General features: G+C 54.1%; 811 protein-coding genes, 7 tRNA genes, 3 rRNA genes, 15 pseudogenes, 3 CRISPR repeat arrays, 1 riboswitch and 1 other annotated feature (2 of these 841 cut by a window edge). Of the genes and pseudogenes, 451 read left to right on the top strand and 385 right to left on the bottom strand.

Going from position 1 to position 922,746, the window contains the following annotated elements; all coding sequences use genetic code 11:
- The 4 genes from SYN7336_RS11015 to SYN7336_RS11000 all read left to right on the top strand — a co-directional run.
- Positions 1-142, top strand: the end of a protein-coding gene (locus tag SYN7336_RS11015) for an IS4 family transposase (protein WP_017324427.1). It extends 1,214 nt beyond the left edge of the window; the window shows 142 of its 1,356 coding nt (coding positions 1,215-1,356); its start codon lies beyond the left edge, outside the window; the stop codon is at positions 140-142.
- Between the two features lie 626 nt (positions 143-768).
- Positions 769-1,779 (top strand): metal ABC transporter substrate-binding protein, encoded by a 1,011-nt coding sequence (locus SYN7336_RS11010; RefSeq protein WP_017325996.1) that lies wholly within the window; start codon positions 769-771, stop codon positions 1,777-1,779.
- Between the two features lie 5 nt (positions 1,780-1,784).
- Positions 1,785-2,618 carry a metal ABC transporter ATP-binding protein gene (locus tag SYN7336_RS11005; RefSeq protein WP_051039911.1) on the top strand — a complete coding sequence of 278 codons (834 nt, stop codon included), beginning with the start codon at positions 1,785-1,787 and terminating at the stop codon, positions 2,616-2,618.
- A gap of 71 nt (positions 2,619-2,689) precedes the next feature.
- Positions 2,690-3,541 (top strand): metal ABC transporter permease, encoded by an 852-nt coding sequence (locus SYN7336_RS11000; RefSeq protein ID WP_017325994.1) that lies wholly within the window; start codon positions 2,690-2,692, stop codon positions 3,539-3,541.
- Positions 3,542-3,579: 38 nt separating this feature from the next.
- Here SYN7336_RS11000 and cydB read toward each other — a convergent pair whose 3' ends face one another.
- The 9 genes from cydB to SYN7336_RS10955 form a co-directional block, all read right to left on the bottom strand.
- Positions 3,580-4,593 (bottom strand): cytochrome d ubiquinol oxidase subunit II, encoded by a 1,014-nt coding sequence (gene cydB, locus SYN7336_RS10995; RefSeq protein WP_026100900.1) that lies wholly within the window; start codon positions 4,591-4,593, stop codon positions 3,580-3,582.
- A gap of 9 nt (positions 4,594-4,602) precedes the next feature.
- Entirely contained in the window at positions 4,603-6,036 is a 1,434-nt protein-coding gene (locus SYN7336_RS10990) for a cytochrome ubiquinol oxidase subunit I (protein WP_026100899.1), read from the bottom strand.
- A gap of 253 nt (positions 6,037-6,289) precedes the next feature.
- Complete coding sequence (rplL, locus tag SYN7336_RS10985) at positions 6,290-6,673, bottom strand: 50S ribosomal protein L7/L12 (protein ID WP_017325991.1); 384 nt, start codon at positions 6,671-6,673, stop codon at positions 6,290-6,292.
- 72 nt (positions 6,674-6,745) lie between these two features.
- A complete protein-coding gene (gene rplJ / locus SYN7336_RS10980; protein ID WP_017325990.1) occupies positions 6,746-7,282 on the bottom strand; it encodes a 50S ribosomal protein L10 in 537 nt (178 codons plus the stop codon).
- 62 nt (positions 7,283-7,344) lie between these two features.
- Positions 7,345-7,485 (bottom strand) — a sequence feature (ribosomal protein L10 leader region).
- A 119-nt stretch (positions 7,486-7,604) separates the two neighbouring features.
- Positions 7,605-8,324 carry a 50S ribosomal protein L1 gene (gene rplA, locus SYN7336_RS10975; protein WP_017325989.1) on the bottom strand — a complete coding sequence of 240 codons (720 nt, stop codon included), beginning with the start codon at positions 8,322-8,324 and terminating at the stop codon, positions 7,605-7,607.
- Between the two features lie 135 nt (positions 8,325-8,459).
- Entirely contained in the window at positions 8,460-8,885 is a 426-nt protein-coding gene (rplK, locus tag SYN7336_RS10970; protein WP_026100898.1) for a 50S ribosomal protein L11, read from the bottom strand.
- Between the two features lie 148 nt (positions 8,886-9,033).
- Positions 9,034-9,639, bottom strand: coding sequence for a transcription termination/antitermination protein NusG (gene nusG / locus SYN7336_RS10965; protein ID WP_038026906.1), 606 nt, complete (start codon positions 9,637-9,639; stop codon positions 9,034-9,036).
- Between the two features lie 66 nt (positions 9,640-9,705).
- On the bottom strand, positions 9,706-9,960 hold the full coding sequence (gene secE, locus SYN7336_RS10960) for a preprotein translocase subunit SecE (RefSeq protein ID WP_017325986.1): 255 nt from the start codon (positions 9,958-9,960) through the stop codon (positions 9,706-9,708).
- A gap of 170 nt (positions 9,961-10,130) precedes the next feature.
- Positions 10,131-10,203, bottom strand: a tRNA-Trp gene (locus SYN7336_RS10955).
- A gap of 426 nt (positions 10,204-10,629) precedes the next feature.
- Here SYN7336_RS10955 and SYN7336_RS27940 point away from each other — a divergent pair.
- From SYN7336_RS27940 to SYN7336_RS10900, 13 genes are all read left to right on the top strand, one after another.
- Positions 10,630-11,574: a hypothetical protein gene (locus tag SYN7336_RS27940; protein ID WP_156820117.1), complete on the top strand. Its 945-nt coding sequence runs from the start codon at positions 10,630-10,632 to the stop codon at positions 11,572-11,574.
- Between the two features lie 91 nt (positions 11,575-11,665).
- Entirely contained in the window at positions 11,666-13,714 is a 2,049-nt protein-coding gene (gene uvrB, locus SYN7336_RS10945; protein WP_026100896.1) for an excinuclease ABC subunit UvrB, read from the top strand.
- A gap of 240 nt (positions 13,715-13,954) precedes the next feature.
- Positions 13,955-15,262, top strand: coding sequence for a flippase (locus SYN7336_RS10940; RefSeq protein WP_017325983.1), 1,308 nt, complete (start codon positions 13,955-13,957; stop codon positions 15,260-15,262).
- Between the two features lie 13 nt (positions 15,263-15,275).
- Positions 15,276-15,959 carry a hypothetical protein gene (locus tag SYN7336_RS10935; RefSeq protein WP_017325982.1) on the top strand — a complete coding sequence of 228 codons (684 nt, stop codon included), beginning with the start codon at positions 15,276-15,278 and terminating at the stop codon, positions 15,957-15,959.
- An 86-nt stretch (positions 15,960-16,045) separates the two neighbouring features.
- Positions 16,046-16,702 (top strand): FkbM family methyltransferase, encoded by a 657-nt coding sequence (locus tag SYN7336_RS10930; protein WP_017325981.1) that lies wholly within the window; start codon positions 16,046-16,048, stop codon positions 16,700-16,702.
- The gene (locus SYN7336_RS28850) at positions 16,683-17,621 is read left to right on the top strand and encodes a hemolytic protein HlpA-like protein (RefSeq protein ID WP_071590882.1); all 939 of its coding nucleotides are present in this window, start codon (positions 16,683-16,685) and stop codon (positions 17,619-17,621) included. Before SYN7336_RS10930 ends, SYN7336_RS28850 begins: the two co-directional genes overlap by 20 nt.
- 377 nt (positions 17,622-17,998) lie before the next feature.
- Positions 17,999-18,901, top strand: coding sequence for a bifunctional 2-polyprenyl-6-hydroxyphenol methylase/3-demethylubiquinol 3-O-methyltransferase UbiG (locus SYN7336_RS25445; RefSeq protein WP_156820116.1), 903 nt, complete (start codon positions 17,999-18,001; stop codon positions 18,899-18,901).
- Between the two features lie 4 nt (positions 18,902-18,905).
- Positions 18,906-20,138: a glycosyltransferase family 4 protein gene (locus SYN7336_RS10920; RefSeq protein WP_026100894.1), complete on the top strand. Its 1,233-nt coding sequence runs from the start codon at positions 18,906-18,908 to the stop codon at positions 20,136-20,138.
- A 99-nt stretch (positions 20,139-20,237) separates the two neighbouring features.
- Positions 20,238-21,146 carry a glycosyltransferase family 2 protein gene (locus SYN7336_RS28845; RefSeq protein WP_071590770.1) on the top strand — a complete coding sequence of 303 codons (909 nt, stop codon included), beginning with the start codon at positions 20,238-20,240 and terminating at the stop codon, positions 21,144-21,146.
- A 1-nt stretch (position 21,147) separates the two neighbouring features.
- Positions 21,148-22,080 carry a glycosyltransferase family 2 protein gene (locus SYN7336_RS10915; RefSeq protein ID WP_017325978.1) on the top strand — a complete coding sequence of 311 codons (933 nt, stop codon included), beginning with the start codon at positions 21,148-21,150 and terminating at the stop codon, positions 22,078-22,080.
- 111 nt (positions 22,081-22,191) lie between these two features.
- On the top strand, positions 22,192-22,983 hold the full coding sequence (locus SYN7336_RS10910) for a WecB/TagA/CpsF family glycosyltransferase (RefSeq protein ID WP_038025901.1): 792 nt from the start codon (positions 22,192-22,194) through the stop codon (positions 22,981-22,983).
- 82 nt (positions 22,984-23,065) lie between these two features.
- Positions 23,066-24,568 carry a sugar transferase gene (locus SYN7336_RS10905; protein WP_017325976.1) on the top strand — a complete coding sequence of 501 codons (1,503 nt, stop codon included), beginning with the start codon at positions 23,066-23,068 and terminating at the stop codon, positions 24,566-24,568.
- A complete protein-coding gene (locus SYN7336_RS10900) occupies positions 24,568-27,063 on the top strand; it encodes an O-antigen ligase family protein (RefSeq protein ID WP_017325975.1) in 2,496 nt (831 codons plus the stop codon). The genes SYN7336_RS10905 and SYN7336_RS10900 overlap by 1 nt, the downstream gene beginning before the upstream one ends.
- A gap of 5 nt (positions 27,064-27,068) precedes the next feature.
- Here the strand turns inward: SYN7336_RS10900 and SYN7336_RS25440 are convergent, their stop codons facing one another.
- On the bottom strand, positions 27,069-27,539 hold the full coding sequence (locus SYN7336_RS25440; RefSeq protein ID WP_038026899.1) for an arsenate reductase ArsC: 471 nt from the start codon (positions 27,537-27,539) through the stop codon (positions 27,069-27,071).
- A gap of 288 nt (positions 27,540-27,827) precedes the next feature.
- On the opposite strand from SYN7336_RS25440, the pseudogene SYN7336_RS28840 reads away from it, so the two are divergent.
- Positions 27,828-27,953 (top strand): annotated as a pseudogene (locus tag SYN7336_RS28840) (IS1 family transposase); the annotation flags it as partial.
- 293 nt (positions 27,954-28,246) lie between these two features.
- Here SYN7336_RS28840 and SYN7336_RS10890 read toward each other — a convergent pair.
- A complete protein-coding gene (locus SYN7336_RS10890) occupies positions 28,247-28,471 on the bottom strand; it encodes a hypothetical protein (RefSeq protein WP_017325973.1) in 225 nt (74 codons plus the stop codon).
- A gap of 108 nt (positions 28,472-28,579) precedes the next feature.
- A complete protein-coding gene (locus SYN7336_RS10885) occupies positions 28,580-29,413 on the bottom strand; it encodes a fatty acid desaturase (RefSeq protein WP_038025900.1) in 834 nt (277 codons plus the stop codon).
- Between the two features lie 53 nt (positions 29,414-29,466).
- On the opposite strand from SYN7336_RS10885, the gene SYN7336_RS10880 reads away from it, so the two are divergent.
- The 4 genes from SYN7336_RS10880 (at position 29,467) to SYN7336_RS10865 (ending at position 35,786) form a co-directional block, all read left to right on the top strand.
- Positions 29,467-30,681: a methionine gamma-lyase family protein gene (locus SYN7336_RS10880; RefSeq protein ID WP_017325970.1), complete on the top strand. Its 1,215-nt coding sequence runs from the start codon at positions 29,467-29,469 to the stop codon at positions 30,679-30,681.
- Positions 30,682-30,858: 177 nt separating this feature from the next.
- Positions 30,859-32,847 carry a ribonuclease catalytic domain-containing protein gene (locus tag SYN7336_RS10875; RefSeq protein WP_017325969.1) on the top strand — a complete coding sequence of 663 codons (1,989 nt, stop codon included), beginning with the start codon at positions 30,859-30,861 and terminating at the stop codon, positions 32,845-32,847.
- A 92-nt stretch (positions 32,848-32,939) separates the two neighbouring features.
- Positions 32,940-34,178 carry an LL-diaminopimelate aminotransferase gene (locus tag SYN7336_RS10870; RefSeq protein ID WP_017325968.1) on the top strand — a complete coding sequence of 413 codons (1,239 nt, stop codon included), beginning with the start codon at positions 32,940-32,942 and terminating at the stop codon, positions 34,176-34,178.
- A gap of 438 nt (positions 34,179-34,616) precedes the next feature.
- A complete protein-coding gene (locus tag SYN7336_RS10865; RefSeq protein WP_017325967.1) occupies positions 34,617-35,786 on the top strand; it encodes a response regulator in 1,170 nt (389 codons plus the stop codon).
- A gap of 2 nt (positions 35,787-35,788) precedes the next feature.
- Here SYN7336_RS10865 and SYN7336_RS10860 read toward each other — a convergent pair whose 3' ends face one another.
- From SYN7336_RS10860 to SYN7336_RS10825, 7 genes are all read right to left on the bottom strand, one after another.
- On the bottom strand, positions 35,789-36,328 hold the full coding sequence (locus SYN7336_RS10860; RefSeq protein ID WP_156820115.1) for a chemotaxis protein CheW: 540 nt from the start codon (positions 36,326-36,328) through the stop codon (positions 35,789-35,791).
- 33 nt (positions 36,329-36,361) lie between these two features.
- On the bottom strand, positions 36,362-40,174 hold the full coding sequence (locus SYN7336_RS10855) for a response regulator (protein WP_017325965.1): 3,813 nt from the start codon (positions 40,172-40,174) through the stop codon (positions 36,362-36,364).
- A 77-nt stretch (positions 40,175-40,251) separates the two neighbouring features.
- Entirely contained in the window at positions 40,252-43,617 is a 3,366-nt protein-coding gene (locus tag SYN7336_RS10850; protein WP_026100892.1) for a methyl-accepting chemotaxis protein, read from the bottom strand.
- A 114-nt stretch (positions 43,618-43,731) separates the two neighbouring features.
- Positions 43,732-47,346 carry a methyl-accepting chemotaxis protein gene (locus SYN7336_RS25435; protein WP_083885700.1) on the bottom strand — a complete coding sequence of 1,205 codons (3,615 nt, stop codon included), beginning with the start codon at positions 47,344-47,346 and terminating at the stop codon, positions 43,732-43,734.
- 116 nt (positions 47,347-47,462) lie between these two features.
- Positions 47,463-48,032 carry a chemotaxis protein CheW gene (locus SYN7336_RS10840; protein WP_017325962.1) on the bottom strand — a complete coding sequence of 190 codons (570 nt, stop codon included), beginning with the start codon at positions 48,030-48,032 and terminating at the stop codon, positions 47,463-47,465.
- 27 nt (positions 48,033-48,059) lie between these two features.
- Positions 48,060-48,422: a PleD family two-component system response regulator gene (locus SYN7336_RS10835; RefSeq protein ID WP_017325961.1), complete on the bottom strand. Its 363-nt coding sequence runs from the start codon at positions 48,420-48,422 to the stop codon at positions 48,060-48,062.
- 765 nt (positions 48,423-49,187) lie between these two features.
- On the bottom strand, positions 49,188-49,526 hold the full coding sequence (locus tag SYN7336_RS10825) for a P-II family nitrogen regulator (protein ID WP_017325959.1): 339 nt from the start codon (positions 49,524-49,526) through the stop codon (positions 49,188-49,190).
- A 218-nt stretch (positions 49,527-49,744) separates the two neighbouring features.
- Here SYN7336_RS10825 and SYN7336_RS10815 point away from each other — a divergent pair, with 218 nt between their 5' ends.
- The 7 genes from SYN7336_RS10815 to SYN7336_RS10785 all read left to right on the top strand — a co-directional run bounded on the left by SYN7336_RS10815 (position 49,745) and on the right by SYN7336_RS10785 (position 56,861).
- Positions 49,745-50,299, top strand: a complete 555-nt coding sequence (locus tag SYN7336_RS10815) for a type II CAAX prenyl endopeptidase Rce1 family protein (protein WP_026100891.1) — start codon at positions 49,745-49,747, stop codon at positions 50,297-50,299.
- Between the two features lie 67 nt (positions 50,300-50,366).
- Positions 50,367-52,142: a hypothetical protein gene (locus SYN7336_RS10810; RefSeq protein WP_156820114.1), complete on the top strand. Its 1,776-nt coding sequence runs from the start codon at positions 50,367-50,369 to the stop codon at positions 52,140-52,142.
- Between the two features lie 9 nt (positions 52,143-52,151).
- On the top strand, positions 52,152-53,792 hold the full coding sequence (locus SYN7336_RS25430) for a hypothetical protein (protein ID WP_017325955.1): 1,641 nt from the start codon (positions 52,152-52,154) through the stop codon (positions 53,790-53,792).
- Positions 53,789-54,775 (top strand): glycosyltransferase, encoded by a 987-nt coding sequence (locus SYN7336_RS10800; protein ID WP_017325954.1) that lies wholly within the window; start codon positions 53,789-53,791, stop codon positions 54,773-54,775. Before SYN7336_RS25430 ends, SYN7336_RS10800 begins: the two co-directional genes overlap by 4 nt.
- A gap of 48 nt (positions 54,776-54,823) precedes the next feature.
- A complete protein-coding gene (locus SYN7336_RS10795; protein ID WP_017325953.1) occupies positions 54,824-55,273 on the top strand; it encodes a thioesterase family protein in 450 nt (149 codons plus the stop codon).
- A gap of 200 nt (positions 55,274-55,473) precedes the next feature.
- Positions 55,474-55,617 carry a high light inducible protein gene (locus SYN7336_RS10790; protein ID WP_017325952.1) on the top strand — a complete coding sequence of 48 codons (144 nt, stop codon included), beginning with the start codon at positions 55,474-55,476 and terminating at the stop codon, positions 55,615-55,617.
- Positions 55,618-56,123: 506 nt separating this feature from the next.
- The gene (locus SYN7336_RS10785) at positions 56,124-56,861 is read left to right on the top strand and encodes a response regulator transcription factor (RefSeq protein ID WP_017325951.1); all 738 of its coding nucleotides are present in this window, start codon (positions 56,124-56,126) and stop codon (positions 56,859-56,861) included.
- Positions 56,862-56,873: 12 nt separating this feature from the next.
- On the opposite strand, the gene dtd is transcribed toward SYN7336_RS10785, so the two are convergent.
- Positions 56,874-57,335, bottom strand: coding sequence for a D-aminoacyl-tRNA deacylase (dtd, locus tag SYN7336_RS10780; protein WP_017325950.1), 462 nt, complete (start codon positions 57,333-57,335; stop codon positions 56,874-56,876).
- A gap of 151 nt (positions 57,336-57,486) precedes the next feature.
- Here dtd and SYN7336_RS10775 point away from each other — a divergent pair, with 151 nt between their 5' ends.
- Positions 57,487-57,768, top strand: coding sequence for a hypothetical protein (locus SYN7336_RS10775; protein ID WP_017325949.1), 282 nt, complete (start codon positions 57,487-57,489; stop codon positions 57,766-57,768).
- Between the two features lie 149 nt (positions 57,769-57,917).
- Here SYN7336_RS10775 and SYN7336_RS10770 read toward each other — a convergent pair whose 3' ends face one another.
- On the bottom strand, positions 57,918-58,466 hold the full coding sequence (locus tag SYN7336_RS10770) for a Uma2 family endonuclease (RefSeq protein WP_017325948.1): 549 nt from the start codon (positions 58,464-58,466) through the stop codon (positions 57,918-57,920).
- A 213-nt stretch (positions 58,467-58,679) separates the two neighbouring features.
- Between SYN7336_RS10770 and SYN7336_RS10765 the strand changes: the two genes are divergently transcribed.
- From SYN7336_RS10765 to SYN7336_RS10750, 4 genes are all read left to right on the top strand, one after another.
- A complete protein-coding gene (locus SYN7336_RS10765) occupies positions 58,680-59,207 on the top strand; it encodes a thioredoxin domain-containing protein (protein ID WP_202951155.1) in 528 nt (175 codons plus the stop codon).
- Between the two features lie 7 nt (positions 59,208-59,214).
- On the top strand, positions 59,215-59,925 hold the full coding sequence (gene bioD / locus SYN7336_RS25425; RefSeq protein ID WP_071590768.1) for a dethiobiotin synthase: 711 nt from the start codon (positions 59,215-59,217) through the stop codon (positions 59,923-59,925).
- A gap of 34 nt (positions 59,926-59,959) precedes the next feature.
- The gene (locus SYN7336_RS10755; RefSeq protein WP_227498639.1) at positions 59,960-60,922 is read left to right on the top strand and encodes an alpha/beta fold hydrolase; all 963 of its coding nucleotides are present in this window, start codon (positions 59,960-59,962) and stop codon (positions 60,920-60,922) included.
- Positions 60,923-61,044: 122 nt separating this feature from the next.
- The gene (locus SYN7336_RS10750) at positions 61,045-62,208 is read left to right on the top strand and encodes a GuaB3 family IMP dehydrogenase-related protein (RefSeq protein WP_017325944.1); all 1,164 of its coding nucleotides are present in this window, start codon (positions 61,045-61,047) and stop codon (positions 62,206-62,208) included.
- Between the two features lie 229 nt (positions 62,209-62,437).
- Here SYN7336_RS10750 and SYN7336_RS32285 read toward each other — a convergent pair whose 3' ends face one another.
- Positions 62,438-62,608, bottom strand: a complete 171-nt coding sequence (locus SYN7336_RS32285; RefSeq protein ID WP_156820113.1) for a hypothetical protein — start codon at positions 62,606-62,608, stop codon at positions 62,438-62,440.
- Between the two features lie 142 nt (positions 62,609-62,750).
- Between SYN7336_RS32285 and SYN7336_RS32280 the strand changes: the two are divergent.
- Positions 62,751-62,993 (top strand): annotated as a pseudogene (locus SYN7336_RS32280) (cytosolic protein); the annotation flags it as partial.
- 140 nt (positions 62,994-63,133) lie between these two features.
- On the opposite strand, the gene SYN7336_RS27935 reads toward SYN7336_RS32280, so the two are convergent.
- The 3 genes from SYN7336_RS27935 to SYN7336_RS10730 form a co-directional block, all read right to left on the bottom strand.
- Positions 63,134-63,799, bottom strand: a complete 666-nt coding sequence (locus tag SYN7336_RS27935) for a chemotaxis protein CheW (RefSeq protein WP_017325942.1) — start codon at positions 63,797-63,799, stop codon at positions 63,134-63,136.
- Between the two features lie 12 nt (positions 63,800-63,811).
- Positions 63,812-67,279 carry a hybrid sensor histidine kinase/response regulator gene (locus SYN7336_RS10735; protein ID WP_017325941.1) on the bottom strand — a complete coding sequence of 1,156 codons (3,468 nt, stop codon included), beginning with the start codon at positions 67,277-67,279 and terminating at the stop codon, positions 63,812-63,814.
- A gap of 94 nt (positions 67,280-67,373) precedes the next feature.
- Entirely contained in the window at positions 67,374-68,072 is a 699-nt protein-coding gene (locus SYN7336_RS10730) for a methyl-accepting chemotaxis protein (protein WP_017325940.1), read from the bottom strand.
- Here SYN7336_RS10730 and SYN7336_RS25410 point away from each other — a divergent pair.
- Positions 68,059-68,256 carry a hypothetical protein gene (locus tag SYN7336_RS25410; protein WP_038025897.1) on the top strand — a complete coding sequence of 66 codons (198 nt, stop codon included), beginning with the start codon at positions 68,059-68,061 and terminating at the stop codon, positions 68,254-68,256. The two genes, SYN7336_RS10730 and SYN7336_RS25410, sit on opposite strands and share 14 nt — an antisense overlap.
- A gap of 273 nt (positions 68,257-68,529) precedes the next feature.
- On the opposite strand, the gene SYN7336_RS10725 is transcribed toward SYN7336_RS25410, so the two are convergent.
- Positions 68,530-70,542, bottom strand: a complete 2,013-nt coding sequence (locus tag SYN7336_RS10725; protein WP_017325939.1) for a LysR substrate-binding domain-containing protein — start codon at positions 70,540-70,542, stop codon at positions 68,530-68,532.
- 221 nt (positions 70,543-70,763) lie between these two features.
- Between SYN7336_RS10725 and SYN7336_RS10715 the strand changes: the two genes are divergently transcribed.
- The 6 genes from SYN7336_RS10715 (at position 70,764) to SYN7336_RS10690 (ending at position 76,960) form a co-directional block, all read left to right on the top strand.
- Positions 70,764-72,473, top strand: coding sequence for a fumarate reductase/succinate dehydrogenase flavoprotein subunit (locus SYN7336_RS10715; protein WP_156820112.1), 1,710 nt, complete (start codon positions 70,764-70,766; stop codon positions 72,471-72,473).
- 52 nt (positions 72,474-72,525) lie between these two features.
- The gene (locus SYN7336_RS10710) at positions 72,526-72,753 is read left to right on the top strand and encodes a ferredoxin family protein (protein ID WP_017325937.1); all 228 of its coding nucleotides are present in this window, start codon (positions 72,526-72,528) and stop codon (positions 72,751-72,753) included.
- 181 nt (positions 72,754-72,934) lie between these two features.
- Positions 72,935-73,888 carry a HEAT repeat domain-containing protein gene (locus SYN7336_RS10705; RefSeq protein ID WP_017325936.1) on the top strand — a complete coding sequence of 318 codons (954 nt, stop codon included), beginning with the start codon at positions 72,935-72,937 and terminating at the stop codon, positions 73,886-73,888.
- Positions 73,888-75,015, top strand: a complete 1,128-nt coding sequence (locus tag SYN7336_RS10700; protein WP_017325935.1) for an Mrp/NBP35 family ATP-binding protein — start codon at positions 73,888-73,890, stop codon at positions 75,013-75,015. Before SYN7336_RS10705 ends, SYN7336_RS10700 begins: the two co-directional genes overlap by 1 nt.
- A 544-nt stretch (positions 75,016-75,559) precedes the next feature.
- Positions 75,560-76,615 carry a hypothetical protein gene (locus tag SYN7336_RS10695; protein ID WP_017325934.1) on the top strand — a complete coding sequence of 352 codons (1,056 nt, stop codon included), beginning with the start codon at positions 75,560-75,562 and terminating at the stop codon, positions 76,613-76,615.
- A 57-nt stretch (positions 76,616-76,672) separates the two neighbouring features.
- Positions 76,673-76,960, top strand: a complete 288-nt coding sequence (locus SYN7336_RS10690) for a hypothetical protein (protein ID WP_017325933.1) — start codon at positions 76,673-76,675, stop codon at positions 76,958-76,960.
- A gap of 362 nt (positions 76,961-77,322) precedes the next feature.
- On the opposite strand, the gene SYN7336_RS10680 is transcribed toward SYN7336_RS10690, so the two are convergent.
- Complete coding sequence (locus tag SYN7336_RS10680; RefSeq protein ID WP_017325931.1) at positions 77,323-77,814, bottom strand: cupin domain-containing protein; 492 nt, start codon at positions 77,812-77,814, stop codon at positions 77,323-77,325.
- 189 nt (positions 77,815-78,003) lie between these two features.
- Between SYN7336_RS10680 and SYN7336_RS10675 the strand changes: the two genes are divergently transcribed.
- Positions 78,004-78,888 (top strand): LysR family transcriptional regulator, encoded by an 885-nt coding sequence (locus SYN7336_RS10675; RefSeq protein ID WP_026100887.1) that lies wholly within the window; start codon positions 78,004-78,006, stop codon positions 78,886-78,888.
- An 85-nt stretch (positions 78,889-78,973) separates the two neighbouring features.
- On the opposite strand, the gene SYN7336_RS10670 is transcribed toward SYN7336_RS10675, so the two are convergent.
- Positions 78,974-80,329: an IS4 family transposase gene (locus SYN7336_RS10670; protein WP_017324427.1), complete on the bottom strand. Its 1,356-nt coding sequence runs from the start codon at positions 80,327-80,329 to the stop codon at positions 78,974-78,976.
- A 396-nt stretch (positions 80,330-80,725) separates the two neighbouring features.
- Here SYN7336_RS10670 and SYN7336_RS10665 point away from each other — a divergent pair, with 396 nt between their 5' ends.
- From SYN7336_RS10665 to phnE, 3 genes are all read left to right on the top strand, one after another.
- Positions 80,726-82,144 (top strand): hypothetical protein, encoded by a 1,419-nt coding sequence (locus SYN7336_RS10665; protein WP_017325929.1) that lies wholly within the window; start codon positions 80,726-80,728, stop codon positions 82,142-82,144.
- A gap of 206 nt (positions 82,145-82,350) precedes the next feature.
- Positions 82,351-83,142 carry a phosphonate ABC transporter ATP-binding protein gene (phnC, locus tag SYN7336_RS10660; RefSeq protein WP_017325928.1) on the top strand — a complete coding sequence of 264 codons (792 nt, stop codon included), beginning with the start codon at positions 82,351-82,353 and terminating at the stop codon, positions 83,140-83,142.
- 20 nt (positions 83,143-83,162) lie between these two features.
- Positions 83,163-84,002 (top strand): phosphonate ABC transporter, permease protein PhnE, encoded by an 840-nt coding sequence (phnE, locus tag SYN7336_RS10655; RefSeq protein WP_017325927.1) that lies wholly within the window; start codon positions 83,163-83,165, stop codon positions 84,000-84,002.
- A gap of 323 nt (positions 84,003-84,325) precedes the next feature.
- Here phnE and SYN7336_RS10650 read toward each other — a convergent pair whose 3' ends face one another.
- From SYN7336_RS10650 to SYN7336_RS25405, 6 genes are all read right to left on the bottom strand, one after another.
- Complete coding sequence (locus SYN7336_RS10650; RefSeq protein WP_026100886.1) at positions 84,326-84,739, bottom strand: type II toxin-antitoxin system VapC family toxin; 414 nt, start codon at positions 84,737-84,739, stop codon at positions 84,326-84,328.
- Entirely contained in the window at positions 84,732-84,968 is a 237-nt protein-coding gene (locus SYN7336_RS28835) for a hypothetical protein (RefSeq protein WP_071590767.1), read from the bottom strand. The genes SYN7336_RS10650 and SYN7336_RS28835 overlap by 8 nt, the downstream gene beginning before the upstream one ends.
- Positions 84,969-85,369: 401 nt before the next feature.
- Positions 85,370-85,582 carry a type II toxin-antitoxin system HicB family antitoxin gene (locus tag SYN7336_RS10645; RefSeq protein ID WP_017325925.1) on the bottom strand — a complete coding sequence of 71 codons (213 nt, stop codon included), beginning with the start codon at positions 85,580-85,582 and terminating at the stop codon, positions 85,370-85,372.
- Positions 85,583-86,213: 631 nt separating this feature from the next.
- Entirely contained in the window at positions 86,214-87,503 is a 1,290-nt protein-coding gene (locus SYN7336_RS10640; RefSeq protein ID WP_017325924.1) for a DUF6575 domain-containing protein, read from the bottom strand.
- Positions 87,500-87,898 (bottom strand): hypothetical protein, encoded by a 399-nt coding sequence (locus SYN7336_RS30800; RefSeq protein WP_071590766.1) that lies wholly within the window; start codon positions 87,896-87,898, stop codon positions 87,500-87,502. Before SYN7336_RS30800 ends, SYN7336_RS10640 begins: the two co-directional genes overlap by 4 nt.
- A complete protein-coding gene (locus SYN7336_RS25405) occupies positions 87,895-88,590 on the bottom strand; it encodes a site-specific DNA-methyltransferase (RefSeq protein WP_017325923.1) in 696 nt (231 codons plus the stop codon). Before SYN7336_RS25405 ends, SYN7336_RS30800 begins: the two co-directional genes overlap by 4 nt.
- 593 nt (positions 88,591-89,183) lie before the next feature.
- Here SYN7336_RS25405 and pruA point away from each other — a divergent pair.
- Complete coding sequence (gene pruA / locus SYN7336_RS10630) at positions 89,184-92,165, top strand: L-glutamate gamma-semialdehyde dehydrogenase (RefSeq protein WP_017325922.1); 2,982 nt, start codon at positions 89,184-89,186, stop codon at positions 92,163-92,165.
- Here pruA and SYN7336_RS25400 read toward each other — a convergent pair.
- Positions 92,162-94,363, bottom strand: coding sequence for a Tex family protein (locus tag SYN7336_RS25400; protein WP_017325921.1), 2,202 nt, complete (start codon positions 94,361-94,363; stop codon positions 92,162-92,164). The genes pruA and SYN7336_RS25400 overlap by 4 nt on opposite strands.
- Positions 94,364-94,559: 196 nt before the next feature.
- Between SYN7336_RS25400 and SYN7336_RS25395 the strand changes: the two genes are divergently transcribed.
- From SYN7336_RS25395 to SYN7336_RS10605, 3 genes are all read left to right on the top strand, one after another.
- Positions 94,560-95,624, top strand: a complete 1,065-nt coding sequence (locus tag SYN7336_RS25395) for a Gfo/Idh/MocA family protein (protein WP_051039799.1) — start codon at positions 94,560-94,562, stop codon at positions 95,622-95,624.
- A gap of 1,082 nt (positions 95,625-96,706) precedes the next feature.
- Positions 96,707-97,879 carry a hybrid sensor histidine kinase/response regulator gene (locus tag SYN7336_RS10610; protein WP_017325917.1) on the top strand — a complete coding sequence of 391 codons (1,173 nt, stop codon included), beginning with the start codon at positions 96,707-96,709 and terminating at the stop codon, positions 97,877-97,879.
- 561 nt (positions 97,880-98,440) lie between these two features.
- Positions 98,441-100,120, top strand: a complete 1,680-nt coding sequence (locus tag SYN7336_RS10605) for a response regulator (RefSeq protein ID WP_017325916.1) — start codon at positions 98,441-98,443, stop codon at positions 100,118-100,120.
- 163 nt (positions 100,121-100,283) lie between these two features.
- Here the strand turns inward: SYN7336_RS10605 and SYN7336_RS10600 are convergent, their stop codons facing one another.
- Together SYN7336_RS10600 and SYN7336_RS10595 are read right to left on the bottom strand one after the other, a co-directional pair.
- Positions 100,284-100,952 (bottom strand): Uma2 family endonuclease, encoded by a 669-nt coding sequence (locus tag SYN7336_RS10600; RefSeq protein ID WP_017325915.1) that lies wholly within the window; start codon positions 100,950-100,952, stop codon positions 100,284-100,286.
- A gap of 187 nt (positions 100,953-101,139) precedes the next feature.
- Entirely contained in the window at positions 101,140-101,808 is a 669-nt protein-coding gene (locus SYN7336_RS10595; RefSeq protein WP_017325914.1) for a Uma2 family endonuclease, read from the bottom strand.
- 135 nt (positions 101,809-101,943) lie between these two features.
- On the opposite strand from SYN7336_RS10595, the gene SYN7336_RS30795 reads away from it, so the two are divergent.
- From SYN7336_RS30795 to SYN7336_RS10560, 7 genes are all read left to right on the top strand, one after another.
- A complete protein-coding gene (locus tag SYN7336_RS30795) occupies positions 101,944-102,129 on the top strand; it encodes a hypothetical protein (protein ID WP_156820111.1) in 186 nt (61 codons plus the stop codon).
- A gap of 472 nt (positions 102,130-102,601) precedes the next feature.
- Entirely contained in the window at positions 102,602-103,942 is a 1,341-nt protein-coding gene (locus SYN7336_RS10585; RefSeq protein ID WP_038025891.1) for an efflux RND transporter periplasmic adaptor subunit, read from the top strand.
- Between the two features lie 39 nt (positions 103,943-103,981).
- Entirely contained in the window at positions 103,982-107,182 is a 3,201-nt protein-coding gene (locus SYN7336_RS10580) for an efflux RND transporter permease subunit (RefSeq protein ID WP_017325911.1), read from the top strand.
- Between the two features lie 272 nt (positions 107,183-107,454).
- A complete protein-coding gene (locus tag SYN7336_RS10575) occupies positions 107,455-108,096 on the top strand; it encodes an ATP-binding cassette domain-containing protein (RefSeq protein ID WP_038026873.1) in 642 nt (213 codons plus the stop codon).
- Between the two features lie 10 nt (positions 108,097-108,106).
- Positions 108,107-108,907 carry an iron export ABC transporter permease subunit FetB gene (gene fetB / locus SYN7336_RS10570; RefSeq protein ID WP_017325909.1) on the top strand — a complete coding sequence of 267 codons (801 nt, stop codon included), beginning with the start codon at positions 108,107-108,109 and terminating at the stop codon, positions 108,905-108,907.
- 198 nt (positions 108,908-109,105) lie between these two features.
- Positions 109,106-109,348, top strand: coding sequence for a hypothetical protein (locus SYN7336_RS10565; protein WP_038025889.1), 243 nt, complete (start codon positions 109,106-109,108; stop codon positions 109,346-109,348).
- 863 nt (positions 109,349-110,211) lie between these two features.
- Positions 110,212-111,489 carry a competence/damage-inducible protein A gene (locus SYN7336_RS10560; RefSeq protein WP_017325907.1) on the top strand — a complete coding sequence of 426 codons (1,278 nt, stop codon included), beginning with the start codon at positions 110,212-110,214 and terminating at the stop codon, positions 111,487-111,489.
- A gap of 13 nt (positions 111,490-111,502) precedes the next feature.
- On the opposite strand, the gene SYN7336_RS25390 is transcribed toward SYN7336_RS10560, so the two are convergent.
- The 3 genes from SYN7336_RS25390 to SYN7336_RS27930 all read right to left on the bottom strand — a co-directional run bounded on the left by SYN7336_RS25390 (position 111,503) and on the right by SYN7336_RS27930 (position 115,294).
- Positions 111,503-113,062, bottom strand: coding sequence for a glycosyltransferase family 39 protein (locus SYN7336_RS25390; protein ID WP_017325906.1), 1,560 nt, complete (start codon positions 113,060-113,062; stop codon positions 111,503-111,505).
- The gene (locus tag SYN7336_RS25385) at positions 113,059-114,747 is read right to left on the bottom strand and encodes an ATP-binding protein (RefSeq protein WP_017325905.1); all 1,689 of its coding nucleotides are present in this window, start codon (positions 114,745-114,747) and stop codon (positions 113,059-113,061) included. Before SYN7336_RS25385 ends, SYN7336_RS25390 begins: the two co-directional genes overlap by 4 nt.
- A 175-nt stretch (positions 114,748-114,922) precedes the next feature.
- Positions 114,923-115,294, bottom strand: coding sequence for a hypothetical protein (locus tag SYN7336_RS27930; protein WP_017325904.1), 372 nt, complete (start codon positions 115,292-115,294; stop codon positions 114,923-114,925).
- Between the two features lie 269 nt (positions 115,295-115,563).
- Between SYN7336_RS27930 and bchI the strand changes: the two genes are divergently transcribed.
- The 4 genes from bchI (at position 115,564) to SYN7336_RS10520 (ending at position 120,218) form a co-directional block, all read left to right on the top strand.
- Positions 115,564-116,661: a magnesium chelatase ATPase subunit I gene (gene bchI / locus SYN7336_RS10535; RefSeq protein ID WP_017325903.1), complete on the top strand. Its 1,098-nt coding sequence runs from the start codon at positions 115,564-115,566 to the stop codon at positions 116,659-116,661.
- Between the two features lie 94 nt (positions 116,662-116,755).
- Complete coding sequence (locus SYN7336_RS10530) at positions 116,756-117,235, top strand: flavin reductase family protein (RefSeq protein ID WP_026100883.1); 480 nt, start codon at positions 116,756-116,758, stop codon at positions 117,233-117,235.
- A gap of 57 nt (positions 117,236-117,292) precedes the next feature.
- Entirely contained in the window at positions 117,293-118,459 is a 1,167-nt protein-coding gene (locus SYN7336_RS10525) for an LptF/LptG family permease (RefSeq protein ID WP_017325901.1), read from the top strand.
- Positions 118,460-118,583: 124 nt separating this feature from the next.
- Positions 118,584-120,218 carry a CTP synthase gene (locus tag SYN7336_RS10520; RefSeq protein WP_017325900.1) on the top strand — a complete coding sequence of 545 codons (1,635 nt, stop codon included), beginning with the start codon at positions 118,584-118,586 and terminating at the stop codon, positions 120,216-120,218.
- On the opposite strand, the gene SYN7336_RS10515 is transcribed toward SYN7336_RS10520, so the two are convergent.
- Complete coding sequence (locus SYN7336_RS10515) at positions 120,215-120,715, bottom strand: cyclopropane-fatty-acyl-phospholipid synthase family protein (protein WP_017325899.1); 501 nt, start codon at positions 120,713-120,715, stop codon at positions 120,215-120,217. The two genes, SYN7336_RS10520 and SYN7336_RS10515, sit on opposite strands and share 4 nt — an antisense overlap.
- Positions 120,716-120,911: 196 nt before the next feature.
- Between SYN7336_RS10515 and SYN7336_RS10505 the strand changes: the two genes are divergently transcribed.
- From SYN7336_RS10505 to SYN7336_RS10490, 4 genes are all read left to right on the top strand, one after another.
- Positions 120,912-122,435, top strand: coding sequence for a phosphomannomutase/phosphoglucomutase (locus tag SYN7336_RS10505; protein WP_026100882.1), 1,524 nt, complete (start codon positions 120,912-120,914; stop codon positions 122,433-122,435).
- Between the two features lie 26 nt (positions 122,436-122,461).
- Positions 122,462-122,689, top strand: a complete 228-nt coding sequence (locus SYN7336_RS10500) for a hypothetical protein (RefSeq protein ID WP_017325896.1) — start codon at positions 122,462-122,464, stop codon at positions 122,687-122,689.
- Positions 122,690-122,917: 228 nt separating this feature from the next.
- Positions 122,918-123,706, top strand: a complete 789-nt coding sequence (locus SYN7336_RS27925) for a J domain-containing protein (RefSeq protein WP_026100881.1) — start codon at positions 122,918-122,920, stop codon at positions 123,704-123,706.
- A gap of 111 nt (positions 123,707-123,817) precedes the next feature.
- The gene (locus SYN7336_RS10490; protein ID WP_017325895.1) at positions 123,818-125,791 is read left to right on the top strand and encodes a transglycosylase domain-containing protein; all 1,974 of its coding nucleotides are present in this window, start codon (positions 123,818-123,820) and stop codon (positions 125,789-125,791) included.
- On the opposite strand, the gene SYN7336_RS10485 is transcribed toward SYN7336_RS10490, so the two are convergent.
- From SYN7336_RS10485 to SYN7336_RS25365, 3 genes are all read right to left on the bottom strand, one after another.
- Positions 125,772-126,194 (bottom strand): hypothetical protein, encoded by a 423-nt coding sequence (locus tag SYN7336_RS10485; protein WP_026100880.1) that lies wholly within the window; start codon positions 126,192-126,194, stop codon positions 125,772-125,774. The two genes, SYN7336_RS10490 and SYN7336_RS10485, sit on opposite strands and share 20 nt — an antisense overlap.
- Positions 126,195-126,276: 82 nt before the next feature.
- Positions 126,277-126,849, bottom strand: coding sequence for a hypothetical protein (locus SYN7336_RS27920; RefSeq protein ID WP_017325893.1), 573 nt, complete (start codon positions 126,847-126,849; stop codon positions 126,277-126,279).
- 108 nt (positions 126,850-126,957) lie between these two features.
- Positions 126,958-127,710, bottom strand: a complete 753-nt coding sequence (locus SYN7336_RS25365; protein WP_017325892.1) for a TIGR00297 family protein — start codon at positions 127,708-127,710, stop codon at positions 126,958-126,960.
- Between the two features lie 168 nt (positions 127,711-127,878).
- Here SYN7336_RS25365 and SYN7336_RS10470 point away from each other — a divergent pair, with 168 nt between their 5' ends.
- The 6 genes from SYN7336_RS10470 to SYN7336_RS10450 all read left to right on the top strand — a co-directional run bounded on the left by SYN7336_RS10470 (position 127,879) and on the right by SYN7336_RS10450 (position 133,016).
- The gene (locus SYN7336_RS10470; RefSeq protein ID WP_017325891.1) at positions 127,879-129,705 is read left to right on the top strand and encodes an S-layer homology domain-containing protein; all 1,827 of its coding nucleotides are present in this window, start codon (positions 127,879-127,881) and stop codon (positions 129,703-129,705) included.
- Between the two features lie 49 nt (positions 129,706-129,754).
- Positions 129,755-129,988 carry a DUF433 domain-containing protein gene (locus tag SYN7336_RS10465; RefSeq protein ID WP_017325890.1) on the top strand — a complete coding sequence of 78 codons (234 nt, stop codon included), beginning with the start codon at positions 129,755-129,757 and terminating at the stop codon, positions 129,986-129,988.
- Positions 129,985-130,179 carry a DUF5615 family PIN-like protein gene (locus SYN7336_RS32275; RefSeq protein ID WP_017325889.1) on the top strand — a complete coding sequence of 65 codons (195 nt, stop codon included), beginning with the start codon at positions 129,985-129,987 and terminating at the stop codon, positions 130,177-130,179. The genes SYN7336_RS10465 and SYN7336_RS32275 overlap by 4 nt, the downstream gene beginning before the upstream one ends.
- The gene (locus SYN7336_RS32270; RefSeq protein WP_227498638.1) at positions 130,180-130,326 is read left to right on the top strand and encodes a hypothetical protein; all 147 of its coding nucleotides are present in this window, start codon (positions 130,180-130,182) and stop codon (positions 130,324-130,326) included.
- A gap of 312 nt (positions 130,327-130,638) precedes the next feature.
- On the top strand, positions 130,639-131,577 hold the full coding sequence (locus tag SYN7336_RS10455) for a PLP-dependent cysteine synthase family protein (RefSeq protein WP_017325888.1): 939 nt from the start codon (positions 130,639-130,641) through the stop codon (positions 131,575-131,577).
- Between the two features lie 29 nt (positions 131,578-131,606).
- A complete protein-coding gene (locus SYN7336_RS10450) occupies positions 131,607-133,016 on the top strand; it encodes a deoxyribodipyrimidine photo-lyase (RefSeq protein WP_017325887.1) in 1,410 nt (469 codons plus the stop codon).
- Between the two features lie 90 nt (positions 133,017-133,106).
- Here SYN7336_RS10450 and SYN7336_RS25355 read toward each other — a convergent pair whose 3' ends face one another.
- The 4 genes from SYN7336_RS25355 to SYN7336_RS10425 form a co-directional block, all read right to left on the bottom strand.
- Entirely contained in the window at positions 133,107-134,222 is a 1,116-nt protein-coding gene (locus tag SYN7336_RS25355) for an AI-2E family transporter (RefSeq protein WP_017325886.1), read from the bottom strand.
- A gap of 38 nt (positions 134,223-134,260) precedes the next feature.
- Positions 134,261-134,872, bottom strand: a complete 612-nt coding sequence (pyrR, locus tag SYN7336_RS10440; protein ID WP_017325885.1) for a bifunctional pyr operon transcriptional regulator/uracil phosphoribosyltransferase PyrR — start codon at positions 134,870-134,872, stop codon at positions 134,261-134,263.
- Between the two features lie 211 nt (positions 134,873-135,083).
- Positions 135,084-135,590 carry a hypothetical protein gene (locus SYN7336_RS10430; protein ID WP_017325883.1) on the bottom strand — a complete coding sequence of 169 codons (507 nt, stop codon included), beginning with the start codon at positions 135,588-135,590 and terminating at the stop codon, positions 135,084-135,086.
- A 105-nt stretch (positions 135,591-135,695) separates the two neighbouring features.
- Positions 135,696-136,181, bottom strand: a complete 486-nt coding sequence (locus tag SYN7336_RS10425; RefSeq protein ID WP_156820110.1) for a phycobilisome linker polypeptide — start codon at positions 136,179-136,181, stop codon at positions 135,696-135,698.
- Between the two features lie 111 nt (positions 136,182-136,292).
- Here SYN7336_RS10425 and SYN7336_RS10420 point away from each other — a divergent pair, with 111 nt between their 5' ends.
- The 7 genes from SYN7336_RS10420 to SYN7336_RS10390 all read left to right on the top strand — a co-directional run bounded on the left by SYN7336_RS10420 (position 136,293) and on the right by SYN7336_RS10390 (position 143,062).
- The gene (locus SYN7336_RS10420; RefSeq protein WP_017325881.1) at positions 136,293-137,336 is read left to right on the top strand and encodes an ABC transporter substrate-binding protein; all 1,044 of its coding nucleotides are present in this window, start codon (positions 136,293-136,295) and stop codon (positions 137,334-137,336) included.
- A gap of 9 nt (positions 137,337-137,345) precedes the next feature.
- Positions 137,346-138,254 (top strand): ABC transporter permease, encoded by a 909-nt coding sequence (locus SYN7336_RS10415; protein WP_017325880.1) that lies wholly within the window; start codon positions 137,346-137,348, stop codon positions 138,252-138,254.
- Entirely contained in the window at positions 138,251-139,045 is a 795-nt protein-coding gene (locus tag SYN7336_RS10410; RefSeq protein ID WP_017325879.1) for an ABC transporter ATP-binding protein, read from the top strand. Before SYN7336_RS10415 ends, SYN7336_RS10410 begins: the two co-directional genes overlap by 4 nt.
- Positions 139,046-139,130: 85 nt before the next feature.
- Positions 139,131-140,033 carry a Uma2 family endonuclease gene (locus tag SYN7336_RS32840; protein WP_017325878.1) on the top strand — a complete coding sequence of 301 codons (903 nt, stop codon included), beginning with the start codon at positions 139,131-139,133 and terminating at the stop codon, positions 140,031-140,033.
- 130 nt (positions 140,034-140,163) lie between these two features.
- A complete protein-coding gene (locus SYN7336_RS10400; protein ID WP_017325877.1) occupies positions 140,164-141,003 on the top strand; it encodes a Uma2 family endonuclease in 840 nt (279 codons plus the stop codon).
- 130 nt (positions 141,004-141,133) lie between these two features.
- Positions 141,134-141,919, top strand: coding sequence for a Uma2 family endonuclease (locus tag SYN7336_RS10395; protein WP_017325876.1), 786 nt, complete (start codon positions 141,134-141,136; stop codon positions 141,917-141,919).
- Between the two features lie 150 nt (positions 141,920-142,069).
- Positions 142,070-143,062, top strand: a complete 993-nt coding sequence (locus SYN7336_RS10390) for an acetyl-CoA carboxylase carboxyltransferase subunit alpha (protein WP_017325875.1) — start codon at positions 142,070-142,072, stop codon at positions 143,060-143,062.
- Between the two features lie 24 nt (positions 143,063-143,086).
- Here SYN7336_RS10390 and SYN7336_RS10385 read toward each other — a convergent pair whose 3' ends face one another.
- The gene (locus tag SYN7336_RS10385; protein WP_017325874.1) at positions 143,087-143,893 is read right to left on the bottom strand and encodes a transglycosylase domain-containing protein; all 807 of its coding nucleotides are present in this window, start codon (positions 143,891-143,893) and stop codon (positions 143,087-143,089) included.
- Between the two features lie 180 nt (positions 143,894-144,073).
- On the opposite strand from SYN7336_RS10385, the gene aat reads away from it, so the two are divergent.
- On the top strand, positions 144,074-144,652 hold the full coding sequence (gene aat / locus SYN7336_RS10380) for a leucyl/phenylalanyl-tRNA--protein transferase (RefSeq protein WP_026100877.1): 579 nt from the start codon (positions 144,074-144,076) through the stop codon (positions 144,650-144,652).
- Here the strand turns inward: aat and SYN7336_RS10375 are convergent.
- From SYN7336_RS10375 to queF, 4 genes are all read right to left on the bottom strand, one after another.
- Positions 144,645-145,577 (bottom strand): LD-carboxypeptidase, encoded by a 933-nt coding sequence (locus tag SYN7336_RS10375; RefSeq protein WP_017325872.1) that lies wholly within the window; start codon positions 145,575-145,577, stop codon positions 144,645-144,647. The genes aat and SYN7336_RS10375 overlap by 8 nt on opposite strands.
- Positions 145,578-146,612, bottom strand: coding sequence for a 23S rRNA (adenine(2503)-C(2))-methyltransferase RlmN (gene rlmN, locus SYN7336_RS10370; protein WP_017325871.1), 1,035 nt, complete (start codon positions 146,610-146,612; stop codon positions 145,578-145,580). It lies immediately after the preceding gene.
- A 1,181-nt stretch (positions 146,613-147,793) separates the two neighbouring features.
- Positions 147,794-148,258, bottom strand: coding sequence for a molybdenum cofactor biosynthesis protein MoaE (locus tag SYN7336_RS10360; protein ID WP_017325869.1), 465 nt, complete (start codon positions 148,256-148,258; stop codon positions 147,794-147,796).
- 16 nt (positions 148,259-148,274) lie between these two features.
- Positions 148,275-148,706 (bottom strand): preQ(1) synthase, encoded by a 432-nt coding sequence (queF, locus tag SYN7336_RS10355; protein ID WP_017325868.1) that lies wholly within the window; start codon positions 148,704-148,706, stop codon positions 148,275-148,277.
- Between the two features lie 150 nt (positions 148,707-148,856).
- Between queF and SYN7336_RS32260 the strand changes: the two genes are divergently transcribed.
- Positions 148,857-149,402 carry a TMEM165/GDT1 family protein gene (locus tag SYN7336_RS32260; RefSeq protein WP_017325867.1) on the top strand — a complete coding sequence of 182 codons (546 nt, stop codon included), beginning with the start codon at positions 148,857-148,859 and terminating at the stop codon, positions 149,400-149,402.
- A complete protein-coding gene (locus SYN7336_RS10345; RefSeq protein ID WP_017325866.1) occupies positions 149,392-149,694 on the top strand; it encodes a TMEM165/GDT1 family protein in 303 nt (100 codons plus the stop codon). The genes SYN7336_RS32260 and SYN7336_RS10345 overlap by 11 nt, the downstream gene beginning before the upstream one ends.
- Before the next feature lie 525 nt (positions 149,695-150,219).
- Here SYN7336_RS10345 and SYN7336_RS10340 read toward each other — a convergent pair.
- The 3 genes from SYN7336_RS10340 to SYN7336_RS29750 all read right to left on the bottom strand — a co-directional run bounded on the left by SYN7336_RS10340 (position 150,220) and on the right by SYN7336_RS29750 (position 153,265).
- The gene (locus SYN7336_RS10340) at positions 150,220-151,014 is read right to left on the bottom strand and encodes an S-adenosyl-l-methionine hydroxide adenosyltransferase family protein (RefSeq protein WP_017325865.1); all 795 of its coding nucleotides are present in this window, start codon (positions 151,012-151,014) and stop codon (positions 150,220-150,222) included.
- A gap of 97 nt (positions 151,015-151,111) precedes the next feature.
- The gene (locus SYN7336_RS10335; RefSeq protein WP_017325864.1) at positions 151,112-151,987 is read right to left on the bottom strand and encodes a vitamin K epoxide reductase family protein; all 876 of its coding nucleotides are present in this window, start codon (positions 151,985-151,987) and stop codon (positions 151,112-151,114) included.
- 177 nt (positions 151,988-152,164) lie between these two features.
- Positions 152,165-153,265: a sugar transferase gene (locus SYN7336_RS29750; RefSeq protein ID WP_017325863.1), complete on the bottom strand. Its 1,101-nt coding sequence runs from the start codon at positions 153,263-153,265 to the stop codon at positions 152,165-152,167.
- 567 nt (positions 153,266-153,832) lie between these two features.
- On the opposite strand from SYN7336_RS29750, the gene SYN7336_RS10320 reads away from it, so the two are divergent.
- Both SYN7336_RS10320 and SYN7336_RS25345 read left to right on the top strand, forming a co-directional pair.
- Positions 153,833-155,110: a DNA repair exonuclease gene (locus SYN7336_RS10320; protein WP_017325861.1), complete on the top strand. Its 1,278-nt coding sequence runs from the start codon at positions 153,833-153,835 to the stop codon at positions 155,108-155,110.
- A gap of 9 nt (positions 155,111-155,119) precedes the next feature.
- The gene (locus SYN7336_RS25345) at positions 155,120-158,677 is read left to right on the top strand and encodes an AAA family ATPase (protein ID WP_017325860.1); all 3,558 of its coding nucleotides are present in this window, start codon (positions 155,120-155,122) and stop codon (positions 158,675-158,677) included.
- A 313-nt stretch (positions 158,678-158,990) separates the two neighbouring features.
- Here SYN7336_RS25345 and metH read toward each other — a convergent pair whose 3' ends face one another.
- Positions 158,991-162,575 (bottom strand): methionine synthase, encoded by a 3,585-nt coding sequence (metH, locus tag SYN7336_RS10310; RefSeq protein WP_017325859.1) that lies wholly within the window; start codon positions 162,573-162,575, stop codon positions 158,991-158,993.
- Between the two features lie 159 nt (positions 162,576-162,734).
- Between metH and SYN7336_RS10305 the strand changes: the two genes are divergently transcribed.
- From SYN7336_RS10305 to SYN7336_RS10285, 5 genes are all read left to right on the top strand, one after another.
- On the top strand, positions 162,735-163,166 hold the full coding sequence (locus tag SYN7336_RS10305; RefSeq protein ID WP_017325858.1) for an HHL1-like protein: 432 nt from the start codon (positions 162,735-162,737) through the stop codon (positions 163,164-163,166).
- Positions 163,167-163,236: 70 nt separating this feature from the next.
- Complete coding sequence (locus tag SYN7336_RS10300; protein WP_017325857.1) at positions 163,237-163,980, top strand: response regulator transcription factor; 744 nt, start codon at positions 163,237-163,239, stop codon at positions 163,978-163,980.
- Positions 163,981-164,042: 62 nt separating this feature from the next.
- Positions 164,043-164,246, top strand: coding sequence for a hypothetical protein (locus tag SYN7336_RS10295; protein WP_156820107.1), 204 nt, complete (start codon positions 164,043-164,045; stop codon positions 164,244-164,246).
- Positions 164,247-164,361: 115 nt separating this feature from the next.
- Positions 164,362-164,730, top strand: coding sequence for a CidA/LrgA family protein (locus SYN7336_RS10290; RefSeq protein ID WP_017325855.1), 369 nt, complete (start codon positions 164,362-164,364; stop codon positions 164,728-164,730).
- A 58-nt stretch (positions 164,731-164,788) separates the two neighbouring features.
- Positions 164,789-165,454, top strand: a complete 666-nt coding sequence (locus SYN7336_RS10285; RefSeq protein WP_017325854.1) for an LrgB family protein — start codon at positions 164,789-164,791, stop codon at positions 165,452-165,454.
- Between the two features lie 116 nt (positions 165,455-165,570).
- Here SYN7336_RS10285 and SYN7336_RS25340 read toward each other — a convergent pair whose 3' ends face one another.
- Together SYN7336_RS25340 and SYN7336_RS25335 are read right to left on the bottom strand one after the other, a co-directional pair.
- A complete protein-coding gene (locus tag SYN7336_RS25340; protein ID WP_017325853.1) occupies positions 165,571-165,999 on the bottom strand; it encodes a hypothetical protein in 429 nt (142 codons plus the stop codon).
- A complete protein-coding gene (locus SYN7336_RS25335) occupies positions 165,996-166,298 on the bottom strand; it encodes a hypothetical protein (protein WP_017325852.1) in 303 nt (100 codons plus the stop codon). The genes SYN7336_RS25340 and SYN7336_RS25335 overlap by 4 nt, the downstream gene beginning before the upstream one ends.
- 116 nt (positions 166,299-166,414) lie before the next feature.
- On the opposite strand from SYN7336_RS25335, the gene SYN7336_RS10270 reads away from it, so the two are divergent.
- On the top strand, positions 166,415-166,990 hold the full coding sequence (locus SYN7336_RS10270; protein WP_017325851.1) for a DUF924 family protein: 576 nt from the start codon (positions 166,415-166,417) through the stop codon (positions 166,988-166,990).
- A 92-nt stretch (positions 166,991-167,082) separates the two neighbouring features.
- Here the strand turns inward: SYN7336_RS10270 and SYN7336_RS10265 are convergent, their stop codons facing one another.
- Entirely contained in the window at positions 167,083-167,571 is a 489-nt protein-coding gene (locus tag SYN7336_RS10265; RefSeq protein ID WP_017325850.1) for a cupin domain-containing protein, read from the bottom strand.
- Between the two features lie 270 nt (positions 167,572-167,841).
- Between SYN7336_RS10265 and smc the strand changes: the two genes are divergently transcribed.
- The 10 genes from smc (at position 167,842) to SYN7336_RS25330 (ending at position 180,188) form a co-directional block, all read left to right on the top strand.
- Positions 167,842-171,393: a chromosome segregation protein SMC gene (gene smc, locus SYN7336_RS10260; RefSeq protein WP_017325849.1), complete on the top strand. Its 3,552-nt coding sequence runs from the start codon at positions 167,842-167,844 to the stop codon at positions 171,391-171,393.
- Positions 171,394-171,681: 288 nt separating this feature from the next.
- Entirely contained in the window at positions 171,682-173,595 is a 1,914-nt protein-coding gene (locus SYN7336_RS10255) for a transketolase C-terminal domain-containing protein (protein WP_017325848.1), read from the top strand.
- A gap of 299 nt (positions 173,596-173,894) precedes the next feature.
- Positions 173,895-175,436 carry an AAA family ATPase gene (locus tag SYN7336_RS10250; protein WP_017325847.1) on the top strand — a complete coding sequence of 514 codons (1,542 nt, stop codon included), beginning with the start codon at positions 173,895-173,897 and terminating at the stop codon, positions 175,434-175,436.
- Positions 175,433-176,086: a DUF4276 family protein gene (locus tag SYN7336_RS10245; protein ID WP_017325846.1), complete on the top strand. Its 654-nt coding sequence runs from the start codon at positions 175,433-175,435 to the stop codon at positions 176,084-176,086. The genes SYN7336_RS10250 and SYN7336_RS10245 overlap by 4 nt, the downstream gene beginning before the upstream one ends.
- The gene (locus tag SYN7336_RS10240) at positions 176,087-176,434 is read left to right on the top strand and encodes an ATP-binding cassette domain-containing protein (protein WP_017325845.1); all 348 of its coding nucleotides are present in this window, start codon (positions 176,087-176,089) and stop codon (positions 176,432-176,434) included.
- A gap of 82 nt (positions 176,435-176,516) precedes the next feature.
- Complete coding sequence (locus SYN7336_RS10235; protein WP_017325844.1) at positions 176,517-176,951, top strand: Hsp20/alpha crystallin family protein; 435 nt, start codon at positions 176,517-176,519, stop codon at positions 176,949-176,951.
- A gap of 286 nt (positions 176,952-177,237) precedes the next feature.
- Positions 177,238-178,323 (top strand): threonine synthase, encoded by a 1,086-nt coding sequence (thrC, locus tag SYN7336_RS10230; RefSeq protein WP_017325843.1) that lies wholly within the window; start codon positions 177,238-177,240, stop codon positions 178,321-178,323.
- 28 nt (positions 178,324-178,351) lie between these two features.
- Positions 178,352-179,074 carry a HEAT repeat domain-containing protein gene (locus SYN7336_RS10225; protein ID WP_017325842.1) on the top strand — a complete coding sequence of 241 codons (723 nt, stop codon included), beginning with the start codon at positions 178,352-178,354 and terminating at the stop codon, positions 179,072-179,074.
- 60 nt (positions 179,075-179,134) lie between these two features.
- Positions 179,135-179,326 carry a hypothetical protein gene (locus SYN7336_RS10220; RefSeq protein ID WP_017325841.1) on the top strand — a complete coding sequence of 64 codons (192 nt, stop codon included), beginning with the start codon at positions 179,135-179,137 and terminating at the stop codon, positions 179,324-179,326.
- Positions 179,327-179,444: 118 nt separating this feature from the next.
- The gene (locus SYN7336_RS25330; protein ID WP_017325840.1) at positions 179,445-180,188 is read left to right on the top strand and encodes a hypothetical protein; all 744 of its coding nucleotides are present in this window, start codon (positions 179,445-179,447) and stop codon (positions 180,186-180,188) included.
- A 70-nt stretch (positions 180,189-180,258) separates the two neighbouring features.
- On the opposite strand, the gene SYN7336_RS10210 is transcribed toward SYN7336_RS25330, so the two are convergent.
- The 4 genes from SYN7336_RS10210 to shc all read right to left on the bottom strand — a co-directional run bounded on the left by SYN7336_RS10210 (position 180,259) and on the right by shc (position 184,433).
- The gene (locus SYN7336_RS10210; RefSeq protein WP_017325839.1) at positions 180,259-180,906 is read right to left on the bottom strand and encodes a Uma2 family endonuclease; all 648 of its coding nucleotides are present in this window, start codon (positions 180,904-180,906) and stop codon (positions 180,259-180,261) included.
- A 3-nt stretch (positions 180,907-180,909) separates the two neighbouring features.
- A complete protein-coding gene (locus SYN7336_RS27905; protein ID WP_051039796.1) occupies positions 180,910-181,416 on the bottom strand; it encodes a DUF2335 domain-containing protein in 507 nt (168 codons plus the stop codon).
- A 4-nt stretch (positions 181,417-181,420) separates the two neighbouring features.
- Positions 181,421-182,161 carry a Panacea domain-containing protein gene (locus SYN7336_RS27900; RefSeq protein ID WP_017325837.1) on the bottom strand — a complete coding sequence of 247 codons (741 nt, stop codon included), beginning with the start codon at positions 182,159-182,161 and terminating at the stop codon, positions 181,421-181,423.
- A gap of 322 nt (positions 182,162-182,483) precedes the next feature.
- Positions 182,484-184,433 carry a squalene--hopene cyclase gene (gene shc / locus SYN7336_RS10195; protein ID WP_017325836.1) on the bottom strand — a complete coding sequence of 650 codons (1,950 nt, stop codon included), beginning with the start codon at positions 184,431-184,433 and terminating at the stop codon, positions 182,484-182,486.
- Between the two features lie 73 nt (positions 184,434-184,506).
- On the opposite strand from shc, the gene SYN7336_RS10190 reads away from it, so the two are divergent.
- From SYN7336_RS10190 to SYN7336_RS10180, 3 genes are read left to right on the top strand one after another with little or no spacing between them, the layout of a single operon-like run.
- Positions 184,507-185,745, top strand: coding sequence for a glycosyltransferase (locus SYN7336_RS10190; protein ID WP_227498637.1), 1,239 nt, complete (start codon positions 184,507-184,509; stop codon positions 185,743-185,745).
- 51 nt (positions 185,746-185,796) lie between these two features.
- On the top strand, positions 185,797-186,093 hold the full coding sequence (locus tag SYN7336_RS10185) for a nucleotidyltransferase family protein (RefSeq protein WP_017325834.1): 297 nt from the start codon (positions 185,797-185,799) through the stop codon (positions 186,091-186,093).
- Positions 186,093-186,461 (top strand): DUF86 domain-containing protein, encoded by a 369-nt coding sequence (locus SYN7336_RS10180; protein WP_017325833.1) that lies wholly within the window; start codon positions 186,093-186,095, stop codon positions 186,459-186,461. The genes SYN7336_RS10185 and SYN7336_RS10180 overlap by 1 nt, the downstream gene beginning before the upstream one ends.
- A 307-nt stretch (positions 186,462-186,768) precedes the next feature.
- Here SYN7336_RS10180 and SYN7336_RS28815 read toward each other — a convergent pair whose 3' ends face one another.
- On the bottom strand, positions 186,769-186,897 hold the full coding sequence (locus SYN7336_RS28815; RefSeq protein ID WP_017325831.1) for a transposase: 129 nt from the start codon (positions 186,895-186,897) through the stop codon (positions 186,769-186,771).
- Positions 186,894-187,214 (bottom strand): hypothetical protein, encoded by a 321-nt coding sequence (locus tag SYN7336_RS10160; RefSeq protein ID WP_017325830.1) that lies wholly within the window; start codon positions 187,212-187,214, stop codon positions 186,894-186,896. Before SYN7336_RS10160 ends, SYN7336_RS28815 begins: the two co-directional genes overlap by 4 nt.
- 973 nt (positions 187,215-188,187) lie before the next feature.
- Between SYN7336_RS10160 and SYN7336_RS10155 the strand changes: the two genes are divergently transcribed.
- From SYN7336_RS10155 to coaD, 5 genes are all read left to right on the top strand, one after another.
- Entirely contained in the window at positions 188,188-190,602 is a 2,415-nt protein-coding gene (locus SYN7336_RS10155; RefSeq protein ID WP_026100870.1) for a phosphoketolase, read from the top strand.
- Positions 190,603-190,690: 88 nt separating this feature from the next.
- Positions 190,691-193,225 carry a glycogen/starch/alpha-glucan phosphorylase gene (locus SYN7336_RS10150; protein ID WP_017325828.1) on the top strand — a complete coding sequence of 845 codons (2,535 nt, stop codon included), beginning with the start codon at positions 190,691-190,693 and terminating at the stop codon, positions 193,223-193,225.
- A 19-nt stretch (positions 193,226-193,244) separates the two neighbouring features.
- Positions 193,245-193,883, top strand: a complete 639-nt coding sequence (locus SYN7336_RS10145; protein ID WP_017325827.1) for a histidine phosphatase family protein — start codon at positions 193,245-193,247, stop codon at positions 193,881-193,883.
- 6 nt (positions 193,884-193,889) lie between these two features.
- Complete coding sequence (locus tag SYN7336_RS10140) at positions 193,890-195,113, top strand: acetate kinase (protein ID WP_017325826.1); 1,224 nt, start codon at positions 193,890-193,892, stop codon at positions 195,111-195,113.
- 867 nt (positions 195,114-195,980) lie between these two features.
- Positions 195,981-196,463 (top strand): pantetheine-phosphate adenylyltransferase, encoded by a 483-nt coding sequence (coaD, locus tag SYN7336_RS10130; RefSeq protein ID WP_017325825.1) that lies wholly within the window; start codon positions 195,981-195,983, stop codon positions 196,461-196,463.
- Here coaD and SYN7336_RS25310 read toward each other — a convergent pair.
- Together SYN7336_RS25310 and SYN7336_RS25305 are read right to left on the bottom strand one after the other, a co-directional pair.
- The gene (locus SYN7336_RS25310; RefSeq protein WP_083885697.1) at positions 196,460-197,848 is read right to left on the bottom strand and encodes a phospholipid carrier-dependent glycosyltransferase; all 1,389 of its coding nucleotides are present in this window, start codon (positions 197,846-197,848) and stop codon (positions 196,460-196,462) included. The two genes, coaD and SYN7336_RS25310, sit on opposite strands and share 4 nt — an antisense overlap.
- 110 nt (positions 197,849-197,958) lie before the next feature.
- Entirely contained in the window at positions 197,959-198,444 is a 486-nt protein-coding gene (locus SYN7336_RS25305; protein WP_051039795.1) for an FHA domain-containing protein, read from the bottom strand.
- A 450-nt stretch (positions 198,445-198,894) separates the two neighbouring features.
- Here SYN7336_RS25305 and crtH point away from each other — a divergent pair, with 450 nt between their 5' ends.
- Both crtH and SYN7336_RS10110 read left to right on the top strand, forming a co-directional pair.
- A complete protein-coding gene (crtH, locus tag SYN7336_RS10115; RefSeq protein ID WP_017325822.1) occupies positions 198,895-200,463 on the top strand; it encodes a carotenoid isomerase in 1,569 nt (522 codons plus the stop codon).
- A gap of 121 nt (positions 200,464-200,584) precedes the next feature.
- Positions 200,585-201,916: a PhoH family protein gene (locus tag SYN7336_RS10110; RefSeq protein ID WP_017325821.1), complete on the top strand. Its 1,332-nt coding sequence runs from the start codon at positions 200,585-200,587 to the stop codon at positions 201,914-201,916.
- A gap of 133 nt (positions 201,917-202,049) precedes the next feature.
- Here SYN7336_RS10110 and SYN7336_RS25300 read toward each other — a convergent pair whose 3' ends face one another.
- Positions 202,050-202,391: a hypothetical protein gene (locus tag SYN7336_RS25300; RefSeq protein WP_017325820.1), complete on the bottom strand. Its 342-nt coding sequence runs from the start codon at positions 202,389-202,391 to the stop codon at positions 202,050-202,052.
- Positions 202,392-202,817: 426 nt separating this feature from the next.
- Here SYN7336_RS25300 and SYN7336_RS10100 point away from each other — a divergent pair, with 426 nt between their 5' ends.
- The gene (locus SYN7336_RS10100) at positions 202,818-203,627 is read left to right on the top strand and encodes a mechanosensitive ion channel family protein (RefSeq protein ID WP_017325819.1); all 810 of its coding nucleotides are present in this window, start codon (positions 202,818-202,820) and stop codon (positions 203,625-203,627) included.
- 6 nt (positions 203,628-203,633) lie between these two features.
- Here the strand turns inward: SYN7336_RS10100 and SYN7336_RS10095 are convergent, their stop codons facing one another.
- The 4 genes from SYN7336_RS10095 to SYN7336_RS10080 all read right to left on the bottom strand — a co-directional run bounded on the left by SYN7336_RS10095 (position 203,634) and on the right by SYN7336_RS10080 (position 207,139).
- A complete protein-coding gene (locus SYN7336_RS10095) occupies positions 203,634-204,803 on the bottom strand; it encodes an extracellular solute-binding protein (protein WP_017325818.1) in 1,170 nt (389 codons plus the stop codon).
- A 1-nt stretch (position 204,804) separates the two neighbouring features.
- On the bottom strand, positions 204,805-205,224 hold the full coding sequence (gene ruvX / locus SYN7336_RS10090; protein ID WP_017325817.1) for a Holliday junction resolvase RuvX: 420 nt from the start codon (positions 205,222-205,224) through the stop codon (positions 204,805-204,807).
- Positions 205,225-205,226: 2 nt separating this feature from the next.
- Positions 205,227-206,576, bottom strand: a complete 1,350-nt coding sequence (locus SYN7336_RS25295) for a DUF3084 domain-containing protein (protein WP_156820106.1) — start codon at positions 206,574-206,576, stop codon at positions 205,227-205,229.
- 137 nt (positions 206,577-206,713) lie between these two features.
- Positions 206,714-207,139: a peptidylprolyl isomerase gene (locus SYN7336_RS10080; RefSeq protein WP_026100867.1), complete on the bottom strand. Its 426-nt coding sequence runs from the start codon at positions 207,137-207,139 to the stop codon at positions 206,714-206,716.
- Between the two features lie 400 nt (positions 207,140-207,539).
- Between SYN7336_RS10080 and SYN7336_RS10075 the strand changes: the two genes are divergently transcribed.
- Positions 207,540-209,876 carry a nitrite/sulfite reductase gene (locus tag SYN7336_RS10075; protein WP_038026847.1) on the top strand — a complete coding sequence of 779 codons (2,337 nt, stop codon included), beginning with the start codon at positions 207,540-207,542 and terminating at the stop codon, positions 209,874-209,876.
- A 96-nt stretch (positions 209,877-209,972) separates the two neighbouring features.
- Positions 209,973-210,545, top strand: coding sequence for a hypothetical protein (locus SYN7336_RS10070; protein ID WP_017325813.1), 573 nt, complete (start codon positions 209,973-209,975; stop codon positions 210,543-210,545).
- A 40-nt stretch (positions 210,546-210,585) separates the two neighbouring features.
- Here SYN7336_RS10070 and SYN7336_RS28810 read toward each other — a convergent pair whose 3' ends face one another.
- On the bottom strand, positions 210,586-211,014 hold the full coding sequence (locus SYN7336_RS28810; protein WP_071590764.1) for a DUF29 domain-containing protein: 429 nt from the start codon (positions 211,012-211,014) through the stop codon (positions 210,586-210,588).
- A gap of 93 nt (positions 211,015-211,107) precedes the next feature.
- Positions 211,108-212,367 (bottom strand): transposase, encoded by a 1,260-nt coding sequence (locus SYN7336_RS25290; protein WP_227498635.1) that lies wholly within the window; start codon positions 212,365-212,367, stop codon positions 211,108-211,110.
- 26 nt (positions 212,368-212,393) lie between these two features.
- Here SYN7336_RS25290 and tnpA (SYN7336_RS10055) point away from each other — a divergent pair, with 26 nt between their 5' ends.
- Entirely contained in the window at positions 212,394-212,825 is a 432-nt protein-coding gene (gene tnpA / locus SYN7336_RS10055) for an IS200/IS605 family transposase (RefSeq protein WP_017324008.1), read from the top strand.
- Positions 212,826-213,110: 285 nt separating this feature from the next.
- Here tnpA (SYN7336_RS10055) and SYN7336_RS10050 read toward each other — a convergent pair whose 3' ends face one another.
- Both SYN7336_RS10050 and SYN7336_RS10045 read right to left on the bottom strand, forming a co-directional pair.
- Positions 213,111-213,374 carry a type II toxin-antitoxin system RelE/ParE family toxin gene (locus SYN7336_RS10050; RefSeq protein WP_017325811.1) on the bottom strand — a complete coding sequence of 88 codons (264 nt, stop codon included), beginning with the start codon at positions 213,372-213,374 and terminating at the stop codon, positions 213,111-213,113.
- Positions 213,361-213,594: a glucose-6-phosphate isomerase gene (locus SYN7336_RS10045; RefSeq protein WP_017325810.1), complete on the bottom strand. Its 234-nt coding sequence runs from the start codon at positions 213,592-213,594 to the stop codon at positions 213,361-213,363. The genes SYN7336_RS10050 and SYN7336_RS10045 overlap by 14 nt, the downstream gene beginning before the upstream one ends.
- A 182-nt stretch (positions 213,595-213,776) precedes the next feature.
- On the opposite strand from SYN7336_RS10045, the gene SYN7336_RS10040 reads away from it, so the two are divergent.
- From SYN7336_RS10040 to SYN7336_RS10030, 3 genes are all read left to right on the top strand, one after another.
- Positions 213,777-214,880, top strand: a complete 1,104-nt coding sequence (locus SYN7336_RS10040; protein ID WP_017325809.1) for a mannosyltransferase family protein — start codon at positions 213,777-213,779, stop codon at positions 214,878-214,880.
- Between the two features lie 70 nt (positions 214,881-214,950).
- The gene (locus tag SYN7336_RS27895) at positions 214,951-216,279 is read left to right on the top strand and encodes a pentapeptide repeat-containing protein (protein ID WP_017325808.1); all 1,329 of its coding nucleotides are present in this window, start codon (positions 214,951-214,953) and stop codon (positions 216,277-216,279) included.
- A gap of 15 nt (positions 216,280-216,294) precedes the next feature.
- Positions 216,295-218,259, top strand: a complete 1,965-nt coding sequence (locus SYN7336_RS10030; protein WP_017325807.1) for a GTPase family protein — start codon at positions 216,295-216,297, stop codon at positions 218,257-218,259.
- A gap of 36 nt (positions 218,260-218,295) precedes the next feature.
- On the opposite strand, the gene SYN7336_RS10025 is transcribed toward SYN7336_RS10030, so the two are convergent.
- The gene (locus SYN7336_RS10025; RefSeq protein ID WP_026100865.1) at positions 218,296-218,655 is read right to left on the bottom strand and encodes a hypothetical protein; all 360 of its coding nucleotides are present in this window, start codon (positions 218,653-218,655) and stop codon (positions 218,296-218,298) included.
- 434 nt (positions 218,656-219,089) lie between these two features.
- Here SYN7336_RS10025 and SYN7336_RS10015 point away from each other — a divergent pair, with 434 nt between their 5' ends.
- Positions 219,090-220,487, top strand: a complete 1,398-nt coding sequence (locus tag SYN7336_RS10015; RefSeq protein ID WP_017325804.1) for an IctB family putative bicarbonate transporter — start codon at positions 219,090-219,092, stop codon at positions 220,485-220,487.
- On the opposite strand, the gene SYN7336_RS30775 is transcribed toward SYN7336_RS10015, so the two are convergent.
- The 3 genes from SYN7336_RS30775 to SYN7336_RS09995 all read right to left on the bottom strand — a co-directional run bounded on the left by SYN7336_RS30775 (position 220,484) and on the right by SYN7336_RS09995 (position 222,971).
- Positions 220,484-220,645, bottom strand: a complete 162-nt coding sequence (locus tag SYN7336_RS30775) for a hypothetical protein (protein ID WP_017325803.1) — start codon at positions 220,643-220,645, stop codon at positions 220,484-220,486. The two genes, SYN7336_RS10015 and SYN7336_RS30775, sit on opposite strands and share 4 nt — an antisense overlap.
- Positions 220,646-221,254: 609 nt before the next feature.
- Entirely contained in the window at positions 221,255-221,479 is a 225-nt protein-coding gene (locus SYN7336_RS10000; RefSeq protein ID WP_017325801.1) for a hypothetical protein, read from the bottom strand.
- 118 nt (positions 221,480-221,597) lie between these two features.
- Positions 221,598-222,971: a S8 family serine peptidase gene (locus tag SYN7336_RS09995; protein ID WP_017325800.1), complete on the bottom strand. Its 1,374-nt coding sequence runs from the start codon at positions 222,969-222,971 to the stop codon at positions 221,598-221,600.
- A 215-nt stretch (positions 222,972-223,186) separates the two neighbouring features.
- Between SYN7336_RS09995 and SYN7336_RS09990 the strand changes: the two genes are divergently transcribed.
- From SYN7336_RS09990 to SYN7336_RS09980, 4 genes are all read left to right on the top strand, one after another.
- Positions 223,187-223,260 (top strand) — tRNA-Met (locus SYN7336_RS09990).
- A 173-nt stretch (positions 223,261-223,433) separates the two neighbouring features.
- Complete coding sequence (locus SYN7336_RS25280) at positions 223,434-223,622, top strand: hypothetical protein (RefSeq protein ID WP_038025878.1); 189 nt, start codon at positions 223,434-223,436, stop codon at positions 223,620-223,622.
- A 7-nt stretch (positions 223,623-223,629) separates the two neighbouring features.
- Entirely contained in the window at positions 223,630-224,805 is a 1,176-nt protein-coding gene (locus SYN7336_RS09985; protein ID WP_017325799.1) for a GNAT family N-acetyltransferase, read from the top strand.
- A 30-nt stretch (positions 224,806-224,835) separates the two neighbouring features.
- Positions 224,836-225,738, top strand: a complete 903-nt coding sequence (locus SYN7336_RS09980) for a DMT family transporter (protein WP_156820105.1) — start codon at positions 224,836-224,838, stop codon at positions 225,736-225,738.
- Positions 225,739-225,743: 5 nt separating this feature from the next.
- On the opposite strand, the gene SYN7336_RS09975 is transcribed toward SYN7336_RS09980, so the two are convergent.
- A complete protein-coding gene (locus tag SYN7336_RS09975; RefSeq protein ID WP_017325797.1) occupies positions 225,744-226,079 on the bottom strand; it encodes a hypothetical protein in 336 nt (111 codons plus the stop codon).
- 528 nt (positions 226,080-226,607) lie between these two features.
- Between SYN7336_RS09975 and SYN7336_RS09970 the strand changes: the two genes are divergently transcribed.
- From SYN7336_RS09970 to SYN7336_RS09960, 3 genes are all read left to right on the top strand, one after another.
- Entirely contained in the window at positions 226,608-226,874 is a 267-nt protein-coding gene (locus SYN7336_RS09970) for a hypothetical protein (RefSeq protein WP_017325796.1), read from the top strand.
- A 154-nt stretch (positions 226,875-227,028) separates the two neighbouring features.
- Positions 227,029-227,736 carry a YdcF family protein gene (locus SYN7336_RS27890; RefSeq protein ID WP_017325795.1) on the top strand — a complete coding sequence of 236 codons (708 nt, stop codon included), beginning with the start codon at positions 227,029-227,031 and terminating at the stop codon, positions 227,734-227,736.
- A 65-nt stretch (positions 227,737-227,801) separates the two neighbouring features.
- Positions 227,802-228,338 (top strand): hypothetical protein, encoded by a 537-nt coding sequence (locus tag SYN7336_RS09960; RefSeq protein WP_017325794.1) that lies wholly within the window; start codon positions 227,802-227,804, stop codon positions 228,336-228,338.
- Here SYN7336_RS09960 and SYN7336_RS09955 read toward each other — a convergent pair.
- From SYN7336_RS09955 to SYN7336_RS09935, 5 genes are all read right to left on the bottom strand, one after another.
- Positions 228,335-229,519 carry an aminotransferase class V-fold PLP-dependent enzyme gene (locus SYN7336_RS09955; RefSeq protein ID WP_017325793.1) on the bottom strand — a complete coding sequence of 395 codons (1,185 nt, stop codon included), beginning with the start codon at positions 229,517-229,519 and terminating at the stop codon, positions 228,335-228,337. The genes SYN7336_RS09960 and SYN7336_RS09955 overlap by 4 nt on opposite strands.
- A gap of 73 nt (positions 229,520-229,592) precedes the next feature.
- On the bottom strand, positions 229,593-230,756 hold the full coding sequence (locus SYN7336_RS09950; RefSeq protein WP_038025876.1) for a response regulator: 1,164 nt from the start codon (positions 230,754-230,756) through the stop codon (positions 229,593-229,595).
- 302 nt (positions 230,757-231,058) lie between these two features.
- Positions 231,059-233,245: a GAF domain-containing protein gene (locus SYN7336_RS27885; protein WP_017325791.1), complete on the bottom strand. Its 2,187-nt coding sequence runs from the start codon at positions 233,243-233,245 to the stop codon at positions 231,059-231,061.
- Between the two features lie 515 nt (positions 233,246-233,760).
- Positions 233,761-234,345: an NUDIX hydrolase gene (locus tag SYN7336_RS09940; RefSeq protein WP_017325790.1), complete on the bottom strand. Its 585-nt coding sequence runs from the start codon at positions 234,343-234,345 to the stop codon at positions 233,761-233,763.
- Positions 234,338-235,261, bottom strand: coding sequence for an NAD(P)-dependent oxidoreductase (locus SYN7336_RS09935; RefSeq protein ID WP_017325789.1), 924 nt, complete (start codon positions 235,259-235,261; stop codon positions 234,338-234,340). The genes SYN7336_RS09940 and SYN7336_RS09935 overlap by 8 nt, the downstream gene beginning before the upstream one ends.
- A gap of 160 nt (positions 235,262-235,421) precedes the next feature.
- On the opposite strand from SYN7336_RS09935, the gene SYN7336_RS09930 reads away from it, so the two are divergent.
- Positions 235,422-236,447: an ABC transporter permease gene (locus SYN7336_RS09930; protein ID WP_156820104.1), complete on the top strand. Its 1,026-nt coding sequence runs from the start codon at positions 235,422-235,424 to the stop codon at positions 236,445-236,447.
- A gap of 290 nt (positions 236,448-236,737) precedes the next feature.
- The gene (locus SYN7336_RS09925) at positions 236,738-237,199 is read left to right on the top strand and encodes an Lrp/AsnC family transcriptional regulator (protein WP_017325787.1); all 462 of its coding nucleotides are present in this window, start codon (positions 236,738-236,740) and stop codon (positions 237,197-237,199) included.
- Between the two features lie 67 nt (positions 237,200-237,266).
- On the opposite strand, the gene tatC is transcribed toward SYN7336_RS09925, so the two are convergent.
- The 4 genes from tatC to SYN7336_RS09910 all read right to left on the bottom strand — a co-directional run bounded on the left by tatC (position 237,267) and on the right by SYN7336_RS09910 (position 240,124).
- A complete protein-coding gene (gene tatC / locus SYN7336_RS09920) occupies positions 237,267-237,953 on the bottom strand; it encodes a twin-arginine translocase subunit TatC (RefSeq protein WP_369791880.1) in 687 nt (228 codons plus the stop codon).
- Between the two features lie 201 nt (positions 237,954-238,154).
- The gene (locus SYN7336_RS09915; RefSeq protein ID WP_017325785.1) at positions 238,155-239,369 is read right to left on the bottom strand and encodes a glycosyltransferase; all 1,215 of its coding nucleotides are present in this window, start codon (positions 239,367-239,369) and stop codon (positions 238,155-238,157) included.
- Between the two features lie 345 nt (positions 239,370-239,714).
- Positions 239,715-239,882, bottom strand: coding sequence for a hypothetical protein (locus SYN7336_RS25265; protein ID WP_156820102.1), 168 nt, complete (start codon positions 239,880-239,882; stop codon positions 239,715-239,717).
- Between the two features lie 29 nt (positions 239,883-239,911).
- The gene (locus tag SYN7336_RS09910) at positions 239,912-240,124 is read right to left on the bottom strand and encodes a hypothetical protein (protein ID WP_017325784.1); all 213 of its coding nucleotides are present in this window, start codon (positions 240,122-240,124) and stop codon (positions 239,912-239,914) included.
- Positions 240,125-240,158: 34 nt separating this feature from the next.
- Between SYN7336_RS09910 and SYN7336_RS09905 the strand changes: the two genes are divergently transcribed.
- Positions 240,159-242,003 carry a M61 family metallopeptidase gene (locus SYN7336_RS09905; protein WP_017325783.1) on the top strand — a complete coding sequence of 615 codons (1,845 nt, stop codon included), beginning with the start codon at positions 240,159-240,161 and terminating at the stop codon, positions 242,001-242,003.
- 78 nt (positions 242,004-242,081) lie between these two features.
- Complete coding sequence (locus SYN7336_RS09900) at positions 242,082-242,312, top strand: hypothetical protein (RefSeq protein WP_017325782.1); 231 nt, start codon at positions 242,082-242,084, stop codon at positions 242,310-242,312.
- Between the two features lie 189 nt (positions 242,313-242,501).
- Here SYN7336_RS09900 and SYN7336_RS09895 read toward each other — a convergent pair whose 3' ends face one another.
- The 3 genes from SYN7336_RS09895 to SYN7336_RS09885 form a co-directional block, all read right to left on the bottom strand.
- A complete protein-coding gene (locus SYN7336_RS09895) occupies positions 242,502-243,611 on the bottom strand; it encodes an alkene reductase (RefSeq protein WP_017325781.1) in 1,110 nt (369 codons plus the stop codon).
- Between the two features lie 102 nt (positions 243,612-243,713).
- Entirely contained in the window at positions 243,714-244,067 is a 354-nt protein-coding gene (gene trxA / locus SYN7336_RS09890; protein ID WP_017325780.1) for a thioredoxin, read from the bottom strand.
- Between the two features lie 86 nt (positions 244,068-244,153).
- Complete coding sequence (locus SYN7336_RS09885) at positions 244,154-244,810, bottom strand: peroxiredoxin-like family protein (RefSeq protein ID WP_017325779.1); 657 nt, start codon at positions 244,808-244,810, stop codon at positions 244,154-244,156.
- Positions 244,811-245,112: 302 nt separating this feature from the next.
- Between SYN7336_RS09885 and SYN7336_RS09880 the strand changes: the two genes are divergently transcribed.
- A complete protein-coding gene (locus SYN7336_RS09880) occupies positions 245,113-245,454 on the top strand; it encodes a helix-turn-helix transcriptional regulator (RefSeq protein ID WP_017325778.1) in 342 nt (113 codons plus the stop codon).
- A gap of 49 nt (positions 245,455-245,503) precedes the next feature.
- On the opposite strand, the gene SYN7336_RS09875 is transcribed toward SYN7336_RS09880, so the two are convergent.
- The 4 genes from SYN7336_RS09875 to SYN7336_RS09860 form a co-directional block, all read right to left on the bottom strand.
- Positions 245,504-246,535 carry a J domain-containing protein gene (locus SYN7336_RS09875; RefSeq protein ID WP_017325777.1) on the bottom strand — a complete coding sequence of 344 codons (1,032 nt, stop codon included), beginning with the start codon at positions 246,533-246,535 and terminating at the stop codon, positions 245,504-245,506.
- On the bottom strand, positions 246,532-247,722 hold the full coding sequence (locus SYN7336_RS32255) for an ABC transporter substrate-binding protein (protein ID WP_227498634.1): 1,191 nt from the start codon (positions 247,720-247,722) through the stop codon (positions 246,532-246,534). Before SYN7336_RS32255 ends, SYN7336_RS09875 begins: the two co-directional genes overlap by 4 nt.
- Before the next feature lie 15 nt (positions 247,723-247,737).
- A complete protein-coding gene (locus SYN7336_RS09865; protein ID WP_026100862.1) occupies positions 247,738-248,586 on the bottom strand; it encodes an inositol monophosphatase family protein in 849 nt (282 codons plus the stop codon).
- Positions 248,587-248,711: 125 nt separating this feature from the next.
- Positions 248,712-249,785, bottom strand: coding sequence for a histidinol-phosphate transaminase (locus tag SYN7336_RS09860; protein WP_017325774.1), 1,074 nt, complete (start codon positions 249,783-249,785; stop codon positions 248,712-248,714).
- Positions 249,786-249,905: 120 nt separating this feature from the next.
- Here SYN7336_RS09860 and SYN7336_RS25255 point away from each other — a divergent pair, with 120 nt between their 5' ends.
- Positions 249,906-250,523 carry an SRPBCC family protein gene (locus tag SYN7336_RS25255; protein ID WP_017325773.1) on the top strand — a complete coding sequence of 206 codons (618 nt, stop codon included), beginning with the start codon at positions 249,906-249,908 and terminating at the stop codon, positions 250,521-250,523.
- 75 nt (positions 250,524-250,598) lie between these two features.
- On the opposite strand, the gene SYN7336_RS09850 is transcribed toward SYN7336_RS25255, so the two are convergent.
- From SYN7336_RS09850 to dapB, 3 genes are all read right to left on the bottom strand, one after another.
- Entirely contained in the window at positions 250,599-251,210 is a 612-nt protein-coding gene (locus SYN7336_RS09850) for a DUF4276 family protein (RefSeq protein ID WP_017325772.1), read from the bottom strand.
- A gap of 24 nt (positions 251,211-251,234) precedes the next feature.
- Positions 251,235-252,455, bottom strand: a complete 1,221-nt coding sequence (locus SYN7336_RS09845) for an AAA family ATPase (protein ID WP_026100861.1) — start codon at positions 252,453-252,455, stop codon at positions 251,235-251,237.
- Positions 252,456-252,545: 90 nt separating this feature from the next.
- Positions 252,546-253,370, bottom strand: coding sequence for a 4-hydroxy-tetrahydrodipicolinate reductase (gene dapB, locus SYN7336_RS09840; RefSeq protein WP_017325770.1), 825 nt, complete (start codon positions 253,368-253,370; stop codon positions 252,546-252,548).
- A 326-nt stretch (positions 253,371-253,696) separates the two neighbouring features.
- Here dapB and SYN7336_RS09835 point away from each other — a divergent pair, with 326 nt between their 5' ends.
- The 11 genes from SYN7336_RS09835 (at position 253,697) to SYN7336_RS09785 (ending at position 273,224) form a co-directional block, all read left to right on the top strand.
- Positions 253,697-253,966, top strand: a complete 270-nt coding sequence (locus SYN7336_RS09835) for a DUF1830 domain-containing protein (RefSeq protein WP_026100860.1) — start codon at positions 253,697-253,699, stop codon at positions 253,964-253,966.
- A gap of 923 nt (positions 253,967-254,889) precedes the next feature.
- On the top strand, positions 254,890-257,397 hold the full coding sequence (locus tag SYN7336_RS27875; RefSeq protein ID WP_156820101.1) for a response regulator: 2,508 nt from the start codon (positions 254,890-254,892) through the stop codon (positions 257,395-257,397).
- Between the two features lie 622 nt (positions 257,398-258,019).
- Positions 258,020-260,680, top strand: a complete 2,661-nt coding sequence (locus SYN7336_RS09825; RefSeq protein WP_038025868.1) for a hypothetical protein — start codon at positions 258,020-258,022, stop codon at positions 260,678-260,680.
- 101 nt (positions 260,681-260,781) lie between these two features.
- Positions 260,782-261,378 (top strand): hypothetical protein, encoded by a 597-nt coding sequence (locus tag SYN7336_RS09820; RefSeq protein ID WP_017325766.1) that lies wholly within the window; start codon positions 260,782-260,784, stop codon positions 261,376-261,378.
- 78 nt (positions 261,379-261,456) lie between these two features.
- Positions 261,457-263,064, top strand: coding sequence for a DUF11 domain-containing protein (locus SYN7336_RS25245; protein WP_017325765.1), 1,608 nt, complete (start codon positions 261,457-261,459; stop codon positions 263,062-263,064).
- Entirely contained in the window at positions 263,061-266,987 is a 3,927-nt protein-coding gene (locus SYN7336_RS09810) for a TonB-dependent receptor (protein WP_156820100.1), read from the top strand. The genes SYN7336_RS25245 and SYN7336_RS09810 overlap by 4 nt, the downstream gene beginning before the upstream one ends.
- Entirely contained in the window at positions 266,984-268,720 is a 1,737-nt protein-coding gene (locus tag SYN7336_RS25240; RefSeq protein WP_017325763.1) for a right-handed parallel beta-helix repeat-containing protein, read from the top strand. Before SYN7336_RS09810 ends, SYN7336_RS25240 begins: the two co-directional genes overlap by 4 nt.
- A 135-nt stretch (positions 268,721-268,855) precedes the next feature.
- Positions 268,856-269,065 carry a hypothetical protein gene (locus SYN7336_RS09800; protein ID WP_017325762.1) on the top strand — a complete coding sequence of 70 codons (210 nt, stop codon included), beginning with the start codon at positions 268,856-268,858 and terminating at the stop codon, positions 269,063-269,065.
- 78 nt (positions 269,066-269,143) lie between these two features.
- Complete coding sequence (locus SYN7336_RS09795; protein ID WP_017325761.1) at positions 269,144-271,774, top strand: GEVED domain-containing protein; 2,631 nt, start codon at positions 269,144-269,146, stop codon at positions 271,772-271,774.
- Between the two features lie 275 nt (positions 271,775-272,049).
- Positions 272,050-272,466 (top strand): secondary thiamine-phosphate synthase enzyme YjbQ, encoded by a 417-nt coding sequence (locus SYN7336_RS09790; RefSeq protein ID WP_017325760.1) that lies wholly within the window; start codon positions 272,050-272,052, stop codon positions 272,464-272,466.
- Positions 272,463-273,224, top strand: coding sequence for a tetratricopeptide repeat protein (locus SYN7336_RS09785; RefSeq protein WP_017325759.1), 762 nt, complete (start codon positions 272,463-272,465; stop codon positions 273,222-273,224). The genes SYN7336_RS09790 and SYN7336_RS09785 overlap by 4 nt, the downstream gene beginning before the upstream one ends.
- Before the next feature lie 55 nt (positions 273,225-273,279).
- Here SYN7336_RS09785 and SYN7336_RS25235 read toward each other — a convergent pair whose 3' ends face one another.
- Positions 273,280-273,822: a hypothetical protein gene (locus SYN7336_RS25235; protein ID WP_038025865.1), complete on the bottom strand. Its 543-nt coding sequence runs from the start codon at positions 273,820-273,822 to the stop codon at positions 273,280-273,282.
- Positions 273,823-274,313: 491 nt separating this feature from the next.
- Positions 274,314-275,438 carry a tRNA 2-thiouridine(34) synthase MnmA gene (gene mnmA / locus SYN7336_RS09775; protein WP_017325757.1) on the bottom strand — a complete coding sequence of 375 codons (1,125 nt, stop codon included), beginning with the start codon at positions 275,436-275,438 and terminating at the stop codon, positions 274,314-274,316.
- Between the two features lie 190 nt (positions 275,439-275,628).
- On the opposite strand from mnmA, the gene SYN7336_RS25230 reads away from it, so the two are divergent.
- A complete protein-coding gene (locus tag SYN7336_RS25230) occupies positions 275,629-276,255 on the top strand; it encodes a GNAT family N-acetyltransferase (RefSeq protein ID WP_071590875.1) in 627 nt (208 codons plus the stop codon).
- On the opposite strand, the gene SYN7336_RS27870 is transcribed toward SYN7336_RS25230, so the two are convergent.
- Positions 276,252-278,216, bottom strand: coding sequence for an Ig-like domain-containing protein (locus tag SYN7336_RS27870; RefSeq protein ID WP_017325755.1), 1,965 nt, complete (start codon positions 278,214-278,216; stop codon positions 276,252-276,254). The genes SYN7336_RS25230 and SYN7336_RS27870 overlap by 4 nt on opposite strands.
- A gap of 591 nt (positions 278,217-278,807) precedes the next feature.
- On the bottom strand, positions 278,808-279,077 hold the full coding sequence (locus tag SYN7336_RS09760; RefSeq protein WP_017325754.1) for a hypothetical protein: 270 nt from the start codon (positions 279,075-279,077) through the stop codon (positions 278,808-278,810).
- Positions 279,078-279,440: 363 nt separating this feature from the next.
- Between SYN7336_RS09760 and SYN7336_RS32250 the strand changes: the two genes are divergently transcribed.
- Entirely contained in the window at positions 279,441-279,620 is a 180-nt protein-coding gene (locus SYN7336_RS32250; protein ID WP_227498633.1) for an Rpn family recombination-promoting nuclease/putative transposase, read from the top strand.
- Positions 279,621-279,632: 12 nt separating this feature from the next.
- Positions 279,633-279,896, top strand: coding sequence for a hypothetical protein (locus tag SYN7336_RS32245; protein WP_017325752.1), 264 nt, complete (start codon positions 279,633-279,635; stop codon positions 279,894-279,896).
- A 72-nt stretch (positions 279,897-279,968) separates the two neighbouring features.
- Here the strand turns inward: SYN7336_RS32245 and SYN7336_RS30760 are convergent, their stop codons facing one another.
- Positions 279,969-280,145, bottom strand: a complete 177-nt coding sequence (locus SYN7336_RS30760) for a hypothetical protein (protein ID WP_156820099.1) — start codon at positions 280,143-280,145, stop codon at positions 279,969-279,971.
- Between the two features lie 275 nt (positions 280,146-280,420).
- Between SYN7336_RS30760 and SYN7336_RS09740 the strand changes: the two genes are divergently transcribed.
- Together SYN7336_RS09740 and SYN7336_RS09735 are read left to right on the top strand one after the other, a co-directional pair.
- Positions 280,421-280,849: a hypothetical protein gene (locus SYN7336_RS09740; RefSeq protein WP_017325750.1), complete on the top strand. Its 429-nt coding sequence runs from the start codon at positions 280,421-280,423 to the stop codon at positions 280,847-280,849.
- Between the two features lie 29 nt (positions 280,850-280,878).
- Positions 280,879-281,094 carry a hypothetical protein gene (locus SYN7336_RS09735; protein ID WP_162139103.1) on the top strand — a complete coding sequence of 72 codons (216 nt, stop codon included), beginning with the start codon at positions 280,879-280,881 and terminating at the stop codon, positions 281,092-281,094.
- A gap of 190 nt (positions 281,095-281,284) precedes the next feature.
- On the opposite strand, the gene SYN7336_RS09730 is transcribed toward SYN7336_RS09735, so the two are convergent.
- Positions 281,285-281,920 (bottom strand): peroxiredoxin, encoded by a 636-nt coding sequence (locus tag SYN7336_RS09730; RefSeq protein WP_017325748.1) that lies wholly within the window; start codon positions 281,918-281,920, stop codon positions 281,285-281,287.
- 128 nt (positions 281,921-282,048) lie between these two features.
- On the opposite strand from SYN7336_RS09730, the gene SYN7336_RS09725 reads away from it, so the two are divergent.
- Positions 282,049-282,990: an SUMF1/EgtB/PvdO family nonheme iron enzyme gene (locus SYN7336_RS09725; RefSeq protein ID WP_227498632.1), complete on the top strand. Its 942-nt coding sequence runs from the start codon at positions 282,049-282,051 to the stop codon at positions 282,988-282,990.
- Positions 282,991-283,034: 44 nt separating this feature from the next.
- A complete protein-coding gene (locus tag SYN7336_RS09720) occupies positions 283,035-283,613 on the top strand; it encodes a Uma2 family endonuclease (RefSeq protein WP_017325746.1) in 579 nt (192 codons plus the stop codon).
- A gap of 124 nt (positions 283,614-283,737) precedes the next feature.
- Here SYN7336_RS09720 and SYN7336_RS09715 read toward each other — a convergent pair.
- From SYN7336_RS09715 to SYN7336_RS30755, 4 genes are all read right to left on the bottom strand, one after another.
- Positions 283,738-283,809, bottom strand: a tRNA-Val gene (locus SYN7336_RS09715).
- 78 nt (positions 283,810-283,887) lie between these two features.
- Entirely contained in the window at positions 283,888-284,571 is a 684-nt protein-coding gene (locus tag SYN7336_RS09710; RefSeq protein ID WP_083885694.1) for a GvpL/GvpF family gas vesicle protein, read from the bottom strand.
- A gap of 139 nt (positions 284,572-284,710) precedes the next feature.
- Positions 284,711-285,637, bottom strand: coding sequence for a homogentisate phytyltransferase (locus SYN7336_RS09705; RefSeq protein ID WP_017325744.1), 927 nt, complete (start codon positions 285,635-285,637; stop codon positions 284,711-284,713).
- Positions 285,638-285,640: 3 nt separating this feature from the next.
- Positions 285,641-285,781, bottom strand: coding sequence for a hypothetical protein (locus SYN7336_RS30755; RefSeq protein WP_156820098.1), 141 nt, complete (start codon positions 285,779-285,781; stop codon positions 285,641-285,643).
- A gap of 209 nt (positions 285,782-285,990) precedes the next feature.
- Between SYN7336_RS30755 and SYN7336_RS25220 the strand changes: the two genes are divergently transcribed.
- Positions 285,991-287,502: an iron uptake porin gene (locus tag SYN7336_RS25220; RefSeq protein WP_017325743.1), complete on the top strand. Its 1,512-nt coding sequence runs from the start codon at positions 285,991-285,993 to the stop codon at positions 287,500-287,502.
- Between the two features lie 198 nt (positions 287,503-287,700).
- Here the strand turns inward: SYN7336_RS25220 and SYN7336_RS09695 are convergent, their stop codons facing one another.
- Entirely contained in the window at positions 287,701-288,288 is a 588-nt protein-coding gene (locus tag SYN7336_RS09695) for a P-loop NTPase family protein (RefSeq protein WP_083885692.1), read from the bottom strand.
- Positions 288,289-288,696: 408 nt separating this feature from the next.
- Between SYN7336_RS09695 and dprA the strand changes: the two genes are divergently transcribed.
- Together dprA and tatA are read left to right on the top strand one after the other, a co-directional pair.
- On the top strand, positions 288,697-289,857 hold the full coding sequence (gene dprA / locus SYN7336_RS09690) for a DNA-processing protein DprA (protein ID WP_017325741.1): 1,161 nt from the start codon (positions 288,697-288,699) through the stop codon (positions 289,855-289,857).
- Positions 289,858-289,946: 89 nt separating this feature from the next.
- Complete coding sequence (tatA, locus tag SYN7336_RS09685) at positions 289,947-290,141, top strand: twin-arginine translocase TatA/TatE family subunit (RefSeq protein ID WP_017325740.1); 195 nt, start codon at positions 289,947-289,949, stop codon at positions 290,139-290,141.
- A 148-nt stretch (positions 290,142-290,289) separates the two neighbouring features.
- Here tatA and psaM read toward each other — a convergent pair whose 3' ends face one another.
- On the bottom strand, positions 290,290-290,388 hold the full coding sequence (psaM, locus tag SYN7336_RS28805; protein ID WP_156820097.1) for a photosystem I reaction center subunit XII: 99 nt from the start codon (positions 290,386-290,388) through the stop codon (positions 290,290-290,292).
- A gap of 266 nt (positions 290,389-290,654) precedes the next feature.
- Between psaM and glyA the strand changes: the two genes are divergently transcribed.
- A complete protein-coding gene (glyA, locus tag SYN7336_RS09675) occupies positions 290,655-291,983 on the top strand; it encodes a serine hydroxymethyltransferase (RefSeq protein WP_017325738.1) in 1,329 nt (442 codons plus the stop codon).
- A 6-nt stretch (positions 291,984-291,989) separates the two neighbouring features.
- Positions 291,990-293,186: an MraY family glycosyltransferase gene (locus SYN7336_RS09670; RefSeq protein WP_017325737.1), complete on the top strand. Its 1,197-nt coding sequence runs from the start codon at positions 291,990-291,992 to the stop codon at positions 293,184-293,186.
- Here the strand turns inward: SYN7336_RS09670 and SYN7336_RS09665 are convergent.
- Genes SYN7336_RS09665 through SYN7336_RS09650 form a run of 4 tightly spaced genes read right to left on the bottom strand, consistent with a single transcriptional unit; the run spans position 293,183 to position 299,826 of the window.
- Positions 293,183-293,689 carry a hypothetical protein gene (locus SYN7336_RS09665; RefSeq protein WP_017325736.1) on the bottom strand — a complete coding sequence of 169 codons (507 nt, stop codon included), beginning with the start codon at positions 293,687-293,689 and terminating at the stop codon, positions 293,183-293,185. The two genes, SYN7336_RS09670 and SYN7336_RS09665, sit on opposite strands and share 4 nt — an antisense overlap.
- Positions 293,690-293,731: 42 nt before the next feature.
- Positions 293,732-299,017: a hypothetical protein gene (locus tag SYN7336_RS09660; RefSeq protein ID WP_020480085.1), complete on the bottom strand. Its 5,286-nt coding sequence runs from the start codon at positions 299,015-299,017 to the stop codon at positions 293,732-293,734.
- Between the two features lie 21 nt (positions 299,018-299,038).
- A complete protein-coding gene (locus tag SYN7336_RS09655) occupies positions 299,039-299,560 on the bottom strand; it encodes a phage tail protein (protein ID WP_026100857.1) in 522 nt (173 codons plus the stop codon).
- Positions 299,560-299,826, bottom strand: coding sequence for a hypothetical protein (locus SYN7336_RS09650; RefSeq protein WP_017325734.1), 267 nt, complete (start codon positions 299,824-299,826; stop codon positions 299,560-299,562). Before SYN7336_RS09650 ends, SYN7336_RS09655 begins: the two co-directional genes overlap by 1 nt.
- A 276-nt stretch (positions 299,827-300,102) precedes the next feature.
- Between SYN7336_RS09650 and SYN7336_RS32970 the strand changes: the two are divergent.
- A pseudogene (locus SYN7336_RS32970) lies at positions 300,103-300,177 on the top strand (Fic family protein); the annotation flags it as partial.
- A gap of 407 nt (positions 300,178-300,584) precedes the next feature.
- Here SYN7336_RS32970 and SYN7336_RS28800 read toward each other — a convergent pair.
- Positions 300,585-300,796: pseudogene (locus SYN7336_RS28800) on the bottom strand (element excision factor XisH family protein).
- A 126-nt stretch (positions 300,797-300,922) separates the two neighbouring features.
- On the opposite strand from SYN7336_RS28800, the gene SYN7336_RS09640 reads away from it, so the two are divergent.
- Positions 300,923-302,272, top strand: coding sequence for a DNA methyltransferase (locus tag SYN7336_RS09640; protein ID WP_083885690.1), 1,350 nt, complete (start codon positions 300,923-300,925; stop codon positions 302,270-302,272).
- Position 302,273: 1 nt separating this feature from the next.
- On the opposite strand, the pseudogene SYN7336_RS28795 reads toward SYN7336_RS09640, so the two are convergent.
- The 4 genes and pseudogenes from SYN7336_RS28795 to SYN7336_RS30750 form a co-directional block, all read right to left on the bottom strand.
- A pseudogene (locus SYN7336_RS28795) lies at positions 302,274-302,747 on the bottom strand (Eco29kI family restriction endonuclease); the annotation flags it as partial.
- Positions 302,748-303,222: 475 nt separating this feature from the next.
- Complete coding sequence (locus SYN7336_RS09635; protein ID WP_026100856.1) at positions 303,223-304,776, bottom strand: bifunctional aminoglycoside phosphotransferase/ATP-binding protein; 1,554 nt, start codon at positions 304,774-304,776, stop codon at positions 303,223-303,225.
- Positions 304,777-305,147: 371 nt separating this feature from the next.
- Positions 305,148-305,393 carry a hypothetical protein gene (locus tag SYN7336_RS09625; RefSeq protein WP_156820096.1) on the bottom strand — a complete coding sequence of 82 codons (246 nt, stop codon included), beginning with the start codon at positions 305,391-305,393 and terminating at the stop codon, positions 305,148-305,150.
- A gap of 201 nt (positions 305,394-305,594) precedes the next feature.
- Positions 305,595-305,747: a hypothetical protein gene (locus SYN7336_RS30750; protein ID WP_017325727.1), complete on the bottom strand. Its 153-nt coding sequence runs from the start codon at positions 305,745-305,747 to the stop codon at positions 305,595-305,597.
- A gap of 476 nt (positions 305,748-306,223) precedes the next feature.
- Here SYN7336_RS30750 and SYN7336_RS30745 point away from each other — a divergent pair.
- Positions 306,224-331,384: pseudogene (locus tag SYN7336_RS30745) on the top strand (CARDB domain-containing protein); the annotation flags it as partial.
- Between the two features lie 129 nt (positions 331,385-331,513).
- On the opposite strand, the gene SYN7336_RS32965 reads toward SYN7336_RS30745, so the two are convergent.
- Positions 331,514-332,119, bottom strand: a complete 606-nt coding sequence (locus tag SYN7336_RS32965; RefSeq protein WP_227498671.1) for a pentapeptide repeat-containing protein — start codon at positions 332,117-332,119, stop codon at positions 331,514-331,516.
- A 1,122-nt stretch (positions 332,120-333,241) separates the two neighbouring features.
- Here SYN7336_RS32965 and SYN7336_RS32960 point away from each other — a divergent pair.
- The 3 genes from SYN7336_RS32960 to SYN7336_RS09605 all read left to right on the top strand — a co-directional run bounded on the left by SYN7336_RS32960 (position 333,242) and on the right by SYN7336_RS09605 (position 340,476).
- Positions 333,242-335,626: a PKD domain-containing protein gene (locus SYN7336_RS32960; protein ID WP_227498670.1), complete on the top strand. Its 2,385-nt coding sequence runs from the start codon at positions 333,242-333,244 to the stop codon at positions 335,624-335,626.
- 118 nt (positions 335,627-335,744) lie between these two features.
- On the top strand, positions 335,745-336,479 hold the full coding sequence (locus tag SYN7336_RS09610) for a hypothetical protein (RefSeq protein WP_017325725.1): 735 nt from the start codon (positions 335,745-335,747) through the stop codon (positions 336,477-336,479).
- A gap of 319 nt (positions 336,480-336,798) precedes the next feature.
- Positions 336,799-340,476, top strand: a complete 3,678-nt coding sequence (locus SYN7336_RS09605; protein ID WP_017325724.1) for a hydantoinase B/oxoprolinase family protein — start codon at positions 336,799-336,801, stop codon at positions 340,474-340,476.
- Positions 340,477-340,617: 141 nt separating this feature from the next.
- On the opposite strand, the gene SYN7336_RS27865 is transcribed toward SYN7336_RS09605, so the two are convergent.
- The 3 genes from SYN7336_RS27865 to SYN7336_RS09590 form a co-directional block, all read right to left on the bottom strand.
- Positions 340,618-340,977, bottom strand: a complete 360-nt coding sequence (locus SYN7336_RS27865) for a type II toxin-antitoxin system VapC family toxin (RefSeq protein WP_017325723.1) — start codon at positions 340,975-340,977, stop codon at positions 340,618-340,620.
- On the bottom strand, positions 340,974-341,213 hold the full coding sequence (locus SYN7336_RS09595; RefSeq protein ID WP_017325722.1) for an antitoxin family protein: 240 nt from the start codon (positions 341,211-341,213) through the stop codon (positions 340,974-340,976). Before SYN7336_RS09595 ends, SYN7336_RS27865 begins: the two co-directional genes overlap by 4 nt.
- 74 nt (positions 341,214-341,287) lie before the next feature.
- Entirely contained in the window at positions 341,288-342,577 is a 1,290-nt protein-coding gene (locus SYN7336_RS09590; protein WP_017325721.1) for a Glu/Leu/Phe/Val dehydrogenase, read from the bottom strand.
- Positions 342,578-342,748: 171 nt separating this feature from the next.
- On the opposite strand from SYN7336_RS09590, the gene SYN7336_RS09585 reads away from it, so the two are divergent.
- Positions 342,749-343,372: a Uma2 family endonuclease gene (locus tag SYN7336_RS09585; protein ID WP_017325720.1), complete on the top strand. Its 624-nt coding sequence runs from the start codon at positions 342,749-342,751 to the stop codon at positions 343,370-343,372.
- 330 nt (positions 343,373-343,702) lie between these two features.
- On the opposite strand, the gene SYN7336_RS09580 is transcribed toward SYN7336_RS09585, so the two are convergent.
- The 3 genes from SYN7336_RS09580 to SYN7336_RS09560 all read right to left on the bottom strand — a co-directional run bounded on the left by SYN7336_RS09580 (position 343,703) and on the right by SYN7336_RS09560 (position 347,602).
- Positions 343,703-344,599, bottom strand: coding sequence for a hypothetical protein (locus tag SYN7336_RS09580; protein ID WP_017325719.1), 897 nt, complete (start codon positions 344,597-344,599; stop codon positions 343,703-343,705).
- Positions 344,600-344,872: 273 nt separating this feature from the next.
- Positions 344,873-346,834, bottom strand: coding sequence for an acetate--CoA ligase (gene acs / locus SYN7336_RS09570; RefSeq protein WP_017325717.1), 1,962 nt, complete (start codon positions 346,832-346,834; stop codon positions 344,873-344,875).
- Positions 346,835-346,966: 132 nt separating this feature from the next.
- The gene (locus SYN7336_RS09560; protein ID WP_017325715.1) at positions 346,967-347,602 is read right to left on the bottom strand and encodes a Crp/Fnr family transcriptional regulator; all 636 of its coding nucleotides are present in this window, start codon (positions 347,600-347,602) and stop codon (positions 346,967-346,969) included.
- Positions 347,603-348,176: 574 nt separating this feature from the next.
- On the opposite strand from SYN7336_RS09560, the gene SYN7336_RS09555 reads away from it, so the two are divergent.
- Positions 348,177-348,968, top strand: a complete 792-nt coding sequence (locus SYN7336_RS09555) for an ABC transporter ATP-binding protein (RefSeq protein WP_017325714.1) — start codon at positions 348,177-348,179, stop codon at positions 348,966-348,968.
- On the opposite strand, the gene SYN7336_RS09550 is transcribed toward SYN7336_RS09555, so the two are convergent.
- The 5 genes from SYN7336_RS09550 to SYN7336_RS09530 all read right to left on the bottom strand — a co-directional run bounded on the left by SYN7336_RS09550 (position 348,952) and on the right by SYN7336_RS09530 (position 354,701).
- Positions 348,952-349,926 carry an NAD-dependent epimerase/dehydratase family protein gene (locus SYN7336_RS09550; RefSeq protein ID WP_017325713.1) on the bottom strand — a complete coding sequence of 325 codons (975 nt, stop codon included), beginning with the start codon at positions 349,924-349,926 and terminating at the stop codon, positions 348,952-348,954. The genes SYN7336_RS09555 and SYN7336_RS09550 overlap by 17 nt on opposite strands.
- Positions 349,923-351,056 carry a hypothetical protein gene (locus SYN7336_RS09545; protein ID WP_017325712.1) on the bottom strand — a complete coding sequence of 378 codons (1,134 nt, stop codon included), beginning with the start codon at positions 351,054-351,056 and terminating at the stop codon, positions 349,923-349,925. The genes SYN7336_RS09550 and SYN7336_RS09545 overlap by 4 nt, the downstream gene beginning before the upstream one ends.
- 54 nt (positions 351,057-351,110) lie before the next feature.
- Positions 351,111-352,397 (bottom strand): aminotransferase class I/II-fold pyridoxal phosphate-dependent enzyme, encoded by a 1,287-nt coding sequence (locus SYN7336_RS09540; protein ID WP_017325711.1) that lies wholly within the window; start codon positions 352,395-352,397, stop codon positions 351,111-351,113.
- A gap of 484 nt (positions 352,398-352,881) precedes the next feature.
- Entirely contained in the window at positions 352,882-354,285 is a 1,404-nt protein-coding gene (locus tag SYN7336_RS09535; protein WP_017325710.1) for an amidohydrolase family protein, read from the bottom strand.
- A 101-nt stretch (positions 354,286-354,386) separates the two neighbouring features.
- Positions 354,387-354,701, bottom strand: a complete 315-nt coding sequence (locus SYN7336_RS09530) for an Mpo1-like protein (RefSeq protein ID WP_038026811.1) — start codon at positions 354,699-354,701, stop codon at positions 354,387-354,389.
- 476 nt (positions 354,702-355,177) lie between these two features.
- Here SYN7336_RS09530 and thrC (SYN7336_RS09525) point away from each other — a divergent pair, with 476 nt between their 5' ends.
- Positions 355,178-356,395, top strand: coding sequence for a threonine synthase (gene thrC, locus SYN7336_RS09525; RefSeq protein WP_017325708.1), 1,218 nt, complete (start codon positions 355,178-355,180; stop codon positions 356,393-356,395).
- A 67-nt stretch (positions 356,396-356,462) separates the two neighbouring features.
- A complete protein-coding gene (locus tag SYN7336_RS09520; RefSeq protein ID WP_017325707.1) occupies positions 356,463-358,136 on the top strand; it encodes a GH3 auxin-responsive promoter family protein in 1,674 nt (557 codons plus the stop codon).
- A gap of 7 nt (positions 358,137-358,143) precedes the next feature.
- Here the strand turns inward: SYN7336_RS09520 and SYN7336_RS09515 are convergent, their stop codons facing one another.
- From SYN7336_RS09515 to SYN7336_RS25200, 3 genes and pseudogenes are all read right to left on the bottom strand, one after another.
- Positions 358,144-358,542: a LapA family protein gene (locus tag SYN7336_RS09515; protein WP_017325706.1), complete on the bottom strand. Its 399-nt coding sequence runs from the start codon at positions 358,540-358,542 to the stop codon at positions 358,144-358,146.
- Positions 358,543-358,663: 121 nt separating this feature from the next.
- Positions 358,664-359,275, bottom strand: a pseudogene (locus SYN7336_RS25205) (flavin prenyltransferase UbiX); the annotation flags it as partial.
- A gap of 68 nt (positions 359,276-359,343) precedes the next feature.
- Entirely contained in the window at positions 359,344-359,967 is a 624-nt protein-coding gene (locus tag SYN7336_RS25200; protein WP_017325704.1) for a GerMN domain-containing protein, read from the bottom strand.
- Between the two features lie 251 nt (positions 359,968-360,218).
- Here SYN7336_RS25200 and SYN7336_RS09500 point away from each other — a divergent pair, with 251 nt between their 5' ends.
- Positions 360,219-360,575, top strand: a complete 357-nt coding sequence (locus SYN7336_RS09500) for an STAS domain-containing protein (protein ID WP_017325703.1) — start codon at positions 360,219-360,221, stop codon at positions 360,573-360,575.
- A 67-nt stretch (positions 360,576-360,642) separates the two neighbouring features.
- On the top strand, positions 360,643-361,038 hold the full coding sequence (locus SYN7336_RS09495; protein WP_017325702.1) for a Mini-ribonuclease 3: 396 nt from the start codon (positions 360,643-360,645) through the stop codon (positions 361,036-361,038).
- A 21-nt stretch (positions 361,039-361,059) separates the two neighbouring features.
- Here SYN7336_RS09495 and SYN7336_RS28790 read toward each other — a convergent pair whose 3' ends face one another.
- The 7 genes from SYN7336_RS28790 to SYN7336_RS09455 all read right to left on the bottom strand — a co-directional run bounded on the left by SYN7336_RS28790 (position 361,060) and on the right by SYN7336_RS09455 (position 367,303).
- Positions 361,060-361,689 (bottom strand): hypothetical protein, encoded by a 630-nt coding sequence (locus tag SYN7336_RS28790; protein ID WP_017325701.1) that lies wholly within the window; start codon positions 361,687-361,689, stop codon positions 361,060-361,062.
- 538 nt (positions 361,690-362,227) lie between these two features.
- Entirely contained in the window at positions 362,228-363,004 is a 777-nt protein-coding gene (locus SYN7336_RS09480) for an ABC transporter ATP-binding protein (protein WP_017325699.1), read from the bottom strand.
- 28 nt (positions 363,005-363,032) lie between these two features.
- On the bottom strand, positions 363,033-363,872 hold the full coding sequence (locus tag SYN7336_RS09475; RefSeq protein ID WP_017325698.1) for an ABC transporter permease: 840 nt from the start codon (positions 363,870-363,872) through the stop codon (positions 363,033-363,035).
- A 77-nt stretch (positions 363,873-363,949) separates the two neighbouring features.
- On the bottom strand, positions 363,950-364,957 hold the full coding sequence (locus SYN7336_RS09470) for an ABC transporter substrate-binding protein (protein ID WP_017325697.1): 1,008 nt from the start codon (positions 364,955-364,957) through the stop codon (positions 363,950-363,952).
- Positions 364,958-365,030: 73 nt separating this feature from the next.
- Positions 365,031-365,729: a hydrogenase nickel incorporation protein HypB gene (gene hypB, locus SYN7336_RS09465; RefSeq protein WP_017325696.1), complete on the bottom strand. Its 699-nt coding sequence runs from the start codon at positions 365,727-365,729 to the stop codon at positions 365,031-365,033.
- Between the two features lie 9 nt (positions 365,730-365,738).
- Positions 365,739-366,128 carry a hydrogenase maturation nickel metallochaperone HypA gene (hypA, locus tag SYN7336_RS09460; protein ID WP_017325695.1) on the bottom strand — a complete coding sequence of 130 codons (390 nt, stop codon included), beginning with the start codon at positions 366,126-366,128 and terminating at the stop codon, positions 365,739-365,741.
- Entirely contained in the window at positions 366,128-367,303 is a 1,176-nt protein-coding gene (locus tag SYN7336_RS09455) for an agmatinase family protein (RefSeq protein WP_017325694.1), read from the bottom strand. Before SYN7336_RS09455 ends, hypA begins: the two co-directional genes overlap by 1 nt.
- 58 nt (positions 367,304-367,361) lie before the next feature.
- Positions 367,362-367,466, bottom strand: a riboswitch (guanidine-I (ykkC/yxkD leader).
- Between the two features lie 195 nt (positions 367,467-367,661).
- Here SYN7336_RS09455 and SYN7336_RS09445 point away from each other — a divergent pair.
- The 4 genes and pseudogenes from SYN7336_RS09445 (at position 367,662) to SYN7336_RS09435 (ending at position 370,555) form a co-directional block, all read left to right on the top strand.
- Entirely contained in the window at positions 367,662-368,732 is a 1,071-nt protein-coding gene (locus SYN7336_RS09445; protein WP_017325692.1) for a hypothetical protein, read from the top strand.
- Between the two features lie 177 nt (positions 368,733-368,909).
- Positions 368,910-369,014, top strand: a pseudogene (locus SYN7336_RS32680) (DUF4433 domain-containing protein); the annotation flags it as partial.
- A 7-nt stretch (positions 369,015-369,021) separates the two neighbouring features.
- Positions 369,022-369,471 carry a DUF4433 domain-containing protein gene (locus SYN7336_RS25195; protein WP_255346715.1) on the top strand — a complete coding sequence of 150 codons (450 nt, stop codon included), beginning with the start codon at positions 369,022-369,024 and terminating at the stop codon, positions 369,469-369,471.
- Positions 369,472-369,484: 13 nt separating this feature from the next.
- Positions 369,485-370,555 carry a macro domain-containing protein gene (locus SYN7336_RS09435; protein ID WP_017325691.1) on the top strand — a complete coding sequence of 357 codons (1,071 nt, stop codon included), beginning with the start codon at positions 369,485-369,487 and terminating at the stop codon, positions 370,553-370,555.
- Between the two features lie 257 nt (positions 370,556-370,812).
- On the opposite strand, the gene SYN7336_RS09430 is transcribed toward SYN7336_RS09435, so the two are convergent.
- Positions 370,813-371,001 carry a hypothetical protein gene (locus tag SYN7336_RS09430; RefSeq protein WP_017325690.1) on the bottom strand — a complete coding sequence of 63 codons (189 nt, stop codon included), beginning with the start codon at positions 370,999-371,001 and terminating at the stop codon, positions 370,813-370,815.
- A gap of 178 nt (positions 371,002-371,179) precedes the next feature.
- A complete protein-coding gene (locus SYN7336_RS28785; RefSeq protein WP_255346723.1) occupies positions 371,180-371,260 on the bottom strand; it encodes a deoxyhypusine synthase family protein in 81 nt (26 codons plus the stop codon).
- A gap of 15 nt (positions 371,261-371,275) precedes the next feature.
- Between SYN7336_RS28785 and SYN7336_RS09420 the strand changes: the two genes are divergently transcribed.
- Entirely contained in the window at positions 371,276-371,704 is a 429-nt protein-coding gene (locus SYN7336_RS09420; protein WP_017325688.1) for a hypothetical protein, read from the top strand.
- Positions 371,705-371,752: 48 nt separating this feature from the next.
- Here SYN7336_RS09420 and SYN7336_RS09415 read toward each other — a convergent pair whose 3' ends face one another.
- The 3 genes from SYN7336_RS09415 to rpmI form a co-directional block, all read right to left on the bottom strand.
- On the bottom strand, positions 371,753-372,463 hold the full coding sequence (locus SYN7336_RS09415; RefSeq protein WP_162139101.1) for a transporter substrate-binding domain-containing protein: 711 nt from the start codon (positions 372,461-372,463) through the stop codon (positions 371,753-371,755).
- Between the two features lie 140 nt (positions 372,464-372,603).
- Positions 372,604-372,951 carry a 50S ribosomal protein L20 gene (gene rplT, locus SYN7336_RS09410; protein ID WP_017325686.1) on the bottom strand — a complete coding sequence of 116 codons (348 nt, stop codon included), beginning with the start codon at positions 372,949-372,951 and terminating at the stop codon, positions 372,604-372,606.
- 115 nt (positions 372,952-373,066) lie between these two features.
- Entirely contained in the window at positions 373,067-373,267 is a 201-nt protein-coding gene (gene rpmI / locus SYN7336_RS09405) for a 50S ribosomal protein L35 (RefSeq protein WP_017325685.1), read from the bottom strand.
- Positions 373,268-373,413: 146 nt separating this feature from the next.
- Between rpmI and hemF the strand changes: the two genes are divergently transcribed.
- The 3 genes from hemF to SYN7336_RS09390 all read left to right on the top strand — a co-directional run bounded on the left by hemF (position 373,414) and on the right by SYN7336_RS09390 (position 379,513).
- Positions 373,414-374,433: an oxygen-dependent coproporphyrinogen oxidase gene (gene hemF, locus SYN7336_RS09400; protein ID WP_017325684.1), complete on the top strand. Its 1,020-nt coding sequence runs from the start codon at positions 373,414-373,416 to the stop codon at positions 374,431-374,433.
- A gap of 234 nt (positions 374,434-374,667) precedes the next feature.
- Positions 374,668-374,946, top strand: coding sequence for an HU family DNA-binding protein (locus tag SYN7336_RS09395; protein WP_017325683.1), 279 nt, complete (start codon positions 374,668-374,670; stop codon positions 374,944-374,946).
- A 577-nt stretch (positions 374,947-375,523) separates the two neighbouring features.
- Positions 375,524-379,513 carry a magnesium chelatase subunit H gene (locus SYN7336_RS09390; protein ID WP_026100852.1) on the top strand — a complete coding sequence of 1,330 codons (3,990 nt, stop codon included), beginning with the start codon at positions 375,524-375,526 and terminating at the stop codon, positions 379,511-379,513.
- A gap of 98 nt (positions 379,514-379,611) precedes the next feature.
- Here SYN7336_RS09390 and SYN7336_RS25190 read toward each other — a convergent pair whose 3' ends face one another.
- On the bottom strand, positions 379,612-380,211 hold the full coding sequence (locus SYN7336_RS25190) for a hypothetical protein (protein WP_038026802.1): 600 nt from the start codon (positions 380,209-380,211) through the stop codon (positions 379,612-379,614).
- 63 nt (positions 380,212-380,274) lie between these two features.
- Positions 380,275-381,144, bottom strand: coding sequence for a prohibitin family protein (locus SYN7336_RS09380; protein WP_017325680.1), 870 nt, complete (start codon positions 381,142-381,144; stop codon positions 380,275-380,277).
- Positions 381,145-381,557: 413 nt separating this feature from the next.
- Here SYN7336_RS09380 and SYN7336_RS27860 point away from each other — a divergent pair, with 413 nt between their 5' ends.
- From SYN7336_RS27860 to SYN7336_RS25180, 3 genes are all read left to right on the top strand, one after another.
- Positions 381,558-382,439 carry a hypothetical protein gene (locus SYN7336_RS27860; protein ID WP_156820095.1) on the top strand — a complete coding sequence of 294 codons (882 nt, stop codon included), beginning with the start codon at positions 381,558-381,560 and terminating at the stop codon, positions 382,437-382,439.
- 124 nt (positions 382,440-382,563) lie between these two features.
- Positions 382,564-383,691 (top strand): tRNA guanosine(34) transglycosylase Tgt, encoded by a 1,128-nt coding sequence (tgt, locus tag SYN7336_RS09370; protein ID WP_038025842.1) that lies wholly within the window; start codon positions 382,564-382,566, stop codon positions 383,689-383,691.
- 330 nt (positions 383,692-384,021) lie between these two features.
- Positions 384,022-384,672, top strand: coding sequence for a pentapeptide repeat-containing protein (locus SYN7336_RS25180; RefSeq protein ID WP_017325676.1), 651 nt, complete (start codon positions 384,022-384,024; stop codon positions 384,670-384,672).
- 20 nt (positions 384,673-384,692) lie between these two features.
- Here SYN7336_RS25180 and SYN7336_RS09355 read toward each other — a convergent pair whose 3' ends face one another.
- On the bottom strand, positions 384,693-386,129 hold the full coding sequence (locus SYN7336_RS09355) for a TIGR03279 family radical SAM protein (protein WP_017325675.1): 1,437 nt from the start codon (positions 386,127-386,129) through the stop codon (positions 384,693-384,695).
- A gap of 1,043 nt (positions 386,130-387,172) precedes the next feature.
- Here SYN7336_RS09355 and SYN7336_RS32955 point away from each other — a divergent pair.
- The gene (locus tag SYN7336_RS32955) at positions 387,173-387,406 is read left to right on the top strand and encodes a helix-turn-helix domain-containing protein (protein ID WP_017325672.1); all 234 of its coding nucleotides are present in this window, start codon (positions 387,173-387,175) and stop codon (positions 387,404-387,406) included.
- Between the two features lie 243 nt (positions 387,407-387,649).
- Here the strand turns inward: SYN7336_RS32955 and SYN7336_RS09335 are convergent, their stop codons facing one another.
- Positions 387,650-388,507, bottom strand: a complete 858-nt coding sequence (locus SYN7336_RS09335; protein WP_017325671.1) for a PhzF family phenazine biosynthesis protein — start codon at positions 388,505-388,507, stop codon at positions 387,650-387,652.
- A gap of 207 nt (positions 388,508-388,714) precedes the next feature.
- On the opposite strand from SYN7336_RS09335, the gene SYN7336_RS09330 reads away from it, so the two are divergent.
- Positions 388,715-389,761 carry a DUF4351 domain-containing protein gene (locus SYN7336_RS09330; protein ID WP_017325670.1) on the top strand — a complete coding sequence of 349 codons (1,047 nt, stop codon included), beginning with the start codon at positions 388,715-388,717 and terminating at the stop codon, positions 389,759-389,761.
- A gap of 188 nt (positions 389,762-389,949) precedes the next feature.
- Positions 389,950-390,636 carry a sulfotransferase family 2 domain-containing protein gene (locus SYN7336_RS09325; protein WP_162139100.1) on the top strand — a complete coding sequence of 229 codons (687 nt, stop codon included), beginning with the start codon at positions 389,950-389,952 and terminating at the stop codon, positions 390,634-390,636.
- 50 nt (positions 390,637-390,686) lie between these two features.
- On the opposite strand, the gene SYN7336_RS09320 is transcribed toward SYN7336_RS09325, so the two are convergent.
- Complete coding sequence (locus SYN7336_RS09320) at positions 390,687-391,892, bottom strand: mannosyltransferase family protein (RefSeq protein WP_051039793.1); 1,206 nt, start codon at positions 391,890-391,892, stop codon at positions 390,687-390,689.
- A 135-nt stretch (positions 391,893-392,027) separates the two neighbouring features.
- Between SYN7336_RS09320 and SYN7336_RS09315 the strand changes: the two genes are divergently transcribed.
- Positions 392,028-392,876: a PolC-type DNA polymerase III gene (locus SYN7336_RS09315; RefSeq protein ID WP_017325667.1), complete on the top strand. Its 849-nt coding sequence runs from the start codon at positions 392,028-392,030 to the stop codon at positions 392,874-392,876.
- 30 nt (positions 392,877-392,906) lie between these two features.
- On the opposite strand, the gene SYN7336_RS09310 is transcribed toward SYN7336_RS09315, so the two are convergent.
- Together SYN7336_RS09310 and rsmD are read right to left on the bottom strand one after the other, a co-directional pair.
- Positions 392,907-393,257, bottom strand: a complete 351-nt coding sequence (locus tag SYN7336_RS09310) for a Rieske (2Fe-2S) protein (protein WP_017325666.1) — start codon at positions 393,255-393,257, stop codon at positions 392,907-392,909.
- Between the two features lie 95 nt (positions 393,258-393,352).
- Complete coding sequence (gene rsmD, locus SYN7336_RS09305) at positions 393,353-393,907, bottom strand: 16S rRNA (guanine(966)-N(2))-methyltransferase RsmD (protein WP_017325665.1); 555 nt, start codon at positions 393,905-393,907, stop codon at positions 393,353-393,355.
- Positions 393,908-393,996: 89 nt separating this feature from the next.
- On the opposite strand from rsmD, the gene SYN7336_RS09300 reads away from it, so the two are divergent.
- The 4 genes from SYN7336_RS09300 to SYN7336_RS09285 all read left to right on the top strand — a co-directional run bounded on the left by SYN7336_RS09300 (position 393,997) and on the right by SYN7336_RS09285 (position 396,259).
- Positions 393,997-394,716, top strand: a complete 720-nt coding sequence (locus tag SYN7336_RS09300) for an NnrU family protein (protein WP_017325664.1) — start codon at positions 393,997-393,999, stop codon at positions 394,714-394,716.
- A 254-nt stretch (positions 394,717-394,970) separates the two neighbouring features.
- Positions 394,971-395,177 carry a hypothetical protein gene (locus tag SYN7336_RS25170; protein WP_017325663.1) on the top strand — a complete coding sequence of 69 codons (207 nt, stop codon included), beginning with the start codon at positions 394,971-394,973 and terminating at the stop codon, positions 395,175-395,177.
- Between the two features lie 94 nt (positions 395,178-395,271).
- A complete protein-coding gene (gene ndk / locus SYN7336_RS09290; RefSeq protein WP_017325662.1) occupies positions 395,272-395,721 on the top strand; it encodes a nucleoside-diphosphate kinase in 450 nt (149 codons plus the stop codon).
- A 55-nt stretch (positions 395,722-395,776) separates the two neighbouring features.
- Positions 395,777-396,259, top strand: a complete 483-nt coding sequence (locus SYN7336_RS09285) for a hypothetical protein (protein ID WP_156820094.1) — start codon at positions 395,777-395,779, stop codon at positions 396,257-396,259.
- Between the two features lie 192 nt (positions 396,260-396,451).
- Here the strand turns inward: SYN7336_RS09285 and SYN7336_RS32675 are convergent, their stop codons facing one another.
- Together SYN7336_RS32675 and SYN7336_RS32225 are read right to left on the bottom strand one after the other, a co-directional pair.
- The gene (locus tag SYN7336_RS32675; protein WP_255346735.1) at positions 396,452-396,574 is read right to left on the bottom strand and encodes a hypothetical protein; all 123 of its coding nucleotides are present in this window, start codon (positions 396,572-396,574) and stop codon (positions 396,452-396,454) included.
- Positions 396,570-396,875: pseudogene (locus tag SYN7336_RS32225) on the bottom strand (Uma2 family endonuclease); the annotation flags it as partial. The gene SYN7336_RS32675 and the pseudogene SYN7336_RS32225, both read right to left, overlap by 5 nt.
- A gap of 344 nt (positions 396,876-397,219) precedes the next feature.
- Here SYN7336_RS32225 and SYN7336_RS09270 point away from each other — a divergent pair.
- The gene (locus tag SYN7336_RS09270; RefSeq protein ID WP_017325659.1) at positions 397,220-397,420 is read left to right on the top strand and encodes a hypothetical protein; all 201 of its coding nucleotides are present in this window, start codon (positions 397,220-397,222) and stop codon (positions 397,418-397,420) included.
- A 39-nt stretch (positions 397,421-397,459) separates the two neighbouring features.
- Here the strand turns inward: SYN7336_RS09270 and SYN7336_RS09265 are convergent, their stop codons facing one another.
- The 4 genes from SYN7336_RS09265 to SYN7336_RS09245 all read right to left on the bottom strand — a co-directional run bounded on the left by SYN7336_RS09265 (position 397,460) and on the right by SYN7336_RS09245 (position 403,431).
- Entirely contained in the window at positions 397,460-398,950 is a 1,491-nt protein-coding gene (locus SYN7336_RS09265; RefSeq protein ID WP_017325658.1) for a tetratricopeptide repeat protein, read from the bottom strand.
- The gene (locus tag SYN7336_RS09260; protein WP_017325657.1) at positions 398,934-401,195 is read right to left on the bottom strand and encodes a hypothetical protein; all 2,262 of its coding nucleotides are present in this window, start codon (positions 401,193-401,195) and stop codon (positions 398,934-398,936) included. Before SYN7336_RS09260 ends, SYN7336_RS09265 begins: the two co-directional genes overlap by 17 nt.
- Before the next feature lie 215 nt (positions 401,196-401,410).
- Positions 401,411-402,610, bottom strand: coding sequence for a polysaccharide biosynthesis/export family protein (locus SYN7336_RS25165; RefSeq protein ID WP_083885684.1), 1,200 nt, complete (start codon positions 402,608-402,610; stop codon positions 401,411-401,413).
- A 137-nt stretch (positions 402,611-402,747) separates the two neighbouring features.
- Positions 402,748-403,431, bottom strand: coding sequence for a hypothetical protein (locus tag SYN7336_RS09245; RefSeq protein WP_017325654.1), 684 nt, complete (start codon positions 403,429-403,431; stop codon positions 402,748-402,750).
- 430 nt (positions 403,432-403,861) lie between these two features.
- Between SYN7336_RS09245 and SYN7336_RS09235 the strand changes: the two genes are divergently transcribed.
- The 8 genes from SYN7336_RS09235 to aroH all read left to right on the top strand — a co-directional run bounded on the left by SYN7336_RS09235 (position 403,862) and on the right by aroH (position 411,724).
- Complete coding sequence (locus SYN7336_RS09235; protein ID WP_017325652.1) at positions 403,862-405,178, top strand: TAXI family TRAP transporter solute-binding subunit; 1,317 nt, start codon at positions 403,862-403,864, stop codon at positions 405,176-405,178.
- Positions 405,179-405,280: 102 nt separating this feature from the next.
- Positions 405,281-405,685, top strand: a complete 405-nt coding sequence (locus SYN7336_RS09230; protein WP_156820093.1) for a hypothetical protein — start codon at positions 405,281-405,283, stop codon at positions 405,683-405,685.
- A gap of 354 nt (positions 405,686-406,039) precedes the next feature.
- Positions 406,040-407,524 (top strand): 16S ribosomal RNA (locus tag SYN7336_RS09225).
- A gap of 162 nt (positions 407,525-407,686) precedes the next feature.
- Positions 407,687-407,763, top strand: a tRNA-Ile gene (locus SYN7336_RS09220).
- A 37-nt stretch (positions 407,764-407,800) separates the two neighbouring features.
- A tRNA-Ala gene (locus SYN7336_RS09215) sits at positions 407,801-407,876 on the top strand.
- A 214-nt stretch (positions 407,877-408,090) separates the two neighbouring features.
- A 23S ribosomal RNA gene (locus SYN7336_RS09210) occupies positions 408,091-410,992 on the top strand.
- A gap of 81 nt (positions 410,993-411,073) precedes the next feature.
- Positions 411,074-411,190 (top strand): 5S ribosomal RNA (rrf, locus tag SYN7336_RS09205).
- The 16S, 23S and 5S rRNA genes sit together here with 2 tRNA genes alongside, the layout of an rRNA operon.
- A 138-nt stretch (positions 411,191-411,328) precedes the next feature.
- Positions 411,329-411,724: a chorismate mutase gene (aroH, locus tag SYN7336_RS09200; protein ID WP_026100849.1), complete on the top strand. Its 396-nt coding sequence runs from the start codon at positions 411,329-411,331 to the stop codon at positions 411,722-411,724.
- 12 nt (positions 411,725-411,736) lie between these two features.
- Here aroH and SYN7336_RS09195 read toward each other — a convergent pair whose 3' ends face one another.
- Positions 411,737-412,831, bottom strand: a complete 1,095-nt coding sequence (locus SYN7336_RS09195) for a folate-binding protein YgfZ (RefSeq protein ID WP_017325649.1) — start codon at positions 412,829-412,831, stop codon at positions 411,737-411,739.
- 250 nt (positions 412,832-413,081) lie between these two features.
- On the opposite strand from SYN7336_RS09195, the gene SYN7336_RS25160 reads away from it, so the two are divergent.
- The gene (locus SYN7336_RS25160; protein ID WP_162139099.1) at positions 413,082-415,685 is read left to right on the top strand and encodes a glycoside hydrolase family 10 protein; all 2,604 of its coding nucleotides are present in this window, start codon (positions 413,082-413,084) and stop codon (positions 415,683-415,685) included.
- Positions 415,686-415,743: 58 nt separating this feature from the next.
- Here the strand turns inward: SYN7336_RS25160 and SYN7336_RS09185 are convergent, their stop codons facing one another.
- Complete coding sequence (locus SYN7336_RS09185; protein ID WP_156820092.1) at positions 415,744-416,514, bottom strand: DUF6585 family protein; 771 nt, start codon at positions 416,512-416,514, stop codon at positions 415,744-415,746.
- A gap of 178 nt (positions 416,515-416,692) precedes the next feature.
- On the opposite strand from SYN7336_RS09185, the gene SYN7336_RS09175 reads away from it, so the two are divergent.
- Positions 416,693-417,577: a hypothetical protein gene (locus tag SYN7336_RS09175; protein ID WP_017325645.1), complete on the top strand. Its 885-nt coding sequence runs from the start codon at positions 416,693-416,695 to the stop codon at positions 417,575-417,577.
- Between the two features lie 83 nt (positions 417,578-417,660).
- On the opposite strand, the gene SYN7336_RS09170 is transcribed toward SYN7336_RS09175, so the two are convergent.
- From SYN7336_RS09170 to thrB, 5 genes are all read right to left on the bottom strand, one after another.
- Positions 417,661-419,151, bottom strand: coding sequence for an AAA family ATPase (locus SYN7336_RS09170; RefSeq protein WP_017325644.1), 1,491 nt, complete (start codon positions 419,149-419,151; stop codon positions 417,661-417,663).
- A 150-nt stretch (positions 419,152-419,301) separates the two neighbouring features.
- Positions 419,302-419,529, bottom strand: coding sequence for a hypothetical protein (locus SYN7336_RS09165; RefSeq protein ID WP_017325643.1), 228 nt, complete (start codon positions 419,527-419,529; stop codon positions 419,302-419,304).
- Positions 419,530-420,315: 786 nt separating this feature from the next.
- Positions 420,316-421,719 carry a thioredoxin-disulfide reductase gene (gene trxB, locus SYN7336_RS09160; protein WP_202951153.1) on the bottom strand — a complete coding sequence of 468 codons (1,404 nt, stop codon included), beginning with the start codon at positions 421,717-421,719 and terminating at the stop codon, positions 420,316-420,318.
- A 172-nt stretch (positions 421,720-421,891) separates the two neighbouring features.
- Positions 421,892-422,563, bottom strand: coding sequence for a magnesium protoporphyrin IX methyltransferase (gene bchM / locus SYN7336_RS09155; RefSeq protein ID WP_017325641.1), 672 nt, complete (start codon positions 422,561-422,563; stop codon positions 421,892-421,894).
- A gap of 147 nt (positions 422,564-422,710) precedes the next feature.
- Entirely contained in the window at positions 422,711-423,643 is a 933-nt protein-coding gene (gene thrB, locus SYN7336_RS25155) for a homoserine kinase (protein ID WP_017325640.1), read from the bottom strand.
- A 321-nt stretch (positions 423,644-423,964) separates the two neighbouring features.
- On the opposite strand from thrB, the gene SYN7336_RS09145 reads away from it, so the two are divergent.
- The 3 genes from SYN7336_RS09145 to rpmA all read left to right on the top strand — a co-directional run bounded on the left by SYN7336_RS09145 (position 423,965) and on the right by rpmA (position 425,167).
- The gene (locus SYN7336_RS09145; RefSeq protein ID WP_156820091.1) at positions 423,965-424,318 is read left to right on the top strand and encodes a hypothetical protein; all 354 of its coding nucleotides are present in this window, start codon (positions 423,965-423,967) and stop codon (positions 424,316-424,318) included.
- 100 nt (positions 424,319-424,418) lie between these two features.
- Entirely contained in the window at positions 424,419-424,847 is a 429-nt protein-coding gene (gene rplU / locus SYN7336_RS09140; protein WP_017325638.1) for a 50S ribosomal protein L21, read from the top strand.
- A 44-nt stretch (positions 424,848-424,891) separates the two neighbouring features.
- The gene (rpmA, locus tag SYN7336_RS09135) at positions 424,892-425,167 is read left to right on the top strand and encodes a 50S ribosomal protein L27 (protein WP_017325637.1); all 276 of its coding nucleotides are present in this window, start codon (positions 424,892-424,894) and stop codon (positions 425,165-425,167) included.
- Between the two features lie 87 nt (positions 425,168-425,254).
- On the opposite strand, the gene SYN7336_RS09130 is transcribed toward rpmA, so the two are convergent.
- Both SYN7336_RS09130 and SYN7336_RS25150 read right to left on the bottom strand, forming a co-directional pair.
- Positions 425,255-425,809 (bottom strand): carboxymuconolactone decarboxylase family protein, encoded by a 555-nt coding sequence (locus tag SYN7336_RS09130; RefSeq protein WP_017325636.1) that lies wholly within the window; start codon positions 425,807-425,809, stop codon positions 425,255-425,257.
- A 343-nt stretch (positions 425,810-426,152) separates the two neighbouring features.
- Positions 426,153-426,842 (bottom strand): DUF3120 domain-containing protein, encoded by a 690-nt coding sequence (locus tag SYN7336_RS25150; RefSeq protein WP_017325635.1) that lies wholly within the window; start codon positions 426,840-426,842, stop codon positions 426,153-426,155.
- A gap of 178 nt (positions 426,843-427,020) precedes the next feature.
- Between SYN7336_RS25150 and SYN7336_RS09120 the strand changes: the two genes are divergently transcribed.
- Positions 427,021-427,935 (top strand): alpha/beta fold hydrolase, encoded by a 915-nt coding sequence (locus SYN7336_RS09120; protein WP_017325634.1) that lies wholly within the window; start codon positions 427,021-427,023, stop codon positions 427,933-427,935.
- A 50-nt stretch (positions 427,936-427,985) separates the two neighbouring features.
- On the opposite strand, the gene SYN7336_RS25145 is transcribed toward SYN7336_RS09120, so the two are convergent.
- The 3 genes from SYN7336_RS25145 to crtA form a co-directional block, all read right to left on the bottom strand.
- The gene (locus tag SYN7336_RS25145; RefSeq protein ID WP_156820090.1) at positions 427,986-428,753 is read right to left on the bottom strand and encodes an HpsJ family protein; all 768 of its coding nucleotides are present in this window, start codon (positions 428,751-428,753) and stop codon (positions 427,986-427,988) included.
- A gap of 123 nt (positions 428,754-428,876) precedes the next feature.
- Positions 428,877-429,587: a cyanoexosortase A system-associated protein gene (locus SYN7336_RS25140; RefSeq protein ID WP_017325632.1), complete on the bottom strand. Its 711-nt coding sequence runs from the start codon at positions 429,585-429,587 to the stop codon at positions 428,877-428,879.
- The gene (gene crtA / locus SYN7336_RS25135) at positions 429,587-430,471 is read right to left on the bottom strand and encodes a cyanoexosortase A (RefSeq protein WP_017325631.1); all 885 of its coding nucleotides are present in this window, start codon (positions 430,469-430,471) and stop codon (positions 429,587-429,589) included. Before crtA ends, SYN7336_RS25140 begins: the two co-directional genes overlap by 1 nt.
- A 171-nt stretch (positions 430,472-430,642) precedes the next feature.
- On the opposite strand from crtA, the gene rimI reads away from it, so the two are divergent.
- Both rimI and rnz read left to right on the top strand, forming a co-directional pair.
- Positions 430,643-431,143 (top strand): ribosomal protein S18-alanine N-acetyltransferase, encoded by a 501-nt coding sequence (rimI, locus tag SYN7336_RS09100; protein ID WP_017325630.1) that lies wholly within the window; start codon positions 430,643-430,645, stop codon positions 431,141-431,143.
- A gap of 96 nt (positions 431,144-431,239) precedes the next feature.
- The gene (gene rnz, locus SYN7336_RS09095) at positions 431,240-432,208 is read left to right on the top strand and encodes a ribonuclease Z (protein WP_017325629.1); all 969 of its coding nucleotides are present in this window, start codon (positions 431,240-431,242) and stop codon (positions 432,206-432,208) included.
- Positions 432,209-432,239: 31 nt separating this feature from the next.
- Here rnz and SYN7336_RS09090 read toward each other — a convergent pair whose 3' ends face one another.
- Entirely contained in the window at positions 432,240-432,890 is a 651-nt protein-coding gene (locus tag SYN7336_RS09090; protein ID WP_017325628.1) for a biotin transporter BioY, read from the bottom strand.
- Positions 432,891-433,020: 130 nt separating this feature from the next.
- Here SYN7336_RS09090 and trmB point away from each other — a divergent pair, with 130 nt between their 5' ends.
- From trmB to SYN7336_RS09075, 3 genes are all read left to right on the top strand, one after another.
- Positions 433,021-433,752, top strand: coding sequence for a tRNA (guanosine(46)-N7)-methyltransferase TrmB (trmB, locus tag SYN7336_RS09085; protein ID WP_017325627.1), 732 nt, complete (start codon positions 433,021-433,023; stop codon positions 433,750-433,752).
- Positions 433,752-434,990 (top strand): alanine racemase, encoded by a 1,239-nt coding sequence (gene alr, locus SYN7336_RS09080; RefSeq protein WP_017325626.1) that lies wholly within the window; start codon positions 433,752-433,754, stop codon positions 434,988-434,990. The genes trmB and alr overlap by 1 nt, the downstream gene beginning before the upstream one ends.
- Before the next feature lie 122 nt (positions 434,991-435,112).
- Positions 435,113-436,081 (top strand): protochlorophyllide reductase, encoded by a 969-nt coding sequence (locus SYN7336_RS09075; RefSeq protein WP_017325625.1) that lies wholly within the window; start codon positions 435,113-435,115, stop codon positions 436,079-436,081.
- 147 nt (positions 436,082-436,228) lie between these two features.
- On the opposite strand, the gene SYN7336_RS30740 is transcribed toward SYN7336_RS09075, so the two are convergent.
- Positions 436,229-436,378, bottom strand: coding sequence for a hypothetical protein (locus tag SYN7336_RS30740; RefSeq protein WP_017325624.1), 150 nt, complete (start codon positions 436,376-436,378; stop codon positions 436,229-436,231).
- 41 nt (positions 436,379-436,419) lie between these two features.
- On the opposite strand from SYN7336_RS30740, the gene SYN7336_RS32670 reads away from it, so the two are divergent.
- Positions 436,420-436,548: a hypothetical protein gene (locus SYN7336_RS32670; protein WP_255346714.1), complete on the top strand. Its 129-nt coding sequence runs from the start codon at positions 436,420-436,422 to the stop codon at positions 436,546-436,548.
- A 43-nt stretch (positions 436,549-436,591) separates the two neighbouring features.
- On the opposite strand, the gene chrA is transcribed toward SYN7336_RS32670, so the two are convergent.
- The 4 genes and pseudogenes from chrA to SYN7336_RS09055 all read right to left on the bottom strand — a co-directional run bounded on the left by chrA (position 436,592) and on the right by SYN7336_RS09055 (position 440,723).
- Positions 436,592-437,827: a chromate efflux transporter gene (gene chrA / locus SYN7336_RS09065; RefSeq protein ID WP_017325623.1), complete on the bottom strand. Its 1,236-nt coding sequence runs from the start codon at positions 437,825-437,827 to the stop codon at positions 436,592-436,594.
- Positions 437,828-438,142: 315 nt separating this feature from the next.
- Complete coding sequence (locus SYN7336_RS25130) at positions 438,143-439,495, bottom strand: ATP-binding protein (protein ID WP_227498668.1); 1,353 nt, start codon at positions 439,493-439,495, stop codon at positions 438,143-438,145.
- Between the two features lie 66 nt (positions 439,496-439,561).
- Positions 439,562-439,951 (bottom strand): annotated as a pseudogene (locus SYN7336_RS32950) (FHA domain-containing protein); the annotation flags it as partial.
- 508 nt (positions 439,952-440,459) lie between these two features.
- Positions 440,460-440,723, bottom strand: coding sequence for a YciI family protein (locus SYN7336_RS09055; RefSeq protein WP_017325621.1), 264 nt, complete (start codon positions 440,721-440,723; stop codon positions 440,460-440,462).
- A gap of 199 nt (positions 440,724-440,922) precedes the next feature.
- On the opposite strand from SYN7336_RS09055, the gene SYN7336_RS09050 reads away from it, so the two are divergent.
- The 3 genes from SYN7336_RS09050 to rpsN all read left to right on the top strand — a co-directional run bounded on the left by SYN7336_RS09050 (position 440,923) and on the right by rpsN (position 443,903).
- The gene (locus SYN7336_RS09050; protein ID WP_017325620.1) at positions 440,923-441,615 is read left to right on the top strand and encodes a Mo-dependent nitrogenase C-terminal domain-containing protein; all 693 of its coding nucleotides are present in this window, start codon (positions 440,923-440,925) and stop codon (positions 441,613-441,615) included.
- Between the two features lie 179 nt (positions 441,616-441,794).
- On the top strand, positions 441,795-443,522 hold the full coding sequence (locus SYN7336_RS25125; protein ID WP_017325618.1) for a cell wall metabolism sensor histidine kinase WalK: 1,728 nt from the start codon (positions 441,795-441,797) through the stop codon (positions 443,520-443,522).
- A gap of 75 nt (positions 443,523-443,597) precedes the next feature.
- Positions 443,598-443,903, top strand: coding sequence for a 30S ribosomal protein S14 (rpsN, locus tag SYN7336_RS09035; RefSeq protein ID WP_026100842.1), 306 nt, complete (start codon positions 443,598-443,600; stop codon positions 443,901-443,903).
- 112 nt (positions 443,904-444,015) lie between these two features.
- Here rpsN and SYN7336_RS09030 read toward each other — a convergent pair whose 3' ends face one another.
- From SYN7336_RS09030 to SYN7336_RS25120, 3 genes are all read right to left on the bottom strand, one after another.
- Positions 444,016-444,576: a photosystem I assembly protein Ycf4 gene (locus tag SYN7336_RS09030; RefSeq protein ID WP_017325616.1), complete on the bottom strand. Its 561-nt coding sequence runs from the start codon at positions 444,574-444,576 to the stop codon at positions 444,016-444,018.
- 196 nt (positions 444,577-444,772) lie between these two features.
- A complete protein-coding gene (locus SYN7336_RS09025; protein WP_017325615.1) occupies positions 444,773-445,153 on the bottom strand; it encodes a rhodanese-like domain-containing protein in 381 nt (126 codons plus the stop codon).
- Between the two features lie 66 nt (positions 445,154-445,219).
- Positions 445,220-445,738, bottom strand: a complete 519-nt coding sequence (locus SYN7336_RS25120; protein ID WP_017325614.1) for a hypothetical protein — start codon at positions 445,736-445,738, stop codon at positions 445,220-445,222.
- A gap of 333 nt (positions 445,739-446,071) precedes the next feature.
- Here SYN7336_RS25120 and SYN7336_RS09015 point away from each other — a divergent pair, with 333 nt between their 5' ends.
- Positions 446,072-447,832, top strand: a complete 1,761-nt coding sequence (locus tag SYN7336_RS09015) for a sodium:solute symporter family protein (protein ID WP_026100841.1) — start codon at positions 446,072-446,074, stop codon at positions 447,830-447,832.
- A gap of 120 nt (positions 447,833-447,952) precedes the next feature.
- Here SYN7336_RS09015 and SYN7336_RS30735 read toward each other — a convergent pair whose 3' ends face one another.
- Positions 447,953-448,114: a hypothetical protein gene (locus SYN7336_RS30735; RefSeq protein WP_156820088.1), complete on the bottom strand. Its 162-nt coding sequence runs from the start codon at positions 448,112-448,114 to the stop codon at positions 447,953-447,955.
- 871 nt (positions 448,115-448,985) lie between these two features.
- On the bottom strand, positions 448,986-449,306 hold the full coding sequence (locus SYN7336_RS09005) for a hypothetical protein (protein ID WP_017325611.1): 321 nt from the start codon (positions 449,304-449,306) through the stop codon (positions 448,986-448,988).
- 89 nt (positions 449,307-449,395) lie between these two features.
- On the opposite strand from SYN7336_RS09005, the gene SYN7336_RS09000 reads away from it, so the two are divergent.
- Entirely contained in the window at positions 449,396-450,097 is a 702-nt protein-coding gene (locus tag SYN7336_RS09000) for a TIGR04283 family arsenosugar biosynthesis glycosyltransferase (RefSeq protein WP_162139098.1), read from the top strand.
- Positions 450,098-450,152: 55 nt separating this feature from the next.
- Here the strand turns inward: SYN7336_RS09000 and SYN7336_RS08995 are convergent, their stop codons facing one another.
- Together SYN7336_RS08995 and SYN7336_RS08990 are read right to left on the bottom strand one after the other, a co-directional pair.
- Entirely contained in the window at positions 450,153-450,503 is a 351-nt protein-coding gene (locus SYN7336_RS08995) for a hypothetical protein (RefSeq protein ID WP_051039791.1), read from the bottom strand.
- A 100-nt stretch (positions 450,504-450,603) separates the two neighbouring features.
- Positions 450,604-451,362 (bottom strand): class II aldolase/adducin family protein, encoded by a 759-nt coding sequence (locus SYN7336_RS08990; protein WP_017325608.1) that lies wholly within the window; start codon positions 451,360-451,362, stop codon positions 450,604-450,606.
- A 363-nt stretch (positions 451,363-451,725) separates the two neighbouring features.
- Between SYN7336_RS08990 and SYN7336_RS08980 the strand changes: the two genes are divergently transcribed.
- Together SYN7336_RS08980 and SYN7336_RS30730 are read left to right on the top strand one after the other, a co-directional pair.
- On the top strand, positions 451,726-452,088 hold the full coding sequence (locus SYN7336_RS08980; RefSeq protein ID WP_017325606.1) for a DUF760 domain-containing protein: 363 nt from the start codon (positions 451,726-451,728) through the stop codon (positions 452,086-452,088).
- A gap of 69 nt (positions 452,089-452,157) precedes the next feature.
- Positions 452,158-452,316, top strand: a complete 159-nt coding sequence (locus tag SYN7336_RS30730; RefSeq protein ID WP_017325605.1) for a hypothetical protein — start codon at positions 452,158-452,160, stop codon at positions 452,314-452,316.
- Between the two features lie 149 nt (positions 452,317-452,465).
- Here the strand turns inward: SYN7336_RS30730 and SYN7336_RS08970 are convergent, their stop codons facing one another.
- Positions 452,466-453,530, bottom strand: coding sequence for a DUF3474 domain-containing protein (locus tag SYN7336_RS08970; protein ID WP_051039907.1), 1,065 nt, complete (start codon positions 453,528-453,530; stop codon positions 452,466-452,468).
- 597 nt (positions 453,531-454,127) lie between these two features.
- Here SYN7336_RS08970 and SYN7336_RS25115 point away from each other — a divergent pair.
- The 7 genes from SYN7336_RS25115 (at position 454,128) to SYN7336_RS08930 (ending at position 458,779) form a co-directional block, all read left to right on the top strand.
- Positions 454,128-454,343, top strand: a complete 216-nt coding sequence (locus tag SYN7336_RS25115) for a hypothetical protein (protein WP_017325603.1) — start codon at positions 454,128-454,130, stop codon at positions 454,341-454,343.
- Positions 454,344-454,373: 30 nt separating this feature from the next.
- Positions 454,374-455,192, top strand: coding sequence for an A24 family peptidase (locus tag SYN7336_RS08960; protein ID WP_017325602.1), 819 nt, complete (start codon positions 454,374-454,376; stop codon positions 455,190-455,192).
- Between the two features lie 375 nt (positions 455,193-455,567).
- Entirely contained in the window at positions 455,568-455,816 is a 249-nt protein-coding gene (locus tag SYN7336_RS32665) for an NYN domain-containing protein (RefSeq protein ID WP_017325601.1), read from the top strand.
- A gap of 215 nt (positions 455,817-456,031) precedes the next feature.
- Entirely contained in the window at positions 456,032-456,892 is an 861-nt protein-coding gene (locus SYN7336_RS08945) for a polyprenol monophosphomannose synthase (RefSeq protein WP_017325599.1), read from the top strand.
- Positions 456,893-456,988: 96 nt separating this feature from the next.
- Positions 456,989-457,594 (top strand): Uma2 family endonuclease, encoded by a 606-nt coding sequence (locus SYN7336_RS08940; protein ID WP_026100840.1) that lies wholly within the window; start codon positions 456,989-456,991, stop codon positions 457,592-457,594.
- A gap of 67 nt (positions 457,595-457,661) precedes the next feature.
- On the top strand, positions 457,662-458,138 hold the full coding sequence (gene ispF / locus SYN7336_RS08935) for a 2-C-methyl-D-erythritol 2,4-cyclodiphosphate synthase (protein WP_017325597.1): 477 nt from the start codon (positions 457,662-457,664) through the stop codon (positions 458,136-458,138).
- Positions 458,135-458,779: a ribonuclease HII gene (locus tag SYN7336_RS08930; protein WP_156820086.1), complete on the top strand. Its 645-nt coding sequence runs from the start codon at positions 458,135-458,137 to the stop codon at positions 458,777-458,779. Before ispF ends, SYN7336_RS08930 begins: the two co-directional genes overlap by 4 nt.
- Here SYN7336_RS08930 and SYN7336_RS08925 read toward each other — a convergent pair.
- The 3 genes from SYN7336_RS08925 to SYN7336_RS25110 form a co-directional block, all read right to left on the bottom strand.
- Positions 458,742-459,401: an HAD hydrolase-like protein gene (locus tag SYN7336_RS08925; protein WP_017325595.1), complete on the bottom strand. Its 660-nt coding sequence runs from the start codon at positions 459,399-459,401 to the stop codon at positions 458,742-458,744. The genes SYN7336_RS08930 and SYN7336_RS08925 overlap by 38 nt on opposite strands.
- A gap of 104 nt (positions 459,402-459,505) precedes the next feature.
- A complete protein-coding gene (locus SYN7336_RS08920; protein WP_017325594.1) occupies positions 459,506-460,573 on the bottom strand; it encodes a glucokinase in 1,068 nt (355 codons plus the stop codon).
- Positions 460,574-460,625: 52 nt separating this feature from the next.
- On the bottom strand, positions 460,626-461,003 hold the full coding sequence (locus SYN7336_RS25110) for a hypothetical protein (protein WP_017325593.1): 378 nt from the start codon (positions 461,001-461,003) through the stop codon (positions 460,626-460,628).
- 194 nt (positions 461,004-461,197) lie between these two features.
- Between SYN7336_RS25110 and SYN7336_RS25105 the strand changes: the two genes are divergently transcribed.
- Together SYN7336_RS25105 and SYN7336_RS08905 are read left to right on the top strand one after the other, a co-directional pair.
- The gene (locus SYN7336_RS25105) at positions 461,198-461,830 is read left to right on the top strand and encodes a CAP domain-containing protein (RefSeq protein WP_017325592.1); all 633 of its coding nucleotides are present in this window, start codon (positions 461,198-461,200) and stop codon (positions 461,828-461,830) included.
- Between the two features lie 101 nt (positions 461,831-461,931).
- A complete protein-coding gene (locus SYN7336_RS08905) occupies positions 461,932-462,885 on the top strand; it encodes a DUF4351 domain-containing protein (RefSeq protein ID WP_017325591.1) in 954 nt (317 codons plus the stop codon).
- 58 nt (positions 462,886-462,943) lie between these two features.
- Here the strand turns inward: SYN7336_RS08905 and SYN7336_RS08900 are convergent, their stop codons facing one another.
- The 7 genes from SYN7336_RS08900 to SYN7336_RS32660 form a co-directional block, all read right to left on the bottom strand.
- Complete coding sequence (locus SYN7336_RS08900) at positions 462,944-464,281, bottom strand: efflux RND transporter periplasmic adaptor subunit (RefSeq protein ID WP_017325590.1); 1,338 nt, start codon at positions 464,279-464,281, stop codon at positions 462,944-462,946.
- Positions 464,282-464,286: 5 nt separating this feature from the next.
- A complete protein-coding gene (locus SYN7336_RS08895; RefSeq protein ID WP_017325589.1) occupies positions 464,287-466,653 on the bottom strand; it encodes an ABC transporter permease in 2,367 nt (788 codons plus the stop codon).
- 3 nt (positions 466,654-466,656) lie between these two features.
- The gene (locus tag SYN7336_RS08890; protein WP_017325588.1) at positions 466,657-467,409 is read right to left on the bottom strand and encodes an ABC transporter ATP-binding protein; all 753 of its coding nucleotides are present in this window, start codon (positions 467,407-467,409) and stop codon (positions 466,657-466,659) included.
- 163 nt (positions 467,410-467,572) lie between these two features.
- Positions 467,573-467,719 (bottom strand): DUF4926 domain-containing protein, encoded by a 147-nt coding sequence (locus SYN7336_RS28775; protein ID WP_255346713.1) that lies wholly within the window; start codon positions 467,717-467,719, stop codon positions 467,573-467,575.
- Entirely contained in the window at positions 467,692-468,111 is a 420-nt protein-coding gene (locus SYN7336_RS29655) for a DUF86 domain-containing protein (protein WP_017325586.1), read from the bottom strand. The genes SYN7336_RS28775 and SYN7336_RS29655 overlap by 28 nt, the downstream gene beginning before the upstream one ends.
- Positions 468,108-468,401: a nucleotidyltransferase family protein gene (locus tag SYN7336_RS08875; RefSeq protein WP_017325585.1), complete on the bottom strand. Its 294-nt coding sequence runs from the start codon at positions 468,399-468,401 to the stop codon at positions 468,108-468,110. The genes SYN7336_RS29655 and SYN7336_RS08875 overlap by 4 nt, the downstream gene beginning before the upstream one ends.
- A 102-nt stretch (positions 468,402-468,503) precedes the next feature.
- The gene (locus tag SYN7336_RS32660; RefSeq protein ID WP_255346712.1) at positions 468,504-468,635 is read right to left on the bottom strand and encodes a hypothetical protein; all 132 of its coding nucleotides are present in this window, start codon (positions 468,633-468,635) and stop codon (positions 468,504-468,506) included.
- Positions 468,636-468,870: 235 nt separating this feature from the next.
- Between SYN7336_RS32660 and SYN7336_RS08870 the strand changes: the two genes are divergently transcribed.
- Both SYN7336_RS08870 and SYN7336_RS08865 read left to right on the top strand, forming a co-directional pair.
- Positions 468,871-470,448 carry a S41 family peptidase gene (locus SYN7336_RS08870; protein ID WP_227498631.1) on the top strand — a complete coding sequence of 526 codons (1,578 nt, stop codon included), beginning with the start codon at positions 468,871-468,873 and terminating at the stop codon, positions 470,446-470,448.
- Between the two features lie 85 nt (positions 470,449-470,533).
- On the top strand, positions 470,534-470,944 hold the full coding sequence (locus SYN7336_RS08865; protein WP_017325583.1) for a pentapeptide repeat-containing protein: 411 nt from the start codon (positions 470,534-470,536) through the stop codon (positions 470,942-470,944).
- 442 nt (positions 470,945-471,386) lie between these two features.
- Here SYN7336_RS08865 and SYN7336_RS30725 read toward each other — a convergent pair whose 3' ends face one another.
- On the bottom strand, positions 471,387-471,557 hold the full coding sequence (locus SYN7336_RS30725) for a hypothetical protein (protein ID WP_017325582.1): 171 nt from the start codon (positions 471,555-471,557) through the stop codon (positions 471,387-471,389).
- Positions 471,558-471,981: 424 nt separating this feature from the next.
- Here SYN7336_RS30725 and SYN7336_RS08855 point away from each other — a divergent pair, with 424 nt between their 5' ends.
- The gene (locus tag SYN7336_RS08855) at positions 471,982-472,215 is read left to right on the top strand and encodes an addiction module protein (protein ID WP_017325581.1); all 234 of its coding nucleotides are present in this window, start codon (positions 471,982-471,984) and stop codon (positions 472,213-472,215) included.
- Positions 472,215-472,514, top strand: coding sequence for a type II toxin-antitoxin system RelE/ParE family toxin (locus SYN7336_RS08850; protein ID WP_017325580.1), 300 nt, complete (start codon positions 472,215-472,217; stop codon positions 472,512-472,514). The genes SYN7336_RS08855 and SYN7336_RS08850 overlap by 1 nt, the downstream gene beginning before the upstream one ends.
- Positions 472,515-472,526: 12 nt before the next feature.
- Here SYN7336_RS08850 and SYN7336_RS25100 read toward each other — a convergent pair whose 3' ends face one another.
- The 3 genes from SYN7336_RS25100 to SYN7336_RS08840 form a co-directional block, all read right to left on the bottom strand.
- Complete coding sequence (locus SYN7336_RS25100) at positions 472,527-474,050, bottom strand: NACHT domain-containing NTPase (protein WP_156820084.1); 1,524 nt, start codon at positions 474,048-474,050, stop codon at positions 472,527-472,529.
- A complete protein-coding gene (locus tag SYN7336_RS27855) occupies positions 474,002-474,205 on the bottom strand; it encodes a hypothetical protein (RefSeq protein WP_017325578.1) in 204 nt (67 codons plus the stop codon). Before SYN7336_RS27855 ends, SYN7336_RS25100 begins: the two co-directional genes overlap by 49 nt.
- Positions 474,206-474,506: 301 nt before the next feature.
- Positions 474,507-476,768, bottom strand: coding sequence for an FdhF/YdeP family oxidoreductase (locus SYN7336_RS08840; protein WP_017325577.1), 2,262 nt, complete (start codon positions 476,766-476,768; stop codon positions 474,507-474,509).
- Between the two features lie 205 nt (positions 476,769-476,973).
- Between SYN7336_RS08840 and fdhD the strand changes: the two genes are divergently transcribed.
- The 5 genes from fdhD to SYN7336_RS08815 all read left to right on the top strand — a co-directional run bounded on the left by fdhD (position 476,974) and on the right by SYN7336_RS08815 (position 484,049).
- Positions 476,974-477,837: a formate dehydrogenase accessory sulfurtransferase FdhD gene (fdhD, locus tag SYN7336_RS08835; protein ID WP_017325576.1), complete on the top strand. Its 864-nt coding sequence runs from the start codon at positions 476,974-476,976 to the stop codon at positions 477,835-477,837.
- A 117-nt stretch (positions 477,838-477,954) separates the two neighbouring features.
- Positions 477,955-478,395 (top strand): VOC family protein, encoded by a 441-nt coding sequence (locus SYN7336_RS08830; protein WP_017325575.1) that lies wholly within the window; start codon positions 477,955-477,957, stop codon positions 478,393-478,395.
- Positions 478,396-478,664: 269 nt separating this feature from the next.
- Positions 478,665-480,941, top strand: a complete 2,277-nt coding sequence (psaA, locus tag SYN7336_RS08825) for a photosystem I core protein PsaA (protein WP_017325574.1) — start codon at positions 478,665-478,667, stop codon at positions 480,939-480,941.
- Between the two features lie 15 nt (positions 480,942-480,956).
- Positions 480,957-483,185 (top strand): photosystem I core protein PsaB, encoded by a 2,229-nt coding sequence (gene psaB, locus SYN7336_RS08820; protein WP_017325573.1) that lies wholly within the window; start codon positions 480,957-480,959, stop codon positions 483,183-483,185.
- A gap of 399 nt (positions 483,186-483,584) precedes the next feature.
- A complete protein-coding gene (locus SYN7336_RS08815) occupies positions 483,585-484,049 on the top strand; it encodes a GUN4 domain-containing protein (RefSeq protein ID WP_017325572.1) in 465 nt (154 codons plus the stop codon).
- On the opposite strand, the gene SYN7336_RS25095 is transcribed toward SYN7336_RS08815, so the two are convergent.
- Both SYN7336_RS25095 and SYN7336_RS25090 read right to left on the bottom strand, forming a co-directional pair.
- Positions 483,982-485,535, bottom strand: a complete 1,554-nt coding sequence (locus SYN7336_RS25095; RefSeq protein ID WP_017325571.1) for a GTP-binding protein — start codon at positions 485,533-485,535, stop codon at positions 483,982-483,984. The genes SYN7336_RS08815 and SYN7336_RS25095 overlap by 68 nt on opposite strands.
- An 11-nt stretch (positions 485,536-485,546) precedes the next feature.
- Positions 485,547-487,199 (bottom strand): YcjF family protein, encoded by a 1,653-nt coding sequence (locus SYN7336_RS25090; protein WP_017325570.1) that lies wholly within the window; start codon positions 487,197-487,199, stop codon positions 485,547-485,549.
- A gap of 114 nt (positions 487,200-487,313) precedes the next feature.
- On the opposite strand from SYN7336_RS25090, the gene SYN7336_RS08800 reads away from it, so the two are divergent.
- Positions 487,314-487,385 (top strand) — tRNA-Gln (locus tag SYN7336_RS08800).
- Between the two features lie 34 nt (positions 487,386-487,419).
- Here the strand turns inward: SYN7336_RS08800 and SYN7336_RS08795 are convergent.
- Entirely contained in the window at positions 487,420-487,863 is a 444-nt protein-coding gene (locus tag SYN7336_RS08795; RefSeq protein ID WP_017325569.1) for a hypothetical protein, read from the bottom strand.
- Positions 487,864-487,867: 4 nt separating this feature from the next.
- On the opposite strand from SYN7336_RS08795, the gene SYN7336_RS30720 reads away from it, so the two are divergent.
- Positions 487,868-488,026 carry a hypothetical protein gene (locus SYN7336_RS30720; protein WP_017325568.1) on the top strand — a complete coding sequence of 53 codons (159 nt, stop codon included), beginning with the start codon at positions 487,868-487,870 and terminating at the stop codon, positions 488,024-488,026.
- Between the two features lie 156 nt (positions 488,027-488,182).
- Complete coding sequence (locus SYN7336_RS08785) at positions 488,183-488,377, top strand: hypothetical protein (protein ID WP_017325567.1); 195 nt, start codon at positions 488,183-488,185, stop codon at positions 488,375-488,377.
- A 170-nt stretch (positions 488,378-488,547) separates the two neighbouring features.
- Here the strand turns inward: SYN7336_RS08785 and sppA are convergent, their stop codons facing one another.
- Positions 488,548-489,606, bottom strand: coding sequence for a signal peptide peptidase SppA (gene sppA, locus SYN7336_RS25085; RefSeq protein WP_017325566.1), 1,059 nt, complete (start codon positions 489,604-489,606; stop codon positions 488,548-488,550).
- A gap of 202 nt (positions 489,607-489,808) precedes the next feature.
- Between sppA and trxA (SYN7336_RS08775) the strand changes: the two genes are divergently transcribed.
- From trxA (SYN7336_RS08775) to SYN7336_RS08760, 4 genes are all read left to right on the top strand, one after another.
- Entirely contained in the window at positions 489,809-490,144 is a 336-nt protein-coding gene (trxA, locus tag SYN7336_RS08775) for a thioredoxin (RefSeq protein ID WP_017325565.1), read from the top strand.
- Positions 490,145-490,226: 82 nt separating this feature from the next.
- The gene (gene nusB / locus SYN7336_RS27850) at positions 490,227-491,102 is read left to right on the top strand and encodes a transcription antitermination factor NusB (protein WP_017325564.1); all 876 of its coding nucleotides are present in this window, start codon (positions 490,227-490,229) and stop codon (positions 491,100-491,102) included.
- A gap of 124 nt (positions 491,103-491,226) precedes the next feature.
- A complete protein-coding gene (gene chlG, locus SYN7336_RS08765; protein ID WP_017325563.1) occupies positions 491,227-492,288 on the top strand; it encodes a chlorophyll synthase ChlG in 1,062 nt (353 codons plus the stop codon).
- 218 nt (positions 492,289-492,506) lie between these two features.
- Positions 492,507-494,294, top strand: coding sequence for an N-acetylmuramoyl-L-alanine amidase (locus tag SYN7336_RS08760; RefSeq protein ID WP_017325562.1), 1,788 nt, complete (start codon positions 492,507-492,509; stop codon positions 494,292-494,294).
- 14 nt (positions 494,295-494,308) lie between these two features.
- Here the strand turns inward: SYN7336_RS08760 and SYN7336_RS08755 are convergent, their stop codons facing one another.
- Together SYN7336_RS08755 and SYN7336_RS08750 are read right to left on the bottom strand one after the other, a co-directional pair.
- Entirely contained in the window at positions 494,309-494,743 is a 435-nt protein-coding gene (locus SYN7336_RS08755) for a pentapeptide repeat-containing protein (protein ID WP_017325561.1), read from the bottom strand.
- Positions 494,740-495,063, bottom strand: coding sequence for a hypothetical protein (locus SYN7336_RS08750; protein WP_017325560.1), 324 nt, complete (start codon positions 495,061-495,063; stop codon positions 494,740-494,742). Before SYN7336_RS08750 ends, SYN7336_RS08755 begins: the two co-directional genes overlap by 4 nt.
- A gap of 152 nt (positions 495,064-495,215) precedes the next feature.
- On the opposite strand from SYN7336_RS08750, the gene SYN7336_RS08745 reads away from it, so the two are divergent.
- Positions 495,216-495,755, top strand: a complete 540-nt coding sequence (locus SYN7336_RS08745; RefSeq protein ID WP_083885886.1) for an endonuclease domain-containing protein — start codon at positions 495,216-495,218, stop codon at positions 495,753-495,755.
- 147 nt (positions 495,756-495,902) lie between these two features.
- Here SYN7336_RS08745 and SYN7336_RS08740 read toward each other — a convergent pair whose 3' ends face one another.
- The 20 genes from SYN7336_RS08740 to rplC all read right to left on the bottom strand — a co-directional run bounded on the left by SYN7336_RS08740 (position 495,903) and on the right by rplC (position 506,314).
- Entirely contained in the window at positions 495,903-496,820 is a 918-nt protein-coding gene (locus SYN7336_RS08740; RefSeq protein WP_017325558.1) for a histone deacetylase, read from the bottom strand.
- A 24-nt stretch (positions 496,821-496,844) separates the two neighbouring features.
- A complete protein-coding gene (locus tag SYN7336_RS08735) occupies positions 496,845-497,195 on the bottom strand; it encodes a rhodanese-like domain-containing protein (RefSeq protein WP_017325557.1) in 351 nt (116 codons plus the stop codon).
- A 190-nt stretch (positions 497,196-497,385) separates the two neighbouring features.
- On the bottom strand, positions 497,386-497,829 hold the full coding sequence (gene rplO / locus SYN7336_RS08730; RefSeq protein WP_017325556.1) for a 50S ribosomal protein L15: 444 nt from the start codon (positions 497,827-497,829) through the stop codon (positions 497,386-497,388).
- Positions 497,830-497,906: 77 nt separating this feature from the next.
- Positions 497,907-498,437, bottom strand: a complete 531-nt coding sequence (gene rpsE / locus SYN7336_RS08725; RefSeq protein WP_017325555.1) for a 30S ribosomal protein S5 — start codon at positions 498,435-498,437, stop codon at positions 497,907-497,909.
- Between the two features lie 50 nt (positions 498,438-498,487).
- Positions 498,488-498,850: a 50S ribosomal protein L18 gene (gene rplR, locus SYN7336_RS08720; protein ID WP_017325554.1), complete on the bottom strand. Its 363-nt coding sequence runs from the start codon at positions 498,848-498,850 to the stop codon at positions 498,488-498,490.
- Between the two features lie 3 nt (positions 498,851-498,853).
- Positions 498,854-499,390, bottom strand: coding sequence for a 50S ribosomal protein L6 (gene rplF, locus SYN7336_RS08715; protein WP_017325553.1), 537 nt, complete (start codon positions 499,388-499,390; stop codon positions 498,854-498,856).
- Positions 499,391-499,414: 24 nt separating this feature from the next.
- Positions 499,415-499,819, bottom strand: a complete 405-nt coding sequence (rpsH, locus tag SYN7336_RS08710) for a 30S ribosomal protein S8 (RefSeq protein ID WP_017325552.1) — start codon at positions 499,817-499,819, stop codon at positions 499,415-499,417.
- Positions 499,820-499,953: 134 nt separating this feature from the next.
- Positions 499,954-500,496 (bottom strand): 50S ribosomal protein L5, encoded by a 543-nt coding sequence (gene rplE, locus SYN7336_RS08705; RefSeq protein ID WP_017325551.1) that lies wholly within the window; start codon positions 500,494-500,496, stop codon positions 499,954-499,956.
- A 47-nt stretch (positions 500,497-500,543) separates the two neighbouring features.
- Positions 500,544-500,942, bottom strand: coding sequence for a 50S ribosomal protein L24 (gene rplX / locus SYN7336_RS08700; RefSeq protein WP_017325550.1), 399 nt, complete (start codon positions 500,940-500,942; stop codon positions 500,544-500,546).
- A gap of 1 nt (position 500,943) precedes the next feature.
- On the bottom strand, positions 500,944-501,312 hold the full coding sequence (gene rplN, locus SYN7336_RS08695; protein WP_017325549.1) for a 50S ribosomal protein L14: 369 nt from the start codon (positions 501,310-501,312) through the stop codon (positions 500,944-500,946).
- A complete protein-coding gene (rpsQ, locus tag SYN7336_RS08690) occupies positions 501,309-501,581 on the bottom strand; it encodes a 30S ribosomal protein S17 (protein ID WP_017325548.1) in 273 nt (90 codons plus the stop codon). Before rpsQ ends, rplN begins: the two co-directional genes overlap by 4 nt.
- A gap of 20 nt (positions 501,582-501,601) precedes the next feature.
- Complete coding sequence (rpmC, locus tag SYN7336_RS08685; RefSeq protein WP_017325547.1) at positions 501,602-501,823, bottom strand: 50S ribosomal protein L29; 222 nt, start codon at positions 501,821-501,823, stop codon at positions 501,602-501,604.
- A 2-nt stretch (positions 501,824-501,825) separates the two neighbouring features.
- Entirely contained in the window at positions 501,826-502,287 is a 462-nt protein-coding gene (gene rplP / locus SYN7336_RS08680) for a 50S ribosomal protein L16 (protein ID WP_017325546.1), read from the bottom strand.
- 48 nt (positions 502,288-502,335) lie between these two features.
- Complete coding sequence (rpsC, locus tag SYN7336_RS08675) at positions 502,336-503,091, bottom strand: 30S ribosomal protein S3 (protein ID WP_017325545.1); 756 nt, start codon at positions 503,089-503,091, stop codon at positions 502,336-502,338.
- 50 nt (positions 503,092-503,141) lie between these two features.
- A complete protein-coding gene (gene rplV / locus SYN7336_RS08670) occupies positions 503,142-503,495 on the bottom strand; it encodes a 50S ribosomal protein L22 (RefSeq protein WP_017325544.1) in 354 nt (117 codons plus the stop codon).
- 14 nt (positions 503,496-503,509) lie between these two features.
- Positions 503,510-503,788 (bottom strand): 30S ribosomal protein S19, encoded by a 279-nt coding sequence (rpsS, locus tag SYN7336_RS08665; protein ID WP_026100835.1) that lies wholly within the window; start codon positions 503,786-503,788, stop codon positions 503,510-503,512.
- A gap of 61 nt (positions 503,789-503,849) precedes the next feature.
- Positions 503,850-504,695 carry a 50S ribosomal protein L2 gene (gene rplB / locus SYN7336_RS08660; RefSeq protein WP_017325542.1) on the bottom strand — a complete coding sequence of 282 codons (846 nt, stop codon included), beginning with the start codon at positions 504,693-504,695 and terminating at the stop codon, positions 503,850-503,852.
- Positions 504,696-504,729: 34 nt separating this feature from the next.
- Positions 504,730-505,029 carry a 50S ribosomal protein L23 gene (locus SYN7336_RS08655; RefSeq protein ID WP_017325541.1) on the bottom strand — a complete coding sequence of 100 codons (300 nt, stop codon included), beginning with the start codon at positions 505,027-505,029 and terminating at the stop codon, positions 504,730-504,732.
- Positions 505,016-505,657: a 50S ribosomal protein L4 gene (gene rplD / locus SYN7336_RS08650; RefSeq protein ID WP_017325540.1), complete on the bottom strand. Its 642-nt coding sequence runs from the start codon at positions 505,655-505,657 to the stop codon at positions 505,016-505,018. The genes SYN7336_RS08655 and rplD overlap by 14 nt, the downstream gene beginning before the upstream one ends.
- A 24-nt stretch (positions 505,658-505,681) precedes the next feature.
- Positions 505,682-506,314, bottom strand: a complete 633-nt coding sequence (gene rplC, locus SYN7336_RS08645) for a 50S ribosomal protein L3 (RefSeq protein WP_017325539.1) — start codon at positions 506,312-506,314, stop codon at positions 505,682-505,684.
- 670 nt (positions 506,315-506,984) lie between these two features.
- Here rplC and SYN7336_RS08640 point away from each other — a divergent pair.
- From SYN7336_RS08640 to aroA, 4 genes are all read left to right on the top strand, one after another.
- Positions 506,985-507,437, top strand: coding sequence for an RrF2 family transcriptional regulator (locus tag SYN7336_RS08640; RefSeq protein WP_017325538.1), 453 nt, complete (start codon positions 506,985-506,987; stop codon positions 507,435-507,437).
- A 255-nt stretch (positions 507,438-507,692) separates the two neighbouring features.
- Positions 507,693-507,854 carry a hypothetical protein gene (locus SYN7336_RS30715; protein ID WP_156820083.1) on the top strand — a complete coding sequence of 54 codons (162 nt, stop codon included), beginning with the start codon at positions 507,693-507,695 and terminating at the stop codon, positions 507,852-507,854.
- Positions 507,803-508,558, top strand: coding sequence for a M50 family metallopeptidase (locus SYN7336_RS08635; protein ID WP_017325537.1), 756 nt, complete (start codon positions 507,803-507,805; stop codon positions 508,556-508,558). Before SYN7336_RS30715 ends, SYN7336_RS08635 begins: the two co-directional genes overlap by 52 nt.
- 80 nt (positions 508,559-508,638) lie before the next feature.
- The gene (gene aroA / locus SYN7336_RS08630) at positions 508,639-509,964 is read left to right on the top strand and encodes a 3-phosphoshikimate 1-carboxyvinyltransferase (RefSeq protein ID WP_017325536.1); all 1,326 of its coding nucleotides are present in this window, start codon (positions 508,639-508,641) and stop codon (positions 509,962-509,964) included.
- Here aroA and SYN7336_RS32210 read toward each other — a convergent pair.
- From SYN7336_RS32210 to SYN7336_RS08610, 4 genes are all read right to left on the bottom strand, one after another.
- Positions 509,951-510,481: a GNAT family N-acetyltransferase gene (locus SYN7336_RS32210; protein ID WP_026100834.1), complete on the bottom strand. Its 531-nt coding sequence runs from the start codon at positions 510,479-510,481 to the stop codon at positions 509,951-509,953. The genes aroA and SYN7336_RS32210 overlap by 14 nt on opposite strands.
- A 139-nt stretch (positions 510,482-510,620) precedes the next feature.
- Positions 510,621-512,000 (bottom strand): response regulator, encoded by a 1,380-nt coding sequence (locus tag SYN7336_RS08620; RefSeq protein WP_017325534.1) that lies wholly within the window; start codon positions 511,998-512,000, stop codon positions 510,621-510,623.
- Positions 512,001-512,925: 925 nt separating this feature from the next.
- The gene (locus SYN7336_RS08615; RefSeq protein ID WP_017325533.1) at positions 512,926-513,588 is read right to left on the bottom strand and encodes a response regulator transcription factor; all 663 of its coding nucleotides are present in this window, start codon (positions 513,586-513,588) and stop codon (positions 512,926-512,928) included.
- Positions 513,572-515,974, bottom strand: a complete 2,403-nt coding sequence (locus tag SYN7336_RS08610) for an ATP-binding protein (RefSeq protein WP_017325532.1) — start codon at positions 515,972-515,974, stop codon at positions 513,572-513,574. Before SYN7336_RS08610 ends, SYN7336_RS08615 begins: the two co-directional genes overlap by 17 nt.
- A gap of 465 nt (positions 515,975-516,439) precedes the next feature.
- Here SYN7336_RS08610 and SYN7336_RS08605 point away from each other — a divergent pair, with 465 nt between their 5' ends.
- Positions 516,440-516,889 (top strand): thiol-disulfide oxidoreductase DCC family protein, encoded by a 450-nt coding sequence (locus tag SYN7336_RS08605; RefSeq protein ID WP_017325531.1) that lies wholly within the window; start codon positions 516,440-516,442, stop codon positions 516,887-516,889.
- Here the strand turns inward: SYN7336_RS08605 and menD are convergent.
- Both menD and SYN7336_RS28770 read right to left on the bottom strand, forming a co-directional pair.
- Positions 516,878-518,686, bottom strand: coding sequence for a 2-succinyl-5-enolpyruvyl-6-hydroxy-3-cyclohexene-1-carboxylic-acid synthase (gene menD / locus SYN7336_RS08600; RefSeq protein ID WP_051039787.1), 1,809 nt, complete (start codon positions 518,684-518,686; stop codon positions 516,878-516,880). The genes SYN7336_RS08605 and menD overlap by 12 nt on opposite strands.
- Positions 518,635-520,053 (bottom strand): isochorismate synthase MenF, encoded by a 1,419-nt coding sequence (locus tag SYN7336_RS28770; RefSeq protein WP_026100832.1) that lies wholly within the window; start codon positions 520,051-520,053, stop codon positions 518,635-518,637. The genes menD and SYN7336_RS28770 overlap by 52 nt, the downstream gene beginning before the upstream one ends.
- Positions 520,054-520,066: 13 nt before the next feature.
- Here SYN7336_RS28770 and SYN7336_RS08590 point away from each other — a divergent pair, with 13 nt between their 5' ends.
- Positions 520,067-521,341 carry a low specificity L-threonine aldolase gene (locus SYN7336_RS08590; protein ID WP_227498630.1) on the top strand — a complete coding sequence of 425 codons (1,275 nt, stop codon included), beginning with the start codon at positions 520,067-520,069 and terminating at the stop codon, positions 521,339-521,341.
- A 59-nt stretch (positions 521,342-521,400) separates the two neighbouring features.
- Here the strand turns inward: SYN7336_RS08590 and SYN7336_RS08585 are convergent, their stop codons facing one another.
- Entirely contained in the window at positions 521,401-522,792 is a 1,392-nt protein-coding gene (locus tag SYN7336_RS08585) for an aldehyde dehydrogenase (protein WP_017325527.1), read from the bottom strand.
- A 244-nt stretch (positions 522,793-523,036) separates the two neighbouring features.
- Between SYN7336_RS08585 and SYN7336_RS08580 the strand changes: the two genes are divergently transcribed.
- Positions 523,037-524,053, top strand: coding sequence for an ATP-binding protein (locus SYN7336_RS08580; protein ID WP_017325526.1), 1,017 nt, complete (start codon positions 523,037-523,039; stop codon positions 524,051-524,053).
- Entirely contained in the window at positions 524,050-524,568 is a 519-nt protein-coding gene (locus SYN7336_RS08575) for a hypothetical protein (RefSeq protein ID WP_017325525.1), read from the top strand. The genes SYN7336_RS08580 and SYN7336_RS08575 overlap by 4 nt, the downstream gene beginning before the upstream one ends.
- 76 nt (positions 524,569-524,644) lie before the next feature.
- Here the strand turns inward: SYN7336_RS08575 and SYN7336_RS08570 are convergent, their stop codons facing one another.
- The 3 genes from SYN7336_RS08570 to SYN7336_RS08560 form a co-directional block, all read right to left on the bottom strand.
- Complete coding sequence (locus SYN7336_RS08570; RefSeq protein ID WP_017325524.1) at positions 524,645-525,007, bottom strand: response regulator; 363 nt, start codon at positions 525,005-525,007, stop codon at positions 524,645-524,647.
- Between the two features lie 88 nt (positions 525,008-525,095).
- Positions 525,096-527,888, bottom strand: coding sequence for an ATP-binding protein (locus tag SYN7336_RS25075; RefSeq protein ID WP_017325523.1), 2,793 nt, complete (start codon positions 527,886-527,888; stop codon positions 525,096-525,098).
- A 76-nt stretch (positions 527,889-527,964) separates the two neighbouring features.
- A complete protein-coding gene (locus SYN7336_RS08560; RefSeq protein WP_017325522.1) occupies positions 527,965-528,969 on the bottom strand; it encodes an AEC family transporter in 1,005 nt (334 codons plus the stop codon).
- A 294-nt stretch (positions 528,970-529,263) separates the two neighbouring features.
- Here SYN7336_RS08560 and SYN7336_RS08555 point away from each other — a divergent pair, with 294 nt between their 5' ends.
- Complete coding sequence (locus SYN7336_RS08555; protein WP_017325521.1) at positions 529,264-530,556, top strand: nucleotide sugar dehydrogenase; 1,293 nt, start codon at positions 529,264-529,266, stop codon at positions 530,554-530,556.
- Between the two features lie 21 nt (positions 530,557-530,577).
- Here SYN7336_RS08555 and SYN7336_RS25070 read toward each other — a convergent pair whose 3' ends face one another.
- From SYN7336_RS25070 to SYN7336_RS08535, 4 genes are all read right to left on the bottom strand, one after another.
- Positions 530,578-532,080, bottom strand: a complete 1,503-nt coding sequence (locus tag SYN7336_RS25070; RefSeq protein ID WP_017325520.1) for an ABC transporter substrate-binding protein — start codon at positions 532,078-532,080, stop codon at positions 530,578-530,580.
- Positions 532,081-532,171: 91 nt separating this feature from the next.
- Complete coding sequence (locus tag SYN7336_RS08545; RefSeq protein ID WP_017325519.1) at positions 532,172-533,416, bottom strand: M20 family metallopeptidase; 1,245 nt, start codon at positions 533,414-533,416, stop codon at positions 532,172-532,174.
- Positions 533,417-533,455: 39 nt separating this feature from the next.
- Positions 533,456-534,556 carry a Gfo/Idh/MocA family protein gene (locus tag SYN7336_RS08540; RefSeq protein WP_017325518.1) on the bottom strand — a complete coding sequence of 367 codons (1,101 nt, stop codon included), beginning with the start codon at positions 534,554-534,556 and terminating at the stop codon, positions 533,456-533,458.
- A 46-nt stretch (positions 534,557-534,602) separates the two neighbouring features.
- Positions 534,603-535,343: an SDR family NAD(P)-dependent oxidoreductase gene (locus SYN7336_RS08535; RefSeq protein WP_017325517.1), complete on the bottom strand. Its 741-nt coding sequence runs from the start codon at positions 535,341-535,343 to the stop codon at positions 534,603-534,605.
- Between the two features lie 261 nt (positions 535,344-535,604).
- Here SYN7336_RS08535 and SYN7336_RS08530 point away from each other — a divergent pair, with 261 nt between their 5' ends.
- Positions 535,605-537,485, top strand: a complete 1,881-nt coding sequence (locus SYN7336_RS08530) for a VgrG-related protein (RefSeq protein WP_017325516.1) — start codon at positions 535,605-535,607, stop codon at positions 537,483-537,485.
- 6 nt (positions 537,486-537,491) lie between these two features.
- Here the strand turns inward: SYN7336_RS08530 and SYN7336_RS08525 are convergent, their stop codons facing one another.
- A complete protein-coding gene (locus SYN7336_RS08525) occupies positions 537,492-538,715 on the bottom strand; it encodes a PQQ-dependent sugar dehydrogenase (RefSeq protein WP_017325515.1) in 1,224 nt (407 codons plus the stop codon).
- Positions 538,716-538,750: 35 nt separating this feature from the next.
- Here SYN7336_RS08525 and SYN7336_RS30710 point away from each other — a divergent pair, with 35 nt between their 5' ends.
- The 6 genes from SYN7336_RS30710 (at position 538,751) to SYN7336_RS08485 (ending at position 544,902) form a co-directional block, all read left to right on the top strand.
- On the top strand, positions 538,751-538,888 hold the full coding sequence (locus SYN7336_RS30710) for a hypothetical protein (protein WP_017325514.1): 138 nt from the start codon (positions 538,751-538,753) through the stop codon (positions 538,886-538,888).
- 73 nt (positions 538,889-538,961) lie between these two features.
- Complete coding sequence (locus SYN7336_RS27835; protein ID WP_017325513.1) at positions 538,962-539,969, top strand: hypothetical protein; 1,008 nt, start codon at positions 538,962-538,964, stop codon at positions 539,967-539,969.
- Between the two features lie 356 nt (positions 539,970-540,325).
- Positions 540,326-540,970, top strand: coding sequence for a response regulator (locus SYN7336_RS08505; protein WP_162139096.1), 645 nt, complete (start codon positions 540,326-540,328; stop codon positions 540,968-540,970).
- 84 nt (positions 540,971-541,054) lie between these two features.
- Positions 541,055-541,408 (top strand): Hpt domain-containing protein, encoded by a 354-nt coding sequence (locus SYN7336_RS08500; RefSeq protein ID WP_162139095.1) that lies wholly within the window; start codon positions 541,055-541,057, stop codon positions 541,406-541,408.
- A gap of 382 nt (positions 541,409-541,790) precedes the next feature.
- Positions 541,791-542,231 carry a hypothetical protein gene (locus SYN7336_RS08490; RefSeq protein WP_026100830.1) on the top strand — a complete coding sequence of 147 codons (441 nt, stop codon included), beginning with the start codon at positions 541,791-541,793 and terminating at the stop codon, positions 542,229-542,231.
- 4 nt (positions 542,232-542,235) lie between these two features.
- Positions 542,236-544,902, top strand: coding sequence for a P-loop ATPase, Sll1717 family (locus tag SYN7336_RS08485; protein WP_017325507.1), 2,667 nt, complete (start codon positions 542,236-542,238; stop codon positions 544,900-544,902).
- A 128-nt stretch (positions 544,903-545,030) separates the two neighbouring features.
- On the opposite strand, the gene ppsA is transcribed toward SYN7336_RS08485, so the two are convergent.
- From ppsA to SYN7336_RS08465, 4 genes are all read right to left on the bottom strand, one after another.
- Positions 545,031-547,544, bottom strand: coding sequence for a phosphoenolpyruvate synthase (ppsA, locus tag SYN7336_RS08480; protein ID WP_017325506.1), 2,514 nt, complete (start codon positions 547,542-547,544; stop codon positions 545,031-545,033).
- Positions 547,545-547,644: 100 nt separating this feature from the next.
- Positions 547,645-549,357 (bottom strand): phosphoenolpyruvate carboxykinase (ATP), encoded by a 1,713-nt coding sequence (pckA, locus tag SYN7336_RS08475; RefSeq protein WP_071590760.1) that lies wholly within the window; start codon positions 549,355-549,357, stop codon positions 547,645-547,647.
- Positions 549,358-549,849: 492 nt separating this feature from the next.
- Positions 549,850-551,406 carry a CPBP family intramembrane glutamic endopeptidase gene (locus tag SYN7336_RS08470; RefSeq protein ID WP_026100828.1) on the bottom strand — a complete coding sequence of 519 codons (1,557 nt, stop codon included), beginning with the start codon at positions 551,404-551,406 and terminating at the stop codon, positions 549,850-549,852.
- Positions 551,407-551,528: 122 nt separating this feature from the next.
- Entirely contained in the window at positions 551,529-552,104 is a 576-nt protein-coding gene (locus SYN7336_RS08465) for a DUF721 domain-containing protein (protein WP_083885676.1), read from the bottom strand.
- A 90-nt stretch (positions 552,105-552,194) separates the two neighbouring features.
- Here SYN7336_RS08465 and SYN7336_RS08460 point away from each other — a divergent pair, with 90 nt between their 5' ends.
- The gene (locus SYN7336_RS08460) at positions 552,195-553,349 is read left to right on the top strand and encodes a glycosyltransferase family 4 protein (protein ID WP_017325502.1); all 1,155 of its coding nucleotides are present in this window, start codon (positions 552,195-552,197) and stop codon (positions 553,347-553,349) included.
- Here SYN7336_RS08460 and SYN7336_RS08455 read toward each other — a convergent pair.
- The 3 genes from SYN7336_RS08455 to SYN7336_RS25060 form a co-directional block, all read right to left on the bottom strand.
- On the bottom strand, positions 553,342-553,935 hold the full coding sequence (locus SYN7336_RS08455; RefSeq protein WP_017325501.1) for a Uma2 family endonuclease: 594 nt from the start codon (positions 553,933-553,935) through the stop codon (positions 553,342-553,344). The two genes, SYN7336_RS08460 and SYN7336_RS08455, sit on opposite strands and share 8 nt — an antisense overlap.
- A 120-nt stretch (positions 553,936-554,055) precedes the next feature.
- Positions 554,056-554,631, bottom strand: coding sequence for a Uma2 family endonuclease (locus tag SYN7336_RS08450; RefSeq protein WP_017325500.1), 576 nt, complete (start codon positions 554,629-554,631; stop codon positions 554,056-554,058).
- A 29-nt stretch (positions 554,632-554,660) separates the two neighbouring features.
- Positions 554,661-555,401, bottom strand: a complete 741-nt coding sequence (locus tag SYN7336_RS25060) for a polysaccharide deacetylase family protein (protein WP_017325499.1) — start codon at positions 555,399-555,401, stop codon at positions 554,661-554,663.
- Between the two features lie 174 nt (positions 555,402-555,575).
- Here SYN7336_RS25060 and SYN7336_RS08440 point away from each other — a divergent pair, with 174 nt between their 5' ends.
- The 3 genes from SYN7336_RS08440 (at position 555,576) to SYN7336_RS08430 (ending at position 559,815) form a co-directional block, all read left to right on the top strand.
- Complete coding sequence (locus SYN7336_RS08440) at positions 555,576-556,433, top strand: hypothetical protein (RefSeq protein WP_156820081.1); 858 nt, start codon at positions 555,576-555,578, stop codon at positions 556,431-556,433.
- 92 nt (positions 556,434-556,525) lie between these two features.
- Complete coding sequence (leuS, locus tag SYN7336_RS08435; protein WP_017325497.1) at positions 556,526-559,099, top strand: leucine--tRNA ligase; 2,574 nt, start codon at positions 556,526-556,528, stop codon at positions 559,097-559,099.
- Between the two features lie 77 nt (positions 559,100-559,176).
- Complete coding sequence (locus tag SYN7336_RS08430) at positions 559,177-559,815, top strand: Uma2 family endonuclease (RefSeq protein ID WP_026100827.1); 639 nt, start codon at positions 559,177-559,179, stop codon at positions 559,813-559,815.
- A gap of 41 nt (positions 559,816-559,856) precedes the next feature.
- Here SYN7336_RS08430 and SYN7336_RS08425 read toward each other — a convergent pair whose 3' ends face one another.
- The 7 genes from SYN7336_RS08425 to SYN7336_RS08395 all read right to left on the bottom strand — a co-directional run bounded on the left by SYN7336_RS08425 (position 559,857) and on the right by SYN7336_RS08395 (position 566,412).
- On the bottom strand, positions 559,857-560,570 hold the full coding sequence (locus tag SYN7336_RS08425; protein WP_017325495.1) for a sugar transferase: 714 nt from the start codon (positions 560,568-560,570) through the stop codon (positions 559,857-559,859).
- Positions 560,567-561,892, bottom strand: a complete 1,326-nt coding sequence (locus tag SYN7336_RS08420) for a WecB/TagA/CpsF family glycosyltransferase (RefSeq protein ID WP_017325494.1) — start codon at positions 561,890-561,892, stop codon at positions 560,567-560,569. Before SYN7336_RS08420 ends, SYN7336_RS08425 begins: the two co-directional genes overlap by 4 nt.
- Positions 561,893-562,378: 486 nt before the next feature.
- Positions 562,379-563,755, bottom strand: coding sequence for an ATP-binding protein (locus SYN7336_RS08415; RefSeq protein ID WP_017325493.1), 1,377 nt, complete (start codon positions 563,753-563,755; stop codon positions 562,379-562,381).
- A gap of 43 nt (positions 563,756-563,798) precedes the next feature.
- A complete protein-coding gene (locus tag SYN7336_RS08410; RefSeq protein ID WP_017325492.1) occupies positions 563,799-565,367 on the bottom strand; it encodes a UDP-N-acetylmuramoyl-L-alanyl-D-glutamate--2,6-diaminopimelate ligase in 1,569 nt (522 codons plus the stop codon).
- Positions 565,348-565,641, bottom strand: coding sequence for a glutaredoxin family protein (locus SYN7336_RS08405; protein WP_227498629.1), 294 nt, complete (start codon positions 565,639-565,641; stop codon positions 565,348-565,350). Before SYN7336_RS08405 ends, SYN7336_RS08410 begins: the two co-directional genes overlap by 20 nt.
- A 4-nt stretch (positions 565,642-565,645) precedes the next feature.
- Complete coding sequence (locus tag SYN7336_RS08400) at positions 565,646-566,047, bottom strand: DUF3119 family protein (RefSeq protein ID WP_017325490.1); 402 nt, start codon at positions 566,045-566,047, stop codon at positions 565,646-565,648.
- A 68-nt stretch (positions 566,048-566,115) separates the two neighbouring features.
- Positions 566,116-566,412, bottom strand: a complete 297-nt coding sequence (locus tag SYN7336_RS08395; RefSeq protein WP_017325489.1) for an antibiotic biosynthesis monooxygenase — start codon at positions 566,410-566,412, stop codon at positions 566,116-566,118.
- Between the two features lie 261 nt (positions 566,413-566,673).
- Here SYN7336_RS08395 and SYN7336_RS08390 point away from each other — a divergent pair, with 261 nt between their 5' ends.
- Both SYN7336_RS08390 and SYN7336_RS08385 read left to right on the top strand, forming a co-directional pair.
- Positions 566,674-567,966, top strand: coding sequence for a glucose-1-phosphate adenylyltransferase (locus SYN7336_RS08390; protein ID WP_026100826.1), 1,293 nt, complete (start codon positions 566,674-566,676; stop codon positions 567,964-567,966).
- 54 nt (positions 567,967-568,020) lie between these two features.
- Positions 568,021-568,347 (top strand): hypothetical protein, encoded by a 327-nt coding sequence (locus SYN7336_RS08385; RefSeq protein ID WP_017325487.1) that lies wholly within the window; start codon positions 568,021-568,023, stop codon positions 568,345-568,347.
- 42 nt (positions 568,348-568,389) lie between these two features.
- On the opposite strand, the gene SYN7336_RS08380 is transcribed toward SYN7336_RS08385, so the two are convergent.
- Positions 568,390-569,343, bottom strand: a complete 954-nt coding sequence (locus SYN7336_RS08380) for an aldo/keto reductase (RefSeq protein ID WP_026100825.1) — start codon at positions 569,341-569,343, stop codon at positions 568,390-568,392.
- A 167-nt stretch (positions 569,344-569,510) separates the two neighbouring features.
- On the opposite strand from SYN7336_RS08380, the gene SYN7336_RS08375 reads away from it, so the two are divergent.
- On the top strand, positions 569,511-571,058 hold the full coding sequence (locus SYN7336_RS08375) for a hypothetical protein (RefSeq protein WP_156820080.1): 1,548 nt from the start codon (positions 569,511-569,513) through the stop codon (positions 571,056-571,058).
- A 26-nt stretch (positions 571,059-571,084) separates the two neighbouring features.
- Positions 571,085-572,116: an NAD-dependent epimerase gene (locus SYN7336_RS08370; RefSeq protein ID WP_227498664.1), complete on the top strand. Its 1,032-nt coding sequence runs from the start codon at positions 571,085-571,087 to the stop codon at positions 572,114-572,116.
- Between the two features lie 22 nt (positions 572,117-572,138).
- Here SYN7336_RS08370 and SYN7336_RS25055 read toward each other — a convergent pair whose 3' ends face one another.
- The 3 genes from SYN7336_RS25055 to gorA form a co-directional block, all read right to left on the bottom strand.
- Positions 572,139-572,453: a hypothetical protein gene (locus SYN7336_RS25055; protein WP_017325482.1), complete on the bottom strand. Its 315-nt coding sequence runs from the start codon at positions 572,451-572,453 to the stop codon at positions 572,139-572,141.
- 82 nt (positions 572,454-572,535) lie between these two features.
- The gene (locus SYN7336_RS08360) at positions 572,536-574,254 is read right to left on the bottom strand and encodes a hypothetical protein (RefSeq protein WP_017325481.1); all 1,719 of its coding nucleotides are present in this window, start codon (positions 574,252-574,254) and stop codon (positions 572,536-572,538) included.
- Between the two features lie 50 nt (positions 574,255-574,304).
- On the bottom strand, positions 574,305-575,672 hold the full coding sequence (gene gorA / locus SYN7336_RS08355; protein WP_017325480.1) for a glutathione-disulfide reductase: 1,368 nt from the start codon (positions 575,670-575,672) through the stop codon (positions 574,305-574,307).
- Between the two features lie 260 nt (positions 575,673-575,932).
- Between gorA and SYN7336_RS08345 the strand changes: the two genes are divergently transcribed.
- The 3 genes from SYN7336_RS08345 to SYN7336_RS08335 all read left to right on the top strand — a co-directional run bounded on the left by SYN7336_RS08345 (position 575,933) and on the right by SYN7336_RS08335 (position 579,987).
- Entirely contained in the window at positions 575,933-577,879 is a 1,947-nt protein-coding gene (locus SYN7336_RS08345) for a long-chain fatty acid--CoA ligase (protein WP_017325478.1), read from the top strand.
- A 104-nt stretch (positions 577,880-577,983) separates the two neighbouring features.
- Positions 577,984-578,445 carry a YlqD family protein gene (locus SYN7336_RS08340; RefSeq protein ID WP_017325477.1) on the top strand — a complete coding sequence of 154 codons (462 nt, stop codon included), beginning with the start codon at positions 577,984-577,986 and terminating at the stop codon, positions 578,443-578,445.
- 144 nt (positions 578,446-578,589) lie between these two features.
- A complete protein-coding gene (locus SYN7336_RS08335; protein WP_017325476.1) occupies positions 578,590-579,987 on the top strand; it encodes a glycosyltransferase family 2 protein in 1,398 nt (465 codons plus the stop codon).
- Positions 579,988-580,141: 154 nt separating this feature from the next.
- Here the strand turns inward: SYN7336_RS08335 and SYN7336_RS08330 are convergent, their stop codons facing one another.
- Positions 580,142-582,847: a hypothetical protein gene (locus tag SYN7336_RS08330; protein ID WP_017325475.1), complete on the bottom strand. Its 2,706-nt coding sequence runs from the start codon at positions 582,845-582,847 to the stop codon at positions 580,142-580,144.
- Positions 582,847-583,650, bottom strand: a complete 804-nt coding sequence (locus SYN7336_RS08325; protein WP_017325474.1) for an SDR family oxidoreductase — start codon at positions 583,648-583,650, stop codon at positions 582,847-582,849. The genes SYN7336_RS08330 and SYN7336_RS08325 overlap by 1 nt, the downstream gene beginning before the upstream one ends.
- Before the next feature lie 272 nt (positions 583,651-583,922).
- Between SYN7336_RS08325 and SYN7336_RS32655 the strand changes: the two genes are divergently transcribed.
- The 7 genes from SYN7336_RS32655 (at position 583,923) to SYN7336_RS32005 (ending at position 589,016) form a co-directional block, all read left to right on the top strand.
- Positions 583,923-584,696: a class I SAM-dependent DNA methyltransferase gene (locus tag SYN7336_RS32655; RefSeq protein WP_255346711.1), complete on the top strand. Its 774-nt coding sequence runs from the start codon at positions 583,923-583,925 to the stop codon at positions 584,694-584,696.
- Positions 584,674-585,426: an N-6 DNA methylase gene (locus SYN7336_RS32650; protein ID WP_255346710.1), complete on the top strand. Its 753-nt coding sequence runs from the start codon at positions 584,674-584,676 to the stop codon at positions 585,424-585,426. The genes SYN7336_RS32655 and SYN7336_RS32650 overlap by 23 nt, the downstream gene beginning before the upstream one ends.
- Complete coding sequence (locus SYN7336_RS32645; protein ID WP_255346709.1) at positions 585,393-585,590, top strand: type I restriction endonuclease subunit M; 198 nt, start codon at positions 585,393-585,395, stop codon at positions 585,588-585,590. The genes SYN7336_RS32650 and SYN7336_RS32645 overlap by 34 nt, the downstream gene beginning before the upstream one ends.
- Positions 585,580-586,878, top strand: a complete 1,299-nt coding sequence (locus SYN7336_RS25045; RefSeq protein ID WP_051039783.1) for a restriction endonuclease subunit S — start codon at positions 585,580-585,582, stop codon at positions 586,876-586,878. The genes SYN7336_RS32645 and SYN7336_RS25045 overlap by 11 nt, the downstream gene beginning before the upstream one ends.
- Positions 586,878-587,138, top strand: a complete 261-nt coding sequence (locus SYN7336_RS08305; RefSeq protein ID WP_017325470.1) for a DUF4160 domain-containing protein — start codon at positions 586,878-586,880, stop codon at positions 587,136-587,138. The genes SYN7336_RS25045 and SYN7336_RS08305 overlap by 1 nt, the downstream gene beginning before the upstream one ends.
- 3 nt (positions 587,139-587,141) lie before the next feature.
- Entirely contained in the window at positions 587,142-587,414 is a 273-nt protein-coding gene (locus SYN7336_RS08300; protein WP_017325469.1) for a DUF2442 domain-containing protein, read from the top strand.
- A gap of 228 nt (positions 587,415-587,642) precedes the next feature.
- Positions 587,643-589,016: a type I restriction endonuclease subunit R gene (locus SYN7336_RS32005; RefSeq protein WP_051039782.1), complete on the top strand. Its 1,374-nt coding sequence runs from the start codon at positions 587,643-587,645 to the stop codon at positions 589,014-589,016.
- Positions 589,017-589,168: 152 nt separating this feature from the next.
- On the opposite strand, the gene SYN7336_RS32640 is transcribed toward SYN7336_RS32005, so the two are convergent.
- Positions 589,169-589,300, bottom strand: coding sequence for a hypothetical protein (locus tag SYN7336_RS32640; protein WP_255346708.1), 132 nt, complete (start codon positions 589,298-589,300; stop codon positions 589,169-589,171).
- Positions 589,301-589,382: 82 nt separating this feature from the next.
- Between SYN7336_RS32640 and SYN7336_RS32000 the strand changes: the two genes are divergently transcribed.
- Positions 589,383-590,216 (top strand): type I restriction enzyme endonuclease domain-containing protein, encoded by an 834-nt coding sequence (locus SYN7336_RS32000; protein WP_202951152.1) that lies wholly within the window; start codon positions 589,383-589,385, stop codon positions 590,214-590,216.
- On the opposite strand, the gene tnpA (SYN7336_RS28765) is transcribed toward SYN7336_RS32000, so the two are convergent.
- A complete protein-coding gene (gene tnpA, locus SYN7336_RS28765) occupies positions 590,172-590,582 on the bottom strand; it encodes an IS200/IS605 family transposase (protein WP_026100823.1) in 411 nt (136 codons plus the stop codon). The genes SYN7336_RS32000 and tnpA (SYN7336_RS28765) overlap by 45 nt on opposite strands.
- Before the next feature lie 28 nt (positions 590,583-590,610).
- Between tnpA (SYN7336_RS28765) and SYN7336_RS08285 the strand changes: the two genes are divergently transcribed.
- From SYN7336_RS08285 to cobM, 3 genes are all read left to right on the top strand, one after another.
- Positions 590,611-591,864 (top strand): RNA-guided endonuclease TnpB family protein, encoded by a 1,254-nt coding sequence (locus SYN7336_RS08285; protein ID WP_017325467.1) that lies wholly within the window; start codon positions 590,611-590,613, stop codon positions 591,862-591,864.
- 66 nt (positions 591,865-591,930) lie between these two features.
- On the top strand, positions 591,931-593,238 hold the full coding sequence (gene sbcD, locus SYN7336_RS08280; RefSeq protein WP_017325466.1) for an exonuclease subunit SbcD: 1,308 nt from the start codon (positions 591,931-591,933) through the stop codon (positions 593,236-593,238).
- Positions 593,239-593,325: 87 nt separating this feature from the next.
- Positions 593,326-594,132 carry a precorrin-4 C(11)-methyltransferase gene (gene cobM / locus SYN7336_RS08275; protein ID WP_017325465.1) on the top strand — a complete coding sequence of 269 codons (807 nt, stop codon included), beginning with the start codon at positions 593,326-593,328 and terminating at the stop codon, positions 594,130-594,132.
- A gap of 47 nt (positions 594,133-594,179) precedes the next feature.
- On the opposite strand, the gene SYN7336_RS08270 is transcribed toward cobM, so the two are convergent.
- The 4 genes from SYN7336_RS08270 to surE (SYN7336_RS08255) form a co-directional block, all read right to left on the bottom strand.
- Complete coding sequence (locus SYN7336_RS08270) at positions 594,180-594,647, bottom strand: RES family NAD+ phosphorylase (RefSeq protein ID WP_017325464.1); 468 nt, start codon at positions 594,645-594,647, stop codon at positions 594,180-594,182.
- Positions 594,640-595,002: an antitoxin Xre/MbcA/ParS toxin-binding domain-containing protein gene (locus SYN7336_RS08265; protein WP_017325463.1), complete on the bottom strand. Its 363-nt coding sequence runs from the start codon at positions 595,000-595,002 to the stop codon at positions 594,640-594,642. Before SYN7336_RS08265 ends, SYN7336_RS08270 begins: the two co-directional genes overlap by 8 nt.
- Positions 595,003-595,070: 68 nt before the next feature.
- On the bottom strand, positions 595,071-595,607 hold the full coding sequence (locus tag SYN7336_RS08260) for an SRPBCC family protein (RefSeq protein WP_017325462.1): 537 nt from the start codon (positions 595,605-595,607) through the stop codon (positions 595,071-595,073).
- Between the two features lie 14 nt (positions 595,608-595,621).
- The gene (surE, locus tag SYN7336_RS08255; protein WP_017325461.1) at positions 595,622-596,299 is read right to left on the bottom strand and encodes a 5'/3'-nucleotidase SurE; all 678 of its coding nucleotides are present in this window, start codon (positions 596,297-596,299) and stop codon (positions 595,622-595,624) included.
- 155 nt (positions 596,300-596,454) lie between these two features.
- On the opposite strand from surE (SYN7336_RS08255), the gene SYN7336_RS08250 reads away from it, so the two are divergent.
- From SYN7336_RS08250 to SYN7336_RS25035, 3 genes are all read left to right on the top strand, one after another.
- The gene (locus SYN7336_RS08250; protein WP_017325460.1) at positions 596,455-597,087 is read left to right on the top strand and encodes a PAP/fibrillin family protein; all 633 of its coding nucleotides are present in this window, start codon (positions 596,455-596,457) and stop codon (positions 597,085-597,087) included.
- A gap of 51 nt (positions 597,088-597,138) precedes the next feature.
- Positions 597,139-597,351 (top strand): DUF2997 domain-containing protein, encoded by a 213-nt coding sequence (locus SYN7336_RS08245; RefSeq protein ID WP_017325459.1) that lies wholly within the window; start codon positions 597,139-597,141, stop codon positions 597,349-597,351.
- A gap of 246 nt (positions 597,352-597,597) precedes the next feature.
- Positions 597,598-597,936 carry a thioredoxin family protein gene (locus tag SYN7336_RS25035; protein WP_017325458.1) on the top strand — a complete coding sequence of 113 codons (339 nt, stop codon included), beginning with the start codon at positions 597,598-597,600 and terminating at the stop codon, positions 597,934-597,936.
- Positions 597,937-598,073: 137 nt separating this feature from the next.
- Here SYN7336_RS25035 and SYN7336_RS08235 read toward each other — a convergent pair whose 3' ends face one another.
- Both SYN7336_RS08235 and SYN7336_RS08230 read right to left on the bottom strand, forming a co-directional pair.
- Positions 598,074-598,394 (bottom strand): hypothetical protein, encoded by a 321-nt coding sequence (locus SYN7336_RS08235; protein WP_017325457.1) that lies wholly within the window; start codon positions 598,392-598,394, stop codon positions 598,074-598,076.
- A 303-nt stretch (positions 598,395-598,697) separates the two neighbouring features.
- Positions 598,698-599,411 carry a bifunctional 2-polyprenyl-6-hydroxyphenol methylase/3-demethylubiquinol 3-O-methyltransferase UbiG gene (locus SYN7336_RS08230; protein WP_017325456.1) on the bottom strand — a complete coding sequence of 238 codons (714 nt, stop codon included), beginning with the start codon at positions 599,409-599,411 and terminating at the stop codon, positions 598,698-598,700.
- Between the two features lie 146 nt (positions 599,412-599,557).
- Between SYN7336_RS08230 and SYN7336_RS25030 the strand changes: the two genes are divergently transcribed.
- Positions 599,558-601,105, top strand: coding sequence for a glycosyltransferase family 39 protein (locus SYN7336_RS25030; RefSeq protein ID WP_017325455.1), 1,548 nt, complete (start codon positions 599,558-599,560; stop codon positions 601,103-601,105).
- Here SYN7336_RS25030 and SYN7336_RS08220 read toward each other — a convergent pair.
- Positions 601,098-601,898: a glycosyltransferase family 2 protein gene (locus SYN7336_RS08220; protein WP_017325454.1), complete on the bottom strand. Its 801-nt coding sequence runs from the start codon at positions 601,896-601,898 to the stop codon at positions 601,098-601,100. The genes SYN7336_RS25030 and SYN7336_RS08220 overlap by 8 nt on opposite strands.
- A gap of 188 nt (positions 601,899-602,086) precedes the next feature.
- Between SYN7336_RS08220 and tig the strand changes: the two genes are divergently transcribed.
- Positions 602,087-603,541, top strand: coding sequence for a trigger factor (gene tig, locus SYN7336_RS25025; protein WP_017325453.1), 1,455 nt, complete (start codon positions 602,087-602,089; stop codon positions 603,539-603,541).
- 201 nt (positions 603,542-603,742) lie between these two features.
- The gene (clpX, locus tag SYN7336_RS08210; protein WP_017325452.1) at positions 603,743-605,071 is read left to right on the top strand and encodes an ATP-dependent protease ATP-binding subunit ClpX; all 1,329 of its coding nucleotides are present in this window, start codon (positions 603,743-603,745) and stop codon (positions 605,069-605,071) included.
- Between the two features lie 305 nt (positions 605,072-605,376).
- On the opposite strand, the gene SYN7336_RS08200 is transcribed toward clpX, so the two are convergent.
- Positions 605,377-606,885 (bottom strand): UbiD family decarboxylase, encoded by a 1,509-nt coding sequence (locus SYN7336_RS08200; RefSeq protein ID WP_017325450.1) that lies wholly within the window; start codon positions 606,883-606,885, stop codon positions 605,377-605,379.
- 110 nt (positions 606,886-606,995) lie between these two features.
- On the opposite strand from SYN7336_RS08200, the gene SYN7336_RS25020 reads away from it, so the two are divergent.
- The 4 genes from SYN7336_RS25020 to SYN7336_RS08180 all read left to right on the top strand — a co-directional run bounded on the left by SYN7336_RS25020 (position 606,996) and on the right by SYN7336_RS08180 (position 609,544).
- A complete protein-coding gene (locus SYN7336_RS25020) occupies positions 606,996-607,691 on the top strand; it encodes a septum site-determining protein MinC (protein WP_017325449.1) in 696 nt (231 codons plus the stop codon).
- Complete coding sequence (gene minD / locus SYN7336_RS08190; protein ID WP_017325448.1) at positions 607,688-608,494, top strand: septum site-determining protein MinD; 807 nt, start codon at positions 607,688-607,690, stop codon at positions 608,492-608,494. The genes SYN7336_RS25020 and minD overlap by 4 nt, the downstream gene beginning before the upstream one ends.
- A gap of 31 nt (positions 608,495-608,525) precedes the next feature.
- Complete coding sequence (gene minE, locus SYN7336_RS08185) at positions 608,526-608,819, top strand: cell division topological specificity factor MinE (RefSeq protein ID WP_017325447.1); 294 nt, start codon at positions 608,526-608,528, stop codon at positions 608,817-608,819.
- Between the two features lie 143 nt (positions 608,820-608,962).
- Entirely contained in the window at positions 608,963-609,544 is a 582-nt protein-coding gene (locus SYN7336_RS08180) for a hypothetical protein (protein ID WP_017325446.1), read from the top strand.
- A gap of 54 nt (positions 609,545-609,598) precedes the next feature.
- Here SYN7336_RS08180 and SYN7336_RS32635 read toward each other — a convergent pair whose 3' ends face one another.
- From SYN7336_RS32635 to SYN7336_RS08170, 3 genes are all read right to left on the bottom strand, one after another.
- A complete protein-coding gene (locus SYN7336_RS32635; protein WP_255346707.1) occupies positions 609,599-609,724 on the bottom strand; it encodes a hypothetical protein in 126 nt (41 codons plus the stop codon).
- Position 609,725: 1 nt separating this feature from the next.
- On the bottom strand, positions 609,726-611,204 hold the full coding sequence (locus SYN7336_RS08175) for a radical SAM protein (RefSeq protein ID WP_193789877.1): 1,479 nt from the start codon (positions 611,202-611,204) through the stop codon (positions 609,726-609,728).
- A 378-nt stretch (positions 611,205-611,582) separates the two neighbouring features.
- A complete protein-coding gene (locus tag SYN7336_RS08170) occupies positions 611,583-611,927 on the bottom strand; it encodes a hypothetical protein (protein ID WP_017325444.1) in 345 nt (114 codons plus the stop codon).
- 556 nt (positions 611,928-612,483) lie between these two features.
- On the opposite strand from SYN7336_RS08170, the gene SYN7336_RS08165 reads away from it, so the two are divergent.
- The 4 genes from SYN7336_RS08165 to SYN7336_RS08150 all read left to right on the top strand — a co-directional run bounded on the left by SYN7336_RS08165 (position 612,484) and on the right by SYN7336_RS08150 (position 617,555).
- Positions 612,484-614,154, top strand: a complete 1,671-nt coding sequence (locus tag SYN7336_RS08165; protein WP_017325442.1) for an ABC transporter ATP-binding protein — start codon at positions 612,484-612,486, stop codon at positions 614,152-614,154.
- 120 nt (positions 614,155-614,274) lie between these two features.
- Positions 614,275-615,381 (top strand): DDE transposase family protein, encoded by a 1,107-nt coding sequence (locus SYN7336_RS27815; RefSeq protein ID WP_017325441.1) that lies wholly within the window; start codon positions 614,275-614,277, stop codon positions 615,379-615,381.
- A gap of 68 nt (positions 615,382-615,449) precedes the next feature.
- Positions 615,450-616,244 (top strand): 5'/3'-nucleotidase SurE, encoded by a 795-nt coding sequence (gene surE, locus SYN7336_RS08155; protein ID WP_017325440.1) that lies wholly within the window; start codon positions 615,450-615,452, stop codon positions 616,242-616,244.
- A gap of 87 nt (positions 616,245-616,331) precedes the next feature.
- Positions 616,332-617,555, top strand: coding sequence for an FIST N-terminal domain-containing protein (locus tag SYN7336_RS08150; RefSeq protein WP_026100819.1), 1,224 nt, complete (start codon positions 616,332-616,334; stop codon positions 617,553-617,555).
- Positions 617,556-617,655: 100 nt separating this feature from the next.
- Here the strand turns inward: SYN7336_RS08150 and petE are convergent, their stop codons facing one another.
- Both petE and SYN7336_RS08140 read right to left on the bottom strand, forming a co-directional pair.
- Positions 617,656-618,054: a plastocyanin gene (petE, locus tag SYN7336_RS08145; RefSeq protein ID WP_017325438.1), complete on the bottom strand. Its 399-nt coding sequence runs from the start codon at positions 618,052-618,054 to the stop codon at positions 617,656-617,658.
- 244 nt (positions 618,055-618,298) lie between these two features.
- Positions 618,299-618,691 carry an arginase family protein gene (locus SYN7336_RS08140; RefSeq protein ID WP_017325437.1) on the bottom strand — a complete coding sequence of 131 codons (393 nt, stop codon included), beginning with the start codon at positions 618,689-618,691 and terminating at the stop codon, positions 618,299-618,301.
- 176 nt (positions 618,692-618,867) lie between these two features.
- Between SYN7336_RS08140 and SYN7336_RS08135 the strand changes: the two genes are divergently transcribed.
- Entirely contained in the window at positions 618,868-623,889 is a 5,022-nt protein-coding gene (locus SYN7336_RS08135) for a translocation/assembly module TamB domain-containing protein (protein WP_017325436.1), read from the top strand.
- 192 nt (positions 623,890-624,081) lie between these two features.
- Positions 624,082-624,720: a DUF4168 domain-containing protein gene (locus SYN7336_RS08130; RefSeq protein ID WP_017325435.1), complete on the top strand. Its 639-nt coding sequence runs from the start codon at positions 624,082-624,084 to the stop codon at positions 624,718-624,720.
- A 146-nt stretch (positions 624,721-624,866) separates the two neighbouring features.
- Here SYN7336_RS08130 and SYN7336_RS32205 read toward each other — a convergent pair whose 3' ends face one another.
- The 3 genes from SYN7336_RS32205 to SYN7336_RS08115 all read right to left on the bottom strand — a co-directional run bounded on the left by SYN7336_RS32205 (position 624,867) and on the right by SYN7336_RS08115 (position 626,902).
- Positions 624,867-625,430, bottom strand: coding sequence for a Crp/Fnr family transcriptional regulator (locus SYN7336_RS32205; RefSeq protein WP_083885670.1), 564 nt, complete (start codon positions 625,428-625,430; stop codon positions 624,867-624,869).
- Positions 625,431-625,459: 29 nt separating this feature from the next.
- Positions 625,460-626,047 (bottom strand): Crp/Fnr family transcriptional regulator, encoded by a 588-nt coding sequence (locus tag SYN7336_RS25005; protein WP_083885669.1) that lies wholly within the window; start codon positions 626,045-626,047, stop codon positions 625,460-625,462.
- 78 nt (positions 626,048-626,125) lie between these two features.
- Positions 626,126-626,902 (bottom strand): alpha/beta fold hydrolase, encoded by a 777-nt coding sequence (locus SYN7336_RS08115; RefSeq protein WP_017325432.1) that lies wholly within the window; start codon positions 626,900-626,902, stop codon positions 626,126-626,128.
- 1,317 nt (positions 626,903-628,219) lie between these two features.
- On the opposite strand from SYN7336_RS08115, the gene SYN7336_RS08105 reads away from it, so the two are divergent.
- From SYN7336_RS08105 to msrB, 5 genes are all read left to right on the top strand, one after another.
- The gene (locus SYN7336_RS08105; RefSeq protein ID WP_017325430.1) at positions 628,220-629,248 is read left to right on the top strand and encodes a chlorophyll a/b binding light-harvesting protein; all 1,029 of its coding nucleotides are present in this window, start codon (positions 628,220-628,222) and stop codon (positions 629,246-629,248) included.
- Between the two features lie 100 nt (positions 629,249-629,348).
- Positions 629,349-629,543, top strand: coding sequence for a hypothetical protein (locus SYN7336_RS25000; RefSeq protein ID WP_038025815.1), 195 nt, complete (start codon positions 629,349-629,351; stop codon positions 629,541-629,543).
- A gap of 42 nt (positions 629,544-629,585) precedes the next feature.
- The gene (locus SYN7336_RS08100) at positions 629,586-630,578 is read left to right on the top strand and encodes an aspartate carbamoyltransferase catalytic subunit (protein ID WP_017325429.1); all 993 of its coding nucleotides are present in this window, start codon (positions 629,586-629,588) and stop codon (positions 630,576-630,578) included.
- Positions 630,579-630,813: 235 nt separating this feature from the next.
- Complete coding sequence (gene msrA, locus SYN7336_RS08095) at positions 630,814-631,422, top strand: peptide-methionine (S)-S-oxide reductase MsrA (RefSeq protein WP_202951151.1); 609 nt, start codon at positions 630,814-630,816, stop codon at positions 631,420-631,422.
- 54 nt (positions 631,423-631,476) lie between these two features.
- Complete coding sequence (msrB, locus tag SYN7336_RS08090) at positions 631,477-631,968, top strand: peptide-methionine (R)-S-oxide reductase MsrB (protein ID WP_017325427.1); 492 nt, start codon at positions 631,477-631,479, stop codon at positions 631,966-631,968.
- A gap of 73 nt (positions 631,969-632,041) precedes the next feature.
- Here msrB and SYN7336_RS08085 read toward each other — a convergent pair whose 3' ends face one another.
- Positions 632,042-632,725, bottom strand: a complete 684-nt coding sequence (locus tag SYN7336_RS08085; RefSeq protein ID WP_017325426.1) for a DUF4033 domain-containing protein — start codon at positions 632,723-632,725, stop codon at positions 632,042-632,044.
- Positions 632,726-632,952: 227 nt separating this feature from the next.
- On the opposite strand from SYN7336_RS08085, the gene SYN7336_RS08075 reads away from it, so the two are divergent.
- From SYN7336_RS08075 to SYN7336_RS08060, 4 genes are all read left to right on the top strand, one after another.
- Positions 632,953-634,779, top strand: coding sequence for a DEAD/DEAH box helicase (locus SYN7336_RS08075; RefSeq protein WP_227498626.1), 1,827 nt, complete (start codon positions 632,953-632,955; stop codon positions 634,777-634,779).
- A 211-nt stretch (positions 634,780-634,990) separates the two neighbouring features.
- Complete coding sequence (locus tag SYN7336_RS08070; RefSeq protein WP_017325423.1) at positions 634,991-635,740, top strand: 2-phosphosulfolactate phosphatase family protein; 750 nt, start codon at positions 634,991-634,993, stop codon at positions 635,738-635,740.
- A gap of 72 nt (positions 635,741-635,812) precedes the next feature.
- Entirely contained in the window at positions 635,813-636,043 is a 231-nt protein-coding gene (locus SYN7336_RS08065; protein ID WP_156820079.1) for a hypothetical protein, read from the top strand.
- A gap of 591 nt (positions 636,044-636,634) precedes the next feature.
- Positions 636,635-636,859 (top strand): hypothetical protein, encoded by a 225-nt coding sequence (locus tag SYN7336_RS08060; protein WP_227498625.1) that lies wholly within the window; start codon positions 636,635-636,637, stop codon positions 636,857-636,859.
- Between the two features lie 57 nt (positions 636,860-636,916).
- Here the strand turns inward: SYN7336_RS08060 and argC are convergent, their stop codons facing one another.
- The 3 genes from argC to SYN7336_RS27810 form a co-directional block, all read right to left on the bottom strand.
- Entirely contained in the window at positions 636,917-637,972 is a 1,056-nt protein-coding gene (argC, locus tag SYN7336_RS08055) for an N-acetyl-gamma-glutamyl-phosphate reductase (protein ID WP_017325420.1), read from the bottom strand.
- Positions 637,973-638,112: 140 nt separating this feature from the next.
- Positions 638,113-639,156 carry a sirohydrochlorin chelatase gene (locus SYN7336_RS08050; protein ID WP_017325419.1) on the bottom strand — a complete coding sequence of 348 codons (1,044 nt, stop codon included), beginning with the start codon at positions 639,154-639,156 and terminating at the stop codon, positions 638,113-638,115.
- 178 nt (positions 639,157-639,334) lie between these two features.
- Positions 639,335-639,850: a type II secretion system protein gene (locus SYN7336_RS27810; RefSeq protein WP_017325418.1), complete on the bottom strand. Its 516-nt coding sequence runs from the start codon at positions 639,848-639,850 to the stop codon at positions 639,335-639,337.
- A gap of 330 nt (positions 639,851-640,180) precedes the next feature.
- Here SYN7336_RS27810 and SYN7336_RS08040 point away from each other — a divergent pair, with 330 nt between their 5' ends.
- From SYN7336_RS08040 to SYN7336_RS31490, 10 genes are all read left to right on the top strand, one after another.
- Positions 640,181-640,912, top strand: coding sequence for a cytochrome c biogenesis protein CcdA (locus SYN7336_RS08040; protein ID WP_017325417.1), 732 nt, complete (start codon positions 640,181-640,183; stop codon positions 640,910-640,912).
- Positions 640,913-640,956: 44 nt separating this feature from the next.
- Positions 640,957-642,324 carry a cytochrome c biogenesis protein gene (locus SYN7336_RS08035; RefSeq protein WP_017325416.1) on the top strand — a complete coding sequence of 456 codons (1,368 nt, stop codon included), beginning with the start codon at positions 640,957-640,959 and terminating at the stop codon, positions 642,322-642,324.
- Between the two features lie 5 nt (positions 642,325-642,329).
- Positions 642,330-643,322: a DUF362 domain-containing protein gene (locus tag SYN7336_RS08030; RefSeq protein WP_017325415.1), complete on the top strand. Its 993-nt coding sequence runs from the start codon at positions 642,330-642,332 to the stop codon at positions 643,320-643,322.
- Between the two features lie 106 nt (positions 643,323-643,428).
- Positions 643,429-644,028, top strand: coding sequence for a hypothetical protein (locus SYN7336_RS08025; protein ID WP_017325414.1), 600 nt, complete (start codon positions 643,429-643,431; stop codon positions 644,026-644,028).
- 194 nt (positions 644,029-644,222) lie between these two features.
- Positions 644,223-646,277, top strand: coding sequence for a sodium:proton antiporter (locus tag SYN7336_RS24990; protein ID WP_017325413.1), 2,055 nt, complete (start codon positions 644,223-644,225; stop codon positions 646,275-646,277).
- A 102-nt stretch (positions 646,278-646,379) separates the two neighbouring features.
- Positions 646,380-646,988, top strand: a complete 609-nt coding sequence (locus tag SYN7336_RS08015; protein WP_017325412.1) for an aminodeoxychorismate/anthranilate synthase component II — start codon at positions 646,380-646,382, stop codon at positions 646,986-646,988.
- 22 nt (positions 646,989-647,010) lie between these two features.
- Entirely contained in the window at positions 647,011-647,757 is a 747-nt protein-coding gene (locus SYN7336_RS08010) for a Uma2 family endonuclease (protein ID WP_017325411.1), read from the top strand.
- Positions 647,758-647,844: 87 nt separating this feature from the next.
- Positions 647,845-649,947: a TIGR00300 family protein gene (locus SYN7336_RS08005; protein WP_038025812.1), complete on the top strand. Its 2,103-nt coding sequence runs from the start codon at positions 647,845-647,847 to the stop codon at positions 649,945-649,947.
- A 67-nt stretch (positions 649,948-650,014) separates the two neighbouring features.
- Positions 650,015-650,098, top strand: coding sequence for a pentapeptide repeat-containing protein (locus tag SYN7336_RS32945; protein WP_227498663.1), 84 nt, complete (start codon positions 650,015-650,017; stop codon positions 650,096-650,098).
- Between the two features lie 54 nt (positions 650,099-650,152).
- Positions 650,153-650,362, top strand: coding sequence for a hypothetical protein (locus SYN7336_RS31490; protein ID WP_017325409.1), 210 nt, complete (start codon positions 650,153-650,155; stop codon positions 650,360-650,362).
- Positions 650,363-650,414: 52 nt separating this feature from the next.
- On the opposite strand, the gene SYN7336_RS07995 is transcribed toward SYN7336_RS31490, so the two are convergent.
- The 3 genes from SYN7336_RS07995 to SYN7336_RS07985 all read right to left on the bottom strand — a co-directional run bounded on the left by SYN7336_RS07995 (position 650,415) and on the right by SYN7336_RS07985 (position 652,462).
- Entirely contained in the window at positions 650,415-650,675 is a 261-nt protein-coding gene (locus SYN7336_RS07995; protein ID WP_017325408.1) for a hypothetical protein, read from the bottom strand.
- A gap of 472 nt (positions 650,676-651,147) precedes the next feature.
- Positions 651,148-651,552, bottom strand: a complete 405-nt coding sequence (locus tag SYN7336_RS07990) for a DUF488 domain-containing protein (protein ID WP_017325407.1) — start codon at positions 651,550-651,552, stop codon at positions 651,148-651,150.
- 7 nt (positions 651,553-651,559) lie between these two features.
- A complete protein-coding gene (locus SYN7336_RS07985; protein ID WP_017325406.1) occupies positions 651,560-652,462 on the bottom strand; it encodes a hypothetical protein in 903 nt (300 codons plus the stop codon).
- Positions 652,463-652,781: 319 nt separating this feature from the next.
- Between SYN7336_RS07985 and SYN7336_RS07980 the strand changes: the two genes are divergently transcribed.
- From SYN7336_RS07980 to SYN7336_RS07965, 4 genes are read left to right on the top strand one after another with little or no spacing between them, the layout of a single operon-like run.
- Positions 652,782-653,657, top strand: coding sequence for a geranylgeranylglycerol-phosphate geranylgeranyltransferase (locus SYN7336_RS07980; RefSeq protein ID WP_202951150.1), 876 nt, complete (start codon positions 652,782-652,784; stop codon positions 653,655-653,657).
- Between the two features lie 45 nt (positions 653,658-653,702).
- On the top strand, positions 653,703-654,083 hold the full coding sequence (locus tag SYN7336_RS07975) for a DUF1622 domain-containing protein (RefSeq protein ID WP_017325404.1): 381 nt from the start codon (positions 653,703-653,705) through the stop codon (positions 654,081-654,083).
- A 20-nt stretch (positions 654,084-654,103) separates the two neighbouring features.
- Positions 654,104-655,087, top strand: coding sequence for an adenosylcobinamide-phosphate synthase CbiB (gene cbiB / locus SYN7336_RS07970; RefSeq protein ID WP_202951180.1), 984 nt, complete (start codon positions 654,104-654,106; stop codon positions 655,085-655,087).
- Positions 655,088-655,129: 42 nt separating this feature from the next.
- Positions 655,130-656,158: a M23 family metallopeptidase gene (locus SYN7336_RS07965; RefSeq protein ID WP_017325402.1), complete on the top strand. Its 1,029-nt coding sequence runs from the start codon at positions 655,130-655,132 to the stop codon at positions 656,156-656,158.
- Positions 656,159-656,191: 33 nt separating this feature from the next.
- On the opposite strand, the gene SYN7336_RS07960 is transcribed toward SYN7336_RS07965, so the two are convergent.
- Entirely contained in the window at positions 656,192-656,533 is a 342-nt protein-coding gene (locus SYN7336_RS07960) for a phage holin family protein (RefSeq protein WP_017325401.1), read from the bottom strand.
- Between the two features lie 171 nt (positions 656,534-656,704).
- On the bottom strand, positions 656,705-657,496 hold the full coding sequence (gene map, locus SYN7336_RS07955) for a type I methionyl aminopeptidase (protein ID WP_017325400.1): 792 nt from the start codon (positions 657,494-657,496) through the stop codon (positions 656,705-656,707).
- Between the two features lie 237 nt (positions 657,497-657,733).
- Between map and SYN7336_RS07950 the strand changes: the two genes are divergently transcribed.
- The 12 genes and pseudogenes from SYN7336_RS07950 to tumA all read left to right on the top strand — a co-directional run bounded on the left by SYN7336_RS07950 (position 657,734) and on the right by tumA (position 664,126).
- Positions 657,734-658,315, top strand: coding sequence for a hypothetical protein (locus SYN7336_RS07950; RefSeq protein ID WP_202951149.1), 582 nt, complete (start codon positions 657,734-657,736; stop codon positions 658,313-658,315).
- Between the two features lie 100 nt (positions 658,316-658,415).
- Positions 658,416-658,625: a type II toxin-antitoxin system HicB family antitoxin gene (locus SYN7336_RS07945; RefSeq protein ID WP_017325398.1), complete on the top strand. Its 210-nt coding sequence runs from the start codon at positions 658,416-658,418 to the stop codon at positions 658,623-658,625.
- A 10-nt stretch (positions 658,626-658,635) separates the two neighbouring features.
- Positions 658,636-658,848, top strand: coding sequence for a type II toxin-antitoxin system HicA family toxin (locus SYN7336_RS07940; protein WP_017325397.1), 213 nt, complete (start codon positions 658,636-658,638; stop codon positions 658,846-658,848).
- A 57-nt stretch (positions 658,849-658,905) separates the two neighbouring features.
- Positions 658,906-659,121: a hypothetical protein gene (locus SYN7336_RS07935; RefSeq protein ID WP_026100810.1), complete on the top strand. Its 216-nt coding sequence runs from the start codon at positions 658,906-658,908 to the stop codon at positions 659,119-659,121.
- Positions 659,115-659,333, top strand: a complete 219-nt coding sequence (locus tag SYN7336_RS07930) for a hypothetical protein (protein ID WP_017325396.1) — start codon at positions 659,115-659,117, stop codon at positions 659,331-659,333. Before SYN7336_RS07935 ends, SYN7336_RS07930 begins: the two co-directional genes overlap by 7 nt.
- A gap of 9 nt (positions 659,334-659,342) precedes the next feature.
- Entirely contained in the window at positions 659,343-659,711 is a 369-nt protein-coding gene (locus SYN7336_RS07925; RefSeq protein ID WP_017325395.1) for a type II toxin-antitoxin system VapC family toxin, read from the top strand.
- Positions 659,712-659,783: 72 nt separating this feature from the next.
- Positions 659,784-660,473, top strand: a complete 690-nt coding sequence (locus tag SYN7336_RS30700; RefSeq protein ID WP_026100809.1) for a hypothetical protein — start codon at positions 659,784-659,786, stop codon at positions 660,471-660,473.
- Positions 660,448-661,176 (top strand): annotated as a pseudogene (locus SYN7336_RS32200) (DNA methyltransferase); the annotation flags it as partial. The gene SYN7336_RS30700 and the pseudogene SYN7336_RS32200, both read left to right, overlap by 26 nt.
- A 1,240-nt stretch (positions 661,177-662,416) precedes the next feature.
- Positions 662,417-662,785: a four helix bundle protein gene (locus SYN7336_RS28750; RefSeq protein ID WP_071590870.1), complete on the top strand. Its 369-nt coding sequence runs from the start codon at positions 662,417-662,419 to the stop codon at positions 662,783-662,785.
- A 408-nt stretch (positions 662,786-663,193) separates the two neighbouring features.
- Positions 663,194-663,505: a nucleotidyltransferase family protein gene (locus SYN7336_RS07910; RefSeq protein ID WP_017325393.1), complete on the top strand. Its 312-nt coding sequence runs from the start codon at positions 663,194-663,196 to the stop codon at positions 663,503-663,505.
- 4 nt (positions 663,506-663,509) lie between these two features.
- Positions 663,510-663,845, top strand: a complete 336-nt coding sequence (locus SYN7336_RS07905) for a DUF86 domain-containing protein (RefSeq protein WP_017325392.1) — start codon at positions 663,510-663,512, stop codon at positions 663,843-663,845.
- 26 nt (positions 663,846-663,871) lie between these two features.
- Positions 663,872-664,126 carry an antitoxin TumA gene (tumA, locus tag SYN7336_RS07900; RefSeq protein WP_017325391.1) on the top strand — a complete coding sequence of 85 codons (255 nt, stop codon included), beginning with the start codon at positions 663,872-663,874 and terminating at the stop codon, positions 664,124-664,126.
- A 344-nt stretch (positions 664,127-664,470) separates the two neighbouring features.
- Here the strand turns inward: tumA and murB are convergent, their stop codons facing one another.
- The 4 genes from murB to SYN7336_RS07880 form a co-directional block, all read right to left on the bottom strand.
- Positions 664,471-665,373: a UDP-N-acetylmuramate dehydrogenase gene (murB, locus tag SYN7336_RS07895; protein WP_017325390.1), complete on the bottom strand. Its 903-nt coding sequence runs from the start codon at positions 665,371-665,373 to the stop codon at positions 664,471-664,473.
- Positions 665,370-666,800 (bottom strand): UDP-N-acetylmuramate--L-alanine ligase, encoded by a 1,431-nt coding sequence (gene murC / locus SYN7336_RS07890; RefSeq protein ID WP_017325389.1) that lies wholly within the window; start codon positions 666,798-666,800, stop codon positions 665,370-665,372. The genes murB and murC overlap by 4 nt, the downstream gene beginning before the upstream one ends.
- A gap of 220 nt (positions 666,801-667,020) precedes the next feature.
- Positions 667,021-667,287, bottom strand: coding sequence for a Txe/YoeB family addiction module toxin (locus SYN7336_RS07885; RefSeq protein ID WP_017325388.1), 267 nt, complete (start codon positions 667,285-667,287; stop codon positions 667,021-667,023).
- An 8-nt stretch (positions 667,288-667,295) separates the two neighbouring features.
- Complete coding sequence (locus tag SYN7336_RS07880; RefSeq protein ID WP_017325387.1) at positions 667,296-667,547, bottom strand: type II toxin-antitoxin system Phd/YefM family antitoxin; 252 nt, start codon at positions 667,545-667,547, stop codon at positions 667,296-667,298.
- 215 nt (positions 667,548-667,762) lie between these two features.
- Between SYN7336_RS07880 and SYN7336_RS07875 the strand changes: the two genes are divergently transcribed.
- From SYN7336_RS07875 to SYN7336_RS24980, 3 genes are all read left to right on the top strand, one after another.
- Positions 667,763-668,173 carry a YkgJ family cysteine cluster protein gene (locus tag SYN7336_RS07875; protein WP_017325386.1) on the top strand — a complete coding sequence of 137 codons (411 nt, stop codon included), beginning with the start codon at positions 667,763-667,765 and terminating at the stop codon, positions 668,171-668,173.
- Between the two features lie 96 nt (positions 668,174-668,269).
- Positions 668,270-668,593 carry an MgPME-cyclase complex family protein gene (locus tag SYN7336_RS07870; protein ID WP_017325385.1) on the top strand — a complete coding sequence of 108 codons (324 nt, stop codon included), beginning with the start codon at positions 668,270-668,272 and terminating at the stop codon, positions 668,591-668,593.
- A 19-nt stretch (positions 668,594-668,612) separates the two neighbouring features.
- A complete protein-coding gene (locus SYN7336_RS24980; protein ID WP_017325384.1) occupies positions 668,613-669,197 on the top strand; it encodes an HNH endonuclease in 585 nt (194 codons plus the stop codon).
- A 6-nt stretch (positions 669,198-669,203) separates the two neighbouring features.
- Here the strand turns inward: SYN7336_RS24980 and SYN7336_RS07860 are convergent, their stop codons facing one another.
- Positions 669,204-670,172, bottom strand: a complete 969-nt coding sequence (locus SYN7336_RS07860; RefSeq protein ID WP_017325383.1) for a Gfo/Idh/MocA family protein — start codon at positions 670,170-670,172, stop codon at positions 669,204-669,206.
- A 157-nt stretch (positions 670,173-670,329) separates the two neighbouring features.
- On the opposite strand from SYN7336_RS07860, the gene SYN7336_RS07855 reads away from it, so the two are divergent.
- Positions 670,330-672,264: a prolyl oligopeptidase family serine peptidase gene (locus SYN7336_RS07855; RefSeq protein ID WP_026100806.1), complete on the top strand. Its 1,935-nt coding sequence runs from the start codon at positions 670,330-670,332 to the stop codon at positions 672,262-672,264.
- Positions 672,265-672,528: 264 nt separating this feature from the next.
- Here the strand turns inward: SYN7336_RS07855 and SYN7336_RS07850 are convergent, their stop codons facing one another.
- Positions 672,529-673,014: a ferredoxin gene (locus tag SYN7336_RS07850; RefSeq protein ID WP_017325381.1), complete on the bottom strand. Its 486-nt coding sequence runs from the start codon at positions 673,012-673,014 to the stop codon at positions 672,529-672,531.
- 70 nt (positions 673,015-673,084) lie between these two features.
- Here SYN7336_RS07850 and cobS point away from each other — a divergent pair, with 70 nt between their 5' ends.
- The 5 genes from cobS to SYN7336_RS30690 all read left to right on the top strand — a co-directional run bounded on the left by cobS (position 673,085) and on the right by SYN7336_RS30690 (position 678,000).
- Complete coding sequence (gene cobS / locus SYN7336_RS07845; protein WP_017325380.1) at positions 673,085-673,840, top strand: adenosylcobinamide-GDP ribazoletransferase; 756 nt, start codon at positions 673,085-673,087, stop codon at positions 673,838-673,840.
- A gap of 297 nt (positions 673,841-674,137) precedes the next feature.
- Positions 674,138-676,192 (top strand): phycobilisome rod-core linker polypeptide, encoded by a 2,055-nt coding sequence (locus tag SYN7336_RS07840; protein WP_017325379.1) that lies wholly within the window; start codon positions 674,138-674,140, stop codon positions 676,190-676,192.
- Between the two features lie 253 nt (positions 676,193-676,445).
- Positions 676,446-676,775, top strand: coding sequence for an antibiotic biosynthesis monooxygenase (locus tag SYN7336_RS07835; protein WP_017325378.1), 330 nt, complete (start codon positions 676,446-676,448; stop codon positions 676,773-676,775).
- Between the two features lie 67 nt (positions 676,776-676,842).
- Entirely contained in the window at positions 676,843-677,673 is an 831-nt protein-coding gene (locus SYN7336_RS07830; RefSeq protein ID WP_017325377.1) for a Dam family site-specific DNA-(adenine-N6)-methyltransferase, read from the top strand.
- A 135-nt stretch (positions 677,674-677,808) separates the two neighbouring features.
- Positions 677,809-678,000 (top strand): hypothetical protein, encoded by a 192-nt coding sequence (locus tag SYN7336_RS30690; RefSeq protein ID WP_156820078.1) that lies wholly within the window; start codon positions 677,809-677,811, stop codon positions 677,998-678,000.
- 39 nt (positions 678,001-678,039) lie between these two features.
- Here the strand turns inward: SYN7336_RS30690 and SYN7336_RS28745 are convergent, their stop codons facing one another.
- Together SYN7336_RS28745 and SYN7336_RS07815 are read right to left on the bottom strand one after the other, a co-directional pair.
- Complete coding sequence (locus tag SYN7336_RS28745; protein ID WP_071590758.1) at positions 678,040-678,282, bottom strand: hypothetical protein; 243 nt, start codon at positions 678,280-678,282, stop codon at positions 678,040-678,042.
- A gap of 99 nt (positions 678,283-678,381) precedes the next feature.
- Positions 678,382-679,305, bottom strand: a complete 924-nt coding sequence (locus SYN7336_RS07815) for a phosphate/phosphite/phosphonate ABC transporter substrate-binding protein (protein WP_017325374.1) — start codon at positions 679,303-679,305, stop codon at positions 678,382-678,384.
- Positions 679,306-679,416: 111 nt separating this feature from the next.
- Between SYN7336_RS07815 and SYN7336_RS07810 the strand changes: the two genes are divergently transcribed.
- Positions 679,417-680,319 (top strand): DUF3365 domain-containing protein, encoded by a 903-nt coding sequence (locus tag SYN7336_RS07810; protein ID WP_017325373.1) that lies wholly within the window; start codon positions 679,417-679,419, stop codon positions 680,317-680,319.
- On the opposite strand, the gene SYN7336_RS27795 is transcribed toward SYN7336_RS07810, so the two are convergent.
- Positions 680,316-681,572 carry an adenylate/guanylate cyclase domain-containing protein gene (locus tag SYN7336_RS27795; RefSeq protein ID WP_017325372.1) on the bottom strand — a complete coding sequence of 419 codons (1,257 nt, stop codon included), beginning with the start codon at positions 681,570-681,572 and terminating at the stop codon, positions 680,316-680,318. The genes SYN7336_RS07810 and SYN7336_RS27795 overlap by 4 nt on opposite strands.
- Before the next feature lie 301 nt (positions 681,573-681,873).
- Between SYN7336_RS27795 and SYN7336_RS07800 the strand changes: the two genes are divergently transcribed.
- Positions 681,874-682,515, top strand: coding sequence for an exopolysaccharide biosynthesis protein (locus SYN7336_RS07800; RefSeq protein ID WP_026100804.1), 642 nt, complete (start codon positions 681,874-681,876; stop codon positions 682,513-682,515).
- Here the strand turns inward: SYN7336_RS07800 and SYN7336_RS32940 are convergent.
- From SYN7336_RS32940 to SYN7336_RS07785, 4 genes are all read right to left on the bottom strand, one after another.
- Positions 682,423-682,773 (bottom strand): DUF5615 family PIN-like protein, encoded by a 351-nt coding sequence (locus SYN7336_RS32940; protein ID WP_071590869.1) that lies wholly within the window; start codon positions 682,771-682,773, stop codon positions 682,423-682,425. The genes SYN7336_RS07800 and SYN7336_RS32940 overlap by 93 nt on opposite strands.
- Before the next feature lie 347 nt (positions 682,774-683,120).
- Positions 683,121-683,687: a Uma2 family endonuclease gene (locus SYN7336_RS07795; RefSeq protein ID WP_017325370.1), complete on the bottom strand. Its 567-nt coding sequence runs from the start codon at positions 683,685-683,687 to the stop codon at positions 683,121-683,123.
- Between the two features lie 68 nt (positions 683,688-683,755).
- On the bottom strand, positions 683,756-684,583 hold the full coding sequence (locus tag SYN7336_RS07790; RefSeq protein WP_017325369.1) for a photosystem II S4 domain protein: 828 nt from the start codon (positions 684,581-684,583) through the stop codon (positions 683,756-683,758).
- Between the two features lie 144 nt (positions 684,584-684,727).
- Positions 684,728-687,133: an endonuclease MutS2 gene (locus SYN7336_RS07785; protein ID WP_227498623.1), complete on the bottom strand. Its 2,406-nt coding sequence runs from the start codon at positions 687,131-687,133 to the stop codon at positions 684,728-684,730.
- A 45-nt stretch (positions 687,134-687,178) separates the two neighbouring features.
- On the opposite strand from SYN7336_RS07785, the gene SYN7336_RS32630 reads away from it, so the two are divergent.
- From SYN7336_RS32630 to SYN7336_RS07775, 3 genes are read left to right on the top strand one after another with little or no spacing between them, the layout of a single operon-like run.
- Entirely contained in the window at positions 687,179-687,313 is a 135-nt protein-coding gene (locus SYN7336_RS32630) for a hypothetical protein (RefSeq protein ID WP_255346706.1), read from the top strand.
- A gap of 26 nt (positions 687,314-687,339) precedes the next feature.
- Complete coding sequence (locus tag SYN7336_RS07780; protein WP_017325367.1) at positions 687,340-687,672, top strand: nucleotidyltransferase family protein; 333 nt, start codon at positions 687,340-687,342, stop codon at positions 687,670-687,672.
- Positions 687,644-687,982, top strand: a complete 339-nt coding sequence (locus SYN7336_RS07775; protein WP_026100802.1) for a DUF86 domain-containing protein — start codon at positions 687,644-687,646, stop codon at positions 687,980-687,982. The genes SYN7336_RS07780 and SYN7336_RS07775 overlap by 29 nt, the downstream gene beginning before the upstream one ends.
- Positions 687,983-688,088: 106 nt before the next feature.
- Here the strand turns inward: SYN7336_RS07775 and SYN7336_RS07770 are convergent, their stop codons facing one another.
- Complete coding sequence (locus tag SYN7336_RS07770; protein WP_017325365.1) at positions 688,089-688,598, bottom strand: ISAs1 family transposase; 510 nt, start codon at positions 688,596-688,598, stop codon at positions 688,089-688,091.
- A 365-nt stretch (positions 688,599-688,963) separates the two neighbouring features.
- Here SYN7336_RS07770 and SYN7336_RS07765 point away from each other — a divergent pair, with 365 nt between their 5' ends.
- From SYN7336_RS07765 to modB, 4 genes are read left to right on the top strand one after another with little or no spacing between them, the layout of a single operon-like run.
- Positions 688,964-689,398 (top strand): cupin, encoded by a 435-nt coding sequence (locus SYN7336_RS07765; RefSeq protein WP_227498622.1) that lies wholly within the window; start codon positions 688,964-688,966, stop codon positions 689,396-689,398.
- 29 nt (positions 689,399-689,427) lie between these two features.
- A complete protein-coding gene (locus SYN7336_RS07760; protein ID WP_017325363.1) occupies positions 689,428-689,688 on the top strand; it encodes a hypothetical protein in 261 nt (86 codons plus the stop codon).
- Position 689,689: 1 nt separating this feature from the next.
- Positions 689,690-690,520, top strand: a complete 831-nt coding sequence (gene modA, locus SYN7336_RS07755) for a molybdate ABC transporter substrate-binding protein (RefSeq protein WP_017325362.1) — start codon at positions 689,690-689,692, stop codon at positions 690,518-690,520.
- A 60-nt stretch (positions 690,521-690,580) separates the two neighbouring features.
- A complete protein-coding gene (modB, locus tag SYN7336_RS07750) occupies positions 690,581-692,521 on the top strand; it encodes a molybdate ABC transporter permease subunit (RefSeq protein WP_017325361.1) in 1,941 nt (646 codons plus the stop codon).
- A gap of 16 nt (positions 692,522-692,537) precedes the next feature.
- On the opposite strand, the gene SYN7336_RS07745 is transcribed toward modB, so the two are convergent.
- Entirely contained in the window at positions 692,538-693,182 is a 645-nt protein-coding gene (locus SYN7336_RS07745) for a Uma2 family endonuclease (RefSeq protein ID WP_017325360.1), read from the bottom strand.
- Between the two features lie 135 nt (positions 693,183-693,317).
- On the opposite strand from SYN7336_RS07745, the gene SYN7336_RS07740 reads away from it, so the two are divergent.
- Both SYN7336_RS07740 and SYN7336_RS07735 read left to right on the top strand, forming a co-directional pair.
- Complete coding sequence (locus tag SYN7336_RS07740) at positions 693,318-693,581, top strand: hypothetical protein (RefSeq protein WP_017325359.1); 264 nt, start codon at positions 693,318-693,320, stop codon at positions 693,579-693,581.
- Between the two features lie 99 nt (positions 693,582-693,680).
- On the top strand, positions 693,681-694,268 hold the full coding sequence (locus SYN7336_RS07735) for a Uma2 family endonuclease (protein WP_017325358.1): 588 nt from the start codon (positions 693,681-693,683) through the stop codon (positions 694,266-694,268).
- A 34-nt stretch (positions 694,269-694,302) separates the two neighbouring features.
- Here the strand turns inward: SYN7336_RS07735 and SYN7336_RS24970 are convergent, their stop codons facing one another.
- From SYN7336_RS24970 to SYN7336_RS07710, 6 genes and pseudogenes are all read right to left on the bottom strand, one after another.
- A complete protein-coding gene (locus SYN7336_RS24970; RefSeq protein WP_071590757.1) occupies positions 694,303-695,418 on the bottom strand; it encodes an FAD-binding oxidoreductase in 1,116 nt (371 codons plus the stop codon).
- 60 nt (positions 695,419-695,478) lie between these two features.
- The gene (gene glgP, locus SYN7336_RS07725; protein ID WP_017325356.1) at positions 695,479-698,109 is read right to left on the bottom strand and encodes an alpha-glucan family phosphorylase; all 2,631 of its coding nucleotides are present in this window, start codon (positions 698,107-698,109) and stop codon (positions 695,479-695,481) included.
- Between the two features lie 194 nt (positions 698,110-698,303).
- On the bottom strand, positions 698,304-699,134 hold the full coding sequence (locus tag SYN7336_RS24965; protein WP_038025805.1) for an MOSC domain-containing protein: 831 nt from the start codon (positions 699,132-699,134) through the stop codon (positions 698,304-698,306).
- A 12-nt stretch (positions 699,135-699,146) separates the two neighbouring features.
- Positions 699,147-699,968: an ABC transporter permease gene (locus SYN7336_RS31995; protein ID WP_173399680.1), complete on the bottom strand. Its 822-nt coding sequence runs from the start codon at positions 699,966-699,968 to the stop codon at positions 699,147-699,149.
- A 129-nt stretch (positions 699,969-700,097) separates the two neighbouring features.
- A pseudogene (locus tag SYN7336_RS31990) lies at positions 700,098-701,120 on the bottom strand (ATP-binding cassette domain-containing protein); the annotation flags it as partial.
- A gap of 534 nt (positions 701,121-701,654) precedes the next feature.
- Entirely contained in the window at positions 701,655-702,269 is a 615-nt protein-coding gene (locus SYN7336_RS07710; protein ID WP_017325353.1) for an LptA/OstA family protein, read from the bottom strand.
- 128 nt (positions 702,270-702,397) lie between these two features.
- On the opposite strand from SYN7336_RS07710, the gene SYN7336_RS07705 reads away from it, so the two are divergent.
- The 12 genes from SYN7336_RS07705 to SYN7336_RS24955 all read left to right on the top strand — a co-directional run bounded on the left by SYN7336_RS07705 (position 702,398) and on the right by SYN7336_RS24955 (position 713,756).
- Positions 702,398-702,778, top strand: coding sequence for a type II toxin-antitoxin system RelE/ParE family toxin (locus SYN7336_RS07705; protein WP_017325352.1), 381 nt, complete (start codon positions 702,398-702,400; stop codon positions 702,776-702,778).
- A gap of 2 nt (positions 702,779-702,780) precedes the next feature.
- On the top strand, positions 702,781-703,104 hold the full coding sequence (locus tag SYN7336_RS07700) for a helix-turn-helix domain-containing protein (RefSeq protein ID WP_017325351.1): 324 nt from the start codon (positions 702,781-702,783) through the stop codon (positions 703,102-703,104).
- Positions 703,105-703,239: 135 nt separating this feature from the next.
- The gene (gene ggt / locus SYN7336_RS07695; protein ID WP_017325350.1) at positions 703,240-704,988 is read left to right on the top strand and encodes a gamma-glutamyltransferase; all 1,749 of its coding nucleotides are present in this window, start codon (positions 703,240-703,242) and stop codon (positions 704,986-704,988) included.
- 135 nt (positions 704,989-705,123) lie between these two features.
- Positions 705,124-705,363: an acyl carrier protein gene (locus SYN7336_RS07690; RefSeq protein ID WP_017325349.1), complete on the top strand. Its 240-nt coding sequence runs from the start codon at positions 705,124-705,126 to the stop codon at positions 705,361-705,363.
- A gap of 248 nt (positions 705,364-705,611) precedes the next feature.
- Positions 705,612-706,877 (top strand): beta-ketoacyl-ACP synthase II, encoded by a 1,266-nt coding sequence (fabF, locus tag SYN7336_RS07685; protein WP_017325348.1) that lies wholly within the window; start codon positions 705,612-705,614, stop codon positions 706,875-706,877.
- Between the two features lie 21 nt (positions 706,878-706,898).
- Positions 706,899-707,837, top strand: coding sequence for a tyrosine-type recombinase/integrase (locus SYN7336_RS07680; protein WP_017325347.1), 939 nt, complete (start codon positions 706,899-706,901; stop codon positions 707,835-707,837).
- 73 nt (positions 707,838-707,910) lie between these two features.
- The gene (locus SYN7336_RS07675; RefSeq protein ID WP_202951147.1) at positions 707,911-708,594 is read left to right on the top strand and encodes a Uma2 family endonuclease; all 684 of its coding nucleotides are present in this window, start codon (positions 707,911-707,913) and stop codon (positions 708,592-708,594) included.
- A gap of 80 nt (positions 708,595-708,674) precedes the next feature.
- Entirely contained in the window at positions 708,675-709,499 is an 825-nt protein-coding gene (trpA, locus tag SYN7336_RS07670) for a tryptophan synthase subunit alpha (protein ID WP_017325345.1), read from the top strand.
- 93 nt (positions 709,500-709,592) lie between these two features.
- Positions 709,593-710,807 carry a M20 family metallopeptidase gene (locus SYN7336_RS07665; RefSeq protein ID WP_017325344.1) on the top strand — a complete coding sequence of 405 codons (1,215 nt, stop codon included), beginning with the start codon at positions 709,593-709,595 and terminating at the stop codon, positions 710,805-710,807.
- Between the two features lie 48 nt (positions 710,808-710,855).
- A complete protein-coding gene (locus tag SYN7336_RS07660; RefSeq protein WP_017325343.1) occupies positions 710,856-711,260 on the top strand; it encodes a metal-sensing transcriptional repressor in 405 nt (134 codons plus the stop codon).
- Between the two features lie 65 nt (positions 711,261-711,325).
- The gene (locus SYN7336_RS07655; RefSeq protein WP_017325342.1) at positions 711,326-712,723 is read left to right on the top strand and encodes a WD40 repeat domain-containing protein; all 1,398 of its coding nucleotides are present in this window, start codon (positions 711,326-711,328) and stop codon (positions 712,721-712,723) included.
- Positions 712,724-712,817: 94 nt separating this feature from the next.
- Positions 712,818-713,756 carry a serine/threonine-protein kinase gene (locus SYN7336_RS24955; RefSeq protein ID WP_051039780.1) on the top strand — a complete coding sequence of 313 codons (939 nt, stop codon included), beginning with the start codon at positions 712,818-712,820 and terminating at the stop codon, positions 713,754-713,756.
- Between the two features lie 107 nt (positions 713,757-713,863).
- On the opposite strand, the gene SYN7336_RS31985 is transcribed toward SYN7336_RS24955, so the two are convergent.
- The 3 genes from SYN7336_RS31985 to htpG all read right to left on the bottom strand — a co-directional run bounded on the left by SYN7336_RS31985 (position 713,864) and on the right by htpG (position 716,858).
- Positions 713,864-714,331, bottom strand: a complete 468-nt coding sequence (locus SYN7336_RS31985; protein ID WP_071590756.1) for a type II toxin-antitoxin system HicA family toxin — start codon at positions 714,329-714,331, stop codon at positions 713,864-713,866.
- Positions 714,332-714,398: 67 nt separating this feature from the next.
- Complete coding sequence (gene purE, locus SYN7336_RS07640; protein ID WP_369791873.1) at positions 714,399-714,941, bottom strand: 5-(carboxyamino)imidazole ribonucleotide mutase; 543 nt, start codon at positions 714,939-714,941, stop codon at positions 714,399-714,401.
- A gap of 45 nt (positions 714,942-714,986) precedes the next feature.
- Positions 714,987-716,858, bottom strand: coding sequence for a molecular chaperone HtpG (htpG, locus tag SYN7336_RS07635; protein WP_017325338.1), 1,872 nt, complete (start codon positions 716,856-716,858; stop codon positions 714,987-714,989).
- A gap of 277 nt (positions 716,859-717,135) precedes the next feature.
- Between htpG and SYN7336_RS07630 the strand changes: the two genes are divergently transcribed.
- The 6 genes from SYN7336_RS07630 (at position 717,136) to SYN7336_RS07605 (ending at position 720,513) form a co-directional block, all read left to right on the top strand.
- Positions 717,136-717,582, top strand: coding sequence for an ATP-binding protein (locus SYN7336_RS07630; RefSeq protein WP_017325337.1), 447 nt, complete (start codon positions 717,136-717,138; stop codon positions 717,580-717,582).
- 599 nt (positions 717,583-718,181) lie between these two features.
- Positions 718,182-718,436: a hypothetical protein gene (locus SYN7336_RS24945; RefSeq protein WP_017325336.1), complete on the top strand. Its 255-nt coding sequence runs from the start codon at positions 718,182-718,184 to the stop codon at positions 718,434-718,436.
- A 127-nt stretch (positions 718,437-718,563) separates the two neighbouring features.
- A complete protein-coding gene (locus tag SYN7336_RS07620; protein WP_156820075.1) occupies positions 718,564-719,307 on the top strand; it encodes a hypothetical protein in 744 nt (247 codons plus the stop codon).
- A complete protein-coding gene (locus tag SYN7336_RS07615) occupies positions 719,304-719,675 on the top strand; it encodes a hypothetical protein (RefSeq protein ID WP_017325334.1) in 372 nt (123 codons plus the stop codon). The genes SYN7336_RS07620 and SYN7336_RS07615 overlap by 4 nt, the downstream gene beginning before the upstream one ends.
- Positions 719,672-720,325 carry a hypothetical protein gene (locus SYN7336_RS07610; RefSeq protein ID WP_017325333.1) on the top strand — a complete coding sequence of 218 codons (654 nt, stop codon included), beginning with the start codon at positions 719,672-719,674 and terminating at the stop codon, positions 720,323-720,325. Before SYN7336_RS07615 ends, SYN7336_RS07610 begins: the two co-directional genes overlap by 4 nt.
- Complete coding sequence (locus tag SYN7336_RS07605; RefSeq protein ID WP_071590755.1) at positions 720,301-720,513, top strand: GIDE domain-containing protein; 213 nt, start codon at positions 720,301-720,303, stop codon at positions 720,511-720,513. Before SYN7336_RS07610 ends, SYN7336_RS07605 begins: the two co-directional genes overlap by 25 nt.
- 471 nt (positions 720,514-720,984) lie before the next feature.
- Here the strand turns inward: SYN7336_RS07605 and SYN7336_RS27790 are convergent, their stop codons facing one another.
- The 4 genes from SYN7336_RS27790 to SYN7336_RS07580 form a co-directional block, all read right to left on the bottom strand.
- A complete protein-coding gene (locus SYN7336_RS27790; RefSeq protein WP_017325331.1) occupies positions 720,985-721,947 on the bottom strand; it encodes an FHA domain-containing protein in 963 nt (320 codons plus the stop codon).
- A 344-nt stretch (positions 721,948-722,291) separates the two neighbouring features.
- On the bottom strand, positions 722,292-722,435 hold the full coding sequence (locus tag SYN7336_RS30680; protein ID WP_369791879.1) for a SulP family inorganic anion transporter: 144 nt from the start codon (positions 722,433-722,435) through the stop codon (positions 722,292-722,294).
- 90 nt (positions 722,436-722,525) lie between these two features.
- On the bottom strand, positions 722,526-723,509 hold the full coding sequence (locus tag SYN7336_RS24935; protein ID WP_017325329.1) for a glycosyltransferase family 2 protein: 984 nt from the start codon (positions 723,507-723,509) through the stop codon (positions 722,526-722,528).
- Between the two features lie 12 nt (positions 723,510-723,521).
- Positions 723,522-725,633 carry a glycosyltransferase gene (locus SYN7336_RS07580; protein WP_017325328.1) on the bottom strand — a complete coding sequence of 704 codons (2,112 nt, stop codon included), beginning with the start codon at positions 725,631-725,633 and terminating at the stop codon, positions 723,522-723,524.
- A 132-nt stretch (positions 725,634-725,765) separates the two neighbouring features.
- Between SYN7336_RS07580 and SYN7336_RS24930 the strand changes: the two genes are divergently transcribed.
- Together SYN7336_RS24930 and SYN7336_RS07570 are read left to right on the top strand one after the other, a co-directional pair.
- Complete coding sequence (locus SYN7336_RS24930; RefSeq protein WP_017325327.1) at positions 725,766-726,764, top strand: trans-aconitate 2-methyltransferase; 999 nt, start codon at positions 725,766-725,768, stop codon at positions 726,762-726,764.
- A 38-nt stretch (positions 726,765-726,802) separates the two neighbouring features.
- Positions 726,803-727,570: a sulfotransferase gene (locus tag SYN7336_RS07570; protein WP_017325326.1), complete on the top strand. Its 768-nt coding sequence runs from the start codon at positions 726,803-726,805 to the stop codon at positions 727,568-727,570.
- Between the two features lie 197 nt (positions 727,571-727,767).
- On the opposite strand, the gene SYN7336_RS29620 is transcribed toward SYN7336_RS07570, so the two are convergent.
- Positions 727,768-731,418: a glycosyltransferase gene (locus SYN7336_RS29620; protein WP_156820071.1), complete on the bottom strand. Its 3,651-nt coding sequence runs from the start codon at positions 731,416-731,418 to the stop codon at positions 727,768-727,770.
- A gap of 310 nt (positions 731,419-731,728) precedes the next feature.
- Here SYN7336_RS29620 and SYN7336_RS31475 point away from each other — a divergent pair, with 310 nt between their 5' ends.
- Positions 731,729-732,580, top strand: coding sequence for an ABC transporter permease (locus SYN7336_RS31475; RefSeq protein WP_162139093.1), 852 nt, complete (start codon positions 731,729-731,731; stop codon positions 732,578-732,580).
- Positions 732,580-733,389 carry an ABC transporter ATP-binding protein gene (locus SYN7336_RS07555; protein ID WP_017325323.1) on the top strand — a complete coding sequence of 270 codons (810 nt, stop codon included), beginning with the start codon at positions 732,580-732,582 and terminating at the stop codon, positions 733,387-733,389. The genes SYN7336_RS31475 and SYN7336_RS07555 overlap by 1 nt, the downstream gene beginning before the upstream one ends.
- Positions 733,390-733,667: 278 nt before the next feature.
- Here SYN7336_RS07555 and SYN7336_RS07550 read toward each other — a convergent pair whose 3' ends face one another.
- The 3 genes from SYN7336_RS07550 to SYN7336_RS07540 form a co-directional block, all read right to left on the bottom strand.
- Positions 733,668-734,657, bottom strand: a complete 990-nt coding sequence (locus SYN7336_RS07550) for a class I SAM-dependent methyltransferase (RefSeq protein ID WP_202951146.1) — start codon at positions 734,655-734,657, stop codon at positions 733,668-733,670.
- A 183-nt stretch (positions 734,658-734,840) separates the two neighbouring features.
- A complete protein-coding gene (locus SYN7336_RS07545) occupies positions 734,841-736,109 on the bottom strand; it encodes an aldehyde dehydrogenase family protein (protein WP_017325321.1) in 1,269 nt (422 codons plus the stop codon).
- A 176-nt stretch (positions 736,110-736,285) separates the two neighbouring features.
- Positions 736,286-736,717, bottom strand: coding sequence for a hypothetical protein (locus SYN7336_RS07540; protein WP_017325320.1), 432 nt, complete (start codon positions 736,715-736,717; stop codon positions 736,286-736,288).
- A 272-nt stretch (positions 736,718-736,989) separates the two neighbouring features.
- On the opposite strand from SYN7336_RS07540, the gene SYN7336_RS07535 reads away from it, so the two are divergent.
- From SYN7336_RS07535 to SYN7336_RS07525, 3 genes are all read left to right on the top strand, one after another.
- The gene (locus SYN7336_RS07535; RefSeq protein ID WP_038026706.1) at positions 736,990-738,477 is read left to right on the top strand and encodes a leucyl aminopeptidase; all 1,488 of its coding nucleotides are present in this window, start codon (positions 736,990-736,992) and stop codon (positions 738,475-738,477) included.
- Between the two features lie 21 nt (positions 738,478-738,498).
- On the top strand, positions 738,499-740,205 hold the full coding sequence (locus tag SYN7336_RS07530; RefSeq protein WP_017325318.1) for an iron ABC transporter permease: 1,707 nt from the start codon (positions 738,499-738,501) through the stop codon (positions 740,203-740,205).
- A gap of 80 nt (positions 740,206-740,285) precedes the next feature.
- Entirely contained in the window at positions 740,286-740,750 is a 465-nt protein-coding gene (locus SYN7336_RS07525; RefSeq protein ID WP_017325317.1) for a low molecular weight protein-tyrosine-phosphatase, read from the top strand.
- 92 nt (positions 740,751-740,842) lie between these two features.
- On the opposite strand, the gene SYN7336_RS07520 is transcribed toward SYN7336_RS07525, so the two are convergent.
- Together SYN7336_RS07520 and SYN7336_RS07515 are read right to left on the bottom strand one after the other, a co-directional pair.
- Complete coding sequence (locus SYN7336_RS07520; RefSeq protein ID WP_017325316.1) at positions 740,843-741,349, bottom strand: AbrB family transcriptional regulator; 507 nt, start codon at positions 741,347-741,349, stop codon at positions 740,843-740,845.
- A gap of 334 nt (positions 741,350-741,683) precedes the next feature.
- The gene (locus SYN7336_RS07515; protein WP_017325315.1) at positions 741,684-744,263 is read right to left on the bottom strand and encodes a DUF3536 domain-containing protein; all 2,580 of its coding nucleotides are present in this window, start codon (positions 744,261-744,263) and stop codon (positions 741,684-741,686) included.
- Positions 744,264-744,710: 447 nt separating this feature from the next.
- Here SYN7336_RS07515 and SYN7336_RS07510 point away from each other — a divergent pair, with 447 nt between their 5' ends.
- The 6 genes from SYN7336_RS07510 to SYN7336_RS07480 all read left to right on the top strand — a co-directional run bounded on the left by SYN7336_RS07510 (position 744,711) and on the right by SYN7336_RS07480 (position 749,474).
- Positions 744,711-745,001, top strand: a complete 291-nt coding sequence (locus SYN7336_RS07510) for a 4a-hydroxytetrahydrobiopterin dehydratase (protein ID WP_017325314.1) — start codon at positions 744,711-744,713, stop codon at positions 744,999-745,001.
- Between the two features lie 30 nt (positions 745,002-745,031).
- Complete coding sequence (def, locus tag SYN7336_RS07505; protein ID WP_017325313.1) at positions 745,032-745,577, top strand: peptide deformylase; 546 nt, start codon at positions 745,032-745,034, stop codon at positions 745,575-745,577.
- Positions 745,578-745,601: 24 nt separating this feature from the next.
- Positions 745,602-746,564 (top strand): cysteine synthase A, encoded by a 963-nt coding sequence (gene cysK, locus SYN7336_RS07500; RefSeq protein ID WP_017325312.1) that lies wholly within the window; start codon positions 745,602-745,604, stop codon positions 746,562-746,564.
- A gap of 172 nt (positions 746,565-746,736) precedes the next feature.
- On the top strand, positions 746,737-747,414 hold the full coding sequence (locus SYN7336_RS07490) for a DUF3038 domain-containing protein (RefSeq protein WP_227498621.1): 678 nt from the start codon (positions 746,737-746,739) through the stop codon (positions 747,412-747,414).
- A 77-nt stretch (positions 747,415-747,491) separates the two neighbouring features.
- Positions 747,492-748,562 carry a DUF4335 domain-containing protein gene (locus tag SYN7336_RS24920; protein ID WP_017325309.1) on the top strand — a complete coding sequence of 357 codons (1,071 nt, stop codon included), beginning with the start codon at positions 747,492-747,494 and terminating at the stop codon, positions 748,560-748,562.
- A 93-nt stretch (positions 748,563-748,655) separates the two neighbouring features.
- Positions 748,656-749,474: a carbon-nitrogen hydrolase family protein gene (locus SYN7336_RS07480; RefSeq protein ID WP_017325308.1), complete on the top strand. Its 819-nt coding sequence runs from the start codon at positions 748,656-748,658 to the stop codon at positions 749,472-749,474.
- Here the strand turns inward: SYN7336_RS07480 and SYN7336_RS07475 are convergent.
- Positions 749,471-750,139: a DUF1614 domain-containing protein gene (locus tag SYN7336_RS07475; RefSeq protein WP_017325307.1), complete on the bottom strand. Its 669-nt coding sequence runs from the start codon at positions 750,137-750,139 to the stop codon at positions 749,471-749,473. The two genes, SYN7336_RS07480 and SYN7336_RS07475, sit on opposite strands and share 4 nt — an antisense overlap.
- A gap of 95 nt (positions 750,140-750,234) precedes the next feature.
- Here SYN7336_RS07475 and SYN7336_RS07470 point away from each other — a divergent pair, with 95 nt between their 5' ends.
- A complete protein-coding gene (locus SYN7336_RS07470; protein ID WP_038026701.1) occupies positions 750,235-751,125 on the top strand; it encodes an alpha/beta hydrolase in 891 nt (296 codons plus the stop codon).
- A 305-nt stretch (positions 751,126-751,430) separates the two neighbouring features.
- Here SYN7336_RS07470 and SYN7336_RS07465 read toward each other — a convergent pair whose 3' ends face one another.
- On the bottom strand, positions 751,431-752,084 hold the full coding sequence (locus SYN7336_RS07465; protein WP_026100795.1) for an LON peptidase substrate-binding domain-containing protein: 654 nt from the start codon (positions 752,082-752,084) through the stop codon (positions 751,431-751,433).
- Between the two features lie 99 nt (positions 752,085-752,183).
- Complete coding sequence (locus SYN7336_RS24915) at positions 752,184-754,346, bottom strand: IMS domain-containing protein (RefSeq protein ID WP_156820069.1); 2,163 nt, start codon at positions 754,344-754,346, stop codon at positions 752,184-752,186.
- Positions 754,347-754,815: 469 nt separating this feature from the next.
- Here SYN7336_RS24915 and scpB point away from each other — a divergent pair, with 469 nt between their 5' ends.
- Positions 754,816-755,322: an SMC-Scp complex subunit ScpB gene (gene scpB / locus SYN7336_RS07455; RefSeq protein ID WP_017325303.1), complete on the top strand. Its 507-nt coding sequence runs from the start codon at positions 754,816-754,818 to the stop codon at positions 755,320-755,322.
- A 32-nt stretch (positions 755,323-755,354) separates the two neighbouring features.
- On the opposite strand, the gene SYN7336_RS07450 is transcribed toward scpB, so the two are convergent.
- Both SYN7336_RS07450 and SYN7336_RS07445 read right to left on the bottom strand, forming a co-directional pair.
- Positions 755,355-755,693, bottom strand: coding sequence for a multidrug efflux SMR transporter (locus SYN7336_RS07450; protein ID WP_017325302.1), 339 nt, complete (start codon positions 755,691-755,693; stop codon positions 755,355-755,357).
- A 166-nt stretch (positions 755,694-755,859) separates the two neighbouring features.
- On the bottom strand, positions 755,860-756,585 hold the full coding sequence (locus SYN7336_RS07445) for a DUF4079 domain-containing protein (protein ID WP_026100794.1): 726 nt from the start codon (positions 756,583-756,585) through the stop codon (positions 755,860-755,862).
- A 672-nt stretch (positions 756,586-757,257) separates the two neighbouring features.
- Here SYN7336_RS07445 and SYN7336_RS07440 point away from each other — a divergent pair.
- The gene (locus tag SYN7336_RS07440; protein ID WP_156820068.1) at positions 757,258-759,528 is read left to right on the top strand and encodes a glycosyltransferase; all 2,271 of its coding nucleotides are present in this window, start codon (positions 757,258-757,260) and stop codon (positions 759,526-759,528) included.
- Here SYN7336_RS07440 and SYN7336_RS07435 read toward each other — a convergent pair.
- Together SYN7336_RS07435 and SYN7336_RS07430 are read right to left on the bottom strand one after the other, a co-directional pair.
- Positions 759,525-759,866 carry a histidine triad nucleotide-binding protein gene (locus tag SYN7336_RS07435; RefSeq protein WP_017325299.1) on the bottom strand — a complete coding sequence of 114 codons (342 nt, stop codon included), beginning with the start codon at positions 759,864-759,866 and terminating at the stop codon, positions 759,525-759,527. The two genes, SYN7336_RS07440 and SYN7336_RS07435, sit on opposite strands and share 4 nt — an antisense overlap.
- 102 nt (positions 759,867-759,968) lie before the next feature.
- Positions 759,969-761,579: a gamma-glutamyltransferase family protein gene (locus SYN7336_RS07430; RefSeq protein ID WP_227498620.1), complete on the bottom strand. Its 1,611-nt coding sequence runs from the start codon at positions 761,577-761,579 to the stop codon at positions 759,969-759,971.
- A gap of 48 nt (positions 761,580-761,627) precedes the next feature.
- Between SYN7336_RS07430 and SYN7336_RS07425 the strand changes: the two genes are divergently transcribed.
- From SYN7336_RS07425 to SYN7336_RS07415, 3 genes are all read left to right on the top strand, one after another.
- A complete protein-coding gene (locus tag SYN7336_RS07425; RefSeq protein ID WP_017325297.1) occupies positions 761,628-763,151 on the top strand; it encodes an amidase in 1,524 nt (507 codons plus the stop codon).
- Positions 763,152-763,388: 237 nt separating this feature from the next.
- Positions 763,389-764,207, top strand: coding sequence for a phosphoadenylyl-sulfate reductase (locus SYN7336_RS24910; RefSeq protein WP_083885661.1), 819 nt, complete (start codon positions 763,389-763,391; stop codon positions 764,205-764,207).
- Positions 764,208-764,266: 59 nt separating this feature from the next.
- Positions 764,267-765,415 carry a YeiH family protein gene (locus SYN7336_RS07415; RefSeq protein WP_017325295.1) on the top strand — a complete coding sequence of 383 codons (1,149 nt, stop codon included), beginning with the start codon at positions 764,267-764,269 and terminating at the stop codon, positions 765,413-765,415.
- Between the two features lie 27 nt (positions 765,416-765,442).
- Here SYN7336_RS07415 and SYN7336_RS24905 read toward each other — a convergent pair whose 3' ends face one another.
- The 5 genes from SYN7336_RS24905 to gcvH all read right to left on the bottom strand — a co-directional run bounded on the left by SYN7336_RS24905 (position 765,443) and on the right by gcvH (position 767,820).
- On the bottom strand, positions 765,443-765,613 hold the full coding sequence (locus tag SYN7336_RS24905) for a hypothetical protein (protein ID WP_017325294.1): 171 nt from the start codon (positions 765,611-765,613) through the stop codon (positions 765,443-765,445).
- A 14-nt stretch (positions 765,614-765,627) separates the two neighbouring features.
- Positions 765,628-766,149 (bottom strand): NAD(P)H-quinone oxidoreductase subunit J, encoded by a 522-nt coding sequence (locus SYN7336_RS07405; RefSeq protein ID WP_017325293.1) that lies wholly within the window; start codon positions 766,147-766,149, stop codon positions 765,628-765,630.
- A complete protein-coding gene (locus tag SYN7336_RS07400) occupies positions 766,146-766,892 on the bottom strand; it encodes an NADH dehydrogenase subunit K (protein WP_017325292.1) in 747 nt (248 codons plus the stop codon). The genes SYN7336_RS07405 and SYN7336_RS07400 overlap by 4 nt, the downstream gene beginning before the upstream one ends.
- Positions 766,889-767,251 (bottom strand): NAD(P)H-quinone oxidoreductase subunit 3, encoded by a 363-nt coding sequence (locus tag SYN7336_RS07395; RefSeq protein ID WP_017325291.1) that lies wholly within the window; start codon positions 767,249-767,251, stop codon positions 766,889-766,891. The genes SYN7336_RS07400 and SYN7336_RS07395 overlap by 4 nt, the downstream gene beginning before the upstream one ends.
- Before the next feature lie 182 nt (positions 767,252-767,433).
- Positions 767,434-767,820: a glycine cleavage system protein GcvH gene (gene gcvH / locus SYN7336_RS07390; protein WP_017325290.1), complete on the bottom strand. Its 387-nt coding sequence runs from the start codon at positions 767,818-767,820 to the stop codon at positions 767,434-767,436.
- Positions 767,821-768,274: 454 nt separating this feature from the next.
- On the opposite strand from gcvH, the gene SYN7336_RS07385 reads away from it, so the two are divergent.
- From SYN7336_RS07385 to SYN7336_RS07350, 7 genes are all read left to right on the top strand, one after another.
- A complete protein-coding gene (locus SYN7336_RS07385) occupies positions 768,275-768,595 on the top strand; it encodes a hypothetical protein (protein ID WP_017325289.1) in 321 nt (106 codons plus the stop codon).
- Positions 768,596-768,622: 27 nt separating this feature from the next.
- Entirely contained in the window at positions 768,623-769,450 is an 828-nt protein-coding gene (locus SYN7336_RS07380) for a DUF4351 domain-containing protein (protein WP_017325288.1), read from the top strand.
- Positions 769,451-769,569: 119 nt separating this feature from the next.
- Positions 769,570-770,550 (top strand): tetratricopeptide repeat protein, encoded by a 981-nt coding sequence (locus SYN7336_RS07375; protein ID WP_026100792.1) that lies wholly within the window; start codon positions 769,570-769,572, stop codon positions 770,548-770,550.
- Positions 770,551-770,983: 433 nt separating this feature from the next.
- Positions 770,984-771,253: a hypothetical protein gene (locus SYN7336_RS07365; protein WP_038025796.1), complete on the top strand. Its 270-nt coding sequence runs from the start codon at positions 770,984-770,986 to the stop codon at positions 771,251-771,253.
- Positions 771,254-771,302: 49 nt separating this feature from the next.
- The gene (locus tag SYN7336_RS28710) at positions 771,303-771,473 is read left to right on the top strand and encodes a CRISPR-associated endonuclease Cas2 (RefSeq protein ID WP_017325285.1); all 171 of its coding nucleotides are present in this window, start codon (positions 771,303-771,305) and stop codon (positions 771,471-771,473) included.
- A gap of 22 nt (positions 771,474-771,495) precedes the next feature.
- A complete protein-coding gene (locus SYN7336_RS07355) occupies positions 771,496-771,906 on the top strand; it encodes a four helix bundle protein (protein ID WP_162139092.1) in 411 nt (136 codons plus the stop codon).
- Positions 771,890-772,297: a hypothetical protein gene (locus SYN7336_RS07350; RefSeq protein ID WP_026100790.1), complete on the top strand. Its 408-nt coding sequence runs from the start codon at positions 771,890-771,892 to the stop codon at positions 772,295-772,297. The genes SYN7336_RS07355 and SYN7336_RS07350 overlap by 17 nt, the downstream gene beginning before the upstream one ends.
- 272 nt (positions 772,298-772,569) lie before the next feature.
- Positions 772,570-772,815: direct repeats of the CRISPR family, unit length 35 nt; unit sequence CTTCCCAGTCCTTGGGAAATCACCTGATTGGAAAC.
- 373 nt (positions 772,816-773,188) lie between these two features.
- On the opposite strand, the gene SYN7336_RS07345 is transcribed toward SYN7336_RS07350, so the two are convergent.
- Positions 773,189-773,491, bottom strand: coding sequence for a type II toxin-antitoxin system RelE/ParE family toxin (locus SYN7336_RS07345; RefSeq protein ID WP_017325282.1), 303 nt, complete (start codon positions 773,489-773,491; stop codon positions 773,189-773,191).
- Complete coding sequence (locus SYN7336_RS07340) at positions 773,488-773,754, bottom strand: type II toxin-antitoxin system ParD family antitoxin (RefSeq protein ID WP_017325281.1); 267 nt, start codon at positions 773,752-773,754, stop codon at positions 773,488-773,490. The genes SYN7336_RS07345 and SYN7336_RS07340 overlap by 4 nt, the downstream gene beginning before the upstream one ends.
- A 216-nt stretch (positions 773,755-773,970) precedes the next feature.
- On the opposite strand from SYN7336_RS07340, the gene SYN7336_RS07335 reads away from it, so the two are divergent.
- Positions 773,971-774,801, top strand: a complete 831-nt coding sequence (locus SYN7336_RS07335) for a Uma2 family endonuclease (RefSeq protein WP_026100789.1) — start codon at positions 773,971-773,973, stop codon at positions 774,799-774,801.
- Positions 774,802-774,880: 79 nt separating this feature from the next.
- Here SYN7336_RS07335 and SYN7336_RS27780 read toward each other — a convergent pair whose 3' ends face one another.
- Positions 774,881-775,723, bottom strand: coding sequence for a toll/interleukin-1 receptor domain-containing protein (locus tag SYN7336_RS27780; protein ID WP_017325279.1), 843 nt, complete (start codon positions 775,721-775,723; stop codon positions 774,881-774,883).
- Between the two features lie 307 nt (positions 775,724-776,030).
- On the opposite strand from SYN7336_RS27780, the gene SYN7336_RS32195 reads away from it, so the two are divergent.
- Genes SYN7336_RS32195 through SYN7336_RS07305 form a run of 6 tightly spaced genes read left to right on the top strand, consistent with a single transcriptional unit; the run spans position 776,031 to position 783,430 of the window.
- Positions 776,031-776,477, top strand: a complete 447-nt coding sequence (locus SYN7336_RS32195) for a hypothetical protein (protein ID WP_227498619.1) — start codon at positions 776,031-776,033, stop codon at positions 776,475-776,477.
- Complete coding sequence (locus SYN7336_RS24890) at positions 776,462-779,104, top strand: type III-B CRISPR-associated protein Cas10/Cmr2 (RefSeq protein ID WP_227498662.1); 2,643 nt, start codon at positions 776,462-776,464, stop codon at positions 779,102-779,104. Before SYN7336_RS32195 ends, SYN7336_RS24890 begins: the two co-directional genes overlap by 16 nt.
- Positions 779,101-780,327, top strand: coding sequence for a type III-B CRISPR module-associated Cmr3 family protein (locus SYN7336_RS07320; protein WP_017325277.1), 1,227 nt, complete (start codon positions 779,101-779,103; stop codon positions 780,325-780,327). The genes SYN7336_RS24890 and SYN7336_RS07320 overlap by 4 nt, the downstream gene beginning before the upstream one ends.
- 9 nt (positions 780,328-780,336) lie before the next feature.
- Positions 780,337-781,230 carry a type III-B CRISPR module RAMP protein Cmr4 gene (gene cmr4, locus SYN7336_RS07315; RefSeq protein WP_017325276.1) on the top strand — a complete coding sequence of 298 codons (894 nt, stop codon included), beginning with the start codon at positions 780,337-780,339 and terminating at the stop codon, positions 781,228-781,230.
- Between the two features lie 4 nt (positions 781,231-781,234).
- Positions 781,235-781,762, top strand: coding sequence for a hypothetical protein (locus SYN7336_RS07310; protein WP_017325275.1), 528 nt, complete (start codon positions 781,235-781,237; stop codon positions 781,760-781,762).
- Positions 781,763-783,430 carry an RAMP superfamily CRISPR-associated protein gene (locus tag SYN7336_RS07305; protein WP_017325274.1) on the top strand — a complete coding sequence of 556 codons (1,668 nt, stop codon included), beginning with the start codon at positions 781,763-781,765 and terminating at the stop codon, positions 783,428-783,430.
- Positions 783,431-783,881: 451 nt separating this feature from the next.
- Here SYN7336_RS07305 and SYN7336_RS30675 read toward each other — a convergent pair whose 3' ends face one another.
- Positions 783,882-784,070 (bottom strand): hypothetical protein, encoded by a 189-nt coding sequence (locus SYN7336_RS30675; protein WP_156820066.1) that lies wholly within the window; start codon positions 784,068-784,070, stop codon positions 783,882-783,884.
- A gap of 289 nt (positions 784,071-784,359) precedes the next feature.
- A CRISPR array of direct repeats spans positions 784,360-791,179; the repeat unit is 36 nt; unit sequence CTTTCCCACACCTTGGGAAATCACCTGATTGGAAAC.
- A 114-nt stretch (positions 791,180-791,293) separates the two neighbouring features.
- Here SYN7336_RS30675 and SYN7336_RS07300 point away from each other — a divergent pair.
- Together SYN7336_RS07300 and SYN7336_RS07295 are read left to right on the top strand one after the other, a co-directional pair.
- The gene (locus SYN7336_RS07300) at positions 791,294-792,958 is read left to right on the top strand and encodes an ISL3 family transposase (protein WP_017325273.1); all 1,665 of its coding nucleotides are present in this window, start codon (positions 791,294-791,296) and stop codon (positions 792,956-792,958) included.
- Between the two features lie 108 nt (positions 792,959-793,066).
- A CRISPR array of direct repeats spans positions 793,067-793,607; the repeat unit is 36 nt; unit sequence CTTTCCCACACCTTGGGAAATCACCTGATTGGAAAC.
- Positions 793,608-793,638: 31 nt separating this feature from the next.
- Positions 793,639-793,932: pseudogene (locus SYN7336_RS07295) on the top strand (helix-turn-helix domain-containing protein); the annotation flags it as partial.
- Between the two features lie 706 nt (positions 793,933-794,638).
- On the opposite strand, the gene SYN7336_RS07290 reads toward SYN7336_RS07295, so the two are convergent.
- Positions 794,639-795,064 carry an SdrD B-like domain-containing protein gene (locus tag SYN7336_RS07290; protein ID WP_017325271.1) on the bottom strand — a complete coding sequence of 142 codons (426 nt, stop codon included), beginning with the start codon at positions 795,062-795,064 and terminating at the stop codon, positions 794,639-794,641.
- 65 nt (positions 795,065-795,129) lie between these two features.
- Here SYN7336_RS07290 and SYN7336_RS32625 point away from each other — a divergent pair, with 65 nt between their 5' ends.
- Positions 795,130-795,264, top strand: a complete 135-nt coding sequence (locus SYN7336_RS32625; RefSeq protein ID WP_017325270.1) for a hypothetical protein — start codon at positions 795,130-795,132, stop codon at positions 795,262-795,264.
- A gap of 63 nt (positions 795,265-795,327) precedes the next feature.
- Here SYN7336_RS32625 and SYN7336_RS30670 read toward each other — a convergent pair whose 3' ends face one another.
- The 5 genes from SYN7336_RS30670 to SYN7336_RS30665 all read right to left on the bottom strand — a co-directional run bounded on the left by SYN7336_RS30670 (position 795,328) and on the right by SYN7336_RS30665 (position 803,047).
- Positions 795,328-795,825 (bottom strand): hypothetical protein, encoded by a 498-nt coding sequence (locus SYN7336_RS30670; RefSeq protein ID WP_017325269.1) that lies wholly within the window; start codon positions 795,823-795,825, stop codon positions 795,328-795,330.
- Between the two features lie 228 nt (positions 795,826-796,053).
- Complete coding sequence (locus tag SYN7336_RS07275) at positions 796,054-800,085, bottom strand: RHS repeat-associated core domain-containing protein (RefSeq protein WP_020480084.1); 4,032 nt, start codon at positions 800,083-800,085, stop codon at positions 796,054-796,056.
- 63 nt (positions 800,086-800,148) lie between these two features.
- The gene (locus SYN7336_RS07270; RefSeq protein WP_017324427.1) at positions 800,149-801,504 is read right to left on the bottom strand and encodes an IS4 family transposase; all 1,356 of its coding nucleotides are present in this window, start codon (positions 801,502-801,504) and stop codon (positions 800,149-800,151) included.
- Positions 801,505-801,560: 56 nt separating this feature from the next.
- Positions 801,561-802,895: a putative Ig domain-containing protein gene (locus tag SYN7336_RS27775; RefSeq protein ID WP_051039776.1), complete on the bottom strand. Its 1,335-nt coding sequence runs from the start codon at positions 802,893-802,895 to the stop codon at positions 801,561-801,563.
- A complete protein-coding gene (locus SYN7336_RS30665) occupies positions 802,865-803,047 on the bottom strand; it encodes a hypothetical protein (RefSeq protein ID WP_156820065.1) in 183 nt (60 codons plus the stop codon). The genes SYN7336_RS27775 and SYN7336_RS30665 overlap by 31 nt, the downstream gene beginning before the upstream one ends.
- Before the next feature lie 122 nt (positions 803,048-803,169).
- Here SYN7336_RS30665 and SYN7336_RS32620 point away from each other — a divergent pair, with 122 nt between their 5' ends.
- Entirely contained in the window at positions 803,170-803,304 is a 135-nt protein-coding gene (locus SYN7336_RS32620; protein ID WP_017325268.1) for a hypothetical protein, read from the top strand.
- 20 nt (positions 803,305-803,324) lie between these two features.
- Here the strand turns inward: SYN7336_RS32620 and SYN7336_RS24880 are convergent, their stop codons facing one another.
- A complete protein-coding gene (locus SYN7336_RS24880) occupies positions 803,325-804,635 on the bottom strand; it encodes a hypothetical protein (RefSeq protein WP_227498618.1) in 1,311 nt (436 codons plus the stop codon).
- Between the two features lie 174 nt (positions 804,636-804,809).
- Here SYN7336_RS24880 and SYN7336_RS07255 point away from each other — a divergent pair, with 174 nt between their 5' ends.
- Positions 804,810-805,856: an IS110 family transposase gene (locus tag SYN7336_RS07255; protein ID WP_017325267.1), complete on the top strand. Its 1,047-nt coding sequence runs from the start codon at positions 804,810-804,812 to the stop codon at positions 805,854-805,856.
- 343 nt (positions 805,857-806,199) lie between these two features.
- Here the strand turns inward: SYN7336_RS07255 and SYN7336_RS07250 are convergent.
- The 10 genes and pseudogenes from SYN7336_RS07250 to SYN7336_RS07200 all read right to left on the bottom strand — a co-directional run.
- Positions 806,200-806,523, bottom strand: a pseudogene (locus SYN7336_RS07250) (transposase family protein); the annotation flags it as partial.
- Between the two features lie 245 nt (positions 806,524-806,768).
- Positions 806,769-807,842, bottom strand: a complete 1,074-nt coding sequence (locus SYN7336_RS07245) for an ankyrin repeat domain-containing protein (RefSeq protein ID WP_017325265.1) — start codon at positions 807,840-807,842, stop codon at positions 806,769-806,771.
- A gap of 441 nt (positions 807,843-808,283) precedes the next feature.
- On the bottom strand, positions 808,284-809,066 hold the full coding sequence (locus SYN7336_RS07240; RefSeq protein WP_017325264.1) for an IS5 family transposase: 783 nt from the start codon (positions 809,064-809,066) through the stop codon (positions 808,284-808,286).
- 32 nt (positions 809,067-809,098) lie between these two features.
- A complete protein-coding gene (locus SYN7336_RS24875) occupies positions 809,099-814,771 on the bottom strand; it encodes a putative Ig domain-containing protein (RefSeq protein ID WP_017325263.1) in 5,673 nt (1,890 codons plus the stop codon).
- On the bottom strand, positions 814,680-815,330 hold the full coding sequence (locus SYN7336_RS32190; RefSeq protein ID WP_026100786.1) for a putative Ig domain-containing protein: 651 nt from the start codon (positions 815,328-815,330) through the stop codon (positions 814,680-814,682). Before SYN7336_RS32190 ends, SYN7336_RS24875 begins: the two co-directional genes overlap by 92 nt.
- Before the next feature lie 60 nt (positions 815,331-815,390).
- A complete protein-coding gene (locus tag SYN7336_RS07225; RefSeq protein WP_017325262.1) occupies positions 815,391-816,098 on the bottom strand; it encodes a hypothetical protein in 708 nt (235 codons plus the stop codon).
- Positions 816,099-816,211: 113 nt separating this feature from the next.
- Positions 816,212-816,919, bottom strand: a complete 708-nt coding sequence (locus SYN7336_RS29605) for a hypothetical protein (RefSeq protein WP_017325261.1) — start codon at positions 816,917-816,919, stop codon at positions 816,212-816,214.
- A gap of 24 nt (positions 816,920-816,943) precedes the next feature.
- The gene (locus SYN7336_RS24870) at positions 816,944-828,487 is read right to left on the bottom strand and encodes a putative Ig domain-containing protein (RefSeq protein WP_017325260.1); all 11,544 of its coding nucleotides are present in this window, start codon (positions 828,485-828,487) and stop codon (positions 816,944-816,946) included.
- Positions 828,488-828,994: 507 nt separating this feature from the next.
- Positions 828,995-830,494 (bottom strand): anthranilate synthase component I, encoded by a 1,500-nt coding sequence (gene trpE, locus SYN7336_RS07210; RefSeq protein ID WP_017325259.1) that lies wholly within the window; start codon positions 830,492-830,494, stop codon positions 828,995-828,997.
- A 775-nt stretch (positions 830,495-831,269) separates the two neighbouring features.
- Positions 831,270-831,632, bottom strand: coding sequence for a hypothetical protein (locus SYN7336_RS07200; RefSeq protein WP_038025792.1), 363 nt, complete (start codon positions 831,630-831,632; stop codon positions 831,270-831,272).
- Between the two features lie 181 nt (positions 831,633-831,813).
- On the opposite strand from SYN7336_RS07200, the gene SYN7336_RS07195 reads away from it, so the two are divergent.
- The 14 genes from SYN7336_RS07195 to SYN7336_RS24860 all read left to right on the top strand — a co-directional run bounded on the left by SYN7336_RS07195 (position 831,814) and on the right by SYN7336_RS24860 (position 847,068).
- A complete protein-coding gene (locus SYN7336_RS07195) occupies positions 831,814-832,242 on the top strand; it encodes a rubredoxin (protein WP_017325256.1) in 429 nt (142 codons plus the stop codon).
- Between the two features lie 45 nt (positions 832,243-832,287).
- Positions 832,288-833,256, top strand: a complete 969-nt coding sequence (locus SYN7336_RS07190) for a photosynthesis system II assembly factor Ycf48 (RefSeq protein ID WP_227498617.1) — start codon at positions 832,288-832,290, stop codon at positions 833,254-833,256.
- Positions 833,257-833,306: 50 nt separating this feature from the next.
- A complete protein-coding gene (locus SYN7336_RS30660) occupies positions 833,307-833,468 on the top strand; it encodes a hypothetical protein (RefSeq protein WP_017325254.1) in 162 nt (53 codons plus the stop codon).
- A 10-nt stretch (positions 833,469-833,478) separates the two neighbouring features.
- Positions 833,479-833,850 (top strand): type IV pilus biogenesis protein EbsA, encoded by a 372-nt coding sequence (gene ebsA / locus SYN7336_RS07180; protein ID WP_017325253.1) that lies wholly within the window; start codon positions 833,479-833,481, stop codon positions 833,848-833,850.
- Positions 833,851-834,154: 304 nt separating this feature from the next.
- The gene (locus SYN7336_RS07175) at positions 834,155-835,720 is read left to right on the top strand and encodes a site-2 protease family protein (RefSeq protein ID WP_017325252.1); all 1,566 of its coding nucleotides are present in this window, start codon (positions 834,155-834,157) and stop codon (positions 835,718-835,720) included.
- A 141-nt stretch (positions 835,721-835,861) separates the two neighbouring features.
- Positions 835,862-837,535 carry an acetolactate synthase large subunit gene (locus SYN7336_RS07170; RefSeq protein ID WP_017325251.1) on the top strand — a complete coding sequence of 558 codons (1,674 nt, stop codon included), beginning with the start codon at positions 835,862-835,864 and terminating at the stop codon, positions 837,533-837,535.
- 71 nt (positions 837,536-837,606) lie between these two features.
- Positions 837,607-838,068 carry a 50S ribosomal protein L9 gene (rplI, locus tag SYN7336_RS07165; RefSeq protein WP_026100784.1) on the top strand — a complete coding sequence of 154 codons (462 nt, stop codon included), beginning with the start codon at positions 837,607-837,609 and terminating at the stop codon, positions 838,066-838,068.
- 29 nt (positions 838,069-838,097) lie between these two features.
- Positions 838,098-840,698 carry a replicative DNA helicase gene (dnaB, locus tag SYN7336_RS07160; RefSeq protein ID WP_017325249.1) on the top strand — a complete coding sequence of 867 codons (2,601 nt, stop codon included), beginning with the start codon at positions 838,098-838,100 and terminating at the stop codon, positions 840,696-840,698.
- Positions 840,699-840,797: 99 nt separating this feature from the next.
- Complete coding sequence (locus SYN7336_RS07155; protein WP_026100783.1) at positions 840,798-842,204, top strand: histidine kinase dimerization/phospho-acceptor domain-containing protein; 1,407 nt, start codon at positions 840,798-840,800, stop codon at positions 842,202-842,204.
- A 27-nt stretch (positions 842,205-842,231) separates the two neighbouring features.
- Entirely contained in the window at positions 842,232-842,930 is a 699-nt protein-coding gene (locus SYN7336_RS24865) for a HAMP domain-containing sensor histidine kinase (RefSeq protein WP_017325247.1), read from the top strand.
- 58 nt (positions 842,931-842,988) lie between these two features.
- The gene (locus SYN7336_RS07145) at positions 842,989-843,678 is read left to right on the top strand and encodes a response regulator transcription factor (protein WP_026100782.1); all 690 of its coding nucleotides are present in this window, start codon (positions 842,989-842,991) and stop codon (positions 843,676-843,678) included.
- A gap of 465 nt (positions 843,679-844,143) precedes the next feature.
- The gene (locus SYN7336_RS07140) at positions 844,144-844,788 is read left to right on the top strand and encodes a CmcI family methyltransferase (RefSeq protein ID WP_026100781.1); all 645 of its coding nucleotides are present in this window, start codon (positions 844,144-844,146) and stop codon (positions 844,786-844,788) included.
- A 77-nt stretch (positions 844,789-844,865) separates the two neighbouring features.
- Entirely contained in the window at positions 844,866-846,170 is a 1,305-nt protein-coding gene (locus tag SYN7336_RS07135; protein WP_162139091.1) for a methyltransferase domain-containing protein, read from the top strand.
- Entirely contained in the window at positions 846,160-847,068 is a 909-nt protein-coding gene (locus SYN7336_RS24860) for a glycosyltransferase family 2 protein (protein ID WP_162139090.1), read from the top strand. Before SYN7336_RS07135 ends, SYN7336_RS24860 begins: the two co-directional genes overlap by 11 nt.
- A 267-nt stretch (positions 847,069-847,335) precedes the next feature.
- Here the strand turns inward: SYN7336_RS24860 and SYN7336_RS24855 are convergent, their stop codons facing one another.
- The gene (locus SYN7336_RS24855) at positions 847,336-847,863 is read right to left on the bottom strand and encodes a hypothetical protein (protein ID WP_017325241.1); all 528 of its coding nucleotides are present in this window, start codon (positions 847,861-847,863) and stop codon (positions 847,336-847,338) included.
- A gap of 30 nt (positions 847,864-847,893) precedes the next feature.
- Complete coding sequence (locus SYN7336_RS07115) at positions 847,894-848,100, bottom strand: 3'-5' exonuclease (protein WP_017325240.1); 207 nt, start codon at positions 848,098-848,100, stop codon at positions 847,894-847,896.
- A gap of 370 nt (positions 848,101-848,470) precedes the next feature.
- Here SYN7336_RS07115 and SYN7336_RS30655 point away from each other — a divergent pair, with 370 nt between their 5' ends.
- Complete coding sequence (locus SYN7336_RS30655; RefSeq protein WP_156820064.1) at positions 848,471-849,217, top strand: hypothetical protein; 747 nt, start codon at positions 848,471-848,473, stop codon at positions 849,215-849,217.
- 118 nt (positions 849,218-849,335) lie between these two features.
- Here the strand turns inward: SYN7336_RS30655 and SYN7336_RS07105 are convergent, their stop codons facing one another.
- The 6 genes from SYN7336_RS07105 to SYN7336_RS07080 form a co-directional block, all read right to left on the bottom strand.
- Positions 849,336-850,211: a hypothetical protein gene (locus SYN7336_RS07105; protein ID WP_017325238.1), complete on the bottom strand. Its 876-nt coding sequence runs from the start codon at positions 850,209-850,211 to the stop codon at positions 849,336-849,338.
- Between the two features lie 652 nt (positions 850,212-850,863).
- The gene (locus tag SYN7336_RS24850) at positions 850,864-857,412 is read right to left on the bottom strand and encodes an Ig-like domain-containing protein (protein WP_017325237.1); all 6,549 of its coding nucleotides are present in this window, start codon (positions 857,410-857,412) and stop codon (positions 850,864-850,866) included.
- 346 nt (positions 857,413-857,758) lie between these two features.
- On the bottom strand, positions 857,759-857,932 hold the full coding sequence (locus SYN7336_RS30650; RefSeq protein WP_017325236.1) for a hypothetical protein: 174 nt from the start codon (positions 857,930-857,932) through the stop codon (positions 857,759-857,761).
- A 46-nt stretch (positions 857,933-857,978) separates the two neighbouring features.
- A complete protein-coding gene (locus SYN7336_RS24845; RefSeq protein ID WP_017325235.1) occupies positions 857,979-858,902 on the bottom strand; it encodes a tyrosine-type recombinase/integrase in 924 nt (307 codons plus the stop codon).
- A gap of 187 nt (positions 858,903-859,089) precedes the next feature.
- Positions 859,090-860,469, bottom strand: coding sequence for a group II intron reverse transcriptase/maturase (gene ltrA, locus SYN7336_RS07085; protein ID WP_026100779.1), 1,380 nt, complete (start codon positions 860,467-860,469; stop codon positions 859,090-859,092).
- 458 nt (positions 860,470-860,927) lie between these two features.
- The gene (locus SYN7336_RS07080) at positions 860,928-863,894 is read right to left on the bottom strand and encodes a Tn3 family transposase (RefSeq protein ID WP_017325233.1); all 2,967 of its coding nucleotides are present in this window, start codon (positions 863,892-863,894) and stop codon (positions 860,928-860,930) included.
- 98 nt (positions 863,895-863,992) lie between these two features.
- Between SYN7336_RS07080 and SYN7336_RS07075 the strand changes: the two genes are divergently transcribed.
- Positions 863,993-864,580 carry a tyrosine-type recombinase/integrase gene (locus SYN7336_RS07075; protein ID WP_017325232.1) on the top strand — a complete coding sequence of 196 codons (588 nt, stop codon included), beginning with the start codon at positions 863,993-863,995 and terminating at the stop codon, positions 864,578-864,580.
- A gap of 35 nt (positions 864,581-864,615) precedes the next feature.
- Here SYN7336_RS07075 and SYN7336_RS24840 read toward each other — a convergent pair whose 3' ends face one another.
- From SYN7336_RS24840 to tkt, 4 genes are all read right to left on the bottom strand, one after another.
- Complete coding sequence (locus SYN7336_RS24840) at positions 864,616-865,098, bottom strand: TetR/AcrR family transcriptional regulator (protein WP_017325231.1); 483 nt, start codon at positions 865,096-865,098, stop codon at positions 864,616-864,618.
- Between the two features lie 74 nt (positions 865,099-865,172).
- Entirely contained in the window at positions 865,173-868,952 is a 3,780-nt protein-coding gene (locus tag SYN7336_RS27770; RefSeq protein ID WP_051039774.1) for a GAF domain-containing protein, read from the bottom strand.
- 67 nt (positions 868,953-869,019) lie between these two features.
- Entirely contained in the window at positions 869,020-869,160 is a 141-nt protein-coding gene (locus SYN7336_RS30645; protein WP_156820063.1) for a hypothetical protein, read from the bottom strand.
- 72 nt (positions 869,161-869,232) lie between these two features.
- Positions 869,233-871,227, bottom strand: coding sequence for a transketolase (gene tkt / locus SYN7336_RS07055; protein WP_017325228.1), 1,995 nt, complete (start codon positions 871,225-871,227; stop codon positions 869,233-869,235).
- A gap of 231 nt (positions 871,228-871,458) precedes the next feature.
- Here tkt and SYN7336_RS07050 point away from each other — a divergent pair, with 231 nt between their 5' ends.
- The 4 genes from SYN7336_RS07050 to nth all read left to right on the top strand — a co-directional run bounded on the left by SYN7336_RS07050 (position 871,459) and on the right by nth (position 875,365).
- Positions 871,459-872,268 (top strand): sugar phosphate nucleotidyltransferase, encoded by an 810-nt coding sequence (locus tag SYN7336_RS07050; protein WP_017325227.1) that lies wholly within the window; start codon positions 871,459-871,461, stop codon positions 872,266-872,268.
- A 68-nt stretch (positions 872,269-872,336) separates the two neighbouring features.
- Complete coding sequence (locus tag SYN7336_RS07045) at positions 872,337-873,026, top strand: hypothetical protein (protein ID WP_017325226.1); 690 nt, start codon at positions 872,337-872,339, stop codon at positions 873,024-873,026.
- 536 nt (positions 873,027-873,562) lie between these two features.
- Positions 873,563-874,669: an RIP metalloprotease RseP gene (gene rseP, locus SYN7336_RS07040; RefSeq protein ID WP_017325225.1), complete on the top strand. Its 1,107-nt coding sequence runs from the start codon at positions 873,563-873,565 to the stop codon at positions 874,667-874,669.
- Positions 874,670-875,365, top strand: a complete 696-nt coding sequence (nth, locus tag SYN7336_RS07035; RefSeq protein ID WP_017325224.1) for an endonuclease III — start codon at positions 874,670-874,672, stop codon at positions 875,363-875,365.
- Between the two features lie 85 nt (positions 875,366-875,450).
- Here nth and SYN7336_RS07030 read toward each other — a convergent pair whose 3' ends face one another.
- Together SYN7336_RS07030 and SYN7336_RS07025 are read right to left on the bottom strand one after the other, a co-directional pair.
- Positions 875,451-876,338 carry a mechanosensitive ion channel family protein gene (locus SYN7336_RS07030; RefSeq protein WP_017325223.1) on the bottom strand — a complete coding sequence of 296 codons (888 nt, stop codon included), beginning with the start codon at positions 876,336-876,338 and terminating at the stop codon, positions 875,451-875,453.
- A 151-nt stretch (positions 876,339-876,489) separates the two neighbouring features.
- On the bottom strand, positions 876,490-877,527 hold the full coding sequence (locus SYN7336_RS07025; protein WP_227498616.1) for an aldo/keto reductase: 1,038 nt from the start codon (positions 877,525-877,527) through the stop codon (positions 876,490-876,492).
- A 388-nt stretch (positions 877,528-877,915) separates the two neighbouring features.
- Between SYN7336_RS07025 and topA the strand changes: the two genes are divergently transcribed.
- The 3 genes from topA to SYN7336_RS07010 all read left to right on the top strand — a co-directional run bounded on the left by topA (position 877,916) and on the right by SYN7336_RS07010 (position 881,272).
- Positions 877,916-880,579 (top strand): type I DNA topoisomerase, encoded by a 2,664-nt coding sequence (gene topA / locus SYN7336_RS07020; protein ID WP_017325221.1) that lies wholly within the window; start codon positions 877,916-877,918, stop codon positions 880,577-880,579.
- A 196-nt stretch (positions 880,580-880,775) separates the two neighbouring features.
- Complete coding sequence (locus SYN7336_RS07015; RefSeq protein ID WP_017325220.1) at positions 880,776-880,997, top strand: ribbon-helix-helix protein, CopG family; 222 nt, start codon at positions 880,776-880,778, stop codon at positions 880,995-880,997.
- Positions 880,994-881,272: a hypothetical protein gene (locus SYN7336_RS07010; protein WP_017325219.1), complete on the top strand. Its 279-nt coding sequence runs from the start codon at positions 880,994-880,996 to the stop codon at positions 881,270-881,272. Before SYN7336_RS07015 ends, SYN7336_RS07010 begins: the two co-directional genes overlap by 4 nt.
- A gap of 17 nt (positions 881,273-881,289) precedes the next feature.
- Here SYN7336_RS07010 and SYN7336_RS30640 read toward each other — a convergent pair whose 3' ends face one another.
- Positions 881,290-881,427 carry a hypothetical protein gene (locus SYN7336_RS30640; RefSeq protein ID WP_156820062.1) on the bottom strand — a complete coding sequence of 46 codons (138 nt, stop codon included), beginning with the start codon at positions 881,425-881,427 and terminating at the stop codon, positions 881,290-881,292.
- Between SYN7336_RS30640 and SYN7336_RS07005 the strand changes: the two genes are divergently transcribed.
- The 3 genes from SYN7336_RS07005 to SYN7336_RS06995 all read left to right on the top strand — a co-directional run bounded on the left by SYN7336_RS07005 (position 881,405) and on the right by SYN7336_RS06995 (position 885,647).
- Positions 881,405-883,366 (top strand): ATP-binding protein, encoded by a 1,962-nt coding sequence (locus tag SYN7336_RS07005; protein ID WP_017325218.1) that lies wholly within the window; start codon positions 881,405-881,407, stop codon positions 883,364-883,366. The genes SYN7336_RS30640 and SYN7336_RS07005 overlap by 23 nt on opposite strands.
- A gap of 30 nt (positions 883,367-883,396) precedes the next feature.
- On the top strand, positions 883,397-885,211 hold the full coding sequence (mrdA, locus tag SYN7336_RS07000) for a penicillin-binding protein 2 (protein WP_017325217.1): 1,815 nt from the start codon (positions 883,397-883,399) through the stop codon (positions 885,209-885,211).
- A gap of 97 nt (positions 885,212-885,308) precedes the next feature.
- A complete protein-coding gene (locus tag SYN7336_RS06995; RefSeq protein ID WP_227498615.1) occupies positions 885,309-885,647 on the top strand; it encodes an HU family DNA-binding protein in 339 nt (112 codons plus the stop codon).
- Positions 885,648-885,783: 136 nt separating this feature from the next.
- Here SYN7336_RS06995 and accD read toward each other — a convergent pair whose 3' ends face one another.
- Positions 885,784-886,749 (bottom strand): acetyl-CoA carboxylase, carboxyltransferase subunit beta, encoded by a 966-nt coding sequence (gene accD, locus SYN7336_RS06990; RefSeq protein WP_017325215.1) that lies wholly within the window; start codon positions 886,747-886,749, stop codon positions 885,784-885,786.
- A gap of 204 nt (positions 886,750-886,953) precedes the next feature.
- Between accD and coaE the strand changes: the two genes are divergently transcribed.
- The 4 genes from coaE (at position 886,954) to rph (ending at position 892,518) form a co-directional block, all read left to right on the top strand.
- Positions 886,954-887,547: a dephospho-CoA kinase gene (gene coaE / locus SYN7336_RS06985; RefSeq protein ID WP_017325214.1), complete on the top strand. Its 594-nt coding sequence runs from the start codon at positions 886,954-886,956 to the stop codon at positions 887,545-887,547.
- Positions 887,548-887,608: 61 nt separating this feature from the next.
- Complete coding sequence (purL, locus tag SYN7336_RS06980; protein ID WP_017325213.1) at positions 887,609-889,924, top strand: phosphoribosylformylglycinamidine synthase subunit PurL; 2,316 nt, start codon at positions 887,609-887,611, stop codon at positions 889,922-889,924.
- Between the two features lie 470 nt (positions 889,925-890,394).
- The gene (gene ablA, locus SYN7336_RS06975; protein ID WP_017325212.1) at positions 890,395-891,702 is read left to right on the top strand and encodes a lysine 2,3-aminomutase; all 1,308 of its coding nucleotides are present in this window, start codon (positions 890,395-890,397) and stop codon (positions 891,700-891,702) included.
- A 93-nt stretch (positions 891,703-891,795) separates the two neighbouring features.
- Positions 891,796-892,518, top strand: coding sequence for a ribonuclease PH (gene rph / locus SYN7336_RS06970; protein ID WP_026100777.1), 723 nt, complete (start codon positions 891,796-891,798; stop codon positions 892,516-892,518).
- Between the two features lie 101 nt (positions 892,519-892,619).
- Here the strand turns inward: rph and recN are convergent, their stop codons facing one another.
- On the bottom strand, positions 892,620-894,299 hold the full coding sequence (gene recN, locus SYN7336_RS06965) for a DNA repair protein RecN (RefSeq protein WP_026100776.1): 1,680 nt from the start codon (positions 894,297-894,299) through the stop codon (positions 892,620-892,622).
- Positions 894,300-894,428: 129 nt separating this feature from the next.
- Positions 894,429-894,719 (bottom strand): 30S ribosomal protein S6, encoded by a 291-nt coding sequence (gene rpsF, locus SYN7336_RS06960; RefSeq protein ID WP_017325209.1) that lies wholly within the window; start codon positions 894,717-894,719, stop codon positions 894,429-894,431.
- Between the two features lie 102 nt (positions 894,720-894,821).
- Between rpsF and SYN7336_RS06955 the strand changes: the two genes are divergently transcribed.
- The 3 genes from SYN7336_RS06955 to SYN7336_RS06945 all read left to right on the top strand — a co-directional run bounded on the left by SYN7336_RS06955 (position 894,822) and on the right by SYN7336_RS06945 (position 898,738).
- Positions 894,822-896,192 (top strand): four-carbon acid sugar kinase family protein, encoded by a 1,371-nt coding sequence (locus SYN7336_RS06955; protein WP_017325208.1) that lies wholly within the window; start codon positions 894,822-894,824, stop codon positions 896,190-896,192.
- Between the two features lie 661 nt (positions 896,193-896,853).
- Positions 896,854-897,438, top strand: a complete 585-nt coding sequence (locus tag SYN7336_RS06950) for a chorismate lyase (RefSeq protein ID WP_071590754.1) — start codon at positions 896,854-896,856, stop codon at positions 897,436-897,438.
- A 79-nt stretch (positions 897,439-897,517) separates the two neighbouring features.
- A complete protein-coding gene (locus SYN7336_RS06945; protein WP_017325206.1) occupies positions 897,518-898,738 on the top strand; it encodes a 4-hydroxybenzoate 3-monooxygenase in 1,221 nt (406 codons plus the stop codon).
- A 40-nt stretch (positions 898,739-898,778) separates the two neighbouring features.
- Here the strand turns inward: SYN7336_RS06945 and SYN7336_RS06940 are convergent, their stop codons facing one another.
- Together SYN7336_RS06940 and SYN7336_RS06935 are read right to left on the bottom strand one after the other, a co-directional pair.
- The gene (locus SYN7336_RS06940) at positions 898,779-899,498 is read right to left on the bottom strand and encodes a TVP38/TMEM64 family protein (RefSeq protein WP_202951145.1); all 720 of its coding nucleotides are present in this window, start codon (positions 899,496-899,498) and stop codon (positions 898,779-898,781) included.
- A 66-nt stretch (positions 899,499-899,564) separates the two neighbouring features.
- On the bottom strand, positions 899,565-900,338 hold the full coding sequence (locus SYN7336_RS06935) for a TVP38/TMEM64 family protein (RefSeq protein WP_017325204.1): 774 nt from the start codon (positions 900,336-900,338) through the stop codon (positions 899,565-899,567).
- 494 nt (positions 900,339-900,832) lie between these two features.
- On the opposite strand from SYN7336_RS06935, the gene SYN7336_RS06925 reads away from it, so the two are divergent.
- On the top strand, positions 900,833-902,005 hold the full coding sequence (locus tag SYN7336_RS06925) for a pyridoxal phosphate-dependent aminotransferase (RefSeq protein WP_026100773.1): 1,173 nt from the start codon (positions 900,833-900,835) through the stop codon (positions 902,003-902,005).
- A 275-nt stretch (positions 902,006-902,280) separates the two neighbouring features.
- Here the strand turns inward: SYN7336_RS06925 and SYN7336_RS06920 are convergent, their stop codons facing one another.
- Complete coding sequence (locus tag SYN7336_RS06920; protein WP_017325201.1) at positions 902,281-902,574, bottom strand: hypothetical protein; 294 nt, start codon at positions 902,572-902,574, stop codon at positions 902,281-902,283.
- Positions 902,575-902,850: 276 nt separating this feature from the next.
- On the opposite strand from SYN7336_RS06920, the gene SYN7336_RS24830 reads away from it, so the two are divergent.
- From SYN7336_RS24830 to SYN7336_RS06905, 3 genes are all read left to right on the top strand, one after another.
- Positions 902,851-903,444 (top strand): SRPBCC family protein, encoded by a 594-nt coding sequence (locus SYN7336_RS24830; protein ID WP_017325200.1) that lies wholly within the window; start codon positions 902,851-902,853, stop codon positions 903,442-903,444.
- A gap of 112 nt (positions 903,445-903,556) precedes the next feature.
- Complete coding sequence (locus SYN7336_RS06910) at positions 903,557-904,843, top strand: valine--pyruvate transaminase (protein ID WP_017325199.1); 1,287 nt, start codon at positions 903,557-903,559, stop codon at positions 904,841-904,843.
- Positions 904,844-904,879: 36 nt separating this feature from the next.
- Positions 904,880-905,818: an RluA family pseudouridine synthase gene (locus SYN7336_RS06905; RefSeq protein ID WP_017325198.1), complete on the top strand. Its 939-nt coding sequence runs from the start codon at positions 904,880-904,882 to the stop codon at positions 905,816-905,818.
- 20 nt (positions 905,819-905,838) lie between these two features.
- Here the strand turns inward: SYN7336_RS06905 and thiD are convergent, their stop codons facing one another.
- The 3 genes from thiD to SYN7336_RS06890 all read right to left on the bottom strand — a co-directional run bounded on the left by thiD (position 905,839) and on the right by SYN7336_RS06890 (position 907,966).
- Positions 905,839-906,672, bottom strand: coding sequence for a bifunctional hydroxymethylpyrimidine kinase/phosphomethylpyrimidine kinase (gene thiD / locus SYN7336_RS06900; RefSeq protein ID WP_017325197.1), 834 nt, complete (start codon positions 906,670-906,672; stop codon positions 905,839-905,841).
- Between the two features lie 65 nt (positions 906,673-906,737).
- Positions 906,738-907,718: an aldo/keto reductase gene (locus SYN7336_RS06895; protein WP_017325196.1), complete on the bottom strand. Its 981-nt coding sequence runs from the start codon at positions 907,716-907,718 to the stop codon at positions 906,738-906,740.
- A 71-nt stretch (positions 907,719-907,789) separates the two neighbouring features.
- On the bottom strand, positions 907,790-907,966 hold the full coding sequence (locus tag SYN7336_RS06890; RefSeq protein ID WP_017325195.1) for a PCP reductase family protein: 177 nt from the start codon (positions 907,964-907,966) through the stop codon (positions 907,790-907,792).
- A 128-nt stretch (positions 907,967-908,094) separates the two neighbouring features.
- On the opposite strand from SYN7336_RS06890, the gene lipA reads away from it, so the two are divergent.
- The 5 genes and pseudogenes from lipA to SYN7336_RS06865 all read left to right on the top strand — a co-directional run bounded on the left by lipA (position 908,095) and on the right by SYN7336_RS06865 (position 913,512).
- A complete protein-coding gene (lipA, locus tag SYN7336_RS06885) occupies positions 908,095-908,967 on the top strand; it encodes a lipoyl synthase (RefSeq protein ID WP_017325194.1) in 873 nt (290 codons plus the stop codon).
- Positions 908,968-909,109: 142 nt separating this feature from the next.
- Positions 909,110-910,348, top strand: coding sequence for a (E)-4-hydroxy-3-methylbut-2-enyl-diphosphate synthase (gene ispG / locus SYN7336_RS06880; protein WP_017325193.1), 1,239 nt, complete (start codon positions 909,110-909,112; stop codon positions 910,346-910,348).
- A 346-nt stretch (positions 910,349-910,694) separates the two neighbouring features.
- The gene (locus SYN7336_RS06875) at positions 910,695-911,612 is read left to right on the top strand and encodes a Ycf66 family protein (RefSeq protein ID WP_017325192.1); all 918 of its coding nucleotides are present in this window, start codon (positions 910,695-910,697) and stop codon (positions 911,610-911,612) included.
- A gap of 130 nt (positions 911,613-911,742) precedes the next feature.
- Positions 911,743-912,048 (top strand): annotated as a pseudogene (locus SYN7336_RS24825) (DUF6679 family protein); the annotation flags it as partial.
- 240 nt (positions 912,049-912,288) lie between these two features.
- The gene (locus tag SYN7336_RS06865) at positions 912,289-913,512 is read left to right on the top strand and encodes a DUF445 domain-containing protein (RefSeq protein WP_026100769.1); all 1,224 of its coding nucleotides are present in this window, start codon (positions 912,289-912,291) and stop codon (positions 913,510-913,512) included.
- Positions 913,513-913,524: 12 nt separating this feature from the next.
- On the opposite strand, the gene SYN7336_RS06860 is transcribed toward SYN7336_RS06865, so the two are convergent.
- The gene (locus tag SYN7336_RS06860) at positions 913,525-913,917 is read right to left on the bottom strand and encodes a Fur family transcriptional regulator (protein ID WP_017325189.1); all 393 of its coding nucleotides are present in this window, start codon (positions 913,915-913,917) and stop codon (positions 913,525-913,527) included.
- A 21-nt stretch (positions 913,918-913,938) separates the two neighbouring features.
- Positions 913,939-914,256, bottom strand: a complete 318-nt coding sequence (locus SYN7336_RS06855) for a DUF1825 family protein (protein WP_026100768.1) — start codon at positions 914,254-914,256, stop codon at positions 913,939-913,941.
- Positions 914,257-914,486: 230 nt separating this feature from the next.
- Between SYN7336_RS06855 and SYN7336_RS06850 the strand changes: the two genes are divergently transcribed.
- Positions 914,487-914,568 (top strand) — tRNA-Leu (locus SYN7336_RS06850).
- Positions 914,569-914,677: 109 nt separating this feature from the next.
- On the opposite strand, the gene SYN7336_RS06845 is transcribed toward SYN7336_RS06850, so the two are convergent.
- Positions 914,678-916,753 carry a thioredoxin domain-containing protein gene (locus tag SYN7336_RS06845; RefSeq protein ID WP_017325187.1) on the bottom strand — a complete coding sequence of 692 codons (2,076 nt, stop codon included), beginning with the start codon at positions 916,751-916,753 and terminating at the stop codon, positions 914,678-914,680.
- A 76-nt stretch (positions 916,754-916,829) separates the two neighbouring features.
- A complete protein-coding gene (locus SYN7336_RS24820) occupies positions 916,830-917,978 on the bottom strand; it encodes a phosphodiester glycosidase family protein (RefSeq protein ID WP_156820061.1) in 1,149 nt (382 codons plus the stop codon).
- Between the two features lie 802 nt (positions 917,979-918,780).
- Here SYN7336_RS24820 and SYN7336_RS06830 point away from each other — a divergent pair.
- The 5 genes from SYN7336_RS06830 to ruvC all read left to right on the top strand — a co-directional run.
- Positions 918,781-919,530, top strand: coding sequence for a PEP-CTERM sorting domain-containing protein (locus SYN7336_RS06830; protein WP_017325184.1), 750 nt, complete (start codon positions 918,781-918,783; stop codon positions 919,528-919,530).
- Positions 919,531-919,737: 207 nt separating this feature from the next.
- Positions 919,738-920,718 carry a glycosyltransferase family 2 protein gene (locus SYN7336_RS06825; protein WP_026100767.1) on the top strand — a complete coding sequence of 327 codons (981 nt, stop codon included), beginning with the start codon at positions 919,738-919,740 and terminating at the stop codon, positions 920,716-920,718.
- A gap of 46 nt (positions 920,719-920,764) precedes the next feature.
- Positions 920,765-921,730 (top strand): LPS export ABC transporter periplasmic protein LptC, encoded by a 966-nt coding sequence (lptC, locus tag SYN7336_RS06820; RefSeq protein WP_038025788.1) that lies wholly within the window; start codon positions 920,765-920,767, stop codon positions 921,728-921,730.
- A 7-nt stretch (positions 921,731-921,737) separates the two neighbouring features.
- A complete protein-coding gene (pgsA, locus tag SYN7336_RS06815; RefSeq protein WP_017325181.1) occupies positions 921,738-922,259 on the top strand; it encodes a CDP-diacylglycerol--glycerol-3-phosphate 3-phosphatidyltransferase in 522 nt (173 codons plus the stop codon).
- Positions 922,252-922,746, top strand: partial view of a crossover junction endodeoxyribonuclease RuvC gene (gene ruvC / locus SYN7336_RS24815; protein WP_017325180.1) — the 5' portion only. 57 nt of this gene lie beyond the right edge of the window; only the first 495 of its 552 coding nucleotides appear in the window; its start codon is at positions 922,252-922,254; its stop codon lies off the right edge, out of view. Before pgsA ends, ruvC begins: the two co-directional genes overlap by 8 nt.

Genomic DNA, 922,746 nt, shown 5'->3' with positions numbered 1-922,746 from the left:
ACAGGCAATGCTGTGGATTGCTCGATTGGGAGGCTTCTTGGCTCGCAAGGGCGATGGCAACCCTGGATTGAAGACGCTTTGGCGAGGGCTGACCAAACTCCACCATTTGCTTGAAGGGGCTCAACTGGCTTCTCAAAGCTAGTGCCTGTCTATGGTTCAGCTACTTTTGCCTAATGGATAGCCCTGGGGAGAGGGGAGAAATAGTCGCAAATCTTGGCTAGATTTCGTTCCGCGAGAGCGATCGCCAAAGATTGCTCAATCCGAGGGGAGAAATAGTCGCAAATCTTGGCTAGATTTCGTTCCTCTGGCCCCAAAGTTATGGTTGATGCCACGCTTAGCGGGAGCGTAGGGGTAAGGGACAGACTCTGGTCGAGCTGACGTTGGATAGAGGGAATCCCCCACGCTCAAATCGGAAGTCTCTGTGAAGATTTCAGGCGATCGCAAGGCAGTCATAGCGCAGGGACGGCCAGGAATCCGTGGCTGTCGAGCGGGTTCTGACCAAGGCTATCTCCCAAGGGGCATCAGAGGTTCAGCCTGTCGGACTCTGGGCGAATAGAGGCGGCCAAAAGCTAGCTGCGATCTAACCCGCCATTCAGACGAGTCCATATCGATATGCCCCTGCAGGGGATGTTCGAGAGCGAACTCTTGAGGCACGATTCGTATAGCTCCGCAGTTTCGAGGCGAGTCGTACCTATTCGCTATCCACAGATATTCAAAGCATCGGGAATGGAGCTTTTCCCCAATGTCCTTCCACCCAACACTAGGTGTATGAACCGATTTGCAGTCGTTGTATCCTTTGCCGTCAATCTAGCGTTTTTCACCATCGGCGTTGCAGCCAGCTCGGCAACCCCTCAGGTCATCACGACCGTTGCTCCCATCACCAATATTGTCAGCAACATTGGAGGCGATCGCATCGAGGCGATCGGCATCGTTCCAGAAGGCGTCAATTCACATACCTTCGAGCCTCGCCCCTCCGACGTAGAACTGTTATCTGAGGCAGATCTGATTATTGCCAACGGCTTGTTTCTAGAGGAGCCGATTCTCAATCTGGCTAGGGCCTCCAAACCAGATGAGACAAAGATTGTCTTGCTGGGAGATGAAACCATCAGCCGAGACGAATGGGTGTTCGATTTCAGTTTCCCCGAGTCGGGGGGAAAGCCCAATCCGCATTTATGGGTAAACCCTCTATATGCCATGGCATACGCGGAATTAGTGGCAACAGCCTTACAAGAGCTCGATCCCTCCGGTCGGGACTATTATGCGCGCAACCTCAACCTCTATTTAGCCCAACTCGAAGCCCTAGATCGAGTGACCCGGGAGGTGGTGGCCTCTATTCCAGTTGAAAACCGGAAGTTGCTCACCTATCACGACTCTTGGGCTTACTGGGGTCGCGAATATGGCATTGAGATTTTGGGTGCAATTCAGCCGTCAGACTTGAGCGAACCTTCGGCTCGCGAAGTGGCTGAAATTGTCGATCGCGTGCGCGAAACCGGGGTTCCAGCCATTTTTGGCTCCGAGGTTTTTCCGAGTAGAATCGCCGCACAAATTGCCCGAGAAACGGGGGTAAAACTCGATAACACGAGCGATGACGACCTGCCGGGGGAAGGCAATGCCAATGCCGTACTGAATGACAATCCCGAGCATACCTATGTGGGCATGATGGCTGAAAACTTACGCATATTTGCTAAGAATTTGGGCGGCGATACCTCTGCGATCGAGCGATTGGATGTACGCAATCCGATCGAAGCAGTTCTGGTGGAGGTATTGCAAGAGCAATGATTCAAATGGCACTCGAGACCCACCAACTGGCTTGCAGTTATGCAGGCAAAACGATCTTCGATCGCGTCAACCTGTCTTTGTTCGCAGGACAGTTTGCGGCCCTCGTGGGTCCATCAGGAGCGGGCAAAACGACGCTGCTGAAGTCCCTCCTCGGTGCGATCCCCTGCCAGCAGGGAGCAATTACCATCGGCGGGCGAGCTGTCGAGTTCGGTCGAGTGGCTGGGGCTGTGGGCTACGTTCCCCAAGTGGAGACGATCGATTGGGCCTTTCCCGTGACGGCGGCAGAGGTGGTGATGATGGGCTGCTATCGTCCGGGGCGGTTTTTACCCTGGCCGAGTGCGAGCGATCGCCGTGTAGCCCAACAGTTGCTAGAGCGGATGGGGGTGGCAGATGTGGCTCGCCATCACATTGGCGCACTGTCTGGCGGCCAGTTGAAGCGAGTCTTTTTAGCTCGCGCTCTGGTGGGCGAGCCAGAGCTGGTCTTTTTGGACGAACCGGCTGCGGGGCTCGATCTAAAAGCCCAACACGAGATTTTGCATCTGCTAGCCGATCTCAACCGGCAGGGGTTGACGATTTTAATGAGCACCCACGACTTAAATTTGGTGGCTACTCACTTGCCCTGGGTCATTTGTTTCAATCACGGCGTTATCTGTCAGGGGCCGCCCGATCGAGTCCTCAATCCCGCAACTCTCGAAGCGACGTTCGGTGCAGAAATGATTGTGATTCGAGATGGCGATCGCGTCGTCATCGCCAACAAGCTCCTGTCCCTGCGGCACAAGCTGCAGCAAAATAGCCAACGACTAGATGCATTGAGGCGACAATCTCTTTCGGTCCCTTGAGAATCGATCGTTTGAAAGATTCTGTCTTGACTCATCCCAAGTTCGACTGAAGCTCGCTGCTTCATTTTTTAATGCTCGACTTTCTGCTCAAACCCCTCGAATACGATTTCTTTATCCGCGCCTTAGTTGTGGGAATTCTATCTGGATTCCTTTGCGGCGTTATGGGCGTTTATATCACCACACGCCGCATGAGCTATGTTGCCCACGGTCTTTCCCATGCCATTTTGGGTGGAGCTGTCATTAGCTATATTTTGGGACTCAATTTCTACTTGGGAGCTGGGATATGGGGATTTGGCGCGGCGATTCTGATTCAATATTTAACGGTTAACAACGTCTATTCAGATTCGGCGATTGGAATTGTGACGACGGCCAGTTTTGCCCTCGGTGTGGCGCTGATTAGTATGTCGCGTCAGTTTACCCAGAGTTTTGAGGCAGCCTTATTCGGCAATGTTTTGGGGGTAACGCCTGCTGATGTCTGGATTATTGTGTCTGTGGCGATCGCCTTATTGTCCTTGCTATTTTTGTTTTATCGTCCGTTGCTATTCTGGAGCTTCGATCGCGAGATCGCTCAGGTTCATGGGGTTCCCGTGCGTTGGATGGACCTGTTGTTTGCCCTCATGCTGGCGGCATTGCTGGTCTCGACGTTGCAGGTGTTGGGGGTGACGCTGATTATCTCTGCTGTTGTCATCCCCGCATCGATCGCGCGATTATTAACCCATCACTTTGCCCGCATGCTGGCCATCTCCAGCAGCGTAGGAGCATTTGTAGCATTTTTGGGACTGTACTCGAGTTATTACTTCGATGTAGCTTCTGGTGCCAGTGTTGTGCTGCTGTCAACTGCTATCTTTGCCGGCGTTCTGGGATTTTCCATCTCCCGTCAGAAATCACGCGCTGTCAAATCGAAACTCCCATTGCTTAAATGATTGGTTTGAAATCTGTAGACTCAATCAACTGCTCGGACTCAATCTCCATAGGTTTCGGCGGTAACCTTCCCTCGAAACACAATGTAGTTGTAAAGGGTGTAGGCCAATAGAATGGGAATGAGAAAGCCTACAAATATAGCCATGAACACCAATGAGCTAGGAGCTGCAGCCGCCTCATAAATGGTGACTGATGGCGGGATAATGCTCGGAAAAATGAGAAATCCCAAGCCGACAAAAGACAGGAAAAATAGCATAACAGTCCAAATCAATGGAGTGACTTCCTCCCTTCGGCTCAAGCTCCACAACAGTAGTCCGACGAACGCAATTCCCAAAACTGGAATCAGCGCAAAGATATAGAGAAGCGGAGGCTGGAACAATCGAGATTGTACCTGCTCTGAAAGGAGAGGGGTGCTAATCGTAATGAAAACAGCACCGATAAAGGTGGTCGCCGCAGCGATTTTAGCCGTTTTGAAATGCGTGTTCTGCAACTCCCCACTGGTTTTCATAATCAAATACGTCGAGCCGATGAGAACGTAGCCTTGAATGAGGGTGAGGGCGACTAACAGCGATCGCCAGGTCAACCAGTCAAACATGCCACCGACAAAGTGTCCCCCCGCATCCACAGCAATTCCTTCAAACACACTGCCGAGGGCAAACCCTTGGCCGAGAGCTGCCAGGAAACTACCTGCCCCAAAGGCTACATTCCAGAGGAACTTGCGCTCGGCATTTTCGCGAAACTCAAACGAGACCGCGCGAAACAGCAGGCCCGCCATCATAATCAAGACTGGAAAATACAGCGCGTTGAGGATCGTCCCGTAGGCCAGCGGAAAAGCCCCAAACAGCGATCCCCCCATCAACACGAGCCAGGTTTCGTTGGCGTCCCACACATTGCCCAAACTGGTCATCAAAAGGCCGCGCCGCTCTTCTGAAGACGCCGTTAGCGAGAGAATGCCAACCCCCAAGTCGAAGCCATCCAGTAAGACATAGAGGAACAGAAATATCCCCAAAATGAAAAACCATAACTGGGGCAAAAACTTTTCGAGTGCTTCCATCACTTCCCCTTACTGCTGAGTTTCTAACGGACGGCGATCGGCTGCCTTGGGAGCAATAGGCTCGGCTTCAGCACACTCGTAGGGCAAGGGTACCTTTAGATTCGGCCCCTGACGGATGATGCGGCTGCCGAAATAGAGGGCCGAACTGAAAAAGATGAGATAGATGGCGGTAATGCCCGCCAGAGAAGTCAACACTTCTGCAGGGGGAAGGTGCGAAGCAGCATCGGCGGTCCGAATCTGGCCGTAGACCGTCCAGGGCTGGCGTCCGACACAGCGCACGATCCAGCCCGTTTCGACCGCAATATATCCGAGCGGGGCGGCGAATATCCAGGCTCGCAGCAGCCATTTCTGTTGGCCGATCGCCGTTGAGTCTAATTTCCCTCGCAGCCACTGCACGACGCTAGCGGCCACTAGCGCGGCGAGGAAAAGCCCAATCCCCACCATGATGCGAAATGAGTAATAGACCAACCCCACCAGATGGGGGCGGTCTTCATAGGACCAAGCTTTGAGTCCCAAGACAGGCGCTGACAGTTTGGGCTTTAACTCCAACAGATAACCCAGCGCATGCGGGATTTTAATCTCCCAATCATTGGCCTCCTGCTGGTTATTGGGCAAGGCCACTAAACTCCAATCTGCTGTCTGTCCTGCCGGGAGCGTTTCCCACTGCGCTTCCATCGCCGCCAATTTGGAGGGTTGGTGGCGATAGACTTGCTCGGCGCTGAGGTGCCCGATAAAGATTTGTAGGGGAGCAACGGCGATCGCGACGGCCAGCGCGATTTTGAGCGATCGGGCAAAAAAGGCTTCGTAACGCTGATTGAGCAAATACCAGGCGCTAATGCCGCCAATGACAAATAGAGAGGTCTCCAGCGTGGCGAAGAACATGTGGAGTACGCTATTCGCCATGAAGGGATTGAAAATGGCTTGGAAAAAGTCGGACACGACAAACTTGCCATTGATAAACTCTCCCCCTGCTGGGGTTTGCAGCCAGGAGTTGGCGGTCAAAATCCAGAACGTAGATAGGTTGGCTCCGAAAGCCACCAAGATGGTGGAGAGGTAATGCACGATGGGCGGAACCCGCTCCCAGCCAAACAGCATAATGCCGAGAAAACCAGCCTCCAACATGAAGGCCATTGTGGCTTCAAAGCCGAGAATCGTGCCGAAGAAATCTCCCACCGCCTCTGAAAACGGAGCCCAATTGGTGCCGAACTGAAATGCCATCGGCAGCCCCGAGGCCACGCCGATGCCGAAATTGAGCACGTACAACTTCGCCCAAAACCGGGCGTGGCGATAATAGTCGGGATTGCGGGTTTTGAGCCACAGCCCCTCCACCACCACCAGAAAAATTCCCATGCCTGTCGTCAAAACAGGCCAAAGCATGTGAAAAATTGCGGTGATTGCAAACTGGAGCCGAGACAGCGCAACTGTATTGGAAAGCAAATCCATAACTGCAAAGGTAGGAGAACTCAAACGCATACCTCCACTGTCCTAGTCTTATCTGTCGGTTGCAGGCAAGAGACAGGCGGTCAAATCTGCAGATTCTACAGGTTGACTTCAGGTTTGGAGCCGCCGCGAATGTTCGAGAAAAGTCCTGGCGATCGCGGGCAAAAAAAAGAGAGACCGCTTGGTCTCCCGCATCTTTTCACAACAAGGTGAGATATCGCGTCATCGTCGAAAACGAAGACTACTCGAGCCAGGATTACTTGATAGCAACCTTCGCACCCACCTCTTCCAGCTTCTTCTTGGCTTCTTCGGCATCGTCCTTGGAGATACCTTCTTTGATGGCCGTGGGAGCTGATTCCACCACAGCCTTAGCGTCTTTCAGACCCAAGCCGGTCAATTCGCGTACCGCCTTGAGCACTTTGATCTTCTCGCCACCCACTTCTTCGAGGACAACGTCGAACTCGGTCTTTTCTTCTTCAGCTTCAGCCACTGCGGTAGGAGCCGCCATTGTCATGACTGGCGCAGCAGTAGCAGCAGCACTCACGCCGAAGGTGTCTTCGATCGCTTTGACCAGCTCGGAAGCTTCCAGCAGGGTCAGACCTTTCAGATCTTCAATAATCTTGTCGATAGTCTCAGCCACGGATTGTCTCCTTCAAATACTCGGGGGAAAAAATAAATGCAAGTCGTCGAGCAAAAGTCAGCATCGCTACCCTCAGGCAGCCTCTTTCTTCTGCTCTTCCAAAGCCGCGATCGCGCGGGCCAAAGAGGCAGGCACTTCTTTGATGCCGACGGCCAATTTTGTGGCCAGGGCATTGATGCTGCCAGCCACCTGAGACATGAGCACCTCCTTCGAAGGCAGCTCGCCAATGGCTTTTACCTGCTCGAAGTTATAGGCAGTACCGGCCATCACGGCCCCACGGCACTCGCTCTTTTTGGCACCTTTTTGGAAACTTTGGTAAGCCTTAATGGCGGCAGCTACATCGCCTTTAATCAAGATGAATGCAGACTGACCGCCTAAGAGCTGGCCGATGGGTTCCCAGTCGGGCTTCTCGGCGATGGCTCGCCGCATGAGGGTGTTTTTGACCACCATGCAAATCGAATCGGTTGGATACAGTTGGTTGCGCAACTCGGACATCTCGCCCACGGTGAGGGCAGCGTAATCGATCGCCATCACCATTTCAGACTCCTCTAATAGCGCCTCCACGGATGCGACAATCGCTTGTTTTTGGGCCAAGGATTGTTTGCCCACGGATGCTACCTCCTTTCTCTACATGTGGTGCCGATCGAGCGCGAACTATCGGTTCGACCTAAAGTTGAGCAAAAAAAACGCCTCGGCAAAACCGAGACAGCACGAGGGAAAAACAAATGGCAATACCATTCGCCAGTTCCTCCAACCTCGGCAGGCTATTAAGCATAAGCCCCTGCTGTCTGCGGCCAGACTATTGAATGACGTCACAATCTTTTACCGAACTTTTTCCTCATTCATCTCGCGCACCGGTTTATCAGCATAGACGAAAGCGATCGCCACTGTAAAGAGTTCGAGCCCAAATCGGACCCGAACTCTTCTAATCCTAGGCAGCAGCATCCTCTAACGTCAGGTCGCGCAGGGCACTGATGTCCACTTCAATCGACGGACCCATGGTGGAACAGACGTACATCGATCGCCAATATTTGCCCTTGGCTCCAGAAGGGCGATGGCGATCGATCGCCTCTTGGAAGGTTTTCAAATTTGTCAGCAAATCTTCTGCCGGAAAGCTAGATTTGCCAAACAGGATATGAACGATCCCGGTGCGATCGGCTCGAAATTCCAGCTTGCCACCCTTAAATTCATCAATCGCTTGGCCCAGATCGAACGTGACGGTGCCCGCTTTGGGGGAGGGCATCAACTTGCGCGGCCCCAGAATTCGGCCCAGCTTGGCCACTTTGGGCATCATGTCGGGGGTGGCCACCAAAATATCGAAGTCCAACATGCCATTGGAGATCTCTTCGATCAGTTCTTCAGACCCCACAACATCGGCCCCCGCCTCCTGGGCCTCGTTGACCTTTTCGCCACGGGCGATGACCCCCACCCGCACGGTCTGACCGGTGCCTTTCGGCAGCACCACAGTGGTGCGAATTTGTTGGTCGGCATACTTGGGATCGATGCCCAAGCGCACGTGAACTTCAGCAGCTTCGTCAAACTTGGCGGTGGCAGTTTCTTTGAGCAACTGCAGGGCTGCTAGCGGTTCGTAAGCGGTGAGCTGCACTTTGTCTTGCAGCTCTCGCATCCGCTTCGACAGTTTTTTAGACATTTAGAGCTCCTCGGGGTCTTAGCGAGGGAATGGCCCTCTCCCCCAACGATTGGGTTTACAGAGGCGATTGAGTTTACAGGGACGATCGCGACTCAATAGCGATCTTTTAGGAACGCAGGCTGAGCGATCTCGCGCTTATTCCGCAACGGTGACGCCCATGTTGCGGGCGGTACCGGCGATGATGCACATGGCAGCCTCAACATTGTTGGTGTTGAGGTCGGGCAACTTGGTTTCGGCAATTTGACGCAGTTGCGCTTGGGTGATGGAACCCACTTTTTCAGTGTGGGACATCCCCGAGCCGCGCTCGATGCCAGCCGCTTTTTTAATCAAAACGGCAGCGGGAGGGGTTTTGAGAATGAAGGTAAAGCTTCGATCCTCGTACACCGAGATTTCTACCGGTACAACAGTGCCCGCCTGGTCGGCGGTTTTGGCGTTGTATTCTTTGCAGAACATCATGATGTTGACCCCGTGCTGACCCAAGGCAGGGCCGATGGGGGGAGCTGGGTTTGCCTTACCGGCTTCGATCGCCAGCTTGATAATCGCTACTACTTTTCTGGGCATGACGGGTACTACACTGCTGGGCAAAAAACGCGCAAACAAGCAACCCTGCAGAAGGGTTCTCTGCAGGGGCAAAAGGGAATTCTCCTGAAGCACTACGTCCGTATCTCGATCGAACTGACTCGAGCGATCGCGAACGTTCAGGAAGAACTCAAACTTCTTTCTCAACTTGGTTGAACTCCAGTTCCACCGGAGTATCGCGACCAAAAATTGAAATCAGAGCCTTGAGCTTGCCCCGCTCCGGACTGACCTCCACCACTTCGCCGTGGAAGCCTTGGAAGGGTCCAGACAAGACTTCAATCTTATCACCCTCTGCCATATCCACCTTCACGGTGACTTCTTCCACTTCAGCAGTTTTGAAGATGCGATGCACTTCCGAGGCACTGAGGGGGCGAGGCGTAACGTGGCCGCGCCCGCGACCGACGGCGCGCCGTTCTTCATTGCCCACAAAGTTGATCACGTTGGGGGTACTCTTGATGACCTGCCAAACCTCGTCGTCCAGCACCATGCGAATCAGGACGTAGCCGGGAAAGATCTTTTCTTCGATCTGTTGGCGCTTGCCATCTTTGCCCACCTTATAGCCGGGGCGTTTGGGAATGGCGACTTCCAAAATCCGATCTTGCACGTCGAGGGCGATCGCCCGCTGCATCAAAGTGCTCTGAACTTTATTCTCGCAGCCGGAGGCCACTTGCACGGTATACCAGCGTTCTTGGCGTTTCTCTTCGCTGTGCTCTTCGTGTTCGGTTGTGGATACCATCACTGTTTCTCGCTGCACGACTTCCCGCGATCGCGCTAGCGGCGATCGCCTCACAAGTGGCTGAATTTAGCCGAAAACTAGACCGGAAACCCAGCCGAATAGCTGGTCGATTAAAAAGATGAAGGAGGCGAAGGCAATCACAATCAAAAGGACTGCACTCGACTCGCTAATCAGTTGCTGGCGATCGGGCCAAGCCACCTTCTTGAGTTCGGCCAGGGTGTTGCCAAAGAAGCTAAACGGCCCTTGGGTTTCCGTCTCGACTGCCTTAGAAGAACCGCGCTTGGCGGGATCTTTGCGTTCTGCCGTATCGCTTTTCGCCATGTCCGCGTATCTCCTTGCAACCGGGTGAATGAATGCTAGCCGATGCTGCGATCTAAAAAATGTCAGCTTGCAACTTAGAAATGTCAGCCTGCGACCTTAAACATGTCGGCCTGCGATCTGCAGCTTGCGAGCGGCTATCGTTAACTTGCCTCGCACCCTAAAAAAGAGAGCGCGTCCTGGAGGACTCGAACCCCCGACATTCGGTTTTGGAGACCGACGTTCTACCAACTGAACTAAGGACGCCTGTTTTGGGCTGGAAACGAAGCCAGACAGCAGAGCGCAGGCTCCACAAGGCTGTCAGATCGTCGTACAGAATTGACGGCAAAACGTTGCGCGCCAACTTCTGAGGACTGACGTTACCTAGTCTATCAGTCACGGGAAAGGGTTGCTGCTGACAGCTCAGATAGTGTCGCAAACTCAATTGCGTTCCGTCAACTCCTTTTGCGCTTCCCACTGAATTTAAGAGCGATCGCCGCAAATCCACAGACCAATTTTGAGAGCGATCCCCCAAGCGATCGATGGGAACTTGCTAGAATTCCTCTTATCTGCACGGACAGAGAGCCCACTGCGACACAAGAGTCACCCACAATGGCGCAATGTTAATGTCTAGCTGCGATCGCCGATCGCAACAGTTTGAGTTCCCTAGATCCAAAATTGCGAGACACGATTTTGAAAAACCGCTTCTGCTCTTACTGGTTGGGATGGTCGGCGCGTAAAGTTGCTGGCACTACTGTCTTACTGATTGCGTTCGCATTACTGGGCAGCGAGCTCGTGGCTCGATTTTGGCTCGGATTGGGCGATCCTCCCCTGAGTATTGCCGACCCAGATGTGGAATACTTACCTAAACCCGGTACTTACAGGCGCTTTGGCAACCGTATCTCTATCAACACCCACCACATGAGAAGCGAAGAATGGGAACGTCTGTCGGTGTTGGTCGCAGGGGACAGTGCGATCAATGGAGGCAGTCTCACCGACCAGGAGGAGCTGGCAACAACACTGCTCGCCAATTGGCTAGGAGTTCCTGTAGGCAACGCATCTGCAGATTCCTGGGGACCCATCAATCTGCTCGCTTACATCCAAAAATTCGGCCTGTTTGAAGCTGAAGTGGTTGTGCTCGTACTGAATGGTGCGGATGCTGCCGATGCGCGCAAGTTTGCTCCGATTGTTGTGGGCGAGCATCCCAGATTTCCCGCAACCCGACCGCTGCTGGCCTTACAAGAGGTCTTTTTTCGCTACCTACCGCGTTACTTGCCCAAACTGGGTGGAGCGCCTGTGCGTAACGCGCCCATTGGTGGGGAATCCGCCGCGCCTGCAGAGACCACATGCGCCGTTCCCGAAGCAATCGCTGCTGTCACTCAAGCGATCGCCGTATCTCGCGAGGCTGGCGCTCGTGTTGTTGTGGCTCTGCACAGAAGGCTCGACAAAAACAGCCTGCAAGCATGTTACGAAGCACTCGAACGAACGGCGCTGCAGGCAGGAGCTACTGTCGTTCAGCTCGACGTGCCGACTAGCGCCTATCGAGACAATATTCACGTCAACGCTGCAGGGCAACAGGCGATCGCAGAACAACTAGAGCCCGTCATCTTGCAGTTGCTTCAAGAGAATCCCCCCTGAGAACAGGCTAGAGGCGATCGCCGCAACCATTGACCATAATAAGAAGAGATTGGCTGGAAAGAGATTGGCACAGTTTGTGCGGGGCAAGACAGTGACGCAATTCGAGCTGAAATCGAACTACGAGCCCACGGGGGACCAACCCAAGGCGATCGCCCAAATGGTGCAAAACGTCGAAGCCGGACACCGCTACCAAACCCTTTTAGGGGCAACCGGCACCGGCAAAACCTTCTCCATTGCCCACACCATCGCCCAAGTCAATAAGCCCACCCTGCTGCTGGCCCACAACAAAACCCTTGCCGCCCAACTGTGTAACGAACTGCGCGAACTCTTCCCCCACAACGCCGTCGAATACTTCGTTAGCTACTACGACTACTACCAACCGGAAGCCTACGTCCCCGTCACCGATACCTACATCGCCAAGACCTCCTCCATCAACGAAGAAATCGACATGCTGCGGCATTCCGCTACGCGATCGCTCTTCGAACGCAATGACGCGATCGTCGTCGCCTCCGTCAGTTGCATCTACGGCTTGGGGATGCCCGAGGAATACCTGAAAGCCTCCATCCCCTTCCAAGTGGGAGAGGAAACGAACCAACGCGCGCTCCTGCGCGATCTGGCCTCCGTCCAATACGAACGCAACGATCTCGACCTCACCCGAGGCAAATTCCGCCTCAAAGGGGACGTGCTCGAAGTGGTCCCCGCCTACGAAGACCGCATCATTCGGGTGGAATTTTTCGGCGACGACATCGACGCCATCCGCCTCATCGATCCCGTCACGGGCGAAATCCTGCAAAGCACCAGTGCCCTGCGCCTCTACCCCGCCCGCCACTTCGTCACCCCCGAAGACCAACTGGAATCTGCCATCCAAGGCATCAAAGACGAACTGGAAGCCCAACTGGAATCCTTCCGCACCAGCGGCAAACTGCTGGAAGCCCAGCGGCTGGAACAGCGCACGAAATACGACTTGGAAATGCTGCAGGAAGTGGGCTATTGCAATGGCGTCGAAAACTACTCTCGCCACCTGACCGGACGCCAACCGGGCGAGCCTCCCTCCTGTTTGGTCGATTACTTTCGAGGCAAAGACTGGCTCTTAGTCGTGGACGAATCCCATGTCACCGTGCCTCAGTTGAGGGGCATGTACAACGGCGATCGAGCTCGCAAGCAAGTGTTGGTCGATCACGGCTTTCGACTACCCAGTGCCGTCGATAACCGCCCCCTCAAATCCGAAGAATTTTGGGGCATGGTCGAGCAAGCCATCTTCGTCTCCGCCACCCCCGGCACCTGGGAGTTGGAGGTGTCGGATGCTCGGATCGATGAATCGAAATCCTATATAGCGGGCACCGGGCGCGTTGTCGAACAGGTGATTCGCCCTACAGGAGTGCTCGATCCCGAAGTATCGGTCCGCCCCACAGCCGGTCAGGTGGACGATTTGCTGGACGAGATTGTGCATTGCGTGGGGCAGGGCGATCGCGCCTTAATCACCACCCTGACCAAGCGTATGGCCGAAGACCTGACCGAATATTTCCAAGAGCGGGGTGTCCGGGTTCGCTATCTCCATTCTGAAATCAACTCGATCGAGCGCATCGAGATTCTGCAGGATCTGCGGGAGGGGGCCTTCGACGTTCTCGTGGGTGTCAACCTGCTGCGGGAAGGGTTGGACCTGCCGGAGGTCTCGTTGGTGGCAATCTTGGATGCCGATAAGGAAGGGTTTTTGCGGGCGGAGCGATCGCTGATTCAGACGATTGGCAGGGCAGCGCGGAACGTGCGCGGTCGGACGATCATGTATGCCGATAATTTGACGAAGAGCATGGCCAAGGCGATCGCCGAAACCGAGCGCCGCCGCGCCATCCAGTTGGAGTACAACCAAACACACGGCATCACCCCCAAGCCCATCGTCAAGAAATCCAATAACGCCATCCTGTCTTTTCTCTCCATCTCCCGCAAGCTGAGCGATCGCGAGCTAGAGACTGCTTTCCAGCAATCCAGCGACATCTCCCTCGAAGATATCCCCAATCTGATCCAGCAGTTCGAGACCAAGATGAAAGAAGCTGCCTCCAATCTGGAGTTCGAGACCGCTGCAGACTATCGCGACAAGATTAAAAAGCTGAGACAGCGCCTGCTGGGGCAGGCCGCCTCGTAAGTCCTTTTGGCCTCAAACTGGGCCTGCTTGCTGGACCCCTGATGGGTTCGATGTCCTATGCGGGAAGACTGGCATTGGGTGTTGACTGTTTTGCCACTTTGCTCAATTAAGCTCTAGATGTAAGCGATTGGCAAAATATGATACACAGGCGATTTTCTCTAGAGATCGGCTTCCGTATAAGGATCGGTATTTTTCCATCATACCTCTTTGCTTAATATACATACTGTTGTTCGTATTCTAATGAGAAGTCTATTTCTTACGTCGCACAAAAAAATATTAAGCAAGCTAAATAACCATATCGTCAAAAATACAGGCTGGTTATTTCTTGAAAAAATCCTCAAAATTTTTGGCGGGCTTATACTTGGATTGTGGATGGCAAAGTATCTCGGGCCAGAGAATTACGGCCTCCTAAATTATTCCATAGCATTTGTAGCTTTGTTTGAACCGCTTTCCACCTTAGGTCTACACAAAATTGTAGTTCGCGACCTTGTCAATCAGCCCGAACGGCATTACCAGATCTTGGGGACATCGTTCATTTTACGGATATTTGCAGGAGCATTGATAGCTGTTATTGCGATCGATGTTAATCTCTGGATGCGTCCTGACGATCTTATATCAAGTTGGCTAGTTGCTTTTAGCGCACTCGGCTTGGTTTTGAAAACTTCAGATATCATTAGTTTTTGGTTCTTGTCACAGGTTCAAGCAAAGCAAAATGCGATCGCAGGAAGTATAGCCTATACAGTAGGCAGTACGATCCGTGCGGGCTTACTACTAGTAAAAACATCCGTACTCACATTTGGGATAGCATCTCTGTTAGAGCAACTGATTAGAAGCTATAGACTAGGGGTATCCTATACAAAAGTCGGGAAGTCATTTAAAGAATGGAAGTTTAATGTCACGCAAGCTAAAGCATTACTAAAACAAAGCTGGCCGCTAATTTTATCGGGGATTGCAGTCACAGTCTATATGCACATCGATCAGGTTATGTTAAGTCAGATAGCAGGAAATCGAGCTGTTGGTATATATTCAGTAGCCGTAAGACTATCAGAGTCCTGGTATTTCATTCCAGTTGCGATCGCTAGCTCAACATTTCCGATGATCTTAGCTGCAAAGCAGCAGAGTCAAGACAAGTATTACCAACAAATTCACAAATTGTTCAAAACAGTTGTGAGTATATCCTATCTCCTAGTAGTGCCACTGACACTGCTAGCTCAGCCATTAGTAATATTGTTGCTGGGAAGAACATACTCAGGAGCAGGTTTTGTTTTATCTATACATGTTTGGTCTGGGATATTTGTGTCACTAGGTGTTATTAGAGAATTGTGGATGACATCAGAGAATTTAATGGTATTCTCGTTTATGACCACTGTTTCTGGAGCTGTACTGAATATCATTCTAAATTATCTTCTAATTCCAGAATATCAGGAAATAGGTGCTGCAATTGCAACCTTGTTGAGTTATTTTTTGGCCGCATTTCTGTCATGTTTTATCATCAGAGAGACTAGACCCATTGCTCGCCTGATGGCTAGTGCTTTAATCCTTCGATAGATCTTCTAAAATTATGAGTATTTTAAAACCTCTTAGAAAATTACTACGCCCGATTAGAACGGCCTTCTCCTGCTTAAAAATCCTAGAGATCGAATATGGACATTATCGATCTTCAGACCAATGGACTTGTTTAGACAAAATAGGAAATCCTATCCCTTGGTATACCTATTCTACAATCGAGTATTTAAAACAACTTGATTTCTCGGATAAGATTATCTTTGAATATGGTTCTGGTAATTCAAGTTTATTTTGGGCTAATAGAGCAAAGAAAGTGATTAGTGTTGAAGATAATTCACAGTGGTTTGACAAGGTGTCAAAATATAACTCAAAGAACCTTGAGATACAACTCATTGAAGAAAAATTAGCTTATACTCAATCAATTCAGAAATACGAAAACTTTGACACCATCATAATTGATGGTTCTCATCGAAAAGCTTGTGCAAAAGAAGCAATCCAAAAGCTTAATCCAGGAGGTATGATCGTATTAGATAATTCAGATTGGTTTCCTAAAACAGCAGAAATAATTCGATATGCTGATTTTATCCAGGTTGATATGGCAGGGTTTGGGCCGATTAATTATTATACTTGGACAACCTCTCTATTTCTACATCGTGAGTTTAATTTAAAACCCAAGTCGTCACTCCAGCCTACACATGCTCCAGGAGCTCTTGCAAAACATATCGATTTGGGAACCTAGTCAATATGCATATAGCTCTTAAATGTGTACTACGAGCACAAATATTTGATTCTTTCCGATCTTTCTTTCGAGAGTTGCGTTCATCTTTGTTTGACATTTATTCAGTTAAATCTTATTCCCAAGAGGGAGAGGACATGATTCTACAGAGAATCTTTGAATGTCAATCAACAGGATTCTATGTGGATGTGGGTGCTCACCACCCAAGACGCTTCTCAAATACTTATTTTTTTTATAAGCGTGGTTGGTCTGGAATTAATGTAGACGCAATGCCCGGAAGCATGAAGTTATTTAATATTTTTAGGCCGAGGGATATTAATATTGAAGCGGCAATAGCAGATTCTTCAAAAACATATACATTCTACATCTTTAACGAACCGGCACTCAATACATTCGATCCAATACTAGCTGCTCAGCGCAATCCTGAAAAATATCAAATAATCGATCAAAGAGAAATTAGAACGACAACATTATTAAATATACTTAAGGATAACTTATCTCAGGATAGGGAAATTGACTTCTTGTCAGTTGATGTAGAAGGATTCGATCTAGAGGTATTAAGTTCAAACGATTGGAACATGTTTAGACCTCGATATGTATTGATCGAACAATATAAATTTGACTTTGAAAACTCCGGCAAGTCTGAGATTTATCAGTTTATGAAAAGCCAAAACTATATTCTATTTTCTAGAACGATGAACACCTCAATTTTTAGGGATGCTTGTGATGAACAAATACGTGCTTAATACACCAGTTGTACTTTTGATATTCAATCGATCCGATACGACACAAATTGTCCTTGAAAAAATACGCCAGGTGCGTCCTAAAAAACTTATAGTTGTTGCTGATGGTCCGCGCAAAGAGAAGCTAAGTGAAGACAAACAGTGTGAGATAGCCCGTCAGATTATTGATTCTGTAGATTGGGATTGTCAGGTTCTAAAAAATTATTCAGAATCTAATTTAGGCTGTAAAAATCGTATTTCTAGCGGTTTAGATTGGGCATTTGAACATGTCGATAGAGCAATCATTCTAGAAGATGATTGCGATCCAGATCCAACTTTTTTTCAATTTTGTGAAGAATTGCTAGAGCATTATTATCAAGATGATCGAATTATGGCAATATCAGGGAATAACTTTCAATTTGGCCAAAAGAGAACTGAATATAGCTATTATTTCTCCCGCTACCCACACTGTTGGGGATGGGCAACTTGGAGACGGGCATGGCAACATTTTGATGCCAAGTTGAGCCTTTGGCCTTTGGTAAAACGCAATAATTTATTGAATGATATTCTCAAGGACTCATCGTCTGTTCAGTATTGGAACAAAATTTTCCAGAGAACCTATAATGGTGAAATTGATAGTTGGGCATATTGTTGGACTTTGAATTGCTGGTTGCAAAGTGGCTTAACTGTCTTACCAAAGGTTAATTTGGTTTCCAATATTGGATTTGGAGCAAGTGGAACTCACACTCAAGATCCAAGCAATCCATTGTCTAATCTCCCCTCTGTCTCGATAGCGTTTCCTTTAAGTCATCCCCCTTATCTAATTCGCGATCTTCGAGCTGATAAATTTACACAGATGCATATATATGGTATAAAAAAATGGTCTTTATCTCGATTATTTTCTCGCTTCAAGACAAAGATAGAAGCGCTTATAAAAACTTGATGAAATAAGATTTTCCGTGCTCGTCTCACGACTCCTGCTGGCTGAGCAAAGTCGAAGGCAGATTTTTCAACCAGCATCCCCCTTTCTTTTCTGGAGGTACTTTGTGAATGACAAAGGATGCTTGAGATTTGCCGAAGATGCTATAATGATTTACCTGTCTGATACTTATCTGAAAATCTCTCAACACCCCTCGCCAGGATTAAAATGATGTTCCCAATAACTGTTTCTATTGAAGCAAGAGTATGTAAGTTTTTATAGACAGGGTTTTCGGTATCTTCAAGATCGTGACCTGAGTATCAAGTCTGATAAAGCAAAACTGTTAAGCCACCGTCTAATTGTTTGCCGAATTTATCACAAACTGTAGAGCCGATGTAGTAATGAAACTTGAATCCTTATCTGCAGAAGATTTATCTTATATCTCAAAGTCAGAACTGGCTGAGCTTACAAGGCTATTTTCATTGATGTCAGGTGAAGTCGATCTACAACAGTTATGGTGTCTAATGGATATCGTCTGGGATGAGATGCAATGTGATAACAAGAATTTAGATATAGAAAAAATTGAACAGTATTATCAACATCCAGTTTGGCTTCTGAATGGTCTTTTCATAGAGAGTCATCAGCTTTCTTTAGAGCACAGACAGGCTATTGTTACCTGGATTTCTAATTGCTACCAAATATCTAAGGTGTTGGATTTTGGTGGTGGTGTAGCAACACTTGCTCGTATGATGGCGAAAGATAGTCCTCATTTGAGTATTGATGTATATGAGCCTTTCCCCAGCCAGTATTCATTAAGTAAGTCATCTGCCTATCAAAACATAAAATTCGTCAGTGAAGTATCTTCACAATATGACTGCCTTATTTGTACCGATGTATTGGAACATGTTTCCGACCCACTCAAGCTATTTGCTGAGATGATCGATCTAGTAGATATTGGAGGCTATTTGCTAATGGCAAATCATTTCTTCCCATCTATTAAATGCCATTTACCTTGTACCTTTCATCTCAGACACACTTTTAATAGATTTGCGCATCTGATGGGGCTCAAAAAGATTCAAGGTCTACAAAACAATTATATCACGGTTTATCGGAAAGAATCTGTATTGAAATTTGATTGGAAGAACATTAGACGAGAAGAGGCTAGATCGAAGCGTCTTTTTGGATTTTATGAATTTAGATACTTAACCTTACTCTGGATGGAAAGAACTCAAAATTTTATTAAATATCCCTACAAGAGTTTTGTTAAGCTAAAGCGCAAAACTCTCGATACATTTAAAAACTGATCCTATGAAAGTCCTTCATTTTAACCAAGCTGACATGATTGGAGGGGCCGCGATCGCCGCTTATCGATTACATCATTGCTTGGCTGAAAAAGGTATAAATTCAAGTATTCTTGCAGATGTTTCTAAATCACCCGATCCTAATATTTTTCTATTTAAAAGACTTCGCCTTGTAGAAAAGCTAAGCTCTCGCTTGTTTTGGCTATTTGGCTTGAACTATATTAATATAGCTAGCACTTTTAGTGTCAGTAGATACCCTATCTATAAAGAAGCTGATATCCTCAATTTTCATAATTTGCATGGAGGATATTTTAATTATTTGGCATTACCCAATCTGACTGCACATAAATGTGCTGTGTTTACTCTCCACGATATGTGGAGTTTTACCGGCCATTGTGCTTATAGTTTTGAGTGCGATCGCTGGAAAATAGGCTGTGGTCAATGCCCTCATCTCAATACTTATCCTGCTATTCCTCGTGATAGTACAGCCCTAGGGTGGAAGATCAAACGTTGGGTTTTCAAGCACTCTAACCTCACTATTGTTACCCCTAGTCAGTGGCTTGCCAATTTGGCTCGCCAGAGCTTCCTAAGTCATTTTTCTATCCACTATATCCCTAATGGTCTAGATATCAGTATCTATCAGCCCCTCGATCGACAGGTTTGTCGTACTACTCTGGGATTGCCTGCCAACAAAAAAGTACTATTCTTTACTGCACAAAGTTTCAATGACAGCCGCAAGGGTGCCGATTTACTTGTGGCTGCTCTGCAAAAGCTGCCTGATGCTCTTAAGTCCGACTTAGTCTTAATGACAATGGGAGAAGGCGGTGAAGCCCTGGCTGCTTACGCCGATATTCCAGCGATGCCATTGGGCTATATTGATGGCGATCGCCATAAAGCTCTGGCCTATTCTGCTGCCGACCTGTTCGTTTTCCCTACTCGTGCCGACAACCTACCGATTGTGTTACAGGAAAGCATGGCCTGTGGAACCCCCATGGTTTCCTTTTCTGTAGGAGGCGTAGCCGAACTAGTGCGGCCTGGAATTACAGGATTGCTTGCCCAGCCTGAAGATCCTGCCGACTTTGCTACTAAAATTGTCGAACTCCTCGAAGATGATTCCCTGCGCCAAAAGATGGCCGAGCACTGCCGGACGATTGCCGTCGAGGAATATTCCATTGAGTTGCAGGCTGAGCGCTATATAAACTTATACAGAGAGATTTTGGCCGATTTTAGGGAATCCTGATTGCAGTAAGGAGATCCGGCCACCATTTCTGTGAGAGAAATAAAGGGCACGATAGAAGTATAGATCTAGTAATTCTTCATTCCTCTCTCTAGCAAACCCATGACTATAGATGCTATAGATTCTTCAGTATTTATCCTGATTCCAGTTCATGATCGTAAAATAACTACCCTAAATTGCCTCAATCGTCTTCACCAGCAATCATATTCAAATTTTTCCATTGTTGTTATAGACGATGGCTCTACTGATGGTACATTGAATGCTATCCGCGCTGCCTATCCATCTGTTACAGTACTGCAGGGGGATGGCAACCTCTGGTGGACCGGTGCCGTTGCTCTGGGGATGCAATATGCTCGCGATCGCGGTGCCGATTTTTTTGTTTGGTTAAACGATGACTGCCAAGTCTCCCCTGGATCGATTGATGGTTTAGTGGAATTCTGTCAATCACATCCAAACGCAATAGTTGGTTGCCAGGGCTTTGAAGCCGAGGAGCCTAAAAAATTAGTATTTGGGGGAAAAGTTAAAACTTGGCGTGGCTTTCGTCTTATCCAACCCGAACCCAATCAAGTTTTACCCTGCGATTTGTTGAGTGGTAACTTAGTTTGTATACCTCGATCTGTTGTTGAGATAATTGGCTATCCAAATCCCCAGTTGACACCTCATTATGGAGGAGATTCTTTATTTTTGATTAGAGCCAAGAAGGCTGGGTTTAGCTTATTTTTAGATACACGAACATCAACTTACAATACCGCTGGCGAAGCAACACTCTATCCGAGTGATTGGCTCTTATGTGCAGGAGGCCCCCTTAGGTTACTCAAACTTGTGTTCACTCCCCATTCTGGTTTGAGTTGGCGTGTTTGGTGGCAGCTTAACTGGGAAGCATATAGCTACTGGGGTCTAGTGATGTTTGTCAAAAAGTATTCCTCTCTTTTGGCCATTTCTCTTCTCAGATTTGTCCCTCTCACTTTGAGAAAATGGGGTATTAGCTATTTAAGAGCTTTGAATTCATAATATGGCTTGGGCAATCAAGGTGAATGATATTAGTGTCGTAATTACTTGTTATTCAGAAGGTAAACTAATTCTGGATGCAATTGAAAGTATTCATCAGCAGTCATTTCCTGCTCAAGAAATTATTTTGGTGAATGATGCCTCCACAGACATAGAAACAAATCAGGTTTGTCAGCAATTAGATGTAGAACCCCAAGTTCGAGTTGTCTGGAGACAGCAGAATGGTGGCACTTCAGAAGCTAGAAATGATGGATTTAAAGCTGCACAGGGAAATGTTATAGTTCCTTTAGATGCTGATGATGTACTACCCAGGCAGGCATTAGAGATCGTATTTCATGCATTCCACGCTCATCCAGATGCAGGATTTATTTACGGCAGCTATCTGCGTCAAGATCGAGTTGATTCTCCAGCAGTCCAGATTTATCCTGGCGATATCTCGCTGCAGACAATGCTCAAGTCAAAGCCCTGCTCACTGAGTTCCAATTGGAAGCTCATTGGTACGACTCCACTCCGACGCTCCCTCTGGGAATCTATGGGTGGATATAAAGCAAGTTTTGGGATTAAATCCCTTCACGATGTTGAATTTTGGATGCGGGTGCTTGCATCAGATTGCCCCTACTATTCTGTATCAGAGCCGATCTACGCTTGGCGAAAGTATCTGGGGAAAAACAGCCGTCGAGTTACGCCCCTTGCTTGGTACGAGCTTGCCAAAGAACATTTATCCATCTATCGTCATGTAGGGCTAGAATATCGAGCTTACGAATTACTCTTGCTGGGAAGTAAATGGCTCAATCATAAATCTCAGGTTAAGGAGTTTTCTCGTCATTTATTTCGACGTGTGAGGCAGGGAGATTTTCGATTTTCTACTATAGTAGCGCTGATTATCCCTTCTTTCATTCTTGCTGGGCTTGCACATTATGCTCAACAGAGAAGATGAAGTCTCTTTTGGGCTAGATTGAGTTATGGAAAAAACTTTGAGATGGAATATTTTAATATAGACAGACAGAAAAGTATTGAAGTTTATGTATGCATTGTTTGCCTGACCAAAATGCTTGCTAATAATATCTTTTCGGCTCGATATATTCTTTCAACATTTGTCCATGCGACGAGTTATGAGGATGCTTGCGATCGCATTTCAACCTGGGTCTCAAACCAAGAGTCCTGCTACGTTGTTGCTGCCAATGTCCATGTTGTCATGACGGCCTACTGGGATGCAAACTATCGAGAGGTTATCCAGCAAGCTTCATTAGTCACTCCAGACGGTATGCCATTGGTTTGGGCAATGCGGTTGTTAGGAGTGCGAAAACAACAGCGGGTCTATGGCCCAGACCTGATGCTCGCTTGGTGTGCGCGAGCTGAGAGCGAAAAGCTGTCGATCTATCTCTATGGCGGCACCGAAACTATGTTGCGACAGTTGCAAGATACTCTCAGGCAGCGTTTTCCCTCCCTAGTCATAGCAGGCTCCCATTCACCCCCATTTCGGCCCCTCGCACCAGAGGAAGAGGCAGAGGATATTGCCAGAATTCACGCATCGGGGGCAGGGGTCGTCTTTGTGGGGTTGGGCTGCCCGAAACAAGAGGAGTGGATGGCCCGACAGAAAGGCAAGTTGCAAGCTGTGGCGATTGGGGTGGGGGCAGCATTTAGTTTTCACAGTGGCGAAGTGACTCAAGCACCCCGCTGGATGATGTCTTGGGGGCTGGAATGGCTATTTCGGCTGTGGGCAGAGCCCCGACGGTTGTGGAAACGGTATCTGATTAACAATCCAGCCTTTGCGATTCTGTTTGCATTGCAATTGCTCCAGCAGGTCTGGAGGCCGTCAAACCCGTCCGACCCGAGCTAGATTCAGTGTCAAAGATTGCTCGGAGTGCGGGCATCTTACGGGTATACAGACGAGCGATCGCCGTCACAATGCCCCGATATCCATGCACGAATCCCTCCCTTCACCAGCTCTGAATCGCGCAGACTTGCGGGTGCCCTACTTGCGCACGATCTCGCTGCAGAATGGCTCGATGCTGGGTCTATTGCTGGCTGATGTGGCGGGATTGGCGATCGCCTGGAAAGGGGCGGAATGGTTTGCCTTCCGCGATCCGGCTGCGTTTGTACGGATTTGGGCGCTGGGGCCAGATGTGGGACTGTATTGGATTGCCCTGGTGTTGCAGATCGTGCTGAGTACGGCGGCCGGACTGTACCGCTATGGAGATGGTTGGCGCGATGTAGGCAAGCAACTGCGAACGACGGCGTTGGTGTTCTTGACCGTCCTCTTGGTTGCTTTTATGTACCGCAGTGCGGACGGGCTGCCGCGATCGCTGTTTGCGATCGCCTGGGTAGGTTCGACGGGATTCACCCTCTGCAATCGCTGGATTGCCCATCGATTGGTGGAGAGCTTGTGGCGACGGGATAAGGCAACGGTTCCGGTACTGTTGCTGGCCCATGCTGATGAAGTGCGGGAGATTCGCCAAGGATGGCAGTTGAAATCGGGCTATCGAGTGGTAAAAGCTCAAATCGCCCCCCGGCGCAGCCGCAAATCAGACCGATTGCCCGTCGAGACAGGAGGGCAAGACAGCCATCTGGGCAAAATTTTGGCGGTGGCAACGGTGGCAGAACTGTGGCAACAATTGCAGGTCAGCGGAGCTCGCGAGCTGCATGTGAGCGAGTCTTGCTATCAGCGGATGACGCCCGCCGAACTGTGGCAGTTACGCGGCTTGGGTAAAGTGGTCAGGATTGTACCGCAGGGCTTGCGCCCCAAGCATCCCAGTGCCCGCAATCGCAGTTTTGGTGGCGTGCAAACCGTAGAATTCATCCCACCGATTTTGTCGGGGCTGGATTTTTGGGTCAAGCGGGTATTTGATGTCTGTGCGGCAACTGTTTTGTGTTTTTTGCTGGCCCCCCTATTGATCGCGATCGCCGTCTGGATTCGGCTCGATTCCCCAGGCCCCATCCTGTTTCGACAGCAGCGGGTGGGACTGAGCGATCGGCCCTTTAAGATTGTCAAATTCCGCACGATGGCGATCGACGCCGAGCAACGCCAGCAGCAGTTGGAAGCCCGCAATGCCAGTCCAGACGGGATTTTATTCAAAATAAAGCGCGATCCGCGCATTACCCGGGCGGGCAGTTGGTTGCGCCGCACCAGCCTAGATGAATTGCCGCAGTTGTGGAACGTTCTGCGGGGAGAGATGAGCTTGGTGGGACCGAGGCCGTTGCCCTTGCGCGATGTCAAGCGCTTTCAGCCGTGGCATCACGCCCGCCATCAAGTTTTACCGGGCATTACCGGTTTGTGGCAGGTCAGAGGGCGCGGCCAAGCCCTGGATTTTGACGATGCCATGGCCCTGGATCTCGAATACATTCAACAGTGGTCGTTAGGGTTAGATATTCGTCTACTGTGGTTAACGGTCTGGGTCGTGCTGTCGGGTAAGGGCGCTTATTAATGGAGACCTCCAAGTCCGAGCGATCGGATGGCGAAACATCCGATCCGAGCTCCTCGGGTCAGCTTTTGGGGGCGATCGCCTTTGCGATCTATGCGGTCTTTACGTTATTGCCCAATAGCGTTTTGCAGATCGTGGCTTGGCCGTTCGCGCCCCTTTGGTTGGGGGGGCTGGCCTGTGGGGCGCTGTGGGGATTGCTGCAGTGGTGGCGAGCGACTCCGGCCAGGGGGTTGGGATTGGGTCTGGATGGGGCCGTAGCGTTGAGCGCGATCGCCACGATCGCCTCGACCGTCACTTCGCAATGGCCGACCCAGGGGAGCTGGTATGTGGCCCAATTTGTTTTGCACTTGATGGTGTTATATGGCTTGGTGCAATGGCTGCGATCGCCACTGCACCGCTTGTGGATGTTAAAGGCAACGGGCTGGCTGGGGTTCGTGTTTTCGCTCGAAAGCCTGACCCTGTGGATCGGCCAGGTTGTTCTTCCCAAGCTGAATCAGATCCAGCGTTTCGAGCAATTGGGATTGGCAGCCCAATTCAATTTCGGCAGCTTCGAGCTCCAAAACACCTTGCCGCTATTCCATCAAAATTATGTGGCCGGTTTCCTGTTACTGCTGCTCCCTTGCACGGTCACTTTAGTATGGCTGCAGCGCCAGACGCGCTGGCGCTGGTGGTGGGCCTTGACCTGCGGTCTGGAACTGGTGGCGCTGTGGAGTACGCAATCGCGGGGCGGTTGGTTGGGGCTGTTGGCTGCCTGCTTGGCGGTACTGGGAATTGCCCTTTGGCACTGGTTGCGCAGTTGGCGATCGCGGGCGATCGCCATCGCCTGTTTTAGTGGAGGAACGATCGCTCTGGCCGCTGCGAGTCCGCGCTTGCAGGTGACCTTGACCGCACTCGCCAGCGGCAATCTACATGCATTCTCTTTTCGCGCCATTGCTGCTGCGGCCAGTTGGGATATCTTGGCCGCCCATCCACTATTGGGCACGGGGCCGGGAACGGCGGCCTGGGTATTTTCCACCTATCGCCCCGATTGGGCGGGACTGGAAGCACAGGCGATGTTTCACCTGCACAGCACTCCTTTGCAGTTAATGGCTGAATTGGGGGGGATGGGGTTACTGGTTGTGGCCGTTTGGCTGGCGGTACTGGTCGGAGTGGCCTGGAGATATTTTCGTCAGTGGCAGCAGTTGGAGGGGGACGGCGATCGCGCTTGGGCGGCAGGATTGAGTTTGGGGTTATTGGGCTTTGGGGTGCAGGCACTGACTGACTATCAGTTGGATGTGCCCGCAATTAGCCTGTATTTAATTGCCGCCATTGCAGGATTGGCCAGCATGGCACCGCCATCGAGCAGATCGGCCTGCAGTCTCGGACAGCAACGGGCCGTGGGGGCGATCGGGTGTGTGGCTTTGGCGATCGCCCTAACGTCAATCGGACCGCGTTACTGGGCTTGGTCCGCCTCCAGCCGGGGCCTAGAAGCCTATTTCGACAACGATTTTGCCACCGCACAAGTTCAGCTAGACAGAGCCCACCAGATTTTTCCCCAGGAGCCTTTTTACCCCGTGCAAGCGGGATGGATCGCGAACCGGCAGGCGAGCGAGATCTCCGATCCCGCCATCCAAGTGCAGAAGCGGCAGGAGGCCATTGCTTGGTTCGAGCGGGGGTTAGAGATTTTGCCCAATGACGAGTTTCTGCACACGAATCTGGGCTATTTTCAATTGGCGCAGCGCCCCGCCTTGGCCGCCGAGCACTTTCAGCGCAGTTTAGAACTCAATCCCGCCCGATCGCTCTTGGCAACTGGGCTGGGGCTGGCGCGATTGGGTAATGGCGAATCTACCGATCGCGCGATCGCCCCCCTCGTGCGGGACCTCGTGCGCCACCCCCATCTCATCAGTAGTCCCCTCTGGCAGCAAGCCTTGCTGCCCGAGACTTACGCACAACTGCTCGACTCGCTGGATGCCACCTACGCCGGCGCGATCGATCGCTATCCCCAGTTGGCTTACTTGCGCCACAATTGGGCGGCGGTGCGCTGGTGGCGAGGGGATCTAGAGGGTGCCGAGGGTTTGCTCGAAGCAGGCGAACAGCCTCTGCTGCAAGCTTTGATTCTAGCGGCACGCGGCCAAGTGGAGGCGGCGACAGCAATCGTGGCCAGTCAACCAGCGACTCCAGAGATTGCACTACTGCGGGCTTGGCTCGATCCGGGCGATCGCGATCGCTGGTTAGCCCAAGTCGCCGCTCAATTTCCCACCCCTTTGTGGCCGAGTTTGTCGCCTCAGTTGCCTTTGCTGGATTGGCTGCAGCAACCGGATGCCATCCAGCCCAAGCAAGCCAACCGCAATTACTTGACTCAAGGGGTCTACCGCCGCACCGACGGTCCCCGCTTAACGGATACCTTTACGTTTCCTGTCAATTGGGTCATCACTGAGGTTTGGAACGGCCCATTCCAAACCCCGCGAATTGCGGTAGAGCTCGATGGCGCATTACAGGCGATCGCCCCGATTGAGTGAAGGCTTCAGCGCAGCTTGCCCGCGCCCGTGGGAGTGCTTAGTTCCGCGTCCAGTGACTGGGGGAGTGCCAGGAGATAGGCCCGGATCTCATCCCTGACGCGGCGGTAGTGAACTAATGCCTCTGCTTCGGTTGCAGCCCCTGCCGCTAGCTTGGGCGGATCGTCGAAACCCCGGTGAATCACTTTCGTTTTGGCTGGAAAGAAGGGACAATTCTCGTCCGCATGACCGCAGACGGTCACCACATAATCGAATTCCCGCTCGCCGAGCTCGTCAACGGTCTTGCTACGTTGGCTGGAAATGTCAATCTCGATTTCGCCCATCACCTTCACCGCAAGGGGGTTGAGCCCGTGTTTTTCAATACCTGCCGAGTAGGGCTCGACAACATCGCTCAGGAAATGGCGGCAAAGTCCTTCCGCCATTTGACTCCGGCATGAATTCCCCGTGCAGAGAAAAAGGATTCGAATTTTGTCACCCACGTTCGTTTCCTGCCCGAGAACTGCTTTGCGATCGTACTTTAACCTCGAATTTGTCCAGAGACACGCCACCAAGCTGTAGGTAAGGAAACTGGCAAAACCAGTTACATCGAACGCTTCAACTGCACGACCTGAGTTCGATGGCGCTGCATGGCCCTCACCCCCGGCCCCTCTCCCAAGTTTGGGAGAGGGGAGAAACAGCCGAAAATCCTTACGGGGCCTTGTTCCCCTGCCCCCAAAGTTGGGGGTAGGGGTTAGGGGAAGGGGGCCAGACGTCTGTCGAACTGACGTTGCACGATACGCCAGCGCATTGCACGCTTGGTTCGCAAGACTCTCTCCTTTTCTAAAAAGCTGGAGAATCATATTGGAGCTATCTGGATGTTTGTTCATCACTACAACGCATCCTTACATGTCTAGGACTACCGTCCGTCGTCTCAGCAGCCTGGACAATATCCACCCCCAGAGCCAACCGTTGTGGGGATGAAGACACGCTCTCCCAAGCGCCAGCTATGCTTCTCATCTGCCACCAAGTGGGATGGGATCGCTTGGGGCTCTTTGACTGTAGGGGAGAACAAAATCTGGACGGATTTGATACACGTCTCGATATGTTTTAGGACGTGTCGATCGAAGGCAGTGACTCAATCAGTCTTCACGTTCGCGGATCGGTTGAACAGTAACCGCTCGCACACAGCTAGAGTGACTGGCCATTGCTACCGGAAGAACCCGAACAGTCCAAATATATTCAGATCTCCCCGCATCTGGGCCAATTCCCGCCGATGGGTGTCAGCAGTTTGGTAATACCACTGACAATATTGCTCGAAAGCCTCGCGATGGCGCACTTCCCGGCTGAACTCCAAACTGAGTTCGAAGCTCTCCAGCACCGCTTCAGCACGATTGGCTTCGGAGATGAACGGCTCGAACTCGTGCGGAAGCATAAAGGATCTGCCAGAGGAATACCTTACCCTAGCAAACCTTTCTCGGCCCGACGAGGCGATCTAAACTCGGCGATCGCGAACGGCCAGGTCATTCAAATCCGATCTGGATTAACCCTTGGCTTCGGGCTCGTACTTAGCCACGCGCACTTTTTCCGCCAATCCCAACACCTGCAAGACGCGCACGGTCATCCAAGTGGCGTCAATTTCCCACCAGCGCAAACCGTGACGGGCGGACTGGGGATAGGCGTGGTGATTGTTGTGCCAGCCTTCGCCATAGGCAACGATGGCCACCCACCAGCAGTTGGTGGAGAGGTCGTCGCTGTCAAAGTTGCGGTAGCCGAATTGATGGGTGGCGCTGTTGACCAGCCAAGTGCTGTGATAAACCAGCACTAAACGAACGAACACTCCCCAGATGACAAAGCTCCAACCGCCCAAGAAGTACAAGATTGCGCCTAAAACAACTTGGGGCAGCAGGAAAAACTTCTGCATGAACTCGTAATAGGGATCGCCATTCAGATCGGGCGTAAACCGGCGAATTTCCTCTTGCGAGGGAGGGGCATGCATCAACCAGCCCATATGGCTCCACCAAAAGCCTCGGTTGGAGTCGTGGGGATCGTTGGCGGTGTCGGAATACTTGTGGTGAATGCGGTGCATCCCCACCCAGTCGATGGGACTGCCTTCTGCGGTGAGACTGCCGAGAGTTGCTAAGGTGTACTCTAACCACTTGGGAGTCTTGAAGCTGCGATGGGTAATCAGGCGATGGAAGCCGAGGGTAACCCCCAAACCGCCAGTGACCCAGTGAAGGGCAAAAGCGATTGCTACAGCAGGCCAACTAAAGAAGAAGGGAGCGAGCAGAGCGCCAGCGTGGATCGCAGACATGAAGGCGATAACCGGCCAGTTGAGTCGATCTCTGGCAGAAGGGGGGAGTGCTTTTGTAGTCATGCGTGTTATGGTATCGGGTTTTAGCGCCTCTTTGTTGAGATTCTTTGCTAAAGATGAATGATTTTTTAAGTCTCTCATTTAAGCAGATTGACGATCGCGTCAGGCACAATCTAGAGCGTACCCTGTTGGCGTTCCGCGAGCACCGGGTGGGGGCTCGCCATTTTGCCGGGGTTTCGGGCTACGGGCACGATGACTTGGGCCGGGAGGTGCTCGATCGCGTTTTTGCTCGGGTGATGGGGGCCGAAGCCGCTGCCGTTCGCTTGCAGTTTGTTTCGGGTACCCACGCGATCGCCTGCGCCCTCTTTGGCATCTTGCGGCCGGGGGATGAGTTGTTGGCGGCGGTGGGGGCTCCCTACGATACTCTGGAGGAGGTGATTGGCTTGCGGGGCAAGGGGCAGGGCTCGCTGGCAGAGTTTGGGGTGAGCTATCGACAGGTGGAGCTGACCGCCGAGGGCGGGGTGGATTGGGATAAGCTCGCCACCGCAGTGGGACCGCAGACGCGAGTCGTCCACATTCAGCGCTCTTGCGGATATGACTGGCGACCCAGTGTGGCGATCGCCGAGATCGAACGTATCGTTCGCATGGTGAAAGCACAAAACCCTGCTGCCATTTGCTTTGTGGATAACTGTTACGGCGAGTTTGTAGAAGAGCGAGAACCCTGCCACGTCGGCGCAGATTTAATCGCCGGATCGCTGATTAAGAATCCGGGGGGAACGCTGGCTCCGGCAGGAGGATATGTGGCCGGACGGGCAGATTTAGTCGAGAAAGCCGCTTGCCGTCTTACTGCGCCAGGAATCGGATCTGCGGGGGGAGCCACTTTCGATCGAAACCGACTGTTATTTCAGGGCTTATTTATGGCACCGCAGGTGGTGGGGGAAGCCGTCAAGATTGCCCACTTGGCCGCCAGCACCTTTGCCGAGATGGGCTATCCAGTGGCTCCCGCACCCACGGCGGCTCGCACCGATGTAATTCAGGCGATCCAGTTGGGGACGGCAGAAAAGGTGCAGGCGTTTTGTCGGGCGATTCAGTCTCGATCGCCAATTGATTCCTATCTCGACCCGGTGCCCGATCGCATTCCCGGCTACGCTGATGCGGTGATGATGGCAGGGGGAACCTTTATTGAGGGGAGCACGCTGGAGCTATCTGCCGACGGCCCGCTGCGATCCCCTTACAATGTCTATTTGCAGGGGGGCACCCACCTCAGTCACGGGGCGATCGCGATTGAGGCAGCGGCGGAAGCCGTTCGCGCACTCAACCGTGCGGACTAGACTCCGACGGTTAGGAAACCCCGATCGGTCCGGGCTGAATGTACTGGCCCTTGTCATAATCGCCGTATGACGCTAGTTTGAGTCGGCATTTTATGCGAATCCTAGTTTGTGCGAATCCTAGTTTGTGCGAATCCTAGTTTGTGCGAATTCCCAGTTTGACCTGATGCGAGGCGAGAAGTGGAAAAAGGGACGTTAGTGGAATTTCGCCTCCACGGCGAGCGCCAACTGGCTGTGGTGCAAGGAACAGAAGGAAAAAAGAATGCGATCGTGGCCGTAGACTCCGGCCAAACACACTCCGTCCATCCCCGCCAAATTACCTATATTATCCCTGGCGAAAATTACCAATCCAGCGATATTCCCCAGTTTTGGCAAGAGGTCGAAGGCTATCTCGATCCCGATAGTTTGGAAATTGCTTGGGAGCTTTTATTGGAAGACGATCGAGCGGTGGAGCCGTCCGAAATGGCGGATATTTTATTCTCCAGTCAGGATGCCGCGAGCGTCTATGCTGCCTATCGATTGCTGTGCGACGATCGCCTCTATTTCAAGCAAAAAGGCGGTGCCTTCGAGCCGCGATCGCGCGATCGCGTCGAGGAAATCAAACATCAACTGGAGGTGGCCAGTCGCAAAGAACGGCAAAAAGCAGAATTTGAAGCCAAGTTAACCCAAGCCCTCACCGACCCCAATGGAGTGGAGTGGAGCCCGAGCGATCGCCTGCGGCTAGAATCTCTCGAACGCTATGCCCTATATGGCGAAGAATCATCTGACAAAGCCAAAGCCAACGACCTCCTGCGCGATCTCCACCTCCAGGCCAATCCCGAGTCGGCCTTGACCGCACTGGTTAAATTAGGAATTTGGGACATTCACGAAAACCTCCACCTGCGTCGCATTCAAGCCCCTGCTGCTTTCTCGGAAGCCGTGCTGGAGGCCAGCCGCGCTCTACTCGAAACCCCTCCCCCTGACGAAGACGAGCGGCGAGATTTGACGCACCTGCACACCTACACCATCGACGATGCCAGCACCCGCGAGATCGATGATGCCCTCAGCCTTGAATTTCTGGACGGCGATCGCCAGCGGCTGTGGATTCATATCGCCGATCCCACCCGCTGGATCGCTCCAGGCTCCATACTCGATCTCGAAGCCCGCCGCAGAGCTACTAGTATCTATCTACCCGATCGGACGATTCCGATGTTTCCGATGGAGTTTGCGGCTGGACCGATGAGTTTGCGGCAGGGCGAACTGTCCTGTGCGTTGAGCTTTGGCATTGTGCTCGATTCTGAAGGGGGGATTGCAGAGGTAGATATTTGTCCCAGCTACATCAAAGTGTCTTACCGGCTCACCTACGAAGACACTGACGAGATGTTGCAGTTGGGGGTGGAAAAAGAGCTGAGCGCGATCGCCGCTGCCGCTCGCCTGCGCTATCAGTGGCGCTGCGATCGAGGGGCCATCAATATTGGTTTGCCCGAACAGAATCTCAAGGTCGAGAATAATATCCCCACCATTGACGCAATCGAAGATACGCCTTCTCGCCAACTGGTTTCCGAAATGATGGTGCTGGCGGGGGCCGCTGCCGCTCAATTTGCAGAGGAGCATTCCATCCCAGTCCCCTACCGATCGCAGCCAACGCCAGAACTGCCCTCCGAGGACGAGCTGAACGCTTTGGGCAACGGGCACGTCCGCTCGTTTGCCACGATGCGCTGCATGAAAAAAGGAGAGATGGCAATCGTTCCTGCTCGCCATGCGGGTTTGGGCTTGGACTCTTACACTCAAGTCACCTCCCCCATTCGCCGCTACAGCGATGCGATCGCCCACTTTCAGATTAAGGCGGCGTTGGCCGATCGCGACAGCCCCTTCACGACCAGCGAGCTCAAAGATCTTGTCGCCAGCATGAGTGTTGCGGCCCAAGAAGCCACTTTTGCCGAGCGCCAAACCAATCGCTATTGGAGTTTGGAATACCTGCGTTTGCAAGGCGATCGCCCCTGGCACTCCTTGGTGCTCGGTCACCTGCGCGAACACGAGAATTTGGCCCTGGCGATGTTGGATGAAATTGCCTTTCGCATCCCCGTCCGATTCCAACGCCATGTGGACCCCGGCGAATGGGTACATTTGCGAGTGCGGCAGGTGGACCCCCGCCGCGACATTATCGAGTTCGATGAAGTGGAAGCCTGAGGCTCGACCCCACAGCCTGCGGTCCCGATAGGTTTCTAGAGGGGGGGGATTCTCGCTAAGCTGTTTTATGCATCTATCGCAACGTCTCCAACATGGCAACGATTAACGACAACTATCTCAAGCTCGCCGCAGGCTACCTGTTTCCCGAAATTGCCCGCCGGGTGAAGGCATTTGCCGAGGCCAACCCCGATGCGCCGATTATCAAACTGGGGATAGGGGATGTGACCGAGCCCCTGCCCGAAGCTTGTCGCACCGCCATGATTGCGGCTGTCGAGGAGATGGGCAATCGCGCCAGCTTTAAAGGCTACGGCCCCGAACAAGGATATGCTTGGTTGCGAGAGGCGATCGCCAAAGCAGATTTCCAAGCTCGCGGTTGCGAGATCGATGCCTCCGAGATCTTTATTTCCGACGGGGCCAAGTGCGACACCGGCAATATTCTGGATATCTTCGGTGACGACAACAAAATTGCGGTCACCGATCCGGTTTATCCCGTTTATGTCGATACCAACGTCATGGCCGGTCACACCGGTCCAGCCAACGAGAAGGGCGAATACGAGGGCTTGGTTTACATGCCTATCTCGGCAGAGAACGACTTTGTGGCCGCAATCCCTGCCCAAAAAGTTGACCTGATCTATCTCTGCTTTCCCAACAACCCCACTGGAGCAACAGCCACCAAAGACTATCTGAAACAGTGGGTGGACTATGCCAAAGCCCACGACTCGATCGTGCTGTTCGATGCTGCTTACGAATCCTTCATCACCGATCCAGCCTTGCCCCACTCCATTTTTGAAATTGAAGGGGCGCGGGACTGCGCGATCGAATTCCGCTCGTTTTCCAAGAACGCAGGCTTTACCGGCACCCGCTGCGCCTTTACAGTAGTACCCGCGTCACTGAGCGCGAAAGCCTCCGATGGGTCTGATGTGGCGCTGCACAAGTTGTGGAATCGCCGCCAAGCGACCAAATTTAACGGTGTCTCGTATATCGTGCAGCGGGGGGCCGAAGCCGTCTATTCCTCCGCAGGCCAAGCTCAGACGAAAGCATTGGTCGGCTTCTATTTGGAAAACGCTGCCATCGTCCGACAGCACTTAATTGCCGTCGATCTTCAGGTATACGGCGGTACCAACGCCCCCTATGTATGGGTTAAAACTCCCGAGGGGCTGTCGAGTTGGGACTTTTTCGACAAATTGCTGCAAGAGGCTCACGTTGTGGGGACTCCCGGTTCTGGGTTTGGGGCTGCTGGAGAAGGTTATTTCCGCCTTTCTGCCTTTAATAGCCGCGACAATATTGAAGAGGCAATGCGCCGGATTCGTCAGATGTTTGGGGGGGCATAGGATAGCTCAAACGTAATAATATTTAACGCAAGATTTCACAGCCATAAAGAAGCGACAGGCTGAATTCGAGACAGAGTTCAGTCTGTTGTTTTGGTATCAATGGTTTCGCGCAATGATTGCCTCAATCTCAGCAGCCACATTGATGGCGATACCCGCCTGTTTTATCATCTAGGAAACATGTTTAAGAATTTGCCCAAACATAGATGGAATAGGCGATGTGGCTAACTGTGGCAGGCGCAAACAGCGACAGCGATCGCTGACTTGCCCGTGGAAATTTCAGAAACCTCGCGGGCAGACTATTGGGTAAGAATTGGGTATATCGCAGTTTATCTTTGGCTCCCATATCTCATTTACGCAATCTTTGACTTATAAAGACTGCATAAAGAAAAATCCCTTATTCCTATATCTCGCCCTCGCAATATGGTCACCAGTGTAAAGATGTCGAATCAGCTACCGAGCCTAGCCCACGGTCAGCAGGGCTGGTTAAAAACATTTCAAACCCTCAAAGCCCAACAGTTCAACGGTCGGTTTGTGGTTCGGCACGACTATCGCAAACAGTGGGTCTTTTATTTCTATTTGGGTCGATTGCTCTATGCGACGGGAGGATTGCACCCCGTAAGGCGCTGGCAGCGCCACCTGAATGCCACTTGTCCGTCTCTAGATATTGCTCAACTGAGTGCTCTGGGTAGCGCGCACTTGCCCGCAGCCTCTCGCTGCTGGGAATACCACCTGCTTCGCGAAGGCAGCAACTCCGGCCTACTCAGTCGCGAGCAACTGATTCGGTTAATCGGCGGCATGGTTTCAGATGTTGTTTTAGAAATCAGCCAGTCCCCTAAATGCGGGTGGCATACAGTAGCGGATCGACCCCTAGAACCCTGCAAGGGGGTGCTGCTCGATCCGGTGCAATTTCTGGACAGCTTTCAGCAACAGTGGCAGCATTGGCAGTGGTTTGGGATAGAGGACTGCAAACCCGACTGCGCGATCGCCATTGCAAATCTCCAATCATTGCAAGCGCAAATGTCTCCCCAGGCATTTCAGGCCATGACTGAGCTCTTGGACGGCGAGTCAACCTTATTCGAGATCGCTCAGCGAACGGGCAGAAAGTTAACCGATTTGGCGAATTCGCTGATGCCATTGATTCGGAGCAAGATTTTGCGATGGCAGGATCTCTCCGATGCCAAGCCGCCCATCGGGATGGGTTCGACTCCCAAGCCTCAGTCTCAGCCCAGCCTGTACCGCCAGACGATCGCCTGTGTAGACGACAGCCCGATGGTGTGTCAGGTGATGGAGAAAATCTTGACCAAAGAGGGCTACCAGTTTGTCGGGGTGACAGAATCGTTAAGGGCGATCGCCACCTTGCTGGCTAAAAAGCCCGATTTGATCTTCCTCGATCTGGTGATGCCGAATACGAATGGGTATGAAATTTGCTCGCAACTCCGCAGTCTGTCCGTCTTTAAAAGGACGCCCATCATCATTCTGACGGGCAACGACGGTCTGGTCGATCGCGTTCGCGCCAAGCTAGTCGGCTCCACTGAATTTTTGAGTAAGCCAGTGAGTTCGTCAACTGTGTTAGAGGTTGTGAAACAATACCTAACCGTCAAGGTTTAAGGCTAGCGCGGCAAAAGGGTAAGTACTGCATCCATGTCGAGGAGAAAGACGGTCTGCTGCCTGCCGTGGCGATCGCTTGTGGCGACATGGCTGGCAATGCCCAGCGTATCGGCCTGACGATAGGTTTCGGGTAACTGGCGAATGGAGGAGAGGGGCAGCTCCATCAAACTGGGTTCCTGCTCTAGGGGAATGCCGCACGACTGCCCGGAGGGGCTCTTGGCCACCAGGAGGTAGCGGCTGACAGGGGCCTCTAATTCTGGAGATGCCAAAGGCAAACTTTGGCCGAATAGATAGCGGTGCAGGTCAAACACCACCACCTCCTGCTGCGACTCCGGGCTATCGGACTGGGCATTGACGTGGGCAACTCCAGAACTGTTGGTCCCGCTGCTGTAGATGGGGACGCGGCTGAAAACGCGCTGGACAGCTTCTATGCGCAAGGCAATGTCTAGAGAACCGAGCTGAAAGGCGATGGTGCGGATGGACCTGTTCGCAGTATCGGCAGCAGCACGAGGATTGGCGGGAGGACTTGATGTCGCAGTCACGGGATTCTCCACTGAGAAGGCAAATGGGTACAGTTAGACCGTTAGGGCAGGGGAGGAAGAGGCCGCTGTAGAGCTGGTGGCAGCGCCACCGCAGAGACGGGCGGCAGCAGCGAGAAACTCCTGCTCTAGATAGGGCTTGGTGAAATAGCCGTCAGCTCCTAAATGTTGGGCGAGGCGCTTGTGCTTGTCGCCGCTGCGGGATGTGAGCATGACGGTGGGAATAGCTGCCAGAGCGGGAATTTGGCGGCGGTGGGTGAGAAACTCGAAGCCATTCATGTTGGGCATCTCGATGTCGCACACGATCAACTGCACGTCAGCGTGTTGCTCCAGGTGCTGTAAGGCTTCGCGACCGTTGCGGGCTTGCAAGACTCGATAGCCTGCCCGCTGGAAGGAAGCTGCCAGAGTGCGACGTTGGGTGCTGGAGTCGTCCACCACCAAGATCCTCGGCATCTGCACGGCATTGATGCTTTTGGCTGGGAGGGTAGGAGTATGGCTGACGATCGCACCGCTGGAGGTCGAACGGCCCGAGGAACCTCGCTCTACCTCATCCCACAGGGTTAAGCCATCCAATACCGGTACGAGGGAGCCATCCCCCAGGATGGTACATCCATAGGCATAGCGGGGTGGGGTAAGGGTTGTGCCAAAGGGTTTGATGGCCAGCTCTTGCTCGGAGAGGAGTTGGTCCACTTCGATCGCGATCGTCTGGCGATCGCGGCGCAGGATGAGAATGGGCGACGCCCAGTCCTGAGGAGCGGGCACGGCCATGAGGGCCCGACTGGCGGGGGTATCGGCAAGGGGGCAGCGGTAGTCGAGCAAATCGGCGAGGCGGTAAATCGGGATGGTTTGTCCTTGCCAATAGAGGAAGCGCCGCTGGCCCGATTGTTTGACTGTGCCTTCTAGCGGGTTGACAATGTCGTCCACACTATCGGAGGGCAGCGCCAGGGCAGCGGCTCCAGCACGGCAGATCAGCAGTTTGGAAATGCTCAGGGTGAGCGGCAGTTTGAGGGTAAAAGTGGTGCCGCGCTCGCGCTCGGAGGTAACGGTGACGGTGCCTTTGAGCGATCGCAATTGCGATCGCACCACATCGAGGCCCATACCCCGCCCCGATAAGTCACTGACGCGTTCGGCGGTAGAGAATCCGGGTTCGAAGAGGAAATCGAGCAAGCGATCGGTGGAGATTGCTTCACTCTGCTCGATCGATAGGAGACTGAGGTCGATGGCCTGCTGCCGAACCCGTTCGAAGTCGATCCCGCGGCCGTCGTCGGCCACTTCCACAATGGTTTGGCTGCCCTTGTAGTAGGCCCGCACTTCGATGTAGCCTTTCTCCGCTTTGCCCCGCTGGCGACGCTGCTCGGGGGGCTCGATGCCGTGGTCGAAGGCATTGCGCAATAGGTGCAGCATGGGGTCGTAGAGTTTTTCCAACATGGCTTTATCTACGAGAACGCCCGCACCGCTGAGCTTGAGGCCGACAGACTTGCCGTGCTTAACGGACAGATCCCTCAATACGCGGGGGAAGCGGTTGAGAATTTCGCTCAAGGGCAACATCCGCGACCACATCAGTTCGTCCCGCAGTTGGCCGAGTACCTGGCGGTTTTGTTCGAGCAGTTGGTTGGATTGGCTGGCAAAAAGGGCAATGTCTCCTGCCGATTCCTCAATTTGTATCGTTTCTTCCAGCATCTCCTGCACGATGGCGTGCAGCTCGCTGTAGCTGTCGAGTTCGAGGGAGTCAAAGCTGCTGGGGCGCAGGTTGGAGGCGCGAGGCGGCAGGGCGAAGCTGGGTAGAGCTCCGTTGGAGCGGTAGCGATCGGGTGCGATCAACATGCGATCGGAGATATCCCGCAGATAGGCGGCCAGGGTCTGGAAATTGGCGAAGCGGGCGAGCAGATCGCGCACGGTCCCTTGCAATTGATCGTTTTGTAGAGACAGGCCGTTGCGGTTGATGGCGAGTTCGCCCACTTGGTTGTCCATCCGTTGCAACCGCTCTAGATCGACTCTGACGGAGAGTCCGCTCGACCGTTTAGTAGGACTGGGTGCTTCAGCGGGGCGATCGCTTTGCTGGGCAGGAGGTGCAGCGGGTGTGGAGGAGTCGGCAGCGTCAGGGGTAGCAGCAGAGGGCGCAACTGCGATCCCCCCTGCATCGAGATCGCTAGCGGGGGGCAAGGTATCGAAGTTCTCGCGCACGGACTGCAAGGCGGCGGCTAGAGTAGCCATCGGATTGGCCGAAACTGGTTCGGGGAAAGGAGTGGCGAGGGGTGGTTCGGGCTCGGAGGTAACGGGCTCGGACTCAGGGAGTACGGCCTCGGGTTGGGAGGAGTCTATCGCTGCTGTCCAACCGCCAAAGACCTCGTCTGCCGAGGGGTCGTCCGCAGAAGGGTCGTCCGCAGAAGGGTCGTCCGCGAACAGTACGGCCTCAATCTTGTCAGTGCTATCCGCTTCGGGAGGAGTTTCAAGCTCTGCCAGGAAACTGTCAGCCTCTGCGACAGTCAGTTCATTCGTGCCGAGGATAGGCTCGACCGATTGGGGCTCGGCATCGCCGATCGCGGGCGAATTAATCGGCGCGATCGCCTCAATCTCGGCATCGGCAGCACCCTCCGCTCGGGCTGCCGACAGTGCTTCGCGCCAGGCGTCGAAAATCTCCTCCTCGGAAGGATCCGCCTCCCCAGCCCTCGCGTTCTCCGCTTCACCGGTCGAGCTGGTATCGCTGTCCAACCCGAGGGCTGTCACTACATCGCCAAACATATCTTCTACTGACATGTCTTCTGGGGATGCCTCGTTCGCCCAGTTGTCCTCGGGCAACAGTGCTGCTGCCTGCGAATCCTCCACCTCGTCCAGTTCGGCGTCACGGGCAAAGATGTTAGCCAGCGCCTCGATTCCCTCCGCCTCAGCGGCTAAGCGATCGATATATTCGGCTGTGGCGTGGAACCTTTCGGGATCTTCCCCGTCGGAAGCGCCCTCGGGTCCCTGCATGGAAAACTCGGATAAGGGCTCGACAGACGCTTCCAGGGGAGATCCTGCCTCATTGACCTCGACACAATCGAGCGAGGAGGGCAGCGTTTCCGTGCCATTGGCGATCGCCCGCAACTCGGCAGAGGGTTCGCCGCCCCGCTCGCGATCGCCGTTGAGAACCGCAGTGCGCCCCGCCTGAAAATCGGCCAGCACCAGTTGAGCGATCGCCAATGCCCGATCGGGATGGGCTTCCACTGCCTCGATCGCCAAGCTGGCGATCTCGCCAAATCCATGCAGTTCGAGCAGTTCGGCAAAGCCCGCAAACACTTCGGCCTGGGCGCGCACTTCTCCTGCCACCTCGTAGTCGTTTGGGCTGGCAATCACATCAGTGAGGCGCTGGAGGCCGCTCTTTACATCCACTTCAAAAATCGACACCGCAATATCGATGCCAAAGTCTGCAGAGCTGGCAACCACATTCTCCGCCTGCTTGAGGGCATCCCCCAACCGATCTTCAATCTGCGCAAAAATCGGCTCCGCCGTATCCACAGCTTGCTCGGGGTTAAAGCGATCGGTTTCGATCTGCTCCATCAAGGGCTGGCGCAAACAGTCAAAGGCTTGTAAGAGCTGCGTTTCAAACTCGGCGTCGATCGCAGTGCTGTCGTTATAGAGCGCTTTAAAAATATCTTCGAGGCGGTGGGACAGGGTTTTAATCGCGTCCAGACCGACGCTGGCAGCTCCTCCCTTGATGGAGTGAGCTGCCCGCATCAACTCGTGGATTTTGGGGGCACTGGACTCTTCCCACAGGTTCAGCAAGCCCGACTCAATGATTTGGAGTAACTCGGGAGCCTCCTCGACAAAGAATTCGTAGGCTTGGTCGCGAATATCCGGTTCGATCGCCATGGGATGGGCTCCAGAGAACTAACTACTTCGTTCGTACTGCGAGGGAAATGGCCCGCGCGCGTCTCTTCAGCACAGCACTAGCTCACCTTGAACTGACGCACGTTCATTTGGAGGGCTTGGGCCGTGGCCAACAGTTGCTTGAAAGACTCGGAGGATTGCATCGCGTTAGCCGAGGTGTTCTGGGACGTAGCGGCCACTTCGGTCATGGTTTGGGCCACGCTGGCCGATGCCTCGGACTGCTCCACAGCGGCGGCGGCAATCGCTTCCACCAATTGCTCGATCTGGGCACTGAATTCCACCACCTGACTGAGATTTCGGCGGGTTTCTTCCACCAGTTGGGTGCCTGTGGCCACCTGCTCGGTCCCTGCTTCCATCGAGGCGGCCACTTCGTCCGTGGCTGTTTGAATGCTCGTCACCAAAGACTCGATGTTGGCGGTGGCTTCCGCAGACTGGGCCGCCAGCGATCGCACTTCTTCGGCGATCACCGCAAAACCTTTGCCTTCTTCCCCAGCTCGGGCGGCCTCGATCGAGGCTTTCAGCGCTAGGAGGTGGGTTTGGGAGGCAAACTTCGCAATCGTGTTGCCCATCTGGGAAATCTGTCGGGAGGCTTGGCCCAGTTCCCGCACCTTTTGGGCCGCATCGGTCACGGTTTCGCGTACGGTCAAGATGCTGTCCACCGTACGGTTCATGGCGGCGTCTCCCGCTGTCACCGTCTGGTTGGCGCGCTGCACGGCAGCTTCTGCTCGTTCGGCCCGAGCCGCCACGTTACGAATCGAGGCATTCATGGTTTGAATGCGATCGAGGGCGTTCGCAATATCTGCCGCTTGCCGTTCTGCTTCCTGCGAGAGGGTACTCACGAAGGTCTGGTTGTTGCTGGTGGAGTCCGTCACTTGCTTGGCAGCCTCTTGCACCTGGGCCACAATGCCCCGCAGGTTGGCAATGGTGGAGTTGTAGGAATCGGCGATCGTGCCAATTTCGTCTTCAGTCACGGTGGTTCGCACCGTGAGATCTCCTTGGCTGACGGGGTCTACTTCCCGCAGCAGTTCTAAGGCTCGCCGCTGCAGGGTTTCGCTGGTTTGTCGTTGTAGAGCTTCCGAGCGGCGCTGTCGCTCGAGCAGGTTGACGCGATCGAGGGCTTGCCCCACCTGAATGGCGAGTTGGGCGAACAGATCGATCGTCGGTTGTTCCCAATCCCTCGGTGCCGAACACTGGTGGGCAATGAGTAAACCCTCCAACTCCCCCTCGATGAGGATGGGGGCCACCAGGTTGGCTCGCACGGCAAAGGGCTGCAGTTGACCTGAGTAGCAAGGGGTCAGATCTGCCTTGTCAATATCGGAAACTGCCTGAATGCGGCCCTGCCGGTATTGCTCTACGTAGCTCTCGGCAAAGCAAGGATCGGCAATTTGGGCTCCCATCGCTTTGGGCCAGCTACCAGCGACGGACTCGGCCACCACAGTCCCCTTCCAGGTCTCGTCAAAGCTGTAGACGATAACGCGATCGGTGGCGATCGCCTTACGACTCTGCTGCACGGCTATGTCCAGCAGAGCCTTGCTGCTGGTGGCTCGCGAGAACTGGAGGGTGATGTCCTTAAGCAGGTCGGAGCGGCGAGCGGCTTCCTCTCGGTCTTGCAAAAACGCAACCCGATCGAGGGTAATGCTCATTTGGGCCGACAGTTGCTTCATAAAGGCGATTTCGCGGTCGTCCCACGCATGGGGGGCGGTGCAGTCGTGGGCGACGAGCAGGCCGTAAAGCTCTCCCTGACTGATAATGGGTACGACGAGGTTGGCTTTGATTTTCAGCCGCCGCATCAATTCTTGGTGCTCGGGATGGAAACCGGCGATCGCCACGTTTTGGGTGGCTGCAACGCGGCCTTCACGATAGGCGTCGAGCAACTCGGACGAAATACAAGCATCTTCGATCGCCTCGTTGTAGGCCACGGGCCACCCCGAGGCCACCGCTTCGGAAGCAATGTAGCCACTCCAATTAGGGTTGAAGCGGTAAATCACCATCCGATCGACCCCGAGCCATTGCCGCGCTCCGGCCAGAGCCTTGCTAAACACACTCATCAGTTCGCCTTCGTCGAGGGTGCGTTGGCTGGTAATGCTGGAGAGCAGGCGGGTGGCATCGGCAGACTGCCTTTCGGTGTAAGCGAGGGCTTGCAACTGGGCGGCCATCTGGTTGACGTTGGTCCCCAGTACGGCCACCTCGTCCTCTCCTTTCACCTCCAAGCGGGTATCCAGTTCTCCCCGACCGATCGACCGCACGGCATTGGCGGCAGCAACAATCGGACGAACTTCTCGATTGACCAGCAAGGTCGAGATCGCCCCCACCAGCAATGCCGCGATCGCCGTTCCTAGAGAGATCGTCTGGCGCAGTTGCCGCTGCGGCGCAAAGACGACGTCTAAATCGCTAGCGATTAAGACTCCAAAATCCAATTCGGGCAGTCCCGCTAGATCGGTTAAGGGCGCATAGGTCAAGAGTCTTTCAGATTCATCGTCGGGGTCGATATCCAGAACAGAAGCCACTGCTTGCGCTGACACCAGTTGTTCGTAAGCGACAAAATGCTCCTCGGCTGGCTGGTTGATTCTGTCTGCATTTCCAGACGCCAAAAAATACCTGCCATTACTATCAATCAGATAGTAATCCTCCCCTTCATTGGCATACTCTCGGGCAATCTTGTCCAACCCTGCCACCGGCAACTGAAAGCGAATGACCCCGGTAATGTCGCCCGTGTTCGCATCCTTCACTGGCGACGCGATATGCATACTCAGCGTTCCCGTCGTGCGAGAGATTGAGGGCGGGTTGATGGTGGGCTCGCCAGTGTTCATAATCCGCACGAAGTAATCCCGCGTCAAGTGGTTGGGAACGGGCCTGCCAACCGCTTGCACGACCGTCTCGCCTTCGAGGTCGAACAGGGCGACGCTGTTGTAGACCCCATAAAGGCTGACATAGCGGTCTAACAGTGCCACCTTCTCTTCTGTCGATGTGGTTGCCGATACCTCGGGATCGGTGAAGATAGGAAGCTGGGCCAACACTTGAATGTCGGCAAATCGGTCAGCCATGAACACGCCGATCTCGTTGGCCAGTTGGGTTGCCCGAATTTGTTTGTCCTGCTCGATTTGCCGCACGATCGATTCGTTCGCGAAATAATAGGCTGTCGCTCCAATTGCCAACACTGGGACAGTCCCGATGGCGATGGCCAGGGCGGTAGCCTTAAATTGCAAACTGCGGACTATTCGCCAGACTGAATTCTGTGGCCGACGCGCCTCGACGGGATGACCGGAAGCAACCGACTCTAGAGAGGTGGGGGATAGATCTGGAGACAACTGCTGCTGGCTGGTTGGGAGCTCCGCTGACGGAGAATATCCTAACTCCATTGCAGGCGAGTGAAGATCGCTCGGAGATGGCCGACTGGAGATGGGTTTGGGAGGGGTCTGCGTCATGGTGACAAACTCGCGAAGACTGGGTGTGGCGAAAAACTGAGGGGAGACAAAAGACTGAAGCACAATGGCGCGATCGCGTGCTGGGGAAGTTTCCTCCCCCAGAGCGAGACCGTTCTAGCTCAGCTTGAACTGGCTGACCGTCTCTTGAAGCTGTTGAGCCACAGTCTGGAGCTGTTTGAATGACTCGGACACGTCGGAGACCGAGGTCGAAGTCTTGCCCGACACAGCCGCCACCTCGGTCATGGTCTGGGCCACTACTTCCGAGGCGAGGGTTTGTTCGGAGGCGGCTTGGGCGATCGCGTTCACCAGGTTCTCAATCTCGCTACTGGCTCGGGTGATTTGGTTCAGATTCTGGCGGGTTTCTTCCACCAGTTGAGTTCCGGCCACCACCTGCTGAGTGCCCGTTTCCATTGCAGCCACCACCTCGTTGGTTTCCCCCTGAATTTCGGCCACCAGCGCTTCGATTTCCGCCGTTGCGTCGGCAGACTGGCGGGCAAGCGATCGCACTTCGTCCGCAACCACTGCAAACCCTTTCCCTTCCTCGCCAGCGTGGGCCGCCTCAATCGAGGCATTCAGCGCCAGCAGGTTGGTTTGGTCGGTAAAGCCACCAATCAGGCTCACCACTTTAGAAATCTTCTGGGAGGCTTCCCCCAGCCGCTTCACTTTCTTGGTGGCATCGGCCACCGTTTCGCGGATGGCCATAAATCCATCCACCGTCCGGTTCATGGCCTCGTCTCCAGCTTGCACGGTTTGGGCCGTTTGCTGCACGGTTTGCTCGGCTTTTTCAGCACTTTCGGCCACCACGCGAGCTGACATCGTCATGGTTTGGATGCGATCGAGCGCTGCTGAAATATCGTCCGCTTGCGCGAGGGCTTCTCGGGCCAGGTCGCCCACGGAGGTCTCGCTGGTGGTGGTGGTGGCGGCCACCTTTTGGGCGGCGTCTTGCACCTGTTGCACAATCTTGCGCAGGCTGCCTACAGTGGCGTTGTAGGAGTCGGCGATCGTGCCGATCTCGTCTTCGGTCACTTTGGCGCGGATGGTGAGGTCGCCTTGACTGACCGGGTCCACCTGCATCAGCAATTCGAGGGCACGTTTTTGCAGGATTTCCTTCAATTGCCGCTGTTCTTCAGCTACCTTTTGCACCTGTTCCACGTAGACGACGCGGTTGAGGGAGAGACCGAGTTGGTCGGCGAAGCGCTTGAGGCGAGTTTGTTCGTCGTCGCTCCACGAGTGTTGCTTGTTGCAGTAGTGGGCAATTAGCAGGCCGAAGAGCAGGCCGCCAGCGACCACGGGGGTAATCAGATTGGAGGCAATCTTCAGGCGCGCCATCAGGGCTTCGTGGTCGGGGTGGAAGCCCGCTGCAAAGACATCGTCGTTGGCCAGCACCTTGCCGCTGAGATAGTCCTTGCGGATAGTTTCGGGGATGCAAGCATCTTCAACTCGATTGTTGAGGGCTTTGGGCAAGCCAGGGATAGCGTCTTCGGCGACGACGGAGCCGCTCCAGTCGGGGTTGAAGCGATAGAGCACTACGCGATCGGAGCCGAGCAGCTTGCGCGAGCCCCGAGCGGTGATGTTAAACAGATCGAGAATATCTTCGTCGGTTTGGGTGCTGGCTCCGGCAATGTCCGCCAGCAAGCGCTGTTCTTCGGCGGTGGATTCCACCTGTTCCACGTAAACGAAGCGGCTGAGGGAGAGGCCCAGTTGGTCGGCAATGCGCTTGAAGTTGATTTGCTCGTCGGCGTTCCACGCATGCTGGCGGCTGCAATAGTGGGCAATGAGCAACCCGAAGATTTTGCCGCCTGCCACCACGGGGGTAATCAGGTTGGACTTGATGCCCAGACGAATCAAGAGCTTGAGGCGATCGGGGTGGAAGCCCGCATCGAACACATCCGTGTTGGCCGCCACTTTGCCGAGGGCATATTCGTTGCGAACGTGTTCGGGGATGCATGCCTCTTGCATTTCACTGTTGAGGGCTGAGGGAAAGCCGGCGATGGCAGACTCAGCAACGACAGTTCCCGTCCAGTCGGGGTTAAAGCGGTAGAGCACCACTCGCTCGGCCCCGAGCTGGCGACGGGCTCCCGAGACTGCGAGGTCGAGAAGAGCCCGGACGTCGGCCTCAGTTTGGGTGTTGGCTCCGGCGATTTCGGCCAGAAGCAGGGTTTCTTCGTTGGTGCGAGCTTGCCGTTGCAGTAGACCTCTCACCCGCGTCACCAGAGCGTTGAAGTTGTTGGCCAGGGTTTGGGTTTCTTCAGTACCGCTGGGCTCGGCTAGGACGTCCAGGTTGCCTGCGGCTACCGTTTGCGCTGTCCCGGCAAGGCGGTTGAGCGGCTTAGACAGTTGCCCGGATAACCACAAAATCACGCCTCCTAGCAGGACTGAGGAGGCAAAGGCTGCGCCGAACAGATTCCATTTCAACCCCTGTCCGGCCGCTTTAAGTTCGTCGTGACTGATAGAGGAAACGGCTGCAAAATGATTTTTGCCCGAAACCACAACGCTGTAAAACCGATCGCCGAGTAAGAACGACGCATCTAGAAACTCACCTTCTCTTACTTCATCTCCGTCAAATTCGCCCAAAGACAAGTCCTTTAGCGAGAATTGGCTGTCCAAGCGTTGCTGCACCTGCCCGTTGCTAGCCCCCCCCTCCAACAATTCCTGCATGAGTAGGAGAATCGAGTGAAGACTCTCGCCACCCGTCAGCTCGCCTGACACCTCGGTGCCTTCTCCAGTCACCGTGAACAGGACGCCACTTTCTTCTGCTGAAGAGTTTCCCGCTCCTGCTTCTGCACGGTTCTCATCAATGTCCACCAATTGCACTCGAGCAGTCTTTGTAAGCCCCACATCATTGAGGAAATCTGAAATAGTGTCAAAGCCCGCAGCAGGTAAGACCACCTTCAGCACGCCCAGAAACTCTCCCGAGGCTGGATCTGTAATGGCCTGGGCTAGATCGATACTGAATGCATTCGCAGATTCGTCAAATTCGGCGTGACCGACCCACTGGGTTTCCGCCTTGCCTGCTTGCCACCATTCTTCATCCCGCTGCACCAGGTCGCCGGTTTTGTTGCTATAAGCAATATTCAACCCATTGCGCTCCGTGAAAAACACCTCGACAGTCTCGGTCGCTACGGCAACTTGACGCAGATAATCGTTCAGCCGCTGGTTTGGCTGCAGCAGGTTCGTCGCTGAAAACTGCTCCTCTAGGCGATCGTCCGGCAGTTCCGCCAATCCCTCTGCCTCGGCGAATTGACCGCCTGCGCGGGCAGCATCGATCGCCAGCGGATTGAGGGCAATCTGCTCCGCGTGCGCAAAGCCTTCCTCTAGCTCTGTTGCAAACGCATTGCTCGCCAGTTCCGCCAGTTTTTCAGTTCGCTCTTCTAGCTCCTCTTCAGCTTGCTGGTGGGCAACTTGGCCCGCGCCAAAGCCAAACGCCAATAACGGAACCACCACCGCCGGCAATAGCGTCAGCAACAGCCGCCCCCGCAGCGTCCCGAACCCTGGCAGTTTCATTCCATTCGCAACACTCCGCACAGCAGCAGGCTGAGGCGATGGCAGCACGACCTGAGGCGGTTGGGGCATGGGTCGTGCCATCCTCTGCCCCGAGGCACCTACCAAATTCGGTGGCAGCGACGCTGACGAACGGCTCATACCCGTTGCCAAATCGTCCGCCGGGTTCCGAGCGCCATTGCCATTCGTCGCAGGGTAGCGACCGGACTTGGGAGGGGTCTGAGTCATGGGAGTGCTCTCTCAATGATGGATGTGGACTGACAATAACGAGCTAGAGAAGAAGTAGCGATCTAGCGCCAAACGCGCTAGCAGGAAAAACTCGGGCAGGAACGCCAAGTAAGCATTTATCCAGACGACTGGGCTGCACGGGCGAGGAGCGATCGCGCGTCCAGCACAGCCACCATCTCCTCCTCGGGCGCAACCCAATACCCCCGCAAAAACGGAGCCAACCCCGCAGAGACGGTGCCGTCCGGGGGCGATTGAATCTCTGTCGCGTCGTAAGTGGCTATCTCGTCCACCTGGGCTACCGCAACCCCCAAGATCTGGGCGAAACTACCCCGCGACTTGCGGTTAGCCTTATCCCCGTGCAGCACCGCTACCGCATGGCGACCCGACGTTTGCCGAAGCTGGTGCCAGGGCGTCATTCCCAATAGATGGCCCAAATCCGCCACCCACAAAATATCGCCGCGCCAGTTGTATGCCCCCATCACCCAGTCAGGCATGTGGGGAATCGGCACAATCTGACCGAACGGCACTGCCAGCACCTCTGTGAGGCTTTCCACCGGTAGCGCCGCCCGCAATTGGGGGCTAATGCGGACCTGCAAAAACTGTGCCCTGCCGTCAGACTCCTGGCCCGCTAGATCCAATCCCAAGGCCGGACCTGGCGTCGCCGCGATCGTCGATTGCTCTACCATTGCATGTTCCTCTCAGATCTGAGGGCGTTACTGCACCAGCTTTTTCGCCACGCGCACCAACTCTTCGCTATCCACGGGTTTCGTTAGATAGGCATCGGCCCCCTGCTTCATGCCCCAAAATTGGTCCATCTCCGTCCCCTTTGTGGAGCAGAGCACCACTGGAATCGACTTCGTCTCGTCCTTGTTTTTGAGGTCGCGGCACAGCTCGAATCCGCTCACACCAGGCAGGACGACATCGAGAAAAATCACATCGGGCTGTTGGGAGGCGATCTGCGTTAGGGCTTCCTCGCCATTGTTGGCTTTCAGCACCATAAATCCACCCTGGCTGAGGGACGTGGAAATGACTTCCATATCTGTGCGCGAATCGTCAATGACTAAAGCAGTACTCATGAAATTTTCCTTAGGTGTGAATCAGGCAGGTTTGAAGTGAAACCGCTAGGCGTATCGAGAAAGATAAAACTGGCTTGGAGGCTGGCGGCGTGCTGTCGCAACGCTTTTGCCACCGCTCGATTCCAATTGGCTCGGCCCAAATCATCGTTCCGCTAATAGATTGGCAATCTCAGTTGAAGATCTCCTCGCGACCGTAGCTGTCACCACTTAAAAACCCCGGATTGAAAGCAATGCGTTAGTCGCTCTGCGAATTGTTTCCCGCTCTCCGGAAAGAGTAAGGTTCGCTGACCACGTGTCGCGAACATTTACAGTCCATTCAGACAATACTTCGCCCGTTCAGGCAGAGAGATGGAAAGATGTCGTCGAGCCACCTATTGTTCAAGATGCCCAGGGAAGCTGAAATGATAACTCTGCATCTCAGCAGTCCAGCAGTTTCACGGATAGTGCTTCGCTATTCCCTAGAATTGGCAGCCAGGGGCTTCAAAATCCTCTGTATCATTGCCGATATTTCTCAAGATCAAATCCCCCAGCAGCTTTGTTTTTGGGGGATTGAGGGGCTGGGCAAGGTCAGGCGCCAGTGCTCGAATCGCTAGCGCGTTTGAGCGTTCCTCAGCCGTTTGCGGGTTCAGTTGCCGATGCTTGAAAGGCGATCGCCTCCCCCATTGACTGTCGATTGGGCGAGACTGTCGATTGGGCGAGACTGTCGATTGGGCGAGACTGTCGATTGGGCGAGACTGTCGATTGGGCGAGACTGTCGAGGGGCCTCTAGAGCGCTGCAAAATCGACTTCGCCCGTGCGAATTCGAACAATCCGCTCGATTGGAGAGACAAAAATCTTCCCATCTCCCACTTCTCCCGTTTGGGCTGCCTGGACGATTGCCTCAATGACCTGTTCGACTTTAGCGTCTTCAACGATGACTTCAAGCTTGGCCTTCGGTAGGAACTCCACCACAAACACAGTCCCCCGATATCTTTCCTTCTGCCCTCTTTGCCTTCCAAAGCCCCTGACTTCCGAGACCGTCATGCCAATGATGCCAGCACTCACCAAAGCTTGCTTGACTGCATCCAACTTAAATGGACGCACGATCGCTTCTACTTTCTGCATCACTCCTCCTACCTATCGTTTCAGCTCGATCTGGGGTCGCCAGGGAACCGCAGAACCGTATCACTCGCTACATTTTATTGCAAGGACCGGAGTGGATTTCACTTTGCAAAGAAATATTGCTGCTTTGGGGGCTGTGGTGGCCGATGCAGGCGACGAGGCTTACATTGCCGATATCCCCGATCTGCAGTATTGCTCTGCGCTAGGTGGAGGGTGAGGTTATGGGGACAATCGCGGCGATCGCCATTCGCCGTTGGCTTGAGGCTGTGACAACAGTGCCGACAGCGACGGATTGGGTACGAACGGGCTTGTGGTTGTTGGGATATGGTCTGATGGCGGTTCCACTTGGAGTGTGGCGCGGCTGGTTGACTTGGGAGCCCGTCAGCAATTGGCGGGTGGGGGCGAGTGCGGCGACGATCGCCTTTCTGGTGCCCTCTGTCTTGGAAGAAGTGCTGTTTCGCGTGACGCTTGTCCCCCACCCTACAGAAGCAGTTACAACCCAAACCCTACTGGGATGGGCGATCGCCAGCTTAGTTCTATTCGTTGCCGCCCACCCGCTCAATGCCGCTCTCTATCTGACTGCCGCGAGGCCGACTTTTTTCGATCCCGCATTCTTAATCTGCGCGGGGATTTTGGGGGCAATCTGTACCGTTGTCTACTGGCAGAGCGGGTCGCTGTGGCCGCCGACGGTATTGCACTGGATTGCGGTCGCGATTTGGCTGTTGTGTTTGGGGGGATTGCGCCGCACGTCGCCCTCCGAAGCAGGAGGTGAATAGAGTTCGAGCAAAGCCTCGCCCCAACCCGCTATCCTGTGAGGGTTGTTGAGGCATCTGGAGTCAGAGGTTGAGCCAAACCCGAATTGTTGCATTGCTCAAATATCTGCGACACGAGCTATCTATCTCTGCCAAACATCCAACTCACCCGCAGGTCAGAAACTGGTTTTGGGTCTGTGTAGCCTTTGGAATCATGTATGCGGTCATGGGGTTGGAAGAAGCCTTTCGCACCCCCTACCTCATCCCCGACGATGCCCGCCAACACGTCTTTTGGACGCAGCAGTTTGCCGATCGCGAGCTGTTCCCCAACGACTATATCGCCAGCTACTACCAATCCATCGCCCCTGCAGGCTATGCCCTGATTTACCGAGCGGCAGCAGCCATCGGCATTCATCCCCTGCTGTTCAACAAGTTGCTGCCCGCTGCCATCATTTTGCTCACCTCCATCGCCACCTTCTGGACCAGCCTCGAACTGTTTCCGGTGCCAGTGGCTGCCTTCTTTGCCTCACTGCTAATGGACCAAGCGGTTTCCATCACCGATACCGTGTCGGCGGGAACGGCGAAAGCCTTTGTCTATCTAGTGACGGTGGCATTGATGTATGCCTGGCTGCGGCGATCGATCTGGCTGAGTTGGCTCGCCATTCTCCTGCAGGGGTTGCTCTATCCTCAAGCGGTGTTGATTTCGGCGGGGATCTTGGCTTTGGGGCTTGTGGAATGGCGAGAGGGACGCTTGCGACTGAGTGGCGATCGCCATTTGTGGAAACTCAGCCTCGGCGGCTTGGCGATCGCGGTTGTCGTACTGCTGCCCTATCTGCTGTCATCCAGTGGCTACGGGCCCACTATTTCTGCGGCTGAAGCCCTCACCATGCCGGAGTTTCAGTCGGGGGGGCGGGTGGCATTTTTTCGGGACGATCCGGCTCAATTTTGGCTGCGCGGACGCAGTGGCATTCGCATCAACTCGGCCCTCACGCCAGTGACCAATGCGGCGGGATTTCTCTTGCTGTTTTTGCCCGGGTTTCCCCAGCAGTTTCCCCTAGTGGGGGCAATCGATCGCGGCATCGGCATTCTGCCCCGACTGTTCCTGAGCTCCGCCTGCTGGTTTCTGGCCGCCCACGCCCTCCTGTTTGCGCTCTATCTCCCCAGCCGCTATTCCGGCCACTACCTGCGCATTCTGTTTGTGCTCAGTGCCGGAATCGCGCTGCTCATTCTGATTGATGCCTTGCTGCGCTGGGCCATTCTCGCCCTCGATCGCGCTGGGAGCCCTCAGCGCGCGCTCGAAGCGGCGATCGCCAGCACCACCGCTGCTGCTTTAGTCGGCCTGCTCCTGTTCTATCCCCTGACCATTCGCGGCTTTCCCCTCACCTTTTTGGCCCAAGCCCAATCCCCCGAACTTTACAGCTTTCTCGAATCGCAACCCAAAGATAGTCTCATCGCCACCCTCAGCCACGAATCCAGCTATATTCCCAGCTTTGCCCGTCGTTCCATTTTGGTGGGCAAAGAATACGCCATCCCCTATCAGACCGGCTACTACCGCGAAATTCGCCAGCGGGCCAAAGACACCATCGCCGCCCAATACAGTCCCAATCCCCAGGTGGTGCGAGAGTTTATCGAACGCTATGGCATTACCTTATGGCTGCTCGATCGCGATGCCTTCCAGCCTCAGGGGATCGCCAGTAGTCGGTGGGTGCAGCAATATCAACCCGAAGCGGCGATCGCGGTAGAAACCCTTACCAGCGGTCAAACCCCAGCCTTGGCCAAAACGCTCGATCGCTGCAGCGCTTTCAAAAGTGAAAACCACCGCATTCTAAAATCTGAGTGCATCCTGGCGGCCCTTGAGGAATCCTAGATCTGCCCTATGTCAAATCAGTCACTGCGACCTTCGCCGGCAAAATTCGGTCTGGAGCCCGACTCGAAGCTCTGGCACGGGCTGGCGATCGCCGCGATCGCCTACGGCTTGCTCATTATTGTCGTGCAGTACCTCAGCAACGACGGCTTGCGGGGGGATGAGGCCGCTCTGGCCCTCAATCTCGTCAATCGCTCCTACCTCGAACTGGCCCAGCCCCTCGATTACAACCAAGGGGCTCCCCTGGGCTTTCTATGGATCGAAAAACTCGCCATTCAGCTCTTTGGCAAGAGCGAATATGCCCTCAGGCTGTTCCCCGTCTCGGCTAGTATCAGCTCGTTTTTGCTGCTTTACACCGTTGCCAAACGTTGGCTATCCCCGCCGGCAATTCCCATCTGTCTCGGGCTCTTCGGCACCCTCCGTCGCATTGTTTTTCATGCAGTAGAAGCCAAGCAATATGCCAGCGATATGGCGATCGCCCTCGCCCTGCTACTGGTGGCAATGGCGGTGAATTCCGGCCTGCTCGATCGCCGCAAGCTACTCATCTATTCAGTCGTGGGGGCGCTCGCTATTTGGTTCTCTCACCCTGCTGCCCTCGTGTTAGCGGGCTTGGAGCTCGCCCATATCCTCATTTGCCTGAGCTCGAAAAAGTCGCTACAACTCAGCGGCAAGTTACCGATCTATCTGAGCTGGATTGCCAGTTTTGGGGGCTTTTATTGGATTACTGCCAGCAATCTCGGCGACAACACTACCTTATTGAGCTCTTGGAGCAACGGCTTCCCCAGCTCGCCCTTCGATGTAATCTGGGTGCTCGATGCCCTCGGGCGCGCCTTCTACGAGCCCTTTAGCTTTGAAAGTCCGAGTGACGGGTTGGCGATGGTTTTCTTTGTAGTCGGTTGCGTTGCCTTTTACAGGAAAAATAAATCAGCATTCCTTCTCTGTATCTGTCCCATTCTGGTCACTCTCTTTGCCAGCTTCTTACATCAATATCCTTTTCTCAAACGTCTGATTATTTTCTTGGCTCCAACGTTTTACTTACTCATTTCTGAGGGGACATCTGTGAGTATCCGAGGTCTCTTTCAGGCATCTGCTCGCCATTTTCCCCTTGCGAAGTGGCTGGCGAGAGCCGTTGGGGTGGCGATCGTGTTTGCTCTATTTTATTACCCTATTAAAGAGTCGGGGGCTATTCCTTTTCGTCCCAAGCAAGAACACGGGATTCGTGCAGTGTTGGAGTATATCCGCGAATATCGAGCCCCAGAAGATAAAATTTTCGTGTTTCAGAACGGAGATCTGCAATTTGCCTATTACGCACCTCTGTATGGCTTTGCAGAATCTGACTATATTATTGGCACTGACGATTTCTTACAGAGGAATGACTCTTCTCTGACGCAGTCAGAACGCTTGGCTATAGAACTAGATCTCCTGCGTCAAAGCGATCGCGTTTGGGTGCTCTTTTCCCGCACTGATTTTGGCGAGCAAGTCAGGCTGGTCAGAGCTTATCTGGAAACTTTCAGTCGCGAGATTGATTCTTTTGAGGGTGTCCGCAGTTTTACGTTTCTCTATGACATCGATTCAGATATCGATTCAGATATCGATTCGTCGACTGGGGAAGCGATCGGTGACAGTCGAACTAAGGGGGTGGAGTCGGTGTGAGAAAGCTATATTTCCTATTGCCTGGAACCACCCAGAAATTTGGCAGTGGCGGCTTGTGGGCGGAGCTGAAGCTAGCGGAATTAGCAAGGCAGTTTTGCGAGGCGGAGATTGTCACCTATCGGCAACGGGAAAGCGATCGCCCTTTTTTAGAGGACGTGCTCGCCACTGAAGACTTGGCCCACTGCACGTTTGTCGCAAGCTGGGGATTCGATGTCAAGCGTTTGGTGGCGAGACTCAAACACTGCAATGTTGTTTATCATGCCCACAGCTCGGGCTATGGCTTCAATTTGCCGGTGGCGGTGCCGATTGTGGCGGCGAGTCGAAACACGATGGGGTATTGGGGACAAAAGTCACCGCATTCGCCCATTTTCTACCTGCCCAACGCCATTGGGCAAGAGTTTTGCGATCGCCATCAAGCCCGAGACATCGATGTACTCGTTCAAACCCGCAAAACCTCCAGTTACGTATTAGAGCAATTGGTACCCGCTCTGAGTCAGTTCTGTCGCGTCGAATTGCTGGATCGCTATGTGGAGGATCTGGCGGGGCTATTCAATCGCGCCAGGATTTATGTGTACGATTCAGCGGAATATTGGGCTGCGAGTGGGGTGACGGAGGGGTTTGGCTTGCCGCCGATGGAGGCGATGGCTTGCGGATGCTGGGTGTTTTCGAGTGTGAATAGCGCACTGGCGGATTATCTCGATCCGGGCTTTAACTGCGAAAAAATTGCAGTGTATTCGCTCGATTGCGACCTGCGGCGGATTCAGGCTGCTTTGCAGGGAAGGAGATCGCAGGTGGATGCTGCTTTTTTTGAGGACTATCGAGCTGAGGCAGTGGCGAAGAAATTGGGGGCGATTTTAGTCGAGATCGATGCGTTTTTCGATTATCGGACAGGCGATCGCCTGCCCCAACTGACTCGCTGGCGGTTGGGGCAGTTGTGGTGGCAGCAAAAGTGGGGCAAGCTGCGGCGGAAGATAGGGCGATAGCGGGTTTGGCGGTTCTACACTGAGAAAGGCTGTTGCTGTGCCAACTGCATGACCTCCCATTGGTTTGAATATCCCATTCGCGTCCATCCCCATCACACCGATTATGGCGGCATTGTCTGGCACGGCAAATACGTGGCTTGGTTGGAGGAGACGCGGGTGGAGGTGTTGCGGCACCTGCAGATGCCATTCGAGCGATTTGTGCAGGCGGATGTGAATTTGGTGGTCGCCGATATGTCGCTGCGCTATCGCCGTCCTTTGACGATGGGGGCTGATGCAGTGGTGTTGGCGAGGCCGGAGCAGCCCAAAGGGGTGCGGTTGCCTTGGCTGTACGAGTTGCGATCGCGCGATCGTCACACCCTCTATCTAGAGTCGACCGTGCAGTTAGCTGCGGTGAAGGTCAGTAACGGTCAGATCTATCGACGCCTGCCAGAGCAGTTACGAGTCCTTTACGATCGCATGGAGGGAATGTTGTTGGCGTCGGATGTGGTGTTGAGCTAGAGGGGGCGATCGCGGTCGAGCCCAGAGGGCGATCGCCTCATTCTAAAAATTTGGGTTTTCTAAGGGTAGCGATCGCTACCATAAAAGCTAAAACCATTGCTACGCCTGCATTCGAGTAAACTTTACGAAACTTGACATTTCATCAGAGGCGAGGCAGTATAAAGATACGTTAAGTATTTTGCATGACTGGAGTTACCGTTATGGACTCTCAAGAAACCCGCTTTGGCTTCACCGCCTTCTCCGAAAAGTGGAATGGCCGCCTGGCAATGTTAGGCTTTGTGATTGGCATTGCTACCGAGCTGTTGACTGGCGAAGGTATCCTGACTCAGATCGGCCTACTCTAGGTTCGATCTCCGAGCTCTCATTGTGAATTCTATCTCCGCTCCTGCGCAAGCAGGAGCTTTTCTATTGCCACGAGAATTAGCACAAGGAATTATAGGTATTCGGTTCAAATATTAAGAATTTGTGAACACCTATTCATCCAATTGAAGCAGGCCACCTTATCGAGCTATGTATCTTGTGCAACAAAATTAAGTGCGACTCGGGCTGGGATAGAGCCAAGAAATTCAGATGTCGCGCATGCGATCGCCAAAGCCACAGCCCGAACAATAGGGGTTAAACCCTTGCCCATACAAGACAATAGCAACTGATAGAGAATGCTGTGGGAAGATCGATCGATTCTTGGCGATGGCGATCCGCGGCGAGGTTAATGAGAATGCCATCCATTCGCTTCCCCACAGAGCCGATCGTGTATCCTCGTAATGTTCGTAATATTTTCAAAGATATGTAAAGATGGATTTAGATTAAGCTAGATTCATCAAATTCTTTTTGTAACAGGTCGGTACATCCTATGCCTCGAGTTTTAGTGATTGATGACGACTCGGCAATCCTGGAGCTGGTGTCTGTCAACCTAGAGTTGGCAGGTTACGAGGTGTTTCAAGCCCCTGACGGCATTAAGGGACAAGCGATCGCTTTACAACTGCTACCCGATCTGATCGTGCTCGACCTAATGTTGCCGAAAGTCGATGGATTTACCGTATGTCAGCGTCTTCGACGAGACGAACGCACATCTGAGATTCCCTTGCTCATGTTGACAGCGTTGAGTCAAACTCAGAATAAGGTCGATGGCTTCAATGCTGGAGCAGATGACTATCTGACTAAGCCGTTTGAGATTCAGGAATTATTGGTGCGGGTGCGGGCGCTGTTGCGGCGAACCGATCGCATTCCTCAAGCGGCCAAGCACAGCGAAATTCTCAACTACGGTCCGCTCACGCTCATTCCCGAACGGTTTGAAGCCGTGTGGTTTAGCAATACCGTCAAGCTCACCCACCTAGAGTTCGAGCTACTTCACTGCCTGATGCAGCGTCACGGCCAGACGGTTTCCCCCAGCGAAATTCTCAAGGAAGTGTGGGGTTACGATCCCGACGACGATATCGAGACCATCCGCGTTCACATCCGGCACCTGCGCACCAAGCTGGAGCCCGATCCCCGCCATCCGCAGTTCATCAAAACGGTATACGGGGCTGGTTACTGTCTGGAGTTACCCAATTCGGTTGAATCGGAGCAATTAGAAGAAGCTGCCTCCTAAGCCCTAAGACTCTCAGCCGGGTTCTGCCTCTCGCTCTAATAGCAATGTGACGGGACCGTCGTTGACAATCTCCACTCGCATGCCTGCCCCAAAGCGGCCTGTTTCTACAGTCAGGCCGCTTCTGCGTAATTGGACCACAAATTGCTCGTACAGGGGGTTGGCGATCGCGGGTGGGGCAGCGCGATCGAAGGAGGGGCGACGGCCTTTGCGACAGTTTCCATAGAGGGTGAATTGGCTGATGGCGAGCAGTTCGCCGCCGATCTCTCGCACGGAGTGTTGAAAGCTGCTGCCGTTGCTGCGCTCATCTGGAAAGAGGCGCAGATTGAGGATTTTGCGGGCCATCCAATCGATTTCGGCGTCGGTGTCGGAGGCGGCAATGCCAATCAGCAGGGTGAGCCCGCGATCGATCTTGCCAATCGTTTCGCCATCAATGGTGACGGAGGAGGATTGAACTCGTTGCAGAATGACTCGCATAGAGGAACACTGTTGTGCGGATCGACAGACCCACGGGCTAAATTCGCTGCAGTCGAAACGGATGTAGGACTACAACCTTTCTATAAGAACGGGCGGGTGGAGGCGGCGTTAGAAATAGGATCTAGGTGGCTGGAGTTAGAGGTTACTGGCGATGAATGGATATCGGGGTTGGTCGAATTATGCCACTTGGGCGATCGAACACTGGATTCGAGAGGAGGAGCCCGACGATATCTACTGGACGGGGCGATACGAGTCCCTGAAGGCATCCTCTCCCGAGCACTGGCCCGAACAGTTAGCCAAAGAACTCGAAGCCTTTCACGACGAAGATTCCCCCGAGTTGGCGGGTGTCTATGGCGATTTATTGGGCTGGGCGCTCTCAGCAGTGAATTGGCTGGAGTTGTCCAGCAGTTTTGCGTCCGAACAGCCCGAGTGAACGATGGGGATACAGGCAGGTTCGAGCTGATTAAAACTCCAACCAATGAGGCTGCGGTTGTTCCTCCATCAACTCCGCTAGACTCTTACCTATACCTATCCGTTCAGACAATTGAGGTTGTATTTGATATTACGCTTACATCGCAACTTTCAGCCGAGCAGTCTCTCCAACGGAACTGCAATATCGGGGAAAGCCAGAGGCGCAATCGTTCCAGACTGTACGAGGTTCACAGACTGATAGGTTCCCTCTCGAGGCTGTCGGTGAACCCCCACTCGATCGGCTGGGAGATCGACTACCCAATAGTCTGCAATGCCCGCGCGAGCATACAGATTGGCCTTTGTTGACAAGTCGTAGTCCACTGTGGAATTAGAAATCTCGAGTAACCAAAAGATGTCCTCTGGTTGCGGATGCGTACGTGCATAAGCGTCAGCTCGCCAGCGCACAACAGCGATATCAGGTGCTGGCTCGCTATCGCTCAACAATGTTACTGGATAGGACTCGCGAATGACCGCTCGTCCCGCCAACTGCTGTCGTAGATATTCAGCCAAGGACCAAGCCCGCGATGCATGCAGCGGACTTTCCGGTGCCATATCGACAATCTCTCCTGCAATCAACTCCACCTGACGACCCGCTAACACACCGCTGTCTATCATGCGGTGATAATCCTCTAGCTTCCATCTGGTGGGCGTCCGAACCATACAATGCTCTTACTCGAAGGCTGACACGTGCTTATCGCCATTGTACTCTGGAGAACTTTAGCGCTGGTAGCGACGATGCACGAGGACATCTTCGAGGAGAAGACGATCGATCCATAGTAGAGAAGTGGGTTGTCGATCGCGGAGCGTTTGCAGACTGCGTCTCGCAGGTTTGGCGTGACATACTAGAGGGCAATAGAACTAGGCCGGACGAGAGTGACTGAAACATCTATAAGGGTACGCAATATCGCGATCGCGATCGCGGCTGTGGCGCTGGGGGCCATCCTGTTTTTGGCCACACAGCTTCAGACTCGTCAGGCCAGTTTGGCCACTGTGGCCCAGCGGGCAGTGCCGCTAGAAGTGGCGCTGGCCAATGGCAAGCCGACGCTGTTGGAGTTTTATGCCGATTGGTGTACCAGTTGTCGCTCGATGGCAACTACGATGGCGGCTTTGGAGTCGGAGTTTGACGGACAGGTCAACTTCGTCATGCTGAACGTGGATAACACGAAGTGGCTGCCGGAGTTGAGTACTTATCGAGTTAACGGCATTCCCCATTTTGAATTTTTGAGGGCAGGTGGACTGTCTGTGGGGACGGCGATCGGCGAGCAGCCTCGCACGATCTTGGCGGAGAACTTGACAGCCCTCAGTCAAGGGATCTCTACTCTTTCTGCCACAGAAACCGGAGAAACATCTGCCTTCGAGCAACCGCTGGGCGACTCCACTCAACCGCGCAGCCACGGCTAGGAAACGGATGGCAAGCTGCGTATTTGTCAGTGGCACTGATACGGGAGTGGGAAAAACCGTTGTCAGTGGACTTCTGTGTCGTTGTTTGCACGATCTCGGCTATCGGGTGGGATATTACAAGCCCGTACAGAGTGGAGCCAATCTCGAAGGCGATCGCCCCGCCGACCGCAGCCCCGACGTACAGTTGGTGCGACAACTCTCTCCCGCAACTCGAACCGCTTGCAGCTATGCGCTGCCACTACCGGCGGCCCCCCAACTCGCCGCAGAACTCGCCGCTCCCCAAATCGAGATTGACCTGCAGCAATTGGATGCAGATTTCAAGCGCCTCACAACCCAGTGCGATGTGGCGATTGTCGAAGGGGCAGGCGGCTTGGCCGTGCCCTTGGCAGACCAGTTATCCATCTCTGACTTAATCTGCCACTGGCAGTTGCCCCTCCTTCTGGTTGGCCGCTCCCAGTTAGGAACCATCAATCACACCACCCTCAGCCTCGCTTATGCCCGTCAGCTCGGCATAAACGCGATCGCCACCCTCCTCAACGACACCGAACCCCATCTCGACCCCGGCGATCCAATCCTTGCCACCGCCCCTCGCTGGATCGAACAGCTCAGCGGATATCGGTCTCTCTATCGTCTGCCCTACCTCAATTTGTCGGAGATTGATTGGAACGCCATCGGCCCCGTTCTGGTCCCCATAGCCCGACAAATTGTCGCAGAATAGGCGATCGCCACTGTGGCCTGCGCGCGATACCGTATTGAGAGCAGTTCTTTACGCGCTACCGATGTCGGCCTTTGCCTCCCCACCCTTCGCTAAACCCCAAGAGCCCCAAACTGGCAGGTATCAGTGGCAGGGCTATCAATGTACGTTTGAAGCCTACCAGCCCCCTGCAGGTGACAAACGCTTGCCAGCACTATTACTCGTGCATCCCATTGGGGTGGGCTTAGCGCGCCCGTTTTGGCATCGCTTCTGCGCCGCTTGGCAACAGCAGGAGTCCAGCCGTCCCATTTACAACCCCGACCTACTGGGTTGTGGCGGCTGCGATATGCCGCAGCGCCCCTATCGACCGGCGGACTGGGCCCAGCAGCTCTTGTCCTTTTTACAAGTGGTGGTAAAGCAGCCGGTCGTGCTGGTGGTGCAGGGGGCATTGCTACCGGTGGCGATCGAGCTGACAGCCTTACCCGAAGCTCGCGATTGGGTGCGCGGTTTGGTCCTGTCGGGACCGCCCGCCTGGTCCATCGTGACGCGCGAAACGCCGCAGTGGCAGCAAAATTTGAGTTGGCGTCTATTCGATTCGCCGCTGGGGAATGCTTTTTACCGCTACGCCCGCCGCGAACAGTTTTTACAGTCGTTTTCTCAACGCAAGCTGTTTGCCAGTCAGGACGGTGTGGATGACGAGTGGCTGGCCATGCTAGAAGCCGGTTCGCAACAGATGCGATCGCGCTATGCCGTATTCGCGTTCCTGGCCGGGTTTTGGCGACAGAACTACGAGCCCCAGTTACGGCAAATTCAGCAACCTACCTATGTGGTGTTTGGAGAAGCTGCCTCCAGCATCGATCGCAACAGTCGCCCCGAGACTGCCCGCGAGCGGCTGACAACGTACCTGACCTGCTTGCCCCACAGCCAAGGGGCGATCGTGCCGGGACGGAATGTCTTGCCTTACGAAAATACCCGAGACTTTGTGAGGTCAATTACGCCTTTTATCCAAACAATTGCCTGACAGGTGCAATCGCTTTCAATTTCTGGCAAAACTCAGTTTAGCTGTCTCTCTTTGTTTTGACACCCTGAAAATCGCTTTGATACCCTTGTATGACTACCAGCAGCTAAGGACTCTTCACCAACGTGGATATTCAATTAGGTCGCGGCAAAACAGCCCGTCGTGCTTACGGTTTCGACGAAATTGCACTCTCTCCCGGCAGCCGCACCCTCGACCCGAATGTTGTCGATACCCGCTGGACAATTGGGGGCATCGAGCGAGAGGTACCCATTATTGCCAGCGCAATGGATGGCGTGGTGGACGTCCGCATGGCGGTGCTCCTATCGGAGTTGGGGGCATTTGGAGTTCTGAACCTAGATGGCATCCAAACCCGCTACCCAGACCCCGAACCAATTCTGGACAAAATTGCCAGTGTCGGCCCAACTGAGTTTGTGCCGCTGATGCAGCACTTATATAGCGAGCCCGTCCAGCCAGAACTGATTCAGCAGCGCATTCGCGAGATCGAGCAGCAAGGGGGCATTGCAGCGGCCAGTTCTACGCCTGTCAATGCAGCCAAGTACGGCCCTTTAGTCGCCGAAGCCGGCGGCGATATGTATTTCGTGCAGGCAACGGTGGTGTCTACCGACCACACGGCTCCAGAAGGTATGCGAGCGCTGGATCTGGCCAAGTTTTGCAGTGAGATGCCGATTCCGGTGGCGATCGGCAACTGCGTTACCTATGAGGTCGCACTGGAGCTGATGCGAGCTGGGGCTGCTGCTGTGTTGGTGGGCATTGGCCCCGGTGCAGCTTGTACCTCTCGCGGCGTCTTGGGAGTGGGGGTGCCTCAGGCAACGGCAGTGGCAGACTGTGCGGCGGCTCGGGCAGATTACGAGGCAGAGTCCGGTCGCTACGTACCGGTCATCGCAGATGGCGGGTTGATTACGGGGGGAGATATTTGCAAGTGCATTGCCTGCGGTGCCGATGCCGTCATGATTGGGTCTCCGATCGCCCGCGCTCTAGAGGCTCCCGGTCGCGATTATCACTGGGGTATGGCGACGCCGAGCCCGCTGTTGCCTCGGGGAACCCGCATTCGAGTGGGCACCACGGGTACGATTGCGGAGATTTTGCGCGGTCCGGCCAAATTGGATGACGGCACCCAAAATCTGTTGGGAGCGCTGCAGACCAGTATGAGTACGCTGGGAGCGAAGACGATTCAAGAAATGCAGCAGGTGGATGTGGTGATTGCTCCGTCACTGCTGACAGAAGGGAAGGTCTATCAGAAGGCTCAGCAGTTGGGCATGGGCAAATAACCCCTGTGACCCATGATTCTGTTATCGACGCCGTATTTATACGGTAGGCAATTTGGGTTTGGCTTCATAGAATCTTCATGAAGCCTTCATTGCAGCTTTAAACATGGTCTGGTTGAGCTGACAGTGAACCTGAGGAGCAAAGCTCCTCAAAGGCTGGAAGGGGTTTGCAACATCTTGGGAGTTGTGAATCCCTTTCTTTTGTCGTGCAGTTGCTCGGCAGGGGGCATGTCTAAACGGGCTGAAGGCACTCAGATAGAGCTCGCTCGGTAAACCGAAATAGGGCACATCCAGCGATGGTGACTGCTACCGCAGCCATTGTTGTGACAGGGCGATCGAGCAGTGCGAGCATGCTGGTCAGTTCCTCATTATCGAGACTGTGCTGCGAATTGGATGGCTGCAATCCAACCCCATCACTCTAAACCTCGTCCGCGTTAAAAACCTGCGTTTTTCAGGCAAGATCTGGAAAACCTGGGTTCGATGTAGCCTCGACCTTACACTGCCGGTGGGGTAGGGTGTGTGGGATATTGTAGTTCGTCCTAGACATGACCTCACCCCGAGCAGACTTCGATACTCCCTGGAAAGAAGTGCTAGAGCTTTATTTCGAGCCCTGTCTCCAGTTCTTCTTCCCCGCCGCTCATGCCCAAATCGACTGGTCCCGTCCCTACGAATTTCTCGACAAAGAATTACAGCAAGTCGTTCGCGATGCCCAACTGGGCCGTCGCTATGCCGACAAACTGGTCCGGGTCTGGTTGCTCGACGGACAGGACCTGTGGATTCTCATCCATAGTGCAGCTAGAAGAGGTACTCGATTCAGTCCTAAGCGCTATCTCGCTCGAACAACTTGCCGAAGACTTGGCCCAAAGGTTCTCCAGCCGGTAAATTCTTACGAAGAAAACGCCTCAGGTGTCGATCGCCCAGATGAAGTTTATCGAGAAGCCAGGAGGCCGGAGGAAACCTCGGCAACCAGTTGCTCGGGATCGATGGCAAACATAGGCGGTTCGCCATCGGCTTGCACCATCATCGAACTGATGCAGCGCACGTTGTCGGAGGCAGCATAGGTGGCAGGGATGGGGACGAACGTCTGGATGGGAATGCGTTTAACAGCAGGTGGCCGATCGATCGGTAGACCGACTTGTTCGCCATTAGCGCTTTGAATGACGATTAAAAACCGTTGGGTCGAGGCGAGATCGTTCGATTTGGTTGCTACTGCAGTTGCTCCCACAGTCGGAGTGGCTTGGGGAAACGGTGGCGTAGAGTTGCGCAAATTGAGGACATCAGGCAAGCTAGCAGTTGTTGCGACCCGTCGGGTAGAGGTCTTGACAGAAGACTGTAGCGGGAGCGTTTGCGGGCGATCGCCAAACAGGCGATGGCCAATATCGACGACGGTCAGTTCGCGATTCCGACAGACGGTAAGGCTGAGACCCGTTCCCTTCGGATCGTCGTAGACTTTGCCGAGGGGAACCACTTGCCGCACCGACTCGATCGGCAGGGCAAACCATTCCCCCCGTAGAGGGAAGGCGATGACTTGTCGGGTTGCCACAGCTTGGCGCGTGCGCGCCCGACGCTGTTGGATGGGAGAGATCGCTGCCATTGCCTGCGCCTGTTAGTGGGTGGTCCGTAATGTCCGCGAGTTTTGCTCGATCGACTGTTCGAGGGTGCGGAGGAGTTCTTGTTCGTTATAAGGCTTGGAGAAGTAGGCCGAAGCGCCGAGATTCATGGCCAGTCTGCGGTGCTTATCGCCGCTGCGAGAGGTCAGCATGAGAATGGGGAGATTTGCCAGTTCGGCGGTGGCGCGGACGCGGGCGAGGACGCCATAACCGTCCAGTCGAGGCATCTCGATATCGCAGATGGCGGCGTCAACGGTCAGGCCGCCGAGCAGTTTTTCGATCGCCTCTTGACCGTCTTTAGCCTGTTCGACGCGGTATCCCGCTCGCTCCAGAGTAATTGCCAAGAAGCGGCGCACGTTAATGGAATCGTCGATCGCCATCACCGTTCTCTTTTGGGGTACAGCCTCCAGACGAACTGGAGGGGTGGCGTTGGAGACAGCGGCGACAGCCTCGGTGAAGAGCGCAGCAGTCGAGGTCTCAAATGCCTCGTCCGGGCGATTGGCAACCCGATCGCGGCTGGCAATCTGCTCTAACAGTTGCATGGGGTCGGCGAGGGGGACGACCTGGCCGTCGCCGAGAATGGTGCAGCTCGTAAAGCCTTGGGGAAGCTGGATCGGGCCTTCCACAGGACGGATAGCGATTTCTCGTTCGCCCCAAAAGCGATCGAACACGAGACCAGTCAAATCATTGCCCTGGCTAATCATCAGCACAATAGGCTCGGAAATTTTAGCATTCATGCGAGTCTCGCTCGCTTGGCGCGCACTGCGAAACTCCAAGCTGCGATCGACACGAATCAGGGGCACCATAAAGCCCTCCCAATCGAGCACTTCCCGCTGGTTGGCCGTGCGGATAGCTCCCTCCTCGAGCAGCACGACTTCTTCTACCGCATTCGTGGGAATGCCGAGGGTGAGGCCAGCGGTTTCGACCAGCAAGACTCGGAAGATGGTCAGGGTGAGGGGTACGCGAATGGTGAAGGTCGTACCGACCCCGACTTCGGTTTCCACAGCAACCTCGCCGCGCACCTGTCGCAAATTGGTGCGGACCACATCCATACCCACGCCACGGCCCGAGAGTTGGGTGACCTTGGCGGCGGTGCTAAACCCGGGCTCGAAGATCAAGTCGAGCAGATCGGCCTGACTGGCGCGATCGAGCGAGGTGCTATCGAGCGCCAGCTCGCGAGCCCGAGCGCGCAGTTTTTCGACATCGATGCCTCTGCCGTCATCTCGCAGGGTAATGACCGTGCTGTTGCCCTGGTGGGCAGCACGAATTTCGATCGTGCCCTGGGAGGGCTTGCCAGCGGCTTGTCGGGTGGCGGGGTCTTCAATGCCGTGGTCGAAGGCATTGCGCAGCAGATGCATGAGCGGATCGCTCAAGCACTCCAGCATAGAGCGTTCCATCAAGGTAGACTCGCCGGAGACTATCAGGTTGACCTGTTTGCCAAACTGAAGCGATAAATCGCGTACTGCGCGGGGGAAGCGACTGACCAAATCCGAGAGGGGCCGCATCCGCGTTTGGGTCATTTGGGTCTGGAGTTGTTTGGCGGTCTGATTCAGATCGATGGTGGTTTGGGAGGTCTCGTTCAAGTGCAATTCCAGATCGGCAGCGACTTCTTGAATTTGAACGATGGTCTCCATGTGCGTCTGAGAGAGGAGGTGCAGGTCGGTATAGCGATCCATCTCCAGGGCATCGAAGCGTTCTATGGCAGACATGTCGCCACCGAGGGCCGATAGAGGTGTTGTGAGGATGGTACGATCGCCGCTGCTGCTGCCTTTACTGTTGTTCTTGCTCTTACCGTTACCGTTGGCAGGGGCGAGGAGGTGGGATGTCGAGACCGGGGTTGCCGACGCGGTTCGATCGTAGAAGGTACGGAGCAGCGAATTGGACTGTTCTAGAGTATGAACCCGCGATCGCATGGTGTAAACAAGATCGTGAAGGGATTCCAGATTGAGGCTGAGGGCATTGCGTTCGATCGCCAACTTGCCCAGCAAATTGTTCAACTGTTCCAGATATTTCACCGGAACGCGCACGGTGATATCCCGAACCTCGGATGTGGGACTGGAGGCTGGGACAGATGCCGCCATTGCCTGGTTTGAGAGGGCTGAAGCAGGGCCCCGGTCGGCAGTGGGTTCAAAACTGTCAGGCTCCGATGTCAGCGAGAACTCTGCTGCAGGTAGGGCACCCTCTAGCTCGATTTGTAAGTCGTCGAAGTCGATGCCCTGGAGCTGGGCCAGATTTTCCAGTTCAGCAAGATCGATCGATTCCGGCTCGGGAAGGCTGCCATCGGGATCGTCCCCAGCGATCTCCGCTTCCTCGGCGATGGAAACCGACTCGGGAATCTCGGCTCCAGCACTGACAGGCTCGACTGCGGGGAAGGGCAAATCTGCCAAATCGATCTGCTCGCTATCCGTCAACTCGGGTATGGCGGAGTCGAAAATCCCTGCCAATTCATCAGTCAGGCGATCGTCACGCTCCTCGACGTCCTCGGCTTGTGTCAGCTCGGGACTCTCCTCTTGCGCGCGAGAGGCTTCAAATAAGGCAGAAAAATGCAGGGCATCTGAATCGAGATCGGCTCCATCGGCTTGGGGGGGAGAATCTGCCAACAGTGAGGCCGAAGTGGAGTCAAGCTCGGCAGCGATTGAAGCAAAATTCTCCGCTGGGGCAACAGCAGTCGGACTGCTGGGAATCGATACCGGTGCAAGGGTCAGTTGCGCGGGCATGTGTTCCACTTGGCCCACCATCACCAAAGCGAGCGATCGCTGCCATGCCTCCAGGGCGGCACGAGCAATCTCGTCCAGCCGCTCGGGCTGCAATCGCAACTGCTGGCCAATGGAAGCGCACAGTTGAGCGAAGCTCTCCATCTGCAAGACCTCGCCCAACTCGCCCAACTCGTCGGCGATCGCGATGACATCTTCCAACAGGCAGGGTTTTCCGGGTGTACTGAGGTCCAACTCCAACTGTTCGACGATGCGGCCCACCTCCCCTTGAAAGAGGACGGCCTGAAGGTCTTCTCCCTCCGCTTCGGAGAGAAGGGCCGTTTCGTCCTCGGGGTTGAGCTCGCCGAGGCGATCGTGCAGTTTCCCCAGCACGGGCTGGATGTGGGTGGCTTGCCAGTCTTTGCTCACTGGCATCGCTTGACGGTGCCGGTCGCTGACCTGCCGCAGCAAATCCACCGTATCTAAAAATAGGCTTTCGAGCTCGGCGTCGAGGGCCACATCGCTTTTGCCCAAACGCAGAATCTTAAAGAAATCCTCCAGTCGGTGGGCCAGCTGGCTGAGGGGAGCATACCGCATCAAACCGGCTCCCCCTTTGATGGAGTGGGCAGCTCGCAAGACAGCATCGAGCCGTTGGGTATCGATCGCGCCAGAGGCAAGCCCCAGCAGGTTGGTTTCGATGGTATCGATATAGTCTCGCGCTTCGTCGAGAAACTGGAGTCGGGCTTCGCGCTCGCTATCTTCGTAAGTCACGATCTAAATCCGATAAGGCACAACTGAAAGGCGTCGGCAGCAGAAAATCTCCTGACCGCTGGCGGCAAAGGGTCTGCCGCCAGCGCAAGCGGGCTTATACGAGGGCGGTTTGGGGAGGACTAGTTGTTTGTTCGCCGACCTTGAAGGTGCCCACAACCCCGGCCAATTCCTCGCTAATCTGCACCGTTTCTTGCAGAGATTCAGAAACTTGGCGCGAAGACTGGGAGGTGACTTCGGAGGTTTTGGCGATCGCCTGCATGAGCGCACTCACCGCCTTTGAGGTTTCAGCCTGCGAGATAGTTTCAGTGGAGATTGACTGCAATAGCGCGTCGATTTGGCGAGACACCTCCTGAATTCGTTCGAGACTGTCTTTGGCGTTTTCTACCAACTTCGTCCCTTCGACCACCTGGGCAGTACCGGTTTCCATCGCGTCCACCACCTCCCCAGTTTCAATCTGAATCGCTTCCACAATCTGCTCGATTTCTTTGGTCGCCGTGGCAGACTGGTCGGCCAGGGCACCCACCTGTTCTGCAACCACTGCGAAACCCTGACCTTCAGCGCCCGCTCGGGCTGCCTCAATCGAAGCGTTGACTGCCAGTAGGTTCGTCTTCAGGGCGATTTCGTTAATCAGCACGACCACCTTAGAAATGCGCTGAGAGGCTTCACCCAATCGCTTCACCTTCTTGGCGGTTCCTGCCACCGTTTCCCGCAGGGTCATAATGCTGTCTACTGTGCGGTCCATCGCTTCGCCCCCTTCATCTGCCGTTTGGGAGGCCAGTTTGGACACTACCATTGCTGAGTCCCTGACTGCAGCGATTGAGAATCTAGGGACTCAGTTACCGGAATTACTACCCGGGTTTCGAGCCAAAATTGTGGACGGGAATCATCTCGGCTCTACCGAACATCGCCTGAAACCCCTTCAGTCCATTGGAGCGGCTCCCTTACCCGGCCAAACTCTAATGGGGACAAGTGGTTGACAATTAAGATAATCGCTAAATCCCCCATTCTGGGGGACTTGACGACAGTGCTAGCTGGGGTTTGGAGACTGGGAAGACGAACCGGCCAATCGCGGTCATTCAAGTTGTAGAACGAAGCCAACAGACTCTCACAAGTCCCCCACTGGTGGGGGATTTAGGGGGCTGAGTGCAATGCCTGAAAACTCCAGGTCTCAACATGGATGAGGTTTATCAATCATTTTGGTAGTGTGCGCTGCTACTGAGCCAATCTGAATTCACATACCCCCGAATGCCTCAATTCCGTTGTGCGGCAGCTAAAAACTCGGACTGTATCCAGTCGCCGAGCTGAATGTCTGCCAGGAGGGTGCCGTTCGGGACCGACTGGTAGCGATCGATATGTGCTGCAATCCAATCCGAGCGAATCTGCAGATCGGGAAAATATAGACCGGGCGAGTCTAGAGATGGGCGAGTGCCCAGAATATGGGAGACGAGATGTAACGAATTATCGGTCCACTGACTGAGTAATGGCATTGCTGCAGCAACCGTCGTTAGCCAATGTTGGGCGGCCATCAAGCCCTGCAAGTAACTCACCACTAGCTCTGGATAAGTGCGGGCGAAGGAACTTCGAGCCACCACGCCGTAGAAAGCGGGTAAGCCGTTCAGATTGCCATCAAACAGATAGCGAAAATTGGCGTTCTCCAAGGCCAGTTCGTGGAACGGAGAGAAATGAACGTAACCGGCGATCGCCCTTTCGGCACCCACCGACATCTGGCGCAACCCATCTCGAACGGGCAGCAGATCCACTTCAGACAGCAGCCCCATTTGGTGCAAGACCCGAATTGCCATGCCGTGGGCAGCGGAACCGTCAGGAACGGCTAGACGTTGCCCGCGCAAATCGTCAATGTCGGTCAAATTTGAGCGGTGGGGAACAATCGCCGCATTGCGGCACCCATCTGGATTGATCGCCACAAAGCCCACCAACACCGTGCGCTCCTGAGTCTCTGCCACAGCAGCATTGCGAGCGGCACTGAGCAGTAACGGATAGTCTCCCAAAATGCCAATGTCGAGTTGGCTGGAATGCAAACCATCCACAATCGGGGTACCCGTGGCAAAATTCTGCCATTGGATATCGAACTCAGGTGCAGCATAGCGACCCGATCGCGGCAAGTAATGTTCTAGCAGTCCCAGCTTTTGCATCGCCAACCCTGCTGTTGCGGTTGGCAACGTTTGATTTTGAATGCCGATGCGAATGGGTAGGGTCGCGATATCTTTTTGGGGGCGAATTGAGATGGAGAATCGAGGCGATCGCAGTTTGGGTCGAAGACTGGCCGAGTTCGAGCGATCTTGCCAAAAAGTTGGTGTCTTTTGAGGAAAATCCTCCAAGAGTTGGAGCAATTTTTGGGTCGGGCTGGCAATTCGATTTTGTCTGCGGGGGGTGCGATCGGCTGCTTCAATAATTTTTTGAATGCGATCGGGCAGGGCGAGGTAAATTCCGGCTGGAAGGGAAAACTCGTGCAGGGGAATTATTTTCAGACAACCCGATTCAACCTCCGATCGAAACTCTAAATTCGAAGCAAACCCCAGGTATCCCCCCTCTAAAATATAGGCTCGCATGAGACTAGTGGTCTCGACCGTCTCGACCCTCGCTAGGTCATCTAAGCCCAACCCCAATTCAGAGACCCGAGCCTCAAACACCGAGCGGCCAACAAAATCTTCTCTCCCCAATACCCAAGGTAGGCCGATCGCATCGCGCAAACTGAGGCAATCCTGTCGAGCCCAAACTGAATCGCTAGCGACAAAGGCACAGTATTGTATCTCAGCAATAGGCTGACAGGCGATCTGACCCCCTTCGCTAAAATCAACTTCAGAAACCCCGAGATTGACATTTCCACTGGCGATCGCGTCATAGATCTCTCGCACTGACTGACAGATTTGTAATTTAACTGCTATATCTGGATAGCTCTGCCGATATCGAAAGATTGATGCCGGTAACCAGCCAGAGGCGATCGCGGGAGAACAAGCAATTTTGAGGGTGCCGCCGCCTCGTTGTTTGTACTGTTCGAGCTTGTGGCAGAGTTGCACTTCTTGCTCGATGAGTGACTGGGATTCATCCAGCAAAAACTGTCCGATTTCAGTCAATTGAACTGTTCGGCCCAAGCGATAGAACAAAGCCGCCCCAATTTCGGATTCGAGCGACTTAATTTTGGCACTCACGGCTGGCTGGGTCAGATTTAGAGAATTTGCAGCTTCTGTAAAACTTAAGTAGTGGGCCACTTGTGAAAAGACTTTCAGTTGATAAATTTCCATCTGATTTTTCTTCCCATTGAAATACGTTATTGATGGATTTCAACTTGCAATGCATCGAGGCTATCCAGGTTAAATTGGCTCACTTAAAATAAGGATGTCTAAATCGAGTTGGCAAAAGTTGATTTTCAGTTCGAGCGCATTGCTCTGGCACAGCCTGCCCGTGCGCTGCGATCGCATTTAATTGCCACCGTTATAAACCCTTCCTGCCAGGAGAAATGTCTATGGCGAGCACTCAGACTCTGACAACAGACGTTCTTGTCGTTGGAGGCGGTACAGCCGGGACGATGGCCGCGATTAAGGCTAAGCAGGCCAATCCCGCAGCCGATGTTCTCATTCTGGAAAAAGCGAATATTCGCCGCAGTGGCGCGATCGCGATGGGCATGGATGGGGTCAACACGGCGGTCATCCCCGGCAATTCCACCCCCGAGCAGTATGTGCGCGAAATCACCATCGCCAACGACGGCATCCTCAACCAGGAGGTGGTCTATCAGACGGGCAAGCTCGGCTACGAGGTGATTCAGGAATTAGATAGCTGGGGGGTCAAGTTTCAGAAAGACGCTTACGGCAACTACGACCTCAAGCAAGTCCACCGGGTGGGGAAATATGTGTTGCCCATGCCGGAAGGCAAAGATTTGAAGAAAATCTTGACCCGCGAGGTCAAGCGCCACAAAGCTCGCGTCACCAATCGCGTCATGGCCACTCGCGTCATGGTGCGCGAAGGCCGAGCTATCGGCGTGACGGGGCTGGATGTGCGCAATGGCGATTTCGCGATCATTCAGGCAAAAGCCGTCATTCTTTCGACGGGAGCCTGCGGTCGTCTGGGGTTACCTCAATCGGGCTATCTCTACGGCACCTATGAAAATCCCACAAACGCGGGCGATGGCTATGCAATGGCCTACCATGCCGGGGCAGAGCTGAGCAATATCGAGTGCTTCCAAATCAATCCCCTGATTAAGGACTACAACGGACCCGCCTGTGCTTATGTTGCCGGTCCCTTTGGAGCCTATACCGCCAATGCGGAGGGCAACCGCTTCGTCAGCTGCGACTACTGGAGCGGCCAGATGATGCTGGAAATTTGGAAAGAGCTGAATTCCGGTCGCGGGCCGATTAGTCTCAAGTTGAACCACCTCGACGAAGATACCATCTCCGAAATCGAAACCATCCTGTGGGCGAACGAACGGCCCAGTCGAGAACGGTTCCACGAGGGCAGAGGGGAAAACTACCGCAGCCACGGCGTCGAGATGGAGATTTCGGAGATCGGTCTGTGCAGCGGGCACAGTGCCTCTGGGGTGCGCGTGGATGCCAAAGCGGCGACCACGGTTCCCGGCTTGTATGCCGCCGGAGATATGGCTTCTGTGCCCCACAACTATATGATTGGCGCGTTTGTCTTCGGTCGAATTGCTGGCACGAATGCGATCGACTATTGCCGCGATTTACCCCATGTGGAGCCGGACCCCGACTTTATTGCCGCCGAAATGGAGCGGGTCTATCGTCCCCTGAATCAACCGGACGGCATTCCCCACACTCAGGTGGAGTACAAATTGCGGCGGTTTGTGAATGACTATCTGCAACCGCCGAAAAACACCCACAAGATGGAGATTGCCTTAGACAAATTCGTCAATTACCACTCCACCCTGGACTTGATGGGGGCGCGCGATCCCCACGAATTGATGCGTTGTATGGAGGTTCATGCCATTCGCGATTGTGCCGAAATGGCGGCCCGTGCCTCTCTGTTTCGCAAGGAAAGCCGTTGGGGACTCTACCACTACCGAGTGGATTATCCAGAGAAAAACAACGAGGAATGGTTTTGCCATACCCATCTCAAAAAAGACGAGTCTGGCAGGATGGCGATCGCTAAAGCTCCGATTGAACCCTATGTGGTGGATGTGGATCTGGAGCGCGAGACCTACGATGTCGCGATCGAAGCATGATGGATTTTTGCACAGCCCGCGATTTGAACTGATGTAAGGAGACAACGAGCGAATGGCTTTAACAACACAGCGTGTGGATGTTCCGGTGATTGTGGATGAATCCAAATGTTTGGAAAAATGTACGGCTTGTATCGAGGTCTGTCCGCTGGACGTGTTGGTGAAAAATCCCGAAACCGGTAAGGCTTATATGAAGTATGACGAATGCTGGTTTTGTTTGCCCTGCGAGAAGGAATGTCCGGTGGACGCGATTACGGTGCAGATTCCTTTTTTGCTGCGCTGATATTGGCTGTTAGATGTTGCACTCGGCCCCCTAAATCCCCCACCAGTGGGGGACTTGTGCGAGATAGTCTACAATCCCCTCAGATATCTGCAGACAAAGCCAATCGCCGTTGTCAACTCCCCCAGAATGGGAGATTTAGGGGGCGAATATAGCGATTTAAATTTAGAGGACAACCTTGAGTATGGATAGCGAACTGGAGCAATGGGTTGAAATGCTGCGATCGCCGGATGAAAGCGATCGCCTCGTAGCCGTCAAAATGCTGCAACATCTGGGGGATGAAGAAGCCCTCGATCCCTTAATTGAGGCGCTCTCTGACAAGAATGTGGGGGTCCAAAAGCTGGTCGTGACGACATTGTGGGAAATGGCCAACCATCGGGCCGTTCGTCCCTTGATTGCTTGCTTGGGTTCGCCGGATGAAAGCGTTCGCTCTGAAGCCTTGGGTGCATTAAAAGAACTGGTAATTCCAGACGATCTCCTACTGCTATTGGATGCCCTCCACCAAGACGACTTCTACATGCGGCTAAACATCACAATTCTGCTGCGGAAGATTCATGACATTCAAGCCTTGCCCTACGTGCTGCCGTTGTTTGCATCCGAGCGGGAGGAGTTGCGAGAAGCAGCAGTGACAACGCTGCGATATCTCAACCAAGTGACCACCTGTCCGCCTGCTCTGGGGTTGATGCAAGACCCATCGCCCTCTGTCCGTCGCGAAACCGCACTGACTTTGAGTTATTTAGCGGATGGAACAGTCGTCGAGTTATTGAATCGGGCTCTCGTAGAAGACAAAGATTGGCAGGTGAGGCGAAATGCCGCTCAATCCTTAGCGATGCTCAAACCCGTTGAATCGGTTCCCGCTCTGAACGCAGCTATGCAGGACGAACATTGGCAAGTGCGCAAGTTCGCGGCTCGGGCCTTGCAACAGGTCTCTGATGACAGCTCCATTCCTGTCTTGGTCAACGCTCTGGCGGACGAATATTCAGATGTGCGCCGCGATGCCGCGATCGCCCTGGGTAACTTGGGCAATCCTGCCGTGCTCAATTCCCTCCAACAGACATTGGACGATCCCGATGCCGACGTGCGCATCTTCTCCCAACGGGCGATCGACCAGATTGAAAAAGCAGGAGCCGAGGTTTAATGGCCGAGCATTCTTCTCCCTTCCGCGCAGCCAGCGAGCCCTCAGATCGCGCCGATACTCCGCCCCCACAGAACGTCACTCGCGAGCGAGAGGCGATCGCCAGCCTCAAGGGCATTGTGGAGCCCAATTTGGGCAAAGACATCGTCAGTTTGGGCATGGTGCGCAATCTTCGCATCGTCGAGGATTACGTTTCGGTGCGCTTGTATATCGGAGCCCATCAACAGTATTTAGAAGCTCGCGTGCTGGCAGCGTTGAATTCCTTGCCTTGGTGCAAAAAAGGGTACGTTCAGCTCTGTTCGATTCCTGGCGTGCGCACAACCCTGGCAATCTCCAGCGGCAAAGGGGGAGTGGGCAAATCGACCACGGCGGTCAATTTAGCTGTGGCGCTGAGCTTGAAGGGGGCAAAAGTTGGTTTGTTGGATGCGGATATCTATGGTCCGAACGTGCCTCAGATGTTGGGGTTGGGGCGATCGGATGTGACAGTAACAGAAACGCCTGAGGGACAGCGTTTCCAACCCTTAGAAGCGTTTGGCATTGAGGTAATGTCTGTGGGATTGTTGGCCGAGCCCGAGCACCCGCTCGCTTGGCGCGGTCCCGTCTTGCACAAAATTATCACTCAATTCATTCACGATGTTGAGTGGGGGGAGCTTGATTACCTGTTAATTGACTTGCCTCCCGGCACTGGCGATGCGCAAATCACCATCGTGCAAGAAAGTCCGATTGCTGGCGCTGTCTTGGTGACGACGCCGCAGCAGGTGGCCTTGGGGGATGTTCGCCGCAGCATTCACATGTTCCGCAATGTGGGGGTGCCGGTGTTGGGGGTGGTGGAAAACATGAGCTACCTGCAACTGGAGAATGGCGATCGCCTGTCAGTATTTGGCAGTGGTGGCGGGGAGCAATTAGCAACGGAATTACAGGCTCCACTTTTGGGACAAGTCCCTCTCGATCCGCGTATTTGCCAGCAGGGTGATGTGGGTCAGCCGATGCCCTTGCTGGAGCCCGAGTCTGAGATAGCAGAAGTGTTTGCAGGCATAGCTGCGGGGTTGATTGCGACTTTTGGCGACGGGGGAGTAGGGGGCGATCGCGAGTTGAGCACCTGTATGCGATCGACCAGTCAACTGTTTTAGATATTCCTGAGTCGGAGTGTGGAGATTGTGGCAATGCCCGATCTGGCTCGGTTCTGGCAGGAAAACTGAGGTAGTGCTGCAAAGTGAGGAATTCTTAAAGATCGCGACTATTTATAACGTTCGATCGACAAACAATCTAAATTTATCCGAGAAAGTCAGCCCTGAAATACTGAATATTTATCAAAAAAAATGAATAAATGTGCTGGCAAGATATACATAGATCGCACCTGACTCGAACACTGTAGCTTTGAGGATATACCCAAAAAGTTTCCACGAGAAAAGCTCTAGAATTATCAGCCTCCCCTCTGAAAATCATCTCACTAGCGCTGTTGCTCGATGCCTTGGCTCCCTAAGTCCCCTACTAGTGGGGGATTTTTGAGAGGTTCTCGGCTACGTTCTACAGCTTCAACAGATCCTACTGCTTTTACTTCCGTCGAAAACTTATAGCATTTTCATGTCTACTCAAGCTCATGAGATTTCAAATTTCCTGGAAGGCCACTGGACATAAATCACCTCAAAAAGCACTCAAGGAGAAAACTAGCATATGGCTACTTATGGTGAATTATTAGAAGCTCTGCCGAACTTTCGCAACTCAGTCTTCCAACTGTCTCCTGCTCCGACTGAATCCGCTCAGCGTGCTTTTATTTCAGCACTTTCTGTCAGAGGTCTTAATGAAACTGAGGCCAACCCCATTGAAAATATTCATGCCACAGGAATCGGTCTCGGAGCCTCTGGAGGTCCGAATGAAAAAAGCCTTGTGCTGAAAGTATTTACCTTTCTTCCCAGTCAGGAAAATATTTTGAGCGCTGGTTTTGAGGGGTTACCTGTTGAAACGGAGGTTTTGCCCATACAGATGGCGCAAGTGGGTCCTCCTCCAGCAGGGAATAAGCTCCAAAGAGCTCGTGTCAGGCCCATCGTTGGCGGAGTCTCGATTAGCCCGCTGAATGTCAATTTTGTTGGAACCCTGGGCTGCTTCGTTGCATCTCCACAGAATCCTAGCGAGATTTTTATTCTCAGCAACAATCATGTAATTGCAGATACCAATCGCCTTCCTTTAGGAACTTCGATTGTGCAGCCGGGTCCAGAAACTGCGCCAACGCAACCGACTGATATTTTTGCCAGCCTCAGCCAGTTCATTCCCATCCAATTTCCTAGTACAGGAGGAACGAGCAATCCTATCAACGAGTTCGATGCTGCGTTTGCAAGGGTTTCGGGCTCTCAGCCCATTGCCGTAGGGAGCATGTTTGGGGGATTGCAATACGATCCTTCTCAAATTGCTTCCCCCGTGCCTGGAATGCGTGTCGCCAAAGTGGGTCGAACCAGTGGCAGAACTCATGGAAGCATTATTAATACTGATATCGATGGCGTCCGGGTAAATTATGGAACACAAATGCAGCCTGTAATTGCAACTTTTAATAATGTCATTCGTATAATGGGTAATGGAGGTACGAACTTTAGCGAACGTGGTGATTCGGGATCCGTTATTCTAAAAGAAGAAACAGGTCATCCAGTTGCATTGTTATTTGCAGGCGCGGGTAATAGCACGTCTGCCTGTGACATCGGCAAACTTTCCCGAACAACGGGCCTATTTCCTGTCTAGAGTTGTGAAAGTAAAGCCATCTCACTAATATTAGTGAATCTTAGGAGACCTGTCCAAATGTCTACCTTGCCCGATCGCCCCGCAGGCATCAAGGAACTCAATCAATCGATCTCGCAGTTACCAACTGTTGACTCTTCTGGTTTAACGATTACCTCTGATGGCCAGTGGGCCATCCAACTATGGTTGAAGCCTGCTGATGATGACGTTATTCAGCAAGTTAAATCTGACATCCTCCAACGCTGTACCCCCTACCCAGTTCTATTTGAGATCTCAGACGAAGAGCCGATGCGCGCGGGTCCCGCCTATCCAGACCGCGAGCGTGCTGGGTTTTCTTCCTCTTGGTAATTTCAGGGGCACAACTCTGGCGAATTGCCAGAGGACTGCGGGTAAACCCAGACGAGGCAGGTCTATTCAAGCACAAGTATTACAAATTGCAGCAGATTCAAACGATGTCATTGTCCTGACAATCAAGAGGTGAAACAATAAAAGTGTAGCTATAGATACAGCCATGAAACAGAATTACGAGTACGGCACAGATAGCGAGCTGACTGCTGTAGGGTTTGGTATCTTTGCCATTGTTTTGATCTTGGCTATCTTGCTCTAGTCAGGCAGATATCAATTGCAACCAGAGGGAACGAGGATAAGCCCCAGTGCAGACCCCGTTTCCTCTGATTTGCTCGTAACGCGGATGCAGCTTAACAACGCTTCTACGCAACCTTAAGACGAACATGCTCGAATTGGTGCAGTTGCGGGGGCAGCGCCTCTTCAGAAGTTGCCTGCATTAACCGAGGAATTTTGGCGCTGTTATAGACCCGGAATTCGCTTTCAACCGTTGCCTCGGCAGTTCGCACAGCCTGATTGAGCACCAAAGAGCCGTCTGGATCGGAGACGGAGCGGTGGAAGGTGCCGGGGGGAATGCGCAGGATGTCGCCATTGGCGTTGAGGCGAACGAGATGGAAGGGCTGTTCCCAGGAAAAATTCACCAAATAGAAGGTTCGTCCCCCCGATAAGGCCAAGAGATTATCCTCTTGCCGGGGATGGAGATAAAACTGCCAGGAACCTGCCGGAGTGTTATTGGGACTGGTGGCGGGGCCGTCGTGATAGACCAGATCGCGGGCATTTGAACCCTTGATGGTGACATCGAAAAATCGCACCTGGGGCGTGTCGCGGAACTTGCTATAGGAGATCAGTTCGAACATAGTCCAACACCAGAAGACGGCAGGTCGGCAATGAATAATCTTTAAGATGACCAATTTGCTGATTAATCTATCGTTGCAAAGCGTAATCTACAACACGATTTTCGACTCGTATTTATGCGAAAAGCGAATTAATGGGAATTCCCGCGAACCGATGTTTTCATCGGCGACTTCTCTGTGTAGGTAGTGCCCGTGAACATAGAGCAACTGCAGATCTTTCAAACGGTGGCACAGTGCCAGAACTTTTCTGCAGCAGCCACAAAACTGGGCATTTCTCAGTCAGCAGTGAGTCGGGCGATCGCCGCTTTAGAAGACGAACTGGGGATTGTACTGCTGGCGCGCGGACGCTTTGGAGCCCGCATAACCGCGATTGGGGAGCAAATGTTAGAGCACGCGCGGCAAATTTTACGCACGCGGGAGTTGATGGAGCGAGAGGCCAATGTCGTGAGAGGTCTGGGGGGAGGGCGAGTGCGGATTGCTTCGTTTCGAAGCGCAGCAACCCATTTGATTCCGCCCTTGTTGGCCAAGCTGACCCAGAAATTTCCCAATATTGAGGTGAGACTGACAGAGAGTGCGCCACTAGAAGTCGAACAGGGGTTGCGCGAAGGGGTGGCCGATATTGGCTTGTTGCCGCTGCCGCGCACGCCAGAATTTGAAACCTGGGAGATTGCTCGGGATGAGTTTGTCGTGTTGTTGCCCGAGGGAACCAGAAGCGAGTCGGGGCAATTGACCTGGAACGAGCTATCGGCCTACTCATTCATTCTCTACAACAATGCAGAATGTACGTCGCTCGTGATAGAGCATTGGGCGAAAGAGGGGCAGAAACTCGACGTGGCTTACGAAATCAAGGAAGATTCCACCATCGTCAGTATGGTGTCGCAAGGACTGGGGGCAACTGTTCTGCCTCGTTTAGCCGCATTGCCGATTCCTCCGGGGGTGGAGGTGTGCCAATTGCCCGTGCCATTAGAGCGATCGATTGGAGCCGCCGTCCTAGCGAATGCAGACCATCCGCCAGCCGTTTTTGCTTTCATCGATTTGCTGAAAGGAACAGGTGTCTTTAGAGACTGTTCGGCTTGAGGCGATCGACCAGCATCACGGCTGTTTCTCCCCTCTCCCTCGGGAGCTATCCATTAGGCAAAAGTAGCTGAACCATAGACAGGCACTAGCTTTGAGAAGCCAGTTGAGCCCCTTCAAGCAAATGGTGGAGTTTGGTCAGCCCTCGCCAAAGCGTCTTCAATCCAGGGTTGCCATCGCCCTTGCGAGCCAAGAAGCCTCCCAATCGAGCAATCCACAGCATTGCCTGTTGCAGAGTGGGTGGCTTTTGAGAGCGACTTTTCGGCACAAACTTGCGTCGTAACAGCCGCCATTCAGCAGGCTGTAAAACGAGCTCACAGGAGGCTTGCGGGGTGAGTCGAGCGCGGTAGGTCAGCCACATCAATCGCCAAGCTACAACGTTGTAGGTTGCCAGAGCCTTGAGCAAGCGCTCATAGCTTTGCAGTTGGAGCTGTTCGATGCCACAGCCACTTTTGAGGGTGAAGTGAAACCGCTCAATCAGCCAGCGGTAGCTATACCAGCGGATGCACTGACAGACCTGCTCGAAGCTCTCAACTGGCAAGCTGGTCAGCAGAAACCAGCGAATCGGCTGAGCGCCATCATCAGGGGGGACGGTTTCTTCCACGAAGATGGCATTGAGGCGCACGGGCTCTAAGCTCGCGGCTTTGAGGTGATGCGATGGCACCTCCAGCGTCACCGCCATCGCCCGCACCTGCAACTGGGCAATGCGGGCCGCTCGCTTGGGATTACGCTGCACTTGCAGGCTCATCGCTCCCAAGACTGGGGCTTGTTCGAGGGTGGGGATGAACTTGCCCAGCTCGTGGCTAAGTTTGCGATTGTGCCTTGCGCGGATGAGTAACTCCCTGTTGTCCGCACGGGGATGGGCAAACAGTTCGAAGATGTCTGCTTCTCGATCGCCAATATGAACCACTTGCTCTTGGCCCGCGAGCTCTCGCTCTACGGCTGCGAGAGTTGCTATCCAGCGATAGCTTTCCTTTTGCTCGATGGGAGTCACTGAGCGTTTTTCTTTCTTCCCGCGCCGCTGTTTGCGATTCCAGATGAATTGACTCAACAGACCTAAGGGTTCTCCCTCGCCGCTCACCGCAAAACAACTGTGGACTTTGATTCCCTGTTGATGGCTTTGATTGATGAAGCCCAGCCCTTCGGTCTGGGGGTGAGTGGTGAAGTCGAAATCCGTTGTGTCTTGAATGGCCAGCACCGTCTTGCCCGTGAGGGCCCGCCTGACCACTCCATCACGATGACTGTCCAGAATGCTGCTCGTGCTCACCTTCGGGTTGGCCCAAAATCGATAGGTTCCTTGGGCCACTGAGGCATTCCCACTCGCCTGAGGCACGCTCGCTGTGGGCTGCTCACTCAAGTCTGTGACGATCTGCCCCAACCGCTTTGCATGTCGCAAATCGGCGAAGTGGATCGGGTTGATTTCTTGGCTGACCCAATCTTGCATGGTTTCTCTCCCTCCGGCTACAACTGCTTCAGTCTCTACTGCAGTTTATAATCCAGTCACAGTAAGCTCTCCATCGACTTGTGCCTAATGGATAGCTCCCTGGGGAGAGGGGCCGAGGGAGAGGGCAATGACAATATTCACCACAGATTCCCCTTCGGCCTCGGATGAAGATTAATATTGAAATAATCTTTCTAAAAACAACCGAGGCAAGACTATCCCGCCTCAGAACCGTCAAACCTCCCTCGCGAATCGATCTCGATTTGACCCAGCCCGACTTGCATCGCTAGTCCTGGCAAGACTTATAAACCACCAGTCAGTCCGTTTGTCTGCCGAGACTCTCCAAGACTCTCCAACTTTCGCCGATCGCATGCTTCCAGCCTGTATAGGAGATGCCGCATGATTGATTCCAGCAGCCAGTCCGCTCCAGAAGCCGAACCGAATGCCAATTCCGCTCCCCCAGCGCCAAAAGCCACCTCTGGTTCCTTCTTCGAGCACAGCCTCAACGGTTTTCAAGCTTGGGCCTTGGAACGTCCCGACAACCCATTAAGCCGATCTATCCTGCCAGTTATCGGGTTTGTGGAAGGGCTGCTCGCCAATCAGCCCACCTATCTAGATGCCAAACGATTGGCCTTCGGCGACAGCTTTTGCTGTGCCGGACAAGTGGTCATGGGCGAGTTCGGAGCCGTCGAAACAGCCCTCACCTCGCCACAGGCCCGCACCTGGCGTCTCGGCACCACCATGCTGGAAGCACAACACGCCCCCAATTTGGATGTGGGGGGCAGGAATCTCTTCTTGCTATCGCTGTCGGATGAAGCAGCTGGCGGCAGCGGCGATCGCGAGGCGTTCAGAGCCTGCATGGAAACGTATTTATTGGGGGATGCGGCGATCGCCCGACAGCAGGACGAAACAGCTCGGCAATTACTCGACCAACTGGCTGCCGATTATGTCGAGATGAACCACGATCCCGGTGGCGACTTCTTTACCGACACGAGTAGAGGTCTCTTGAGGTTCTTCATTCGCTACCTGCACTACGTGCTGTTTGGGCTCGATCCCGATGACAAAGCCTCGATGGATCTGCTGGCCGACCTGCACTACGATCGCCAGGGCACAATTTATTATTCGGCGATCGTCAGCAACATTCTGCTCGCCCTGAATCGGAATGGCTTTCGACAAGTGCCCGCATCGATCGAGCAAGTGGCCACCCTTTACGAGAATTCGCCCGCTCTGGCCAATTTTGAAAGTGACAACCCAGACTTTAAGCACATGACTTCGCGAGAATTGGCGAAGCTCATGGTGGCGATTATGAGCATCGCAGGATTGCAGGGGCCATTGCATTTGGCCTATACCTCAATGGGCCACCGACCGCTGCCGGACTATACGGGTCGAAGCACCAAAGATATCGACCCGACCCACTATTGGGATAAGCTCGACCTCGACGATCGAGACGCACTGCGCCTCTACCTACTCGAATGCGGGCGCTTGTGGGCACCGGTCAGTGCCTCCCACCGCGTAGCAACAGAGCCATTTACCCTTAAAGTTGCGGGTAAAGAGCGCACCTTCCCCGCTGGCACAAAGGTGCTGATTCCCATGAGTTTGGGCTTGCTGAGTCAAGACTTCTGGGGCCCCACCACCTACGAGTTCAATGCCGAGCGGGAGAATCTCTGCCCCTACCACATGGGCTTTCACTCTGTAGGCGATCGCAGTGCGGGGCGCATCTGTCCCGGCAAGACCATTGCCCTCGAAATGCTAATCGATATCTTGAGTGTGGTGGGCAAGACCCGTCGCACGGCCCCTCCCCCTGAAACCACCCCCTAAAACATGAGAGCTCGAAGGCTGTTCCTCCCCTCTCCCTCGGGAGAGGGGCCGGGGGTGAAGGCCAATGCAGCGAGCTTGAATCCCACTTGAAACTGGCTTCACCGACTGCCCTTTCATTTAGGTATAATCCTGGCATCATAAGGACTTAACCTTTCGATTGAGGAAGTGATGCCAGAATATCTGCAGCGTTTACCGAGCTCGTTTTAGTGGCGATCGATCTCCCTGCAGTTACCGTCAGTGGGTTGTGCAAGAGCTTTAAAGGCAAGCCCGCCGTGCGAGATGTCACATTTGCAGTTCAGCCAGGAGAGATGCTGGCCTTGGTGGGAGCGTCAGGTTCTGGCAAGTCTACCCTGTTACGCATCCTGAATGGATTGCATGCAGCAGAAAGCGGCACGGTAGAGGTTTTTGGCACCCCACTGCAATCGAATGGCCGGGTTCATACCAGCGTGCGGCAGTTGCGCAGCCAGATCGGATTTATCTTTCAGCAATTCAACTTAGTGCGTCGCTTAACCGTTTTAGAGAATGTGTTGGCGGGCAATTTGGCGCGGGTGTCTCTTTGGCGATCGGCTCTGCGGCTGTTTTCACGAGCGGAGAAGTTACAAGCCCTAGCCGCATTGGAGCGGGTGGGGATTTTAGAGCAAGCCCACAAGCGAGCGTCTTTGTTGTCTGGCGGCCAACAGCAGCGGGTGGCGATCGCCCGCTGTTTGGTGCAAGGGGCCAGCATGATTCTGGCGGACGAGCCCATTGCCTCCCTCGATCCCGAGTCTGCCCGCAAGATTATGGAATTGCTGGACGGGCTCAATCGCGACGGCATTACTGTGATTGCCTCCCTCCACCAAGTGCAAATGGTGCGTCGCTACTATCCCCGTGCCATTGCCCTGCAAAACGGCGCTGTCCAGTTTGACGGTTTCACCCGCAACCTCAGCGACGACCGACTGGACGCCATCTACGGCACTGCCGCCGAAGAGTTGGTTGCCCGCGGCCATGCCTACGCCTGACTATATTTTCCCACTTCACTATGCAAGACTCTTTCGACATTCAGCTCCCGTCCGCAAAACTCGATTTCAGCCCTGCCGCCCGCGCCATGCTCGATCGCGAGCGCAAGCGCATCACCCCCATCAAAGTGGGCTTTTGGCTCATGGGGCTGGTCATTCTCGCGATCGCATTTCAGCAGTCTGAGGTCAACCCCTTTAAGTTGATTCGCAATGCTGACAACATGCGGCAGTATATGGCGGCCTATTTCCCCCCCGATTGGGTTGACTGGAAGCTCTATCTCGAAGATACGTGGGTAACGATCGCGATGGGGATTTGGGGAACGTTGCTGGCGGCGATCGCTGCGGCTCCGCTGGCGTTGCTGGCTTCGAATAATATCTCGCCGGTTTGGGTGGTGCAGCCGGTTCGTCGCCTACTGGATGCCATGCGGGCGATTAACGAGATTGTGTTTGCGCTGATTTTTGTGGTGGCGGTGGGGTTGGGGCCGTTTGCCGGAGTATTGGCTCTCTCCGTGCATACGGCGGGCACCCTCGGCAAGCTGTTTTCGGAGGCGGTGGAGGCGATCGAGTCTGGGCCGGTGGAGGGGATTCGGGCGACGGGGGCGAGTAAGGTTCAGGAAATTGTGTTTGGGGTGTTGCCTCAGGTGATGCCGCTGTGGACCTCGTTTACGCTCTATCGCTTTGAGTCAAATGTGCGTTCTGCTTCGGTTTTGGGCATTGTGGGGGCTGGCGGGATTGGGGTATCGCTATACCAAAGTTTTGGGGCCTTTCAGTACGGTAAAGTTTGCGCTATTTTGATCGTTCTGATTGCGGCCACGAGTACGATTGATTTTCTGTCTTCGTTGCTGAGGAAACAACTGGTTTGAGCAGTGCTGAAAATATTAGCTTAGTGGATCGATCGTTAGACCTTTAGCCAATGTCTCGATCTTTATGATGGTAGATAATCACTCAAAGCTCGACTTCCCAATCTTCAATCTACAACCCCTCAACCCGCTCAAACTCCCACCTTATTAAACCTCGTTCATGTTGAGACCTGGAGTTTTCAGACATTGCACTCAGCCCCCTAAATCCCCCACTAGTGGGAGATTTAGGGGGCTAATGCAGCGATCGACAGCGTTAGTGAGGGAGACTAAAAGTGCCTCATTAAAACTACAGGTTTCTGACTAGACTTAGTTTATATGTAAGGAGGCTAATTGCTTAATAATGCGCGAAACCCTGCCTGATTAAAATGTTTGTCAGCAGTTAATGCATCAGTAATTCCTCGATTCTGCATCACTATGAATGATATACAGTCAACTAAGCCCCATTCTTTGTCGTTTCGTTGTTTGAACAGATTAAATGCCGTTGTGTATAAATCACCTGTCAGTAATACAGCTTCAACATTGGGATCGGCTTCTAGAGATTCCAAAAGTTGGACTGCGGCTATTCTATAGCTTTCTTTGGAAATTGCGTTGCCAATTTCTAGCAAGATTGCCTGAGTGGTCACTAAGCGGGTTCTTTTATCCTCAAGCTGATTGGCAAGCTCAATGGCTTGTAAATGATTTCGATCCGTAAGGGAAGATAAAGCAATAGCAAAGGAAGTGCCTAGAAACGCTTCATTCATCAATAGAAATGGTTTCTCCATATAAATAATGGTCAACTTTTTCAGACCAATCTGGATCGCCCTGTAATTGTAAAGACTTAGCAGTTTGAAGAAATGTTTCAGATCTTTTTTGTTTGTTGGGCAATACACTTTCAACGATGACCCGAACCCTCGTACCTACGGCCAGGTTTAAGGGTGTCTCCAGTTGAAGGGCTGTGCCATCAAATATTGCTTCTAATGCTTGGAGCATGGTTCTCTAAGGTTATGGACTCTCTTCAGGATAGCCTAGCCTACCTGGGTTAGCGATCGCCGCGCTCCGTGTTTTGTGGAGTCTTGCAATATCCCCCTTTTCTGCCAAATCGTCAGAAACACTATAAACGAAGCCTCATTTGAAATTTTCGCTGATTGCTGAATATACTGGAGAGTAGGAGTTTTTGACTCTAGAATAAGTGATTTCAGGTGCTGCCTGCCCTACTCTTTACTTCTCTAGCTGCGACAGGAAAGGAAGCTTGGAAAAATAGCAACCTGGCATTTTTGTCCATATTTTACGATCGCCTTGCAGAATCAAAACTTGCTAGCTTCGTGAAAGGTAGCGTCAGGCTCAATTAGCTGAGAGTCCAATCGGTATTCATTGGCTAAAGCAAGATCGGGTTAGGCATACATCAGTCGACCTTTTGGTGAGGGAATAGAACGACCCAGCTCGTTAGCCGTTTCTATCCACTCTCGAATTACGATCTCTGCATTGGTGACAGCCTCTTGATAAGTTTTACCATCTGCCATGCAACCAGACAATTCTGGTACCTCTACGATGAATGCGCTATCTTCGTCACTCCAGTAGATGACTAGTTCGTACCTAATCGACATCTCGACCTCCTAAACCATATTTGACAATCATATTTCTGATTTGCTTAACCTGATAAGGCTTTGCTTTGTCATTCTTTGGCTGTATATTGATAATCTCCTCGATATCACTTTTCGTGAAAATTATGACGATCTCCTCTAACTCTTTCGCTAAATCCGAGACGAATTAGCAGTTGGCAAAGCTCTGAAAAGTTTATATTTGCATCCGATCTACCACCTAGAATCTTTTGCTGCAGCTTCTCATATTTACCCATTTATCATCCAATTAAACTTTTAGAGAGATCGCCCGGACAGTCTAAGTCAGACCATCCTTGCCAATATAATGCCTAACTACCGCCGTGCTTAAATTCCTGGCGATACCTTTTCCTCATCTGGGTTGCCGGATCGCCCTGCTCCGCTGTTTACAGAGTCTCACAACATCACCCTTTTCCAGCAAGCTGTCAGACTAGCTATAAACTACTCCCTTCCCGGTGTAAGCTCGCATAGGCCAGAAACAGTCCAAATAGGCGCGATTAGAGTAAAAAGACTACCCAATTATGGAGCGGGAAGGGAGGAAGCCCCATCAGCAGCCGGCGTGCAAGAGTTTTATTAATTATCTTTTGAAATTCGTGCAAAAATAAGGACCAGAACGATTTTAAAACAAAGTAGATTGTTGAGGATCTTCCCGATCTTGAAAAGATTTAACCCAATATTTTAGTGTTTGTGCCCGTCGTCCTACTGTCGTATTAGCTAGATTAGAACATTGAGAATTTAGGAAAGCCTCGGCAGATTCTGGGTCGAGGTCAATTGCAGATTGAGCTTTACTGTAACGAAGCCATGCAAATCCTACTGGCGAACTTTCAAACAACATCATAGCAACATTATATCTCTCATTTTTTTCGAGACTAATGAGATACTGCCCTCGACTTGTAATTGAACCGCTCTCGTTTAGTAAATCCAATACGCGGGCTGCATGCTTATAGTAGTTAACTTGTCTTGGCGACAAAGATAGGTTGTAGCCAAGACGAACATCTCCATCCTTCATTAACTCAAGCATTCTGAACAGCTTGTTGAGATCATCTGCTTGGGGAACTTCTTTTGATTCGACTCTTTGTTGATTGAAATCAATGAGAGCTAATCTAAGATCTTGAACAATTGAATGAGAGATTACAAGGGAAGGATGCTCTGACTCGGAGTTGATCTTCGCAGATAATGTTAATCTATTTTTATAGAGCAATCCTAGAAACAGTTCAAGCAGTTTACAGCTCTGATGGTTAAGACTTTCACTGATTTGTCCAGGAGTAGGCGAATCTATCAAAGTGCGAAGAGTATTAAAAAAATTAGGAAGTTTAGGTCCTGCATCTGTCTGAAGCTCAAAAGTCAGAGACCCAACACTTGCGCTTACAGGCACAGGAGGCACATCTAAAACAGAATGAATAAGTTTTGACCAACTTGCTGCAACAGACGCTAGTGATTCAAAAGCAATCGCTGCATTTGACATCGGTCGATTCACAACGATCTTGTGTATGAGGTTGCCCGTATGTACATCCATTACGATATCATTTTCAGAAAAGAATCCTTCATCAGAGACTAGAAAATCTTCATCAGGAGGAAGTAAATCTCGTGCTAGTTCATTAGGGGTAAGCACTTCTACTGATGATTGTGCTTGATTGGTTAGCCGAATTAAGAAGATTACTCCATCTTCTGGCTCTGTATAAATACTTCTCAAATCAAGCTTGCCAGAGACGAGGTGAGCGATCCTGCTCTCAGATACTGATGAATATAGCCACAAGGTCTCGTCTTCTTGCTCATCGGCCCAGAAGGCAACATAACGATTGCCCGTAGCATTCTCGGCGATGAAAAGACGAGGACCATCGTACCAGTCAAGAATCTCAACTATCCTCAACTTACCTAGCGAGGTATCAAGAGGAAGAAAACTACTCAAGATGCCTCCCCGTCAATAATAAAATCTGGGTGTATAAGCGATCCATTGCGTCTCCAGACAGTAAAATGTGAATCCCCTTGTCTGTTTGTAGGTAACTGAACACCATGTTCTTCCTTCAGGGTTCCTTTAGCAATGCGACGATTACGGAAGGGTTTGTAACGATTCCTCGTCCGCTTGCTACATTCTAACTGACGATGAAATGATACTCCACAAGCTATCCAAATCTTATCGTCCTTAAATTTACGTTCGGGTCGCTCTTCGATGTTGGACAAAAAGTCTGAATCTGATGGAGGAATGCTTGCGACCAGCCGAAAAGCTTCTCCTTCAGCTGAGGTAGCACTGTCTGGAGGAACCCCTTCAGGGAAAAAATCAGGCCATTCCGATCTTTGGGTCATTTCAGTATCCCCATTTGCTCCTTAAAGTAGTCTTCTGATAGCTTTCCAGTCATCGAAGAAATACGTTCATCAGACAAAGCAACAGCTTCAGAATTCGAGTCACAACCTAGAAAGTGACGACCTAAGTTGACTGAAGCTATACCTACCGAGCCTGATCCAACAAAGGGATCTAAGATTACTTCTCCGACCTGGGTGCTTTGCTTGACAAGAACTTCAGATACTTTGTAGGGCTTTTCCGTTGGATATCCTCTATGAATTCTGGGATATTCAATGATGTCAGGAACTCCAAGATCATTGAGTTTTCGTTTTCCTTTCTCAAAGAATAAAATAAACTCATATCTACTCCGATAGTGATACCCCATGCCTATCCGCTGCTTGTCCCAAACAAGAGGCTTCCAAAACCGAAAACCAACAGACTCAGCTATCGGCTTTACCACAAACATTGTAGTTTGATCACAGAAAAGATAAAAGTGAGAGTTCTTCTTTAATACCCTAAATAAATGAATCAACAATTCTTCAAATCGATTATTTGGAAAAATATCGAACCATTTATTACTTGAAGCTTTGCTTTGCTTGAGTCGAGTAGTTGTTCCAACCTTGCGATGTTTTTCTAGTGATTCATAAGGAGGATCGGTAATAATACAATCAATAGTGCAATCTGATATAGATTCCAAATACTCAACTGCATCCATGACCAATAGATAATAGTAGGATGGCATCCAAAATCCTTGCTCACTGTTAACACTACGCTGATTAACGTAGCTCAACGACCGACGTATGGTACTAAGGTATGTAATGCTTGTCAACTTCAAACCTCGACGGTAAAGCAAAGGGAGTAGGCTGTATCCTAAAATAACTAACTAGCGATTAGGCTGAACCTTTCTGCCTAAGATCCCTCAAAAGTCTGATTAGGCAGAGACTTTCAGTTTGACTCCCCAATTTGGGTGTTTAACTTTGCATGTTTTACGCATAATATCCCTAATTTAGACGTTTGGACCGATTCTTGCGGTCTTCCCTGAGATTTTCGTATCCTTTTGTCGGACTAGTGTGCCAAGGTAGGTGACTAGGGCGGTAGCACAGGTTCGTCCCCCATATAACAACGCCCAAAGAACCTAGTGGCGTGAATGGCTTGCCCTGCACATAGGTATCAACTCTAAACAGCGCTTTTTTCCAGCCCAACGTTTCCCTCACTGCCCGATCGCCATCCCAACCCACTCACTCCTACCTCCCGTTTTGACAGCAAGGGCACAATAGATACATCCCCCTGCCACTTTGGAGGTGAGCAATGATTGCTCCAACGGCAGACACGAGCCTCTACGAAGCCGCCACTCAAGAGATTGGCCGCAAACTGCTGACAGCCACCCGATCGCCCCAAACCCTCTTCGCCCAACTCCACTGGGCCGATCGCCTCCTAGCCTGGACCCTGGAAAACCCCGGCCTGAGAGTGCAACTCTTTCGCCTCATCGACTGCCTCCCCTCCCTCCACAGCAAACCCGAAATAGCCCGCCACCTGCGCGAATACCTCACGGACGAAAGCGTCGAATTGCCCGACCCCCTCAAAACCCTGCTGAACTTCACCCAACCCGACTCCATCCCCGGCCAACTCGCCGCCACCACCTTCACCACCGCCGTCGCTGCCCTAGCCCGCAAATACATCGCCGGAGAAACCCTACCCCAAGCCCTCAAATCGATCGAGCGCCTGCGCAGCCACAAACTCGCCTTCAGCATGGATCTGCTGGGCGAAGCCGTCATCGCCGAATCCGAAGCCCAGTCCTACCTCGATCGCTACTTAGATACCATCGATCGCCTCAGCCAAGCCGCCCAAGCCTGGAAAACCGTTCCCGAAATCGATCTCGCCGACGGCAACCCTCTGCCTCAGGTGCAAGTGTCCGTCAAACTCACCGCCTTTGACTCGCAATTCGATCCGCTCGATGCGGCGGGCAGTCAGAAAAAAGTGAGCGGTCGCATTCGCCTACTGCTGCGCCTCGCCCGAGAACTAGGCGTCGCCATCCACTTCGACATGGAGCAATACGCCTACAAAGACCTCACCATTGCTATTCTGCAAGACCTGCTGATGGAGCCAGAGTTTCGCGATCGGGACGATATTGGCGTCACCCTGCAAGCCTATCTGCGAGACAGCGATCGCGATTTACGCGCTTGGATTGCCTGGGCCAAACAGCGCGGCACCCCCGTTACAGTGCGCTTGGTCAAAGGAGCCTATTGGGACCAAGAAACCATCCGCGCCATACAACAGGAGTGGCCACAACCGGTCTTCAATCACAAAGCTCTCACCGATGCAAAGTTCGAACAGTTGACCCAACTGCTGTTGGAAAATCACGATTACCTCTACGCCGCTATTGGCAGCCATAACGTGCGATCGCAAGCGCGGGCGATCGCGATCGCCAGAGCACTCCAAATCCCGCGCCGCCGCATCGAACTGCAGGTGCTGTACGGCATGGCCGATCGCTTGGCGGCTGCATTGGCAGAAGAAGGCTTTCGAGTTCGGGTCTATACTCCATTCGGCCAGCTCATTCCCGGCATGTCTTACCTGATTCGACGCTTGCTAGAAAACACCGCCAACTCGTCTTTCTTGCGCCAAAGTTCCGGCGATGTCTCCGCCGAGAGATTACTCGCCCCTCCTCAGACTGTCAGAGAAACGCCGCTCGCCTCCCCGCCAGGATTCCGCAATGCTGCCAGTACTGATTTCAGCAAGGCGGAAGCGACGGAACGGGCTCTGCAAGCGATTGAAACCGTCCGACAACAACTGGGACTCACCTACCAACCCCTGATCGACGGCCAATGGATTGAAACCCAGCACCAAATCGAGTCCGAAAACCCTTCTAACCCTGCAGAGATTGTCGGGCGCATTCAGATGGGAGGCTTGGATAATGTGGAGCGGGCGATCGCCGCTGCCAAAGCAGCTTTCCCGGCCTGGAAACGAACGCCAGTCAGCGAGCGAGCCGAGCTGCTGCGACGGGTGGGCGATCGCATGGCCGCTCGACAGGCCGAGCTGACGGCCTGGATGGTGCTGGAAACCGGTAAACCCATCCGAGAAGCGGATGCTGATGTGGTGGAGGCGATTGATTTTTGCCGCTATTACGCCGATCGCATGGAGCAACTCGATCGCGGCGAGCAATACGACCTACCCGGTGAGACTAACCGCTATCACTATCAACCGCGCGGCATTGCCGCAGTCATTTCGCCGTGGAATTTCCCTTTAGCAATTCCCACCGGCATGGTGATGGCTGCACTGGTGGCGGGCAACTGCACTATTCTCAAACCCTCGCTACAATCTTGCGCGATCGCCGCTAAGCTCGCGGAACTGTTGGTAGAAGCTGGAGTACCTGACGGTGTCTTCCAATTCCTGCCCGGTCGAGGCAGCGAGGTGGGCGCGGCCTTGGTGAAACACCCCGACGTACATTTAATTACCTTCACGGGCTCGCAGGAGGTGGGCTGCCAGATCTACGCCGATGCGGCTGTGCTGCAGCCGGGACAAACCCATCTCAAGCGCGTCATTGCCGAGATGGGGGGGAAAAACGCCATTATCGTAGACGAAAGTGCCGATCTCGATCTGACAGTGCAGGGGGTCGTGAAATCTGCCTTCGGCTACAGCGGTCAGAAGTGCTCTGCCTGCTCCCGCACCATCGTCCTCGCCCCCATTTACGAAGCCTTCCTCAAACGTCTTGTGGAAGCAACGCGATCGCTCGCCATCGGTCCCGCCGACAATCCTGGCACCACTGTGGGACCGGTTATCGCAGCCGCCGCCAGAGATCGCATCCGCAGAGCGATCGCCGAGGCACAAAACGAAGCCACCATTGCCCTAGCCATGGAAACGCCCAAAAACGGCTACTTTGTCGGTCCTACCCTCTTTAGCGATGTCGATCCCAGCTCCACTCTGGCCCAGCAGGAAATTTTTGGACCGGTATTAGCTGTGATGAAAGTGGAAACCTTTGCTGAAGCGATCGCGATCGCCAACTCAACCCCTTACGCCCTCACGGGTGGCGTCTATTCCCGCACTCCCTCCCATATCCAACAAGCCCAGCAGGAGTTTGAAGTGGGCAATCTCTACATCAACCGCAGCATTACCGGGGCGATCGTGAATCGACAGCCATTTGGCGGCTTCAAACTATCGGGGGTGGGCTCGAAAGCGGGTGGCCCCGATTATCTCTTGCAATTCCTCGAACCCCGCACCGTCACGGAAAATATCCAGCGCCAGGGGTTTGCGCCACTGGACAGCGATTCAGAGGGCCGATCGCCGCAGGGCTAATGTCGCGGCTTGCGCACCGGTCGCTGAGAGGGCGATCGCTCAGCAGCGGCAGCTTTCATCGACAAACTGATGCGGCTCAGTTGTTCGTTAATCTCCAGAACGCGAACCTTCACCACCTGTCCCACTTTCACCACCTCTTTCGGATCGCGGACGAACCGATCGGCTAACTGCGAAATATGGACCAAGCCATCTTGATGGACGCCAATATCCACAAACGCCCCGAAGTTCGCCACGTTAGTCACCACCCCTTCTAGCTCCATCCCCACCGCCAAATCGGCGATCTCGTCGATGCCTTCTGCAAAGGTGGCGTAGGTGAATTGGGCGCGGGGATCGCGACCGGGTTTTTCCAGTTCTCGGACGATATCCCGCAGCGTGGGCTCGCCGACGGAATCGCTGACATAGCGTTGCAGGTCCAGGGATTGCAGTCGATCTGGACTTTGCACCAGTTGGTCTAGAGGCCGTCCCAGATCGCTGGCGATCGCCTTCACAATCGCGTAACTCTCGGGGTGGACTGCCGTGTTATCCAAGGGCTGCTTGCCATCGCGAATGCGCAAAAAACCAGCCGCTTGTTCGAAGGCTTTAGGTCCCAGTTTCGGTACTTCGAGCAGTTGGCGGCGATCGCCAAACGCGCCGTTTTCGTTGCGATAATTCACGATGTTGTTGGCCACAGCAGCAGTCAACCCTGCAACGTAAGTCAGTAGTTCCTTTGAGGCAGTATTGAGGTCGACTCCGACAAAGTTGACGCAGCTTTCGACCGTTTCATCTAATTGTTTCTTGAGCAATTTCTGCTCGACATCGTGTTGATATTGCCCCACCCCAATCGACTTGGGCTCGACCTTGACCAATTCGGCTAACGGGTCTTGCAACCGCCGCCCGATCGCGATCGCCCCCCGCACCGTCACATCCAAATCGGGAAACTCGGCGATCGCCACCTCGCTGGCCGAATACACCGAGGCCCCCGCTTCACTCACCGTCACCTGAATGGGCTTCGGTTTCAGATCGGCGATCGCCTCTGTCACAAACGCATCCGTCTCTCGACTGGCGGTGCCGTTGCCAATGGCAATCAACTCAATCCCGTGTCGCGCGATCGTCTGGCGCAGAAACTGTGCCGCCTCTTCTCGCTGGGTCTGTGACTGGTGCGGAAAAATTGCCCGGTACTCCAAAAACTTGCCCGTGCGGTCGAGTGCCGCCACTTTGCAGCCCGTGCGAAAGCCGGGATCGATCCCCAATGTGGGCTTCATGCCCGCCGGAGCCGCCAACAACAGATCCTTCAAGTTAGCCGCAAAGGTTTGAATCGATTCGGCATCTGCCCAAGCCTTCTTGGTGGCGATCGCCGCCGCAGTCAGAGACGGTTTCAGCAAGCGCTGCAGCGCATCCGAGAGCATCGCAGCGTAAAACTCCCGCACATTTTTGGCCCGCGATCTCACCAGGCGATCGGCCAGATGGGAAAGCACCGCCCCCTCGTCAAACTTCAGCTTCAGCGTCAAAATGCCTTCTGCCTGTCCCCGCAGCAGCGCCAAAACATTGTGGGGCGCGATCCCCCTCAACGGCTTGCGGTAGTCGCGATACATCTCAAATTTCGTCGAGCCCTCAGGATAATCTGACTTGATTTTGGCCGCAAACTCCCCCGACTTCAGTAGAAACTCCCGCAGGTAAGCCCGCAGCTCGGCTTGCTCCGCCACAGCCTCCGCCAGAATGTCCGATGCCCCTTTAAGCGCATCCGCCGCGCTCTCCACCCCTTTGACCGCATCCACATAGCGACTGGCTTCTCCCTCTAGATTTGCTGGGGTAGCGTTGGGACGATTGAGCGATCGGATAAACTCCGCCAGCGGTTCCAAGCCTTTTTCTCGGGCGATCGCCGCCCGCGTGCGGCGTTTGGGACGGTAGGGCAGATAGAGATCTTCCAGTTCGGTCTTTTGAACGCAGGCTTCGATTTTGGCTCGCAGTGCATCCGTCAGTTTGTTTTGAGAGGCGATCGCATCGAGCACCGTTGTCTTACGCTCTTCCAGCTCCTTCAAATAGGTATAGCGATCCTGCAGTGCCCGCAGTTGTGTTTCGTCCATCTCCCCCGTGCGTTCCTTCCGGTAGCGCGCAATAAACGGCACCGTAGCCCCCTCCCCCAGCAACTCCAAAGCATTTTGAACCTGCGCGGGACGCAATGACAGTTCGCGAGCTAAGAATGGAACGAAATCGAGCATAGTTAGACGGTCAAATGGTAGTTGGGTCCGATTAGAGTGTATAAAATCTGGGACTGGCTTGCCGCCTTGTGGCGATCGCCCCGCAACCCCCTATCGCCACAAGGCGGGTTAAGGATCGTGATACTATCTTTAAGAAATCTTTGCGCGCAGGCCCAAATCGGGCCGAACCTCCTCAACCAAGCTAGGCCAGCGCCATATGGATCGATCCTCTCCGCAGCCCATTCGAGACCTTCCACATCCACTCCCCATTGGAACGATCGGCGTCGGCAATATGGGCCAACATCACGCCCGCGTCTTGAGCTTGATGAAGGATGTTGAAGTGGTGGGTGTGGCCGATGTCAATGTCGAACGCGGTTTAGATATCGCCAGCCGCTACCAAGCTCACTTTTACGAAGATTATCGAGACTTGCTGCCCCATGTGGCCGCAGTTTGCATTGCCGTACCGACTAAATTGCACTACGAAGTCGGCATGGCCTGTCTCAATGCAGGCGTCCACGTCTTGATGGAAAAACCGCTGGCCGCCAGCATTCTCGAAGCAGAAGCCTTGGTCAATCAAGCCGCTGATAGCCATCTCACTCTGCAAGTGGGTCATATCGAGCGGTTCAACCCCTCCTTTCAAGAGCTATCGAATGTCTTGCAGCGAGAAGAACTCCTGGCGGTAGAAGCCCACCGCATGAGCCCCTATTCCAGCCGAGCCAACGATGTCTCGGTGGTGTTCGACTTGATGATCCACGACATCGATCTCCTGCTCGAATTAATTCCTTATCCCGTTATCGATGTCACCGCCAGCGGCAACAAAACAGCTCACACCGCCTCCAAATTTCTCGACTTCGTGACGGCAACCCTACGGTTTTCTAACAATGTCATTGCCACCCTGACATCGAGCAAGGTGACCCATCGCAAGCTGCGCTGCATCGCTGCCCACTGTAAAGACTCTCTCACCGAAGCCGATTTTCTCAATAACGAGATCCTGATTCATCGCCAAACCACCGCCAATTACACTACCGAGTACGGCCAAGTGCTCTATCGCCAAGACGGTCTGATCGAGAAGGTCTACACCCAAAATGTGGAACCGTTGAGTGCCGAGCTAGAGCATTTCGTGCAATGCGTGCGGGGGGGCAGCGAACCCTCTGTGGGAGGAGAGCAGGCACTGAAGGCATTGCGCTTGGCCTACGAAATCGAACAACTCGCCCTGAGGAGCGCACTGTCAGTCTCAGAAATTTCCCAGTCTATCCCCACCCCCCATACAGTTCTGACCTAGTTCTCCTCTCAATCAGTTTCTGATACTCGCCCTCAGATGCTACTCAGCATCGTCAGCATTGTGGATGGTACCCACTCAATTCATGCAAGCTGAGGACCGTCTTTGGTCCTGAGGTCACAGCAATCCCAAGCTAATATCGCCTACGCAGGAAAGTCCGTAACCTAGTGGGCAGAATTGCTCGGCAAAAAAAGCAACAACGCCTGCAGCTGCGAGAAATCTTACCCCGGTTGTGGTTTTGCCAAGTCGCTCAAGTGCTGAAGTCCCTAGGCCAGCCAGTGTAAGCCAGGAGGCCAGATACCCTTTAGGCGCTACTGACCTATTTGCGGAAGCATCAGACTGAAATCATCGGCGATCGGCGTTGTCGGCAAGCCGACAACGCTATCTGCAGGTCGGATGGAGAATGGCGTTGACTGAGTGGTGGGGCGTCGTCAAAAGAGAACAGGAATGAGGTGGTCTCAGGCAGGTAGCTATGTATAAGCAGTCTTAAAAGGAGTAGAACTCAATGGAAAATAGTCACAGCTCTAGTTCAATAAAGACCCAGCAGTACCATCCCTAAATAATTTACAGGTGGTTCATATTTAACCTTAAATCGACTTCAATCAAATCCCATTCCAGCCACCAGAACCTGCTTGACTGCAGGGCTATAACCTTACAGGCAATTGATATGGCAGTCATAAATCAGTCGTGAACGCTGAGTGGCCTGAAACCCAGTGCTGGCAAGGATCGGGGTTTACAATTCATTTATGATCGCTATATTAGGGCCACTTAGTGCTCTAAGACAATCGCGAATATTGAGATGATTTGCAATTCAACTAGGATTGTTATAAGTCAACTCTATCAATTCTATCAAAACGCCTGCTTGGTGTTTAGTGATTGAATTTGTTGGGTAGAGTAAGAGAGAGCGAGATTCACGCAAAGAAATGCCAAAATTCAATCCTTTCACTTATACTGAGGGAATCATGAGGATTTTCTTGGCTATATAGAGCTACCGTAGCACTAAGCGAAATAGAGTTCTTGGTTGAATTAATTATCTGTACAAATCCATACTCAACAGAGTTTGTGGCCGATCGGAAATATAGCAGATGGAAACTATCTCGATATTAGTTATTGATGATGAGCCAGATAATTTCGATGTTATTGATTCAATTTATAGAATCAATAAATCTTGGTTTTCAGAAAACAAGCCATTGAATTTATGTTATTCTAGTTCTGGCCAAGAAGCAATCGACTCATTGGGTGCTATCAATCCAGATCTAATTCTTCTAGACGTAATGATGCCAGTTATGGATGGCATTGAAACTTGTAAGAAAATCAAATCTACGAACGACTGGAAATCAATTCCGATAATCATTCTAACAGCCCTGAGCACTAAAGAAGATTTAGCGAGGTGTCTCGAAGCAGGTGCAGATGATTTCGTTAGTAAGCCCATCAACTCAGTTGAATTGATGGCAAGAACTAAGTCGATGCTTAGAATTAAATGGCAATTTGATGAGATAAAGCAATATGCAGATATCCAAAAAGACGCAATTTCCGTCCTAAATAAAAGCCTCCAAGAGTTAAAAGGTAATGTTGAAATAGGGCTTTCATTTGATGTCAAAGCTCCACTAACTAATCTAATGGGAAGCCTGTATATTCTCAGATCTGACTACAAAAAATTAAAATCCGAACGGATTCATGAATTAGTCAATCTTGCTTACCAGTCTTCACTTAATTTAGAGAGGCTTACATGTAAGTTTCTTACGTATCTTCAAATTAAATCAACTGATTTATCTGCTCTAGAATGTACGAGTAAGCTAACAAAACCTAGGTTGAACTATATTGGTAATGCGATAGCTACTAAATTCAGCCGCCCTACTGACATTGAAATCATCTTCGAAGAGAAAAATAATTTAGTAATTGGCATTAATCAAAAGCATTTTCAGTTACTGCTTGAAGAATTATTAGATAATGCGTTTCGATTTTCTAGTTCTGGCCAACCTGTAACAGTTCTCTGTAGCTTTGCCGATCGCAAACTCGATCTTTGGATTATCGATCGAGGTAAAGGAATTGCAGTATTACAAAATGATGGTTTGCAGGAAGAGGATAGCTTAGCTTGTATTAAGCAGCTATCTGGGTTTGGACTCAAAATAGCTATCTCAATTATTGAACTATACGGTGGCAATATTAAGATATCGAGCATGAAAGATAATGGAACTAAGATGCACTTGCAATTATCTACCCAGGCGACTAAAAATATTCCAGATTATAGTGACTAATTTAATTTCTACTTCTACTAAAATATTAGTATAATATTTCTTTTAGATTAATTTGATAAGTCTGCTTGGCGGCCGAGCAACTTCTGAAAGGTCGAGCAGAAAGATGGAATGATAGAGCTTTAACCACGTCTCGCCGTTATTGAAGCTGTAGAACGAAGACGAGGAACTCTCACAAGTCCACCACTGGTGGGGAATTTAGGGGGGACGAGTGCAAGACTTAAAAACTCTAGACCTCAATATAGATACGGTTCAAAGCCTCTATTTGTGTCATTTTTAAAAGCGTTTTTAGGGTAATAAATGAGCTTTTCAATCACATTTTAATGAAATTTCTTTTTTGCTAGGCAATCAATTTTGCTAAGATATGTAATAGAGATAACGGTGATAGGTTCAAGTCATACATGCTGAGGATCGCGATCGAATCGATGCATATCTTCTCAATGTAAAGACTATATCCTCAAGCCAGCCATGTTCCCCAATTTTACTGAGGCAATAGCGACTTTGAATCGATATTGGACATTGAGCGAGATGCCCTAAGAACTCCTGATTGAGGAAGCAAGCTGCATGGCCAAATTTTTGAAATTACTGATTGTTGATGATGACGAAGTGGATCGCATGGCGATTCTTAGGGCGATCGCGCGCAGCAGCCTTAAGGCAGACTGCGATGAGGCTCGCAATGGTGCAGAAGCAGTAGCCGCCATCGAAGCCGAGGACTACAACTGCGTATTTCTGGACTACCGGCTCCCCGATACCGATGGTTTGTCATTGGTTAAGGACATTCGTCAGGCCGATGTCAAAATTCCTTTGATCGTACTGACGGGACAAGGAGACGAGCAAATTGCTGTCGACTTGATGAAGGCTGGAGCTTCAGACTATTTAACGAAATCGAAGGTTTCACCGGAAAGCCTCGTCCTTCTTGTCCGCAACTCCATTCGTCTGTACGAAGCTGAACGCAAAACTGAACTGGCGTCTCGACAACTGCACGAGAGCAACGAACTGCTGAGACGGCAAAATCAAGAGCTAGAAACGCAGCGTCAGAAAATCCACCTGCAAAACCAGCAGCTGATCGCTGCCACCCGCCTGAAGGATGAATTCCTGGCGAATATGAGCCACGAACTCAGAACTCCTCTCAATGCGATTATTGGCATGACTGAAGGCTTGCAAGAGCTTATCTATGGCGAGCTCAATCCATCGCAACTGAAAGCACTTCAAACTGTCGATCGCAGTGCTACTCATTTACTCGCACTGATTAACGATATTCTGGACATCGCCAAAATTGAAGCGGGTCAAGTGAAACTAGAACTAGAACTGACGCCTATTGGTCCTCTATGTAGTGCGAGCTTAGCATTTATCAAACAGCAGGCACTTCAAAAGCAAATCCAGATTGATATAGAGTTATCCAGAAATCTGCCTGAGATGCTGGTGGACCGACGGCGCATTCAACAAGCATTGATTAACCTGCTTACTAATGCAGTCAAATTCACACCGGAGAGTGGACGAATTAAACTTGAGGTATCTCTTTCCTCTCTGCCAGTAAGTTCAGCTCGAGACAGAATGGAGGTAACTTGCAATCATTTCGTAGAAATTTCCGTTCGAGACACTGGAATTGGTATTGCGCAAGAACATATTGGCAATCTATTCAAGCCTTTTCAACAAATTGATAGTGCTCTCAATCGCAAATATAATGGTACTGGTTTGGGATTGGCTATGGTCAAGAGCCTTGTTGAACTGCATGGGGGTGAAGTTATTGTAAGCAGTAAAGTTGGTGCGGGTAGCCGTTTCGCCATCAAGTTGCCATATACTCCTGTTCGTGAAGGTGAATCCCAAGCCATACTTCCAACCACTAAGCCCGTCTGCAAACAGTCTTCTCCAGAGCATTGTTTAGTATTGCTAGTCGAAGATAACGAAGCCAATATCTGCACTATGTCGAGCTATTTGGAAGCTAAAGGGTATGACCTCCTACTTGCTCGTAGCGGTTGGGAAGCAATTGAATTAGTCCAGGAAGAAACTCCCGATGCGATCTTGATGGATATTCAAATGCCTAATATGGATGGTTTAGAGACAATTCAGTATATTCGCCAGAAACTCCAAATGACTGCTGTACCAATTATCGCCCTCACAGCACTAGCTATGCCCGGAGACAAAGAGCGATGCATGGAAGCTGGAGCTAATGAATATCTCAGCAAACCTGTTCAATTGAGAAAACTCGCCACCATAATTAATAGCTTTCAAACGGGAAGGTAAGCATAGAGCGATCGATCGGTTCAACTCGAACAATCAAGTCTGTCGCAGGGGATGCACAGTCTTCAGGGGAAGGGACTTTCAGATTGTCTCGAGCCAGTTGTGCTCCGACTTGATTGGCGATGCTTGTAATTCGAGTAGGAGGTGGCGATCGCCCCTAGATGCATTAGTCCGCAGCTTGCAACTGCTGCATCAACCAATTGGCTGCTGCCGTGTTTGTTTCTTCCGACAATCGTTCCAGAGTTTGTTCGACCAATGCGATCTCCAGACCTTCCAAAACCTGCGAAACCTGAATGGATTCATACACACCTGCTGCCGTCAAACCGAACGCAAACAGCCGCACTCCTTTCACATCAACAACCCAATATTCGGCAATTCCCAAACTGGCGTAGAGCTGCTTTTGTTCGTCAAGATCCAGACTCAGCGTCGTATCGGCAATTTCTCCAACCAAATCGGGCAGGCGATGGCGGTTTAGAACGATCCGGCGCGGCTCGCCAGGTTGCCACTTGGGGATATTTTCACCTTTGTAAAGCACCAAGTCTGGCGCGCAGGCTTGTGTTTCCGGCTTTTCAATTAAGCAGCGCCCATAGGATTGCAGAACCGAATCGGGATGCAGAAATGCCCAAACAAAGAAAATCGCAGTCAACAGATCGCTAAAAGAAGCATGGTTCGGCCCTTCTGTCCCCATATCGACCCACAACCAACCTTGGTTGAATGCAATTTTACGCCAATTTATCTCCGAGCTATCCCGCACTGCGGCATAGTCTTGCCAAGTTGCATCGTGCTGCTGGCGTAGGGAGGAGGGTTGGCTAGATTTCTCCAAGGAGAGCGTCATCGCTCGACACCTCGCAAGTCCAATTTGTTTGGCGATCTCAGCTAAGCTCAATCATAGCGTTTTCAAGACTTGCAGAGCTCTGGACAATATTCGCCAACCCATTCATCCAGTCGATCGCGATCGGGAGGTAAGGAAAACGATGGCGGCTACAAGTCAGTCCCGATGGAAAGGGCGATCGCCCAATGTCTCAATTCACAGTTTGCAACTGCTGCATCAACCAATTGGCTGCTGCCGTGTTTGTTTCTTCCGACAATCGTTCCAGAGTTTGTTCGACCAATGCGATCTCCAGACCTTCCAAAACCTGCGAAACCTGAATGGATTCATACACACCTGCTGCCGTCAAACCGAACGCAAACAGCCGCACTCCTTTCACATCAACAACCCAATATTCGGCAATTCCCAAACTGGCGTAGAGCTGCTTTTGTTCGTCAAGATCCAGACTCAGCGTCGTATCGGCAATTTCTCCAACCAAATCGGGCAGGCGATGGCGGTTTAGAACGATCCGGCGCGGCTCGCCAGGTTGCCACTTGGGGATATTTTCACCTTTGTAAAGCACCAAGTCTGGCGCGCAGGCTTGTGTTTCCGGCTTTTCAATGAGGCAACGACCAAAAGATTGCAGCACGGGCTTGGGATGTAAAAACACCCAAAACCCAAAAATCATGGTCAACAGATCGCTAAAAGAAGCATGGTTCGGCCCTTCTGTCCCCATATCGACCCACAACCAACCTTGGTTGAAGGCAATTTTACGCCAATCTATCTCCGAGCTATCCCGCACTGCGGCATAGTCTTGCCAAGTTGCATCGTGCTGCTGGCGTAGGGAGGAGGGTTGGCTAGATTTCTCCAAGGAGAGCGTCATCGCTCGACACCCCGCAAGTCCAATTTGTTTGGCGATCTCAGCTAAGCTCAATCATAGCGTCCTCAAGACTTGCAGAGCTCTGGACAATATTCGCCAACCCATTCAGCCAATCGACCGCGATCGGGAGGTAAAACGATGGCACTCAAATACAGCAAGCGGGCATTGGTGACGGGTGGCAACCGAGGCATTGGCTTGGCGATCGCCCGAGGCTTATCGATTGGACATTTTAATTCCGCGATCGTAACGCTGTCCCCTTCTAAACTTCAACCTCCAACTCGAACACCGATCGAACGACCGATCCCAAAACAGACTGCAAACTAATGTAAAGAATGTAAACCAGCAAACCCAGTTGGAATATAACATTAGTTTAAGATATATAAACCTAACGTCAAAGTCAAAAATCTCGAGACAGAGTAAGGGTTTTATCCTCTACCCTTCTCCAGAACTATTGTCACGAGATTCCAGAACTATTGTCACGAGATCGTTATACCTGAAATTCATGTATGACCGAATCTCTTGGGGCTGCAAATCAACAAGTCTGACCGAGCTTGCGATTGACATCTCCAGTACATCATCGCTACCATGCAGGTTGCCTGAAATATATACTGACTAGTCGGTTTATCTTTTCGACAGGGGTATCGAGGAAAGCCCTCGCTATCTTATTTACACTACAATGCCTGTCAGTCGTATCAGTTTTTTCTCATGGAGATGAATCCTTCTCCTTAACAGGCATACTTTAATGGTTAAATATGTGTTTAACTACTAACTGGGTTGTTTCCATAAGGTGACTTTCATGGACGATTCAACGCGACAACAACTATCCCAGCAACATGCGCCTAGAGCTGCATCGTCCCAACGCAAGATGCCTTGGCTCTTGGCGGCGATCGTCTTGGCTGCTGGCGGTGGTTTCATCGGCTGGCGCTGGTTCGATCGCGATACAGCCCTGCAGGCGGTTGAAGAAGCCCCCGCTCTGACTGTGGGGGTGCAGTCGATTGAACCCAGTACAGTCACCCTCAGCTCTGAGTTTGTCGGATCTCTAGAAGCTGTCAATCGCGTAGCCTTGAGGCCCGAAGCAGAGGGACGAGTATTAGATATTTTGGTGCGGGAAGGCGATCGCGTTACGGTTGGCACCCCCATCGTCCAGTTAGGTTCCATTCGTCCCCAAGCCCGAGTGAATGGAGCGCTAGCCACTGTGGAAGTGGCGAGGGCTGCGCAAAATAGTGCCAGCGCTCAGTTGTTAGCAGCCCAAGCCGATCGCGATCGCGAAACGGCTGAAGTGGAGCTGCAAGAAGCCGAGTTTCGTCGTGCGGAGGCACTGGTCGAGGAAGGGGCTCTGTCGCTGCAAGACCTCGACCGCGTCCGGCGCGATCGCGATGCGGCGATGGCAGCGTTCAATGCTGCCGAGAAGCGAATCGCGGCGGCCCGAGCTGCTCTAGAACAAGCGAATGCGGCCATTGCCGAAGCTCGCGCGGATGTTGACGTAGCGCGCAAAGATTTATCTGACTTCATCGTACAGGCCCCCATTGATGGCATCGTGGGAGATATTTCAGTCGAGATTGGCGACTATATCGATAGCGACGATATCCTGACCGCCATCACCCAAAACGAACGGCTGGAATTGCGGTTGGCCATCCCCATCGAACGAGCCAGAAGGCTGCAGGTGGGCTTGCCTGTCGAATTGGTGTTGCCGTCCGAAACTGAACTACTGGTGACTGGAGCCATTAGCTTTGTGTCTCCTCGGGTGGATACCAACACTCAAATTGTGTTGGCGAAAGCCAGTTTCCCCAATCCCGATGGGCTACTGCGTGACGAGCAGTTTGTGACGGCCAACGTGATTTGGTCGGAAGCTCCGGGACTGTTGGTTCCCACCTCGGCCATCTCGTTTCTGGGGGGGCAAGCCTTTGTCTTCGTTGTAGAAGAGACAGAATCTTTGGAATCGGCCGGTCTGCAGCAGATCGCCGTTCAACGACCCATTCAGTTGGGCAGTCTGCAAGGCAATTTTTACGAAGTTTCCGAAGGCTTGCAGCCTGGAGAAACCATTGTCACCTCCGGTTTGCTGAATCTAACGGATGGCGCGATCGTCGCCCCCCAAGCGGATGCAGCAACAGAAACAGCCTTTGCCAACATCCACTAATCCTTCCCTCTCCTCACCACCTGTCAGCAGTAGATCGACATGTTTGTTGAAACCTTTATCCGCCGACCCGTCCTCACAATTGTCTGCTCCATCATTGTTCTGCTGGCAGGGTTGGTCAGCATCCCCACACTGCCCGTCGAGCAATATCCCAATATCAGCCCGCCGCAGGTGGTGGTTTCTGCCACCTACATCGGTGCCAACGCCAACGTTGTCGAAGAAACGGTTACCACCATCTTGGAGCGGGAAATCAACGGGGTGGAGGGCATGCGCTACATGTCCTCCATTAGCTCTGAAGATGGCACCAGCACAATTACGGTGACCTTCGACCAAGGGTACGACATCGATATCGCTGCTGTGGACGTACTCAATCGGGTGACACTGGCCGAACCGCAGTTACCTGCAGATGTGCAGCAAACGGGGGTGTCCATTACCAAGCAGTCGGGGGGAACAGTCGCGGGGATGGCGATTTTCAGTGAAGAAGAAGGGCTCTACGACGAGAACTTTATTAGCAACTACGCCGACCTGTACGTGCTCGACGAGTTGAATCGCCTCAATGGCGTCTCGCAAATTCGTCCCTATGGCGAGCGCCGCTACGCTATGCGGCTGTGGCTGGACCCCAATCGCATGGCCAGTCGCCGTCTTTCGGCCCAAGACGTTGTGGATGCGCTAGAAGAACAAAATATTCAGGTGGGGGCCGGACGGATCGGACAGCCTCCTGCAGAAGCGGGCTTGCAGTATCAATTGCCGATTCGAGCAGTGGGGCGTCTCAGGAATGTGTCCGAGTTTGAAGACATCGTTCTAGCTGCTGGTGACGACGGTGCTTTGATTAAGCTCTCGGATGTGGGGCATGCAGAGCTCGGAGCAGAAGACTACAACACGTTTGCCCAATACAGCGGTCGAGGGGCGATCGGCTACGAGATCTTGCAGTCTCCGGGCAGTAATGCGTTGGCTGTGGCCCAAGCTTTAAAAGCCAAAATGGCCGAGTTGGCAGAAGACTTTCCCCCCAGTCTGACCTACGAAATTCCCTACGACCCCACCCTGTTTGTGGTGGAGTCTCGTAAAGAGGTGGTGAGAACTCTCATTCAAGCCATTTGCTTAGTCGTTCTGGTCCTGTTCCTGTTTCTGCAAAACTGGCGCGCGACGATCGTACCGGCGATCGTGATTCCCATTTCGCTGATCGGCACGTTTGCCTTTATTAAGCTGTTCGATTTTTCCATCAATAGCTTGACTCTATTCGGCTTGACTCTGGCGACGGGGATGGTGGTGGACGATGCGATCGTGGTGGTGGAAGACATTGCTGCGAAAGTGCAAGAACAGGGAATGAAGCCTCATTTAGCGGCGATCGAGGCCATGCGAGAGCTAACCAGTGCGGTCATTGCCACCTCCCTCGTACTGTTAGCCGTGTTTGTGCCAGTGGCCTTCTTCCCCGGCACCACCGGGCAGCTCTATCGACAATTCGCTCTCACCATTGCCTTTTCCATTGTTATCTCCACCTTCAACGCCCTCAGCTTGACCCCGGCTCTATCTGCATTACTGTTGCGACCGGGGCAGCAGCCGGGGGGATGGCTCGGTCGAGTGTTTGGGGTTCTCAATCGCGGTATTGATGCCACCCGACGCAGCTATCGCACGGCATTGAGTCGTCTGACGGGGTTTAAAACAGCGATCGTCTGTTTATTTATCGGCACGCTGGTTGTGACCCTATGGTTTTATCAGCAGGTCCCGACAGCTTTTCTGCCTGAGGAAGATCAGGGATATGTGGTCAGCATCGTACAGGCTCCCGACGGTGCGTCGCTGCAATATACCGAAGGGGCGATCGATCGCCTCGAAGACGAGCTGCTGCAATACCCCGAGGTAGCCGGAACGTTTTCTCTGGGTGGGTTTGGTTTTACGGGGAATACGGCCAACAGTGCTCTGAGCTTCGTTCCTTTTATCCCCTGGAGCGAGCGGACAGACCCCAACCAATCGGCCCAAGCATTTCTCGCCAAGGTCTTCGAACCCCTCTCGCAAATTTTGGAGGGAAGGGTGTTTGCCATTAATCCTCCTGCCATTCAGGGTTTGGGCAATGTGGGAGGCTTTGTATTCCACCTGCAGGATCGCGGCAACAACCCGATTGAAACTTTAGTCCAATATCGAGACGAGTTGGTGGCCCAAGCCAACGAGCAGCCGGAACTGCAAGCTGCCATCAGCACCTATACCGCCAATTCCCCTCAACTATTGGTGGATATCGATCGCAATCGAGCCAAAGCGCTGCAGGTGCCGGTGGACGAAGTTCTCAACACGCTGCAGATCTATTTAGGCTCTCGCTACGTGAATGACTTCAATGCCTTCGGTCGCAACTACCGCGTCTACGTTCAAGCCGATCGCCAGTTCCGTTCCAATCCCGAAGATCTGAATCAGCTCTACGTGCGCTCCGATCTGGACGAGATGGTTCCACTGGGCAATCTGGTCAATGTGGAGCGCATTATCGGGCCTCAAACCATTAATCACTACAATCTGTTCCGTTCCATTGAAATTAACGGCGTCGCCGCCCCAGGTTACAGCTCGGGTCAGGCGATCGCCGCGATGGAGCGGGTGGCGGCAGAGGTGTTGCCCAGAAACTTCGATTTCGAATGGTCCGGCATTTCTCTAGAAGAGTTAGAGTCTGGCGGTCAAGCCCCGCTTATTTTTGGCTTGGGCATTCTCTTAGTCTTTCTAGTGCTGGCGGCCCAATACGAAAATTTTGTCGATCCCTTTATCATTTTGCTGGCTGTACCGCTGGCAATATTGGGGGCACTCTCGGCCATTTCTCTGCGGGGCATTGCCAACGATGTTTACTGCCAAGTGGGCTTGGTGATGCTGATTGGTTTGGCCAGTAAAAACTCCATCTTAATTGTGGAGTTTGCCAATCAGTTACGGGAACAAGGTATGCCAATTGTCAAGGCTGCAGTGGAAGCGTCTCAGCAGCGTTTGCGTCCTATTATCATGACGGCAGTATCGACGCTGTTGGGGATTTTTCCGCTCGCGATCGCCACCGGTGCGGGGTCGGCTAGCCGGCAGTCGTTGGGAACAGCGGTGTTTGGCGGCATGATTTTCGCGACGGTGTTGAGTTTATTAATCGTCCCGATTCTCTATATCGTGATTGCCACTCTGCTATGCCGCCTCAAGGACGGTTGCAAAGATCTCTCGCCGCTGCACGAACCCCACAATCCTGCAGAGGCTACCTTGCAGACAGAGACTACCTTGCAGAGCTCTAGGAAGTAACACCGACGAGCTGACAAAAAGCTTGAAACCATTGCTGCGTTGCGGGGAGCGATCGGAATCGCAGTTCTCGATCTGGAGAGGATAGGGAAACTGGAAGTAGCCACTATGGCAGAATTGCAGAGGATTTCGCAATCGTTGCCCAATCGATGGCGATCTAGAGAATTGCTGCCTCGAGACGAGGCTCACATTTCTTCTTAGGTCCTCACTATGACTCCATCGCGATTGTCAAGTTCGAACTCGAAGTGAACCTGACGCAAGACAAGCTCCGATTGATGTCCTCAGCGATACTTGAAGCCAATAATCTCTCCCACAAAGTCAAATCCCAGTGGCTGTGGCAAAATCTCAGCTTCTCCATGAAGTCTGGCGATCGCGTCGCACTGATCGGTCCTTCAGGTTCGGGTAAAACAGTTCTACTGCGCACGCTCTCCGCCCTCGCACCGCTGCAACAGGGCAATATCCGCTTTCGCGATCGCGAGTTGTCAGAGTGGGAGATGCCCCAGTATCGAGCCCAGGTCATGTATTTGCCTCAGCGCCCTGCCCTGCCAGAAGCTTCCGTTGAAGAGGCAATCCGCGAGCCCTTGAGTCTGCGCGTCCATCGCCATAAGCAGTACGACCGGGCAGCAGTCTCGAACCTCCTGGAAATATTGGATCGCGACAAGGCATTCTTAGTCAAGCAAACCAGCCACCTTTCGGGTGGAGAGCGTCAAATTGTTGCTTTCCTGCGGGCTGTGATGCTCCAGCCCACGGTGCTGCTGTTAGACGAACCCACCGCGTCTCTCGATGAAAAGGCAGCTACAGCGATCGAAGCGGCGATCGCCTCTTGGATCGATAAGGGCAATAACCGAGCCTGTCTTTGGACCAGCCACAACCCATTGCAGTTGGAGCGAGTCACCACCCGCCAAATTCGTTTATAGGCCCGATACTATGCCAGACGCCTATCTCCAGATCGGCTACGGGCAAGTTGCCCTAGCCTCTCTAGCCATCCTCGCCAACTTGGGCCTATCCATTGGGTTGCGACTCGGTCTCACCCAAAACTTTATCGTCGCTTCCGTGCGAATGACGGTGCAGTTACTCCTGTTGGGATTGGCCCTGGGTGCGATTTTCGCTCTCGACACCCCGTACCCAGTTTTAGCTGTGGGCTTGCTCATGGCCACATTGGCTGGCATTTCAGCAGTGAATCGCACCCGCCGCCGCTTTCCAGGCATTTATTGGGATAGCCTCGTCTCAGTAATAGGTTCTGCAGGGATTGTCACTGGCTTCATGCTTCTAGGGGTCATTCAGGTCGATCCCTGGTTCGATCCGCAATATTTCGTTCCTTTATTGGGGATGGTGCTGGGCAATACGCTCAACAGCATTTCCCTCGCCCTCGATCGCTTTATGGAGGGAGTGGCCAGTCAGCGAGATCTGGTCGAGGCTAAGTTGGCACTGGGCGCAACGAGATGGGAAGCCGCCCACAGCTTGATTCGAGAGAGCTTGCGCACCGCTACAATTCCTCTGATGAACAGCATGATGGTCATGGGTGTTGTCAGTCTGCCGGGGATGATGACCGGCCAGATTCTAGCGGGGGCAACCCCAGTGGATGCGGTCCGCTATCAAATCGCGATCGTATTTGCGATCGCCTCTGCGACGGCCCTCGGCGCACTCGGAGTCACGCTACTGGCTTACCGTTCGCTGTTGAACGATCGCCATCAACTTTGCCTGGATCGGTTGAGCGAGGCTGCCTGAAAGCGAGTATCAACTGCTATAGCGTCCGAGAGGAAAGAATACTCAAATACAACAGCAAAGCAGAAAACGGAGAGCTACCTAAACCTGCAGTCCTTTCCCAGGAGGCAATGGGGGACTGGAAGCTGCCGTGGCAGAGTTGAAGGGCATTTTGCAAGAATTAGGTGAGGAAATCAATTTGTCAACATGGAGCAATCGAGCATGGAGAGCGTTAGGATACGTCAGCATGTGGGGCAAGATGGCATCCTCCATCTAGAAGTCCCAGTTGGGTTTATCGAGCGGGAGGTAGAAGTGGTGGTAATTTATCAGCCGATTCAGACGTCAACGGAGATCGCCCCCTCGTTAGAACAGTTCTATGGGATCTGCGCGGACGATCCGATTATCCTTGACGATCGAGGTATTTCAGAGGCTTCTGATAATGATTTGGCTGGGGCTTTTGACTAGGTATGCGTTATTTACTGGGCACCAACGTTTGTGCAGCTTATTTGAATGGTCGTTTAATTACGGTTCGAGATCGAACTAATTGGTGCTTATGATTTACAGATTGCTGCAATTGCTCTAACTAATAACTTGACGATGGTTACATATGAACTGAGTCGAGTTTAAAACCCGTAGTTTTGAGTTCTTCTTACTAGCGCTTTCCCTCACTGCATTAGCCCCCTAAATCCCCCATTCTGGGGGACTTGACGACAGTGCTAGCTGGGGTTTGGAGACGGGGAAGACGAACCAGCGAATCGCGGTCATTTAAAGTTGTAGAACGAAGCCAATAGCCTCTAACAAGTCCCCCACCAGTGGGGGATTTAGGGGGCTGAGTGCAACGCCTGAAAGCTCTAGGTTTCAACATGGATACGGTTAAAAAGTTTAAGCATTAGCAAGGCTAGATCCTGAAAGAAAGAGCTTTGGTGGGATAACCATTCGCTTAGAGCCTGATGTTTCAGAGATATTCCCTGATTCCACTGCTGTCAACGAAGCTTTACGGTTTCTGATTAGAATTACTCGCGATAACAATCCTACTTCAACTAAAATGAAATCTAATATTTTGTTGGAGCAGACAGACAAATGTTCCTAAGAGATGAATTCGAGTTTGTTGGTTGCGGACTAACCTTGCCATTCAACCTCGCCTCGATTTAAGCTTTCTGGCAGAGTCATATTGGTAGACTATATAGAGTGAATCGAGATGTCGATTAGATGCGAGCTAGTTATCTAGTGGAGTAGGATCGCCTTGAGGCTACTATTCTCTATTCCGGCGAACAAGTATTGGCTCCCCTTGCTAAGCTAAACGGCGGAACACTCACCTCTCCCCACCTATGGTCAACCCCAACGATCGCGCCAGCGCTGAAATCATTTGCATTGGCACCGAGCTGCTATTGGGCGAAATCCTCAACAGTAATGCCCGCTATCTAGCTCGACACCTAGCCGAATTGGGCATCCCCCACCACTTTCAAACCGTTGTGGGCGACAACGTCGATCGCATTCACCAAACTCTGCAGTTAGCCCAAACCCGCAGCAGCATTGTCATTACTACAGGCGGCCTCGGCCCTACCCCAGACGACTTGACCCATAGCGCGATCGCCAGCTACTTCAACACCCCCCTCGCCGATCGCCCCGAGATTACAGCAAGAATCGAAGCCTACTTCACTCAACGGGGACTGGTCATGCCCCCCAACAATCGCCGCCAAGCCCAATTGCCCCAAGGAGCTCAAATCCTATCCAACCCCGTCGGCTCCGCCCCCGGTATTATCTGGGAAGCTGCCCCCAACTTCACCCTGCTAACCTTTCCAGGCGTCTCCCGCGAAATGCAGGCGATGTGGTCCGAAACCGCAGTCCCTTACCTAAAATCCAAAGGGTGGGGCCAGCAAATATTCCACAGCAAAGTCCTGCGCCATTGGGGAATTTCCGAGTCGGGCTTGGCGGAAAAGTTAGGCAGTTTATTCGAGCTCAATAACCCCACCGTGGCCCCCTATGCAGGCAACGGGGAAGTGCGCATTCGGATTACGGGCAAAGCCGCTAATGAGGCAGCGGCGGTGGCGATGGTCGAGCCTGTGGCCGAGAAGGTCAGGGCGATCGCGGGACGAGATAGTTACGGCAGTGACGACGATACTTTGGCTTCTGTGACGGGTCAATTGCTCGAACGAGCCGGACAGACGGTTGCGGTGGCAGAATCCTGTACTGGTGGGTGGATCGGCCAGCAATTGACGACCGTTCCCGGTAGTTCTCACTATTTTGTGGGGGGAGTGGAGTCCTACGACAATCGCGTCAAACAGCAGTTGTTGCAGGTGTCTGAAGCGGATTTGCTCGCCTGTGGAGCGGTGAGTGAAAGGGTGGCGCGTCAGATGGCATTGGGGGGGCGGGAGTTGTTGCAGGCAGATTGGGGGGTGAGCGTGACGGGAATTGCCGGACCGGGAGGGGGTTCGGCAGAGAAGCCGGTGGGATTAGTGTTTATCGGGCTGGCAGACCCAGAGGGCAAGGTAACGGTTTCGGAGCACCAATTTGCGGCCAAGCGGGGTCGGGATTGGGTTCGTTGGCTGACGACTCAGACTGCGATCGATCGCTTGCGCAGGGCTTTATTAGATCGCTTGGGGTAAAGCGATCGCCCTCTCACTCTGCTGCATTGGCAATCAGCCTGGGTACAACCAAAGAAAATCCTGCACTTGTTCCTAGCACCACTGGCTCGGGTAACTCCAACGCCTCTAGCGCAGCGCGATCGAGCAGCAGGGGGTGGGTCGGCCACTGCTGTTGCAGCACCTCCGCATTGGCAGCAATAATCTTGCAATTGCAATAGAAATCTAAGGATGGGCGACTGTAGGCAAACGACGTATAGATCGCCGTTCCCGCATCCATATGCTGCCGCACCATTGCAGCCACTGGCCGCACGTCAAACGCCTCGTTCAACTCCCACAGCCACACATCCGATAGCATCAAGATCCCCAATACGGCATAAATCCCCGTTATCAACACCGGTACAAACCGACGGCGATTTAGCCACAGCAAGCATCCCGCCATCCAGAACGTCAGGCTCGACATTGCCCCCATTAAAGGCAACAGCCACTCCCGCCAACTTCCCGAGATCGCGAAATACACCGTGCCCCCCAGCCCAGCTAAGGCTAGGACCCAAAAGGCGATCGCCAACCTTCGCGGATAGGCCCGCCGATGCTGCCAAAAATCTCCTAACCGCGCCCCCACCGCCAGCGCAAAAAACGGATAAATCGGCATGATATACCAGGGCAGCTTCGTGCCCATTGCGGAGATAATCCCCAAATACAAGACCGTCCCTAACAACACCAGCGAGCCCCAAGTCTGCTGCCGTTCCCGCCAAGCCAGCCACAATCCACTCGGCCAAAACAACAGCCAGGGCCAGCCGTATTTGAGTAATTCCAGCAGGTAATACCAAGGGGGGCCGCTGTGGCTTTCAACCGTGCCGGTCAGGCGATCGAATCCCTGTGCTCCAAAATGAACCTGCGCGAAGTCGAGCCCGTAGTGCCATAGTTGAGATCCATACCAACCTAAGACCGGCAACAGGCCCAGTCCGATCCCCAGCCAAAACCAGCGGTTGGTTGCAAGTGCGGTCTGTTGCTGCCAAATGGCCCACGCGATCGCGATCGCCGCCAGCGGCACCGCTAGCAGTCCTTTCATGAAAACAATCCCAGCCAAGCCCAGCCCAATGCCGATCGCCCAACGCTCGTGCCGCTGCGCTCGGGCCATACACCCCAGCAGGATGAGGAAGCCCGAAATCGCTGCACCATCGAGCATGAGCAAGCGTCCGTGACGCACCACCGGCAGCAGGGTGAGATAGGTTGCTGCCGACAGCAGGGCGCGATCGCGTCGCTGAAACACCGACCGCCCCAACCCGTAGAGGAGGGGGACTCCCAATGCTGACAGCAGCGCTCCAGGCAAGCGAGAGGTGAATTCGCTGATGCCCAATGTTCGATAGCTGAGCGCCACCAGCCAATCCATCAGAGGAGGCTTGAGCATATAGGGCTGACCGTGCAGCCTGGGAAACCACCAACTGCCCGTTTGCAGCATCTCTCTGGCCACGAGTGCCCGAGTGCCCTCATCCCAATCCCGCAACGGCACATCTCCAAGCGCCGCGAACCACAGCACCACTGCCGCCACCGTCAAGATGGCTAGCCAAAGGCGATCGCCCCCATTACACTTCAAGAGGCTAAATCCACTACATCGAGTTCCTGCCTCTGCTTGGGTAACGCTACCGATACGCGAGTGCCTTGTCCCTCTTGGCTTTCGATCGCGATCTGGCCGTTGTGTCGCTCTACGCAAGACTTGACGATCGCCAGTCCCAAACCCGTGCCCGAAATCGTCCCGACATTGCTACCCCGTCGAAATGACTGGAATAAAACCTCCAAATCGCACTGGGGAATGCCGATGCCTTCATCCGAGATGTCAATCTGAATGCGATCGCCTTCTCCCACCAATTGGATTGCGATGAGACCGCCATCGGGGGAATATTTGATGGCATTGGAGAGCAAATTGCCAAACACTTGGCGCAAGATGTGGCGATCGCCAAAAAACCCGGAGGCATCGCCCGTCTGACGGAAGACAATTTCGTAGCTGCTATTGGATGCCACTTTGCGATCGGCAATTAACTCGGCAAAGAAATGCTCCGCATCCAGCAAGCAGGGCTGATAGGGTACGTCTTCTATTCGAGACTGACTGGCGAACAGCATATCGTCCACTAAATAGGACAGGTGCCTGGCCCGCTCTGCGATGATTTGCAAACAGCGCTGGCGCATGGCGCCATCCAAACGCTTGCCATGCTGTTCGAGGGTGGAAGCCGCCGTCAAAATGCCCGTCAGTGGCGTGCGGTATTCGTGGGAGACGGTTTCGATAATCTTTGATTTAAAGGCATTCAACCCCTTTTCTTTTGCTAAAGCCGCCTTAGTTTGGCTGAGTAATTCCGCTTGTTGGATGGCGATCGCCAACTGTACCGATAGCTCGCTCGCGGTCTCCACCTCGTTCGACAGCCACTGGCGCGGACTGGAGCAGTGATGGGCGATCGAAAATCCCCATAGTTTCTTAGTGCTGGGAGCGTCTGGAGCGATCGAGAGAATGGGCACGGCGAGGCGAGCCTGCACCTGAAATTGTTCCAATAGCTGGCGATCTGCCACTGTTAGGGGGACTGCGCTCATATTGCTAATCTCGTGCCAGCCCTCGCTTCCCTCGCCCATATTGCCGATGGGCCAGCTCAGCCGATGCAGATTGCACCCCAACATGGCTTTCCAGCCAAACTCAACCGATTCCGCCACTACTGTCGTACTGCTGCCATCGCCATCCAATTGACAGATAATGGCGCGATCGCATTGCAAGAGCTGTCGCACCTCCACCACCGCCGTATTCAAAATCTGTTCGAGGTCGAGAGATTGACGGATGCGTAAAGCTGTGGTGGCAATTAATCGCTGCTGCTCGCGGCTCTTCTCCAGTTGTTGTTGCAGTTCTGCCCGCTCGATCGCATTGCGAGCAGCTAATTGCAGGACATCCGCCCTGAGATCCCCCTTGACGAGATAATCGCAGGCCCCGCTTTTCATCGCTTTGACGGCCACATCTTCGTCGCCGTAGGCTGTCAACATAATCGTCGGGGGCATTGGCAACCGCTGTTTCTGCAGTTCGAGCAAAAACTCCAAACCGTCGACCTCGGGCAAGCGAAAGTCGAGCAATAGAAGGTCGAACTGCTGCTGGCGACATAACTCCAGACCGTCCTCAGCGCAGTCCACCTCGACAATTTGATAGTTATCGCGGGGGGCTTTGGATAAAAAGTGGCGATAGGTGGCTCGGTCCTCTTCACAGTCATCCACAATTAGCAAGGATTTGAGCTCGGATGTGTGGGACACTCTAGCTTCAGAAACCCAATGCCGAGGCGTTCTGGCGGAGGAGATCATTTCACTGAATACCCATCTAAGCGGTGACGAATTAGCATAGAACGAGCCCATCCTCCTCTGACTGCAAACTCAACTTTGCAACGAAATTAACTTTGAAGCGCCTGAGAGCGAGGTTTTTGTATGTTTCTTAAGATAATCTAAAATCTTTTTTTTCGATACGGGCAATACCTCCAAAAGGGCAATCGGAGAGTCTGAGTGGGTCAATCCCGACAGCATCAGAGCGCGGGTTGAAGCAAGGTTCGATCGGGGGGCAGGGGTGGAGGAGTATTAGATCGAGCAAGATTGCCGAAGGACGAAGAGCTCTCTTTTGGAGAGTAATGTAGTTGACTTCTCCGTAGATAAAATCGAGTCCGTAGATAAAATCGAGGGCCCGATCGCCATCCGTGCCGCGATAGATGTTCGGGCGATCGCAAACCCGCTGTATTGCCCGCTGCAAGGCATAAAAATCTTCATCACTATCTTCAACAACTAGCAAAGGTTTGGACGCCTTTACATTCATGGTTAGCCCCATAAACTGAAATTAAAATTTATTTTTATTCATTCTTCTAAACATTTATTGCACCCCAATTGAGACCCATCCGGGTAAACCGCAAAGATCTCTTAAGGTTTAATGGGGCTGTCAGTGCAGAGTACTGGGTTGAAGGGGGTGGGGTCCCAACGATCGAGCTCTAGAAGATATTTAGCTAGCCCCATGGATTTGGCGCGGCGGTGAGGGAGACGGACCGTTGGGAGCCATAATAAGAGCGTTGAAGATACATCGCTTTGATAATGCCCCCTACTGTTGCTCCAGACCGTCCCACTGCCGTCAAAACTAAGAAGCGTCCCGTGTTTCCGTTTACGGCGATCGTGGGCCAAGAGGAAATGAAGCTGGCCCTGATCCTAAATACGATCGATCCCAAAGTGGGCGGCGTCATGATCATGGGCGATCGCGGTACGGGAAAATCCACCACCATTCGCGCCTTGGCCGACCTGCTGCCCGAAATTGAAGTGATTGCCGACGATCCGTTTAACAGCCATCCCTCGCAGCGGGAATTGATGAGTGACGAGGCTTGGGGGCGGGTGGAAGCAGGCAAAGAGGTAACGGTCGCCCACAAGCAGGTACCGATGGTGGACTTGCCATTGGGGGCAACTGAAGACCGCGTCTGCGGCACGATTGACATTGAGAAAGCCCTGTCTGAAGGGGTAAAAGCTTTCGAACCCGGTTTGTTGGCCAAGGCCAATCGCGGCATTTTGTACGTAGACGAGGTCAATCTGTTAGACGACCACCTCGTGGATGTCCTGCTCGACTCGGCGGCATCCGGTTGGAACACCGTCGAGCGGGAAGGCATTTCGATCCGCCACCCCGCCAGCTTCGTGTTGGTGGGCTCCGGCAACCCCGAAGAGGGGGAATTGCGGCCTCAGTTATTAGACCGGTTTGGCATGCACGCCGAAATTCACACCGTGCGCCAGCCCGACCTCCGCGTTCAGATTGTGGAGCAGCGAACTCAATTCGATGCAGCACCGGAAGAATTTTTGCTGGAGTATGAAATCCAGCAGCAGGAAATTCGCAAGACTCTGGAGGAGGCCCGCAAGCTGCTGCCGAGGGTGACGATCGACCGCGAGCTGCGTCTCAAGATTTCGGAAGTCTGTTCCGAGCTCGATGTGGATGGATTGCGGGGGGATATTGTCACGAATCGGGCGGCAAAGGCACTGGCGGCTTGGGAAGGGCGCACTGAGGTGGAGGTGGACGATATCCGTCGCGTGATTGTGCTGTGTTTGCGGCACCGCTTGCGCAAAGATCCACTAGAATCCATTGATTCGGGCTACAAAGTGCGGAAGGTGTTTGGCGAAATCTTTAAAGTGAGCTCGGACGTCGACGACGACTGACAGTTTGCGGGCGATCTATATTTTTGCGGTCAGCGGTTTGCGATCGCGATTTGGTAGCGTGAGAGAAGGCCATTTAGTGCTGGGAGTAGCTGCTGTGTTGGACGAACAAGCCAAGAAGACAATGCTTCGGAAGATTCCCCACGGACTGTATATCTGTGGGGTAAAGCAAGAGGAAGAGGTCAATGGCTATACGGCCAGTTGGGTGATGCAGACTTCTTTCAAGCCGCCAATGCTTGTGAATGCGGTGCGGCAGGATAACCGCTCTCACGGCATGGTTGAGTCAAGTGGGGTCTTTGCCCTCAGTGTTTTGGAAGTGGGGCAGAAGGATGTAGCCCAAAAGTTTTTCCAACCGCTCAAGCGCAATGGCAATCGGTTTGACGATGTCGAGTTTTATCTTGGCGAGACGGGATGTCCCATTATTTCCGATGCGCTCGGTTATGTGGAGTGCAAGGTGGTGGGGTCTTTGCCTCAGGGGGACCATACGGTGTTTCTAGGAGAGGTCATCGCGTCTGGCGTTCACCGCGATGGCGATCCGTTATTGCTGGAATCGACCGGTTGGAATTACGGCGGCTAGATCGTTAAGACGATACCTCGCTCTGCTGCTGCAGACCTCACCCTACCCGTTTCCACTGTGATTGCACGCAATTCTTTCCACCGCGCTTTCCCCATCGGACTCAACTTCGGCCTGCTCGATCGCTACGTGCTGGCCGAAATGTTGTTGCCCTTTTTGTTTGGCGTCGTTGCCTTTACCTCAGTCGGAACGGCGATCGGGTCTCTATTCGAAATCATTCGGCTGGTGGGCGACAAGGGCATGCCCATTCCGGTTGCCTTACATCTCTACTTCTTGCAGGCTCCGAGCATTATTGTCTTGACCTTTCCCATGGCGATGCTCTTGTCTACTTTGATGTCCTACAATCGCCTATCTGGAGACAGCGAACTCACTGCTCTGCGCAGTTGCGGCGTTAGCCCCCATCGACTGCTAGCCCCCGCGATCGCCCTCGGAATCGTTGTGACTGGCTTGACCTTCCTGTTTAACGAGGCCATTGTCCCTCAAGCCAACCATCAGGCGGAGGAACTGCTCGCAACGGTGCTCGGGCAACACCGACGCATTCGCAGCAACAATATTCTTTACCAAGAATTTGGCGATCGCACCCAAAACGTCGGAGCAGATGAGGAAGGGCTCAACCGCATGTTTTACGCCCGTCGGTTTGATGGCGATCTGATGCGGGGCATCACCGTTCTCGACTTTTCCCAAACCGACTCTCGCCAGATTGTAGTGGCCCAGGAGGGCTCCTGGCAGGACACCGATGGGGCGTGGCTGTTCACCAACGGAACTCTCTACATCCTCAATTCCGATGGAACTTACCGCGATATTCTGCCCTTCGAGCAGCGCCTCGTAGATTTGCCCCGCGCTCCTCTAGACCTGGGCTTCAGTCGGAGCTCTGACGAGATGACCATTCCCGAATTGCAAGACCAGATTCAACTGCAGCAGGCGGCGGGGCAACCTCGGCGGGTCAAGAGACTGAGGCTGGTTTTACAGCTCAAGTATTCGATTCCGTTTGCCTGTTTGGTGTTTGCCTTTATCGGCACTCCTCTGGGTATGAGGCTGCAGCGCACCAGCTCTGCCCTCGGCTTTGGGCTCAGCATTCTGGTTATCTTTGGCTATTACGCGCTTCTCTCCATCTCTCAGGGATTGGGGCAAGCAGGTACGATCGCCCCCATTGCAGCGGCTTGGCTGCCCAACGGGATGGGAATGGTGGTGGGAGCTGGATTGCTCTACCGCGTTGCGCGAGCTTGAGGGGGCTGACTAGAACTCACTCGGGGGCGCTCGCGTTCAGTTCCCCTAGCACGAGATGGGATGCGCTTCTATAATTGGCGAGTTGAGCGGGAATTAGCGATTTTAGGCGGGCAGGAGGGTTGCAATGGCGAAATTTATCTTTATTACGGGGGGAGTGGTTTCCAGTATTGGCAAAGGGATTGTGGCATCCAGCTTGGGCACTCTGCTCAAAGCCCGCAACTACTCGGTTTCGATTCTCAAGCTCGACCCCTACATCAACGTCGATCCCGGTACAATGAGCCCCTACCAGCACGGCGAAGTCTTTGTCACCGACGATGGGGCCGAAACCGATCTCGACCTAGGGCACTACGAGCGCTTCACCGACACCAACATGTCGAAGCTCAATAACGTCACCACCGGAGCGATTTACCAAGCAGTTTTGAATAAAGAGCGGCGGGGGGACTATCGCGGCGGTACCGTACAGGTGATCCCTCACATCACGAATGAAATTAAGGAGCGCATCCAGCGGGTGGCCCTCAACACCAATCCCGACGTGGTGCTTGTGGAAGTGGGGGGCACGGTGGGCGATATCGAATCTCTGCCGTTTATGGAAGCCATTCGGCAGTTTCGCAAGGATGTCGGACGCGAGAATGCGATGTTCGTTCACGTCACCCTAGTGCCCATGATCGAGACGGCTGGGGAAATGAAAACCAAGCCCACGCAGCATTCAGTCAAAGAATTGCGCTCCATCGGCATTCAACCCGATCTGCTGATTTGTCGCTGCGATCGCCCCCTACACCCCGGCATCAAGACTAAGATTTCCGAGTTTTGCGACGTGCCGTTCGAGGCGGTGATTCCGGCGATCGACGCTCCCAGTATTTACGATGTGCCCTTAACCTTAGAAAAAGAAGGGCTGGCCACACAGGTTTTGGGACGGTTGGGCATGAACCAGCGATCGCCCGATTTAAACTCTTGGGGTTCTCTAGTCGAACGCCTGCGCAACCCACAACATCAGCTTCGCATTGCTCTGGTGGGCAAATACGTGCGCCTCTCGGATGCCTATCTATCTGTGGCCGAAGCCCTCAACCACGCAGCCCTAGAACTCAACTGCAACGTGCAAATCGACTGGATCTCTGCCGAAGACGTATCGGCCTACGGTCCCGAACGCTATCTCTCTCGGGTTGACGGGGCGATCGTGCCCGGTGGATTTGGTACCCGGGGCATCGAGGGTAAGGTGGATGCGATTCGCTACGCTCGCGAGCGCCAACTGCCCTTTCTGGGACTGTGTTTGGGCATGCAATGTGCCGTAATTGAGTGGGGCCTGAATCTGGCTGCGCTAGAGCGAGCCAATAGCTCTGAGTTCGATCCCGACACCCCCAACCCCGTCATTAGCTTGCTGCCCGAGCAAGCAGATGTGATCGATCTGGGGGGCACGATGCGCCTGGGCCTCTATCCCTGCCGCTTAACCCCAGGGTCGCTCGCCCAGCAGCTCTACGGAGAGGCGGTGGTGTCGGAGCGACACCGCCATCGCTATGAATTTAATAATGCTTACCGCGATCTGCTGACCGATTCTGGCTACAGAGTCAGCGGCACCTCTCTCGACAACCGTCTCGTGGAAATCATCGAATATCCCGAGCATCCCTTCTTTATTGCCTGCCAGTTTCACCCCGAGTTCCGATCGCGCCCCCGCCGACCCCATCCCTTATTTCTAGGCTTCCTCAAAGCTGCGCTAGGGCGCCAACGGCAGTTAGAGCGCGAGCCCGCCGAGGTGAGTGTTTAAACCCGCCACAGGTAAATGGGATAGGTATTGATGGCATCCGCAGCGCTGGCAGTCGCCTCCGGTTCCCAATTCCCCATGTCGAAAGAATGACTGAGAATGCGAGTGCCGGCTTGGAGTTCGGCCCTTAATTTATCTCGCAGGGCCAAATTCGATCGCGGTAGCAGGTATAAGGTCACAACGGTGGCAGGGGAGAGGTCGAGGGCCATCAGATCCTGCTGGAGGAACTGGACGCGATCGCCTAGGCCGAGCTCTCGGGCGCGATCGCGAGCGATGCGAATGCAATCGCGATCGATGTCTACGCCGACTCCCGCAGCTCCGTATTGTCGAGCGGCAGCCAGCACAATGCGTCCGTCGCCGCAGCCGAGGTCGTACACCACATCTTCAGCCGTTACCCGAGCGAGATCCAGCATGGCAGAGATGACGACGGGCATTGTGCGCACGTAAGGGGCGAGGCGGGTGGGTTTTCTGGGCTGGGGGCGAAATCCTTTGGCTGGCATTCGGTCAGCTCCGATACTGGTGTTGTTTGGGGTGCTGGTGTTGTTTGGGGTGCTGGTGTTGTTTGGGAACGGCAGGCCCAGTTGCAATCGATCTAAGTTTTGATGGCGATTATGCTGAAAGGCAGCATTGGAACTCTCTGGGGGCAGTGTCCCGGATTACCATGCGATCGCAAACTCTTACCGCCCGATCTTCGCCATGCACGATTTTAACTGGAAGAAGCTACAGAATGGTTCGGATATACGGGGAGTTGCCCTGGAGGGGATTCCTGGAGAGGCTGTCAACCTGACACCTGAAGTTGTGCGAGTGCTGGGCAGAGCGTTTGTTGCTTGGCTCTCTCAAAAGCTGGAGAAACCTGCGACAGACTTAACCCTTTCAGTTGGGCGCGACAGTCGCCTGTCGGGACCGGAATTAGCCAAAGCGGCGATGGAGGGCATGACTGCTGCGGGTTGTCGAGTGTTTGATTTCGGTATGGCTTCGACCCCCGCCATGTTTAAGAGTACTGTCACCCCTGGCTTCGACTGCGACGGGGCAATGATGGTGACGGCCAGTCACTTGCCCTTCAATCGCAACGGCATGAAGTTTTTCACGGCCCGAGGGGGATTGGACAAACAGGATATTTCTGACATTTTGGCGTTGGCTGAGAATCGCAATTTTGCAGACTCAGCAGAACCGGGCAGCCTCGAACAACGCGACTTTATCTCCGTCTATGCGGATGAACTGGTGGCTGAGGTCCGGCAGGGGGTCAGTCATCCCGACCATTTCGATCGCCCCTTGCAAGGGCTCAAGATTATTGTCGATGCGGGGAATGGCGCAGGAGGGTTCTACGCCGATAAAGTGCTAGCGCCTTTAGGGGCCGACACGACTGGCAGTCAGTTTTTAGATCCCGATGGCAAATTTCCCAATCACGTTCCCAATCCTGAAAACAAGCAGGCAATGGCTTCAATTTGTCAGGCGGTCATCGAGCATGGCGCAGATTTCGGCATTATTTTCGATACCGATGTCGATCGCGGAGCCGCCGTCGATCGCTCGGGCAGAGAACTCAACCGCAACCGGCCGATCGCCTTGGTTTCTGCGATCGTCTTGCGAGAGCATCCGGGCTCGACGATTGTGACGGATTCCATTACCTCTGAAGGATTATCTCAGTTTATCGAGGGGGATTTAAATGGCGTTCACCATCGATTTAAACGCGGCTATAAGAATGTTATTAATGAGTCTATTCGCCTGAATAATGAAGGTCGAGAGTCTTGGTTGGCGATCGAGACCTCCGGTCATGGAGCCATGAAAGAGAATTACTTTCTGGATGATGGCGCTTATTTGGTGACGATTTTATTAATCGAGTTAGCCAAATCAGCCTTAAAGGGGGAATCTTTGACCGATCTGATTGCGAATTTGAAAGAACCAGAAGAGAGTAGAGAATTTCGCCTCGGACTGGGGGTTGAAGATTTTAAGACCTATGGCAATGGGGTAATAGAAAAGCTCGAAGCCTTTGCGTCAGATCGGGATGACTGGGAGATTGCGAGTCCCAATTATGAAGGAGTGCGGGTCTCTTGTCGATCGCCTCAGGAGGGTGGATGGTTTTTATTGCGCTTATCCCTGCACGATCCAGTCATGCCTTTAAATATTGAGTCGAATGTTACGGGCGGCGTTGCCAAAATTGCCAGCCGTCTACTGGAATTTCTCAAGTCCTTTGACGAACTCGATCTGTCGCCATTGCAATAGATTCTTTTACTTCTGGATAGACAGCCATGACCCCCGAACAAATACAGCAAGCTATCGAAGGCATCCTCTCGGTACAGCGGGAGCGACAAGAGAGCCAGATAAAGCAAAAGGCTCGCATTGACGCGCTGCTGGAACTTAGCGAGAAGCACGAACAGCGCTTTTCCTGGTTCTATGGCTATCACATGGAGAAGGACACTATCAGGTTCAAGCTCGGGATTGCGCAGTTAGAGGGAGAGCAGGGAGGAGGCCAGTGACTATATCCAATTACTCTAAGGCAGCTATGCCAGCGGATTTTCTTGGCCGCCACAGTACTGACATCGATTGAGGAAATGAGGACTGAGCGAGCTGAGTGACTGAGTGTGCCAAAATCTGTAAAAGTGATGTAATCCCTCCAGCCTCCCTCACTTGAGATGCAACAATCGTAAAACACCCGTCCAGCTTGCTGGCACGGGCATCCGGGTAGCCATACTGCACAGGCTGCTATGAACCTCTACCAAATCCTGGCTATTTCTCCAGAGGCCACACCCGAGGAGATCAAACGGGGCTACCGTCGGTTGGTGCGGCAGTGCCATCCCGATGTGGCGGGCTCGGACGGAAACGATCGCTTCCGTCAAATTCAGGCCGCCTACGAAATCCTCAGCGATGCTAACGAGCGGCGCAAATACGATCTGAGCTTGGGTTTGGGGCGATCGCCTCGCACCGCAATTCCCTACCGTCCCCCCCAGCGCCAGGTCAAGCCAACCCCCGCCCCGCCCAAACCGGCAGCCGTCAAGCCCAAACCGGCCCAGTCCCCTACGGCTACCCCTCGCGCTGCAGCAAGCGGATATCGCAGCAATGGCAATGGCTCCGCGAAGGCAGGCTCGCAACGCCAGAGAGGGCACGGAACTGGAGCGCAAGCAGCCGAGCGACCGCCTCAAAAACCTCGCCCCGCACCACCGCCGCCGCGACAAACGCCTGCGATCGAAAGCTACGAGCAGGGGGCTCGGGCAGTGCAACAGGCATTACTGCAGCACAAATACGCCCTCGCGAGCGAATTGGCGGAGCAGTTGGTGGCCCATTATCCCAAGCGCTTCCAAGCACAACGGCTGTTTGTCAAGGCCTACCACTTGCGGGGCAACGAAATGCTGTATTACAAGCAATACGATCTCGCCGAGATATACCTGTACGAAGCCCTCAAAACCGCCACCGCCCACAACCCCGACCTCGTAGCAGTGATTCGACAGGACTTAGAGCGGGCCGATATCAACCGCAAAGAGTTAGGGGTTTCATAGTGCTCAGATCGCCAGACCTGGGTAAAGTCGTTCCACAACAGTTTGGCGGATAAGCCCCTGCCAGTCCCACAAGCCAGCGCCTATAATAGCCCCAGTTTCTAGGACTGCAGCGTGGCCAGTACTCCACAACCCTACCCGCAGCGATCGCGATCTGCCGAGCCCCCACCCCCACGCCCCCGACAACGCAATTGGGCGGGCCTCGTCTTGAGTGGCATCAACAACGTCTCTCTGGGAGTGCTGGTTTTGGGGGTGACCGTCGTTTCGGGCACTCTCATCGGCCTAGCGGTCAGTTTTCGCAATCTGCCCGAAGTCCAAAGCTTGAGATACTACGTTCCCAACGAAACCACTACCATCGTCGATATCAACGGCACCCTGATTGCCTCTCTACACGGCGAAGCCAACCGCCAACTGGTTCCCCTAGAAGCAATTTCCAACGAAATGAAGCTGTCGCTGCTGGCGATCGAAGACAGCCACTTTTACCTGCATAGCGGCATTAACCCCGTCCGCATCGGTCGAGCCTTTTTGGGTAGCGTCCAAGGGGGCTTGGGGTCTGCTGGCGGCGGCTCTACCCTCACCATGCAACTGGTCAAAAATCTGTTTTTGACGCCCGATCGCACGATTAGCCGCAAAGCGGCTGAAGCCGTACTGGCGGTGCGGGTGGAGCAGGTGTTTGATAAAAACGAAATTCTGGAGATGTACCTCAATCAAGTGTATTGGGGTCACAATCTCTACGGCATTGAAACAGCGGCAGAAAGCTATTTCGACAAAGAAGCATCCGAGCTCAATTTAGCAGAGTCAGCCATGCTGGCGGGGCTGTTGCAAGCTCCCGAACAGCTCAGCCCATTTCGAAATTTCGAGGCAGCCAAGCGGCGACAGGAGACGGTGTTACAGCGGATGGTGGAGTTGGAATGGATCGATGCGGATACCGCCCTAGCTGCCGCCCAACAGGAATTGACGTTGGGGCAGATTACCTCGTTTCAAGCCAGTGCTCCGGCGATCGCCGACGCGATCGAGGCTGAGTTGATCGACCGATTCGGTCGCGATGCCTTGCTGCGAGGAGGCTTTCGGGTACAGGCCACAATCGATCTAGACCTGCAGCGAGAGGCTCAACAGGCCGTGAATGATGGGGCTGCCTTCCTGCAGCAGTACAACCGCCAAGCGAATCAACTGGCATTGGTTGCCGTCGATCCGCGCACGGGATTTATCAAGGCAATGGTGGGGGGAGTCAACGCCGAGCGGGGACAGTTCAACCGCTCCATTCAAGCCATTCGCCAACCCGGTTCGGCCTTCAAGCCGTTTGTGTATTACACAGCCTTGGCCTCCGGTCGATACAGCCTGACCAGTCTGTTGAACGATTCTCCCATTACTTATCCCGACGGTCCCGGTCGCACCTACAGCCCCCGCAATTACGACAGCCGCTTTATGGGGACGCTCACGCTACAGCGGGCCTTGGAGCTCTCCCGCAATGTGCCAGCGGTCAAGCTGGCCAATGCAGTGGGGGTCTCTGATGTGATTGAGTCAGCCCGAGCGGCGGGCATTCAGCAGGCGATGCAGCCCAACCTCTCGCTGGCTTTGGGAGCTGCCGATATCACGCCGCTGGAAATGGCCAGTGCCTATGCCACCTTTGCCAATGGGGGCGTGCGCATCGAGCCCAGCTTAATCCTGCAGGTGATTGACACTCAGGGAAACATTATCGAAACGGCTCAACCGGACACCGAACGCACGCTCGATCCGTGGGCGGTAGCCAGTTTGGTGGAGATTTTGCAGGGGGTGACGCTGCGAGGAACGGGGGTGGCGGCTCGGCTGGAAGATGGGCGGCCTTTGGCTGGGAAAACCGGCACCACCTCCGACTTTAGAGATGCCTGGTTTGTGGGTTTTACGCCGCAGCTCTCGACAGCGGTGTGGATTGGGAACGATAACAATTCGCCGATGGCCCACGGCACCACTGGCGGCGGCTATGTCGCTCCCATTTGGAAGCAATTTATGGATGCAGCCCTGGCGGATGTTCCGGTAGAAGAGTTTCCCCCCGCTTATCAATTCACGCGGCCCGCGTCTCGCAATCAAACTAGCCCCGAGTTGCGCTAGCGGTTGAGAGGATGTGGGCAAGTTTGCGGCACCAGGCGATCGCCAGCGTCGCGTCCGTAAACGGGATGCTCGCTTGCTGGGGCAGTAACTCGATCTGAATGTCTTTACCGGGCGGGAGCGAGTCTGGGGGGAGGGCGATCGGCCGACCGTCCACCAGCAGTTGCAAGCTCTCCACCTCTGTCAATTCAAGCGACTGAACCGCCTGCACTCCCTGCAGGCTGGGCTTCCCCCAGGTCAAAGTGTGGCCCTTCAGTCCCGCCACTGCGAGCGGATCGTATTTGGCTGTATCGAACTGTGTCGCCCACTCTCGGTAGAGTTCCACCTGGCGATAAGAACGCCAACCCAAAACTGTTAAGGCAATAAATGCCGCCAACAATGGCAGCCACAGCAATCCGCGTTCCACTGCCCTCTCCCAGCACTTGCTCCAATTCCCCTTGTCAGTCTGATGCATCCCCGCCAATATCGAGCCAGATTGCATCACCCGTTCAAGGCTGCAAAATCATCGTCCAACTGCGATCGCTGCTGTTCCAAAACGGGGCGATCGTCTCGTCCACCACATTCGGCCCCCAATATCGCCGCGAACCGTCAATGGTGAAGGCCACAATGATATCCCCCGGTCCCACCACGAGCGGTTCTTTTTCCTTCAAACTCAACGTCAGCCCCTCACTGCCCCCTTCTCCAGGCGCAAAGTCCCAATGGGCTGGGATATTGCTGGGGTTCTCCGGCACATTGCGCGCGAGCACCACAACCCGCAGCGGAAATGGCGTCCGGTTGCCCACCCGCAGCAATCCTTCTTTGATCGAGATCGCTGCGGTTTCGTCAGACTCGGCAGCGGTGGGTGGGGGTTCCTGCCCCTCAGCGTCGATCGCCGCCGCTTCCGCTGCTTCCCGCTCCAAAATTTCAGTCACCGCCGACTCGATCGCCCCTTGCCCCTCGCGCTCGGCTTGCGTAGGCTCGATCGTCGCTTGTGCCCGGACGGCGATCGGGAACGCTCCCGCGTGACTGATGGCAAGACAGCCCAGCAACAGTGCCAGAACTCGGTTGCAACTGAATGACATGTGGGTGGGTGAAAGAGTATCTGCAATCGGAGTCGCGTCGCTCGGGGGAAGGCTGTTGCCAAACTAGCACGTCATCCCGCTGCGATTGAATGATTTCAACAGGACTGTTCAAAAATTGAATCCTTGGGTGCGCAACAACACAACGCCGAGGATGGCGATCGCGGCGGCGATCGCGGTCTGAATGCCGTTGATCGCCTCGTTCGTGAGCCAGTCAAACAGCGGTTGAATGGTGGCCCCCATCCAACTTTCTATGGTGGTGGCTAACACTGCCGCCCCCCAACAGACCCACCACCAGTTGGGCGGTACCACCTGCAAGACCGCCGCCAGTCCCGTCAAAACTCCAGCCGCAATCCAACCCGCCAGCGTGCCTTCCAAACTGATCGCCCCTTCGCTACCGGGGGGCACGGGCTTGAAGGAGGTAATCAAAAACGTTCGCTTGCCGTAGGCTTTACCCACTTCACTACTGGCGGTATCGGCCAACTTAGCTGCGAAGCTGGCTGCAAAACCCAATTTCCAGAGGGGATTGGGCCAGAAGGCAAAGGCGATCGCGCAAACCGCCCCCGTCAGGGCCGACCCCCAAACATTTTCGGGACCGCGAGCCCCCCCTCGCTTTTCGGCAATCCCCTGAGCTTCTTTTTGGGCCATCCCCACTTTGGTCGCTGCCGTACCGAGAATGAAATAGACAGCTACGATCGCATATCCCGGCCAGCCCAAACAGCCCCACAAGATCGCGCCCAAGATGGCCGCGTGTATCGTGCCAGACCGGGTGAGCGCCTTTTGTTCGCTCAGCAAGCCTACAGCCGCGATCGCGCCATTGAGCGCCAAAGCCACAATCCACTGCTGTGTCAGAAAACCCGACATGGAGAACCTCCGCCACTGTCCTTAGCTTAAAGGAGCTCTCTAGACTAACGGAGCTCTCTAGACTAACGGAGCAAATTCTACGCCCAACCGCAGTCCGCAGCGCACTCAAGTCTTAGAACAAGCCACAAGAGCTGCGATAAGCTGGCAAGCAAACGCACACCAGTCCCAATGCCCGCACCTTCCATCCGCCGCACTGCCGCGCTGACCCTAGCTGCCACCTCCCTCTGGCTGGGGCTGGCAACGGTCTCTATCCCATCGCGATCGCCCCTCGGCCAACTCCCTTTCCTCAGTCCCGCGCGAGCCCAACCGGCCAATCGAGTGGCCTGGACTGAGCCCTACGCAACGGCTCTAGAAGCCCAAACCAGCCTGGTGCTGCGATCGCAACCGCTGGACAATACCCTCACCCGCATCGAATTGGCCCAGTGGCTGGCGGAATTTTTTGGCTTTGTCGCCAACCCCCAACAGCGCCTGCCCATTGCCGATATGGAAATTGATTCGCCCGACTATTGGACTGCTCAGGCGGTCTTGCAAGCAGGCATCATGCGCGCCTTTGAGGGCGATCGCTTCCGTCCCGAAGGAGATCTGACCAAACTGGAGGCGATCGCCATCTTCGTCAGAGCTCTCCAGCTCGAAGCTCCCTCTAATGCAGAGGTCGATCGCTGGCTGGTGCTATATAGCGATCGCGTGGCGGTTCCCGATATTGGTCGCCCCTTCATTGCCTTAGCCGGACAAGCCGGACTGATTGTCAACCATCCCGACCCCGCTCAACTGAACCCCAACTTGATTTTGACGCGGGGGGAGGGTGTGGTCATGCTGCACCAAGCCCTGGCGTTTCGACGACAGGTGCGTCCGCTCGCTCCCGCTGTCGCCCAACTGGCCCCCGAGGCGTTGCCCAAACCCGAACTGACCGATATTCAAGTCACTCCGGCCTCGGGACGAGTTCCCCCCGGGGGCTCCTTGGTGATTGAAGCCAGAGGCACCCCTCAAGGCCGGGGCACAGTTCTGCTGGCAGGCTCGATCGAACTCCCCATGCAGGAGGTCCAAACGGGTCTGTACCGAGCCACTTACGTCCCGACAAACGCAGACTTTATTGCCAATCCTTCCATCGGCGTCCAATTGGAGCTCAATGGCGAGGTCACCCGCCGCCAGCGTCAGTTCCCCCAACTCGCCCTCGGCAATGCCCTCGACCCCACTGGGCCTCCTCCCATCAATAGTCCCCCCAGCCTGCCCGCTCCAGTTCCCCCCGTCACGCGCCCCCGTACCCCCAGCGCGGCAGGCCGCCCCACCCTAACCGGCATCCGCTTCGGTCCCGTTCGAGATTTGCGACAAGGGGATATTTTTACCATCAATATTCGCGGCGATGCTGGCGGAGTGGCTCGCTTCGACATTGGCAATCTGGCGATCGAGCAGCCCATGCGCGAAGTCCAGCCGGGAATCTACGAAGGCACCTACGTGGTCGCTAGTAACCACTTCGCGAACAGCCCTACGCTGCGGGCGATCCTCGTCAAAGATGGTTTGGGGGTGCAGCACCGAGAAACCTTGCCCTTTGTCATTAATGGAGCCTCAGTCGCGAGTGCCCCGAGGCCCACCCCCACCCCGAGACCTACCCCTGCTCCGAGACCTACTCCCCAAGCCGTTAACCCGGCCCCCACCCCCAGTCCCGATCCCCGCGATGCCGTGCCGGGGCTAGGGAGACAGCCATTGATTTTTGCCATCTCTGCCAACACAGGCGATCGCCCCTTGCAGCCCGATGACGTGTTACAGGTGAACATGCGGGGGGAGCAGCGAGGTCGGGCGGTCTTCCGAATTTTAAATGTGTTGCCGGATGTCGAGATGCAGGAAGTTGCCCCTGGCGTTTATCGAGGACAAATTCGCATCGATCGCAATACCCCTGCCATCCGCAGTGGCATCGTGCAGGTGGAGCTCGAACGAAATGGCTTGAGTACGACGCGATCGCTACCCCAGACGATCGATATCGATCCCAGTGGGTCATAGTCCTTACTCGATAGGATAGAGGCAAACCAATCTACTGGCAGACACCCCCATGAGCTCAGCGACTGGCTTGTTGAATCGCATTACCCAAACCCCCGGCCAGTGCGGCGGGCGTCCCTGCATTCGAGGGATGCGCATTCGAGTCACCGATATTTTAGAAATGTTGGCTGAGAACATTAGTGCTACTGAAATTTTAGAAGACTTTCCCGATCTCGAACTAGCCGATATTCAAGCTTGCCTAATCTTTGCAGCGCGCCCTACAGATTTTCCTAGACTGACGGCATGAAGATTTGGATCGACGCTCAACTACCTCCAACCCTTGCAAGTTGGTTGGCAAACAGCTTTGATTTAGAAGCTACTGCATTGCGCGATTTAGAACTGCGGGATGCTCGAGATATCGAAATATTCGAAGCAGCACGAGCCGAGAGTGCTGTGGTTATGACGAAAGAGAGTGATTTTATTGACTTAGTATGTTGATTGGGATCTCCACATCAAATTTTGTGGCTCACCTGCGGCAACGTCACAAACCGCAATCTCAGACGACTGCTAACTGCCATCTTGCCTGACGCCTTAAAACGATTGCGCCAAGGAGAGGCGATCGTAGAAATCAACAGCAAGCCTTAAGGACTCGACCAGCGTTCCGGCGAGGTAACCTCCAGCAAAGATCTGGAACTTCTTTAGAACATAATTTTAAATAGTCTGTAGCTTTTAGATGAAAATCATACGTTTAAAGGATTGAGGGCGTTTCTTGACTCACCCTGCATCGCAATCCCGGTAGAGCCATAGTTCTCGAGGTATGTTTTGTGGCGGCATCGAACCCCTCGGAACATTCGAGAGATCCGTGTCTCCCGCTGCCAAATCAAAGATTCTGGGAGTCCTATAGCCTCCCGAACCCACCATTCGATAGACTCAAGAAGCGTTTCTAGGGGTTCTCTCGTGCTTCAGCGTGACACAAAACCTGCTGCACTTACTGTCGAAAGTCCGCTCGAACTCGTCGGCAACACCCCCCTAATCCGTCTCAGGCGAGTCGCGGCCGATCTGCCGCCCACCGTCAAGGTTTACGGTAAAGCAGAATGGTTTAACCCCGGCGGCTCGGTCAAAGACCGCCCCGCCCTGAACATGATTGAATCCGGGGAGCAATCGGGGGCTCTCACGCCGGACAAGGTGATTCTAGATTCTACCTCTGGAAACACTGGCATTGCCTATGCCTGGATTGGAGCCGCCAAAGGCTATCGCGTCAAACTAGCCCTCCCCTCTAATGCCAGCGAAGAACGCAAAAAAATTCTGTCGGCCTATGGCGTCGAACTGGTCCTGACCGATCCCGGTCAAGGCTCCGATGGGGCGATTCTCAAGGCCAAAGAGATTTACCAAGCCAACCCCGAACGCTATTTCTATCCCGATCAGTACAGCAACCCTGCTAACTGGAAAGCCCATTACCATACCACCGCTGTCGAACTCTACGAACAGACCGAAAGACAAATCACCCACTTTGTCACCGGTTTGGGCACTAGCGGTACCTGTATGGGAGTGGGTCGCCGCCTGCGGCAGTTCAATCCAGCCATTCAAATTGTGGCCATGCAGCCCGATTCCCCCTTTCACGGCTTGGAAGGTCTCAAGCATATGGAAACATCGATCGTTCCCCCCATCTACGACCCACACGTGCCCGATCGCCAAATTGCAATCTCCACCGAGGCCGCTCAGCAGATGGTGAAGCGCCTTGCCCGCGAAGAAGGGCTTATGGTAGGTATTTCAGCCGGAGCCAATGTCTTAGCGGCGATCGAAATCGCCCGCGAGTTAGAAGCAGGGATTGTCGTTACCATTTTGTGCGATAGCGCAGATAAATATCTATCCGATCGCTTCTGGACTGAGAATTGATTGGACCCCGCTAGCAAGGAGAAATTGGCATGACTCGGGACGCGTTGGCCCTGCTGTGGCATCGCCGCGATTTGCGCCTGCACGACAATGCTGCGCTCCATATGGCGACCCAAGCATATGCGCGGGTGTTGGGGGTGTTTATCCTCGATCGCGGCATCTTGGACAGGGCCGATACGGCCCCCGCACGGGTGCAATTTATGTTGGCATCGCTGGCAGAACTGCAGGAAAATTACGCCAGTCGAGGGGGCCGTCTCGTGGTGCGGCAGGGCCAGCCGCTAGCGGTGTTGCGACAACTGGCGCGAGACAGCGGTGCGGCGGCGGCGTTCTGGAATGAGGATGTGGAACCCTATGCGATCGCCCGCGACCGACAAGTGCGCGAGGGATTGACGGCTGATGGTATTGAAGCGCGATCGTTTCAAGATATGTTGCTGCACGAACCAGAGGCGATCGCCACTCGAGCCGGTAAACCCTACTCCGTCTACAGTCCTTTTTGGCGCAATTGGTCGAGCAGGCCCAAACCTGCCCCCTACTCAGCTCCCAATCGCCTGCAGGCCCCAGATATTTCCTCCATTCCCCTACCGACATTGGCAGATCTCGGGTTTAGCTGCCAGCAAGAGCTACCGACTGCTGGAGAATCGGCGGCCCTAGAGCGATTGGACCAATTCTGGAGCAGCGGCGCGATCTTCGATTACCGCAGTCAGCGCAATTTACCCGCCTGCGACGGCACATCCGGCTTGAGCCCGCACTTGCGCTGGGGCACGATTGGAGTCAGACAGGTGTGGCAAGCCACTGTCGATGCCGAGCCAGAAATTCGCAGTGACGAGGGGGAAACCAGTCTCAAAACTTGGCGGCAGGAGTTAGCGTGGCGCGAATTTTACAAGCACGCCCTCTACCACTGGCCCCAGCTAGAAACACAGGTCTTTCAGCAGCAATTCAAGTGCTTCGAATGGGATACCGATCGGGCTAACTTTGAAGCCTGGTGCAGCGGTCAAACGGGCTACCCCATCGTGGACGCCGCCATGCGCCAGTTGAACCAAACGGGGTGGATGCACAATCGCTGTCGCATGATTGTGGCCAGCTTTTTGACCAAAGATCTGCTGCTCGACTGGCGCTGGGGAGAGCAATATTTCATGCAAATGTTGGTGGATGGGGACTTAGCTGCCAATAACGGCGGCTGGCAGTGGAGTGCCGGTGTGGGCACCGACCGGAAGCCGCTACGTATATTCAATCCATCCACCCAAGCCAAACGCTACGATCCCGAGGGGGAGTACATTCGCCGATACGTTCCAGAATTGGCTGGACTCGATCTGCCGCAATTGCTCGACGCGAACAGGCTCGGAGCACTCGAACGGCAGGGGTGCGGTTATCCGCAGGCGATTGTGGACCACAAACTGCGGCAGCGAGAATTCAAACTGCGCTACTACGCCTGCAAATCTTAATGGGGGCCATGCAGAATCATCGAACTCAGGTGGGGCAGGGCGGACTCAGTGAGAATTGGCAGATGCCGTTCGGGTTCGAGGCAGGTTGGGTTAGGGCCGATCGATCCCGACAGCATCTGCAGTTTTGGCCTGGGATAGCTCGGATTTAGCCAGCCGTTCGGCTTTCAATTTGGGTTTGAGGTAGAGGTTATCCACCAAAACTGATACCCCTGCAAACCAAGGGGGAACAATCAACGCTCCTAAAATCCCCAGTACCTGCACCCCGCCCAACACGGCCAGCAACTGGTAGAGGGGATGTATCCCCACCGCCGTCCCCACCAAGAGGGGATCGAGCACGTAAGTCTCTAGGTTTTGTAACACCACATAAAACAGCAGTACCCACAAAACGGTCCATCCCCCTTGCGCGATCGCCACCACCAGTGCTGGAATCGCTCCCAAAATTGGCCCCAGAAAGGGAATCAGATTGGTGACTCCAGCGATCGCCCCCAGGCCGAGCGAAAATTCCGCCAGTCCCAAACCGCGCAATCCCAGCGAGGTCGCAATGGCCAATACGATCGAGACCAGCAGCCGCCCGCGAATGTAGGTGCCCATGCGATTGCCCACGTTACCCATTTGGCCGTAGAGCCTGCGGTCCCAGGGGTCGGGCAGCAAGCGCACCAAGCGCCGCACCAACGTCCGACTGTCAGCCACCATGTATCCCGAGAGAAAGAGAGCCAGGATTAAACTCAAAACGGCCCCGACGATGCCGCGCGTAATGCTGTAAGAGCGCAGCAAGAGTTCTTGACTGGTCTGAAAGGTCCACCGAGTTAAGGCCTGAAAGTTGAGGGTTTGGCGCACCAGGTCAGTTAATTGGGCGGCATCTTCTGGGCTGAGCCGTTCATCCAAGAGACTAACCAGTTTTTCGGACACAATCGGCAACTGTCGGAACAACCGTTGCAATTGTTCCAGCACCGTCGGGCCAATCAGAAAGAAGACCCCCACCAACCCTAAAATTGCTAGCAAATACACCACCAGAGCCGATAGCCAGCGAGGTATCCGCCGCCGTTCCGCCCAATCCACAATCGGAGCGATTGAGGAGGCCATCACAATCGCGACCATGAGCAGCACTAACAACCCCCGCAACTGCCAAAGCAGCACGATTGAAGCGACCGCTGTCACAATCGTCAGCAGGCTGGAGGGAGAGAAGATAATTTGCCGTTCGTTCATGGGCGAGGGCTCGGGATGAGGGCTTGTATCGATGCTCTCTAGATTGCTTCCGCGCGCTTTAAAAATACTCGATCCTTGCCATCAATCTCTGTAACGTGAACGCGAATGCTTTCGGAGAGAGAGGTGGGTAGCTGCTTGCCCACATAGTCGGGATGGACGGGCAATTGGCGATGGCCGCGATCGATCAGAACCGCTAGGCGCACGAGCTCGGGGCGACCGAAACCGTTGACGGCTTCTAGAGCCGCTCGGATGGTGCGACCGCTATAGATGACATCGTCCACGAGAATCACTTGGCGATCGGTAATATCGCAGGGCAGATCGCTGGGGCGAGGGGTGCGCATGTGAAGGCGCTCGAGATCGTCGCGGTAGAAGGTGATGTCGAGCGCGCCAACATCGATGTGGGGAGCCGCAAATTCGGGAGCAGTGCCTGGAGTGGAGGATGAATCGGCGGATTCGGCACCAAAGGCTCCAGACTCTAGCCGCTGAATTTGGTCGGCTAGGCGATGGGCGAGGGGGACACCACGGGTGCGGATACCCAATAGCACGACGCGGCTGAGATCGGGATGGTGTTCGATAATTTCTGAAGCAAGGCGGGTGAGGGTGCGTCGCACTTCGGCTGCATCGAGAATCTCGACGGTGGCACTGGTCATGTCTGGGCTCCCCAAGATCGGGCGATGCGCTTTACCACTGGGCTGTTCGACACTGCCGTCTGACGATGGGGTTGCGGACGACTGTCGAAACCCCAATTTATCGCGATCGCGAGTTCAATTCCACTTTCCCAGGACAACTCAACGCCCATCAGCACAGTGCGCTCAATCGGTCTTTTGCACAGCAGGGGAATCCTATCGTCAAACTACAAATTCAATCGAAGTAAAACAGCGTCACCACTTTATGTTGGTCTTCAGCATAGGCGCAGGCTTCTTGCAGGGTGGTACTGTCGTGGAACGCAAAGCAAATGAGCTGCTGGCACTTACTAATAATTTCGGTATTGCAGAGGGAGCTGGCCTCAGCCAGCGACAGATGGTCATTTTCGGGATGCTCCACCAAGTGCATCACGCTTTCGAGCTGGGCGCGCGACTCTGCGGGCTGCTTGTCTAGACTTTGGGGCAAAATCACGGTCAGCGCGCCCTCGTCTGCCCGCATAGCGCCTCGAATAGCGGCAGAATTGGTCCCTTGAGCCCCCGAAGTGAGCATGCGGTTGCCCGTTAATGCCAGCGCGTAGCTGAGCATTTCAATCAAGTATTGATGGGTAATGGGGACGTGGCGACTTCCCAGAATAGCAATACGCTTTGGCCCCGCTTGTTGAATGGTGGCAAGCTCTTGCAAGAAGACATCAACGGTCGGGGGTATCTCGACAGCTTTAGTCAAGTGTGACGTTCCATAGATAGCCTCACAATCCTAGCAAATGGAGTTGCGAAATCCTATTTAATTCTTAGGTGTAGGAAACCGATCGAGGGCGCCTCTCCGCACAGATCATTTGTCCGACCAAACCGTATTCACCTCTAAAATCTTTGCATTCGACCGATTCAGCCGCTGAATCTCAGCCCCCAAACGACCAAACGGCACCGATATATTCATCACCGCCTTGCGCATTCCCGCCCCCTTCAGGCCAGTCACCTTCAACATAAACGAGCGATTGCCATTCTTATAGATTTCCGGCGCACCATTACTGCCCCGATCGGGAGCCGCCGTAGGCTGGACCTTTTGCTTCGCAGTCTCCGCCTGCAGCCACTCCACCACCTGTAACGCCTGTGCCTTCGTTAACGTGCTGCTAGCCGTCTTCACCGGAATTCTCAGCTCGTTACAAGCATCGAGAATTGGCTGGCACCTGGGCAGTCCCAACTGGCGCTTGATGGTGTATATTCTGACCTTGTCCATAGCGGTCACCATAAATATGGAGTAATCGACCCCTGTTGGGGCCACTTTGGCACTATTATGGCCGACCTTTAAATGAGTCACCACTATGGCTCAATAAAGCCTTTAGATTTTGGGGATCGCAGTTGAAACGCAGATTCCCCTGCTAAGAACATCCCCAATCTGGGGTATAACCGAATCAACTCCGGCCTAACCATGATTGCCAGACTGACCCCGATTCTTGCAGCGATCGCGATCGCCCCCCCTCGGCTCCGCAGTGCATCTGTACTTTTAGTCGTCGCCGGGTTGAGCCTATCTGCCTGCACCCCTGCCCCAAACACCCCCGCCGCAGGAACTGAGACCCTGTCAGTGGCGGTGACTCAAATTGTGGAACACCCTGCCCTCGATGCTGCCCGCGACGGCATTCGCGACGAATTGGCCGCCTCGGGCTATGTTATCGGCGACACCCTGCAGTGGACTTGGGAAAGTGCCCAAGGCAGCCCCACCACCGCTGTTCAAATTGCCAGCAAATTTGTCGGAGACGAGCCCGATGTCATCGTGGCGATCGCCACTCCTTCTGCCCAAGCGGCTGTCGCGGCTGCCCGAGAGATTCCCGTCATCTTCTCTGCCGTCACCGATCCCGTAGGCGCTTCCCTCGTCGATAGTCTGGAGATTCCGGGAGGACATGCCACAGGCGTCACCGATCTCACTCCAATTGGCTCTCAACTCGATCTGCTGCTCGAAATTGTCCCCACAGCACAAACCGTTGGGGTTATCTTCAACGCCGGAGAAGATAATTCCGCCAGCCTCGTCAAACTCATGGAGGCCGAAGCCCCCGAGCGGGGGCTCGATATTGTCAAAGCCACTGTTGCGCGATCGAGCGATGTGGCCGCAGCAGCCGAAAGTTTGGTGGGCCGCAGCGATGCCATCTACGTACCGACAGATAATACGGTGATTTCAGCCTTCGAGTCTGTGGTGTTAGTGGGTCGAGAAAATCAACTGCCCGTCTTTGCAGGAGATACTGATTCAGTCGCGCGGGGGGCGATCGCCGCGCTGGGGTTCGACTATTACGATGTCGGTCGCCAAACGGGGGCAATTGTGGTGCGGGTACTGGAGGGGGAAGATCCCGGCACTATTGCAGTACAGTCGATCGATCGACTCGAACTGGCGATCGACCTCGAGGCGGCGGCGGCGATGGGAGTGGATATCCCCGCCGCAGTGCTGGCGCGAGCGGATGCGATTATGCGAGAAGCGGAATAGAGGGGTCGGGTGAGCTGGACGGCACTGGTAGGGGCGATCGAGACCGGATTGATTTTCGGTCTGGTGGCGCTGGGGGTATATCTGTCCTTTCGGGTGCTGGACTTTCCCGATTTGACCGTAGATGGCAGTTTTGCCTTGGGGGGCGCAGTCGCCGCCACCCTGATTGTGGGGGGCTGGAACCCTTATGCGGCAACGGCACTGGCGATACTGGCCGGGGCGATCGCCGGGTTAGTCACCGCTTGGCTCAACGTCCAGCTCAAAATCCTTAACTTACTGGCTAGCATCCTGACGATGATTTCGCTCTATTCGATTAACTTGCGGGTCATGGGGCGACCGAATGTAGCGCTGTTGAGACAATCCACCCTTTACACTCCCCTCGAACGTTGGGGAGATTGGCTGCCCGAGCGCTATATCGAACTGTTCGTCTTGCTGGCGATCGCGATCGCCGCCAAATTCGCCACCGATTGGTTTTTAGCCACCGAAATGGGATTAGCCATGCGCGCCACCGGAGCCAATCCGCGCATGGCTCGCGCCCAAGGCATTTCCACTGGTGCAGCCACGCTGTTGGGCATGGGCCTCAGCAACGGGTTGGTGGCACTCGGAGGGGCACTGTTTGCCCAAACCTTTGGATTTGCCGACGTAACGATGGGAGTGGGCACGATTGTGTTTGGCTTAGCCGCAGTCATTATTGGGGAATCGCTATTGCCGGGGGGATGGGTGTGGCTGTCCACTACGGGGGCAGTGGCGGGGTCGATTGTGTATCGCATTGTGGTGGCCTTTGCCCTGAATGTGGATGCGATCGGCCTGCAAGCTCAGGATCTCAACCTCGTCACCGCCGTCTTAGTCACCCTAGCCCTCGTCTTACCCAACGCCCGCAACCCCCTCAAGCTCCTCCGCCGCAAGGAAACTGTCTCGTGATTTCGGCAGAGCACCTCCAGGTCACCTTCAATCCCGGCACCCCAATGGAAACGCGGGCGCTGCAGGGGATGAGTCTGACCATCCCCTCCGGCCAGTTCGTCACGGTGATTGGCAGTAACGGCGCAGGCAAATCCACTTTATTGGGGGCCATTGCCGGAGATATCGCCTGCGATCGCGGCAGCATCACCATCGCCGGTCGCGATGTCACCCGCTGGCCCGCCCCCAAACGCGCCCGCCTAGTGGCCCGCGTCTTTCAAGATCCCCTGGCAGGCTCCTGCGCCCATCTCACCCTTGCCGAAAATATGGCCCTAGCCTACCGGCGGGGCCAGCGGCGCTCGCTCGGGCGAGCCCTCAACCGCCGTATGATGGTGGAATTTCGCAGCCATCTCGAACGGCTCGACTTGGGCCTGGAAAATCGCCTCGGCGATCGCATGGGGCTACTCTCGGGCGGTCAGCGGCAGGCGGTCAGTTTACTCATGGCCACCCTAGCCAATCGCGAGATTTTATTGCTGGACGAACACACTGCCGCCCTCGATCCCAAAACTGCTGTCTACGTCGCCGACTTGACGCGGGCGATCGTGGCCGAAAAGGGACTGACCACCTTGATGGTGACCCACAGTATGCGGCAGGCATTGGACTTGGGCGATCGCACCCTAATGCTGCACGAGGGTCGTATCGTTTTCGACGTGTCGGGGGCAGAACGGGCCAGTTTGGACGTACCCGACCTATTGCGCATGTTCGAACAATTGCGCGGCGAAGCCCTCTCGAATGACTCGCTGTTGCTGAGCTGATGGAAGGCGATCGCCCTCAGAATCCCCCCAGTTACAATAGGGCCAAATCCCCTCTATTTCTGCCAATCCCCCTGCAGCACAGCCCATGACCGCCGCCAAACCTTCCCTGCCGCAGTACCAGCGAAACCCCCTGCCCAGCATGTACGATCTTCCCAGCGAAGATTCCGCAGAACCCGGTTTGCCTGACGAATTTCACAACCTGCAACCCCAGCTTTTGAGTGCCACCCTGCGCCTCTCCCAATACGCACCAGACAACCGCTTTACCGGCACGGACCTCAACCTCTATTACGACATCCACCATCCCCTCTGGCACAAGCGACCCGACTGGTTTTTGGTCTTGGGCGTCCCCCGCCTGTATGGCGGAGCTGACCTGCGACTGAGCTATGTCATTTGGCAGGAAAGGGTGAGTCCCTCTGTGGTGGTCGAACTGCTATCCCCCGGCACGGAGCGGGAAGATTTGGGTGCAACCGAGCGTCAGGCCGACCGTCCTCCCACCAAGTGGGAGGTGTACGAACAAATCCTAAAAGTGCCCTACTACGTGGTGTTCGATCGCTATACGGACCAGTTGAGAGCGTTCGAGTTAGTGGGGGGAAGCTATCGGCCATTGGAGATCGCGGAACGGCGACTCTGGATACCAGCACTGGACTTGGGGCTGGGGGTTTGGCAGGGGGAATACGAGGGAATCGAGCGGGCTTGGTTGCGCTGGTACAGCAGTGCTGGGGATTGGATTCCCACCGATACGGAGACGGCGGCTTGGGAGCGTCAGCGGGCCGAGCAGCAGCAACAGCGGGCCGAGCAGCAGCAACAGCGGGCCGAGCAGCAGCAACAGCGGGCCGAGCAGCAGCAACAGCGGGCCGAGCAGCAGCAACAGCGGGCCGAACAAGCAGAGTCGTTGCTGGAGCAAGAGCGTCAGGATAAAGAGAACTTGTTGGCCTACCTCCGCTCTTTGGGGGTGGATCCCGACGAGCTGGAGCGAGGTCGGCCTTAGCACTGCTTCCTTGTCCTCTCGCATGACTCGCTGTTGCTGAGCTGATGGAAGGCGATCGCCCTCAGAATCCCCCCAGTTACAATAGGGCCAAATCCCCTCTATTTCTGCCAATCCCCCTGCAGCACAGCCCATGACCGCCGCCAAACCTTCCCTGCCGCAGTACCAGCACAACCCCCTGCCCAGCATGTACGATCTTCCCAGCGAAGATCCCGCAGAACCCGGTTTGCCTGACGAATTTCACAACCTGCAACCCCAGCTTTTGAGTGCCACCCTGCGCCTCTCCCAATACGCACCAGACAACCGCTTTACCGGCACGGATCTCAACCTCTATTACGACATCCGCCATCCCCTCTGGCACAAGCGACCCGACTGGTTTTTGGTCTTGGGCGTCCCCCGCCTGTATGGCGGAGCGGACCTGCGACTGAGCTATGTCATTTGGCAGGAAAGGGTGAGTCCCTCTGTGGTGGTCGAACTGCTATCTCCCGGCACGGAGCGGGAAGACTTGGGTGAAACCGAGCGTCAGGCCGACCGTCCTCCGACCAAGTGGGAGGTGTACGAACAAATCCTAAAAGTGCCCTACTACGTGGTGTTCGATCGCTATACGGACCAGTTGAGGGCGTTTGAGTTAGTGGGGGGAAGCTATCAGCCATTGGAGATCGCGGAACGGCGACTCTGGATACCAGCACTGGACTTGGGGCTGGGGGTTTGGCAGGGGGAATACGAGGGAATCGAGCGGGCTTGGTTGCGCTGGTACAGCAGTGCTGGGGATTGGATTCCCACCGATACGGAGACGGCGGCTTGGGAGCGTCAGCGGGCCGAGCAGCAGCAACAGCGGGCCGAGCAACAGCAACAGCGGGCCGAACAAGCAGAGTCGTTGCTCGAGCAAGAGCGTCAGGATAAAGAGAACTTGTTGGCCTACCTCCGCTCTTTGGGGGTGGATCCCGACGAGCTGGAGCGAGGTCGGCCTTAGCACTGCTTCCTTGTCCTCTCGCATGACTCGCTGTTGCTGAGCTGATGGAAGGCGATCGCCCTCAGAATCCCCCCAGTTACAATAGGGCCAAATCCCCTCTATTTCTGCCAATCCCCCTGCAGCACAGCCCATGACCGCCGCCAAACCTTCCCTGCCGCAGTACCAGCGAAACCCCCTGCCCAGCATGTACGATCTTCCCAGCGAAGATTCCGCAGAACCCGGTTTGCCTGACGAATTTCACAACCTGCAACCCCAGCTTTTGAGTGCCACCCTGCGCCTCTCCCAATACGCACCAGACAACCGCTTTACCGGCACGGACCTCAACCTCTATTACGACATCCACCATCCCCTCTGGCACAAGCGACCCGACTGGTTTTTGGTCTTGGGCGTCCCCCGCCTGTATGGCGGAGCTGACCTGCGACTGAGCTATGTCATTTGGCAGGAAAGGGTGAGTCCCTCTGTGGTGGTCGAACTGCTATCCCCCGGCACGGAGCGGGAAGATTTGGGTGCAACCGAGCGTCAGGCCGACCGTCCTCCCACCAAGTGGGAGGTGTACGAACAAATCCTAAAAGTGCCCTACTACGTGGTGTTCGATCGCTATACGGACCAGTTGAGGGCGTTCGAGTTAGTGGGGGGAAGCTATCGGCCATTGGAGATCGCGGAACGGCGACTCTGGATACCAGCACTGGACTTGGGGCTGGGGGTTTGGCAGGGGGAATACGAGGGAATCGAGCGGGCTTGGTTGCGCTGGTACAGCAGCGCTGGGGATTGGATTCCCACCGATACGGAGACGGCGGCTTGGGAGCGTCAGCGGGCCGAGCAGGCAGAGTCGTTACTGGAGCAGGAACGTCAGGAGAAAGAGAAACTGTTGGCGTATCTCCGTTCTCTGGGGGTGAATCCCGACGAGCTGGAGTGAGGTTAGCCTCAGCACTGGTTCCTATGCCCTTTGCTTCCATCCCAATGGCCGCAGCTCGATAACAGGGTTACGATTGCCATCCTACTAGCTGACAGTCACTGGCTTATTCTAGATAGGTGGGGGCCTGCAGTCACTCAAGTTGCTATCCATATGACGAAGTCATCCGATCGCCTGTTGTTGAGCTTCGAAAAACCCGTTGCCGATCTAGAACAGCGAATTGAAGAGATCCGCGCGCTGGCAGAGGATAACGAACTGGAAGCCTCCGAGCAAATTCAGCAGCTCGAACATCGGGCCGCCGAATTGCGCAAGGAAATCTTTCTGCGCCTGTCTCCCGCTCAGCGGCTGCAGGTGGCTCGCCATCCCCGTCGCCCCAGTACCCTCGACTACATTCAGACCATCTGCGACGATTGGTTCGAGCTGCACGGCGATCGCCACGGTTGTGACGACCCTGCTTTGGTCGTGGGCCTAGCCCGCTTGGCCGAGCGCCCGGTGGTGGTGATGGGACATCAAAAAGGTCGCGATACCAAAGACAACGTGCTGCGCAATTTTGGCATGCCCAACCCCGGCGGCTATCGCAAAGCCCTGCGTTTAATTCAACATGCCGATCGCTTTTCTCTGCCCATCTTGACCCTGATCGATACGCCTGGGGCTTATCCGGGCATTGAGGCGGAACAGACGGGTCAAGGGGAGGCGATCGCCGTTAACCTACGGGAGCTATTTCAGGTGGAAGTGCCGGTGATTTGTACCGTCATTGGCGAAGGGGGGTCGGGGGGAGCACTGGCCATTGGCGTTGGCAATCGCATCTTGATGTTCGAACATTCTGTCTATTCGGTGATTTCGCCCGAAGGATGCGCCGCTATTTTATGGAAGGACGCCAGTAAGGCGGGCCGTGCCGCCCAGGCCCTCAAAATTACCGCCCGAGATCTCGAGGGTTTGGGGGTGATTGACGAAATTTTGCCAGAACCCATTGGCGGTGCCCACCGTGCCCCACTAGAAGCTGCCGAAACCCTCAAACAAGCCTGGATTCGCCATCTCAATGAATTATCTGCTCTCAGCGGCAGACAGTTGCGCGAGCAGCGATACCACAAGTTCCGTCAAATGGGCGTGTTTGTCGAACCCCCCCTTGCTTCGGGCAATCGATAGTCGCTTCAGGCAATCGCTTGTCATTCAATCGAGGCTCGGTCGGAGCGATCGCAACGGCACCACCCGCAAGGATAATGTCTTCGCTGCTGCCGCTGCTGCTGGCGAGATGAAACCGTTCTCAACCATTTCCTCCAACACCAGATCCCGCCGCATCCGGGCAATATCGGGATTGACATGGGGGGAATAGACACTGGGAGCCGGTAACAATCCGGCTAGCAAAGCAGCCTCCCCCAGCGTGAGGTGCTCTGCAGGCTTATCGAAATACACTTCGGCTGCTGCCCCAATCCCGTAGGCATTGCTGCCAAAGTAAATGCGGTTGAGATAATAGGCCACAATCTCAGACTTGGTCAGCACAGATTCAATTTCTCTTGCCAGCACAATTTCTTTGAGCTTGCGCTGCCAAGTGCGTTCGGGAGACAAATAAAGATTTTTGGCCAGTTGTTGGGTAATTGAACTGCCCCCCTCCCGCAAAGCCCCTGCCGCGACATTGGCGATCGCCGCCCGCACAATCCCCGGCCAATCCACGCCGCCATGTTGGTAAAACCGTCGGTCTTCGATCGCCACCACCGCATTCACCATGACTTCGGGCAGGCGATCGACCTCCACTGGCGGGTTGGGCAAAATACCGTCAGGGCGATCGAACTGACCGGATTCCACCCCTGCTTCCAGGGGCAACACCGACGGCAAACTGCGTTCGAGCATTGCATAGCCCGCGCCGAGGGCGAGGAGCGTGCCGCCCAGGAGCGCGATCGCCCCCAGTGAGAACCGTTTCCATGCAGCAGGGGAGGCAGTCGCAGCCCGTTGTTTCGCCGGAGAAGGTGCTTTCGCCATCTTGAAACCCAATCGATTGCCCTAATTGTGGCGAGAATAAAGGTCTGTCACTGTTAGAACATTTTCTAGGTTAGTGATATACATTCTGTACCGAAAGAGCTTGGAGGCTCGAGGTTTGAAAATTAGAGCTTACACCGCCCACCTGAAAATTGCTCTATCGAGGGTTCAGCCAGACATATGGTGACCTGGGACATTGCGCAAATTGTGCAGGGGTACGCTTGCGGCTACTTCCTGATGGATGACGGTCGCGGCAATCTCGGCTGGTACGGCACCCCCACAGAGCGCAGCTTGATTCCCCTCGACGATCGCTTCCGCTATCCGCGCTCGTTGCGCAAAGTCCTCAACCGAAACCAATTTAGCGTACATGTCAATCGTGCCTTCGATCGCGTCGTGGAAGGCTGTGCCAATCGCGACAGCACTTGGATTAGTGACGAATTGGCGACCGTCTACTTTCAATTGCACGAGCGGGGCTGGGCTCACAGTTTCGAAGCGTGGGAAGGCGATCGCTTGGCGGGGGGCTTACTGGGAATTGCCATCGGCGGGGCTTATATCGGCGAATCCATGTTCTACGCCATCCCCAACGGCTCGAAGGTGGCCTTGGTGAAATTAGTCGAACATCTCCGCCAGCGGGGCTTTATTCTCTGCGACGGCCAACTGAGCAATCCCCATTTAGACCGCTTTGGAGCTATTGCTGTCCCGCAGGAGGACTATCTAGAGCAACTGCAGCGGGCGGTCGCCCTCCCTTGCCAATTCAACTGATAGGAGGGGTCGCTTCCAGCAGACTCAAGCTGCCCCGATCGCCATCCAAGCGGGCGATCGCCCCCACCGGCAACGCCAAATTGTCCCCCTCCCCGTGGCCGAATTTCAACTGGGCAACGATGGGAATACCTAAATCCAACAGGCGATCGCGCAACGCAGCTTCGGCAGAATAAGGCACCGGCTCGTGCCAATCGTCCGACCAACTAAACCGTCCCAACGCAATTCCCGCCACACCCTCGAATGCGCCTGCATTGCGCCATTGGGTTAACAGGCGATCGAGCCGATACGCCTCTTCGTTAATATCCTCGATCGCTAAGATCGCCGGTCGATCGGCCAACGGCCAATCCCGAGTACCGAGCAATGCAGTCGCAACCGTCAAATTGGCAGGCATCAGCAGTCCTGTAGCGGTCCCGCCGGACCAAACAAGACCCTGCAGGGAATCCACATACCCCTGCGTCAGCCAGCCATGCAGGCGATCTCGAGAGACATCGGACTCCAACGGCATATGTTTTACAATTGGCCCGTGAACGCTGGCTACCCCGCGCCGCGCCGCCGCCCACAACAGCGCCGTAATATCCGAAAACCCCACAATCCATTTGGGAGACTGACAAAACTGCGTCCAGTCCAAATGGGGTAACAGCCGCGTCGCCCCGTAGCCCCCTCGCCCGCACACAATTGCCCGACAGTGCGGATCGTCCAGTGCCGTTTGGAGGGAGTTCAGCCGAGCCCCATCAGTTCCTGCTAAATACTCCAGTTCGCTCGACTCCTGCGGTACTAGCGACACCACCTCGTATCCCCATTGCCGCCAATACTGCAGTCCCGGCTCTAGGTCTGCCAGTGTTACGCCGCCGCTCGGCAGCACCACGCAAATGCGATCGCCCTCCTGCAACCGGGCCGGGAATTGCAAGCCCGCCAACCCACTCACCTATCCCGACAGCCCCGTTAACTGCCTGCGCCGCAACTGGCCGCAAGCGGCATCTCGATCGAGGCCGCGCGATCGCCGCAGGCTCGCCGCCACCCGCCGCTCCTGCAAGCGCTGCAAAAATCGTTCCACGCGATCGGGGGCGGGGCGCTGATAATCGGCCTCGGAAATCGGATTGTACAGCAACAAATTGACGTGGGATTGAAAGCCTCCGACTAAATCTGCCAATTGCTCGGCATGTTGGATGGCATCGTTGACGCCCCCCAACAGAATGTATTCGAAACTCACTCGACGACCGGTAATATCCACATAAGCGCGGCAGTCGGCAATCAGGCGCTCGATCGGATAGCGATCGGCAGAGGGGATTAGCTGATGGCGCAACGACTGGTTGGGGGCGTGCAAGCTAACCGCCAAGGTGACCTGCAGTTGCTGTTGGGCAAAGCGGCGAATTTGTTTGGGAATGCCGATGGTCGAAACGGTGATATGCCGCTGACCGATGCCGATATCTTCGTTGAAACAGCGCAGGGCCGAGAGCACATTAGGGAAATTTTGCAGGGGTTCCCCCATGCCCATAAACACAATATTGCTGACGCGGCGATCGCACTCCGCCTGCACCGTCAGGACTTGATCGACGATTTCGTGTACCGCCAGATTGCGTTTCAGCCCCCCCTTGCCCGTGGCGCAAAAATCGCAGGCCATCCCACAGCCCACCTGTGACGAGACGCAGACGGTCAGGCGATCGCGGCTGGGGATACCGACGGTCTCAATCGTTTCTCCATCCTCCAAGCCCAACAGGAGCTTCACCGTACCGTCCCGAGATTCGGAGCGCTCGACAATCTCCGATCGCCCCACTGGAGAATCCTGCACTCGCTCGCGCCAAGCCTTTGAAAACACAGTGATATCGGCCAGCGATCGCACCCCTTTGTTGTAAATCCAATTGTGCAGTTGCTTGCCCCGGAAGCTCGGTTGACCTCGCTCCACAACCCATGCCGTCAGATCTCGGGCCGATTGTCCCAATAGTGGTTCGATTGCGCTCACGCTGTAGGAGTCCAAAACTTGTGCTGCTATCTATTGATTATCTCCACCCATGTCGACCTACAGCCAGTCCCCTGGCAAAACATCACGATAGATTGAGGGATGCCGCTATGGGATTCGCGGGCAAAAGGGGAATCAAAGATCGAGAACGAGTTCCAGAAAAAACTTTTTAGTCGATTTTATCGGTATGGAATTCGATTTCACAACTAACCGACACGTTCCATGCCATCCAAAATATGCCTAATGGGTGCATGCAACTGGGGTTGTCCGCGCAATTGTAGCGAGAGCGCATCGGGATGAGAACAAAAACTTCAGTATTTGGGTATCCTTTTCAAAGTCGAGTCACAGCCCAGACTGGCTAAACACCACTAGGAATTCTGTCATTGAGAAATTTCAGATGTCAGTTTCTGATGCTTTTAGGGTAAGTTACCACTAACCAGACCATTCCTTTCGACTTCATATCGCTCGAGATCGCTTCAGCTCGACCCCCAGCGTATGTTGAAGTCAACCTGATTACTTGCTCGTGCTGCTGCCAGTGATGGCAGCACACTTTTTAAGGAAGCGAGCGACAGCAGGTCAGACCTACACATAGCCTTTTTGAGACGCAAAGCCAGGGTTGGCGATCTCCCACCACCCGATGCGACTGATTAAATGCCACCGACAAGCGGAGTCCTTAAGAAAAATACATAAACAACCAGCCTCGACCTCGATCGTTGCTGGCCAGTTTCCCCCATCAGTCCGTACTCTACAAGCTTAAATGCGTATAAAAATAATTTGCTCGACTACAGTTAAATGTTGTACTTACGGATGCTTTACATAGGCTTATAAGTTCATTAAAAATCTATGTAATAACGCATGAAATCTGGGAATAGATAAGAGCGCAGAAGTTGTTTGGCCTTGAAAGATCATGTACGCATTAAGTGTAAAAACCATCGTGCGGGAATCCATGAACCGAAAGATACTGTTGCGCGATCGCCAAAGTCATTTGCGTAGCGTAATGCTACAAAACGAGCTGGACATTGAAGATCGACTGGCGATTTGCATCTTAGAGAACTCGATCTGGACAGGAGATGTCGCGGTTGAGTAGCAGGCCGTTATTCAGGTCGGGAAACCTGGCTCGGCGATGTCTAACTGACTGCGATCGCCCCAAACCCGGAGGGGCCAATGCAGAAAACGAGTAGCAGTCAATCGGCATCCAGCTCGCAAGCCCCAATACTCACCCATTCGCTGCTGCCATCGGCAAAATGTTCCTTCTTCCAAATCGGCGCATTGTGCTTGAGGGTGTCGATCGCGAACTGGCAGGCCGCAAACGCCTCCGAACGATGGGGCATCCCCACCGCCACCAAGACGCTAATCTCGCCAATCTGTAACTTACCAATGCGGTGATGGATCGCAATCGCGTTAACCTCTGGCCAGCGATCGCCAATCTGACGAGCGATATCTGCAAATACATTTAAAGCCATCGGCTGATAAGCCTGATATTCCAAATACCGTACCGGCTGTCCGTCCGTTTGATTGCGCACCGTCCCACTCATGACGACAACTGCTCCATTGCCTGGATGGTTTGCTGCTGCATAGACTGCTGAAAGAGACAGGGGGGCAAGGGCGATCGCAAAATCGGTGGCGGGAAGGTGCAGAGTCTGAGTCATGACAATCTCGCAGGGGCTAACTGTCGCTATCGGGGCGCTCGTAGCTCACCTCCACGACGGTATGGACGTTACCGCGCGGATTGAAATCTCCTGTGAGGCGAGCGCGCACGGGCTGGCAAGCAGCAACAATGTCATCCAAAATCTGATTGGTCGCAGCTTCGTGGGCGATGTAGACATCCCGGTAGCTGTTGATGTAGAGCTTGAGGGACTTGAGTTCCACCACTGAGGGGCCGGGGGTATAGGTTAGCGTAAAGGTGGCGAAGTCGGGATAGCCCGAGAAAGGGCATTTGCAGGTGAACTCCGGCAGTGTGATGTGTACGGTGTAGTCGCGCCCCTCGCGAGGATTTGGAAAGGTGACGAATTGGTTGCCTGCGATCGCCTCTTCCCCATATTTGGGTTCTGGAGCGTTGGGGGTGACTTCAGCAGGGGTGGCAGAAGAAGCGGTCATAGTTGCAAGCGGAGAGAAGGTCATCATTCCAGTTAAGATTTTCTCAGCCCGTCTTGTAACCTCAAATGGGGTTGCGCGGTCGACCCGATCTCGATCGAGGCTGCGGACTCCAACCAATAGCTGGCTTGCCCATTATAAAGCTCCTCCACCGTGACCTCTCAAGATTCCCACCGTACCCGCACCCTCGTTTTATGCACGGTTTCGATTGTCGCCATTGCCGCGATCGGACTCGTCATCTGGAGTCCCTCCTTGCAGCAGTTAGCCGAGAGCGTGCCAGCCAACCTGCGGCAGGCGATCGCACGATTCCAAGCTCCTCTCGCAGAGGGGGCCGAAGCAGATGTGGCCTTGTGGCAGTGGCTGGCGATCGCCTTCAGCACTGTCTTTGTGGCAGAGATGGGGGATAAGACGCAATTGGCGACGATGTTGATGAGTGCCCGGGGCAAGTCGCCGTGGGGGATTTTCTTTGGGTCTGCGTCTGCCTTGGTGGCGGCCAGTTTGGTGAGTGTGACGTTGGGGGGGTGGCTGTCTGCGATTGTGGAACCGGAAGTGTTGCAGGCGATCGCCGGAATCAGTTTTACGCTGCTGGGCCTTTATATCTTGTGGGCCGAATTAACTGCTACCGATGAGGATGCCGACCTCGAAAGCACGGCAGATCTTGAAACTGCGAGGGAGGAATCCGATTGTGATGGAGTCTAAGCAAGCACAGGTGGGGTTGGTGGCCTTTGGCTCCATTTTTCTGGCGGAAATGGGGGACAAGACGCAATTGGCAACAGTTTTGCTGAGTGCGCAATCCCACCATCCTGTCATTACCTTTGCAGGCGCGGCATCTGCCCTGGTGACCACTAGCGCGATCGGGGTCTGGGCGGGTCGCTGGGTGGCCGATCGCGTCTCCCCTCGCACCATTAAGCTTACAGCAGGCGTGGGCTTCATTGGCATTGGCGGCTGGGTGTTGTGGGACGTTGTGCAAGCGGTGGGGTTCAGCCTGTAAGGGGGTTGAGATTCATTCAATAGTTTTGTCGTTCGATCGGGGCTTGACTCGTGGCTGCTCCATCATGACCTCCGGGGTACTCCCGCCAGAACGCAGAGCGTTTGGCGGTGAGGGGGATAGGATAGTTAAACGCAGGGCGGTTGGACTACCGCTCTCTGGCTGTGGAGGCTTATCCGCTGGGATGCCTGTGAAACAGCAACTCTCACTCGTGAGTCTGAGAAGCTCCCGCTAGACCCGTAGGGTTAGCGGTGAGAGTAGTCACTCCTGCTTAGCAGAATTCTTCTGGCCGCAGATGCCGATGAGGATTCCTGGAAGATAAAGCAACCTAACAGCCCGCTAAACCGAACGCGGGGAAATCGCGTGCCGCTTTCCAAGAAGAGCGTGCGCGCCGGTTAGCTCAACTGTTAGGCTTCTGCTGTCCTTAAGATTTGGGCACTGGACAGAAATGGGTTTAGAGAGGGTTTAGCCCTCACCGCCATCAACAGCCTTTACAGCGCTATATCTGCAAAAGCTGTGGGCGTCTATTCAACACTGCACCTGATAAGACACCTCTCGGTCGAGGCGCGGCTTGCCAAACCGCTGCCAAGCATTCCCCCCCCGCAGAAACAGCTCCATCCAACGCACGGTTTTGCCTCCAGCCGACCAGCCCGAACTACCGGGTGCAAACGCTAGCGTTCCTTCCGGCACGTCAAAACTACCGTCGGAAAAAACTGCATCGCTGACGACATCGCCCACGCGCACGGTTACCTTTGCCATCGGACTCAATTGAAGGGCATCAGCCGCAATGGTTGTCTTGAGATTTCCGTAGCCATCCACCCAGACAACCCGGTTGCTGGGCAAATTGGGAATCCGCTCGGGGGCGATCGCTTCTCCCAAGAGGTCTTTCTCTCCCCGAGCGATGGCCGCCGCTGCTGGGGGGAAGACATCGCGCGAGCGAAACTGGGAACCACCGCGAGACACCTCAACCGCGTGGATGGACTGGGCTATATCTTTAATGAAAGACAGCGTGTAACCTGCCCAGACTCCTACAACGCAGACTCCATTAGGAAGCACGGCATAGGTCAAGCCTTCCCCTTCGTTATCCGCTCGCGCAGCGGGGTTATCGTGACGGGGCGCACAATTGTGGTAGATGAGGCGATCGGATGGACCGGGGTTCAAACCCAGTTGAGCAATCCAGAAACCCGTTGCCAGGGTACTGAACGGAGGAACGGACAAGCATCGAATTTGAGCTGCGGGCAAGTGCGACAGCAGACGCTGACTCACCTCCGCAAACGCCGGGTCGTTAGCACCGTAGTCTGCAATCAGATGAATTAGCTTCATGTTTTTGCCGATCTGCGTCTTTCCAAGTGTATCGAAGCAAGACTGGGTTACTCAGAAATCCGGCCCTACTTGCGCCCGCAGCACGATCGCTTCTACCCTATTCAGCACCGCCGTCAACTGCCACCGCCGCAGCCCCATCCCCCTCGAACCCCGTTAGGGCCGCCAATTGTTCCAATGTTTGAATGCCATAAATGCGATCGCCTTTGTAAATCCAAGTGGGATAGCTCTTAATCTCCTCAGCGACACATTCTGGTGCCTGCGGCGTCCCCCGACCGCCGTAAGGGGAGCACTCCACATAATGAAGCTGGTTAAAGGCCGTCCCGAACAGTTCCTTTTGTTCCTGGCAATGGGGACACCAATTTGCTCCGTACATTGCGATCTCAGTCTGTTGCAGGTGCTCGGCTAAACCTGCTGCGAAGGCACTGGGAGATTTTGGCTGATTGGCATAGACCCCCACGACCACTAACAAAGTGGCGATCGCCACCGCTACACCACTCACCACCAATTGCCCGATATCTACCCAAAACTTGCCGAACAACACGGTCAGCCAAATCACTGTCGTGAAGACAATTGCCACAGTGCAGTACAGGCAAAATGCCTTCAGCACAAACAGCATCAAATAAGCAAAATACATCTCAAATGCAAACATAGCGGTTGTCAGGCCAAACAGAGCAGGCCATCGCCACCGCTTCAACAACGGCAACTCATCTGAGGCTGCCGCCAAGAGAAACACACTGATAAATCCCAACATGCCCCAAAAGGCAGCGGGCACGCCTAAAAAGGTGGCCCAGCGACTGCCGAGCACGACACCGCAGCCACCCCCCTCGCCGCACAGAGCCACCTGCTGAGACAAGAGCTTATTGGCGGTGAGATAAGAGGTGAGCAGGCTACCGGCGATCGCGATCGCCGCCAAGATGATGCGAGAGTAGTGGTGAAGCCAGGGGGTTGCAGGCGAACTAGAGGTTGAGGACATAGCAACACAGGGAGGGACGCAATATCTCCAGTTATTATGACCTCGCTCGTCCGCCCGAGCGTCAGGAGGTTAGCAATTTCAAAGATTCTGAGGAGGGTAGAGACCTCTAGCTTCTACCACCATCCCTCTTCAGCCATTGACTGAGACGATTCTCGGCAACCGCGCTCTAGACTGCGGCTAGCAGGCCCCCTTACAGGCAAGCACGACATAGATGGTTTTCCAGATTAGCTTTAAGTCGTAGACAATTGACCAGCGGGCTTGATAGGCCAAATCTAGGCGAACCACATCGTCAAAGCTTTTGATATTCGACCGACCATTTGCTTGCCACTCGCCGGTCAAACCAGGTTTCACATCCAGCCGCTGCCAATGCCAATCGCCATAGTTCTGAACCTCATTGGGGGTGGGAGGTCGCGTACCCACTAAGCTCATATCCCCCATTAGCACATTCCAAAATTGAGGAAACTCATCTAGACTGGTGCGCCGCAAGAAACGTCCCACGCGAGTAATGCGAGCATCGTTAGCCTGCTTGAAAAATTGGCCTTCTGCCTCATTTTCAACCAGATGCTGCTGCCGATCGGCCCAAGCCACCATCGAGCGGAATTTCCAGATTCTAAAGGGCTTTCCCCTCAGGCCGTAGCGGATTTGACTGTAAAAAATAGGACCTTTGCTATTGAGACGAATGGCGATCGCCACAGGAATCAACGCAGCCACAGTCAAACTCAGACCGATTGCGGCCCCCAAGATGTCGATAAATCGTTTAATACCGTTCCCCACTGATGGGTGTGGGCTTCTCACGGCGGTACAGCATTTTGGGTAGAGACGAGTGAGGAGATAAGTGAGGGGTTGCAATTTGACCCAACCGAACGCGATCGCAATTTCGCCGAAACGCTGGTCGGGATGTCTGCGCTGATAGTTCAGAATGGCCTTTACCTGCCGTTTGCTCAATAGACCGGCAGCAGTCAAGATCTGCCCGATGGTCAGCAGGGGTCGCTCTCGCTCTAACACGGGTAGCTGACGGACAAAAAAGTCAACGGTCTGGGGCGCGATCGCCCCCTGCGACACTAAAATCTCGCCCAATTGCAAGTGCCGTGCTTTTTGAAAGTGACGCAATGCCGCAGCTAACTGTAACTCAGTCACTAAACCGGCATGGAGCAAGCGCTGTCCTAAATCAATCGATTCGGGCGTATGGGGCCTCAGGTAGGCTAACTTGCTAGAAGTATCGCTGAGGGGCTGAGCACCCGGTTGAAACTCGTGGGGGTATCGGTCTGCGGCTATCATTGGCGATCGCACTCAAAACTTCCAATTCATCCATTTGAGGAATCCATGGCAATTGCCTTTGCGGCCATTGCCCAACTGTTGATGTCGCCTTACTCTCACTCAGAGTTGAGAGCTCACTCGGAGTTGAGAGCTCACTCGGAGTTGAGAACTCACTCAAAGGATGCAAACCCACTCAACCGTCAATCGTGCAAAAATTGCACCTGTCGATTGAGCTCGCTCGGATTAGGAGCGTCACGCATCCCACATAGAGGTACAGGAAAACTGGAACTTGCCGATCGAGAAGCACCGCACCCACTTAAGGGCTGCAAACCGACTCAGTATTTTCCCTGACTCGACACTGATACTAACATGGTAAATCAGGAATTTTACGTAGTTTAGATAACTAAATACAAGTTGAGTCGCCATCTTAAAATGGTTAGAGACAAAGAATCGAGCCAATTATTTTGCGGGATTCAGGGGGAGGCTTGCAGCACTGACACTTCTCGGGGATTGGCACAGGCCGAGCGAGCGCCCGGATCGATCCCTTGGTAAGCTGAGGGCCAAACGCAATCGCCCCAGGATTTACCCGTGGTCTTGCCTTCCGCTCGCTTTCTCCACATCGCCGACATTCATTTGGGGTTCGACCGCTACGACAGCCCCGAACGGACCAAGGACTTCTTTTTTACCTTTCGCGATGTCCTGCAGCAGTATGCGCTAGAGCCCGCAGTCGATTTTGTCGCGATCGCGGGAGATTTATTCGAGCACCGCACGATTTTGCCGAATGTGCTCAATCAGGCTGAATTGGCCCTGAAGCCGTTGCGAGAGGCTGGTATTCCCGTCTTGGCGATCGAGGGCAACCACGACAACCGCCCCTATGGCACCCATACCAGTTGGCTGCGCTATCTGGCCGAGCGAGACTTTCTAATTCTGTTAGAACCACAGCCGGGGGAGACGGGGGAGTTTTTGCTGGCGCCTTGGTCGGAGCAGCAGCGGTCGGGTAGCTATCTGGATTTACCCTGCGGCGTCAGGGTCATTGGCTCCCGCTGGTATGGCTCGGTGGCTCCTGCCGCGATCGCCCACCTGGCCGAGGCGATCGCCAACTTGCCTCCTGGCCCCGACACCACGGTCTTAATGTTTCACCACGGTCTAGAGGGCCAAATTGCCCGCTACGCAGGCGCGCTGCGCTACCGAGATATTCTGCCCTTGCGCGAGGCGGGGGTGGATTATCTTGCCTTGGGCCACATTCACAAGAATTACGAACTGGACGGCTGGGTCTTCAACCCCGGTTCGCTCTTGCCCAACACGGCAGCGGAATTTTCCCTAGAGCGGGGGGCTTATGTCGTTGAAGTAGAGGACAGAAAAATCTCTGCGGAATTGAAATCTGACTATCATCAACGACCCTGCGTGCGGTTGCGCTGCGAGACCATCGGCACAGAAACCGCCGAACAGGTGGCCGAACGGATTTTAGATAAGGTGGCAAAGGCGAACATCGATCGCCGCCAGCAGGCGATCGTCGAGCTGAAGCTGGTGGGACAACTGGGGTTCGAGCGCTACGAGCTGAATGTGAAGGAACTCAAGCAGCGCATCCAGTTGATGGCCAATGCCCTGATTGTCTTGCTCAAGGTTGAAGCCGAGGCCGTGCAGTACGACATTGCCCCCAACGCGATCGCCACTGACGAACGGCTGGCGATTGAAACGCAGGTGTTCTCGGATCTGTTGGCTCAGCACGCCCATTACCGCCGCCGCAGTGGGGAGCTGTCAAAAGTGTTGCTGAGGGTGAAAGACCTGATGGGGGATGGCGAGCCAGAAGAGCGCCTGTACGATTATCTAGAGAAGGGACTGGCAGGAGACCTGCCCGATGATTAGGGGTACGTCATGCGAATTCTGTCGGTTTCGCTGCATAACTTTAAATCTCATCAGGATCGGTGCTTTGAGTTTGCCCCCGGAACCAATGCCATCTGTGGCGAGAATGGGGCGGGCAAAACATCGATTTTAGAAGCGATCGCCTGGGTGTTGTTCGACCACAGTCCTTACACTGCCGACGACCTAGTCAGGGAGGGGGCCAATACGGCTGAAGTGGCCGTGACGTTTGTGTCGGCATTCGAAGAGCGCACTTACGAAGTGCGTCGCAGCACTGCCACCGGTTACCGGCTCTACGACCCACAGCTCGATCGGCGCTTGGAGCACGAGAAAAAAGTCGATGTGATGCGATGGCTGCGACAGCATTTAGGGGTGCCGCCAGGAACCGATCTGCCCAAGCTGTTTGCCAACACGATTGGGGTGCCGCAGGGCACCTTCACGGCTGACTTTCTCAAAACGGCTCAAGAGCGCAAGCGCACCTTCGATGGCATTCTCAAGGTGGAGGAATACCAGAGTATTTACAAGGACTTGCTGAGCCTGCAAAAGTATGCCGAAGTGCAGGTGAAGGACTGCGAGCACCAAATTGAATTGTGCCAGGTGCAATTGCAAGAATGGGGCGACTTAAAGCAGCGACAAGAGGATCTACAACAGGCGATCGCCACCGATAGAACAGCCCTCTCCGAGTTGGAAACTCAGCAGGAACAACTGCAAGCCGAGCTCGACAGCTTAGCGAAAACAGCTCAGCAGTTGGCCGAGCTGGACGAGCAACTGCAGCAGCTCCAACTGCAGCAGGCCCTCAAACAGCAGGAAGTTGCCAATCGCGAACGGGAACTGGCCGCAGCTCGGGAAGCCCAGCAGGCATTGGCGGCTTCGGAGGCAGGCCACCGAGCTTTTGAAGCAGCAGAAGCTGCTCTGCAAGCGTTAGAAGTGGCTCGCCAGCAACGCCAAGCGCTGATGCAGCAGAAAGAACAACTGCTCGAGGCCGATCGCGATCGCCAGATGAAACAGGCAAAACTGCAACAGGGGCTGGATTTACTCGATCGGGCCGAACAACAACTGGAGATGTTGCAACCCTTAATCGAGCAGCAAGCACAACTGGAAGCGGAGCAGGAGGAATTGACAGCAGTTGCAGTCCGGCTGCAAGAATTGCACCACCAGCGCCAACTGTCGATCGCGCAGTTGGAGGCCCAACAGCAACAATACGAGGGGGTCGAGCGGGCATTGACTGAGGCCCAAACCGCCCACCGAGAACAGCAGGTCAATCGCGAGGGCTACGAGCGAGTGCGGCAAGCAGAAGCCACCTTGCAATCGTTGGAAGCTCGACAGCAGCAGCGGCAAGAGGCCATGCAGCAGCGTACGGAATTGTTGGAGGTGTGCCATCGGGTTCAGGTGCAACAGGCCAGCTTGCGGGAACAACTATTGCGATCGCAGCAGCTCGATCGCCAAATTCAAGCATTAACCCCTCAAATTCCCCAACAGGAGGCGCTGGAAAGCAAGCAGAAACAACTGCAGGCCCAGCACCAACAATTTCAAACCATTCGCCTAACACTGCAGCAGCGGGGACAAGAGGCGGCGGCATTGCGGCAAGCGATCGCCTCCTTGCAAGTCAAAATTCAGCAGCGCCAAGCATTGCAATCGGAGGTGAAGCGACTGCCTCAGATTCGACAACAGCTCGACCGTATTGAGCGCCAATTGGCCCGCCTGGGGGCGGCCCGAGAATTTCGGCAAGAACTCGATGCCCTGCACCAGTCTGGCAGCCAGAATCTGGAGCGCTATCGCCAACAATCCGAACAGCTCTTGCAGCACCTGCAAGCTGTGGCTGGAAGCTATCCCCAATTGCAGCCTAGCTTCGAGCCAATCGCGCCCCTCCTACAGCAGGGACACCGTATTTCGCAGGAGCTCGTCACTCAAATCGGTACCATTCTCGACGATCTGTCCGAGCGGGTGTCGGAGCCGCAGTTGCAAAAACGCCGACAAACCCTGCAAGAACAGCTCCAAGCTGGCTTCCGGGCACAATCGCAATTGCAAGAATTGCCCGAGTTGCTGGCGGAAGTGGAACAAGTGCAGCACCGCTTGGAGACGTTGGAAGAGGCGATCGCCGATCTGGAATGGCAACTGGAAGCAGAAGCCACCTGCCGGCGGCAATTGGAGGAAGTGGCCGAGCAATTGCAGCAATCGGGGGATGTGCGATCGCGGCTGGAGCTGCTCCAGCAGGAGCAGCAGACCTTTCAAGATCTCCAGCAGCAGTGGCGAGAGATCTGTGCCCGCCTCGAACGCCATCAAGCCGACCTGCAAAACATCGAGAGCGCCCTCGCCAAAAGTGCTTATCTGATCGACGAGATCGCCGCTCAGCAGCAACTGCGCCAACAGCATCTAGAGGCACACCAGCGATATCTCAAGTCCGAAGCTCTGGCCAGTAGCTTGCCCCAACGACAGCAGGAGTATCGGCAGGTACAAGCGCAACTGCAGCAGTTGCAGCAGCAGTTAGAGGGGGGGCAGAAAAGGATCGACGCTGCTATTGCCGAGCAGGGGAGTGCCGACGAGATTTCCAGCCGCCAGCAGGCGATCGCCGCAGAGCTAAAATTCCTGCAAGATCCCCGCCAACAGTTGAACCGATTGCAGCAGGATCTGAAGGCTCGTCCGCAATTACAGCAGCAGTTGCGGCAGGTGGAAGCGGCCAGACAGAGCGATCGCGATCGGGTAGCGGAGATCGAACATCAGCTAGCCGAGACTGCCGGGATTGACGAACGAGTTGCCGAGCAACAGCAAAGTCGCGATCGCCATCGAAGCAGTTACCAAACCTTTTTGAGCAACGCCCCACTGGCTCAAACCTTGCCAGAACGGGAAGCGGTCTGCCAGACGCTCCAACAGGATTTAGAACGGGGTCAGCGGCAGCAGTCGGAGGCGATCGCCCAACGGGAAACGGTGGCGGCTCAATTCGATCGCGATCTTCACGAGCGGCTCCAACAGCAGTTCGGGGAACTACAACAGCAATGCACCCGCTTGCAAGTGCAGATTCAAGCGGCTCAACCCCAACTCGATAGCGTCCAGAAACATTTGGACCGATTGGCCGACATTCAAACTCAGCTGGAAGCCGCTGAAGCCGACAAAAAACAGCGGGAGCGGCTCAAGCGTTTCGTTAAATACATGCGCACCGTGTTTCGAGATGCCGGTCCGCGCATTACGGAGCTTTACCAACACAGTGTCAACCGTGAAGCCGATCGCCTATTTCGAGAGATCCTCAACCGTCCCGGCATTTCTTTGAAATGGGAGGCCAACTACGACATTACGGTTCAGGAGAGCGGTAGCAAAAGGCGGCGTTTTCCCAGTCTCTCGGGGGGGGAGCAAATGACGGCGGCTTTAGCGGTTCGTCTGGCTTTACTGAGGGCTTTAGCCGATATCGATATTGCCTTTTTCGACGAGCCCACCACCAATATGGACCGCCCTCGCCGCGAGCGCTTGGCAGAGGCGATCGCCAATATCAAGTCTTTCCGCCAGCTTTTTGTCATCAGCCACGACGACACTTTCGCCAACATCACGGAAAACATTATCTGGGTGAAGCGGGAGTCTTAGATTTTGCGATCGAGTTTGACGAGAAAGAATTGATGGTTTTCCAAAAAAATCTACGAAAACTTCTGTCTCTAGGTAGATTTCACTCAATACTTCGGACAGAATCAGGCGGCTATAGCCCCGTAGGCAAGCAGGTTCTGGTAGTTGGGATGAGATTTAATTAAAGTCGGCTCTAGCTCAAACATGGAAATAAATAAGTCTAAAAGAGGTTCGTTGAGAGCCGACCGTTATAGCAGTCGCCCTAGAAAGCGACGCCCACGGATGGGGCGATCGGCTGGAGTTCTCGAACGCCGAGGCAAGAGGGCTGAAATGTCTGTCAAGCACTGAAGTACTTCGCCTTGGGATGGTAAGCCACCAGCGCCGTCGTCGATTGCTCGGGATGGAGCTGTTCGCTCTCATCCATCACCAAACCAATACGCTCCGTCTCCAACAGCTCCAACAGATAGTGCTGATCGCCCATGTTGGGGCAAGCGGGATAGCCAAAACTATAGCGAGAACCGCGATAGCCCTGGTGCATAATCTTGCGAATATCGGCACTGTCTTCAGCGCCAAAACCCAATTCGCGACGGATACGAGCGTGCGCCCACTCCGCTAGCGCCTCCGCCAGCGCGTTGGTGAGCCCGTAGAAATAGAGATAGTCGGTGTACTTATCCTCAGCAAAAAGCTGTTGACTCAAAAGAGAAGCCTCTTCCCCCACCGTGACCGCTTGGATCGGAAAAACATCGAGGATACCTTGCTCTCTGGGGGCGTAGAAATCAGCGATACAACGGCGAATGCCAGATTTCTGTCGCGGAAACTCAAACGTTACCAGCGGCTCGACCGACTCCGGTACAATAGGGCGATCGCCCTCAAATGCTGTCGATCCCTCTACATCAGGCCGCAACCCATCCAGAGACGCAGGATCGTAAATCAGAACTGCATTCCCTTCCGATTGACAGGGGAAATACCCATAGGCCACCTGCGGATGCAGCAGATCCTCCTCCACAATGCGAGCCTTCCAACGCTCTAAAATAGGCTCGATCTCAGTTTTGAGAAACGCTTCAAACTCTGCCTTCGATTGGTCGCGGGACTTGCGAATTTGCCACTGACCGGCGATCAGCGCTTGGCGATCGATATAGCCAAACACCTCTTGCCAAGGAATGTCTTTGCCTGCGAGGATCTTAGAACCCCAAAACGGGGGTAAGGGGCGATCGATCTCGACAGCAATCTCTTCGGAGCGGCGAGTATCGATGATTTCGGGTTCGGTGGGTTTAACCTCCTCGGGGGCGATCGCCTGCTCAACCTCCAACAGCCCAGAACCGTTAGCAGACGAAGGCTCCTCATCCAAAAAGCCCTGCAAATCGTCCCAATTATCCTCCGCCTTCGCAGGCATCAGCCGATCCATAAAATACAAATCGGTAAAGGCATCTTTACCGTAAACCACCCGCCCGTTATAGGCGTTTTGGCAATCCTGTTCCACAAACTTGCGGGTCAGAGCCGCCCCCCCCAAAATGACCGGAACGGTAATGCCCTGCTCGTTAAACACCTGCAAGTTTTCTTTCATAAACGCCGTAGACTTGACCAGCAGGCCACTCATGGCAATGCAGTCCACATCGTGCTCGCGATAGGCTGCAATAATGTTATCCACTGGCTGCTTGATACCTAAGTTATAAACGGTATAGCCATTGTTGGTGAGGATAATATCCACCAGGTTTTTGCCAATGTCGTGAACATCTCCTTTGACGGTGGCGATCGCCACTTTCCCCTTGGTCGAACCCTCCGCCTTCTCCATAAAGGGTTCCAGATAAGCCACCGCTGCTTTCATGGTTTCAGCCGACTGCAGCACAAAGGGAAGCTGCATTTGACCGGAACCAAACAGTTCTCCCACCACTTTCATACCGTCCAGCAAATATTCATTCACAATTTCGAGCGGGGGATATTTCTCCAGTGCCTCCTTTAACGCCTCTTCTAACCCGATACGTTCGCCGTCGATAATGTGCTGCTTGAGTCTGTCTTCCAAAGGCAGAGAAGCATCTACGCTGCGATCGCGCTTAGCCGATACCCCCTCAAACAGCGTCGTTAACTCAGTCAGCGGATCGTAAACGCAGACATCCCCATCAAACTTGCGCTCGTCGTAGATTAGATCGCGACACACCTGCTGGTGCTTTTCGTCAATGCGAGACAGAGGCAAAATTTTGCTCGCACTCACAATGGCAGCATCCAAGCCCACCGCGCGGGTCTCGTGCAAAAACATCGAGTTGAGGGCAATGCGCGCTGCTGGATTGAGCCCAAAGGAGATATTGGAGATACCCAACAAAATATGGCAGCCGGGGAGTTCCTGGCGCATTTGACGAATGGCGTCTACGGTGGCTTTGCCGTTGGCGCGATCCTCCTCAATCCCCGTGGAAATGGGCAGGGCGAGGGGGTCGAAGAAAATTTCGTAGGGGGGCAGTCCGTAGGCGATCGCCGCATCGTAGGCCCGCTTGGCAATCTCAAACTTTTTCTCGGCAGCGCGGGCCATGCCCTCTTCATCGATGGTGCCCACCACCACCCCAGCCCCATATTTTTTGGCCAGCTCTAAAACTTTGTAGAATCTCTCTTCGCCGTCTTCGTAGTTGGTGGAGTTGAGCAGACATTTGCCCCCCGCCACCTTGAGACCGGCCTCCATCTTCTGCCATTCTGTCGAGTCGAGCATTAAAGGCAGGGGCACACTCGTCACCACCCGCGACACCAGCTCGCGCATATCGACTTCGCCATCCCGACCCACATAATCCACATTCACATCTAGAACGTGGGCACCCTCTTTCACCTGCGACTTCGCCAGAGACACCAACCCGTTCCAGTCTTCGTCATTGAGCAGGGTGCGGCACTTTTTAGACCCGCTGGCGTTCAAACGCTCGCCGATAATCAGAAATGAATTGTCTTGGTCGTAGGGCTGCGGACTGTAGATGGATGCAGCCGAGGGCACAAATTGGGGTTGCCGCTGTTTGGGTTTGAGATCCCGCACGGTATTGACCAGCGCCTCGATGTGATCGGGACGAGTGCCGCAGCAGCCCCCGATCGCACTGACGCCAAACTCTTCCACAAAGCGGCGCAGATAGGTCTGCAAATCTGTAGGCGTGAGCTTGTAGAAGGCTTGACCGCCGACATTTTCGGGCAAACCGGCATTGGGAATGCAGGAGATATGGAAGGGGGAGTGCTGGGACAGATAGCGGATGTGTTCCAGCATCAAATCGGGGCCGGTGGCGCAGTTAAGGCCCAGAATATCGATCGGATAGGGCTCCAAAATGGTTAGGGCCGCCCCAATTTCAGTGCCGACTAACATCGTGCCCTGCTGCTCCATCGTGATGGAAACCATCAGGGGCAAGCGAGTCCCTTTGTGTTGAAAGACCTGTTCGATCGCCGTCAGGGCCGCTTTAATCTGCAATACATCCTGACAGGTTTCCACAATCAGCAGGTCGGAGCCGCCATCGTAGAGCCCTTCTGCCTGTTCGATATAGGCGGCCACCATCGTGTCGAAGTCGATATGTCCCAAGCTGGGCAGCTTAGTTCCCGGCCCCATCGAACCGGCCACGAAGCGGGGCTTGTCGGGGGTGGAATAACGAGCCGCCATGCCCTTGGCAATTTCAGCCGCCCGCTTGTTTAACTCGTAAGCGCGATCGGCAATGTTGTATTCTGCCAAGACGATCGAGGTGCTGCCAAAGGTGTCGGTTTCGATCGCATCCGCCCCTGCCTCCAAAAAGCCTCGATGCACTTCCTCCACCGCTTCGGGCTTGGAGAGGGTCAAATATTCGTTACACCCTTCCAGTTCGGGGCCGCCAAAATCTTCAGCCGTCAGGTTTTGGCTTTGGAGGGATGTCCCCGTCGCTCCATCGAAGACGCAGACACGATCTTGCAGGCGATCGAGAAAGGATTGAGTCATGGGGGCAAGGCAACAGACTTTTTTAATGGTTTACATTGTAACGAATTCCCGCGATCGCCTCCGTACATCGCCATAGCCCCCCCGACAGTCCTCCCCGCCCATTGCATCGCCGCAACCCGATAGCATAACGTTATGCGAACAGACGCTAGGGGAATCCACATGGCAGAGCAGAAAGGATTTGGTCAGTCGAAGCCGCACAAGAAAAAGTCTGCTAGCACTCAAAAGCGCAAGGCAGCCGCGACTCAGTACGACAAGATGCAGTCGCAGGGTTTGCCGGAGTTCAACATCTATATTCGCGATCGCAACAAGCCCCAAAACTGGTTGCCGGTGGGTTCTGTGGCAGTAAAACGGTCTGCGGCGATCGACGCAGCGATTTTCCAAAATGAAGCGGAATTGCTCAAAGGAGCGTTTCGGTTGTTTCCTCGTTTAGCCAAACGGCGGGAGCAGTTGGAATACGGCTATCGGCTCAAGGACGAGCTCTACGCCGATGAAGCGATTCAAGTTGCCGTCAGACCGGTACCAAACGCAGTACAGAAATTAACCCAAATGGTGGGAAGATGGCTGAAATCCTGGCGTGGTGGAGCGTCTTAGAGGCGTAACTTGCCTAGCGGCTACCACTTCGATAGATTTAGGAACAACCTGCTGCGGCGAAGGTGATTGCGTGAGTACTTTAATTGCCGAAGACGATGCCCTCTATCGCCAACACGTGCTCGAATTGCTGGAGCAGCATTTGTCTGACTGCGGTCCCTTTCACGTTGCGAGCAACGGCAGCGATGCCTTAGATTTAGCCAATCGCCACACCCCTTCGTTTTTGCTACTGGACATTCAAATGCCGGAGATGACGGGTATTGATGTGGCGCGGCAGGTGTGGAACGAACGCCCCGACACGCGGATTATCTTCTGGTCGAATTTTGCCGATGAGGTGTACGTGCGGGAATTGCACAAGATTGTGCCGCCTCAGACGGTGTATGGCTATTTGCTCAAAAACAGTACGGACGACAAGTTGCTCAGCGCGGTGATGGCGGTGGTGCAGGACGAGCAGTGCGTGATCGATCGCGAGGTGCGGGGTGTCGATTCTCGTTCGCAAAATAAGATTACGGGCTTGAGCGATGCGGAATACGAGGTGTTGATCGATATTGCGTTGGGGTTGACCGATCAGGCGATCGCCTCTCGCCGCTTTCTCTCCCGTCGCGGCGTGACAAATCGGTTGCGCAATCTCTACGACAAGTTAGAGGTGAATAACGATCAGATTGAGAGTGATGAATGGGGCACGACGTTTAGTTTGCGATCGCGGGCCATCCGCCTTGCTTTCCGTCGCGGCTTAATTAATCTCTCTCTACTGGATGAAGAAGAGAAGGAGCTAGATAATTGGTTGAGTCGCTATCGCCTCGAACCACTCGATTAGACCATCGCGGATTTAGGAAAACCCTCGATTTACGTCAATCTCCAATAACTTTGGAAGAGCTATTGCAGGTCGCAAGCAAGGAAACTGTAGTAATTTTCAGCCAGGATGGGGGAGAGTACATTTTAGAAGCAGCCGATGCGTTTGAGCGAGAAGTGGCTGAATTAGGGCAGAGCGAAAAGTTCATGGATTTCCTCGCCGAGCGATCGCAGGAAGCTGGCGCAACTTCTTGGGAGGAGATGAAACATCGCTTGGCACAGACCGATTGAGTCAGTAAGCTCGCAAGATGAGCTGGTTCCAGTGTGGCGCGAGGGTCGCCCCAATTCCCTCAAGGCAGAATTGGAGCCGTTGAATCACACCTGCTGGGTTGGGGCTCGATATTGAATGAGTTTTCTGAATGGTATAACGATACTTTTGATTTACGAGCTGGTCGGCGAAATCAGCTCACTTTTACTGCAGATCCCCGTGCCGGGTCCGGTGCTGGGCATGACCTTGCTATTCCTCACACTATTACTGCGGCGAAGCATAGATGAATCGCTAGATTCAGCTTCTACAGCACTCTTGAGCCACCTGCCGCTGCTCTTTGTACCGGCTGGCGTGGGTGTAATCATCCACTTCGATCGAATCGTTAACGAATGGATACCGATCGGCATCGCTTTAGTGCTGAGCACCGCGATAACGATGGCCTCTACAGCCGCGATTATGACAGGTACCAATTATCTACTCTCAAAGAGGTCGAACAAAGATGCCTGAGTCAGACTTGACAAGAATTTGGGTCTATCTTTCTGCCTCGCCTCTCTTGGGACTAACCATGACCTTGGCAGCCTACAACATTGCTTTCCGACTTTATTGTTATGCGAAGTGCAACCCTTTACTCAATCCCGTGGTGACAGCGATCGCCATCTCAATCACTTTTCTTTTATTAACCAATACATCCTATGAAGTATATTTTGAGGGAGGGCAGTACGTTCATTTTTTGCTGGGTCCGGCAACGGTTGCTTTAGCCATACCGCTGTATAAACAATTTTCTAAATTGAGACAGTTATGGCTGCCGGTATCGATCGCCATCATTTCGGGGGTCACCATTGGTGCTTTGAGTTCCGTCACGATTGCTTGGCTTTTGGGTGCCAGTCTACAAACGCAATTATCGATAGCCCCTAAATCTGTTACGGCACCTGTGGCAATGGGGATTTCGGAACAAATTGGCGGATTGCCATCACTCACAGCAGTTTTAGTGGTCATGACGGGTATTCTGGGAGCTGTCCTCGGTACGAAGCTTTTAAAGTTAATGCGCATTAAAGATGACAGCGTTAAAGGCATTGCTTTGGGGGTGACTGCACATGGGATGGGAACCGCCCGCGCCTTTCAAGTCAGCTCGGAAATGGGGGCTTTTTCAGGTTTGGCTATGGCATTGTCGGCATTTTCCACTGCCATTCTTCTGCCTTGGTTACTCAGCCTAGTCGGCATACTTCGATAAAGGCATCAACCGAGTCTAGTCTGAAACCCGTAGTTTTGATGAGACATCTATTAGTCCCTCTCACTAGCACTGTCGATCGCTGCATTCGCCCCCTAAATCTCCCACCAGTGGGAGATTTAGGGGGCTGAGTGCAACGCCTGAAAACTCCAGGTCTCAACATGGATGCGGGTTAAGGCTGCTGCCAGCTTCAATGTCCAGACAGGACAGCGATAATGCAGGGCCATCACGGCTACGGTTGCATCCTCAAGCGTACCGGCCCAGTCAATCAGACTTGTTTGTAAATGTGTTACCGATTGAAAAATCACATCATCAACGTACAAAAATCGCACACTCTGTTCCATGCCTGTCAGCGCTTTGCGGGCATCGCGCGGCGCAGCATTGTGCATGAACCATTTGTGAACTTCATACACAATGGGATGAGGCGCTAGCATTTCGGTTTTTTGCGCAATCAGTTGCTGAAATCCGGTTAGGCAAACCTGATGGTCCCGATCTTTGGCATGAAATAAGGCTATTAAAGGCCCTGCATCAAGGAGCAGTCGCTTCAAAGTTGCCTATCCTCGGCATGGTCCGCAGCATGGTACGGCGCTTGCGGGACGATACCGGCCAACTCCAACAAGGCTTCGGGGCGCTCTGGCAAGGGGCGCATCTCCAGGGCATCTTCAATGATGGCCGCAAGGCTGTCTTTTTTGAGTTGGCTAACCCAAGAGATTTTAGACCAGAAGCTTCCACCACGACAGGGCAGAAGTAATCTTAGAGTGGTCGAGAAGCCACGCTCGAAGTTTCCCTCCAGGAAGCCAAAGCACAGAGGGAGCAGCACCAAGTTGGAGAGATTGACTTTTTCCATCCCCAGCAGTGCTTAGAGCTTATCCGAACAGTATTGAGTGACGCAGGAGTTTGCGATCGCGCTACGGGGCCAACCGTCAGGGACGGGCAGTATTCAGCGCCTGAGGACCATACTCTATGGCATCGGTGGAAGAGATTTTGGCATTTTGGTTTGGCGAACCGGGCAGTGAAGGATTCGGTCGGCCCCGTCGAGTTTGGTTTCGCAAAGACGATCGCTTCGATGCCGCCATTCGCGATCGCTTTTTGCCCGACTACTTTCTTGCGGCTGCAGGTCAGCTCGATGCTTGGCAAGATGAGCCCCACAGTTGCCTAGCGCTGTTGTTATTGCTCGATCAATTCCCCCGCAATCTGTTTCGCGATCGCCCGCAAGCGTATGCCACCGATCCGAAAGCTCTCGCGATCGCCGAAGGGGCGATCGCTCTCCAATACGATCGTCAGCTCTTGCCGATCCAGCGCTGGTTTATGTATTTGCCCTTCGAACACAGCGAAAGTCTAGACCATCAAGATCGATGCGTTGCTCTGTTCCAAGCTTTAGGGGATGAAGTGGGAGATCCTCAAGCAGTCGCGTCTGCCCGCCGACATCGCGAGCTTATACGCCGTTTTGGCCGCTTTCCCCACCGCAATGCTGTTTTAGGTCGTCTCAGCACGCCTGCAGAATTGGAATTTTTGCAACAACCAAGATCTCGTTTTTAGTCTGTTGCGATCGATGAGTCTGTTGCGATCGATCTGCAATAATCTTCATGACAACACAGAATCTTCATGACAACACGATCGGAGCAGGCCCCTTATTTCCTGATAAACGGCGCTACCTCCCCCCAAAAGGTAGGAAACTCTAGCCGGATCGCCTCAGAGGTCGCAACCTCCATATCGCGATAGTCAAATCCCGGCGCAACTGCTTCCCCAATCAAGCCAAACTCTCCAGCCTCTAGTGTGGCTGCTTTCCAATACCCTCCGGGCACGAGTAACTGCGGTACTTCTCCGTTAGCGAGATCTAACCCGAGCTTCACTTTCTGAAACTGCCCATCTGGAGTTAGTAGGATATAGGTAATCGGGGAACCCGCGTGGAAATAATGCATAATATCTGATCGATTTTTGTGGAGGCAATCGATCGGACGATCGTCGGTTAGGAGGTAATAGATCGAAGTCATTACAGAGCGATTGGAGCCTGTTCGTTCGGTGGAGATGTCTTGCTGCGATCGATAGGTTTCGACAAAATATCCCCCCTCAATATGTTCTACTAACGACAGTCTTCCGATGAGTTCTTGTTTGTTCATCTTGTCTCTCTAATTCACAAATTCCAACAGTAGTTTCTCCCACAATTTTCCTCAAAACTCCTCAATCAAGTCTAGTCTGAAACCTATAGTTTTGATGAGGTACCGATTCGTACCTCTCACTAGCACAATGTCTGAAAACTCCAGTTTTCAACATGGATGAGGTTTGCTTTTTACAAAACGATGCAAGGGATTGTCCCAAAGATCGGCACCCGTTGCATTTCGCGCTACCTATGCTACTGTTATTCAAATACTGGGGGTGGTTCACACCAGATGTACGTCAAGCAGCTGGAGCTGACTCGGTTTAAGTCTTTTGGCGGCACAGTGACGATTCCGCTGTTGCCCGGTTTTACAGTGGTTTCCGGGCCAAATGGCTCGGGAAAATCCAACATTATTGACGGCCTGTTATTTTCCTTGGGGCTGGCAACTTCGCGGGGGATGCGGGCAGAACGACTGCCAGATTTGGTCCATTCTGCCAGTTTGGAAAAGTCCAAAGCAGGGCGACGCACCGAAACTTGGGTATCGGTCACCTTCGCCATTCCCAAACCTGATGGGGAGGCGATGGATTGGAAAGTGACGCGGCGGCTGCGGGTGAATGCGGCGGCGGATAGCTATACCAGTACCTATTACATTAACGACATTCCCTGTACCCTCACCGAACTGCACGAACAACTGTCGGAGATGCACATCTATCCCGATGGTTACAATGTCGTCTTGCAGGGGGATGTGACGGGCATTATCTCGATGAATGCCAAAGAGCGCCGTCAGATTATTGACGAGTTGGCTGGTGTAGCCAATTTCGATCGCAAAATTGACCAGGCCAAAACTAAGTTGGAGGCAGTGCGGGAACAGGAGGAGCGCTCGGGCCTGGTGATGCGGGAGCTAGAAGAACAAAGCGATCGCCTGATTAAAGAGTGTGAAAAGGCCGAGAAATATCAAAAGTTACGCCTTCAACTGGAAGAGTACGAGTTGTGGCGGGAGGAATTGACGCGGCGACACGTTCGCATCCAAATTCAGCAAGCCCAGCAGGAGATTGAAGCGGCTCGCAAAGCTGAGGCCGAGGCGAATCAAAAACTAGAGGACTTGCAAAAGGCGATCGCCGCTGACGAAGCCACCCTGAATCAGTTAAATCAAGCGGTGCGCCAACTGGGGGAGGCGGAATATCTGGACTTGCAAAGTGAGTTGGCTCGGGCGCAGGCCAAGCACCAGCAACAACAGGGGCAAATTGAAACTTGGACAAAAGAGCGATCGGCAGCCCAAACCGCCATTCAGCAAGCGGAAGAGCGCATTCGCCAACTGCAGTCAGAATCGCAGCAACGGGAGGAACAGCTAGGCCAACTCGATCGCCAATCCGCCGACCTTCAAACCCAACAACAGCAGCGCCAGCAAGCCCTAGAGAATGCCCGGGCGCAAATGCAGGCGATCGCCCAATCGTCAGACGCTTGGGCCAAACAACACCGCTATCTTTCCGACCAACTCAAACAGAATCGCCAACTGGCCCAACCCTACGAGCAAAGCCGTATCCGCCTGAGCGAGCGATTGCAGCAACTGGAGCGCCAGCAGCAGGAGGGGCAAACCGAAATGCAGCAGCTAGAAACTTGGCTGCAGGCACAGGCAGAACGCACCCGACAGTTGGAGGCGATGAGCGCGCGGGCAGAAACCGAAGCTCAGACATTGGGCCAGCAATTGGCGGATCTCCAATCCGAGTTAGAACTCAATCGAGCGACCGCCGAGCGATTGCGCAATGAGTGGCAGGCCCAACAGCGCCAGTTAGATAAGTTAGAAACTCGCCAGCAAGTACTGCAGGAAACCCGAGGCTCTCGTGCCGTCAAAGTGGTCATGGATGCTGGTTTGGCAGGGGTGTGCGGCTTGGTGGCCCAACTGGGTCAGGTGGACCCCAAGTACCAGTTGGCAGTGGAGATCGCTGCCGGAGGGCGGCTCAATCATTTAGTGGTGGAAACAGATGAGGTGGCTTCGCGGGCGATCGCAATTTTGAAGCAAAAGCAAGCGGGGCGAGCCACGTTTCTCCCCCTCAATAAGCTGAAGGAAGCCCGTCCCCTGCCAATGCGACGGCTGCCGGGGGCGATCGATTATGCGTTTAATTTGATGGAATTTGACTCCCGCTATCGGGATGTCTTTGCGTTTGTTTTCGGTCAAACCCTGATTTTTGAATCCCTCGATCGCGCCCGCAGTTTTATCGGCCAGCATCGTATAGTCACCCTCGACGGCGAATTGTTGGAGACTTCCGGTGCGATGACCGGCGGTGCCAACAAGCAGCGCCACAGCGTTCACTTTGGTGCAGCAGAATCTCGGGAAATGGTGGAGGTGCGCCGCCGCTACGAAGAGTTGTCAGAGTTGTTGGAGGCGATCGCCCCTCGGGTCAAAGCTCAGCAGGAACAATTCAAGCAGTTGTCCAAAAGCTTTAACGACGCCCGCGATCGCGCCCGCGCCGCCAGCACGGACTATCAAAAACACTTAGCGACCACCCAATCCCGCCAGGAGCGTTTCGAACTGCTGCAAACCACCCTCGCCGCCCAGCAGCAGGAGCGAGAACAAAGCCAGATCGAACTGGAACGGTGCGAGCTGGAGTTGGCACCGCTGAGCGATCGCATTCGCGATCTGAGCGAGAAATTACAGCAATTGGAAGAGTCTTCCCTCAATCAACGCTGGCAGGAAATGCAATCGCTGGTGCAACAGGCGGAGCAGGTGTTGCAGGAGAGCGAGGCAGCAATCCGGCAACTGGAGCAACAGCAGCAGCAGCTTAAATCCGAGCAGCAGCTCAATGTCGAAAAGGTGCAGCAGCAAAGCGATCGCATTGGGGAGATGGACGAGAAAGCCGCGCAGTTGTTGCAACAGTGCGATCGAATGCAGGGGGAGGTGCAGCAGTCTCAAACGGGGATCGAACAGTTAGAGGCGCGAATTGAAGTGTTGTCGCAGCGGCTGGCAGAGACGCGATCGCGGCGGGACGAGCAGGAGCTGCAGCTGCGATCGCGCCAGCAGCAAGCCCAGCGGTTGGAATGGGACAAGCATGCGGCGGCCACCAAGCAGCAGGAGAAAACGGAGTTGCTGCAGCACTTGCAACAGCAGTTGCGGGAAATGCTGGGGGACGCCGCCGAGACGCCGCCCCCCGAGATCCCCGACGATTTGACGCTGGAGGACTTGCAGGCCCAGATTAAGCGCACCGAAGCAAAATTGCGGGCCTTGGAGCCGGTGAATATGTTGGCGATCGAGGAGCATAAGACCACCCAAGCTCGGGTTGAAGACTTGCGGCAAAAGTTAGAGACATTGCAAGAGGAGCGCACCGAACTCTTGCTGCGCATCGAAAATTTCACCACCTTGCGCACGCAGGCGTTTATGGACTCATTTACTGCCGTCAACGAACATTTCCGGCAGATTTTTGCCCAGTTGTCAGATGGGGACGGGCAGTTACAGCTAGAAAATCCCGCAGACCCGCTTGCCGGCGGCTTGACGCTGATCGCCCACCCGAAGGGCAAGCCCGTGCGCCGTCTCAATTCCATGTCGGGGGGCGAGAAGTCGCTAACGGCTCTGAGCTTCATTTTTGCCCTGCAGCGGTTTAGGCCGTCTTCCTTCTACGCGCTGGATGAGGTGGATGCATTTTTGGATGGGGGGAATGTGGAGAAATTGGCGGCGATGGTGCTGAGTAATTCGCAGCAGGCTCAGTTTGTGGTGGTGAGTCATCGCCGGCCGATGATCGAGCGATCGGAGCGGATTATTGGGGTGACCCAAGCGCGGGGAGCTTACACGCAGGTGGTTGGAGTCAAGAATCCAGCCGATCGAGGCGGGCAACTTTCCCCTACCGCCTGAGTAGAAGGCTAAAGCGATCCCGCGCAGCTTAGGTGTCGATATGAGAAAGCTGACCCCGTGGCGATCGCCCCTCAGACATCCCAGCCTTTTTCCCCATTCATTTAGCTCGCCCTAACTCCAAGCGGACAGCTTTCGCCTAAAGTCTTAATGGATAGCTGAAGCCATCCATCGCAATTTGGGCTCCGAGGTGAGAAGTTTGGGTCCGTGGCGATCGCTCCACTTCGGCACCCCAACCTATAGCCTGATTCATTCAACTCACCCTAATTTCGCGCGAGAGGACCAAGTCGCATGACTGCCACCACAGCCACCTTCCCGATTGACCTCGGTACCTACAAGCCCCTGAGGTTAGACGCCGCTACCCCGACCCTGAGCGATGGGCAAAAAGCGGACTTGCAATTTAATATCCAACTGTGTCGCGACGCGATCGTTTTCTTCACTGCGACTGGAGCTGCTCGGGGAGTTGGCGGCCATACGGGCGGACCATTCGATACTGTGCCCGAAGTGATGATTTTGGATGCCTTATTCCGGGGCAGTGCGGACCAATACGTCCCCATCTTTTTCGATGAAGCCGGTCACCGGGTGGGAACTCAGTATTTGATGGCTGCGCTAGAGGGTTCCCTGCCGGTCGAACAATTGCTGAAATATCGAGCAGCCCACTCCACCCTGCCCGGTCACCCCGAATTGGGCCTAACCCCTGGCGTCAAATTTAGTTCGGGCCGCCTCGGCCACATGTGGCCCTATGTGAATGGCGTTGCCTTCGCCAATCCCGGCAAAACGGTGTTCTGTCTGGGTTCCGATGGCTCGCAGCAGGAGGGCAACGATGCCGAAGCCGCCCGTTTGGCGGTGGCGCAACACCTCAATGTCAAGCTCCTAATCGACGATAACGATGTCACCATTGCAGGCAATCCGTCGAAGTACATGCCCGGTTTCAGCGTGACGCGCACGCTGGAAGGCCACGGGTTGAAAGTTTTGGAAGGCAATGGCGAAGACATCGACGGCCTCTACGCTCGCATTTGCGAAGCCGTCAATACCCCCGGCCCGATCGCCGTTGTCAACAAGCGCCCGATGTGCCCGGGCATTGAAGGACTGGAGGGTTCCAACCACGGCCACGATGTCATCTCAGTCGATCTCGCTCTGCAGTACTTGTCCGCTCGCGGCCACGATGCTGCTGTCGAATACCTCAAGGGCATCGAAAAACCCAAAAACACTTATACCTTCTTGGGTTCTTCCGACACGGTGGGTTCTAACCGCAATGTTTTTGGCCAAGCGGTGGTGGAAATTTTGGGGGGCATGAGCGAGGGCGATCGCAAGAATAATGTATTAGTTATCGATAGCGATTTGGAGGGCTCCTGCGGTCTGCAGCACATTCGCAAAGCCCACCCGGAAGTGTTTGTGAGCGGCGGCATCCAAGAGCGGAGCAATCTGTCTGCGGCAGCAGGCTTCGGGATGGAAAAAGGCAAGCAGGGGATCTTTGCCACTTTCAGTGCCTTTTTAGAGATGTGCGTCTCCGAAATTACGATGGCACGGCTGAACTATTCCAACCTGCTCTGCCATTTCTCCCATGCTGGGATTGACGATATGGCCGACAACACCTGTCATTTCGGCATTAATAATATGTTTGCCGATAATGGCTTGGATGATGGTTATGAAACTCGGCTGTATTTCCCGGCAGATGCCAACCAAATGAAGGCTTGCGTCACATCGGTGTTTGGCGATCCGGGGTTGCGTTTTATCTTCTCCACCCGCTCCAAGGTGCCGATGATTCTGGATGGCGATGGTGGCGAGCTGTTTGGCGGCAACTATACTTTTACTCCTGGCAAAGATGAGGTGGTTCGCGAGGGGACGGCGGGGTATATCGTCAGTTTTGGCGATGCCTTGTACCGATCGCTGGATGCTGTGGAGCGCCTCAAGCAAGAGGGTATCGATGTGGGCTTGATTAACAAGGCGACGTTGAATGTGGTAGATGAAGAGACTCTGGCTAAAATTGGTGCTTCTCCTTTCGTTATTGTTGTGGAGGCTTTCAACCGCCGCACGGGGTTGGGCAGCCGGTTTGGGTCTTGGTTGCTGGAGCGGGGCTACGCACCTAAGTATGCCTATCTCGGTACTCACGAGGAAGGCTGCGGTGGTTTGTGGGAGCAATTCCCACACCAAGGCATCGATCCGGTGGGGATTATGGCCAAGGTGAAGGAACTGGTGGGTTAGAGGTTTCACCTGCCAATTTTTGCTAGACGGCCGAGGGGAGCTGCTGTGGGTAGCTTCCCTAAGCTTCTGACGAATGACACAACAGAGGACATCTGTGTCACAGGGCTTAACCTGACAAATCATCAATCCACCAGTTCTTGATGAATTGGCATATTCACGAAAGATTATTACCCAAAATTGTACCAAATATTGAACAATCTATTCGGCCATCGGCTATGATGTGAGCAATCAACCTCTAGATAGAATCGTTATATCTATTAGAGGTGTTTGCTTGAGATAGACTCTACTAAGGACTAGTAATGCTGACTCGACTGAAGATTTCTGGATTCAAGAATCTCGTCGATGTAGATGTCCGCTTTGGGACATTTACTTGCATTGCTGGGGCAAATGGTGTCGGAAAATCTAATCTTTTCGATTCAATTAGATTCCTAAGTGCGTTGGCAGATCTACCTCTAATTGAAGCTGCTTTGTCTATTCGAGATGAAGCAGGAAAAACAGGTGATGTACGAAGCCTATTTCATCGTGTAGGCGATGCTTATGCAGATAAGATGTCCTTTGAAGCTGAGATGATCGTCTCAGAAGAAGGAGAAGATGATTTAGGACAGAAGGCAAAAGCAAGCATTACTTTTTTGCGTTATTCCTTAATACTTGCTTATAAGTCTGACAACAATTTTCGTTCCTTTGGATTTTTAGAAATTCTCAAGGAAGAATTGGTACATATCAATATTGGAGATGCAACCAAAAATCTATTATTCCCTAATCGCCCTACTTGGAGAAAGTCAGCGGTAAAGGGGCGCAGGACTTCGCCGTTCATCTCTACTGAAGATGATGGTATAAACCGAGTCATAAAACTACACCAAGATGGAGGAAGCAGAGGTCAGCCTCTATCTCGATCGGCAGTTAATCTTCCTCGCACTGTTTTGTCTGTCACAAATGCTGCTGAAGGCCCTACCGCGCTGTTAGCGAGGCGAGAGATGCAATCCTGGCGGCTGCTCCAACTAGAACCCTCCTCATTAAGACAACCTGACGAATTTACTGCGCCTACAAAATTAGAGATAGATGGCTCCCATTTGGCTGCAACTCTCTATCATCTTGCCAGACTCAAAAGATATGGAGAGGAACAGTCTACGAATGAAGTCGATAGCTCAGTGTATTACGAGATTGCAAATCGTTTGGCAAGTCTAATTGACGATGTTGATAAGGTGTGGATTGACCGGGACGATCGGCGTGAGCTGCTTACTTTAATGGTTAAAAGCCGCGATGGCACTTCTCATCCAGCCAAAGCACTTTCAGACGGTACTATGCGATTTTTGGCATTGGCAGTTCTGGAGCAGGATCCAGAAGCAAAAGGTCTTCTGTGCCTTGAAGAACCAGAAAACGGAATTCATCCAGAGCGAATTCCAAAAATTCTTCACCTGCTCCAAGATATTGCTACCGATACAGATGAAGCTATTGGACCAGACAATCCTTTACGGCAAGTGATTGTTAATACTCACTCACCAGCCGTTGTCATGCAAGTACCTGAAGATAGCCTTCTAGTAGCTGAATTAAGAGAAGCAATACAGTTAGATCGGAGGTTTAAGCGGGTTTGCTTTGGATACTTGCCTAACACTTGGCGACACCGAAAAGACTCAGAGCCTGACAGCGATCGCGTTGTTTCAAAAGGTAGACTTCTTGCGTACCTCAATCCAGTTCCCAGTCAAGATCTAGAGTTAGATCGCAATGGGTATAATACAAAATATAAAAAATCAAGGACTGAAAAATCTAAGACGCGTAGAGTTGTCGATAGAGAAGACCTTCAACTATTACTTCCAGGGTTTTCTAGCAAGCAACAGCTATGATGGAATTGAGCTATACTTTGCTATCCGATGGCAGTTCAGACAAAGCACTAATTCCAATCCTAAACTGGTTGTTACGAAATAATCTTAATAATTGTGCCGTCCAAGCTCAATGGGCAGATCTTCGCAGCTTGGAGAAATCACTAAGAGATACATTTAAAAAGAGGATCGAATTGAGTTTAGAACTATATCCATGTGAGCTTTTGTTTATCCATCGCGACGCAGAACGAGACTCTCATCAGGATCGAGTAAATGAAATTTATGAAGCTGTTAATCAAGTTGAATCTTCTTTCAAAATTCCAGCAGTTTGTGTTGTACCAGTTCGTATGACAGAAGCATGGCTGCTATTTGATATTGCCGCTTTGCGTACAGCAGTATCCAATCCAAATGGGAAGATCGCATTGCAGCTTCCAAACACTAGCAAACTTGAGCAGGAGCCCGACCCGAAAAAGACCCTCCATGAACTTCTTCGCCAAGCCAGTGGGCTTTCGTCAAGACGACTTAAAAGATTTTCTGTGAACGCTCGTACTCATCGTGTCGCAGAACTCATTGATGACTTTGGTCCGTTACGAAGTTTGCCTGCTTTTAAATCTTTGGAATCCGAGCTAGGAGCTGTTATTCAGGCGCAAGGGTGGGATCTTCTCCAGAGCTAGATGGTAGAGCAACAAAGCTGGATGATTCGCCAGCTCTCGGCAGGACAAAAACAGCGCCTGCTCCTGGCCTGTCTTCTCACCCGAAATCCAGACATGCTGCTGTTGGATGACCCCTTTGCATTTCTAGATGCCGCTGGCGTTCATCTCTTGCTAGCACTCTTGCAGAAGCGGGTACGGCAAGGGCAGGCAGTATTGTCGATCGAGCATCGTCTGGAACTACTACGGGGATTGTGCAATCGCGCTTATCGCATTGACGTTGGATGCGTTAGCCCTATGGATTTATCGGAACTGCAAGCCCCTTTCTTCTCTGAAAATAATTTGCGAACAACTTCGGGAAACCGACCCTAGAAGTCGATAAATTCCCCCTTCCGAAGTGATGGCAAATTCCTATCATATGAATGTAGAGATAACTCATGCGGAGGAAATCACAATGTCACTCGTTCGTTGGGAACCCTTTCGCGATATTTACAGCCTACAAGAGGAAATGAATCGTCTCTTTAACGAGACATTCGCACCCACCTCTCGGCGCGGTATCGACTTTGCTCCATCTGCAGAGCTGGAAGAAACCGACGAAGCCTACACCCTCAAGCTTGAAGTCCCGGGTCTAGAAGCCAAAGACATCAATATTGAGGTCACAGAAGACTCCGTCTCCGTGAGTGGCGAACGCAAGTCCGAAACCAAATCCGAACAAGGCGGCATCACCCGCACCGAATTCCAATACGGTAGTTTTAGGCGAGTCGTTCCGTTACCCGGTCGCATCGACAACAACACTGTCAAGGCCGATTACAAGGATGGCATTCTCAGCCTGAATCTTCCCAAATTAGGAGGCAATGGGAATGGAGCAGTTAAAGTAAGCCTCCACTAGTTCGCTCAAAATTCAGTGCTTAATTTAAAAGGCTCGGAGGTTCTGGCAAAAATACCCGATTCTCCGGGCCTTTTTTTCTAGCGATCGCTCTCCATTGCGACGCTGCTTACATAAACTCGTGCCTTTTTATAGTTCTTGCACTAGCAATAGAAATTCTCGCTGATATTGAAGGACAAGCCATTTGGGTTGCCCTCTATTGCTAAGGATCGCTAAGAGACGCTCTAGACGGCAGGGAAACTTTCTCCGATAATCAAAAAGCTAACCCCGCCTCCGATTGAGCTCCATTGTGACTCTCAGCCTACCTCGCCTCCAATCTCAAGCATGGCCCGGTCTGATTCGCCACTACTGGGATTATTTACCCGTGTCGGACTCCACGCCGACGATTACTCTGAATGAGGGCAATACCCCGTTGGTGTCCGCTCCGGCGATCGCCGAGGCGATTGGCAAATCCTGTCAAGTGTTCGTGAAATTGGACGGCCTCAACCCTACTGGCAGCTTCAAAGACCGGGGTATGACGGTGGCGGTTTCGAAGGCGAAGGAGAAGGGAGCTGAAGCCCTGATTTGTGCCAGCACGGGCAATACCTCGGCTTCGGCCGCTGCCTATGCTGCCAAAGGCAAGATGCGGGCTTACGTTCTCCTGCCGGATGGCTATGTGGCGAAAGGGAAAATGGCCCAAGCCCTAATGCATGGAGCCGAAGCGATCGCCATTCGGGGAAATTTTGACGAGGCACTGGCGATCGTGTGCGAGATTGCTGCCAAGTATCCCGTGGCCCTGGTCAACTCTGTCAATCCCTACCGGCTGTGCGGGCAAAAAACGGCTGCCTTCGAAATTGTCGATGCTTTGGGAGACGCGCCTGACTGGCTCTGCATTCCCGTCGGGAATGCGGGCAACATCTCCGCCTATTGGATGGGATTTTCCCACTACCGCAACACCGGCAAATCCAGTCGCAGTCCCCAGATGTTTGGCTTCGAGGCGGAAGGATCGGCGGCGATCGCCCTCAACCGCGCGATCGCCAACCCCTCGACTGTTGCCACCGCCATCCGCATCGGCAATCCAGCGAGCTGGCACAAAGCCACTGCTGCGAGAGATTTGAGTGGCGGCGATATTGGCAGCGTGACGGATGCCGAGATTTTAGCGGCCTATCGCCTCTTGGCTCGCGAAGAAGGGATCTTTTGCGAACCCGCTAGTGCTGCCTCCGTCGCCGGTTTGTTGAAATACCGCGATCGCGTTCCGACTGGAGCCACCATTGTCTGCGTATTGACCGGCAACGGTCTCAAAGATCCCGATACGGCTGTCAAGCATTGCGAGACTGACATACACTCGGGGATACCCGCTAATCTATCCGCCGTGGCCAAAGTGATGGGTTTTTAGAGGTCTGGCCCCTGTCTAGAATTGAGGTATGTACGAAAACGCTTTTACTCCCTTAGAACCCCTAGACAATATCGGCGAGGCTCCCCCCCTCCCCGATGCAGCTGCAATGTTGGAACATTTGTATGCGGATGACACCCAACTGCGGATGCGGGCGGCTAGGGCGTTTTGCGATTTGGAAGAACCCAAGGCGATCGATCGGTTGATCGAGCTATTGGGGGACGAATGCGTTTTGGTGCGGGTGAGTGCTGCCTATGCGTTAGGCCGCAATAGCGCCCCTCGGGCGGTCGAGCCCTTGATGCGAGCATTGCAATTCGATTGGAACGGCTACGTGCGCAAGGGGGCGGTGTGGGCCTTGGGCAATGCTGGCGATACTAGAGCGCTGCCAGTCCTCGTTGATGGATTGCGCAACGATATTACGGCGGTGCGGCTGTGGTCCGCCAGTGCTTTGGGTCAGGTCATCGACGAAATCGCGGTGGAACCGCTGGTGGCAGGGCTGCAATCCGATCCAATTGCGGCGGTGCGCAGTAATTGTGCTTGGTCGCTAGGTCGTGCCCTAGATTGTCTGAATTTAGAGGCAGGCACTCCAGCGCAACAGGCCCTCTATCGTCGGGCGATCGCCGTCCTAATCGCCGCACTCCAGCAGGACGATGAAGGCTTGCGAGAGGATGCCCGCGATGCCCTGCAAAAGTTAGCCGACGCGGAAGGGCTGGCGGCGATCGCCGAATTGGATGACGATTTATTGATGGGCTGAGACAGCCGTCTGCCCGCTCGGTCCATTAGCCCAGTTATCAATTGCGAGGTGCGCGATCGAATGCGTTCTTCTTGTTCTCTACTCCAGTTGACGCTCAGTGTCTGTGCCCTGCCCGCGATGGGGGCACTCTTGGCCTTCGAGCAGTTTCAGGGCGTGTTGAGCGCGGTTGAAGGGGCTGGCGACTTGTTGTGGCAGGAGCAGCGACTGCCCGTACTGAACGGCGATCGGGCGATCGATCTAGATACCCCTTAAGACCACCTGCTTTCGGGGAACAATAGGAATTGCCACTTTGCTCAGCCCAACCGAGCGTGCCATAGGATATTGTGGGCAGGGGCTGTGAGGATTGTCTTGCAAAGGCAGGAGAGAGATTGTGCCCAACCGCCGGAAAACCATATTGTTGGCTGTAACGGGCGCGGGCTCGCTGGTGGCAATCGCGATCGTTGGGGGGGTCAGTTATTTTCTCGGGTTGGGATTTGGAGAGACTGCTTTGCAGGGGGTAACGCCACTGCAAGATACTGGCAACCCCGAGACCGCCACTCGCCGCATTGGCATTCGCCGTACGGTTCCCCTGGCGGATGAAAGTCAACTGATTGCAGCCAATGCAGACATTCTCAAACCGCCAGCCAATCGCCTATTAGCCGAAGGTGCTCCAATCCCCACCCCCGAACCGACCGTCACCCCCCGACCCACTCCTCCCCCTCAAGCAGGTGCGACGCCGACCTCCACCCCCACCCCCAGAGCTACTCTGGTTCCTGCGCCCACGCTTGCACCAGTCGCAACGCCAGTCCCGACTGGAGGCGTCGTGATGCGGGTGCTTTCAGCCCAGAAGCAAGGGGGCTCAGTGGTCTTGAATGTAACCCTGCAGAACAACAGCGGTCGTATCGTGCGCTTTCTCTACAGCTTTATGGATGTGACGGACGATCGCGGTCGCCCCATCAGTGCCAGTACCCAGGGCTTGCCGGGGGAAGTGCCCCCCAACGGCCAGTCTTATAGCGGTACGGTGCGCATTCCCGCTATCTTTTTGAACGGCTCTCGTACGGTGTCGTTGAGCCTGCCAGACTATCCCAGTCAAGCCATGCGATTGCGCGTATCGAATGTGCCGCTGCCGCAATAGCGCGAACCATCGCTTAGCGGTTTGAGAACAGCTAGAACTTAGCTGGATATCGGCGATCGCTCGGATACATTCAACCCTCAGTTGCTTGAAACTTCGATAATAGCCAAGCGCTCACTTTGCCATGACTCATCTTGCGAGCGAGCTGCAGGGCTTCCACTAATACTGCGAGTTGCAAACCAGGTAAAACGCCAGACTCAGCAATCCTGCGGCTGCCCCCATCCTCAATTGCGAAGGCTAGAATTCGCACCGTATTGACATCGACAATCCAATACTCAGGAACTCCCATGTCTTCGTAGAGCAGGCGTTTTGCTCCCTGGTCATCGGCTAGCGAGGACTTAGCAACTTCAATGACTAGATCGGGCGGAGGGTAAATATTGAGATCGACAATGCCTGTGCCGTAGGGAATTGCTGCCGCATTCTTGCCGACATGAAAGGCAATATCCGGTTGGCATTCCCTCAAACCCGGTTTCCGAAAAGTGCAATTATCGCGCCCCTGCAGATCGAGGCTTCGAAGACCGGCATACAGTGTGACAGCGTAGCTAACAATCGTATGGTCGCAGGAATGGTCGCTGCCAACAGGTGCCATTTCCAGTCTCATTCTGCCGTCATCGTAATAACTTTTGCCTTTGTCACTCTCGGGTGCGCCAATCGCCTGCAGATACTCCTCCCAGGTCGCCGTCACCCAAGTATCTGTCAGTAGCGGAGTTTGTAAAGCCATAACTTATTCTTCAATCTCTGGATAATCTGGACCGTCCAATCGACGACGCCCCGAAACAAACACAGAGGCAAGTGTAGCAACACCGCCAAACCCAATAACTCCTCCCGGCCATTCTGCGCCGAATGAAGCGATGAGCGAGCCAGAAATAATAGCTACTACACCAATTCCTAAACCATATCTCTGCCCCCGCGCGCGCTCCAAGCGCATTTTCTTCATATCCTCGATTTGAGCCTCAGCCAATTTTTCATCCATCTTATGGCGATGCGATTGTTCCCGTTCTACCATCGCAAACAATCTATTGGCAGCATCGGGCAACACTTTCTCGTATCTCGCGATTTCTTCTGCTGGTGGAAGCGGACCGCCGTACATAGAGGCATATCCTACTAACGATCGCTGGGGCGGATTGGCGCTGGTGTTAACTTGAATGTTAATGGGCTTTTCATCCATTAACTCATCAGCTACATCGGTTTTAGGATCTTCAGGGGAAGAATCAGATATCTGGCCAGGCATCTTCCTACAAATCCTCCCGACAATCTGATTCGAGCGCGTTACTGAGATAAAGGCCAATGCGATCCCAATCGGAGCTTATCGCAATGGAATCTGCCATTGGATCTCTAAAAACAGCTCGCAAAGAATTTAAACGATTTTCTTCTTCCACAGGCAGTATATCTAAGACGGATCCCATGCCATAGAAGAAGTTACGCATGTGCTCAGCTTTAAAAAAGTCTCCTTTTGTTGTCTTTTTCATATCTTTATCTTTTTTCAAGACAACAGGGTTAATCCTATTTGGAATGCTGTCATGAGCGTAATGAGAGTAATACCGTCTCATATCTTCAAGGAATATGGGTCGATGCGAAGGTTGATGTGGATAGAGGCCACGGCGTGCGTGTCTCCAGGGAAATTCAGCGTGAGTTAACTCCACAAGAAACTGTCCACTCTGATGTCCGTATGTATTCCATACTTCATCCAAAATCTCAAGTTCATCTGACAGCCAAGTTGATTCGCTAGGGAATGAGTCAATCGGAATAGCTTGGTCGTAAAACGGCTTGCATTTGTGGTATACAGTTGGTATAACTGGACCGTGAACCCAAGCTTCAATCCGATCCAGAAATAGGATGTTATTTCTAAAGACTAAACTCCATGCCTGTGCATAGTAGAGGAGCTTTTGAAGCTTCAAAGGACTGATTCCGAACTGGGAATCTGCATGAGCTCGGAGAATGAAGTAGGGAGCAAACTTACTTGCACTAATATCCATATAGTTAATCGCTCAAAAGTGAAAGCAGGCAAAATTCACAGAATTCAGTCAGGCTAGAGCAATTTTCAGGTGGGTGGTGTAAGCCCTAATTTTCAAACCCAGAGCTTCCAAGCTCCTGCGGTGCAGAATGTATATCACTAACCTAGAAAATGTTCTATGCCTCTAGTCTACTACTCTAGCAATTCTTCAGTTGAGCTTACAAGGCAACTGAATAGATAGTCGCCGATACGACCCTTGCTTCGAGGGATACTTGACTGAGTCGCGAGTCGCTCAACTGTCATAACGACTTGAGAGGCAGGGACTTCGGCTGCAGTATTGCCTCTCAATGGCCGTCCGATCGCCCCACTAATTCGGGATTGCCCTCGCAAGCGGCTTGATAGCGACCCAAAGCCAGCAGGGGAAAATATTGCTGGTAGTAGTGGTATTTCAAATAGAACTGGTTGGGGAAACCCGTACCGGTGAACCCATCCTCATCCCAAGTACCGTCTGCTCGTTGAGTGGCCATCAGGTAATCAACCCCGCGACCCATCGCCTCGGGATACCACTGGCCGATCGCATTGCCCACCGCGATTAATCCAATCAGCGACCAAGCCGTCTGAGACGCCGTACTGTCCCCTCGACCGCGCTGAGACGGATCGCGATAGCTCTCGCAAGTCTCCCCCCAGCCACCATCCTGATTCTGATAGCTCGCCAGCCATTCAGCCCCGCGCAGCAGCTCCGAGCGATGAGATTCGGGATTTAGCAGCGCCAAAGCTGACAACGCACCGCTGGTACCGTAGATATAGTTCACCCCCCAGCGACCGAACCAACAGCCGTCAGGTTCCTGCTCCTGTTTGAGATAGGCGATCGCCCGCTCCACTCTGCCAGACTCCATCTCCAGCCCACATTCCCCCAGCATTTCCAGTACGCGAGCAGTCACATCAGCGGTATTGGGATCGATCATGGCCTTGAGATCCCCATAAGGCAGGCTATTCAGCCAATCGGCATCGTTGTCGATATCGAAAGCCCCCCAGCCTCCAGGCTTGCACTGCATGGTTTGCATCCAACCCACTGCACGCTCCATACAGCCCCGTTTCAGGGCCTCGTTTGGCATCTGGATTTGATTGATGGCCATCACCACCACAGCAGAATCATCTAAGTCGGGATAGAACCGGTTTTCGAACTCAAACGCCCAGCCCCCCGGCATGGCCTTGGGATTTTTCACCCTCCAGTCGCCATACCCCAAAATTTGCTTATCCATCAGCCACTGAGTTGCCCGCACTAACTCGGGCCGATCGCGATCGCAGCCCGACTCTGCCATCGCCCGCACCACCCAAGCCGTATCCCAGATCGGCGAGATGCAGGGCTGAATGTGATAGTCGTTCTCGTGCTCGATCGCAAAGTTGTCCAGTCCTCTAAACCCCCGTTCCACAATCGGATCGGAGATGCCGTAATCGAGACTTTTGAGCGCCAGCATGGAATTGAGCATCGCCGGGATAATATCCCCCCAATCCCCTGCCGCATCCATCCGCTCCAGCACCCATTGTTCCGCCGCCCGCAAGCCCTCTGCTCTACAGGGCACGAACCCGAGGTTTTCTCCCCATTTGAAAGCGGTGTCGAGGTGAACGAACGCATCCGACCAGTCATTATTTTTGGGCAACTCGTACCGAACGTTGTCGATACCCTCGGCATACAATTCGTCCAGGCGGAACTTGGGTTCCACAGTGTAGACGGGCTTTCGATCGAACACGATCGCCAGCGGCACCGTACTTTCTCGCGCCCAACTGGACATGTCGTAAATGGTGAACGGTCCCCAGTTGGGCAACAACATAATCCACGGCGGAATCGAGGGCAGACCGCGCCAGTCGTAGCAGCCAATCAGGGCAAGGTGGAATTTAGTGAAAATGCGAGTTTTGCTAATGCCGCCGCGAGCCACGATAAAGTCTTTGGCCTTCAACAGGGCGGGGTCTTCAGCAGGCACGCCGCACAAGCGCAGGGCCATATATCCTTCTACGGAAACACTTAATTCGCCGCCATCGCCGCAATACAGCTCCCAACCGCCGTGCCCTCGCTGTTGCTGGCGCAGGTAAGACTCAATTTTCTCGACGGGGCGATCGCCATCGGTGCCCCAAATTTTATGCAACAGTAGCACTTCCGCCGTAATCGTCACATTCGACTGCAGCTCCGCCCACCAATATCCTTCGGAGTACTGCTGGGAAAGTAAGTAATTTTGGCTGGCGGCAATTGTTTCGGCTAGGCTTTTGGCTGCGATTGGCCTGTCCTGAGTCTGCATGAAGGATTGTTCCTCGACACCTTAAGGGTTGCTAGGGATAAAGTTTACAGTTTCTCGAGTGGGTTGACATTGTATGGTTCTGACTGAACCGATACCGAATTTTGACAGTATGAGTGCGATCGCATTGGGTTCGATCTTCCTGTCTTTGGCAATCTGGCTGGGGCTTTTAACTCTGCGGGGCCGCTTTTGGACCGCCGACCAAATCTTGAACGACGACCTGCCTGCTCCCGAGCGCTGGCCCTCCGTCTGTGCTGTGATTCCCGCTCGCAACGAGGCAGAGGCGATCGCCACCACCGTGCGTGCCTTGCTCGCCCAAGAATATGCGGGCGAACTGAAAATTGTCTTGGTTGACGACCAAAGTACCGATGGCACTGCGGATGTGGCTCGTCAAGCCGCCGAGGAATTTCGGCAGGAGTCGGGCGATCGCCAACTGGAAGTGCTCTCGGGCAAGGAGCTACCCGCTGGGTGGACTGGCAAATTGTGGGCGCTGGAGCAGGGCACTCAATACGCTCTGAAGACGCTGCCGGATTATATTTTGCTGACGGACGCCGATATTCAACACAATCGCTCGAACTTGCGCAGAGTCGCGTCGCTGGCAGAGCGCGATCGCCTCGATATGGCCTCGGTGATGGTGCGTCTGCGCTGCAAGACAGCCTGGGAACGGTTTCTGATTCCAGCCTTTATCTTCTTTTTTATGAAGCTCTATCCCTTCCGCTGGGTGAACGACCCAGATAATCCGACAGCAGGGGCGGCAGGGGGCTGCATTTTAATTCGCAGTGACGCTTTGCAGCGCATTGGCGGCATGGCCTGTCTGAAGGAGGCGTTGATTGACGATTGCACCTTGGCGGCCAAAGTCAAAGCCAATCCTTCCCCCGAGGCCCCCGACGGCAAGAGTCGTATTTGGTTGGGACTGGGGTCCGACATTATCAGCCTGCGTCCCTATCCCGATCTCGATACGGTGTGGAAGATGGTCTCGCGCACAGCCTTTACGCAACTGAACTATTCCACACTCCTGCTGATCGGCACGCTGTTTGCCATGGCCCTGATTTATTTAGTTGCGCCGCTGGGGTTGGTGTGGAGTTTGGCTACTTCTCATTGGATTGGGGCGATCGCCGCCGCCTTTACCTGGTGTCTCATGGCGCTATCCTATTGGCCCACGTTGAAGTTCTACCGACAGTCGCCGCTGTTGGCCTTTGCACTTCCGGCGATCGCCTTTCTCTACACCCTCATGACCCTCGATTCCGCCATTCAGCACTGGCAGGGCAAAGGCGGGGCTTGGAAAGGGCGCGTTTACCCCAGTCCCAATTCCTAAACTACATGCATATAAGTGGAATGCGCTTGAGGAAATGTTTATAGTCGGAATATGGACAAACATCGCGCGATCGATATTTTGCGAGCTAATGAAGCTAACATTCGCAAGCTTGGAGTCACCTCGCTCTACTTATTTGGCTCGACTGTGCGAGGAGAGGCGCGCTCGGATAGCGATGTAGATTTGTTTTTCGACTACAATCCTGCCATGCCATTTACTTTATTCGATCTGTTCGATATTCAAGAATTTTTCACTAGTTTATTAGCAGGTCATGTCGATATCATGACTCGCGATAGTATTCACCCTCTCATTCGCGATCGAGTGATTGACTCGGCGGAGCGTATCTTCTGATGGAGAGAGAGTCCAAGCGAGGTCGTTCTGCCTACCTCCACTTGCAGACTATTCAGGAGAATATCGATCGAATCGAACAAGCCCTCACCAATATCAACTTCGAGGAATTTTCTGAGGATTGGACACTCTACAGTGCTGTCGAGCGAGGCATTGAGCGAATTTCTGAAGCTAGCCGACGTATTCCAGAGCAACTGAAACAGAATTATCCAGAAATTCCGTGGAAGCAGGTTGCGGGAATCGGCAATATTCTACGCCACGATTACGAACAAGTTTCACTCAAGCTCATTTGGAATACGGCACGGGAGAGTTTGCCCGATCTCGAGAAGGCTATTGCTGCCATGCTGAGTGAGCTAGAGAAATTTCAATGAGAATTAGTTACCGGCGATCGCCTTTCTCTACACCCTCATGACCCTCGACTCTGCCATTCAGCACTGGCAAGGTAAAGGCGGGGCTTGGAAAGGTCGCGTTTACCCCAGTCCCAATTCTTAAACTACATGCATATTGGAGGGATAAAACGCTTGCAATAAACCTCGTCCATGTTGAGACCTGGAGTTTTCAGACATTGCACTCGGCCCCCTCAATCCCCCACCAGTAGGGGACTTCCGAAAGTTTGTTGGCTTCGTTCTGCAACTGTCGATCGCCTTCCCAGTCTCTCAATGCCAACTGGCACTGCACTCAAGTCCCCCAGAATGACGGAGCTAGACCCACCAAGCTGGATGGCTTCTTGCTGCTCAGTTGACCTAATTCCGGCAGCGTCGAGACCGACACCGTGGCCACCACCCGCCCCACTCCAGGCACACTCATGAGTAACTCATAGCTTGCCTGGAAGGCTTGCACTCTTGACGCAGTTGGTCAATCTCCTTATCGAGCGCTTCGAGCCGCTGCTTGACCCGCTCTCGCACTACCACTTTGCGGTGGTCTCCTTCTGAGAGGATGTAGGCTAGCCAGATGACAATCACCCACCCCCAATCCAAACCTTCTTGCTTCCAGTGGCGGGGTAGATGGCGGTTGAGCAGCTCTGGCAATCCCATCTGCATCATCACATGCAGGAATAGCACCACATCATCAATACGTTCAGTGGTAACCGTGAGTTGAGCTCCCATGCCCAGACCTAGCATCATTGCTAGCTGAGCATATGCTGGCTACCTTTACTCGATCCGATTACGCGATCGCCAAGAATAATTCTTCCACCCGAAACCTCAACGAGTACTGCCAGAGCGTCTGCAGGCAGGGTCTTCGCCCTCAGTTTGTCAATGGAGTCACTACGGGCCCGCAGTCAAGTCTGTCACGAGATGCTGGTGTTGGCGAATGCTGATTTCTCAGAATGGCGCCATAATGTTCACAGTCTCAGTTGGAATGCGAGAGGATAAACGGATCGAGTCACTATTAGAATCGAGTCAAAATTGAAAGAAATATTGTATCTCAGCAAAGGCCGAGTGACGAGGATAATGTCATTGTCGAGTCTCCAATAGTTATGCTATTGAGAGATACCTTATCTCGATAATTATACTCTTGAAAATTACACAAGGAGGTAGTATTTAATTTGAGAATTTTGCCCTTTCGCTCACTTGAAGTAGGACCCCCAGAACCCTCCAAGCAAAGTGTTCTGAGCAGTATTAAAAGACTGTCTGATACCACCCCAGTATTTTGAGGAATACGGGCCTTCCGATCCGCGCGCTCTTTTGATAAATAAGCTACACGTCCTCAAGTTGTTATCGAGGTTCCAACGCTAGCCTTGTCAGAGAAAAATCACTTTTCCAAGCTTCTCATGTCAAAAATATACCCCTAGCATGTGTTCTTCAAGACATCACATTGCTGTTGCGAATGCTTACTATTTTATTAAGCCTTTGCACTCTGTTACAAAAAGTAATTTATCTTGATTTTGGCTCGACGGACGTCTGAACAGTCCCTATGCCGAACTTGAAGATCTTATTTCCCAATTAGGGAGCAAGAGTTTCAGTATGTAAATGGATCGATTTAGGTTAAATAATTGCGATCTCGAGTTGACTTTCAGACTTCCTCTCAAACAAACACTGTTGCTTTCTAGATCTAGAAAGCTTCATGACTGGCAGCATCTTCAAGGAGAGACGGAAAATGGTTCAAGCCCCCAATCCAAAAGCAATTTCTATGCCAGTGGCGCTCGCTAAAGATGAGTTGCGCAAAATTGACGCTTACTGGCGAGCTTGCAACTATCTCGCGGCTGGCATGATTTATTTGCAAGAGAATCCTCTCTTGAAGGAGCCATTGCGCCCCGAGCACGTTAAACGACGACTGCTCGGACATTGGGGTGCATCTCCTGCCTTGAGCTTTTCCTATATACACCTCAATCGACTGATTAATCAATACGACCTAAATGCCATCTTCATGGCTGGCCCCGGTCACGGTGCTCCGGGAGTAATTGGGCCCGTTTATTTGGAGGGAACCTATTCCGAGGTCTATCCCGATAAGAGCGAAGACGAAGAGGGTCTGAAAAACCTCTTTCAGTGGTTCTCCTTCCCTGGCGGCATTGGCAGCCACTGCACCCCCGAACTGCCCGGTTCCATCCACGAGGGCGGCGAGCTGGGTTACAGCCTCGCTCACGCCTACGGAGCTGCGTTCGACAATCCCGACCTCGTTGTTGCTGTCGTTGTGGGGGATGGCGAAGCCGAGACTGGCCCCCTGGCTACGGCTTGGCACTCCAACAAATTTCTCAACCCCATTCGCGACGGGGCTGTTTTGCCCATCCTCAACCTGAACGGCTACAAAATTGCTAACCCCACCATCCTGGCCAGGATTTCGTCGGAAGAACTGGACAGTTTGTTCAGAGGCTACGGTTACACCCCCTATGTGGTTGAGGGGGACGACCCAGAACTGATGCACCAGAAGATGGCTTCTGTTATGGAAGAGTGCATCAGCCAGATTCGCTCTATTCAGGCAGAAGCTCGCAGTACGGGCGTCGCTAAACGTCCCCGCTGGCCGATGATTGTCCTCCGCACGCCTAAAGGCTGGACGGGGCCTCAAGAGGTGGACGGTCACAAGGTGGAAGGGTTTTGGCGGGCTCATCAAGTACCGATGGGAGGAATGCACAGCAACCCGCAGCACCTAGAAATGCTGGAAACTTGGATGAAGGGCTACAAGCCCGAGGAGCTGTTTGACGCCAACGGCACGCTGCTGTCCGAACTGAAGGAATTGGCTCCCAAGGGCGATCGCCGCATGAGCGACAATCCGATCGCCAATGGCGGCAGGGTGCGCAAGGAACTGCGCATGCCCGACTTCCGCGAGCTGGCTGTCGAGATCCCCCAACCGGGCACCGTTGAAGTGGAGAATACTCGCGTACTCGGCGACTTCCTGCGGGAAGTGATGCGCAAAAACATGGAGAACTTCCGCGTATTCGGCCCGGACGAAACAGCCTCCAACCGCCTGCAATCCATTTATGAAGTCAGTAAAAAGACCTGGATGGCCGATTATTTGCCGGAGGACGAAGACGGCGGCGAACTGTCTCCAGACGGTCGGGTGATGGAGATGCTCAGCGAGCACACCTTGCAGGGCTGGTTGGAAGGTTACCTGCTGTCGGGACGGCACGGCTTCTTCCATACCTACGAAGCCTTCGCTCACGTGGTGGACTCGATGTTCAACCAGCACGCCAAGTGGTTGGATATTTGCAAGAAAGACGTTCCTTGGCGCGCTCCCGTTGCCTCCCTCAATATCATGCTCTCTTCAACCGTGTGGAGACAGGATCACAATGGCTTCAGCCACCAAGATCCGGGCTACATCGATCTGGTCACCAACAAGAGTGCCGATGTCGTGCGCGTCTACTTTCCACCCGACGCCAACTGCCTACTATCAGTGGCGGATCACTGCCTGCGCAGTCGGGACTACGTCAACATCATTGTGTCTGACAAGCAGAAGCACTTGCAGTATTTGACGATGGAGGAGGCGATCGCCCATTGCACTAAGGGGCTGGGCATCTGGGAATGGGCGAGCAACGACGATTGCGGTACCGCTCCTGACGTGCCAGATGTTGTCATGGCCTGCTGTGGCGATATTCCGACGATGGAGTCACTGGCAGCTACGGCCATTCTGCGGGAAGAGTTCCCCGAGCTCGCGGTTCGATTTATCAACGTCGTCGATTTACTGACTCTAGTGGACGAGCGCGAGCACCCCCACGGCTTGTCGAACCGCGACTTCGATACGCTGTTTACGCCCGATAAACCTATCATCTTTAACTTCCACGGCTATCCTTGGTTAATTCACAAATTGGTCTATCGCCGCAGCAATCAAGAGCGCATTCACGTGCGCGGCTATAAGGAAGAGGGCAATATCAACACGCCTCTGGAACTGGCGATTGAAAATCAAATCGATCGCTTCAATTTAGTCATCGATGTCATTGACCGCGTGCCCTCTCTGCGTTCCCGTGCCGCTTATGTCAAAGAGCGCATGAAAAACGCGATTATCGAGCACACCCACTACGCATTTACCCACGGGATGGATAAGCCCGAAATGATCGACTGGAAGTGGCCCTTTAGCTAATGTTCGCAAGCTGGAGGCGGGGAAGTTGAGCCATGGCTCAGCTTCCCTCGCTCTGTTATTGCTAGGGAAGGCAAGGAGAAAACGTACCGTGACAAGCTCTAAGAATATAGACGCGCAACCGACCGTCCAAATCGAGGACGATCGCACCGGTCTGGGCATTGAAACTTTGCGGCGGGCGATCGCCGATAACCTGTTTTACATCCAGGGCAAGTTTCCAGAGATTGCGACTCTGAATGACTACTACATGGCGCTGGCCTACACCGTGCGCGATCGCCTCCTGCAGCGCTGGATTGCCACAGTGCAGACCTACATGCAGCCCGACGTCAAGGTCGTTGCCTATCTCTCTGCCGAATTTCTGGAGGGACCTCACCTGGGGAATAACGCAATCAATTTAGGCATTTACGATCGCGTCAAACAGGCCGTTATCGAGTCTGGGCTCGATCTGGAAGCGTTGCTGGAGCAGGAAGAGGAACCGGGTTTGGGGAATGGCGGCCTGGGGCGCTTGGCGGCCTGCTATATGGACTCTCTGGCAACGCTGGAGATTCCGGCCATTGGCTACGGCATCCGCTACGAATTCGGCATTTTCGACCAAGAAATTCGCGATGGCTGGCAGGCGGAGATTACCGATAAGTGGCTGCAGTTTGGCAATCCTTGGGAGATCCCCCGCCCAGAATCCTCAGTGCTGGTGAATTTTGCAGGCTATACAGAAACCTATACAGATGAAGCAGGACACTATCGAGTGCGTTGGGTGCCGCACCAAGTGGTCAAAGGCATTCCCTACGACACGCCCATTCTGGGCTATCGGGTCAACACAGCCAATACATTGCGCCTCTGGAAAGCAGAAGCGCCCGAGTCCTTCGACTTTAATGCCTTTAATGTCGGGAATTATTACGGGGCTGTGAACCAAAAGGTGGTGTCAGAGAATTTCACCAAGGTGCTTTACCCCAATGACGAACCCGTTCAAGGCAAGCAGTTGCGCTTGGGGCAGCAGTATTTTTTCGTTTCCTGTGCGCTGCAAGACATGATTCGCATACATCTTGCAACCGGGGGGGATCTAGAGCGCTTTCACGAACGATTTGCCGTACAGCTCAATGACACCCATCCTGCCATTGGCGTGGCCGAACTGATGCGGTTGTTAGTGGACGAGCACCATCTCGATTGGGAGCTGGCTTGGGATGTTACCCAAAAAACCTTTGCCTACACCAACCATACGCTCCTGCCCGAAGCGTTAGAAAAGTGGCCCCTCAGTCTGTTTGGACGCCTGCTGCCCAGACATCTAGAAATTGTCTACGAAATCAACCGACGATTTTTGGATTGGATTCGGGTGAAGTACATCAATGACATGGGAAAACTCTCGCGGCTGTCTTTGATTGACGAAAGTGGTGAAAGATACGTGCGCATGGCTCACCTAGCCTGTATCGGCAGCCATCGCATTAACGGCGTTGCCGCACTCCACAGCGAGTTGCTCGAGCAAACTGTGCTGCAAGACTTTCACGAACTTTGGCCCGAAAAAATCATCAATGTGACCAACGGCGTCACGCCGCGACGCTGGATGGTTTTGAGTAACCCCAGGCTGACCGACCTAATCACTCGCACCATTGGCGATCGCTGGATAGTCCATTTAGAAGACCTCAAAAAACTAGAAGCCTTCGCAGCTGACTCGGCCTTTCGAGCAGAGTGGCGGCAGGTCAAACAGGCGAACAAGCAGGCACTCGCCCAGCGCATCCTGGACCGCACGGGGATCGCGGTCAACCCAGATTCGATGTTCGATATTCAGGTGAAGCGCATCCACGAGTACAAGCGCCAGCATCTCAACGTTCTGCACATCATCACCCTCTACAATCGCCTCAAGCACAATCTCGATCTCGATATGCCAGCGCGGACGTTTATCTTTGGCGGCAAGGCTGCGCCGGGATATTTCATGGCGAAGCTCGTCATTAAGCTCATTACTTCTGTGGGCGATGTCGTCAATCGAGACCCGGATGTTCGCGATCGCCTCAAAGTGGTGTTTCTGCCAGACTATAACGTCAAGAACAGTCAGCTGGTCTACCCATCCGCAGACTTGTCGGAACAAATTTCCACCGCAGGCAAAGAAGCCTCGGGCACGGGCAACATGAAGTTTTCCCTCAACGGGGCTCTCACCATTGGCACCCTCGACGGAGCCAATATCGAAATTCGCGAGTCTGTTGGGGCGGAGAATTTCTGTCTGTTTGGTCTCTCTGTTGAAGGGATCGCTCAATTGCAAGATCGGGGCTATTGTCCGCGTCACTACTGCGATCGCAACCCCGAACTGAAGGAAGCCGTGGCTCGGATCGAGTCCGGCTATTTCTCCCACGGCGATCGCGACTTATTCCGCCCCCTCCTCGATAAGTTACTCGATCGCGATCCCTATTTCCTCCTCGCCGACTATCAGTCCTATATCGAATGCCAAGAGCAGGTGAGCCAAGCCTATCGCGATGCAGAACATTGGACTCGCATGTCTATTCTGAATACGGCTCGAATGGGCAAGTTCTCGTCAGATCGTTCCATTCGGGAGTACGCCGAGAAAATCTGGCAGGTTCAGCCCGTTCCGGTTCAACTTCAGAATTACGTTCAGGCCAACGCTGTCTTAAACGTTCGCTAGCAAGGGATTGAACCCAATCATGAGTCTGAGTCTCTATTTTTTGCGGCATGGCGAAACCACCCACAGCCAGACCGGCGGCTACTGCGGCGCTCTCGACCCAGGACTGACACCAGCGGGTTTACAAATGGCACAAGCCTTCGCCGATGCCTATCGGGCAGTACCTTGGTCAGCTATTTTTGCCAGTCCGATGCAACGCACCGTCACGACGGCTAAGTCCTTGTGCGAGGCGGCTGGTGTCGATCTGCAAATTCGAGAGGGACTGAAAGAAATGCATTTTGGAGAATGGGAAGATCGAATGCCGGACTACGTGCGAGAACACTATCCTGACGATTACGTTCGTTGGCTCACAGAACCAGCCTGGAATCCCCCGACGGGCGGCGAGACGGGGGTTCAGGTTGCCAGCCGCGCCTCGCTGGCGATCGCAGAAATTGAGGATAAATTTACGACGGGCAATGTCCTGGTTGTCTCCCACAAAACCACGATTCGGATTCTTCTCTGCAGCCTCCTCGGGATTGATTTAGGCCGCTATCGCGATCGCATCGAGATGCCTGTGGCTTCGGTCAGTTTAGTGAAGTTCGATCGCCACGGCCCTTTACTGCAGCGATTGGGCGATCGCTCCCATCTGCCAGAAGAGCTTCGCAATCGAGCGGGAACGTGAGCGGCCATGAAGATTTTGGTTCTCAATGCAGGCTCCAGCAGCCAGAAAAGTTGCTTGTACAGCATTCGGGGGACAGTCCCGGAACAGCCCCCCGCTCCGGTTTGGGAGGCTCAGATTGATTGGCATTCCCAAGACGATGTCGCAACGCTGTTTGTGAAGACAGAGCGAGGGGAGAAATTAGCAGAAAAACTCCATTCTGCCTCTCGACCTGAAACACTTTCCCATCTGTTGAATATGCTTTGGCAGGGATCGACTCGCGTCATCCAAAGCCCGCAAGAAATTGATGGGGTGGGCCATCGAGTCGTGCATGGCGGTCGAGCTTATCGAGCCAGTGTTGTTGTGACGCCCGCTGTCAAAGCGGCGATCGCTCGTCTGAGTTCCCTGGCACCCGCCCACAATCCAGCCAATTTAGAGGGGATTGAGCTGATGGAGCAGATTTTGGGCAATCTTCCTCAAGTTGCTGTATTCGACACTGCTTTTCACAGTCATATCCCCGATGTCGCCGCCACCTATCCCGGTCCCTATGACTGGCTCGAACGGGGGATTCGCCGCTATGGGTTTCACGGCATTAGCCACCAATACTGTGCTTCGCAGGCGGCTCGCATCTTGGATCGAGACTTAGCCGAGCTGCGCCTCATCGTCTGTCATTTGGGCAATGGATGTTCTCTAACGGCGATTGAGAACGGTCGCAGCATCGATACCACGATGGGTTTTACCCCTTTGGATGGCTTGATGATGGGAACCCGCTCGGGAGCGGTCGATCCCGGTATCTTGATTCATTTGATGCGACAAGGCTATTCGGCGGATGAGTTAGATCGCCTGCTGAATCGGGAATCTGGCCTGAAAGGGATTTCTGGAATTTCCCACGATCTACGAGAGATCGAGCGGGCGATCGAGCGAGGCAACAAGCGAGCCAAACTGGCTTTGGACATCTACCTCCACCGTTTAAAATCTTGTCTGGGCGCAATGTTAATGAGCTTGGGCGGAGTCGATGCAATTGTCTTCACTGCAGGAATTGGGGAGCATTCAGCCTTCGTTCGCGCTGCAACCTGTGAGGCCCTAGGGTTTTTGGGGTTGAAGCTAGATCTCGCTAAGAATGAAAATTGTACGGGCGATCGAGATATTGCGACCGCTGAGTCTGCCGTACGGGTTCTGGTGATTCATACCCAAGAGGATTGGGCGATCGCACGAGACTGCTGGCACTGCCTGAAAGGTAGCAGTGGAAGCTAAGCACAAGGGCCAGAGATTTGGTGCCGTATCTGAAGAGCATGCCGACGCGCTGGTGACCGAGGTGACAGGGATTTAGGTGTGACTGACGAGAGCGAGCATCCCTCAGAACAAAAGCCGATCGTAGATTTAGGAAAAATACTTCAAGCATCGGAGCTGTCTTTCATTAAACCTGAGTTCGATGACTCTGCATTGCCCTCACCCCCGGCCCCTCTCCCCTCGCGAAGCGTGGCGTCAGCCGTAAATTTGGGAGAGGGGAGAAACAGCCGAAAATCCTTACGGGGCCTTGTTCCCCTGCCCCCAAAGTTGGGGGTAGGGGTTAGGGGAAGGGGGCCACAGGCATCTAGACAAATGGCCAATGTTTCGGAATATGAATTTCGCCAGCAGCATCAAAATTGGGGAAAGGGGTTAGGGGATGGGGGCCAGTCCCTTGTCGAACTCACGTTTCATTAAGAAGGAAGATCCCAGGGATGCCAGAATCAGGCGTATCCAGAAATTGACACTTTTCTTGAGCGCAGTTGGTTTGAGCGTTGCAGTTATTTTGACAGCTTGTGTTACGAGTACAGTTTTGCTCCTGAGGGCCAGCACTACTGTAGAAGAAAAAGCATTGGCATATAGCAGTCATAAATCAGTCGTGAACGCTAATTGGCCTGAAACCCAGGGCTGACAAGAATCGGGGTTTACAATTCATTTAGGATCGCTATAGTCCATCTCGACTCACGTTCTAACAGGGGTGGTTGCGTTTATGTTTGGGAGCCAAGCTGGAGTAAAAGGCTGACTAGGCCGGACAATAGGCAAACCGCAGGCAAGATAGAAACCGAAGGCTTCAAATTCTATCTGCAGCCATCAACCTTTGCGTAGAGGTGAGTTTTGATTGCACTCTATCCCGGCAGCTTCGATCCCGTGACCTACGGCCACCTAGATATCATCGAAAGCGCCAGCCGCATGTTCGATCGCACGATCGTCTCCATCCTCAAAAACCCCAATAAAACCCCTCTGTTTTCACTGGAACAGCGGCAAGCGCAAATACGCACCGCCACCGCCCACCTGCCCAATATCGAAGTCACCACCTTTTGGGGACTCACCGTCACCCACGCCCGCCAGCAAAACGCTCAGGTACTCATTCGCGGCCTGCGAGCCATTTCAGACTTTGAATTCGAACTGCAGATGGCCCACACCAACAAAACCCTAGAGCCCGATCTGGACACTATCTTTCTGGCCTGCTCCAACCAGCACAGCTTTTTAAGCAGCAGTGTGGTCAAAGAAATCGCCCGCTACGGCGGTCCCATCGACCATCTGGTTCCCCCTAATGTCAAACAGGATTTAGAAACGGCGTTTGCCCCACTCGACTAGAGCCAATTAAACCCCGGTATGCGATCGGGCACAAACCAGATGCGCCGGTAAAACTGTTCGGGTGACAGGGGCAGAGCCAACCAAATGGGCGAGAAAAACAGGGCACAAGCCACAATCGCGATCGCCGCCGACCAGCCCAGCCACCGCCAAATCGGCTTGGGATGGCCGATCGAGGCATCCATCACCCAAGCCAGCGCCAGGATGCCAAATACATAGGCACTCATGTAGTGATAGATAAACACGCACCGACTCACCAACGCCCAAGGCAGGAGATTGGCGGCATAGCCCACCAGCCAGTAAGCCGGTATCGCCTGCAAGCGGGCTAGCCCCCACACCGCCAAGCCCACCACCGCCGCAGTGGCCAGCCACCACTCCACCGGATTGCCAATTGCGTGTACATCCCGCCAAATATTACCGTCCGCCTGGAAAAAGTATCCCATCGGTCGAGCTAGCACCGGCCAAGAGAGCCATGTCGAACAATAGGGATGCACGAGTTCGTCCACCCCCACCCCTGCAGTTGCACTGGTGTGAAGGCCCATCAGGGAAGCATGAAGCTGCAACAGCCGCCTGCCCAATTGAACCCAGTCGCGCCAGCCGCTCCCCGGCTGAATAATGCCTTGCTGCAGGAGGTGGGGCAGCCACTGCAAGAGATAAAATCCTGCCGGCAGGAAGCCGAAGTAAACCAGGTAATGTTTCCAGCGCAGCGATCGCACCTGCCCCCAAATCCCCAGCGGTAGTGGTGATTTTAAGCGCAGCAGAGCGTGGCTCCAAGCTAATGCCGCCATGCCCGCCAAGGCGAGTGCGAAGCCCAGCCCATTCCACTTGACTGAAGCGCTTGCCCCCAACAGCAAGCCCGCCCCCCCGAGTAGCAGCCCCCGTCGAGCCCCCCTTGCCTCTAGAGCGGCGATCGCGTAGATCTGCGCCACCACACCAAACAACACCAGAAAGGTATTGAGCAGACCCAAGCGCGATTCCACTAAAAAGAGACCATCGCAGAGCATCAGCCCGCCCGCCCACCAGGCAAACCGACGGCGGTAGGAGATCTTGTAGGCCAGACCCGCCACCGCGACGGGAATCAGCGAACCGGCGATCGCCGTAGCAATGCGGTAGCCCCAAGCATTGCGGCCTAAAGCCACAATCCCCGAGGCAATCAAGTATTTACCCAAGGGAGGGTGCGCGTCGTAGGGGGCCGTGCCGTCGAGATATGCTTCGGCAAATTTAGGGAAATAGACCTCGTCAAACACGGGCGGCTCTAGCTCGCCCAGATGCCACAGGCGCAGTGCCAGGGCCACAATCCAGATGGCGAGCATCCCTAACTGGAGGACGCGATCGCGGGGCGATCGCCGAGCGGACATACTGCTCTGCCTCAGTGTGGGAAATGCCATACCTGTCTCAAACGCCAACTCCTTTTGATGGTAGGGCGTCGGGCCAACATCCCAAGAAGCAAGCTGAGGATGCTAGGCTCCTCAGGTTCTCCTCTGAAACACTCCCGGTCTCAACGCGAACTCGATTTAGCTTCAATTGTGGTTCGGGACACATCTTCCACAGCCAGCTTGAGGCTGCGGTAGCCAGCGGATTCAGCATATTGAGCGAACTCGGCATCCGACAGATTGGCGGTCATGTAATAGGTGGCCGTGGCATCGCGACTGAAGGCAACCGTATCGCCGTGGCTGAGATCGTGTTGAGCCAGGCGCTGGCCGTTAACAGTAATCCCATTCGTGCTGCGCTCCCCTTTGGCATTGCCGTCGAGGATGCGAAACAAGCGATTGGCGGTACCGGGAATGGGAACCCGCAGCAGGATGGCATGCTGGCGGGAGGCATAATTGGAATTCAGTACGATCGCGCAGCTGGGGTCGCGCCCGATCGAATAAGTCGCGGCTTCGAGAGAGATGGTTCGGCGACCGGCGTTATCTTCAATGACTAACACATGCCTGACCCGGCTGCGCTGGGCGTTTGTATTTTCAAATTGAGTGCTAACCATAGTTGTGGAGCGATGACTGTGATTCGGGGGTAGGAATTTAAACTGCGATCTCGCGAAGACTGAAAGCAATTCGAGTCCTCGAATCGCTGCAAGCTCGGCTTGCCATAGGTTACCAAAGTCAACCAATTTCGATATCAGTCTCTCCACCGATCGCCGCAAGTTTGCGTAAGGAGCTGGGGGAGAAGAGCGGGAGCCGTCGTGCAAAAGTCAGCCAATTCCCTGCAGAAGCAATGCTTGAAGCCCCATGGATAGAAAAATTTACTACCAAAAGCGAAGAGTGGAAGTATTAATTTTATTAAATAAGAGTCTCCAGTCAACGATCTCCGCGAAATTACCAGCATTCCAGCATTGAATAGTCCTTCAGCCCTCGCGATCGCTCGATGGCGATCGCCCCAACTGGCGGTAGAGAACGTACTACAGTGAATCTAACGACTGAATTCTGACAATTGCATGACTGCCGCGACTCGCCCCACCTCGCCTCCTGCAGAAGCATCTTCTCCCGATCGCCCGCTCGATGCGATCGTGATTGGCTCGGGCATTGGCGGCTTGGTGACGGCAACGCAACTGGCAGCCAAGGGCTATTCGGTGGCGGTATTAGAGAAATACCTGATTCCGGGGGGGAGTGCGGGCTATTTCGAGCGGGAGTCGGCCAGCGGACACTATCGCTTCGATGTGGGGGCATCGATGATTTTTGGGTTTGGAGACAAGGGCTCTACAAACCTGCTGACGCGGGCACTGGCAGCGGTCGATCGCCGTCTCGACACCATCCCCGATCCCGTCCAAATTGCCTATCACCTGCCCGATGGCCTCAATCCCCGCGTCCACCGCGATTACGACGCCTTTATCGCAGAACTGACCGAGTCCTTCCCCCACGAGAAAGTGGGCATTCGCAAGTTTTACGACGAAGCTTGGCGGGTGTTCAATTACCTCAATTCGATGGAACTACTGTCGCTAGAGGAATTGGGCTATCTCTTGCGGGTGTTTGGCCAACAGCCGATGAGTTGCTTGGGATTAGCCCGCTACCTGCCGGTGAATGCGGGCCAAGTGGCGCGCAAGTACATCAAGGATGAGACATTACTCGCTTTTATCGATATGGAGTGTTATTGCTGGTCGGTGGTGCCCGCCGATCGGACGCCCATGATTAATGCGGGTATGGTGTTTAGCGATCGCCATTACGGCGGGATCAACTATCCCGAGGGGGGGGTGGGCAAGATTGCAGAGGTCTTGGCAGACGGGCTGGTGGAAAAGGGCGGTCAGATTCGTTACAAAGCCAGGGTCACAAAGATTTTGAAGCGGGGAAATCGAGCGATTGGGGTCCAGCTCGCCGATGGCGAAACCCTGTATGCCCGCAAGATTATCTCTAACGCCACCCGCTGGGATACCTTCCAAAACCTCATGCCCGAGCTGCCATTGCCGAGGGCGGAAAAGAGCTGGCAGAGCCGCTACGAGCAGTCCCCCAGTTTCCTCAGTTTGCATTTGGGGGTCGAAGCAGAGGCGATCGCGGGCGAGGCCGATTGCCACCACATTCTGCTGGAAGACTGGCGCGAGATGGAACGGGAGCAGGGAACTATTTTTGTGTCTATTCCCACTCTGCTCGATCCCGACCTAGCCCCTCCCAATCGCCACATTATCCATACCTTCACCCCCAGCCACATGTCCGAGTGGGAAGGACTGCCATCGCGAGACTATCGCGCTAAAAAAGAGCGAGATGCCGACCGTCTGATTCAACGGTTGCAGCAGATTTGGCCGGATTTAGGCGATCGCATCGAACTCAAAGAGATCGGAACCCCCCGCACCCATCGCAAATTTTTAGGCCGCATCAACGGCACCTATGGCCCGATTCCCAGCAGTACTCCCTGGGGCCTATTGGGAGTTCCCTTCAACCGCACTTCGGTACGTAACCTTTACTGTGTGGGAGATAGCACCTTTCCCGGACAGGGTTTGAATGCTGTAGCGTTTTCGGGGTTTGCCTGCGCCCATCGAGTGGCCGTAGATTTGGGTCGGCCCAGTCGGCAGTGAGGACGTGTCCCCCATTCGCCGCAGGAGCATCTTGAATAAATGATCGATTCATCGACCGATTGCGGGATTCACCCGTTATAACTAGTCAACTGAACTTCTAAACTGCAGGCGAGATTCGCACATGAAAAAAGCGTATGTGTTAGATACCAACGTGTTACTGCACGATCCCACGGCCCTAACGCACTTTCGCGAGAACGATATCGTTCTACCCATCACCATCATCGAAGAACTCGATCGGTTTAAAAAACAAGCCTCCAGTATCGGGCGCAACGCTCGCCACACCTCTCGCTTGCTCGATAGCCTCCGCCTGCAAGGCCACCTGCACGAAGGGATTTCATTGGAAGAAGGGGGTCACTTGCAAGTGGCCCTCTGCTCCCGTCAAACCCTGAGAGAATTGCCCCCCGAACTGGAAGGCGATCGCGGCGATAATGCCATCTTGGCCACAGCCCTAGAGCTGAAACGGTCCTGCGAATGTCCGGTGGTGTTAGTCAGCAAAGATACCAATTTGCGCATCAAAGCCAACGCCCTCGGCCTCGATGCGGAAGACTACGAAACCGACAAGGTCGATGTTGAGGAACTCTACACCGGCTATCGCGAAGTCATGGCAGACGCCAACACCATCAAGGGCCTATTCGAGCAAGGGGGAGTCACCCTAGAACTGGAACAGGAATGCTATCCCAACCAAGCTTTCACCTTGATCGATGTCGCCAATCCCCATCACACTGCCCTGGCGATCGCCCAAAACCAGAAAGGGGATGTGGTGCCCCTCAGCAAACTTCCCCACGGTGGCGTCTCCCGCATCCAACCCCGCAACCGCGAACAAAAATTTGCCCTCGAACTCCTGCTGCGCGAATCGATTCAGTTAGTCACCCTAGTGGGCAAAGCCGGTACGGGAAAAACCCTATTGGCGATCGCTGCTGGCTTGCGCCAAGTGGCCGACAAACAAGTGTACAGCCGCCTCTTAATCTCCCGTCCGGTGGTGCCGATGGGCCAAGATTTGGGCTACCTGCCGGGGGATATCACTGAAAAACTCACCCCCTGGATGCAACCGCTATACGACAATTTCGATCTGATCTTCGATACCCAAGACCTGACGGGCCGAGCGGGCCATTGGAAACACGGCCACGAAGAGCTGATGGAGCGGGGCATGCTGCAAATCGAGCCCCTCACCTACATTCGAGGCCGCACCATTCCCAAACAATATCTGATCGTCGATGAGGCCCAGAACCTCACCCCCCACGAAGTCAAAACCATCCTGACGCGGGCCGGAGAGGGCACTAAGATTATCTTGACTGGCGATCTCGAGCAAATTGACAACCCCTACGTCGATGCTGCCAGTAACGGCCTCACCTATGCGATCGAAAAATTTCGCGGCGAACCCTTGGCCGGACATATCCTGCTGGAAAAGGGAGAACGTTCGGACTTAGCAGAACGGGCAGCAGCTCTGCTGTAAGTCCTCGATCCTCTCGGCCATCCGCCATCAGTCCTCTATCTCCGTTCCCAACCCACTCCCCCTACATGAATGTCAGTGCGGCAGAGGGCGTGATTCCCGAAGATGTCGTGCGTTAGCGGACTTAGCCCCAAGTCTATTTCTTCTTCTTCGACTTCGGCTTGCGAATTTTCCATCCCAGCTCCGAGCCATTCTGTCCCGCTCGCTCGCAGATAAATCCGTAACGCTCTATGCTGTCGTAACGGACGAGGGTTTTGGGGGCGAGTTTGAGTAATTGGGCCAGTTCGCTGGTGCCCAAAATCCAGTTGTTTTGGTAGGCGTCTTCGAGAGCGCGGATGTGGGCAATGGGATCGGCGGGGGCGGAGGGGGGCTGCAATTGCTGCAGCAATTGGGCAAACATTGCCGCCATGGTGTTCTGCGGCTGAGCGGGCTCGACGATCGCTCGGGGGATGGGAGTGATGGAGGGTTCTTCAGACATAGGCTTGCAGGCGGTCGATGAGATTCTGAGTATACCGGCTTGGTTCAAAAACTGGCCTTTTTGGGTGACACTTTCATGATAGAGCGGGCCATCATTTGAGCACGAACAAACTCATCAATATATGGAGGCACACTATGCTCTTTGGAAGCGTTGGAAACTGAATGGACGGATCTTTAACTACCAACGGAAGTGAGCCGCGCCTCTCTCCAGAAAAATTTCAATAACCAGATCCATCTAAAGATTGGAAGGCAGCGCTATCACATTTTGCTATCCTAACCCCAGAGCGCTTCCACTGTTGAGCAACCAACTAACTGCTCATACAAAAAATTAACTCTCTTATAGTACGGTGCTGGCGATCGGCTTGCGCCTCTCTAGGAGGTCTGAGACAATCTCTATTTTTAGTGAAACTTTACTAGGAGGAATTTCATGCAAGACCTGTTTGCACAACTGCTGCCGAAGCTAGCAGACTTAGGCATCAGACTAGCGATCGCTGTGGCGATTCTGGCGATCGGTCTTTGGCTGTCGAAGGTAGTGCGCGGTTTTGTTTTGCAACTGTTCGACCGGCGGAATGTCGATCGAACCGTGGCTTCGTTTGTCAGCAACCTGGTCTATTACACTGCGGTCGTCTTTGTTGCGATCGCAGCGCTCAATCGGCTTGGGGTCCAAACAGCTTCCATTATTGCAGTTGTTGGTGCTGCTGGTTTAGCAATTGGCTTAGCCTTGCAGGGCTCTCTATCCAACCTTGCCGCTGGCTTCATGATGGTTATTTTGCGGCCATTTAAGGTAGGAGATTTCATCGAGGTGTCAGGAGTGCTTGGGGTCGTCGAAGAGATTGGCATTCTCGTGACAAAGTTAGCTAGCCCCGATAATAAGAGCATCATCATTCCCAATTCAAAAGTCTTTGGCGATACGATCTCTAACTTTTCTGCCAAAAGCATTCGCCGCATCGATCTCACTATCGGCGTCAGTTACTCGGACGATCTGGATAAAGTCAAAAGCGTCATTCAAGAAGTGTTGAGGGGAGACGATCGCATTCTCCAAGATCCCCCTCCACGCATTGGTGTGAGCGAACTTGCCGACAGCAGCGTCAATTTTGCTGTGTGGTCTTGGGTCATGTCAGCTGATTATCTCGATGTAAAGTTCGCTCTGAACGAGCGCATGAAAAAGCGTTTCGATACCGATGGGATTAGCCTTCCCTTTCCTCAGCGCGCAGTCCATCTGTATTCGCAGAACTGACGCATTTCAGAGTGCCGAGCGCATCTGCTCCCAGGCCCGCAAGTAAGCAACCGCCTCAATCTCTGTCAGGGGGTTCAACAGCTCGCTACGGTCCAGAACATCGGCAGCAAACAGGGGTCGAGCGCGCAAAGCCTCCGACAAGCTATCGAGCTCGAAGGGAGCCGAAAGCGGCGTTTGCCCCACCGCCACCAACCGTTCAGCAACCTCCTCCTGCAACAAAAAATCAAACCAGTCTGCCGCCAATGCCAACAGTTCTGGCAATTGTCCAGCCCTATCGCCCTCCCCACCAGAGGAACGCCGCACCACCCACAAATCCCACCACAACGCTGTCCCAGATGCAGGAATGACAATTTCGAAGCGGGAATCGAGCTTTTGTAACTGATGCAAATCGCTCGTCCATCCCACCACTGCCCAGGCATCCCGAAGTAACAATGTCTGCAAATAAAACTCGGAAGAGTAGGTCAACGCCTGAGCATTCAACGCAGCTAGGCGATCGCCCAACTCCGGCACCTCAGCCAGCGGTTGATTGACCGAGTATCCCAGAGATTTGAGGGTTAGCCCGATCGCGTCGCGGGGATGGTCGGGCAGCACGAGCTTGCCTTTTAAGGAAGGACGCCACAAATCCGCCCAATCGACGATTGGCTCCTGCACCCGCTCGCGGTTGTAGGCGATCGCCGTCACCCCCCAACTCCACGGCAGCCCCCACACCCGTCCCTGCCGCACCGGAGCCTGTTGCCACAGCGGCGGTAATTGCGTGGCAAAGCGCTGTCCCAACCCCTCGGGATCGAGGGGCAAGATGAGCTCTCTCGCGATTGCCCAATCCAGCCAATCTGCCCCCAACAGGGAAATCGTTTGCACGGGAGCTGGTGGAAACAGGCGGCGCAGTAGTGCCTGCAGCCCCCATCCCGGCGGATCGATCGGCTGTAGGCCATCGAATAAAGCTTGTCGGCTTGCAACTGGAACGGGCCGCAGTTTCGCCGCCCGTCCCCGACCGAACTCCCGCCAAATGCTGCCGGGAACTGTGTTATCGAGGGTAACGAATTGCAGAATGGCCGGCGAGCGAGCGCCGCAACTGGAGAGCCCCGTCCCCGCCATCCCTAGGGCTAGCAGTTGCAAGAGCTGGCGGCGGGAATAACCTCGGGACTGGTCTTTGAAAGACAGCGTCGGGCGATCCAAATCAGTCTTCTCCCATGCGATTTAAAAACCGCTCGATCAAAATCGCAGCGACAATATCATCCACCGGGCGGGGGGGCAGGCGCATCCCTTTCGGCACGAGCCGCTGTAGCCCCCGAGGGGGATAGAGCAGCCAATATCGCTCGCGCGCCTCTCGAGAGCTGAAACGCTCGTCCACCAGTTGAATTGCGAGTTTGGGAAAAGCCACCGACAGGCGATCGCGCCACTGGCGAGACGTCGTCTGATTGCCCATCACTAGATCGAGGGGGGTAGAGATCGGGTCCGTGCCGTAGCGCTGGCAAAGTTCGGGCAAGATCGTTTCTACTTCGGCGGACGGCACAATTTCGCGATGGAGCACTGTCCCGTCAGCGGTAGCGATCGCCACTCCGCACTTCTCCCGTCCGGGATCGAAGCCAATCAGCATCTCTATGCGCCCGTGCCTCCAAACAGAGAGATAGGCTCAGGCGGCAGGCGACGGTTGGAGAAAAGCCGATTGCGGGCGAGCTCGGCCCTGAGGTCGCGATCGGGAGAAACCACGTCCACCTCCAACGGTCCTCCCACGCCAGTATCCTTATTTACCACCACCTGCACCCGCACGGATTCCTCGATGTCTGCGAGAGATTGAGCCAATTGCAACAGGCGATCGCGCGGGAATTGGCCTACCTCTCCACTGACGGGGCTACCCAAAATGCCAGCTTCTCGCCCCCGCGCCCCCGCTCGCAAAATTAGGCGGAACAAGGTACTTTGCAACTCCAACTGAGTTTGCCCCAGAGGGATATCGGCCTCCACCAGCACCGTTCCTTCGCTGAACACGAGGCTATTGGGAACCACGCTGACAAAGACGGGCACGGGCTCTCCCTCCAGACTATTAGCGTTGGCAAAAATCTGCACCACCCAACTGCCTGCCGGACGCAGCTTTTCGACTAGCCCCTCTTCCTCTCCGCGAGAAATCATCACGATCTCGCCATTGTCATCCGCCCTGGCCCCCAAACTGTAAGCCCGTTCTTCCGCCACCGCAATGATAGATTCTAGCCGCTGTTCGATCTCTGGCGGCGGCAAGCCCCCTTCAACCACTCCGATGGCCAGCCTCTCCCAAGCAGATACCACAAACCTCCCCCCCAACAAGCGCGATTCTTCCGCCTGCAAGGCCGCAATATTGGCCTCTAACTGGCTCCGTTGTGCCTGCAAGCCAGCCAATTCTGCCCTGGAGTCCTGTAGTGACTGCTGTAGCTGTTCCACTCGGGCTTGGGCCTGACGGGTTTCTGCTAGCGCTCGATCCATCTGCTGTTGAGCGGCTTCCAGAGTCTGCTGAGCTTCGGCCAACTGGCGGTTGGAGTCTGCCAATTGCGACTCCACTTCTAACTGTTGGACTTGCAGGCGATCGCGCTCCTCCACGAGTCGATCTTGCTGTTGAGAAAGCTGTTGGACTTGGGCCAGGGCTTCCTGCTTTTGGCTATTGAGCTCGACCAACTGAGTGCGATCGTGATCGATATTGGTTTCCAAAACTGCGATTTGCTCTCGATATTCCCGCACCTGCTCGCCGTAGGTAAAGATGCTCTCGGCTATGGGACGATTAATGGCAAACAAAATCCCAATTGAAGAGGCCGAAATAAAAATCCCGGTCAGGATAGTGATGACGATCGCGGTGTGGCGGGGGCGCAGATTGAACCAACTGAGGCGCTTTTTGCCAATGCGATACCCGAGGCGATCGCCCACGGTAGCGATCACCCCGCTAAATACGAGGATATAGAGGATAAAGAGAATCCCTTGCAACATATCGCCCGGAGCGAGCCCACTCAAAGTCAGGGATGAGTCAATCGAGCCTTAGACCCGAGGAGTTTAGACTACAACAGCCCAATCTCTGACTCCTCAAACTTAACCTTTCTCGTCCCTCACCCTACTTATCTGAGATCTTACTCGCCCGCTTGAATTTCAACCGAGATAATCCGATCGCCTTGCCCAATCGCATTCACCACATTCATGTCTTCCGTTTTGCCAAACACGGTGTGAACGCCATCGAGGTGGGGTTGGGGAGAATGACAGATAAAAAACTGGCTGCCCCCCGTATTGCGACCGGCATGGGCCATCGAGAGAGCACCGGCTAGGTGCTTGTTAGCGTTGATCTCGCAGTCGATCGTATAACCGGGACCGCCTGTCCCCGTGCCGTTAGGACACCCCCCCTGGATCATGAAATCGGGAATCACGCGGTGGAAGTTGAGGCCGTCGTAAAACCCCTTTTTCGACAGATCGATAAAATTCTTTACAGTTTTAGGGGCGTCTTTATCGAAGAGCTCCAGTGTAATGGTGCCTTTCTCCGTATTCATAATGGCGCGGGACATGCTCTAGCTCCTAAGAATCCATTCAGGTTACTCTACACAGCTCAATACATACTGCAGAATGAGTGCCTCTGTCGCCCCAAATAGGATGCAACTGCCTGAGATAGGCGACTCTCTGGCTGGGAAATGTTAGGAAAACTTACAATCCCCTGTAAATCTATCGGAATACCGGGATATCCTGACAGGGGTGGGCTTGTCTTATCCCCGTCTGAATTTAAAATAATTGAGGTATTTTCTGCCTGCTGGGGATAGGCACTGTATAGTGCCGCTACAGTTTTCAGATTGGATCGGATTTCAGATTGGATCGGATTTCAGATTGGATCGGATTTCAGATTGGATCGGATCCCGCACCCCGGCCCTGCCACCTTACAGCTCTCTCGGACTCGCACTAGAGGAACATGAAATGGTCGCTCAAAACCCATCCTTGACGTGGAAAAGCGTCTTGGCTGACAAAATCTCCGACAATCTGGCGGAAGAAATCGATACGTTTGAAAATCAGATGGAGCTGCGCAAGCAGGGCAAGCTAGACGAGAAGGTGTTTGCCGAACTGCGCCTGCGTCGGGGGGCCTACGGCCAGCGTTACGACAATGGCTTTAGAAACGATGGCGAGCGATCGCGAGAACTGGAATTTCCCCATAAAGATCTCACCAAAGGCCCCGGCACTTTATACGAAGCACCGGGTATGCAGCGCATCAAGCTGCCCTACGGCGGTTTAACAGCCGAGCAGATGGAAGTGATGGCCGATATTGCGGAAGAGTACTCCGACACCATCATCCACATCACCACCCGTCAAGATATCCAGTTGCACTTTCTGTCGCTAGATGATGCCCCCGACATGCATCGTCGTTTGGCTGCTGTAGGTATTACTACGCGCGAAGCCTGCGGCAACTCCGTTCGCAACGTCACCGCTTGCCCGCTAGCGGGCATCTGCCGCGACGAGTCCTTCGATGTCACTGGCTATGCCAACGAGCTGGCCCAATACTTCTTGGGACACCCTGACGTGCAAGACTTCGGTCGCAAGTTTAAGGTGGCTTTCTCCGGCTGCGCCCAACACCCCTGTGGCCTCACCTCCATGCACGACCTCGGCCTAATTGCCAAGACTAAAGAAGTGGATGGGCAAGCCGTGCAAGGATTTGAAATGTATGTGGGCGGCGGCCTCGGTGCCGTGCCTCATCTAGCCAAGCTATTTGACGACTTTGTCACGCCCGAAGAACTGCTGCCCCTCTCTCAAGCCATCTGCCGCGTTTTTGCCCGCTTGGGCGAAAAAGCCAACCGCAACAAAGCCCGAATTAAGTTCTTAGTGGGGAAATTGGGCATTGACGAGTTCCGTCGCTTAGTGCTGGAAGAGCGAGCCCAGTTGCCGGACGAGGCCGAGTGGACCCATTGGTTGGAGGGAATTAGTGCCTACGAAGAGCAGGGCTTGCCCGCACCAGTGGCCCCCAGCGCAACCCCTGCAGACGCAGAGGAATTTGAGAAATGGAAGTCCACCAACATCTACGAACAGCGTCAAGCGGGTTATGTGGCCGTCACGATCTCCCTGCCATTGGGGGATATCACCGCCACCCAAATGCGTCGTCTCTCCGATGTGCTGCGCCGCTTCACCAATGACACCCTGCGCACCACCGTCGAGCAAAACCTGCTGATACGCTGGATTCACACTGCGGATCTACCGGCACTTTACAACGCTCTTAAAGCGATCGACCTAGCCACTGCCGGTGCCGAGTCAATCGTGGATATCACTGCCTGCCCCGGCACGGATACTTGCAAGTTAGGCATCTCCAGCTCGCGCGGTTTAGCAGGCGAACTCAAGCGCCGTCTGACAGTGAAGGGCTGGCAATACGATCGGGCAGTCAAAGATATCCGCATCAAGGTCAGCGGCTGCTTCAACTCCTGCAGTCAGCACACCGTCGCCGAGATTGGCTTCTATGGTGCCAATCGCCTCGTCGATCGCCACCGCGTGCCTCACTTCCAGCTCATTTTGGGGGGCACTTGGGATAAGAATGCGGCTGAATACGGTCAGTCCGTAGCAGTCGTTCCTTCCAAGCGCGTGCCCGAAGTGGTGGAATTTTTGGTGGATATGTTCCTGCAGGAACGCCAAGGCAGCGAGAAGTTCAACGAGTTTGTCGCTCGGGTGGGCAAAAAAGTGATTCGCGATCGCGTACAACCTTTCCTCGCCGTGCCCAGCTATGCCGAAGACAAGTCCTTCTACACCGACTGGGCTGACAACCGCGAATACACCTTAGGCGATATCGGCATCGGCGAATGTGCTGGCGAACTGGTCACCCTGACCGATTTCGGCGTGGCCGCAGCAGAAAGTATCCACTTCGACGCCACCGTGTTGTTGGAGGAAACTCCCCCTAACGGCAACATCGAGCAAGCCCGCGATAAAGCCTTCGAGTCCATGCTCAGTGCAGCCCAGGCATTGCTAAAGATTCAAAACATCGATATCGCCAACGACGCCGATACGATTGTGCGCGAGTTCCGCACCTACTTCTACGACACGCAACTGTTCTTCGACCCCTTTGCCAAAGGCAAATTTGCCAGCTACCTGTTTCAGGCATACGAGAACCGCGATCGGCCTGTGACGATTGACGGAGCTAAACAACTGATCGAAGAAGCTCGCCTGTTTATTGAAGCTGCCCACTCCTGCAATGCCCGCATGGTCGATGATGGCATCACCACCCCTGCAAGCTTCCAGCGGTGGCTGAACGAAAAGCAACTGCAAGTCAGCAGCAGTTAGCGCCTCCCTTTAGGGGCACCGATCCTTAGAACCTCAGTGCCCCCGCTCGCATTGTTTGAACGTTGACCCCTATCGAGACCGGACTGGAGTAAGACAGTGGATCTGAATCGCTTTTGCATTAAATTCTCAGCCAACTCGGGAGCTGACATTGAGGAGGCCCACTACATCAACATTTTTCACGAGTGGATTCGGCGCGACAAGCTAGATGGCCTCCCCCTAGATGTCGCAGACTATCGCCACGTCCCCAACGGCCCCGGTATTATGCTGATTGCCCACGAAACGAACTACGCCCTAGATCGCGAGGACGGTCATTTCGGTCTCTACGCCCAACGCAAGCTGGGGGGCGGCGAAACCCACAAAGACCGCATTGTGGACTTAGTCAAAGCCACTGCTAAGTTTGGCATGCTACTCGAATCGGATCGTCGCCTGGAAGGTGCTTTCAGTCTCGAGGGGAATGAGTTTGTCTACATGGCCAACGATCGCCTCCACGCCCCCAACACCGATGCAGCCTTTGCCGCACTCAAACCCGACCTAGAAGCCGCTGCCGCAGAACTCTATCCCGGCAAAGCAGTCTCGGTCACTCGCCTTGAAAACGACTGCCGCGATCGCCTCTCAGCTCGCGTAGCGGTTGCTGACGAGGTCCCAGTCAGCCAACTCGCTGCTGCTTGACCCCTGGTGCAAACCTCAGGGATGGACTTCAATTTCGATCTCATTCAAGTAGCCAATCGCCAAGAAGGCGATCGCTAGAGTAAGGGCAATTGGGTGGAAATGTGGCAATATCCAGCCCAGTTTGTCTTGCTACCTCTCGACATGCTCTTTTATATTCCTTGTCAAGAATTTGGTCTGGATAGTTTTTTAGGCTGGGACTATCCTCAATTTTGCGGCGAATTTGCGAACGACCATCGCTAATGGAATCTAGCCAGCTATCGGAGCGACGTTGGGGTTGATATTCCCACTTCAGTAAATGAAGCATGACACGTTCCATCTGGGAACCAATCGCACTACGTTCACTTTTGCCCAAATCCTCCACCTCTTCAATCAGGTGCTCCCAGTCAACTTCGTCCCATCGTTTCTCGCGAAGGAGATGAGCAGTGTGATTGGCCCATGCTGCAAGGTCGGTATCGTAAGTCGCTAACATGCTTCACCTAAGGACAAATCCTTACCCCATATTGACACACAAGAATTGAGGCAGAATGAATGCTTTTATTCGTGACTACTCTCACCGCTAACCCTACGGGTCTAGCGGGAGCTTCTCAGACTCACGAGTGAGAGTTGCTGTTTCACAGGCATCCCAGCGGATAAGCCTCCACAGCCTCCAGAGCGGTAGTCCAACCGCCCTGAGTCCACGAACTTTGATGTTGATTCCCGCGTTCCAGTCCCGGTCAATGACAACGCCACAACCGCAACGATGAACCCGTTCACTGAGAGTCTTTTTCACCCTCTCGCCACAACCGCAGCACTCGATGCTTGTTCCGCGTGGGTTAACTTCAACCGTCCGCTTGCCGCGTTTTACCGCCACTGCTTGCAGAATCTGAAGAAAGCTACCCCACGCGGCATCCAGGATCGACTTCGCCAATCGGGTTCTCGCCAGCCCTCGGATGTTGAGCCCCTCAAAGCTGATGAGGTCGTAGAGGTCGCAAAGCCAGTGAGCGACCTGATAGTGAAACTCACGCCGCTGGCGCGATACATGCAGATGAAGTCGAGCGACCTCGTTCGTCTGTCTTTTATAGTTCTCAGACCCTTTCTGCATCCGAGCCAGCTTCTTTTGCTGACGGGCCAAACGCTGCTGAGACTGGCGAAAGAACTGCGGCATGCTGACCGCTTCCCCCTCGGATGTGACCAGGAACTTCTCCAGTCCCACATCGATACCGCAGGCCGTTTTGACCCGCTCCACTGGCAGCGCTTCAGGAACGGTTTCATCCGCCATCGAGAAGCTGACATACCAGCCATCGGCCTTCCTCACCAACGTCGCCTGCTTGAGAACGAAGCCTTCAGGGATTGGACGATGCAGAATCAGCTCAATCTCGCCAATCTTCGAGAGCTGCAACACATTCCCCGTCAGGTGTGCGCCCGCTTTGGGGTTGTTCACTCTCGGAAACGTGAACGAGCAGATATCACTCCGCTTTTTGAACCGAGGTCGCCCACCCCGCTTGCCGTTCTGATCGGGCTTCCTCCAGCGTTTCCATGCCCTGTCAAGCCGCATCAGGTTCTGCTGCTGACAGTCGGCATAGATGCCTTTGTAGTCCGGGAACAGTCGTTTGGTCTCCTTCAGTGCTGATGCTTGAGTGTAGTAGTTCACCTCCTTTGGAATGTCACCGATCGGTTCAGCCACGATGCTGCATCGGTCAATCTGGCAGCGACTGCGGTAGAACGCATCGAGTCGTTCACCTAGGGCATAGTTCCAGTGACGGCGCAGCCGCTCGCCCCAGACCTCCATGACGGCGGCCTGAGCTTCGGTCGGCTTGAGTTTGTACTGATACGTGAGTAGCATAGGCGTATTATACCTCGCTTAGCGCTATGTCATTAAAACGAGGCTACAGAAACGTTTACGATCTAAATATTCATTTAGTGCTCGTGACAAAGTACAGGGCCAGAGTCATCAATCAGGAGATGCTGAGCAGGCTGAAAGAGATCTTTGAGCAGACCTGTCAAAAGTGGAATTGCACTCTAGTCGAGTTCAACGGTGAGGTAGATCGCGTTCATCTGCTGATTGAGTTCCCGCCTGATGTAGCGCTTAGTAAGCTGGTCAACAACCTCAAAACGGTATCGAGTCGGTTGATTCGTAAACAGTTTCCTGAACGGGTCGCACAGTTCTTCCAAAAGCCGGTCTTTTGGACTGGTACATACTTTATCGCCTCAACAGGAGGCGTTACTCTTGAACAGATTAAGCAGTATGTTGAGCAACAAAACTCTCCTGCTCAGTCGGTGGGCGTTGAACCCACCGACTGAGCACTCCTATCCCCCTCACCGCCAAACGCTCTGCGTTCTGGCGGGAGTACCCCGGAGGTCATGATGGATAAAATCCGATCGAGGAGCCTGTGTCGATGCTATAGCTCACCTGCGCCACCTCAAGAGTTTTTTTCAGCCTGAATCCTGACTCGCGAAAGTATTGCACCACGATACAAAGTCTCCAACAATTGAACGCGGATCGGTCCGTCCCTTCTGCCTAACGCTCAGCTTAATCGATCGGCTTTGGAGCGCTCTCGGGAAAGTCAGTTCGAGTTGAAGCTATTGTTATTTGCTTCTATATACATCGCGCCTGTGACCAATCTTAACGATCGCGACGATCGCCTCCTCGTCCACAATCTCATAAACGATCCGATAAACACCTTGCCGAATTCGATACCTCTCTTGAGCAGAGAGTTTTTCTACCCCCGGAGGTCGAGGTTCGACAGCAAGCCCCTCTATACGGTTCAGAATTCTAGCAATATCCTTGTTGGGAATACGGCGAAGGTCCTTTGCAACAGACTGCTTGAAGATGACCTTAAAGTTTGCCATGTGCTTTCAGGTCGCTCAGCAACTCTTCATAGGTCATCGTAGGCTCGGCACCTCGCTCATCAAAGGCGGCGAGATCGTCTCGATCCTCTTGCAAGGATTGGCGAACCGCCTCATTCACCAGATCGGATACCGACCGGTGGGTAGATGCCGCTTTAAGGCGCAAAGCCTTATGCAGTTCTGGATCGAAGTAAATGGTAGAACGCTTCGACGGCTCGGTCATACAGACCTCCTCAAATAACGAGTTTGATGTCATAGCATCATAACGTCAAAGCGTCAAAGCGACTAACCTCGATATGGAGCATAGAAATGCAGTGACCCGGATCGACAAGCGAGCCGACCTCTACTAGCACTAACATCCCCCCAGCGCTACAGTGCGATCGATACAATGGCCCAGCGCAACCCATGCCCGATCGCCCCCCAGCCTCAGTCCAACCCAGCTTTATTTGGCTCTCAGTAGCTGCCCTACTCACCATCCACTTCGCCCTGTGGAGCTACATCACTGCCACGAGCGATCTCACCTGGCTAACCATTCTGGGGAACTGGGATTCAGGCCATTACGTCCAAATTGTGAAAGAGGGCTATTCAGTCAACAACTGGGCTTTCCTACCTCTCTATCCCACCCTCTTGGGAATATTTTCTCACCTCACTCGCCTACAAAATGTCCCTCAAATCGCCGGGTCCATCCTGTCATCAGCCATCTTCATCGCTTGGATTGCAGGAATTACAGCGATCGCCCAACGCCCCAATCTATCCCTAACAGAAGCAAGCCTCTGGCACCCCAAAACCCGTCTCGGCTGGCTATTTTTCGCCTTTTCCCCCGCCAGCTTTGCCTTCCACACCAACCACACAGAATCTCTCTTTTTAGCCCTATCCTTCAGTTCCCTTTACCTAGCTCGAACCGGTCGGTGGCTCCCCTCAGCCGTCTTAGCAGGACTTTCAACCCTGACCCGCAACCAAGGAGTATTTGTCATCACCATCGCTGCATATCTGGCAGCACAGCATTTAAAAACACTGCGCAGTCGCCTTCAGCGAGTTATCACTCTGTGCGCGATCGCCACCCCTTTCGGATTGAGCTACATCCTCTACCAATACCTAGAAACCGGCAATCCCCTCAAATCGGTCAGCGTGCAATCGGAGTGGAGTCAAGCAACATCACTGCTGTCCGTTCTGAAAACCTTTTGGTTTGGCAATGAATGGCAGAATACCGAACTGGGCTCGATTCTGCACCACGCGGTGTTTTTTGTTGTTGTGGGAGTGGCGATCGCTATTTGGAAAGCCTCACCCCCCCTATCCGCCTACCTGCTCGTGTCAATGGGCGTCATGTTGCTGCAGGGGGAACTCGTCAACGTCTTCCGCTATGGAGCCGTACTCTTCCCCGCCTGGTTTTGGCTAGGCGATCGCCTCAGTCGCACGCCGGCGTGGTTGAGGTATAGCGCGATCGCGCTGCTGGTGGGATTAAATTTAGCGGTGACACGCAATTATGCATTAGCTCGCTGGGCCTATTAAGTCGGTATAAACGAGCTAATTTTTTGAATATTGGGACTATTACTCCGCGCAGCGATCTGAGAGGAAACTTATGGCCAATTTGGAGTCTGTCGAGCGGTTGCAGCAAGGGGTCGAGGAATGGAATCAATGGAGACTGAAAAACCCCACCATCCTCACAATCGATCTAGCCCAGGCTGACTTGAGCGAGGCCAACCTCCACAAAGCCAATCTCGCTGGAGCCGACCTACACGAGGCCAATCTGAATGCAGCTGACCTATCTGCGGCCAATCTCTTTCAGGCCAACCTCCAAGCCATCCAACTGAATGGAGCCGACCTCTGCCAAGCCAACCTCGCCGGAGCCGACTTGCGCCAAGCCTCGGCGATCGAAGCCGATCTGCATCAGGCCATTTTGAGCGGAGCCGATCTCAGCCAAGCCGATCTCAGTCAAGCCATTCTCAGCGAAACCGACCTCAGCATGGCCAATCTCCACCAGGCCAATCTGAGTGAAGCCTATCTCGGCGGAGCTCACCTCTTTCAAGCCAACCTGATTGGGGCCAATCTCAGCGACGCGCAGTTCAATCAAGCCAACCTGCGCGAGGCACAGCTCAATCAAGCCATTTTTAGCAATACATCGTTAGTCCGGGCCGACCTAACCGGCGCAGATCTGAGTGGCACTAGCGAGCAAAAAACCGACTTGAGCGGCACCGATCTCAGTAAGGCCCACCTCGTCGAAACCCATCTCGAAAATACGAAATTACACAACTGCAGAATTTATGGGATATCTGCTTGGAACTTAAACCTGGAAGGCACCGAACAGAGAAGCTTGATTATCAATCGCAAGGACGAAGCCGAGATTACTGTTGACGATCTAGAGGTGGCTCAGTTTGTTTACTTAATTTTGAATAACCAAAAGATTCGCAATGTCCTCACCACCGTTGGCCAAAAGGGGGTTTTAATCCTGGGTCGGTTCACGGGAGAAGGCCGGAAAGAAATTCTCGACGCCATTCGAGATAACCTGCGCCAACAGGACTACTTACCCATGGTGTTCGATTTCGAGCGTCCAACCGAGCGGGATTTTACAGAAACCGTGAAAACTTTAGCCGGTATGTGTGCCTTCATCATTGCCGACATCACCAACCCCAAATCCACGCCCCTAGAACTGCAGGCCACAGTGCCGGACTACATGATTCCGTTCGCTCCCATTCTGCAGGATGGCGAACTCCCCTTCGCCATGTTCAGAGACCTGCAGCAAAAGTACAACTGGGTTTTGGATGTATTTCCCTACTTCGATAAAGACGATTTGATCGAGAACCTCGACGAAGTCATCCAGCCAGCCTTACAAAAGAAAGAGGAACTCACTCAAAGTAAGGCAGAAGGGTTCAGAGTCGTGAAGCGACAGCGATCGCCAAAGAAAAGCTGAAAGGAAGCTGCCATCGTGCAATCCAATCGTGCGCAACTCACCAGTAAGCAATCTGAAAATAAACTCTTGCGGTGGTGGCAATGGGGCGTTTTAGTCGCGCCGATGCTGGCGGCGATCGCCTTGATTGGCGTGGCGGCCGGGTGGCAAATTCACACCTGGAGATTGAACTGGATTTGGGCTGTCTTTGTCGTTGTCTTCTTGGGCTGGCGGTGGTTGTTGGTGCAGTGGACTCGGCCCGCAGAAGAGGCAACCCACTGGGGAGAGGAAACATTAGCGGCACTAGAGCAGGAACTGGAGGCGTCGGTGGCGGTAGGGGTTGCAGGGGATGCAGAGACTGCTCGACAGGCAGAGGCGCAATTGCAGACAATATTGCAGGCAGCACGGGAGGACTTGCCCTTTTGGCTGGATTGGACGACATTTTGGCAGCGCTGCCAGGATTTAGTCACGGCGATCGCGCAGATTTATCATCCAGAGGCCAAATATCCGCTGCTCAATATTTATGTCACGCAGGCTTACGGTCTGGTACGAGGTACTGTGGACGATTTGGATCGCTGGATCGAGCAATTGTCCCCCGTCCTCAACCGCGTCACCGTCGGTCAGGTCTATCGCGGCTACGAGCTCTACCAACAGTTAGAACCTGCAGCTCGCCGCCTCCGGCAAGTGTTGAACGTCGCCCAATGGTTACTCAACCCCGCAGCAGCGCTGGCTCGCTGGTTGGGACGAAACTCTACAGACCGGGCCAACGAGCAACTGGCAGCCAATTTGAGCCAAGTCCTGCGAGAGGCTGCCCTGAGGAATCTATACCGACAGGCGATCGCCCTCTACAGCGGCAGTAGTGCGATTCAGCCAGTGGAGATTGCCCCACCCTCTCCGTCGCAAGATACTGACACCCAAACCTTGCAAGCCATTTTGGAGGCAGCAGAACCGGTGGAGGCGATCGCCCAAAAGCCTGTCAATCTCTTGCTAGTGGGGCGGACGGGGGCGGGCAAGAGCAGCCTTGTGAATTCAGTCTTTCAGGCAGAGCGAGCCGTTGTCGATCTGTTGCCCAGCACAGAAGCCACGCGCAGTTATCGATGGCAGGCCGATAGCGGAGAAACACTGCTGTTGTGGGATAGTCCGGGGTACGAGCAGGTGGAGCGGGATGACCTGCGGCAGTTGGTACTGGAGTTTGCCCGCCAAGTCGATGCAGTGGTGTTGGTGACTCCCGCCCTCGATCCGTCTCTACAAATGGATATCGACCTGCTGAAGGAGATTCGAGCGGAAATTCCCGATCTGCCTGCGATCGTGGCTGTTACCCAAGTGGATCGCTTGCGTCCGTTACGGGAATGGTCGCCTCCCTATGACTGGCAGTTGGGCGATCGCCCCAAAGAGCTCAATATCAAGGGAGCGATTGACTATCGGGCTGAATTACTGGGGGAGTTTTGTACGCTGCTGTTGCCTGTGGTTAACGGCGATCGTACTGTCGGACGAGAGAGCTGGGGCATCGATGCCCTCTCGCTGGCTCTGCTCCAAACCCTCGAACCTGCCAAGCAGTCGCGCATGGCCCGATTTCTGCGCGATCGAGATGCCCGTATCGTGGCGGCAGCCCAAATTATCGATCGCTATACCTTCCAGATGTCCACCTCGCAGGGGTTAACCGAGCTGCTCAAAAGTCCGGTGCTGCAGTTTGTCTCCACCCTCGCTACGGGTTCCACTGCTCTGGCCGTCGCTCTAGCCCAGAAAATTCCAGTCGAACAGTTACCCGTTATGCTCGGCAAACTGCAGATGGCTTACGAACTGTTCGCTTTACTGGACAACTCGGGCGATCGCCCCTTCGACCTGCTCGTCCTCTGGCCCCTCCTCACCAACAACTCCACCACTGCCGACCGCAATGCCTGGGCATTTGGCCATACAGTGGTGGAGTACTGGACGCAGACTATCGATCGCGAGCCGCTCGAACAGCGATTCCACTATTACTTACAGCAGACTGGATCGATCTGAGCCCTTAACCAACTCCAGTTGAGCCCCGAATGGAATCTAGAAGCCGAAATCGGAGGTTACTTCCACCGCACATCCCTGAGGATGGCTGCAGTCAGGCATCGTCACTTCAACGGTGTAATACCCCTCAGCAGGAGCGGTCACAATTGGAAATGCATCTGTAGCCGTATCGCTGCCGATCGCATTTCCATTCGCATCGTAGAGAAATAGGTCTAGGTCGAAACAGTCGCCATCGCAAGTGCCATAAATCGATTCGCCAGCATTGAAATATCCTTCAACTGTGGTGGAACCGCCGTTGTATAGCCAGAGCGATCTTTGGGCGTTAGCTTCGAGAGCAATGCCGGCGAGTGCGGTGGCTGCAATAGCGACGGTTGCGAGTAGCGATCGCAGGTTAAACATCAAAAACTCCAATCGGGTAAGTCAGGCTTGTATTGCGGTGTTAGTGCTTGGGAAGAGACAGACTTCGTATAATTTTAGTCTATCACGAATATCTTTCTGTAAGTTTTTGCCGTCGAATTCAGTAATTCTGCGGCGGGATGGAAGGTCCTAACATCTCTGTCCAAACGAGCGTCAGGCCACAGGGGACTGTTCGACTCTCCTTGGATTCAACGATGTCAGATCGCTTCAATCCTGCATTCATGCTATCAACCTCCCTCCACTCTCCGCATTGCCATTCCCTGCATATTCTGATTCTGGCAACCGATATGCAGATTGCTCGCGATCGATGGCAAACTACCTGCTAACGCAGTCTCGAAGAATCGCGATCGCCTGCTGGCCGAGTGGGAAGCGAGGCGATCGCAGGCTAGGCTGAATCTGATTCGCGAGGTGATGAGATGGCAGCGTGGACTCCCTGGATGCCCTGGCAATACCCGGCTCTGCAATGGTGGCAGGGCAGTCAATTGGGCCAACTGGCCGGACGGTTTCAGCTCTGGGGCCAAGTCAGTCTATTGGGTCGCTGGCTGGAACCCATGAGTGTGGCCTTGGCAGCCCTATATTTAATGTTGTCTGCCCAACCCTCCACCGGTCCGCTGGGTCTGTTATTGCTGGGGATGGCAGTGCTGGTGGGGTTGCAATGGCTGCTGTTACCTCCTATCCCCTCCCCCTTGCACCTTCCTATTGGGGTGTACTGGGCCGTTGCCACCTTTGCTATGGCCTTTTCCCCAGTTCAAGCCCAAGCATTCGAAGGTTGGCTTAAGCTCACTCTCTACCTGCTGGGATTTCTGCTGCTCCATCGCACCATGCAGAATCCGCGCTATCGCAATTGGCTGATTGCCGTCCTGTTATTGACAAGTGTGTGGGTGAGTATTTACGGCCTGCGCCAATTTTTCTATGGCGCTGAAGAACTGGCCACCTGGACCGATCCCAATTCTCCCCTAGCGGGGGCGACGCGAGTCTACAGCCATCTCAACAATCCCAACCTATTGGCAGGCTATCTCATTCCGATCGTGCCGATTGGTTTAATCGCGGCTTGGGCTTGGTCGGGCTGGGGCTCGAAGCTGTTTGCGGTGGCGGCCACCGGCATGAATGCCATCTGTCTGGTGATGACCCTCAGTCGCGGCGGTTGGATAGGACTGTTGGCAGGGATAACGGTGGCGGCTCTCTTTTTAGTGCAGTGGAATCAAGTGTTGTTGCCACAACGGCTGCAGAAATGGGCGCTACCCTTATTGGTGGGGGTGGGGGCGATCGCCGTAGTGCTGGCAATCCTGTTTGTGGAGCCCATTCGCATTCGGGTTCTGAGTATGTTTGTGGGTCGCGAGGATAGCAGCAACAACTATCGCATTAATGTGTGGACTGCAGTTGTGGAAATGATTCGAGATTTTCCGGTGTTGGGTATTGGTCCGGGAAATGATGCGTTTAACCGTGTCTATCCACTCTATCAGCGGGCCAACTTTAGCGCGTTGGGGGCATATTCTGTGCCACTGGAGCTGACGGTAGAAACGGGGTTGGTGGGTGCCGCAGTGTATTTGTGGTTTCTATTGACGATCGCCGCCTGCGGATTGCGGCGCTGGTTGCAACTTTTGGCGGACCGCCAGCCTGCGTCATTGTGGGTTGCAGCAGGGCTATCGGCTTGTGCCGGACTGGTGGTTCATGGCTTGGTGGACACGATTTGGTATCGCCCGCAGGTACAGATGTTGTGGTGGTTGAGCGTGGCGCTGATTTCGTCTCAATTGGTGCAGCGTCCGCCAGAGCCTGCTGTAGGTTCTCCCTCCAGTCGGAGTGACGGAGCTTAGCGATAGTTTTGGCGGGCGGAATAGGCGATCGCGGTGGGAATCATGGCTCGGCTTTGGGTGTAGGCGTTTTCACCCTCTGCGCCAGTTTGCAGCCCTTGGGCGGCGGTGCCCACTCCGGCAATGACTAATGCAATCGCAATCATTTTGGCAAACAGCATGGTTTTGTCTCTCAGCTCTTCTGTTTAGACTGTAAAAAACTGAAGAGCTGGATACCGTTAGCAGGAGAGACAACTCGAGGTAGGCTCGGCGCAGAAGTTAGGGGCGTTCATCCGCAACAGGAGCGGGGAATTGGAGTAACGGTAGGGAAGGTTGCTGGAAACCGCGCTTGCTGCCATACCGATTCCCACCACGGCAAAGGCAATGGCTGCCACCTTGGCAAACAACATATTTTTGCTCTCAATATTGTTCTATTTCGACTGTAAGAAGCTGACGAGCAAGATACAGCTAGCAAGAGAGACAAGCAAAGGTAGGGGATCGCGCAGAGGTGCGGGCGATCGAGCGCAATCGAGTCGGGGAGTTGGAGTCATAGATGCTTTGGCTCTCAGCAATGCCAAATTCAAACTTTGGCTCTACCTGCAAGATAAGCAAGCTTGCTTGCTAAAATTCTTTACACAACGTCCTTGCTCCTAGTTTGTCGAGCTCTACAAAACAAGGAAATCAGTATCGCTGATTACTATCCAGATTTGGAGGTACTGAGGCGATCGCCTTCTGCTTGCATTGTTCCGAGCAGACGGTCATCTACCCAACTCCTCCCAATCCCAAACGCATTAATAAGCCGTAAAAACTTGGTCCTCTTCCACCCCCACTACACCCGGAATTCCAGCTAAGCGTTTCATCGCCGAGCGCTCCGCACGTCCCGACACAACTCCTACTAGGGGCATAACCTCCACCACAGACATCCCCGAAGAGCACAATTGCCTTGCAATCTCTTCAACCTCAGACTCGCTGCAATCTTCCCGCACAGAAACCAAAATATTGACGCTGCTATCCATGACTCGATCCCTACATCACAAGGCTGATGTCAAATAGTCAGAAGTGAAGCCCAGATTTAAGACTAAGCTCCACTATCATGCTATCCAATCACAAATGAGACCCCAAATCTGCCATCGCTTAGCAACCGGTCGGAGCTTGCACCAGCCCAGCCCCAACATCCCTGCTCGGGATAGGAAGAGGTGAAGCAGTCGAGGTTATCAGCCGCCACAGTTGACTGGCTGAAAGAGAAGGATTGGCTTGTCGATAGAGGGCGGCAATCCCGCTGACATGAGGAGTCGCCATGCTCGTGCCGCCAATCGTGTCATAGCGATTGGACCACCGACGGAAAAACGGTGGCTGTAGCGGTGCGGCAGGACTATCGGGCGCACTTGAGTAAATAGCGACTCCCGGCCCTGCAATATCCACCCGCCCATCGCGATTGATACCGCCATTCGAGAAATTGGCCACTCTCATTTGGGAGTCCACTGCGGCTACGGCCATAAATGACGGGCAATTCGCCGGACTGCCTACCGGCTCAATCTGGCCTCTGCGGCGATCGCTCTCATTTCCTGCAGCCGCAACAATCAAACAATTGTTCCGCATGGCTTGTCGACCCACTCGCTCAAATGCTGGAGAAAATCCTTCACCTGGACTCACTCGTCCACCTAATGACATCGAGATAATATCGCAGCCCCGACGCAGAGCCCATTCAATACCAGCAATCGTCGATCGCCCCAAACTGGACCCTTGATTGGACAACACTTTACCTGCAAAAATCTCCGCTTCGTAGGCCACGCCATAGCGAGGACCAATACCGGGATTGCGGGGGCCACAGGCAGTACCGATGCAATGGGTGCCGTGACCGTTACGATCGTCAACGGCTTGTCCGGGAATAAAGGACTGACTCACAATCGAACGACCGGCAAAATCGGGATGGTTCAAGTCCATACCAGTATCGAGCACTGCCACTTTCACCCCATCGCCACTTAACTTGGATGACATCACCTCAGTGGCCATCAATCCCCAAGTAGACGCACTGGAATCGCTAAAGACCGCCGCACTTTCCACGCCGGGTTGGCTCGGGAATAGCCCGGTCAACTGCGCTTGCAAATGGTTGACGGCATCGTTATACCCCCGCAAATAAGCAGTCGCTTCAGGAGGCAAGCCAAAATCACTCAATGCGTAAAAGATTGGCTCGGGTTCGGCATTCGTCATGCCGCTGCTAGCACTGGCTATCCCCATCCCTCGCTGGGCGCGCTCGGGATCGACCGTTACCAAAGCTACGCCTAACTCGTCAAACACAATGACATCGCGATCTTCTCTATCGGACAATTCGAGGGTCTCGCGTTCGTAATCCCTCGAATGGGCGACCTGTTGGATTCCTGCACCATCGGCAAACTGAGACAGTGCAGCCGCTTCGTCTTCAAAGGCCACCAGAAAACCAGGTGTCAAATCTTCTGGAACTGCGGCAGGAATAGAATAATCTGCTTGTAAAAAATCAGACTCAGACATCATGAAATCGTCCTACTATACTTTCCCTCGAACCGCCTACAACATAAGCAGCAACTGAGTTCGAGGTAAGTTGTTTATATCCCATCTGTTTCTCGGGATGTTCTGGTTTCTTAGGATAAATTCATCTCCTTCTGAAAAGGCGATCGCCTTTTGTTCGCATTGCTCCAACTTCTGCTTGCATTGCTTCAGGCAGAAGGTTATAGTGAGATTCGCGTCGCGGGGTAGAGCAGTCTGGTAGCTCGTCGGGCTCATAACCCGAAGGTCCATGGTTCAAATCCATGCCCCGCTATTTATCTTTAGAAAAACCTGCCCGAACTCTCCATCTGCGCCAGAGTTCGGGCTAATTTGGCTCGAGTGGCAAAGCAGTAGAGCTGCAGAAAGCATCACTCAAACCAACTGGAACCCTATGCAAGGGGCAAGCAAAGCCGTTTAGGATAGTACGAAACGTTAGCACTCGACTCTATGACTGACTCGCAGTCTAGCCCCGCTCGCTCGCATGGCTGGTATATCGTCCAACAGCCCGACGGCCACTGCACCCTTACCCCCACCCCCGCAGAAAATGCCCGCCATTGGGGACCCTTTGACACAGAGGGAGAGGCGATCGCCCGTCGCGTCGGTTTAATTCGCTCCGGCACCTGCAAACCCGTCTAGGCCAGTCATGAAACTTCGTTGGTGTCACGACATCACCCAAATTCCTGCTGCGGCGTGGCAAGCACTGGTCTGCGATCGCACCTCTCCCTTTCTGGAATGGGAATGGCTGTACTGCTTGGAAGCCTCGGGCTCGGCAGGTGCCAAAGAGGGTTGGTTGCCCTGTCATTTACTCGTGGAACGGCATGGGGAATTGGTGGCGATCGCTCCGATGTATCTCAAATCCCACAGTTATGGCGAGTTTGTCTTCGACCAGCAATGGGCGGAGTTGGCCTTTCGGTTGGGGGAGGAATATTATCCCAAGCTAGTGGGCATGGCTCCGTTTACCCCCTGCACGGGCTATCGATTTTTGATCCATCCCGACCTCGAACAGAGGGATGTGCTGCCAGCCATGCTAGAAGAAATCGATCGCTTTTGTGCCGCCCGAGAGATTTCCATCTGTAGTTTTTTATATGTGGACCCCGACTGGCAGGAGACCTTAGAACGCAATGGGTTTACCCCCCGCATCACCCACAACTATCAGTGGCACAATCCGGGGTACGCAGACTACGAAGCGTTTCTCGAACAGTTCAACGCCAATCAGCGCCGCAACATCAAGCGAGAGCGCAAGGCCCTCGATAAAGCGGGCATTGAGGTGAAATTTTATTGGGACGATCGCCTTTCCAGTTACCTATTCGATCGCATGTATCGCTATTACAGCAACACTTGCCTGCAGTTTTGGAATTCCAGTAAATATCTCAATCGCCGCTTTTTTCAACTGGTCGAAAAACACTGCCGCGATCGCGTCCTCCTCGTTGCGGGAGAAACCGACAGGGGTGTTGTGGGCATGTCCTTCTGTATTTACAAAGGCGATCGCCTATTCGGTCGCTATTGGGGAGCCGAAGACGACATCAAGTTCTTGCACTTTAATTTGTGCTATTACGCCCCGATTGACTGGGCGATCGATCGCCAGATTCGCAATTTCGACCCCGGCGCGGGCGGCCAGCACAAAATTCGACGCGGCTTTCCCGCTACCCCCAACTACAGCTACCACCGCATCTTCCGGCCCCGACTCAGTCAAGTACTGCTTCCCTACCTCAACGAGACCAACCCCATGATGTTGCAAGAGCTAGAGCGGGTGAATCGAGAAGCAGTGCCATTTCGAGAGGATGTGCTGCCGAGCTTGACTGTCCTAACCGACCGATAATGGAGCGGCGATCGTCTTGAGAGAAAAATGATGGCAGCTCCGCAAGTTTTACCCGATCGCTCGGTAAAGCCAACAGCATTCGTGCTGTTGGCAATCGTCTCCGTACAGCTGGGCTCGGCCCTATCGAAATCCCTCTTCGACGCCCTCGGCGCCAGTGGCGCCGTGTTTTTGCGGGTGGGCTTTGCTGCTTTAGTACTCTTAGCTCTGTGGCGACCGCCCTTGTATGCCTATTCGCGTTCGAGCTATCGAACCCTGATTCTATTTGGCCTGTCATTGGCCTGCATGAATCTATGCTTTTACGTGGCGATCGCCCGCATTCCCCTCGGCATCGCCGTTGCGTTGGAATTTATTGGTCCGTTGGGGCTATCGGCGGCAAAGTCCCGCCAGTGGATGGATCTGGTGTGGGTGGGGTTGGCGGCAGCGGGGATTGTGTTACTCGCCCCCATCGGTCAGTCGAGTTTAAATCCGTCAGGCATTGTGTTTGCGTTGATGGCCGGGGTGCTGTGGGCCGTGTATATCGTGCTGTCGGCTCGGACGGGGCAGGTGGATTCTGGCGGCGGGGGTTTAGCCGTGGCGATGTCAGTCGCAGCCCTCGCGATCGCCCCAATTGGCATTGCCTCGGGGGGAATGGCACTATTAGCCCCCAATCATTTAGCCATTGGTTTTGGCGTGGCGATGCTCTCGTCTGTCATTACCTATTCGCTCGAACTAGAAGCCCTGCGCACGATGCCAGTGACTGTCTTTGGCGTCTTGATGAGTCTCGAACCAATGGTGGCAGCTTGCTTGGGGCTACTCCTTTTAGGAGAGCAGTTAGATGGACGGGCGATCGCGGCAATTTTGCTCGTCACCATTGCTGCTGCTGGGGTGTCGTTCTTCAAGCCAGTCCTTCTGCCCGGGCCGGTCAACCCAGTTCCTAGGGACTCCCAGTGCTAGCAAGTCTAATGGGCAACTTCCTTTAAGTGGAGAGAATCACTCCACATTGGCAAAGTCGGATCGGCACGACCGACGAGCACTTGCTCTTCTGGCAAGAGTTGCGATCCTGCAGTGACAGATGCACTGTCTAGGGCAAAGAGGGTGGTTCGAGCCGTTGGCTTGCCCGTTTCTGTGACAACTTCAACGCTTCGATTCCAGATTGCGCCGAGCAATCGGTCAAATGCTTCCAGCTCGGCATCGTTTAACCGAACGCGCTTCACAAACAACATGAGTAGCTCTTCATTTTCAGAGGTGATGGTACCCCTGGCCAGAATTTGCTGAATGACTTCCGCAAGAGACATGTGTCCTACACAACTATACTGAGATCAGTATTCCCCACATTCCGCACAAGTACGCAGGTCAGCCCAATCAAATGATGGCTGTTTGATACGGCAAGGTAAGCTTCGGCGTAATGGAGTATCTATTGCCCGATTGGCGCTGGGGTGGTTGTAGAGCTTTGTTCGTAGAGTTTGGGCGGGCGCGAGAGGCTAGGAATTGCCGATATTGGCAGGGAGATAATTTTTTTCTCGAACTTGATTGAGTTGGATTGAAATGATGTTAGAGTCTTCTTCAAGATGTCTGCTTGTAATTTCCACAAGGTTAAATCCTACACATTTTCCTGGTGTATCTTCCAAAATTTATGCAAGCTGTACGTATTTGCACTAAAGTTTGTGGGTAGTATAATTACGTATATTGTAGATCTTCTGGATCTCAGTTTTGGCGTGAATCTACCCTGCTCAGCCAATTAATAGGTTAGGCTAGGCGATTTCTCGTAAATATATACTGAGTTCCCTCTATTCTCCGAAAGGGCATATTAACGGGTTAAGAACATGGGCTTTGACGATTATCCGAACGGCTCTTTATTTGAAAAATCTTTGGAAAAGATTAGAGCTTGCTACAACCGCGATACGAAGCTGCGGGTAAAGCCTATATTCGAGCAGGCGGAGGAGGAAGCTTCGCAAGGAAACTCGGATATCGCCGATTTGCTAGCGATCTTAGCTAGTCAAATTCATCACGAATTCTACCAACTGAGATTGGCCCGCGAGAACGATCTCTATCATTCTTACATTCAACATATGGGCGGTATCCAAGCTTGAAGCGCAATTGGCGCGATCGCCTCGAGCGAAGAGCATTGCTATAGTTTCAAAGTAGCGATCGGAACTTGTCACCGTGCCTAGACGCAAGCTGTCGAAACAGGGTTCGAACAGACACAAGCGCTCTAACAGAAGATCGAAACTGAATCCCCCTCTCGTGCAGTACTGGTTCGCCCGACGCCTCCTCTGGCGGCAATGGTTCACCAAACGCCGCATCTCAATTGGGGCGATCGCCGTTCTACTGCTCGTCACTGCATGGGGCGGCCGCATGTGGTGGCGCTACCGACAAGCCCTAGACCTGCAGCCCGATGCGATCGTGGTGCTGGGGGGAGGTGTCCTGCGGGAGATTGCTGCGGCCCAACTCGCCCGAGAAGTCCCAGATGTGCCCATTATTGTCAGTAGCGGCAGTCCTTTAGGCTGTCTGAGATTGATTTTTGAGCAGCAGCGGGGAGTTGACTTCGATCGCGTTCTTGTGGACTTCCGAGCCCGCGTCACCTTAACGAACTTCACAACTCTAGTGCCCTTCCTCAAAGCAGGCGATACCCCTCGCAAGGTTTGGGTTGTGACGGATGCAGGTAATTGGCCCCGGGCGCGAAAGTTGGGCCAGATTGTCTTTGGCAGTCGCGGCATCGCCATTTCCCCCGTTTTGATTGGCGGTCCCGGTAGCTCTCGCGGAGAATCAGCTCGCAAGACTCACCTGCAGGTCATTTTGGCGGGTGCCTGGGTCCTGTTTGGCGATTTCGTTTTGCCTCCGGGATCTCTCAACGACCGGTTTACTGCTCGACAATTAGCATCGACGCAGCAGTTGGATAACTGTACGAATGGATATCCAGAGTTCGTGCCCATGCAGTGGTGGCCTTATTAAGCCATCGAGTGCGGAGGTGCCATGACTTCTCTTTCCAGCATCAATCAATCCACAACCTACAACCGATGACTCGCGATCGCCGTTCTTACCCCCATCTCCTCGCCACCTCCTTCACCACCTGGAAACCCCAGCAAGCCAGCAACACCTCTGACGATCTGCTCGCCCTTGTCGAAACCAGCCCGATCGCCTTTCCCCCCAAGACTCTGCGCCAACTGCCCGTCCAGACAGCACGAGCCGTGCAGGCGATCGCCAGTGCCATTGCCCAACACCAACCCCACACCGTCCTCCTCTGCGGCATGGCAGAACGACGCAAAACCCTCAGCCTCGAACGCTACGCCAAACAAGCCGATATCTGTCTGGAAACCGCGATCGATCTCGATGCCCTCATCCCCCACCTCCCTAACACCCAGATCAGTCACGACGCAGGCAGCTTCGTGTGCAACGCCACCTACTACCAACTTCTCCGCCAGCTCGATCGGCAAGCCGTATCCACCCGAGCTCTTTTCGTCCACGTCCCCATCCTGACGGCGGCCAATCGGGCCGGTCTTTTGAGCGATTTTTGTACCTTGCTGGAATTGCTGTCGCCTGGAGAATCCTCCTAACCTCCTGCCAAAACCTGTTGCAGGCTGTCGCAAAAGCGGTCCACTTCCTCAACTGTGTTGTAGTAATGCACTGACGCCCGCACGAACTCTATTTGCTGGCGGCTTTCCATATCCAACCGTGTGGAAGACAGACTGGAGATCGAGACATTGATGTCTCGCGCATTCAAGGCGGTTGCGATCTGGCTGGCGGAGAGGCGATCGCTATTAAACGCGACAATGCCGGATTGAATGCGGCCCAAATCTCGCACAGCCACGCTGGGAATAGCAGCAAGCTGTAGCCGCAGGCGATCGGCCAACTGGCGGATGCGATCGCGAATTGCCTCTAATCCCCAACTGAGGGTATAGCCAATCGCCACCCCCAAGCCAATCTTGGCTGCGTAGTTGGCTTCCCACGTCTCAAAGCGGCGGGCGTCGGGGCGAATTCTATAGCGATCGCGCTCCACCCATTCAGCCGCGTGCATATCTAAGAAAGGGGGCTCTAGCTGTTCGATCAGCGCTTGGCGCACGTACAGAAATCCCGTGCCGCGAGGTCCGCGCAGGTATTTTCGCCCTGTGGCAGAGAGGAAGTCGCAGCCGATTTCCCGCACGTTGACGGGCATTTGGCCGATGGATTGGCAAGCATCGAGCAGATAGGGAATGCCTGCCGCGCGGGCGACTCGACCGACTGCGGCAGCAGGATTGACTAAGCCGCCATTGCTGGGAACGTGGGTGATGGCGATGAGTTTAACGCGATCGCCGATCGCCCTTTCGAGGGCAGAGACCGACAGTTGACCGGTTTCGTCGTTGGGAATGACCTCGATCGTCGCCCCCGTGCGTTTGGCCACCTGCAAAAAAGCAATGTAGTTGCTGGCATATTCCGAGGCCGCCGTGAGAATGCGATCGCCCGCTTGAAAGTTGAGGGAGTAAAACGCCATATCCCAAGCGCGGGTGGCATTTTCGACGATCGCAAGTTCGCCAGGTTCGCAGCCGAGCAGCTCGGCAGTGGCGGTGTAAACCCTCTCCACCCGTTCGCAGGCAAGGGCAGCCGCCTCGTAGCCCCCCATTTCAGCTTCCAGTTGCAGGTGTGCGATGGTGGCATCGAGAACGGGGGCGGGCATCAGGGCGGCACCCGCATTATTGAAATGTAAAACGCGATCGCAACCGGGGGTTTCGCGGCGGGCACGCTGCCAGTCGAGGGGCACAGATGGGCTCCTGAGGGGGACTGGTTTCAGTGTAGAGAAGCAGTGTAGAGAAAGAGGGGATACAGGTGAGGAGCTAGCCGCCATTGGCAGATATTTGATTCTGGCTCAACGTCTTCTCGATTTTGTCGCGGGAGACGGGCTTGGAAATGAATCCAGTGGCTCCCACTAACTTGGACCTAACGCGATCGACGATGCCATCGCTGCCCGTCACCATGAAAATGGGAGTTTCTTTGAATGCCTCAATTCGCCGCAATTGAGCGCAAATTTCATAGCCGTTCGCCACCGGCATCACCAAGTCGAGAAAGATAATGTCGGGCTTGTACTCCAAAAAAGCGGTCAGTGCTGTGACGGGCACATTGACGGCCAGATATTGATATCCCAATTCCCGCACAATCTGTCCCATGATTTGAGTTGACCGAACCGCATCATCTAGATAAGCGATTTTGAGGCGGCATCGATCGAAGGATGGCTGGGGTAAAAGGCCGTTCGAGTGACTCTTGCCACTTGAGGGCGCAAGGAACCCGTCTGGGGTGGAGACGAGCTCGAGGCTACCCGATCGAATGTGGGTCGAGAGCGATTTTAGTACCGATTCAAGGGGACGATTCGAGCGCAATGCTATGTCCCAAAGGGTTTGCTGGCCGTTCAGCAATGGTTTGAGGCGATTGAATGCCGTCTCAGAAGTGGCTTGAAGGAACTGTTCCGGGTCGCGAATCGTGGGTGCTAGGTTGGGGTGAAAAGTCGCCAGTCCTTTAGCGATCCAAGCTTGCAGTTTTTGTTGGACTAAACTCCACTCGCGCTCGGCATCCATTGAGGCTAAGGGGGCACCCTCGAAATCCTGCAACTGCTCTCGGACGACCGTATAGCGATCGCCAGCGGATTCAAGAGAAGCATTCAAATGCTCCTCCAAGGCGATTTCGAACAAGACTTCCCGAGCACTGCCCTGCAAAATCGCCAACAGTTGTTTCTGGGAGATAATGCCTTGCCGTTCTAGAGGCTCGACGAGTCCATAATTCCATGCCCCCCTGACAGGGGCTGACATCCGATTTAAATCCACATGCTCGGCAAATCGAGTAAACTGCCGCTGCCAGCGCCTGCGCGGGTGCGATCCTCCCGCATCGCCAACCAAACGGCCGCGAAAAAAACGCAGTTTCCAGCACTGCCCATCGGTTCCACCTGCTTCGAGGATGCCCGTAAAATCTGGCCGAGTACAAGTGGTCAGGCTTTGTGTAAAATTCACGCAGTTATTTAATGCAATCATTGAGTATTCCGCGATAGCCATAGAGGAGACAGATGTACGGGCAGAAGGCAACTCTACCCTTAGGTTCTAAAGCCTCTCATTTAAATTGCCCAAATCAGCACCCATCTCTAAAGAGCTACCAGATAAATCCGATCGGGAGCGACAAAGATTTGATGAAATTGAATTCTTCTCGTTCGGCATCTTTACAGTAAATTCATGAAGAGATCTCCATGGCGACAGAATTTACCTTAACATAGCTTAATATAGCTTGAAACACTATTCTCGATGTTCGCGCTCTCCAATCATTGTTGCGGCAGATAGAGCTGAAACGCCGTCCAGCTCTGCTCGCTAGAGACGCTAATGTTGCCGCCGAGCAAATCAACCATACTTTTTACTAAAGACAAGCCTAGGCCAGTCCCTCCGTGCTTTCGAATATCCACCGAATTAAATCGATAGAATTTATCGAAAATATGGGCTAGGGCCTCCGATGGAATAGAGGAAGTGTTACCGACAACAATCGAAATTCCTGCGTTTGGATGCTCTAAAAGCTCAACTACAATACTGCCGCCATCAGCCGTATATTTACAGGCATTATTGAGCAGCTCGTGCAGAATGCGATTGAGGCACAGGCGATCGGTTCGCAAGGTTAAAGGCTTGTCACCCAGTTTGCAAATTAATTGGCGATCGTGTTGTTCGATGCGTTCTTGAAAGGTCTCAATAATGATAGAGAGATAATTGGGCAATTCAATGACTTCGAGTTCGAGCTCGTAGCAGTTGGCTCCAATCCTTTGCAGATTCAGCAAATCGTCGATTAGCTCGCTCTCTTGCCTGCACTCCTGCTTCAGAACATCCAAATAGCGATCGAATTTCTCAGTGTTGCGAGAAATATCTAACATCTGAATGGCAACCCGCATATTCGCCAGCGGCGATCGCAATTCGTGGGAAACCGTGTTAATGAAGTCGTCTTTCAGTTGGCTGAGCTTCTCTAATTCTCGCACCTGCGCCTGCGCCGCTTGGTAGAGCTTGGCCTGTCGAATGGCGATCGCACATTGATTCGCCACCTGCTGTGCCAGAGCGATTTCATTCGCTTCGTAAGTGCGATCGGGCGACCGAAACAACCAGATGTCTCCCATGACTGCGCGATCGTCTGCAATCGGTACGGCCGAGATGGAGGAGAGGGGATGGTTGAAGCGAGGCACGAGCGGACAAAACTGGATGGATTGACCGGCGAGGAGATGCCGGTAGCAATGGGGAAAGTCTGCCATTAACTCGGCCTCTCCTCGAGACGTTGGCAACTTCTCGGTATATTCGTAGGCCACGTAGCAGGAGCCCCGTTCGAGATCGTACAAGGTGGTACTGCAACAATCGGCATTTAAAGCGATCGCCAGTTCTCGCACGGCGGTTTCTAGGATTTGTCGTTCGTCTAAGCTGTCGCGAATGCGATCGCTGATGGTTTTGAGGGTGGCCTCAAACTGCAAGGCCCGCTGCGCTTGTTTGACTTTTAAATCCAAACACTGATTCAGCGCCTGCAGTTCTCGATGCAATCCGGTTTGATACACTGCCACGGTTAAGTGGTCGGCAACCCGTTTGACTGACTGGATCCGATCCGAGCTCCAAGCACGCTCGCGATCGCACTGGAGGAGGCACAGGCAACCGAGATTGCGCCCGTCGAAACGCAATGGCACCAGCAGCATCGATTTCACATTCATATCCGCTGCCGAGCGCCAGATATCGGTCGGAATATTGCTGTCAAATTTCGCGATCGCAAGCGGTTCTCCACTTGCCATCTGTAGGCCATAGTGGCTGCACAGTTGGCAATAGCTGCCCAACAACCGATCCCGCTGCACTGATTCTCGGCTGAGACACATAATCTTTGCCCCGACCTCGTTAAGCTCTAAAAAAGCACAGCGATCGACCTGTAGCGCCTCCTGCAGGCTATCTAAGGTAGATTGCAAGACATTGCCTAAATTCACATTTTTCAGCATGGCCTGCAAGAGACTATTGACAATGCTCTCCTGCTGAGCCCGCTGGTGGACTTGCACAAAGGTTTTTTGGCTCTGGCGACGCTGTTCGAATTCTTGCAAGGCCCGCTGTAGCACAAAGGGCAAGCGGAACAACCGATCTTTCAAAACATAATCAGTCACTCCCGAGCGCAGACATTCCACCGCAATTTCTTCACCCAAGCGGTCTGTCATTAAAATAAAGGGAATCTCTTGGCCCGATCGATCGAGCACTGCCAGTGCTCGAGTGCCCGTCCGTCCCTGAAAACCATATTCAGATAGCACTGCATCGTAGTGATGGCGAGCCAGTAATTGGGAGTAGGCGACTTCGCTATCGGCGGCATCGTATTTAAAATTCAGGCTAGCCTGTTGTAAGGCCGAGAGCGTCAGGTCCAAATCGTCGGAGGCTTCTGCTAATATTAATAGCCGCAAGGGTTGCAGCGAGTCTCGGGACGAGCTTTGGCGTTGTTCGCGCAGTTGAAGATTCATGCAAGGGGGCCATTATTGAATGGTGACATCCCTATCGGCAGCAAAAGAATAGAACGAGTGTCGTAACACAGAGCGAAGACTTGCCGTGCGAGCTATCGTTGCTAATTTCTACAGCCAAGAGGAAAGACCGGCCAGAGTTTTGAACTACTGGTCAGTGGTTTAACAACTTAGCAGCCGTAAATATATAGACCCGATTTAACGACTGCTCGCGAACATGAATGGAAAGCCCAAAAGTTAACCATGCCTTACAAAACTATCACATTAAGTAATATTTCGATAAGTGGCATTACTGAATATAAGCTGAGAGCATCTTAGCAAAAAATCGTGTTGACGATAAAACTATCTAGGAGTTTTCATGGCCATCCCCTTTGCTTGTCACAATAGCTATGGGAATTCACCGCTTATCCTGTATAGACTTTTTACTGGTTCATACCAGAAATTAATACAAGCAGATAAATATTAATCTATTCGATCCTCAATTCAAGCAAAATTTTTTGTTTGAAGTCGCCGATTATCTAAGGGTTTGTCTTTCGCAGTTCGTTCCCTTGCAGCAGCTCTAACGCGCGATGAAAACAGGCGATGGTCTTGGCATCTAGGTCTTGGGAGGCGATCGCCTTCTGCCGCAGCTCCGCCACAGTCAACTCCACCACTTCAATATCCTCATCTTCGTCTCCAGCCGGAGGCTCGAACAGCTTTTCTAAATCCCTGGCCAAGTAAGCAAAAATCGTTTCGTCTGAATAGCCCGGAGCCAAGAAGAATTGGCCCAAGTCGTCCCAGCGACGGGCAGTATGTCCTGTCTCTTCCTCCAGCTCGCGGCGCACCGTGATGTTGGGAGGTTCGTTCGGTTCCAGCGTCCCGGCGGGGAATTCGTAAATATATGCCCCGATCGCAAATCGATATTGGCGAATGAGCAGAAAATTGCCCTCTGCCGTCACCGGCACCGCCACCGCACCGCCGGGATGTTCGATATATTCGCGATCGCCTTCCGTGCCGTTGGGAAAGCGCAGCCGCCGCGAGAAATAGGAAAACTTAAATCCCCGATGGTGCAAGATGTCTCTGAGGGTTTCAGAGGGTTGGGGGGGAATGGGTTTGCTAACCATATTGCTGCAGGAGAGACGCCACGGTCGGATAGCTCGATGGTAAATTAAAGGTCGGCGGATCGACCGCTTTGTGAACGAAATGGCGGTGGGCGAGGCAATAGTCATCCCATTCCGAGAGCTTTGCGCCAAACAAAACTGCGAGGGTTCGGCCCAGGCGAATGGGCAGCGGCAGGCGAAAGTAAATGCGCTTGTGGTAGAAGTGACAGACCTGTTCGATGCAATCATTCACATGCAGTGCTGGCTGACCCAACACCCAATCTCCCTCCCGTACGGACGACTCGAAGAGGTGAACGACGATTTTGGCGATATCTTCCGCATGCATGAAATGAAAGCTGCCATCCGCCTTAAAAAAGCGAATGAGCCCCAACCACCGCATCACATCCTTGAGACCCCCCGCAATATGAGAATGGGGATGGCGCTCGCTCCCGCCAAAGACGAGGGTGGGATAGAGGGTGACGAGGCGATCGCGCAATTTTGCTTCATCGCGCCGCATCAACATCTCGTATTTCGTGCGGATATATTCAGTCCCCGCCCGACCCGCCACTGCTACCGGCTGATTCTGGCGATCGAGCAGGCTGGCTGTCGAAAAATAGAGAATTTTTTGGCAGCGATCGCGATCGAGTAAATCGAACAGGGCCAAAGTTTTCGTCACATTCACCGCTCGCGAGATCGCTTCGCCCCCCCAAGCCGCCACCAAGTGAATTGCCACATCCATCTGCCGCAGCAACTCTGCCTGCTGTTCGATCTGCAACAAATCTCCCTGCACAATCGTGACGCGTTCGGGATCGAGCGCGAGCGCGAGCTTCTGGGGGTTACGTAGGAATAGGTAAAGATGGCAATCGGACCGCTCGGCCAACGCTTCCACAACATAATGGCCGATGCAGCCACTGGCCCCCGTAATAAAGACGTTTTGCAAAGACTGTTGCTATCCTCCAACTCACGCATATTGTACCGGTCGAGCTGACACTCAGGCGATCGCCCCTGACACTCGAATGCTCCGTAAAAGTGTGGCACAGTTGGAGCAATACCCGCTCGGGCAAGGCGGGTTCCCTGCAAAGCCAACTCCTCAACCAACTATGCAAAACTCCCCCTCCACTGAGGCTCCCCCCTCTTTACGATTCCCTCAACTGGGTGTCCTTGCGTTCGCGCTCAATCGCCTGTTGCAAGCCATCCCCATCATGCTGGCCATCACGCTGTTGAGCTTTTTGCTCATGCAACTCGCCCCCGGAAATTACCTCGACCAGTTACGCCTCGATCCCACGATTGAGGAAGCTTTCATCGCAGCCGAAACCACCCGCTTGGGTCTCGATAAACCTATCCTGGTGCAATATTTTTTGTGGTTGTGGAACCTGCTGCAGGGGGATCTCGGGCGTAGCTTTGCCTTTCGCATCCCCGTTACTCAACTGGTTCTCTCCCGAGCCGGAGCAACGCTGTTACTGGCTGTGGCTTCGGTGCTGGTGACTTGGGCGATCGCCATCCCCCTCGGCATTCTCAGCGCCCTCAAACAAAACACCGGCCTCGATCGCCTTCTCCAACTGCTCAGCTACACCGGCCAGGCCACCCCCAGCTTTGTCTTAGCAATTCTGCTCTTGTTCGCGGCCCAAAACGTTCCCGGACTTCCTGTCGGCGGCATGACCAGCATCGACTTTGCCCAACTCTCTCTCCCCGGCAAAGCCTTCGACCTCCTGCGCCACCTGCTGCTGCCGACCTTTGCCCTCAGCATTGCCAGCTTTGCCGGACTGCAGCGCATCACTCGCGGAGCCTTCTTAGATGTCCTGAGGCAAGACTACATTCAAACCGCCCGTGCCAAAGGCTTGTCAGAATCTCGTGTCATTGCCGTTCACGCCCTGCGCAACGCCATCAATCCCCTGATTACCATCCTCGGTTTCGAGTTTGCCTCATTGCTGAGCGGCTCGTTCATCGCCGAATTTTTCTTTAACTGGCCCGGTTTGGGTCGCCTTTTACTAGATGCCGTGCGCAGTTTCGATATCAATGTGGTGATGGCCGGATTGCTTTTAGGTTCTTTCATGCTGATTTTAGGCAATCTCTTGGCTGACTTAGCCCTTCAATTGGTCGACCCGCGCATCCGACTTTCAAACTAAAATTCAACCCTTAGAACACCTTAGATTATTAAGCTGAATAAATATTAACCCTATAGATGCTTATATTTGTTGCTAAAGATATTATGCCCGGGCAATAATCGATTGTGTGGTCAAGCACATTGACTGGGTTGGTTTTATCCGAACCATAAGTGCCCCCATGGTAGGTGTGCCGCCTCCAAAGTCTGAGTGTGTTCTTCAGGACTGGGCGATCGGCAGACCGTTAAGGGTGAGGCAACTGCCTGGAAATCTCCAGTGCAGAGGTTGCCTGCGTACAGCGACTGAGGTGCATCTTGAATCTAATTGACGATATTGGTTGGCTCTTACTCTCCGATCTGCAGGAGAATGCTCGACTGCCATTTGCCGAACTGGGACGACGGGTGGGACTCTCTCTACCCGCAGTGGCGGAGAGGGTGCGACGCATGGAAGACAGCGGCATTATTCTCGGCTACCGAGCCGAGCTCGACTTCGACAAGATCGGTCTGCCCATATTAGTGTTTATTCAATTGCAGACAGAAGCTAAACATTACCCCCGCCTGGAACGCTTGGTCGCCAGCATGCCGGAAGTGTTGGAATGCCATCACGTAACGGGGGTACATTCATTCATGATCAAAGCTGCGGTCAATTCTAAAGGTCATTTGGCAGCGGCGATCGCCAAGTTAAGCCCTTTTGGTCCCACCACGACATCCCTCATTCTTGCAACCCCTGTCAGGCACCAGGTCGTGGAAAAACCTCGCGATGAAGCGTCTCAGTAACTCAGTCAAACTACTCGGCCCAAAACCCACTCGCAGGGCGAGCAGAGCTCTGCGAAATTTGCCCATTCTATTTGCCCATCAGTTTAACCAAGACAATGCCGAGAAAATAAAGCAACGTCACGGCACCTGCTAGCAAACTTTGGGTGAGCGGATCGGTAGAGGGAGTCAGGATAGCTCCTGCCACAACGGCACCGAAGATGACGTAGCGCCAAGCTCCGAACATTTGGCCGGAGTTGACGAGACCAGCCGCCCCTAGAATCCCCTGCAGGATGGGGACTTGGAAAGCTAAGCCGGTGCTGAAGAGCAGGAGTAGAACAAATTCGAAATAGCGATCGATCGACCAGGCCTGCTCGACGATGCCTTCACCGTAGTGAATGAAAAAGTTGAGGGCTGCGGGAATCAGGAGTTGGTGGGCAAAGACTAAACCAGCGGCAAACAGCAGGCCGGATCCCAGCACAATCGGCCCGAGGATGCGTCGCTCTCCGACACTCAAACCCGGCAGGACAAAACGGGCGATCTGATAGAGCAAAAAGGGAGTCGCCACCAGCAAGCCCGAATAGGCGGCCACTTTCATGGAGACAAAAAAGTATTCGCCGGGGGCCAATTGTAGGAAGGTCACCCCGCGAGCTGGCATTTCGAGGATCTCGACGATGGGTTTGACGACTGTAAAGCAGGCCACAATGCAGATGACTACGGCAATGACGCTGGCCAATAGGCGGGCGCGCAATTCATCCAGGTGCTGGAACAGGGTCATTTCCACTTCGTCGGGAAAGTCCTCGCTGGGATCGGGTGGCGGTGGCGTGGGCTGGGGTTGCTCCGGCTCGGGCGAGTTCGCTGGTGGTTCCGCAGCAATGGTCATACTAATTTGGGGATTGACGATGAGTATTGGCTAATTTTAACCTGCGTCTTTCCCTCCTTAAAACGCGATCGTTGCCAATCCTCTGCAGGAGCCTCTCTATCCCCCATAGGGCAACAGCAGCCATTCCAGATGCCGGGGTAGTAATGTCGCGAGGTTGTAGTTTTGCAGAATGGTTTCGCGGGCATTGTTGCGAATCTCGGCCATGCGATCGCGGTTGTCCAAAGCCTCTTCAACCCGATCGGCAATCTGTTCGGGCGAGAAAAAGTCCACCAGCAACCCATTGACGTTATCCTGAAGCACCTCCAAGACCGGCGGCGTCCCAGACGCCACTAACAGGCAACCCACTGACATGGCCTCTAGCATCGACCAAGACAGCACAAACGGTCGCGTTAGGTAAATATGGGCGTCTGAGGCTTGCAACACCTTGAGGTAGTCGGAATAGGGCAGGCGATCGGTAAAGTGAGTGCGCTCGGGATCGAGGGGGAATTGTTCTAACATCGCCTGTTTGTAAGTCTTGCCATCCTGCCGTTGCTTGCCGTAGGCCACGCGATCCTCGCCCACAATAACAATGTGGCAATGGGGCCGCCGCTGCAGCAGCAGGTGGACCGTCTCGATAAATTGCGGAAAGCCTCGGTAGGGTTCCATGCCTCGGGCTACGTAGGTGACGATTTCGGCAGCTTCGGACAGGTCGAGACCGATGTCGGGCAACACCAGCTTGGCCTTGGGGTCGGGTTTGAAATAAGCGGTATCGACGCCGTCGTGCATCACCCCTAACTTCCCTTGCAGCTCTAAGGGGAATTGTTGCCGCTGCCACTGGGTGGGGCACAGACCGGCATCGCAGCTCAACAGATCGATCGAGATGGCGGCATTTTTGGTGCGAATGCGAGCCATGTCATTGAGGTCGAGGGGGTCGTCGGGGTCGAAGTCAGCGTCGGTGCCTCGGGCGCGGTAAAACCACTCGAAATAGCAGAGCAATCGTGTTTTGGGCAAGAGGTCTTTGATATAGAGGGTGGGTCCCCAGCCAGAATGACCGTAAACCACATCGGGCACAAATCCTTTTTTCGCCAGATCTTGAATCAATCTGGCAACGGCTTGCCCTTGCAGGACTGCACTTTCCAGATTGCGGGTGTAGTGGTGGGTTTCGGCGCTGACTTCGCGGGAAGGGCGATAGAGAACTTTAGTAACGCCTTTTAGTTGGCCCACCGGTTGGGTGGTGCCGAACACCACTTGGTGTTCGGGGTTTTGGCGCAGGGCCATGGCGAGGTGGCGAAATTGAGCGGGGAAGTTGGGGTGCAAAAAGAGAATGCGCATTCTCAATCGGGCAATATTTTGGGTTCGCTATCAGCATCTCACGAGGGCGATCGCGGTGCTGTTTCTCAAATGATGGCGATCGGGCGAGATTGAGGCGTTGCGGCAGCACTGAAAACCGAGACATTTTCTGATTAATGCCGCTACAGCTCTGGCCCTCACCCCCAGCCCCTCTCCCCTCGCGAAGCGTGGCGTCAGCCGTAAATTTGGGAGAGGGGAGCAAGAGCTTTGTTCCCCTTCCCCCAAATTTGGGGGAAGGGGTTAGGGGATGGGGGCCAGCTAGCGATCGAACTCGGTTTTTCAATAGACTCGGTATGGCATCTGTAGCCCAATTTCAGTTAATTGATATTACTGAAGCTGCCAGCTCACCCATTTCCATTCGGCAGGCGAGAGCACGCTGCTGTCCGAGTCGAATGGGTTGGAGAATTCTTGGGTTCCGCGAGTCAGGGTGAGGGCGGTACCGAATAGCAAAAATCCGACTGTGACTGCGGTGAGGAACGCGAATGAACGACTCATGGGTGGCCTCTGCTGTGAACTTGTCCGCATTATGCAAGGGGGTGGGGGGTGTTCGCGGTGACGGCGATCGTTGCTGGGGTGCGATCGCGATCGCATCGGTCCCAGGAGTCTGTCAGCGCTGGCTTGTCGGAGTTCGGGGATGGGTCATCACTGCTGGTCCTATGGCATAAGCTAAAGGGGTCGAGACCGTCCAGGATCGCGAGTTCTTCTCCCCCCAAGCCTTGCTGAAAGCCCTGCCACACTCAAAATCGTTGCTGTCAATCAATCGCTATCTCAATGACCTTCACCTCCCAAGACAGTGCAGTTGTTCGCGCTACCCCCATCTCCGATCGACCCCTTCGGCAGCACTACTGGGTGCGTATGCCCGAGCCCGCCAATCACCTATTGGAGATCGAGCTGCGGCTGACAGATCTCCTGCTCGATCGACCCCTTCAGCTCGTCTTTCCCGCTTGGACGCCAGGGTCTTACCTCTTGCGGGAATACGCTCGACACCTGCAAGAGCTGTCAATTTTCGACGGCGCAGATCGACTGCTGGAGTGGACGCGCCTCGACAAAAACACCTGGGAAATTCTGCCCGCAAAGACCGACTGCGCGCGGGTATGCTACCGCCTCTACGCGCACGATCTGACGGTGCGGACCAATCACCTCGATTCCACCCACGGCTTCTTCAATGGGGCAGCCAGCTTTCTCTACTGTGTCGGTCGCGAGCGGGAGGCGATCGCCCTTACCGTTTGCCCGCCCGAGCCCAATTGGCAAATCGCCACAGCGTTGCCGCCGCTGAACCCAGAGTCTCCAGCGCAGCCCGGTCAGCCCCAAACTTTTCTGGCCCAGGATTTTGACGAGTTGGTCGATAGCCCTGTGGAGGTGGGATTGCACCGCACCGCCCAGTTTGAAGTGCTGGATAAGCCCCACCGATTTGTGGTCTGGGGCAAGGGCAATGAAGATCTGGACAAGATTGTTGCGGCTACCCAGAAGATTATCGAGACAGAGGCAGAGTTGTTTGGCGGCCTTCCCTACGACCGCTACTTGTTTTTACTGCATCTCTCCTCAGAAGGGGCGGGGGGGTTAGAACACAAGTGCAGTACGACGCTCAATTATCCTCGCTTTGGCTTTGTCAACCCGGAACGGTACGATCGCTTTTTGTCGTTGGTGGCCCACGAATTTTTCCACTTGTGGAATGTCAAGCGCTTGCGTCCCAAGGCGATCGAGACGTTTGACTACGGTCGAGAAGCCTATCTGCGCTGCTTGTGGTTTTGCGAAGGCACCACCAGCTATTACGACACGCTAATTTTGCGGCGGGGCAATCTCATTTCCGTCGAGACCTACCTCAAATTGATGGGCGATCGCATCGGCAAGCTGCAAAAAACCGTCGGTCGCCAAGTGCAGTCGCTGATAGATTCCAGCTTCGATACCTGGATTAAGCTCTATCGCCCCACAGAGAATACCTCTAACAGTCAGGTGTCTTATTACCTCAAAGGCGAAATTGTTTCAATGCTGCTGGATCTGGCCATTCGCCTCAAATCTCAGGGGAAAAATAGTCTCGATACGGTGGTGCGCGATCTGTGGCAGCGGTTCGGCCAGTTTGAAATAGGCTATACCGATACAGACCTGCGGGAGGCATTCGAGTCGGCAGCCACCACAAGTTTGACAGACTTTTTTGCCAACTATATCGAAGGCACCGCCGAGTTAGAGTTCGATCGCTTCCTCGACCCCTTCGGTCTGTGTTGGAAGGCAGAGGTGAAACCCGACAGTGCCCCCTATCTAGGAATGTCTGTAAAAGCTAACGGTAATAGTACCCGGATCGAGAAGGTTGCGATGGGATCTCCCGCTCAACAAGCAGGTATTTGGGCGGGGGATGAGCTGTTGGCGATCGACGGGTTTAAAGTGACGGCCAAGACCTTGCCAGAGCGACTCAAAGATTATCAGCCGGGTCAGAGGGTGGCGATCGCGGTGTTTCAACGGGAAGAACTCAAGCTGGTCGAAGTCACCTTAGGCGAGCCAGAGCGCAATAGTTTTGCGATCGCGCCTTTGCCTGAAGCGACTGCCGAACAGCGACAGCGCTGTATTGATTGGCTGGGGGGTTATCCCGAACCCGATCCTGTTAAGACTCCTGCCAACTGAGATACCAGGTGAATGGGCTCACTAGTCCTTCACTGTTACCATTGCAGCATCCATCAAGGCTGCTTGAAGGTGATTGGAATGAAGACTATCTCTGTATCTGCGCATTTCGATGGCAAGCACATTCTTTTAGACGAGCCCCTCAATCTAGAGCCCAACGCGAAATTGATAGTGACTGTGCTTCCCCAGAAGGATACCGAACGGGAAGCGTGGAATACCCTAGCTGTCATGGGTTTGGTGGAGGCTTACGACCCCGAGGAGGAAGAGTATCCTCTAGATTGTATAAAAATTTTTAATCTCGATTATGAATGAGGGTAATGTGACTTTAGCTCCACTCCCACAAAGGGATGGCAAAATCAAAAATCGGCCAGTTATTCTATTGCCTGGGAACGCCATACACGATTACTCGTAACCTTAAGCGAATATCTCGCTCGGTAACGTGCCTGGAGCCAGGAATTCAGATCTCCCGCCCAGACACGTTACATTCAGAGATCGCTTTCCCTAAGCGGCGGCGGTTTCTAGCGCCGGATAGTCGATATAGCCTTCAGCCCCGCCCCCATAGAAACTGGAGGGATCGGGTTCGTTGAGGGGAGCTCCCAATTCAAACCGCTTGGGCAAATCGGGGTTGGCGATAAACAGTTGGCCGTAAGCGACTAAATCCACGCCACCCGAGGCGATCGCCTCATTGCCGGTTTGTCGGTTATAGCCGCAATTGGTCACAATCGGGCCATTGAAATGAGTGCGATAGCGGCTAGCAGGAACGAACTCGCCACCATATTTCAAGTCCTTTTCATCAGCCTCCTTGATGTGCAGATAGGCCAGATCGAATGGATTCAAGGCAGCCACCGCATAATCGAATGTTGCGAGGGTATTGGAATCGCTCATGTCGCTAAAGGTGCCCCCCGGCGAGAGTCGCACTCCGACGCGATCGCCACCCCAAACCTCCGTCACTGCCTGCGTGACTTCCAACAACAGGCGCGTGCGATTTTCCAACGGGCCGCCATAGCGATCGGTCCGCCGGTTGGTGCCATCCCGCAAAAACTGGTCCAGCAGATAGCCATTGGCTGCATGGATTTCAACGCCGTGGAACCCCGCCGCCATCGCATTCCGGGCTGCCTGCCGGTAATCCTCGACAATGCCGGGAATTTCATCGAGTTCTAAAGCTCGGGGCGTGACAAACGGCTGCATGCCCTGATAGGTCATGGCCTCCCCCTGCGATGGGGCGATCGCTGATGGGGCCACTGGCAATTGACCGTTGGGTTGCAAAGAGGGATGGGAAATGCGACCCACGTGCCACAATTGCAAGAAAATGTGACCGCCTGCTTGGCGAACGGTATCGGTCACCAACTTCCATCCTTCCACCTGTGCGGCAGAGTGGATGCCGGGGGTGCTGGGGTAGCCTACGCCCTGGGGGGAAATTTGCGTTGCTTCAGTGATGATGAGACCGGCGGATGTCCGCTGGCGGTAGTAGGTCGCATTTAGCTGGCCAGGAGCATTGCCCGCTCCAGCCCGATTGCGGGTCAGGGGAGCCATCACAATGCGGTTGGGCAGCCGGTAAGGACCGAGTTGCACGGTAGAAAGCAGGGATTTAGAGGAATCTGGAGTCGTCATAATGTCAGATTGAAAGAGTACGAGAGAAAGGCTGGCCCGAAGGAGACTCGGTTCGGGCCAACTGTTCTATCTGGAGATCTATCTGGAGAGATTCGGACGAGGTTACGAAACGATGGTTGTCGTTGCTGCCAGTTGGGCGAGTTTCTCGCTCAGCAGCGGCTTGGGAGTCAAACCTTCGATTCGCTCTAGAACTCGACCGTCGCGAAAGCCGAGCATTGTCGGAATGCTGCGAATGCGATACTGAGAAGCCAGCTCGACATACTCGTCTACATTCAGCTTGGCAATTTTGACTTGGCCTTCAAACTGTTCGGCCAACTCGTTCAAGACAGGGGCGATCGCCCGACAGGGACCGCACCAAGGAGCCCAAAAGTCCACCAAAACGGGGATAGGGCTTGCCAAAACTTCAGCAGCAAAGTTGTCGGCCGCGAGCGTCACAAGGGTGGTAGTCACAGACATAGGTATATCCTCCTGGCATATAGCACGCGAACCGATCGCAATGTCATCCGCGTCCAGTTGTCAATGGGTCTCGATTGTCAGTGTCCTCACACAGCAACTGCTAAGCCTTTGAGGGCAGCCACAATGTCTGTCGGGTCCAGACGTTTGGTGTAATCAGCCTCCACAAAGGCATGGGCAACAGTGCCGTCGGGGGCAATGACGTAGGTGGCCGCAATCGGTAACTCGAAGGTTTTGTCACCATTGTGGGCGGGCAGGTCGATACCGAAGTTGGCATAAATGGGGCGCAGCTCTTCGGGAAGTGAGAAGACAAGACCGTATTCGCGAGCCACGCGATTGCCAACATCACTCAACACTTCGAAAGTCAGTGCATTTTTCTCGACGGTGGAAAGGGAATTATCGGGAGTCTGGGGGGAAACCGCCACTAAGGTTGCTCCCGCTGCCGCGATCTCGGCCAATGTTTCCTGCAGGCCCCGCAGTTCTAAGTTGCAGTAGGGGCACCACTGACCGCGATAAAAGCTCAGTACCACTGGCCCTTTGGCCAATAGGTCGCTCAGCTTAACCTCTGCGCCCGTGGCGTTGGGCAGTGTGAAATCGGGAGCGCGATCGCCCGCATCGATACTGGCTTCAATAATGCCAGAAGCCGCCAAATCTGCAGTGGCGCGTTCCATCGCTTTCAGCGATTCTGCCGGTAGCTGCGCGCGAATCTCCGCTAGCTGAGCGGCAAGGCGTTCGGTTAAAGTCACAGTTGTCTCCCGTCTGGTAAGTGAAGCGAAAAACCGGATTGCACCAGCCCCTGAAGGGAACCTTTGTAGTTAAACAATCCTTTAAGTAAGATGGTAGAAAGAGAGGCGCCAAAAGTCAAGCGATCGTTTAACTATTACCATTGAACTATTATCATCGAGCTCTTATCGTTTCATCATCTTGCTGCCCCGCCATGCTGAAGGCTTGATGGCAGAATCTGTTACTGCTACGGTAGAACTTCAGTATTGTCTCGCATACGACCCCGAGCGCTTGTTGCCTTGCCTGTAAATTTCTGACACATTCTATGGTCCCCCAAGCTGATATCGTCGCTAAATCTGACTGTTTCTCCGATACGCCAGCGAAGATCTCTCTGGATTCGACGGAGGCTCGGGCCAAGCTTTTTGCGGCACTGGCCGATCCGACGCGACTGAAGATCGTGGAGCTGTTGGTGTCGGAGGGAGAACTGAGCAGCACTGAGGTTGCCAATCATCTGGGCATTAGCTTGGCCTTGCTGTGTCACCACTCCAAAATTTTAATCGAAGCGGGACTGCTGACCATTCGCAAGCAAGGTCAAACCAAGTATCGCTCGGTCAATCGTCAATTGTTGCGAACCTGCTTCGATCTCCTAGAGCAGATGGGACAGTAGCTGCTCAGGCTTGGGGACAATCTGAAGACTCTGGTAGCGGTTGACCTGACTAGCGGTTGAATATCCGTCCAAACATACCTTTTGGTTGGGGACGAGCGCTTTGGTTTGAAGTCCGATTGGTCGCACTAGCTGTCTTCTTGCCATTGCCGTTGGTCGACGCAAGTTCGTCGAGGTATTTTTTCGCCTTAGCATTATCGGGTTTGAGGCTCAATACCTTTTGGAAATCTTGGCGTGCCCGCATCGTGTTCTTCAATTTGAGATATGCGGTGCCGCGCCCTAAATAGTAATCGGGGTTTTGGGGAGCGGCGGCGATCGCAAATTTAAAATACTGGATGGCCTCTTTATAATGGCCGCTTTCGAGCATTTGCTGCGCCTGCAGGTAGCGGGTTTGACCCGGTGCGGGAGCGGCGGGTTCGGAATTGGGGGCTGGGCTGGCGTCAGTTGGGGCCGAGGGGGGAGGAGTCGGACTCGCCTGGGCCGCAGGACGATTGGCGCGAGGGGCCGCAGGGACAGAGCTAATCGGCGCGGGCGACGGCTTGGCATTCGGGGGCAAAGTTCCGAGGGGGGTAGAGGGGACAGCGACTTTATAGCCCCCTTCTAGCAATAAATAGGCCAAATTAATCTTGCTCAATTCTCCCGAACAGACCAGCGCCTTATCGAGATCCCGATATTGATGTTCTGCCAACTTGAGAATGGTGTCGTGGTAGACCGTCTCCAAATCATCGGCATACAAGAGGGAATCGGCTAGGTAAGATTTAGGCCAGATTTCGGCGGGGGGTAGCTTGAGCAGGCGCTTGACTCGCAACCGCAACACTTCACGATATTCAACCCGCTCTCGCTCGCGGTTGAGCACTTCACTAGCAGGGCTAATCAGTTTTGAAAACAGCCAGTTGGCAGTGGGACGGAGGTTGGGGCGATCGATATAGCGATCGGGGTGCAGTTGTTTGGCGACGAGGATATAGCCCTTGCGAATCAGGCGGCTATCTGCAGTGACGGGCACGCCCAACACTGCATAATAATCAGGTTCGTACTGTGCCAAACCCTCCTCGATGGTTGGCGTACCGATGCCAAGTTCTGTCATAACTCCCACTTCTCCAAGATGGCTGCCAACATGCCGCTCTCCTGCAACTGGGCGATCGCCCCATCCACTGCTTGCTTGAGGGAGGCATGCTCTGTCAAGATAGCCCCGACTAACGGCGTGGGAAAAATGGGCTCTCCCACCATCACGAAATCGCTAGCAGGTGTCTGTTCGGCTACCCAGAGCACTGCTTCCACTGGAGCGCTGGCCTCAGTGATATCTTCTCCTCCAGCGGTATCCTCTCCCTCAGCGATCGGCATTTCAGTTGCAGCGGGCTCCGTCGCAGCAGGGATAGGCGCAGCTACATCGGCAGGTGTTAGGCCCGGAGCGAAAATTTTGGCTACCGCCACGGGTCGATCGACGATCGCGGCATCGAGGAGCCCATCGCGCAGTTGCTCGAATAATCGTTCGGGGTTGCTGGTGGCAAATAGGCGAATGGCATTGCCGCGATTGTCGTTGTAAACCTCCAGCACAGCCGCTCCCGTACTATTGGCCACCACCCCCACTTTGCGACCAAATAAATCGGAAAGTCGTTCGACAGTCCCATCCAGATCGCTACGAACGACGATGTGTTGCGGGCTTTGGTAGTAGGGAACTGTGGCCGCAAACTGCTCGCGATCGAGGCCATAGGGTTCTCTCCCGCCCAAAATCATGTCGACCCGGCCCTCTTGGAGGGCATCGAGCTGTCCTTCCCAGGGCACATTGACCGGGACTAATGCAATGTCGAGGGTGTCGGCGATCGCCTCCAGAATGTCGTATTCAAACCCGTCGTAGCTGCGGGTGAGGGGATTGGTCAGCAGATAAGTGTAGCCAATGCTGGGGTCGAGGCCCACCCGCAGTTCCCCCCGCCGTTGGATGGTGCTCCAATAGCGATCTTCGGGCGGTTCCGGTTCTGCCTCGGCGGTTTCTTCCTGCAGGTCAGCCGCAGGTTCCGAGCCAGCAATATCTAAATCTGGGGAAGCTTCAGCAGCGATCTCGGCATCTGAAGGATCTGCCGTAGCCGCATCGGCATCTGGAGAGCCTTCAGTCGCAGCCTCGACAGCAGTATCGGGGGATTCGATAACCTCGGAGTCTGCCTGACCGCTAGCTGGCAGCACAGCCAGAGTCCCCGACAGCACCAGCATGGCAGCCAGAGCCAGACCGGAGCCGAGCGATGGGAACCAAGGGTGGCGGGGTAGCGAGGAGCTCATAGAAAAAAGGAAACTTTAGACAGAGGTGAACTGAGTGGGATGGGTGGGCAGAGCCTGCTGTAGGGGTTGCACGCGGCTGAGTTCCAACTGCATAGCAGCATGGAGGGAGCCATTACTCGCCAGGAGGCGACCTGACTCGATGAGAAGGGGGCTGCCATCGTAGGCTGTGACGCTTCCGCCAGCTTCCCGTACCAGTACGATGCCCGCAGCAATGTCCCAGACTGACAAACCGCGTTCCCAATATCCATCTAGCCTACCCATCGCAACAGCAGCGAGATCGACCGAAGCCGATCCTCCCCGCCGCACCCCTTGAGTCAAATGGGTGAAGTGGCAGAATTCAGCGTAGTTGTTGTCGGCAGTCTCGCGGCGATCGTAGGCAAACCCCGTCACCAACAGGCTATTCTCCAGGCGATCGGTGGAGGACACGCAGATGGGGAGATAGTTACAGGTGGCTCCCATGCCGGTAGCCGCCCGAAAAAGCTCGTTGCGAAAGACATCGTAGACGACACCGAGCACTGGCTCTCCCGCCTGCAACAAGCCAATCGAAACGGCAGCGGCAGGATAGCCGTGGGCATAGTTAGTGGTACCGTCCAGCGGATCGATCGCCCATAGAAATCCTGTTGCGGCCCCATTTCCCTGCTGGCCCGACTCTTCCGCCAAAATGCTGTCTGCGGGAAAATGCCGCTGTACGATCTCCAAAACGGTCAGCTCTGCAGCGCGATCGGCCTCGGTGACTAAATCGCCAGGTCGCTTCTCGCGAATGTCTTGCAAATTCCCTTGCAACTGCTGCAAAACTGCTCCTGCAGCCCTAGCGGCCTCGGTTGCAACATCCAATCGTCTCGCCAAATCCAGTTGACCTGGCATATTACCCCCAGCACGTTCAATATTTTCGACAGCTCGAACTCCAAGTAGTCTAGCCTCTTGCAGCTTCGTACCCCAAACGAACCACTGCTGTTTTCTGTTGGTATTGGTTTGCGCCACTCTGTCATTCAAGCCATATGTTGAGGCACCGGGGCGAGAATTGCCCTCAGATTGACTAAAAAGCGGCAATTTTGAGCGGGCGTACCGACGGACAGACGCAAACCGCCGCCCGTATAGCGCAGTCCTGTCCCTCGCTGGATCAGCTGTTGCTGCAATTGGGCAAGGTCCCAATCGCGGACGCGGAAGTAGAGGAAATTGGCTGAACTGGGCCACACCTGCACTTGGGGGATGAGGCTGAGTTCTGCCCGCAGTCGATCGCGATCGGCCAGTAACGTGGGGATATTAGCCAGCAGGTCGTCGGCAAATTCTAGGGCCAATTGGGCGGCCCATTGGGAGAGTGCGGGCAGGTTGTAGGGCAGTCGCGTCACCTCTAGAGCTCGCACCATATCGGCAGAGGCGATCGCGTAGCCAACTCGGTGGGCTGCCAGCCGAAAGGCTTTGGAAAAGGTGCGCAATACGATCCAATTAGGTCGCCGCTCCAGTTCGGGTACAACGGTGGCTTGGCTAAATTCAAAATAGGCTTCGTCGATGACAACCGCAATCGATTCGGGCAGCGATCGCGCCCAATCCAGTTCTTCGGCTGTGAGGGGGGTGCCAGTAGGAGAGTTGGGAGAGACGAGAAAAACGACGCGCACATTGTCCCGCTCGATGGCCTCGGTGCAGGCGGGCAGGTCGAGGGCGAACGTATCGGGATTGCGAGGAATGGAGATTGCAGGAATGCCGAGGCTGCGAGCCTCAATGGCGTACATCGAGAAAGTGGGGGGAGAAACCAGGATGCTGCCGCGTCCTTCTAGGCAGGTGGCAATCAGGATAGAGCGAATCAGTTCGTCCGAGCCATTGCCCAGGCTAACGAGGCTGTCGTCTAGGCCAGCATAATCGGCGATCGCCCGTTTGAGGCTGCTGTGGGTGGCATCGGGGTAGCGATTGCTGTGGATGCCCTTTTCCCAAACCAGCGACAGCTTTTTCTTAAACCACTCGGGCAGGTCTTCGGGATATTCGTTAGCATCCAGCTTGTCAGCATGGGGCAAGATTTCAGCCTCGTAGGGCTGCATGTTCAGCAGACTGGGGCGAATGGCATCCACAACAACAGGTCCGAGATTTCTGCATCAGAGCCTACAATTTTAACTGTTCGCATCACCCTTCTCTAGGGCAGGCTAGATTTCTAGCTGATTATTTACACTCGTTCACACGATTCAAAACCAATGCCACTTTTTAATCGTCAGTCCAAAGCCGATCCCGAGCTCGCCGATGCCGAGGAATTAGAGGCAGACCTCGACGAGGCTGCCGAGTTGGAGGATGCCAATGGGTTTTCCTCCGAGGAGGGGAGTCCAGCCGTGGCAGTCAATTTAGAAAAGTTAGAGGGGCGACGGCGCTGCCTGCAGGCGGCGATCGAGATCGAGCATTCCCCCCAAGCGGTTTGGGATGTCTTGATCGATTACGAGGGGCTAGCAGATTTTATTCCGAATTTGGCTGAGAGCTGTGTGGTGGGGGAGGAGGATGGCTGCGTGCTGCTGCGTCAGGTGGGGGTGCAGAAGTTGTCGGTGCTGAAGTTTTCGGCGGCTGTCACGCTCAAGATGGATCCGTCCCCCATCGAGCGGATTGATTTCAGTATGACCGAAGGGGATTTGCTGGAGTTTGCGGGCAGTTGGCAATTGGCGGCGATCGATGATTCTGGCACGAAGTTGAGCTATTGCGTGACGATTTTGCCCCCTCGCAAGATGCCGGTTCAGATCGTGCAGCGTCGCTTGAGGAAGGATTTGTCGGCCAACTTGCTAGCGATTCAGGCGGAGGTGGAAAAGCGGGCTTCTGCAGTGGTCTAGATCTTCTATCTGCGATTGAGCACGGGGCTCTAGTTTCTACTTTCTCAAGCAATTCATAAAGAATCTGAGACTGCTTTACGGTAATTGAATCAAAGCAGATAGGCCCGACCGAAAAGAGTTAAAGCTGACAGAGCGATTATTGCTCGGATCCATAAACTGGGAAATTTGCCTTGCTGCTTGCACCTTATTCAGCCCACCAGGAAAATAGCTCTTACTTTGAAGCAATGACTGTAGAGCCTCCCAAGTTCCACCTTTGATTTCATCAGGATTGCGATAGCGACTCTGGGTTGCAAAATTTTTAGGTACCTTTGGATATGCCCTGGCGATCGCTGAAGGGTCTCCAAGAAACCAAGCCTCAAGCTCCTCAATTGCAATACGATTTAGGACTGTAAAAATTCCGCCATTGGCATGAGATTTAGTCACTAGACCATTATTTTTGGCGAAATTATCTAGCTGTTTTTTTAGAGCCAAGCAATCTTCATTATCTCGATCGCATAAAACTACACTTTTACAGTCTTTAGGCATCCAAGAATTATAGCCTTTAAGCCTATCAGGAAGCTTTTTGAGCAAATCATATTTTCCTTGAAAAGAGTGAATCTTAAAGGAAATGCCAGGTAGAATCTTAGGCAAGATATTGTTGAGAGCAACCTCAGCAGAATATTCTTCAACCAAGAATTCAATATGCATCGATCTTACACTTCTCCAGTTAGATTAACTATTCCTCGAATTCGGCGATCCTTGATTTCTGAGTGGATCGCCAAATTCAAAATAGTTTTCCATCCATAGATTTCCAAGAGTTGCACCTTGAGCTATTAACTCAGGGATGCCACGCATATCTACAGCACGTTTAGATCGTGTAAAACCCGACTCATCCCGGTACATAACCCACAACTCTTCCGGGAGAAGCCCATCTACAAAATAAGGGGAGTGAGTTGTCACCATCAACTGACTTCGCCCAGAAGCTGTCCGGCACTCCTCAGCCAGTTCTAAGAGAAGACGCGGATGAAGATGGTTTTCAGGCTCTTCAATACCAATGAGTTGAGGGGGAGAGGGATCGTAGAGCACTGTCAAATAAGCCAACATTTTTAGCGTGCCATCAGAAGCAAACTTGGCTAGAATTGGATCTTGAAAGGGTGCATCTTTGATTTGCATGAGCAGACGACCATCTTTCATGACTTCAGCGTCAATACGTTCCAGACGAGGAATTCTTTGAGTGAGAGTCTTGAGGATATGTTCGAGCCGATCGGGATGCTGTTCTTTAAGGTATTGAATAACGTTTGGCAAATTGTCGCCAATTTCAGACAGGCGTTCTTGAGGACCTGCTTCGGGTGTGCTGCGAGCATTATCTGCTGTCAGATAGGATAGATACCATCCACTGATGAACCGTCTTAATGCACTAACGCGGGGGTTGGCAGTAAATTGACCTAAGGTATTCACAGCAATAATATCTGATGTGTCTAGCTGCTGGGCAATTCTTTCATCTTTTTCCTCTGGCATTTCACCACTAATAACTTCCCCCGAGCCTTCTTTAAAGTTCAAAAATTTAAAGGGCGCTCCAAACTTCTTTCCTCTTCGCCACTGCAGCCATTCTTCTGCGACAAAAGGACCTTTTGATTTTTCATCAATCGCCAAATGATAAGTAATCAGAGGACTTGAATTACTTTCTCTATATTTTAGCTCAAAGGATATAGGTCCTGCTGACCCTCGGGTACGGAGTTCGCGAAACCTTCCTCGACGATCCCATGCACGACGGAGCCCAAATTGGAAGCATTCTGACAAAAATGCAAAAACATCAAATACAGTGGATTTACCACTTCCATTAGGTCCTAAAAAAACAGTTAGCGGAGTGATATTCTTAAGCTCTAGATCGCGAAGCACTCGATAGTTCTGGACTTTCAGTTGTTCAATACGAGGAATGGTAGGTTTAGGCATAGCAAGAATTTACCCTGACAACGAAATATCGAAGCGGAGCCCGAGCCTTACGAGCAGAGATCTCAAACAATGACGAATGACTGTCGAGATCTAAAACAATAGCTTTTCCAAGCCGTAAACTAGCGATTTGAGCTGGATGACTTTACGAATGCCGAGCAGCACTCCAGGCATGTAGGCAACGCGATCGCTCGTATCGTGGCGAATCGTCAAAACTTGTCCGAGGCCGCCAAACATCACCTCTTGATGGGCAATTAAACCGGGCAGGCGCACGCTATGGATGCGGACATTCTCGCCACAGATGCCGCCACGCGCTCCCGCAATCGTTTCTGTCTCGTTGACTTCTACCGGATTGAAAGTTTTACCCACCTCGCTCAGCATCTCTGCCGTCTTGATGGCAGTGCCGCTGGGGGCATCGGCCTTTTGATTGTGATGCAGCTCGATAATTTCGACATGATCGAAATACTTCGAGGCCATCACCGCCATTTGCTGCTGCAGGATCGTACCAATGGAGAAATTGGGCGCGATCAGACAGCCGGTGCTGGCCTTATCGGCAAACTCCGCCAGCGAGGCAATTTGCTCTGGCTCGAGCCCAGTCGTGCCCACCACCGGACGGACGCCATAGGCGATCGCCGTGCGAATGTTCTCGTAGATCGAACTGGGGTGAGTGAAATCCACCATCACCCCCAACTGCTGCCCTTGGGCCAGCTCGGCCATCAACACTTCCAAGTTATTGGTAACGGGAATTTCCACCGCGCCAATTCCAGCTACTTCGCCGACGTCTTCGCCCCAGCGATCGCGATCGACCGCCCCCATCAACTGCATATCCTCCGCCTCAGAGATAGCCTTGATGACAGCACGCCCCATCTTGCCGACAGCACCGTTAACAACGACAGGGATGGGAGCGGAGTTCGACATGGGGCAGCGAAGTGAAATCTACAGGATCTACTCTAGTGCCATCCGGCCCCTTTCTCGGAACGGTCTGGATGGGAGCGATCGCGGGGAGAGCGGGCGGGCGAAAAGTCAGAGAACGATAGGAATACATCGAAATATTTCGATGCATTACAGAGAGATACACTCTCAGAGAAAAGGCAGAAAGCTAATTTAATTTCACGTTAAATTCACAATAGGCGGGGATAGTTGAACTCGATCCCCATCGAGACTTTTTTAAATGAAGTGTGCGGCCAAGTAGGCCAACACATCTGAATGGGCGATGAGATTGCTGTGGAGATTGAGACAGACCGATGACCTACCTTGAAGCCCCGGAACCCCTTATCCCGCCGAACGCCACAAAACCGCCACTACGGCTGTGCTACTACTTTAATGCTAGCGATCGCGTTCAGGTGGCCAAATTGTCGAGTGGCTCGCATCGCGATTGGGAGAAGGTGGTGTTTCCCTGCGATCGCATCCTCTTCGATGCCCCAGAAGATGCTCTGTTGGAAGTGTATGCGAGCAATGATCGACAAGCTGTTCTAACGCACCGGTTGAGTTGCCGCGAACTGGCTTGCGACTGAAACAATCCGCATGAGTCGCTAAAGGTTTCTTTCAGAGCTTATCCTTATTTCTGAGATACTCACTCGACCTTCTCTCTTTGGACGATCGTTGTTAGCCGGATTTGATGGCATCTTCGCGAGAAGGAACTGTCGCTCGACTGTTAAATGAATTAATACAAGAGTCATAATACGGAATTCAAGATCTCTAGAATCTTATTGGGACTCATTGCATCTCTTCAAGATTTAAACATGACCTGATAAGTCTCGTTTGCCCAATCGATAGCGCGGCAGAGTTTGCCTTAAATAGAGATTCGGGAATAATAAACCCCATCCAGATTGAGATCTGGAGTTTTCAGGCATTGCACTCGGCCCTCTAAATCCCCCACTGGTGGTGGATTTAGAGGGCTAATGCAGCGAACCACAGCGCTAGTGAGAGGGTCTAATAGACACATTCTCAAAACTACGGGTCTCTGCTTAGACGGAGTTTAAAGATCGCAAATTCGAGAAAAATTCGATCTCAAAAGCTTATTCTTGACCTTAATACATCCTATGGAAGAAGCATCTCACCCCTCTTGGGGAAATGTTAATAGATGGTTAAGTTCTGTCTTTGAATGGGAGTGATTTCGACTTCATACTTGGCTTAAAAGTAGGCTAACTATTTATTTATAAACAGTGTAAATACATAGATGTTTAGACTCTTAATGTGGGAATACTACTAGTGATACGTATAGTGTCGCTATTCAAAATGAAGTTTGTTAGAAATCTGTAGGGGGTATGTTGGCCCTATCAATCCCAAGCTAACAATCCCAAGCTAACAAACTGAAGTATTAGAAAGCGGACTGTCCATATCAAACAGGATCTGGGATCGCGCTATCACGAAAGGAACCAGAACCCTATTTACGGAGGCTGTATCTGTCTCTCAATATCAATCGTGGGGTAGTAGAGTGTCTCGACGCTGGATAAGGATAGGAGCATTTGGCCTGGGAATTAGCATTGGGTTGGGGTCTGTAGCAATCTGGCACACTTTGTGCCGACAAGCACGAGCAGTCATTCTCAATGAGACGATCGAAGCGGCAGGGCTGATTCAGCACGAGCTAGAAGAACATTTGGAAGAGCGAGTGGGAGCAGTGAGTCACTTTGCTCAGATGCAGTCCCAGCAAATGATAGAAACCCATCAGGATTGGGCCGTTCACTCCGAATTGCTGGCCGGACATTTGGGGGGATATCGGGCTTTGTTGTGGATGGATCGCAGCGGGCAAGTACAGGCATCTGCAGCGGCAGCCTGCTGCAACGCCTCTGATTATGCTCGCATTGCTTTAGAACTGTGGGACGAGCCGTTGCTCGTGCAAGCTCGCACGAGCGAAAAGCTTACGTTTCTTATCCCTGAAACCCCCAGTCAAGACATGCCAGAGCTGTGGATCTATGCCCCCATCAGACAGAATGGCGTGTGGCAGGGCTTTTTGGTGGCGGCGGTCGACATAGAGGCGTTGTTTGATTCGCACCACAAGTTATTAGAGAGTTACGGCATCGCTCTCGAGGCTAGCGGTAGAACGCTCTTTGACACTGCCAATGCTGCAACAGCCGATCCTATCTGGGTGCAAACGGTGCCAGTTGCTTTCGATCGCGATCGCTGGCGTTTGAAAATGTGGTTACTTCCCCCTGTCGTTCGGCAACGGATATCCCCCTTGCCCGAGCTGGCATTGTTGGCCGGATTGACTGTAGCAGTGCTGCTGAGCTGGGGGCTGTATTCTACGCTGACAGCCCTGGAGCAAGCTCGGAGACTCAGGCATATGAAGGCGATCGCCGATCGCGCCAACCAGGCTAAGGGTGACTTTCTGGCCATGATGAGCCACGAGATCCGGACGCCGATGAATGCGGTGATTGGTATGGCAGAACTGTTGCTCGATACCCAGCTCAATCCCTATCAGCAGGACTGCGCGGTCACGATTTCCAGCAGCAGTAATGCTCTACTGGACATCATCAACGACATCCTCGATTTTTCCAAAATAGAATCTGGAACCATCGAGCTGCTGGAAGAGCCATTTAACCTGCGCCAAAGTGTCGTCGAAGCACTAGGTCTATACGCTGCCCAAGCAGCCCATAAGTCGCTGGAGTTGATCTATTGGGTCGAGCCCGAGGTGCCTGAAATGGTCGTGGGCGATCGCGCGCGACTGCGCCAGATTTTGTTGAATCTTCTCAGCAATGCGATTAAGTTTACCTCCTCTGGAGAGGTTGTCGTGCGGGTGGAGACCAAGCAACTTGCCTTCACTCGGGGGGACAATCAGGGCTTAGCGACCTATCAGTTGTTGTTTTCCGTTTGCGATACGGGCATAGGAATTTCGCCTCAAAACCTGAAGTGTTTGTTCAAGCCCTTCAGCCAGGTTAACGACTCTACCACGCGAGAGTTTGGCGGTACAGGCTTGGGATTGGCTATTAGTAAGCGCTTGTGCCGCATGATGGGAGGCACGATGTGGGTGAATTCTGAATACAAACGAGGCTCGACGTTTTCCTTTACGGTCGAGATGCAAGCGGAGCCGCAGGTGCAGACTTCAACGCAAGAGCCACCCTATCCCCAGTTAAAAGGCAAGCGTCTGGCAATTGTGGCAGGGAATGCTACGCAATGCGATGTTTTAATCCGTCAGGCAACGCTTTGGGGAATGGAGGCCGTTGCAACCAGTTCCGAGCGGGAGCTCCTAGCTTGGATTGAGCAGGAAAAACCCTTTGATATTGCCCTGATTGATTGGCAGATGCCCGATAGTAATGGAGCAATTCTCTGCGATCGCCTTCGCTCGTCGCCGCACTACTGCCAACAACCGCTGATTCTGCTGTGCGATGTCGGGGCATGCATATCGGAAGCGTTTCAAAAAAGTCGCGGGATCTCGGCAACGCTCAATAAGCCGATCGCATTTGAGCCATTGGGCCAAACGTTAGTGGGTTGTCTAGAACCAACGACCTCTCGCTGGCAGCCTTCGCGCACGATCCTGTCCCCTTTCGACACTGACTTTGTCTCCACGGCACCCCTCCGCATTTTGTTGGTTGAGGATGTACAGGTCAATCAAAAAGTTGCCCTCAAACTGCTCGAACGTCTGGGGTATGAAGCTGACGTTGTTAATAACGGTGCCGAGGCGATTGAGGCGCAACGCGCTCGGAGCTACGACGCGATCTTCATGGATCTACAAATGCCCGAGATCGATGGTTTTGAAACCACGCGCCAATTGCGGCAAGAGTACGATTCCGATACTTATCCGTGGATTGTGGCCATGACAGCTATGACCATGCCAGACGATCGCGATCGCTGTACGGCGATCGGGATGAATGATTTTGTCAGTAAGCCCATTCGCGTGGAGGAGCTAATCAGGGCACTCGAAAGATGCCAGCAGGCGATCGCTTCAACTCGTTTCTCTTCGTCTAATGGCGATCGTCAATCTCAACGGGAGCATCTTGCGATTTAAGAGTTGGTTTTGACCGCAATCAATACATAATAAAACCCAGATCGTGATGACTCCTGGAATGGACGGATTGAATCTATAGATGTGACACTTAACTGACGTTCCGGTCTTCTGCATTTGCCCCCTAAATCCCCCACAAGTGGGGGACTTGTGAGGATTTTCAGCTCCATTCTACAGTTTCGGTGACGGCAGCTCTCAATATAAATCTCTCAATATAAATCTCTCAACCCCAATCCTAAGCTGCGAGAAAGTCCCCCAGAATGGGGGATTTAGGGGGCCGAGTGCAATACCTAGAGTGCAGATCGAATAGATGAACTACCTTTTTTCTCTTTATAGCTTGATCGTAATTTAAGGGTTTCCACAGATTGCATTTTTTATGCATCATGAATCAGCCAAAACCTGAGCCAAAAATGTATAACTAAATACTTTCTATTTCACAGACTTTTCACAAGTTCTCTCTAAAGTCAAAAGCGTACCGTTGTGGCAAGAATATCTTTGCTACGAGTCTCAAAAATATGAGTAAGACTCGTGAAATATAAGCCATTAGATTGGGTTCGATTTATCGCGCCAAATCTAATGGCTTTAACGCGCTAAAGTGCATTTTAATCATGAGGAATGAGTGAGAATGAATAGCCATTCGCAAAGCCGCTGCTGCAGCCGATTACTCGCTGCAACGGTGCTGTTAGGCGGCAGCCTGACTTGGTTGATTCCAGCATTAGCTGCCGGAACAGCCGCAGGAACCAACATTTCTAACACTGCCACCGCCACCTATTCAGACCCCAATAATCCCGGCACCCCAATTGAGGCCATTTCGAATACGGTCACGGTCGAGGTTGCAGAAGTTGCGGGTGTAACCCTAGTCGATAACGGATTCACGTTTGTGGACGGTGGAAATGGGGGCAACCAAGCCAACACCATTGACACTAACGATGTTGTGACCTTTGATTTTCTCGGTACTAACACCGGTAACGATGCCACCGAAATTTTCGTCCCAGTCAACCCCTCTAGCGTTACGGGCGGAACCCTCGGTGCGATCGATATCGATGTCGATCTCGACGGCGATGGCAATTTTGGCGATATCACTGTGGCCGATATTGCCAACATCCCTACGGGCTCTTTGCCAGCAGGGGTGACAGAGGTATTAGATGGCGGCGGCAACCGCATCGGCCTCTTAATTGACAACGTTGCCGCAGACGGACAAATCAACATCTCAGTGCCCGTAACTGTGACCGCCAACACCTCTGGCGCTCCCGTTGGCGTTGTCTTCGGCGATACCACCCCCGATGGCGGACAAAGCGTTCCGACCGATACCGGCGATAACGACTTCCGCACCGTTGACGATGACAATACGGCAGATGGCGGCAACCAAAACGATGCTTCCAACACTACCTTGCCAGTCAATGGCGAACAAGAGGCTGAAGCCAGCCAGCAAATCACGGCTGGCGGTAGTGTCAATGAGGTGGCACTGGCAAGAGTGTTTAAAGACTTCGATAGCAGCGATTCCGGCACAGACCCGAACGATCTGGCGGATGACAGCATTACCTACAACCTCAGCTTGGATGTTGTCAATCCTTCCACTGACCCCACAATTACGGCTGGCGATTTAACCGGTATCGATGTCGCGGATCTATCTGCCACCACCCAGACGAATTTCAGCAGTCTGCTCGGTAACAGCTACATCTTTGTCACCGATGCCATACCGGCCAACACCGATCTAGACATCACCTCCAATGTCCCTGTAGCCCCCACTGGGTGGACGGTTGTGGTGACCACCACTGCGACGACCACTGACGCCACGCAAGCGGATTGGCAAACCCTGGCCGACTTCGGCACGAGTAATCCCGAAACCATTACTCGGATTGGTTTTGTCTTGCCGATTGGAGGAACCTCGGGTAACACCGCCTTGCAAGCTGGAGAGCCGACCATCACTGGCTTCCAGTTGACTGTGGATGTTGAAGATACCGTAACGGGCACTTCCATCGATATCGTCAACGTCGCTCAGGTGTTTGGTGAAACGGATGGTATCGTCGGCGGCCCCGTTATCTTTGACGAATCGGGCGACCAGTTGCCCAACAACTTCGATGACAACGGCACTACCCCAGCTGCGAACCCGATTAACGATGGTGTCGCCAATACCAATCAGGGCATCGATCCGGGGAACAATGGCGGTGCTGGCGAAGATGGCGAAGTCTTGGTGGTTTCTCTGTTTGCTGGCAATGCCCCTAGCGGACTATTCATCGGTACGAACGACGGCACCACCGCCATACCCGATGCAGTGGGTCCGACCGACACTAACGACGACTTTACCAACCGAGCTCTCGATCCCGTTGCTCTGGACACCGATAATGATGGTGCGATCGACAGCACTGCATCGACCACCTTTATTAATTCGCTGCGGGCGACCCCGAACGACTTAACTGACGTTCTGGTCAGGCCCATCATCAACAACCTGCCGGGCAGTCTCGACACCCTCAATCTCGCGCCCATTGGCACTCAGGTGAACATTACGTTCAACGGCCAAACCGCGACTTACGACTTATTGGCCGACGACCCGACAACTGCAGCAGCCAACGATTCTGCTTATGTCTTCGACAACAACACGACGCCGATCGCCATTCCGGTACTCGGCCCCACCACAGGCGATCTAGACATCCAAGTGGAAGTCATTTTGCCAGCCGGCACCGCAACCACAGACGGTCAAACGGGTCCGAACTTCGGCTATGCAGTGCCCATTGTTGCGTTCGCCGATGACAACAATAACGGTCGATTTGATGGCTTGGCGACTGACCCCACCAGCAATCTCACCATCGATCGCGTCTATCTCGGCTACGTGACCCTGGAAAAAACCGCTCAAATTCTGGATAGCAACGGCAACACCATCGCCGGTGAGAACCCGAGCAGTAGTACGATCGCCAGCAGCCAAAATACCATTCCCGGCAACATTATCGAGTACGCCATCACCTACTCGAATATTTCTGAGGCTGCGCCTGCGGCGGGCTTCGGCAACATCATCCTGGAAGCCGACAACCTAGTGATTGTGGAAGACGGCACCGACCCGAGCGGTAACAACTGGGCCACTGGCAATCCAGTCTTCACCCTGAACGTGCCGGGTTCTGCCTCGGATACCAACCCCTCCTCAATCACCTACACCACCTCTAGCAACACCACGGTGACCTCCGACCCCGGTACGGATGTCGTTCGTTACGAAGATGCTCTGAGTGCCCCCCTCCTTCCCACTGAGTCAGGCACCTTCACCTTCCAACGCCGGATTAACGAAGGTCTGTAAATCCCTGCGATTTGTCTGGGTTGGCGGCGATCGCGGTCAACCCAGATAGACCTAACTACCCAGTCTTTTTCACTCTTTGACCCCCTTCACGAGGTAGAGCCATGAAACGTTTCAATCCGATCGCCCTCAGCACCGCAATTGCCCTTGCTGCAATCGTGTTTTCGATCGAAAACCCATTCTCGAACTTGACTCGCAGCTTCTCGGTCCCTTCTGCTAGCGCTCAAAGCACTGTGCAGTCCGAACAGCAAGCTGCCGCACAAATGGAGTTGCTTTTGAGCCTGTCCAAGCAAGCGGTGCAGACCAACGACAGCGGAGAACCCGAAGTGGTCTGGGAGCGGCTCGAAGGCGATCGCATTACGGTTGCTCCGGGCAATGTGCTGCGCTACCAGATCGCAACCTCTAATGTCGGCGAGCGGCCCACAGCCAATTTTGTCCTGACTCAGCCCATCCCTGCCGAAACAATTTACGTGCTCGACAGCGCCGCAACGCTTGATGGGGCAGAGCCCAGCTTCAGCATTGATGGCGGCGAGTCATTCGTCTCCAACCCCACGATTGTGGTGGAGTTGGAAGACGGCACCGTCGAGGAGCAACCGGCTCCTGCCGAACTCTATACCCACGTGCGCTGGAGCTTTGCCCGCGAGATCGCTCCCGCTGAAGTCACCGAGACCTCCTATCAAGTACGAGTGCGCGATCGCTAATTTCCCTCAAACCTCTTCACCCGCACCAGATCGCGGTTGTTAGAGGTTTGTCCGTTTGATGTTCCATCAGCAGCCCCCATGACTGCCCGCGATGGGCAGCTCGGTTTGTGCCGACCTCCCGCTGGTCAGTTCCGCCATCGTTTCGAGCGCATCATGATGAACTTTGCTTTACCGACACGGAAGTTTCGAGCGCTGCGGCGCGGCTTGCAGCTTTGCGTCACGGCGATCGTTGCTTTCAGCCTCTGGCTCGTGTCCGTTCCTCCCCTGGCGCAAACCGAGACTGCAGCCCCAGAGAACCCCGTCATCGTGACGAATTTAGGCAATACTGCCAGTGCGACCTATAGCACTCCAACGGGGAATCCGATTCAGGGGCGATCGCGCGATGCTAGAGCGATCGCTAATTTGGTCGATCCGTTCGGACAGGTATTGGGCTGCGATGGCGAATCATTACCCAGCACTTCAGGCTTCTCTGTTGCCCTATTCAATACCGCCCCCGGCAATCCCAATCTTGCTGGGGGCTTGGTGTCGCTCACGCCAACCGAAGACCCCGCCCCTCCCGACAACCTCAATCTTCCAGAGGGCTTTGCTCCTAACGTACTCAACGCCAACCCCCAGCCCACCCAGGCGTTCAACGAAGGTCGCTTTAACTTTTTACTCGACCCAGACCGAGGCCAGCTCGACCCCGGCAGCTCCTACATTCTGCGGGTGACTCCACCCGCCAGCTCGCCGCTCGATCGCCGAGAGATTCGCATCGAGATCGGCGCACTGACAGATGATGGTCTCTATCCCTTTACTGCGACGGCTCTCGATGGCCTGCCGATTCGCGCGGATAGCGCTACAACGCAATCGAGTTTTGTGGCGTCTACAGACATCACCAGTACCAGTTTGGTGGTGACATTTGCCGACCTCGATATTTCCGTCTGCGATCGCGAGCCGATTCGAATTACCAAAACGGGCGATCGCGCCAGCGCATCCCCCGGCGATATTGTCATCTACCGAATTGAAGTCGAAAACACCCTGTTAACGAGCCTAGACAGTCTCGTTGTGTCTGACGCCCTCCCCGCCGGATTCAACTTGATTGACGAATCGGTCCGGGCAAAGGCGGCGGGCGAGGCGGTCGAGCTGGGCATCGCCCGAGGCAGCGATCGCACCGTTAGCTTCACCTTGCCCGCTCCACTGCCTACAGGTGAGTTTCTGGAAATTGCCTATGCCGTTGAAGTCAATCCAGACGCGCTGCGGGGGTCGGGGGAAAACTCGGCCAGCGTTTCCGCCCTGCGATCGGATAACCGACAGCCCGTGAGTGCGGGACCGGCCATTTATCGAATTCGCATCCGAGGGGGGTTGCTCTCCGATGAAGGCACCATCTTGGGTCGAGTCTTTGTCGATCGCAATTTTGATGGCGAGCAACAGCCGGGTGAACCCGGCGTCCCGAATGCCGTGATTTTTCTCGATGGCGGCACTCGCATTACCACCGATCCCGACGGACTGTTTTCTGTCACGAACGTATTGCCGGGGAATCGGACAGGGGTCATCGACTTGACCAGCCTACCTGGATACACATTGGCCCCCAACCGTCGCTTTATCGAACGCAATAGCCAATCTCGCCTGGTTCGCCTTGCTCCTGGCAGCACCGTTCGGATGAATTTTGCGGTTACGCCAACGTTTAACGCAGAAGTACAGCCGTGAAACTATATTTCTTGCTAGACACAACGGGTGCGCTGCGCGTTGTCCTCCTGGGAGCGCTAATGGCGATTGTGGGTTGGAGCTATCCGGCGGCAGCGCAAATCGGTGCGGTGGGTGCCCAGGAAACTGCGGGCTCGACGACTTCTCACCCCCTCAACCTATTCGATTTAGTCGAGCAGAGCGATCGCGAAGCTGTCCCCAACCTGTTCGATTTAGCCGGACAGCAAGAGTCCGAAGCGACTCCCGACCTGCTCGATTTAGCTGAACGGAGCAATGTTGGAGCCGCCGAGCTAGAAGGCGATCGCCAAGTCGCCCCCAATCTATTCGATTTTGTCGGTGGCGAGTCTGCTACCTCTGTAGCCGATAAAGTCAGCCAACAACCGGCGATCGCCCTGCCGAGTGCAGAGCCGGTATCGATTAGCGATTCTGCCGTCACTCGCACGCCCTCAGAGGCAAGTACTGCGGCGATCGCAGTGCCTGCGCCGACCCCCACCCCCGCTGTGCCAGCCGATATCGCGATTTCTCCCCCATCGGAGGGAGTCAATCCAGAAGAACTGGGCAGCTCGTCTGTAGGCGTATCCATTCTGAACCTGCGTCCGGGCAGCATCCTCGATGTCCCCGCCACTTCAGTCATCGTTCAATACCCCGAAGGTCGCGCGTTGACGTTGCAAGTCAATGGCAAAACCGTCGATGCCAACCAAATTGGCCGCACGGAAACAGATGCCCAGACCGGTACAGTCACACAAACTTGGTACAGCGTCGTTGTAGAGGGCGATCGCAACATTATTGAGGTTGTCTCGGCGGACGGCCAAGTGCTGGCCTCAACCGTGGTATTCCTGCGCGGTGCCCCCACCAGCATTCATCTCAGCAGCGATATCCTCAGCCTGCAAGCCGATGGACGCTCCACCGCCACCCTGGTGGGCGAACTGATGGATGACAGTGGCAACCGCTCGAACCACACCGCGACAGTGACCCTCAATGCGAGTGCAGGCGAGTTTGTCGGCAACGATATAGACCCCAGCGCCTCCGGATTTCAAGTACAGGCCGAACGGGGTCAATTTATGGCAGAACTGCGGGCTGGTTTGACCGCTGAAATGATTGCCATTCAGGCCACCAGCAACCAATTGCAAGCCAGCCTACAGTTGGAGCAGAAGGCCTTTTTGCGGCCTAGCATTGCCACAGGCTCGATCAATTTGCGGGTGGGGGCTCGCGGCACCGACTTTTTCGATAGCTTTCGCGATTTTCTGCCCCTCGACGAAGACAACAGCAACGCTATCGATCTCGATGGGGCAGTGTTTGCCACCGGCCGCGTGGGGGAGTGGTTGTTTACGGGAGCCTACAATAGCGAGCGCAGTTTGAACGAAGATGGCGACGGCGTCGAAAGCCTATCGGGGGATACCCAATTTAGCGAGCAGGTCTATCAGGTCTATGGAGACAGCTCGACCACCGAGCGTACCTTCTCGTCAGGCGATCGCGTCTTTTTGCGCTTCGAGCGCTCTTCGCCGGTCCGGGGAGCAGAAGCCGACTACATCCAGTGGGGTAATTTCAGCACTGACGAGTTTTCGCTCCAATCGCAGGAATTCTCTGCTGTCAACCGCAATCTGCACGGCTTGAGTGCCAACTACACTTTGGGCAATTTTCAGGTGTCGGGCTTTTTCAGTCGCGACACCGATGGCTTCGAGCGGGATGCGATCGCTCCCGATGGCACCAGCGGATTTTACTTTCTCTCCAACCGGCTGCTCGTGCCCGGAAGTGAAGATATTGTTTTCGAACTAGAGGAACAGTTAAGACCCGGTACGGCGATCGAGCGCGTTCAGCTCAGACGCGATATTGATTACTTCATTGACTACGATCGCGGCACGATTTTATTTCGCGGGCCGGTGCTGCGCAAAGAAATCGCCGACGACGGCACCGTCTTAGTGCGGCGCATTGTGGCCACCTACCAGTTCGAATCTGCGGGGGGAGACGATACCGATTTGTTCGGCGTGCGGACCCGCTATCACTTCTCGCGAATACCGGGACGCGAAAGTTGGGTTGGGGCCACTTATCTGCAAGAAAACCAGGGACTGCGCGATTTCGAGCTTTTCGGTGCCGATGCCTATATCTCCCTCGGAGATGACGGCCATGTCATTGCCGAATACGCTCAATCAACCAATGCCTCTGATTTAGCCTCTGTCGATGGGGATGCCTATCGCATCGAAGTGCAGAAAGCCTTCGGTGACTCAGTTGTCGGCAGAGCCTATTTCCGCGAAGCCTCGGAAGGGTTTTCCAACGACGCTACAGTGAGTTTTGTGCCGGGTCAGCGGCGCTACGGGGTCGACCTGCAAGCTCGCGTGGCCGAAAATACGTTCCTCAACTTTGGCTACGATCGCGAAGATAACTTTGGCGTTGCCCCCGTTATCCCGACTGGGTTTGAAGATCTCTTCGGCTCCGCGCTGGCGACGACTGGGGGGACAGAAGTCGACAACTCCCTGACGACAATTAGTGCCGGAGTGCAGCAGATTCTCGGTCCTGCCGTCCTCAATCTCGATTACAACTATCGCGATCGCGTCGATCGCCTCGGCGATCTGTCCGCCACCTCCAGTCAACTGAGTTCGCGCATTTCCTACCAAGTGACCGATCGGATTACGCTGCGCGCCCTCAACGATCTGATGGTTTCGAATAACACCGATGTGGCCTTTCCCGATCGCACGCAGGTGGGCATCGATTACGCCATTGCAGACGGCCTGACAGTGGGTCTATCTCAGACCTGGTACACCAACGGACAATTTGCGGGGCAGTCGTTCACCAGCTTGGACGTGACGGGCGAGCGCCACCTGTTTGCCAACACCAGTGCCTACGGGCGCTATTCGCTGGTGGGGGGAAGTAGCGCGGCAGCCCAGCAAGCGGCGATCGGCCTCAACAGCAATTGGACAGTTGCACCTGGGCTCTACCTCGATTTGGCCTACGAGCGCACCTTCACCGGCAGTTTTCTCAGTGGCGCGGGAGAGAGCACTGCAGTGCCCTTTCTGACCGGTCAGACTTCGGGACTGGGTTTCGACTCCGGTAACAGCTACGCGGTATCGCTGGAATACACCGATAATCCAAATTTCAATGCCAGTATCGGCCTGCAGCGCAGTGACAACACCAGTGGCAGCAATACGGTCCTCTCCGCTGCCGCCAGCGGCAAACTGTCTCCGGCCCTCACCGCCTTGATGAGCTTCGAGCGGGCCAGTGCCACCACCACAGGCCCCAACGACCTCGACCCCAGCACCAATTTCAGACTGGGCTTCGCCTATCGCAATCCCAATAGCGATCGCTTCAACCTGCTCGCCCGCTACGAGTTTCGCGACAATCCCTCCACCATTCCCGATACCCTTTTGCTGGGCAGCGGCACGGGCTCCAGAGATCACCTGCTGGTGACAGAGGCCATTTACGCCCCTGTCTGGAACTGGGAGTTTTACGGTAAGGCAGGCGTCCGCTACAGCACCACCGATCTGGCTGAAGATTTCTCCGCCAGCAGCCAGCTCTATCTCACCCAAGCGCGGGCCACCCATCGGTTTGGCTTTCGCTGGGATGCCAGTGTCGAAGGGCGCTTCATTACCCAGCCCACAGCCAGTTTTTCCGAGTATGGCTACACCGCTGAATTGGGCTACCACCTGACTCCAGACCTGCGCTTGGCCGTGGGCTACAGCGGCGGCGGCGCCTTCGATCGCGACTTTAGCACTGAGAGGACGGCTGGGGGATTCTTCGCAGGCATCAACTTCAAGGTGAACGAACTGTTTGGGGGCTTTGGTCGCCAGGACATTGCCCCTCCCCAACAGCAAGAATCCCAAATTCAATTCGCCCGAGAGGACGGTTCGGCATCGGAAGCCGTCGCACAGGAAGAGAATTCGGAGGCGATTGCCGAGATCGCTGCAGCAGAAGTTGGAGGTGAGGAAGAATGACTCGATTAACCATTTATCCAGCCGTCGATCCGCAGGACTTGCTGTGGGAGCGGACAAAATTCTCGCGAGGACTTTTCCCGCTGGCCTTAGGAGCAGCATTGTGTGCCGTAGTCCCTATCGCAGCTAGAGCTGCAGATATCGCTCCTCCCATGCGATTGGTGGTTAACAGCAACTCAGATGGCCCCATCCAAGCCGATCGCGAGCTGACCTTGCGAGAAGCGATCGCGGTGACGAACGGAGTGTTGCCACTGCAGCAACTGAGTGTTGAGGAACGAGCCCAAGCGATCGTCTCAGATCCGGGCCAGCCCACTCGCATCGAGTTCGATTTGCCGCTGGGCCAAACCACCATTTATCTCGCCGAGCTGTTGCCGCCTCTAGCCCGCCCGAATCTCATCTTGGACGGGACCACTCAACCGGCGTTTGCCGCCAGTGCCGCCGATCTGGAGGTCGATATTGAAACTCCAAAGGTGGCGATCGCCCCAGCAGATGGGGTTGAGGTGCCGCGCGGCTTGATGGTGATGGCCGATGGCATCACGATTCAAGGCTTGAGCCTGTATGGCTTTAATGCCGCTCACCGGGCGACGGCGACGGCACCTCCCGCCGATATTTTCATTAGCGATCGCCTGCTGTTGCAGGACAGTCCGGCCCCCGAATTCGCTGTGCAGATTCCGACCGATCTGCAATTGGATGCCCCGCCGCAGGGTGTGACTATTTCCGGCAATTGGCTGGGGGTGGCTCCCCGTGCCGGTCAATCGGAGCGGACTTCGGCGTTTGGCATTTTTGCGTTTAACAGCCAGGGGGTGTTGATTGAGAGCAATTACATTGCTCGACACAATGGCAGCGCGATTCTGTCGGGGCTGCGGGCCAAAAATCTGCGGGCGATTGGCAACACCATTGTCGAGAACGGGCGCGCGGGTATGCCTGACGCAATTCGGTTGGAAGGGAACATTGCTGGTTCCGAGATTGTGGGCAATTCGATCGAGGGCAATGGTGGCAGCGGGGTTTATCTGTTCGGCACGGAAGGGGCTGTGCGGATCGAGCAAAACCGCATGATTCAAAACGGTCGTCGGCTGGAGCGGGCAGCAGTTTATCTCGTGGGTCGCGACCACCAGGTGAGGGATAACTCCATTGCCGGACAGCCCGGTCCGGGGGTGGCGATCGCCGCCTATCCCCACAGCGAGGGCAATGTGATTCGGGGCAACTGCTTTGCCGATCTCGACGGCCTCAGCATCGATTTGGTGGCGCGCCGTCATGGGGGCGTGCAGGAGCTTCAGGTGGGTGACGGTCCCAATTTGCCCTGCGATTCTCGCAATCGTCGCAGAGATACGGCCAATGGCGCGATTGACGCGCCGCAATGGCTCAGCCCCGAGTTTTTCAGTCTGGGCGGCACGGTTGTCCTCGACGGTATTGCCGAGCCCGACTCGGAGGTGGACCTCTATCTAGTTGATAACCCGACCGGGAGCGGCTACGCTCCGTTGCAGCAACAGGTTAGAACGACGACAGCCGGAGAGGATGGACGGTTCAGTTTTGAACTTAGCGTGCCCGTCGGTAGTGGTGTAAGTGCGATCGCCACTCATCCGCGCTACGGCACTTCGGAGCCCTCCAGAGTGGCGGTGGTGCAATCTCTCGATGGAGTAACGCTATCCGAAGAAGATGCCGCAGAGTTTTTGGCTCGCGAGCCGCACTGTCAGAAGCTGACAAATTCACTGAGCGTTCGGGGTGGCGGGCCTTAAACAAGCTGTGAGGAGTTTGACAGGATTTTGGCACATAGATTTGCTAATTGGAAAACCAGAAGGAGCTTAATTGTGAACCGCCTGATACAATCTGTTGTCCAAAAAGTATGGCAATGCCCAGGTGTTGTTGAAGGTATGCATCTGGTCGCGCTCGCCCTAGCCTGTTTCAGTTTCTGGACGATCGCAACTGAACTCAAAGCCGGAGACTCTACCGAGAGTACCGTTCGGGTACCCGAAATCGCTAGCCTGACAGATTCGGAAACACCTCTGCTCGTTTTCAGCGCGCCAACCGTTCATTACGTGGCTCGCAGCCTTCGGGTTGACGGCAACAGTGGCGATCGCTAAGGCGATTGTTCGCTAGCTTGTCTCTCCCGAAAGAGGATTTTTGCTTTCTTCTGTTGTTATCACAACTATCAAACAGCCGTGAAAAAGTTCCATTTACCCACCCTTTTTGCCGGACTCGGCTGCGATCGCTGGCGTTGCTTCCGCTACGGTTCGCTCTCGCTGGCGATCGCGATCGCCATGACACTGTCTGCCTCTGTGGCTCTAGCTCAGCGCGGTGGCGGCGGTGGCGGTGGTGGCGGTAGTCTCTCGATCGACTTTGATGGTGCTTCGACTAGCACCAACCTGATTTTGACGGGCGATACGTCTCTAGCGTATTACGAAGCAGCTCTGGAATTGCTCCAGTTCGACACGACTTCAACCGATACGAGCGATCGCTCCATCGCCTTCACGGTCACCGATACGGATGCTCAAACCAGTAATACTGCCACCACCACAATTGCGATCGCACCTGCCTCGGAGCAAGCCGGTATTTCAGTAGTGAGTAATGGCGCGATCGACGACGGTCTAATTGAGATAGGAGACGGCATCGATTTTATTTTTACAATCAGAAATGAAGGGAACGATCCAACCCAGTTCTTTATCCCAGATGCACCTTCGGAAATCGTCGGAGGAACTCAGTCTGGTGACATACAGCTTATTGAATACGATCCAGATGGCACCGGAACTTCAGCTATAGATTTAACTACGGAAAGTATTTTTGTCACTCAAGGCGGTGGAGGAGAAGCGACTGGAACTCTTTTGAATGGGATAACTGGTACTAATAATGGCTCTTTTCCTATAGGTGGGACTCTCAAAGTTAGAATACCTGTCACTGTTGCGGTGACTTCGCCGGATGAAATTATCAGTGTCACATTCGGCGATACTGATGGGCGCACAGAAACTCAGAATGTTGTCTATCAACCGGGAACAACCTTAAGAGACTTATACACAGTTGATAATTCAGGCACAACCAATGGCGATATTGACGGCGATCCAATTAATGGAGATGCAATTTTCCATCGTCAAGAAGCCAGTGCTAATTTTTCAGTGACCTTACCCTTACTAGACTTTGGCGATGCTCCTGACACCTATGGAACAGACTTGCTCGCTCTCAATAGTACTAATTTGCTCGATATTAATAATTTGATTGGATCTATTGGTGCTATTCACGGAGTCTCTAATGGCGTATATCTGGGGACTATCGCTCCTGATGGAGAAGTTGACGCCGATACTCCCTTGGATGGCACTGGGGATGATAATAACGGCATCGACGATGAAGATGCTTTTACTTCCAGTTCTTTTTCTGCACTAACTGCCACCAGCACTAGCTTTACCCTCAGCGTTCCCGTCCGCAACGATCCCACCTTAGATCTCGACCCAGATGCTACTTTACTGGGCTGGATTGACTTTGACGGCGATGGTCAATTTCAACAAGATGAAGCGGCAATTGCTACTGTCAGTGAAGGAATGACCAGCGTAGATTTAACCTGGAATAATATTGGCGGTACGGGTCCAGATATTCAGGCAGGAAATACTTTTGCTCGATTCCGCATTACAACCGATATTCTCCTAGATATATTAACCAGTTTAGGTTTTGACGATCGAGCCACAGGGATTGCCGTTGACGGTGAAGTAGAAGATTATCCAGTCACGATTGCAGCCACTATTGGAGTTCCGCCCGCCATCGACCTAGACGGAGATGATAGCTCGGGAGCAACCAATAGCGGTTTCGAGACCAGTTATACCGTTGGCGGTTCGGCGATCGCCATTGTCGATATCGACACTAGTGACGAAAGCCTCGATACCGTTATTACAGATAACGACAGTATCCAACTTTCCGGTGCCGCGATCGCGTTAACCAACGCTCAGACTGGCGATGCCATTTCGGTCGATGAGACCGCTACTAGCTTGGCTTCATTGGGAATTGCCCTCGATGGTGCTTCGACAAGCAGCAACTTGGTTTTGACGGGCAATGCATCTCTGACAAATTACGAGTTAGCTCTGGAATTGCTCCAGTTCGACACGACTTCGACCAATACGAGCGATCGCTCCATTACCTTCACCGTTACCGATACGGATGCTCAAACCAGCAATACTGCCACCACCACAATTGCGATCGACACTGTTGCTACTGCTCCCCAGCTTCTATTAGTCAAACGCATCACTCGCATTAACGGCAGCACAGCAGGCTTGGATACGTTTGTGGACGATACCGCTAGCCCCCAAAGTGGTGACGACAACAACCCTAACTGGCCCGACTCAAATGGCACGCCAGGAGATGCAATTAACGATTTTCTCAGAGGGACCATTGATGGCGGGCAAGTGGAACCGGGCGATGAAGTCGAATACACCATCTACTTCCTGTCTACTGGCGAGGAAAATGCCGCTAACGTCAACATCTGCGATCTCGTCCCTGCCGGAATGACCTTTGTTCCAGATGCTTACAGCAGCAATCCCGGCAATATTCGAGGAATTGCTCTGGGGGTCGGCAGCGGGAGCGCTCCCCTTGCCGACATTACCAATGTTTTAGAAACATTCCTGACCAACAACCTCGATACCGACGAAGGGCAATTTTTTCCGCCCAACATCACGCCATCCCCAGATATCTGTAGTGCCGTCAACGACAACGGTGCTGCGATCGTTCAAATTGGCGATATCCCCCATGCAACAGCACCTGGCGATCCAGTCGATTCCTACGGCTTCATTCGCTTCCGCGCCAGAGTAAATTAATTCCTTCGCTCCTCTCTACCCACGGCAACCACCCCAGCCGTGGCTGTGGGCTTCCTCGACAGGTTGTGCGAGCTCGGAGCAATGCTCTCCTGCCGGGGCTTTTATGGCTTAAACTAACTCCTGTCTAGCGCCCTCAGTTTGAATCAGACCGTTGACTGGCGCCACGACAGAAAAGCAGGGAAAAGTTTGTCAGCAGCTTTATCTCGCTCGATTTCTTCGATGCTCGGCTAAGTTGACAATGCCCTCTAGGGGCTTGCGATCGCAAGGGACTTGGGATGAAACAGTATCGAGATTCTTTAAATATTCGGACGAGTGGCAAGTCGTTCAGCCCCGTCACCTCAGAAGTCGCAGAATTAGTGGAAGCTTCTGGCATTGAGTCCGGGATCTGTACGCTATTTTTGCGGCATACCTCCGCCAGTTTGGTGATTCAAGAGAATGCCGACCCGGATGTGCTGCGAGATTTAGCTGCGTTTTTAGCCCGCTTGGTGCCTGAAGACGGGCGCTACACTCACGGCATGGAAGGTCCAGACGATATGCCCGCCCATATTCGGACCGCGCTCACCAGCACTTCCGAGCACATCCCTATTGCCAACGGGCGGCTGATGTTGGGTACCTGGCAGGGCATTTATGTTTGGGAACATCGCGATCGCCCCTACACCCGCGAGTTACTCGTTCACGCGATCGGCGAATGAAGCTCTCGAAGCTGGCGATCGCTGTCTTGACAATCGCCCTCTCGGCCAGTTGCAGCCCTCAACCTCCAGCAGCCCCGACTGTCCCCACTCCTCCAACTGCTACTCCTCAGCCGACTCCCACACCAGTGCCCACACCTAGCGCTGAGGATAAAGCCGAGTCTGCGCGCCAGCGCATCCGAGGATTGGAATTGCGAGGTCGGGGTCGCATGCCAGAGGCGATCGCAGCCTTGCAAGCGAGTGTGGAACTGGACCCCAACAATCTCGGCGGGCATGTCATCTTAGGCTGGACCCTGCATTTGTCAGGGCGCGAGACCGAGGCAATTGCTGCCTTGCAAGGGGCTCTCGCTCGCAATGCCGAGTTTGTGCCCGCCCTCAACGCCCTAGGCATTGTCTATCTCGTCGGCGGGAATCTGGATGCTGCTGTCGCAACCCATCTCGCAGCAGCGGCGTTAAATCCCGCCAACGAAATTGCCCATTACAACTTGAGTTTGGCCTATCAACGCTTGCAGCAATACGATTTGGCCGCTGACAGCGCTCGACAGGCAACAGTATTGGAACCTGGCAATCCCCATGCTTGGGTGGCCTTGGCGATCGCCCATTGGAGCCAGAACGAGACCGCTGCTGCCCGACAGGCATACACCCGAGCCCTGCAGCTAGATGGACGATATGCTAGCAGTGCCTATCTCGCCCACTTGAGACAAGCTGGGTTTAGCGCCACACAAGTACAGTTGAGCGATCGCGTGCGTGCGGCGTTGTAAACAGTCAGCCTTAACCCGGACAAATCTTAGATGCTGACGAGTCGAGCTGCTAGGATTACTGACAATTTCCTTCAAAACGGTCTGGAGCATTGTCAATCAATTCAGACATGAATCCACCAGGAAGGCTGCGGCTAACCCTGACGCGATGGCGGCGAGAGACTAACGGCATGGTTATCTCAGTCTCGTCAAGAATGGCAGACAAGATCGGTTGCGGGTCGCAGGGCCACTCAACAATTCGTTCTTCGTGCAAATCGAGTCGGGTTTCGTGCAAAGCAAGCTCAAATCTGGCAAGTGCTGCCACGACTGCGTCACTGTCGCCAGCAACATAATGCAAAAACTGCAGGCCAGCTTCCTCAACAAAAGGGGAAAGTCGTTCGGCGGCCACATAACGCTGGATGTCTGCTTCAAACCGTTTCAACCGCTTCAGCCACCTAGCTGTTAGGATGCAAAACTTCTCTATTCCATAAGATCGCCAGAAGTAAACCACCTCTCGGACAACCGCTAGACGTGCCGAGCTCGCCAATCCTCGTACGTAAGGCGGATCGTCGGGCAGTGGCTCGCCAACAACCACAAATTGAGATCTGGAGTTTTCAGGCATTGCACTCGGCCCCCTAAATCCCCCACCAGTGGGGGACTTCCGAGAGGCTATTGGCTTCGTTCTACAACTTTAATCATCCCGATCTCCATCGCCTTCCCCGCCTCCCAACCCTCAACTGGAACTGTCCTCAAGTCCCCCAGAATGGGGGATTTAGGGGGCTAATGCAGCGAACCACAGCGCTAGTGAGAGGGTCTAATAGACACATTCTCAAAACTACGGGTCTCTGCTTAGACGAGGTTTATCGAAGCCTTTCATCGATTTCAATCTCTGATTCCTGACAGACCTCTGCCGACCATTGTCTTATGTCGTCTCTGATACGTCTTGCCAATTTGCCCCAGATCTGGGTTGGTATGTAGGTTCCAACCTCTTACGTCAGGATTCCTCCGCCAAAGGCGGCCTCTAGGCACTTGGCCTCAATGCTGGATGGGAAAATAACTATCGCTTACTATTCTCTCGACCTGAGTATGCATTTGCCCTGAGGGACGAGCGATCTATGCAATGCACCGCTCCAATAAACCACCGCCTAACAACAGATCGCCGTCATACCACACGGCTGCCTGACCGGGGGTGACGCCAAACTGAGGCTCGTCAAAGACAATGCGGGCGCGGGATAGCCGTCCAGTATCGTCCTGCAGGGGAGTAATCGTCGCCGGCACGGGCTCAGACCGATAGCGAATTTGCACCTCGGCCCGCAGAGGGCCGTCTGGGCGCTCCATCGATACCCAATTGACGTTGCGGGCGATCGCCTCAGGCTGAGTGGCCTGCTCTCGCGGCCCCACCACGACGCGATTGAGGGCCGGATCGAGGCGAATGACGTATAGCGGTTGGGGGGCAGCGATGCCTAACCCTTTGCGCTGACCGATGGTGTAGTGATGCACGCCCTCGTGATAGCCCAGAACTCGGCCCGACAGATCGACAATTTCCCCTTTAGCAGGGGGAATATAGCGATCCAAAAACGATTGCATCGAACCGTGGGCTTCCACCAAGCACAAATCCTGGCTTTCGGGTTTGTCTGCCGTATGTAGGTTGAGTCGAGCGGCAACGCGGCGGGTTTCCGACTTCGGCCATTCTCCTAATGGGAACAGGGTGTGGGCTAGGTGCTGCTGTCTGAGATCGTAGAGAAAATAGGACTGGTCTTTGTTGCGATCGATCGCCCGCAATAACTGCCAGCGATCGCCCTCGGGGGCATAGCGAATGCGAGCGTAGTGGCCGGTGGCGATGGTGTCAATGCCCAAGGTTTCGCGGGCATAGTGAATCATGGGACCAAATTTGACCGTCGTATTGCAGCGAGAGCAGGGCAAAGGCGTGGTGCCACCGGCATAGCCCTCGACCAAATAATTGACGATCGCGCTTTCAAACGCCTCGCGAGAATCGACGACATGATGGGGAACGCCCAATTGGTCGCATACTTGCACGGCATCCACCATGCCTTCCGAGCAGCATTGGCCCTTGCCCTTCATCAGCCAGAGGGTAATCCCTTCCACCCGATAGCCCTGCTCTTGCAGAACCGCAGCGGCAGTGGAACTATCGACACCACCGGACATGCCCACTGCGACTTCGGTCTCGGGGGCAGTGGTGGTGGAGTATGGCTGAGTGGCAGTAACGGTTGACGTCATGGCTGTGGGTACGGGCTCGGTTGGAATGGCGATCGAACAGGGGATAGAGCTTACTTTCCTACTTTAATGGGTTTCGGTGGGTAACGTCAGGAGCCTCGCACTTGCAAAGGGAATTACCCTGAGATAGAACAACAGCTTGCGATCGCATTGCGCTCCGGCTGCCATCTAAATGGGTCGAGCTTATCTGTCAATGACCACCCACCCCTCCCATCGAGATCCCTCCCCGACCTCACCGTCCCGGCCTCGTTCGGAATCGCCATCGAGGCCCGCTGCGATCGCCGTCTCGGTCTATCCGGCGAGATTGGAGCAGTTGGACGAGATAGCCGACGTTTTAGCGCGATCGTTTCATCCGCGAGTGGGAGTTCAGGGGCTGGTGTGGCCGCTGTTGCGCTGGAGCATTCGGGAAGATAGCAGACGCCGCTTGCAAGGGGGCAATCCCCATTACTGCTGTTTGGGAGCTTGGGTGCGGGAACGGCTGGTGGGCACGTTAGAAATTGGCCTGCGCAGGACGTCTTCCAGTCTATTGGGCGATCGCCAGCGCCATCCCTATATTGCCAACTTAGCCGTACTGCCCCATTGGCGACGGCAGGGAGTAGCGAGCCAATTATTGGTAGGGGCCGAAGCGGTGGCGATCGGGTGGGGAGGGGAGTGTATTTACCTGCACGTACTCGATAGCAATGGTTCCGCTCGAAGTCTCTATACTCGAGCGGGCTACAGCACCCTGGGTCGTCAGCCCAACCCTTGGACTGCATTGGGGATGAGTCCTCAACTACTCCTCTACAAATCTCTCAAACCGCCAAAATCCCCTTCGGGCTAGACGAAGGTCAGTTCAATATCCGTCAGCGGGATAATTTGAGCGGGGCTTGCAGTCGCTGGCAAGAATTCCTCCTCGATCGAGGGAGGGCCCGATACAGCAGCACCCCGAGCAGCAAAGGCAGATTCCCGAGCCGCGAACCTAGCGCCCCGAGCAGCAAAAGCGGCTTCTCGATCGGTCAATGCAGCATCGAACTGAGCCCCTGCCACTAGAGAGGGTGGCAAATAGGGATCGGCGGCAGCCAAATTCACGCTGTATCCTAAATCTGCGAGCGATCCGACCGTAATTCGGCTGAGGGGGTTGGGCCTGCCGGAGTCGAGAAAACCCGTCAGCAGTTCGTTATCGAAGATCGACTCCCGCCAGTGGGAATCTCGCGTGCCCGGACCGCCCGTATTCTCGACCGGAACGGAGGACTCATTGAGGCCAAAAATGCTGTTGTACTCAGCTGTGGCCTGCTGGCCGACAAAGCGCGGATCGGCTGAGCCGCCCCCAACCAAAAGACCCGTAAACTCCCAAATGGTACCGATGCCCAAGACGTGGCCGATCTCGTGCAAAACCACTTCATCTAGCTGGCCGTTGGCCTCCAAGTTGCTGACATCGGCAGCATCGAATTGCACAATACCCGCTGCAGGTAGAAACGAGCCCGAACGGAGGCTGGTCGGTCCCGCCTGACCGAGGATGCTGCCGACTCCATCAATGAAAGGGGTGCTCACCTCGATCGCCAAGTCATCCACGAGCCCAATGCCAGACACAAAAACATCGGGGATATCGCCCGTGATAATTTCTTCCCAGCGACTCGCTGCGCCATCAAATATGGCCTGTTGGCTCGGGGTCAAGTTGCCATCAGTGAAGACAAACTCAATATTGAATTCAGAGGTGACTGGGGCATTCACCACTAGCTCGACGGTGGCACTATCGCTGGCCAGCCCATCGCTAACTGCGTAGCTAAAGCTGTCTGCACCGCTGAACCCCACATCTGGGGTGTAGCTAAAAGAACCGTCACTGTTAAAGACCAGAGAACCGTTGCTGACACCGCCGAGCAAATTCACAGCAAGTGGGTCGCCATCGGCATCGCTGTCATTGGCCAGTACCCCCGGCGCACTGGCTGTAAAGGTAGTCCCGGCATCCAGAATAAAACTGTCATCGCTGGCGACGGGCGAGCTGTTAACCGGCTCAGATTCGCCGCCAGATCCTCCACCAAATCCGATCGCCAGATCCAACCCTCGAATATCGCCACTGATGCCTAGAAGGCTACCGTCAAAAAATAAGTCTGGCTGGAAACTGCCCGCAGTAACTGGCCCTGTAGAAGAAGGGGTAAAGACAACAACATCTTCATCGGCACCACTGACCCCCGGTACCGAAAAGCTGCCCAAAGTAGATAGGTGAAGGTTACCTGCATCGTCCAAAGCGATCGCCGTGACATCTTCACTGCTACTGGTGTCTAGGCCAAGATCGCTACCGTCCACATAGATCGACCAGACGCCACTGGTATTGCTCCCCAGAGAGGCGGGAGCGAAGCGCAGGACATCTTCATCCCTCACTTCTACGCCCCCCGGTACTGTCGCTCGGCTGACCGTAGAAATCAGCAGGCTGCCATCCTCAAGCATTTGTACCCCATCCACATCTTCAGAACTGGCGGTCAGCCCCACATCGCTGGCGTCAAAGAACAGCTCGAAGCTGCCTTCTGTGGTGTTGCCCAACTGGCTGGCAGTGAATTTGACGAGATCGGAGTCATCAATGGCAATGCCGTCGATCGTTGTCTCGGTAGTAAATGAGAGCAGAATTTCCGTATTACTAATGACATCGAAAGCATCAATTTCTAAACCATCTAAGCCTAGATCTGAACCATCAAAAAAGGTACTAAAGGATTGCCCATCAAAGAAAATAATATCCTCGTCTTCAAAAGTCGATCCATTGACAGTTGTTTTGGAGTTGAGAGAGAAAAAGAAGCTAGAGTCATTCATGTTCGCTGTTCGCATTTACGACAAAATACACAGTGAGAATACTTAACGGCAGACTCGAAAACGAGGCGTGACGAAAAGCAGCAAAACCCTTTGGGACAAGAGATATAGGCTTATTAGACCTGTCGAGTTAATCCCGGGCGATCGGTTGCATGCTTCACCTTTAGGGTGACTTCAGTGGCACTTTCTAAATTGAGCGATACAGCCGTATTGCCAACAAGAAATATACCTATATTTTCCTGTTTATCTCACTCTAAATCTAAGATTCTGCTTTGAGAGTATTTGATTAATCAGTAATTTCAATCCGTAAGATCGCGTATTAAAAATGTCTTTTTAATGATTGAAAAACATATGTAAATTTATTTGTTACATATCAAAAGAAAACTTCTTGGAATCGGGCAAATTCAAATCTTTTAGGGGGGAAGAATATCATTATCAGCCTACAGCTCTAGCACTGTCGCCCACTCTAGAAATTCAATGGGAGGAAGTCGGGAGTTTCGGCGTGGTTCACAATTGCGGGCATTTTTGGGTAACACTTCTACGACAAAGCGGGCCATCACTAGAGGATGACCAGGCTAGACATACGGGTTCGGATTACGCTCTTTGGAAGCGTTGGAAACCCAGCAGTTCGAGCCAGTGTGGATGAGCGCTCCCCGTCATCAGCTCGGTAGGGCTTTTGCCCGCCCGCTCGGGGATTTGACTGCGGATGAAGCGGCGATGATTGAGGAAGAACTGCAGCAGGCTCAAGTAGGAGTCGCTCAGTGTCTTGCGCAGGAAAAAAGAGTTGCGCAAGCGGGAGTTAAGATTCTCCACCAGGGAGCTGGCCCTAGGGGTCTGGGTGAGGGCCTCACCCACAGTCTCCATCAACGGGTGAAACCGCCTTGAAAGCTCGCGATGCAATTAGATTCCACCGTTCCCAGTAAGCCTGGGATGTGGGCTGTTTTCGGTAGAGCAGGCAAACCTCGCAGACTGTCTGCGGGGGCAGATCGGCACCAATGCCAGGATGAACTGGAATAGCCATGCCTTGGTGATGGGCAGATGGAACAGCACCTCTTGGTCATCAGGGGAGGGTGCAAAGGACTCATCGAGCACCTGTTGGGCTTGGTTCGCTTGTTGATAAGGGTGAGAGGGACCTCGAAGTATGAAAAGCGACTCGTTCTTTTATCAGTTGTTTGTCAAATATCCCGAGAGTTTTTTACAGTTGCTTGGTCAACCGGAAAATGCGGCTTGTCCTTGGGGGCCGCGATCGCGCGACTGTCCATCGAGCCGATCGCGCAAGCGGGGGAACGGTTTGCGCAGGTGGTTCGCTCCGTTCGTGAGAACATTGACGATCCCACCCTCCAAGGGGAGATAATCGGATTGATTGAGGAAATGGCGATCGAACGATTTCCCTCGCTTTCCAAGTAGGAGGTTGCGCAGATGTTAGGTTTTGCCAAACTTGAAGACACTCGGGTTTATAAGGAGGTCTTTGCTGAAGGGAAGCTGGAAGGGAGGCTGGAAGGAGAGCTCAAAGGTGAGCAGAAAAAAGCTCGCGAAGTCTTCGAGAAGTTACTCCAAAGGGGCTTTTCACGAGAGAAGGCCCTTGAAATTTCTGGATTCACTTCCCAAAGCATGACCCCAGATCTCATTGAAGAAACCCCTCAACCAGAACTTTCTCAAGATGAGGACAAGCTGGAACTTTAGTCCGAAGTCGAAGTCTCAGAATAGACTGTAAACTCCCACAAACGCATGAAGTCGCAGAAAGAGTCGCGCTCCCTATAGACAGTCCGGCTCCAACACCGCAGAATACTGCGCCCGTCGCTTGACATTGAGATCGAGTCGCTTGCGGTAATGCGATCGCCGTCGATAGCAACGGCGCTTATCGAAACAGCCAGCCCCACTCGCGCCGTGCAACTGCCGCACCCGGTCCATGTCCAAGCGAGCGCAAGCCACACATTTGGGAGCGATCGCCCGCGCTACCAGACGGAAAGATTGCTGATTTTCTCCGAAAACGCCTCTCAGACTGTAACCCGGCGTTGAACCAGGTCTTATTTTCCCAATCGGCAGACCGTATCCATTAGGCTGGTATCAGCTCTAGCGACTGGGTTCCTCAGAACTGCATCTCTACAATAGGAGTGTGAAGCTCCTATGGGGTTGGAAGCTATCTGCGCTCCCCAATTGCAAACGATTCAATCTCGCAAGTCATCACCTAGTGGAACACTGCAGACATGACAAAAACACTAGAAGCTGCCTCTAAGCCTCACAGAAAGGCCATTCCGAGAACGGAAATTCCGGTTCGAGATAAGCTCTATCCGGCGATCGCAGAGACCCCTCTGGATCGAGCCTGTATGGAAGTTGCCCAGCGGCTTGCCAATGTTGAGGCTGAAGAGGAGCTCGGGATTGTGACTCAGGCGTTTGAGGCTTTAAACGCTGCCCAAAAGGAACTACACCAACAGAGATTGGAAGAGGGGATCGATCGCAGCCAGCGGCTGCGCAGTGCGATCGAAATGTATCTAAAATACGCCGCTAGCTTTGCCATTATTGGTCTGGGCGCCTTTCTCTTGTACGGGGGCGAAACTCAAATTGGCTATCTCTTGCTAGGCATAGGAATTGGCACGATCAGCGGCTCAACCATCATTCCATCTGAATTTAGCTAACAGCGAGGTCGATCGAAATGGACGAACCCATGACTCCAGTTGAAAACAAGCCCAGTACCGTTGAGGGCAGATCTAAACTCAATACCATCATTGTTTTATCAATGGTCCTGATTGGTTGGGGACTTGTTTCGATCGGCATTGCAGCCCTCGAACCTGCCAATCAGCAGAGCTCTATTAATATTTGGCTCTTTGTGGGTGGATTCAGCTTAGCAACTGGGTTTGCGATGCTTAGCAACCGCAAATAGCGAGGTACCTTCAAGCCTGCCTACCGATCGCGAGCAGACTACAGAGACTCTTCAACAGACCCCTAGTAAACTGTCACGCCAAATATGAGGGACAGGCGTTACGACCCATCAATCCTCTTCTGACAGGGTACTAGGGGTTCGAGATGGGCATTCTAATCAGTGCAACCTGGGGGAATGCAGTCGGATTCGGCTAGCGATTGGGCTGGGGAGTCATGCGCAGATAGGGCTTGATTTCCGTGACGCCTTTCGGGAACTTCTGCTTGGCATCAGGAGTGGAAATAGCGGGAGAGACGACAACATCTTCACCATCCTTCCAATTGACAGGGGTAGCGACGCTGTAGTTATCAGTTAACTGCAACGAGTCGATCGCCCGCAAAATTTCGTCAAAATTACGGCCCGTGCTGGGGGGATAGGTAATGGTCAAACGCAGTTTTTTGTTGGGGTCGACGACAAATACTGTTCGCACAGTCACCTTGGCGTTGGCGTTGGGATGGATCATGCCGTAGAGATTTGCCACAGAACTGTCGGCATCGGCAATGATGGGATAGTTGACAGTGGTGCTTTGGGTTTCGTTAATATCCCCAACCCAACCGTTGTGGGAGTTAACATCGTCTACACTCAAGGCAATGACTTTGGCCCTTCGTTTTTCGAACTCGGGTTTGAGTTTGGCCACTTCCCCCAGCTCGGTTGTGCAAACGGGGGTATAGTCGGCGGGATGAGAGAAAAAGACCACCCAGCTGTCGCCAGCCCAGTCATAAAAGTTAATCTCGCCAGCAGTGCTTTGTTGTGTGAAATTGGGAACGGTGTCGCCTAATTGGAGAGTCATTTTGGATTCCTTAAACTCGAAAAAACAGGTCTAGCAATTAAACAGTTACGCTATTTATTTTCGCACGGACGTCAGTTTTTCGGTCGGGTTTTAGAGAGTTGTGCAGAATTGAGCTGAAGGAGGCGCGTTTGTTTACATCTTTGCTGCGACATCGGACATTCACGCTGGGGCTGGTCTGTGCCATTGGCCTCCTCTGCAGCCAGTGCGATCGTGTGGCCCAATCGCAAGCCGACTTCGATCGCGCGGAATGCGAGGCTAGCGGAGAGTTTGCCTGGGTGGAGGCGGGAGAGTTTATTGCGGGAAGCGATCGAGCCGAGCGGGATTATGGCTATCGGATTTCCGCTGAAGGAGCGTCTGACGACCCCGAACGGATTGCGGCGATCGAGCAGCGCTTGCGCCAGTCGAGGTGGTTTGAGTGGGAAGAAGAGCGGCAGGTGCGATCGCTGGCGGCGGTGTGTATGGGGCGCAACTTGGTCGCGAATGCTGACTATAAGGAGTTTCTGGAGGCGACTGGGCATCGGCTGCCGGGAATTTCGGAGCCAGAGTATCGGGAGCAGGGGTTTTTAGTGCATCCCTACAGCGAAGTGGAGCGGTTTTTGTGGAAGGGAGGGGAGTACCCCAGTGGAGAAAGGCGGCATCCAGTGGTGTTGGTGTCTTATGAGGATGCGGTGGCCTACGCACAGTGGCGGGGCGATCGCGATGGGGCCAGTTATCGCTTGCCGACGGCGGCGGAATGGGAGAAGGCGGCACGGGGAACAGATGAGCGATATTTTCCCTGGGGAAGTGAGTGGCGAGCGGGGGCGACGAATGCAGCCCCCAGCGGGATTTGGCATACCAGCGAAGTGGGGGCGTTCGAGCTCAGTCGCAGTCCTTACGGTGTGGAGGATATGGCAGGCAATGTGTTTGAGTACACGTCAACTTTGGAACAGCGCAGGGGGCGTACGGTGTCGGTGATGAAGGGCTGTTCGTGGGATGACTCAATTGGGTTTTGTCGGGCGGCTTACCGCCACACTCGACCGATTGAGTCGCGGCACATTTTGTTTGGCTTTCGATTGGTGCGCGATCGCTAACTGGAGACTTCTAGACTGGAGACAAGCGATCGCGGAGCCAGCCAATGGTTGCCCTACAAGACTATATGACCTTCGCCGAATACTTAGCGTGGGAAGCAGAGCAGGAACTGAAATACGAATACGTAGACGGACAAGTCTATGCCATGACCGGCGGCACCCTCGCCCACAGCGCGATCGCCGCCCGCCTCTGTGCCGCCATCATCAACCGCATTGCGGGCAAACCCTGCCAAGTCTTTTCCCCAGACGCAAAAGTGTGTATCTCGGAGCTCGGTCCCTGTTTCTATCCAGACGTCAGCGTCAGTTGCGATCGCCGCGATCTCTCTGCCAATCAATTCCTCCAACATCCCTGCCTCATCGTCGAAATCCTTTCTCCCAGCACCGAAGCCTACGATAGAGGTAAAAAATTCGCCCAATACCGCCGCATTGAAACTCTGCAAGAATATGTCTTAGTCTCCTCAGAGGCGATCGCGGTCGAAGTCTATCGTCGAGCAAACAGCGGCAAGTGGGAATACATCCCCTACGGACCTGAAGATAAGCTGCAACTCAATAGCCTCGACCTCAACATTCCCGTCGCAGATCTCTACGAAAACGTCACTTTACTCGCCGATGCCGACGCCAGCTAGCTTTATGCTCTGCAATTCGCTACGCTTCTCGAACCGATCTCGCCGAGGCAGGAGACCGGTGCTCGCTCCGATATTGATTTGATACAGCTATTGATTTGATACAGCTATTGACTTGACACGATGATGGGCGGTACTGGATTTGAACCAGTGGCATCCTGCTTGTAAGGCAGGCGCTCTACCGCTGAGCTAACCGCCCGAGCCACAAAATACTATCATATCTGCACAGCCCCATCGAGCGATCTCAATGCTCTCCAGATCGCAGGGGCGAGCGAGCTCAAACAAAGTGATAGGGCGGCAGCGGTTCTCCCAACTCCAACTGCCAATTGCGCAACTGCGATCGCCAGCGGATCACCTGCTCTTCTAGCTCCCAAACCTGTCCTCGCTGCACCAACACATAAGCCCGCTCGATCTTGCCCTGTCGTTGGGCCACCAAGCGAGGATAGTTCCGAGCAATCTGTGCCAAAATACTTTGCTTCTCCACTTCCCGCTGGCAGAACTGAGCTTCCGACCCAACCGCCGCAGACTCGGCATCGGAACGATCGCCATTGTTCTCTTCGATGCGTTCGGCTGGTTGCAACTGACGGGGGGTCAACTTACAGCAATATTCCACGCAATTGGCCAGCCGCTCCAACTTATCGAGATAGCGTTGCTGGTGTTGCTGCAAGTGGCCCAATAACTTTTGCCGCGACTGAAACACAGTTCCGAACTGCAGGGGCAATAGGGGCACTTGGGCAAACACCGCGCACATGACGCGATCGTGTACCACGGCGGCCTGCAACAGTCGAGCATCGTTCTGCCGCACCTGCCCGAACTCTAAATCTGGCTCTGTCAGTGCCGCCATCCCAGCTTGCCGCACTAATTCCAGTCGCCCCTCGATGCCATTGGGCAACTGCAGCGTCAACTCTGGAGCCTGCAAAAACGCATAGGTATACATTGACTGCCCAGACTCGACATCCATAATTGCGAAATTACGACTACCCTAAAGAATCTGCTCCCACCCATGGGGTTCGATCGCGGATTTAGCAACCAAACGTTAAACAAACCTCGGCCAGCGTGAGCTTTTGCAACAAATCCGCTCCCTCTCGCGCCACAGTCACCTAACTCTTCAACAAATGGGCCGCCGGAAACAGGAGGTATTCGAGATAGAACAGCTTCCAAATGAGCTGGTAGTAGCGATACATTTCTTGTCGTTCCCAAGAGGGCAAGCGCCAGCGATACCACCACAGCACTGCTAAAGCTCCCCCGTGCCCCAGAACTAACAGGCTGCGATTCACCTCTGGCAGCCACCATCCGGCGATCGCCATCAGGCCATAAGCTGCCGTCAGCAATCCCAAACAGAGGTGAAAGGTCCATTTCGCGCCAAATCGCAGCGAGAACGTGGCAATGTGAAAGCAATAATCTCCCTCCATATCGGGAATGTCTTTGAACAAGGCGATCGCCAGCGTAAACACCAGCACGAAAGCCACTAAGGCCCATACCTGTGGCGAGAGCTGCGCTTGCGAGCCGCCCATGGCCCGAAAGTATAGGTATAGACCCACATTCACCACAATCCCCCGCACGGTGTAGATACACAGAGCCGCCAAAAACGGGAACCGCTTGAGCCGAATCGGAGGCAAGGAATAGGCCGTCCCGATCGCATTGCTCAGCAGCACCGTTGCGAACAGAAACCTTTGCTGGTGGGCGGAGACCGCCAAACTGAATGCCCCCAGCACCGCTACAATCCAGCATCCCTGCCCCCAACTGAGTTGGCCCGAGGCAAGTGGCAAATAGGGCTTGTTGATGCGGTCGATCTCGACGTCAATCAGTTGATTGAGGCCGACGATGTAGATATTGGCACAGAGACAGGCGAGCAGCGCGATCGCCAACCCCGGCAGCAGTTCCCACCACGCTTGCCAGCGCTCTAATGCCAGCAGGTACAACCCCACCAAACTGGCCGTCGTGCCGTAGATCGTGTGCGGGCGCGAAAAGCGCCACGTGGCCGAGACTTTATCGCCAACGGCAGATATCCAACTTGCTGCGTTCATGTTTTATCTAGGAAATACCTCAGTGATTTGCCATCGGTCGCGGGCTTGGAGTCGGTTGTACTGTGGATTGCGAGGGATGGCCACAATCGGCGATCGCGGCTGGCGCGAACCCTCTCCAAACAATAGTTTGCGGGGAAATGGCATGGAATTGGGCCGAACGACCTCGAGGCACCTGAGTTCGATAGCTCTGCATTGCCCTCACCCCCGACCCCTCTCCCCTCTCCCCTCGCGAAGGAATGCCGTATTGTAAGGAACTTTTGCATATGTGTTTTGCAAGACATGCATTAGGAATCTACGATCGCTATCTTGTAGGAAATTGCGACATTGCAATTTGATAACGTGAGGAGTTTTCCATGAAATTGAGTCAGTCTCTATGGTTAGCTGGAGCAGCAATGGGTGCTGCCTTGGCGATCGCCCCTGGCGAAGCTGTAGCCCAAACCACACAACAGCCCCAGCAGTTCGCTCAAGTCACCTCTGTCTCGCAACTATCTGACGTACAGCCTACCGATTGGTGGTTCTCTGCTTTGCAATCTTTGGTGGAGCGCTATGGCTGTATTGCGGGTTACCCCGACGGAACCTATCGCGGCAACCGCGCTCTCACTCGCGGAGAGTTTGCCGCTGGATTGAATGCTTGTCTGGACCGCATCAACGAATTGATTGCGGCGGGCTTGGCCGATAAAGTTTCCCGCGAAGACCTGGCCACCGTTCAGCGCCTACAAGAGGAGTTTGCGGCTGAATTGGCTGCTCTATCCGGTCGAGTGGATGCTCTAGAAGCGAAAACTGCCGAGCTAGAAGCAAATCCTCTGGGGCTGAATGCTGTCACCAGCCGACTTTCGGTTGAAGTCAAAACCGGTATTTTTGCCGCGAGCGACCCCATCGATAGTGAAAACAACGCGATCCTGCCTTACCGCATTCGTCTGAACTTCGATACCTCCTTCACGGGCGAAGATCGCTTTCGCATCCGCCTGCAGGCTCGCGAGAACTCTGCCTTCATTGGCGACCCCGTCGGCCTCGGGCAAGGGGAAAGCTCGGGTGCTGGCTCCGATGTCAACGATGACGTCGATATTGACGATACCTTCTACGAGTTTCCCCTCTTTAACGGTCGCGTTACGGGTCTGTTCGGTCTAGTTAGTGTCGAACCTTCTCGGTTATTTATCTTAGATAATGTTCTGTCCGGCGGTATTTCCGACCTTGCCGAAATGGACGAGCACTTGACCCACAACACCTTAGTTGACAGCACTGCTTTAGGCTTTAGCTGGGAAGCCATTGAAGATCTACTCTTCATCTCCTACGGTTACGGTGCTGACGATGCGTCGGAATCCACTTTGGGCAACGGCCTTTTTGCTGGCGAATCCGTTCACGTCGTTGAAGTGGGTTTCACCCCCGTTGACTCCTTGACCCTCGTGGCGGCTTATGCCAACTATGCCGCAGGCCAGGGAGACGATCCCGGTCCTGGAACTCCTATCAACGACATTCCCGGCGATGCGCAGGCCGCTACGTTTGGGGTTAATTGGGAAATCACCCCACGCATTGTCTTCCAGGGCTACTACACCCGTGGCTTCTTTTCTGAAGACGCAGTCGACGATACCAATGACTTTATTGCTGGATTTGCCTTCTCTGACTACTTCATTGAAGGGTCCAACGGCGGTATCTTAGTGGGCAGCCCCGATTCTCTCGCGGTGAGTCAAAGCTTCGATCTCGACGGCGAAGACTTAGACGAGTTCCCCATTCAGATTGAAGCCTGGTATGGATTCCCCGTTACCAATAACATCACCATCACTCCCGGTGTTTACTACATCACCAACATCAACAACGATGGGGATGACATTATTGTCGGCGGTGTTGAAACCACCTTCAGATTCTAATTGAACTGAATTTTCATTCACTACCCAACGAGAGACTCGCGAGTCTCTCGTTTTTTGGCAGGGTTCAAACACCTCAGCGATAGGTTTGGTATGGGTTTAAGGCGTTCGGAAGTCCCCCACTGGTGGGGGATTTAGGGGGCCGAGTGCAATGCATGAAAACTCCAGATCTCAACTTGAATTTGGTTTATCTATAAAATTCTAGGAAACATCGCGCAACTGGGTAATTTGTTGAGCAATATCGAGCAAAGATTCGGGCATTTCTGGGCCGGTAATGGCCACATCCATTGAGGGGGGGCGATGCTCCAACAAATCGAGCACCTCTGATTCAGCAATCAGTCCTAACTTGATGGCCAACCCCAGCTCGTCTAGCACCACCAATCCGTACTCGCCACTCTGAATTGCATCCTGCGTAAATTGCCAGAGGCGATCGAGGGCAACCTTCTCATCGGGTTCTAGATGGGGGGTATCGATACAGCGATCGATGCCGCAACGCAACCATTTCAAGTTACTGCCCAACTGCATGGGGCGATCGGGACCGCGATCGATGCCGCCCTTGAGCAACTGTACGACGAGTACCGGAGTGCCCTGTCCGGCAACCCGCATAGCTTGGGCAATCACGGTGGTAAAGAAGCTGCGATGGGGATTGATAAACAGGTGCAAGGCCCCACGGATGAGATAACTCACCGAGCCATGGCTGCGGGAGGAAGGAGAGACTTCAAGTGTTGGAGAGACTTCAAGTGTTGGAGAGATTTCAAGTGTCGGAGAGACTTCAAGTTGAGGAACCATGCGGAGACCTAATACAGATAGTGGCCTGTCACTGAGATGACTCTACTAAAACACCACTGATGCCGATCCGTCAATCGGAGGGTAGGGGGGGTGTCAAGCTGTTGTTGCGGGTGGGATTGGGCGGCTCAAACGGCGCTTGCTCGTTACAAAAAGTATAGAAAATTTTCAATTGCCACCGCTGATTTCGACGATAGTTTGTACCCATTAAAGACGGCTATATTCCAAAGGCTTAAACCAATGTTTTTCTAAAGCCTAGCCCTACGGTCTGAGGGCAGGGAAAAAGGGTAGTCGTGGGGGACGATCGCCATTCGAACCACAGTTGGCAGAAATTACAGCGGTGCAAGTTGGCAATCTAAAGCAATGCTCTCGCTGGGGACTCTCTCAGCTTGCCGTTGCTGAGAAACATTTTTGCTTGTTCGACCCACCACCGCTCGATCGCCCGCCGTCAGCCTCGGCCCTCGCCCCCCTCTGACCGATCGCCCCTATTGGCTGACCTGGCCCCAAGTCAAAGGCATCGGCCCCAGCCGCATCAAACAGTTATTTTTGCAGTTCGGCTCACTCGAAGCCGCTTGGGCCAGTCGGGCCAGCGATCTGTTGGCCGTGGAAGGCATTGGCCTGACCGTTGCAGACGCGATCGCCACTGGTCGCGATCGCATCGACCCAGCACAGATGGCCGAGACCCTCCAACACCCACTCTCCCACCCAGACATCCGAGTCCTCACCCCTGCCGATGCCGCCTACCCGTCCATGCTGTGGGAAATTCCAGACCCACCGCCGATTCTGTACGCTTGGGGCGATCGCTGGCAGTGGTCCCCTGCCATTGCGATCGTGGGAACGCGATCGCCTTCCTCTTACGGTCAGCGCTGGGCCACAAAGCTGGGGGCAGCTCTGGCAGAGGCTGGGTTCGCTATCGTGTCGGGGATGGCGGCTGGCATCGATGGGGCCGCCCATCGCGGTGCCTTGAATGTGGGGGGGACAACTCTAGCTATCTTGGGGACGGGCGTCGATATTCACTATCCTGCCAAACATCAATCTCTGGCTCGGGAGATCCGACAGCACGGGCTTTTGGTCAGCGAATATCCCTGCGGTACGGAACCAGCGAGGGCTCACTTTCCCCGGCGCAATCGAATTGTGGCAGCCCTCTGTCAAGCCACGCTGACGATCGAAGCCCCAGCGCGATCGGGGGCATTGATTACGGCGCGACTGGCCAACGACTACAACCGGGACGTGTTTGCCCTGCCGGGAAATTTGGACTGCCCCCAAGCGCGAGGCTGTCTGGAGTTAATCGATCGCGGTGCAGGCATCATTCTCGGCGTGTCGGAGTTGCTGGACGCCTTGGGCGCCCCGATCGCCCCCGATCGCCCCGCAGTCCCACAGCCCTCTCCCCCACCCCTCAGCGGCACAGAACTCGCAATTTGGACTGCCTTAGACGAGATCTTATCCTTCGACCAACTGGCGATTCGCACTCAACTGGACGCCAGCACCCTATCCAGTACATTGTTGATGATGGAACTCTCGGGCGTCGTCGAACAACTGCCGGGGATGCGCTATGGTCGAGCCACACAATAGCACCACCCCAATTTCGCGAGGGGGGCATGTTACGCTGAGGGTCATCGAATGGGACAATCGTGCCAATTGAGGCGCTAAGGGAGGAATGCATGAGTATCTTCGGTATGGGAGTGCCCGAACTCGCTATCATCGGCATCATTGCAGTCGTGGTCTTCGGCCCTAAGAAACTCCCCGAACTGGGCAGTTCGATCGGCAAGGCATTGAAAGGGTTTAAGGACGAGATGAATACGTCCACAGACGCGGGCAAGAGCGAGCCAAAGCCCGAGGGCGGCGAAGCAGAATAAGGTGGTTGCTCCACAGAAACCGCAGTAGCTCGGCAATCGCCCCGAGGGCATTGGCGACTAGAACGAACAAAAACCTGCACTCGCGAACAGCAGGTGCAGGTAAAAGATGTATGTATTTGAGAGATGACTGGGGCGATCGCTCGGCAGACTAGCCTTCAGCCAAAGAGCTCCCCAACAGCACAGCGAAGACAGCGGGGACTAGAGCGTGAAATAGAATGAAAAAGATTTGGCTTTCGCTTAGGGCCATAACGAACCTCAAGGTTTTGTTAAAATCATTCACTACGATACCGCAGCAATCGAACTAGGAATCGGGCTGTGACCCACATTGCTAGAGAACTTTACATCTCGCAAGACATCTCTCGCACGAACAGGCTAAAACCAGGCATATCGCTTGCGAACGCGAAGACCGCTACCCTCTCTCACTCAGCCAATCTAACGCCAAAAAAGGTATCGCAGAATACCGCAGATTCGTGTTAAGATTGCGGCGCTTTCATCGCATCTCGGGGAATTGCTGTGGCCGCACATACGAACCTAGACTTTCTCGCCGATACCGATCCAGAAGTTTATGGCATTCTGTTTTCTGAATTGGAGCGGCAGCGCGATTGCCTCGAAATGATCGCCAGCGAAAACTTCACCTCTGCAGCGGTGATGGCAGCGCAAGGTTCTGTCCTGACTAATAAATATGCCGAAGGGTTACCCGGTAAGCGCTACTACGGCGGCTGCGAGCAGGTCGATCGCACCGAACAACTGGCGATCGATCGGGCCAAGCAACTGTTCGGGGCCGAGATGGCCAACGTCCAGCCCCACTCGGGAGCCCAGGCCAACTTCGCCGTCTTCCTCGCCCTGCTGCAACCGGGAGACACCATCATGGGCATGGAACTGTCCCACGGCGGCCACCTCACCCACGGTTCCCCCGTCAATGTCTCGGGCAAATGGTTCAATGTCGTCCATTACGGCGTCAACCCCGAAACCGAACGCCTCGACTTCGAACAAATTCGCAACCTCGCTCTAGAGCACAAGCCTAAAATCATCATCTGCGGCTACTCCGCCTACCCCCGCACCATCGACTTCCAAGCCTTCCGCGACGTGGCTGACGAGGTGGGCTGCTACCTGATGGCCGATATCGCCCACATCGCCGGGTTAGTCGCCAGCGGCCACCATCCCAACCCCGTGCCGCTGTGCGATGTGGTCACCACCACCACCCACAAAACCCTGCGCGGCCCTCGCGGCGGTCTCATCCTGACCCGCGACGCCGATCTGGGCAAGCAATTCAACAAAGCCGTCTTCCCCGGCAGTCAAGGGGGGCCGCTAGAGCATGTCATTGCCGCTAAAGCCGTCGCGTTTGGCGAAGCCCTGCAACCCGAGTTCAAAGACTATTCCGGGCAGGTGATTGCCAATGCTCGGGCCTTGGCAGGGCGGTTGCAGGCGCGCGGCATCAAGCCAGTCTCTGGCGGTACAGACAATCACTTAGTCTTACTCGACCTGCGCTCTGTGACCGCCTATCTGACCGAACGAGGGACTGTCTCCGATCCTCGCATGACTGGCAAACGGGCTGATGCGCTGATGGAAAAAATCCACATTACCGCCAACAAAAACACAGTGCCGTTCGATCCCGAATCCCCCTTTGTGGCCAGTGGCTTGCGCCTCGGCTCGCCCGCCCTCACCACCCGAGGCTTGAAAGAAGCCGAGTTCGAGCGCATTGCCGACCTGATTGCGGATTCTTTGCAGAGTCCTGAGGATGAAAATGTGCTAGCCTACTGCCGTCAGCAGGTGGCCGACTTGTGCGAAACATTTCCCCTCTACCCCCACCTGACTGCCACTGCTGCTGCTGCCCTCGTCTGAGCTGATATGGCCTATCTGGTCGCCTTTCTGGCTGCCGCCTGTGTAGTATTGTGGACTACACCCACTGTGAAAGCTGTCGGGCTGCGCAGTGGCCGGTTCGACCTTCCTGCCGATCGCAAGGTCCACAATCGCCCTATGGTTCGCCTGGGGGGAGTTTCTATCTTTTTGGGCACGATTGTCTCCCTCCTGCTCGTATGGCGGACAGGGGAATTTGGCTACATGCCCACCGAAAAGGAATACGAGTTGTGGGGGGTCACCGTTGGGGGGCTGCTCTTTTTCTTTATTGGCTTGGCGGATGACCTGTTTCAACTGCCAGCCAGCCTGCGCTTGGTGTTGCAGGCAGCGGTCGCCACCGCCGCTTGGAAGGTGGGAGTCAGCATTGAATTTATTACGCTACCGTTCGTCGGCACGGTCGATTTGCCCGATCCCGTCAGTTGGACGGTGACGGTGTTGTGGTTGGTGGGGTTGGCCAATGCCATCAACTGGATGGATGGTTTAGACGGCTTAGCCGCAGGTGTATCGGGAATTGCTGCGGTAATTTTGCTGATTGTGACGCTGCTGTCGGGTCAGACGGGGGCCGCGATGATTGCATCAGCGCTGGCGGGGGGATCGTTGGGGTTCTTGCGCTATAATTTTCGGCCCGCTCAGATTTTTATGGGGGATGGCGGGGCTTACTTCCTCGGATTTTCGCTGGCGGGGATTGGCGTAATCGGCGTGGCAAAAGGCTTGACGACACTGGCCATTTTGCTGCCATTTTGCATTCTTGCGGTGCCCATCATCGATATGTCCACAGTGATTTTCAGTCGTCTCTGCCAGGGTAAGTCGCCGTTTTTAGCTGACAATCGCCACCTGCATCACCGCCTCATGCACGCAGGCGTACCCCACCGCCTCACGGTCTTGTTTATCTACTCTCTGACGCTGTGGATGGGAAGTTTGGCACTGGTGATGACGGGGTTGCCCTCAGGCGGGACTTATTTGGCCGGTGCGTCAGTCATTGTTGTTGTCGCGACGTGGGAAGTGTGGAAACGCTCTCGTCGTCTGTCTGCGGCACGTCGCCAGCGCTTGCCGAGACAGCCCCAGACAGAGAATGGCGCGGCACTGGGCCAGCCGAGTGAGGCTGAGAATGGGGCTGAAAATGGCCTTCCCCATCAGGTTGCGAGCGAGGCACCTACAAGTGAGGTGGAGCGAGGGCGCGATCGCTAGCGAGAACTGGCCGAGCGCTCTGCTGGGCTGGGATTACCGCTGCTCGTGCTGGGGGGAGGATCCCATTCGTCGATTTGTTGGAGACTGAGATCGACCACGGCTCTCACGGGCGTACCGTCCGGGAGAAATAGCGTCAATTTATAGCTGAGGCTTTGGACAAAACAGCGCAAGTATTCGCGATCGCCCCAAGCAAATAGATAAATGGGCGGACGGCGCTCGCTAGCGCTTTTGAATTCCAATGCATCTTGGAGTTTGCTAATGTACTCGCTCATGACATCCTTGCCGGTTTCGTAGGTGTCGAACAGGATGTTGCTGATGCTGAGACTGTAGGGATTGAAGTAGCCAAAGCTGACTTTGGGGGTGCCGTCGTCGGTGCGCGCGCCGCTGGAAGAGTTGATCTGCATCGAGCGGCTGAAACTCAGTTCGGAGGGGTTGAACATGAATGTAATGGTGGTACCGCCACTTTCGGCAGTGAGTTCGGCTTTGGCAGGATAGGCAGGCATATTGGTGTCCTCAACGCAGTAGGGATGGGATGGCTCTCGGGGCTACCAAGGTAGGCGACCTGCCGAGCCTCCCTGACGCTCTCGCTCGATCGCCAATCGCTGTTTTAGCAGTGGATAAATGGTGCGGGCGAGGATGTCAATGTGTTGGTTCAGTTGCCGAGCTTTGGCTTCACCCGTCGCATCTGACTGAAGTGTTATAGGAGCCGAGGGGGGTGGACTCAGGCCGTTCGGCGACTCCGATCGAGCTTGAACGATCGGTGGATCGGGGGATCGAGAGAGCGCTCGGGAGTTTGGAGGAGGCTGTGGAGGAGTGGTTCCTGCAGAAAATAAGTCTTCTAGGCTGGACCATTGTTGGGGAACTGCTGAGGCTGATTGGGGGGGCAAATTGGCAGCTTTGCTCAATTGCAATGTTGGCGCGGATGGGGCTGGCAGACGAGGTCGATCGCCTGACAAAGAGAGGGACTCTAATTGCCGAGAGGGGCGATCGCGGCGCTGGGCAATCGGGGCTGGAGCGGGCGATCGCGTCGGCACCACTGGAGTATATGCGGGGATAGATGGGCGATCGCGATTGGCTGGGGGCGTTGGGGTGGGGGTAGAGGAGGAGGAGGACTGAGGGAGATCGTCTGGTTCGGCGATCGCACGGGCGATGAGAGGCTGTGAGGTTACTAGGGGCTTCAGGATACTCAGCCGTTGGAGTACGCGGGGCAGGGGTGGAATCTGTGACTGAGTAGCGCTCGCATCAGCGGTGGATTGGGAGAGAGGGGTAGATGCTGGTGAGAGTTGTGGAGCGGACAGAGTTGACGCAACCGGCTGGGATTGGCGGGTTGAAGGGTGAGGGCTCTCAGTTTGGGGATCGGGGTGGGGCGATCGCTGGATCGGTTGTGAATGGGGGGCAGCAGCCCGATCGATGGGATGTGGCAATGGGGTGGATGACTTGCGAAGGGGATCGGATGGCAAGGCGGTCGCTGAGTCGCTGACTGAGGGGTCTGGCTGGGGATTGGCTAGATCGGTGGGCTGCCCTGAAGACGAATGCTGGATGCTGTCTGGGAGAATGCTGGTGGCTGGACTGACGGGGCTTGGCGGTGGGGGAATTGCGCTGTCGCGATCGTTGGAGACTGAATCTGGAGCGGGGGTTGTGGAACGATCGCGATCGTCCCTTTGAGACCGCTCTGAAGGGGGGGATGCGGTGAGGGCTGAGGGGCGATCGGGGGGGGAAATCGGCGATCTCTCGATCGTTTCAGAGGAACGGTTGCGGCTAAGGGTTACCCCTTCACTCTCAGTTGGGGCCAGTTGCCGTTGAATGGGGGTGGCTGATGCGGTCGAGGTATCTGCATGGGTTTGCAGTTGGGGTGTTTCGGGTGGGGGGGAAACGCGATCGCTTTTCTCCGGCAAATCAACTGTCGGGCTTGGCAATGGGGCTAAAGCGCTGCTGGGAACATTGGCATTATCAGATGATTGGGAAGACTCGGATGGGTCAGTAGAGCCTTGGCGCTGAATGGTTTCAGAAGTAGAGACTGTCGGTGAGTTTGTAGATTCAGTAGTCTCTGGAGCAGGGAGTTCGGTTGGAGAGAGCGGGCGATCGCCTCCCTCCGGCAAATCAACTGTCGGGCGATACGTTTCGGGTGCAGTGCTGCTGGGAACATCGGCACGATCGGGTGATTGGGGGGACTCAGATGGGCTTGTAAAGTCTTGGCGTTGAATGGTTTCTGAGAGGGAAGGTGAACCTGCCGAAGCAGTCACCTCTGGAGTGGGGAAGTCGGTTGGGGTAAGAGGGCGATCGCCCCCCTCCGGTAAATCAACTGTCGGGCGGTATGCTTCTGAAGTGCTGCTGGGAACATCGGCATTGTCAGGCAGTTGAGGGGACTCGGGTGAGCCTGTAAAGTCTTGACGCTGAATAGTTTCTGAGCTGGAAGGTGAATCTGCCGAAACATTTACTTCTGGAGTGGGGAAGTCGGTTGGGGCGAGAGGACGATCGCCTCCTGTCGGCAAATCAACTGTCGGGCGGTACGCTTCGGGTGAAGTGCTGTCGGGAACATCGGCACGATCGGGCGATTGGGAAGACTCGGATGGGCTTGTAAAGTCTTGGCGTTGAATGGTTTCTGAGCTGGAAGGTGAATCTGCCGAAACATTTACTTCTGGATTGGGGGAGTTGTTTGGGGCAAGAGGGCGATCGCCTCTCTCCGACAAATCCACTGTCGGGTTGTACGGTTCGGATGCAGCGCTGCCGGGAACATCGGTATTGTCTGGCGATTGGAGAGGTTCGGATGGGTCCGTCGAGTCTTGTCGTTGAATGGTTTCTGAGGTGGTAGCTATGGGTGAGTCTGCTGCTGCCACCTCTGGAGTGGGGAAGTCGGTTGGGGCAAGAGGGCGATCGCCTCCCTCCGGTAAATCAACTGTCGGGCGGTACGCTTCTGAAGTACTGCCGGGAACATCGGCATTGTCAGGCAGTTGAGGGGACTCGGGTGGGCCTGTAAAGTCTTGGCGTTGAATGGTTTCTGAGCTAGAAGGTGAATCTGACGAAGCAGTCACCTCTGGATTGGGATTGTAGTCGGTTGGGGCAAGAGGGCGATCGCCTCCCCCCGGTAAATCAACTGTCGGGCGGTATGCTTCTGAAGTACTGCCGGGAACATCGGCATTGTCAGGCAGTTGAGGGGACTCGGGTGGGCCTGTAAAGTCTTGGCGTTGAATGGTTTCTGAGCTGGAAGGTGAATCTGACGAAGCAGTCACCTCTGGAATGGGGTAGTCGGTTGGGGCAAGAGGGCGATCGCTTCCTCCCGGCAAATCAACTTTCGGGCGATACGCTTCGGGTGAACTGCTACCGGGAACATCGGCACGATCGGGTGATTGGGGGGACTCAGATGGGCTTGTAAAGTCTTGGCGTTGAATGGTTTCTGAGAGGGAAGGTGAATCTGCCGAAGTAGTCACCTCTGGAATGGGGTAGTCGGTTGGGGCAAGAGGGCGATCGCTTCCTCCTGGCAAATCAACTGTCGGGAGGTACGCTTCGGGTGCAGTGCTGTCGGGAACATCGGCACGATCGGGCGATTGAGGGGACTCGGGTGGGCCTGTAAAGTCTTGGCGTTGAATGGTTTCTGAGCTGGAGGGTGAATCTGCCGCAGCAGTCACCTCTGGAGTGGGGAAGTCGGTTGGGGCAAGAGGGCGATCGCCTCCTGCTTCTACATCGCTAATCGCTCTGGTCTGTGCAGATGAAGAACTGTCGATCGCCTCGGAAATAACCGGCGATTGAGGGGGTGTTCTAGATAGCTCGGGAGCCGATTGGCGTTGAACGATCTCGGGAGTGGAAACTGCGGCTGTCTCTAAAGATTCAGCACCCCGGGCAGAGGGAGATTCGATTGGGGGGAGAGGGTACTCTCCAGCCTCTGCAGCGATCGCGCGATCGCTCTGGGTCAGAGAACTGCTGGGTAGATCGGTGTTGTCTGCCGATGGGGGAAGTGTTGTGGGTGGCTCGGCAGATTGTCGTTGAACGAGTTCGGGAGTAGCAGTGACTGAATCTTGGAATTTAGCGACCTGAGGGGCGAGATTTTCGGACTGGGATAAGGGGCGATCGCCGCTCTCTCGCGAGGAAACCGTTGGGCTGGACGGCTCAGTTGTCAGGCTGTCGGCTCGGTCGGAGTCCGGCAATGGGGAAGACGCGGCGGATAGTTCAGTAGAGTTTTGACGTTGAATGGTGCCGAACTCGGGAGCGGCAGGGGGATCTACCGACACAGATGTTTCTGAAGCGGAACTCTGAATCTGGGGAGTTGTCCGATCCCCTGTTTCTCCACTGGGAACGGGCGACTGGTCTATTGAAAAACTGCTCCTGCCCCCTGCCTCAGTCCGGCTCGTGTCATCAGGTATCGGAGCCGCCTGAATAGAGGGATCTGAGGAGACGCCCAACCCTGCTTCCACAGCCTTGGCGAGCGGATCGGGTTGTGCGGTTGAGTCGCGACTGGGCTGAAGCACTGTCGGAGGGATAACCTCGGACGGACCAAGGGCAACCTCTCCAAGCTCAGTTTCGCGAAGGGAGTCTGGGGCAGGTGCGGAGCGTTGGAGAGGTTCGGCGATCGCAGAGGAACCCTCTGTTGGGAAGCTCTCGGTCGAAGTTGCAGGTGCGTTACTGGCAGAGGGAGCGAGCGGGGGAGTCGCCGTATCGGATGAGTCGCCGTCCTGTGTCGGCACGAGTGCTGGCGGATGAGGGGACAGGGGACTAGAGGCAGGCTGCCGTTGCACCACTGTCGAGGGATCGGCTTGGGAGGGACGAGAACTCGGGGGGAGCTGGGTGGAGGGAGCGGAGCGTTCGGGGGGTGGCGCGGAGTCGCGGGGGAAGGAGGAGGAGGTTTCTAACTGGGCAGACCAGGTGCTGGAAGGGCTGCTTGGAGTTGCTTCTGCAGAGGGATCGGAGGTAGATAGATCTTCGGTTCGGTTCGCTGTTGCTATATCTGCATCCATGGGGGGTGCAGTTGTGGGAGAGTTGCCGGGGGGACTTTGGCTGCCGCTCGCATCGGGCGATCGCTGTAGGGTTTCAGTCGAGAGGGCTTCAGGCTGGGGAGAGCTGGGAAAGCGATCGCCTGTCGAGCTTACAGGAGGCGAGCTGGCGGCAGCACTGGGCGTTACTTGTTCGGTAGTGTCAGAGATCGCGACTGAAGTCTCTGAAGAACCCAGCTTGGCTTGCAGCGGCAATTGGGATTCGCCCATCCGCTGGGGAGAAAAGGGTTGGCTAGAACTTGGCTCGATGGGAGTCTGTTGGCTGGCAGGAGAGGATTCTCCAACCATCTCGGACCGTTGCAAAACCTCCCGAGATCGCTCTGAGGCGGTAGAGGGGGATTGACTGGGTGAAAGCGGGGAAGTGGGCTCGACTGAGGCAGAGGGTTGAGGCGATCGCCCCTGAAGAGGAGCAGACGATTCGCGGGCTGGCGGAGGGGAGGAACTCTGTGGGGGGCTAGATGGCGTGAGCTCGGAGCCAGGAGCAGGTGTAGCAGAGGATCGTTGGAGGGCTGGAGGGCTTTCTGCGCTGGAACTGGGGCGATTCTGTTGTGGAACCCTTGCGCGATCGCTAACAGTGACTTCGGCTCGAACGGAATCTGTGGGGGTGGCTGCGATGGGAGGCGGAGGTGGGGGAACAGGCGATCGCTCGGAGGGTAGCGCAGAACTGCTCGCCAAATCGGGATCGAGGATGGCTAACTGAATCGTGCCGAGCGGTTTTAGCAGGAGTGCCGCCGTGCGATCTCCCAACGGTCTGGGCGGTAGCAGTGGGTTATTGAGGCCCAAGGGTTCCTGTAACGCCCAATCTGGCGGTAGGCGATCGCCTGCATTTGGAGGTGGAGAAGCCATAAGCGAATCGCTGCAAACACACTAGGTACTGAAATAGCCAGACGAAGGTCGTTGCGCATTGAGTACCTCCGCCCCACCTCCGCCAGAGTCTTTCACCACCGTCAAACCCTCGTAGGCCAGCGTTAATTCCTCAATTGCCACCCCCGACGAATCCGCCGTCAAACTGGGGGCCGACCACCCCACTGGCACCGCCCCGATCAGCGTCCAACACTGCATCGTTTCCCCCGCCTGATTGAACGTCAGAATATTGACGTTACGCCGCAACTGCGACACCGCTGTATTCGCTTTGCGAGTCTTTAACAGGGCCGCAATCCAGTCGTAAAAGGTCAAATCATTGGTTAAACCGCGCTTGAGGGTGACGTCACTAAATTCCGTGGGTCCAATAATTACCCGCTGCTGGTCGTTCACGCCCCCCTCTTGATGGGTTTCCTTCTTCACCGTCATCCCCAAGCCGGAGCATTCTGTGAACGAAGCCGCCAAGTTCTGCTCGATTTCGACATAAAACCGATTGGACATGACGTAATTGACATGCTCGTCCGCCACTAGAAACCCCTCCCGTAGCCCCGACTGCGTTCCTGTTGCAAGCGAAAATCTTCGCGCATGAGGTCGTAGACGCGATCGCTCAACTGCTGTGTCAACATCGGATCGCTGCCGATCGCTTCAGCGAGCTCGCTCAAAGTCTCCAAGTCGGCAGAGTCTTTGACGCGATCGGCGATCGCATCAACCGCCGATTGACCCATCCCCCCTAAGGGATAGCCATTATCCCCAGCCGCCTCGCGCAGAGCCCGACTCAGATCGGCATCGACCATTGCTCGCCCTCATTTGCCCACAGCCTAAAGATCCGGCGATCGAAGTGACAGTAGCTAAAAGTCGAATGTACTGATTGAGCTAGCGAAATGATGGAGCCTTGCTGGCTGGATATTCGCGATATTTGTGCCATACACGGTGAAGTCCTGGCTGAATCGGGAGGAGAGCCTGGAAGCTTAAATGAGGGTGCTATCGAGTCAACTTTGAATAAGCCTAGAAATCTATATCACTATGTGGATGGTGTGACGCTCTATGACTTGGCAGCCTCCTAAGACTACAGGCTTATCAAAAACCATTGCTTTGTTGACGGTAACAAGAGAATTTCCCTGATTGCTAAACCTCATCCATGTTGAGACCTGGAGTTTTCAGGCATTGCACTCAGCCCCCTAAATCCCCCACCAGTGGGGGACTTGTGAGAGTCTGTTGGCTTCGTTCTACAACTTGAATAACCGCGATTGGCCGGTTCGTCTTCCCAGTCTCCAAACCCCAGCTAGCACTGTCGTCAAGTCCCCCAGAATGGGGGATTTAGGGGGCGAATGCAGTGGTTAACAGCGTTAGTGAGGGGGACTAAAAGGTGCCTCATTAAAACTACAGGTTTCTGACTAGACTTGGTTTACCTATACATTTTTGTTGGTTAATGGAATTGAGCTTACGCTTTCAGAAGTTAATGCAGCAAGCCTTTTCTTGGGCCTAGCTTCTAGCACGAAAATGCAAGAAGTAGAAATGAATAGAATGATTTGGATGCAGGTGCGGTAACGATCTAGTGGGTCCATGTCATGATTTCCTCGGCGATCGGGTCGTAGACAATGAGTTTGAGCTGGTGGCGTTCGATGGCAACTTTGGCGAAGCGGCTTTGAAATAAAGAGCTTGTAGGCGTCGAGGGGACGGCTAGATAAAGCTGGCGGTCGACTTCTTTGACTCCTAGCAAAAGTCGGTAGTTGAGGAATTGAGGGCGGTGTGAAAGTCGCTAATGGGCGACGAGCCGATCGAGCTTTTAATCTCGACGGCAATTTTCTCATTCCCTCGCTCGGCAAAGTCAAGCAATTTGCTTTACATTGAGTGTAACCGAATCAAACTAACCATCCCCTGACAGTCTAAATGCAATTACCATTACCACTGCTAGAATTGCCAGAAATGTTGAAAGTAGAAGACAAAGCAACTTTCAGCGATCCTAGCTTTGCGAGTAACAAATTATTGCCAGTCCATCGGTGGGTACCCTGGATTGCAGGTTTTTCTAGCAATTTTGTTAGAGAGATTTTAGAACAAAAGCTTTCTGAGCCTGGAACCGTCCTCGATCCTTTTGCAGGAGTAGGTACAACCCTGGTTGAAGCTGCTCTCGCGGGGCATGACGTCGTTGGCTTCGAGATTAACCCATACGCGGCCTTAGCATCTCGTATTAAACTCAATGCCCATAAGTTGAGTTCTAAAACAATTACAGAAGAGACGGTTAGACTGAGGAAGTTCTATAGCCGCACGATACCAAATGGCTATTCGCCCAAGAGTGAGTTCCCCATTGGATTTAAAACCCGCAAAATCTTTTACAGTCCAACGGTTTTGCGAAAAGTCCTGACAATCCAGGATTTCATTGAAAAGCTTAACAATCGACAGGTTCAAGAGGTCTTTAAACTTGCCTTTGCTTCAACCATGATTCATTACTCAAACTATTCTTACGAACCAAGCCTAGGTACTCGAAGCGCAGCAGGCAAGAGTGATATTGAGGATTTCCCAGTCATAAACATTATTGCCGAAAAACTAGAAACCATTGCTTTGGATATAGGTTGGTTGGGGGAGCGCGCAATGGCAGTCTCTAGTAAATGTCAAATTATTAACGCCTCGTTTTTTGACTGCCAGAATCATATTGAAGCAGCCTCAGTCGATCTGGCTATCACGTCTCCTCCTTATTTGAACAATTATCATTATATTCGAAATACTCGTCCACACCTCTACTGGCTTGGTTTTGCAAAAGAACCGAAGGACACTAAATATCTAGAGCATCAAAATTTTGGGAAGTACTGGCAAACTGTGCGAGCGTTAGACAATGTAAATTTAGACTTTCCAAATCCGCCTGTAGAGTTGGTGGAACAAATTTCCTGTCTGCGTACACTCAATATAGAACGAGGCATCTACGGTGGTAATGGCTGGGCTAATTATGCGGCTGCATATTTCAACGATTGTTATAAATTTGCAAAGTACTTGGAATATGCCTTAAAGAAAAATAGTTCTGCTTTTGTGGTTCTAGGTAACAGCATTTTGCAAGGAGTCATGATTCCGACAGATCGGTACTTTGGACAAATTGCCAAAGCTGTAGGATTGGAATTGGTGAATATCCATATCCCACGATCGGCTCGTGTTGGAAATAGTATTATTAAGTCAGATGTACGAGTTGTAAAAGCCCAAAAATCACATTGTTTATATGAATCAGTAGTTGAATTGAAAAAACATGCTTAAATCAGACAATTTTAGAAATTATTTCCTCCAAAGAAGGAGCAAGACCAGTCAAACGTCTTACCCAAGAACGACCGGGATGTAGCACATCCCATTCAGACTTTGCCTGATTGTAACGACCAGAACCGGGATCGTGATTGCCAAAACCATCAATTACTGTATTCCAAAGCGGCATAGAACGCCGAATTAATTCTGCCTCAATGGTGCTAATCAGATTGCTTTCATCATTCTCAAGAATTATAAATTGACACATAAAGTCACCAATATCTAAATTTTGAGCTTGCTGAATGCTACGACTATGCTCTTTTAGGCGATTGTAAAGTGCGGCGGAGCTTGCTTGTATCTTTCGAGCTTTTCTCCAACCTGGAGGTACTGCTTTGCCTACGTAAATCGGTTGCTGATAACTTTCTGCATTGGCTGCTTTCTGTCCTGCGTAATACTGAAAATCACCAAGATAATACAAAGCATAAACTCCAGTATCATTGAAACGAAACCTCGTCCATGTCGAGACCTGGAGTTTTTTGGAGAGGCGTGCAAGACTCCGGAGTGGCCCTCACCCCCGGCCCCTCTCCCAATTCTGGGAGAGGGGAGAAATAACCTGAAATGCTTACTGGGCTTGGCTCCCCTGCCCCCAAAATTGGGGGTAGGGGTTGGGGGAAGGGGGCCGAAGCCTCACACGAGAACCGATCTCCATCTGCTGAACCGGCACCTGAAAAAGACTACGAGTCTCTAACTAGACATGGTTGAGTTGTAGATGGTAGAGGATAAACGGGCGTTCGATTTAAGAAGTTGATAGCATTGCCAATGATTTTCTTAAAGGCAGGCGAGCGAAAAATATGGGCTTTTCGCTCAAAAGAAGACGTCATGGCACAATTCGGCGTAGGGGGAAATTTGCTCGAAAGCTAGCTTTCAATCTTACATGCCCCAGCGATTTCGAACCAGAGGACAAATCCCTAACTCAATTTCTCTAGCTGTGCGGTCATATCGCCATCGGTACGAATGACAACTGCACTAGCTTTTTCTGCCTCTGAGAGCGGTTCGAAAGCCTCGATCTGACGCTCCAAAATATCGACTGTCGCGTCGGCAATATCTCCCTGCCGCGCCTTCAACCAGGTGCGAATCGTCTCGATAGGGGCTTCGCAAGAGACAATTTTGAGGGGAATATTGTGCTCTCGGGCAGCAGCGATCGCCGTTTGGCGCAGGGCTTGCCGATCGTATTTGGCATCCAAAATTGCAGGATAGCCCTCTTCAGCTAGCAAAATGCCGAGTTCGAGCAGGCGATCGTAGGTTTTCGCCGTCATTTCGGGCGTATAGATACCGCTGCCGTAGTCACCCTCACTGCCCCGCTCCTGCAGGGGAATGCCAGCTAGATGCTTGCGTACAGCATCGGAGCGGATGTGGACGGCGTCAAACTTTTGGGCGATCGCCCGCGCCACCGTACTTTTTCCCGACCCCGACAGACCGGACATTAAGAACAGGCGACCCGTGCGAGGCTGCAGGCATTCGCAGGCTAAGCGATAGTACTGGGCTGCGGTCTGCTCGGCCTCCGCCCGCTTGTCGGCAGACACATTGGGATCGTCGAGCAAAAAGGAGGTCACTTTGGCTCGCACGTAGGATTGGCGACTGACATAGAGGGGCAACACCTGCAAGCCTTCGTAATCGCCCGTCTGTTCGATGTACTCGTTAACAAACAGAGCGCTTAACCCCGATCGCCCTCGCACTTGCAAATCCATCACGATGTAGGCGATGTCGTACATCACATCCACAAAGCGGAAGGGCTCGTTGAATTCAATGCAGTCAAACAGAGAAAACCGATTGTTCCAGTAGCAGATGTTGTTTAAGTGCAAATCTCCGTGGCATTCGCGAATTTTGTTGTCTCGCACCCGCCGATGCAAAAGGTCGGCTCGGTCGGCAAAAAAGCGATCGGTGGCGGTACGGGTGGCCTCCCACTGCTCGCGAGTTTGAGGACCGCCGATGTAGCGTTCGGTTTGTTCGTAGTTTTCGTCGAAGGCGGCTCTAATGTTGGCGACCGAGCCAAATTCGCGGATGTAGTCGCTGGTGTCCAGTTGGGCGTGGAAGCGGGCGATGCGTTGGGCGAGCTGGCGGATAAGTGCGGGGGTGAGTTCGCCGCGATCGAGCAGTTCCGGCAGCAGGGTCTCTTGAGGAAACTGCCGCATCTGGAGCACGTATTCAACCGGTTGCCCCCGACCGCCGAGTTCGAAGGTGCCGTCAGTTTCGGAGATCGCCAGCACGTCCAAGTACAGTTCAGCTGCCCCCCGTTGGTTGAGGCGCAATTCCGCTTGACAGTAAAACTCCCGCTTTTCCAGGGTGGTGTAGTTGAGAAAGCCGAAGTCGAGGGGCTTCTTAACCTTGTAGGCGAACTCTCCGGTGAGGAATACGTAGGATATGTGAGTTTGAATCAGCTGAATGGGGTCTGCCACTGGATGGGGATAGAAGTCCGGCAGCAGCATCTGTTGAATCAGCGGGGGCAGGGTTGCATCAGTCATATGCAAGAGCACTCGGGCGGCAAAGCGTTCAGCATTCGTAGAGTACTGCCATCGCTGTCGCAACTCAACTCAGCCCGCCTCAATCGTCTGTCTCAGTTGTAGAAGTATCGGGACTGCTGCGATCGCCGATTAGGGCATTCATGGCGATCGCCTCCTCTCGGTCAAAAACCATAGAAAAAGCCCCCGGGAGTCTTGCCGTGTTTCGACCCCGAGGACTTTTCTGTTTCACTCCTCACCTGTAGTCATTTGTACTCTTTTCGAGGCGGCGATGTCAACCCCGAAAAGGCTTTAAAAGGTAAATAAAACATTAAGAGCGCTGGCAAGGGGGAAGCTCGCTGTTGCGGTGGGGAGGCCTAATGGGCGATCGCCCATTAGGCGGCGACAAGCAATTTGCGGTTGGTGCTGACGGTGCGGATGGCTTCGCAGAGCATCAGGCAGTCGGTGGTCGGTCGCACTGATTTTTTCATGAGAGCGTCAATCAAATCGTTGACAGCCTCCCAATCAGCCTCGTTCAGGGAAGTATTGCGCATTAAGTCGCTGAGCTGGCGCTCTTGGCTGGGAACTAAGCGATGCGTTGCGAGAATGCGATTGACAATGGGGCGGATCGCGCTGTTCATCTCCATCACTCCACAAAAGTGCAATTGGACTCGGGCAGACGCTCGTTTGCTCGCCCACCTTTAGTGAACCGTTTCCAACTAAGCCTTTCCTAGGGGGCTGCGAAGAATGGGGGGAGAATCTCCCCGAGGTTGCCCTCACGATGCTTTCAGCCTTTTTTCAGTATCTGAGAATACCGATCGCCCTCGATGTTTTGATAGGCATCAACGATCTGCTACCTCAGATCGGACGAGTGAGGTTTCATCGAGTAAGGTTTCATCGAGTAAGGTTTCATCGAGTAAGGTTTCATCGAGTAAGGTTTCATCGAGTAAGGTTTCATATAGTCGGTGGCGTGCGTCTAGAAAAGTGTAGGTCATCGACTTGCAAACCGCTCTATAGGGATTCCAGGGCAGTCTGAATTGAGAAAAGTAACAACTCCACTGGCCCTGACTTCTCACCTGATGCCGACTTATGCCAAGAACTGTCTGCTGGCACTTGAAGGCTATAGAAGAGGCTCGATTTGTGACAATTAATTTACAGGCAAGAGATAGGATTTATTAAAAAAATTAGTATTTTATGCTTGCTTACTCTTTGTCAATACGTGCTTACACTGAATCTTGATTCAGGTGTGGGAGCTCTTGCCTAAAATCTTTGCTGGTAAGGATTTCAGGTAATTTTTGTGCTTCTTTCTGTCTTTCTAGGAGTATTCGGATTCATAGGGGCTCAATCTGCTTCCGTGAATGCCGAAGATTGTGGGTGCTGTCAGTAATGGCAATATTGCAATATTGAGAAAATCCTCAAGTTATTGGTGTCATTTCGCACCGTTTAACTGCCGCCATTCAATCTTCCGAATATGCCATTGTCGCCTGACGACTCTACAATCGCCTCAAGTTTGGGGGGAGACCCTTTAGCGGTTTCTTTGTTGGACCAAGCGTCTTTGGATGAGCCCCTGTCGAGCCCTGACGGGTTTGATGCGTTTGTGGGGCAAGGGGCTCTCGCGATCGCCGAGGAGGAGATAGACCAGTTCGAACTCGTGCTGACTCCGCTGGAGCCTCTCGACGGGGACATCTTTCCCCGTTCGCCTGCGCCATCCACTTCTCCGGGGAGCAATTTCCCCACGGGCTCCGAGCCTTTGCCGGAGGGGGAGGAACTGGTCGATGGCAGTCAACTGTTCGATCTAAATCAGTTCCTGGCAGATTTTTCTTCGTTTTCGACCAACTTCACCACTTCTGACTTGCTGGTGGGCGGCGATGGCGGCGGGAGCATTGTTGGGACGACTAGCGACTTCACGGCGATTTCGTTGAGCGAACCCATTGATACGTCGCTAGATGACGGGAATCTTGTTGTCACGGATAGCGGCAGCACCGATTCAGGCGAAGTGACCGGCACCGAGACTGCGAGCACAACTGAGGTGGCGACCGTTGCCGGTCAGGCGGATTTGGCGATCGCCACGGTTGGCATTCCCTCTCGACCGGTGACGGTGGGAGAAACGGTTCGAATTACTTGGGAGGTCGAAAATCAGGGGAGTGCGGCGGTGATTTCGGGGTGGAGCGATCGCCTCTTCCTCTCTAGCGATGCGGTGCTGGATAGCGACGATGTCTTGGTGGCGACCCGAGATACTCCCCTTGGCGTCACTGTCGGTGTGGGCGATCGTTTGGCGGCAGAATTCGATCTCGAACTGCCTGAAGCGGCTCGCAATGCCAATTTTGTTCTGATTGCTGCGGATGCGGACGATGCGATCGCGGAAAGTGACGAAGGCAATAACACCAGTGTTGCCGTTCAACTGAATATCACCGATCCCGATCTGGTGGTGTCTTCTTTCAGTGTTCCCGAGCCGGGGCAGTGGGACGGGGTGGTGCCTGTGTCTTGGACGGTGACCAATCAGGGGGAGGTGGCTGCTTATGGTAATTGGAGCGATCGCATTTTCTTTTCGAGTGATGCGGTGCTGGATAGTAGCGATGTTGTCGGGCTGACTCGCGAAGTCAATTTAGATAGCCCTCTCGCTGCGGGAGAAAGCTATGATGTCTCTCTCGATATCGAGGTTCCCGAGGTGGCGCGGGACTTTGGGTTTGCGTTTGTTGTAACGGATGCGTTGGCAGAGCGTCTCGAAATTAACGAGGGGAATAATTCGCTATCGAATCAGGCTGACCTGGTGGTGAGTAGCGTCGCGTTGCCCGACGGGCCAATTACGCCAGGGGATGTGATTGAGCTCACCTACACCGTTACCAACCAAGGCAGCGTCACCGCTTATGACTTGTCTAGCTCCGACGATCGCATTCGTTTCTCCAGCGACACCATATTTAACAACAACAACAATATAGATACATTTGTCAAGACTATCGCCTCTCCAGTCAGCTCGCTTGCTCCCGGTGAGAGCTACACGGTCAATACCACCATTACTGTGCCGGATGGAGCTGCTAGCCGCCCAAACCTGCTGGTGCAGGCCGATATCTTCAGAGATCAGACGGAAAGTAACGAAACCAACAATACCGGCGTTCTTCAGACCAACGTCACCTTTGCCGATCTTGTCGTCACCGATGTCATCCTTCCTGGCGGACCCATTACGCCAGGGGATTTGCTTGAGCTCACCTACACCGTCACCAACCAAGGCAGCGTCACCGCTTATGACTTGTCTAGCTCCGACGATCGCATTCGTTTCTCCAGCGACACCATATTTAACAACAACAACAATATAGATACATTTGTCAAGACTATCGCCTCTCCAGTCAGCTCGCTTGCTCCCGGTGAGAGCTACACGGTCAATACCACCATTACTGTGCCGGATGGAGCTGCTAGCCGCCCAAACCTGCTGGTGCAGGCCGATATCTTCAGAGATCAGACGGAAAGCAACGAAACCAACAATACCGGCGTTCTTCAGACCAACGTCACCTTTGCCGATCTTGTCGTCACCGATGTCATCCTTCCTGGCGGACCCATTACGCCAGGGGATTTGCTTGAGCTCACCTACACCGTCACCAACCAAGGCAGCGTCACCGCTTATGACTTGTCTAGCTCCGACGATCGCATTCGTTTCTCCAGCGACACCATATTTAACAACAACAACAATATAGATACATTTGTCAAGACTATCGCCTCTCCAGTCAGCTCGCTTGCTCCCGGTGAGAGCTACACGGTCAATACCACCATTACTGTGCCGGATGGAGCTGCTAGCCGCCCAAACCTGCTGGTGCAGGCCGATATCTTCAGAGATCAGACGGAAAGCAACGAAACCAACAATACCGGCGTTGCTGGTGCCGAAAAGCCTGGGTCAGAAGTAGATCTAGTCATAATGGGAGCAACCATTCCAGAAATTGCGGCGTTCGGTCAAGTGGTCTCGGTGAGCTGGACTGTCCTCAACCAAGGAGCCGATACCGCATTTGGCAGCTTTCTAGATGGCGTTTACCTGTCTGCCGATGCTGTTTTAGATAGCTCAGACATTCAACTGCGCTTAGCCGATAGTGCGTCAAAAACTCCGCTCATACCGGGCGATAGCTATATCCTCAGCACCGAGATTATCGTCCCCAGCGACGACGGTCTCGATCGCCCCTATCTACTCTTCGCAGCAGATGCCCTCGACCTGCAGGTAGAAACCGACAACACCAATAACGTTTTTGCCCTAGAACACACCTTCACGAACCCCGATTTCGTCGTCTCCGATATCTCTATCCCCGACCTCAATGCCTTCGGCGAGTTGGTGGAAATTTCCTGGACCGTCACCAACATTGGGGAAGTGACTGCCCTGCTCGATCGCGACGATGCACTGTATTTATCCAACGACGACATCTTTGACGACTCCGACATCCTGGTGTCGTTGAAATCAGTTGTGGAGGCCCCCCTAGCTGCAGGTGAAAGTCGCACCCTATCCGCCACAATCCGGCTGCCGGAGGGACAAGAGGGCTTCTCCCATCTCTTGGTCTTCGCCGATCGCTTCAACTATCAACCAGAAACGGACGAAACCAATAACGTCAGCGCGATTGCCCTGCAGGGGGTCGATCTGTTGGTGACCGACATTGAAGTCCCCTCCCTCACCAACGCAGGAGAAACCTTTGAGGTGAGCTGGACAGTAGCGAACCGAGGCACAGTCGCCGCCACGGGCAATGGAGTCGATCGCCTGTTCATTTCCGCCGATGACAGCTTCGATGCCGGAGATACCTTGGTGGTCGAGGTGGAAACTGGCCAGTTGACGCCTTTAGAGCCAGGGGAAACCTATCGCCTCACGCGGGAGATTGCCATTCCCACTGGTCTGAACGATCGCCCCTATCTGTTTGTGGTGACGGATGCCAATAACGATCGCTTGGAGGTCAACACCAACAACAACATCCGCTCGATCGCCCTCAACGTTCTGGCCCCCGACTTAGTGGTCGCCAATGTTTTGGCCCCCGCTCGCGCTACTTGGGGCGAAACCATTGAAGTGGAATGGACAGTTGCCAACCAGGGAGAAACTGCTGCCACCGCCAATCGGACCGATCGCCTCTATCTGTCCAGCGATCGCCTCCTCGATGGCGACGACATTGTCCTCGATAGCGTGGATATTGCTACCCTCCTCGCTGCCGGAGGGGATAGCCATACCGTTCGTCACTCCGTAGATATCTCGACCGTTGACCCCACACTAGAGTGGTACGTCTTGGTGGAAACGGACGCCAATCGCGACCAAGTTGAAGCTGACGAAACAAACAACACCAATACTTTTGCCATCGACATTCTGGCCCCCGATCTGTCAGTGACGGCTGGCAGCGTGACGGGGAGCGCGGCCTCTGGTGCCGAGGTGACTGTGGATTGGACCGTGCAGAACCTCGGCGATGGGGCTGCCCTGTTCGATTGGACCGATGCCCTCTACCTGTCTAGCGATAACATCTGGGATGCCGCAGACCTGCGCCTGTCCAGCAGCGAGTTCAGGGCTCTTTCCCTCGATGCAGGAGCCGACTATTCCCGCAGCCAAACCGTAACGCTACCCCAGACCGCTGCGGGTGCCCAGTATCTGCTGGTCAGAACAGATGACCTCGCCGCACAGCCCGAGGGCGACGAGGGCAATAATACGCTGGCGATCGCCCTCGATATTGCCGCCCCCGATTTGGCGATCGCAGCAGTCAGTGCCCCCACTGCAGCCACATTCGGAGAAACCGTTACTGTCGATTGGACGGTGGTCAACTTAACGGACATCGACGCCCTCGCCACCTGGACCGATGCGATTTATCTATCCGACGACGCGGTTTGGAATCCCGAGACCGATCTCCTGCTGGGCAGTCAAGTTAGCCCGCAGAGCTTGGGGGCTGGCGGCAGCTACAGCAATAGCTTGACGGTGGCCGTGCCCAGCAGTTTGGGGGCTGGCAGCAAATATCTGCTGGTGGTGACCGATCGCGATGGCGCGCAAGGAGAAGTCTCGACGGCAAATAATGTCGAGGCTCTGGCTCTGGATGTGCTGGCCCCCGATTTACAAGTCAGCGCGATCGCTGCCCCCTCTGCCGCCACTTGGACCGATCGCATCGACATCAGTTACACGGTCGTCAACCAGGGCACTGGAGCTGCCCTGAGTACCAACATCCGCGATCGCATTTTCCTCTCCACCGATGCTGTCTTCGATAGCAGCGACATCTTTCTCGGCGATGTATTTGTCGGCGATCGCACTCCCCTAGCCCCCAGCGAAAGCTATGTGGGCGAGCATACCGTCACCATCCCCTCCGTCACCCCCGGTGATTATTTCCTCTTGGTCCAAAGCGATCGCAGTAACCAACAGGCGGAATTAGACGAAAGCAATAACGTTACCGCCGTTGGCTTCGAAGTCCTGACACCGCCCCATGCCGATCTGGTGGTGGAGGCCGTCAGCAGCTCACCCACAGCTCTGAGCGGTTCGCCTCTAGAGGTCAACTGGCGGGTACGCAACATCGGCCCCAACGCCACGGCGGTCGGAAACTGGGTCGATCGCCTGATCCTGTCGGACGATGCCATGCTCGACAGTGGCGATGTGGAACTGGCTCGCGTCAATCGCTCCGGCTCGCTCGCCCCCGACAGTAGCTACACCAATTCCGCCACCGTCACGCTCCCCAACGGCATCTCTGGGGACTTCTACCTGTTTGTGGAAACCGATGTCAACAATGGCGTCTTCGAATATCTCTTGGAGGGCAATAATGTCGGTCGCGCGCTCGATGCGATCGCGATCGCCCGCAGCCCCGATCCCGACCTGCAGGTTACGAATATCTCTGCGCCGTTAACCAGCTTGGCCGGTCAAAGCGCCACCGTCAGTTGGACTGTGGAGAATGGCGGTACCGGACCTGCCGGAGGCAACTGGATCGATCGCGTCTATCTCTCGCCAGATGGTAGTTTGAACGGGGCAATTTTACTCGCGTCGGTGGCGCAAGACGCCGACGGTGCAGGCCATAACGGCAATTACACTGCCTCCGCCCAGATCTCGATTCCGGCGGTGACGGGAGACTTCCGCATTGTGGTGGTGACCGATGCTGGCGACCAGCTATTTGAGGGGGATGGAGAAGGCAATAACTTGGCGGTGGCGGACCAGTCGCTGCAAATTTCCTCTCCCGATCTAGTGGCGAGCCTGCAATCCAGTCCGGCTACAGCGATATCGGGAACTGCGATTAGCCTCGATTGGCTGGTGCAAAACGCAGGCACGGGCACCGCTCTGGGGAATTGGGTCGATCGCGTTTACATCTCCAGCAATGCGGTGTTCGATGGCGGCGATCGCCTCTTGGGCGAAGTGTTCCGCAATGCTCCCGTCGCGGTGGGCGACAGCTATGCCAATTCCCTCACTTTTGACTTACCGATTGAGCTGAGGGGCGAGCAATTCCTCCTGGTGGTGGCGGATGCGGGCGGTACTGTCCTGGAAGTGGGTGGCGAGACCAATAACGTTACCGCGACACCCATCGCGATCGAACTGGCTCCCTTTGCCGATTTGGCCGTCACCGAGTTTTTTGCCCCCACTCTCGCAGTGGGCGATCCGGCCCAAATTGAGGTCAGTTATACCGTTATCAATCAAGGGAGCGGGACCAGTAACGTCGATCGCTGGGTCGATCGGATCGTGGCCTCCAACGACGATATTTTTGGAGATGGCGACGATATTGTCTTGGCGACGTTCGAGCGCACCGGCAGCCTGAATGGAGGGGATTCCTACGAGCGCATTGAAACCCTGCGCCTGCCACCTGCGTTGGAAGGACGCTTTCACCTGTTTGTTCAAACCGATGCGGGCGAGCTCGTCTTCGAGAATGGCTTGACCGACAACAATGTCCTGCAAGCGGATGGGGCGATCGACATTACGCCGATTCCTTATGCAGACCTGATTGTCTCGACGGTCAGCGCGCAGCAGGAGGCCGATGGGCGATCGCTGCAGTTGGAATGGACCGTTGAAAACCAAGGCATCGGGCTGACCGATCGCAGCGAGTGGTTCGATATCGTCCAGTTGGCGAGCGATGCTGCCGGACAGAATATCGTCCAAACCTTAGGCATCTTCGAACGGGTCGGTGCTCTGGATGTGGGGGGCAGCTACCAGCGGGCACTGGATGTGACTCTGCCCAACGGTCTCAATGGTCCCTTCTACGTCGTGGTGACGACGGGTCGCGGAGCGAATGGCCTCACCAGCAGCGTGTTCGAATATCTGTTTGAGGATAACAACTCCGCCGTTTCGGACCCGTTCCTGGTCGATTTCACCCCGCCCCCCGACTTGGTGGTGGAAGACATTGTCGCTCCCCCCCTCAGCTTCACCTCCGGCCAGCGCATCGATCTGAGCTGGACCGTGCGCAATCAGGGCTTTGGAGATGCCATTTCCGCTTGGACAGACACGATTTACCTGCAAGAGGCAGGCAATCCCACGGGCTCGCTGATTCGGTTGGGCTCGTTTAGCTTTGCCAACGGCCTTGCCGCCGGACAGTCCTACCAACGTTCCGAGCAATTTGCTCTGCCCTCGACGCTGCAAGGGCTGTACCGCGTTGTGGTGGAGACCAACGCCACGCGCTCGCTCTATGAAGCGGATAACGCGGACAACAATCAACTGACGGATGGCACCACCCTGCAGATTGCACTGCCTCTACGTCCCGACCTGCAGGTGAGCGCGATCGAGGCCCCCACGACGATCTCGGCAGGCGGCACGGTTTCGCTAGAATTCGAGGCGATCAATCAGGGTGCCGTTGCCACCAGCACTCCCCGCTGGACCGATCGCGTCTACCTGTCCCTCGACAACACCATTAGCTCCGACGATGTCTTGCTGGGCAGTCTCGGCAATGTCTCGGCACTGGAGTCTGGAGAGCGCTACCGTGCGGCGATTGAAGGGTCCGTCATTCCCCGCCGCTTCCGGGGACAGGCTTTCTTAATCGTGGAAACTGACGCCTCCCAACAAGTGGATGAGGGCTCGCGGGAAGGGAATAACATTCGGGTATTTGAAACCTTTGTGGACCCGCTACCCCCTGCCGATCTGGTGACAGGCAACGTGGCGGCCCCCGACCAAGCGTTTGAGGGCACTCAAATTGAGGTGCGCTATACCGTTGCCAACCTCGGCTTGGGAGAAACCGATCGCGACTCCTGGACCGACCAAATTTGGCTGACGCGCGATCGCGATCGCCCCAGTGCCGCTGCTATCTTTACCAGCGAAACCAACGACATTCTGTTGCGCACCATCACGAATTCTGGCTCGCTGGCGGTGGGCGACAGTGTCGAGCGGGTGGTGACGGTCACGCTGCCAGAGCAAATTACGGGCGAGTGGTTTATTACCGCTTGGAGCGATGCCTTCGATGTGGTGACTGAAGATACCCTCTCGGTCAACATCAACCCCGACGACCCCAACGAATTTGACAGCAACAATTACAGCTCCACCCCGATTACGGTCCTACTGACCCCCCCGCCGGACTTGGTGGTGACTGAAGTGACCCCTCAATTGGGCGTGCAATCGGGCGAAGCCTTCACAGTCAGTTGGGAGGTCGCCAACCTCGGTCAGGGCAGCACCGATGTCGATCGCTGGTTCGATTCGGTCTATCTCTCCGATTCCCCCACGCTGACGAACAGCTCCACCCGCTGGTTCTTGGGGGATGTGGAGCGGCGCGGCAGTCTGGCTGAGGGAGAAAGTTATATCGCCAGCCTGACGGTGGATCTCTCCCCCGGCACCGATGGCCGCTACGTCATCATCGAAACCAACTCGCATAGCCGAGAGCGGGTCTTTGAAGGGCCATTTGACGATAACAACGTCACCGCTGCGATCGCCGATGTCGTTCAGCCTCTCCTACCCGATCTCGTCGTCACCGACATAGAAGCCCCCAGCGCCAACTTCTCCGGCGAGCCGGTCACCATTCGTTGGACTGTTGAAAATCGAGGGGATGGGGCGATCGGGTCGGGAACCAGCTTCTGGCAAGATGCCATTTACCTCTCCCCCGACCCCGAATTTATTGCCGATCGCGCCACTCGCTTGGGCTTCTTCACCTATGCCGCCCCCACCGCCCTACAAGCGGGCGAGTCCTACCAGCAGGAACGCCAGATTGTCTTGCCTCGGGGCATTGATGGGGAGTTTTATCTCCACGCCATCACCAATATCGATCCCACTCCCGAAGGTAGAACCCCTGGTGCCACACTTTCCTCAACGCTGCCGACACAAGGCACCAATGACAGTGTTCTCCAGGAATACACCATCCAGGCGTTCGAACCCCAGTTCAACAACCTCTATTCCGAAGCCATTCCCGTCACCTATTACGAACCCGATCTGGTGGTGTCGCAGTTCCAGCTCCCCCTAGAAGCCCCTCAGTCCGGTCAGTCGATTGAAATTAGCTGGACGGTGACCAATGACGGCAATCGCGACAGCCGCGAATTGGCCTGGTTCGATCGCATTTATCTCTCCCGCGATCCGTCCCTCGACTTCCAAGATCGAATTGTGGGGGATTTCCGGCGCGAAGGCAGTCTGGCTGCTGGCGATTCTTACGATCGCACCGAAATCATTCAGCTACCGGACGGGATTGACGGGGAGTTTTATCTGCTCGCAGTCACCGATGCCCTGTTGGTCGATCGCGACGATATCTTGGTCGCCAGACCCGTGCCTACCGATGCCAGCATCTTTTTCCAGTTCGGCGATCGCCAGATGGGTGCAGTGCCTGAATTCCAGGATGAAGGCAACAACTTAACGGCAGCCCCCCTCACCATTAACCTGCAGCCCTCCCCCGACCTGCAGGTCACCCGCATCGACGCCCCCGAGCGAGTCGTCACCGGTCAGAGTTTCACCATTACCTACGAAGTCAGCAACCTCGGGACCGGCGATGTTCCGGCGGCCGAAAGTGGCTGGCGGGATCTGATTTATCTCTCGCGGGATGAATTTTTAGACCTGCAAAGCGATCGCTATTTAGGCTTTCAGGATCGCGTCGGCGGCTTAGCGGTGAACGAATCCTACGAAGTCACCCGCAGCTTCAATGCCCCCTCCGCCTTGGACGGCCCCTTCTTTGTCTTCGTCCTCACCGATCCCCCCGAGTTCGACCTCGATCGCGATCTGTTTGTGGGGGATGTGTTTGAAGGGCCGAACGAACTCAATAACGCCAGCCCCAGCGACCAACCGGTGATTTTCGAACTGCCTCCCCCTGCCGACCTGCAGGTGCGGACTATCGAGATTCCTCCCCAAGCTCAAACGGGCGAGCCCATCACGGTCAGCTACACCGTTGAAAACCTGGGCGAAAACGCCGCTTCGGGACGGTGGACCGATGCGATTTACGTCTCCGATGACGCCATCTGGGATGTGGGCGATCGCCTCTTGGGTCGCGTCAGCCGCAGTGGTATCCTCGACCCCGACGGCAGCTACAGCGCCGAGTTAACCGCCGACCTGCCTCCCCTCACCCCCGGTCAATACCGCATCATCGTCCGCCCCGATATTTTCAATCAGGTGTACGAAGCGGCAGGGGAAGCCAACAATCGCACCCCCTCGGCTGACAGCCTCAGCGCCACCGTGCCCGCCCTCCAACTGGGCCTGCCGTTAGAGGCCAGCCTCGACAGCGGTGAAGAGCAGCTCTACGAAATTACCGTCGCGGCAGGCCAAACCCTGCAAGTCAGCTTGGATTCGGCCAGCGAAGCCGCCACCAACGAACTGTTCATTCGCTTTGGAGCAGCCCCCACTGGCATCCTGTTCGATGCCGCCTCCGAAGGCATCCTCGCCCCCGATCGCTCCTTGGTGGTGCCCACCACCGAAGCAGGCACTTACTATGTCCTAGTGCGCAGTCAGTCGCAGCCCAGCGACGATACCCCCGTCACCCTGCTGGCGGAAACCTTACCCTTCGGCATCACTGATGTCGTGACCGATCGCGGTGGCGACAGTCAATTTGTCACCTTCGACATTCTCGGAGTGCAGTTCCATCCCGATGCGATCGCCAAACTGGTGCGTCCCGGCATCGCCGAATACGAGCCCGTCCGCTACGAAGTCCTTGACAGCACCCACATCCGGGCGATCTTCGATCTGACCGCCGCCCCCCACGGTCTCTACGACGTTCAGGTCACCAACCCCGATGCAGAGGCGGTGGTGCCCTACCGCTATCTGGTGGAACGGGCGATTGAGCCCGATGTGGCGATCGGCTTGGGTGGAGACCGCGTGTTGGCCCCTGGCGACACCGGCACCTACAGCATCTCGGTCTCCAGTCTGACCAATATCGATACCCCCTTCGTACATTTCCAATTCGGCGTTCCCGAGTTGGGGGACAACGAGTTCTTGCTCGGTCTGTTTTCTGCCGATGCCCTGTCAATAACCGGCATTGACGAGCTTCCTTTCCTGACCTTCGCCTCCAATTTGCGGGGGGCTCCAGACGGATTCGGCGACGATATTCCCTTCGCCAGCCTGGTGTCGGATCTCAACGCTGACGGCAACATTCTGGCCCCCGGATTTATCTTCGATCTGCCCACCGGCAACTTTGCCGGACAGACCTTTACGGTGCAGACCTATGCGGGCTTGACCGATTTACTGGCGATCGAACCCGATGCGCTTTCGGATTTGCTACCTGACGATGAATTTAAAATTGCCTTCCAGTTCCCCGTCACCGCCACCGCCACCGCCCTGACTCGGGAGGAATTTATCGCCCTGCAAACGGAAGACGCTCTGAGCTTGCGGGATAGCATTCTCGCCGACGAGACCGCCTCACCGGCCCTCACCGGTTTGGCGGCAGATGCAGAGGCTTGGGTGGCAGCCTATCTGGGGGCCTTAGAACAAGCGGGATATCTGCGCCCCGAAGGGGAAGCTGCCCCGATTCGCTCCAATCCGCTGGTTATCAGCTTGGCGAATGCCCTCGCGACCGGCCTATTGCTCGGTCCCAGTGGCGAACAAATCCTTTCAGATGGAGATCTGGTCTCGTTCTTTGAAGATGTCCGTCGTTGGTACGGCCACGATGCCGAACTCATCGGCAATAGCACGAACCCCACCCTAGAAGCATTCGATCTGGGCGCGATCGACGACACGGCGCTGCTCTCCTTCAATACCTTTGTCCCCTTCGGCAGAGCTCGATTGGACCTTCCCGGTCTGGTCGAGGTTCCACCCCCCAGTTTCGCCAGTGTCCTTAACGGTGTCGGGCTGACGACCGATCGGGCCACGATTGTCGGACCGCTGGGCACGGGCACGCAAGGATTTGTCCCCGCCGATACCGCCCTCCCCTACACCGTCCGGTTCGAGAACGCCCCCACCGCCAGTTCCGCTGTGGGTGAAGTGCGGATTGTGATTGAATTGGATGAAGATCTCGACCCCCGCAGTTTCCGGCTAGGGGACTTACAACTGGGAGATATTCAGGTGAATATCCCCACCGATCGCGGCTTTTTCCAGGGGGATTTCGACTTCACGGCATCCAAAGGCTTCCTGCTGCGGGTGAGTGCCGGTCTCGACCCCCTCTCCAATACGGCGAGCTGGGTGTTACAGGCGATCGACCCCGATACGGGGGAAGTGCTGCAAGCGGGAGATGTGGGTCTGTTGCCCCCCAACACCGTCGCTGGCGATGGTGCGGGCTTTGTGACTTACACCGTTCTAGCCGATGCCGACAGCCCGACCGGGACCGAGATTAGCAGCACCGCTCGGGTGCTGTTCAACACGGCAGCTCCCTTCGATACCGCCCCGGTCACCAATGTGGTGGATGCCGTTGCTCCAACCACCTCCCTGAACGTGACTCCCCTCGTGGCCGGTGGCTCCGACTTTTTAGTGGAATGGGAGGCGGTTGACGACGCAGGCGGCTCTGGGGTTCAGCACGTCACGGTTTACGTGGCTGAAAATGGCGGGGACTTCAGCATTTGGCAGCGTCGCACCACTGACACCTCTGCCATCTTCCAAGGGGAAGCGGGGACTGACTACGAATTTCTGGCGATCGCCACCGATGTGGCGGGCAACCAAGAGGTGGCCGATATCAGTGCCGCTCTGCCCAGTGACGGCTCGGCAGTCAACTTGGGCGCGATCGACACCATTGGCAGCACCACAATCGATCTCGATCCCGCTCCCATTCCCACCCAAGCCTCCAGCAACGAACTCTTCCTAGAAGCCCAGCAAAATATTCCAGCAGCCGATCCCCTGTCTCGTCCCTCCGGCTTCGACCGGGTGGTGGCTCCATTCGATGCGCGATCGTTTGCCACTGGCTTTATCGAGAGCAACGCCGCGATCGGCCCGCTCGCCATTCTGGCGCTGGATAACGGCTCGGTTATCGCCAGCGGCGGAGCCAATCGCGGTTCCCTCTACCGCTTCGACCGAGAGGGTGGAGAGGCCGGCAACCCATTTGTGACGCTGCCCCACCCCATCTTCCAGTTGGCGCTGGGAGCGAATGGCAGTCTGTGGGCCACCACGGGCGGCGGCGCGCTGTTACAGCTCAATGCCGACACGGGCGAAATTTTGGCGAAATTTGGCGAAGGGATTACCCAATCCCTGGCCATCCAAGAGGCCACCGGATTAATTTACGTTTCCACCGCAGACGGCATTGAAATCTTCAACCCTGCCACGGGTGGCTTCACGCAGTTCAGTCGTTTGCGGGTGGGCAATCTGGCCTTTGCCCCCGATGGTTCCCTCTGGGCCGCCACCTGGCCCGATCGCGGCGATATTGTTCGCTTTGACAGTCAAGGTCGCCCCGAGCGCAGGTTGGCCTACGATGCCCCGATCGACTCGATCGCCTTTGGCCAGCAGGGGTCCGAGCTAGAGGGATTATTATTCGTCTCCGCCAACGACGGCGTCTTGAGGCTCGTGGATCTGGCCACCCTCAACCAAACGGCGATCGCCACTGGCGGCAGTCGCGGCGATCGGGTGACCACCACTGCCGACGGTCGCATCTTCCTCAGCCAGTCGGACCAAATCGACATCATCAGCCCCCGACTGGCCCCTCAAGTCACCTTCACCAACCCCAGCGATGAAGCGGTTGTGGCCCTACCCCACGGCACGCTGACGGTCACGTTCGATCGCGATATCATCGCCGACAGTATCGATCGCCCCGAATCGGCCCTCAACCCCGCCAACTTCCAGCTAGTCGCGGACTCGGGCGAAATGTTCACCCCACAGAGCGTCGCCTACGAGGCCAACAGCCGCACTGCCTTCCTCGAATTCGGCACCGTCGTTCCCGATATTTACGAACTCCGCATCGCCTCGACTCTTGCCAGCACTGCCGGTATCGCACTGGGTGAAGAGGTGGTGGTGGACTTCACCGCCGTGTCGGACTTCCTGCCCTTTGTGGACTTGAATTTTGCCAATGCTCGCTCCAATCGGGCCGATGGCACAGTGTCCTTTGATGTCCAGTTGACCAATACTGCCAACTTCGACCTGCAATTACCGCTGGCGCTGTTGCTAGACCCGATTCAGCAAACCAACGGCGTTCCCATCGGGGCGACGTTCGAGGCGGAGGGCTACTACCTCGTCGATCTGAGCGAGTCGCTAGTGGACGGTCGTCTCAAAGCGGGCGAATCTACCATTGCTCGCACCATCACCGTCTCCAATCCCGACGATCTGCGGGTGGATTTTGCTGCTGGTCTGTTCTCCATTCCCTTTGTCAATGAAGCCCCTACTTTTGCCTCCGACCCCGTGACGACGGCGATCGCCGGACAGCCCTATACCTATTTGGCGGTGGGAGCAGATGCTGACGGCAATGCCTTTAGCTACTTACTCCTGAGTGGTCCCGACGGTCTTGTGGTGGATGCCCAAACGGGCTTGGTGAGTTGGACTCCCACGGCAGACAGTCCTGCTGGAGTGGATGTTGTCCTGCAGGTGTTTGACGGTCGCGGCGGCAGCAGCACGCAAGCCTTCACCATTCAAGTGGAGGGAGGCAATCGAGCTCCAGTCTTCGACCCACTTCCCACCGAACTGATTGGTCGCGAAGGAGCCCCTCTGAACCTGCCGATTTCGGCCACAGATGCGGATGGGGATGCGCTGCAATTCTGGGTTAACGGTCTACCTCCTGGCGCAGTCTTCGACCCCGTCCAGCAACAATTAACCTGGACCCCCGGTTACGATGCTGCTGGCATTTACACCCTCCAATTAGTCGCCAGCGATGGTGTCGCCCAAGTCGAGCAAGAGATCGTCCTAGCGGTAACCCCCACCAACCAAGCTCCCAGCCTCGTTCGACCCGCCGATCGCACCGTTCGAGAAGGGGAACCCCTGCGCCTGCAATTGCAAGCAAACGATCCGGAAGGGGGCGAGCTATTCTTCTTCAGTAATTTGCTCCCCGGCGGCACCCTCGATCCGGCCACGGGGGTGTTTGAATGGACTCCGACCTTCTTCGACGCCGGTCTGCACGAGATTCCGTTCTCGGTTAGCGATGGGGATTTTGTCACGACGGAAACGGTGGCGATTGAAGTTCTCAATGTGAATGCCGCCCCCATCTTCGACAATCTCGATGGCTTCCAGGTGCAGGAGGGGCAAAGGATCGAATTACGTGCCTTCGCCCTAGACCCGGACAATCCCGATTTCATTCCCCAAAACCGCTTGCAGGGAGGCAATCTCTCCTTGCTAGAGGGCAGCAATCCTTCAGTCACTTACAGCGCGACAGGGTTGCCAGATGGGGCTGTGTTCGATTCAGAGACCGCTGAATTTGTCTGGATCCCCACCTTCACGGATGCGGGCGAGTATGTGGTGACCTTTACCGCCACTGACGATGGCAACGGTACGGGCAACATTCAAACCTCCACAATCACAGTCCCGCTCTCAGTCTTCAATACCAACCGCGCCCCTGAAATCGAAGCCATTGCTAATCAGACCATCGCTCGCGGCGAAGTTTTAGAGCTGACAGTGAATGCCACCGATCGCGATGGAGATGCGATCGCCCTCAGTGCTGCCGGACTGACCGGTTTCCCCATCCCCGATTTTGCCAGCTTCACCGACAACGGCGACGGTACGGCCCTGTTGCGCTTCGACCCGGCCAATGCCGATAGCGGCGACTTTCCCATTATTTTGACGGCGGGCGACGGTCGCGATCGTGATGAATTCACCTTTATCCTGTCGGTGGATGCCCCCAACGATCCGCCTCGGCTGGACTACATCGGCGACAAAGTGGCTGTGGCGGGCGAGACGCTGCAGTTTGAAGTGGACGTGCGCGATCGCAATGAAGATCCCCTCGCCTTCGAGGCGATTGGTCTGCCTGCAGGAGCGACCCTCACCCCCTCGCCGATCTACGGCAAAGCCATTTTTGCATGGACCCCCACCGAGGCAGATCTGGGGAATTACGCGATCTCCATCCGGGTGAGCGACAGCGGCAATGGCGATGCGGCTGAAGTGCTGAGCGACGAACAGAATTTCAATCTGGCGGTGCGCGCCGACAACCAAGCTCCGCTGCTGGCTCCGATTGGCAATCTCAGCGTTCTAGAGGGAGACACCCTCACGCTGGCACTCTCCGCCTTCGATGCGGATGGAGATACCCTCACTTACAGCGCGGAGAATTTACCTGCCGCTGCCAGCTTCGACCCCGTCAGCGGCACCCTTACTTGGAATCCCAACCTGCTGCAACAGGGCACCTACAACGACATTATCTTTGGGGTGACTGACGGCCACAGCAGCAGCTTCGAAACGATCTCGATCGCGGTTGAGAATCTCAACCAAGCTCCCGTTCTGATTCCGCTCCCCGCCCAATCCGGTCGGGAAGGATCGCTGCTGGAATTCAGCTTGGCGGCTGGAGACATTGATGGCGACCCCGTCTTGTTCTCAGCGGTAACGCCATTGCCCGAAGGAGCCAGTTTCGACCCCCGCACGGGAGACTTTAGCTGGACTCCCAACTTCGGCCAAGCGGGGGCTCACCTCTTAGAATTTACCGTCACCGACTCCCAAGGGCTGACGGATACGCGGCAAGTCTTCATCGCCATTGAAGACACCAACCGCGCCCCCGAATTGGAGGTCAGTTCCCGCTCGATCGCGCTGGGTGAAACGCTCAGCTTGACACTGCAAGGCAGCGACCCCGATGCGGACAATCGTCTGACCTACTCCGCCCTCAACCTACCGGAAGGGGCCAGCCTCGATGCCAACACGGGCGAATTTAGCTGGACCCCCAGCCCCGGTCAAGCAGGGGATTACGTCCTGCGCTTCGCGGTCTCGGATGGGGACCTTACGACTGAAGCCTCGATTGAACTGCGAGTGGCGATTTCTCCTGAACTGCCGGATGTGGAGATCGAGCTCACCCCCAGCTTCCCCGCTCTCCCCGGTCAGACGGTCACCATCGCCACCAATGCGGCAGGCTTGGCTGATATTGCCAGCATTGAAGTGCTGGTGAATGGCGAACCGCTGGTGGTGGACGATCGCAATCGGGCCAGCTTTACCGCCGCTGCCCCCGGCCGGATTGTGGTGGAGGCGATCGCCACCGATCTCGACGGTCGCGTCGGTCGCACCGAAACGGTCTTGCTGGTTCGCGATCCCGAAGATAACGAAGCTCCGGTTGTGGCATTTGCCCCAGGACTCGATGGTGCAGTTCTGGATAGTGCCGCCGATATCCTCGGCTCGGTGGCCGATCGCAATTTGGCTGAATGGGTGCTGGAAATTGCCGAAGTGGGCAGTAGCCAGTTCCGCACCCTTGCCAGTGGCAACGATACCGTTAGTGGCGACCCACTAGCGCAACTGGACCCCGCCGCTCTGGAGAATGGCTTCTATCAACTGCGCTTGCGGGCCACCGATATTGGCGATCGCATCAGCATTGCCGAGATTGAGGTTGAGATTAGCAGCCAAGTTAAAGACGGCCAGTACCGCCGCACTGAAACCGATCTGTCGGTGCAGCTTGGGGATACGACTTTCGAGCTGGTGCGGGCTTACGATTCTCTGACGGCTGACGACTCCAGCACCTTTGGCTTTGGCTGGCGACTGGCGAATGCCGATTTCAACCTGCAGACCGATGTGCCGCTGACGGGGCGCGAAGAGTTGGGGGTTGATTCGCCTCTGGAAGCGGGCAGTCGTCTGTATCTCACGCTGCCCGATGGCGATCGGGTTGGCTTTACCTTCACGCCCCAAGCGCAAAGCCAGTTGGGTGTGACCTATTATCAGCCCGCCTGGACGGCAGATGATGGGGTGGAATATGTGCTGGAATCGGTATCCGCTCCGCTCTCTCGGGTGGGCAATCGGTTCTTCGATCTGCAAACGGCCCGCCCCTACAATCCGGCCAACGAGGGCTTTGAAGGTTTTGCCTACAGCCTGACGGCTCCTGATAGCACGGTCTACCAGCTCGATGCCGACGGCAGCGTGACGGAACAAGTTTCCTCAGATGGCACCCGTCTCTACTTCAGCGATAGCGGCATCACCAGTTCGACGGGAGACACGATTACCTTCATTCGGGATGCTGCCGGACGGCTGGAGCAGGCGATCGCCCCCAATGGTTCTGTGGTGAACTACACCTATGACGATCGAGGGCGCTTAGTTTCGGCTCGGAATTTGCAATTGGGGCTGGCGAGTCGCTACGGATACGAGCTGGATGGGCAAGAGCGGCTGGTTTTGGCGGCGGCTCCTGTGGGGGTTAGCGGTGGTGAAGGGGTGGATTATGGTGTCACTGCGACGACTGCACCCGTTATTGGAGATTTAGGCAGTGCTGCTCAATTTACGGATGGTTCTGTCAGCGGCTCGCTGGTGGCAGGTGAGGGCGATCGCTACCTCTTGAGCCTGCGAGATTCCGAACTGCTGTCCACTGCGACTGACTTTGTCTTAGTGGGGGTCGAGATTGATGCCGCAGGCGTATCGCCTTTACTGTCGGGGGTTGCTCCACTCACTCTAGATACCCTCGCAAACGGTACGACCTTTGCATTATTTGCAATGGAAGCAGCGGGGTTGCACCTGCTGGAAGTTAGTGGTACGGGGGATTACTCGCTCGACTTCTCCATTGTTGGCGATGTCAACCTCGATGGCTTGGTGGATGGCTCGGATAGCCAACTGTTGACAGCAGCTTTGGGCTCGGCGATCGGCGATGGAACCTATCCAGTCCAATTGGATGTCGATCGCGATGGAGCGATCGATGCCACTGACGCTCAATTGCTGGGCAGCAATTTTGGCTTTGTTACCAATCGTCCGCCAGTGGTGTCTGCAACGTCGGTGCTGACCCACGAGGATTTGGAGGTGCGGATTGCGCTGGAGGATCTGGCCTTCGATCCGGAAGGGGATGACGTTGCTTTCCGGGCGATCGATCCGGCGAACGGGACTGTCCTGCTCGACCCCACGGGTGAATTTGCTATCTTCCGGCCCACCGACGGCTTTACAGGAGCCGCCACCTTTACGCTGGTGGCCGATGACGGGTTCAGTGCAGGCTCCGCCAGTATCTCGGTTGAGGTTAGCGATGCGCCCCTGGTCAATCTCAGCTTTGTCGATCGCGATCTCGCTCTAGCGATCGGCGAGACGGGTCAACTGCAAGTGGTGGGAGATTTTGCCGACCAGCGGGGGGTATTGCTCGACGGCGATTACCTCACATTCCTGTCGGAGGATCCGACTTCTGCTCAGGTTTCCGAGCTCGGTCAGTTGACGGGTCTATCTGCCGGGACGCCGATTATTACAGCTTCTCGCGGCAATCTGACAGCGGTAACGGCGGTCCCGATTGGTGAGTTCGAACAGCGGTATGTCAGTCTCGAAACCCCGGAAGAGTTTTCGCTAGCGCTAGCCAGTTTCAATGGGGTAATCGATCTCTATCCCAACACTGTGACGTTGCTGCCGGACAGTACCCGACAAATTTACGTCAACATTGACGATCCCACTTTTGAGAACGAAGAGCTGATTCTTTTACCCGATGAAGCGCAATTCTTCAGTAGCAACGGCAATGTCTTGCAGGTGGACGATCGCGGCTTGGTCACGGCGATCGGCACTGGATTTGCCGATATTACGGTTATTTATGGCGATACCGAAACGGTGATTCCGATCGCTGTCCAGTTACCCGAGCTCAATTCGAGCATCATCGACAGCGACGGTACGGCTGTCACCTCCGCCAACGGCTCTACCATCCTAATTGGTCCCAACTCGCTGCCCGAAGGTACGACCGTCACCATTGCCGATTTGGGGGCTCCCGACGTCCCCCTGCCCGAACTCGACCTGGAATTTTTGGGTGGCTTCGAGCTCGACTTCGAAGGTAATGCCTTAGCCAACCCGGCCCAGCTAGTCGTCGAGGCGCCAGTACATTTGGGGGTCGGCACCCGCGTGCTCTTTATGCGCCTTGGAGAGCTCCCCGATCGCACCGGGGCCCTACAACCGTTTTGGTTCCAAGCGGAAGAGGGCTTTGTGGGCGAAGATGGTCTCATCCGCACCCAGTCCCCCCCCTACCCTGGCGTCAACTACGAAGGTCAGTGGTATTTCTATGCAGATCTGAACGCGCCTGACTTTAGCGCCATCACAGACTTAATCGGCAGGTTTTTCCCTGATAACGAAGGCACGCAGGACAGCCTCGAGCTCCTCGAAGCGATCCAAAACAACCTCCCCGATGTGGGCACCCTCGAAATCCGCAAAGGGGAAGTGGATATTGCCTTCGATATTTTCAACGATTTCATCGGCATCGGATTCGGAGCGATCGGCAGTTCGATCGGCACCTTCCTGGGCGGCGGCCTCGCGGGCGGTGTGGCAGAGGAAGCCTTCGGTGTTGCTTTCCCTGTCCCCGAAGCTCCTATCCGCATTCCCACCTTCAGTGTTGCCTCTTTAGAAGTTGTTGCAATTCCGGCTGTCGGCTTACCTGTCGTGACTCCCCTCGACGTCAGATTCGACCCCGATCGAGGTCTGGTTTACGACATCGATTTCCAAAACTTCCCCGCCTCCAGTGAAAGCGATCCTTTCGGATCGCCGTTAATCGATGCCACACAATTCCAAATTGATAGCGAGACCGGTGTCCCCACTGTTACGCTCTTCGGTTCGGGTTTCGAGACAGCTACATCCGACACTGCCGTCAACTTCACCGCAGGCGATCGCACCTTTGCCGGTAACATTCTCAGCCTGAGTGGCGATCGCATTGTGGTAGAGGTGCCTGACACTGTCACCATTGGCACTGCCGAAATTGAGGTGATTCGCACCGAACAAACGAATACAGTCGCAGGCTTGCCGTCGCCCGACCCTGCATCCTTCACAAGTAATACTGTGGACGTTAATGTTGATGCCGATCGCATTTTGGGTTCCCTGCGCTTCAACGATCAAATCGCAGTCATCAATCCCGAAACACAAGAGCTATTTGCTCAACTACCGGTAGGAAACTCAGGCATTGAAGATTGGCCTGACTCGATCGCCATTACCCATCAAGGCGATCGAGCTTATGTCACCCTCAACCGAACCGGTCAAGTCGCTCTGGTCGATCCTGCCGCTCTGCGGCAAGTGGATGTCGATCCTGAAAGGTGGGGTACTAATGCAATCGATCTGCCACCGGGAGCTGCACCCACCTCAATCGTTATTGACGAATTTGACCAATATGCCTATGTGGCGGATAGCAGAGCGAACTTCAGCGGACAAACTCGCATTTTTGTGCTGGATATCAATCCCATGTCCGACGCCTACAACTCCGTTGTTGAGACCATCTATGTCGGACCTGCCTCTTTCGGTATCGAAGAGCTTGCCATCAGCGGCGATGGTCGCTATCTGTTTGCCACGGCTCCAGGTTCCAACCGCAGGCAAGAGCGCAAAGCTAGCCAAATCTTAGTGGTCAACATCGATCGAGCAGATCGTCCTCAATTTGGAAAAAGCAATAGCAAATCCTGGCGGCGACAGGTAGACAGTATAGAAACCCCCTTCGGTACGACAGGCATCAGTGCTACCCCAGCTCCCAATACTCTCGTTTTCACTAATCAATTCGACGATGCTAGAGGCTACGGAGTTTTAAGCTTCACCGACGAGTTCGATTTCTTCCGAGTTACACAGCTTGAATATGTTGACCTTACACTCGGCCTCGAACACGACTTCTTCGATGTCAATGACGCTGTTTCAGTCAAAGTTACTGACGATTTAGAATTTGGCTTTGTCGCTGCCTTCAACCGGCCAGTTGTTGTTGAAGATCTCAACGATCGCAATCCCTTCAGTGGAGATATTCCAGCCGGAAGTAATGTGGGGATTATTCGCGATCCTCTCGGACTGACGGAAGGCGGCCCCGAGTTAGTGGGTGCCACCCGTCCAATCCCTTTCGGCTTTACCTCCGATCTAGTCCTGAGCCCCGATAATCGCTTCTTATACGTGTCTTATCCTGGTGTGGCGCTCGAACAAACGGACAGCACCGATCTCGGATTTCCGAGTGGCAGTGTATTTGTCTACGATGTGGAGGCGATTCGCACTGCTGTCGAGGAATTTGACGGGATCGATGAAGCTGCAGGAATTAATGCCGAAGAGGATCTGAATGGTGACGATCCAGGTAATTCGATCGACGATCTCCATGAAATTCCAATTAATGACATTGTTTTCCCTGACATCGATACGCGAGCAGCTTTCCGGATTATTGAGGCTGACCCACTGCGAGGGCAATTTGTCTTTGGTCTCGATCCAGAGCTCCCCGATCGCGCTCCCATTCTCACTGGCGGCAGCATCCGAGATTTAGCTATCTCCTCCGACTTCCTCGAACTAAATGACGTTGTTCTAGAAGCAGAAGATCTCACCCCCACCTTCACCTGGGACTTCGATATTCCTGAAGGTGATGTGCGGGAAGTCCAGCTATTTCTCAGCACCTTTGATGAAGGAGAAGGTCTATTACCTTGGGACCAAGTAGTCGATCTCAACGATCCCAATCTCTTACCGGGATTGAGCCTAGCCCAAAAGACCGATCTGCTCTCCGAACGCAATCTCGGTTTTGATGACTTCAACCCTTATCGCGTCCTCAATGCCACTTGGAGCCGAGAGACTGGGGAATGGACTATCGTTACCCCCGATACCGAACTGGGTGCTCTCCTGCAAAGCACACTGCCGGACCTCTCTATTCCCAGCTCCAATCTTGAATTTACGTTGCCGGAAGAGTTGGAGCTAACCGCTGAACAGACTTACTACTGGGCAGTCAGAGCAGTGAGCGATACGGACTCGGAAGTAGAAACTGGCCGATTTGAAACACTACCCCTCTCGCCGAGGTTTGATGGCGATACCTTTGCTAGTGTTACTGTCCTCACCCACGGTTTCACTACGGCCAATCCCTCTTCTGGAGTCACCGATCCTCAACTCGATATTGCAGCTCAGATTACTGGCAACGGTGGGGCGATCGCCATCTATCAGCCAAATACAGGAGACTGGCTGCAAGTTGACGAGCGAGGTCGTGTCCTAAGTGAACAGCAGCCATGGGAAGCTTTTTACGGTCAACCCTTAGTGTTGTTACCCTCTTGGCTTCGGAATAATGAATCGAACATTCCTGACGCAGGCTTTACAGAAGCTGCTGCAGATGCAATCTTTACATCATTAGTACAGTTCGATCGCTCTCTTGGTGGCAGTTTCCGCCGCACGCTCAATCCCACCGCAATCCAGGACGAGCAGGGCAATCCCCTGCGAACTCAAGGGGCATTGTTCAATTCTCCGCTGCACTTGATTAGCTTCAGTCGCGGCACGATTGTCAATAGCGAGTTGGCCCAGCGAATTGCGACTTACTACCCTAAGGCTGGCGGTCCCATCGGTGCAGGAGAATTACGTGATTTTCAATTCACCACCATCGATCCACATGATTTCTATCAGGAGAGCTTGAAGTTCGATCTCGGGCCTTTAGGCATTGTCGATTTTAGGGACTTTTTCGAACCCAAGGTGCAGGTCTTTGAGGGGGTCACCTTTGCTGACAACTACTATCAAACTGTTCCCAAACCCGACGATTTTACCTTTACTCCCTTGGGTCGCCCTCTTGGCACCCGCTTGACTGAGAGCCAAATCGATCCGAATGGGCGCTATCCCAGTGATGCTCCAGGATTGCAATTCCCCACAGACGATCTAGGGAGAGTCCTGGGTCAGCCAGACTTGGAATTGTTGCTGGCAGATACTAACAACACTAAGCGCGATGGCTTGGATCTCTCTGACGATCGCCGAGGACGTCCTCACCTACAAGCTTTGGCTTGGTATGCGGGAACTGTCGATCTGGGGCTGAATGAAGTACTCAATTCGCTTGCAGGCAACATACCGGTTCAGGTTCTCGATCGCTTCGATGAATTTGCACTAGAAGCCTTTCTCGAAGAAGTGAGTGATGCCGCAATCCAGGAGATTCTGCAGCCCTGGTATTTGCGAGAAGGGGTGGGCCAAGGTTGGTACTACTCCGTGTTAGGGGGTGGAGTCGATGACCGGCCTGAAACTGATGTGGGTCGCGTGCCAGTAACCTTCGACAACACCTTGACAGAAGACCTGCGTGGGGAAAGTTTTATTCCTGTTCTGTTCAACGGTGATTTTGACGTTGCAATCCAACCCGACAACACTATTCGTCAACTCATCTCGCCAGAGCTGCCAGGATGGGCGTTTCATGGCAGTGACAGTTCCCTTCTAAATGCCACTCAAAATCTCGTAAGATGGTCCGAGCTCGATATCAATGCCAACGACAAGGCAGTCGATTCAGCTAGTTATGCTTTAAGACTTCCTGGAAAGGGAAGCAAGATAAGCCACAATCGCTTTATTGTTCCTGAGGAAGACATTTTACGATTTGACCTGCATGTCCCCGATCCTCAAGGTGGAAAGCTTCGAGTAGATCTAACTATTGACGGCAAATCGTATCGATTGGGCATATTAAACGACCCCGATCTAGAAAAGCCACTTTGGCCAGAAGTTGAGTTATCTAAAGCGATATTCGAGCCAGGTGATGCAGTTATTGCTGCGACTCAGCAGCGTGGAAAAATTGACTATGGAACCTTTGGCTTTGAGACATTCCATTTACAAATTCCTGAGGGACTGCAGGGTCAGACGGCAACACTTAGCTTCGAGATAATCGATGGCAATAGTACTATTTACCTTGACAATGTAAACTTCGGCAGCAAGAATACTCTGCCTGGCATCGAACAGTCAGCATCCAAGTCAGCAAACAATATCCTACTTGAAAAGCCTCAATTCACTATTTCTTACAACCCAACAAATAAACAGCCTGAGTGGACAGCATATCAGTTGAATCAATCATGGCTACCTAATGACAAGAGCCGAGAACTTTCTGGCCGAGTAGCTTGGGGCGAAGACGAATTAATCTCGTTAGAACAGAGATTCACCCGAGAAGAAGATGTAACCAGTGCGCTCTTCAATCGAGGACATTTGACTCGTGCTAAGGATAGAAAACGATCGAATAAAGACTTCTTCTCAACATTTACATTTTCGAATCAGTTACCGCAACTTAGAGATGCAAATGAGGGTATCTGGGAAAAGCTTGAAAATAGTTTGACAGAATTAGCTGAAGAAGGGAAAGAAATCTATGTCTTCACAGGAGCAAGGGGTCGCCTGAATGAAGAGCTGCTTCAGTTTAACGATGATTTTGTCAAGAATGGAATCAATGTACCTTCACATTTTTGGAAGGTTGCACTTATTTTCAATAACCCAGGAACTTCGCCAATAGAATTCTCCAACGCATCTATCGATGATCTCTTTGGTGTCGTTGCTGTCGATATTCCAAATGAACCTGCCCTCCCAGGCTTCGATCCTGAAGCTGAGGATTGGACACCCCGGCTGAGAACCGTCGATGAAATTGAAGTTCTGACTGGCTTGGACTTCTTCACGCATTTGGAAGAGAACTTTGAGAAAGATCTCGAGAGATCGCTAAGTTACTTTCCCGAAGAGCTCAGAACGCCGCTGACACCGAGCGATCCCCTCTCCTCGCCCCTAAGAGCTCAGCCTGATATCGATTCAATCAAACCAAACAGGACCAACCTCAATGCTTCCATCGGGCTTGACAGTGTCCTTCTGCAAGCACCCCTGCATCTCGTGGGGAACGAAGCGACCATCGAAACCGCGAGCTCCCTTGAAGTTAGCTCTAGTCAAATCGGTTTGGCTCAAAATCAGATCGCTGATGTTGGCTTGGAGCAGTTCGACGCCAACCAAGCTACTGCGCTCGAAAACGGCGCGAGTGAGATCGATACCTTTCAGGGAGGCGCGATCCAGGCAGGTGTCCCAGAATCGGACCTCAATAGCCACAGCTTTATCCAAGTTGGAATGAGTGAGATCGGCATCTCGGAAAACGGCGCGGGACAAAACAGCTCCTTGGAGTTGAGCGTAGCGGAGGTTGGCTCCTCTGAGGTAAGCGTCTTCCAGGCTAGCCCCTTGGAGCTTGCAGGACCTGAGATTGGCGCATATCAGATCGGCTCCACGCAAGTCGATCCCACGCAAGTTGCACCCAGTCAGGTTGATTTCTCTCAAATCAACTCTGGAGAAGTCTCGGATGCCATTCTTGTAACTCTCGAGCAGGGCAAAGCTCCTCAATTGGTTTCTTTCGAGTCTCTCCCTGAAGTCCATACGGTTTATTCCAATGCAATAGGTACTAGCTACGATAGTGCTCTTTCTCTCTGGTCGCCAGCCCTCGATACGCCTCTCGATGTTGACTTCATCGTTACCGATTTGCCAGAAGGACAAATTGCCGAGGCCCAGTTGACTAAATTTGGTAGCTCAGGCGACCCGATTTCTGGACTCATCTTGTTGGACCACACTGCCGACGATCGCGGTTGGTTCATCGACGACACCCCCTGGGACAACAGCGAATTCAAAACCTCCCTCACCGAAACTGCCGCTGCCGCCACCCCTGACTCCCTCGCCTACGGCAAATACGACCTCCTCACCGTCCTCCTGCACGAAACCGCCCACCTAGCAGGCTTCATCGAAGGCTACGCAGGCTTCGACAGCCAAATCCAAACCACCAATGGCGAATCCTTCTTCATCGCAGACAACCTGAGCGTCGCCCTCAACGGCGACCACCTCGATCCCACCCTCTACCCCTACGACCTCCTCGACCCCTACCTCACCCCCGGCATCCGCGAGCTGCCCTCAGCTCTAGATATCCAACTGCTCCAAGCCGTACGATCGCAACCCACCTATACCACCGACACCTTCGCCCTCACAGCCCCCCTCACCTCCACCCCCCTCCAAGCCATCGCCAACGGCACCTTCAACATTGCCGACACCACCCCCCCCGCCTTTGGCTGGAACACCCGAGGCGACATCGCCGTCATCAATGGCGAACTCGTCCTCTCAGAACAGTCCCCCTTCCTCGCCAGCAGCACCCAAACCCTGATCGTCCCCGAAGGAGCCACCACCCTCCAATTCGATCTCCTCTCCGCCGACCTCGACCCCAACACTCTCGCCCCCGGCGACGCCTTCGAAGTCGCCCTACTCGATCGCAACTTCGCATCCCTAGTCGACACCGCCAGCGGTCTCAACAACACCGACTCCCTCTTCAACCTGCAACACAACGGCACCGCCTACTTCGGCTCGCAAGTCACCTTCGTCGATGAAGTCCAATCCGGCGAAGCGATCGCCCTCAACATCCCCCGCACCCTCCAAATCGACATCAGTCACCTAGCAGCAGGCACCGAAGCCACCCTCTACTTCGACCTACTGGGCTTCGGCAGCCGCAACGGCTCCGTGGCGATCGACAACGTCGCCATCCTGGCAGAAGCATCGACAGCCCCCACCGCCGCTAACGACACCATCTCCACCTCCCTAGACACCCCCGTGGCGATCGACCTCTTGGCCAACGATGTGGATCGCGATGGCAGCATCGACCCCACCAGCCTCGAAATCGCCGTCGGTCCCCAATTCGGCAGCGTCGAAATCAACGCCGACAACACCGTCACCTACACCCCCAACAGCAACTACACCGGCTTCGACGAATTCATCTACATCGTCCGCGATGACGACGGCACCCTCTCCAATGCTGCCGTGGCCACCATCGAAGTCATTAACGCCACCCCCCAGATCGAAGACGTACTCATCGGCGGACAACTGCAGGAAGGCACAGCCCTGAGCTTTGAGGCGATCGCCACAGTCGCAGGCAACAGCAACCTCACCTACCTCTGGGACTTCGGCGACGGCACCGCCCCCGTGGAAGGAGCGGCGATCGCCCATACCTATAGCGACAACGGCAACTACACCGTCACCCTCAGCGTCACCAGCGATCGCGGCGTCACCAGCACCGAAACCTTGGCGATCGCCATCAACAACGCCGCTCCAATGGCAGAAGCAGGCCAAAACCTGACCGTAGATGAAGGCTCTGCCTTGGCCTTCAACGGCAGCTTCACCGACCCCGGCCTGCTCGACACCCATACGATTGAGTGGGACTTCGGCGACGGGACTGAGGTGGCGACCGGCACCCTCGCCCCAAGCCACATCTACCGCAATGCAGGTACCTATACCGTCACCCTCTCTGTGACAGACGATGATGGCGGCACTGGTCAAACTTCATTCGAAGTCACCGTCAATCGAGTTGCCCCTACCGTCGAAGAGTTCGCTGGCGATACCTTCGGGCTCGAAGGCGGCAGCTTCAGCTTCTCAGGTCGCGCCACCGATGCCAAACCAGACAGCATTACTTACTTCTTAGACTTCGGTGACGGCACGGAGCCTGTGGCAAACAATGCAGTCGAACACATTTTTAAGGATGACGGCACCTACACCGTTACACTAACCGCAACCAACGATGCAGGACTCTCCACAGCTCAAACCCTGGAGATTGTGGTCGAGAACGTCAGTCCCACCATCACGAGCTTTGAGGCTGTCGACAATGGCGACAACACAGCAACAGCAACCTTTAGTGCCGCTGCCATCGATCCGGGAGATGACACCCTGACTTACACCTGGGACTTTGGCGACGGGACTGCAGCTGTTGAGGGCATCGCCGCCAGCCATACCTACACCGAACCCGGCAGCTATGAAGTAACCCTCACCGTTACAGACGAAGACGGCGGCATTACCAGCCAAACCATTCACACCACCTTGGCACTGACTCCAGCCCCCGAACTGAGGTCCGACTTTGCTGTAATTGCCGAAAAGCGCCTGACGATTAATGGCGGGGGCGACTATGACGGCGATCTGTTACAAACCGAAGACGATGCCCGCCTATACGGTGGCCAGGGATTTACCATCAATGGCTTGCCCACATTACCGATCCTGCGGGATGAAACTGGCAACCCAATTTTGGACGATCGGGGGCAGTACATTCTGGTCGATCGCGCGGTTAGTGTTGGACCGAATTTCTCTAACATTAACGCCCCGAACCATTCTCCTTACGGTAACCTCGTACCGCCGCGGGTGGTGGAAGAGGAAATTGTCGAGATTCCCAGTTACGCAGAGATCCTGAATGGAGAATTGGAGCAACACCTGCCGAGTGCTGCAGGGGAGATTACAATCGATCCCAACAAACCACCTATCAATAACGCCAATGACTGGAATGCACACTTCCCCGCCGCTGGCACCCCAGAAGCTCCAACCGTCGTTCGCATTGAGCGGGGTGGCCTAAGAATCCCCAACGGTGTAGAAATTCGCAACACCATCATCATTGTGGAAAATGGCGATATTAACTTCAACAGCAATGGGCATCATCTTGAGGGAGTGATGTTAGTTGCTAACAACGGCAGTGTCAACCTTGCGAACGTCCAATCCCTAAACTTATCGGTACTTGCGTCTAAATCGATTCGGATGAACGGAGGGGCTAGGTTTGCTGGCTCGACATTGCTTGCCAATGGCAGCGATAGCGGCTCAATTACGTTTAACGGCGCAACCACCTCAACAGGCCCAGAAGACAATCTTGTGGTTATCTCACAATCGCAAATGACCTTTAATGGGGCTGCAGATACACGTGGAGCATTCTTGAGTCGCGGTAACTTCACCTTCAATGGCAACTCGCAACTTGTCGGAAGCATTCGCTCAAAAGGGAACGTTACGTTCAACAGCGGAGCCGATCTTTCGTTCTCTCGTGTAGAACACAATGCGTTACCTATTCCGATGGTTTTGCGCTTTGAGTTCTCTGATTAACTCTCAGCACTGCCTTAGCTCCAATGCTTGCGGTTCTGGATGCCCGCCCCCTTCTGGCCAGAAACCTCTGAGCAATCCACTGGCACATTCATCTCACTAAAGGAAAGTTTGTAGGCCCATGAGTTTAGCTACAGAAGTTCAAGAATTGGCGATCGTCCTGTCGGCCAAAGAACACGACCCCACCCTGCTCAACCCAGAGTTTTTGCGTCACAGCGGCATTGTGCCTAAAGAGTGGGAATTAGCTCGCGATCCCGTCCGCACCACTCGGGTGTCTCAGGTGGCCTTTACCAACGGCTGTTCCGTCGTGGCCCAAACCGATCGGATTGTCTTTACTGAAACCCTCGGTGCAAAGCCCCTGGGCGATATTATCACTCCCCAAATCGCGCGCAAGTACGCCGACATTCTGTCCTATGTCGATTACCAGGGCGTGGGGGTCAATTTTCGCAGCTTTGTCGCCTTCAAGGGAGATGCCGATGCCCCGCGTCGATATCTCGCCACCCATCTCCTGAATGCCGCCCCTTGGCAGGAACTGGGGGATAAACCGATGCGAGCCTCCCTCAATCTGGTGTTTACGTTTGGGGATAAGCGTCTGACCCTGAATGTCAGCGAAGCCTCTTTGCAACCCTCTCCAGAGAAGTCTGTGCCTGTAATTCTGTGTACGGGCAACTTCAGCAAAGACCTCGCCAAATTGGAGCGAGAAGAACGGTTGCAGAAAGTCGGCGAAACGGTTGAAGAATGGATGACTGACTTAGAGAACTACAAGAAGGTGACTGGCCAACTGCTCGACAAGGAGCAAGACTCGTTTGTTGCCCTCTCTTCTCTCTTGCCAGCCCCAGAACTGGCAGAGGTATAAACCTAGGCCAGTCAACGATCCAGCATCGATCGGCGGAGTTGCCTAAGCCTGGGGGACGACCTCCAAGCTTAGGCAACTCCATGATTCAGGTGTATTTGGACTAACCGTGACAATTGAAAACCTGGCATAGGAAGCTATCAGACCAGTAGAGAAGTTGCACCAATAACTGGAGTTTTAAGAAACGGGATTCAGCAGCCCTCTGCGAGCAGCCAGTCGAAGGAGAAACAACTTTGGACTCGCCGATCGCCATTAAACCCACGCAGCCGAAAGCGAAGCGTTGCGGTAGCCTTGAGATCGCCCGCCCTGCAACCCAACGATCGTGACCGAAGCCCTGACCGATCGCCGCTGGCAATTTTGGATCGATCGCGGCGGCACCTTCACCGATGTCGTGGCCCAATCCCCCAACGGCCAGATCTGCATTCACAAACTCCTCTCCGAAAACCCCAGCCGCTATGCCGATGCTGCCCTGCAAGGCATCCGCGACATCCTCGGAATTGAGGCTGAAGACGAGATTCCCGCCCAGCTGATTGAAGCCGTCAAAATGGGCACCACCGTCGCCACCAACGCCCTACTGGAGCGCAAAGGCGATCGCACCCTGTTCGCCACCACCCAAGGCTTGGGCGACATCCTCCGCATTGGCTACCAAAACCGCCCCGACATCTTCGCCCGCCACATTGTCTTGCCCGAAATGCTCTACGAGCAGGTGGCTGAAATTCCCGGACGGTTGGGGGCTGGCGGAGAAGTCATCTTGCCCTTGAACGAACACACCACTCGGCAACGCTTGCAAGCAGCCTTCGATCGCGGCATTCGCTCCATAGCGATCGCCCTTCTACACGGCTACCGCTATCCCCAACACGAGAAACAGGTGGAGGCGATCGCCCGCGACATCGGTTTTAGCCAAATTTCCACCTCCCACACCGTCAGTCCCCTGATGAAACTGGTCAGTCGCGGGGATACGACCGTTGTGGATGCCTATCTCTCGCCCATTCTGCGGCGGTATATCGATCGCGTTGCTGCCGAGCTAGGCAACACTCGCCTGATGTTTATGCAATCCCATGGCGGCTTAGCAGATGCCCAATTCTTTCAAGGCAAAGACAGCATTCTATCTGGACCGGCGGGGGGAGTGGTGGGGGCGGTCAAAACTTGTGAGTTGGCGGGGTTAGACAAAATTATTGGCTTCGATATGGGAGGCACTTCCACCGATGTGTCCCATTACAGCGGTGAGTACGAGCGGGCCTTCGAGACTGAGATTGCTGGGGTGAGATTGCGATCGCCCGTCATGTCTATCCACACCATTGCTGCAGGGGGCGGCTCCATCCTGCAATTTGACGGCTCCCGCTATCGTGTCGGTCCCGAATCGGCTGGGGCTTATCCCGGTCCAGCTTGCTATCGCAATGGCGGTCCCCTGACGGTCACCGATGCCAATGTCATGCTGGGCAAACTGCAGCCGCAATTTTTCCCTCACGTCTTTGGTCCCGATGGAGATCTGCCGTTGGATGCGGCGGTGGTACAGCAAAAGTTTGTGGAATTGGCCGATCGCATTCAGTCCGAGACGGGGAACGACCGATCGCCTGTGGAAGTGGCGCAGGGCTTTTTGGCGATCGCCGTGGAAAAAATGGCCAACGCCATTAAGAAAATCTCCATTCAGCGGGGCCACGATTTAACCGAATATGCCCTCTGTTGTTTTGGGGGAGCGGGGGGCCAACATGCTTGCGCGATCGCCCAATCGCTGGGTATCCGTCGCATTATCGTGCATCCCTATGCGGGTGTGCTGTCCGCCTACGGGATGGGGTTGGCCGATATGCGGGTGTTGCGAGAGCAGGCGGTAGAGGAACTGCTCGCTCCAGCGGCGATCGCGGATTTAGAGATTCGTGCAGAGGCATTGGGCGCTGCTGGTTCTGACGAACTGCTGCAACAGGGGGTGATGGCAGAGCAGATCGAGGTGTTGTCCAAAGCTCGCTTGAGATATGACGGCACCGACGCGCCTTTATTGGTGGACTTTGGCGATGCGGAGCAGATGCGATCGCAATTTGAAGCCCTCCACCGCCAGCGCTACGGCTTTGTCATGCCCGACAAAGATCTCATCGTCGAATCCCTCTCGATCGAGTCGGTGGGACGGATGCCGATGCCTGCCGAGTCCGTGGTAAAAGCCCATCGCGCCACTCCACTCGAACCTATCGCCACCGTCCCGGTCTATATGGCATCTCAATGGCAGCCCACCCCGCTGTATCGCCGCGAAGAGTTGCAGGCAGGCGATCGGATTGACGGTCCCGCGATTGTCATTGAACAGGCTGGAACCAATGCGATCGAACCCGGTTGGCAGGCCACTGTGACGGAGCGAGGGGATTCGATCGTGGAGGCGATCGCGATCGAGTCGGGCGAAATGCGGATCTCCCAATCCAGCCCTCAAGACATCGCCGATCCCGTTTTACTGGAAATTTTCAATAACTTGTTTCGGGCGATCGCCGAAGAAATGGGGGTGGCGCTGCAAAACACCAGCTACTCCGTCAACATCAAAGAACGCCTCGACTTTTCCTGTGCCCTATTCGACGCCGACGGCCAACTCGTAGCCAATGCTCCCCACATCCCCGTCCACCTCGGCTCCATGAGCGAGAGCGTGCAAAGTCTGATTCGGGATAAAGGCGATCGCCTTCAACCGGGCCAAGTCTACGCCAGCAATAACCCCTACAACGGCGGCACCCACCTGCCCGATATCACCGCCATCACCCCCGTATTCGACCAGTCAGGCAGCCACATCCTGTTTTATGTCGCCTCGCGCGGACACCACGCCGACATCGGCGGCATCACCCCCGGCTCTATGCCCCCCAACAGCCAGACGGTGACAGAAGAAGGCATCTTACTCGACAACGTTCTTCTCGTCGATCGCGGACAATTCCTCGAAGCTGACCTGCGCCAGCGACTCACCGCCACGCGCCACCCCGCCCGCAATCCCAACCAGAACATTGCCGATCTGCAAGCCCAAATCGCTGCCAACAAACGGGGGGTACAGGAATTGCGCAAAATGGTGAATCACTTTGGCTTAGACACCGTGCAAGCCTACATGACCCACGTTCAAAACAACGCCGAAGCAGCCGTAAAACGGGCGATCGCCAAACTCGCCGCTTCAGAATTTTCCAGCGAACCCTACTGCTACCCGATGGATGGGGGCAGCCAAATCCAAGTGCAAGCCAGCCTCAATCCCGACACCCATACCGCCCGCATCGATTTCAGCGGCACTTCTCCCCAACAGCCCAGCAACTTCAACGCCCCCCTAGCCGTCACAAAAGCTGCCGTCCTGTACGTCTTTCGCACCCTAGTGGACGACGATATCCCCCTCAATGCTGGCTGTCTCAAGCCCTTGGAGATCGTGGTTCCAGCAGGCTCGATGCTCAACCCCCACTATCCAGCAGCAGTAGTGGCGGGCAATGTGGAAACCTCGCAGGCGATCGCCAATGCGATCTACGGCGCTCTGGGGGTCATGGCGGCTGCGCAGGGGACGATGAATAACTTCACGTTTGGAAGCGATCGCCACCAATATTACGAAACCATCTGTGGCGGCTCTGGTGCCGGTCCTGAATTTGACGGTACCGACGCCGTTCAAACCCACATGACCAACTCCCGCCTCACCGATCCCGAGGTGTTGGAATGGCGGTTTCCCGTGCGGCTGGAAGAGTTTTCTATTCGTCGGGGCAGCGGCGGCAAAGGTCGGCACAGGGGAGGGGATGGGGTCATTCGTCGGGTGCGGTTTTTAGAACCCATGACGGCGGCGATTTTGTCGGGGCACCGCGAGGTCGCGCCGCCAGGACTGTTGGGGGGCGAGAGCGGCTGTGTGGGGAGTAATTGGATTGAACGACGAGATGGATCGAGAGAGGCGATCGCCGCTTGTACCGAAGTCACCGTCCAGGCTGGCGATACCTTCGAGATTGAAACCCCTGGCGGAGGAGGCTACGAGCTTGGTCTCGCCAGCTCTGCAGTTGATGGTGGCGAGCTCGCATAAAAGGTAATGGAGAGTACTTGGGGTTAAAGCACAACCACCACTGAACCGAATTGACGAAAGTGGTAGTCAAACGCAAAGGCTGTTGCGATGCTTAAATTGTCCACCACCACTTTGCTGGAACAGTCGGTGAAGCTCCAGTCTTTATCGGCGAATTGGCGGAAGACTCGATCCCCTAGCCCCCTCGCGAAGCGTGGCGTCAGCCGTAATTTTGGGGGCAGGGGAACAGAACGGTAGATTGAGGGTTTGAGGCTGTTGCTCCCCTCTCCCCAGGGAGAGGGGCCGGGGGTGAGGGCCATGCAGCGCCATCGAACTCAGGTCGCCCAGGGCGATTGCTCGTTGGGATTCTCTTCTTGCCCTCAAGAGGGTGAGGGTTTCGTCGATGACGTAATCGGTGGTCAGCAGGATTTGAGTGCTTTGGGCTAACCCAGTTGCTGCGGCTGGATGGTTGCTGTCAGATGGGACGATGCTGGCATACCAGGCTCCGGTATCCACAAAAATCATGGGCAATGGTTGGAGTCTGGGTAGAGAATGCTGTCGTGGTCTTGTCCTGAGAAGGGGGCTTCGTTTTCTAAAGGCAGGTTGGCGATCGCTGCAAGGAGATCGGCAGGGGCTGTTGGTTGGATTGAGGATGTTTGTGAGGTAACAGCAATCTCCACCCGCTCGCCCTCTTCAAGGGGGATGGGCTCGGTGGGTTTGAGGACTCCGCGTTCGTAAATGGCTGTGACGACAATCGTCATGACGGGTTGAGTCGATATAGGTGTGTTTATAGTAGCTTGAGCGCTTTGCAATCACAGCCATACAATACCTACCATCACGTCGCGCGCAAATAATAGCTGCGCGTGCCGCGAGCGGCGATCGCCTCACTCAAGCGGTTTAAGGCGTGGACGTAAGCCGCCGTTCTGAACGAAATCTCTTTCTCTTTACTCAAGCGGTACACCGTCTCTGTTTCACCCTCCATCTTCTGCTTTAACTTCCCATTCACATCTGCCTCCGACCAATATTGCCCCGCGCGATTTTGTACCCACTCGAAATAACTCACCGTCACCCCACCCGCATTCACCAAAATATCGGGAATCACAAAAATCCCTCGCTCCTCCAGAATGTCGTCGGCAGCCGGTGCGACCGGACCATTGGCCACCTCGAAGATAAATGGAGCCTGGATTCGAGCTGCATTGGCCTCTGTAATTTGGTTTTCTAAAGCCGCTGGAATCAGCACATCCACATCCAATTCCAACAGTTGTTCGTTGGAGATTTGCTGGTGCTTCACGATGCTGCACACACTACCGTCGCAATACACGGCTTGCACCCGGCGCGACTGCTCCTTCTGATAGCGAATACTGGGAATATCCAGCCCCTGTGGCGCGTAAATCCCTCCCTTGGAATCGCTCACGGCCACTACCTTGTATCCTGCCTGAAACAGGAGTTCGGCTAAAATTGCGCCCGCATTGCCAAACCCCTGAACGGCCACTGTGGTGTAGGCGGGATAGCGATCGAACTTGGGCAACAGCGTACTAATGACATTAAACGCCCCCCGTGCCGTCGCCTCGGTGCGCCCCAAACTACCTCCCATCGCCAGCGGCTTGCCGGTAATGGCCCCCGGCACGATATGGCGGCAGATGGTGCTGTATTGGTCCATCATCCAGCCCATAATGGTCGGATTCGTGTACACATCTGGCGCGGGAATGTCTACATCTGGACCGATAAAATCGGCGATCGCGTCAATATAGCCCCGACTCAAGCGCTCTAACTCGAATTTCGACAGTTCTTTCGGATTGAGGGTCACTCCCCCCTTGGCGCCGCCAAATGGCAGATCCACGACCGCACATTTAAACGTCATCCAAAAGGCCAGACTGGTGACCTCGTCCAACGTAACGTTGGGATGGAAGCGAATGCCCCCCTTACCGGGACCGCGCACTGTACTGTAGCGCACCCGATATCCCTGAAACACCTGCAACGACCCATCGTCCATGCGAACTGGAATCGAAACGGTTAAGGAGGCTTTCGGATACTTCAACATCTCCAGCGTTTCTTCCGGCAGCGAAACGTACTGGAAGGGCTTGGCTAATTGCTGGCTGGCCTGGGAAAAGAGGGAATTTTCCATAGTCCGGCTCTAGAAACAACAATTGGAGGGACAAAAATCTCAATGGTTTGGGTCGGGCAAAGTCTAGATTCGGTCCCAAAGGTATTATCCTGCGACGCGAAAAGTACGTTCTTTACTTTTGATGTCGTACGATTGTAAGCCGCAAGATGGAATCCAAAACCTAGAATAGAGATGAACTGGCTGACTGGCGATCGCCCCCCACAACCAACCGTGACATCCTCCCCCCTCACCCTTCAGCTTCCCCCCTCCGTTCGCATGACTAGCGAGCAGTTCTTTGAATTCTGTCAGATGAACCGCGACCTGCGCATTGAACGCGATCGTCTTGGAGTCATTTCAATCTTGTCCCCAACTGGTTCTGAAACCGGTAACCGCGAACTCAACCTTTTAGGCCAGTTGTGGGCTTGGACGGAACGCGACGGCAGCGGCATAGCCTTCAGCTCCAGTGCTGGCTTCACACTCTCGACGGGAGCCGAGCGATCGCCCGATGCAGCCTGGATGTCCTTACAGCGCTGGAATACCCTAAAGTCCGACCAGCAGCAGAGATTTGCCCCCCTCTGCCCGGACTTTGTTGTGGAACTGCGCTCCCCCTCCGACAACCTGCAGCCCCTGCAAGAAAAGCTGGAAGAATATATCGCAGAACCCGGCTGTCGCTTGGGCTGGCTCGTCGATCGCCGCAACCAGCGAGTTTACATCTATCGACCCAGACAATCTATTAAGTGCGTAGAGTGCCCTACAGTGCTCTCTGCCGAGCCAGAATTACCCGGCTTCGAATTGAGTTTGAGCAAGATTTGGTAGTGCGATTGGCGATAGTTGTCCGCTCGGCTGCATCGCCAAGACAAAACCCCTGCCTTCTAGATCGATGCTGCTGGCGAAATTCATATTCCGAAACATTGGCCATTTGTCTAGATGCCTGTGGCCCCCTTCCCCTAACTTTGGGGGCAGGGGAACAAGGCCCCGTAAGGATTTTCGGCTGTTTCTCCCCTCTCCCAAGTTTGGGAGAGGGGCCGGGGGTGAGGGCCATGCAGAGGACTTGCACCATGCCAATATTTCTAAATGTTAAATTGGCCAGCAGTATCTAGATCGAGCAGGGGTTTCCAACTGAACAGAGGGGGCAGCCCGAGGGATTTAGTAAGTCTCTTCGTGCCAATTGTCAGACTTCTTCAACGCGCGCTGAAACTCAACCCAATCCTTCCCTTCAGTCTCAGCTTTAGGTCCCATAATCTCGTTGATGCCGTCTTCCATGCCCTTGAGGCCGCAAATGTAAGTGTAGGTGTTGTCCTTCTTTAACAACTCCCACAACTCGTCAGTGTAGTCAGCCATGCGGTTCTGCACGTACATCTTCTTGCCGTCAGCCGTCTTCTGCTCGCGACTGATGGCGTAATCCACCTTGAAGTTATCGGGGAAGCGCTGGGCATACTCCTCCAGATCCTCGTAGTACAAGATAGTAGAGGAAGTAGGCACGCCAAAGAACAGCCAAATCTTGCCTCTAAAATCGCCCCGCTCGTCAAACAGGTGGCGGATAAAGGCCCGGAAAGGGGCAATGCCAGTGCCCGTCGCAATCAAAATAATGGTGGAGTCTAAATTGTTGGGCAACAGGAAAGTCTTGCCCACAGGGCCGGTCAACATGACATCGTCGCCGGGGTTGAGATCGCACAGGAAGTTCGAGCAGACGCCGCGCACCTCTTCGCCAGTATCGGGGTGACTGTAGACCAGACGCTTGATGCTGAAAGAAACGGTCTTGCGATCGCCATCGTCGCCGTAGCGGCTAGAAGCAATGGAATACAGGCGCAGCTTGTGGGGCTTGCCATTCTCGTCGGCGCCGGGGGGAACCACTCCCAAGCTTTGACCTTCGACGTACTCGATACCGCTGCCTTCTAGGTCAATCACAATATGGCGGGTATCGCCAGGAGCCCCATCTTTAACAAGGGGGTAGTTCTCTAGGGCTTTAGCCACATACGGGTCTTTGGGGCGATATTTATTAACCTGCAGTGATTTCTTGTCTACAACTTGTGAATCAGCCATTGGTCTTGTTCTCTCCTGGCGGTTACTGGAAAGTCTATAGGGGCAACAGACACTGTTGCGAGAGCAAATCCACCCAACGGATACTCACAGACGTGATCGCCGCAACGGATGGTCGATAGACACAATACTGTTTCTTCTAGCACTTTTGGGTTACTGAAGTCACGCTCTGCCGATCGCAGTCGGACCTCGCTGGGGAATGCTGCCAAACCCGAAACTGTCTCGGCGATCCCTGCCGATCCCCTCTGCGGCGAATATCAGTTTGATTGCCAATTGCTAAGACAATCGCAAACTTTCAAGTACCGAACGATCTTCGAGGGTGGAGGTATCGCCCGCAATGGCTTCCCCAGCAGCCAAATTGCGCAGCAAGCGGCGCATAATCTTGCCCGATCGCGTCTTGGGCAGCGCCTCGGTAAAGTGAATCTCGCTGGGACGGGCGATCGCCCCAATTTCCTTCACCACATGCTGTTTGAGCTCGTCCGCCAGACTGTTCGATCCTTGCTGCGTTCCTTCTAAGGTGACAAACGCCGCGATCGCTTCTCCCTTCAAGTCATCGGGACGACCCACCACGGCAGCCTCTGCCACCGCTGGATGGGAAACCAAGGCCGACTCGACTTCCATCGTGCCCAGGCGGTGGCCGGAGACATTAATCACGTCATCGACGCGACCCATAATCCAGTGGTAGCCCTCTTCATCCTTGCGTGCCCCATCTCCAGCGAAGTAAACCCCCTCAATCGTGCCGAAATAGGTGCGCCGAAACCGTTCGGGGTCGCCGTAGACATTGCGCAGCATCCCCGGCCAAGGGGCGCGAATTGCCAGCAGTCCGCCTCGGTTGGCAGGCACGGAGTTGCCCGCGCGATCGACAATATCCGTTTGAATGCCGGGTAGGGGAAAGCCAGCAGCGCCCGGTTTCGAGGCAGCGGCACCGGGCAGGGTAGTAATGGCGATCCCGCCGGTTTCCGTTTGCCACCAAGTATCGACAATGGGACAGCGATCGCCCCCAATGACGCGTCGGTACCACATCCAAACATCCGGGTTGATGGGTTCCCCCACCGTTCCGAGCAGTCTGAGGGAAGACAAATTGTATTGCTTGGGAATGTCTTCTCCTGCCTTGATAAAGGTCCGAATGGCCGTCGGAGCCGTGTAAAAGATATTGACGCCGTACTTTTCCACCACTTCCCAAAGGGCACCGGGCTTCGACGGACGGGGAGCCCCTTCGAACATGACTGAGGTTGCACCGTTGGAGAGGGGACCGTAAACGATGTAGCTGTGCCCCGTAATCCAACCCACATCGGCAGTACACCAGTACACGTCGGTCTCTTTCAGGTCGAACACCCATTGGGTCGTCATGTGGGTGTAAAGGTTGTAGCCGCCTGTGGTGTGAACCACACCCTTGGGGGTACCGGTGGTGCCAGAGGTATAGAGGATGAATAGGAGGTCTTCGCTGTCCATCACCTCGGCGGGACAATCGGCGCTCATCTGCGGTTGCAACTCGTGCCACCAATGGTCTCGCCCCTGCACCATCTCAATTGCCTGCTGGGTTCGCCGTACCACCAGCACGCTCTCGACCGAGGGAGCTTTGCCGTCCGCTAGGGCCAGATCCACTTGGGGCTTGAGGGAAACAATTTTGTCTTTGCGGAAGCCGCCATCGGCGGTAATCACCGCTTTGGCCTCGGCATCGTTGAGGCGATCGCGCAATGCCTCGGCACTAAACCCCCCAAAAATCACCGAATGGGCTGCCCCAATCCGGGCGCAGGCCAACATGGCGATCGCCGCTTCGGGGATCATTGGCAGATAAATGCCAACGCGATCGCCCTTTTGCACCCCTAGAGATTTCAGCGCATTGGCAAACTGACACACTTCGCGATGGAGCTGGGCATAGGTGAGGGTGCGGGAGTCGCCGGGTTCTCCTTCCCAGATCAGGGCGGCTTTGTTGCGGCGGGGAGAGTCGAGATGGCGATCGAGGCAGTTATAAGACAGATTCAGCTTGCCTCCGACAAACCATTTGGCAAAAGGAAGGTTCCAGTCCAGTACCTTTTCCCAAGGCTGGAACCAGTGCAATTCTCGCTCGGCCAACTCCCCCCAAAATTGCTCGGGATCGGCCTTAGCCGCCTCAGTCATGTCCCAAAATTGTTGGGCCTGCACGCGCGCCTGCGCCGCAAATTCTGCTGGCGGCTCGAAGCTGCGATCTTCCTGCAGGACAGATTCAATTGCACTGGAATCGGCAGTTGCGCTCATGGGATAGCCAACGCTAGAGTTCGATTCCCGATCTTAAAGGCTGTGTTTTAGGGCTGAGGAAACGTTTTGTTGCGACGAGCTTCTCGTTGGCAGCCAATGGGCGATCCTGCCCGATCTCGTACTTGCTGCCCCCTAGCTCCTCCAACTTTGATGTTCTAGCCGAGCGCGATCGACAACGATGTGACGCTGTGGGTCGAACACCAACCAGTTTTCTTTGCGGAAAGCACTCAGCAGGCGAGTCACGGTGACGCGGGTGGTCCCGATCGCATTGGCCAGTTGCTGGTGGGTGAGGCGCACGGCAATGCGAGTGCGGCCCTCCTGTTCCTGACCGAAGTCGTCAGCCAATAGAGTCAGCAAATGACGCAAGCGTTGGGAGACGGGGCGCTTGCCCGAGAGGGCCAGCCATGCCTCTGCTTGGCGCAGGCGGGCCATCATTTGGCGGCACAGGCCCGCTGCTAATTCATTCGAAGCTTCAATTTCTGCCAGGGGGAGGTAGAGGATGTCAACAGGGCTCAGGGCATGGGCCTGATACGGATCGACCACTGTCAGAGGGAGGCCAATGGGAGCAGACGGACCGGCTAAGCCCAACAGAGTTTCGTCGCCGTTATCGTGAATCGCGCTCAATTGCACGACGCCCCGACAAACGATCGCTACCACTTCCTCTGGCAATGGAATCGGCATTCCCGTTGCAAAGGGAGTCAGCGTACGCTCGCGGTACAACTGCTCGAGAAGTTCGCGAAACTGAGGCAAAGGTTGAAGCTGGTGCATAAGCCTGAGTCTGGAACGTATTCAAGTACACATTAACGCCTGGGGAACAAGGGACTGTAAAGCAAATGTTATGGATAGATTAAGGTTGATTTAGCTTCTGGTGCTCCCGTTCTGCTGCCAGTTGTTCGGGGGCTCGGCAGCAGGCAAGGACTCGCATCCAGCGTTGATGTAGTAAGGTTAAGGAAAATTAAGCTATCTCTAATCCTGCTAATTGCTGCCCCACTTATTATTTTGAAATAAAGTAAAGGGATTAAAGAGGGAAAATTATACTGTATTGCATGCAACCTCATGACCTATGGCAGCCTCCTTATCATGGCGGCAACCCGACGGTTTTGGGACCTCGATCGCCCGCTCGAACTGCCGTATACCGCGAATGCCTTCACTCATTCGCGAAGCGCCAAAGCTAGGCAGCAGCGATTAAGCTAATAATTCATACTCCGCAATTATTCCTAGACATTTGACGTTCACTGCTTTGAGATCCAGCTCCAATCCAATCTAATTCCTGTGGGCTGCTGACCGTCCTCGTTTTCACTTCTCCTAGCCGGTTCATCCCCCATTCCGTGCAAGCGAACTAATGACTAATCTTCAACTACAATCACTTCAACTCGAACGTTCCATCGAGCTGCCCTCCCAACAGCTATCGGCCATTTCCGCCCGTGGAATTGAGATGGTGTTTCGGTCTGGAAACGACTACTGTCGGGTCCTCAAAGGCATCGATTTAGAGGTTCAGCAGGGAGACATTCAGTTTTTGATGGGGCCTTCGGGATCGGGCAAAACGACGTTGCTCTCGATTTTGGCAGGCATTCTGACGCCGACGGCTGGCAGCGTTCGCATCCTCGGTCGAGATATCACCCAAATGTCTCGCCGCCAACTGGCTGAGTTTCGTCGCTCGCAGATTGGATTTGTGTTTCAGGGCTTCAATTTGTTTCCTACCCTCTCGGTGCTCGAGAATGTGGAAGTGGCCCTCAATCTGAATGGGCTTAAAGGGGAAGCCTCCCGCAAGCAGGCCCTGACGTTACTGGCGCAGGTGGATTTGATAGATAAAGCACAGCTGATGCCCTGTCATTTATCGGGGGGACAAAAGCAGAGGGTCGCGATCGCTCGCGCTCTTGCAGGTAACCCCTGCATTCTGATGGCAGACGAACCGACGGCATCCCTCGACTCCCACAACGGCCATGCGGCGATCGCCCTCTTGCACAACCTCGCAAAAGAACGGGGATGCACCGTGCTGGTGGTGACCCACGATCCCCGCATTACGGAATTTGCCGATCGGATTGTGCATCTCGAAGATGGCGAAATTGGTCGGATGGAATACAGGGCTGTCGATTTAGAAGCGCTAGAGCGTCAGGCTAGTTGGTCGACCTAAGCTGATCGAGAATGTCCTGCAGGGTGGCCTCAATCGAACGGGGCTGCCAGCCCAATTCCCGCTTGGCTTTAGCTCCACTGACCCTGACACAGCGATCGTAGAGATAGTGAATCCGCTCCCGTCCGAGGGGCGGATTCCACTTGAATAGGCGTCCGATTGGGTCGAGGATATTGCCGATCGCCCGCACCAACGGTTGGGGAATTTCGGCAGGAACGGGAATTCCTGTTTCGCGACTGAGAATGGCAAACATGTCCCGTAAGGACAGCTCGCTGGCGGAGAGGATGTAATGCTCGCCGGGGGTGCCCCGTTCGACTGCAAGAATCATCGCTTCCACCAGATCCTCCACATGCACCACACCCGTCATGCGATCGCCCCCCGGCCAACCCTTCAACCAGCCGGAGAGGAAGAGTTTGATGGCAGGGCCGAAGTGGGGATCGTCGGGGCCAAAGATGCCGGACGGCATGACGCTTACAACCTTTAGCCCCTCTGCAGCAGCGCGATCGACCAGCTCTTGAGCGCGATATTTGGTGCGATCGTAAGCGGAAGAGAAATCTGTCTGTTGCCGTTGGAAGGCTTCATCCACCACGGTCCCCCGAGTATCGCCGTAGATGCCGATGGTGCTGCAGTAGAGCAGTCTGGGCGGAGTGGGCTGGCTCTGTGCTGTTTCCAGTACTGCGCGGGTGCCCTCCAGATTCACTCTGGCCATTTCCGTTTCGTCCACCAGCCCCAAATCCACATAGGCGGCGAGGTGAAAGACAGTATCGACATCCTGCATTGCGGTTGCGATCGCCTCGCGATCGGCGATATCGCCGTAGACTCGCTCTAGCCCAGAGCCGTTCAGGCGATCGCAGTTGCTCGTTCGCCGCACCAGACCCACCACACTGGCTCCGTGCCGTTCCAGCGCCTTCACCAGGTGCGAGCCCGTAAATCCGTTTGCCCCAGTCACCAGTGCTTTCATACCGCTCGTTCGTAAATTCGATAGGTTTTATAAATGGTGGCCCCCGTTGCTTCAATCACTTTGCGGGAGGACCAGTTGTCTTCGTACACCCACGACAGTTCTGCCGTGCGATAGGGCTTGCGTTTGCCCGTTCCCCCCGTCATCCCCAGATGAATGAGAGCTAGCGGCACCATCTTGCGGCGATAGTCTGGCAACGAACAGATGGCAATGATGCGAGCGCGATCGATTTGACGTCGGTACCAGAGAAATTTGAGGATTCCCAGCCAGTTCAAGCGGCCATTGACCTGCTTTAACGGGATGTTGTAATCGGGCAGTCCCATAAAAAAGCCCACCATTTGGCTCTTGTCCTCGGCAATCCAGAAAATATCGCGATCGACGAGACTTTGGAGATCCTGAGCTTCTTCTAAAAACTCTGCTTCGGTGCGAGCCGACGAGCTCCAATTGTTGACAAAGGCGGTGGTGAAGAGTTGGTATAAGCTGCGGCAATCGCGAATAAAGGCATCCCCTTTGAGGTGAATGGGTCGGAAGGTGACTCCGGCCTTGCAGGCAATGCGATAGCCTTTGGCAAATTTATCGTCGAGGGGGCGATCGAGCGGCAGGTGGTAGGCATAGGCATCTTTCGCCTCGGTCCAGCCCAACTGAGCCATCAGGCTGGGGTAGTAGGCCGGATTGTAGGGCATCATCACGTGGGGTGGCGAGTCGAACCCTTCCACCAAAAAGAGGCAATTGTTGTGGGTGGAAAAGTCAATCGGTCCCCGCAGCAGCCTCGCCCCGCGATCGCGCAACCAGCCCGCCGCTGCCTCCAACAGCGCCCGCGCCACCTCTAACTGGTCAATGCACTCAAAGAAGCCGAATAGACCAATTGTCTTGCCTTCCCGTTCGTTCAGGCGTTCGTTTACCGACGCTACCACTCGACCCACGGGCTTTCCCTCCAGCAGCGCTAAAAACGGCTGCATTTGCCCGTACCGCAAAAAGGGATTGCTATCTTCAAACTGCTTGGCGATGCTGCTGCGCAAAGCAGGTACCCAGTGGCGATCGCCTCGATATACCCTGGCAGGCAGATCGAGAAAGGCGTCTAGATCCTCTGGCGTGCGAACGGGCTCAATCGGAACGGCGATCGGGGGAGACATGACAAGTCAGAGGGAGGAGGTGGCCAATCGGGGGAGAGAGCCTGCGATTTGCGCTCAGGCAGAGACAACCACGGTCGGTTTGTACAACAGCTTCCGCGTCGCGGTCATGGCACCCACCAGCCGGTCCATTTCTTCGCGGGTGTGGAGGGCGTTAGCGGTAATGCGCAGGCGGGGTTTGGCGATAAACCAAATGGGAGATACCCACAGTTGGTATTGCTCCATCAAATGCTGAGAGAAGGTCTTGGGATCGAGCTCGGGGGGCAAGAGCACCGGGATCACGTTGGTTTCGCCGATCGCTTCGAAGTCTGCTTCCACGAGACGCGATCGCAAATAGCGAGTATTGGCCTGCAGTGTCGTTACCAAATGGGGATTTTGGCGCACTTGACGGATGCTTTCGAGGGCGGCAGCGGTGGTGGGGGGCGGTAGGGAAATGGTGCCGATGGAGGTGGGGGAGACGTCTAATAGGTCGATCAGATTGCTGGAATGGCTGCTAATGGCGGCCCCGGCAGAAGCGGCGAATTTCGAGAATGTCGTCATGATGACGGGCACAATGCCGCGATCGAGAACAGCTTGGGGATGGATGCCGAAGTGATCGTAGATGCCGCCCCCCTGGGGACCAATTGCCCCACTGGCGTGAGCCTCGTCCATCACCACCATGCTGCCCGGGTAGGGTTCCAACACATCCAGCATATCGGGTAGGGGAACGATATCTCCGTCCATCGAAAAGACGGCATCGGAAATCACCACAATGCGATCGCCCGGTTTGGCATAGCGGCGCAGTTTGCGGGCCAAATCATTCATATCGCAATGGCGATAGGCTTTAACTCTGACTTCGGGACTGTAGCCAAACATCTTGCCGGAGCGATTGCCCGCATTGACTACGGCGGAGACGATGCAGCCGTGATTGAGCACGTCTGTCAGAATCAGGGTTTCGCGGGTGTGCCGGAAGCCGGGAATCGGGATGGCTAAATGGCAGAAGCCATCCATCAAAGCTTGAAGGGCCATCCAAGCATTGAGGAAGAGCTGGGTGTGGGGCAGGTGCTTGAAGGCGGAAATTTCTGCTTCTAGCTGTCGGTGGAGATCGATGCGACCGCTCAACACCGAACAGGAACTGTTAGAAGTGCCGTATTGCAGGACGGCATCGATCGCGGCTTGGCGCACAGCTTCTGATTGCACCAGACCCAACACATCGTTGGTGCAAAAGGTCAGCACCCGATGCCGCTTGCCAGTGGAAGCTTCTTCTAGATCTACCCAGTTGCCTTGTTTGTTGTGACAAACAAACTTATCGGGATAGAGGCCGCTACCGTGCAGCCCTTGCATGTACTCTTCTACAACTTCCACTGGTTACTCCTCTTCCCTACTGATGATGTCCCGGCTGGAATGGTGCGGAATGAATAAATCTGGACTGACCGCAAGCGATCGGTCCAAATTCAAAGACTGTGGGATATCTGCGAGCGCACTGGGATTTGTGCATGTGTATCAGTTTATTACAAGCCAAGTCTGAGGCCTCGATTCCGAATTTATCCTGAAAAGTTTCTCAGATCTCGCTGGGCTTGCGAAACGGCTGCCGTTGCAGATAGGTGGCGAGGGCAATTGCTTCGATCGAGATTTCTCGTATTGTGCAATCGAAACCCGCTGTAACGCAACAAGGGCAACTCATAGGAGCATCCGGTACAGTCAGGTAGAGCAGGGGAGAGAACGCGCTCGCTTCGGGGCGGGCTCGACTAGCCCGAGCTCGAGCTATGGAAAAGCGCCCCCGCTCGAGCTGCCTCAGAACGGGGTCGAATCTCCCAAAGAACCGGAGATCGATACACCGGCTGCAGTCCTATGCCCCCGCTCCAACTGCAGCGACAGGTTCGAGTTCCTGCGGCATAGATTGGCGTAGGCGATCGCCATAAAAGGCCAGGGCATTACCCCCCAACAGTAGGCCCAAATGCTCGCGATCGTAATCGGCTGCGGTTGCAGCACTCTTGACGCAATCTTGCAGCACTCCATCCCAGTGACCGTAATCGCCCGAGAAGCAGGCCAGACGCTTGCCCACCTCTCCCATCGCAACTGGCAGGTATGCCGGAGCGGGATCGTCAGACTCAAACGACGTAAAGATTTGACCGCGATCGAAATACTCCAAGGGGTCGCGATGGCGCAGATCGTAGTGCTCGTAGAGGGTGGAATCGTCCATCTGGGTGGCGTCCCGCTCGGCATTCCATAACAGCTCGAATAAGTTCTTCGCTTTGCTAATGATGCTGGTGCTGTCGCGCCCGCCCCGCTCTTGAATCAATAGCTTGGTGAAGTCCACCAGCGGGGGTTTATAGGGGTTCTTGGGATCGAAATCGCGGATGCGCTTTTCCCAATGCTCGTGGAAGGCGTGGGCTAGATCGGGGAGCCAACCGCAACCCCCTTCAAAAAATCCCACCCGCAGCGTCGGGAATTGCTCGAAGGCTCCGTCAAACACCATGCGAGCCAGAGCCATTTGCTGCTGGTTGCGCTGCACGAAAATATGACCCAGAACAAAGGTTTCCATGTGGTCGGCAATGCCTCCCACCATCGAGGAGCCAGGAGCACCGTGAATGCCCAGACCGATATCCAGATCGACGGCGGCTTGGAGAATGGGCCGGAAATCGGGATGGCTAATGGATTTGCAGGTGCGAATTTCTGGGAAAGCCTGGGGAGCCTTGGGATGGGGAATAGGCAAGTTGGGCGCGACTCCGACGCTGACCATGCCGAGTTCGTTGACGCAGCGATACATTTCTTTGACGGCTTCGTCGGTGTCTTGGAGCGGAATTACCCCAACGGGTTTGAGGCGATTGTCGTATCCTCGACAGTCATCGGCCATGTAGGTGTTGTAGGCACGACAGAGGGCGATCGCCAAATCCTTATCGAGAATGCTGGAGAAGATCAGATTGAGCGTGCCGAAAATAGCGTGGATATCGATCCCTTCTCGATCCATATGCTCGATGCGGATGCGATTGAACATTGCCCCCAGGGTGGTGTCCGGGTGCAAGCCGCGAAACACCCCTTTGCCCAGTCCCTGAGGCTTGGGAAACAGGTGTACGAGGTCGTTTTCACCCGTTGCGGGGTTAAAGTCGACAATCCGCGCCCTTTGATCGCCTAATTTATCGATAACTAAGCCGATGCGATCGTGGTACTCCGGCTCCAAATAATCCAGCATGACGAGCGGATTTTCCAACTTATGGGCATCCGCATCAATCACTGGCAAACCTTGGTACATGGGAATTGTCCTATCTAAAAAGTCTGGTGATGGTTTCTAGGCTGTGTCGGCGAATACATTTCAATGCGAACGTGTCGGTTTGCACTGCAGTAGTGTGTAAGCTAGCCGATCTCGCGGTTGGGGCGATTGAAGAGTTGGCGCAGGCCAAACCAGTTATCGAAAGACCAGGATAGCGAAGCCAAGATGGTCATACCGGGATACTTTCGAAACGCAGGTTCGTTTTTCTCGAAGAAGGCATGTCCGCTCAAGGCAAACACCTGAGTCAGAACGAGGCAGAGGAGCGTTAAGCGCCAGTCATAAAACAGTAGGGGAACTGCCGCGATCGCGAGCAGGTTGGTCAAGTGGTGCAATGCTTGATTGACTGGATGTTGGTGGCAGGCAACAAAATGGGCTTTCGCCTCGTGGAAGTAACTCACGCCGATCTCCGAGAAATCCATTACGAGCCAGAATACACCAAGTATCGTCTAGTCAAGACCTCTTTCCCTCAATGATGGGGAGCACAGTCTATTGAATTGAATAGATAAACGCTATACGGGTTGTATGATTTCAATCATTGCATGTCGGTTTTACATTTTGCTCACACGCTTAGCTCTATCTAGTTTGAGTTGGAGAAAGCTAGTTTGAGTGGTGGAAAGGTCGAGATTTATGGAAAAAACCTTAAAATATCGCAGGAGATCCCGCCCTGGGAATGTAGAATCCCCTTCTGGACGCGCTACCCCAGCCCGGCCGAAGCTATCTCCGGGACGAATCCCATTCCCGACTAAACTGTGCGCGCATTGAGACTTGTACTTGCAAGCACCCGATCGCGTCACAATAATTGAGATGCCACGCTAGAGTAGCCCTTATTCGTTATGGGATATCATTGGCATCGAAACACGAAACAGGCTGCACTATGCAATTACTTAGGAGTAATGAGATCGCGCAGGCCAAAATCATTGAATTAAAATGCACTCAATGTGACTATAGTGCTCCTTATAAAAAACTCATTTCCTCTTGCCCGATCTGTGGCAGCTCGATTCTCAAACCCCAGTACGATCTACAAGCCCTAAAGCAGTCTGACTGGAAGAATCAATTATTATACCGAGATTGCACGCTCTGGCGATATCACGAGCTGTTACCTCTCTCCAATCTTCAAAATGTTGTCAGTTTTGGTGAAGGATTCACCCCTTTAATTCATGCCGAGAAACTGGGGCAGAAAATCAAGCTCGATCGCCTTTATCTGAAGGATGAAAGACAGGGACCAACCTCGTCTTTCAAAGATCGACAAGCGTCGGTAGCAGTTTCCATGATGCGCGAGCAGGGAATCACTGAAGCGGTTCTCTCGTCAACGGGTAATGTTGGGATTGCTTACTCAGCTTTTGCCGCTCGCGCTGGAATTAAATTGTGGGTTTTTGTCCCTAACTTAACGCCAGAAGAAAAAATACGGGAGATGAAAATCTGCGGTTCCACTGTTGTCAGAATTAATGGAACCTATGACGAAGCCAAGCTTGCAGCCGCAGAGTTTGCCAATCGCGAAGGTCTCTTTCTCGATGGCGGTGTCAAATATATTGCGGGCACCGAAAGTATGAAAACAATGGCGTTTGAGCTTGCCGAACAGCTCAACTGGCAGTCACCCGACTGGTTTGTTCAGGCAGTCAGTGGTGGGGCGGGGCCGATTGGAGTTGCTCAGGGGTTCGAAGAGCTGGTCGCCCTCGGATTAGTAGAGAAAATTCCTGCCCTCGGGTTGATTCAATCGTCTGGTTGTGCGCCGATGGTAACGGCGTTTAGGAAGCAGCAACCGATCGCCATTCCTCTCACAGAACCGACAACCTCGATTGCCACATTATCGACGGGCGATCCCGGTCGAGCGTATGAAGTTCTCTACAGAACGATCGAGCAGCATGGAGGAATTTTAGAAGAGGCTTCAGATGAAGAAGCTTATGCTGCCACGCGCTTGCTTGCCCAAACCGAAGGCATTTCAGTAGAACCTGGCACTGCTGTTGCATTTGCAGGACTGATAAGGCTAGTTCAAAAAGGGATTATTCAGTCTCACGAAACTGTTGCGATCAACTGTTCGGGTCATACTTATCCAGTGGAGACAAAGATCTTAAATGGGAAATCTCCAGCCTAATCTCAACTTCTCCAGATATCCCCGAGAAGCTGGCTGGTGCTATTGACGTTCATTGATACAAGTAACAATGCCCAACATTTTGCTGAGACCTTTAGCGGCGATCGCCGAACGTGAAGCAGATAAGTTTATCGCTAAAACGCATAAGACTTTAGCCACTCAAGAGAACTATCTATTCAAACTTTTAAAGCTCCATAAAGATACTGAACTAGGGCGAGAATACGGTCTTGGCAGCATTAAAACGATCGATCGCTTTCGGCAACAAGTTCCCGTTCGGTCCTATCACTTCTACGAACCCTATCTCGAACGGATTGCCCGTGGCGATCGCAATATTTTGAACCCCGATCCCGTCGTCTATTTCAATACAACGAGCGGCTCGACGGGAAAGCAAAAAATGATTCCAGTCACCGAGCGATATCAAAAGTCTTTAAGCAAGGCAAACCTGGCGAGTATCGGTTTTCTCAGCAAAGCCCTGCGATCGCGGCAGCGACGGTTTGGCAAGTTTGTAGCGACTAATTCCACCTACATATCGGGACAAACGAGTGGCGGTATTGACTACGGGACGGCAGGGACGGGGGTACTGCGGATGGGCAAGTTTCTCTTCAGCCAGATCTTTGCTAACCCCTACGAGGCCCTCAAAGCAGATGATTGCTTGGCGCGTCACTATCTCTGCCTGCTCTTTGCCTTACGCGATCCATCGATGCGAGGTATTGGAGCTAATTTCCCGATGCTGTTGCTGCGCACCTGCAACTATTTGGAGCGCTACGCTGAGGACTTGATGCGAGATTTGGAAGCTGGAACGATCGCCGACTGGTTAGCGCTAGAATCGGACTTACGAGCCCAATTGGAGCGGCAATGTCGTCCCGCAGCCAAGCGTGCGGCAGAACTGCAGCAGATCGCGAGCTCGGCAGGTCGGCTCACCCCCAAGCTGGCTTGGCCGGATTTGGCCTTCTTTGCGACGGCACGAGGAGGAACCTCAGATTTCTACTTCGAGCGCTTTCCCGACTACTTCGGCGATACCCCCGGATTTGGAGCAGTCTTTGCAGCAGCAGAAGGCACCTACAGTATCTATCCCGAGTTGAACCAAGATGGCAGCATCTTGGCGATCGAGGCGGGCTTTTTTGAATTTATTCCTCAAACTGAGTGGGAGTCAGAGCATCCCGAGACAGTTCTTCCCACTGAGGTCAAAATTGGTGACTACTACCGCATCCTCGTCACCAACTACAGTGGCTTTTATCGATACGATAACGGCGATGCGATCGAAGTGGTGGGCTTTTACGGAACAGCTCCCCTACTGGTATTTCGCCACCGCCGAGGGGGATTGCTCTCTTCGACCACAGAAAAAACAACTGAATTTCACGCCACGCAAACTATGCAAGCTCTGCAGCAGGAATTCAGTTTGCTACTGGAGGACTTCTGCATCACCTTGTCCGAAGATGAATTTCCAGCTCACTATTTAGTCAATATTGAACTTGCTCCTGGTGCGGAACTCAGCGATCCTCAAGCATTTCTCGATCGCTTCGATCGCAAGCTTAAAGAAATTAATCTGTATTACGGCTCAAAACGAAAGGATCAAGTGCCTCCTCCCCGACTGCGAATCCTCTCACCTGGAAGTTTTGCGATTGTGCGTCAGAGACAAGTGGAACGGGGAATTCCAGATTCTCAGTTGAAGTTTCCTCATATTAGCGAGGATCGCAATTTCCTAGCTGGATTGACTGTGGAAGCAGAAATTCGACTGCCATAACAACGATTCACACTTCTTCGCGGTCTTGCCAAACTGAGTCGTCATCAGGCAAAACATCGGGTTGAATGGGGGCCGGCTCGTCATACGAGTCGCTGGCATAGTTGTCTTCGGAGGTTGCCAGCATTTCGCCGGACCTGCGATCTGATTTGGGCTGCGTATCAATTTTGAGGTGACGAGTCCAGCGACGACGCAGGAAGGCATCTCGAAAGGCCCAGTTCAGCACGAATAGCAACCCCACGCCAATCCCCACCAAATAAGCGATCGCTAGGGCTCGAGATAGCGACATCGAGCGGGCCGCTCCGCCAAACAGCACCACATTGACAGTGCTGGCTTGATTTTGCCAATAGAAAAGCCCGATCGCCGCCAGCAAGAGGAGTAAGACAATGCCGCTAATTTTTTTAATCACGCTCCACCTCAATCCTTGCGGTTTCGTCGCTAAACGTTTCGTCTCTCCCCACGTCATCTTTTCCATCCCTAGAAAAGGCGGGCACGGGGAAGTCTTGGGGGGCAGTTGCGGGCGATCGCGGCCCACTCCAGCGCTCGATTAACTCGCCAGAAAGTTCCACCCCCAACTGATCGAGTGCTCGTGCCACAACAAAATCTACTAAATCCAAAATCCTGCGGGGTTGGTGATACCAGGCGGGAATCGCGGGCACGATCCGCACGCCAGCCTCAGCTAAAGTGGTGAGATTGCGGAGGTGAATGATACTGAAGGGTGTTTCGCGGGGTACCACCACCAAGCGCCGACCTTCCTTGAGATGAACGTCTGCCGTGCGTTCTAACAGATCGGAACTGAGCCCCGCCGCCAACTTGGCCACCGTACTCATACTGGCAGGAATGACGATCGCCCCCTGCGTGCGAAACGAGCCACTGGCGATACTGGCCCCCACGTTACTCCAGAGGTGGCAGGTGAGGCGCCCGCTGTGACTGCCCGCCTGTCTGCGCCAAAAGGCTTCCTGCCGGACGGGGTCTGAAGGCATCCGCACTTGATTCTCTGCCTGCCAAACTTGATAAGCGGCTCGCGAGGCCACTAACTCCACGCAAAAGTTGCTGTCGAGCAGGGCCTTAACAGTGCGAACGGCGTAGATGAGACCGGAGGCACCGGAAACACCCAAGACAACAGGATGGGGACTAGGCAAATAATCTTCCACAATGCGATCGCTACTAGCCTAGCGCGACCGGTGCTGCCACGAGCCCATAAGGTACTCTATCGATCGAGCGGTAACTCCTCCAAGGCTTGCGAAATATCGTCTGTCGGAACGACGTAGTTTTTAAAGCTGGGGGGAAATGACTCGCGGGTGAGGGGTTGTTCGAGCAACAGCCCTTCTCCACTGAGCACCTCCACGGGTTCGCCATCCACCAAGATCCACAAGCTGGCTTCGGGATCGAGGCTGGTGGCGGTGTAGAGCACTTGCGTGACCCGTCCGATCGTGGAAGTCGCGCCGCCTCCCGAGGCAAAGTCACTGGAGAAATCCACAAAAATCTCTGAATTCTCCGTGCGGGTATCGAGCAGGCGAGTTTCTTTGGGGATGGCGGAGAGTAGCTCGGGATCGGCAGATCCCTCAATTAATTGTTGCAGGCCGCTGGCGATCGCCTCGTCGGGGGTGCTGGCGGGAATTGCTCGCTCTTGAATCACGTAATAGATATCGTCCTCGGCATCGGTCAGCCAGTACAAAGCTACGGTTTGGGTGGGGGGAGAGCCTGAAGCCCACCAAAGACTCCCAACGGCCCCCAGGCCAATGGCAAACCCCAATAGAGTAAACAGAGGCGCGCGATTGGGTCTGCGGTTGGGAGGAGCAGGGAGAGTAGTGCGATCTTCAGAGTGATTCATTTGGAATAAAGGTAACCGCTTAGATCCAGCCTATCTTGCAGCGGTTCGAACCGCTGCTCTCAGGGTGGGTCGAGGTCGTCTCGATAAATCGCTGTCGAAACAATCAGATTGCTGTAAGCTTAATACACTGTGCGGGGGGGCCGCTGCTACGGGCGGTCTGCAGTGGCTAGCGGCTACATAGCAATGGGTTGCTGTCCCGACGTTTGCTTTGGTCCCGACGTTTTAAGGAGACTGGAACCATTCCGGAACCGATGAATTTGACTGTCAGTTTGCGCGGCAGTCAGGAGGTGAGAGGGGCTTGTCGAATTGTACATTTGACAGGTCAGCTCGATTCTTTCTCCGAACCCAGTTTTCGCAAGGAAATGAATCAATTTGTGGAGCAAGGTCCGCCCCATATCATTTTGGATATGAAGGCGATCGATTTTCTGGATAGCTCTGGGTTGGGGGTGTTAGTTCAGTTTGCCAAGAAGCTGAGCGAGTCGGGTAGCTTGCAAGTGGTGAGTAATCCTCGGGTCACCCAAACGGTAAAGTTGGTTCGTTTGGAAAAATTCCTAGCTCTGCAAAAGTCCCTCGAAGACGCTTTGGCTAATGTTCCTCAGGCAGACTAGCGATCGCCTGCCAAGCGATTGTGCGAGAGTTGCTAATATCCCGACAGATCGGGGTAGATAGATTGGTATGACTGGGGACGCTCCGTCCATCGATATCAAACGGCTGTCGCCAGCCGCATTGGCTTATTTAGGGGATGCGGTTTACGAGTTACACGTGCGGCGATCGCTATTAATCCCGCCCCAGCGCCTGCAGGCGTACCATCGTGCCGTGGTCGCTTGCGTGCAGGCAGAAGCTCAAGCCAAAACGCTGGCCTCGATCGCCCCGACGCTATCGGATGCCGAGCAGGCGATCGTACAGCGAGGTCGCAACAATTGCGGTAGCATTCCCCGCCGCGTCAGCCCCGAGATTTATCGTGCCGCGAGTGGGTTTGAGGCGTTATTGGGATATTTGTATTTGCAAGATGGCGATCGTCTGCAGGAGATCTTGCAAGTTTGTGACACTTCTTTCCTAAGAGATGATTAAAAAATGTAGAGTAGCAAAAAGCTAGTCTCTGGAACCAGCATTACCGCCAACTTCTCGTTGACCAATGGCAATTCCCTCTTTCTTACGTTTGGTGGGTGGACTAGAAATGGTTGCGACAACAATTTGAGAGATCGCATCACCTGCGCCTAAGCACAAATCAAAAGGGCCAAGGTTTGCAATTTCTAAAGTAATTTGCCCCCACCATCTAGCATGTATCGTTGGTGCAGTCGTGTGAACTAACAATCCAGACCGGGCGGATGAACTCTTACCATTAATAAAACAAATTAATCGAGGATCGGTTTCAGGTGTTCCCACAGATTCCCGCGTCTGCCATAAGAGAAACCCTTTTGGTTTAAGGATCACTCGATCTCCATTCCGATAGACTAGATCGTTATCATTAGGATGTGTTGGAACACTCTTATAAAATAACCTTGAAAAAGCTCTATACTTATATTTTCCAACTCGCAACCACGCATCGCTGCCCGACTCCTCCTGTTTTTGCTTAAACGCATCTACGTTCCATACCTTTGCTTCACTGACATCATCTAGATGAAGGTCAATAGAGGTTGTATCGTATTCTTCTGGTTTGGGATCGACTATCAACTGACCTGTTTCAACAGCAAACTTCAAGTCACGATCGGACAGGTACACGATCTTTCACCTCAGGAGGTGTAATGGCAGTAGGTCGTTCTGATATAGTCGATCGATCGACGGCAATAATTTCACCGTCAGGGACTTCGATAATTGTTTGTGTGTCATCAATAACATCAACAATTCGGGCTGCAACCTTTCCTTCAACTTCATCATTTGGTTCATCTTTGCCTACCAGATGACCATCGCGATTCCAACAAAATTGTCGCGGAGCTAGGCTTGTGTAAGATTCACCATTGGCTAGTTTTACTTTAAAATATGCGCTCTCCAGAAAATGCTGCAGGAGCTATGAAGCAGCTGAGAGCCACTAACCGTTCACGAAAAGGGACTACCATTTATACCTACCTCTGATTGGAATCATCGTAGCCTGCCAAATGTTTCCTATCGTACAAGCATACTGGACATATTGTGGCTGAACTTGAGAGGATAATATCACTATTATATTGCCATATCTAGCGTATGAGAATTTTTGTAACTCCACATGTAATGGTGTAGAGATGGTTTTAGCCAAGCATTGTATTTGACGATCGCCCAAACTCTAAAGTTGCAACGCTTTTTTCTGCTCCTCCCGCAGGAGTTCGAGGATATCTTCTTCCTGCTGCTGAAAGCTGGGCATACGCTTGAGGCCAAATTCCCGTTCTTCCGGCAACAACACTTTTACTTCTTTTTTAACGCGACCGGGGGAAGAGGTGAGCACGTAGACTCGTTGAGCGACAAAAACAGCCTCTTCCACATCGTGGGTAATCATCAAAATACTGGTGCCCGTCCGCTGCCACACTTCCCGCAAAAAGCCCTGCATGATTTCCTTCGTCTGGGCATCCAATGCCCCAAAGGGTTCGTCCATTAACAGGATCTTCGGTTGATTGGCTAGCGCGCGGGCGATCGCCACCCGTTGCTTCATTCCTCCCGACAGTTCCTTCGGCAACGCCTTGGCAAACTTTGTCAGTCCTACCACCTCCAAGAAATAGGCAATCCGCCCCTCCCGCTCCAGCAAAGGCATTCCCTGCAACTTGAGTCCGAACCCCACATTCGCCGCCACCGTCATCCAGGGATATAGCGTATAGCTTTGGAACACCATGCCGCGATCGGCCCCCGGCCCCAAGACTGGCATCCCATCCACAGCAATCTCGCCACTCGTCGGAGCTTCCAAACCCGCAATCAGTCGCAGTAAGGTGGTTTTCCCCGAGCCCGACGCCCCCACAATGCAGACTAATTCTCCCGTTTCTACCTGCAAATTGATGTTGTCGAGGGCGACAAACTGTCCCCTTCTGCGGGTGGGAAATGATTTGCAGAGCTGTCTGACTTTTAGGTGCATGGCAGAACGAGGAGATAAGAACTGAACGTCAGTCAATTGCCCATTTACAGGTAAGCCGCATTATCCATTGCAGGGTTAAGTCGAGTAAGAACCCGATCGTGCCCAAAACAATCAGACAGGCGAAAATTTCATCGGTATGGAAAAAACGTTGAGCCAATTGAATGCGCTTGCCCAAACCTTCGTTAGCAGCCACGAGCTCGGCTACGACGACGAGGTTCCAAGCTGCTGCCATGTTGATGCGAAAGGCATCGAGGATGTTGGGGGCGATATAGGGGGCGATGACGCGGAAGAGCACTTGCACTCTGGCCCCCCCCAAAGTGTAGGTCGCCTCAATCAATTGTTTGGGGATGAACTTGACAGCGTCTGCGATCATCAGGGTGTTGAAAAACACGGTGCCAATAAAGATCAAGGCAATTTTCGGGGGTTCGTCTAGTCCCAGATAAATAATCAGTAGCGGAATGAAGGCGGGGGCGGGCATATAGCGGAAGATGCCGATGATGGGTTCGGCTAAGGAGCGAATGCTGGCGAAGGTACCCATACTGATGCCGATGGGGATGGCCGCGATCGCCGCTAAGATAAATCCACTCGACACCCTTAAAAAGCTGGCCGCGATGTCTTTGAGTAAAAATCCTTGTTCCCACAGCCGCACAAAGGCCCGACCCACATCGGCAGGGGAAGGCAAAAACTGGGAATTCACCCAACCCGTGCTGGCCATTAACCACCACAAGCTAAAGGGTACAAAGATGGATAGCAGGGCCAAGCTCCACTGCAGGGGCTTGGGAATGTCTTCGGCAATTCGCCAGAACACCGTTGGCTTCAGGCTGGGGCGGGAGTCGCTAGCGGAGCCTGCGAAGGGATGGGTCGTCACGATGGCAGTGGGGGAAGGGAACTCGATTAAAGGTGCCAGTCGGGATTTGACACCTCAAGCAATGGTTGGGCGATCGCTCATTCCGCCAGCGATGCGGCATAGGCGTCCACAAAGCGGCGATCGAACAGGGTGCTGAGGTCGGGGGCCTCGGGAATGAAGCCCATGCCCACCATAAATGCCGCCATTTCTACAGCGGCGTAGGGCATGGACGCGAAGCTATCTCCCTCACTAAAGGCTTCTAGATTATCTTCAAGGGTGAAAAAGCGGGTGCCTTCCTTGAACAGTTGTAGTTCTTCCGGGCTGACGCCAGCCCGTGCGGCCATGATTTCATCCGCCCGTTCGGGGTTTTCCTGCATGAATTCCAGAATGTCGAACCAGGTGTTCACTAACGCTTGCACCTGTTCGGGCTGCTCGTCGATAACCGTTTGACTGACCACGAGCAAATCGGGAATCGCACCAGGGAAGTCGGCAGAACTGAACAGCTCTCGGCTGCCCTCTCGCTCCAGCGCAGTCAGCCAGAAGGGAGGAAAGGCACCGACGGCATCCACCCGACCAGCGGCAAAAGCGGCAGCGGCAGCACCGGTTTCCAAAGGCATAATTTCGACATCGTCGCGACTGTAGCCCGCCTCCTCTAAACCGAGGGTGAGCAGGAAATCATCCACTACCCCTTCCTCCACAGCAACTCGCTTGCCTAACAGGTCTTCGATCGTGTCGATCCCTTCCGCCACAATAATTTTGTCGTTACCTGCGGAGTTATCGTTCACCAACACCACCACTTGCCCATTCACAGAATCGGCCACAAACGAAATGGTGTCGTTGAGGGTTTGGGTGTTACCGTCCAATTGACCGGCAGCAAAGGCTTCCATCGAGGCAAGATAGCCATCGAACCAGCGCAGTTCCACATGGGCACCGTTGGCCTCGAATAAGCCCTCTTGCTCGGCGATCGCCCAAGGCCACCAGCCCGCCCAGTTGCTGTAACCAATCGTGAGGGGCTCGGTGGCGGTGGGGTCGGGACTGGGAGCGCAACCGGCGATCGCTAGGCCCAGCGCGAGGGCGCAAGTGGGAAATAAGCTGCGAAAATTCATGGATACTCCTAGAGGGCGCAGGGCATAGGGGGAAAGGTTTCTAGCAGGATCGGAAGGCTCGTGCGAGGGGAAGTTAGAGGACCACTTGCGGCTGTTGCGATCGGACTCTGCGGACCTGTTGCTGCACCCACTCGAACCAGAGTTCGAGTCCCTCGCCGGATTTGGCCGATAGGGGAATGATGCTGGCGTTGGGGTTGAGCTGGCGCACATTGGCTTCAATCTGGCCGAGATCGACCTCTAGATAGGGAGCCAAATCCAGTTTGGAAACGAGCAGGCAGTCTGCTTCCCGAAACATGACCGGATATTTGAGCGGTTTGTCTTCCCCCTCTGTCAGGCTCAGCAGCGCCACTTTGGCATGTTCCCCCACTTCAAATTCCGCCGGACAGACCAAGTTGCCGACGTTTTCGACGAAGACTAAATCGAATTGTTCTGGGCTGTGCTCGCGCTCTAGCTGGTGCATGCCGCCCGCTACCATATGGGCATCGAGATGGCACGATCGGCCGGTGTTGATGGCAATCACGGGGACCCCGCAGCGGCGCAGGCGCTCGGCATCCAGTTGGGTGGTCATGTCCCCTTCGATGACGGCGATCTTCAGGTGATCGCGCAACGCCTCTAAGGTCTTTTCCAGCAGCACCGTTTTGCCCGCCCCCGGACTGCTCATGACGTTGAGACAGGTCATGCCCCAGCGATCGAACTGAGCCCGGTTGCGATCGGCTCCGGCTTGGTTGGCCTGCAGGAGATCGACTCCTGCCATATCGATGACTTGGTGCATCGGCTTCCCTCAACCTGAATGACACATCGTTTGTTCCTCGGCTGCAACGGCATCCCGACACTCCAACCGAGAAATTTTCAATTCCCGCCCAGAGCGGATGTCCTCTAGAGGCGATCGGCAGGCGGGGCAAGCGTATTGTTCTTCAATGGTGGGGAAATAGTTGCACTGGCAGGTGTGACAGTAGGCCACAAAGGGGATGCGCTCGATCGCCAATCGAGCCGAGTCCAGAAACGTACCCTGTTTGAGGGCGTCAAAGGCAAATTCCAAGCTGGCGGGTTCCACGCAAGTGAAATCCCCCACCAGCAGATAAACAGTCTCGATCTCCGGGGGGTCCGGCTGCGACACCCACCAATCTTCCAGCGTGGCGAAGAGCGCTTTGGTCATATCGACTTCGTGCATTAGCGCCCCCGCCAGTCGGCAATCAGTTCCGGTTGTGCGTGGTTGTGGACGAATCTGGGCTTGACTCCCAGGCGCGGCAACTGCTGGGAGCGCACCATATGGGCTAGCGAGTCGCAGATGACGCGGGTGGCCATTAAGGAAGTAATGTCGCTGATGTCGTAGGGGGGCGACACTTCCACCACTTCGAGACCGCAGACCTTCACTCTGGGGATGATGCGGGCTAGTAATCCCAAGGCTTCGCGAGGTAGCAGGCCGCCGGGTTCGGGCCAGCCGGTACCGGGGACAAATCCGGCGTCGATGCAGTCAATGTCGAAGCTGATGTAAACGCAATCAGTACCCTCAGTCGCTTTCTCGATCGCGAGCTCCGCTGCCGCATCCAGTCCCATTTCGGTAATGTCGGTGACGGTGAGGATATTGGTCGCCCGCTCGCGGCATACCTTCACCCCTTGGCGGGGTACTTGCCAGCCACCAATCCCCATTTGGACCAAGTTTTCAGCCGGGGCATTTTTGATATTGGTGGCGTGGAACCAGGGACAGGTGTGCATGCGCTCGTCCAGGTCGGTTTCTTGGGTGTCGACGTGGCGATCGAAGTGGATGATGCCGACTTTCAGATCCCCCAAATGTCGGCAGACGCCACGCACGGTGGGATAGCCGATGGAGTGATCGCCCCCCAGAATGACGGGCAGGGCACCGCTGGCAAAGACGTGGGCGACGGCTTTGGAAATCTGATCGAAGGATTTTTCGATATTGGCGGGGATGGTGAAGACATCGCCGATGTCGCACAGGGTTATCGATTCCCGCAGGTCCACCCCCAGCTCGAAGTTATAGGGGGTATAGAGGGCGGAGATGCGGCGAATGCCTTGGGGACCGAAACGGGTGCCGGGGCGGTAGGTGGTGCCGCAGTCGTGGGGGACGCCCAGGATGGCAACATCGTAGTTGCCCACTTCCCGCACGTCTTCGACGTAGGGGGCTTTGAGGAAAGTATTGATGCCGGCGAAGTGGGGCAGCTCGCCGCGAGAGAAGGTGGGGATGCTGCGATCGCGAATGCTGTCAGCGGCTTCGAGGCCAAATTCCAGCCCCCGTTGTACCTCTCGCTGCCAGCCGCTTTCGGATAACTTCGCTTCTTCCCCCAAACCCCGTTCGGCTTCGTTGGAATATCCGTTTAAGTCGGACATGCTCGTTCTCTGGTGACGGCGGCGAACTGCCGTTGACCCCAATGGTAGGCCAACATCATCCTCCCGGGCTTTTATCCCGCCGTGTCACCCCTCAGCTGATGCTGGGCGGCTGCCTCTCTCGGTCCAGACAGCGCCATCGCTCGGAACCCTAGAAGCCACTCTCTCAAGAGCTGTATGGTCGGCATCTTAGGGGAGGGGAACGGGTGGAACTGTATCTGGGATGACATTTGAGCTGATTGCAGCGCGATCGCCTCCAATCGACCTCGACCCAGCGCCAGGAACTAAACTCCGTCTGGCTCAGTCAGGATGCTATAGCAGCATAGTTTACTGATTCGATTGTCCCCGAGATATCACATTTATGAACGCTCGTTATTGGCTCTCCCGCAGTCTGATCTCCACCGCCGCGATCGCCACCCTCGCCCTCATACCCTCTGCAGCGATCGCCCAGCGCATCACCAACCCCAGTCCCTCCCAAGGCACCACCAACGTCGATCCCAGTTCTGCGATCTCGGCGTCCTTCTCTGCCCGGAACGGCAACTCTATACGCCCCGGCAGCCTGCGCATCTTTTTGGATGGCACCGATGTCACCGCCGCATCGGTCATCACTGCCGACTTCTTTAGCTACCGACCCCGCAACCCACTTTCCCCCGGCAATCATACAATTCGACTTGAATTCACCAATACGGCCAATCAGCCCCAACAGGCGCAATGGAGCTTCACGGTTGTGACTCCCAACGTCGCCGAGATCGAGTCGGTTTCCCACAACGGCACCGGCGAGGCGATCGCCCAAGGAGAAATGCTGTTGGTGACGGTGAACGGCACGCCTGACAGCATCGTCAGGGTGTTTTTAGTCAAAGACGGCAGGCAACTGCAGTCACTGAACGCTGCAGAAGTTTCTCGCGGGGTGTATGTGGCGAGCAAAGCTGTGGGAGCGAACGATCTGGCGGCTGAAGGAATTGTGGTGGCTCGTCTGGAGCGGCAGGGGGAGGTGCGCTTTGCGACTGCCGATCGCGCGATCGCTTTAGTAGCTGCTGCTGAGGTCAATGTCGAGCAAGTCGATGTGAGCGGTATTGGGGACGACGAGGTGCCTGCCACTGCTGCCCTCACGCCCGAATCGCTGCAGCCGCGCGTGACCAGCCACAAAAATGGCGATCGCGTTTCCGGCAACTCCTTTACTATTGCCGGTACCACTGCCCCCAATGCCTCTGTTTCCATTAGCGTGGTGTCTGAAAATTCCCTCGGGGGCTTTATCTCGACCCAGCGAGCACTAGCCGACCGCACTGTGCAAGCAGATGCAGAGGGCAATTTCAGCCTCAGTGTCAGCCCCGGTCCGCTCTCTATAGACGGCACGGTTTATAACATCGAACTCACGAGTATGGCCGGAGGCATTACGAGCCGCACCACCCAATTAGAATTGGTTCAAGACTAGAGCTAGAGCTTTGTCTGTCCCCCCCTTTCCCAAATTTCGGGGACGGGGGAACTCTGGCGTTTAAGGCTTTCAGCAAACCCGTCGCAAGGAGGCAGCGAGGTGACGGTACCCGCTCAGCCGAAGATTTACCATATCGTGCATGTAGACCGGCTGCAGTCGATAATCGCGGATGGCTATATGTGGTGCGATGCCCAAATTGCTGCGCGAGCATCAACGGGAACCACCATTGGTATGAGTCATATCAAACAACGGCGGCTCACACTCCCCTTGACTAGTCATCCAGGGTTACATGTGGGTGACTGCGTGCCGTTTTATTTCTGTCCGCGATCGATCGTGCTTTTACCTCCTCTATCAAGGCAATCATACCGATCTCACCTATCGCGGCGGGCAGGAGCCAATTGTGCATCTGCAAGCCGACCTACGCGCTTGCGTTACCTGGGCAGACCAACATGGCAAGCGTTGGGCCTTTACCCTATCGAATGCTGGGGCTTATTATTTTGAAAACCGCTGCGACCTCAAGCAGTTGCATGAAATAAACTGGCAAGCTGTTCGAGCCACCCATTGGCAAGCTTGCAAGGAGGGGAAGCAAGCAGAATTTCTGCTGGAATGCAGCTTTCCCTGGCATCTGATCGAACGCATCGGCGTGTATTCACAGGTAATTTATCAACAGGTAGCTAATGCCTTGCCTGCGGGTGGCCATCGACCCCAGGTTCAAATCAAGAAAGACTGGTACTACTGATCGGGAGGCAGCAATGACGATCGAGTATACGCAAGGCGATATCTTACGCGCCGATGCAGAAGCCCTGATCAACACCGTGAACTGCGTTGGCGTGATGGGGCGCGGCATTGCGCTTCAGTTCAAAAAAGCATTTCCGCAAAACTTCAAAGCCTACGCCGCCGCCTGTAAGAAGGAAGCAGTGCAGCCTGGGCAAATGTTCGTGTTTGCAACCGGACAACTCATCCATCCTCACTACATCATTAACTTCCCCACCAAACGCCATTGGCGCGGGGCCAGCCGAATACAAGATATCGATTCAGGACTCAAGGCGCTGGTGGAGACGATCCGCCAATACAACATTCAGTCCATTGCCATCCCACCTTTGGGTAGCGGGCTGGGCGGACTCAACTGGTCAGAAGTTAAGCCTCGCATCGAGGCAGCGCTCCAACCACTCACTGATGTACACGTTGCAATCTACGAACCACTTGGCGCGCCTAGCACTGAAACCATGGTGCGCAATCGTAAGGTACCGACCATGACAGCCGGACGAGCCGCGCTGGTAGAACTGATGCGCCGCTACCTCAGCGGTCTACTCGATCCCACTGTCACTCTGCTAGAAGTCCACAAGCTAATGTATTTCATGCAGGAAGCCGGTGAGCCGTTGAAGCTGCAGTACCGGAAAGCCTCTTATGGTCCCTATGCCGAAAACCTGCGCCATGTGTTCAATGCAATCGAAGGGCATCTCGTTTCTGGCTACGCAGACGGCGGCGATGCCCCCGACAAACCGCTCCAATTGGTACCGGGTGCAGTGGAAGAAGCCACAGCATTTCTACAACAGTGTCCAGAAACTCGCGATCGCTTTGATAAGGTAGCGTCGCTAGTAGAAGGATTCGAGTCCGCCTTTGGCCTGGAGCTATTGTCCACAGTTCACTGGATTGTGAAAACTGAATCCGTTAACTCCGTCGATGAAGTTGTCAGCCAAACTTACGCCTGGAACGACCGCAAGCGACAATTTACCCCCCGCCAGATCGCGATTGCCGTCGATGTGTTGGTGAATAAGCAATGGGTAAACCGCCTAGACCCCCGAGAGATCCAATCAAACTGACGGCAAACAGCTCAGCCGCGATTCAGTCTGCACAACCAGCCAGAACTCTCAGGAAAACTCCTGATGAACACAGCCCCAATCATTTAACGTCTGGAGCTTTTGCACCATCCTACGCGACGACGGCATCGGCTATGGCAACTACCTAGAACAGCTCACCTACCCGATCTTCCTCTAGCAGGACCGGGAACTTTATGAGGAGTAGGGGGGCAATTCAGCTTGCCAGCACTCAGTTACGAGTCAGGTTTTATCACAGCAGTCTATGGAAAGGTCGCTAACAACAGCAAAGAGCCTGCGTAGCAGCACAGACCGGAGAGGAGGCCAATCGACAGAATTTGGAGGGCGGCGGTACCTGTTTCGGCGATCGCCTGCTGTTGGGCGGGGGTACGCTCGACAATAGGGGCAGCAGGTTGCCGATAGTTATGAGTGCGAAGCTTGAGCGAGTGCATGATGCCAAATCCTCAACAGAGGGGAAAAGTCTCAAGTTCCAATCTAGGAAGCTCTGGCGGAGATGGCTCGTCCTTTTACTAGGTGTGATGCGAAGTAGCATTCCGAAATATTCGGTATCAATTCGTTGAGCAGCTCGATCTCGATCGCGCTTGTATTGGGCTATTGCGATGAAGATTTTCAGTCGATTTTGCCCCACGACACGGCTTCAGCGGGGGTAGCTCCCGACAATCCCCCCGTATCGGGTCGAGCGTCAGTCACCTGCAAGAAATAATCGTGGCCGCTCTCGTCAATGCCCAGGCGTTACAGCAAGTTTTGAGGCGTTTAGACCAAGCGTTTGACCGCCGCAAAAAGCTAGGGGCTGGGTTCCCCCGGTTCGAGAAGTCGGGGCGAATGCGGTCATTCTCTTTTCCTCAACTGGGCAAAGCTCCGTTGAGAGACGGGGCAGTTAAGCTGCCAGGGCTGGGTTGGATGGCCATTCGCCATTCGCGCCCCTATCCAGAGGGCTTCACCGTCAAGCAAGCCAGGGTCGTCAAACGAGCATCAGGCTATTACGTCATGCTCACTTTTCGGGCCGATATCGTCATCCCAGAACCACCATTGGTGGGTCATGTAGTGGGCGTAGATGTTGGGCGGACAGTGCTGAAAATGCCCCTGGAGAGGTTCTGGCGGGGAGTGTTTTGCACTCTAGCCAAGATTCTGTGAATGGGGAATCTCCTGCTATACGCGAAGTGTTAGCGGGATGAGCGTCAATCAAGGCAACCCCCATTGCTCTGCCTGGGTTTCAAACCAGCCCGAATCGGCGAGCTCCCGGACGATCGAGTGGGTGCGGCGACGCAATTCCGAAGCTTGATTCCCCTTGGGTAAGGCGATCGCCAGTCCCGAGCCCGACAAGAGAGGCTGCAGGAGTCGATAGTCAGACTGCTCTGCTACCCAACCCGCCATCACCGATGCATCCGCAGCAAATCCATCCACTTGCCCCTGCTGCAATGTCTCTAGGCCCTCTCGATAGGAGCTCACCCCCACCAGTGCTAACTCTGGAGCCGCTGCATTGAGGGTCGCGATCGCCGCCGAGCCCGCTAACACTGCGAGAGTCTCGTCCGTCAAATCTAGCGTAGAGGTCAGCGGGCTACCCAGCGGCACCACCACCGTCGTGCCATCGAGATAGTAAGGCTCTGTAAAACTCACCAAACGCAGTCGATCGATCGTAATACCAATCTGGGCAATGGCCAGATCGACGCGATCGTCGATCGTCGCCGCCAAGCGATCCTGATGGCTTACCGCTACAAACTCGACTGTCGCCCCGTCGCCGAGCATTCGTTCGGCCAACTCGGTGGCGATCGCAATCTCAAATCCCTGCCAAGTGCCATGACTATCCCGCCACGCTAGGGGTGGCAGGTTATCTTTCACGGCCACCCGCAAGCGACCGCTAGCGGCAATCTCCTGCCAGGGGCGAGCCGCCACAGTCCCCCTCCACAAAGACGGGATAGTCCCCAAAACAAGGACTATCCCAACCGCTACTCGTTGCAGCGCTTCCTTCAAGAACAGTCGCTTCGAGCCATTGCTACTATCTCGATCTGGCATGTGCGAGCATTCGTCCCACCTTACTGGTTAGCAGTTTCTACCACTTTGGAAAACGCTTCTGGATCGAGAATGGCCATCTGGGCCAACATCTTGCGATTTAATGCGATATCGGACTGCTTCAGCTTGTAAGTCAGAGTGCTGTAGTTGAGCCCCCGCTGGCGAGCGGCAGCATTGATGCGGGCAATCCAGAGGCGACGGAAATCCCGCTTGCGACGGCGGCGATCGCGGTAGGCGTTCCGCAATGCTTTCATCACCTGCTGATTAGCAACGCGGAAGAGCTTGGAATGGGAGCCGACATAGCCCTTCGCCAGCCTGAGAATTTTTTTGCGTCGTTTGCGGGCGACGTTTCCCCGTTTGACTCGCGACATGATAGTTAGAGTGACTGCTTACAAATGAAAATCGGCGATGGCAGCATCGGCCGAGCGATGCGCGATCTTTAAGGTGGAGAATCTTTAAGGTGGAGATCCTAATTCCTAATTTGGACTAATTGGAGTAGGGTAGCTGCAACTTGACATTTGCCGCATCCGACTCGGCGACTAAAGACGTCTTGCGCAATTTGCGCTTGCGACTGGAGGTCTTGTGCTCCAACAAGTGGTTGTGATTGGCGTGCCGACGCACGATCTTCCCCGTTCTGGTGATGCGGAATCGCTTGGCGGTGGCGCGACGAGTCTTAACTTTCGGCATGATATTTAGGCAATGGCACGGCCTACTACTTTAAACGGTCGAACCCCATTTTTGCAACCATCGAGCGGATTGCAGATGAAGGCGGTGTTGCCAGCCCTTCTCCCGAATGGGAAGATAGTGAAGCTTTTTGAAATCCCACTCGTTCTATGACCGCCACTCCTACTGCCCCTACTCAAACCACTAGGGAACGAGTCAGCCAGTTTCTGCAAGGACTCCAAGACAGCATTTGTACCGCACTAGAAGCGATCGATGGCGAGGCTAGCTTTCGCGAAGATAGCTGGGAGCGTCCGGAGGGGGGCGGCGGCCGATCGCGCGTTATGGAAGAGGGGCGCATTTTTGAAAAGGGCGGAGTGAATTTTTCCGAGGTGTTTGGGTCGAAGTTACCGCCGTCGATTGTCAAGCAGCGGCCCGAGGTGGAAGGGCACGGTTTTTATGCCACCGGTACGTCTTTGGTGATACACCCCCGCAATCCTTATGTGCCGACGGTGCATATGAATTACCGTTATTTCGAGGCAGGACCGGTCTGGTGGTTTGGCGGCGGGGTCGATTTAACTCCCTACTATCCGTTTCGAGACGATGCGGTTCATTTTCACCGCACCATCAAACAGGCTTGCGATCGCCACCATCCCGATTACTATCGAGCCTTTAAGTATTGGTGCGATCGCTATTTTTATTTGCCCCATCGCGACGAGGCTCGCGGGGTGGGCGGCATTTTCTTCGATTACCAAGACGGGCGTCCCGGGCCGCTGTGCAAGTCGAGTGCCGCCAATCTCGACGAAGGCATTACTCAGCTCTCGATTGGCGATCGCAGTTGGGAGCAGTTATTCGGCTTCGTGCAAGATTGCAGCAAGGCGTTCTTGCCTTCGTACGTGCCCATTGTGGAGCGTCGCTGCGAGATGGATTATGACGATGCCGAACGTCAGTTTCAGCTTTATCGTCGCGGGCGCTACGTAGAGTTTAATTTGGTGTACGACCGAGGGACGATTTTTGGCTTGCAGACGAATGGGCGCACTGAATCGATTTTGATGTCGCTGCCGCCGTTAGTGCGTTGGGAATACGATTTCCATCCCGAACCGGGCAGTCGCGAAGCGGAATTGTACGATGTCTTTCTCAAGCCTCAGAATTGGGCGGCAGAGGATGTGGCGATCGCCGAGCGAGGAGATTGAGGGCGATCGCCCGTTTGTCGTTCGTTGAGGTGTCTGTAACTGTGGCGTTCCCATCCCATCGATCCCCATCGGAAGGATTGGATTTAGTGAATGAGAGAGTCAAAATCGGCTGAAATGCGGTCAAATCCTCACAAAACTCCCAAAAAATCGAAGAAAACCTCTCAAAAGCTTGCCCTGACAGCAATTGCAGGCTTTACTATAGCGTGAAGTCAATCTGAATACAGAATTGCCGCTATGAACAAGGGTGAGTTAGTGAACGCGATCGCTCAATCTGCAGGCGTGAGCAAGAAAGATGCCGATACTATTCTATCGGCCACACTCGATACCATCGTCGAAACCGTCGCCGAGGGAGGTAAGGTCACACTCGTTGGTTTTGGCTCGTTCGAACCCCGCGAACGCCAAGCTCGCGAAGGTCGCAATCCCAAAACTGGCGAAAAAATCACCATTCCCGCCACCAAGGTGCCAGCCTTCTCTGCCGGTAAATCGTTTAAAGATAAAGTGGCTGACAAATAGCTGCGAGCGGATAGTTGCTACAGCCAGCAATGGCCTCGCTGCGCTCGGTTGCCGAGCATCGAGTTCTGGCCCATGACAAACGGGGATGTGCCCGCCTGAAGATTTTGGCGATCCCCACCCATACTCCGGTCAAATCCCTCACAAGCGGGAACGCCAAGGGTTATGAGACCGTCAGAATGCCTGTCAATCCGAATGCCTGTCAATCCGAATGCCTGTCAAAGAGTCGGCCAACGCTCGCGTCAGAATGCCACCCAATATCGCTACGACTGCCGCTCAAATTTGAACGGCCACAGGATTACAATTCGATGAAAAAATAAGAACTGACAATCTCGATCGTTGTCAAGTCAGTAAGCTTCAGTCATTTTGTCAAGTGCTTTTGCGCCATTACTCAGGCCGCATCTGCACTCAGAGCATGATGTTTTGTTAAAAGACTTGTACAGATTTTTAATTACTGAGAAGAAGTCTGCTAAAACGAGGATTGAATTTCGATTGGTTTGGTTACGATGGGGAGCCTGTACCCATCGTAGATCTCTGTCGAGATTCGCACGCTTTGCATTCATTGAGGGAGAAGTTGCCCATGTTCACTCAGGTTCGACCATCGATTCGACACATCGAGCCAGAGACCGTGGGGGATCGAGCCCTGATCCGGGTGGTTTACGTCGTGCTCGAACCCCAGTACCAAAGTGCTCTGTCGGCAGCGGTACGTGCCATTAACGCCTCCAACACCAGCGTGGCGATCGAAATTAGTGGCTACCTGATTGAAGAATTGCGGGATGCCGACAATTACGAAGCCTTCCAGCAGGATATTGCCGAGGCCAACTTGTTTATTGGCTCGTTGATTTTTATCGAAGACTTAGCTGAGAAAGTCGTCGCTGCCGTGCAGCCCCACCGCGATCGCCTCGATGCCGCTGTGGTGTTCCCCTCCATGCCGCAGGTGATGCGCCTCAATAAACTGGGCAGTTTCTCGATGGCGCAACTGGGGCAATCCAAAAGCGCGATCGCCCAATTCATGCGCAAGCGCAAAGAAAATTCGGGGGCGTCCTTCCAAGACGCCATGCTCAAACTACTGCGCACCCTGCCTAAGGTACTCAAATACCTGCCCGTCGATAAAGCGCAAGATGCTCGCAACTTCATGCTCAGCTTTCAATATTGGCTGGGGGGTTCGGAAGAGAACCTGGTTAACTTCCTGCTGATGATTGCCGACAAGTACGTTCTGGATGGCGAGCAGAAAGGGAATACCGTTCTGGAGTACAGCGATCCCGTTACCTATCCCGACATGGGGATCTGGCACCCCTTAGCGCCGCAAATGTACGAGGACGTGCGAGCGTACTTCGATTGGTACGAGTCCCGCCCCGATCTGACAGACGATCAAAAAGATCCCCTCTCCCCTTGCATCGGTTTGGTCCTGCAGCGCACCCACCTGGTCACGGGGGACGATGCCCACTATGTCGCCATGGTGTCGGAGCTGGAGAGCATGGGCGCCCGCGTTCTGCCCGTATTCGCTGGCGGCCTAGATTTCTCCAAACCAGTGGATGCCTATTTCTTCGATCCTGCCTCTACGCAAGATAAACCACTAGTCGATGCCGTCGTCTCCCTAACGGGCTTTGCCCTGGTGGGCGGTCCCGCTCGACAGGATCACCCCAAGGCGATCGACTCCCTCAAGCGGCTGAATCGTCCCTATATGGTGGCCTTGCCCCTCGTGTTCCAAACCACCGAAGAGTGGGAAGAGAGTGACTTGGGCCTGCATCCCATTCAGGTGGCCTTGCAGATGGCGATTCCCGAATTGGATGGAGCGATCGAGCCGATCGTGCTGTCCGGCCGCGATGGCGCGACGGGTAAGGCGATCGCCCTTCAAGATCGGATTGAATCCATTGCCGGTCGAGCGATGAAATGGGCCAGCCTGCGGCGCAAGCCCAAGCTGAATAAAAAGCTAGCCATCACTGTTTTCAGCTTCCCCCCCGATAAAGGCAACGTCGGCACTGCCGCTTACCTCGATGTCTTCGGCTCCATCTACCGCGTCATGGAAGCCTTGCAGCGCAACGGCTATGACGTGCAAGACTTGCCCGAATCTCCCAAAGCATTGATGGAGCAAGTGATCCACGACTCTCAGGCGCAATATAGCAGCCCCCAGCTCAATGTCGCCTACCGGATGCCAGTGCGCGAATACGAGCAGCTCACCCCCTATTCCAGTCGCTTAGAAGAAAACTGGGGTCCCCCTCCCGGCGAGCTCAACACCGACGGCCGCAATCTGCTGGTGTACGGCAAGTCCTTTGGCAATCTCTTTATCGGCGTGCAGCCCACCTTTGGCTACGAAGGGGACCCCATGCGGTTGCTGTTCTCCCGCTCGGCTAGCCCCCACCACGGCTTTGCCGCCTATTACACCTACTTAGAGCGCATTTGGGGGGCAGACGCCGTTCTGCACTTCGGCACCCACGGTTCGCTGGAGTTTATGCCCGGCAAGCAAATGGGCATGTCCGGCGCCTGCTATCCCGACAGCCTGATCGGCAAGATTCCCAATCTCTATTACTACGCTGCCAATAACCCCTCCGAGGCCACGATCGCCAAGCGTCGCAGCTATGCCGAGACCATCAGCTACCTCACTCCGCCTGCCGAAAATGCGGGTTTGTATAAGGGTCTGAAGGAGTTGAGCGAGTTGATTGGGTCCTACCAATCCCTCAAGGATAGCGGTCGCGGCATTCAGATTGTGAATGCGATCGTCGAGCAATGCCGTATCTGCAACCTCGATAAGGACATCGACTTGCCCGAGTTAGATGCGAAGGAACTGTCGGTGGAGGAGCGCAATACTCTGATCGGGAAAGTGTACGCCAAGCTGATGGAAATTGAGGCGCGCCTGCTGCCCTGCGGCTTGCATGTGATTGGCGAGCCGCCTTCTGCAGAAGAGGCGATCGCCACGTTGGTGAATATCGCCAGCATCGATCGCCCCGAAGAGGAGATTATGGGCTTGCCCGGCCTGATTGCCCGCAGCATCGATCGCGATATTGAAGAGATTTATCGCAACAACGATGCTGGGGTGTTAGAAGACGTTCAGCGTTTGCAGGACATTACCCAAGGGGTGCGCGATGCGGTCGGCGCTCTGGTGAAAGCGCAAACGGATGCGGAAGGGCGCGTCTCTCTCGTTTCCAAGTTCAATTTCTTGAGTCTGGGTCGCAAGGCTCCTTGGCTGGACGCTTTGGCAGCAGCAGGTTTCCCCCATGTGGATGCCGAGCAGCTCAAGCCCCTAATGGAGTTTCTGGAGTTTTGTCTGGAGCAGGCTTGTGCCGATTTCGAGTTGGGTAGTCTGATTCAGGCGCTGGAGGGGGAGTACATTATGCCGGGTCCCGGCGGCGATCCCATCCGCAACCCCAGCGTTCTGCCCACGGGCAAAAACATTCACGCTCTGGACCCGCAGTCGATTCCCACGAGTGCTGCCGTTCAGTCCGCCAAGATTGTGGTCGATCGCCTGCTCGATCGCCAGAGGCTCGACAATGACGGCAATTGGCCCGAGACGATCGCCTGCGTGTTGTGGGGCACCGACAATATCAAGACCTACGGCGAGTCTTTAGCCCAAATTATGTGGATGGTGGGGGTACGCCCCATGCCCGACTCATTGGGTCGCGTCAACAAGCTGGAGTTGATTCCCCTAGAAGAGTTGGGTCGCCCTCGCATTGACGCGGTCATCAACTGCTCGGGGGTATTCCGCGATTTGTTTATCAACCAGATGGCGCTGCTGGACCGTGCAGTCAAGATGGCGGCTGAAGCGGACGAGCCGCTGGAGATGAACTTCGTGCGCAAACATGCCTTGGCCCAGGCGGAGGAGATGGGGGTTGGCGTCCGTCAGGCTGCTACTCGCGTCTTCTCGAATGCCTCGGGCTCTTATTCCTCGAACGTGAACTTGGCAGTGGAGAACAGCAGTTGGGAAGAGGAGGCGGAACTGCAGGAGATGTATCTCGCGCGCAAGTCGTTTGCGTTCAACTCGGATAACCCCGGCGTGATGGATCGATCTCGCGACCTGTTCGAGCGGACTCTCAAAACCGCTGACGCCACGTTCCAAAACCTCGATTCCTCCGAGATCTCCCTCACGGATGTCTCTCACTATTTCGATTCCGATCCCACCAAGATCGTGTCAGCGTTGCGGGAGGACGGCAAAGTTCCGGCGGCCTACATTGCTGACACTACGACGGCGAATGCTCAGGTGCGGACGCTGTCCGAGACGGTGCGGTTGGATGCTCGCACTAAACTGCTCAATCCAAAGTGGTACGAGGGGATGCTCAGCCACGGCTACGAGGGGGTGCGGGAGCTGTCCAACCGGTTGGTGAATACGATGGGCTGGTCGGCGACGGCTGGGGCAGTGGATAACTTTGTCTACGAGGATGTGAATGCCACATTTATTGACGATAAGGAAATGCGCGATCGCCTCATGAATCTCAACCCCAATTCTTTTCGTCGCATGGTGGGAACGCTGCTCGAGGTGAACGGTCGGGGCTATTGGGAGACGTCTGACGAGAACATCGATCGCCTGCAGGAAATCTATGCTGAGGTGGAAGACCGCATTGAAGGGATTGAATAGGCGATTCGACTGAATCTAACACTGGTTGCTCTGGCGAACTCGTTTTGGTGTAGCGGTGCTGCCATCTGCGGTAAGCACTACAGCATCGATTGAGGATGTCACGGCAGTGGTTCGAGCTTGTGGCCACAACCATAGCGCAGTAGCATCTGGGCAATAAATTCAATGGCAGTGGTTCGAACCGGTGGGGATGGGCCCGCTTCCGGGCTGCGCAACCACCAACCCGAAGCGCGATCGGGAAATTGCCATAGATCCAAATGGGCTAGGGGCGGATCGGCATAAAAACTATCTCGCCCCGAACCCAACAGAGCAGAACTCCAATGGGTAAAGCGATCGTGGCTGACTCGATGGAAAGGAAATTGACCGAGTTGAGGCACCCCCCAACCATCCAGCGCGATCGCCGCTGCAATAGTGCCGCCTTGATGTTGCCACAGTTGGGCAGCAGCGATCGCCCCCATCGCACCAGCACTAAACCCAATCGAGATGAGAGGCTCCTGGAGCTGGCAATAGCGCAAGAGGTAGGCCCCAACCGCCAAACCACAGAAGGGGGAATAGCGATTGGCGGGAAGCAGGCCATAGGCTTGAGCTCTGCTCTGGTGCGGGGCTGGTTCTAAAGCTTGCAGTTGCCGATCCAGGGCGGTGACAAAACGGTCGCTCAGACGCGGCTCGTGGATGCCCGGACAAATGACTAGGGTCGCCAAAAACGCTATTCCTCGCGCGACTCGCACTCATCATCCCCTGACGGCGACAGTCTGTGGCGATCTCTAGCGGCCCAAACTCCCCGGTTGAGTAATGCGATCGGACGCCGTCACAATTGCCTTGGTGCCCGGAGCTAGCTTGAGAACATACTCTAGCTGGACAATTTCAGGGTTCTGCTGCAGCGCCTCCCCCTTCAACTGAATGGCTGAAGCCTCCCCCTCCGCCTGAACGATCGTCCGCTGCTTCTCCAACTCAGCTTTTTCCACCAAAAAGCGCTCCCGCTCTTTCTCCTGCTCTGCAATCTGCTTTTGCTCGATCGCCGTTTGGAATTGATCGGAGAATTTCACGTTGCGCAAAAAGACATCCTGCAAAATCAAGTCGTTATCGGCAAACTTAGAGGCCAGTTGCGCTTCGATCGCATCTTGAATCTGTTCTCGCTCGTCCGAGAACACGGCGATCGCCTGATGCAGAGCTAATTCATTGCGCACCACCGTACGCACCTCGGGACGAATCACCTTATCCAAATAGCGGGAACCAATTGTTTGGTGCAAGTGGGAGACTTTAGCAGGATCGAGACGGTAGCGCACAGAGACATCGAGGGAAATTTGCTGGCCGTCAGAACTCAGCACCCGCAAAGCATCGTCCCCCTGCACCGTTCCTTCCGATCGCTGCGAGGCCATGGTGTAGGTTTGGGTGCGCACGTCATAGAAGATGGGGGACTCGATGACTGGCAGCAAAATGCTGAAGCCTTCTCCTCTCGGAGTGGCTTCCAAACCGCTGAAGGAATTAAAGATGACTGCCCGCGCTCCGGCAGGTACCACCAACAAACATTGGGAGCCCACCGTCAGCAGGATAAATAAGAGACCGGCCAACAGATAAATCAAAATGGGAATATTGGGCAGATTGAAGTCGGGACGAGGATTGGCGGATCGCATTCAAGAGTCTCCAAACTGGCAAAGCACCTCTGTTGAGCCTAACGGATTGGCGTTCCAATTGCGAAGGGGTCGAGAGCATTCGGAGGGCGATCGGGAGCGCGGCACCCGTCTGCACTGAGTCTGCCATGTCAATCTCCCTCGGTCGACATACCACATGTAGGGTTATTTCAAGATAAAAATGATAGACTGCCCCTATAGATAGCTTATGTTGATATCCCTTCCCCCAGAGTATCGAGCTGTCTGCCGCCGCGATTGATGAGGACACTATGATCGCTCGTTTCCCCCACCTCCGTTGGACAACCCAATTAACTCGGAAAACCCAATTAACTCGGAAAACCCAATTAACTCGGAAAACCCAATTAACTCGGGCAACCCAATTAACTTGGATAACAAATTTAACTACGAAAACTGGCTTGGGTGCAGTTGCCCTGTCGATGATCCTGCAGCCCCTTCTCGGGCTCCAGCGGGGAGCCGTCACGGCTCAGGAAGTCTTGCCCGGTCGCGAGATTGAATTTACCCCCTCCAATGACAGCGCCCCTGCACCAGTTCCTCCCGCTGCCCCCAGACCTGCTGCTCAGGTAGAGGTGCCTCAGGGCACGTTCACTCGGGCTGCGACCTCCCAAGTGCCTCAGGTTCGACCTGCCCCCCAGACAGGAGGCACCTCCCCCGCCTCGTTACCAGCAGTGCCAGTGTCTTACGACTATCAGCGATCGCCCGCTGCCGTTGAGAATGCCACCCCCTTCACGCGGGGTCAGGTGTCTGCGGGAACCGTTATTCCACTGTCGGTCTATCGTCAATTGGTGTTTCAATTGTACGAGCCCGTACAAACCAACTTGGTGGTGGAGTCTGACGTTACAGATAGCTCGGGCCGCACCACGATCCCGGCGGGGAGTATTGTGTGGGGAATGTTCGAGCCGATTGAAGTGCAAGAGGAAGAAACCCTCGGCTCTTACGAGCGCACGCGCACGCGGGTCGTAGGCAGCCGGTTTATTGCCGAGCGGATTGAAATTCAGTCATCTGCTTACGCGCTCGTCGGTCAAACTGAAGAGTTGCCCATCAGCATTATCGATCCGACGGCAGATGCGGACAAAGTGGCATTGCAAGGGGCTGGATATGGTGTTGCGGGTGGCGTGCTGTTGGGAGTGTTAACCGGTGGCGTCGGCTTTTTGCCATTGATGGCGATCGGCGGGTTGGGCGGTGCGATGGCGGGAACTGCTCAGATCGATCGGGTGGTGGCTTTGGAACCGGGCGTGACGGTGCAATTGGTGCTGGCGGAGGATTTGGTAACCCGTTAGGAGAGCGTCAAGTTTGGGCTGGAGGGAATATTCTGTGCGATGGAGCATAGCTCGTTGGTAACGTACAAAGAGCAAGTGACATCTCCTTCGTTTTCCTCCCATTCGCGAACCCGAGCCAACGCCTTTGACTGCTGTTACCTTTACCTGCGAAGCCCAGTGTCTTCAGACCCACGCTCGTGCTGGAGTCGTGCATACCCCCCACGGCGATATTCCCACCCCCTGCTTTATGCCGGTGGGCACCCTCGCTAATGTCAAAACCCTGACCCCCGAGCAGGTGAAATCGGCAGGGGCCTATATCATTCTGAGCAATACCTATCACCTACACCTGCAGCCGGGGGAGGAGATTGTGCGGGAGGCGGGCGGCCTGCATCAATTTATGCATTGGGATGGCCCCATTCTGACCGACTCGGGTGGCTTTCAGGTGTTTAGTTTGAGCGAGATGCGATCGCTCGACGAGGATGGCGTCACTTTTCGATCGCCCCGCGATGGCAGCAGGATTCGATTCACGCCTGAAAAGGCGATCGCCATCCAAAATGCCCTCGGCTCGGACATCATCATGGCCTTTGACGAGTGCCCCCCCTACCCCGCCACCTACGAGGCGGTGGAGAGCGCCGTGCGGCGAACGACGGCTTGGCTGGAGCGCTGCCTCTGCGCCCACCAGCGATCGCAGGAGCAAGCGCTGTTTGGCATTGTGCAGGGGGGTGTCTATCCCGAATTGCGGCAGCGATCGGCCCGCCAGTTGTGCGAATTTGATTTACCCGGCTACGCGATCGGGGGGGTGAGTGTGGGGGAACCGCCCGAGGCGATCGAGGCGATCGTGCAGGCCACTGCGCCCCTACTCCCCAGCGATCGCCCTCGCTATCTGATGGGGGTGGGCACCCACCGAGAAATGGTGGGTGCCGTGGCGGGGGGCATCGATCTGTTCGATTGCGTCATCCCCACGCGCTGGGCTCGCCACGGTACGGTGGTGGTGCGGGGACAGCGATGGAACATTAAAAACACTCCTTTCCGCCGCGACTATCGCCCCCTCGATCCCGATTGCAGTTGCTATACCTGCCAACACTTTAGCCGTGCGTATTTATGTCACTTAATTCGGGCGAAGGAACTGTTGGGCTACACGCTTCTGGCCATTCATAACATTGCCGAGCTGATGTCGTTTACAGCCCAGATGAGGGTCGCAATTCTGGCGAATCAGTTTACCCGAGATTGGCAGCCAAGCTCGTATCGATCTTTTGACGGGCTGAGTGTTTAAAGGACGGGGATCGGTTGTTTTATCAGCTATATGGCGATCCCCACCCGCCCTTTAGGTCTGCGAAAGTGCTGTTACTGTTTCAAATAATTGAGATATTGTGGCATTTATCCAGTCTTCCCATAGGCTATGGATACTGGTTCGGCTGACCGCCCCCGGCTCAGCTCTCGAAATCAGTTTTTGCCTTGCCTGCGACAATCGCCGACTCGTGGGTCTCTGCCCTCGGGGCTGGCAAAAAGAGGTCAGTCTCTTCTGTTGAGTAGAGGCGATCTCCTGCACTCCTAGCAATGCCTTCGCTATACACCTACGCTTCAGTTGATTCAAGGGGCTGATATGTTTCAAACCGACTCTCAACATCTAACGAACTCTGCAGCAGAGCTTTTAGAACGCTACGCAGAGGGGGAACGAGAATTTGTGGGGATGCTGTTGGAGCGAGCACAACTGAGTCGGGCGAATTTAGCCCAAATCAACCTGAAACGGGCCGATCTGAGTGGGGCGCTGATGAGCGGGGCACAACTGATGGGCTCCGATTTGAGTGGGGCGCAATTGATGGGGGCCAATTTGAGTGGCGCGCACCTACAGGGGGCTAACTTAGCGGAGAGTTATCTGAGCGGGGCCAATTTGTGGCGGGTGCAGTTATGTGGAGCCAATTTGACGCGGGCGTTGATGGTGGCAACTTATCTGTTGCGGGCTGACTTGCGCGGGGCCACGTTGGGGCGGGCGAATTTGAATCGCAGCAATCTGTCGCAAGCCTATTTAGAGCGGGCAAATTTGCGGGCGGCTACCCTCAGGCATACCTGTTTGGAGCGGGCTTTATTGGAACGAGCCGATTTGCGGGAGGCCGATCTGACCGCCGCCAATCTCAGTTTTGCCCAACTGCAATATGCGGATCTGCGCGGAGCGATTTACGATCGCCAAACCCGCTTCGGACCCCATTTCGATCCCGCAGCCGCAGGCATGGTGCTGCAGTCCTCTGACGCTTAGCGACTTGCCCTGTTGGGAGCTCATTTGGATGAGCGGACGATCGCTCCGGCGGGCAGACCCGTCCTCAGGTTCGAGATCGCATCCGCCAGATCTCGGACCCCACCTCCAACCGTCACGATCTCGACCTGAAGCTGTTGGGCGAGATCCTCTAGGGCGAGATCGTCCAAAAAGGTCTGGCTGTTCTTGAGGGTGACGGAGGGCAACAACAGCACATCGCCACATCCGCCGGGAATGTCTCGCAGGGCCGACAGAATATCTCCTCCGGTGAGCAGCCCCGTGACGGTGAGCTCTTGCCCCCAAAACTGACTGGCGATCGCCAGCATGCGAAAGTCGAGATTTTCGACCTGATTGAATCGGGCCGCGATCGGCTCGAAGACCCTCTCAACCGAGTTCCCCACCACCCATGTCACCTGCAGGGGCTGTGGGAGGCGATCGGGCAACTGCGCTGCTGCGCTTTCGAAATCCTGCAGAAACTGGCGAATTGAACCCACCCCATTGCCAATTTGGGGATAGTCTTCGTAATGCTCTGGCGGGGGTAAATCGCGACCGGCAATCAGATACCACTCGTCAGCCAGCCAAGCAAAGGTCGTACCCAGCTCTGCCCTAAATTGCGCTTGCAGCGCTTCTACTCGGGCGATGACTGCAATGGCTCGATCGCGACTGACAGGCGAGATCTCATCTTCTGAGGGGCGAAAGCGGGTTAAGCCCACTGGTACGACAGCAGCAGAGAGGACGGTAGGAACGTCAGCAGAGAATTCATCAGCAGAGAATTTATTGATAGCTTCCACTCTTTCTGCAGGGATCGCCCGATGAAACGAGGCTAGGTCGAGCAGGGTGCGGGTCAAGTGCTCGCCATCGTTCCAGCCGGGGCACAGCACCACTTGAGCGTGAATTTGCAACTGCTGTTGGCGAAACCACTCCAATTGCTCCAGAATCTGGGCTGCGCGCGGGTTTTTGAGCAGCCGAGCGCGAAGGTCGGGTTCGGTGGCATGAACGGAGACGTATAGGGGGGATAGGCGCAGGCGGGCAATCCGCTCCCATTCCGGCTGGGGCAAATTGGTTAGGGTGAGATAACTGCCGTAAAGAAAGCTGAGGCGGTAGTCATCATCTTTGAGATGCAGTGTGGCTCGCATTTCGGGGGGTTGTTGGTCGATGAAGCAAAAGGGACAGGCATTGTTGCACTGGATCAACCCGTCGAACAGAGCGGTCTCGAACTCCAAGCCCAAATCGTCGTCCCAGTCTTTTTCGAGCTCGACCCGATGGCGATCGCCTTTGGCATCTAAGACTTCCAATTCCAGATATTCGTCGGCGATCGCAAATTGGTAGTCGATCAAATCCCGCAATTCCTGACCGTTTACAGACACCAAGCGATCGCCGACCTCAAATCCCAGCTCGGCGGCGATTGAATCGGGCAGGACGCGGCTAATGCGGGCAGGGGCGATCGTGGAGCGAGACATGGTTATAGAAAGTAGTCGCAAGCATGGAATTAAAGCTGAGGAAGCTGTCTGAGAATTCCATCACCTGCAACCTAGCACCTGCTCCTACCGATTGAAACCGATTGCCGCAGATTGCGATCCCAACCACATCGCTGCATTCGCCCCCGATGGAGCTTGGCGTCTTGCAGAAGAGAATCCGAGCAGTCTAGAACCCTTGGCTGACGGCTTTGTAGTGCCTCGAGTCATTGACTCGCGATTTCTAAGTAAAAAGCACAATATGCTTCTACGCAAATTTACTGAATAAGGCTGACATTTGAAACAATCGAAGACTGTGGCCTGAATGGCATTTTTCCTGACAATGTTTTGACATCTACATAAATCTATTGACTATGGCTTTGTCACACTCAAAGGATATTTTACTTTCTATCTTATCTTCATAAAAAAACAGTCTTAAACCTTACATTATCATGGCAAGCCCAGAAGACTTCGTCAAAAAAGCACAGTATGAAGCTCCTTGCCAGCAAGCGCTTGGGCCAGCATGTCTCTCAATATCTTATTTAGGTCGACAGAGAGAAGACATCAAATCTGCTTTGAGCGAGACCAGTCATACATAAGCAAAATTGCGCAGCAGACCGAGGTAAATAGCACGATAGAAGGCAAAATCATTAAGTGAAGTTGCTAGCTGATGTCTGTGATAGTGAAAATTCATTAGAATTGAGGTTCGAGGTGAGAGAGCTATCCGAGGGGGCCATCCTCCTCCGCTCAGGAAATGTTCGTGACAATTTAAATCGATTTCCGAGACTAAAACAATTTCCTTTGATTTGAATTCCTCTAACATGATGCGATCGAGCAATTCGATCCCCACTGCCATGTAAAAATCGAAACATGTCCTGCGCAAACTTGTCTGGCAAGATGATGAGCAATCGGCAAAACTCAATCGGCGAGATAAGCGGTTCTTGCTTGCTATCGTTACAGCATTACCTAAACCGTTTACTATAGTTTAAGCGGCAGTAAAGATTTGGCTCACTTCTTACCTTTAACCCTATCGAATATAGTTGAAAGTTATGCATAGAGAGGACATCAAGGCCGCCTTGAGAAAGGCTGGCTATACCCTAAGCGAAATTGCCCGGGAGTTTGATGTAACTCCCACCACAGTCAGCAAAATCGTCAAGGGTAGTTGCAGAAGTCGCAGGATTGAAGCTGCTATCGCAGAAAAATTGCAGGTCCCGATCGAGGAAGTCTTTCCCGAAAAGTATGCGGACCTGCACAAGAGCAGATCGTTTCCCTGCAGAAGTTAAATTAATACCCTAATAGTTGACTTCTCTGCAGACAGTAACTGCTTTAGCTCGCAGAATGAGCTCGGAATCGGTATGTCCGCGCGTATTTAAAGATCGGTCGGCAAGATGAAAAATGAGTCCGAGCATTAGTCCATGGATTAATCCGGGCTAACGGCTGGGTGGTGTGTGAAGAACTGTCTCTTACACGATCGGTGATGTGGCAAGCGAGCCAGTCAAAGCATTTCTTCACACTAGCCATACGAGTTACTTTGACGATCGCGCTAGCAACTCGCCCCGCAGAACTGTGACAGCTCGACCGCGAAGGGAAACGCGATCGCCTAAATTGCGCACCTCGACCACTCCTCCTCGGGGCGAGGCTTGGTAAGCCACAAACTCCGATTGTCCCAGTTTGGCCTGCCAGTAAGGTCCCAGGCTGCTGTGGGCGGAACCGGTGACAGGATCTTCGTCAATCCCGGCTGCGGGGGCGAAGTAGCGGGACAGGATGGCGTATTCGGGGCGATCGGAGCGGCAGGTGACGATGGTGCCCAGTTTGGGCAGTTGGGCCAGCAGAGCAAAATTGGGTTGGAGCGATCGCAAGCGGTCGGCAGATTCGATCTCGACACAGTAATTGACAGCATCTGCCGAAACGGCGATCGCCTCTACTCCCAACGCCTCCAGTAACGCTGGCGGGGGATCGATGGGCGTCACTGGCTTGGCCGGAAAATTTAATTCGATCCAATCCCCTGCCAACCGTGCAGTCAGTACCCCGACGCGGGTGTGAAAGCGCGCTTCGTTCTCCCGAGGCAGATGCCCTTCCGACCACAATACGTGGGCGCTGGCGAGGGTGGCATGACCGCAAAAGTCCACCTCGATCGCGGGGGTGAACCAGCGCAAACCGAACTCTCCCGCGCAGGGCACCACAAATGCCGTTTCGGACAGATTCATCTCGGCGGCCACCTGCTGCATCCACTCGTCGCTAGCAGCTTCAGCCATGACGCAGATGGCGGCGGGGTTACCGGCAAAGGGGCGATCGGTAAAGGCGTCCACTTGAATGACAGATTGCGGCATCTCTGGCGATCGCTCCCAAACGAATTGAGGGTCGAAACTGGGCAATTCTCGCATATCTCACCTCAAGAGTAGAATGCAGGGATGAAATCGGCCAGAATCTAATCGGAGTTAGGCGATTTCCAGCTCAGAAGTTACCGGGCGATCGAGCTCTGTCAGTGCAGTTCGCGATCGCCGCTGGCAGATTGCGAGAGCCCATCAGCAGCCTCGACCTTACCCTAGCGGTACTCTAGAGTGAGTCAGACGTTGTGGTTCGCCCGAGACATGACCTCACCCCGAGCAGACTTCGATACCCCCTGGAAGGAGATGCTGGAGCTCTATTTTGAGCCCTGCCTCCGGCTCTTCTTCCCCGCCGCTCAGGCCCAAATCGACTGGTCGCGTCCCTACGAGTTTCTCGACAAAGAGCTCCAGCAGATCGCCCGCGATGCCGAATTGGGCCGTCGTTATGCGGACAAACTGGTGCGGGTTTGGCTGCTGGACGGACGGGACCTGTGGATTCTCATTCATGTGGAAGTGCAGGGCCAGAGAGATGACTCTTTCCCCGAGCGCATGTATATCTACAACACCCGCATTGCCGAGCGCTACGGTCGCCCCGTGGCGAGTTTAGCCATCCTCTGCGACACCAGTCCCAACTGGCAGCCCAGCGAGTTTGTGCGCGAGGTCTTGGGCTGTCGCCTGGAATTCCGCTTTCTCACAGCAAAGTTGCTAGGCTACAAGCAGCGCTGGGCCGAATTGGAGGCCAGCAGCAATCCGTTTGCAACCGTTGCGATGGCTCACCTGCAGGCGCAGGCCACTCGTGGGGACGAGCGCGATCGCCTGCAGTGGAAACTGCGGTTGATTCGGCGGCTGTACGAACGGGGCTTCGAGCGCGAGGATATCATCCAGCTCTTTCACTTCATCGATTGGGTGATGGCATTGCCGGAGGAGTTGGAGCAAGAGGTTTGGGAGGAGATTCAAGCTTACGAGCGGGAGCAGAGGATGCCTTACATCAGCAGTGTGGAAAGAATCGGTCTGGCCAAAGGGCTCGAACAAGGGCTCGAACAGGGGCTCGAACGAGGGCTCGAACGAGGGCTCGAACGAGGGCTCGAACGAGGGCTCGAACAAGGGCTCGAACAGGGGCGACAACAAGAAGCGCTCCGTATGCTACTGCGTTTAATGGAACGTCGGTTTGGCCCGATTCCGCATCCATTTCAGACTCAACTTCAGGAACTGACCGTAGTGCAGCTAGAGGAGTTACTCGATACAGCTCTAACCGTTGCCTCACTCAAACAACTGGCCGAATCCTTGACCCAAAGGTTCTCCGAACGGTAAATTCTGATGGAGAAAATGCCCTATTGGAAGCTCTAATGCTCTCTGCGCCTCTAACACAAGCTGACCGATCGCTATAGAGAGGGGAGCGACGGCCAGAAACCTCTATGTTTCGCTAAGTTCCCCTTTCTCCAATTTTGCGGGAAAGGGTTAACTGTCCAAAGCATTCATTCAAGTGAAGGGTCGAGATGATGAAGGAATTCCTGAGACGCACTCATCGTGTAACGGATTTAGCCTATGGTTATTTCCAAATAGCGAGGCAGGGATTTTGGTTTATTGACATCCCCAGAACATCTTCTACCAGTATTCGTGCGGAACTCGGAAAGCGCTTTGGCAAAACTCATGGAAAGATCAATACTGACAAAGGATATGCTACCCAACAAATATTTGAAGATCACTTAACTGCTCGGGAAATGAGAAAGCGATTGGGAGGATTTTTATGGAAAAAAATTTTCACATTCTCAATCGTCCGCAATCCTTGGGATAGGACTTTATCAATGTATTTCTTTAGGTTGAAGAGAGGTACAATTCCCAGTGAATGGACCTTTCGCGATTATGCGATCGCTTTGACGAGCTCTTCTCCCGAGAGCGATCTTTTTAAGTACCATGCTTCTCGATATGGCTTATCCGACTACGTTACGGGAGATGATAGCGAGATTATAGTTGACTATATCGGTCGTTTTGAAAATAGAGAAACTCTCAAAGTAATTGCAGATCGCCTAAAATTTAAAGAATTAGGTATATTGTCGATCCAGAGCGCATCGCCAAAAGGAAAGCACTATTCAGAATTTTATAATGAAGAAATTCGCGATATGGTTGGCAGATTTTACAGCAAGGATATCGAGCTGTTTGGCTATAATTTTGAAGTTAAGTCGTAGTATTCGATGTTTTGAGCTCGAAAAGTTTGTGAGAAATACGAGTCTTGCACTTACGCTACCCACTGCTCTTGCGCAAACCGAATCGAAAACATGACCAATAGGATCGCAAAAAAGCTAAACACAGCATAGCCCCAGCGGCGATGGCGGCTCAACCACTCGCCCACCGCGATCGTCAGGGGCACAATCCCGTACATATATCGTTCTGCCGATGTCGCCTGCCCGGAAGCGAGAATAATGGCAACACTAAACGCGGCATAGGCAAACGACAATAGGCCCAACTGCTTGCGCGCCAGCCACAACACCACGATCCCCCCCACAATCATGAGGGTATTAATCAATGGATCGCCCGCAATCAACCAAGCTGCTACAAACAAAACAAACAAGATGCTGCCCGCTCGACCCTCTCCGATCGCCTTGCGCCTGCGCCACAAGACAGCAGAGACCAGACAGACGATCGCCATCCCGACAGGGTAGAGGGGATCGGCAAACATTCCTCGCTCCACATTCACAGGGCCGACTGTGACTTGGCCGAACAACACGAGCCAATCGGCAACATTGATTCCGCGAGTGCGTTCCCACAACTGGTGCTGGACGCTGATAAACGCCAGTGGATCTGAAAACGCCACCCAACAATAGATCGTGTAGGCGAGCAGTCCGAAGCTGGCCAGAAGTCCGGCAATATAGGCCCACTTCGATCTCCGCTCTCTCCAAGCCACTAGCCAAAAAGAGGCAATTAAGGCAATGCCCAAAATTCTCGTCAAACTGGCCAAAGCACCCCATAGGGCGGATTGCAGGTAACGTTTGCGATCGAAGGTGGAGAGTGCGGCGGTACTGAAGAGCAGAAAGACCCCTTCGGTATAAATGACCGTGCCAAAAATGGAAAACGGACACCAGACCAACACAGCCGTGACCCAACGGGCAACCGCTATGCTGTAGCGCTCTGCCATCCAACGATAGAGACAGATCGCTGCCCCGAGAAAGGCCAAACTATTAACCACGACCCCCGCAGGGATATAGGGCATGCCGAGACTGGCGATCGCCCGCAACAGTCCGGGAAATAGGGGAAAGAAAGCCACATTGCCACCGGGCGAGCCATCGTTATTGATGTAGCCGTTTCGGGCGAGATCGATATATTGGGGACTGTCCCAGGCATGAAACACGTTCCAGCCGTAGGCAATACTGTCATCTGGGGAAGAGATTGCAGGAACGAGGACGAGCATAACCAGACAGATCGCGGCCCGACTCAACCCCCACATCGCAAATGGGAATAGCAACTGAGGATAACCTACATGACTTCGCGTGTGTCTATCAGTATTACAGGTCAACGTTTCGGCAGGCGATCGCCCCACGACCATAAAATAAAGTGCCGTCCCCTTTATTCCCAATCGAGCGTGTCTAAAACATCCGATCGCCAATCCCCCCCACTCCTCTCCACCGAACTGCTGGCCCACTACCGGCAAGTCAGCACCCAACCCCTCACCGTCATTGACGTTGAAACCACGGGTTCCAATAGCGATCGCCACCGCGTCATCGAAATTTCACTTCTGCAGGGGTCTCTTGACAGCGGCATCCGCCACCAGCAAACCCACCTGATTAATCCCAGCGTTTCTGTCCCCGATCGCATTGCCGAATTCACCGGCATTACCACCTCTGCGATCGCTGACGCCGCTCCCCCCGAAACCATTTGGCCCACCTACCTACCGCTGCTCTCCCAAAACGTCCTCACCGCCCACCATCTCGCCTTCGATTACGCCTTCGTTCGCTCGGAACTGCAGCGACTCGACACCCCCTTCCTGCGCCCGCCCCAATACCAATGCTGCACCGTCGAACTCTCGCGCCTACTCCTCTCTCACCTACCCTCCCGACGCTTGCCCGCCCTCGTGCGCCACTTCCAATTCCCGATCTCCACCTCTCATCGTGCTGCAGCCGATACCCTGGCTTGCTGGCTGCTAGCCAAACGCCTCCTGCACGAAGTGCGATCTGAAGCAGATGACACTCTACTAGAACGCTTTGGCCGTCAATCTCTCACCCTCAACGCCGCCGCCAGAGTCTTGCAATGCTCCCCTGCACGAGCGAGCCAAGCCCTCCAGCAAGCAAACATTCAGCCCCTCTATATCAGTCGCACGGGTACGGCATTTTATCTGCGGCAGTCCGTAGAGCAAGTGTATTGGGAGAGACGCGATCGCCAGCTACAGTTGCCCCTGCAAGCAGGAGAGGAGGCCGAAACCTCCTCCCACTAACCTCCCAATTTGCCGGATCGCATTGAGAGACTAAACCTCAACCCAGATGCTGCCTTCTTCGACTTTGGTGGGATAAGTTGGCAGAGGCTTTTCGGTGGAGATTTTCCCTAACAGCGAACCCACTACCGGCGGAAAGGGAGTCCATGTTTTGGGCTCGCCGGTTTTGAGGTCGAAGGCACTGCGGTGAAAGGGACAGACCAGCGCCCCATCATCAGTGAGTTTCCCCCGACGCAGGGGCAATTTCATGTGGGGACACTTGCTGCCGACCGCATAAAAATCGCCATTGTAGTTGACGACGAGGACGGGACCGCCCTCGGTTGCGACCACCTTGCGATCGCCTTGTGCTAACTCATCTTGGGACAGAACTTTAATCCAACTCATATTCATACCCTTGCGGACAGAGACTGCAGTTGATTGGGCTGCACCCCCATATTGACGCTAAAACCCCCAATTCTCTCGCTCGAACGCGATTTCGTTCAGTCGCCAGTGGCGAGATGGTAAATGGCGATCGCGGTCTGGCCGTAGGTACGGCGATCGCAGACCTGCAAGTTTCCAATTGCATCGGGCAGATCTCTGGAGGCGGCATGTTCGGCAGCGAGTTCGCCCTTGGGGGCTAAGAGGCGAAGGCGATCGATGCGTTCGAGCACGGGCAGATACAGATCGCTGGCGTAAGGGGGATCGAAGTAAATACAGTCAAACGGCTCGCCTCGACCCAATCGCTCCAGCACCCGCCGCACGTCCCCTCGCAGCACTCGTACAATTTGGTCTTCGTGCGCAATTCGCTGCCAATTGTGTCGGATCGTCTGGCAGGCCACTTTCGATTGCTCCACCCCAACGGCGATCGACGCCCCGCGTCCCAATGCCTCGGCTCCCATCGCCCCCACCCCCGCGCACAAATCCAGCCAACGACAGCCCGCCACGCGATCGCGCCAGAGATGAAAGACAGCCTCTCGCACGCGACTGGATGTGGGACGGGTATCTCGTCCTGCTAGAGTTTTGAGAGGGCGATTGCCGTAGACTCTGATGGCCACTGTCGGAATGGAAAGACTAATTCATGGAAAGACTGATTCCAGCCTAGCGGTGACAGCGCCTCGCTCGTCGAATTTCTCCCCATCGCAGCATGACTGATTCTTTTGCTTGGCTGACTCCTTCCCATTGGATTGTGATGGGCATGATGTTGGTTTTTGTCACAGTGCATAGTGGTTTGGCGGCATTGCGACCCTGGGGAGAGGAGAGGATTGGAGCGCGAGCGTATCGAGTTCTATTTGCTCTGGCAAGTTTGCCGCTGGCGACGATCTTAATTATTTATTTCTTCAACCATCGCTACGACGGCGCACAGTTGTGGATGGTGCAAGGGGTACAGGGGGTTAAAGCGACGGTATGGATTCTCTCGTCCATTTCGTTTATCTTCCTGTATCCTGCAACGTTCAATTTGTTGGAAATTGCGGCCGTGCAAGAACCTCAAGTTCACCTATACGAAACTGGCATTATCCGCATCACCCGACATCCCCAAATGGTGGGTCAAGTGATTTGGTGTGCGGCCCACACCCTATGGATTGGCTCGACTTTTGCCATCGTGACGTCATTGGGGTTGATCGCTCACCATCTCTTTGCCGTGTGGCACGGCGATCGCCGTCTCGAAGCTCGCTATGGGGATGTGTTTTTAAAAGTGAAAGAGAGAACGTCAGTGGTGCCGTTTTTGGCGATCGCCAGAGGCTATCAGCGCTTCAATGCAGCCGAGTTTGTCAAACCCGCCTACGCGGGAGTCGTCTTATTTATCGGCCTGCTCTGGTGGGGACATCCCTGGCTGATGGAGGTTACAGCTAAAGTCCCTTGGTAAGTCTCCAATCCCGACGGTCTCTGGTTTGCTGCTGCAGGACCGAGGCGAATTGCCGTTGCAATTGACAATAAGCCAAAATAAAAATACATCTTTGAGGCAACTCTGAAGACATTGACGACTTTTGCCCCCCTTTAGCTGTGTAACGGGAAGAATAGAAGAACGAGAATCACTCGAATTGGCCAGGATAGGACTGGTTCCACGGTTGTCCCAATGGGCTGTTGCTCGCCAACGGTCATGTCTGAAGTGTGTGAGGAATGTTTGTGATGTTATGCGATGCCTGCCAGCGCCGCTCGCGCTGTCTGCCCAATTTGTTTGCAAAACAAGATCCCCAGTTACAGCAAATGCTCGAACGCTTGCAATCCTGCGAGATGCGGGTTGTAGCCGTTAAAACCGCACGTAGAAGCCGAGATACCGATTCACTCCGCTCGACGAGCGCCCAGCAGGCAAAGACTCAATCTTAACCCTAGCCTCAGCAGTAACCGAGTGAATTTGTGGGGCTGAGGGCGATCGCCTGCGTGGTAGATTTGTAACGGTTTTTTCTGGGACAGGACAGCTGTGGAACGTACTTTTTTGGCGATCAAACCCGATGGTGTGCAGCGAAAGCTAGTGGGCACGATTATTCAGCGGTTTGAGACCAAAGGCTTTCAGCTAGTGGGTCTGAAGATGTTGGTGGTGAGCCGCGAGTTGGCCGAAGAGCATTATGGCGAACACAAAGAGCGCCCCTTCTTTAGCGGCCTAGTGGAGTTCATCACCTCTGGTCCCGTTGTGGCAATGGTGTGGGAAGGCAAGGGGGTTGTGGCTGCGGCCCGCAAGACGATTGGGAAGACCAATCCTCTCGATTCGGAGCCCGGTACAATTCGCGGCGATTACGGTATCGATATCGGTCGCAACATTATTCACGGCTCCGATGCTCCCGAGACTGCCCAGCGGGAAATTGCTTTGTGGTTTAAGCCCGAGGAACTCGCCAGTTGGGACGCTACGTTAGGAGCTTGGATTTACGAGTAAGGTAGAGAGTTACAGATTCCTACAACCTATAGGTGTCGTTTCAAATCTCAAAATGATGGTTCTCAAACCGTGGTGGCAAAGGGTGGGGTGGCTAGCACTGGCGATCGCCCTGACTGCGATCGATGGCTCGGTCGTGTTTGCACAGGAAGGAGCGGCAATGGTGGCAGATGTGCTGAACGTCAGCGTTTCGGGCAATCCCGGTAGCTACACGTTCTCTGTAACCATTGCCAGCCCCGATACAGGCTGCGATCGCTATGCCGATTGGTGGGAGGTGTTAACGCCAGAAGGAGAATTGCTGTACCGACGGGTCTTGTTACACAGCCACGTCAGCGAGCAGCCGTTTGCGCGCTCCGGCGGCCCCGTTGCCATTGCAGGCGATCGCGAAGTTTTAGTCAGAGCCCACATGCACCCCGATGGCTACGGCGGACAGGCAATGCGCGGCACTTCCGAGTCGGAATGGGAAGCCGTGGAAAGTGCTGCTGAATTTGCGGCAGTTCTGGAAAAACAGCCCCCATTGCCGCAAAACTGTGCATTTTAAGGAGATGGTCGGTATTCTCACCGAAAAAATATAAGCTTGAGCGATACCGAGATAGGTTTGTCCGTGTTTCCTCTGGATCGAGAGGCGATCGATTGCGGCATTATTAGGTTTAGTGATTTGCAATCTCCTAAAATTTCAATTGAGCGGTTTGCAGCCGCTCTTTTTTTGTGCTGAATCCAGTCTTGGCAAACGCTAGAGCTGGTCTGGATCGATACCGAGCGATCGCAATTTGTCGGCCAATTGCTGCGATCTCAGTTCTGCCTCTGCCGATCTCTGCTGCGCCACGCGCGCCTCTTGCTGTGCTTGCTCTGCCATAGCGCTCGTAAAACTCCCACTTGCGGCGCATCTCTGCCGGTCGATTGCCCGGGGATAAAATTTCGAATACGACCTGTGGTGCAATACCATCTTCTTTCCACTGCCTGTAAGAGCCGCGATCGCCCTTGGGCCGCCCGAAAGCCAGCATGACATCAGGGGCTTGGCGCAGGCGATTGTTGCCCTCGACCGGATATCAGAGCAGGTCCCCTGCGACGAATACATTGGGATCTTCAGCAAACAGTTCGTCTAAATTCTGCTGAATGGTGACAATCCAGCGAAATTGTTTGGTATTGTCGGCCATGGGCTTGCTGTCGCTATCGGGATAGACGACTTCAGCAATCGATTGAGATTTTGCTGGAGAAACCACGGTCGATGCTTTGCGGGTGCATCCCTACTATAGCGAGCTTAACAGTGGAGGGCGCTTGCGGGCCTGCTGTGCCTTTTTGGGGCACAGTTCCGTCTCTGGAAAAAGAAACATTAAGTAAAGCTGTTAATTCACAATTCTCTCGCAACTTTTTTGCTTTACTCGGCACTGTGAGGAGAAGCCCGAGTTATCTGTCAGACGATCGAAGACATTCAGCCCAGAAAGTGTATCGCAAAGTTGGGCTGTGTCGTTCGAGCCTTCGAAATTTTAGGAATGCTGCTATGACTCCCGCTCAAAAGTTTTGTTCCCGTATGGCCGAGACAGTTGAAGCTTGGTCCGATCGCCGCGAAGTCGCGACTCAATTGCGATCGCTCTGCCCCGATCCAGCCTCGCAGTTAATGGCCGATATCTTGGGCCTCGAAGCACCCGAGGCAGTGCAGCGTTGCGTGTCGATCCTCGATCGCATGCCCAGATCGCGATAGCGAGATCCCTACCTTCAAACCTGCCGGGAGTATTTCGGCTTAACGGTCTACTTCTTGTAAGGGCTCGGGCAGTTGAAGCCTCTGGAGATTTATCAGCTCTTCATTGAGTTGTCGAACGGTTGCCAGCGTGGGGGCGTTGTCCATCGCCTGTTTGAGGTAGCTATTGGCGCGATCGCGATCGCCCAAATGAGCGTAGGTGAGGGCGAGATTGCGCTGGGCTTGCCAGTATTGCGGATTCAGCTCTAGGGCTCGATAGAAACTGTCGAGGGCTTTAGAGAGGCTTCCTACGGCGAGTAAGGCAGCTCCGAAGTTGTTATGGGTCACCGGCAGGCTGGGGGCCGCTTCCACAGCGGCTTGACCGGCGCTCAGGGCTAGCGCGTAGCGATCCTGTCGAAGATAGGTTTCGGCTAGGTTGGCCGAGGCGAGCGCGAGTGCCTGATTGTCTGGGTCTGCGACTTCGGTTTCGCCAGAGGATTCAATCACATCGAAGAGGGTAAGGGGGCGAGTGGCGGTAGAGGTGACGGGGTTTCCACGAGCCTGTTCTGCCGCCGCTTGGAATTGAGCGATCGCCTCATCCAAATTGCCCTGCTCAGCGGCGATCGCACCCGCATCGACGGTCCATATTGCCGGAGGAGCTGCGCTGTCTGCTAAATTGTCCGCATTGCGCTCCTGCAATAAAAAAGCTCGCCGCAGGGATGCTTCCGCCAGATCGAGCATATCCAGCTCGGTGGCAATGCGGGCCAGCACGACAAAATCGGTGGGGTTTGCCCAAGTCTCGGGCAGTCGGCCCAGCAGTTGGATGGCCGAGCGATTGCCCCCCGTTTTGGCTAGGGCCAAGCCCGCTTCAGATACATAGAGTCCAAACGCCGGATCGAGGCTGGCGGCCCGTTCGAACAGGCGAATGGCTTCCCGTCCGTTGCCCGCCTGCCAGTTGGCGATCGCCGCTCGGTAGCTGACCAATGCACTGGAGTCCGATCGCAAATACATGCCATAGGCTGCAGCCGAGTCCTGCCAGCGCTGGAATTTTTCGAATACCAAACCGCGATACAGATTGAGCTGCGGATCGGTCACCCCCACCTGTTGGGCCTGTGCGAGCACGTCCAGAGCCTCCGACCAGCGCTGCTCGATCGCCAGCAGCACCGTCAAATTCCCGTAAGCCTGTGCAAAATTGGGGTCGAGCTCCAATGCTTGACGGTAGGCGGCAACCGCAGCGGGTACATCCCCCACCTGTCGTAGCGCCACCCCCAAGTTGTTATACAGCGATGCTTGCTCTGGGGATATTTCAATTGCCCGTCGGTAGAGCCCGACCGCTGTCTGCCAGTCTTCTGCCGCTGCCGCCTCCACTGCCTCCTGCAAAATTTGGGGGAGCGAGGCTTGTGCGGTGGCGGCTAGGGGATGAACTGTCCAGATGGCGATCGCCAGGAGACTCCCGATGGCTGTCCGGGCGACACGAACTTGCCAATCGCCCTCGACTGAAGTGCAGGTATCTGTCTGCGATCGCATCGCCCCCTGACTATTTAAAGTGGCCATCCTTGACCTCCGCGTGGGTACTGGGTTCGGGGGAGATATTGGTTTGGAAAGCTCCATTGTCCTCGCTATTTTCGAAGTCGGGCTCGATTTCCTGCTGGCGATCGCCCTCTGTCGAGTCGGGCTCGACTTCAAATTCGCTAGGGACTGCCGAACGTTCGAGATCTTCTCTCGGAGGGGACGTGCGGGTGGGCAGGCCGTTCAGAATGCTCACTCGTGCCCCCACCCGAGTGTCTCCATCCGGCAGCGCCGTCAGCCCCTGCAAGCCATACTCCCCAGCACTATTGGTAAAGAAGAGATCCAGGGCATATAGCGTATTTGCGGTGGGGAACAATTGTCTCACCCCAACCGAATAGAGGATGGCGCGTCCGTCAAAACTGGCGAAACTTCCCCTCGCAGACCCACTTTCTAGCTGATTGTCCCCTTGTACGATCGCTGTACCGCTGCCAAATAGCTGAGTACTCTTCGCCACCCGCCAAGCTAAACCCGCCTCTACCCCAGCCACGGTATCGAAGGCTGCCGAATCGCCGCTGCCCGCCTGTACGGGGAGCGAGGTCTGCGGCGTCACCACGATATCCACTCGATCGTTAAAGAGGGGTAAGGTAATCGGGATCTCGCCATAAACCCCTATGGCTGGATCGCCGAAAAAGTCTTCTAGCCCTGCCGTCAGTGCTGCTGTAATCCCCCTGGTACCCTCGAGAGGATTTTCGCCGCGATCGGGCAGAAGGGCATATCGGAAGAACAGACTTCCCTGCTGCTCGAATTGGTCCGTTCCATTGCTGGAAAAATTGGCGGCAATCTCTAGATCGTCCAACAGGCCATATCTCACTGTGGGCGCAACGCGGCCAGGAGTCCCACCTACCACCTCGTACAGCACGCTATCGATGGGCAAGGTGGCACTCGGCAAGCCAGTGGCGTTGGCTAAATAGACCGAGGGTTCGGGGTAGCGATTGCGATTTTCGAGCGGATAATTTTGACCGAAGTCAGGCAAATAGGAAAACTCCACCCCGACGATCGTCTCGTTATCTGGCTGTACCAGTAAGTTGGACGGTGCAGCAGTGGTTGGGCCAAACCGATTGGTCAGAAATATATCTAGGGCTGTGCGGCTATTGGGGGTCCAACGAACGCCTGCGTGGAAGACAGGACGGGCAACGAACAGCGAGTCATCGCCATTGTCGGCAGAGTTCTCGCCACTCACAATGACGGTGTAATCGGCAGCTACTTTTAAAAAGGAATTGAGCGCGATATCGAGCCCTACCCCGAAACCCACAACCGTACCGAAATAATCTAGGCGATCGCCATCCAACCCAATTCCCACGTCCTGCAAATCAGCTAGGTCGCCACTGGCTGCGAGAGTTTCGGGAAAGAAGCTCACTTGCGGATTGAAATGGAAGCGGGCGAGATCTCCCAACTGCAAGCTTGCGGGCAGTGCCACGCTGGCGAATGGAGCTCGAGCCTCCGCCTCCACCCGGCTGGAGGTGCCCCCCGGAGAAAAAGCAACGTCTCGTCCGAGACCGAATTCCACTCCTACCACAGGTGCAAAACTGATGAAATCATTGGCATAAGCCTGCCATTTCACCTGAGCCGAAACGCTTTCGTAGGTCAGCCCCAATTCCGACCCAGCGCCCACGAGATCGGGGAATTCGATATCCTCGTGGGTGGCGATATCGAAGCTGAGCTGAACCGTATCGAGGGCTCCGTAGTCAGCTCCGAAGTGCAGGTCGCAACTGCGATCGCGGTCTTCGCAATCGTCAAAGACTTTAAGGCCCGCCCTCAAGACCAGCTCGTTTTGTTGCAGCGTACTGCCCGTCTCGAAGCCAAATAATCGATAGGGGGGCCGCTCCAGTGGCGAAAAATTGTTGGTGCGAAAGTCGGCAAAAATAAAGTTCTCGGTTGCTTCGAGTAGATCTGCAAATTCTGGAAAGGGCACCAGACTGTCTAACTGTAAAGGGGCAACAATATCAGCCGCATCCAGTGTGCCGAAAAACGGAGTGGGCTGTAATAGCTGCGTACTGGTTTGTAAATCGGCAGCGGTGCCAGTATTCGATAGCGAATCCGCGCGATCGCCCGCCAAAGCTCCTGCAGGTCGTTCGGCGGGCACTTGTGCCCATATTCCGAGCTGCTCTCCCCCCTCTACTGTCGGTAATTCGCTGGCATTAGCAGACATAGAGCCTAACGATACAATCGCCAGTCCCCATCCCCAGTGTCCTCCAACCTTGCGATCGCCCATCTTATTGCGGACATCCACCTCAACACACCTCAGTTCCTCAATCGCTTATCCCATCGATTTACAGAACCTCACCATCACTCGCAGCAGCATATTGCTCTTCCTCTGGCTGACAAGCCCTAGTGTGCCTCAGTCGCCCAATCGAGCAGCCAGCCAAAACCCGACGATCCTGGCTAAAGCCCACTGTATGTGCTGTTCGAAAGCTTGGCAAAACCTCGCGATCGCCTCAGAACAGCTCAGTTATCTTCATCGAATGTTTCTTGGATGCTTCGAACGGTACCGAAAATGGTCAGCACGGGTTGGAACGGCGACGATAGCGTTGCCAATCCATCCGTAAAGAGTGCCAAGCCAGACTTGCCCACAATCACCACATCCGAATTTTGCAGTGTGGGATTGGACTCGTCGTTCACACTCGCCAGAATATCGATGGGTATCTCTAAGCGAGAGACGGTGCCGTTCGGATCCAACCGCAAAATGCCAACAGTATTTTGATTGGCTCTGGGGGGTAAAAAACCTCCTGCGGCAAAAATTGCCTGATTGAGAGGAGTGTTGGCAGGTAGGGTTAACCCTCCTGGAGACCGCACTTCCCCCATCACCCGCACATTGATTTGAGCGGGTGCCAAGGTCGATCCGTTAATGGCAAACACCTCGTCGTCCGGCACATCCACGGCTGTGGGCACAAAAATCGTATCCCCATCCAGCAGCACGATATCGGACGAGTCATCCCCTGCCGAGATCAAATCCCACAAGTTGACATCGAACAGTTGCTCGCCGCCATCGTTCAGGGGCCGCCGCACCTGAATGTTGCGGATATCTGCTTGACCTGTCACTCCTCCTGCTGTCTGTAACAAGGCCGTCACCTTCGGTGCCAAAGGAACTGTTTCCAATACATAGGGACCGGGCCGCTCGATTTCGCCGATCGCATTCACGCGAGTCGGACGGGGAGCGGTCAGAATGACATTGACAATTGGATTGTTGAGAAAAGCCGAGTAGCGGGAAGCAAGTTTGTCAGAGGCTTCAGCCAGTGTCAGGCCCTGCAGCGAAACACTTCCCAATAAAGCTAAGGTGACAGTGCCATCCACCAAAATCTGCTGCGGACCGCTAAACTCCGGCACGTTAAAGATATTTATGCTGATGTTGTCTCCAGGTCCGAGCCGAAAGAGCCCCACATCTGGTTCCACCTCCACATCCAGCCTAGGAATTATCCCTAGCTCGTCCCCCGTTGTCGGCAGGCCGTTCCCAGGATCGCTCAGGGGCGGACCGATACCCGCAGGTTCTGCCGATTCCACCGGCACCGCCGGAAGGAGATCTGTGGTTGTCTGGGCGGATGGAGCACTGGTCCATCCCGTTGCTATCGCAGTCAGCGTCCCTGCCAGCAAGGATGCAATGCAGCGTTGTGCGGTTGTGGCAGGCGATCGCGCCTTTTGACTACTCACGACTGTTTGCTCCTAGCACTCTTTCACTCCTCACCCTCCCTCAGCCCGCTCGGGACATTGAGACGGATTTGTTAATGATGTTACTGCCTTTCCTAGGGGACAGGCCATCCTGCTCGAATACACATCTCGGGAATCAGTTAGGAGCCGGTCGCTTCATTCCTTGGTAATTGTTGGCGGAGTTCGAGTGCTCGCGCGATTTCCAGTTGCTCTAGCTGAGTTTCGAGCCAAGCGGTTTTATCCCGACTCAATTGCTCGATCGCCTGCAGTTCCAGTTGGTGGCGATCGAGGGTGGCGCGAGCCGTATCGAACTGCTCGCAGGCTGCCTGTAGTGCTGATTGACTATCCAGCCGAGCCGCTTCTGCCCGATTGAAGGCATGTAGGTGCCTGAGCTGCTGTAATTGCTTGTGCCACGCAGTCAATTTGCTCTGCTGGAGATCGAGGGTTTGACGCACGGCATCCACTTGGCGTTCTGCGGTCTCTACCATTTGTTTCAACTGCGGCAATTGCTCGTCCAGTTGGCGCAGGCGGGCCATGACGGTTTTTGCCGCTGCTCGATCGCCCAACTGCAGCACTCGATCTATTTCCCGCTCGCAGGTTTGCATCTCGCGCGCCCTATCCACATAGTATTGAGCTGCCTGTTCGTAAGCTGCCGCCTGATCTCGAGCGGCGCGATGCAGTTGCGCGACAGACTGTTTGAGGTTGCGATAGGATGCCGCCGCCGCCGCGATCGCCCGCTGGCTTTCGCGCACCTTTGCCGCCGCATTCGAAGGGGGGGGTGGCCCAATCCTCCCCCCCAGCAATCGGTCGATCCACTGACGCATAGAGCGATCGCCTCTCAATCCCTACGCTGATTGACACTACCGATGTCGGTATCCCGTCTCGCATCTGCTTCGCTCGAACCATTGCACGAAGGCAAGCTTTTCTCCAGAAGCACTCGATTTCGAGTCTAGCCAAGCCCGAGTCAGTCTGCAGCCCTCTTGCTGCATATCCCCTACAGAAGGCCGAGCTATACATCGACAAGCGATACCCTCGCTGATGCGATCGCAACTCCATCTGGATCTGGCGCGAGTTCTGCTTCAACTGTGTCCCGATATTGCCAATGCATCCATAGCAGTTGCATCCATACATCAGGCTGCACGAGGAATTCACTCGACTTGACGAAGCCCATCGACCTGCCTAGAGTCGAGGTAAATTTTTGCCAGAATGTTTGCATTTCTTGACACTTACCACCGCTATTTCTGAAGTTCGCCCATGACTTTGCAGAGCCGTATCGTTTTGCCGATTGCTGTCGCCAGTTTGGCGATGGGGATTGCCTTTGGCGTGCTGGCAGTTTTGGAGCGCAGCCAGGTCTATCGGTTAAAAATTGCGACAGGAAGCACCCAGGGTCAGTATTACGCCTTTAGCCGAGCCCTGGCTGAAGTGGTGGCCCAGCACGAGCCCAATATTCAGATTGAAGTCATTGCGACCCAAGGCTCCGTGCAAAACATGCAGATGCTGGAGTCGCGGGCAGTGCAGTTGGCCCTCGTGCAAAGCGACACCGCCGCTGTCCCATCTGCCCGCGCTGTGGCGACGCTCTTTCCAGAAATGCTGCATATCGTCGCGGCCAACAATAGCGGTATTGAAACTCTGGCCGACCTGCGAGGCAAGCGCATTGCCCTCATGCCAGTCGGCAGCGGGTCTTACGATCTGTTCTGGCTTGTCGCTCGCCATTACGGGTTCGCCCCAGAGACCCTCGATCATGTGGCTTTATCTTCGGCAGACGCCCGTGCTGCCTTCCTGAATGGCGAGGTAGACGCTCTGTCGCAAACGATTGCCCTCGGCAATCCAACAACATCGGCATTTCTGCAAGCGAGTGCAGCCACGCTCGTGCCCATCCGACAGGTGGAGGCATTGCAGATCTCCCAACCCTTCTTAAGCGAGCAGATCTTTCCCCGAGGCACCTACGGAGGCGATCCGGCTATACCGAACCTCGATACCCCTGCGGTAGCCGTACAGGCGATCGTGATGGCCCGAGCAGATGTCGATCCGCAGCCGATTCGAGAAATTGTGCGGGTGTTGAACGAGCACCGCAGCGAACTGATTGCCCTCCATGCAGGGTCGGCGGCAATCCCAGCTCAAACTGCCGACGCTAGCTTTGGCGTTCCCCTCCACCCCGGAGCAGAAGGGTACTACACTCAAGATGAACCAAATTTTCTAGTGACCTATGCTGAAACCATCGGCTTGATAGTTTCATTAGGGGTATTGACCGTCTCCGGTCTCTGGCAGTTTCACCAACGCTGGCTGCAGCGGCAGAAAAATCGGGCCGATCGGTACAATATGGAGATTATCGCTCTGCTCGATCGCATTTATGCCGCCAGAGATTTAGAGCAACTGGAAGAACTCCGCATGCAGCTCTTCGAGATTCTGCAGAATGTGGTTGAAGATTTCGACTTCGATCGGATTAACTCAGAGTCGTTCGAGGCTTTCACATTCCCGTGGGGAGTGGCTATTACTTCGATTCGGCATCGCGAATTGATGATTCGAGAGGCCGGCGCCCAAGCAGCAGTGTCCCCCAATCTCCTCAATTAAAGGGTTGGGCGGTTAACAGGTTGGCTATGACAGAAGTAGGAGGGGAGCATGAACTGCTATCAATGGCGATCCAAAGTTGTTCTCGCTGCATTGCCGCTCGCGATGCTCGCGACACCTGCGATCGTCCCTATGCCCGCCAACGCTCAAGCAAATCGGGGTGAAGAACCGACTCCCCTCATCCTGCGTATCTCTGCACCTCGTAACTTCCTCTTGCGTCAAACTCAATCCCCCAGTCCTCAGAATCAGAACATCGGTCCGCGATCGGTCAATCCGCCACCAGCAGATACCTCCGACGCTATCAATCCTGCACCTCCAACCCCCAGCCTTCTACGACTCGCTACCGAGCCGCCAGCCAACACTCGTTCCACAACGTCAGTTCAGCCAAGTCCGAGCCCCCCGAACTCCGAGCCCAGCCAACAACTCCAGCAACTGTTGCAGTCCCTCGACTCGGACACCTTCGAAATCCCCACGACATCCAGTTTTTCCCGAGGCGCGATCGAGCCCTGAGCGAGTTTAGTCGCTAGCGTCTAAAGCATCGCCTCTCCTTACTCATGCAACTTCAGCCAACAAAAAAATTCTCCAAGGGGTTGACAGTGAGTTTAGGGTGTAGCTATGTTAGTAAAGCGCTCGAAGGAAGCGAGCGACTGCGAGGTCTGTAAAAGCCAAGCACAGCAAGGCTTCCGAGCGTTCCGAACCATGACAGAGAAATAACTTCAAAAGACGAAAGTACAACCTCGTCAAACAAATGAGTAGAGGTTATTGACTCTTAACTTTGTTGAGAAGAGAGCCAATAACTGGTTTATGAAGAGAACGAGCCCAAACTGAGAAGTTGAAAGTTCGAGGACTAAAGTTCGAGTAACTCAAACGGAGAGTTTGATCCTGGCTCAGGATGAACGCTGGCGGTATGCCTAACACATGCAAGTCGAACGAGCTTTTCGGAGCGAGTGGCGGACGGGTGAGTAACGCGTAAGGACCTGCCCTTAAGCGGGGGACAACAGTTGGAAACGACTGCTAATACCCCATAAGCCGAGAGGTAAAAGATTTATCACTTAGGGATGGACTTGCGTCAGATTAGGTAGTTGGTGGGGTAAGAGCCTACCAAGCCGACGATCTGTAGCTGTTCTGAGAGGGAGAGCAGCCACACTGGGACTGAGACACGGCCCAGACTCCTACGGGAGGCAGCAGTGGGGAATTTTCCGCAATGGGCGAAAGCCTGACGGAGCAATACCGCGTGAATGAAGAAGGCTTTCGGGTCGTAAAGTTCTTTTATCAGGGAAGAAGATTGACGGTACCTGATGAATCAGCATCGGCTAACTCCGTGCCAGCAGCCGCGGTAAGACGGAGGATGCAAGCGTTATCCGGAATTATTGGGCGTAAAGCGTACGTAGGCGGCTGAGCAAGTCTGGTGTTAAAGGCCACGGCCTAACCGTGGAAGGGCACTGGAAACTGCGCAGCTCGAGTGCGGTAGGGGTAGAGGGAATTCCCGGTGTAGCGGTGAAATGCGTAGATATCGGGAAGAACACCAGTGGCGAAAGCGCTCTACTGGGCCGCAACTGACGCTGAGGTACGAAAGCTAGGGTAGCGAAAGGGATTAGATACCCCTGTAGTCCTAGCCGTAAACGATGGACACTAGGTGTTGGACGTATCGACCCGTTCAGTACCGTAGCTAACGCGTTAAGTGTCCCGCCTGGGGAGTACGCACGCAAGTGTGAAACTCAAAGGAATTGACGGGGGCCCGCACAAGCGGTGGAGCATGTGGTTTAATTCGATGCAACGCGAAGAACCTTACCAGGGTTTGACATCCCGCGAACACCTTGGAAACAGGGTGGTGCCTTCGGGAACGCGGAGACAGGTGGTGCATGGCTGTCGTCAGCTCGTGTCGTGAGATGTTGGGTTAAGTCCCGCAACGAGCGCAACCCTCGTGGTTAGTTGCCAGCATTAAGTTGGGCACTCTAGCCAGACTGCCGGTGACAAACCGGAGGAAGGTGGGGATGACGTCAAGTCAGCATGCCCCTTACATCCTGGGCTACACACGTGCTACAATGCCACGGACAAAGAGCAGCCAACTAGCAATAGCGAGCAAATCTCATAAACCGTGGCTCAGTTCAGATTGCAGGCTGCAACTCGCCTGCATGAAGGAGGAATCGCTAGTAATCGCAGGTCAGCATACTGCGGTGAATACGTTCCCGGGCCTTGTACACACCGCCCGTCACACCATGGAAGTCGGCCACGCCCGAAGTCGTTATTCTAACCGTAAGGAGGGAGGCGCCGAAGGCAGGGCTGGTAACTGGGGTGAAGTCGTAACAAGGTAGCCGTACCGGAAGGTGCGGCTGGATCACCTCCTTTCTAGGGAGACCTACCCATCTACGAACTCGAGAGCGAGCTGTTTGCGTTAAGCGAAAAGTGAGCGAATCCAAAATGAGAGTTGTAGAGGGTCATCCTAGGTCGGTCGGGGAAGAACCGGAGTCTTTTGAAGTTATCTGTCGTGATTACGGCAGGCAAGGGAACGGGCTATTAGCTCAGGTGGTTAGAGCGCACCCCTGATAAGGGTGAGGTCCCTGGTTCGAGTCCAGGATGGCCCACCATTTATCAAAGACACTCGCTCTCGAAAGAGAGTGGCTCGGGGGTATAGCTCAGCTGGTAGAGCACCTGCTTTGCACGCAGGGGGTCAGCGGTTCGAGTCCGCTTACCTCCACCAACAAGCCCTAAACTATCAAATGATTGGAAGAGCATGTAGCACTGATGAGATTGAGGATTCAATCAATCAATCATCTGCTGGATGTTAATCCAGCCAGGACCTTGAAAACTGCATAGTCATCATCAGCAAACTCTAGTGAGCGATTGCGAGAGGAGAAATCCAAACGTAGTTGCGAACGAAAGTGAGCAGGTAAGAATCACCAATGAGAGCAAGTGGTCAAGCGACCAAGGGCGCGTGGTGGATACCTAGGCACACAGAGGCGAAGAAGGGCGCGTAAACCGGCGAAACGCTTCGGGGAGCTGGAAATAGCATCGATCCGAAGGTACCCGAATGGGGCAACCCGGCAGACTTGATCGTCTGTCACTCCCACCTGAATGTATAGGGTGGGTAGAGCAAACGGAGCGAACTGAAACATCTTAGTAGCTCTAGGAAGAGAAAGAAACATCGATTCCCTCAGTAGCGGCGAGCGAAGCGGGAAGAGCCTAAACCAATCTGTTACGACGGATTGGGGTAGTGGGACAGCAAGATGGAATCTGAAAACTAGACGAACTGGCTGGAATGCCAAACCAAAGAGGGTGAAAGTCCCGTAGTCGAAAGTGGAAGGATACTAGCTGAATCCCGAGTAGCGTGGGGCACGTGAAATCCCGCGTGAATCCGCGAGGACCACCTCGTAAGGCTAAATACTCCTGTGTGACCGATAGTGAACGAGTACCGCGAGGGAAAGGTGAAAAGAACCCCGGGAGGGGAGTGAAAAGACCATGAAACCGCGTGCCTACAAGCAGTGGGAGCTCGATTGAACGAGTGACCGCGTGCCTGTTGAAGAATGAGCCAGCGAGTTACAGGATGTGGCCGGTTAAGGCGAAACTGCCGGAGCCAAAGCGAAAGCGAGTCTGATAAGGGCGTCAGTCATATGTTGTAGACCCGAACCCGGGCGATCTAACCATGTCCAGGTTGAAGCTTAGGTAACACTAAGTGGAGGACCGAACCGACTTCTGTTGAAAAAGGAGCGGATGAGGTGTGGTTAGGGGTGAAATGCCAATCGAGCCCGGAGCTAGCTGGTTCTCCCCGAAATGCGTTTAGGCGCAGCGTCTGTGGGTAGCCACGGGGGTAGAGCACTGAATCGGTGCGGGCTGCGAGAGCGGTACCAAATCGAATCAAACTCCGAATACCGTGGTGTTAGCAGGCAGTGAGACGGTGGGGGATAAGCTTCATCGTCGAGAGGGAAACAGCCCAGACCACCAGCTAAGGTCCCCAAGATTCGCTCAGTGATTAAGGAGGTGAGAGTGCCCAGACAACCAGGAGGTTGGCTTAGAAGCAGCCACCCTTTAAAAAGTGCGTAATAGCTTACTGGTCAAGCGCTCTTGCGCCGAAAATGAACGGGGCTAAGCGAGTCACCGAAGCTGTGGATTTATGGTAGGGGAGCGTTCTACGTTAGGTTGAAGCGTCAGCGCGAGCAGGCGTGGACGAAGTAGAAGTGAGAATGTTGGCTTGAGTAGCGAAAACATTGGTGAGAATCCAATGCCCCGAAACCCTAAGGGTTCCTCCGGAAGGCTCGTCCGCGGAGGGTTAGTCGGGACCTAAGGCGAGGCCGAAAGGCGTAGTCGATGGAGAACGGGTCGATATTCCCGTACTGCTGATTGTTTGCCAAGAGGGACGCAGGAAGCTAAGCCAGCCGGAAGTTGGTTACCGGTTTAAGTGTTCGAGGCGATGAGGTCTGGCGAAAACAGACTGAGCTGAGGCACGAATACGAGACGCTACGGCGTCGAAGTGGCTGAGGTTATGCTGCCGAGAAAAGCTCTGACGGCGTTAGGCAATCAGTACCCGTACCCGAAACCGACACAGGTGGGGAGGTAGAGAATACCGAGGGGCGCGAGATAACTCTCTCTAAGGAACTCGGCAAAATGACCCCGTAACTTCGGGAGAAGGGGTGCCCTTGTTTGGATATTTATATCTGAGGGAGGGTCGCAGAGAATTGGCCCAAGCGACTGTTTACCAAAAACACAGGTCTCCGCTAACTCGCAAGAGGACGTATGGGGGCTGACGCCTGCCCAGTGCCGGAAGGTTAAGGAAGCCGGTCAGTCTTTTTGATGAAGCTGGCGACTGAAGCCCCGGTGAACGGCGGCCGTAACTATAACGGTCCTAAGGTAGCGAAATTCCTTGTCGGGTAAGTTCCGACCCGCACGAAAGGCGTAACGATTTGGGCACTGTCTCGGAGAGAGACTCGGCGAAATAGGATTGTCTGTGAAGATACGGACTACCTGCACCCGGACAGAAAGACCCTATGAAGCTTTACTGTAGCTTGGAATTGGGTTCGGGCTTTGCTTGCGCAGCATAGGTGGGAGACGTTGAAGCATCTCTTGTGGGGGATGTGGAGTCATCGGTGAGATACCACTCTGGCGAGGCTAGAATTCTAACCTGTATCCGTCAACCGGAACGGGGACAGTTTCAGGTGGGCAGTTTGACTGGGGCGGTCGCCTCCTAAATGGTAACGGAGGCGCGCAAAGGTTCCCTCAGGCTGGTTGGAAATCAGTCAAAGAGTGTAAAGGCATAAGGGAGCTTGACTGCGAGAGTGACCCCTCGAGCAGGGACGAAAGTCGGCCTTAGTGATCCGACGGCACTGTGTGGAAGGGCCGTCGCTCAACGGATAAAAGTTACTCTAGGGATAACAGGCTGATCTCCCCCAAGAGTTCACATCGACGGGGAGGTTTGGCACCTCGATGTCGGCTCATCGCAACCTGGGGCGGTAGTACGTCCCAAGGGTTGGGCTGTTCGCCCATTAAAGCGGTACGTGAGCTGGGTTCAGAACGTCGTGAGACAGTTCGGTCCATATCCGGTGCGGGCGTTAGAGTATTGAGAGGAGCTCTCCCTAGTACGAGAGGACCGGGAGGGACACACCGCTGGTGTACCTGTTATCGTGCCAACGGTAAACGCAGGGTAGCCAAGTGTGGAGTGGATAACCGCTGAAAGCATCTAAGTGGGAAGCCCACCTCGAGATGAGTACTCTCACTTCTAAAAGAAGGTAAGGTCTCGGAAAGATTATCCGGTAGATAGGCGTTAGGTGGAAGTGTGGTAACACATGCAGCCCAGACGTACTAATTGACCGAGGGCTTGACCTCAACCTTTCATTTGATTCTTGGCTTGATGACTGTGCAGCTTTGAGGGTCTTGTCGTTCAAATGAGCAGACCTCGATGGTTTGTCTGGTGCCTATGGCACGGTGGAACCACTCCGACCCATCCCGAACTCGGTTGTGAAACGCTGTCGCGGCGACAATACTTTGGGGGTAGCCCCATGGGAACATAGCTCGGTGCCAGACTCTTCTTTCCCCCCTCCTCAGCACGAGGAGGGGCTTTTTCCTGACTTCATTCTTGATGCTGCTTGCTGGACATTTAGCTGAGGCAGATTATCAATCGCCAGATCTGTATAATTAGTACGAGTCAATGAGGAACAGCGCTTGGGGTGGCGAGTCAGAGCAATTCGAGGGGCAACAACCGCTGATTCCAATACGGAATCAGCGATCCGACAGGTTGTGACTGAATTGCTAGACGAACTATCTACTGCAAACGAGCTCGATCCAACTGAGATTGTTTACGTTGTATTTACGGCAACGCCCGATATTGATGCCATCTTTCCGGCTGCGATCGCCCGCCAACGTTTGGGTTGGGATTTAGTCCCCCTTTTGGACGTTCAGCAAATGGTGGTGCCGGGAAGCCTAAACCACTGTATTCGCGTACTGATCCAGTTCAACACACCGCTAACCCAAGCTGAAATTCAGCACATTTATTTGCGGGGAGCACGTTTTTTGCGTCCGGAGTGGAGTTTGAGCACTGTTGGGACACGACCCCAGTAAAGGGGCTTGCCGCTATTGCGTGGCCGTTTGACGGTTCCGGGTAGGGTAGGGAATTGCGATTGTTTTTGCTTTGACGATGTCCAGATTGACCTCGAGGTCGACACCGCCAACTTTAGTGCGAAGGTAAGCTAAGCCGCGATATCCAGTGTCTGTGGGGGTAATGCTGGTTAGTTTTCCAGCTCTATCCCCCCTATAAGTAATTGTGGTTCCAGGCTCGACGCGATCGCCCAATTCAATTCCCCACAGTTGTTGTTTGACGCCATTGTAGGTATCTAGCCGAGCAATGGTTTCTTGACCGATGTAGCAGCCTTTATCGAAGCTGACAGCATGCCACAGACCTGCTTCTAGGGGGTTGTAATCTTCTGTGAGTTCGCGGTCGGGCAGGGGGCGTCCTTGCTCGATGCGCAACCGTTCCCAGGTGTGGCTTCCCATGGGGATCGCTCCAGCTTGGGCTAGGGATTGCCAGAGCTCGGGGGCGGAATGCGTGGGGACTAAAAGAGTATGGCCGGGGAGAGCTAGACCGCATCCCACTGCGATACGGATGTCTGTCTCGCCGAACGGGATGAGATGGTGGCTATGTTGAGAGGTATCGGTTGGAGGCGCGAGCCCGAGGGATTCGAGAACGGTTGAACTGTGGGGACCGATGAGAACCAGAGGGGTGTAGCGATCGCCCACATCTACCAATCGAGCATTGCTGAAAGGAAGGAGTCGATTCAGGCAGTTGAAGACTGCGGGATCTTGACGGGGGGAAGCGCATAGCAGTACTGACTCGGGGGTTATGTAAGCTGTGACGAGATCGATGAGGCGAGCTGTGGGAGTGACAATGCAGGTTTCGCAGCCGCTACCCGGTTGCAGGGCTTTGATGTTGTAGGTGGTTTGGTTGTGGAGATAGTCGAGGCGATCGGGGCCGGTCATCTCTAGCAGAGTCCAGTGGGAGTAGTCGAGTAGAGCAGTTCCCTCTCGCGCGGCTTGGAGTGCTGCTAGATCGTTCCCGAAACCGATCGCCACCTGTTGGCCGGCAACTTCGCCGACGATCGCCCCAGCCGCTGCTTGGACTTCAGCCAGAACTGGAGGGTGGGGTGGATTGAGGGACTGCAGATTGGACATTGATTGAGAGACCTCCACAACAAAAGATGCTACGAATTAGCAGACTTGCTTGAGTTTGGGGAACAATAGATTTATATGGGTGGCCGCAATTGAATCGAATAGAGTTCGTTCTGGGTTTAAGCGGCATGTTGGCGATTGGATTGGGGGGGAGCCCAACATTGGGGCACAATCATAATTCTGCTACTACTTTCCACTAAGCCAAGTTCGTTTGGCAGGTGATATGCGATCGCAATTTCAAACTGGTTTTTCGATGTCCTCACTAATTGAATCTCGTGCGCGTTCCTTCTTAAAGGGGATATTGGGAGCAGCCTGCTTGCTGTCCGTGGCAGCAACATCGGCGTTTGCCCGACCGATCGTCACTGTAGTGCATGAAATCAATGACGAGCGAGACTGGAGTTCGATTGAGAACCTGCTAGAGCAATCGAGCATAGAGTACCGCATTTTAGCAGAGGAGCAACTCACACTCGAAGTCCTACGGCAAGTAGACGTGCTGTTTCTGCCTAACTTGTCAGACTTGAGTGATGCACAGTTACAGGCATTGGAAACCTGGATGCGAGCCGATGGCGGGCGGGCGATCGCGAGCGGTCCGATGGCAGGCTTGTCGCCAGAGAATCGCCGTCGCTTGCAGCAACTTTTGGGGGGATATTGGGCGGACGATCGCGCAGTTTCTGCTCCCGTAGTTGCCACCAGCTATCCCGGCAACGATTGGACGGATAGCATTCGAGATCGCACGCCCCTCCAAGGGGGGAGTTTAATTCCCAGCGGTATCTTCAGTCGTTTGACGGCCACTTGGACAGGAGACGTGGGGAGCCCAGTCGCTGTGCTCTCGACATTGCAGAGTGTGTATCTCGGATGGGAGTGGGGCTCGCAAGCCGATGCTGCCGAGACAGATCTTCAATGGTTGATTGCCGCGCTAGATCGGTTCGATCCCAGCTCGAATTTGACAGCTCTGCGCAACAATTCCACCCCACCGGCAACACCGAGCTCTGGGCCCAATCGGGCTGCAACCGTTCTGGTTGCCCCCCCCGCCAGCCCTTCTAGACTCAACCTTTTACCCGAACCTATTCCACCGAGCACTTCTGCTCCAGATCCCGCTGCCCTAGCTGAACCGGAGTCTTATGTCTCTCCTCTACCCATCAATACTTTAGAAATGCTGTCGATGCGGCAGGAACTGGGCAGTCTGCTGGGACGGGTAGAAAGTGCCATTTTGACGACGGATGCCAATAGTCTCGATGGGAATGGATTGCCCCCTCAATACCAAGCAGTCATCGGACAAGCCCGACAGGTGTATGAGGAATTGCCCGATTGGGTCAGTAGCGGTCAGCATCAACGAGCGCGGCGAGAATTTCGACAGGCAATAGATACTCTGTGGACCAACTATCCGCGCGATCGCCTGACGGCTCTGCCGGAAGTGCGGGCCATTTGGCTCGATCGCGGCACCATCGTCAAAGCTGCTTCGCCTGAGGGATTGGCGCAAGTTTTCAACCGATTGGCAGACGCTGGCATCAACACTGTCTTTTTCGAAACCATTAACGCTGGATTTACTGTCTATCCCAGCCGGATTGCCCCCGCTCAAAATCCACTAACGCGCCATTGGGATCCTCTCGCGGCAGCAGTGCAGTTGGCTCGCGACCGAGATATCGAACTGCACGCTTGGATGTGGACGTTTGCGGTAGGGAATACCCGCCACAACGATTTGCCCCGCATTAACTTGCCCCACAATTATGTGGGACCGGTGCTGTCCGCCCACCCAGACTGGTCGAATTTCGACTGGCGCGGTCGTCAGTTCCCTTCAGGGCAGCCAGAAACCTGGCTCGATCCTGCCAACCCACAGGTGCGCAACTATCTAATCTCCTTAATGCGGGAGATGGTGACGGATTATGGAGTGGATGGCATTCACCTCGATTACATTCGCTATCCCTTCCAAAATCCCGGCAGTAGAGCGACGTTTGGGTATGGGCGAGCGGCCCGCCAGCAATTTCAGCAGTTAACCGGCGTGGACCCAATGGGGCTCGATCCCAATCGCGATCGCTCTTTGTGGACATTGTGGACGGATTTTCGGGCCGAGCAGGTGAGCAACTTTGTGGCGGAAGCTGCTGCTAGCGTTCGTGCCCTCGATTCGCAGGTGGTGATGTCGGCGGCTGTTTATGCGTTTCCCCCTAACGAGCGCAGACAGCGACTGCAACAGGAGTGGGAGACCTGGATTGGGCGGGGGGATATCGATTTACTGGTGCCGCTCACCTATGTGGATAACACCCGCAGTTTGGAGCAGTTAGTGCGTCCGACACTAGCTTTGACCAATGAGTCGCCAGTGTTGTTATTGCCCAGCTTAAATTTGATTGGCCTGCCGGAGGTGGAGTTTTTGGACAAGATGCAAGCAGTGCGAGATTTACCGACAGGGGGATATTCGCTGTTTGCCGCCGAGCATTTGAACGACACGTTCCAGGACATTCTCCATCAGTCTCGGATTCCGTCATCGCAAATTCCCTATCGTGCCCCGTTTAGCGCGTCGGCATTTCGGTTTGCAGCACTGAGGCAGGAGTGGGAGACGCTGTTGGCCAACGAGCAAATGTGGATTCCCGAGCGCTTTTTGGGAGATTGGCAGGCACAGGTGGAGCAGGCGGCAGCGGCATTGCAGGCGTTGGAACAGTCGCCGAGTGAAACCACCTTGCTGCAAGCACGTGCGGAGATTGCGACGCTGCGGGAAGGATTGGAGGACTGGTTCCGGTTTGAGGCGCTGGAGCGTCCCTATCGGGTGGAGACCTGGGAAAATCGCATTATTGCACTGGACACACTGCTGCGGTACGGAGAGCGGCGATTGCCAAGTTTGCAATCGGTGTCGTCGAGTCGCTAGCTGGGCCGATCGACTCCTCAGCTTTTCAAGCATCCTCCAAACTGAACGATCGTCAGCCTTACCTGCTGGCAAGGATATGTTCGACAAGCGAGAGAAAAACAAATAGGTTCGGGACCGATTGCGGGTTTGCATCCCGCCAACGGCGATCGCGGCCCGCTTGTCGCACGGCGATCGCGCCCTCCTGCAGACTAACCCGCTGGATTTTGGACCAGGGGACGAGCTCTTGACGGTGGCTGATGCCGATAGGACTGACGGCGACGGGACCGAAGCTGATGGTTTCGCCGTCTCGGTAGCGTTCTAGGGTGGCGGGGAGCTGGCGGCTGACGAGCTCGACTTGAATGCGATCGCACAATTCGGCGAGGCCGGGGAGATCGCGGCTGGTGTGGGTGAAGGCGAGTTGGGTGCCATTTTGGCACAGCATGCGGCAGGTGTAGGCAGTATAGCTGTTGTTGCGGGAGGGTGTGGCAATGGTGTGGAGGGTGACGAGGTCGCTCCAGACGATCAGGACGAAGGTTTTGGCACGATCGTAGACGAGGCCGTGTTCGTAGAGGCTGATGCGGAGATGGCGATCGCGGCGGACCTTCAAGAAGGTAGTGAGGCCGAGGCAAAGGGCGATCGCTCCGGCGATCGAGATACAGGCGAACATCAGAGTTAGAGCGGGGGAGGGGCTCCTAAATTGGAAGGCGAGGGACGCGGCGACGAGGAAGATGCCGATGAGAATAAGACGGAGCGCTCGGGTATGGCGCAGTTGGAGACGCTCGGGGTGAGGGGAATATGCGGCGATGACGTGGCCCAGTTGGTGGATGAGTTGGGTTCGGGGCTGGGTCATATCGGTGTTGTTGGAAGCCGCTATTTCTGAGTGTAGTGGTTGAATGGGGGGACGATCGCCGCTTGAAAGCGATTGTCTCACTGCCGTTATACCCACTGCTGTCCCTCGAGTGTCGACAGATTCAGCAGAATAGGGAACAGTGAGACATAGAATGGGGCCCGAGCCACTAGGAGGATCGATGTCAGCAAAAGTTTTTGGGGGCGTAGCGGTGGCGGTCGGAGCGATCGCTGTCGGCGGATACGTTGGCGTGACATCGGTTGCGAATAACAAGATCGATCGAGAGGTGCAAGACTTCCTAGAGGAAGAGGAACTGCAGGATGTGGTGACCTACGGTTCTGTGAAATCGAATTTGATTCAGCAGTCGGTAGAGTTTCGCGATCTAGAAATTGTGGGGGATGCAGGAGAAGTTGTTTCGGTCGATCTCTTGCAGATGCGGGACTTCGATCGCCAAAACGATCCGCCGCAGTTTGCGACTGTTGAGGCTCGAGGCATGCGGATGGAACTGGAGGAGACCCCCAATCCCATCGTGACTCAGACCTTACAGCAATTAGGATATGACGATTTGGCGGCCGATGTGACGCTCTCTTACGAGGCCGATCCAGAGCAGAAAACGTTTAATGTTTCGATCGACCACAGAATTCCGAAAATGGGCAGTTTTTCGGGACGCCTTCAACTGAGTAATGTTGTGTTGCCAGAGGCAGGGGAAGTTGATGGGACGGTGTGGCTGGCGGAGAATACTGGAGCTGAGTTGGTCGAGGCCAGCCTGACCTATGACGATGATTCTCTGCTGCCCCGCCTGGTTGATTATTTTGCCGAGCAGCAGGGAATGAGCGCAGATGCGTTCAAGCAGCAGTTGACTGCAGGGATTCCATTGGCGACGCAATTCTTGCCCGACAGTCCGATCGCGAGGCAGGTGTCTGCCGAGTTGCAGGAGTTTATCCAAACCCCCGATCGCCTCAGTATTTTTGTCTCTCCCGATCGCCCTGTGGGTCTGATGCGGTTATCGACGGTGCCGCCCGCAACCTTACCTGAATTATTGGGGGTAGCGGTTTCGGCCAATTAACCTCGGCTAAAGCATCTTCGTGCCTTTCCCCTGCCTGCAGAGGTTAGTGAATTTAGCGTATCTGATGGTCGAGATCGAGCCAATTACCTCACACTGACAAATCGCCCTCGGGCCGTGCGCTGTAATTGCTCCACATCTTCTTTACGCGAGATCGAGAGAGGAACCGTTTGCCAAATCTCGCGTAGCAGGAGGTCGGTGGTGAAGGGTTTGCTAACGTACAGTGACTCATACAGGCCAGACACGATCGCCTGTTCGATTTCGGCACCGCTAAACCCGGCGGTTGCCTCCACCAGTTGGGGCAAGTCAAACTCTGCCACGGATTGCTTGCGCAGCGTTAGGTGAATGCGAAGAATCTCAGCTCTTTCTTCCTCTGTGGGGAGATCCACAAAGAAAATTTCATCGAAGCGACCTTTACGCAACAGTTCGGGGGGCAATACCGATAGATTATTGGCAGTAGCCACCACAAATACCGCTTCTTTTTTCTCCTGCAGCCAAGTTAAAAAGTTGCCGAGCAAGCGCTTGCTCAAGCCCGACTCTTCCCCACCACCTCCACCAGTACTGATGGCCTTTTCGATTTCGTCAATCCACAATACTGCCGGAGACATGCTTTCTGCCATTGCGATCGCCTTGCGGAAATTCTTTTCCGATTCGCCAATGTATTTGTCGTAGATCCGTCCGGCGTCGAGTTTGAGTAAGGGCAATTGCCACTCGCGGGCGATCGCCTTGACTGCCAGCGACTTACCGCAACCCTGCACCCCCACGATACAAATGCCTCGTGGCGGACTTAAATTCAGTGCTTTTGCCGTTTTGGTAAACCCCACCCTGGCGCGACTCAGCCACTGTTTGAGGTTACTAAATCCCCCCAGTTGCGAGGAATTATGCTCGTGGGGCAGATATTCCAACAGTCCGCCCCGCCGTACCAGCTCCACCTTGTGCTGCTGAATCGATTGAATGTCATGGTTAGATAGCTTGCCATCCGCCAAGATGGCATAGGTGACAGCCCGACGGGCACAATCGAGGGTCATACCGTTCAGGGCGCGAACCAGTTCTTCAATTTGTCGGGGAGTTAACTCCACTTCAATGCGATCGCTGGTTTTGAGAGCACCCACCACCGATCGCAGCACTCCCCGCAGCTCGTGATAGTCGGGCAATGGCAATTCCCAATGCATCGCCAAGCTCTCCAGAGCGCAGGGCAAATTGAGCTCGTTAGCAGTGAGCACTAACGTGGAGCGATTGTGGGAAAACTGCTGGGCGATCTCCCGGAATAGACGCACAATGACGGGGTCGGTCAGAGACTGGGCAAAGTCCTTGAGGAGATAGACCCCTTCGTGCGGCAGAGTTTCGAGGTGAGCCAGCAACTTCAAGGGTTCTTCGGTGCCGTTGACCCCCACTTCGCGGGGGGGACGGGTTAATCCCCGCGTGACCGACCACTCAAACATCTGGATGTGCAGATCGGAAGCCACCGAGCTCAGCAGCGATCGCACTCGCTCTTCTTCTGAAGTGGCGATCGTTACAATGGGATGAAATGAGCGGACGAGGGTTTTGAGATCGTGAATGCTGTTGGTTAGACTCATGAACTGGGCCGCAGGACGAACCTCAGACAGCTTGCCAAAGCACTACTGTCTGAATGACCTAAGCTTGCCCATACCTGCAGCTCGGCTTGCTCGATCGATGCTGCCAGAGGGGCGCACCTCAAGCAACAACAGCACTCCTCGCAGCGTAGATTAACAAGTTGGCCTGCCGTCAACAACGCTGAGTTTACCGTCCTGATGACTCGTCTTAGGGGTGATGAGAAATTCGTGACGATCGGGAGATTTACCTGCATCTGGCAAGCTGAATGCTTTAGTGCGATCGCGCATGTCAATTGAAGCTTTAGTAGACGCAGATGCTAAAACAGCTGCAACCCCCACAATCAGGGCAACCGTCGCAAGAAAATTGTTGCTCAGAGTCATAATTGTCTCCCCCCGAAGGAATGAGAACCATCTGCATACCGCCTCAGTAAATGATGTGTAGATGAGAGCAGTCTAGATCGAGAGGGGCGTTTGAATGAGTCTTAATGGAGAGATAATTCAGATGGCGTTTAGACAATTCTCATCAAGAAAGTGCATTGCAACAAGAGTCAAACTTGATTCTCAATCTCGCTCAGTGTTGTAACAGCAGTCGGTTCGAACAATACGCCAGCCAGTTTCGATCGCGAGGTCGAGCTCTGGCCAAATTGCGGGCAAAAAAAATCCCCAGCTATCACCCTGGAGATTTATCTGATTTGGAGTCAAATGTTGGGACGTTCTTTGCGGCTTATCGTCAGAAAAGTGCTAGGACCATCCCTACCTAAATATACTAAATCTCTTCGAGCTGAACCTGCAATGGTTCTCATCCGATGGCAGCATAAACCTCGCCAAAGAAAGACTTAATTCAAGTCTCAGGAATTGCTCATCGGGCGCGACGGGTACTCGCAGGAAAATCTCTAGTGCTAGCCCCTGGAGATAGCTTAATTTGTATTAAACTGTCGACCTCGCTCGCTCTACCCGAAAAAAAGGTGAGAACGACCAAAAACACCGTAATATTTATCACTTTAAACTCTTTTGTCGGCCAACTGAATTTTTCCCAAGTTAAGTTTGAGAAACTGCTCAATCTATTCTCATCAATGATTCATTTCTCTGAAAAATGTATCTCCAGTAGCAAATCTGGAGATACATGATGTTTGCCTCAATTTCTTGCAGGAGAGGAGTTTGAGCGATTTAGGCGGCAGTGGCCAACCCGAGATGCTCTTCAATCGATTCCTGTAGAGCCTTTTTCAGTTTCACCCCTCGAAACTCGTATACCTTGGCTTTATCTTTGAAGAATTGCACGGTTGGAGTTCCCGTTACTCCTGCTGCCTCGGCGATCGCCGGGTGAGCCTCAATATCGATTTCGACGTAATGGACCTTCCCTGAAAATTCGTCCACTACTTTGTCTAAAACGGGCTTGAGGGTGTGACAGGGGCCGCAGTGGGGGGAAGCGTATTTAACAATTAAGAGGCGATCGCTCTCGTGATAGAGGCGGCGCAGAGCAAATTCTCCGCGATGGCAGGTTGCCGCCAGATCGAAATCGTCCGCTGTTTCATCTCCAGGTTCGGATGCGGGCTCGTCATATTTTTCAGCTCCAGCCTCCTGATGAAACTCTTGAATTAAACCGTGCTCCGACAGGTAACGCTCGGCCAGCAGTGCCGCTTGACAGCCAGTTCCTGCTGCGGTGACCGCCTGACGGTATTCGCGATCCTGTACGTCTCCAGCCGCAAAGACCCCCTCCACATTAGTGGCCACAGAGTAGGGCTTGACCGAGACATAACCAACCTCATCGAGATCGATTTGGCCTTCAAATAGCTGAGTATTGGGCTTGTGACCGATGGCGTAAAATAAACCCGCCACAGCCAGATCCCTCTCTTCGCCCGTCTGGCGATCGCTTACCCGCACCCCCTGCATGGCTTCGCCGTTACCGAACGCATCTACAGCTTCAGTGTTCCAATGCACCGTCACTTTGGGGTGTGACAGCACTCGATCTTGCATCGCTTTGCTGGCTCGCATCTTGTCGCCACGCACCAATAGGTGGACGTGGGAGCCGTATTTCGCCAGGAAGACTGCTTCTTCTGCCGCACTGTCGCCGCCGCCGATCGCGGCCAGTTCGGCGTCTCGGAAAATGGGGGTGGCGCCATCGCAGATGGCGCAGGCCGAGATGCCGCGATTCCAGTAGGTTTTTTCGCTAGGCAACCCCAACCGCTTGGCTGTGGCTCCAGTAGCAATGATGACACTGTGGGCTTTGACTTCGCGCTCGTCGGATCGGATCGTAAACGGACGCTGACTGAAATCCACCTCGGTGACATCTTCAGTATAAATCTCAGCTCCCCAGCGTTCTGCTTGAGCTTGCATCATCTCCATCAGCTGGGGACCTTGGATGCCGCCGGGAAAGCCGGGAAAGTTTTCCACATCTGTGGTGGTCATGAGTTGACCGCCGGGTAAGCCGCCTACCTGAAATCCGGCGAAGACAAAAGGTTTGAGGTTGGCCCGAGCGGCGTAGATCGCAGCCGTGTAGCCTGCAGGACCCGAACCGATAACGACGACGTTTTCCACCATAGCAATCCGATCGAACTCATAACGACTACACATTAGTATAGGAGAACTTTGGCGAAATGTGAAGTCATTCCGTGTTTGAGAATATCTACCTAGAGGCGATCGCGAGGCCGTCTGAGTGCGAGTCGGAGGTCTGTACGAAATAGCCCTTACTCTGCTGCAGTTGAATTCGCGGGCCCCTGAAAAACGTTTTGCCTGACAGATGCAGCTATCTGGCTGGCTGGACTTCTAAAATCCAAGCGAAATAGAACTGAGACTTAATCGTTTCGCGACGTTTAACAGTCCATCCCAGTTGTTGTAAGCGCTCTACGATCGCTGTTTCCCGATGCTGGTAAGCGCGCGTGGCTTTGCTCGGACCGGGGAAAAACTCGCCGATTTTTTTCAGGATAGTCAGCAGAGGGGTTTTGGGGGCAAAGCTGAAGATGACGCGGTCGGTGCTGAGGGTGGTGAGGTGCTCGATCATCTCGAGCGCATCGGCTTCGGGATAGTGAATCATCACATCCAAGCAAACCACCGTGTCGTAGGAACCCTGAATTGCTTCTAAATCGGAGGTGCTAAATTGCGGATTTTCCGTTTGGCCTAGCTCTGCTTGCTGGCGATCGCGGGCCTCTTGCACCATCTTCTCGGAAAGATCGCTGCCAAACACCTGTGCCCCCCGCTGCGCCAGTGGAATACTGAGGCTGCCGACACCGCAACCAGCATCGCATACCGTCTGGTCTTTGACATCTTCTAACCAGTCCAGCACCGTCTCGATGGTGCGGGCGTGCCCCTTGCGAATGTCCTGTTGTACGCGATTGACCTCGCCATCGCCATAAATCCGACGCCAGCGATCGAAGCCGAGCGTGTTGAAATAGTCGCGAACAATTGCTTTTTCAGTCATTAGTGCATGGGATCCAACGATTGCCGATGGGGTTTAAAACAGCAAGGAGATCGTCAGGAGTCTCGTCGCGAGCGGGGAGTTAGGCAGCTCGACCCAAGAGCTGCAGCCATCCTAGCAGGGAATGGAGAGCCTTACGGAACGGAAGGTTTAGCTGTTTTGAGATCGAGGTTGACCGTTTTCTAACACGTGCCCCCCTCGGCGATCGAGGCTGAGATAGAGCGCTTTTGCCTTCACATCCAACTGCTCCCAAGCATCGATCGCCGCTTCCCCTACGGTCTCGCGCAGATCGCCCCGGCACAGTGCTAATAGCGTCGGCCCCGCTCCACTAATGACCACCCCGCAAGCACCTGCAGCGGTAGCGGCTGTCTGAACGGTTTTAAATCCTGCAATCAGTTCGGCTCGATAGGGCTGATGCAGGCGATCGTCGAGGGCTGTTTTCAGCCAATCCCCATTCCCGGTTTCTAGCGCCCGCAGCAGTAATCCCAAGTGGGCCTGGGTGAACACCGCATCCTTCAAGCTGACGGACTCAGGCAAAATGTCCCGCGCCCTTTCGGTGGAGAGCTTAAAGTTCGGGACGATCGCCACCACTTGAATCTCCTCGTGCCACTCTACAGGACAGAACGTCCAGCGACCTTGGCCTCCTACCACCGACAATTGACAGCCCCCTTTCAGAGCAGGTACGACATTATCGGGATGTCCCTCGACGGCGATCGCCAGCGGCAGGAGGGTTTCGGGGGCTAAATTCAACTGGCCGAGGGCATTGGCCCCTAACAGTCCGCCCACAATGGCGGTGGCCGAACTGCCCAATCCGCGAGACATGGGCACGTTGAGCTCGATCTCGATATTGACTCCCGGTACCTTGCGATTGACCAACTCGAACGCTCGAGCAAAGGCGCGGTAGGCCAAATTGTCTTTGCCAAACGAGACATCTTCTTTGCCCCGCACGGCAATGTTTACCTCGTCAGAGTCGTTGAGGCTAAACCAAAAGTGGTTGTATAGAGCCAGTGCTGCTCCCAGACAGTCAAACCCCGGCCCAATATTGGCTGTGGTGGCAGGGACGACAACTTCGATTTGAGTCATACGGGCAGAGTCCTCGTTGGGAGCCGTTTTTGCTTACGGGTATTATCGGTCAGACATCTGACTCGGTGTCGACTGCGATCGCCCTTTGACGCAGCTATGTGCGGAATGCAGCCGGTTAAGCCTGCGCTGAGGTCAGTTAGGGCTGAGGCTGCAGTCAATGTTAAGGAATTTTACAGACACTCTGCAATGGCAAATTCTTTGCAATTTTCCAGCTTTTCTCGCCATCTTTCTTTTCTCGCCATCTTGCATAGATTGTGTGGATCGCGCACTGGCCAATATTAGAGTCTAATGGAGCGAGAGTTACGTTGTCTGCTGCTCGCCATGGCACTCATTTCCACCCGACAATACGATCGCGCTATTCGCTTCTTCACCGAAGCGGCCCGCAAAATTCGCACCTGTCCGCCAGTTCGCATTCTACGCTGCATCCACGCCCAGTCGTTTGCAGAGACTCAACGGGCTCAGGCTGGAGTGGAATGCCAGGACTCACTCCAGCAACGCAGTCGTGTCGGGGCCAATTCCCCGAAGCGGACATTCCCTGCAGGCGATCGCCTGCTACAACTGGGGGCTTGGCGCGATCGCAACGCCTCCCAACCCCCCTCCAAAGCTCCCAACCCTATGTGGCAACGTCCTCAGCCCAATGCGGTGGATGACAGCGATCGCCCCGGTCGCCTATGATGGTGAACTGTGACCAATAAATCGTGACCAATAATCTGTTCGGACCGGGTTAAAGACATCCGCCCTGCGGCTCTGGCACCTGTACGGCGGAGGAGAATTAATGACTTACGCAATTGTAGAGACTGGCGGCAAGCAACTGTGGGCTGAACCCGGTCGCTTTTACGATGTCGAGCTGCTGCAGGACGAACCTGACGCTCTAGTAGAGCTCACCAACGTTCTGTTAGTAAACGATCGAGGGGATGTGACTGTCGGTCAACCCTATATCGAGCAGGCTGTGGTGAAAGCGCGCGTGTTAAACCACCGTCGCGGTCCCAAGGTCATCGTCTACAAGATGAAACCGAAAAAGAAAACTCGCAAAAAGAACGGTCACCGCCAGAGCTTAACTCGCCTGCTGATTGAGTCGATTGAGGTGGGCGGTCGGGCACTCGGCGCGGCAGAGAGTGAGGGTGTCGCTGCGGCCACTGCTGCTGAGATAGTGGTAGAAGAGAATGATGCTCCTGCAGCCACTGTTGCCGAGATAGACGAATAAAACACTTTCCTATTTTTTCCAACCCTGTAGTTGAGGATCGAACTGTGGCACATAAAAAAGGAACGGGCAGTACTCGCAACGGTCGCGATTCTAATGCCCAGCGCTTGGGTGTCAAGCGCTATGGCGGCGAAAAAGTCATTGCGGGCAACATCATAGTGCGCCAGCGGGGAACCAAGTTTCACCCGGGTGTGAATGTGAAAAAGGGTCGCGACGACACTCTATTTGCGATCGCCGACGGCATTGTTTGCTTCGAGCGCTACGGCAAAAAGCGCCAGCGTATTAGCGTACGTCCCGCTGAAGTGGTGGCTGCGGCTGAATAGTTCGTGCTGCCCCCTGCTCCATAGGCGATGGGCTTGCCCGCAAGAGCAAGCCTTTTTTATCGGAATGCGACTGTGACAATTGCAGCACTAGTGGGGCGCTACTTCGGCAAACACCTCGTCGAGCGGAATATCCAGAGCATCGATGGTTTTGCTCCAGAAATTCATAAAGCTAATTACAGCGGTTAGTTCCACAATATCTGCATCGTCGAGGAATTCCCTCAGGCGATCGAAAAACTCATCTGTAACTACCATCGAGGGAACGGTGATGCGTTCGGCATATTCGATCGCCAGCTTCTCTAAATCGGAGAGCACCGTGCTGTTGCGCGCTTGGGCCACAGCAGCAATCTTCGCGTCGGTGGCACCGTGCTTTTTGGCCTGGAGGGTGTGGTAGGGCACGCAGTAGTGGCGGCAGCCATTGATTTGCGACACCCGAATACTGACCAACTCTTTCAGCTCTTCGGAGAGATTGGGATTGGGGGCGTGAATTGCACCGTATAGGGTCATGACTGCCCGCATCATCTGGGGCTTGTAGGCCATTGTCCGCAAGGGGTTGAGCGCGGTTCCGTAGGCTTTCTCTAGGGTGTCGTAAACTTTTTGAACTTGTTTGTCAGCGTCAGCCGCTTCAACCGGAGGAATCCTCATAGCAGACTTCGATTTACCTAAGTCACGTCAGATTGCTTAAGCACTCTACCGCGTTTTGTGACTACTCTCACCGCTAACCCTACGGGTCTAGCGGGAGCTTCTCAGACTCACGAGTGAGAGTTGCTGTTTCACAGGCATCCCAGCGGATAAGCCTCCACAGCCAGAGAGCGGTAGTCCAACCGCCCTGCGTTTAACTATCCTATCCCCCTCACCGCCAAACGCTCTGCGTTCTGGCGGGAGTACCCCGGAGGTCATGATGGCGATTCGGCAGACTCACTCATCGCTTGTCAACGCCCAGATTGGGGCGTAGCCCGACCAGTTTAGCTAAACTTGCTCGACCTAGCTAAACCCGGCTCGACCCCAAGCAGACTCCAATTGCAAAGAGTCCATCTACCAGCAAGGTAAACAGTACGGCACCGCTAAATGCCCACCAGTGCAGTTGTGCGTCTTCGCGGCGATCGCCAGCAAACCGAAGCCCCATATTGCCAACCGTCCATAAAATCGCACTCAACACAATCGCAGCGGCAATCCCCACCCCGGTCTGCATTTGCTCTAAAGCCCCCTCCAGCAAAAGCAGCGCCTCCCTTTCCGATACACCTGGCTGGAGTGCCTGCCGCCAAAAGGGCAGCAACTTCATCGTATGAATGTACAGGTCGGTGATGGCCGTACCGAACAAAGAGCCCAAAAAGAAATAATTGCCAATGCGAGCAAAGCCGCGAGCGAGGCCCCACAGCACGAATGGCAAGGCGATCGCCTCAATCGGCATATGCCAGAGTGGTTCGGCCCGCAGCCAACCCCAATACAGAGACCCCGCCAGCCAAGTCAAGGTAAATCCGTACAGCAAGCTACCCCAGTTGCGATAAGGGCGAAGCGATATTAAATGCAGGCTGACCCCTAACCAGCCCAGGGTTAACACCAAGCTCACCCAAGGGGCATAGCGGACGAGGGGGGCCTGTGCAAACACGGGCAGCGATACTAAGGCCCCCGCGCTCAGGAACATGCGCGTGCTGGTGCGCGCCCAAGGCAGGCGCACGATTGATGAAATGGGGCACGCCGAGAATAAGAAGGAGGATGACAAAAGACGGCAAAGCTCGAAAAGCTGTGAATGTAACTTAAGTTAACATAAGGAGGCTGAGAAGCTGAACCCCTACTGGGGCTGGCAATCTCGCAGTCCCTCCGTTCCCCCATTGCTAGAGAATTGGAAGCCATCTATGACCGATCCTCTCAAGCCGGCTGTTTACATTGCTGCCAATCGCGTCTGGCAGTGGCGCAGCTTCCAGTTGCCGTACTTGGCGGCGGGAGATCCGCAGGCTGAAGCGGTGGTCTTGGTGCATGGCTTCGGTGGGTGTATTGGCCACTGGCGCAATAATATTGCTCAGTTAGCCAGTCAATATCGGGTGTACGCGATCGATTTATTGGGGTTTGGAGCTGCACCCAAACCCGACCTCGACTACAGCTTCGAGCTCTGGGGGCAACAACTGGCGGATTTTTGCCAACAGGTGGTGCAGCGAACGGCTACGTTGGTGGGGAACTCGGTGGGAGCCATTGTGGTTTCGCAGACAGCGGCTGAGGAGCCGACGATTGCCCGCAGTGTTGTATTAATCAATTGCTCGTTACGATTGCTGCACGATCGCAAGCGCTCTCAATTATCGCTAGTGCAACAGATGGGTACGCCGATTGTGCAAACGTTATTGCGCTACAAACCCATCGGTCATTTCTTTTTCCGCCAGATTGCCCAGCGGCGATCGCTGCGCAATATTTTGCGCCGAGCCTATGCCCGCCCCGAAGCCGTCACCGACGAACTCTTGGATCTGCTGTTGGCCCCAGCGCGCGATCCGGGGGCAGCCGACGTATTTATTGCGTTTGTGAACTATTCTAGCGGTCCGCTCGCAGAAGAGCTGCTGCCCCAAATTCACTGCCCGGTGGCGATCGTTTGGGGCGAGGACGATCCGTGGGAACCGCTGGAGAAGGGGCGATCGCTAGCAGACTTTCCCTGCGTGCGGGAATTTAAGACGATTGCGCGGGCCGGACACTGTCCGATGGATGAAGCCTCTCAGGAGGTGAACGAGTATTTATTGCAGTGGATTGAGGGGTTAGATCGGACTGCTACAAGCGTCTCGGTCTAGGCAGTAGGGCGATCGCGGTTGTCTCCACTCTGGGCAGAACTTATCTGGCTCTAACTGTCACCTCTTTTCGCGCGTTGGGGAGATTTTCCTCTCGCAGCTTTAGCTTTTCGCTGCTGCGGCGGACGGGGTTGCTTCACCCTAGCCCAGCGGGTGAGACGCCAGCCATAGATAAATAAAACGCCAGCAATGAAAGCACTGACATTCACCTGAGCGGAACTTTCCAGCAGAGTTCGAACCTGTTGAGCCCGAGTGGAGTCCACTTGGGTCCGAATATTGGTTTCTGCCCGATCGATGTTGTTCAACAACAAGTCTCTTAACTCTTGCGGATCGTCGGTTTGGACTTGGCCCCCACGCTGTTGAGCTTGCTGGATTAAGTTCAGCAAATCTTCCGAAGAGGCTCCTTCAACTTGCTCGCGGACCTGTTCGATGCGGGTAATACCGCGATCGAGCTCGCCAGTGATTTGGTTGCGACCTTGGTTGTTGAGTTTCCAGGCGTTGCTGACACTCAACGGAACGGACAAAAAGAAGAGCGCGCCGACAACAACCAGACTCCAGGAGAGGATCCGCAAGAGCAAGGGTTCGAACTTGCGCCGGGAACTCAACTCGCCCACACACACGAGACCGACGCCCAAGAGAGGCACTACGACCCAGTCCACAATAAACTGAATGGTCTGCAGTTCCCAAGTCGGATTGGTCAGTCGAGGAGGGAACACAGCCACCGCAAAATCGACAGCCGAGAGGATGAGCAGGCCGTATCCTACAAGTCGTAGGAAATACATTGAGGGAGAAAGGGGATTGCGATCTGAAGCGGTCATCATGTCATTCGTTGTTAATGGGTCTATCCGATCTAAGAGTGTCTAGTCTATAAGTTTACACTTAACGAGGTGGAAAAGTTAACGATTTAGGTATTTATCCCATCTGAATTATAGGGATTGATGTCACTAAATATCCGTTTTGCTGGCAAATTGTTCCGATTGAGAATTTTGAAAGCGCGGCTCCCACCATTCGTGCCACTCAAACCAGGTGGATTCGAGCAGTTCAAACGCTTCTGCTCGCGAAAGGTCACTCAGGGGGAGTTCGAAGTGAACCAGTAAGCAACGGTGATCCTGTAGCGGAGCATCATCTTGTATCCAGGCTAGGATACGTCGCGGACGAATGTCGAATAGGTAGCGGTTGCGCCGGAATTGCTGGCCAGTAAACGTTGTGCCGCCATAGGGATTAATACAAGCGCTCAAGTAAGCTTGCTGGCGATAAGCGAGGAGGCCATAGTAGCCGATCCCCGAGCGGTGGCGAACCGCATAGTCGGGAACGGGAAGATTTCCCCAGACCATAGCCCGTACATCGGCATCCAAGGCAACGAGGTGGAGGGTCTCAATCGAGAGAGTCGTCTCGCCCTGACTATAAGTGTAGTTACGCCCCGCCAGAATGCCGCCGAAAGATATTTGCCCTTCGCCAGTAACTTCTGTCGTATCGATTGCGGTCCAACTGTTAAGGGACACCTCAGCAGGAATTTCGAACGTTGGAGATTCGTGACCTCGGTTGCCCGATTGCAGGCGTTCCGAGGGGTAGAATGCAACCTTCCCTAAGGCGAGCAGTAGACCGCTGCTGAGGGTTGCCAGAAAAGCAATGCGGACCGTTTGCCAGCGGGACATTAATTTTCATCCTCATTGAATTCAATGTCCGCCTCGGCTTCGAAGACAAGTTCCTCTGCGGTGTCGGGAGATTGATAAAAGTAGCAGTAGCAACCAAAACAGGCTACTCCGATGGCCGAAAAGACGAGAGAGCCGTCTCCTGTGTGCCAATAATCAAATGCAGCTATGTTGCCGGAGTTGAACAAAACACTCATGAGCACCGCCCGGATGCCATTGACAACAAATGCAATGGCCACTGCCACAATCGAAGTGAGAATTCCCTGCTGGCGATTGAGGCCGAACATAAAAGCATAGATGAGTGAAAGGCCAAACAGTTGAGCCATGATGTCCAATCCCGAGCAAGCCAGATTGACTTCCACAACTCCTCTGGGAAGGTTGAGATAAATGCCTTCGCGAACGACTTCAAAGCCAAGGTGATAGAGCACGAAATGGGTAAACTGAGCGGTATGAATGCGCATATCGACCACAGCGGGGATCGCAATTTGAGGAACCCCAATTGCTGCCAATACCGATAATTCCGGCCAGAATTGCCACAAGCCGCGAAAGTTGCAGGCTAACAGGGCGAATCCCAGTCCCAGTCCTAGCGGTGCGAGCAGGAGAACGCTGTGGCTTCCCACTGACATGCCAACAAATACGGTAAAGGTAAGCATGCTCGCGCCCATAAAACTCGCCAGCGGTCCACTTTGGAGGGGGGGTAGCTGGGCTCGATCTCGCAGTAGCACGGCCACTGCGACCCAAGAGAGCAGACTAGTTCCAAGCAAGCTGGGGCTATCTGCCTGCCACCCCAAAGCCAGATGAATTGCCGCAAGCAATAGACCGACGATCGCCAACCAAGTGAAGGGTTGTTGCAAGCGCTGTCTGAAATCAAAAGTCGTGTCTTGCACGGCGTGGCGCTCCTGAAAGTGCTCTTTTTTTGTAATTTAACATGCCTTTTAAGGGCTAAGTCTTTAAAGCTACAGGTAATTTCCGGTAAATCCATTGAGCTTATGGGGCTGCAGTGCTGCAGGAGGGCGTCGGGCTCTTTTACTCTAGATTGGGAGACTATAGCAATTTCAATGGCGGATAAGACTTATACTGACTCTTATTGTTTGGCAGCCGCGACACTCGAACATCTCGACGATTTAGTACAGCTCGATCGCCTGTGTTTTGGCGGCCAATGGACGCGAGCGGGTTTTGCAGCAGAATTAGCCCGACCCCCTCGCGATCCCGATCGCCCCGATCGCCCCAGCTCGCTCGTATTGGGAGCGTGGACAACAGAGAAGGAATGCCGTCCGATTGGGTTTGCGGCCTTGTGGGCAATGGGGTCCGAAGCTCATATTATCAGCCTAGGAGTGCATCCCGATTATCGCCGCCAGGGCGTTGGACGTCAGTTAATTGAGACACTACTGCAGCAGGCGATCGCGCTGGGATTGGAATGGGCCACATTGGAGGTACGCGAGTCGAATCGAGCTGCTCTCGACCTTTACGACAGCCTCGATTTCGAGCAAGTGGGTCGGCGCAAGCGATATTACGACAATCCGACAGAGGATGCACTCATTTTGTGGAAGCGGCTTTAGCCGAATCCACGTCCCCCTCGCTCCCGCAAAAAATACTGGCAGGAAGCCGCTGCGACTCGACTAGGATTGAAAGACAGTTTTGAGAGTTGCGGCAGGATGGGCGATCGCGATGCAACAGCTTTGCGGGTTACGTTTTTGGGAACCAGTTCGGGAGTGCCCACTCGGATTCGCAATGTATCTGGAATTGCCCTGCAGTTACCGCAGCGATCGCAGATGTGGCTGTTGGACTGCGGCGAGGCAACGCAACATCAAATCTTGCGCCATCCAGACCTAAATTTCAATCAGATCCGCCGGATTTTTATCACCCACATGCATGGCGACCACATCTATGGATTGCCGGGGCTCTTGTCCACCTTGGGTATGAGCAACATGCCCGATCGGGTTGATATCTACGGCCCCCCCGGTCTGCAGTCTTATCTCGATGGAGTGCTGCGCTGGAGTGAGAGTCGAATTAACTATCCCTTCACCGTCCACGCGGTGGAGACGGGCTTGATTTTGGAGGAACAGGAGTATTTAGTGTATTGTGCTCCCTTGGACCATCGGGTGCAGGCGTTTGGCTATCGGATTGTGGAGCGCGATCGCCTCGGGACGTTTAACGTTGCCAAAGCAAGAGCGGACGATATTCCGCCCGGTCCCGTCTATGCCCGCCTGAAGGCAGGGGAAACGGTGAAGTTACCTGACGGTCGGACGATCGAAGGCAAAAACTATGTGGGTGCGCCACAGCCGGGACGCAAGTTGACTTACTGTACGGACACAATTTTTTGCCACAATGCGATCGATTTGGCCAGAGCTGCCGATTTACTGATTCACGAGGCCACCTTTGCCGAGGCAGATTTGCATTTAGCCAAGCGAGCCAAGCATTCCACAGCAGCAATGGCAGCCCAGGTGGCATTGGAAGCCAAGGTGGATACGTTAATGCTGACTCACTTTAGCCCTCGATACGGTGCGGAGGGGCCGATCTCGCTGGAAGACTTGCAGGCGGAAGCACAGGCGATTTTTCCTAAAACGGTCATGGCTCGCGATCGCCTCACCTACGAAATTCCCCGCCGCACAGCCGCACAATAGATGGGACGGGTACAGCGAAGTCGAGAATTCATCAAAGAAACATCACTAGTCTCAAGGTCGTAGCCGCGATCGCCACCGCGACTAGCACCAAAAGCTGACCGACCCACATATAGCCGGAATATTGCACGAGCATGGCTCCCAGTCTATCGGTGGACTGCACGATCAGATAGGAAATCCCTGTGATGTGGACGGCCACGAGCCCCATAAGACCGGCCACGAATAACTCCCTCAGGCCGGTTTTGGGCGGACCCGGCTTGCTTGGGCCCGAGAGACTGCCGTGTAAGTGGGTGACGCGATCGCCTCCGTGCGATTGATGGCGATCGCAGTCCAGCAAACTGCCACACACCCAAGCCCCCGGCACGAAGCCGAGTAAATAACCAAAGGCGGGTTCTTGCACGTAAGCTGCGCCCCCTCCCCCCGAAAACACGTTGTAACCGAGTAAACCGAGACTGACATAAGCCAATTGAGAGAGCAGAGCTGCCCGCGGTCCTCCTAAAAATGCCGTCAGCAAAAAACCTGCCACCTGGAACGAAAACGTATAGCCCGCCAGTTGAAACGGCCCGATCCCGATCGCCCAATCCCTCGGCAGCGACACCTGCAGCAAAGTACCTGCCACCGTCAGCAGCAGTCCGAGGGCTGTCCAAAGCAATTCATAGGGATTGGGAAGGAGCGATTGCCTCACCGGTTGATGGCAGGAAACAACGTGCTGAATCAAAGGCAGAAAGAGGGAACGTCGCTCAAAATACCATACAGAAAGTGAACGGCATTTTCTATGCTGGACGGGTACTGTGGGAGAAAGAGTGAGTTTGGGAATGTCTGAAAGCTTGGGGCGATCGGCGATCGCGCCTCCATCCAATAGTGCCGCACTGGGCTCGAACCGGCCAGCGGCGATCGACTGGCCCCTCAAAGGCTCCGCGCCCCTGCGGGTACGCAACCATGTCAATCCCCTCAACATTCAATACCAAACCCCCGCCGCACCGCCCCATTGGGAACGGGACTACGCCAGACTCGATCGCCCCTTTCACCTCGATATCGGCACCGGCAGCGGTCGATTTCTTTTGACTGCAGCTCGATATAACCCCGATTGGAATTTCCTGGGGGTGGAAATTCGTCGTCCGCTAGTGGAACGAGCCAATGCCTGGGTGCAAGATTTGGGCTTAGATAACCTTCACTTTCTCGCCTGCAATATCAACGTCACCCTGCCCCACCTGTTTGCCCCCGAGGATCTGGCGCGCGTCAGCATTCAGTTTCCCGACCCGTGGTTTAAGAGTCGCCACCACAAGCGTCGTGTCGTACAACCACAATTGGTGAACCAATTGGCTTGCCTGCTCCAGCCTGGAGGGACTGTGTTTTTGCAATCGGACATTGAAGCCGTAGCTGTGGAAATGGAAGCCCGCTTCGCCGACCATCCTGCCTTCGAAAATACCCACGGGCCTCATGTCTGCCTCGATTGCAACCCTTGGGGAATTTCCAGCTTCCGCGAGCAATCCTGTCTGGCTAAAGGGTTACCGATCTATCGTTACGAGTTGGAGCGCAGGCGCTAATGGTGCAGCCGTCTCCCTCCATACGCCCCCTAGCGGTCCTACCCCATCCACCGACTTGGGTGTCGGCAGGAGCTGAGATTGACGATGCCATTGCTATGCAGCGGGCTTGGGTCGAAATCGATTTGGGGGCGCTGCGCCACAATATTCGAGCCTTGATGGGTATTTTGCAGCCAGAGACTGAGTTGTGGGCGGTGGTGAAGGCAAATGCCTACGGACATGGGGCCATACCGGTGGCCCAAGCGGCGATCGCGGCGGGGGCGGCGGGGTTATGTGCAGCCACGCTGCACGAGGGGTTGGAACTGCGGCAGGCGGGCATTTCAGCTCCAGTCTTACTGCTGGGGGCATTGCGGACAGCGGCTGAACTGCGGGGGGCGATGGAGGCTCAGTTAGAGCTGACGATTACCGATCCAGAGCAAATTGAGCTGTGTCAGCGGGTGGCTGCTGAAAGGGGCTGCAGTGTGCCCGTGCATCTCAAGGTGGATACGGGCATGTCGCGGTTGGGGGTTGCCTATCGCGAAGCTGCCGACCATTGGCGATCGCTCGTGCAGGCTCCTTTACTGATTCCTCGCAGCCTCTATTCCCATTTCGCTACTGCAGACGAGCCCGATTGCCCGACCGCCGACCTGCAGCATCGGCGCTTCGAGCAGGTGATTCAGGGGTTAAGAGCCCGCAAATTGCCGATTCCGCCCCTGCACATGGCCAACTCGGCGGCCACCTTGGCCAATCCTGACTGGCACTACCAGCGGGTGAGGGTGGGGCTGGCCTTGTATGGTGTCTCTCCAGCGGAGTTTGTGGACGATCGCGTTCAACTCCGTCCCGTTTTGAGTTTGAAGGCGCGGGTGGTGCATCTCAAGCAGGTGCCAGCGGGGACGGGGGTGAGTTACGGGCACCGATATGTGACGGAACAGCCAACTCGCATTGCGACGGTGGCGATTGGCTATGCCGATGGCGTCCCTCGCCGTTTGTCCGGTCAGTTGCGAGGGGTTGTGCGGGGACAGCGGTTGCAGCAGGTGGGCAATGTCACAATGGATCAAACCATGTGGGTCATTCCGTCTGAGGCCGACGTGCGAGTGGGAGACGTGGTGGATTTATTGGGTGGGGAGTGGGACGCTCGGCGATGGGCTGAGGCACTGGGAACGATCCCCTACGAAGTTCTTTGTGGCTTATCAGCCCGCTTGCCCCGCCGCATCCTCGCGGCTGGAGCGATCTCCAGAGATAATTCGTCGCCCCAAAGCTAGTGCGATCGATTGACGGCAACCGTCTTGGAAAGGGCTGCTTAAGGTTTATGTCGTAGCAGCGTTCTCGCCAATAGTTATGCGATCCTGAAGAGCATTAACGATGAATAAAGTTTTAAGTAGCAATGGATCGACAGCAGAAATCAACGGTCGTCATTACGGGAGCCTCTTCGGGGGTCGGCTTGCAGGGCGCGCGCGCGCTTGCAGAGCGGGGTTGGTACGTGGTGATGGCCTGCCGCAATTTAGAAAAGGCAGAACGGGCTGCTCAGTCAATGGGCATGGCCAAAGAGAGCTATGAGGTTATGCATCTCGACTTAGCTTCTTTAAAGAGTGTTCGACAGTTTGTTGACACTTTCCACAACAGCGGTCTGCCTCTGGATGCACTAGTCTGCAATGCAGCGGTTTACTTTCCCCTAGAGAAGGAACCCCTGCGCAGCGAAGACGGTTACGAGTTGAGCGTTGCCACCAACCACTTGGGGCATTTTCTCCTGTGTAACCTGATGCTGGAGGACTTGAAGCAATCGCAGATCGAGCAGCCGAGGCTAGTCATTGTCGGCACCGTCACGGCCAATCCGAAAGAATTAGGAGGTCAAATTCCGATTCCCGCTCCCCCCAATTTGGGGGATTTAAAAGGATTCGAGCAGGGATTCAAGGCTCCCATCTCTACGATCGACGGAGAAAAGTTTAAGTCCGGCAAGGCGTACAAAGATAGCAAGCTGTGTAACGTGCTAACAATGCGGGAACTGCATCGCCGCTACCACTACAAGACTGGGATTGTGTTTAGCTCCTTTTATCCCGGTTGTGTGGCCGATACGCCCTTATTCCGCAATCACTTTGCCTTATTTCGCGCCATCTTCCCCTGGTTCCAAAAAAATATTACGGGGGGATACGTGTCGCAGGAGCTGGCAGGCGATCGCCTTGCGATGGTGGTGGCCGATCCCGCCTGCAAGCAGTCTGGAGCCTATTACAGTTGGGGCAACCGCCAGCAAGAAGATCGCGAAGTCTTCGTGCAGGAGGTTTCAGACGAAGCTCTGGATGCCAACAAAGGCAAACGCCTGTGGGAGTTGAGTGAAAAGTTAGTCGGATTGGCCTAGCGATCTGGAGGCCGGGGCAATGCTGAGATAGCTAAGAGCAAAAGTCTCCCCCGATGTAGCATCGGGGGAGACCGCGAGAATTCGCAAACAGGGCTGAGGCTCGGGCCGAGGGGCAGCTCGCCTCAAAGACCCATTCGGGCAATTAGCTTACACCTCGACTGGCCAGCGATCCTCTGCGAAGTCCTCAGTGCGTCGGGCTTCGTAGGCAATTTCCGCCAAGATTTGAACGGGCTCCCACGGATCGTCGTACTGGCTAGCCAGTTCAATCAGTTTTGCGGTCAGTTCTGCTTTCGTCATGGTTGACAGCTCCGGTTAGTTTGAGTTGCGAGAAAATGCGAATGCCAGAGAGTTCAAATGCTAGAGAGTTGCGGCTAGAGATGGCGAGGAAGCAACAGTGCCGTGAATTCAATCACACCGCTGAATGTCTGCGATCGCAGGTTACCCTGCTGCGCTATCGGCAAAATTAGACACATTAAGAATTGTAAAACACTTTGTGCTGAATGGCGACTGTCAGGGGACAACTGCGCTAGCCAAAAGGCCCAAGCTCGCACCTGCAGGCACCAACTGCCAGGTCGGCAGCTTGAAGCGAATCGAGGCAACGATCGCCACGAGTCCGATACCGGCGGCGATCGCCGATAAGAGAGTGCTCTCTCGAACGAGTGCCGTGCGGGCGATCGGAATGGCAGCAGCGGCGATCGCCCCTAATACAGCGGGGGTTACCCCTTGCAAGAAGGCTCGAATCCACAGATTGCGGCGCAGGCGGACCAGTAGGGGGGCTGCCAGCATGATGAAGGCGAAGGAGGGGGTAAAAATAGCGATCGCGGCCACCAGCGCTCCGATCGCGCCTGCCACCTTGTAGCCCACAAACGCAGCTGTGAGGACTACGGGACCGGGGGAGAGTTGTCCGATCGCAACGCCATTAATAAATTCGGTGGGGGTCAGCCAATGGAGTTGTTCCACCACCTCGAATTCCAGCAGCGGAATAATCACTAAGCCACCGCCAAAAATAAAGCTGCCAGTTTTGAGAAAAAAGAGGGTGAGGGGTAAGAAAAACTCGCCAATGCGTTCTAGCCCCCAAAAGCTAGAGAGGGTCAGGGTTTCAGTTGGGAGATTGCCGAGCAAGAGAGGCAGGGGAGGTACGAGCCAGCTTTTGAGGGATGTCGGGTTATTCCCCGTCGGAGCTTGGGGGCGAAAGTACCAGAGGCCCACGAGACCGCCAGCGACGAATTGAATCAGGACGTTTGTGGATGTCAAAACTGTGGTGAAGAAGACGGCGATGGCGATGGCCATCGCCATCCAGGTGCGAATTGCTTTCTTGCCCAACTTCCAACAAAACGCCAGCACGATTGCAGTTACGACAGGAGAAACTCCCAAAAAGATCGCATCTACCTGCGGCAGCTCTTGAAATTGGAAATATCCCCACGACAGCGCCACCACAATTGCAAATGCAGGACCGATAAAACTGATTCCGGCGACCATCGCCCCCAACTGTCCTGCCCGCACGTAGCCCGTGTAGATGCCCATTTGAGTCGAGGCTGGCCCAGGCAACATCTCGCATACCGCCAGCCCTTCTGCAAACTCCTCTGGGCTCAGCCATTGGCGTCTGACTACTGCTTCGTCATTCATCATGGCGATGTGGGCTTGGGGGCCGCCAAAGCCAATAGTGCCGAGTTTGAGAAAGAGGCGAGCCAGTTCCCCCAGAGGATTAATCGTAGAGGTTTTGGGCTCAGAGGGTTGAGGGGCCATAGTCTTATTGCAGAGACGCTCCATCCTTCATGGTGATGACAAATAAATTCTCGTCAAGCAGCGATAAACGGCGGGCTAGTTGGCTCGGCGAGCTCTCGATGCTGTCTTAAATTACGGGTCGTGCAAGCAGCCTAGCCTTGGGTGGCGATGCTTCTTTTACCATCCGAGGGTTCAATGGCCTATCCGCGCGATCGAGCTTTGAGGTGACAGGATATCGACTGGGGGAAGTGATGTGGAACTTGGCGCGATCGCGACAGTATTCGATACTATTCGAGTAGGTATTTCCAGCCATTCAGAACACCGAGTCAGGAAACCCTATATCACTCTCAATTCCTGAGTGAGAAGATCGTTGGTCTGAGGTTGAGTGAGCATATTTTTTCTGAGCCGACTCGGCAACCTTAATGTGAAACGGGTTTCCCCATCGAGACTCATAACCTGGATGGTTCCACCTAAATGCTCTGCCAGTCGTTTGACGAGTGCCAAGCCCAACCCCGTGCCACCCTGTTTCCAGCGATCGGTATCTGGGACTCGATAAAATTTATCAAAAAGCTTGGGTATTGCCTCTGCAGGAATCTCAGCTCCTGAATTAATCGCACTTAATAGAATCTCGTCACCAAGCGTAGAGCTGGCAGCCAAAGTAATATCTCCATGGGGTGGAGTGTACTTGCAAGCGTTGTTGAGCAATTCAGTCAAAATACGCTCTAGGCTCGATGCCTCAGAAGCGATCGCAGGCAAGTTCGAGGCAATATCGAGGTGAAAGTTTTGCTGCCGCTTGCGAGCTCGCATTTGAAAAGGCACGGTAAGTCGAGGCAGCCAATCTTGCAATGAAATCAGTTCTGTTTGGAGAGGGCGAGCGCTGAATTCGAACTGCTGTAATTCGAGCAAGTCTTCAATCAGCTTGCGTTCCCTTTGACATTCCTCATACGAGATCCGCAGATAGCGCGCTGTAGAGTTTTCTGAAACTGATTGGGGATCGTAGGATTTTGAGACTACCTCTTCTAGATCGAGGCTAGTTGCCAACATTGTCAGAGCCATCCGTAGATTGGTGATGGGACTGCGCAGCTCGTGAGAAACAGTACTGAGGAAATCATCTTTCAATCGATTGAGTTCTTCCAATTGTTCGAGTTTGGTTTGCACTTCTCGAAACAGGCGAGCTTGTCGAACAGCGGTGGCACACTGATAAGCCACTTGTCTGACCAGACTGATATCCCTATCTGTAAAGGTGTAGTTTGGATGGTTGACTAGCCACAGATCGCCCAAGACCCCTTGCTCGTCGATAATCGGGCAAGCTAACATGGCCACCCGTCCCCGAATGGGGTGGGGCAAGAGAGAACAAAACTGGAAATGCTGCCCCCGAATTAAATGTTGATAGAGTTCTGGGAAATCCTCCATCCAAGCAATTCGTCGAGTTGCCATCTCGAGGGTAGAATACTCATAGAAAATGGTAGAAGTTCTCTTCTCAAAGTCAAATAGAGAGGCATTGCAGCACTTGATTCCCAATCCGATCGCCAACTCATCGACAGCCGTCTTCAAAATTTGATTTTCATCGAGACTATCGCGAACTTTCCCGACAATCTTTTTGAGTTTTTTCTCAAAACTAAATGCTGCTTTCAGCAGATACGTGCGTTTTTTTAATTGTCGATCGAGTCGACCGACCAGTTGGTCCATCTGTGGACATTCGAAAATATTTAAGACTTCCGAAAAACAAGCTTTTGCACTTGGCCCGAATGCAACTATGTCTCCCTCTTTAAGATCGCAAGCCTGGATCTTTTTGCCATTAACATAAACACCATTAGTACTGCTTTTGCCTACAGAACTTCCATCCTGTAGGCGATAGGTAAAGCCAGATTGAGAAGACTGGCTACACACTCGCGTGAGAATTGCATGTTGAGATGAAACAAAGGGATCGGGAATGCCGATCGAACAGCTCGGAGCACGACCGACTACATATGCTTCCTCAGTTAAAATATATGTTGAATATCCTGTCTCATCTTCAAATTCTAATTTGAACTCTGGAAAGTGAGTAGTATTCTCTTCTGGCTTTGGGTTGGCAGACAGCTTTTTCTCTTGTTCTTCAAAACAAGTTTGAGAGTTATGATTATCTGTATTGCCAACTTTTGACATGATTGGACAAGTTCAAATCTGATGCCAAGCGAGAATCTGAAATGGGTCGAGCTCAATTAATATTATTGATACAAAGATTTTGCTCCCCCAGTTAAGGTTCACTAGCTGCTGACACCAATCTGATATAAGTTTGCTCTAAATACTTCATGCTTAGATCGCCTGAAAGCTTGTGGCAACAAGCTAAGCAGTGCAAGCCTTAGAAGATTCAGTCTAAGTTTAGATAAGAATGGTATAGCAGTAATTAAGCCTGATGTACAAGCCTAAATCTACGTAAGGAGAGTAACATAAAACGCAAATAAATCATATAAGTTTTTTGTAAAAAATCTCTATGGATGTAAATTTTTGATAAAGTAGGCTTGCGATCGACCATTGCCCATACCTCTGGACTCTGGCGCGATCGCAGACAGATAGCGGATTTGGGGCTTGTTAGATTGCTACTGTGTGAATGGAAACATCCTATAGGCTCAACAGAACTCGTCTGGGGTTTGCTGAGGTGCAAGCAAAACCGTCAGTGGGCCTTGACCCACTCGTGAAGCTCGTATTCCACGCAGCCAGCGCGAACCAGCGGATCGCGATCGACAATTTGCTGAGCTTGCGATCGCGATTCCGCTTCAAACACCAACATGCCCCCTGCCGCGCCGCGCCAGTAGCCTGTTTGGGCTCGATGGCCCTTTGCTGCCAACTCCCGGACGTAGGCAAGATGGTCGGGAACGTGGCGATCGAATTCTGTTTTGGGGACAATGCCGTGCTCTATTTTGACAAACCAAGGCATGGCTGAAATTCCAGGCTGATGCGAGAGGGTAGCGGGAGTCTGCAGCAGGTTCGGGGGAAGAATCCGCTATCTGTTTGTAAGCACGATCGCACGTTTTCATACTCCACTCAAGCAAACAATACCATTTGCGATATGGTGCAGTTCTTAAGAGGACAGGAAGGATACGATAGCAGAAGAAGGGTTGAGGAGAGGGCACTCTATGACTAGTGCAACAGTTCCCTATACCGATCGCCAAATTGCTGCGTGGCTGCGGGGGTTGCTCGCGATCGCTTGGGCTGACGGACATTACGATCCCGAAGAACGGGAAGCGATCGAACAACTGACGCGGAACGAGCTGGCACCCACGCTCGATTTCCCCAAGCTCGATCCGATTGCCCCCGAGGAGTTGGCTAGCGAACTCGGCTCCCATCCTCTGGCGGCAGAAAATTTTATGCGCACTGCCGTAATTGTGGCGGTGGCCGATGGTGTTTATTCCACCATTGAAGCGGAAAAGCTGCGCCAGTTTCAGGTTGCCTTAGGGCTCGATCGAGAGATTTTAAAATCTCTCGAACATACCCTCTACGATCCTGACGCCTCTCCCGAGGTAGAGGCGACGACTGCTGCTCCCGGACTGGCTCCTGCCGCTATTCCCAAGCTATCCCCCCTACAGCCAGTCAAAACTTGGTTGGACGGGATGGAAGTACACGATCCTCGGGTAGCCCGATTCATTTGCAAAATGGTTCCCGCCCAATGTCCCTTCGAGCGGGATGTAACGCTATTTGGCAAAAAGGTGATTCACATTCCCCCCATGTGCAAACTCAACCCCCTTTACGATCAATTGGTAGGCTTGCGCTTTCGATCGCTCTCCTATCTAGCCGATGATTGCGGTGAGGATGTCTCGGACTACTGCTAGTGTTACCTCTCGAAAGCCCGTCGATCCCGCTGGGTAGACTAGAACCGCAATGCTCTACGGAATTGCGGTTTTGTCCGTTGGCGCTAACAGTGGCAACTCCAACAGTTCAACTCCATCCGAACCCGTGGTAGCGATGTCCCGCAAAGCCCGAATGACACAAGTTGTTTTTATGGATGCCAATGGCGGCTGACCCACTCAATACCGTATTTTTCGTGCAAGATCTGGAGGGGCAGTTCTGGTCTTTTCGGTGGCCGAAGGCATCGGAATATGGCATTCGACCCGATTATTTGGTTAGTGGTCGAGCGAGTTGGGAGCCATCTAATGCCGAACGGTATGCCAGTCAACTTCAAGAGGTGGCGGCTTCGGGACGCCCGCAACGGGCCAACTGCTACGTTCTGACCCATGGCTATATTCTGCAACTAGACCTTTTGTTCAGTCCTTTGGTACAGCTGGACGGAGAGGCGATCGCGGTGACAGCAGTGGGTAGCGTGTTACGCGTCAAGCAAGCTCCGGGGGGAGTCAACCCATTAGTGCCGGAGCAGACCAGTCTGCGGCTGGCGGAAGCTCTAATTCACAGTCTGCGACACACTCTCGATGTCGATCGCATTTTGGAGGAAGCAGCCAGTCTGCTCGGTCCCAGTCTCGGCTGTACCTACTGCGAAATGTCGCTGTACGAAGCTGGCCAGCCCTTTTTGTGCGTTAAAGCAGAATATCGTCAAGCACAAGATCGGTCGGCTAGCGTCGATCGCAGGGTCAATTTGGCAGATGCCCCGTTAGCCATGCAGGCGCTCAAGCGCCAACAACCCGCAATTACCGACACTCAACTGGTTTTAGCCACCTTTTATCAGGGCCATGCCAATGGCGTATTGTGTCTGGAGTTCGACCCGAATAGCCCCATCCGCCCCGTCGATCGCCTGTCTGAATTAGAACTAGTGGGGGTGCATCTAGGCACGGCACTCGCCCACGCCCAGCTACTCGACCAAAGTCGCCAAATCAGCACCCGGCTGCAACTCACAAACCATACTCTGCAGCAAAAAAATAACGAATTGCAGCAGGCCCGCGAGCAAGCCGAATCGGCCAACCAGCTCAAGAGCCAATTTTTGGCCAATACCTCCCACGAGCTGCGCACCCCACTCAATGCCATCATCGGCTTCCTTCAGCTCCTGCGGGACGACATGGCCGAGACCCCCGAAGAGCGAGCTGAGTTCCTCGGCGAAGCCCATCGGTCTGCCCTCCACCTGCTCGATCTGATTAACGACGTGCTCGATATCGCCAAGATCGAAGCTGGCAAGATGAAGATGGAACTGGCTCCTCACGATTTGAGAGCGCTGTTTGACGATGTGGAAATCAAGACTCGCTTGCAAGCGGTGCAAAAGGGATTGACCCTCACCTTCAACCTACCATCGACCGAAGGCCCCATCTTCGTGTACGGCAACCACCAGCGCCTCCTGCAGGTGATGTTAAATTTACTGGGCAATGCAATCAAATTTACCCACGAGGGCGGCATTACCGTGACGGCCGAGATCCGCGATACCGATGTAGTATTGTCGGTGCGAGATACGGGGATTGGCGTACCGCGTTCCAAACAACAACAACTCTTTCAGCCGTTCACGCAAGTGGATGGCTCCAGCACCCGCCAATATGGAGGGACTGGCTTGGGGTTGGCCATTAGCCAAAAATTTCTCGAAGCGATGTCGGGTACCATCGAGTTTTTCAGTGCTGGAGAAGGACAGGGATCGACCGTAACGTTTACGGTGCCACTACACGGCCAAGGGCGATCGCAGTCGGGCGATCGCATTGCCCCCCAATCGGAGGAGCCGCCCACCGTTGGAGAACGGGTGCCTCGCCCTCAAGCTCAACCTCAGGTGGTAGATGTGCCTACCTTTGCAGAGCGGGTTCCTCGCTAACGCGGTCTTGTGTGCTGTCGTACGGTGGGTTAGAATTAAAAGCCTGTGTAAAGTTCAAATCCTATTGAGTGAGTCGTGGCTAAAAAAAGCATGATTGCGCGGGACGCAAAGCGCAAACGTTTGGTTGAGAAGTACGCCGCTAAGCGAGCGGCCCTCAAGGAAGCTCTGGCCGACCTCAGCCTCGATCCGGGAGAGCGGATGGACCTGCACGCTCAGTTGCAGAAATTGCCCCGTAACAGTGCCCCCAGCCGCTTGCGCAACCGCTGCTGGGTGACGGGTCGTCCTCGCGGCGTGTTCCGCGATTTTGGCTTGTCTCGCCATTGCTTGCGGGAAATGGCCCACGAAGGACTGTTGCCCGGTGTGGTCAAGTCTAGCTGGTAAGTTTTCCAGATTGCACAATCATCTACAATCCACATCATCCTTTCAAGCTCGGACCGGCGTACAACTGTCCGAGCTTGCAAGTAATTATCACTTGGCTCAATCTATCGCTCGACTAAATCCCTTCTAAGGGGACGCTGAGAAAGCGAGCCAGTTCGGAGGCCATATCTTCTACTGCTGAGAGCGCCATTGGCTGACCGACGCGAGTCAGAGGAATTTCCCCTTTGCCTCGCACCTTGATGTATACAGCTCGTTTGGGATTAATGCCCTCCTTAATTGCCACTCGAACGCTCTGGATGGCGTCGAGAGCGTATTGAAATTCAATATTCCGGTTTTTGCCCGGAAAACCATTGCGCTGAATCGTCGCTTTACCCGTCTTGCGATCGAACTCGTTGTAGCCGCCGCCGAGGTTCCAAGACAGGCTCAACCACTGGTAGAGGGCGATCGCACTCCCGACGACCCCATAAAATAACATTGCTGCTCCCTGGGGCAGAAACGCTATCTGAGTGGCGTTAGACAGGGGCAGCAGATTCGAATTCGTATAGCTGGACAGCCCCGCGAGGGTGAAGCCAACCCCGCCAATGGTGCAGGCGATCGCCACCAGCAGTGTATTGGTCCTGCGGGCGCCCGTGACTTCGTAGCGGAGGGTTTGGGGAAGATCGGAAGCTTGGGTCATTACTGTATGGAACGTGGGGAAACGATGGCCAAAGTGGCCAAATACCTCCTCAGTCTACTCCGACTCAAGCCATTGACCGATAAAATTACTAGGAATGCCAATCGCGAGAACGCCCCATGGCGAGGTCGATCCCTGTCGGTCTGTACCGATCGATCTAGACGCAATCGTTCGGTACGCGGGAGTGCAAGTCAGCTCGTCAATCTGGAACTTCGGTAGGGAAGCCTGCGGCAGTCCATCCTCGCCAGCCACCATCCATAGAACTGACGTTGGTATATCCCATTTTTTGCAGTGCCTCTGCCGCTAGAGCGGAGCGGAAGCCTCCGCCACAATAGAGCACCAAGTCGGTGTCTTTCTCGGGATAGAGCGTTTCAATATCCCGCTCTAGAATTCCTTTACTCAAATGCACCGCTCCAGCGATATGCCCCCGATGCCACTCCGATTCTTCCCGCACGTCTAGCAAGACAAACGAGTTGCGATTGAGTTGGCGATCGCGAACATCGTCAACGGTATACTCGCGAACTTGGGCTTTTGCAGCCCGAACGAGCGCTAAAAAACCAGGGGAATGTTGCTTAGACACGAGCTGTTGCCGAGCGTTTGATGCCGCAATGGGAGCGAGAACATTGCAATGGCCAGTATCGGCGAATTATTGTACAACGGATGCCACGATTGTTTCGCCGCCCTCTTCAAACACCACTTGGCGAGAATTAACTGAGATACTGGCGACGCGCGCGGATTCGAACCGATCGCCAGCTCGCACCACCTCTGACACGACGCCATCTGCTTCTAATACAGCAAAGGTATCGTTACCAATTTGAATCAAGCCCTTAACTCGAATTCCCCTAGAAAATGCAGCCGGATCGGCGGGCTCGGCGGCTACATCGTCAATGGGAGGTAGGGGGGGTAATTCGAAGGGAAGGTCGGACGTTGAAGTCGAGGGGGTATTGAGGGGGACAAAAGGATCTTCTCGACCCGCCGAGCTGAGGGCGCGATCGGTTTCTATCTCCACGTCCAAAGGGGGAATCAGGTCTGAGGCGGCGCGAGTGCTCTCTAGCAGTGACGACGATCCTGACGGGGTTTGTGCGACTGCTTCCGACCAACTGATTCCTGCAACGATCGCCAGCAGACTCACACTCCCCGCCAGCCAACTCAATTTACGACTCATGGCGATGCATTCCCAAAGCTTTTGTTAGCCAGATTAGCTAAAGAATAATGAAGTTGCCTTCACATCAATAGCCTGCAATCTTTAACAGAGACAGCCAAACCATCAGCGATGGTGGATGATGTTCTCAAGGTAAATGTTACCCGCTATCAATAGTGTTCGAGCATCAACCTTAAAATTTACAGCTCGTATGATTACGATTTGTAAAGTGTATTCTCTCGAACGCTTGCTGCTGGTTTGTCTCTCGCAATCAACGAGTTATCCCTGTTTGCGATCGAGCACAAAGAAAAGTCGAGGGTAGCTTCGATCGATTCCATTCATTCTCGATATATCCTTATGCAACCCATTGATTGGCTCATTGTCGCCCTCTATTTAGTCGGAACGATGGGGCTGGGGTTGGCGCTGTCGCGGCGAGCCTCGAAATCTTTAGCCGACTATTTTGTGTCGGGGCGATCGCTGGGATGGTGGTTGGCAGGCATCAGCATGGCAGCGACAACGTTTTCGATCGATACCCCCCTTTATATTGCTGGTGTCGTCGGAAGCCGGGGGATTGCGGGCAATTGGGAGTGGTGGAGTTTTGGCGTGACCCATGCGGTGATGATTTACGTGTTTGCCCGACTGTGGCGGCGGGCAGAGATTGTCACGGATGCGGAGCTGACTGAGTTGCGCTACGGCGGACGCATGGCAGCTATTTTGCGGGCGACGAAGGCATTTTTATTTGCGGTACCCATCAACTGTATTGGGATTGGCTATGCGATGTTGGCGGCGATCGAGGTGATTGACGGGTTGCAGTTATGGCAGAGCGCGGGAATTGAGCCAAGCGACCAGCTCAAGTTGTGGAGTGCGATTGGGATTAGTGCGCTCGTTCAGATCTATGCAGGGGTTTCGGGCTTGTGGGGGGTGGTGGCGACGGACTTTTTTCAGTTCTTTCTGGCATTGGGGGGCGCGATCGCCGTGGCGATCGCTGCAGTGAACCAGGTGGGCGGCATGGGCAGTTTAGTGGAGCAGGTGCAGGCCTTGCCCGATCGCGATGTCTTGGCCTTTGTGCCATTCTCGTTTTCAGGCGGATGGCTGCAGTGGAGCCAGCAGGCGGGGATTACGGCCAGTACGTTCACAGCTTATGCGTTCGTGCAGTGGTGGGCATTTCGGCGCAGCGATGGCGGGGGTGAGTTTATTCAGCGGCTGGCGGCAACGCGGGATGAAGATCGGGCAGAGCAAGCGGCTTGGCTGTTTAATGTCACGCATTACGTGATTCGCACTTGGCCTTGGATTGTGGTGGCCTTAGCGGCCTTGGTCCTGTATCCCGATCTGGCCGAGCGCGAACTAGGCTATCCCAAGCTAATGCTGGATTTCTTGCCTCCTGCAGCCTTGGGACTGGTGGTGGCCTCACTATTAGCGGCGTTTATGAGTACGGTCTCGACCCTAATTAATTGGGGGGCATCCTATTTGACCAACGATCTCTACGCCCGTTTCTGGCGGCCCGAGGCATCCCAATCAGAATTGGTTTGGGCGGGGCGGTTGTCGTCACTGGCGGTGACGGCACTCAGTGCGATCGCGGCGTTTTATGCGACAGATGTGCGTTCTGTTTTTCGCCTCGTGATTGCGATCGGGACGGGACCGGGTCTCGTCTTGATCCTGCGCTGGTTTTGGTGGCGGATTAATGCGGCGGCGGAGTTGGCGGCGATGGTGGTTGGATTTGCGATCGGGTTGGGGACAACACTCGTACCTGTGCTGAGGATTGAGGACTTTGGCTGGCGATTAATGGCGACGGCAGCGATTACGGCGGCGATTTGGTTGGGGGTGATGGTGTTGACGAAGCCGGAGTCGGATGGGACGCTGGATGCGTTTTATGTCAAGGTACGCCCGGGGGGGCCGGGGTGGCGGCGACAGCAGCAGCGCACGGGGGTGATGCCCGCGCAGGATTTAGGTAAAGATTTGCAGCGGGCGATGGCTGCTTTACTCCTTCTCTTTGGATTGATGTTTGCGGTGGGCGAATTTTTGCTGCTCGACTCGGTGCTGGGATTTGTGATGTTAGGGGTTGCGGCGATCGGGCGGTATTGGCTGTGGCGGTTGGGTGGTGCCAAAATGCTGCCTTGAACAGTTAGGCCGAGTTCTCGGTAGGGATGCAGAGAAATACTAAAAAATGCCTCACTCGAAAGCAAGGCATTCTCTGACTGAGTTGTGCAGCTTTAAAATTTCACCATCAAATCCAATATTTCAAGAATTATGGGGAAAATCGTCGGCGTGACAGGCCGTACCGTCAGATTTGTGGCAAACATCGGCAGTAATGGATTGAAATCCGACCTTAACCGTCGTCTTTTGCATAGGAGAAAAGACTTTTGAAATTGCTCGCCCCACTTGTCCTATTAGCTTCAACATAACCCAACCTCCTAAGTCTCAGGCGATCGAAATTTTTCAGAGGAATACACAGTAACGAGCGGCTATAGCAGTTTCTGAAAGCCACCTCAATTCACTTCTACGATTCACAATATCAAGATCTCAAAAATGGCAAAAAATTGGACATCAATGCTCAAACGCGAACTAGGTACTCAACCCTTTCTGCAAAGCTAACCAATCAAAATAACTTTTCTGGCGACTCAAAGAGGAAAATGCCTCAACAGAGCGACCCATCACGATTGATAAGCTAAACAGTTGGATTGAGATACCTAGACACTTGCTGAAGCTGCTATTCTGATATTGGGTTGACATCTGGAGAATCGCTGCTACAGCTCTGAAACGATAGAGTTAAAAACAGTTAACCTCCTGACGGAAAGCCCTTGAGGATGTCTAAAAAACTACTTTAGGCTCGCAATATAACTCTCGACAAGTCCGAAACTCTCTCTGTTGATTAAGACTATTTAGAGACGAGTACCTACTAATTGCATATTCGGAGCGCCTACAACTATCAGGCTACTTTTCTCTCGTGCAGCATAGGGGAGAGCAGGTTGTAAGAGAGTCAATATTTACAATCGACGTGTCGTAACATTTGCACTCGCTCGATAGAGATAATTGTATGGGAGATGAGCTAGAACTATATGCTTCGACAGAAGTAAAATAAACCGAGATGGTTGCCTCCTTTGGCAGAACTCGAACTAGCTCAACTATAGCCTCTCTTCTGCATTCAAAGACCAGTCATAAACGAAATAAATTTTTCTTAATAAATTGTTTATAAGCAGGTTAAGGCGAGTATAGAAACTCCGTAATTTCGTCATGTTTGCAACCGAACCCAAAAGGAGGAGACCCCTGTTCGCTATCGCCGCCGACTGCAACGGCGCAGCCACAAGCCCAGTCGTCGCAGGCTGGCCAATGCCGATACTCGTCCGGTCAACCGCTCCCAGCCAAAGCGGCTGTTATAGAGAGACTGATTGAGGCGATCGAGCTTGGCAGGCGAGCGAGCGAGCGAACCAGTCGCTAATGCTTCGTATTGGCGCTGGAAAAACTGTGTTGCCCCCCGCAGCTTCTGGGGCAAGCGTCTGACTATCCCCAAGATCTTTAGCAAGATGGCGAATAGGAACACGTTAAAGCTCGCGACTCCGATCGCTGCCCAATCAATTGGCGGTGGTGCGGTCATTTTTCTCTTGCCCCCACTTGTTCCATACTGTCTGGTGTTGTTGTTCGTACTGGGGCTCAATGTCGCCCAATTGCGATTCCGCGCAGGCTTTGTCCATCGCTATTATTGTGCCGACTTACCAAGAAGCCAATACTATTGCCGCCTGTTTGACTCACTTACAGTATCAGTCGTCCCCCTTCGAGACGATCGTAGCGGATGGCGGGTCTACGGACGACACGCTCGCTAGCGTCCATCGCTTCAGTCAAACCAGTTCCTACCCCCTCAAAATTATCGAATGTCCCCAGCAAGGTCGAGCAGCTCAAATGAACTGGGCGGCTGGCACCACTGCGGCCGATATCCTTCTGTTTCTACATGCGGATTCGTTTTTGCCCCCTCGAGGTCTAGACCGCATTCGCCACGCCCTGCAGAAGAGTGACATCGTGGGCGGGCGTTTCACTATCTGTCTCGATCGCCACGATTGGCCCTATGCGGCGATCGCCTGGGGCATTAACCTACGCAGCCGCCTCACTGGTTTGTTTACGGGCGATATGGGGATTTTTATTCGGCGCAAGACTTTCGAGCAATTGGGAGGATATCCATCTCAACCTCTATTAGAGGATTTGGAACTGTCTCGACGCATGGGCCGCATCGGGCGTACGGTGTTTTTGCAAGAACGCGCTATTACCTCCAGCCGTCGCTGGCAGAAGCACGGTCCCTGGAAAACCGTAGCCCTAATGCAGGGCATTCGCGCGGGCTATCAATTGGGAATCTCCCCCCAAACCCTGGCTCACTGGTATCGCAATGTCCGTTAAAGGCAACAACCGAGTAAAATAACAATTGCATAAACCAACAATTGCGCTCGTTTGCCTAGAGGTTAACAGACAGTGATTGGGCGTCCTGCTGCGATGGGCGGGCCTCTCGCAAAACTTCTGGTGGAATGGCCCCTCGATAAGCGCCACAGTAATAGAGAACAATCACTGCGTCGTAATACCAATCGGCAGGATCGAGATCGATATAGGGATTGGGCAAGCTTTCCGCCTGTCCGGAGGCACAGGCTTGTAAAATCTCTTCCTCAGTTGGAGTTGAATCGGGATCGGTTTGGGCGACGGTCGGCCCGGCCCAGCCCAATAACCAACTGACACTCGAGATACCAATACCCAAGCAAACCAGATCGCCCCAGCCTCTAGCCTTTACTCCCTGACAATGATGATTTGCCATGCCGATCTTCTCCAATTCGACACTCTACAATACAGCAAATTGAGTTTGGCAAGACTAAGTTCAAACAGGTCGTGGAACCGAGCTGACATAGACCGCAGAATTACTCCAAGAGCTCGGGTTGTCGAGTCACGATCGCGTCGTACATCGACTGAAAGTTGAACCAGCCCATATAGGGGGTGCCAATCTGACTGTGGGTCAAGCTTGCAGTTTTAGGGTCGATCGGCACAGTCAGGCCAGCGGCTTCTGCCACGAGCTGACTGTGACAGCAGCGCTCCATCGCAATAAACCACCAAGCCGCTTCATCGACTGTATGGCCTACCGTTAGCAAACCGTGATTGCGCAAAACGATCGCTTTGCGATCGCCCAACGTTGCAGCAATCCGTTTCCCTTCAGGGGTTTCCAAAACCACGCCGGTATAGTCATCGAAGAGAACGTGATCGTCGTAAAAGGCACAAGCATCTTGGGTGAGTGGATCGAGTAAGCGACCGAGGGCCGACCAGGTTTTACCGTAGGGGGAATGGGCGTGGGCCGCCGCAACGATGTCTGGACGAGCCTGATGAATTTGAGAATGGATGGTAAAGGCGGCTGCGTTAACGGGGCGATCGCCCCGGACCACCTCCCCGCGATGATTCACCAAGAGCAAATCGGAGACGCAAATATGGCCGAAATACATGCCAAAGGGATTGACCCAAAAATGGTCTTCTCGCTCGGGATCGCGGGCAGTGATATGACCAGCTACCCCTTCGTCAAAGCCAAGCTGGGCAAATAGGCGCAGAGCTGCTGCAAGCCGTTGCTTGCGGTGCAAGCGCTCGTCTTCCAGGCGATCGAAGGTGGGGGGCTGGGGTAGATCCGGCATCATGGCGGGGCAACTATTACACTCGTCAGCTAACTATAGATTGCCACGGCAAGCTATGCGCTCGATCGCCTGCTGTATAGGCAATTTCCACAGTTCGTCGACATGGGATCGCCGCTCGATCGCGAGACAGGAGACACACAGGCTAACTTGTGGGGTTCTCTGGCTCCTCCCTCCGAATAGGTTCGGCTATGAATACTAATTCGGCTATGAATACTAATTCGGCTATGAATACTAATTCGGCTATGAATACCAATTCGGCTATGAATACTATAGGTTCGGCAATAAGCACTGTTGCAGTGCGGGATCGCCCACCCAAATCCAGATTGAGGGTAGTTACCTTAGCAATACAGAGTTGTGTCGAGCGTTATGCCAAATTCCAGTCACTCCCAACCAGATAGCCGCAGGCTCAGCCCTCCCGGTACCGAGAATGCTCTGTGGCAATATCTACAGGCTCGAGGCCCCCAAACCCCTCAAGATTTGGCCGAACAAGTTTCTAAAGATGCATTAGAGGTTTTGTCTCACCACCTTCGCACGCTGCTCGGCACCCTACCGCCCGAACAGTTCGACGTTCAGATTGTGACCAATCGAGAAAACTTAGCTCAACTGCTATCCGGTGCTGTGATGACTGGCTATTACCTGCGCAGCCAAGAGCAGAAACTACAGCTAGAGCAAATGCTGGAGCACTCTCATGGCGATCGCACTTCATCGGACGAGCGCAAATCAAGTTAAAATCGACCGAATCCAGATCTATTCGACCTAAATTTGGGTAAAGTTTTTTCTAGATTGAGGTACTGTGCGATGGTCACCACTTCCGAACTTCAAGACAAAATAGCAATTGCAAAAGCGCGCTATCGAGATCTGCTGAAGCAAAGTCAAAACCCTCATGCCGATCCCGTGCTCAAGTCTTTGGAGATGGCGATCGCCAAGTTAGAGAAGCAAGCAAAGTCTGCCAAATAGAGCAGAGTTGGCCTAATAGGCGATCTGGCGATCTCTCCCCAGTATTCGATCGCTCCAGTATTAGCTCGCTCCAGTATTAGCTCGCTTCTGTACGACAAAGACGGCAGGCACACTTGAGGCTCTGCCGTCTTTACTAGTTTGTTGCAGTCTCAAGCTTCTGGCCTGCGGGACTGAGGCCGACGATAGTAAACTCGACCGCCGCGATCGGAGACAAAATGGCAACTGAGATAAGAGCGGATGAAACTGCGCCAAATTGGCTCGGGAGAATAGCGGTAATACTCTCCTAACACTGGCTTAATGGCCTCAGTGGCCGTTTTGAGGTGGTAGTGAGGAATGCCCAAAAAGATGTGGTGGGCGACATGGGTACCGATGTTGTGGTGAATTGGGGCAATCCAGCCATAGTTGCGATCGATCGTAGACAGAGCCCCTTTGAGAAAGTACCAATCTTTACCGCGATACCAGGGAATATCGGACTCGGTATGGTGCATGAAGGTGACTAGGTCTAGCCAAATCACAAAGATGATATAAGGAACTGCGTAGTACTTGAGTAGAAAAACCCAACCAAACTGGTAGGTCAGATAGCCCAAAAATCCCACCATCGCCATCCATAAAACCGAGCTAGTCAGGATGTCCCATTTTTCAGAGGGTTTAAACAGCGGGCTATTCGGCAGGAAATGGGAGCCCTGCTTGTTGGGCGATCGCCGAAATAGATAGAGAGGGTAGGCCAGTAGCGGCAGATAAAATCGGAACAGCTTTTCAGAGAAAGGCATGCGGTTGTATTTCGACTCGGTGACGGGGTACCAGCTTTCATCCGTGTCGATATTGCCAGTATTGGCATGGTGGGTGCGATGGCTGATGCGCCAGCCGTGGTAGGGCACCAGGATGGGGATGTGACTGAGATGGCCGATCGCGTTATTGAGCCACTTCGAGCGGGAAAACGAGCCGTGACCGCAGTCGTGGCCGACCACAAACAAGGCCCAAAACATTGTGCCTTGGGCCAGCCAGAAGAAGGGAAAGAACAACCAGGAGTCGAGACGATAGGCGATCGCATAGAGGGCCGCCACAATGCCGATGTCCAAACAGAAATAACTGAGCGATCGCCAGACCGAGGGCTGAAAGCAATGGGCAGGAATAGCTGTTCTGAGGTCTTGTAGTGTAAATGGCAGCTCCGTTCTGCGCCGATTCTCTTTAGATTGAGTGACTACCTGAATAATAGGGGGATCGAAGAGGGGGGATGCTTGCACAGGATTTCCACGTAACTTTCAGCTGGACCTGCATTGAGCGCACTTAAAGCTGAAAGTCAGACTCGGCAAGGGCTGCCAACAGAGTGGGTGGGGCTAGGCAAGGTTGCTGGTTTGCGAGGCTACATCACTCATCAGACCGAGCCGACCGAGCGCCGACACCTAATTCCGCTGCCTCGTTCAAACCTTCACAATGCCAGTGAGCGTGCAGGGTGATTCACAAATCTTCACAATGATACCTCGGAATGGCACCGCGCCCAATCATTTATCGAGATCGTGGGGATCGCTCTCGCTCTAAGGGCTTGGCAGCAATGTCCGCCATCGTTCCCTCTCGTACGAGGCAGGCTTTCGGCAACCCCGTTAGTTTTATATACCTAGTGCTAGCGGGCGATCCCAACAGTGCCAGCGGACTCGAACGTCAGTGCAGACAGAGTATCGCCAGGGCAAGCTGGCGTCGCTGAGAATCGCAGCTATTCTTAAAACGTGAATTCGGTGACGGGGACGAGGCTAGGGGATGGGGCCAGCTAGTTATCGAACTCGCGTTTTACAACATGTGTGGGTTGAGTGTTGATGTTGACCGTAAATTCTGAAGTCCTGCGAGCCGCTCAGCAGGTTTATAACAAACACAGTGCGAGGCTGCAGACCCTTGGCGATCGCTCCCCCAGTGGTGTAGTGGTGGATATCAATACCCTGCGAGGAGATCTGCTGTTTGCTGAGGTTCCCGTGCTGTTGCCCTACGAAAAATTTATTCCCTTGCATCAATTACAGGTGCGGGCGGCATCCTAAGCAGGTAGATGATGCCGAGGGGTTAGTTGAATGGGTTGGGAATTGTGGCCCGCCTGGCTGTTGGTGGCGACGATCGGGGCCTCCATCGGCAGCTTTTTGAATGTGGTGGTGTATCGAGTGCCGCGACAGATTTCGCTCGTGTATCCTCCCTCCCACTGTCCCAACTGTAAAACCCGCCTCGGTCCTACCGAAAACATCCCTATTTTTGGCTGGTTGCTGTTGCGCGGTCGCTGCCGTCATTGCCGCACTCCAGTACCGATTCGCTATCCGGCGGTAGAAACCCTCACAATGAGTTTGTTTTTACTCTGTTTTGCGGTTTGGGGATTGTCGTGGCAAGCGGTGAGTGGGGCGCTGCTATTGAGCTGGCTGGTGCCATTAGCGCTGATCGATTTAGAAACCTTTCTCTTGCCTGAAGAACTGACCCGCTCGGCCTTGGCAGTTGGGTTTGGCCTGCGCCTCTTGTTGCCGTTGTTAGAAGGTCGGAGCGGCTGGTCCGAGATCGCAGCATCGGCGATCGCCGGTATCGGCGGGGCCGTTCTAGGCATTTTGAGTTTAGAGATTGTTGGCTGGATTGGCTTGGTGCTGCTCGGTAAAGATGCGATGGGGGGGGGAGATGGCAAGTTACTCGCTGCTGTTGGCATGTGGCTGGGCTGGCAGGCAGTGCTAGTCGTCCTCTTTGTCAGTTGTCTGACGGGCACCGTCGGAGGCATCGCCACCCTAGCAATCCAGAGACAGCAAAAATGGGGCAAACCCATTCCATTTGGCCCCTATCTAGTTTTGGGAAGTGTGGCAGCTCTGTTTGTCGGCCCCCAGCTCGTGCAATGGTATGCTCGCTTGGCAGGATTTTAAAAAAGATAAAGATTTCAGTCATAATCAAGACAATTGTATTCGCCGGTCTTGCTATGTCTCGGGCCACAATGTTGATTGTGGATGGGTACAATGCCATTCATAGGTGGTCAACGTCAGTTCGACAAGTGTCTGGCCCCCATCCCATCCCCTAGCCCCTTCCCCCAATTCTGATGCTGCTGGCGAAATTCATAGTCCGAAACATTGGCCATTTGTCTAGATGCCTGTGGCCCCCTTCCCCTAACCCCTACCCCCAACTTTGGGGGCAGGGGAACAAGGCCCCGTAAGGATTTTCGGCTGTTTCTCCCCTCTCCCAAACTTGGGAGAGGGGCCGGGGGTGAGGGCCATGCAGAGTCATCGAACTCAGGTTGGTCAAAATTGCAGCGACTGGCAACTCAGTCAGACTTGCACATTGCCCGCCATCAGCTTTTAGAGCAGCTCTCCTGTTTTGTCGTCTTTCGGGGCTATCGGGGCATGGTGGTGTTTGATGCCCACCAGCAAACCTTCTCCCCAGCCCCCCAACTTGCGCCAGTGGGCCTAGAAGTCGCGATCTCCCCAATACCTGACAGCAACGTTCCCAAGCCGTCTCGACATCGCTCCAGGCGATCGCCAACCCAGAACGACTAGAGGAATATTTAAATGCTGTTTTGGAAGCAGCCAGCTGAGAAGCTTTTCGGAAGCTTTTCTGAAAATACTGTGCCCGAGAGGGGGGATGGGAACCAGACGCTTGTCGAACGAATGTTGGGATAGAGCTTCGGTATCCTATTCTAGGTTGCGATCGCAATTCGACCTCCACCTGACAGAACCCTCGTCTGGCACTTCAACACTCTAGCTGAGAGACCATGACCGACGATAATGATGCTCGCACTCTACTTGAGGAACCCGCAGGTCCTCTCCAAGTGATGGGGCTCGATCGCCTGCATTTATCTTCCAATCCCAGTCCCGGTCAAACCCCACTCCTTTCATTAGTCCTGCCAACCTATAACGAAAGCCAAAATATAGAGGCGATCGTCCACCTTTTGAGAAAACATTTGGATGAGAGGCTGCCCAATAACTACGAACTCATTATTGTCGATGATGACAGTCCGGATGGAACCTGGCAAATTGCCCGCAATCTAGCGCGCCATTTTCCTCAGATTGAAGTGCTGCGCCGTCGCCAGAATAGAGGCTTAGGAACTGCCGTCGCCCGAGGCTGGCAAGTCTCCAAAGGAAAGATATTGGGAGTGATGGATTCGGACTTACAACATCCGCCCCAACTGTTGCCGCGCCTGATTGATGCCATTGAACGAGGGGCCGACTTAGCACTTGCCAGTCGCCATATTGAGGGGGGCGGCGTCAGTCAGTGGAATGGAGTCAGATACCTCCTGTCTCGCGGCGCTCGGCGTATCGGACTCGCGATTCTACCCCATGTTGTGGGTCGAATTTCCGATCCCATGAGTGGCTATTTTCTGATTCGCCGAAGTGCCATCGAAAACGTCACACTGCGTCCAATTGGATACAAAATCTTAATTGAGGTGTTGGGGCGCGGACGGGTCGATCGGATTGCTGAAATTGGATATGTCTTTCGATCGCGCCGGGAAGGGGATAGCAAAGTTACCTGGAGACAATTTGTTGAATACCTCTTTCATCTCATCCGCTTGCGCCGATCTCGAACTCCTAACTCTCTAACTCAAGGGCCATTTCCATTCACTCGGCTCGTGTAATTCTGCTCTATTGGATCGAGGAGTAGCAGCGTCGATCGATAGTGACCGCCTGCCGAACTACTAGACTGGGAAGGACTGGCATGAGGGAACACCGCAATGGCTACCACTCTACTCATCCAAACTGAAAAGACCCCGTTCGCAGTCTCGCTTCCCACAATCGCGCCCATGACTCGCGATGAGTTCTATGCGTTTTGCCAAGCCAATCGCGACCTGCGCATCGAACGAACTGCTACGGGAGAAGTCATCATCATGCCACCCGCTTTTTCGGATACGGGCAACCGCAACTTCAATCTTGCCTTGCAGCTCGGTATCTGGGCCGAGCAGGATGGAACGGGACTGGGCTTCGATTCCAGCGCGGGATTTACCTTACCCAATGGGGCGACGCGATCGCCTGATGCCTCTTGGATTGAGGCAGAACGGTGGAATGCTCTGACCGAGGCCGAACAAGCCTCTTTTGCCCCCATCAGCCCCGATTTTATTATCGAGCTGCGCTCGGCTAGCGACACGTTGCAAGGGCTGCAAGACAAGATGCAGGAATATATGGACAACGGGGTATTGCTCGGCTGGTTAATCGATCGTAAAAATCGCCAGGTCTATGTTTATCGTCCGAATCGGGAGCCTCAAGTGCTTGAAAACCCAGTGCGCGTGAGTGGCGACCCGGAGTTGCCGGGTTTTAGTTTGCAGATGGCTAAAGTTTGGTGACTTAATGGAAGATTCAATCCCCGACCTTCAGGGGTGTAACACTCGAAACAGGCGAAGAGAGATTGCAATGCGAATTGGCAATGCATATGACATTCACCGTTTGGTGGAAGGGCGTCGGCTGATTTTAGGAGGCGTCCAAATTGACTGCGAGAAGGGGTTGCTGGGTCACAGCGATGCTGATGTGCTGACCCACGCCATCATGGATGCACTATTAGGGGCACTGGCTTTGGGGGATATTGGCCTCTACTTTCCGCCGGACGATCCGCAGTGGGAAGGGGCAGATAGTATTGTGTTGCTCGAAAAGGTGATGGAGTTAATTGCCGATCGCGGTTGGGCGATCGGCAACATTGACTCTGTGGTCGTGGCGGAAAGACCCAAACTCAAACCGCACATTGCTGACATTCAGCAAAGTTTGGCGGCGGCGATGGAGCTGGAGCCGAGCCAAGTGAGTGTGAAAGCCACCACAAACGAGAAATTGGGACCCGTGGGGGCGGGAGAGGCGATCGCTGCTTATGCCGTTGCCCTCTTGATGCCCGCATCGTGAGCGATTCCGATCGACTCCCTCTCCTCACCGCTGGTGTGGATGAAGTGGGACGGGGCGCTCTCTTCGGGCCTGTAGTCGCGGCAGCCGTGATTCTGACTCCCGAGCAGGCACAGACATTAAAGGCTGAGGGAGTAAAAGACAGCAAGGCCCTCTCGGAGCGGCGTCGGGAAGAGTTGGCAATTGCTATCCGGGAAACCGCTTTGACCTGGGGATTGGGCTGGGCACATGCCCGCGAGATCGATCGCCTCAATATTCTTCAGGCCACATTTGTCGCTATGCACCGCGCCCTCTCCCGCTTGGTGCCTGCCCCCGAGCACTGTCTGGTGGACGGCAACAAAACCATTCCACAAGTCCAACTCCCTCAAACCGCGCTGGTGAAGGGAGACAGTCGGTCAGTGGCGATCGCCAGTGCCAGCATTCTGGCTAAAGTGCATCGCGATCGCTGGATTGTGGCTTTATCCCAGCGCTATCCCGGCTACTCACTGGCCTCGAATAAGGGCTATGGCAGTGCTGCCCATCGCAAGGCCCTACAAGCTTTGGGGCCGACCCCAGAGCACCGGTTGTCTTTTGCCCCCTGCCAGCCGCAGCTTTTGCCGCCAGAGGTTAGCGATTTGAATTCACCGAGTCTGAAGAGTGACTGACTAACAGATTCAACAACTCAGCGGGATGGCGGGCGATGCCGTCCGGCTTGCAGTCGAGCAATGGCTGGCGGGTGTTAAAGCCCCATTCAACGGCGATCGCCCTGACGCCATTGCGACGGGCTGCCTCAATATCGCGAGTTTCGTCCCCCACATAGGTCGTGCGATCGGCGGCGAGATCGTACTGGCGCAGACATCTGCGCAACATACGTCCTTTGCCAAAAATTGAGGCTTCCGAGCAGGCAATCTCGAATACATCGGTTAAGGCACGTTCGTGCAAAAACTCCGCCACATTCGAGCGGGCGTTCGAGGTCAAAATTCCCAGCCGAAAGCCCTGCTGCTGCAGTTGGCGCAATGTTTCGGGCATTCCGGCGATCGGTTGAATTGTGGCAATCTCCTGTCGCAACTCCCGCCGCACTCGCTGCAGCATCCAGGGCAACTTCCACAGGGGCACACGGGCCTCTCGCAACACCTGACGCAACTGTTGCTGCCGCAGGCGAGCGATATCCTCTGGCGCTACCCTCGGCGTTCCCAACTCAGCCGCCAGTCGATTGGCCACCCGCACGACCGCATCCATGGAATCGGCTACAGTACCGTCAAAGTCAAATAAAACAACGCGATCCATCGGGGTCTCGCAATCTTACGGAGCAATGCGTCGAACGCAAGTCTTCCGATTATCGGCTATTCTGCCAACCGCTTCTCGATCCGCGACCCCCGACCGGCATCGAACTATCCCCGGCGCGCTAGCTGAGTGGCCCTCAAAGCAGCCCCAATCGACCCTACTTTGGGATTGAGCACCACTTTCACGGGAAACGTTTTCAAGACTGGCGTCAGTCGTCCCTTATCCAGAAACGCCTCCATAAACTCACCCTGTTGCAGCAGCGGCAAAATCTTAGTTGCAATCCCCCCCGCTACATATAGCCCGCCAGCCGGCAACAACTTGAGGGCGAGATCCCCCGCTTCAGCGCCATAGGCACTGACAAAAAGCTGCAGCGTCTCCACCGATAGCGGGTCGCTTCCCTCCAGGGCTGCCTCTCCGATCGCCGCCCCGGCATCTCCCGAGCGATCGCGCTCCCAAGCTCGTACAGCCTCAGCAACCGCCTTTCCCGCCTCCGTTTCGGCTGCGGGAGTGGAGCGGCGATCGCGTAAAAACTGGTAAATCGAGACAATCCCCTGGCCGGACACCACCCGCTCCACCGACACCCGGCCGTGACGCTCCCAGAGATAGCGCAACAGCTCCTGCTGGCGCTCGGTTCGGGGCGCAAACCCGGCATGTCCTCCCTCCGACGGGTGTACCCGATAGCCATCCCCTTGCCAGGTTAGATAGGTTTGTCCCAAACCCGTCCCTGCCCCTAAAACCCCAATGGGTGCCTCGCTGGCGGGGGTTCCAGCCTGCAATTGGGCTAAATCGGAGTCGGGCAGAGCCGTCACGCCATACCCGATCGCCGCAAAGTCATTCAGTAATTCCACCCGAGCGATGTTTAACTCTTGTGCTAAGCGATCGCCGTCGAGTTGCCAACTCAGGTTGGTCAGTTGGGAGGTGTTATCAACTACGGGACCAGCAATAGCAAAGCAAGCAGCAGAGAGGCGATCGAGCTGTTCGACTTCGGATTCTGGCAAATGCTGGGCCGCTTCAGTAAAAAACTGCTGCACCATCGGCACTAAGTCGGGATAGTCGGCACTGGGAAAACGCTGTCGGTAGAGATTGGTGCCGGGGAGGGCTGGATTGGAGTCGGCAGGAGAGAGGCGCAGAATGGTTTTGGTGCCGCCAATGTCTCCAGACAAAACGATCGCCATAGTACAAAGGCCTTCCGGTTGCTCTACGTGAATTGTTCCACACAGCTCCCCTTCAATCTGCATCAATCTGCAATGCCTCGGAGCCCCCTTCGACCAATTCTTTTAACAGTGCGCCCAACTGCACCCAAATCAAAATACCGGTGAACCCCACCATCGAGGCAGCGATGCCAGAGGCAATGTTGGCGGGAAAACCGATGGCCAGCAGACAGTAAATGGAGAACGCCAGCAGCAGCAGACAGGTGACCGCATAGGTAAAGAAAATCCTGGGTTGGTTGTATTCCACCCGGTCTTGAGTCTCGCGATTGGCATCCCAACGCTGCACCTCGTATTCGAGCATGTCTTTGAACATCAACCCCCAGGCGATCGCAAAAAAGAGGGTCATGGGAATGGCGGTATTGATGGCGCGGTCGGAAAGGAGGTCGATGCCCATGGGAAGTGCATGAAGTTTTGTGAATAGGTCGATTATACGGAATTCTGTCGGTTCGGAGGACTGTACAGGCGATCGGCCATTGCGATCGCCTGCAGTTTTTGTGCGGGCATCAGTCAAAGAGACTGCGAGTGGACCTCTCTCGGTTGATTTGGGGAACAATTTAAGCTTGTTTCAGCCTCAAGGACGAAATTCGGATGCTGCTACAGTTGCTCCCCTCTACCTCTCTAAAAACCTGTTTTAAACGGTCTTTCTGGACTGTAGCAGGCGTTGTAGCTGTTCTGGTAGCGGGTTGTGCAGAGCCTGCGGCAAGCCAAGCGTTGGGATCTTCTCGCCGCCAGCCAATTGGGATTGTGGAAGAATCGGCTAACCGCCAGCGAATTGGTGCGATTAGAAATCGCCAGACAGCCGCGCCACTGCCGGAGTATGATTTGCAACGTTACGCACTGCGGTTAGTGAATCGCGATCGTGCCCGCTACGGCTTGCCTCCTCTCGCAGCCGATCCGGCGCTATCCCGTGTAGCGCAGCGACACGCGCAGGATATGTGGCAGCAGGGATATTTCAGTCACCAGTCTTTGGACGGGCGCGGCCCGGGGGAACGCGTCTGGGACGAGATCGATCGACCCATTGCAGTGGCTGAGAATATTTATGCGTGGCAGTCATCGCGGGCCAGTGCCAGCCGAGAGTTGGTGAGCGGTTTTCAACAGGGTTGGATGCGGAGCTCGGGACATCGAGCAAATGTCTTATCCTCCCGTTACACTCATTTTGGCTATGGAATTATGGTGGCAAACGGGCGGGCCTATGCCGTGCAGTTATTTGCGCGTCCGTAAGCGGTCTTTATAGAGAGTGCGCCCGGAGCGATCGCCAGTTTGTCTTGCCATTGAACAGCCAGTTGGGGACAAGAATCGCAAGCTGATGGTTTCTAATTCTAATGAGTCGAAATGAGTACGACATCAACCTGCGCAGCCTGGTTGGCGATTACAGCCAGGACTTTCTTGAATGGTTGGTGAGCGATACAGCTCGGGTGGAGGAGATTGTCAATCCGGTGTTTGCGTCTCGCGAGCGGCGGGCAGATTTTGTCATGCGCTATTCCTCCCTCAATGGCAAGCGCGGCATTGCGCATATTGAATTTCAGCGTCGGCCCCTAACGGAGATGCCGCTGCGCATGGCTGAATATTCTCTGTTTATCATGCTCGACTATGGTGAAGCGCCAATCCAGATCTTAATCCTGCTGGAGGAGAGCAAAGCAGCTCGGGAGATGCCGGATTTCTACGAATCTGGGGGAACGCGAGTGCAATTTCGGATCGTTCGGCTGTGGGAGCAAGATCCAGCAGCGATTTTAGCCAGCGATCGCCCCGGTCTTCTCCCGTTGATACCTCTGATGGGGCCGCCGAATGATTTGAAGGAGCGTCTCGAGGCTTGTGAAGCGACAATTTCCGAGCGAGTAGAATTAAAGCCGAGGCAACAGGATTTACTGGCAGTGGCAGTATTGTTGAGTTCGCTCCAGCCAAGCGGGCGAGATGCGATCGAAGAATTCCTCAGGAGTAGAAAAATGTTGGATTTAATGGAGTCCCCCCTATTGAAGGATTGGCTGAGCGAAGCTGAGGCTAGGGGCGAAGCTAGGGGCGAAGCTAGGGGCGAAGCTAGGGGCGAAGCTAGGGGCGAAGCTAGGGGCGAAGCTAGGGGCGAAGCTAGGGGCGAAGCTAGAGGGAAGGTAGAAGAGGGGCAGCGGATGCTCGCTCGGCTCTTGTCACATCAGTTTGGACCACTTCCTCAAGCTGTCTCGACATCACTCCAGGCGATCGCCAATCCAGAGCGACTCGAGGAACTTCTAGATGCTGCCTTGGAAGCAACCAGCCTAGAAGATTTTCAGAAAAGCCTCTGAGAATATCGTCAAAAAAAGAGAGGCATTCAATTGCAAGACTCTTCTGGTCTGAACGTCGCTATCGCAACTCCACCCGATCGCCATCCCCCACCTTCTCCGAAGGATGCAAAATCACCGTCTCTCCTTCCTGCAGCCCAGCGGCGATCGCCACCTCAAACCGACTGCGCGGCCCAATCTCCACCTGTTGCAGCCTCGCTTTGCCCTGCTCGACGACAAACACGCACCAGCCCCCACCATCACAGGGATCTAACGCGCTCAGAGGGATCTTCAAGACATCATCCGCTTGCCAAACCACAATGCGGGCATCGATGCGATAGTTATCCCCCAACGCCTCGGAGGAGTCCACAAAATCGGCAATGACATTCACCCGTTGCTCGTCCACCCCTAACGCCGAAACCTCTGTAAACGCAGAAGGCTCCACCATGCGCACTCGGGCCAAAAGGGTCTCGTCTCTACCCCAATTCACCACCAACAAATCGGTTCCCGGACGCACCTTGACGGCATCCGTCGAGAGAATATCTACCACAATCTCCATTCGGGCTAAATCCCCCACCTCCAGCAGCGGCTCCCCTGCTTCCACAAATCGCTCGCTCTCCTGCATGACCCGCAAAACCTGACCGTCGGCAGGGGCGTAAATTTCTGTGCGATTGGCCTCGTCCACCAAATTGGCCAACTCCGCTTCCACACTGGCAATGCGGGCATCGAACACGTCGAGCAGATAATCGGGATCGCTCTGCTCCGCCTGTAACCGCTGCAATGTCTCGCGGGCGGCCTCCACCTCGGCGATCGCCCTAGCCTCATCCTGCTGCGCAGCCGCCAAAGCCTGCCGCTCGGTCTCCTCCTCCAACTGCGCCGATTCAAGCCTCTGCTGCGACACCGCTCCTTCCGAGGCCAGCCTTTCAAACCGCTCGCGATCGCGTTGCGCCTGCGCCAAGGCCGCTTCCATCTCCCTCACCCGAGCCGCCATCTCCTGCTGCTCCGCCACCTCCGCCCGAATCTGAGCCTCTGCTTGCAACAATTCTGCCGGTTTGTGCCGCTGCGTCTCCACCCCCTCCCGCTCGGCCCGAAACTCCTGCAAGCGAGCTTGGGCTTCCTCCACTTGAGAGGTCAGCGGTAGCGGATCGATCTGGGCCACCCCCTCCCCCTGCGCTACCGCATCTCCCGGATCTAAATCGATCCGCTGCAGTCGTCCTGCCACGGGAGCAGCCACAACGAAGCGCGATCGCACCCGCGTCTGCCCCTCCGCATCCACTGTCACCACCAACTCCCCTCGCTCCACCTGTCCCATATCCACCAGCAGCGGAGCCGGACGAAAGGCCCACACCAAACCTGCCGCGATCCCAGTGCCTGCCAGCAGGTAAGCGAATCGTCGAGGAATGTTTTTCAACCGCTTCATCCCCCTTACTCCCTTGTTTTCAAGACGGCAATCAGATCGAGGCGATCGAGGCGACGGCGCACAATCCAACCGGACGCCAGTGCCGAGAGCAGAATGACGATCGCCGCGAAGGCGTACCCAGAGCGGGTCACAATCGTGGGCAAGCGCATCAGTTCTGTATGAAACGCGGCTGACATCAACAGCACCAACCCCCAGCCAATGGCAAACCCAACTGGGATAGCCACCAGCACCAACACCGCCTGTTCCCCCAGCAAAATGTAGGCAATCTCTGCCCGCGTAAATCCCATAATCCGCAAGCTGGCTAGCTCGCGCTCCCGCTCCGACAGGGCAATGCGGGCCGAGTTGTAGATAACGCTAAAGCTGATAATGCAGGCGAATACCGTTAAGAAGCCGGACGTCACCCGCAGGTTATTGGCGCTAATGTCTTCAAAACTTTGTAGTGCCGCCTCGCGAAAAGAGATTCCCGTCACTGCCGGAATTTCTTTGAGGCGATCGTACAGTTGACTCGACAACTGCGGGTCTGTAGCCAGATAGGCACCCGAGACTGTTTGGTCCTCCTCCATCAGCCGGTTGAGGGCGGCTATGTTCATATAGGCAGACAGTCCCAACATTTCGTCGATGGTCCCCGCCACTATTACCGATTTAACCGGACGGCTGCCCTCTAAGACCTCGACTGTCAGCGCATCTCCCACCTCTACATCCAACAGTTCTGCCAATGTGGTGGTGAGTACTAACCCTTCATTCGGCAGGTAAACGGAATTGAGATCGCGATCGACCAGATTGCGCAACTCTCCCGCCGGATCGATGCCGGTAATGGCATTGCGGCGTACCCGATGCCCGTAACGCAAGCGGGCGGGCACCAATCGGTAGGGCTCGGCCCTGAGTACCCCCGGCAGGCGATCGAGTTCGTGGCGGACGCGGGCGGGGCGAGCTTCGGTAAAGGCGATCGCCACATCATCCCGTTGCACGTTGTAGAACTGCACTTCAATCAGGCGATCGAGGGCAGCCTGAAAGAAGCCACTTGCAATTAAGATGGCCACTGCTACCCCAATGCCGACGGTGGAGAGGAGCGATCGCACCGGAGTGCGTTCCAGATTGCGCAGAATAATGCGAGTGGGAGGGTTGAAGAAGCGCTGTAGGCCCAGCCGTTCCACCAGCGTGGCACGAAATTCAGCGGGGGGTTCCGGGCGCATTGCCTCGGCAGGGGGCAAGACAACCGCTCGCCGCACTGCCAGAATGCCTCCCAACACGGCAGCTCCGGTACTCACCAGCACAGCGGAGACAATTGTGCTGGAACTGGCGGTATACCGCAGTAGGGGAAAGCTGAAGAAGGTGGTGTAGAGTTCTGTCAGTCCTTGGCCCAGCCACAGCCCCACGCCCAAGCCTAAAGCGGTGCCCGCCAACACTAAGGCCAACACCAGCTTGAGATAGTGCCAGCTCACATCCAGATTGCTGTAGCCAAAGGCTTTTAACACGGCGATTTGCTCCCGCTGTGTCGCCACTAGGCGGGTCATGACAATGTTGATGAGGAAAGCGGCGATCGCCAGAAAAATCGTCGGCATCACAGTTCCCGTATTGCCTAATTCCTCCAGTTCGTTCGCCACAATATTGTGGGACAACTGATCTTTGCGCCCGTAAGCCCCAACGCCGCCATAGCGATCGAGCAGACCATCGAGGCGATCGATCGTTTCGTCCAGCGATGCCCCGCGAGACAGGGTCAGCGCCACGCTATTGAACGCTCCATCCATATCGAAGGCGTTACCCAAGGCTTCCCGCCCCAGCCACAGCACCCCAAACAGCTTATTTTCGGGAAATATCGTTCCCGCCCCCCGCACTTCGTAGACATATTCGGGGGAGAGCGCGATGCCGACAATGTGCAACTCCTCCCAGCGACCGTTGATAATGGCTCCAATTTGGTCTTCTAACTGCAAATGGTTCGCCTCGGCAAAGGCTTCGCTCACCAAGACTTCATCACTGCGATTGGGTTCGATATAGCGTCCCTGCCGCAAAAACACGTCGTTTAACACTGGGGCGTGCCGCTCGGGAATCGACACCAAGCGACCCGTTGCCGGTTCCTCCAAGCCAGGAACGTCTAGGGTGACATCTCGCACTACCCGCGTCTGCACCTGCGCTACGCCGGGGATGGCCTGAATTTGGGTCGCGAGGGATTCGGGAGCTCGTTTCAGTTCGGCGAATGCGTCGGCAAAGCGATAGCGATCGTAATAGGTCACCTGAGTCAGTTCCAGCGATTCCAGCGCGCTAAAAAACATGACAAAACAGGCGATTCCACAGGCCACCACTAAGCCGATCGCGATCGCCTGTCCCCGCAGGCGGAGCAGTTCTCGCAGCAATTTGCGATCGAGGGGATGCACGACTTACCACTCCAATTGGGCGGGAGAGAGTTTGGTTGGGTTGTGTTGCTGCCGCATAATTTCGCCACTGCGCATGATGATGACACGATCGGCCATGCCCGCAATACCAGCATTGTGGGTAATCACCGCCGTCGTCGTACCGAGGTCGCGATTCACTCGCTCCAACACCTCCAAGACCAGTTTGCCAGTTTCAAAATCCAGTGCTCCGGTGGGCTCGTCGCACAGCAGCACTTCCGGGCATTTGGCAATGGCGCGGGCGATCGCCACCCGCTGCTGCTCCCCCCCCGACAGTTGGGCGGGAAAGTGGTCGAGACGATGGGCCAATCCCACTAAGCCGAGGGCATCTCTCGGGTCCATCGGGCGCGCAGCCAACTCGGTGACGAGGGCCACGTTTTCCTGTGCAGTCAGGCTGGGGATGAGGTTGTAGAACTGGAAGACGAAGCCGACATGTTGGCGGCGAAATTGGGTTAAGGCAGCATCGTTCGAGGCGGTGAGGAGGCGATCTCGAAAGTACACTTCCCCGCTGCTGGGCACATCCAATCCCCCCAGAATGTTGAGTAGTGTGGATTTGCCACTCCCCGAGGGACCGAGCAGCACCACAAACTCCCCCTCGAACAGCTCCAAGCTGACCGATCGCAGTGCATGGACTTCGACTTCACCCACCCGATAGGTTTTGCTCACTTGGCTGAGGGCATAGATCGGTCGCGCTGGAGAGGCGATCGCGGAGTCTTGCTGTTCGGTCTCCTGAGATTGCATGGTGTGACCTGCTGGATGTGACGCTGCAAGGGCGATCTCCGCTCTTTATTCGCAAGAATTCTGCGAACGAGTTCTACCTGTTTCAATTGTCTATTGCCAGAGAGATCTCTGCTGGAATTGCAACGGGGGCTTAATCAGGTGCGGTGGTTCTTGCTAGACCTGCTTATGCTATGACCATTTCAGACGCTGATTCGGGAGATGCCGGATCGAAATGTAACACCATAATTTGTTCTGGACGCAAACCTAGAGAGTCGAAAGTGCGACCATTGCGATCGCTGAACTCTACTTCGAACGCCGTTCCATTAGCCAAGATTTCAACGACTGTACCGACTTGACCGTGCCATACGATTCCTCCAACTCCGACAGTCTCTCAAGAATCGCCACAATCGACGGCTTGAGGACCGGCACATCATCCATCACCGTTTGCCAAACCACCGCCACATCCGTATCGAAATAATCGTGAATCAACTTATCTCGCATACCCGCAATCTGCCGCCACGGCACCTCCGGCCATTGCTCTCGCACAGATAGAGGCACCCGCTTCGCCGCCTCCCCCCAAATCTCGAACGCCCTCACCACAGCAAAGCGCTTTTCCAAATTGGCCGCAAACTCCTCAAACTTAACCCCCTCCGTAAATCCCTCGATCGCCTCAAGCGCGTCCGCCATATCCTGCACGTAATTCGAAACTCGGCGATCGCTCATAGATCGATCGCTTCCTGTTGAATCCGTTCCCTCAGTCGAGGCTTCAACCCCGCCCGATGGACCAAATCCACCTTCACCTGCAAGCGATCGCTGAGATAATCCTCCAACCGCACAAACGTTAGCAAACTCGGCGTCCGAGAAAACTCCACCAACAAATCCAAATCGCTCGCCTCCGTTTGCTCCCCCCTCGCATAAGAGCCAAACACCCCCAATTGACTGACATGAAACTCATCCCGCAAGCCGTCTCGATGCCGAATCAGCCAATCCCGTATCTCCGTCAACGTTTTCATTGACCCCATCCCAAAACAACGCGGAATATCATACGCAAGCGGAGGAAGATAGGTAGAGCTGCCCCCATTCTGGAGCGATCGCCCCCGCAGTTGCAAGACACGTCAGCGGCGATCGTCCCACAAGCACACCCCACCTGCGACACGATAAAGAAGCACCACCGCCTCCAGTCCACCAGTCAGTGACAGAACTCCTCGAACAGCCGAGTCTCGCTGTTCGGTCCCTCGCGTTTGCATGGCGTGACCTGCAGACCCTGCGAGTACTCCACTTTCCGATCGGCAAGCGAAACCGCATCCATGTTGAAACCTGGAGTTGCTCGGATATTGCGCTCGGAACGTGAAAGCTGGATAAACGTCAGTAACAATAGTCATGAAGCTGGATGGCCCTACCGCAAACATTCCTCCAGTTTGAAGAGGTGGCGATCGCCACTCCCGATCGCCTGTGGTTGCTGTGGTGTTGGAGACCCAAACAATGGCAAAGTCTATCCGAATTTCTAGCCTGGGCCTACTGCTGGCGATCGCCAGCAGCACCAGTATGGGGGGGACTTCCCCCAGCCTCGCCCAGGCAGATCTGCCCCCGATCCCCATTCCCGCCACTCCTGCCGATATCCCGGAACCTTTACCCACAATTCCTCCCTCCGGCATCGAATCCACCACGATCCCGGGCAATCCCGACCCGATCCCTCCGGCTGGCCTCGAATCGACTGCCGAGACAGCCGCTGCTAGTGGCGATCTGAAGCAAGTCGTCAATCTGTTTATCAACGAGTCGTTGCGGGCTGGAATTCAAGCCGATGCGGTCAACTACTCTTTTCTGCAAGAGGAATTGATGCGGCAACAGGCCCAATCCCAACAGCCTCCCGTACAGGTGGAATACGACTTTATTCGCAACCTCTTAGCCCGCTATGCCGAACCCAGCGATCGCCTGCTCTCGCCGCTGGAATTCGACCAATTACTCAACCGCCCTCGCCCCGACCTGCAGGCCCGAGAAATTGCTCCGGGGGTGGCTTACGTTGCCGTGCCCGAGTTGACCCCCGCCACTGCCAATCAGTTAAAGCAGGCGCTCTTTTTCCAGACCTATAGCAATGGCGTCGTCTTGGATCTGAGGGGGTCGATTGGCTACGATCCCCAAGTGGTTGCCGATGTGGCTCGTCTATTTCTGCCCCGCGCCATCTCCCCCATCCTCACCAGCGAAAATCGATTCGGCGAGCAAATCGAGTGGGATAGCAGCCTGCAGCCGATCGCCGCTGGAATTCCCCTCGCGGTCTTGGTGGACGGACAAACCCGTCAGGGGGCAGTGCTGTTGGCGGCGAGCTTGGCGACGAGTAGCAGTACGGTGCTAGCTGGAGAACCGACTCAGGGTACGAGTCTGCAGACGCAGTTCTACATTTTGCCGTCGGGGGCAGCGGTGGAATTGGCGATCGCCAAATGGCAAACGGCCCCATTGGGGGATGTTTCCGGCATTCCCACCGAACGCGGCATCGTCCCCGCCCAGTTTTTAGACTCCGATCGCGATTGGCTGGCTGTTGCCCCCACGTTGTTACCCCGCTCCGAACCCGATCGCCGTCGTCCCAGTCCTTCGATTTTTTTGGAAGAGGGCAACATCGGTCGGTTTTCTTTAGGGCTCGATTTGGGCAACCCCAGTGCCAGCCGCTTGGGCTTTATTGACGAAGTCCCGCGCCGATCGGGCGAAAATGTTTTCCGGCCCGATAGCGATCTCGAGCTGTATTACCTGCAAGACTACGTTCTGTTTGGCTATCGCAATCGAAACACCTTCCGCAGCTACTTTGCCGATCGCATTTACATGACGAGTCCAGACGCCTATACCGCTGAAGGGATCGGCATTGGCGACACTTATGCCCGCGTCATCGAAGTCTACGGTCCTCCCGGCGAAAATGGCTACAACGAAATCAATCCCTATCCCCTCAGCAGTCGCGTGGGCAGGCGCGACAATTTGTATTTTGTCAATTACGATGCCTTGGGGATTGGATTTGCTTTTGAAGTGGGTACGAACGAGGTGATGGAGATTGGCTTGTATAAGGCTGGGAGTTAGGGCTCTGCAGCAGAGCTGAACTCCGCATCTCGGAAGATACTGACAATATTGGTAAAACTACTCGGTGGAGTTGGGCGGATAGGCTATGGTCACTTCAATCGCGGCTTCTGAATTATGCGATCGCTATGCTGCTGGGGCGCGGCAGTTTGCTGGGGCAAACTTGCGCGGAGCGGATTTGAGTGCGGCCATGTTGAGCGGCATCGATCTCAGCCAAGCGGTGTTGAAGGGGGCCGATCTGATGGAGGCCGATCTGAGTCAAGCCAATTTGCGCGCTGCTAATTTGCGCGGGGCGGATTTGAGTGGTTGTTTGCTCAGCGAGGCAGACTTATCGAATGCTGACCTGCGGGGGTGCGATTTAATGGGGACCGATTTGCGCGGGGCTCGATTGGAGGGGGCCAACTTGAAAGCGGCGGATTATGACGACTACACCCGCTTCGACAGCACCATCTCTCCCGAGCAGCTCGGTCTGAATAAAATTCAAGCAATTGAGTCTTAAACCGAAGCTAGTCTGAAATCTGTAGTTTTGAGTTCCTCCCATTAGCGCTGTCGATCGCTGCATTCGCCCCCTACATCCCCCATTCTGGGGGACTTGAGTACAGTTCCAGTTGAGGGTTGGGAGGCGGGGAAGGCGATGGAGATCGCGATAATTAGAGTTGTAGAACGAAGCCAATAGCCTCTCGGAAGTCCCCCACTGGTGGGGGATTTAGGGGGCCGAGAGCAATGTCTGAAAACTCCAGATCTCAATCTGGATGAGGTTTAGATTTTGGGCGATCGCCTCAAGACCTGACCAATACCCCCATTGCTTCCAGTAATTGGGGGTCGCTTTCTAGGGCGATGCGGGCGATGCGGAGGTGGCGGATGTAGGCGGTGTAGGCTGTTTCTCTTTGTTGGTTGAGGGTGGCGGTGGTGCCGATTTGGGTGCCGTATTGGCGTTGCTGTTATTGTTGGGCGTTGAGGGCGGCGGTGTAGAGGCGTTGGCCTTCGCGAATTCGGTCTTGGGGGTAGCCGTAGGGGGCAAGGGCTTCTAAGATGCGGGGGCTGGCTAGGGCTCCTTCGATGGCTAGGTTAGCGTCGCTAAAGAATTCGTCGTAGCTTTGATTGATGGTCACGATTGTCGCCAAAACAGATTGAGTTTTAGCCTAAAATTTAATTCATATGGCGTAAATCCGTGTATTCCGATGCATTATGGTGGCTGAGATATTGTCAATGGCTACTGACTTGCTAGTCCTCAAAGCTCGATCGCATTATCTCGGTGCGGTGGAATGACATCTCGATATGGTGTATTGATATCTCAGTGCGGATGAATCACATCTCAATGCGGTGGAATGACATCTCAGTACGGCGGAATGGCATCTCGATGCGGATGCATCACATCTCAGGGCGGAGGAATAATATCTCGGTGCGGTGGAGTGGTATCTCGGACTTGGAAGATTGCTGGGGGGCGATCGCTTCAAACCCAGCTTGCATGCCTCGGAATGAACTGCTCGCCGTCAGTCCACTACTCCCAGCTACAATTGAGATCGCCATTGAGTTATGACAATAAAAACCGTGCAACCTCTACTGAATGTTGACATTGACCAGATAAGCATTGCCGAGCGAATACAGCTAGCCGAGGACCTTTGGGACAGTATTCTCTCAACGCCTGAAGCAGTAACTGTCACTGAGCCACAGCAACAAGAGCTGGATCGTCGGCTAGGGCAATACAGTCAAACTCCAGAGGCTGGATCGAGCTGGCAGGTTGTTAAAGAACGGCTAAGCAATCTGTAATGAGCTATGCACTTCTAATTCGTCCAGAAGCAGAGCTCGATATTCAGGATGCCTATCAATTTTACGAAGAACGCGATCGCGGTTTAGGTTCTGAGTTTGTCCGTGCGATTGATGCTTGCTTTTCTAAAATTGGACGGCATCCACTGGCATGTCCTTTAGTACACCGCCAAATACGCCGAGCCTTAGTCCGAAAGTTCCCTTACTGTATTTTTTACATTGTCGAAAATAACAAGATTATTGTGATTGCTTGTTTTCACGCCAAGCGGGACCCACAACGGTGGCAGGACAGGGGTCTGTAATGGCATGGTCTGCTACTGCCGCGCGATTGCTTGCTTCTCAGGTAGGGCGATCGCCTCAAATCCAACTCTCTTCTCAGCAACTGCTTTGCCGGGATGCGATCGCCTCAAATGCTGTAGGTGCGACCGCGTTTGAGGTCTTGGGAGTTGGAAGGCGATCGCCAGGGTGTTAGCAGCAGCGGGGCTACTCAGCACTGCCGTACGCTCTAACATCGAGGTCAGGAGGCAATCTCCTCGGTCCAGCAACCCCGCCACTAAAAGAAATACTTCCTTCCATCGCGCATCTGTCAGATGCTCTTTAACCATTGCGTCTATCCGCTCTGGCTCTTGGGCAATGTAGCGGGCGGTCAAATATTCCTGCAAGGTCAAGTGAGAAAAGGAATACACGCCTTCCACACGTTCTACCAAAATTCCTTGCTGCACCTCGATCGCATCCAACACTTGCTTCCCATCCAAATGCTTCGGAGCATCTAATGTCTCTGCTAAGAACTCAGTAATTTGCGCAATCGTGCTCTCTTCCGAAAAAAACAGCCGATCCTCTTCAAAACTTTGGTAGGCAATCTCCGACAGCAGCACCTTTTCCAAGCGGGGATGGAAGCCTTCGTAAATCTTGTCCCGCTTCTCCGCCGCCCATTCTTCTAACAGAATGTCCAGTGCCTTGCCATACAGCGCCGCCCGATTGGTCATCAAGTTTTGCGAGTAGTCATACACCAAACACAAAAACGTCAGCAGCAGCGGCGTCCGCGCCAACTCCTTCGCCGATTGATTCTCCTGACGTTCTAGCAACTCCAAAAAGGTATCTGCCGTGCCAGCCTCGCGATCTGAGTCCGACCGAAACCAATTGCGCACGAACTGCTTTATTTGCCCGCCATCAAACTCCGCAATGGCAATATCTATAAACTGCTTCAGCCCGCCGCAGTTGCGATAAGCCGCCGTCCGACAAGACGAAATAAACCGATTGTTCGAGTATCGATCTGCGAAATCCTGAATCTTCTCCACCACCTGATTCAGATTGCGCGATGGTACCTCATCCAAGCCATCCAACAATACTAATAATTGCCCCTGCGCCAACGCCGCCGCCACAAACTCCTCTGGGTGAGGCAACCCACAGGTGCGAAACTCTTCCACAATAGATGACTCAATTTCGATCTCATCAGAGTTAAATCGCTTCAGCTCCAAAAACACAGGCAGTAGTTCGTGCTCGAATTGCCCATCCTTTCCCCTTAGCGCCTCCAAACCCACCTTGCGCAAAAATGTAGACTTGCCAGCCCCCGGACCGCCCACCACCGCAAGATATTGCTTCCTATTCGCTACCGCAAGCCCACCGAGCTTTGGCTCTATCTCCAGATAGAACAGCCTACGATTATTCTCTCGAAATAACTGCTCTAACTCCTCGGGCGTGGAATACTCTCGAATGGAATAGCTATCCAGCAACTTTACCGCTGTATACACATTCTCCAGCGGAATCGGCTCCCGCATCCGCAACACCTTCAACTGCCCGTGCCGCTTCCCATACTTGAACGCATACTCTCGCGCCACCGCCTCCGCATTCGCCCCCCAAAGCCGCGCCTTCTCTTCTCCTCCGCCCCCTCAAACTTCTCACTTCCTCGCTCCAGCACCTTCTCACCCACATGCTGAATCAGCCCCGACAAAACAGCCGTCGCAACAGGAATCCAGGTAAAGGGATCGGTCATGGCAGCAGGCGTCAACAAATCTACGAACTCGCCTTTAAGTTAACGCGCAATCCACCCAGCATTCGCCAGCATTCCGATTCATTTCACACCCTGAAGAACTAGAGTGCCTATCAATCAGTTGCGATCGCTGCATTAGCCCCCTAAATCCCCCACTCGTGGGGGACTTGGCCACAGTGTCGGCTTGGCGTTGGAGATTGGAGAAGAGCTCTCGGAGATTGGAGCAGTGAACCAAGCAGAGGCTCTCTCACAAGTCCCCCATCCTGGGGGATTAGAGGGCCGAGTGCAAAGTATACCAAGCAGTCTAAAGACTCATCGGACTAGCGCTAGCGCTAGCCCCCGCCACTTTTTCCAACCGCACGATCGCGTTGTAATCGGGAATGCCCACCTCCGGCGATCGCTTCCCCCGTTCCAACAACACATTCCCCTCCGGCCAGTGAACCTGCAAATTCCCCGGTTTCATCGGCGCAATATAAACCCGCCCGACATACTCCCCACAATCATTTTTCAACACCACGCGATCGCCATCTCGCACCCCCAAGCGATCGCCATCCAGCCGACTCATTAACACCGCCTCCCGCATCGCCCCCGTAATCGCATCCTTGCGCTCCTGCACCATACTGTTGAATTGCTTGCCCCGCCGCGTCGTCAGCCAAAAACACCCCTCCGGCAACGCCTTCTCCACCGGCAAAACCGGCGAAAACCGCGCCTTGCCATCCGCCGTCGGAAACACCCAATCCGCACAGAGATGGGGACCGCCATATTGGAACTGATCCCCCGCTGCCGCCAGATCTTGAATGCCGTCATATTGAGGCACCACCCGCGCAATCTCCTGCCGCATCACAGCCGTACTCTCAAACCGCAGGCGATCGCTCCACTCGGGCCGCACCCGTCGAGCCAACTCCAGCAACACCTCCCACTCCGGTCGCGCCTCCCCCACCCGCGGCCCCTCAATCTCGGGACTAAAAATCACCCGCCGCTCCGTATTCGTCTCCGTCACGCCCCCCGGCACCTCGTAACGGGTGGTCGCAGGCAACAAAATAACCGTCTCTCCCGGCTCCAACAACATCTGCTTCGAACAGACAATATCCAGATGCACCCGCAAAGGAATCCGCTCGATCGCCCCTTTGACATAATCGGGATCGGGCAACACCTCGTGAAAGTTGCCCCCCACCGACACCAGCACGTCAATCCCCCCCTCCGCCGCGCGATCGATTGCTTCAGATGTAATCAGACCGCGATCGCTACGCACCTCAAACCCCCACAGCGCCGACATCTCCGCCGCATTCTCCGCCGTAATTCCCCGCCCCCCCGGAAACACCGTCGTATAGCAACCCATCTCCGCACCCCCCTGCACCCCCGAATGCCCGCGTATCGGCATCAGGCCGCAGCCTTCTCGCCCCACAAACCCTTTCGTCAAAGCCAAATTCACAATCGCCCGTACGTTGTCTTCCCCACATTCGTGCTGGGTAATGCCCATACTCCAAACAAACACCGCCTTTTCCGCCTGCCCCACCATCTCGGCAAAAGCATACATCTCCTCCCGAGTCGCCCCCGACAGCCGCTCCAATTCCTCCCAAGATTCATCCGCCAACGCTGTCGCCAATTCGTCGAAATGGGTGGTATGGCGATCGATAAAGTCGCGATCGACCCAATCGTTGGCCAGCATATGCTTGATAGCGCCGTTGATAAACGCCAGATCGCCCCCCATATTGACCAAAAAGAAATCCTCGGCAAATTTCGTGCCAAACAAAGCGCTCTCGGGAATAGACGGCACCCAGTAACGCTCCATCCCCGGTTCGCGATAGGTGTTGATGGCGACAATGCGGGTACCCGCCTTTTTGGCCCAATGCAGGTATTTGACTGAAACGGGCTGGTTGTTGGCGACATTGGAACCGATAAACACCAGCAGGTCCGTGCCGATCCAGTCCTTATAAGAGCAGGTGGTCGCTGCAACGCCGAGAGTACTTTTGAGACCGTTAGTACTGGGGGAATGACAGATGCGAGCCGCATTATCGACGTTATTGGTCCCGATCGCGCGAGCGGCTTTTTGAGCCGCATAGTAGGTCTCGTTCACCGTGCCGCGACTGGTGAGATAGAAGCTGAGCCGCTCGGGTGTAGTGGCGCGAATGCGATCGGTCATAACCGTGAGAGCTTCCTCCCAACTAATGCGGCGAAAACCGCGATCGCCCCGATCGCGCCGCATCGGATAGGGCAGTCGTCCCAGTTCCCGCAACTCGCTATCCCGCAAGCGACGCAAAGACTCCACATCAGCCAGAATGTTCGGATCGAAAGCCGCCATCGTATTGAGTCGCAGCAGCCGCAATCGCACATTGCACAGATGAATGCCCTCCAGCGTCCAGTCCTTCATGCCGGTGGTGCCCAGAGAACAGCCATCGCAGACACCGCGATTGAGAATCTTCCAAGCATAAGCAGGGCGATCGCGATTCACCCAAGCAGCCCGAAACACCTCCCAATAATTGTTGGGATATTGCTCCCCCAGGCCAAATGGCTTCCAACTGGCCCAAAACTTGGGATTCCACAGTTTGTTCGGCTTCTTCAACACGCAGGTCACCTGGCAATCTGTTTCTCTACGATAGGAACAGTTTCTATTCCCGCCGCATTTTGAGCATTTTCTCTTTGGATTGTGCCAAAGCGCGCAGGAACAAAAATCCAAATTTCCGGCTCTTGCTCCCCTCTCCTTGGGGAGAAGGGCCGGGGGTGAGGGCCGTCCCACAAGATCGAATTCTCCTGCTGTCCCTATTCCTGCCATGAACCATCCCCTCGGGAGCAAAACCAACGCCACCGTCTGGGTGGTGGAAAACGGTCAAAGGCGATCGCGATCGGATCGCTTAGCCACAGAAGAACCGCTCGAACTGCGCCTCCTCCGTCCCGCCCGCACCCTAGCCGTCACCATGCGAACCCCCGGCGCAGACTTCGAGTTGGCAGCAGGTTTTCTCTACGGCGAGGGCATCGTCAGCGATCGCGCCGATATCCTCCGCATGAGTTACTGCGTCGATCGCGACGTGGATGGCGATCGACGCCACAACATCGTCAATGTGGAACTGCGCCAGGGCTTGGATGTGGATCTAGCCCCATTGGAGCGCCACTTCTACACCACCAGCGCCTGCGGTGTTTGCGGCAAAGCTAGCATCGAAGCCTTGCGCTTGCGAGAGTGTCCGCCTCTGCCAACAGGTATCGCAGTGTCCCCCAGCACCATCTATCGACTGCCCGAACAATTGCGATCGGCCCAAGGCATTTTCAAGGCGACTGGCGGGCTACACGCAGCCGCACTGTTCGATCTAGACGGCAATCTCTTGCAAGCCAGAGAAGATGTGGGACGCCACAATGCACTCGATAAATTAGTGGGAGCCGCGTTGCTGGCGGGAGAGTTGCCCTGGAGCGATCGCATCGTCATGGTGAGCGGGCGCTGCAGCTTCGAACTCGTGCAAAAGTGCATTGCTGCTGGCGGCCCCATCCTCTGCGCAGTCTCGGCCCCCAGCAGCTTAGCCGTCGCCACCGCTCGCGACTTCGGCCTGACCGCGATCGGCTTTCTGCGCGGCCAGCGATTTAACCTCTACTCGGGAGCAGAGCGAATTCAGTCCGAGGATCTCCGCTCAACTGCAGCACCGTAGAGCGATCGCCGCGACTTCTGCCAGAAATCTCTATCTATGAAGAAGAGTAAAGTAGGCTTGAGTGCGGCAGGGCAGAGTTTACCCATACATATTCACCTATACCTAGTATATGTATCCATGCAACTCCATCACATCTCCATTCGCACCGCCGATATCTTCCGGGCGATCGCCTTTTACGAACAACTCGGCTTCTCCATCTCCACCCGCTTCACCACTGGAACCACCTTGGCCTGCTGGATGGAAGGCGCGGCAGGCCGAATCGAACTGATCCAAATCCCCGAACCAGCCCCCGCCCCCGATGCTTTTGCCGATCCCCACTATGTGGGCTACTACCATCTCTCGTTTCGCGTAGAGTCGATCGCCGATACCCTCGCCAGCTTAGGAACTGTACGGATTTTGCTCGCCCCCACCCTCCAGGAGATAGGCGATCGCACTTACCGAGTCGCCTTTATCGCCGACCCAGACGGATTGGCGATCGAGTTTCTAGAAGAAATATCAGTGCAGGCAAACTCAGATCGATCTGCAGTGGACATTCAGGCATTTCCAACAGATATTTGACCCTTTGCCGCTGGCACAAGACTGAGATTTGTTTTCAAAACTTTACAAAAACCGCCATCTTTTATTGCGACTTGCTGGTATGCGATCGGTCAAAGCATTGACTTGTCAGCGATCGAGGGCTTAATTATTGTTAAGCGAGTTAGGGCTCTAAAAAGGCTGCCCTATAATGCACTGTAAGTCCTGGGAGTCTAACCTGAGGCCAATTGAGCTCTCAGCTTGAAGGCTATCTGGATGCACTTTCGTTCCTTGTCGCAAGAGAGGAGTTCTTGATGACGACATCGCCGAAGGAGCGAGAGGTGAAGGTGACGGTTGATGAAAACCCGGTCCCTACTTCTTTCGAGAAGTGGGCTAAGCCCGGTCACTTCGACCGCGCACTGGCGCGCGGACCCAAGTCAACTACTTGGATCTGGAACCTACACGCTCTTGCTCATGACTTTGACAGTCATACGAGCGACCTAGAAGACGTCTCTCGTAAAATTTTCGCTGCTCACTTTGGCCAACTGGCCGTCATTTTTGTATGGCTGAGCGGCATGTTCTATCACGGAGCTAAGTTCTCAAACTACACTGCATGGCTCCAAGACCCCACTGGGATCAAACCCAGTGCGCAGGTCGTTTGGCCCATCTTCGGCCAAGAAATTCTCAACGGAGACGTTGGCGGAGGCTTCCAGGGGATTCAAATCACCTCTGGTTTATTCCACCTCTGGCGTGCCGCTGGTTTCACCACCGAGTTTCAGCTATTGGTAACAGCCATTGCCGCCTTGGCTATGGCGTTTCTGATGCTGCACGGCGGATGGTTCCACTACCACAAAAAAGCTCCGAAGCTAGAGTGGTTCCAGAACGCAGAATCTATGCTGAACCACCACCTAGCGGGTCTGTTCGGTTTGGGTTCTCTGGCTTGGGCCGGACACCAGATTCACGTTGCAGTGCCCATCAACAAACTGATGGATGCTGGTGTGCCCATCGACCAAATTCCTTTGCCCCACGAATTTATCCTTAATAAAGACCTAATGGTGGATCTGTTCCCCAGCTTTGCAAAGGGATTAACTCCGTTTTTCACCCTGCAATGGGGCGAGTACGCTGACTTTTTGACCTTCAATGGCGGTTTGAATCCCCAGACAGGTGCGTTGTGGCTGACCGACCAAGCCCACCACCACCTAGCTCTGGCGGTCATGTTCATTATTGCCGGTCACATGTACCGCACTAACTGGGGCATTGGTCATAGCATCAAAGAAATTCTAGAAGCCCATAAAGATCCTTTCTTTATCGGCGGCCAAGGCCATAAAGGTCTGTATGAAGTTCTGATCAACTCGTGGCACGCGCAGCTAGCCATCAACCTGGCTATAGGCGGTTCCATTAGCATCATCGTGGCTCAACACATGTATGCGATGAACCCCTATCCCTATATGGGGGTTGACTACGCCACTCAGATCTCGCTGTTTACCCACCACATGTGGATCGGCGGATTCATGATTGTTGGTGCAGCAGCTCATGCGGCCATCTTTATGGTGCGGGATTACGACCCCGAGATGAATCAAAATAACGTGCTCGATCGCACTTTGCGCATTCGCGATACGATTATTTCTCACCTCAACTGGGTCTGCCTATTCTTGGGCTTCCATGCCTTTGGCATGTACGTTCACAACGACACCATGCAAGCTTTAGGCCGCCCTCAGGATATGTTCTCCGACACGGCAATTCAGCTGCGCCCGATTTTTGCCCAGTTCATTCAGGGCATTCATACCGCAACGGCTGCCACGATTGGGGATACGGTTGTGAATACTGCCCCCATGGCTCAGGCTGGTGTCAGCCCGATTTTTGGTGGCGATGTCGTGGCTGTGGCAGGCAAGGTATCCATGATGCCCATGACTCTCGGTACGGCGGACTTTTTAGTTCACCATATCCACGCCATGACCATTCACATCACCATCCTGATTCTGCTCAAGGGCGTTCTGTTCGCTCGCAGTTCCCGTCTGATTCCCGATAAGGGCAAGCTGGGCTTCCGCTTCCCCTGTGACGGTCCCGGACGTGGCGGCACCTGCCAAGTCAGTGGTTGGGACCACGTGTTCCTCGGCCTGTTCTGGATGTACAACTGCATTTCGATTGTTATCTTCCACTTCAGTTGGAAAATGCAATCCGATATCTGGGGTACGGTGAATTCTGACGGCAGTATTAGCCACATCACAGGTGGGAATTTTGCTGCCAGTGCTTTGAACATTAATGGCTGGTTGCGCGACTTCTTATGGGCTCAAGCGGTCCAGGTGATCAATTCCTACGGCAGCGCTCTGTCTGCCTACGGCTTGCTCTTCTTGGGCGCGCACTTTATCTGGGCTTTTAGTCTGATGTTCTTGTTCAGCGGTCGCGGCTACTGGCAAGAGTTGATTGAGTCTATCGTGTGGGCACACAACAAGCTGAAGCTGGCACCGGCCATTCAGCCCCGCGCACTGAGTATCACTCAAGGTCGTGCGGTTGGAGTTGCTCACTATCTGTTGGGAGGGATTGTCACAACCTGGGCATTCTTCCTGGCTAGATACGGCGCAGTCGGATAATCGCAAGGAGGATTAATGGCAACTAAATTTCCACAGTTTAGCCAGGACCTCGCTCAAGATCCGACTACTCGTCGGATTTGGTACGGGATTGCAACGGCCCATGACTTTGAAAGTCATGACGGGATGACCGAAGAGGGTCTGTATCAGAAACTCTTCGCCACCCACTTCGGCCATTTGGCAATCATCTTCCTATGGGCGTCTGGCAACTTATTCCACATTGCCTGGCAAGGCAACTTCGAGCAGTGGATCGCCAATCCTAGCGGTGTGACTCCGATCGCACACGCTATTTGGGATCCCCACTTCGGTTCGGCAGCAGTCGAAGCCTTCACTCAAGATGGCGGCTACGGCCCCGTCAATGCTGCTTACTCCGGTCTTTACTACTGGTTCTACACCATCGGTATGACCACCAATACCGAGCTGTTTACTGGCTCTGTATTCCTGTTGGTTCTCGCAACTCTGTCTTTGGTCGCCGGTTGGCTGCACTTGCAGCCGGGCTTCCGCCCCAAGTTGCGTTGGTTCAAAGATGCCGAGTCTCGCCTCAACCACCACTTGGCTGGTTTGTTCGGCGTTAGCTCTCTGGCTTGGACCGGTCACTTGGTCCACGTTGCGATTCCCGAATCTCGGGGCATCCACGTGGGTTGGGATAACTTCCTGAGTGTGGCTCCCCACCCTGCAGGTCTGAAGCCATTCTTCACCCTCAACTGGGCTGCCTACGCTCAGAACCCCGATACGACAAGTCACGTCTTCGGCACGGGTGAAGGTGCGGGAACAGCCATTTTGACTTTCTTGGGTGGTTTCCATCCCCAGACTGAGTCTCTCTGGCTGACCGACATGGCCCACCACCACTTGGCGATCGCCGTAATCTTCATCGTTGCCGGCCACATGTACCGCACTAACTTCGGTATCGGTCACAGCATGAAGGAGATTATGGCTGCCCACAACCCTCCCGAAGGTACTCCCTTTGGAGGCATTCTGGGTAACGGTCATGCTGGTATCTACGATACCTACAACGAGTCGTTGCACTTCCAATTAGGATGGCACCTGGCTTGTTTGGGGGTTGTGACCTCTCTCGTTGCGCAGCACATGTATTCGCTGCCGCCATACGCTTTTATGGCTTCCGACCATACGACAATGGCTGCACTATACACACACCACCAGTACATCGCTGGTTTCTTGATGGTGGGTGCGTTTGCTCACGGCGCTATCTTCTTAGTCCGCGACTACGATCCCGAGGCCAATAAGAATAACGTGCTGGCTCGAGTGCTCGAGCACAAGGAAGCGATTATCTCCCACCTGAGTTGGGTATCGCTGTTCTTGGGCTTCCACACCTTGGGTCTTTACGTCCACAACGATGTGATGCAAGCCTTCGGTACCCCCGAGAAGCAAATCTTGATCGAGCCTCTGTTTGCTCAGTTCATCCAAGCGTCTCACGGCAAGTTGATCTATGGCATGGATGTGCTCTTGGCCAACCCAGATAGTGTGGCTTACACTGCCTTTCCGAATTACGGCAATGTGTGGCTACCGGGTTGGTTGGATGCCATCAATAGCCCCAGTGGTTCGTTGTTCCTTCCCATCGGTCCCGGTGACTTCTTGGTTCACCACGCGATCGCACTGGGCTTGCACACCACTACTTTGATCTTGGTCAAGGGCGCTCTCGATGCACGCGGCTCCAAGCTGATGCCCGACAAAAAAGACTTTGGCTACAGCTTCCCCTGTGACGGCCCCGGTCGTGGCGGCACCTGCGACATCTCTGCGTGGGACGCCTTCTACCTAGCCATGTTCTGGATGCTGAATACCTTGGGTTGGGTGACCTTCTACTGGCACTGGAAGCACCTCGGAGTCTGGAGCGGCAATGTCGCTCAGTTCAACGAGTCTTCTGTGACCATTATGGGTTGGCTGCGGGATTACCTGTGGTTGAACTCCGCTCAGTTGATCAACGGCTACAACCCCTACGGTATGAACAACCTAGCGGTGTGGTCCTGGATGTTCCTGTTCGCCCACTTGGTTTGGGCAACCGGGTTCATGTTCTTGATCTCCTGGCGCGGCTACTGGCAAGAGCTGATTGAGACCCTCGTTTGGGCTCACGAGCGCACCCCTCTGGCGAACCTAGTTCGCTGGAAGGACAAGCCCGTTGCTCTGTCCATCGTTCAGGCTCGTTTGGTGGGTCTGGCGCACTTTACCGTGGGCTACATCCTCACCTACGCGGCATTCCTGATTGCCTCGACAGCAGCCCAATATGGCTGACGTCCTGACAGACTCAACTAGGACTTAAGAGAAGCCCCCTGCCCCGCAGGGGGTTTTCTCGTAGATTCTATCGATGCCGGGGTTAGTGTGAGAGAGCCGGGAAGACCTGAGTTCGATGACTCTGCATGCCCTCACCCCCAGCCCCTCTCCCAAATTTGGGAGAGGGGAGAAACGGCCTCAAGTCCTTCATCTACCGTTTTGTTCCCCTTCCCCCAAAATTACGGCTGACGCCGCCACGCTTCGCGAGGGGGGAAGGGGTTAGGGGATGGGGGCCAGACACTTGTCGAACTGACATGGGAAGGGTGCTCTAGACTTTATACTGAGAGGCGATCGCGTCTGTGGAAATGCTGCTCTCCAGCCTGCCATAGTGCGCCCCACCCCCATTCAGTCACTGTATGCATGACGCAAACTCCAGTCCCCCTTCAATCGGAACGCGGCCTCGATTATTCGCAACTGCAGCAGTTGTTGGCGGCAGGAGAATTCGAGCAGGCCGATCGCCTGACGGTGCAACTGCTCTGCAAGCTTGCCGGACCGGCAACGGAGAAGCGCAAGTGGCTGTATTTTTCTGACGTGGCGATGTTGCCGACGACCGATTTGCGCACGATCGATGCTTTGTGGCGAGCCTATTCTAGCGATCGGTTTGGCTATTCAGTGCAGCGGCAGATTTGGAAGAATTTGGATCGAAATTGGGACCGATTTTGGCCGGAAATCGGCTGGAAGCAGGACAACCACTGGACGCGCTATCCAGGAGAGTTTACCTGGGATACGAGCGCGCCCAAGGGACATTTGCCGCTGACTAATCAGTTGCGGGGGGTGCGGGTGATGTCGGAGTTGCTCGAGCACCCCGCTTGGAAATCTGACTGAGGCTGGGGGGGAATGCAGAATTGGGGGGAGAGAGCTTGTCCAAGCCCAAGTTATCGCTGACTTCTTGGCGGATGCGCTGCAGGATCGAGCCTTTATCCAATCGAGATAGGACAGATTTCATCGCCTGCTTGGGGCTAATGGGGTTTTCGTTGCAACTGGCTTTGAGGTACTCCCTCACCGCTTGACCAATCAAGTAAGAGGTCAGCCCTGCCGTGCTAGCTTGGGCGATCCCGGCGGTGCTATAGGCGGGGAAACTGCTGGCTAGGGAGCTACCTCCTGAAGCGATCGCTGCCCCCAACGCAGCGGTTTTGCCCAAGCCCAACATGAGACTGGTGGAGAGTTCCACTGCAATCAAACCCACCCAACTGAGGGCGAGTTTGCGAATGAGGTCTCGGGCACCGTAGCGGCTCATGGCGATGCCGTACTGGCGGGCGAGGGTGGTGACGAGGCCGATATCGATGGCAATGCCCCCCAAGATGTCTAAGAGGACGAAGGGGTTGGCGAAAATCGCCAGCGATTTGAAGCCGACGAATTTCCAGATTGTTTCTGAAATTTTGTCCTCTTGCAGGTGCAGTTTCTTCTCAATTAGGCGATCGCGCACCTCATCAACAGAGCGCAAGATATTGAGGGCGATCAGCGCTTGACCTTCCCGCTTGACGAGCTGAACGAGCCGCTTTTTCAGCGCAGAGATCTCTGGCGACTGCTCTTCCCACAGGGTTGTCACCGAGCCATCCTCAGCCTCTACCCGAACCTCTTCTGGTTTCGGGGCGGCCGAGACCAGCACGATTTCGTCGGGAGAGATGAGCTGCCTGAGCTCGGGCTGGGTGAGTTGTTCGTAGAGGGTTTGCCGATCGCGATCGGGATAGAGATCGATTTTGTTGAAGGCCAGCACAATAGGCTTTTGTAGCTGCCGCAGTTGCTTGAGGGCTTGGGTTTCGCAATCGGTCATGTCTCCCGAAATGACGAACAGAATGAGATCGGCTCGGCGAGCGACATCGAAGGCCAGTTGCTCGCGGGTTTCGCCATCTACATCGTTGATGCCGGGGGTATCGAGCAGTTCCAAGTGCAGCAATTCAGTGGCGGTTTTGCCGTTGCTGGGTGGGCAGGAATCGCGTGGGGTGGATTGAGAAGAGGCTTTGGCTGGGGCCGATCGCACTCTTACGGCCCACTGCAGCGAGGTGGCGGAATGGGTCGTTCCGTGGGCCGCTCCGGTGGCGACGGCGGGCTTGCCCACGAGGGCATTGATTGTGGCCGACTTGCCCTGTCCGACGAGACCGAAGACCGCGATGGAGAGGCGATTGCGCTCCAGTTTGGTCTTGAGGGCATCCAGTAGGCGCAGTTCCGTTTCGCACACCTGCAACTCTTGGGGGGTGAGTTCGATCCCGTCGAGGGCGTGCGCCAATGTCGCTCTAGCGCGATCGAGGGGACTGTTTGGAGGCGAATCTGTCGCTGGCGTAGGCGTGGACTGGCTGGAGGAGGCCGACATAGGGGAGAAGGTTAGCTAGCTTGGACGGTGGCGCGATCGCGGGGCAAGGGTACGGGAGAGACTTCGTTCGAGCCCCCCGAGCTTGCGGCGATCGCCTCAGGGGTTTGGGGCGTTTGAGTGGGGAGGAGCGATCGCTTGGCTGCTTTCGCGGCTTGACGCAGGAAGGTCTCGATAAATTCGGTGCGACTGCCGAGCTGCAGTTGAGTCTTAACCCGATCGAGCATCGTCTCCTCGTCCCAGGGGGTATCGCTTTCCAACCAATCGAGGTAGCTCGCGCCCGCTACGCGGGTTAAGTAGGCGCAACTGAGTGCCTGTAGCGAAACCCCCATCGGCATTAAGGGAGAGGCTTTGAGAGCACTGCCCAGCACCTGCGTGGCCACTTCAACGCCGCCAATTTTCAGCATCACCTGTCCGAAGGATTTCGCCATTTGCTCGGCCCGTTTGAGGGAGATTTTGCGATTGTAAATGGCGTGCAATTTGCCAATTGTGCGGGCGTTGATGGCAGCGGCAGCTAATAAATCTAGAACCGGCACAGGATTGACGGCGATCGCCGCTGCAGTCGTCCACTGCATCCGTTGAATCACCTGTTCGGCACGGGAACGGCGGCTACTGGCGATCGCCGCTTCAGCCCCAGAGGCAAGAGAGCGCGCCTTTTGCAAGGCATTCGCCAAGCGTAGCTGGGTGCCCTCCCGCTTGAGGACGCGACCGAGTTGGGCGGTCAATTCCTGCGTATCGGGCAAGCGCTCGGCATAGGTTTCGACGATGGTGCCGTCCACTTCGTGCCGCCGCACCTTGATAGGGACGGGATCGGCGGCCACTTTAACCACAGTGCCTGAGGGCATTACTCGATCGGTTTTGCTCTGCAGGCTGTCAACGATCTCTTGCACGTCTGACGGAACGTACTGGTCTGTTTTGTTCAGGACCACCACCATCCGCTTGCCAATTTCAGCTAAGGTGCGGAGCTGCTCGTATTCTGTTGCTGTCATATCCCCCGATACGACAAACATGAGGAGATCGGCGTGTTTGGCAAGGGTCACCGCTTCCGACTCGCCCGTCAGACCTACCGCCTGCAGCCCTGGCGTATCGGCAATTTCAATTTTCCCTCCCACTCCCGGAATGGCATAGGTATGAATAGCTCCGGCTTGGGTTGTGCCCAAAGTGGGGGCAGTATCGCCGACGCGATGGCCCAAGAGAGCATTGACCAGGGAGGTTTTGCCAGCGGAACTGGTGCCGAATACGACTAGACGCAATTGATTGGCCGCCAGCTCGCGACCGATCCGTTTGGCTTGCTGGCGCAGCGATCGCCGCGCGATATCGTTTTGCAGCTTTTCTAGCAGCTCGTCCAAGTTGCCCAACTCCCGTTCCACCCGCTCGGGGGTTACTTTCAGCAGTTGAGTCGATGTTTTTGGGTTTCTCTTTTGTTGTTTGGCAGGAAAGATAGAGAACCGCTTGCCGCCCGCCAGCACCCACACCCAATATCCCCCCGAACCGACGAGTCCAAGCGTCGCTAGACCGAGGGTCACAGTGAGGAGATTGGCCAGCCAGGGAGCGGTGGGGGCAACAGCAGTATGCAAAGAGGCCAGGTTGGAAATGGCTTGTTCCAACACCACGAAACCGCCCGCTGTCAGCAGGATCGGTTTGAGCGGAAAGGGTCGTTGGGGCATTGGCGGCCAGTCGAGCGCAGTTGCTTCCTATCTTGACATCGGTTGGCGTTCGAGGGGAGCCACGGGCAGCCTTGACAGAAGTTTTTTGGTGTCGCTACAGTGTTAAAGCGCCATTGGGGCATCGCCAAGTGGTAAGGCAGCGGGTTTTGGTCCCGCCATTCGGTGGTTCGAATCCATCTGCCCCAGTTTTTCTCAGCAAACTAGACTTTATCCCAGCAAACTAAGATCTCGCTCTCGCCATCGCGGGAGCGTATTTGATGGCTAGGTAGATTGCCACCATGCCGAGCAGCGACACGGACCATCCCAACCACTGTTCGCCCGCGATCCAAAGAATGGCTAGGGTTGAGGCTAAAGCGTCAGCAATAAGAACTGGCAAGCGATCGCGCCTGCTCCAGGGTCGCACTGGAATTGTGGCGGCGGGATCGAGTTGGAGGGTAGCAGTCAGGTTGAAGGCGAGCTGACCGCCCAAAACGATCGCGATGCCAACCCCCAGCCAGCGCCAGCCCAGCAGGAAACCCACGAGTTCCGAGCTAATGGCAACCGTGACGGGACGAATAAACCCGCCCAAATCCGCTTGGGGCAGGAGTCGTTTCACCTGCTGCCACTGTTCGACATCCACCATGGCCATGCGTGCGGCATCAAACAGAAATAGGACTAAAGTCACAGCGATGGCTCGTTCGCTCCAGGTGGCAGCCCTGACGAGACGCAGCAAGAGTCCCGAGCAGGCGATCGCGAACCCCAGCCTCAGCCAGGGGCTTATCTCTGCCTCGACCCAACGGTTCCTATCGAATCTCCAGCGCCATCCCATCGCGGTTGCTCAGCTCTGACATAAAAGCGGCATCGTATCAGATTTTGTCAAAACGGTATCGCAGTACGCTTGCAGGATTTTTGCCCCTCGGACTAAGCTGATACCATCAGTTGGTAGGGTTCGAACCCGCAAACTGGGCGCTGTCAACAGTGGCAAAAATTTACGAAACGTTGCGATGACATCTTCTGCCTCACAACAAGATTGCCGAACCGTCTGGAATCCCCTCCGTCAGGCGATCGCCGAAAGCTCTGGGTTTCAGGAGTGGCGACAGTCGCAGACCAGTGAAGCAACAGGCGATCGCCCATCTGTCTCCTTAGATGTGCTCGTCCATCGCTATCTCAAAGAAACGCTTTCCACATTGGCCTACTAGTAATAGGCTGGGCACCGAGTCACTGGACGGGTGATTGCCGCCTACTCCTTGCACTGCACTGAAAAGTCCTTATTCCCAAAAGACTCTTTATTTTTAAATAAGTCTCTAGCGCGATAGCAGCATCTAGATGCTGCTATCGCGTTCTGGGTTTTTCATGTAGGGAGCAAACTTTAGGGAACGAGCTGAGCCTGCAATTGCATCCAGGGGGATAGCCACAGAACTGGTGCGTCGGACAAGTTGGAAGTAGTCTGCATCGCCGGAGAGGGGGAAAGTAGAGCGTTGCCTGGAGAGGGGGAGAAGCCGGAGAATTGAGATTGGAATAGATTCCAGAAGAGATTGAGATCGGGAAACTCGGTACTGACGGGGATATCGTCATTGCCGATCCAGGTGCGCAAATTGGCGATCGCCTCGTCAATACCGCCCAATTCGTCCACTAAACCAGCGGCTAATGCCTGCTGGCCGGTGAAAATGCGTCCGTCAGCGAGCTGGCGAACCTGTTCCACTGTCATCCCCTCTCGCGCTTGCATAACCTCCTCGCTCAGAACAGCCTCGGCGTTCTCGGGTAGGTGCTGGCGACCCCGCGCCACATCCTCAATAAATTGTTGATAGGCGTTGTCAATCAAATCTGCCAGCAGTTCCCGCTCGGGCTCGGACAGGGCTCGGGTGGGGGAAAGGAGGTCTTTGAACTGGCCGGTTTTGATAGTTTCGGGACTGATGCCGATTTTCTCTAACAATTCGGCAGCATTAATGCCTTGAATAATCACCCCAATGCTGCCCACCAAGCTACCCGGATAGGCCACAATCTCGTCTGCTGCACTGGCTGTGTAATAGGCACCGCTAGCGGCCAGATCCCCCACAGCCACCACAATCGGCTTGTTCTCGCGCACTTTCTTCACCGCACGGTACAGCTCTTGGCTGGCTCCCACCGTACCGCCGGGACTATTTAATTTGAGCAATACCCCCTTGACGCGATCCTCTTTCGCCAGTTGTCGCAGGCGTGCGGCAACTTTGCGCGACCCCATCAGTCCGCTAGCGTCTGCCGAGATTGGCCCCTGCAGAGAAATCGCCACAATGCGATCGCCCCGAGGCCAAAAACTTTCGCCACTCAAACTGGGGGGAGCAATGGATTCGCTGCTAGATGGCGTAATAGAGGATTGACGCGACGCGGTGATAGCCGCAAAGAAACAGACCACGATTAGGGCGATCGCCAGGATGCGATTGAGCTGCATCGAATAGACCTAGGGAGCGGTAACTGTCTCAATCCTACGCGATGGGTTTGCCTTTTTGAAGGCAGAGTGAAGCGGGAACCTTCGGCCTGTGTCGATGAAAGCGATTGCAGCGAGCTTAAGAAATCGCATCGATCCCCCGAACCACTGCAGGAGAGAGCTACCATCGCAGTCATAGAGCTCCCGAGCGAAAGGAGAGATTGGCGTGGCTCAGAAACAGACCTTTAGCAGTTTTGCCGACATGATCCAACAATCGGAAACGCCTGTATTGGTGGACTTTTATGCCCAGTGGTGCGGTCCCTGCCGGATTATGGCCAATATTCTGGATGTGGTGAAGGGGCAGGCGGGAGACGATCTAATGGTGGTGAAGATAGATACGGAAAAGTATCCGCAGATTGCCTCGCAGTGGCAGATAGAGGCTCTGCCTACCGTCGTGCTGTTTAAAGACGGCCAGCCGCTCGATCGCATCGAAGGGGTGATGCAGCCCGACGAACTCTTAGCCAGACTGAGGCAGCGCTTGCAGGCTGCGACCACCGCTTGAGATCGAGTGCGGGGCGGCACCTCCGCCATGCAGCGGTCGCCGACCTGATAGCATAGCAAAGCCCTCTTCCCAAACTACTGCAATGCAATCCAGGCGCGTCGCCCGAGAACTCGCTTTGCTAGCCGCCAGCCAGCTACCGGCTGCGCCCGACAAGCTCGAAGACAAGCAGCTCGAAGATTTTGTGGTAGCGGCAGTGCGATCGCTGTCGGACGAGATGCGAGATGCCTTGGGGGCGGCAGGGGATGAGTTGAGCAAAGGCGATCGCCTCCTGAGTGAGGGGGAATTGTCTCTGCCAGTGCAGCTAGAGCCAGTATCGAAGGGGTCGGAGGCGACCCAAACGAAGCGGGAAGCTGTGGGGGAGCGGGTCGAGCTGGCCCGATTGCAGGCGGTGCAGAAACAACTTGCCCGTTTGGAAGCTACCCTACGCACCGCCGATCCCGCCCGCCCATCAGCCAGTAGCCTATTGAGTGAATTGCGGGGGGCGGTGATGCAAGCCAATCTAGCGGTGGGTTCGGCCACACAGTACTTGACTGATTTTGAAACTCGCTTGCAGGGGGCTCGCAAGAGTACCATCGAGGCGATCGCCTCGACGCAAAAGGCGATTAATTGCTTGGGGGCAACGGTCACATTCCCCGAATTCGTGCAGTTGGCCGATCGTGCCGACGTGCGCAATTATGCTCTCCAGTTAGTGAAAACGCTGCAGGCTAGTAAGGGGGAAATTGACGAACGCTTGCAGGCAGCATTGGTGGGGTGGAATTTGAAGCGGTTGGGGCGGGTGGAACGAGATATTCTGCGCCTGTCGGTGGTGGAGATCGATATTTTGCAAACAGTGCCCGAGCGGGTGGGGATTAACGAGGCGGTGGAGTTGGCGAAAACCTATGGGGGGGAAGAATCTCCTGCGTTTGTGAATGGCGTGTTGCGTCGGTTATTTGCGAAGTTTCAGCCCGCTTCTTCGTAGGGATGGAAAACGAACGCTGGCAAGCCCAGCGGCTAATGGCAAAATCCGCCAAAATGTAAGGATGAAAGCGTCTCTCTCACGCGAGCGAGCGAGAAGCCGATGGTTGTTACTGCGATCGCGATCTATGTCTGAATCTGTTGCACCCGAACCGCAAAATGCTCCCGATCTGGAGGTCGATATACCGCTGCCCGATGCTAGTGGGGTTGCGGCTGTCGAAGATGGCAATGGAGCGGCCTCGAAGGGGGCGCGAGCTCGCCAAATGTTGGGCATGAAGGGGGCGGAGGTGGGCGATCGCTCCGTCTGGCAAATTCATTTGCAGTTAATGAAGCCCGTAACTTGGATTCCGCTGATGTGGGGGGTGGTGTGCGGCGCGGCTTCCTCTGGCGGCTACGAGTGGACTTGGGAGTGTTTTGCCCAATCGATGGCCTGCATGTTGATGTCGGGGCCGTTGCTGGCGGGTTATACTCAAACGTTGAACGACTATTACGATCGCGAGATTGACGCCATTAACGAGCCCTACCGTCCGATTCCCTCGGGGGCGATTTCCCTCCAGCGGGTGATTGCCCAGATTTGGCTGCTGCTGCTGCTGGGGTTGGGGCTGGCGTTTGGGCTGGATGTGTGGGCTGCGCACGAGTTTCCGATTATGACGGTGTTAGCCGCGTTCGGCATCTTCGTGGCTTATATCTATTCGGCACCGCCCCTCAAGCTGAAGCAAAATGGCTGGTTGGGGAACTATGCCTTGGGCTCTAGCTATATTGCGCTGCCTTGGTGGGCGGGCCACGCGCTCTTCGGTCAGTTAAATGCCACGGTTATTGCGATCACGCTGATTTACAGCCTTGCCGGTTTGGGGATTGCGGTGGTGAATGACTTCAAGAGTGTGGAGGGCGATCGCGAGTTGGGTCTGCAATCTCTGCCCGTTGTATTTGGCGTTCAAAAGGCCGCTTGGATTTCGGTCACTACGATCGATGTCTTTCAAATTAGTATGGCGATCTTTTTGGTGGTGGTGGGTCAAAATCTGTTGGCCACTCTGATTGTCTTTTTGGTGATTCCGCAGATTGTGCTCCAGGATATGTACTTCTTGCGCGATCCGGTTGCCAACGATGTTAAGTATCAGGCGAGTGCCCAGCCGTTTCTGGTGTTGGGCATGTTGGTGATGGCGTTTGGTATGGCTCGGGCTGGAATTTAGGCCCGAGAGACTGGTTTTGCTAGATCTGAGTTCCATGATTCTGCATTGCCCTCACCCCCGGCCCCTCTCCCTAGGGAGAGGGGAGGAACAGCCGCAAAGCTTGGCTGGGATTTCTCCTAGCCTCAAGGTACGGCTGATGACAGGCTTTGCGAGAGGAGTTGAGGCTGGAAGACAGGCAGTTGTCGAAGTGACCTTGCTAGATATTGAGGAGGGTGGCGATGAAACGCTGGAGAGTGGTGGGGGTGGCGATCGCCATTCTGTTGGGGGCTCTAATTGTCACCGGCAGGCCGAGTGTTGCGGATGACTGGCAGATTGTCTATCCGCCCGAGAATCACAGTACGGCATCGCAGTCTATCTTTTTTATCGGCACCGCCCCCGCCCGCACTCAAGTCACGGTGAACGGGCAAGCGATCCACCGCAGTCCCGCCGGTCACTTTGCCCCCAGCTTTCCCTTAGCGATCGGCAGCAACACATTTACTTTTATTCTGCGACCCTCCAACGGAGCTCCTCAGCAGTTCGTGCGCCAGGTCACTCGCCTCAACCCGATCCGTTCGGCTCCTGCAACCGTTGGCTTGCTGTCAGATACCATCCAACCGCAAGGGGATGTGTGGAAACAACCGGGGGAGGTGGTTTGCTTTGAGGCGATCGGCACTCCCAATGCCGATGTCAGCGTGCGCTTGTGGGATGAGTTGGTGCCGTTGGTGGCTGACTCGAATGTGACGAGTTTGCCGGTGGCAAATGCGATTTTAACGGGGGAGATTGAGGCGGTTCCTGTCGTACAAGCAGGGCGGTATCGAGGCTGTGCAAACTTGCCGGACAGTCGTGCCGGTGGGGAAACGAGCCCGCAAATTGTCTTGACCGCCAGCGGTCAAACGGTGACGGCAAATGCTGGCCTCCTGCGGGTGCTCGACCCTCAAGCAACGCTGGTGGCAAGGGCGAATACCGATGATGCGATCGCCCGCAACGGTCCCAGCAGTTCTTATATCCGTTACTCCCCTTGGCCGCAGGGCACTCAATCGGAGATTGTCGGGCGAGAGAATGACTGGCTCCAGACTGCATCGGAGAAGTGGATTGCGGCGGCCCAAGCGGAGATTGTGTCTGTGCCCGAGCCTCCCCGCAGCGCGGTTGGGAGCGTGCAGTTGACGCGGGTGGGGGAATGGACGGAGTTGCGCTTGCCGCTGACGGTGCGGTTGCCCTACAACGTCACAGAAGAGCCGGGTCAGATCGTGCTGGAGTTGGATGGGGCATCGTTGCAGACGGACTTTTTTCGGATGGATGCTGACGATCCGTTGGTGACGGCGGTGAGTTGGGGGCAGGTGAGTGGCGATCGCATTCGCTACAAGCTGCATTTATCGCGGGATTATGCTTGGGGGTACGAGGCGACTTATGAGGGCACGACGTTGTTGTTGCGGGTGCGCCATGCGCCTCAGACGGATGCCAGCGCGCCGTTGAGGGGGCTGAAGATTGCGATCGACCCCGGTCACGGCGGCGAGATCGATTTGGGGGCGCGGGGGCCGAATGGGTATCCCGAAAAGGCGCTGAATTTGAGTGTCAGTCAGCGGTTGGCGGCTCTGTTGCGCGAGCGTGGGGCTGAGGTGTTGATGACTCGTACGGCAGATGTGTTCGTGCCCTTGGCCGATCGTGCCGATCTGCAAGGGGATGCCGAGCCTCATCTGTTTGTCAGCATCCATTACAATGCTCTGCCCGATAGTGGCGATGCTGAAAACACGCGCGGGATTGCTAGCTTTTGGTATTTTCCCCACAGTCGTCCACTGGCTCAAGCGTTGCATTTAGATTTGCTGCGGGATTTGGGTCAACCGGATTACGGTCATTTCTTTTCCAGTCTGGCGGTGATTCGGGCTACGAGCTGTCCTTCGGTGTTGTTGGAGTTGGGTTTTACGATCAACCCGGAGGAGTTTGAACTGATTGTTACGCCCGAGCACCAGCAGAGGACGGCAGAGGCGATCGCTGATTCGTTGGCTCGCTATGTGGGCGATCGGACTTGAGGGAGTTTGGGGGTTTAGGTGGAGAATTGGGCGATCGCTTGCAGGATGGTGCTGATGTTGGCGGCGATGGAAAGGCCGTTGAAAAAGGCTAGGGCACCTTTGGCTTTACGTTTGCTGTCGGGGGCTTTTGGGTTGGCGAGGGCGGTTTCTAGGGTGGCTAGAGCAAGGATTCCTGCGAAAGCAGTCATCACACCAGAAATTGCCGCGAATAGAACTGAGAGGGCAAGTAAACTCAGAAACCAACGGCGCTGTAATCCCGCTGTGACATTGCTAAAATTTGCTCCCGTGAAATTCGCCCTGACAAAATTTGCTCCACGAATATCCGCGTCGCTAAAGTCAGCCCCCCGCAGGTCTTGCCCCTTAAACGATCGCCCCCGTAAATTCTGACCGCGAAAGTCTAGCGGGCTTCGAACAGCATTCCCTCCCGAAAAGTGGGTCGATTGCTTCATCCTTTCGAGCCCGATCGCAACAAGCCTTGTAACTCCTTCTCAATGCCTGCAGGAGGATATCCAGCTAAACCGGCTTCGATTAAACGCCTAGCCTCTTCAATCTCTCCACAATCGATCGCCAAAGCAGCCGCGCTTCTATGCAACACCGACCGAGTCGGTTCGAGGTCAAATCTCTGCTCGATTAAATCCGCTACCTGACGCTCCCGCTCAAAAGCCTGACGAGCCCATACAACCGCCTCGGCATCACCCCGAAGGCGAGCCAGTAGCATTCGGTCTACCAGCTCCATCGCTTCTTCGTGCAGTTCGGCAACGTCTTTCATATTTAGACAATTTTCGAACGAGAGATGCCAAATTCTACCACTGAGACCAGTGCGGGGCGATCCTGAGATCGAAAAACTACGGATCTCAATCTAGTCGCGGTTTATAATGACCTCCGATCTGACATTCTTTACCAATGCGTTAGAGTTAGATGATGCAGGAGATTACGAAGCCGCTGGGGGTACAGCCCTCACCCCCAGCCCCTCTCCCTCGGGGAGAGGGGAGCAAGAATGGAGAGGCGCATCTTACTCCCCCTTCTCCCCAGGGAGAAGGGGGCCGGGGGGATGAGGGCAATACCCTCACCGGCAAGCTCCGACAAATTCCCCGCACACTCTTAGAACGTGCCCGTGAATTACGATCGCATCAAACCTCAGCCGAGCAGATTCTATGGGAATGCTTGCGCGATCGCAGACTCAATCATGGCAAATTCAGACGACAGCACAATATGGGTCGCTACATCGCCGATTTTTACTGCCACGCGGCAAAGCTTGTCATTGAGCTGGATGGTGGAATCCATCAAACCCAAATCGAGCGGGATCGCGAGCGGGATGCTTGGATGCGATCGCATAGCCTGACTGTTCTGCGCTTGCAAAATCAACAGGTTTTTGATGACTTGGAAGGGGTGTTGCAGATAGTCATGGAGGCCCTCACCCCCAGCCCCTCTCCCCGGGGAGAGGGGAGCAAGAATGCCTGAGGTATCCGATAGTCTATTCCCTGCACCAAAATCACAGCGGCGATCGCCTCTGAAACATACATCCGTAGCGGTCCCAGAGCTATTGTGGATATATAGACCTAACTGTCGAAAGTACCTGCCAGTAATGCAATTCGCAGGCTCATTGCGTCACAAGCCATAGTGGCGACACACCTCGTCAGCTGCTCGATGCAACAGCGAGTGACGATATACTAACGATGCGATATCGCTGGCATAGCCGCCCCCAATCACTGCTGCTACCGGATAGCCAGCCCCCACACAGGTGTTTAATACCTGCATTTCGCGACGATAGATGCCGGTATCGGTGAGAGCTAGTTTGCCGAGGCGATCGTCTACATGGGGATCGACTCCCGCATCGAACAAAACGAGATCGGGCTTGAAATCGGCCAACACATCCGGCAAATAGGCTGCCAGCGTCTGTAGGTAGTCTTCATCCTCCATTCCCACCGGTAGCGGCACATCCAATGAGCTTTGCTGTTTAGTGCCGGGAAAATTGTCTTGGCAGTGCATCGAAAACGTAAATACGCTGGGGTCGTTGTGAAAAATAACGGCGGTACCATCTCCCTGATGCACATCTAAATCCACAATCAAAATCCGTCGAGCCAACTGCCGCCGTTGCAACACCCGCGTCGCCACCGCCAGATCGTTGAAAATACAAAAGCCCGACCCATAGTCTGGAAACGCATGATGGGTGCCCCCAGCCGTGTTACAAGCAAGACCGCGATCGAGGGCCAGTCGAGCGGTGAGGATCGTGCCTCCGATCGCCCGACAAGTGCGCCGCACCACCGACTCGCTCCAGGGCAAACCAATACGGCGCATCGCTTTATCGTCGAGCCTGCCGTCGCAATAAGCCGCCACATAATCAGGATCGTGCACCAGTTGCAAGCACTCGCGGCTGGGCATCTCCGGTTCAAAACAGTATCCCTGACGCGCGATGCCCTCCTGCTGCAACATCTCGAACAACCGCTGGAACTTGGGCATGGGAAAGCGATGGCCGTCCGGCAGCGGCGCAACGTAGTCGGAATGGTAGACGATGGGAACAGGCATGTGCGAAGGGCGAGAGGCGAGAGCTCAGTATTGAGGCAGAGTGGGATCGATTCTCTCCGACCAAGCGGCAATGCCGCCACTAATATTACTCACGTCGGTAAACCCTTGCTGAATCAGCCAAGCGGTCATCTGGGCCGAGCGCATGCCGTGGTGGCACATAACGTAGGTGGGCAGGGCGGGTGCGAGCTCGTCCAGGATGGTTTCGCTCCATTGGTCGTAAGCACTCAACGGGTAATTGCGAAACCCCAGATCGTTCAAATTGGCGATCGCCAACTCCTGCACTTCGCGCACGTCAATCAATTGCAATTGGCCGACTTCTACTGCACGGACAAGCTCGCAAAATTCTTCGATCGAGACTTGAGGGAGAGATTGCATCGGGTCGATCGCGGAAACTGCAGCATCAATCTTAACTCTGGTGGCAGCTCAATCTCGGTATTTTCCGCTTGCCTCGCTCACTCTTGCTTGTCCCGAGACTGATTTTCTCGAGCTCCGCCCGCCCCAGCACAGTTCTTCCATTACTTCTGGGGCCTGTGGAACTTGGTATCGAGCGAGCCTTTAGTGCGCTCTAAATGAGTTCGAGGCTGCCGCCAGCCGCTTCGATCTTCTCGCGAGCGGACTTCGTTGCCGCCGCCGCCTTCACCGCGAGCTCGACCGATAAATCGCCATCCCCCAAAATCTTGAGTGGGCCATTAGATGCTGTCAGAATGCCAGCCTCTAGCAAGCTCTCCAAACTGACTTCAGTGCCCGCCTCCAGCTCGTTCAGATCCCCCACATTGATAATGGTGAAGTGCTTGGGGTTGACAATGGTGAAGTGCTTCAGCTTGGGCAAGCGCCGGTAAAGGGGCATTTGTCCCCCTTCAAAACCAGGGCGAGTCCCGCCGCCAGAACGGGATTTTTGGCCGCGCATACCTTTACCGCCTGTAGCACCCTGTCCGGCGGAGATGCCGCGACAGAGGCGACGCTTGCGGCGGGTGGCACCCGCTTGAGGACGAAGGTCATTCAAACGCATAACAAGCTCTTGAAAGGATGGACTGGAAGCGGGCAAGTGGAGAAAAAGACGGGGAAAAGAGGCGATCGCCGCAGGCGCTAAACGCTGTATAGCCTGGACACCTCAATGCCGCGCTCTTCTGCCACAGAGCCGAAGGTCCGCAACAGACTCAAGGCATCGATAGTGGCCCGGGCATTGTTGAGGGGGTTGCTGGAACCCAATTGTTTGGCTAAAGCATTGCGCACGCCAGCCAACTCCAACACAGTGCGAACGGCACCGCCCGCAATCACGCCGGTACCGGGGGCGGCTGGCATGACCAAGACGCGAGCGCCACCTGCTTCTCCCGTCATGCGGTGGGGCAGCGATTGGCTGGAGGTGAGGGGCACGGTTATCAAGTGCTTTTTGCCATCCGCCACGGCTTTGCGCACGGCTCCGATCACGTCGTTTGCCTTGCCGACGCCAACGCCCGCTTGGCCCTTCTCGTTACCCACCACCACCACAGCGCGGAAGCTGAGGGACTTACCCCCCTTGACCACCTTGGTGACGCGGCGAATTTGCACCACTCGCTCCTGCCATTCGGAAGCTTCGCGGGTCTCGCGACTCTTTTTTCTACTGCGACGTTCAGCCATGATTGATGTCCTAAAAAGTGGATTGAGTGGGCCTCAATGTAAAAGGCTAGCTAAAACTCCAGACCGGCTTCGCGAGCCGCATCGGCTAGAGCTTTGACACGACCGTGGTAAAGCTTGCCGCCGCGATCGAACACCACCTGTTTAATCCCTGCGGCGATCGCCCGTTCGGCCACTTGCTTGCCCACTGCCGCCGCCGCTGTTTGGTTGCTGCCCGGGCTCAGCGCCTGACGCAACTCTGCATCTAGTGTAGAAGACGCCACCAAGGTGTGCTGAGCAGCATCGTCGATGACTTGAGCGTAGATATTTTGGTTGGAGCGATACACCGCCAAACGGGGGCATGCTGCAGTTCCGGTCACCTTGCGGCGAATGCGCTGGTGACGGCGGCGGGTGTTTTGCTTTCGACTCAGTTTCATGGCTTATTTACCAGACTTGCCAGCTTTACGTAGGATGTACTCTCCGGCATAGCGGATGCCCTTGCCTTTGTAGGGTTCGGGGGGGCGAACCGCACGAATGGTGGCGGCGGTGTTACCCACTAGTTCTTTATCGATACCGGTCACAATCACGTTGGTGTTGCCCTCAACCGCCAACTGAATGCCTTCGGGCGCGGGAATTTCCACCGGGTTGCTATAACCGACGTTCAAAACGAGTGTGGTTCCTTTGGCTTGGGCGCGATAGCCCACCCCCTGAATCTCCAAGCGCTTTTCAAATCCCTGCGAGACCCCCTCAACCATATTGGCCACCAACGTGCGGCAAAGGCCGTGCATTTGGCGACCGACGCGGGTACTGTCAACCGGTGCGACCTTGACTTCGCCACCGTCGAGAACCACCGTGACTTTGGCTGGAATCGTGCGCTGCAGTTCCCCTTTAGGGCCTTTCACCGCGACATCCTGACCCTCAATCTTGACGGTCACTTTGTCGGGAATGGGAATGGGTTGCTTGCCAATACGAGACACGATCGGAACTCCTGAACGGGTGACTTAGTAGACGTAGCAGAGGACTTCGCCGCCAATGCCGCTGCGGCGGGCATCGCGATCCGTCATGATGCCGCTAGAGGTGGAAATGATGGCAATGCCAATGCCCCCCAATACGCGGGGCAGATCTTTGCGGTTCTTATACACCCGCAGGCCGGGACGGCTGACCCGCTGTAGCTTGGTGATGATCGGCTTGCGGTGCTTGCCCTTGTATTTGAGGGACAAGACAATGTCCTTGCCAAGACGGGCATCGGCCTCCTCGAACCCCTCGACAAACCCTTCTTCGGTCAATACGCGAGCGATGTTGCGGGTCATCTTAGTGGACGGTAGCGTCACCGCGTCTTTCCGCGCCAGCGTGGCATTGCGGATGCGGGTGAGCATATCGGAGATAGTGTCGTTTGTGTGCGCCATGTGCAGTTACCTCTAAGCCTGCAGAGCGAGACGGATGGGTTGAAGCGGGGCCGGGAAGGCAGTTGCTCGTCGTACAGTGTGTCGAATCACGATCGGAATACCAAGGGGGTGAAGGGGCTGGGGAGAGTGGCTACCTAGGAAGCGAAGGGCATGCCGAAGGCTTTGAGCAGGGCTCGACCGGCGTTGTCGTCGGTGGCGGTGGTGACAATCGAAATGTCCATGCCTCGGATTTGGTCGATTTGGTCGTAACTAATTTCGGGGAAAATCAGTTGCTCCCGCACGCCAATCGTGTAGTTGCCGCGACCGTCAAACCCCTTGGGGCTGACGCCGCGAAAGTCGCGGATTCGGGGCAGGCCGACGTTGAGCAGGCGATCGAGAAACGCATACATCTTTTCTCGCCGCAGGGTGACCTTGAGACCGACCGGCATGCCTTCCCGGATTTTGAAGCTGGCGATCGCCTTTTTGGCCCGCGTAATCACGGGACGCTGACCGGTAATCTTGCTGATTTCAGCTAGCGAAGCTTCCAGCGCCTTGGCGTTTTGGGAGGCTTCGCCCAAACCGCGATTGACAACAATCTTCTCCAGCTTGGGTACCTGGTGAATATTTTTGTAACCCAGCTCCTGCATGAGCTGCGGCACGAGTTTCTCGGTGTAGCGCGTCTTGAGACGTTGTGACATGGTCGGTTCTCAACAGAAAAATAAGGGCCAGACAGCTCCCGGAGGGATTAGTCGAGGATTTCGCCAGTTTTCTTCAGCATGCGCACCTTGCGCCCTTCGGGGGTGAAGGTATAAGCAATCTTGCTCGCCACTTCTTCCTTTTTGGAATAAGCCATCACATTAGAGACGTGAATGGGAGCTTCGCTGGTTTCAATCCGACCGCTTTCCCCTTCCCGCTGCGGCTTGATGTGGCGGGTGCGGATGTTGACGCCGTCCACCACCACCATATTTCTGGCGGGCAGGGTAAATAGAATTTCGCTAACAGTGCCTTTGTCGCTGCCGGCAATCACCTGAACGGTATCGCCCTTTTTGACTTTCATCTTGTAGCGCAGGGAATTGCGATGGGCGCGAATACCTGGCTGCTTGGCTAGGGCAGCAATTTGGCTGCGCTTGAGTTTGCGGGCCATTTTACAGAACCTCCGGAGCGAGCGAGACGATCTTGGTGAAGTTCTTCTCCCGCAACTCTCGGGCCACCGGACCGAAGACGCGGGTGCCGCGAGGGTTTTGGTCGGGGTTGATCAGGACGGCAGCGTTGTCGTCAAACCGAATCGTCATGCCGTTCGGGCGGCGAATCGACTTGACGGTCCGCACCACCACGGCTTTGACCACATCCGACTTTTTCACCGGCATATTGGGGGCAGCGTCTTTAACCACCGCCACGATCACATCGCCCACATGGGCGTAGCGACGACCGGTACTGCCCGGAACGCGGATGCACTGGATGCGCCGAGCGCCCGTGTTGTCCGCCACATTGAGCATGGTTTCCTGCTGGATCATGACTTCGCTCCTGGGGTGAGGATGTCAGCAACTTCCCAGCGCTTAGTTTTGCTCAGGGGCCGGGTTTCGGCAATGCGGACGCGATCGCCCTGCTTGCAGCGATTGTCTGCATCGTGGGCCTTATACTTGTGGGTTCTGACCACAATCTTGCCGTACTTGCTATGGGAGATGCGACTCTCGACAGCCACCACGATGGTTTTATCCATCTTGTCGCTGACCACTAGGCCAATGCGCTCTTTGCGGCGCTTTGCTTGACTTGTTTCAGACACGTTCGGGGTCCCTCACTCGCTTAAGAATCCACTGCATTAGCTTTCGTTCTGGAGCGTTCGCCCTCAACCGTCATCAGTTGGCCCAGACGGTGCTTGGCTAACTTGATTTGGTGGGGCTTTTCCAGTTGGCGGGTGGCTTTTTGCAAGCGAAGCTCAAATAACTCTTTTTTCACCGCCAGAATTTCGTCACTCAGTTCCTCGTCAGAGAGAGCGCGAGCCTCTTCGATGTTGGGCATCGGCATGACTAGTTACCTCCATCCTCGGTAGAAGGTTCGGCAGCAGCGCTTCCCTCAACTGGGGTCTCGCGCACCACAAACTTGGTTTTAATCGGCAACTTTTGGGCCGCCAGCCGCATCGCTTCTCTCGCCACAGACTCAGATATGCCCCCCATCTCGAACATGATGCGACCGGGCTTGACCACCGCCACCCAAAATTCAGGATTCCCTTTACCGGAACCCATCCGGGTTTCAGCCGCGCGCATCGTCACGGGTTTGTCGGGAAAAATCCGAATCCAGATTTTACCGCCGCGACGCACCGATCGAGTCATGGCTCGACGGGCTGCCTCAATTTGGCGGGAGGTAATCCAAGAAGGCTCGGTGGCCGCGAGGCCAAATTCGCCAAAGCTAACCTTGTTGCCGCGAGTGGCTTTACCCCTCATGCGGCCTCGCTGTTGCTTGCGAAATTTTGTGCGCTTGGGACTTAACATTGGGTACGGTTCCTCTCCATCAGCAGTGAGCGGCTGTCAGCTCGGGGTTTACCCCTCAGCTGCCGAACGATCTTCAAATGTGGGACGGCGGCGCTGCGAGCGGCGCTTGGGCTGTTGGGTGGGAGCGGGGCGGGTTTCCAGCTCTTGACCGGGCAGGATCTCGCCCTTGAAGACCCAAACCTTGACGCCGATGATGCCAAATGTCGTTTTGGCGTCGTGTTCGGCATAGTCGATATTGGCCCGCAACGTGTGCAGCGGAATGCGGCCTTCGCGGGTCCACTCGGAACGAGCGATTTCCGCTCCGTTCAGACGCCCGCTAATCTGAATCTTGATCCCCTCTACCCCGGCCCGTTGAGCCCGCTGGATCGACTGGCGCACAACACGTCGGAAAGAGACGCGGCGCTCCAGTTGTTGAGCAATGCTCTCGGCAATTAGGGCCGCTTCGGCATCGACGCGAGTGACTTCCACGACGTTGATGCGAACGGTGCGGGTTCCCCCTTCAGCGGCGGGGCTGCCATCCAGTTCTTTGAGCAGGCCGACGCGGAGGGCTTCGATGCCAGAACCGCCGCGACCGACCACCACACCGGGACGGGAGGTGTGAACTTCCAGATCGATTTGGTCGGCTTTGCGCTCGATCGCGATGTCGGCCAAGCCCGCATTAGTGAGATTCTTGCGCAGATAGGCGCGAATCTTATGGTCTTCCTGTAATAGGGCGGGATAGCGATCGGGGCTGGCAAACCAGCGACTGCGGTGAGTCTTGGTGATGCCCAGGCGAAAGCCGGTTGGATGAATCTTCTGTCCCATAATGTGATGCGCTTGGTTAACGATGCAGGAGGCTTGGAGGAAATACGAAGTTACGCTTCGATGGGGCTGACCGACACAGTGATGTGGCAGGTCTTTTTCTGAATTTGGTAAGCGCGACCCTGGGCGCGAGGGCGAAAACGTTTCAGGGTAGGGCCTTGGTCCGCATAGGCAGTGCTGACGTAGAGCTCCGTTGCGTCCAAACCTTCGTTGTGTTCGGCATTCGCCACCGCCGATCGCAAGACTTTGCGAACGGGTTCGCAGGCGGCGTAGGGCATAAATTCCAGAATGATGAGCGCATCTGCATAAGAACGACCGCGAATCTGGTTGAGGACGCGGCGCACTTTGCTGGGGGACATGCGAACTGTCCGGGCGATCGCCTTCACTTCTAGGGTGTCAGTAGCCATCAGTCGTCCTCTCTTTAGCGGCGCGAAACTTTCTTGTCGGAGGCGTGCCCGCGATAGGTGCGGGTGATGGAAAATTCGCCCAGCTTGTGGCCCACCATTTGTTCGGTCACATACACGGGAACGTGCTGCCTGCCGTTGTGAACGGCAATGGTATGGCCGATCATCTGGGGAATGATGGTGGAGGCACGGGACCAAGTTTTAATCACTTGTTTGTCGCCGCGCGCATTCATTGCATCTATCTTTTCGAGCAGGGATGCAGCAACGAATGGACCTTTTTTGAGCGAACGAGGCATAATAACCTACCGAGTCAATATCATCGAGAACTGGGGAAAACCGAAACCGCACGAGAGTGGCTTAACGGGTGGACTTGCCGCGCTTGCGACCGCGCACGATTAACTTGCCGCTGGCCTTCTTGCGATTGCGGGTTTTGTAACCCAGAGCGGGAATGCCAGTCGGGGACAGAGGAGAAGGACGGCCAATCGGGGCTTTGCCTTCACCACCGCCGTGGGGGTGGTCGCAAGCGTTCATGGCGACACCGCGAACGTGTGGACGGCGACCGGCCCAGCGAGTGCGCCCCGCTTTCCCCTTGTTTTGATTGGCGAATTCGGCATTGCCCACCGAGCCCAGCGTCGCATAGCACTCTTTGCGCACCATCCGCACTTCGCTAGAGGGCAGCTTGATGGTGACGTAATTACCCTCTTTTGCCACCACCTGAGCGCCCGCACCGGCAGAGCGCACCATCTGAGCGCCGCGACCGCGATACAGCTCGACATTGTGGACTACAGTACCGAGGGGCACGCGGGATAGAGGCATGGCATTGCCAATCTCGAACGGAGCCTCTTCGCCAGAGATCACCGTATCGCCCACTTTGAGGGAGCGGGGCTGCAGGATATAGCGCTTTTCGCCATCGCTGTAGTGCAGCAGGCAAATGCGAGCATTGCGGTTGGGATCGTACTCAATCGTGGCCACTTTCGCCGGGATACCCACTTTGTCCCGCTTGAAATCGATGATGCGATACAGGCGTTTGTGACCGCCGCCGCGATGGCGACTGGTAATCACGCCGCGATTGTTGCGCCCCTTCTTGTCGTGGATGTGGGTCACGAGGGACTTTTCGGGCTCGTCCGTCGTAATTTCGGCAAAGTCCGACGCAGTATGCTGGCGCATACTCGGGGTATAGGGATTAAAGGTACGAATGGCCATAATCGCTGGGTTGAGTGGAGGTCTGCGTCAGAACTTAAACGTCGGGGAACAAGGCGATAGAATCGCCGCTGGCGAGGGTGACGACCGCTCGCTTGTGACGAACTCGAAAGCCCGTGCTGCGACCGAGGCGGCGCTTTTTATTGGCGGGCTTGTAGGTGTTGACTGCCGTGACGCGAACGCCGAACATTTCTTCGACGGCATACCGAATCAGAGGCTTGGTGGCAGTGTCTTGCACCTCAAAGGTGTATTTGCTCTCTTCCATTAACTGGCTGGTTTTTTCGGTGATGATGGGGCGGATGAGCACGTCCGCCAACCGGCGCTTACTTTGAGTCACTGTAGACCTCCCGAATGCGATCGAGTGCAGGAGCGGTGGCCACAATCCAATCGACGTTGAGCAAGTCAAACACGTTGAGATTATTGGCGGTGATGAGCTTGGCACGGGCAATGTTGCGGGCTGCCCGATAAACGTTTTCATCTTTCTCGGCCACAATGATGAGAGCGGACTGATCCCGACCCACCCCCCAGCGCTCTAGGGCCTGGACCACTTCTTTCGTCTTGGGTTGAGCCAGCTTATCGGAAAAATCCTCTACCACAATCAGGTCGTCGCTGCGGCTTTGCAGGGCGGTACGCAGGGCGAGACGACGCTCTTTGCGGTTCATGTTGAGGCTGTAGTTGCGCTCGTTGCGGGGACCGAAGATGACCCCCCCTTTCCGCCACAGTGGCGACCGGATAGAGCCAGCGCGGGCTCGACCCGTGCCCTTTTGACGCCAAGGCTTGCGACCGCCCCCTCGCACTTCCGCGCGGGTTTTGGAATGGGCGTTAGCCTGACGGCGATTGGCCATTTGGCGGCGCAGGGCTAGATAAACAATGTGGTTGGCACTTTCTGCCGAGGCAACGGCCAAATCCAGCTCGGTCTCGCCAGCCGCCTCGCCTTGCCAATCTTTGATGGTACAAGTTGCCATGGGATTGCTCTCCTACAGTGCGACCTAGCGTCCGACTTTAACAGCGGGTCGAATTTCCAGCAGGCCGCCCTCGACTCCGGGCACAGCGCCCTTGATCAGCAGCAGATTGCGCTCGGTATCGACCCGAACCACCGTCAATTTGCGGATGGTGGTGCGCTTGCCGCCGTCGCGACCGGCCATGAGCTTGCCAGGATAGACGCGGCCAGGGGTAGTACCCGCCCCAGTGGAACCGGGCTGGCGGTGGTTCTTAGAACCGTGGGACATAGGGCCGCGACGGAAGTTGTGGCGCTTTTGATAGCCAGTAAAGCCGCGACCGATGGTGGTACCGGAGATATCGACAAGCTGACCGGCTGCGAATGCCTCGACGGTGAGTTGCTGGCCCAATTCGTAAATTTCGGGTTCGTCGAGCCGATATTCGATCAAATGCTTGAGTGGGGTTTCAATCCCAGCTTTTGCCAAGTGACCCATCTCGGGCTTATTGAGGCGCTTGGCGGCACCATAGCCAATTTGGATGGCGGTGTAACCGTCAGTATCTTTCGTCTTGATTTGAGTGACGGTGCAGGGACCGGCCTCGACGACGGTCACGGGGACGGCCAAACCTTCGTCATCAAAGATTTGGGTCATACCCAGTTTTTTGCCAAAAATGCCGACAGCCACTTTGGGCCTCCACTTGACAACTGATAACACTCACTCGATAGCAGAATTCTCCTAGCTATCCAGAGCGGACCCAGATGGGATGGGTCAGAGGTGACTAACTGCTACAATCGCAGAACTCAATCGCGTCTTAAAACAATCTCCAAGCATTCGATAAAACCTTGAAGATGCGCTATGGGTGAAGTGATTGAGGGTTCGAGATCGTCACAGCGAGTGCTGGTGGGCAAAATCGAGAATTCATTGAGAACACAGATTTTGCCAAGTGTCTGGACTTGTAAATCGAAGCCTCGATGCGAGGCTAGAAATACAGTATCCGTTGCGACAGCTCGTTTGCTGTATTTCCACAGCTTTACCACTTTAGAGGGGAACGATCGCTTTGTCCAGAAACTTTTGAAATTAAATTTGCGGGGGGGCAGTAGGGGTCAACTCGGCTGCCTTCGGGCATAACAATGGCAGGTGACGGAGATCTTCACAACCTGAGTTCGACGACTCTGCATTGCCCTCACCCCCAACCCCTCTCCCTGGGGAGAGGGGAGCAAGAGAGTCAATCGAAGCCTCAATCTAAGGCTCTGTTCTCCTGGCCCCAAACTGCGGGCCAGAGGTTAGGGGATGGGTTCAGGCGGCTGTCGAACTCACGTTTCACAATGTGCTACCCGAACGGAAATTTGCCCCGATGAAATGGACTACGCGCGGTCGCTACAGCGTCAAGGCGTTGCTCGATCTGGCTTTGTCAGGCAGCCAACTGCCGGTATCGGTGCGGGCGATCGCCGAACGGCAAAACATTCCGGCCCCCTATTTGGAAAAGCTGTTGATCGAGCTGCGGCAGGCGGGCTTGGTGCGATCGCAGCGGGGGGCACAGGGGGGATATCGCTTGGCGCGCTCGGCGCGGAAGATTTCACTGGCAGAGATTTTAGCGGCGGTGGGGGAGCGGCTGGAACCTCTATCGGTGCCTGAAACAGAGGCGGAGGAGAGCGAACGGGTGGAGGATTGGGTGACGCAAGCGGTGTGGCAGCGGGTGTCCCAACGACTGCAGCAGGTGTTGGCCGAGATTACGCTGGAGGATTTGTATTTCGATGCCCGCAGTCGGCAGGCTGCACAATCGGAGGCTCCCGAGTTTATTGTGTAGGGGTTTCGATGAGGGTGGCGATCGCGCTCATCAGCCCTCACCCCCAGCCCCTCTCCCAATTCTGATGCTGCGGGCGAAATTCATATTCCGAAACATTGGCCATTTGTCTAGATGCCTGTGGCCCCCTTCCCCTAACCCCTACCCCCAACTTTGGGGGCAGGGGAACAAGGCCCCGTAAGGATTTTCGGCTGTTTCTCCCCTCTCCCAAGCTTGGGAGAGGGGCCGGGGGTGAGGGCCATGCAGAGGACTTGCACCATGCCAATATTTCTAAATGTTAAATTGGCCAGCAGCATCAATTCTGGGCGAGGGGAGCAAATCCCTTGGCATCCGCTATTGTGGCGTAAGTGTGCTGGGGGCTTGGCAGGATGGCTGCAACTGGGAACGGCGATCGCCGCCAATCGTTATTTCTTCTATTAGGGGCCGCGATCGCCACGGTGACCATTTGGCAAATTCCGTTCGGCCACCTGCTGCTGTATCCCTTCACGATCCTGTCCACTTGGTTTCACGAAATGGGCCACGGTTTGACAGCGCTGCTACTCGGCGGCAATTTCGAGCGGCTAGAGTTATTTGCCAATGGCAGTGGTTTGGCCACCCACTCGGGAGCGGTGTGGGGCGGTCGGTTGGGGCGAGCTTTGGTGGCGGCGGGGGGGCCGTTGGGTCCGGCGATCGCCGGAGCGATTCTGATTGTGATGGCTCGCTGGCGGCGGGCCAGTCGCGGCACGCTGGCGATCCTGGCTGGGGTTTTATTACTGTCGCTAATCTGGATGCGATCGCTGTTCGGGGTGCTGGCAGTGGTGGCTTGGGCGGGGGCGATCGCCTTGGTTTGCCTGCGGGGGTCGCGGGGGGCGCAGGCGTTTGCCGTCCCATTTTTGGGGGTGCAAGCCTGCATTAGTACCTTCAATCAGTTGGATTATTTATTCTCGCAGGAAGCCGTTATCGGCGGACAGCGATTTTTATCGGACTCCGGCCAAATTGCCCGACAGTTGTGGCTGCCCTTTTGGTTTTGGGGGCTCTGTTTGGGAGTGCTGACGCTGGGATTATTGGCGGGCAGTTTGTGGCTGACCTATGGCGATAGCGTCCAGAGCTTGGCCGCTCGTTCCCAGCGCTCCAATCCTCGCTGAGGCTCGCTGGGACAACCCTCAAAACGCGTTAGGATAGCCAGGGTTTTTTCCCGCTCCCTTCTCTATCTCTTCTCCCTGCCGTGACTGCCGAACACAATTCCAGCCTGACCGTATCTCCCTGTCCCATTCTCAGAGGGGCGATCGCCATTCCCGGCGATAAATCCATTTCCCACCGCTCGTTGATGTTGGGGGCACTGGCGGAAGGGGAAACCAGCATTCGCGGCTTGCTATTGGGGGAAGATCCCCGCAGTACGGCGGCTTGCTTTCGGGCGATGGGAGCAGAGATCTCCAAGTTAAATTCGGAGTTGGTGACGGTGCGGGGGGTGGGATTGTCGGGATTGAAGGAACCGGTGGATGTATTAGATGCCGGGAATTCGGGGACGACGCTGCGGTTGATGTTGGGCATTTTGGCAGCGCAGGCGGGTCGATTTTTTGCGGTCACAGGAGATGGTTCATTGCGATCGCGTCCGATGGGTCGGGTTGTTACGCCCCTCCAAAAGATGGGGGCGCAAATTTGGGGTCGAGTGGGCGGCGATCGCGCCCCTCTAGCAGTTCAGGGGCAGAGGTTGCAAGGCATTCACTATCAATCCCCTGTGGCCTCTGCACAGGTAAAGTCTTGCGTCTTGCTGGCGGGGTTATGGGCAGAAGGGGAAACCACGGTGACCGAACCCGCCCCATCCCGCGATCACTCCGAACGAATGTTGACGGCATTTGGAGCTGATTTGAGCGTCGATCGTGCTGCTCGCACTGCCACAGTTCGCAGCGGGGCTCAGTTGTATGGCCAACCAGTGACTGTGCCGGGGGACATCAGCTCGGCAGCGTTTTGGCTGGTGGCGGGGGCGATCGCTCCCGAGGCCGACCTGCTCGTGCAAAATGTCGGTATTAACCCCACGCGGACAGGGATTTTAGATGTTCTGCAGCAAATGGGAGCAAATCTCAAATTGGAGAACGAGCGCGAGGAAGCAGGGGAACCGATCGCCGATGTGCGAATTCAGTCTTCTCAACTGCAGGGCTGCGAGATTGGGGGCGATACGATTCCGACGCTGATTGACGAGATCCCGATTTTGGCCGTAGCTGCAGCCTTTGCGCAGGGAAAAACCACGATTCGGGATGCAGCAGAGTTGCGGGTGAAAGAAAGCGATCGCTTGGCGGCAATGGCGACCGAACTGACCAAAATGGGCGTGCTGCTCGAAGAGCATCCTGACGGGATGGAGATTTGGGGCGGACAGCCGCTCGAGGGTGCGGTCGTGGAGTCCTATGGCGACCACCGGATCGCCATGAGTTTGGCGATCGCCGCCTTACAAGCCAACAGTCCCACAACGATTCGAGGGGCAGACTGTGCTTCGATCTCGTATCCCACTTTTGTGCCCACACTGCAGCAGATTGCACCGGCTAGCGTGGCCTAGGCATTTCCACCCCTTCGGGGGGTAAAAATTCCACTGTTTGGCCCATCAGCACCATCGTGGTGCTGGTATTTTCGTCGAAGCCAATGCGGCGGTAAAACTCTTGTTGGTAGGTGGTGAATAGATAAATGCGCTCGACCTTTTGCAGGTCGGGATGGGCAATGAGGGTTTCGACCAATTTGCGGCCCAAGCCTTGATGTCGATAAGCGCTATCCAGCACCACATCCCACAGCACAGCTCGATAGACACCATCGGAGGTGGCGCGGGCAAAACCAATCAGGCGATCGCCATCCCAAACAGTAACAACGGGATGACTGAACTGAATTGCCCGTTCGACATCTTCGCGTCGGCGATCGCGAGCCCAGAACGCATTGTACTGAAAGAGCTGCAAAAGCCGATCGATGTCGACTTCGGCAGGATCGACCGAAAAGCGAATGTGGCGGTTGTCGGGTTGAGAAGGACGGGCCGTTGTAGACCGTAGCTGTTGTGCTTCGCAATCCGGCCCTGAGCGTTGCTTCACGCGAGACCTACTTACACGATGGGTACTGGAGGTTGGGCTCCGATTGACGCGACTCAAATCGCCCACGTCTGTCGGGTTCTCTAGGGTAGCAGGTTGTCGGGCAATTGCGGGATGAAACGTCAGGACGCCTTCCTCCATCCTACCCATTCACTGCAGAAGCTCTAGATCTGGGATTCGGTAGAATTGGGGAATTTCTCCTCACACTCTGTTTCCCTTCACCAGGGTCAGGGATGAGAGCATAAAGCTGCAAAACTTCGGCTACCTTGACCCGGCTAATTGGCTTCGATATAAATCCAGAGGCTCCGACAAATTTGCTCTTAATTCGGTCCACCATCCCATCACTACTGGTCACGATCGTCACTGGAATATTTTTGAGCATCGATATGCGTCGAATTTGGGCGCAAATTTCGTAGCCATTCGCGATCGGCATGACCAGATCCAGAAAAATCAGCTCGGGCCGTTTCTCTAGCAAAATTCCCAGTGACTCTAATGGATTGCTGATGCCGATAAAGTCACAAGCGTAGCTCGACAAGCAGGCTTCCATGCGCTTGAGATCGAGCGGGCTGTCATCGATATAGGCGATGAGGGGACGGCTGGTGGCTGCATGGTGCTTTGCAATTGGACGGTTTGCGGCTGGACGGTGACTCGAGATCGGGCGGCTCGGCAGGGGCAGCTCGGTGACGGCCTCGTCGGGAGCACTGGAATCGCCACTAACGATCGCCATTGCCTCTTCAACCGCCGGATGCCGTTGATTTTCTCCGAGTTGGGGATTGGCAGTTTCATCCGCCAATCGAATAGCCCCCATCCGTAACTGAGGCTTGAGGGCTCGGGCGACGTGCAGTGGGTCGTTGCCGAGGGCGATCGCAACATCTCGGATAGTCCGCTTGCCATCCAATAACGCGGACAGCCGAGTAAAGATCTGCTCCGATACCAGCTCTTGTAACTGTTGCGGATTCTGGACGATCGGTACCTGGTGGGGGGATTGTTCTTCTAAACCGGAATCCAGCCATGCCTTGACGCGCTCGCTCACCTGCTCCCATAAATACTCTGCTTTGAGGGGCAAGGCAAAATTACCCTCCATATGGAGCGTGTCTTGGGGGCTCGCTCGATAAACGAATGGCGAGCAATCTGAATTGAGTCGAGCTTCCTGCAGTGCAATATCGAATAAGGTTTCTCCGATGCTGCAACGCAAAATTGATACCGCTCGAGTTCGATCCACCACCTGCCGTTTCATTAATTTTTCCAGCAAGTGGTGAGTCCATTCTCCATAGGTATTGGGGACAGGTAAGTCAACCCGACCTGCTTCTAAAGCGGGAGCTTGTTGGCGGAGGGAGCGCAGCCACCGACCGACTGGGTCGATCCCTCCGGCATCTCCAATAATTCTGCCGAGAAAGAACCACAGTGCCCACGTGCAACCACTGTGGTTGGAAACCTTTAAAACCCCTGTAAAGCGCTGGCGGCTACATTCTTCGAGATATTCTCTTAGCGTGTGGCAGGAAGAAAGGGTAGGGGGTGTCATAATAGGATCCTCTCGCAGTCAAAGAATACAAAAATTCGAGTAAATAGCAGGCAAATAAACTGAAGAACAGATTCGGGGCAATCTATAAATTGATGCTCTGTAAATTTTGCGATCGCAATAATTCGAGCTTTTGATAGCGTTTCAGATAAAGTTGATATTTCCTTAGAAGCTACCTTTTTCGCTCGCTCGAGTTGGAGTTGACTAGCAACTGATGGCGGGACTCTAAAGCACTAATGCAAGAATGAAACCGGTTGTTTGAGATATCAAAATTCATGTCTTGATGCAATTCAAACGTTCTTTCAATGTCTTTAATCAAACGATACAGATCTCCTTTAGTCCGTTCTTTTTTTGAAAATATAGGCATTGTAACTGCATTCCTTGAGAATAGACTTTACCTAAGTTGAACTAGGCCGATTGATTGTTAGAATTTAAAATCTTGGATCTCTCAAATTTAAACTACCCTGCTTGCGGGCTAAATCTTCTCATCCAAGATAAGCAATTCTGGCGTTGGCCGCAGTCCAGTCAAGTGAAGAATTGAGTGCTAGTAATTACCGATCTCAACGGTATTATATTCGCACGCTGTGTCAATAGATACATCCTCTTTTAAAGGCGATCGCACTAGACCGTCACACTAATCCTGGGATTAGTTTCAGGACTAGTCCTTTATCCCCCCACAAACCGAGTCTAGTCAGAAACCTGTAGTTTTAATGAGGCATCTTTTAATCCCTCTCACTAACGCTGTTAACCGCTGCATTTATCCCCTAAATCCCCCAGGATGGGGGGTTTAGGGGGCCGAGTGCAATGTCTGAAAACTCCAGATCTCAATCTGGATGGGGTTTAGAAAAGATACGATAGAATTTTCTCGTAACACGAGGTTCGCAAAAACGCCTGCAGCAACAAGCCGGTAGGCATCTTTGAACGAGATTCAATCGAGCAGATGGAGCTTGCGAGCTTTTAAAACTGCTTCAACCCGATTGCTGACGCCAAACTTGCTCAAAATGTTTTTGACATGGGACCGCACGGTATTGATGGAAATGCTGAGAGACTCCGCAATCTCGCCGTTACTAAAGCCCCGAGCAATCGATTGTAAGATTTCTAATTCTCGTTGAGTTAGCTTCACCATCTCGCTGCTGAGGTCGGTAGCGGTGGATTGGGACGACACGATCTGGCGCATCCGCCCGACAATCTCTGGAGAAATATACATAATTCCCTGGCTGACCAGACGAATGGCCCTAATTAAGTCATCCACTTCTAGGGTTTTGAGACAGTAACCATCTACCCCAGCTTGCATCATCTCAGCCACCGCACTATCTCGATCGATCGCCGTTAGGGCAAGCACTGCGATCTGGGGAAATTCAGTTTTGAGTTGGCGCGTGGCAGTAATGCCATCCATCACATCCATCTCAATATCCATCAAGATCAGATCGGCTTCCTCTTGCCGAACGATATCCATAACCTCTTGGCCGTTGGAGCAGGCTTGGAGAATCTGAAAGTCGGGTTCGTCAGACAGGCGATCGCAGAGAATATCCCGCAAAACGCCATGGTCGTCTGCCACCACAATACGAACAATCTTAGGAGGGGCTAGCATTTAACTGGAGCTCGCAATCTGTACAACATTGGTAATGGGTCGATATTGGCAAGGTAAACCAAAATGTGCTCCCCTGTCCGACCTGACTCTCGACACCGATGCGACCTTTATGAGCTTCGATAATTTTCCGACAGAGATAGAGCCCCATTCCGGTTCCCCCCTTTTCGCTAGACCGACCTGCCTGATAAAACCGCTGAAATAAATTTTTCTGGGCTTCGGCTGAAATGCCCTTGCCCGTATCGCGACAGCTAAAGAAAATGCCATCAAAGTTGACATCTACACAGACAGAAATCTGTCCGCCGGAGGGGGTAAAACGAATGGCATTCGAGAGCATATTTTGAATGATGCGACCAATCTCTACGACATCTGCCTCGATCGCAGGCAAATTGGGGGCGATGCTAACCGACCATTGCAGTGACTTAGCTAATAGAGATTGCTCCAACAGTTGATACGCATCGGCGATCGTCTGCTCCCAGTTCAGGGGGGCGTAGACAAGCTGTTTCTGACCAGCTTGATAGCGGGAGATATTGAGTAAATTTTCGACCAAATTGCTCAGGGAAAGATTGATTTGCAAGCTATTGCGAGCTGAGTTGAGCAATTGGGCCGGTTTATCATCAGTTGCTTCGGATCGGTGTTCCAAGCGCTCGACCAATGCAGTTAAGGCGATCTTCTGAGAAAAGAGGGGGTTGCGCAAATCGTGACCCAAAGCCGAAATCAGATCTTCTAGCGAGCGATTGTATTCTCGCAATTGCTTGGCTTGCTGTTGCGTTTCTCGGAATAACTGTTGCTTTTCTAAGGCAACAGCCAACTGCTCGACGACATTATCGAGCAATCGCAGCTCGGCGGCATTCCAGTTCTTGGGGGCAGAAGCACAGACAATCAGGCTGCCACAAACGCGATCTTCTTCCCAAAGGGGAAAGGCGGCGATCGCGCCAATGCCGAGGCTGCGATGAAACGTACGACTGGTATCGCTCAGGCTCGTATCTCGGTCGATATCCGTCAGGGCAACGCTCTCCCCATCCCGAAGCTTGGGCAAATAGGCCAACCGTTCGGAGAGATAATCGGCATTCCAGGTGTCTTGCAGCGGAGATAAGGTAGTATACAAAATTTCCAGCTCCCCTTCAGCATCATGCTTCAAGATGATGACGTCGTTCGCGGCGAGCATGGTGCAAATGGTTTGGCCCACTTTAGGCCAAGTGTGCCGAAACTCGGTCGATTGGTTGGCCCAACTGGCAATATTGCCAAACCCCCAAGCCTGCTTTGCCTGGACTTGTAGCTGCTCGACCAAGGTTGCGAAGGCCATTGCTAAGCTTCCGATCGCGTCTCCGGGGGGTAAATTGCAGTCCCAAGTGGGCTCGGGCGAATCGCTGAATTGAACCACCGCCCTTTGCACTTGAGAGACCGGTGCTAACACCCATCGAACCAGCAAGTAGGAACTGGCAACAAATAACAGTCCCCCCGTTCCAAACAGGCTAATCCAGGCCAAGTTGAGTTGAATGGGAACTAAATACCAAGAAGGCAGAGTGTATTCGACTTCTAACATGCCGAGGGGTCGATCGAAGGGATCTCTGAGGGGCAAAATGCCATCCAATCGATCTCCCGCCAAGAGTCCAGTTCCGGTGCGATGTTCTAGAATCGTGCCAGAGTCGGGCATCGAGTCCAGCAACTCGGCTGAATTTTCAAATAACTCGGGCAGGTGGCGGTCATCCAACTCCTCTGGCAAGGTGCCAGCGATCGCCGTTCCGCCAGCATCTCGGAGAATATAGTCTTCGAGGGTGAGGGACTTCATTTCGGCGAGCATTTCGCTATCTATTAACTTCCCTACCATATAGAGTCCGTGGGGGGGAAGTTTGCCCTCGTGGTCGTCAGAGGTTGAAATTTTGGCAAACGCAACCATATAAATGCCTTCCGGTCGTTGCCAAAATGTCGATGTGGCGGGAAACAGAGGCAGATTGAAGTAGACGTCTTGCCAAAATTGAACTTCGGTTCGAGCGAGAGAAGAAGTACCTGAGTCAGCAGCCTCGAGTTCGTAAATCAGTTCGCCTTCTTTCGATAAAACCAAGACCAAATCTAGGTCTAGAGCATCCGGCACCCAGTCGGTAAGATTTGCCCTAGCCCATTCGGGATCTCGCGTAATCGTAAAATCCCTCATTTCGGTCCAAGTTGCTTCATCAATCGCAGCGGACTCTAGCTGTGCTGCATATAGGCTCATGGTGCCGCGAGATCGTTGCAGGCGATCGCGGCCAATTTTTTCACTACTTTCCTGTACGCGAGCATTGGCCCAAATTTGAATCGCGATGGGAGAAATGACGGTAAAGCTACCGGCGAGCGCCGTCAGACAGAGGAGTCGCGTGGTTAAATTGAGTCGAGGAAAGCGAAATTGCATCTATACTTGCCCTCCCTTTAAAGCAAGGCACACAATTTCACTCCAGTTGCTTAAATCCATATGGAACATGCGTTGCACAGTCTGAGAAGCCTGACTTGAAGGGTTTGAAATTGATAACAGAGACAATTTATCACTCGATTGCCGTCCTACAGAGGATAGACAAATCTAAATAAATGATTTCTATTGGATATGATTTTTATCTTTATTAAAAAAGTATCAAGCTCTTCGGGATATATAAAACCTCAATAAAGCGTAAAAATAATACGATCTGGTTTCCAGCGATTGGGTGACTGATGGAAGTAGGAGCGAGGGTGAAAAACTGGGTCGCTTTGTCGATCGATTGCAACGCAAGCGGCGTCCCGCTCCAATGTACCCATCGTCCGTGCAGCAATTCACACCCCGAGCTTTGCCGCGCATCCCGAGCTAGGTTGTTAGCAAGCAAGCGAACCGATAAGGGGGACTCTAATGGTCGATATCGTGATTTACGACGGCAATTGCAATCTCTGCGTCACGCTGGTGCAGGCGTTGGAGCAATTGGATCGGGGACAGAGATTTGTCTACGTGCCGATGCAATATCCCCAACTAGAAGCAGAGTTTGGCGCGAGCGAGCGGGATTGCCAGATGGGGATGCTGGTGATTGATGGCGAGCATCGCGATCGCCGCTGGCAGGGTAGCGATGCGGCTGAAGAATTAGCCAGACGGTTTCCGGCAAGTGCGCCCCTCGTGGCCGCCTATCGAGCTTTGCCGGGAATGAAGTGGATGGGCGATCGCGCCTACGAGCAGATTCGAGACAATCGCTATGCTTGGTTCGGTCGGCGATCGGCCACTTATAGGTCTCCCTACCCAGCTTGCGAATCGGGCAGTTGTCAGCCTTTCCCCGAAACTGCCCCGGCAGAACCGGCCTCAGAAGGTTAAATCGAGTTCCCCCGACCAGCGCCGAAACTGCTCCAGTCGCCAAGCGGCATCCAACTGGCGATTGGTCTGCAACTCCAGCAAGCGCACGCCAGTCTGGGGTAAGGTTTTGAGGGCCAGTTTAAATTCCTCCCAAGTGGCTATCCCCCGATGCTCGATGCCGTAGGTGTGGCAGAGGCGATCGAGGGGGATGTTTTGAGGAGTCGCGAAATAGTCTTCGAAGGGGGGCTCGAATTGGGCAATGGGCAAGAGGTTAAAGATACCTCCACCATTGTTGTTCGCAACCACAATGGTGAGGTGACCGTCCAGTCGCTTGGCACTCAACAATCCGTTGGTGTCGTGCAAAAGCGCTAAATCTCCTGTCAGTAAGACGCTGCTGCGGTGGCGGTGGGCAAGGCCCAGAGCGGTTGAAAGAGTGCCGTCGATACCGTTAGCACCGCGATTGACATAGGGCTGTACCCGCGATCGCCCCGGTCGCCAAAACCATTCCACATCCCGGACGGGGGTACTGTTAGCAATAAATAGCGGCGTGCGCGCGGGCAGAGTTTGGGCAAGCATCCAAGCCACTTTACTCTCGCACAGGCGATCGAGCGATCGCAGGGTTCGGTCGATCGCGGCACCGATCTGGCGATCGCCCTCCAACCAAAGATCGAGATAATCCGACGATTTCTGCAACCCCTCAGACAGCCCTTCACTCAACTGCTCCACGGATATGGGCAGAGGAATCGTGCGGTTGTGCAGGGGGTCGAGATTGCGATCGCCTCCCTCCACTTGCCAGCTCATCGGATCGCATGCAGCCAGCCAATTGCGCAGTTCCTTACTGGTGGGCAGCGGCCCCAATTGCAGCACGAGTTCGGGACGTAGAGCTGTGGCGGCTTGAGGGTTGCGCAGGATGGTGTCGTAGTGGGCGACGAGGCTGGGAACCAGATCGGCATAGTTGCGCAGGGGGGAAAGACCCTCGGCTAACACGGGCCAACCGAGAGCTCGGGCAATACGGGCGATCGCGCGGCAATAGCGTTCGGGGCTGGCTGGTTGGGCGGGACCGGCAATGATGGCGCCTCGGGTACAACTGCGCCAGCGGGCGATCGGCAATTCGGCACTGTCTGCCACAGACAGGCGAGGCGGGGTCCAAGGGACAATGCCATCGAAAAAGTTGGCTGGAAACTGGGTTGCTAAACTTGCAGCGCTGTTGTCGGGAATCGGGGCGAGCGGATCGCGGAAGGGGATGTTGAGGTGGACGGGACCGGGGCTGGGATGGAGAGCTCGCCGCCACGCCTGCACGATCGTTTGGCGCAGGTATCGCAGTTGGCCCAGTTCGAGCGAAGGTGTCGCCAGTTCCGCTTGCCAGTTGGGATAGCGGCCGTAAAGGCCGTTTTGATCGATGGTTTGGCCGGAGTGACAATCTCGCAATTCGGGGGGGCGATCGGCAGTGAAAACGAGCAGGGGAACGCAGCTTTCTCGGGCTTCAATCAGAGCGGGATAGTAGTGGGCTCCGGCGGTACCGGAACTGCACGCCAGCACGACAGGCACATGGGTCCGCTTGGCAATGCCCAAGGCAAAAAAGGCCGCCGAGCGCTCCTCCAGCACTGGAATCGTTTCAATGCGAGAGTCTTGCGTTAGGGCGATCGCGAGCGGCGCCGAGCGCGAGCCGGGGGAAATGACAGCCACCTCCAACCCCAAGCGCCGTAGGGTCTCGATCGCGACCGACGCCCATACCGCATTCATCGTGCGAAAATCTACCACCTCCCCTACACCAACGCCCGCACGAGTGCCTGCAGCTTCAACTGCACCTCCGCCCATTCGCGCTCGGGATCGGACCCCGCCACAATGCCGGCCCCCGCGCACAGGCGCACGCGATCGCCATCCACCAGCGCCGACCGAATTGCCACCGCCAACTCGCAATTACCCGCCCCATCAATCCATCCCAGCGGAGCTGCATACAGCCCCCGCTCGAACGATTCCCACTGGCGAATGCGATCGCAGGCTAGGGGGCGGGGCACCCCCGCGACAGCAGGGGTGGGGTGCAAGGTAGCCAGTACCTTAAAGGGATGTAACTGGGCGGGCAGTTGGGCGCAAATGCGGGTGTGGAGGTGCTGAATATTGGGTAGTTGCAACAGACTGGGGCTGGCCGCCGCCGCTGCCGAGATGCCGAGCTGGCCCAGTTGCTGCACAATCGCGTCTACTACCACGCGATGTTCGAGGCGATCTTTGCTGCTGTTGAGGAGTGCGTCAGCCAAATGGCGATCGGTTTCTGGCGTTGCTCCTCGGGCAGCAGAACCGGCGATCGCGTCAATGGCCAAGCGATGTTGGTGAACGTGCATCAGGGCTTCTGGGCTGGCCCCCATAAACTGCTGGCCGCTGCCATTTCCTAACGAAAACACGTAACAGTTGGGATACAACTGGCGCAAATTGCCCAGAGACTGAAAGGGATTCAATGGTTGCAGGGCGATCAGATCGACGGCTCGGGCGAGAACGATTTTGCGCAGCTCGCCCGTCGCGATCGCCTCTAGGGCCCCTGTCACCGCAGCCCGAAATTCATCCGTGGAAGGGGTTTGCTGCAGTTGAAGCGGCGCTGGAATGGAATAAGACTCCGGCCATTGGGTTGCGGCCAGCCCTTGCAGCGATCGCTCTAAGGCTGCCAAACCGGCAATCTCGGCAGCTAAATTACTCTGTTCGTCGATTGATGTCGAAAGGGTTGCCACACAGCCCTCGGCATGGCGCGCCACCATCCAGCGGGGCACAAACAGGGTGGCTGCTGGAAAGTGGCCCGCAGCTTCGGCTTCGGGAAAAAAGGTAAAGCCCCCTAAAAAATGGATCCCCGCCCGAGGCAGATCCAGATATCCTTCCGTGCGGCTATTGGCGAGGGTGGTGCGAATGAAGCGACGGGCTTCGGCAAACCGATTCCCCTGGCCAGCACGATATTGCGCCACAGCTCCCCCTGCGGCGATCGCCTGAAGTTGGTGTTGACTCTCCCAATAAAAGTGAACGCTGTCGGGGTGGTGTAATTGCGCCAATACTGCTAGGGGATCGAGGTGGGGCAGCGGCACAGCAATGCTGGCAATTTGGGAGTGTTGAGTCTGGCGAGCCTGCTGTTGGCACTCAGCCAGTAGCCGATGGAGCCATCGGCGATCGAGAACTGGCACGTGGGAAGGCAGGGTTACTTGCATCGACAGGAAACAGGTGCAAAAACTTGGCAGTGGCGCCAGTTATTCCGACAGTTCCACTCAGCTCAGTATGACCGAGATTGAGCGGCGACCGCGATCGACAGACCCCAGCTCGCACACACATTGTGCCTTGTGGAGCGACCGTCACCTGCGAGTCTTAACTCAGGTTCACTTTGATGGCGATGAGATAGCCTTGACCCATCCCAGCACAACTCCCCCAGTTATGGCGACTATTGACCTCCGCAGCGACACCATTACGCAGCCCACCCCTGCAATGCGATTGGCGATCGCCAATGCCGCCGTCGGCGATGACGTGCTCGGCGACGATCCCACCGTCAAAGAACTCGAAGCTGATGTCGCCCAACTGTTGGGGAAAGAGGCGGCAGTCTATATGCCCTCCGGCACCATGACCAACCAGGTGGCGGTGCGACTGCACACCCAGCCGGGAGATGAAATCGTGCTGGAATCGGAAGCCCATATTTACTACTACGAGAGTGGCGCTCCGGCAGCTCTGTCAGGAGTAATGTGTCGGTTGGTATCGGGGCGGCAAGGGGTCTTCGCTGCCGACGACTTGGTCAACGTGCTGAGATCGGGCAACCCTCACTATCCGCCAACCACATTGGTTTGCATAGAAAACACCCACAATCGCGGCGGGGGCACAATTTTTCCGCTAGAGGCCATACAGGCGATCGCCGAGGTCTGCCAGCAGCGGGGGCTGGCCATACACATGGATGGCGCGCGACTGTGGAATGCCTGCGAGGCCACTGGCATTACGCCAACTGACTATGCCGAGCCGTTCGATACTGTCAGCGTCTGTTTTTCCAAAGGATTGGGAGCTCCGGTGGGGTCGGCACTGGCAGGCTCGTCCGAGACGATCGATCGAGCCAGACGATTCCGCAAAATGTTTGGGGGAGCCATGCGACAGGCGGGCACGATCGCGGCCGGAGCACTGTATGCCCTGCAACACCATCGCGATCGACTGTGCGAAGATCGCGAAAACGCTCAGCTCTTGGCGCGGCAATTGGTCGAGGTGGACGGGATTGAGGTGGATCTGTCGACAGTGCAAACCAATATCGTGGTGTTTCGCTGTTTGGATGTCCCCGCACCGTTGTTGGCACAAGCCTTGGGCGATCGCGGCGTGAAGCTCTTTGCTCGCGATCGCCACTCGCTCCGGGCCGTCACCAGTTTGATGGTGACTCGCGAGCATATTTTGCAAGTGAAAGATAAAGTGGCGGACGCATTGACAGAAGTCTGCGCCTTCAAAACCGCAACGGAAGAGGTTATCCCTTGAAAAGGATAGGGCTAGCAGCTTCGCTCGGCCGTTAACTGAGGCGATCGCTCCGGCAGGAACTAACTGCCCGTCACAATGCGCTTAATCTGCTTCAACCCCGCTTCTGTATAGGGGGCATATCGCCATTTGAGATCCAGCCAAAAGCCCTTTTTGAGCACGCTTTTGTAATGGGAGAACGTATCGAAGCTCGCTTTATCGTGGTAACTGCCGATACCGCTGTCTCCCACCCCACCAAACGGCAGTCCCGCCACTCCTACATGCATAACGGTGTCGTTAATACACACCCCACCCGATGACGTAGACTCCAACACCTTGGCTTGCTTGTCCCGATCCTGCGAGAAAAAGTAAAGGGCTAGCGGCTTCGGTCGGTCGTTCACGAGGGCGATCGCCTCATCCAGATCGCCGTAGTCCAGCACCGGCAAGATCGGGCCGAAGATTTCTTCCTGCATCACCGAACTGTCCCAACTGACATTATCTAAAACTGTTGGAGCAATATAGCGACTGCCGGGATCGGTTTGCCCGCCGATCGCAATCTCGCCACTGTCGAGAAATGCCGCCAAACGAGAGAAATGCCGCTGGTTGACAATGCGACCGTAGTCGGGACTGTCTGCCGGATTGTCGCCGTAGAAGTCTCGAATGCACTGGGCGATCGCCTCCACCAGTTCCCCTTTGATGCGGCGATCGACCAATAGGTAATCGGGAGCGATACAAGTTTGTCCGGCATTAATGAATTTGCCCCAAGCAATTCGCCTCGCCGTATGTTCGAGCTGAATGTCTGTATCCACAATGCAGGGGCTCTTGCCTCCTAACTCCAACGTTACTGGAGTCAAATGCTTGGCAGCGGCTTGCATGACAATGCGACCGATCGCCGTGCCGCCAGTAAAAAAGATGCGATCGTATTTCTCTGCCAGTAACCGCTGACTCACTTCCACTCCCCCCTGCACCACCGCAATGTAGTTGGGCTCAAACGCAGACTGAATCAGCTCTGCCACCACTGCAGCGGTTTTGGGGGCGTGTTCTGAGGGTTTGAGAATGGCACAGTTGCCCGCTGCGATCGCCCCCACCAGCGGCGAAATCATCAGTTGAAAGGGATAGTTCCAGGGGCCGATAATCAGCGCTACCCCCAGCGGTTCTGGCTGCACCCAGGCTGAGGAGGGAAACTGGTCGATCGAGGTTCTCACCCGTCGAGGCTTCAGCCAAGACTTGAGCTGTTTGAGGGCCAGATTGATTTCGCTGACGGTGGCAATTTCAAAATAGGCTTCGAAGGGGGGGCGGCCCAAGTCCTCTTTGACTGCCTGCACAATCGCATCTCGATAGCTGACAATTGCCTGCTTCAGCTTTTGCAACTGGGCGATCCGAAATTCTGCTGGTTTGGTTTGGCCCGTGCCAAACAAGGTCCGTTGCTGCCGGATGAGGTCTTGAATGGGGGCTACCGCTATCTGAGCTGTCATCGCACATCTCCCGAAACGGCGGGCTCGCACCCACCGACAGAACACTATCTATTTTGGCTCATCTGGGTGTCTGGATAAAAACGCAAGCCACCGGATTGACCCTATAGACGACACAGCTCATCATACAAACGGGAGAGAGCTTTCATGTCAAACTCCTAGTTTTGGCTGAAAACTTAACGAGATCGGGCTTCTAGCCGCCATCTGGTAGGTTTGCCTGCCTCTGTCTACAGTAGGGACACAATCGATGATCGACAGTTTTGAACTTAAGAACTTTGGGCCAATCCCTCAGTTTAAGTGTGAAAAATTAGGGCATATCAATCTAATTATTGGTGGGAATGGAACAGGTAAAACCATCCTGCTTAAAGCTCTTTATAGCACTATTCGAACTTTAGAAGAGTATAAACGAGGCCAGGAACCCCGCAATGCTGCCGAAATTCTCGCAGATAAGCTGTATTGGACTTTTGAGACAGAAAAGATCGGCGATCTCGTGAGTAAGGGAGCAGATAAACCTCTATCCTTCAAGCTCAGCTTTGATAGTCGAGAGTTTTTCTACGAATTTGGTAAAGATACCACCAAAAGTATCCAGACCTTGAAAAATCATGTCTCGCCTCGAGAGAGCAACTCGATTTTTCTCCCGACAAAAGAAGTACTCTCTCTACATCACATCATTTTGGAATCGAGGGAACTGAGCAAGAGCTTCGGATTCGACGATACCTATCTCGATCTAGCACGAGCACTGCGCCAACCTCCAAAGGGCGGCAAGAATTACAAGGAATTTGCTCAATCGAGAAAAAGCCTAAGTAAAATGCTCGGCGGCAAGGTTGAGTATGACGAAAAATCAAGACATTGGCAGTTCAAGAAAGGAAATCAAAAGTTTCCTATTGGTTTGACAGCAGAGGGCGTCAAAAAGATTGCAATTCTTGATACCTTATTGGGGAATCGTTACCTCGACCCAAATTCAGCTATCTTTATTGACGAGCCAGAATCAGCTCTACATCCAGCGGCAATTTCAAGGTTGCTCGAAATTGTAGCTATACTGGCGAATTGTGGAATTCAATTTTTCATGGTAAGTCACTCTTACTTTGTAATCAAAAAGCTATTCCTGATTGCTCAGAAGAAAGATTCTTTATCGATTCCAATAATTTCAGTAGAAAATGAGAATTGGAGCATTGCCAATCTCAAAAATGGATTGCCGGAAAATCAGATCGTCAATGAATCAATTCAACTATATCGAGACGAGGTGGAGCTGGCTTTACAATGAACACCATTTCTATTTCTGAGTCTGGAATGGACTTTGGGCTACATCCGGCAGGCAATTTATTTTATATTGAGAAGAGTAGATCCTATCAAAATATCCAATCTAGAGTGAGGATTGCAGAGTTTCTACTTCTACATCCAAGTCATAACACCAAGTTTTATATTATTGAGGCAAAGTCGAGCTCTCCAAAACCTCAGACACAGCCAAGCTTTGATGAGTTCATCAAAGAAATCTGCGAGAAATTTGCAAATTCGCTGGCCTTATTTATGGCAGTTTACTTGAAGCGCCATTCTTCCACCTGTTGTGAGTTGCCCCAATCCTTTCAAAATCTTGCTATAGACAAAGCTGATTTTCGCCTGACATTAATCATAAAAGGACATAAAGAGGATTGGTTGCAACCCTTGCAAGATGCTCTCAGGAAAGCACTTTATCCGATGGTAAGAACGTGGGATATGTCCCCAAATTCTGTTCTGGTTCTGAATGACACGATTGCTCGCCGGTATAAACTGATCTCATGAAAATCACCCTTGCTGGAGATACCTTTCTACAAGCTAGGACGCTGCTTCCAAGGGAAACGAGGGCTCAAAAAACAAGCTATCCCAGTAAGGCTGAAATCTTTCCCAATAACCGGGGCAAATCGACTGGCTTGGTGTCGTAATCGTCGCAGCCCGCCTCTAACGCCTTAGCGCGATCGCCATCCATCGCGTGGGCAGTTAGGGCAATTACTGGAATCCCACTGGTTTCTGCCGCTGCCTTGAGTCGCTTCGTCGCTTCCCAGCCGTCAATCTCGGGCAAACTCATATCCATCAAAATCAAGTCGGGGGCTTCAGACTGAGCCATCTCCAACCCTTGCTTGCCGTCAACGGCGATCGCAATCTCAAACCCTTTGCGCTTCAAGCGGCGGGATAGCATATCCCGATTCATTTCGTTATCTTCGACGATCAAGAGTTTAGACATTGGTTTTCCGGTTCTCTCAAGAGACATTCACATTGACAAGCGATCCCGTCCAGAGGCTTCCCGCCTGACAGGCGATCGCGCTTCTCAATCACTCCGTATTCGCCTTGGCTGAAGTCGTATTCGCCTTGGCTGGGGCCGTATTCGCCTTGGCTGGGGCCGAGAGGACATTCAACAATTGCTGCTTCACCTGCTCGAACGACCCATCCACGAGACATGTTGTCGCGTTGGCCGCCGATTGAACCTGGCCTTGAAGCTGCTGCCGTTCGGCATTACTCAACTCTTTAGAAGTAATCGCAACCACAGGAATCGATCGCCAATCTGGATTAGCCCGCAGCAGATTGAGGAACTCGAAGCCATTCATTTCTGGCATCACAATATCGGTCAGGATCAGACTGGGAGTGGTCTGGCGCAACTGCTGCAGCGCCTCGCGACCGTGGGCTGCTTCCACCGCCGTCCAGCCGTACTTTTCCGCCAAGCGGACAATCGTATCGCGGGTGTCGAGATCGTCCTCCACCACCAGCACGATTTGATTGTCGCAGTTCTCGGCCTGCCGTTCGAGCAATGAGCCCAAGTACTTGCGATCGATCGGTTTGGTCAAATAATCAGTTGTCCCGATCGCATAACCGCATTGGTCTAGATCCTGAATCGACACTAATATCACCGCTACCGCCTGCAGTGTCGCATCCTGTTTGAAAGCAGACAGCAGATCCCAACTGTTCATTTGGGAGTCGAGAACGTCGAGGGTAATGGCATCGGGTTTGATTTCCCGAGCGCGATCGAGCGCAGCTTGGGTGGGAGGTGCCATTTCGACCTGGAACCCAGACTTGGCTAAAAACTCTTGGAGCTCTTGCCCCACCTCGGAGCGATCGTGAATGACTAAGACTTTTGGCGCTTCGCCAGGGCGCAAGCCATTGGCCATCGATCCAGACAAGCGGTCAGCAGCCTTCGGCTCGCGATCCACTTCTGCCGGTAAGCGGACGGTAAAGGTACTGCCCACACCCGGTTCGCTGGTGACGGAGATCGTCCCCCCCATCATCTCGATAAATTGCTTGGCAATTCCCAACCCCAAGCCGGTCCCGCCGTACTTGCGGGTGGTGGAGGCATCTGCCTGACTGAAAGCATCGAACACCTTATCCAACTGCTCGGGGCTCATGCCAATGCCGCTATCGCGCACTTGCAATTCAATCGTGTCGCTTTCCCCCGCTACCGCAATGCGCTTCACACTCAGGACGATCTGGCCTGCATGGGTGAACTTAGAGGCATTACTTAACAGGTTGAGTAAACATTGACGGACCTTGGTAAGGTCTACCCGCACCATACCGATATCTTCGGGGCACTCCACCTCCAATACATTGTCGTTCTTGCTGGCTAAGGGATAAATGGGTACGCACGCTTCCTGCACGAGCTTGTATAGATCGACCGACTCGACATACAACTCCATCCGTCCGGCTTCAATCTTGGAGAGATCGAGCACGCCATTAATTAACTCCAAGAGGTTCTTGCCCGAAGTGCGAATTTTTTGCAAATCTGGAACAAATTCTTCCGGTTCTAATTCTTCTGCTTCTTCGATCAGCATTTCGCTATAGCCAATAATGGCATTCATCGGCGTTCGAAGTTCGTGGCTCATATTGGCTAGAAAAGAACTCTTGGCTGCGTTGGCAGCTTCTGCCGAGATTCGAGCTTCCTCCGCTTCCTTCTTACTGATTTCTAGTGCTTGGGTGCGCTCGGCCACTTGCAATTCGAGATTGTTGACCAACTCCCGCAACTGTTGGGACATGCGGTTAAAGGATTTGGCTAACAGGCCAATTTCGTCTTGCGTTAACTCGTGTACTTGGCAGTCTAGATCGCCGTTGGCTAGGCGATTGGCAGATCGGGCGATCGCCAAAATTGGCAGGGTAATGCGCCGCGACAGCAGGTAAACCCCCACCAACAGCAACCCTGCCGAACTCAATCCGATCTGCAGAATCTCGCGGGCGAGACGGCGAGCGGGGGCAAACGCCTCGTGCTGGCTTACTTCCGCCAACAGGGCCACATTTTGATCGTCCAGCCATTGGTAAACCCCGACGACAGGCACACCCTGATAATTCTTGTAGAGACCCCAACCCGAGCCCCGTCCGACGATCGCCGCTTCAATGGCCGGACTGACGGGCTCTGCCACCGACTCTGCTGCTGCGTCCCTATCCTCTGAGTCGTCCCGCGAAATAAACGCAAACCGTTCCCCCGATCGACCGACCAAATAGGTTTCGGCACTTTCCCACAGACCGGTGCGTTCGCGAATGAGGGTATCCACTTCAGCTAAATCTAGGTCAACGGCGATCGCGGCCATTTGCTCCCCCTGACTGTCAAAAACGGGGGTGGCAAATGTGATGGCAGCCTCCCCTTCATTCAGGTAAAAATTCGGCACAATGCTATTGACAGTTGCTGCTGTAAAGTAAGTGGTCGGCAATCCGAGCGCTTGGTAGCGGGCCCCCTGCAGCGAAGCCTCTGAGGCAAACACGACAAATCCACCATTACTGGTGACGCGCAAGCTATTCAGATTGGGCTTGATTTGGCTAACCCTCTCGAAATATCGGCTCAACTGAAGTGCTGCTCCTCGATAGGCTTCGCTTTCCGGTTCGTTCAAAATCATCTCTCGCACGAGAGACCGCATTCGATCTAATTCGCCGAGCAACAGCACGTCCTTGCGCTGGTGATCCACCCAATCTCCCAACTGAAGTTGCTTGAGGGAAGCCGCCACTCGCAAGCGATCCCGGGTAGAGTCCAAGAGCGAATCGCGCGCCCGCTGATAGGCAGCCCCTGCCACAATGCAGATGGTGACAACTGACAACAACGAAAAATAGGCAACGAGCTGTGCCAGCAGACTTTTTTTCCAGATGGTCATCGCAATGTCTCGATAGATGGAGGCTCGGGAGATGGATGGGATGCAATCTGCGATCGGTTGGAACTCACGTTCTAGTCTAAGTTCCGAACAGCAATAACCAGATTGGCAGCGTAAACAAAAGGACTACCGTTCCCATGGCAAGCGCTGACACCGCTAAATCTCGATCTAAATTGTATGCTTCTGCTAAGACCAACGTTCCAAAGGCTGGCGGCATCCCCATTTGCAGCACCATGGCCAACCGTTGCTGCTCCGTAACGTCGAAAAACATCAATGCCGTGCCGACCACGAGCGGGACTAAGAGCATTTTGATCGACACAGTAGGGATGGCTTGCCCAAATTTCTCGATCGATCGCAACTGACCGAGCTTCATGCCAATCAGAATGAGGGCGAGGCTGACGATACTCCACGCAAAGAAGTTCAAGCTGCTCTCGACTGGATTGGGAAATTGCACGGAGCGCAGCAGCAAGCCGACGCCCAAAGCCCACAGAGCCGGATTCTCTAGGAGTAGACCGCGAAAGACTCTGGCGATCGCGCCACGGTTCAGATGGCGCGATCCATATCGAGCCGCGATCGCAACCCCCAGCACCTGTACGCCAAAATCTGTACCCAAAAAGTCATATAACAAAGCCCAAGAAAAATACTCCTGCCCCAACAGATTCAAAATCACTGGAAAGCCAATATAGCCTGTATTGCCCACCATCATCGCCAGCAAAAAGCTACCGCGAGTGGTTCCCGGCCAAGCGCTCGAATCAGCCTCCGACGCTTCTGCTGGCAAGTTCAATCCTTCTGTGAGCTGTCGGACTCTCTCTTCATTCAGCTCTAGATCGATCCAAAGTAGCGCAAATCCTGCTCCAACGAGAATGGCTACCCAGGCAGTAGCGGGAACCATCAGAATAATTCCCGACAGATCGGCGTCGTGCATAAAGGCGATCGTGCTGATGGGAACGCCTATCCAGAACAGAAACAGTCCAATATACTTGGGGACAATTTTCGGTAGCTGACGGCCCAAAATCGCCCCGAAGACAGTCCATCCAATCAAAGGGGTATACGTGCCGATCAGGGCCTGAGTGAGACTCGACATAAACGGATAAATACCTATTTAACGATCGATGTGGTGACTCTCCTTCGAATAAGAACTGTCGTCGCCGAGTAAGCTACCTCTTCATTCACTAACCCCCCTCAAGAGGGTGTAAATGTCTTCAAGATATCAGTAATAATAGCCACAGCTGGCTTCACTCCCGAAAAGCTCGAGACTCGTATCAGATGATTCTAGCCGAGATCGAATCCTTTAGCTCGTCAAAAGTTCAGTCGAGATGTCTCAAATGCTTTACACTTATTTACTCGATTGAATCTTCAGTCACGCAAGAGAAGTCATATGGAAGTGCTAGACGGAAATCGCATCGGTATCATTGGCCTTGGCTATGTCGGACTGCCGGTGGCATTAGCATTTGCAAAGCATTTCCCTGAAACGATTGGATTCGATATTAATTCTGACAGGATTCGAGCCTTAAAAGATGGTATCGATTGGACTCTTGAAGCTAGTGAAGAGAGCTTGCGATCGACCAATCTACAAATTACGTCTGTACTCGAAGATCTGGCAAGCTGTAATCTATTTATTGTCACCGTTCCAACCCCAATTGATTCAAATAATCGCCCCAATCTAGAGCCCATCCAGAATGCATCCCGAATGATTGGGGAAATTTTAAAGGTTGGCGATATTGTAGTTTACGAATCTACGGTCTATCCTGGAGTAACAGAGGAAATTTGCGGCCCAATCCTAGCTACCACTTCTGGCTTGAAGCAAGGAATTGATTTTAAGCTCGGCTATTCTCCTGAAAGGATTAATCCGGGCGACAAGAATCGAACTTTGGAGAAGATTGTTAAAATTGTCTCTGCTGAAGATCGAGAGACACTGCAGCGATTGAAGACTGTCTACGGAATGGCGATCGAGGCAGGACTGCATCTGGTCGATTCGATTAAAATTGCTGAAGCTGCAAAAGTGATTGAGAATATCCAGAGGGATTTAAATATTGCATTAATGAATGAGCTTGCGATGGTATTCGATCGCCTAGAAATTAGAACGGCAGATGTCTTGGCAGCGGCCAAAACCAAATGGAACTTTTTAGAGTTTACTCCCGGTCTAGTGGGAGGTCATTGCATTGGAGTCGATCCTTACTATTTGACGGCTAAGGCAGAAGAGCTAGGCTATCGACCGCATGTGATTTTAGCTGGCAGGCAAGTGAATGATGGGATGGGAACCTTTATCGCGCAAAAAGCGATCGAATTATTGATTCAGGCCGATCTACCCGTTCCAGATGCAAGAATCTTTATATTAGGACTAACCTTTAAAGAGAATATCCCCGATACGCGCAATAGCCGCGTACCAGAAATTGTATCCGAGCTACAGCAATTTGGGGTCAGACCTTGGGTACACGATCCTTTAGCAGATCCGCAATCCACTCACCAAAACTTCGAATTTAACCTAATTGAGTGGCAAGATATCTATGATGCTGATTGTCTTATTCTTGCCGTCCCCCATCGTTTCTATCTAGAAGTCCCTAAACAGGAACTGTTCGATCGCCTGCGTCCAGGAGGGGTATTGATGGATATTAAATCTGTGTTTCATCCCAATCGAGTTCCCACCCATCTAAGATACTGGAGTCTCTGAAAAGATGAGCCGATTGATAGGCTACCCCCCTATCTCCCAATCTGAAATAATTTGACTGACTCGATCGAGTGCCCATATAGCAGCTGATTCAGGGGTTTGCTCGGGGGGAACTGTACCCATCATTTCTTCAGAGAAGTTATTTCTCGTGAGGATCTGTCGGGGGATGGTACTGAGAATTGCTCTAGCCCAAATATTCTGGGCTAAAACCTCGCCGTAAGCAGGATTGAGCACCTGATAGGTCGGTCGGATTGGCCCTAGCATCTGTCTCGCCGCAGCATAGAGATGGGGATCGTCTGGGTTCGACCAAGTTGGACTGTCTAGGAGAGATTCCAATACAGGCAGAACCCGGCCCTTGTTCCCCTCCAGAACAAAGCGGCTCAAGTTATCGGGCTGTAAGAGAAACGCGAGAAAATCCTGGGCGCGATCGGGATTTTGGGCGTTCTCAAACACAATTGCCTGCTTAATCGTAATGATGGAGTGGATATAGGTGCCATCTGGACTCAGCGGCCAAGGAATAGTTGTAATATTATGATAATACCGCTCGTTTGACGGGGCATTGTAGGCCGAGTCTGGTAATTTTTGAGTCAGTGGGATCGACAGAGTTGGGTTTACTGTCATCAATAATTGTCCATTCAAGAAGCTCGCATTATTACCCGAATCTGACCAAATAACTGCTTCAGGTGGAATGAAACCATTGAGATAAAAATCTCTAAATTGTGCGATCGCTTTTGTCACTCCCTCTCGCACTTTGGGATTGTCCAACTGCAGTTCTCGGTTACTATTAATTAACCGAGCCCCATAAGCCTCAAGAAATTGTTCGAAGGCCCAAAACAGATCTGTCCCCGAGTCGGATAAGCTCAACCCGAGACCGTAAACCCCTTCGTCTTGCGCGCCCCGTTCCCCCTCGCGGGCGGACGAGAGCGTTAGTTGAGCATCCTGCCAAAACTGCCAAAAGTCATCCCACTGGCGAGGCACATCTGCTTCACTCAGATTGGCATCCTCCAGCAGTCCCTTCCAGTAATGGATATAAATTGCTTGCTGGCCGAGCGGTACCGAAAAGTAACTGCTTTCGCCCGTCTGATTGTTGTGATAAGTAACTGCTTGCTTGACAGCAGAGCTGAGATCGAGCGGTTCAACTAAATCCGAAACGTTTGCCAAATGGCCTTCCCAGGCCAACTGAGGAATCAGACCCGATTCCTCAGCATCCCATCCAAACATCATGTCGGGAGGGTCGCCCAGTTCTATTGCTCTGACTGCATTCTGCAAAAGATTGTCGTGATCTAACAAAATTAGCTCGGTGGTAATGTCCTCTCCCGTTTCCCTCTCTTTCTGGCTCTCCCACGCCTGCAAGAGTTCGGTAATCACAGCGTTCTCTTCCGGCAGAAACCCCTGATTCCACCAAATGACGAGATCGATATTTTCGGTGTCGGATTCTTCAAAAGGAGTCAGATTGGAGCCGCCACTACATGCCGCCAGTCCGGCACATGCTAGCCCACCTGCCAATAGACCCAACAGTCTACTCATACTTCTGCAACCCAGTTACTCAGTAGAATTCTATCCCCAGAATGGCTAGTAGGAACGATTGTACGAAAGAGTTAAGATCTCGAATTTTAGACTACAATCCTCGCTTGAGAAATTCGCAAATAATGCCAATGCCTCGATAGAGATCTGCGAGCATCAATTGCTCGTTATTGCTATGGGCGCGTTCTAGCTGTCCGCAGCCAAAAATTAAGGTAGGCAGGCCCAGCGTTCGGCTGTAATGACGGCAATCGCAACTCACATGCCAAGCATCGACTCGCCCAATTTCCAAGCCAGCACAACGAGCTGCCTCAATAAAAGTATGAATAAAAGGGTCATCAGCTGCAGTCAAACAGCCTTCATTGTGCAAGCCGGGGAAGGTCAGCTCGTAGCGAGCTCCCTCCTGCGCACCCACCGTTTCAGCTAAAAGCCCATCCAACATTTTTTTTGCTCCTTCCAAGCCGTAATGGGGCAGGAATCCGAGATTGCCCAGCAGTTGACAGTGTTCTGGTACGGAACCGTGCCACTCTCCCCCTTTTATCTGACCAACATTGATTTGGATAGGTCTACTCCAACGGGCAAAAGCCTCGTGCTGTCGAGCTGCTTGAATGAGTTCTCCCTCCATTGCTCGCAATCTTTGAATCACCATAAAGGCTAGATCGATCGCATTCAATCCAGTTTCTGCTGCCCCCATATGGGTGGACTGTCCGAACAAGTTGATTTCAAAGGTGATACAACCTCGATGCCCTCGAAAGACTTCGAATCCTGTGGGTTCTAGCGCCAACACTGCATTTGCATCCAGGCCACTCAGAACAGAAGCCAGTCCGCCATTGCCGCCGATTTCCTCTTCGACAACCAAATCGAGAATCAGATCGTCTGGGATAGCGATCGCTTGCGTATCGAGAAAGCGGATGGCTTCCGCAAACATCATCAGATTTCCCTTAGTATCGCAAGCACCTCGGCCAATAATTGAATCGCCTTTCCATCGCGCCTTAAAGCCCTCTTCAAAGCCAGAAGTTAGCGGAACGACATCTAGGTGACAGTTGATGGCCAGACGCTTTTTACCAATGGTGCCCGGTCTAGTCGCGCGTAGGATATATTGGCGATCGCCAAATTTTGAGAGGGGGGCGGGGCAACGTTCGGGATGAGTCCAGAATGCCTCAGGAATGGCTCGACGTTCGAACTGGAAACCGAGAGGTTCGAGATACCGAGTCAGGAAAGGGAGCGCAGCATATTCATTCGGCGAGATTGTATTGATGCCGATATAGTCACACAAAGCAGCAATTATCCGCTCTTGCTCCTGCAAACACCAGGAGGAAATCAGATCTTGGAAGTCACTCATAATCTCTCTGAGAAAAAGTTTGGAGAAAGCTGTAGATTGTTAGCTCTTGCGAGATACAGTCGGCGTACCAAAAATAGTTTCTGCCACAGTAGATTCTGTATGCTTGAGAAAATTATCTATATCTTCAAGCAACTGTTGCAACTTCACAGCTTGCGTATAGTCTACCCTTTGCTTTCGCGAGAGTGACGGATCTTGCTTGCCCAAGCCGTCTAAAAGGAATTGATAGACTTTATGGACTTGATATAAAGGTTGAGGGAAATCACTGTTGTCAGTTTGATAATTTAACACACCTTTTCGGCTGCCATCTAGAGGATTAATAGAATAGACGGTGATAGTGTCACAATCCCATAGCGGGCAATCGAACCTAAAGATGACTTGAAATATCTCTGAGTTTTCATCTTGGAGAAATGCAATAATCTCTCGCCGACGTTCGTGCCAAATAAATGATGTATGGGCAGAAACTATATAGTCTTCCGTTGCCAAAATTCCATGAATGCTGTCATAAAGACATCTATCTCCAACCGCAAAGTTGCTCACATGAGCGAAACATTGTTTAACTTGCCAGCGAGGAAAGCCGAAAATATAATCTACCAGATCTAGAGGATGAATCATCTCACTCAGAACGCCGATGGTGGGTCTTGAGTCTAGTGCGCGATGTTTGCCCCAAAAAAATTGAACTCGTGTGGGTTTTAATCCTGGATGCTCGCGCCGCCATTCAAAAAAGCGATCGATAATAGGACTGTAGCGCTCGACCAAATTGACCGATAAGTGCCTGTGTTGAAATACTTCTGATAAGGATTCTGCCTCAGACAGAGTTTGAGTGAGTGGCTTCTCGCAAAGGACGCGCTCGATCGTCTCGAATGTTCCCAAACGAGCCAGCACATTGTGATGTTCTGCTTCATTTACCGTCACAATTGCCACATTTGGACGGGCTGCTGCGATCGCAGTGTCCAGATTGTCATAACAGGGCCACCCCATACTCGCAGATCCAGCCAGTGCTTCGGGTCTGCGATCGCACACTCCCACAACTTTAATATCGCTGCGATCGCGATCTGCAATATATTTTAAGACTTTAGCAAAACGTTGCCCTGCTGCACCAAAACCAATCAAAACAATCCGTAGAGTGTCCGTATCTGGCATCGCAAAATCCCCTCTGATGCTATTGGCGAATGATTGGACTCTAAGCTTACAGAACTGAATAACCTCCATCCACGAGAATATTTTGTCCGGTGACGTAAGAATTGAGCTGGCTGGAGAGGAATAGTACGACCTTTGAGATTTCTTCGGGTTCTGCAAGACGCTTCATCGGTATTTTGTCTGCGATCGCCTGCAGAGCTTCTTTGGAATAGTTGCCTTTCAACATGTCTGTAAGTGTAAAACCTGGAGAAACTGTATTTGTCAAAATATTGTACTGAGACAATTCAGCTGCAGAACTGATGGTGAGTCCGTGTAGTCCAAATTTGGTTGCAGTATAAACACCGCGATCGGGGATGGTGATCTGGCTCCAGATGGAGGCGATATTGACGATTCGACCATACAGATTGCGTTTCATCGACTCGGCGACTGCTTGAGTCAAAAGAAATGGCGCTTTGAGATTCACAGAGTTTGTCAGATCCCACTCCTCCTCAGTCGCTGCTTCAAGCGGACGATGGCGCGACAATCCAGCATTGTTGACACAAGCATCAATTCTGTCTATCTTCCTAATGCTTGCCAGAAAGTGGTTGATACTTTCAGATATGCTGAAATCGACGGCCAGGAATTGAGTCGATTCTCCCAATCGAGATCGGATTTTTGCTTCCGAAGACTCATCTGTCGCTGTAACAATCAGTTTTGCCCCGCAGTCTGAGAAGTCTGCTGCGATTTGCGCTCCAATACCCCGAGATGCTCCGGTAACCAATACTGTCTGGTTCGAGAAGTCTAGTTTCATTTAAATTCCCGCTCAATGAACTGGGAGTCTAGCGAAATGGGCTCTATCGGCCACAGACGAGATAGCATTTCATCTTGCTGGGCGAGGGACTTAGGTTTGCTAAGACTGGAGTCAGCATAACAGGTACAGTAGCTCCGGTTTATAGACAAAGTTGGGGATGTGATGGCGATCGAAAACGATTGAAGTAAATCTGCTCGACTTTTGGGGAATGTGCCGCAACCTCTGTTTTACTTAGGCTAGAAGCAGTTCTCGTCTGTTGCGATGCCCACCACCTATATTGCCGAACCGCAGCTATACATTGACGGTTCTCCCGCCCCCGAGAACCTGATGGAAGACATCCTGCAGCTCTCGGTGGAAGAGAGTTTGCACCTGCCCAGCATGTTTACACTGGCAATCCGCAACGATGCCGCCCCAGGCACTGGCTCAGAAGATGCCATTTGGGAGCATGCCTCTAAATTCGAGATTGGCAGCACCATCAAAATTGGCTTCGTCTCCAGCACCACAGAAGACGAGGACTTTTCTGAAGCCGAGACAGGCACCGTGTTTGAAGGGGAGGTGACTGCGATTGAAACCCATCTCACCAGTAGCGCCCAAGCCCCCATTATCGTGCGCGGCTACGATACCTCCCACCGCCTCCATCGCGGTCGCCACAACCAGTCCTTCCAAGACATCACCGACAGCGACCTGGTCAAAAAACTGGCGGCAGATGTCGGTATTTCACTGGGGACCGTCGATAGCACCAGCACCGTACACGAATACGTCTTTCAAGAAAACCAAACCCACATGGAGTTTTTGCGGGAGCGGGCTGCCCTGAATGGCTTCGAACTATTCGTGCAGGATAATAAGCTAAACTTTCGCAAACCCAAACAGGATGGCCAGATTGAATTGGAATGGTTGGTCGAACTGAACAATTTTCGAGTACGGGTGTCGAGTGCCGAACAGGTGCAGCAGGTGGAGGTGCGGGGCTGGGATTTCGAGCGCAAAGAGGCGATCGTCTCCACCAAGAATTCGGCATCGGTGAAAACAAGCAATGAGTTTGGCCAGGGGAGTGCCGTCAGCTCGGCATTTAATGGCAAGCCCAGCCAACCGAGCATGGTGGTGGTGGATCGACCCGTGTTTAGCAGTAAAGAAGCCGATACGATCGCCCAAGCCCTGCTGGACGAACTGGCAGGGGAATTTATTCAAGCAGATGCGATCGCCGAGGGCAACCCCGAGATTCGCCCCGGTCAGGTGGTCAAGATCGCCAAGATTGGCAAGTATAGCGGCAGCTATTACGTGACCGAAACCCTTCATCTCTATCGCGATCGCATTTACAGCACCGAATTTAGCGTGCGCGGCCTGCGCAACCGCGATCTCGTCTCCGCGCTCTCTCCCCCCCAGCGCCTGCAACCGGGACAGACTCTGCTAATTGGCAAAGTGACCAATAATGTAGACCCCAAAAAGTGGGGTCGGGTGCGGGTGAAATATCCGACGCTGACTGAGGAGCACGAAAGTCATTGGGCGCGGGTGGTGGCGATCGGGGCGGGGGCCAATCGCGGCTTCGATTGTCTGCCGGAGGTGGATGACGAGGTGTTATTGGGGTTCGAGCACGGCGATATTCATCGTCCGTTTGTCTTGGGAGGAGTTTGGAATGGTAAAGATGCCCCCTCCGAGAGTGTGGACAATTCGGTGGCCAATAACAAAGTTCGGTTGCGGACGTTTAAAACTCGCGTCGGTCACGTGCTGCAATTTGTGGATGACGATAAGGACAGCAAAAAAGGTGTTTATCTCGATACGGCAGATGGCCACTTCCTGCACCTCAACGATTCTGACAAAATCATCGAGCTGAAAACCAAGGGCGGCCATACCGTTAAAATGGACGACCAGTCTAAAAGCATCGACATTCAATCAACGGGGGGAAATCTCGTTAAATTGGACGATGCTGGCAAGAAAATTCAGATTAAAACCAGTAGTAATTCCATCGAGTTGGCGGATTCTGGGGGGAAAATCACCATCAAAGCTGCAGCCCAAATGGAACTCTCGGCAGGCACAAAACTCGATCTAAAAGTGGGGGGCAGTACGATTTCTCTCACCCCTGCCAGTATTCAAGTCTCGGCCTCGGGGGTGGTTTCTGTGTCGGGGGCCACGATTAAATTGGGCTAGATCCGCCTACCGCGCGACAGGTTCCAGCCGCAGCAATTGGCCTGCCGCTGCATCCGTCAGCACGTACAGCAAACCATCTGGTCCCTGGCGCACGTCCCGCACCCGCTGAGGGATGGGAATTGACTGCTGCTGCACGACATTACCGGCCGCGTCCAATTCGATCTGGCGCACCTCTTGCGCCACCAGTCCGCCCGCAAACAAATCCCCTTGCCACTCGGGTACGCGATCGCCTCTGTAAACCGCCAGACCGGAGGGGGCGATCGCCCTCAGCCAGACCAATTTGGGATCGGCCATGCCCGGACGGGATTGCTGCTGGGAGACGAGGGCACCCGTAGCATACTCGCGACTGTGGGACACCAAGGGCCAACCGAAATTCTGGCCCCCTGCAGCTAGGTTGAGTTCGTCGCCGCCCAGAGCACCGTGCTCGGAAGCCCAGACCCTGCCGTTGGCGGGATCTAAAGCCAAGCCCTGAATGTTGCGATGGCCGTAACTCCACACCGCTGGGTCGGCGGCGGGAGAGGCGACAAAGGGATTGTCCGCTGGAATCGAGCCATCGTCGTTGAGTCGCACAATCTTGCCCAGGCGACTGTCGAGATCTTGAGCTCGCTCGCGGATGAGACGGCCATTCAGTTGCAGGGGAGGATTGCCGCCATCCCCGATCGACATCAGCAAAGTTCCATCCGGCAACCAGGCGAGCCGGGAACCGAAGTGCTGGGTACCGGGTTTAGCTGGAGAGGCTTGGAAGAGCACCTGCCAATCGCTCAGGGTTTTGCCATCAAATCTGGCCCGGGCCAGTCGCGTTCGATTGGATCGACTCGTGCCTTGGGCGTAGGTGAAATACAGGAAGCGATTCTGCTCGAACTGTGGGTGAGCCGACACCTCCAACAGGCCCCCTTGACCCCTCGCGAAGACTGGCGGCAGTCCGGCAATGGGGGCGGGATCGAGTTGGCCGTCTCGCACGATGCGCAGCCGCCCCGGGCGTTCGGAAATGAGGATGGAACCATCGGGCAGCCAGGTCATGCTCCAGGGATGCTGCAATCCCCTGACAACCGTCACCGCCCTGATGCCGCGAGCAGTGGGTACATGGGTGTCGGAGATAACCGGGTTAGCATTGCTGGCTCCAGCGAGAGTTCCGAGAAATGCGAGAGTTCCGAACAACGCGGGAGTTCCGAGCAAAAGGGTAATGGGGAATAAGGCCGCAAGGAACTTCAATCGGACTCGAATCTGCATAAAACACCTCTTGCAATAGCCTTCAGAAGTCATGCTTGGTTCATTATGCGCTCGGCCATTGCTCGCGCACAGACGGCCTCGCGCAAAAGGCGATCGCTATTCTCCGCAATCCCTCGGCGATGCAAGTGCGGCGGCTCAGTGCCGAAGCTCGAACGATTCTGCTGGAATGTTAGAGTGAATAGAATGGGCCAGTCTACTGACACATAAGCGACTGGAACCGTTCCACCACCGTCAGAACTCTACCCCATGGCAGATTTTTCGATTCGATTTCGCCAGCTCACCCAACGACTGCTGGACAATACCCAAATTAAAGACATCTTCGTCGAACAAGAGGTCAGCGAAAGTCAGAATATTGCGCGCGAGTTAGCCGAAGCAGGCGAACGGGTCTCGCAACTCAGTCAGGTGGTGGCAGAAGCCGAAGTCCTCAGCCAACTGCACAACTCGCTCGTGAACGAGTGCGAGTCGTTGCGGATGGAAAAAAGCAGCCTGGAAACGCAGGTGCTCGATCTGCATCAAGAGCGCAACGAAATTGAGCCGCAAGTGCTATTTTTGCGCGACGAACTCAATCAAGCCCAGATGCAACTGGAGCAAACTCAAAACCGCGAGCGCAACCTGAGCGATCGCGAGCGCCAGTTGACCGATATTGTGGCGCAGTTAGAACGTCGCCGAGCCGTACTCAGCCAAACCATCGAGAATTTGACCAGCCAAGAGGCCGATTTTATCGTACGCACTCAGGAATTATCGCAGGTCATCGAAACTCGCGAACAGCAGGCATCGCAAATGATGCAGACGGTCTCTCACCTGACTGTGACGCTGGATGAGTTGGTGGATCAGGTGGAAGAAAAGCGGGCTCAACTACAAGAATTGGGAGGAGAACCGGACGCCAAGGTGGAAGAGCAGTTGCAGGAAGCCGTTGCAACGCTTGAGGATGTCGAACAGACAGAAGAACCAGTACCTCCTGCCAATTATGGGGATGCAGCTTACGCTAGCGAGCCTTACTCCAACGAGCCTTACTCCAACGAACCCTATCCTAACGAGTCCTACTCCAACGAGCCTTACTCTAACGAGCCTTATTCCAACGAACCCTATCCTAACGAGCCTTATTCCAACGAACCCTATCCCAACGACGAATCGTCCTCTGACAAAGACCCTTGGGCAGACAATCCTCCCCCGCCTCGGGAAGAGCCCCCAGCGTCGCAGGAACCATTTACCCCAGCACCCTCTTCCCCCTTTAACGAAAACCCTTGGGGCTAGGAGCTTTTAATGCGATTCCCATCGGCTCTCCGCCAACAGTTTGAAACTGTTGGCGTTTGGCTGCGTTTGCCATTCCCTGGCCGATCGGCGCATTGATAAAGGATATGTAAAGCGAAGAAGAGTGCTTCACAAATAATTCACAGGCCATTGGGAGCATACAGATATGCTAGCAATGGTCAGTTGAGTTACTCGAATTGGCCTGTTGCGAAGATGGTTCCGACCCAGATGGCGAAAGTGACGCTCCCCATTCCAGTCAGGGACTAGTTTGACTCCTTCTTAGCTCCGTCCTGGGGGCTGCAGCGGATGGCTGCTGCAGCACTCCTCTCTTTTGCAAGTCCTTTCTTGAGGTCAGGCTTTTGGATAGTCACCTCCCTGAGGCAAAAAGACAGTCCTGTGCTCTTGAAGGGCTGCACGCTATTCCTCAACCCACCTCTAGAGTCAGAGTCGGGCGATCGCCCGACCGTTCTCGGCCGAGAGCAGAAATTCCTTTACTCGTGGAATACCTGCTGCAGTCGCAGCAGCGGCAATCGTTCCAGCAAGTCAGTCTAGCTCTTCAGGCCATAGAGCAGGCGGCGATCGCGCCGCATTCAGACGCACAGCCGAGATCGGTTGCACGCAAACCGCAAGACACAACAATTTTGGTGGTTGACGATATCGCAACCAACCGCAAAATTCTGCAGCGACAACTGCAGCGCCTTGGCTACTGTGTGGATGCTGCCAGCAACGGCTTAGAAGCCCTCGACTGCTGCACTCACCAAGTCTATGGGGCAGTGATGATGGATTGCCAAATGCCTTTTTTGAATGGCTACGATACCACTCGTCGCTTGCGGCAACAGGAGGGACACATTCGCCATACCGTGATCGTTGCTGTCACCGCCAATAAGTCTCCAGGTCATCGCGATTGCTGTTTGGCTGCAGGAATGGACGATTTTATCTATAAACCTGCTAACGAGCGCGTCTTGCGGACGGTTTTAAACCGCTGGTTGCACCTCAGTGCATAGCGTTTGGGCAAACAGGTCAACAACCGGGGGAAGATTAGTTCTACCCGTGCTGCAAAAAATTTATTCGATTGTTAGGTGGCCATTGTGAAAGATGACATTTTGATCGATCGAAGCTCGACAGGCGCGATCGACCGCGACCTGCTCGGCCGGCTTTCGGAAGGGGATATCGAATTCGAGCGGGAACTGTTAGAAACTTATCTAGAAGATGCTCAAATCTGTCTCGAACAACTCGAAATAGCGTTTGCAGGTTCGAATTGGCAGGCGGTTATCGAAATCGCCCATCAACTGAAGGGAGCCAGTGGCAATGTGGGGGCTGCCGGTATGGCAGAGTTAGCCGCTCAACTAGAACGGCAAGCCCAGCAGCAGGAGGGGAGGGACTTACTGCAACATCTCCAGCGAACTTTGCTGGCGATCGAACAGATTGTGGCTGACTGGTAGATGTATGGGCGATCGATTCAGGAATCCTGGGGATATCCTGTATGGCTGGCATCGATTACATAGCTGCAGCACGATTCCTCCTCTGCCCAGGCAAAGTCGACGTCAGCGATCGCCTTCTCAATCTCTTAACGCCAATCCAACCCTGCGGCCAAGTCCCCCAGGATGGGGGATTTAGGGGCCGAGTGCAATGTCTGAAAACTCCAGGTCTCAATATGGATGAGGTTTAGCAAGCGTTTGGAGCTATTCATCACATCCGACTGAACCAGCGCCTAAGCATCGGATGCGCCCGTTGCGAATGTAGGATTCTCGAATACTTATAGACCAAGAGAGTCGGGAAAATCATAAGATTACAACTGAATGTCATGAAAAGAGGTTTTCTACCTTGGGGGATACCTACAACCGGCGCAGTCAGTTAGGGGCTTCTCGTCGCAGGCTTGAAGATGCACTAGCTCTTCATAAAAGTCAGAGGTGGATAGGTTCTACCTACCTTGGAGAGTATGCGATCGAATGCTCGTTGAAGTCTTTGATCTGTTACGAAGAGCGTAAGAATAGCTTTAAAGAAACTCGTGGATTTCAGGCAGGCTTACAAGGTGCAAGCCTCCATAGCTTACAAAAGTTACTCAAATGGTCGCCTACGTTACAGCGTACGATTGAATTAGATCGGACAGGTAAATACAAGAATGCTTGGAAGACTATTACATCCACCTGGCGCAATGATGAGCTACGTTATTCTGATAAGCAAGGGAACAAGTTAGAAAGTCAAAAGTTCATCGCAGCAGTAAAAAAGATACACTTGCTATTGCTGAATAGACAAGGAGAGTAGCTTAATGGCAGATACGGATATAATTTCAGCCCGGATTCAGAACCATCTACTTCAGAGGCTACAGAGCCAAGATTCAGCAGCAAAAGTGTCTGTAAAACGAACCTCCCTGGGATGGATTAAGCTTAGAGTCATTACAAAAATATTCAGGAATCAGTCATTGATTCAACGAGAAGAAAGAATTGACAACCTACTATTAGATATTGAATTAAATCTCGGTCAATATCCGATATCTGATTATGAATTATTAACTCCTCAGGAGGGAGAGTCGCTTGAGCCCGAGTATATTCAGCTGCCACTATGGTCGGATATCCTGATGGCTCCAGAAATAGAGGAACCAGTCTTAAGCATGAAAGACGACCCAAAGCGTCCACAAGTTGTTAGCTTTTACTCTTTTAAGGGAGGGGTAGGGCGCTCCACGGCGCTAGGTATGACAGCTATTTCACTAGCCAAGAGAAATCGGCGTGTTGTCACGATTGACTTTGACCTTGAGGCACCTGGAATATCTGTTTTATTTCAACCAGATATAGATCCTTCTAATACAGAAGAAAACGGAGTATTAGATTATTTGTATCAGCGTTATTTGACCCCCGAAGAAAACATCCCCAATATTGAGGATTGTATCTACAAAATTAATTTTTCTGGTCATGGTGAGATATATCTAATTCCAGCCGGAGGGTATAATGAAAACTATATTCACAGATTAGCTGAGCTTGACAGGAGGACATGGCAATCCTTTTATCAAGGAGATCGTAATCCAGTTTCTATGTTGATTAGTGATGTTAATGAACTTTTAGATCCAGATGTCATTTTGATTGATGCTAGACCTGGCTTTAATGATATTAGTGCAATTGCTTTATTTGACCTAGCAGATACAGGCATCATTTGCTTTTCCCCCACAGATCAAAGTTTTGAAGGATTGCGCTATGTTGTCCAGGCGATCCGAAAACAATCTAACTATAGAGGTAAACCCGATCTGAGGTTCCTGTTAACACCCATGCCAACAGTTTCAGAAGAGCAAAGTCAAACTTGGATAGACAAGGCTGAAAACTGGATTGTAGAAAACTGGGGCTTACCTGATGAAGCAAGCATAGAGGAGCTTTATAGTAAGGTTTTCTATAACCCAAGCATCATAAGTCTATCTAGCTTGCTTAAAACTCCGCGCGAGATTTTAAACGGATATGAGTCAGTGGCAGATTTTATTGACGCCAGTCTTCCAGATACTCTTATTGAGTCTGAAGTTTCTTCAGAAGAGCATAGACATGTTTTAGATCAGCTTAGTTTTGAAGCTGCAAGAGCACAAGATATGGAATCGGAAAATATTCCAGATATTTTCCAGAGAACAGCAGATTTTCCAAAGTTTTTGAGTAATAAGTCTTGGCTTATAAGAGGTGCGAAGGGAACTGGCAAGAGTCTGCTTTTCAGACTTTTTGTAGAACAATCTGAAAAGGCTAAAAACCTTGCTAGAGATGACTTTGGCCTATCTAATTTTGGTTTTATTGCAGGCCATGGAGAACCTCGTTTAAATGCTCCGATTCTCAACAGTACTAGTTTGACAAGTTATGAGGAACAAGTTGGCGAGGACAAATGGGATGTTTTTTGGCTAAACTATACACTTCTTCAACTTTGCTCTTCTCAACCACAGATTCACTCTGTTAATGCTCTGGACGAACAACTTATTAAGTTATCTACAGAAGAAAATCCATCGCAGTTATCAATTATTGGTTGGCTAGTACAACGTGCCCAGTCTCCCCAGTCAATACCACAAGCTAGCGACGAGCTATATATTATTGATAGTTTATTATCCAGTCGCAATTGTAATGTATGGATTTTGTATGACGAACTTGATGCTGGCTTTGGATTTGGCCCTGAAAACTATGCGAGGCGTCGGCGTTCTCTTGAAGCTTTGCTTGCTTGGTGGCTGGAAAATGGGATGAGTTTAAAGTGCATTATCCCAAAAATTTTCTTACGCGAAGATATATGGAACCAACTTAATTTTATCAATAAAGGGCATTACATTTCTCGATCGCTTCAACTTCGCTGGGATGAAGTCGATCTTTGGAGGCTAGTATTACGTCAAGCTTTGCAAAGCTCTCAGATTTTACGAGATGCTACTGAAAGAGAGTTTGGTGTAACAGTTGAGCGTCTTGAGATGATCGAGATAGAACAACTTCGTAAGAGCCTCTATCCACTTTGGGGGGAGCGTATGGGGCGAGGTAAGAAAGCATATACATACAATTGGATACGCACAAGAATTGCTGATGGGAATAGCAATTGCTTTCCCAGAAGTTTGATTTTACTTCTACAAGAGTCTGTAAAAAGAGAGCAGGAATTTTCTAGTACGTATAGTTCAAAAGTTATTTTGAGACCACGGGCACTTATTAATGCTTTCCCCTATGTGTCTAAACAAAGGGTTGATGAAGTACGTAATGAATATAGAGAGCTGGCTGAACTATTGGATAAGATGCAAGGCGAGCGATCTCCGATCGACGAAAATAGACTATCTGAAATTTGGAATATTGATGAGAGTATCTCGCCTTTACGTATAAAAGAGATGGTGGATGCCGGGATTTTGAAAGAGCGCTCACGACCACAAGATCCTCCACCCCGAGTTTATGCTGTTGCCGAGCTATACCTATATGGCTTGGGTATGGTTCGTAAAGGCCAAAGATAAATATCAATCTTTATATGCTAACTATTGCTAGACATGATAGATCTTCCTTTCAAGAAAGAGTAGAAAGTTTCAGTTCCATTGTTCGCCCGCAGTGGACGAGCAATGGAATAGACATGGCTTGGAACGATTTAACTATCGCCCTCCAACTCCTGCTCGACCTCCGCCACGTACAAGCGAGTCTTCAACACCGTATCGGGATTGAGGCTGATGGAATCGATTCCCTCCTCCACCAAAAAACGGGCAAATTCGGGATAATCGCTCGGTGCTTGACCGCAAATACCAATCTTGCGACCGGCAGCGCGAACCGTCGCGATCGCCCTCGCCACCATCCGCTTCACTGCTTCATTGCGCTCGTCAAATAAATGCGCCACCAAGGCCGAATCGCGATCCAACCCTAATGTGAGCTGGGTCAAGTCATTCGAACCAATCGAGAAGCCATCAAACACTTGACTGAACTCGTCAGCCAAAATTACATTGCTGGGAATCTCGCACATGACATAAACCTGTAGCCCGTTCTCCCCTCGCTTCAAGCCGTACTGCTCCATTTCCGCCAGCACCCGCCGTCCCTCCTCCGGCGTGCGACAAAACGGAATCATGGGAATAACATTCACCAGCCCCATCTCGTGGCGCACCCGCGCCATTGCCCGACATTCCAAGCCAAATGCCTCGCGATAGTTGGCATCGTAATAGCGAGACGCCCCCCGCCAGCCCAACATCGGGTTTTCCTCATCTGGCTCGAACTGCTTGCCCCCCAAAAGATTGGCATATTCGTTGCTCTTGAAGTCGGACATGCGCACCACAACCGGTTTGGGGTAAAAGGCCGCCGCGATCGTGCCTACGCCCCGCGCGAGTTTGTCGATAAAGAAATCGGGTTTGCTGTCGTACTGAGCGGTAAGCTGGGCGATCGCCTCTCGCTCCAGTGGGTCTGTCAGCTCGTCAAAGTGCAGCAGCGACAGTGGGTGGACGCCAATGTGGTTGTTGATGATAAACTCCAACCGCGCCAACCCCACGCCGTCGCAGGGAATTGCGGCCAAGCCAAACGCCTCTTCTGGGTTACCCACATTCACGAGCACTTGAGTGTGCGGTCGGGGCAACTCGTCGAGCTGTGTCTCCTGCACCTCGAAGGGTAACAGTCCGGCATAAACGCGTCCTGCTTCCCCTTCCGCACAACAGACGGTGACGTCGGTACCGGGGGCAATCGCCTCCGTCGCATTCGTGCAACCCACGATCGCCGGAATTCCCATTTCGCGAGCAATAATCGCCGCGTGACAGGTGCGCCCGCCGCGATCGGTCACAATCGCGCTGGCCTTCTTCATAATCGGCTCCCAATCGGGGTCCGTCTTCTGAGTCACCAGCACTTCCCCTGGCTTGAAGGTTTTAATGTGACTCACGTCCAAAATCACCCTGGCTTTACCCTGCCCGATCGCCTCCCCCACCGCGCGACCGTCCGCCAACACCTCACCCCGCTCCTGTAGGTAAAAGTTGCGCAGCACGGTGGCAGATTTTTGCGACTGCACCGTTTCGGGACGAGCTTGAACGATAAATAATTCCCCCGTCTCGCCATCCTTAGCCCACTCAATGTCCATCGGCGTGTAAGTGCCTCGGGTTTCGGAATAGTGATCCTCGATCGTGCAAGCCCATCTCGCCAGCGTCAAAATTTCGTCGTCGCTAATGGCAAGGCGATCGCGATCGTCCTCCGAGACCGTTACGTTTTTGGTTTGTTTGCTATCCCCCTGCGCGTAAATCATCTTGAGGGTTTTACTGCCCAGGCTCTTTTTCACAATGGGTCGATAGCCCTGCGCGAGGGTGGGTTTAAACACAAAATATTCATCTGGATTCACGGTGCCCTGCACCACGTTTTCCCCCAATCCGTAGGCTGCTGTCACCAACACGGCATTCTTAAACCCCGTTTCGGTGTCGATGGAGAACATGACCCCCGAGGCTGCCAAATCGGAGCGCACCATCTTTTGCACCCCCACCGATAGGGCCGCGTCGAAATGGTCGAACCCTTGAATCGTGCGGTAGGAAATGGCGCGATCGGTGAACAGCGAGGCGAAGCAGCGATGGCAGGCCTCCAGTACGCTGCGCACCCCTCTGACGTTCAAATAGGTTTCCTGCTGACCGGCAAAGCTGGCGTCGGGCAAGTCTTCTGCCGTGGCACTAGAGCGAACGGCCACATCGGTGTCGTAGCTGTAGCGCTGGCAAACCTCGCGCTCGTCCCCCTCCAGGCGATCGCAGAGGGGAGCCTCGGCTCCATACCGCTCGCACAATTGCAGGTAAGCTGCCGCGATCGCCTGCTCCAGTTCGAGCGGGAAGGACGCGTGCAAGACCAAATTGCGGGCCTGTCTGCCGCAGCGATGCAGGCTGTCGAGATTGTCGACATCTAAGTCGGCAAAGAGTTGGCGCAATTGCGGCTCTAACCCCGTCTCTTGCATGAAATAGCGATAGGCGCGGGCTGTGGTGGCGAAGCCAGTGGGAACGCCGATGCCTTTGGCGGTTAACTGCCCAATCATCTCGCCCAAAGAAGCATTTTTGCCACCCACGAGGGGGACATCGTCAATCCCGACCTGTTCGAACCACAAGACAAATGCTTCGTCTTTCGCGACATCGGCGAAATCGGACTTCACTGTTGCTTGAACCACGGGTTCACCTCTTCTCAATATTCAAAAGATCGATGTTCAAAGCGATCGATATTCAAAGGATCTCGATCGCTGAGGCTGGGTCGACTTCAACCCACACCACTCAGTTCGTCTGGGGTCCGGCTGCAATAATTTCAGCCCGGACATTGCCGAAATGTTTGAAGTTTTCGGCAAACTTTTGCACCAGCTTGCGCGCTTGGCGATCGTAGGCATCTGGATCGTCCCAACATCGTTTTGGATCGAGAATTTCACTGGGCACCCCCGGAATTGCCTCGGGCACCCAAACATTGAAGATGGGATGCTGCCAGAAATTGGCCAGCTCTAGCGTGCCGTTGCGAGCGGCAGCCACCATCGCCCGCGTGTGGTGAATCGAGACTCGCTCGCCCACTCCATAAGGCCCGCCGGACCAGCCGGTATTGACCAAATACACGTGGGTATCGGGGTGCTGTTGCAGGTGCTCGCCCAACATCTCCGCATACACTGTCGGCGGCAGCGGGAAGAAGCATTGGCCGAAGCAGGCGGAGAAGGTGGCCTGAGGGGTGGTGATGCCCCGCTCGGTGCCCGCCAGTTTGCTGGTGTAACCCGACAAGAAGTGATACATGGCCTCTGCTCGAGTCAGCTTGGCGATCGGGGGCATCACCCCAAATGCATCGGCAGTCAGCAAGAAGATGGTTTTGGGATGGACCCCGACACCGCTCAGTTCGCAATTGGAGATGTAGTCGATCGGATAGGCCGCGCGGGTATTTTCGGTCAGCCGCCCGTCGTCGTAGTCGGGAGCGCGAGCCTCTCCATCCAAGATGGCGTTTTCGAGCAGCGTGCCGAATCGAATGGCATCCCAAATCTGCGGCTCGCGATCGCGAGATAGCCGAATTGTTTTGGCGTAACAGCCCCCTTCAAAGTTAAACAGGCCATTGGGGGACCAACCGTGCTCGTCATCCCCAATTAAATGGCAGTTGGGGTCGGCCGATAGAGTGGTTTTGCCCGTGCCCGACAGACCGAAAAACAGGGCAGTGTGGCCGCGAGCGTCGATGTTGGCGGCTCCGTGCATAGGCAATACGTCCTGCAGCGTCATATAGTAATTCATCATAGTGAAAATCGACTTTTTGATTTCACCGGAATAGCGCGAGCCGCCAATCAGGACGAGTTTCTCGGTCAGGTGCAAGACGATGAAGGCTTCGCTGTGGATGTTGTCAGTGGCGGGATCGCCATGCAAGCCAGGTACGGCAATGACCGTAAAGTCCGCCTCGTGCTGGCTCAGTTCCTGTGCTGTCGGGCGCAGAAATAGCTGCTGGGCAAACAGGCTTTGGGAGGCTAGCTCCGTCACCACCCGGACGCCGCAGCGGTAGTCGGGATCGGCCCCCACATATCCGTCGAAGATATACAGCTCTCGCCCCTGCACGTAGGCCGAGATTTTTTGATAGAGCCGCTCGAAATTCTCTTCCGAAATCGGCACGTTATCGCGGTTCCAGTCGACCGCGTCTTGGCTGGCAGGCTCCATCACAATAAACCGGTCGTGGGGAGAACGACCGGTGTACTTGCCCGTTTCGACCGCCAAAGCGCCATTGGCAGCCAATCGCCCTTCCCCCCGCAGCAGGGCATGTTCTACTAACACAGCTATGGGCAAGTTGCGATACACTCGCGCCAAATTATGCAAGCCTAAATCGACTAAGCCACAAGCGCGATCGTCGCAGATACATTGAGCGCTCTCTTCTCTAGCCAACTGGGTTTGAAGGGCAGGATGATCTTCTGAAGCAACCGGATTTTCGGCGATCGCAGGGCGATTGTGCAGTAATGGCGAACTCTGTAAACCGGGCATATCTCGATCCCCATTTTGAAATAACAATGATTGAGTTGACCTCGTACTTTGGTCTTTCCATCTAGAAAGAGAACTTTGGCACCATTTCAATTCGACGCTAGTGAAGTTCTAAAGGCTAAATCTCGTTTTGGAGGGAGGGAACTGTCTGTAGAACTCCCTATATCCAGTGTATGCAAGCTATTTGAACCGTATCGGAGTTTTTATAAAATGAAATAAATTATTATAATTCCAGGCAATCCTAGAGGGAAATAGGGAATAAAATCCTTGCCCAGTCTAGACCTCGTCCTGTGAGATCGTGTATGATTGTTATAGTCAAATATGCAAGATTAACTCAATCTTTAGGCAACATTCTAGTTGTTTTATTTGAGCTCTGAGATGGAACAGTGTTGAATCTAAACCCAGTCTGGCCAGAAACCTGTGGTTTTAATGAGGCATCTTTTAGTTCCCCTCACTAACGCTATAAACTCCAAGTCTCAATATGGAAGCTTGAATTTACGCGCCACCCCCCAGAATCAGCAGTGTCGCAAACGTGCCTGCATTCCAGCAACTATGTAGCAGCATAGGTGCTAGCAAATTGCGGCTGCGACTGTAGACTAAGCCCAACACAATACCCAAAACTGTCAGGGGTAGCAGGTCGGAGAAATTGAGGTGAACGGCAGCGAATAAAACTGCACTCGCAACAATGGCCCCCCAAACAGGCATTACTTTTGCAAGTGACGGCAGGACAAAGCCGCGAAATAAGGTTTCTTCAAAAATAGGTGCAAACACAGCCACCACAATTAAGAAAATCACGCGCGGTGCCCAACCCTGACTCTCTAAAATTAGCGGCAAAATTGGATTTCCCCCGCCAGAATTGGGTAACAGCCATTGCGCTGCTAATCCAGCCACCACAACTAATGGCAGTGCACTCAAATATCCGCCAATACCCCATGCCGGCCACGCATCCAACAGGCGCACCCGCAGTAGATCGCCAGTGCTTGCATCAGTCTCGCCATTGCCAGCCTCGACTGCGGAATTCTCAGCCCGAGACACAGCCCAATAGACGAGCGCTAGCCCGATCGCTGCTCCGACTGCGTAGGTGAGCAGAATGGCGATCGCCTGCTGCAACTGAGTGGCACGACTAAAGTTCGGCCCCACCACCGCCAGCAAATAGAGCCCCGGCACCAATCGTCCCGTTACCCAAAACCCAACAAACCAGAGCGAGACCGCCGCTTGTACTGCAACACCAGGCCAAGGCACCGACCAAGCTTCTCCCACAGCGGGCCATTTCTTCATCGCCACCCCCACCAACCAGACAAGCAGCACTAAGAAGCCAATGATTCCAAACGAAACAGGAACGCCACTGACAATCGACAATCGCGCGAGAGACTCAATCGCCGCTTGCTCTTGTTCGCGATCGAGTTCGGCAATGGCGTCGGGACGCTGTTGCAGGCGATAGAGTTGCTTTAGGGCAGTGGCTTCGAACCAGCCATCTAAGTGTTGCTGCAGGTTGACTTCTGCATTGGGCACAATTCGCAGAAATTGCGGATCCCACAGACCCGATAGTACTTCTGCACAGGGTTGCAACTGTTCGGATGCGACCGCCCGCCAATAGGTTTGAGCATCGAGGACTTCACTTTGATGGGCCAGCAAAATTCCCGTGCGTAAATTGAGTTCGTCAAGGGCGAGTTGTTGCTGTTGCAGAGCTTCTGCCCCCTCTGGCGAGGGAGTCTCAGCCGCCAGGTCGTCAGCACTCTCCGAGCGATCGTCCGCCCGTGATTCAGCCACTCTTTGGGTCAGAGTGTCTGTGGCCTTGCGATATTGTTTGAGGGCACCGTCAACGGGGTCTTGCGAGCCGAAGAGGGTGCGGGCAAGGTCTCGATAATCGGGATTGTCCAGGGTGCGAACGGCCTGGAGTGACAGGTTGGTCTGAATCAGATCGAGACGGGTTTGCGGGGGAGGTTGCACCCAACTGTCAAACAGAGAGGTGCCAGCCAAGAAGAGGGCCAGCGCGGTTATCAGGTTGACAAACAGGCGTTGCAGAATCGAATTGGAAGCTTTGGAGGTCAAGGCGATCGCCACCCAACAACAACAGTCGTCACACCCAGCAGAATTCGCTGCCGAACCCTCTGCGCTAGCGCAACGTTCACTGATGCCACAGTGCCACAATTCCGGTGCTCGATCGGATTTCGCTAAATTCTTTTAGAGTCTTCTCGGAAGCAGAAACCACAGACATAATGGCGATCGAGTTCTTGGGGAGGGCTGGGTCGGCCACAGGCCGGACAGGAAAGCGTACCCGCGTTCGCTTGGGCTTGCTTGACCCGCTGCTGCCAGCGTACAAAGGCTTCCTGGGGGGTTGCGGGTCTGGGACGTTGGGGGGCAGTGCTGGGGCGCGAGATGAAAGAGGTCGGCACGACAGAGCGATCGCCTCCTTGGCTTCGGTGCCATTCTGCCGGTCGAAAGCGAATGTCTTTGATGGGTTTCGATAGGTGGGGGTTGAGCTTTTCGACGAGCAGAGCCCGTTGAAAGGCAAGGTTCTGAGCCCAGGTGGGAGACGAGGTAGCGACGTGGAGGGTGTCGCGGTAGAGGCGCAGGGGTCTGGTGTTGCGGGCAACAGCTTTGCCCACAATTGTCGGCCAGCGTTGTTGCAAGATCTCCAGTTGCCGGAAATCTTGCCAGGTGGGCTGCGCTTTGACAGCCTTCAACACATTATCGAGGGATTGAAACACCGAATGGGACTGCCGTAACGATTCGCGAGAGGAACACAAGTTCTTGAGAACTCAGTCGAGTCTAGCGAGAGATGGGGCAAATGGGTACGATGCTGTACGATTGGCGCGGCACACTTCCTTTGTCCGTCAATGCCTGCCATTCCCGCATTTGCCGAACTCAAAGTGGCGATCGTCCACGAATGGCTAATCGACTACTCTGGCTCGGAGCGAGTTGTGGAACAACTCTTAACGCTCTTCCCGCACGCAGACCTGTATGCAGTCGTCGAAAACTTACCTGTAGAGTTAAAGGGTTTCATTCAACACAAACCCGTTCGCACCACATTCATTCAAAACCTACCGTGGGGACCGACAAAATATCAAAACTACTTACCCTTCATGCCGATGGCGATCGAACAACTCGATCTATCCAACTACGATCTCATCCTCTCCAGTTCCCATGCAGTGGCAAAAGGAGTTCTCACCGGCCCCAGTCAATGCCACATTAGTTATGTTCACTCCCCCATGCGCTACGCCTGGGATCTGCAGCATCAATATCTGCGGGAATCGGGCTTCGATCGCGGTCCCAAAGGTTGGCTAGCGCGCTATTTACTCCACAATTTGCGTCAATGGGATCGCCACAGTGCCAGTGGTGTAGACTATTTCGCCGCCAATTCCCAATTCATCGCCCGTCGCATTTGGAAAATCTATCGACGCTCTGCTCGCGTCATTTATCCTCCCGTGAACGCGAACGAGTTCGAACTGTATGATGGGCCTCGCGAGGATTATTATTTAGCTGCTTGTCGGATGGTGCCTTACAAGCGGATGGAGCTGATTGTAGAAGCTTTCTCGCAGATGCCGGATAAGCGGTTAGTGGCGATCGGGGATGGTCCGGGTTTGAAACGAGTCCAACAACTTGCAACGTCGAATATTGAAGTATTGGGATATCAGTCAATGGAATGCTTGAGGGAATACATGCAGAAAGCAAGGGCATTTGTGTTTGCGGCTCAGGAAGATTTTGGCATTACGGTTGTGGAAGCACAGGCTTGCGGTACCCCAGTGATTGCCTATGGAGCTGGCGGAGCTTTAGAAACGGTCAAAGGGTTGGAGGCAGAAAATCCGACCGGAGTGTTATTTGGCGAGCAGGCGATCGCCAGTCTCAAAGCTGCGATCGAGCAATTTGAAAAAACGGCTATTCGTCCGCTCAGTTGCCGCGAAAATGCACTTCGGTTTAGTGTCGAACAATTTCGAAGCGAGTTTGCCACCTATGCAATGAATTGCTGGAATGCTTTTTGGGAGCTCAATTGAGCTTAGCCTCCGCTTCATCTGGAGCAAACTCAACATCCTCGTAGAGGTCGGCGATCGCGCACCGAAACCCAATGCTGGTCAGCTCGATATTATCTCCCCCCTGGTGGGGATATAGTTTCCAATACCCATCGCGATCGCGCCGAAACAGCTCGACGCTTTGCTGCTTCTGGCTGACCAAGACGTATTCCTGCAAAGATTCCAGTTGGCGATAGTTGGCAAATTTATCGCCCCGATCTAGCCTTTCAGTCGAGTCGGAGAGCACTTCCACCACGAGACAGGGATGGCGCTGAAAATAGTCGAATTGGCGATCGCGATTGTCGCAACTCACCACCACATCCGGGTAGTAGAAAACATCAGCGGCCTCAATATCGACCTTCATATCCGCAATGTAAGCTTGGCAACCAGTCCCGCGACAGTGAGTGCGCAATCGGCTATACAGGTTCCCCGCAATGGTGATGTGCGTTCGACTCGCGCCAGCCATTGCATAGACTTCGCCCCGAACGTATTCGTGTTTGACGAAGCTCTTTTTCTCACCCTCTAAATAGTCTTCAGGCGTGAGGTGGTTAACTGCCGGACTCGCGACCATAGCCTTGTTGAAATGTCTGTGCCTCTACTCTAGTTCACCCGTTCCGTGCTGGTTGTGGCCTACTCGATCTTCCAGAGGGCCGGTCAGAGGGATTGATGAGGGAATATTGGGATACGGAGTTTATACTTCCGGCACAAACTCAACATCCTCGTAGAGGTCGGCGATCGCGCACCGAAACCCAATGCTGGTCAGCTCGATATTATCTCCCCCCTGGTGGGGATATAGTTTCCAATACCCATCGAGATCGCGCCGAAACAGCTCGACGCTTTGCTGCTTCTGGCTGACTAGGACGTATTCCTGCAAAGATTCCAGTTGGCGATAGTTGGCAAATTTATCGCCCCGATCTAGCCTTTCAGTCGAGTCGGAGAGCACTTCCACCACGAGACAGGGATGGCATTTGAAGTATTCGTACGGGCGATCGTCGCTGTCACAGGTGACAAACACATCGGGATAGTAAAACACATCTGCCGCTTCAACTCGGATTTTCATATCCGCAACGTAGGTTTTACAGCCCGTACCTCGAACGTGATTGCGCAGCAGAGCAGCAAAGTTCAATGTAATGGTTGCGTGGGAGTCACTCCCCCCCGCCATTGCAAAGACCTCGCCCCGAACGTATTCGTGCTTGATGGGACTCTTTTTCTCACCTTCTAAATAGTCTTCAGGCGTGAGGTAGTTAACTGTCGGACTCGCAACCATAGCCTTGTTGAAATGTCTGTGCCTCTACTCTAGTTCACCCGTTCCGTACTGCCTGCAGCCCCGCTCTCAACCAATTCCGATAGAGTCGTCACTCGGTAGCCTCGATCTGCTAGCTGAGGTAGCAGTATTTCCAAAGCGATCGCCGTTCGTTCCCCCCGCTCGCCGCGATCGTGCAACACAATAATCGAGCCCGGTCGAACGCGATCGCGAATAAACCGAGCCGAAAAGCCCGGTTGGCCCAACAGCGTATCGTAGGGAAACACCGACCCCAAAACCGCGCGGTACCCTTCAGCTTCTGCAACATCCAACATGCGTTGGGTATAGAGTCCCTGCCCCGGACGGAACCAATGCAAGCCTTCTAACCCCTTGGCAGCGGACACGATCGACGACTCCGTCTGTTTGAGGTGGCTGGCAAACGTTTCGATCGGTAACCCCGCACTGAGCCGGTCTTCCAACATGTGATTGCCCAGCTCGTGACCCGCAGCTACCATCTCCGCCACCACCGTCTCGTTCCCTTCAACATGCGAGCCGATCGGGAAAAATGTCGCTTTGGCCTGGTGGCGATCGAGCACCGCTAAAATCTTGGCCGTCGTTTCCGGATCGGGGCCGTCGTCAATCGTCAGCGCCACAAACGGTCGTTCCGTTTCCACAAAGAACAAGACGCGATCGCCCGACAGACGTCCAGCAATTCCCAAGATCCAGCGAGGCTGCACGTACAGCAGTCCCACACCAGTCAGAGCAAACACTAGGACAAAAATCGCGATGCGCATATTCACAGACTGCTTTCTCGGTAAACTCTTCTGTTCGCGACGTCGTGTAGGGTAAGCGATCGCCTGCTCCGCAAAAACACCGATCTCGACGGGGAGAGATCGTTCGTCAGTCTGATTTGGGCTTCCTTGTATCAGGTTGAACGCACAACCTGGACTCTGACCCGGATCGATCCAGTGAAATCATTCTTGAAATGGGGGCTTGCGGCAATACTAGCAATTGCCCCGATTGCCTTGCCCGCCCGAGCTGCCGTCCATCGCATTGCCAATGACGACGACTTGCAAGCGCTGCTCTCTCGCCTGCATCCCAACCAGCAAAGGGCCCTCAGCTCGGCAGAACGCTTAGAAATCAACAACACGATCGCCGCCCTAATTGAAGTCGGGATTGAGGTTCTATTCAACGATCGCCCCCATCTAGTGGGCAACCAATTTGTTGTGGAAGGCTCCTACCGAGACGGCAGGCTCGTGATCGCCCCCCACTCCTTAGCCTCTCCCCAAGCCGATAAATTTCTCATTCTGCTCAGACACGAAGCCTTTCACGTCGTGCAAGACTGTGCTTCCGGGCAAATTGGGGGCAGCATCGCTGCGGTCGGATTGAACGTGCCCGTCTCTGCCCGCAGTCGATTCAGCCAAGTGGAAGGCGGCTATCGGAACGCCTACACTCACGCCCTAGAAACAGAAGCCTACTATATCCAAACCATTCCCGGCTATGCCATCTACGGCCTCGATAGCATCTGCCTGGGTCGGGATGTTTCCCCCCCCAGCTACCGCAACGCCGCCGCCCCCCCTCGCGCCCGCAACAGTTGCGGTTCCCCCTACAGCGACGCCTTCGATATCTGGTATCCGGTCTTCGTGCCGCTCGATCGCCTGGAGGAAGTGCGCCTGATGTTCTGTCGCGATGCCTTCGATCGCCAGATTGAGGTCAACGGTCAACCCCTGGTTCGGGTAGCAGTTTTTGCCACCTATGCAGGAGCCCGCAACTTTGCCAGCCAGGTGGAAGGTCGCGTTGGCGATCCGATCGAGTGGGGGGAATGAACAGCTAAAGCTGAGAAATTCGACACAGTTCCGCTGTAACCGATCGCTAGAATGTGGAGGAGTAACCGCGATGTCGATCTGGAGCGCAACCGGTGGAAGAACGCTACAATCCCCAAGCGATTGAGCCGAAGTGGCAGCAGCAGTGGCAAGCAACGGGAGCTGACAAGACTCCCGAGCATGGCGAGCGCCCCAAGTTTTATGCGCTCTCGATGTTTCCCTACCCCTCCGGCAATTTGCATATGGGGCACGTGCGCAACTACAGCATCACGGATGCGATCGCTCGATTCAAGCGGATGCAGGGGTTTCGAGTCTTGCACCCGATGGGGTGGGATGCCTTTGGACTGCCAGCAGAGAATGCTGCGATCGATCGCGGTATTTCGCCCGCCGTGTGGACCCAGCAGAATATTGCTCAAATGCGATCGCAACTGCAGCGGCTCGGCCTTTCCTACGATTGGGAGCGGGAAGTCAGCACCTGCGGTCCCGACTACTACCGCTGGACCCAATGGCTCTTTCTGCAGTTCTTCAAGGCGGACTTGGCCTACCAAAAAGAGTCGGCGGTGAATTGGGACCCGATCGACCAGACGGTACTGGCGAACGAACAGGTGGATGCGGAGGGCAAGTCCTGGCGATCGGGCGCAGTGGTGCAAAAACGGATGCTGCGCCAGTGGTTTCTCAAAATTACCGATTATGCCGAACAACTGCTGCAGGATTTGGAGAAACTGTCCGGTTGGCCCGATAAAGTGCGGGCGATGCAGGCCAACTGGATTGGCAAGTCCACTGGCGCGCGGGTGGAATTTAAGGCAGCGACCGGTCAGTCGATTCCTGTGTTTACCACTCGCCCCGACACGCTCTGGGGGGCAACCTTCATGGTGCTGTCCCCCGAACATCCGCTGGTGGCCGAGCTGACGACCCCCGCGCAGAAAGCAGCAGTGGAAGCCTATCGAGAAACCGCCGCCGCCAAGAGCGAGATCGATCGCACCGCCGAAGATCGCGAAAAAACGGGCGTGTTTACCGGCAGCTATGCCGTTAACCCCGTCAATAACCACAAAATCCCCATCTGGATTGCCGACTACGTCCTCATGGGCTACGGGACTGGTGCCATCATGGCGGTTCCCGCCCACGACAGCCGGGATTTCGAGTTTGCCAAAACCTTCGGCCTCGACATTATTCCAGTGGTCTTCCCCCCCGAGGCCGATCCCGCCACTGCAGCAGAGTTGACCGAAGCCTACAGCGACAACGCAGCGGGCGTTCTACACAATTCCGGTCCCCTCGACGGCCTGACGGTCTCCGACGCCAAGGTCGCAGTCGTCGAATATCTGGAAGATAAAGGCATCGGCACAGCTCAGGTGAACTATCGCCTACGGGACTGGCTGATTTCTCGCCAGCGTTATTGGGGCTGCCCCATTCCCGTCATCCACTGCCCCGACTGCGGCATTGTACCGGTACCCGACGAACAACTGCCTGTGGAACTGCCCACTGATGTGGCACTCAGCGGTCGCGGCGGCTCGCCATTGGCAACTCTAGAGAGTTGGGTTCGGGTGGACTGTCCCACCTGTGGCGCTGCGGCGCGCCGCGAGACAGACACGATGGATACGTTTATCGATTCGTCCTGGTATTTCCTGCGCTATGCGGATGCGACCAATGGGGAGAAGGTGTTCGATGCCGCCAAGGCAAACAATTGGCTGCCCGTAGACCAGTATGTCGGGGGCATCGAGCACGCCATTTTGCACCTCTTGTATTCGCGCTTTTTTACAAAGGTGTTGCGCGATCGCGATCTGCTCCACTTTGACGAACCGTTCGAGCGCCTGCTCACCCAAGGAATGGTGCAAGCACTGACCTATAAAGACCCCCAAACCAACGAATATGTGGCCGCCGCCGACATCGAGAATCTCGATCGCCCCGTCAGTCCCACCACCGGTAACCCTCTGGAGGTGTTCTACGAAAAGATGTCGAAGTCGAAGTACAACGGCGTCGATCCGCTAGGCGTATTGCAGAACTACGGGGCTGACACTGCGCGCATGTTCATTCTGTTTAAAGCCCCCCCCGAAAAAGATCTGGAATGGGGCGATACGGATGTGGAAGGTCAATTCCGCTTCCTCAATCGAGTTTGGCGGCTAGTACATGCCTTTGTTTCCCAAGACTCGCGCCCCCAGGTGTATTGTTCGGGCCAGTTGAGCAAAGCGGAGAAAGATCTGCGGCGGGCGATTCACATCGCTATTCGGGAAACCACTGAGGACATGGAGGGAGGGTATCAATTCAATACGGCGATCGCCGAGCTCATGAAGCTCAGCAACGCCCTCAATGAGGCTAAACTGCTTGCTTCCCCTGTCTATGCCGAAGGGCTGCAAACCCTCGTCCAGTTATTAGCCCCCTTCGCCCCCCACATTGCCGAAGAACTATGGTCGGCACTGGCGTGTGAAGGTTCCGTTCATGCCAGTACTTGGCCGATCGCCGATCCCAACGCCTTGGTGGCCGATAGCGTCACGATTGTGGTGCAGGTGAACGGCAAGCGGCGGGGCGAGTTTGAGGCTCCGGCAGATGTGACGAAGGCGCAGCAGGAGGAATTGGCCAAGGCTACTGAAGCGGCACAACGCTATCTGGCGGAGGGAACATTGCGCAAAGCGATCGTGGTACCGAAGAAGTTGGTGAACTTCGTCGTGACCTAGTCGATTCTTGGTGGATTGGCTTGCAGTCGGTAGCAGCTAAACTAGTTACAGTTGCTCTCGACCTACTGGGTAATGCCATGACAGCTACGCTTATCCAGAGTCCAGATCGGGTCCTGCTTCGCAATATTAGTTGGTCCACCTATCAATCTCTCATCGGCGATTTTGAGGGGGAACCGGCAATTCGACTGACTTATGACAGCGGTACCCTTGAAATCCGCATGCCTCTCGACCCTCACGAAACCTATAAGAAGCTTCTAGGACGACTGGTTGAGGCTGCAACTGAGGAACTGGATTTAGAGATTCGAAGTTTAGGCTCGCGAACTTGCGATCGCCAAGATCTCGCTCGCGGATTAGAACCAGATCAGTGCTACTACATTCAACACGAGGCACTGGTGAGAAGAGCCGAACAAATCGACTTGGCGCAGCTTCCACCTCCCGATCTAGCTGTTGAAATTGATATTGCGAGTAGTTCTCTCGACCGATTTTCCATCTATGCCGATCTGGGAGTTCCAGAAATTTGGCGATATAACGGTAGTACTTTAGAAATCCATTGTTTGCAAAATGGAAGCTATGTCTTGAGTGAAAGTAGCATTGCAATTCCAGTGCTGAACGCTGAGAATATTGCGCAGTTTCTAGACCTGCGCTCAACTGTTGGCGAGAACAAGATAATTAAACAGTTTCGCCAATGGGTAAGAAACCAAGGCAAGTCTGAATGAATGCCTAGTACTGAGATCGATCGCCGAGCTTGAAGATCGATCTAGTAGGCCCCATCCCGCCTCAACACTACCCGTACGGTTTGGAGAATTAAGGCTAGGTCGCGGAGATTCGACCATTGTTGCTGATATTCCAAGTCGAGACGAACCACCTCTTCAAAATTGTCCACCTTAGACCGACCCCGCACCTGCCACTCTCCCGTTAAGCCAGGTTTGACATTGAGACGCTGGAAATGGTGGAGCTTGTACTGATGAACCTCGTCTAAGGTCGGGGGACGAGTTCCTACCAAGCTCATATCGCCCCTGAGGATATTCCAAAACTGTGGCAATTCGTCCAAACTGGTGCAGCGCAACCACCGACCGACAGCCGTCACCCGAGGATCGCGGTCGTTTTTAAACATGTGCCCGCGAGCTTGGTTGGCCACAGTGTGTTTCAATCGATCTGCATCCACTACCATCGAGCGAAATTTCCACAATTGAAAGGGTCTGCCCCTCAAGCCGCAGCGGGTTTGCGTAAAGAAAATCGGGCCAGAACTATTGAGCTTGATGGCGATCGCGATCGGCACAAAGACCGCCGCGAGCAAGACCAACCCCACTGCCGCGCCCAAAATATCGATGGCCCGCTTGGTGCGATTGGTCGCAGACCGATGGGGACCTGACGAGCCGACCCTCTTGGGCGATAGATGTGGAGCGACCGGCTGCTTGACAGCAGCAGTGGTTGCGACAGACTTGAATGGTTTCAACGGACCCCCCTTCATGCGCGCTCTCCCGAGCATTCAAAATCCCCTGCTTGCTTCACAGCAGATATCCCAGATATTTCAGATAGGGCAGATACTGCTGTTGGCAGTTTCCCTCGGTCTCTTTGGCTCCAATCGACTCGTTTTTCGGCGACTGCAGCAGAGGTAAAGATGCTGTAGGGCAAGGTTTCGCAGTCAGGAGCGACGTAGTTCAAAAAGAACTCGACAGTGCGATCGAAAACCCAACCCCGCTTCACCGCAATTTGTCCGAACAGCTCCCCAGTGTGCGCCTGCTCTTGCAAAATAGACTCGATTTGGCTGTCGTCGAGCAACCCCGCTGCTTTGAGATACTGGCCCAAGGGTCTCTGGCGCATAGTTTGAGCGAGTGTTGGCAACTGCTCCACAAAAAAGTCAACCGTCGCCCGATCGAGCCATCCCCGTTCTGCCACAATCTCGCCAAAACTTTGGCGGGGCTGCTGCTGAGCTTGAATTGTGAGGGCGCGATCGACCCGCTCGGCTGTGAGTAGACCCGCCCGCTGAAGGACTCGACCAATGGGTTGAGCATCGAGCAACTGTTGCAGGGGTTGCCGTTGCTCGACGGGGAAACGGTAGCAATGGCAGACATCGAGCAGAAACATCCAGAAAATAGGCGGGCCGTCCACTAAGTAGCGCCGCCACAATCGTTTGGGTTCTTGCAGCAGTCGGTGCAGCCATTCCAGGCCCAGGTCGCTCATCCAGCGGGGCGATCGCTCTCGCTGACCCGCGATAAAGTCAATGGCAGCACCAAGCGCTAGAAAAACTTTTACGCGCTCCAGTTGGTGGCGATGGCGATAAATCCAAATTTCTTGCTTGGGAGCTCCCAACCCCACCACCAATGTTGTGGCCCCAGAGGCGTTAATACGATCGACAATCCGCTGACATTCATCGCGATCGCGCTCGAAGCCGCAGTCAGGGGAATAGGTGTCTACCACCAACTGGCGTCCGGCGCTGGCATTGATGACCTGCTGCGCCTGCTGGGCAACTCCGGGGGCAGCCCCCAGCAGAAACATCGTCACCTCAGACTTGTCTCGGTAATACCTGCAGTAAGCAGGGAGCAGATCGGAGCCCGCAATTTTCTCCTTCAGGGGGCGTTTGCTCAGCCTGGATAAATTTGTCAGAACCTGACTATCGCAGACTCGGTAAGTGGCTGAGGTATAGGCTCGATAGAACTCTGCATCTTGCTGTAATTTCTTCAAATGATCGACATTCAGGGTGAAAACCGTGCCACCCCAACGCAGTCGCTCTAGCAACTGTGCTCGAGTGATGTTATCTAGTGACGCATTGAGAAACTGAAATTGTTCCACTGTTCTATTGCTCGGGTTGGCTCGTTTTGGAGATGGCTAGCGAGCAACATGGCGCGTCGCTGGCAAAGTCGCGTTTACCGTTAAAGTCGCGTTTACCGTTAAAGTCGCGTTTACCGTTACAGCAGCCGGCGAACAAGCGAGGCTCGACGGCTGCATTGGATGGGAGTTGTCAGTCATCCTCAAACAGACCCAAGAATCCCAGAAAGATATTACCCAAAAAGGCGATTTCGTTATCTGACTTGGCACTTGTTAGGACTAAAATTAATCTCTAAATGTTCTTCAGAAACTTTACTCAGACTATTTCAGGGCTTACAAGCGAAATTTTAGTTAAATTCTACATGAATGAGTTCGGCAGATCTCTGATATGTCCGTATATTTACCCCTTATGAAACCTCGATTCAGAGATAATCCAGCGCGCTGAAAATCGCGCCCCGCTCTCCCACGTCGGAGGTGAGTTCTCAGCAGCGGGGTAGTTTGCTGGCACGATCAGGAGCGATCGACCTGAGGTAGCAAGACCGTGAAGGTAGAGCCTCGGTCGAGCTGGCTGCGCACAGAAATGCTGCCCCCATACTGAAGCACTAGTTTTTGAGCAATCGTTAACCCGAGGCCAACGCCTCTTGCGGCGAAATGGCTGCGAGGGATGCGGTAGAAACGATCGAAGAGCTTGGGGAGTGCTTCGGAGGGAATGCCAATGCCTGTATCGCGAATTTCGAGCTGGACATAATTGCCGTTCGCGGTGGCTGTGACCCAAATTTTGCCCCCTTCCAAGGTACATTCCAGACCGTTCTCAATCAGTTTGACCAAGATCTGCTTGAGGGCTGCAGCTGGGAAATTGACTTTAGGGAGGGCGGAAGGCACGGTGTAAGCTAGCATGACACCTTTTTCTCGGGCCACCGCTTGATAGGTGCTGACAATGCCGGGGACGAGGTCGAACAAAACGGTGCTGCAATCGCGATCGGTCGGGGTGGGGTCATCGAGGGAAGTGAGTTCGACTAAGCTATTGATCAAATTGACTTGTTGGTTGCATTCCGTCTGCAAAACATCCCAGTACTTGTCTTTTTGAGCATCTTTGATGCGGGGGGATCGCAAAAGCTGGATAGCCGTTTTGATATTGGTGAGAGGATTGCACAACTGCTGGCTCACCAGAGCCATGAACTCGTCTTTGAATTGCAGAGATTTCTGCAATTCGTCATTGACCTGTTGGAGATTTTCGAGATGCTGAGATTGCCTCTGCAACTGGCTTTTCTGCTGAATGGCTGTATCCAGCAACTGCAGCAGGGGAGGGATGATGGCACTCGCGGCAGCAGGCGAGGGGGGACAGGGAACGGTCTCTTGGCAGCAGGCTTGCAACTGCGGTTTGAGCGCGGGCTTCGATTGGCCGATCGCCTGTTGGAGCACCTCTAAGGCTGGGGCAATCGATTCCGGTGCATAGGAATAGTAAGTGACACAGTGGGAGAAAGCATCGCTACCGGAGGTATGACTCAACTGCTGCCCCACCAAAATGCAAGACAGCTCGGGAGCTAAGATCCCCAAAACATACTCCTGCTGCAGCTTGCTATCGAGGGCGAGACGACAGCAATAGAGATTGCCGACCGATGTGTATAAGCTGTCTTTCGAGAGGATGTAGACCGAACGGACGCTGCGGGCGAGGGCTTCGTAGTAAGGGGCAACCTCCGACCAACTGTGGGCGTTGGGAACACTGATAAAAAGGGTGGCGGAGGATGGGTTTTGGCTGACCCAATCGGTGAGTGTGCGGCTGACACTCGCTAATGTGGCCGGACTGGCTAAAAAAGGTTTGAATCGATCGCCCAATTGGGTTTGAATCGCTTCAAAAATAGATAAGTTATGAAGTGAAACCACCACCGGCAAATCCCTCTCAGCGGGGAAAAGTACAGCGAACTCGGCACTAAATAGAACTTGCCTCGTCCTGTCGCATTCGGGAGAGGCGTTGCTGCAAAGCGGCTCGGGCCACTTCCCGATCGTCGAAATGCACCTTTACGTTACCCAGAATTTGATAAGTTTCGTGCCCCTTGCCGGCGATCGCTACGGTGTCGCCCGGTTCGGCAGTCAAAATTGCCTGAAAAATTGCGGCTTTGCGGTCTACTTCCACGCTCAATCGAGCGCGATCGCCGTCGATCCCCTCCAGAATATCCGCCAGAATTTGCTGCGGATCTTCCGTGCGAGGGTTGTCGGAAGTGACAATAACGGCATCCGAGAGTTCCGCGGCGATTTCCCCCATGAGAGGGCGCTTGCGGCGATCGCGATCGCCGCCGCAGCCAAACACGCAAATGAGTGACTGGCGCACGGAGGGGCGTAGGGCCTCTAACAGGTTGCGCAGCCCGTCGGGGGTATGGGCGTAGTCAATGGTGACTGCGATATCTTGACCGGGCACTCGCACCGGGTCCACTCGACCGGGAACTCCCTCAAACTGGGGCAAAGCGGCCTGAATCGCAGCCAAGCTGACCCCCAAATGGAGGGCCACCCCAACTGCAGCCAGTAAGTTGGCTAAGTTAAAGCGACCCATCAGAGGGGCTTCGATCTCGATACTGCCCGCCGGACTGTGCAACTGTGCCCGAGTGTGTAGGGCATCCATCTCCACGTCGCTAGCCCACAAGAGGCGATCGCGCCAATCGGACGGCCAAGCCGCAGCCGCCTGCAGCGTAAATCCCCAAGCAGGCAAGATCTCCTCCGGCCAGCGTTCGAGTAGCAGTCGTACCCAGCGATCGTCGAGATTGAGCACGGCTCGACTGTTGGGCTTGAGATAGAGCGGCGAAAATAGTTTGGCTTTAGCCCGCCAATAGTCTTCCATGTTGCCGTGGTAGTCCAGATGATCCTGGGTCAGGTTGGTCCACACGGCAGCGTCGAACTGACAGCCCCACACCCGTTGTTGGTCCAGACTGTGGGAGCTGACCTCCAGCACCGCCCGCTGGCATCCTGCGGCGAGCGCCGAGGCGAGGCTCTGTTGAAGCGCGGGGGCGAAGGGGGTGGTGTGGGCGGCTTCGCGGCTGTGACCGGGCCAGCGCTCGTACAAGGTACCGACGAGGGCAGTCGATTGTCGATCGGCATTGAGCAGAAATTCGACGAGATGGGTAACGGTGGTTTTGCCGTTTGTTCCAGTCACCCCCACCAGCGAAAGCTGCTGGGCGGGACAATCGTAGCAGGCAGTGGCCGCACGCCCGCAGATTTCGGGCATCTGTGCGGCAGGCCAACTCCAGAGGGGCAGGGGCGGCTCGATGGAGGGGTCTGCCAGAGCAGTATCGGAGACGAGGGCGATCGCCGCGCCCCGTTCGGCGGCTTGGGGCCAAAAGCGTCCTCCATCTGTTTGAGTCCCGGGCATACCGACAAAAATGTCCCCTGGCTGCACTTGGCGAGAATCGGTGGTCAAGCCCGCGATCGCCCTAGCTTCGGGGAGCGGCCCCCATTGTCGCGTGGCAGGGGGAAGGGCCCGCAGCAAGTCAGTCAGAGTCTCGGACATAGCGACGCAGCCGAACTTGGATCTGGGCTACTGTAGCACGGGGCGAAAATCTCGGCAGCTCAGTTTCGCGATCGCCTTCAACCCAGCACAACACGGGGATTTCCAAGCGATAGCGAGCGAGCCACGCCTCGCGGCTGGCGATGTCGCGAATTTCCAAGCTTGCCGCCACGGCTGGAATTTGTCTGAGTTTCTCTTCCAGCCCTTCGCACAGGTGGCAGCCCAGCTTGCTGTAGAGGACAAAATGCGGTTCCGATACCATTGCTTTCCCATGCATGCTCTCAAATTGAACGGTTGAGGGGAACGTGTCGAACGAGCGCCTGTTTCAGCTCGCCGGGATTGAAGATGATGGGGAGAAAGTGAATGCTGTTGACTTCGCGGAAGTAAAACAGGATCGGTAGGGGAGACCAAAAAATCTCCCAGTTGCTCCAGTCGGCGTAGGGAAAATCGCGAATTTGGCTTTGGTTGCGATACACCTTGAGGGTGGTGGCGTCAAATTCCAGCCGCAGTGTGGCGGTTTGGACACTCAGAAACACAGCGAATAGCTCGATCGCCACACTCGCCCAGATCGAGACGAAAAAGAGCAAAGCCCCCAAGAGGGCGATCGCCGCAGGCAAGCGATAGTCGGGCGTCAAGGCGATCGCCGCTTCGGTTGTAGGCGCGGAAGGTTGAGAGGCAGTCATGATGGTTAGAAGTGACTCAAAATTGCTGGAATGGCGGAACGATTTCAGTCTAGCGCTGCTGCCAATATCTAGCTCTGGTGGACGATCTCGTAATGGAGCACTTCGGGTGGGGCAGCGAAAAAATGGCCAATGATGGAGCGCCAAGTGACGAAGTTATCCGATTGACGGAAATTGACGGTATGGGCTTCGAGGGTCTGCCACTCAATCGTCAGGAGATAGCGATCGCTCTGTTCCAAACAGCGGCGCAGCGTATGGCTGCAATAGCCCTCAGTTTCTTTAAGCAGCCGATAGGCAGTGGCGATCGCCGCTTCAAACTCAGCCTCTTTGCCCGCCTGCACTCGAACTGTTGCAACTTCTAAAATCATGGCGCTCTCCCCACATCGATCGCGTCTACCAGCATCCCACGCCGCGAGGGAGACCAGCTATGGAGAGCGGGTTCATTGAACCTCTGCTCTCGACCTGCAGCCCTCCAATACTCTACAAATACCTACCACTATCCCTCGCGGGCGATCTCGCGCTCGGGTAGTTTCGCGAGTTTGCAATTTGAACCTCAGAAACCGTCCCCAGTAAGGTCTATGCTGGGGACGCATGCCGAATGCATCAGTCTGCTGGAGGGACGCACAATCATGCGAAACGTACTCTCAATTATTCTGGGGGGGGGCAGAGGAACGCGTCTGTACCCGCTAACCAAACGCCGCGCCAAACCGGCTGTGCCGTTGGCCGGAAAATATAGGCTCATCGATATTCCAGTCAGTAATTGCATCAATTCTGGAATTCAGAAAATGTACGTACTGACGCAATTTAATTCTGCATCCCTCAATCGACATCTGGTAAATACCTATCGATTTTCGCCCTTTTCGGAAGGGTTTGTGGATGTATTGGCGGCCGAGCAAACCGCTGAGAATCCCGACTGGTTCCAAGGCACTGCCGATGCTGTACGTCAATATCTCTGGTTGATGGAGTCGTGGAAGGCGGCTGAATACTTGATCCTGTCAGGAGATCACCTCTATCGGATGGACTACCGTCCATTTATCGAACATCACCGCAAGACCAATGCCGATGTGACGCTATCGGTCATTCCCATTGACGAGGCCCGCGCCTCGGCCTTCGGTTTGATGAAGATTGACCGTAACGGTCGCGTGATTGACTTCGAAGAGAAGCCCGAGGGCGAAGCCCTAAAGTCGATGCAGGTGGATACCCAGTCAATGGGCTTAGATGCAGAGCGCGCTGCAAAAATGCCCTATATTGCCTCAATGGGCATTTATGTCTTCCGGCGCGAAGCTTTGGTGGAGATGCTGAAGCGATCGCCCGAGCACACCGACTTTGGCAAGGAAGTCATTCCTGCAGCGATGCAGGATTTTCGGGTGCAGGCTTATCTCTACAAAGGCTACTGGGAAGACATTGGAACAATTGAGGCGTTTTATCGTGCCAACCTCAGCCTGACCCAGCAACCCAGCCCGCCCTTTAGCTTCTACGACGCCGCCGCCCCCATCTTCACTCGACCGCGCTTTTTACCCCCCAACAAAATTCTGGGGGCAGACATTCGCCAGTCCATTGTCTGCGACGGCTGCATTGTCAAGGATGGCGTGCAAGTATCGGGTTCTATCTTGGGGGTGCGCTCTCGAGTGGAAACCAATACCGTCATCGAAAATACCTTGGTGATGGGCTCGGACGAGTACGAGTCTCCCGACGAGCGCCAAGCCGCTCGCGACGCGGGCCTTCCCCCCTTGGGAATTGGCCCCGATTGTCATATCCGCAATGCCATTATCGACAAGAACTCTCGCATTGGCCGCGACGTGCGCATCCTCAATAAAGATCGCGTACAAGAGGCCCAGCGAGAAGATGAGGGCATTTGGATTCGTGATGGCATTGTCTGCGTTGTGCGAAATTCCATTATCCCAGACGGTACGTCGATCTAAGCATCAGTCTTGCAAAAAGCCACCTCGCAGTAGTTTATCCAGTCCGATGCCACCATGCCCGATCGGAGCGATCGCCCCACCGAAGTAGAAGAGTATACCAGCGCTATGCGGATTGTGGGGGGTACGCTCTGGGGGTCTGTTCTGTCCCTCGCTGTGGGTGCAGGGCTGGTGTTAATTCCGCAAGTCCCTCGTGCTTGGCTGTGGGCAATTCCGCCGCTCTGGGTGTTGCTGTCAGCGTTGGGCATCCTCCTGCAATGGTCGGTGGCGCGGGGACGCTGCCCCAAGTGTGGCTATCAGTTGGCGGTGCCTGCGCTAGGTCGCCGCTGTCCGCAGTGCAACGCTTATCTCAAGGCAGTCAATCGCAAAATCATTCGGATTTAACCCTCTCCGGGCAGCAAACAGGTTTTGAAGCAAGTCACGCTCCTATCCCCAACTTCGATAAAACGACGTCTCCTGCCAAATGGCTGCCACGCGCTGCTCGATTGCGGCTAGCTCGGCTGCAGACAGCGGCTGAAAGGCTCTCGCCACCTCTACATTCGCAGACAACTGTTCCGGCGACTCCGCTGCTACAACGCAGGTATGTACTCCCGGTTGAGAGAGCACGTAGCCAAGCGCCTGATACATCCCGTCCAGACCGCCCGGACGAAACAGACGTCCGTAAGCAGGTACTTTCATGGCGATGACGCCGACATTTCGCTCGCGGGCTACGGGCAGCACAGTCGGCGCAAAGGGACGAGGATGGTGGCGATCGCCTGCATTCAGGGGAATGAGCGTCGTATCGAAGGGATAGCGCTCCAGTCCGGCAACGATAACATCTGGCTCGTAATGTCCCGTAATGCCTGCAAAACGGACAACTCCCTGCGCTTTTGCTTCTTCAACTGCCCTTATCGCTCCGTCGGGGCCAAAGAGTGCATCGAGCTCGCTCCCATGGGCCACATGGTGCATTTGCCACAGATCGAGGCGATCGGTGTTGAGCCTCTGGAGGGAACGTTCCAGCTCGCGCCAAGCTGAGTCGCGATCGCGTTGGGCGGTTTTGCTAGCCAAAAAGATGCGATCGCGGTGGGCGGGCAACACCTTGCCTAAGTAAGCCTCGCTGGGACCGTAGTCTGCTGCTGTATCGAAATAACGAATGCCCAATTCCAGGGCGCGCTCTACCAGCGTCAAGGCTGCTGCCTCTGGCCCGCGCGAAAGGGGGGTCTGCCCCGCACCGCCCAAACCGAAGACGGGCAAGCGTATGCCCGTGTTGCCCAACTCGCGCTCGGGCATTGCTGTCGCTGGCCGCTCGGAGGATGTTGGCAAGCCTGCCGCACTCAGCACTCCACCTGCGATCGCCGCACTAGCACTCAGAAACGCTCGCCGTGTGGTTTTCCGATCCATCAGAAGCTCCTCTGTTCGCGTCGGACATCACCATCTTGCGCCCATCGCCGAATATTGGCTCAATCTGCGAGCCTGCAATGGAGGAAAGTACCTCTTGCGCCTCGTTATACCCATCGCTTCGCATGTTGGCATAGCATCGAATTGCGTTGTTCCAGAGCGAGGGGATTGTGAAGCAAAAATTTTGGGGTGCGAGATTGGGGCTGGCAAGTTTGGTGGCGATCGCCGTCGCCTGTTCTCCCCGTTCGCCCGCGAGCCACCACTTGCCGAAACGCCTCTGGGGCAACCCCACCTGTGCCGTGCCCGCAGCCGAACGCGATCGCAAACAAGATTTGCTGCAGGCAAGCCTGACCGATACAGCGGCGGCGGCAGACTATGCGGCGGCGATCGCCTCTCACGCGCGTGCTTTAGCAGACTGTCGCGATCGCACTTGGCCCTCCACCCAAGCTGTCTGGCTGCGTCTATATCCCCACGACGTTCGAGCGGGGGTTTTAGAGGACGTGCTCGATCGCATTGTCAATCGCGGCTACAACCAGGTCTATATCGAAATTTTCTACGAAGGCCGCATCCTGCTTCCCGTGGCCGATAATCCCACTCCTTGGCGCTCAATTTTGGCCGAGGCGGAGGCGGAGGGCGAGGTGGATGCGAACTACGATTTGTGGGCCGAGGCGATTCAAAAAGGGCGCGATCGCGGTTTGGAAGTCTACGGCTGGATGTTCGCCCTCAATTTTGGCTGGAGCTACGCAAACCTGCCCGATCGCCAAGCGGCGCTAGCCCGCAATGGCTGGGGGGAAACCAGCATTGCCAACGCCCGCTGGAACCCCGACGACGTGTCTGACGGACGGGATTTTTATCTCGACCCCAGCGAATTAGAACACTTGTTTATCGATCCCTACAACGAGACCGCTCGAGCTGATTATCTTATCGCTGTGGAGGCTCTGCTCGATCGCGATCCCGACGGCATGCTCTTCGATTACATCCGCTACCCCACCACCTTCGGTCGAGATACCCTCGTCACCCGCCCCCAACAATTGTGGATTTACAGTCCTGCCTCCCGCCAGGTGTTGCGAGAGCGGCTGTCTGGCGATCGCGAACGGGCCCTCATGGATGTTTATCTGGAGCGGGGGGAACTGAGCACTGAGGATATTCGCCGGAGTGCAGCCCAATTCCCCGACAGCCCGTTGCCATTCGAAGCAGACCTCGATCTCGAAAGGCTCGATGCCGTTGCCCTAGATCGATATCGACAGCATTTCTGGACGATCGCCACCACACATGCCTATGCAGGCGTGCTGGACTTTGCCGAGTTTGCCACTGCCCCCGTGCGCGATCGCGACATTCCCGCCGCCACCGTGTTCTTTCCCAGTGGCAATCGAGCGGAAGCAGGCGGCTTTGATGCCCGCATGCAACCTTGGGATCGCTTTGCCAGCGAGCTGGAACGGCATCCCATGTCCTACGCCATCTGCGAGGATGGCAGTTGTGTAGCCGATCAGGTGCGAACTGTCTTGCAACAGTCACCCACAGCCCCCGTCTGCCCTATTTTGGCGGGAACTTGGGGGCAACCATTTGGCGAACACCTCAGTCTGGAAGCGCAGATGCAGTTGCTCCAAACGAGCCTACCGGAGCTCAGTTGCATCAGTCACTTTGTCTATGCTTGGATGGAGCCCGCTTCCGATCGCGATCGCAAAGCCGGCGTGGGTACGGGGGACGATCCGCTATAGTTCGACTATTCATCCAATAGGAAGCCATCAGCGTGAATGTATTAGTGACTGGAGCTGCCGGATTTATCGGCTTTCACTTGGCCGAGCGGCTACTCGCCGATGGAGTAAAGGTCACGGGGATCGATAATCTGAACGATTACTACGATGTCTCCCTCAAGCAGGCGCGGCTGGATATCCTCGCTCGGCAGGAAGCCTTCGAATTCCAAAAATTGGACCTGAGCGATCGCCAAGGCATCGCCAAGCTGTTTGACGAGGGAGCCTTCGATTGCGTCGTTAACTTGGCCGCTCAAGCTGGAGTGCGTTACTCCCTCCAAAACCCTGCGGCCTATATTGACAGTAACCTGGTCGGCTTTGCCAACATTCTGGAAGGCTGTCGTCACAGCAATGTCGGCCACCTCGTTTTTGCCTCCTCCAGCTCGGTGTACGGCGGCAATACCAAAATCCCGTTTGCCACCACCGATGCGGTCGATCGCCCCGTCTCTCTCTATGCCGCCAGCAAAAAAGCCAATGAGTTAATGGCTCACAGCTACAGCCATCTCTACGGCATTCCCGTGACGGGCTTGCGCTTCTTTACGGTTTACGGTCCTTGGGGGCGACCCGATATGGCCTATTTCAAATTTGTGCGGGCGATCGAGGCGGGAGAGGCGATCGATGTTTACAACTACGGCAAGATGAAGCGGGATTTTACCTATATCGACGATGTGGTGGAAGGGATTGTGCGGGTGATGCAGCGACTTCCTGCTGAGGCTGTGCCGGTAGAGGGGGGATTGCCGACGAAGGCACGTTACAAGATTTACAATCTGGGCAATCACCGTCCGGTGGAGTTGGGGGAGTTTATTGCCATGCTCGAAAAGCTCTTGGGCAAAACAGCGCGACAGAATCTGATGGACGTGCAGCCGGGGGATGTATTGGCCACTTATGCCGATGTTGGCGATCTGATGAATGACGTTGGGTTTAGTCCCGCCACTCCGCTAGAAGAGGGGCTGAGCAAATTTGTGGATTGGTACCGCACGGTTTATGGGCGACGCACGGTTTATGGTCGATCGCGAGGGCAATAGCAGAACTGAGGGGTGTGGTCTACTAGCGTGCAGCAGATAGCAGTGCGAGCGCTTCCAAAATGTCGGGGACTGCCCTCAGCACCGAGCCAAAAATGATAACGCTGGCTGCAGCTACAATTACGTTTCGAGAGATGGCGTTATTGTCGCGGGCAAGCTGGAAAAAGCGTTCATCCCATCGCTTCGTTTCAGCTTCTATCCGCTCGCTATTTTCTCGCACGGCGCGATCGAGGGCTTCGACGCGCTCGTCCAGTTTTTCGACGCGCTCGTTGGTATCGCGGACGGTAACCACCAACTCTTGCAGCGTACTTTCAATTCGTTCGAGGGTCTGCTCTGACATCACTATCCTCCCAGCCGCATCATACCGGGTTTGTCGTGGGGATGCGCGATCGCGAGCTGACCCTCTCAGCCCGAAAAAATCATCACTCGCTCCGAACCATACAACTTGCACTCAGGACCCGCAAATTACCTTCCGAAGCAACTTCACAAACTTCAGAGAGTTTGGCAAGCGCAGGTCTGCTCCCTTCACTTAATTGAGTTGCCACATCCACAACAACATCGCTGAACGAGCTATGAGTCAACCATCTCTGACTGAGCAAATAGCCAGCACTAAAAGCCTCGCGATCGACCAGAAAAAAGTCGATACCATACTTCGAGATGATGGATTTCACTTCCGAGATGTCTGGGCTGTATTGCGCTCTAACGGTATCGATCGCCCGTTGCTGAAATGGCTGGTAGTAGTTGGGATGGTAAGCAAATGCAAACTCTTGCGATGCTAAGACAGAGCGGTGGGAAAATGCTGGAATATTATCTGCTGCATCGTCAATTGAGGCGACGATGATATCCTTGGGCTGACTGGCGAGAAATGTATAAATCTGGGGATATTCTCCCATCCTCCAAAGATGCGATTTTAAAAAGACAGATGGCAAAGCTGGGACAATGAGAGATGCGATCGCAAACATTCCTATCAAGCCTACAGAAATCCCCTCTTTAATCTTTAGTTTGTGCTGGCCTTGCAGACGCTTGCGGAGCCAGTCATAGCCTCTATGGAGTAAGATGAAGACAACAATACCTGCTGACATTGCCATAATAAATCGTAGCGTATGGTAGGTATAGCGACTGGGAAAATACAATCTAAAGAATAGGACATGTGCTAGTAGAAATACTCCAATAGATCCGAGGACGAGCTGGGGTAAAATGACAATGCGATCGGTAACCGACTTGGCGAGTATTAGCTTCGATCTCAGCACAAATGGCAAGCCCAAACCAAACCAGATGATGGGTGGGAATAATGGAAAGCGGATACCGCTAGACCCAGCAAACAAAAAATTTAATGGCGAGACACCAAAGTATTGACTCCTGCCCTTCAAGCCAAATTCAGATATCACTTGCATCTGAGCAACGGCAATCCTATCGCCAACCTGAGATGTGTTGAAGACAAATGGAATAATCACAATAGATGCAACACACAATCCAAACAGCCAAAGTCTGTAATCTAATGACTTTTGGCTGAGGCGAATCCACCCATCTCGCCAACCAAACAGCCGGATCGTTAGAACTGCGATTTCAACCAAAACTAGCTGAGGAAAAAACAAGCCTAAAAGAGCGATCGCGATTAGGCAGGGGATAAGCGATCGCTTGAGGAGATAAAACAGAAAAGCAGCAAAAAACGGATAGATAAAAGCTCTTGGAGTTGCCGAAATCAGATCGTCTTTCAGCCAAATATTCTGATTCAAAATGAGTGTAGCGAGAAATGCACCTGCAGGATACGGGAGCAAATATAGATAAGACTTAAAGAAATAAAACGAAGTGATTGACCCCAGTATGACAGGCAGAGCTTTGGCAAGAGAAATAGGCTCGACTCCTAGCTTTGCCATTAAATAATAAGTAGCCTTATAGCCAATCGGAGCTAGAGTCTTAAAATAGTTAGCGATTAGATCGTTGGGGAATAGCTGAGGATCGACAAATGTTTGCAGCCAGACAACATGTTGTCGCATATCGTCTTGAATGAGATAAGGAAGGGCGATCGCATGGCGAAATGAAATCAAGCCAAAATATATTGGAATCAGCAAACTAAAAAAAAGCCAAACTGATAAAGCTGGTTGCTTAGCGGATAATAACTGTTCGATTTTTGTCGCCATTGGCAATCTGAATGGATGAAGTATTCCAATTCACACTATCGAGATCGGGCTTAACGCATGGTGACAAATTCTTCTGCAGAGGTGGGATGAATGCCGACAGTAGCATCGAAGTCAGCTTTGTTAGCTCCCATCTTGACGGCGATCGCCACCCCTTGAATAATTTCTGCTGCACTATCCCCCACCATGTGGGCCCCCAACACCCGATCGGTTTCTTTGTGAACGACCAGCTTCATCAACGTCTGTTCGTCCTTGCCCGCCAAAGTGTAGTACATCGGACGGAAGCGGCTGCGATAGATTTGGATAGATTCTTCGCCGTATTGCGCGATCGCCGCTTGCTCGGTTAAACCCACTGTCCCGGCTTCGGGGGTGGTAAAGATGGCTGTGGGAATATTGTCGTAACTGGTTTGTCGAGACTTACCGCCGAAGTGGGTGTCGGCAAAGGCGCGCCCCTCATCGATCGCCACTGGCGTGAGATTGACGCGATCGGTACAGTCGCCTACCGCAAAAATGTGGGGTTCTCGAGTTTGGCTGAATTCGTTAACGGCGATCGCCCCCTCGACTACTTCCACTGCCGTATTGTCTAAACCCAATCCCTCTAGATTGGGCTTGCGTCCGGTGGCAGCCAAGCTTACCGCATCGGCGATCGCCACCTGCTCAATTTCTCCCCGCTCAGTTTTCCCTGTAACGGTAACCCGGACGCCGCCATCTAGTTTTGCGATCGCAATCTCTTGGCTGCAGTTGAGAATGCGGATGCCGTGCGCCTGCATGGCTGTTTGGATTTCGGCGCGCAGATCTTCGTCAAATCCCCGCAGGACTTTGTCAGCTCGAATCACTTGAGTGACTTCGGTGCCCAACCCGTTCAGGATGCAGGCGAACTCGCAGCCAATGTAGCCGCCCCCCAAAATCACCATGTGCTTGGGTCGATCGGGCAAGTGAAACATATCGTCTGAAAGCAGGGCGTGCTCGATGCCGGGGATATCGCTGGGTCGGATGGGGATGCCGCCGACTGCGATCAGAATTTTCGCGGCAGTCACTTGGCGATCGCCCACCGCCACCGTATGGGGGTCGATAAACTGGGCTCGTCCCCTCAGAATTTCAACTTTAGAGTTATCCAACATGCGTTGGTAGATGCTGTTGAGGCGCTCGACCTCGGCATTGACATCGGCAACCATGCGCGTCCAATGGAGGCTGGTTAGCGGTGCAGTCCAACCATAGCCTGCAGATTCTTCAAAGTAATGGGGGAAGCGGGAGGCATAGACTAATAGCTTTTTGGGAACGCAGCCGCGATTGACGCAAGTGCCCCCCAAGCGATCGAATTCGGCAATGCCAACGGTGGCTCCGTATTCGGCTGCTCGCCGCGCAGAGGCGATACCGCCGGAACCAGCACCCAAAACAAATAAATCGAATTCGTAGCTCATCGCTCAACCCTAGCTTTCACCCTCGATCGTAGTTCACCGCAGGGCGATCGACCGCTCGACTTCAAACCGCACCGGACGCTCGACGAGCATCGGCTAAAATTCTGTTGCGCAAGCGCAGTTCAATCGAGGCAAACTGCAGGCAAACTGAAAGCAAATAAATTAGCTGTTTGTGGATCGAGTCCGAATCTCCCCTTCGCAATCCTCCCGCCAGCAACGCCCCCTGCTCCATTTCATTCATCATTATTAGTGAACCCTTCAGGATGACTGCTACCCCTTCTCCCCAATCCCGTTCGACCGCCCTCGGCGATGTTTGGTACCAGAATGTCCGGCAATATGCCGATCGCCTCGCCCTCTGGGCTCCACACCTAGAGCCACCAGTCAAACTCACCTATCGCCAGATGTGCGAGCAGATTTGCTGTTTTGCCAGTGGATTGCAGGCCGTAGGGGTTAAAGTTGGCGATCGCGTCGCTCTGATTGCTGACAATTCCCCCCGCTGGCTGATTGCCGATCGAGGCAGCCTCATGGCGGGCACCGTCAATGTCCCCCGCAGTTCTTCAGCCCCAGAGACCGAGCTGGACTACATTTTGGAGCACAGCGGCAGCTCGGTGGCCATTCTTGAAGATCGGGCCACGCTAGAGCGCCTGCACCCCAGTTTAAAGCGCCTCGGCATTCGCACCACCATCCTGCTCTCAGACCAAACCCACCCCAGCTGCCTCTCCTATCCCGACCTAATGGCGCGAGGGGCAAGCCGCGAGTTCGATCCCCCTGCGCTGGAGCGATCGCAGCTAGCCACTATCATCTACACCTCCGGCACCACCGGGCGACCGAAAGGGGTGATGCTGTCCCACGGCAATTTCATGCATCAAGTGGAGGCGATCGGTTTAGCCGTCCAGCCCCAACCCGGCGAACGATTTTTGAGCATCCTGCCCACCTGGCATTCCTACGAGCGATCGGGAGAATATTTTCTCCTGTCGCGGGGGTGCGAGTTGGTCTACACCACCCGCCGCTCCATCAAACAAGATTTAAAAACCTATGCCCCCCACTACATGGTTGCCGTTCCCCGCATTTGGGAAACGGTATACGAAGGGGTGCAGCGGCAATTTCGAGAGAAATCTCCCCTGCTGCAGAAGGTAATTTTCTTCTGCTTGGGGGCCAGCGAGCGCTGGGTGAGACTGGGGCGAGCCTTGCACAACCGTTCCCTCGATCGCGATCCCCTCACTCCTCTACAAGCTCTCGCCGCTCGGCTGCAAAGGGCCTTATTGACTCCCATCCATGCCCTGGGGAATCTCCTCGTCTACCAAAAGGTGCGACAAGCTGTCGGTCCTAACTTCCGTTTTGCCATCAGCGGCGGCGGCGCTCTGGCGGACCACCTAGAAACCTTTTACGAAATCGTCGGCATCGATATTCTGGTGGGCTACGGTCTCACCGAAACCTCCCCCGTCCTCACCGTTCGCCCGCTAGAACACAACGTTCGCGGTACCTCCGGGCTGCCCCTCAAAGAGACCGAAGTGCAAATTTGCGATCCCGACACTCTAGTTCCCCTGCCCCGTGCCAGCACCCTCTCTGCTGCCAAACAACGTAAAGGCATCGTTCGCGCTCGCGGTCCCCAGATTATGTTGGGCTACTATCGCAATCCAGAAGCCACCGCCAAAGTGTTGGATGCTGAGGGCTGGTTCAATACTGGCGATCTGGGCTGGCTCGCCCCTGACGGACAAATTGTCTTAACTGGGCGGGCTAAAGACACGATCGTGCTGACTAGCGGCGAAAACATCGAACCCCAACCGTTAGAAAATGCCTGCGCTCGAAGTCCGTGGGTGGATCAAATTGTCGTGGTGGGGCAAGACCAAAAGCGACTGGCAGCCCTCGTCTATCCCAACCTCTTGCAGGTAGCTCAAAGCTTCGGCACGGCGATCGCCCCCCAACTGCGCCAGCTCACCCAAAGCGACGATCCCGCCCACTGGCTGGAGCGGCCGGAGGCGATCGAATTACTGACATCGCAACCCGCCGTGCGAGCAGCCGTACTCTCTGACCTGCAGCAGCGCCTCAAACAGCGGCCGGGCTACCGTCCTGACGAGCAACTGGGGGATTTTCGCTTCGTCCCCGAACCCTTCTCGATTGAAAACGGCCTCATGACCCAAACCTATAAAATTCGGCGCAATCGAGTCGTCGAACGCTACGCTCGCGAAATCTCCGAACTCTACGGGTAGTAGGCGAGCGATACTCCATGAGGAAACAGGGGGTAGTAGGGTAGTCTGATAAAGGCTTCTCGCTCAAGCATTGATTTATAGTCTCGGACACTTTTTCTGAACTTATGGACGACATTACTGCAACCCCCTCTCTGCTACTCAAACGCGCTGTCATCGTCAAATCCATTGTGACGGAAGCGTTTAAAGTAAAGACTCAAGAGCAAGTACAGCAGCAAGTACAAGCCCTCGACAACCAAATGCAGCAACTGGAGTTTCAAGGCAAGCGCGCGATCGCCGAAATTGAGAAGAAAACCATTCAGCCTGCCGGACCGGAAGCGACTCAGCAAATCGAGTCGATTAAGTCTCAGGTCAACACCCAAAAGGCAAAGATTCTCAATCAAAAGAACGCTTTGCTGCAGCAGCTCAACCAAATTTCCGGGATGGAACTCAATCAGGAAGTCACGTTACAAACCAATCTAGAAAGCTACTGTCGCGTCAGCCCCGGCGACAACCTAGGGGAGAAACTGCGGGTTGAAGTGGTTCTAGAAGACGAAGTCATTAAGGAAATCCGGGGCAACCTGGGCTAGTCCTGCCCGATGGACCTACAGCAATCTCTAGTGTGGCGGAATGGAATCACGCAGCGCTAGTTAGCATGGGGCTAGTGCTCGTGCTGGGTGTAGCCTGTAGATAAAATCCAGTTGCACATTCGTTGTTGCGTTAATGTCTGCTCTATGGGTCCTGCCCCTTTCACGTTGGAACAAGCTGATAGTCCGCCTCGAATTCTGCCGCAACGGCGTCGCGTCAAAGCCAGTCTGGTGATGGTCTTTGTCTGGCTGACCGTGGTTGTCCTGCACGTTGTTCCCGTCACCCGCTGGGCGGTGACGGGGCTGGCTGCGGGGATGGTCATGTATGCCGGTCGCCTGGTCTGCGTCTCGCCCTTCTCTCCTCCCCCCGTGCTGGGAGCGGAGGTGGCCTGCGGTGAAGGGATAAATTTCGATGGAAATCCCGGCTCCCCCTTGACCGTGGCGTTAGGGAATTCCGACTCGCAACCTTTCCCTCGCGTCTCGATCCTAATTCCTGCCAAGAATGAAGGGAGCGTGATTCCGGCGCTGATGGAGAGCCTCAGCAACCTAGACTATCCTGCCGATCGCCTTGAAATTTGGGCCATTGACGATGCCAGCACGGATGATACTGCCGCTCAGCTCGCGCTGTGGCAAGAGCACCTGCCCCAGTTACACGTCCACCAACGATCGCCTGGAGCCACGGGCGGCAAGTCTGCGGCCCTCAACGAGGTATTGCCCCGCACCTTTGGCGACATTATTGGGGTATTCGATGCAGATGCATTGGTGCCCGAAGATTTACTGCGGCGATCGCTGGCGATTTTTCAGCAGAAGCCCTCGGTGGTAGCCCTGCAGTTGCGCAAGGCGATCGCCAATAGCGATCGCAATTTTTGGACCCGCAATCAAATGGCCGAGATGGCCCTCGACAGCTACTTCCAGCAGCAGCGACGGGCGATTGGAGGCATTGGCGAATTGCGCGGTAACGGCCAGCTCGTCAGTCGCGCTGCCCTCGAACGGGCAGGCGGCTGGAACGAAGATACCATCACCGACGACTTAGACCTGACCATACGCTTTCATCTCGCGGGAGGCGATGTAGCCTTTTTGGCAGACCCTGCGGTGCAAGAGGAAGGGGTGACCCGTTGGAAGAACCTATGGCCGCAACGGAACCGTTGGGCGGAGGGGGGCTACCAGCGCTATCTCGATTACTGGCCCGGAATTTTCAATAACGATCTCGGGACGGCCAAAACCCTCGATCTGGCCCTCTTTTTCACGATTCAATATTTATTGCCGATGGCTGCGATTCCCGATCTGGCGATGGCGATTGTCCACCGTCACAATGTGGTGCTGTGGCCCCTGAGTTCGGTGGCGATATCCATGAGTACGATCGCCATGTTTCAGGGTTTGCGGCGATCGCATCGCCTGCGCGGTTGGAAATTAATCCGCACAACCGCAGTGGGGACGATCTACATGCTCCACTGGGTGCCAGTGATGGTGCTGACAACGGCTCGCATGTGCGTGCGAGCCAAGCGTCTCAGATGGGTAAAGACCCTGCACGTCGGCAGCCTCTAGTGATGCATCTGCCCCCTTGCCGCCTTCAAACCCTGCGCACAGAACACCGCTGGCAACTGGACGATCCGACGGCTCGACCCCTAGTCATTTTGCCGGCTCGGGGGGCGGTGATGCGTCGATCGTGGGTCTCTATACGCATAGATGGGCAGATGGTTTAACCTCGCGGCTTGCCCTCGCAATATTCACTCACCTGTTGAATCAGCTTGGCCACCAGGCCCGTCCAACCAGTTTGGTGACTGGCCCCCACACCTGCGCCGTTATCGCCGTGGAAATATTCGTGGAAGAGGATGTAATGTTGCCAGTGGGGATCGGTTTGGAATTTTTCGAGACCGCCGTAAACGGGACGCTTGCCAGTCTCGTCCTGTAGGAAAATCCGGTTGAGCCGCTTGGAAATTTCCGTAGCCACCTCCCATAAATTGGCCTGTCTGCCAGACCCCGTCGGACATTCCACTGTGAACTCATCCCCAAAGTAATAGTGGAATTTCTGCAAGGACTCGATCAGCAGGTAGTTGACAGGCATCCACACCGGACCGCGCCAGTTGGAATTGCCTCCAAATAAGCCAGTACTGGATTCGGCGGGCTCGTAATCGACGCGGTATTCGGTGTCGTTGACGTAGAAACTGTAGGGATTGTCAAGGTGGCAGCGGGAGAGGGCGCGGATGCCATAGGGGCCAAAGAACTCCGCTTCATCCAAGAGCTTTTCTAGAATGTGGCGCAGCCGATCTTGCCAGACCATTGCCAGTAGACGGGTAGATCCCCGACAGGACCCTTCGAGCGTACAGACAACATTGCGTCGCAATTCCGGGCGATTTTCCTCAAACCAGTTGAGACGCTCTGTAAATCCAGGCACGCTGGCGAGCAGATCTGGATCGAGGGTGGTAATGGCGAAAAGTGGGGTGAGCCCCACCATCGATCGCACCCGCAGCTTGACGCGATCGCCGTTGGGCATATTCAGCACGTCGTAGTAGAATTGGTCGTCTGGGTCCCACAGTGCCTTGCCGTCGCCACCAATGTGGTTCATGGCATCGGCGATGTAAATAAAGTGCTCGAAGAATTTAGTGGCCATATCTTCGTAGACAGGATTGTCCTGGGCCAGTTCTAGGGCAATGGTCAGCATGTTGAGGCAGTACATCCCCATCCAACTGGTGCCGTCCGCCTGCTCGATATGGCCGCCAGTGGGGAGTTCTGAGCTGCGATCGAACACGCCAATGTTGTCCAGCCCCAAAAAGCCCCCTTCAAACACATTGTTACCTTCTAAGTCTTTGCGGTTGACCCACCAGGTGAAGTTGAGCAGCAGCTTTTGAAAGACCCGTTCGAGAAATTGGCGATCGCCCTTAAAGTCTGGGTCAATCTGCCGCCGCATCTTCCGTTCAATTTGATAAACCCGCATCGTCGCCCAAGCATGCACGGGAGGATTGACATCTCCAAAGGCCCATTCGTAAGCGGGCAGTTGTCCGTTGGGGTGCATGTACCATTCGCGGGTCATTAAATCCAGTTGATGCTTGGCAAATTCGGCATCGATGACAGCGATGGGTAGAGCGTGAAAGGCTAAGTCCCAAGCGGCAAACCAGGGATATTCCCACTTATCGGGCATCGAGAGAATTTCTTGGGCTTCTAGGTGAACCCAGTGGCGATTGCGGCCCTGTTTGTGGCTGTCCGGCGGAGAGGGAGTATCGGGATCGCCCTTCAGCCAGTCCTGCACCGAATAGAGATAATACTGTTTCGTCCACATCATGCCCGCGAAGGCTTGCCGCTGCACGTTGCGAGCGTCGTCACTCATGGGATAGGGGGCAATGTCGCGATAAAACTCGTCTGCCTCTTGCACTCGCGCTTGCCAGAGGCGATCGAACTCGGGGCCGAAGGGCTCCGGCAAATCCGGGCGATCGCACAGCCGCAACTCTATAACCTCAGTGGCTCCAGCGGGAATCGAGAGGCTGTAATTGGCGGCAAATTTGCTGCCTCGGCGATCGGGGTTGACAGCGGATTTTTCCCCTCGAACGAGATAGCGATGGAAGGCGTCTTTCACGTAGGGAGAGGCATTGGGGGCATTGAAGAGCCGCTCGTTGTGGGTTTCGTTTTCCGTAAAGAGGAGATCGGCAGTCCCTTTGCAATAGAGCCAGCGTTGCCCCACCTCGGGATGGTTCGCTTCGATAGCGCTGAAATTGTCCTGCGATCGCAACAGCTTCAGGGAGGGCTTGGGCTCGTCTTTATCCCACGACCAAGTGTTGCGGAACCAGAAGGTGGGTAACAGGTTTAAGGGGTGAGCCTCTGGACCGCGATTGGCCGCAGTAATCCGAATCAGAATGTCGTCTGCATCGGCTTTGACATACTCCACAAACACGTCGAAATAGCGATCGCCTTCAAACACGCCCGTATCCAGCAACTCGTATTCAAAGCCCCCTCGGTCGGGCTGACTCAGTCGCCGTGCATTTTCCTGCTCTAGCTCGCTGTAGGGGAATTTTGCCTGGGGGTATTTGTACAGCCCTTTCATGTAGGAATGGGTGGGAGTGCTGTCCAAATAGAAAAAATATTCTTTGACGTCCTCCCCGTGGTTGCCTTGGTTGCCCGTGAGACCAAACATGCGCTCTTTGAGAATGTCGTCGTTGCCGTTCCAGAGGGCGAGGGCAAAACAGGTCAGTTGGCGATCGTCGCAAATGCCCAAAATGCCGTCTTCTCCCCACCGGTAGGCCCGCGATCGCGCTTGGTCGTGGCCGAAATAATCCCAGGCGCTGCCCCCTTCGCTGTAGTCTTCGCGTACAGTGCCCCACTGTCGCTCGCTCAGGTACGGTCCCCAGCGCTTCCAAGCGGTGGTGCCTTGACGGGTTTCTTCGAGACGTTGAGTTTCAGCGTTCATATTCATTAGCCTCCCGTTGCAAATCCGGGATAGAGGGTCATGCCCCCATCCACAAACAGAACTTCCCCGTGAACGTAATCGGAGTCGTCCGAAGCCAGCCACACCGCCGCTTTGCCAATATCTTCCGGCACCCCAATGCGATTGTAGGGAATTAAGCTGAGTAGGTCATTGAACGCCTCCGGGGTCTCCCATGCCGAACGGTTAATGGGGGTCTTAATCGCCCCCGGTGCAATGCTGTTCACCCGAATTTTATGGGGGGCCAACTCCTGTGCCATACTCTGCATCAACAGCCGTACGCCCCCCTTCGACGCCGCATAGTTGCAGTGCCCCCCCCAAGGTATGACCTCGTGGACGGAGCTAATGCAGATAATCTTGCCAGCCGCACAGGAACACTCCGACACCACCCCCCGCTTGATAAATTCCTTGGCGGCTTCGCGGGAGCACAAAAACTGACCGGTGAGATTGACGTTAATCACCCAGTTCCAGTCATCCAGCGTCATGTCCACAAACTTGGCATCCCGCTGCAGTCCGGCATTGTTGACGAGGATGTCCACGGTCCCAAACGCTGCGTAGGTCTGGGCAAATAGATTCAAGACCTGGTCTTCTTGGCTGACATCGCACTGAACGGCGATCGCCTTTCCCCCCGCCGCTTCAATCTCGCCCACCACTTCCTCTGCCCCTTTCGAGCTGCGGACATAGTTCACCACGACTTTGGCCCCTGCTGCTGCCATGCATTGGGCGATCGCGGCCCCAATTCCAGAGCTCGATCCGGTGATGATGGCCACTTGTCCCTGCAATTGCTCGGGCATGGTCTTCCCCCAAATACTGAGTAGATTGGCAACTCGGTTGAATTCAAGATATCAACCACTCGCCTTTTAGGCTCGTACACAATTTTGCAGGCGATCGCAGTGGGAAAGTCTCAAGCCAGCGATCGGTTTCCAGCCCGAGTGGAGAGATTGGCCTGGCTTAACATATCTCGCGATCGCTGTGGTGGTGGGACAGGGGAGTGTTTAGCGGCTACTATGCAACGGATGCGGCTCTACCCGCTGGGAGGCTGGCAGTTAGGTAGGAATTGTTGCTGATGTCGAATGCCGAGCAGAAGTTTTTGGATGGGCTGGATAAGAGGCTGTGGACAGCGGCAGATCGGCTGAGGTCGAATTTGGATGCGGCTCAGTACAAGCACGCGGTGTTGGGGTTGATTTTCTTGAAGTATGTGTCGGATGCATTCACACAGCGGCAGCGGGAAATTGAGGCGCAGTTGCGCGATCGCGACAACGATTACTTTCTCGATCCGGCGGATTATGGGGATGACGAGTATGAGGCGATTGTTCGGGAGGAACTGGAGGAGCGGGATTACTACCTAGAGAAGAATGTGTTTTGGGTGCCTGCGCTGGCCCGATGGTCGATGTTGAGGGAGAATGCCAAGCTTGCGCCAGGGACCGAGATCGAGGTGAAGAATGGCAAGAAATATGTTTACGAGTTCAAGTCGATTGGCAGGCTGATTGATGATGCTCTGGGAGAGGTGGAGCGGGATAATCCTCGGCTGAAGGGGGTTTTGAATAAGACGTATACGCAGCTTCAGTTGCCGACGGAAAGTTTGACTGGGTCGATCGACCTGATATCGGAGATTCCGTTCGAGCACGCGAGTTTGAAGGCGAAGGATATTCTCGGGCATGTTTACGAGTATTTTTTGGGGCAGTTTGCGCTGGCGGAGGGGAAGAAGGGGGGGCAGTATTTTACGCCGAAGTCGATTGTGTCTTTGATTGTGGAGGCGATCGAGCCGTATCGGGGGCGGGTTTACGATCCGGCAATGGGGTCGGGGGGGGGTCTTCGTGCAGAGCGAGCGGTTTATTGAGAGGCATGGGGGGCGGATTGGCAATATTTCGGTGTACGGGCAGGAGTCGAATCCGACGACTTGGCGGTTGGCGGCGATGAATATGGCGATTCGGGGGATTGATTTTAATTTTGGTCAGGAGCCTGCGAATAGTTTTACGAACGACCAGCATCCGGATTTGCGGGCGGATTTTGTGATGGCGAATCCGCCTTTTAATATGAAGGAATGGTGGAGTGGGAAGTTAGAGGACGATCCGCGCTGGAGGTATGGGACGCCGCCAGAGAGGAATGCGAATTTTGCTTGGTTGCAGCATATGCTGTATCACTTGGCTCCGAATGGGTCGTTGGCGTTGTTGTTGGCGAATGGGTCGATGAGTTCGAATACTCGGGGGGAGGGGGATATTCGGAGAGCGCTGTTAGTGAATGATTTGGTGGAGTGTATGGTGGCGCTGCCGGGGCAGTTGTTTACGAATACGCAGATTCCGGCTTGTATTTGGTTTTTGACGAAGAATAAGAAGGCGAGAGCGCACGGAGAAAGTAAGCTTAGGGATCGGTCTGGAGACGTATTGTTTATCGATGCTCGCAATTGTGGATATATGAAGGACCGGGTGTTGCGGGACTTTACGGATGAGGATATTGAGAAGATAGCGGGGACGTTTCATAAGTGGAAGCGGGGGATGGATATGAGGACGAGGCAGGATTTTGTAAGTCTGCAACGTTGGATGAGATTGATGAGAGCGATTTTGTGTTGACACCAGGGAGGTATGTTGGGGCTGCTGTTGAAGAAGATGACGGAGAGCCCTTTGCAGAAAAAATGAAATATCTCACTCAAACACTCAGTGTTCAACTAGAAAAAAGTAAAGAGCTAGAAGTAGAAATCAAGAAGAATTTAGAAGGTTTAGGCTATGTCATCTGAGTGGCTGGAAACAACGCTCGGTGAAGTGGTCGAGCTCAAAAGAGGGTATGACCTTCCACGAAGGAATCGGAAGGATGGAACAATACCAATCGTTTCATCTTCAGGTATTTCAGATACTCATAATGAGGCTAAAGTTTCAGGCCCAGGAGTTGTAACTGGCCGATATGGAACGCTAGGACAAGTTTATTGGATAGAAGGTGATTATTGGCCGCTCAATACAACTCTATATGTTAAAGACTTCAAAGGGAACGATCCTCGATATATAAGCTATCTATTAGAAACCATCGACTATCTTAGCTATTCAGACAAAGCGGCTGTTCCTGGTGTCAATCGTAATCACCTTCACTTGGCAAAGGTGAAAATTCCACGATATGAAGAACAGAAACTAATTGCTCATATTTTAAATACTCTAGACGAAAAGATCGAACTCAATCGCCAGATGAATCAGACGCTAGAGGCGATCGCCCAAGCAATCTTCAAGTCGTGGTTTGTGGATTTTGAGCCGGTGAAGGCTAAGCAGAAGGCTCGGGAGGCTGGGGGGTCGGCAGAAGACATCGAACGGGCCGGGATGGCAGCGATTTGTGGGAAGGCAACTACTAAGTTAGATTTCTTGGCAAACGAGATACAAGAAAGCCTTAACTCAGCCACAAAACTATTTCCTGATGAGCTTACAAGCTCTGAATTTGGAATTATCCCTTTAGGATGGAATTCTGGATGCTTAATAGACTTTGCAAAACTGACGATGGGACAGTCACCAAAGTCAGAATTCTATAACACTGAAGGTCAAGGTCTGCCCTTTCATCAAGGTGTCAAAAATTTTGGTTCTCGCTTTCCCACGCATAATGTCTTCTGTACTGTAGAAAATCGGATTGCAGAGAGAGGAGACATCTTATTTTCAGTAAGAGCCCCAGTTGGTCGTATTAATGTTGCAGATCGAAAAATGGTTATTGGTCGAGGGCTAGCGGCCATAAGGCATAAAGATAATAAGCAATCATTCCTGAATTATTTCCTCAAGCATAGTTTTCAAGAGGAAGATATAATCGGATCTGGAACAATATATAACTCAGTAACGAAGAAAGAGATGCAAACGCTTTCTGTTCTGTCTCCTTCTTCATTAGTATTGGAATATTTTGAAAAAATTGCAGTGCCAATTGATATTCTGATTGCCAAAAATGATAATCAGATTCGTATACTTTCAGAGCTAATTTATACCCTACTACCTAAGTTACTCTCTGGAGAGATAAACTTTTCAGGTGCAGGAAAGCAACTCCAAAAGGTCGTGCAATAATGCCCGAAATTAGTCGTTTCCTCGGCATCATCATCACGATGTACTACAACGACCATCCCCCCAGTCACTTCCACGTCCGTTACAACCAGCAAAAAGCACTCATTAACATAGAAACCCTATCTATACTAGAGGGGAAACTATCACCCAGAGTTCTCGGCTTAGTCATCGAATGGGCCACAATCCACCAAGCCGAACTCAAACAAAACTGGCAACTAGCCCGACAAAACACCCCCCTCGAAAACATCGACCCCCTGGACTAGCCCATGCTAAAAGACATCATCAAAGTCACCCCAAAAACCGGCTACCAACTTCACCTCACCTTCGAAGACGGACTCGAAGGCACCATCGACATCAGCCAATCGATCCAATTCACCGGCATCTTCGCCCCCCTCCAAGACATCACCTACTTTCAAACCGTCCAAGTCCACCCCGAATGGGGCACCATCTACTGGAACAACGGCGCAGACCTAGACCCCGACGTCCTCTATGCCACCATCTCAGGCCAACTCACCCCCACAACCAACGCCGCCCCATAACCTTCCCAAAAAAGTCCACTTTACATAGATAATCTTTGTATATTTCTTTCTTAGGCGAAAAGCACCCTCAGTCTACCGAAATTCCAGAAAGCCCTTCTTACTAAGCATCTCCTTCTTTAGACGCAAATTCCCCTTTGCGCAAAAAAGCCCTCTTGTTGCTCACATTTTACGTTTCACGACCCACAAAATCATTTGTAGATATTCCATGAGCCACAAACTCGCCATCTCATGATTACCGAAGACCAACTCGAACAACTCTGCCTCCAGTGGTTCCAAGACACCGGCTGGATCTACATCCCTGGCCCCGACCTAGCCCCCGAAGGCCCCACCCCCGAGCGCAAAGACTACCGCGACGTTATCCTCACCGATCGCCTCCAAACCGCCCTCACCCAAATCAACTCAGCCCTTCCCCCAGCAGCGATCGCCGAAGCCCTCCACATCGCCACCACCCCCGAACACCCCACCCTCATCCAAAACAACCACGCTTTCCACCGCCTCCTCAAAAATGGCATCCCCGTTGAGTACACCAACCAAGAAGGCGAAACCATCGGCGATCGCGCCCTACTCATCGACTTCCACACCCCCTCAAACAACGACTACCTCGTCGTCAATCAATTCACCGTCACCGGCACCAAAATCCCTCGTCGCCCCGACATCGTCGTATTCGTCAACGGTCTACCTCTCGTAGTTGTCGAACTCAAAAACCCCGCTAAAGAAGACACCGACATCTGGGAAGCTTACCGCCAACTGCAAACCTACAAAGACGAAATCTCCGACCTGTTCGTCTACAACCAAGCCCTCGCCATCAGCGACGGCATCACCGCCCGCATCGGCTCCCTCACCGCCACCGAAGAATGGTTCCTACCCTGGCGGGCTGTCGATAACGAAGACGATCGCCCACTCCTCGAATTCCAACTTGAAACTCTAGTCAAAGGCTTCTTCCAACCCAACCTCTTTCTCGACTACATCCGCAACTTCATCCTGTTCGAGCGAGACGGCGACACCCTCGTCAAAAAAATCGCCGGATACCACCAATTCCACGGCGTCCGCGAAGCCATCCGCGTCACCCTCATCGCCTCCGCCCCCACCGAACCATCCGGTCTACTCAAAGAAACCCGCGCCACCTACGGACGGGAAGTCAAACCCGGCTCCCACAAAGCCGGAGTCTTCTGGCACACCCAAGGAGCAGGCAAAAGCATCTCCATGTGCTGCTACGCCGGAAAACTCCTGCAACAGCCCGCCATGAAAAACCCCACCCCGATCGTCGTCACCGATCGCAACGACCTCGACGGCCAACTCTACCAACAATTCTGCAAAGCCACCGACCTGTTCAAAGACACCCCCGAACAAGCAGACAGCCGCGAACAACTGCGCGAAAAACTCTCCACCCGAGCCTCCGGCGGCATCATCTTCACCACCGTCCAGAAATTCTCACTCCTAGACACGGAGCCACCGTCCCCATTTACTACGAAAGCCGTCTCGCCAAACTCGACCTCAACAACACAGACATCGAAGCACTCAACCAAGAAGTCGAAGATATCGTCGAAGACGAAGAAGACCTCGCCACCCGCGAAAACACCAAGAGCCAATGGGCACAACTAGCCAAACTCGTCGGAGCCGAACCCCGCCTCAAAGCCATAGCCGCAGACCTCGTCCACCACTTCGAAACCCGCACCGAGATCCTGCAAGGCAAAGCCATGATTGTCGGCATGAGCCGCGACATCTGCGTCAATCTCTTCGACGAACCGATCGCCTTACGTCCAGATTGGGCCGGAACCAAACTCGTCAAAGACGGCCAAGAAATCGGCTACAACTCCGAAGACGGAGCCATCCGAATCGTCATGACCGGCAGCGCCCTCCGATCGCCCCCATATCCAAGACCACATCTACTCCAAAGCCCAGAAAAAACGCCTAGAAACGCGATTCAAAGACCCCGCCGACCCCCTGCAAATCGTCATCGTCCGCGACATGTGGCTCACCGGCTTCGACGCCCCCTGCTGCCATACCATGTACATCGACAAACCCATGCGCGGTCACAGCCTCACGCAGGCGATCGCCCGCGTCAACCGCGCCTTCAAAGGCAAAGAAGCCGGTCTAGTCGTCGATTACATCGGCATCGCCAACGAACTCAAAGACGCCCTCAAAACCTACACCGACGCCAAAGGCAAAGGTCAACCCACCCGCAACATCGATCGAGAAGCCCTCCCCATCCTGCGGGAAAAAATCGAAATTCTGCGATCGCTCTTCCACCCGTTCGATTACAGCGAATTCGAAACCAAAGCCATCGATCTCCTCATACCAGCCGCTAACTACATCCTCGGTTTACCCGATGGCAAAAAGCGATTCCTCGATGCTGTCACTGCCGTCAACAAAGCCTTCTCCCTCTGTAGCACCCTCGAAGCCGCCGCTGCCCTACGCAAAGAGATCGCCTTCTTCACCGCCGTCAAAGTCGCGATCGTCAAATCCACCACCGTCGATCGCAAACGCACCGAAGCCGAAAAACATTCCGCCCTCAAACAAATTCTCGACAACGCGATCGTCGCTGAAGGAGTCACCGACGTCTTCGCCCTAGCCGGTCTAGACACCCCCAATATCAGCCTCCTCTCTGAAGAATTCCTCGAAGACCTGCGCCACTTACAGTACAAAAACCTTGCAGTAGAACTGCTGGAAAAACTGCTACCGAAATTCCGTCGCAGTGCTCCGCCCATAGCCGAAGGTTTGGGGGGTGGTGAAGCGGCGGGCGACCGGAGGGAGCAATCAGTCAATCTCGGCTTGCTGTTGGATGTACTGCTTCAGGACTGAAATGGGTGCTCCGCCACAGGAGATGATGCAGTACGAACGACTCCAGAAAACGGGCTTGCGGTAGACCTTGCCTAGGTGCTCCGCAAACTCTTTCCGAATCAAGCGACTAGAGACGGTTTTCAGGTTATTGACCAACTTAGAGGGCTGGCACTTTGGGTTTACAGCTATTAACAGGTAGACACGATCCGCTTCACCATTGAACTCAATCAGCTCTCCCTCCCACTTCTGAAGGGTCTCTGAAAATATCTCCTTGAGCCTATCCAGTATGGGCTGAGTGATGCACTTGCGGCGGTATTTAGTGCAGGTGACTAAGTGAAAGCGAATACTGTAAGAGCAGTGGTGGAGGGTGCTTAGCTGTTGCGACATAAGAGCGACTAAAGGCTAGAATAGCTCTATGATAACCCTGACGTATGAGTACAAGCTAAAACCGACTAAGCAGCAGGCCGAACAAATTGACCACGATTTAGAGGTGTGCCGCCGGGTTTGGAATTATGCGCTGAGAGAGCGCAAAGACTGGGTTGCTTCTCGCAAGTGTCCGGTTAATGTCTGCTCTCTGTGTGGCGAGTACATCATTCCGGCAGATGCTCCATACCCTGGCTTCAAGGTTCAGTGTCAGCGGTTGACTGAGGCGAAGCGGCTCAACGCTGACCTAGCCTCGGTCAATGCCCAGGCGTTACAGCAAGTTTTGAGGCGTTTAGACCAAGCATTTGACCGCCGCAAAAAGCTAGGGGCTGGGTTCCCCCGGTTCAAGAAGTCGGGGCGAATGCGGTCATTCTCTTTTCCTCAACTGGGCAAAGCTCCGTTGAGAGACGGGGCAGTTAAACTGCCAGGGCTGGGCTGGATGGCCATTCGCCATTCGCGCCCCTATCCAGAGGGCTTCACTGTCAAGCAAGCCAGGGTCGTCAAACGAGCATCAGGCTATTACGTCATGCTCACTTTTCGGGCCGATATCGTCATCCCAGAACCACCATTGGTGGGTCATGTAGTGGGCGTAGATGTTGGGCTGGAATACTTTCTCTCAACTTCGGACGGCCTTCAGCTAGAGCGGCCCAGGTTTTTCGTGGATCTGCAGCGCAAGCTTAAATTGCTGCAACGCAGATTGAAGCGAAAGCAGCCTGGGTCAGCCAATTGGAAGAAGGCTCAAGCTAAGGTGGCGAGGCTGCACGAACGGATTGCCGATACCCGCAAGGACTTTCACTTCAAGGCGGCTCACCAGCTTTGTGATGCTGCTGATGTGATTGTGGTTGAAGACTTAAACCTGATTGGTCTCAGTCGCGGGATGTTGGGTAAGCACATGCTGGATTCCGGTCACGGGCAATTCCTTAACTCGGTGTTGCCCTGGATTGGCCTTAAGCGCGGCAAGGTGGTGGTAAAAGAAAAGGCAGCGGGGACTTCTCAGGAGTGCCCTGACTGCGATGAAGCGGTACGCAAAACGCTGGCAACTCGTTGGCATAAATGCACCTGTGGTTGCTCAATACCCAGAGATGTCGCCAGTGGCCTGGTGCTGAGAAATAGGTTCAAAAAGCGCTGTCGGGCGGACAGTGCTGAAAATGCCCCTGGAGAGGTTCTGGCGGGGAGTGTTTTGCACTCTAGCCAAGACTCTGTGAATGGGGAATCTCCTGCTATACGCGAAGTGTTAGCGGGATGAGCGTCAATCAATCCCTAGCTCGTCACTTTCAAGGTAAAACTGCTATAGAGGTTATGCAGCTGGCTCGTGGTCAAAGTTCTACATTTATCCGATATCCATCTGGGCAGTGGGTTGAGCCACGGTCGCATTAATCCCCAAACTGGACTCAATACGCGCCTGGAAGATTTCACCGCTACCCTCAGCCACTGTATCGATCGCGCCATCTCCGAACCCGTCGATCTCGTCCTCTTCGGCGGCGACGCCTTCCCTGACGCTACCCCGCCCCCGCTCCACCAAGAAGCCTTCGCCAGCCAATTTCGCCGCCTCGCCGACGCCAACATCCCCACTGTCCTCCTCATCGGCAACCACGACCAACACGGACAAGGACTCGAAGGCAACAGCCTCAGTATTTACAGAACCCTATCGGTCCCCAACTTCTTTGTCGGCGATCGCCTGCGTACCCTCCCAATCGAAACCCGCAGCGGCCCCATCCAAGTCACCACCCTCCCCTGGCTCAACCGCTCTGCCCTGCTCGCCAACCCCAACACCGAAGGCTTATCTGCTGCTGCCGTTGCCGAAAGCCTGCTCAAAAAACTCGACCTTGCCCTCGAAGCCGAAACCCGCCAACTCGATCGCGACATCCCCGCTATTCTGTTAGCCCACGCCATGGTCGATCGCGCCCGCTACGGAGCCGAACGCCATCTCGCCGTTGGCAAAGGTTTCACCGTTCCCCTTTCCCTGCTCGCCCGACCTGCCTATCAATACGTCGCCCTCGGTCACGTCCACCGCCATCAAGTGCTCTGCGACAATCCCCCCGTCATCTATCCCGGCAGCATCGAACGGGTGGACTTCAGTGAAGAAACAGAAACCAAAGGCTTTATCCTCGCCAACGTGCGAGTCGAGGGTACCCAATACGAGCTGGTGCCGCTAGAGGTGCGTAACTTCTGCACCATCCGCGTCGATTTAGCCCAGTTGGACTCAGACGAATCCCCTATGGCTGTCTTGGAAGCAGCGATCGCCGAACGGGAGATTGAAGGGGCTGTCGTTCGCACGATCTATCGCATTCGCACCGATCGCGCCGACGAAATCGACGATCGCCGCCTGCACGAATTACTCTCACCTGCCTCCAGTTACTCCATCAGCCCCGAAGTCATCGCCGCCGATCGCACTCGCCTTCCCGGCTTAGCTGCCACCGATCTCACCCCCGTCGAAGCCCTCGAACATTACCTGCAAACCCGCGACGACCTCGCTGGCTTGCACGACGACATGCTGCAAGCTGCCCGTCAACTAATGGCAGAAGTAATTCCCGATTGGGTAAAGGTGGAGCCAAGCGACAAGGCGCTGTGGGAACCTGCGGCAGAGCAACTGAGTTTGCTGGTGGAGAACGATCCCTAGAGCAATTCGGCGATCGCCAGTTGCGGCTGCTAGCGCGAGTATGCTGGGGAAACACTTTGGCAGAGCAAACATAAAGGTTGGTCATTGATGGACAAGGGTGTTGTGGCAGGACGGGTTTATATCGTGGGGGCTGGCCCCGGACATCCCGACTTGATTTCGGTGCGGGGGATGCGCCTGCTGCAGGCAGCGGATGTGGTGGTGTATGCCGGATCGCTTGTTCCCGCAGCGATGCTGGATTACTGCCGGCCCGAGGCAGAACGAATCGATACGCGATCGCAGGTGCTCGAAACGCTATTGCCAACCGTGGTGGACCGCGCTAGAGCGGGCCAAGTGGTGGTTCGCTTGCAAGATGGCGATCCCTGCTTGTATGGCGCACTGCAGGAAATGACCGTTGCTCTGCTGGCAGCGGGGGTGGAATTCGAAGTGGTGCCGGGGGTAAGTGCGTTTCAGGCGGCAGCGGCTCGCTTAGGGGTGGAACTGACGGTGCCCGATCTCGTGCAGAGCATTATTTTGACGCGGGCGAGCGGACGAACTGCTGTGCCCGAGGCGGAGGATCTCGCCAGTCTGGCGGCCCACCGGGCCTCTCTCTGTCTGTATCTCAGCGCCCACCATGCCAAAGACGTGCAAGCAACGTTGTTGGAGCACTATCCTGCCGAAACGGCGATCGCCATCTGCTACCGCATCGGCTGGCCCGACGAGCAAATCCTCAGCGGCACCCTCAGTCAATTGCACGATTTAACGAAGTCGGCCAAACTCAACCGCACGGTACTGTATTTGGTTAGCCCTGCGCTCGATGTGACGGCCCCTGCGCGATCGCAACTTTACAGCCCCAGTCACGTTCACCTCTTCCGTCCCCATCGCCCCCACACAACCCTTGCCCCGGACATTACCTAGTCGGCTGAATTTTCTGCTGTTGGCGTAACTAGACAGATGACCGTGCTTCAAAAGGACTTCCACATCCGCCGGTCGAATTGGAAAGTTATCGGCGGCTCGGTGACGATCTGCAAATCGGGGTGGGCTGGATTCAGAATGTAGTTATATTCCATAGGCACGATCGCCGAGGGAACCTTCAGAATAGGAGCCGTCAGGTTCTTCAACCAGCGATCGCCGATGGATTGGAGCTGGGGGTAAGCCGAGGTTTCCTGCCAATCTATCGGTAGCTTCTTTACAGGCACGACTTCAATCACTGGCTCGTTCAGGTAGGCTCGGATGCCGATGAGGGGGATATTGTTGGTTTCGGCATGGACGAAAACTTCCAAGCTGGCCAGCGCTAAACTCTCGGAGGTGTAGGCAGCTCGATATCCCTTGGGCGTCCAGCGACCTGCAACGTAGAGCCCGCCCTCTCCAGAAAAAGCCATTGGCGCATATTTCCGCTTGCTGAGCCGCCATACCATCAGCGGTTCAGGCATATACCCCATACTCGATCCGATACAGCATTTGCTCGACTTGGGTAGCACCGCTGTCTGTGGCCATCGCGTCGAGAGGGGTTAGATTGTCCAGGTTAGCCTTCGGCGAAGAAAGCCATCGCTTTGCCTCTCGCTCGTCCTCGAAAACTTTTACTGCGAGGTCCGTCAAGCGCTGGAAGCGGGACAGGCGATCGGCCACTAGTGGATTGAGTTCCGGGTTGGATTGTTTGTAGCGAGCCTGGGTGCGCGGCGAAAGGCCGAAGAGGAGCTGCTTCTGCTGCACGTTCAAGTCGAATTGCGCGGCGCTGGCTTGCAAGGTTTCGTATTTGACAGGTTTGTCGGCAAGACTAATTCCCATGACGCCCTCTAAGTGCCACTTGTCTTATTGTAGCTGCCAAGTGACAAGAAAGCGATCTCGCACTTTGGCTACTCTCTTGTCATCGCTAGCTCTTCGGCGATCGCCTGCAGCCGCCTCAACTGCGCTCGCATATCCCGCTGAGTCAATTGGGCAGCTCCCAACTCAAATCCTGCTGCCACCAACGGATTGGGAATCTCGAAGCTAAACTGATTCAGCAACAGCGTCCCTTCTGACTGTGGCTGACATTCCCAGCGATCGCTTCCTGTAAAGAACCCCGCAAAATCCCACACCACTAAGCCGACTCTGCGCTCGGCCACCACGCACTCTAGTGCCGGTTCCAGTAGCGGCATCCTTAATTTAAAGCGAAACCGATCTCCCACCTCCACAGACCAATCGCCAACCGACTCGCACTTCAACATGGGGTTGAGCCACTGGCCCATCAAGTCTGGGGAGACAATGCAGCGATCGACCACCTCAATTGGAGCAGCAATAGAGATGGATTGCTCGAATGTGCGCACGAAGCCTCTCCCAACGATCGATCCCTTGTCCTGCCGCGTCCAAATACTGCTAGCGATCGAGAGCTGAGGACCGATCGCGATCCCCACAGCAGCTGCAATGCCTAAACACTCAACTGCGTCACCGCAATTTTGCCGTTAAAACAAACTTCCGTATCCGCTCCTGCATCTCGCACTCGCTCGGCATAGCGGCCATTATAGTGATATTCGTTGCCCTCCACCCGATAGCTCACCGGCAGCGGTTGCTTGCAGGGGGGACAAAAGACGAGCTCGGGGATCGTCTCCCCTGGCTGCAGGTGAGGCAAGTTGACATTCCAATAGCTGCCCGAAGGCAGCGGGCAGGAGATGAGCTCGGCAATGGCTCGCGCAGCCATGCGAGCAGCAATTTCCCAATCAATCTGCAACTGGCCCCGCTTGTAATGGGAAATCGCAATACCGGGAATACCCAGCAAAGCCGCTTCCCGCACGGCCGCTACGGTACCCGACATATAAACATCCGAACCTAAATTACCACCCGCATTAATACCTGACAACACCATGCGAGCACCGGGATAGAGATGTTTGAGACCGAGACGCACGCAGTCGGCAGGCGTGCCGGAGATGGCATAGTGTTGGGGCGATCGCTCGTCCACCCGAATGGGTCCGTTGGCCGTCACCGTATGGCCGCAACCGGAATATTGCTGCTGGGGAGCCACGATCGCGCCATCCCCCTCCACCACCGCCCAAAGGGCCTGAATGCCGGGGGCATCAATGCCATCGTCGTTAGTAATCAAAAAGGCCACAAGACGTTATGACTCCGAATTTCATGCGCAGAAATTAGCCAGTCCGAGCTTAGCAAACCCCACTCCCTCAGCAGCAACCCTGCTGTGGAGTAGCGAGCGGATGGCGTTAGGATCGGACGGAACGGTTAGCTCAGATTGCGATCCCCGAGAAGACCATGCCCCATCCCGAAGACTCTAGCCCCGACCGAGCAGCGGCAAAATCTGCCTTGCTGGAGGCGATCGCCGCCGCTCCAGCCCCCAGCGGGCTGCCAGAACCCTCAGCAGAAATCGATCGACTCGTTGCAGCACTCGAAGCCTTCAACCCCACTGCCGCCCCCACCGCCGCCGCCGAGCTGTTAAGTGGCAACTGGCGAACCCTCTATACCACCAGCTCCGAATTACTGCGACTGGGCAAAACCCTACCGGGGTTTAAATCGAGAGGCATCTACCAATGCATTTGGGCCAAGCGGCAATTATTGTGTAATGTCGGCGAAATTAATGGCCTGCCCGGACTGGGCGGGATCGTTGCCGTGCGGGCCACCTTCCAGGTCGTCTCCGATCGCCGAGTGTCCGTCAAATTTTTGCAGGCGATGGTGGGTTCGCAAGCGGTGATGAACTACGACCTAGACTCCTTTCTGGCCTTAATGCAACACCGCCCCCAACAGATCCCAGCCGTGAAAGTCACCTTTCCAGAACGTCGCGAACAGCGAGGCTGGCTCGACATTACCTACCTCGATCGCAATCTGCGCATCGGACGCGGCAATCAAGGCAATCTGTTTGTGTTAGATCGAAAGCCCCCCGAGACTTAAGCTAATCTGAGAGCGTCGACTAGGATGAGAGCGTCGACTAGGATCTGCATCATGGCAACAGAAACGCTGGAATTTACCATTTATCCCGACGGGCGCGTTGTCGAAACCGTTAAGGGAGTTCGAGGCAAGCAATGTACGGAGCTGACGGCGGAGATCGAAGGCAAACTCGGTAATATGACTCATCGACAAGAAACGGACGAACACTATCAAACGGTAGAGAACCAGTCCGCTCAACAGCAGTGGGAAAGCTGGGGCGAGACCTAAGCATTGGGCGATAGGGCTGCAAGCCCAGTTATACGCTCCGATTCGTCTGATTGAGCTTGAATCTAGCGATCCCCGATCCCCAGCGATCCCCGCTGCCGCCATACGACCATTAGCTTTGGGCTCAGTTCGCATTCTCAGAATTGTTCTGAATCTTTACAGGATTTGTTATCGGAGGAACTACATGAGAAGCAGTTCTCCCTGGTACGATGATCCCGAAACCAATCTTTATTGTGGAGATTTGGGACGTTGCAATTTCAACAATATGCTTCTTTGACCTCAGACCCTTTAATTTTTAAGCCTTATACTCTCTTAAACTTTGGCGCTTCGTGGTGCCACCTCTGCCATTGGGTCCAGCCCGTACTCAATCGCCTCTCGCAGGAATGGCCCGAGACGATCGCGATCGCCTCGATTGACGTGGACACACAGTGGGATATTGCTCGCCAGTACAACATTCGCACCTTGCCAACATTGCTATTACTGCGGTATGACGGCCAAGAGATAGAGCGACTCAGTAACTTTCACAACCGCGAGGATCTGCTCTACCGCTGCGAACTGCTGATGCAATCTCACCTGCAGCACGCCTAGCCTGTATCGAACGAACGGGAACGCCTTCCAGCGTCCTCTGTTTTATTGCGCGTGAATCGAAAAATCCCCACCGTTCGGTGGGGACAGAAGCTTCGCTTCGATGGTGGGCTCGAAGCGATCGTGTCAGAGCACCCAACTCAACCGAGAGCACCTGCACTCATCGAACCAGAGGCTCTAGATTGTCGGGATTGGGTAGAACTTGCCTCGGTACTCTCGACGGGCATCGCCTCGATGTGGTTGAACAAGGTTGTCACAAAGGCAAACAGCAAAAAGGGTAGCGTCACCACTAGCACCAGTGCGACAGTCGCCAACGCATAAAGCGGCTGACTGCTGCCAGCCATTGACGCCATGGCAGCCGCTAAACTCGCAAAAATCACAATCAGCCAAGCAATAATCTGTCCGTAAATATCGCCAAATGTCAAAGTGCAGCGCAAACGATAGGTTTTGAGTGAATCCATAGTTTTTTGTACCGGAACTTCCGTTTACCGTTGTCAACCGGCAGCAAATCTGCAGACGGTACCTAAAATTAATCGAACTTATCTCACCTTCGCAACTTTGTAACGAAGATAGAGACAGATTTGAAATCTAAAAAAACATTGCGTTACATTCTGCAATATTCCGACAGCAATACGGTAACTTCTTCGGTATGCTGTCAACCTCTGGCGGCCTAGTGGCTGGGTTGAGCTTCGCAGCGATCCCGCAGGTCAATTGTGGGCTTAGACCCACGGGATCGGTGCGATCGCTTTGGGTTAAGCGCACGGTTAAGCTTTTTTGGCCACCAACAACACATTCTTGCCCAGCGGTGGTGCCACGAGCCCTTCAATAAAACGCATGGGCGGAACCACTAGCCTATCGTAAAGAGATATACTATTGCCGTCGATCGAGTTCTTGAGTAACACAAAGTTGAAGTACCAGGGAATGATGCCGACTAGATCGAAATATCGTGCCTTTACAATCGTAAATCCTGCCTGTTGCGCGCGAGATACGAGATCCTGCTTTAAATATCGACGAAAGTGACCGACCTGTTTGTCCAGTTCGCTGTAGAGCCATGGTAGTGCTGGCACAAAGATGAGTAGGTGCCCATTCATGTTGAGTGCTTTGTGCGCGTTGGCAAGCTCAGAGGCATCATCTTCTATATGTTCGAGAACATTGACATATAAAATTGAATCAAAGCTTTCTCCTGGATCTGCCCTGCCAAAGAAACCGTTAATCGCCTCAGCTCCCCGATCTTGGCTGAGGGTTTCTTTCAATAACGGGTACATATTCTGAGATGGCTCGAAAGCTTTTAGGTTCTTTATATTAGCCTCTAAGACTAGTTTTGAAAAATTTCCTATTCCTGCGCCAACTTCAGCTACAGAACCTCCGAGATAGGAATGGAATTCAGCCATAATCCATTTATGATAGTTCCTTGCAAAGGACATGGCTTCTAGATCCTTGCCAAAATATTGGGGCATTTTGCTGGACAAGATTGTCATCGATCCCTTCCTCAGTACACCGCGAAGTCGCAGCTGGCTTGAAAATCATAGTTTTTAGGATATGTCTAAAATGCTTGAAGACCAAGGACTCTAGCTTGCTCAGCTTCTCCTCTACAAAACTCCAGCTCTCAATATCGACAAACCCAATGATTCAGATGCAACCCGACACAAGCAAAGCAGCCCTCCCCCCGCTCCAATATCGAACTCTTCTCCTGCTTTTGCTACTCTTCGGCGTCGCCACCCGGCTGGCCCATTACTTCAGCAATCGCTCTCTCTGGCTCGACGAAGCCAGCCTCGCCATCAGCATCGTCGATCGCTCCTACCCAGACCTCCTCACCCGACTGGAATACGATCAATCCGCCCCCCCTCTGTTCCTCTGGATCGAAAAACTAGCCATTCAACTCTTCGGCAATCACGAATATGCCTTGAGATTCTTTCCGCTCCTCTCTGGCCTCGCCGCCCTATTGTTGTTCTACAAACTCGCTCGCCGCTATGCCACCAGCTTGGCCGTGCCAATTGCGATCGCCCTCTTCGCTTCCCTCAAATATCTCGTCTTCTATGCAGCAGAAACTAAACCCTACAGCACGGATATGGCCCTGGCTCTGCTGTTGTTTTTACTCCTGGTCCCCCATCGCGATCGCCCCCTCCCCAAGCGCCAAATTCTGACCTACGGCCTGCTTGGCGCAGTCTCTATTTGGCTCTCATTTCCGATTGTTTTCGTCCTGGCAGGTATTGAGATTGTCGGTTTCCTCGCGCGCCCCCGAAAGTTGAAGGCGATTCTGCTCAACCGCTGGCCGATGTACCTCACTTGGAGCGTCAGCTTTATCTCCCTATATCGCTTTTTCATCATCCCTGCCACAAGCAGTCAGTCCCTATCCAATTGGTGGGCTTTTTCCTATCCCGACTCTCCCTTCGACTGGGTTTGGGGGTTTGATACCCTCGGCCAATTCTTTTACCGGCCCCTCGGCTTTCTTAATTTCACCGACGGCGTTGCCATCTTTGCCTTTGTCTGCGGTTGTATCGCCCTCTATCGCCAAGACAAATGGAAATTGGCAGTTTTGATTGCGCCGCTACTCGTCACCTTAACGGCTGCTTACCTACATCAATACCCCTTCCACGGACGTCTGGTGTTATTCCTAGCCCCATTTGCCTTAATTGCGATCGCCGAAGGCGCTGCAGCCCTCTTAAGTCAGCTCCAGGCCCGATCTCGCAAGGCAAAGGCGATTGGATTATTCGGAGCGATCGTCTCTATTATGCTCGTCCTGCCCCCTCTGCTCTATTCCGGCCAAAGACTGCTGAACCCAAGCTTGTACCATTTCGACCACCTCCGTCCCGCAGTTCACTACATCCAAGCCCGCCGCCAGCCTGTAGATACGATCCACATTTTCCCCCGCGCCCACCGCCCTTTCCTCTACTACGCTCGGCAATTGGGCCTATCCCCCGCAGACTACAGCTTGGGGCGAGTCAATGCCCCTAATGCCGACGAGCTTGCGGGCGAGCTGGGAGATCGTTACCGCCAGGACATCGCTCAATTCCGCGATCGCGATCGAGTTTGGTTTTTAATCGCCCGCAAATCAGAAGCCACTCAAGCGGCCCTACTGGCCGAGCTCGATCGCTTCGGCAGCCGACGAGATGCGTTTGCACAACCCGATGTCCTGGCTTGCCTGTATGACTTTAGCTCGCCTGCTAGATAAAGCGGAACCAGAACAGGTACCACAGCGCTTTGACGCCATCTTTCCAGTTAATTTTCTTGCCTTCACTATAGGTACGACCGTAATAGTGAATCCCTAATTCATAGATGCGCCATTTCCGCTGGCGGGCAATTTGGGCACTAATCTGAATCTCGAAGCCAAAGTCATTCTGAGTAATCTTCAAGCTCTCGAGCACCTCTCGCGTAAACATTTTGTAGCAAACCTCTACATCGCTCAAGGTCTGGTTGTATAGCAGGTTGAAGAGGAGAGAAATGAGCTGGTTGGCACAATAGTGATGGAAATAAAGAGAGCGATGGGCGTATCCGTAGAAGCGAGATCCGTACACCACATCAGCCACTTGACGAACGCAAATGAGGCGATACATTCGCTCCCAATCGGCGGGGTCGTATTCCAGATCGGCATCTTGCACCACGATCGCGTCTCCGGTGGATGCCTTCATTGCCGTTTGTAGGGCAGCCCCTTTACCTCGATTGCGATCGTGAAAAATCACTTGAAAGGAAACCGCTCCTTGGCTGTGGCGATCGGCCGCAATCCTGCCGAGGGTGCCGTCAGCTTCTAAAGTGAGCTCTTGCCAGTAGCCAGCGCTCTTAGCAATGTTGCGATCGAGCCATTCGCGCGTACCGTCGGTCGAACCGTCATCGACAACGACGATTTCTTTAGAGACGTCTGGCAGGGCAGCCGCCACCGTTACCAGCACCTGTGCAATCGAATCCCGCTCGTTATAAGCAGGAATTAAGACCGATAAGACAGAAGCTCGGCCTAGAGAAACAGCCATGACTTGGAGTCACCACTAGAAAAGATTCAGCCACCATAACGGCTAGCGGACTTCGAAACAAGCTGAACGGTTGAGGCTCTGCCGGACGAGCAGCACGGCAAAAATAGTCGGAAAAACATATTTCGTGCCACTCGGCGAGCGGTAAGTACGCTACGATAATTAGTCGCACTATTACTCGTAACTGTTTCATGCAAGTCACCCAGGAGAAGCGGCCCGGCAGCCAGGTCAACCTCAACATCACCCTCGATGTCGAGCAGGTACAAAAGACCTACGAAAAAACCGTGCGCGACTTTACCAAGAATGTGCAGTTACAAGGCTTTCGCAAAGGGAAGGCCCCCCGTCAGTTGGTGATTCAGTCTGTTGGTTCCCAGCGAGTGAAGGCAACTGTCTTAGAAAGCTTGATCTCCGATTCGGTGGAAGTAGCGCTGAAAGAAGGCGACATCAAGGCGATCGGTCAATTCACGCTCGAAGGAAATATCGACGATCTGCTCGCCAACTTCAATCCCACATCTGAGCTCTCCTTTACGGGGACTGTAGAGGTTCAACCCGAAGTTACCCTGGGCAAGTATACGGGCCTAGAGATTAAAGTCACTCGCCAAGAACCGAACCCCGATCGCGTTAAGGAGACCATCGACTATCAACGCCAACAGCGGGCCACTCTGATCCCCATCGAAGATCGTCCTGCCGAGATGGGAGATGTGGCCACGATCGATTTTGTCGGGCGCACCCTCGATGGTGAAGAGATTGAAGGGGCTCGAGGCAAAGATTTTCAACTGGAACTGGAGGAGTCGAAGTTCATTCCCGGTTTTGTCGCTGGCATCGTCGGCATGGCGATTGACGAAGAGCGAGAAATAGAAGCCGAGTTTCCAGAAGATTATGCCAATCCAGACGTTGCCGGACAGAAGGCAACGTTTACGGTCGAGCTGCACGAACTCAAAATGAAAGAGCTGCCCGAGCTCGATGACGAGTTTGTCAGTGAGATTAGCGAGTTCGGCACTGTTGAAGCACTCGAACAACATCTAACAGAACAGTTCGCCGCAGAAGCCAATCGCGAGTCGATAGCCGAGTTGGATGAAGCACTCGTGGATGCGGTGCTCGAAGGGGCGGAGATCGATCTGCCCGAAACTCTGATCGAGCACGAGGTGCAGTTCTTAATCGACCAAAACCTCAACCAGCTCGCGCAGCAAGGGTTAGACGTCAAGCGCCTCACGAACGACAACAAGATGATGGCAGAACTGCAGCAGCAGACTCGCCCCGAGGCGATCGCCCGCCTGCTTCGCACCCTCGCCCTGTCTGAGATTGTCCGCCAAGAAAACATCCAAGTGGGCGAGACCGAATTGGCTGTCAAGGTTGAAGATTTTCTAAATGCCTACCGCGGCAATGAAAAGATCTCCGAACAGCGCGTGCGGGACCATTACCGAGAGGAGTTGCTAACCGAGAAAGTATTGGCTTGGTTGAGGGCACAAAACCAGATTGAGTGGGTGGATGAGGACGGCAATCCAGTCGGGGATCCAACCCTTGACGACAGTGAGGCCGAGGTCAATACTGACTCTAACGTCGAGGTCGAAGAGACTGCGGCTTCAGACGCAATCGTCGAGGTGGAGGCCAGCGCAGCAACAGCAGACTCAGAGGGAGACAAATAGCCTGAACCACTGCAGCAATGGCGTTCGAGGCTGGGCAAGCTCGGCAGTCTGAGTGAAGTAGACGCTAAATAGTTTAAAGTCTTGTTGGAGGCTGCCACCACCTCGGGCGATTGAAGCTAATGTTAGAGTGAAAGCCCGAGCTTTCGAGCTGTGGCTTGTCGAGTAAGTTCTCGCTGTTAACTCGCACAAAAGAAATGGCTCATGGCAAAATATGACTCCCATCTCAAGTGCTCCTTCTGCGGCAAATCGCAGGAGCAGGTTCGGAAGTTAATTGCCGGTCCTGGCGTATATATTTGCGATGAATGCGTCGATCTGTGCAACGAGATCCTCGACGAAGAGTTGTACGACGGCAGCGGCACTCAGCCTACAGCAGCCCCAGCCCGCAAGGAAGCAGAACGGCGGCCTCCGAGAGAACTGCCTTCTCTTGCCGAACTGCCCAAACCAAAAGACATTCGCGACTATCTCGATCAGTATGTCATCGGTCAAGAGCAGGCCAAAAAGGTGCTGTCTGTGGCAGTCTACAACCACTACAAACGTCTGAGTACCGAAGTAGCTCAGTCAATCGAGGAAGACGGGATTGAAATTCAAAAATCCAATATTCTGTTGATTGGTCCGACCGGATCGGGCAAAACTCTGCTGGCAGAAACGTTAGCCCGCATGCTGGATGTTCCCTTCGCGGTGGCCGATGCCACCACCCTGACAGAAGCAGGCTACGTTGGCGAAGATGTGGAGAATATCTTGCTGCGACTATTGCAAGTGGCCGATCTCGATGTGGAAGAGGCCCAGCGCGGTATTATCTACATTGACGAAATTGACAAGGTAGCCCGCAAAAGCGAGAACCCCTCCATTACCCGCGATGTGTCTGGGGAAGGGGTGCAGCAGGCACTACTGAAGATGCTGGAGGGAACGGTGGCGAGTGTTCCGCCTCAGGGGGGACGCAAGCATCCTTACCAAGACTGCATCCAGATCGATACCAGCAATATTTTGTTTGTCTGCGGCGGTGCCTTTGTGGGTCTCGATAAGGTAATCGAGCAGCGCACCGGTCGCAAGTCGATGGGTTTTATCAAGCAGGGAGAAACCTCATTACCCCGCGAGGCTCGCACCAGCGATACCCTCAAACAGCTTTCGCCTGAAGATTTAGTTAAATTCGGCATGATCCCCGAATTTATTGGTCGCATTCCGGTGGTTGCAACGCTAGAGCCACTGCACGAAAAGGCATTAGAAGCAATTTTGACGCAGCCGAAAAATGCGATTGTCAAGCAGTACCAGAAGTACTTGCGTATGGACAGCGTGGAGCTGGAATTCGAGCCGGGAGCGATCGCGGCGATCGCCCGCGAAGCCTTCAAGCGCAAGACGGGGGCGAGGGCGCTGAGGGCGATCGTGGAGGAACTCATGCTGGATGTGATGTACGAAGTTCCGTCCCGTCAAGATATCAAGCGCTGCACGATTACGAAGGAAATGGTGGAACAGCGTTCTACCGCCGATCTGATCCTGCATCCCTCGTCCTTGCCCAAGCCCGAGTCAGCCTAATTGACGCAATTTCAAGCGGCGATCGGGATTGTAGAGGAATAGTTGTTCTGCAATGCCCGAGCTGCTTGTTATACCTTGCACTCGGCCCCCTAAATCCCCCACCAGTGGGGGACTTGCGGATAAGTCTCTACTTCGTTCGCAGCAATCTCGATCCCAATCTCTCAAAGCCACGCCAGTATTGTAGACAAGTCCCCCAGAATGGGGGATTTAGGGGGCTGTGCAACAATCCAGAACGCCTTTCAGAGGTCTGCTTTCGGCCCAAAGCCAATCTCCCTCAGAAATAGCAAGATCGATCGCCCCTCAGGTTAACGAATGTCGTACCCAAATAGATTGGGATCGACTGCCCCCAGATCGAGATCGGCGAGGCCGTATTCAGCCCAGCGGCGATCGACCCTTGCCGCCACATCCGCATCCGACTCTAGCGGCTCGCCCCACGGGTGGTCCGTTTCCGGCGGAATCTTCGTCGTGGCATCGATCCCCATACGACCGCCCAAACCAATCTTTTCACTGGCAAAATCGAGCGTATCGAAGGGGGTTTCCGGCAGGATGAACACATCTCGGACCGGGTCCACTTTGGAGGTCATTGCCCAGACCACCTGTCGGGGATCGCGAATGTTGATGGTTTTATCCACCACAATCACGAACTTGGTGTAGGTAAACTGTGGCAGCGCACTCCAAAATGCCAAGGCGGCGCGGCGGGCTTGGCCGGGATAGGCTTTGTCGATAGAAATGATCGCTGCCTTGTAGCTTAAGGCTTCCATTGGCAGGAAGAAATCGACAATCTCGGAAACCTGCTGCCTCAGGATGGGCGTATAGATGCGGTTGAGGGCGATCGCCATTAACGCCTCTTCTTTGGGGGGGCGACCGCTGAAGGTGGTGAGATAGACCGGCTCGCGACGGTGGGTCATGCAGTGGAAGCGCACCAAGGGGGAATCTTCCACGCCGCCGTAGTAGCCCATGTGATCCCCAAACGGACCGTCAGGCAGAACTTCGCCAGGGGCGATCGTGCCCTCTAAAATAAACTCGGCCTCGGCAGGAACTTCCAGATCGAGGGTTTTGCACTTTGTCAATTTGACCCCCGAACCGCCGTAAAGACCGGCAAAGAGCCACTCGGATAAGTCAACGGGGATCGGTGTGGCAGCCGCCATAATGATGAGGGGATCGACGCCGAGGGCGATCGCGATCTCCAACTTTTGCCCCCGTTCAGTTGCCTTGCGCAGGTGGCGAGCCCCCCCCCGCACGGACAGCCAATGGACTGTCATCGTGCTCTCGGACTGCAACTGCAGGCGATAGACCCCCACATTGGGAATGCCGGTTTCGCAGTCTTTGGTGATCGCCAGCCCCAGTGTCACAATCCTGCCCGCATCCCCCGCATAGGGGCGAATCGTGGGGATCGCATTCAGATCGAGGGCCTCCCCCATTACCACCTCTTGTTGACAGGGCGGCAGCCAGTCGCGACCGGGCTTGGCTCTTAAAACATCAAATAGAACCTTGCCGAACTCAACCGCCTGCGACAGTTTTTTGGGCGGCTTCGGCTGCTGCAACATACCTAACTTTTTACCCAGCTCTTCCAGTTCTGCGGGCCTCTCCATATTCATCGCCCAGCACACCCGTTCCAAGGTGCCCAGTAGGTTCACCGCCACTGGATAGGGCGATCCCTTCACTTGCTCGAACAGCAGCACCGGACCGCCAACAGCCAGCATGCGGTTGCTAATTTCTGCAATCTCTAAATCGGGATCGACCGCTGCCGTGACGCGATGGAGTTGGCCCCGCTGGTCCAATAGTCGCAAAAATCCGCGTAGGTCTCGGGCCATCAGTGAAGTTTTATGAACGATTCCTCAAGCATAACTATTATTGAAGTCCAGCAGGGACTTTGAAAGAGGATGCTACCATTCAAGTTCGATTGGGTTTGGAATAGGTCGCCGTGCTAAGTGCGCCACCAGAGCAGGTTTATCTCCGTGCAGACAGTTCCGGGTTGCACCTGCACTTGCCCGTGCCGGACCGCGCTTGGTCGGAGCTGTGGCAGCAGGTGAGCGTGCGCTTTAAAGGCTTTCAGCACCTGAATTCGGGCAGCGCTTTACTCACCCTCTGGGCGGGAGGCTGGCAGCTCGATACTCAGCGACTGCAGGCGATCGCCGCTCTGGCAGCCACTCGCAACTTGGGGTTGTATCGCGTGCAAACCGATAATCGACAAACGGCGATCGCCGCCGTAGAGTTGGGTTATTCTGTTGAGCAAACCCCACCCCTAGCGCCTCTGGCCGCGAATGGAGACTATGCCAACACCCTCTATCTCAAAACCACCATTCGATCGGGTACAGCCATCCAGCACGGTGGGTCGGTGGCGATCGTGGGGGATATCAATCCTGGCGGCGAGGTTTTCGCCGGAGGCGACATCTTGGTATGGGGGCGATTGCGGGGGGTGGCCCATGCGGGGGCTGGCGGCTCGCAGGACGCAACCATTATGGCATTGTCCCTAATGCCCACTCAGTTGCGCATTGCCAATCGCGTCGCCCGCGCCCCCGAGGGGGCGGCGCCATTTCCCAGCCCCGAAGTGGCCTATCTCGAAGATGAAGTCATCTGTATATCGAGCGTATCGGAGTACTTGCGGAGAGCTATATGACCCGCATCATTGTTGTGACATCGGGTAAAGGTGGAGTGGGTAAAACCACCACCACAGCGAATATTGGTGCGGCTCTAGCACGCGCGGGGAAGAAAGTCGCGTTGTTAGATGCCGACTTTGGCCTGCGCAACCTCGATCTGTTACTGGGACTAGAAAATCGCGTTGTCTATACTGCCATTGATGTCATCAATGGCGATTGCCGTTTAGATCAAGCCCTAGTCAAAGATCGCCGCAACCCCAATTTGAGCTTGATGCCTGCCGCTCAGTCCCGCGACAAAACGGCGGTATCGGTCGAACAAATGGGAGACTTGATCGAGCAGTTGGCTCCCCGGTGCGATTATGTCTTGATCGATTGTCCTGCCGGGATCGAACAGGGGTTCCAAAATGCGATCGTCAAGGCGAGTGAAGCCATTATTGTCACCACCCCCGATATCTCTGCCGTGCGGGATGCCGATCGCGTGATTGGGCTGCTGGAAGCCGCCCAAATTTATGCAGCGCAACTGGTGGTCAATCGCATTCGCCCCGAAATGATCAACGCTAACAATATGATGTCAGTAGAAGATGTCGTAGAAATTCTCTCCATTCCTCTGCTAGGTGTGGTGCCAGAAGATAGCGAAGTGATTGTTTCTACCAACAATGGCGAACCGATGGTACTTTCGCCACAGCCTACCCATGCTGCAGTTGCCTTTTCCAATATTGGTAAACGTTTGGAAGGGGAGAAAGTCCCATTTTTAGATGTCGCGAATTTAAATGACACTTTGGTAACCCGCTTTAAACGATTTTTGAATACATTGAATAAGTAGTACCCGAATTCCCTTCGTCAGTGACTGAGCCATGTTATTCGAGTTTTTAGAGCAGCTATTTGCGCGCAGCAACAAAAGTAGCCGGTCGACCGCGAAAGATCGGCTCAAATTTGTGCTGGCTTACGATCGCGCCCAACTCAGTCCTGCAGCTCTCGAATCGATGTGCGAAGAAATTATGGGGGTGCTCTCCAAATACGTCGAGCTCGATCGAGAAGGGTTCGAGTTCAATTTGGCTTCACAATCGGGCACCACTGCGCTAATTGCCAATTTCCCCATCCGCAGAGTCAAGTCTTCGCGCGCTGCGATCTCCGACCCGTCCCGCTAGAAGTCATGGCTGGCTGAGGTCGTCACCCCAATGGTTAGAACTCCCCCAGCTTGCCGCCTTAGTAAGCTTGGTTAACAGCGGTTGCCCTTGGCTGTCGCGAGCGTCACAATGGTGGCAGTGGGTGCAATACTGACGGTCGATCTATGCTTTCGACATTTCGAGATCGCCATCCTTGGGGCAGCATCGTCACCGATCTGCTGAGGGTGGAAGAAGGGCTGTATATCGTGCGAGCGCAGGCGATTGTCAACCAAGTTACGCTCGGTAGCGGGATTGCGGGCTCCACCACTGTAGAAGACGCGGAAGATGCCGCCATTCAGCGGGCACTCAGAGTGGCGGGCTTAGATGGCTCTACTCCTCTGACTCTGGGCACTGTGGCGGCTCCGGCGATCGCTCCATCCGCCATGCCCACCCCTCCAGCCAACGGCAATACCGCCAATTATGCAGGTGAGCCTCCGACCAGTTGGTCTGCCCCCACCCCTTCAACCCCAGAACCCTCGCCGGCCCCTTCTCCTCTCCCAGAGCTCGAACTCGAAGATCTATCCGAATTAATCGCCCAAACTGATGTGGAACTCACCCGCATTGGCTGGGGGCCGAAAGAAGGACGCAATTACCTCAAAAAGCGCTTTGGCAAGCAGTCGCGCCAACAATTAGACGAGCAGGAGTTACGCGAGTTTTTGCGCGATCTCAAACAAAAACCAACCCAAATGGCTGCCGATGCCTTCTAGCGATCGCGCAGCTTATATTTTCGCTAGTACGGATTGAGACGAGTCGCGAGTTCGTTAACCCTCGCGGGCACGGTTCAATGTCTTGCGCAGGAAAAAGTAGACGAATTTCCGGCTGACCTGCAGCTCTGCTGCTAGATGGCTAATCGGTTCTGATTTCGAGAGCGCCTGCATGGCAATCACTTTACGAACTTCTGGGGGGAAGCTGGCTGCGGCTTACTCTCACAAGATCGGGATCTGGGGTGTTTTCGGTTTTAAGATAGGCGTAAGCATCATGGTAAAGCGCACCTTCGGGTAGCCACTCCCAGAGAGGACCCAGATCTTTTTTGATTTGCTCAACAAAGAATACAGGAATTTCCTCTGTCTCCTGCTCGAAGAAAGCGCAGAATTGCTTGTCTTCCTCAAGCCTACGGCGGACTTCTTTAAGGTATTTGACTTTACTCCTGTCGGATAGACTCTGGAAGAGTTTTATGAGCTTGGGAGTTGGGGATTTAGTGGCTGAGACACGCTTGTAAATCATTGGATAGGAGAAGGCATATTCCCGAAGATCGATCGTGAGGTTGTAAAATTCGATCCAGGTATAGTGTTTGGGTCGAATATTCATGGTGTTGTTATTCAGGAAGTGAAAAGGGATAGGAAGAATGCGGTTTTGTCGTTGATATTCCAGATTGACTGGAGCACTGCGCCCAAAGGAAGTTAAGACTGAAAAGCCGGGAATATTACCAGGGGTCAGATCGAGATAATGTTTCGTCAGTTCAAAGGGCTCCGAGCCATAGTCACAATCGAGACCGAGAATCAAGTTACTCTGGAGGTAGGACAGATGGCCAAGGATCGTATTAATCTGATCGGCAACTTGATGAACTTTCTCCAGCCCATTTCTCTTCCCAGCTCGTGTTTTGTAGCCCATCTCGTACCACGACTCAATTCCTGGCAAGATGGCCAGAAAGCCATTTTTCTTCAGGCGTTTAATGTTATCCTCATTGAGGAGCGATAGGGAACTCTCTGCTATAAATCTAATACTACCTGGGGGAGCAGCTTCCTCAATAGCACTTAGATAATCATTAAAACGAACGCCAAAGTTCGGATCGTGCCAAGCAACAATGGGGGACTTGAAGGTTTTGAGCAAGAAGCGCAGATCTGCTTTTATCTCCTCAAAATCGAGGGGTTGATAGGGAACGGTAGAGTCCGTGCAGAAGTGACAGGTATAAGGACACCCAAAGCTACCGATCGCCGCAACCATCTTCAACCAGGGCGCTTTTTGCAAAATCCGGTCGATGTACTTCCAGCGTTGACGTACCCCCGGAAGCTGTTTCGGTTGCTGCGTTGCTGAAAGATACATTCCCAGCGGACGATGCTGTGTCAGATCTTGCAACACATTATTAACCACTTGCTGGTCGGTGAACCCCAGTACATAATCGAAATATTTTGCAGTATCCTCTGGATAACTTCGGGCGTGGGGTCCTCCCAGGACTGTCAGAGCCCCTTTGGTACGAAATAAATTACTTAAGGCATAAGCAACTTGTGCAGACTGGGTAAAAGAACTGATAAAGACCACATCCAGCTTCTCTGGAAGAGGCTCAGTCATAGTCTGATAGCTATTATGGTAAGCCAAAAAAACATCATGCCCCTCCGCTTCGCACCAAACAGCAAGCACCTGTGGCATAATACTCGCGAAATTAGCACGCATAACCCGTGCGTATACTGTGCTGATTGGCTTTCTACCCAGAATGTCGATGATTCCAATTCTAAGTTTTCGCATAGAACCTCTAGAGGATTTAAGTTAATTGTGATTTAGCATAATAGAGATATCGATTCGGTTGGAGTGCTCTAAGAAGCTAAAGGGGCTGATTTCATTCGCTGCGATAACGACAAGCATTCAGATTACACCGATCGCACCAACTGCTTGCGCCGGAGGTATAACCCTGAGTTGAACCAGGCCCCCTCGCGGACGTCAATTGCCGTTCTGCACCTAAAGAAATAGTGCCGCCCCGAACTAATGTCGGTCGGCACTCGAGTCTTGCTGGTGGTTAGCGGGCTCGAACTACTGCAATCGCTGCGATAGCAGTTGCTCCTCTAAGGCAGCAATGCGGTTGTAAGCTGCTGTCAACTGGGCGGTGAGTCGCTGAATTTGTGCTTCGGGCAGCATCGCTTGGCTGACAGCCGTTCGGGCTTGCCGTTCTGCAGTCATGTCCTCATCGAGCAAAATTCCCTGCATTTCTTCAGCCGAACCATATTGCATGCCGGTCGAAAGGATCGGTGCGGGAGGCTGAATGGCTTGGGTCTGTAATTCTGCTACCACTGCGGCTGGAAGTCGCTCGATCGATTGCTTCAGCAGTTCTAGCTGCTGCTGCAGTTCACTCACTCGTTCTTGCTGTAAGTATTCCATAATCGTGCACTTCTGCCATCTTCTCTATCCGTTTCCCCAATCCTAGTGACTTATTCCCAACAATTCGGCAATCCACTAAATCATTTAATCTTCTTGTCTGTTTGGTTTCGGCTCATCTCTTTATCACTACATCTCTTTATCACTAATCTACAGAGCGCAAAATATCCGACACACATCGGCGCAGACAACTTCGACACATAGATAAATTAAGCGGTTGGCGCAAAACCTCGGGTGGTTAGCCCATTAATTTAAGATTTCGATCGTCTCTTAAAAATCATCTGAAAGAATGACTGCTCTTGGTTAGGATTTTGGTAGCAATTGATTAAATAAGCTTGCGAGGATTCAAGGGCAACCCCTACCTGTTCTCCAGCCTGAGTCGGAAGGCAGGACGAGGCCAATCGCAGAACAGTTAGCTGCCCCCCGAGCTTGTCAGGCTGCAACATCAAATCGTAGGGTGAAAGCACTACGGCATACTCGATGCTGCCTTTGCTTTGGCCAAACGTCTTTGACTCGAAATTACCGACGATTACTTCCTTACCTGTTGCCCCACAGCCGCATGTTTGCATTGGCTTTGGGGTGTACGTTGGGCTTCGTGCTCACGATGCCCCTACTGGCCCAGATGGTGCAATGGATGTCGGAGTCGATCGGGCAGGGAGACGTGCGAGCGATCGCGGGACTGGCGGCATTTGCGCTCGTCGTGTTTGTGGTGCGGGGGGCGTTTCAATACGGTCAGGATTCCCTGATGGCGCGGGCCTCGCTGCAGGTGGTGTTGGAAGTGCGCCAGCGGGTTTACGCCCATCTCCACACCCTCGATTTAGATTATTTTGCCACAACCCGCACGGGGGATTTAGCCTATCGCATGACTGAAGATTTCGATCGCCTGGGGGAAGTCGTTCACAAGTTTTTCCACCAGTCGATCCCCAGCGTACTGACGATTCTGTCAGTGTTGGCCTATATGTTTTATCTCAATCTCGCCTTAACGGCAGCCACCCTATTGGTGGCTCCGCTGATGGGGGTGTTAATCGGCTGGTTTGGCGATCGCCTATTGGCCAGTGCCCGTCGCAGCCAAGATCGCGTCTCCGACCTGTCAGCCCTCTTGACAGAAGTATTCGGCGGCATTCGCACCATCCGCGCCTTCGCCGCCGAAGCTTACGAAGTGGCGCGCTTCAGCCAAATTGCCGAAAAAAATCGCGAAGCTCGCTTTCGCACCGAGCATGTCAAAGCCGTGCAGTATCCAGTGGTGGGATTTCTCTACGCTCTGAGCGTGTTGTTAGTGTTTTGGTTGGGGGCATGGCAAATTAGCCAAACGCATTTAACTGGCAGCGAGTTTTTGGGTTTTTTGGCGGGCGTGGCCCTGCTGATCGATCCGATCGTGCTGATTACCAGCAACTACAGCGAACTCAAACAGGGACAAGCCTCTGTCGATCGCATCTTCGAGTTGCTGGATGTCAAAGCGCAAGTGTTCGATTGCCCCGCAGCTCGGGTGTTGCCTCCCGTGCGCGGTCGCGTCGAGTTCGAGCGCGTGTCATTTGGTTACGCCCCCGATCGTCCCGTGCTCAAACAGCTCGATCTCTCAGTTGCCCCCGGACAGGCGATCGCACTGGTGGGGTCTTCAGGAGCGGGGAAAACCACCCTCGTCAATCTCATCCCCCGCTTTTACGATCCGCAGCAGGGCAGAATTTTGCTGGATGGCATCGATATCGCCTCCGTCACCCTACGCAGCCTGCGCCGACAAATTGGCATCGTGCCCCAAGAGACCGTCCTGTTTTCTGGCACCATTGCCCAAAACATTGCCTACGGTCGCACCCAGTTCGATCTGGCTGCGGTACGACGGGCGGCTGAAGTGGCCAATGCCCACGAATTCATTGCCGCACTCCCCGATGGCTATCACACATTAGTGGGGGAAAGGGGGGTGAATCTGTCGGGGGGCCAGCGACAGCGATTGGCGATCGCGCGAGCTGTGTTGCTCGATCCCAAAATCTTGGTTCTGGATGAAGCCACCTCTGCCCTCGACAACGAATCGGAAGCGCTGGTGCAAGAAGCCCTCAACCGCTTGATGCACCGCCGTACTGTGTTCGTCATTGCCCACCGTCTCTCCACCGTTCGAGAAGCCGATCGCATTTTGGTCTTGGAAGGGGGACAGGTGGTGGAATCGGGGCAACACGAGGAGCTCTTGGCCCGGAAGGGGCGCTATGCCGATTTCCATTCTCGGCAATTTGTCATGTAAGTCATGTAATGCGATCGAGTTCGCAGCAGTTCGTGTGAGATTATTGAAGATCGAGCGGCTGTTACGCCGCCAATTGGCTTACAATCGAAGCGCCTCACTGCCTATTCGATAGCGCTAGTCGTGGTAGACACAATTGCTTCGCAGCGACTCAAACAGGTAGCCATGGCCCGGATTAAACTCTCTGCTGAAGATCGCGAGCGGCTGGTGGAGCGATACCGCCAGCCAGGAGTGACCGTTGCTCACTTGGCAGAAGAATTTAGCGTCAGTAACAGTACTGTCTCTCGCATCCTGAAAGAAGCGATTCCTCAAGACGAATATAGCGAGTTGGTCAAACAAAAACGGAGTGGGCGACCGACTAAAAGCTCCTCTTCAGTCCAGCCGTCGCTGCTCGACAGCGCCCCTGCAGGAGCGTCTACTGCCGAACAGTTGTCTGTCGAGCCCCGGTCGGATAGTGACGAGGCCGAACCTGAAGCGTCTGAGGCGATCGATCGGACTCTTTCCGATAGCGATGATGAAGCTGTAGATGATGAAGCTGTAGATGATGATGATGACTTGGAAGCCGAGTTATTTGGCGATGACGATGGCGATGAAGATGACGAGTTTGATGATGATGACGAGTTTGATGATGATGACTTAGACGATGATGATTTAGATGATGACGATGATGGCGATGACGAGTTTGATGATGACTTAGACGATGATGATTTAGATGATGGCGATGACTTAGATGGTGATGACAGCGACAGTGAGGACGATCCTCAGGTCAGGCGAAATCGTCCGATCTTGAAACGTCGCTGGAGCAACGAACAGCCCGCTCAAGTGGAAGTGGTAGGTCCCCCTCCTTCCTGGCATGCTTCAGTTGCGGCTAATCCTGACTTTGCGCCTCCAGCCGACCGAGAGGAAATTGACATTCTGGGGTTAGCAGACCTCGCCCCCCCTCAAGAATGCTATGCCGTGGTCGATCGCTTCCACGAACTCACCACCTGCCCCCTGCAAGAGTTTAGTCATTTGGGCCAAGTCCCCGCCGAGCTGAGCGAAGCCAAAACGCTTCCCATTTTTGAAAGTCACCGGATTGCGCGGCGATTCTCCGATCGCTTTCGCCATAGAGGCCGCCAAAAATATCGCGTCATTGCCTTCCCGGGCTATTTTCTAGACGTGACGCGGGATAACTTACAGTCCAAAGGCATTACCCATCTGTTGTTAGACGGCCAAGTGTACGCCCTCTAGCCTTCCATCTCCACTGAAGATTGCCCTCAGCCCACAGAGCCCCCCAAAACACCCCTCTCCATAACTTCATGAAGCTGCTAATTAGCAATGATGACGGCATTTACTCACTGGGAGTGGTGTATCTGGCGAATACCCTCGCCCTTGCCGGACATTCTGTCACAGTGGTTTGTCCCGATCGCGAGCGCTCGGCCACCGGCCACGCCCTCACTCTGCATAAGCCCCTGCGGGTGGAGCGGGTTGTGGCTCCTTACGACAGCGAGATCGCCGCTTGGGCCTGCTCCGGCACCCCCTCCGATTGCATCAAATTAGGGCTAGACGAGTTGCTGGACGAAGGCCCCGATTGGGTCATTTCGGGGATCAATCGAGGGGGCAATCTGGGTTCGGACGTGCTCTATTCCGGCACGGTGTCAGCCGCGATGGAGGGCCTGATGGCAGGGGTCAACAGCATGGCGGTCAGCTTGAATAGCTCGAGTGCCACTGACTTCGAGCCGGCGGCCAGCTTTGTCCGCGATTGGCTAGATAAGCCTCAATCCTCTGGCATCGGGCCTCCCATCCTCCTCAACGTCAACGTTCCAGCCCTACCTGCGACTGATATTTGCGGCGTTGTCTTGGCCCCGCTAGGCATGCGCCACTATTCCGAGACGTTCGAACAGCGGGTTGACCCCCGTGGCAAAATCTACTACTGGATTGCCGGAGAAGCCCTCGACACCCAAGCTGCCTCCGACACAGATATTGTTGCCATTCAAGACAACTACATTACCGTTACCCCCCTGCATTTCAACCTGACAGCCTATGGCCAGTTCGATGCCGTGCAGCAATGGGGTCTTCCCCTTTACAGTTCGGGATCTACCGACAGCAAATGATTCCATAGATTACAATCGCGATCGCAGGTTCCTCTGACAAGAGCAGGGGAATCGCCACTGACAAACCTTCACGAGATGCCTGAACCGATGCAATGGGCTAACGCACTTTCAACGCAACCCTCTCTAGAAGCGGCCCTGACAGAGGTGGTAGAAACCGCTCTGTCACAGCTCGGGCCAGTCGAGGAGAGCGCAGCAGTCGACTTGGCTCTCATCTTTGTATCTGCTGCATTTGCCAGCGAATATCCACGCATTGTCCCTCTGCTGCAGACACTGTTGCCCGCCCGCGTATTGGTGGGTTGTTCTGGCGGCGGCATTGTGGGTGGAGGAGCAGAAATTGAGGATATGCCTGCAGTCTCGCTCTCGCTAGCAATGTTGCCGAACGTGGAGATATTTCCTTTCCATTTGGAGGCAGACGATCTGCCCGATCTGGATGCACCGCCCCATCAATGGGAGCAGACATTGGGGGTAAGCCAGCGATCGCAACCCCAGTTTGTGGTGTTGGCGGATGGATTCTCCTCCAAAATTTCAGAACTATTACAGGGACTGGACTTTGCCTTTCCCAGTTCCACTAAAGTGGGCGGTCTGGCCAGCGGCGGTCGGCGACCGGAAGGCAATGCCCTATTCCTGAATGACAAGCTGTATCGCACTGGAACAGTGGGGGTCGCACTGTCGGGCAATATTGCCGTGGATGCGGTGGTGGCCCAGGGCTGTCGGCCGATTGGCGAGGCCATGACCATTTCTCAGGCGGAGCGCAATGTGGTGTTGGGCTTAAACGAACAGCAGCCCCTCAAAGCTCTGCAGGAGATGGTGAAACAGTTAAGTGACGAAGATCGCGATCTGGTTCGCAATTCCCTCTTTGCCGGCATGGTGATGGATGAGTTTAAGGAACATCCCGAGCCCGGTGACTTTCTCATTCGCAATATTATCGGTATCGATCCTCGCACGGGGGCGATCGCGGTGGGCGATCGGTTGCGTTCGGGACAGCGCCTCCAGTTTCACTTGCGCGACGCCCGCACCTCCGATGAAGATTTGCGCTACGTGCTGCGCCGTTACTGTCAAGAGCGCAATCGCCAGGAGCGCGCTGCCACACCCGATGGGGCGTTGATGTTTTCCTGTTTGGGGCGAGGGGAGTATCTCTATGGCAAGTCCAACCACGACACGCAGGTGTTCGAAAATGCGTTAGGGGAGGTGTCAATGGGGGGCTTTTTCTGTAATGGCGAAATTGGGCCCGTGCGAGGCACTACATTTTTGCACGGCTATACATCTGTGTTTGCCCTGTTCCATCCCCGCGATGAAATCGGCATCGACTGAGGTCGAGAGCAAACCGATCGATCGCATATCCGCATCGATCGCTTGAAGATACAAATCCCCCCCACTAACCTGCGGTCGAGTGGGGGGGGATGAAGATGATTTATTGAACGACGATCTTGCCAACCATACCGGCACCGCGGTGGGGAACGCAGTAGTAGCCGTATTCACCAGCGGGAACGTCGTCAAACGTCTCGACAAATTCTTGACCGGGAGCCGATGCCAGTTGCTTGTGGGAGTGCTTCTGAACGGCTTCAGGAGCCTTGGAATCAAACACGACATTATGGGGAAATGCCTTGTTGTTAACCCACTTCACCGTATCGCCTTGCTTGATGGTCAAGCTGCTGGGGTCGAAAACCAACATGCCGTTATCGGCACCCATTTTGACAGTGTAGGTTTCAGCAGATGCGGGCTGAGCAGACATCCAGAAGGCGGCGGCAACCAGCGCAAACGCTGCTGCCAATGTGCCTAAACGGCGAATTGCAGAAAAAACGGAGTTCATATTAATTTCTCGCAAACAAAAGAACGTAAGGTCGACTCTGTGGGTTGCCAACCAGCCCCACGAGAGTCCGTACGACTGTCTGTGGAACGATGGCGGAGACTATGAAGGCCAAAGGGCGATCGGGCTAAGGCACAAAAGTCTAAAATTCATTCTACGACAGCTTGTCAATGCTGCTCTACAAATTCCTCAAGGCAGTTGTGCGGCGCGGGGCAACTGCTGCCCGTCGGAGCGGCCAGATGGGAACCTACGATTGGCTCTCTAGCGCCGCAGTCAGAATTTGGTAGGCCAATTTGGCGGCAGCAAAAGCACCAATACGATCGGCAGCACGATCGCCAGTCACCGCTAATTCGGTAATATCCGCCCCCACAATGTGTCGCTGCTGGCCCACAGCACGAATCAACTCCACCCCATCCCACCAAGACAGTCCCCCCGGTTCGGGAGTACCCGTGGAGGGAATGACGGACGGATCGAATCCATCCACATCGACGGTGAGATAGACCTGTGGCCCCAAGCTGTCTAACAAGGGAATGGGCAGCAACACCGCTGGCGCGCTGTCTGGCGAGCCAGACTCCAACCCCAAAAAGTTTGGATAAACCTGCTCTGCAAAAGGGCGATCGTCAGCCGCTGCAATCGACATCTAGGCCTTACCTCAAGCGATCGTCGAGTCAGTTTTACGATGTTTGCCCTGCAAAATCGAAGTCATACTTCAGGCTGCAGTAGGTCAGGCAAAATAATTGAAATTGGTGTCGAGCGATCGCTGACCGCCAGCTCTGTGAGTTATCACTGAAGTGGCGTCCGTAAAGGTTATAGCTGATGTCCCCTACCGATTCAACGGGACAACCCGAACCCATCGAGCAACAACAGCCTCCACAGTCAGGCAAGCGAATCCGCCGCATTGCTGTAGGTGTGGTGCTTGGGGTGGGGGTCGTCGTGGGCGGATTGAGCGTTGGGATGCGTCCGTATGTCAACCGCACCCTCCTCCCCCAAATCGAAGACAGCCTGGAACGCACCCTCGATCGCCCCTTAGACTTGGGGCAGGTGCAAGTCTTGCTGCCTTGGCAAGCCACAGTGGGGACCACTGAAATTGAAGATCTGGGGACGATCGAGAGCATCGATATTCGATTCAATCTCCTCAGCGCTCTCTTATCTCGCCAACTCAAGGTTGGGGTGCAGCTCAACCGAGCGGAGATCGTGCTGGCCGAATCGGCTGAACGGGGCTGGAATGTCGTTCAGTTCAACCTCGATGACACCGGCGGCGGGTTGCCCCTGACCGAGCTCGATGTCAGCCTGCGCAATAGCAGCATCTCCCTCGTACCGCTGGAAGGGGACCCCCTGCAAATCGCCAACATTCGCGGTCGCAGCTCGATTGTGCTGGACGATCCCGCCGGTCCAAATCTCGACTTCAACCTCAGATCCCAACTCGAATCTGCTCCCATTCAGCTCAGAGGCACCGCCCGCTTGGATGCTGCCCCCAGAGTCGATGTCGCGCTGCAGGGGCAGGAGCTACCGATCGCGATCGTCGATCGCATCGCGCCGACCTTGCCGCTGCAGCCCCAAGCGGGCCAATTGGCTGTAGATCTACAGCTTTTGTGGCAAGCAGAGCAGACTCCAGAAGTGACAGGGCAGATCGAGCTTCAGGACGGAACGGTTTATTTACCTCAACTCGATCGCACCGTAGCGGACTTAAATGGGCAGTTCGAGTTAGCCCGTCAAACCGTTTCGTTGGTGGACGTGAGCGGTCAGATTGGCGGGGTACCGTTTTCGACCGAAGGAACCCTCGATTGGGCGGATGTGCTGGATTGGGAAGGATTGCAGTTGCCCTTCTCCGGTCCTACTGGAGAGGAGACGCCGCCGCAAAATCCGTCTGTCTCCCACTGGGATGGAAATTTGGGTAATGGCGATCGTATCCTTCTCGCAAGCGGGTTCTCCTACCCAACCCCGATCGCCCAAGCAGGAGACGGAGCTACCCCTGCGGCTCCCCAGCTCGATCTCGCAGTCACCATTCCCAGCACCGACATTTCGGAACTCTTCAATCTGGTTGATTTTGTCCCCCCCGTGCCAATGTCGGGGGCAATTGCCAGCACCTTTACAGTCGGCGGCTCGCTGACTCGGCCAGAAATTCAAGGCACTTTTGAATCTGCCGAGGCGATCGAGATCGACCGCATTCAAATCCCCCAACTGACGGGTCAGTTCGCCCTCGCCGATCGCATTCTCAGCCTCGCCGACATCAACGCCAACCTGCAAGCTGGAGAGATTGACGCCGGACAACTGACGGGGAACGGCACGGTGCAGTTGGGCAGCCCTCTCCAGTCCAATTTGCAGGTGTTGGGCAGCCGGGTCAATTTGGATGCAATCGTCGCTCGGTATGACGGTGTGTCCATTCCCTTCCCCCTCGGCATCAACGACATCAATGCAACCATCGCCTCGGTCGGCACAAACCTCTCCGCCACCGCCTCCTGGCAAGGGGGAATTACCGGGAACGGGCAGATGCAGTTAACCGATGGCACTTTTTCAATTCCCCAATCGCAGTTCGCACTCGGGACGGGTACCGTCGCTCTCTCCCTGACTTCCCCTGCTCCTAGAGGCGCTGCGACACGTTCCTTCCAGGCCCGCCTGCGGCCAAATAGGGTTCCCCTCAATCAGTTTGTGGCGGGTCAGCGGGGATTCGTCAGTGGAGATATTCAGCTCGCCGGTAACACCGCCGATCTCAGCTTGGCCGGTCTGCGGGGGAGCGGCCCCATCACACTGACTCAATTGGCCGGTTTACCCGGTGCGATCTCTGCCCATTTGGTTTGGGACGGCGCGGGGATTACAGTTTCCAACGGAGATGCACTGGGGTTGGTTGCCATTAGCGGTCGCATTCCCGTCAACCCGTACACCCTGGCCATTGGCTCTGTCAATCTCACCATCTCCACCACCGATCTCTCGCTAGAACAACTCCCCCAGCGATTGCCCGACTTGCTGCCCGAAATCCTACCCAAATTTCCCTTCAGGGGCAGGCTCAATCTCAAGGGGGAACTCACCGGCACCCCCGATGCCCTGCAACTGTCCGCTCAAACTAGCCTGCTCGATCTAGTTGCTGCCGGACTGGAATTTTCACCACTGCAGGGCACTGTGACCTGGCAATCCGCGCGAGGCGCCAGTCTCGATTTGACGGGCAGCAGCGCCTCCCCCGATCTCCCGCCCGATCGCATTGCTCTGCAACTGGGTCCAGATTTCATTCCCCAATCGTTCCAACTGCGCCAAGGGATTACTGAGGCGATCGGCGATCGCCAGGGAAACCAGTTTCAGGTGCAACTGACACAATTGCCGCTGGCTCTGTTGACGGTGCTAGCCCCGGGTTATTTTGGCGGCAGCCTCGACAGCAACTTTACGATCGACTGGGAGGCCCGCGCGGTTGCCGGTCATTTTTCGGCCGATCGCCCTCACTGGTCTGGCCTGCGGGCCAGTCGCTTGCAGGGAGACTTTGCCTGGGACAACAATCGCTTAGCCCTCGCAAACGGAGAATTTTCTCTGGACAACAGCCTCTATTCAATCAATGGGGCGATCGTCTTGCCCAGCAACACCGGCACGATTGTGCGCCGCGGTCAGAGGGTGCGCAGTCAGCCCGTGCCCGCTGAAATTGACCTCAATCTGTCGACTCAAACTGGTTCGCTAGAGGATTTGCTGACTGCTCTAGACTGGCAGGAATGGTCTGATGTCGCCCAAAGCTTTCAAATTCCAGAGTTGGGAACGGCAGACGATTTATTTGTCAACCCCATTAGCGTTTTGCAGCGATCGCTGTACGAGCGCATTTCCATCTATGCCGATCGGGTGATTCAATGGCAGGCTTATTTAGCTGCCCAAACCGACCCGCGCCTGCCCGACCTGTCCGAGCTCGGCGGTCAGTTTCAAGGGGAACTGAGGGCAGTCGGTTTAGTGACGAACCCCGTCGTTCAATTCGATATTCGCGGTCAGAACTGGTCTCTGGAGGAATTCCAGCTAGAGGAAGTGGTTGCTCGCGGTCGGTTTTGGGAGCAACAGCTCGATGTGGTCGCGCTGGAAGGGCGAACGGGCGATCGCTCGGGCCGCCTACAGGGGACATTTGGCAGCGATCGCATCTCGGGTTCGTTAACGGTGGAGCGCGCCCCCATCGAACTCCTGCAGCGCTTTTTGCCTCAAGTCCCTCCGTTTAGCGGAGATTTAGGGATGACTGCCCAGTTGGAGGGCAATTTGCAAGCGCCCGCTGCGAGCGGTCAGTTGCAACTGGAACGAGCTCAGTTCAACCAGCAACCTCTATACAGCGCCAGCGGGACATTTGACTATCGCACCGGTCAATTGTCTCTGGATAGCAATCTCATTTTGGACCTGCAGACTATTGACCATCCGATTGCACTGCAGGGCACGATTCCCTTCCCCATTCCATTACTGGATGTGGAGCCTCCCAGCAACGACATTGTCCTGTCGATTTCTACTAGTGACGGCGGCTTGCAAGTGACCAACCTGTTTTTCAGCCAACTGCAGGTGCAAGACGTACGGGGTCAGTTGAGTGCCGAGCTGCGCGGCAGCCTCCGCAATCCCACTTTGCAGGGCAGTTTGAGCGTAGAAAATGCCACGGCGGAGGTGGGCTTTTTACCTGCCCCCTTAAAGCAGGTGCAAGCACAAGTGTCCTTCGACTCCGATACCATTCACGTTCGATCCTTCAGCAGCTCGTTTAGCGGCGATGATATTACGGCTGAGGGATACATTCCCATTGTCGATCCCAGTCGTCTGATGTCGGAGGAGTCTCCCCTGGCGGTCGATATTGAGGGCCTTTCCATCGATTGGCCCAACCTGTATGCAGGTAATGTCAACGGCCATTTAGAGATCGCCAATAGTGTGCTGGCTCCCAGAATTAGCGGAAATTTGGTCCTGACCAACGGCGTCGTAGACCTATCCTCTCGACAAACTACAACTTCAGTCACAGCAGAAATTGTCGGTCCGCGCTGGCAACAGGAGTTCCGCTTCGATCCCCAATTTGACGGCCTTACCATCGCCCTGGCTGAAGAGGTAGATGTGGACCAGAATCCTCTGTTTCGATTTTCGGCAGAAGGAGAGATGACCTTCTACGGACCCGTTGAGTCTCTGCAAGCAGATGGCACCATTTTTCTGACGCGGGGGGTGGTGACCATCGGTCCTGCACTATTGCGATTAGATCGCAGTTGGCCCAATACCGCCATCTTTCAGCGCGATCGCGGTCTCGACCCCAACTTGAACGTGCGTCTTGTTGCGCGGGCAACGGAGGTGGGTCGCGGCTTAACTGAGGCTGCTGGCGCGAGAGATTTTCTCTTCACCGACGAATTGTCGGGGACTTCCGGTCGCGATGGCCAACAGGGGGCAGACCAATTGCAAACCATTGAAGTGCGGGCGACAGTGCAGGGACCCGCCAGCGACCTCGCAGCCAGTGGCCTAGAGGCCAGAATTGTGGAGTTGAGTAGCATCCCTCCCCGCTCGGAAGGGGAAATTGTGACGCTGTTGGGGGCAGGTGCAGTAGAAGGATTGCTGGGCAATGTTTTGGAATCTACTCTGTCTCGCGTGTTGTTCGGCGGACAGAACCGCTTGGGGGATGCGCTGGGTTTGGATGAAATCAATATCGGTACGTTTGTAGGCACCGAAAACAACACGAGCTTGGGTGTGGAGGCCAGTAAAGATCTCGGCGGCAATGTCTCGATTACGGGGGAGGCCAGCCTCACCGACAACACGGAAAATCCGAGGTTGGGAGCCCGCTATCGTCTCAGCGATCGACTGATTATTCGGGGCAGAAGTGACTTTAATGAAGACACTCGCGGCTCGTTAGAACTGGAAACCCGTTTCTAGAATTGACCGCCGTTCGTGCCGTTCGGATGCAAGGATTTTCCTTCTCAGCATTGCCAGAAAAGCCGAAATTGCGACTCCCGCTTTCCTCCCATTCAGTATCTAAGGTGAGTGTATTGCAGCGCTAGAGCTGCAGGCCGACGGAGACATTTAACCGTCCCCGAGGCCCTATCGTTGTTATTCAATTCACTACCCATGCTGAAACCCCTATTCATTGGTGGCACTACTTTGGTCTTAGTCGCGATCGGCATCACCCACCTACACGCAGAAGAGAATTCCCTGCAAGATCCGACAGCGGGCGAGGCCCAGCCTGCATTAGATAGCAGCGCTGCCCCCGATGGCGTACTGTCTGACCCCGCTGTCGATCCAACAGCGCAGTCTCCTAGCTCCGAGCTGGAAGAGACCGATGTGGCTGACGTAGAACTCGGCGATGCCGAAGAGACGGAAGATGTCGAGGTGAGTGCAGCCGATCTCTCGGATGAAGAACTGCAGCAAATTGCTATTGCCATGAGGGATCTCGAGGCGATCGCCGCCGAGATTAGCGCCCAAATTAGCGCGGCGATCGCCAGTTCTGGCCTGAGCAAAGAGCGCTATGTCGAGATCGCCCAGGCCGTGCGATCGCCGGAGTTGCAAGCGGATGCAGGAATTTCGCCGGCAGAGCGAGAGCAGTTCGAGCAGGTGGATACCGAGGTAGAAACCCTAGAACTCGAAGCTCAGCAGCAGCAAGAGCAAGTTATTGTCGAGGCAGGCTACGAGCCCAATCAGTTCAGCCAGTTGATCGCACAAATTCGCCAAGATCCCGAGCTCTCAGAAAAGCTACAGCAAATCCAGTAAATCTAAGACATCAAAAAAAGAATCAGGCAGATTTTAAAAAATCTGCCTGAGAGATGTCTTAAGGATATATCAACACCTAAGTTTATTATATCAATTTCTGCAAATATGTTTGTTTTTCAGGATACCAAAAACTAAAAAATAGACTCTTAAAAGACAGATTTTAGCAAGATAACACTTCTATTTTGCCATTCGATTGAATGACTCTGTTCTAAAACTCGTAGCTCTCGCGTCACAGCTTCGCGAGATGCGCCGATCGCCTCTGCAAGATCCTGGTGGGTTAGGGGAACATCAATTCTGATGCCGCTTTCAAGCGGGGTCCCAAAGCGATGGGAAAGCCAAGAGAATAATTTGACGATCTTTGCACTGAGATGTCGCTCTCGAGCAATGCCCAGCAAGGTTTCTGTCTGTTCGATATAGCCTTTGAGAAGAGCATTCATGTTGAGAGACTGAATCGATATAGGCTTTGCCTCTAATTTAGATAGGCACTCTAGCTGACAAGCATGAGCCTGAGAGACAAAGGTTCCGATCGACTCTCTCGGTCCCCAAATCCCCAGCACTTTGATAGTTTCGCGATCGCTTGAAGCAATCGCTCGCACGTATCCAGATTCAATTTCCCATGCGAGTCGGCGATCGCAAGGAAGGAGATCTCGCTTCCCAAAGGTCAATCTTTTTGCGACCCATCGCTCTCCAGTCACCCGTGCCTCAACCATGCTTTCCGTTTGTCTCAGTGACTCAGCAGTTACTTTAGATTTTTCAAAACACAGTAACGATTGAACCAAGTTAAATAACCTTCTTCTTGGAGTTTGCCTAAGACTCTCGTAACCGTCACTCGGGTTGTGTTAATCGATTCGCCAATCTCTTGGTGAGTCAACCGGATTCCCGTCGATAGTCCGGGCTCTACTGAATGTCCAAATCGATCGGATAGCCATTTTAGAAACAGTAGCAATCGATTTTTAACCAGACTCTCATATTGAATATTGAGTAATGCCTCTGTCTGTTCGAGATAAGCAATCAACCACTGACCTGCAAAGATACTGTCATCTCGGATCGAGGTCGCCTTAACGGTTGAAAGGGGCTCCATCTGATGGGGGTAATTACGATTTAGGGAAATACCGACAATGTCTCCCGGTCCCCATATTCCCAAGGTATGAATTTCTCCTGCTTCAGTTAGGGTGATTGTTCGCAAATATCCATCATTAATTTGCCAGAGCATATTCTCCCTTTGGGGTATCAGTTGTTGCCTTTGAAAGATGCGTTGCTCTTGTCTGGCGAGGGGTAACTGATGACGATGCCTGGATCTTTTTGGCTGAATTTCGGTAGCAAACACAGGCGAACTCCTTCTTCAGGTTGAACTAGCCTTCAAGTTGAACTAGTCTTTAGGTTGAACTAGATTGCTGAGAACTTTCTACAAAACTCGATCGCATAGAGAGCCATACGTTGTAGTCTCGACCCCCAGTTCCACCTCTGTCCAAAAGCGCAACAGTTGGTCCCGCAGTAACTCGGGATAGAAGCGGTGGAAAAAATACCGTCCGCCCGGGCATTCCCACAGGCGATCGCCCGGTTTAAACCAACTCTCCCACCTCCGTATCGAGTCGGGGGTCACAACTGTGTCATCTTGACTGCCAGCCACGAATAAAGGCATGTTGCACCCTCCTTCTTCCACTGCGGCCACCTTCCACATCGAGTGCGGCGAAGGGGAGTAATCGAGGTCGTCCTGCAAAATGGTTTCCAACATGCGGCAGGCGTTTCCCTGCTGGCGGCCAAACAGCTCCCGCACCATTTGGCCCAACACGAACCTTCGGCTACAGGGCAATACATTCAGACGAGTGTAATAGTGAGCTTGCCAGTCGAGGGCGGGTTGAACGCCAACTGACAAAAGAGTCAGAGACTTAACGTATTGAGGATGTCGCCGCGCATAGAGCAGCCCGATAAGACCTGCTGTGCTGTGGCCGATCGCGTGAACGGGGCCGGGCAATGTTTGCAAATACTGATGCAGGGCATCGACAGCAGCTTCTAGCGAGTTGGGCTCGTCTTGTCCCTGAGCATATTCCCAACAGGCGATCGCGTGTCGGGATTCATCTAAACAGCGAAGCAGTGGATAGCTGAGCGCTATAAATCTCGGGCTGACGTTAAGCCACAAGACATCTGGAGGATAGGGGATGGATGATTCGCAAACGGGCACAACTGGTTTCCTCTATTGGGGTTGGCAGCCCACTGCTAGCTGCGCATCGCTTTAAGCTGATTGACCAGCAGCGGGCAAAACGATCTACAGACCGAAGGCAGGTTTGAGTTGAGCGACCCAAGCTTTAATGCGTCCGTCAGTTTTATCGGACTCGTTGTCTTCATCTAGGGCAGAGCTGTTCGCCAACAACGCCCATCAACTTGTTCTAGACAATCGGGACGAGCCAGTCACGAGCCGCACGATCGGTAGCAATCGTCCATCCCATTAATGAGAAATAAACTCATTAAGCTCTTGAAGGCAGTGTACACCACCAGGGGCTTATTGCAAATAGTTTTCATCAAAAAATCGAACCGCCTTCCTCGCCCCTTCGGTTGAATGCTGCAATGCAGTCTGGGCAGGCGATCTGTCCATCCTCAGACATAAAAAAGCCCCTGCAGAGAGAGGAGAAACTGCAGGGGTTGGATTGTGCGTCACACTTTCTCTCAGGGAAACTCATCTGAATGGCATCGCTCGAGGCTTGCCAAGTCCGCACGTGACCGGACTGCTTTCCAGCACGAGAATTGAGATATTACTCTTCCCACGGAGAACGTCTATCGCAATCTATCCTCAACATTGGGATTGAAGTCGTAAAGCGATCGAAGCCACAATTTGCGTAAAGTTTCTTTGCAAAGAGCGATGCAACGTCGCTAACGGGAAACGTGCGCCACCAGGATTGCAGAATTGTGATTGCCGTCACGCAAACTTTTTGCTAACTAGTAAAAGTTTGCAATAACCCTAATGGCATGCAGCATCTGCAACAGGTGCTGTTAGGAGCGAGAGGAGTTGAGGAACTTTTAGCCTTTTTAGATGAGATGTCTTGCAGTACCGTTCCTCTTCTGCTAGGTTTTGTCCTAGCTTTATGAGGAATATCCTCAACTCAGCAAACACCTTTAGGGAATATAGGCGTATTTCTCGATTCTGCCGATGATTTTTCGAAGCCCGTACTGCTCGGATTGAGCCCAGTTCCATTCGATTTACGCCAGTGTGGACTCATTTTTCAATCGGCATTTGCAGTGATTGCGCTGAATGGATTCGCGATCTGAAGTATTTGGCGATGTCTACTTCAGACTTGCCTGAATTCAATAATTCTCATCTGGCGATCGCACTGTTAGTGCATCGGCAACTGGTGTTATGTATCACTTGCAACCTTTATTGCAACAAAGTGGCAGGCTGGAGGGTATTCGAGTGATTTTCGAATGACTTTCGAGTGACTTCAGAGTTGATTCTGAGTGCGCAGTCCGCTACTAGTTTGGTATTTTGCCAAGGAGAATAAGCTCAATGCAAACCTATGGAAATCCCGATATGGAGTTTGAGTTTGGGGCGGGGAATGCTCGCCTAGCAAACTTATCGGGTACGTTTATTGGTGCTCACGTTGCCCATGCGGGTCTAATCGCATTCTGGGCCGGAGCCATGACCCTATTTGAAATTTCCCGCTACTCGCCCAACCAACCCATGTCCGAACAGGGACTAATTTTGCTACCCCACCTGGCTACTTTAGGCTTTGGCGTGGGTGCCGGTGGAATCATCGAAGACACGTATCCCTATCTCGTGATTGGCGCACTCCATCTCATCTCCTCTGCAGTTCTAGGGGCAGGTGGATTATTTCACGCATTGAAAGGACCTCAAGATTTAAAAACAGCCTCAGGATGGGCTGCAGAGTTTCATTTTGATTGGGGAGATCCTAAAAAGTTAAGCATTATTTTGGGCCACCATTTAATTCTGTTAGGGATAGGAGCTCTGTTACTCGTTGCTAAGGCAATGTACTTTGGTGGCTTGTACGACTCTGTCATTCAAGATGTGAGAATTGTAACCGATCCAACCCTCAATCCTCTAACAATTTATGGATATCAGACCCACTTTGCTACGGTAGATAATCTTGAAGATATTGTCGGCGGCCATATTTACGTGGGTGTCTTACTCGTAGGTGGCGGTATCTGGCATATTCTCGTCGAGCCGATGGATTGGGCCAAGAATGTGTTGGATTTTTCGGGCGAAGCAATTTTGTCTTACTCTTTAGGCGGTATTGCCTTAGCTGGATTTACAGCAGCATATTTCTGTGCAGTCAACACTGTGGCTTATCCTGTAGAATTTTACGGCGGGACGCTGTCAATCAAGCTAGGTCTAGCTCCATATTTTGCCGATACCGACAGCCTCGCATTTGACACATATACCTCTCGCTGTTGGCTGGCAAATATGCACTTCTACCTGGCATTTTTCTGCTTGCAGGGTCACCTCTATCACGCCCTACGCGCTCTCGGAGTTAACTTTGCCAAGATGACTAAGACTCTGGCTTCCACCTCTGCATAAGTGAAAGCCGAAATCGCTTTTGCATAAGTTCTAGCTTTTCACGGATCGACGAGCTGACTAGATTGAGTTCTAGCCAGCTTTTTTTTGCCAAAATGTCCAGTTGCAAATCAGCTTACCCCCAACCTCGACTCACTTGACGGTGGGTTTGCGATGCTGTCTGCCGATCGCGATCGCAGGCAGAATTCTCTTTGCTGTGGCAGGCAGAATTCTCTTTGCTGTGGCAGGCAGTGCAGCACTGGTCTTGGCGTTGCCGCGATCGCAGCAGGACAGTAGCCTAATAGGGCGAGTTCGGTAACGCGGGAAATTCTATCGACGCTGGCGGTGGCTTGCGTTTGTCATGGAGGAGCAGATCGTGGGTGGGCAATGGCAGCGGCGACACGTCCTGACACTATCTGACTTTACGGACCTCGAATACGAGATGGCCATTCAGACTGCCGCCAGCTTTCGCGAGGTACTGACTCGGCGCAATCGCAAAGTTCCAGCACTCCAGGGCAAGGTGGTGGCCAATCTATTCTTCGAACCCTCCACCCGCACGCGCAATAGCTTCGAGCTAGCCTCCAAACGCCTCTCCGCCGATACGGTTAACTTCTCCCCCGGACACTCTTCCCTCAGCAAAGGGGAAACGATTTTAGATACCGCCCGCACCTTCTGGGCGATGGGGACCGATCTGATGATTATTCGCCACAGACAGGCGGGGGTACCGCAGGCGATCGCCCGCGAAATGGATCGCATGAGTCAGGGCAAAGTTGGCATCCTCAATGCAGGCGACGGCCAACACGCCCATCCCACCCAGGCACTGTTAGATCTCTTCGCTCTGTGTACTCATCTCAATTCCGCCGATCCCCATCCAAAATTGTTAGCGGGGAAGAAAATTCTGATTGTGGGCGACATCCTGCATTCGCGGGTGGCGCGATCGAATATTTGGAGTTTGAAAGCAGCAGGTGCAGATTTACATTTGGTTGGCCCCCCAACACTGTTGCCGAAAACCTTTGCCACCTATGGTGTACCCCTTCACTGGCAGCTCGACGATGCCTTGCCGGGAACGGACTTTATCATGACGCTACGCCTGCAGCAGGAACGGATGGAGGGACACCTGCTGCCCAGCCTGCGGGAATATCACCAGCAGTACGGCATGACTCGCGATCGCCTACAACGGTGCCATCCCAACGTCAAAATCCTCCACCCCGGTCCGGTCAATCGCGGCGTAGAATTGAGCTCGGACCTGATGGAAGATGCAGCGTTAAGCCTGATCGAACAGCAGGTCACCAGTGGCGTCGCCGTGCGCATGGCCCTGCTATATCTAATGGGAGGCGGTCGATTGCCAGACTAAAACAATCCGTTTGCGATCGTAGCGACAACCGCTCCAATCTCTGCCTGTCCCGTTTGTTGTTTAAGGGGTTTAACTCAACTCGCGGGTGAGATTGGGCGATCGCGATCGACACGAGAGGTTTCCCGAACCCACCGCAGGTTAGCGCAGCTTTTGGTACTGCTGGTTACCCAGCCTCAAGTTTGGCTAGTGGGACAATCGGGTAAAGATAAACTAGGTTGTTATGTTCGGCTGCTCGATGGTGCTCGTGAAAAAAACCATTGCTTGGGCTGGTCTGCTGACTGGCTGTTTGATTCTATTCTCTGCCTTTGCCCCCGCTTATGGAGCCGAAGTTGAAGCGACCTTTGCAGGAGGTTGCTTCTGGTGTATGGAACATCCCTTTAACGAGCTGGAAGGAGTAACCGCTACCACCGTCGGATACATGGGCGGTCATGTGGAAGCCCCCAGTTACCGTCAAGTGGCTTCGGGCAAAACGGGCCATGCTGAGGTCATTCAAGTAACCTACGATCCCGAGATCGTTAGCTACGATAGGCTCCTAGAGGTGTTTTGGCGCAATGTCGATCCCGTGGATGCTGAGGGACAATTTTGCGATCGCGGCAGCCAATATCGCACCGCCATCTTTACTTATGACGAGCCGCAACAACAGCTAGCGACAGATTCTAAGGCAGAAGTGAGCGATCTCCTCAGCCAGCCGATCGCCACCGAAATTGTGGCTGCCAGCCAGTTTTTCCCAGCCGAGGAATATCACCAGGATTACGCCGACAAAAATCCGCTGCTCTATCGCTACTACCGCTTTAGCTGCGGACGCGATCGCCGTCTCCGGGAAGTCTGGGGCGCGATCGAATAATTCCAACTATCTCTCCACCCAACGCGTTCTCTCCAAAAACCATTTGTAGGAATCATGAAAAGACGCAATGCGCTCCAATCGGGACTTGCCCTCAGTATCAGCCTACTGTCTGCCGCGTTCGGCAATCCTCGCGCAGCCAAGGCTTCGAGCGAGTCTTTCGAGGTAACTAAAACGGATGCTGAATGGCGGACCATTTTGAGCCCCGAAGCCTTCGAAGTTTTGCGCCACGAGGCCACCGAGCCCCCCTTTCGCAATGCCTATTTCGACAACAAAGCCGAGGGCTTGTACAAATGTGCGGGTTGCCAACAGCCTCTGTTCTCCTCAGAAGCCAAGTACAGCAGCGGTACCGGCTGGCCGAGTTTTTGGCAGCCGATTGCGGCTGAGGCGATCGGCACGAAGACCGATTGGAAGTTAATTGTGCCCCGAACCGAAGTCCATTGCGCTCGCTGTGGCGGGCATTTGGGGCACGTCTTTAAGGATGGTCCGCAGCCAACGGGACTGCGCTATTGTCTCAACTCGGCAGCACTAAACTTTGTTCCGGCTTAGATCTGTCCGGCGCTAGGCTTTTCGGGACACAGTGAACTACTGCTTTGAGCTGGAAAACTCAGCTCGAAAAGTTCTAGCCTCGCAATTTCGGACAAGACTTGGCCTGCTCGTTGGCAATCTCGCATTTACGGGCCAAACAAGGCTCGCGGCAGGCGGGATCGTCTTCGATCGCGGCAGGCAGTTGGCCGAACGCCATCTCGCAACTCATGTCCTCAAAATTGGGGGTCATGGTGAGGGGAATGCCGAAGTCTTTGTAGAAAAAATCTTGGGTTGGCAGTTTGCACATGTTGACGCACATGCCCACACATTGACTTTGTTCCAGATAGCGACATTTTTTGATGTGGACGCCGCTCTTTTGTCGCCGCACCGACCCATCTGCCGCTGCAATCTCGACTTCCTTCACCTCGCACGGCCCCACCAGCCATTCAAATAACAGCGTGGCAGACCAGGCATTGAGTTCGCAAACCAACTGAGTGGGAGAGAAAAACGTGCGGATCGCCTGGAGAGCGACCTCGGGCACGAGCGATCGCAATACTCCCATTACGACTTGCTTCTGCTCGTTGGCATTGCGCCCCTGCACGATCTTCTGGGAGAGATCGACAAAACCGTCGTATCCATCCAAGTGGGTCTCTCGACCAATCGTCTCGGCCATCCTGCGGGACAACAGCCAAATCAACAGTTGGTCGAAGGGGCTATCGTCATAATCGGTTTTCCGATCGGAATGGACCGCAGATTTACCATCGATATTCGATTTCAAGTGGGGTACCTCGCACAAACGGCGATCGCTGCTACTCAGTGTCGGCCAGAATGGGCCAATTCAGCCTCAGTAGGACTACATCCCACAAAATTCTTCCTAAAGAAACCCGCACTTGGGCAAAAACCGAAGAAATATAGCAAAATTTCTTAACAAAATGCTAGAGTTAGGTTTCGTGCTTGCAAACTCTTGCGGGCACCCAACAATCGAGTGCGCAGCAAAGCTGAGGGGTGAGTGTAGGATTCTCGGTCGCGGCTACGTCCTCGAATCCATTCACTGAAGCGATCGCTGCAGTCTTTCAACAGCCCACTGCGATCGCCCCATCCACTCATAGGTTCTTTATGTCTCAAGCTACTGCCATCCAGTTTGCTCAGCTCCCCCTTGCAGCTCCCATTTTGCAGGCGATCGAAGAGATTGGCTATCGAGAGCCATCTCCCATCCAAGCCCAAAGTATTCCTCCCCTCCTCGACGGTCGCGATTTAGTGGGCCAAGCCCAAACCGGTACTGGCAAAACAGCTGCCTTTTCACTACCGCTGCTCACCCGTCTCGATTTGTCCCAGCGCTATCCCCAAGTCCTTGTCTTAGCCCCCACCCGAGAGCTCGCCATTCAAGTGGCAGAAGCGATGCAATCCTACGGGCGTCACCTGTCTGGCCTCGAGATTGCGACCCTATATGGCGGACAAAGTATTGGCTTGCAAATTCGGCAATTGCGCCGTGGCGCTCACGTCGTGGTAGGGACTCCCGGTCGATTGCTCGATCATCTCAAGCGGGGCACCCTTCAACTCGATCGCCTCTCCAGCGTTGTCTTGGACGAAGCCGACGAAATGCTGCGGATGGGCTTTATTGACGATGTGGAACTCATTCTGCGCCAAGCACCGTCAGGGCGACAGGTGATTTTGTTCTCCGCCACCATGCCCGCCCCAATCCGCAAGGTTGCCGCGCAGCATTTGAGCGATCCGGTGGAAGTGAAGATTGCGGCGAAGACAGCAACAGTCTCCACGATTGCCCAGCGGTACTGGCAGGTGAGAGGCATGCACAAGCAGAGTGCCTTAATTCGCATTCTGGAGGCAGAGGATTTCGATGCGGCACTCGTGTTCGGTCGTACCAAGACGATTACAGCAGAGATCGCCGAGAAATTAGAGGCGGCTGGCTATGCCAGTGCAGTGTTGAATGGCGATGTCAGTCAGGCGTTGCGGGAAAAAACGGTCGAACGACTGAAACGGGGGGCGATCGATATTGTAGTGGCAACCGATGTAGCCGCGCGGGGGTTGGATGTAGAGCGCATCAGTCACGTGATTAACTACGATATTCCGTCTGATGCCGAAACCTACGTTCACCGCATCGGGCGCACCGGTCGAGCGGGTCGCAAGGGGGATGCTATTTTGTTTGTCTCTCAGCGCGATCGGCGTATGTTAAGGACAATCGAGCGAGTGACCCGCCAGCGCATTGAGGAGATGCAACTGCCCAGCAATGTGGATATTGCCGCCCGCCGCATTGCCCATTTCAAGGACAAGATCGCAGAAACGATCGCCTCTGAAGATCTAGAATTTTTTGAAGATCTCGTCAGCAACTACCAAACCGAGCACGAGAACAGTGCTCTAAAAGTGACAGCAGCCTTGGCCTTTCTCGCCCAAAAAGAACGCCCGCTGCAGCTACCGAAAGAACCCGAGGTTCTTCCAGGCAAGGGAGAGCGTCCGGCTCGACCGACAACAGGTAGAAATCGACGCAGTGACGTCCCCATGGCGACCTATCGAATTGAAGTCGGACGCGATCGCGGGGCAACACCCAAACATATTGTGGGGGCGATCGCCAACGAAGTCGGGATTGACAGCCGCAATATCGGCCAGATCCGCTTGTTTAACGCATTTAGTGTGGTGGACTTGCCGGCTGACCTGCCACCGGAAGTTTTCGAACAACTCAAGCGAGTGCGGGTCTGTGGCGAGCCACTTCAGATTAAGCTAGACGATCGGGCGGGCGGGCGAGGCGATCGACGCGATCGCAACAACTCGTTCCGCAGCCGTCGCAGCAGGCGTCCGAGACCCGAGCGGAACGACTAATCGGGGCTCGACATGGGTAATGTGGGACTGTGTGCGACGGCCCTGTCTATTTACGAGACGTTGGAGCTGGACTGCGCTTGGCATATCGCGTTTACCCAGAAGAAGGGATTGTGCTAATCATGCGTTTGATTTGATGGAGGGGAGATTGCAGTAACCCCAATACAACCAGACAAACCAGTACAGTATCTGTAGCTGTGAATCCCCTCTCGCAATGCAACTGTCTGTCTTTCATGCCCCCGAGCAAGTTCCTTCCCTCGCCAGCAATCCAAGTCCAGATTGTGCGATCGTCGTGGATGTTTTGCGGGCTACCACGACCATTGCAACGGCATTTGCAGCAGGGGCTGAAGCGGTTCGAGCTGTTGCCGAGCTTGCAGATCTAGATGCCGCCAGTGCTGCTTGGCCTCAAGAACGCCGCCTGCGATCGGGCGAAAGAGGGGGCCAGCCCGTCGAGGGATACGATTTGGGCAATTCGCCCCTAGACTACACTGCCGAAACTGTCGCTCAAAAGCGCATTTTTATGAGCACCACCAACGGTACCCGCGCCCTGGCCTGCGTCCAAACTGCGCCAGTGTTGCTGACTGCCGCCTTTGTGAATCTATCGGCGGTGGTGGAGCAGGTACTCCAGCAGCAATTTGAGTCAGTTTGGCTGGTTAATTCCGGCTGGCAGGGGGCTTACGCTCTAGAAGACACTGCTTGCTCGGGGGCGATTTGTGCTGCCCTGCAGCAGGCATCTGGCTCTTATAAGGCTGCCAATGACGAAACGGTGGCCTCGATCGCCCTTTACCGTCAATGGCAAGACAATTTGTTGGGGTTGCTGCGGCTGTCCAGTCACGGTCAGCGGCTACTCGCGCTGGGGCGGGATGCCGATTTGGTCTATTGTGCCGATCGCGATCGCTTCAATGTGGTTCCCCGACAGAGCGAACCGGGTATTCTCCAGGTGCGAGCAAAGCCATTGAGCTAGACCCAGACTGGCGTCAGTCGCTATGCTGTAGGCAACTGGCCAGTACCGGAGTAGCCTCGTCGAGGTGCTCCTATGCCGCTAGCGATTATCCGAATGAGAGGTGAGATTGTGGAGAGTTACATCACTAGTGCTGGCAAGCAACTTTGGGGATCGACCCGAAAACTAGCCATTCGTGCCGCCGATAGCGCTATCCAAACGGGCACCCTCGCGCTCGATCGCGGCAGTTTATTTTTAGGCAAAGCCCGAGTCCTCATCTCCGATACCTTCTCGGTTGCCGCAGATTCTCTCAAATCTCGCCGCTAGTCATCCCACAATACCTACCACCCGCTGAAGACGATGGGCGCGTAACATTGCCCATCGTCTCGAGCTGTTTTCAGGCGACTTTTCGCACGCTCGAAGCTCCGAAGCCTCTAGGGCTGTCGGGCATCCTCAAGAGACCTGAGTTCGATGACTCTGCATTGCCCTCACCCCCGGCCCCTCTCCCAAGTTTGATACTGCTGGCCAATTTAACATTTAGAAATATTGGCATGGTGCAAGTCCTCTGCATTGCCCTCACCCCCGGCCCCTCTCCCCTCGCGAAGCGTGGCGTCAGCCGTAAGTTTGGGAGAGGGGAGAAACAGCCGAAAATCCTTACGGGGCCTTGTTCCCCTGCCCCCAAAGTTGGGGGTAGGGGTTAGGGGAAGGGGGCCACAGGCATCTAGACAAATGGCCAATGTTTCGGAATATGAATTTCGCCAGCAGCATCAAATTTGGGGGAAGGGGTTAGGGGATGGGGGCCAGTCGAACTCACGCTCAAGAGGGGTTAAATGACGCAACATTGGCAGTCTTATCCCCCAGAAGAGGTAGACATCGCGGAAAGTCTTTGTTACATTAATTTACATAATGATATGCACTGTGACGATAATCATTTGCCTGGTTTGGTGGGCGCTCATTCTGATGGAGCAGGCAGTTCAACGTCAGGAATTTTCTCGCATGCTGGCAGGAATGTTGGTGGTAGCATCGGCAGCAGGCGTTCTGACTGTGCATTTCTTGATCGGTGATTACTTTACGTTTGTCAGCCAGACTGAGCTTGTGAATCAACAGGCAGATCTGGTTTTGAATCTAGAACTGCTGCAGTAGCCATCCCTTTTGCAATCTAGAGACTTTGTGCCTTGGGGCGATCGCAGCAGTCCTCGACTATTGTGGCAATCCTAGAGTTTCGTCCCAACCTGCCACGATATTGAGACACTGAATCGCTTGGCCGATGCTTCCCTTGAGCTTCTCGTCCAGAGTGGCTAGTACCACCAGGCGATTGGTTCGGCCATCGAGGGTGAGGCCCACAGAGCAAATATTGGTATCCACCACCTGCTGGCTGTAGGGGAACTGTCCGCTCGGCAACAACTCAATCCAGGCGGATTGTTTGTAGAACGCCTTGTAGATGGTTAGCAAATCTTCGTTAACCAGCCCCGGATCGCGGATGGGGGCGTAGACCGTCACCAGCAAGCCCCGTTCGATGGGAACCCGATGAACAGTAAATTGTACGGCTACGCCTCGACCGACCAGATCGCTGCAAACCCTTTCAATTTCGGGGGTCTGACAATGCTGGCCTACGCTCTCGGTCCAAATGCCAGAAAGGCGATCGGCAGTCTTGGGGCGATCGCGATCTGCGAGCGCGGGCAGTCCGGCTTTAGCGTCGATTGCGATGCGATCGGGATCGATAAATCCCTGTCGTAACAGGGGGGCGATCGCCAAAAGGCTAGCCGTGGCAAACTCCCCCGGACAGGCGACGAGGGTTGCTGTGGAGATTGCGCTGCGAAACAGTTCGGGCAGTCCGTAGGTAGCCGTTTGGCGAATATCTTCCTCTGCTAGCCAGACTGACGGGTTGGGGGATTGCCCCTGGCTGTACCACGTCCGATAGAGATCGAGATCGTGCAGGCGATAATCTGCAGATAAATCGATAATGCGGCAGCCGAGCGGCAGCAGATCGGGGACGAGGGCCAACGCGCAACCGCGAGGGAGGGCCAGAAAGAGAACTTGACACTGTTCTGCAAGGCGATCGCGATCGATATTGGCCAGAGCGGCATCGAGTACCCAGCTCGGGTCGTGTTGAAACGTTCCAGAAATTGCTTCTCCCCAATCCGTCAGATCTGCGGCAATACGAACCCTGGGATGTTGTCGCAAGCGATCGAGCAGTAACTGGCTGCCGTATTCGGGAGTGCCAATAACACCGACATCGAGCTGGCCTTCTGGCACAATTGCTTCCCTCTCGCGTACGGGCTGGGTAAAGACTCTAATGTCTTATCACGAACCTGTAGTTCTGGAGGTTCGTACAAACCGGTCAGTCAATTGGCGAATACCGTTCGATGCGATCGCCCTAGCGCCACCCAGGCGGGTTAAGGAAGCTGCCAAACCCGTTGATGGTAGTGAATTGGGGCAGCATATGGATCCACAACCGCTTCGCCATCGCAATCGTGGCGATGGGGGCCGTGGCTGTGAGAACTGAGGTTGTGATGGTGGTGGAGAGCGCCCGGACTCAACGCCTCGCTAGCGGCAATGCGAAATTTGCACAGGTGACAATTCATGCGGACTTCGCCCGCCTGCGCTTCCCGCTCGCGTCGGTACAGTGACTGCAGTACTGCAGGTGCAATTCCCAATTCTGGCAAGCAGACCATCTCGACATCGGGATGTGCGCGATCGCGGGCGACTGTTGCCGCTTGAATTTTCTTCACCAATACCCCCGTGAAAAGGAAGTAAGGTACGACGAGAATGCGCCTGGGTTGGAAGCTGAGGGCGCGATCGAAGCCCGCCTCCAGGCGAGGGTGGGTAATACCCACAAAGCAGATTTCCACAGAGCGATAGCCCGACCCTTCCCACAACAGACGCGCTAACTTATAGGCTTCGCTATTGGCTTCGGGGTCGCTGGAGCCCCGACCCACAAATAGCAACACGGTGTCCTGTTTGGGCAAGGGGGGCAGGCCCGCCTCCACCTGTGCGAGGCGCTGCCGCAGCAGATCCAATAAGTCCGTCGAAATCCCCATCGGCGCGCCGTAGTAGAAGGTCATATGGGGATGTTGGCGCTGGAGGGCATCGAGTTCGTTGGTGATATCGAATTTGTTATGACGCGCCCCAAATAACAATACGGGCAGTGCAACAGCTTCGTGCAGCCCGAGGCGATCGCACTCTGCCACACCATCGGCAATGGTGGGCTCGGTCAATTCGAGAAAGCAAGGAATCACCGGGCGGCTGAGATCGAATTGAGCGTAGGCTGCAGCCAAATCGAGAATGGCCTGACGACCCTGCGGATCGCGGGAACCGTGGCCCACCAATAAAACCGGCAGGGGCGAGCGTGGGTTCTTCTCCTCTTGCAACTCTGTCCGATTCGCAGTTGTGACGGGAGATGGTGTAGTTGACTCGATCGCCCCAGTACTAGTGCTCAAGAATCTTTCCTCGCTTGCAAATCGATGGAGCTATCAGAATACCGCAGGTCTAAACCGGACCCAAAGCGATCTCGCCAGCCCCAATTCATGTCAAGCCTACTACCAAAGCACGAAAAACGGGGCAATAATCAGCCCCGTTTGCCTGTTTCATCCCTGGACTTTGTCGCAAATCATTCGCCTAGCAGGCAGGCGCGAGGCCAGTACCGCATTCTTCCACAATCAATGTCGGTCGTCCGCTAGGACCATCATTCCTAAAGCGACCGCTAGTTAAGTTGCCGTCATCGAGAGCTTCATCGAGCATCACTAAAACATTATTCGGGGCAGGGGAATTATCCAGAGCAACACCCACATAGTCGTAAATACTATTTGTTCCCTCCCAGTTATATCGTCCGCCGATGGGAGCATCTTGAAGGAAGGCCACATCGTTGATGTATCCTTCAGTGCCTGGTGGAATCGCATTGTGAGAGTCGTTGGGGTAGGCTCCCGTCAGCAATGCATACGTGTAGATGCCATCGGCAAAGCTCTTCATCTCGCTCGCGGTCGCAGCAACTCTAGCCCGTTCTATGTTGTTGGCCAACACTGGGACTGCGACGGCTGAGAGGACTCCCAAGACAACAGTGACCGCCAGTAGTTCAATTAGGGTAAAGCCATTGGTTGCTTGTCGGCAGGGACGGATTTTAGAGGGTAATTGCATGGTCCTGAGAATTAAATGACTGTTCGAGGACAGGGAATGAGTATCAAAAAGAATCATGATTGACGCATTCATTGCTTGTCTTAGTTGTAGTTTGAACAAAGTGATGGGGAAAACGATCGGTACATCTGCCATTTTTGGTTTCGAAGATACGTAATAACCCTGAAAGTTCGGGCTTGCAGATTACCTTAAGGGGATTGATGGAGGTTTCAGCATCCCTTGCCCCCCAGCAGTTTTGCGGTGGAGATGTCCTTCTGCGCGATCGCCTGGGGGTCTTGCGATCGCGGCTCCCCTGCTAGACTCAAAACTGCAGTACACTGATGCGCCAAACCCATGTGGGACCCGTTGCAGCTTTGGCTTTACCAAACAGAAGGATGGGCGGACGGATTAGTTCGCGCTCAACTGATTCATTTGACACCTGTCAGTCTGGCTGTGGTGTTTGGAGCGGGATTGGTCACCAGTCTGTCCCCCTGCATGTTGTCGATGCTGCCCATTACGGTGGGGTATATCGGTGGCTATAGCGAAACGCAACAGCGGTGGCAGGCGACGGTGCAATCGATCTGGTTTGCGCTGGGATTGGCCGTGACGCTATCTGCCTTGGGGCTCTCTGCAGCACTGCTAGGTCGCATCTACGGTCAGGTGGGCAATTTTTGGCCGCTGCTGATGGGGGGAGTGGCGATCGCCATGGGCCTCAATCTACTGGAAATCCTGCCACTGCAATTTCCCAATTGGCTGGCCGACAAAGAAATTCCCCAGCAATGGCCTACTGCTTTGCGGTCTGTGCTACTGGGGCTGACGTTCGGGTTGATTGCCTCCCCCTGCAGCACCCCCGTACTGGTGGCACTATTGGGTTGGGTCTCCACGAGCGGCAATCCCACGCTGGGGGGCGGATTGTTGTTGGTGTATGCGCTGGGGCTGGTTTCGCCGCTGATCGTTGCTGGCACGTTTACCGGTCTGCTCAAACAATTATTGTCGGCGCGCAGTTGGTCCCGCTGGCTCACCTACGGCAGTGGAGGGCTATTAGTCGGATTTGGCACCCTCTCAATTTTGACGCAACTGGCTTGAGACAGCAGGTTTCGATTGCGGGACAATTTATCTCTGACAGGTTTATGAAAGCAATTTCGCGCTATTTTCGCCACGAACTGTTGCCGCTGTTGGCGGATCTCAAATTGGCGATCGCCCTACTGATCGTTATCGCGATCGCCTCTGCCACCGGCACCTTTATCGAACAGGGTGAAACCCTAGCGTATTACCAAAACTTTTACCCCGAAGTGCCTGCGAAATTTGGCTTTCTGACCTGGAAAGTGCTGCTGGGCTTGGGGCTCAATCGGGTTTATAGCTCCGCCTGGTTTCTGGCCCTTTTAATTCTGTTTGGGTCGAGTCTGGCAGCCTGCACCTTCACGCGCCAGTGGCCCATGCTCAAAGTAGCCCGCCGCTGGAGCTACTACACCCGTCCGCAATCCTTCCGCAAATTAGCCCTCAGCGCCACTCTGACCCGTCCAAAGCTGGATGCGCTCGAAACCCAACTGCAGCAGCAGCGCTATCTCACCTTTCGCGATGGAGACAAGCTCTACGCCCGCAAAGGCATCATCGGCAAAATTGGTCCGATTGTCGTTCACGCCAGTATGTTGCTGATTCTGGCAGGGGCCATCTGGGGGTCTCTGACTGGCTTTAAAACCCAGCTAATCGTTCCGAGCGGCAGCACAGCCGGAATTCAACGGACGATCGAGAGGGGGGCGTTGGCCCAACAGGCGCTGCCCGATTGGCAAATCCACGTCAATCGCTTTTGGATTGACTACGCCGAGGATGGCCGCATCAAGCAGTTTTATTCCGATCTATCCATTCTGGATGGGGGCGAAGAGGCGCAGCGCAAAACGATTTTTGTCAACCAGCCGCTCAAATACAAGGGGGTAACTCTGTATCAAGCGGATTGGACGGTGGACTCGGCGATCGTGCGGATTAATCACAGTCCTTCCCTAAGATTGCCGCTAACTCCGCTGCGCCAACCGGGGGACAACAAGCTGTGGGGCACGTTTATTCCCACTAAGCCCGACCTGTCGGAAGGGCTGACGATGCTGGTGCCAGATTTTCAGGGCACGGTGTTGATTTATGGCAAAGACGGCAATCTCGTCGGGCCGATGCGAGCGGGTTCCAGCTTTGACGTGGCGGGACAAACGATCTACCTAGATGACTTGATTGGGGCCACAGGCTTGCAAATTAAGTCCGATCCCGGCATTCCCATTGTTTATACCGGATTTGGTCTGTTGATGGTGGCGGTCTTGATGAGCTATGTCAGTCACAGCCAGATTTGGGCATTGCAAACGGAGTCAGAACTTTACATCGGAGGCAAAACCAATCGTGCCTTAGTGACTTTCGAGCGAGAGTTTTGTCGCATCCTCGATCGCCTCTCCATCGATCCACCTGTTACGGTGGAAAACAATGTGGGTGTGGAGCCCGCCGCGATCGCCCAGGAGTAAACACAGTGCCCGTCCCTTCCCAGCCCCTCGTCAGTCTGCAACAGGTTGCTCGGTACGACCTAGATCTGCTGCGCCACGCTCTGGTCGAACTGTTGGCCCCCTGGGGAGGTATGACCGGCTTGCTGCAATCGGCCACAAACGTCCAATCTCCCTGCGTATTGCTCAAACCCAATTTGCTCACTGGGGCTCGCCCCCAGAATGAATGCACCACTCGTCCCGAACTCGTTCGGGTGGTCGCCGAAGCGGTACGCGAGGCGGGGGGCAAGCCCTTCATTGGCGATAGTCCGGCCTTTGGCAGCGCTTATGGCGTCGCCTCTCAAAACGGCCTCGTTCCCATTTGCGAAGCCCTCGATGTCCCGATTGTGGAATTTCGCGGCCAGCGGTTCAACACCCCCGAGGGCAGCACCTTCGAACATTTGCGTCTGAGCCGAGAAGCGTTAGGGGCAGATGTGGTTATCAACTTGCCCAAAGTCAAGTCTCACATGCAGTTGACGGTTACGTTGGGGGTTAAGAACCTGTTTGGCTGCGTTCCTGGCAAGATGAAGGCTTGGTGGCACATGGAGGCAGGCAAAGACCAACTGCGGTTTGGCAAGATGCTAGTGGAAACGGCATTGGCGATCGCCCCCCAACTGACGATTGCGGACGGCATTATCGGTCACGAAGGCAACGGCCCCAGCGGTGGCACCCCCCGTCCTTTAGGGGTATTGGCCGCTTCTGCCAACGTGTTTGCCCTCGATCGCCTGTTAATGGAAATTCTGGCTGTCGATCCCCAAACGGTACCCATCTACATCGCCGGACGAGCATTGGGGTCAATGCCCGAGATGGGCGAGATCGAGATTGTGGGTGCAAATTGGCAGGAGTTGCGCTGTGAAGATTGGCAGTTGCCCGATCGGATAGTGCCGATCGATTTTGGTGCGCCGCGAGTCTTGAGATCGACCCTCAAACACTTGTTGACCCTCTGGTCTGAAGCGCGCACCCTGCCGAGTCGTCGCGCCTGAGCATTGACCGGGATCTCGGCCCAAAATACAACCTGCGTCAGCTTCTCCCCCTCAAACGGGCAAGCTATTTCCTCGATCTGAAATTCGCGAGTTGACTGGCAGCACTATGGCCTATCCCCCGATGCCAATCTCTGAGGCGATGGATGCAACGGAGCTGGCAGTTGCCCGTCAATTTTACGAAAATGCCCTCTGCTGGCTGGGTCGCCCGCAAGAGGTCTATCGCCTTTTGAGCGAAGCTGTCATCCCGCCGGTATCCAGTTGGGTGCGGGGCAGTACGGGGCACCATTCGTTTAATTCTTGGCAAGTGGCCCAAATTCGGTCTTTTCTCTATCCTGTGGTGGCATTCGAAGACAACCTCACCGAAGTGCTGGCTTGCGAAGCGCTATTGCTGTGCGGCGATGGCAGCTATTACAACCCCTGCGATATCGCGATCGCCGTTGTCGTGCAGCAACCGCAAGAATCGTTTAGCCAATTGCTCTATCGCCTGCGGCAAACCGAAGCGATCGTCTTGCGAGGCCCCCGCGCCATGATGACCACCGAACATGTCAGCCTCGCACGCGAGGGCAAAGACTATATCAACACCAAATATCTCGTCTGGCCCTATAGCCTACGTCCTGCCGAGCTCAAAACCATCGCCAAGCAAGGCTTCTCGCTGGTGGGACTCTCGCCCAGCAATACCGCACTCCCCTTTCTACAACCCACTTAAGCGGGACTCGTACAGAATCCAAGCTAAACGGGTATTATCGAGCACACTAGAGCCTAGGGTGCTGACACGCTGGGGAACTCCATTTGGCTCTTCTCCTTCATTACACTAGAGAATCTACATAATAGAGATTTGTACAATAGAGGCTTATCCAATTGGTTTGACTGGAGGCTCCGGTTCGGCGACGAACCAGCATTATGGAACAGTCTGCAACCCTAACCACCATGATGGTCGCCGTATTGGTGGCCGGGATTGGAGCCCAAGTCTTGGCGAATATCGTCAAGCTGCCCAGCATTGTGTTTCTGCTGTTGTTCGGCGTGTTGTTGGGGCCGGACGGTTGGGGCATTATACGCCCGCAGCTTTTGGGGACCGGCATTGAAGTGATTGTGGCCCTATCGGTGGCCCTGATTTTGTTCGAAGGGGGGCTCAATCTCAATCTCAAAACCTTGGGGCGCGTTTCGGGGAGTTTGTGGCGGCTGGTGAGTTTGGGGGCCACGATCACCCTATTGGGAGGGGCGATCGCCTCCCACTATTTGGGAGAATTTCCCTGGAGAATTGCCTTTATTTACAGCTCGCTCGTGGTGGTTACGGGGCCAACGGTCATTAACCCCATTCTCAAGCGGGTGCGGGTGAGCGAGTCTCTCAGTTCCCTGTTAGAGGGGGAAGGGGTGCTGATCGATCCGATTGGGGCCATCTTGGCACTAGCGGTCTTAAATCTGGCGGTGGCTGGAGATCCCAATTCAAAGCAACTGGTGTTTGCCGTAGAGCAATTGGCGGGATCTTTGGCCCTCGGGGGGGCGATCGGAGCCGTGGGGGGCTGGATCGTGGGACAGTTGCTCAAAAAATTTCAAAACTTTTTTAGCGAAGAACTGACCAACTCCGTCGTGCTCGCCAGTGCCCTGGGCATTTACGCCCTGTCCCAGTCTTTGCTGGCCGAATCGGGATTGATGGCTGCTGTTACAGCGGGGATCGCGTTGCGGCAGGTGGCCGAAATTAAAGAGCGACAGGTGCGCCGCTTTCAGGGGCAGTTGGTTTTGCTGGCGGTGTCGGTCTTATTCATTTTGCTGACCGCCAATCTCTCCCTCAAGTCATTCACTGTGTTGGGCTGGGGGGCCGCGGGCACGGTTGCCACCTTAATGCTGTTGGTGAGACCGCTGAGTATTTTGCTGTGTACCTTGGGGGGAGAGCTCACCTGGCGGGAAAAAGTCTTTGCCGCTTGGATGGCCCCTCGCGGCATTGTGGCCGCCTCGGTGTCTTCGCTGTTTGCCTTAGTGTTGGCCGAACGCCAAATTGCCGGGGGAGAGGCGGTCAAAGCATTGGTGTTTTTGACGATCGCTTCTACAGTCGTCCTGCAGGGGTTGAGTGCGGGGCTAGTCGCTCAACTGCTGGACCTCAAAGAGGGAGGCACAACGGTGGTGGTGAGCAACAATGCCATTGGCTTGCGGGTGGCTGAGTTATTGCGCGAGGGAGACCAACCGGTGGCGGCGATCGCCCACCAGCAGACACGCGTCAACACTCCACCCCAGCGGGGAGAGTGGGAGAATTACAAGGGAAAGCCCGGACTGACAGTCATTTATGGAAATGCCCTCGACGCATCGGTGCTGGCTCGGGCGGGCTTGGAGCGGGCCGACCAGTTGGTGGCGATCTCGCTGAATGGCGATGTCAACCAAGCCATTGCAGAGTTAGCCGCCAAAACCTACGATATTTCGCGCGTGTTAGCGGCGCTTCCTCCCGGACAGAACAGTTCGGCAGCCGTTGAAGATATTGCTGGCGGCAGTGCTGCGATCGAGCGCTGGAACACCTACGTGCATCGGGAAAAGATTCATCTCAAGCCGCTACAATTACCTGCTCTCAGCCGCGATCGACCGCCGCAATGGGCTGCGCAGTTGGTCAGCGGTTCCGCACAAGAGCGCTCTCGCACGTCAGCTATAGAAGGCGAGTTCGACAAGCCTTCGCAATTGCCAACCATCAGCAACGACAACCTCGCTCAGTTGCTGGCAAAGTTGGTGGAGTTTGCCAGCAGTGATTTTCTCTTGCCCATTGCTCTGCGCCGCAAAGAAGCCTACATCCTATTTCCCCACTCCCAAGACTGGCGACCTGGGGACGAGCTGTTTTGCTTGGAGCGGGAAGCCAGCGCGATCGCAATTCAATATAAGCCGATCGCCCCCCTAGCCCAACCCGCCCGGGAGTCCAGTTCTTCGCGTTCCGCCCCAGCGGATGGGATGCCCTTACAACCGCAACCGGAGGCATAGCAGCGATCGACATCCAGGGGGGCAGCCACAGATTGAATCAACTGCGGACAGTGGAATGCCGGAACGCTAGAATAACCGTCAGTTCCTTCATCAGTCGCAGCCGTGCTTCTCGTCATCGATAACTACGACAGCTTTACCTACAACATCGTGCAATACCTGGGCGAGTTGGGGGCCGAGGTCCAGGTTCGTCGCAACGATGAGATTGATTTAGCCGCTATTCGGGCCTTTGAGCCCGCCGGTATAGCGATCTCTCCCGGCCCGGGGCGTCCTGACGATGCCGGTATTTCCCTGGAGGTGATTCGCACAATGGCCGCCGAACTCCCCATTCTAGGGGTGTGTCTCGGGCATCAATCCATCGGTCAAGCCTTCGGGGGCAAGGTGGTACGCGCCCCCGAACTCATGCACGGCAAAACATCCCCCATCTATCACAACAATTGCGGCCTGTTCTCGGGGCTGCCCAATCCCTTCACCGCCACCCGCTACCACAGTCTGATGGTCGATCGCGACAGTTGCCCGCAAGTGCTCGAAGTGACCGCTTGGACTGAAGACGGCATTATTATGGGCCTGCGTCACCGCGACTATCCCCATTTGCAAGGGGTGCAATTCCATCCCGAAAGTATTTTGACGGAGGTGGGCAAATCGCTACTGCAGAACTTTATCGAGACCTGCCATCGTTCGGAACGGGGGAGTATCCGAGTCTCGCTAAAATAGGGCTAAAGCTCGCCTCTCCTCCATGACCTCCACTCGTCCTCTCACAGAGCATACGGATCGCTCCGGCTTTCCTCGGCAGCTGTTGCCGACGATGTACGACTTGCCCAGCGAAGCCCTAGAGGAGTCCGGCTTGCCCGACGAATTTCACCTGCTGCAGCCCCAATTATTGAGCGAGACATTCATTCCGGTTAGCTACGATCGCGATCGCATTTTTACCGGCTCGGACCTCAACCTTTACTACGATCTCGATCGTCCTCAATGGTATAAACGACCCGATTGGTTTGGGGTGGTGGGGGTGCCTCGGCTCTATGACGAGAGCGATTTGCGCTTGAGTTATGTGATTTGGCAAGAGGGTGTCAGTCCGTTTGTGGTGGTGGAATTGCTATCCCCTGGCACGGAGCGGGAGGATTTAGGCAAAACCCAGCCACAGCAGGATCGTCCGCCGACGAAATGGCAAGTCTACGAACAAGTGTTGCAAGTGCCTTACTACATCGCGTTCGATCGCTATACGGACCAGTTGAGGGCGTTTCGGCGATCGGGAGAGCAGTTCCGGGAAGTTGCCCTGTCGGAAGCGAGATTCTGGCTGGACGAGCTCGGGATTGGGTTGGGATTGTGGTCGGGAACGTATCGGCAGGTCAATCGCCTTTGGCTGCGGTGGTATGACGCCGACGGCAACTGGATTCTCAGCGATCTGGAGCGGGCGCAGCGGCGGGCGGAGCGTTTGGCCGCAAAATTGAGAGAAATGGGGGTCGATCCCGACGAGATTTAGGGGACTTGCTGGCTTGCGATCGCCACAATAGTTCGAGCAATTCTTGCCTGCCCGATAGAGTTTTTGCCCGTCTTCAGAGCTTTTGTTATGACCAGCCCGATCCGGTACTTGATGTGCCCGCCCGACCACTACGCCATCGACTACGCTATCAACCCTTGGATGGAGGGGAACCTCCATCGCTCGTCGCGGGAGAGGGCTGCTCGGCAGTGGCAGCAGTTGTATGAAAGGCTGCGGGAATGCGCTGAAGTCGATCTCATCGACCCCGAACCGGGTTGGCCCGATATGGTCTTCACGGCCAATGCCGGACTGATTCTCGAGCAGACAGTAGTGCTCAGTCGCTTCTATCATGCCGAGCGACAGGGGGAAGAACCCTATTTCAAAGCCTGGTTCGAGCGGCGGGGGTATACCGTTTGCGAGCTTCCGGCAGAGATTGCGTTTGAAGGGGCGGGCGATGCTCTGCTCGATCGCGCCGGACGTTGGTTGTGGGCGGGCTATGGCTTTCGCACGATGTTGGAAGCTCACCCGTTGCTGGCCAAGTGGCTGGGGATCGAGGTGCTGTCGTTACATTTGGTCGATCGCCGCTTTTATCATCTCGATACCTGTTTTTGCCCCCTGTCCGACGGCTATCTCCTCTACTACCCCGATGCATTCGATGCCTATTCCAATCGCACGATCGAGCTGCGGGTTCCAGCAGACAAACGCATTGCGATCGCCGAATCGGATGCCGTTAACTTTGCCTGCAATGGGGTGGAGATTGACGGCACTCTGCTCGTCAATCGAGTCAGTCCCGAGTTGCGAGTCATCCTAGAGGAGCGAGGCTTTACTGTCCTCGAAATCGATCTGGCAGAATTTCTCAAAGCGGGTGGAGCTGCGAAATGTTTGACCCTGCGGCTGACCGAAAGCTTGGCTCCAGACGCGACCGAGCGGGTGGCCGTTTGCAGTCGCGCGATCGCTCTAGAAGGACACCTGATCGACAACAACTTGCTCAACGACGCACTCGACACCATTGTGGAGGGCGGGGGCAGTTTTCAGATTGGACAGTTTCAGCTCGGGAAGCAGCGGCAGAGTACCTCGTCTGTCCAGTTGCAGGTTTGTGCTGCCAGTGCGGTGGAACTGGAGGATATCCTCAGTCAGTTAATTGCGAAGGGTGCTCGCGTGGCGGCAGCAACCAGGCGGGACGCCTGCTTGGAAACCGTGCTTGTGGCAGGGGTGGCACCGGAGGATTTTTACGTCACCTCCATTTATCCGACAGAGGTGCTGGCGGAGGGGCAGTGGCTGACGGTGGATAACCAGCGGATGGACGGCACGATCGCGATCGGGCGCGACCCAGAGGGAAATCTGCAGGCTGACTGCCGCTTGATTCGCGATCTGCAGCTGGGCGATCGCGTCGTCTGCGGTCTGGAGGGCATTCGCACAGTGCAACAGCCCATCCCGAAGCGATCGCAGCAGGAGTTTACATTTATGGGCTCCAGTGTCTCCAGCGAGCGGCGGGTGGAGTTGGTGGTGGAGCAAGTGGCCTGGGAACTGCGTCGAGTGCGCGATCGGGGTGGCAAGACCGTTGTGGTCCCCGGTCCCGTGGTGGTCCATACGGGGGCAGGCCCCCACCTGGCCTCGCTGATCCGCGCTGGCTACGTGCAGGGGCTGCTGGGAGGCAACGCGATCGCCGTTCACGATTTAGAGCAGAATTTGTACGGTACGTCGCTGGGGGTAGACCTGCAGCGCGGTAATGCCGTTAAAGGGGGGCACCGCCACCACCTCAAAACGATTAATTTAATTCGCAAGCATGGCAGCATTGCGGCAGCAGTAGAGGCTGAAGAGGTTACTGCGGGCATCTTCTACGAGTGCGTGCATCAGGGGGTGCCGTTTGCCCTAGCGGGCTCTATTCGAGATGACGGTCCTTTGCCCGATACGCAGATGGATCTGATTGAGGCCCAAAAGGATTATGCCGAGCTGGTGCGGGGGGCCGATACGATTTTGATGCTATCCACCATGCTGCACTCCATTGGGGTAGGCAATATGACTCCGGCGGGTGTGAAGCTGATTTGCGTCGATATCAACCCAGCAGTGGTGACCAAGTTGGCCGATCGCGGCTCGCTAGAATCCATCGGGATTGTCACGGATGTGGGTCTGTTCCTCAGCTTGCTGGTGCAACAATTGCATCGTATGGAGCAGCCTGTGCTGCAAGGCTAAGCGGTACTCTGTTTAACGACCCATTAGAGGTGCTGACCTAGTTGGACTGCAGGTTTCTCCAAGCAACTTGAGGGGAGCTAACCTGCAAAATGCTTACCTCCTAGAGGCCAACCTCCGGAACGCTTACTTGGGGGATGCCTACAATCTTTGAGGGACGCTTACCGAGAACGTCGGCTACCGCAACACGAGCCTTATATTTCACGACATGTTCGATCGCCGACTTGAAGACTTAGCCGCTGGCAAAATAGACGGCTACGAAGATGAGGCTTTTGCTCTAGGTGCTGGTCTCTACCGTTCTCGTGGGGCTGGCTCGATCGGCAGGGCGAGCATTTTCAAGGTCACTGGTAATGGGCTTGCAGCCTTATGGAGCGAGTACACACCTGAAAATGGACTGAGCTATTTTCTACCGTTCTAAAGTTTCAGCAAGCGATCGCCTTCAACTCGAAAAGCGCGATCGCCCCCACGAGTCAATCCTTGCTCTGCAAGTAGTCCACCGCCTGTTTGAGTTGGGCTGTCGATTCTGCCAGTGAGTCGATCTGCCTCTGCGATCGCTCTTGCGCCTCCCGCAATTGGCCGATCTGTCTGCCCTGTTGGTCGATTTGCCTCTGCGATCGCTCTTGCACTTCCCGCAATTGGCCGATCGCTTCGAGATTGTTGGTGCTCGTCTGGAGATTGAGGGAGGCGATTCTTTCCAGTCTGTCCAGCTCTTCTCCGATCTCGGGGTCCATGTCGGGCCTACTCAGTTTTTTCGAGCTTAGCTGATGGGGGCTTCCCGGTCAGTGGGCTGGGCGATCGCTACTACTGGAAGGCTCAGAGAATTTACTCGCCACCGCGAAAGAAGACCCATCCGACCATTGCCAGCAAAATAAGTCCTAAGAATGCCGTCTCCCATCCGCTCATGTAACTTGGCTCTAGTTCGGAGAATGCAGGCCACTCGTCAGGCGTCACGGCTTGTCAATGTAATTCGTTGCCTACAGACTACCTAGCCCACCGAGAGCGTCATGCATCAGTCAGGGGCGATCGCACCTGAAGTAGGTATGGGCGATTGTCCTTTATTTTATAGGACCGTTTCTTGCTCTCACCCCTCGATGGCAGCCTTAAATGATGGTTCTCGTATAAACTTTGCTGAGATTTAGAGAGTGATACTTTTCTCGCCTGAGATGGAGGGGGTTTGAGCAGGCGGGAGACCCCTTCGCTCTATCAGGAAAGATGCACGACTCCAGCCCCCACCATTGTCTTGACTCGTTCAGATACCTCTGCCCGATGACAGCGGTTCCAATCCTTTTCAGCACACATCAGCAAAATGTTTCGACGCTCAGCTAGCTTCGAGACATCCACTAGTGCAGCCTCAGCTAACGCCCTATCAGGTGGCTCCCAAGTACTGTTGCCCGAGTCGTTTCCTAAGTCTTTCTTTGACAGATACTCGATTCCCAGAGAGTCACAGAAGGAGGCAAGCTTCTTGGCACCCCAGATCGCGCTCCAACCGCGAGGATTCTTCCTCACATCCACCAATGTAGAGATCTCATTTTCAAGAAGGGCCGATCGGAGATCGTCGTAGTTGCTACGGTTTCCGTAGCCAAAAGTATAAATTGTTGCTTTTATCATTCGAAAACTAGCTCAAAAGATTTAATTTTAGCTGTCGAGGCTTTCTTTGAGGAGGATAAATTATGCCAATGATAACAAAGTTCTGAGGATATTTTCGTATATTCCCCATAAGAAAGTACAGATCTTTAGGAAGAAATTCTTCCATCAACTTGATTCTTACTTTCTCTAGTGCCTCTTCTTCCCTTCCTTGTTCTGAAGGCTTTCCGGACTTCCTCTTCATGCTTCTGTATAGCTGGGCAATCTCCCAATCGATAATCGAGCATTTGTGAAGTCCACCTTCATCCGTAAATCTGTAGAAAAACTTATAAGGAATTTTTTCTAAATTGGAAAAGGGATTTTCATCTCTAAATAAATCTCCTTGATCGAGTATTGCCTGCTTAGCGGAAGGCCAATCTCTATCGGTCTCTTCGTACAGGTATCCGGTAATGGTGGGCTTGATGGCTCCAAGAGATTTGCTTTGTGCTTTGATGTCATCGATCGACCTGAAAATCAGGGGCTCGAAATATTGTCGGCGCTCTTCCCAGCCATTACTAGTGTCGATACGACGAACAATCTCAATGGAGTCATCTTTGATTCGATAGCTCTCAGCCCGATTATCGTTTGGATTCTTCTCAATAGCAGCACTGATTATCGACCACTTAGCGTATCGCTGGTTGCTGTCGAGTTCCCTAAATCTAATGGGATAAATCCGAATCCACTGTAAAGGCCACTCGGCGTCATCAAGCAGAATTCCAGCGGTACAGACGGTCTCAAAGTACTTCGTGCTTATTTCAGGATAAGTCTTGGTAACTATGAGAATCTTGCGTGTCTCATAAGTCATTATAGATTTATGTAAATGCGGCTCATCGGTTCTGGCTATGCTGTCCGTCGCCCTGAAGAGCCCAAAAGCCCTTCTAGGTAAGGCTTTCATGAGATCTTGACCATAAAGAGGTATGTTTTACCGTCTAATCCATTGCTAGCAAGGCTTTGAGCAGCTTTGGCATGGAACTAGCATACTGGGTCCGGTAGAGCCGTAAATGCTAAGTAGTGACAACTATAGAGAAATACATACAAAGAAGCCTTGCAGTAAAGATTAAACCATTGCGCACTGCGACACAAGGGCGATCGCTTTTTCTTAAAACCACCTCTTAGCTCGCGACGAGCGTACCCCCCAATCTGTCAAGTTTTAGACTCACTATCATAGAGATAGAGAAAGCGACCTCCAGTCCTTTGCGATGAGGTCGATTGTGGTGCCATCTTCTTCCCCGACAAATTCTTGGCTCGAACAGAGCAGAGCGTTTGCGCATCTGTTTCGGTTGCCCGTAGCAATTCTTGCCGCTTTAGCGGGCTGCACGACTGTCTATGCCCTCAATTCCGCTATGGCACTCGATCGCTATCTACTCGCCGGGATCGTCCTAGCATGCATGTACTCAGCCGCCTGTGCGATTAACGATTATTGGGATTTAGACAAAGATCGCATCAATCATGCCGACAGACCTCTTCCCTCCGGTCGTCTCTCGCTGGCACAAGCCCGCAGAGCGGCGATCGCTTTGTTTACTACAGCGGCGATCGCCGCCCTTCATCTCGGCCTCTATCCATTCCTATTGGTCGCAATGGTCATCCCCTTGTTGTGGCATTATTCGCAGATCCTTGCCTACAGTGGCATCCTCGGCAATGCGATCGTGGCCGCCGTGATTGCTGCACTGATTCTATTCGGAGGATTGGTGGCTCATCGACCGTTTGCGATGGTGTATTCCACTGGCTTTTTGTTTGTCTATCAATGGGCAAAGGAAATTATTTGGGACGTACACGATGCGAAAGGCGATCGCGATCGCGGCGTGACGACGATTGCGAACCGGTGGGGAGATAGAACGGCATTTGGAATTGCCTGGGGGGCAATCGCTACCCTGATGGCTTCCATCCCCAGCGCCTTATTCCTGCTGCCAATGGCTCGCCCCCTTTGGTTTGCCGTCTTTGCTGGGGCAATGCTGCTGAGTTTGGCGATCGCTCTGATTCGCTATCAACTGCACCGCAGTGCGATCGCCTACGACAGTTTTATTATTTGGGAACGGTTGGGCATGTTGTTCGGCATTATTGGTTTGTTAGGTACTGCACCACCCTCGTAAAGTACCGCGCTGTACTGTAAGGTCAGCGTTGGGAAAACATCACATATGCAGTGGATTGGGTATCTAGAAAGTAGCTTGGCTGAAGTTGTAGGGCTCCTCAAGTTTGTTCTGGAGGCGATTTCGGTCCTGTGCGTTTTTCTCGCCTTGGCAACCACCCTGCGATTGGCGCTCCTACAATCCTTTCGCCTTCAAGACTACCGTTTTGTGCTCTTGCGGTTGCGCTTCGGCTCCTGGCTGGCTCTAGCACTGGAATTTCAGTTGGGAGCCGACATCCTGACCAGCACGATTGCTCCGTCGTTTGAGGCGCTAGGTAAACTGGGGGCGATCGCTTTGATCCGGACTTTTCTCAACTACTTCCTCAACAAAGAGCTGGAAGCCGAAGCCGAATCCACACGAAAAACGGGCTTGCAAGAAACAAAAGGTTAAAGGGAGTGTATCGGAGTATTGTGTTGCCTCACCCTCCCCCCGCGATCGCCCTAGCCGGAGCTTTGCTGCTCGATTTCCTGCTAGCCGATCCCTGGAGTTGGTACCATCCCGTGCAGGCAATGGGGGCGGCGATCGCGCTTGGCAAACGGCTGATTTTGCAAATTTGCCCCCAGCCTCGGCAGCAACAATGGGGCGGTGCAGTCCTGACGGGACTGTTGCTCCTCGGGAGTTATGCCTTTGCCGCCACTTCTATCTGGCTCGCCACCCGCTGGCACCCTTGGGCTGGTGTCGTCACTCATGTCGTCCTACTGGCCAGTTGTCTGGGAGCCAAAAGCTTGCGTCTCGCAGCCCTCTCCCTCTTACCCCCACTCCAGCAACAGGATTTGCCGACTGCCCGCCACCTACTCAGCCGTTACGTCGGTCGCGACACCGAAGCTTTGGACGAAGCCGAAATTTGTCGGGCAGCGATCGAAACTGTGGCCGAAAACACCCCCGACGGAGCGACTGCCCCCTTGTTTTACGCGGCGATCGGTGGAGCACCCCTAGCATTTGCCTACAAAGCCCTCAGCACCCTCGACTCGATGGTGGGCTATCGGCGAGAACCCTATACCCACTTGGGCCGAGTTCCCGCCCGCCTGGAAGATGCCGCCACTTGGCTGCCCTGCCGATTGACTGCGATCGCGCTGGCCCTCTGGAGCAGGGAACCGTGGCAGTATTTGCGCCGCTGCGCCAGCGATGCTTGCCAAGATCCGAGTCCCAATTCGGGTTGGAGCGAAGCGGCATTTGCTTGGCTGTTGGGGGTGCAATTGGGGGGCGAAAATCTGTACGGAGGCGTTAAAGTGCTCAAACCGCGCTTGGGGAAACCCAATTGCAGCCCGACTCCAACGGCGGTGCAAGAGAGTGTGACCTGGTTGCGCAAAGTGATGCTCTGTTGGCTGGGGGGCATTAGTCTGTTGTACGCGATCGCCTGCGCAGCTCGACGAGGGATAGAAGGGTTCAGTTAGGCTATCACTACGGTCTCTACACAAGCAGTTCTGGACAGTTCGATGAGTTTGAAAAGCCACCGGAATTCGCATTGGCAACGCTCGCTCTGGCAAGTGCTGCTAGCTCTAGGGATTTCTCTTGCCCTTCTGGCTCGGTTTGCGGTTTCATCCGCTCAGTCTCTACCGTCGTTCGGTTTACCCATTGACTGCGACCTCGGGCAAGACTGCTTTATCTTGCAATACGTCGATCGCGATTCCGGTCCCGGTGCGGTCGATTTTGGCTGCGGACGGATGACCTATGACGGCCACAAGGGCACTGATTTTGCCATTCCCGATGCGGCGGCGATGGCCGCAGGGGTGCCAGTGGTGGCGTCGTCAGCGGGAACTGTCTTGCGGGTGCGGGACGGGGTTCTCGATCGCCGCGTCGTCTCAGACGAGCAACGAGCTGCCGTATCCGATAGGGAGTGCGGCAACGGCATTGTTGTCGATCTCGGAGACGGTTGGGAAACCCAATACTGTCACCTACGACAGGGGAGTGTTGCAGTACAACCGGGGGATAGAGTCGAGCGCGGCCAATTGTTGGGGTTGGTGGGCATGTCGGGATTGGCTTCATTTCCCCACGTTCACCTGACGGTGCGTCGCGAAGGTCGCGTCATTGACCCCTTTGTTGGAGTTGAGGGGAGCGAGGGTTGCGGGGGCGATCGCCAGTCTCTGTGGAATGTATCGCTGGCCTATCAGCCGACGGGTTTAGTCAGAGCGGGGTTTGCACCCCAACCGCCAGAGTTGGGGCAATTGTGGGCGGGGGAGTTTGCGGGCGATCGCCTCCCGTCAGACAGTGCCGCCCTCGTGTTTTGGGTACAGGCTTATGGCGTATTGGATGGGGACGAGGAGCGCATTCAGCTCATTGCTCCCGATGGCAGCATCGCTGCTGAAAAGCAAGGGGAGCTTCGGAACCAGCGGATTTGGCTGAGTTTTGCGGGCAAGCGATTGAGGAGGGAAGGTCGCGAAGGCGATCGCTGGTTGGGTCAATATCAACTCGTCCGCCAGGGGGAGGTTCTGTTGGATGTAGAACGGGCGATCGTGTTGGAATGAGCTGTTCGGGCAGAGCTCGGAAACGCTGCGCGATTACAGAATGCGGAAGATTAGCGAGTTCAGGATGCTGAGAGCCAAGGCTCCCAAGATCGCGCTTGCAATGCCATTTTTGAGACGAAACCCTTCGACTAACTTGGCGGCAAGGCCAAAGATGAACGCATTGATGAGGAAGAAGACCAAACCCAAGGTCAAAAAATTGAACGGCAAAGCAAGAAAGCGCAAAATGCCTCCCAAGATCGCATTCAGAATGCCAAAGACGGCTGCTGAAATCATCGCTTTCTCGAAGCTGACGATCTCCACACCAATGAAGGGCACTTTGGAAATGATAAACAGGCTGACACTTGTGACCAGCCAAACAACGAGAATTCCAAGCATGAGGTCGATAACCACCAGAGTCTATCTGTCAGAAGTGTGACAGGTGATGCGACTGACAATCAATAGCCAGATCGTCACTCTCAAACATCCCGGCCATTTTCGCTGGCAGCAGCGATCGGGCAAAAAATTCTCTGTCTCGCCCCCCAACAGAACTCGGGGCGCTGTGCAGCCTCAGTCTGCCAGGGTCAGAATCTCAACCCCATCCTCGGTCACCACAAGCGTGTGCTCGAACTGAGCAGACAGCTTGCGATCGACCGTAACTGCCGTCCACTTGTCAGGCAATACCCGCGTCGCGGCCTTGCCCTCATTGATCATCGGCTCGATCGTGAATGTCATGCCCGGACGAAACTTAGGCCCGGTGCCGCGCTTGCCGTAATGGGGAATCTGCGGTTCGGTGTGAAACACCTTATTGACGCCGTGGCCGACAAACTCCCGCACCACCGAAAACCCTTGCCCCTCGGCATACTCCTGAATAGCAGCGCCAATATCCCCAACCCGCTTGCCAGGAGCGACTTCTGCAATGCCCCGTCGCAAACATTCCTCAGTCACCTCCACTAGATGCTTGGCCTTGGCAGAAGGAGTGCCCACAAAAAAGGTCTTCGAGGTATCCCCGTGGAAGCCATCCAGAATCGGGGTGACATCGACATTGATAATGTCCCCCTCGCGCAAAATCTGCTTGGCATTGGGAATGCCGTGGCAGACGACATCGTTAACACTGGTGCAAATGGATTTGGGAAAACCTTGATAGCCCAGCGGCGCACTAATGGCATCGCGCTCTCGAGTCCAGCGTTCCGCTTCGTCATTCAGTTCTAAAGTGCTGATACCCGGCTGGATCAGGGGTTCTAAATAATCCAGCAGTTGAGCCGCTAGCCGCCCTGCCCGCCGCATCTTCTCGATTTCCCGTTTGGACAGCAACACAATTCGGCGGTTGGGTTGCGAGACGGTATCCAGCCCCGATTGCACTGTGGAAGAGATACCGCGAGAGATACCCCGCGATCGCGAGGCTAGCTTTTTACCGAGATTAGAAAGAGTCATTGTGAGTTCTGAAAATCGAGAAGGAACGCGGCGTGCGAGCAGGGCGATCGTGCTTCACACGAACCTTATTGTAGTGTAGCCTCCTCCTGTCAAACCCCTCGGACCAAGGGTCGATCGCCTCCCGATACTTGTCGAGCGGGCGTTCTCTCAAGCGTGCAAGCCTGTTTGTTGTGGGTTATAAATAGCCGAGGTGAGGGCGATCGCGATCGCATTCGCAAGGCGATTACTGAGGCGAGCGTTGGCGAAAAGCCTATTAAGGCGATTTTGGATGCTTACAACCCTGTGGGCTCGACGGCCCATGTCAACTTCAACACGTCGAAAGGCGATCGTTGGCAGACGGATGCTCGTCGCTGCCACATCAACTGGGTAATTTGCGATGGTAATTGGGAGGCTGAGTTTTGCCGAGTGGCAGAGGCTCAACCTCGGGTGCGGGCTTATGTCAAAAACCACAATCTGGGGTTAGAGGTGCCCTATCTCTATGGCTCTACCCCGAGGAAGTACAAACCCGATTTTATTGTGCAGGTGGATGATGGGCGTGACGATCCGCTGAATCTGATTGTGGAAATTAAAGGGTATCGCGGTGAAGACGCGAAGGATAAAGCCAGCACGATGCGGAACTACTGGATTCCGGGGGTGAATAACTTGGGGAGTTATGGGCGTTGGGCGTTTGCTGAGTTTCGGGCGGTGTTTGAGATTCAGTCGGAGTTTGACAAGGTGGTGGAGGCCGCGATCGCGCAACCGCAGTAGATATTTTTTGACACAGCCCAGCTTGTTAGCATTGACAGCAAGTTCCCACGATATCCCGCACTCACCCATAGCCTCATGAAATCACCATCAGGAATTAACCATGATTATTCGAGCTGTCATTGAATGGGATGAGGAGTCCACTGCTTACTCTGCAACTTGTCCAGAACTCAATTTTGTCTCTTCCTTTGGCGATACCAAAGATGAAGCGATCGCGAACCTCAAGGATGCGATTCAGTTAATGCTGGAGCCGATTCCTGACCAGTTTTTAGAGGGCAGCAAGCCCAAAGAAGTGGTGGAACTGGCGCTGTAGTGGAACTGTCATGTCTTCCAAAACTCCACGCCTGAACGCTAAACAGGTGATTGAGCAACTCAAAGCTGCTGGTTTTGTTGAGGTCTCCCAAACGGGCTCCCACCTCAAGCTATTCAATTCAGCAACCCGCCGTACCGCGATCGTCCCGATTCATAGCAAAAGAGTCATTCCTATGGGTACTTTGAAGGCGATTGAGAAACAAGCCGATATCCAGTTCTCTTAAACCTTACGTTTTTTCTCTTTGCCCCTTTCTCCCTTGATCTCTCACATCCCCAACGCTATGCCTCGCAAATCTGCCAACAAGCAACCGAAGAAAGTCGAAACCCTGAAGCACGAGGAGGCGACGCGGAAGCATATCCCGATGGCGGAGTATCGAGCGGTGATGGAGGAGGAGAAGAAAAGCACGATTCAGGTTGCGCATGATCGCCGCAAGCGGGCTCTCGCTCCCAGACAGACTGATCGGCTGACAATAACCCAGGAGATGAAATTATGTTAAGAGCTTACGAAGTCATGATTGAGAACGGTGAGATTAAATGGCTTAAAGAACAGCCAGCGGTGAAGTCGGCTAGGGCGATTGTTACCCTACTCGAAGACGAGGCTGATGATACTCAGGTGCTACCAGTCTCAGACAAAGAGCCAAAGCTAGAGGATTTAGGCGGAACTGAGCCACAAGCGGCTGTGATTCCTCGCCGTCGGTATGACATTTAGAGGGGCGCAATGATTTTGGCTGACACCTCGGTTTGGATTGATTATCTGCGGCAAGGGGAACCGCTCTTAGCAGAGCAACTGCGCCAGGGAACAATTGTGATGCATGAAATGGTGCTGGGCGAACTCGCGATCGGCTCCTTCAAAAATCGCCAGCTTTTGCTCAAGCGTTGGCAGGCTCTGCCGTCGATTCAACCTGCTACCAGTGACCAGGTTTTGGTCTTGCTCGATACGCATCAGCTCATGGGACGTGGTGTCGGCTGGATCGATCTGCATTTGCTAACTGCTGTTTCTCTGGTTGGCGATGCAGAACTTTGGACGCGAGATAAACGCCTCAAAACCATTGCCGAATCTCTCAGCCTGACCTCACCGTTACTCTAATGTTCTGCCGAGTTTCTAGCGACTAGAGCCAAAGGCTAACGACTGACCCTAACCCATAACCAATCCCCCATCATGTCTCCTCGCAAATCTGCCAACAAGCAACCGAAGAAGGTCGAAACCCTGAAGTACGATGAGGCGACGCGGAAGAATATCCCGACGGCGGAGTATCAGGCGGTGATGGCGGAGGAGGAGAAGAGTCCGATTCGGGTGGCGTATGAGCGCCGCAATCGGGATCTCGATCCGCAGTTGGTGTGGCGGGGCAAGGATGAGCAGGATTGGTCGGATTTGGTGGTGAGTGCGCCGCCGCTGTATATCCAGGAGAAGGTGCATCCGAAGGTGTTGATTGATGACTTGATGCAGCGGACGGAGTTGCGGCAGGATGAACAGCTCGATTTGTTTGCGGATTTTAATGGGTTGCCGCAGGAGGTGCAGGGGGCGGAGTTTTATCAGCACGATGCCCATTGGACGAACCGGATGATTTTGGGGGATAGCTTGCAGGTGATGGCGAGTTTGGCGGAGCGGGAGGGGCTGCGGGGGAAGGTGCAGTGTATTTATCTCGACCCGCCCTATAGGATTAAGTTCAATTCGAATTTTCAGTGGTCTACGACGAGTCGGGATGTGAAGGATGGCAAGACGGATCACATTACGCGGGAACCAGAGCAGGTGAAGGCGTTTCGAGATACTTGGCGGGATGGGATTCATTCGTATTTGACTTATTCTACGCGATCGGTTGACGGTGGCGAGGGATTTGTTGACGAATAGTGGCTCGATTTTCTTGCAAATTGGAGATGAGAACTTTGACAAAATAAAGTTACTTTTAGACGAAATTTTCGGCACTGAAAATTTTACATCAGTTGTTTTTTTGACTAAAACGAGTGGATTCGGCGATACTCGCACACTGGGCTCTGTAGGAGACTTTATCCTATGGTATGCAAAGAGAAAAGAAGTTGTTAAATACAGACAGTTATATTTAGAGAAAAATGAAAGTAGTGACCTTGCAAAAGACTATAAGTATTTCTTCAATTCTTTGAGCGGTCTTTCTGTCAAGAGGAATGATCTTGAGAAACATCCTGATAAAGAATTCATTCAATTAGCTACTTATTCTTCAACAACTAGTCAGGGGGAGACACTTTCAGGCTCATTTTCTGTTGATCATTTGGGAAAATGTTTTGACTGCCCAAGTGGACAGCATTGGAAAACAAACAAGACAGGCTTCAGCAATCTCCTCAAAGCAAGTCGTATCTATCAAAGAACTAATTCCTTAAGATATGCTCGGTTTCTTGATGACTACAAAATAGCTCCGATCAATAATCTCTGGTCTGACTTGCGTTGGGGATTTGATGCTTCTCTGAAGAGTTACGTGGTAGAAACTAATCCACAAATAGTTGCTCGCTGCCTTTTAATGGCTACAGACCCGGGCGATCTTGTATTAGATCCCACCTGCGGATCTGGCACCACTGCCTACGTCGCCGAACAATGGGGCCGCCGCTGGATCGCCATCGACACTTCCCGCGTCGCTCTAGCCCTAGCCCGTGCCCGCATCATGGGTGCCCGCTACCCCTACTACCTACTCAAAGACTCCAAATCAGGGCAGCAGAAAGAAGCCGAACTCACCCGCACTATTCCCTCAGAATCCCCCACCTACGGCAATATTCGCCAGGGCTTTGTCTACGATCGCGTCCCCCACATCACTTTAAAAGCCATTGCCAACAATGCCGAAATCGACGTGATTTGGGAACAGTATCAGCCCCAAGTCGAGGAGGCACTGACCAATCTCAACGCCGCTCTGGATGGGCACAGCAAACCCTACAAAGTCACCACCGGCAGCAGAAACGGCCAAAAAATTGACTTCACTGCCAGCGGCACCGTCAAGCTACCCTCCGGCGAAGACGCCCCCGCCAACGCCCTGCTCGAATGGGAAGTCCCCCGCGAACAGCCTACCGACTGGCCCGACAACACCCAGAAACCCCTAGCAGAATTCTGGAAAGCCCGCATCGCCCGCCAAAAAGAGATCGATGCCTCCATCGCCGCCAGCGCCGACCAAGAATTCCTCTACGACAAACCCTACCAAGACAAAACCATCGTCCGCGTCGCCGGCCCCTTCACCGTCGAAAGCCTCTCCCCCCATCGGGTATTGGCAGTAGATGAACATGATGAACTGGTAGACCAAGTGGATAGTGGCAAGTGTTTAGTGACTAGTCAAGATCCTTCACTAACCACTAGCGCAGCCACCGACTTCGCCAACGTTATCCTCGAAACCCTCAAAATTGCAGGAGTCCAACAAGCCCACAAAAGCGACAAAATCACCTTTACCACCCTCACCGGCTGGCCCGGCGACTACATCTGTGCCGAAGGTCGCTACCTCGAAGGCGATAGCGAAACCGAAAAACGGGCAGGCATCTTCATCGGTCCCGAATTTGGCACCGTCTCCCGTGCCGACCTCGTCGCCGCCACCCGCGAAGCCGGAGACGCAGGCTTCGATGTCCTAATCGCTTGCGCCTTCAGCTACGACGCCCACTCCGCCGAATTCACCAAGCTAGGCCGCATCCCCGTCCTCAAAGCCCGCATGAACGCAGACCTCCACATGGCCGACACCCTCAAAAACACCGGCAAAGGCAACCTCTTCGTCATCTTTGGCGAACCGGATATTGTAGTGGCTAGTGAGGAGTGGATAGTGGATAGTGCAGGGACGAGGGTAGCCCCCTATGAAATCTTTAAGCTCGTATCGGGAGTTGATCGTCTGGCAGAAATCAATGAACTTAGCCGTCAAGATTTATGCCGCTACGCGGAGTTTTCCTGCCGAAGAGAAATTTGGGATCACCTCACAGATACGGCGAGCCGCCACGTCAATTCCAGCCAATATCGCGGAGGGTCAGGCCAGGAAAACGACCGGGGAGTTTCTACAGTCGCTTGGCATTGCGCGGGGATCTCTGGCGGAACTGGAAACCTTCATAATTTTGTCCGCGAAGCTGGATTATCTCACCCTGACAAATTCCGAGAACTTACTCAACGCTTGTACCGAGATTGGCAAAATGCTGCGGGGACTCATGAAATCTCTCTCCACTCCCCACTAACCACTAGCCACTACACCCAAGTCACCATCCACGGCGTTGATGTCTTTCATCCGCAGTCTGGTGAGGTGCGGGCAAGCGATACCGATGCCATAGCGTGCTGGTTTATCGACACCGACTACAACGAAGAAAGCTTCTTCGTCCGCCACGCCTACTTCCTGGGTGCCAGCGACCCCTACAAATCCCTCAAAACCACCCTCAACGTCGAAATCGATCCCGAAGCTTGGGAGAGCTTGTACAGCGAAACCTCTCGCCCCTTCGACAAACCCAAATCCGGTCGCATCGCCGTCAAAGTCATCAACCACCTTGGCGACGAAGTGATGAAAGTCTTCAGCGTCAGTTAGCTTAAACGTAGGCAGAGCAAATCGACACCAGAGCAACCAGCCTTCAAACCCGCAGCCCCAAATACCCATGCAGCTAGGCAACATTGAACTACCCACCGAAACAGTCGATCGCTTCTGTCAAAAATGGCAGATTGCCGAGCTAGCTCTGTTCGGCTCCGTATTGAGAGACGACTTCCGTCCCGATAGCGATCTAGACATCCTCATCAGCTTTGCCCCCAACACCCCTTGGACTCTCCTCGACCTCATCACCATGCAACAGGAACTCGAACAGATCGCAGGCCGAAACGTCGATCTAATTGAAAAACACGTCATCGAAACCAGCGACAACTGGATCCGTCGCAACGAAATCTTAAGCACCGCTCGCGTCGTCTATTCCTAAGCCTATGAACCCGCGAGATAGCGCCTCATTACTCGACATCGCCAAAGCCGCTCGGCTCGCCCTTCAATTTATTCGGGGCACCACCGCAGCAAACTTTACCGCAGACATCAAAACTCAATCCGCCGTGCTCTACCAAATCGCCATCCTGGGAGAAGCCGTCAAACGCCTCTCCCCAGAATTTCGCCAACAAACCTCCGCAATTCCCTGGACGGCGATCGCAGGAATGCGAGATAAACTCATTCACGATTACGAAGGTGTTGATGTGCGCCGCGTATGGCTCACCCTTCAAACCAACATTCCTGAGTTGTTGCAGGCGATCGAGCCGTGGTTAATAACGTAGACTCAAGCGAATCAGGAGGCGATCTCATGCGCAAACAAACGATTCAATATACTTCTCCCATCGATGCTCTGGTCGCAGTCACCAAACGCCTCAGCACCTACGAAAACGAGCAAAAGCTCGACTCTGAAGACTTCTTCAACCGCTATCAGCAAGGGAAGCTTTCAGATGACCTCTTGTTCGTCGAATGGGCCAACGACTACCGCTACTATCTCGATATTCGCATCGAAAACGTGTCGGATGAATCCGAGCTTGAAGAGGTCTATGAACCTCATCCATGTTGAGACCTGGAGTTTTCAGGCATTGCACTCGGCCCCCTAAATCCCCCACCAGTGGGGGACTTGTGAGAGTCTGTTGGCTTCGCTCCACACCTTTAATGACCGTGATTCGCCGGTTCGTCTTCCCCGTCTCAAAACCCCAGCTAGCGCTGTCGTCAAGTCCCCCAGAATGGGGGATTTAGGGGGCTAATGCAGCGAGCGGCAGCGCTAGTAGGAAGAACTCAAAACTACGGGTTTCAAACTAGACTCGGTTTAGAGATAGATTGCTGGCAACCGGCATAGATCCCTGTTCGGAATTTTTAGACGATCTCGAACACTGATGGGACAGTATTGCAAAGAGCGACCCGATTTCAATCAAACTCCCCTAAAACTCGGACCTCGGGGTGCAGCATAATATCCCAGCGCTCGTAGACCTGCTCGCGGACCTGCTCAATCAAGCGATAAATATCTGTGGCCGTCGCGCGATCGCGATTGATAATGAAATTGGCATGTTTCTCAGACACCTGTGCCCCCCCCAGTTGATAGCCCTTCAACCCCGTTTGTTCGATCAGCCAGCCCGCTGTTTGGGGATAGGGATTGCGAAATACACTGCCGCAACTGGGCCAGTCATAAGGTTGGGTAGAATGTCGGATTTCCCAAAAGGCTTGGGTTTGGGCTCGCACTTGTTCTGGATCGCGATCGGGTTCCAGTTGAAATGTGGCTGCCGTGACAATCCAAGGGCGATGCTGCAAGAGCGAGTCACGATAGCGATAGTCCAACTCCTGCGGGTCTAAAGTGCGGGACTGCAGCGACTCGTCCAGAATGTCTACACTCACCAGCACATCCTTGGTTTCGCAGCCGTGCGCTCCTGCATTCATGACGGCCATGCCCCCGAGCGTTCCCGGCACCCCAACGGCCCATTCCAACCCACTCCAACCCCAGTCGGCCACAGTATGGGCCAGTTTGACCGCAGAAGCCCCAGCTTCCACCCACAGCTTGCCGTCCTCTAAAGCCTTGACTTGCTTGAGTTTGCGGGTGCTGAGGGTGAGCCCGGGCAAGCCGCGATCGCCGATCAACAGATTGCTGCCCAACCCCATAAAGCGGCATACTAAGTCCTGCGACTGCGCCCAAGCCAAACTGTCGTGGAGCTCTTGGGGCGATCGCGGCAAGCCCAACCATTCCGCTGCTCCGCCAACGCGAAATGTCGTGTAGGGGGCAAGGGAAATCTGAGCGGCGACACAAGGAGGGGGTAAATTGCGGGAGGACTGCGTCACGGGATCGCGGTTTGAGATTGCTCGGTCTGTTGTCGATAAGCGGACATGATGTCGGGAATGCTGCGATTGAGATTGCCAGCCCCTAAAAATAACACCAGATCGTTGTCTTGCAATAAGGGGACTAACCGATCGGACAGTTGGGCTAAATCGGGTTCGTAATAAACACTTCGGCCATTGGTGCTGCCAGTCTGGCTGGGCCGGGCGGCCTCAATGGCAGCCGCGAGGGTTTGGGCCGACTGGGTTTCGCGACCGGGCAGGGGTTGCTCGCCCGCTGCATAGATGGGCACGACAATCACTGTAGCGGCATGGGCAAACGAGTGGGCAAATTCGTCAAACAACGAAGCAACGCGGCTGTATCGATGGGGTTGAAACACTGCCACAATCCGCTGTTGCTGCGTGCTTGCTGCCGCCAGCGTTGCTTCAATTTCGGTTGGGTGATGGGCGTAGTCATCCACAAATTGAACGCTGTTGACCGTCCCTTTCAGTTCGAAGCGGCGACGGGCTCCTTCGCAGTTGGCGAGGGCCTCTGCGATCGCGTCAAACTCCAGCCCTAACTGCCGTCCGACGGCGATCGCCGCCAAAGCATTGCTAACGTTGTGGCGACCCAATAACCGCAGTTTTAGGGTTCCCAGCAGCTCGCCCCGCTCCCACACGCTGGCAACGGTGCCGCCAGCCACGACCTGCACGTCCCGAGCCCAATAGACTGCATCGGGACGATCTTCTAAGCTATAGCCCACATCGACGGGAATGGAGGCTGCCACTGTCGGACAATCCAGCGAGGCGATCGTCACTTGGCTGCCACTGACAAATTGCTGAAAGACTTCGATCACTTCGTCGAGGGTTTGAAAGCGATCGGGATGATCGAGTTCGATATTGGTAATGACGCCAATCGTCGGCTTCAGCTTGACTAGCGAGCCATCCGACTCGTCTGCCTCGGCCACAAAATATTCGCCTCGGCCGAGGCGGGCATTGCCACCCAGTAGCTCCACTTCGCCGCCGATCGCCGCTGTGGGGTCGAGACCGGCTTTGAGCATCATGCAGGCGATCAGACTGCTGGTGGTGGTTTTGCCGTGGGTGCCCGCAACGCCAATACTGGGGCGATCGTTGATTAATTGTGCCAAAATATCGGAGCGGTGACAGATGGGTAACTGGCGATCGATGGCAGCCGCCAACTCTGGGTTATTGGGCTTGATGGCGGTAGAATGCACCACCTGCGGTTGACCTCGAATATTTTCTGCCGCATGTCCCTGACAGAAATGCACCCCCATCTCGGCGAGGCGCTGGGTACAACTATTGTTAGATAAGTCGGATCCCGATACCCGATAGCCCTGCCCCGCAAGGATATAGGCGAGAGCGGACATACCAATCCCGCCAATACCAATAAAATGATAGGCAGCTGAATCAGCCACCGACCTTTCCGCCATCATCACCCTCCACCGTTGACCGCTCGCGCTGTTCGAGCTCAAACACCATCCTAGACGGCCATCATATCAAGATTCTGACAGCTCGGACCGGGGGCGATCGCGAGTCTACAACAGCGATTTCACTGAATCTGAGCGCTAGCAGATACACTGCACTGACCCAGCCTGCTTTCTGGGTAACGGGAGTTCGAATGCGGACTGGACCCCTGACTCGAATACAACAAAGTTAATCGCCGTAATGCGTCCACATCCGCAAGACTTTGACAAGGCGTTCCTCCTCGAAGACTTGATAAACCAGACGATGTTGGATATTAATTCTGCGAGAGTAAACCGGGCTTGAGGTGCCTTTGAGCTTCTCAACGCTGGGTGGCGATTGGTAGGGATTGTCAGCCAAAATCGCTAACAGTTTCTCTGCTTTGCCCTTCAGCCCAGCCGAGGCAAGCCTCAGCGAATCTTTCTGCGCTTGCTTGCTATATTTCAACCTCCAAGACATCTATCTCTCTACCAGGGGAGGTCGTCCGCGCAGTCTTCAATGGGCTGCTTCATCCCTGCCTCAATCGAATCCCAAACACCAGATATCGATTTCAGGTAAAGCGTTTCCTGGATCGATCGCCAGTCTTCCTCGCTAACCAGGACGGCACTTCCCCGCTTGCCAGTAATAAAAACGGGTTCGTGAGAGTCGTTGACGCGGTCAACAAGCCCAAACAGTGTTTGTCGAGCCTCAGTGATAGGAATGATATTGGAGTCTGGCATACCGGTATCGTAAACTCTGCCTCTCCTATCGTACGGTATTACGTACAACAGCTGACGGAGTGTCTCGCCCAGTCAAGTGCTTGCCAGTGATGGAGAAGAGTGCGATCCATGTCCCACCGTTCGCGACAGACCGATCGCTACAGTTAGAGTGGGTATGTGGGTCTAAAGTGGGTACTGAGGATTCGAGTGTTACATACATCCGCGAGGACTAGAACTTGACCGATCTGAATGCAGGCGATCGCTTTTCTCTCTCCGATCGACCGGTCGAATCCCAACGGGGAGGATGGCACTGCGTCAGCCATTGCGGTGCCTGTTGCTATCTCGAACCCGACGAGCGGGATGAGTTAGACAGCTATCTCTCGGCCACAGAACTGCAACAGTATCTGGGCATGGTGGGGGAGGATGGTTGGTGCATTCACTACGATCGCCAGCAGCGCCAGTGCAGCATCTACAAGAGTCGTCCCTCCTTTTGCCGCGTAACCCCTCAAACCTTTGGCGTGATGTTTGGCGTCTCGGCTGACGAGCTCCCCCAATATGCGGCGGCCTGCTGTCGGGAACACATTGGAGATATCTACGGCTGCGCCAGCCCGGAGATGGATCGGTTCGATCGCGAGAACGATCTGTAGGTTTGGGGGGGATTTTTGACGGGTAACGTTTTGCGGGGAGTGGTTTCGCCCAATCGCATCCCTCGGTAAGATACTGCAGGTATTGCAAGCAGGCTGATGACTGAGACCTATTATTTTATTGCCGCCAGCAAAGCGTTTATCGAGTCCGAACCGTTGGACGAGGTGTTGGAGGAGCGCAAGCGCAATTACGCGGAGCGCGGCAAGCCGATTGATTTTTTCTATGTGGAGCGGCCCGCGTTTCTGTCTGCACCGGAATTCGATGGGGTGCGGGCGAGGATTGACGCTCCGGCGATCGCGATTGTGTCCTCCGATCCAAAGGCGATCCGCTGGCTGAAGTTGCGGCTAGAATTTGTCGAAATGGGCGAGTTTGTCGCCCCTAGCGATACCATCCCCGATCCGCTCGCCTCGCTGCTCGAATAGACCCCGACTCAATTCGCTTGTGGCCTACACTTGCCCCCGCTGCCGCGACACGTTCTTATTTCAACCGCAGGACTGTCCCACCTGCGCATCCCAACAGGTGCGCAAGCACAAGCATGCCAGGGCGCGCGAGCGTCGAGCGAGCTACGATACGACCCATAGGGTGTCGGAGGCTGAGTTTTGGCAGTTGTTGCGGCTTTACCCCTGCTGCCCCTGCTGCGGTGTTGCCTGGGAACAGACGGAGGGGGCGATCGCCCGCGATCACATTATTCCCCTCAGTCGCGGCGGTCCCAATCGACCTGCTAACCTACAGCCCCTTTGCCAGTCTTGCAACCTGTGGAAATCCGATCGCACGATCTACTTCGAGCGCGCTATTCCGGGCCGTCCCGCTGCCATTCCGACGATTCTGTGGTCGGCGTTCGAGCAGATTGAAGCCTATCGGCCAACGGCGCAGGTGGCCGAGCAACTTTTGCTGGTGCCCATTGCAGACGATCCCGTTTACCCGAATGCCACGCCGGTCGAGCTAGAAGACTTAACGGTGCAGCGGACTTGGGCAGCGATTCAGGCGAGTCGAGGGCGATCGCTGGAGAGTGCAGCAGGCCAGTGAGTGAATTTATAGGGGAAGCGTAACGGTTTGCTGCGAGGCAGCAGCTTGTTCGGCAGCTAGGGCCACCTCAAGCGATCGCAAACTCTCCAGCGCAGACGTGTAAAGGGGTTTCCCCCCTAGAAGATGGTCGATCGCCGCCTGGGTATCTCGGTAAAACAAGCCCCGCCGACTGCCCATATCCACCTTGCGGACGCCATTGCCATCAATCGCCACATTTTGTTCCCCCCCCAACTGAAGCGACCCACTCTCGCCGTGAAGTTCAATCGTGCGGCGCGATCGCCAGAGAGACTCGCCTTTGGCATAGACCACATCCGCCACTGCCCCACTGCAAAACGTCAGTTGAGCCGAACACACACAACTGGAAAAGCGATCGGGCAGATGGGGGCCGCGATAGCGCAATTGGCAAGACACCCGTTCGACAGCACCGAGCAAATCGACTAAGCGATGAATGCGAGAGAGGGCACCGACTAGAGGAAAACCAAATAAATCCGGCTGGTAGGTCCATCGCTGGGGAGCGGGATGGGCGGCCTTGACCGAGACATAGTTGGCGTACAGGATCGAGCCCAAAGCCGGGAGTTCCCGTTTGAGGGCGAGGTGGATGCCACTGAGCAGTTCGACATGCTCCACATGCAGCAGCCGATGTTGGCGTTTGGCTAACTCAATCAGATCCCTGGCCTCCGACAGGTCGAAGGCGATCGGATATTCCACCACCACATGCTTGCCCGCCTCTAACAGTTGGCGGACGATGCTGGCGTGATGGCAATTAATGGTGCTGACAAAGACTAAATCGACATCGAAGTCTCGCAACAGCGCTTCGCAATCCGATAGCGCCTTAGCCTCAAACCCTGCGGCAAATCCGGCTGTGCGATCGCGATCGCGCCCCACAACTGCCACTAATTCGCAGCGCAGCTCCTGTTGCAGAGCTTCCGCCCGCAGGCGTGCAGCATATCCAGTCCCGACAATTCCGACGCGCAAGGCTCACCAGTTCCCGATCGGGCTCCATCTGCCACCAGCATCTCATATCCGTCACGCTCTCATCGGCGGGCAGGTCGCTTAGCCCCAATCTTTCCAACCCCATCGCCAGCGCTTATGCTCTGAACTGATAGAGGTGACTCAGAAAGGCAAAACTGGCATGGCTGCAGCGCGCATTGCTCCCTATGGTTCCTGGAAATCCCCCATCACGTCAGAGGCGATCGTGGCGGACAGCTTGAGACTGGGGGAAATTCGGCTGGATGGCTCCGATATTTATTGGAGCGAAGGGCGTCCCGCTGAAGGGGGACGTCAGGCGATCGTCCGTCGCTCCCCCGATGGAACCGATGTAGATGTGCTGGAGGAATCCTTTAACGCGCGTACCCGCGTTCACGAATATGGTGGCGGAGCCTTCATCGTCAGCGACTCGACGGTGTATTTCTCCAACTTTGCCGACCAGCGACTCTATCGCCAAACTGCCGGACAGTCCGCTGCACCGATCTCGCCCGAGGGAACAGATTTGCGCTATGCCGATGGGGTATTGGATGACCGCCGACAGCGACTGATTTGCGTGAGGGAAGACCACAGTCAAGCGGGTCGGGAGCCTATCAATGCGATCGTGGGAGTCGATCTCAATGCAGAAAGCGTGGGAACGATTCTGGTGGCTGGAGCCGATTTTTATTCTTCCCCCCGACTCAGCCCCGACGGTTCGCAACTGGCTTGGCTGTGCTGGAATCATCCCAATATGCCCTGGGATGGTACTGAGCTTTGGCTGGGGGCGATCGCTTCTGATGGCTCGATCGCAAATTCGCAGAAGATCGCGGGTGGGTTGCAAGAAGCCATCGTGCAACCGGAATGGTCGCCGGATGGAGTGTTGACCTTTGTCAGCGATCGCAGTGGCTGGTGGAATTTGTATCGCTGGCGGGGGAACAGCGTAGAGCCCCTGCTGCCGATGGAGGCCGAATTTGGCTTGCCCCATTGGGTGTTTCGCATGTCCACCTACGGCTTCGAATCGGCAAACTCCCTCATTTGTGCCTACAACCACCAAGGTCTCGGACATTTGGCGCGTCTCAATCTCGACACGCTAGCCGTTACCGAAATTCCAGTCCCGTTTTCCCAGATGGGGGGCCTGCAGGTGGGAGCGGGGCAAGCGGTGTCGATCGCCGCTTCGGCCCAACAGTCTGCGGCGATCGTGCGTTTAGATTTAGCCACGCTGGAGATTGAGGAGCTGCGTCGAGCCAGTACGGTGTCGGTGGAGGAAGCCTACCTTTCGGTGCCGGAGGAAATTGAGTTCCCCACGAGTGGCGATCGCACCGCGTACGCCTTCTATTACCCCCCCAGCAATCCCGATTTTGCAGCTCCAGCAGGCGAACAGCCGCCGCTATTGGTGAAGAGTCACGGCGGCCCCACAGCGGCAACAGCAGCCAGTCTCGATTGGCGGATTCAATATTGGACCAGTCGCGGCTGGGCGGTGTTGGATGTGAATTATGGCGGCAGTACGGGCTACGGGCAGGCTTATCGAGAGCAGTTGAAGGGTCAGTGGGGCGTTGTGGATGTGGATGATTGCGCCAATGGTGCCCTGTATTTAGTGGAGCGCGGCTTGGCGGATGGCGATCGCCTCGCGATCGACGGCAGCAGTGCGGGAGGTTACACGACCCTAGCTGCCCTGACCTTTCGGGATGTGTTTAAGGCAGGGGCCAGTTATTACGGGGTGAGCGATTTAGAGGTACTGGCGCGAGATACCCACAAGTTCGAATCCCGCTATCTGGATAGCTTAGTGGGGCCGTACCCGGAGGCGAAGGCGGTGTACGAGGCGCGATCGCCTATCCACTTTACGGATGAGCTGTCTTGTCCGATTATCTTTTTGCAGGGGAGCGAGGATAAGATTGTGCCCCCCAATCAGGCGGAGTTAATGGTGGAGGCGTTGCGGGTTAAGGGATTGCCAGTCGCGTACGTATTGTTTGAGGGGGAGCAACACGGCTTTCGGCAGGCGAAAAATATCAAGCGAGCTCTGGATGGGGAGATGTATTTCTACGCTCGGGTGTTTGGCTTCGAGTTGGCAGATGATCTGGAGCCAGTGGCGATCGAGAACTTGTAACGCCTTCGAGGTCGTGGCGCTCTTTTCGAGCTTGCATCGCGTACTTCATTGCAGCGTTTGCTTTTTCAACATCTACACGGAGAACACCAGTAGCTCCACGCACGAGCCGGAAATTCGAACGATACTTCGAAACGCCTTTATCTGAAGCGTAGTGTAGATTCATGCTTGCCTCTACATCCTACAAATTAAGCTGTAATCCTATACTTGCATGTCTAGGTTACCCGACTAGCTTGAGGTGCGCCAACACAATAGCAGAGTTATCATTCAATCTTCAGTGGCAGGCATTGGAGGAGATGCCGCTGTCGGCAGGGATGGGGTGGCTTGGGGGTCTGCTCGGAGCTGTGGCAATGGGGTCTGGGCCACTAGATAATCCTCAACGGGGATACCGCCCGTGACGTGCTCTTGCAAAATGCGCTCCACAACCTCGGGCGTCACGGATTGATACCAGTAGCCCCCCGGATAGATCAGCATCACCGGGCCGGGAATGTTGTAATCGCAGCCCCTCAAACAGTTCGCTTTGGTGCGATAAACCCGCAGCTCTCCCTTCTCCAATCCCAAAGTCTTCAAGCGCTTTTTCAAATAGTTCCAAGACTCCAGACCATCAGGCTTGGCACAGCATTTGGGCTTGGTTTGGTCGGCGCACAGAAATAAATGCCAGCCGTAGCTGGGGACAATCGAGGCAGCGGGTTGCTCGATATCTGTCAGCGCAGATGCTTCTGGACTGGGAACTGGGGTAGGAGATTCGGTCATCGGAGAAACTTGATTGGTACTATCTATTGTCCACTCAGAAGCTCTCCCTCACCCCCGCCCCAAACCGCTCATGCGTTCTCTCCTCGCCGCCTTCGTCTTCTACACCATTCTGCCGATTCCTCCCTCGGTTCCCCTCAACTTCGAGCGCGTCGCCCGTTGGCTGCCTTTGGTGGGCCTGACAATTGGAGCCCTGCTGGCGAGCGTAGATTGGCTGTTACATTGGCTGGTGCCCAACGAGATCCGCTCGGTTTTAGTGGTGTGCCTGTGGGTCGGCATCACCGCAGGATTGCATGTGGATGGGGCAATGGATACTGCCGATGGCTTGGCAGCAGGCGATCGCACCTCCGCCGGACTGCAGCGCCGTCTCGCAGCCATGACCGACAGTTATTCCGGTGCCTTTGGCGTCATGGCAGCTATCCTCCTGCTGTTGCTCAAGTACGTCGCCTTGCTACACCTGCCCGAACCCCGCTGGATGGTGCTGCTGTTGGTCCCCGCTTGGGGACGATGGGGGCAATTGCTGGCGATCGCCCTCTACCCCTATCTAAAAGAGCGAGGCAAGGGCCGCTTTCTCAAAGACACCACTCGCCTGCCCCAAGACCTGTGGCCCTCCACACTACTCCTAGTTATCGCATTCGTCGCCCTGCGACAACTGGCCGCCCCGACTTTTCCATTCCCGTTATGGATGGCAGCCAGCGCGGCGATCGCCCTAGCCAGCGGCGCTTGGCTGTACCGGCAACTGGGAGGACATACCGGCGATACCTATGGAGCAGTGGTGGAATGGACGGAGGCGATCGCCTTGGTGGCGGCGACGAGCGCCCTTCCCTAAGCGGCGATCGAGCGCGATCGCCAGCCTCAGCTTTGTAACAACTTGCAACAAAGCAGTCTAGGGGATCGGGTGCCCTTGTATTCTGAACCTGTCTAGGTATCTCTCTATCCCTGTCGCGGTCGGGACTTGAGAGCTTTGCAGGCAACCGTCACAACCCCTGACAGTTGCTCCGTAGCGGCTCTAAACTCGGGCGAGCGAGGCTTAGAATAGTGCCGGTTTTTCATATCTTTCCTCTAGTGTGGCGGGAGAGCCTCTCGCGCTGCGCTGAATTGCTATAAACAGGGAGTTTTCATATCGATGGGTATTAATACATCGGCTGGAACGGTGGTTTCTCGTCCTCGTCTCTACCAAACGGTCCCGGTCTCGACTCTTTCTCAGGCAGAACAGCAGGATCGCTTTCCCACCCCAACAGAGTTAGACCGGCTGGCAGATTTTTACCGGCTCGGGCAGTTGCGCCTTCAGGTGGCCGGTACTATTTCCCAAAACTACGAGGGCATCGTCTCGCAGGCCGCAGGCCGCATCTTTACGGGTGGCGCGGCCATGACTTACCTCGAAAAGCCCTTAGAGGACACTGACGGCACGATGGAGCAATCGAGCAGTTCGGCCCTCGGCACCGAATTTGTGGTGGAGGCAAGCCAAGGCTTCGGGGCAGCACTGCGCAACCTCTTCAGTACGACTAGCGTTGCCATTCCCCCCGGATTTCGGACGATTGACGTCGGTCGCTACGGCACGGCTAACATGACCAAGTCGCTGCGAGATATGGCGTGGTTCCTGCGCTATATCACCTACGCGATCGTGGCGGGCGATCCCAGCATTTTGGCCGTTAACACCCGCAGTCTGCGAGAGATTATCGAGGCCGCTTGCTCTAGCGAGTCAACGCTTGTGGCCCTGAGGGTGATGAAGCAGGCTGCAGGCGAATTATTCGCTAATGCAGCTGAGGCCAAGGCCATCTCCGACCAATATTTCGATGTGGCCCTGACTGAATTTGTCGGTTCGGCCCCCTCCAATCAGGTTCGCCAGCGCAAAGCCTCTACCGGCGTCAAGCTACAGGGTTTGCAACTGCCTCAGATTTATAACGCTGCTGCAGAGCAAGTGCCGGTGTTCAAGATGAAGCCCGGACTGTCTGAGGGCGAAAAGCAGGGGATTCTGAAAGCAGCCTACCGCCAGGTGTTCGAACGCGATATCCGTCGTGCCTACGGCCAAAGCATCAGCGATCTGGAATCGAAGGTGAAAAATGGCGAAATCTCCATGAAGGAGTTTATTCGCCGCTTGGGCAAAACAGAATTCTACCGCAAGCAGTTTTACGAGCCTTTTGTGAACAGCCGCGTGGTGGAATTAGCCTTCCGTCATTTTCTGGGACGCGGCCCCGAAACCACCGAAGAGTTTTCGGCCTATTTTGCGATCGTCACCCAAAAGGGTTTGAATGCGCTGGTGGATGCCTTGGTGGACAGCGCTGAATATGGCGATTACTTTGGCGACGAGATTGTGCCCTATCTGCGCAAGCTGGGGGTAGAAGCCCAGACCAGCGCCAACTGGGGAGCCAAGTTCGACCTGTTTAATTACGCCGCCCCCCGCCGCAAGGTGCCTCAATTTATCACGCTGTTCTCCGATTACAAGGCCCCTCTCCCCGACCAACATGCCTACGGCAAGAGCAACGATTCGCTGGAAATTCAATTTGGGGCCATCTTCCCCAAAGACACCGTCAGCCCCAGTGCCCGTCCGGCATTGGTCAACAAAGACGTGAAGCGTATTTTGATCGCCAGCGGCATTACCCCCGGCAACGGGAAGGCGACCACCACCCCCACCTACCGCACCACGAGCTTGGCTCCAACGGTGGTTCGTCTGGGAGAAACCTCTGTACAGCGGGTCATTTGCACCTGTTATGTGCGGGTGTATGGCTTCGAACCTTACAGTGGCCAGCGGTTGAGTCTGCTAGAGACTCGCTTGTCAAATGGCGACATCACCGTGCGCGAGTTTGTCCGCCAGTTGGCCAAGTCCAAGCTGTTTCGCGATAAGTACTGGTCTACGATGTACGTGGTCAAGGCGATTGAGTTCTTGCATCGCCGCCTGTTGGGTCGTCCGACGTTTGGGCGTCAGGAAATTAATGCGCTCTTCGATATTGCCTCTAAGGATGGCTATTACGCTGTCGTGGATGCCCTTGTGGATAGCAAAGAGTATGTAGACTCATTTGGGGAAGACGCGGTGCCCTACGAGCGGTATGTCACCCCAGGGGGCTTGATGCTGCGCAATATGCGTTTGGGGGCTACGGCTCAAAGCACCACGATTATGGCTCCGATGTGCTCGCCTTTGGTTAGCAATGGACCGAAAATCATGAAGACCGCTATGCGTTAATTCGGCAGGCTCGGCAGGGGGCCATCGCCCTTTCAGAGTTCCGATCGCCCAATCGCGATCGCCAACAGCTCCTCGTTCTGGGGAGCTGTTGATGTTTCAAAAGGTTTGAATTTACAGATATTCGAGCTTACAGCGAAGAGTTTCGGCGACAATCAATTTATTCCTATTGTGTCCGCATTGCTGGGAGTGTGGGTGCGCCGCGAGGTTAACGGCCCGATCGCGACACTTCAAGCATTGGGAGGGAGAAGATTTGATGTTTGACTTTCACGATCGCCTCGCACATCCATATGCCTACGTTGCGATTGGCGAATTTAAATCTGGCAAGTTTGAAGAGGCTCAATTGCTCTATCAAAAGGCAGTATCCACCTATGCACAGGGGTTTAAGGGGGCTTATTTGCTGCGGGAGCCCGATAGCGATCGCGGCATTTCCGTAATTTTTTGGGATACGCGGGAGGCGATGGAGGCAAATAAGGGCAATGTCTACCATTCGATTTTGAGACAGATGGCTCCGTTGTTTGCGGCCAAGCCCGTGACGGGAAATTATGAAATTGCCTGTACGGTAGACCCGACAACAGCTCATTAAAGGAAGGAGGGCGGGAGACTGGAGTGTGATTCTTCGATAAGGTGAGGGCACCCTCTCAATTCGCCACATGCCCCTGAATTCTGTCGCTCGAACCGCCAGTTCTGCGAAACCGATCGCCGAGCCAGCCCTCAAACCCCCGTTGAAATGGGCGGGGGGGAAGCGGTGGCTCGTGCCTCAATTACTCGAATTGTGGCAGCCCTATCGCGATCGTCGCTTGCTGGAGCCGTTTGTGGGGGGAATGGCGATCGCCTTGGGGTTGCGTCCCGAGCGGGCAATTCTCAATGACACCAACGAGCATTTAATTAACTTTTATCGCTGGTTGCAGCGGGGATTGCAGATCGAGCGCGAGCTGTCCAATAACAAGGAGCTGTATTACCAGTACCGCACGGAATTCAACCAGCTAGTGGAGGCGGGTCGAGCTGATAGCTGCGAAGCTGCCGAGTTGTTTTACTATCTCAATCGCACTGGCTTTAACGGGTTGTGTCGGTTCAATCGCAACAACCAATTTAATGTCCCTTTCGGTCGCTATAAGACAATCAATTACCAGCGCAACTTTCAACCTTATCGCCCGCTATTCGAGACTTGGACAATTCGGCACGGCGACTTCGACACAGTGCCGCGTCAGGCCGATGATTTCATTTATGCCGATCCCCCCTACGATGTCGAGTTCACCACCTATAGCGCCAAGGGATTTGATTGGTTGGAACAGGTCCGTTTGGCAGAGTGGCTGGCCCGACACGAAGGGCCGGTGGTGGCGTCAAACCAGGCAACCGAGCGTATTTGCAGGCTCTACCGCAGCTTAGGATTTACGGTAGACACTCTGCCGGGACCGCGACGAATTTCTTGTACGGGCGATCGCACCCCTGCTTTAGAGATATTGGCAACGAAGGGATTCTAGAGTTTCTCTGGGGAAGCGTCCAAAACTTTTTTTGAAACCGGAGGACTGGGACGACAGGACAGGTCAATCGCCTGCAAATGTATGTAGATCGCTTTCGCTGTAGGCTAGATTCAAAGACATCTCAGGCTGCTGCAGATGCATGTCAGAGTACACCTCGTCGTCACCATCCGGGAATACACTCTGCTGTGTTTTGCCGACAGCCGAGGCTGTCATTTTCAAGTGCTCGCCTGTTCGGGCACCCTTTATCGAGACGAACAAACTTTCTCCTCCCCTCAGGCTGCCGAATGGGGCGGGCGAGAATGGATTCGCACCCACAGCCAAACTTGATGGAAACGTTCTCCCGAGCCATCGGATAGCCTTTACGAATTAATTTTCCGAGTGCGGCACGATTTTAGGCATCTTTTGTGCTAGCTCAATCAAAGATCTAAGTGCATCATTGACAGAACTTGGAGTATTGAAGACATTAGCCACATCTTCATCAAGAATAACCACTCTAGAATTATGACTGGGAGCAAAACGGTTAGGTTTAGCTTTTCGATAATCCAACTGATACTCAGCTTCCATATCGTCTTCAATATTATTAGGCTCGGGGGAATAAGTTGGATTCATAGTCATTGAGTTCTCGACGAGTTGCGGGACGGGCGCTGATGAGGCGAATTGATTTTGAACGCTCTGTAAAACAAACTAGCAATTACAAACCGCTTATTACTAGGGGCGATCGCCAACCACTTCCAGCTCTGGCTCAACCGTTTCTACCGGAGGACTCTCGACTTCGATCGCCGGAGGGTAGAGAGCGACAGGAACCTCGTTGAGGCGGACCTCCAGCGGGGCGACTTTCGCAATCAGATCGATAAAGAAACGGTAATCGGGAGGATCGGCATTGGGAATAAACCCGACCTCCGAGGCGATTTGAGGGGGGGCATCGTTCATTGCTTGACGGACAATCTCCTGTAGGTTGAGCTCGACAGCAGGCCCGATCGCCACCACACCGGCGGGCAGGCTGCGGCTGGTGTGGATCGTCCGAAACTGTGCCCCATCAAATTCCCCCCGATAGCGCTCGAACTCCGATTTAGCCAACGCCCCGGCGGCCGCTTCTCCCGTATGGATCGCCATCAACACCTGGCGCGGCGTGGGTTCGAGCGAAACTTCGGCTAAGGTCAGACCAAACATGTCGTAGAGGGGCAGATAGTAGCCAGTCGCCGAGCCCGGTTGTCCCAGAGCGACCGCTTGACCTTTGAGATCGGCGATCGCCTCAATGGGGCTATCTTCCCGCACCACCAAAACCGAGCGCACCACATTACTCGACCGACCTTGAAGGGGAAAGAGAGAACTGTATTGCGCTTGCGCGATCGCAACCGCAGCTAATCCCGGCGGGGCAAACACCAGCGACCAGTGACGTCTGCGAATTTCTTCGAGGGCCTTGACCTCGTTAAAGGCAGGCTCCAGCTCCACCACCGAATGGGTTTGCAAAGCCAAATAGTCGCGGAAAGACTCGTATCGATCGAGGGACTGGCTCCCTTCTCCATAGGCCACTACACCCACGATCAAGCGATTGACCGGCACCGGGGCGCTGGCCGCACACCCCACCAACAGCGCCGCAATCAACAGCACAACCACTCGACAAACTCGCATGGAACCTCGATCTCAGCTCGGGAAAGTCGTAAACATCCTAAGCATAGAGTGCCCGAAACATAATCGGTAGTAAGATTTTATCTCAGTTCTTCAAGGCAGTGCGGTCGAACAATGTTTCGCAATCTTAAAATTGGTCAGAAATTTAGTCTGACATTAATCGTTATTTTCACCATCAGCTTCTTGGTGACCGGAGGCGCTTTTATTGCCATTCTCAATCGCAATGCTGAAGGTCAGATTGCTTCCAAAGCAGTTATTCTGCTCAGGACGATGATTTCGGTGCGGAACTACACCAGCCAGCAGGTGCGCCCCGAGCTGGCCGATCGCCTCCAGACTGAGGCCGAATTCATCCCGCAAACGGTACCCGCTTACTCCGCCCGCGAAGTGTTTGAGGATTTGCGCAGCGATCCAGACTATAGTGAATTCTTTTATAAAGAAGCCACCCTCAACCCCACTAACTTGCGCGATAAAGCCGATCGGTTCGAGGCCGATATCGTGGAGCGGTTTCGGCAAGCCAGCGGGCTAGATGAATTGCGGGGCTACCGCTCGACCCCTTCCGGCGAGCTTTTCTATATTGCCCGACCCATTTCGATCTCGAAGGAGAGCTGCCTGGAATGCCACGGAGTTCCTTCAGACGCTCCCGCCAGCCAACTGGCTACCTACGGTCGAGAGAACGGCTTTGGCTGGCAATTGAACGAAGTGGTTGGGGCTCAGATTATTTCGGTGCCTGCCAGCGGCGTTTTCCTCAACGCTCGACAAGCCTTGCTGATTTTGATGGGGATTGTGGCGATCGCCTTTACGGTCTCGATTCTGCTGACCAATATCTTTCTCCAGCAGGTGGTGATTCGCCCCTTGATGAAAATGGCTCGAGTGGCCGACGAAATTAGTAAAGGGAAAATGGATTCTGAATTTGCCCAAACCTCAAAAGATGAGGTGGGGATCTTGGCGGCAGCGTTCAATCGCATGCGGGCTAGTTTGGTGGTGGCCATGAAAATGTTGGACCGGCAAAACGACTAGTCGGATGGCTGCCTCCAGGCGAGCAGGCGATCGCGCAGTTCTTTCGCGGCTTGCGGCTCGGTCACCTCTTCCACAAGGGCATCCACGAGCTGCGGGCGCGAGAGGCTGGGGGTTTCATTCAGCACCCTTCTGACTAACAGTGAAGCGATCGGGCCAATGGCTTGAGTCAATTCTTGGCGGCAGTAGTGCATAAAGGCTTCGTCTTGGCCGATCGCAGCAGTGACAGCCGTAGAGGTTGCAGAGTTTTTAGCTGGCGGGTCTGCAACAGGAGGCGGCGGGGTCAGAGGTTCTGGAGGTGAGGCGAGGGCATCTCGATGCAACAGGCGTTCGGCTTGCTGGCGAAAAGCTTTGACGCTGCTAGCTGGAATCCACTGGGAGATCTCGGCAATCAGCTCTTTCCCATCGCTCGATTGGGCTAAGGCTTGATGGACGGTGAGTTTGCCGATGGGTCCCATATGCTCGATAACCAGCTCGGTCAATTGGATTTGAGTGCTCGGCAAGACTGAGAAAGGCGGTTTCCGGACGCTGGCGGCGATCGCGGGACTGCTCTCCTGTAGAGCGGACTGGGGTGCGTTCGGAGCAATATCCTCGACCTCGCGCGCAGGCGTTAGCGGTGAAGGGGTTGCAACCAGCCCCTCAGATAATTCGTCGGACGGCGCAAGCTCTAACGGTACGTTTTTGATGGAGGCAACTGAGGTTCTCCCCTCCATCGCTGCCATTAATATTTGATAAACGTGAACGGGTTCTTGAATATTCTTCAGATCGCGCGGCCCTAAATAGGTTGCTTTTAAGGTGAGTCGTTTTTTGACAACATCGTAAACCGTTTGAGACATGCAAACGCCACCGGGTTGGGCCTCCCCCTGCAGGCGGGCTGCAATATTGACCCCATCGCCCATGACATCCGTTTCGCTCACAAACACATCCCCCAAGTGAATGCCGCAGCGATGCCACAACGCATCACTTTCCGGCAGGCTGTTGGCTGCACGGGCCATGGCATGCTGAAATTCTTGGGCGCAGGTTACTGCCCGGAAGGCACTGGAAAAATAGATCAGCAAGCCATCGCCAGTGAATTTGAGTACGTGCCCGCCATGCTGCTTGCAGAGCTGAGACATGATGTTGAGATCGCGCTGAACCAAATTCAAGGTATGTTCTTCTGCCTGACCGACGCGCGCACTAAAATCGACGACATCAGTAAACACGATTGCAGCTAGGGTTCTTTGTCCGAGCGAGGTTAGGGGTGCTTCTGAATTCATCTCTTATCGTAATGAGGTCGCACGTTTGTCTGTTCCAATCGCATCCTCTAACTTGCCCGACCTGCCAGCGCGATCGGCAATGGGTCGAATCCTTGCAGGGTTGCCAGCGAAACCCGATGGGCGGGCGAGACTCCATCGAAACACCCTAGCGTAGAACAGTAAGGGAACGGCAATTGTGCTCAGCTTATCGCCAACTGGCTTGAATACCCAGCTTTAGCGCTACTTGCCCTTTCTCTGCGATCGCCTTTTCTGTCAGGATGCACGAGGTATGACTGGATCTGACCGACTCCTCGCAATTGTTATGGCTCGACTTTCTCAAGACTTAGATACTTTTTTACAGAGTCCCGACCGGGGGGACAGAATTTCTCTCAAAGATATCCAATTGCTAGCGGGCGAGCGCGGCTTCGGCTTCTTTCTCGTGCTGTTAGCGCTGCCGTCTGGGTTGCCGATTCCGGCGGCGGGGTATTCGGTTCCGTTTGGGGTGGCGCTATTCTTCCTAGCGACTCAGATGATCGCAGGTACTCCTCAGCCTTGGTTGCCGGGGGAGATCGCCCGCTGGTCGGTGCCGACGGCATTTGCCACGTCGGTGTTAGGGAAGGGGAGATGGTTGCTGAGCAAAATTGAGCTAATTGCGCGACCGCGCTGGCCCTGGATGTGTCAGAGATCGCTGGGGCGGCGAGTCTTGGGCATGGCGATCGCTCTGATGGCGATATCGATGATGCTGCCTTTTCCGCTCACGAATACTGCACCTGCGTTTTCCATTGTGGTGATGGGGGCGGGGTTGCTGGAGGATGACGGACCGATCGCGGCGATCGGGTTGCTGCTCTCGGGTTTGGCAGCGGCGTTGACCTTATCGATCCTGCTGCTGCTCAAGGCCGGACTGGAACAAGTGCCGGGGGCATTGCAATGGCTGCAACGGCTGTTGGAAGAGAAGGGGGCTTGAGCTGCTCGAACGAGTTCCTTGCCTGCGATAAGCGATACCAAAATGATTGCCAGTCAGGCTGACAATTTTCAGGAAATCCTCATTCTGAGTAAAGAGCACTCGCTTTGATTGACAAGCAAATTCTACTTGTGCATCATCGCTCTTCGCTCGCAATCCTGCCTCAACAGTAGTCGTCACATCAATGCCGCGATGGCGTAACTCACGGGCAATCACTGATTTAACCTGTTCGTCTAACTGTAACCGAATCCGATTACTCACCACGAATAGCCCTTATCTTTTCTTGCAAAAGAGAAGGAGAGCTGTTAAACCGAGTCTGGTCTGAAACCCGTAGTTTTGATGAGACATCGATTAGTCTCTCTCACTAGCGCTGTCGATCGCTGCATTCGCCCCCTAAATCTCCCATTCTGGGGGACTTGACGACAGTGCTAGCTGGGGTTTGGAGACGGGGAAGACAAACCGGCGAATCGCAGTCATTAAAGTTGTAGAACGAAGCCAATAGCCTCTCACAAGTCCCCCACTGGTGGGGGATTTAGGGGGCCGAGTGCAACGCCTGAAAACTCCAGATCTCAACGTTGAATAGGCATCAATAAGCCTCACGCTAACACTCAAAAATCTAACTCTATAAACAAATCGGCGAGCGCCAACGAAAACCCCGGCACAATATCTTCTCCATCGAGGCTGTCTCCAACTAGTAATAGGCGATCGGGTTGGGGAGAATGATAGACCAGAACAAACTTTTCATCTGGATGAATCACCCAAACCAATCGCGTCCCGTTCTCAAAAAACTCCACAATCTTTCTATGAACTTCCTCAATTGTGTTGTTGGGAGACAAGATTTCGACTGCCAGATCGGGAGTCCCCTCAAAAAAACCTTTAGGCAAGCGTTTGATACCTTTCAGTCTTTCCTTAGCAACAAAGCCAACATCGGGCGACCGTTTATTGCCCTCCTTCATGGCAAAGGCCGTACTGGAATCGCAAACTACTCCCAGCTTCTCAGAACGAGCATAGAACTCCAAAGCCCCGCCCAGAAAGATGCCAATATTGCCATGCTCCATCCCGGAGTTGCCTATATCGACCACTTCTCCGTTCAGCAACTCATAACGGCCCCCATCTTTAGGCAGCGCCAAAAACTCTGCATCCGTCCAAACTTTCTTGCCAGCAGCAACAGTCACGGGTTCACTTACATAGCGATAGGCCGATACTAGCACTGACGTCAGGCCACTTCATCCCCCCGCAACCCTTAAAGATAGCGAGTCAACTCGACGCGATAGCGACCTTTCTTTGTGGTCGAAACCTCCCCCACCTGCACCCGACCGCGACCGCGAATCGCAATCAGATCGCCCGTCGCCACCGGACGGCTAGCCTGAGTAATGGTTTTCCAATTGACCTTGACCTCCCCCGTTTGAATATCGCCCGCCATACGACTGCGGGAGGTGCTAAACCCTGCCGAGGCGATCGCATCCAGCCGCATCGACGCTTCAACCGTGGTAATAGACTTCGTACGAGGAGGCCGAACCCTCAATGCCTCAATAGAAATCTGCTTGGTTTTCACCGGCACCGATCGCACCTGGGTCAAACTCATTTCTAGATGGGGTACCAACTGCGGCTCCAAGACAATCTGAGCCCCCTGCTCTCCGACCGCTAAAATATCCCCCACCTTCTCGCGGACGATGCCCGTGGCCAAAATGCTGCCCAAAAAGTCTCGATGGGTGGCGGTATCGAACAAAAAATTGCCCCGCACTTCGATCGCCGCCAGCTCCACCACCGCTTTGGCCAGTGCTTGGGGATCGTCGCCAGGAGAAGCAATCAGCATGGAGGGGGGAGCGATCGCCAATCGCTGTCGCTCCGCTTGAGGATAGCCGCCCCAAGCAACCGTTTCGACTTCGGCGAGCGGCTCGAAAATCGCCATCGCCTCTGCCAGCTCTGGTGGGGATAAAAAGTCAGAGCATACCACTTCCCACGTTTTCATGGCCCGTTCGGCTAAATCGAGGGTACGGGCGATCGCCTCGCGATGTTCGACCCGCTGTAATAGTTCCGATCGCGGCAAAAGGTGCCCTGTAGTTTCCACAGATTTCAAGCGTAGATTAACTCAGTGAATGACAACTCTTACCTCTAGCCCTTTGAGTATAGCGAGCTTCTCCAACTCGCGACCGCACCTGCCGAATTCATAGGCTAGACATTCCTCCAACCTTGACCGACCGATGCGACCAGCCTAGTTGATTTGAGCCACCGTCACTCCCGTACCGCCATCGTTGGCTTCCGCAGCTTCAAAACTAGCCACGCGGGGATGGCGCTTCAAAAACTCCTGCACGCCCGCCCGCAACTTGCCGGTGCCGTGGCCGTGAATAATCCACACCGCTCCAGAAGCCGCATTGGCAATCCAATCGTCCAGTTGATATTCGGCATCCGCCACCCGCTGACCGCGAATATCGAGGGTGTTCTGGCTGGTGCGCACCTGCAGGCCCCTATCCGCCGCTGAGGGCGGGATTTTTGGGGTTTTCACGGGCTGCAGACGCTGCCGCTGTTTGGCTTGCACCTCGTCGAGGGGCTCGATCTGCGACAGATTGACATTGAACTTTAAAATACCGCTGCGGACCGTAAAGCTGCCGCCCTCGATCGCCACCAATTCCCCGACCCGATCCAACTCTCGCAAGCGAACGCGATCGCCGATCTCGGGATAAAACTCCGTCGCCACCACCGGCTCGGGCTGGCGCTTTTGGGTTTGCTTGCCAATGCGTTTGAGCTGTTCCGAGGCTGCCTGGGCATCTCGACCGGTGGCCCCCTGCTTCTGCAACCGCCGAATCACAGAGGCCACTTCCCCCTGCGCCGACCGAATCGCCTGCTCGATCGCCGCCTTCTTCTCCGCTTCCAACTCCGCCTCCCGCCGGTCTAACTGGCGGGCGCGCTCTTTCATCTCCTGCTGCAGCGTTTCCAACTGAGCTTGCAGACTATTGAGGTGAGTCAGTTTCTCCTCTTGCTCGGCCCGCTGGCCTTCCAATCCGGCGATCGCCGTATCCACTTGAAAACTGTCTTCCCCCAGTCGAGCTTTAGCGCGATCGATGACGACTTCATCCAGCCCCAGGCGTAAGGCGATCGCGAGGGCGTGCGATCGCCCCGGAATGCCCCACATCAGGCGATAGGTGGGGGCGAGGCTGCTGGAGTCGAATTCGACGGAGGCGTTTTCGAACATGGGGTCTTGGTATTTGAGGGCTTTGAGTTCGCCGTAGTGGGTGCTGGCCACAGTCAAGCGGGCGGTATGGGCCAAGTGTTCGAGTAGGGCTGCGGCTAGGGCAGACCCTTCACTGGGATCGGTGCCCGCCCCCACTTCATCCAGCAGCACCAGAGCATCGCCATCGATCGCCGCTAGCACTCGACTAATGCGGCGAATGTGACCCGAAAAGGTGGACAGACTTTGCTGCAGGGATTGCTCGTCGCCAATATCGGCAAATACCCCGTCAAACCAGGGAAGCAGCACGGGTTCTCGGGCAGGCAAAAAGATGCCCGCTTTCGCCATCACGACCATCAGGCCCAAGGTTTTGAGGGTGACGGTTTTGCCGCCCGTGTTGGGGCCGGTGATGACTACTGCTCGCTTTTCGGGGGCGATCGCCAGATCGATCGGCACCACCTCAAATGGCTGCTCGGAGTCCTTTTGCGATTGCCACAACAGCAACGGATGCCGCACTGTCCGCAGGGATAGGGTATCCGTGTCAAAACTGGGGGGATGGGCGTTGAGCCACAGACTGTAGCGGGCGCGGGCGATCGCGCCATCGACGAGCACCAACATGGCCTGCAGGTGGCGCAGATCGTCCGCCACTTCCCCCACCTGCTCGCTCAACTGCCGCAAGATCCGCTCTTCTTCCCGTCGCTCTCGGGCCTGCAACTCTCTCAGTTGGTTGTTGTCGCTGACAACGCTATTGGGTTCCACATAGAGTGTGGCTCCGCTGGCGGAGCTGTCGTGAACCAGTCCCTTCACAACATCCCGATGGCTGGCTTTAATTGGAATCACAAAGCGGCTGTCCCGTTCGGTCACCACCATTTCTTGAATGGCCGAACTCTTGGCCGACATGATGTTCTGCAGTTTGTCTCGCACGCAATTGCGCAGGGTGCGAATATTGCCGCGCAGATTGCCTAAAGTTTCGCTAGCGCGATCGGTGACTTCGCCGCGCTCGTCAATACAGCGATTGATGTCCCGCTCGATCTCCGGGTAGGTGCGAATGCTGGAAATGGCATCCTGCAGCAGCGGTGCCTCTTCCGTCTCGTCCAGCACCCGCCGCACTTTGCGAGCCCCCGCCAGTGTATTGGCCACATCGCTCAACTCGCGTCCCTGCAGCACGCCCCCCAACTCTGCCCGCTGCAGCAAGGGGACGAGATCGCAAATCCCCTGTATGGGAATGCCGCCGGGAAGGCTGAGGTCGAGGGCGATCGCCTCGCCGGTTTGGGCCAGCAGGGTTTCGCTCTGTTGGCGGGACATCCAAGGGGTAATGGTACGGCAGGCGCTATTGCCGATGCGGGTGGCGGCAAAGCTGGCGAGATGTTCGCACAGCCGCGACCATTCCAGTAGTTCTAAGGTCTCGACTAGAATGTCGGGGGGGTGAAGAGTGGCGGCGGCAGCGTTCAAGGATTTGGATTCGGAATGCTCTATCCATCTTGACATTGCTCGAGGGTGTGGAGGCGATCGCCGTTCGTCAAGGGTGGGGCGACCGATCGCAATTTTGCCGATCGCGGTTTTATTGACGGTGAGGTGTTGAGGGCGATCGAGACGGATGAAGCAACATCAACGACTTGGGTGAACCAATAACCTAGAGCTTGGGGAGTAAAATTGCTATGACTATCACTGCGATCGATCTACCGATAGAAAAAATTGCTGAGTTCTGCGATCGCTGGCGAGTGACTGAGTTTGCTCTATTTGGCTCCGTCCTGCGCGATAACTTTCGCCCCGACAGCGACATTGATGTGATGGTGCAATTTCACCCAGATGCTCGCCCCACCTTCAATACCCTAGATCGGATGGAAGCAGAGTTAAAGGCCATTTTTCACAGAGATATTGACCTAATTACCCGTCAGGGTATCGAAACTAGTCGCAACTACCTACGCCGCCACGAGATTCTTTCCTCTGCTCAGGTCATTTATGCAACGGGATCTTCAATTCTTGCTTGATATGCTCCAATCTGCGGAACTCATCACCACCTACACTGCTCAATGCTCGAAAGATGATTTCGTTGAAAATGTGCAGCTTCAGGATGCAGTCATTCGGCGACTATTGGTGATTGCTGAAGCTGCAAGACGAATTTCAAAAGCAACTCGACAGACATTGCCAGACATCGCGTGGCAGGAAATCAACGGAATGCGAAATCGGTTGGTTCATGAATATGATGATGTAGATATTATTGTCGTTTGGAATGTGGTTCAATCTGAAATAACGCCTCTGATTGAAGAATTGAAGTTGCAAATCCCTCCCGAAAGTTGAAGGCAGGGAAGTGGCAGTGGAGATCGAGGCAGCATAACAAGTTTCTGCAATGGAATTTTGCGGGCGGATTTGAAGATTTTAATTGAGGCAATCAGCCAGGGTTATTTCATTCAAAGATAGCCCTGAGTGTGTTGAGGGTCTGTCCACATCGTCGCTGAGCTTGGGCCATATTGGTAAAGCCAAACTCTCGGTAGAGGTTGATGGCAAAGTTGCGGGCCAAGGCGCAAATCTGGACCAGAGGAGTGGTGCGAATGCGAGATTTGTCCTCTCCTTGAGTAACATCTCGAACATAATGAACCTTGTTTCCCACCCCCCAATCGTTGCGAATCCGTTGAGCCAACTGCTCGGCGCTCTCTGGAAAGGAGCAGATGTAATAGCGGGTTTTGCGGGTGACCACATTCATATCGTGCAACAGTTCTTCGCGGGTGGACTGCACTCGAATGACACATTGCAGTCCCGGCCAATCCGGTAAGCCGTCGAGCTGATAGCACACCTGGGTCACTCGGCGTTCGACGCGCCCGTGACCCTTACTGATGTCGAGATATTCCTGCTGGGGGACAAATTGCTGCTTGACTGCGGTAAATAGCTTCGGCTGATTCCCCTTCAGGGCTCCCAAGTAATCATTGCCCAGGGCTTTTTCATTCTAAATTGGCGCAAAGTGTGCATTAGGTTTTTCCTGACAAGCCTTAAAATATTACACTATTTAAAGAGTTTTGAGGTACTTTTAAGCTCTTTTCCTGCATGGAAACAATGATCGACTCCTTTCAGACATAACCAGAATTTCTGAACATTGGCAGTTAAATGACCATACATGGATTCACCTCCCAGAGCTTAAAAAAGCCCAGCCCCGCTGCCCGATCGTGGGATCTCCTGCGGGAGTGCTATTACTTACACCAATTTCTCTCCGAAGTTCTGGAGATCGTTGCCTCTGCACCGCATGAATTAGATGAATGGGATCGTTTACCCCAAATTCGTAGGAAGGTGCGCCAACTCGTTCTAAATTCCTATTGGGTAAAAACCCAATATTCACGACCAGATGCTCAAACGGGAGTGAATGTAACGACTCTTTATGATGAAATTGGCTATCCTTTAACAGTTCAGAATGTCACGACCAAACCAGGACTTCTTTCGCCAATTCACAACCACGGAACTTGGGGTGTTATATTCCAAATTCGAGGAGAAGAACGCCACACCTTTTGGCGTCGCGTCAATCCTGCCGAAAAACCGCTCCAGATTGAACCCGTTGGCGAACATTTGCTCGGACCCGGTGAAATACTCAGCCTCCATCCCGATGCCATTCACCAAGTCGAAACCGTAGGGCAAAAGATCTCCTTAACCTTTCAATTTTACGGCGATACTCAACCCAAAAGCCGATTCCAATTCGAACCCGAAACCCAGACTGCAAGACGCTTTTAACGACCTTCTCCCCTTCAGGAGTTCCTACGATGACGACAACCGACACGAGTCCCCAACAGGAACGCTATTTTGCCCTCATCGATCGCCTGCTGGAGTGCCCCAATGGAACAGAACCAGAAGTGTTAGATAGTTCTCCCGAACTGCTAGATGCTGGCTTTGTGCAGGCGCTAATGCAGACAGCCTCCTACTTTGCCCACCAAGATAACCCCGAGGCCGCCAAGTTCTTGATTTTCATTGCTCGAGAATTGGCCCGCCAGCTAGGTCTGTATCCCCAACCCGAGGAAACCTAGCATGGCACTCAGAAAGCACTATCAGTTCTCGATCGCTTTCCTGGTGGGCCTTATCGTGGCCTGCTTGTGGTCGATTGAGCGTGGCTCGGTTCCCTCGCCGCTCGGTGCAGATAGCGCCTCGGCCCGGACGACTACAATTACGGTATCCGCTGCTGCCAGTCTCCAAAATACCCTAGAGGCGATCGCGCCTCAGTTCCGAGCAGCCCATGCGGACATTGCTGTTGACTACAATTTTGGTTCCTCTGGGGCACTCCAGCGGCAGATCGAGCAAGGTGCCCCTGCCGACGTGTTTTTCTCGGCAGCCACCAAACAGATGGATGCTTTGGCCGCAAAAGAGTTGATTCTGACCGACTCCCGTCAGTCTCTAGTCTCCAACAGCCTCGTGCTGATTGCCCCCACAGCTTCCCCCCTGGACATTACAGACATCAGCCAGCTTCGAGATATCGAGATCCGCCACTTTGCCGTAGGCGAATTTCGCAGTGTCCCTGCCGGACAGTATGCCGAACAGGTCTTCGATCGCATGGGTTTACTGGAGCTGTTGCGGCCTACATTTGTGTTTGGCAACAATGTTCGCAGCACCCTCGCTGCTGTCGCCAGTGGTAACGCCGAGCTAGGCATGGTTTACGCCACCGACGCAGCCCTCTCCGATCGCGTACAGGTGCTGGCGACCGCCCCCGCAGGCTCCCACAAACCGATTGTGTACCCGATCGCCACGACCCATAGCAGTCCCCACCCCGATGCCGCCCAAACCTTTATTGATTTTCTGACCGCCGACACGGCTCGGGAAATCTTTGCAGACTTTGGATTCGGACCGATTCCGCCGTCACTGTAGGAGGCGTTCGAGAACGGCCCCTGCGGCGATTCGCCTGCATTCCCCTCTTCTGAGATCGCCATGATTGACCTATCGCCCCTCTGGATCTCGCTGCGGATTGCCACCATTGCCACCGCCATCACCTTTTTCTTAGGGATTGCCGCCGCCCACTTCATGCATCGCTATCGGGGACGCTGGCGATCGCTGCTCGATGGCGCGTTCCTGGCACCGATGGTCTTACCGCCCACGATGTTGGGCTTTTTGCTCCTGCTGCTGCTGGGCAAACACGGGCCTCTGGGTGCCCTCCTGGGGATAGTTGGGGTCAGTATTGTCTTCACCTGGTATGCCGCCATCATCGCCGCTACGGTGATGGCCTTTCCGCTCATGTACAAAACTGTGCTGGGGGCACTCGATCGGAGCGACAGTAACCTGCAGCAGGCTGCCCGCACCCTGGGAGCCTCGGAACTGCGTCTGTTCTGGCGCATCACCTTACCCCTAGCCCTCCCCAGTATCCTGGCAGGCACCACCCTCGCCTTCGCCCGTGCCTTGGGCGAATTTGGAGCCACCCTCATGCTGGCGGGCAATATTCCCGGCAAAACTCAGACCATCCCCATGGCTATTTATTTTGCAGTCGAAGCGGGAGCCTTTGGCGAAGCTGCCGCTTGGGCTGGAGTCATTCTGGCGATCGCCCTAGGGGGATTGGCGTTGGTACAGGGCTGGCAGGGACGCAGCCAAGCCCAAAGAGGAAGACTGCATCGGGAAGCAATCGATCTGGAGTCACGATCGCGTCTGCCCACTCTCATCTCCCAATCCCCTCCCCCTGCAAGTCCCTCTCCCTCCCTTTCCGTCGCCCTGATAAAACACCTCCCCGGCTTCAGTCTGGATATATCCTTCTCCACAGACAGCCAACCTCTAGGACTGTTAGGTGCATCCGGTGCAGGGAAAAGTCTGATTCTGCGTTGCATTGCGGGGATAGAGACCCCAGATAGGGGACGGATTGTGCTGAATGGACGGGTGTTGTTCGATTCGGAGCGGGGGATTAATCTGCCGAGCTGCGATCGCCGCGTTGGCGTACTGTTCCAAAACTATGCTCTGTTCCCCCACCTCAGCGTGGCTCAGAACATCGCCTTTGGCTTGCCCGGAAAACTAACGGTGCGGCAGCGGCAGCAGATTGTCGAGGAGCAGTTGGCGGCGATGCAGCTTGAGGGAATGGGCGATCGCTATCCTACTGCCCTCTCCGGGGGGCAACAGCAGCGGGTGGCAATGGCTCGTGTCCTGACCAGTCAGCCCGAGGTTTTATTACTGGACGAACCCTTTTCCGCGCTCGATACCCACTTACGCTACTTGATGGAACGGGATCTAAAGCTGCGCTTAGAACGCTTCTCTGGCATCACCCTATTTGTCACCCACAATATCGAAGAAGCCTACCGCATCTGCAGCAACCTACTCGTGATGGATCGAGGCCGCGCTAGTGCCCACGACTCGAAATCTGTCGTACTGGATCGCCCCAAAAATGTCAGTGCTGCCCGTCTTACGGGCTGTAAAAATATCTCCCCCGCCGTTCCGATTGACCCCTCTACGATTCGCGCCTCGAACTGGAACTGTATCCTGCAAGTTGCCGAACCGATTCCCGACACCCTCACCCACATTGGCATACGGGCCCATCAGTTTGGCTTCTTAGAAGCCATCAGCCAGAGGGAGACCGTTATTCAGAACTGGAGTAGCCAGAGAGGCAGCCAGGACGCACAGGCGCAGAAGGCTCAGCAAGATGGGGGGCAGAATCTAAGCCACCGCCCGCGATCGGTGACTCCCAATACCTTCCCCTGCTGGCTCGCCATGACCAGTGAAACGCCCCACCGCATGACCCTTTACCTCAAGCTCGATACCCCCCCTGCCCATCCGCAGGACTACCACCTACAAGCAGAAATCTTCAAAGAAAAGTGGGCTGTTCTCAAACAGATGCCCTTTCCGTGGTCGCTCGTGCTCGATCCAGCAAAACTCATGATGTTGAGTGACGGCTAATTTCAGCAAGTTCCAGTTAAAGGGATTTTAGGAGCTGCTCGAACTCCCGCAGAGCAACGCTAGAACCTGCTGCCCAGGATCGTTCTACATATTGTGGCAACAAGTTTTTGACATCTATGTCAGGAAAAGTGGGGCTGGTCGAGCTAGCTCGATACCCCTCTGCGGCGATCGCGTGAATCGCTAAGCTGCCCTGGCGATAAATCCAAACCTCAGGAACATTGAGGGCTCGATAAATCGCTAAATCTGTGAGTGAAGTCAGATCCATTTCAATGGCAAGGTCTGGAGGTAGATCTTCGCTTAGATCGATGCGGTCTTTGCCCAAAACAGCCTGCCAATTTTGGATATAGAAGCAGGCATCGGGTTCCGCTCCGGCTGCTTGAAATCGTTTCAGGGTAACTGGATGGGAACTATCCCAATCTCGCCCTCGATGGCGCAACAAAGCTTTAACCAGGTCTACCAAACTATCAATTCGTCTCCCGTGACCGGCCAGAGGTGCCATGATGGAAATTTCTTGAGTATAGGCATTGAATTGGATTTTGATAGCAGCATCATCATGACGGCTCTCTAGCAGCGCTTCGTAGTCTGCCCAGGTTTGATAGCGCAGGGTAACCTCGCTCCCTGGTGGTAGTTCAATGCGCTCTGGGCTAACTGTTAAAACCATAGAGTATCCTCTTTGCCAGTTTCTACAGATCCAGTTTCTACAGATCCAGTTTCTACAGATCCAGTTTCTACAGATATAGTCAAGCTAGACATAGCAGGCGAAACAGGGCAATAGTTCATGCTAACAGGCAAAGTTATGACTCCAGAAATCCGAGCAGAGTTCGATCGCCTGCGAGAGTTGGCGCTAATCAACCTACAGACGAGTAACAATAACCTAGAGGCCATTGCGAAGTTGGAGAAAGCGCAGAGCAAAACCCAGCGGCAAATTGATGCTTTGGGGGAACGGCAAGACAGAACCCAGCAATTCTTAGATGCCTTAGGAGAGCGGATTGAAGCCACCCGCAAGATTGCCGACAGCAATGCTCGCTCCATTCAGGCATTGAGCGATCGCCCCGACTGACCCTCACCCCCCATCAATTCGACAAGTCTCTGTCTCCTATTCTTTACCCCCCTCGCAAAGCATGGCGTCATCGGTAGTCAACCCAATTGCTCTTTAATTATGGCCATTACAACCCAGCGCTTCACCCTCAAAGACTATCTCAACTATGACGATGGCACTGACATCTCTTACGAACTCGTCAACAGAGAGCTCCTCCCAATGACCCTTGGCATGGGACAACATGGTGAAATCGCCGACTTTATCAACAGCAACTTTCGCACCGAGATCGAGCGTTTGGGTCGCGAGTGGGTCTCCAAGCAAAGGGTTATCGGCCTCCAATCCCCGAGAGGCGATCGATGGGATACTGTCCGAATTCCCGATGTCGTTGTCTTACCTGCAGCCCAGTGGCGGGAACTCCAGAACCGAGAAGCGGTTATCCGTCTCGACGAACCACCGCCGCTACTGGTTGTAGAAGTCATCAGCGAATCCACCCAAGGAGTTGACTATCGCGCTAAACGGTCTGAATACAGCGTTCTAGACATTCCCGAGTACTGGATTGTCGATCCCCTCGCGCAAAAGATCGCGATCCTTACCCTCGCTGAAGGCTGGTATGATGCCACCGAATTCACCGGCCCCCACGTCGTAAAATCCCTCACATTCCCCGAACTCACTCTCACCGTCGAGCAACTCTTAACCGGCGATCTTTGAAAGCAGTGACGCGAGCTCGATCGTGAACTGACCCTCACTCCAAGCTCGCGGCGCGGGGGGAAAAGGCAGAAAGATCGCAGGCGTGGGTTTTCCCCTCAATCAAGAGATCTTTCACCACCTGTGCAGTAATCGGAGCCAGTAAGACGCCATTGCGATAGTGGCCGGTGGCGATGATAACGTTTTGGTGCAGGGGCGATCGCCCTAAAATCGGAGCCCGCTGGCCGGAGGGCCGAGGTCGAATCCCAGCCCAAGCGTCAATCAATTCCGCATCTTGCAGCACCGGCAGCAGTTGGATTGCTTGCTGCATCAATGTTTGAATTCCCCCTAAAGTGGGGGACTGGATTGAGGCGTCGAACTCCACCGTGGCTCCGATCCAATAGGTGCCATCGGCCAGGGGCACGATGTTAACGTCGCCATCGGTAATGGGAGGACCGTAGAGCAGTGGGGCGGCGGGGCGAATGCGCAACGCTTGACCCTTGACGGGGGCAATGGGTAAATCCAGACCTAACTGCTGGTTGAACTGGGAACTGCCCAGGCCCGCCGCCACAATAGTGGTGCCCGCAGAGAGGGTGCGATGGCGGGTATAGAGCGCATTCACCCGCCCGCGCTCTGACTTAAGCCGCAGCACAGGCTCGTTAAAGAAAAACTGAGCCCCCTTTTGCTGGGCAGCGCGCACTAAAGCTTGTACGAAGGCGCGCGGTTCGATCTGGCGATCGCCGAGGGAATGCAATCCTCGCCCCTGCCACTGCACCGCCGGTTGCAGGCGAGCAATGCCTTCGGCATCTAAGGGATGGAGGTCGTAGTTGGCCACCTGCCGAGCAGCGATCGCGGGCAACCACTTCTCCCAAGCATCGGGAGCAATCAAGCGCAGCAACCCCTGCCGATTGACCGGCAGGGAATAGTCTAACTGCGATTCTAGATCGGCTACCACGGTTTCGAACCGGGCCAAGCTGGCTAGACGCAGATCCACGACGGGGCCGTGCTGTTGCAGGGTATTGATGGCCATCATCACCCCCAAGGCCGCGCCAGTTGCCTGTCCGGCAGGGGCGCCCGCATCCAGCGTCACCACTGACAGCGACTGGCGGGACAACTCGTAAGCGATCGCCGCCCCCACCACACCACAGCCAATTATGGCGACATCGCATTTCATTCAGTTCAGCCTTGTCAGTTTCAGCCTGTCTCGGGACACTCCCGGAAGGCGATCGTACCGTTACTCCGCCCAGCGAATCAAGCGTAACTCTAGACGATCGTGCAGATCGGGATGGTGGGGAAGCAGCCGCAAGGCAAGTCCTTGCAAGCCACTGCGGGAATAGTGAACCTTACCGCGATAGATCGCCAGCACTCCCTCCATCCCCGCAAACTCCATCGCTTGGGCCGTTCCGCCAGCAATCTCGCTCGCCTCGTCCACGCTGCCGCTATAGAGTTCCACCTGTACGTCAGTGGATAGCAGTTGCCCCAAATGCAAATAGGCAGTCACCTCAATCGGCTGTCCCATCGATAGCACCGGCGCTGCTGCCACGATCGCCCCTGACTCGTCCAATTGTTCTTGCAGGGGAAGCTCTGCGGCTTGTTCGCCAACAGGCTTCACCTCAACCCGATCGATCTCGATGTGATACCAGTGCATCAACAGTCGATCCTGCCACTCCACTAAAGCCTGGGCCGCAGCACAGTCGTCGGCGCGCATGCGATCGTAGTAGCCGCTAATGGGAAAATAGGCTTGCTCGGCATAGTTTTGCACCATTCTTTCTGTACTGAACTGCGGCAAGTTCAGACGCATGGAGTGTTTCATGCGACGAATCCACTGTCGGGGCAAGCCGTCGCTATCCCGGTTGTAAAACTGCGGCACGATCTCGTGCTCCAGTAAGTCATAGATAGCTGTGGACTCGACTCGATCTTGGTAGTCGCGATCGAAATAATCTTCCCCTCGGCCAATCGGCCAGCCAGTGTTGTAATAATCGGCTTCTGCCCACCAGCCATCTAAAATACTCAGGTTGAGCAAGCCATTGGCTGCTGCTTTCATGCCGCTGGTGCCCGATGCCTCGCGCGGGCGCAGAGGGGTGTTCAGCCACACATCTGCCCCCACCACCATCAGACTGGCCACAAACATGTCGTAGTCTTCGATAAAGACAATCCGATTGCGCACGCCTTCCTCGCGGGAAAAATGTACGATTTCGCGGATCAGTTCCTTGCCGGGATCGTCTTTGGGATGGGCTTTGCCAGCGAAGATGAACTGCACGGGGCGATCTTTATCGGTCAGCAGCTTGGCGAGACGATCGCGATCGCGCAGCAGCAAGGTGGCCCGCTTGTAGGTGGCAAACCGTCGCGCAAACCCAATCGTCAGAGCATTCGGATTGAGCACTTCCAAGGCCCGTTCTAACTTCAATGGGGATGCCCCCCGAGCCTCCCATTGGCGGTGCAGCCGCTGGCGGGCGAAGTGGACCAAATCGGCCCGACAGCGATCGTGGGTGCGCCACAGCTCTTCATCGGGGATGGTATCCACCTTTTGCCAGAGAGGATCGGATGGCGGGGCTTCGAACCAATGGGGACCGAGGTAGCGATCGAGCAGTTCCTGGTTATCTGTCCCCAGCCAAGTGGGGCTGTGAATGCCGTTGGTCACAGCCACGATGGGAACTTCCTCTGAAGGCAAGCTCTGCCACAGGCTGCCAAACATTTCCCGCGATACGTGGCTGTGTAACTTGCTGACACCGTTGACAAAACTAGCAGTATTAATGGCCAGCACCGCCATACTGAAGGGGGCCTGGAAATCTCCCGTATTTTCTCGTCCCAACCCCATAAACTGCTCGCGCGACAGTCCAAAACTCTTGTAGTAGCGGCCGAGGTAATAATCGATTTTGTCGGGGGGAAACAAGTCAATCCCGGCAGGGACTGGCGTGTGGGTGGTAAAAATCTGGCTGGACTTAGCCACCTGAAAGGCCGTCGTAAAATTCAGACCTTTTTCTGCCATTAACAGGCGAATCCGCTCTAGTCCCAAAAAGGCCGAATGCCCTTCATTCATGTGGAAGAGGGTGGGAGAAATTCCGAGGGCGCGCAGTGCCGCAATGCCTCCAATCCCCAGCATGATTTCTTGGTGGATGCGCAGATCTTTGTCGCCGCCGTAGAGTTCGTCCGTAATGTTCTGGTCGTATTGACTGTTGACATCGATATTGGTGTCGAGCAGGTACAGCGAAATGCGACCCACCCGCACGCGCCAAATGCGAGCGTAGACGGGGCGGTTGGGATAGTCCACCCGAATGCGCAGCTCCGAGCCGTCGGGGTTGTGCTCCAGTTCTAGCGGCATGTTGTAGAAGTCGTTGACGGGGTAGCGTTCCTGCTGCCATCCGTCGGGGTTGAGATACTGACGAAAATACCCTTTTTGATAGAGCAAACCCACCCCCACCAACGGCAAGCCCAAATCGCTAGCTGACTTGAGGTGATCTCCCGCTAAAATCCCCAAGCCCCCCGAATAAATCGGCAAGCAGTCGGCCAAGCCAAATTCGGCCGAGAAGTAGGCAAAGCATTCCCCTTCGACTGCACCATCTTGACGGTGCTTTTGGTACCAAGTGGGGGCTGCGAGATAGGTGTGGAGCTGTTGGCTGGCCCGCTCCATGTGGGCCAAAAATCCTTCATCGCCAGCCAATTCATCTAGCCGCGCTTGGTCGATTTGCCCCAATAGCTGAACGGGGTTGTGCTGACTGGTCTCCCACAACTGAGGCTGCATGCGGCGGAACAGGCGACGGGTCTCGACGTTCCAACTGAAGTGCAGGTTATAGGCCAGCTCTCGTAAGGCTTCGAGTGGCTGGGGCAAGTAGGGGGCAATTCGAAAGGTGCGCAGCGCTTTCATGGTGAGGATAGGCGATATTCATGCTTTTATGATGGTGCGCCCGTTTGGGAATCCCCTACATTTTTAGTTTGTCTTCCAACATAGTTTGTCTTCCAACAACTGAAGACCGCCTTTAGCCAATTTTCTAGAAGGAGTTGTGATGGAGGTGTCATTAGGGTTAATAGTAGGCTAAAGTTCGATCGCCTCTAGCAACATTACGGATTTAAAAAACTCCGGCTTCCAGCCCTCGAGTGGGCGATCGCCACCCGATCGCCCACTCGCACAACCCCCTCTGCCCCCAAGTCAGACAGCCGCGTATTCACCGCCAATCTGTAGTAGTGGTTAAACCGCTGGGATGCTACCCAAGCGGGCAAGGTTGCCTTGCGCTGCGAGATAAAGGTCCGTTGAAACTCGGGATAGGCTTCTCCCGTGCGGGCGTCGCGGGTGGGGACGATGCAACGCTGGCAGGGATTGGTGCCGAGTAGGGTAACAGTCCCGATCTGAAAGGGGATGCCCCGACCGTCAGCCGCATACAGCCGATCCTCCCAAAAAGCAGAGGTCTCCCTCAATTCGAGATTGGCGCGAAATCGCTGGCGCATGTCATTGGCATCGAGACTGTCAAACCAACTGGCGGCGGTTTCGAGTGTGGCGGTGGAGATGATTGTCGGTCCTGCCTCAACTGGGTCGTCTGGAAAGCCCGCTGCGGCACTTTGCACGACCCGAACGGATTGGCCGAAAAACTGGCTCAGCCAACTGCACAGGTGGGCGCGATCGCCATCCAACTCAAACGTAACGGGTTCGGCATCCGCCCCAGCACTGGCAGAACTGTCCCGCAGCGTCACCCTGCGCCGCACCAGATCGAAGTGCGATCGCAACTGATGAATCCGAGCGGTGCGCTTGCCATTGACGAACTTCCCCGCCTCGTCCACAATGGCGAACTCGCGATCGCCTTCCAACGCCCCAGACGGCATAACCCTGGCCTGCGATAGGGAAACACCATCTAACGACTTAATCGGGAAAATCGAAATTCGGTCTAGAACGGCCACGACACCAGTCCTTTAGGCCAGAACCTTGCTCAGGGAGCCCTGCACCAGCTTGACGGAAATCCCCACAAACACGAGCAGGGCGACGAGGGAACCCGCCAAAGACAATCCACCCCAAGGAGCATTCAGCACGATGCTGGACCAGGCCCAATCGCTGTGGGTGTAGATATAGCGGATAGGTTCGATCGCGTGGGTGAGAGGATTGAGGCTGGCCACCCATTTCAGCCAAGCGGGCATAAACGAGAGGGGAGCCAAGGCAGTGCTGGAGAAAATGAGCGGCAGGTTGATCAGGAAAATCAAAGCCAACAGTTCTGCGTGACCGGGCATGGCAAAGGCTAAGCCGAGGCTGAGGGCGGTAAAGCCCAAGACCAGTAAGGAAACGATCGCCGTCATGATGGCAAGCCCCACCGTATTGGGAATGCCAGCCCCCAAGACGTAGCTGGCCCCCACAATCACGCCCGTTTGTACTAGCGCCATGCTGACAATGAAAAAGGCCGAGGCCAACACAATCGAGAAGCGGGAGGCGAGGGGAGCCACCAGCAGGCGATTGAGAAAGCCGAACTCGCGATCGAACAGAACCGGTACGCCAGCGTTTAAGGCACCGCCGTAAGCGGTAAACACAATCACGCCCGCCCCGAGAAATTGCATGTAGCTAGTGGTTTCGCCAAACAGACCTTGGGGAGCATTTTGGAACAGCGAGCCGAATAACAACAGCCACAGCAGCGGTTGAATCACCCCCACCAAGAAGGTGGTGGGACGGCGCTTGAGTTGGATAAACCAGCGGCGGGTGAGGGCAAAGGTCTCTTGCCAAAATTCGAGCGAAAATAAGCCGGGCAGTTTCGCATCGAGGGTTGCAGAGCCCGGTTGGGAGGATCGAGCGAGGGATGCTCCTTCTGGCTGGGCAGATCCATTGTGGCTGAGGACCCCAGCGGAGAGGGCAGCACCGTTCTCAACGGCAGGTTTGGCCTTTTTGGCACCCTTAAGTTTAATCTTGGGGGCAGCAGCAGCCTCGGCGGCAGCCAATTCTGCGTCAGTCAGGGTTTTACCTGTGGAAGCTAGGTAAACATCGTCCAGACTGGGGCGAGAGTAAGCCAAACCGAAGATGGGTAGACCGGCGCCATCGAGGGCCTTACGAACCTTTGTGCTGGCCGCAATTTCATCATCGGTCACCACCAAATTGAGGGCATTGCCCTGGGCCGTGTTGATAACGACGTTCTGGACAAAGGGCAGGTCCGACATCAGTCTGAGGGCAGTTTCGGCTTCGTCGCGGGGGGTAAATTCCTGCAGGCGCAGGGTGAGGCGATCGCCCCCCACCTCCGCCTTGAGCTCGGCGGGGGTGCCGCAGGCAATGACGGTGCCGACATCAATAATGGCCACCTTATCCGCTAGAGCATCCACTTCTTCGAGATAGTGGCTGGTGAGCAGGATGGTGATGCCGCGAGCCTTTAAGCTGCGCAAAAATTCCCAAATGACCGTGCGGCTTTCGATGTCGAGGCCGACGGTGGGTTCGTCTAAGATCAAGACTCTGGGCTCGTGCAGCAAGCCCGCCGCCAGATCCAAGCGCTTGCGCAGGCCGCCGGAATAGGTGCCGATTTTGTCATCGGCCCGATCGTGGAGCTCGAGCAAGTCCAAAACGGCATTGATGCGCTGCTTGGCCAGCGCTCGGCTCATGTGGTAGAGATCTGCCTGCAATTGCAACAGTTCGCGCCCCGTCAACATTTTGTCGAGGGCGACATCTTGGGCGACGTATCCGATTTTTTGGCGCACGGCCCGAGGGTTATCCAACACCGAAATGCCGCACACCTCCATGCGACCCCTTTCGGGACGCATGAGGGTACACAAGCACCGCAGGGTGGTGCTCTTACCTGCACCGTTCGGCCCCAAGAGTCCAAAGATTTGGCCGGGTTCGACTTCTAACGATACGTCCTTGAGGGCGAGGATATCGCCATATCGTTTTTGTAAGCCCTGAATCAGTACTGCCGGTTCCACCGCGTGCCACCTATAGATAGCTTTCTTAATGTTATTTAACACCGAACTGAAGGGTTCCTGCAGGACTCCCATCAATCTCTTTAGATGTCTAGAAGGAAGGAGGGTCTCTCTCGACCTGAGTTCGATAGCTCTGCATTGCCCTCACCCCCGGCCCCTCTCCCTCGGGAGAGGGGAGAAACAGCCGCTGCTAAGCTTGGCTGGATTGGTTCCTCTAGGCCCAAAGTTATGATTGATGCTGCCCTTAGCGGGGGCGTAGGGGTAGGGGACACACTTTGGTCGAACTGAGGTGGCTCGGAACCAAAATCAGTTTTGGGCTAATTGATGTCAAATGGCGATTCCTGGTGTAGACTTCATTGCAGGTGAGGAGTGAACGACAAAAAGCGGGCAGAAGACGAAACGCGGAAAGTCTTCAGCTCGCTTTTTGCCTTTTACAGGGCTCTTGCAATTGCCTCAGACACTCGTCCGAGTGCCGCCCCGAAGTTTTTGAGCGATTGCCAAAGAGTTCCCAGCCAAGGCAAGCTGTTCGATCGCAAGCTATTCAATAAACTGCGTCACCTGCGTGCGCCGATGAATCTCCAGGCGACTCCATTGCTGCACCTCGTCCGCTTGCGGATCTCGATCGCCCAATACCACCTGCACGTTTCCCGAGAGCGCGATCGTCTCTGCCGTTACCTCCACCCGCTCGGCCGTCGCCCGCCACTGAGGATGCACTAGCTCAATCGGTCCGCTCAACATCACCCGATCCGCTGTGGCATCGTAAATCGCAGCACTTGTCAGCACTGTCAGCGTGGCGTTTGGTCGATAGACCACGTTGCCTTCTAGCAAAAACAGTTCATCCCGATGGTTTCCCTCCAGCCGCTGCGCCTCAAACCGTTGTGCGCCTGCGGACAAGGTCACCCCATCGGTGAAAATGCTCTGTCCCGTCAGATTGTTATAGCTTCCGAGCGGTCCCATCGCCTCTGCTCGACCCTGGCGGATGGCAAAATTGCCGCTGGCTCGCACGATCGCGCCCCGATCGTCATACTCGACATCATCGGCAACAATCGATATTTGCGATTGGGCGATCGCCAATTCCCCCACCAGGAGAACATTGCCGAGCGAGATGGCAGCAGCGATCGCTCTTCTTCTAGCCAATCGAGCCCAACCCATCGTCAGCCCATTTCTGGATAGCTCAGCAATACGAGCTTAACCTGCTTGCCCTGACTGGCGGATCTCGGCGATCCGCCGCCATCGCTCTATCTTGACAGGAACCCAACTTTATTCCAGATTTGGTATACATGGATAACATCAAAACCATCAAGTCGCTCAGTTGGATGGGGAATTCCCGTAAATCGCTCAAGGAATTCCCACGCGAGGTGCAGCAGGTTCTAGGGTTTTCCCTCTACCGGGCACAGCTTGGCAGCAAGCCCCTCCAGGCTAAGCCGCTCAAAGGGTTTTCTGACTCCGGCGTACTGGAAATTGTTGAAGACCGCGATGGTGACACCTATCGAGCTATTTACACGGTTCGATTTGCAGAAAGAATTTATGTTCTCCATGCCTTCCAGAAAAAGTCAAAGCAAGGCATTAAACCCCCCAAGTCGGACATCGATTTAATCAAACAGCGACTGAAGGCTGCCGAATCAGACTATCGAGAGAGAAAACGAGCAGAAGGAGACTAAACATGGCTAAACATATCGAGGTTGAAGTCAGTAGTGGCAATGTCTTTGCCGATTTAGAACTTCCTGATGCCGATGAACTTCTGTTCAAAGCACAGATTGTCGCCCGGATCTGCGATTTGATCGAAGCTCGCAACCTTACCCAGCAGCAGGCGGCCGAGTCGCTCGGAACCCAACAGCCCAAGGTATCAGAGCTGATGAGAGGCAGGCTGGATGGATTCTCCACCGATCGCCTATTTCGGTTTCTCAATGCGCTCGATCAGGACGTTGAAATCGTCATCAAGCAAAAGCCTCATGCAAATTCCGTAGCAGGTGTCCATGTGTCTTAGCTCTGGCAATTCCCCCCTCGATCGAGACTTCATTTCACGCCCCACGACTCCCTCTCACAAGGCTGTCCAACTGATGAGTGCCCTTCGGTCCCTCATTGCAAAGACACCCGCACCCCAAAAATCCGAAACCTGACTGTGGCTCAGCATCTCAAACATAATTTCAGGATTGTGGCTGTGGCGATCGCCCTGGCGATTGCGAGCCCCCTCGGCGACTCAATTATTGTTCACTCAATTGCTCTGGCTGCCTCTGTCAGACCAGTGCGGGGAGAAGGCGGCATGGTGGTGTCGGCCCATCCGCTGGCCACCGATGCGGGGGTGGAGATGTTGGAGCAGGGGGGCAATGCAGTCGATGCAGCGGTAGCGACGGCACTGGCTATTTCTGTGGTGGAGCCATTCTCGGCAGGAATTGGGGGCGGCGGCTTTTTGCTGTACTACGATGCGGCAAGCGGAGATATCGAGGCGCTAGATTTTCGCGAACGGGCTCCGCAGGCAGCGTTTCGAGACTTGTATTTAGACGCGGATGGCGAGGTGATTCCCCGCGCCAGTTTGGATGGCCACTTGGCGGTGGGGGTGCCGGGGACAGTGGCGGGATTGGCAGAAGTTCACGAGCGCTACGGAGTGCTGCCTTGGGAAGTGGTGGTGGCTCCGGCGATCGCCCTAGCTGAAGGGGGTTTCCCCGTTCACAGGCGGTTTGTCAGTGCGATCGATCGCCGTCAAGAGACGCTCTGGCAGAACCCCGCAGCGGTGGAGGTGTTTGCGAATCGGGGGGAGCCGTATGCAGTGGGAGACATCTGGGTGCAGCCGGATCTGGCGGAGACGTTAAAGGCGATCGCGGCAGACCCCGATCGCTTTTACGAGGGGGAGATTGCGGCGGCGATCGCGGCCGATATGGCGGCCAATGGCGGCCTGATTGGGATAGAAGATTTAGCAGCGTACCGACCCATTTGGCGGGAACCCCTGTGCGGCAAGTTCCGCGAGGCGCAAGTGTGTTCTATGCCGCCCCCCTCTTCGGGTGGAGTTCACCTGCTGCAAATGCTGAATATGCTGGGGGACACCGAGCTAGCGGCGGCGGGCTGGCACGATGCGGATGTCTTGCATCTAATGGTGGAGTCGATGCGGATTGCCTACGCCGATCGCGCCACTTACTTGGGCGATCCCGATTTTGTCGAGGTCCCCGTCACCGCCCTCACCAGTCCCGACTATGCCGCCGAGCGCCTCGCCGAGATCGACCGGACTCGCGCCCGTCCGTCTGAAGAGGTGCAGGCGGCGGATGCGGAAACGATCGCGCGGTTGAGCGAGTCGGAAGACACCAGTCATTTAACCGTGGTGGATGGCGATCGCAATGCTGTCAGCCTCACCTTTACCGTCAACGGCACCTTCGGAGCAGCGGTGGTGGCTGAGGGAACCGGGATTTTGCTCAATAACGAGATGGATGATTTTGCCGCAGCTCCGGGGGTCCCCAACCTGTTCGGGTTAGTGGGCAGCGACGCGAACGCGATCGCTCCAGGCAAAACGCCGCTCTCCAGCATGAGTCCGACGATTGTGTTGCAAGATGGCGAACTCCGTCTCGCCACGGGATCTCCGGGGGGCAGCACCATCATCACCACCGTTTTGCAAATTGTGCTGAATGTCTTGGCCTACGGCATGGATGCAGGGGAAGCCATCTCAGCTCCTCGCTTGCACCATCAGTGGTGGCCCGATCGCCTGATAGTAGAGCAATGGGGGTTTGACGCGGCCACCTTAGCGGATTTAGAAGCGCGCGGTCACGAATCGAGCTTTCGTGCGGGCTGGGGGAATGCCAACGCGATCGCAGTCACCCCTGACGGTAGCTTGGAGGGAGCGGCGGACCCTCGCCAGGATGGGACGGCTCGGGCAACCCGTTGAAAGCACTGGGGTGTGGTTGCTGTCTTTGGCAGATGCAGTTCCTGCGGCAGGGACAGCAATCAGCTGGGGAACTGAAGCCAGTAAGCGACCCCCTTTCCGATAGAATTGATCGAGACAAACGCGAAAGGAACAGAAATGTCAGCCACTTTAGAAAGCGTTCGCAAGATCGTTGCCGAGCAACTCGGAGTTGAAGAAGGGACGATCGAACCCGGATCTCATTTCCAAAACGATCTCGGTGCCGATAGTTTAGACACCGTAGAGTTGGTCATGGCTTTTGAAGAAGAATTCGATCTCGAAATTCCCGACGAAGAAGCCGAAAAGATTGCAACTGTTGGGGATGCTGTCAGTTATATCGAGACCACTAATAAGTCTTAGAACGAGATCGGTCTTAGAACGAGATAAGCCCTCCGAGGGATATTCATCTCGACTTGCGATCGGCTTGTCCGTCAATTGCCTCCCACAACCGACAGCGATTGACCCACTGAGCTAGCTTGGAATCACTGCCGCCTGACTGGCCGAAGGGGGGCCGCCAGTGCAACAGAGGTCGAGCTATCCCTCAGTCCGTACTTTGCATCCTCAGAAATTTGCCTTATCGCGCACCGTTTTTTCTCCCCATCCGACTTATGTCTGCGAACCGTACTATCGAGCTCAAGCGCGTGGCTATCACTGGCCTCGGTGCTGTCACTCCGATTGGCAATACCACTGAAGCCTACTGGCAAGGATTGATGGCCGGTCGCAGTGGCGTTGGTCCCATCACCCATTTCGATGCCTCCCGACACGGTTGTCAGATTGCGGCTGAAGTGAAGGACTTCGATCCGTCGCTATACCTCGATCGCAAAGAAATCAAGCGCAACGATCGGTTCGTCCATTTTGCGATCGCCGCTACCGAGCAAGCGATGGCAGACTCCGGCCTGCCCATTAGTGAAGTCAATGCCGAGCAGGTGGGAGTCATTATTGGCACTGGCATTGGCGGCATTAAGGTCCTAGAGGATCAGCAAGAAGTCAATCTCACCAAAGGGCCGGGGCGCTGCAGCCCCTTCATGATTCCGATGATGATTGCCAATATGGCGGCGGGACAGGTGGCGATTCGGGTAGGGGCAAAAGGTCCCAGTAACTGCACCGTTACTGCCTGTGCGGCAGGTGCCAATGCGATCGGCGAGGCTTTTCGCATCATCCAGCGGGGAGATGCTCAAGCCATGATTACCGGCGGGGCAGAAGCCGCCATTACCCCCCTATCGATGGCTGGCTTTTCCAATATGAAAGCCATGTCCACCCGCAATGACGAGCCCGATAAGGCCAGCCGCCCCTTCGACAAAGACCGAGATGGTTTTGTCATGGGAGAAGGCAGCGGCGTGTTAGTGCTGGAGGAATTGGAACACGCTAAGGCCCGCGGTGCGAAGATTTACGCCGAAATTGTCGGCTACGGCCTCACCTGCGATGCCTACCACATCACCGCGCCCTCAGAAGGAGGGGAAGGGGCCGCGCGAGCCATGCGACTGGCGCTCAAAGATGGCGGTCTCTCAACCGATTCGGTGGATTACATCAACGCCCACGGCACCAGTACCCCCGCCAACGATAAAAACGAAACGGCGGCCATCAAGACGGTATTTGGCGATCGCGCCCGTGCTGTCGCAGTCAGCTCCACCAAGTCCATGACCGGTCACCTTCTGGGCGGTTCTGGCGGCATCGAAGCCGTTGCTACGGTGCTCGCGATCGCCCGCGATCGCGTCCCCCCCACCCTCAACCACCACAACCCCGGCAAAGGTTGCGATCTCGACTACGTTCCCCACCAAAGCCGCGCCCTGACGGTTGACATTGCTCTGTCCAATTCCTTCGGCTTTGGCGGTCACAATGTCACCCTGGCTTTCTGTAAGTACACTGGCGATTGACCCCAAAAGGAGTGTTGAGGGATGACAGCCACGGCTACCGCCGGGATGTTAGTCGCCCAGTTTTTAAACGAGCGCGAGCGCGATTTAGCTCGTGCCAGTCGCCGCACCTACCGCATGGCGCTAGAACAATTCAGCCAAGATTGCACCCTTCCCCTCAACGACATCAAAACCCACCACATCCAAGCCTTTCTCAACAATCTCAAGGGTCGTCCCTATAAAAATAAAGCGGGCAAAACCCTCTATCCTCCAGCTTCCCCTGCCACCTACAATCTCAAGCGGCTGGCCCTGCACCAATTTTTTGCTTGGGCAGAATCTCGCGGCTACTGCGAGACACCGCTGCCCACCCGTCCGATTCGGGCTGCTCGCCTGCCCGCCAAACTGCCCCGCGATATCGATCGCCTCATGCTAGAGCGAGTCCTGATCCGGGCCGACAGCCATTCCCTGCGCTACTCCGCGCTAGTGCGGGTGTTGCTCGAATGCGGCTTGCGGGCACAGGAGACAATCGATTTATCGATCCAGGATTTTCAAACCAGTGCCGAGGGGTCCATTTTGGACGTGCGCAGCGGTAAAGGCAGCAAACCCCGCGTGGTGGCGGTGGGTGAAGCTCTAGCTGAGTTGCTGCAGGAATATCTCTACGAAGAACGATTCCCCTACTCCCCCACCGATCCCCTGTTTGCCTCCCAATCGAAGTGCCCGCGCTATCGGGGTCGCCCCCTCACCTACGACGGCCTGCGCCACGTCATCCTCAAACTCACCCGCGACGAACCGGGCCAACAAACCCCCCACCAATTCCGCCACAGCTTTGCCACCCTGCTGCTGGATAAAGGGGTTGCCCCCGAACACATTCAACACCTGCTGGGCCACACCACTGCGGCTATGACCATGCGTTACACTCAGCGGGCCAATTTGCGGGCGGCGATCGCGCGCTCGCGAGAAGCCTTAGATGCTGGCTTGGTCTAGACTGGACGAGTTCTTCCCCAACTGCTGATTGCCTAAACCTTTCCGAGCCAACCCCCACGGTAGGATGCCTGCCATGACTTATACCCCTCCCAAGATTGACTACCCCGATAGCGACGGGAAACCGATGGCCGACAATACCAAGCAGTTTGGCTGGATCGTCACCATCAAAGAGGGACTAGATTGGCTCTTTCGCGATCGCCCGGATGTCTTCGTGGCGGGAGATTTACTGTGGTACCCTGTCGAGGGGAAAAATACGATTCGGGTGGCTCCCGATGCGCTGGTGGCCTTCGGGCGACCCAAGGGCTATCGGGGCTCTTACATGCAGTGGAAAGAAAATAATATTGCCCCCCAAGTGGTGTTTGAAGTCCTCTCTCCCGGCAATACCCAGCGGCAAATGGCCCACAAGTTGGAGTTTTACGAGCGCTACGGTGTGGAAGAGTACTATCTCTACGACCCCGACCGTGGGGTCTTGCAAGGGTGGATCGGGGGCGATGGCAAGCTGGAGGCGATCGATGCCATGCAAGGGTGGGTGAGTCCCTTATTGGGAATTCGATTTGGTTTGGAGGGGGTCGATCTGCAGCTCGTGCGACCGGACGGACAGCCATTTGAAAGCTACGGGGAAGTTGCGGCGCGGGCGGAGCAGGAACGCCAGCGGGCGGAGCAGGAACGACAGCGGGCGGAGCAGGAACGACAGCGGGCAGAACGGCTGGCGGAGCAATTGAAAGCTTTGGGGCTGGATCCAGACTCACTGCGATAGGTGATTAGCCTGCCGAAATGTCTAGCGATCGCAGCGGTACGGTAAAATTTGGGAGCTTTTGACGTTCCCCGCTCGCGAGTATGCTGTCAACTCCTCTCCCCACTGCGATTGCCCAACGGTTCCAAGCGTTGAAGGCTCGGGGCGAAAAGGCACTCATTCCCTACATCACCGCAGGCGATCCCGACTTAGCCACCACCTTCGCAGCCTTGAAAGTTTTAGACGCAAATGGGGCAGACATCCTAGAGTTAGGGGTGCCCTATTCCGATCCGCTGGCGGATGGTCCGGTGATTCAGGCAGCGGCGACGCGATCGCTGTCCAAAGGCACCAGGTTGGAGGATATTCTCGCAGGTCTGCCCGCTTTAGGCATTACTGCCCCCATTGTGCTGTTTACTTACTTCAACCCCATTTTGCGAATGGGAATTCCCGCCTTTATGCAGCGGGTGAAGGAGAGCGGCTGCAGCGGCCTAGTCGTACCGGATTTGCCATTGGAGGAATCGCAACCGTTGCTGGCTGCAGCGGCCCATGAGAACCTCAACACGATCATGTTAGTGGCTCCCACCAGCCCGGTGGAGCGAATGCAGGAGATTGCCAACCGGTCTTCGGGTTTTATTTATCTAGTGAGCACCACGGGAGTCACCGGCATGCGCGAGCGTATGGCCAGCCGAGTGCAGGATCTGATTGGGGATTTGAGCGCCCGCACCGAACTGCCGATCGCCGTCGGATTCGGGATTTCTGGACCGCAGCAGGCGCATCAAGTGATTGAGTGGGGGGCCGATGCCGCAGTAGTAGGCAGTGCGTTCGTCAAGCGGCTGGCCGATGCAGACAGTGCTGCTGACGGGTTGGCCTCGATTGGCGAGTTTTGCCGCGAACTCAAGGCTGCATTGGCAGAGGACTGGACTGCCTAGCGATCTGCCGAAATATCTCTAAAAACGGTGGCCTGACATCGGCGCAATCGGGACAGACACGTTAACGTGTAGGCAAGCATTTGGCTCGGACCCTTGCTCGATACCCTTATCCTCAATTCCCCCGCCGCCCGCCTGCGCGAGGCAGTCAGTTTGCTGCAACCGGAACTGGTGGCTTGGCGGCGTCACCTGCACCAATATCCCGAGGTTGGCTTCAACGAGCGCAAAACGGCTGCGTTTGTGGCCGATCGCCTGCAGGAGTGGGGCATCGAGCACCAGACGGAAGTGGCGCAAACCGGCGTAGTCGCGATTGTGCGGGGAAAGCATCCCGGTCCCACATTGGGGCTGCGGGCAGATATGGATGCTTTGCCCATTCAGGAGGTCAACGAGATCCCCTATCGCTCCCGTCACGATCGCGTCATGCACGCCTGCGGTCACGACGGCCATACGGCGATCGCCCTCGGCACCGCCCAACTCCTGCAGCAGCGGCGATCGCAATTGCACGGCACCGTCAAGTTCATCTTTCAGCCCGCCGAAGAGCGTCCCGGCGGGGCCAAGCCCATGATCGAAGCAGGGGTGCTGCACAATCCCGATGTCGATGCGATGCTGGGACTGCACCTGTGGAACAACCTACCTTTGGGCAGGGTAGGCGTCAAAGCCGGTCCTTCAATGGCCACTTCGGATGCCTTTCGCATTCTCATTTTGGGCAAGGGGGGTCACGGTGCGATTCCGCACCAGACCGTGGATGCGATCGCCATTGGGGCACAGGTGGTGACCGCCCTCCACACGATTGTCTCCCGCAATGTCAACCCACTGGACTCGGCGGTCCTGTCCATCGGCAAGTTTGCTGCCGGAGAGACCTTTAACGTCATCGCAGCCCAGGCGGAATTGCTGGGCACAGTGCGCTGCTTTACGCCAGAGCTGGCCGATTTGATGCCCCAACGCATCGAGCAGGTGGTGGCGGGGATTTGCGACGCCCACGCAGCCACCTACGACTTCCACTACGATCGCCGCTATCCAGCGGTGAACAACGATACGGCGATCGCCCAGTTAGTGCAAGACAGCGCCTTAGCGGTCTTGGGAGATGCCGCCCGCGTCGTTCCCGAAACCACGATGGGGGGAGAAGACATGTCATTTTTTCTGAATGAAGTGCCGGGTTGCTACTTCTTCTTGGGCTCAGCCAATGCTGCTGCTGGCTTGAACTATCCCCACCACCACCCCCGCTTTGACTTTGACGAGACCGCTCTAGGCATCGGGGTGGAGATCTTTCTCACTTGCATCGAGCGCTACACCCAAAGCGACCTCCGTTAGGATGAGAGAGCTATCGCCACCCCGACTCCACTTCGCACGTTTGAATTTATGAATCGTTCTCGACCTGCTTCCGATATCCAGCCCCATGCTGGCGATCGCGCTGACGATCTCTTGCTCGACGATCTGCCTGTGGATCTCGATGCCACCCCTACGTTACCCACCCAAACCAAGGCCCATCCCCACCATCACGACCCCGCATCGCAGCGCAAGCTGGTGAATCGTTTGGCCCGCATTGAAGGACACGTGCGCGGCATTCGCTCCATGATCGAGCGGGAGCAGCCCTGCCCGGATGTATTGCTGCAAATTGCAGCAGTTAGGGGGGCCCTCGATCGCCTCGCCCGTATCATCTTGGACGATCACATTTCGGAGTGCATTGCCCATGCTGCCGACAGTGGCGATATCCAAGTGGAACTAGATGAGTTAAAAAAAGCGATCGATCGCTTCATTCGCTAGTCTGGGCACAGTGCAGATATCCCCCAACTCCGTCTCAATTCACACTTCCCAAAGCCTGTTTCTCGATGTCGGACTGGTCTGGTGCGCTGGCACAACAACTGCAGTTAGCTTGGCAGCAATGGCAGCAACAGCCTTGCGATCGCCATCTATTGCAGGGCGCTCTGCTGCAACAGGCTCGCCAGCACTGGCCGACACTGGAGTCCCTCGTTGCGTCCCCCGTTCGAGACTATTTCAAACTCAGCACCGAGCGGGAATGGGCTGCCGCTGTGCGAGTGTTAGCGGAGGCCGCTCTGCACAACCCCCTCCCCATCATTCAACAAACCCTCAATCGCGATCCGACGGCGGGACTGATCCAAACCCTTGTGGCGGTGGGGGACTGTCTGGAGCATTTGCAACAGGTGCCCGATGTTCTTCTGCAACATTTGCGGCAGGTCTTGGAGATCGCGCGGGAGACGGCGGTGTCGAGATTGGAGGCAGGGGCAATCGCTGCCGTTGCCTTTAGCCCCGATAGCCAGAAGCTTGCGGTTGCTTGCGACAGTGGTGTCGTATTGGTACTGGAGGCTCGCAGCCTGAGCCAGATCCATCCCATTGAGGCTCACGAGGGAGCTGCGATGGCAGTGACCTACAGCCCCGACGGCCAGTGGCTCGCCACTGGGGGCAGCGATGGCTTAGTGCGGCTCTGGGACGTAAGCGGAAAGCCGCTAGACCCTCCGTTTATCGGTCACGAGGGGGCAATCTTGGCGATCGCCATCAGTCCCGACGGCGAATGGATTGCCAGTACGGGTAGCGATCGGGTCGTGCAACTGTGGACGCGGCAAGGGGTGCCGCTAGCCGCTCCCCTGCAGGGCCATCGCGGCATCGTTCGGCAGCTCTGCTTCGATCCGGGCTCTTGCCTGTTGGTTGGGTTGGGGGGCGATGGCTGCGTCTATCGCTGGACGGTGGGCGATCGCTACCTGAGGGATAGGCTCGAACTCCCCAGCGAGACAGGCTTCTCGCTGGCCGTCGCCAGCAGCGGAGACATTGCCGCTGGCGATAGTGAGGGCAACCTCAGCGTTTGGGATCGCTGCGGGCATTCGCTCGGGTGCTGGCCTGCCCACCGGGGCCCGCTCTCTGCCCTCGCCTTTGTGGACAACACCCCCATCAGTGCCGGTTGGGATGGCAGCTTGGCCCAATGGAGCGATCGCGGCCAAGTGCAGCGTCACCTCCACAGCAAGCGCCCCGAAATCTTCAGCGCGATCGCCGCTGCCCCGAACGGTTTCTGGTTAGCCAGCGGCAATCGCCAAGGCCGGCTGAAGTTGTGGGATATCCGCGAGCTCGACGCCACTCCAGCTCCATCCGAGCCGTGGCGGTTTTGGTTGCAAGTGGCCTGCGATCGCCTTCAGCACCACCCCAGCTTCGCCAACCCTCTCAACCATTCCACTCGTGTCGCCTGCGAAACCTGTCGGCGTTACATTGGGGAGTGAGCGTGGTAAATTCCGCAATTGACCCGCCCGATAAAATCATTTTGTACCCTCGGCTGATATTGGGATGCCCCCAAGCTCTTCTGTCCGCCCGACCGTGACTGTCGAACCCACCACTCTTCCCCAAAACTCTGTGCTGGAGCGCACGACACTGCCCCCCAACACAGTTTTGTGCCGCTTGCAGGGCAACCGGGGCTGGCAAGTTGTCGCTGGGGCGATCGCTCACATTAGTGCTCCCCCCAATACCGCTCGCTACAGAGTCTTAAAAGCCATCGGATCGGGGGGCTTCGGCACCACCTACTTAGCCCTCGACACCCAGCAGTCCGAACGCAGACATTGCGTGATCAAGCAGTTACAAACCCCCGATCTCCCCTGCGATCTCGCCCAAACCGGAGCGGTTAGTCCCTCCCTCTCGGTTGAAGCCGATCTATTGAGCCAACTGGGGCAACATCCCCAAATTCCAGCCCTGCTCAATTCGTTTGAGGCGGATGGCAGTCTATACATCGTGCAGGAATATATCCGAGGCCGATCGCTCAAACAGGAGTTTGTGGAGGGTCAGTGGCTGTCGGAAGCGCAGGCGATCGACCTATTGGAACAACTGTCGAATGTGCTAATGTTCGTCCACAATCGAGGCGTGATTCATCGCGATATCAAGCCCGCCAATATCATTCGTGCCGATGTCGATGGCCGCCTCTTTCTGATTGATTTTGGCGCAGTCCAACAATTGGATGGTCGTTGGGGTCAGCCCAATACCGTGATTGGCTCTCGCGGCTATGCGGCTCCCGAGCAGATGGAGGGCTATCCCAAACTCAATAGCGATCTCTATGCTCTGGGAATTGTGGCGATCGCCGCCCTGACGGGTATCCCTGCTTACCAGCTCCACAGCGGCAGTGCTGTCGGTCCCGTCCCTCTCGATGATTTTCCCATTGGTCCGGGGTTAGCCCAAATTCTCAAAAAGCTGGTGGTGTGCGACTATCGTTACCGCTACCAATTGGCGGCGGATGTGTTAGCCGATCTGAAGGCGCTGATGCAATAGATTAGGCGCTCGTGTTAACCATTGCTTCTTCCTCTGGTTCGATCCCGGCTAGCAGCAGGAATTCTCTCACGCTCTTTACTGCTGCTCTCTTGGTTGTCTTCTCGACGTCAGTTCGACAGGCGTCTGGCCCGAATGGCACTGAAATAAGACCGGCTCAGAGGCTGAACCCCTTGGAAATGCGTGGCTGTCGATGCCAGATTACTCCTTAACTCAGTGCCATTCGCGTCTGGCCCCCATCCCCTAACCCCTTCCCCCAAGTTTGGGGGAAGGGGAACAGAACAGTAGATTGCGGGTTTGAGGCTGTTGCTCCCCTCTCCCAAACTTGGGAGAGGGGCTGGGGGTGAGGGCCATGCAGAGCCATCGAACTCAGGTTTCTCGGGGTGCGGCTCGTGAAACACCCGCTTGATATCGCTGAGGGAAACCCTCACCCTCGAACCATTGCCTTGAGTCACGGTTGCTCCGAGGGCTACGAACAGATTTTCGATATCCTTCCATCTAATGTTTGACTGGACGGGGTCAGAGAAGATCGCCGCCAGCGTCCTAGCTTGTTTGCTATTGAGCTTCATTAGAGACATTTAGTCCTAGCTTTTGGATGTCTCCGAGAGAACCTAGCTGGAAGCCGGATGTGAGACGAAAACCATTCTACTTCGCAGCCATCCGGTCTAAATAAGGACGATACCCTAGCTGTGATAACTGCTCGTCTTTGCCTTCCACCATCTCAGCCAACTCCGCCCGATAGGCTTGCACCTTCTCCAACAACTCCGGCTGCTGGCAAGCCAAGATCTGAATCGCCAGCAATCCCGCATTGTGGCTATTTCCGATCGCCACCGTCGCCACCGGAATCCCCCTCGGCATCTGCACAATCGAATAGAGGGAATCCACCCCGCTCAAGTGTCGCGTCTGCACCGGCACGCCGATCGTCGGCAGCGGCGTCAGAGCCGCCATCATGCCCGGCAGGTGTGCCGCTCCCCCCGCTCCGGCAATGATGACCCGATAGCCCTTGAGATGAGCGGTTTTGGCAAATTCCAGCATGCGCTCGGGGGTGCGATGGGCGCTGAGAATGTTCGCGGTATAGGGGACTTCAAACCGATCGCACACCTCAGCCGCAGCCGCCATCGTCGGTAAATCCGAATCGCTCCCCATGGCGATCGCAATTCTAGGCGTAGCAGTAGAGATATCGGGCATGGGGTAAGGGAGAGATGGCGGGACCGAGGGCAAGAGCGCAGGTGATTACGCGAGTGCCTTCTCCGTCAGCCGGGTCAGCACCTGATTCGAGCGTTGTAGGAATGACTGCATGGTATCGGGGTCGGGATTGCGTTGGGCCATCATGGCTAGGTCGTAAATGTGGTTGCAGATCAACTGGGGTAGATCGTCACTGCCCACCACTTGCCCCTGCGACAGCTCCTGCAAATTGCGCACCAACGGGTGAGAGGTATTCACCACCAGCGTGTGCTCGTCGGGGAGCTTGAGGGAAGCAGCATCCTGCTGCATGACTGCCGCCATCTCCTGCATCCGACGCAGCGCCTCGGGTAACAGAATCATTGCGGGTACTGCCTCTGACTTGAGGGCTTGAGCCTTCACCGAGAGCTGTTCTTTGCCCAGTGAAGACTTGAACAATTCCTCCAGAGTTTCAGCGCGGGTTTTATTGGTGGCGGGATCGACAATATCGGCAGCACTGTCTTCATCCACGAGGGTATCGTCCAGCTCCGAGTCCACCCGTTTGAATTGCACTTCGCTGTTTTCCCGCTCCAGAAAACCGGTGAAGTGACTGTCGATAAAGCCGTCCAGCACCAGGACTTCCAGCCCTTGCCCCTCGTGCAGTTCGATATAAGGTCGTTGAGCAGACTTGTCGTTGGTATAGTAAACCGTCTTATCCTGCTTCTCTTGGTTGCGCTCCAGATAGCCTGCCAGAGTGACGTAAGGCGACTGGCCCTCCTCTGTCTTGCTCGTCTCGAACACGAGAATGTCCTTCACCCGCTGGTAGAACTTATCGCTGTTCATGACGCCGAACTTCACAAACAGGCTGATGTCGGGCCACACCTGCAGATAGCGATCGTAGTCTTCTTTGTAGAGGTCGTTGAGGCGATCGCCCACCTTCTTGGCAATGTGATCGGAGATGCGCTTGACCTTGCGATCGTTGTGCAGGTAGCTGCGGGAGACATTCAGGGGAATGTCGTTGCCGTCAACATCGATGACCCCCCGCAACGGCATCAGGAATTTAGGAATCACTTCCTCGGCGTTGTCGGTGACGTAAACCTGATCGCAGAACAGCTTGATTTGGCCGCGATTGGGATCGATGTCGGGACGGAGTTTGGGGAAGTAGAGAATGCCCTTGACAATCACCGGATAGTCGGTGTTGATGTGAATCCAAAAGAGGGGTTCTTCCTGGAAGGGATAGAGATAGCGGTAGAACTCCAGATAGTCTTCATCTTTGAGTTCCGCTGGAGACTTGACCCACAAAGGCTCCTGCTTGTTGACCACCGAGTCGCCAAACTCGATCGGCACGGATAAGAAGTCGCAGTATTTCGTAATGAGTTGGCGGATGCGGGCTTCTTCGAGGAATTCGTCATCCTCTTCCGTCAGGGTTAGCGTGACGGTGGTACCGACATCGGTGCGATCGGAGTCGTCCATCGTAAATTGGGTGGAGCCATCGCAGGACCAGTGAACGGCTGGAGCATCCGCCCGGTATGACTGGGTGTCAATTTCAACTAGGGCAGACACCATAAACGAGGAATAGAAACCCAAGCCGAAGTGGCCGATAATCCCTTGCTCGTTGCCATTCCCCTTATATTTCTCGATAAACTCTTCAGCGCTGGAGAAGGCCACCTGGTTGATGTAATTTTTCACCTCGTCGGCGGTCATACCCAAGCCAGTGTCGGAGATGCTGAGCTTGCGATTGTCTTTATCGATCGCGATCGTAATCTTCGGCTCTGGCAGAGCGGATACATCCTCTCGATAACTAATCCATTTCAGCTTGTTAATGGCATCAACCCCATTCGAGACCAATTCTCGCAGGAAGATCTCGCGATCGGAATACAGCGATTTTTTGATGATGGGGAAGATATTCTCGGTATGAATGCTGATATTGCCTTGTTCGTGCATGCGGGGTCACTCCCAATCCATCTATCTAGTGAGTATTCATCTATTGAGTGAGTCTGGGTTCCAGTACGGCGGGTCGGGTCGCCCTCGGGGTTGCCCAGCCTCTTGAAGTTAGCACTCTCGTCAGTCCAGTGCTAATCTACCGAATCTGCCCAATCGACGACAAGTCCCTCGGGCGATCGCCGTTATTTTAGCGGCAGCCCCAACAAACTGTACTGCTCTACAGGCTGATTTGCTAAAATAAAAAAGTGCCAGAATGCCAACCCAGAGAACTGCGCCTGTGCTCTCGATTCTGCGACAGCCGGTCACCCGGCCCGCCTACACCCTCAGCTTTGTTTCCACCCTCTATGTCCGACCTATCCTCGACTTGCTAGTACTGGAAGTCCCCCGCTGCTGGCAGGCAGAAGTGCGCTTGGGCCTGCAAGAGGCCCTTGTAAACGCCTCAATGCACGGGAACGGCTTAGATGCATCCAAGCGAGTGACGGTCGAGGTCTTCAACCAAGCCCCCCTCTATCAATGGACAATTGTGGACGAAGGGCCTGGTTTTAATAGCCACTGTCGCTGCCAGCGCCAGCTCGGTCGCGACATTGCCACTACTGACGAATGCGGGCGCGGCGTTTATCTGCTCAAACAAATCTTCGATCGCGTCGAGTGGAACGAAACCGGTAACGAACTGCAACTCGCCAAAGCGATTCATCGCTACAGCAACGCTCCCCTCATCTCTTGAGGGATTCTCTACACCCAACGGCAGCCATTTAGCACAAAAAAACCGGCAGCAGCGGATCGAGTAGAACTCGACCACCGCTGTCAGCATTGCAAGGATGTCACTCGCTCCTCAGTTAGAAAATGCCAATTAAAACGATGAGCGTAAATAGGCACAAAAGCACAATGGCTGCCATCGTCGCCAGGAAAAAGCCATCGCCGTTGGACGTTCTTTTGACTTTTGCAGAGTGTCCCATAACAACCTCGCTGAAAGACAACTTGCAAAGCTTTGTACTTCTATTTTAGAAATTTCTTCGGGGTAGAAGCGGCAAATTGCGATAAAGCTTCACTCATCTCCCCCATGAAAAGACCTCAGCCAGATCGCGCAGACTCACCTTGCCGAGTAACCCGCACATCAATCGTGGCAAGACGAGGTCGGTGGGGAACTCGACGATTTTGAAGGAAGTGCCGTTGCCTGCGTTACTCGAATGGCACGCCCACCTACCCAATTGTCACGAATTGGTAATTTGTCATATCGGAATGTAGGGCGACTGATACATTAGCCCCGAGAATAGCCACCCTCGCCAATCGAGGCTACCGAATGTCGGTTAAGGAGATGAGCAGATGAGCAGTACGGCAACTTGCCCGATTTGCCACGTACATATTTCTGGCGACAAAGTCCAGTTTGCTTATGGAGGCGAGGGCACTAAAGCGCGACTGTGGGCGAGAGTGTGCCGTCATGCCAAGCAGGCCGGTTGCATCAATGACTACCGCCAAAGCAATCGCTTGTTTGACGAACAGGATAATTTCGGTCAGGTGGAAACCAACGAAGCTGAGGTGATGGATCTCTTGAAGGATTTGTGGCCGTCCGAGAGCTGAACTGGGCAGCGATGGGGTTCGCGAATGCGCGACAGCAACATGCGATCGCAGTGAATTCTGTCTGAAGAACCGCAATTCCCCCCGAGGCACCGCCTACAATACAGGGCATAACTTACAGACAGATGGCGTGGCGCGATCCAAACTCAATCGCTTGCGAACCCAAGGAAGACCCCGACGGACTTCGGTGGCAGAAAAGCCTCTCGTAGAGCCCACCTTGCAAGACGGTCGCTACACCCTCGTCGATCGCTCGGACAGTTGGGGACCCGTGTACGGGCTCGGAATTGCAGCCGCCATCTTGACGGCAATGGATATCGGGTTTGCCCTGTTGTTCCTGTCAATGATGGGCGGCATCTTTGCCGCAACGATTGTTGTTGGCATCTTTGCCGTCATTTTCGTTGGGGGCTTTGTTTTAGTCACGCTCGTGCTTTGGGCTCTGTTTATCTATCAGTTGCGGGTCGTGCGCAGCTACAAACCGGGCGAGCTGGTGCTGTCTCACTGGCCTTTGCGACTGGGGGATGATGTCACTGTGACTTTCGAACGGCAAATGCGTGGCAACCGACGGGTTCAATCCTCCGGGCAACTGGAAGCGAAGCTGCTCTGTAGCGAGCGGGTTATTTACAAGCAGGGCACGAATACTCGCAAGGCTTATGCCCCTGTCTCTGAAGTCGATTTGGGAACTCAGGCTCTCGTACCCGGAGGCAAGGCGGTGCGCGGCACTTGGCAAGTCCGCATTCCTGTAGGAGGTCCGCCCTCATTTGAGGCGACCCACAATCAACTGCGCTGGCATGTGGAAGTCTGGTTGCGCCAACCCCGTGCGGTGGATGACGATAGTGTCTTTTGCCTCAAGGTATTGCCGGAGGTGGTGGCGTGATTCACATTGTGCTCGAAACCGATACTTTCGAGGTGGGGGGCGAGATCGCCGGTCAGGTGTCTGTATCGCTCGATCGCAACAATCCCCCCAAGCAGATCGAGATCGAAGCGCTGTGGCGCACAGAAGGACGGGGCACTCGCGACAAAAGAACCATTGACAGCGTGTCGCCCCCGCTAGAGGGAGCGACGTGGGCGATCGGCCGTCAGTTCCCCTTTCGCTTCCCCCTGCCCGACGATGTGCCGATCTCCTACGATGGCGAATTGATTCGCGTCATCTGGGAGGTCGAGGTGCGGGTCGCGCTGGGCTGGCTGAAATCTTTAAAAGAGACCGCAAGCTTTCGAGTCCTGCCTAAAAACTCCCGGCGATGAAGCACGATCCCTATGCTTGCTTGGGTTTGAGGGGCAATCCCTTCATCCTCGAAGAGACACCGGGAGCAGCAGCAGGCACCTGGATCGATCGCGGCATTTCGCCACCCCAACCGGGCCAAAACACCTTCGTGCAACTGCAGGCCGATCGCGGTGCGGGCAAAACCTCGCACTTGCTCCACTGGCGATCGCAGTATCCCGGCCCCTATAGCTACTACCCCATTGAAGTCCTGCAGCGCTGGCACCTCCCGGCGGTAGATGCCATTGCCTATTGGGACGAGGCCGATCGCATTCCCCTCCCTCTCCTGCTCGCGGGCCTCGCTCGTGCGGCGAGTGCGAACGCCACCATTGCGGTTGGGACTCATGTCGATTTGGCCTGGGCTGCTCGCTGGATGGGGTTTCGAGTCGAGAGGATCTCGCTGCCTCCGATGGATGCAGCCACATTACAAGTCTGGGCCGCGCGCAAAATTGCAGCCGCCACACTGCCGGATATGGATTCTAGCGGTTTGGCCCTAGAGCCTGCGATCGCAGTGGAGATTGCCCGTGCAGCCGGTCACTCCTGGCGCGAAGCAGCAGATCGGCTCCACATTTGGGCTGCCCGACAGGCACGCTTTGCGAGGCAGAACCGGTGGGGCGAGAAGTGTATGTGTTAGGGGAGGTGGAAGGTCGAGCGGGAAATTTGCAGGTGAAGTTACCGAGTGGCAAGCATCGCTTTATTATCAGCACCAAAAGTGAAGAGCAATTACAGAAAGAGGCGGATACCTCGTCTAAAGCGTTTTTGGTTGGGGCGATCGCCTGTGGCGCGATCGGCCTTGTTTTAGTGATTGTTGGCGTAATTTAAGTTTTGGCTGCTAATGGCGCGAGATCGCCCACAGCCCCAAATTCCCCTACAAAGTTAGGGGCACTCTAACTTCAACAACTCCTTCTAAACCGCATCCATGTTGAGACCTGAAGTTTTCAGGCGTTGCACTCAGCCCCCTAAATCCCCCACCAGTGGGGGACTTGTGAGAGGCTATTGGCTTCGTTCTAAAACTTGAATGACCGCGATTCGCTGGTTCGTCTTCCCCGTCTCCAAACCCCAGCTAGCACTGTCGTCAAGTCCCCCAGAATGGGGGATTTAGGGGGCGAATGCAGCGATCGCCAGCGCTAGTGAGAGGGACTCATAGGTGTCTTCATTAAAACTACGGGTTTCAGACTAGACTCGGTTTAACTAAGAATCCAAAATATCATACAAAAGCGATCTCTCCAGAGCAGTTCAAAACCCTTCATGACAGCCCGATCGCAGCAGTCGAAACTCATACCGCACCAATCTCTACAGCGCGGACATCTCAACCTCAGCCATCTCTCTCGGCAGAAACCGAGCCCGAATATTGGGACCAAACCCAATCACATCCCCATACCGCAAAACCCGGTGCCTGACCTTTTTCCCGTTCACAAACACGCCATGCTTACTATACTTTTTGTCTCGACCACAATCTAAAACTTCATATGTCTCGGACTGCCGAATATCTCCTTGACTGGAACGAATCAAATAGGCATGTCGCCGAGAAACACACTTATCATCAATCAAAATATCGACCTTAGAATCCCGCCCAACCGAATACATCCGAGATTTGAGACTAACACTAGAAAACACTTCATTGCGATTGAAAACGAGCATAAACTCAGACTGATGGAATTTGCCGTCTACGTCTAAATCGTCGGCATATAAGGCATCCTGGTGGCCCGAGAGCCTCTCCTCGCGAGACTGAGAATCCACAAACTCATCGGCAAAATACTCAACCGTCGATTGCTTAATCAAGCCATACTCCACCAAAGCTTCGCCAATTTTGAGTCGGCGATTCTGCGATCGCACCTGCTGCAGAGCAAACTTAATTTCTTCCTCACTCACCAATCCAGCCGCTCGCAAAAATTCCCCCAATCGCTTACATCCTCGACCTTTAGCCAACTCTCCTGAATCGCGAAAAAAGTCAACCGTCGCACTCTTAAACCCCATCCGATCGAGCAAAATATGGTCTAGCTTCCCTCCCATCCGCCGCCATTCGCAAGCCAGTTTTTCAATATCGCGATCGCTCAGCAAATCTGCCTTTTTCAAGTTTTCGATCACTGGGTAGTTGAGAAAATATTCCAGAAATTTTTTGCTCACTAGATCGAAATCTCCACCCGAACTTTCATCGCTCGCCGATAAAATAAGCCGATCGGGCTCGGATGTTTCAGCGGCTTGGGTCAGTTCGCGCAATTGCTCCTGGACTTGAGTGTCTTGACGGGTATTCATTAACTCTATGGGGCAGACAGGCTTGGATTGTCGAATAATGAATCAGTACCGCCAAGCATGCAGACTGCAGTACCGATTGGAGGCTTTTCATAAAAGTACCCATTTTTCGATGAAAACGATCTCCTTCTTCCTCAATCTATTAGAGAAAACACTTAAACAACTTATAAAAGTACTCCTCAGTCTTGCCGGAACCAAATCATTTTTGCATAAAATTCTTAGCCAGAGCTGCGATCGACCGTTGGCAAGATTGACTGACGCAGATCCCTCGAACGAGGCCGTTGCAATCCTCAAGTCGGCGATCGCTAGCGAAACCGCAAGATAGGAATGTGCGATCGCCGTAATGGTCACAATCGCCACCAACGGAGATGGAACCAGGCCGGGACGCCCGCAATCATCGAGAAGGCGATCGCCTCTGGAATCAGCGCTAGGTCAACGACCATCCCGGCCAGAATGTCTCCTTTTAGGTTGGCAAACCATTCTCGCTGCAATGTTGCAAGCTTCACTCGTCTCTCCTAGATGTGGAGCTTTCCACACAGTTTAGAGTTTATGGTGAAGCTGCAACCGCCCAACTGCGGAATTTAGTCAGGGAACGGACGGCCAGAGAGGTGTTTGAAGTCGTCTAGAAAGGCCAAGACCGCTAATCGCAATGCAGTGCCCTCTACCCCATAGCCCACGCGCCAACTTTGCCAAGCGAGGCCCAGTAGGTGACGGCCAAAATCGCGCTGTATCGGCTTCTGGTTGTGGGTTGGAAAGCGATCGCCTAAAGCACTCACCAACTCGCAGTAGGCCCGATAGCCTTCACCCGTAACGCGAAAACGATTGCTCCACCACTGGCCCAACTCCCGTCCCAACTGACCCACCTCGCGCGTTGCTCCCACGACATTGCTGTCATGTTGGCGATAGCGCACCAACGGCTCTCGAACGTGGGCAATCGTTCCCATCCGAGCCGCCACCAACGCGATCCACCAATCGTGAAACCAATCCCCAGATGTCGGTTCGGGAAAGGGCAACACCTTCGGCAGGAGATCGGCTCTAAACAGACAGGCACAACCGGTCACAACGTTCTTGAGTAGCAGTAACTGCAGCGTTACAACCTCGGGAACCCGACCCTCATAATTCCAGCCGGAGGGATGGATGGTGCGATCGCGCTCGTCGATAATTTCCAAGTCGCAATGAACTAGCACGGCTTCCCGCTCGCGCAGCACCTCCAGCATCCGTTCCAATTTAGATGGCAGCCAAATATCGTCTTGATCGCAAAAGGCGATCGCCGTTGCAGTTTTGCGGCAACAGCCCAATCCTCGTTCAAAATTGCGATAGGCTCCGACATTGTCTGGAAAGGGATGCAGGACAAAGCGATCGTCTCCGGCAATACAGTCTCGAATCGCCTGGAGTGGCTTTTCGCCCGATCCATCATCAATGATGTGACAGAGCCAATCGGTATCGGTCTGTTGTTGCAGAGACTGAATTTGAGCTGCGAAATAATCCAGATTCGGGCAATAGGTCGCTAAGACAATATCGATCGATTCGCGATCTGCCTCTGGTTGGGGAAAGGGTTGCAGCACCGCCTATGGACCTCACCGAACAGGCGTGGAGATCGATTGCAGTTCACTCACAAGAGACTGCAGCGATCCTTTCAAGCCTTCTGGGCCAAAGCGCTGAATCGTTCGCAGGGATTGGGCAGACATCTTCGTCCAGCGATCGCGATCTCCATACAAACTCAATACTTCTTTAGCAAAGACTCCGGGCTCGTCACACACAATCGCATCTGTTCCCGCCACCAATCCCATCCCCTCCGAGCCAATTGAGGTGGTTACTACGGGCAAACCGTAGGACAAGCTGTGGCCAATTTTGCCCTTCATGCCAGCTCCAAAGCGAAGGGGAGCGACAAATAGCCTTGCTTGGAGAAAGTAGGGGTCCACATCCGCTAAATAGCCAGTCACAATCACGCGATCTCCGCCTAACTCTCGCACCCCATCCGGCGGGTTGCTACCCAAGAGGGTCACCGTCATCTCGGGATCTTCCGCCCAGACGAGGGGCATAATCTCCTGACACAGCCAGACAACGGCATCCACATTGGGTTGGTGGTTGTAGCCGCCGATAAACAACAATCCGCTGCGGGCGTCAAATTCGGGTAGTGTTCCGGCATAGGAAATATGAATGTTGGGCACGACACGCACGCGATCGATGCCCAGTTCAGCTAAAAGCTTCTGCTCCACATCAGTGACGACGACTGTGGCATCAGCGGCCCGAGCGTAGCCCAACTCCAGCTCCTTCATCTGCTGCCAACTCAGATCGCCATCGTTGGACTTCATGTAGTCCTCCTGTCGCTGCATGCGCAGGAAGTGCAAGTCGATGGTGTCGTAGATCGCGGGGAGGTCGGGTCGCGATCGCAACAGGTCAAAGTATTTCTCGCACAATTGCGGTCGGCAAACCCAAGCGAGATCGAGCATGGGAAGGCGGTCGCGCAGTTGCAACTGCAAATCTGGCTGGTTGGGGGTAGTGTAGAGGACTTCGATCCCCATCTGTTGCAACTCGGAGGTGTAGGGTTCGGCAGGCAAGCCGTTATTGGGTAAAAAAATGGGAGTACATCCCAGTTCCAACAGCAGCTTGAGGATGTGAAACAGGCGGCAAGAACCCGACTCGCGATCGTAAGCCGGAACGTAGGAATCGATAACGAGTATGATGGGCCGCGCGCACAACCGTCGCGCTCCCAAGACAGCGCCATCCCGCTGACTGTGGCAATGGTGTTGTAGGGCTGTTTGCCATTTGTGCTGGAATTTGTCGCGATTGATCGTTTGATGCTGCTTGACCCCGCTGGTTTCATCGATGCCGCAGGTGACTCCCTCGTAGTGAATCAGTTGTGATTGGGGCTGATAAAGTACGTCATAACCGCGATCGCGCAGAGCAAAGCACAAATCCGTATCTTCGTAATAGGCAGGCAAGAAGTCTGTCGAAAATCCGCCGAGGTCTGCCAGTAAATCGGCACGCACGAGCAAGCTGGCGGCGGAGCAGTAATCCACTGGTCGGAGGTAGTTGTATTGGGGCTCTTGCGGGCTGTTTAAACGGCCGTAATTGCAGCCCGTTGCATCCTGCCAGATAATGCCACCGGCCTCCTGTAGGCGACCGTCGGCATAGATTAATTTCGACCCTACAGCCCCAATATTCGAGTGCGATCGCATCGTCTGGACCAACGCCTCCAGCCACCCCGGCAAGATTTGAGTGTCGTTATTGAGGAAGCACACCCAATCGGCACGGGCCTCTTCTATGCCGCGATTGCAGGACTGGATGAAGCCCAGATTGGTGGTGTTGCGTAGGACGCGAATTCCGGCGATCGCCTGCAATACCTCAGTTGTATCGTCCGTTGAGGCATCGTCTATTACGATAATCTCAAATGGAATCTTGTCGGTGGTGCGCTGATGGAGAGATTTTAAGCAGTTATAGGTGTATGAGGACTGATTGTGGACAGGGATGATAATCGAAACCTCTGGCTGAGAAACGGTCTTAAAGTCTAAAGGACCGGGGGGAGCTAATTTGGCGTACCGAGCGATCTCGGCGCGAAAGGCGTTTGTGCGATCGCCCTTTAGGATTTTTCGCAGTTTGAGGCGCGTGCGAGTCAGGAAGCTTTTCAGCCCCTCTGTCTCAAACACTCTCCAAGCGTTCGAGAGTGCTTGTAGAGTTTGTTTCATACCCATTGCCACCAATGCGGAAGCCTATTCTCCATACCTACTCTAGTTGCGATCGTGCCAGATTTAATATGCTAGAAAGCATTATAGTAAGATGACGGGGAGCATATCGATTCAATAAAGTAGGAGAATCTTGTGTTTAGAGGCTATAAGTCTAGGGTCAAGCACCAAATTCAGCAGTTTGAAGACCCATCCAAGCTCAAAAAGCTTCCCCCAATATATCATTACTATACTAAGAAGTTTGTCATTCCAAGACTTAAAGAAGTATTTGGCATTACTAATGCTCTAGATTTCTATATAAGCCATATTGCCGAGATTTTACCAAAAACAACTTCCCAACATATTATGAGTATAGGCTCGGGAGATTGCAATGTTGAAATTAAAATTGCAAAAGGCTTGGTCAAGTCAGGCATTAAAGAGTTTGTGCTAGAGTGCCATGAGCTTTCTCCAATTAGATTGGGCCGTGCCCAGCAGTTAGTTAAAGAAGAAAACCTTCAGCAGCACTTTAGCTTTCACGAAACTGATTTCAATGATTTTCAACTGAATCATCAGTATTCAGCCTTTATAGCCCATCATACTTTACACCATATTGTAGAGCTAGAATCTCTTTTTGAACAGATCGTTCAATTTCTAGAGCCGAATGGTCGCTTCTTAACAATTGACATGATTGGACGCAATGGTCATATGAGATGGCCAGAGGCACTTGAATTTATCGAAAAAATGTGGGATTTTCTACCCGATAAATATAAGTTCCAGCATCAGTTTCAGAAATATCATGAGAAATTTGTAAATTGGAATTGCGCACACAAGGGGTTTGAAGGCATCCGGGCTCAAGATATTCTCAAGCTACTTGTGGACATGTTTGAGTGTGAAAAGTTCTACGCATTTGGCAATTTGCCAGATATTTTTATTGAAAGAGGTTACGGCCATAATTTCGATGTAGAAGACAAAGCCGATACAGCATTCATTGACTTTATCGAGCATGTAAACGATACTCTGATTGATTGCGGCTATCTCAAACCGACAATGATGTTTGGTATCTTTTCGTTAATAGGTAGTGAGAAGAGCGAGATGCGAGTCTATAAAGACCGGACTCCTGAATGTTGCATTCGACATGTCGACATTCAGGAATAAAAAGCTGGCTTACTACAGAACGTTAAAAATTATTTCTTATGTCAGATTATTTAAAAGACGATATCTTCGTTATCTTGTGTCCAGCGCGCTCGGGCAGCACAATGTTAGTTCATCTATTGCGCTCACATCCAGATATCTGGTGCAATGGCGAGATCTTTCTACACAATGGGAAAATTGGTGCTCTTGTTGGTAACTATCACCAGAAGATGCTAAAAAATCCAGTTCTTCGCCAGTCTTTGGAAGAAGATAGAAAGGATTTGAGTAAGTTTATCTACAAATATGCATTTGATAGTCAGGGCAGAAAAGTTGCTGGTTTTAAATTTAAACATGATGAGTTTTACTTGTCTGACTTTGTAGATATTAGTCAGTTTATACTTCGAGATAAAGATATAAAGATTGTCTATCTCGTCAGGGAAAATCTTTTGAAAAGATATCTGTCCTGGTATGTAGCAAACTATATAACTAAGATTACGCTTGTGGCCGATGAAAGGCAGCGCCCCAAAGTGAGTCAAGTCCACCTTGACCCGTTGGAATGTCTGAAAGACTTCAAGAAAGTACTTGACTGGCAAGAATCAATCAAGCAAAAGCTGGATAGGCACCGCATGCTTGAGATTACCTATGAAGAACTGATTTCCAAGCCAAAAGATAGCCATCAGGATTTGTGTGAGTTTTTAGGTGTCAGCGATCGCAGACTCTATACTGAAACTAAGAAGATTGTACAAACTCACGTTAGCAATGTAATTGAAAATTACCATGAGCTAAAGGAATATTTCCAAAATACTCAATTTGCTAGTTTTTTCGAATAATTCTTCCGATTGGGAAATGTCAATTTTTCTTCAGCTAGATTGAGATTCAAGCAGAGGAGGCCCACAACATTTCTACCAGCTCTAGTAAATCTTGGCTAGGACTTATTGGGAGATATCTTTGAGGTTTCAATTGCTTTAAGCTTCTTCGAAACATGCTTGAAACTCGCAAGGGGAGCTCATTTAGATGCATGGTCTCCCTAACAACCAACCCTCTCCTGCCGTAGTTGAAATAGTTGTTTAAAAACTTGTTGGATTTTGGGTGTGACGACCTCTAGAGAAAACTGCTTGCAAGAGCAGTCCAAAGCAGCTTGAGACAGTTGCTCCCATTCTTCTTGATTAGTGTATGTACTGGCTACACAGTCAGCAAATGCTGCAGGTTTATCTGCAATTAGTGTCTGCAAATATTTTCCTATACTCATTCCTTCCATTGCAATAGAACTAGCCACCACAGGAACACCATGACTGAGGCTGGATACAACTTTACCCTTCATCCCTGCCCCAAATCTTAGAGGAGCTACCGATAGGCGCACCCTCTCAAACAAATCGGCCAGATCGGGGATGTAGCCAAGGATTTCAATACGATCGCCCTCCAGGTGGCGAATTTCGGCTGGAATATCTGAGCCGGCAATGAGGAATTTGCAATCGGGTAGGCGCTCAGCTATCAACGGCCAAATATATTCGATGAAATATTTCACAGCATCGATGTTGGGATCGTGCTGGAAACCGCCGAGAAAGCAAATGTCTCGCCGCTGCTCGAATGCTGCTTTGCGCCCGGTAATAGAGCGCCCTATTGGAACCACGCTAACAGTTGCGCTCGGATCGAGAGATCTCAGAATCTCCGCCTCTTGCTCGCTAATAGCGATAGTGAGGTCGCTCTCCCGTAACATCTGCAACTCTGATGCTCGGGTCGCTTTCACCTCGTTCTCAGAACCCTCTCCTCGAATCTCCAACTGCCGCTGCTGGCGCAGAAAATGAAGATCGACCGTATTGAAGGCGATCGCCGCTTGAGGGGCATGTTGTCGCACGGTAGAGAGGAGTGGCCCTGGCACCGAGACGCGAGACAAAACAACTACATCGAATAAATGGCCGTATTGCTGCAAGTATGCTTCCACCGAACTGATGTAGGGCCAATACAAGCAGCGAATGCCCAACCGCTGTAAATCTTTCGTATAGTGTCCGTTCCTGAGCAAATTACTGGCCGGAATAAATGATACTTCCCAGCCACTTTGGCGGGCTACGGTCAAAAAGTTTAATGCATCGACAGAGCCGGAATCGCGATCGGGGGTAGGGGTTAGGGCATCGATCCACAATAATTGCCGTTGCTTGCCAACAGAATAAGTGGCCAGTTCGGGGCTGTCGGGTGGCTGCCGATCTAGAAGTTGTTCTTTCCAGCGCTCGGCAAACACCGAGCGGTTGATGGCTTGATAGCGCTTGACTCCAACGCTCAAATCAGTGCCCGAGCTAATTCCCTCAAAATGAACCAATTGTGAAAACGGGGTGTAAATCACTTTCAAGCCAGTTTCGCGCACCCGAAAGGCCAAGTCGGTATCTTCGTAATAGGCTGGGGCATACCGCAGGTCAAATCCATCTAACTGCTGCCAGAGGTCCATCGACAGGGCAAGCGCAGCCCCAGAACAATAATCCACCTCTCGCACAAATTGATAATCGCAAGCCTGGGGCTCCTGCAATCGACCAATATTCCAGCCCGAACCGTCCTGCCAAATAGACCCACCTGCCTCCTGTAGGCGTCCATCTGGATAGAGCAACATCGACCCCACCAAGCCCACACTGCCATCGGTCTGTAATGGGGCAACAATCTCTGTCAGCCAGTTGGGTAAGGGTACAGTATCGTTATTGAGCAGCACTAGATACCGTCCCCGAGCCTTCCGAGCAGCCCGATTGCACGATCGCAAAAAGCCCAGATTGTCAGGATTGCGTCGGTACTGCAATCCCGGCACTGACGCCAATAGCCGTTGACTATCGTCTGAGGAAGCATCATCTGCCACAATCACTTCAAATGGAAAGTCTGTGATTTGTTGCATCAGCCCCTTCAAACACTGCAGCGTGTATTCCACCTTGTTAAAGACAGGAATGAGAATGCTGACTTCGGGGCGATCGCAGTAGGGAAAAGACAGTGCAGCAGCTTCCTCATCCAGCGATCTTCTCAGTGCTGCTTGCTCTAGCACTACCCACACCTTCCAATCCAGAGGTTGAAAGTTATCGACATTAAGCTTGCGGCCTTCCCTGACTCCCGTTTGGATAAAGTGCAGTAGTGGGTTCTGCAGAGCAGCAGAATTATTTTCCAAACTCTGCAGATAAAAATTAGTATCGAAAAATTCGCAGGGATTTAGCCGTTGCCCGGCCCCCTTGCAAAGGTAATGCTCCAGAGGGTTTAGCCCCGCTCGGGCCACATTAGGATTCTCCCGCAAATAATAAGCTGAATCGAACAGTGGGTGGGGCTTGCGCCCCTCTGCACCACCGTAGGTTAAGTAATGCCAGAGGGGATTGAGTCCACTGGCGACAACATCTGGATTGCAAGAGCAATAAAACGCTATATCGAATAATGGATGGGGCCTACATTGCTGCGAGGCCCCAATTTGAATGAAATGCTGCAACGGAGACAAGCCCAAGGCCTCGATCTTTTTTGCATATTGCTGACTGTAGTAGGTTTTATCAAACAGACAACTGCGGTTGAGGTCTTCTCGCACTGGAAACCGGCTGACCGAGCTTTGAACTCTAGCTTTCATCCATCGCAATGGAGTGGTTAAACGCCAGGATAGAGATTGTTGCAGTTGGATTAACCGCTCTTCTAGTTGAAAGTTGTACTGACTCAATTTTTCCTGCTGCCGTTCTGTTTCCCTAAAACGCCTCTCTAATTCTGTGTTTTGGTGCATCAATGTTGCCTGCAGCTGTTCTAGTTGCTTTACCTGCAACGTTAATTCAGCATACTTAGCCCCTGCTTCCGCCCCAGTCTCTGCGAAAACTTGTTCGGCCCGGATCAACTCGCGCGAGATTTCATCCATTACTGCCAAGTCTAATGGTTTTCCGGCATGAGCGCGCAATAATTGTTCATATGCTAACTCAACTAACTCTATAGTCTCCGCTGAAGACACCCGAGCAATGTTAGGAACTCGATGGTGTCGTAACTGTGGCTGTAAAAAATCATCAATCGCTGCCTCTATCTCAGGCGATCGCTCCGGGAACCGCCAGCCGAGGTCGACCTCTATCTGGGCGATCGTTGCCCGCCAATCTGCGAGTAAATCGTGAAAGTGAACAAACGTGCGGGGATAGTCGCGGGTTGCTTTCTCTGCATCCAACAGGTGGTATAGCCACAATAGCTGTGCCCGCCTAGCATTCATGCGATCGCGAGTCACTAAAGAGTCCACCACCTCTTGCGGATGGCGCACTGGAATAATGACGCGAACGCGGCAATCGAGCTGATGCAAGACTGAACGCCATAGGGGAAAGAGCCGACAGATACGGGGGTCTTTAATCGCAAACAGCGAGCAATTGGCAAAATCTCGCTCTAGCACTTCCAAGATCTGCTCAGAGGCGGCAGCGGCAGCCTCTGACTGGAACCAATCGGGCGATATCGACATCGGCGTATTCCACTGCATTCCAGCAGAAGCGAAGGCAGCATCGTGAATATCAGCCAGCTCGGCAGATTCCCAAAATCCCGTTTGATTGTCTTCGGCAGGCTCCATCAAGCGAGAGGGTAACGCAAACCCCAGATACTTCAAGACTCCTGTGAGGGCAGAAGTCCCACTCCGGTGCATACCTAACACCAGCAACACTTGTTTGGAGTCTGAGGGCAAGCTTCGGTCCAAATGTCCAATCGAGATTGTCAACGGTACAAGCGTTCTCCCAGGTTCGTTACAAGCTTGGGCCGAGATCGCAACGGCTCGCGATCTCAGTAGCTGAGAAATACATGGATGCACGAAGAGAGTTTATCATTGCGAAGCTGCCGGCAATCGGCAACTAGCCCCGATTCCACCGTGCTTTCAGAACACAAGGTCTGGGCAGTGCTATTGTAGTCCGTGGCTACATCTTCATTCCATGTATCTGTTGCGATGCCACTGGAAATGGGGCTGATTTAAAGTACTCCCACTCAATTCAAGCCTGAATCAAACACTCGTTTGTCCGATCGTTCTATCCGTTATGGCTAATACCTCTCAATCTATAAACCGCCCCTCGCTCGAAGCGCCATCTTCTTCGAAGGGGATACGCAAAGGGTTGAGGGCTAATGTCAGATTGATTACAGAATTGACTCGCTTCGAGTTAATTCTGAATCTCACCCGGTCTAGATTTGGTTGGAGCTGGTGGTTTATCGATCCCCTCGTCATGATTGGTGTATTCGGTATTTTTAAACGAATTGTACTGGGAGCAGATCGATATCAACCTTACTTTCTGTTTATCGGTTGTGCGCTGCTGTCCTGGAAGTTCTTCAGTACTGCCCTAGCTCGCTCGGCAATGCTATTGCGAGCGCGAGAGCCTTTGATCAAAGCCTTTCCATTTCCTACTTGGGTCTTGCCCTGCACACTAGTCTTGGAACAGCTTGTATTTTTTATTGCCGGAATACTAACCTTGATTGCAGTTGCTTTGGCTATTGGACAGCCTCTCGGAATCGAATTAATTCAGGTCATTCCTCTGATCGGCTTTACAACAATACTCACTCTAGGATCTGTGTTGTTATGTTCCACGATGGGTGTCTTTGCCATAGATCTAAGTCAATACATCAATCATTTTATTCGGATTGTATGGTTTCTGAGCCCAGGTATGTATGGTACGGATTTAATTGTTCAGCGATTTGGTGAAGGGAGCTGGCCGCACCGAATCTTTTTACTCAACCCACTTGCACTAGTGTTTGAAGGATTCAGAAGTGTCTTGTATTCTCCCCAATGGATTCCACTATCCCATTGGCTGACCTTAAGTGTTGTGAGTCTCTTGACTTTGCTTGTGGGGGGAAGCGTTTATCGACATTACAATCGTCGTCTGATCAAACATTTCTAATGAACAACACCTCGAAACACCTACCAGCTTCTATCCTCAATCCTACAGAAGATCTACCTTTGATTGAGGCTAATGACTTAGGGCTGCGCTATCGTACCTCTTTACAGGCAAAATTGGCGGCAGGAAAGCGAGCCAACATGCCTAATTCGGACGCCCGGTTCGAGGGCGATGGATTTTGGGCACTAAGACATGTGAGTTTAAAGTGGCATCGCGGACAAATTATTGGTGTTATTGGTATGAATGGTGCTGGTAAAAGCACTCTATGTTCAGTTTTGTCAGGAATTTTATTGCCAGACGAAGGTCAAGTAACTGTTCGAGGAACAGTCGGAGCTTTACTCTCTTTAGGGGCTGGCATTAATCGAGATTTATCTGGGCGAGACAATATTATTTTGAGTGGGATATTGCTGGGTTTGACGCGCCAAGAAATCTTACTACAGATGGATCGTATCATTGCTTTTTCCGAACTAGCAGACTACATAGATCGACCAATGCGCACCTACTCTTCTGGAATGCGATCGCGGCTAAGTTTTGCAGTTGCCACCTCTATCGAACGAGATATTTTATTTCTAGACGAGGTTTTGAGCGTAGGCGATAGCTCATTCCGCCTCAAATGCGAGCGGCGAATTTCAGACATGATGGAATCTAGTAGCCTGGTAGCAATTGTATCTCACTCAAATGATTTTCTGCGCAAGATAGCCACTCACATTCTTTGGTTAGACAAAGGTTCTATACGAATGTTTGACATAGCCAATTCTGTGTTGGAAGCTTATGCAGAATTTTCGCAAAAACGGGTTAGCAGAGATCGCTAAAGAAGCAAAACAAAACATAAGAATTAAGAATGGAGGGCACCTCGATTAATTGCTTGTTCTCTCCCGCTTGGAGGCTGAAACCCTTGAAATCTCGTTGCCAATTTTGAGGCGATCCCTATTTTTCGAGGTGCCCTAGAGCTTTTTGGAATCATCTATCTCGATTTCCAGTCTCTCGTAGGCACTTTCTGCTATCTTAGTTATCGAAAGATGAGGCCAACTGCAATAGCATAAGAGACTCATATAAGCATTACAATATGAAGATTTTAGCGCAAAGTTCATTATTCAGTCTTCTCAATCCAAATCGATCCGCCAGGGTTTTTTAAACAATCGGACATGTGTTCTCCAAACCAATTTTGGAACTGACGAATAACATAGGTTGAAAGTAGTCGGATTCGGAAGTGATTGTTAAACTGCAAGAAAGCCCGAAGAATATATTGTTCGTTCCAAGCTCGCCCTTCTTCCAGCCAAGACAACGGGTATTCAAAAGGATAGAAAATATCGTGCATGTGAATCAAAACACCAGGATTTAATCGAGGTAGAATTTCAAAAATGAGCTGGTTAACATCACTACCTACCTTGCTGACATGAGTAGAATCAATAAACAAAATGTCATTGGCTTCGAGAGCGTTAAAGATCGACAGATCGACATCCTGTAGGGCTGTTTCAATGATATGAATACGATCGCAATCCTCTGGCTTAATTAGAGATTTTAGCAGATCGGCGTAGGGCTCAATAAAGGTACAGTCAATTGCGCTATCGAAAAATTTTTCGCTCGTATCTAATGTGACACAGGATGAATAGCCTGAACCAATCTCAATGACCCGTTTGGGCTTCAGGTGACGCAGCCAACAGTGGAGGAAGATGGCATCAGTATAGGAATAGGCAGGGTTTTCGTAAAAATAACGAAGTTGTGTCTGTTTTTGAGGTGTAAATGGGATGTCTTTATAATAAGCTTGAAATTGTTTTAAAAGCTCGAACTGAGCATCTGAGTCAATTTCAATTCCAGGCAATGCCTCGGGATGCCATTCAATAGAACGAATGCGATCTATATTCTCTTTTGACGGAATGCAAGAATAAAAATGACCTGGTGGGACAAACTCTCCTTGTGGAGAAAGATCGGATACATTTAAGTTAACTTTTTTCAAGGTATCCTTGATTTCTATTCGTAAATCCCCCACTGCAGTTTCTATCGCCTTCATACCGTCTGCGATCGCATTCACTCCAAATAATTTGTTGCGTATCCTAGCTAAAAGTTCTCTGATGCTCACAGAATATACATTGACTAACTCTGCTCAAAAGTATAGAGCATATTACTTGCGTCTGCTCGTGTTTGCTTTCTACCAGTAGAGGTAGAAGGCTTGACATAAAATTCCGAATAGCTTCGTGAATCTCTGTTTGACCTGGGCAGACCGTGCCAAAATTTAGTGTAGATGTTAACAACGATCCCTCGGCTAGAACCCTGATTGAGCTTTATCCCAAGAAATATATTTTACTGTCGTCAGGCTCTTGAGACTAATTGGGCCGCGAGCAGGCAGCTTGGAAGTGGCAATGCCGAGGAAAGCACCCAGTTGGCTATTGGTGGGGTCGCCCAGATTGGGATAGCTGTTGACATAGAGAATACTAGCCTCTACCGAGCGAGAAAACTGCTCGATATCGCCAGCAGAATCAGTCACGATCGCCTCTAGCTGACCGTAACTGTGTTTGTCGAGCCAGTCAGTCGCCTCCGGCAAATTGGCCACAATTCTTAACGGCAGGAGATGGCGATCGCTGGGCAACTCATCTCCCGCCGGCAGAGGGGGCAACTCCGGTATCAGAGCTCGCGAGCGGGCATCTGCCACTAACAGGTAGTTTTCTAACGCCACCAAAAACTTTTCTAAATATCGTTCCGCCCAAGCCTCGTGCATCAGAATTCCCAACATCGGTCGTTGGAAAGGCTGATGGCGATCGCCCGACTGGCTGCCAGCCCCAAAACACCCCTCCACCAGCGTAGATTGCACCTGCTCCCAACTGGCACTGGCCGCAATGTACACATATCCCTGCCCAAACTGTGCGGCAATCGTCGGCACTGCACTCTCCTCCTGCATGCGCTCCACCCAACTGCTCCGGCCACACACCAACAAAGCATCGACAAAATGCTGCTGTCTCAACAGAGCCTGCAAGTTTTCCGAGCGATCGGCAGGAATAGTTTGAATCGCCCCTTCAGGAATGCCCGCCTCGTAAGCCGCCACACTCAACAATGACGCGATCGCAGCCTGAGTCGCAGCCAGAGGGGGACTGCCTGCCACAGCAAGGCCGTTGCCCGATTTGAGGGCCATGCCAATACCGCCCATTTGAATTTCGGGATACACCTCGTAGACCAAACCCAGTGTCCCGAGCGGCACCCGATAGCAGGCCAGCGAGGCCCCGCTGTCGTAGTTCCAATGGCCGTCCAGTGTCCCCACCGGATCGGGCAAACCCGCTAAAGCTGACAATTGCAGAGCGGCCAATTTCAAGCGTTCGGGAGTGAGCTTCATCCCCTCCAGCATCCACTGGGGCTGTTTTTGTCCCCGCACATTTTCGAGATCGACGGTATTGGCTTCTAAGATGCTGTCGGCACGCTCTTGCAGAGCAGTAGCCATCGCCTCTAGGGCGCGGTTTTTGGTTGCCCCCGACAGTTGGCTGAGTTGCGATCGAACGCGCCACACCTGACGCAGCACAGTCGTTAGATCGTAGTGGTTCACTGCAGAATTCTCATGAGTGCCGGACTATAGCACGGGCAACTGTTGCAGGCTTAGGAGAAATGTGGGCGAACAGTTGCCTCTCAGCAGTAGACTAGCGCGCCCTTCGAGGAAAAGGAAGGATCTGAAAGTTTGCTTGGGGCTGCCAATGGGGCTTCTCTCGGGCCGAATGCTGTCGCTCAGCGGTTGGGCAGTGCCACCAAAATCAACCACAGGGCAAAGACCGAGGTGACTGCCAAAATAAAGATCCACCGTAACGGAAAGCCAAATAGTCCGGCTAAAATAGCCCCCGCTGCTAGCCCAATCGTGCAGAACACTGCCCCTCGGGAGAGCACCACTTGAGTGCGATCGCGCTCGTAGGTAGAAACCCAGCGCTGGCCTTCCCAGTACCAACTTTTACGGGTGGCATAAGACATGGCGAGATGCTCGATTTCCATGCCATCGGAGGTGGTGGCAAAAATTTGCTGGCAGTGGCTACAGCCCAATGCATCCATCAAGGTAATGGGGCGAATCTGTCCTTTTTGACAAACAGGACAGGGATAGATCTTCGCGACATCGATTTTGTGGGCGTATCTGTGCTTGGAGGGAGGTTGGGGAGGATGGGCAGCCACGACACTATCCTTGTCGGTTGGGGTCTTTTAGAGTGGCGTTGTGCTTTAAGGGGGCAAGCAGTTTGAAGGGGCAAGCAGTAAGTGGATTCTAGCACCGCTGTTTGGAAGAGCGTTGCAGGAGAAACCGCCTGGGTTCGCAAGCGCATTCCCAGAGCTGACAGGAGTTTTCGAGGATCGCCCCCCTAGCCGAATGCCATCAAATCCAAAGGTAGAGTAGGGTAGGGACAGTCTTTATCGTTGCCGCCATTCGCAGGTTTCCAATGCAGATTCAAATGCCCTCTCTTCAACTGAGTTCGGGATTGACCCCCATTTCGGGCTGGTCTGGGGATTGCCTGATTTTAGGATGTTTTCAGACTGACGACGGCATCGTTTGGCCCGCTGGAATCGAGGCGATCGATGCTTCGGATTGGGAGGGAGCGATCGCCGAGTTGGCGGCAGAAACCGAATTTAAGGCCAAAGCAGGCAGTACGGCAGCCACTCGCATCGGGCGCGCCATCCGCAAAGTGGTGCTGGTGGGGTTGGGCAAGGCCGACAAGTTCGCCACTGAAATCCTGCGCAACGCGGCAGCGGCGGGACTGCGCAAGGCTAATAGTCTCAAAGCCAAGACGGTCGCCTTTGCTTTCCCCGACAGCGAGCTGGAGGCGGAGGAGTGCCTGCAGGCGATGGCAGAAGGCGTATTATTGGTGGCTCACCGCGACGTACGGTTCAAATCTGGGACTGAAAATGGCAATGGCTGCAACATCGAGTCCGCTGTTTTCTTAGGACTCGAACCCAACGAACCGGCTCTGGCTCGGGCGCGCGAAGTGGCCGCCGGAACGATACTCGCTCGCGAGTTAGTGGCCGCCCCTGCCAATATTGTCACCCCCCTCGCTCTGGCGGACGCCGCCCGAGCGATCGCCGTAGAGTACGGCCTCGATGTGGAAGTGCTGGGCTGGGCAGAATGCGAAGCCTTGGGAATGGGGGCGTTCTTGGGGGTGGCTCAAGCATCAGACCTTCCCCCCCAATTTATTCACCTGACCTACAGGCCCGTCGGAGAGCCCAAGCGCAGACTGGCCATTATCGGCAAGGGGGTCACGTTCGATTCGGGCGGTCTCAACCTCAAAACCTCGATGGCCAGCATCGGCATGATGAAGACCGACATGGGGGGGGCGGCAGCAACCCTCGGCGCAGCGCGGGCGATCGCCGCCCTCAAACCGAACGCGGAAGTACATTTTATTGTGGCTGCCACCGAAAATATGATTAGCGGTCGCGCCCTCCACCCCGGCGATATTCTCACCGCCTCCAACCAAAAGACGATCGAGATCAACAACACCGATGCTGAAGGTCGTCTGACCTTAGCTGACGCACTGGTGTTTGCCGACAAGTTGGAGCTGGATGCCATTGTGGACTTGGCGACGCTCACGGGGGCCATTATGGTTGCGTTGGGCAAGCGCATTAGTGGCTTATTCACGCCGGATGAGGCGCTGGCTGCCGAGTTGAAGGCTGCCGCCGAGCGATCGGGGGAGCAAATCTGGCAAATGCCTCTAGAAGACAGCTATGCCGAAAGCTTGAGTTCGGTGGTGGCGGATATGAAAAATACCGGCAGCCGCGATGGCGGTTCCATTAGTGCAGCTCTGTTTTTGCAGCGGTTTGTAGACAAAACTCCCTGGGCTCACCTCGATATTGCCGGGACTGTCTGGACCGACAAGGACTACTCCTACCACAACAAAGGGGCCACCGGGTATGGCGTGCGCACTCTGGTAGAGTGGGTGCTGGCCTAGTCAGCCCGACTGGAATCAACCATGCACGACCCGAGCCCTGCTGACGGAAAGCGATCGCCCCGCGCTCAGATTTTCAGCTTCGTCAAGCGAATCGCGCCGAACGGATGGACCGCCGCAGTCATGGCGATCGCCCTACTATTTTCGATTCCGGTATGGGTGGTGTTGGGCAATATCTTTGCCCCCACGGGTGAAATTTGGCAGCAGCTTGCCTCCACTGTTTTGCCTCGCTATATCCGCAATTCCATTTGGTTGATGCTGGGGGTGGGGAGCGGTGCGGCTGCGATTGGGGTGGCAACGGCTTGGCTGGTCAGCCTCTGCCGCTTTCCGGGCAGCCAGGTGTTTGAATGGGCCTTGCTATTGCCCATTGCTGCCCCCGCCTACGTGTTGGCCTATACCTATACCGATGTGTTCGATGTCTCGGGTCCCGTGCAGTCGGCGATCCGGGCTTGGACCGGTTGGGGACCGCGCGATTATTGGTTTCCCCCCATTCGCTCGCTGGGGGGGGCGATCGCCATGCTGGTGCTGGTGCTCTATCCCTATGTCTATCTACCGACGCGCATTGCTTTTTTGAAGCGATCGCGATCGCTCTTAGAAGCTAGCCTCAGTCTCGGCTGTGGCCCCTGGCGAACCTTTTGGACGGTGGCTCTGCCGCTGGCGCGACCGGCGATCGCGGGGGGTGTAGCGTTGGTGCTGATGGAAACTCTGAATGATTTTGGCACCGTACAGTTTTTTGGGGTAGATACCTTTACCACCGGGATTTTTCGCACCTGGTTCGGTCTGGGGGAACCGGTGGCGGCGGCGCAGTTGGCGGCACTGTTGCTGATGTTTATTTTCGGCATTTTCATGCTGGAGCGGCGATCGCGCGGACGGATGCGATACGAACAACAGTCTGCCGGTCGTCTCCTGCCCCCCAGTCACGACTTGAGCGGCTGGCGGGCTGCTGCAGCGTTTTTAACCTGCGCGATCCCGGTTGGACTGGGCTTTTTGCTGCCAGGAGGGGTGCTATTGAATTGGTCTGTGCGGCAGGCCCGACTAGGTTTGGGGCGGGGGTTTTGGGGCTATGTCGCCAATACTGCGATGGTGGCGTCTCTGACTTCACTGTTAGCGGTGGCGATCGCCTTACTCATCGCCTACGGACTGCGCTTGCAGAGGAATTCGGTCATGCGATTTGCGGCCCGTTTTGCCACGATGGGATATGCCGTCCCCGGTTCTGTGATTGCTGTCGGCGTGCTGATCCCGATGGCGGGACTGGATAATGCGATCGATGCCTGGATGCGCAATACCTTCAATTTTTCCACCGGATTGCTGCTGAGTGGCACGATCGCCGGACTGGTGTTCGCCTATCTGGTGCGCTTCCTTTCGGTTTCTTTCAATACGATTGAATCGAGCCTAGTGCGCATTCAGCCCAGTCTCGACGATGCCGCCCGCAGCCTCGGTTACAGCCCCATCGCCACCCTGACCCAAGTGCATGCCCCCCTGATCGCGAGCGGTCTATTCAGTGCAGCCATGTTGGTGTTTGTGGATGTGGTGAAGGAGCTGCCGGCCACATTGGTGTTGCGCCCGTTCAATTTTGACACGATGGCCGTGCGGGTCTTTCGGCTGGCGTCGGACGAGCGTTTGGCTCAGTCGGCACCGGGGGCGTTAGCGATTGTGGTGGTGGGGATGATTCCGGCCATCTTTCTGATTTTGACGGTGTTGCGATCGCGATCGCCCACTCGAAAGCATTAACCCCGTCCCGCCGCTTAGACTGCGCCCTCAGCCCTTGCTGCGATACAATTTCAACCGTCGTGTCCCGCTTCGGCCCAGCCATGCCCACCCAACTGCTCTTCGTTTGTCTCGGCAATATTTGTCGATCGCCCACCGCAGAAGGCGTTATGCGCCATCTAGTGACAGAAGCGAACCTCTCCGACCACATTGCCTGCGACTCAGCCGGAACGTCCAGCTACCATATCGGCTCCCCCCCCGATCGCCGCATGCAACAGGCCGCCCTTGCCCGAGGGATTCACCTGTCTGGGCGAGCCCGACAGTTCGACAAGACTGATTTCGAACAGTTCGACCTCATCTTAGCGATGGACCGAGAAAACTACCGCGATATCCTGCGCTGGGATGTTGACGGTCGCTATGCCGAAAAGGTCGAGCCGATCTGCAGCTATTGCAGCCATTACAGCGATCGCGAAGTGCCCGATCCCTATTACGGAGGAGATGCAGGGTTTCGCTATGTAGTGGACTTATTATTGGATGCCTGTGCGGGCCTGCTGAAAGAGTTGACCTGAGACCGTTAGAGTTGCCGTATCTAGCAATTCTCTCGGCAACGGCCAACGACTTCTAAGGGAAAGGCTTTGCGGGCTTCAGCATTAGTCAACAATTACCCTAACGGACTGCCCCAACGCACTGCCAGTTTGACCACAATGGGGACAACGACAATCACGCTAACCATGCGGGTCAAGTGCATGAGTACGACGGTCGGCCCCTGTGCCCCCATATCTAAGGCAATGAGACTCATATCCGACATGCCCCCTGGCGCAGAGCCGAGTAATGCCGTCAGCCGCTCTAAGCCCAGCCAGCGAGAGATCGCCAAACCAGAGGCAATTCCGGCTACAAGCGTAATGGAGGTGCAGAGGAGCGCAGGTCGCCACAGATCTCTCAACCCTGCTAGCGCATCGCTCGTAATGGTGGCCCCCAATAGAATCCCCAATCCCACCTGTAGGATAAATTTGGTTCCTTGCGGGGGAGTGGGAACCGAAAACACATTCAGTGCGTTCGCGCAGCCCACGGCCAATAACGAGCCCACTAAAGCCCCTGCCGGAATGCGAAGTTTGACGGCGATCGCACTTCCTACTAGGGCGAGTAGCACGGTCCAAAGGTAATTCATGGGAGACTCCAGCGGCAATTGAGGCGTGACTTGAAGAGTGAAGAAATTTGGCCAGCAGCAGACGACGGACAAAGCCACTGAACCTTGCCATTAGTTTTAATCATTCCTTCATAGTTCAACACCATTCTGCCCGGAATAACAGTGCGCATCGCGGCAGAATCAAAATTGCCATTGCCGCCGAACACTTGAGTCTAGGGGCAGCAGGAGAGCTACAGCCCGCTCGCACACTCGCCCAACCTAGCCTTAAGTTCCCCCAACCCCCTCAAATACGTTCGGGAGATGGAGGAACTTGCGCAGATTGCCAACTGGTTTGAAAACACAGAGGGGAGACTCTTTAGGAAACCTGCTGAACCCAGCGTTCTAAACAGGTGTTGACATTGATGTGTAGGCGATTGCCGAGGGCCAACAACCCCGACAGCGGCACGCTCGCCCCCGTTTGGGTGGCAGCCACAGCATGCTGGCTCAAGCAGGCGAGATACATTTCCTGAGCGCGATCGACGTCGATTGGGGCCCGCAAAATCTCAACCACATTGAGATAGCAATCGAGCTGGAGCAAGGGCTGAGCCGTAGCCGCCAATTCGCGAGCGTGGAGGATATGCCATAACTGCTGCCGCAGCAGTCGATTGAGGCTGGCGGTTGCCTCCTCCAACTGGAGCGAACAGCCTAACTCCTCAGCTTCTGTGACGACTTGCTGGAGCTGCTGGAGCATATGACCCCGCTCGGGATTTCGTTCGAGCGACTCCATCAACAGCGCCAGACGCTGGTTGAGGGTCATGCTGGCGGCGGCTTGCAACTCGATTGGGACGGGCAAGTCGTCGCGACGGAAAGCCAGCAGTACGCGGTAGTTATCTTGATAGATCTTGCGATAGAGGCGATTGAGGTGACCGAGGGTGGAATGGGTCAACATGCGCATAATCTCGTGGCGATCGCGGGAGATCAAGCTGTCGAGGGTGTAATACTCGCGTCCGAATTCCGACTGTAGGGCGATCGCCGCTTGGGCGCGATGGTCGAGACAGCCAAACAAGCGGGCTTGAATATCTTCGTATCGCCGCTGGCCGGGGAACGGCTGTATGCAGCAATGGAAATCCCAGCCCCCCAGATGCAAGACCCCATAGATTAAGTCGTGTGACTCTTGCGTAATGCTGGATTTCACCAGCAAGCGGCCGAGCGCCAGCGTATCGCCGCCAATTGTGGCGCGATGGGGAACATCTGCATCCAACTGCTCGACGGTGTAGCTATAAATCTGAGCTTCCCGAGAAAACGAGCTAAACAGCGACTTAATGGCATAGTGAGCCGCGATTCGCCGAGGGGAAACAATGGCCGATAGCACTCGCTGTCGGTAGATTTCAGCCCCATCGCCATACTCCTCGCAATTGCTGGGAGCCTGTTGCAGGCGTTCTAGAAACTCCGTTTCGAGATCGATACTGGCGGCATCTCCAGCCAGCTCGATCGCCCGCGCCGCATAGCGCAAGATCTGTACCCCTTCTGGGCGCGAGAGCTCTTCAAAAAACCAGCCGCAACTGGTGAACATCAGTTGACTGTTGCGCTGCATTTCTAACAGTCGCAACACATCCACCACTTCGTTGGCCCGCAGTTCGCGACTGCGGTGGGCTTGCAAAAACCGATCGATTTGTTTGGGGGTGCGATCGAGAATGACATCGATGTAGGCATCGCGGGCTGCCCAGGGATCGCGCAGATAAGTAGATACCTTCGATTCGTAAACCTCTCCGAGGCGATCGCGCAACCAGTTGAGTGCCTGCCGCAGCGGCTGCCGCCACTTTTGGTGCAAGCCCGATTCGCTGGCACAGCCACAATCCCGTTCCCAGCGACCGACGCCGTGGGCACAACTCCAAGCGGTCACGGGCTTGAGTTGCACTTCCCAGGTGGGAGGATGTTGGCTGAGGTAGTGGCCGTAGTTGGTAATGCTTAACCCGGCCTGCGGCAAGCCGTAGGCAAAGGCAAAAGCTAGCGTCCGTTCTTTATCCCGCTTGTGGTGGCCGAAGGTTTCGCCATCGGTGGCGCAATGGATTAGTTGGGGGCGATCGCCGCGATCTTGCAAGCATTGGGCGAGGCGGCCGACGAGCTGGTGGCTGCTATCCACCACATCGTTAAAGCCCATATCCCGCGAGACAGGACCGTCATAGAAAAAGATATCGAGATAGCGCTGTGGCTGCGAGGGATCGTCCGCTGGCAAAAAGCAGCGGTAGGGTTGCGTCGGGTCGATTTGGCTATTGCTCACTTCGTGCCATTCGGAATCGTTGCTGCCCATCGGTCGGCATCGCTGAGCCTGACTGGGAGCGAGAATCGCAAATTGAATTCCCTCCTCCACGAGGGCTGCCACTGTGGGCAGATCGATCGCCGCTTCGGGCAGCCACATGCCTTCGGGTCGCCGTTGGAACCGCTTGACGAAATCGGCGATGCCCCAGCGGATTTGGGTGTGCCGATCCCGCTCGTTGGCTAGAGGCAAAATAACGTGATTGTAAGGTTGGGCGATCGCATTGCCGTGGCCGTCGAGACGGCGAGCACTGTTGCGATCGGCAGCCAAAATTCGACGGTAGACCTCAACATCGTGACGCTCTAGCCACGACATCAAGGTTGGGCCGAGGTTAAAGCTGAGATATTCGTAATTATTGACGATTTGGACCACTTGTCCCCGCTCGTCCAAAATGCGGGCAAAGGCATTGGGGCGGTAGCACTCGGCCAGAATGCGCTCGTTCCAGTTCTCGTAGGGAGCTGCCCCCGGCTGGGGCTCGATGTCATCTAAATAGGGGTTTTCGCGGGGGGGTTGATAAAAGTGACCGTGAATGGTGACGTAGGCAGCATGTCCGACGCGAGAAGCCTGCTCGGGAGCCGCTTCGGCGCCTAAAAAGGCGAGGGCTCCGCCTCGGTCCGAACGATCGTGAACTGAATGCATTGTGATATTGCCTTAAGTGCAAGCGGTGACGTCAGAAAAGTGTTGGTTTGGCGAAGTTATGGGTTAGCTGGCTCTGATAGATAATAGAAATCGACAGGCGACATCAATGACTAGAGGGCATCAAATGACTAGACAGTATCAATCGCTGGAGCCAACAAAACTGGACAATTCATAATGTCCTATTTATTACGCTATGTCATCTTTGCGGGGATCGACAGAATGTTTAGAAATTGGTTGGAATGTAAATTCTTTCGTTTCGACCTTTAATGACTTCTTAATATTGGAGGGAATTCGGCATTTGTATTGTTCTGCAAGATTATCTCAATTGCTTGCGGGTTCCTCGCTGGAGGTGAAGGGGCGATCGTGCTGCGATTGGGACAATCGTGCCAGTTGACCGAACCGGTATTTGAGGGTGCATACTGAAGCGGTCGACGAGAGGATGCTCCTATGGCTAGCGCAACAAAATTGAGTAATCACGAGATCCAGTCCGGGTTGGACCGACTCTCTTTGTGGACGATCGAAGACGGCAAGCTGCATAAGGAATATCGCTTTGGTAGTTTTGTCGAAGCCTTTGGCTGGATGAGTAGTGCTGCCCTCGTGGCAGAAGCAATGGGCCACCATCCCGAATGGTTCAATGTTTACAACAAAGTAGTGGTGGATCTGACCACCCACGATGTCGGAGGGATCTCCAATCTAGACTTCGAGTTGGCTGCCAAGATGGACGAACTGGCTGGCTAGTGTCGGGGATGGCAAGCTGGGAAGCTAGGATTGAGAAGTCGTTCCCTCTCCGCTGGCGAAGTACTGCTCGTGGCTTGCTTGAGTGTTCTCGAAATTGGCGACCCGATCCTGCGTCAAGTGGCGCAGCCCGTGGCGCAGGAGATGATTTCTATCCCAGAGTTTCAGGCATTTTTAGTCGATCTAGTCGATACTTTACGATCGCACCATGGCGTCGGTCTAGCAGCGCCTCAAGTGGGTCGCTCCCTGCGGGCGATCGCCGTCGAATGCCACAACAACCCCCGCTATCCCGAAGCCCCCGATATTGCTCTGCAGATTTGGCTCAATCCCGAGATTGTGGATGATTCCGCCCAAACCTGCAGCTTTACGGAAGGCTGTCTGAGCGTGCCCGATCGCCGAGGGGAAATATGGCGGCCTGACTGGGTTCGCCTCTCGGCGTACAATTCTGACGGCGATCGGGTTGAATTCACTGCCAGCGGGTTTCTGGCCCGCGTCTTGCAACACGAAATCGACCATCTCAACGGCATTCTCTTCATCGATCGCCTGCGATCGCCCGCCAGCACCACAAGCGCAGTCTAACTTTATTTCTTAACGCCCACGCCCATGAACATTGCCCAGAACATTACTCAATCGATCGGGCGCACTCCCCTCGTCCAGCTCAACCGCATCCCCCAGTCGGAAGGCTGTCGAGCGCGCCTTGTGGTGAAGCTAGAAAGCTTCAATCCCGCTGCTTCCGTCAAAGATCGAATTGCGGTCAGCATGATCGAAGACGCCGAACGGGCCGGTCGGATTACCCCCGGCAAAACCATCTTGGTGGAGCCCACCTCGGGCAATACGGGGGTGGGCTTGGCAATGGCAGCAGCAGCTAAGGGTTACCGTCTGATTGTCACCATGCCCGAGAGTATGAGTGTGGAACGACGACTCCTGCTGAAAGCTTATGGGGCTCGGGTGGAGCTAGTGCGCGGCGGTGGCGGTATGGGGGAAGCCATCTGGAAGGCAGAAGAAATCGTGCGCCAGAACCCCAACGCCATTATGCTGGGGCAATTTACCAATCCTGCCAACCCCGACATTCACTATCGCACCACCGGCCCCGAAATTTGGCAGGATACAGACGGTACGGTCGATCTCTTTGTAGCCGGAGTCGGGACTGGCGGTACGATTACGGGGGTGGGCCGATACCTCAAGCAGCACAAGCCCGACGTGCGCGTGGTGGCGGTGGAGCCCAGCGCCAGTGCAGTTTTGAGTGGCGGGCGTCCGGCTTCTCACAAAATTCAGGGGATTGGGGCGGGATTTATTCCCGACATTCTCGATCGCTCGGTGATTGACGAAGTGATTGCGATCGACGACGACACGAGTATCGATTACAGTCGTCGGCTCGCCCGCGAAGAAGGGATACTCTCCGGCATTTCGACTGGAGCGATTCTAGCGGCGGCCATTCAGGTGGGTCGCCGTCCCGAAAATGCGGGCAAGCTGATGGTGATGGTGCAACCTAGTTTTGGCGAGCGCTATCTGAGTACGCCCTTATTTCGCGATTTAGACGTGGCTGTGGCTGGTTCGATGACTTAGGTGTCAGCCCGATATGATAGCTATAGGCTGACAGTTGGCCATTGCCCGCTGGAAGCTTTTTTGTGTGGGGCGACCTTTGCTGGGTAGCCTAGACAAGGCCAAATGCGATCGCGAAACGTTTGGTTCGGGAATCCATCGCAGCAACGGCAACGATTGAGAGGCGGTAAGTCGAATGATGAGTGGTGAGAGTCGAGAGGGGGTAGCCGCAGCGCTAAAAGCGTTGAGCCTGCCCGATAACCGCACGGGATTGGAAGCAACCACCAAAGCTCACCTAGATTTTCTCTTGCTGGCGATCGAGGCGCTGTGCGACGAAGGCTCGGAAGTGATGCTCTCGGCAGCCAGCGCCCTCGGGTTGGCAGAGACGATCGGCGATCGCGTTACTCTGTGGCGCTTGCGCAATGCGAATCCGTTACGCAAAAGCTCTGGCGGACGCAAAAAAGTCGATATCGAGGAAGTACGAGCACTGGTGCTGGTCGCCGCCTATCTGGCTCGCCACAATCACACCCAAATCCGCACCACAATGGCGAAATTGGAGCAGTGCATCGCCAAGGAAGTCTCCCCCTTGCAAGAGCCCTCGATCGCCGATTATTTAGATGCCTTCCATGCGGGCTATCGCGATCGCATGGCAGATGGCGATCGGCGACCTCAAAATAGCATCACCGAGCTGGCTCTAACCCTCTTAGTAGAACTGCTGTTCTACGGCAGCCAATACGGTCCCCAGCGATTGTGGAATGCCCTCCTGACCCGTCCCGAACTGGAACTGCCCGACGGAGAAACAGAACCAGAAGCTGACGCGGCGCCAGAAACCGCCGTTCCGGTGACCGGCGATCTCCCCGTTTCAGAAATTTGACTGCAGGCCGTGTCGCCCCGCCGCCACGGCATTATGAATCTGTAACTTGTCCTTTTGCGCGATCGGCCTCAACCGCCATGCCCACAACCACCTCCATTACCCAAAACTACGCCCACACCACCTGTACCCTTTCCGTTCGGGGGCAAACCGAGCAGCCCGATCGATTGTCGGGCCTTGTGGCTCCCGTCAATTGCGAACTAGTGGTGCAACTGGGCGAGACCTCCAAAACCTTTAGCGGCGATATCGAGCTACTCAAAGATTTGGTCAGCACCATCGAGCACTACCTCGCCAGTCTCTTGCGGACCGAGCCTCAAGGCACCTTTAGCGGCAGCGTCGCCATTCGCCCCCTAGATGCCGTGCGCCACCGCATTACCCTGCGCCAGGGAGAGGGCATCGGCCAAGTAGACCTGAGCATGACTCAGCTCTACGATCTAGCTGAGTCGCTCGGAGAGATTAAAGAGGCGATCCCCCATCTCGATCGCCTCAAAACCCCGCCTCCAACGGTGGCTTGGTATCGCCAAACCGCCAGCATTGCAGCCATCGGCATCGCAGCCATCGGCATTGCAGTAGGGGCATTGGTACTCTCCGGTCGCGAAGTCACCGAGAGTCAAACTGCAAGCGTTCGAGAAGCATCGGAGCAGTTATTAGAATTGCCCGATCGAAATGCGGCAACGGCTCCCACCGTGCCCGAGAGCCGCGATCGCAGCCAGTCTCGACCGGAATCTGAGGCAGTGGCCGCCAACGGACTGGCCCGCCAAGCTAACCAGTCAGAGGTCAGCACGATCGCCACGCGCTTGCAGGAGCAACTCGAAGCTGAGTGGCAATCTCCGCAGGATCTAACCGAGCCCTTGGTGTATCGAGTGACCGTCGATGCCGATGGCAACATTGTGGCTGCCACACCTGAAGGCGAGGTGGCAGGCGATCGACAGGCAGAAACCCCCCTGGCCGAGTTTGAAACGTTTACGCCTGCCGAGGCCTCCCCCGCCCAGCCTGTTTTGCCCGAACCATCCTCAGCGGATTCCGTCGAGCAAGATACATCTGCTCCAGAGGCACCCGATGCTCTGAACGAGAGCCTGTCTCCGGTCGAACTGCAAGTGGCGTTCGGTCCTGACAATGCTGTCACCGTAATGGACACAGGCACGCCGTAGGAACCGTCACTAAGAAAATTTGCCCTGTTGTCTGGAGGTCGGGACTGCTAGCATTAAAGGTTATCTGTAGTCACTGGTATCGATCGATCGCGCATGAAGCCTTATCTTGCTGCTGCTATTCAAATGACGAGTAAGCCCGACCTGTCAGAGAATCTGATTCAGGCGGAAGAGTGGATTGAATTAGCTCAACGACGAGGATGCAAGCTGATTGCATTGCCCGAAAATTTTGCCTACATGGGGGATGAAGCCGAGAAAGCGAAGTTGGCCCCCGAAATTGCTCGACGGGCAGAAGAATTTCTGCGCAAGATGGCACAGCGATTTCAAGCATATGTCTTGGGGGGAGGCTACCCCGTTCCCACTGAGAACAACAAAGTCTTCAACACTGCCTCGCTCATCGGCCCCGATGGCCGAGAGCTGGCTCGCTACCAAAAGGTGCATCTATTTGACGTCAACCTGCCGGATGGCAATACCTACCGCGAGTCAAATACCGTCATGCCCGGTCAAGACATTCAATCTTGCTATGTAGAAGAGCTGGGCACGTTGGGACTCTCGGTTTGCTACGACGTTCGCTTTCCCGAGCTCTACCGCACCTTAGCCTCTCAAGGGGCTGACGTGCTGGCGATCCCGGCGGCCTTTACAGCCTTCACCGGCAAAGATCACTGGCAGGTGTTGGTGCAGGCACGGGCGATTGAAAATACCTGCTACGCGATCGCCCCCGCTCAGGTGGGTCGACACTATCAGCGCCGCCAGACCCACGGTCATGCCGCCATTGTCGATCCGTGGGGGGTCATCTTGGCCGACGCTGGCGGAGAAAAGCCCGGATTGGCGATCGCCGAAATCGACCCCGCTCGCCTGCAGCAGGTACGCCGCCAAATGCCCAGCCTGCAACACCGCCGCCTCTCCGCCCTCTAACTGAGCAGCAAGGCAAATAAGCCACATAGAGCAATACCGTCGAAGACCCCTGCACCGCCAATACTGAGCACCCCAGGCGACATTTTTTGAATTTCTTTGAGGTGCAGCAAATCTGCTCCAATCAAAGTACCCAAGACGCCACCCGCAAAGGCGACAGGAGGACCGCCCGCCAGCAGAGCAGCGGCGATCGCCGCTGTGATGGGGGCCAGTAGCGGATTAATCTGAATGCCAATCCCCGGCACGATCTGGGCAGCGTAGTAACTCACCGAGGTGACAATGGCCGTAACCAGCACAATGGAAGCAGCAGAGGCTTGGGCGAACTGATAGCAGGCAATGATGACGGGGATTAGCCCGCCTCCCACGTTCAGCGCCACCATGGTGGTGCGACGGACGCGCTGTAAGGGAAACCCCCAAAACTGCTGTCCCCAAAAATCCTGAAAGGCTTCGAGGGTAGGTTCCAGAACGGTCGATTCTGCCCGATAGAGGGGGATGTTGATGGTGCTGCCGATGACGATCGACACCAGTAGCAAGAGTCCGATCTCCGGAGCGAAGCCCAACTTCGCTGCTGCTGCCACGACGACATCGAAGGTGAACCCCAAGATTAAAAATGGCAGCGAGAGTAGCAGAACTAAAAACAGGAGAGCGGAAACCGGCAAATAAATCACAATGAGTATCCCTGCGAGCCTATTTGCATTCTAATTGGGGCAGCGGGTCTAAAATTTCAGCGACTCTGATGTTTACGACGTTCCCCATTAGCATCGTGAGCCAACAAGAACTGAAAAACATTATTGCTATGGTGAAAGACTTTTCTTGGGGCAGTACGCCCCCTGAGATGAGGTCGAACTTCAATGATGGATTTTCTTTGCCGCCCCATCCCACTGCACGAGTGAATCCCGTCAATGCCGATGGTGTTGCTGCCGAGTTAATTTCAAGTCCGCGCGGCAATTCAGAGCGGGTCATCCTATATCTGCATGGCGGTGGATTTGTCGTCGGCTCCCTCCAAACTCATCGACGCATTGCCTGCGATTTGGCTGAAGCATCGGGAGTTAGTGTGATGTCGATCGACTATCGTCTCGCCCCCGAACATCCCTATCCAGCAGCCTTAGAGGACACGCTGACTGCTTACCACTGGCTGACCCATACCCGTGCATTGCATCCCACTCGGGTGGCGATCGCCGGAGACTCTGCTGGCGGCAATCTCGCACTGACAGCGCTGTTATCTCTCAAAGAGGCAGGAGAGGTATTGCCGTCATCAGCATTGCTGATTTCACCCTACTGCGACCTGACCAGAACGAGCCAAACCATTACGACTCATGCAGACATCGATCCGATGGTCTCTGCGCAACTGCTCGATTCCGTCACGACTTGGTACACTGCCGCCGAACACCTGAGACATCCCCTCGTATCGCCCCTCTATGGCGATCTGTCCGGTCTACCACCGCTCTTGATTCACGTTGGGGCTTCGGAAGTTTTACTGGACGATGCCCTGCAACTGGCTCGTCAAGCTGGATTGGTCAATGTTGCAGTAGAACTCAAGGTCTGGCAAAACATGATTCATTGTTTCCATCTATTTGCCCCCATCCTAGAAGAAGGGCAGCGGGCGATCGCCGAAGCCGGAGCATTTCTGAGGCATCACTTGCTCGAAACCTAGGGCCTGTCATCAGTTAGGCAAATGTGTCATAACTAGCCTAAAACGAGGTGCCAGATGCGTCGCTGCGCACTGAGAGACGCCTTAGGCTTCTTGACAACGTCAGTTCGGCAGGTGTCTGGTCCCCATCCCCTAACCCCTTCCCCCCTCGCGAAGCGTGATACAAAGCTGTCCGGCCAACGTCCACACATACCTCATCTCAGGGAGAGTCTTGGGGATGTCATCAAAGAGCTCTTTGCCCTCGCAGGTTTCCAGAGGCTAAAACCCTTGTATTGATAAGGATTCCAGGTCCTAACTGATGACACGCCCTAAGCCTCGCGATCGGAAAACGTGTCTTTGAGGGCCGTGCGGGCAGCCAGATGCTTGCAGGTGGTATCCAAAATTTCTGCCTCGCGGCGGAGGCGCTTCTCTGTATCCAAGAGTTCCAAAAGTAGTTGCTGCTCGTCTGCAGCCCCCTGAAAATTGCCCCCAATCCAGTAGGACAACTCGACTGGATCGTCAGGCAAATCGTCGGGTAAATCAATTTCTTTATCGGTCAGCTTGCCGGAGAGATGGACGACATCATTCAAGAGATTTTGAACGTCTCGAACCAGCCCCTGCAACGGTTGTTGGGTGAACTCGTCATCAATCCATTCCACCAACCCAACTCGATAGGGTTTCTCGCGCACGTATTCCAGTAGCCGAAACCGCTGCACTCCCACCGTCAAAATATTGATCCGATCGTCGGGCAGCCGCTGCAACTGGGCCACCTCCGCAGAACACCCCACGCGCGCAGCTTCTTGATTGTCGCTATCCCACAGCAGCACGCCAAACTGGCGATCGCTTTCCATCACTGTATTGAGCATCATGCGATAGCGAGGCTCGAACACGTGCAGCGGTAGCGGACGCCCCGGAAACAGTACAACGCCAGGTAGCGGAAAGAGGGGTAACTCGCGCACAGCTAGAGAGGAAGATGAAGTCATAGACGGGGCCGCCGTGAACATCCGTGTATTTTGAGTCTACCCGATTCCACCGATGGCACTCTGCCGTGCGGCTAGCAAACACTGCTGGCAAAGCCAGTATCACAACGTGGCAAAACTCTGAATCATCCAGCGACCGTCCTGACGGACCAAGTTGTAGCGCACTCGATAGGGATTGCTGTAGGAGATATTGGGTTGTCGCTGCCCGTTGACAATGTAGTCTGCTGTCTCGCTAATTTGCACCACAACACTCCCCACATCGTCAGTCGCTCCAGGAATCACCTGTTCCACTTCCACCGCTTGTTGCGGATAGCTCCAGTGAGCCCCGATCGCCTGCAACTGCTGCGCTCGCTCCAGCCAGCTAGACCGCAGCGGTTCGAGCAGAATGTCATCGAGCGCGGCAAGGTTGTAGTTTTCCCCTAGAGCCTCCCTTTTAACCGCCTGCCAAGATTCGATCGCGCGCCGAGCTGAAGCCTCTGTCAACTTTCTCGCGGTAGCCAGAGCGGCAATCTCTGCGGCAGAAGCAATCTCTACCGGGGAGGCTTCTAGCGCAACCAGAGGCTGAATTTCGGTCTGAACGGGGGTCGGATTGGTAAACAGGCGGCTTGCCACTCGCCAGCCCAAAGCTAGCACCGCCAGCACGACGGCTGCGCCCCCTAGCCGCAACAACCATACTGAAGAGCTTTCCTCTGGCTGGCGGCGAGCAACACGATCTTCAGCCTCGCCCTCGTACATCGAGCCCAGGCCCTCATCCCCGTCCCCCAAACGCGCGTCCGCCTCAGCGATCGCGCCGACATAGGGAGAGATCCCAGGCGGGGGTTCTGGAGCGGCGGTGCGATAGCCATCGGCGATCGCACTGTGACCGTTGCGATCGCCACCATTGAAATGACCCATCGGCAGCGGCGGTACAGGTGGGGAAGCCGTCGTGGATGTCGTATCGCTGGAGACTGCTGCCGCAGACGGAGAGACCTCAGGAGTAGTTGTCGTGCCATTCGAATGAACTGCATTCGCTGCCAAACCCGAGAAGCCGGAATCGCTGTCGCTAAAGGGCAAACTAACTCCGCCCTCCATAGAATTCGCCAGCCAGTCTATTTCTGCACTGGATGCGGGCATCTCATCTAGATATTGCTGCACCTGCGGGTTTTCGAAGTAGGTGCTCAATGAAGCTTGACTGATATCGAGATCGCGATATTCCGGGAAAACCTCATCTTGCAGCCACCCCTCGATATAGCGGCACAACCCTAACAGAACATCGGTTTCGCCATTGGTCGCGATCTCCTCAGACTCGCTGCGGATGCTATCGAGGGCTTCTGAGTCTTTGCTGCGCTCGAGCAACCGCGTAGCCTCCTCCGGCTGCCCCAGCAACAGCGCGCAAATAGCCTGCTCTAAATTGATATCGTGCCGCTGGGCCAAACGCACCAAATATCCCCGCGCTCGCCGAATTAGAGCCGGACGATTTTCCACATAGCCTCTTGCAATCAGGGCATACACTGCCAAATAGGTGGCCACCACGGAGGGTCGCTTGGCCTCGATCTCGAAAATCTCCTGCTGCTCGCTGACGGTCATTTGGGTGCGGGCTTTCTGCACGAAGCGGAGAAAATCTTCAGCACTCAACTCCGAGCCATCCTGACCGGCCCCTTCAATCCCCATGCGCTCGTCCAGCATATTGCGGAACAGTGTCAGGCCCTCTTGACGCTTGGGGTCCAACTCGTCAGGTAAGCTCAGGAGCTTGAGAATACGATAGGGTCGTAGCTTATTCAGATCTGAAATCACCTCAGCCTGCACCTCTGGAAACACGTGGTGGTTAATCAGTTCGGCCAACGCCTGCTGCAGCATACTGGCCGCCGCTTCATAATCCCCCTTCTGCCATTGCTCTCGCCCCAAATACAGGCGGGCGATCGCCTGAGTCAGCAGCAGGTCGGGGGCGGGCTCACTCTCGCGCAAGGCCACCTGCACCCCCGACAGTGCCAGTTCGTAATCGCCGTTTTCGCACTGGATCGCCAACGCCGCCGGAATATCCTGTAGGTCCACCTCTAACAGAGGGTGGGTGGCGGTAAGTTGGCTGTCGTACTCTTGGCGGCGCGCGGCATCGCCGAGCACTTCGCGAGCCGTTTGGATGAGCCGCTGCCTCGCAGCCACGGTATCCGCTGAATATCCAGGCCACAACTCTTGATACAAACGCCGTTGATAAGCACTTTCAATACTGTTGGCATCTGCCTGGAGCGGCAACATTAGAATCCGGTAGTAGTCCAGCGGTACCTGCACGGGTCAGTCCTCGCAGCGGAATATGACTTACTGTAGCAATAACGAGTTCATCCGATCTTCACATTATGAGGGTTTCAGTCAAAACCTTATACATACATTTAGATCGATCGGACGGGAGGGGCGTATCGAACATGGGAAGCAATGGGGATGTGTATTGGAGAGATTTATTTATCCATATATCCTTGGATAGCGGCTTTTGGCGAAAGTTTCTGTAGGAATTTAACAAATCAAACCAATCTGACTCTAGGGATGGGGGCTTATCCCCCTCAAGTCGACAGGGATCGCACAATTTTTGCCAAGATCTTAGCCGACGGCAGAACCTGCAACCAGTGGAACGCAAGGCTCGCACGATCGCTCGTTCCTTCGTACTTTCGGCTCGCCCAATTCTGCCCTAGCTGCTGCTATCGCAAGCATTTCAGGCTTCAATGGCCTATAGAGGCGATCGCAGCTCGAACTTCCCACCGACGTAATGGCACTCAAAAACCAGATTGAGGCAATTTTGTATCTCAAAGGGCAGCCAGTCAGTTTAACTGAGCTATCCGAACTGGCCAGCTGCGATCGCGAGGATGCCTACGATGCCCTGCTCGAATTAATGGAGGATTACGCCCACCGCGATTCTGCCTTAGAAGTGTTGGAGGTGGAGACCGGCTTTGCCCTGCAGTTGCGGGAACCGTTTACGGACATGGTGACGGATATCCTGCCCCCCGAAATTGGCTTGGCAGTGACGCGCACGCTAGCGGCGATCGTCTTGCGGGGGCCGATTACGCAGGTGGAGTTGGTGGAATTGCGGGGCTCGGGAGCTTACCAACATGTCGCCGAGCTGGTGGAAAAAGGCTTTATTCGCAAGCAACGGCTACCGGCCAATCGCTCCTACTTGCTCGAGGTCACAAATAAGTTTCACCAGTGTTACGAAGTGGAGAAATTTGACGAGTTGTTGTTAGAGTCTGCGATCGCCGAACCCGAATCAACTGACTGAACCTTCAAGTCCACCGGGCAGCGCAGGCTAGACTAGCCATTGCGATTGAGCAAAAACACCCCTAACGAGATCGTGGCCAGACCGGCAATCTGCCTGACCCCGAAGGGTTCTTTCCAAATCAGATGCGCCAGGATGGAAACGATCGCATAGCTCAGCGAGACGCTGGGAAACGCGACCGATAGAGGCAGTTTTTTGAGGGCCAGCGTGTAAAGGATTGCCGAGCAGAAATAGACTCCGAAGCCCATCAGGAGTCTCGGTTCGAGAAAGAAGAAGGCGGCAGTGTCTGCTTTGTTTGCCCCCATTTTGAGAAAGATTTGGCCGATCGCTCCCAAACAGATCGATACAGCTAGCAGTAGATAGGATATCCGCATAGCTCGGTCACTCACTGGTCCAGTTACATCTGTCCTCGCGAGGTCGACGAGCTGGTAAAGCAGATCCCACCATACTGCTAAATGGCACGATGTCCGATAGATGGCACAATGTCCGATAGATGGCACAATGTTCGGGCGGACAGCCACTGTCGCCCACGCATCTCGCTTAGGGACAGATCCGGTTGGCAAAATCGCAGCCAAACACCGTCGATTCCTGCCAGCCAAGGGGAATTTCCAGCAGATCGCGAGCCCCAGTCACCCCCTGCGAAATAAATAACAGTAGAGCGATACAATTGAGCGCAATATGCACTCGACGCCAAGTATTGGACCTGTCTTTGTATATATCTGGCTGAATCGCCACTGCAAATACCATCAATAGCACCACCGCCATGCCGTAATAAAAGTGAGAGAGATACCATTGATCGTCCCGGCGGAAAATCGCACCGAAGCCTTCTCGACCTAACACTTTGTCCTGCCAGCCAATCAAGACAATACCCAGCCCGGAGAGGGTAGCAAAGACACCTCGCCAGAGGGGCGGTTTGGCTCGATAGAGCAGCACGCAAGACACGATTGTGGCCGCGAACAGGAGCGCGACAATTGCCACTTCTGCGGGGGCTTCGCTGGCGCGGTTATTTCTGACGATGTACTTGACTGTGGGATGGAGCAGACCCACTAGGGCCACCCCGACAACGCTAGCGGCTAGCCAGCGTCCAATTTTGACGTGCTCGCCCCCCACCACTGGCGGGATTTTGCTTTTTTCTTGCTTAGCTGTCGCTAAGCGGCGCTGGCGTGTCTGCCAAGCATAGAAGGTGGCAATGCCAATGACCGGAAACACAAACACGATCGCCAGGATCGGGTGTAATATTCGTGAGGCATCGAAGAGTGGCAGCATAATAATCTTCTCTAGACAAACCTTGAACTCTGGGCAGATCTCAGACGCTCGCGAGCATCAGTCTCGCTCCCGGACATTGCCTGCAAGCTTTATCCATCACCCTACTTCAGTAATTTCACCAGCGCTGCAAGCAGTTATAGGTCAATGCTCCCCACAACCACCCGAATTTTAGATGTGTCGCTCGAAACTCATCTCTCACGCATTTAAAAAAGATATGAGGATAGCCTAATAAGCATCTCATTGAATTCAGTCGCAAAATCTGAAAATCGCAGATGCAAATGTCTCCCAATCTCTAATGATGGGAGTACACATGCGCAAACGCGCAAGCAGACTCGCCGAAACTAGCAAGCAAGTCTGGCATCCGAGAGCATTAGTGTAGAGGGCTCGTCAGGCAAGATGGGAGCTAAATGTGTTTTATGCGATCGGCCGCACTTCAAAAGTGACTGAAATTCCTTTGTCATATTGGTTTAATCTTTTATTAATAACATTTACCGCACATCGCGATCTCGGGTGTTTAGGTAATCTATTTTAGGAGCTTTGAGCAATGCGATCGCACTGACACTGCAGCCCTTGCAACCGCCAATCTCTCCAGACTTTCCCCCTCTGTTTCGGACCCTTCATGTTTCGGAATGACTGTCTGTCCCCTCGCACATAGGATTGCCGTACATAGCCATGCAACGATATAGACTGGCCGCGCGGCGGCGTTCTGGGCTTCACTGGTCGCGACGGCGGCTCTACCCTGCCACTGCGATCTTGCTGGGGGCGATCGCCGCGAGCGCAGCGATCGTGGGGCTGTGGTTTGCCGGCGAGCCCGCGATCGTCCAGTTTTTCGACCAATGGCAAGCAAGCATCGCCGATCCTGCCGCTTGGGGGCAGGCTCCTGAATTTATGTCACCCTATCTATTTTGGTTGCCCACATTGCTGATGGCAGGGGTCGTTCAATTCGTGATGGCGATCTCGCCGCAGCCCCGAGCCTGGTCTCGGGCCGCCATTGCGGGGATATTGCTGGTGGCGATCGGGCGCTATGCTGTCTGGCGATCGCTGGCAACGCTCAATCTCGACAATCCCATCAACGGGCTGGCAAGCTTGCTCCTCTACGGTATGGAACTGCTGTTGATGGCCAGTGCCATCCTGAGATTGTGCTTGTTCTTGAAGCTCGGCTCTCGGCGAGAGCAAGCCGATCGTCTCTCGGAAGCCGTTCTGACAGGCCAGTACCTACCCTCCGCAGACATTCTGATCCCCACCTACAACGAGCCAGTCTCCATCCTCAGGCGGACGATCGTGGGCTGTCAGGCGATCGACTATCCGCACAAGCGAGTGTATCTGCTGGATGATGGCAAGCGTCGTGAAGTTGCAGAGTTAGCCCGCCAGTTGGGCTGCGAATATGTGACTCGTCCCAACAACTGTCACGCCAAAGCCGGAAATCTCAATCACGCCCTCAACCATACTGCTGGCGAGTTAATTGCGATTTTCGATGCTGACTTTGTTCCAACCACTAATTTTCTGAATCGAACAGTGGGATTTTTCCAAGATGGGGCAGTCAGCCTCTTACAAACCCACCAGAGTTTTTACAATTGCGATGCACTCTCCCGCAATTTGGGACTGGACAAAGTTATTCCTCAAGAGCAAGAAATCTTTTTTCGCTACATCCAACCCCTGAGGGACACCAACGGCTCAACTCTGTGTGCTGGCAGCTCCTTTGTAGCTCGGCGCAGCTCTCTGGCGGCGATTGGGGGGTTTGTGACTGAATCTCTGAGTGAAGACTATTACACGGGGCTACGCCTGTCGGCTGGAGGCGATCGCACAATCTACTTGGACGAAATTTTGAGCGCGGGTTTGTGTGCAGAGAATATTTCGACGCATATCGTGCAGCGACAGCGATGGGCAAAGGGAACGATGCAAGCGTTTTTTATGAAGTCTAGTCCCTTTAATATCCCGGGATTGAGCTGGTTGCAGAGACTCACCCATCTAGAAGGGGTTTTCCAATGGTTTTTCGGTACCTTTCGGATCGTGTTTTTGATTCTGCCGCTACTTTACGTTAGCTTCGGGATCGCTCCCATGAGGGTCACGCTGTCGGACTGGCTGTATTTCTTTTTGCCCTATTACATCGTTCAACTGCTGACCTTATCGTGGTTGAGTCGCCGCAGTCGACTGGCCATAATCTCGGATGTATACGATGTGGGTCAATGCATTCCGGTCTCAGTCGCCATGTTTGACACTTTGATCCGACCGTTTACCTCCAAATTCCGCGTTACCCCTAAAGGGGTGTCGACCGATCGGCACGAGTTCAATTGGCATTTAGCTTGGCCACTCATTGGCTTGTGGTTGCTCTCGGCAGCCTGTTTGATTTTCAACGGGCATGCTGCGTTTGGCAGCGGCGATCGGATATCGAGAGCAGTAGATAACGGTTTAACTGGCAGCACTAATACTTCACTGGCTTGGGTTTGGATCGCGTATAACTTGTTTATCCTCAGCCTTGCCCTGCTGATGATGTTGGATGTGCCCAAGCCCAGCATCTATGAATGGTTCGACCAACAGCGACCGGGGCGGCTGATCGGTGGCGATCGCCAGTATGAGGGCACCGTCACTCGCATGTCCGAGATTGGGGCAGAAATTGAGCTATCGCAGTTGCCCGATCGGAACGAGGCGATCGAGCTGGAATTAGAGGGGACGGGGTTGAGTTTGGCAGGGCGCATTGTGCGAACGCGATCGCTAGCGGAGCGCAACTCGCATCTCGCTCAAGTGAAATTTGAGCCCATGTCTTTGGCCCAATCTCGACGCACCATCGAGCTGCTGTTTTGTCAGCCCGGTCAGTGGCAGCCGCTGCAGGCTCCGACTGAATTGAAATCGTTGGGACTGATGCTGAAGTTGTTTTTCGAGCCAGTCAGGTGGCTGGCTCAGAAGGCTTGGTCTCGACTGGCGAAGCGGGCACTTCGGGCTTAACCGGGAGGCCAAGACAAGGGCCGACCTCCGAGAATGTGGAGGTGGAGGTGAAAGACCGTTTGACCGGCAGACTCACCATTGTTCATCACTAATCGATAGCCATCCGTCAGGCCCGCCTCTGCTGCCACTTGTTTTGCCTTGAGCAGCAGGTGTCCTAAAACCGCGAGATCTTCGTCAGTGGCATCGTCCAGTTTGGCAATAGGCTTTTTGGGGATCGCGAGAATGTGGGTAGGAGCTTGCGGGTTGACGTCTTTAAAGGCCAGCACTAGATCGTCTTCATAGACAATATCGGCGGGAATTTCTTTGCGAATAATCTTGCCGAAGATGGTGTCGCTCACGAGCCAATCCTCTCGATTTCAGCCCCTACTGTAGTCGCTTCTGCGGGCAGATGCGAGTGCATGCGTAATGCTCGGGATGCGATCGCCAATTACTGACGCCAATCAAAGCGCGATCGCCATCCCATCCGCACGGGGCTCCGACGCCGCAATGAGGACGCCATTGTCCGCTCGAAAGATGGTTTGTCCCTTACCAAACGAACGGGGATCGGCTTCAACGGCGATATCGTGACCGCGATCGCGCAGTCCTAAAGCAATATGCTGGGGAACCGCTTGCTCCAGCCAAACTTGATTGCCCTCCACCACCTGCCAGCGAGGGGCGTCTAAAGCCGCTTGAGGATTCAGGCCGAAATCAACGATATTGACCGCCACCTGAACGTGCCCTTGGGGCTGCATGTGCTTGCCCATCACCCCAAAGGGACCGAGGGGTCGGCCGTCGCGGCTGAAGAAGCCGGGGATGATGGTGTGGAACGGTCGCTTGCTCGGCGCGGCACAGTTGGGATGGTCGGGCTCGATCGCAAATCCAGCGGCTCGATTTTGTAAGGCAATGCCGGTACCGGGCACAACAATACCGCTGCCGAAGTTAGCGAAATTGGATTGGATGAAGGACACCATCAGCTCTCCATCCGCCGCCGCTAAGTAAACCGTCCCGCCTGCGGGCAAGCCCGCTGCAGGCAACTGGATGGCCCGTTCGCCGATCGACTGGCGGCGATCGCTGGCATATCCCTTATCCAGCATCTGGGCGGCACTCACCTGCATCGCTTGCAGCTCGGCCACATTGCGGTAGGCATCTGCAAACGCCAGTTTCATCGCCTCAATTTGCCAGTGAAAACTCTCCACTGAGTCGCGCGGATAGCGAGCCAGTTCGAAACCTTCGAGAATATTCAGTGCCATTAATGCAGCAATCCCCTGACCGTTGGGGGGGAGTTCCCAAACCGTCAGATCTCGATAGGTGCTACTGATGGGCGCCACCCAGTCGGGTCGGTGGGCAGCTAAATCGACAGCGGCGAGCTGTCCTCCTGTAGCAGCAGAGAAGGCCGCAATGGTGTCGGCCAATTTGCCTCGGTAAAAACTTTCTCCTTCAGAAGTGGCGATCGCCCTCAAGCTGCGGGCCTGGTCTGGGCTACCCCAAATCTCTCCGGCTTTGGGGGCGCGATCGCGAGCAAAAAAGAGAGCCTTAAAGGCTTCGTACTCCCTCCCCCGCAAGGATAAATACACCTCCCGTTCCGCCTGCCAGATCCGCGATACCTCTGGCGAGACGGGATATCCCCGCTCGGCATATCGAATCGCCGGTTCGCACAGTTGCTCGAACGGCAGCGATCCCCACCGCCGCCATAACGCCTGCCACGCGGACACCGCTCCCGGCACAGTGACGGACTGCCAGCCCCGTTGGGGCATGTGCTGCCCTGCAAAAACTGTAATATCGAGTGCTTGGGGACTGCGACCGGAGCCATTCAGGCCGTGAAGTTGGCCGTCCCACACCAGTGCGAAGGCATCCGAGCCCAAGCCGTTGGCAGTGGGTTCCAGCACGGTAAGGGCGATCGCCATTGCCACTGCAGCATCGACGGCATTGCCTCCGGCCAGCAACATTTCTAGCCCGACTACGCTGGCGAGGGGTTGAGCGGTGGCGACTGCACCGCGACGGCCCATGACAACGCGGCGGTTGGCAGGGTAGGGGTAGCGAGTTAAGTCCACAGTCTGATTTCTTTCATCCACAGGATTGATATACAATCAATCGTTATTCGAGAGGAAGAGGCTATCTCTTTGAATACTTTTCCTGAATATTGCGAATACGATGGATTAGGTTTGGCCGAACTGGTAAAAACTAAGCAGGTTGAGTCCCTAGAGCTCATTGAAGCCGCTATCTCTCGCATTGAGTCAGTTAATCCTCACCTCAATGCCGTCGTTTATAAAATGTACGATCGCGCCCGCTCTCTTGCTGGGGGAAGTCTACCGGAAGGGAGCTTTCAGGGTGTTCCTTTTCTGGTGAAGGATTTAACGATCGCCATTGCAGGCATTCCAACCAGTCATGGCAACCGCTTGCTCCGTAACGTGCCTGCCGATCGCAATAGCGAGATCGTGAATCGATTCCAATCTACAGGAGTCGTCTTTCTGGGTAAAACCAACACACCAGAATTTGGTTTGACCCCGTACACTGAGTCTGAAACTTTAGGCATAGCCCGCAACCCCTGGAATTTAGCTTGCACCACTGGCGGATCGAGTGGGGGGTCTGCCGCTGCTGTGGCAGCAGGCATGGTGCCGATGGCAAGTGCGAGCGATGCTGGGGGATCGATTCGCATTCCAGCCTCTTGCTGTGGCGTTTTTGGACTCAAGCCAACCCGAGGTCGGACGCCCAACGGTCCCGATGTTGGTGAAATCTGGCGCGGCTTTGGGGCGATCGGGCTGGTGACGCGATCGGTGCGGGATAGTGCAGCTATGTTGGATGCTATCTCGGGTGCTGACGTGGGCGCGCCTTATGTCGCTCCCGCGCAAGCGCGATCGTTCCTCGCCGAAGTGACGACCCTTCCCAAACAATTGCGCATTGCCTTCACCTCCCAACCGTTATTAGGTCGCACCGTTCACCCAGATTGCATACAGGGATTGAACCGCACCGTCAGTTTATTGCAAGCTTTAGGCCACGAACTTATCGAAGCAGCCCCCCAGTTGGAACGCGAAGCCTTTGCAACTTCGTTCATCACCATCGTCGCGGCAGAAATGCGCGCGAGAATTGAAAAGACCGCTCATCTCGCTCGACGCAAAGTCTCTTCGAGAGATTTTGAAGCAGGAACCTATTCAGCGGGCTTGTTAGGAAAATCTTTGTCAGCGTCTGACTATGTTCGAGCCGCAAACTACCTACAGGTAGCTGCTCGCAAAATAGCTCAATTCTTCGAGCAATACGATGTCTTGCTCACCCCGACACTGGCCCAACCTCCTGTCCTGCACGGCAGCCTCAAGCCGCCAAGGGTGCAACAGCTCGTTGCTGAAGCGATCGGAGCTTTGAATGCAGGCTGGTTGTTAAAACTGCTCGATGCCACCGGGCAGATTGCGCAGCGATCGTTTGACTTTACGCCTTATACCTCGCCCTTTAATGTGACGGGGCAACCGGCAATGTCGGTGCCCTTGCACTGGAGCGATCGAGGACTGCCCATTGGGATGCAGTTTGTGGGTCGTTTTGGCGATGAGGCAACGCTGTTCCAACTGGCGGGTCAACTGGAATCCGCTCAACCCTGGCAGAGTCGTTTACCTCCGATAGTGGCCGAGCGTTCTGCAGCCTGCAATGGGCCGTGAGTGGAAGGGGAATTGATTCTGAGGGCTTGCATCCAGATAGAACACCGATCTCCTTTGATATTGCGAAACATTCCTTATCACTCATTAATGAATTTTCCTTAAGCACAGTCTGAGAGCGTTTTCGCAGATGGCTTACGCAAGAGCAAGACTCTCTTTATAGGCAGTTCAGACGGCGAATGTTGACTGAGGGTTATTCAGGATCTTAATTACTCCTGCCTGCGGGAAAGAGAGCATGTCATGCAGTCCGCGCTAACCAAGCAAACGAGCAAGAGCAGCCGACGGAGTTGGTCTCCTAGCATACCTCCATCACCCTCTAGAAACATTGGCCCAATTGCTCCAGCAACTTTATCGGAGGCACAACACTCAGCCTTCAATCTAGATTCCATCAACCGACAGCTTGCAGACGCTAGCCCTCTAGACGCGATCGAATGGGCCGCCGCCGCTTTCTCAACTGATTTAGTCATGAGTACCAGCTTTGGCATTCAATCTGCCGTCATGCTGCACATGGTGACCCGCGTGATTCCCAATATTCCAGTAATCTGGATCGATACTGGCTATTTGCCACCAGAAACCTATCAGTTTGCCGATCGCTTAACCCAACGATTGCAACTGAATTTGAAGATCTATCAATCCCACCTCAGTCCCGCTCACATGGAAGCCCTTTACGGTCGACTGTGGGAGCAGGAGACAGTAGAAGCCCTCGATCGCTACGATCGCCTCCGCAAGGTAGAACCCATGCAGCGAGCCTTACGAGAATTAGGAGCACGAGCGTGGCTAGCAGGCTTGCGATCGCAGCAAACCAAACACCGCCAGCAGCTACGCCGAGTAGAACGTCGCTCCGAAATTTATAAGGTGTATCCCATTCTCACTTGGACTTCGAGGGATATTTACCGGTATTTGAAAAAACACGACTTGCCCTACCACCCGCTATTCAAGCTCGGGTATGCCTCTGTTGGAGATTGGCACTCCAGCCGTCCTCTCAGGGCGGGCGATGAAAGCGATCGCGACACTCGCTTTCGCGGCCTCAAACAGGAGTGCGGCTTACACCTGAACTAACCTCGCCCTGACAATCCCGCCTCCATCAATTTTCCAACCTCACCTAAGGGCCAGGATAGATGAAACCTTCAAACGAATCCAGGCGGCTCACTCCAGGCTGCAAGCGAGCAGTTCCAATCTCCCAAAACTACGCTCCCCTTACCAAAGAGAAGGCCGGGACGAGCGAGCGCGAGCAATGGGTTCAGGCGAAAACGATTATTTTTTGCTTGGTGGCCGCCCTCTGCCTGACCCCTTGGGCGAACTCGTCCCTAGCTCTGAGTGCAGGTTTCATTCTCGCCATTACGATTGGCAATCCATTTCCCAAAACCACAAAGCTATGGGCAAAAAACCTGCTCAAAGTCTGTGTTGTTTTATTGGGGTTCAGGTTAAATTTCGGCATTGTGTTAGAGGCGGGATCGTCCAGTATTATCTTCACCGCCCTCAGCATTGCCGCAACGTTTGCGGTGGGTCGATGGCTCGGTCGCTTATTCAACGTTCCGGGAACCACCTCGATGCTGATCTCGGCGGGAACGGCGATCTGCGGCGGTTCCGCTATTGCTGCAGTCAGCACTGCTTTGGGAGCGGTTGAGAGTGAAATGACCGTTGCCCTCGGAACCGTCTTTTTACTCAATGCCGCAGCTCTCTATATCTTTGCGCCGCTTGGGGACTTTTTTCATCTCACCCAAGGACAATTTGGCGTGTGGGCGGGCCTAGCCATTCACGATGTCTCTAGTGTGGTGGGAGCCGCCTCGCAGTTTGGTCCAGAAGCGTTGGAAACCGCAACGGTAGTCAAGTTGTCGCGATCGCTATGGATTTTACCGATATCGTTGGCGATCGCCTATCTCGCCCAGAACGGCCATCTGAACGGCCAGAAAATCTCTACCCGTCCCCCAGATATCCCTCGGCACAAACAAGATTGGGTTCGCCATTATGGTGCTGCTGCAAGCCGAGTCCAAGTGCCTTGGTTTATTGGATTTTTTCTGTTGGCCTCACTCTCTCAGACATTCGTGCCAGAGGTTGCCGTTTGGTCGCCTGTCTTCGTCAAGCTCTCCAGAGTGGGCTTCAACTTGACTCTGTTTGCCATTGGCACGGGGCTGTCACTGCAAGCTCTGAAGCGCGTGGGTTGGCGAGCTCTAGTACAAGGGGCGCTACTCTGGTTATTCGCGGGGGCAGGTTCTTTTTGGATCGTTCGGCAGTTTGGCGTCATGAGCTGGGGAGTCATGGGATAGTCCCTGCCGAGATGAGCAGTCTGCAGATTAATCGCTCAAGCTTTTCCTAAACCGACCGGAACCCACCACAAAAATGGGCCAGAGCAGCACAATCGCCCAGCGTCCCATGCCTGTATACCTGCGCTTAGTGCGTTTAGCGATGACATAGCAGCCACCACCGTAAAACACCAAGAGTCCCGCCACAATCGCTGTCGTCATAATGGGCACCCGAATTAATAGGCATCCTGCAGTTCGTAGAAATCTGGCGTAACGTAGTCCTTACGCATCGGCCAGCCAATCCAATCTTCCGGCATGAGAATGCGCTTCAGGTTGGGATGGCCTTCGTAGACGATGCCGTACATATCGTAGGTCTCCCGTTCCTGCCAGTCTGCCGTCTTCCAAATCCAGTAGACCGAGGGCAGGCGCGGATCTTCGCGGGGCACGAACACTTTGATGCGCAGTTCTTGGGGGCGATCGGCATTGTCAGCCAGCTTAGCCAGATGGTACGTGCTGACCAGATCTTTCCCCGGCCCCATATCGTAGCCGCACTGGCATTGCAGGTAATTAAATCCCAGACCGTAAATCAGCTTGGCGACGATGGCTAGATACTCCCGCTGGATGGAAATCATTTCCACACCGCGATGGTCGTTGCCCAAAGACTCGTGCTCGAAACCGTTCTCGCTCAAAAACTGCGATACGGGACCCCGCTCGACAATCTCTTCGCCCGTTGGGGCTAAATCGTTAGGTTCGCTCACTTGCCGGCCTCCTCAGCCACCAATTGCTCGGGTTCTGCTTGCATCGCCTCGGGCACCGGCATGCCGTACATCGCGGCTAACTCGGCAGGTGGGGCCTGACGGCTCTCCGCTTCTAGGTACTGCCCTGTCAAAATTTCGGGCACGGGCTCGAGTTCGTGGGGGATGGAGTAATAGCGATGGGTGGGCGCGAGCTTGCCGCGATCGCGAATATCTTCTGCTGCAATCTTTTTGCGCAGCTTGATAATGGCGTCAATGATAGCCTCCGGGCGAGGGGGGCAACCGGGGATGTAAACATCGACAGGAATCAGCTTATCGACGCCCCGAACCGTAGTGTAGGAGTCGGAACTAAACATGCCGCCCGTAATCGTGCAAGCCCCCATCGCAATCACGTACTTGGGCTCGGGCATTTGCTGATACAGCTTGACCAAGGCAGGGGCCATCTTCATGGTCACCGTTCCCGCCGTCACGATCAGATCCGCTTGACGGGGGGTAGAGCGAGGCAGCAGGCCGAAGCGATCGAAGTCGAAGCGAGAGCCAATCAGAGCAGCAAATTCAATAAAGCAGCAGCTCGTACCGTAAAGCAGCGGCCACACACTAGACATCTTGGCCCAACTGTAGAGATCGTTGAGGCTCGTCAGAATGACATTGTTAGACAGATCGGACGTGACCTGAGGTTTATCCAGCGGGAACTGTAGTTCTTTGGCCGGATTTGCACTTGGCGTCTCCGATTCAGGGGGTGTCATGACCATTCGAGGGCTCCTTTTCTCCAGGCATAGACGAGTCCAAAAATTAGGATCGTGACGAAGATGATAGCTTCCACGAAACCTAGCAAGCCAAGTTTGTGAAACGCGACTGCCCAGGGGTATAAAAACACCGTTTCCACATCAAAAACGACGAACACGAGTGCAAACATGTAGTAGCGAATATTGAACTGAATCCAAGCTCCCCCCTTCGGTTCCATACCCGATTCGTAGGTGGTTAACCGCAGTCCGTCTCGCTGCTTGGGGGAGAGAATTGCCCCTGCTGTCAGTGCTATGGCGGGCAATGCCGCGCACAACAGTAAGAACACTACAAAGTAGTCATAACCTGCTAGAACAAACACCCGGTCTTCGTCACATTGCTTAACGACTCATCACCTTCAGTATATGCAATCTCTGCCAGCAGTACAGTTGAACCTGCAATCCACAGAAACAGTAGGGACGGCGAATCTGAAGAACATCCGCCAGTGCAACCCCTGGCAACGGGAGCTGTGGGGTAATCTTACCGTGCAGTCGAGTGCAAGGCTCAGGCGTCCACCATGGCTTTGTAGTCCTCGACAGACATGGTTTCGTCCAAATCGTCGAGATTGGACATTTCTACCTTGAATAGCCAAGCATCGCCATAGGGGTCGTCCGCAATATTTTCGGGACTATCGACTAAAGCCTCATTAATCGCCACAATCGTGCCGCTGATGGGAGCATACAGATCTTCAACCGCTTTCACCGATTCCACCGAGCCGATCGCGTCACCTTTATCGACGCTGTCGCCCTCTTCCGGCAAGCCCACAAACACGATGTCGCCTAGCTGATCGACAGCGTAAGCTGTAATCCCGACGATCGCCACGTTATCTTCCACCCGAATATATTCGTGGGAATCGACGTAGCGAAGAGTGGCGGGGTATTCCAGAGCCATAGTGCGGTGCTCCTTAATGCTCGAAGTCTAGGTTTGCGATTGACACCAGTGGTGCTTGCCGAGCTGAGGCGATCGCCTCCACAACTGCAACCACTATCCAGAATTCCTTGTAGAACGTTTTCCACTCGCCAGTCAAGCCCGAGCAGGAAAACTCATCCGACCGACTAGCTGTCAGGAAACTTATTGTATTGCTTCAAGCTACTGAATGGTAGAAAGCTGGCGATCGCAGCACGATCCGAGCTGAGAGCATATCAAAACTAGGCACTACAGCGTCGACGGATACTGCTGTTATGAGCCTCGCAATGGTTGGCATGGACCTCCGATTTGGGTGAAACATCCGATTTGGGTGAAACATCCGAATAGACGGGGTTAGAGTTTGAACAAGAATAAACAAAGTCCTGACCTCGCACTGTAGGAGGCGTCCAAGCGCTCCAGATCCTCTAGAGGAGCTCGGGTGCGATACCTCTCGAAGGCTGAGGCGATCGCTCAGGCAGAGCGGGAGCAATCTCGGATGGTTGAGGAGATTGCAGCGCTGGCTCATGACAAAGGCGTTCGCGAGCTGGAGGGGGCGATCGCTTTGCTGTTGAGAGAGTGGGGTGGGGAAGCTGGGATTTGCGAGGTGGCTGAGGGGGTGGCTGGCGGGAGGGCGATCGCGGTGCTGTTGGTGGTGCTCTCTTCGGAACTGATTCTGGTTTTTGGTTCGGAGAGTTTTCACCTCAGCTTGGACTGTTTGCGAATTCAGCTTCAACAGGAGTTGCGTTGCGAGGCGCTATGATGGCCGGGTTGTAATCGCGGGGATGCAATGTCCTTCGACAGCGTTTGCAAGTTCATTGCGGAAACGTTTACGGCTGACCTCGCCACTTGGCTATTGGGGGAACCGGTCGAGTTGGCTCGTTTGGAGCCCTCGGAGTTGCTGAGCAGTCCCATCTATGCCGATTCTCTGGTGCTGTTGGAATCCAAAGAGCTCGTGCTGCAAATTGAGTTCCAGGTGGAGCCCAAAGCGGAGATCCCGTTCCGAATGACGGACTATGCGGTGCGGGGGTTTCGCCGCTTTCCCAACAAGCGGGTGCGGCAGGTGGTGATTTATCTGCGGCGATCGCAATCCCCGTTGGTTTATCAAACCATCTTCGAACGTGACGGGATACGCCATGAGTTTGAGGTCATCCGTATCTGGGAAGTACCCGCCTCGCAATTTCAGGAGTTGCCGGGTTTACTGCCGTTTGCTGTGTTGGCTCAGACGGGCGATCGCGAGCGGACGTTACGGCAGGTATCGGAGCGGATTGAGACGATTGGCGATCGCGGACAACGGGGAGATGTTGCGGCGTCGGCAGCGATTCTGGCGGGGTTAGTATTGGATAAGGGTTTGATTCGGAGCGTACTGCGGGAGGATGTGATGAAGGAATCGGTGATTTACCAAGAGATTGTCTCGACAGCCGCAGAGCGAGGCAGACGAGAGGGAGAGCAATCTTTGGTTTTGCGTCAGCTCAAGCATCGATTTGGGGTTCTATCCTCCAAGCTACAGCAACAGGTTGATATGCTTTCCCTCTCGTCTTTGGAAGAGTTGGGGGAAGCACTGTTGGATTTCTCCAGTGAGGCCGATTTGGCGGCTTGGCTTCAAGGGCATCGGTAGGCGTCGGACTTGCCCGTTCGCTAGCCGCCAAATCGCACGCATCGACTGTCGCTCCGATCGCCACCACCTTCCGAGGCAGCAAGATCTGCACCGTCGCCAGCGAGCGCGGGAGTTGAGGGATGGATGATATCTTACCTTCAGGCCAATCAGTTTTAGAAAGACTCTCACTCGACCCAGCATCTTTAAAACGGATTCAACCTGCTCAAAAACGAACTCATTTAAGAGCGGCGCTCAACTGGATTCTCAAACATAAGCCTCAACGGGATGCCAGCAACATCGAGCAAACGAGAGGGTATATCGAAGCTTTCCACCATTTTTGCGAAGTCGAAGATTGGGGAAAAGCTACTGCGCTATTGACGGTTCGGCTTAACCTTCCGACCCAAGACGAATGGCACAATCAGTTGGCCCTGTGGGGGAATTATGCCGAACAGGTCGAGCTCTACGAGAGGCTGTTCGGCCAGCTCGATTCAGGCTGGGATTCCCTTTGTTTGAATGGCTTGGGACATGCCAGCTTCTCTCAGGGAGATTACGATCGCGCTCTCGACTACTTCCAACAAGAATTGGCGCTCGCCCAAAAGAACGAAGAGGCCCGGAGTGAAGGAAAAGCTCTGAGTGGCATCGGCAAGGTTTATCAAAAACTGGGCGAATACGAGAGGGCAATTGAGTGCCACCAAAAGCATCTAGAGATTTCGAGGGCGAGCGGCGATCGCGAAGGTGAAAATCGGGCGCTTGGCAATCTCAGCAGTACCTATCTCTCGATTGGAGACTATCCCCAGGCGATCGACTATCTTCATCAACACCTGAGGATTGTAGAGGAGATAGGAAATCGGGAATTGTTGGGGGTTATCCTGATGATGCTCGGCAGTGCTTATTTTTATCTGCAAGATTTCGATCGCGTATCGCTGGCCTGTTTCGGCTTCAGAATTTTTTTCTTGTCCAGCCCCAAAGCTTCGCAGATTTGCTCGTACTTCGAGATGGAGACATTCAGCCCCCGGCAAAAGTTACTGACGGTGGAGAGCGCAATTTCGAGATGGACCGCCAGATCCCCTTGGGTCAAAAAGCCATTGCGCTCCAGCGCGATCGCCACGGCAGGTCGGTAGTCGGGATGCACTCGGATGGAGCGGGGCATGGCAGGCCGAGAGAAGTTGACTGGATTCTATCAACCCCTGCCCGGATGGTTCGCGACTGAGCTGGCGTCAGTTCGACGAGCGTCTGGCCCCCATCCCCTAACCCCTTCCCCCAAATTTGATGCTGCTGGCGAAATTCATATTCCGAAACATTGGCCATTTGTCTAGATGCCTGTGGCCCCCTTCCCCTAACCCCTAACCCCAACTTTGGGGGCAGGGGAACAAGGCCCCGTAAGGATTTTCGGCTGTTTCTCCCCTCTCCCAAGTTTGGGAGAGGGGCCGGGGGTGAGGGCAATGCAGGGCCATCGAACTCAGGCGCACTGGCGATCGCGGCTACGAACTCAGGTGCGAACTCAGGTGTTGGGAACGGCTACTCGGGTTTGGGCGCAGATAGGCCGTTGGGAACATGAACCCATTGTTAATGCGAGAGACAGGCAAGGGGTCGATGCAGATTTATCTCGAACAGTTGATGGCGGCATGGGTGCTGGTGCGGCGGGGTAGCGGAGCGGCAGGGGTGGATGGCGTGACGCCAGAGCTGTTTGTCGGAGTAGCGGAGGATGAGGAGTTTATGCGGCGGCAGGCAGCCAGCATTATTGAGGCCAAGTTGCACAACAGCCGAGTGGTGTTAAAGCGGCTGTATCGCAAGCGCAAAACGGAGGAGGCGACTCAACGGTGACCCATCCCCATACCGGACACAAGGTGAGCTATCGCCGCTGTTTGAGTGCGTGTTGACGCCAGAGCAGTACGAGATGGTGCGCAACAAGTTGGAGCGTTGCGTCAAGCAGGAGGAAGACCAGGTGCGGTTTTATTTGATGTCGGCTTCGACGCGGCGCAAGGTGGCGATTTTGGGGCTGCAGCCGGAGCGGGAGGTGGATGATGCGACGTTCATTGTGTGATGGGAGCAGGGAGATGAATCTTGTGGCGCAAGTTCAGGAATGGTCGGTGTATCAGTTGGCGATGGATGGGGCTATTCAGGTGTTTCGGGTGGTGCAGCAGTTTCCCCCTGTGGCCCGGAACGAGATGGGACAGCCGATGGTGGGGTCGACTCGGGGGATTTGTTTGCGGCTGGTGGAAGCTTGGTTTCGACGCTGGCAGGTGGAGGGGTTTGGAGCGCGCTTGAGTGGGGTGGCGGCGGAGGCGTCGAAGGTGCAGGTGTGGGTGGAGTTGGCGATCGCTCACGGGTATCTGACGGCGAAGCGGGGGGAGGAGTTGTATGGGCTGTATGGGGAGTTAGCGGCGGAGGTGATGCGATTGAGGCAGAGGGCTGTGGGGTGGGCAGTGCCGCTGGATGAGCTGAATGGAGGTGAGGGCGATGAGTCGGCGGAGTAGGAGGCATCGCAAGCGGTTTGGCTGCGGGCATCGGGGGTTTGGGGCCTATTGTCATTGTTGTGCGGAGGCGAAGGCACGTAAGGAAGTTACGGTGTTGGCGAGGCGGGAAAAGCGGTTGGAGTGGTTGCGATCGTTTGAGGGGGATGGGGTGGAGTTGAGGCATTTGCCTCGCAAGGTGGTGGAGAAAGCGCGGCAGGTCATTGCCGATCTTGGCAATGGGGTGAGTTTGGCGGTGTTGCGGGGGAAGCGGCTGCGGGGCGATCGGACGTTGGTGCGGGTGCCGGTGGGGTATCGCTATCGGTTGTTGTGTCGTTGGGGGGATGACGGGATTGTGCCGTTGAGGGTGATGTCTCACGAGGCTTACAATCGAGTGGCTCGGCATCCAATGTAGGCTTAGTCGATGGGAATGCTGGTTAAAATTCTATACCGATAGTTCGAGATGAAGACTAAGAAGGTTGCTGAGCCGATCCGTGCGGGGGGTACGCTCGTCGGCTGAAACCCGCATTCTCTCGTTGAACCCCCCGCGTGCTGCTCTGGGCAAGGGTTTCAGGTGTTTTTAAAGGCTGCTTAATGACGCTATTCTCAATTAGTTTTACAAATTCTTGTACCCCCCGCATTTGGGGGTCTACAATTCAGTCTAGGAGCTGATTCTAGGAACCGGCTCTTCCCAGTCCTTGGGAAATCACCTGATTGGAAACCCGCCAAAGCGGATCCTTCGTCAGAGATGATGTCCTTCCCAGTCCTTGGGAAATCACCTGATTGGAAACTATAGTATTTAATAAAATTAAGATCCAAAAAATAGCTTCCCAGTCCTTGGGAAATCACCTGATTGGAAACAGGTTAGACCAAAGGGTTTCAACATTGCTGTTGGAATCTTCCCAGTCCTTGGGAAATCACCTGATTAGAGACTAAAGAGACAAGAACAATAATTCTGACTTGAAGGAAATAACTCTGTCTTCTAAACCAAGTCTAGTCAGAAACCTGTAGTTTTAATGAGGCACCTTTTAGTCTCCCTCACTAACGCTGTTAAGCACTGCATTCGCCCCCTAAATCCCCCATTCTGGGGGACTTGGCGACAGTGCTAGCTAGGGTTTTGAGACGGGGAAGACGAACCGGCAAATCACGGTCATTAAAGCTGTAGAGCGCAGCCAACAGACTCTCACAAGTCCCCCACTGGTGGGGGATTTAGGGGGCCGAGTGCAATGTCTAAAAACTCCAGGTCTCAACATGGATGAGGTTTATAAGATTTTTCGATCGCCTAAATATCTTAATTTAAATTGAATCACTCTTCCTCAAAGAGAGTATCTAAATCTCGATATCCACTCACCACCCTCAGAATTTCAATTCTGTCTTCAAATGCTCGATAAAAAATTAAGTAGTCAGCTACCGGAACACTTCTCATCCCCGGAGAAAGCTCGTCTCGTCGATATCCCAAGCCAGGGAAACTAGTTAGTCTGCGACACTTATCATTGACCCTGCCGAGAAACTGCTCAGCAGTCTCTACACTGTTCAGTTCTGCAAGACGATCCAAAATCACCTCTAAATCTCGACTGGCAGGAACCGTGAAGACACAAGTCAAACTCATGTAGCCCGATCTCGCTTCTCATTCAGCCTTGCTTGTGCCCGCTCGAAAACAGTTTCAGCAGGAATGAACTCCCCTCGCTCAGCAGCGTCCACACCCATTAGCACTTCTTGCCGCAATTCCTCATACCGCCCCCGATACATCGACTCTATTTCGTCCAAGAGACGCACCCCTGCTAATAAAACTTCACTCGTTGAAGCATATTTTCCACTCTTCACTTGTCGCTGAATCAAACGCTGTAGCTCAGGCGTGAGTGCAATATCCATCTATCTCTCCTACCCCAAAGGGTCCGCCTACAGAAAAGTCTTGTGCCTTTTCAAAGATAGCGGTTGGGTAAGCCGTCTGTCTGCGATCGCCGTCGCAATCGGGTGGCGCGGTTGTTGAAGGGGTTTGGGGCTCGCTTGAGTTTGGAGGTGAGGGTGATGAGTCGGCGGAGTAGGAGGCAGCGCTACGATAGAGTGAGCTCAATTGGAGCAGAACTGATGGTCCAGTTCAAACCTCGACAACACCTCCCTACCCAAGACGAACTGCCCGAAACTGACTTTGCCCCTGTGGATAGCGAATTGCAAACGCTCGTCGCCAGCCTCTTGGGCGATCTCCTCGCTTGGCACTGGCGCGATCGCACCGATTGGTTCTGGGGCATCAACTTAGCCGTCTATTACAAACTCAATACACCTGCCATTGTCCCGGATGGTTTCTTGAGTCTGGGGGTGGAACACTTCGATCGCTCAGACGGCAGACAGAGCTATGTGGTCTGGCATGAGGGCGCACTCCCCATTCTGGTTGTGGAATACGTCTCTCGCAGCTACGGACAAGAGTACGGCTCCAAGATGGCAGACTACGCCAATATCGGAGTCTTGTACTACGCAATCTACAATCCCGTCTACTGCTCCCGCAAACGGCGTCAGCCCTTGGAGATTTATCGACTCGAAGGCGATCGCTACGTCTTGCTGGAGGGTGACCCCGTGTGGTTGCCCGAGATTGGCTTGGGCTTGGGCAGAGAGACTGGCACTTACCGAAATTGCCAGAGAGAGTGGCTGTATTGGTACGACCGAGAGGGGAATCGGCTGACGGCACCGGCAGAGGTTGCCGAGCAGGAACGACTGTTGCGCGAGCAGGAGAGCCAGCGGGCCGAACAGGCTTTATTGGCTAAGCAGGAGAGCCAACGCGCTGAACGAGAAGCTTTGCGACAGGCCGGGCAGGAAAGCCAGCGCGCTGAGCTGGAGAGCCAGCGCGCCGAACAGGAACGACAGTTACGCAAACAACTGCTGGACAAACTCCGGCAAAAGGGAATCGATCCCGATACGCTCTAGCTTGGAAATACCCATCAAATACCAACGGGTCACTACTGTTGCTAGGCCACAACACAACGAATAGCAAGCCCACTTGCCATCACTCAATCATACGAGTGGCTAGAGTCGAAGCCATATTAGAGATTTTAGGAGGTTGGTAACTTTTAAAAAGCTCGATTTCTTCATTACTCAAAACACCCTCGACATAAACAATCAGCTTAACCTTTTGCTGTGATTTTTTAAGTCTATCAATCATCAAATGAAACTTTTCAGATGAAGATTCTGTTCTATCATAGAAGTAAACTATTGCCTCGATTGAGTCCAGTGGAGGCAGCTCATCTTTCTCGAAAACTAATGTCCTAATAACACCAAGATTATGACTTTCAACCGCCTCAATCTGTTCCGTAACATTACGTCCTTCACTTTCTAAAAGGAAAACGATCTTCCTTGAGACTTCCCTTAAAAGAGGATCTAATACATTTTTCAAGTCATTCCAATTGCTATTAAATAGCTTCTGAATCTGACTGTCAGAGAGAGGACTGTCAGCAATATTATTGAGGGCCTTAACAAGCCTTTGTATATCATCTTTAGAGTACTGGGTTGATTGAAAAAATGCTAGAGGGCTCTTCGCTTGATGGAGCTGACTATTCTCTAATCCAAGCAGAAATGTCATCACTCTCTTGTCTTGAGACTGCAATAAAGCACCTGCTTCAAAATTTAGCCACTTGGAATCAATGTTATCTGGAGTGATGCAAATAATGCCAAAATGAGCATCTTGCAACTCTTGTTCAATTTTTAGGAACCAATTCTGACCCTTCTCAATATCTTCAGATGAGAGGAATGGTTTTGCATTTAATGTTACCTCTGGCAACCATTTATTGAAAGCCCGAGCAACCTGACAACTAATCTCCCCCGACCAACTAATAAAAAATTTCTTTTCCATCTCAAACGGACTTCCTTAAGAGAGCTTGTTTTGCCACTAATTCACTGACTTTAACCGCGATCGCCCCTTTCCATAGGACTAGCACCGCCGAGCAAAAGCACACCCTCAATGTTGCATAACTCATACTTTATATACAAATACTAAAGGTACTGGAACAAATATTTACAGCGCCAGTGCCCTAAAACCTGATAGAAGTTACTGACAAGGCTTCGTATAGAGTTTCAGTTCCATTGGTGCTCGGGAGATCGACAGAGGTCGCTCCCATTTTCGATACTCCTCTCCCCTCACTAGCACTGAGAACTCGCCTGTGTGTCAGCAATACTGGTTCGCCAAACTCAACGCCCTACTCTACGGACTGGGCCTCGAATCCACACCCCACACCCCTGCCAGCGCAGACGCGATCGCCAAAGCTAGCGATCGCGCCCTGTTCGATCGCATCCCCACAGATGCCTTCCCGACCTACATCAGCCACCTACTCTCGGGGGCATCCTACCCAGAGCTAATCTTTCGCCAGACCTCCAAGCGCTCATACAAACGGCGATCGAACAGTACAATCCCGCACTACTCACCGGCCTACCCGACACCACCGACCTCCCCACCCTCAAACAGCATTTCTGGTGGTTGTGGCGCTGTCTGCCCGAACAAATCGCTCGCGATCGCCCCGAAACCGCTCTCGCCCCCGCCTCCCCCATCCTTCCCGATGTCTCCATCTGGAGCCAAGCCAGCATCACCGCCGCAATGGCCGGAGCCCTAACAGGCTACGAGCGCCCCGAAGCAGACCCCCAAGGCGATCGCCCCTACCTCGCCACCTTCACCTTCACCCCCATCCAAGACGTCATCAAAGCCAGCCGCAAAATGCGCGACTTCTGGGCAGGCTCCTGGGTGGCCCACTACCTCGCCGCCAAAATCTGCTGGACCCTCGCCCAACAATACGGTCCCGACTGCCTCATCTACCCCAGCCTGTTCCAACAACCCCCGATCGATCGCTGGCTGCGCAAACAATCCTTCACCCCCGATACCCGTCCATTCGAGCCCCTCATCAACAACCCCGATCGCCACAAACTCCTCACCGCCGGATTCCCCAATGTCATCGTGGCGTTGCTGCCCTACCGCAAAGTCCGTGCCGCCATGCAAACCGCCGCCCAAACCCTGAAAACAGTCTGGGTCAAAGACTTAGGCGGCGCTGCTTACCACTATCTCCAAAACGATGGCTTCCAGTGGATGCCCAACCTGCAAGCCGATAACCGCACTTGGAACGGATGGCTGCAACATCAATGGCAACCCTATTGGAGCGCCCTCCCCGTTGGCAGTCCCGCCCAGCCGCTAGCACAAGCCGCCAGTGCCGACCTCGTCCCCCTAGAGCCCTGGCTCGCCGCCCAAAATCACGCTTGCAATCTCAAGCAAAACGGTCATCGAGAAGCAATCTCTACGCCAGACAAACCCCTCTTCCAACCCGCAGAACGCCAGCTCATCGGCGTGCTCGCCGAGACCCAAACCCACCCCGACGAACCCCTCGGCGTCAACGTCGGCTCCTGGTGGCCCTATATCTTCGACCAACTGCGCTTCTCCCTCGCCCACACCAAAGCCGCCCGCGTCTGGAGCCTGCCCACCGCCTTCGGTCCCCGCTCCACCATCTCCGGCCTCGGCCCTGTCGTCTATCCCGACGACAAAGCCACCTGTCTCTCTGAAGCCAATACCGGCAAATTTTGGGGCACCAACTGGGAAGTGGAAATGGGACATGCCAAAGGCAAAAGAGCGGGTCTATTTGACGGCAGAGAACAGCTCAATGCGACTGAAACCCTGAAGCGTTGTTTGCATAAAATCTTGGCCAGCGTCGAGGGGGAGGATCTCAGTCCCAAGCACTTGGCGATCGCCTATCCCGATCTCACCTCCGGTGTCGCTGGCTATCTCAAGGCATACGAAGCCACGGGCGATCGCTACGAGCATTTTCAAGCGGTTTGCAAAGCGATCGCGACCAAACATCAATGGGCGAATAACGTAGCCCGAGAGATAAACGGCAAATGGGGCATCCCCTACCACGAACAGAAGTATGAGAGCGAGTCCTACCATCCACCAGACGATTGGCTAATAAGCGAAGTCACTTTCCCACACGAACAGAAGTATGAGAGCGAGTCCTACCATCCACGCTTCCTCAACCCCGGCTGGATGGTGGAAGACGACACCAACCCACAGATTCAAGAGCAACGAGAGGCATTACAACGCATTCCTAGTACTACTCAATCCGAGGAAAACCGCTTAAAGATTAAGGCGATCCAAAAGAAAATCTACGATTTCAAAATCAAAGACCGTCAATCCATCGCCGACATCCTCAGCCAGTACTACCCCAGCAACAACCCCGCCGATTGGTACGTCCTCGCCGCTGGAGATGGGGACGGTATGCGCCATTGGCTCAAGGGCAGCAAATTAGACAACTACAGCGCCTACGCGATCGCCCCCGAGGATCTTCCCAACCCCAGCGACTCACTCCGCAGTGCTTACACAGACTTACTCCAACTCAAAAAACGCATGGGGCCATCCACCCACAACGCCCTCAGCCGCGCCCTACTCGACTTTTCCAATCAACTGCTGCCCCACCTGACCGAACGCCGTTACGCCGGACGTCTGATTTACGGCGGGGGCGACGACATCCTTGCTTACACCAACCTCTGGGAATGGGATCGCTGGTTGTGGGATGTGCGCCAATGCTTCCGAGGAGCCAAAGATCCCGCTGGCGAATTCGCGCACAACGGCGACTACTGGCACCCCCCCGCTGACACCCCCGGTCTGCCCCATCGTCCTCTGTTCACCCTCGGCCACAAAGCCACCCTCAGTTGCGGAGTCATTATTGCGCATCATTCAGTACCTTTGGCGATCGCCCTCAGTCATCTCTGGGAAGCGGAAGCGGCTGCCAAAAAACATGTCGCCCCCAACTCTTGGACTGGCGACATCGAGAAAGATGCTCTCCAAACCCGCATTCTGTTTGGCAACGGCAACGTCGCCACCGCCACCGCCAAATTTGCCGCCTTCCACACCTGGCAAAAACTGCTCAACTGCGAAGCAGGCTCCTACCTCAATCCCAACAGCTCCATCACCAGCGCCCTGTTCGAGCAAGCTGCTCAACTGTGGGGCGATCGCCCTGCCCCCGTCCGAGAGGCGATCGCCCCCTGGACCCAAGCCTTCGTCAGCCGCCGCGACGCTTTCGGTAGCAATGACGTGGCTCGCTGCTTCAGCCAGAAACTCCAAACCTGCCTCGAATCCCTCTGGGACTCCACCCTCGAACAACACCGTCAGCTCGAACCCCAAAACTGGCTCAAGCTTGCGGCCTTTACCCTCCGCCACCGCACCATCGCCATTCGCACCCCGCAGGAGGCCCAAGCATGAACGCCCTCCATTGGTATACCCTCACCCCCCTCGATGTCTGGATGTTCCGGGATGCTAAGCCTTTCGCCCCCGGCGATCGCGCCTGGGCGGGCAGTGAATTCCCTCCCAGCGGCCAAACCATCGCCGGAGCCCTATGTCGTCTGCTCAACAAAAAGACTCAGTTCGCGCTCACTGGCCCCTTCCTCTGCCGCTCCGATAGCGAACGGGCTGCCCTGTTTTTTCCCCATCCGCTGGGCTTCGAAGGGAGCACCCCCCTAGTGCCCGCTGCATGGGATGAAGACTCTCACCTCCACGATCCCCATCGCGACGAGCGCGAACTCTCTGTCCTCCTCAGCGATCCCAGCGTCCCCAGCCCCCTCATCCACCACTCCCAATCTGAGGTGCCTGAAACGTCTTCCAAAGAGCGTCCGATTCCCTACATCTCCGCCAAAGACCTCCTCAACTACCTCAAAGTCGGCCACTGCCAGGGCACATTCACCAATCGACGCAGCCCCCGCTCTCCGACCGAGCGGGACGATGCCTCTGAGCCTTGGGAGATCGAGCACCGACCGCACAACTCGATGCAGGCGGGCTCCCGCCAGGTGAAGAATGCTGATGGCTATTTCGTTGAGAATGCCATTCGTCTGAAGCCTTATTGGTGTTTGGCGATCGCCCTCCGCGACCCTCTCGATGTCCAATGTCCTGCCACTCTGCGTCTTGGCGGCGAAGGTCACCGCGCTATCCTCGACCGCGCGCCCACAACCATCGCGAAGGAATGGCAGGCGATCGCCCAGACTTCCGAGCAGAATTCCCAACAGGGAGGCCAGCTTGTGGCTTACCTCGCCACGCCCGGTGTGTTCGAGCGTCGCCGCCTTCCTTACCCCAAGGCTCCGAAGGAAAAGCAGGTTGCCTACTGTCGGGCTTGGCCCTGGGAATGGAGTCTGGCCACGCCAGCCAATCCCAACCAGACTCCTGGTCCCCTCGTTAGCGTCGCTACCGATAAGCCGGTGCCGATCGGCGGTCGTTACCAGTTCGAGCCAACTTCCGAGCAGCAGGCTCGCGGACGCACTAAGGCTAGTCTGCCGTCCCCACAGGTCTTTGCGGCTCCGGCTGGCAGTCAGTATTACCTGAATGCTCTCAAGGGCGATCGGCCCCAGTTGTATCAGGCCAGCGACGATGCCCCTAACTACGTCAAACGTTGGTATCAACTGGGTTACTCCAACATGCTTTGGACAACTTTTTGAGGTGAAATTTTGACTGATTTTCGTATTGGTTATCTTTATGGCTTAGCTCCAATCCACTGCGGTGGAGAAGGAGATCTCGGCAATATTTTGGATATTGCTCGCGAGGTCCATACCCAGTTTCCTTACATTCCGGGCTCGTCATTGCGGGGAAGTTTGCGTCGCGAGGTTGAATCTCTATCTCCCTATGCTGACTTGCTCTTTGGGCAAGAACAGAAGGAGAGACAGCAAATGGGGGTACATCAAGTCTGGTTTGGGGATGCGCGGCTCTTATGGGTGCCGATGCGGACGATGGCACTCAACGGCACTCGCGAGGTCTTTACCTGGGTGAGTTGCCACTCCCTGATTCGAGATCGTGCTCTTGTCAGTAAGCAAGCCTGTCCGACGCTTCCCAAACATCCGATTGGCACTCGTGCAGGAACCTATCACGTCGCCGATGCCAGGATTGAGGTACAAACGATTCCCACAGAAGTCTCACCGGCTTTGGCTCTTAGCCAGGAATGGCCGCTGTCGTTGCAAGGGGAGATTGCACAAACCTGGTCGCAAAATCGCATTGTCTTACCGGATGCTGATTTTCAGGTGTTGATGGAGCATTCCCTGTGGACTCAGGTCCGCAACAAAATTCAGGCAGACACCGAGGAGGAAGCGGGTGGTTCGGCAGAGGTGTTTTGGACGGACATTTGCATCCCCAAAGATACCCTCTTGTATTTCCCTTGGGGCTACAGCACTGCAACCGAGAAAACTCTCGAAGCCCACGAGGTTTTGCACGATTTGCTCTCTGGACTTCTCCAGGTGGGTGGTCAAGCAAATGTCGGTCGTGGCTGGGTGCAGAGCTGGGTAGGAAAGAGTGAGGCTCCGCAGGTGAAACAAGATGACAGGCAAGCAACGCCTGCCGTAGGAGGTTAATTCCGTGGCAAACAAGAATAAGCGCAACCAAAAGTCAAAATCTAAAACGCAAACACCGTCGAGCGATCGCCAAACCAGTTTCACCCAAGTGAAGCCCAAGCCAGCCTCAATGTCTTCTTCTTCGAAAATGTCATCTATTGTTGTACAGCCCGAGCGAGCCAGCCTCGAAGCTCACGAACATATCCAGGTTTATATGAAGGGAGAAGACCAGTCTGCTTTAGATCGGGATAGCGTCACTGCTGTGCTGAGGTTGTCGCAGCATTTGCGCTTGTTTGGCTTGCTCTCAGCAGTTGGTTATATCAACCAAGAAAATTCTCGGGAAGGGGAAGTCCGCAAACGGACGGTGCCCGTGTGGAAGTCTTTGTTAGGTCAGTTAATTAAGGACGATCCAGATATCGATCCCAAGGACTTGATGAAGGCTGTTGTGGAGATTGCCAACAATGATGCCTCGGCCTATTTGGTGGGGTGGCGACAGGCGTTGCTTATGGTCAACCACTGGAATTTCTGGGCACGCGCCTACGAGGATCGTTAGATGCTGTACACCGGGCCAAAGTTGGTGGAGTTGCTAGCTCGGCAGGAGCAGGCAAGAGGGCGCAATCTCGTCCGTCAGGGAGAATTCAAGCTCCAGTGGCGGGCCAAAGCCGGGTCGTACCCCCATCCCGATTTAGAAACGATGATTTCTGCGGGAGAGGCTTCTGGGGCTTGGCTTGTCGGGTCTGGCTTACCTCAGGATGCGCGTCGCCCCGAGGGAAAACGCAACGTAGGGGAAAACTGGGAGTCTCTTCACGAGCTGCCTATTAATGGCTATATTCCAGCAGCATCTATTCGCGGATTAGTGCGGGCTTGGGCTGCTAAGAGATCCGAGATTGAACCTAAGATGCTGGCGTTGCTGGGGCATCAGGACAAGCGCGAGATCGTTGCGGGCAAGATCCAGTTTCTCGATGCTTGGCCTCTGAAGGCCACCAGGCTGTCTTTAGATATCGTCAATCCACAGCAGCAGTTTCAGGTTTATCACGAGGGGCAAGGGACACCTTTATCTCTCTATACGCTGGGTGATGGCGAGCAAGAGATTGTCTTTCGGGTGGCGATTCGGGGGCTTCCTGGCAAGGTCACTGCCGATGATGTGGAGGAAGTTTGGGGGTGGGTGCAGCAAGCGCTGTTACTGAATGGGGTGGGTAGCAGGACTGCTTCTGGGTATGGGGCGATCGCTGGTTTTGGCGAGACCCATAAGGCGATCGAGCCAAATCCTGGTTGGGAGAAGAAGAGGCTGACTTTTAGTTTGTACAGCCAGGGGTGCGCTGGGCCAGATACGCAGACGATGGAGTTAAGACCTTCTCACTGGCGGGGGTGGCTGCGGTCTTGGATGATGCGTCTGTTGTTGGGGGTGATGAGCCATGAGGACGCCCAAATAACGTTGGCGGAGTTGATGGGAGAAATTGAACCGAATGCAGTGCGGGGGTTAATCCGCTTAGAGATGCATCGGGGTGGGGTTTGGGGGCAGCGATCGAGTGATTCTCCAAGGTTTTATGGTTGGCAAGGTCACGTTGACGTACATGCTCCCAGCCAAATCCTTGAATCCCTTGTTGTTCCTGTCATACGCATAGGTAATTCTGTCTGTTGTGTCGGGCGAGGGGGGAGAAGGCCGCTACATGTTTTCAGGCTAGATAATGGTTACGAAGCTGCTCGCGGCGGGTTTCTCAATCTCACGCATGTCGATAGGGAAAAAACGAAGCAGTTAGTCATACCACCGGAAGCAAAGTACTGGAAGCATGTGTATTCGCAATGGGAGAGTGCTGTTCGGAAGCGTTGGCCGCAGCGGTTCTCTCCAGAACGCAGTTTTAAAAAGGCGGAGGTGTTTTCGCCAAACTCTTGTGCTGTATATCTTGTACCTGGGCCACCGGATCGTCCGCTAGATCTTGACAATTTTAGTTGGCGTGAAAGTCTTCCAGAAAGAACGCGGGGAGCAGGGATCGATCTGATTTATAACCCTCAATATAAGCGTAAAAATGATGTTGGTGGAAGTGCTGGGAATGGAGGGGCTTATTGTTCCTGGGTGAGTATCCGTCGTATGCCCACTAGCCGTGGACCGAAAGAGGTGGTGTGCTTATTTTTGGGGGCCGATAATGCATTGCGGCAGCGTTTCCTTCAAGATCTTGCCAGTATTGACGATGCTCGTCATCTCTTTGGGGTATCGCCATAATTCGCGTGTTTGCTATGGCGAGAGCCTAAACCAAGTTTAGTCAGCAACCTGTAGTTTTAATGAGGCACCTTTTAGTCTCCCTCACTAACGCTGTTAAGCACTGCATTTGCCCCCTAAATCCCCCATTCTGGGGGACTTGACGACAGTGCTATCTGAGGTCTTGAGACGGGGAAGACGAACCGGCAAATCACGGTTATTAAAGGTGTAGAGCGAAGCCAACAGACTCTCACAAGTCCCCCACTGGTGGGGGATTGAGGGGGCCGAGTGCAATGCCTGAAAACTCCAGGTCTCAACATGGATGCGGTTTATCAATGGTTTGGGGAGTGCTGCCAGACAGCCAGCTTGACAAGCAGAATTGCTGAGATCGCCAACGATATTTCAAGCTTTGTGTCTCCCTCCGATAGTGTCTCTTACCAGATTGAAGAGTCTCCCCTAACTACCAGATTCACCCTTATGGCAGGCTGCTGGCGATCGCTGGAAACTGGACCGCTTTAGCCTCGCACTCGCAGCTATATGAGATTACGCTGGTTTGGGTTTCCAATCCTGAAGGTAGATTCCAGGTGGTGACGGTGTTTGGGGCCAATGCCAGTCCGAGGAAGGAGTTTATTTCGCTGTTGAAGTCACGGGAGGGGGCACGCATCCATCAGGTTTTTCCCCTCGGGCGATCGTGAGTGTTTCGATTAGCGCCGGTCCGCAGGGTTATATATGATGGTGAAACAGCGTGCTTTTGTTGGTTTTGCAAGCATCTACCCAGATCGCTGAAACCCGCATTGTTTCGTTGCCTTGCTTACATTTGCTGCTGTGACGGGGTTTGAGGCTATTTTGAGCTGCGTCTATTGAGGCTATTCTCAATTGCTTATCTTGCTTTTTGGACATCCTTGCAAACTTGCTTGGGAGCCCTTGCAGGGTAAGGCTTTCAGAGCCCGCCACTTTCCCACACCTTGGGAAATCACCTGATTGGAAACTTGACTTAAAGACAGGCGATCGCCATTATTGTTGCTCCCTTTCCCACACCTTGGGAAATCACCTGATTGGAAACCGCGTTTGGATGGCTCACTGATTCAGCAATCATATTCTTTCCCACACCTTGGGAAATCACCTGATTGGAAACCGAAACAACCCTCTTGGATATCCGCAGCGCAACTCCTTTCCCACACCTTGGGAAATCACCTGATTGGAAACCTGTCTGGGGTGAACCAGGCCATAATCCCGCCACCTTTCCCACACCTTGGGAAATCACCTGATTGGAAACCGTTTGCAGCGCAAACGAGTTGCTTTCTCCCGCTACTTTCCCACACCTTGGGAAATCACCTGATTGGAAACCCTCTGCCGCAGTGCGCGTTGGCGTTGGCGATCGACCGATCGCCAACTTTCCCACACCTTGGGAAATCACCTGATTGGAAACCTGTTAAAGACACAATGAAGCCACGGCATATACAACCTTTCCCACACCTTGGGAAATCACCTGATTGGAAACTGGGAATTGTGGGCGATCGCGATTGCTTTAAAGACTTTCCCACACCTTGGGAAATCACCTGATTGGAAACGTGGGAAGAAGTTCTTGGAAGGTGGTGAAGTCGTTCTTTCCCACACCTTGGGAAATCACCTGATTGGAAACATCGGCACCGCGACCAATGACAGCAGCCTGAATCGTTCTTTCCCACACCTTGGGAAATCACCTGATTGGAAACCTGACAATGACCGGAGTGATGGCGCTGTGGAAATGCTTTCCCACACCTTGGGAAATCACCTGATTGGAAACGCACGGGTCTGTATGGAATTGGTCAAAGATCCCCTCGATCGCCTTTCCCACACCTTGGGAAATCACCTGATTGGAAACCCCAAGGAAGTGAATCTATAAAACGAGTGGAACTACTTTCCCACACCTTGGGAAATCACCTGATTGGAAACCTTCCCAACCGAAGACAGCCCTACCCAATGGGTAGCTTTCCCACACCTTGGGAAATCACCTGATTGGAAACCAGTAAGAGTGGATCGACTTTCCCCCTGTAGACAACTTTCCCACACCTTGGGAAATCACCTGATTGGAAACCGTTCTCAGCGGCAAAACGAATACCTGCAGCAACTCCTTTCCCACACCTTGGGAAATCACCTGATTGGAAACGAGAATATAACTAAAGTTTTGTTATTAGCTGTACAACTTTCCCACACCTTGGGAAATCACCTGATTGGAAACGAGATGAAGGCAAGGTAGGGCATAAAGCACTTTACAACTTTCCCACACCTTGGGAAATCACCTGATTGGAAACTTGTCTCCTACTCTTGTTAGTCTACTCATTTAATCCTTTCCCACACCTTGGGAAATCACCTGATTGGAAACATCGCCTCGCAGACTTCGATCCTACCAAGCACCTCGCTTTCCCACACCTTGGGAAATCACCTGATTGGAAACTGCGAGGGGCAAGCGGATATAGATCTGATTTCGTATTCTTTCCCACACCTTGGGAAATCACCTGATTGGAAACCAGAGATCGTCGATTGCGGATAACCCCTTTGAGATCCTTTCCCACACCTTGGGAAATCACCTGATTGGAAACTCTTTCGATCTGGGGTCTTCGACCTGGGATACTTCCTTTCCCACACCTTGGGAAATCACCTGATTGGAAACTCGAGTGCGGCTTGCTGATGGGGCTTTTCCTCAAAGTACTTTCCCACACCTTGGGAAATCACCTGATTGGAAACCATATACTTCACAACATTACGCGCATCATTTAGACTACTTTCCCACACCTTGGGAAATCACCTGATTGGAAACCAAAGTGATTGTAGTCGCGCAAACATACCGGAATAACACTTTCCCACACCTTGGGAAATCACCTGATTGGAAACATTTGGCGATCGCAAAGTACCAGGCGTTTGTCGTTTGCTTTCCCACACCTTGGGAAATCACCTGATTGGAAACATTTTAGCGAGGTAGATCTCGCGCGAATTTCTGCGATCCTTTCCCACACCTTGGGAAATCACCTGATTGGAAACGCGACTCGCAGTAATTCGCCTCAGCAATAAAAGTTTCTTTCCCACACCTTGGGAAATCACCTGATTGGAAACCGGACGGCCATCTAAGCGATCGCCGGGCTGGACCACTTTCCCACACCTTGGGAAATCACCTGATTGGAAACTACGCAGCCACTACTGGCGATCGAACGCCAGCAGACTTTCCCACACCTTGGGAAATCACCTGATTGGAAACGTTTATCAAACTGAACTTGGCCTTTCCAACTTCCTACCTTTCCCACACCTTGGGAAATCACCTGATTGGAAACCGCTCATTTGAGTGAGAGAATCGAGAGCAATCGAGTTGCTTTCCCACACCTTGGGAAATCACCTGATTGGAAACCTGCTTACAAAGATTGCTGTCAAATCCCTTAGCCCCTTTCCCACACCTTGGGAAATCACCTGATTGGAAACCCGATAAGCCCCGCTCCCTTTCCCGAGTGGGAAAAACTTTCCCACACCTTGGGAAATCACCTGATTGGAAACCTGTAAGGCGTACCCTGTCTCTTTGTCAGTATATCGACTTTCCCACACCTTGGGAAATCACCTGATTGGAAACTTACGAAGGGCTGTGGGTAAACATTCCACCTCACATACTTTCCCACACCTTGGGAAATCACCTGATTGGAAACTTGGGGTCGCCATCGAAGTCCACTAACCAAGCTAGGAATCTTTCCCACACCTTGGGAAATCACCTGATTGGAAACTTTTTCAACGCATTAAGATGCAAACACCGTTCTAGCTTTCCCACACCTTGGGAAATCACCTGATTGGAAACTTCGTTGGCGGGTACTGGTCCGAGGGCTCTAACGCCTTTCCCACACCTTGGGAAATCACCTGATTGGAAACTTGTCAGGGAGCAGGTCAATAACTCGGTTGGCTTCTCCTTTCCCACACCTTGGGAAATCACCTGATTGGAAACAATAGTGCGCTGCGTTGCCTTCAGCGCAAATACTGCTTTCCCACACCTTGGGAAATCACCTGATTGGAAACTTGTCAATATGCTGCTTGTAGAGCGCCCTTGCTTCCTTTCCCACACCTTGGGAAATCACCTGATTGGAAACACTTACAAGGGGCTTTTCAATCCTGATTCTGCGACTTTCCCACACCTTGGGAAATCACCTGATTGGAAACCTCAAAATCTGAGGCCGTCTCTCGCGCAGCCGAAACTTTCCCACACCTTGGGAAATCACCTGATTGGAAACCGACTTTTAATTGCGCAAACCTCAGCGTATCCTCTTTCCCACACCTTGGGAAATCACCTGATTGGAAACTTTGACGAATAACCTGTCTAAGATTTGAGTGAATCGCCTTTCCCACACCTTGGGAAATCACCTGATTGGAAACTAGCGAGCAAGCATATCCCAAAGACTGGCCTATTGTCTTTCCCACACCTTGGGAAATCACCTGATTGGAAACTTAGAGTAAAGCGGCACGTTTTTGAGCTGACTTACGACTTTCCCACACCTTGGGAAATCACCTGATTGGAAACTGGATAAAGAGTAACTAATTGAAGTTCGTTCTTAACTTTCCCACACCTTGGGAAATCACCTGATTGGAAACCTTCTCTCGGTAGTTGCTGGCGACCTCAAGAACGTCTTTCCCACACCTTGGGAAATCACCTGATTGGAAACGCTTCCTGTCTGGTGGGGGACCAAGTCATGTCGAGTTCTTTCCCACACCTTGGGAAATCACCTGATTGGAAACCCGCCTATGGCCCCGAAGGGGTAGCCCTGGTTCAAGCTTTCCCACACCTTGGGAAATCACCTGATTGGAAACGTGGCAGACGCAACCGAGGCAGACAGGCAGAACAGCTTTCCCACACCTTGGGAAATCACCTGATTGGAAACACGTGTCCAAAGGTTTCTAGTGCGTCGGCTAGTCTAGCTTTCCCACACCTTGGGAAATCACCTGATTGGAAACCAGGTGGTTCAGGTTTGCCGAGTTGACCTCGATTTCGATCTTTCCCACACCTTGGGAAATCACCTGATTGGAAACGCCGTCCGGGATGTAGCCAACTTCTTCGCCGGCCCGCTTTCCCACACCTTGGGAAATCACCTGATTGGAAACGTTACAAGATAATTGTGGTAGCCCAGACCTACCGGAACTTTCCCACACCTTGGGAAATCACCTGATTGGAAACGGTAAAGGCTGATCCCACTCGGAACGCACCACCAATCTTTCCCACACCTTGGGAAATCACCTGATTGGAAACGTCTGTGAGGCGATCATCCTAGCGAAACTCGGGACCTTTCCCACACCTTGGGAAATCACCTGATTGGAAACTGGGAAAGAATCTAGTGGTCGAGCCATATCCAGCCCTGACAGCTCTTTCCCACACCTTGGGAAATCACCTGATTGGAAACTGAATAGCTGTGACACTAGGACACTCCAGTAATCGACTTTCCCACACCTTGGGAAATCACCTGATTGGAAACTGATTGAGGGAGGTCGAGTTGACTTCGATTTCAACTTTCCCACACCTTGGGAAATCACCTGATTGGAAACCATCGAATGCTTCCAAAGCTAAACGGTCAATGCTACTTTCCCACACCTTGGGAAATCACCTGATTGGAAACCAGACCCCTGGATGGCCGATAGAGCCCGTTGATCGCCCTTTCCCACACCTTGGGAAATCACCTGATTGGAAACCGTAGGGTATCTGTCGGGCAATCTCCCAGAGAACACTTTCCCACACCTTGGGAAATCACCTGATTGGAAACTCTTTTGATAATAGGTCGAAGATTATCTTTTTCTACTTTCCCACACCTTGGGAAATCACCTGATTGGAAACTAATTTAGGACCAGCCCAACATAAATCACATACCTCTTTCCCACACCTTGGGAAATCACCTGATTGGAAACCTGTTGAATTGTTGAATGCATTTATCGACTTTGATCCTTTCCCACACCTTGGGAAATCACCTGATTGGAAACGTAATCATATGATTGGTGAGCGCGCCGCGTAATTCCCTTTCCCACACCTTGGGAAATCACCTGATTGGAAACCTGAAGTTTATCAATCCTTACATAAACACATAGATACTTTCCCACACCTTGGGAAATCACCTGATTGGAAACGTGATTAGTGTGTAAAGTTGGATGACCTGCATTTATACTTTCCCACACCTTGGGAAATCACCTGATTGGAAACTATCACCCTGAATTGCTGTCCAGAATGCTAGCTCGACTTTCCCACACCTTGGGAAATCACCTGATTGGAAACAAGTTTTTGTGATTGGAATCACGGGAATAGAACCCCCTTTCCCACACCTTGGGAAATCACCTGATTGGAAACCGATCGAGCGGAACTTTGACAACATCCTGGGAGGGAATCCTTTCCCACACCTTGGGAAATCACCTGATTGGAAACCTGCCAAGATTGGTGAGCTCACGGGGCTTGTGGAGACTTTCCCACACCTTGGGAAATCACCTGATTGGAAACACGTTGAATACCATTTGTCTATTCTGCATATTCAACTTCTCTTTCCCACACCTTGGGAAATCACCTGATTGGAAACGAGGTCGATATCAGTTTTTAAGTACTACTTGGGATGCTTTCCCACACCTTGGGAAATCACCTGATTGGAAACGATTATCTATATCTTTAGAAGGTCTAGAACCTACCTTTCCCACACCTTGGGAAATCACCTGATTGGAAACGAATCTAATTCTTCGGCACTCAAACTAAGTCCCCACTTTCCCACACCTTGGGAAATCACCTGATTGGAAACTTGATCAGTCGATTCAGAGTGCTTGAATTGACCTCGACTTTCCCACACCTTGGGAAATCACCTGATTGGAAACTTTGCGCTCCCAAAAGTCCACGCCAAATTTGTCTCCTTTCCCACACCTTGGGAAATCACCTGATTGGAAACAATCTTCACCTCGCGCCCCGAGCCCGAGTAGATCACTTTCCCACACCTTGGGAAATCACCTGATTGGAAACTTTGAAAGGGATTGCATTTGCCTGCTGAGTCTCGACTTTCCCACACCTTGGGAAATCACCTGATTGGAAACGAGTAAATTATGCTACTGTCGATGCGGTTTATGGTCTTTCCCACACCTTGGGAAATCACCTGATTGGAAACAAGCCGACTGTTGCTTTCTGACCGTTCGGATACTCCTTTCCCACACCTTGGGAAATCACCTGATTGGAAACAATTTAATCCTCTCGCACCGGGGACTTTTGGAGATCTTTCCCACACCTTGGGAAATCACCTGATTGGAAACGATACATGCGAGCCATCCGGTGCTGCGAAGGTCAACTTTCCCACACCTTGGGAAATCACCTGATTGGAAACGGAGCATTGTTTACTCCAGCAGAGATTACCGATCACTTTCCCACACCTTGGGAAATCACCTGATTGGAAACCAGTCTAGAAGTACCGGGCTTGTTCAGTACCGAGATTCTTTCCCACACCTTGGGAAATCACCTGATTGGAAACGATCGAAAACCGATTGAGTGATTAAGATTCTCACTTCTTTCCCACACCTTGGGAAATCACCTGATTGGAAACGAGCCATACTGATCGGCACACAGCCTAGCTACTTTTCTTTCCCACACCTTGGGAAATCACCTGATTGGAAACAAGTAAAACAGGGATTGGTCGTTGAGCAGGATTGGCTTTCCCACACCTTGGGAAATCACCTGATTGGAAACACGACATGCCGGTACGGGGACAGGTATCCAGCTTCCTTTCCCACACCTTGGGAAATCACCTGATTGGAAACAAGATCTCCGGGGGTGCATGCAAAATAACGCCAACTTCGGGGTCTTGTCCGCTTTTGGTGATGCAGAGAAGGTATAGGAGAATACCAGGTGCAAACCCTCACTCTGCCAAGCCCGTGGAACTTTTACAGCATCTCCTGCCCAGCCAAACGGATGTGAGCTTGAACAGTTGGAGTATCGATCCGGCCAACCAACAGCTCGTTGTTAACCTCTGCTCGACTCAAACGGTGGCCTGTTGCCCGCTGTGTCATCGCTCCACCGATCGCATCCATAGCCACTATGAGAGAACGTTGAGGGATTTGCCATTGGTTCAATTCACGCTGACGATATTGCTCCAAGTCTGTAAGTTCTTCTGCCTCAACGAGCGTTGCCCTCGGCGTATCTTTACGGAGCGTCTGCCCGAGGTTGTCGCGCCTTGGGCCAGACGCACGACTCGCTACACGGCTCAACTGGAAGCGATGGGCTTAGCCCTCGGTGGTTCGGCAGCAGCCCGCTTGAGCCATCAGCTCGGATACGGATACAGACGCAACACCATCTTGCGAGCCATCTCCAAATTGCCCCTACCAGTCATGGCCACGCCAAAGATATTGGGGGTGGATGATTTCGCGTTTCGCACGGGTCATCATTACGGAACGATCTTGGTCGACTTGGAGACCAACCAACCGATCGCACTACTCCCCGACCGGGCGGCTGGGACCTTAGCAGCCTGGTTGAAAGAGCAGCCTGGCGTGAAGATTCTCTCGAGAGATCGCTCCAAAGCCTACAGGCGAGGCATGAGCGATGGAGCACCCGATGCCATCCAGGTAGCCGATCGCTTTCATCTGTTGCAGAATCTCGAAGAGGCTTTAGAGAAAGTCTTTAAGGGACAAACCCAGTCGCTCGAACAGGTTGAGCAGCAACAGATTCAAGCCCAACAGCCAACCGAAGCACCGACCCCCGAAGCTGCTCCGGATAGATATCGAACCCAAAGGGAAGTCAATCGGGCCATACGACTGGAGAAGTGGGAACAAACCCATGCTCTACGCAAGCAAGGCTATGCCATTAAAGACATTGCCCATCACCTCGGCATTGGCGAGCGAACGGTGTATACCTACCTGGCCGCGTCAACGTTTCCGGAATGGCAATATCCTGTGGGGCGGCGGAGAAACCCCAGTTGTTTGGATCCATACAAGGCTTACCTGTCAGAGCAATGGCAGCAAGGGCGCCAACAAACTAAACAGTTGTTTGGCGAGATCCAACAGCAAGGGTACCCGGGCAGCTATATGACCGTCGCCCGTTACACTCGGCAGTTGCGTTGCTCTCTGCCCTCCATCAAGCCCAGCCGAGAATCCCTCAATGACTTACCGGGTCGGGGACCAGCGCCATCACCCGCCACACCAGTGTCAGAGCCTTTGAGTGCCAAGCGGGCGGCTTGGCTGCTGTTGACACGGCCTGAAAACCTTACGCCTGAGGAGAAAACCCTGCTGGAAAAACTGGGCCAGCAGCCAAAGTTATCGGGGGCGATCGCTCTGGCTCAGGGGTTCATCAAACTGGTGCGCGAGCGACTGCCTGGGGAATTCGACGATTGGCTGGAGACAGCTGTGAGCAGCTCAATCAAGGCATTACGGAGTTTTGCCAAGGGTCTTCAAGAAGATTACGATGCGGTGAAAGCAGCTCTCACACTCGAGGTGAGCAATGGGCCAGTGGAGGGTCAAAACAACCGACTAAAAATGCTGAAACGGCAGATGTTTGGAAGGGCTGGGCTCGAGCTATTGGCCAAGCGCCTCATCCTAATCAGTTGATTCTTATACGAAATAAGCGCCTCATTTAGGACAGATTTAACGATCACCAAAAGCGGACAAGACCCCGAAGTCGGATGAATATGCAGTGCAGACTAAAGCGTCGCAGAGCTTTCCCACACCTTGGGAAATCACCTGATTGGAAACTGATTTACGCTGCTGAGTCGAGGTCAACTCTGGCAGCTTTCCCACACCTTGGGAAATCACCTGATTGGAAACTCGTCGATCGGATTTTCAAGCAAGTACCAGTACTGCTTTCCCACACCTTGGGAAATCACCTGATTGGAAACATTCGACTTCACCTACTAGCTGAGCAGTTGCTTCGCTAAGCCTTTCCCACACCTTGGGAAATCACCTGATTGGAAACCCGGGAGGCAGCAACCCCCAAGGGGGGATGACGATCTTTCCCACACCTTGGGAAATCACCTGATTGGAAACTGTTTCGAGGGAACGAACAAAAGGCTGGTCGGACTCCTTTCCCACACCTTGGGAAATCACCTGATTGGAAACGCGATCAGTACCTGTTTGTCGCCAGCCTCAACGGCTTTCCCACACCTTGGGAAATCACCTGATTGGAAACTTGCTGTACCAGGTCGAGGTGACCAGTCTGGCCTATCTTTCCCACACCTTGGGAAATCACCTGATTGGAAACCAACAGGAAATGCTCCTTTTGCGCTCAAAGTGATTTCGCGGGAGTGGCTATTCGCTTTCTCGATGACGGTATTAGTACAGAAGGCACTATGGGCACAATGGTTGTTACCATTCTCTCTGCTGTGGCACAGGCAGAGCGACTACGGATCCTGGAAAGAACTAACGAGGGACGCATTGAAGCTAAAGCCAAAGGAGTAAAATTTGGTCGCAAACGCACTATTGATAGAAAAAAATTGCGGCAATTGCATGAGCAAGGTGTTGGAGCAACAGACATTGCCAGACAAATGGGTATTGGCAGGTCTACGGTCTACAAATTGCTCAGGTAGAGCAAAGATGTCGTAAAGTTTTCTATCGCAACTATCTGTTCAATAATCAGATTCGTCACTTTTGGGGGTTCTTCTGCAAACCCCGTTTTAGGCTACCTTCCCAACTTAACAAGAAAGAAATATGTCATGCCTTTCTTGATATGCACCAGTAGGCTTATATCACAAGTCAGCCAATCGGGTGCCTGCCATCTGTTCGAGATTTATCTATCGCTCTAGGGAAGCAGAGCTACTCCTCTAGTAAGAAGCCTATAATATGACTCCATATTCCTTTCATGCCTTATAAAGTTTTGTCCTACGTATCAAGAAATAGAGTTTCTTATGTACCAATATAAAACCAAAGCAAAGCTAAAGCTTGAGCTTGAGTGGCAACTAGAGGAGATGTGTGTAAAAAGGTTTTCAGATTGCCAAAAAAATACAGCATCAGACAAAAAGTGTCTCTCATTAGAGGGCGAAAAACCGGGGGAGAATGCTTCCGGCAGGAAAGTGAATCCCGAGCGCAACGGGAGCTCAATCCCGCATGGCAGAGCTTGGGGGAGGTGTCGCATGTAGGCAACCAAGCTCGATCGTAGCCTTCACAAGCTTTCCCCAGTTTTTTCCACTCTCCAGATAAGCGTGCCTAAAAACGTCCCTTTTCATCGAATACCCATGCCCTGAATGATTCTTCCAACACTGTAGTCCAACTGAGTCGTATTCCCTTCGCGATCGATCACTTCAACCAGATCTCCAAGAGCGTTATCGCCGTAGCGAATGGAGGCACCGTTCGGGTCAGTGACAGCAGAGATGCGATCGCTGGCATCTCTTTCAAAAGCGATCGCTTGATCTCTGTTACCGCTTGGCTGGAGGCCACCACGACCTCGTGGGTGAATCCAGCAGGGGCTGTCTGTTCCCAACCCGGTTGGAGCTCTTCCGCGACCGTGTAAGTTCCGGGCAACAGACCGGAGAACGTGTAATTGCCATTGGCGTCGGTGGTGGTAAACCGTTCCCCTTCATCCCGCTGATTGTTGCCATTGTCGTCGAGGAAGATGGTCACTCCCGGTAAGCCCGGATCGACAGGCACTTCAATCAGACCGTTGGGGGCAAACGTGATGTGTTCCCATCGACCGGGAATGGCTGAGTCTGACGTGAGTTCCAAACGGTGGGTTTGTAGGGAAGTGCCATTCCAGAAGAGACGGAATAGTCCGTGCCCGTATCGAATTCTTGCGTGAGGATGATATCCCCGACGATTTCCTCAAAGTCGGAGGCGGCAGCTCCCAACAGGCGACCGGTGCCGAAATTGACGCCGAAGAAATTCTGGTTGGGCTCCACGATGTCGATATCCTCGATCGCCATTGAGAGAGTCTCAAAACTGAAGCTGCCATCGGGGACAATGAAAAGAATTCCATAACATGACTAAGGCTAAGAAGTAAGAACTAAACAATCATCAAAAATTTCTATATTTTTGATGCTACGAGTAAAACATACAAATTTTCTATATTCTTCAGGCTCGTGATACTTAAAGAGAGCAAGTACATTTGTCACCCCAAGACTGACTGCCAAAAAAGTAGACTCGAATAATCTTAGACTTAATGTTTGCTCCTTCAAAAAGCTCAAAACATGATCTTGACTATAGTAGTAGTGAGACTCCTCAATCCAATCACTGTCTTTTCTAGAAAAAGATATCTCTCTTCGAGACATATAGCATCCATCTTTAGTGGTTTCAGGCCATTGTATGCGCAGTTCGACAATGCGATCTCCAACAATCTCATAATAATAGTGTACTCCTGGAAGATATTTACTTCGATTTTCTCCCCTTAAATACATCTCGTTGAGATCTAATGAATCTAACTTGAGGATGAATGACCTTCCTTCAAGTGTAGATAAAATAAACTCTTGACTCTTTTCTTTAAGCTGCAAATATCTCGATCGATCTGGTTGATGCGTAGGAAAATTCTTTAGCCTCTTAGGAGGTCTACCTCTTGCTACATTATAGCTGACAACCTCACTATGGATTGTAGAATACAGTAAGAACAATGCTGGTACGATACAGATCGAGAACAGGACTTTATAATATATACCCATGATGTTTAATTCCTATTCGGAAGACAAATATCAAGATTCAAGAGATGCGTCACGTACGAAATTCTATGTAACATCAATACCATCTTGCAATCTGCCAAGAGGAAGAGAAAAGCCAACTTGAGAATTAAAAGAAACATTACTAGCTCTACTGAAGCTCTGGTCAAAAGTCACCGCAAAATCACCAATTCCAAATCCGAGAACTAATGTCCCAAGAGAAGCAATACCCGATCTTGCAGAACCAAATAGTGCTCCTCCTGTTAGAGCTCCAGCTTGAGCTCCAATTAAAGTTGGAGACAATAATCTTGCCGATCCAAATTGAATAAAATCAGGAACTGGAGAGCTAGGAAATAGAGGAATTCCAAAAGCAATCTGAACCCAATTATTGCTAAAGACTTCAGAAGTTCCAAATCTCCCTAAAAACGCCCCACCTGTTGAGGAGGTGCCCTCAAACAGAGTTCCACGGGTCAACAATATACTGGTCAAATCGAGGCTAGATAATGGTCCATTCCACTCAATCTCTCTGGGCAAAGCACTACTGATACCAACCTGTACAACAACCAATCCGATAGCACTTGCATAGATATTTGTTATAATTCCCAAGACAGTTTGTGAAGCGCTAGTTTGTTCTATTAAAGCAATTAAGCCACTTGGATCCGTGATATTGACTGGATTGTTATTAGCATAGAGATATTTATGTCGAGATTGTGGAACTTGGATAAATCCTGGGAAAGGATCGGTGCTGATAAATCGTCCAATAGATGGATCGTAATAGCGGGCTCGGAGATATTGCAAATCGACTGCTTCATCGTAAGCCTCACCTTGATAAAGAAATTCATTTACTGGTCGATCGGCATCAATAGAAGGGTTGCCATAAGCATCGTAAGCATATTCCTGTAGAACTTGACCATTTCCATCGGTTATTTGCCTAATACCACTGTGCTCGTCATGTAATAAGAATGTCGAAACACCGTCTTCACTTTCAGAGATTCTAGATAGGCCGTGTACATACGATCTCAATGTAGTCAGATCTGGAGTATACTCCTCCAGCACCTGCTCGAACTCTTGACTATTATCTATAAGGTATCGAATCTCTTCACCATTAACATTGGTTGCAATACGAATACCATCAGCATCGTAGGAATATTGCACAACTGTCTGGATCTCTCCAGCTAGTAAGGATTCCACTTGAACTAGTTGATTTTGGGAGTTCCATGTATATTGATTGCTGTTGCCATCTAACCCTTCAGATCTTAGTAAATTGCCATTTTCGTCATAGGAGTAAGCGATTGTATTGTCAGGCTCAATTTCTAAAATCAAGCGATCGTTATCGTCATAGACATAGCTGATGTTACCAACGATAGAATCTACTAGTGACCGTCGGTTGCCGACTTTATCGTAAGTATATTCAAGTGTTCTATTGCCAGAAATAGGATCTTGGATCTCTTCTCGAAGGAGCTGATTGAGCTCATCATAGGTATAGGTAACAATCCGTCCATCTAGCTCTTCAACGGATGTAATGTTGCCAGCAGCATCATAGGTATACTGATAGCTGGCAAGAATATTACCTGCCTGTGTTTGACTGTTTATAGAGGTAACACGACTTTCTCTATCGTATTCTCTTGACTCGATAATTCCATTTGGATACTTAATGCGGGTGATATTACCAGTGAGATCGTAATCATAATCTGTAATTTCACCATTTCGAGTAACAGTATCCAATCGATTGAGGAGATCGTAGACATATTGAGTTGTACCAGAACCGGTGGTTACACTTGTCACATTCCCAGATGTATCGTAGGTGTAACTGACATTCCTGCCATCAGGCTCTGTGCGAGAGATAATATTGCCTTGGGCATCATACTCATAAATAGTGGTGCCGCGTTCGTCAATTGCCGTGCCTCTTCGGCCATTAGGCGTGTAGGTGAATTCTAGGGTACGGCCTTCAGATAAGAAGTCGATACCTGTTAGAAGATTTTCTGCATTGTATTCAAAGTTGGTTGTCTCTCCATTAAAATCAATTCTCTGAATGACATTTCCTACATCATCATAGACAGTCTGGCTGCGCTGGCTCAAGGGCAGAACAATCGCCGTTTGGCGACCTATGCCATCGTATTCAAACCGAGTTTCATTCTCATTAGAATCTCGTTGGAGAATGAGATTGCCAACTTCATCGTATTCATACTCGGTGCGATGACCGAGAGGGTTGACGACAGCAGTAACACGATTTAGTAAATCATATTCAAATCTTGTACTGTCTCCATTGCGATCGACAATACCTAAGAGATTGCCTGAACGATCGTATTCTCTGGTTTCACGGCTTAAATCAGGATAAATAGTTTCAATCAGTCGATCGAGATTGTCATAAATGAACTCCGTTTTTTCTCCTAGCGGATTTATCCTGGCAATCTCTCTGCCATCAGCATCATAAATAACATTAAATTCTGCGAATAGCCCCTCACTGACAAATTCACGAGTTGTTACCAGTCGTCCTGCTAAATCATATTCTAGCTCTGTAATCCGATCGTTTGGATGAGTGATTTGGGATACCAATCCCGTTATATCGTAATCAATGGAAAAGCGATCGTTGTCATTTAGATCTTCGGGAGAATTGTCAGGCAAAATAAAGCTTGAAATTTGATCGATAGCGGAATATGTATAGCCAAATATATTATTTTCACGGTCGATAAACCCTATTTGATTGCCAGCTGCATTGAAACCAGATTGAATTCTTGGATTGTCACTCAGATTTTCAGGGGTATTGTCTGGGAAAATTGTTTCAATGAGATTCCCCTTCTCGTCGTAAACAAAATTTGTTCGACGCCCGAGAGCATCTATCTCTGTGACTCTTCTTCCATTTGCATCGTATTCAGAGCGAGTTTCCTCGCCCTCTGGATTAACACTTAAAACTATATTCCCTTCTCTATCATATTCTGTTCTCGAAAGTATTGTCCTCACTCCCTCTGGAGTAGTGGCTATCCTTGATTCAGTGAGTTGATTTCCATTTAGGTCGTAAGTAAAGATAGTTGTATTGCCAAGTGCGTCAGTTTCAGACTCAACATTGTTAAAGCGATCGTAGGTAAAGGTTGTAATACCAGCAGTTCCTTCGTCAACAACTAAAAGGTTCCCACGACTATCATAGTTATATATTGTAATGTTACCTTCTGCATCTTGTCTCAACCTTAAATTGCCATTATCATCGTATTCAAACAGTGTTGAGTGGCCTAATGGATTGACTCGACTTGTCAGTTGACTGCCGGAGGTATAGGTATAGAGATCTGTTTCTCCAAGAGGATTAGTTCTACTCAAGCGGTTGCTGAGATTATCGTAGGTGAAGGTTGTAACTTGCACGTCCGATTCAGAGGGGCCTGTCGAGACAATTTCCTCAATAATGTTGTTGTTGATATCATACTTACGTCGAACGATTGTGTTGGTCGGATCGATCTCGGTTAGGATATTGCCCCGTTCATCATATTCGTATATACGAGTAGTCCCAAAAATATCTGTAATATCTTGAACTGAATTATTGGGATCGAAACTGAATAGAGTTGCTTCTCCGTTAACATCTAAAACCTGTTGTAGACGGCCCTGTTCGTCATAGTTGATACGCGCACCAGGATTGCCTGACGGATCGATGACTTCATCTAAGAAATGGGTTCTCGTGTCTAAATAGTTAAATTGAGTTGTATTCTCTTCTCGATTGGTGACGGCGATCAAATCTCCCTCCACATCGTACTCATAAAGAATGCGTTCTCCAAGTGGGTCGAGGATAGCTGCCACTCGGTTGTTGGCATCCCGTTCGAAGTCAATCGCCTGTCCTGTGGAGCTAGCCACTCCAGCGTCAGTAAAGGTAATGGTGTTCCCGTTAGGATCGGTAATGGTCTCCACATCACCGGTATTGGCATCAATTCGGTAGATTGCGCCCTCTTTGGTCGTGAGCTTATAAAAACCGCCAAACCCCGACGCGGCATCTGCCGGATTGTACCCACTGCCATTGAGTCCAAAGAAGGTTCCGTCTGCAGCGCGACCTAATCGAACATCTTCAACCTCTAGAGTGCTTGTGACTCCAGCATCTCCAATAAAGGCGGGCTTGAACAAGGTAGGGTCTCCTCCCCCGATGGACTATCCATTAGGCAAAAGTAGCTGAACCATAGACAGGCACTAGCTTTGAGAAGCCAGTTGAGCCCCTTCAAGCAAATGGTGGAGTTTGGTCAGCCCTCGCCAAAGCGTCTTCAATCCAGGGTTGCCATCGCCCTTGCGAGCCAAGAAGCCTCCCAATCGAGCAATCCACAGCATTGCCTGTTGCAGAGTGGGTGGCTTTTGAGAGCGACTTTTCGGCACAAACTTGCGTCGTAACAGCCGCCATTCAGCAGGCTGTAAAACGAGCTCACAGGAGGCTTGCGGGGTGAGTCGAGCGCGGTAGGTCAGCCACATCAATCGCCAAGCTACAACGTTGTAGGTTGCCAGAGCCTTGAGCAAGCGCTCATAGCTTTGCAGTTGGAGCTGTTCGATGCCACAGCCACTTTTGAGGGTGAAGTGAAACCGCTCAATCAGCCAGCGGTAGCTATACCAGCGGATGCACTGACAGACCTGCTCGAAGCTCTCAACTGGCAAGCTGGTCAGCAGAAACCAGCGAATCGGCTGAGCGCCATCATCAGGGGGGACGGTTTCTTCCACGAAGATGGCATTGAGGCGCACGGGCTCTAAGCTCGCGGCTTTGAGGTGATGCGATGGCACCTCCAGCGTCACCGCCATCGCCCGCACCTGCAACTGGGCAATGCGGGCCGCTCGCTTGGGATTACGCTGCACTTGCAGGCTCATCGCTCCCAAGACTGGGGCTTGTTCGAGGGTGGGGATGAACTTGCCCAGCTCGTGGCTAAGTTTGCGATTGTGCCTTGCGCGGATGAGTAACTCCCTGTTGTCCGCACGGGGATGGGCAAACAGTTCGAAGATGTCTGCTTCTCGATCGCCAATATGAACCACTTGCTCTTGGCCCGCGAGCTCTCGCTCTACGGCTGCGAGAGTTGCTATCCAGCGATAGCTTTCCTTTTGCTCGATGGGAGTCACTGAGCGTTTTTCTTTCTTCCCGCGCCGCTGTTTGCGATTCCAGATGAATTGACTCAACAGACCTAAGGGTTCTCCCTCGCCGCTCACCGCAAAACAACTGTGGACTTTGATTCCCTGTTGATGGCTTTGATTGATGAAGCCCAGCCCTTCGGTCTGGGGGTGAGTGGTGAAGTCGAAATCCGTTGTGTCTTGAATGGCCAGCACCGTCTTGCCCGTGAGGGCCCGCCTGACCACTCCATCACGATGACTGTCCAGAATGCTGCTCGTGCTCACCTTCGGGTTGGCCCAAAATCGATAGGTTCCTTGGGCCACTGAGGCATTCCCACTCGCCTGAGGCACGCTCGCTGTGGGCTGCTCACTCAAGTCTGTGACGATCTGCCCCAACCGCTTTGCATGTCGCAAATCGGCGAAGTGGATCGGGTTGATTTCTTGGCTGACCCAATCTTGCATGGTTTCTCTCCCTCCGGCTACAACTGCTTCAGTCTCTACTGCAGTTTATAATCCAGTCACAGTAAGCTCTCCATCGACTTGTGCCTAATGGATAGCACTAGGGAGGGGAAGAATGCAGAGATGGGATCGATTGTAGGTGCAAAGGTGAAAGCTTGTCTCTGACCGCCCGGCAATGTGATGTAAACACGGGTGCGTTCGTCAAAGGCTTGTGTTCGGATGCCGAATTGCTCGAATACTTCGTCTCGGCCCAGACTGGTCTGCAGGTTGGTGTCGCGGAATTCCAGTCGCCAACCAAAGCCGAAGTCATCACTAATATTGGAAGTCAGGGTGTCGTAGGTCCGAGTGATAGTAATGGGTATCCCTGCAATGGGGATCTCTAAATCCGTAAAGGATAGCTGGAAGTTTCCGAGCTTCAGATCGCCCGCGACGTTGACGGTGCGATCGACTGAAATAGAATTACCTCCCGCATCAACTGCCTCCAATCGCAATGTGTAAGCATCGTTCTGCAACAAAGTCGGGTCAAAACTCCCCAACACTCCATCCACCACTGGGGTCGTCCCTCGGAAGATTTCCTGGAAGTTCTCAGTGCCAATGGGGGCAACCGAGAGCGTGTAGAACTGCAAATTGTCGTCACTCACCGTACCGATAATGTCGGTGGGCGCGGTGATTATTAAATCTGACAAGTCTGGCAGATCGATGACAGGCGCTTCCGCATCGCTAAAGTCGAGCACCTGCAAAATCGTCTCCGCCTGAGAACTATTCCCCGCCGCATCAGTGGCCGTGGCGATCGCCACCAAATCCCCTGCCACCTCTGGCACAAACGTATAGAACCCATTCAAATCCAGAGGCACCGCCACCCCATTCACCGTCAAACTGAGCGATTCTACCCCCACATTGTCCGCAGCAGTCGCAAACAGCGTCACACTCTCCCCAACTCCCACCGGACGAAGACTGGGGAACACATCCACCGTCGGCACAATATCGTCCACCGCCACCGTCAGCTCGAAAAGCTGCGTGGCAATCCCGCCGCGCCCGTCCGTCACCCGAACTTCCACCGTCGCGTTACCGGCATCGGCCGCATCAGGCTCCCAGCGAATGCGACCCAACCCATCAATCGTCAGACCATCTGGTGCCTGCAGCAACTCAAACTGAACTGCATCTCCATCGGGGTCTGCTGCTCGCAGGTCGTAACGATAGATCTGTCCTGCCGCCGCTTGCGTCACTGGAGCGGAAAGAATCACCGGAGCATTGTTGGGCAGCACCGTCAGCGTATATTGCTGAGCTCCACCCAAACCGCCAGCGTCCACCACCCCCACCGACACGCTAAACGTGCCGATATCTAAAACAGTTGGGTCCCAACTCAAGAGTCCGGTGGCCGGATCGATCGCCATTCCCGCCGGTCCCTCCAACAACTGGAAGGTGAGAGTATCCCCGCATCGGGATCGGCAGCAGTGACTTGATAGCTGTAGGGGGTATCTGGCGTTGCCACAAAGATCGGCTGAGAGGTGATGGCAGGCGCTTGATTCACTGCCGTTTCGGTCACCTCAAGCGTGTAACTCTGGCGGCATGGTTCATTTTTGGCCTCTTTTGGGTAACACTTTCACGACAAAGTGGGCCATCACTGAAGGATGACCAGGCTAGACATACGGGGTCGGATTACGCTCTTTGGAAGCGTTGGAATCCCAACAGTTCGAGCCAGTGTGGATGAGCAATCCCCGTCATCAGCTCGGCAGGACTTTTGCCCGAGCGCTCTGGGACTTGACTGCGGATGAAGCGGCGATGATTGAGGAAGAATTGTAGCAGGTCCAGATAGGAGTCGCTCAGTGTCTTGCGCAGGAAAAAGTAGTTGCGCAAGCGGGAGTTGAGATTCTCCACCAGAGAACTGGCCCTGGGGGTTTGGGTGAGAGCCTCACCCAAACCCCCATCAAGGGGTGAAACCGCCTCGAAAGCTCGCCATGCAATTGATTCCAGCTCTCCCAGTAAACCTGGGATGTGGGCTGTTTTCGATAGAGCAAACAAACCTCTCGCACCGTCTCCAAGGGCAAGTCAAAGCGTTGGGTGATCGCGGCAAGTTTGCCATCCAGCACACCAGCAAACGCCAGCAGATCGTCCCGCTGCTTGCGTAAGGACTTACGGAGTGTGCGAATCGTGGGATGCTGCTTGCACTCTAATTTCTGGAGCTCAACAACGATGAAGTCAAACAGTTCCTGACGCACCTCCAGGGATGAACCTGCCAGTTCGAGTACGTCATGACAGAGCCACTGCAACAGTGTTTTGAGATCCTGAGCCAGAGGCACCAGCCTGCGTTCTCGTTGTTTGGCGTGGACCAAGCGGCTGTTCATCTGTCGCGTGACTCGGTGGGTCAGTCTGGCCTTGGCAATCTGCTGCTCTAGCTGGAGTCGGCGTGAGGTCGCCCCTTTGGCTTGTCGGGACAAGCTATTGGCGACGGTGGAAAATTGCTGCTGGATGTGGAAGACATCGCCATGGCAGTCAATCTCGGGCATGACCGCTTTCTGGCCTGCTCTGAGAGCGGCTCCCCCATCCGCAATCGTGTAGCGCGGCTGGAATCCTTGCTCCATCGATTCGAGTAAATGCCAGCCCCAGGTATCTTCATCTCGTGTTTCTGCTGCTTGGAGCAGGTAACAGTAGGTTGAGGCGGCATCAACTCCCGCCAATACCGGTTGAGCTCCCTGATAAATCTCGTCGTGGAGACCGATCTCAATCGTAGACAGGTCTTGGGATTGATTGATTTTCATAGCGCTCACTGCTGCCGCTTGGAGGCGATTGTGGATCGTGCCGACACTGATGTGTAGGTCGAACAGATCGCGAAACAGTTCGACGACTCCTCGATAGGAGCAGTGGCAGATCGGCACCAACGCCAGGATGAGCTGAAACAGCCAAGCCTTGGTGATGGGCAGATGGAACAGTACCTCTTGGTCATCTGCTGAAGGCGCAAAGGACTCATCGAGTACCTGTTGGGCTTGGTTCGCTTGTTGATAGACGAATTTCCGGCTGACCTGCAGCTCCGCTGCCAGATGGCTGATCGGTTCTGACTTGGAGAGCGCCTGAATGGCGATCGTTTTGCGAACTTCTGGGCTTAAGCTGGCTGCGACTGAAGGGGCTGATTTCATTCGGTGCGATCGATTCGGAGCGGCGACGACAAGCATTCAGATTACACCGATCGCTCCACCCGATCGCGTCGAAGGTGTAACCCGCAATTGTTTCTATGATGGATTTGGGTGTGTTGAGGGCATGTGAGCTCTACTTGGAAAGGAATTTAGTCTCTACGGAGAGCGAGGTACCCAATGAAGAAACCTACCAAACACATCTCCTATTCTGGGAAAGATATTTTCGTGGGAATTGACGTTCACAAGAAAACCTATTCAGTTGTTGCCAGGGCTGACAGTGAAGTCGTCAAGAAATGGACGACAGCAGCCTCACCACAGGGACTTGCAGAACAGCTTCTCAAATACTTTGAAGGGGCAAGAATCCATACTGTCTATGAAGCTGGGTTCTCTGCATTTGTTCTACACCGAGAACTGGTGAAATATGGAATCGATAGTATTGTCGTTCATGTCCCTTCGATTGAAGTAGCCGTTAACGATCGCGTAAAGACTGATAAACGAGATGCCCATAAACTGGCTTCTCTGTTGGAAGCAGGACGTTTGAAGGGAGTTCGAATCCTAACCGAGGAAGAAGAACTACACCGCATGCTCAGCCGAACCAGACAACAGCTTGTTGAGGACCGAACTGCTGTCGAGAATAAAATTAGAATGAAGTTCCATCAACTGGGGCTCATCAACCATGACGACAATCGGAGAATGAGTCACAAGCTAGTCAGGGAGTTGTTCAAGCAGAATCTTTCGGAAGAGCTGACTATTGCAGTTGAAGCCTACTGGGATATCTGGAAGAGCCTAGACCAACAGATCGCTAAATTAGACAAAGTGCTGAAGCATCAGGCTGAAAGTGACCCCAATGAGAGTACCTACCAATCGGCCCCTGGAATCGGGAAGGTATCAGCTCGGGTTCTTTCTAATGAATTAGGAGATATGTCTCAGTTTAAGAATGAGCGCCAGTTGTTCAGTTTTACAGGTCTAACGCCGAGTGAATATTCAACCGGTGAAAATATCCGAAGAGGGCACATTACCAAGCAGGGCAATAGCAGAGTAAGAGGAATATTAATAGAAATTGCTTGGCGTGCAATTGGAAAAGACAAGGCATTAGCCGAATTTTTTGAAAGACTCCATCCTCATACCGGGAAGAAGCGAGCCATCGTAGCTGTTGCCAGAAAGTTGATTGGTAGAATTCGGGCGGCTTTTCAACATGGAGAGGCTTACCGAATGGGATATTAAGACCATGAAATTCTCTTGGATTTCGACAGGGTTTTGTGTAACTTTAGAAAAGAAAGGAGTATAAAGCGATTGAGAATTCATCGATAGATTCTTCAGCTGTGACCGCGTGCGTGGTTCTGTGAGTGGTTTACCAACTACGTTATATTTGATTGCGGCGCAGCACCTTCACAACGAATGAGGAAAGTGTGGCGTCGTTACGACGATGACTACGGATGGTTGATTGTCGAGGAGATTTCACGATCGCACTGCTCTGAGTACTTTAAGGATAGTATAAAATGTTTGAAGATTAAGATCGTTCACACGAGCGTCATCGCCATTGACAAATCCACATGGTTGAACCACGCCGGATTAAGCGCTTCTTACCGGGCAAACGAAACAAGCCAGAGCTCATCAAAGCATCCTCGACCCAATGCACGATGCGGCAAATAGTCGATTCGGACACCCCCCAATCGGTACTGAGATGAAAGTATGTGCGATATTTTCGCCAATACTCCAAAGCCACCAAGACGCGGTCCTCCAGGCTGAGGCTTGGCTTTCGACCCCGCCCTGAGGGTTGAGGCATTTGCCCTTTTAAGGCTTTGAGGATGCGTTTAAAGGTGTCGCGACGCACGCCAAATCGCCGTTTAAACGAGTTGGGGTGGAGTCGTTGGGCCGATTCGTAGTTCATTGGCAGCAACATCAATGTTTCTCGTCCTGTTGTATGCCATATCTAGCGCTACATCCGCCAGTCCTTCAGCGGAGCGAAAAGTCAGCCATTCTATCACAAAACTTTTTTGCAAGAGGTCTAATGATGGCCTCTTAGAGGGCGTTTGAAAAGGTAGCTAAGAAGCCTGAAACCCTAATTCTCGCGTTCGGAGTTGATGTCTGGAACCCCTATTCCTTCGTAGGACGGTAGACTTCTCAAACACGCTCTTAGGCAGATGCTCCGTATTGATATAAGAGTTGTTTGATCGCTTCGTCACTCGTTAATTGAGCAACTGGCGTTAGAAAGGGAGCCGGTTTCAGCTTGACATCTGCCCCCCACTCAAGCAAAACTCGAACAGCTTCAAGATGCCCTTTTTCCACAGCTAAATGAAGCGGTGTCTCTCCCATACCATTACGTCGATCGCAAATCGCCCCTCGTTCCAAGAGAATTTTGATTGCATTGGCATGCCCTTTTGTAGCAGCAGCTTGTAAGGGAGTGCCAGCATTGCTGTTTGCTTCAATTTCGGCACCATTATCCAGCAGAACTCCCACAATATCGGCTGCACCATTTGAGGCGGCGACATGAAGGGGCCTCAGACGACATTTATCTTGTCGTTCTATATCTGCCCCTTGCTGGAGCAATAATTCAGCAAGTTTGGACTGGCTTTGGGCTGCAAAATGTAGTGCTGTCCACCCTAGATTGCGATCGCAACTATTGACATCTGCTCCAGTATCCAACAGTAAGCGAACCATCTCGATATCGCGATTGAACGCTGCCAGATAAAGTAAAGGACGTCCTGAGGATTCGTCGTTTGAGCCGCCGCCCCGATCCAGATAAGTCCTGAAATAATCCAGATCGCCGAGTAATGCGGCAGCAGCAGGCTCCATTTCAGCGCCATATTGGAGCAATAACTCCACCCCCTCTCGCCATTGAGAAGACGCAGCGATATTCAACACCGTCATATCTCCTCGTACTTTGAAGTCCAAACTAGCCCCCCGCTGGAGTAACCAATCCATGACATCTAGGTGTCTGGCAGCAGTTGCACAGTGCAAAGGGGTTCTGCCATAGGTATCTTGACTATCGATAGAGGCACCAGTGGCGAGCCACTCATCTAGTTGGGCAATATTGCCCGAGGTGGCGGCTTTGAAAGGAGAAGGTGGATCGACGAGATCTCCAACTTCGCTCAGTGTCTTGGTGGCAAACCAGCCCAGAATCCAGTTGAGCACTGACGGCCCTAGAAGAACAATCGCAAAGAGAATCGCGATCGCCTGCAACGCAGCTATGCTATCAATCTGATTCACTTACTCTCCTTTTCACCAAAGGCGCATACTAGTCTAGGTAATTCACTAGGCATGCAAATATACTTCCAGTCCTCAGCATATCTAGAACTCATCTTTTTAATGTGGAAATCAATTGTAACTTCCCCATAATTACTGAAAGCTAAGTCGAAAAGATTGTGTAAGTATTATTAACCATCGGCCACGAATCGTGCAGGCTATAATGAACAAGGATGGCGAACAATTGTTCCCGGAACGGGTAGCGAAAGTCCTCCGTTGATACTTGCGGATACAGCGGGTATGGCAGACGTAGGCGCGGCGATTGTAGCAGCACCAACTCCCATGAGGAAGCTAACGATCTGTCCGCCTCCGGCAGCAGAGGTATTGACATCCAGCTGCACAGTGAAGGGGGTGAGTAAGAACGGATCGGGTCCCAACTCGCCCTTAGAACGTGTCTGAAAAGTCTCAAGCCAGCCTACGAAGCATGAGATTGACCATAGCAGCGTAAAGCATCGTCTCACTCGTAGTGGGCAAATATTCGTAGTCCTTGCTCAAGCGACGGTATCGACCAAACCAGGCAAAGGTGCGCTCAACCACCCATCGCCGAGGTAAAAGCTGGAACCCTTTTTGCTCAGCAGGCCGTTGTACGACTTCAATAGTCCAGCCAAACGCTTGCTCAACCCAAGCCACAAAAGATTTGCCACCAAAGGTTTTATCGGTCCAAATCAATTGCAAGCAACTCCACATACTGGCAAACCAAATCCCCAGCAAGGTGAGGCCGTCATGGTCGGAGCGTCGGGCACTGTGGACCTTGGCACCCAGCAGTAGACCCATCGTATCAACCAGGATAGTGCGCTTGCGACCTTTAACTTTTTTGCCTCCATCAAAGCCTGTTTCTTGAGCGGCACCAGCTGTTTTGACCGATTGGGAATCCAGGCAGGCTGCCGAGGGAGAAGGATTGCGCCCCACCGTTTCTCTCAGTTGCTGGCGCAGAGCATGGTTGAGAGCTTCCCAGGTGCCATCGGCTTCCCACTGACGGAAGTAATAGTAGACCGTTTGCCAAGCGGGGAAGTCGTGGGGCAGCAGACGCCAGGCACATCCGGCTCTCAACAGATAGAAGATGGCATTGACCACTTCGAAAACGTTGACGCTGCGGGGACGACCGCCTGGCTTAGCTGGCGGTAATAGCGGAGCTAGAAGCTCGCACTGGGCAGGGGTTAGATCGGTGTCGTAGGATTGGCGTGTCATTGGTTGGGAGGCTCTAACTCAGCCTCTCAACTTTATCTGCTGACCTTTTCAGACACGCTCTTAGTGAATGCTTCGAATTCTCCCGCGATGTCTAGGGTGACACTCGGCCCAGCAGAACCATCAATAGGGATACCGGCTCCGATGGTGGCAAGAACGTACCTCGCGCTGACTTCCAGAGGAGTGAAGCCAGTATTGAGTCCGACCGCACATTCGGATGTGGTATCAACAAGAGTGAATCCTGCAGAACCGAATATCCCTGTCATACTTTCCAACGCGGGGACGTTGGCTCCAAAAGAGCGCGATGTCCCGGACCATCGGATAAAGCCATTACGGAGCGACGCCAAAACACCGAGGGCAATTGATCCGACGCCGACTACACGATTCCAATTAATTCGCTGCAGGGTGGCAAAAATCTGGTCGGCTGCCCCTCGTTCTGCGGTGATTGATATTGCACCACTCGGGTCCAAGAATGTAATGGGGTTGTCGTTGGCGTATAGGTATCGGTGGCGAGATATCGGCGATGTCAGCAACCCTTCGAAGGGGTCGGTGCTAGTAAATCGACCGATGCCGGGATCGTAGTAGCGGGCGCGGAGGTATTGCAGCCCTGAGTCTGTGTCGAACTGTTCGCCACGGTAAAGATAGACATTTTCGGTGAGACCGATCGCCTGAACGATCTCGCCGTAGGCATCGTAGATATAGCTATCGGTCACTAATCCAGAGGCATCTGTTAGGGCTCGGACGCCGCTATGTTCGTCATGGAGATAAAATGACTGGCTGCCATCGCGATCTTGAGAGATGAGAGCGAGGCCGTAAGTATAAGAAACTTGAGGAGTGCCGTCTGAAGCCAGCTCCACTAAGACTTGAGCGTTGGCCCGATTAGTATCCAGTAAGAAGCGAGTGGCCCGACCGTCTGTCACTTCGCCTGTACGCAAGCCGTCGGCATCGTACGTATAGTCGGTGCGTCGAATGCTGGTGGCGTCGACGATTTCAATTGCAGAGAGGAGGTTGCGTGCGTTCCATCTGTAAGTAGTTTGTGCAGTTGTCCCAATTTCTGCGACTAAATTACCGTTGTTGTCGTAACTGTAGGTGGTGGTGTCTCCGGCGAGGACTTCACTTAGCAGGCGATCGTTATCGTCGTAGCTGTAGGTAGTGATGCCATCAAGCGAGTCTGTCCGAGTGGTACGGTTGCCGACAGCATCGTAGGTATAGGAGATGGTGCGATCGCCAATGCTGGGATTGGTCATCTGTTCTGCGACAAGGCGTTGGAGCTCGTCGTAAGTGTAATCTACGCTGCGTCCGTCTAGCTCGCTGACGGAGGTACGGTTGCCGTTGGCATCAAAGGTATAGATATAGCTGGCCAGTAAGGTACCACTACTATCGGCTGTTTGCGAGTTCGAAACGCGATCGAGGACGTCGTATGTGCGGCTAACTACGGAGCCATTCGCCAATCTCTCTTCAAGGAGGTTGCCGACGGGATCGTAGCTGTAATTTGTCGTCCCACCATTAGCGTCAATGACACTAGCGAGTTGATTGCGCGATGTGTATGTGTACTGCGTCGTTCCGGTTGCTGTTGAAACCGAAGCGATATTACCTGCCAAGTCATATGTGTAAGTGACAAACTGTCCGTCCAGCTCGGTGCGGGAGAGCAACCGCTGACGTTCGTCGTAGACATACGTTGTCGTGCCGCTGCTGTCAGTGACAGTTTCTCGTTCTCCAGTAGGTGTGTAGGTGTAGGCGATCGTCGAGCCATCGTCGAAAGCTTGGGATATTAAGAAATTCGCGAGGTTGTATTCCAGCGTTGTCGTGTTGCCGTTAAAGTCGGTGGACGAGATTAGATTGCCGACGGCATCGTAGGTGGCAGTGGAGCGTTGACCCAAGGGGCGTACAATCGCCGTGCGTCGTCCGAGATTATCAAACTCGTATTGCGTTAGGTTATCGTTGGCATCCTGCTGGGCAACCAAGTTGCCGAGTTCGTCGTAGGCATATACTGTCCGCCCGCCCAAGGCATCGACTACAGCCGTGAGGCGATCGAGGTCATTGTACTCAAAACGGGTACTTTGGCCGCTCGGATCGATTTCCTCGATTAAATTACCGTTAACGTCGTATCGTCTGAGCATCGTACTACCATCAGACAGGCGCGTTTCTATCGGGCGATTGAGGGCATCGTAGGTAAATTGTGTGGTGCGACCGAGGGCATCGGTCGCGGCAATTTGATTGTCCGCAGCGTCGTATTCGAAGGTTTCAACGGCACCATCACTGAGCAGGACGCGAATCAGTCGGCCGGCCTCGTCGTAATCGTATTCGGTCCGTTGCCCCAATTCGTCAATTTGAGCTGTTACTTGCCCGAGGCGATCGTATTCGACGCGGCGACGGGGATTGTCATCCTGAGTCTCTGGCGTAGCGTCGGGGAAAATCGTTTCAACTCGGCGACCCAAGGCATCGTAGACAAAGGTAGTCGTCCTTCCCGCCCGATCGCTGGCAGAGATTTGTCGGCCTTCGGCATCGTAGGCGTAGGTCTCGACGGTGCTGTCGGGATTACGAATTTCGATTAGTCGCCCTTCTTCGTCATAAACCCGATCCGTCCGCCGCCCCAAGGCATCGATCGTTGCGGTCAGGTTTCCCAAAGCATCGAATTCCATCTGGATGAGGTTCCCTTCAGCATCTAGTACCGAGGTTTGATTGTCATTAGCGTCGTAAGTGAAGATAGTGGTGGCGGTCTCGACTCCTGTGGCACTAGTACGGGTCCTAGTTTCAGTTAGTTGGTTGCCACTGCTGTCGAAAGTGGACGCCGTCTCGTTGCCGAGAGCGTCGACCTCGAGAACGAGATTGCCAAAGCGATCGTAGTTGAATCGGGTGACACTTCCATCTGGGTCGGTGGTTGAGGTCCGGTTGCCAGCGAGATCGTATGTGTGGCGGGTGACATTGCCGAGGGCATCCGTCACTACAGTCAGATTTCCCCGACTGTCACGAGCGTACAGGATTGTATTGCCCAAAGCGTCGGTTGTGGAGCTGAGGCGGTTGGCGGTACTGTAGGAGTATACAAAGCCATTGTCTGAAGGATCGGTCTGGGAGAGTAAATTGCGGTTACTGTCGTAGCTAAACGTAGAAGTTTCCCCGTCTGGATTCGTTTCACTGAGAACGTTGTTATCGTCATCGAAACTACGAGTAGTGATTCCACCCAAGGCATCGACTTCTCGGACAGTATTGCCCCGAACATCAAATTCAGAGATCGTCGTATTGCCCAGTCGATCGACAGTGGTTTGGATGGCATTAGCCGGATCGTAAGTCAGATCGATGGTCTCACCAGCTACATCGATCAATTGTACGAGACGTCCTCGTTCGTCGTATTCGTTGCGAACTCCCGTTCTTCCTAGCGGATCGACAATGTTCTGTAAGAAATGTTCGCGCTCGATACTGTAGTCCAACTGAGTGGTATTCCCTTCGCGGTCTGTCACTTCAACCAGATCCCCGAGAGCGTTATAGCTGTAGAGTATGGACGCACCGTTCGGATCGGTGACGGCAGAGAGGCGACCACTGGCATCTCTTTCAAAGACGATCGCTTGGCCCGTGGAGCTAGCGACCCCATCATCGCTAAAGGTAATGACGTTGCTGTTGGTATCCGTAACAGTATCGAGATCGCCAGTGGTTGCATTAATGCGGTAGACAACCCCTTCTTTGGTTGTCAGTTCATAGAAACCACCAAAACCATAGTCAGTATTGGCAGGATCGTATCGACCGCCATTCAGCCCGAAGAAATCGCCGTTGGCATCGCGACCCAAGCGCACATCTTGCACTTTTAAGGTACTGGTTACGCCAGCATCTGCTTTAAAGGCCGGTCGGAAGAGGGTTGGATCGCCTTCTGGAATGGAGGGGAAGAAGGCTGAAACCGGATCGATAGTAGGGGCAAACGTAAAGGATTCTCGTTTCCCACCTGGCAAGGTAATGTAGACTCGAGTGGATTCATTGAAGGCTTCGGTGCGGATACCGAATATTTCGAAGGTCTCATCTCGTCCCAAACTGGTACGCAAGTCGGTATCGCGGAATTCCAGACGCCAGCCAAATCCAAGTTCATCTCTATTGTTGGCGCTAAGGCTGTCGTAGGTACGAGTAAGGAAGATGGGAAGGCCAGACACCGGCAAGGCTAAATCGGTGAAGGAGATTTGGAAATTCCCTAATTTGAGCTCGCCTGCAACATTGGCAGTGCGATCCACCGAAACGATATTGCCACCTGCGTCAACTGCCTCCAAACGCAATGTGTAAGCATCGTTCTGCAACAAAGTCGGGTCAAAACTCCCCAACACTCCATCCACCACTGGGGTCGTCCCTCGGAAGATTTCCTGGAAGTTCTCAGTGCCAATGGGGGCAACCGAGAGCGTGTAGAACTGCAAATTGTCGTCACTCACCGTACCGATAATGTCGGTGGGCGCGGTGATTATTAAATCTGACAAGTCTGGCAGATCGATGACAGGCGCTTCCGCATCGCTAAAGTCGAGCACCTGCAAAATCGTCTGAGCCTGAGAACTATTCCCCGCCGCATCCGTGGCCGTAGCGATCGCCACCACATCCCCCGCCACCTCTGGCGCAAACGTATAGAACCCATTCAAATCCAGAGGCACCGCCACCCCATTCACCGTCAAACTGAGCGACTCTACCCCCACATTGTCCGCAGCCGTCGCAAACAGCGTCACACTCTCCCCAACTCCCACCGGACGAAGACTGGGGAACACATCCACCGTCGGCGCAATATTGTCCACCGCCACCGTCAGATCGAAGAGCTGCGTCGCAATCCCGCCGCGCCCGTCCGTCGCCCGAACTTCCACAGTGGCTGGACCGGCATCCGCCAATCCGGGCTCCCAGCGAATGCGACCCAACCCATCAATCGTCAAGCCAGCTGGTGCCTGCAGCAACTCAAACTGCACCGCATCTCCATCGGGGTCTGCTGCTCGCAGGTCGTAACGATAGATCTGTCCTGCCGCCGCTTGCGTCACCGGAGCGGAAAGAATCACCGGAGCAGTATTGGGCAACACCGTCAGCGTATATTGCTGAGCCCCAGCCAAACCGCCAGCGTCCACCACCCCCACCGACACGCTAAACGTGCCGATATCTAAAGCAGTTGGGTCCCAACTCAAGAGCCCGGTGGCCGGATCGATCGCCATTCCCGCCGGTCCCTCCAACAACTGGAAGGTGAGAGTATCCCCCGCATCGGGATCGGCAGCAGTGACTTGATAGCTGTAGGGGGTATCTGGCGTTGCCACAAAGATCGGCTGAGAGGTGATGGCAGGCGCTTGATTCACTGCCGTTTCGGTCACCTCAAGCGTGTAGCTCTGGCGACTGATGGCTCCCTGACTATCACTCGCCGCCACCGTCACCTCGACCGGACTAAGGGTATCGGGAGTCCAGTTAATCAAACCGGTTTGGCCGTCAATGGTCATGCCCGCTGGAGCCGATTCCAGCGCGAAGCTAATGGTATCCCCTTCCTCATCCCGTGCTACGACGGCGTAGGCATAGGGGAGCCCCAACGCTGCTTGAGTGAGCGGAGTCGAGAGGATTTCGGGGGGGAGATTGGCTCCGCGAACGGTGAGGGTAAACCCTTGAGAGACAAAGGCTCCCTGACTATCGGTGGCTTGCAGGACGACTTCGTGGCGACCTACGAGATCGGCGGTGGGCGTCCAGCGTAGGGTGCCGGTTTGGGCATCTAACGACAACCCGAGGGGGGGCGGTCTCCAGACTCCAGAAAAGGCGATCGCCATCGGCATCGATCGCCACTGCGTCATAGACATATTCGTTCTCAATCGTGGCGCTGAAGCTGGTGGGAACCGAGGTAATCTCGGGGGGTTGATTGAGGCGCTGGGCCACCACCGAGAGGGTGAAGCTCTGTTGCGCGATGCCGCCCCGACCGTCACTCACTTCAACCGTGACGGTGTTGTCGCCAAATTGGTCGGGGGTGGACAGCCAAGCGAGATTGCCTTGTGCATCGACGGTCATGCCTGCGGGGGCGTCGAGCAGGGTGAAGCTGAGGGGGTCGCCGTTGGGGTCGTTGGCTTGGACTGTGTAGAAGTAGGGCGAACCCACCTTTGTGCGGGTGCGCGGGGTGGAAACGATCGCGGGGGCATCGTTGGGGGCGGCTGCTACCACGTCGAGGCTGAAGGTTTGGCTGACTTCAGCAGCGCGATCGTCGATCGCCGTCACTTCAACCGTGGTCGGACCGATTTGAGCGGCGCTAGGGGTCCAGCTCACCAGGCCAGTGGTCGGCTCGATCGCCACGCCTCTACGTTTTATCAAGTACAATTAATACGAAACTAAGTGCGACTACCCTGGAGAAGACTATGAGACAAAAACGAGCCTGTCACCTTCAATTTTTATCTCTTTGAAAGCTTTTGTCAATGTCATGTATTCTTTATATATTTCTGAGTCAGATCTTTTTAAAATACTAGTATATCTTGTTCCTCCAAGAATGTTTGAGATGAACTCTGAGTCACGCAACCTTACACTCAAATGGTACTCCTTGGAGTTATTAAATAGGCGATCTTGACCATTCAGAATATACGAATTCTCCAGCCAATTCTCTCCCTGCTTTGAAAAAGTAATTTCTCTTCTCGTGGTACAGCATCCATCTCGCGTCATCTCAGGCCACTCGATTCTTCTCTGAACGATATATCCATTCTCAATCTTGTAATAATCGTGTCGCCCTGGCAAAGTCTTACTACAACTCTTCCCTACTAAAGACATCTCATTGATGTCGGAGGAACTCAAGCGAAGGATAGAAGAGTGGCCATTGAGAGCTAGGGCAACAAAACTATTACAACGGGTCTTAACCTCTGTATATCTTTGTCTGCTAGTTTGGTAGACAGGAAACTCTTTCAATCTATCAGGAAGTAAGCCTTTTGATACACGGTACTTCATGATAGCGCCAAACACATAGCGATAGACTAATACTGAGCCTGAGACTGTGTAGATTACTAGCAGCAATTTCCCATAAGCTGGCAAAGTATTCCACAAATGCCGACCAATTCCATAGATCTCAAGATACATATAGCGATCCTAAATTAGTTGTAAACGCTTCGAGAGCTGAAACTCAGCGATATCAAGGTTCGATATTTATAGTTCATCTAGAATCGCTATAGTCGGCTCTTAGGATCGGTAAACTATGAAACAAAAGTGAGAGTATTATCTTTGATTTTTACTTCTTTAAAAGACTCTGTCAGTCTTGCATATTCTTCATATCTTTCTGGATCGGTTCTTTTTAGGATTCCAGTATATTGCGTTACTCCGAGAACGTTTGAAACTATCTTTGAGTCACGTAATCTTACATTTGAATAGCATTCCTTAGGACTACTAAGTAGATGATCTTGACTGTTAAAGAAATGTGAGTTCTCTATCCAATCCTCTTGTCTTTGTGAAAAAGTGATTTCTCTTCTTTGCGTATAACATCCATCTCGAGTAATCTCAGGCCATTCAATTGTTGTTTGAATGATACGCTCATCTTCGATCTTGTAATAATCATGCCGCCCTGGCGAAGCCTTACTACGACTTCTTCCCATTAAGAACATCTCATTGATATCAGAGGAGCTCAGACGAAGGATAGAAGATTGGCCATTAAGAGTTAAGTTAATGAAATTGTCACATCGATTTTTGATCTCTGCATATCTCTGCCTGTCAGCTTGATAGACTGGAAACTCTTTTAATCTAATAGGAAGTAAGCCTTTTGATACACGGTACTTCATGATAGTGCCAAACACATAGCGATAGCCTAATACTGAACCTGAAACGACGTAGACTACTAGCAAGAATTTAAAATAGAGCGACAAATCATTCCACAAATGTAAGCCATCATCAAATATTTTAAGATACATGTTATTTACTAGGTAAAATTTAACTCACATCGTAACACGAACATCAAAATCATTATCTGGCTTACCAAGTGGAAGTGAAAAACCAACTCTTGTACTTAATGAAACATTATCGGTTCGACTGAAACTTTGATCGAAGCCATCAGCAAAGTTCCCAATGCCAAACCCAAGTTCTATTGCTCCACCAGAGGCTAGCCCCGCCCGCCCACTTATAAAAGTGGCTCCACCTGTTAGGGCTCCTGCTTGAGCCCCAATAAAACCTGGAGAGAATAAAGTAGCTTTCCTCGTTGAGGTAAAAGAAGGAATATCTGGTAATGGCGCTGATGGTAAGCCTGTGACACCAGATGTAATTTGAAACCATCGATTTGAGAATACTTCAACAGTTGTAGATTGGCCTTGAGCAGTTCCGCGCAAACTACCTTCACCTTCAAATACGCTGATCCCAGGTAACTGAGGTAATAATGGCCCTGTGCTCCCAAGAGTGAGAGTACCTGTCCACTCAACGTTACCACCACCCAAGCTTGTTACCGCACTTTGTGCAACCGATAAGCCAATTGCAGCAAGGTAAGTTCCTAGGATAATTTGTAGCACACCTAGCGCTGCACTCGCCTGCCCTGTAGTAGAGATCAATCCACTTGGATCCGTGATATTGACTGGATTGTTATTAGCATAGAGATATTTATGTCGAGATTGTGGAACTTGGATAAATCCTGGGAAAGGATCGGTGCTGATAAATCGTCCAATAGATGGATCGTAATAGCGGGCTCGGAGATATTGCAAATCGACTGCTTCATCGTAAGCCTCACCTTGATAAAGAAATTCATTTACTGGTCGATCGGCATCAATAGAAGGGTTGCCATAAGCATCGTAAGCATATTCCTGTAGAACTTGACCATTTCCATCGGTTATTTGCCTAATACCACTGTGCTCGTCATGTAATAAGAATGTCGAAACACCGTCTTCACTTTCAGAGATTCTAGATAGGCCGTGTACATACGATCTCAATGTAGTCAGATCTGGAGTATACTCCTCCAGCACCTGCTCGAACTCTTGACTATTATCTATAAGGTATCGAATCTCTTCACCATTAACATTGGTTGCAATACGAATACCATCAGCATCGTAGGAATATTGCACAACTGTCTGGATCTCTCCAGCTAGTAAGGATTCCACTTGAACTAGTTGATTTTGGGAGTTCCATGTATATTGATTGCTGTTGCCATCTAACCCTTCAGATCTTAGTAAATTGCCATTTTCGTCATAGGAGTAAGCGATTGTATTGTCAGGCTCAATTTCTAAAATCAAGCGATCGTTATCGTCATAGACATAGCTGATGTTACCAACGATAGAATCTACTAGTGACCGTCGGTTGCCGACTTTATCGTAAGTATATTCAAGTGTTCTATTGCCAGAAATAGGATCTTGGATCTCTTCTCGAAGGAGCTGATTGAGCTCATCATAGGTATAGGTAACAATCCGTCCATCTAGCTCTTCAACGGATGTAATGTTGCCAGCAGCATCATAGGTATACTGATAGCTGGCAAGAATATTACCTGCCTGTGTTTGACTGTTTATAGAGGTAACACGACTTTCTCTATCGTATTCTCTTGACTCGATAATTCCATTTGGATACTTAATGCGGGTGATATTACCAGTGAGATCGTAATCATAATCTGTAATTTCACCATTTCGAGTAACAGTATCCAATCGATTGAGGAGATCGTAGACATATTGAGTTGTACCAGAACCGGTGGTTACACTTGTCACATTCCCAGATGTATCGTAGGTGTAACTGACATTCCTGCCATCAGGCTCTGTGCGAGAGATAATATTGCCTTGGGCATCATACTCATAAATAGTGGTGCCGCGTTCGTCAATTGCCGTGCCTCTTCGGCCATTAGGCGTGTAGGTGAATTCTAGGGTACGGCCTTCAGATAAGAAGTCGATACCTGTTAGAAGATTTTCTGCATTGTATTCAAAGTTGGTTGTCTCTCCATTAAAATCAATTCTCTGAATGACATTTCCTACATCATCATAGACAGTCTGGCTGCGCTGGCTCAAGGGCAGAACAATCGCCGTTTGGCGACCTATGCCATCGTATTCAAACCGAGTTTCATTCTCATTAGAATCTCGTTGGAGAATGAGATTGCCAACTTCATCGTATTCATACTCGGTGCGATGACCGAGAGGGTTGACGACAGCAGTAACACGATTTAGTAAATCATATTCAAATCTTGTACTGTCTCCATTGCGATCGACAATACCTAAGAGATTGCCTGAACGATCGTATTCTCTGGTTTCACGGCTTAAATCAGGATAAATAGTTTCAATCAGTCGATCGAGATTGTCATAAATGAACTCCGTTTTTTCTCCTAGCGGATTTATCCTGGCAATCTCTCTGCCATCAGCATCATAAATAACATTAAATTCTGCGAATAGCCCCTCACTGACAAATTCACGAGTTGTTACCAGTCGTCCTGCTAAATCATATTCTAGCTCTGTAATCCGATCGTTTGGATGAGTGATTTGGGATACCAATCCCGTTATATCGTAATCAATGGAAAAGCGATCGTTGTCATTTAGATCTTCGGGAGAATTGTCAGGCAAAATAAAGCTTGAAATTTGATCGATAGCGGAATATGTATAGCCAAATATATTATTTTCACGGTCGATAAACCCTATTTGATTGCCAGCTGCATTGAAACCAGATTGAATTCTTGGATTGTCACTCAGATTTTCAGGGGTATTGTCTGGGAAAATTGTTTCAATGAGATTCCCCTTCTCGTCGTAAACAAAATTTGTTCGACGCCCGAGAGCATCTATCTCTGTGACTCTTCTTCCATTTGCATCGTATTCAGAGCGAGTTTCCTCGCCCTCTGGATTAACACTTAAAACTATATTCCCTTCTCTATCATATTCTGTTCTCGAAAGTATTGTCCTCACTCCCTCTGGAGTAGTGGCTATCCTTGATTCAGTGAGTTGATTTCCATTTAGGTCGTAAGTAAAGATAGTTGTATTGCCAAGTGCGTCAGTTTCAGACTCAACATTGTTAAAGCGATCGTAGGTAAAGGTTGTAATACCAGCAGTTCCTTCGTCAACAACTAAAAGGTTCCCACGACTATCATAGTTATATATTGTAATGTTACCTTCTGCATCTTGTCTCAACCTTAAATTGCCATTATCATCGTATTCAAACAGTGTTGAGTGGCCTAATGGATTGACTCGACTTGTCAGTTGACTGCCGGAGGTATAGGTATAGAGATCTGTTTCTCCAAGAGGATTAGTTCTACTCAAGCGGTTGCTGAGATTATCGTAGGTGAAGGTTGTAACTTGCACGTCCGATTCAGAGGGGCCTGTCGAGACAATTTCCTCAATAATGTTGTTGTTGATATCATACTTACGTCGAACGATTGTGTTGGTCGGATCGATCTCGGTTAGGATATTGCCCCGTTCATCATATTCGTATATACGAGTAGTCCCAAAAATATCTGTAATATCTTGAACTGAATTATTGGGATCGAAACTGAATAGAGTTGCTTCTCCGTTAACATCTAAAACCTGTTGTAGACGGCCCTGTTCGTCATAGTTGATACGCGCACCAGGATTGCCTGACGGATCGATGACTTCATCTAAGAAATGGGTTCTCGTGTCTAAATAGTTAAATTGAGTTGTATTCTCTTCTCGATTGGTGACGGCGATCAAATCTCCCTCCACATCGTACTCATAAAGAATGCGTTCTCCAAGTGGGTCGAGGATAGCTGCCACTCGGTTGTTGGCATCCCGTTCGAAGTCAATCGCCTGTCCTGTGGAGCTAGCCACTCCAGCGTCAGTAAAGGTAATGGTGTTCCCGTTAGGATCGGTAATGGTCTCCACATCACCGGTATTGGCATCAATTCGGTAGATTGCGCCCTCTTTGGTCGTGAGCTTATAAAAACCGCCAAACCCCGACGCGGCATCTGCCGGATTGTACCCACTGCCATTGAGTCCAAAGAAGGTTCCGTCTGCAGCGCGACCTAATCGAACATCTTCAACCTCTAGAGTGCTTGTGACTCCAGCATCTCCAATAAAGGCGGGCTTGAACAAGGTAGGGTCTCCTCCCCCGATGGAGGGGAAGAATGCAGAGATGGGATCGATTGTAGGTGCAAAGGTGAAAGCTTGTCTCTGACCGCCCGGCAATGTGATGTAAACACGAGTGCGTTCGTCAAAGGCTTGTGTTCGGATGCCGAATTGCTCGAATACTTCGTCTCGGCCCAGACTGGTCTGCAGGTTGGTGTCGCGGAATTCCAGTCGCCAACCAAAGCCGAAGTCATCACTAATATTGGAAGTCAGGGTGTCGTAGGTCCGAGTGATAGTAATGGGTATCCCTGCAATGGGGATCTCTAAATCCGTAAAGGATAGCTGGAAGTTTCCGAGTTTCAGATCGCCCGCGACGTTGACGGTGCGATCGACTGAAATAGAATTACCTCCCGCATCAACTGCCTCCAATCGCAATGTGTAAGCATCGTTCTGCAACAAAGTCGGGTCAAAACTCCCCAACACTCCATCCACCACTGGGGTCGTCCCTCGGAAGATTTCCTGGAAGTTCTCAGTGCCAATGGGGGCAACCGAGAGCGTGTAGAACTGCAAGTTGTCGTCACTCACCGTACCGATAATGTCGGTGGGCGCGGTGATTATTAAATCTGACAAGTCTGGCAGATCGATGACAGGCGCTTCCACATCGCTAAAGTCGATCGCCTGAAAGCTCGTCTGAGCCTGAGAACTATTCCCCGCCGCATCCGTGGCCGTAGCGATCGCCACCACATCCCCCGCCACCTCCGGCGCAAACGTATAGAACCCATTCAAATCCAGAGGCACCGCCACCCCATTCACCGTCAAACTGAGCGATTCTACCCCCACATTGTCCGCAGCAGTCGCAAACAGCGTCACACTCTCCCCAACTCCCACCGGACGAAGACTGGGGAACACATCCACCGTCGGCACAATATCGTCCACCGCCACCGTCAGCTCGAAAAGCTGCGTGGCAATCCCGCCGCGCCCGTCCGTCGCCCGAACTTCCACAGTGGCTGGACCGGCATCCGCCAATCCGGGCTCCCAGCGAATGCGACCCAACCCATCAATCGTCAAGCCAGCTGGTGCCTGCAGCAACTCAAACTGCACCGCATCTCCATCGGGGTCTGCTGCTCGCAGGTCGTAACGATAGATCTGTCCTGCCGCCGCTTGCGTCACCGGAGCGGAAAGAATCACCGGAGCAGTATTGGGCAACACCGTCAGCGTATATTGCTGAGCCCCAGCCAAACCGCCAGCGTCCACCACCTCCACCGACACGCTAAACGTGCCGATATCTAAAGCAGTTGGGTCCCAACTCAAGAGCCCGGTGGCCGGATCGATCGCCATTCCCGCCGGTCCCTCCAACAACTGGAAGGTGAGAGTATCCCCCGCATCGGGATCGGCAGCAGTGACTTGATAGCTGTAGGGGGTATCTGGCGTTGCCACAAAGATCGGCTGAGAGGTGATGGCAGGCGCTTGGTTCGCTGCCGTTTCCGTCACTGCCAGGGTGTAACTCTGGCGACTAATGGCTCCCTGACTGTCACTCGCCGCTACCGTCACCTCGACCGGACCGAGGGTATCGGGCGTCCAGCTAATCAAACCGGTTTGGCCGTCAATGGTCATGCCCGCTGGAGCCGATTCCAACGCGAAGCTAATGGCATCCTCTTCCTCATCTCGTGCTACGACGGCGTAGGCATAGGGGAGCCCCAATGCTGCTTGAGTGAGGGGAGGCGAGAGGATTTCGGGGGGGAGATTGGCACCGCGAACGGTGAGGGTAAACCCTTGACTGACAAAGGCTCCCTGACTGTCGGTGGCCTGCAGGATGACTTCGTGGCGACCGACGAGATCGGCGGTGGGGGTCCAGCGTAGGGTGCCGGTTTGGGGGTCTAACGATAAACCGAGGGGGGCGGTTTCTAGACTCCAGAAAAGGCGATCGCCATCGGCATCGATCCCCACTGCGTCATAGACATATTCGTTCCCGAGGGTGGCGCTGAAGCTGGTGGGAACCGAGGTAATCTCGGGGGTTTGATTGAGGCGCTGGGCCACCACTGAGAGGGTGAAGCTCTGTTGCGCGATGCCGCCCCGACCGTCACTCACTTCAACCGTGACGGTGTTGTCGCCAAATTGGTCGGGGGTGGGCAGCCAAGCGAGATTGCCTTGTGCATCGACGGTCATGCCTGCGGGGGCGTCGAGCAGGGTGAAGCTGAGGGGGTCGCCGTTGGGGTCGTTGGCTTGGACTGTGTAGAAGTAGGGCGAACCCACCTGCGTGCTGGTGCGCGGGGTGGAAACGATCGCGGGGGCATCGTTGGGGGCAGCGGCTACCACGTCGAGGCTGAAGGTTTGGCTGACTTCAGCAGCGCGATCGTCGATCGCCGTCACTTCAACCGTGGTCGGACCGATTTGAGCGGCGCTGGGGGTCCAGCTCACCAGGCCAGTGGTCGGCTCGATCGCCACGCCTGCCGGAGCACTATCGAGGCGATATTCGACTACGGTGCCATCGGCATCTTGGGCCAGCACTTGATATTGGAAGGGCAGCTCGGCGATCGCCTGCACTGGAGGAGCCGAAGTAATCGTGGGGGCGATATTGGGCGGTTGCACCACTAATTGGAACGCTTGCAATTCCACACCGCCGCTTTCATCCTGTACCCGCAAGACAAAATTCTGCAGGCCAATTTGCTCCGGTCGAGTTTGCCACAACACCAAGCCCGTTTCTGGATTGACCAATGCACCGGCAGGAGCCAAGGCTAAATCGTAGGTGAGCCGCTCGCGCTCAGGATCTTCTGCCCGCGCCTCGTATCTGAAGAAATCCCCTGCAAAAATATCAGCCGTATCTGGCTCTGTGACAAATTCTGGCGATTGGTTGGGGGCGAGCGGTACTTCGCGGTTGCCGAAATTGATGTCTGTTACCGCTTGGCTGGAGGCCACCACGACCTCGTGGGTGAATCCGGTAGGGGCTGTCTGTTCCCAACCCGGTTGGAGCTCTTCCGCGACCGTGTAAGTTCCGGGCAACAGACCGGAGAACGTGTAATTGCCATTGGCATCGGTGGTGGTAAACCGTTCCCCATCGTCCCGCTGATTGTTGCCATTGTCGTCGAGGAAGATGGTCACTCCCGGTAAGCCTGGCTCGACGGGCACTTCGACATCGTCCAAGATGCCGTCTGCGTCTAGATCGTTGAATTTGGTGCCGCTAATGCTGCCGGGAGCAATGCCGGTCACGTCTAACATGTAAGTTTGACTGTCGAAGCCGCCGCGCCCATCTTCCACTTGCACGGTGAAGTCAAACTCGCCATTTTGAGTGGGTTCAAAGGCAATCAGACCGCTGGCGGCATCAATCGTGGCTCCGTCGGGGGCCTCTAACAGACTGTAGGTAAGGATATCCCCATCGGGATCGATGGCGTCAGTGTCGTAGAAATAATCGTTATTGATAGTGACGGGAATGGAGCCCAGTACGGTTTCCGTGCCCGCTCGAACAAACTGCAAGTCAAAGGCTCGCGCCGTGCTCTCCCCTGCAAACTCAAGCTCGAAGGTAGCAGTCTCGCCAGTTCCTATCCCTGCAACCACGCCAGTTAGATTCGTCACCGAAACCGTCGGATCGGATGGGATGACATCAATATCGAAATCAACTGCAGTCACTGCCGACTGAATAGCAGACACGATGCCTGTGGCCAAATTGCTTCCTGAAGAACGGTTGATTAAGAAATAGAACGGATCGTCTGGGGAAACTGGATCGCCAGAAATGCCACTCTCGATCGCCTCAGAAGATCCGTTCACCGCCCCTGTCACAATCGATAAGGCTTGCAAAGTTCGGCGGGGAGCAGAGGTCGCTGAGGTGCCCGTGCCCAATCCAATCACCAAAGCTCCTAAGTCGTTTAAAGCATCGACTGTGCCTTGAATCGTAGCCCCGCGACCTCCAGGGGTAGAGCCGCGAGAGCTGCTGAGAAACTCAGAGATCGGCAATGTTACACCACCACTGCCAGTAATCGTCGTGGTCCCATCCGGTTGATAGGCAGTCCCGACATCCGTGGCGGCCAAAATAATCGGCAAGGCTCCTTCTCTAAAACCCACTCCACCCAACCTGCCGCTGGGAGCTAAGACATTCAAACCAGCGTTCGGCTCAAACGTATCGAAGGCTGGAATGTCGCCACCACCGAGCAATTGAGCGTCGTTGGAACCAGCAGGGCCGCGATCGGTGGTATCGCCATCGCCATCAGTATCGAAGCCCGCACCTGTAGCCACTTGAAATAGACTTTCAATCAACGATTCGGGACCATCTCCCCCTCCTCCTGGGGCACGACGGTTGAGGGCGTCGGCGATCGCGTCACTGAAGCCAGTCGTGTTGGTATTAATAATGGGTTGGTTGAGCACAAAAGATTTGTCAGAGCCAAAGTAATCCTCAAACCGCCCGACGCCGTAACCAAAATCGATGTTGGGTAGCAAGATATCCAGTTGGTCAATCACATTCGGGAACTGAGACACTAGTGTCGGCGCTGTGCTGGCAAAGCTACCCGTATCGTCAAATAAGAGAAAGACATCGACAGCCGTGGTGACAGTATCCTCAGGTAACGTGAGCGAGATCGTCTGGGTCGAACTTTCTCCCACATTCAAGTTGAGATCGATCGCATCGGGATTCACATCTCCCGTAGCAGGATTTGCTAAACCCGATAGACCAAATTGAGTCAGCGGATCGCTAATGATAATAGGCGCATTGTTTTCGGGATCGGGCTGTACCAAAATGTCGTAGTTCTGAATCGCCACGCCGCCGCGACTGTCTTCCACCTGCACCGTTACCGCTCGCAACCCCAATTGCTCGCTCGTCGGCTCCCACTCAATCAACCCCGTCCCCGGATCGATCGCCAATCCCTCCGGCCCATCCAACAACGTATAGGTGAGTACATCTCCATCCGCATCCACCGCATCGGCATCGTATTCATAGGCCAACCCCACATTGGCATCTACCACAGGCGTTGACACAAACACAGGCGGACGATTGGGGATCTCTCCCACCACCTCCAACACATAGATTTGAGTATCAATGCCGCCGCGCCCGTCCGACACCTCCAGCGTCACCACATGGGTGCCCGCATCCCCAGCCGTCGTCTCCCAACTAACCAACCCCGTCGCCGCATCCACCGTCAGCCCCTTCGGTCCCGTCAGCAGCGTATAGACCAACGCATCTCCATCCAAGTCAGCAGCATCGGCATCGTAGCGATAGGATTGCCCCGCCACCACCTCCACATCTGGCTGCGTCACAAACTCGGGAGCCCGATTGAGCTGAGCCAAAAAGGTCAAATCGTAGTCAAACTGCACCTGTCCGGGATTGAGGAACACCAGTTCTCGACTGCCACTCACCTCATCCGGCGAGAGAATGCCATCCTCAATCAAATGGGTCAAATCGAGATAGCGCAATCCCTCCGGCGTAAATCCATCAAACTGCTGCAAGCGCACATCCGGCGAACTAATATTCTCCACCACCGCCAACAATCGCCCGCCCACATCAAACCCGCCGCGATTGAGCGCCGCTAAGTCCGCAAACAGCCTCGTGCCATCAATATCCCAAGTGGTGCGACCGTACTCCGCCCGAATGCTGGCCGACACATCCTCCAACCCACTAAAGTCAATCGCAGTCGTCAGCGCCGCTGTCGCCACCTCGGGCACGCCACTCGGCGCGACTCCACTGCCGCCCCCCAAAAGCTCGATATTGCGAATCGTAACCTCAGTTGTCGTATCCTCGTCGTTATTCACCAGTCGGAAAATCAGATTGGCCTCTGCTGTTGGAGAAATCCCCGACAAATCGACCGTGACGGTTTGACCGTTAACGGTGACGCCAGACCCCGTGGCGATCGCCAATCCCTCCGTGATGTTGAAAAACGCAGACAGATCGCCCCCAATTGCAGGCACCAATGGGTTACCAGTTGCATCCACCAATGCCACTTCAAAGGCATCGTTAACCGAATCTGGGTCGGCGGTATCGAACAGCAGATTGTCATAGGTGAAACGCAATAGGCTGGGCTGCTCCGGTATCGCCAACAGTTGCTCTGCCGTCACCGTAAACTCGCTGCCTTCCACCAACCGAATCGCATCGCCATCCCCCACCGAGGCCCCAATCACCGTGGCATCGCCATTGAAAAAGATGTTCTGCTTCGCTCCAATCGAGCCAACTAATTGAGCTGAATTGTTAAAGGTAAAATCGGACGCCGTACGAAACTCCGCCCGCGTATCGGCCACAGCATTGAAGGTCAGATTTCCTAACGCCGACACCTGCACAAAATCTGCCGGTTCGGTCGTGGCGGTACGACCGTTGAACTGAGCGCTGCCCCCCACCGCCAAGCTGTTCGCGCCGCTAAAGCTAGCCTGCGCATTCATGTTGAGGGTGCCCGAGCCATACACCTCCAACCCAGTCGCCTGAATGCCCCCCAAATCGACATTGCCGCCATTGGCCACCAACACCACATGCTCAAACGTGGCCGAGCCATTGAAATTAATCGCCCCAGCCTCCACAATCAGCACTGCATTGCTGAGACTGACTCCATCCGGCAAGGTTAAGCCCCCCTGCTCGATCCGCAAGAGCGTGGGATTGTCGGCACTGGCCCCACTGGGCACGGCGGACTCGAAATCCGCCACCGTATTGAGATTGGACAGTCGGGTCACCGTCGGGATATCGACAGGCAACTCCGCCAGACGACTATCCCGCAACTGCTGCCAGTCCGACACCGTGACCGTCTGCTCGGTCACAATTTGCGGCGGAACCAGATTGCTGTAGAGGTCGGTGGGGGCGTTGAGGGTGGTGACGTTGGCGGCAACGGCGATCGCCCCCTCAATTAAAATGGGCAATCCATTCGCGTCCGTCACCGTATCGCCATTCGCATCCCTTTCCACCGGCAGGACTGGGCGGCTGTTGATCGTAAATCCACCGGCTGCATAAATCAGTGCATCGTCGCTAGGGTCTAGGGGTTGCCCGTCAAAATCTCCGCCCGTATTGATAAACAATTGCCCTTCGGCGACCACCGAGAACCCCTGCTGGGGTAGCTCAATGGTTTGAGAGGTGGTGAGGCTGGCAGAGGCAAGCGAGCTGTCTGAGGTGGTGGCCAGACTGAGGGTCGCTCCACTGGACGGTTCGGCGATCGCCGCCGTGACAAAGCCAACATCGCCCTCCAGTAGCGCGAGCGTCCCTTCCCCTGCGAGGGCATCGGGTGATGTCGCAGCCGCTTCGGAGCCCAGAGAAGAGAGAAAACTGTTGCCTGGAGAGCCCGAGCCCGAACTGGAGGGGGCAGTGGGGAACAGTTGGTTGGGGTCTTCCAGTTCGAAGGGGATGGCTTCTCCCTCGAATGAGCCAGCCAACTCTAAGTCTCCCGATGTCGGCCCGCTAAACCCCACAGGGCTAGCGAATTCGGCGGCCGACGAGAAGGGATTGCCTTCCAAGCTGGCCTGCTCTAGCAGAGAGCCGCTGGGCAGTTCGTCATTGAGGACAAGGCCAGAGGCGATCGACGCACCGCCAGTGTTGAGGGGCGAATCAGATAAAGGCATGGGAACTGAATACCTGACTACTATCGGGATAGAAACGGTCTGCGTCCAGACAAAACGGCAAGTGGCCTACCCATATATGGGAGTGCCGTGAAAACAAGCTGAGAGTGCGATGAAATCCCTGGAATGGGTCAAACTTAACCGCGATCTAGTTGTAAATACATGCGTATATTCACGGGGATTAGTATAAATAAATGCGTGTAGATCGAAAGAAATATTAAATAAGGTATCGGATGTCAACGATCGGAGTCACATCTTCAGAGTTTGCGCGGAATTTTGGGTATGAGATCGACCGACGACCTCAGCTCAGTCGAAGTCAGTCAATGTAAGGGTTTGCAGTCTGTCCTAGCTGGGTTTCAACTCAGCGTTTGGCTGGATTGGAGGGGGGAAGGGCGATCGCATAACTTAAAATTACTCCCCCATCTCCGGCTCCCTGTTCTATGGGTTGCCACCGTAGCCACCTGCCAGTTTTCCCCCGCCCCGTCTCGCCCAATGCGATCGCTCTCTTCTTCAAGCCTGCATTGCCAACGCGATCGCCTCTAACATGCCCCGCGCCTTATTCAAGGTTTCCTGATATTCCTTCTCGGGCTCGGAATCCGCCACAATGCCCGCCCCTGCCTGCACGAACACTCGGCCTTGCTGGACGATCGCCGTACGAATCGTAATGGCCGTATTGAGCTGGCCGGTGAAATCGTAGAATCCGTAGGCGCCAGAGTAGGGACCGCGACGCAGCCCTTCCAGTTCGTGAATAATTTGCATGGCTCGAATTTTGGGGGCTCCGCTGACGGTGCCTGCCGGAAAGGTGGCCTTCAGTAGGTCCCAAGCGGTGCGATCGGGTTCTAAAGTCCCCACGACATTGCTGACGATGTGCATGACGTGGCTATAACGCTCGATACTCATCAGCTCGTCTACCGAAACGCTGCCGCGATCGCAAACCCGGCCTAAATCGTTACGGCCCAAGTCCACTAACATGACATGCTCGGCCCGCTCTTTCGGATCGACCAGCAACTCTTCTCCTAGCGCGAGGTCTTCCGCTTGGGTGCGACCGCGCGGGCGGGTGCCGGCAATGGGTCGGACAGAGGCGATGTTGCGATCGCCTGCGCGATCGAGTTTCACCATCACTTCGGGACTCGACCCAATCAGTTGCATGTCTCCCAACTGCAGATAGGCCATGTAGGGGGAGGGGTTAATCAACCGCAGGGCGCGGTAGAGGGTAAACGGATCGCCCTCGAATGGGGCAGTCAGCCGCTGAGACAAGACCACTTGGAAAATATCGCCTGCTTTGATGTATTCCTTGGCAGCAACCACTTGCTCGCAAAACCGCTCTTGGCTAACGCTGGCGGTGTAAGGAATGTCGGTGGTGCTGGGGGGCGACCAATTGAGGTATAGCTTGGCGCTGTCGAGGGGGGCAGTCAGTTTATCGACAAGCGCTTGAACGCGATCGCAAGCGTCTGCGTAGGCGGTTTCGAGGTCGCGATCTTGTAAATTGGCATAGGCGACAACCCAAATTTTGCGCTTGACTTGGTCGAAGATGAGGATACTGTCCACTTGCACGTACAGGCCGTCCGGCGGATCGTCCGGTTCGGGCTCGAACACCGGCACAGTGGGCTCGATCCAGCGCATTAAGTCGTAGCCCCAGTAGCCGACTAGGCCAGCGATACTGGCGGGTAACTCGGGCAGGTGAACGGGTTTGAGAGGGGCGAGGCAATCGGCCAGAATGTTGAAGGGATCGCCCTTATATTCCGTGACGCTGCCGTTACGGTGGGTTTGGCGGGTGCGATCGCCTCTCGCCTGCAAAACCCACAGCGGATCGCAGCCCAAGAAGCTATAGCGACCTAGGCGTTCTCCCCCTTCCACCGACTCCAGCAGAAAGCTGTAGGGCTGTCCGGCACAAACGCGGTACCAGGCGGAGACGGGGGTTTCGAGGTCGGCGACGAGTTCGCGATAAACCGGGATGAAGTTGCCTGCTGCGGCTAACGCTTTGAAGCGGGAGAAGTCGGGATACACCATAGCTGTGATTTGGCAGTGTTTCGACTGTAACTCGAACTGCCCTCGGGACAATAACGGCCTCTTCTCAGATCGACACAGTTGATGAACGGCCAAAGAATTCTAGCGAGACTGAATCAGATCTACGTCACTCGGCATGTTGGGTTTAGCTGTCACTTAAGCCGAGTCTAGTCTGAAACCCGTAGTTTTGATGAGACACCTATTGATGAGACACCTATTGATGAGACACCTATTAGTCCCTCTCACTAGCGCTGTCGATCGCTGCATTCACCCCCTAAATCCCCCATTCTGGGGGACTTGACGACAGTGCTAGCTGGGGTTTGGAGACGGGGAAGACGAACCAGCGAATCGCGGTCATTAAAGTTGTAGAACGAAGCCAATAGCCTCTCACAAGTCCCCCACCAGTGGGGGATTTAGGGGGCCGAGTGCATCGTGTTTTCCGCCATTCAGTCTCAGCTTAAGTCCAGTAGTCAGGGTACTCTTCAAAGTATCCTAACCACATATCTTCATCTTGCCAGTAGATAAACTTTTTTCTCTCCATATCGCGAGCAGCCAAAATATTCTCGATACGGATATTTTAACGCAAGAATATACTCTTAAAAGAGGCCGACATTCTAATTCGGTGGTGCATTCAGTCTTCTGAAACAGAACCGAGCCGTCTAAATCTGGATGACTTTGAAAGACTCGGTTTTCAGCAAATTTTCCAGCAAATTTGAGAGACTGGGAAAGAATAGGTTCTGCCTCGATTGCTTCGGGTCGCCGTAACCCAACCCTGGATTCACAGCGCAGACAATTTTGCCATCTCGCGTTCCACTTGCTGTCGATAGCGCTCGTAGGAGTCCAGCCGCTCTCGGGCGGCGTCATAGTTTTGGCTGCATCGACGGACAAGAGCGAGATCTGCTAATGCTTCACTCCACAGTTGCTCGGCCATCCGCCACTCCCTCAGCGCTTCGCTCGGTTCTAGTTGGGGGGCCTGCTGGCCAATGGCAACGGCTTCAGAAGCTCGCGAGAGCGCTCGACCGAAGGCCGGACTCTCGCAAGGGGCGATCGCCCCCACCGTCACAGCTCCAATCGCCCCACCTAAAACCAGACCAATCGCTAACAGCGGCACATTTTCGTATAGCATGGCTCGATCTAGCATCTCTACGCCTTCCTCAATCTTGTGCCCGCGAACCAGATTAAACCGATCGTGTCTTGGCGATCGCCCCCCGCACAACACCCCCCGCGCAACAAGTATGGGCGATCTCTCAATGTATGGATTTTTGTAACAGAAACACCCATAATCAAAAGCAGTACGCAAGTTGCACGAGCGCTTTTTGAGAATGCCTGCTGACATTCCTCCAGTCCCTTCCGACCCAACTGCCGATTCTGTCGAACCGCCGATCGTCGATCTCAGCGGCGATATTGAAGCAGAAGAATCTGGCCCCACTCTCACCCCGCAGGAAATGCACCGCTACGAGTGCCGATCTTGCGGATATGCCTACGAACCCACCAAAGGCGACCCCCAAAACAACATTGCTGTTGGTGTCCCGTTTGAGAATTTACCCGCAGACTGGAAATGCCCCGTCTGCGGTGCCTCCCAAGCTCTATTTGAGGATGTCGGTCCCAAAGGGAAGCCCTCGGGCTTTGAAGAGAACTTGGGCTACGGCATCGGCGTCAACACTTTGACCCCCGGTCAAAAAAATATTTTGATTTTCGGAGCACTCGCAACGGCTTTCGCCTTCTTTATGAGCCTTTACCTGCTCCAATAATCCCCTTTGCTCGTCTCGTTCGTCGTTCATCCCCATTGCCTCATGATGCTTCGCGCTGTTGCTATTGCTCTCTCTCTGCTTCTCATGGCCGCTGGCTTGCCTAATATGCGGGTTTCCCCCTGGCAAGTGGTGGATCTGCCCGTCGATCGCACCTTACTCGCGATCGATTTTGTCGACAACAGCGATCGCGGTTGGATTGTGGGGGATAAAGGCACCCTACTCGAAACCCGCGATGGCGGCATCAACTGGGAGGCTCGCACGCTACAAACCAGCAACCCCGACTATTACTTGGATTCGGTCAGCTTTAACGGCCCGGAGGGCTGGGTGGCAGGGGAACCCAAAGTGATGTTGCACACCACCAGCGGTGGCGATACTTGGGAACAAATTCCCCTCAGCGACAAACTCCCCGGCGAGCCCATGCTAGTCGCCGCAATTGGTCCCAACTCGGCTGAGATGGTGACGACAGTGGGGGCTATCTATCGCACTGAAGATGGGGGACGACACTGGACAGCTCTGGTGGATGACGCGATCGGCGTCTTGAGAAATGTCAGCCGCAGAGGGGATGGTGCCTACATCGCAGTCTCCTCTCGCGGGAATTTCTACACCCTCTATCAACCGGGGGATCGTGTCTGGCAGCCCTTCAATCGAGACTCCTCCCGTCGCCTGCAGAACATGGGCTTTGGACCCAATGGCTCCGCCTGGAAAATCAATCGCGGTGCCGAGATTGCCTTTACGGACAATGTCACCACGGGGGAGTGGGAAAAAGTCAAACGTCCCGGCAGAACCACTAGCTTTGGCTATTTGGGCGCAACCTATCAAGATGAAGACAATATTTGGCTGGTGGGCGGTAGTGCCACCCTCGTCCACAGTGCCGATGGCGGTCAAACCTGGGAACAGGTGAAGCAGGTCAAAAATATTCCGGCGAACTTCTACTCGGTCAAGTTCTTTGAGGGCGATCGCGGTTTCATTTTGGGCCAGCGGGGAACCCTGCTGCGATATACCCCCACCTCCTGATTTCTGCACCTCGAATCGAGCGCTCGACTGTTCGGTCTTCGCAAACCTCGATGGGGCAGCCTTTCGCATCTGGGCTGCCTTTTGCGATCCCAGACGGCATCCCGCTGACAAGAACAGTCTATCGGGCGGGTAACTTGAAGGTGCTGGAGGAGGCGATCGCCTCGATCTGCCCTGCGCAGTTCATAGCCAGCAAGCGTCGATCGCGGTTGTGAAAGCGTAACTATGACCCTCGAAATTGAGCCTGCCAATCCCGGACAAGTTTCTGTCTATGCCCCCTACTACGCTGTCGGTCGGCGACCGCTACTTCCCTTTGCTGTGGGACTTTACAATCAAAAGAGCTTTGAAGGCAATCGCCAAATAGAAGGGGAAGCCGCCATCCCCTTTGTGGCCACTTGGCCCGTCTTGCCCCTTCCCTCCGACCTCACCCTCTGCCAGGTGCAGTTCGATCGAGACGCAGAGCTGACCTATGAAATTTCGCTCTCGAATTTCGAATTCATTGACTTCCTGATCGACGTGGTCAGTCTTTCCAAACGGGACCAAGAGCCAGATTTTAGTCGGGCGTTCTACAAAAAGCTGATGAAGCGCGAAGACTAGCCATCCGCATCCTCAGTCTGCGAGCAACCTCGATCTCGTCGCTTTCCCACGCCAATTCTGCCAACCCTCGAGAAGGGGCAGTTAGAATGATAAAACGCGTGCTCAATTCTGCGGCGATGGGAGCGCAGAGACGGATCCTGCGGCACCCACTACTGCAGATTGCCCTCGGGCTCTCAGCCGGATTGACGACCTTGCCCTGTGGAGGATAGCTAGTGATAGAGATGGCGATCGGAAATCAGGTATCCCTGAGTTCTACACTAGTTTTTTCAACCCAGGGTTGCCAACTGAGGAGCGAGCAGCAGTAATGAATTGGATTTTGCTCGCCCTATTGGGTTTATTGATCCTGGGGATGCTGCGTCAGGGGGTGGCTCGCTTTACCAATATTCGCTGGCAATTGCTCTGGGGTGTGATGATGCTGCCCCCTTCTGTCTGGGTGGTGTCGGTGGAGGTGTTTCAGTGGGAGCCCCCGCCGGTAGCGATCTTGCTCCTCTTTTTTGCCTCCTACATTGCCAGTGTAATTTTGTTACGGCGCGATCGATTGAAGCCTCCGCCCCGCAATCCATCAACCCCCGATCCATCTGACGATCGCGAACGCGACTCGACAGCCAGTGACGGGGCAACGGAATTGCAGCCAGACGTAAACCCCTCGCCTGCGGCAGCACTGCCGCAACTGTCCAGTTGGCAACCGACCCCAGATCGCTCCCTTGCCGAAGTGCCACAAGAAAAATTGCGGGGTTGCTTTCCCTGGACGGTCTATTACTTGAAGGATCTCGAATATCGACCCCAGGCGATCGTTTGTCGCGGCAATCTGCGCTCCGATCCAGATGAAGCTTACGATCGCATTAAAGGCAACATCGAGGACCGATTTGGGGAGCGCTTTCTTTTGGTTTTGCAAGAAGGATTTGCGGGCAAGCCCTTCTTTGCGCTGGTTCCCAACCCCGCTGCCCGCAAAGCAGGGGAGGCGATCGCAGATGAGGGCGAGCGACCGGGGTTAGCTTTAGCGCTACTGGTAGCGACGCTAATCTCCACCACCATTGTGGGGGCGATCGCCAGTGGGGTCACCCCCGAAGCCCTGTTTAGCCCCCCCTGGAACCTACTGCGGGGCTTGCCTTACGCCCTCGGCCTGTCGGCTATTTTGGCCGCCCACGAACTGGGGCACTATGTGGTTGCTCGCCGCCACCAACTCAAAACGACACTGCCTTATTTCATCCCGGTTCCCTTTGTTTTAGGCACCTTTGGCGCGTTCGTTCAGCTCAAAGGCCCCGTGCCCAATCGCAAATCGCTGTTTGATGTGGCGATTGCTGGCCCGCTAGCGGGTTTGGCGATCGCCTTACCCCTCCTGATTTGGGGGTTGAGCCACTCGGAGGTGGTGCCTTTTCCCCTCCCCGCCGAGGGGGAGACCGTAGCGCGCCTGAATTTCGATCTATTCGATCCTAGCCTCTCCATCATGTTGGCGATCGTCGCCAAGCTGGTCTTGGGCAGCGCTTTAGAGCCGGGAAACGTGATTCACTTCTCCCCGATTGGATATGCTGGCTGGTTGGGCCTGTTGGTCATCTCCCTCAACCTCATGCCCATCGGTCAACTGGGGGGCGGCCATATCGTCCATGCCGTCTACGGTCACCAGATGGGAGCCAATATCGGCAAAGTGGCCCGCATTCTCGTGTTGCTGTTAGCCTTCAGCATGCAGGAATGGCTCAAAGTGTGGGCGCTGTTACTGCTCTTTCTATCCAGTGTTGACGAGCCCGCTCTCAATGATGTGACCGATCTCGACGAACGGAGAGACCTATTGGGTTTGGGAATTTTGACGCTGTTAGTTTTAGTGGTTTTGCCCGTTCCTCCTATCCTTCAGACTCTGCTCGGGCTGGCCTAATGCCTTCTAAGATCCTTCAAACTAAGTCCCTCGGGTTTGGCACCAGTGCTTGCAATTGCGATGAATGATTGAGCTTGGTTAAGCGATAAATTGTTCGCCTCAATCGGTGTGTCACACTCGGTAGTAGGGGGATCGATACCGATGCGGGTATTTCTCATGCGCGTTGCAGATTTGTTGATTCGCTGCCTGGAAAATGAGGGAGTGCAATATGTCTTTGGCTTACCGGGCGAAGAAACGTTAGACATTAATGATGCTTTGCGTCAGTCTGACATTCAGTTCGTGTCGGTGCGGCACGAACAGGGGGCTGCGTTTATGGCCGATGCCTACGGGCGTCTGACTGGCAAAGCGGGGGTCTGTCTGGCCACCTTGGGACCGGGGGCCACCAATTTGATTACGGGGATTGCCGACGCCAACCTCGATCGCGCCCCCTTGGTCGCCATCACCGGTCAAGCAGACTTGCGCCGCGTTCACCAAGATTTTCACCAATATATTGACATCAACTCCGTCTTTCGTCCTTTCACCAAATGGACCGCCCGCATCAGTTCTCCCGAGCCCGTCCCCGAAGTAGTGCGCAAAGCCTTTAAATTAGCAGAAGCCGAACCCCCCGGAGCCACTCATATCGAGCTACCGGAAAATGTTGCAGCGATGCCCATTGCCGAGGGATACCCGGAGTTGCCCCTGCCCCATACCCCCCAGTCCAGTCGCGAGAGTGCGATCGCCCCCCAAGAACTCCTGCAACAGGCCGCCGAAATCATCGAGCAAGCCCAATCCCCGATTATTTTGGTGGGCAACGGCGTCATTCGGGCGCGGGCATCCGTCGCAGTACAGCAGTTGGCTGAAACCTTAAACGTGCCGGTGGTTAACACCTTCATGGCTAAGGGGGCGCTCAGCCTGCAGCATCCCAACAGTCTCTACACGATTGGGTTGCAGGCGCGCGATCACGTGGCCTGCGGTATGGATGGCAGCGATGTGGTGGTTGCCATTGGCTACGACTATGTGGAATACGGTCCCGAATATTGGAATCGCGATCGAGTTAAGACCATAATTCATATCGGTGCGACGCCAGCCGAGGTAGATCGCAACTACGTGCCTGCAGTGGAAATTGTCGGCAATGTGGAACGCATTGTTTCCCGCTTGGCCGGGATGGTGTTTCAGCCGAAAGACTTCAAGCGCTACAAGGAGTTGCAGGATCGCATTCTGCACGAATACCTGCTGACGAAGGACGATATCAGCTATCCCATCAAGCCCCAAAAAGCGCTGTACGAGCTGCGGCAAGCCCTAGCCCCCGAAGATATTGCAATTTCGGATGTGGGAGCCAATAAAGTCTGGGTGGCGCGGATGTTCCCGGCCTACCGACCCAATACGGTGTTGATCTCGAATGGGTTTGCCGCGATGGGGTTTGCCCTGCCCGCTGCGATCGCTGCCAAGTTGGTCCATCCCGAGAGGAACATCGTGGCAGTCTGCGGCGATGGCGGCTTCATGATGAACGTACAGGAGTTGGAAACTGCCGTTCGTCTCAAGCTGGCGATCGTCATTATTGTGTTTGACGACAACGGTTACGGTCTGATTCGCTGGAAGCAGCAGAATAAGTTTGGGGCTGCCACGGGAGTGGATTTCCAGAACCCCAATTTTGTTGCTCTTGCCCATAGCTTTGGAGCAGAGGGGTTCCGACTGGAACGGACGGAAGACTTTCCCGATCTCTTGCGCAAAGCGATGCAGTGCGATCGCCCCGTTGTGATTGACTGCCCAATTGACTACGGCGAGAATCTCAGGTTAACAGAGCGGCTACAGGATCTCAGTTGTCCGATCGTCTAGGCGATGGGGGAATTTGCTCCACCAAATCCTTTATACTGGTAAGCCTGGGAAAAATTTACGGCAACAGCATTATGGCGAAGAAAAACGTGCAGGTGGTCCTCCGGCAAGAGGTTGCCAAGCTGGGTAAGGCGGGCGAAGTTGTAGGCGTTGCCGCCGGTTATGCGCGCAACTATCTGTTCCCAAATGGTTTGGCCGAGCGCATCACTCCCGGCGTCTTCAAGACGATTGAACTGCGCAAGGCACAAGAGGCACAGCGCAAGCTGGAAGAGAGACAACTGGCTGAGAGCAAGAAGACTGCTCTGGAGATGATTAACAACTTTGCCGTCAAGGTTAAAGCGGGTGAAGGGGATGCCATTTTTGGCGCGGTGACCCACCAAAACATTGCGGATGCTATTCTTCAAGGCAGTGGTCAAGAGGTCGATCGCCGCAACATCTCTGTTGACGAGATCAAGCAACTCGGGGATTATTCCGTAGAAATCAAGCTGCACCCCGAAGTGACTGCTACGATTCGACTGCAGGTCACTGCAGCTTAGGTCGTTTCTCGCGCTAGTCCGTCGTTACTGTGGCTAATGATTTCGAACTGGGGGCTGCGGGCGATCGCCTGCCGCCCCAGAATATTGAGGCTGAAACTGAGATTCTCGGTGGCATCTTGCTCGACCCGGATGCGTTAGCGCGGGTTTCAGAGGTGCTCAAGCCGGAGGCATTTTATCTCACGGCTCACCAGGAGATCTATCGGGCTGCCATGCTATTGGCGGCTCAGGGTCGTCCCACCGATCTGATGAGCGTTTCGGCTTGGCTGGCCGATCGCGAGCTGTTGGATCGGGTGGGCGGTACGGCGGTGCTGCGGCAGTTGGTGGAACAAACCCCCAGCAGCATCAACATCGACCAATATGCCAAGTTGGTGGTTGATAAATACATTCGCCGCCAGCTCCTGCGGGCTAGCAATGCAGCGGCTAGCTTAGCCTACGACACCAGCATGGAAGTGCCGCAGGTGATGGATCGGATCGAGCAGGAAATGTTTGAAGTCACGCAGGATCGCGTGCAAAGAGCCCTCGTTCCGGCCTCGGATATCCTGCTCAATATCTTCGCTCAGTTAGAAGAAAAAGCCGAGCGGGATGATTCTCTTCCCGGCCTGCCTACGGGGTTCTACGACCTAGACAGTAAAACTCAAGGACTGCAGCGATCGGATCTGATTATTGTGGCGGGTCGTCCGTCGATGGGGAAATGTTTGGCGGCGGAGAGCGAGCTAGTGCTGGCAGATGGCAGCATTGTCACCATTGCCCAAATTTATCGGCGAGGGGCAGCGGATTTGTTGACTCTCAAGCGCGATGGACGGTTTGGCCTCGCGCAGCCGTCGGCGTTTGTAAACGATGGTCTCAAGCCAGTATTTCGGGTGACGACGCGGCTGGGGCGGGCGGTAGAAACCACGCTCGTCCATCCCTTTTTGACGCTGCAGGGATGGCGATCGCTAGGGGAGTTGCAAGTGGGCGATCGCATTGCCGTTCCCCGCAAGATCGATCTGTTCGGTCGAGAGCACTGGCGAGACTGTGCTGTCAAACTGCTGGCCTATACGATTGGAGATAGCTGTCTGACACAAGCAGCGCCCGAGTTTGTCCACAGCAATCCAGTTTTGCGGGCTGAGTTTGCAGGAGCGGCGGCTGAGTTTGCTGGGTTGGGTGTCAAGCTGGAGGACTTTGGCGAGCGAGAGTTACTACTCGCAAGAAGTCAGCCATTGGCCGATGGCTTTGGTGACGCCGAATGGCCCTCACCCCCAGCCCCTCTCCCCTCGCGAAGCGTGGCGTCAGCCGTAAGTTTGGGAGAGGGGAGTAACAGCCAGGAACCTCTAGGTTTCGTCCAGTTCCCCTTCCCCCAAGATTGGGGGAAGGGGTTAGGGGATGGGGGCCAATCCGCGATCGCACTCATGTTGTGGCTGCAAGAGTTAGGACTGTGGGGCAAAGGGGCTGCCGAGCAATGCTTGCCCGCAGGGGTGTTTCGCTTAGAGCGGCAACAACTCGCGTTATTCCTCAATCGCATGTTTGCCAGCCAAGGTTGGGCTGTAGTTTCAGCCAGCGGTCGGCCTCAACTGGGATATGCGTCGGCGAGCGAACGCCTCGCTAGACAACTGCAGCATCTCCTCTTGCGATTTGGGGTGATTGCCCGATTGCAACAGTGCTGGGGGAACGACCGGGGCGATCGCCGCCCCACTTGGCAATTGGAGATTACCGAAGCCCAGTCCATCCGTACCTTCGCAGATCGAATTGGCATCTTCGGGCAAGAAGCTGCGCTAGACGAGGTACGGCAAGCTTTGTCCGAGCGGCACCGTCAAACTCATCAGGATTTGCTGGCGACGAACGATGAGATTTACTGGGATGAAATCGTCAGCATCGAAGCGACTGGTTACAAACAGGTTTACGACCTGACGATTCCCGACACCCATAATTTCGTCGCCAACGACATCTGCGTTCACAACACGGCCATTTGTCTCAACATCGCCCACAATGTCGCGGCTCAGTCCAAACTGCCAATCGCGGTGTTTAGTTTGGAGATGTCGCGGGAGCAGTTGGTGCAGCGGATGCTCTCCAGCGAAGCCAAAATCGAGAGCCACCGCCTGCGCTCGGGACGCATTAGCGAGCACGAATGGCAGCGGCTCAGTCAGGCGATCGGACACCTATCCGAATTGCCCATTTTCATTGACGATACCGCCAACTCTACGGTCACCGAGATTCGCTCTAAAGCCCGCCGCCTCCAGGCAGAGCAAGGGGGCGCGTTGGGCATGATTCTGCTGGATTACTTGCAGTTGATGGAGGGCTCCGGATCGGATAACCGCGTCTTGGAGCTGGCCCGGATTACGCGCGGTCTCAAGGCACTGGCGAAAGAACTCAATGCCCCGGTCGTGGTGCTGTCCCAGTTGAGTCGAGCGGTAGAATCGCGCTCGGACAAACGACCGCAACTGTCGGATTTGCGCGAATCGGGCAGTATCGAGCAGGATGCCGATCTCGTGTTGATGCTGTATCGGGAGGAATATTACGATCCCAACACCACCGAGAAGGGTTTGGCCGAGCTAATGATTGTCAAACACCGCAACGGACCGACGGGTACGGTGAAGTTATTATTTGAAAATCAGTACACCCAGTTTCGCAATTTAGCCTCAAAACCGTCCTAAACCGGACGGCGATCGCCCCCCCCACAGTGCGGCTATCCCCTCGCACTCGCGCGAGATCGATGTTTACACTAGCGGTGGGCCAGCCCGTGAGGTATTTGCGTGAGCAGCCGATTTTATCCTTCGCTCGCTGACACAATGTGGTCGAACCTGCCTGCACCAGAATGGCTGTCGGGGTCTGAAGATCGGGCGTGGCAACAGACGTTGGCAGCGCTGCAGCAGCTCTGGATGGATGTGGGACTCGCGGGGGTGGGGGCGAGTGCTCCCGTTGCTTGGTGGCCCCCAACCAGCGGCGATCGCGAAATTTTGCAGGGACAACGGTGGTTATTTACCTCCAATCTGTCGGTGGGCAACTTGTCACAGCCCAGCCAAATTGTTGTACCCGTCATGCCTCGGGACCCGATGCAGGCAGAAGAATTCTTTTGCGCGATCGCCCCTGCGTTTGGGGCGATCGCCGTACGAGGCAGGCACCCCGAAACGGGAGAGGGGGGTGTCATGTTCTCGTTCGAGCCACAGGTGTTGCGGCGCATGTGGGCTGCACTGCGACTGCGACTGCAAGCAGTCCGCCCCGACGCGATCGATCTGTGGGATGCGGTACTGGAAGATTATCCGCTGCTGCCGCCAGACTATCGGGCCATCTCTCGGTTTAGTTCGCTGCTGGTGATGTCGGCCCGCGATCGCCTGCCCCTACCCGAACGCCATCCCGAACAGCAGTTGTTTTTGATGCCCCCCGCGATCCAAACCAGCAATGGAACCGTGGCAAATTCGTCCCCCGAGACGGCGTCAGGTCGAGGCCAAAGCAATGGCCGTTCGGACAAACCTCAAGACCCCCTGACCGAATCGGAACTGCTGCGGGCGATCGCCCACGAAGTGCAGACCCCCCTCACCACCATCCGCACCCTTACCCGCCTACTGCTGCGTCGCAAGGATCTCTCTCCCATCGCCCGCCGCCACGTCCAAAGCATCGAGCGGGAATGCACCGAACAGATCGATCGCTTCGGCTTATTCTTCCGCGCCACCGAGCTGAACCCCGACAAGGTTCACTTGCAAACAACTTCGCTAGTGGAATTATTGGAGCGCAAATGGCCCAGTTGGCAGCAGCAAGTGGAGCGGCGGGGCTCTAGCTTAGAATTCGACCTGCCGGAGGATTTTCCAGCAGTTGTCAGCGATCCCAATACCCTCGATGCCATGCTGACCGGCACAATCGATCGCCTCTCCCGCAGTGCGCCAGCAGGCAGCCGCATCGTCGTCCGAGGGGTGACGGCTGGCGAGCAGGTCAAGCTGCAGTTCGAGGTGGACTGTCAGGGATTGGAACTGGAAGAGGGCGATCGCTCTCCTCCCATGCAAGCCTTGGGTCAGTGGTTGGTCATTCAGCCCGATACCGGTGCCCTCAGCCTCAGCATTCCCATGACGAGACACCTGTTTGAAGCCCTGGGAGCGCACTTCACCGTCCGCCACAGACCCCACAAGGGAGAAACCTTGACCATCTACCTACCGCAGCATCGCTAGTTATTCCAATTGCTACATCCCCCTACTATGTCGAATGTGCCATCCACCGAGACCGATCGCGTCGAGACGCTGCTGCACCAGTTGCGCAATCCCCTCACGGCCTTAACCACGTTTGCCAAGCTGTTAGAAAAGCGCAGCCAACCGGACGATCCCGACGGCTGGATTGTCGATCGCATTCAGCAAGAGTGCCAGCACCTGCGATCGCTGTTGGATGACTTTGAGGCGAAAGAGGCGACGGCGGTCTCTGCAGAGGCGGTAGCCGAGATTGATGTGAACGAATTTCTGCAGGGGTTGTGGCCCACCTACCAAACGTTGGCAGTCGATTGCGGCGTGGAGGCGATCGCCGATTGGAATTCCTCCTCAGCAGATCTGAAACTGATTGCAAATGCACTGGCCTTGCGTCAGGTGTTGGATAACTTGATGGATAACGCTTTCAAATACACTCCTGCTGGAGGGAGGGTGAGCCTGACTGCTCGTGCGGATGGGGATAAGATTGCTTTAACGGTGAGCGATACGGGGTCTGGGATTGCGCAGGCGGATCTGGAACAGGTGTTCGATCGCTACTATCGAGGAGACGAGCATCAGCCGGGGCACGGCTTGGGGTTGGCGATCGCCCGCCAATTGGTCTGGCAAATGGGGGGGGAGATCTCGGCGAGCAGCCAAGTGGGGGGGGGGACTGAGTTTTCAGTGCGGCTGCCGAGATCGGGGGGCGATCGAAGGGGTTGAGATGCCAAAACTGAGTCGAAGCGTCAATTAAGTTAGAGAAGCAATGGGCGAGCGAGATATGAATGGGACTATCTTATTAGTCGATGACGAGCCGGGATTGCGGGATGCGGTTCAGGCGTATTTGGAAGATAGCGGCTTTGCGGTAGAGGCAGCAGCCAATGCGCAGATTGCCTTGCAAAAGCTGCAGCAAAATCCCCCCGAACTGATTATTTCCGACGTGATGATGCCGCGTGTGGATGGCTATGCGTTTTTAAAGCAGGTGCGGGAGCAGCCTGCCTATCGGCAGATTCCGTTTATTTTCCTGACGGCCAAAGGGCTGACAGCAGATCGCATTCAGGGCTACAACGCTGGGGTGGATGCCTATTTGCCAAAGCCGTTCGAGCCAGACGAGTTGGTGGCGATCGCCCAAAACCTCTTGGAAAAAGCCCGCACTGCCCCCGACACCGCCACCGTTGCCCGCGAACTCGCCGAAATTAAAGCTCTGTTGGCCGAACGACAGGCAGCAGACTCGAAACCCGCTCAGTTCACCCCCGAACCTCCCCCCATTAAGGTTCAACTGACTCCCCGAGAAGAGGAAGTGTTAGATTTGGTTTCGGAAGGATTGATGAATAAAGAGATTGCCAGGAAGTTGGAAACCAGCATCCGCAATGTCGAAAAATATGTGACTCGATTGCTGAACAAGACAGGTACCAACAGTCGGACCGAGCTGGTGCGTTATGCGATTACCTACGGTCTAGTTCAACTTTGAATGTATGGTGCGATCGTTGGCTGCGATCCAGCGGCATCGCCGGATAGACTGGAGTCATAAAATCAAAGGCAAGCTCGGCAAACGGTGTCGTTGGAGGGCATGGAAGCGGCGATCGCCCAGATTCACTCCTAGTAGATCTCCTCAAGGTGTCTTGTAGAGAGTCACAATCCTTCAAAGATATACCAATCCCACATGGTAGGGGAGAACGACAAGGCTAAGGCACTTGCAATACTTAGAGGTCTTCTCTGTGTTTTTTGCATCCATTACAAGTGATATCATTGCTGCGTGAGCAGCTTTGTTGGAGCAGAACCGATTTATACGATTGCCGTTGACACCCCCCCATGTTTGACAATCCCCATCAGATTTACGATCTGTTGCTGACTGTTTCCAGTTGCTAGTGGGTTTTCAGGTGACATCGGAGTGACATTAAGGCGCTAGAGTCAGGACATCCAAAGATCCTATATTATGAAAGACGGTATTGAAAACAGCCTAGATATGTCGCTTAAGGAATACCTCCCTTTATTGCAGAGACGAATAATACGGAGGACATCCTACTTTGGCGTTAAAACTCTGAAAAATCCGATGGATTTCTGGGTGTATCAGGAAATCATTTACGAGATGAAGCCCGATGTCATTGTAGAAGTTGGTAATAATTGGGGAGGCAGTACCTTGGCTTTGGCTCACTTGCTCGACCTCTGCGCTCGCGGTCGCATTATTGCTCTCGATATCGATCAAAGTAAGGTGGCTGATAAGGTTCGCCAGCATCCGCGCATTAAATTGTTCGAAGGGGATGCGGTAGCATGTTTCGACCAAGTGAGAAACGCGATCGCATCTGAAGATAGAGTTTTAATTATAGAAGATAGCTCTCATACCTTTGAAAATACTTTGGCAGTATTGCGTACCTATAGTCCTCTTACTAAGCCTGGGGACTATTTTATTGTTGAAGATAGTATTTGCCATCATGGATTAGATGTAGGACCCAATCCGGGACCGTACGAAGCGATCGAAGCCTTCATCCTAGAAAACGATGAGTTTGAGGTCGATCGTGACAAAGAATCTTTTCTTATCACCTGGAATCCAAAGGGATTTATCAAACGAAAAGCACAGTGAGTTAACGATTAATGCATGCTTCATCTTTAGAAAATATGCAAAGATGCTACGAGCAGTTTCTAGGCTGTTCGACGCTGTTGCTGCAATCTAACATTAGTGTTCTAGATATCGGAGGTTCTAATGTTAATGGCAGCTATAGAGATGTTTTCTCGGATGAAAAATTTAAATATTTAGCTGTCGATCTAGAAGCAGCTCCTGGAGTAGATATCGTCCTTGACAATCCTTACAAACTTCCTTTTAAAGATGCTGAGTTTGACATCATCATTAGTGGACAAGTGTTCGAGCACGTCGAGTTTTTCTGGAAACTATTTGAGGAAATGGCTCGCGTCTTGCAGCGTGACGGACTGATGTTCCTTATTGTTCCTTCAGCAGGTCCCATTCATCGATATCCCGTCGATTGCTACCGGTTTTATCCCGACTCTATGCAGGCACTTGCCAGGTACGCTGGGATTAAGCTAAATGCCTGCTGGATGGACGATCGTGGCCCCTGGAACGATTTAGTCAGCGTATTTGCTCATCGAGAGACAGCCACGCCGGTTCCGATAAATGTAATATTGCCCGGAAATAAATATACGGAGCAAACCGCCGTCGCGCCCCTGTTTGATAGCGGTATCGATCCGACGGTGGAACTGACTCGGGGTAAGGTTCCGTATCTGGATGTCCTCCGCACCATCCACAAAATTGTCGAGCCCCGAAATTATTTCGAGATTGGAGTGAGGCGGGGCAACAGTCTCTCACTTGCCTCATGTCCCTCAATTGCAGTCGATCCCGACCCCGATTTGAACTTTAGTCTCGCCAAACATCAGGTGCTGTACCGAAAGACAAGCGACGCGTTCTTTCGCGAGGATGCTACCGAAGCGATGACGGATCGAGCCTGGGACTTGGCCTTCATTGATGGAATGCATTTATTTGAATTTGCATTGCGGGACTTTATCAATGTGGAGCGCTACGCGACATCAACCACGCTAGTAGCGATCGATGATATCTACCCTAACCATCCCCTGCAGGCCAAACGGATGAGGCAATCTAGAGTATGGACGGGGGACGTGTGGAAATTGCGCTATTGCCTCGAGCAATTTCGTCCAGATTTAGTTTTGCTCCCTATCGATACCGCCCCCACAGGCATTTTGCTGGTTGCTGGATTAAACCCCAAGAATCGCACTCTGAGCAATAAATACAATCCAATTGTCAGAAAATACCGATCGCTGTCTTTAGATGAGTGCGATCTGCCAATTCTCGATCGGGGGGATGCTCTATCTCCTGAAGATGGAAGAATTGAGGAGCTGCTGGACGTTCTTGCTAAAGAACGGCAAAATTCGCAGCGTAACCTTTCTGTGCGACTGAAGCGGTTACTGAATCCCAGACATGCAAATGACTATTGAGAATGAGCCACAGGTTTCTCTAATTGTTGTGTCTTACAACATGGCTCGCGAGTTGCCAAGAGTTTTGCTCTCATTAACCCCCCCCTACCAACAGGGCATCGAGGCAAGGGATATCGAAATTATTGTTGTTGACAATGGCTCAATTGTTCCACCAGACCCTAGCAGTTTTCCCCAAGGGGTCCGCTTGCGGGTAGTCGAGAACCCTACAGTGTCTCCGGCAAGAGCCATTAACGTTGGCTTGAAGGACGCTTGTGGCGATCTAATCGGCGTCCTGATTGACGGGGCTCGCATGGCCTCCCCTGGATTGTGCAAATATGCCCTGCTTGCGGCTCGTTTGCATCACCGACCCATCATCTCCACACTCGGATTCCATCTCGGTCCCGATATTCAGAGGAGAAGTCTGGACCAGGGTTATTGCCAACGAGAGGAAGATCGTCTGTTGGACTCCATCCGCTGGCAAGACAACGGGTACGGTCTGTTTGAGATCTCGGTATTTGCAGGATCGAGCAAGCACGGTTGGTTTATGCCGATCGCAGAAAGTAATGCCCTGTTTTTGACCCGAGCCCTGTGGAATGAGCTGGATGGCTTTGAGGAGAGATTCGAGCTTCCGGGAGGAGGACTGGTAAATCTAGATACTTACGTTCGTGCTTGCAAACTCCCCAATACTGAGTTGATTACCCTTCTAGGAGAAGGGACGTTCCACCAAGTGCATGGTGGAATTACCACTAATCAAAATAAGCAAGATATTTCCTGGAAAGTATTTCATCAAAACTATATCGACATCCGAGGCAAAAACTTTGCCGTTCCCAGTAAGCCTTGCTTGTTTTTGGGAACAATTCCCCCGGCAGTTCGTAAATCAATAAAACTGGCTGCAGACCTCTTAGTCAATCACGTCTAGCTAGAAAACCATAGTTTTTAGAAATCGGCTACACTATCTTTGGGATATCGGTTTCACCCTCCAAAGACTGCCTACAAAAACTCTTGGTCTCCACATGGACGCAGTTTAGCAGCCACCAAAGAGAAGCCAAACTCGGTAACCTCCTCGGGCAAATCGACGGGCGCTCGCAGTCCACCTGCCATCCCCGACACTTGCGATGAAACATACGGGCTGGTTCACAATGCACCTCTGCCCGATATGCCAAAGATTGCTGTGTATTGTGTTGGCTTAAACTGCGATCGCCTTCCCGCCATATTTCGGGTCAGATCGGGGTGCTTTGCCTTCTACAAGCAGCGACAGCTCCTGGGTATCGATGTTGTAAAGGTAGCCGTAGATGTTGACATGCTGTGGGGTACCGTTGGACTCTCGCACCAGGCGGACATCATGTTCCAGTGAAGTCGCAAAGTCACTGATGGAGACGCTTTCACGCTCGTAGAGAGTGGAGATATCCGCATTATGCTCGTGCTTGTAGGCATCGATGATACCGTCGGCAGTAAACGAGGTCGCACCGCAATGAGTGTGATGCACGATAACGATATTCTCAATCCCGAATAGGTGTTGTGCCACTGTAATCGATCGCAGTGCATCGACCTCCCGTTCCCAAAACACCTCCAGGGCTTCCCCTTGGGCGTCGTCATCCAAGCACGACAACCTCACCTGCGTGTCGCCGTTCTCATCAAGGGGAGCAATGACGTCTTCAACGAGATACTGACGCGATCGCAGCTGCACTATGGTTCCTGCTTCTGGAGGGGTCATAGATTCTTCCACGTAATTCAGCCCACTTGGTTATGCTGCAGCCAGTTGGGCTGGGGTCATCACATCGTCTAAAAACTGGCTCGGCTCTCCAATCCAACTGACAAACACCTCGTCTCTAGCCCGAGTCAAGCTGACATAGAGCAGCTGCCGCTCACGCTGGAGAGCATCCTCTCGCAGTCTGGGGTCGGCAATCGCCTGTAGACGGGGTATGGCAACGAACCCGGACAAAAGTGACATATCTCCTACAAGCTATATCTGGCAAGGATTTCAGGGCTTGAAAGCCAGTGCTTTTCTACCAGTAGGTTGACAAACGTGTTTTAAATCTAACACTCTCAAGCCGTATAAAATCTAGATTCTTGAGCTACGAAGGCATCCATCCCTTTTAAAGGTGAAATATTATCGTCGATTGCCAGTAGAAAGCTCGCGATTATGAGCCTTGAAAGCCAGATTCGTCTACTATTAGGTAGAAATTCAAGATTATCGTGGCCTGAAATCCATGCTAGGAAGGGATTTCAGGAGATATGTCACTTTTGTCCGGGTTCGTTGCCATACCCCTAGTAGAAAAGTCCCCAAGTAAACAAAAGAGCATCTAAATTCTACAGACTATATGCATCAAGAAAATGTAGAAGGCTCTAATAAGCCAGAAATAAGTATTCAGGTTGCCGCGAATGCACCAGGCTGGGGGCACTGGACGAGGATACTAGCACTAGCTGCTCACCTACCTCAAATACAGTTCGATGTTTATCACACAGCCTCTAAAGTACCCATCCCGCCTTGGATGAAAAATGTCAAAGCAACGTCTAGCCTGAAAACGAATCAGCCTTTAGTCTGTGAACATGGCTGGGAATCAGCCAGACCGTATAAGCCTTCAGATTTTACAAACTGCCTTTGCATTCGCAAAATTAGCCGCCGTAACCCAGATATTGCTCCTTACGATCGCATTCTCACTATCTCTGATCTTGGGCAAAAAGGTGATTTTGAGCCTGTAGTTTTAGAAACTCCAGCATCTAGTCGTACTTATCATAGTCATATAATAGTTAGTAGCGAAAAGCGTAATCATCAGTTTCTGAGAAATATATATCCAGATTACTCACATGAGGTAATTTTTCCTATCACTACGATGCGTAAAAGCATTAAGCACTTAGCTGGAATTGCCGGTTATAATCTTTTCTGGGAATGTGCATATTATCAGATTCCATGCACTCTGTACCCATCGACATGGCTCAATGATTCCCACAGGCGACTTCAGAAACTTGGAAGTTCCGATATGCCACCTACGTTCAAAAATGGAGCAAATGAAGTAGCTTCTGAAATGTTAGATTGGTGGGAAAATATATCTACAAGAAAAGAATGATAAAAGAGTGAAGACACATTTTTAATGGATAGTTCATCCCATCTGAGTAAGTTCGAAGAGAGAACACAGTACGCTATGAGATCCGTACAAGACAGCAATCAATTAGGCAAAAATAAGTTCATCTTAGTCTAAGCAAAATCAGGCTGGGTAACAGCTCAATTTGTTCGCGCCCGCTCTCAGAAATACTGGCCGAGTCTACGGTTAAAGTATGCAACTTAGTCATATTCTGCAAATAAATAATTCCTTCATCTGAAAAGTTAGTCGATCCAAGATCGAGATCTCTAAGCTCAAGCAGATTTTGCAATTCAGCAATACCTCTATCAGAAATATCAGTATTGCGAAGACCTAATCTTTCTAGCTTAGTTAGCTTACCTACATGAGTAAGACCTAAATCAGAAATATCTGTATTGTTTAAGTAAAGAAACCTAAGGCCAGGCAAAGATTCAAGATGGATGAGCTCAGAATCCTGAATCTGGGAATTATAAAGAGAAATAAATATCAATTTAGGAAGATCGCTAAAGTAGATCAACCCTGCTCCTGTAATTGGAGTAGTATCTAATTTAATTACCTGTAAATCTACTAAATGACTTAGATTGGAAAGAGACTCGTCTCTAACAGATGTCCCAGAAAGAGAAATTGTAGCAATCAAGTCTGCATCCAATGTACGTAGGAATGATAAATCATGAGAGGCATTATCATTAATAATGAGTTCTAAAAACCACCCTTCAGGGAAAGAAAGTTCTTGAGTACCAACGGCATCATTTAAGAATATGCGGCTTGGCCTTGAACTAAAATTTGGAGGATTAGGATCGAAGGCATATACTTCTCCAACAGAAGCTTCCAGAGGGAACTCTAAGATCCTTGTTACATGCGGAAAAATCCGTAAAGTACTCTGCTGATGAAGAAAGAAGGAAGCCAGGCCGACAAACAGTATAAAAACCGTTACGCCTGTTACAACCGAGTATAGAAGCCATTTTACGAGTCTGGCTCTCATCAGAAAAGGCTCCTCACTACCGCATTACATATTGTGGATAAAACGAATAAATAGTCTAGGAAACACCATAAAGATGAATCAATAATCACAACAATAGTGTCCCTCCAAGAAACCAGCTTGAAGTTTAAGTTTCACCTTGAAAACATAAGGGAACCTCGAAAAATTGCTTTCGCCAAAAAGTCAGAGGCTGAAACCATTGAAAACTCGTTGAGCATTCTCAATAACTCGACCTTATTCTCAACAAGTTTGAATTAATCGAGGTGCCCATAACTTTCCTCTAAAATTATAATACATACTCAAGTGACTTGAGAAGGCCATGACTCAGAAGACCTTTGTCTGAGGATATATAGAGTTGACTTCAATTGAATTTAGACTACGGAACGTAATCTTAAGGGTCGATTCGTAAATGGGATATATTTGATGTGGGCTCTATCTTGAGAACTAAAGAAAATAAGTATGTCGAAAGTCTATGGTCGATCTGGTTAGGGGTGAGACTAGATTAGCTGATGCAGCCCTTATCCGTTCAGCACTAGGCTGTTCGTTCTTAACTAGAAAGACTGTAGTAAACAGAGAGTAATTAAAGATAAGATTGGAGTCAGGAGAAAAGCTCTTTTTCCCCTTCTTCCAAAGCATGAATAAGCATGAGACATTCTTAATCAAAGCTGTCATAATATCCACTAAAATCACCGATTAAGAATGCTGTCACAACCTCTTCATCATCCAAAGTATTGCCAAAAGAGTCGGTAACCTCAGGGGCATCAATTATTAGTTGATATTCATCGTCGAATAAGTCTTCAAAAGATAGTAGCAATACTTGATTAGAATCTCTTAGCTCAAAAGATATAGGATCGATTAAAGTCCCGGCAGAATCAAACAACTGAAATGTAGATGTAGTGACAGTTGTAGGATCTAAATCCTCAGAGAATTCAACAACTATTGTATCTAGAGATGGGATGATTTCGCCATCAGATGGAAATATATTATCGATCTCAGGAGAGAATGTATCGACCAATATCTGAAATATCTCAGCTATTTGATTATCTCCTAAAGGATTACCAGCACGGTCGGTTATATCTGGAGCATTGATGAGCAGTTGATAATTTCCAGCTAACAGCGGAGTGAATGTGAGCCGTATTAATCGATCGTCACTTCTCAACTGAAGATCGGAGGGCGACACAATATTACCCTGTTCATCAATAAGTTGAATTGATGAAGGTCCTATAGTTGCGGCATCAATTGGCTCTGAAAACTTGAGTTGAATAGTCGTAGGACCTACTCTTTCTACAGTACCGTCAGGTGTAATGAGATCCAATAGCTCTAGCTGTGTAGTATCTTCAAGAAGCTGAAAAACGACTGGAGCAGATAGAGCTATATTGCCGCCCGTATCGGTGGCACGAACTTCAAGTATGAACTCACCGCTAGCCTCAGTAATTCTAGGTGCAATTACCGACTCATTAAATGGGAATGAAACATCATTCTGTACTATTTCACCATTGATTAGCACTTCAACATTGCGAATCTGAACATCATCTGCTGTATCTATTTTAACAGGAATAGTACTACCTTCTATGACTTCAAAGGCAGTGCCATTAAATGCAAAATCAAAGGTAGACACGTCAAGGGCTACAGTAGGAGCAACTCCTTGATTGTCAAAGGGGAGGTAATTGATTACTTGTAATCCATCTGTACCATCGGCGATGTAAGCAATACCTGAGGCTATAGCCAAGTCATTAACCGAGCCAGGAGTATCTACGCTGAAAAGAGTATTATTTGTGTTGGTAGGATCGGTGATATCAAATATACCAACCCCTTGACTTGCAGAAGCTGTAAGTGCAATTCCAGAGCCATTCAAAGCAACATTTTGGGCAACAAATGGAGAGTCTGCAGCACTAATCAATACAGGATTTTGAGGATTTGAAACATCAACTGTATGAAGTCCACTTCCTGCTAAATATGTGATTCCGTTAGCAACAAAAACACCTACCTGAAATGAAGCTATGCTAACACCTACTTGACCTTCGACAAATGCATTTCCTTCAGTAGAAATATCGATAATAGTGAATAGGTCAGATCCACTGAGATAGGCATATAATTTGTCTCTTTCCCGAGCAATGCCTGTGATAGAACCACTGCCTGATAGACTAAGAGTCTGTAGAATTTCTCCTGAGAATACATCAACAGAGACTAAGGAATTACCAACTGTTGCATAGGCAACTCCATCATTCACTTCGACAAGGCTAGCGGATAAATTTAGAGTCTGTATCCCTACAGGAATGACGGGATCGGAGACATCAATTAGCTGTAAGCCTCCATCATTGGTGGCTACAGCAGCAATTTGTAAGTCTGAATCAATCCCAACATCTGTAGCATCACCTCCGAGGTTTAGTTGACCCAAGATAATGGGGGTATCGAACTGGGATGCATCAACTATGGCTAAACCGTGGGAGCCTGTGGCGATGTAAGCTGTCTGACCACCAGCGACCTCGGTTGAACCTTCAACAACAATTGCATTTGCCTCTCCAAGTAGAGGAAGGCTGGCAATAATGCCAGTGGAAAAGGCTCGATCGTCAAGGGGATCTAATCCCTGCTCTAATTCAGCCGCATCGCTAATGCCATCTCCATCGCTATCGATGTTGTTTGGATCTGTACCCAACACAAATTCTCCAAAATCAGGTATACCGTCCCCATCTTCATCTAGCCCTCCAAACGTATTCAAATCTACAATTGAGTCTGCCTCGCCGATACCGACAGGAGAATTAGAAAAGAATGTCGGAACCCCACTCAAGTTAGTCACACTTGTGAGTTGAGTGCTTCTATTGGTTGAAGGCTGATAAAAACTAGCAATAAAATCTTGGTCGGGACCTAAAGTAAAGTTAGATAGTGTTTCATCAGGATTTATACTTCCAAATACCTCTAAGTCACCTTCAATTACGTACCTGAAAAATACTTGATGATTATCTCCAAAACCTGCGACCGTTGAGAATTCTGGTTCTATAATCTCCATACTTTCATCACTGGAAAGTGCAAGAGAGGGATCCTCAGTCTGAGATATTTCTGAGGAGGTAGTAGGTAGTTGTGTATTGGGAGGTGGTGAAGCAGAAGATGAGCCAGAGTCAATTTCTATGATTATTTCTTCAAATCCAGCAGGAACAACAAAGTTCTGTGTGATTGGGACTTCAACGACAATTCGATTTGTGAATGGAGCAGGTCCAATCCTTTGATGTTGTAGAATCCAAAAAGCATATAGGGCTTCCGCTGGAGATCGAGGAGGCTCATATAAGTCTGTTTCGTCTACACCAAATGTATCTAGAATTTCAAAACGAAGTGTTGCTGTATAGGTACCAAACCCCGGAAATGCTGCATTGGTGCCAACAGTTGCATCTGCATCGAAGTCTTCAATAGATACAAGAGTTCCTTGAGTTCCACCAATTAGGGCTTTTAGTGCAAATGAATCTATTAGATTTCCTGATGGAAAACTAATTTCTGGAATGTCAGTATCGGCAATCGCTATTGTCATATCATTGACATCAATGAATCCTTGATCTGCTTGAGATTGTATAATCTCATTCAATCTATCTACAACAGAGTCCACAGCATTTTGAAAAACTCTTGCATCTCGAACTTGTTCAGAGAGAAAATCTCCTGGATTATGGACAAATTCTTGCTGACTCCCTGAAATAAATCTATCCACAAATTCTTCGGCTAAATCATTAATCTCACCACCAATTAAATCAAGAGTAAAGAATGATATTGGATTGGCTGCAAGCTCTAAGCCACTCAAGAGCAAACCTCTGAGTGCTGATACTGTCGGGAAAGCCGTCTCGACCTCTTGTAAGGTCATTAGCTGAAAAGGGCTTAATGCCAATGTCCCATTTTGTATTGGAAAATCATCAAATAATAGCTCGTTTCCAGATGCTGTTGGATCGGGAGGATTAAAGCCAATAACAAATCGATTTGTTGTTCCACTAATGGCAAAGTGCCAACCTGGCGCTAGTATTCCTACTCCGGGATCGGACGTGATTGTTCTACCATCGGCACTGACCGTACCTGTGCCTATCACATCGAAGCGTCCTGCGTCGTGGTTAAACGAATAGATGAGACTTTTCTCGCCTGCTTCCAATCCTTCCAAGTTAGGGAATGTAATTGGTGCTGGAGTATCGAAGTTGGTTGCACCACCGGCTACGGAAAATCCTTGAGGCCCTCCTGCTTGGATAGAAATGACCAGTTGGGGATCTATTCCCGGAGGAAGTGGGGCAGGTAAGCGGTCTGGAGATACAGGTACAATTAATGCTTCGACAGCAATATTGCCAGCATCGTCCCGAGCAGATCCAGGAGCAAATTCAACTTGGGTGAGCTCCCAAATGGACGGATCCACTTCGGGGAATAATTGGATGAGTTCGGCAGTAGCAGCGGAACCAAATCCAACATTTGTTGTTTCTGTAAGCGAGAGATTTTGAATATCTCCCTCGCTAATTAATGGCAAGAAAATATCAAAGGGTTCACCTTCTCTACTTAACTGCACTTCTTGACCTGGCAGTGTTTCGATAAACTCTGTAACTGTTGCATAGAAGGTTCCTGCTGGAGTATTGGTTGCTGTACTGCCATCAATTTGTATGAAGGTTGCTGGTGCGGGGACATCCTCAAGACGGAAGAATCCAGATTCATCTGTAGTTGCTACCAATCCTGGCAAGCCATCAACGGTAATTGTTGCACCAATGATTGGTATGTCGGATCCATCAGGATTCTGATTGTTGGAATCCAAGACATATCCAACAATATCTGTTCCCTCAATGGAAGTTAAAGATAATGTCTGGAAATCTGCTGAAAGAATACCTCCTGGATCGCCTGTATTATTAGCATCTAAAAGTTCTCCGGACTGTGTTTCTATCTTGTCCCCATCGACAATGACTCTGATTTGAGTTGATGCTGGCAAGAGGCCATCACTAAAGAATGTAGCAAATATACCTGTACTAGAGACGACAATATTGCCAGGGATTTTTTCTCCATTTGCTATCAAGAAAAAAGAATCTTCGTTAACAGTGCTGGGATCTACTTCCTGATTGAAACGAACAATAATCTCGCGGCTAGGATTTACAAATTCCTCACCATCGAATGGGAATATCTCTACAAGTCCAGCATTCGACTCAAAAACAAAGCCAGTTGCAGTTTCAGTGATATTTCCAGCAATGTCCATCACTCCTGGTGCGATTTCTAGTTGATATAGATCTGGAGGAATAGCTTCTGATAAGTTAATTCTAAACTGAGCCTCTCCCAGTTGTTCAATTGAGGTGATTTCTATCTGTTGAACTGACGAGTCTGGTGTAAAGACAAGTTGATTGAGTACAATATCCTCCAGATTGAAGTTTTCAGATGTTACTACTTCATTGAAGAAGATATCAATAAATGTATTTGCACTACCTGAGGGGTTATAAACTCCAATTGTTGGAGCAAGTCGATCGAGGGTAAAGGAAAATTCTGTCGTGCTGCTGTTCCCAGCCGCGTCACTAGCCTGCAATTCAAGGGTAAGAGTACCGTCAACTAGTTCGTCTCCATTTATCGATTCCAAGAGATCTAAGTCTAGCTGAATACTATCAGCAGTAAGAGCTGTGCTGATGTCGACAAAGTCAGGATCGCTGCTACTAGAAAATCTAGCTTCTAACGAAGTAATACCTAGATCGTCTGTTGCCTGAACCACAATGGTTGGGTCGTTTGAGATCGTATCGCTGTTATCCACCCCAGTATCGTTTGCTAGCTCTAGGGTTACTATCGGTGCAGTTGTGTCGGGTGGGGGAGTGCTCGCAGGCTCGACACTCACCTCGATGCTTTGATTAAAGGTGAGATTGCCCCGAGTCAATATCGACCCCACCAACATCGAGGGGCTGTTAAACGAGACATTCCCCCCCGCCACTAACTGAGCGCGAGTATCTACCACCCCATTGAAGGTTAGTCGGCCCTGAGCCACGACGCTCAGGAAATCATCCGCATTTATGGACGCGGTGGCCCCATTAAAATTGAGAATACTATTGGCATTGCCATTGGCCAGTAACGTCTGTCCGCTAAAGCGAGACCCACTACCCGTGCGAATATTATTGGCCGCTAGGACCGAGCTGTTATTGAGTTGAGCATTGCCGAGATTGACCGTCCGCTGCTCTGACAGCAGTACGACATTATCGAGGGTCTGATTGCTGCCGTTGAAGGTAATCGAGCCACTTTCTACCACGATGACGGCATTGCTGATGGAAACTCCATCGGGAATGGTCAGACTGCCATTGGCAACGCGAATGAAAGCCGGATTCTCCAGCGTCCCGCCAGCGGGGAAATTGGCTTCAAACTCTTCTACTGTATTGATGGGGGATTGATTGGGATTGAAGGCGATTTCTGGAGTGCCCTCTGGCAAGCGCAGAGCCAGTTCGTTGGCTCGGATATCGGCAAACGCAGGCACCTCAACCGTTAGCGGGGCGACCTCCTGGGGAGGCAGCAAGTTGGCATAGGGATTATCAGGGGCGCTTGCCACGGAAAATCCCGCTGCCACCACCACGGCATTCTCGACTAGAACTGGCTGACCGGAGGCATCGAGGACGGGATTGCCCTGGCTATCCAACTGCACCGGCAGGATGGGGGGTTGGTTAAAGGCGAATCCATCCCCGGCATAGATGCGGGCATCGTCCGAGAGATCGAGCGGATTGCCGTCAAAATCTCCACCTCCATTAATCGTGACTCGGCCTTCCGCCACCACTGCAAAGGCGGGGGCTGTTGCGGTCTCTGCTGTCAGAGTCGATAAGCTACTACTCGTTACCAGCAGGTCAGCCTCTGTGGCTGTCCCCAACAGTTGTGAGTTTGTCTCGCTGCCCGTAAGCAAGTCGAACGAGTTCGCGGCTTCCTCCAGCAGTCGTTGCTGTTGGTCGGTCGACGAGCCCGTGCCGCCGCTCCCAGACGAGGATGGAAATGAGGACTGAGATGGAAATAGCGAGCTGGGTTCCTCCGGCTCGAATGGTTGCTCCTCCAGCGGGGACAGGGTTTCCGATTCAGTGGCGAGGGCGCCTTCTCCCACTGGCTCGCTCGAACTGGAGCTAGACAGGTCCAAACCACTTTCCAAACTGGCCTGTTTCAGCAGGGAACCACTGGGTAGTTCGTCATCGAGGATGAGGCCAGAGGCGATCGCCGAGCTATCGGCGTTCAGAGGTGCATCGGATAGAGGCATGAGAGATGAATGTCTAATTACAGAGCGAGCGGGGCAGAAGCTATCTCGCGTTCAGGCAGCACGGAAAGTGGCCTCATTATGTATGTGAGGGCCGTGAAAACACTATGAGAGCGTGATGAAATGCCTGAGACGGTTTAAAGTTAACAGCAGCCTAGCGGCAGCACATGCGTGTATTCACGGAAATAGTGTAAATAAACGCATGCAAATCAAAAGAATCATTAAATAAAGTATTAAAAATAAACCATTAAGGTTGTGCTTGGGGCTTCGGTAAAAGTGTAGGTCTGTGACGGATCGACGATCTCGGGGGCAGGCGATGTCTGGGTTTGCAGCCTGTCCTAGCTGCGCTTCAGTCCTGTCCGTGGCGAGTGAAGTTAGGACTGGAGGGGCGAAGGCGATCGCAAAATTTAAAATCGCCTTCCCCCTCTTGAACTCCCTGTTCGAGGAGTTCCTGTCGCGAAGGTGGGGGGCGAGACTCGGAATATTGGCGATCGCCCACTTCTTCAACAGTCCAAGCAAACACTCTCGCTATCGTTTACGTAGGTAGGGAAGCATGGCGGATCGCAAACCTATCCCATTGACCGAACGGCATCGCACGACAAATCCTGCCCGGGCAACTGCCCCTCCACCAACCGATAAAACTCCTCCTCCGCCCTCAACTCCAACGCCCGCAGATTGTAGCGCTCGTAACTTGCCTCTGAACGATGCCCCGTTAGCAGTCGAGCCAACTGCCCCTCCATCCCCATCACAGCAAGAAGCGTCGCAAACGTATGCCGCATCTGGTGGGGATGGCTGCTGTCTATCCCCGCTGCAGCTGCCAGCCCCTTAAAGATCGAGTACAGACCGTTGTAAGACAGCCGCTTCCCCCGATAAACAGGATCGGGGCTGTGAGACACAAACAGGGGATCGCCTCCACTCCCCACAAACCCAACCCCCTCTCTCCAGTCCAGATAGCTGGCGATCGCCTCTCGCCCCGCACTCCCCAGCGGCACCGACTTCCAACGCTGAGTCTTTGACTGAAACACCCGCAACCGCGTCCCGTCGAAGTCCTCAACATTCAGTCCGACAATTTCCGAAGCCCGCAGCCCGTGAGAGAGAACGTGCAGCAATGCCGTATCTCGCACCCGATTCTCCCCCCGATTCGCCAGCGCCTCGAACAGCGCCTGCACCTGCTCGCTCGGCAAATCCTTCGCCACCCAAGGCTTATCTTTGACCTTCTCCCACTGAGCAGTCGGATCTTTGACGCAGTAATCCCGCGCCACCATCCAAGCGAAAAAACTCCTCAGAGCCGCCCGCGCCAGATTCAGCGACGCCGCCGATCGCCCCCTCTCCCCTACCGGTAAATCCTTGAGAAAGTCGCGATAGCGATCGATCTCCCGAAAACTCACCCCCTGCCAAGTCAGCGGCGTCCAATCCAAAAACCGCCTCAATTCGCGTCGGTAATTACGCTGGGTGTTGGCAGACAACTCCCGACTGGCAAAGAATTCTTCCACCCGCTTCCGCCTTTATTGTCGGGTAGAAGAGACTCCTCCAATGTTTAGACCTGCTTTGTATTCACTGTTGCTCTCGCCTTTCAGTTCGAGAGTGTCACAATATTCGGCCATGCATTGTTGAAAGTCTCTCCCCCCACAGAAGCCCGCCTGCGGATTTCCCGCACAGGCCTCTTCATACCGCCATTCTCTAGACGGGATAGAGTGACACCAATCGACCTGGGCGCGGAAGAGGAAAACGCTCCATATATCGGAGAAATCCCTCCCACGTGAAACTGCGTCGCTGACTCCGGCGATTGAGCCACTTGAACAACAGTCTGTGAGCCTGCCACTCGAAGCGGCGCAAGGCAATAGTATTGTCGCTCACCCCAAAGTAGCTGAAGTGCCCGCGCATTTTACTAGCCATGATTTGCCATAGCTGAGGTAATTTGCGGGCGCTGCGTTCCTGGCGCAACCAGATTTTAAGGTCCACCAGGGCTCTACGCAGTCGCTTCTTCGAGGTCTTCCGCTTCACTCTAGCCTTGCCAGTCCGGCTGCGCCCCCAATAGTGGGTGAAGCCAAGAAAGTCAAAGGTGGGCACTTTCGGTCCCCCCTTGATGGCTCGCCAAGCGGCTTGTTTGCCAAAAGCCAGCAGTCGGGTTTTCTTCTGGTTCAGACGCAGCCCATATTTACCCAGCCGTTTCGGCAAGGCCCGCATAAAGCGGCGAGCGTCATCTTCCCGTTCAAACACCACTACAGCATCGTCTGCATACCTAATCGACTGACAGTAGCCGCGACAGTGTTGAGTCACGACTGATGCAATCCACCGATCGAGTACGTAGTCGAGGAAAACATTGGCGATCACGGGAGAGACAATGGAGCCCTGCGGACTCCCCAGATCGTCATACACCACGCCACCTGGGGTCTGCACGCCAGCCTTGAGCATTCGCGCGATTAGGCGGAGAAATCTCCGGTCCTGAATGCGCTCTGACAAGATGGCGAGGATCTCCCGGTGCGGCATCGTGTCGAAAAACTGGGCCAGGTCTAGATCGACGATCCAATTCACTGGCTGTCTCATGAACTCCTGGTTGAGCTGGCGTAGGGCATCGTGGCAACTCCGCCCCGGCCTGAACCCATACGAGGTGTCCAGAAACGTTGGCTCATAGATCCCTTCTAGAATCCCGCGTGTCATCTCCTGCACGATTTTGTCTTCAAAGCAGCTGATCCCGAGGGGGCGCATCGTCCCATCCTCTTTGGGGATCTCGACTCGCCGCACCGATTGAGGCCGATACGACATTTGACACAGTTTCCGATGCAGTTGCTGGAGGTTGCCCTCCAAGTTCTGCTCGTACATCTGTTTGGTGACTCCATCCACTCCGGTCGCTTTCCTTGCGTCCAGCGACTCGAAGCAAGCTCGCAAGTTATCCACCGTGAAGTGGTGCATCAAAGCCGTGAACGGCTCCTCTGGGTGATTGCAAGCACGACTGGATATCCGCTCAACTGCTGTGGTCGCCGCGATTCCACCTCTGCGTGTGGGCAGCGTTTCCATTAAGCGGGCAACTGTATGTGCCCTCCTTCGCTCCATGGGCATTACCCCATCTCCTCGCTACTATGTGGGCATCCGACTTCCCACCAACCATCGGGTTTCCTCCCGGTTTACCGGTTGTGCCACCCTACCCCCGTGTCGGAGGAGTTCGTGGGATCTCCCGAGTTCCCGACTCTGCCTTGGTGACGTGCTGTGGTCTCAGACCCCGGTGGACCCTCGGGAGCCTTGGTCTTTGGCTCCTCCGGTATTGCCTTCCGTGATACTAAACACGTCGGCATCCACGTTTCGGTCATAACGGGGCTCAATCCCTTCACGCTCGCGCATTACGGCCCGTCACCTCCCTGTGTACGCTTCGCTGACCTCGTTACCGATGGCCAACGCAACACTCGGTACTCGGTGTCTGACCAGGACTTCCGAGGTCGGGACCTGCCCCCGACTGACATAGCCGAGCTTCGCTCGGCGCACTAGTAATGGACCCGTTTTGGCAATGGGGGCTGAAAAGCCTACTGGTTAAGGCTTCTGAGCTGCTGTCTGCCGATCTCTTCGGGATTGAAGTGATAGGTCCCGTAAATGTTGATATGAGCATGGCGGGTTGGCCAGACCCGCTTGAGGTCTGACTCATTGACCTCAACCCCTTCCTGCCGCAGTTGCTCCACGACTTTCTGGATATAGACCGTGTTCCAGACAATGACAGCATTGGTCACGAGATTGAGACAGCCGACCTGATTGCGCAGTTGTTCGTCCCGCTGACCCTTAACCTTGCCCTGGTTGGCAAAGAAGAGCTCGGAACGCAGACTATGTAAGGCTTCGCCTTTGTTGAGCTGCCGGTTGAGTCGTCGTCGGTTCCCCTCATCGGCATACCAACGCAGAATATGAATGGTTTTGAGCAAGCGACCGTACTCTTGCAGAGCCCGCATCAGAGGGTGTTGGCGGGGGTATGCCTGCAGCTTCTGGACAATCAGTGAAGCACTCACCCACCCCTTTTTGATGGACCCCACCAAGCGCAAGATTTCATCCCAGTGGGCCAAAATGAGGGACAGATTGAGCGTTCCCTTCAGGTGTTCCTTGAGACGGGGGGAATCAGTCATATCAATCCGACTGGTGCGGTAAAGCTTCTGAGCGCCCAGGTCGCGGATGCGGGGGGAAAAGGTGAGACCCAGCACATCAAACAGAGCAAACATCAGGTCGGTGTATCCGGCGGTATCGGTCGTGAGCTCGAGAATCGGCAATTCCGTTTCGTTGTTTTCAATCTCATCGAGCAGATAGGTAGAATCCCGATTGGTAGTCGGAACGGGTTTAGAGCCGTACTGAGAGAGCTGATCGCTAGTCCAGCTATAAAACGTAATGCCCTTGCCATAGCCAAAGTAACGGGGGAGCGATCGCGCCTGACGCAGGTTGCCTTTGACTGGAAACCGTTGCCCATCTGAGGAAGAAAGCATTCCCCCACCCCACAAACGGCTTAGAGGCAGGTGGTAGTGATAATCGATCAGCTTGGTGGTCGCCGCCCGCAGAGTGTCATCGCGGATGTACCAGGTGTTGCACCAGCTCAAACTGTTGTAGGACAGTTTGGCAGAAGCCGCCATTTGAGGCAGTTCGAGGTTGCAAGCCTGGGCCAACAAGCAGGCATAAAGATGGAGTAGCAGCTTCCGGTCGCGGCTGTGAGGGGAATGCAGATGTTCGAATGCCTCTGAAAATCCCGTCCAGCTATCCACCTCAATCAGCAGTTCTGTAATATCAATTCTAGGTAGGCGAGCACCAATGAGGGCACTCAAGCGATCTAGCTTGGCAGACCGCTCTTGAGCCTCAAAAGGCGTCAAGGTCAGCGTTTCCTTTTCCTCGCGCAAATCGCCGTCAGGGTTATTCAAGAGAGCTTCGACTTGCTCTATGAGCCCGACTAGGTCTGCTTCTCTCTGCTGTAGGCGCACTCGTGCATCGAGAGGCGTCCCAGTCATGTCCAGCACATCATCGCGGTGCGAGGGCCACTCATCTTTGGGAATGAAATACTGCTCCAACTCCTTGAAGCGGCGACTATGAAGGAGGTAGACATCCCCCGAGCGCAACCGCTGGCGCAGAACCCACAGAGCAGCCAATTCGTAGTAGCGCCAATCGGCGATCGCTTCTCCATCCAAGACATACGAGCGCCAGGTGTCAGGGATAAAGTCAGTGGGGGCATCTGATGGCAGTTTGCGCCGCTTGCCGAGATGAATCTGGTGAACCAAAGCCAGCGCCTTGAGCAGACCTTGCTCTGGTTCACTGGCTTCAAACTGGAGGGTCTCCAGAAACTTGCCCGAGAAGCGGCGGATGCGGCCGTAGGACTGGCGGAAGTAATCGATGTAAGCATCATTTTCCGGACGGATCAACTGCTCGGCTTCCCCCATGGCAATCTGCAGTTGCTCGGGGTCAATACAGGCAAAAGTCGTTTTGCGCACGGTAGCGTCTTCCACCTCTGGATCGAGTAGGATTTGCCCAATTGTGTTCAGGGTGGTCAGTTTCTCATTGATCGATTGAGTGGCCTGCAGGCGAGCCTGTTCGAACTCCCGTTTGGCCGCTCTGTAGAGCTCCCACAAGCGCTGATCGAACATCTCGATGAAGTCATCAGTCAAGTTGTAGAGAGACTGCTTCAAGAAGGCCATCAGAATGGGATAACGCCGCATCTTTGGGGCACGTTGCAAGTATTGGTTGGTGGATCTCGCCCCGGCTTTGGCTAGGTGGTTGATGCGATTGGCGGTCAGCTTTCCAAAGTCCCACTGGGCAATGCCATGCTTGTGTAGAAAGGCAATCTTGGAGAGGGTTTCGAGCAGTTGCTTGAGATTATGACCGGTAGGCGTTCGCTGCAGCCAAGCCAGACGGGTCTTGCCCAAGCCAGTCTCAACCTCCAGCAAACCATCGAGGAAAGTTTGGCACTCCGAGCTCAGCAGTGGTTGTAGAATCTGGTAAGTCACCTGTTGAGCTTGGTTGCGCGCTGTCGATACCATTCGCGCCAAACGCACGATCTTGAGTCGGACGATTTTGTTCCGTTTGAGATACCCACAGGCCAGTTCGAGCAACAGCATGGGTTTGTCATGCTCTAGAGCGCGCTCTAGCAGCCATTGCTCTAAACTGGCAATATCAGCAGTTGTTGCGCGGCGATAGCCGAGCAAAGTCTGGAGCTGGTTCTGGTGATACCGCTGAGTCCTTGGGCTTTTCCCATACGTAGAAAAACATGCAGCGTTGACCTGCAGGCGATCGGCGACAAACTGAACAATTTCTTGAGGTAGCTCTAGAAAGTTGCTAGGAAAGAAGCCCAGGTAGCGCAAGCAGCAAAGCTGTAAGGCAAATCCGAGGCAATTGTGATCTTCCATCAAGCTACGTGCTTCCCTGCGATCGTCGTCAGAGAGCCAGAAGAAGTCTTTTAGGTCCTTTTGGAGGATCTCTTCAGGAAACCTGTTGAGGCGATCTCGCTCTGTTGCGGATAAAAACTGAACCGGCATACAAGAATTCTCTTAACTGTCTGACTATTGGCCATAAGTAAGACAGTTTAGGCTTTTAACGGCCCTCAAACCTAGGTAGGACAGTTCTCAAGCAAGCTATGTCAACTATCGAAAACGGGACAGTTCCAATCTCTGACGACCAGAAACGCCCTCGTGAATATCTCACCCCTCGCGAAGTGGATGAGTTAATGGCTGTGGCTAAACAACGAGGACGCCATGGACACCGGGACGCCACCATGATCCTGATAGCTTATCGCCACGGCCTCAGGGTTTCTGAACTGTGCGCACTGCGCTGGGAGCAAGTCGATCTCGATGCGGGGCTTCTGCAGGTATATCGCCTTAAGCGAGGCATTCCTAGTGTCCATCCCCTTCGAGGGCCAGAACTGAGGGCGTTGCGTCGGCTCAAGCGTGAATCACGGCTCTCACCCTATTTATTTATGACGGAGCGGGGCGCTCCCATGACTGCAGCGGGCTTTCGTAAACTCCTCACTCGCATCTCTCAACTCTCTTCTCTGCCGTTCTCCATTCACCCTCACATGTTGCGTCATGCCTGTGGCTACAAGTTGGTCAACGACGGTCATGATACCCGCTCCATCCAACACTATCTCGGACACAAGAACATCCAACACACGATTCGCTACACAGAACTGTCGGCTAGTTGCTTCGCTCAGTTCTGGCAGGACTAGCTGCCATGGGTTTATTCGATGTGATTTTCAGGAATCTAAAGGCCAGAAACCACGCCTAGCAAGCTTTCTGGCCCCCATTGCCAAAACGGGTCCATTACTAAATAAAGGCGGAATCGCTGCTGCATGGTTTGCAGGCCCTCAGACAATGCCTGACGGCAAAGCTCGCTACTCTCTCCCAACTCTGCCCCCAAGTTGCCGAGCAAACACCCTTCTCTTCCCGCCTCGTGCCGCTGAATCTCAGCCTCGAAAAAATACTTCAGCGCAGACAGAGCATCAACGTTCGGCTCGCTCAGCAACGCATCCATGTTGGTTACATACTGTTGGGTATATTGCCGAATCACCTCAGCCCCAAAGCCCTCTTTACTCTCGAAGTAATTATAGAAAGAGCCTTTGGGGACGCGAACTCGCTCCACCACCTCCTGAATGCCAGTGCCGTGATAGCCCTGTTTGATGAAGGCGTTGGCGCCACAGTTCAGGAGCTTTTCGCGATTGTTTTGACTGCGTCTCGGTCTGCCCATAACTCTATGATATGACCAGTCGTCTTTTTATGTCAACCTCTATTCGTTTCGCGAAGTCGAAACCAGCTTGCCTCCTACAGCGAAGGCAGAGCAGTAGTGGGCTTGGAGTTGTTCTGGGTCTGGGCGTCGACTTCGCCTGCAATTGAAGTCGAACGCTGAATCGCTGTCTCGGCAAATCGCTTCGATCGCAGTGGCAACTCGATCGCAAAGCTGGTTTTCAGCTCGGCACTCGTCACTGCAATCGTCCCTTCCAGAGAGTTCACCACCCGCTGCACTAGGGCCAAACCGAGGCCAGTCCCCCCTTGCTTCCAACGATCGGTATCGGTCGCTCGGTAAAACTTCTCAAAAATATGAGGCAGATCGCGCGCGGGAATTTCCACGCCACTGTTGGTAAACGTCATGCAAATCCCTTGAGGAATGGCTGCGACCGTCAAGGCGATCTGTTCGTTAGGGGGAGTGTACTTGCAAGCATTGAGCAGTAATTCGGACAGAATGCGCTGCAGGCTGGGGCGATCGGAGACAATCGCAGGGAGGTGGGGATCGATCTCTATTTCTAGGGTTTGCTGGCGCTGTTCGGCTCGATCGACAAAGGGCATCACGAGATGGGGAATCCAAGCCGCCAGATCGATCTCCTCCCATTCCAATTGCTCGGTCCCTGCTTCTAGCCGTTGCAGGTCGAGGAGATCTTGAATGAGTTCGATTTCGCGATCGCATTCCTGTTCGAGCACGCTTAAATAGCGATCTAGCTTATCGGCAATCTCCTGACTTTGCTCCCCTTCGGGAAAGAGGGGGCGACAGTTGTCAATTCCCACTTCCAACATGTGCAGCGACATCTTAATGTTGGCTACGGGCGATCGCAGCTCGTGCGAGACGGTACTTAAAAAATCATCTTTGAGCTGATTGAGCTGATTGAGCTCCCGCACCTGGGTTCGCGCAGTCTGATAGAGACGGGCTTGACGAATGGCGATCGCGCACTGGCTGGCCACTTGCTGGGCCAGACGGATTTCTAACCCGCCAAACGTCCAATGTTTACAGCGAAAAATCCACATGTCTCCCAACACTTGCCGATCGTCAGCAATGGGAAGGGCCAAAATTGCTGTGGGAGGGCGATTGAAGAGTGGATCGAGCTCGCAAAACTGGCAGGAATGGCGCTGCAATAGCCGCGCGTAGCGATACGGAGACTGTTCCATATCGATTTCGGTTGACTGAGCGGGAGACAAGGAGACAGTGTGTTCCACCACAATGTGCGATTTCTGTCTCTGACTGTCGTATAGGCTAATGTTGCAACCGTCGGCCATGAGAGCGTTCGCCACCTCCCGCGCAGCAGTTTGTAAAATCTGGGTTTCGTCCAAACTATCTCTGACTTTGTCAGTGATGCGCTTGAGGGTAGCCTCATAGCCTAAGGCTTTAGAGACCTGAGCAGTCCGTTGCTCCACTTGCTGCTCTAGCGTTTGATTGAGCTGCCGCACTTGCTCGTATAACTTGGCTTGCTGAATTGCAACCGCCAACTGATCGGCAATCCGCGCGAACAACTGTTGTTCGCTGGCAGTCCATTGGCGGGGACGATCGCATTGTTGCAAATTGAAGATGCCGATGAGCTGTCCCTCAAATCGAATGCCGACCACTAGGAGAGATTCGATCTGTAACTCCCGTGCTTTGGCGATCGCTAAATCCGCAAGCAGGGGAGATTGTTGAACGTGGTCAGCCGCGATCGGCAAGTCACTGGCGATAACAGACTGAGCGAGGGGGTTGCCCGCAATCGGAATGACACAGCCCTTCATATCCGAGATGCCGGGAGTGGATGCGGTAAAGCCATAGGTGAAGCTCTCATCGGATTCGCAGCACAAGCCCACGGCACAACGACTGGATTGAAACGCTTCTAGTGTCAATTCGACCGCATCCTGCAGCACCTGTGCTAGGTCTAAGCTATCCCGCATGTCTCGGACAATGCGGTTGAGAATCGAATGCTGTTGGGCTTGGTGGCGGGCTTGATGGTAGAGCTGACCTTGCTGGATGGCAATACCCACTTGTGTGGACAGTCGCTGGAAAAGCTCAATATCGGCTGGCTGCCACTGGCGCGGTCCCGAACATTGGTGAGCCGCGAGCAGCCCCCACAAGTGACCGTCCGCCAAAATGGGCACGACTAGGTTGGCCCGAACGGCATAGTCAGATAGCAGCCGGACGTAGCATTCATCTAAGCTGCCATCTCGAATATCGGCGATCGCGTGAATGCGATCGCCCAGTCTGTAGCCCTCTACGATTTCGTTTTGTTCGATCAGACATTCATCGACAAGATTATCTCCAAGGGTTGTGGGCCAACCGGCCTGCACGGATTCGTAGGCAATCGTGCCCCGCATCTGGGCATCAAATTGATAAATTAAGACTCGATCGACCTGCAGGGCATCTCGCAGCTCTGTAACCGTGGTTGTCAGGATGGTGCCGAGATCGAGAGAGTTGCGGATGCGTTCGGCAATGGCTGCAATCAAACGCTGTTGAGTGGCGCTATTTTGCAATTCCAACTGAGCTTGTTGGCGATCGGTAATATCGGTGGCTATGCCGCATAAAGCATAGATTTCGCCCGCTTCGTCACCGAGGGGAGTGAGGGCGGTCAATTGGGTACGCACTTGTCCGGCATACCAGGCTGTCTCTTCACAAAGTTGAGGGCGGCCGGAAGTCAATACAGCACGATCGTGGTCCTCTAGGGCGGCGGCGATCGCCTCGGGGAATAAATCGCGATCGGTTTTGCCCTGCAAGTCTCGAGGGGATTGGCCGCACAGATTGGCAAAGTGCTTATTAGCCATCAGGTATTGCAGTTGCCGATCTTTCACGAAGATAGAAGTGGGGGAATTTTCGAGCACGGCTTGCAGGCGCTGCTGACTGGTAAACAGGTCTGTGCGGGATTTTTGGTGGGCCGAGACTTCTCGCTCTAGATCTCGAGCGATCTGAGCAATGTGCCGATAATATCGGTCTGAGTTTTGCCACAACCGCACAACCCCCGCCGCTATGAAACCGATCGCAATGCTGGAGGCACCGACTGTCAGAGACAGCCGGTGCCATTGAAATGCAAACTCCTGTTGTGGCAAAACTTCTAACATCACTGCCAAATTCGTCAGTTCAATCGTCTGGCGAACGGGATGTTCGTTACGGGCAGCATTGGCACCATTCATCCAAAATGTTTGCCCCCCATGAGAGGCGGTAACCGCCACAAGCTGGTTCAGTTCGCTCGGACCGATCTCGTACTGCAGTAGATCGCGGACATTTAAGAGCCCTACATGGTGACCGATAGACATTTCCCCCTTACCGACAATGGGCAGATGGAGAATCGCCCAGCCATTTTGCCAAATTGCGGCTAGCGGATCTTTTCGCAATTCGGGAGCGGCCAATCTAGCTTGCCGAATCAATGCCAGCAACTCGCGGCGATCGCGATCGCCGCGAGCCTGAAGGTCGGTCAAGTTCCATTCGCGATCGAGCTTCGCGATGGCTTCGGCAGATTCGAAGCTGTCAATAAACAGGGCGGCACTCTCCCTCCAAACGAGGTCGCGATCGGCAGCTTCAGGTGACAACAGCCCCTGCGAAATTTGGGTCGTTTGAGAGAGCGCTAGCGTTAAACTGTCCCAATGGCGATCGACTTGTCGGGCGAGACGATCGGTTTCGAGCTGCAGCGTCGTTGCGAGCGAATCCCGCTCCCGAGCGTAAAGATCGAGTGCAAAAGCAACACCGAGGGTCGCTACTCCAGTTCCTACCACCAGCGGCAACCAGCGCCACTTGCCCCAATTGCTCCAATCGCCCAAATGAAAATCTGTCCACCGGTAGCTGCTGGATAGCCAAGGACGAACGCGGCGGAATCTTGTCATACTAAGCGTTCTGGGTAGAGATGGATCCTAATACGCGATCGGGGTCGAATAATGTTAGCACATTCGTCTATCGTTCCTTTGTAGTCTCGCCAAACCAGCAAATCTCGCAAGCTCTCGGCGAATTTAGGCTCGACATCAGCTTGCGATCGCCCCAGTCATTGAGCAGTTTTCCCTGCAGCCCCGACACCCAATCGATTTGGGCAGCCATCTATAAAAAATCCCCTCTCGAGCAAAGCTGAGAGGGGCCAGTAGTCAGAAGGACGAGAAGAACAGAAACTGCTCAGGCCAGCAGAGCGCGGGCAGTGTTGCAGACGTTCTCAACCGTAAAGCCGAACTTCTCCATACATACCGGACCGGGGGCAGAAGCGCCGAAGCGATCGATACCGATTGCCGCACCGTCAAAGCCAATGTACTTGTACCAACCACCGGTAACCCCGGCTTCAATCGAGACGCGCTTGGTTACGCTGGGGGGCAAAACGGAATCGCGATACTGCTTGGGTTGGGCGTCAAACACATCGCAGGAGGGCATCGACACCACCCGCACCGCCTTGCCTTCGCTCGCTAGTACCCCAGCTGCTTCCACTGCGAGGGCCACTTCAGAACCCGTTGCAATCAAAATCAGCTCGGGATTGTCTGCATCGACAACGATGTACCCCCCCTTGAGCGTGCCTTCCACTGAGGTTCCTGCCTGATTCTTGAGTCCTTGGCGGGAGAATGCAAATAGCGTCGGAGTCTTGGTCTGAGTCAGCGCTGACTTGTAAGCCCCTACCGTCTCCTTGACGTCAGCAGGACGAAAGCAGTGTAGGTTTGGAATCAGACGCAGAGAAGCTAAGGTTTCCACTGGCTGGTGGGTGGGGCCATCTTCGCCCAGAGCGACAGAGTCGTGGGTCATGACGTGCAGCACGCGCACTTGGGACAGCGCAGAGAGGCGGATCGCCGCCCGCATGTAGTCCGTAAAGATCAAAAAAGTGGCCCCGTAGGGAATCAAGCCGCCGTGGAGGGCCATACCATTCAAGACTGCTCCCATGCCGTGTTCGCGTACGCCAAAGTGGAAGTTGCGACCTTCGTAAGAACCCGGCTCGAAGTAGGGCTCCCCTTTCACTTCCGTCATGTTGGAGTGGGATAGATCGGCAGAGCCGCCCAGCAGCTCGGGAATGGCTGGAGATAGCGCATTCAGGGCAAATCCAGACAGCTTGCGGGTGGAGTTCTCTCGATCGAGGATGGTTTCCAGAGCGGCTTCCCAACCGTCGGGGAGCTGGCCGGACATCATCCGCTTGTACTCAGCAGCTTCAGCAGGATACGCCTTCTCGTAGGCGGCAAAGCGGCTGTTCCACTCTGCTTCGAGCGTCGCACCGCTATTCACTGCGGCGCGGAAGTGATTGAGAACATCATCGGGAACGTAAAAGGCAGGCTCGGTGGGCCAGCCCAAAGTTTCCTTGGTGAGGGTCACTTCTTCGGGACCGAGGGGGGAACCGTGAACGCCAGCAGTGCCGGACATATTGGGAGAGCCGTAGCCGATGGTGGTGGTAACCACAATGAAGGAGGGCTTGTCCGTGACTGCTTTCGCCTCGAAGATCGCCTTTTCAATCGCATCCAAGTCGCTGTTGCCGTTCTCTACGTAGGTGACGTGCCAGCCGTAGGCTTCGTAACGCTTGCCCACATCTTCGGTAAAGGCAATCTCGGTACTGCCCTCAATCGAAATGCTGTTGCTGTCGTAAAAAACAATCAGCTTGCCCAGCCCCAGGTGACCGGCCATGGATGCTGCCTCGCTGGCAATTCCTTCCATATTGCAGCCGTCGCCTGCAATCACATAAGTGTAGTGATCGACGATGGTGTGGCCGGGCTTGTTGAAGCGGGCGGCTAGGTGAGCTTCGGCGATCGCCAGCCCGACGCCGTTACCGATGCCTTGGCCTAAGGGGCCGGTGGTGACTTCAACCCCTGCAGTCTCAAAGTTTTCGGGGTGACCGGGGGTGTTGCTGCCCCACTGGCGGAATTGCCCGAGATCGTCGAGGGAAACGTCGTAGCCAGTCAGGTAGAGCAGGGCGTACTGCAGCATGCAGCCGTGACCGGCGGATAGGACAAAGCGATCGCGGTTGGACCAATCGGGGTTTTTGGGGTTGAACTTCATGAAGTTCTTCCAGAGCACGTAGGCCATAGGGGCTGCGCCCATGGGTAGGCCGGGGTGACCGGATTTAGCCTTTTGAACGGCGTCCACTGCCAAGAAGCGAATGGAGTTGATTGCAAGTTCTTGCAGAGATTGGGTGGCAACAGTCATGAACGATCTCTCAATCCGTAATTAACGTGTGGGGCTTTTCAACTGCGCCCAAGGCGCGATCGCAGGTCTAGAACTCGCCATTGCAGGCAATCGGGTGAGGGAGGAAGTCCCACTTAGTGCAAAGTTTGACGTTCGCCCAGCGAACAAACAGCTCCAGTGTAAACTGAAATGTCCTTTGCTAGAGCGCGTTTGGCTGGCCTCGATTCAGTTCCGATTAGAGCAATTTCTGCAATGCCCCATCTCCTTCGCAAAGCAGTCATTCCCACTGCCGGACGCGGAACGCGACTGCTGCCAGCAACACAGTCGGTGCCGAAGGAACTCTTGCCGATTGGCTCTGTACCGATGCTGCATCGGGCGATCGCCGAATTGGTGCGGGGGGATGTGCGAGAGATTGCGATTGTGGTCAGCCCCGAGAAGCCTTTAGTGCGGGAATACCTGCTGAGTGCAAGCGATCGCCTCAATTGCCAGATCGAATTTATCGTGCAGGAGCAGCCTCGCGGAGTCGCCGATGCGATTCTGCTAGCCGATGCCTTTTTGGCAAACGAGCCCTTCATTTTTTTCATGCCAGATGAAGTCTGCTTTTGCCCTACATCTCCAATCGAGCAGCTTGCAAGTGCTTATCAGCAATACGAACAGGCGCTGCTGGCGCTAACCTGGGTTCCGCCAGAGTGGTCGGAGTTCTTTCAAGGGACGGGGCGCATTGCCACAAAATTGGTACAGGAGAATCTCTATCGGATTACTCAACTGAAGGATAAAAGCCGCGATCGCTTTTCCAGTTCCAATGCCGGTCAACCCAAAGGAGCGGGCATTGGCGTGCTCGATCGAGAGTTTTTGGACTTAGCTCGAAAGGCCCAGGCGGTCTTTGCAGGCAAAGCAGAATTTGACGATGTACCCATCTGGCAAGAATTGGTCCGGCGCGATCGCCTGTTGGGGGTGATGACAGATGGAGCGATTGTGGATGCGGGCAATCCCTTGGGATTCAGTCTTGCCAATCGTTACTGGCTGGAGACGGGTCGGCACTTGAATCTTGAAGTTTCATGAAGTATTGTTAACTAAGCCGCTTATCTCTGGCAGTCTGCTCTCAAAACGCCGTTCTTCCCCCCTCTTTTATGACGTTTTTCCAGTTTTCTGCTCCTCTGCTGCGCCGCAAACAAACTGCCCTCGATATTCAAGATTTAACCGGCCTGCTCGATATCCACTGGAAAATCGGCGATATTACAGTCTTTCGCGCGATGTATACGCGCATCGACCAAGTATTTGTGGTGTGGGGACTGGTCATTGCTGCCATTTTTGCGACGGCTCAATACCTGCCACTGAGTTGGACCCTGCAGGCTTGGGTTTGGTCGGCGCTGACGGCGATCGCGATCGCCACCACCAGCAATCTGGCCTGGTTTTGGGTGCGAGTCGAGCGACTGCGTTGGCTGGTGTATTGGTGGGCTGCCGTTATGCTAATTGGTTTGCTCGCAACCAACTACAGCATCTCGACTGCCTGGGTACCCGGATTGACTCACCTATGTTCCCTATGGCTGGGATTGAGCGCTCTGGGCTATGTCGTAACGGGCTGGGGAATCCATTCCCGCGTCTTTTCGATCGCGGGAGCATTGCATATCTGCGGTATTTTTTTGTTGCCATTAGTGCCCGGATGGCAGTTTTTGTTCACTGGAGGCGTGATGGCAGGCTGTTTGCTACTACTGGCAGAACTGCAGTGGGATATGCGTCCTCCAATTCAGCTTGATGTCTTGACCCTAGAACAGCAAGCGTTCAACCGCCAGCAGCACCAGCTCAGACAAATGAGCTGATTGCCAGCGTTAAGAGTTGCTGCATTGTTGTGGGGATTTATTAAGAGTCCATAATAATTAAAGAGACAGATCGCTCTAGCACTGCAGGGTGCTTTGCCAAGCTGAGTGCTTTAAAACTCTGGGAGCCGAGTGCTCTAAAACTGTAGGTTCATAGTGGGATTTTTTGCTGTTTGGCCCGCGAATTGCTCCCGAAGGAGAACGATGCCAGGGAAGCAAGTGAGACAGCCTCACGACCGTGCTGAGCCGATTTGTTTGACGGTCTCCGTCATCTTTGCAATTCACACCTAGCGGTGCGGGGTTTTTATCGTTTCCCCTGCCTCGCGATCGCTTATGGAGTGCGAAACCGCTCATTAGAACAGCCTGAGGCGATCGACGCGATATTTCACTAGCTGCGGCTTCCACGAGGGAGCCGCATTCATTTACCCAGTGGTGTCCCCAGAGGCCATCGGAGCAGTATTCGGGTATCCCGAGTCGATCGCGCTAAGCTAGAGTCCGCGCCCATCCCCCCACTCACTTTCCTCTATCCATTTTTTTACATGTTTGTATTTGCATCCATCGGCATCCTGGCACTCCTTATCCTCGTTCACGAAGCCGGACATTTTGCCGCTGCTCGGCTGCAAGGCATTCACGCCAACCGCTTTTCGATCGGGTTTGGCCCCATTGTCTGGAGCTACGAAGGCAAACAGACCGAATACGCGCTGCGAGCTTTACCCCTAGGGGGGTTTGTGGGCTTTCCCGATGACGATCCCGATTGCCCGTTTCCGCCCGACGATCCCGATTTGTTGCGCAATCGTCCCGTGCTCGATCGCGCGGTGGTCATGTCTGCTGGAGTACTCTCCAACCTCGTGTTTGCTTATATTGTGCTGTTGGTGATGGTGGTGACCCTCGGGGTTCCCACTCCAGCTCAGTTCAATCCGGGAATTATCTTACCGGACGTGGCGGCTGAGGGACCGGCACAAGTGGCCGGGGTGCAGCCCGGAGATGTGATTTTGCAAGTGAACGATCTCGACTTGCGGCGCATTGAAGATGAGGAAGCGGCAGAAGAGGCGATCGGCGAGTTTCAGGCAATCGTCAGGGAAAGTAACGGCCAACCGGTGCAGGTCGAAGTGCAGCGGTTCGGGCAGACCGAAGTCGAAACCCTAGTGGTGACCCCCGAAATTCCGGCTGGAGGAAGCAATCCCGTCATTGGTGTGACCTTAGCCCCCAACCAAGAGATTGTCTTTCAGCGACCCGATGGCATTGGCCCCATGTTGGCCGCATCGGGAGCAGCCTATCAACGAATTGTGACGCTGAATCTGCGGGGGTTTGCCCAGCTTTTAGGGAATTTCCAAAATACGGCAGGCCAAATTGCCGGTCCGGTGGGTATTGTCAAAATTGGGGCAGATTTGGCGCGGGACGATTCAGCCAGTTTGTTCAATTTTGCGGCTTTGATCAGCATCAACTTGGCCATTATCAATATTTTGCCGCTGCCCGCGCTCGATGGCGGTCACTTAATGTTTTTGGCCATTGAAGCCGTGCGCGGCAGGCGCTTGCCCAAGGCGATCGAAGATCGGGTGATGCAAACAGGATTGCTGCTGCTACTCGGCTTGGGGGTGGTGTTGATTCTCAAAGATACGGCAAGTTTGGTCACAGGGGCGGGGTAAGTGCCAAAGCCATCGAAAACCAAGCTGCGGGCCTTGGAAATTTTGTACCGCCTCAAGCAGGAATATCCCGATTCCACCTGCGCCCTCAATTACGAAACGCCGTTGCAGCTCTTAGTGGCGGTCATCCTGTCCGCTCAATGCACCGATAAGCGGGTAAATCTAGTGACGCCGGAGCTGTTTCGGCAATTTCCCGATGCACCTGCATTGGCGATGGCCGATCGCGAAGATATCGAAAGCGCGATTCGCTCCACAGGCTTCTACCGCAATAAAGCCAAACACATCCAAGGGGCCTGCCAAAAGATTGTCAAAGAGTTTGACGGCAGCGTGCCGAGGACTATGGCCGAGTTACTCACATTGCCGGGGGTAGCGCGCAAGACAGCGAATGTGGTGCTCGCCCATGCCTTCGGTATCAATGCTGGCGTCACAGTCGATACCCACGTCAAACGCTTGAGCAACCGGCTCGCATTGACGCAGCATAGCAATCCGGTGCGGATTGAAAAAGACTTAATGCGATTGATTCCGCAGCCGGATTGGGAAAATTGGTCTATCCGGCTCATCGACCACGGACGGGCAGTGTGCAACGCCCGCAAGCCCCGCTGTCAGGAGTGCGTCCTATTCGACTTGTGTCCGACGGGGCAGGTGTACCTGGAAAATCCCACTGCACCCAAACTGTCGCGATCGCGCTCTCGGGCCTAGTTCAATATCTGCTCGATCGCTGGTCCGCAGGAGCTTAATTGCTGCCCGTTATAGATTGATGGCGAACTGCGATAAACCCCGTAGATTACGCCTTCACCGAAGAGTTCTCGATGGGAACGCTCTCGTTAAAGTCGCGCTGGTCGAATAGGTGCAACGTGCGAATGGGATAGGGGATGGTAATGTCCGCATCGTCGCAGGCGCGTTTGAGCTGCACGACTACTTCTGACTGGATACGGCGGACGTGGATTTTTTGAGGTAGCGTCCAGTAGCGTACCTTAAAGTCAATTGAACTACCGCCAAACCCCACAACATCCACTTCTGGAGCAGGAATATTGACAATACCATCCACGCGTCCGAGCACTTGCAAAAAAACTTCTTTGGCTTTGGGCAAAGGAGTGGTGTAATCCACGCCAATATCCAAATCAGTGCGGCGATGGCTGTGGGCAGTTAAAACGTGAATGGGATTGGTAAAAATCAGAGCATTCGGAATATCGACCAATTCCCCTTGGTAGGTGTGAAGCTTTGTGGAGCGGATCTGGATGGATTCTACAGTGCCTTCAAACCCATTAACGACCACCTGATCGCCCAACTGAAAGGGTTCTTCCAGCAGTAATAAAACGCCAGCAAGGAAGTTTTTGAAAATATCTTGGAAGGCAAAACCGATGGCGACCGAGCCCAAGCCCAGCAAGCCAATAATGTCTCCCAACCGTAAGTCGGGAAAGGCAATCACGCCAGCGACGATCGCCCCTCCAAGCCACACCGCCACCCGACTAGTCTGCACGAACAGCGATTGCAGCGATCGACTGGAAACGGTTTGTCTGGCCAGGGCTTCAACCAACTGGCTGACAAAGCGAGTCGCGTAGCGAGTCAGAAATAAAATGCCGACTGCCAAAAGGGCTGCAGGCAGGAGTGTTACTGCTTGTCCGAAAATGTCGAGTAAGCTAGTCTGAATTTCTTGTAAGAGTGCTTGCATGAGTATGGTCAACAAATGAGCGTGGGCTAGCAATCGGCGAGATCGCGACTGCTGAAAACTTATCAGAGAATTACTTCTCTAGATAGGACGCATCGCGAGTAAGACTTGTTTCCGGCTTAGAACGTTTTCTGCCGACAAGAGTATAAGGTTACTACCGACGGCGATATTCGTCACCACAATCGCCGATCGCCTCGATTAAATCGCGGGACCGAGACGAAACTTGTGCGATCGCCTCTAAATCAGCTGGATCCAATTGGAAGCCAAACACCCTGGCATTGTCTTCAATATGCTCGGCAATTCCCAGCCGCGCCCCCACAATTGCCCCTGCCACGGCAGGTTGGTCGAGTACGTAGCGAACGGCCACATTGGCAAGACTGACTTGGTGCTTGCGGGCAATTCGATCGAGCACGTGCAACAAATCCTGAAACAGCTCCCAACCGCCCCACACATCCACCATCTGCTTGTATTTACGCAGCGAAACGGTTGCGAGGCGATCGAGCTGAGGTTCCGGTGCATCGAGATAGACCTGGGAGAGCAATCCCCCGCAGAGGGTGCCGTAGGCGAGCAGCTTAATGCCCCGTTCCAGACAAAACGGCACCATGAACTGGAGAGGGCGGCGATCGACCAGCGAGAATTGCACCTGGTTGGATACCAGTTCCACTTCACTGTCAGCAATCTTGCCCAGATGCTCGGTATCGAAGTTGGTTACCCCCAAGTGCCGAATCGCTCCTTCCCCCTGCAAATCGACCATGTGCTGCAGGGCATCTAAATAGCGAGGATCGCTGTAGTCCCACCAGTGGAACTGCAATAGATCGAGGGTCTCGACCCCCATACGTCGCCGCGCGAGATTGAGATTGCGTTCCACCACCTGCCGCGTCATGCGACCGGGACGAGGCACCCACTTCGTAAACGCTTGCATGCTTTTGAGCGCGGTTTGCCCCCGCTGCGAGGCCAATTCCCGCCGAAATGCCCCAATGAAATCTTCGGCAGGCCCGTAATGGTCGGCTAAATCCCAGGTGGTATAGCCTGCATCCACATAGCGGAACATCGCCGCTAGGGCAGCTTGCGGATCGATCGTGCCGTGGGCTCCAGACACCTGCCACATGCCGTTGAGCAAGCGGCAAATGGTCATATCGTCGGTAAACTGCACTCGACTGGCAAAGGGAAGGGGCAGCGTTGCTGAAATCATGTATCGAATTGCGAGGGAATCGCGGCTGAACGCATTCCCATTTTTGCACGGTAGCGAAAGGCTGAAATCTGGAAAATTGAGGAGCACTCGCGGGGAGGCAGGCTATGCGATCGTGCGATCGAACTGCCGGATTGAGTATATTTGCGCGATAGACGAGTTAAATCTCCAGCTAGCCTCTACCCTTGAAAAGTAAGAATGCTATCGGGCAGAGTAAAAGACGGGGGGTCAGTTCGGCAGTAGGCTTTCCCTAAGGGCGATCGGCTTGCTTCATTCAGTCGAAAGGAGCGCCCCGATACTGCCAACCACAGTCCCCATTGCTCGACAGGGAATGTGCGACTGGTCATTCTGTGGTTTATTGAGATCCCTAGCAGCACCTCACTCAACGCTTATGACTGCTCTTGTCATTGTCGAATCGCCAACGAAAGCACGCACCATCCGCAACTTCCTGCCCGCTGGGTATCAGGTGGAAGCCTCGATGGGTCACATTCGCGATTTGCCCCAATCTGCGTCAGAGATTCCTGCCGCAGTTAAGAAAGAAGAGTGGTCCCGCATTGGGGTCAATGTTCGAGCCAACTTCGAACCGCTTTACGTCATTCCCAAAGACAAGCAGAAACGGGTCAAAGAGCTGCGTGCAGCCCTCAAATCTGCTGAAGAATTAATTCTTGCCACTGACGAAGATCGCGAAGGCGAAAGTATTAGCTGGCACCTGCAGCAAGTGCTCAAGCCGAAAGTCCCCATCAAGCGCATGGTCTTTCACGAAATTACGCGCGAGGCCATTCAAGCCGCACTGGCAGACTGCCGCGATATCGACGAGCATCTCGTCCGCGCCCAAGAAACCCGACGCATCCTCGATCGCCTCGTGGGCTATACCCTGTCTCCCCTGCTGTGGAAGAAAATCGCCCCCCGTCTCTCAGCCGGACGGGTGCAATCGGTGGCCGTCACCCTGTTGGTGGAACGGGAGCGGGAACGTCGGGCCTTCAAACAGGGCAGCTATTGGGATCTCAAGGCCGATCTGGAGCACGACAACACTGCCTTTGGTGCGACATTGGTGGCGCTGGCAGGCAAAAAACTCGCCACGGGCAAAGATTTTGATGAATCCACCGGCCGCATTGCTGCAGGCCGCGATGTCCTGTTGCTGGATAAAGTGCAGGCAGAAGCCTTACAAGCCCGGATTGCCGATAAAGAGTGGCTGGTTGCCACTGTTGAAGAGCGGGCCAGTACCCGCAAACCCGCTCCCCCCTTCACCACCTCCACGCTGCAGCAGGAGGCAAATCGCAAGTTGAGGCAATCGGCCCGAAATACCATGAGGACAGCCCAAAAGCTGTATGAAGAGGGCTACATCACCTACATGCGGACAGACTCCGTGCATCTGTCTCAACAGGCCATCTCTGCTGCCCGAGACTGCGTTGAAGCAAAATATGGCTCTGACTTCCTCAGTCCCGCGCCGCGCCAGTTTTCCACCAAGAGCAAGGGCGCTCAAGAGGCCCACGAAGCCATTCGTCCGGCAGGCTCGCAGTTCCGCACCCCTGCCGATACGCCCCTCAAGGGACCAGAGCTCGCCCTCTACGACCTGATTTGGAAGCGGACGGTGGCTACCCAAATGGCCAATGCCCGCCAAACCCACACCACCGTCACCCTAGAGGTGGAAGATGCAGAGTTTCGCGCCACCGGCAAGCGGATTGACTTCCCCGGCTTCTTCCGCGCCTACGTCGAGGGCTCCGACAATCCCGATGCTGCCCTCGAAGATCGCGAAGCCATTCTGCCCCAACTAGCAGTGGGCGATCGCCCCAACTGCACTGCCGTGAATCCCGTCGGTCACGAGACCCAACCCCCTGCCCGCTACACCGAAGCCTCGCTGGTCAAAGCACTGGAGAAAGAGGGTGTGGGTCGGCCCAGTACCTATGCCACCATCATCAGCACCATCCAAGATCGCGGTTATGCCCAGATGGTGAAAAATGCTCTAACTCCGACCTATACGGCCTTTGCCGTGACCAATCTGCTGCAGGAGCACTTCCCGACATTGGTGGACACCCACTTCACCGCCGAAATGGAATCTACCCTGGACAACATCGCCTCGGGTACCGCAGAATGGCTGCCCTATCTTTCCGAGTTTTATCTGGGTGAGGAGGGGCTCGAAACTAGGGTCAAGGTGCGGGAGACAGACATCGAACCGAGCAAGGCGCGATCGATCCAGCTAGATGGGTTGGAAACTGCCATCCGCATCGGCCAGTACGGCCCTTACATTCAGGTGGAAGGCCAAGCGGGAGAGGTGCGGGCTTCCATTCCCAATGACGTTCCTCCTGCCGATCTCGATGCCGCCGATCTGGAGCGGGCCATCAAAACTAAGCTAGAAGGCCCGGAGCAGTTGGGCACCTTCCCAGACACGGATGACCCGATCTATCTGCTGGTGGGACCATACGGCCCTTACGTGCAATTGGGACAGGTTTCGGAGGAGAATAAAAAGCCGAAACGGGTGTCGCTGCCCAAGGGCCTGTCGGCGGAGGATGTCACAGAGGCAAAGGCGATCGCCCTGTTGCGTTTGCCCCGCACCCTGGGAGAGCACCCCGAGACTGGCAAGACCGTTAAAGCGGGATTGGGGCGATTCGGTCCTTATGTGGTTTGCGATGGAGAGTTTCGCTCTCTGAAAAAAGATGACGATGTGCTCTCGGTGGAGTTGCCCCGCGCTCTAGAACTCTTGGCCATTCCCAAGCGCGGTCGCGGCGGCAGCACGGCCAAGCCTCTGCGGGAGCTGGGAGCTCACCCTGAAGATGGAGAAGTTGTGGGTGTCTTTGACGGTCGTTACGGCCCCTATGTCAAGCACGGTAAGGTCAATGCCTCGCTCCCCAAAGATGTCGGCATCGAGGAGGTGACGCTGGAGCAGGCGATGGAATTGCTCGCCGCCCGCGCTAACCAGAAAGGGGGGACGAAGGGCAAGAAGGCCAAGGCATCTAGTAAGGCATCTAGTAAGAGCAAAACAACCAGTAAGACGAAAGCCAAGGCTAGTTCTGCCACTAAATCTAAAACCTCCACTCGCAAGAAAACGAGCTCGTGACAGGCTTCTGAAATTCAGCGATCGGCTGAACCGAACGCTTGCTAAGAGATCTCAACACTCTGACGAATCTGAGAAGTCTTTAGGACTATTGCAAGAATGGGAATGCGCTAAGATGCAATTGCAGTAGCTTTGCAGTATTGCTGCAGTAACTTTCACTGTAATGGCTGCTAACTGAATTAAGCGCTGAGAGGCTGCCATGGCAAGTAGGAAGAAAACCGTCCGACTCACAGTTGATGTGACTCCCGAGCTGTACGATTCCATCACCGAGATGGCCGAACAACTCCACGGCTCGAAGAGTGAGGTCTTTAGAAAGGGGATCGCTCTGCTTCAGTTCGCCTTAGAGGCAAAAGCACAGGGCAAGAAGTTTGGCGTGGCCGAGAAAGACCAGCCGCTCGCGACTGAATTGGTTGGCCTGTGACAGAGCGCCACATTAACGACCTCATCGCTGAAGGGATTCTGAAGGTTGAGACTTCAGAATCTCCTGAGGATGCAGTACATCGACGGCGAAAGGACTTTTGGATGACGCTTGCAGCCATAGTGCTCGCTGTGGGATTTACGATCGGTCTTGGCGTGTTTGCTGGCAAGTTCTTGTGGCGGGGTCAAGGGACTGCCGAAGAGCGCATGTGGGCAGCTTCAGTCATGACAAGTATTGCAACTGGGGCTATAGGCTTTGCCTTTGGCAAAAATATATGAGCTATGGAATCCCCCAACTAATTCCCATCCCCAATCGTACTGGAGGCTTGACGATGCAGGTCTAACTCGGCGATCGCGACTGAGGGAATTTCGCTAGCATGACATGATGTAGGTAGATTGCGCCCCTCAACAATGCAGACTTCCGAGTCATCCACTCCTACCGAATCTTCCCCCCCCGAAAGCAATGGGTTCTTGCGATCGTTTTGGCAATGGTGGAAAGACTACCTGCAGGAGTTGCGGTTAGAAACTCGCCTCCTGTTTGCTGCCACCCTAGCGGTGTCGTTGGTGGTCAGCGGCTTCACGTTTTGGGCCGTCGATACAATTCAGCAAGATGCCCAGATCAACGACATTCGCTTCGGCAAAGATTTAGCCCTGTTATTGGCTGCCGATGTGGCCCCCTTGGTGGCAGAAGGGCAGCAGGCCAAAGTGGCTCGCCTCTCGCGCCAGTACTTTCAGAGCACCTCTAGCATTCGCTACTTGCTCTATGCCGATCCCAATGGCGATATTTATTACGGCATCCCTTTTTCCAATGCCGATCTGAGCACCTCACTAACGATTAGCCGCCGCCTGCAGCTACCCGAAGGTCGACGTCCCACAGAGGGCGTTCCGCTCGTGCGCACCCACGACACCCCTGATGGCCGCGTCACAGATATTTTTGTCGGTATCTACAACAACAGCAAGTTTCTGGGCACGTTGGGGTTGGGAATCAATCCCAATTCCATTGTGGTGCGATCGTCGAGTCTGACCAGTAACGTCACCACAGGGGTGTTTGTGGCGGTGTGGGTCTTGGCAATTTTAGGGGCAGTGTTTAACGCCTTAACCATTACTCAACCCCTTAAGGAACTGGTGTCGGGGGTGCAAGGGATTTCGGCGGGAAATTTTCAACAGCGGATTAATTTGCCGTTTGGGGGAGAACTGGGACAACTGATTGGCAGTTTCAATCGGATGGCAGAGAAGCTGCAACGGTACGAAGAACAAAATATTGAGGAGCTAACCGCCGAGAAAGCCAAGCTGGAAACGTTGGTATCCACCATTGTGGATGGAGCCGTCCTGCTAGACCCAAAACTGGCGATTTTGCTGGTCAACCCGGCGGCCCTGCGCCTGTTGAATTGGCAGGGCAAGGATATTTCGGGCCAGCCGGTGCTGGATTATTTGCCCGAAGCTTTTCAGTTGGAAATTGCTCCGTCGCTGCTGGCAATGGCTCGGGGGGAATTAGAGGGGGAAGAGTTTCGGATTGCGCTAACAGAACCCAATCAGCGAGTGGTTCGGGTCTTGCTCTCGACAGTCCTCGATCGCGGGCGGGAAAACCTCAAGAGCATCGCAATCACGATCCAGGACATTACTCGAGAGGTGGCCCTCAACGAAGCGCAAAGCCAATTTATTAGCAATGTCAGTCACGAGTTGCGCACCCCGCTGTTTAACATCAAGTCATTTATCGAGACCCTGCAAGAGTTTGGCGATCGCATCTCCCCCGAAGAGCGACAAGATTTTCTCGATACCGCCAACCGAGAGACCGATCGCCTCACCCGTCTAGTCAACGACGTACTCGACCTCTCCCGTTTGGCCTCCGGCCGCCAATACCAGTTCGAGGCGATCGATATTTTTGCCCCCATCGACCAGACCTTGCGCACTTACCAACTCAACGCCCGCGACAAAGGCATCCAACTGCGCCAAGAGTTAGATGAGTCACTGCCGGAGGTCTGGGGCAATTACGACCTGTTGCTGCAGGTGTTCGCCAACTTAGTGGGGAATGCCTTAAAATTCACTCCTTCGGGGGGAGAAGTTGCGATTCGCGCCCGTCGACTGCAGGTGGAAGAAAGCGATCGTGAAGTGGTTCGGATCGAGATCGCCGACACCGGCATTGGCGTCGATTCTGAAGATCGCGACAAGATCTTCAATCGCTTCTTCCGGGCCGAAAATCGCGTCCACACCCTAGAGGGCACCGGTCTGGGCCTCTCAATTGTGCGCAATATCCTCGAAAAGCATCACACCCAAATTCGCGTCGATAGCACCCCCGGCAAGGGCAGTACCTTCTGGTTCGACCTACACCAATACAGTACGGTGGAGCCCGATGCCTGCTCGCTGGCCTCTTAGTCCTACCCCTCCTCTGCCCCTACTCCGCTCATGCCTCTCTCGTCCTCGCACCTCTCCCCCTCTGTTCGCAATGCCCCCGAAACCAAGGTTACGGGCAAAAATTATCAAGCCCTACTGCTACTCTCCATTTGCACGGGTTTGTTGTTTGGCGGGATTGGAACTCGATTGGCCCACTTGCAAATTGCCCAAAACGCCCATAACCGGAAGCTAGCGGACAACAACCACATTCGCCTCATCCCCATTCCTCCCGAACGGGGGCGCATTCTCGATCGCAATGGCGAACTGCTAGCAGGTACGCAGCTCGCCCACGGCGTATTTATTTGGCCCTTGGCCCAACCCGAACAGGACTGGGCATTAGTGGCAGAAAGACTGTCGGGGTATATCGACATTCCTGCTGGCGAGATTCTCGAACGTTTAGAGCGAGCGGGCTATAACGCGCCGTTTCCGGTCCGTATTTTGCGCAATGCCAACCCGGAAATGGTTACGCGACTGCAGGAGAACATTGAAGATCTGCCGGGAATCATCGTGCAGCCAGAGGCCGTGCGCTTCTATCCCAGTGGCGACTTGGCAGCACACCTGTTGGGCTACGCTGGCGAAATCACGGCTGAGGAATTGGCTGCTGCCGACCCGGCAGCAGATTATCGCTTGGGCGATGTCATCGGTCAGATGGGGGCAGAGCGCACCTACGAGCAACTCTTGCGGGGTCAGTGGGGCGGTCAGCAGGTGGAAGTCGATGCCGCTGGGGAAGTGCTGCAAATTTTAGGCGAGCAGCCTGCTCGTGCCGGACAAACGTTGCAATTGAGTCTGGATAAGCAATTGCAGCAGGTGGCCGAAGAAGCCTTAGCAGAGCGGAAAGGGGCTGTGGTGGCGATCGATTCCCACAGTGGAGCCGTACTGGCTATGGCTAGCTATCCCAGCTTCGATCCCAATATTTTTTCCTCCCATATCACCCCCGACCAGTGGCAGGAGTTGCAAAGCCAGCAGTTTCCGTTCCTCAACCGAAATCTGAGACCCTATCCCCCCGCCAGCACCTTTAAGGTGGTCACCACCTCTGCAGCGATCGAGTCGGGTGTCTTTCCCCCCGACACGACGCTGGCGACAGCCCCCTACATTCAGGTGGGAGGATGGCGATTTTGGGACTGGAATCGAGCTGGATTTGGAGTGTTGGATTTTCAGCGGGCGATCGCCTACAGCAGCGATACATTTTTCTACCAAACTGCCGTGCGCATGGGGGCCGAACCGCTGCAAGAGTGGGCTCGTCGGTACGGATTTGGGCAATTAACCGGCATCCCGCTAGCGGGCGAGTCCCCCGGTATTATTCCCGATACCCAGTGGAAGCAAGAGAACATTGGCGAAAGATGGTATACGGGAGATACCGTCAATATGTCAATTGGCCAGGGATTTGTCAGCGCTACCCCCCTGCAAGTGGCGGTCATGACCGCTGTGGCAGCGAATGGTGGCTGGCGAGTGCAGCCGCACTTGCTGCTCAATCCCGAAGTCCAACCCCAGCGGAAATGGGTCGGATTGTCCCCCGAAACATTGCGAGTCGTCCGAGAGGGGTTGCGGGAGGTCATTACAGGCGGAACGGGGCGGGGGGTGGCCCTCTCTCCAGATCTCCCCGCGATCGCCGGTAAATCGGGAACGGCAGAAGACCCGCCCCGCAAGTCCCATGCGTGGTTTACCGCTTACGGTCCCTACGAGTCTGCCGAAATTGTCGTGGTGGGCTTTTTAGAAAACGATGGGGGTGGGGGCAGCAGTAAGGCCGGTCCGATGGTGCGGCAGGTTTTAGAGGCTTATTTTCGCCAGCAGCAGGGGGAAAGCTTGGCTCAAAATATAGCGAACTGAACATTTTTGCGCAAAATTCACCCAAAACACCTTGGAATACTGAAAAAAAAAGGTCTGCAAGTGCCCTGTATCCCTTGAGGGGCTGTAGAATGAGTCATTGAATTTACAGTCAAAAAAGCGCAGCTACTCACACATTAATCGGGAGATCCATATGAATAAGGGCGAGCTCATTGACGCGGTTGCAGAGCGGGCAAACGTGACTAAGAAGGAGGCCGATGCCGTCATTTCTGCCACCTTAGATGTGATTGTTCAAACGGTAGCCAGTGAAGAGAAGGTCACATTGGTGGGGTTTGGGTCTTTCGAGCCGCGCAAGCGCAAAGAACGGGAAGGTCGCAATCCAAAAACCAACGAGAAAATGACAATCCCGGCTACGACCGTGCCTGCTTTCTCTGCCGGTAAATCCTTTAAAGATGCGGTCGATCCCAAGAAAAAATAGGTCGATCTCCTGGCAGGCACAAGGACAAAGGTAATGGGTCCACCTGCACGATTCATGCAACCAGCCAGTGCGCTCGGCGTCATGCCGAGTGCATTTTTCTGGCAGCTCAATCGAATTCGGCAAGGCCAAATCGCGCTCAGTTCAGTGGCGATGGGGGGGCAGTAAAGGGTATAGACGAGGAGCGATCGTGGGGGCCGGACGGGCGCGTACCGTTCGAGGCAGTGGGTCTGGGCTGGTGCAGGGAAATCAGTTGGTTGAGACGGCGGCACAGCTTCGTGCGGGGCACGATCGCATCGATGAGGCCGTGTTCTAACAAGTATTCAGCCGTTTGAAAATCCTCGGGTAATTTTTGGCGGATGGTTTGCTCGATCACGCGACCGCCAGCAAAGCCAATCAAAGCTTTAGGCTCGGCCAGGATGATGTCCCCCAGCATGGCAAAGCTAGCGGTGACACCGCCAAAAGTGGGGTGAGTCAGGACGGAGATAAAAAGCTGACCGGCAGCGCGATGGCGATCGAGTGCTGCTGACGTCTTCGCCATTTGCATCAAGCTGAGAATCCCTTCGTGCATGCGGGCTCCCCCAGAGGCGGAAACCAACACCAGCGGCAGGTGTTCGGCAGTGGCGCGCTCGATCGCGCGGGTGACTTTTTCTCCCACCACCGAGCCCATGCTGCCCCCCATAAAGCGAAAATCCATAATACCGAGGACGATCGGGATGCTATTGCGGTCAGAGGACTCGCGCAGGTGGCCGATGCCAGTTATGACGGCGTCTTGCAGTTGAGTCTTCTCTTGACTGGCCCGAACCCGATCGGTGTAGGGTTGGCGAGCGCTAAACTCGAGTGGGTCGGCAGAACTGAGGCGATCGTTCAGGGGCTTCCAGGTATCTAGTTCGATCAACTGAGCCAGCCGTTGGGGGGACGGAATCCGATTGTGGTGACCGCAGCTAGGGCAAACCTGAAAATTAGTCGTCAGGTCTTTGGTGTAGGTCAGTGCATCGCAGCTAGGACATTTACGCCACAGATCGTCAGCAATCCCGCGTTCTTGACGCTCCTTGCTGATGGGAGTGTCCTTGCGTCTGTCTGCAAACCAGTCAAATAACGACATTGAATGCACCGGTCACTTTACTCAACCTTAACCCGCTGCGGGTGAGCCAGAGGCTGAAGTTTCTTCAGTCTGAAAGTGCTGCCAGCCTCTCGGGCTGATTTCGCCGAGCACTAGTCTGATGGTAGTGCTGGGCGGAAGGCAAGGCGATTCAACAGTCTCGATCTAGCATCGTTTAAGATCCTGAAGGATTCTGAGAACAATTGAGTGCGCAGAATTATTGGCTTGACGGGAGGCATCGCCACGGGGAAATCTACTGTGGCCCAGTGGCTAGCCGACTGCAGTATTCCGGTCATTGATGCCGATGTCCTGGCACGGGAGGCCGTGCAGCCGGGGTCGCAGATATGGGAGCGCATTGCCGCTCGCTACGGTCCCGAGATCCTGGCTGAATCGGGGCAGTTAAACCGTCGCCACTTGGGGCAGATTGTCTTTGCCCAGCCAGAGGAGCGCCGCTGGCTAGAAGCGCAAATTCACCCCTATGCGAGCGATCGCCTGCAACAGTTTCTTGAGGCACAGCCCGACGGCAGCACGGCAGTCGCGGTCGTCCCTCTGTTATTTGAAGCCGGAATGACCGCTCTCGTCACTGAAATTTGGACGGTGTTCTGTACCCCCGCCCAGCAGTTGCAGCGCTTGCAAGCGCGCAACCCCCTCTCGCGGGAAGAAGCCGAGGCTCGCATTGCCAGCCAGTGGCCCCTCGTCGAGAAAGTGATGCGCAGTCAAGTGGCGATCGATAACAGTGGTTCGCTGGAGAAAACGTACCTGCAAGTGATGGAGGCGCTGCACGGTGCGGAGAGCCTCTGAGAGACTGCCAGCTTCCCCTCTGCCCATACAATAGAAACGCTCAATTCATCAGAAGGCTGCCGTGACCGCATCCAGCCCCGCATTTACCCCGCAAGCGTTAAAAGCTGCCGGAATTTCTGCCGCCGAATACGACGCCATCGTGGAGCGGCTGGGGCGGGAACCCAACCGTAACGAACTGGCCATGTTCGGTGTTATGTGGTCGGAGCACTGCTGCTATAAAAACTCTCGCCCCCTCCTCAGTCAATTTCCCACAAGCGGCGATCGCGTCTTAGTCGGTCCCGGCGAAAATGCAGGGGTGGTGGACTTGGGGGATGGCGATCGCCTCGCCTTCAAAATTGAATCCCACAACCACCCCTCTGCGATCGAGCCCTTTCAGGGGGCTGCCACTGGTGTGGGGGGTATCCTGCGGGACATTTTTACGATGGGAGCCCGCCCGATCGCGGTCTTGAACTCCCTCAGATTCGGCCCCCTCGACGACCCCCGCAACCGTCGCTTATTTGCCGGTGCGGTCAGCGGCATTTCCCATTACGGCAACTGCGTTGGCGTACCGACCGTGGGAGGAGAAGTGGATTTCGAACCCATCTACTCGGGCAACCCGTTGGTCAACGCGATGGCCTTGGGGCTGATGGAAACCGACAGCATCGTCAAATCGGGAGCCTCGGGAATTGGCAATCCCGTGCTCTATGTCGGCTCCACCACCGGTCGAGACGGCATGGGGGGAGCCAGTTTTGCCAGTGCCGAATTGACCGACGAATCCGAACGCGATCGTCCGGCGGTGCAGGTGGGAGACCCCTTTCTGGAAAAATCCCTGATCGAAGCCTGCCTGGAAGCTTTTCAGACGGGAGCAGTTGTGGCGGCGCAGGATATGGGAGCTGCAGGTATCACCTGCTCCACTTCCGAGATGGCCGCCAATGGGGGGGTGGGGATTGAATTCGATCTGGATAAAGTGCCGGTGCGAGAAACCGGTATGCGCCCCGACGAATTTCTGCTCTCCGAATCGCAGGAGCGCATGTTATTTGTGGCCCAGCCCGAGCGTACGCAAGAGCTGATTGACATCTTCCATCGTTGGGAACTCCAAGCGACTCTTGCAGGCCGCGTCATCGCAGACCCCGTCGTCAGAATTCTGCACCAGGGGAATGTTGTCGCCGAAGTTCCCGCCACTGCCCTGGCCGATAACACCCCCGTCTATCCGCGCGAGGTCATCGAGACGCCCGCATACGCGCTCGCCGCTCGCCAGTGGAGCCCCGACAGTTTGCCAGCAGCCAGCGCAGCCGGATTGGGCGATCGCAGTTGGAACGACCTCCTGCTGGCATTACTGGACGAACCGGCGATCGCCTCCAAACAGTGGGTTTATCGTCAATACGACCATCAAGTCCAAAATAATACCGTTTGCCTGCCGGGAGGTGCAGACGCAGCCGTCATTCGCATCCGGCCTCAAGCCTTTGGCGTGGGAGAAGTGGAGGAGGTGCCCCTGCCTTATAAAGGGGTGGCGGCAACGGTGGATGGCAAAGGCCGCTACGTGTATCTCGATCCTTACGAAGGGGCCAAAGCCGCTGTCGCCGAAGCGGCTCGCAATCTCAGTTGTGTAGGGGCCGAACCACTAGCCATAACGGACAATCTCAACTTTGGCAGTCCCGAGAAACCCGTCGGCTACTGGCAATTGGCAGAAGCCTGTCGCGGACTGTCCGATGCCTGCCGCGAATTGCAAACTCCGGTAACAGGGGGAAATGTCTCGCTCTACAACGAAACGATCGATAGCGACAATAACCCTTGCTCGATTTACCCCACGCCAGTTGTGGGCATGGTGGGATTAGTGCCGGACGTGCGCCAAGTCTGCGGCCAAGCTTGGCGGGCTGCAGGTCATGCAATTTATCTACTCGGCAACTCAGACAGCTTGACGCTGGGGGGCTCTAGCTACCTCGATACGATTCACCAAACCGTGGCAGGTTTGCCCCCCCGCATCGATCTCGATTTAGAAGTCCGCGTTCAAGCCGCTTGTCGAGAGGGAATTCGGCGAGGATGGGTCCAGTCAGCCCACGACTGCAGCGACGGGGGCTTGGCGATCGCCCTGGCAGAATCTTGCTTTGGCAGCCAGTTGGGAGCTTCCATCCAGCTCGACACAGGGGCAACGCGGTTAGATACCGCTTTATTTGGCGAAGGGGGCGCAAGAATTGTTATCTCGGTGGCCCCCGCAGCGCGATCGCAGTGGGAGGCTTATTTGGCCTCGACCCTACCTCAATATTGGACTTGCCTCGGCATAGTGGGGGGCGATCGCCTCCAGATTGCGAGTACAACGGGTACGCAATGGGTGTCGCTGTCTGTCGCACGCATGCAGACAGCGTTTGAGGAGGCCATTCCCAGACGCATGGAATCTTAGGCCGCACGCAATCCCGTCTCGGTAGTTCTAGAACAGAAGCGATCGCCCAATGTCCCGCTACCGATAACAGAACGCACCATCGGTGCTGAAGCGATCGGTGCCCTCCCATCGAGTAATTTTCCGATCGCAGTTCTAAACCCGCGATCGGGAGCCTCTTGCTAGAGTCATAATTAACCTAAATCGATATGTCTCAGTTCGGTGAATTGTTTGAGCGTGAGGTGAGGTAAGCTCGCATTGCTAGAGGTTAAGTGACTCATCTCCGAGAGTGACAAGCCTTAAGTTAAGTATAGATAGCTGTCCATAACTTAACTTCATCCTACAGTTAGCTTCAATCCATACACTTAGCTTCATAGATGAGCCCGATCGAAAAACCAATGGAAAAGATTCCGTAGAATTTCGGTTTATCTTAACCTCGGTATTTTGTATAGGGTAGAAAGCATTCACGAATTCTTGCGTAGAAATCGATACCTATGCCGATCGAAACATCAAGCCTTATCTCCTCCAGTCGCCCATCCATTTGGGCAAATGTCCCAGATTCCGACTGGAACGATTGGCGCTGGCAACTCAAACATCGTCTGAACTCCATTGAAGAACTCTCCCAAGTCATCAATTTAATTCCAGAAGAAATTCAAGGACTGAGCGCAAAAGAACGCTTCCGAGTTCATATCACCCCTTACTTTGCGGGCCAGATCGATCCGAACGATCCCAACTGCCCCATTCGCCGCCAGGTGATTCCGCTGGGCTCGGAGTTGCAAGCCTTTGAGGGCATGCAGGCCGATAGCCTGTCGGAAGAAGAACACAGCCCCGTGCCCGGTTTGGTGCATCGCTACCCCGATCGGGTGTTGATGCTACTGACAACCCACTGTGCCAGCTATTGTCGCTACTGCACTCGCAGCCGCATTGTCGGTCAATTTGACAAGAGTACAAAGCAGCCAGCGATCGAACAGCAGTTAAATTACCTACGCAATAACCCGCAAGTTAGAGATGTCTTACTGAGTGGTGGCGATCCTCTAACGCTATCGCCCACTATGCTGGAATATGTCCTAGCTCAACTGCGGGATATCGAACACATCGAAATTGTGCGCATTGGCAGCCGCGCACCGGTTTTTCTGCCACAGCTTGTGACCGACGAGCTGTGCGAAATGCTGAAGCGGTTCCATCCGTTGTGGATTAACATTCACGTCAACCACCCTAAAGAAATTACGCCAGCTCTGAGCCGAGCACTGGCCAAGCTAGCGGATGCAGGCATCCCCCTCGGGAACCAAAGTGTTTTACTCGCAGGTATCAACGATAGCGTCGAGATTCAGCGGGAACTGGTTCACAAACTGGTGCGAAACCGCGTGCGCCCTTACTATCTCTACCAATGCGATTTAGTCAAAGGAGCCGGACATTTCCGCACGACTGTGGCCAAAGGAATTGAAATTATTGAGGGGCTGCGGGGCCATACCAGTGGTTATGCGATTCCCACCTATGTGGTAGATGCCCCTGGCGGCGGCGGCAAAATCCCCGTCATGCCTCAATATTTAATCAGTCAAGCTCCCGGTCGGGTGGTGCTGCGCAACTACGAGGGCTATATCGTCACCTACGAAGAGCCGCAGGACTACAATCCACAGTTAATCGAGCAGATTCGCACTCAATCGACACAATCGTCGGAAACCAATCGCCTTGGGGTTTCGGGACTTTTACAAGGCAATGCATCCGCCATCAAGCCAGAGGGGTTCGATCGCTTACACGCTCGGGCCGAGCGTTTACCCCTAGATAGCGGGACTTTAGATTGAGCGTTGGCGTCTGACAGGTCAACCAACGTCTGGCTATGGCGGCTGGCAACCGGTCTGGTAAGCTAAATCCGTTTGCTGTCGAGGTAAAGGGAGATGTCGTTCCTAAGGTCTGACGGTCGCGCTTGCGGCGCGATTCGTCCGGTGTCATTCCAACGGCAGTTTACGAAGTTTGCGGCGGGCTCGGTACTGGTCAAGTTTGGCGATACCCACATCTTGTGTACCGCATCGGTTGAGGAAGGGGTGCCGCCCTTTTTGCAAGACACGGGTAAAGGCTGGCTGACGGCAGAATATCGGCTCTTGCCCAGCTCGACGCAGGGGCGAAAGAAACGAGAACTCTACAAGCTGTCGGGGCGGACTGCCGAAATTCAGCGGACGATCGGCCGCAGCTTGCGGGCAGCCATTGATTTCGATCGCCTCGGTCCCCGCACGATCGCCATTGATGCGGATGTGTTACAAGCAGATGGCGGTACGCGCACGGCAGCGATTACGGGGGGCTATGTGGCGTTAGTGGATGCCTGCCAATCGCTGCTCCGGCAGGGGGTGTTAGAAACCTCTCCCCTCATGCGGCAGGTGGCAGCGGTCTCGGTGGGTTGGCTGGACGGCAGGGCGATCGCCGATCTCTGTTACGTAGAAGATGCGGCAGCAGCGGTCGATCTGAATGTCATCATGACCCAAACGGGCGAGTACGTTGAAATTCAGGGGACGGCAGAGTCGGAGCCCTTCTCTCAGGCTCAGTTAGACGAGATGTTAGCGCTGGCGAAGCCCGCGATCCAGGATTTATGTCAGTTGCAATCAACAGCGTTGCAGGCAGATTGAAGGAGCTGGTTCCCAATAGAATCCAGATCGGGCAAAGCATCTCGACAGGGGATTGGCCAACCCGATCGGCATGTCGTAAGCGAGCCGGGACAACCCGACTCCTAAGCAGATTCTCGTAGCTCAGCCGCTCGAGCTAGGAGCGATTCGGCAAAGTCTAAAGCTTCTCGAGCCGATCTCCCCCCCGCCAATTGAGCCAGCTCGTCCCGCCGCTCGCTCTCCGACAGCACTTGGGCTCGCACATAGGTGCGTTTTTGACGGACGAACTTACTGACTCGAACGTGGCAGTCGGCCATCGCCGCAATTAAAGGCTGGTGGGTGACGCATAACACCTGATGGCTCTGACCGATATCGTACAGTTTGGCAGCGATCGCCTGAGCCACCGTTCCCGATACCCCCGCGTCAATCTCGTCAAACACCAGCACAGACACGGGATCCACTTGATTGAAGACGGCTTTGAGCGCTAACAAAACCCGACTCATTTCTCCCCCCGAAGCCGTAGCCGCAAGGGGCTGCATCGGCTCCCCCGGATTGGGGCTGATGGCATAGATAACGCGATCTCGGCCCTCAGCAGTCGGCTCGATCGGCTCCAATTCCACCGCAAACTGCACGGCAGACATAGCTAGCGGTTTTAACTCCGCTAACAGTTGCTTGCAGAGCTTCTCCCCCGCCTTTTGACGCAATCCCGTCAGGCGATCGCAAGCCTCTTGCAACTGCTGTCGCCTCTGGGCTTCCATTTCTGCTAATTTCTCCTCACTATCTCCCTCCTGCAATCCCTCTAGCTGGGCGGCAATGGCTTCGGCATGGGCGATCGCATCTGCCAGCGTCGGACCATACTTGCGACAAATTTGTTTGAGCTGGGCGATGCGTGTCCCCACCATTTCCAGACGATCGGGATCGGCATCCACCGTTTCGGCATAAGCATTCAGTTCCCGGCTGGCCTCCGACACCTGAATGGAGGCACTACTCACCATCTCCAACAACGCCTGCAACTGAGGATCGTACCGGCACATTTGCTCGATAACGTGCTCGGCTTTACCCAAGAGATCCAGCACAGAGCTGCCATTGTCGTTTTGGTAGAGCAGTTCGTAGGCATTAAAGCTCTGCTCCTTCAATTCCACACTGTGGGACAGGCGATCGCGTTCCTGTAGCAATTGCTCCAGTTCATCCGGCGACTCCAATTCTGCTTCCGTTAGCTCGCGATGTTGAAATTCAAAGATATCGAGCTGTTGCAGTCGCTGCTGTTGCTGCGCTTGCAACAACACCAGCGCATCTCGCGCCTCCGTCCACTGACGGTAGGCTTTAGCCACTGTCCGACGGGAAGACAGCAGACGCGGGCCGCCAAACCCATCCAACCAGCGCCGTTGAATGGCCGCATCTTGCAGTTGGACGGTTTGCCCTTGAGCCGTTATCTCCACCAACCGCCGCCGCAGGCTTTGCAGTTGCTGTTTGTTGACTAACACCCCATTCAGACGAGAGCGACTGGTGCGATCGCTAATTTCGCGAGTACACACCAAACCCTCTTCCAGTTCTTCAATCTCTTGCTCGGCCAGCCAGTCTCGCACCGGCTGCGTCAATTGGAATACCGCCTCGATCGCGGCCTTCTGGCTGCCGGTGCGCACCAACTTGCCCGAGACAGCTCCCCCCAAAGCAGCATCCAGCGCGTCGAGAATAATCGACTTGCCCGCCCCAGTTTCCCCCGTCAACACATTTAAGCCAGCAGAAAACTCCAGTTCCAACTGTTCGATCAGCGCAAAGTTGCGGATGCGCAGTAGGGTCAACATCAGATCCGCCAAACCGGTATGGGCTAGCACCTACGGTACTGGCATTGCCAGTAGCGATGCAACGACCTCCAACACAATGAAGCAGTCTCAGGCTGGAGGCGAACTGCCAGATCGGCCGAGCTAGGCCAGTTACTCGTCCACTTTAAATGTGCCAAACCGCAGAACGGATTCATTCAGTCGCAAACCTTTTTCCATAGCTGTACGAGCACTGGGCTCGGCGTCGTAGCTGAGCAGGATGTAAATACCTTCTCGGCAGCGCTGAATTTCGTAAGCTAACCGCCGCTTGCCGCGCACTTGCACTTCAATATTTTGGGTGTCTCCCTCTGTCAGTTGCGCCTTTTGGCTGTCAATAAACTGAGTTAGGGGCTCTTCCGACACGTCGGGACGGACAATAATCATCGTTTCGTAAGCACGAGGCATGGGTCGAGGGTCTCCTTATGGACTAAGGCTGCCGATCGCGTCGGCAGCAAGGGCGCGATCTCCCATCATAATGGATGGCGACGCTACCTTTGCGAATCCTTCTTGGCAGTACATCGAGAATCCAAAGCAAGCGCATCACCCGATCGGGCGATCGCCCCAGCCAAAATCATTGTGCTCGACGACGATCCAACGGGGTCGCAAACGGTCCACAGTTGTCTGCTGCTGCTGCAGTGGGATGTGGAGACATTGCTGCTGGGGTTGGCGGATGAATCGCCCCTGTTGTTTGTTTTGACCAACACGCGATCTCTGTCTCCTGCAAAAGCCGCTGCCGTGACGCGGCAGGTGTGTGTCAACCTCAAACAGGCGATCGCGGCAGCGGGCATTGAAGAATTTTTAGTCGTCAGTCGCTCGGATTCGACCTTGCGAGGTCACTATCCGCTCGAAACCGATATTATTGCGGCCGCACTAGGACCTTTCGATGCGCATTTTCTCGTGCCTGCCTTTTTGGAGGGGGGACGGTTCACCCGCAATAGCGTCCACTATCTCTTGGCCGATGGCGTCGAAATCCCCGTTCACACAACCGAATTTGCCCGCGACTCTGCGTTTGCCTATCGGCACAGCTACCTGCCCGACTACGTTGCCGAAAAAACGAATGGCAAGATTTCAGCAGAGTCAGTCGAGCGATTGTTGCTCGACGAGATCCGGGCGGGCTGTCTGGAGCGTTTGATGGAGTTGTCGAACAATCAATGTGGGGTGGTGGATGCCGAGTGCTCGGCGGATCTCGATCGCCTCGCCCGCGATCTCTTAGCGGCCACCGCCCGAGGCAAGCGGTTCTTATTCCGCAGTGCCGCTAGTCTAATTTCGGCTCTAGCCGCTCTGCCCCCACAGCCCGTTGCTGCCGAAGACATGTCCCAATACGTACGTGGCGGACAACCGGGGGCAGCAATTGTAGGGTCCCACGTCAAGCAAACCACACAGCAGTTGGAGCGGCTACTGCAGGAAGCAGGGGTGGCTGGCATTGAGGTGAATGTGGCTCGGTTGTTAAAGCAGGGGGAAGGCGATCGGCACACCCTCCTACAAGCCACTTTAGACGCAGTCTGTGCTGCTTATCGCTCTGGCAAAACTCCTGTGGTGTACACTAGCCGCGAAGAACTGACCTTCGCTAGTTTGCCAACTCGGTTGCAGTTTGGGGCGCGGGTGTCGGCTTTATTAGTGGATGTGGTGCGGGGGCTGCCGAGGGATCTCGGCTTTTTGATTAGCAAGGGGGGAATTACCTCCAACAGCATCCTGAGGGACGGTCTCGACCTCAGGGCGGTCCGACTGCTGGGGCAAATTTTGGCAGGCTGCTCGGTGGTACGGACTCCACAGGAGCATCCCCTGTTTCCTCATTTGCCGGTGGTTTTATTTCCCGGTAATGTCGGCGATCGCGATGCTTTAGCAACAGTGTATCGACGCTTGAGTCACTCCAGCTAATGCCTTGCGGCGGAGTTGAGTCAGCCCTGCATACTGCCGTCAATCGGGGCACTCCCCATACCTAAGCGATCGCCCCCAGTCGACATCTACAGCTCCTACCGCGCCTAATAACAAGCAGATATACGACTAACACTGCACGAAACAGCGATCGAGAATACGCTCATTCTTGAACCATTCAATTATAATGGCTGAGTTAATGTTAACTTAAATTAAGCTGACCTTTCGGCACAGCCAATCAAGCGAGGAAACTCTTAGCTTGGCAGATAAGTCCAATCTATAACGGGTACTCAATCGACAATCAAGAGGCAGAAACTGTAAGTATATTTGCTTGTTCTTGCAGCTCTAATCATTGTCGACCAGTACGAAAACGGAGCTCTAAGAGCTTGATTTTACTCGGGTTCTCTTCAAGGTTAGAAGCCATAGCCAATTCTAGCCTATCTCCACTCGCGAGGCATAGTACCAGTTGTCAGTTCGAGGGGGAGGAGGAAAGACCTAAAACCTAGCTCTTTCCATGGAGTGAGGGATAGGAACCAATTTATCGTCTAACTGGAGTTTTTTGACAAGAAAATGTTAGCGCTAGTTATTTTCAAAACAGATATTGTATCCTACTATAAATAGGTGCGTTTTTCGTTTGCTCGAATAGTTATTAAGAGGATCTGCGATGGATTGCCATCCTTCTAAATTTAAGGGTGTAACGATTCGGAATTTCAAGCGCTCTCTACGATACAGAAGAGTTGAACTCTCCTCCTTGAGTCCGTTCCAAAGAATTCTCCTCACAACAAATGGAACGATTACCCATATCCTCGAGGCCTATGCAAGAGAGAAGATAGAACTACAAAAGCTATCAGAAAACTGGATCGAGCTCGAAAATGAGAATGTTCCGACAGAATTGGCTGACAGCTCAGAATTGGTTGCCAGAAACATTTTGCTTCAGGGCGCTGACAGCGGCAAAAATTATGTTTATGCAGAATCCATCCTTGCACTCGATCGCCTAGATGACACTTTGCGACAGCAATTGGTTACGACTGAAACTCCTCTGGGAAAGCTTTGGGTGGAACACAAGATCGAAATCTTTAAAGACAACGTTCATATCGGTCGAGAGCCCACCTGCGATTTGGCCCACTATTTCGGCATCATTCCCGAGTCAACTCTGCTATCGAGAACTTACTACGTTTATTCAAATCGCAAATGCACCATGATGATTACGGAGAAATTTCCCGAACGTTACTTTATCGAGAATGTCTAGGGGTTATATTCTAACTCGCAATTTTTTGCGATCGCCCTAATAAACATTTGATGTTTTTTATTCCGAAGGTTACTCGTCAATGGCTGAAGACAACAAGCTGAAAACTTCTGTATGTATTTTGGGGGCCGGACCTGCCGGTATCCTCTTGGGCAATATTCTGCTCGAAAATGGAGTTGATTGTATTGTGCTCGATCGCTACGATCGAGACGAAATTTTCCAACGGGGTCGGGCCGGCCTGATTGAGAGCACCACGGTCGAGCTGCTGAAAAAGCACGGTTTGGCCGAGACAGTCTTAGCCAACGCCGAACTTCACGATAGTTGTGAATTTCGCTATCCCAATAAAAGTATTCTGTTCAACTACGCCGATTTAAATGGCGGGGAAGTTCATTACGTCTATCCCCAAAGCAATCTCAACGATGACCTAATTCAGAAGTATCTCGATGCCGGTGGCAAATTGCTGTTCCGCCACGAAGGCACTCAAATTTTGCAGTCTGACAATGGGGTCGCGGTTGAATGTCTCGATCGCAATACAGGCACAATCCAGACCATTCAAGCGGATTTTGTGGCTGGATGCGATGGTTACCACGGCATCTCGCGCCGTTCGATTCCAGCCAGTGCAGTCAAGATTTATTCCAAGCAATACAACTATCGCTGGCTAGCCATTTTGGCCTACGCCCCTCCCTCAGTAAAGTGCATCACCTATGCCCTTCATCCCGAAGGCTTTGCCGGCCATATGCTCCGCAACAGCGAGATCTCTCGCTACTACCTACAAATTCCCCTCGCCGACGAGCTGGAAGATTGGCCTGACGAGCGCATCTGGGCGACTTTGCGCAGGCGGTTGGCACAACCGGGTTGGGAGCTCATCGAGGGGGAGATCTTTCAAAAGAACACGATGGATCTGCGCAACTACGTCTTAGAGCCAATGCGCTATAGACGGTTGTTGGTGGCGGGGGATGCCGCCCACATCATTACGCCGATGGGAGGGAAAGGGTTAAACCTGGCGATACAAGATGCAGGGATGCTAGGGGAAACCTTAGTTCATTACTATTTGGAGCAGCACGATCTGTCCTATCTCGATCTCTACTCCGAGTTGCGCCTACCCTACATTTGGGCTGCCCAGGAATTTTCCTGCAGCCTATTGCATATGGTTCACCTGCCAGAGGGCGATGACCTAGAGGATATTAACTTCCTGCGCAAATTGAGCGAATCGAAATTATCGCAACTGAACTCATCGACAACATTCGCCCGCAATTTTGCTAGAAATTATGTCGGGATTCGGCTGCAGCAAGAAATTAGCTGACGATACTGCCAGGACTGGGCCGATAATCGAGTCACCCCAACTAACGCCAGCGCTTGATAAAAATTGGCAGCACCGATAATAAGGTGAGAAAGGCGATCGCCATGCCAAACGGGAACGAATTGCCCCCTTCCAACATCTCTCGTCCCGTTGCGCCAATCCAAGTGTACAGGGCAGTTCCGGGAATAATGCCGATCGCAGTTGCCAAGGCATACTCGTTCAGCGGTGCCTTAGTCAAGCCAAACAGGAAATTGACTAGATTGAACGGGGAAATCGGAAATAACCGCACCGCCAACACCAATTTGAGGCAGTGGCGGTCGATCGACTTATTCAGCCGCACCAGCAAAGGATGTTTGCCATATCGCTTCACCGCCCAATCGTGGAAGAAATAGCGGGCTAACAAAAAGGCACTACTCGACCCCAACGTTGCCCCCAGCACAGACCAAAGCGTTCCCCACAGGAGGCCGAATACTGCACCGCCTGCTACCGTCAGCACGGTCCCCGGCACACCCAGGCTCGTGGCAATGACGTGCCCCAAAACAAACAGCGCCGGAGCCAGCGTCCCCAGCATTTCCAGATCGCTCACCAACCGTTCGTGGTGAAAGCGATCGCCGAGGGGGCTGAGAAAGAGTATGGCTAACAGCGCGAGAATGGCGATCGCCACCCACACCCGAGGCATAGACAGGTATCTGAGCAAGGCCCGACCTGCCTCGGGTAAGCCACTCTGCTCTATCCTTCTCTTCCGGCGTCGTTCGGCTGTCATCCGATCTACTAAACCTAGTAACAATGCACGTTCTAACGATCCGCTCCGAGCTCGGAAAATGATTGATTAAGAGCTCATCTCTTCCGCCATCTGTGGCTGCTCTTCCGTATTTAGCTTGCTCTTTAGAGCTTTTCGAGCCAGTTTAGTCACATAGACCGTCACTGCAATGGTTGCCAGCAGTCCCACAATGCGAATGGTCCAAGTGATGGCAGGATTAGTGGGAGATTCACCAGCACCAATGGTGGCCAAATCCCCCGCTAGAGATCCTAAGTAGACGTACATGATGGTTCCCGGCAAAATACCCGTGGTGCCCCAAATGTAGTCGCGCAAAGAAATTTGGGTCAGCCCCATCGCATAGTTGAGCACGTTGAAGGGAAATGCAGGAGAGAGACGGATCAAGAACATGAGCTTGCCCCCTTCGCGACCGATCGCATCGTCAATTGCCTTGAAGTTGCGATTGCCCTCAATCTTCTTAGCAACCCATCCTCGGGCCACATATCGACCCACAATAAAGGCTGCCGTAGCCCCAACCATAGCCCCAATGAAGACGAAAATAGCTCCCTCGACCACACCAAACACAAACCCAGCTCCCAAAGTCAAAATGGAGCCGGGTAAAAAAGCGACGGTGGCCACAATATAAAGGCCAATAAAGGCCAGCGGTCCCCATGCTCCCCAGCTTTCAATATTGCTGAGTGCATTCACCAGTAACTGCTGGGGGTTAAAGCCTCCGCCCGCAGCCTCTTGGGCGAGGGCCGGAGCGGCGATCGAAGTTGCGATTATCCCTGCCAGTAGCAGGCCGAGGCGAATGCGACGAGGGGTCTGGGAAGACGAAAGGTTCATGGTCGGTTTTTACCTCGCGGTCACAGAGAAGGTGTTCTTACAAAACGCGCTGAAAGGGGTAAAGACACCCGCAACAGGATCGTGGCCGAACCAGATGAGGCCCCCCCTCAAATGGGGCTGAGGGTCTTCTCAGTACAAATATCTCGGCTGGATCTGATGTCGACAGATGTTCTGAGTACAATCTAGGTCGAGCTGGGGAACAGTGCATTTACCCTGTATCCAAACGTGCTGCGGGCCTCTCGGGATGAATTTAGGCTTAGAAATTGTGCCTGGAATTCCATCGGGTTGTCAGGCCGTGGCGATTTGAGGCGATCGCCCCAAGCTGGCAGTGATTCCTAACATCTTATGTCACGCTATCTTTTCGAGCTTTAATCTTGAGATACCCTAATACTCGACCGCAGACTTGCGGGTCGTCGGTCCGGTCCCTAACGAGAGCCCTGAATCTCGGGTTGGCATCCCCTTGCCAGCAATTTCGAACGCATTTGGAGAAGGCTGTGAAGCTGGCAAGTCGCGTAGCGCATCTGACCCCATCAATGACCTTGGCGATCGCCGCGAAAGCGAAAGCCCTCAAGGCCGAAGGTGTGGATATTTGTGGATTTGGAGCGGGGGAACCAGATTTCGATACCCCCCCTCACATTTGCGAGGCTGCGATTCAGGCCATTCGGGACGGCCACACCCATTACGGGCCGGTAGCGGGCATGCCCGCCTTGCGAGAGGCGATCGCCTCCAAGCTGGCTGAGGAAAATGGCCTACCCTATACCCCCGAGCAAGTGATGGTCTCGAATGGGGGCAAGCAAACGCTCTTTAATGCAGCGATGGCGTTGTTGGAGCCGGGAGACGAGGTGATTTTGCCCGCACCTTACTGGCTCAGCTATCCCGAAATGGCGACTCTGGCCGGAGCAGAATCCGTCGTGGTGCCCACCAGCGAAGCCAATGGGTTCAAACTCACCCCCGAGCAACTCAAAGGGGCCATCACCCCCCGCAGCAAGCTCTTGATCCTCACCTCTCCCTCCAACCCGACTGGAACGATGTACGCGCGGGAGGAGCTGGAGGCGATCGCCGAGATCGTCGTGGAGCGAGATTTGTACGTTATCTCCGACGAGATCTATGAAAAGTTAGTTTACGACGGTGCCACCGCCACCAGCATCGGCAGTCTCGGGGCCGAGATTTTCGCTCGCACGATTCTCAGTAGCGGTTTTGCCAAAGCCTACGCCATGACCGGTTGGCGATTGGGATATCTGGCAGGCCCGCTAGAACTGATTCGGGCAACCACTGCCATTCAAAGCCACAGCACCTCAAACGTCTGTTCCTTTGCGCAATATGGCGCACTGGCGGCCTATACTAGCCCCGAGTCGGAGCCAGCCGTGGCTAAAATGCGCGACACTTTCGATCGCCGCCGCCATGTCATGCATGACGGTCTCGTATCCATTCCCGGCATTACCTGCGTCAAACCCCAGGGAGCGTTTTACTTGTTTCCGAATATTAGCGGAACGGGCCTGAAGTCGTTGGCGTTTTGCGATCGCCTCTTAGAGGAACAGCAGGTGGCCGCAGTTCCTGGTATTGCGTTTGGGGCTGACGACCACATTCGCCTGTCTTACGCTACGGATTTAGAAACGATTGAGCAGGGCTTATTCCGCCTGCGCGCATTTATGGAACCGCTGGTTTAGGCATCTATACAATTAGCCAATCTACCCAAATCCAGACACTGACTCAGCTTGATGGGATAAAACGAAACGCCTTCAGAAAAAAACTACAGCGATTTATGCCAAAAACTGCAATCTTTTATAGCAAACGCTTTAATCTATTCATCACATCTGACAGAAGCCAGTGTCTGAGATTGCCTAGTAAAATATTACTTTAGATCGTTGTATTCAGTTCTACTATTAGCAGGATTTCGAGAATCGAGAGTTAAGTCTTTTAAGCGTGTAAGAACCGAACTTAATTAATGTAATAATCGCGTGATTCGAACGTCAAATTCAGTTGCTTGAGGGTGATCGTTTTTAGCCCGTTCGAGAGCTGAGTCATCTGCCCTCAAAAGCGATCTAGCATTGATTTCATAGCGTTCGCTCATGATGCGAGTAGTATTACTCATCAGGGAGCCAAACTCTTTGATGTCGACGAAGACTTCGTATGTATGAACCATCGTACGTTCTCCTTCTTCAGCACGAACGGTTGTCATTAAGGCCAGTATAAGGAATTTGAACAATGTTCGCGCCAATACTTTAGACTCCTTCAAAGGGAGGGTTATTTCATTACATTCTATTCACGATCTGTCATACAAACTTTTTAGAATCGGTCGGCATTGGGTTGAAGGCGACTTGCAGTGGCAGGGCCTGCGCTATCCTGCAACGGCTTTAATGCCACCATTGCAGGCAAACCTGCCAAAGCTGACGGGGTATCCCCTTGCGTTAGCGATTGCCATCGTTAAAGATAGCGGCAGTGTAGTGTATGTTTCTCGCGGCCCATTACAGCGGTTCGCGCATGCAAGGTCATTTCCTCGGAGTTTTCCCGTATGGTTGCAACGGTATCGGTGACTCAGCCCAGACTAGAAGGCTTGCTCGAAAGACCGGTCTGTGGCTGGGTGGCCCAGCGATCGCACGCTCAAGTGGCTCAACTGAGGGCCGGGGAAATATTGCTGGACTATCAAGTCCTGTCAAACCGTAGAGCGCTGGTGCAAGTGGAAATGTATTTGCAGCGGCCTCGCTGGCAGATTTGGCAGCGCCTGACCGATTATGCCAATTGGACTCAGCTACTTCCCAATATTCTCAAAAGTGAGGTGCGCTTGCAGGGAATTGAGAGACGGCTGATTCAGGCGGCGGGTTTTGAGATGCCGTTTCGATCGCCGCAGGTGGAAATCGAATTGACAGTGCGGGAGTGCGAAGGCCGTCGGGTTGAGTTCGAGCTGGCTAGCGGCAGCTTTGCAGAATTTATGGCGACACTATCGTTGAGCGATTGCGAAGCGGGCACGTTCGTGCGCTACAGCGTGGAGGCGTTGCTGTTATGGTCGCTGCCGCGCATGGCGATCGAACATGGAATTCGATGCATCTTGCCCCACAACCTCAAAGCCTTGCGCGATCGCCTGGGGGTTGCCAATCCCCAGCTCTAGCCACTGGCAATCGAGGGGGACACGCTCTTTGACAAACGCTAGAGTGGCAAGCTGTAGGCTCGATGGGAGTGCTAAACTTCAGCCACGATGCGATCGCAAAGGAATAACAGCCGTGAAACCTCCTCTGACGCAACTGGGGCATCGCATGTCTCGTTTGACTGGCGTGCGCGCCATTATGAAGGACATCATCGAGACACTGTCCGACGCGGAGGTTGAGTGGATTAACCTGAGCGCGGGCAACCCGGTGATTTTGCCCGAAGTCGAACAGATGTGGCGCCAATACGGTCGCGAGTTGCTGGAGGAGCCGCAGTTTGGCGAGGTGGTCTGCCGCTACGGATCGAGCCAAGGATACGAACCGCTGATCGAAGCGATCGCGGATACTTTCAATACCCTCTACGGCTGGAACCTCACCCGCCGTCACGTTCTGATTACCCCCGGCAGCCAATCCCTCTATTTTTTTGCGGCCAACTGCTTTGGCGGAGTTTCTCCGGCTGGCCACTCGCAATCGATCCTGCTGCCCCTCAGTCCCGACTACACAGGCTACAACGGGGCTTGTCTCGACCCCAGCGTATTGCAGGCGTTGCAGCCCAATATCGATCGCCTCGGTCCCCATCGGTTCAAATACTGCCCCGATTTCGATCGCCTGCAGGTGGACGACACCATCGGAGCCATCTTATTTTCCCGTCCCTGCAATCCCAGCGGTAATGTGATAGCGACTGCCGATGTGGAACGCCTCGCTCTTGTAGCGGCCCAGCACAATATTCCTGTCCTAGTCGACTCTGCCTACGCTCCTCCGTTCCCCAATTTGGCCTTTACCGACATGGACTTGGTTTGGGGGGATAATATCATTCACTGTCTGAGTTTGTCGAAAGCGGGATTGCCGGGGGAACGGATCGGCATTGCGATCGCCCAACCGGAACTGCTACACCCACTCGAATGCTTTCTGGCGAATGCCGCGATCCATTCCTCCCGCTTCGGTCAGGCCATTGCGGCTAAGGCGATCGCCTCTGGAGAGCTGGCACAGTTATCCAAAACGGTTATCCAGCCCCACTACCGCCACAAATTCGAACGGTTAGAAGCTGCCTTCGATCGCGATATGCCCGATGACATTCCCTGGGCGTTGCACGCAGGCGAAGGGGCTATTTTTGCCTGGTTGTGGTTGGAGGATTTACCCGTCAGCGATGTCGAGCTCTACGAAGCGATCAAGCAGGAGGGGGTCATTCTCGTTCCCGGTCAATCCTTCTTCCCCGGCTTGCAAGAGGACTGGGTCCACAAGCGGCAATGTTTGCGGATTAGTTTGACGGCAACGGTGGAGGAGATCGAGCGCGGGGTGACGGCGATCGCCAAAGTAGTGGAACGCACCTACAATAAACCTGCATTTGCGATGGCGGCAAAATAAGCGCGAGATTGGATTAGAGATTAGTTTCCCAATTTCATGACATCCACTGAGACGATCGAATCCTATAGCTTGGATGTTCCCGTTGCCGGTGCGGGGCAGCGGCTCGATCGCTGGCTGGCCTCCCAGCTCGATCTGTCGCGATCGCGGATTCAGAGCTTGATTTTTCACGGCAAGGTGGAGCGCAATGGCGGACTTTGCAATGATAAGAAGACGGCTTTGCAGGCGGGCGATCGCATCTATCTCGAAGTGCCGCCTCCGCTAGAGGTCGATCTGAGGCCCGAGGCCATCCCCCTCGATATTTTGTACGAAGACGACGAGCTTTTAGTGCTCGACAAGCCTAAAGGGATGGTGGTCCATCCCAGCGCCGGTCATCCTTCGGGCACCCTCGTCAATGCTCTTCTGGCCCACTGCAAAAATCTGTCTGGCATTAATGGAGAACGGCGCCCCGGCATTGTCCATCGCTTAGACAAAGACACCAGTGGTGCATTGGTGGTGGCCAAAAGCGATCGCGCCCACCAGCACTTGCAGGCGCAAATTCAAGCCAAGACGGCCCGCCGCGAATATCTGGGTGTCGTTTTCGGGCGTCCCCGCCAGACCAGTGGCACTATCATCGCTGCTATAGGCCGCCATCCCCACGAGCGCAAGAAAATGGCGGTTGTCCCTGCCGATAAGGGTCGCCACGCCGTCACCCATTGGACGGTGCTGGAACCCCTCGGCAACTACACCCTGATGCACTATCAATTGGAGACAGGGCGCACCCATCAAATCCGCGTCCACAGTGCCCATATCGGCCACCCTCTTGTGGGCGATCCCACCTACACCCACAGCCGCACCACACCGGTCACCCTCAGCGGTCAAGCTCTACACGCCTGGAAGCTCAGCTTCAAACATCCCGTTACGGGTGAGGCGATCGCGATCGAAGCTCCGCCTCCGGCAGAGTTCGAGCGGCTTTTAAACAGGCTGCGGCAGCAGTGAAAGGGAGATTCGGCGGCCTGTCACAACACTGGCCGTGCATAAAAGTGGCCGATGGGTCCCTGTCCGCTGCCGATCGCCAAAGCATTCGCGATCGCCTCTGTAACAAACTGTTTGGCCCGTAGGATGGCTTCTTTGGGGGACTGTCCGAGCGCCAGTTGAGCGGCGATCGCTGCTGATAACGTGCAGCCCGTGCCGTGGGTGTGGGTGGTCGCGATTGCTGCAGTCTCGAATATTTCTAGGCGATCGCCATCGAACCAAACATCGGTTCCCCGATAGTCTCCTGTCATCGATCCTCCCTTGACTAGCACGGATTGAGGTCCGAGGGTGTGGATTTTGCGAGCCGCTGCTTGCATGTCCTCCAGAGTATTGATTGGCAGCCCACTTAAGATTTGGGCCTCGTAGCGGTTGGGGGTGAGAACATTGGCTGAGGGAAGCATGAGGGCGCGCATGGAGGCGATCGCCTTGTCAGCCAACAGTTGTGCTCCCGCTCGCGAGACCATGACTGGGTCCACCACTACATTTGTCAGCGAGTGTTTCTGGATGGCTGCTGCCACTGCTTCGATAATCTCGCGATTGAGTAGCATTCCGATTTTGACTGCTTGGGGAGCGAGGTCGGTGGCGACGGCTTCAATTTGAGCGGCGATCGCTTCGGGGGGCAGAGTATCGACCCGATGGACCCCCACGGTGTTTTGCGCTGTCACGCAGGTAATCGCACAGGTTCCGTGGACCCGATGCATGGTAAATGTGCGCAAATCCGCTTGAATGCCCGCTCCGCCGCCACTATCGGACCCCGCAATGGTGAGGGCGATCGGGGGGGTGCGTTCGGTGGCTGGGATGCTGGTGGCTGCTGTCATATCTGAGTGCGAAGCGCGACGTTTTGCTCTGACAATCTCCGCAATCCTTAATGTCTGGAGCTAGTTCAAACCGGGGCATCGTTCGCAAATTCCCACATGGCAGGCCGATCGTCCAGGCGATCGGTCACCAAGCGCCCAATGCGATCGATCGCTTGCAAATCGGCCTCGCTTAATTTCACATCGACAGCTTTAGCGTTTTCTAAAGACTGCTGGGCATTTCTGGCTCCGGCGATCGCACAGGTTTGGGGTTGGGCGATCGCCCAGGCGAGGGCCAACTGGGCGAGGGTGCAGTGGTGTCGATCGGAGATCGGGCGCAATTGCTCTATTGCCTGCAAAGCCCGTTCGTAGGTTTCCCCTTGGAACAACTGATTGCCTGCTCGATTATCCCCCTGCTCGAACTGGTGACCGAGACCGAACTTGCCCGTCAGCAGACCTTGTGCCATCGGGGAGTAGGCCAAAATTGCGATATTGTGTTCGATGCAATAGGGGGTAAGATCTCGCTCAATCTTGCGCCAGAAGAGGGAATAGGGAGGTTGCAGGCTGTCGATGCGTCCGTATTGGGCGGCTTCTTCGAGCTGGCGGCGAGAAAAGTTGGAGACGCCGATCGCCCGAATCTTGCCTTGCTCCTTCAAGTCATTGAGCGCCCGCATAGTTTCTGCGATCGGCACCACCTCGCTGCCCATGAATCCGGCTGGCCAGTGAATCTGGTAGAGATCTAGGTAATCTGTCTCGAGGTTTTTGAGCGACCCTTCGCAAGCGGCAATCACTTGCCCGTACTTGAGATGAGTGGAAAATACCTTAGAGGCCAGTTCGACGCGATCGCGAGGCAATCCGGCAAGAGCAGTGGCGATGATGCGTTCGGAATATCCCTCACCGTAGATCTCGGCGGTGTCGATTGTGGTCATCCCAGCTTCCACCGCCGCTCGAATGGCCTGGGTTGTCTGCTCGTCTTCAATGCCCACCCATAGGTTTTTGCCAGCCTGCCAAGTCCCCATGAGGATGGGGGCAATCTGGACCTCCGAGCGACCGAGGGTTCGTTTTTCCATTGCTCTACTCCATGCCTATTGACATCACCCGAAGCAATCTTGACGACGCTGCTGCCAACAGACTGAGGTCGCTAGCGCCGATTGGCGTTAAATTTCGCTCGGGCGCGATCGCAAAACTCGCCATCAATCGTGGAGACACCTTCTTCAACGGCAAATTTCTCAATCTTCTTGCGGGCAGCCCGCCGCACAAAAAAAGGAACCTCTTTCATCCTGGCTTCGGCGTCTGGGGTCCACTCTAGCTGGCTCATGGCGATCGCAAGTTACGTTACTTTTCTTAGTGTAAGCAGTAATGACACGCTAGTGAAGCGCCCTGGTAACCTGCAAGGATTGCCCGATATGCCCATAATGGAGTGAGTTTGCTTGCCACCATTTCGCCATGTCCCGAACCAAAGCCAATCCTGCCGACTTACTGCCTCTGCCCCGTTGGGTCAAGCGTCCGATTGGCAAGGCCAGCGAAATCGCTAAAGTGCAGCAAACCATTAAGCAGCGAGGCATTCACACCATTTGCGAAGAGGGTCGCTGCCCCAATCGCGGCGAATGTTACGCCCAACAAACGGCCACCTTCCTGCTCATGGGGCCGGTCTGCACGCGGGCTTGCTCGTTCTGTCAGGTGAGTAAGGGGCGTCCCGATGCGTTGGACCCAGACGAGCCCCAAAAAGTGGCGGAGTCGGTTGAGATTCTGGGGCTTAAGTATGTCGTACTGACCTCAGTCGCCCGAGACGACTTGACTGACCAAGGGGCTGGCTGGTTCGTGCAGGTGATGGAGGCAATTCGCCGACGCAATCCAGCCACCCTGATTGAAGTCCTCACCCCCGATTTTCGAGGCGATCGCGCTTGCATCAAAACGGTGGTAGATGCCAATCCCATTTGCTACAACCACAACATCGAAACGGTGCGCCGTCTCTCCGGTCCCGTGCGTCGCGGCGCAAAGTACGATCGCTCCTTAGCAGTGCTCCGCGCTGTCAAAGAGTTTGCCCCCACCACGACCACAAAGTCGGGGTTAATGCTAGGGCATGGCGAGACCAAAGCAGAAGTGATAGAGGCAATGCAGGATCTGCTCGCCATTGGATGCGATCGCCTCACGCTAGGCCAATACCTGCAGCCATCGCTAGAGCACCGTCTCGTGGCGAAATATTGGACGCCGGCAGAGTTTGACGAAATGGGGGCGATCGCCCGCGAACTGGGTTTCAAGCACGTTCGCTCCGGCCCCCTCGTGCGCAGTTCCTACCATGCAGCCGAAATGGTTTAGTCCAACAGGAAGGATTGCGATCGATCTCCAGTCTGGGCCAGACCCATGTCATCTCCACCACTCACCCGCGATCGCCACTGCACTTACAATCAAAAGGGGAAATCCAATCCCATCAACCGAGCAGAGCGAGCGAACCCAGGGCATGCAAACACTCGAACCCCCTAAAACCTGCCTCAACCCCTCCCAAGCTAACCTCGAACTGACTTACCCCCGCCGCCAAACCCGTGCGGTTCCCATCGGTAACGTTATGCTCGGCGGCGGCTACCCCGTAGTCGTGCAGTCGATGATTAACGAAGATACCAAAGATATCAATGGCGCAGTCGCCGCGATTCGTCGCCTGCACGAACTGGGCTGCGAAGTGGTGCGCGTCACGGTTCCCAGCCTCGGTCACGCCAAAGCAGTCGAGCAGATTCGCCAACAACTGTACGCCACCTATCAACCCGTCCCCCTTGTGGCCGACGTTCACCACAACGGCATGAAAATCGCCCTCGAAGTGGCCAAGCACGTCGATAACGTCCGCATCAATCCCGGCCTCTACGTATTCGAGCAGGCCAAGACTTCAGATGGAGAATACAGCCAAGCAGAATTCGATCGCGTGCGGGATAAAATTCGCGCCACCCTCGAACCCCTCGTGATTTCTTTGCGGGAACAAAACAAATCCATGCGCATCGGCGTCAACCACGGGTCCCTGGCCGAACGGATGCTGTTCACCTACGGCGACACCCCCGAAGGGATGGTAGAGTCCGCCCTCGAATTCATCGAAATCTGTCAGGAGCTGGACTTCCACAACCTCACCCTCTCCTTCAAGGCCTCCCGCGTCCCCGTCATGCTGGCGGCCTACCGACTTGCCGCCAAACGTCTCGACGCCTTGGGCTACAACTTTCCCTTCCACCTCGGCGTCACTGAAGCGGGCGATGGCGAATACGGTCGCATCAAATCCACCGCAGGCATCGGTACCCTGCTGGCTGAAGGCATTGGCGATACCATTCGCGTCTCCCTGACAGAAGCCCCCGAGAAAGAGATCCCCGTCTGCTATAGCATTCTGCAGGCGCTGGGCTTGCGCAAGACGATGGTGGAATATGTCGCTTGCCCCTCCTGCGGTCGCACCTTATTTAATTTAGAAACCGTTCTGCACGAGGTGCGCGAAGCCACCCAACACCTGACCGGTCTCGACATCGCTGTCATGGGCTGCATCGTCAACGGTCCCGGCGAAATGGCCGATGCAGATTACGGTTACGTCGGCAAAACCCCCGGCAGCATCGCTCTCTATCGCGGTCGCGAAGAAGTCAAGCGCGTCCCTGAAGATCGGGGGGTAGAAGAGCTGATCGAACTGATTAAAGCGGACGGTCGCTGGGTGGAACCGTCCGCAAGTCAGGCATAGTTATCCGAATCGATGAGGATATTTTCCGATCCAGCAACGACAGTAAAGCAGAAGAGGGAAGTAAAAAACTTGCAGGGACTCATTCCTCGCAAACTGCGAGCGCAACCTAAGCCCCGCGCTTATCTCGACTGGCATTGTTTAAGATAAACACAAGTTCTGTGCTCGGCTAGGGGAGAATAGAGGTAAGACACTCGCTAGTGCGACTGCCGATTGCGATCGCGGTTCGATAGCTTGCCATCGAAATGGTCAGTTTATCGAAATCGTTAGCTTAAAGCCGCTCTAGCCTGCACCCAACAGTGTGCCCCCTGCCCCACTAACCGTTTGATTCCTGTCGAGGAGACCGCGAATGTTCGATCCCAGCAATCCAGTCTTTCAATTGGGAGTCATTGTCTTGTTCGCTAGCGTCGGCTACTATACCCTGCGCTTTCTCAGGCCACTGGCCTCTCGGGAATATGACGTCATCGTTGCCATTATTGGTATGGTCTACGCGGTCACCCTGATGTGGGAGGGCTATCGCCTCATCCCGCTGCTTGCCTTTGCTCAACTCATGTTGGTGAGTATCAGTGTTTTCTTTGCCGTCGAAACCTTTCGCTTGCGCCTGCAACTAACAGAAAAAGCCCGTCAGGCCGCAGGCGGGCTGGGAGGATCCGTTCGTCGCGGTCCCAAGGGCTTTACGAAAACCTACCGTCCCGAAGACTACGATTCTCGGCGGATGTCCTCTCGCTCGGGCCGATCGCGCATGCGAGATGCGGAAGAAAGCGATCGCCCTCGCCGCCGCCCCTTGCGTTCCGCCAACGGTTCTCGCCCCCGTTTATCCAGTACCGCCGATAGCCGCCGCTCCACCCGTCGTCCCCGCCCCACTCGGCCTCCAGCTCGCGACAGCGATTTTGACGCTCCCGATGAGTTCGATCGCGGCGATCGCAGCGACTATCCCAGCCGCCGCGATCGCGAAGACTATCCCGAAACTCGCCGCCGCCGCCCCGCTCGCACGACCCAACCCCGTCCCTCCGATTTTGACGAACGAGACGATTACGATACTGAATACCCAGAAGAGCGCTTCTCCAACGGCGACTTTGCGGACGACGACTTTACCGATGAGCCCCCTAGCCCCCCTCGCCGCAGTTCTCGCCCGACGACCTCTCGCCGTCAGCCGCCGCGCATGCCTGACGACATTGAAGAACCCGCCTCGGGTCCAACTCGGCCGATCTCCGCAATTGATGTGGAAGGTTACGATAGCGAAGACGATGAGTTTGATGACTATTAATTGGTTTAGCTTCAGACTTTTCGGGACCAGTAGCCGTTAAGATGGTGGGACAAATCGTTCACTGAGGCAAAGGTAACCGTTCCCAGACAAGCTCGCTATCCCATTGACACGATTGCCCGAGGAGGAGATGATGCTCAACCGCAAGATCTACCAACTGTCTCGTGAAGGGAAAGATGTCTGGATTTATCTGCGAGATCAAGGTCGTTGGCTAGAGCGCGCTCGCATTCTAGATGTTGAGGGGGATCTCGTTCTGATTCGATACGAGACTGAAGATGAAGACGAGATCTGTGCTTGGGAAGAAATGATTCGCCTCGACAGCATTGGGGCTGTGGCCCAGCGGTTGTCCTCGATCCCCAAAAGCAGTGGCTTGAGCGAGTTACCCACCACCGAAGACTGCCCCGAGTCAGAACACCTAGAGTCTCCACATCTAGAGTCTCCACATCTAGAGCCTCCTTTCGATGCTGGCGAGGAGGAAATATCGGGAAGCGAAGCCTCGCAGGTGCGGAGCAAGCCCTCAGAGAACAATCCCGATTAGGCTTAGGTAGATTGAGGCAAAGCGCGATCGCGCCCACAAACCCTCGCAGTCTGTCTCGCGATCGGGAGGGCTGCCCTCTCGTGATGGCGAAAGGGTATTGTGCGATCGGATCGCTCGTGTTGTTTGCGGAGTCAGTCTGGCTTGAATCTTTGGGTTTACTTCGTACCTCCCCTAGCGGGCTTGGCGATTGGGTATTGCACCAACGATATCGCCATCAAGATGCTGTTTCGACCCTATCGCCCCTACTATGTGGGTGGGGTCAAGCTACCTTTTACCCCCGGTTTAATTCCTCAGAATCAAGGGCGTTTGGCCCAAAAAATCTCCGATGCCATTTTGGGCTCTCTCTTAACGCCTGAAGAACTGCATAAAGTCGCGCTCCGCCTGCTAGCACCCCAACGGGTGAGCGCAGCCATTCAATGGTTGCTGGAGTTAGCGGTCGATCGCCTGCAAAATCCCCAACAGCAAGAGCAAACAGCCCTCGTCTTGGGGAACATTCTGGCCGATTTATTTGGCGAGTCCCTGCCCCGCTTAATTCGAGCCCTCGCCCGACAGGAAGATTTTTTAGAAGCGCAACTCAATCAAATTTTCGATCGTATCCTGCTAGATCTGCGCCTCTCCTCTCCCCAAGCCCAACAATTTTCCACCTGGATCTTAGAGCAGGTAGTCCCCCCTGACGTGCTGCGTCAGGGGTTGGTTGATTTTCTCACCGATCGCAATATTGATGCTTTAGACGAAGAATTTCGCGAACGGGCCACCGGGTCCTATTGGGTGGTTGCCAACCTCTTCGGCCTCAAAAATGCCCTCATCCGCTTGCGCGCCTACTGCATTGACGAGCCCGCTGCCGCCAATGAAATCTTGGCGGAACTGTTACAAGCTGTTGGGGCCAATCGTCGTATCGCGGAAGTGGTGCAAAATCTATCTCTGCAAAACTTGCCCATCCATACGGTGCGGCAACTGCGTCAGGTCGTGCGAGAGAGCGTGCGAACGCTGTTGCGCGCGCGCGGCACAACTCTGCTACAAGATTTGAGTGCTTCTATTAGTTGGACCAATGTCGCCAATTTAGTCTTGGGCCGCCTGCAAAAATCTGCTGTGCTGCAAGAGGCACTGCCTCAAATTAGTCGAGATCTGGCTGCCATTCTCAAGCGCTATCTCGATCGCGATTTAGAATCGCTCATGATCCAAGTCATTCCCATCCTCAACCTCGATCGCGTCATCGTCGAGCGGGTCAACGCCACCTCTCCTCAAAATTTAGAAGCAGCTATTCAAGCGATTGTGCGCAAAGAATTGCAGGCGATCGTCAACTTGGGAGGAGTATTGGGCTTTTTAGTGGGCTGCATGCAGGTGGTGACATTCCAGTTCTTCTAATGGCTGCGGCCATTAGTTGCGGCAGTCGGAGCAAGTGCCGTAAAAGTCGAGTACGTGACGCTCGATCGCAAAGTCGTATTGTTGGGATAATTGAGTTTCTAACGCCCCCACCGGGCAACTGGCAAGGGGAACCACCTTGCGGCAATGGGTGCAAATCAGATGGTGGCGGCTGTGACTGTCTTGAGGAACGAGCTGGTAATAGGCTTGGCTGTCTTCTAAATCCACCTGCTGCAAGATCCCTTCATCTTTAAGGGAGCTAATGGCTCGATAGACGGTAGCCAAGCCCACCGGGCGATTGCTCTCCCGCAGTTCCAGAAAGATTTCTTGGGCGGACAGGGGTTGCGATCGCTGCTGCAGAATCTTCAAGACCGCATGTTGGCCGCGAGTGTGGTGGGCTGTGGACATTCCAGCTCCCAGTGCTAGCGGTTAGGGATCGATTTCGGCCTTCATGCGCTCTAAGGTTGTATTCATTTGGTCGAACATCTGGGTGGGGGATATGCCAAAATTTCCCAGTTGGCTTTGCAGTTGCTTGACGCTCATTTGCGCCATGAAGTCATCTGAAAGCTCCATCCGCTTCATAAAAATCTTTTGGCGCTCCATCAGCTCTTCCATCTTGTCGATAAAGAGTGTTTTCCCCGCGCGATCGAACTTACCGTAGTCGGAGCCCAGCTGCATCAAAGCCTGAAAATCTTGAAATAGCTCCTTGGCTTCTTGCTGCACGATATCGGAATCGAAGAAACTCATCTGCTGCCCTAAATTATGTAGGTTGCTATACATCTATGTTAGCGGATTCCTCGGACTTGCCGTTCCGATCGCCCGCCGCGATCGCTCTCTGCCAAAGTAGGGATTTCCGAAAAAGACTATGCGTTGCAGAAAGAGTTTTGGCCTGTGCCTGCGGGGCGGAGCTAACCGCGTCAATGGGTGGGGGCGGTTGGCGCGAGGGCTGTGGTAATGTATTGGTTGCATTGCCGCTTGCGGACGTGGCGGAATTGGTAGACGCGCTAGATTTAGGCTCTAGTGGAGCAATCTGTGAGAGTTCGAGTCTCTCCGTCCGCATTGTGCTCGATATAACGTGAATTTGATGCTGGACTGGCCCTCACCCCCAACCCCTCTCCCAATTTTGGGAGAGGGGAGCAATAGGTGGAACGGGCTTGACGATCGCTGCTCAAGCACGGCACTGACCTGCTTGCACTTGGGCCTTCAATTGCTCTAGGGAAGTAGCGGGTTCTAAACATTCCAAGCCCAAGCAGGTTACGCCGAGTCCCGGAATGGTTTCATCCACCTGTAAGGCGGCCGTGGGCCAAAATTGCTGCAGCAGCTCGGGGATGGCTTCGGGCTGAGCTTTGACTTGGACGAGGTTGTAGAAGGAGTCGAGGGCAGCGAACAGCGTAGGACAAGAGCGAGGGAAGCGTTCCATCGCAGCACTCCAGCCATTGAGGGCTCGTTCGGCCCGATCGAGCCAGGTGACATCGCCCGTGAGCCCGAAGAGACGAACGAGATTGCCGCTCGCCAAGCCATTCCCCGAGGGGGTGGCATTGTCGTGATAGTCCTTTTCTCGCACGATCAGTTCGGCCGAGCGATCGCCCCCCGCCACAAAATATCCACCCGTCTCGGCATCTAATAGACGATCGTCCATTTCTTGTTGTAATGCCAAGGCGCGATCGCACCACTGCTGAGAGTCCAAATCGGCGTAAGCCAATGTGGCTTGATGAATATCCAGTAAGGCTTTGATAAAGCAAGCGAAATCTTCCGATTTGGCTGGTTCCACCGCCATGCCGTCGTAATTGAGACGGGCAAATTGACCGTCCTCCAACCGCTGCGATCGCCCAATAAACTCTGCCGCTGCGATCGCGAGATCTAAAGAGTGGCGATCGCCAAACACCTGCGCCGCTCGGGCCAAACCCGAGATAGCCAAGCCATTCCAAGCCACAATCATCTTGGTGTCGGTCACCGCAGGAATGCGACCGGGCCAGTTCTTCCCCTTAGCTTCTGAACTATCGCGGGCAGGGGGAAACACTGCGACGGGATCGGCACCGTAGCGAATGGCAAACAGTTTCTCCGTCAGTGCCCGCTCTGCCGCGTCCTCCAATTCCCCGCCAGAACTGCGTTGCAGCACGATATAGCCAGGGCGATCGCCGAAGTTGCCCTGCTCTGAAATGAAAAAGGCGCGATCGAGCGCGGCAAATTCCTCCTCTGTGAGGGCTGCTTCCAAATCGGCTTGACGCCAAACGTAAAACTCTCCCTCCTCTGGCTCGCGATCGTCGGGAGTGGCAAAGCTATCGGCGTCTTGAGCGGCGTAAAAGTAGCCTTCTGGAGCAGTCATTTCCCGCTCCAACCAAGCGACGGTGAGTTTGATGGCGCGGGCGATCGCCGCATCTCGCACCCCTATCGCCCAGAGATTGGCCAGGAATTCTAAAATCTGACCGTTATCGTAGAGCATTTTTTCAAAATGGGGCACGGTCCAAGTGGGGTCTACTGTATAGCGATGGAAGCCGCCGCCTACGCAATCAAAAATGCCCCCTAAGACCAAATCCATCCCCCGTTCGGCGGCTCGCGTTAGGGCATCGTCGCGATCGCCGACTGGCACATCCCCCGCCCGCGCTGCCCGCAAAGCCAACTGGGCGTAGGGCATCATGGGGAACTGCTGTCCCATCGACTGCCGCGACACAATCGGCACCACCTCCGACCAAGCTCGATGCAGCAAGGTTTGTCCCGCCCCCGTACCGGGCTCTACCTCCACCGACACCTGCAGCACTTCCATCAGCTTTTCTTGCTGTTTGGCCAAATCCTCCTTTTTGTCGTCGTAAAATGTCCGAATCGCCCGCAGCAATTCGATAAAGGCGGGACGACCGTAGCGACGCTCTACGGGGAAGTAGGTGCCGCCGTAAAAGGGCACGAGGGTTTCGGGATCGAGGAATACATTTAGGGGCCAGCCCCCTTGTCCGGTCATCACTTGCAGGCTTTGCATATAGATATTGTCGAGATCGGGGCGCTCTTCGCGATCGACCTTGATGGGGATGAAATTGGCGTTCATGTAGGCAGAAATCTCGTTATCGGAGAAGGCTTCTCCTTCCATGACGGTGCACCAATGGCAACTGGAATAGCCAATCGACAGAAAAATGGGCCGATCGCTCTCCTTTGCCTCGCTGAGGGCTTCGGATGTCCAGGCCCACCAGTCAATCGGGTTTTCGGCGTGTTTGCGCAGATAGAGGCTGGGGCTAGCGGCGAGGCGGTTGGTCATGGGGGAAGGGCAGGACTACGCCTGTCATTATCCACCAGCTTTTCGGGAATCCGAGCGTAACGCCCACCGAGGCGGGTTAGTCGAACCAACCGAGGGAATTGTGGACGCGAGGGGGCCTACCGGTAAAGTTCACAATGCGATCGCCAGCATAAAGGGTCGAAGAGGTTCCGCCATCCAAGTTGAGGGCATCTCGGCTGCCCAACTGCTGCATCAACCGCGCCATCTCGGAGAGGGTAATGCCCGTCTCCTCTTCCCCTTTGCCTGCGGTGACGAAGAGGAGTTTGCCGTTAGCGGTATAGCCGACTGCACTGCGAGCCGCTCTCTGGGTGGGAAAGGGGGGACGAAATTGTTCGAGCTCGGCATCGAGGACAATGCGTCCCGATTTCAGCAATAAGGGACCCGCTCCGAGCGCGTGGGGAAAGCGATCGAGGTCAGCGGGCTCGATGCGAGTCTCGACCCACAGGGTCTCGCCAATGGAGAGCTGTCGAGCGAGATCCGCAGCTTCAGTTTGGCGGGCGACGAGCAAGTAACCGCGTCTCGGAATTGGCACGCTGAGGGAGCCTGCGAGGTCGGCAGTTTGACGATTGACGATGCGATCGCTGGCGACAGACAGGATAACTTCGCGATCGGTTTCTGTGCTGTAGTCGCGACCCCAAATGGGTGTGTAGCGGGCAAGCCCAGCTCGGAAGTAGCCACTGTTCAAGTCAACTAGCTCGAATTGGGTTCCGCCCGAAGTCGTCACGCGCTCGCGAAAGTGAGCTCGGGTGAAGAGAAATTCTCCCCGATCGCTCCAAGCCATCACGCCGCGCCCCAAGATAGGGCTAGACACCCATTCCCCATTCAGACGCAGTGCCCCGAGGGGTTGGTGGGTAATGCGGCTGAAAAAGCCGCCATTAATGGCGATCGCCGCTCCTGCTTGCCGTGCCGCGGATTGGGTATCGAGCAGCCCCGGAATTTGAGCGGGGCTCGACCAAAAGGGACGCAGTTTAAAGTCGGGTTGATGGGGGTCGATCTCCACGACGGAGACGGAGACTGCAATATTGCCGATGGCAACTTGGAACTGCTGCAAGGAGTGTGTGGAGGGGGCGATCGCCGTTTGAGCTCGGGCTGTTGCTGGGGAGAGAGGCGATCGCCACTGGGGTGAGGTAGGGCCTAGCAGTGCGATGAGAGATAGCAGTCCCAGACCGAGGGCTATCCTCTGCCAGTGTTCTGCGAAATGGTTCACCTCGACCCCCTGAGGATGCGACGGACTTGGATGCGAGATCTATTTGGATACCAGATCTATAGCGATCCTAAATTAGTTGTAAATCCCAATCCTTGCCAGAACTGAGCTTCAGGCCACTTAGCGTTCACGACTGATTTATGACTGCTATATCGAGTGGCGAGATGGCGAGATTGTTCCCGATCTGCCAAACTCGCCCGATTGTAGAGGGGCGCGGGCAAGTCAGTTGAGCATAAGGACGTGGTTGTACGAGTGAGAAAAACGCCCACCATCATGCGTGGCAGGCGCAATAGTTGTTTCGGGCAAATGCATGATTAGCTCTAGCCTACCCTCTCGACAGAGCTGGAGGAGCGATCGCGATCGCTGACAGTGACAATTTATCAATGCGATCGTCGGGCTCGGTGAAGATTTTTGTCTAGATACAGGTATTGACTCGGAGATCGGATGTTTTTTCTCGACTGAAGCGATCGCAGGCGATCGGATTTCGCCAATCCTCTTGCCATTGGGTGACCTGTGATTTGCTCAAAGTGATGTAATTGAGTCGCGATCGTGCCGCATTGCAACAGATTATCGGCCCCGAGAGGGTGCCATAGAGGCTAAAAACAGTGAAACTACTGAGTCGGCAGCCAAGATCGACGCGAACAGAGGAATAAAACCGTATAAACACGGCCAGAGATTGCCGGGAACCCCTGGTATATTTTGAATCGTCTGGGAATATTAGCTTTAAGCAGTAGGCGACATCTTTTCAAACCGCTAACTTCGACTCGAAATTTCTTTGCCATTGCTCGTAGGTGAGTGAGATCGGATGAATACAACCACCAAACTATGTCAGATCCCGCTTATTGCAGTGGGTACTATCCTAATTTCCGCTACTGTCGCTGAAGCAGCCAGTCTGACGCTGGACTCTTTTGACGAATCGACCATTACCAACATTGGCGCTGGCAACTTAGCCGTAGCCGGAAGTACTATCTTTCCTACCGGTACAACAGTTAATCAAACCAATGGCCCAGCAAGCACTATTTTGGGTGGAACTCGCGACTTAACTTTAGAGTTTTTATCTGGCCCTCAAAGCAACCCCTTTCCCGTGACTATCCAAACGGCAGGGTGCCTGAATAGCGGCGAGAACTGTTTATCCTTCAGTTCCGGTGTTGGAGTTCTGGCTTCATTCTCGCTCGCCTACGATGGGCTTTCTGCCTTCGACATCACAGATGGTGGAGTAAACACGAACATCGCAATCGGTATTGACTTTTCCGATCTGGGTGGCAGCGTCGAAATCATTGCTACATCGGGAATCAATAGCGATTCTTTCATAACAACATTCCCCATTGGCCAGTCGGATTCAATTGGGATTGAATTTTCTGAATTTAGCGGGGTTGACTTTACAGCACTGGATTCTATCGTCTTCAACTTCGAACCAGTTACGTCTGCCCAACTATCGCTGACATTTTTAGAATTTGCTCCTCCTGCAACTGCAATTCCAGAGCCGAAAACAATGCTCGGAACTGCTGCTGCTTTGGGCATGGGTGTGTACCTGAAGCGCCGCAAACAGGCTTAACTCGCCTGCAGTCCGACCCTGAGACTGTGCTTGAGAAATGTCGGGGGGGGTAGCGGGTGCGAAGACATCGGTCCCTAACGACTCGATCGCCGATTCTTCAATTGAGATCTCGGGAATGAGTACAGTGGGTTTGGCGAAAGATGCTTGAGGCAGGAAACCCCTGCCAGCATCTCTTGCCTATTGCTGCTCGCCATTGAGGACTCCTACGTGTTCTTCAGCGTGGTCATTCCCACCTACAACCGACTGCCGATTTTGCGAAAGTGCCTGCAGGCGATCGCCCAGCAAAAGCCCGGTTCCTATGAAAACTACGAGGCGATCGTCGTGGATGATGGTTCCACCGACGGCACTGTAGAGTGGCTGGAGCAAGCGGGGTTAGAGCGGGTGAAATGGTTTGTGCAAGACCATCGCGGTCCTGCTGCTGCCCGCAATTTGGGGGTATCGCGATCGCAAGGGGACACGATTGTCTTTATCGATAGCGATTTGGTGGTGGTGGATGATTTTTTGGCCGCTCACGCAAAAGCATTGGAAGAGCGCAATCGAACCAGTCGAGATCCCTCGGGATTATCCCGCAGCTTCACCTACGGTCGGGTGATTAACACCAGTAACTTTGACGACCCGCGCTCCGAACCCGTTAAACCCACAGACTTTTCAGCAGCCTTTTTTGCAACGGGGAATGTGGCGATCGCCCGCCATTGGTTGGATGCTGTGACGGAGTCGGAAGATGGCCCCTTCGATACGCGGTTTCAGCTTTACGGTTGGGAGGATTTGGAGTTGGGGGTGCGGCTGAAAAAGATTGGCCTGAAGCTGGTGAAATGTCCGGCAGCCGCAGGTTATCACTGGAACCCCGCTTTTAGCCTCGATCGCATTCCTTACCTGATCGATCGAGAATGGCAGCGGGGGCGGATGGGGGTACTGTTCTACGAGAAGCATCCCACTTGGGAAGTGCGAATGATGATTCAGATGACCCCCCTGCACCGCATTCTGTGGGGGCTGCTGTCGTTGGGGGGATGGTTGAACGAGCGACGCATTCGACCGGCCTTAGAATGGTTGGTGAAACGCGGTCAACCCGGCCTAGCCTTAGAACTCTGCCGCATCTGTTTTTTGAATTGGTACAACATGCAGGGGGTATACGAAGCCTATCGGGAATGGCGGGAACGCGGTCAATTGTCACTACCACCTGCTCCCTAGAACGTTACGATACGTACTAATACCGAGACTGCCAGTTGGGATAGCCATGCCAGATCGTTACAGACCTTATTCCCACTGCTTGCGAGCGATCGCGATCGTGCTGACGATCGGCTTAGTAGCCTGTGGTAGCAGCATTTCGGTAGACACGGCGATAGAACCGGACATTCAAGATGCCGACTCGTCTAACGATTTGGTCTACGAAAACATCAATCTCACCGAAACTGACGACAGGGGGCGCGTGTTGTGGGAAGTCAATGCCGTGACGGCTCGCTACGTCGATGGGGGGAGAGCGGCCCAGTTATTTGATGTGGAAGGGGTGTTCTACGACGAGGAAGGTAACAGGATCTTGGTAGATGCCGAGACGGGTCTAGTGGTGCCGGGAGAGCAGCGGTTGGAATTGGAGGGCACGGTTGAGGCCGATGCGAAGCATTTGGATTTGGAACTGGCTGCCGATCGGGCGGTTTGGTTGCCGGAAGAGCATACCCTGACTGCAGTTGGCAATGTGATTGTCACCCACGCGGTCTTGGAGGCTCAGTTGTTTGGCGATCGCCTGCAAGCCAATTTAGAAACCGACTACCTGACTCTGCGCAACGACAGCGACGAACAGTTGCGGGCAGAGGCCGCCGATCCCCCACTAGACATCCTTGCCAATGAATTGGATTGGGATTTGGCCAATCAGCTCGTCACTGCGAGCGGAGCAGTCGATATTTACCATCGCGATCGGCAAATTCGCATGCAAGGGAATGTCCTCACTCTAGAGACTCCGACCGAGTTGTTGACCTTGACAGGGCGAGTCTACGCCTTATCTGAAGAAGATGGCATGAAACTGTGGAGCGATCGCGTGGATTGGGTTTTGGGCAGCGATATCACCACTGCTACGGGGAATGTTCGCTACCGACAGCCCGAGCAAGATTTGGAGGTGGTGGGGGCTGTGGGAGAGGCCAATTGGAAGACCAATACGGTGTCGGTGCGAGGCGGCAGTACATTAACTCAACTGACATTGCCGGACTAGGGGTGTCATGAATCTGCCTACGTGGATTACGCTGTCCCGATTGCTAGCCGTGCCCGCCATTTTGATTGGGCTAACGCTCGATACTCCAGTTGGGCGTTGGCTGAGTTTGGCGGTTTTTCTGCTGGGGGCGGGGACCGATTGGCTGGATGGCTATTTGGCACGGCGGCTCGATCTGGTGACCGATTTGGGCAAGCTGCTCGATCCGCTGGTGGATAAGTTGCTCGTGCTGGCCCCTCTGCTCTGTCTCGTACAATTGCAGCAGATTCCGGCGTGGGGGGTGTTTGCGATTGTGGCGCGGGAACTGGGCATTTCGACGTGGCGCAGTCAGGCACGACGGGTGACAGGGGCAAATCTCTGGGGAAAATTGAAGACCGTATTACAGATTGTGGCGATCGCCGTTTTGATTGCGTTTCCCGGTTGGTGGGTCGGTCAGGTGTGTTTTTGGGGGGCGGTGGTGCTGACGTTGTGGTCTGGGTGGCTGTATGTCAGACCTTTGCCGCAGCCGGAATCTGTGGTTGAGGATGGCTGAGGCGATCGATGTGGTTGAAGGCGAGCGATTGAATGGGGTGCGGATTTTGGGCATCGATCCCGGTATGGGGACGATGGGGTTTGGCATTGTGGATGCGTGGGAGGAGGGCGATCGCCTGGAGATGGTGGAGTGCGGCGTGATTTCGACTCCCGGCAAGACTCCGGTGGGCGATCGCTTGCAAGTCTTGTACGACGATCTCGCGACTCTGATCGATTGTTACCAGCCGAATTGGGTGGGTCTCGAGAAACTGTTTTTCTATCGCATGGGCAACACGATTTTGGTCGCTCAAGCCCGAGGGGTGATTTTGCTGGCTCTGGCCCGCTGTCAACTGCCACCGCAAGAGTTTACTCCAGCTCAGGTGAAGAAGGCGCTGACGGGATATGGCAATGCTCAAAAGCAGGCGGTACAGGAGGCAGTGGCGCGGGAGTTGCGCTTAGATCGCTTGCCGAGACCGGATGATGCTGCCGACGGATTGGCGATCGCTCTT

The organism is Synechococcus sp. PCC 7336, from assembly GCF_000332275.1.
GTDB lineage: Bacteria > Cyanobacteriota > Cyanobacteriia > Thermostichales > PCC-7336 > PCC-7336.
Note: the sequence above shows the minus strand (reverse complement) of the source record. Positions and strands in the feature narration are given on the sequence as shown.

What these genes read in the sequence shown, in the direction of transcription:
- thrB (WP_017325640.1), bottom strand. Translation starts at nt 423,643, where the DNA reads ATGACTCAAATCGAAGTTGTCGTCCCTGCCACCACAGCCAATATTGGG.
- SYN7336_RS10240 (WP_017325845.1), top strand. Translation starts at nt 176,087, where the DNA reads ATGGTAGAGCAACAAAGCTGGATGATTCGCCAGCTCTCGGCAGGACAA.
- SYN7336_RS24840 (WP_017325231.1), bottom strand. Translation starts at nt 865,098, where the DNA reads ATGGGCAGACCGAGACGCAGTCAAAACAATCGCGAAAAGCTCCTGAAC.
- ltrA (WP_026100779.1), bottom strand. Translation starts at nt 860,469, where the DNA reads ATGCCCATGGAGCGAAGGAGGGCACATACAGTTGCCCGCTTAATGGAA.
- SYN7336_RS08815 (WP_017325572.1), top strand. Translation starts at nt 483,585, where the DNA reads ATGACGCAAACTCCAGTCCCCCTTCAATCGGAACGCGGCCTCGATTAT.
- SYN7336_RS09170 (WP_017325644.1), bottom strand. Translation starts at nt 419,151, where the DNA reads ATGAGTCTAACCAACAGCATTCACGATCTCAAAACCCTCGTCCGCTCA.
- SYN7336_RS10835 (WP_017325961.1), bottom strand. Translation starts at nt 48,422, where the DNA reads ATGAGTACTGCTTTAGTCATTGACGATTCGCGCACAGATATGGAAGTC.
- SYN7336_RS06940 (WP_202951145.1), bottom strand. Translation starts at nt 899,498, where the DNA reads ATGACAGCCGAACGACGCCGGAAGAGAAGGATAGAGCAGAGTGGCTTA.
- SYN7336_RS06875 (WP_017325192.1), top strand. Translation starts at nt 910,695, where the DNA reads ATGTTCGATCCCAGCAATCCAGTCTTTCAATTGGGAGTCATTGTCTTG.
- SYN7336_RS09720 (WP_017325746.1), top strand. Translation starts at nt 283,035, where the DNA reads ATGGTTGCCCTACAAGACTATATGACCTTCGCCGAATACTTAGCGTGG.
- trpA (WP_017325345.1), top strand. Translation starts at nt 708,675, where the DNA reads ATGCTGTCAACTCCTCTCCCCACTGCGATTGCCCAACGGTTCCAAGCG.
- shc (WP_017325836.1), bottom strand. Translation starts at nt 184,433, where the DNA reads ATGCAGACTCAGGACAGGCCAATCGCAGCCAAAAGCCTAGCCGAAACA.
- SYN7336_RS08180 (WP_017325446.1), top strand. Translation starts at nt 608,963, where the DNA reads ATGCTTTCGACATTTCGAGATCGCCATCCTTGGGGCAGCATCGTCACC.
- SYN7336_RS32640 (WP_255346708.1), bottom strand. Translation starts at nt 589,300, where the DNA reads ATGTGGTCTTGGATATGGGGGCGATCGGAGGGCGCTGCCGGTCATGAC.
- SYN7336_RS25220 (WP_017325743.1), top strand. Translation starts at nt 285,991, where the DNA reads ATGAAATTGAGTCAGTCTCTATGGTTAGCTGGAGCAGCAATGGGTGCT.
- SYN7336_RS09550 (WP_017325713.1), bottom strand. Translation starts at nt 349,926, where the DNA reads ATGAAAGCACTGGTGACTGGGGCAAACGGATTTACGGGCTCGCACCTG.
- SYN7336_RS10575 (WP_038026873.1), top strand. Translation starts at nt 107,455, where the DNA reads ATGTCCTCAGCGATACTTGAAGCCAATAATCTCTCCCACAAAGTCAAA.
- SYN7336_RS07080 (WP_017325233.1), bottom strand. Translation starts at nt 863,894, where the DNA reads ATGCCGGTTCAGTTTTTATCCGCAACAGAGCGAGATCGCCTCAACAGG.
- SYN7336_RS10515 (WP_017325899.1), bottom strand. Translation starts at nt 120,715, where the DNA reads ATGCCAGCCAAAGGATTTCGCCCCCAGCCCAGAAAACCCACCCGCCTC.
- SYN7336_RS09705 (WP_017325744.1), bottom strand. Translation starts at nt 285,637, where the DNA reads ATGAACGCAGCAAGTTGGATATCTGCCGTTGGCGATAAAGTCTCGGCC.
- clpX (WP_017325452.1), top strand. Translation starts at nt 603,743, where the DNA reads ATGGCAAAATATGACTCCCATCTCAAGTGCTCCTTCTGCGGCAAATCG.
- SYN7336_RS10100 (WP_017325819.1), top strand. Translation starts at nt 202,818, where the DNA reads ATGCAAGACCTGTTTGCACAACTGCTGCCGAAGCTAGCAGACTTAGGC.
- SYN7336_RS24890 (WP_227498662.1), top strand. Translation starts at nt 776,462, where the DNA reads ATGGCCGGAGCCCTAACAGGCTACGAGCGCCCCGAAGCAGACCCCCAA.
- trpE (WP_017325259.1), bottom strand. Translation starts at nt 830,494, where the DNA reads ATGGTGTATCCCGACTTCTCCCGCTTCAAAGCGTTAGCCGCAGCAGGC.
- SYN7336_RS24830 (WP_017325200.1), top strand. Translation starts at nt 902,851, where the DNA reads ATGGTTGCAACGGTATCGGTGACTCAGCCCAGACTAGAAGGCTTGCTC.
- rimI (WP_017325630.1), top strand. Translation starts at nt 430,643, where the DNA reads ATGGCGGATAAGACTTATACTGACTCTTATTGTTTGGCAGCCGCGACA.
- SYN7336_RS07255 (WP_017325267.1), top strand. Translation starts at nt 804,810, where the DNA reads ATGAAGAAACCTACCAAACACATCTCCTATTCTGGGAAAGATATTTTC.
- SYN7336_RS10235 (WP_017325844.1), top strand. Translation starts at nt 176,517, where the DNA reads ATGTCACTCGTTCGTTGGGAACCCTTTCGCGATATTTACAGCCTACAA.
- SYN7336_RS10690 (WP_017325933.1), top strand. Translation starts at nt 76,673, where the DNA reads ATGTCTACCTTGCCCGATCGCCCCGCAGGCATCAAGGAACTCAATCAA.
- SYN7336_RS07350 (WP_026100790.1), top strand. Translation starts at nt 771,890, where the DNA reads ATGAGTCGGCGGAGTAGGAGGCATCGCAAGCGGTTTGGCTGCGGGCAT.
- SYN7336_RS10610 (WP_017325917.1), top strand. Translation starts at nt 96,707, where the DNA reads ATGGAAACTATCTCGATATTAGTTATTGATGATGAGCCAGATAATTTC.
- SYN7336_RS10870 (WP_017325968.1), top strand. Translation starts at nt 32,940, where the DNA reads ATGGCAACGATTAACGACAACTATCTCAAGCTCGCCGCAGGCTACCTG.
- pruA (WP_017325922.1), top strand. Translation starts at nt 89,184, where the DNA reads ATGATTGCTCCAACGGCAGACACGAGCCTCTACGAAGCCGCCACTCAA.
- SYN7336_RS08035 (WP_017325416.1), top strand. Translation starts at nt 640,957, where the DNA reads ATGAAAGCAATTTCGCGCTATTTTCGCCACGAACTGTTGCCGCTGTTG.
- SYN7336_RS10890 (WP_017325973.1), bottom strand. Translation starts at nt 28,471, where the DNA reads ATGCTTCCGCACGAGTTCGAGCCGTTCATCTCCGAAGCCAATCGTGCT.
- SYN7336_RS25335 (WP_017325852.1), bottom strand. Translation starts at nt 166,298, where the DNA reads ATGGAAAAAGTCAATCTCTCCAACTTGGTGCTGCTCCCTCTGTGCTTT.
- SYN7336_RS24865 (WP_017325247.1), top strand. Translation starts at nt 842,232, where the DNA reads ATGTCGAATGTGCCATCCACCGAGACCGATCGCGTCGAGACGCTGCTG.
- SYN7336_RS25300 (WP_017325820.1), bottom strand. Translation starts at nt 202,391, where the DNA reads ATGTCTGAAGAACCCTCCATCACTCCCATCCCCCGAGCGATCGTCGAG.
- SYN7336_RS07850 (WP_017325381.1), bottom strand. Translation starts at nt 673,014, where the DNA reads ATGACCGAATCTCCTACCCCAGTTCCCAGTCCAGAAGCATCTGCGCTG.
- SYN7336_RS09960 (WP_017325794.1), top strand. Translation starts at nt 227,802, where the DNA reads ATGACTCGCGATCGCCGTTCTTACCCCCATCTCCTCGCCACCTCCTTC.
- rplR (WP_017325554.1), bottom strand. Translation starts at nt 498,850, where the DNA reads ATGAAACTGAGTCGAAAGCAAAACACCCGCCGCCGTCACCAGCGCATT.
- SYN7336_RS08540 (WP_017325518.1), bottom strand. Translation starts at nt 534,556, where the DNA reads ATGCCAGATACGGACACTCTACGGATTGTTTTGATTGGTTTTGGTGCA.
- accD (WP_017325215.1), bottom strand. Translation starts at nt 886,749, where the DNA reads ATGTCGTTATTTGACTGGTTTGCAGACAGACGCAAGGACACTCCCATC.
- SYN7336_RS09730 (WP_017325748.1), bottom strand. Translation starts at nt 281,920, where the DNA reads ATGACTCTCCAATTAGGCGACACCGTTCCCAATTTCACACAACAAAGC.
- SYN7336_RS07940 (WP_017325397.1), top strand. Translation starts at nt 658,636, where the DNA reads ATGTCTTCCAAAACTCCACGCCTGAACGCTAAACAGGTGATTGAGCAA.
- SYN7336_RS08400 (WP_017325490.1), bottom strand. Translation starts at nt 566,047, where the DNA reads ATGACTGCCTCTCAACCTTCCGCGCCTACAACCGAAGCGGCGATCGCC.
- rpmI (WP_017325685.1), bottom strand. Translation starts at nt 373,267, where the DNA reads ATGCCGAAAGTTAAGACTCGTCGCGCCACCGCCAAGCGATTCCGCATC.
- SYN7336_RS09900 (WP_017325782.1), top strand. Translation starts at nt 242,082, where the DNA reads ATGAAGACTATCTCTGTATCTGCGCATTTCGATGGCAAGCACATTCTT.
- SYN7336_RS32255 (WP_227498634.1), bottom strand. Translation starts at nt 247,722, where the DNA reads ATGAGCTCCTCGCTACCCCGCCACCCTTGGTTCCCATCGCTCGGCTCC.
- SYN7336_RS27770 (WP_051039774.1), bottom strand. Translation starts at nt 868,952, where the DNA reads ATGACAAGATTCCGCCGCGTTCGTCCTTGGCTATCCAGCAGCTACCGG.
- SYN7336_RS10045 (WP_017325810.1), bottom strand. Translation starts at nt 213,594, where the DNA reads ATGACCGAGCCGTCGAAGCGTTCTACCATTTACTTCGATCCAGAACTG.
- SYN7336_RS07810 (WP_017325373.1), top strand. Translation starts at nt 679,417, where the DNA reads ATGTTTCGCAATCTTAAAATTGGTCAGAAATTTAGTCTGACATTAATC.
- SYN7336_RS09185 (WP_156820092.1), bottom strand. Translation starts at nt 416,514, where the DNA reads ATGACCCAGCCCCGAACCCAACTCATCCACCAACTGGGCCACGTCATC.
- SYN7336_RS30700 (WP_026100809.1), top strand. Translation starts at nt 659,784, where the DNA reads ATGTCTCCTCGCAAATCTGCCAACAAGCAACCGAAGAAGGTCGAAACC.
- fabF (WP_017325348.1), top strand. Translation starts at nt 705,612, where the DNA reads ATGTCTGCGAACCGTACTATCGAGCTCAAGCGCGTGGCTATCACTGGC.
- SYN7336_RS30645 (WP_156820063.1), bottom strand. Translation starts at nt 869,160, where the DNA reads ATGGCTGCCCAAATCGATTGGGTGTCGGGGCTGCAGGGAAAACTGCTC.
- SYN7336_RS24870 (WP_017325260.1), bottom strand. Translation starts at nt 828,487, where the DNA reads ATGCCTTTATCTGATTCGCCCCTCAACACTGGCGGTGCGTCGATCGCC.
- SYN7336_RS07075 (WP_017325232.1), top strand. Translation starts at nt 863,993, where the DNA reads ATGTCAACTATCGAAAACGGGACAGTTCCAATCTCTGACGACCAGAAA.
- SYN7336_RS08485 (WP_017325507.1), top strand. Translation starts at nt 542,236, where the DNA reads ATGGCAGATACGGATATAATTTCAGCCCGGATTCAGAACCATCTACTT.
- SYN7336_RS10000 (WP_017325801.1), bottom strand. Translation starts at nt 221,479, where the DNA reads ATGGATAGCAGCGTCAATATTTTGGTTTCTGTGCGGGAAGATTGCAGC.
- SYN7336_RS07190 (WP_227498617.1), top strand. Translation starts at nt 832,288, where the DNA reads ATGCTTCGCGCTGTTGCTATTGCTCTCTCTCTGCTTCTCATGGCCGCT.
- SYN7336_RS09520 (WP_017325707.1), top strand. Translation starts at nt 356,463, where the DNA reads ATGCCCAACATTTTGCTGAGACCTTTAGCGGCGATCGCCGAACGTGAA.
- topA (WP_017325221.1), top strand. Translation starts at nt 877,916, where the DNA reads ATGACTGCTCTTGTCATTGTCGAATCGCCAACGAAAGCACGCACCATC.
- SYN7336_RS07965 (WP_017325402.1), top strand. Translation starts at nt 655,130, where the DNA reads ATGAGTTTGAAAAGCCACCGGAATTCGCATTGGCAACGCTCGCTCTGG.
- SYN7336_RS29605 (WP_017325261.1), bottom strand. Translation starts at nt 816,919, where the DNA reads ATGTATCTTAAAATATTTGATGATGGCTTACATTTGTGGAATGATTTG.
- mrdA (WP_017325217.1), top strand. Translation starts at nt 883,397, where the DNA reads ATGCCTCTCTCGTCCTCGCACCTCTCCCCCTCTGTTCGCAATGCCCCC.
- SYN7336_RS09265 (WP_017325658.1), bottom strand. Translation starts at nt 398,950, where the DNA reads ATGGCCACTTTAAATAGTCAGGGGGCGATGCGATCGCAGACAGATACC.
- SYN7336_RS08980 (WP_017325606.1), top strand. Translation starts at nt 451,726, where the DNA reads ATGCCAAATTCCAGTCACTCCCAACCAGATAGCCGCAGGCTCAGCCCT.
- SYN7336_RS10465 (WP_017325890.1), top strand. Translation starts at nt 129,755, where the DNA reads ATGAGCTCAGCGACTGGCTTGTTGAATCGCATTACCCAAACCCCCGGC.
- SYN7336_RS10920 (WP_026100894.1), top strand. Translation starts at nt 18,906, where the DNA reads ATGAAAGTCCTTCATTTTAACCAAGCTGACATGATTGGAGGGGCCGCG.
- SYN7336_RS10935 (WP_017325982.1), top strand. Translation starts at nt 15,276, where the DNA reads ATGAGTATTTTAAAACCTCTTAGAAAATTACTACGCCCGATTAGAACG.
- hypB (WP_017325696.1), bottom strand. Translation starts at nt 365,729, where the DNA reads ATGCACCAAGTCATCGATATGGCAGGAGTCGATCTCCTGCAGGCCAAC.
- SYN7336_RS09435 (WP_017325691.1), top strand. Translation starts at nt 369,485, where the DNA reads ATGACGATCGAGTATACGCAAGGCGATATCTTACGCGCCGATGCAGAA.
- SYN7336_RS07025 (WP_227498616.1), bottom strand. Translation starts at nt 877,527, where the DNA reads ATGATTTCAGCAACGCTGCCCCTTCCCTTTGCCAGTCGAGTGCAGTTT.
- SYN7336_RS10840 (WP_017325962.1), bottom strand. Translation starts at nt 48,032, where the DNA reads ATGGTAGAGCAATCGACGATCGCGGCGACGCCAGGTCCGGCCTTGGGA.
- SYN7336_RS09500 (WP_017325703.1), top strand. Translation starts at nt 360,219, where the DNA reads ATGAATTTGACTGTCAGTTTGCGCGGCAGTCAGGAGGTGAGAGGGGCT.
- SYN7336_RS10560 (WP_017325907.1), top strand. Translation starts at nt 110,212, where the DNA reads ATGGTCAACCCCAACGATCGCGCCAGCGCTGAAATCATTTGCATTGGC.
- fdhD (WP_017325576.1), top strand. Translation starts at nt 476,974, where the DNA reads ATGAACCATCCCCTCGGGAGCAAAACCAACGCCACCGTCTGGGTGGTG.
- SYN7336_RS08830 (WP_017325575.1), top strand. Translation starts at nt 477,955, where the DNA reads ATGCAACTCCATCACATCTCCATTCGCACCGCCGATATCTTCCGGGCG.
- SYN7336_RS08555 (WP_017325521.1), top strand. Translation starts at nt 529,264, where the DNA reads ATGGAAGTGCTAGACGGAAATCGCATCGGTATCATTGGCCTTGGCTAT.
- SYN7336_RS32670 (WP_255346714.1), top strand. Translation starts at nt 436,420, where the DNA reads ATGCCAGAGAGTTCAAATGCTAGAGAGTTGCGGCTAGAGATGGCGAGG.
- tatA (WP_017325740.1), top strand. Translation starts at nt 289,947, where the DNA reads ATGAGTATCTTCGGTATGGGAGTGCCCGAACTCGCTATCATCGGCATC.
- SYN7336_RS07365 (WP_038025796.1), top strand. Translation starts at nt 770,984, where the DNA reads ATGAACCCATTGTTAATGCGAGAGACAGGCAAGGGGTCGATGCAGATT.
- SYN7336_RS25405 (WP_017325923.1), bottom strand. Translation starts at nt 88,590, where the DNA reads ATGGATGCAGTTGAGTATTTGGAATCTATATCAGATTGCACTATTGAT.
- SYN7336_RS07115 (WP_017325240.1), bottom strand. Translation starts at nt 848,100, where the DNA reads ATGTCACTTTTGTCCGGGTTCGTTGCCATACCCCGTCTACAGGCGATT.
- SYN7336_RS09335 (WP_017325671.1), bottom strand. Translation starts at nt 388,507, where the DNA reads ATGCGAGAATTGCCCAGTTTCGACCCTCAATTCGTTTGGGAGCGATCG.
- SYN7336_RS25255 (WP_017325773.1), top strand. Translation starts at nt 249,906, where the DNA reads ATGCCACTTTTTAATCGTCAGTCCAAAGCCGATCCCGAGCTCGCCGAT.
- SYN7336_RS07815 (WP_017325374.1), bottom strand. Translation starts at nt 679,305, where the DNA reads ATGCGAGTTTGTCGAGTGGTTGTGCTGTTGATTGCGGCGCTGTTGGTG.
- cydB (WP_026100900.1), bottom strand. Translation starts at nt 4,593, where the DNA reads ATGGAAGCACTCGAAAAGTTTTTGCCCCAGTTATGGTTTTTCATTTTG.
- SYN7336_RS27935 (WP_017325942.1), bottom strand. Translation starts at nt 63,799, where the DNA reads ATGGCAGCGATCTCTCCCATCCAACAGCGTCGGGCGCGCACGCGCCAA.
- SYN7336_RS25200 (WP_017325704.1), bottom strand. Translation starts at nt 359,967, where the DNA reads ATGAATCACTCTGAAGATCGCACTACTCTCCCTGCTCCTCCCAACCGC.
- rpsE (WP_017325555.1), bottom strand. Translation starts at nt 498,437, where the DNA reads ATGGCTGAACGTCGCAGTAGAAAAAAGAGTCGCGAGACCCGCGAAGCT.
- SYN7336_RS25180 (WP_017325676.1), top strand. Translation starts at nt 384,022, where the DNA reads ATGTTTCAAACCGACTCTCAACATCTAACGAACTCTGCAGCAGAGCTT.
- SYN7336_RS09270 (WP_017325659.1), top strand. Translation starts at nt 397,220, where the DNA reads ATGACTCCCGCTCAAAAGTTTTGTTCCCGTATGGCCGAGACAGTTGAA.
- SYN7336_RS07930 (WP_017325396.1), top strand. Translation starts at nt 659,115, where the DNA reads ATGTTAAGAGCTTACGAAGTCATGATTGAGAACGGTGAGATTAAATGG.
- SYN7336_RS08760 (WP_017325562.1), top strand. Translation starts at nt 492,507, where the DNA reads ATGAAACGCTGGAGAGTGGTGGGGGTGGCGATCGCCATTCTGTTGGGG.
- SYN7336_RS10160 (WP_017325830.1), bottom strand. Translation starts at nt 187,214, where the DNA reads ATGATGCTAGGTCTGGGCATGGGAGCTCAACTCACGGTTACCACTGAA.
- SYN7336_RS08455 (WP_017325501.1), bottom strand. Translation starts at nt 553,935, where the DNA reads ATGGTCGCGAGTCCGGCAGTTAACCACCTCACGCCTGAAGACTATTTA.
- SYN7336_RS10395 (WP_017325876.1), top strand. Translation starts at nt 141,134, where the DNA reads ATGACCGCCGCCAAACCTTCCCTGCCGCAGTACCAGCGAAACCCCCTG.
- SYN7336_RS07870 (WP_017325385.1), top strand. Translation starts at nt 668,270, where the DNA reads ATGACTGAGACCTATTATTTTATTGCCGCCAGCAAAGCGTTTATCGAG.
- SYN7336_RS32000 (WP_202951152.1), top strand. Translation starts at nt 589,383, where the DNA reads ATGTGGCTCACCGGCTTCGACGCCCCCTGCTGCCATACCATGTACATC.
- chrA (WP_017325623.1), bottom strand. Translation starts at nt 437,827, where the DNA reads ATGGCCCCTCAACCCTCTGAGCCCAAAACCTCTACGATTAATCCTCTG.
- SYN7336_RS10155 (WP_026100870.1), top strand. Translation starts at nt 188,188, where the DNA reads ATGGTTCAAGCCCCCAATCCAAAAGCAATTTCTATGCCAGTGGCGCTC.
- SYN7336_RS07885 (WP_017325388.1), bottom strand. Translation starts at nt 667,287, where the DNA reads ATGTCTTGGAGGTTGAAATATAGCAAGCAAGCGCAGAAAGATTCGCTG.
- SYN7336_RS25070 (WP_017325520.1), bottom strand. Translation starts at nt 532,080, where the DNA reads ATGAGTAGACTGTTGGGTCTATTGGCAGGTGGGCTAGCATGTGCCGGA.
- SYN7336_RS27795 (WP_017325372.1), bottom strand. Translation starts at nt 681,572, where the DNA reads ATGAATTCAGAAGCACCCCTAACCTCGCTCGGACAAAGAACCCTAGCT.
- SYN7336_RS28750 (WP_071590870.1), top strand. Translation starts at nt 662,417, where the DNA reads ATGAAATCTTTAAGCTCGTATCGGGAGTTGATCGTCTGGCAGAAATCA.
- SYN7336_RS08175 (WP_193789877.1), bottom strand. Translation starts at nt 611,204, where the DNA reads ATGCCACAGGTGCTTGCTGTTTGGTGCGAAGCGGAGGGGCATGATGTT.
- SYN7336_RS25365 (WP_017325892.1), bottom strand. Translation starts at nt 127,710, where the DNA reads ATGTCGGGTTTTCTGACACAGCAGTGGATTGTGGCTTTGGCGCTCAAT.
- SYN7336_RS08200 (WP_017325450.1), bottom strand. Translation starts at nt 606,885, where the DNA reads ATGGCCCGAGACCTACGCGGATTTTTGCGACTATTGGACCAGCGGGGC.
- SYN7336_RS09850 (WP_017325772.1), bottom strand. Translation starts at nt 251,210, where the DNA reads ATGCATATTGAATTCTTGGTTGAAGAATATTCTGCTGAGGTTGCTCTC.
- SYN7336_RS08245 (WP_017325459.1), top strand. Translation starts at nt 597,139, where the DNA reads ATGGCAACAGAAACGCTGGAATTTACCATTTATCCCGACGGGCGCGTT.
- SYN7336_RS09455 (WP_017325694.1), bottom strand. Translation starts at nt 367,303, where the DNA reads ATGTCCGACTTAAACGGATATTCCAACGAAGCCGAACGGGGTTTGGGG.
- SYN7336_RS08070 (WP_017325423.1), top strand. Translation starts at nt 634,991, where the DNA reads ATGCAACTGTCTGTCTTTCATGCCCCCGAGCAAGTTCCTTCCCTCGCC.
- SYN7336_RS07200 (WP_038025792.1), bottom strand. Translation starts at nt 831,632, where the DNA reads ATGCTAGATCGAGCCATGCTATACGAAAATGTGCCGCTGTTAGCGATT.
- SYN7336_RS10220 (WP_017325841.1), top strand. Translation starts at nt 179,135, where the DNA reads ATGCGTTCTTCTTGTTCTCTACTCCAGTTGACGCTCAGTGTCTGTGCC.
- SYN7336_RS10645 (WP_017325925.1), bottom strand. Translation starts at nt 85,582, where the DNA reads ATGTCGATTAGGTACGAACTAGTCATCTACTGGAGTGACGAAGATAGC.
- SYN7336_RS07995 (WP_017325408.1), bottom strand. Translation starts at nt 650,675, where the DNA reads ATGGACCCCGAGATCGGAGAAGAGCTGGACAGACTGGAAAGAATCGCC.
- SYN7336_RS07145 (WP_026100782.1), top strand. Translation starts at nt 842,989, where the DNA reads ATGAATGGGACTATCTTATTAGTCGATGACGAGCCGGGATTGCGGGAT.
- msrA (WP_202951151.1), top strand. Translation starts at nt 630,814, where the DNA reads ATGGTGCTCGTGAAAAAAACCATTGCTTGGGCTGGTCTGCTGACTGGC.
- SYN7336_RS10565 (WP_038025889.1), top strand. Translation starts at nt 109,106, where the DNA reads ATGGAGAGCGTTAGGATACGTCAGCATGTGGGGCAAGATGGCATCCTC.
- SYN7336_RS10185 (WP_017325834.1), top strand. Translation starts at nt 185,797, where the DNA reads ATGGACAAACATCGCGCGATCGATATTTTGCGAGCTAATGAAGCTAAC.
- SYN7336_RS08230 (WP_017325456.1), bottom strand. Translation starts at nt 599,411, where the DNA reads ATGACAATCTTGTCCAGCAAAATGCCCCAATATTTTGGCAAGGATCTA.
- SYN7336_RS09535 (WP_017325710.1), bottom strand. Translation starts at nt 354,285, where the DNA reads ATGTACCAAGGTTTGCCAGTGATTGATGCGGATGCCCATAAGTTGGAA.
- SYN7336_RS08140 (WP_017325437.1), bottom strand. Translation starts at nt 618,691, where the DNA reads ATGTCGATTGCAGCGGCTGACGATCGCCCTTTTGCAGAGCAGGTTTAT.
- rpsS (WP_026100835.1), bottom strand. Translation starts at nt 503,788, where the DNA reads ATGCCTCGTTCGCTCAAAAAAGGTCCATTCGTTGCTGCATCCCTGCTC.
- SYN7336_RS10265 (WP_017325850.1), bottom strand. Translation starts at nt 167,571, where the DNA reads ATGAACAAACAAGAACTCATCGGAAGACTGTCGTTAGTAGAACATATT.
- SYN7336_RS06845 (WP_017325187.1), bottom strand. Translation starts at nt 916,753, where the DNA reads ATGACCAACCGCCTCGCCGCTAGCCCCAGCCTCTATCTGCGCAAACAC.
- dapB (WP_017325770.1), bottom strand. Translation starts at nt 253,370, where the DNA reads ATGTCGAACTCCGCTCCCATCCCTGTCGTTGTTAACGGTGCTGTCGGC.
- SYN7336_RS08990 (WP_017325608.1), bottom strand. Translation starts at nt 451,362, where the DNA reads ATGATGCCGGATCTACCCCAGCCCCCCACCTTCGATCGCCTGGAAGAC.
- SYN7336_RS07490 (WP_227498621.1), top strand. Translation starts at nt 746,737, where the DNA reads ATGATGAGTGGTGAGAGTCGAGAGGGGGTAGCCGCAGCGCTAAAAGCG.
- ruvX (WP_017325817.1), bottom strand. Translation starts at nt 205,224, where the DNA reads ATGCTGATTGGCTTCGATCCCGGACGGGAGAAGTGCGGAGTGGCGATC.
- SYN7336_RS08530 (WP_017325516.1), top strand. Translation starts at nt 535,605, where the DNA reads ATGCCCACCACCTATATTGCCGAACCGCAGCTATACATTGACGGTTCT.
- SYN7336_RS32205 (WP_083885670.1), bottom strand. Translation starts at nt 625,430, where the DNA reads ATGGTTGAGGCACGGGTGACTGGAGAGCGATGGGTCGCAAAAAGATTG.
- SYN7336_RS25195 (WP_255346715.1), top strand. Translation starts at nt 369,022, where the DNA reads ATGTGGGTGACTGCGTGCCGTTTTATTTCTGTCCGCGATCGATCGTGC.
- SYN7336_RS09790 (WP_017325760.1), top strand. Translation starts at nt 272,050, where the DNA reads ATGAAACAGTATCGAGATTCTTTAAATATTCGGACGAGTGGCAAGTCG.
- SYN7336_RS08380 (WP_026100825.1), bottom strand. Translation starts at nt 569,343, where the DNA reads ATGGATCGGAAAACCACACGGCGAGCGTTTCTGAGTGCTAGTGCGGCG.
- rpmC (WP_017325547.1), bottom strand. Translation starts at nt 501,823, where the DNA reads ATGCCGATGCCCAACATCGAAGAGGCTCGCGCTCTCTCTGACGAGGAA.
- rplK (WP_026100898.1), bottom strand. Translation starts at nt 8,885, where the DNA reads ATGCCCAGAAAAGTAGTAGCGATTATCAAGCTGGCGATCGAAGCCGGT.
- rplD (WP_017325540.1), bottom strand. Translation starts at nt 505,657, where the DNA reads ATGGCAACTTGTACCATCAAAGATTGGCAAGGCGAGGCGGCTGGCGAG.
- chlG (WP_017325563.1), top strand. Translation starts at nt 491,227, where the DNA reads ATGTCTGAATCTGTTGCACCCGAACCGCAAAATGCTCCCGATCTGGAG.
- SYN7336_RS10145 (WP_017325827.1), top strand. Translation starts at nt 193,245, where the DNA reads ATGAGTCTGAGTCTCTATTTTTTGCGGCATGGCGAAACCACCCACAGC.
- SYN7336_RS07580 (WP_017325328.1), bottom strand. Translation starts at nt 725,633, where the DNA reads ATGAAACAAACTCTACAAGCACTCTCGAACGCTTGGAGAGTGTTTGAG.
- SYN7336_RS08615 (WP_017325533.1), bottom strand. Translation starts at nt 513,588, where the DNA reads ATGCTAGCCCCTCCTAAGATTGTTCGTATTGTGGTGGCAGACGACCAT.
- SYN7336_RS08735 (WP_017325557.1), bottom strand. Translation starts at nt 497,195, where the DNA reads ATGCAATCTCTCCCTCAAGTCTCGATCGAAGAATTTTGCGAGCTTGTC.
- SYN7336_RS30690 (WP_156820078.1), top strand. Translation starts at nt 677,809, where the DNA reads ATGCATGTCAGAGTACACCTCGTCGTCACCATCCGGGAATACACTCTG.
- SYN7336_RS10040 (WP_017325809.1), top strand. Translation starts at nt 213,777, where the DNA reads ATGCCCGATCGCCCCCCAGCCTCAGTCCAACCCAGCTTTATTTGGCTC.
- SYN7336_RS10335 (WP_017325864.1), bottom strand. Translation starts at nt 151,987, where the DNA reads ATGTCCTCAACCTCTAGTTCGCCTGCAACCCCCTGGCTTCACCACTAC.
- SYN7336_RS27930 (WP_017325904.1), bottom strand. Translation starts at nt 115,294, where the DNA reads ATGAATGTAAAGGCGTCCAAACCTTTGCTAGTTGTTGAAGATAGTGAT.
- SYN7336_RS09880 (WP_017325778.1), top strand. Translation starts at nt 245,113, where the DNA reads ATGGTCCCCCAAGCTGATATCGTCGCTAAATCTGACTGTTTCTCCGAT.
- SYN7336_RS24860 (WP_162139090.1), top strand. Translation starts at nt 846,160, where the DNA reads ATGACTATTGAGAATGAGCCACAGGTTTCTCTAATTGTTGTGTCTTAC.
- menD (WP_051039787.1), bottom strand. Translation starts at nt 518,686, where the DNA reads ATGGGCGGAGGTGCAGTTGAAGCTGCAGGCACTCGTGCGGGCGTTGGT.
- SYN7336_RS07835 (WP_017325378.1), top strand. Translation starts at nt 676,446, where the DNA reads ATGTTTGACTTTCACGATCGCCTCGCACATCCATATGCCTACGTTGCG.
- SYN7336_RS07800 (WP_026100804.1), top strand. Translation starts at nt 681,874, where the DNA reads ATGGCTCGACTTTCTCAAGACTTAGATACTTTTTTACAGAGTCCCGAC.
- SYN7336_RS10915 (WP_017325978.1), top strand. Translation starts at nt 21,148, where the DNA reads ATGGCTTGGGCAATCAAGGTGAATGATATTAGTGTCGTAATTACTTGT.
- bchM (WP_017325641.1), bottom strand. Translation starts at nt 422,563, where the DNA reads ATGACTGAAAAAGCAATTGTTCGCGACTATTTCAACACGCTCGGCTTC.
- SYN7336_RS07170 (WP_017325251.1), top strand. Translation starts at nt 835,862, where the DNA reads ATGCGGGTATTTCTCATGCGCGTTGCAGATTTGTTGATTCGCTGCCTG.
- trxB (WP_202951153.1), bottom strand. Translation starts at nt 421,719, where the DNA reads ATGTGTAGTCGTTATGAGTTCGATCGGATTGCTATGGTGGAAAACGTC.
- SYN7336_RS09590 (WP_017325721.1), bottom strand. Translation starts at nt 342,577, where the DNA reads ATGGAAAATTCCCTCTTTTCCCAGGCCAGCCAGCAATTAGCCAAGCCC.
- acs (WP_017325717.1), bottom strand. Translation starts at nt 346,834, where the DNA reads ATGAGCGCAACTGCCGATTCCAGTGCAATTGAATCTGTCCTGCAGGAA.
- SYN7336_RS09875 (WP_017325777.1), bottom strand. Translation starts at nt 246,535, where the DNA reads ATGACAGAACTTGGCATCGGTACGCCAACCATCGAGGAGGGTTTGGCA.
- SYN7336_RS10255 (WP_017325848.1), top strand. Translation starts at nt 171,682, where the DNA reads ATGACTGCCACCACAGCCACCTTCCCGATTGACCTCGGTACCTACAAG.
- SYN7336_RS10650 (WP_026100886.1), bottom strand. Translation starts at nt 84,739, where the DNA reads ATGAATGAAGCGTTTCTAGGCACTTCCTTTGCTATTGCTTTATCTTCC.
- SYN7336_RS06860 (WP_017325189.1), bottom strand. Translation starts at nt 913,917, where the DNA reads ATGTCCACAGCCCACCACACTCGCGGCCAACATGCGGTCTTGAAGATT.
- cysK (WP_017325312.1), top strand. Translation starts at nt 745,602, where the DNA reads ATGAACATTGCCCAGAACATTACTCAATCGATCGGGCGCACTCCCCTC.
- tatC (WP_369791880.1), bottom strand. Translation starts at nt 237,953, where the DNA reads ATGACCCTGTTCCAGCACCTGGATGAATTGCGCGCCCGCCTATTGGCC.
- SYN7336_RS10825 (WP_017325959.1), bottom strand. Translation starts at nt 49,526, where the DNA reads ATGCAGAAAGTAGAAGCGATCGTGCGTCCATTTAAGTTGGATGCAGTC.
- SYN7336_RS09670 (WP_017325737.1), top strand. Translation starts at nt 291,990, where the DNA reads ATGGCCTATCTGGTCGCCTTTCTGGCTGCCGCCTGTGTAGTATTGTGG.
- nusG (WP_038026906.1), bottom strand. Translation starts at nt 9,639, where the DNA reads ATGGTATCCACAACCGAACACGAAGAGCACAGCGAAGAGAAACGCCAA.
- SYN7336_RS07705 (WP_017325352.1), top strand. Translation starts at nt 702,398, where the DNA reads ATGGATAACATCAAAACCATCAAGTCGCTCAGTTGGATGGGGAATTCC.
- SYN7336_RS30735 (WP_156820088.1), bottom strand. Translation starts at nt 448,114, where the DNA reads ATGTTGAAGCTAATAGGACAAGTGGGGCGAGCAATTTCAAAAGTCTTT.
- SYN7336_RS08610 (WP_017325532.1), bottom strand. Translation starts at nt 515,974, where the DNA reads ATGCAATTTCGCTTTCCTCGACTCAATTTAACCACGCGACTCCTCTGT.
- SYN7336_RS07440 (WP_156820068.1), top strand. Translation starts at nt 757,258, where the DNA reads ATGCAACGATATAGACTGGCCGCGCGGCGGCGTTCTGGGCTTCACTGG.
- SYN7336_RS27905 (WP_051039796.1), bottom strand. Translation starts at nt 181,416, where the DNA reads ATGCCTGGCCAGATATCTGATTCTTCCCCTGAAGATCCTAAAACCGAT.
- SYN7336_RS06935 (WP_017325204.1), bottom strand. Translation starts at nt 900,338, where the DNA reads ATGAACCTTTCGTCTTCCCAGACCCCTCGTCGCATTCGCCTCGGCCTG.
- SYN7336_RS24850 (WP_017325237.1), bottom strand. Translation starts at nt 857,412, where the DNA reads ATGCCTCTATCCGATGCACCTCTGAACGCCGATAGCTCGGCGATCGCC.
- SYN7336_RS09735 (WP_162139103.1), top strand. Translation starts at nt 280,879, where the DNA reads ATGACTCCAGTTGAAAACAAGCCCAGTACCGTTGAGGGCAGATCTAAA.
- SYN7336_RS10075 (WP_038026847.1), top strand. Translation starts at nt 207,540, where the DNA reads ATGGTCGCTCAAAACCCATCCTTGACGTGGAAAAGCGTCTTGGCTGAC.
- tumA (WP_017325391.1), top strand. Translation starts at nt 663,872, where the DNA reads ATGCGCAAACAAACGATTCAATATACTTCTCCCATCGATGCTCTGGTC.
- SYN7336_RS10865 (WP_017325967.1), top strand. Translation starts at nt 34,617, where the DNA reads ATGTCGAATCAGCTACCGAGCCTAGCCCACGGTCAGCAGGGCTGGTTA.
- rplP (WP_017325546.1), bottom strand. Translation starts at nt 502,287, where the DNA reads ATGTTAAGTCCCAAGCGCACAAAATTTCGCAAGCAACAGCGAGGCCGC.
- SYN7336_RS09800 (WP_017325762.1), top strand. Translation starts at nt 268,856, where the DNA reads ATGCATCTGGTCGCGCTCGCCCTAGCCTGTTTCAGTTTCTGGACGATC.
- cobS (WP_017325380.1), top strand. Translation starts at nt 673,085, where the DNA reads ATGCGTTCTCTCCTCGCCGCCTTCGTCTTCTACACCATTCTGCCGATT.
- SYN7336_RS06895 (WP_017325196.1), bottom strand. Translation starts at nt 907,718, where the DNA reads ATGGAAAAACGAACCCTCGGTCGCTCGGAGGTCCAGATTGCCCCCATC.
- SYN7336_RS07910 (WP_017325393.1), top strand. Translation starts at nt 663,194, where the DNA reads ATGCAGCTAGGCAACATTGAACTACCCACCGAAACAGTCGATCGCTTC.
- SYN7336_RS08745 (WP_083885886.1), top strand. Translation starts at nt 495,216, where the DNA reads ATGCAGGAGATTACGAAGCCGCTGGGGGTACAGCCCTCACCCCCAGCC.
- SYN7336_RS09760 (WP_017325754.1), bottom strand. Translation starts at nt 279,077, where the DNA reads ATGGAGACTGTGGGTGAGGCCCTCACCCAGACCCCTAGGGCCAGCTCC.
- SYN7336_RS08340 (WP_017325477.1), top strand. Translation starts at nt 577,984, where the DNA reads ATGGACGACATTACTGCAACCCCCTCTCTGCTACTCAAACGCGCTGTC.
- SYN7336_RS09175 (WP_017325645.1), top strand. Translation starts at nt 416,693, where the DNA reads ATGTCAGCAAAAGTTTTTGGGGGCGTAGCGGTGGCGGTCGGAGCGATC.
- htpG (WP_017325338.1), bottom strand. Translation starts at nt 716,858, where the DNA reads ATGCACGAACAAGGCAATATCAGCATTCATACCGAGAATATCTTCCCC.
- SYN7336_RS24970 (WP_071590757.1), bottom strand. Translation starts at nt 695,418, where the DNA reads ATGAAATGCGATGTCGCCATAATTGGCTGTGGTGTGGTGGGGGCGGCG.
- SYN7336_RS09320 (WP_051039793.1), bottom strand. Translation starts at nt 391,892, where the DNA reads ATGTGGGGGTTGAGTCGGGCCGCGATCTGTCTGGTTATGCTCGTCCTC.
- minD (WP_017325448.1), top strand. Translation starts at nt 607,688, where the DNA reads ATGACCCGCATCATTGTTGTGACATCGGGTAAAGGTGGAGTGGGTAAA.
- SYN7336_RS25060 (WP_017325499.1), bottom strand. Translation starts at nt 555,401, where the DNA reads ATGCGCATCGCGATTTTTGTCCTAGTGTTTGCTCTGACTGGTGTGGGA.
- SYN7336_RS08870 (WP_227498631.1), top strand. Translation starts at nt 468,871, where the DNA reads ATGGCAAAGTCTATCCGAATTTCTAGCCTGGGCCTACTGCTGGCGATC.
- secE (WP_017325986.1), bottom strand. Translation starts at nt 9,960, where the DNA reads ATGGCGAAAAGCGATACGGCAGAACGCAAAGATCCCGCCAAGCGCGGT.
- SYN7336_RS07880 (WP_017325387.1), bottom strand. Translation starts at nt 667,547, where the DNA reads ATGCCAGACTCCAATATCATTCCTATCACTGAGGCTCGACAAACACTG.
- SYN7336_RS07340 (WP_017325281.1), bottom strand. Translation starts at nt 773,754, where the DNA reads ATGGATATTGCACTCACGCCTGAGCTACAGCGTTTGATTCAGCGACAA.
- glgP (WP_017325356.1), bottom strand. Translation starts at nt 698,109, where the DNA reads ATGAAAGCGCTGCGCACCTTTCGAATTGCCCCCTACTTGCCCCAGCCA.
- SYN7336_RS08545 (WP_017325519.1), bottom strand. Translation starts at nt 533,416, where the DNA reads ATGAGTGACTTCCAAGATCTGATTTCCTCCTGGTGTTTGCAGGAGCAA.
- SYN7336_RS08150 (WP_026100819.1), top strand. Translation starts at nt 616,332, where the DNA reads ATGCAATGGGCTAACGCACTTTCAACGCAACCCTCTCTAGAAGCGGCC.
- SYN7336_RS25075 (WP_017325523.1), bottom strand. Translation starts at nt 527,888, where the DNA reads ATGACCATCTGGAAAAAAAGTCTGCTGGCACAGCTCGTTGCCTATTTT.
- SYN7336_RS30800 (WP_071590766.1), bottom strand. Translation starts at nt 87,898, where the DNA reads ATGACCCAAAGATCGGAATGGCCTGATTTTTTCCCTGAAGGGGTTCCT.
- minE (WP_017325447.1), top strand. Translation starts at nt 608,526, where the DNA reads ATGTTATTCGAGTTTTTAGAGCAGCTATTTGCGCGCAGCAACAAAAGT.
- SYN7336_RS07840 (WP_017325379.1), top strand. Translation starts at nt 674,138, where the DNA reads ATGGGTATTAATACATCGGCTGGAACGGTGGTTTCTCGTCCTCGTCTC.
- SYN7336_RS07175 (WP_017325252.1), top strand. Translation starts at nt 834,155, where the DNA reads ATGAATTGGATTTTGCTCGCCCTATTGGGTTTATTGATCCTGGGGATG.
- SYN7336_RS25055 (WP_017325482.1), bottom strand. Translation starts at nt 572,453, where the DNA reads ATGTCAGAGCAGACCCTCGAACGAATTGAAAGTACGCTGCAAGAGTTG.
- SYN7336_RS08585 (WP_017325527.1), bottom strand. Translation starts at nt 522,792, where the DNA reads ATGACAGCTCAGATAGCGGTAGCCCCCATTCAAGACCTCATCCGGCAG.
- SYN7336_RS30775 (WP_017325803.1), bottom strand. Translation starts at nt 220,645, where the DNA reads ATGCTGTTTGCCAAAATGATTGCGATTGCATTAGTCATTGCCGGAGTG.
- rpsC (WP_017325545.1), bottom strand. Translation starts at nt 503,091, where the DNA reads ATGGGACAGAAGATTCATCCAACCGGCTTTCGCCTGGGCATCACCAAG.
- SYN7336_RS32965 (WP_227498671.1), bottom strand. Translation starts at nt 332,119, where the DNA reads ATGGACTTCAGGGAGAGACTCGAAAGAAACCAATTGAGGAGCTTTGCC.
- SYN7336_RS07400 (WP_017325292.1), bottom strand. Translation starts at nt 766,892, where the DNA reads ATGACACCCCCTGAATCGGAGACGCCAAGTGCAAATCCGGCCAAAGAA.
- SYN7336_RS07305 (WP_017325274.1), top strand. Translation starts at nt 781,763, where the DNA reads ATGCTGTACACCGGGCCAAAGTTGGTGGAGTTGCTAGCTCGGCAGGAG.
- SYN7336_RS09445 (WP_017325692.1), top strand. Translation starts at nt 367,662, where the DNA reads ATGAACGCTCGTTATTGGCTCTCCCGCAGTCTGATCTCCACCGCCGCG.
- SYN7336_RS08905 (WP_017325591.1), top strand. Translation starts at nt 461,932, where the DNA reads ATGAGTCGAAATGAGTACGACATCAACCTGCGCAGCCTGGTTGGCGAT.
- SYN7336_RS08265 (WP_017325463.1), bottom strand. Translation starts at nt 595,002, where the DNA reads ATGGGAATTAGTCTTGCCGACAAACCTGTCAAATACGAAACCTTGCAA.
- SYN7336_RS07270 (WP_017324427.1), bottom strand. Translation starts at nt 801,504, where the DNA reads ATGCAAGATTGGGTCAGCCAAGAAATCAACCCGATCCACTTCGCCGAT.
- SYN7336_RS10715 (WP_156820112.1), top strand. Translation starts at nt 70,764, where the DNA reads ATGGCGAGCACTCAGACTCTGACAACAGACGTTCTTGTCGTTGGAGGC.
- SYN7336_RS06855 (WP_026100768.1), bottom strand. Translation starts at nt 914,256, where the DNA reads ATGAGTTTCTTCGATTCCGATATCGTGCAGCAAGAAGCCAAGGAGCTA.
- SYN7336_RS07570 (WP_017325326.1), top strand. Translation starts at nt 726,803, where the DNA reads ATGTCAGATTATTTAAAAGACGATATCTTCGTTATCTTGTGTCCAGCG.
- gcvH (WP_017325290.1), bottom strand. Translation starts at nt 767,820, where the DNA reads ATGGCTCTGGAATACCCCGCCACTCTTCGCTACGTCGATTCCCACGAA.
- SYN7336_RS10420 (WP_017325881.1), top strand. Translation starts at nt 136,293, where the DNA reads ATGATTGCCAGACTGACCCCGATTCTTGCAGCGATCGCGATCGCCCCC.
- rplO (WP_017325556.1), bottom strand. Translation starts at nt 497,829, where the DNA reads ATGCGTTTGAATGACCTTCGTCCTCAAGCGGGTGCCACCCGCCGCAAG.
- SYN7336_RS08025 (WP_017325414.1), top strand. Translation starts at nt 643,429, where the DNA reads ATGGCCTATCCCCCGATGCCAATCTCTGAGGCGATGGATGCAACGGAG.
- rplX (WP_017325550.1), bottom strand. Translation starts at nt 500,942, where the DNA reads ATGGCCCGCAAACTCAAGCGCAGCCAAATTGCTGCCCTAGCCAAGCAG.
- hypA (WP_017325695.1), bottom strand. Translation starts at nt 366,128, where the DNA reads ATGCACGAAGTCGATATGACCAAAGCGCTCTTCGCCACGCTGGAAGAT.
- SYN7336_RS09245 (WP_017325654.1), bottom strand. Translation starts at nt 403,431, where the DNA reads ATGCGTCAGTGGATCGACCGATTGCTGGGGGGGAGGATTGGGCCACCC.
- SYN7336_RS09665 (WP_017325736.1), bottom strand. Translation starts at nt 293,689, where the DNA reads ATGCCTGCCTATCCTGCCAAAGCCGAACTCACTGCCGAAAGTGGCGGT.
- SYN7336_RS10705 (WP_017325936.1), top strand. Translation starts at nt 72,935, where the DNA reads ATGGATAGCGAACTGGAGCAATGGGTTGAAATGCTGCGATCGCCGGAT.
- SYN7336_RS10450 (WP_017325887.1), top strand. Translation starts at nt 131,607, where the DNA reads ATGACTCGGGACGCGTTGGCCCTGCTGTGGCATCGCCGCGATTTGCGC.
- SYN7336_RS08270 (WP_017325464.1), bottom strand. Translation starts at nt 594,647, where the DNA reads ATGCCTGAACCGCTGATGGTATGGCGGCTCAGCAAGCGGAAATATGCG.
- SYN7336_RS10900 (WP_017325975.1), top strand. Translation starts at nt 24,568, where the DNA reads ATGGAGACCTCCAAGTCCGAGCGATCGGATGGCGAAACATCCGATCCG.
- SYN7336_RS09865 (WP_026100862.1), bottom strand. Translation starts at nt 248,586, where the DNA reads ATGCCAGGTCAACTGGATTTGGCGAGACGATTGGATGTTGCAACCGAG.
- SYN7336_RS11000 (WP_017325994.1), top strand. Translation starts at nt 2,690, where the DNA reads ATGCTCGACTTTCTGCTCAAACCCCTCGAATACGATTTCTTTATCCGC.
- SYN7336_RS10080 (WP_026100867.1), bottom strand. Translation starts at nt 207,139, where the DNA reads ATGTCCCGCGCCATTATGAATACGGAGAAAGGCACCATTACACTGGAG.
- SYN7336_RS10940 (WP_017325983.1), top strand. Translation starts at nt 13,955, where the DNA reads ATGAGAAGTCTATTTCTTACGTCGCACAAAAAAATATTAAGCAAGCTA.
- SYN7336_RS09640 (WP_083885690.1), top strand. Translation starts at nt 300,923, where the DNA reads ATGCAATTACCATTACCACTGCTAGAATTGCCAGAAATGTTGAAAGTA.
- SYN7336_RS10385 (WP_017325874.1), bottom strand. Translation starts at nt 143,893, where the DNA reads ATGGCGAAAGCACCTTCTCCGGCGAAACAACGGGCTGCGACTGCCTCC.
- SYN7336_RS32275 (WP_017325889.1), top strand. Translation starts at nt 129,985, where the DNA reads ATGAAGATTTGGATCGACGCTCAACTACCTCCAACCCTTGCAAGTTGG.
- fetB (WP_017325909.1), top strand. Translation starts at nt 108,107, where the DNA reads ATGCCAGACGCCTATCTCCAGATCGGCTACGGGCAAGTTGCCCTAGCC.
- SYN7336_RS08010 (WP_017325411.1), top strand. Translation starts at nt 647,011, where the DNA reads ATGACCTCCACTCGTCCTCTCACAGAGCATACGGATCGCTCCGGCTTT.
- SYN7336_RS08640 (WP_017325538.1), top strand. Translation starts at nt 506,985, where the DNA reads ATGAAATGGACTACGCGCGGTCGCTACAGCGTCAAGGCGTTGCTCGAT.
- SYN7336_RS08100 (WP_017325429.1), top strand. Translation starts at nt 629,586, where the DNA reads ATGGAGGAGCAGATCGTGGGTGGGCAATGGCAGCGGCGACACGTCCTG.
- SYN7336_RS24920 (WP_017325309.1), top strand. Translation starts at nt 747,492, where the DNA reads ATGCCCACAACCACCTCCATTACCCAAAACTACGCCCACACCACCTGT.
- SYN7336_RS10790 (WP_017325952.1), top strand. Translation starts at nt 55,474, where the DNA reads ATGGACTCTCAAGAAACCCGCTTTGGCTTCACCGCCTTCTCCGAAAAG.
- SYN7336_RS07005 (WP_017325218.1), top strand. Translation starts at nt 881,405, where the DNA reads ATGCAGACTTCCGAGTCATCCACTCCTACCGAATCTTCCCCCCCCGAA.
- SYN7336_RS10795 (WP_017325953.1), top strand. Translation starts at nt 54,824, where the DNA reads ATGACCTCCCATTGGTTTGAATATCCCATTCGCGTCCATCCCCATCAC.
- SYN7336_RS07195 (WP_017325256.1), top strand. Translation starts at nt 831,814, where the DNA reads ATGCCTGCTGACATTCCTCCAGTCCCTTCCGACCCAACTGCCGATTCT.
- SYN7336_RS09820 (WP_017325766.1), top strand. Translation starts at nt 260,782, where the DNA reads ATGAAACGTTTCAATCCGATCGCCCTCAGCACCGCAATTGCCCTTGCT.
- SYN7336_RS08395 (WP_017325489.1), bottom strand. Translation starts at nt 566,412, where the DNA reads ATGATTTTAGAAGTTGCAACAGTTCGAGTGCAGGCGGGCAAAGAGGCT.
- SYN7336_RS10595 (WP_017325914.1), bottom strand. Translation starts at nt 101,808, where the DNA reads ATGACGCTCTCCTTGGAGAAATCTAGCCAACCCTCCTCCCTACGCCAG.
- SYN7336_RS32955 (WP_017325672.1), top strand. Translation starts at nt 387,173, where the DNA reads ATGCATAGAGAGGACATCAAGGCCGCCTTGAGAAAGGCTGGCTATACC.
- SYN7336_RS08460 (WP_017325502.1), top strand. Translation starts at nt 552,195, where the DNA reads ATGCCTGCCATTCCCGCATTTGCCGAACTCAAAGTGGCGATCGTCCAC.
- SYN7336_RS27775 (WP_051039776.1), bottom strand. Translation starts at nt 802,895, where the DNA reads ATGGCGATCGATCCGGCCACCGGACTCTTGAGTTGGGACCCAACTGTT.
- SYN7336_RS07830 (WP_017325377.1), top strand. Translation starts at nt 676,843, where the DNA reads ATGCCCCTGAATTCTGTCGCTCGAACCGCCAGTTCTGCGAAACCGATC.
- SYN7336_RS07780 (WP_017325367.1), top strand. Translation starts at nt 687,340, where the DNA reads ATGACTATCACTGCGATCGATCTACCGATAGAAAAAATTGCTGAGTTC.
- SYN7336_RS07700 (WP_017325351.1), top strand. Translation starts at nt 702,781, where the DNA reads ATGGCTAAACATATCGAGGTTGAAGTCAGTAGTGGCAATGTCTTTGCC.
- crtH (WP_017325822.1), top strand. Translation starts at nt 198,895, where the DNA reads ATGACTGCCGCGACTCGCCCCACCTCGCCTCCTGCAGAAGCATCTTCT.
- SYN7336_RS10905 (WP_017325976.1), top strand. Translation starts at nt 23,066, where the DNA reads ATGCACGAATCCCTCCCTTCACCAGCTCTGAATCGCGCAGACTTGCGG.
- SYN7336_RS25140 (WP_017325632.1), bottom strand. Translation starts at nt 429,587, where the DNA reads ATGTCCCGCTGGCAAACGGTCCGCATTGCTTTTCTGGCAACCCTCAGC.
- SYN7336_RS29655 (WP_017325586.1), bottom strand. Translation starts at nt 468,111, where the DNA reads ATGAGCGATCGCCGAGTTTCGAATTACGTGCAGGATATGGCGGACGCG.
- SYN7336_RS10910 (WP_038025901.1), top strand. Translation starts at nt 22,192, where the DNA reads ATGCTTGCTAATAATATCTTTTCGGCTCGATATATTCTTTCAACATTT.
- SYN7336_RS27885 (WP_017325791.1), bottom strand. Translation starts at nt 233,245, where the DNA reads ATGAATCTTCAACTGCGCGAACAACGCCAAAGCTCGTCCCGAGACTCG.
- SYN7336_RS07240 (WP_017325264.1), bottom strand. Translation starts at nt 809,066, where the DNA reads ATGACACGCCAATCCTACGACACCGATCTAACCCCTGCCCAGTGCGAG.
- SYN7336_RS08170 (WP_017325444.1), bottom strand. Translation starts at nt 611,927, where the DNA reads ATGGAATACTTACAGCAAGAACGAGTGAGTGAACTGCAGCAGCAGCTA.
- SYN7336_RS30655 (WP_156820064.1), top strand. Translation starts at nt 848,471, where the DNA reads ATGCATCAAGAAAATGTAGAAGGCTCTAATAAGCCAGAAATAAGTATT.
- SYN7336_RS07520 (WP_017325316.1), bottom strand. Translation starts at nt 741,349, where the DNA reads ATGAATTACCTTTGGACCGTGCTACTCGCCCTAGTAGGAAGTGCGATC.
- modA (WP_017325362.1), top strand. Translation starts at nt 689,690, where the DNA reads ATGGCACTCAGAAAGCACTATCAGTTCTCGATCGCTTTCCTGGTGGGC.
- SYN7336_RS07760 (WP_017325363.1), top strand. Translation starts at nt 689,428, where the DNA reads ATGACGACAACCGACACGAGTCCCCAACAGGAACGCTATTTTGCCCTC.
- cobM (WP_017325465.1), top strand. Translation starts at nt 593,326, where the DNA reads ATGGACAAGGGTGTTGTGGCAGGACGGGTTTATATCGTGGGGGCTGGC.
- SYN7336_RS09825 (WP_038025868.1), top strand. Translation starts at nt 258,020, where the DNA reads ATGAATAGCCATTCGCAAAGCCGCTGCTGCAGCCGATTACTCGCTGCA.
- SYN7336_RS07990 (WP_017325407.1), bottom strand. Translation starts at nt 651,552, where the DNA reads ATGATAAAAGCAACAATTTATACTTTTGGCTACGGAAACCGTAGCAAC.
- SYN7336_RS25345 (WP_017325860.1), top strand. Translation starts at nt 155,120, where the DNA reads ATGCGAATTCTGTCGGTTTCGCTGCATAACTTTAAATCTCATCAGGAT.
- SYN7336_RS27870 (WP_017325755.1), bottom strand. Translation starts at nt 278,216, where the DNA reads ATGAATGACTCTAGCTTCTTTTTCTCTCTCAACTCCAAAACAACTGTC.
- SYN7336_RS10880 (WP_017325970.1), top strand. Translation starts at nt 29,467, where the DNA reads ATGAATGATTTTTTAAGTCTCTCATTTAAGCAGATTGACGATCGCGTC.
- SYN7336_RS08235 (WP_017325457.1), bottom strand. Translation starts at nt 598,394, where the DNA reads ATGGATTCACTCAAAACCTATCGTTTGCGCTGCACTTTGACATTTGGC.
- lptC (WP_038025788.1), top strand. Translation starts at nt 920,765, where the DNA reads ATGCCAGATCGTTACAGACCTTATTCCCACTGCTTGCGAGCGATCGCG.
- SYN7336_RS30750 (WP_017325727.1), bottom strand. Translation starts at nt 305,747, where the DNA reads ATGACCTACACTTTTCTAGACGCACGCCACCGACTATATGAAACCTTA.
- SYN7336_RS07680 (WP_017325347.1), top strand. Translation starts at nt 706,899, where the DNA reads ATGACAGCCACGGCTACCGCCGGGATGTTAGTCGCCCAGTTTTTAAAC.
- SYN7336_RS07345 (WP_017325282.1), bottom strand. Translation starts at nt 773,491, where the DNA reads ATGAGTTTGACTTGTGTCTTCACGGTTCCTGCCAGTCGAGATTTAGAG.
- SYN7336_RS09355 (WP_017325675.1), bottom strand. Translation starts at nt 386,129, where the DNA reads ATGTCTCGCTCCACGATCGCCCCTGCCCGCATTAGCCGCGTCCTGCCC.
- SYN7336_RS10785 (WP_017325951.1), top strand. Translation starts at nt 56,124, where the DNA reads ATGCCTCGAGTTTTAGTGATTGATGACGACTCGGCAATCCTGGAGCTG.
- SYN7336_RS28815 (WP_017325831.1), bottom strand. Translation starts at nt 186,897, where the DNA reads ATGAGTGTGCCTGGAGTGGGGCGGGTGGTGGCCACGGTGTCGGTCTCG.
- SYN7336_RS25105 (WP_017325592.1), top strand. Translation starts at nt 461,198, where the DNA reads ATGCTGCTACAGTTGCTCCCCTCTACCTCTCTAAAAACCTGTTTTAAA.
- SYN7336_RS25115 (WP_017325603.1), top strand. Translation starts at nt 454,128, where the DNA reads ATGTTGACCGTAAATTCTGAAGTCCTGCGAGCCGCTCAGCAGGTTTAT.
- thrC (WP_017325708.1), top strand. Translation starts at nt 355,178, where the DNA reads ATGCAATTACTTAGGAGTAATGAGATCGCGCAGGCCAAAATCATTGAA.
- SYN7336_RS27920 (WP_017325893.1), bottom strand. Translation starts at nt 126,849, where the DNA reads ATGTCATTCAGTTGCAACCGAGTTCTGGCACTGTTGCTGGGCTGTCTT.
- SYN7336_RS32655 (WP_255346711.1), top strand. Translation starts at nt 583,923, where the DNA reads ATGTCGAATGCCGAGCAGAAGTTTTTGGATGGGCTGGATAAGAGGCTG.
- purE (WP_369791873.1), bottom strand. Translation starts at nt 714,941, where the DNA reads ATGCCCGATATCTCTACTGCTACGCCTAGAATTGCGATCGCCATGGGG.
- SYN7336_RS10725 (WP_017325939.1), bottom strand. Translation starts at nt 70,542, where the DNA reads ATGGAAATTTATCAACTGAAAGTCTTTTCACAAGTGGCCCACTACTTA.
- SYN7336_RS08405 (WP_227498629.1), bottom strand. Translation starts at nt 565,641, where the DNA reads ATGCATGGGAAAGCAATGGTATCGGAACCGCATTTTGTCCTCTACAGC.
- tig (WP_017325453.1), top strand. Translation starts at nt 602,087, where the DNA reads ATGCAAGTCACCCAGGAGAAGCGGCCCGGCAGCCAGGTCAACCTCAAC.
- SYN7336_RS08960 (WP_017325602.1), top strand. Translation starts at nt 454,374, where the DNA reads ATGGGTTGGGAATTGTGGCCCGCCTGGCTGTTGGTGGCGACGATCGGG.
- SYN7336_RS08605 (WP_017325531.1), top strand. Translation starts at nt 516,440, where the DNA reads ATGGTCGATATCGTGATTTACGACGGCAATTGCAATCTCTGCGTCACG.
- SYN7336_RS25095 (WP_017325571.1), bottom strand. Translation starts at nt 485,535, where the DNA reads ATGTCGGCCTCCTCCAGCCAGTCCACGCCTACGCCAGCGACAGATTCG.
- SYN7336_RS25125 (WP_017325618.1), top strand. Translation starts at nt 441,795, where the DNA reads ATGGCGGCTGACCCACTCAATACCGTATTTTTCGTGCAAGATCTGGAG.
- nusB (WP_017325564.1), top strand. Translation starts at nt 490,227, where the DNA reads ATGCAATCCAGGCGCGTCGCCCGAGAACTCGCTTTGCTAGCCGCCAGC.
- SYN7336_RS10345 (WP_017325866.1), top strand. Translation starts at nt 149,392, where the DNA reads ATGGAGTCTAAGCAAGCACAGGTGGGGTTGGTGGCCTTTGGCTCCATT.
- SYN7336_RS08385 (WP_017325487.1), top strand. Translation starts at nt 568,021, where the DNA reads ATGCCCGATCGGAGCGATCGCCCCACCGAAGTAGAAGAGTATACCAGC.
- SYN7336_RS10225 (WP_017325842.1), top strand. Translation starts at nt 178,352, where the DNA reads ATGTACGAAAACGCTTTTACTCCCTTAGAACCCCTAGACAATATCGGC.
- SYN7336_RS25400 (WP_017325921.1), bottom strand. Translation starts at nt 94,363, where the DNA reads ATGCTCGATTTCGTTCCATTCTTAGCTCGCGAACTGTCATTGCGTCCC.
- SYN7336_RS10885 (WP_038025900.1), bottom strand. Translation starts at nt 29,413, where the DNA reads ATGACTACAAAAGCACTCCCCCCTTCTGCCAGAGATCGACTCAACTGG.
- SYN7336_RS10270 (WP_017325851.1), top strand. Translation starts at nt 166,415, where the DNA reads ATGGCATCGGTGGAAGAGATTTTGGCATTTTGGTTTGGCGAACCGGGC.
- SYN7336_RS10600 (WP_017325915.1), bottom strand. Translation starts at nt 100,952, where the DNA reads ATGACGCTCTCCTTGGAGAAATCTAGCCAACCCTCCTCCCTACGCCAG.
- SYN7336_RS09430 (WP_017325690.1), bottom strand. Translation starts at nt 371,001, where the DNA reads ATGCACTCGCTCAAGCTTCGCACTCATAACTATCGGCAACCTGCTGCC.
- SYN7336_RS07985 (WP_017325406.1), bottom strand. Translation starts at nt 652,462, where the DNA reads ATGAAAGCCTTACCTAGAAGGGCTTTTGGGCTCTTCAGGGCGACGGAC.
- SYN7336_RS30660 (WP_017325254.1), top strand. Translation starts at nt 833,307, where the DNA reads ATGGGGCAGCCTTTCGCATCTGGGCTGCCTTTTGCGATCCCAGACGGC.
- SYN7336_RS07525 (WP_017325317.1), top strand. Translation starts at nt 740,286, where the DNA reads ATGCCCACCCAACTGCTCTTCGTTTGTCTCGGCAATATTTGTCGATCG.
- SYN7336_RS07655 (WP_017325342.1), top strand. Translation starts at nt 711,326, where the DNA reads ATGTCGGACTGGTCTGGTGCGCTGGCACAACAACTGCAGTTAGCTTGG.
- SYN7336_RS08325 (WP_017325474.1), bottom strand. Translation starts at nt 583,650, where the DNA reads ATGCCCGAGCAATTGCAGGGACAAGTGGCCATCATCACCGGATCGAGC.
- SYN7336_RS30675 (WP_156820066.1), bottom strand. Translation starts at nt 784,070, where the DNA reads ATGCGTGCCCCCTCCCGTGACTTCAACAGCGAAATAAACTCCTTCCTC.
- SYN7336_RS06950 (WP_071590754.1), top strand. Translation starts at nt 896,854, where the DNA reads ATGGATTGCCATCCTTCTAAATTTAAGGGTGTAACGATTCGGAATTTC.
- SYN7336_RS09230 (WP_156820093.1), top strand. Translation starts at nt 405,281, where the DNA reads ATGCTCGCGACACCTGCGATCGTCCCTATGCCCGCCAACGCTCAAGCA.
- SYN7336_RS07745 (WP_017325360.1), bottom strand. Translation starts at nt 693,182, where the DNA reads ATGGTTTTAACAGTTAGCCCAGAGCGCATTGAACTACCACCAGGGAGC.
- SYN7336_RS09710 (WP_083885694.1), bottom strand. Translation starts at nt 284,571, where the DNA reads ATGGATGTCGAGTCTGGGCAGTCAATGTATACCTATGCGTTTTTGCAG.
- SYN7336_RS09325 (WP_162139100.1), top strand. Translation starts at nt 389,950, where the DNA reads ATGAAGGAATTCCTGAGACGCACTCATCGTGTAACGGATTTAGCCTAT.
- rpsF (WP_017325209.1), bottom strand. Translation starts at nt 894,719, where the DNA reads ATGCCTCGTGCTTACGAAACGATGATTATTGTCCGTCCCGACGTGTCG.
- SYN7336_RS10190 (WP_227498637.1), top strand. Translation starts at nt 184,507, where the DNA reads ATGGTTCTGACTGAACCGATACCGAATTTTGACAGTATGAGTGCGATC.
- SYN7336_RS32245 (WP_017325752.1), top strand. Translation starts at nt 279,633, where the DNA reads ATGTTAGGTTTTGCCAAACTTGAAGACACTCGGGTTTATAAGGAGGTC.
- SYN7336_RS24945 (WP_017325336.1), top strand. Translation starts at nt 718,182, where the DNA reads ATGAGCAGTACGGCAACTTGCCCGATTTGCCACGTACATATTTCTGGC.
- SYN7336_RS25120 (WP_017325614.1), bottom strand. Translation starts at nt 445,738, where the DNA reads ATGAGTCGTAAATTGAGTTGGCTGGCGGGGAGTGTGAGTCTGCTGGCG.
- SYN7336_RS09300 (WP_017325664.1), top strand. Translation starts at nt 393,997, where the DNA reads ATGACTGATTCTTTTGCTTGGCTGACTCCTTCCCATTGGATTGTGATG.
- SYN7336_RS08740 (WP_017325558.1), bottom strand. Translation starts at nt 496,820, where the DNA reads ATGCCTGTTCCCATCGTCTACCATTCCGACTACGTTGCGCCGCTGCCG.
- SYN7336_RS07555 (WP_017325323.1), top strand. Translation starts at nt 732,580, where the DNA reads ATGAACAACACCTCGAAACACCTACCAGCTTCTATCCTCAATCCTACA.
- SYN7336_RS09005 (WP_017325611.1), bottom strand. Translation starts at nt 449,306, where the DNA reads ATGACCGCACCACCGCCAATTGATTGGGCAGCGATCGGAGTCGCGAGC.
- SYN7336_RS10360 (WP_017325869.1), bottom strand. Translation starts at nt 148,258, where the DNA reads ATGACTCAGACTCTGCACCTTCCCGCCACCGATTTTGCGATCGCCCTT.
- petE (WP_017325438.1), bottom strand. Translation starts at nt 618,054, where the DNA reads ATGAACTCCGTTTTTTCTGCAATTCGCCGTTTAGGCACATTGGCAGCA.
- SYN7336_RS06890 (WP_017325195.1), bottom strand. Translation starts at nt 907,966, where the DNA reads ATGAGCCAGCTAGAGTGGACCCCAGACGCCGAAGCCAGGATGAAAGAG.
- SYN7336_RS08335 (WP_017325476.1), top strand. Translation starts at nt 578,590, where the DNA reads ATGGGTCCTGCCCCTTTCACGTTGGAACAAGCTGATAGTCCGCCTCGA.
- SYN7336_RS30795 (WP_156820111.1), top strand. Translation starts at nt 101,944, where the DNA reads ATGGCACTCAAATACAGCAAGCGGGCATTGGTGACGGGTGGCAACCGA.
- SYN7336_RS09480 (WP_017325699.1), bottom strand. Translation starts at nt 363,004, where the DNA reads ATGCACCTAAAAGTCAGACAGCTCTGCAAATCATTTCCCACCCGCAGA.
- SYN7336_RS09495 (WP_017325702.1), top strand. Translation starts at nt 360,643, where the DNA reads ATGACTGGGGACGCTCCGTCCATCGATATCAAACGGCTGTCGCCAGCC.
- SYN7336_RS24910 (WP_083885661.1), top strand. Translation starts at nt 763,389, where the DNA reads ATGCAGTCCGCGCTAACCAAGCAAACGAGCAAGAGCAGCCGACGGAGT.
- SYN7336_RS08105 (WP_017325430.1), top strand. Translation starts at nt 628,220, where the DNA reads ATGCAAACCTATGGAAATCCCGATATGGAGTTTGAGTTTGGGGCGGGG.
- SYN7336_RS09940 (WP_017325790.1), bottom strand. Translation starts at nt 234,345, where the DNA reads ATGGTTAGCAAACCCATTCCCCCCCAACCCTCTGAAACCCTCAGAGAC.
- ablA (WP_017325212.1), top strand. Translation starts at nt 890,395, where the DNA reads ATGCCGATCGAAACATCAAGCCTTATCTCCTCCAGTCGCCCATCCATT.
- rph (WP_026100777.1), top strand. Translation starts at nt 891,796, where the DNA reads ATGTCGTTCCTAAGGTCTGACGGTCGCGCTTGCGGCGCGATTCGTCCG.
- SYN7336_RS08855 (WP_017325581.1), top strand. Translation starts at nt 471,982, where the DNA reads ATGACAATAAAAACCGTGCAACCTCTACTGAATGTTGACATTGACCAG.
- SYN7336_RS28835 (WP_071590767.1), bottom strand. Translation starts at nt 84,968, where the DNA reads ATGCTCCAAGCATTAGAAGCAATATTTGATGGCACAGCCCTTCAACTG.
- SYN7336_RS09145 (WP_156820091.1), top strand. Translation starts at nt 423,965, where the DNA reads ATGGCACTCATTTCCACCCGACAATACGATCGCGCTATTCGCTTCTTC.
- SYN7336_RS09380 (WP_017325680.1), bottom strand. Translation starts at nt 381,144, where the DNA reads ATGCGATCCGCCAATCCTCGTCCCGACTTCAATCTGCCCAATATTCCC.
- SYN7336_RS10585 (WP_038025891.1), top strand. Translation starts at nt 102,602, where the DNA reads ATGGACGATTCAACGCGACAACAACTATCCCAGCAACATGCGCCTAGA.
- SYN7336_RS09075 (WP_017325625.1), top strand. Translation starts at nt 435,113, where the DNA reads ATGGATCGACAGCAGAAATCAACGGTCGTCATTACGGGAGCCTCTTCG.
- SYN7336_RS25230 (WP_071590875.1), top strand. Translation starts at nt 275,629, where the DNA reads ATGACCACCCACCCCTCCCATCGAGATCCCTCCCCGACCTCACCGTCC.
- SYN7336_RS10505 (WP_026100882.1), top strand. Translation starts at nt 120,912, where the DNA reads ATGCACGATTTTAACTGGAAGAAGCTACAGAATGGTTCGGATATACGG.
- SYN7336_RS24855 (WP_017325241.1), bottom strand. Translation starts at nt 847,863, where the DNA reads ATGACCCCTCCAGAAGCAGGAACCATAGTGCAGCTGCGATCGCGTCAG.
- SYN7336_RS10305 (WP_017325858.1), top strand. Translation starts at nt 162,735, where the DNA reads ATGGCAGAGCAGAAAGGATTTGGTCAGTCGAAGCCGCACAAGAAAAAG.
- SYN7336_RS07975 (WP_017325404.1), top strand. Translation starts at nt 653,703, where the DNA reads ATGCAGTGGATTGGGTATCTAGAAAGTAGCTTGGCTGAAGTTGTAGGG.
- SYN7336_RS25090 (WP_017325570.1), bottom strand. Translation starts at nt 487,199, where the DNA reads ATGCCCCAACGACCCTTTCCGCTCAAACCGATCCTGCTGACAGCGGGC.
- SYN7336_RS10285 (WP_017325854.1), top strand. Translation starts at nt 164,789, where the DNA reads ATGACCTTGGCAGCCTACAACATTGCTTTCCGACTTTATTGTTATGCG.
- SYN7336_RS10710 (WP_017325937.1), top strand. Translation starts at nt 72,526, where the DNA reads ATGGCTTTAACAACACAGCGTGTGGATGTTCCGGTGATTGTGGATGAA.
- SYN7336_RS25265 (WP_156820102.1), bottom strand. Translation starts at nt 239,882, where the DNA reads ATGAGTCGTTCATTCGCGTTCCTCACCGCAGTCACAGTCGGATTTTTG.
- SYN7336_RS08525 (WP_017325515.1), bottom strand. Translation starts at nt 538,715, where the DNA reads ATGCAGATTCGAGTCCGATTGAAGTTCCTTGCGGCCTTATTCCCCATT.
- SYN7336_RS25305 (WP_051039795.1), bottom strand. Translation starts at nt 198,444, where the DNA reads ATGGTTAGCACTCAATTTGAAAATACAAACGCCCAGCGCAGCCGGGTC.
- SYN7336_RS07925 (WP_017325395.1), top strand. Translation starts at nt 659,343, where the DNA reads ATGATTTTGGCTGACACCTCGGTTTGGATTGATTATCTGCGGCAAGGG.
- SYN7336_RS25245 (WP_017325765.1), top strand. Translation starts at nt 261,457, where the DNA reads ATGACTGCCCGCGATGGGCAGCTCGGTTTGTGCCGACCTCCCGCTGGT.
- SYN7336_RS10110 (WP_017325821.1), top strand. Translation starts at nt 200,585, where the DNA reads ATGAAAAAAGCGTATGTGTTAGATACCAACGTGTTACTGCACGATCCC.
- SYN7336_RS09895 (WP_017325781.1), bottom strand. Translation starts at nt 243,611, where the DNA reads ATGACGACTCCAGATTCCTCTAAATCCCTGCTTTCTACCGTGCAACTC.
- SYN7336_RS07515 (WP_017325315.1), bottom strand. Translation starts at nt 744,263, where the DNA reads ATGCATTCAGTTCACGATCGTTCGGACCGAGGCGGAGCCCTCGCCTTT.
- SYN7336_RS07535 (WP_038026706.1), top strand. Translation starts at nt 736,990, where the DNA reads ATGCCCTCTCTTCAACTGAGTTCGGGATTGACCCCCATTTCGGGCTGG.
- SYN7336_RS10050 (WP_017325811.1), bottom strand. Translation starts at nt 213,374, where the DNA reads ATGGCAAACTTTAAGGTCATCTTCAAGCAGTCTGTTGCAAAGGACCTT.
- SYN7336_RS09285 (WP_156820094.1), top strand. Translation starts at nt 395,777, where the DNA reads ATGGTTCTCAAACCGTGGTGGCAAAGGGTGGGGTGGCTAGCACTGGCG.
- SYN7336_RS28770 (WP_026100832.1), bottom strand. Translation starts at nt 520,053, where the DNA reads ATGCAAGTAACCCTGCCTTCCCACGTGCCAGTTCTCGATCGCCGATGG.
- SYN7336_RS07015 (WP_017325220.1), top strand. Translation starts at nt 880,776, where the DNA reads ATGGCAAGTAGGAAGAAAACCGTCCGACTCACAGTTGATGTGACTCCC.
- trxA (WP_017325780.1), bottom strand. Translation starts at nt 244,067, where the DNA reads ATGTCTGTGACTACCACCCTTGTGACGCTCGCGGCCGACAACTTTGCT.
- SYN7336_RS08065 (WP_156820079.1), top strand. Translation starts at nt 635,813, where the DNA reads ATGCCGCTAGCGATTATCCGAATGAGAGGTGAGATTGTGGAGAGTTAC.
- SYN7336_RS10695 (WP_017325934.1), top strand. Translation starts at nt 75,560, where the DNA reads ATGGCTACTTATGGTGAATTATTAGAAGCTCTGCCGAACTTTCGCAAC.
- SYN7336_RS08535 (WP_017325517.1), bottom strand. Translation starts at nt 535,343, where the DNA reads ATGAAACTAGACTTCTCGAACCAGACAGTATTGGTTACCGGAGCATCT.
- SYN7336_RS30730 (WP_017325605.1), top strand. Translation starts at nt 452,158, where the DNA reads ATGGTCACCACTTCCGAACTTCAAGACAAAATAGCAATTGCAAAAGCG.
- SYN7336_RS27900 (WP_017325837.1), bottom strand. Translation starts at nt 182,161, where the DNA reads ATGGATATTAGTGCAAGTAAGTTTGCTCCCTACTTCATTCTCCGAGCT.
- SYN7336_RS31490 (WP_017325409.1), top strand. Translation starts at nt 650,153, where the DNA reads ATGTTCGATCGCCGACTTGAAGACTTAGCCGCTGGCAAAATAGACGGC.
- SYN7336_RS08620 (WP_017325534.1), bottom strand. Translation starts at nt 512,000, where the DNA reads ATGACACCCCCTACCCTTTCTTCCTGCCACACGCTAAGAGAATATCTC.
- SYN7336_RS07375 (WP_026100792.1), top strand. Translation starts at nt 769,570, where the DNA reads ATGGATGATATCTTACCTTCAGGCCAATCAGTTTTAGAAAGACTCTCA.
- SYN7336_RS09545 (WP_017325712.1), bottom strand. Translation starts at nt 351,056, where the DNA reads ATGTCTCCCCCGATCGCCGTTCCGATTGAGCCCGTTCGCACGCCAGAG.
- SYN7336_RS10770 (WP_017325948.1), bottom strand. Translation starts at nt 58,466, where the DNA reads ATGGTTCGGACGCCCACCAGATGGAAGCTAGAGGATTATCACCGCATG.
- rplT (WP_017325686.1), bottom strand. Translation starts at nt 372,951, where the DNA reads ATGTCGCGAGTCAAACGGGGAAACGTCGCCCGCAAACGACGCAAAAAA.
- alr (WP_017325626.1), top strand. Translation starts at nt 433,752, where the DNA reads ATGGTGCAGCCGTCTCCCTCCATACGCCCCCTAGCGGTCCTACCCCAT.
- SYN7336_RS09030 (WP_017325616.1), bottom strand. Translation starts at nt 444,576, where the DNA reads ATGACCCAAGCTTCCGATCTTCCCCAAACCCTCCGCTACGAAGTCACG.
- trmB (WP_017325627.1), top strand. Translation starts at nt 433,021, where the DNA reads ATGTCTGAAAGCTTGGGGCGATCGGCGATCGCGCCTCCATCCAATAGT.
- ispF (WP_017325597.1), top strand. Translation starts at nt 457,662, where the DNA reads ATGCGAATTGGCAATGCATATGACATTCACCGTTTGGTGGAAGGGCGT.
- SYN7336_RS09015 (WP_026100841.1), top strand. Translation starts at nt 446,072, where the DNA reads ATGCAACCCATTGATTGGCTCATTGTCGCCCTCTATTTAGTCGGAACG.
- SYN7336_RS09845 (WP_026100861.1), bottom strand. Translation starts at nt 252,455, where the DNA reads ATGCCTAAACCTACCATTCCTCGTATTGAACAACTGAAAGTCCAGAAC.
- SYN7336_RS09970 (WP_017325796.1), top strand. Translation starts at nt 226,608, where the DNA reads ATGGGCTTTGACGATTATCCGAACGGCTCTTTATTTGAAAAATCTTTG.
- SYN7336_RS07675 (WP_202951147.1), top strand. Translation starts at nt 707,911, where the DNA reads ATGACTTATACCCCTCCCAAGATTGACTACCCCGATAGCGACGGGAAA.
- SYN7336_RS07445 (WP_026100794.1), bottom strand. Translation starts at nt 756,585, where the DNA reads ATGCTGCCACTCTTCGATGCCTCACGAATATTACACCCGATCCTGGCG.
- SYN7336_RS09980 (WP_156820105.1), top strand. Translation starts at nt 224,836, where the DNA reads ATGGCAGCTCCGCAAGTTTTACCCGATCGCTCGGTAAAGCCAACAGCA.
- SYN7336_RS32840 (WP_017325878.1), top strand. Translation starts at nt 139,131, where the DNA reads ATGACCGCCGCCAAACCTTCCCTGCCGCAGTACCAGCGAAACCCCCTG.
- rplN (WP_017325549.1), bottom strand. Translation starts at nt 501,312, where the DNA reads ATGATCCAGCAGGAAACCATGCTCAATGTGGCGGACAACACGGGCGCT.
- SYN7336_RS08890 (WP_017325588.1), bottom strand. Translation starts at nt 467,409, where the DNA reads ATGCAATCTCAGGAGACCGAACAGCAAGACTCCGCGATCGCCTCTCCA.
- SYN7336_RS07030 (WP_017325223.1), bottom strand. Translation starts at nt 876,338, where the DNA reads ATGCAAGCACTCTTACAAGAAATTCAGACTAGCTTACTCGACATTTTC.
- SYN7336_RS32675 (WP_255346735.1), bottom strand. Translation starts at nt 396,574, where the DNA reads ATGGCAGAGCAAGCACAGCAAGAGGCGCGCGTGGCGCAGCAGAGATCG.
- SYN7336_RS27925 (WP_026100881.1), top strand. Translation starts at nt 122,918, where the DNA reads ATGAACCTCTACCAAATCCTGGCTATTTCTCCAGAGGCCACACCCGAG.
- SYN7336_RS07945 (WP_017325398.1), top strand. Translation starts at nt 658,416, where the DNA reads ATGATTATTCGAGCTGTCATTGAATGGGATGAGGAGTCCACTGCTTAC.
- SYN7336_RS06945 (WP_017325206.1), top strand. Translation starts at nt 897,518, where the DNA reads ATGGCTGAAGACAACAAGCTGAAAACTTCTGTATGTATTTTGGGGGCC.
- SYN7336_RS08345 (WP_017325478.1), top strand. Translation starts at nt 575,933, where the DNA reads ATGACTGCTACCCCTTCTCCCCAATCCCGTTCGACCGCCCTCGGCGAT.
- SYN7336_RS09905 (WP_017325783.1), top strand. Translation starts at nt 240,159, where the DNA reads ATGACCTTCACCTCCCAAGACAGTGCAGTTGTTCGCGCTACCCCCATC.
- SYN7336_RS10250 (WP_017325847.1), top strand. Translation starts at nt 173,895, where the DNA reads ATGCTGACTCGACTGAAGATTTCTGGATTCAAGAATCTCGTCGATGTA.
- queF (WP_017325868.1), bottom strand. Translation starts at nt 148,706, where the DNA reads ATGACCGCTTCTTCTGCCACCCCTGCTGAAGTCACCCCCAACGCTCCA.
- gorA (WP_017325480.1), bottom strand. Translation starts at nt 575,672, where the DNA reads ATGAGCTACGAATTCGATTTATTTGTTTTGGGTGCTGGTTCCGGCGGT.
- lipA (WP_017325194.1), top strand. Translation starts at nt 908,095, where the DNA reads ATGTCCCGAACCAAAGCCAATCCTGCCGACTTACTGCCTCTGCCCCGT.
- scpB (WP_017325303.1), top strand. Translation starts at nt 754,816, where the DNA reads ATGGCACTCAAAAACCAGATTGAGGCAATTTTGTATCTCAAAGGGCAG.
- SYN7336_RS30715 (WP_156820083.1), top strand. Translation starts at nt 507,693, where the DNA reads ATGCCAATATTTCTAAATGTTAAATTGGCCAGCAGCATCAATTCTGGG.
- SYN7336_RS08900 (WP_017325590.1), bottom strand. Translation starts at nt 464,281, where the DNA reads ATGAAGCGGTTGAAAAACATTCCTCGACGATTCGCTTACCTGCTGGCA.
- SYN7336_RS08450 (WP_017325500.1), bottom strand. Translation starts at nt 554,631, where the DNA reads ATGGTTGCGAGTCCGACAGTTAACTACCTCACGCCTGAAGACTATTTA.
- SYN7336_RS09650 (WP_017325734.1), bottom strand. Translation starts at nt 299,826, where the DNA reads ATGGTCGATGCCGATCTGAGTCGGGCTCTGCGCGAGGCGGCTGGGGAT.
- rplV (WP_017325544.1), bottom strand. Translation starts at nt 503,495, where the DNA reads ATGGCTACTGACACCCTAGAAGTGAAGGCGATCGCCCGGACAGTTCGC.
- SYN7336_RS09330 (WP_017325670.1), top strand. Translation starts at nt 388,715, where the DNA reads ATGACCTCACCCCGAGCAGACTTCGATACCCCCTGGAAGGAGATGCTG.
- SYN7336_RS25145 (WP_156820090.1), bottom strand. Translation starts at nt 428,753, where the DNA reads ATGATGACCGCTTCAGATCGCAATCCCCTTTCTCCCTCAATGTATTTC.
- SYN7336_RS09995 (WP_017325800.1), bottom strand. Translation starts at nt 222,971, where the DNA reads ATGTCTGAGTCTGATTTTTTACAAGCAGATTATTCTATTCCTGCCGCA.
- SYN7336_RS31475 (WP_162139093.1), top strand. Translation starts at nt 731,729, where the DNA reads ATGGCTAATACCTCTCAATCTATAAACCGCCCCTCGCTCGAAGCGCCA.
- SYN7336_RS25290 (WP_227498635.1), bottom strand. Translation starts at nt 212,367, where the DNA reads ATGCTACTCACGTATCAGTACAAACTCAAGCCGACCGAAGCTCAGGCC.
- ebsA (WP_017325253.1), top strand. Translation starts at nt 833,479, where the DNA reads ATGACCCTCGAAATTGAGCCTGCCAATCCCGGACAAGTTTCTGTCTAT.
- SYN7336_RS09660 (WP_020480085.1), bottom strand. Translation starts at nt 299,017, where the DNA reads ATGGCTTCTCCACCTCCAAATGCAGGCGATCGCCTACCGCCAGATTGG.
- SYN7336_RS08250 (WP_017325460.1), top strand. Translation starts at nt 596,455, where the DNA reads ATGCCCCATCCCGAAGACTCTAGCCCCGACCGAGCAGCGGCAAAATCT.
- SYN7336_RS09585 (WP_017325720.1), top strand. Translation starts at nt 342,749, where the DNA reads ATGAACTGGCTGACTGGCGATCGCCCCCCACAACCAACCGTGACATCC.
- SYN7336_RS10730 (WP_017325940.1), bottom strand. Translation starts at nt 68,072, where the DNA reads ATGGTAGTGTCCAAACTGGCCTCCCAAACGGCAGATGAAGGGGGCGAA.
- SYN7336_RS07935 (WP_026100810.1), top strand. Translation starts at nt 658,906, where the DNA reads ATGCCTCGCAAATCTGCCAACAAGCAACCGAAGAAAGTCGAAACCCTG.
- SYN7336_RS08635 (WP_017325537.1), top strand. Translation starts at nt 507,803, where the DNA reads ATGGCTGCAACTGGGAACGGCGATCGCCGCCAATCGTTATTTCTTCTA.
- surE (WP_017325440.1), top strand. Translation starts at nt 615,450, where the DNA reads ATGAAGCTGCTAATTAGCAATGATGACGGCATTTACTCACTGGGAGTG.
- SYN7336_RS10815 (WP_026100891.1), top strand. Translation starts at nt 49,745, where the DNA reads ATGGGGACAATCGCGGCGATCGCCATTCGCCGTTGGCTTGAGGCTGTG.
- SYN7336_RS27780 (WP_017325279.1), bottom strand. Translation starts at nt 775,723, where the DNA reads ATGGAAAAGAAATTTTTTATTAGTTGGTCGGGGGAGATTAGTTGTCAG.
- SYN7336_RS09560 (WP_017325715.1), bottom strand. Translation starts at nt 347,602, where the DNA reads ATGCACCAGCTTCAACCTTTGCCTCAGTTTCGCGAACTTCTCGAGCAG.
- SYN7336_RS08040 (WP_017325417.1), top strand. Translation starts at nt 640,181, where the DNA reads ATGTGGGACCCGTTGCAGCTTTGGCTTTACCAAACAGAAGGATGGGCG.
- dtd (WP_017325950.1), bottom strand. Translation starts at nt 57,335, where the DNA reads ATGCGAGTCATTCTGCAACGAGTTCAATCCTCCTCCGTCACCATTGAT.
- rseP (WP_017325225.1), top strand. Translation starts at nt 873,563, where the DNA reads ATGTTTGTATTTGCATCCATCGGCATCCTGGCACTCCTTATCCTCGTT.
- SYN7336_RS25160 (WP_162139099.1), top strand. Translation starts at nt 413,082, where the DNA reads ATGTCCTCACTAATTGAATCTCGTGCGCGTTCCTTCTTAAAGGGGATA.
- SYN7336_RS09695 (WP_083885692.1), bottom strand. Translation starts at nt 288,288, where the DNA reads ATGGTTCCTCAACTTGAAGTCTCTCCGACACTTGAAATCTCTCCAACA.
- SYN7336_RS07510 (WP_017325314.1), top strand. Translation starts at nt 744,711, where the DNA reads ATGGCTAGCGCAACAAAATTGAGTAATCACGAGATCCAGTCCGGGTTG.
- SYN7336_RS08750 (WP_017325560.1), bottom strand. Translation starts at nt 495,063, where the DNA reads ATGAAAGACGTTGCCGAACTGCACGAAGAAGCGATGGAGCTGGTAGAC.
- SYN7336_RS28810 (WP_071590764.1), bottom strand. Translation starts at nt 211,014, where the DNA reads ATGTTAGCGACTTACGATACCGACCTTGCAGCATGGGCCAATCACACT.
- SYN7336_RS07660 (WP_017325343.1), top strand. Translation starts at nt 710,856, where the DNA reads ATGAATCGTTCTCGACCTGCTTCCGATATCCAGCCCCATGCTGGCGAT.
- SYN7336_RS08920 (WP_017325594.1), bottom strand. Translation starts at nt 460,573, where the DNA reads ATGGCGATCGTTTTGTCTGGAGACATTGGCGGCACCAAAACCATTCTG.
- SYN7336_RS10180 (WP_017325833.1), top strand. Translation starts at nt 186,093, where the DNA reads ATGGAGAGAGAGTCCAAGCGAGGTCGTTCTGCCTACCTCCACTTGCAG.
- SYN7336_RS09120 (WP_017325634.1), top strand. Translation starts at nt 427,021, where the DNA reads ATGACCGATCCTCTCAAGCCGGCTGTTTACATTGCTGCCAATCGCGTC.
- SYN7336_RS07610 (WP_017325333.1), top strand. Translation starts at nt 719,672, where the DNA reads ATGAAGCACGATCCCTATGCTTGCTTGGGTTTGAGGGGCAATCCCTTC.
- SYN7336_RS10340 (WP_017325865.1), bottom strand. Translation starts at nt 151,014, where the DNA reads ATGAAGCTAATTCATCTGATTGCAGACTACGGTGCTAACGACCCGGCG.
- SYN7336_RS08995 (WP_051039791.1), bottom strand. Translation starts at nt 450,503, where the DNA reads ATGGCAAATCATCATTGTCAGGGAGTAAAGGCTAGAGGCTGGGGCGAT.
- SYN7336_RS09580 (WP_017325719.1), bottom strand. Translation starts at nt 344,599, where the DNA reads ATGGCTGATTCACAAGTTGTAGACAAGAAATCACTGCAGGTTAATAAA.
- SYN7336_RS07050 (WP_017325227.1), top strand. Translation starts at nt 871,459, where the DNA reads ATGCCCCATCTCCTTCGCAAAGCAGTCATTCCCACTGCCGGACGCGGA.
- sppA (WP_017325566.1), bottom strand. Translation starts at nt 489,606, where the DNA reads ATGCAGCTCAATCGCATCCTGGCGATCGCCCTAATCGTGGTCTGTTTC.
- SYN7336_RS24880 (WP_227498618.1), bottom strand. Translation starts at nt 804,635, where the DNA reads ATGAAATCAGCCCCTTCAGTCGCAGCCAGCTTAAGCCCAGAAGTTCGC.
- SYN7336_RS25170 (WP_017325663.1), top strand. Translation starts at nt 394,971, where the DNA reads ATGTTTGTGATGTTATGCGATGCCTGCCAGCGCCGCTCGCGCTGTCTG.
- SYN7336_RS07740 (WP_017325359.1), top strand. Translation starts at nt 693,318, where the DNA reads ATGACTCCAGAAATCCGAGCAGAGTTCGATCGCCTGCGAGAGTTGGCG.
- SYN7336_RS06830 (WP_017325184.1), top strand. Translation starts at nt 918,781, where the DNA reads ATGAATACAACCACCAAACTATGTCAGATCCCGCTTATTGCAGTGGGT.
- SYN7336_RS25310 (WP_083885697.1), bottom strand. Translation starts at nt 197,848, where the DNA reads ATGGCATTTCCCACACTGAGGCAGAGCAGTATGTCCGCTCGGCGATCG.
- SYN7336_RS08165 (WP_017325442.1), top strand. Translation starts at nt 612,484, where the DNA reads ATGTTTGCATTGGCTTTGGGGTGTACGTTGGGCTTCGTGCTCACGATG.
- SYN7336_RS08940 (WP_026100840.1), top strand. Translation starts at nt 456,989, where the DNA reads ATGGCTACCACTCTACTCATCCAAACTGAAAAGACCCCGTTCGCAGTC.
- SYN7336_RS09625 (WP_156820096.1), bottom strand. Translation starts at nt 305,393, where the DNA reads ATGAACAGCGCGATCCGCCCCATTGTCAATCGCATTCTCGCAACGCAT.
- SYN7336_RS07105 (WP_017325238.1), bottom strand. Translation starts at nt 850,211, where the DNA reads ATGAGAGCCAGACTCGTAAAATGGCTTCTATACTCGGTTGTAACAGGC.
- SYN7336_RS10400 (WP_017325877.1), top strand. Translation starts at nt 140,164, where the DNA reads ATGACCGCCGCCAAACCTTCCCTGCCGCAGTACCAGCACAACCCCCTG.
- SYN7336_RS27835 (WP_017325513.1), top strand. Translation starts at nt 538,962, where the DNA reads ATGGCAGATTTTTCGATTCGATTTCGCCAGCTCACCCAACGACTGCTG.
- SYN7336_RS08300 (WP_017325469.1), top strand. Translation starts at nt 587,142, where the DNA reads ATGCTAAAAGACATCATCAAAGTCACCCCAAAAACCGGCTACCAACTT.
- SYN7336_RS08390 (WP_026100826.1), top strand. Translation starts at nt 566,674, where the DNA reads ATGCGAAACGTACTCTCAATTATTCTGGGGGGGGGCAGAGGAACGCGT.
- SYN7336_RS25240 (WP_017325763.1), top strand. Translation starts at nt 266,984, where the DNA reads ATGACTCGATTAACCATTTATCCAGCCGTCGATCCGCAGGACTTGCTG.
- SYN7336_RS10990 (WP_026100899.1), bottom strand. Translation starts at nt 6,036, where the DNA reads ATGGATTTGCTTTCCAATACAGTTGCGCTGTCTCGGCTCCAGTTTGCA.
- bchI (WP_017325903.1), top strand. Translation starts at nt 115,564, where the DNA reads ATGCCCCCTACTGTTGCTCCAGACCGTCCCACTGCCGTCAAAACTAAG.
- smc (WP_017325849.1), top strand. Translation starts at nt 167,842, where the DNA reads ATGTACGTCAAGCAGCTGGAGCTGACTCGGTTTAAGTCTTTTGGCGGC.
- SYN7336_RS08560 (WP_017325522.1), bottom strand. Translation starts at nt 528,969, where the DNA reads ATGTCGAGTCTCACTCAGGCCCTGATCGGCACGTATACCCCTTTGATT.
- SYN7336_RS25235 (WP_038025865.1), bottom strand. Translation starts at nt 273,822, where the DNA reads ATGCCTGAAAACTCCAGATCTCAATTTGTGGTTGTTGGCGAGCCACTG.
- SYN7336_RS07140 (WP_026100781.1), top strand. Translation starts at nt 844,144, where the DNA reads ATGAAAGACGGTATTGAAAACAGCCTAGATATGTCGCTTAAGGAATAC.
- SYN7336_RS08785 (WP_017325567.1), top strand. Translation starts at nt 488,183, where the DNA reads ATGACATCTTCTGCCTCACAACAAGATTGCCGAACCGTCTGGAATCCC.
- SYN7336_RS07415 (WP_017325295.1), top strand. Translation starts at nt 764,267, where the DNA reads ATGAAACCTTCAAACGAATCCAGGCGGCTCACTCCAGGCTGCAAGCGA.
- SYN7336_RS25130 (WP_227498668.1), bottom strand. Translation starts at nt 439,495, where the DNA reads ATGGACCAACTGGTCGGTCGACTCGATCGACAATTAAAAAAACGCACG.
- SYN7336_RS25395 (WP_051039799.1), top strand. Translation starts at nt 94,560, where the DNA reads ATGGATCGATCCTCTCCGCAGCCCATTCGAGACCTTCCACATCCACTC.
- SYN7336_RS07960 (WP_017325401.1), bottom strand. Translation starts at nt 656,533, where the DNA reads ATGCTTGGAATTCTCGTTGTTTGGCTGGTCACAAGTGTCAGCCTGTTT.
- SYN7336_RS09555 (WP_017325714.1), top strand. Translation starts at nt 348,177, where the DNA reads ATGACTAATCTTCAACTACAATCACTTCAACTCGAACGTTCCATCGAG.
- SYN7336_RS06905 (WP_017325198.1), top strand. Translation starts at nt 904,880, where the DNA reads ATGACATCCACTGAGACGATCGAATCCTATAGCTTGGATGTTCCCGTT.
- recN (WP_026100776.1), bottom strand. Translation starts at nt 894,299, where the DNA reads ATGTTGACCCTACTGCGCATCCGCAACTTTGCGCTGATCGAACAGTTG.
- SYN7336_RS30755 (WP_156820098.1), bottom strand. Translation starts at nt 285,781, where the DNA reads ATGCCATTTCCCCGCAAACTATTGTTTGGAGAGGGTTCGCGCCAGCCG.
- SYN7336_RS08330 (WP_017325475.1), bottom strand. Translation starts at nt 582,847, where the DNA reads ATGAATATGAACGCTGAAACTCAACGTCTCGAAGAAACCCGTCAAGGC.
- SYN7336_RS08945 (WP_017325599.1), top strand. Translation starts at nt 456,032, where the DNA reads ATGACCGACGATAATGATGCTCGCACTCTACTTGAGGAACCCGCAGGT.
- SYN7336_RS08410 (WP_017325492.1), bottom strand. Translation starts at nt 565,367, where the DNA reads ATGTCCGAGACTCTGACTGACTTGCTGCGGGCCCTTCCCCCTGCCACG.
- SYN7336_RS08580 (WP_017325526.1), top strand. Translation starts at nt 523,037, where the DNA reads ATGATCGACAGTTTTGAACTTAAGAACTTTGGGCCAATCCCTCAGTTT.
- SYN7336_RS11005 (WP_051039911.1), top strand. Translation starts at nt 1,785, where the DNA reads ATGGCACTCGAGACCCACCAACTGGCTTGCAGTTATGCAGGCAAAACG.
- thiD (WP_017325197.1), bottom strand. Translation starts at nt 906,672, where the DNA reads ATGACAGCAGCCACCAGCATCCCAGCCACCGAACGCACCCCCCCGATC.
- SYN7336_RS07480 (WP_017325308.1), top strand. Translation starts at nt 748,656, where the DNA reads ATGAAGCCTTATCTTGCTGCTGCTATTCAAATGACGAGTAAGCCCGAC.
- SYN7336_RS08130 (WP_017325435.1), top strand. Translation starts at nt 624,082, where the DNA reads ATGCTGAAACCCCTATTCATTGGTGGCACTACTTTGGTCTTAGTCGCG.
- pckA (WP_071590760.1), bottom strand. Translation starts at nt 549,357, where the DNA reads ATGCCCGGTTTACAGAGTTCGCCATTACTGCACAATCGCCCTGCGATC.
- mnmA (WP_017325757.1), bottom strand. Translation starts at nt 275,438, where the DNA reads ATGACGTCAACCGTTACTGCCACTCAGCCATACTCCACCACCACTGCC.
- rplI (WP_026100784.1), top strand. Translation starts at nt 837,607, where the DNA reads ATGGCGAAGAAAAACGTGCAGGTGGTCCTCCGGCAAGAGGTTGCCAAG.
- pgsA (WP_017325181.1), top strand. Translation starts at nt 921,738, where the DNA reads ATGAATCTGCCTACGTGGATTACGCTGTCCCGATTGCTAGCCGTGCCC.
- SYN7336_RS07380 (WP_017325288.1), top strand. Translation starts at nt 768,623, where the DNA reads ATGTCCTTCGACAGCGTTTGCAAGTTCATTGCGGAAACGTTTACGGCT.
- SYN7336_RS07450 (WP_017325302.1), bottom strand. Translation starts at nt 755,693, where the DNA reads ATGCGGATATCCTATCTACTGCTAGCTGTATCGATCTGTTTGGGAGCG.
- SYN7336_RS24905 (WP_017325294.1), bottom strand. Translation starts at nt 765,613, where the DNA reads ATGACGACAGCGATTGTGGCGGGACTCTTGGTGTTTTACGGTGGTGGC.
- SYN7336_RS10680 (WP_017325931.1), bottom strand. Translation starts at nt 77,814, where the DNA reads ATGTTCGAACTGATCTCCTATAGCAAGTTCCGCGACACGCCCCAGGTG.
- SYN7336_RS30720 (WP_017325568.1), top strand. Translation starts at nt 487,868, where the DNA reads ATGGCTCGTTCGCTCCAGGTGGCAGCCCTGACGAGACGCAGCAAGAGT.
- SYN7336_RS08430 (WP_026100827.1), top strand. Translation starts at nt 559,177, where the DNA reads ATGACAGCTACGCTTATCCAGAGTCCAGATCGGGTCCTGCTTCGCAAT.
- rplA (WP_017325989.1), bottom strand. Translation starts at nt 8,324, where the DNA reads ATGTCTAAAAAACTGTCGAAGCGGATGCGAGAGCTGCAAGACAAAGTG.
- rplE (WP_017325551.1), bottom strand. Translation starts at nt 500,496, where the DNA reads ATGTCACAACGTCTCAAGACGCGCTACACCGAGAAACTCGTGCCGCAG.
- SYN7336_RS10605 (WP_017325916.1), top strand. Translation starts at nt 98,441, where the DNA reads ATGGCCAAATTTTTGAAATTACTGATTGTTGATGATGACGAAGTGGAT.
- SYN7336_RS10140 (WP_017325826.1), top strand. Translation starts at nt 193,890, where the DNA reads ATGAAGATTTTGGTTCTCAATGCAGGCTCCAGCAGCCAGAAAAGTTGC.
- SYN7336_RS27855 (WP_017325578.1), bottom strand. Translation starts at nt 474,205, where the DNA reads ATGACCGATCCCTTTACCTGGATTCCTGTTGCGACGGCTGTTTTGTCG.
- SYN7336_RS30740 (WP_017325624.1), bottom strand. Translation starts at nt 436,378, where the DNA reads ATGACGAAAGCAGAACTGACCGCAAAACTGATTGAACTGGCTAGCCAG.
- SYN7336_RS27810 (WP_017325418.1), bottom strand. Translation starts at nt 639,850, where the DNA reads ATGCAATTACCCTCTAAAATCCGTCCCTGCCGACAAGCAACCAATGGC.
- SYN7336_RS09975 (WP_017325797.1), bottom strand. Translation starts at nt 226,079, where the DNA reads ATGTCTCTTGCGGAAGTCATTCAGCAAATTCTGGCCAGGGGTACCATC.
- SYN7336_RS09835 (WP_026100860.1), top strand. Translation starts at nt 253,697, where the DNA reads ATGACCTACCTTGAAGCCCCGGAACCCCTTATCCCGCCGAACGCCACA.
- SYN7336_RS08305 (WP_017325470.1), top strand. Translation starts at nt 586,878, where the DNA reads ATGCCCGAAATTAGTCGTTTCCTCGGCATCATCATCACGATGTACTAC.
- ispG (WP_017325193.1), top strand. Translation starts at nt 909,110, where the DNA reads ATGCAAACACTCGAACCCCCTAAAACCTGCCTCAACCCCTCCCAAGCT.
- phnE (WP_017325927.1), top strand. Translation starts at nt 83,163, where the DNA reads ATGCAAGACTCTTTCGACATTCAGCTCCCGTCCGCAAAACTCGATTTC.
- SYN7336_RS10470 (WP_017325891.1), top strand. Translation starts at nt 127,879, where the DNA reads ATGCCCGCACCTTCCATCCGCCGCACTGCCGCGCTGACCCTAGCTGCC.
- SYN7336_RS07530 (WP_017325318.1), top strand. Translation starts at nt 738,499, where the DNA reads ATGCACGACCCGAGCCCTGCTGACGGAAAGCGATCGCCCCGCGCTCAG.
- SYN7336_RS09310 (WP_017325666.1), bottom strand. Translation starts at nt 393,257, where the DNA reads ATGAGTTGGATTAAAGTTCTGTCCCAAGATGAGTTAGCACAAGGCGAT.
- tkt (WP_017325228.1), bottom strand. Translation starts at nt 871,227, where the DNA reads ATGACTGTTGCCACCCAATCTCTGCAAGAACTTGCAATCAACTCCATT.
- rplB (WP_017325542.1), bottom strand. Translation starts at nt 504,695, where the DNA reads ATGGCCATTCGTACCTTTAATCCCTATACCCCGAGTATGCGCCAGCAT.
- SYN7336_RS25045 (WP_051039783.1), top strand. Translation starts at nt 585,580, where the DNA reads ATGTCATCTGAGTGGCTGGAAACAACGCTCGGTGAAGTGGTCGAGCTC.
- SYN7336_RS25295 (WP_156820106.1), bottom strand. Translation starts at nt 206,576, where the DNA reads ATGTTGCAAGGGATTCTCTTTATCCTCTATATCCTCGTATTTAGCGGG.
- SYN7336_RS25030 (WP_017325455.1), top strand. Translation starts at nt 599,558, where the DNA reads ATGATTCAGATGCAACCCGACACAAGCAAAGCAGCCCTCCCCCCGCTC.
- SYN7336_RS09610 (WP_017325725.1), top strand. Translation starts at nt 335,745, where the DNA reads ATGAGTTTAGCTACAGAAGTTCAAGAATTGGCGATCGTCCTGTCGGCC.
- SYN7336_RS09165 (WP_017325643.1), bottom strand. Translation starts at nt 419,529, where the DNA reads ATGACTCTGAGCAACAATTTTCTTGCGACGGTTGCCCTGATTGTGGGG.
- SYN7336_RS08005 (WP_038025812.1), top strand. Translation starts at nt 647,845, where the DNA reads ATGACCAGCCCGATCCGGTACTTGATGTGCCCGCCCGACCACTACGCC.
- SYN7336_RS10210 (WP_017325839.1), bottom strand. Translation starts at nt 180,906, where the DNA reads ATGGCTTTACAAACTCCGCTACTGACAGATACTTGGGTGACGGCGACC.
- SYN7336_RS28850 (WP_071590882.1), top strand. Translation starts at nt 16,683, where the DNA reads ATGAACAAATACGTGCTTAATACACCAGTTGTACTTTTGATATTCAAT.
- SYN7336_RS09055 (WP_017325621.1), bottom strand. Translation starts at nt 440,723, where the DNA reads ATGCCTTGGTTTGTCAAAATAGAGCACGGCATTGTCCCCAAAACAGAA.
- metH (WP_017325859.1), bottom strand. Translation starts at nt 162,575, where the DNA reads ATGACTCAATCCTTTCTCGATCGCCTGCAAGATCGTGTCTGCGTCTTC.
- tnpA (WP_017324008.1), top strand. Translation starts at nt 212,394, where the DNA reads ATGTCATTAAAACGAGGCTACAGAAACGTTTACGATCTAAATATTCAT.
- SYN7336_RS32005 (WP_051039782.1), top strand. Translation starts at nt 587,643, where the DNA reads ATGATTACCGAAGACCAACTCGAACAACTCTGCCTCCAGTGGTTCCAA.
- SYN7336_RS10500 (WP_017325896.1), top strand. Translation starts at nt 122,462, where the DNA reads ATGACCCCCGAACAAATACAGCAAGCTATCGAAGGCATCCTCTCGGTA.
- SYN7336_RS25280 (WP_038025878.1), top strand. Translation starts at nt 223,434, where the DNA reads ATGACTGACTCGCAGTCTAGCCCCGCTCGCTCGCATGGCTGGTATATC.
- SYN7336_RS09595 (WP_017325722.1), bottom strand. Translation starts at nt 341,213, where the DNA reads ATGACGATTGTCGTCACAGCCATTTACGAACGCGGAGTCCTCAAACCC.
- SYN7336_RS08575 (WP_017325525.1), top strand. Translation starts at nt 524,050, where the DNA reads ATGAACACCATTTCTATTTCTGAGTCTGGAATGGACTTTGGGCTACAT.
- SYN7336_RS32660 (WP_255346712.1), bottom strand. Translation starts at nt 468,635, where the DNA reads ATGCAAACGCGAGGGACCGAACAGCGAGACTCGGCTGTTCGAGGAGTT.
- SYN7336_RS10850 (WP_026100892.1), bottom strand. Translation starts at nt 43,617, where the DNA reads ATGACGCAGACCCCTCCCAAACCCATCTCCAGTCGGCCATCTCCGAGC.
- SYN7336_RS09390 (WP_026100852.1), top strand. Translation starts at nt 375,524, where the DNA reads ATGTTCACTCAGGTTCGACCATCGATTCGACACATCGAGCCAGAGACC.
- msrB (WP_017325427.1), top strand. Translation starts at nt 631,477, where the DNA reads ATGAAAAGACGCAATGCGCTCCAATCGGGACTTGCCCTCAGTATCAGC.
- SYN7336_RS10015 (WP_017325804.1), top strand. Translation starts at nt 219,090, where the DNA reads ATGGCAGCGTGGACTCCCTGGATGCCCTGGCAATACCCGGCTCTGCAA.
- SYN7336_RS31985 (WP_071590756.1), bottom strand. Translation starts at nt 714,331, where the DNA reads ATGTCTCTAATGAAGCTCAATAGCAAACAAGCTAGGACGCTGGCGGCG.
- SYN7336_RS25110 (WP_017325593.1), bottom strand. Translation starts at nt 461,003, where the DNA reads ATGGGCATCGACCTCCTTTCCGACCGCGCCATCAATACCGCCATTCCC.
- SYN7336_RS10580 (WP_017325911.1), top strand. Translation starts at nt 103,982, where the DNA reads ATGTTTGTTGAAACCTTTATCCGCCGACCCGTCCTCACAATTGTCTGC.
- SYN7336_RS07045 (WP_017325226.1), top strand. Translation starts at nt 872,337, where the DNA reads ATGACGTTTTTCCAGTTTTCTGCTCCTCTGCTGCGCCGCAAACAAACT.
- SYN7336_RS11010 (WP_017325996.1), top strand. Translation starts at nt 769, where the DNA reads ATGAACCGATTTGCAGTCGTTGTATCCTTTGCCGTCAATCTAGCGTTT.
- SYN7336_RS08925 (WP_017325595.1), bottom strand. Translation starts at nt 459,401, where the DNA reads ATGGATCGCGTTGTTTTATTTGACTTTGACGGTACTGTAGCCGATTCC.
- SYN7336_RS08285 (WP_017325467.1), top strand. Translation starts at nt 590,611, where the DNA reads ATGATAACCCTGACGTATGAGTACAAGCTAAAACCGACTAAGCAGCAG.
- SYN7336_RS24990 (WP_017325413.1), top strand. Translation starts at nt 644,223, where the DNA reads ATGGAACAGTCTGCAACCCTAACCACCATGATGGTCGCCGTATTGGTG.
- SYN7336_RS10520 (WP_017325900.1), top strand. Translation starts at nt 118,584, where the DNA reads ATGGCGAAATTTATCTTTATTACGGGGGGAGTGGTTTCCAGTATTGGC.
- SYN7336_RS07710 (WP_017325353.1), bottom strand. Translation starts at nt 702,269, where the DNA reads ATGGGTTGGGCTCGATTGGCTAGAAGAAGAGCGATCGCTGCTGCCATC.
- SYN7336_RS09915 (WP_017325785.1), bottom strand. Translation starts at nt 239,369, where the DNA reads ATGCGCATTCTCTTTTTGCACCCCAACTTCCCCGCTCAATTTCGCCAC.
- SYN7336_RS25355 (WP_017325886.1), bottom strand. Translation starts at nt 134,222, where the DNA reads ATGAACGAACGGCAAATTATCTTCTCTCCCTCCAGCCTGCTGACGATT.
- SYN7336_RS09195 (WP_017325649.1), bottom strand. Translation starts at nt 412,831, where the DNA reads ATGTCCAATCTGCAGTCCCTCAATCCACCCCACCCTCCAGTTCTGGCT.
- SYN7336_RS29750 (WP_017325863.1), bottom strand. Translation starts at nt 153,265, where the DNA reads ATGATAGCCGCAGACCGATACCCCCACGAGTTTCAACCGGGTGCTCAG.
- SYN7336_RS09985 (WP_017325799.1), top strand. Translation starts at nt 223,630, where the DNA reads ATGAAACTTCGTTGGTGTCACGACATCACCCAAATTCCTGCTGCGGCG.
- SYN7336_RS27895 (WP_017325808.1), top strand. Translation starts at nt 214,951, where the DNA reads ATGGCCAATTTGGAGTCTGTCGAGCGGTTGCAGCAAGGGGTCGAGGAA.
- SYN7336_RS10665 (WP_017325929.1), top strand. Translation starts at nt 80,726, where the DNA reads ATGATTGATTCCAGCAGCCAGTCCGCTCCAGAAGCCGAACCGAATGCC.
- SYN7336_RS07735 (WP_017325358.1), top strand. Translation starts at nt 693,681, where the DNA reads ATGGCCATTACAACCCAGCGCTTCACCCTCAAAGACTATCTCAACTAT.
- pyrR (WP_017325885.1), bottom strand. Translation starts at nt 134,872, where the DNA reads ATGACCAGTGCCACCGTCGAGATTCTCGATGCAGCCGAAGTGCGACGC.
- SYN7336_RS09740 (WP_017325750.1), top strand. Translation starts at nt 280,421, where the DNA reads ATGACAAAAACACTAGAAGCTGCCTCTAAGCCTCACAGAAAGGCCATT.
- SYN7336_RS07465 (WP_026100795.1), bottom strand. Translation starts at nt 752,084, where the DNA reads ATGACTTCATCTTCCTCTCTAGCTGTGCGCGAGTTACCCCTCTTTCCG.
- modB (WP_017325361.1), top strand. Translation starts at nt 690,581, where the DNA reads ATGATTGACCTATCGCCCCTCTGGATCTCGCTGCGGATTGCCACCATT.
- SYN7336_RS07855 (WP_026100806.1), top strand. Translation starts at nt 670,330, where the DNA reads ATGGCTGCAGCGCGCATTGCTCCCTATGGTTCCTGGAAATCCCCCATC.
- psaM (WP_156820097.1), bottom strand. Translation starts at nt 290,388, where the DNA reads ATGGCCCTAAGCGAAAGCCAAATCTTTTTCATTCTATTTCACGCTCTA.
- SYN7336_RS09470 (WP_017325697.1), bottom strand. Translation starts at nt 364,957, where the DNA reads ATGAATTTTCGCAGCTTATTTCCCACTTGCGCCCTCGCGCTGGGCCTA.
- SYN7336_RS07225 (WP_017325262.1), bottom strand. Translation starts at nt 816,098, where the DNA reads ATGTATCTTGAGATCTATGGAATTGGTCGGCATTTGTGGAATACTTTG.
- SYN7336_RS07335 (WP_026100789.1), top strand. Translation starts at nt 773,971, where the DNA reads ATGGTCCAGTTCAAACCTCGACAACACCTCCCTACCCAAGACGAACTG.
- SYN7336_RS07690 (WP_017325349.1), top strand. Translation starts at nt 705,124, where the DNA reads ATGTCAGCCACTTTAGAAAGCGTTCGCAAGATCGTTGCCGAGCAACTC.
- psaA (WP_017325574.1), top strand. Translation starts at nt 478,665, where the DNA reads ATGACGACATCGCCGAAGGAGCGAGAGGTGAAGGTGACGGTTGATGAA.
- psaB (WP_017325573.1), top strand. Translation starts at nt 480,957, where the DNA reads ATGGCAACTAAATTTCCACAGTTTAGCCAGGACCTCGCTCAAGATCCG.
- SYN7336_RS09785 (WP_017325759.1), top strand. Translation starts at nt 272,463, where the DNA reads ATGAAGCTCTCGAAGCTGGCGATCGCTGTCTTGACAATCGCCCTCTCG.
- SYN7336_RS08425 (WP_017325495.1), bottom strand. Translation starts at nt 560,570, where the DNA reads ATGAAGGGGGGTCCGTTGAAACCATTCAAGTCTGTCGCAACCACTGCT.
- SYN7336_RS28845 (WP_071590770.1), top strand. Translation starts at nt 20,238, where the DNA reads ATGACTATAGATGCTATAGATTCTTCAGTATTTATCCTGATTCCAGTT.
- tnpA (WP_026100823.1), bottom strand. Translation starts at nt 590,582, where the DNA reads ATGTCGCAACAGCTAAGCACCCTCCACCACTGCTCTTACAGTATTCGC.
- SYN7336_RS08755 (WP_017325561.1), bottom strand. Translation starts at nt 494,743, where the DNA reads ATGAAGCAATCGACCCACTTTTCGGGAGGGAATGCTGTTCGAAGCCCG.
- SYN7336_RS28745 (WP_071590758.1), bottom strand. Translation starts at nt 678,282, where the DNA reads ATGAATCCAACTTATTCCCCCGAGCCTAATAATATTGAAGACGATATG.
- SYN7336_RS09235 (WP_017325652.1), top strand. Translation starts at nt 403,862, where the DNA reads ATGACTTTGCAGAGCCGTATCGTTTTGCCGATTGCTGTCGCCAGTTTG.
- SYN7336_RS10290 (WP_017325855.1), top strand. Translation starts at nt 164,362, where the DNA reads ATGAGTTTTCTGAATGGTATAACGATACTTTTGATTTACGAGCTGGTC.
- SYN7336_RS27865 (WP_017325723.1), bottom strand. Translation starts at nt 340,977, where the DNA reads ATGATTTTTGTGGATACCGGAGCCTGGTATGCCAGCATCGTCCCATCT.
- SYN7336_RS08875 (WP_017325585.1), bottom strand. Translation starts at nt 468,401, where the DNA reads ATGAAAACGTTGACGGAGATACGGGATTGGCTGATTCGGCATCGAGAC.
- SYN7336_RS09930 (WP_156820104.1), top strand. Translation starts at nt 235,422, where the DNA reads ATGCAAAACTCCCCCTCCACTGAGGCTCCCCCCTCTTTACGATTCCCT.
- rplU (WP_017325638.1), top strand. Translation starts at nt 424,419, where the DNA reads ATGACTTACGCAATTGTAGAGACTGGCGGCAAGCAACTGTGGGCTGAA.
- SYN7336_RS08360 (WP_017325481.1), bottom strand. Translation starts at nt 574,254, where the DNA reads ATGGCGACAAAAATCGAACAGTTATTATCCGCTAAGCAACCAGCTTTA.
- SYN7336_RS08865 (WP_017325583.1), top strand. Translation starts at nt 470,534, where the DNA reads ATGGTCACTTCAATCGCGGCTTCTGAATTATGCGATCGCTATGCTGCT.
- SYN7336_RS09130 (WP_017325636.1), bottom strand. Translation starts at nt 425,809, where the DNA reads ATGAGGATTCCTCCGGTTGAAGCGGCTGACGCTGACAAACAAGTTCAA.
- SYN7336_RS10775 (WP_017325949.1), top strand. Translation starts at nt 57,487, where the DNA reads ATGAATGGATATCGGGGTTGGTCGAATTATGCCACTTGGGCGATCGAA.
- SYN7336_RS10700 (WP_017325935.1), top strand. Translation starts at nt 73,888, where the DNA reads ATGGCCGAGCATTCTTCTCCCTTCCGCGCAGCCAGCGAGCCCTCAGAT.
- SYN7336_RS25430 (WP_017325955.1), top strand. Translation starts at nt 52,152, where the DNA reads ATGTCAAATCAGTCACTGCGACCTTCGCCGGCAAAATTCGGTCTGGAG.
- SYN7336_RS09395 (WP_017325683.1), top strand. Translation starts at nt 374,668, where the DNA reads ATGAACAAGGGTGAGTTAGTGAACGCGATCGCTCAATCTGCAGGCGTG.
- SYN7336_RS10670 (WP_017324427.1), bottom strand. Translation starts at nt 80,329, where the DNA reads ATGCAAGATTGGGTCAGCCAAGAAATCAACCCGATCCACTTCGCCGAT.
- SYN7336_RS08850 (WP_017325580.1), top strand. Translation starts at nt 472,215, where the DNA reads ATGAGCTATGCACTTCTAATTCGTCCAGAAGCAGAGCTCGATATTCAG.
- SYN7336_RS27790 (WP_017325331.1), bottom strand. Translation starts at nt 721,947, where the DNA reads ATGAATACCCGTCAAGACACTCAAGTCCAGGAGCAATTGCGCGAACTG.
- SYN7336_RS10855 (WP_017325965.1), bottom strand. Translation starts at nt 40,174, where the DNA reads ATGGCGATCGAACCGGATATTCGCGACCAAGCCTACGAATTCTTTGTC.
- SYN7336_RS10245 (WP_017325846.1), top strand. Translation starts at nt 175,433, where the DNA reads ATGATGGAATTGAGCTATACTTTGCTATCCGATGGCAGTTCAGACAAA.
- hemF (WP_017325684.1), top strand. Translation starts at nt 373,414, where the DNA reads ATGACCGCCACTCCTACTGCCCCTACTCAAACCACTAGGGAACGAGTC.
- SYN7336_RS07775 (WP_026100802.1), top strand. Translation starts at nt 687,644, where the DNA reads ATGCAACGGGATCTTCAATTCTTGCTTGATATGCTCCAATCTGCGGAA.
- SYN7336_RS25445 (WP_156820116.1), top strand. Translation starts at nt 17,999, where the DNA reads ATGAAACTTGAATCCTTATCTGCAGAAGATTTATCTTATATCTCAAAG.
- SYN7336_RS08570 (WP_017325524.1), bottom strand. Translation starts at nt 525,007, where the DNA reads ATGTCTAAACTCTTGATCGTCGAAGATAACGAAATGAATCGGGATATG.
- rpsH (WP_017325552.1), bottom strand. Translation starts at nt 499,819, where the DNA reads ATGGCGCACACAAACGACACTATCTCCGATATGCTCACCCGCATCCGC.
- SYN7336_RS08135 (WP_017325436.1), top strand. Translation starts at nt 618,868, where the DNA reads ATGTCCCCTACCGATTCAACGGGACAACCCGAACCCATCGAGCAACAA.
- SYN7336_RS10025 (WP_026100865.1), bottom strand. Translation starts at nt 218,655, where the DNA reads ATGTTTAACCTGCGATCGCTACTCGCAACCGTCGCTATTGCAGCCACC.
- SYN7336_RS10390 (WP_017325875.1), top strand. Translation starts at nt 142,070, where the DNA reads ATGACGAAGTCATCCGATCGCCTGTTGTTGAGCTTCGAAAAACCCGTT.
- SYN7336_RS09635 (WP_026100856.1), bottom strand. Translation starts at nt 304,776, where the DNA reads ATGACTGATGCAACCCTGCCCCCGCTGATTCAACAGATGCTGCTGCCG.
- SYN7336_RS07905 (WP_017325392.1), top strand. Translation starts at nt 663,510, where the DNA reads ATGAACCCGCGAGATAGCGCCTCATTACTCGACATCGCCAAAGCCGCT.
- SYN7336_RS09050 (WP_017325620.1), top strand. Translation starts at nt 440,923, where the DNA reads ATGACTAGTGCAACAGTTCCCTATACCGATCGCCAAATTGCTGCGTGG.
- SYN7336_RS25435 (WP_083885700.1), bottom strand. Translation starts at nt 47,346, where the DNA reads ATGACTCAGACCCCTCCCAAGTCCGGTCGCTACCCTGCGACGAATGGC.
- SYN7336_RS08220 (WP_017325454.1), bottom strand. Translation starts at nt 601,898, where the DNA reads ATGGCTGTTTCTCTAGGCCGAGCTTCTGTCTTATCGGTCTTAATTCCT.
- rnz (WP_017325629.1), top strand. Translation starts at nt 431,240, where the DNA reads ATGGGCGATCGCGATGCAACAGCTTTGCGGGTTACGTTTTTGGGAACC.
- murC (WP_017325389.1), bottom strand. Translation starts at nt 666,800, where the DNA reads ATGATGGCGGAAAGGTCGGTGGCTGATTCAGCTGCCTATCATTTTATT.
- bioD (WP_071590768.1), top strand. Translation starts at nt 59,215, where the DNA reads ATGGCAAGCTGCGTATTTGTCAGTGGCACTGATACGGGAGTGGGAAAA.
- SYN7336_RS07320 (WP_017325277.1), top strand. Translation starts at nt 779,101, where the DNA reads ATGAACGCCCTCCATTGGTATACCCTCACCCCCCTCGATGTCTGGATG.